Here is a 907,259-nt window from a genome sequence, read left to right as displayed (position 1 = left end):
TGGGACACGACGTGCCCCAACGCCGACACCAGACGGTCACGCTGCCCGGCCATGTTCGTGCCGAACATCTGCCGGGTCTCCGGATGCGCCAGGAACAGCGTCGAATAGAAGTAGAGCGGCACCTGGTCGCCGTGCGCGGCGACCAGGGCCCAGCTCTGCTTGAGCCGTGCCGCGTCCACGCTCAGGCGTTCCCCGCCGACACGACCTGCTCCCGCACCTGACCGAGCACCACCTGCACGTCGGCGATCACATCCGCCGGCACACCCAACTCCACCAGCGTGGCGCTCAGGTGCTGCCCGACCTTCGCGTAGTGCTCCCCCGGGATGCGCAACGGCTGGTGCGCCTCGGCCAACCCCCGACCCGTGTACTCGTTCGGGCCGCCCAGCACGACCGCCAGCATCAGCGCCAGGTGCCGCCGCTGGTCGGCCATGTTCACGTCGGTGAAGTAGCCGGCGAGATCCGGGTCGGCGAGCACCTTGTCGTAGAACAGCTCCACCGCGGCCTTCACCGCCGCCGCGCCGCCGATGCGCTCGTAGTGGGAGATCGGGGTGGTCTCGTTCGTCACCGTCATGCTCGGTCCTTCCGACAGGGGTCCGCGGCAGCGCCGCGGCAGGGGTGTCGCCAGCCGGCGCGGCGTCACACAGCGTTCCGCGATGACGTCGACACACCGACGACCGAGACGGACCATAGCGCGCCCGCCGCGACACTTCACGCCTGGCCTATCGGGTTCCCGACACCTGTCAACTACGGACAGTCAACACGTCCACCCGGGACGGTGAACACACCGCGAGCAGCCCGACACACAAGGTCAACACGGCGCGCCCGCGGTCCCTTTCGGACATTGCACCCGGACCGGCCGTGACCTGCACACACCCGCAACGGCCCGGACCCACCGGCCACGACGACCCCCACCGCGCCGCCGCCCACACACCCCGTCACCAAACGAGAAATCGCGCCGAGCCGAAAGGCCACGACGCGATCCCGTGCACGAGACGCCGACGGATCACCCGGCGCGACGCCGCGCCCGCCGCGCCGCCAACTCGTCCCCCACCGAATCCGCCTCCGGCTCCACCACCGGGGCGACGTCCTGCTCCGGGACACCCACCGGCTCCGCCGGCAGGTGCGACAACGAACCCTGGATCTCCTTGAACGCGCCACCGATCGCGATCCCGAACACGCCCTGGCCGCCCTGCAACAGGTCGACCACCTCCTCCGGCGACCGGCACTCGTACACCGTCGTCCCGTCGGAGATCAACGTGATGCCCGCCAGATCGTCCACACCACGCGACCGCAACGCCTCGATCGCCTTACGGATGTTCTGCAACGACACCCCGGCGTCCAGCAGCCGCTTCACGACCTTCAACACCACCAGGTCGCGGAACGAGTACAACCGGGACGTCCCCGAACCCGACGCGTCCCGCACACTCGGCACCACCAGCGCCGTGCGGGCCCAGTAGTCCAACTGCCGGTAACTGATGCCCACCGCCGAACACGCGGTCACACCCCGGTAACCCACCTCGCCGTCACCGGCCTGCTGTTCCGCACTCGGACCAGGATCCCGCGGCTCGTGCATCCGGACCAACCTCCCCGCGCCCGTGCGGTGCCACGTCGACTCCCCGTACGCGCACCCCTCGACACGGCAACCCTAACGCCGGCCCCGCCCCCACACCCGCAGGAGACACCCGACACGCCGCGCCACCGGCCCACGACAGCACACACGGCGGCCAGTCGCCACCCACCGTGACCACCACCGCCGCGCACCCCGGCCACCCGGCCGGCACACTCAACCCGCGAAATCCTCCGGCCGCACCTGGTCCAGGAACTCGCGGAACTTCTCCACCTCGTCCTCCTGCTCGTCCGGGATCACGATCCCCGCCTCGCTGAGGACCTGCTCCGCACAACGAATCGGAGCCCCCACCCGCAACGCCAACGCGATGGAGTCACTGGGCCGCGCCGACACCCGCACGCCGTCACCGAGCAGCAGATCCGCGTAGAAGACGTTCTCCTTCAACTCGGTGATCTCCACCGCCCGCAACGGCGCCTGCAACGCCGCCAACACGTCCCGCAGCAGATCGTGCGTCAACGGCCGCGCCGGCTTGACCCCCTGCTGCTCGTAGGCGATGGCCGTCGCCTCGACCGCACCGATCCAGATCGGCAGATAACGGTCCCCCTCGACCTCCCGCAGCAGGACGATCGGCTGGTTGCTGGGCAACTCCACCCGAACTCCGACCACGCTCAGCTCGCGCACCGCCGCCTCCGTGTCGTCGTCACCTTCGCACCGCGCCCTTCCCTGCACGGTACACGGACCAGGACACGGGAGTCCCACGCGCTACGTGCACCACGCCTCGACGGACGGGCTTACCCCGGCAAGCCTACGACACGCTTCCCGCACCAGATCTTTCCGCGCCCACCCACGACGAAGGGCCGGGCACCCCACGGCACCCGGCCCCACCACCGACCTCACCGGCCCAACGTCGACCGCAGCCCCACCCGCACCAACGCCGCGTGCAACTGCTGCGACAACGCCGTCAACTCCCGCGCCGTCTCCGCCGCCCGGGCCCGCGCCGCCGGATCACTCTGCCGCACCAACGGCGCCACCAACTGCGCGAACAGACCGACCTCCCGATCCGCCGCCGACCGGTACGCCCGCAGGTGCCGCGGCTCCAACCCGTACGCCGCCAAACCCGCCACCGCACTCGCGATGATCAACGCGTCCGCGTCGTACCACCCCGGCGGATCCGACACCAGCACACCGAGCCGCTCCAACTCGACCAACGTCGACTCGTCGACCCCGCTGCGGGAGATCAGCTCCGCCCGACTTAGCCGCACCTCCGACGACCCGACCGGCTCCACCGACTCCCGACCCGGAACCTCACCACCCGGACCGACCGCCACCAGATTCGGCCGCGACCGCCCCACCGGCTCATCCGAGACGTCCCACTCCGCCAACTGCTCCCGGATCACCCGCAACGGCAGATACTGATCCCGCTGCGCCGTCAACACGAACCGCAGCCGAGCCACGTCGTCCCAGCCGTACTTGCGATAACCCGCCGGCGTGCGCTGCGGCTCCACCAGGCCCTCGGCCTCCAGGAACCGCAACTTCGAGATCGTGACGTCCGGGAACTCCGCCCGCAACTGCGCCAGCACCTCGCCGATACTCATCAGCGCCGGCGCCCGCGCCGCCCCGGACGGCGTCGAAGCCGCAGGCTCGTTCACCCCCGGCCGGCCTCCTCCTCCGGGCGCGGACCGGCGATGAACACCACCCGGAACTTGCCGATCTGCACCTCGTCACCGTTGCTCAACGTCGCGGCCTCGACCCGCTCCCGGTTCACGTAGGTGCCGTTCAGGCTCCCCACGTCCCGCACCGTGAACGTCCCACCGTCGCGGTGGAACTCCGCGTGCCGCCGCGACACCGTCACGTCGTCGAGGAAGATGTCACTGTCCGGGTGCCGCCCACTCGTCGTCACGTCGTGGTCCAACAGGAACCGGGCACCCGCGTTCGGGCCCCGGCGAACCACCAGCAACGCCATACCCGGCGGCAACGAGCCGGACATACGGCTCGGCACCACATCGGTGTCCGGGCCCTCCAGCACTTCGTCGAGCGAACCGAGATTGAGCGTCGAAGTGACGTCGAGCGGGGGGAACTCGTCGTCTGGGCGCGTCATGGGACCACCTCACGGATCTGTTCGGTCGGCGTCGGGGAATGGCGGGTCTGGCCGCCGGGCAAACCCACACCCGGCGGCTGGCTCCCCGTGCCCGGGAAGGCGCACTCCGCAACGCTCAAACTATTGGTTCTCGGTCGACTGGGCGAGCCTAGCCAGCGCCGAAATGCAGGGCAACCGGACGCGCGGAACCAAGCCCGCCGCCCGGAACGACACGAACTCAGCTCTCGGTGAGCTCGCGGTACGCGTCAGCGGTCAACAGACCCTCGACCGCCGCCGGATCATCCGGAGTGATCTCCACCAACCACCCCGCACCGTACGGATCCGTGTTGATCACCTCAGGGGTGTCGGCCAACGCCTCGTTGCGCGCCGCCACCGTACCGCTCAACGGCGCGTAGATCTCCGACACGCTCTTCGTCGACTCGATCTCGCCCAGCGACTCACCCGCCGCCACCACCGCACCGGCGTCCGGCAGCTGCACGAACACGATGTCACCCAGGGCGTCCTGCGCGAAGTGCGTGATACCGACGCGGACGACACCACCGTCACCACCGACCACCCACTCGTGCTCGGCGGTGTACCGCAGATCCTCAGGAATCACCAACTGCGTCCTTCGTCATCGGTGCACCGGAGAAACCGGCGCGGCCGCGACCGGTCAGGAAACCGGCCGGGCGTGGTCCAGCTTGATCGGCGCGTGCAGCTGCGAAACCTCCACAACCTCACGATCCTCGGACGTCACGTTACCGCCGGCGTCCCGCACCGATGAGACCACCCCGCCCGGAATGTTCAAGGCCGTACGCATCGTCGCCGGATCACCGATCACCAGGATCGTGTACGGACCACTCAACCGCCGCCCGTCCACCACCAGGCCACCACCCGAGCCGTCCACGAAATACGTCGACGCGATGATCCGCACCGCGGTGCCGTCCGCACCCTGGATCTGCATCGCCTCCGCGCCCGCACCCCGCAACTCCTGCACCGCGTCCAGGATCCGCGTCGACGACGTCGCCTTCTCCGGCCCGCGGAACTCCACCTCCAGGCCCGGCCCCACCGCCGGCAGCGTCCCCGCCAGGATGCCCAGCTCGTCCGCCCGCCGCGTCGCCTCCTCCAACGCCGCCTGCCGACCCTGCTCACCCGAACGCAACTGCCGCTGGCTGTCCTCCAACGCCTCGATGTCCTGCCGCAGACGCCGCTCCCGCGAATCCAGATCCGACGAGATCCGGACCAGGTCCTCCTCCCGCGTCGCCGCGAGCGTCGGATCCGTCGACGTCGTCTTCAGCTGCACCACCAACGTGAAACCCAACAACGCCAGCAACACCGCGATCATCGCGCCCGCCGACGTCAACCGCCGCGACACCGAGACCCGCTCCGGCCGCGACACCGGGTCCGGCTCCCCCGGGTCCGGCTCCGGCTCGGGCGACACGACCGCGCCCGGCTCCTCCGCCGGCGCCGGCACGTCCTCCCGCTCCACCGGCGCCGCCGGCTCAGCCTCCGGCGCCAACGGGCTCAACTCGTCCGGATCCGGCGCGTCCGGACGCGGATCCGGCTCACCCGCCGGACCCGACGGCCGCCCCGGCCCCGCCGGCTGCGGCCACCCCGTACCCGTCTCCCTGTGCTCCTCGCTCATCGCCACCAACCTACGCCCGGAACAGGTGCCGGCGGATCGCCGCGACGTTTCCGAAGATGCGCACGCCCAACACGACCACCACACCCGTGGACAACTGACCACCCACGCCCAACTGGTCACCCAGGTACACGATCAGACCAGCCACCAGCACGTTCGAGATGAACGACACCACGAACTGCTTGTCGTCGAAGATCCGGTCCAGCTTCGCCCGCACCCCACCGAACACCGCGTCCAACGCGGCCACCACCGCGATCGGCAGATACGGCTGCAACGCCGCCGGCACCGTGGGGTCCAGATACACCCCGAGCACCACACCGGCGAGCAACGCCAGCACCGCGATCATCGGCCACCTCCGGAAGGGCTGGGAGAACCCGAGCCGGACGGCCCGGGACTGGACGAACCGGCGACACCGGAACCCGACGGACGAGGGCTCGGACTCGCCGGAGGCTCGGCGTAGCGTAGCTGTGGCTCAGGAGCCGCCGGCAGGGTGAGGTCGTCGACCTCCTTCACCGCGAACGACAACCCCGCCGTCCGCGCCAGGTACCGCATCAACTCCGCCGCCCGGCTGTCGTCGAAGCGGTCCCGCATCGACCCCGGCCCGATCGCCTGCACCTCGTACGGACTCGTCACCGGCCGGTAGTCCACCAGGATCGCCTCGCCCGCCTGCCGGATCGTCGTCGTCGCCGTCAACCGCTGCCCGTTGACCGCCACCGCCTCCGCGCCCGCCGCCCACAGCGCGTTCGCCACCTTCTGCAGATCCGAGTACAACACCTGCGACGGACCCGCCTCCTCGCCCGTCACCGCGTCCTTGTCCCGCGGCGCGTCCGTCAACCGCACGACCACACCGTCCCCGCGCACCCGCCCCACGCCCGTACCGGCCTCCAGGTTGCGCAACCGGGACGCCTGCGACCCGCTCAACGCCGCGTCCCGCTGCCGGCCGACCTCCTCGCGCAACCGCTCCGCCCGCTCGGTCAACCGGTCGGTCTCCGCCTCCCGCTGCTTGATCTCGGCGATCAGCCCGGCCCGCGCCGTCGCCCGGCTCGGCTCCTCGGCCATCGTCTCCCGGTACGCCACCGCGAACAGGAACCCGATCACCAGCAGCACCACCAGGCTCACCGGGCGACCCAGCACCGCACGCACCCGCGACACCGGACCCACCGCCCGCCGCGCCGCCGCGTCCCCGTAACCCGGATCGAGCGGATTGCGGAACAGCTCGGTCAGGAAGTCCGGCGCGTACACCCGGGCGGACGGGTCGCGCTCGCCGTCACGCGGCGACGGCGCCGTCACGCCGCCGCCCCCGTACCCCGCGCCCGCATCCCCCGGACCAGGCGACGAGCCTGCACCACGTACATCGCGCCGGCCACCCAGTAGAGAACCAGGCCCCACCACGCCAGCCCCCAGCCGATCGCGCCGGCCGCCGTGGACACACTCGGCGCCGCGTCCGCCAACAGCAGGAGCGGGAACGCCGCCAGCAGCAGGAACGTGGCGGTCTTGCCGACGTAGTGCACCGGCGGCGGGCCGTAGCCGTAGCGGCGCAGCACCCCCAGGGAGCCGAGCAGCAGCAGCTCGCGGGCCAGCAGCGCCGCGGTGAACTGCCAGGGCACCACCTCGCGGGCGGTGAACGCGAGCAGCGTGGCCAGGATGTAGAGCCGGTCGGCCAACGGGTCCAGCAGCTCGCCCAACCTGCTCACCTGGCGCAGCCGGCGCGCGATCCACCCGTCGACCCAGTCGCTGGTGCCGCCCACGGCCAGCACCACGATGGCGACCACGTCGGCCCGGACCACCAGGAACAGGTACAGGAACAGCGGCACACCCAGGAGCCGGACGAAGCTGATCAGGTTGGGCAACGTGAGGACGCGGTCCCCCGCGGCCGTCGCCGCATCCTCCGGGTGCTCCGCTGGAGCCGGCCGACGCGACACCGAACCCTCCCTCCGCAGCACGGTCCGGCAGCCGAACGTGCGGCCGCCGGAGGGACGTGCGCGTTGCCGGCCGGTCTGACGCCGGCGCCCTCTGCGATCCCGGGCTGGGACCTCCCCGATGCGGCCCACCATCGCTTCGATCATGGGCCGGCCAGTTGCGCTGCCACTATATCGGGCCGCCCGGTCCGCTTCGGTCGCCGCGCTGCGTCGCTGCTCAGCGTTGTCACGGTGGGCAGCGTCACAACCGCTAAGGCATCCTAGGACACTAGCTGGCCAGTGGCGCGGGAGGTGGCACCTACGGGACGCGGGAGGAGATCAGGCCGTGCGGGCGGTGGCGTCGGACCCCGTCTGGGGCACCGTCGTCGTCGTGGCCGCCTGCCCGAACGCCAGGAGCGCCAGCAGCAGCTCGTGCTGCACCCGGTTGGGCATCCGGTCGAGCACCGCCTGGACGGCCCGGTGCCGCCGCTCCTGCAGCTCGCGCAGCAGGGTCTCGGCCGCCGCGGTGGGGACCAGCCGCACCTCGCGCCGGTCCCGCGGGTCGGCCACCCGGCGCAGCAGCCCGACCGCCTCCAGGCGGTCGCAGAGCCGGCTCGCCGACGAGGGCACCACGTCCAGCAGCTCGGCCAGCCGGTTCACGTTGGTGCCGGGGTGCGACACGATCAGCGACAGCACCCGCAGCTGGGTGGGCGAGACGCTGACGTTGTGGCGCGAGGTGGCGGAGTCGAGCACACCGATGAGCGCCTCGGCAGCCGCCTCGACGGCTGCGGCAAGATTCGGAGGTCGCTCCACCCGTTGTCCCCTGGGATCGTCCCGCTCGTGTTCGCTCCGCCGCTCCGCTCACTGCCCGGCGCTGTCGCCCGACCGGTCGGAACCGTGCCAGTCCAGGCAGACGACGACCGCGTCGTCGCGAAGATCCGCGTCGGCATGGTACGCGTGCAGTTCGCGCATCACCGTACCAACTGCCTCGGTCGCCGGCTGCAACCGAGTGGACCGCATCGACCGCGCCATCGCCCGCACACCGTACGGCTCCTGCTCACCCGGCTCGGCCGCGTACACGCCGTCGCTGACCACGAACAGCCGGTCCCCCGGCTCCAGCGGGAACTCCTGCACGTCGTAGCGGGTCTCGGCGAACATGCCCAGCGGCAGCTGCTGCTCCAGGGTGACGCGGGTGACCCGGCCGCCGCGCAGCCGCAACACGTGCGGGGAGCCGGCGTCCACCGCCCGCACCACACCCCGGCGGTCGTCCAGCTCCAGCAGCAGCGTCGCCACGTGCCGGTTGCCCCGGTGCTGGTAGAAGATGGTGTCCGAGGCCAGCTCCGCCTGCTCGACCAGGCTGCCCCCGGACCGGCGCGCGTTGCGCATGGCGTTCACGGTCATCGCGGTCAGCATCGACGCGGCCAGTCCGCTGCCGGTGCCGTTGAGCACCGTGACGGTGAGCCGGTCGCCGTCGACCGACCAGTCGAAGTGGTCCCCGCCGACGGTGTAGGCCGGCTCGAGCTGCCCGGCGAGCAGCACGTCGCCGTGCCGGACGCTGCGCCCGGGCAGCAGGTCCCACTGCATCTCCGCGGCCATGCTCAACCGTTCCCGGCGGCGGGCCCGGCGGTAGCGGTCGGTCTCCCGGTCGGCCGCGCGCATGGCCATCGCCACCTCGCCGGCGGCGTCGCGGGCCTCCTCGACCGTCGCCGCGTCCGGCGCGGCGGGCAGCTCCACCATCAGCACACCGAGTCGTTCCCCCCACACCGACAGCGGCAGGTAGGCCCGGCAGCGGCCGTCGTCGACGATGTCGAGCACGGGCTGCTGGCTGCTGAAACACCGCTGCGCCACGCCGTCGGAGCGGAGTCGGACGCCGTCGGGCCGGTCCGGTTCCCGCACCGGCCAGAGGCCGCTGGCGCGGTAGTCGGCGACGAACACCTCCGTCCGCGTGGCGCCGAGCGTCTGGCGGAGCACCGCGTCCGCGGTCTCCGCCACCTGGTCGGGCGGCGCCGTGCGCAGGGCACGCGACACCGATCCGGACGCCTCCGGCATGCTCATCCTCCGATGACGACTATTGCTACAAGGCAAACATCATACGGAGGGCCACCGACAACGCCCCGCCCCCACCTGGCTCAGTCGGCCGACCGCGAGGCCAGCGCGCCGTAGAACGCGTCGGGCACCGGCTCCGGCTCCCCCACCGGCCGCCACCGGGCCACCGGCACGATGCCGTCGGCGCTCGGTCGCCACCGGCCCAGCAGCGGCGCGAACTCCTCCGGCGCCCGCATCCGGAAATCCGGCCCCATCATCGCCAGCGCCTCCGGGTGCCCGGCCAGTTCCTCGCTGTCGAAGTCGATCGCCAACCAACTGCCCGGCGCGGCCGCCGCGTACAGCTCGTCCAGCGTACGGGCCAGCGTGTCGTCGTCCAGGAACGCGGCCAGCCCGAGGAAGACCACCCCCACCGGCCGCCTCCCCCACCCCGGTACGAACCGGTGCAGCTGGGCCGGGTCGACCGTGCCGATGTCGGCGGCGTCACCGTACCCGTAACCGGCGCGGTCACTGCCGGCCAGCAGGCGCTGACCGAGCCGGACCGTCTCCGGGTCCACGTCGGTGTAGAGGACCGTGGCGTCCGGCGCGACCTCGTGCACGTTGCCGCAGGTCGGCACGCCGGCGCCGAAGACCAGGAAGCCGTCCACCCCGTCGGCGGCGGCAGCCCGCACGGCGCGGCCGAGGAAGTCCCGCAACGACCGGAAGATCGCCGCACAGGGCCCGTACGCCGCCTCGAAGGCCGCGGCGGCGGCCACGTCCACCGGACGGTGGTGCCGGCCGCCGAGCCAGTGGTCGATCATGCGGGCGGTGCTCGGTCGCTCCGGCTGGGCCATCGACGAGGCTCCCTCCCCTGGGCGCTGCTGGCCAGCGTACCGACCGGTCGGCTCCGGCGGTATCGCTCCGGCGGGACCCGCCGGCCGCGATACTGGCCGGGACGGCCGGCGACGAGGAGGTACCGCTGTGAACTCCGCGAACGGCGCGGCCGTGGTGGTCGGGGTGGACGGCTCGGAACCGGCCTCCCGGGCGGTGCGCCTGGCGGCCCGCGAGGCGGCCCGCCGCAACCGTCCGCTGCGGGTGGTGCACGGATTCATCTGGCCGCTGCTGCGCGTGCCGGTGTCGGCGCCCGCGCAGAGCCCACCCGGCGCCGGCCTGCGCAACCAGGCCGAACAGCTGGTCGCCGAGGCGGTGCGGGAGGCCGAGGCGGAGTGCCCGGGGCTGCGGATCACCGGCGAGATCATCGACGGGGAGGCCGCCGCCGTGCTGCTCGGCGAGTCCCCCACCGCGGCCATGGTGGTGCTCGGCGACCGCGGACTCGGCGGTTTCGCCGCGCTGGTGGTCGGCTCGGTCGCCGTGCAGGTCGCCTCGTACGCCGACTGCCCGGTGCTGATCGCGCGCGGGACGGCACGCGACGGCGGTCCGGTGGTGGTCGGGGTGGACGGCTCGGAGCTGTCCCGACCGGCCGTCGAGTTCGCCGCGGAGACCGCCTCGTCGCGGGGCGCGCGGCTGCACGCCGTGCACGCGTACACCCATCCGAGGTCCCAGGGCCCCGGGGACATGCAACCGCTGGTGTACGACGAGGGTCAACTGCGCGGCGAGGAGGACCGGGTGCTGGCCGAGTCGCTCGCCGGCGTCGAGGAGCGCTGGCCGGACGTACCGGTGACCCGGGAGGCGGTGCACGCCCGCCCGGTCGCGGCGCTCACCACCGCCTCCCGCGACGCCCAACTGCTCGTGCTGGGCCGGCAGGGCCGCGGCGAGCTGAGCGGGCTGCTGCTGGGGTCGGTCAGCCAGGCCATGCTGCACCGCTCCGCCTGCCCGGTCGCGGTGGTCCGCGCGCCCGACTGAGCGCCGCGGGCGCAACGGTTGGCCCGGCCCCGGGCGGGTAGACGGTGCCGACAGCCACAGCGACCGCAGGAGGCGACCATGCCAGGACCACGGCCGGGCAGCAACGCGTACGACAAGCAGCGGGCACGGCTGCGCGACCTCGTCGAACAGTCCGGACGGGCCGCCGACAAGGAGGCGAACCAGGTGGCCAACCGGATCCTGCAGGACGACCGGGGTCAACGCGGTGTCGTGCGGGGCGAACGCACCTACGGGCCCAAGGGCGAACGCGAGCCGGGCGACCCGAAGTGAGGGCGGCACCCCTGGTCGACGGCGCCATCGCGGGCGCCGTCGGCAGTGCCGTGCTCAACCTGGTCAGCTACCTGGACATGGCGACGCGGGCCCGCCCGGCCAGCACCACCCCGGAGACCACCGCCGGGAAGCTGGCGGACGTGGCGCACGTCGACCTCGGGCCGGCTGAGGAGGCGGCGAACCGTCGGGCCGGCCTGGGGCCGGTCCTCGGCTATGTCACCGGCATCGCCGCCGGCGCGGTGTTCGGCGCGTTCGCGGCCCGACGTCGGGTGCCCCTGCCCCTGGCCGTGGTGCTGCTCGGCGGCGGGGTGATGGCCACCTCGGACGGCTCGATGACGTTGCTCGGGGTGACCGACCCGCGCACCTGGCGGCGGATCGACTGGGCCTCCGACCTGGTGCCCCACCTGGCGTACGGACTGACGGCCGCAGCCACCTGGCGGAGGCTGCGGCCGTCGTCGCGGCGCGGTTAGCGGTCGCTCTCGTCCTCGGCCACCGGCTCACCGGCCGGGCCGTACGGCGAGACCTGCCCCTTGGGCACCGGCCGGCCCACGTCCGCGTTGGACGTGCCCTTGTGACGTGGGTGTCCGGCCGCTCCCACGACACCCTTGCGGCTGTCCTGGCTGGTGGCGCCGAGGTCGTTCCGGCGCAGTTCCTCCTGCTGCGGCTTGACCACGGGTCTCTCCTTCCCGGTGGGGCGCACGGCGTGGACCGCGCACCTGACCCGGGTACCCGCCGCCGACCGGCGCATTCCGGCGCCGCCCCCGGGTCTGGGCCGCGCCCGGGCGGGTAACCGGAACGAATGGCGGACGATCGGAACGTGGCGCGGGCCCTGCTGGACCGGCAGTCCCGCACGTACGCGGAGGAGGCCGGGATCACGCTCGCCGACCGGCCCGGTCCGCTCTACCAGCTGCTGGTGCTCACCACGCTGTTGAGCACCCGGATCCGGGCGAGCGTGGCGGTGGCGGCGGCCCGGGAGCTGTTCACCGCCGGCTGGCGCACCCCGCAGGCCATGGAGGCGGCGACCTGGCAGGACCGGGTCGACGCGCTGGGCCGGGGCCACTACCGGCGCTACGACGAGCGGACCGCCACCATGCTCGGCACCGGCGCCCGACTCTGCCTGGACCGGTGGCACGGCGACCTGCGCCGGCTGCACCGGGAGGCCGGGGCGGACCGGGCCGCGCTGCGCCGCCTGCTCGTCGAGTTCCCCGGCATCGGCCCGACCGGGGCGGACATCTTCCTGCGCGAGGCGCAGGCGGTCTGGCCCGACGTGCGCCCGTACGCCGACCGGCGCACGCTGGCCGGCGCGCGGCGACTGGGGCTGCCGGCGAACCCGGGGAGCCTGGTCGGGCTGGTCGGCGAGGCCGACTTCGGCCGGCTGGCGTCGGCGCTGGTGCGGGTGGCGCTCGGCGAGGAGTCGGCGGGCGAGGTGAGCCGCACCGCCGCGGCGGCCCGCTGAGCCGGCGGGCTACTTGGCCGGGCCGGGCTTGGTGAGGTTCCAGGCCAGCAACGACGCGAGCAGGGCGAGCAGCACCACGCCGCCGGAGACGCCGCTGCCCTCCCCGCCGCTCTCCCGGTGGCCGGTGGCCCCGAAGTAGATCACCGCCAGCCCGGCGAGCACGGTGACGAACGTCCGCAGTCCTCGGTCCTTCACGTCCCGGACGGTACGGCCGGCGGCCGCCGCGCGGGCACGGTTCGGGCGGTTGTCCCCCGTCCGGGTCAGTCGGGCGGGCAGCCGACGGCGGAACCGCGTAGCCGGACCCGGTGGATCGCCCGGCCGGCCACCTCGACCACCTCGACGGTGAGACCGGGCAGGCGGACCCGCTCCCCCGGGCCGTCGGGCAGCCGGCCCAGGCCGGCCAGCACCAACCCGGCCACGGTGGTGTACTCGCGGGTCAGCGGGAAGGTCAGCCGCACCCCGGCGTCGGGCAGGTCGTGCAGCGGGAAGTCGCCCGGCAGCACCAACGCGCCGTCGGGCTCCCGCACGGCCCGACGGACGTCCCGGTCGGTCTCGTCGTACAGCTCGCCGACCACCTCCTCGAGCAGGTCCTCCATGGTGACCAGCCCGTCGACGCCGCCGTACTCGTCGATCACCAGGGCCATCTGCTCGTGGCGCTGGCGCAGCTGCCGCATCGCGTCGGCCACCGGCAGCGTGCCGGGCAGCAGCACCGGCGGGCGGACGCACCCGGCGACGGCGGTCGCCCCGGCGTCCACCAGGTCGCGGATGTGCACCACGCCCCGTACGTCGTCGAGCCCGCCCGGGCCGGTGACCGGCGCCCGGGACCGGCCGGCGGCGGCCAGCCGGCGCATCGCCGCACCGGCCGGCAGGTCGGCCGGCAGCGTCATCACGTCCCGGCGGGCGACCAGCACCTCCCGCAACGTGCGACCGGCGATGTCGAACGCGCCGGCGAGGATCTCCCGCTGCTGCGCGGAGAGTCCGCGCTGGCTGACCAGCAGCTCCCGCAGCTCCTCCTCGGTCACCTCCTGCCGGCTCGCGCGCGGATCCCCGCCGGCGACCCGGACCAGCAGGTCGGTGGCGCGGCCGAGCAGCCACACCGCCGGCCGGGACAACCGGGCCAGCAGGTCCAGCGGCCCGGCGCTGAGCAGCGCCCACCGCTCCGCCGACTGCATGGCCAGCCGCTTCGGCGCCAACTCCCCCACCACCAGCGTGAGGAACGTCAGCAGCACGGTCACCAGCAGCACCGCGACCGGGCGGGCGGCCCGGCCCAGGAAGCCCAGCGGACCGACGAGCGGCTCGGCCAGCGACACCGCCGCGGCGGCCGAGGCGAGGAACCCGGCCAGGGTGATGCCGAGCTGGATGGTGGCCAGGTAGCGGTTCGGCTCCCGGACCAGCCGGCTCAACCGGGCCCCGGAGCGCCCCGTGCGGCCCAGTCGGCGCAGCTGCCCCTCGCGCAGCGTCACCAACGCCATCTCGCTGCCGGACAGGGCGGCGTTGACCAGCACCAGGACCAGCACCAGCGCGACCTGCCCGGCCATCAGTCCGTCTCCAGGTCGTCGAGGGAGATGGCATGGGTCATCAGCCAGCGGGCCAGCGCGGCCATCCCGAACAGCCACAGCGGCGCCGACTCGGTGGTGCCGTTCGTGGCGAAGATGGCGAACCGCAGGTCCGGCGCCCGGTACGCCTCGATCCGCCACCGGTGGTTCTTGTCCCGCCAGACCGCGGAAGGGTCCATGGCGTCACGGTAGGTGACCGGGGCGGGTCGCCGGTGCGGGTTGGCTCAGCCGCCCGGCACGACGTAACCGCCGAGCAGGAGGCCGAGCACCGCCACCGCCAGCGACACCACGATGCCGCCGACGATCAGCCCACCGAACCCGCGCCAGCCCGAGCCACGCGTGCCGGTCAGCGGCGCCTCCGCCCGCCACCGCTCGCGCCAGGCCCAGGCCAGCACGCCGAGCGCGTACGGCAGCAGCCCGATCCAGAACCAGTACCAGCGCGACCCGGCCACCGGCGGTGGGCCGGCGACCAGCATGAGCAGCCAGCCGACGCCGATGGTCAGCGCCAGCAGCGCCGCCGCGTCCGCCAGGGTGTCGGCCAGGCTGTCCCCACTCCGGGCGACGGCGGCGCGCGCCCGGGGGTCGGCGAGCGGGTCGGCCTCCTGGCCCGGGCCGGGTTCGGTCACCGGGTCGGGGTCGGCGGCGTCCTCGACGGCGCCGCCCTGCGGGACCGGCGCGGGCACGTACGTGTACCGGAACTGCCCGTCGGGTCGGGCCCAGACGACGGTCGACCCGTTCTGGGTGTACCGGAGCTCGGGTCGGCGGCCCCAGGGACCGCTGTCGTCCCAGCCGTCGGCCCGGGCGAGCGTCACCACCCGGCCCGCCGCCAGGTCGCGCTCCAGGTCGACCGCGTCGACCGAGCGCGGCGCGGTCCACCAGGCCAGCGCCGCCCAGACCAGCCAGCAGCCCAGCACGGCCAGCGGCAGCGCGCGGTGGCGCAGCCGGGCACTGTCGGCCGGGCGGGGACGAGGGGCGTCGATCATGCCGTCACCCTGTCACCCGGACGCCACCCGTCAACCCGGCGGGCGGACCACCTGACGCGCGTCGTCGGGCAGCCGGCGGGTCGCCCCGCGCCGGTCCAGCAGCTCCAGCAGCGGCACCGCCACCCGACGGGTGGTGTCCAGCGCCTGCCGGGCGGCACTGAGCGTGAACGGCTGCGGCAGCCCGGCGAGCACCCGCACCGCGTCGTCCGGGGCGCCGGGCAGCAACACGACGTTCTCGGCGAGCCGGAGCAACGCGCCCGCCCGCACGGCCGCGCCGATCTCCCGGGGCCCCAGGCCGAGGTCGGCCAACCGGTGCGCCTCGGGCGCCTGGAACGGGCGGTCGCCGTACTCGGCGCGGACCCGGGCCACGGCCCGGGCGACCGGTTCCGGCAGCGTGTCGGCGGGCGCGGCGGTGACCAGGCCGTCGCGGAGCCGCAGCGGTGGGCGCAGCAGCGCCGTCACCAGCGTCCGGTCGGGCAGGCCGAGGCGGTGGCGCAGCACGTCGACCGGTACACCCGCCGCCAGCGGGTGCTCCCCGGCGTGCCGGGTGACCTCCTCGGCGAGCCGCCGGCCGAGGTCCCGCCAGTGGTCGGGGTCGGCCAGCCAGTCCCCGGCCACCGGGACCGCGTTCGGCGGCACGCCCATCCGGGTCAGCTGCCCGGCCCGGACCAGCCGCCGCCGGCGCAGCTCCCCAGCCGGGTCGGGTCGCCCGTCCAGCCCGGCCAGCACGGCCGCCCGGGCGACCGCCGCGCCCCGGCGACGCAGCGCCGGCGGGTCCACGTCCAGCACGGTCACCCCGCCGGCCACGTGGTGCCGGCCCGGGTCGCGTAGCAGGGCGCGGTCGCCGATCAGCAGGGGCAGCGGCCGGGCCAGGCGCAGCCGCACGGTGTCCGGACCGAGCGGCCGGACCCGGGCGGGCACCGCCGCCGAGCCGACGTGCAGGGTGAGCGTCGCCGGCAGGTCGGCGGCCGGATCCCCGACCAGGCGCACGTCGAGCAGGTCGGTGCGGCCGAACCGGCCGGGGCTGAGCAGGGCGTCGCCGCGACCCACCCGCTCGCGGGGCAGGCCGCGCAGGTTGACCGCCACCCGGGCCACCGCGTCGACGTGCGGCCGGGAGGCGCCCAGCGAGTGCAGGCCGCGTACCCGCACCGGCTCGCCGGTGCCGGCCAGTTCGAGTTCGTCGCCGGTCCGCAGCCGGCCGCCGCCGAGGGTGCCGGTGACCACCGTGCCGCTGCCGCGCACCGTGAACGACCGGTCCACCCAGAGCCGGACCGGGGCGTCGCGGGCCGGGTCGGGCAGCCGGGCGACCAGGCGGTCCAGCGCGGCCCGCAGCTCGGGCAGGCCGGCGCCGGTCACCGCGGACACCGCCACCGCCTCCACCTCACCCAGCGACGTCGCGGCGACCTCCGCGCGGGCGCGGACCAGGGCCGGCCCCGGGTCGGCCAGGTCCGCGCGGGTCACCACCAACAGCCCGTACCCCACCCCGAGCGCGTCCAGCGCGGCCAGGTGTTCGGCCGACTGCGGCATCCAGCCCTCGTCGGCGCCCACGACGATCATCGCGGCCGGGACCGGGCCGACACCGGCCAGCATGTTCGGCACGAACCGCTCGTGCCCGGGCACGTCGACGAACGCCAGGGTGCCGCCGGAGGGCAGCGTGGTCCAGGCGAAGCCGAGGTCGATGGTCATGCCCCGGCGGCGTTCCTCCGCCCACCGGTCCGGTTCCATCCCGGTCAACGCCCGCACCAGGGTGGACTTGCCGTGGTCGACGTGCCCGGCGGTGGCCACGACCCACACCCGCTCAGCCCTCCACGGACAGGATCGCCGCGCGGACGCGGTCGTCGTCGGCCTCCGGCACGGCGCGCAGGTCGAGCAGCAGCCGCCCGTGCAGCACCCGGCCGAGGACCGCCGGGTCGCCGGCGCGCAGCGGCGCCGCGTACCGCTCGGGCAGGCTCAGCGCCCACGAGTCCAGGTCGACGCCGGGCGCGCCGCCCCCGCCGACCACGGCGGCGACCGGTGTCACCTCGGCCTTGCAGTCGTCCTCGCCGAGCCGGTCGCGCAACCGCTCCACCCGGGCGCGCAGCCGGCCGGCATCGGCGTGCAGCGCCTCCCGGGTCGGGGTGGTCGGCGCGTGCAGCGTGGCGGCGAGCGCGGCGAGGGTGAGCTTGTCCACCCGCAGCGCCCGCGCGAGGGGATGCCGGCGCAGCCGCTCCACCAGGTCGGTCGCGCCGAGCAGCAGGCCGGCCTGCGGCCCGCCGAGCAGCTTGTCGCCGCTGGCGGTGACCAGGTGGGCGCCGGCGCGCAGCGTGGTGGCGGCGTCCGGCTCGTCGGGCAGCAGCGGGTCCGGGGCGAGCAGCCCCGAGCCGATGTCCGCGACCACCGGCACGCCGAGTGTGGCCAGGTCGGCCACCGGCACCGCCGAGGTGAAACCGGTGACCACGAAGTTCGACGGGTGCACCTTGAGCACGAAGCCGGTGTCCGGGCCGATCGCGGCGGCGTAGTCGGCGCGGGTGGTGCGGTTGGTGGTGCCCACCTCGCGCAGCCGGGCGCCGGTGCTCGCCAGCAGGTCGGGCAGGCGGAAGCCGTCGCCGATCTCGACCAGCTCGCCGCGGCTGACCACGATCTCCCGGCCGGCGGCGAGCGCGGTGGCGGCCAGCACCAGCGCGGCGGCGCCGTTGTTGACCACGTGCACGGCGGGCGCGTCGGGCACCGCGGCGGCGAGCGCGGCCAGCGCCTCCCGGCCGCGTCGGGCCCGGCGGCCGGTGCCGAGGTCGAGTTCCACGTCGGTGTGCCCGGCGGCGGCGACCAGCGCCTGCACGGCGGCCGGCGCGAGGGGGGCGCGGCCCAGGTTGGTGTGCAGCACGACGCCGGTGGCGTTGAGCACCGCGCGCGGCGTGCGGACCGGCAGGGCGGCCAGCGCCGCGTCGCGTACCGCCTCGGGGTTGATCTCGCCCTGGCGGGCGCGGTGCTGGGCCGCCACGATCGCGGCCTTGACCCGATCCCGGCCGACCGTGCCGGCGGCGGCCGCCAGCGCCGGGTCGGCGAGCAGCGCGTCGGTGCGCGGCACCCGCCGCCGCGGGTCGACCTCACGCATCGGCGCTCCCCCGGACGGTGTGGCGGAGACGGACGGGAATCGAACCCGCCTGGCCCGGGTCCCGGACCACACCGGTTTTGAAGACCGGGAGGGGCACCAGCCGCCTGAACGCCTCCACGCAGCAGTCAACCACAGGGGCGGACCAACTGCCCGGCGAGGTGTCAGGCCCGCCGGTCGGCGCGCTCGCGTTGCGGCACGACCGTGTACTTCGGGTCCCGGGCCGAGGCGACGCCGCCGTGGAAGATGCCGAAGCGGGTGCAGACGGACGCGGCGAGCAGCGCGCCGCCGGAGATCGCGGACAGCAGCCGACTGCGGCGGCCGACCAGCGCGCCGACCACCCCGGCCGCGGTCAGCGACCGGCCGGCCCGCAACAACGCGCCCGGCGTGCCCTCGGTGTAGGGCTCGCTGAGCAGGCCGAGCCGGTTCTCCACCCGGTGCGAGCCCCACAGCTCCAGCGCCGCGCCGGCCACCGCGAGGCGCCGGGCCGGGCCGGCCTGCGCGCAGGGCGCGGCCAGCAGCCCCACGCCGGCGCCGCTGGCCAGCGCGCTGCCGGCGAAGATGGCCGGGAGTTCCGGGTACGCCTCGTGCCACGACGGCACCGCCGTGTCGGCCAGCAGCACCCCGGTGTACGTGGCCAGCGCCGGCGCGGTGACGGCGGCGACCAGCCCGGCGGCGTCGCCGACCGGGGGCAGCAGCCGGCGGCCCAGCCCGGGCACGCCGTGGCGCGGCAGCCGGGGTGCGACCTCGGCGATCGCGGCCAGCCCGGCGGCCGGGCCGAACGCGCTGAGGATCCAGGTGCCCACCGACATCGGCGAGGTCAGCTTCGCCACCCGCAGCATGTGGTGGAACCGGCTGGGTCGGCCCAGGTCGTTGACGAGGAAGTAGGCGCTGGCGCTCACCGCGGCGAGCGAGGTGACCCGGCCCGCGCGGCGCAGCGCCGGACGCCCGGTGAGCTGACCGCCGGCGGCCAGCAGCGAGGAACCGGCGGCGAGCCCGCCGGTGAACAGGTACGCGGCGATGTCCCACCGCCACACCGGCGGCTTCAGGATCGGCCGGCCGTAGTAGGACGTGAACTCGGCCGGCGGGACGGTGAGCTGTTCGCCGCCGCCCTTGCCGCCACGGCGGCGACGGGTGGTCGGCGCGGCGTCGCGGGGCGGGTGCGGCGCCAGCCCGGCCTCGCGGGCGCCGGCGTCGGTGTGGCCCCCGCCCGGGCCGGTGCCGTTGGCCCGGCTGCCGTTGTCGCGGCCGCCCGGGCCCTGCTCTGCGGCGGCGTCACCCGGGTCGACGGCCCGGTCCCCTCCGGCGGCGCTGCCCGGCTCGGCGGCCAGCCGCTCCCGGAAGCGACGGAACAGGGCACCCACCGGGCGGTCCGGACTCACGACGATCCTCCGACGAACGCGGCGACGGTCGCCGCCGCCATGGCCAGCGCGGCCAGCCCGGCCCGCTTCCACATCTTCGGCAGGTCCCGGGTGGTGACCACCGGATCCGGCGGCAGCCCGTACACCTCGGGCTCGTCGAGCAGCAGGAAGAACGCGCCGTCGCCGCCCACCCCGTCGGTCGGGTCGTGACCGTAGAGGCGCGCCTCCGGGACCCCCCGCTCGTGCAGCGCGGCGACCCGGTCGGCGGCCCGCTCGCGCAGCTCGTCCAGCGGGCCGTACTGGATCGACTCGGTGGGGCACGCCTGCGCGCAGGCCGGGGTCATCCCGGCGCCGAGACGGTCGTAGCAGAGCGTGCACTTCCACGCCCGGCCGTCGTCCTTGCGCTGGTCGATGACGCCGTACGGGCAGGCGGAGATGCAGTAGCCGCAGCCGTTGCAGATGTCCTCCTGCACCACGACGGTGCCGAACTCGGTGCGGAACAGCGAGCCGGTCGGGCACACGTCCAGGCAGGCCGCGTGCGTGCAGTGCTTGCACACGTCGGACATCATCAGCCAGCGGAAATCGGTCCGGCTCTCCGCGCCGCTGCCCCGCCCGGGTGGCTGCGCGCCGGGCATGCCCAGGAACTCCGGGCCGGCCGCCATCCGCGCCGCCGCCTCGGGACGCCCCGCCGGCAGACCCGGGTTGGTGCCGGTGTCGGGCGCGGTGGCGGCGCCGACCGACGCCGACGCCGGGCTGGTCGCCGGACCGGTCGGGTCGCCGGCGAACGGCGCGGTGCGGTGCCCGGCCGGCCGGGGCTGCTCGATGAACGCCACGTGCCGCCAGGAGTTCGCGGTCAGCGCGCCGGTGTTGTCGTACGACATGCCGAGCAGGTCGAAGCCCGAGTCCGGGACGCCGTTCCACTCCTTGCAGGCGACCTCGCACGCCTTGCAGCCGATGCAGACGCTGGTGTCGGTGAAGAACCCCATCCGGGGCGGCGCCTGCGTCCAGCCCGCGTCGGGGGCCGGGTCGAGCGGGCCGTAGAGGCTGTTGGCGTCAGGCATCGTTCTCTCCGTCGCGCGCCGCGGCCTCGGGGGTCTGCTCGTCGGTGCTGCCGGCCGCGTTCTCCCCACCCAGCACGTCGGTGGTCACGATCGGCACCTTCCGGTCCGGGGCCATGCCGGCCCGCCGCTGGTAGTCGCCGACCAGGTCGAGCAGCGCCGGCCCGGTGGGACGCCGGCCCGGCCGGACGTCACAGGTGCCGATCTTGCTCTCCTGGATGAGCACGTTCGGGTCCAGGGTGATGCCGAACAGGTCGTTGGCCGAGTCGCCGGTGACCAGGCCCTCGCTGCCGAAGTGGTAGGGCAGCCAGACCTGGTGGATGATCCGGCCGTCCACCCGCAGCGGGGTGAGCCGGTCGGTGACCAGCACCCGCGCCTCGATCACCGCCCGCCCGCTGACCAGGTGCGCCCAGCCCAGGTGCGCCAGGCCGACCTCGGCGGCCAGCTCCGGGGACACCTCGACGAACATCTCCGGTTGCAGCTCGGCCAGGCGCGGCACGGTCCGGCTCATCCCGCCGGCGGTGTGGTGCTCGGTGAGCCGGCTGACCGTGAACACGTACGGGAAGACGCCGCTGTGCGGCTCCGGCGGGCTCGGGTTGATCCGGTTCACCGGGTGCTCGTAGATCTTCCGGGTCGGGTTCGCCTGCTGCCCGTAGAGCGGGTTGCGCATCGGCGACTCGGCCGGCTCGTAGTGCGTCGGCAGCGGGCCGTCGAGCACGCCGCTCGGCGCGTACAGCCAGGCCTTGCCGTCGCCCTGCATGACGAACGGGTCGTCACCGGCGAGCGCCTCCGGCCCGGAGGCGTCGGCCGGTGGGCGGTACGACGGCGGCTTCGTCTTCTCGAAGTCCGGCACGTCGTAGCCGGTCCACTCGCCGGCGTCCGGGTCCCACCAGACGTACTTCTTGCGTTCGCTCCACGGCCGGCCCTCCGGGTCGGCGGAGGCGCGGTTGTAGAGCGTGCGCCGGTTCGCCGGCCAGGCCCAGCCCCACTCGGCGGCCACCCAGTCCTGCTCGTGCCGGGACTTGCGGCGGGCCGCCTGGTTGACCCCGTCGGCGTAGACGCCGGAGTAGATCCAGCAGCCGATGGCGGTGGAGCCGTCGGCCCTGGCCTCGCCGAACGCGTTCAGCGGACGGCCGGTGGCCACCTCGTAGCCGTTGATCTCCTTGAGCACCGCCTCGGCGCTGGGCTCGGCGTGCGGGCCCTGCGTCGGGTAGCCCCACGCCAGGTCCAGCAGCGCCCGGTCGCGGGGCTCGATGGAGTCGGCCAGCTTCTCCCGCAGCTTCCGGCCCAGGTGGTAGAAGAACCACAGCTCGGAGCGGGCGTCGCCCGGCGGCTCGACCGCCTTCTCCCGCCACTGCAGCATCCGCTGCGTCTGGGTGAAGGTGCCCTCCTTCTCCACGTGCGAGGCCGCCGGCAGGAAGAAGACCTCGGTGCGGCACTCCTGCGGCACGATCTCCCCGGTGGCGATCTCCGGGCTGTTCTTCCAGAACGTGGCGCTCTCGATCAGGAACAGGTCGCGCACGACCAGCCAGTCGAGGTTGGCCATGCCCAGGCGCTGGGCGCGGCCGTGCGCCGAGCCGACGGCCGGGTTCTGGCCGAGCAGGAAGTAGCCCTTGATCCCGCCGTCGATCATGTTGAGGACCTGCTGGTACGTGCCGTGGTCGCCGGTCATCCGGGGCAGGTAGCCGTAGCAGAAGTCGTTCTCCGGCGTCGCCGCGTCACCCCAGTAGGCCTTGAGCAGGCTCGCCGCGAACGCGCGCGAGTTGCCCCAGAAGCCCTTCTGCCCGGGGTGACGGATGCTGTCCACCCACTCGTCGAACGTCGGGTGGTCGGCGTGGTGCGGCATCGGCAGGTAGCCGGGCAGCAGGTTGAACAGCGTCGGGATGTCGGTGGAGCCCTGGATGCTGGCGTGCCCGCGCAGCGCCAGGATGCCGCCGCCCGGCCGGCCCATGTTGCCCAGCAGCGTCTGGATGATCGACCCGGTCCGGATGTACTGCACCCCGACGCTGTGCTGCGTCCACCCGACGGAGTAGACCAGCGCGCCGGTGCGCTCCCGGCCGGAGTTCTCCGTCCAGGCGCGGGCCAGCTCCAGGAACTTCTCCTCCGGGATGCCGCAGACCCGGGCCACCATCTCCGGGGTGTAGCGGGCGAAGTGCCGCTTGAGGATCTGGTAGACGCAGCGCGGATGCCGCAACGTCTCGTCCCGCTGGGTCTGCGCCGGCACCGGCTCGCCGTGCGACTCGTGCTCCAGCCCGGAGGCCGAGTCGCGCTCCTTGCCGGTGCCCCGGACCTTGGCGTTGCCCTCCTGACCCTCGTACTGCCAGCTGGCGTGGTCGTACGAGCCGGTCTCCGGGTTGTAGCCGGAGAAGAGGCCGTCCAGGTCCTCGGTGTCGGCGAACTGCTCGCTGACGATGGTGGCCGCGTTGGTGTAGGCCAGCACGTACTCCCGGAAGTCCAGCTCGTTGTCCAGGATGTAGCGCACCACGCCGCCGAGCAGCGCGATGTCCGTGCCCGCCCGGATCGGCAGGTAGGTGTCGGCGAGCGCGCTGGTGCGGGTGAACCGCGGGTCGACGTGGAAGACCTTCGCGCCGCGCTTCTTCGCCTCCATCACCCACTGGAAGCCCACCGGGTGGGCCTCGGCCATGTTGGAGCCCTGGATGACGATGACGTCAGCGTTGGCGAGGTCCTGCTGGAAGTCCGTCGCGCCGCCGCGACCGAAGCTGGTCCCCAGACCGGGGACGGTGGCGGAGTGTCAAATGCGGGCCTGGTTCTCGATCTGGAGCGCCCCCATCGCCGTGAACAGCTTCTTGATGAGGTAGTTCTCCTCGTTGTCCAGCGTCGCGCCGCCGAGGCTGGAGATGCCGAGCGTCCGGTTGAGCGGTCGGCCCTCGTCGTCCACGTCCTCCCAGGTCTCCGCCCGGGCGGCGAGGATCCGGTCGGCGATCATGTCGAGCGCGACGTCGAGGTCCAGGTCCTCCCAGTCGGTCGCGTACGGCCGGCGGTAGCGGACCGTGGTCTGGCGCAGCGGGCTGGTCACCAGGCTCTTGCTGGCCGCGCCCTTCGGGCAGAGCCGGCCGCGGGAGATCGGGCTGTCCGGGTCGCCCTCGATCTGGGTGACCTGCCCATCTTTGTGGAAGACCCGCTGGCCGCAGCCGACCGCGCAGTAGGGGCAGACCGAGCGGGCCATGCCGTCGGCGGTCTCGGTGCGCGCGGTCAGGTCGGCGGAGCGGGCCGACTGGGCGGCGGCGCCGCGACCGAGCGGGTCGGTGCCGGTGAGTTGCCGGTAGACCGGCCACCCCTGGATGAACGTCTTCAGACCCACCCGGGCACCCCCTCCCCGTCGAGAACGGCTCACCTCCTGCACATTAGGGCAGGCGGCCGACCCCCGCGAGTCGAGCACGAAACAGCGCCGCCCCGACCTGTCGGTCGGGGCGGCGCTGGGCGTCGGTGTGCAGGTCGCCTCTCGGCGAGTGGCACGACGCGGCTCCAGCCGAACGGTATTCCGCGAAGGCAATTTAGGTGAGGCCCGGGGACACTGGACACACCGACGCTCTGCACAACGGTACCGGGGCCACGGTTCTTCCGCTGGCCGTCGTGACCCCGGTCACCGCCGGTCTCAGCTGTTCCAGTGGGCGGCGACGATGTCGGCGGCCTGCTGCTCCCACTGGGCGTAGTGGTCGGGGTAGGCCGAGACCTGGACGGTCTGCGCGGCGACGGTCAGCGGCATGTCCTGCCAGCCGTCGACCTGCTTCAGGGCCTTGAGGAACGCGGTGGTCGAGTACTCGGGGTCGGTGATCTGCTCGACCGTGCCCCAGCCGGAGGACGGGCGCTGCTGGAACAGGCCCTGGGAGTCGTGGTCGTTGCGGTCGCCGAGGTGCCCGAGGTTCTCCAGCTTCGACTCCTGCAGGGCGGTGGCGATGGACACGACCGCGGCGCGCTCGTCCATGTCGGCCTTCTTCGTGGCGGCGATGATCGCCTTGGCGTTGGCGGTCTGCTCGTCGGTGAGGTCGATGCGCGACTGGGCGCCCTGCACGCCGTGCGGGATCAGCGTCGCGGTGTCGAGGCGGCTCTGCACGGCCACGGCGCTCTCCCGCGGCGCGGGGGTGCCGTCGGAGTGGTTCAGCGGGCCGGCGGCGAGGCCACCGGCGACGGTCAGACCGGCGATACCGAGGATGCTCTTGCGCAGCATGGTGTTCATGGGGGCTCCGTTCGGGGGTCGACGCGCCCGGGGGTGGGCACGCGAGCAGCCGTCAGGCGCTCGGAGAAGTCTTCGAGGGGGATTCCGGCGGGGCGCTCACGGGGCGCGGGGGGCCTGCTCGTGAGCACCGGGACCAGATGTAACGACCGGCTGCCCGCCGTCATTCCGGCGGGGCGCGGTGCGCGCCTGCGCGGCCGTACCCCCTGTACAACGCCCCCGCCCCCACACCGATTCCGCCTTCCGGGTGACCCCCACCACCTCAAATGCCCCCAAACCGCGCACGGCGCGCGTGGGGATGGCGCGTGTTAAGCGGGGGCCCCTCCACTACCGGAGGCGTTAAGCGGGGGCCCTTCCTTACGCCTCGGGCGGGGGCGGAGCACGCGGGAGGGGTTACCCTGATGCCATGTCGGCCACCACCAGCGCGTACCTCGCCCGGCCCGGGCGACCCGCCGTGGTGGCGCGCACCCTGGACGAGCTGGCCGGCCCCACCACCGGCATCGTCGAGCTGCCGGTGCGCCTGATGTGGAGCAGCGAACGCGCCTTCGACCTCGGCGACCCGGACGAGCTGCTCTGGATGTACGAGAACGTGCTGCGCGAGACCACCCGCGTGGCGGACCTGCGCGAGCTGATCCACGCGGGGACGCTGCGCCGGGTGTGGCCGCTGCTCAACCTGCCCCGGGGCGTCCGCCTGGCCTGGGAGGGCCGGCACGGGAGCCTGCGCGCCGCGTGACACATCCGCACGACTTCTACCGGGATGTGGCCCGGGTCGCGCTCGCCGCCGCCGGCCGGCACCGGTTCGTGCTCGGCGGCGGGGTGGCGTGGGCGGCGCACGGCCTGGTCACCCGCCCCACCGAGGACGTCGACCTGTTCGCCGACGTGGAGGGCGCCCCCGCGGCGGCGGCGGACGGCGTGCGCGCCGCGCTGGAGCGGGCCGGATACCAGGTGCAGGACGCCGACCCCGGTGGCCTGGGCGAGGTGTTCGACGGCTTCGACCGGGACCTGCGCGACTTCGTGGTGCGCCGGGACGGCCGGGAGATCCGCCTCAGCCTGGCCCGCCTGGACCGGCACCGCAGCCCGGTGGTGATGGACCTCGGGCCGGTGATGGACGTGCGGGACCTGATCGCCAACAAGACCGCCGCGCTGGTCAACAGACGCGAGGTACGCGACTTCATCGACGTCGCCGCCGCGCTGGACCGCTACGACGTGGCCGACCTGCTGGACCTGGCCCGGCAGGTGGACCCGGCGCTGGACGACGAGGACGTGCGCGCCGCCGGCCGCTACCTGGACGGCCTGGCCGACCGGCGGTTCACCCGCTACGGCCTGGACGCCGCGCGGATCGCCGAGGTGCGCCGGCGGATGGCCGTCTGGCCCCGCTGAGCGGCAGAGCCGGACGGCCGGTGGGGCGGCACCGTCACTTCGTCGGCTTGCCGCCGGTGACGCCGAGGATCTCGCCGGTGACGTAGCTGGACTCCTGTGAGGCGAAGAAGACGTACGCCGGGGCCAGCTCGGCGGGCTGGCCGGGGCGGCCCAGCGGCACGTCGGTGCCGAACTGCTTCACCTTCTCCTCGGGCATGGTGGCCGGGATCAGCGGCGTCCAGATCGGGCCGGGCGCGACGGCGTTCACCCGGATGCCCCGCTCGGCCAGGTTCAGCGCGAGCGCCTTGCTGAAGTTGGCGATGGCCGCCTTGGTGGTGGCGTAGTCGAGCAGCTGCGGCGACGGGTCGAAGGCCTGGATCGACGAGGTGTTGATGATCGTCGAGCCCTCCCTCATGTGCGGCACGGCGAGCTTGCACAGCCAGAACATGGCGTACACGTTGGTCTTGAAGACCCGGTCGAACTGCTCGGTGCTGATGTCGAGCAGGCCGTTGTCCTGCGACATCTGGTAGGCCGCGTTGTTGACCAGGATGTCGATGCCGCCGAGGTCGGCGACCGCGCGCTCGACCAGCTCGCGGCAGTTGGCCTCCTCACGCAGGTCGGTGCGGACCGCGACACCCCTGCGCCCGGCCTGCTCGATCAGGGCGACCGTCTCGCGGGCGTCCGCCTCCTCCTCCTCGCCGAGGTAGGAGACCAGGACGTCGGCGCCCTCCCGGGCGAAGGCGATCGCCACGGCGCGACCGATGCCGGAGTCGCCGCCGGTGATGACCGCCCGCTTGCCGCTGAGCCGGTCACTGCCCCGGTACGACTCCTCGCCGTGATCAGGCTTCGGGCCCATCTCCCGCGTCGACCCGGGGGCGGACTGCTGTTGCGCCGGCTGACCCTCGCGCTGGCCGTACTGCTCGGTGGGGTGCTGCGGGGTGAACTGGTCCTCGGTCATGACTGCGCCCCTACCCCGGCGGGCCGGCGGAAAACAGCGGCCGGTGACGGATGGCGGAACATCTCGGGCCGGTCTGGCGTGCGTGACAGGTGGTGGTTATGGTGCGCAACGGCGCCCACGAGGCGCGTACCCCCCATGGAAAGGCACCTCATGACCTCCTCCTCCGGCGCCTCGCGCCGACAGGTGCTGGCCGTGGCGGCCGCCGCCGCGACCGCTCCCCTGCTCGCCGGCGCGCCCGCCGAGGCGAAGCCGAAGCAGCCGAAGACCTGGGACCTGACCGTCCTCGGCACCTCGGACACCCACGGCAACGTCTACAACTGGGACTACTACAAGGACGCCGAGTTCGACGACAGCAAGCACAACGACGTCGGCGTCGCGAAGCTGGCCACCCTGGTCAACCAGATCCGCGCCGAGCGCAAGGGCCGGGCCACGCTGGTCCTGGACGCCGGTGACACGATCCAGGGCACCCCGCTGGCCACCTACTACGCCAAGCAGGAGCCGATCACCAGCACCGGTGAGACGCACCCGATGGCCAACGCGATGAACGTGCTCAAGTACGACGCGGTCACGCTGGGCAACCACGAGTTCAACTACGGCCTGCCGCTGCTGGCCACCTGGATCGAGCAGCTCGGCTTCCCGGCCCTCGCCGCCAACGCGATCAACGCGAAGACCGGCAAGCCGGCGTTCCTCCCGTACGTGATCAAGGAGGTCCGGCTCGGCGGCCACGGCGCGCCGAAGCTGCGGGTCGGCATCCTCGGCCTGACCAACCCCGGCGTGGCCATCTGGGACAAGGCCAACGTCGAGGGCCGCCTGGTCTTCGCCGACATGGTCGCCACCGCCGCCAAGTGGGTGCCGGAGATGCGCCGGCGTGGCGCCGACGTGGTCATCATCTCCGCGCACGGCGGCGACAGCGGCACCTCCAGCTACGGCCCGGAGCTGCCGAACGAGAACCCGACCGCGCTGATCGCCGAGCAGGTCCCCGGGATCGACGCGATCCTGTTCGGCCACGCGCACAACGAGGTGCCGGAGAAGTTCGTCACCAACCTGAAGACTGGCAAGGCCGTGCTCACGTCCGAGCCGTCGAAGTGGGGCCAGCGGCTCACCCGGATGGACTTCACGCTGACCCGGGAGAAGGGCTGCTGGAAGGTCGTCGACTCGTCGGCCACCACGCTGAACACCAACACCGTGGTCGAGGACCCGGCGGTGCTCGCGGCCGTCCGTGGTCAGCACGCCAAGACCGTCGAGTACGTCAACCGGGTGGTCGCGCAGTCGAGCGTGGAGTTGTCCGCCGCCGAGTCGCGCTACAAGGACACCCCGATCCTCGACTTCATCAACCACGTGCAGACCGAGGTGGTCACCGCGGCGCTGGCCGGCGGCGCGTACGCGGGCCTGCCGGTGCTGTCGATCGCCGCGCCGTTCAGCCGCACCGCGGTCTTCCCGCAGGGTGACGTGCGGATCCGCGACGTGGCCGGCCTCTACGTCTACGACAACACCCTGGAGGCGGTCGTGCTGACCGGCGCCGAGGTGAAGGCGTACCTGGAGTACTCCGCGAAGTACTTCGTCACGGTCCCGGTGGGCGCGCCGGTCAACCCGGAGACCATCAGCGACCCGGCGGTGCCGGACTACAACTACGACGTCTTCTCCGGCGTCGACTACGACATCGACATCTCCAAGCCGGTCGGCCAGCGGATCACCCGGCTGGTGCTGGCCGGCACCGACACCCCGGTGGCGGCGGACGCGCAGTTCGTGGTGGCGGTGAACAACTACCGGCGCAGCGGCGGCGGCAACTTCCCCGGCATCGTCAAGACGCAGGTCTACAACGCGCAGCAGGAGATTCGCCAGCTGCTCATCGACTGGGCGCAGGCCAAGGGCGTCATCGACCCGGCCGACTTCTTCGTGCCCAACTGGAAGCTCGTCCGCGAGGGCGTGCCGGTCTTCTGATCCACCCCGGCGGCTGGCGGGGAACGCCCCGTCAGCCGCCGGCGCGCAGGTGCCACTCGGACTCGCCGCCCGCCGGGTCCGGCCGGTCCGGGCGGGTGTCCGTCTCGGTGGACTCCGCACGCTCCTCGGGGCGGACCCGGTTCGGCAGCTCGCCGAAGCGGACGTGCCGCAGGAACGCGTACTCCTCGTCGGTGAACGACTCGCCCCGCTCGCTCATGCCCGCATTGTGCGCCCGCCCGGCCGGGACCGGTATCAACCGGGACGGCACGGGTATGCCGCCGCGAGACCGACGGCGACGAGGTGGAGGGCGACATGCGCGCGGTACGGATGACCGCACCCGGGGTGCTGGAGCTGGCCGAGGTCCCGACGCCCGAGGCCGGGCCCGGTGAGGTGCTGCTGCGCGTCGGCGCGGTCGGCGCCTGCCACTCCGACCTGCACATCCTCGACGCGGCGGCGGGGATGTTCCCCACCCCGATGACGCTGGGCCACGAGATCGCCGGCACGGTCGAGGCGGCCGGGCCCGGCGTGGACGGCTGGTCGTCCGGGGACCGGGCCGCGGTCTACGGCATCATCGGCTGCGGGCGCTGCCGGGCCTGCCTGCGCGGCGAGGAGAACCGCTGCCGGGTCACGCCGGTCGGCGGCATCGGGCTCAGCCGCGACGGTGGGCTGGCCGAGTACGTGGTGGTGCCCGCGTCCCGGCTGCTGCACGTGGGCGACATGGACCTGACCCAGGCGGCCCCGCTGACCGACGCCGGGCTGACCCCGTACCACGCGGTGGAGCTGGCCCGGCCCCGGCTGCGGCCCGGCACCACCTGCGTGGTGATCGGCATCGGCGGGCTGGGCCACATGGCGGTGCAGATCCTGCTCGCCACCACGGCGGTGCGGATCGTCGCGGTGGACACCAACGTCGCGGCGCTGGACCTGGCCAGCCGCCTCGGCGCCCACCACGTGGTGCAGGCCGGCCCCGACTCGGTCGACAAGATCCGCGACCTGGTCGGCCCGCCGCCGGACGGCGCGGACGTGGTGCTCGACTTCGTCGGCGCGCAGCCCACGCTGGACACCGCCCGGCAGGTCGTCGCGACCGGCGGTCAGCTGCTGCTCGTCGGCCTGGCCGGTGGCACGCTGCCGGTCCGGCCGGTCGCCGACGAACCGCCAACGGTGCCGCTGGAGACCGGCGTGGTGGTCCCGTTCTGGGGCACCCGCGCGGAACTCCAGGAGGTCGTCGCGCTGGCGCGGGACGGCCGGCTGCACGCCGACGTGCAGACGTTCCCGCTGGCCGAGGCGCCCGAGGCGTACGAGGCGTTGCGCCGGGGCGACATCCACGGCCGGGCGGTCATCGTCCCCTGAGCGGGGGCAGCCGGTCGAGCACGGCCAGCGCGGCCCGCACCGGCCGCCGGTCGAGCACCTCGGCGAAACTGGCCCGCCCCTGGCAGAAGCGGGCGAACATCCGCCAGCCGGGCGGGCTGGCCAGCATCGCGTGGAACACGTCGGGGCGGCGCTCGAAGACCTCCAGCAGCCGGTGCCCGGCGCGCATCTCCGGCACCAGCCGCCGGTCGACCTCCCGCCCGTACGCGTCGAGGTCACCGGCCGCGACCGCCTCGCCGGCCAGCCGACCGGAGCGCAGCGCGTAGCTGATCCCCTCCCGGCTCCACGGCTCCAGCAGGCCGGCCGCGTCGCCGGCGACCAGGACCCGGCCGTGGCGCAGCGGCGAGTCGTCGGCGCGGCAGCGGGTGAGGTGGCCCGAGTCGTGCTCGGGGCTCACCCCGGACAGTCCCACCCGATCGACGAAGTCGCGCAGGTAGGCCCGGGTCCGCTCGCCCTCACCCCGGGCGGAGATGACGCCGACGGTGAGCCGGTCGCCCTTGGGGAAGACCCAGGCGTACGAGCCGGGCACCGGCCCCCAGTCGATCAGCAGCCGACCCCGCCACCGCTGCTGCTCGGCGTCGGACACCGGCAGCTCCAGCTCCAGCCCGAGGTCGACCTGGCGGAACCGCACCCCGACGTGCCGGGCGGTCACCCCGGAGGAGCCGTCCGCGCCGACCACCGTGCGGGCGTGCACCACCTCGCCGTCGGCCAGCCGCAGGCGTACCCCGTCGGGGTCCTGCTCCACCGCGCGGACCGCGACGCCCTCGCGGACCTGGGCGCCGGCCGTGACCGCGGCGGCGCGCAACCGATGGTCGAACTCCTCCCGGCGGATCATGGTGACCAGCGGCGCGGGATGCCGGCGGGTGAACGCCCGTCGCCCGTCCCGGGTGAACGTGACCCGGTCGACCCGGTCGTGCGCGGGCACCTCGATCCGACCGTCGACCTCGGCCAGCGAGGTGCCGATCAGGCCGCCGCCGCAGGTCTTGTACCGGGGATGGGTGGCCCGCTCGACCACCAGCGTGCGCACACCGGCCCGGGCCGCCGCGACGGCGGCGGAGAGTCCGGCGGGCCCGCCACCGACCACGACGAGGTCCCAGATGATCACGGGTGCAGCCTAGCCGGCACCCCCCGCCAGGACCCTCGATCGGGTGGGCATCAACGCCGGCGGCCCGGGTAACCGCCGGTCGCCGGCCGTCCGCCGATCGGACGGTCCACCCCGAGGAGGGACGCGATGCCTCAGGTCCAGTTGTCCGCGGTCGAGGAACGGGTGTACCAGGCGGTCTCCGCGCTGGAGGTGCGGGGACACGTCCCCTACCCGGACCTGATCGCCGAGGAGACCGGAATGACCGAGGAGGAACTGCGGGAACCGCTGCACGCGCTCACCGAGCGGGGGCTGCTGCACCGGGAGGACTCGCCGATGTCCGGCCTGGACTTCGGACCGCGGTGGTGCGCACGTCAGACGGCCTGATCGCGTCGTTTGCCCCACCGGGGGCCGGGTAGCGATCGGGGATGCGTGATCGACGGTCGGTGGGGGGCGCGATGAGCGGGGACCGGTCGTCGACGCCGGGGCAGGACGCCGGGTACGACGACCGGCGCCGCTGGCGCGCGCTCGGCGTCGGCCTGGTCGCGGCGTTCATGACGCTGCTGGACGTCAGCATCGTCAACGTCGCCGTGCCGTCCATCGACCGGGCGCTCGGCGCCACCCCGAGCGACCTGCAGTGGGTGCTCTCCGGGTACGCGCTGACGTTCGGCCTGGTGCTGGTGCCCGCCGGGCGGTTCGGCGACGCGCGCGGCCGGCGTACCGCCTTCGTGGTCGGGGTGGGTCTGTTCACGCTGACCAGCGCGCTGGCCGGCCTGGCCACCTCACCGACGTGGCTGATCATCGCCCGGCTGGTGCAGGGCGCCGCCGCCGGCGTGGTCAACCCTCAGGTCAGCGGCATGATCCAGCAGCTGTTCCGGGGCGCCGACCGGGGCCGCGCGTTCGGGCTGCTCGGCGCCACCATCGGCATCTCCACCGCTGTCGGGCCCCTGCTCGGCGGGCTGCTCATCCAGCTCGGCGGCGCGGAACACGGCTGGCGGTGGGTGTTCTTCGTGAACATCCCGGTCGGCATCGTGGCCATGGTGCTCGGCTGGCGTCTCGTGCCGGCCCGGCCGGCCGGCCAGCCCGACCGGCACCGGCTCGACCCGGTCGGCGTGCTGCTGCTCGGCGTCGGCGTCACCGTGATCCTGCTGCCGCTGGTGCAGCGGGAACAGTGGCAGGGCTCGGCCAAGTGGTTGCTGATCCCGGTCGGCCTGCTGCTGCTGGCCGCGTTCGCGCTCTGGGAACGCCGCTACGCCCGGCACACCCAGCCGCTGTTCGACCTGCGGCTGTTCACGCTGCGCTCGTACACGCTGGGGGCGCTGATCGGCCTGATCTACTTCGCCGGCTTCACCGCGATCTTCTTCATCTTCACGCTCTACCTGCAGATGGGCCTGGGTTACAGCGCGCTGGTCGCCGGCCTGGCGATCACCCCGTTCGCGCTCGGCTCGGCGGTCGCGTCGGCGCTGGGCGGACGGGTGGTCACCCGCTACGGCCGGCCGCTGGTCGCCGTCGGGCTGGCGGCCGTGGTGCTCGGGCTGGTCGCGACGGACCTGGTGCTGACCGGTGGGCCGCACGACGACGTGCCGCTGCGGACCGCGCTGCCGCTGCTCGTCGCCGGCCTCGGCAGCGGGCTGGTGATCGCGCCGAACCAGACGCTCACGCTCTCCGAGGTGCCGGTGCCGATGGCCGGGAGCGGCGCCGGCATGCTCCAGACCGGGCAGCGGATCGGCTCGGCCGCCGGGATCGCGGCGGTCGGCGCGTTGTTCTTCTCCACCCTGGCGGCGAACCGGGGCGACTGGTCGGTGGCGTTCCGGCACTCATTGCTGCTGGCCGCCGGGATCATCGTGCTGGCGCTGGTCGCCGCCGTGGTGGACGTCCTCTTCGGTCACCGCCGCTCCTGACCGCCGTCGCCGGGCCGGCGTGACGCGTGCCGGTCGGCCAACCGGGGCGGAAGACCCGGGAAACTCTGCGCGACAGGGGCAGCGCCGGACAGGTCGACGGCGGTAGATACAAGGGTCATGACGAACACCCTCGACCGTCGTACCCTGCTGCGCCTGGCCGGAGCCTCCGCCGGCACCGCCGTGCTCGCCGGCGCCACCCTGGCCGGCACCGCCCCCGCCGGCGCGGCCACCGCCGCGTTCCGCCACGGCGTCGCCTCCGGTGACCCGCTGCCGGACGGGATCCTGCTCTGGACCCGGGTCACCCCCACCCCCGACGCGCTGCCCGGCTCCGGCGCCGGCCCGGACGTGGAGGTGACCTGGCAGGTCGCCGCCGACCCGGACTTCGCCGCGCCGGTGGCCGCCGGCACGTTCCCCACCGGGGCGGCCCGCGACCACACCGTGAAGATCGCCGTCTCCGGCCTCGCCCCGGCGACCACCTACTGGTACCGCTTCGGCTACGCCGACGCCTGGTCGCCGACCGGCCGCACCACCACCGCCCCGCCCGACGACGCGGCGGTGGACCGGTTGCGCCTGGGCGTGGTGTCCTGCGCGAACTGGGAGGCCGGCTACTTCGCGGCGTACCGACGGCTGGCCGACCGGGACGACCTGAACCTGGTCGTCCACCTCGGTGACTACCTCTACGAGTACGGGACCGGCGAGTTCGCCGCCGCCGGCCGGGTGGTGCGGCCCACCCAGCCGCCGCACGAGGTGCTCACGCTGGCCGACTACCGGATCCGACACGCGCTCTACAAGACCGACCCGCACCTGCAGGCGCTGCACGCGGCGGTGCCGTGGATCATCACCTGGGACGACCACGAGGTGGCCAACGACGAATGGTCCGGTGGCGCGGAGAACCACACGCCCCGCACCGAGGGACCGTTCGCCGACCGGCTCGCCGCCGCCCGGCAGGCGTACCTGGAGTGGATGCCGGTGCGCGTCGGCGTCGACGGGGCGATCTACCGGCGGTTCCGCTTCGGCCAGCTGGCCGAGCTGTCCATGCTGGACCTGCGCTCGTACCGGTCGGCGCAGGCCACCGGCACGGCCGTCGACGACCCGGCCCGCACCATCACCGGTGACGCCCAGATGGCCTGGCTGAAGGCCGGCCTGTCCGGGTCCACGGCCCGCTGGAAGCTGGTCGGCAACCCGGTGATGATCGCCCGGGTGGACGTGGGCGCGCTGCCGGCGTGGCTGCTCGGCCCGCTCGGCAAGCTGCTCGGCATCCCGGAGAACGGCGCGGTGCTCAACGCCGACCAGTGGGACGGATACAACGCCGACCGCAACGAGCTGGTGGACCACGTCCGGGCCACCGGCACCCGGGACGTGGTGTTCCTGACCGGCGACATCCACACCTCCTGGGCCAACGAGGTCACCACCCGCGCTACCGGGTCGGCGAATCCGGCCGCGGCTGAGTTCGTGGTGCCGTCGGTGACCAGCGACAACGTCAACGACTTCCTGAAGCTGCCGGCGGGCAACGCGCTGAGCCAGCTCGGCGCTGGCCTGATCCGGTCCACCAACCCGCACGTGCGGTGGACCGAACTCGACGGACACGGGTACGGGGTCTTCGAGGTGACCCCGCAGCGCTGCCGGATGGACTGGTACCACCTGGCCGACCGCACCAGCAGCACCAGCGGCAGCCGGTGGGTGGCCGGCTGGTCGGTGGGGGCCGGGTCGTCCCGGCTGCGGGCCGAGGCCGCGCCGGCCTGACCCCTTTCCGGTACGCGCGAAGGCCGGCACCCCGGTCTCGGGGTGCCGGCCTTCACGTCTTACTTGGTCCAGTGCTCGGCCACGATGTCGGTGGCCTGCTTCTCCCACTGGGCGTAGGCGTCGGGGTAGGCGGAGACCTGGACGGTCTGGGCGGCGTCGGTCAGGGGCATCTTCTCCCAGCCGTCGACCTGCTTCAGGCCCTTGAGGAAGGCCAGGGTGGAGTACTCGGGGTCGGTGATCTGCTCCGGCGTGCCCCAACCGCTCGACGGGCGCTGCTGGAACAGGCCCAGCGAGTCGTGGTCATTCTTGTCGCCGAGGTGGCCGAGGTTCTCCAGCTTCGACTCCTGCAGGGCGGTGGCGATCGAGATGACCGCGGCCCGCTCCGGCAGGCCGGCCTTCTTCGTGGCGGCGATGATCGCCTTGGCGTTGGCGGTCTGCTCGTCGTTCAGGGTGATGCGGGACTGCTCGCCCTGCACGGACGCGACCGCGACGGGCTTGGCGGCGGCGTGGGCGGGGGTGTCGGTGTGGGCGGCGACCGGACCGGCGAACACGCCACCGGTGAAGGCCAGACCAGCGATACCCAGGATGCTCTTGCGCAGGATCGTGTTCATCGGGGGGCTCCATTCGGGGGTCAACACACCGGGGGGTGTGGGCACCGTCAGGCGCGCGAAAAGTCTTGAGGGGATCCGGCACGCTCGTGGAGCCGGGGGGCCAGCTCACGGGGCCGGGGATGTCCGGCTGGCTCGCGGGGCGGGGGGCCTCGTCGCGGCGCCGGGATGATGTGTAACGACCGTCCGCCCACCGTCATTCCCGTGGGCGGGGCGGCGGCTCGGGGGCTCGCTGCCTGCTCGGTCGTTCACCCGTCTACAACGCCGCCGACCCGCCGCCGATTCCACGCCCGGGTGCCGCCCACCACCGCCGAACCGGACACCCACCCCACCCGGGCAGCCGGGCAACCATGGGTGATCCCGACACAGGAGACACCCACCCCGATCCACCCGTCGCCCGTTGACTCCCGTCGGTGGAACGCCACGGGTGCGTACCGGCCTCGGAGACACCCATGGCGTTCCACCCACCGCCCGTTGATCTCGTCGGTGGAACGCTATGGGTGCCTCCCGACCTCGGAGACACCCATGACGTTCCACCCACCGGCCCACCAGCCGACGAGTGGAACGCCATGGGTCCCTCAACCGCGCATGGACACCCAGGTCCCAGTCCCTGAGGAAGGGAACGTCGACCGGCACCCGCCGCCGAACAGCGGCGGCGGGACGACAGCGCCCCGCCCGTTTCCGGCCGGAACCAGCCGCGACATCGTCTCGCCGAACGACGGCCTGGCCCCGAGCGCGACGGACGGGGACGTGGAACGGCCGGCCCCGGAAGCCGGGGCCGGCCGTTCCCGCGTCACGGGGTCACCACACCTGCTGGACGATGTCCGCGGCCTGCTCCTCCCACTGCGCGTACGCGTACGGGTAGGCGGACACCTGGACCGTCTGCGCCGCGGTGGTCAGCGGCAGGTCCTGCCAGCCGCCGACGTTCTTCAGCGCGCCGAAGAACGCCTTGCTGGCGTACTCGGGGTCGGTGATCTGCTCGGACGTGCCCCAACCGGACGACGGGCGCTGCTGGAACAGACCCTCCGAGTCGTGGTCGTTGTACGCGCCGAGGTGACCGAGGTTGTAGAGCTTGGACTCCTGCAGGGAGGTGGCGACGCCGATCACGGCGCCCCGCTCCCCCACGCCGGACTCCTTGGCCGCCTTGACGATGGCCTTGGCGTTGTCGAGCTGGGCGTCGTCGAGCGGGATGCGCGACTGCGCGCCCTCGACGCCGTGGGGCATGAGCCGGTCCCGCGCCGGCCGGTCGGCCTTGCTCGGCACCTTGTCGCTGCCGGTGGTCAGGCCGGACTTCACCGTCTCGGTGGCGGTCTTCTTGCCGGTGGCCAGGTCGATGGCGGCCTTGGCGCCGGCGTGCGGTCCGCTGGTCACCGGGGCGGCGACGGCGGTGGGGCCGAAGGCCAGCCCGCCCAGGGCGGCCACGCCCGCGACGGTCAGCACGGCGCGGCGGTTCTGGGCGAGGTCGGTGGTCCTGGCGACGGCGGTCTTCGCGATGGCGGGGAGCCATCGGGTGAAGTGCTGCTTCACGATGGTTGCCCTTTCGATCGTTACGACGCGCTCCGGGGTGAGCGCCCCTAGGCGGACTACCGGCGGGTACGGGGTTTGCGATGCCGGCGGTACGGGGAACACAACCCGCTCGACGTGTCGGTCATTCCGGATATGCCTGGCGCGGCGAGAGCTGCGGTCCAGGTCACCCGGGGTATCGGACAGCCAGGCCCGGCCCGTGCCGGAACCGGACGATCAGGCCGGACGGCCGAACCGGACCAGCACGTGCCAGAGCTGCTTGAGGTGCTGGTGGGTCACCTCGGCCGGCCCGCGGTCGGCCCAGCGCCGCGGCTCGCGTACCAGGGATGCGGCGGCGCGACCGACGAGCGCCGCGTGCAGCGGCTCCCCCGGCCGGGCGAACTCGGCGTGCACGCGGGCCGCCAACGGCGGGATGTCCGGTCCGCGGAACTCGGCGTCGACGTCGTCCACGGCCAGTTCGAAGCCGGGGTGCCAGCGCAGCGCGAAGCCGTGCCGGGCGGCCGTCGCGGCCAGCAGCCGTCCCTCGCGGGTGCCGCGGAAGGACGGGTCGCAGACCACGGCCTCGACGTCGCGGGCGAGGCTCAGCTCGCCGTGCACCTGCGCCTCGATGTAGTCGTCCAGCGCGCGACCGGCCTGCTCTGATGCCCGTTCACGCCGGCGCAGGAGTGCCCGCAGCAGGGTGCCGGTGTCCATTCCGGCCACCCCCAGGCTGACGCCCGTTCCCTCGGTCGCGCTCAGCAGCGCGGCGAGGACCGGCTCGAAGACGACGGCGGTGCCGACCTCGGTCGGCCCGAGGTGGCTGTCGCCGAAACAGAACGTGGCGCGGGCCAACGCCTCCGGACGCAGCCGCAGGTGACAGGAGCCGAACCGGGGACAGGCGCCGTCCGGATGGTCGAGCAGGTTCAGGCCGCCGTACCTGGGACGCTCGGCGGGGAGCACACCGGGACGCTGGTACGCGCCGCCGAACAGCGCGGCTTCCCACACGTCCCGGTCGCCGCCGGGGAACGCGGTCAGCCCACCGTTGCCGATGCCGGTCTCGAACTGGCTGCGGTAGACGCCCTCCTCGTCGAGTGCCTCGGCCACGGTGCGGCCGTCGCGCAGCAGCCGGTCCGGGTGGAAGTTGAGCGTCAGCCGGCCGTGCGCGGTCACCGCCGCGAGGACCTCCTCGTACCGGTAGGACGTGCCCGAACCGGCGAGATGCTTCGCGATGACGGCGAGCGCCGCCGGGCGGTCGCGCAGGGCGACGTCACGCACGTGTCGCAGCGCGGCGGACTGGGCTTCGGTCAGGACGGTCGCCGGCACGGCGTCGAGTATCGCGGGCCCGGCGTCCGGGCGGCGAGGGGTTTCTTCCTGGAGGACGGCGGGGCGGTGTATCCCTGCTCCACCGTGGCCGACGATCCTAACCGTGGGCGGCGGCGCCGAGGCGGGCCAGCAGGTGCGCGTTGCCGCCGGTGGCCGCGAGTTGGCGCAGCAGCTGATCCAGGGCGGCCTGCCGGTCCAGCGTGGACAGCGCCGATCGCAGTGCCCGCAGGCGGTGCCGCTCGACGTCGGTGCAGAGCAGGTCGTCCCGCCGGGTGCCGGAGGCCCGCAGGTCGACGGCCGGGAAGGTCCGCCGGTCGGCGAGCGCCCGGTCCAGCCTCAGCTCGGCGTTGCCGGTGCTCTTGAACTCCTCGAAGATGAGGGTGTCGGCGGCCGAGCCGGTCTCCACCAGGGCCGAGGCCAGGATGGTCAGCGAACCGCCCTCCTCGATCGCGCGGGCCGCGGCGAGCAGCTGCTTGGGCGGGGTCAGCGCGGCCACGTCGACACCGCCGGAGAGCGTACGCCCGGCCGAGCGGACGGTGAGGTTGTAGGCACGGCCGAGGCGGGTCAGCGAGTCGAGCAGCACGACCACGTCGTGCCCCAGCTCGACCAGACGCTTCGCCCGCTCGATCGCCAGCTCCGCCACCGTGGTGTGGTCCTGCGGCGGACGGTCGAACGTGGCCGCGACGACCTCGCCCTTCACCGACCGAGACATGTCGGTGACCTCTTCCGGCCGCTCGTCGACCAGCACCACCATCAGGTGGCACTCCGGGTTGTTGCGGGTGATCGCGTCCGCGACCGCCTGCAGCACCATCGTCTTACCGGCCTTCGGCGGCGACACGATCAGCGCCCGCTGACCCTTGCCGATCGGCATCACCAGGTCGATCACCCGGGTGGTCAGGATGTGCGGCTCGGTCTCCAGCCGCAGCCGCTCCCGTGGGTACACCGGCGTGAGCTGGTAGAAGTCACGCCGCCGGCGGGCCTGCTCCGGCGGCACGCCGTTGATGCCGTCCAGCCGCTCCAACGGCACCGGCCGGCCCGGACGCGGGGCGGCGAGGACCGTGCCGGTGACCAGGTCACCGCGGCGCAGGCCGTGCCGGCGCAGCTGACCGGCGGCGAGGTGGACGTCGGCGGCGGACGGCAGGTAGCCGTCCACCCGGAGCCACGCGTGCCCGTCGACGATGTCGACGACACCGCTGACGGGACGTGATGCGGAGGTCATGGGGGTTGCCTTTCGGGACCGTGCCGGCCGGTGCGGACGGCAGGGGAAGGAGTGCCTGCGGGAACCCGCCGGGCGGAAAGCCGGGGATGCGACCACGGGCGGAGAGCCGGACAGGACCGGCCACCTGGGGAGATCGGACGTCGGGCGGCGCCGTGCGCCAGCTTCCGGGTCCACAGGCAGGCTAACCCCTCGGCGGCGCGGCGGGCAAGCGGATCGGCGCCCCGGCGCGGCGTTACAGTGAGGCACGCGTCCACCGGGAAGGCTCGCACCGTGACTGCTACGACCGTGGTCGACCAGGTCGATCTGGGGGACCACGTCTGCTGGATCCACGACGACGACGGCGACGCGCTCGACACCGTCGGCCGTTTCGCCGCCACCGGGCTGCGCCGCGGCCACAAGGTGGTCTGCTTCACCGAGACGTCCACGCCGCAGGCGGTCCGCGCCCGGGTCGACGCCGTCGGCGTGCCGACCGAGGCCGCGGTGGCGGCGGGCCAGCTGCGCATCCTGCCCGCCGTGGAGGCATTCCTGGTCGGGGGCCGGCCGACCCCGGCCGCCATGGCCGAGGCCGTGCGCGACGAGGTCACCCGGGCCCGGCGGGAGGGCTATCCGGGGGTACGCCTCAGCGGCGACATGGCGTGGGTGCTGGGCACCGCGGTGAGCCTCGACGAGCTGCGCCGCTACGAACAGGCGCTCAATCCCCTCTTCCCGGACAGCCGGGTCGCCGGTCTGTGCCTGTACGACCGGCGCCGGTTCCCCGCCGAGCAGTTGCGGATCCTCGCGGCGGCCCACCCGGGCACCGCCGGGCCGCGTCCGCCGCGCACCTGGTCCCCGCTGCTGCGCGCGTACCGGGTGGGTGATCCGCCCGGCCTGAGGCTGGTGGGGCAGGTGGACCGCAGCAACCGCGACGCGTTCATCGCGCTGCTCGCCGACCTGACCGCCGGGGAACGCGCGCCGGCCGGGCCGCCGGTGCTGGACCTGACCGACCTGAGCTTCGCCGACGCCGGCGCCGCCACCGAGCTGGCCCGGGCCGACCGGGCCAGCCACACCGGCATCCGGCTGGTCGGCTGCCGACCGGCGCTGCACCGGCTGCTGCACGTGCTGGGCGGCGTGACCTCCGGGGCCCCGGCATGAGCGCGCCGACCGCTGTGGGGCTGCGGCACGAGCTGTCGTTCTACACCGACGCCGCGAGCCTGCTGGCGGTCGCGGTGCCGTTCGTCCAGGAGGGACTGGCGGCCGGTGAGCCGGTGCTGGTGGCCGCGCCGGCGCCCCGGCTGGCGTTGCTGCGCGCCGCGCTCGGGCCGGCAGCGGACACGGTCGGATGGGCCGACATGGGCGAGGCCGGGCGCAACCCGGGACGGATCATTCCCTGGGTGCTCCAGGCGTTCGCCGACCGGCATCCCGGCCGGCGGGTGCGGGTCATCGGCGAGCCGATCTGGGCCGGACGCTCGGTGGAGGAGTACCCGGCCTGCGCCCAGCACGAGGCCGCGATCAACGGGGCCCTGGCGGACCGGGCGATGACCGTCCTGTGCCCGTACGACGCCGGCCGGCTCGAGCCGGGGGTGCTCGCGGAGGCCCGCTGCACCCATCCGACGCTCGTGGAGCGTGGTGGGCGCCGCCGCGTCGCCGGGTACGCGCCGGCGGAGGTGACCGCGCGGCACAACCGACCGCTGCCCGCACCCGGCGGGCCGGTGTCGGTGCTCCGCTACACCCTGGACACGCTGCCGGAGGTCCGCCGCTTCGTCGCCGGGCACGCGAGCGCCGGCGGGCTGGACGCGGACCGGGTGGCCGACCTGCAGATCGCGGTCACCGAGCTGGCCACCAACAGCGTCGCCCACGCCGCCGGGTCGGGGACGCTGCGGTTCTGGCTCACCGACCGGCACGTGGTGTGCGAGGTCCACGACGACGGCCGGCTGTCCGACCCGCTGGCCGGTCGGCTCGCTCCCGGGCACGACGGCATCGGCGGGCGCGGCCTGGTCATCGTGCACGCCCTGTGCGACCTGGTGCGGGTGCACACCGGGGTCGCCGGCACCACCGTCCGGCTGCACCTGCGGAGAGGGGACACCGCGTGACGACGCCCGCACACCTGCTCCGCCCGGTCGGCCGGGTGGAGTCGTCGTTGACCGATCCGGCCACCGCGCCCTGTCAGGGCGACGAGGGCGCGCCGCAGGCGTGGCTGGTGTTCGACGAGGCGTACCTCCCGGCGCTGGCGGGCCTGCGCCCGGGCGCGGAGGTGCTGGTGCTGACCTGGCTGGACCGGGCCCGGCGGGACGTCCTCACGGTGCACCCGCGCGGTGACCTCACCCGCGCGGAGGCCGGGGTGTTCGCCACCCGCTCGCCGCACCGCCCCAACCCGGTCGGCGTGCACCGGGTACGCCTGCTCGAGGTGACCGGCGCCCGGGTGCGGGTGGACGCGTTGGAGGCGCTGGACGGCACGCCCGTCGTCGACCTCAAGCCGGTGCTCGACGGGGAACGCTGAGCCGCCCGGCTCAGTGGCCCCGGGCGATCCACTCCTGAAGGTGCGGCGCCTCGGCGCCGACGCTGGTGTCGTCGCCGTGCCCGGTGTGCACCACCGTCTCCGGCGGCAGGGTGAGCAGCCGGGTGCGGATGGACTCGACGATGGCGCCGAAATCGCTGTAGGAACGGCCGGTGGCGCCGGGACCGCCGGCGAACAGGGTGTCGCCGGTGAAGACCGCGCCCAGCTCCGGGGCGTACAGGCTGCACGCTCCCGGGCTGTGGCCGGGCGTGTGCAGGACCCGCAGCGTGGCCCCGCCGACGGTGACGGTCTGCCCGTCGGTGAGGTCGCCGTCCGGTGGCGTGTCGGGGTGGACCTGGTCCCACAGCACCCGGTCGGCCGGGTGCAGCAGGACCGGCGCGCCGGTGGCCCGGGCCAGCTCGGGAGCGACCCGGACGTGGTCGTCGTGGGCGTGGGTGGCCAGGATCGCCAGCACGCGGCGGTCGCCGACCACCGCGCGGATCGCGGCCACGTCGTGCGGCGCGTCGACGACGACGCACTCGGTGTCGTCGCCGATCACCCAGACGTTGTTGTCCACGTCGAAGGTCTGCCCGTCCAGGGAGAACGTGCCGGACGTGACGGCGTGGTCGACGTGGGCGGTCACGGGAAGACCACCACCGAGCGCAGCACGTCGCCGTGGTGCATCCGGGTGAACGCCTCCTCGACCTGGTCCAGCGCGATCTCCTCGGTGACGAACGCGTCCAGGTCCAGCCGGCCCTGCCGGTACAGCTCGGTGAGCATCGGGAAGTCGCGGCTGGGCAGGCAGTCGCCGTACCAGCTGGACTTGAGCGCGCCGCCGCGCCCGAACACGTCGAGCAGCGGCAGGTCGACGGTCATCTCCGGGGTGGGCACGCCGACCAGCACGACCGTGCCGGCGAGGTCGCGCGCGTAGAAGGCCTGCTTCCAGGTCTCCGGGCGGCCGACCGCGTCGATCACCACGTCGGCGCCGAATCCGCCGGTGGCGGCGCGGATCGCCTCGACCGGGTCGTCCTCGGAGGCGTTGACGGTGTGGGTGGCGCCGAACCGGCGCGCCCAGTCGAGCTTGCGGGAGTCGGTGTCGACCGCGACGATCGTGGTCGCGCCGGCCAGGGCCGCGCCGGCCACCGCGGCGTCGCCGACGCCGCCGCAGCCGATCACCGCGACGGAGTCGCCCCGGGTCACCCCGCCGGTGTTCATGGCCGCGCCGAGGCCGGCCATCACGCCGCAGCCGAGCAGGCCGACGGCGGCGGGCCGGGCCGACGGGTCGACCTTGGTGCACTGGCCGGCGTGCACGAGCGTCTTCTCGGCGAACGCGCCGATGCCGAGCGCGGGCGACAGCTCGGTGCCGTCGGTCAGGGTCATCTTCTGCGCCGCGTTGTGGGTGGCGAAGCAGTACCAGGGGCGGCCGCGCCGGCAGGCCCGGCACTGCCCGCAGACCGCCCGCCAGTTGAGCACCACGAAGTCGCCGGGGGCCACGTCGGTGACGCCGTCGCCCACCTGCTCGACGATGCCGGCGGCCTCGTGGCCGAGCAGGAACGGGTAGTCGTCGTTGATGCCGCCCTCGCGGTAGTGCAGGTCGGTGTGGCACACGCCGCAGGACTGGACGCGGACCACCGCCTCGCCCGGCCCCGGGTCGGGCACCACGATCGTGGTGACCTCCACGGGCGCGCCCTTGCGCCGCGACACGACTCCCCGGACTTCCTGGCTCACGGTCGTCTCCTTCGTTCAGGTCCTGTGCCGAACCTACCGCCGATCATCGCCGGCGGCCCGGCGCCGACCGGCGGAATGCCCCGCCCGTCACCGGGTACGCGCAGGGCCCGCACCTCGGACAAGGAGTGATCATGAGGTTGACGCACGCCCCGCTGCGCATCGCCATCGGCGCGTACATCCTGAACTCCGGGCTCTCCAAGCGGAACCTGGAGGGCGAGGCCGCGGCGGGGATGCACGGCATGGCGGTCGGCGCGCTGCCGCAGCTGCGCCAGATCCCGCCGGACCGGTTCGCCATGTTGCTGTCCCGCGCCGAAACGGCGCTGGGCGTGGCGTTGCTGGCGCCGTTCGTGCCGTCCCTGCTGGCCGGCGCCGGGCTGACCGCGTTCGGCGCCGGGCTGGTGCAGCTCTACCTCAAGACGCCCGGGATGCGGGAGGGCACCAGCCTGCGGCCCAGCCAGGCGGGCATCGGGCTGGCCAAGGACGTGTGGCTGGTCGGTGCGGGCCTGACGCTGGTGCTGGACTCGCTCATCCGCCGGCGGCGCTGACCCCCTCAGGCCGGCACGGGCACCGCGGCGCGTTCGGCGGCCAGCCGGCGGCGGGCGGCGTTGCGGTAGCGCAGCACCTGCACCGCGCCGAGCGCCCAGAGCAGGTACTGCACGGCGAACGCCCAGCGGAACGCCGACAGCGGCGGGGTGCCGGCGCCGGCCGGGGTGGCCAGGTCGAGCACCACGCCGACGGCGAGGATCAGCACGATCGACGCGACGAACCCGCCGACGTTGACGATCCCGGTGGCGCTGCCGATGCGGTGCACCGGGTTGAACGTCCGGGCGTAGTCGAACCCGATCACCGAGCCGGGGCCGTTGACCGCGAGGACCACCACCAGCGCCACCAGCAGCCCGTGCGGGGCGCGGCCGGGCCAGGCCAGCACCACCGCCCAGACGGCGGCGGTGGCGGCGGTGATGGTGAAGACGACCACCGAGCGGTGGAACGGGTGCCGGGCGCACAGGTGCGCCACCACCGGGCCGCACGCCAGGGTCACCAGCGTCATCAGGGTGAGCAACCCGGCCGCCGCGGTGGGTGAGAAGCCCTGCCCCTGCACGAGGAACGGGTAGCCCCACAGCAGCGCGAACACCGCGCCGGAGAACTGGGTGACGAAGTGCGTCCACAGGCCCAGGCGGGTGCCGGGCTGCGCCCAGGCGTCGGCCAGCTGCCGGCGTACGGTGGCCAGGTCGGGCGCGAGCGCGGTGGTGTGCTCGGCGTGCGGGGTGTCGCGGACCGCGACGAGGACGAGCAGCAGCACGGTGACGCCGAGCGCCGCCGCGGTGAGGAACGCCGGCGTCCAGCCGGCGTGGTGCAGCAGCGCCACCAGGGGTACGGCGCCGAGCACCGCGCCGAGCTGCCCGATGGTGCCGGTGAGCTGCACCAGCAGCGGGTTGCGCCGGCCGGGGAACCAGAACGCCACGATCCGCAGCACGCTGATGAACGTCATCGCGTCGCCGAGGCCGACCAGCACCCGGGCCGCGACCGCGAGGCGTACGTCGGTGGCGACGGCGAACACGAGCTGCCCGGCCACCATCAGCGCGGCGCCGGCCAGCAGCAGCCGGCGCGAGCCGTAACGGTCCAGCAGCACCCCGACCGGGATCTGCATGGCCGCGTAGACGGCGAGCTGGGCGACGGAGAAGGTGGCCAGCGCGGCGGCGTTGATGTGGAAACGGTCCGCCGCGTCGACCCCGGTGACGCCGAGCGAGCTGCGGTGGAACACGGCGGCCACGTACGCGGTCACGGCCACCGCGTAGATCAGGGCGGCCGGCCGGCGGGCGACGCTCACCGCAACGCCCCGAGCATGGTCGCGGCGGTGTCGATGTGGCCGGCGACGGCGTCGCGCCACGCCTGCGGGTCGTCGCCGTCGAGTGCGGCGAGCTGGCCGGCGTGCTCGGCCAGGGCGACCTCGGCCCAGCCGGGCGAGAGGCGGAAGCTGGCCTCGCCCATCCGCAGCTGCCGGTCGCGCAGCCGGTGGTAGAGCTCGGCCAGGATCTCGTTACCGGCGGCCTCCACGACGGCCGCGTGGAAGGCCCGGTCGGCGGCCATCAGCGCGGTGAGGTCGCCGGCGGCGTGTGCCCGGCGCATCTCGTCGAGCCAACGGGCCAGGTCGGCGCGGAGCGCGGCGCGACGTGGCCAGACCCGCTCGGCGGCGTGCAGCTCGACGAGGCGGCGGGCCTCGATGACGTCGGCGATCTCCCGGGCGGAGACCGGTCGGATCAACGCGCCCCGCTTCGGGTAGAGCCGGACCAGACCCTCGGACTCCAGCCGCAGCAGCGCCTCCCGCACCGGGGTGCGGGAGACCCCGGTGGCCTCGGCGATCTCGCCCTCGCTGACGAGCTGACCACCCGGGTAGACCTGTTCCAGGATCGCCTGCTTGAGGTGCCGGTAGGCCCGCTCGGCGGCGGACGGGACGGCGGGGCGCGCACCGGCGACCGGGCTGGGATGCGTCATGTATCTATGATGCGCCGCCGCGAGCGGGCGGGCGCCGCCGGCACCGGGGAGCGTGGCGCGGACCACGCGCCGGGGTCACGCCGCGGACGCGCCCGCCCAGAGGTCCCGCAGCAGGCTCTCCACCTCGGCGGTGCGCTCGATCTGCGGCATGTGCCCGGTGTCGCGGAACAGGTGGCCGCGCGCCCGGGGCAGCCGGCTCCGCGCGTACCCGAGGTGCGCGGCGGGCAGGATCAGGTCACGGTCGCCCCAGACGAGCAGGATGGGCAGGTCCAGCGCGGCGACCGCGTCGAGCAGCTCGGCGCGCCACTGCGGGCGTACCCCACGCCAGGTGCCCAGGTCGCGGACCAGCTCCCGCATCACCCGGGCGGCGTGCGGCTGCCGGGCCACCGCGAGCGCGGCGGCGATCCGCTCCTCGGTGACGTACGCCGGGTCGACGAAGATGGCCCGCTCGGTGCGGCGGGCGATCGCCGGGTGCGGGCGCAGCAGCAGCCGGGCCAGCGGGGGCACCGCGAGCAGCCGCAGCGCGACGGTCACCTCCTGGCCGAAGCCGGCGCTGTTGAGCAACGCCAGGCTGGCCGCCCGGTGCGGCGCGTCCACGGCCAGGCGCATGGCCACCGCCCCGCCGAGGGAGTTGCCGACCAGGTGGGCCGGGCCGGTGACGCCGGCCGCGTCCAGGAACCCGGCCACCGCCGCCGCGAGCGCCGGCAGCGTGTGCGTCCCGTCCAGCGGCGCGGAACCGCCGTGCCCGGGCAGATCGACGGCGAGCACCCGGTGGTCCCGGGCCAGCGCCGTGTGCAGCGCGGTGAAGTCGTCGAGCGTGCGGCCGATGCCGTGCAGCAGCAGCACCGGCGGGCCGTCGCCGGTGATCCGGCAGCGCATCCGCCGCCCGTCGACGGCGCGGTCGTCGGCCGGCGGCAGGGCGACGGTCACGCCGGCCGTCCGGGCTCCGCAGCGGCCGTCGGGGCCGGGTCGGTGGCGGGCGGGCGCGGTGCCGGCACCCGGGCCGGACGCGGGCGCATGCCCAGGGCCAGCACCTTGCCGTACCCGGCCGGCGCGATCCGGGCGAGCAGGTCGGGCAGCTTCGCCGACCAGCCGATCAGCACCCGGCCCCGACGCCGCCGCGCGCCGCGCAGGATCACCTCGGCGGCGGTCGCCGGGTCGATGGTGAGCAGTTTCTCGAACTGGCGGCGGCCGACCTCGTACTCCTCGACGGAGACGCCGCTGCCCACCCGGGCGCTGGCGGCGATCCGGGTCCGGATGCCGCCGGGATGCACCGAGGTGACGCCGATGCCGTCGTCGACCAGCTCGTGCCGCAGCGCCTCGGTGAAGCCGCGCACGGCGAACTTGCTCGCCGCGTACGCGGCCTGTCCGGCCGGGGCGATGAGGCCGAACAGGCTGGAGACGTTGACCAGGTGGGAACCCGGTTCGGTCTTGAGCGCGGGCAGCAGCGCGTGGGTCAACCGCACCACCGCCCGGAAGTTGATCTCGATGACCCAGAGGAACTCCTCCAGTGTCACCTGGTCGAACCGGCCGCCCAGCGCGACGCCGGCGTTGTTGACCAGCAGCCGGATCCGGGGATGCGCGCGGTGGATCTCCGCGGCCACCCGGTCCGTGGCGTCGGCGTCGGCGAGGTCGACCACGTGGGTCTGCACCCGCCGGTCGGGGTGGGCGGCCCGGATCGCCGCGACGACCGTCGCCAGGCCGTCGGCGTCCCGGTCGAGCAGGACCAGGTCCGCGCCGCGCCGGGCCAGCCCGTGGGCCAGCGCCGCGCCGATGCCGCTCGCCGCGCCGGTGAGCACCGCCGTGCCGCCGGCGAACTCCAGGTCACGCATCGGTTCCTCCCGAGGTCGCCACCGCCGCGGCGACCGGCGTGCCGGCCCGGGCGAACCGTACGCCGTCGGTCAGCGGACCGTGCCGCATCAGCCGTACGTCCCGGGGGTAGTTCTGGTGCAGCCGCCACGGCGCCTGCGGGCCCTGCTTGGGCAGCTGGTCGACGGCGCGCAGCACGTACCCGGACTTCAGGTCGATGATCGGCTCCAGGTCGTCGGTGTCCGGGGCGAGCGGGGTGACGATCTGCTGGCCGGTGTCGTCGAGGTGCCGCAGCAGCCGGCAGACGTAGGTGGCGACCAGGTCGGCCTTCAACGTCCAGGAGGCGTTGGTGTAGCCGATCGTCATGGCGAAGTTGGGCACCCCGGAGAGCATCATGCCCTTGTAGGCGATCGTCCGGGCCAGGTCGACCTCGGCGCCGTCGACCACCAGCGTCATGCCGCCGAGCGCCAGCAGGTTGAGGCCGGTGGCGGTGACCACGACGTCGGCCGGCAGCTCCGTGCCGGAGGCGAGCCGGATGCCGCGTTCGGTGAACGTCTCGATGGTGTCGGTCACCACCGCGGCCCGGCCCTCGCGCAGCGCGGTGAACAGGTCCCCGTCGGGCACCACGCAGAGCCGCTGGTCCCAGGGGTCGTAGCGGGGCGAGAAGTGCCGGTCGACGTCGTAGCCGACCGGGAGGCGACCCTTGGCGGCCCGGCGCAGGAACCGCTTCACCAGGCCGGGGGCGCGCCGGCTGAGCTGGAAGTTGGCCACCCCGAGCGTGACGTTCTTCCAGCGCGCCACCGCGTACGCGGCCTTCGGGGGCAGCCAGCGTCGCGCGGCGTCGGCGAACGGATCGCGCGACGGCAGCGAGATCACGTACGTGGGTGAGCGCTGGAGCATGGTGACGTGGGCGGCCCGCTCGGCCATCGCCGGGACCAGGGTGACCGCGGTGGCGCCGCTGCCGATCACCACCACCCGCCTGCCGGCGTAGTCCAGGTCGTCGGGCCAGTGCTGCGGGTGCACCAGCGTGCCGGCGTAGCGCTCGACGCCGGGGAACCGGGGCGTGTAGCCCTCGTCGTAGCGGTAGTAACCGGAGTTGGTGAACAGGAACGCGCAGGTGAGCGTCACGTCCTCGCCGGTGTCGTCGCGGTGCGCGCGCACGGTCCAGCGGGCGGTGGCGCTGTCCCACTCGGCGCGCACGACCCGGTGGCGGAAGCGGATGTGCCGCTCCACGTCGTACTCGCGGGCGGTCTGCCGCACGTACGCCCGGATCGAGTCGCCGTCGGCGATGGCCTTCGGGTCGGTCCACGGCTTGAACGCGTAGCCGAGGGTGTACATGTCCGAGTCGGAGCGGATGCCCGGGTAGCGGAACAGGTCCCACGTGCCGCCGATGGCGTCCCGGGCCTCCAGCACCGCGTAGGTCTTGCCGGGACACTCGCGTCCCAGGTGGACGGCGGCCCCGATGCCGGACAGGCCGGCACCGACGATGAGGACGTCGACGTGGTCGGAGGCCATGGCTTCTCCCGTTCTCCCCGCGGTTCTCCCGGCGGTGGACCGGACACTATCCACCGCCGTCGAGGCCAGTCAACACCCTGTCGATTCGATTCGACAGGGTGTCGAGCGGGTGTAGCATCGGCCGACATGACCAGTGCGCGCACGCCGACCGGGGCCGTACCGCGCGGGCGGCGGGCCGGCCGGTCCACCGGTGACGACCGGGAGACGGCGATCCTGGCCACCGCCGAGCGGCTGCTGCGCGAGCGCCCGTTCGGCGACATCTCCATCGACGACCTGGCCCGGGGCGCCGGCATCTCCCGCCCCACGTTCTACTTCTACTTCCCGTCGAAGGACGCGGTGCTGCTCACCCTGCTCGACCGGGTGACCGAGGAGGCGAACGCCGCCGCCGGCGACGTGCTCGACCGCCTCGCCGAGGACCCGCGCGCCCGCTGGCGGGAGCTGATCGCCCGGTTCCACGCCGCCTTCGGCGGCCACCGGGACGTGGTGCTTGCCTGCGCCCAGGTGCGTGGCACCAACGCCGAGGTGCGGCGGCTCTGGGCCGAGGTCCTGGAACGCTGGGTGCGCGCGGTGCAGGCCGCGATCGAGGTGGAACGCGCGCGCGGCGCGGCCCCGGACGGATTGCCCGCCCGGGACCTCGCCATCGCGCTCAACTCGATGAACGAACGGGTCTGGTACGCGACCTTCGCCGGCGACGGCCCGGCCGTGGCCGAGCGGGACGTCGTCGACGTGCTGCTCGACGTCTGGCTGACCGCGATCTACCGGACCACCACGCCACCGGTCAGGCCGCCCGCCGAAACTCCATGATCCAGTTGGTCTCCCAGGTACGCTCACCGTCGGTGGAGAACGCCTGCTCCCAACGGCAGGAGGTCGGCGTGATCGCCGACCAGAGGAACCGGCAGCGCACCGGCCGCCCCTCGTCGCTGTCGTCGGCGTAGAACGTGCCGACGCCGTCGGTGAACCGGCCCACCACCGGCGGCTGCTCCAGCACCCCGCGCCGGCTGTTCATCCACCAGATCGACCACAGCCCGGTCGCCGGGTCGAGCAGCCGCACGGTGGAGCCCGAGAAGCCCTGGGTCGGGAAGCGGATCTCGTCGAAGCTGCCGGCGCCGTCGAAGAACGAGCGTGCCTCGCTGGTGCCGGGGAACTCGTCCCAGTCGTCGCCGCCGACGTGGCGCTCCCGCAGCCGCCGGTTGGTCACGTCCCAGGTGCCGACGAAGAAGTCGAAGTCGCCCATCAGCGCCCCACCGGCCCCTCGGCGCGCGCGTCGGCCAGATAGCCGGCCAGGTCGGGTGTGTCCGGTGCGAGCACGTGCCGGATCCAGGCGGTCCGCTCGTGCTCGAGCACGCCCAGCTCCCAGACGCAGCCCACGCCGGGCCGGTCCAGGTCGACGAAGTGCGCCGGGTCGTCGTCCGGGCAGTCCAGCGCGGGCTGCCCGGCGATCGCGATGCGGCACTGGACGACGTTGTCGAAGAACCAGCTGTACGCCAGCAGGTACGCGCCGGTGTCCGCGCCCCGGTGCAGCACCACCCAGCTCGCCGGCGGGGTGGTGGGGTCCGGCGCGGGCAGCAGGGACGGCAGGTACGCGTAGGCGGCGTCGACCACCCGCGCCTCGAGCCGACGGTCCGGCTGGTCGATGTGGTAACGCTTGACGTGCCGGCCGGTGACCTCGACGGTTCCCGGCACGGTCAGCTCCTTGTCGTGGAAAGCCATGGCCGCACGGTAGGACCACTCCCCTGACAGCTACTGTCAGTGGAATGCGGGCCAGTCGACTCCTGTCCATCCTGCTGCTCCTGCAGGCGCACGGCCGCCTCACCGCCGCCGACCTGGCCGCCCGTCTGGAGGTGTCGGTCCGCACGATCTACCGGGACGTCGAGGCGCTGCACGCCGCCGGCATCCCGTTGTACGGCGAGGCCGGGCACGCCGGCGGTTACCGGTTGGTGGAGGGCTGGCGGACCCGGCTGACCGGCCTGACCGTCGAGGAGGCCGACCGGCTGCTCTTCGCCGGGCTCCCCGGTCCGGCCGCCGAGTTGGGCTACCAGTCGGTCGTGGCCGCCGTGCAGCTCAAGGTGCGTGCCGCGCTCCCGACCCCGCTGGCCGACCGGGCCGCGCGGCTGGAGCAGCGGTTCCACCTGGACACGCCGGGCTGGTACTCCGACGGCGACCCCTCGCCGCACCTGACCGAGGCCGCCGAGGCGGTGTGGCGGGAGCACCGGATCCGGGTGCGTTACCGCGGTTGGCGGGGCGAGGTGACGCGGGTGCTCGAACCGTACGGCCTGGTGCTCAAGGGCGGCCGCTGGTACGTGGTCGCCGCCCGGCCGGACCGGGCCGAGCCGGCCACCTACCGGGTCAACCAGATCCTCGACCTCACCCCGCTCGACGAACCGTTCGACCGGCCCGAGTTCGACCTGCCGGGCTGGTGGCGGGCGCACGTGGTCGCGTTCCGGGCCGGCCTGCACCGGGACGAGGCCGCCGTGCGGCTCTCGCCACGCGGGTTCGCGCGGCTGCGTGAGGTCGGCAGCGACGTGGTGGTCGCCGCGGCCGAGGCGAGCGCCGGCCCGCCCGACGAGGCGGGTTGGGTGCGGGCGGTGATTCCCATCGAGTCGCTGACCCACGCGCACGGCGACCTGCTCCGCCTCGGCGCCGAGGTGGAGGTCCTCTCCCCCGAGCCGCTGCGCCGCCGCCTGACCGAAACCGCAGCCGCCCTGACCGCCCTCTACCCCTCACCCTGACCCCGCCCCCTCCCCAGCCCTCGTCGATCAAGGAGTTTGCGTCCTCTCGGGCGCCTGAACTCGACGCAAACTCCTTGATCGACGGGCGAGGGTGGTCAGGGGAGGCAGTGGGCCAGGGTGGCCACGGCGCGGTCGATCTCCGAGGGGGCGGTGGCGGCGTAGCCGAGGACCAGGCCGGGCGGCTGCGGACGCTGGCCGTGCCAGGACAGCGGCTGCACCTTGACGCCCCGGCGCAACGCCTCGGCCGCCAGCGCGACGTCGTCCACCGCGTCGGGCAGTGTGACCAGCAGATGCAGGCCGGCGGCGGCGCCGTGCACCACCGCGCCGGGCAGGTGGGCCCGGACCGCCCGGATCATCGCGTCGCGGCGGCGCACGTGCCGGTGCCGCAGCATCCGCAGGTGCCGCTCCATCGCACCCGACTCCATCAGCTCGGCCAGCACGAGCTGCGGCAGCGCGGCGTTGCCGAGATCCGCCATCCGCTTGGCCGCCACCACGTCGGCGTGCAGCCGGGGCGGCACCAGCATCCAACCGATCCGCAGCGCCGGCGCCAGCAGCTTCGAGACACTGCCGGTGTAGCAGACCCGGTCCGGCAGCATGCCGCGCAACGCCGGCACCGGCGGTCGGTCGTAGCGGTGCTCGGCGTCGTAGTCGTCCTCCACCACCAGGCCGCCGTCGCGGGCCCAGGCCAGCAGCCGGCGACGCCGCTCGCCGTCGAGCACCACCCCGGTCGGGAACTGGTGCGCCGGCGTCAGCAGCACGGCCGGGGCCCCGGTGGCCGCCAGCAGGTCGACCCGCAGGCCCTGGTCGTCCACCGGCACCGGGGGGATCGCCAGCCCCCAGTTGGCCAGGTGCTGCCGGACGCCGAGCGACCCGGGATCCTCCACCGCGACCGTGTGCACGTCGTGGGCGTGCAGCACCTGGGCGAGCAGCCCGAGCGCCTGCGACACCCCGGCGACGACCACCACCTCGGCCGGGTCGACCCGGATGCCCCGGTTGCGGGCCAGCCAGTTGGCGACCGCGAGCCGCAGCGCCGGCGTGCCGGTCGGGTCACCATAGCCGAGGGCGGCGGGCGTCAGCCGGTCCAGCACGGTCCGCTCGGCGCGCAGCCAGGCCGCGCGGGGGAAGGCCGCCAGGTCCGGTACGCCGGGCGTCAGGTCCACCTCCGCCGGCGCCGCCCGCAGCGCGTCGAACACTTCGACGCCCGGCCGGCCGGTGAACACCTGCGGCGGGCGGCGCGGCGTGGGCGGCCGGCCCACCACGGCGGCCGGGGTGGCCACCACGACCGTCCCGGCCCGGCCCCGGCCGGCCACGTGGCCGTCCTCGCCCAACCGCTGGTAGGCCTCGGTGACCACGCCCCGGGAGACGCCCAGCTCACCGGCGAGCACCCGGGTGGCCGGCAGCCGTGCGCCCACCGGCACCCGGCCGTCGGCGATGGCGGCCCGCAGCCGGGCGGCCAGCCAGTCCGCTCGGCCGCCCGGCGGCGCCTGGCCGATGTCCAGCTGAAGGAAGTCGGCACCGGCCGTTATGGACCCCTCCGACGTGGTGTCTTTGGCCCTGCCCATGGGGCCATTATGGCCGCAGGCTGGACGGCATGAGTATCGCCTTTCTGCTGACCACGCTGGTCGTGGTGATCACCCCCGGAACCGGGGTGGTGCACACGATCGCCTCCGCGGTCGCCGCCGGACGCCGGGCCGGTCTCGTCGCCGCCGCCGGCTGCACGCTCAGCCTCGTCCCGCACCTGATCGCCGCGGTGACCGGTCTGGCCGCCCTGCTGCGCGCCGGCACCCCGGCGTTCCGGGTGGTGACCTGGCTGGGGGTGGCATACCTGCTCTGGATGGCCTGGTCGGCGCTGCGCGAACGCGGACCGCTGGTGGTGGACGGTGAGCGGGCGCCCCGCCCGGCGGCGACCGTGTTCCGTGACGGGGTCCTGCTGAACCTGCTGAACCCGAAGGTCACGGTCTTCTTCGTGGCGTTCCTGCCCCAGTTCGTGCCCCCGGACGCCCCCGCCGCCCCCGCCCGCATGCTGCTCTGCGGCCTGGTGTTCATGCTGGTCACGCTGGTGGTCTTCGCCGGGTACGCGCTCCTGGCCGGCGCGCTGCGCCGGCGTGTGCTGTCCCGACCTCGGCTCACCGCGCTGCTGCGACACGGCTTCGCGGGCAGCTTCCTCGCGCTGGGTCTCGGCCTGGCCCTCACCGCACGCTAAAACGCCTCCACGCCGCCCGTCCGGCCCTGCCCTTCACAGGTCGATCATGAAGTTGACGGCGCGAATTGCCTGATTCGACGCGGTCAACTTCATGATCGACAGATGGATGGGCGAGGGTGGCAACGGCGCGGTTGGGGAGCAGCGGGTCAGGTCGCCGGCCGGTCCGGGTCGTCGGCGCCCATGATCTCGTCGAACTCGGCCGGGCTGATCTCGCCGGTGCGCAGCCGGCGGGCGTTGGCGGCGAAGCGGGCCAGCGCGGCGCCGCGCGGATCGGGCGGGGTGAGCGGGCCGGCGGCGGCCGACGCGGACGGGTCGGTGTCGTCGACCGGCTCGGCGTGCAGCTCGCGCAGCGCGTCGGCCAGTCGCGCGTCGGCGGTGCCCCACCACCGTCGCGCCAGCTCGACGGTGCGGCCGAGGGAGTCCTCCCCCACCCGCTCGGCCCGCAGCTCGGCGCGCATCATGCGCAGGAAGACCACGGTCACGGCATCGGAGTCGTCGGCGATCACGGGCGCACCCTAACCGCCCGGTACGACGAAACCCCGGCCGCCTCCGCCCGGGGGCGCGATGATCGGGACATGGCGCACCGACCGGCCCGGGGACACCGCTGCGTGCCGCACACCGCCGACGTCCGGATCGAGGCGTGGGCGCCGGATCGGGAGGGCTGCGTGGCCGAGGCGGTGGCGGCGCTCGTCGACACGTTCGTGGACACCGCCTCGGCGACGGCGACCGGGTCCTCGGAGTTCCGGGTGCCGCCGGCCCACGACGGTGACCTGCTGGTCGGCGTCCTCGACGAGGTGATCTTCCGGATGGAGACCGAGGGCGAACTGCCGCTCGGCACGGAGGTCCACCCGGCCGCCGACGGCGGCCTCACGGTGCGGTGGCGCACCACCGGCACGGACGCGGTCGAGTTGGTCGGCGCCGTGCCGAAGGCGGTGTCGCTGCACGAGCTGCGGTTCGGGCCGGCGCCGGGCGGCTGGGAGTGCGCGGTGACGCTGGACGTGTGAGCCCGCTCAGCCCTTGACCACGCCGAGCGGGACCAGCCGGGCCACCTTCGCGCACAGGCCGGCGCCCTCGGCCACGGCCACCACGGCGGCCACGTCCTTGTACGCCTCCGGCATCTCCTCGGCCAGGCCGCGCCGGGACGCTCCGCGCACCTCGACGTCCCGCGCCGCCAGCTCGCGCCGCGGGTCGTGCCCGCGTACCGCCCGGCTGGCCTGGGTGCGGCTGCGGACGCGGCCCGCGCCGTGGCAGGTCGAGGCCCAGGCCGGCGCGTCCGGCACGCCGGTGAGGACGTACGAGGCGGTGCCCATCGAGCCCGGGATGAGCACCGGCTGGCCCACCGGACGCAGATCATCGGGCAGGTCGGGATGGCCGGGCGGCAGGGCCCGGGTGGCACCCTTGCGGTGTACGCAGAGCCGGCGCGACGTCCCGTCCACCCGGTGCTCCTCGATCTTGGCGAGGTTGTGCGACACGTCGTACACCAGGTCGAGGTCGCAGCCGACGACCCGGGCGAAGACCTGGCGCGCGGCGTGGGCCAGCAGCTGCCGGTTGGCCCGGGCGTAGTTGGCCGCCGCCGCCATCGCCCCCAGGTACGCGCGCCCCTCGGGCGAGGTGACCGGCGCGCAGGCCAGCTGCCGGTCCGGCACGTCGATGCCGTACCCCGGCATCACGCCTTCCATGGCCCGCACGTGGTCGGTGCAGATCTGGTGGCCCAGCCCGCGCGAACCACAGTGGATCATCACGCACACCTGCCCGGCGCGCAGCCCGAACGCGGCGGCGACCGGCTCGTCGTAGACCTCCTCGACGGCCTGCACCTCCAGGAAGTGGTTGCCCGAGCCGAGGCTGCCGACCTGGCCGGCGCCGCGCTCGACCGCCCGCGTGCTCACCCGCGCGGGGTCGGCGTCGGCGACCGCGCCCCGGTCCTCGCAGCGGTCCAGGTCCCGGGGCACGCCGAAGCCACGCTCGACCGCGTACCGGGAGCCGCCGCGCAGCACCGCGTCCAGCTCGGCCCGGTCGCCCAGGTGCCACACCGCGCCGCGGCCCATGCCGCGCGGGGTGGACTCCCCGAGTCCGTCCATGAGCGCGGCCAGCCGGGGGCGCAGGGCCGCCCGGTCCAGGTCCGCGGTGAGCAGCCGCACCCCGCAGGAGATGTCGAAGCCGACGCCGCCGGGCGAGACCACACCACCGGCCGCCACGTCGGTGGCCGCCACCCCGCCAATGGGGAAACCGTAGCCCCAGTGCACGTCCGGCATGGCGTACGAGGCGCCGACGATGCCGGGCAGCGTGGCCACGTTCGCGACCTGCTCCAGGGACCGGTCCGACCCGGCGTCGGGCAGCAGCGCGGGCGAGGCGTACACCACGCCCGGGACCCGCATCTCCTCGCGCCGGTCGATCCGGAACCGGTACGGCGACTCCTCGACCAGGTCCATGGTGGGCCGGCTACCCGCCCCCCGGACCGCTACACGCGGGTTCGCGTCACCTCTTCCGGGTGACCGGCCCGAGCGGAATGTGGGTTGGTGGCCACCCGGGCTGCCTAAGGTGACGCCCATGGGGCATCACGCCGAGGCGGGCGGGAACCGCTACCGGCGGTTGCGTGTCGTCAACGTGCTGGTCGGTGCGCTGCTGGCCGCCGAAGGTGCCTGGATGTGGGCGGCCAGCAACGACCTGTCCCTGCCGGTGACCGCGTCGTACCTGACGGCGGACCCGGTGACCCTGCGGGACGCCACCGTCCCGGACGTGGCCTTCCGGATCGCCGTCGGGCCGGCGGTGGCGGTGTTCCTGCTGCTCGCCGCGGTCGACCACGTCGTGACCGCCGCCCCACGCGTGCACCGCTGGTACGAGCGCAACCTGGATCGGCGGGCCAACTACGCGCGATGGATCGAGTACTCGGTCAGCGCGTCGATCATGATCGTGCTGATCGGTCTGTTCGTCGGGATCCGTGATCTCGCGGCGGTGATCGGGATCTTCGCCGCGAACACCGCGATGATCCTGTTCGGTCTCCTGATGGAGCGGCAGCAGACACCGGGCCGTGCCGACTGGAGCGCGTTCTGGTTCGGTTCGCTGGTCGGCGCGGCGCCCTGGCTCGCGATCGCCGTCTACGTCGCCCAGCCGCCGGAGATTCCCGGTTTCGTGTGGGCGATCATCATCGTGCAGTTCCTGCTCTTCGCGACCTTCGCGGTCAACATGGCGCTGCAGTACACCCGGCGCGGCCGGTGGCGGGACTACCGCTACGGCGAGGTCTCGTACCTCGTGCTCAGCCTGGCGGCCAAGTCCGCGCTGGCCTGGCTCATCTACGCCAACGTGCTCCGCGGCTGAGGTCGTCAGCGGTTGAGGTAGCCGGCGAGGCCGCCGAGTTCCTCGCTGGCGATGAACACCGACCGGACGTGGAGAATCGCCTCCTCGACGTGGATCGGGCAACCCCACGCCGAGTCGCCCCACGAATCGGCGACCTTGATCTCGGCCGCGGCGGTGCATCCCGGGTCCCCGCCGAGCTGGCAACGCTCGGGGCGTGGCCGGGCGGCCTGCGCGGCGGCGGCGGCACGCATTCGGGCCGCGAGTTCCGCGGCGGTGGCGGCGCGCCGCTCGGCCTCGCCGCGCAGTTCCCGCTCCGCGCGCACCGCCTCGGCCAGCTGGTCGTGGGCGGCTCTGGCGCGGGCCTCGGCGGCCACCTTCGCCTGTTCGATGTGGTGGCGTTCGATGGCCAGGGCCGCGGTGCCGGTGAAGACCTGGATCAGGGCGAGATCCGTGTCCTTCGGGATCCGCGGCGTGCGGTGGTAGATGGCGAAGGTGCCCAGCAGGCTGCCGTCGCGCGCCAGGATCGGTGTCGACCAGCAGGCGGCCAGCCCGGCCCGCTCGGCGAGCCCGCGGAAGTCGTCCCAGAACGGATCGGCGGCGATGTCGGTGACGATGACCGGTTCGCGCCGGTGGGCGGCCGTGCCGCAGGAGCCCACGCCCTCGCCGGTGGCGATCCCATCGATGGCCTGGTTGTAGAAGTCGGGCAGGCTCGGCGCGGCGCCGTGGCGCAGGTGCCGGCCGTCGGGGTCGGCGAGCAGAACGGAGACGAGCACCTCCTGCGGGGCCAGGTTCTCGATGCAGCGGGCCATGCCGTCGAGCACCTCGGGCAGGGGCGCCTGGCGGGCGATCTGCTCCAGCAGGGCACGGTGCTCGGCCATCAGCCGCTGGGCGTGCTTGACCTGGGTGGTCTCCACGCCGATCACCCGGATCCCGGTCACGGCGCCGTCGGCGTCGTGACGCGGCTCGTAGGTGAAGTCGAAGAATGCCTCCCGCGCCTGTGCGCCGGCGCCGAGCACCACCCGGGCGTCCCGACCGGTGTAGGGCTCTCCCGTGCGGTAGACCTCGTCCAACAGCGCGAGGAAGCCCTGTTCCGCCAACTCGGGCATCAACTCGGCGATGGCCACCCCGGTGCGCGCCCGCTCCTCACCGATGGTGGCGAGGAACGCCGGATTCGCTGCCTCCACCACGTGCGTGGGTCCGGCAAGCGCGGCGAAGACGGCGATGGACTGCCCGAACAGCTGCCGCAGATCGTCCTCCGCGGCATGGCCCGCGTTCGGTCGAGTCGCTGGAGCGGGTCGCTGGCCTGGTACCGCCGTCATGCTGTGGTTCCCTCTCAGTACGGCCGGGTCGAACCGGGGACGGCTCACCGTGGTGACGGTCGCCAGCGTACGGGGAAGTCGGGGAGGCCACCCGACCGCCGGTCCGCGCCCCGCCGTGAGCCTCGCCCGACCGCGGTCGCCGCCCGGCCCGGGTCAGGTGCGTCCGGCCTCCGCCGCGTCGAGCGGTGTTCCGCTCTCCGGGTGGTGGCAGGCGGTGAGTTGGGTGCCGCCGTCGCGGGTGGTCAGGGCGGGTGTTTCGGTGGCGCAGCGGTCGGTGGCTTTCCAGCAGCGGGTGCGGAAGCGGCAGCCGCTGGGTGGGTCCAGGGGGGTGGGGACGTCGCCGGTGAGGCGGATACGGCCGGCGGGGCCGAGGGTGGTGACGTCGGGGATGGCCGAGAGCAGGGCGCGGGTGTAGGGGTGTTGCGGGCGGGTGTAGATGGTGTCGCGGTCGCCGATCTCGACGATGGTGCCGAGGTACATGACGGCGACGCGGTGGCAGAAGTGCCGGACCACGGCCAGGTCGTGGGCGATGAACACGAACGCCAGGTCGAGGTCGCGTTGCAGGTCGCGCAGGAGGTTGATGACCTGGGCCTGGATGGACACGTCGAGGGCGCTCACGGGTTCGTCGGCGACGATGAGTTTGGGTTTGAGGGCCAGGGCGCGGGCGATGCCGATGCGTTGGCGTTGTCCGCCGGAGAACTCGTGCGGGTAGCGGTTGTAGTGCTCGGGGTTGAGTCCGACCAGTTCCAGCAGTTCCTGTACGCGTTTCTTGACGCCGCCGGGTGGGGTGATGTTGTTGACCTGCAGGGGCATGGCCACGATCCGCCCGACGGTGTGGCGGGGGTTCAACGACGCGTACGGGTCCTGGAAGATGATCTGCAGGTCCTGCCGCAGCGGCCGCAACGCGCCTCGGCGGGCGTGGGTGATGTCCCGCCCGGCGAAGGTGATGCTGCCGGCGGTGGGTTCCAGCAGCCGCACCAGCATCCGCCCGGTCGTGGTCTTCCCACACCCCGACTCCCCGACCAGACCCAACGTCTCGCCCGGGCGGACGTCGAAGTCCAGACCGTCGACCGCCCGCACCGCCGCCTTACCCCGTAGGCCCTGCCGCACCGGGAAGTGCTTGGTCAGCCCTCGCACCGACAGCAACGGCTCAGCCGCGATCCGGGCGGCGCCGCCCGGTTCGCGGCCCGCCTCCGACGTGCCGGCCACCGGCGTGTGTCCGTTCGGCACAACGTTCATCGGGCCACCCCCACCTGGGCTACCTCGTCGCGGTAGATCCGCTCCCGCGCGGCGACCGGCAGATGACACGCCACCAGATGCCCTGCCACCCCCGCCGAACCCAGCTCCGGTACCTCGGTGCGGGACCGGTCGCCGTTGACGTCGGCATAGCGGCAGCGGGGATGGAACGCGCACCCCGGCGGCAGGTTGATCAACGACGGCGGGTTGCCGGGGATCGGCACCAGGTCCGCGTCCGCGTCACCGTGCAACGACGGCACGCTCGACAACAACCCCCACGTGTACGGGTGCTGCGGCCGCCGCAACACCTGCTCCACACTGCCGTGCTCCACCGCCCGACCGCCGTACATGACAAGCACGTCGTCGGCCACCTGACCGACCACACCCAGATCGTGGGTGATCAGGATGATCGCCGAACGGAACTCCTCCTGAAGATCATTGAGCAGGTCCAGGATCTGCGCCTGCACCGTCACATCCAACGCCGTCGTCGGCTCGTCGGCGATCACCAGATCCGGATCGTTGACCAGGGCCATCGCGATCATCGCCCGCTGCCGCATCCCGCCGGAGAACTCGTGCGGATACTGCTCGAACCGCCGCGCCGGCTGCGGAATCCCCACCCGGCCCAACATGTCCACCGCCCGCGCACGCGCCTCCCGCCTACCGGCCTTCGGGTGGTGCACCCGGTACGCCTCGGCGATCTGCTTCCCGACCGTGTAGTATGGGTGCAACGCGGAGAGCGGATCCTGGAAGATCATCGCCATGTCCCGACCCCGCAGCCGCCGCACCTCCTCCTCCGGCAGACCCACCAACTGACGCCCACCCACCGAGATCTCCCCGGTGATGGACGCCCGCTTGGAGTTGTGCAGACCCAGAATCGCCAACGACGTGACGCTCTTACCGGAACCGGACTCGCCCACGATCCCGAGCGTGCGACCCCGCTCCACGGCGAACGACACCCCGTCCACAGCCCGGACCACACCGTCCTCGGTGTCGAACCGCACCCGCAGATCCCGGACCCGCAGGTACGGATCCTCGCCGCGTCGCGGCGCCGGAAACTCCACCATGTCGAACCCTCCCGTCAGTTCAGCCGGACCCGCGGGTCGATGACCGCGTACAGCACGTCGACGACGATGTTGGCGACCACGATGAACACCGCCGCCAGCAGCACGGTCGCCATCACCACCGGCAGGTTGAGGAACTGCACCGCCTCCACGGTGGCCTTGCCGAGACCCTGGAGGCCGAAGATGGTCTCGGTGATGAACGTGCCGCCCAGACTGGTGCCGATGTCCAGCCCGGCGATGGTGACGATCGGGGTGATCGCCGCGCGCAACGCGTGGCGGGTGTGCACCTGCCGCGCGGAGAGCCCCTTGGCCCGGGCGGTCCGCACGAAGTCCTCGGACAGCGTCTCCAGCATCTGCGCCCGGGACAGCCGGGCGTAGAGCGCCGAGTTGAGGAAGCCCAGCGTCATCCAGGGCAGCAGCAGACCGGCCGCCCACCGCAGCGGGCTCTCGGTCAGCGGCGTGTAGCTGGGGAACGGCAACAGCCCGGTGGAGTAGACCAGCAGGTAGAGCAGGATCAGCCCGAAGAAGTAGACCTGCATGGACGCCCCGGCGAGCGTGACGCCGATCGCGGCGCGGTCGAACGCCGTACCCCGGCGCAGCGCCGACACCATGCCCAGGGAGACGCCCAGGGCCAGCCAGAGCACGGCGCCGCCGAGGACGATGCTGAACGTCACCGGGGCGCGTTGGGCGACGATCTCGGTGACCGGTTGGTTGTTGCGGAACGAGAAACCGAGGCAGGGCGCCGGACAGTCCTGGCGGAAGTCACCCTCGCCGTAGGTGCGACCGACGAACACGCCTCGGACGAAGTCCGTGTACTGCCGGGGCAGCGGACGGTCGATGCCGAGCCGCTGCTCGACCTGGGCGATGTCCGCGGCCGTGCAGTTCTTGCCGCACATCACCTTCGCCGGGCTGCTCGGCACCGCGAAGAAGAGACCGAAGGTGACCAGGCTGATGACGACCAGGGTCAAGACGGCGACGAGCAGCCGTCGGACGACGAAACGGAGCACGGGAAACACCTCCCCCGGGTGGGGCGGGGACGGCCGGCGCGGCCGCCCCCGCCGACGGTCACTGCTTCACGTAGATGCCGTTGAGCGAGATGATGCCGAACGCGTCACTGAGGAAGGCGTTGCCGACCTTCGAGCCGTGCAACTCGTAGGTGGCGTCGTAGTAGCAGGGCACGACCGGGGCGTACTCCTCCATGATCTTGCGGTCGAGGGCCATCCAGCCGGCGTCCTGCTCCGCGGCGGGCAGGTTGCGGACCCGGTCGATCTCCGCGCTGACCGACGGCTGGTTCAGGTACGACAGGTTCTGGTTGCCCTCGGCCACGATCTCGCGGCCGTCGTAGACCGGCGGGATGACGGTCGAGCCGGTCGGCCAGTCGGAACCCCAGCCGCTGAGGTAGATGTCGTACGGGTTGTCCTTGCGGCCGATCTCGTCGTAGTAGCTGCTGTTGTCGATCGGCTTCATCACGACGTCGAAGCCCATGTCGGTGAGGTTCTTGCGCAACGCCTCGGCCTGCTGGGTCCGCAGCTCCAGGTTGGAGTGGGCCAGCACCAGCTTGGGCCGCTTGCCGGCGAGCAGCTCGGTGACCTTGGCCTTGTCCCCGGTGACCGGGGCATTGAACAGGTCGTACTTGGCGAAGCCGGCGGTGGTCGGCGACATCAGCGTGGTGGCCGGCGTGCCAGCGGCCTGACCGCCGAGCACCTTCAGCAGCGCGTCCTTGTCGACGGCGTAGTTCAGCGCCCGGCGTACGCCCAGGTCGGTGACCCGCTGCGTGTTGATGCTCAGCACCCAGTTGTACTGCGTCGGGCCCTTCACCACCCGGTCGACGACGCCGGCCCCGGTGGTCCGGGGCAGCACGGACGGCGGCACGTCGGACCAGCTCAGCGCCGCCTGGTCGGCCGCGCCGTCGGCGACCAGGCGCTCGGCGATCTGGGCCTGCTCGAGCCCGAACGTCATCCGGATCGCGTCCGGGTAGGCGTTGCGGATCGGGTCGGTCGCCGGGTCCCAGTTCGGGTTGCGCTCCAGCTCCAGGGCGACGTCGCGCTGGTAGGACTTCACCTGGTACGGACCGGACGAGAAGGGCCGCAGATCGTAGCCGGCCCGGGTGTCCTTCGCGGCGGGCACCGGCGCGCTGGTGGGCAGCGCGGCCGCGTACGGCAGGTCGCAGTGCGCCTGCGGGAAGGTGAACCGCACGGTCCGGTCGTCGGGCGTCTCGACGCCGTCGGGCACCGGCCTGCCCCCGTCGTACGGCCCCTTGTAGGTGGCGTTGTACACCCCGCCCGGGTAGAGCCACTGCTGGATGTAGTGCGGGCCCTCGTTGAGGTTCGACGCGAACGACCGGGCGATGCCGTGGGCGACGTCCTTGCTGGTAACCGCAGAGCCGTCCTCGTACTTCACGCCGTCGCGGAGGGTGAACTCCCAGACCTTGCAGTCGCCGTTGACGTCCTTGCCGGGGTTGGTCGCCAGGTCGCCGACGAGCAGCAGCCTGCCGCTGCCGTCCTCCTTGTAACCGTTGAGGGCGCGGTAGAGCAGGCCGCCGGCGACCTGCTGCACGTTGACGTAGTTGCGGGCCGGGTCGAGGTGTTCGAAGTCGGCCGGTTGCATGACGGTCAGCGTGCCGCCCCGGGTCGCCCCGTCCACGGCCTTCGCCGGGCCCTTGTTGTCGGCGGCCTCGTAGGAGATCGAGCCGCTCTGGGTCTTCGTCTCCTGGTCGTCGCCGCCGCCGTCGTCGGTGGTGGGGCTGCAGCCGGCGGCGACCAGTGCCGCCGCGGCGAGGACACCGGTCAGTGTCCGGGTTCGTGCGCGCACGGTGTGCTCCCTTCCTCGCCCGGTCGGCCCCCGCCGGCCGGGCACGTGAATGGCCGTGGGGACTACCGGGTGGAGCGGGGATCCAGCGAGTCGCGCAGGGCGTCACCGAGCAGGTTGAACGCCAGGACCAGCAGGAAGATCGTCAACCCGGGGAACAGGGTGTACCAGGGGTCGCTCGCGACGTAGCCGATGCTGTTGAAGATCATGCGGCCCAGGTCGGGCGTGGGTTCGGTGACGCCGATGTTGACGAACGCCAGGGCAGCCTCGATGGCGATGAACTGGGGCACCATCAGCGAGACGGTGACCAGGATCGGCGCCCAGATGTTCGGCAGCAGCTGACGCAGCAGGATGTGCCCGGTGCCGGCGCCGGCCGCTCGGGCGGCCTCGACGAACTCCCGCTCCCGCAGGGAGATCACCTGCCCGCGCACCAGGCGCGCCGTGTACGTCCAGCTGAACAGCCCGAAGGTGGCGACGATCAGGGCCACCCGGAAGGCCGGCGACGGCGCCTCCCGGTCGGTGTAGAAGCGGTCCTGCAGGATCGGAATCACGGCGAGCGCGAAGATGAGGAACGGGAACGCCAGGGTGAGGTCGATCAGCCAGTTGACGACGCTGTCCAGCCACCCTCGGGCCCACCCGGCCAGGATGCCGACCGCGACCCCGATGCACGACGCCACGGCAGCCGAGGCGAATGCGATGAACAGCGACGTGCGCAGGCCGTAGACCAATTGGAGCAGGATGTCGCGACCACTGCCCGGCTCCAGCCCGAGCCAATGGTCGGCGCTGATTCCACCGGCGTAACCGATCGGCATTCCGAAATCGTTGAGCCGGCCGACGAACTTGTCGGTCGGGTCGATTCCGGTGAGGCGGCTCAGCAGCGGCGCCCCGAGTGCGACCAGGGCGGCGACGGTCAGCGTGACGGCGCTGGCCCGGGCCGTACGGTCCCGCTTGAGACGCAGCCAGGCGAGCTGGTTCGGCGACCGACCGACAAATTCGCGGCGGCCGGTGGGCGGCGTGTTCCCGGCCTCGACCGCCGGTTCCCCCGCGCCCGGACGGCCGGGTTCGGTCAAGGACGGCGGGTGGGAAAGGTCGCTCATGGGGGAGTCCTCCCGACGGGTCGAAAACGCCCTGCCACCCGACGGTAATGCGCACTCCGACACCGAAAGGAATCGTTACGGTAACGGCCGTTCCGGTTGTCGCGCATAGACAACGATCCGGCCTACGGAAAGCATCGGCGCAATAACGGCGCGATTCGGTTGTCAGCCGTTCAGGCATCCCTTCCCCGTTTTCGGAATGCGGTGCGCCGGAGCGCGGACACGGTTGTCAGCCGATCGGGCATTCCCGCGCGCCGATGTCACAGGCACCGGCCGCTCGGGTCGGGTGGTGTAACACTTCGTGACGCTTCGCGTTCACACCGTCCACCTAGGGTTCTCGGCGGCCCGGTTCACCCGACGTCCGGGCCACCCATCGGCCCATACCCGGGCCCCGACGGAAGGACCACCCATGCCCTTCGCCCGACGTACCGCCGCCCTGGCCCTGGCCGCCGCGCTCGGCGCCCTCGCCGCGGTGACCGCCGCCGGTCCGGCCGCCGCGGCGCCGCGCCCCGGCCCGGAGACGCCCTCGGTGCTGCTGCTCACCGTCGACGCCGGTGACACCGACGTCCGCGCCACCGTGCTCGTCTGCGGGCCCGCCGGCGGCCTGCACCCCGACCCGGTCGCCGCCTGCCGGCTGGTCGCCCGCGTCGACGGCCACCTCGACGCGCTCGACGTCGATGCCGACCCCTGCACCTCCCAGTACGCCCCGGTGGTCGCCCGGGCGGTGGGCTTCTGGCAGGACCGCCCGGTCACCTACACCCGCACCTTCGCCAACGCCTGCCTGCTGCGCCGCGCCACCGCCACCCTCTTCACCTTCTGACCCGCCCGACCCACCCCGGGACCCACCCGACTCCGTCGATCATGAAGTTGGCGGCATCCGGTGACCGATATGTCGCCGCCAACTTCATGATCGACGCTCTCGGCGGGGGTGGTTCGGGGGTGGGTGGGGGTGTGGGATCGGCGGGCGGAGAATGGGCGGGAGCTGGGCGGGGCGTTGGTGCGGGAGGAGATGCGGTGGTGGCGAGCGGTGGGGTCGCGGGAACGCGGGAGCTGCGAGCGGACTGCGCGCGATGCGCGGGCGTCTGCTGCGTCGCGCCGGCGTTCGCCGCGTCGGCCGACTTCGCCGTCGACAAGCCGGCCGGGCAGCCGTGCCCGAACCTGCGCGCCGACTCGCGCTGCGGCATCCACGGCGAGCTGCGGCAACGGGGCTTCCCGGGGTGCACCGTCTTCGACTGCTTCGGCGCCGGCCAGCACCTCACCCAGGGCACCTTCGCCGGCCGCGACTGGCGGACCGACCCGGCCACCGCGCGGCGGATGTTCGACACGTTCGCGGTGCTGCGACCGCTGCACGAGCTGCTCTGGTACCTGACCGAGGCGGTCCGCCTCACCCCGCCCGGCCCGCTGCGCGACGACCTGACCGCCGCGCTCGACGAGACCGGCCGGCTCACCGACGGGACCCCGGAGGAACTGCTCGCCCTCGACGTCGACGCCCACCGGAACACGGTCAACCGGCTGTTGTCGCGCGCCGGCGAGCAGGCCCGCGCCGGCCGGGCCGGGGCCGACCGGCGGGGCGCGACGCTGATCGGCGTCGACCTGCGCGGCGCCGCGTTGACCGGGGCGAACCTGCGGGGCGCCTGTCTGATCGGTGCGGACCTGCGCGGCGTACGGCTCGGCGCCGCCGACCTGACCGGCGCGGACCTGCGCGGGGCCGACCTGCGCGGCGCCGACCTGGGCGAGTGCCTGTTCACGCACCAGTCGCAGCTCGACGCCGCGCGCGGCGACCACCGCACGGTCCTTCCGCCCGGCCTACGCCGCCCCGCCCACTGGTCCCTGACCGTCACCTCGGCGCGCCCGTCCCGCGCCCGCCGACGACCCCGCTGACCCCACCCCTCCCCACCCGCCCGTCGGCCCGCCACCCCACCCACCGGCACGGACACACGGCCTCGCGACAGCCTCGCACTCGCCTTGATCAAGGAGTTTCCGTCGGTTCGCACGCGATCCATGACGGAAACTCCTTGATCAACGCGGGCGGGACGGTCGTGCGCCCCGACGGCCTGGTCCGAGATCTTGGTACGGGGCGGCCCTCATAGGGGCGCCTGCGTACCACGATCTCCAGGGTGTTCCGGAATTCGGGGCGCTGGTCCCGTGCTGCGGGAAGGGGCGGCGGGTCGGGAGGGCGAGGGCGGGAGGACTGGGGCGGGGGCGCGGGGTGGGTTTTTCTGGGGTGGGGGTGGGTAGGCGGCGGGGACGGCGCTCGACCGACGGGAGGCGGACCGGTGGGATATCGGGCACGCGACGGCGAGGAACCGGTCGACCCGGCGCACGCCGAGGACGAGGCGGGGCAGGTCCCCCTGGTCCAGGTGGCGGCGGACACGGACGTGCCGGCCCCCGCACCGGACGCGCCGCCGCCGGACGAGGTGACCGAGGACGACGGGTCCGGGATGGCCGGCGGGGCCTCCGGCAGCAGTTCCGGCGGCTCCTCGATGCCGACCCACCCCGACGCGGCCCGCTGAACGTTTGCCGCCACCCGCTTCGGGCAGGAGTGCGACATGACCAGTGAAGAGTCCTTCGGCCGCGCCACCACCGACGAACCGGACGGCGCCACCGCGTACGAGGCGTCCCTGCGGCCGCCGGGTGAGTCCCTGCACAGCACCGACGACACCGGCGACGACTTCGCCGACCTGCCGGCCGAGGACCGGCGCTCGGCGCGGGACACCAGCCGGGCCGGCTACGACGTGGACGCGGTCTCCGGCACCGCCGACCCGGCCGACGGGCCGGAGGAGATCGAGGAGGGCCGCCCGCTGCGCTGAGCGGACGCCGCGCGCGGGGTGGCCGGTGCGCCGCCCCGCGCCTCGGTCATGCCCCGGTTGGCCAGCGCGTCGGCGCGTTCGTTCTCCGGGTGCCCGTTGTGCCCCTTGACCCACAGCCAGGTGACGTCGTGCCGGGCGCACGCGGCCTCCAGCTGCTGCCACAGGTCGGCGTTCTTCACCGGCTGCTTCGCCGCGGTCAGCCAGCCGTTGCGCTTCCACGCGTTCAGCCAGCCGGTGATGCCGTTGCGCACGTAGGTGCTGTCGGTGTGCAGCCGCACGGTGACCGGGCGGGTCAGGCTCTCCAGCGCCCGGATGGCGGCGGTCAGCTCCATCCGGTTGTTGGTGGTGGGGGTCGCCTCGCCGCCGCACAGCTCCCGCTCGTGCCCGCCCCAGCGCAGCACCGCGCCCCAGCCGCCCGGCCCGGGATTGCCGCTGCACGCGCCGTCGGTCCAGATCTCCACGACCCGGCCGGAATCCGCCTCCGCCATGCCCGGCAACCTACCGGGTACGCCGTCCGGCGGGACCACCCGACCCGCCGCCGGCGGCTAGCGTGCCGACATGCCCGTACCCCCGCGGTTCGACACCCTGTGCAACTTCCGTGACCTCGGTGGCCGGCGCACCGTCGACGGCCGTGCCGTCGCCCGGGGCCGGCTCTACCGCTCCGACTCCCTGGCCAAGCTCGCCGGAGAGGACCTGACCCGGTTCGCGGCGCTCGGTGTCCGCACCGTGATCGACCTGCGCTACCCGTGGGAGATCGCCGAGCGCGGCCGGGCCCCGGAGAGCCTCGGCGTGACCTGGCACAACCTGAGCATCGAGCACCGCCCCTACGTGCAGGCCGACATCGACCCCGACGTCGACCCGTGGCGCCACCTGGCCGACCGGTACGCCGAGGTGGCCGAGGACGGCGTGGTCGAGCTGCGCGAGGCGCTGGAGGTGATCGCCCACGGCGAGCACCCGCTGGTGTTCCACTGTGCCTCCGGCAAGGACCGCACCGGGCTGCTCGCCGCGCTGGTGCTGGCCCTGCTCGGGGTGGACGACGACCAGATCGCTGCCGACTTCGCGGCGACCGAGGAGGCGACCGGGCGGCTGGTCGCCGAGTGGCGGGACCGCAACGGGGGCGCGTCGCCGCGCTGGCCCGCGTACGGGCGGGCGCCGGCCGAGATCATCCGGTTGGTGCTGGCCGATCTGGTGGCGGCGCACGGCTCGGTGCGCGGCTACGTCACCGGGCGGCTGGGTGTCGGCGAGGAGACGATCGCGGCGCTGCGCGCCCGGCTGCTCACCGACGACGGAAAACCGGACGACGACGACACCGCGCTCTGGCAGGCTACCTGATCATGGACAACCGGTGGGACGGCCTGCGGGCCGAGGTACGCGCCGCGCTCGACGACCTGGTCACCTCCGGACGGGAGGCCGGCGTCCAGGTGGCCGCCTACCTCGACGGCACCCCGATCGTCGAGGAGCAGGCCGGGCTCGCCGACACCGGCACCGGGCGGCCGATGACCGCGGACACCCCGGTGCACGCGGTCTCCACCGGCAAGGGCCTGACCGCCACCGTGGTGCACGTGCTGGCCGAGCAGGGCCGGCTCGACGAGGACCTGCCGCTGGCCCGGGTGTGGCCGGAGTTCGCCCGGCACGGCAAGGACGGCATCACGCTGCGGCACGTGCTCACCCACACCGCCGGCCTGCCCGCCCTGCCCGCCGACGTCACCCCGGACGACTTCACCGACTGGTCCCGGATGTGCGCGCTGCTCGCCGACGCGGAGCCAATGTGGGCGCCCGGCGAGCGACTGGCGTACCACGCCTGGACCTGGGGGTGGCTGGTCGGCGAGGTGGTCCGCCGGGTCACCGGCAGATCGGTGTCGCAGGTGCTCGCCGAGGAGATCGCCGGGCCGCTCGGCGTGACCCGGGAGCTGTTCCTCGCCGTACCGGAGGCGGAGCTGCCCCGGCTGGCGCGGCTGGAGGACGCCGGCCTGTCCGCGCTGATGACCTGGGCCGGGGCGAACCTGCCCCACTTCGACGCGGTGGCCCCGCCGGGGGTCCGCCCGGACACGGTCATCGGCAGCCGTCCCGACGTGCTGCGTGCCGAGGTGCCGTCGGTGGGCACGATGAGCGCCCGCGCGGCGGCCCGGATGTACGCGGCGCTGCTCGGCCCGGTCGACGGCGTCCGACTCGTCTCCCCCGACCGGCTGCGCGCGATGTCCGCCCCGGCGGTCCGCGCGCCGGAGTGGGTGTTCGGGCAGGAGAGCACGTTCGGGCTGGGCTACGCCGTCGACGACGACGGGTCGTTCGGCACCGCCGGCAGCGGCGGCAGCCTCGCGTTCGCGTACCCGGAACTGGGGTTGACCGTGGCGGCGGTGCGCAACCGGCTCGGCGCGGGCGACGGCGACCCGATGGAACGGCTGCGGATGCTGGTCCGCGACCGGGTGGCCGCCGAACTGGGCCGGGGCTAGGCGCGGCGCAGTCGGGCGCGCAGCCGCCCGGCTGCGTCCCCGAACACCGCGCCGGTCATCGGCAGCAGCGGGCTGGACCGCATCACCGCCAGGTCCTCCGCCGGGGTGGTGGCGCCGTCGAGGAAGCGCAGCACCCGCTCCGGCGGGTTCCGGTCGAACAGCCGGTCGAAGAACCCCACCCCGTCCACGTGCCCCCGGTCCAGCGCGCGCAGCGCCACCGCGTCCATCCAGCGGTGCCGCCCCGGGTACGCCGGCGCGGGTACCGGCGGCCGGCCGGCGGCCACCGCGCGGGCCACCTGGTCGGCCTGGCGGAGCATCGCGGAGAACGTGAAACCGGTGGACGGGCGGGTGGCCCCGCCGGCGGTGCCCAGCCGCACCACACGCGGGCTCGGTCGGGCGACGAACGGGCCGTCGGTCATCGGGATGACGCCGTTCTCCACCTCCCGCACCCGCAGCGCGGTCAGGTCCAACCCGGTCAGGGCGGCGTAGCCGCGCAGCGCCGCGTCGTAGCCGGCGTCGTCGAGCACCGCCGGCCCGAACTCGGTGTACTCGACCAGCGCGAACCGGTCGTCGACCGGCAGCACGTAGCCGAAGGAGACCCCGCGCCGCGGCTGCGGCGTCCGGAAGTCCATCAGCACCGCCCGGCCCGGGTCGAACGTCGGCCGGTCGGCCGCCAGCCACCAGCCCCGGAAGTGCTGCAACCAGCTGGTCCGCCCCGGCCGGGACGGCGGGCGCGGACGGGAGTCGAGCACCCAGCCGGCCCGCACCAGCGGGCGTCCCTCCGGATCGCACACGGTGACCCGGTGCCCGTCGTCGCGCAACTCCCCCGCCGGCACGCCGATGCGGACCGCGTCCAGCCGCCGCTCCGCCTCGGCAGCCCGGTCGTAGACCGGGGCGGAGCGGAGCATGGCGTACCGCAGCGGGTCCAGCGACAGGACGCGGCGGCCGGCCGCCGTGACCACGTCGACCTGCGACCAGCTCGCGCTCAGCAGCGGGTCGAGGTCGTCGCCGGGCGTGCCCCAGAACGCCCAGGTGCGGTCCTGACCACGTTTGCGCACCGGGTCGACCACGGCGACCCGCAGGCCGCGCACCCCGTGCCGGTCCAGGGCGGCCAGGACCAGGGAGGCGGCGCCACCGCCGCCGACCAGCGCGAGGTCGACGTCGGCCGGGGAGGATGCGTGCACCCGCCCACGCTGTCACACGGCCGGTGAGCGCCGCCGGGGACCCCGCCGCCCGCCGCCGGCGCGCCGCGTAGATTCGGCCGCATGACACGGGCGCCGCTGCGGGTGGGGTTGCTGGGGTACGGCATCGCCGGACGGGTGTTCCACGCCCCGCTGATCGCCGCCACCGACGGGCTGCGGCTGGACGCGGTGGTGACCCGCGACCCGCAGCGTCGCGCGCAGGCCCACGCCGAGCACCCCGACGCCCGCGTGGTCGACGACGCCGAGGCGCTGTGGCGGTCCGCCGCCACACTCGACCTGGTGGTGGTGGCCACGCCGAACCGGCAGCACGTGCCGCTGGCCCGCGCCGCGGTCGCGGCCGGGCTGCCGGTGGTGGTGGACAAGCCGATCGCGCCCACCGCCGCGCAGGGTCGCTCGCTGGTGACCGAGGCCGCGGCCGCCGGGGTGCCGCTGACGGTGTTCCAGAACCGGCGCTGGGACGGCGACTTCCGCACCGTACGCCGCCTCGTCGAGGCCGGTGAGCTGGGCCGGGTCAACCGGTTCGAGTCGCGGTTCGAACGCTGGCGGCCGGAGATCAAGCCGGGCTGGCGGGAGAGCGCCGCGCCCGACGAGGCCGGTGGCGCGCTGTTCGACCTCGGCGCCCACCTGGTCGACCAGGCGGTGCAGCTCTTCGGCCCGGTGGACCGCGTCTACGCGGAGGTGGACCGGAGACGGCCGGGCGCCGAGGTCGACGACGACGCGTTCGTCGCGCTCACCCACCGCAGCGGCGTGCGCTCGCACCTGTGGATGGGCGCGGTGACCGCCCAGCTCGGCCCGCGTTTCCGGGTGCTCGGCGACCGGGCCGCCTGGACCAGCTGGGGACTGGACCCGCAGGAGGCCGCGCTGCGCGACGGCCGGCGGCCCGGCGAGCCCGGGTGGGGCGAGGTCGACCCGGAGCGCTACGGCCGGCTCGGCGCCGACGGCGACCTGCGGGCCGTGCCCACCGAGGCCGGCCGCTACCAGGACTTCTACGCCGACGTGGCGGCGGCGCTGCGCGACGGCGGGCCGCTGCCCGTCGACCCGGCGGACTCCGTCGCCGTGGTCGAGCTGATCGAGCTGGCCCACCGGGCCGCCGCGCAGGGCGTCACGCTGCCGGTGCCACCGCTGCCCTGAGCGTCACCGGGCCGCCGGCAGCGACGGCTCCGGCGCCGGATCGACGTACGCGGCGGCCACGACCGCCCGGTCGAACACCCGCCATGTCGCGGCCGTCACCGCGACCGCCACCACGAACCCCACCCAGTACGGCGCGGTGATGCCGTAGCGGGCGGCCACCACCCCGCCGAGCAGCGCGCCGACGCAGTTGCCGCCGGCCGCGATGAACAGGTTCGTGCTGCCCACCCGACCCATCAGAGCCGTCGGGGTGAGGCGCTGACGCAACGAGTTCGCCACGATGTTCCACAGCGCGCTGTGCACCCCGAACGCGAACAACGCCAGCCCGACCACCACCGCGCTGCGGGAGGCGGCCAGCGCCAGGTGCAGGACGGCCTCGGTCAGCAGACCCACCCGGACCGTCCAGGTGGCGGTGATCGCGGCGACCAACCGGTCGCCGACCACCGAGCCGAGCAGGCCGCCCACCGCCATGCACGTGAACAACGCCCCGTAGCCGACCGAGCCGAGACCCAGCCGTTCGGTGGCCAACAGCACCAGCACCGCGAGCGCCGCGGTCAACGTGACGTTGAGCAGCCCGATCAGCATCGTCATGGTGCGCAGCAGCCGCTGCGACAGCAGCCACCGGAACCCCTCCGCGATCTCCGCGCGCGCCGAGCGCGGCCCGGTCGGCTTCCCCTCCCCCCGGTACGTGCCGGCGAGCAGACCGACGAGCACGGCGCTCAACGCGTACGTGCCGGCGTTGAGCGCGAACGGCGCCGCCGCCGCGAGCACGAACAGGAAGCCGCCCAGCGGACCGGCGACCATGTTCTGCGTGACCTGGGTGCCGCCGTTGAGCCAGCCGTTGGCCCGCTCCAGCCGGGACCGGGGCACCACCGCCGGCAGGACCGCTTGGGCGGCGGTGCGGAACACCACCTCGCCGGTGTTGACCACGAACAGCACCACGTAGAGCAGCGCCACCCCGGCCCGTTCGGTGAGCATCGCGGCGGCCAGCACGACCAGCGCGACGACCCGCACCCAGTCGATGAGCACCATCAGCCGACGCCGGTCCACCCGGTCGGCCAGCACACCGCCGGGCAGCGCGAACAGCAGCCACGGCAGCCACGACACCGCCGCGCCGGCCGAGACCACCAGCGGGTCGTCGGTGCGCGACGCCACGTACAGCGGGGCGGCCACGGTGGCCGTGCCGCTGCCCAGCGCGGACAGCGTGCTCGCGGTCCACAGGCGGGCGAAGCGCCCGCCGAGCCGTTCCCCCGTCACGACGAGGCAAGCTACCAGCGGCGACGCGCCGAGCCGAGCGGATTACCGCCGCCCGGCCAGCACCGCCGGGGCCAGCGGATCGGTCAGGTCGAGCACCACGTCGGCCCGCTCCCCGGGGCGCTGCTCACGGACGGCTCCCGGTGTCCCAGCCGGGCGCGAGACGGACGGCGAGCCGCTCCCACTCCCGCGATCCCCCGCGCACCGGCCACGCGGTGGTCCGGCCCTCGGCGCGGACCGCCCCGGCCACCCCCTCGGCGAGCCCTCGGGACTCGACGGCGAGTCGGGCCGCCGGGACGTCGGCCGCCTCAAGGTGGCGCATCCGCCGCACGTAGCCGTTGATCTCGTGACGCATCCGGTCGGCACCCTGATCGGCCGGCGCGAGCACCACGACGTCGGGCGGGCCACCCTCGGCCAGCGCGGCGACCGTCCGGTCGTGGCCGTCGAGCAGCACCAGGGTCTGCAACCCGCTCACCCACCACAGCAGCACGGGCGGAAGGACGCCGGCGCGGGCCTGCCGCCGCCAGGCGCGTACCCGACCGTGACCGGCCGGCGCCAGCCGGCGCAACGGGAGCACGTCCCGCAGGTCGTCGTCGGGGTCGCCGTAACCGAACCACGTGACGTGTCCGCGATCCGGGTCGACCCGGGTGAGCCGGTCCCAGTGGGTGGAGATGCTCCACCCGGGCATGCCGGCGGCGAGCGTCCATCGACCCCGGTGCAACGGCCCGTCCTGGTCGGCCGCGCCCAGCCAGTCGGCGAACCGATGCGTCCAGCGCATCGCCCACACGGCGGCGTCCGGACTGGTCTCCTGGACCCGTCTCGCGGCAGCGGCGGTGATCGGGGGCAGCGGCGAGCGGTATCCGCCGGTCCGGGCGTAGCGCACGCCGTGGTGGCGCGCGCCCTGGCGGGCGAGCAGGACGATCCGCTCCGCCTGCCGGATGAGGAGCCGACCGCCCCCGGCCGCCTCCACCCGCAGCCCCGGACGGGCCGGTGTGGTCGCCGTCAGCGACACGCCGAGCCCGCCCGGCAGCGTCGCCCGCACGAGCCCGCCGCTCCCCCGCGACCCCGGTCCCATCCGCCCAGGGTGCCCGAGCCACCCCGCTTCCCGCACCCCGGTTGTCCCCGGTCCGTCGGTCACGAGGGCGGGGTCGGGGGCGGGGTCGTGTTGAGGCGGGCGGCCTGGCGGGTCAGGTGGTCGCGTTCGGCCAGGTTGAGGGCCTTGCGGGCCGCCTCGGCGTAGAGCCGCGCGGCCGTGGACCGGTCGCCGTCGCGTTCGTGCAGGTACGCGGCGACCGCGGTGTGCCGGGGCACCGTGTCGTCGAGCGCGGCGAGCGCGGCCAGCCCGGCCCGCGGGCCGTCCGCCTCGCCGACCGCCACCGCCCGGTTCAGCCGGACGACCGGGCTGTCGGTGAGGCGGACCAGTTCGTCGTACCACTCGACGATCTGCACCCAGTCGGTCTCCGCCGCGGTGGGCGCGTCGGCGTGCAGGGCGGCGACGGCGGCCTGGGCCTGGAACTCGCCCAGCCGGTCGCGGGACAGGGCGGTCTGCAGGATCGCCACCCCCTCGGTGATCAGGCCGGTGTCCCAGCGGCGGCGGTCCTGCTCGGCCAGCGGCACCAGGCTGCCGTCGGGCGCGGTCCGGCTGGCCCGGCGGGCGTGGTGCAGCAGCATCAGCGCGAGCAGCCCGGCCACCTCCGGGTGGTCGACAGCGGCGGCGAGCTGCCGGGTCAGCCGGATCGCCTCGGCGGCCAGGTCGACGTCGCCGGAGTAGCCCTCGTTGAAGACCAGGTAGAGCACGCGCAGCACGGTGGCGACGTCACCGGGCTGGTCGAACCGTACGCCGGCGACGGTGCGCTTGGCCCGGCTGATCCGCTGCGCCATGGTCGCCTCCGGCACCAGGTACGCCCGGGCGATCTGGCGGGTGGTGAGGCCGCCGACGGCGCGCAACGTGAGCGCGACCGCCGCCGACGGCGTCAGCGACGGGTGGGCGCAGAGGAAGTAGAGCTGGAGTGTGTCGTCCACGCCGGACACCGGGCCCGGCGGCGGCTCCTCGTCCACCACGTCCTCCCGTCGACGCCGGGCGGCGTCGGCGCGGGCGGTGTCGAGGAACCGGCGCCAGGCCACGGTGACCAGCCACGCCCTCGGGTCGCGCGGCGGGTCGGCCGGCCAGACGCGCCACGCCTCGACCAGCGCGTCCTGCACGGCGTCCTCGGCCGCCGCGAAGTCGACCCCGCGGCGGACGAGGACCCCGAGGGCGACCGGGGTGAGGCTCCGGAGCAGAACCTCGTCCATCGGAGCGGTCACTCCGTGACGGTGGGCGGCGCGGTCATGAACGGCCGGATCTCCAGCCACTCGTGGAGCGGTCGGCCGCCCTGTCCCGGCGCGGCCGACAGCTCGGCGGCGAGTTCGAGGGCCCGCTCGTAGCTGTCCACGTCGATCACCATCCAGCCGGCGATCAGGTCCTTCGTCTCGGCGAACGGGCCGTCGGTCACCGGCGGGCGCCCCTCGCCGTCGTAGCGCACGAACGTGCCCTCCGGGGCGAGCGCCTCGGAGTCGACGAACTCGCCGGACTCCTCCAGCCGGGCCGCGAAGTCCTTCATGTACTGCACGTGCGCCGAGAACTCCTCCGGCGTCCACCGGTCGAACTGCGGCATGTCGACGACCGGGGTCGGGCCGCCGCGGTAGTGCTTCAGCAGCAGGTACTTCGCCATGGTGACTCTCCTCGGATCGGGTGCGGCCATTCTGACCGCGTTCATCCCGGGGACGGAGCCGACCACCCGTTCTCGACATACGCGGCGGTGGAAATCGTCGCCGGCCTCACTCCCCCTAAGCATCCTAGGAGGCTAGCTTCGGATGGACAGGCAGCCGCCAGGGTGCATATGCTCCGGAAGAGCAGCCGTAGGGTTGCCTTTCCCCGGTGAGTGGAGTGACGGGTGGACGAGGTTTTCCGGGCGCTGGCCGACCCCAGCCGGCGACGCCTGCTCGACCGCCTGAACGCCCGCAACGGCCAGAGCCTGCGCGAGCTGTGCGCCGGGCTGGACATGAGCCGGCAGTCGGTGAGCAAGCACCTCGCGGTGCTGGAGGCCGCCGGCCTGGTCACCACCATCAAGCGGGGGCGGGAGAAGCTGCACCACCTCGACGCCGCCCCCATCAACGCGGTGGCCGACCGCTGGATCGGCCGCTACCACCGGGAGCGCGCCCGCGCCCTCGCCGACCTGCAGACAGCATTGGAGCGGCAGCCCATGGAGAGCCCCACGTTCGTCTACACCACCTACGTCCGGACCACGCCCGAGCGGCTCTGGCAGGCCCTGACCGAACCCGCGTTCACCCGCCGCTACTGGGGCGGCGTCACGCTCGTCTCCGACTGGCGGGCCGGCTCACCGCTGCTCTGGCAGGACACGCCGGACGACGAGCCGCGCGACCTCGGTCAACGGGTGCTCGTCGCCGAACCGTACCGGCGCCTCGCGTACACCTGGCACGGCTTCCAGCCCGAGCACGCCGCGCACTTCGGGTGGTCCGACGAGGAACTGGCCGCCCGGCTCGGCGAGCGCCGGTCCACTGTCACGTTCGACCTCGTGCCGCAGGGCGGGACCGTCCGGCTGACCGTGATCCACGACGACTTCTCGCCGGACAGCGAGATGTACCGGGCGATCAGCGGCCAACTCGACGGCAGCGGAGGCTGGCCGGAACTGCTGGCCAGCCTCAAGAGCCTGTTGGAGACCGGCGAGCCGCTGCCGGAGCCGGTCGCGGCAGGCTGACCCGCGCGGCCGGGCCCGGAGCCGCCCGCCCCCGTCGCGGCGGTCCCGGGCCCGGCCGGTCAACGGCCGGCGGTATGCCGCAGCCCGGGCACCAGCACGGCGGCGGCCACCAGGTGCAGGGCCACCAGCGTGACCGTCGCCGCCGACCCGACGCCCGCGCCCACCGGCCCGAGCAGCGACAGCGCCAGCACCAGCACGGCGACCACCGTCCAGACCGGCCGGGCCCGGGCGGTGAGCCGCTCCAGCAGGGCCAGCGACGCCCAACCGGCCAGCCCGGCGAGCAGCGTGCTGACGGCGACGGCCACCGGCGTGACCCGCTGCGCGGCGCCGTCGCCACCACGCGCGGCCAGCTCCACCCCGGCGAGCGGCACCGCGACCACCCAGCCGAGCAGCGTGGCGGCGGTGGCGGCGAGCACGGTGAGCAGCCGGTCGCGGCGGCGGGCCGGGCGGACGGCGGTGCTCGGAATCGTGGTCTCCATCGGCGCGTACCTCCGGTGCGGTGGGATCGACTGGCGACGACGCTAGGGCCGGCGACGGGTCGGGCGGATCGCGCCGGCGACCGGTTCCCGACTCCGTCCCGGGGACCACTGACGGCCGGGATCTCCGTCTCGCGGCCGATGAGGGCCGGCCGGCCGGCCGCCTAGCATCCGGGACATGAGGTGTGCGTCTTCCCGGCCACGGTTCCTGCTGCTGCTCGACGGCGGCATCGCCGCCGCCTGCCTCGGCGTGTCCCTGCTCGTGCTGCTGACGTCCGACGCCGGCCCGGCCACGACCGGCGGGACCGCCGTCGCGGTCGGCCTCGCCGCGCTGCAGGCCAGCTGTCTGCTGTGGATCCGGCGCCGACCCGGGTACGCCCTCGCGGTCGCCGCGCTGGCCGGCGTCGGCCTGGAGGCGTTCTGCCCGCAGCTCGGCTGGCTCGGGTTGGTGGCGGCGCCGCTGTCCTACGTCGCCCGGCTGCGGCGACCCCGGTTCTCGCTGGTCGCCCTCGGGCTGCTGGTGGCGCCCACGCCGTGGAAGCTGGTGACCGGCGACTGGCGGGACATGCTGCTCGCCGCGACCGGGCTGGGCCTCGGCTGGTCGGTCGGCGAGCTGCTGCGCGCCCAGGAGCAGCGCCGCTGCGCGTGGGAGCGGCAGGTACGCGCGGTCGAGCGGGAACGGATCTCCCGGGAGCTGCACGACGTGGTCGCCCACCACGTGGCGGTGATCGCGGTGCAGGCCGTCGCCGCCGAGGACGTCTTCGACCAGCAGCCGGAGCAGGCCCGCGCGGCGCTCGGGTCGATCCACGTGGCGGCCCGGTCGGCGCTGACCGAGCTGCGGGCCATGCTGCACGCGCTGACCGCCGACGGCGGATCCGATCCGGACGCGCCGCAGCCGGGGCTGGCCCAGCTCGACGCGCTCGTCGACGCCGTCCGGGCGGTCGGCCTGCCGGTGACGTTGCGCCGCGAGGGAGACGGCGAGGCGCTGCCCGGCGGGGTGCAGCTGTCGGCGTACCGGATCGTGCAGGAGTCGCTGACCAACGCGCTGCGGCACGGGCACGCCACCCGCGCCGACGTCGACGTCCGGTACGACGGGGGCGTGCTCCGCCTGGAGGTGGTCAACGACGGCGCGGCGCCGGCCCGCCGGTCCGGGACGAGCGAGGGGCGCGGCATCGTCGGCATGCGGGAGCGGGCCCGGCTGCTCGGCGGCACGCTCGACGCCGGCCCGCTGCCCAGCGGCGGCTTCCGGGTACGGGCGCAGCTGCCGGTGGGCGCGGCCCGGTGAGCGCGAGGAGTGAGCCGGTGTTGCGAGCCCCGCAGTCGCGAACGGAAGGTGGCCGGTGAGCGCGAGGAGTGAGCCGGTGTTGCGAGCCCCGCAGTCGCGAACGGAAGGTGGCCGGTGAGCGCGAGGAGTGAGCCGGTGTTGCGAGCCCCGCAGTCGCGAACGGAAGGTGGCCGGTGAGCGCGAGGAGTGAGCCGGTGTTGCGAGCCCCGCAGTCACGAACGGAAGGTGGCCGATGAGCGAGCCGGACGGCGGGCGGGCGCGCATCCGCGTGGTGGTGGCCGACGACCAGGAGCTGATCCGCGCCGGGTTACGGATGGTCCTCGACGCCCGGCCGGACCTGACCGTGGTCGGTGAGGCCGCGGACGGCGTCGAGGCGGTCGCGGTGGCGACCCGTACCCGACCGGACGTGGTGCTGATGGACGTGCGGATGCCCCGCCAGGACGGCATCGCCGCCACCCGGGAGCTGGTGGCCGCCGGCAGTCCCGCCCGGGTCGTCATGCTCACCACGTTCGACGTCGACGAACACGTCTACGCCGCGCTGCGCGCCGGGGCCAGCGCCTTCCTGCTCAAGGACACCCGACCGGCCGACCTGGCCGAGGCGGTACGGGTGGTGGCCCGGGGCGACGCCCTGCTGGCGCCGACCGTGACGCGGCGGCTGCTGGACCGGTTCGCCGGCCGGCTGCCCGGCCCGGCGCCCACCGCCGACCGCGCGCTCGCGGCGTTGACCGCCCGTGAGGTGGAGGTGCTCACGCTGACCGCCCGGGCGCTGTCCAACGCGGAGATCGCCGCCCGGCTGCACCTGAGCACCGCCACGGTGAAGACCCACGTCTCCGCGATCCTCACCAAGCTCGGCCTGCGGGACCGGATCCAGGCGGTGGTCCTCGCCTACGACACCGGACTGGTCCGGCCGGAGCCGCCGGCCGGGTGAGCCGCACGCACACGACCACGGGGGACGACATGAGCGACATGACACTGCACCGCACCGGACGTCGACTCTGGACGCTGACCACGGCGGGCACACCGCGCGGCACGCTGCGCGCCGGTCGGGGCCTGGTCTGCGCCGACGCGACCACCGCCGAGGGCACCTGGACGTTGCGGGCGCTGGGCCGGCGGCAGCTCCGGATCACCGCCGGGCCACCGGATGCGCCGGTACTCGTCCTGGAGCCGCCGCTGGCCCGGTGGGCCGGCACGGACGCACCGGCCGGGTGGAGCACGCCGCGCGGCTTCCGGCGGTACGAGGGCGTCCTGACCCGTCCCGGCGGCCGGGTCGCCGCCCGCACCTCGACCCGTGCGGGCGCGCCGGTCGACGTCGACCTGATCGGGCGGCACCCCGATCTCGTCGTGCTCACTGTGTGCTTCGCGCTGCTGGCGAGGCGCCGGCGGGACCGGGCGAGGGCACTGTTGGTCGCCGCGATGACCTCGCACGGCCCGACCTGACCCCGCCCACGAACTCCGCCGAAAGCCGACGGGAACGGACGGTCGGTGACGAACAGGCACGCCGTACGCAGGTGCGGGCCGTCCTCGTCGGGGAGGCGGGAGGGTGGACACCGGACGGCAACGAAGATTTCTCAATTACCCCCAGTGACCGCCGCAACCCTCCTAGTGTTGGCCACACCGGTGCTAGTCACGGAGTTGGCCACCCGAACGACGTCCCACGCAGACAGCGGACGAAAAGTGAGGGAAGACGCGGATGAAGGCACAGTCATTTCTCGGACCGGCGGCGGTCGGCGTGGGCCTCGGCGCACTGCTGCTCCCGGCCGCCGCGCTGGCGGACACCAGAGTCTCACCCGCCACCACCCCGGTCGGCGGCACCGTGGTGCTCACCACGACGTGCAACCCGAACGCCGGTGACGCGATCTTCCGGGTCACCGGGCCCGACCGCGACCAGAACGTCCGGTCCACCACGGCGGCCGCGGGGGGCGGGCTGAGCGCCGAACTGTTCACCGCCGGCTTCACGCTCGGCACGTACACGGTCGCCTCGACCTGCGGCGACGGCAGCGACGGCGGCAGCGCCACGTTCACCGTGACCCCGATCGGTGGCGCGCAGGCCGGCGCCGGCGGCCGGGACGGCGACACCGGCGTCCTGGTCGCGGGCGGCGCGCTGGCCGCCGGCGCGCTCGCCGGCGGGGCGTACGTGGTGTTCCGTCGCCGGCGGCGGGCGGGCGCCACCGCCTGACGGTTCGCCGCGGCATCGTCGAACGGGGGCGCCCGCGCCGGCACGGCCGGCGCGGGCGCCCCGTCCCCGTCGCACGGAGGTGGGATCTGTCCTCGTCAGACCGCCGGACGGGCGGCCCGTCACGGGTCCGCACCGTCGCCGTCGTCACCGCCGTCACCCTCGCCGGCGCCACCGGCGCCGGGCTGGTCTCGGCCGGTCTCGGCAGCACCTCGGCGTCACCGCCCCAACCCGGCACCTCCGCCGCGCCGACCACCGAACGCCCGGGCGCGGCCGGCCCGGCGCTCCCCCGATCGACCCCGGTGCGGGTGGTCATCCCCCGCATCGGGGTGGACGCCGACATCGTCCCGGTCGCCACCGACGACGACGGCGCGCTGGAGGTGCCGCCGCTGGAGCGCCCGGAGGTCGCCGGCTGGTACCACCCCGGCCCCGCGCCCGGCGAGGCCGGCAACGCCGTGCTGGTCGGGCACGTCGACTCGCAGCACGGCCCGGCGGTCTTCTTCGACCTCGGCCGGCTGCGCCCCGGCGACACCGTCCGGGTGGTCCGCGCCGACGGCCGCACCGCGGTGTTCATGGTGGACGGTGTCGGCGCGTACCCGAAGCAGCGGTTCCCCACCGAGCGGGTGTACGGCGGCGGCGCGGCGTCCCGGCTGCGCCTGATCACCTGCGGCGGGCGCTTCGACCCGCGCACCGGAAACTATCCCGACAACATCGTCGTCTTCGCCACCGCCGTCCGCTGACGCGGGCCGGACACCGCCGCCGCGCCGCGGGCCGTACGGTAGGCCGTCGGTTTCCCGGGCGGCGGAGGTGTGGGGTGGACCGGATCCGGTGGCGGCCGCGGCTGCCCGGTGTGGTCGGACGGCTGCTCGGGCGCGTCGACCCGACCAGCGCGCGTCGGCCGCGGCGGGTCAACCCGGACGCGGTGGTCGACTGCGCGGTCTACGTCGGCGGGCGACGGGAGCCGGGCCGGCCGCACTACGCCGACGCGTACGCCCGGGCCCGCCACGGCCGGCGTACCTTCGTCTGGCTCGGGCTGCACGAGCCGGGCGCGGCGGTGATGGCCGCGGTCGGGCGGACGTTCGGGCTGGACGAGCCGGCGGTGGAGCAGGCGCTCGCCGACGGGCACCGGCCGACCCTGCGGCGCTACGGCGACGTGACGCTGCTGGTGCTGCGCAGCGCCGGCTACGTCGAGCACACCGAGCTGACCGCCACCTCCGAGGTGGTGGACACCGGGGACGTGCTGGTGTTCGTCGGTGACCGGTTCGCGGTGACCGTCCGGCACGGCGCCACCGGCGCGCTCGCGCCCGTACGCGAGGAGGTGCAACGCCGCCCGGAGGTGCTGGCCGAGGGGCCGTGGGCGGTGGCTTACGCGGTCTGCGCCCGGATGGTCGACCTCTACCTGGAGGTCGCCGAGCACCTGGAACGGGACCTGGAGCGGGTGGAGGAGAGCGTGTTCGCCCGCGAGCGCGGCGCCGACATCCAGCACCTCTACCAGCTCAAGCGCGAGGTGGTGGAGTTCAAGCGGGCGGTGCTGCCGCTGCCGGCGGCGCTGCGCGCGCTGCAGGACTCCCCCGACGGCGGCCCGCCGCCCGCGCTGCGCCACCGGTTCACCGCCGTGTCCGACGGGCTGGGCCGGGCGGTCGAGCGGATCGGCGCGTACGACGAGCTGCTCACGTCGCTGGTCCAGTCGCGGCTGGCGCAGCTCGCGGTGGAGCAGAACCACGACATGCGCAAGATCGCGTCGTGGGCGGCGATCGCCGCCTCGCAGACCGCGGTGGCCGGCGTCTACGGGATGAACTTCGCGCACATGCCCGAGCTGCACTGGCGGTACGGCTACGCCGGCGCGCTGCTGCTCATGGCGACGTCGGCGGTGACGCTGCACCGGTTGTTCCGCCGCTCCGGCTGGCTCTGATCCACCAGAGAGTCATGGTGGCGCCGCCCCGAGGACGGCGGTGAGGCCCTCCTCGAACAGCAGGTCGTCGTTCCACCTGGTGTCGTCGAGGTGGCCGGAGGCGACCAGAGTCGGGTAGGCGTCGGGGTGCGAGGCGACGTGGGCGCGGGCGGCTGTCCGCGCCTCCGGGTCGCTGGCGCGTCGCCACGTGGCCTCGGTCAGCGAGGAACCGACGACGACGTTCGCCAGCAGGCGCGTGACGACGGCGAGTCGGCGTCCGCGGTAGCCACCGCGCACCAGCGCGGCCTGCAGGAACTCCGTGCGGGCCAGCACGTTGGGCCCGAGCATCGGGCGCCCGACCAGCCCCGGCGCCCAGGGGTGGTCGAGCATGGCGGCACGCCACCCCCGGACGAGGACCCGCAGGTCGTCCGCCCAGGCGTCGGTCGGCTCGGGGATCGGCACGTCGCCGAAGATCCGGTCGACCGCCAGGTCCAGCACGTCGTCCTTGGTCCGCACGTGCCAGTACAGCGCGGTGGCGGTCACGTTCAGACGCTCCGCGAGGCGGCGCATGGTGAGGCCGTCGGCTCCGTGCTCGTCGAGCAGGGCCACCGCCGCGTCGACGATGCCCTCCCGGGTCAGGGGCCGCCGGTGCCGGGTCCGGCTCGGCTGCGCCCGCAGCCAGACCGGTTCGCCGCTGCTCATGCCGCCCAGAATAAACGCTGTACAGGCAACTTAACGCCGGTAAGTTGGGAGTCGTCGATTCGGCGGGTAGGGAGGCCATCGCCATGACGCTCCTGCGCATCCAGCTCGCCAGCGACCCCGGCACCGCGCGGCGCGTCCTGCACCTGCACCGGCAGGGCCGGATCCACCACGACTCCCGGGAGGCGGCCCGGCAGGAGGTGTGGCGGCAGGGCCGCACCCCCGCCGGCGACCCGGTCTTCGTCGGCGTCACGAACGGCCGCCGGCACGTGCGGCTGCTCTACGACGTCGAGGTCCACCCCGACACCGTCCCGTGAGCACCCGCCGCGCGCCGGGCCCTCAGCGCCTGGATCCGGCCAGGTCGGCCAGCTCGGCGTCGAGCAACTCGGCCAGCAGCGCCACCCGGCCCGGGTCGGACTCCGCGGTGATGCCCCGGCTGGGCATCTCCACCGTCATCAGCAGGTAGAGGTGCAGCCGGTAGAGCCCGAGCCGTCGCCGCGCGCCCTCGTCCAGGGCGAACGGCGCGGCCGCCCGGTAGGCCCGGACCAGCGGGTCGTCCGGCTCGTCCTCGGCGCGGCGGAACAGCAACGGCGACACCAGGTCCAGCAGCGGGTCGCCGCACAGGTGCCGCTCGCCGTCGACCAGGCCGCTGAGCCGGGGCGTGCCGTCCGGACCGTCCACCGCCAGCACGTTGCCGGCCCAGCCGTCGAAGTGCAGCAACGCCGGGCGGCGCACCACGTCGAGGACGGCCGCGTGCCGGGCGACCAGCGCGCGGATCCGGGACGCGGGCACCGGCAGCGGCACCGCCCAGTCGGCCGCGTCGGCGAGCAGGTCGTCCACCATCGCGGTGTAGGCGCCCCGCCAGGTGGGGGCGGTGGCGCGGCCGCCGTCGTAGCCGTACCGGTCGCCGGTGACGGCGTGCAGCGCGGCCAGCGCCCGGCCGAACTCGGCGCGCAGCGGCCCGACGTCCGCGCCGGCCCGGGTCAGGTCCCACAGGGTACGGCCGGGCAGCCGCGCGGTGAGCAGCCAGTCGCCCAGCTCGGGATGGCGGCCGTGGTGCAGCAACGCCGGCACCGGCACCGCCGGCGCGCGGGCGGCCACCAGGCGCAGGTAGCGCGCCTCCGCGCCGATCATGTCCGTCTCGTAGCGCAGCAGCGGCACGTGCGGCGGTGGCCCGACCTTGAGCACCACGTCACGGCCGTCGGCCAGGCGCACCCACCACACCGCGGCGAAGCCGCCACCGCTCAACGGGCCGCAGTCGGCCACCTCGCCGGCCGGCCCGAGCGAGGCGGTCAGGTAACGGCGGACCCGTGCCGGGTCGAGGTCGCGCCGGGTCGGGCTCGCGCTCATGGTCCTCGGAGGGTAGTGCGGCTTCCCCGCCGGCGCTGCCCCGCGCACGGATGGCGGCGCCCGGCGGGACCCGTCGCGGGCGCGGCCGGGCGGCGGGTGAGAATCGTCGGATGGGGAAGCAGAACACGGCCTGCCCGTGCGGGTCGGGCCGGCCGTACGAGGACTGCTGCGCGCCGGTCCACCGGGGCGTCGCGACGGCGGCCACCGCGGAGGCGCTGATGCGCTCGCGGTTCAGCGCGTTCGCCCGCGGCGACGCCGACTACCTGCGGCACAGCTGGCACTCCCGCACCCGGCCGGCCCGGCTGGAGCTGGACCCGGGCACCCGGTGGACCCGCCTGGAGGTGCTGGAGACCGCACAGGGCGGTCTGTTCGACAGCACCGGGACGGTCCGTTTCCGGGCCCACTACACCGAGGGCGGCCGGGCCGGGACGCTCGCCGAGCACAGCCGCTTCGCCCGGGAGGACGGCCGCTGGGTCTACCTCGACGCGCTGCCGGAATGAGGCGGGCCGGCGCGCCGGCCTCCCCCGGCAGCAGGATCCGGCCTAGACTGGGGCACGGCGCGGTCCCGCGCCCCACCTCCGATCCGGTGCCCACGCCACCGGCACGCGGAGGCAAAGGGGGCTTCGAGCCCTCGGGACGCGACACCTGACCACCGCGCGGCAGCCGCACGGCACGGTCGCCGGAAGCGTGGGTTCCCGACCGGGTCGTGACAGGGAGCGCGCGATGACCCGTCAGAAGTCCTTCAAGTCCCGGGTACGCACCCGGATGGACAAGACCGGCGAGAGCTACACCACCGCCCGCCGGCAGATGCTCGCCAAGGCCGAACCCGCCCGCACCCCGCCGGTGGCCCCGGCCGGGGGACGGACCCAACAGGACCGCATCTCCGACGCGCTGCTGCGCGAGCGGACCGGGCAGGACTGGGCCGGCTGGTTCGACCGGCTCGACGCGTGGGGCGCGGTCGAGCGGACCCACACCGAGACCGCCCGGTGGCTGGTCGACACGCACGGGGTGCCGGGCTGGTGGGCGCAGACCGTCACCGTCGGCTACGAGCAGGCGCGCGGCCTGCGCGCACCGGGTCAGCGGCGGGGCGGCGGGTTCGAGGCCGGCGGCAGCCGGACCGTCGCCGTGCCGGTGCAGACGCTGTTCCACGCGTTCGCCGACGAGGCGACCCGCCGGCGCTGGCTGCCCGACGTCGAGGTGCGGGTACGCACCGCGACGGGGCCGAAGACGTTCCGGGCGGACTGGGCGGGCGGCCCGAGCCGGATCGTGGTCGGCCTGACCGCGGTCGGCGCGTCGAAGGCGCGGGTGGCGGTGCTGCACGAGAAGCTGGCCGACGCCGGCGAGGCGGAACGGCTCAGGGCGTACTGGCGGGACCGGTTGGGCGCGCTGAAGGCGCTGCTGGAGCGGGAGGCGGCCCGATGACCGGTGCGACGTTCGTCAACCTTCCGGTGCGCGACCTCGACGCCGCAGTGGCGTTCTTCACCGCCCTCGGCTTCGTCGCGGCGCCCCGGCCACCGGGCGCGCCGAGCGCGCAGCTCAGCTTCGGCGCGACCACGCACCTGGTCCTGCACCTCCCCGACGCCTTCGCCGCGTTCGCCGGCGCCGACGTCTGCGACACCGCGACCGCCCGGGAGGTGATCGTGGGCCTCGGCGTGGACCGGCCCGAGCAGGTCGACGCGCTGGTCGCACGCGCGGTCGCCGCGGGTGGCACCGCGCTCGGGCCGGTCCAGGACCTCGGGCACCTCTCCATGCGCGGCTTCCGGGATCCCGACGGCCACCAGTGGTCGTTCCTGCACCTGGCCGGCTGATGCCCGGGCAGGTGCGTTAAGAGGGGGCCCCGCCTCTACCGGAAGCGTTAAGCGGGGCCCCTTCCTTACACCCGTGGGGCGGGCTGGGCCAGCTCGCCGATCTCCCGGGGCAGCTGGGCCATGGCCCGGTTGAACTCCGCGGGCCCGACCACCCGGTGCAGTGCCTGCAGCACCGCACGCGCGCCGCGCTCGGCGTCGGCCGGGGTCGCGCCGGCCCGCTCGGCGATCCGGCGCAGGAACTCGTCGTACCCGAAGGCCTGCGGGTCCTCGACCCGCGCCCGGGCCAGCAGCGGGCGCAGCTCGTGCGCCACGTGCTCGCTCAGGTCGGCGGCCTCGCCGCCGCTGAGCCGCTCGGCGAGCGTGCGCAGCGTCGCCTCGGTCAGCGCCCGCGCGGACGCCTCCGACACGCCCGCGCGGGCGGACACCCGCGCGTAGAACTCCGGTTCGGCCATGGTCGGTCCTCCCGTCGGCGGCAGCGTGGCTACCCGCCGGCGACGCGGGCAAACCCGGTCAGGCCAGGGCGCGGGCCGCCGAGACGACCGCGTGCACGCCGATCCCGGCGCGGTCGAGCTGCTGGGTGGGTGTGCCGGAGCCGGGCAGCCCGCGCACCGCCAGGTGGCGGACCCGCGCCGGCGCGCCCAGGTCGGCCAGCTCCTCCAGCACCGCGGAGCCGAGGCCGCCCTCCGGGTAGTGGTCCTCCACCACCACCAGCCGCCCCCCGGTGTCGCGGACCGCCTCCAGCAGGCGGTCCCGGTCCACCGGCTTGATCGAGTAGAGGTCCACCACCCGGGCGTCGATCCCCTCCCGGGTCAGCTCGTCGGCGGCGGCGAGGCAGACGTGCACGGTGACGCCGGTGCCGAGCAGCGCGACGTCACCGCCGTCGCGGACCACCCGGCTGCCGCCGACCGGGAACTCCTCGCCGTCGTCGTAGAGCACCGGATACGCGCCGCGGGTGGTGCGCAGGTAGCTGACGCCGGGGCGGTCGGGCAACTGGGCGACCAGGGCCGCGCAGGAGACGGCGTCGGCGGGACAGAGCACCGTCGAGCCGGGCACCGCACGCAGCGCGGCGATGTCCTCCAGCCCCATCTGGGACGGGCCGTCCGGGCCGATCTCCACCCCGGCGTGCGAGCCGACCAGCGTGATGTCGGCGCGGGAGACGCCGGCCATCCGGATGAAGTCGTAGGCGCGGGACCAGAACGCGGCGAACGTCGCCGCGAACGGCCGCCGGCCGCGTACCGCCAGGCCCACGGCCGCGGCGGCGAGCTGCTGCTCGGCGATGAACATCTGGAAGAACCGGTCCGGGTACGCGTCGGCGAAGCGGTCGGCCCGGGTGGAGTCGCTGACCTCGCCGTCGAGGGCGACCACGTCCGGCCGGACCGCGCCGAGCGCGCGCAACGCGTCCCCGTACGCGTCCCGGGTGGCGACCTTCGCGCCGCGCGACCAACGGGGCAGCTCGGGTCGCCGGTGCTCGACCGGGTCGGCGCGCGGCGCGGCGGGCGGCTTCGGCCCGGCGACCCGGATCCGCCGGGGTCCGCCGAGCGCCCGCACGGCCCGGTCGGCCAGCTCGGGGTCGAGCGCCTTGCCGTGCCAGGACGGGTCGTTCTCGATCTCGGGCACCCCGCGGCCCTTGACCGTGCGGGCCAGCACCACGGTCGGTCCGGTGGCCTCCCGCGCCTGCCCGTACGCGTCGTCGATCGCGCCGAGGTCGTGCCCGTCGACGACGATCGCCCGGCAGCCGAACGCCTCGACCCGCCGCCGGTAGCTGTCCAGGTCCCACGCCAGCTCGGTCGGGCCGCGCTGCCCCAGCCGGTTGACGTCGACGATCGCGGTCAGGGCGCGCAGCCCGTAGTGGCCCGCCTTGTCCAGGGCCTCCCAGATCGAGCCCTCGGCCATCTCGCTGTCGCCGCACAGCACCCAGACGTGGGCCGGCGAGCGGTCGAGGTACTGGGCGCCCAGGGCCACGCCGACGCCCACCGGCAGGCCCTGGCCGAGCGAGCCGGTGGCCACGTCCACCCAGGGCAGGACCGGGGTGGGGTGGCCCTGCAGGCGCGAGCCGGACCGGCGGTACGTCTCCAGCAGCTCCTGCTCGCTGATCGCGCCGGTGGCCCGGAACACCGCGTACAGCAGCGGCGACGCGTGCCCCTTGGAGAGGATCAGGTGGTCGTTGCCGGGGTTGCCCGGGTAGGACCAGTCGTAGCGCAGGTGCCGGGCGACCAGCACCGCGAGCAGGTCGGCGGCGGAGAGGCTGGAGGTGGGGTGCCCGGAGCCGGCCATCGTCGTGCACCGGATCGCGTCCACCCGCAGTTGGGCGGCCAGCTCCGCCAGCCCGGTCAGGTCCTCGTCGCGCAGCGTGCGCTCTGCTTCCAACGTCACCGCTATCGTCTCCCCGCGGTCGGTCGTGTCCGGACCCACCGTAATCCTGAATGCGATGATTCATCCCTTTTCTGGCAACTCACCCCCGTCCGGCGAACAGCCAGAGCGCCACCAGCAGATAGGGCAGCACGGCCACCGCGAAGGCGACCGGATTGCCCACCGCGCCGGCGAGCAGCCCGTACGCGCCGTAGAAGGCGACGGTGGTCAGGTCGGTGGCCATCCCGGCCAGCGAGGTGACCGTGGCCCGCGCGGAACCACTGATCCGGGCCTGGAGCCGGACGTCGGCCAGCACGGTGGCGAGCTGGAACGCGGCGAACGCCACCGCCAGCAGCAGGAAACCCCCCGGGTGCCGCGACAGCGCCCCGGCCGCCAGCGCCCCCGCCGCGAACACCAGGAGGCCGGCGTACCCGCGACGGGACAACCGCTCGCCCCACGGGGCGAGCAGGCCGCCCACCGACATCCCGGCCCACACCAGCAGGAGCAGCAGCGGCACGGTCACCTCGGCCACCCCGGTGTCCCGGGCCAGCAGCCCGGTGTACTCGTCCAGGCCACCCCAGATCGCGGCCACCGCGGCGACCAGCAGCACGGCCGCGCGGACGGCGCGGTCGGCCCGCACCTCGGCGAGACCCCCGCGCAGGCTGTCCAGCCAGCCGGGCTCGTCGTCGTCCGGGGCCTCCCCCGGGCCCGGCGACGAGGTGGCCGACGGTGACCGGTGTTCCGGGAAGCGGGCCGCGACGACGGCGGCGAGCAGGCAGGTCGCCACGCTGGCCGCGCCGACGGCGAGGTAGCCCCCGACCGCGAACACCGGCCCGGCGAGCACCCCCGAGCCGACCGCGCCGAGCACCTCGGCGGTGCGGGTGCGGCCGATCAACCGGGCGTAGCGGTCGGCCGCGCCGAGACGGTCCAGCTCGGTGAAGACCAGCGCCTCCAGCGCGCCGGAGCGCAACGCGCCGCCGGCCCCCCAGAGCAGGAACCCGACGGCGAACGCCGGGTAGGACGGCAGCAGCACCCAGAGCGCGAAACCGGCGGCCGTGAGCAGCGGCGCCAGGCAGAGCAGCAGCCGGCGGGAGAGCGCGTCGGCCAGGGCCCCCGACGGCACCTCCAACAGGATGCCGGCGACCGCCCAGAGGACGAACAGCGTCGAGATCTGCCCGACCGACAGCCCGGTGTCGGCGAACAGCAGCACGTAGAGCGGGTAGAGCAGGACGAGGTCGGTGAGGAACGCGTAGCCGTAGAGCGTCGCCGCCAGGCGGCGGGTCGCGGGCACGCGGGCAGGTGCGACGAGCATGAGGCCTTCCCACGGGACGTGACGGACACCGGTCGCAGTGCACGGCGTCCGCGGTGGCCCGCGGCCTCGTCGCTCAGGAAGGCATCAACATCGCCAGGTCATGCCGACGATCGTAGCCGGACCCGCGCCGGCGGGTGGTCCCGTGCGACACGCGACCGGGGCGGGACCCGACGTCGGATCCCGCCCCGGTGTCGCGCGACGAGGGGTCAGCGGCGGAACTTGTCCACGTCCGCCGGCGGGATGACCATGGTGGCCTCGCTGTCCGCGGCCTGCTCGGCCGTGGGCTGGCGGGGTGCGGTCGGCTGGGTGCGCTCGGAGTCGGAGAACGACGGGATCGCCTGGGTGACGTCCGTGGACGCCGCCGGGCTGGCCTCCGCGCCGGTCCGGGCCGGCACCGGCTGGGTCGGCTCGGAACCCGCGTACGCCGACACCGGCTGGGTGCGGTCGGCCTCGGTGTCGCGGGCCACCGGCTGGGTCAGCTCCGCCTCGCCGTACGGGTCCGACGTGGCCATGCGGGCCGCCACGTCACGTCGACCGGCCTGGTAGGCGCGGGCGTGGGTGGCGATGGTCCGGGACTCCTCCTCGGCCCGGGTCAGCCAGGTCTCCCAGCGGCTCTGCATCGGCCGGACCAGCCCGCCGCCGACGCCGACGACCAGGATGCCGCCGACGGTGGCGAGCACCGCGATCAGCACCGGGGTGGTCACCGCGGTGGCGACGCCGATCTGGTTGAGCGCGGCGATCACGCCCAGGCCCAGGATGAACACCGAGGCGAGGTTGGCCAGCACCCGACCGTAGGAGAGACCGCCGAGCGCGCTGGAGATGATGTCCTTCACCGCGCGGGCGATGGCCGCGGCCACCACGACGATGACGATGGCGACGAACGCCCGGGGCAGCCAGGCGACGACGCCGGCGATCAGGTCGGAGATCGGGTTCGGACCCCAGATGCCGAACGCGAGCTGCAGCGTGACCAGCAGCACGCCGTAGTAGGCGAGCTTGGCGACGATGTCGCTGGCGTCGTACTTCGAGCGGGCCAGCGCGGTCTTGATGCCGCCGCGCTCGACCGCCCGGTCGAAGTGCACCCGCTCGAGGACCTTGTCCACCAGCTTGAGCACGGCCTTGGCGATCAGCCAGCCGACGACCAGGATGGCGACGAACGCGACCGCCTTGGGCAGGAACAGCATCACCGAACGGAACGCGTCGCCCACCGCGTCGCCGAAGTTGTCTCTCATCGAAGGGCCTCCACGCATGTGGTCAGGATCGTTCCGGAAGGCCTACCCGGGCCCACACGCGCGGAAACGCGGTCAGCCCCCGGGGCAGCGGTAGCTGACCCGCGTGCCGGCCTGCACCGGCGCGGGCTCGATGATGTTCACGGTGGCCGTCCCGGTGGTCGCGCCGACCCCGCTGAACGTCCACCTGAGGGTGAGCGTGGCGGTCCGCTGCCCGCTGCCGACCCGCTCGCTGAGCAGCGCGCCGGGCGGCGCGTCGGAGCGGAACCACTGGTAGCGGATCGTGCCGGCGCGCCCGTTGGTGCGGACCGTGGCCACCACGTCGACGGTCACGTCGCACGCGATGCCGGGCGGCCGGGGCACCGCCACCGCGACCTGCTCGACCTCCAACGGCCGCAGCCGCTGCCACAGGTAGAGACCGACCGTCACCAGCAGCACGGCGGTGAGCAGGGTGGACAGCACCGAGACGACGCGACGCCAGAGCGGTCGCGGCGGGCGGATGGGCGGCGCGACCGGCCAGGCCGGCGGCGGTGGCGGGGTCGCCGGCACGCCCGGACCGAACCGCAGCTCGCCGCCGGACGCCGGCGCGGGCACGCCGCTCACCGCCCGCGCGGTCGGATCCCGGTACGCCCCCGCGGTCGGGGCGGCCGGGCCGGTGGACCCCGGCCGGTACGCGGCGGTCGGCGGCCCGGTGACCTGCTGCGGCGGGGCGAGGTGCACGGTCGGCTCGGCCCGGACCGCCCCGGCCACGCCCGTACCACCGAGGTCCACCGTCCCGTCGGCGTCGGGCCGGCCGGGCTGACGCGGGCCGGCGAGACGCGCCGTCGGATCGGCGTCGCCGGGCCGAGCCGCCCCCGGACCGGCGAGGTACACCGTCGCATCGCTGTCGGCGGGCGGCGTCGCTCCCCGACCGGCGAGGTGCACCGTCGCATCGGCGTCGGCGGGCGGCGTCACTCCCCGACCAGCCAGGTGCACCGTCGCATCGGCGTCGGCGGGCGGGCCCGCTCCCTGGCCGGCGAGGTGCACGGTCGGTTCCGCCGCGCCCGCTTGGTCGACGGTCAGGGGCGCGGTGGCATCCGCGTCGGCCGGTGGTCGGGGCGGGACGAGGTGGACGGTGGGCGCGGCGGCCTGCGCGTCGCGGGCCGGGTCGGCGGGCAGGGCGCGGGTGGGCAGCGCCTCGGTGGGCTCCTCCGGCCGCGTCACGCCGGCCGTCCTCGGTCCGGACTGCGGTGCTGGGCAACGGGCACGTCGTACTCCTAGCCGGGGGTGCAGTAGTTGTAGAGCGTCACGTACACCGGTTTCGCCGAGGTGGTCGCGTTGCCGGCGGCGTCGACGGCGGTGACCTGGACCGGGATGCGGCTGCTCTGTTTCGGTGCCGCGAACGGACCGAGCGTGCCGGTGAACACGCCGCGCCCGGCGGCGGCCATCCGGACCGTTCCGGTGGCGCCCTCCACTGTGTAACGGAACGTGACCTTCAGGGCGGCCGGACCGCTGCGGTCGTCGGTGACGGGGACGGAGACGGTGCTGCTCTGGATCCCGAACGGGCAGCCCCTCGGTTCGAGCTGACCCGGATCGGCGCTGACGCCGCCGACGACCGGCGCGGTGACGTCCGGCGGGGGCGGCGGCGTGGTGCTGCGCGACGGGGTGGGGGTCGGTGCGCTGGTGCGGACCGGCGGGCGGGTCGGCGCCCGGGTTCCGTCCGGCGTGGCGGACGGCGTGCCGGCCGGCGGGGTGGGCAGGACGGACGGCGTGGCCGGCGGCGACGCGGTCGGGGTGACGTCCGGGGGCGTGACGGCCGTCGGGTCCGGTGTGGGCGGGTCAGTCGGGGTGGGACCGGCGGGCGACGGGCCGGCGGGAGCCCCGGCGGCGGCCGGGCTCTCGCGGGCGGCGTAGCTGTAGCCGGCGCCGCCGGCCAGCACGGCGGCGACCACGGCACCGGCCGCCAGCATGGTGCGCTTGCGTCCCCGCCGGAACAGGCCGCCCCGGCCGGTCGAGGCGCCGAGCGCGGTGCTGGCCACCGCGGTGGCGCCCTCCGCCCGGTCGGGGAACGGCCACAGCGCGGCGAGCAGCGCGGCCCGGCGGGCCAGCTCGCGCAACCCGCGTTCCTCCCACTCGGGCCCGTACCCGGCGCCGGCCACCCGGTCGAGCAGCTCCAGGAAGACCTGGGCCGGTTGCGGCCGGTCGTCGGGGCTCTTGGCCATCCCGTGCCGCAGCAGCTCGTGCACCGGGGCGGGCGCCGGGTCGGTGGGGATCGGCGCGGTGGCGTGCTGCTCGCGCAGGGAGAGCAGGTCCGGACCCTGGTACGGGGGCCGCCCGGTGAGGCACTCGAAGAACGTGGCGGTGGCGGCGTAGATGTCGCAGGCGGGGCTGGCCGGGGCGCCGGTCCACTGCTCGGGGGCCATGTAGCGGGGCGTGCCGGAGACGGTGGTGTCCGAGCCCCGGCCGATCGGCATGGCGATGCCGAAGTCGGCGAGCTTGCTCGACCCGGCGCCGGTGACCAGCACGTTCTCCGGCTTGTAGTCACGGTGCACGACCCCGTGCGCGTGTGCGGCGGCGAGCCCGGCGAGCGAGCCCTTCAACACGCAGAGCGCCGCCTCGGGGGTGGTCGGGCCGTGCGCGCGCAGCATCTGCCGCAGCGAGACCCCGTCGACCAGCTCCATCACGATGGCCGCGCCGTGCGGTGACTCGACGTACTCGTAGAGCCGGCTGACGTGCTGGTCGTCGATCTCGCCGAGCAACCGGGCCTCGTCGCGGAAGGCGGTGCGGAACGAGGAGTCCGCACCGAGGTCGCGAACCAGATACTTGATCGCGACCGGGGTGCCGGTGTCGTCGTGGGTGGCGAGCACGACACTGCCCGACGCCCCGGAGCCGAGCGTACGAACCGGCGTGTAGCCGGACAGCTGCCAGCCGCTCATGCGACGAACCCCACCGCGTTCCAGGGACGGCAGCCGGTTGCCGCCTCGCTGGTCATTCTGGTCGCGCCGGCGCCGCCGGCCATCGGCGCAACGGACGCTTCCGTACGCCGGACGGCGGCCCCGGACCGGCGGTGTCCCGCCGGTCCGGGGCCGGGCGGCGGATGGTCGGTAACGGACACACCGCCACTGCAGCAGACCCGCGCAACCCTCAGCCGGTGGGTCGCTCCCGGTCGGCGGCCCGCCCCAGCGCCACCATCCGCTGCCGCTCCTCCCGCCGCCGGACCAGCAGCACGCCGGCCAGGAACGTGACCGGCGGGACGAGCGCCAGCATCGCCCACTGCGCCGGAACCAGCGGGATGACGTGGCCCATGTGGACCGTCGACGTCGCCCAACCGGCCAACGCTTCATCGATCACCAGCACCAGGGCCGCGACCGGCGCCAGCACCACCAGGATCCGGCGGCGGACGGCCGGGGCGAGCCCCGCCACCGGTACGCAGACCGCGAGCGCCGCCACCGCGAGCCCGGCGAGGTAGAGCCACATCACCGGCTCGCTGCCGGCGGTCAGCCCGTAGAAGCTCTGGTAGGACGCCGGGCCGCCGCCGAAGAGCGGGCTGGTCGCCCGGTTCAGCTCCAGCAACCCCGCGACCAGGGCCGGACCGCTCACCACGGCGGCGAGCCGGCGCGGGCCGAGCAGCCCGACCGCCCGTCGGGGCGGGGCGGGCACGGTGAGCGCCGCGGCGGCGATCACCGCCAGGGTGAACTGCGGGAGCGTGTCCACCACGTAGCCCGGCTGGTCCACCACGCCCGGGCCGACCAGCACCAGCCAGCCCGCCACCCCGCCCCAGGCCAGCACCGCGGCGACCCGACGCAGGCCGACCGCGGCGGTCACCGCGACCGCCGCCCAGCCGAGCACCCGCAGCCAGTCGACCACGTCCGGCGCGGCGGGCCGCAGCGGCGGCGGCAGCGACGCGTCCACCACTACCTGGTCGAGCAGGTTCTTCCCGGCCACGGCGGTCAGCGCCAGGGCCACCAGCAGACCGGTGACGGCCGCCGCGTCGGACCAGGCCGGCTCGGTGAACCCCCGTGCGCCCACCCGGAGCCGGGCCCGCAGGCCGGCGACCACCAGATCCACCGTGTCCCGCAGACCCGGCCGGGTCTGCCCCGGGCGCGCGTCCGCCATCAGGACGGCCAGCATCTCCTCCTCGTACACCCGGCGGTGGGCCCAGGGGTGGACGGCGAGCAACCGGCGGTAGCGGCGCTCCAGGTCGACGTCGCTCCCACTCGTCACGCTCACACCGGGCTCCGGCTCACTCCTCGCGCTCACGCGGGGCCTCCATCCGTTCGCGACTGCGGGGCTCGCAACACCGGCTCACTCCTCGCGCTCACGCGGGGCCTCCATCCGTTCGCGACTGCGGGGCTCGCAACACCGGCTCACTCCTCGCGCTCACGCGGGGCCTCCGTCCGTTCGCGACTGCGGGGCTCGCAACACCGGCTCACTCCTCGCGCTCACGCGGGGCCTCCGTCCGTTCGCGACTGCGGGGCTCGCAACACCGGCTCACTCCTCGCGCTCACGCGGGACCCCCCTCGGGGAGCAGGCCGGCGGCGCGCAGCCGGCGGCCGGCGGTGTCGGCGTGGCGGCGCAGCCGGGCCACCTCGTCGGCGAGGCGGGTGGCGCCCAGCGCGGTGAGCCGGTAGTAGCGGCGCAGCCGGGACTGCACCACCTCCTCACGGTCCACCTCGATCAGACCGTCGGACCGCAGTCGGTCGAGGACGGCGTAGAGGGTGCCGGCACGCAACCGGACCCGGCCGTCGGAGATGCGCAGCACGTCCTCGATGACCGCGTAGCCGTGGCGGGGCGCCTCGGCCAACGCGGTGAGCACCAGGAACGTCGGTTCCCGCAGCGGAGCGTCACTCATGGCGAGAGCATATACCGTTCACCGGTATATGTGGGGGCGCGGTCGTCCCGGACCGGATCGTCCTTGATCGACTCCACCTCGGCGAAGTGGCGCCATCAGAGGCCCTCGGACGGCACCACTTCGGCGACATGGAGTCGATCAAGGACGGCCGATTGGTCAGAACCGGCGGGCGGGCGGGACACCTCCGGGCGGAGGCTCGCGGAGCAGCCAGACCGGGTTGCTGGCCCCGACGATCGCGCCTTCGCGGTCCCGGACCTGCGTGCGCACGTACGCCCCGGCGCCCACCCGCACCGGCAGGTCGTGCCAGCCCTGTCGCAGCTCCCGCCACGGCACCTGACCGGTCCGGATCGCGGGGGTCGGGTCCGCCGCGCCGGCGCGGTCGACGTCGCCGGTGACCACCTCCAGGGTGGACCCGGCCGGCAGGTCGGTGGCCCGCAGCCGCACCGTCACGGTGTCATCGGCGACCGTCGGCAGCGCACCCATGGCGCTGCGCCCGCCGAGTTCCAGGTCCAGGGCGCCCCGGTAGACGGCGAGGTCGGCGAACCACGCCTGCCCGGCGCGCAGCGCGGCGACCAGGTCCTCACGGTCGGTCGACGCCGCCCAGACGGAGGTGACGTACCGGTCCCGGCCGGTCCGCCAGTCGGTGCCGTTGTGGTCGTCGGTGACGCCGACGGCGGTCAGCGGGATCGCGTTGCGGGCCGCCACGTCGTACGCCCAGAGATGGTCAGCGACCGGGGCCCGTCCGATCTCGATCAGGTCGACGCCGAGCGCGTCGCGGGCCACCAGCAGCCGGGCGAGGGACTCGCGGCGCTCCACGTCCAGCGGGTGGTTCCAGCAGACCACGCCGCCGTGGCCGTGCAGGAACTCCACCATCCGCTCGGTCGCCTCGACGTCGTCGTCCCGGTACGGCGGGGACGGGAAGCGCGGCAGCGTGCCGTCGCCGCCGAACCAGTTGAGGTGCCGGACCATCGACACCTCGTAGGCGCGGTGGTGGGTCACGCCCGGGTAGGCGTCGGCGTAGCCGGCCAGCACCTCGGCGCGCAGCTCCTCGCCGGCCTGCCCGGCGCGGCGGGCCCGGTCGAAGACCAGCCGGTCGACCAGGTACGCGCCGCGCGCGCCGCCGGCCACCGTCACGCCGAGGCGCAGCCCGCGCAGCGAGTTGTCGCCGGCCACCAGGTCGGGCCAGAGCCGCCGCGCGTCGGCGAGCAGGTCCAGCGTGTGCCGCCACCAGGCGCCGACGGGCGCGGGCAGGTCGACGGTGCCGTGCCGGCCGTCGGGAGTGTGCCGGACCGTGTCCGTCGCGCCCAGCCGGTAGCGCAGCACCAGTTGGCCGGCGGGCCGTCCCGGACCGGCCGGGTGGTGGGACAACGCGATCTCGACGGTCAGCGTGGCGTCCGGCCCGGCCGCCTCGGGCCGCACGTCGAGGTGCAGTGTGGTGTCGGAGATGTTCCCGGTGTGGGTCCAGTTCCAGGCCTTGCCGGCGTACCAGTGGGTGCCCGTGCCGGCGGCGCTGAGGCGCAGCGCGCGGCCGGGACCGTCGGCGGCGTCCGGCGCGGCCACGAACTCGGCGGCCGACCCGGTGAGCCGCCCCTCGGTGGAGGCCGTCCAGGTCCAGGCCAACCCGCCCTCCAGCTCCTGCGGGCCGTCGAAGTGGACGACCCGGCGGTGGTCGTGGGCGGCGACGCGGAAGTCGTGGTCGGTCCACCAGAGCACGTCGACGGCGTTGCGGCGGGCCTGGTCGAGGTGGGCGGCGTAGCTGGCGATGCCCTCGCTGAACGAGGCGTGCAGGTGCATCGCCATGCTGATCGGCCGCCGTCCGCGCGGCGCCGGCGGCCGGTCGGCGGTGGCGGCCAGCCCGACCGGAACGCCGATCCCGGCGAGCGCCAGCCCGCCGGCGGCGGCGAGCACGCTGCGCCGGTCCAGTCGCGTCCGACCACCCATGCCACTCCCCCGTCCCCGTGCCGGCCGGGCCAGCGTACGGGCGGCCCGGGCCGGGCCGGCATCCGGCGATCGTGCCGGTGTTCGGGCGGGGCGGTCAGCGGGGCGGGGCGGCGACCCGGGCGGCGAGCGGGCGGCCGGTCAGCCGACGGACCGCCAGGTAGGCCTCGCAGCCGAGGCAGAGCCCGAACGCCGCGTTGAGGAACGCGGCGGCCAGCGCCGCGGCGGTGGCGATCAGGCCGACCACGGGCGCGCCGGCGAGGAAGCCGACGGCGCCGACGGTGGCGAAGACCAGCCCGACGATCTGGGCGAACCGCACCGGGGCAGCCGGTTCCCGCTCGGCCGCCGGGCCCAGCCGGGGGGCGACCAGGGCCCGGAAGAGCAGGCCGTACGGACCGAGGCGCGGGTTGGCGGCGGTGAGCGCGAAGACCACGGCCTGGGCGAGGACGAGCAGCCCCGAGCCGGTGACCAGGGCGACGGCGAGGGCGACGGTGGTGAGGGCGGCGGCGAAGCGCGGCCCGCGGGGGTCGAGCAGCATGGGGGTTCCGTTTCGGACGGCGGGACGGTCGGTCAGGCGGGGCGGGCCGACGCACAGAGGCTCGCCGCGAGCCGGCCGTGGTCCACCACCCGCCGCCGGGTCAGCCGCACGCCCGCCGAGCGCCGGCCGGTCACCGGGCGGCGCCGGCGGTGAGCGGGGCGAGCGCCGCGAGCAGTTCGGCCCGGTCGGGCACGCCGGCGGCCCGGCGCACGACGCGTCCGGCCGCGTCCACCACCAGCACCGTCGGGGTACGCCAGACGTCCAGGTCGCGGGCCGCGTCGAGGTGCTCGTCCACGCCGACCTCCCGCAGCGCCACCCCGTCGAGGCGGCCGGTGACGTCGTCGAGGACGCGGCGGGTGGCCCGACACGGCGCGCAGACCGGGGCGGAGAACTGCACCAGCGTGACCACGCCGGGGCGTACCCCGAGGGCGGCGAGGGTGGCCCGGTGCGGGGCGTCGCCGGCGGCGGCCGACGCGTCGCGGTCCGCCGCGCCCGGCGGGCGTTCGCGGACAGCCCGCAGCCGACCGTCGTGGCGGCGGCGCCACCAGCCGAACGCGCCGGCGACCGCGAGCACGGCGACGAGCACGAGGACTCCGGTCAGGCTGGGCGGGTGCACCGCACCAGGTTGCCACGCCGGGCGGCGGCACGACATGGTCCGTCCCGGTCAGCGGACGTGACATCGCCTACTCCGGTGGTAGGAGTCGCCGGCCGCCGGTGGCATTTGTCCTCTGGCGCGCCGCCCGTTCGTGGCAATATTCTCCAACTCGCGCGCAGCAGTTGGAGTTCCTTTACATCGCCCGGTCCGGCCGGGCCATCGAGGAGATGCCATGCACTTCGACCACCCCGAGCTGGACCGCCGTACGCTGCTGCGGGCCGGCCTCGGCGCCGCCGCGGTCGCGGTCGTCGGGAGCGAGCTCGCCCTGCCCTCCGCCGCGCAGGCCGCGCCGGGCGCGGACCTCGACTGGATCATCAGCTGCGACGAGTGGGCGGCCCGGCCGCCGGCGGACCCGCTGTCGGTCAGCGCCATCCCGACCAACAAGATCATCGTGCACCACATGGCGTTCCCGAACGTCACCGACTACTCCGAGGAACACGCCAAGCAGCTCGCCCGCGACTGCCAGGACCTGCACATGGACGGCAACGGCTGGTCCGACACCGGGCAGCACTTCACGGTGAGCCGGGGCGGCCACGTCCTGGAGGGACGGCACGGCAGCCTGGAGCGGCTCCAGGCCGGCGACCGGCAGATGATCGCCGCGCACTGCCCGGGTGAGAACGGCCGGGCCATCGGCATCGAGAACGAGGGCACCTACGTCACCGAGACGCCACCCGAGGAGCTGATCGCCGGGCTGGTGCGGCTGTGCACCGCGATCTGCCGGCAGTACGGCCTGCACGCGCACGACATCTTCGGCCACTGGGACTTCCGCGCCACCCAGTGCCCGGGCGCGATGTTCTACCGGGAGTTCCCCGCGCTGCGCCGCCAGGTCTTCCGCAGGCTCGGCACAAGCCTGGGCGACGTGCCGGCGCGACGGTGGCCGGACATCTGGCGCTTCGTCGGCGGTCCGGTGGTCCAGGTGGCGCAGCACCTGCTCACGTTCCGGGGCTACGCCGTGCCGGTGACCGGCGTGTTCGACGCCGCCACCGTGGCGGCGGTGCAGGACTGGCAGGCGCGCAACGGCATCCCGGTCGACGTCGACGCCACGCTCACCGCGCCGACCTGGGAGACGCTCGCGCCGGAGCTGGACCAGCGCGACAGCGGCGTCCCGGTGACCGCGGCGCAGTTCATGCTGAACTCCAAGGGCTACGCGGAGGTCCTCCCGACCGGCGAGTACGACCACGCGACCCGGACCGCGGTCAAGGACCTGCAGCGCCTGCACGGGCTGCCGCCCACCGGCAAGCTCAGCACCACCACCTGGTGCGCCCTGGTGGGGGGTGTGGTGCGCCAGTCGTTCCACAAGCACTGACGGCGCACCGGCGGGGAGAGCGGTGGGGGGTGGCAACGGCGCCACCCCCCACCGCCGTGTCCGGCGTGGACAGCCGGCGGGCGAAACGTCGGCATTCGCGGGTGGTGAACGACGGGTATCCCGGGCGGCGGTCCTCCGCCGATCATTGCCCAGAGATAGATATGAGTCATTCTCACCTCCGGGTGGAACGCCCGGGCGCGGAGGGCGAGACGTCGGCACCGGAAGCCGGGCGCACCGTTCGGCCCGACTCCGCGTCCCCGGAGGATCGCCATGACCCGTCCCGCTCTCCGTGCCCGGCTCGCGGCGTTCACCGCCGCCGCCCTGACCGCGAGCGTCCTGACCGTCACCCCGCCCTCACCGGCGCTGGCCGCCAGCACGTTCGCCCCGAACGACTACTGCCTCGGCCAGTGCGCCGACATCCTGCCCCCCGGGCAGAACGGCAACGCCACGCTCGTCGCCATCCTGGCCCACCAGGCGCTCGGCACCCGCCCGGCGCACTCCAGCGACCAGCTCGACGAGTACGCGAACCTGGTCTACAACTACGCCGGGCTGACCGACGAGCAGATCGCCCACTTCTACAACGACGCCTCGTTCGGCGTACCGGCCGCGCAGGTCGAGAGCACCGTCTCACCGCGCGCGGACGTCACCATCGTGCGGGACAGGGCCACCGGCGTCCCGCACATCACCGGCACCACCCGCGCCGGCACCATGTTCGGTGCCGGCTACGCCGGAGCCCAGGACCGGCTGTGGGTGATGGACCTGCTGCGGCACGTCGGCCGCGGCAACGTCACCTCGTTCGCCGGCGGCGCCCCCGGCAACCGGGAGCTGGAGCAGAGCGTCTGGGCCAACTCGCCCTACACCGAGGCGGACCTGCAGGCCCAGGTGGACGCGCTGCGCACCAGGGGCACCCGGGGCCAGCAGCTCTACACCGACGTGGTCGACTACATCGCCGGCATCAACGCCTACATCGACAAGTCGATCGCCGACGACAACTACCCGGGTGAGTACGTGCTCGCCGGCGCCGGCAAGCCGAAGCACTTCACCATGACCGACCTGATCGCCACCGCCGGCGTGATCGGCGGGCTGTTCGGCGGCGGCGGTGGCAGCGAGATCCAGTCCGCGCTGGTCCGGGTGGCCGCCCGGGCCAAGTACGGCGCCACCGAGGGCGACAAGGTGTGGGCGGCGTTCCGGTCGCAGAACGACCCGGAGACCGTGCTCACCCTGCACGACGGGCAGAGCTTCCCGTACGGGGCGACGCCGCCGGGCGCGACCAGCGCGGTGCTCCCCGACGCCGGCACGGTGGTCGCCGAGCCACTCGCCTACGACGCCACCGGCGGGGCCGCCGCGCGCACCGGCGCCAGCACCGCCACCAAGGACCTGCTCGGCGGCCTGGCCAACCTGCGCGCGCACGGCATGTCCAACGCGGTCGTGGTCTCCGGGCGGCACACCACCACCGGCAACCCGGTCGCCGTGTTCGGCCCGCAGACCGGCTACTTCGCGCCGCAGCTGCTCATGCTCCAGGAGTTGCAGGGCCCGGGCATCAGCGCACGCGGCGCCGCGTTCGCCGGGCTGAACCTCTACGTGCTGCTCGGCCGCGGCCAGGACTACGCGTGGAGCGCCACCTCCGCCTCCCAGGACCTCACCGACACGTACGCGGTGCCGCTGTGCACCACCGACGGCAGCGCCCCGACGCTGCGGTCCAACCGCTACCTCTACCACGGGCAGTGCCTCGCCATGGAGGCGCTGGAGCAGCGCAACTCCTGGTCGCCCACGTTGGCCGACTCCACACCGGCCGGCTCCTACACGCTGCGCGCGCTGCGCACGAGGTACGGACTGGTCGCGTACCGGGGGCTGGTGAACGGGCAGCCGACCGCGTTCACCAAGCTGCGCTCGACGTACCGGCACGAGGCCGACTCGGCGATCGGCTTCCAGGCGTTCAACGACCCGGCGGCGATGGGCAGCGCGGCGGCGTTCCAGGCGTCCGCGGCGAGCGTCGGCTACGCGTTCAACTGGTTCTACGTCAACTCGACCGAGGCGGCGTACTACAACTCCGGCGCGAACCCGGTCCGGTCGTCGGCCACCGACCCGAACCTGCCGGCGAAGGCCGAACCGGCGTACGAGTGGGTCGGCTGGAACCCGGACACCAACGACGCCACCTACACCCCGGCGTCGACCCACCCCCAGTCGGTCAACCAGGACTACTACGTCAGCTGGAACAACAAGCAGGCGCGGGACTTCGGCGCGGCCGACGGCAACTTCAGCTTCGGCTCGGTGCACCGGGGTCAGCTGCTCGACGGCCCGGTGCGCGCCGCGATCGCCCAGCGCAAGCTCGGCCGCGCCGACGTCGTCAAGATCATGGCGGACGCGGCGGTGACCGACCTGCGCGGCCAGCAGGTCCTCGGCGACCTGCTGCGAGTCCTCGACAGCACGCCGGTCACCGACCCGGCGCTGGCCGACGCGGTGGGCAAGCTGCGGGCCTGGCAGCAGGCCGGCGCCCGCCGGGTGGAGACCTCCCCCGGCTCGAAGGTCTACCAGCACGCCGAGGCGATCCGGATCTTCGACGCCTGGTGGCCGCTGCTCGCCTCGGCCGAGTTCCGTCCCGGCCTCGGGCCCGACCTGTACGCGGCGCTGGTCGACGCCATCGAGGTGAACGAGGCGCCGTCGGGCGGCCAGAACGGCGGGCGCGACGGCGCGGCGAGCTGGGCCCTGCAGGGTCAGGCGCACAAGGGCTCGTCGTTCCAGTACGGCTGGTGGGGCTACGTCGACAAGGACGTCCGCACCGTGCTCGGCGACCCGGTGGCCGGCGGGCCGGGTCGCGCGTACTGCGGCAACGGCAACCTCGGCGCGTGCCGGCAGGCCCTGCTCGACACGCTGGGCCAGGCCGCCTCGGTGCCAGGCACCACGGTCTACCCCGGCGACAAGTCCTGCGGCGCCGGCGACCAGTGGTGCGCCGACTCGATCGCCCAGTCCGGCCTCGGCGGCATCACCCACCCGCTGATCGCCTGGCAGAACCGTCCCACCTACCAGCAGGTCGTCTCGTTCCCCGCGCGCCGGGGCGACGACGTCGCCAACCTGGCCCAGGGCCGCCCGGCCAGCGCGTCGAGCACCCAGTTCCTGACCAGCTACACCCCGGACAAGGCGGTCGACGGCAGCCTGAGCAGCCGGTGGGCCAGCAGCTACAACGACAACCAGTGGCTGCGGGTGGACCTCGGGTCGGCCCGCACCGTCAGCCGGGCGGTGCTGCGCTGGGAGTCCGCCTACGCCACCTCGTACCGGATCGAGGTCTCCGGCGACGGCAGCTCCTGGACGCCGGTGTTCGCCACCACCACCGGCAACGGCGGCGTCGACAACGCCACGTTCGCCCCGGTCAGCGCCCGCTACGTGCGGGTGTACGGGGTCAAGCGGGCCACCTCGTACGGCTTCTCGCTCTACGAGTTCGAGGTCTACGGGCGGTGACGCCGACGGCCGGCCGGCGGGGCCCCCTCCGCCGGCCGGCCGCTGTCCGGGCAGGTCAGCCACCATGAGTCGAACATGTGTGCGAAGATGGGCCGGTGTCGAGCGAGGCCACCATCCTGCACGCCGACCTGGACGCGTTCTACGCCTCGGTCGAGCAGCGCGACGACCCCGCGCTGCGCGGCCGCCCGGTGATCGTCGGCGGCGGGGTGGTGCTCGCCTGCAGCTACGAGGCGAAGGCCCGGGGCGTGCGCAGCGCGATGGGGGGCCGGCAGGCGCGACGGCTCTGCCCGGACGCGGTCGTGGTCCCGCCGCGGATGGCCGCGTACACGACGGCCAGCCGGGCGGTGTTCGAGATCTTCCGCGACACCACCCCGCTGGTCGAGGGCCTCAGCATCGACGAGGCGTTCCTCGACGTGGGCGGCCTGCGGCGTCTGGTCGGCCCGCCGGCCGACATCGCCGCCGCGCTGCGTGCCCGGGTCCGCCGGGAGGTCGGCCTGCCGATCACGGTCGGGGTGGCCCGCACGAAGTTCCTGGCCAAGGTGGCCAGCGGCGTGGCCAAGCCCGACGGTCTGCTGGTCGTCGAGCCGGGGCGGGAGCTGGCCTTCCTGCACCCGCTGCCGGTCGAGCGGCTGTGGGGCGTCGGCCCGGTCACCGCCGCCCGGCTGCGCGAGCGCGGCCTGCGCACCGTGGGCCAGGTGGCCCGCCTCGACGAACCCTCGCTGGTGTCGCTGCTCGGCGGCGGCGCCGGGCGGCACCTGCACGCTCTCGCGCACAACCGCGACCCGCGTGCCGTGCAGGTGGGGCGCCGCCGCTCCTCGATGGGCGCGCAGCACGCACTGAGCCGGGAGCCGCACTCCCCCGCCGAGCTCGACGCCGTGCTGGCCGGGCTGGTCGACCGGGTTACCGGGCGGATGCGCGCCGCCCGACGCACCGGCCGCACGGTGACGGTGCGGCTGCGCTTCGGCGACTACACCCGGGCCACCCGGTCGCACACGCTGGACAAGCCGACCGCGCAGACCGCGCCGCTGCGGGCCGCCGCCCGCACGCTGCTGCGCGCCGCGCTGCCGCAGATCGCGCTGCGCGGCATCACCCTGCTCGGCGTCTCGGTGGGCAACCTGGACGGCGGGCACACGCAGCTCACGCTGCCGTTCACCGCCGAACCGGGGCCCGCTCTGGACGCCGCGGTCGACGCCGTCCGGGACCGCTTCGGCTCCCGGGCGCTGACCCGCGGGGTGCTGCTCGGCCGCGACCCCGGCGTCGAGATGCCCCGGTTGCCCGACTGAGCGTCTCCTACCCCGGTAGGAGGCGCGGGTCGGACCCGCGGCCGCGACCTCGGCCGCCGGTCGGGCGCGACCGCCGTCGCCGGCCGCCAGCATCTACAGGCATGACTACCGTGGTGAACCGGGCGGTCCGCTGGCACCGCCCCCTGATGCTCCTCGTGTCCGCGATGGCGGTGCTCACCGTCGTCGCCGCGATCGGCCTGGTGGCCGACCCCCGGGTGCTCACCGGCGCGCCCGCCTGGCTCAAGCCGCTGAAGTTCGCGATCTCGTTCGTGCTCTACGGCGTCACCCTCGCCTGGATGCTCTCGCTGCTGCCGCGACGCAGCCGCCTGGCCGAGCGGGCGGCCACGGTGATCGTGGCCATGTCGGTGCTGGAGATGGTCGTCATCGTCGGCCAGGTGCTGCGCGGCACGACCAGCCACTTCAACGGCACGACGCCGCTGAACGAGGCGCTGTTCGACGTCATGGGCGCGGCCATCATGGTGCTGTTCCTGGCCCAGGCGGTGCTCGCGGTGGTGCTGCTGCGCCGCGCCACGCCGGACCGGGCCGGCGGGTACGCCGTCCGCCTCGGCCTCGTCGTGTCCCTGCTCGGCATGCTCGTGGCGTTCCCGATGGTTGCGCAGCGCCCGGCCGGGGCGCCGGCCGGGATCACCGGCGCGCACAGCGTCGGCGTGCCGGACGGCGGCCCGGGGTTGCCCCTGGTCGGCTGGAGCACCACCGGCGGCGACCTGCGCGTCGGTCACTTCGTCGGGCTGCACGCGTTGCAGGCGCTGCCCCTGCTGGCGATCCTGCTGGACCGGTTCCTCGGCGCGCGGCTGGACGAGCTGACCCGGGCCCGGCTGGTGCTCGTCGGCGGCGTCGCGTACGCCGGGGTCACGCTGCTGCTCACCGGGCAGGCGTTGCGCGGGCAGCCGCTGATGCGCCCGGACGCGCTGACCCTGACCGTGGCGGCGGTGCTGGCGCTCGCCACCGCGACGGCGGTCGGCCTGGTCCTGGGCCGCCGGTCCCGCCGCGCCGGGGTGGTGCTGGTCGGATGAGCGCCACGCTGTTCGACCTGACCTTCGCCCTCGCCGCGCCGTTCTGGGCGCTGATGATCCTGGCGCCCCGCTGGTCGTGGACCGCGCGGATCGTCGGCTCGCCGCTGATCGTGGCGCCGGTCCTGCTGGTCTACGCGGCCCTGGTGCTGCCGGCGCTCGGCGCGGTGCTGCCGGTGGTCACCGCGCCCACCCTGGACGGTCTGCGGGAGTTGCTCGGCACCGCCGACGGAGCGGCGGCCGCCTGGGCCCACATGATCGGCTTCGACCTGTTCGTGGGACGGTGGATCTGGCAGGACGCCCGGGACCGTGCCGTGCCGGCGGCGGTGCTCGCGCCGGTGCTGGTGCTGACGGTCCTGCTGGGGCCGCTCGGCCTGGCCATCCACCTCGGACTGCGCGCCCGGTGGCGAGCGTCGGTGGGCGTGGTGGCTCCGGCCGCGCCGGTTGCCTAGGCTGGCGTCGTGGGCTGGGTCGGTCGGTTGTTCGACGCGCGCGACACGCTCGCGCGGATGCTGCTGCTGGATCTCAGCGGCGTCGGCTACCTGGTCGTCGGCGCGCACGGCCGGCCCGCCCCGACGGCGACGCAGTGGCTGCTCGCGGTCGCGGCGTTCACGGTGGCGCTGCTGTGCCACCGCCGGCCGCTGCTGAACCTGCTGATCCAGTCCGCGCTGCTGGTGGCGGCGCTGCCGTTGGTCGACGACGTGACGATCAACCAGGTCGGCGCGAGCTGGGCGCTGCTGGAGCTGACCATGCGGGCCGCCCGACCTCGCACGTTCTGGCTCGCGGCCGGCCTGGTGGCCGCGATCGACCTGAGCCACGTGATCGGGGACCCGCTGCGGCAGGCCCTCACCGGGGTGTTCGGGCTGGCCGTCACCGTCGGCCTGCCGCTGCTGCTCGGCCTGGTCGTGCGGACCACCCGGGAGCTGGCGCGGCAGGCCGAGGAGCGGGCGGCGGCGGAGCAGCGCCGGCACGAGTCGGAGAGCCGCGCCGCGCGCGCCGACGAACGCGCCGCCATCGCCCGGGAGCTGCACGACGTGCTCGCCCACCACGTCGCGTCGATGGTGCTGCGGGTCGGGGTGGCCCGGCACGTGCTGACCGACCTCGACCCGCGGGTCGGTGAGGTCTTCGGGGACGTGCACCGCACCGGCACGGCGGCCCTGACCGACCTGCGGCGGTTGGTGGCGGTGCTGCGAGACCCCGACGGCGTCCGCGGCGACGCGGCGCTGACCGCGATCGAGCCGGCCGCGCTGCCGGCCGCGCTCGGCGCCGCGGTGGACCGGGCCCGTCAGGCCGGGGTCACCGTGGAGGCCGACGTGGACCCGGCCGTCGGCACGCTGGACGCGGTCCGGAGCCAGGCGGTGCTGCGACTGACCCAGGAGGCGTTGACCAACGTGGCCAAACACGCGGGCGCGGCGGCCCGTGCGCGGTTCACCGTCACCGTGGTCGACGGGGCGGTGCACTGGGCGGTCTCCGACGACGGGCGGGGCGCGGCGTCGGCCGTGGTGCCGGCCGGCGGCGGTCACGGCATCGTCGGCATGCGGGAGCGGGTCGAGGTGCTGGGCGGGCGGCTGGAGGCCGGGCCGACCGGCGAGGGCTGGCGGGTCCGCACGGTGCTGCCGCCGACCGCGCCGGACCGAACGCCCGGTGCGGCGCCCCGGCCGCGTCCGGTCACGCCGGAGCCGGCGTGATCCGGGTGCTGCTGGTCGACGACCAGCACCTCATCCGGGCCGGGCTGCGGATGCTCTGCGACGCCCAGCCCGACCTCGAGGTGGTCGGCGAGGCCGACAACGGCCGGGAGGCGGTCACCCTCGCCGCCCGGCTACGACCGGACGTGGTGGTGATGGACCTGCGGATGCCCGGGGTCGACGGGATCACCGCGACCAGCCGGATCCTGGCCGACCGGCCGGCCACCCGGATCATGGTGCTCACCACGTTCGGCGACGACGACCACCTCTATCCGGCGTTGACCGCCGGCGCCTGCGGCTTCCTGCTCAAGGACGCGCCCCCGGCCGACCTGCTCGACGGGGTCCGCCGCGCCGCCGCCGGGGACAGTCCGTTCAGCCCCGAGGTGCTGCGACGGCTGGTCCGGCGGGCGGTGCACGCCCGGGCCGGCGCGCCCCGGCACGCGGCCGACCTGACCGGCCGGGAGCGGGACGTGCTGGACCTGGTCGCCGAGGGGCTGTCCAACACCGAGATCGCCGACCGGCTGCACATCGGCGTGACCACCGTGAAGACCCACATCACCAGCCTGATGACGAAGACCGGCAGCCCCAACCGGGTACGCCTCGCGCTGTGGGCGCGCGGCGGCTGAGCCGGCTCACTCCTCGATCGCGCCGCCCACCGCCCGCAGGTGCGCCCGGAACGTCAGCGTCGGGTCGGCCGCCCGGGCGCTCAGGTAGCCGTCGAACCCGAGCTGCGTCCGCAGCGTCTCGCCGCCCCGGATCCGGTCGGCCTGCCGCCGCTCGGTGTCCCGGATGGACCCGGCCAGGTCGGCCAGCTCGTCGACGCGGTCCGCCGGCACGAAGAGCACGCCGTCGTCGTCGGCCAGCACCAGGTCGCCCGGGTCCACCGTCCACGGACCGACCCGGGCCGCGTCCAGCGCCCCGGCCGGTCGCGGGTCCAGCTCCAGCGGCCCGGTCGGGACGGCGCCCAGACTGAACACGGGCAGCCCGACGGCCGCCAGGTCGCCGGTGTCCCGGTGCAGCCCCCAGACCACCAGGCCGGCGAGGCCGGCGGCGTACGCCTCCCGCACCACCAGGTCCCCGACGCAGGCCCGATCGGTGCGCCCGCCGTCGTCCACCACCAGCACGTCCCCCGGCGACGCCCGGTCGATCGCCTCCAGGAACACGTCGACGCTTCCGGCGTGCCGGGCCGGGCGTACCGGGCCGGCCAGCCGCCGCCCGGGCAGGACCGGCCGAACGGCGGCCGGTGCGCAGCGCACGGCCACCCCGGCCCGCAGACACGCGTCGGCGACGTGGGCGGTGGTGAACCCGGTGAGACGGTCGACCGGGGCGCGGTGATCGGTGTCCATGGCCCGACGCTAGCCAGCCGGACCGGCGCCGGCAGGTGCCAGTCGCCGGCCGGTGGCCTCTGCCCACCCCGGCGGGACGGGCGTCACCCGGAGCGGGCGGCCCGGGTCGGCGGCCGACCCACCGGGACGCTCCGGCCCGGGACGCCCGGCCGCCGCACGGTCCGGCGCATCCGCGCCCGCGCCGGTGGGCGTACCTCGGCCTCCCCGGCGCCGGCCGCCCGGCGCACGGTCCGGTTCGCCTCCTCCGCGCCGCAACCGGTGGCGCGCAACAGCTCGCTGTCGGCCGTGCGCAGGTCGCTTATCATCGCCTCGCCGAACGCGCGCACACCCTGCCCCCACGCGCGCCCGGCCAGCTCGGCGTCCTCCTCCACCAGCCGGCGGGTGCCGGTGAAGTCGGCGCCCACCCGGCACGCCCGGTGCAGCTCGCGAACCGCGTCACCGAGGCGACCCACGGCGGCCGGCAGCGCCGGCGGGACCGGCTCGTCGTACTGCAGGGCGGTGGCCGAGCGGCGGGCCACCGAGCGCGCGTACAGGATCAGCCGTTCCAGATGCGCGACGGCGTCGGCGTAGCGGTGGTACTGGGCCCGGCGGTGCCATCGGACCGGCGCGATGGTGACCACCTCCTCGGCCCCGCTGAGCGCCTCGTTGAGCCGCCCGACGTCGGGTTCCAACCCGCGCAGGTCCTCCAGGGCGCGCTGCGCGGCGTCGGCGTCCCGCCGGGTGAGGGCCCGGGCCACGGCGTCGAGCTGGGCGGTCAGCCGGGCGATCACCGGTTCGGTGGCCCGGTCCAGCACCCGGATCGGGTTGACCGGCAGCAGCAGCGCCACCACGAAGAGGCCGACCAGACCGCCGACCAGGGCGTCGAAGATCCGGGGTAGTTCCAGACCGGGCTGGACCGGGGCGAGCGTGGCGATCAGCACGGCCGTACCGCCGGCCTGGCCGACCAGCGCGCCACCGCGCCCGGCCACCAGCAACGCGGTCGCGATGGCCAGGGTGACGACCAGGCCGGTCTGCCAGGAACCGGAACCGAGCAGGTAGCGCAGCAGGTCGCCGACCACGATGCCGAGGCCGACGCCGACCAGCAGCTCGAATGTGCGGCGGGCGCGCTGGCCGATGGCGGTGGCGATGGTGCCGACCGCGGCGGCGGGCGCGAAGACGTGCGCGCCGGGACCGAGCAGCCACTGGGCGAGCAGCGCGGCGAGCGCGGCGGCCAGCCCGGCCTGCACGGCGATCACCGCGGTGACCTCCAGCTGGCGCAGCCGGACCCGGCCGGCGGTGCCGCCCTCGGCGCGGGCCCGGGCCAGGGCGTGAGCGCTCCGCTCGACGGCCCGGTCCATCGGCGAGCGCACGGTGTCCGCACGGCGGTCGGTCATGGCGGCGGTTACCCGCCGCCGGCCCCTGCGAATCGTCGCGGGGTGGGCCGGCGTGGATCAGCGGGCGCCGAGCGTGGCCGCCCCGTCGCCGGTGAGGTCGGCCAGCGCCGCCCGACGGCCGGTCAGCGCCAGCAGGAGCGCCGCGCCGGTGCCGCGGACCACCGGTCCCTGCCCCGCCGACCAGCCGAGGTCGGTCGCCTCGAAGCGCAGCCCGGCGACCCGGCGACGGTCGACGAAACCGACCGCCCGGCCGCCGGTGAGGAAGTCCAGCGAGACCCGCAGGCGCTCCGGGTCCAGGTCGGCGGGGAGGCCGAGCGGGTGGCGGATGTCCTGCCCGTGCACCTGCAGGTCGGTGAGCTGGCCGAGCCAGCCGACCACGGGCGGGCGGAACCGGTGCCCGGCGTGTTCGCGCAGCGCGGCGGCCAGCTCGGCGGGCGGCCGGCGCGCCACCCGCCGGGCCAGTCGGGCGTTGGCCACGTGCAGCCGGAAGCCGGCCCCGACCAGCACCGGCACCAGCCGCCACGGCTTCTCGACCAGCGGTGACACCAGGTGCCCGACGACCTCGCGGACGGTCCACGCGCCGCAGAGACTGGGTGTGTCCAGCTGGGCCGGGGTGAGCGCGTCGACCAGGTCGGCCGTGCGGCGTCGCTCGGCGGCGATCATCGGCAGCAGGCGCGGGTCGGCGCCACCGTGGCCGGTCACCGCGGTCAGCCGCGGAACGTGCGGTCGAGCAGGTCGAACAGCGCGGCCCAGTGCCGGTCGGTGGCCCGCGCGTCGTACATCGGGGTGTCCGCCTGGGTGTAGCCGTGCCGGGCGCCCGGGTAGACCTCGGAGCGGTAGGTGACACCGGCCGCGTCCAGGGCCTTCTCCAGCGTCTCGATCTGCTCGGCGGTCATCGAGGCGTCCTGGTCGGCGTGGCCGAAGTACAGCTCGCCGGTCACCGCGCCGACGCCCAGGTGCGGACTGTCCGGGGCGTCGGTGACCACCCGGCCGGCGTGGAAGGCGGCCACCGCGGCGATCCGGTCCGGGTGCGCCTCGATCGCGCGCAGCGCGTTCGTGCCGCCCATGCAGTAGCCGGTGATCGCCGCCGGGCCGGGCGCGACGTCCGGCTGCGCGGCGAGGAAGTCGAGGTAGGCGGCGGTGTCCCGGGCCACGGCGTCCGGCGTCAGGGCGGCCATCATCGGGCCGAGCCGCTCGAACAGCTCGCCCCGGCGGCTGTCGTCGGCGAGGGCGGAGAGGTCGACCAGCGGGGAGCGGCCGGAGCGGTGGAACAGGTTGGGCGCCAGCACGACGTAGCCGCGGGCGGCGATCGTGGCGGCCATCTCGGCCAGCCGGGGCCGCAACCCGAACGCGTCCATGAAGAGCAGGACGCCCGGGAAGGGGCCGCCGGAGTCCGGTCGGGCCAGGTAGGCGTCCGCCGTCCCGTCGGCGGTGGGCACGTCCACGTTCGTCGGCTGCACGGGCCGGACCTCCTCGCTGCGGGTTCCGCGACGCACGCTACTCCCGGCCGGGGAGCGTGGCACCTCGGGCCTTCCGGTCGCGGCGGCGCTCGGGCATGCTGGGGCCCGCCGTTTGCGGCGGCCGAGCGCGGGAATCCCGCTGTCCCGGCAGAGGGAGGCGGCGAGATGGACCAGGACCAGTTCATCGGCGCGGTGGCGGAGCGCTGCGGGACGTCCGCGGAGCAGGCCACCGCGGTCACCCGGGCCACGTTGACCACGCTGGCCGAGCGGATCGACGGCGGGGAGGCCCGCGACCTGGCCGACCGGCTCCCGGAGGCGCTGCGGGCGTACGCGTTCGGACCGGCCGAGGCGGCGGAGCCGTTCGGGCTGGACGTGTTCGTGCAGCGGGTGAGCGAGCGCGCGGACGTCGACGTGGACGCGGCCCGCGACGGCGTGACCGCCGTCTTCGACGTGCTGCGCGACGCCGTCGACCCGGCCGCCTACGCCCAGGCCGTGGCCCAGCTCCCCGCCGAGTTCGGCGACGTGGCCGACCAGAGCGCCCCGTACGTGCGGCGCACGGCGTGACGGGGGCGCGATGAGCGAGGACGCGCTGCGTCGCCCGCCCGAGGCCGACGCGCAGGAACAGCGGCAGGACGAGACGCTGGTCGGCCCGCCCGACCGGGTCGGGGACGCGGTGCCCGAGGCGACCGAGGCGGACCTGGCCGAGCAGGGCGTCCTGCGCCCGCCGAGCGACCGCGCCGGCCTGGGCGAGTCGGTGCGCGACGACCTCACCGCGGCCGACGCCGTGGAGCAGAACCAGGAGATCCCGCTGCCCGACGAGGAGCGCTGGGCCTGACCGGTCAGTGGTCCGGGCTGTCCGCCGCGGCCATCAGCCGCAGCGCGTTCGGGTCCAGCCCGATGCGCACCGGCGTCTGCCCGTACGGCTCGCCGTCCACCTCGATCCGGGCCGGCCGGTCGGTTTCCAGCCAGAGCTGGCGGACGGCCAGGAACGGCTCGTCGCCGAGCGTGCGGCGGTGGCCGGCGGCCGCGTTGCGCGCCGTCTCGCGCAGCAGCCCGCGCCGGCTCGGCCCACCGACCGGGTACGCGACCAGGAGCCGGTCGTCGGCGGTGGCGTCGGCGGTGATCGGCCGGCCGGCGTGGAACCCGCCGTTGGCCACGTACACCTGGTGGGTGTGGAACGTGTGGTCGCGCCCCTCGGCGCGGACGGTCACGCGCAGCGGCCGGTGCCGGGCCAGCAGCCCGAGCGCGGTCAGCGGGTAGGCGAGCCGGCCCACGGCGCGCTTGAGCCGGGGCGGCGCGGTCAGCATGATGTCGGCCGACAGTCCGATCCCGACATGGTTGGTGAACCGGGTGTCGCCGATCAGGCCCAGGTCGACGTCGATCACCTTGCCGCCGGTGAGCACGCCGATCGCCGCGTCCAGGTCGAGTGGGACGCCGACGGTGCGGGCGAAGTTGTTGGTGGTGCCCAGTGGCAGCAGGCCCAGCGCGATGTCGCGGTGGGCGAGCAGCCGGGCCGCCGCGCCGACCGTGCCGTCGCCGCCGCCGGTGACCAGCAGGTCCGGGCCGAGGTCGGCCGCCTCGGCGAGCACCCGGTCCAGGTCGCCCGGCCGGTCCACGGGGTATGCGCCGAGCAGCTCGAAGCCGGCCGCGCGCAGCCGCGCGTGGACGGCGTCGTAGAGCCGGCGACCCCGGCGGGAGTGGGCGTTGACGACCAGCGCCCCGCGCCGTCGTTCCCGGATCGCCGTGGACAGCTCCTGCTTTGTCCGCACGGTTGCGACCCTATCCGGCCGTCGGTGCCGGTGACCGGCGCCGGGCCCGACACGGATCGGCGACTCAGGACGGTGCGCCCGCGGCAGCGAGCTGGTCGAGGTGCGCGGCGAGCAGGTCGCGGATCCGGTGCGGCGGCATCCGGTCGGGGTGCAGCAGCGCGTGCAGCGTCAGGCCGTCGAGCAGGGCGTGCAGCCGGGCGGTCGCCGCGTCGTCGGCCGGCTGCCCGCCGCTGAGCAGCGTGACGGCCAGTTCGGCGGCGAGTCGGACGCCCTCGTCGGCCTCGGTCATCCGCTCCCGGGCGGCGGGGTCGACCTGGGCCCGCGCGGCGAGCAGGAGCCACACCTCCGCCTCCCGCACCCGCTGCCGGTCCAGCGGCAGCAGTTCCTCCAGCATCCGCTGGGCGACCTCCCGGGGCGGGCCGGTGCGGGCCTCGGCGGTGAACCGGCCGGCCGCCTCGGCCATCACGTGTTCCATGGCGAAGACCAGCAGCTCGGTCTGGGTGGCGAAGTAGTGCCGCAGGGCGCTGGGCGACCAGCCGGCCTCGGCGGCGATGCTGCGGACGGTGGCCGCGCCGACGCCGTCGCGGTAGACGACCCGCCACATCGCCGCGGCCAGTTCGGCACGGCGCGCGTCGTGGTCGACGATCTTGGGCACGGGCCCCTCCGGCGGGTCGTGGACGGCAGTTGCTACGGTTGTCGCACAGCGTACTAAAACGGGGAGGGCCCATGCTGGTCGGAGTGATCGTCGCCTGCGAGGTGGCGTTCTGGGTGGTCCTGGCCGCCGGGCTGGTCGCCCGCTACCCGCTGCGCCGGCCCCGCCTCGGCGCCGCCCTGCTCCTCGCGGTGCCCGCCGTCGACCTCGTGCTGCTCGCCGCCACGATGATCGACCTGCGCCGCGGGGGCACCGCCACCTTCGCGCACGGCCTCGCCGCCGCGTACCTCGGTTTCTCGGTCGCGTTCGGGCACAGCATGGTGCGCTGGGCCGACGAGCGCTTCGCCCACCGGTTCGCCGGTGGTCCGCCGCCGCGCCGGGCCCCCCGCTACGGGATGGCCCGGGCCCGGCACGAGTGGCGGGAGTGGGGCAAGGGCATGCTCGGCTGGGCGGTCGCCTGCGCCGTGCTGCTGGGCGGCATCGCGCTGGTCGGCGACGCTGAGCGGACCGAGGAGCTGTGGGCCTGGGCCGGGCGGCTCACCCTGGCCATGGCCGCCTGGCTGGTGTTCTGGCCGGTGGCGTACACGGTGTTCCCCAAGCGGGCGCCGCGCGGCGCCTGAGCCTCACCCCGCGCGGCCGGCGGGTGCGCCGTCGAGCCGGTCCAGGCCGACGGCGGTCACCAGCAGCGCGGCCAGCACCAGCAGCGCCGCGGCCGGCGGCAGCACCACCCCGAGCGGTGCCAGGAGCACGGTCGCCACGGTGACGGCGACGCGCGCCGGCCCGACCGCCTGCCCGGTGAGGCGGCGGAAGAGCAGCCGCCCGGCCAGGTAGAGCGCCGCGCCGCCGTACAGGGCCACGGCCGCGGACCGATTCAGCCGCGACCCGGGCTCGGCCCCGGCGACGTGCGCCAGCACCTGCTCGGCGCCGAGCGCCAGGTAGATGACGCCGGCCACCAGCAGCAGGTGGGTCTGGCTGTAGGCGTCGGCGGCGATCCGGTCCCGCCGGTCCGCCGGCGCCACGGCGAGCGCGCGGGTCGCCGCCGGGGCGGTCCGGTGGAAGTAGAGCCACCAGAGGGCAACGGTGATCACGAAGCCGACCAGCGCCACGCCCAGCACCGGCAGCGCGGTCACCGCCGAGGCGGCGCCCGTCCCGGCGGCGGCCACCGACTCCCCCAGCGCGATGATCAGCACCAGGCCGTGCCGCTCGGCGAAGTGTGTCGGGCTGCGCAGCGGCCAGCTGCCCCGGCGGGCGTAGGACAGGCGCTGCCCGGCCACCTCGACGACGAACCCCAGCACCCACAGCGCCGCGTGCGCGGCGCCCTCCAGCAGGGCGCCGAGCAGCAGCGGCACCCAGCCCGCGACGCTGGCCAGGGCGAAGAACCGGATCCGCGCCCGCAGCGCCGGGTCGCCGGCCGCCGCCCAGTGGAACAGCGCCAGGTGCACCGCCCGCAGCAGCACGTAGGCGAGCGCGACGAGCAGCGGCCCGTCCAGACCCGGGCCGGACGTCCACGCCTGCGGCATGACCAGCGCGGCCAGGAACAGCGCGGCCATCGCGACCAGGAAGCCGGCGCGCACCACCCCGACGTCGGCCCGGGTGTGGTTGCCCAACCAGGTGTACGACGACCAGGCCAACCAGAGCAGCACGAGCAGGAGCAGCCCCTGCGCCATGCCGGCCGGTTCCGGGTGCGGCCCGACCAGCGCCATGATCCGGGTGAGCGCGAAGACGAAGACCAGGTCGAAGAAGATCTCGAACGGGGTGACCCGCCGCTCGCTCGCCGCCGGCCGGGGCGGACGCGGTCGGCCGGGGCGCCGTCGCGTCCCGTCCGGTCCCACCGTCCGCCCCCCTCGCCGCCGCGCCGTCCCCGCCGACGGTAGGCGGCCCGGCGCGGGCGACGACGGGATTCCGCCGATCGCACCGAGCCCCGACCCGCAACGGCACCGGGCCGCCGGGCCCGGGCTGGACCGCGTCCGGTCGACCCGGGACCGTTCAGCGCCCGACGTCCCCCGGCCAGGCGGCGCGCACCAGCGCCGGCAGCACCTCGCCGGCCGGGCCGCGCAGGTTGACCGCGCAGACCGCGTCCAGTGGCGTCTCGACCGGGTTCACCTGCACCACCGGGGCGCCGAGACGGGCCGCCACCAGCGGGACCTCGGCGGCGGGGTGCACCAGCGCGGAGGTGCCCACGGTGAGCAGCAGGTCGCACCGGGCGGCCGCCTCGACCGCCGCGGCCAGCGCCGCCTCCGGCAACGCCTCGCCGAACCACACCACCCCCGGACGGACCGGAGCGGCGCAGCGGGCACAGGCGGGCGGGTCCAGCCGCCCGGCCGGCGGCTCCGGGGTGTCGTCGGGCGGCGGCGCGGGGTGGTCGCAGGCCGCGCAGCGGGGCGCGAACAGGCTGCCGTGCAGGCGGACCGGGGCGGCGGCGCCACCGCGCTCGTGCAGGTCGTCGACGTTCTGCGTGATCACCACGGTCTCCGGCAGCCGCGCCTGGATCGCGGCCACCGCCCGGTGGCCGGCGTTCGGCTCGGCCCGGCGCACGCCGTGCCGGCGGCCCTCGTACCAGCCCCAGACCAGGGCCGGATCGGCGCGGAACGCGGCGGGTGTGGCCAGCTCCGCCGGGTCGTACCGCTGCCAGAGGCCGGTCCGGGCGTCGCGGAACGTCGGCACGCCGCTCTCCGCGGACATGCCGGCACCGGTGAAGACCACCGGACGGGTCGCGGCGGCGAGCAGCCGGCCCGCCTCCGCCAGCTCCGGGCCGGTCACACGTCCACCGTCAACCGCACGTCCACCCGGTCGCCCACCTCGATGCCCTCGGCCCGGCGCGCCGCGACCCGCAGCGGCACCACGTACCGCCCGTCCTTGGGCCACAGCGAGGTCCGCCAGTCGGTGCCCCCGATCCGGACGGCCACCGGGATCATCCCCCAGCCGTAGGTGACCGACGCCGAGGCGGCCTCGATGGCCGCGCTCTGCTCGTCGGGCACGGTGACGAAGTGGTACGGCGCCGGGCCGCGCCAGAACCAGACCTCTCCGCTGAACGCCAGCTCCATCCGGTCAGGATAGGGGCCGACCCCGACGGAACCGGAGCAGCCGCAGGCCGGCCAGCGTCACCCAGCCCAACAGCGGGAGGACGGCGACCCGCTCCATGCCCCCCACCCCGATGCCGACGTCCACCCGGGCCCAGAACAACGCGACACCGACCGTTCCGGTCGCGCCGAGCAGCACGCTCGCGCCGCGCATCGCGCGCAGCAGCGGCGGGCGGGCCGCCGTGGCCGCGACCAGCATGCCGGCGTTGCCGCACAGGAAGATCAGCAGCGCGGCCAACAGGTGCCCGTTCTCGTCCACATCGGCCGGGCGAGCGCCGGCCAGCACGTACCCGACGGCGGCGGCCAGCGTCAGCCACCGCGTCGCGCCGGCCGCCCGGCCCGACCCGGGGGCGGTCCGGGCGAGCAGGAGGCCGAGCGCGAGCAGCACCCCGACGGCGACGAACGCGGCGTTCATCACCGGGTGCCACGGCGAGCAGACCAGACGGGGACGGGTGGTGTCCCACACCCCGCAGCCCACGTTGCCCAGGTCGCTGATGTTGTGCTCGGCCCAGCTGAACCGGGGGTGCCGCCAGGCCAGCCCGACCACGACGTTGGCGGTCAGGAACAGGGCGGCGGCGAGCAGCCAGCAGGTGGCGGCGATGCGGTCACGGGTCATCCGTCGAGTCCACCGCCGGTGCCGGTCCCCGCGCACGGGGCGTGGCGGGCCGGTCCGGGGTGGGGCTGGGCATACCCCGGACCGGGGGCCTGGACGGCTGGGCCGGGGCGACGCCGCCTGGCTAGCGTCACGGCATGACCGTGGACCGACCGTCGCACCTGGCCGGGGCCCTGCGCCGCCGGCGTTACCCGCTCTCCGCCTGGCCGTGGCGTGCCCTGTCGTACGCAGTGACGACCGTGCCGGTCGCCGGTGTCCTGGCGGTGGCGGCCGGCGTGCTCGCCGGACCGCTGCTCCTGGTGGTCGGCGCGCTGCGACGGGACCGGCCGGTCGACGTCGCGGCGCTGACCGTGCTCGCCGCCGTGACGGTGACCGGCCTGGGCGTGGCCCCGCTGGTCAGCGCGCCGGTGGCGGCGTTCGAGCGGTGGCGGCTCGGCCTGGTCGACGACCGGCCGGTGGTCGGGCCGCGATGGCGTGGCCCGGCCGCCCGCTTCACCGGCGGCGCCGCGTGGCGGGAGGTCGCGTACGTCGCCTGGCTGGGCACCGTGGTGCCGCTGGCGTACGGGACGTACGCGCTGCTCGTGCTGCTCGACCTCGCGCTGGTCGCCGGCCCCTGGCTGGCCGGCGGCCAGGAGCGGATCGTGCTGGTCCGGGTGACCATCGACTCGCCGACCGAGGCCGTCCCGTGGGCGGTCGCCGGCGTGCTCGCGGCCCCGGCGTTGCTCTACCTGGCCGGCCTGCTGGTCGCGGGCCAGGCGGCGGTGGCCCGGTGGCTGCTGGACGCCGCGCCCGACGGGGCGGCGCTGCGCGAGGTGACCCGGTCGCGGGCGCGCCTGGTGGGCGCCTACGAGGCCGAGCGCCGGCGGATCGAGCGGGACGTGCACGACGGGGCGCAGCCACGGCTGACCGCCCTCACCCTGCAACTCGGGCTGGCCCGTCTCGACGTGCCGGAGGACTCCCCCGCCGCCGGACCGCTCGCCGTGGCGCACGAGCAGGCCAAGGAGCTGATGGTGACGCTACGCGGGATCGTGCAGGGCATCCGGCCGCCGCAGCTCACCGAACTCGGTCTGGCCGGCGCGGTGGGCGAGCTGGCGGCCCGGTCGGTCGTGCCGGTCACCGTCCGGGCGGACCTCGCCCGCCCTGTGCCGGAGCCGGTCGAGACCACCGCCTGGTACGTGGTCTCCGAGGCGTTGGGCAACGTGGCACGGCACGCCGGGGCGACGCGCGCCGAGGTGCGGCTGACCCGCGACGACCGGGGGCTGGTGGTGGAGGTCGAGGACGACGGGCGCGGCGGCGCCGACCCGGACCGCGGCACCGGGTTGACCGGGCTGGCGGACCGGGTGGCCGCCGCGGACGGCAGGCTGCTGCTGGCCAGCCCGACCGGCGGACCTACCCTCGTGCGGGTGGAGCTGCCGTGCCGTCCGTGACCCGGGTCGTCCTGGCCGAGGACGAGGTCCTGCTCCGCGAGGGGCTGGTCGGGCTGCTGACCCGGTTCGACTTCGCGGTGGTGGCGGCCGTCGGTTCGGCCCCGGCACTGCTCGACGCGGCCCGCACCCACCGCCCGGACCTGCTGGTGACCGACATCCGGATGCCGCCGGAGCACCGCGACGACGGCCTGCGCGCGGCCGTCACGCTCCGCGCCGAACGCCCCGACCTCGCCGTCGTGGTGCTCAGCCAGCACGTGCAGAGCGGGTACGCGGCCGCGCTGCTGGACAGCGGCGACGGCCGGCGCGTCGGCTACCTGCTCAAGGACCGGGTCGCCGACGTCGCCGAGTTCGCCGACACGCTGCGCCGGGTGGTGGCCGGCGGCACCGCCGTCGACCCGGACGTGGTGCGGCACCTGCTGCGCCGCCCGCGCGACCCGCTGGACGCGCTGTCCCGGCGGGAGCGCGAGGTGCTGGGGCTGGTCGCGGAGGGCCACTCCAACGCGGCGATCGCGGCCCGCCTGCACGTCACCGAGGCGGCGGTCGGCAAGCACGTCGGCAACATCCTGGCGAAACTCGACCTGCCGCCGGACGAGGACACCAACCGCCGGGTGCTGGCCGTGCTCGCCTACCTGCGTGCCGGAGGCTGAGCCCCTGGCCTGCGCCTCGCCCGCCTCCACTGACCGATTCGCGACAGTGGATCGCGTTCATGTCTGCCACGTTGGGGTACCCAGTCGGAGACCGGACACTGTGGAGGACGGGTTGCGAGTTGAGGTCGCGTGGCTCGACGACGTCGAGGGCGAGCTGGCGGAGTTGGAGACCTACCTGAGCCGGGACCCGAGGCTGGACGACGTCCGTCTCCAGCGGGGCCGGCCGGCCGTGCCGCCGGGCGCGCTCGGCGTCGTCGAGGTGCTCGAGTTCGTGGCGTCGAACGTGAGCCTGGGGTTGGTGGTCAACGCGCTGTGGGACTTCGTCCGCGGTAACCTGCGCCGTCCGGAGACCCGCCTGCTGCTGACCCGCACCGATCTGGCGGACGGGACGAGACGGGTCGAGATCGACTTCACCGGCTCGGCGGAGGCGGCCGAGCGGATCGCCCGCGACGCCCTGGCGGACTGACGGTGACGTGGCCGTACGGGCGGGCCGACCCCATGCAGTCGGTGGCGGTCCTCGTCGGCGTGACCGACTATCCCCGCTCCGACTACCCGTCCGTGCCGGCGGCCCGGGAGAACGTCCGCCGCCTGGCCGACGAGTTGGCCCGCGACGACGTCTGGGGCCTGTCCCGCCCGATGCGCCTGGTGGAACTCGTCGACCCGGACCGGGCGACGGTCCTGCGCGTGGTCGCCGACGCCGGCCGGCTGGTCGATCGCCAGGGCGTCCTCCTCATCTACTTCGTCGGGCACGCCGAGCCGGTCGGCGCCGAACTCTGCCTGGCGGTGCGGGACTCCGACCGCACCAACCCGCGCGCCACCGGCGTCGCCGTCACCGACCTGGTCCGGGCGGCGGGCGGCAGCCGGGCCGACAAGCGCATGGTGATCCTGGACTGCTGCTACTCCGGTCGGGCCGCCGCCCACCTCCCCGGCGTCGCCGTGCGCGCCGGAGAGTCGGCGGGCTGGTACCTGCTGGGAGCCGCCGACCGGTCCTCGACCGCCTCCGCGCCCCCGTCGGCGGAGACGACCCTGTTCACCGCGGCCCTGCTCCGCGCGATGGAGGGCGACCCGGAGGCGGACGACCACCTGACCCCGACCCAGCTCTGGCAGGCGGCCGCCGCGCTCCTGCCGCCCGACAACCAGCCCGTCCACAACGACGTCGCCTGGGCCCGGCAGCTCCCGTGGCTGCGCAACAGGCGACACGTCCCCCGGCCCCGCGCCCCGCTCGTCCTCGCCGAGTCCGAGGAGACGGAGCGGAACCTTCCGACCCGGCCCGCCCTGTACGCCGAGCCCCGGTACATCGGATCGCACGCCTTCACCGGCCGTGCCGCCCAGTTGGCCAGCCTCACCGACTGGGCCATGCCCGCGCAGCCGCACCCCGTCCTGCTCTACGAGGCCATCGGCGGCACCGGGAAGAGCATGCTGACCTGGGAGTGGATCACGAACCACGCCCCGGGCGCGCGCACCGACTGGGCCGGTCGCATGTGGTACTCGTTCTACGACAAGGGCGCGATGATGGCCGACTTCTGCCGCCGCGCCCTGGCGTACATGACCGGCCGGTCGGTGGAGTCCTTCGAGGGCGTGCCGCAGGCCCGGTTGACCGAACTGCTCCTGCACCAGCTCGACCGCAAGCCGTGGCTGCTGGTGCTGGACGGCCTGGAACGCGTGCTCGTCGCCTACCACCGCTCCGACGCCAGCCGGTTGGCGGACGAGACGGCCGGCCGGACCGACGAGATCGCCAGCCGGGACCCGCGCAGCGCGATCCGTCCGCTGGACGACGAACTCCTGCGTCAGCTCGCCGGGGTGGGGCCGTCGAAGATCCTCGTCACCTCCCGGCTCACCCCCCGCGTCCTCGTCAACGCCGCCGGTCAGCCGATTCCCGGGGTGGTGGTCGAACGCCTGCCCGGCCTCCGCCCGCCGGAGGCCGAGGCGCTGCTGCGCTCGTGCGGCATCCGGGGCGACTCGTACCGGATCCAGGACTTCCTCCAGCGCCACTGCGACTGCCACCCGCTGGTCATCGGCGTGGTGGCCGGGCTGATCAACGACTATCTGCCCGACCGGGGCAACTTCGATGTGTGGGCCGCCGCGCCGGAGCACGGGGGCCGGCTCGACATCGGTGGCCTCGACCTCGTCCAGAAACGCAACCACATCCTGCGCGACGCGCTGAACGCGCTGAACGCGGAGAGCCGGCAACTGCTCTGGACGCTGAGTCTCCTGGTCACGTCCGTCGACTACGCGACCCTGGAGGCACTGGACGCCCTCAGGCCGCGTCCGACCGCCGCCGGCGCCACCTCGGCCCTTCGCCGGACGGTGGGTGACCTGGAGCGGCGCGGGCTGGTCCAGTACGACCGGCGGGCGGGCCGATGGGATCTGCACCCGGTGGTGCGGGCAACCGCTCGCGCCACCCTTCGCGGCGCCGACCTGAGGGCCCTGGGCGACCGGATCATTGACCACTTCTCCCGCCAGGCACAGGACGACCCCTACCGGAGTGCCGTCACGCTCGACCATCTCAGCGATGCCATCACCGTGGCGCAGACGATGATCGAGCTCGGCCGGTTCGCGGACGTCAGCGAGATGATGGGGGCAGGGCTCGCCGGGGCGATGACGGTGCGGCTGGAGGCGTACCACGAGGTCGTCGCCCTGACCCGACCCATCTTCCGGTCGGACTGGTCCCTGACGTCAGAGGTCACACCGAGTGATGTGACATATCTGTTGAGCACGACGGCCAGAGCGCTCTTCCGCCTGGGCATGTACGAGCAGGCGGTGGCTCTTGTCCGATTCCGCATCGCGCTGGACCTGGAGTCTCAGGCCACCGTGTCCCTGCGAACCGATGTCGCGAACTACGGCATCGCACAAGTCGGGCTGAATCGTCCGGCCCTCGCCCGGCGAGCCTACGAGCTCGCGAACGAGTTCGTCGTGGTTCCTCCGACCGACCCGGGCACCGCCCTTCAGGCCCGCGTCCACCTCCTGGCCTTCCTGGGCCGGCAGGGACGCTGGCGGGAGGCCGAGCAACTGTGGACGCTGATCGAGACGATGGACCGGGACGTACCCCTGGAGATCGTTCAGCCCGCCATGGCGGAACTCGCCTATCTACGACACGTCCGGTATCCGCAGGGGTTGCTCAAGGATCCGGAGTTGACGGCGGCCGAGCAGATCGCCATCGAACGCCGGTCCCGGCCCGTGCTGCGCGACCTGCGCCGACTGCGCGGCGAGTGGTTGCTGTCGACGGGCGCCCCGGCGGCCGCCGTCGCCCCGCTCGAGGACGCGGTCCGCATGGCCAACGAGATCGACGTGCCGGACCTGGCAGCGGAGGCCCAGCTCGCACTGGCGAAGCTGCGAGCCCATCCGGACCGGCGTGTCGCCGCGCGCGACGCGGCGACCCGATTGTCCCCGCACCGGGACGCGCCCTACCTGACGCTGGCCACCATCTGGCACCTGCTCGGCGCGACCGGGAGGGCCGTCACCCACGCCCGGGCCGCCTACGTGCGGGCGTGGGCGGACGGTGAGCCGTACGTCTGGCGGTTCGAGCTGGACCAGGCGGCGGCGCTGCTGCGCGAGCTCGGTGTCCAGCCACCGACGCTGGCGCCCTACGATCCGGCGCGGTATCCGGTCGAGGACTGGGAGCGCCGGGTGGCGGCGCTGATCGCCGAGCATCGTCGCGGCACCACCGGCCGGGCATAGGTCGAGCCGGCGGCACGGCGGGTCAGAGGCCCTCGACGGTGCGGCACGTGGCGACGGGCCCGGGCCGGCTCACAGGCCCATCGGGGTCGGGTCGGCGGCCAGCGCCCGGAACCGCTCGCGCGGGTCGGGCACCAGCCGCCGGGCGGTCAGGTCGAGCAGCCCGCCGACCCCGGTCACCGAGGCGACCGGGGTCCCGTCGGGGCGGGTGAAGTCCTGCACGATCTGGAACGTCTTGCCCTCGCCCCAACGGAACTCGCAGGTCACGTCGACCTCGTCGCCGCCGCGCAGCTCCCGCAGGTAGCGCACGGTCACCTCCAGGGCGACCGGCCCGACGCCGCCGGCGATCAGCCGGTCCTGGGCGATGCCGGCGGCGCGCAGGCACTCCCAGCGGGCGTGCTCGGCGTACTGCAGGTAGACGGCCTGGTTGAGGTGGCCCTGGGTGTCCAGCTCGTAGCCGCGCACGGTGACGCGGACCCGGAACGGATCTGCCATGGTCGGCAGCCTAGTCAGCGACCTCCGGCGCGGCGGTCTCGACCAGCGTGCCGTCGGCCAGCCGCAGCCAGCGGTCCACGCCGATCGCGGCGAGGAAGCGCGGGTCGTGGCTGACCACGAGCAGGGCCCCCCGGTACGCGCCGAGCGCGCTCTCCAGTTGCGCGACGCTGTCCAGGTCGAGGTTGTTGGTGGGCTCGTCGAGCAGCAGCAGTTGCGGCGCGGGCGAGGCGTTCAGCACGCAGGCCAGCGTGGCGCGCAGCAGCTCGCCGCCGGAGAGCACCCGCACCGGCAGGTGCGCCCGGTCGCCGCGGAACAAGAACCGGGCCAGCAGGTTCATCCGCTCGGCGTCGGCGAGCCCGGGCGCGAACACCGCCAGGTTCTCGGCGACCGTCCGCTCCGGGTCGAGCAGGTCGAGGCGCTGCGACAGGTACGCCACCCGGCCCTCGACCCGGGTCGCGGTGCCGGAGACCGGCGGCTGGTCGCCGTGGACCAGGCGCAGCAGGGTGGACTTGCCGGCGCCGTTTCCGCCGGTGAGCGCGATCCGCTCCGGCCCGCGAATGCTCAGGTCGATCCCGGCGCCGGCGAACACCGGGCGTCCGTCGTACTCGGCACGCAGCCGCTCGCCGTGGAAGACGGTCCGGCCGGCGGGGACGGTGGTGTCGGGCAGGTCGATGACGATCCGGTCGTCCTGGCGGGCGGCCCGGCTGGCCTGGTCCAGCCGGCTCTGGGCGTCGCCGACGCGCGCCGCGTGCGTCTCGGCGGCGCGGCCGGCCGACACCTGGGCGTCCCGCTTCAGGCCGCCGGCGACGATCCGGGCCAGCCCGGCGTCGGGCAGGTTCCGCGCCGCGGTGGAGGCGCGGCGGGCGGCCCGTTCCCGGGCCTGTTGCAGTTCCCGCTTCTGCCGCTTCAGGTCCTGCTCGGCGCTGCGGACCTGCCGCTCGGCGACCTCCCGCTCGGCGCGTACGGCCTGCTCGTAGGCGGTGTAGTTGCCGCCGTACCAGCGGATCTCGTCGGCTTCGAGCGCGGCGACCCGGTCCATTTCGTCGAGCAGCGCCCGGTCGTGGCTGACCACCAGCAGGCAACCGGACCAGCCGCGCAGCACCGAGGTCAGCCGGTTCCGGGCGTCCTCGTCGAGGTTGTTCGTCGGTTCGTCGAGCAGCAGCACGTCCGGGCGGCGCAGCAGCTGCGCGGCCAGGCCGAGGGAGATCACCTGACCGCCGCTGAGCGTGCCCAGGCGGCGGTCCAGCGCGATCTCGCCCAGGCCCAGCCGGTCCAGCTCGGCGTGGGTGCGTTCCTCCACGTCCCAGTCGTCGCCGACGGCGGTGAAGTGCTCCTCCCGGGCGTCGCCGCCCTCGATGGCGTGCAGCGCGGCGATGGCCCGGTCGACGCCGAGGACCTGGGCGACGGTCTGTTCGACGGCGAAGGGCAGGTGCTGGGGCAGGTAGCCGAGCACGCCCCGCACGGTGACCGTGCCGGCGCTCGGGCGCAGCTCGCCGGCGATCAGCCGCAGCAGCGTGGTCTTGCCGGTGCCGTTGGGCGCCACCAGGCCGGTTCGGCCGGCGGGCACGGAGAAGGACAGGTCGGTGAAGACCGGAGTCTGGTCCGGCCAGGAGAAGGAGAGCGCGGAGCTGACGACGTAGGCGTCGGACATGATCGACCTCGGAGGCAAGGAACGCCGGAGCGCGACACGGCGCTCGGCGGGAGACAGGGGGACGACGAAGGGGGCCGCGGCGACGGCGCGGGATGCGCGTCGGCGGCCCTCCGGGGCTCTCACCCGGAGATGTCGTCGTCACCTGCCATGATCACTCCACTCCTCGGCGGGACCCGACCACCATAGCCCACCAGCGGGAAACCGGCGTGCGAGTTTCGCCGCGACCGCCTACCGTGCCCGCCGTGACTCTGACGATCATGACCCTGGCCGAGCGTCCCGACCTCGCGCCGCTGCTCGACGACGGCTTCGACGGCGCGTGGCCGCCGTTCATGCTCTGGGACCCGATGGGCTCGGTCTACTACAGCGTCGCCGACGAGCTCTATCCCGAGTTCGTCTTCGCCGCCGTGGACCCGGCCGAGCCGGACCGCGTCGTCGCCCGGGCGTACGCGGTGCCGCTGCGCTGGACCGAGGACGAGCTGCCCGACGGCGGCTGGGACCGGATGATCCAGCGGGCCACGCTCGGCCGGCTCACCGGGTCCGCCCCCAACCTGGTCTCGGCGTTGGAGATCTGCGTCCGCCCGGACCGACGTGGCGAAGGCCTGTCCGCGCTGATGCTCGCCGCCATGCGGGCCGCCGTCGCACGGCACGGCTTCGACACGCTGGTGGCGCCGGTGCGACCCAGCGGCAAGGCAGCCGTCCCGGACGTGCCGATGGCCGAGTACGCGGCGCGCCGGCGCCCGGACGGGCTGCCGGAGGACCCGTGGCTGCGGGTGCACGTGCGGGCCGGCGGCGTCGTCGAGCGGGTCGCGCCGAGGTCGATGGCGGTCACCGGCACGCTGGCCGACTGGCGGCGCTGGACCGGCCTGCCGTTCGACACCAGCGGCCCGGTGCACGTGCCCGGCGCGCTGGCGCCGGTGCTGGTCGACGTCGCGCACGACCACGCGGCGTACGTGGAGGCCAACGTGTGGGTGCGGCACCGGCTCTGAGACCGGCCGTACCGCGCGGGCTCAGGCCGGCCAGGCGTGACCGATGCCGTCGAGCAGGAGCACCACCCCCTCGGTGGCGGCCTCCCGGTCGCGGGAGATCGCGCGATACTCCGGCGAGGTGGACCAGCGCTCGAAGTCCTCGCGATTGTCGAAGGACATGAGGACCACCTTGTCGTGCGGCCACTCGCCCTCCACCACCCGGGGGGCGGTGTCGGCGGCGAGCAGGCGGCCGCCGTGGCGGGCCAGCACCGGCAGGAAGGCGGCGACGTACCGGTCGTAGCGCGCCCGGTCGTGAACGGTGAGCTGCGCGAGGGCGTAGACGGTCACCGGGTCAGGCTACCGATCGGTAGACGTCGACGGTGTCCTCCGTGGGGACCGGGTCGACGTCCGCACGCACCAGCGTCGGATGTCCGAAGTGCTCTGGCCATCATGGCTCTGACCTGCGGATACTGGTCGCAGGGGTCGCGCGTTACGCCGCGCGGCGTGGGGGAAGGTGGACGCGATGATCGACCAGGAGACCCAGCCCGAGGCCGTACCCGAGCAGCCCGGGACGGTGCCGGCGAGCCGGCCGGTGCTCCCGCCCGGCGGCGGGGTGCCCACCGCGGTGTGGCAGGTCCGGGTCCGCACCAAGCTCGACGACCTGTACCAGCAGCTCACCGCGCTGGCGGCGCGCGATCCCGACCGGGCCGCCGCGCTGCGTGCCCAACTGTCCGGGGTGGAGGCGGTGCTCGGCCGCAGCGGCGTGGTCGAGTGGCTGCGCGGCGGCAACCTGGAGTACGCCTGGCAGACCGTCCACTCGGTCGAGCGGGCCATGGTGGAGCTGCGGACCCCGGAGGAGCTGGTCGGCCTGCTGGGCGCGTACCGGGGCGCGGCGGCGCAGTTCCTCGCCGCCGACGACAAGGTGCTCACCGACCTCGACCCGGTGGCCGACGCGGCGACGCCCGCCCTGATCCGGGCGAAGGCCCAGGCGTTGCTGCTGCGCTACCACTCGGTGTCGGACGAGTTCCACGAGTCGGTGCGCCGGCTGCGCAACCGGATGCTCGGGCTGTCCGTGTTCGCGCTGGTCGCGGAGGTCCTGGTGGTGCTGGTGCAGTGGCGCAGCCACGACGTGCGGCTGCTCAAGGCGCCGGTCGACGCCGCCGGCGTACCGGCCTGGCGGTTGCTGTTCTTCGTGCTGATCGCCGGGGCGCTCGGCGCGTTCATCAGCGCCCTGCCCTCGATGATCACGTCCCGGTCCGGCGGGCTGCCCTACAAACTGCCGTTCCAGCAGGGCCTGTTGAAGCTCGCCATCGGCCCGCTGGTGGCGGTCGTCGGCATCATGCTGGTGATCGGCGGTCTGGTCGAGACGACCGTGAACAGCACCGCCGCGCTGCTCGGGGTGGCCATCGTGTTCGGCGCCGGGCAGCAGGCGGTCACCGCCTTCGCGGACCGCCGGGCGGCCGAGCTGCTGGGGTCGGCGACGAAGGGCTGACCCGCGCGTCGGCCACCCGACCTGGGTAGCCTGAGGCCATGATCTTCATCACCGCCAAGTTCCGGGTCCGCCCGGAGGACGCCGACACCTGGCCGCGGATCGCCGCCGACTTCACCGAGGCGACCCGGGCCGAGCCCGGCTGCCTGTGGTTCGACTGGTCCCGCAGTCTCGACGACCCGACCGAGTACGTGCTGGTCGAGGCGTTCCGCGACGACGCGGCCGGCGCGGCGCACGTGCAGTCGGCGCACTTCCGCGAGGCGCAGCGCACGCTGCCGCCGCACCTGGCCGAGACGCCGCGGATCGTCAACGCGACCGTGCCACAGCAGGACTGGTCCCGCCTGGGCGAGATGGCCGTGCCCGGCGACGAGTGAGCCGCGCCGGTCAGGGGATGGTCAGGCCGTACGCGGCGAGGATCTCCAGAATGGGCTGGTAGTAGCTGGTCCCGCCGCTGGTGCAGTTGCCGCTGCCGCCGGAGAGGATCCCGAGGACCGTGCCGGTGGCGGCCACGTAGAGCGGGCCGCCGCTGTCGCCGGGCTCGGCGCAGATGTTCGTGCGGATCAGCCCGCTGACGCTGCCCTCGGCGTAGTTGACGGTCTGGTTCAGCCCGGTCACCGTGCCGCAGCGCACGCCGGTGGTGGCGCCGCTGCGGCAGACCGCCTGCCCGACGTACGCGGAGCCGGCGCCGTAGACGGTGACCTGGCCCGGGTGGGTGTACACGGCGCTCGGGTGCGCGACCGTGCCGGTGTAGCGCACCACGCCGTAGTCGTTGCCGGGGAAGCTGCTGCCGGCACGGCTGCCCAGCACCGTGGTGCGGGCGCTGTCGGCGTACCAGGTGCCGGCGAGGTTCGTGCAGTGCCCGGCGGTGACGAGGTACCACGTGCTGCCGCTGCGCACGTTCGCGCCGAGCGAGCAGCGTCCGCCGCCGCCGTAGATCGCCTGACCGCCGGCGATGAGCGTGCGCAGCCGGCCGGGCTCGTGGCGCAGCACCGCCCCGGCCCGCGCGGCGTCGCGGCGCACGGCGGCCAGCGCGGGCCCGCGTACCGTGTCGTCGACGGTGACGGCCGGGCGGCCGGTGGCGGGGTCGTGCCCCCAGGCGGTGCCGGCGGTCCGGATCGCGGCGAGCGCCCCCGGGTCGGGGTGCGGGGCCGCGGCGGCCCGGGCGGCGGCCGGGGTGGCGGCCAGCAGGGCGGTCAGGACGAGGGTGACGAGCGCGGGTCGGCGCATCCGGGACACCTCTTTCATCGTTGCCAGTCGATGTCACTCAGCATCGACCCTCAGCCGCATCCGTTCAAGCGCCGGTCGGCGAACGTACAGTGGGGCGGGTTCCGGCCCCACCGTCGACCCGGAAGGTGCACAGTGAACCGACGCATCCGCTTTGCCCTCGGCGTCGCCCTGACCGCCGCGCTCGTCAGCACCGTCGCCCCCACCCCCGCCGCCGCCCACGACCGCCGGCCGACCGTCCTCGCGCTGCCGGACGGCTTCCAGCCGGAGGGCATCGCGGCCGCCGGCCGGTACGCCTACCTCGGCTCGCGGGCCACCGGCGAGATCTACCGCGCCGACCTGGTCACCGGCGCCGGCGCCCGACTCAGCCCGCCCACCGGCACCCCGTCGCTGGGCCTGAAGGTCGACCCCCGGGGCCGGCTCTTCGTGGCCGGCGGCACCGCCGGGGACGCGCGGGTGGTCGACGCCCGGACCGGCGCCGTCCTCGCCCGTTACCAGTTCGCGAGCGCCCCCACGTTCGTCAACGACGTGGTGCTCACCCGGGACGCCGCCTGGTTCACCGACTCGAACCGACCGGTGCTCTACCGGCTGCCGTTGGGGCGCGGCGGCGCGCTGCCGCCGGCCGACGGGTTCACCACGCTCGGGCTCACCGGCGACTTCCAGCAGAGCGGCACCGGCGTCAACCTGAACGGCATCGCGCCCACCCCGGACGGGCGGGCGCTGATCGTGGTGCAGTCGAACACCGGCACCCTGTTCCGGGTCGACCCGGCCACCGGCGTCACCACCGCCGTCGACGTGCCGGGGCACCGGTTCGACAACGGCGACGGCCTGTTGCTGCTCGGCCGCACGCTGGTCGTGGTGCAGAACCGGCTCAACCAGGTCGCGCTGGTCGAGCTGAACCGCGCCGGCACCGCCGGCACGCTGCGGCGGATCCTCACCGACCCGGACTTCGACGTGCCGACCACGGTCGCCGCCGCCCAGGGTCGGCTCTACCTGCCCAACGCCCGCTTCACCACGCCGCCGACGCCGACCACGCCGTACACGGTGGTCGCGATCGACGGGCGCTGAGCCACCGGCGGCCGCGCCGGTCCGGCGCGGCCGTCCGGCTCAGTCCTCCACCTCGGGGCCGAGCAGCCGGATCTCCTCGATGTCGACGCCGGCCTGGAGCTGCCGCAGCACCGCGTCGTCGATCTGGTTGCTGTTGCGCAGCCGGGTGACCTCCCGCCGCTTGCGGTCCAGCAGCTCCAGCTTCAACCTGCGGGTTGCCTCCCGCTCCTCCCCCGTCGCCTCGTCGGGCGGCCGCCGGACGTCGGCGAGGTGGTCCTCGTAGTCCGACCGGAGCCGGTCCACCGTGTCCGACGAGGCACCCAGCTCGGCCGCGACCTGGGGCAGCGCCTCCAGGGCCGCCTCGGTGGCCCGGATCCGGGCCCACCGCACCTCGTGGTCGCGTTCCCGGTCGCCGGTCAGCCCGGCCCAGGTGACGACCGCCGGCAGCGTGGTGCCCTGCACCACCATGATCAGCACGATCACCACCACGGTGACGAAGATGATCAGGTCGCGCTCGCGCACCGGGGTCCCGTCGTGCATGGTGACCGGCACGGCCAGCGCCGCGGCGAGGGAGACCGCGCCGCGGAAGCCGGCCCAGCCCGCGGCGGTCCGCATCCGGGCGTCGAAGTGACGGGACCGCCGCGACTCCCGCCGGTCGACGCGCTGCAGCGCGGTCACCGACAGGTGCACCCAGGCCAGCCGGGTGACCACCACGACCAGGGCGACCAGCACCGCGATGCCCAGCGAGGCCATCGGCGAGTGGCTGGTGATGCTGCGCAACGAGCGGGGCACCTGCATGCCGAGCAGCACGAACAGACTGCCGTTGATCATGAAGGTGGAGAGGTCCCAGAACGCGTACGCGGTGACCCGGGAGCGGGCCCGGATCACCCGGGGACCGGCGTAGGACAGCAGCAGCCCGGAGACGACCACCGCGAGCACCCCGCTGGCGCCTACCGCGTCGGCGAGCAGGAACGCGACGAACGGGGTGAGGATGCTCAGGCCGCCCTCGCGCATCGGGTCGTCGACGTGCTTGCGGATCAGCACCACCACCCCGCCGACGAGCAGCCCGGCGGCCACCCCGCCGAGCGACTTGCCGACGAACTCGCCGGTGAGCACCACCGGGCCGGGCACCGTCCCGCCCGCGATCACCCCGACCGTCACCGCGAACAGGACCAGCGCCGTTCCGTCGTTGACCAGGCTCTCCGCGCGCAGCGTGGTGAGGATGCCGCGTGGCATCCGCTTGGCCAGGCCGGCGACGGCGGCGGCGTCGGTGGGCGCCAGCACCGCGCCGAGCACCCAGGCGGCGGCCGGCTCGACACCCAGGGCCTGCGCCACGTACGCGACCGCGACCATCGTGATGATCACCAGCGCGACGGCCAGCCCCACGATCACCGCGAGGTTGGCCCGGATCTCCCGGAGGCTGGTCACCAGGCTCTCCCGGTAGAGGATCGCCGGGAGGAACAGCACCAGCACGACCTCGGGCTCGAGGACCACGTTGTCGAACGGCGGCAGCAGCCCGAGCAGCGCGCCCATGGAGATGAGCAGCACGGGCGGGGCGACGCTGTAGCGGCCGCCGATGGTCGTGCCGACGAGCACGGTGACGCCGAGCACCGTGATCAGCACGAGTGCGTCCACGCCGTACCCCCGTCACCGTCCGCCGGGTCCACCGTGCCGCACGAGGCGGGTCCGGCGGGGCGGAACGGGCCGATCGCTACTCGAAGCGGGCGGGGTCGCCGGCGCCGCGGCGCAGGATCTCCGGCTCCGGGCCGGACAGGTCGACCACGGTGGTGGGTTCGAGCCCGCAGTCGCCGGCGTCGACCACGGCGTCGACCAGGTGGTCGAGCCGCTCCTTGATCTCCCAGCCCTGGGTCATCGGCTCCTCCTCACCGGGCAGCAGCAGGGTGCTGGAGAGCAGCGGCTCACCCAGTTCGGCGAGCAGCGCCTGGGTCACCGTGTGCCTCGGCACGCGGGCCCCGACCACCCGTCGGCGCGGGTCCTGCAACCGGCGGGGCACCTCCGCGGTCGCCGGCAGGATGAACGTGTAGCTGCCGGGGATGACGGACTTCACCTGCCGGAAGACGGCGTTGCTGAGCTTGACGAACTGGCCGAGCTGGGCGAAGTCGGCGCAGACCAGCGTGAACGGGTGCCGGTCGTCGAGCCGCCGGATCTCCCGGATCCGCTCCACGCCGGCCCGGTTGTCGAGCCGGCAGCCGAACGCGTAGCAGGAGTCGGTCGGGTAGACGATCACCCCGTCGTCGCGCAGCAGGCTCACCACCTGCCGGATCACCCGGGGTTGGGGATTGTCCGGATGCAGGTCGTAGTACCTCGCCACGCCGGCCAGCCTATGCCCGCGGCGGGCCGGGCGCAGGTTTGCCGGGGGCCGGTTCCGGAAACAGGTGGGGGCCGTTCACGACAGGGGGGACCGATCATGTCGAAGCCAGCACAGAGCGCGTCACCGACCGTCCCGACGAGGTGACCGATCCGTTGCTGTGGGATCTGGCCGCCGCGGTGGCCGACGCGCACCAGCCCGACGCGGAGCGGGTGTGCGCGAGCCCGAGCTGCGCCGGCGCCGCGTGGCCCTGCGCCGCCTGGGAGGCCGCGCAGCTCGGCCTGACCGCCGCCCGCACGCCGCGGTCGGCCGTCGCGCCCGGGCCGCGCCGCGCCGGCGGCGGCGAGCAGCCGGGCGTCGTCCCGGCGCCGGTGTCCGGTATGGACCGGCTCGCCGCGACCGCCGCCTGAGCGCCGCAACTCGCAAAAGCCGCGCACCGCCCTCCGCCGCCGCATCGGGTACGGCGGAGGGCGGTGCTGTCCTGTTCCCGTCGGCCCTGGTCAGGAGCGTTTCGGAGGTTCGCCCCGGGGGTGTCGGGGCGGTCAAGAGAGCGCTCTCTTTGGTAACGAGACATTGACGGACGCGTAACCGGAACCTAATCTCGCTTCTCAAGAGAGCGCTCTCTCGACCATCGGACCACCATCCGTACCCCGCCTTCTCCTCTGAAGGGGACCTCCATGACACTCCCCCTGCGGGACTTCTCCCCCGGCGCCGCACCGCTGCCGGAACCGGTTCCGTCCCCCGCCCGCCGACGCCCCCGTCGGGTGGTCGCCCTCGCCGCCGTGTCCGTGCTCGCGGCCGGACTGCTCGGCGTCGTGGTCGGCGGTGGCGGCACCGCCGCCGCCGGCACCGTCGGCGCGGGCAGCTACACCGAGACGCTGCCGCCCGGCGCCGTGCTGCCCAAGGGCTGCGGCACCGTCAGCACCAACCCGCGGATCTTCGCCACCGCGGACGCCCCGGCCGGGGCGATCCCCACCAACGACTGGTGGTCGTCGCTGATCTGGAAGCGCAACAACTGCGGGACCAGCGAGAACCTCCAAGCCCACCCGCTGGCGTTCAAGGCCGAGAACAACGGGCTCGGGCTGTCGTACACCACCACGCCGGCGATCAGCGGCACCGCCACCGGGGTGGGCGAATTCCACTACCCGTACACCGAGGACGTCCGGGTCGGGGTGGCCGGCCTCGCCGCGCCCGTGGTCAAGGCCGCCGACTGGACCGACTGGACGGTCACCGCCGACTGGAGCGACGGCAACCGGAGCATGCGGGCCACCATCGGCCACGGGCTGCCGTTCAGCTACTACACCGTCACCGGCGGCGGCGCCGCGCAGCTCACCGCAACCGCGACGCCGACGGTCTGGCGCAACTCCGGCGCCACCATCGGCTTCACCGTCAACGGCCACGACTACGTCGCGTACGCGCCGACCGGCGCGACCTGGACCGTCAACGGCGCCGGCATCAGCTCGACGCTCGCCGGCAAGGGCTACTTCTCCGTGGCCGTGCTGCCCGGCGGCGCGGACAAGGCCGCCCTCGCCGACGAGTACGGCAGGTACGCCCACGCCCACGTCACCGGCACCCGGATGAGCTACGCGTACGACCAGGCCGCCGGCACGGTGCGCACCACGTACGCGTTCACCACCACGCCCCGCGAGGGCACCGAGACGAAGACGGTGGTGGCGCTCTACCCGCACCAGTGGCGCAGCCTCACCGGCGCCACCCCGATCACCGGCACGTACGTCTCCGCGCGCGGCGCCATGCGGGTGCTGGTCGGGGTGCCGTCCTTCACCACCTCGATGCGCTACACCGGCGTGCTGCCGGAGGTGCCGGCGGTGGGTGACGCGACGGGCGCGGACCTGACCACCGTCACCAACTACCTCAACGCCGAACTGGCCAACCCGGAGGGGATCAGCGGGCGGGACACCTACTGGGCCGGCAAGGGCCTCGGCCGGGCCGCCCGGATCGCCGAGATCGCCGACCAGCTCGGCCTCACCGCCGTGCGCGACGCGGCGGTGACCGCCATGAAGGCGCGGCTGACCAACTGGCTCACCGCGAGCTCCGGCGAGACCGGCCAGCTGTTCTACTACGACCGCAACTGGGGCACGCTGATCGGCTACCCCGCCTCGTACGGCTCCGACGAGGACCTCAACGACCACCACTTCCACTACGGCTACTTCGTCGCCGCGGCGGCCACGGTCGCCAAGTTCGACCCGGGCTGGGCCGACGACACCCGCTACGGCGGCATGGTGGACCTGCTCATCCGCGACGCCAACAACTACGACCGCGCCGACAACCGGTTCCCCTACCTGCGGGACTTCGACATCTACGCCGGCCACGACTGGGCCTCCGGCCTGGCGCCGTTCTTCGCCGGCAACAACCAGGAGTCCTCCTCGGAGGGCATGAACTTCGCCAACGCGCTCATCCAGTGGGGTCAGGCGACCGGGAACACCGCCGTCCGCGACGCCGGCGTCTACCTGTGGACCACCCAGTCGGCGGCCATCTCCGAGTACTGGTTCGACGTGCACGACGAGAACTTCCCGGCCGCCTTCGGCCACAAGACCGTCGGCATGGTGTGGGGCGACGGCGGCGCGTACGCCACCTGGTTCTCCTCGGCCCCGGAGATGATCCAGGGCATCAACATGCTGCCGATCACCGGCGGTCACCTCTACCTCGGCGACCACCCGGAGTACGTCAAGGCCAACTACGCGGAGCTGCTCGCCAACAAGAACGGCCCGCCGACGGTGTGGCAGGACATCATCTGGGAGTTCCTGGCCCTCGGCGACGGCGAGCAGGCGTTGCGCAACTTCCGGGCCAACAGCACGTTCGCCAGCGAGGAGGGCGAGAGCAAGGCGCACACGTTCCACTGGATCCGCAACCTCGCCGCGCTCGGCACGGTGGACACCTCGGTCACCGCGAACCACCCGCTGGCGAAGGTGTTCCGCACGGGCACCGAGCGCACGTACGTGGCGTCGAACATCACCGCGGCGCCGCTGACCGTCACGTTCTCCGACGGCACCACGCTGGCGGTGCCGGCCGGGAAGACCGTCACCTCCGGGGCGTACACCTGGAGCGGGGGCAGCGCCACCGGCGGCGTGACGGTGCCGACCGGTCCCCCGCCGACGTCGACGCCGACCCCGACGCCGAGCACCCCCACGCCGACGCCGACCACGCCCACCCCGACGCCGACCACGCCCACCCCGACGCCGACCACGCCGAGCCCGACGCCGACCAGCCCGAGCCCGAGCCCGACCACCCCGCCGCCGGCGCTGGAGCCGACCCGCTACCTGGGCTCCGGCGGGGCGCTGGGCGCCGCCGCCGGCCCGGCCGGCACGGTCACGGTGGCCGCGGCAAACGGCAACCACGACGGCGCGCCGGCCAACGCGCAGGTCTTCACCGCCACCGGGCTGACCGGCACGTACACCGGCGGGAACACGGCGTTCGACCTGGCCGTCGACGCGGGCACCGCGGTCGGCAACGGGGTCCAGGCCCGGGTCTCGTACGACCTCACCGGCGACGGCAGCTTCGACCGGGTGGAGACCTACCGGTACTACGCCACCGACCCGGTCACCGGTGTGGAGCACTACCGGCAGACGCAGGGCCTCACCTCGGCCACCGGCACGCTGGGCGACCTGTCCGGCGGCACGGTCCGGATCGAGGTGTGGAACGCCATCGGCGCCGCGCCCACCACGCTCGGCATCGGTGACGCGTCCCGCCTGGTGCTGCCGTACGCCGGGAGCACCGCCACCACGACGCCGCCGGCGTCGGGCGGGTTCACCGCGGAACGTCACCTGGTCGGCCCGACCGGCCTGGCCGGCGCGGCCGGCGCCTCGGCCACGGTGACCGTCCCGGCGACCGGCGGGGAACCGCTGCGGTTCACCGCCTCCGGTCTGACCGCCCGCTACACCGGCGGGGCGACCCGGTTCGACCTGCTGCTGGACGCGGGCACGACGGTCGGCAACGGCACCCACGTCCGGGTCTCCTACGACCTGACCGGCGACGGCACCGCCGACCGGGTGGAGACGTACCAGTACTTCGCCACCGACCCGGTGCCCGGGTGGGAGCACTACACCCAGGCCCGGGGGTTGCTCTCCGGCGTCGGGACGCTCGGTGACCTGGCCGGCGGCACGGTGACCGTGGAGGTGTGGAACGCCATCGGCGCCGGCGCCACCACGCTCGGCACCGGGGACCGCTCGACGGTCACCCTGCCCTACACCGCCTGACCGGCTCCGGCGCCCCGGCCCTCACCGGCCGGGGCGCCGGCCTCACGGCCAGCGGGTGGCGGTCGACGCGAACAGCTCCGGGTCGCTGGCCACCGGGATCACGCAGACCAGGTGACCCCCCGGCGCCCGCAACACGTGGCAGTCCTGCCACCGGGAGACCGGCGTGGCGCCCAAACCCCGCAACCGCTCGACCTCGGCCGGCACGTCGTCGGTCTCGATGTCGAGGTGGTGGCGGGGCGCGTCGTCCACCGCCTGCACGGCGGTGACCAGACCCGGCACCACGTCGGCCAGGCCGGTGAACTCGGGCTCGCTCGGGTCGGTGCGCACCTCGGCGCCGAGCGCGGCGGACCAGAACGCGGTGACCTCTCCCGCGGACTCCTGGGGCGCGTCGATGATCAGGGCGTACAGCCGGGATCGATGCATCGCCCGAGCCTAACCAGGACCGCTCCCGCCGGCAGCCCCGGTTCCGGGCGGCGGAGGCGGCAGACTGGGGCGGTGACGGGAATTCGGGATCTGCTCGGGGTGGACCTGCCGGTGGTGGCGGCGCCGATGGCCGGCGGGCCGTCCACCACCCGGCTCGCGACGGCGGTGGGTACGGCCGGTGGCTTCGCCTTCCTCGCCGCCGGCTACCGCACCCCCGAGGCGGTGGCGGCGGAGATCGCCGAGCTGCGGGACGGCGGCCACCCGTTCGGGGTGAACGTCTTCGTGCCCACCCCGGTGCCGGTCACGGAGGCGGAGTTCCGCCGCTACGCGGACCGGATCGCGCCCGAGGGCGCGCCCTACGGCCTGGACCTCGCGACGGCCGACCGGGTCGCCGACGACGACCACTGGGACGCCAAGCTCGACCTGCTGCGCCGCGAACCGGTGCCGGTGGTCAGCTTCACGTTCGGCCCACCGCCGGCAGCCGTGGTCCGGGACCTGCGCCGGGCCGGCAGCCGGGTGCTGGTCACCGTGACCGGGCCGGAGGAGGCGGCGGCCGCTGCCGACCTCGGGGTGGACGGGCTGGTGGCGCAGAGCGGGGCGGCCGGCGGCCACCTCGGCACGTTCACCCCGGCGGCCCCACCCGCGCCGCGTCCGCTGCCGGACCTGGTCCGGCAGGTGGCCGGACGCACCGGGCTGCCGGTCCTCGCCGCGGGCGGGGTGGGCGGCGGGCGGGACGTCGCCGACGCGCTCGCCGCCGGCGCGGTCGGGGTGCTGGTCGGCACGCTGTTGCTGCTGGCGGACGAGAGCGGCACCGGGCGGACCCACCGGGACGCGCTCGGCGACCCGGCCCGGGACCGGACCGTGGTCACCCGCGCGTTCACCGGTCGTCCCGCGCGGGCGCTGCGCAACCGCTTCGTCGAGCGGCACGACGCGGCGGCCCCGCTCGGCTATCCGGCGCTGCACCACCTGACCCGGCCGTTGCGGGTCGCCGCCGCCGGGGCCGGTGACGCCGACCGGTTGCACCTGTGGGCCGGCACCGGCTGGCGCGGCGCCCGGGCGGCGCCGGTCGCCGACCTGGTCGCGGAGCTGACCCGCCCGCTCTGAAGCCGGCCGTCGGGCCCCGGCCGGCCCCGCCGTCAGGCCCGGAGCCGCGCGCGCAGCCAGGCCGGGTCGGGGTTCACCACGGCCTGGTCCGGCAGCACCACCGTCGGGACGGTCTCGTCGCCGCCGGTGACCGCCCGGACCGCCGCCGCTGCCTCCGGGTCACGCCAGATGTCCACCCAGTGCGCCCGCCCGGCGTGCCGGCCCAGTCGCAGGCGCAACCGGAGGCAGTAGGTGCAGCCGGGACGCCAGTAGACGACCGGGCGGCCGTCGCGCGCGCTGCGCCGGCGCGCCTCGGCCGCGCTCAGCGACCGGGGGAAGGCCAGCGGCGAGAAAAGCGCGGCCAGGACGGCGAAGCCCGCGAAGCCCAGCACGGACGACGCCACGCCCTCCTGGGCGACGCCCACCAGCACGCCGACGACGAGCATCAGCCCGGCGAGCCACCAGCTGCGCCCCATCAGGCGGTCACCTCGGCCAGCAGCTCCAGCAGGTGTCGGTACGGCTGCCCGGTGGCCCGGGCCAGGCCGATCTCGCAGGTGCGGTTCACCGAGGCGTACCCGTCGAAGGGGCGCGCGGTGACGGCGGCGGCCTCGGCCCGGGTGGCCGACGCGGTCAGCTCCGGGTGCAGCAGGCCCCGGTCGCCGGCGAAGCCGCAGCACTGCCAGCCATCCGGGACCACCACCTCGTCGGCGATCGCGCGGGCCACCGTGAGCAGCGCGTCGTCCAGGCCGAGCCGGGTGGACGAGCAGGTCGGGTGCAGCGCGAGCGAGCCGAGCCGCCGGCGTACGGTCAGTCGCGGCAGCAGCGTGGCGGCGGTGTAGGCGACGGCGTCGACCACCCGCAGGTCACCGGCGTCGGCGAGCAGCCGGTCGAAGCCCTCGGTGCAGGAGGCGGCGTCGCTGACCACCGGCAGCGCCCCGTCGCGGCCGGCCGCGCGCAGCACCGGCGGGACCCGGTCGCGCACCGCGCGGTAGCCGTCGGTGAGGCCCTTGGACGACCAGGGCGTGCCGCAGCAGAGGTCGCCGATCCCGTCCGGCACGAGCAGGCGGACGCCGGCCCGGTCGGCGAGCGTGAGCAGCGCGGCGGCCACGCCGACGCCGCCCTCGGCCGGGGCGAACAGCGTGCCGAGGCAGGACGGCACGAAGACGGCGTCCGGGTCGTCCGCCGGGTGGGCCTGGCGGGGCGTGCCGCCGCGCGGCAGGTCCCGCCGCCACTGCGGCACCCGGTCCGCGCCGAGCACGGCGCGGGCGGCCCGGGTGGCCGCCTCGGGCAGCGCGGGCGGCAGCGCGCCGGCCAGGTCCAGCCCCCGGGCCATGCCCCGGGTGGTGGCGTCCCAGCGTCGGGCCGCGCCCCGCCAGCCGGTGCGCGTGGCCCGCCCGTGCTCCTCGGCGCGCAGCCGCTTGACCAGGTCACCCGTGTTGATCAGGACCGGGCAGGCGGTGGCGCACATGCCGTCCACGGCGCAGGTCTGCACCGCGTCGTAGTCGTACGCGTCGGTCAGCTCCCGGGCCAGCGCCCGGTCGCCGGCGGCCTCGGCGGCGGCGATCTCGCGGCGCAGCACGATCCGCTGCCGGGGCGTGGTGGTGAGGTCGCGGCTGGGGCAGACCGGCTCGCAGTAGCCGCACTCGACGCACCGGTCCACCTCCTCCTCCACCGTCGGCACGGTCTTCAGGTGCCGCAGGTGGATCTCCGGGTCGTCGCTGAGCAGCACGCCGGGGTTGAGCACGCCGTCCGGGTCGCAGAGCGTCTTCACCTGCCGCATCACGTCGTACAGCTCGTCGCCGAACTGGCGGCGCACGTAGGGGGCCATCACCCGGCCGGTGCCGTGCTCGGCCTTCAGCGTGCCGCCGTGGCCGAGGACCAGGTCGACCATCTCCTCGGTGAAGTCGGCGTAGCGGGTGGGGGCCGCGCCGTCGGCGAACCGCTCGTTGAGCATGAAGTGCAGGTTGCCGTCCTTGGCGTGGCCGAAGATCACGCTGTCGGCGTAGCGGTGCCGGTCGAACAGCTCGGCCAACGCCGCGCAGGTGCCCGCGAGGGCCTCGACCGGCACGGCGACGTCCTCCAGCAGCGCGGTGGTGCCGGACGGGCGGGCGCCGGCCACCGCGGCGTAGAGACCCTTGCGGATGTGCCAGAGCGCGGCGCGGGCGGCGGGTTCCCCGCTGAGCCGGGCCGGCGCGGTCAACGGCAGCCCGGCCAGCACCGGCTCGGCGGCGGCGACCCGCCCGGCCAGCGCGTCCGGGTCGGACTCCTGCCACTCGACCAGCAGCGCGGCGTGCCCGCGCACGGCCAGGCCGCGCAGCGCGGCGTCCGCCTTCGGGTCCCGCTGGGCGACCCGCAGGGCGGCGGCGTCGAGCAGCTCGACCGCCGCCGGCCCGGCGGCCACCAGCTCCGGCATGGCGGCCGTCGCCGCGCCGAGCGAGTCGAAGACCAGCAGACCGGTCGCGGCGTGCCGGTGCACCGGTACGGTGCGGAACGTCGCCGACGCGACGAACGCGAGCGTGCCCTCACTGCCGACCACCAGCCGGGTGAGCAGGTCGACCGGGTCGTCGTGGTCGAGGAACGCGTTCACGCCGTACCCCATGGTGTTCTTCATGGCGTACTGGGCGCGGACCCGGCGCACCGAGTCGGGGTTGCCGCGCACCCGGTCGCGCAACCGCAGCAGCCCGGCGTGCAGGTCCGGCTCGGCGGCGCGCAGCCGGGCGTCGGCGTCCGCGCCGCCGGTGTCCAGCACGGTGCCGCTGGGCAGCACCAGCACCAGCGACTCCAGCGTCCGGTAGGTGTTGAACTCGGTGCCGCAGGTCATGCCGCTGGAGTTGTTGGCGACCACGCCGCCGACGGTGCACGCGGACTCGCTGGCCGGGTCCGGGCCGAGCTTGCGGCCGTACGGCGCGAGCCGCGCGTTGACCTGGCGCAGCACCACGCCGGGCTGCACCCGGACCCGCCGCCCGTCGTCGAGCACGGTCAGGTCGCGGAAGTGCCGGCGGACGTCGACCAGCAGCCGGTCGGTGACCGCCTGGCCGCTGAGGCTGGTGCCGCCGGAGCGGAAGGTCAGCGGGACGCCGCCGCGCCGGCTCTGCGCGAGCAGCGCGGCGACCTGGCCGGCGTCGGTCGGGGTGACCACCGCGCCGGGGTGCAGCAGGTAGTGCGACGCGTCGTGGGCCAGCCGCAGCCGGTCCGCCGCCCGGGTCGCCACCCCGCCGGGCACCACCGACTCCAGCCCGGCCCGGATCTCCGCGCTCAGCTCCATGATCACCGCACCTCCCCCGCCCACCCTAGTCACCGGCGGGGACGGCCCGGCGGCGCGCCGGTCAGCCGCCCGCCCCGGCGTACGACCGCAGCGCCCGCCGCCACGCCCCGGTGGCCACCACCACCGCGCCGGCGGCCACCGCCACCGCGACCGGCAGCATCCGGGCGTCGAGCCGGCCCAGCAGGGCCGCACCCGGGTACGTGGTGAGGAACGCGACCGGGACGACGGTGAGCAGCGTGCGGGCCGGGTCGCGGTAGAGGTCGACCGGGAAGCGGGACAGCTCGACGAAGGCGAACGAGACCCGGTCCAGGTCCTCCGCCGCCACCAGCACCACGGTCGCCGCCATCAGCAGCACGGTCAGCGCGTACAGCAGCACCGCGGCGCAGCCCAACAGCAGCAGGAAGGCGGCCAGCCGGCCCGGCGAGACCCCGCGCCCGGACAGCACCACGCCCACCGTGACGAGCACCAGGCCCAGCGCCGGGTCGAGCAGGTTGGTCACCCGCACCCGTCCGAGGCTCACCAGCAGTTGGGCGTCGAACGGCTTGGTGAGCAGGAAGTCGAGGGTGCCGCGGCGGACGTGGTCGCTCATCAGTTCCAGGTTGGGTTGCAGCAGCGTCTGGCGCAGGCCGTTGAGCGTGAAGAACAGGCCGATGACGACCAGCACCTCGCCGTGCGTCCAACCGGCCACGGACCCGGCGAAGCGGAAGTAGACCGAGGCCCCGGCCACGGCCCACACCATCCAGAACGCGCTCAACGCGGCGGCGGAGAGGAACTGCAACCGGTACTCCAGGTCGGCGGCGACCGCCGCGCGCCAGCAGATCCGCAGCACCCGCAGCTGCCGGCGGATCACCCGGCCACCGCCTGGTGCCGGCGTACGGCCCGACGCCAGCCGATCCGGTAGAGCAGCGCGAACACCCCGAGCCAGCCGAGACCGACGGCGAAGCCGAGCGCGGTCTCACCACCGTCCAGCCGGCCGGTCACCAGCTCCACCGGGAAGCCCATCATGCTGCGGAAGGGCAGCACCACCGCGGCGGTGCGCAGCCACGGCGGCAGCAGCTCCAGCGGGGCGACCCAGCCGGAGGCGAACGAGCCGAGCCCCCACCAGAGCAGCCACACGTTCGCGGTCTGGGTGCTCCAGAAGCCGAGCAACGCGAACGTGGACGCGGTCAGCAGACCCAACGCGTACGCCAGCGCCGCCGCGGCCGCGACGGCGGCCAGTCGGGCCGGGGTGACCGGGTAGTCCAGGTCGGGGCTGAGCACCGCGGCCAGCGCCAGGGCCGGCACGAGCGCCACCAGGATCACCAGGCGCTGCCCGAGGTCAGCGGCGGCGTACTGGTGGAACGGGTGCAGCGGGCGCAGCAGCCGCAGCGACAGGTCGCCGCTGCGCAGGTCGGCGTCCCACTGCCAGACGACGTGGTCGCCGGAGAGGTTCGCCATCAGCGTCGCGGCCGCGTAGTAGGCGAGGAAGTCGGCGCTGGTCCAGCCGGCCGGCGGGCCCGCCTCGGCGACCACGGTCAGCCAGACCGCCATCATGAGCAGCGGGAAGAAGCCGGTGAGCACGCGCAGCACCAGCCGGCCCCGGTAGGTGACGGCCACCAGCGTGCCGCCGCGCGCCAGCGCCCGGTATGCGGTGAGGGTGTCACGCACCGGCGAAGACCGCCCGGATGATCTCCTCGACCGGTGGGTCCCCGATCGCCACGTCGTCGACCGGCAGGGTGGCCAGCAGCCGGGCGGCGACCGCCGCCGTCTCGGCCCGGGGCACCGCCAGCGTGACGACCGCGCCGTCGACGTCGACCGGCTCGCCGAGCCCGGCCCAGGCGCCGGCGGGGGCGGGCTCGCGCAGCGTGACCCGGACCAGCCGGTGCGGCGAGTGCGCCTCGACCAGCGCGGCGAGGTCGCCGTCGAACCGCAGGGCGCCCCGGTCGATGACCAGCACCCGGCGGGCCAGCGCGGTCACGTCGCCCATGTAGTGGCTGGTCAGCAGCACGGTCGCGCCGTGGCGGGCGTTGTAGTCGCGGAGGAAGGCGCGGACCGCGGCCTGCCCGTTGACGTCGAGGCCGAGAGTCGGCTCGTCGAGGAAGAGCACGTCCGGGCGGTGCAGCAACGCCCCGGCCAGCTCGCAGCGCATCCGCTCGCCGAGGCTCAGCACGCGCACCTGCCGACCGAGCAGCGGGGCGAGGCCGAGCAGGTCGACCAGCTCGTCGAGCGCGGCCCGGTACGGTCCCTCGGCGAGGCCGTAGACCGCCCGGTTGACCTCGAACGCGTCGGCCGCCGGCAGGTCCCAGAACAGCCCGTTGCGCTGGCCCATCACCAGCGAGACGCGGCGCAGGAAGGCCGGCTCCCGGCGGTGCGGGGTGTGCCCCAGCACCCGGACCGTGCCGGCGCTGGGGTGCAGCAGGCCGGTGAGGCACTTCAGCGTGGTGGTCTTGCCGGCGCCGTTGGGGCCGAGGAAGCCGACCACCTCACCGGCGGGGATGGTGAAGCCGACCCCGTCGACCGCGCGGACGGTGACGTGCTCGCGGCGGACCAGGGAGCGCAGCGACGCGGCCAGGCCGGGCTGCCGCCGGTGCACCCGGAAGTGCTTGGCGAGGTCGCGCACCTCGATCATCGTCCGACCCTAGTCGCCCGGCGGGCCCGGACGACATCGAATTTCGTCAGCCGTCGTCGAGCTGCGCCAGCACCCGCCGCTGGAACGCGCGGGCCGCCGCGCCGGACGGGGGCGGGCCGCCCCGGCGGGCGGCGACGCAGGCCCGGATCAGCGGCGCGTCCGGGTCGTCGGCCGCCACCCGCAGGCCGGCGTCGACCTTGCCCAGCCAGACGCCGTCGCGGCAGCGCACCAGCGCGCGGCAGGCCCCGAGCACGGCGTCCTCGGCGCCCGGCGCGGGCGCGTCCCCGGGCGGCGTGGGCAGCGCCAGCCACCAGCGCAGCGCGTCGACCAGCAGCGCCCGCAGCACGGCCGGCGGCGGGTCGGCGAAGACCTCGGCGGCGGGCGGGCCGAGCAGGGTCAGGCCGGACTGGCGCAGGATGCTGCGGTCGAGCGCGTACCAGAACCGCCCGTCGGCGGCGGGCCGGTCGGCCGGGTCGTAGGTGGCCCGGAACGGCATGGTGGCCCCGGTGTTCAGCTCCACCTCGAAGCCGGGCTCCGGGGTGCCGGAGGCGGCCACGTCGCGGCGGTAGACGACCAGCTCCAGGCCGCGCGCCGGGCAGGGCAGCGCCTCGTGCCGCAGCCGGTCCACCAGCGCCCGCCGGGCGGCCCCGGCGGGCGACGCGGCGACCAGCAGCGCGGCGTCCACGTCGCTTCGGCCCGGCTGGTAGGCGCCCAATCCGACCGAACCGGCCGCGTACGCCCCGACCAGGTCGTCGCCGAGCACGTCCCGGGAGCGCCGCACCAGGTCGGCGAGGTAGTCGCGTACGTCGTCGCGCATGCCCGCATCCTGCCGGGCGCGTCCGGCCCGGCGCCGGCCGGGTCAGTCCAGCGGGTCGGGGCAGCAGACCGTCAATCCGCCCGGTACCACCGTGACCTTCAGCCGTTTCGCCGTGCCCCGCGCGCCGCCGTCCAGCTCGTACGTCTTCGGCGCGGCGAACCGGACCCGGATCTTGCGGCCCCGGGTGATCCGCACGAACGGTGAGTCGTCGGAGCGGCCGGCGGCCATCCGGCCCAACGTGCGCGCCCAGTCCACGGCGCCGCTGGCGGTGGCGACGCCGACCTCGAGCACCCCGTCGTCGGGCCGGGCGTCGTCGAAGGCCGGAATGCCGCCGGTGATGGTGCCGACGTTGCCGAACAGCACGCAGCTCGCCTCGCCGTCGAACCAGTCCGAGCCGTCGACCCGGATCCGGGTGCGGACGCACTCGCCGCGCACGTGCCGCAACGCGGTCCAGACGTACGCGACCCGGCCGAACCGGCCCTTGAGCTTGCGGTCGGCGTCGCGGATCAGGTCGCCGTCGAAGCCGGCGCCGGCCATCACCGCGAAGTGCTCCCCGTTGAGCCGGCCCAGGTCCAGCCGGCGCCGCCGGCCGTGCAGCGCGATGCGCACCGCCTCCGGCAGGTCGGCGGGGATACCGAGGTTGGCGGCGAAGAGGTTGGCGGTGCCGGCGGGCAGGATGCCCATCGGCACGCCGGTGCCGGCCAGCGTGTCGGCGCACCGCTGCACCATGCCGTCCCCGCCCCAGACCAGCACCAGGTCGGCGCCCTCGTCGAGCGCCGCGCGGACCCGCTTCGGGGCCTTACGGCTCTTCGGCACCTCGTGCCAGATCAGCCGCTCGACGCCGGCGGTGGCCAGCCGGGCGCGCAGCTCGTCGAGGCCGCCGCCGAACGTCTTCTTCCGGTGGGCGACGACCGCCACCACGCCGGCGGGGGCGGCCACGGTGTCGGTGTCGGCGCGGTCCGCCGTGCTCGTACTCATGCCGACGGTGGTACCCGGACGGCCCGCGTGCCACGCCTGTCGGTGGGGGCCGCGCCCGAAACCGATCAGCGGCATGCTGTGCCCGGACCGCCACGTTCGGTAGAGTTCGGGCAGTGACCGGCGTCGCTGCACGCCGGGTCCCGGGGGGTGCGGGGATGACGCGACGGGTCGGGCCGCCGGCACGCTGGGCGCTGCGCCTCGGCCTGCTGCTCGGCGGCGTCGTCGCGGTCTGGGCGGCGCACGAGGTCGCCGCCGCCGGCGCCGCCCACGCCGCCGAGCGCCCACCATCCGCGTCGCCGCCCGGCGTCGTCCGGTTGCTCACCGGCGCGCTGGGTCCGGTGCTGGGCGTGTCACCGTCCGGATTCGACGAGGTCCGGGCGACCGTTCCGGAGGCACCGCCACCGGCGCCCGGGACGCCACCGCCGCCGACGGCTCGGACCACGCCGCCCGCGGTCCGGTCGGCGGTCGACCGACCGGCGCGTGCCCGTCCGGTGCGCGGGGCGCCGCGCCCGCGGGTGGACCCGGCGGCGGCGGCCCCGGCGCGCGACCGGGTGCGCGCCCCGACCACCGGCACTCCGCGCCCGGGCACCGAACCCGCGCCGGACCAGGTGCTCGCCCCCGTCGCGGACGCCCTGCGCCCGGTCACCGAGCCGGCGCGGGCCCGCGTGCTCACCCCGGTCGCGGACGCGTTGCGGCCGGTCACCGACCCGGTGGCGGCGGACGTGCTCACGCCGGTCGCCGGCGCGCTCGCCCCCGTGGTCCGCCCGCTGCGCCCGGTCCTCGGTCCGGTGCGGCGTGTGCTGGAGCCGGTGCTGCGACCGCTGGACCCGGTACTCGCCCCGCTCCACCCGATCACCGACCTGCTCGATCCCCCCGCGCCGTCGGCGCCCGCGCCCCCGCCCACCGCTCCCGGGGCGCCCGGGGCACCGGGGGCACGACCACCGGACGCCGCCGCGCCGGCCGGCACGGCGACGGCTCCGGCCCGCCGGGCTCCCGGAGCCGGGGGCGTCGGGCCGGTGGCCGTCCGGGTCGCGGCGCCGGCCGCTGCTCCCGGCGGCGCGACCGTCGTCATGGTTCCGGCCCGCGCCGCGGCGGCGACCGTCGCCCGGCCCGGTCCGGTCGACCTCGCGCCGGCACCGGTCGTGCCGCTGCCGCCGGACGGCGCGGTGCACCCCCGCGGCGCCGGGCACGGCGACCCGGCGGACGCCGACGCCGCCGCCTGGGCCTGCCCGCCCTTGGCAGACCCGTTCGGACATCCGGCCGCCGACCGCCTGCCGGCGTCCCGTTCGTCGCGTCCGGGCACCCGCCCGGCCTGACCGGCGCGCACCGGCAGCACCCTCGATCCGGTGACCGGGCGTGCGCGCCCGGGGCCGCGCGACCGCGCGCGGCGGCGCCGTCGACCACCGTCCGGCGCCCGGCATCCTTCCTCGATCACACTGGTGACCAGGAGTTCCACCATGACCGGAGCAATGCCCGTCATCCGGGCCAGATGGTGCGACGTCGGCCGGATCGCCGACCTCGTCGCCGAGGCCCTCTCCCCCACCGCCCTGGCGGCGTGGCTCGTCCCCGACGCGCCGCGCCGCTCCGCCGTCCTCGCCGCCGTGGCGCGGATCTGGACCGAACACGCGTTGCTCTTCGGCGACGCGTTCCTGCTGCCCGACGGCACCGCCGCCACGGTGTGGTTCCACCGCTACCGCCCGATCCCCCCGCCCCGCCGGTACGTCGACCGCCTCGGCGCGGTCGCCGGCCCGGACGTGGACCGGTTCCGCCGGCTCGACGACGAGCTGGCCGCGCGACGGCCGGTCGAGCCGCACAACCACCTGGCGCTGCTCGCCGCGCCCGGTGGTGGGGCGGCGGAGGCGCTCGCCGGCGCGCAACGCCGGATGGACACGCTGAGCCTGCCCACGTACGCGCAGGTGGACGACGAGCCGTACGGGTCGCTGCTGCGCCGGCTCGGCTATCTCGACCGGGGGATCTTCCCGGCGCCGGACGGCACCGAACTGCGGTCGATGTGGCGGCCGGCACCGGCGCATCCGGGCGGCAACGACCGCTGGCCGGTACGCCGGATCGGCCGGCGGGGGCGCAACGGCCGCGCGGCGGGATGGGCGACGCACTGACCGGCGGACCGGGTCGGGGCGGCGCCGTGCCGCCCCGACCCGCGCGGCCCGGCGCCGTACCGCACGGGGCCGCGCCGTGCGGCGCCGTGCCGCCCGGCGCGCGGCCCGCGACGGGCCGCCGCCACACCGGTCGACGCCCGCAGGCCGGTGCCGTCGGCGCAGCTCGGTTAGCCTGCGAGCCGGGCAGGGACACGATTCGGCCGATCAGTTCGGAGGCGTCGCGTGCGGCACAACGGAGAGGTCCGGGGACCTGGCGGCGCCACACCGGCCCGGCCGAGACGCCGACGACGGCGGGTGGCGGTCTTCCTGGCGATCTGCACGTTGCTGGCCGGGTGCGGCCTGGTCGCCGGCGGTTACTACTTCGACAGCGTCCCCACGCCCACCGACCTGAAGCTGCCGGAGTCGACCACCGTCTTCTACGCCGACGGGCGCACGCCGATGGCGAAGCTCGGTGCGCAGAACCGCACCATCGTCCCGTACGACGAGATGAACGACTCGGCCAAGCAGGCCATCGTCGCGGCCGAGGACCGCACGTTCTGGACCAACCAGGGCATCGACGTCAAGGGCGTGCTCCGGGCGGCCTGGGCCAATGTCACCGGCGGGCAGCGGCAGGGCGCCTCCACCCTCACCCAGCAGTACGCACGGGTCGCCGCGGACCTGCGGGGGGTGACCTACTCACGGAAGCTGCGCGAGGCCGTGATCGCCTGGAAGCTCGACGACACGTACAGCAAGGAGGAGATCCTCGGCTTCTACCTGAACACGGTGCCGTTCGGCCGGGGCGCGTACGGGATCGAGGCGGCCGCGCAGACGTTCTTCGGCAAGACCGTGCGCCGGGACGCGCCGGCGGCGCAGCAGCTCACCCAGGCCGAGGCGATGGTGTTGTGCGCGATGGTGAAGCAGCCGGAGGCGGACCCGGCCGATCCGCAGGGCGCGCCGGGCTACGACCCGGCCCGCAACGCGACCGCGAAACAGAACTCGATCGACCGGTGGAACTACATCCGGGACGGCATGGTGAAGCTGGGCTACCTCACGCCGCGGCAGGCGGCGGATCTCGCGTACCCGGACACGGTGCGCCCGGTCGACCCGGACGCCGGCCGGTCGGACCTGGACCGACCGACCGGCCTGGTGGTCAACCACGTGCTGGCCGAGCTGCGGCGGACGGAGCCGTTCCGGGGCAAGCCGGACGAGGTGATCCGTGACGGCGGCTACCGGATCGTCACCACCGTCGACAAGCGGGTGCAGGACGCGGCGGAGGCGTCGGCGGACATCCGCCGGGACAGCGCGCCGGAGGCGGTGCGGGGGCAGCCGAAGAACTGGCAGGCGGCGCTGGTGGCGGTGGAGCCGGGCACCGGGCGGGTGCTCGGCTACTACGGCGGTGACCGGGGCTCCGGCGCCGACTACGCAGGCTGGTACTACGACGAGAAGGGCCAGGCGCGCGGGTTCGGCCAGCACCCGCCGGGCTCCTCGTTCAAGGTCTACGACCTGGCCGCCGCCGTGCGCGACGGCATCTCGGTGAAGCAGCGGTTCGACTCGCCGGACACCAAGGAGTTCCCCGCCTCGGGTCGCACCCGGGGCAGCGCGGCCGGGCCGATCCGCAACGCCGAGCACGCGCCCTGCCAGCCGGACTGCGCGCTCTGGGAGGCCACCGTCGCCTCGCTGAACGTCACCTACTTCGAGCTGACCGAGAAGCTGGGCACCGCCCGGGTGATCGACATGGCCCGGCGGGCCGGCGTCGAGTCGATGTGGGAGACCGTGCGCGGCAACCCGCAGCCGCAGCGCGTCGACCTGCGCGGCGACCCGGCCGACCAGGTGGCGAAGCGGTTCTCCACCGAGGTCGGCATCGGCCAGTACGGCATCACGGTGCAGGACCACGCCAACGGGATGGCCACCTTCGCTGCCGGCGGCAAGCGGGCCGACGCCCACTTCGTCCGCTCGGTGACCAAGGGCGACGAGGAGGTGTGGACGGAGCAGGTGCGCCAGACCGACCTCGGCCTGGACCGGGAGGCGATCGATCAGCTCGACTGGACGTTACGTCGGGTCCGGGCGGCCCGACTGGACAACGGGTGGGACTCCGCCGGCAAGACCGGCACCTGGCAGGCGGGGCAGAGCACCACGCAGAACGTGCACACCTGGATGGTCGGCTGGACCGGCGCGCTGGCCTCGGCCGTCTGGCTGGGCACCACCGACGGCAAGCCGTTGCGGACCCGGGGCGGCAGTTACGAGGTGTACGGCTCGACCGGGGCCGCGCCGATCTGGCGGCAGTTCATGTCCCGGGCCACCGAGGCGATGAAGCTCGACCCGGACCGGTACCGGTTCCGGGAGCCGAGCTTCCCGGGGGACGCGCCGGAGCCCTCCCCGTCGACGCCGGCCCCGACCACCTCCGCGCCGAGCCCGTCGGCGTCGGCGTCGGCGACGCCCCGCCCGACGCCGTCGAGTCCGAGCCCGCGCCCGACCGGCCGGCCGACCGTGCGTCCGACGTCGTCGCCGTCGCCGTCGCCGTCGCCGACCGGATCGCCGACGCGCAGCCGGGGACCGCGCTGACCCCGGGGGACGATCGAACCTATGTGCGCCATCCGCACACCACGGCAAAAGCCGTATGACGCCTTCGCATCCATCCACTGCGGACGATATTCGGCCTGATCAGGGGCTATTGAAGATCATGGCTTCCTGAATTCCGGCCGACGGCCGGGTGTCCGGCGGAAGTCGGTTGCCCCGGTCACCCATTGATCCCGGCTCCGGCGGCGTGTGATCGTGCACCCACGAGTCGTCGACCCCCGGCGACCCGGACGGTCGATCTGTCGACCCGGAGCCACGCCGGCAGCTCCGGTGACCGACCGTCACCCCGCCTCGCATCACCGCGCCGCCCGTCCCCACCGGGCTCCGTGCTGCGCGCCTCAGAACAGGAGCGAACCCTCGTGAAGCTCTCACCTCGCCTCGCCGCGCTCTCCGGCGCGGTCGCGGCCGGCGTGATCGCCGCCGGCACCGCCGCGGCCGTGCAGGCCGCCCCACCGGGCCCCGCCGCCCCCAACCCGGCGCAGGCCCGCGCGGCCGCCGCCGACTCGGCCCGCGCGCTGGTCGCGAACCGCCCCGCCTACCTCCAGGCCGGTTCCGACGACGCGTTCGTCCAGAAGCCGGTCATCTCCTCCGAGGGCACCCAGTACGTGCCCTACGAGCGCACCTACAAGGGCCTGCCGGTGGTCGGCGGCGACTTCGTGCTGGCCACCGACGCCGCCGGCAACCTGAAGTACGCCTCCGTCGCCCAGCAGCGGCCCATCGGCGCCCTCGTCACCACCCCCACGCTGACCCCGGCCGCGGGCGCGAAGAAGGCGCGCGCCCAGCTCCGGACCGTCAGCTCGGTCGAGGGCACCGCACTCGTCGTCTACACGCTCGGCGCCAGCCCGACGCTGGCCTGGGAGACCACCGTGCGCGGCACGGACGCCGAGGGCCCGAGCCGACTCACCGTCGACGTCGACGCCCGCACCGGGGCGGTGCTGCGCACGCAGGAGCACATCGTGCACGGCACCGGCACCGGCGCCTGGAACGGCCCGAGCCCGCTCACGCTCAACACCACCCAGTCCGGCGGCACCTACTCCATGAAGGACCCGACCGTCACGAACCTGAGCTGCCAGGACGCGGCGAACAACACCACGTTCAGCGGCTCCGACGACGCCTGGGGCAACGGCACCGCCACCAACAAGGAGACCGGCTGCGTCGACGCGCTCTTCGCCGCGCAGACCGAGCACAAGATGCTCAGCCAGTGGCTGGGCCGCAACGGCGCCGACGGCAACGGCGGCTACTGGCCGATCCGGGTGGGCCTGAACGACCAGAACGCCTACTACGACGGCACCCAGGTGCAGATCGGCAAGAACACCGCCGGTCAGTGGATCGGCTCGCTCGACGTGGTGGCGCACGAGATCGGCCACGGCATCGACGACCACACCCCGGGCGGCATCTCCGGCGGCGGCACCCAGGAGTTCGTGGCGGACACGTTCGGCGCGGCCACCGAGTGGTTCGCCAACGAGCCGTCCAGCTACGACGCGCCGGACTTCCTGGTCGGCGAGAAGATCAATCTGGTCGGCTCCGGCCCGATCCGCAACATGTACAACCCGTCCGCGCTCGGCGACCCGAACTGCTACTCCAGCAGCGTCCCGGGCGGCGAGGTGCACGCCTCCGCCGGCCCCGGCAACCACTGGTTCTACCTGCTGGCCAACGGCAGCAGCCCGACCAACGGGCAGCCGACCAGTTCGACCTGCAACGGCAGCAGCGTGACCGGTCTGGGGATCCAGAAGGCCATCAAGATCATGTACAACGCGATGCTGCTGAAGACCTCGTCCTCGTCGTACCTGAAGTACCGCACCTGGACGCTGCAGGCGGCGAAGAACCTCTACCCGGGCAGCTGCGCCGAGTTCGACGCGGTCAAGGCGGCCTGGAACGCGGTCAGCGTGCCGGCCCAGTCCGGTGACCCGACGTGCGCCGGCGGCACCCCGACGCCCACGCCGACCGCCACGACCACTCCGCCGTCGGGCGGCTGCTCCGGCAACAAGCTGGCCAACCCCGGCTTCGAGTCGGGCACCGTGAACTGGACCGCCTCGTCCGGCGTCATCACCACGGACAGCGGCCAGGCCGCGCACGGCGGCTCGTACAAGGCGTGGCTCGACGGCTACGGCTCGTCGCACACCGACAACCTGAGCCAGTCGGTGACCGTTCCGGCCGGCTGCCGCGCGACGCTGAGCTTCTGGCTGCACATCGACAGCGCGGAGTCGACCACGACCACCGCGTACGACAAGCTCACCGTCAAGGCCGGCAGCACCACGCTGGCGACCTACTCGAACCTGAACAAGGCCACCGGCTACGTGCAGCGGTCCTTCGACGTCTCGTCGCTGGCCGGCACCACGGCGACCATCTCGTTCAGCGGCGTGGAGGACAGCTCCCTGCAGACGTCCTTCGTCGTCGACGACACCGCGGTCACCCTGAGCTGACCGTAGGGCGAGCGGCCGGTCGTCGTCCTCCGGGCGGCCGGCCGCTTCGTCGCGTCGGCAGGTCGGTCAGGCCGGGCGGCCGGCCCGGGACGCGGCGCCCCGGTCGCGCGGGATCCGCGCGGCCACCTCGTGCATCGCCCGGCTGAACAGCTCCGCCTGGTCGGGCAGGCCGCCGAGGCGGGCCGCCAGGGCGTCGGCGTCGGCCCGGGCCGAGTCGCTGACCCGGGCGTCCAGCTCGGCCAGCGCGGCGTTGACGGCGGCGACGACGTGTCCGCAGAGGACCTCCAGCGGCTCGCCGGCCAGGTCCGGGTCGACGGCGACCGAGTCCAGTCGGCCACCCTGGACGGCGACCGCCCGGACGCGGCCGTCGGCCGCGGCGCCCTCGGCCCGGAGCAACTCGCCCGGCTCGCCGTCGGGGTGCACGCCGGCCCGGGACCGCATCGCCGCGAGCGCCTGCTGCGTCCGGCTCAGGAGCTCGTCGAGGCTCGCGGCGGCCGAGAACGGGTCGATGGTCATATCCGCGCTTTCTTCACGTCTTAGCCGAGCATCGTGACCATAGCAACCGGCACCGACCGAGCGCGGTCACCGGCCGGCCCCGCCCGCAAGCGAGCAGGTCGGGCGCCGCGCGCCCGGCGTGTCGCGCGACCGCGAACGCCCGGCCGGAGCCCCGGCCGGGCGTTCGTCGGCTCAGCGCAGGCGCAGTCGCTGACCCGGGAAGATCAGGCCCGGATCGTCGCCGACGACGGCGCGGTTGCGCTCGTGCAGCGCCCGCCACCCCCCGGCGACGTGCGCCGCGACGGCGATGCCGGAGAGTGTGTCGCCGGAGCGCACCCGGTAGGTGCCGGCGCCGCCCCGCCCGGCCGGTCGGTCCACCGTGGACCTCGTCGTGGTGGGCCGGTCGGTGACCTTCCTCGGCGCGGGGCGGTCCGCCTTCCGCGGCGTGGGACGGTCGGCCGCCTTCTTCGGGGACGAGCCGGATCCGCCCTTGCGGCCGCAGACCGGCCAGGCGCCGATGCCCTGCCCGTCCAGGACCCGCTCGGCGACGGCGATCTGCTCCGACCGGCTGGCCAGGTCCGCCCGGGCGGCGTACTTCTTCCCGCCGTGGCCGTTCCAGGTGCCGCGCGAGAACTGGAGCCCGCCGTAGTAGCCGTTGCCGGTGTTGATGTGCCAGTTGCCGCCGGACTCGCACCGCGCGACGGCGTCCCAGTTGACGCCGGAGGCGCTGGCCGGGACGGCCGGAGCGAACAGGACCGCGGCGCCGGCCAGGACCACGCCGACGGCGGTACGACGGGCTGCGTATGCAGTTGCCATGGGGATTCCTCCACGCCGACGAGGTGAGCTGTCGGGTTCGGGCCGAGGAGCCCGGCCGCCGCTGGCGGCTTCACCCCGAGGTGACGTGCACCGAGGAACGTTGGGTCCCCCGCTCCCGCCGAGGTTCGGTTACCGCCGGGCCGGCGGCGGGATTAGGCGTTACCGGCCCGTGGTGTCCGCGACCGCGGACGCCACCGACGCTAGGGACGATTTCGGGCGATCGCCCACTTCTCGGGATGTTCGTCACCCGGGCGGGCGACCGGGCACGCGGCACGCGACGACGTGGTAGCGGGACGTACGGGCCGGATCCGGACGCCCCGCCCGGCCGCTCCGGCCCCGGGCTACCGTGGGCGGGACCGGCAAGATCGCACGAGGAGCGGCACGGATGACCGAGCACGGACACGAGCTGGCCTTCGGCGGCTTCCTCACCCCCACCGCCGGACGGCCGGACCAGGTGGTGGCCCTCGCCTCGCTCTGCGAGCAGGTCGGGCTGGACCTGGTCACCTTCCAGGACCACCCCTACCAGCCGGGTTTCCTGGACACGTGGACGCTGATGTCGTACGTGGCCGCCGCCACCGACCGGATCGGACTGGCCGGCAACGTGCTCAACCTGCCGCTGCGCCAACCGGTGGTGCTCGCCCGCAGCGTGGCCAGCCTGGACCTGCTCACCGGCGGCCGGGTCGAGCTGGGGTTGGGCGCGGGCGCGTTCTGGGACGCGATCGAGGCGGCCGGCGGGCGGCGGCTCTCCCCCGGCGCGGCGGTCGACGCGCTCGACGAGGCGATCCAGGTCATCCGGGAGGTCTGGGGCACCGACCGACGCGGGATGATCCGCGTCGCCGGGGAGCACTACCGGGTGGTCGGCGCGAAGCGCGGACCGGCGCCGGCCCATCCGGTGGGCATCTGGGTGGGCGCGTACAAGCCACGCATGCTGCGCCTGGTCGGTCGCGCCGCGGACGGCTGGCTGCCGTCGCTGGCCTACCTGCCGAAGGGGCCCGACGAGCTGCCTGCGCTCAACGCGCTGGTCGACGAGGGCGCGCGGGCCGCCGGGCGGGACCCCGGCGAGATCCGCCGGATGCTCAACGTGACCGGCAGTTTCACCCGCTCGTCCACGGGGTTCCTGGCCGGGCCGCCGCGGCGGTGGGTGGAGGACCTGGCCGGGCTCACCCTGGAGCACGGCATCACCACCTTCGTCCTGGGCAGCGACGAGCCGCGCGCCATCCAGCTCTTCGCCCAGGAGGTGGCGCCGGCGGTCCGGGAGCTGGTCGCGGCCGAGCGCACCACGCCGGGCAGCGGCGCCCGCGCCGTCGCGCGGGAGCAGGCCGCCGGCGGCGTCCCGACCACCCTCGCGGTCACCCCCACGCCCGACCCGGGGGTACGCCTGAGCGCGCGCCGCCTCTGGGACGAGTCGACCCGTCCGACCGCCCCGCCGGCGCCGGCCGGGCACGTCTACCCGGCCCACGCGCAGGCCGCGGGGCAACATCTGGTGGACGTGCACGACCACCTGCGCCGGGAGCTGGCCCAGGTGCGGGACCTGCTGGAACAGGTGACGCGGGGCGCGGTCTCGCCGGGCGGCGCGCGGGCCGCGCTGAACGAGATGACCCTGCGGCAGAACAACTGGACGCTGGGCGCGTACTGCGCCGCGTACTGCACGGTGGTGACCCAGCACCACGGACTGGAGGACGCCTCGGTCTTCCCGCACCTGCGCCGCGCCGACGCCGGGCTGGCGGCGGTGCTCGACCGGCTGGAGGAGGAGCACGTGGTGATCCACGGCGTGGTGGAGGGTGTCGACCGGGCGCTGGTGGAGCTGATCAGCCGACCGGGTGACTTCACCGGGCTCCAGGAGGCGGCGGACCTGCTCACCGACACGCTGCTGTCACACCTGTCGTACGAGGAGCACCAGATCGTCGAGCCGCTGGCCCGGCACGGCTTCTACCCCGGTCAGCTGTGACCGACGGATATTCCCGAGCCGCGACGTGAGATAGCTGGCTTTTGTTTCCCTAAGTCAGCGCGGTAGCGTCGAGCCCATGACGGACTTCCTCGCGCAGCGCGACTCCTGGTCCACCGCCAACTGCTCGATCGCCCGGGCGCTCGAGGTGGTCGGCAACCGCACCACGCTGCTCCTGCTGCGCGAGGCGTCGTTCGGCACCCGGCGCTTCGACGACTTCGCCCGCCGGGTCGGCGTGAGCGAACCGGTCGCCGCCACCCGCCTCAAGCAGCTCGTCGCCGACGGCCTGCTCGACCGGCGGCCCTACCGGGAGCCCGGGCAGCGCACCCGCGACGAGTACGTGCTCACCGCCAAGGGCCGCGACCTGCTGCCCGTGCTCGTCGCCCTCCGCCAGTGGGGCGACGCGTACGCCGCCGACGAGGTCGGCCCGTCCGTCCTGGTCACCCACCACGACTGCGGGGCGGACGTGCACGCCCGGCTGCGCTGCGACGCCGGGCACGACGTGCCGGCCGACGAGCTGGCCGTGCTGCCCGGTCCGGGCCTGCGGACCTCCTGATCCACCCACCCTCAGCACCCTCGGAGCGAGACATGAAGATCGCTGGAAGCACCGCCCTGGTCACCGGCGCGAACCGCGGCTTCGGCCGGCGCCTGGCCGCGGAACTCGTGGCGCGGGGCGCCACGGTCTGGGCCGGCGCGCGCAACCCGGACAGCGTCGACCTGCCCGGCGTCACCCCGCTACGCCTGGACGTCACCGACCCCGCCTCGGTGGCCGCCGCCGCGCAGCGCGCCGGCGACGTGACGCTGCTGGTCAACAACGCCGGCGTGAGCACCGGCGCCGACCTGCTCGACGGCGACCTCGACCAGATCCGGCTGGAGCTGGAGACGCACTACCTCGGCACGCTGTCGGTGGTGCGGGCGTTCGCGCCCCGGATCGCGGCGAACGGCGGCGGGACGATCCTGAACGTCATGTCGGCCCTGTCCTGGTTCACGTTCCCCGGCGTCGGCGCGTACGGGGCGGCGAAGGCCGCCGAGTGGTCGATGACCAACGCGCTGCGCGTCGAGCTCGCCGACCGGGGCGTCCGGGTCGCCGGCCTGCACGTCGGCTACATGGACACCGACATGGCCGCCGCCGTCACCGGACCCAAGGCCGACCCGGCCGAGGTCGCCCGGATGGCTGCCGACGGCATCGAGTCCGACAGCTACGAGATCCTGGCCGACGACGTCGCCCGCCGGGTCCAGGCCGGACTGTCCGGCGGCGTGGCCGCCCTCTACCCCGACCTCCCCTGAGCGTCCGGTGTTAAGAAGGGCCCCCTCCTCTGCACGAAGCGTTAAGAAGGGGCCCTTCCTTACCTCTAGAGGCCGCGGGCGAGGCGGTCGGCGAGGATCCGGGTGAAGCGGGCCGGGTCGGCGAGGTCGCCGCCCTCGGCCAGCAGCGCCATGCCGTACAGCAGCTCGGCGGTCTCGGTCAGCGCGGCGGTGTCGCCACCCTCGCCGTGCGCCTTGCGCAGCCCGGTGACCAGCGGGTGGGTCGGGTTCAGCTCCAGGATCCGCTTGACCCGGGGCACCTCCTGACCCATCGCCCGGTACATCTTCTCCAGCGTCGGCGTCATGTCGTACGCGTCGCCCACCACGCAGGCCGGCGAGGTGGTCAGCCGGGTGGACAGCCGCACCTCCTTGACGCTGTCGGTGAGCGCGCCGCCGAGGAAGGTGAGCAGGTCGGCGTACTCCTGCCGCTCGGCCTCGGCCTTCTCCTTCTCCTCCTCGGTCTCCAGGTCGACCTGGCCCTTGGCCACCGAGCGCAGCGTCTTCCCGTCGTACGCGCCGACCCGCTCGACCCACACCTCGTCCACCGGGTCGGTGAGGATCAGCACCTCGTAACCTTTGGCCCGGAACGCCTCCAGGTGCGGCGAGTTCTCGATGGTGGCCCGGTTCTCGCCGGTGGCGTAGTAGATCTCGGTCTGGCCGTCCTTCATCCGCTCCACGTAGGCGCGCAGCGTGGTCGGCTCGGCCGGGTCGTGGGTGCTGGCCGCGCGGACCAGGTCCAGCAGCGCCTCGGTGTTGTCCGGGTCCTCCAGCAGACCCTCCTTGACCACCGGCCCGAACTCGGTCCAGAACGTGCGGTACGACTCGGCGGACATGTCCTTGAGCGTGCCCAGCACCTTCTTGACCAACCGCCGGCGCACCGCGCGGATCTGCCGGTCCTGCTGCAGGATCTCCCGGGAGATGTTCAGCGACAGGTCGTGCGCGTCCACCACACCCTTGACGAAGCGCAGGTAGTTGGGGATCAGCGCCTCGCAGTCGTCCATGATGAACACGCGCTTGACGTAGAGCTGCACGCCACGACGGCCCTGCGGGGCGAACAGGTCGAGCGGGGCGTGCGAGGGCAGGAAGAGCAGCGCCTCGTACTCGAACGTGCCCTCGCCGCGCATGTGGATGGTCTCGAGGGGGTCGGCCCAGTCGTGCGCGACGTGCCGGTAGAACTCCTTGTACTCGGCCTCGTCCACCTCGTCGCGCGACCGCGCCCAGAGCGCCTTCATCGAGTTGAGCGTCTGCTCCTCGCGGTTGGCGGCGCCGTCCTCGCCGGGGACGTCCACGCTCATCCGGATCGGCCAGGCGATGAAGTCGGAGTAGCGCTTGACGATCTCGCGGATGGTCCGCTCGGCGGTGTAGTCGTGCAGGTTGTCGTCGGCGTCGACCGGCTTGAGGTGCAGGGTGACCGAGGTGCCCTGCGGCGCCTCGTCGACCGCCTCCACGGAGTAGGTGCCCTCGCCGGAGGACTCCCAACGGGTGCCGCCGGTCTCCCCGGCCCGCCGGGTCAGCAGCGTCACCCGGTCGGCGACCATGAAGGTGGCGTAGAAGCCGACCCCGAACTGGCCGATCAGGTCCTGGTCGGCGGCGGCGTCCTTGGACTCGCGCAGCGTACGCAGCAGCTCGGCGGTGCCGGACTTGGCGATCGTGCCGATCAGGCCGACCACCTCGTCGCGGGACATGCCGATGCCGTTGTCCCGCACGGTCAGCGTGCGGGCGTCCCTGTCCACCTCGATCTCGATGTGCAGGTCGGACGCGTCGACCGACAGGTCCTTGTCGACCAGCGACGCCAGCCGCAGCTTGTCCAGCGCGTCGGACGCGTTCGAGATCAGTTCGCGCAGGAAGACGTCCTTGTTCGAGTAGATCGAGTGCACCATCAGCTGCAGCAGCTGACGCGCCTCGGCCTGGAACTCCAGCGTCTCGACCCGGTCGCTCACACCGACTCCCTTCCCGGTTGCGGGGCTACGGCGGAAAGGATACGAGGGGTGACCGGGACGGCACCCACCGGCCGGACCGGTACCGAAACCTGACTGGTCCAACCAGTTGACGGGTTGATGTGTGCGGGGCCACACTGCTGGCCATGGCCTTCGCCCCCGCTCCCCGCGCCTCGGTCTCCGACCACGTCTTCGGCCAGCTCCGCGACGCGATCGTGTCCGGTCGCTACCGCCCGGACGAGACCCTGCCGGGCGAGCGCGAGCTGGCCGCCGCCTTCGCGGTGAACCGGCACGCGGTCCGGGAGGCGTTGCGCCGGCTGCAACAGCTCGGCCTGGTCCGGGTCAGCCAGGGCGGCGCGACCCGGGTGCTGGACTGGCGGGTGCACGCCGGGCTCGACCTGGCGCTGTCGCTGGCCCGCTCCGGTGACGTGCTTCCGGTCGCGACGCTGGTGCGCGACATGCTGGAGATGCGGGCCTGCGTCGGCATCGACGCGGCCCGGCTCTGCGCCGAGCGCGGCGACACGGCGGTCGTCGCCGCCCTGGTCCGGGCCGCCGAGGAGTACGGCTCACTCGCCCCCGACCTGGACCGGATGGCCGAGGCGAACATCGCGATCTGGCGCCTGGTCGTGCGCGGCAGCGGCAACACCGCCTACCAGCTGGCCTTCAACAGCCTGGTCGCCGGCACGTTCGCGGTCGGCGACGTCCCCCCGGACACCCGTACCGCCGAACTGCTCGACGTCGCCGGCCACCGCCGCCTCGCCGCCGCGATCGCGTCCGGTCAGGGCGCGGCGGCCGCCCGGCACGCCCGGGCGCTCCTGACCGCCCCGGTCACCACCCCCACCACCCCCACCACCGGAAGGGAAGCGCGCGCATGATCCCCGCCGTGCTGTACGCCGTACCGGCGTTCCTGCTCCTGATCATCATCGAGGCGGTCTCCTACCGCTTCCTGCCCGACGACGAGGAACGCGGCTACGAGCTGCGCGACACCACCACCAGCCTGTCGATGGGGCTGGGCAGTCAGATCATCGGCTTTCCGTGGAAGCTGCTCACGGTCGGTGTCTTCGCGGCCCTGTGGACGGTCGCGCCGGTCCACCTCTCCCCCGGCGACTGGTGGACCTGGGTGATCCTCTTCTTCGCCGACGACCTGGCCTACTACTGGTTCCACCGCTCCCACCACGAGGTGCGCGTGCTCTGGGCGAGCCACGTCGTGCACCACTCCAGCGTCTACTACAACCTCTCCACCGCGCTGCGGCAGAGCTGGACGCCGATGACCTCGCTGCCGTTCTGGCTGGCGCTGGCGCTGCTCGGCATCCCGCCGTGGATGATCTTCCTCCAGCAGTCGGTCAGTCTGCTGTACCAGTTCTTCCTGCACACCGAGCGGATCAACGTACTGCCCCGGCCGATCGAGTGGATCTTCAACACGCCGTCGCACCACCGGGTGCACCACGGCTCGAACACCGAATACCTGGACCGCAACTACGGCGGCATTCTGATCATCTGGGACCGGCTGTTCGGCACCTTCGAGCCGGAGCGGGCCACCGCGCGCTACGGGCTCACGAAGAACATCGGCACCTACAACCCGCTGCGGGTGGCCACCCACGAGTTCGCCGCGATCTGGTCCGACGTGCGCCGGGCCACGTGCTGGCGGCACCGCCTCGGTTACCTGTTCGGCCGACCCGGCTGGCAGCCGGCCCGGTGAGGCGCTCCTGGCTGACCCTGTTCGGGCTGGTCGCCGCGGTCGAGCTGGTCGGCGTCGCGCTCGACTCGGCGGCGCTCCAGTGGCTGGCCAAGCCACTGCTGGCGCCGGTGCTGCTGGCGTACCTGTGGCAGCGGCGACGGCGGGTGGACGCGGTGGCGGTCGGTCTGGTCGCCGCCACCGCCGGGGACGTGGCCCTGCTCGTGCCGGGCCGGGGCGCGTTCCTGCTCGGCATGGGGTTCTTCCTGGTGGCGCAGCTGGCGTTCCTCACCGGGTTCCTGCGGCGCGGACGCCCGCCGGCCCTGGCGTGGGTGGGCTACCTGCTCGCCTGGGCGGCCGGCAACGCCCTGCTGTGGAGCGCGTTGGGGCCGCTGCGGCTGCCGGTGCTCGGCTACAGCCTGGCCCTGTGCCTGATGGCCGCCGCCGCGACCGGCGTGTCCGCGCGGACCGCTGCCGGCGGCGCGTTGTTCCTCGTCTCCGACCTGCTGATCGGCGTCGGCGCGGCCGGCGGGGACCTGCCCGGCGCCGGCCTGCTGGTGATGGGCACCTACAGCGCCGCGCTGCTGCTGATCACCACCGGCTGGGCGGCCGACCGCGCCGCCGCCGGCCCGGCCCGCGACCCGGCGCCGGTCCCGGCCTGACCCCGACGTGGGCGGCGGCGCGAGGTCGTGCCGCCGCCCACGGGAGCCGTCAGCGCACCCGGACCGGGGTCGAGATCAGCTGGTTGTCCGCCGGGAGCGCGTCGCGGTGGTCCCGCACCGCGGCCACCGCGCGGAAGGTCACCTTGCCCATCGCCGCGTCCTCCGGCGTCACCGTGTACGTGAACGAGAACGAGGTGCGTCCACCGCCGTCCGTCGCCGGGACCGGCTTGGTGGCGGCGTCCACCTGCTCGAATCCCCACGGGTTGCTGCGTTCGAGGCGGACCTCCACGTGCTCGTCGTAGCGGTTGTTGCGCACCTCGACGGTGATGCCGACGCGCTGTCCGGCACGGGCGGTCGAGGGGGTGTTCACCTTGACCACCGCCACGTCGTGGGTGCGGACCACGGAGGTGTGGGTGGCCGTGGCGGTGCGCCCGTCGACAGTGCGCGCGGTCAGCCGCACCCGGTGGTCGCCGTCGGACGTGAAGCGGTGCCGGGGATACTGCTCGGTCGACGTGGTGCCGTCGCCGAAGTCCCAGACGAGCGAACCCAGGTCGATGCCGAGGCCGGCCGGGTCGTACAGCCGGGGCCAGAACGCGACCTCGTCGAAGACGCTCCACTCCACGTCGGCCACGTCGAAGTCGACCTCCGGGCCGGGTGCCACGTCCAGCCGGAACGTCGTCTGCTCGGCGTAGTCCGCGCCGATCCGGAGAAGGTACGTCGTGCCGGCCCGTGCCCGGAACGTCACGGGCGTGCCGCCGTAGGTGGGGCGACAGGTGACCTCGGCGAGGGTCCCGAGGGAGTCGCCGGTGTAGACCGCGACCCCGAGGTAGTCCGGTCCGGTGCCGGCGGTGACCAGTTGATCCGCGGTGGGCGTGTACGAGTACCAGACCGTCCGGCCGGCCTCGAAGCAGGACGACGGCTCGCCCTCCTGCACGGTGGCGGCGCTGAGATCCTGGCCGTCGACGAACGGCAGCGCGCCGACCGGCAGCGCGCCGGCCAGGTTGTCGTTGGCCGGCGCGTCGGCCGCGGCGGACGCGCCCGCCGCGTTGACGGCCAGCAGGGCGACCACGCCCGGAACCGCGACGGCGATCCGGGCGAACTGTCGGTTGACCACTTCTCCTCCTGGGGGCCCCGTATCCCTTGTGGATGCGACCGGGCCACGGTAGGAACCCGCACCCCAGGGCCGGGCTAAGAGAAGCTCTCGCCGAGGTTAAGGTCGGCGGGTCGCGCCGGATCCGAGCACCCGGGTCACCACGGTCAGGTCGTCGCCGCCGAGGCCCTGGTCCACCGCGTGCCGCCACTCGGCGGCCAGCGCCTCGCCGGCCGGGAAGCTGCCCGGCGGCGCCTCCCGCAGCGCCAGCTCGACGTCCTTGAGCGCCAGCGCGAGCGCGTACTGCGCGTCGTGCTCGTCGCGGACGATCCGGCCCAGCTTCTCGGCCGCCCACGGCGACACCAGCGGGCTGCCGCCCAGCGCCTCCCGTACGGTGTCGCGGTCGAGGCCGAGCGTGTCGCCGAGGGCGACCGCCGCGGCGACGCCCTCGTTGACGAACGCGAGCAGCAGGTTGTTGACGAGTTTGAGCCGCGAGCCGGCGCCGGTCGGCCCGAGCCACAGCGTCCGCTGCCCGACCGCGTCGAAGACCGGCGCGACCCGCTCGCGGGCCTGGTCCGGCCCGGAGGCGAGCACCACGAGCCTGCCCTGCTCGGCCGGGCCCCGACTGCCGGCCACCGGCGCGTCGACCAGCGTGACGTCGGGGCGCTCGGCGGCGACCAGCTCGGCCAGCCGTCCGGTCTCGGCGACCCCGATGGTGCTCATCTGCGCCCAGACCGCCCCGGCCGGCAGCGCGGCGAGCATGCCCTGGTCGACGGCGATCGCGCGGACCACGGCGGCGTCGGTCACCATGGTCACCGCCACGTCCGCCCGCCGGACCGCGTCGGCCGGATCGGCCGCCACCTCGGCGCCCCGATCCGCGAGCGCACGGGCCGGCTCCGGGTGCCGGTTCCACACCACCGTGTCCAGGCCGGCGCCGAGCAGGTTGGCCGCCATCGGCGTCCCCATGCCGCCGAGGCCGAGCATCGCCACCCGTGTCATCCACCGCTCCCGTCGTCGCCCGTCCGGGCCAGCCTAGGCGCGGGGCCGGACGGCGGCGTCCCACACTCCGGATCGGACGACTTGTCGGTCGGCAGCTCACCGGACCATCATTCACTTTCGCAAGATTCTGGAAATCCTTTCTTATCAAGACTGTCCACTTGCAAGCCTTGAAAGGACTTCCACGCACTCCTAGCGTGATGGCGTGCTTCGTCGTCTCGCCCTCCCGCTCGCGGTGGTCGTTCTCGCCGCCGTACCAACGCCTGCCCCGGCGGCCGCCGGGCCCTCGCCGGCCGCTGCGCCCACGTTCCTGGTGCGACCGGCCGCCGGGCCGGCCGCGCTCGCCGACGATCTCGCCGCGGTGGGGCGGGTCGACGGCGTCCGGCTGACCGTCCGGCGCACGCTCGCCACCGGTGACCTGTTGGTGCGCGCCGACCACGCCCTGCCCGCCCGCGGCGCGGCGGCGCTGCTCGAGCGGCTGCGCGCCCGCGCCGACGTGGCCTGGGCCGGCCGGGAGACCCGACTGCGCGCCGACACCGACCCGGTCCCGCCCGTCGCGTGGGACCTGCACGACCCGGTCGGCGGCGTGTACGCGGACGCGGCCTGGGCCACCGGCGCGGACGGCGCCGGCGTGACGGTCGCGGTGCTCGACACCGGTGTCACCCGGCACCACGACCTGGCCGGGCGGCTGCGCGCCGGCTACGACTTCGTCAGCGCGCCGGACGACGCCCGCGACGGCGACGGACGCGACCCGGACGCCACCGACCAGGGCGACTGGGCCGAGCCGGGCGACTGCGGCCCGGAGTTCCGCCCGAGCAGTTGGCACGGCACCCACGTCGCGGGCACCGTCGCGGCGCGCGACGAGGGTGGGGTGGCCGGGCTCGCACCCGGCGCGCGGGTCCAGCCGGTGCGCGTCCTGGGCCGGTGCGGTGGTACCACCGCCGACCTGGTCGACGCGATCGTCTGGGCCGCCGGCGGACGCGTGCCGGGGGTGCCGGACAACCCCACCCCGGCCCGGGTGCTCAACCTCAGCCTCGGTGCGCCCGGCCCGTGCGACCCGGCCACGCAGGCCGCGATCGACGACGCCGTGGCGCGGGGCGCGACAGTGGTGGTGTCCGCCGGCAACGCCGGCGCCGACGCCGCCCAGCAGACGCCGGCGAGCTGCGCCGGGGTGCTCACGGTCGCGGCCAGCACCGTCGACGGTGAACGGGCCGGCTACTCCAACCGGGGTACGGCGGTCGAGCTGGCCGCCCCCGGCGGCGACCGGGAGCACGGCGTACGGTCCACCGTCGACACCGGCCGCACCGTGCCCGAGGGCGACGGCTGGGCGGCGTACGCCGGCACGAGCATGGCCGCGCCGCACGTCAGCGCCGCCGTGGCGCTGCTGCTGGACCGCCGCCCCGACCTGCGTCCCGCCGAGACGTCGGCGCTGCTCACCGCGACCGCCCGGCCCAGCGCCCGACCCGACGAGTGCCGCTGCGGCGCCGGGGTGCTCGACGTCGACCTGGCGCTGCGCGCCGCCACCGGCCGGCCCGGCACGACCACCCGCCTGCTGGTGCGGGCCGGGGTGCGCCCCGGCGAGCCGACGGTCGAGAACGCCGGGGTACGCCTGGCCGGCACGCTGAGCCGGCTCGGCACCGGCCTGCCGGACTGGGATCCGTCCGGCGTGCCGCTGCGCCCGGTCGACCGGACCGGCCCGTACCGCACGGTGCTCACCGTGCCGGCCGGGACCGAGCTGGCCTACAAGTACACGCTCGGCGACTGGGCGCACGTGGAGCAGACCTGGACCGACAGCGACGCCGGCTGCGTCGACGTCGCCGACCGGACGGTCACCGCCGGCGCGCCCGGCACCGTCCAGGTCGTCGCCGACCTCACCACCGGGTTCCGGGGCGTCCCGCCCTGCGACCGCTGACCACCGCACCGCCGCCACCACCGCCTCACCCCGTGACCGGAAGGACGACCATGCGACGCACACTGCGCGCACTGCTCACCACGCTGGCCCTGCTCGCCGCCGCGCTCGGCGGGCCCGCCGCGGCGCACGCCTCCCCGCCGCCCCCACAGGAGCTGGGCGGCCTCGACCTGGGCGCGTACTGCCGGTCGCTCGGCGCGGCCGACGCGGTGCTGACCGGTCCGACCGCGTACGACTGGCACTGCCGGGCCGGCGACGGCCGCCTCGGCGACCTGACCTTCGAGGCGGCGTGCCGGTGGACGTACCGGACCGACGCGGCGACGGACCGGATCGGCGACTTCTACGATCCGACCTCGGTGCGCTGCTGGCGGGTCCGCGCCGACGTGGTGGCGCCGGAACTGACCCGCTGGTGCCAGGTCACCGGCAACTCCACCGCGGAGCTGCGCGGCGGCACGGTCTACGACTGGCGCTGCGTGCGCTACAGCCGGGCCGGGGTGACCTACTCCGACGTCGACGTGCTGGCCGCCTGCCGGGAGACCACCCGCGGGTACGCGACCGTCGAGCGCTTCGTCCGCTTCGGCGACCCGTACTCCTGGCAGTGCCGGGTCTGATCCTCCCCACCACGCCCGCCGGCGTCGGCTCCGTGCCGGCGCCGGCGGGTATCCTGCCGGCGTGGCCAGGGAGAACGGGCGCAAGCTGATCGCCTCGAACAAGAAGGCGCGGCACGACTACGACGTGCTCAAGACCTACGAGGCGGGCATCGTGCTGGCCGGCACCGAGGTGAAGTCGTTGCGCGAGGGTCGGGTGTCGCTGGTCGACGCGTTCGCCCAGGAGCACGACGGCGAGATCATGCTGCACGGCCTGCACATCGCCGAGTACGGCTTCGGCACCTGGACCAACCACGCGCCCCGCCGCACCCGCAAGCTGCTGCTGCACCGGGTGGAGATCGCCCGGATCCTGGAGCGGCTGCGCGACGGCGGGATCACGCTGGTGCCGCTGTCGATGTACTTCGCGGACGGCTGGGCCAAGGTCGAGCTGGGGCTGGCCCGGGGCCGCCGCTCGTACGACAAGCGCCAGGCGCTCGCCGAGCGCGACGCCAACCGGGAGATCGCCCGGGAGATGGGCCGCCGCCTCAAGGGCCGTGCGGTCGGCCGCCGCGCCTGATCGGTCCGCCACGTGTTGCGGACAGTTCCTGTCCGCTGGCTCCGGCAAGCTGGACGGCGACCGATCACACGCGCCGCCGCCTCGCCGGCGGACCGGACGGAAGGCGAGCTGAGATGGCCCGCGACGTGCAAATCACCTTCGACTGCGCCGACCCGGCGAAGCTGGCGGCGTTCTGGGCCGAGGCCCTCGGCTACCGGGTCCAGGGCCCGCCCGCGGGCTTCGACTCGTGGGAGCAGGCGCTGACCGCGATGGGTGTGCCGCCGCAGCGGCACAACGACGCGTCGGCGGTGGTCGACCCCGAGGGCGCCGGCCCGCGGTTGTTCTTCCAGCGGGTGCCGGAGCCGAAGCAGGCCAAGAACCGGGTGCACCTGGACGTGCGGGCCGCGCCGGGGCTCACCGGCGAGGCCCGGATGGCGGCGCTGGAGGCGGCGGCCGACCGGCTGGTCGCGCTCGGCGCGACCCGGGGGGACCGGCACGAGCCCGCGCCCCCGCTGGCCGCCGGCCACATCGTGATGACCGACCCGGAGGGCAACGAGTTCTGCCTCGACTGATCGAGGCGGCAACATACAACACTCCTTGTACATCACTTCTTGTTGGTCTAGCGTGGCGGCATGGCGGACGATCCGAGCACCGTGCACCTGACCGACGCGCGGGCCATGCGGGCGCTGGCCCATCCCACCCGGCTGCGTCTGCTCGGCGAGCTGCGCCGGCGCGGTGCGCAGACCGTCGGCCTGCTGAGCGAACACACCGGCGAGGCGGTCGGCTCGGTCAGCTACCACCTGGGCAAGCTGGCCGAGCACGGCTTCGTGACGGAGGCGCCCGACCTGGCCCGCGACCGTCGCGAGCGGTGGTGGCAGGCGGCGCACGCCCGCACCCAGTGGGAACCGGTCGAGCTGCTCGACGACCCGGAGCGCCGGCTCGCCTCCGACCTGTTGCGCCGGGCCGCCATGCAGCGCTATGTGGACCGCTACCTGGCATACCTGGAGTCCGAGGCCGACCTCGACCGGGCCTGGGTGCGCGGCACCACCAGCAGCGACACGGTGCTGCACCTGACCCCGGACGAACTGGTGGAGCTGCGCCGGGAGCTGTCCGAGATGGGCGCCCGGTGGCAGGCACGCGGCGCGCCCGGGCGGCCGGGCGCGGAGATGGTGACGCTGATCTGGCAGGCCTACCGGGGCCCGCGGTGACGCGCGACCGCCGGCCACTGGCCGGACTGCTGATCGGGCATGCCGTCTCGCTGACCGGCAACGTGCTGACGTTGATCGCGCTGCCGCTCTATGTGCTGGCCGAGACCGGCTCGCCGGCGGCCACCGGGCTCGCCGGCGCGTTCGCCACCGCACCGGTGGTGCTCGGCGGCGCGTTCGGCGGCGTGCTGGTCGACCGGATCGGCTACCGCCGGTCCAGCGTCCTGGCCGACGTGGTCTCCGGCGCGACGATCGCCGCCGTACCCCTGTTGCACGCCACCGTCGGCCTGCCGTTCCCGGCGTTGCTGGCGCTGGTCTTCGTCAGCGGGCTGCTGGACACGCCGGGCCAGACCGCCCGGACCGCGCTGATGCCGGAGGCCGCGGCCGCCGCCGGGGTGCCGATCGAGCGGGCGATCGGCTGGGAGGAGGCGACCTCGCGCGGCGCCCGCATGATCGGTGCGCCGGTCGCCGGGCTGCTGGTCGGCGTGCTGGGCGCGGTGCCGGTGCTGGCCATCGACGCGGTGACGTTCGCCGTGTCGGCACTGGTCGTGGCGCTGCTGGTGCCGCGCGGCCTACGCCCGGCCGCCGAGGAGCCGGAGCCCGACCGGCGCGGCTACTGGTCGGATTTCGCGGCCGGGCTGCGGTTCCTGGTCCGCGAGCCGCTGCTGCGGGCCATGGTCCTGCTGGTGCTGGTGACCAACCTGTTCGACGCGGCCAAGAGCCAGGTGCTGCTGCCGGTGGTCGCCGACCGGGAACTCGGCGGCCCGGCCGCGTTCGGCCTGCTGGTGGGCACCATGGGCGGCGGCGCGCTGGTCGGCTCGCTGGTGTTCAGCGCCATCGGCCACCGGCTGCCCCGCCGGGCCACGTTCGTCACCGCCTTCGCGGTGTGTGGCGCGCCGCCGCTGTGGGCGCTCGCCGCCGCGCCGCCGCTGCCGGTGATGGTCGCGGTGGTGGCGGTGGCCGGGCTGGCCGCCGGCGCGCTCAACCCGCTGATGGGCGCGGTGGAAGTGGAGCGGGTGCCGCCGGCCATGCGGGCCCGGGTGTTCGGGGTGATCGGTGCCGGCGCGTGGGCGGCCATGCCGGTCGGCGCGTTCGGCGCGGGCCTGGCGGCAGACCGGTTCGGCACCACCTCCACGCTGGTCACCATGGGCGCCTGCTACCTGCTGGTGGTGCTGACGCCGCTGCTCGGCGGGCCGTGGCGGGAGATGCGCCGGCCGCCGTCGACGCGGGATCGACAGCCGGTGCCGGCCGACGCCGCCTGACGACGGCACGCATCGACGGGGAGCGCTCTCTTGACAGGGGACGGCTTCGTTCATACCTTCATCGAAGCCTATCTTTATGGTTTGTTTACCGTTCGGCGGGCCCGGCCGCCGGCACGGGAACGACCCACCCCCACCACCGCAGGAGGCACCCCGTGCGCAGCATCCGTACCGTCGCCGCACTGGCGATGGCGGCGGTCGGCCTCACCGCCGCCCTCACCACCGTTCCGAGCACCCCCGCGATGGCCGCCCCCGGCGCGGTCACCTGGTCCGACGACTTCAACGGCCCGGCCGGCGCCGCGCCCGACGCGAGCAAGTGGCGCTACGACGTGGGCGGCAGCGGTTGGGGCAACAACGAGTTGCAGTACTACACCACCAGCACCCGCAACGCCGCGCTCGACGGCAACGGCAACCTGGTCATCACCGCCCGCAAGGAGAACCCGGCCGGCTACAACTGCTGGTACGGCAGCTGCCAGTACACCTCGGCCCGCCTGCTCACCAACGGCACGTTCGCCCAGGCGTACGGGCGGTTCGAGGCCCGCATCAAGGTCCCGCGCGGGCAGGGCCTGTGGCCGGCGTTCTGGATGCTCGGCAACGACATCGGCACCAACCCGTGGCCCAACAGCGGCGAGATCGACATCATGGAGAACGTCGGCTACGCGCCGTCCACCGTGTGGGGCACGCTGCACGGCCCGAGCTACTCCGGCGGCAACGGCATCGGCGCGTCCACCTCGCTGCCCGGCGGGCAGGCGCTCGCCGACGCGTTCCACACGTTCACCGTGGACTGGGCGCCCGACTCGATCACCTGGTATCTCGACGGCGTCGCGTACTCCCGCAAGACCCCCGCCGACGCGGGCGGCAACCGCTGGGTCTTCGACCACCCGTTCTTCATGATCATGAACGTGGCGGTCGGCGGCAACTGGCCCGGCTCGCCGGACGGCTCCACCACGTTCCCGCAGACCATGACGATCGACTACGTCCGGGTGCAGGCCTGGGACAACGGCGGCGGGGGCACCGGCGGCCCGATCGTCGGCTACGGCGACAAGTGCGTCGACGTGGCCGGCGCCAACACCGCCAACGGCACCGCCGTGCAACTGTGGACCTGCAACGGCACCGCCGCCCAGCGCTGGACCTGGAACGCCGACGGCTCGGTGCGCGCGCTCGGCAAGTGCCTCGACGTCACCTCCGGCTCGACCGCCAACGGCGCCAAGGTGCAACTGTGGGACTGCAACGGCACCGGAGCCCAGAAGTGGGTGTTCAGCTCCGCCGGCGACATCGTCAACCCGCAGGCCAACAAGTGCCTGGACGCCACCGGCCCCAGCTCGGCCGACGGCACCCGGCTACAGATCTGGGAGTGCGGCGGCACCGCCAACCAGAAGTGGCGGCGCTGACCGGATCCCCCGCCCGGGCGGGCGGCGCTCACCGCCCGCCCCGGCGCCCCACCCAACCGACGAAACGCCGGTAACGGTCGACCGCCTGCCCGCCCCGCGCCGGGGCGGGCAGGTCCGCCTCGGCCTGCGCGTACAGCGTGGCCAGATGGACCAGCAGCGCGGGACGCGCCTCCCGGTAGGCCGCGAGCAGCCGCAACTTCGCCGGCGAGCACGGCCAGGCGATCCCGCACGCCCGGCACCGCCAGGTCGGCCGCGACGGGACGTGCTCCCGGCGACCCCGGCTCACCGCAGCCTCAGCGCGACCGCGCGCGCCTCCTCGTCGGTCAACGGCAGGAACCACAGGAACCGCCGCACGATCTCCGGTGGCTGCGGCCCACCGGGACGGCCGCGCAGGTCACGGATCGCCCGCCGGGCCAGCCGGACGAACTCCGGCAGCAGCTCCGCCCGCCGCGCCGCGTCCGTGGGCGTCGCCGTCCACGCCGGACACGGCCAGTCCGCGCCGCAGGCGTCGCACACCCAGGCCGGGCCGGTCGCCCGGTGCCGGCCCGGCGATCCGTCCCGCTCCCCCTCGGGTACGTCCGGCCGCACCACGCGGGCCCGTTCCTCCGGCATCGTCCGTCCCCTCTCGTCGCGGCGACATGCCGTCGACCAGAACCCTGCCGAGCGTTGCGGGACAATCACACTGCGTTGCAGGATGGCTGCGGGATGCCCGGGATGTTCGAGGAGGACGTCAGGATGAACCGCGCCGTGGCGGCCGCGATGGCCGAGGCGGGCCACACCGCCGAGAGCCTCGCCGAGCGGGTCGGCGTCGACCCGAAGACCGCGGCCCGGTGGGCCAGCCAGGGCCGCATCCCGCAGACCAGGCACCGGGCCCAGGTCGCCGAACTGCTCGGCCGGGACGCGGCGGAGCTGTGGCCGGACGCGCTCAAGCGCAAGGAACCGGCCTGGTTCCGCCCCTGGGCCGACATCGAACGAGAAGCGACCGCCCTAGGCTGGTACGAGTCCAGCGTCCTGCCCGGGCTGCTACAGACGCCGGCCTACGCTCTCGCCGTTCTCCGCAGTGGACCCCTCTTCGCGGACGCGGACGCGCTCCTGGAAGCACGCCTCGGCCGGCAGGCAGCCCTGCTCGATCGACCGCGTCCGCCACTGATGGTCTTCGTGATCGACGAGTCCGCGCTCCGGCGGGGCGATCCCGAGGTCATGCACCCGCAACTGGACCACCTCGTCGACCTCGCCGGCCGCCAGCACGTGATGGTGCACGTCCTTCCCCTGCGTGCCGGCCTCCATCCCGGTCAGGCCGGGCCGTTCATCATCGCCAGCACTCCGGACGGGGAGGACGTCGGCCACCTCGACGACCAGGCCGCCGGGCGGATCACGAATGACGTTGCGGCGCTCTGGGCGGTCTGGGATACCGTGAGGTCCGTTTCGCTCCCGCGAGACCAGACCATCGATTTCCTGAGAGCCCGATCATGGATGAACTGACCGGCGCGCGCTGGCGCACCAGCACTCGGAGCAGTTCCAACGGTGGTGCCTGCGTCGAGGTGGCCGACGGCGTGGCCGGGGTGGTCGGCGTGCGTGACTCGAAGGATCCGGGCGGACCGGTCCTCGTCTTCACGCCGCCGGCCTGGCGGGCGTTCGTCGCTCACCTCGCGCCCCGACGCTGACGCCGATGGGCGGGTTCACCCCCGGGACGATCCACACCTCCCGCCTGCTCCTGCTGCCGTTGCGCGCCGACCACGCCGAGGAGATGGCCGGTGCGCTCGCCGACCCGGCGCTGCACACCTTCATCGGCGGCGCGCCCGCGGCGGCGACGGCGCTGCGGGCCCGCTACGAGCGGCTGGTCGCCGGCTCGCCCGATCCGGCCGAGTCGTGGTGCAACTGGGTGATCCAGCTACGCGACTCGGGCCACCTCACCGGCACCGTGCAGGCCACCGTCACCGAGCTCTCCGGGTCGGCGCCGGACGGCGCGACGGGCGGCGCACGGGCGGTCGGACACCGGCACCTCAGCGACGCGGACCCGGCCGCCGCCGGGCCGGTCGCGGAGATCGCCTGGGTGGTGGGCACACCCTGGCAGGGGCGCGGGATCGCCACCGAGGCCGCCCGCGCGATGGCCGGCTGGCTGGGGCGGGGCGGTGTGCGTACTCTCGTGGCCCACATCCACCCCGACCACCGCGCGTCGGCGGCGGTGGCCACGGCCTGCGGCCTGGCCCCCACCGACGTGTGGCACGACGGCGAGGTCCGCTGGGTCGGGCCGGCTCGCCGCCGTGGCGGCGAGCGACCGGCATGATCGACACCAGGCCGCCGAAGTGGCGGTGTCGAACGCGCCCGGACCCCGCCACTTCGCCGAGGCGGCGTGGACCAAGCCCGGACCGTCGCGACGGGGGTCAGCGGGGTCAGAAGGGGGCGTCGATGGCCAGGCGGCGGACCTGGGTGAGGTAGGGGTCGAGTTCGCCGACCTCGAACCGGCAGGTGCCGATGACGTGCCAGAACTGGCCGCCCGGGTCGCCGTCCAGCTTGTACCGGCCGTCCGGGCTGACCGCCGCCCAACCGTCCGGCAGACCGATCAGCGTGGTCCGCAACTGGGCGTGCTCCGGGTCGGCCACGTCCCACAACCGGATGGTGCCGTCGTCGCCGGCGCTGGCCAGGAGGCTGCTGTCCGGGCTGAAGTGCACCGACCAGACCCGCCGGGTGTGCGCCGCGAGGGTGCCGTGCAGCCGCCCGGTGCCCGGGTCCCAGAGCCGGATCACCAGGTCGTCGCCGGCGGTGGCGAGCAGGTTGCCGTCCGGGCTGAACGCGCAGGACCAGAGCCGACCGGTGTGCTCGGTGAGCACGGTGCGCGCCTCCCCGGTGGCCACGTCCCACACCACCGCGGTGCCGTCGTTGCCGGCGCTGGCCAGCAGTGTGCCCTCGCTGTTGAAGCCGACCGAGTAGACCCGGTCGGTGTGGTGCTCCAACGTCATCCGGCAGGTGGCGGTGGCCGCGTCCCAGAGACGTACGGTCTGGTCGTCGCAGCCGGTGGCGATGGTCTCGCCGTCCGGGCTGAACGCCACGGTGCGCACGCGGCCCCGGTGCGGGGTGAGCGTGGCGAAGTGCCGGCCGGTGCGGCGGTACCAGAGGCGGACGGTGTCGTCGTCGTTCGCGGTGGCCAGGGCGTCGCCGTCGGGGCTGAACGCGACCGCCCAGACGTGGTCGGTGTCGACGTTGAGTTCCCGTTCGTCCGCGCCGGTGTCGGTGTTCCACAGGTGCACACCGCCGTCGCCGCTGGGCGTGGCGACCAGCGGCTCCTCCGGGCAGAACACCACCGACAGCAGGCGGTCCGCCGGGCTGGCGAGCTGCCGCAGCAACCGGCCGGTCCGCGGCTCCCAGAGCCGGATCACCCCGTCGTTGCCGCAGGCCGCCAGCACCTCGCCGTCGTCCCGGAACGACAGCGCGGTGACCCGCCGCCCGTGCCCGCGCAAGGTGTGCTGGAGCTGCCCGCTGCGTACGTCCCACAGCCGGGTGGTGCCGTCGTTGCTGCTGGTCGCCACCTGCGCCTGGTCGGGCCGCCAGACCACCGGCCAGACCGAGCCGCGGTGCCGGGTCAGCTCGTGCCGCACCTGACCGTCGTCGGTGTCCCAGATCTGGATCGCGCCGTCGCTGGCGGCGGTGGCGAGCAGGCTGCCGTCACCGTTGAAGCGGACGCTGTAGATCGCGCCGCGCTGCCGGCCGAGCACCCGGACCGGCCGGCCGGTCTCGGTCTCCCACAGGCGCAGCGCGCCGTGCGTGTCGCCGGTGGCCATCAGCGTGCCGTCGGGGTGGATGTCCAGGGCGTACACGTCGGCCTCGTGGCCGCGCGGCTGGCGCACCGTCGCGCCGTCGGTGGCCCGCCGGACCCACACCCGGCCGTGCTGCCCCACGGCGACCAGCAGCCGGCCGTCCGGTGAGTGCACCACCCGGTAGACCACCTCCGGCTCGCGCACCTCGAACGCCAGCTTGCCGGTGTGGATGTCCCAGCCGCGCACCGCGCCGGCGCTGTCGGCGACCACCACCCGCCGGCCGTCCGGGCTGAACGAGGTGCCCCAGATCGGCGCGGCGTGCCCGGGCCACTCGTGGCGCATCCGTGCGGTACGGGTGTCGAAGAGCCGGACCACGCCGGCCGCGTCGCCGACCACCAGCCGGCCCCGGCGGCCGTCGGTGAGCAGCGGCCACACCCAGCCGGCGAAGACGTCCTCGATGACGTGCCGCACGTCGCCGTGGTCGGCGTCCCACAGCCGGACGGTGAGGTCCGCCGCGCCGGTGACGAGCTGGTGCGAGGCGGCGTCGTAGCGCACCGCGTAGACCCGCGACCGGTGCCCCGGCAAGGTGCGCACCGGCAGCCCGGTGGCCGTGTCGCACAGCAGCACACCACCGTCGTCGCTGCCCACGGCCAGCACCGCGCCGTCCGGGCTGTACGCCACCGGCACCGGCAGCCGGCCCACCTCGAAGCCGTACCCGACGCCCACCGCGGGCGGGGCCAGGCCCGGCGCCACCGCACGGCCCGGCGCGACGACGGCGCCCCGCAGTTCCGGGGCCCGCAACAGCGCCGCGTCCGCGCTGACGTCGATCAGCGCCGTCCGGTGCCACCTGCTGCCGGCGATCCGGGCCCCCCGCAGGTCGGCGCGGAACAGGCGGGCGCCGGCCAGCTCCGCGTCGCGCAGGTCCGCCCCGGCGAGGCGGGTCTGGTCCAGGCGGGCGCCGCGCAGCCGGGCGTGCTCCAGCCGCGCCTCGGTCAGGTTGGTGGCGACCAGCCGGGTGTCGGTCAGGTCGGCGCCGGTCAGGTCGGCCCCGGCCAGCTCCCGGTGGGACAGGTCCTCGCCGCGCAGCACCGCGCCGCGCAGGTCGGCCCGGTCGGGCAGGCGCAGCCGCGCGCTGAGCCGCAGCGCGTTGGCGCGCAGCGTTTCGCCGGCCGTCTCGTCGCCGAGCACCCGGGCGGTCCACGCGGTGCACCGGGCCGGGTCGGCGAGGTCGCCGAGGAACTCCACGGCCAGCGCGGACAACGACCGGACCGCCAGCGCGGCCGGCTCCTCGCCCCGGTTGAGCTGCTCGGCGACGCCCTCGGCGACCAGCCACTCCATCACCGAGGTGTGGATGAACCCGAACAGGCCGTCGTCGGTGCGCACCAGCAGGCTGCCGGCGCCGACCGCGTGCGCGGCCTGCGGCCCGGACAGCCGGGACTCGGCCCGCCCGGCGAGCTGGCCGGTGGCCTCGGTCAGCTCGGACAGCCGCAGGTAGGACTCGCCGCTCTCCCACAGCTGGAACGCCAGCCGGCTCACCGCCTGCCACAGCTCGGGCCGGCGCAGGTTCACCGGCGCCCCCGGGATGCCCTGGGTGCGCCGTTCCTCGAAGTCCAGCCAGGACTCCAGGATCTCCCGGTAGAGGGCGGCGGCGCTGAACGTGCCACCGGCCCCCGCGACGGCGGCCAGCCGGCCCTCGTCGAGGTTGGCGATGAAGCCGAGCATGCGCGGGTTACGGGAGAGGCCGAGCAGGTCCTTCACGCCGGCGAGCAGGTTCAGCCGCTCCCGGGCGGCCTGCTCGTCGCCGCCGTAGCGGTTGCGCAGGAACGCCTCGATCTGGCCGGGCGTGAAGTCTTCCACGGCCAGCACCCGGCGGTGCGGCAGCAGGCCGACCCGCTCGCCCAACGCGGTCAGCACCTGCGAGTTGGTCTTGAAATGCTGGGTACGGCTGCTCACCACGATCTTCGCGTTGCCCTCGGCCGCCTGGAGCAGCGTCTCCAGGTGGTCGGCCGCCCGGTCGTAGGTCACCCGGGCCACCAGCTCGTCGAACCCGTCGAAGAGCAGGACGATCCGGCCCTGCCGCAGCATGTAGCGGAACGCCTTGAGGTCGATCACCTGCTCGCCGTGGTTGGCCAGGTGCGCGGCGACCAGCCCGTCGACGGAGTGCGCCTTGTCCAGCGCGCGCAGCTCGACCAGGATCGGGATCAGGTCGGGCGCGGCGGTGGGCAGCCGGCGGGCCACCTCACGCAACGCGAACGTCTTCCCGCGCCCGAAGTCGCCGAGCACCAGCACGAACCGGCCGTCCGGGGCGGACACGGTCTCCAGCAGCTCGTCCACCACGTCGTCGCGGACCCGCTGGTCGGCGCCGACCAGGTGACGGTAGCGCTGCGGCACGTACTGCCCGGGCGGGTAGAGCCGGTCGGCCTGCAGCCGGGCGGTCTGCGCCGCCACGTAGTCGCGCAGGTCGAGCAGACCCTGGAACTCGGTCAGGTGCAGCAGCCGTACGCCGCGCCGCTGCGCCTCCTCGGCCAGCCCGCGCGGTGCCCGGTCACCGTCGTAGACCAGCTCGGAGCCGAGGTCCGGGTCGGTGGCGTGGACCCGGCGGGCGAACCGGTCCACGTCGGCCGGCCCGGGGGTGCCCACGTGCGCGCCGACCCGCTGCTGCCGGACGACGCCGTCGGAGCGGTAGCTGACGTACAGGTGCGGCGGGTCGGCGTCGATCCGGCGCACCACCACCCGGTCGTAGCGGGCCTCGCAGACCTCACCGAGGCGGTCGAGCAGCCGGTCCACCGGCGACCGCGGCGTCGCCACCGGGGCGGCGGGCTCGCTCTGGGTGGGCCCCTCCACGGCGGCCGGCCGGCGCGGGTCGGGCACCTGGGCCGGCCCGGCCGCGCCGAAGGTGGCCTCGGCGCGCGGCCAGCTCACCGCCGTCGACTCACCGACCTCCAGCCGGTCGTCGCGGCCGAGCACCCACCGGGTCATCCCGTCCGCGCCGAGCCGCAGCACCTGCGCCCGGGCGTCGCGGGGCGCGGTGGCCAGCGGCACCACCGGGTCGACCCGGGCGGCCGGCGCGGCGTCGGAGAGCAGCAGGTTGAGCATCGGGCCGACGAGCCGGTTGACCGAGCCCCGGTCGCGCAGCGACACCCCGTCCGGCGGGGCCTCGTCGGCGTACGGGCTGCGCGGGCCCGGGGCGTGCGCCATCGCGCCCAGCCGCAGCCACCCGGACTGCTGGTAGTGGCGCAGCCGCTGGGCGAACCAGCTGGACTGCGCCTCGCCGAGGTAGCCGTACCGGTCCTCCTCGCGGTGGGTGATGGCGATGGTGGAGTTGAGCCCGGCCACCACCACCCGCAGGTCGGGCACGGCGAACAGCGTCCACGGCTGTTCGCTGTCGAAGATCCGGTCGTCGAGACCCTGGTAGAGCTCGTCGAAGAGTCGGGCGTAGTGCCGCCACTTGGGCCAGTACGGCGGCTGCGGGTCGACGTCGTCGGCCTCGCAGGTGGCGAAGTAGGCCCGGCAGGCGGCCATCGTCACGTCCCGCGGGCCGGGCACCACGACGAGGCGGTGCGGCTCCAGCCCGAGCAGCACGCGCAGCCCGGTGAGGAAACTCAGCGCGTCGGAGAACTCGCGCGGGCTGCCGGACTCGGTCAGGTTGCCGGCCACCACGAGCAGGTCGGGCCGGGGCACCCCGTCGTTCATCAGCAGCGTCAGGTCACCCATCAGGTGCTCCTGGCGTTCGCCCGGGGTGACCGGGTCACCCGGGGAGATCACCCCCCGGCCGAAGCGGGGACCGGCGACCTGGAGCACGGTGACGGTGTCGCGGGCGGTCGGTGGGGCGACCGAGGCCGGCGGGAACGGCGGCGGGTTGATCGGCGTACGCCGGGCGCGGCGCTGGGCGGGCGCGCCGCCGGCGGGGGCGGCGAGCACGCCGTGCGGGTCGTCGGGGTGGTGCGGGAAGGCCGGCTGCCGCATCGGCTTGGCCCGACCGTCGAGCGCCTCCCGGATCCGGTCCAGCACCCGGGCGCGCGCCTGCGCCGGGTCGTTCACCCCGACCAGGTCGACGTAGGTGATGGTGGCGAGCAGGCCGTCGATCGGGCAGTCCTCCACCCGCACGGTGACCAGCTTGTTGCCGGTGCCGTCCGGGTCGGCGCGCAGCGCCGCCTGCCACTCCAGCTTGCCGTACGTCGAGTGCAGGTAGCGTTCGGACAGCACCGCCACCACCACCTCGGCCTCACGGACCCCCCGGTCCATGAAGTCGATGAAGTTGGTGCCGGCGACGAAGTCCCACGCCTGGAGCAGGGTGCGGTAACCGGCGGCCTCGAACTCCCAGGCCAGCCACGTCGCCCAGCGTTCGTCGGCGGGCGAGTAGCTGATGAAGAAGTCGATGGGGCGGTCGGACCGGGTGGGGTGCGCGCCTACAGCCACGTGGTCATTATGGCCACCGACGGTCAACAGATCGACACCCTCGGCTGCCCGGGCCGTGATCGCGTCGGGTCGGACCGGGCCCGGCCGGGTGTGCGAGGATCATCCCTCGTGGAGACCGTCGGCGATCCGCCGTCCGCCGCGCCGGACCGGCCCCGTCGGCGGCGCCTGCACACGCTGGACTGGATCGCGATCGGGCTGGCCGTGGTCGGTGTGGGCTGCGTGCTCACCGGGCTGCTCCCCCGCGCCGACGCCGAGGCCACCGTGCGGCGGATCGTCCCCATCCTGATCTTCCTCGGCACGGTGGTGGTGCTGGCCGAGCTGACCGCGGTGGCCGGGGTCTTCGACGCGCTCGCCGCCCGGGTGGCGATCACCGCCCGGGGCAGCTTCCGGGCGTTGTTCTGGCTCTGCGTCGCCGTCGCCTCGCTGACCACGATCGCGCTCAACCTGGACACCACGGCGGTGCTGCTGACGCCGGTGATGATCGCCCTGGCGCGCACCCTGAACGTGCCGCCGACCCCGCTGGCGATGACCACGGTGTGGCTGGCCAACACGGCGAGTCTGCTGCTGCCGGTGTCCAACCTGACCAACATCCTGGCCAGCGACCGGATCGGTCTCGACCCGCTGCCCTGGGCGGCCCGGATGTGGTGGCCGCAACTGGTCGCCATCGCGATCACCATGCTGCTGCTCTGGTGGTGGTACTGGCGACCGGCCCGCGCCGGCGCCGATCCGTTCGTCCCGCCGCCGCCGTACGCGCCGCCGGACCGGACGCTCTACCGGACCGCGCTCGCCGCCTGCCTGCTGTTCGTCGCCGCCGTCCTGGCCGGAATCGAGATCGGGATCGCCTCCGGGGTGGCCGCCGCGATCCTGGTCGCCGGCTTCGCCGTGCGGGCCCGGCACCGGCTGCGGCCGGCGCTGGTGCCGTGGCGGCTGCTGGTCTTCGTGACCGGGCTGTTCCTGGTGGTGCAGACCATCGGCCGGCACGGCCTGGACACCGTGATGGGCACGCTCATCGGCACCGACCCGGGGGCGGAGGGGGCGCTGCGGGCCGGCGCGGTCGGGGCGGTGTTCAGCAACGTGGTCAACAACCTGCCGGCCTACCTGGCCGGCGAGGCGGTCATCGCCGTCGACCGACACACCCAGTTGCTGGCGTTGCTGGTCGGCACGAACGTCGGCCCGTTGGCCACGCCGTGGGCGTCGCTGGCCACCCTGATCTGGTACGAACGCTGCCGCGCCGCCGGCGTGGCGGTGCCGCTCGGCCGGTTCGTGGCGACCAGCGCCGCGTTGGCCGCGCTCGCCACGGCGGCCACGGTCGCGGCCCTGCTGGTCGGCCCCGGCGCCTGACCGGTCCCGTTCCTGTCCGGCCCGCCCCCCGTTTCCATCGTGACGTTCTCCCCTGCCCCGCCCGGCCCGCCAGCCGTCGCCGCAGCTCCCGGACCACCGGCAGCCCGTGGCCGGTGCCCGGCGCCCGCGGCCGGCACCCGCGGCCGGGGCCGATGACCGGTGACCGGTGACCGCGGCCGGGGCCGATGACCGGCGCCCGTGACCGGCGCCCGTGACCGGCGCCCGTGACCGGCGCCCGTGACCGGCGCCCGTGACCGGCGCCCGTGGTCGGGGCCCATGGCCGGTGACCGTGGCCCGTGGCCCGTGGCCTGTGGCCCGTGGCCCGTGGCCCGTGGCCCGTGGCCCGTGGCCCGTGGCCGGTGGCCCGTGGCCGGTGGCCGGTGGCCGGTGGCCGGTGGTGGGTGGCCGGTGGTGGGCTGCGGACTCCGACTCCGACCCTCCACCGAGGAGGTCACGGAGCGTGACTCGGGGCGGGAAGGCCCTCGCTTTCACCGATATACCGGAGAGTCATAATTATGCCTACCCGGTATATCGGTCTCGGGAGGTCAACCGTCCTGGCCACGGGCGGGACAACGAGAGGCCGTCGGAACCGCCGAACACCGCCACGCTCCGGGGCGGCGGACGACGACGCATCTGCCCGCTGGGCGCGCCGTGAGCCGCGCGCCGTGAGCCGTGAGCCGCGCCGCGCGCCGTGGGCCGCGCGCCGCCCGCCGTGAGCCGCGCCGCGCGCCGTGGGCCGCGCGCCGGAACGTCGCGCGGCAGGCCGTCGGAGGCTCGACCGCCACCCGCCGAGACGTCGCACGCCAGACCACCGCACGCCAGGCCATCGCACGCACGCCGGAGGGCGGGGTCACGGCGGTGGTGCGGGCGGACGGTGTCGGCTCCGGCGGAGCGCGTAGAGCAGCGCGCTGGCGGCGAAGAGCACGGCGGTGACCGCCAGCCAGCGGCCGAGCAGGGGCCGGGGCGCCAGGCCGGTGGCCGCCGTGTAGGTGCCGTCGCCCAGTCCGAGGATGCCGGGCAGGTAGACCAGGAACAGCAGCCCCGACCCGAGCGCCGGGACCCGGACGTGGTTGCGCGGCGTCGGGCCGACCCGTCCCAGCAGCCGGTCGACCGCCGCGTACGCCGGGAAGAGCACCAGGTCGTGCGCGACCACCGCGCCGAGGAACCACAGCAGCATCCGGCCGGCGGTCGGCTCGCCGGCCAGCCGCAACGCGATCCACCCGGTCACCGCGAAGCAGCCGACCAGGAGCAGCAGGTGCCAGGGCGCCGCGCCGTACGCCCGCCGGAACTCAGCCATCGAACACGATCTCCTCGACCCACTTGGTGCAGTGCACGCCGGGCAGCGCGGGCACCACGATCCGCGCCGGGAAGCCGTGGTCGGGGCTGAGGTCGACGCCGTTGACCCGCAGCGCGAGCAGCGCGTCCCGATCGTCGACCTGACCGCCGTGCAGGGTGGCCCGGTTGAACTGCCCGCCGCGCTCCAGCGACCGGACCCGGGCGGCGGCGGGCGCGTCGGCACCGACCAGCGCGGCCAGGTCCCGCAGGCGTACGCCGGTCCAGGTCTGCGAGGTGGACCAGCCCTCCACGCAGGCGATCGGCAGGGTGGCGGTGTGCTGGGGCAGCGCGAGCAACCCGGCCCGGTCCAGCGTCCGCGTCCGGTCGCCGGCGCGCAGCGTCAGCCGCCAGTCGGCGCCGGTCCGGTCCGGGGTGACGCCGGCCGCGGCGGCGGTGCGGTTGACCGGGAAACCGGTCGGTCCGTCGTCGACCCGCCGGCCGCGGGGCAGCAGCAACGCGGTCCGTCGCAACGCGTCCACGCTCTGCCCGACGGTCAGCGCGGCCAGCAGCAGCGCGCCCCCGCCGGCCAGCGCCAGCACGCCTCGGCGGCTCATCGTCGCCGGGCCCGGGTGGCGGGCCACCAGGCCGTCCGGATCGCGCGGCTCCGCCCGGGTCCGCGCCACCGGGGTACGCGCGAAGCCCGGCCCGCGCAGCGCGGTGACCAGCCGGGGCAGCTTGATCGTCACGTGGACCACCAGCGCGACGGTGAACACCCAGGCGCCGTACCAGTGTGCGGTGTAGAAGTCGAAGCCGAACAGGTACGCGTACTGGACGTTGAGCAGGCCGGTGGCGCTCTGGAACAGGATCCCGCCGACCAGCAGCAACAACGACAGGCGTTCCAGCACCTGCGCGAGCGAGCGGGCCGGCGGCCAGGCGAACAGCTTCGGCACCACCGACCAGAGCTTGGTCAGCACCACCGGCACCAGCACGATCCCGAGCGTGACGTGCAGCCCCTGGGTGAGGCGGAACAGCCACACCGGGCGGGTCGGCCAGTCGAACACCGGTGGGTGCAGCCAGCCCACGTCCCGGGGAAACGCCTGCCCGAGACGGGGGCCGTAGGCGATCCAGTCGAGCAGCCCGGTGACGATCACCAGCGGCAGCGTGACGAGCAGCGCGGCGCCCAGCACCGAGGTCAGCCACGGGCCGCGTACCGGACTGCGCCAGGACCGGTCCACCGCGTCGACGCCGGGCGGACGGCGCCGGTCCAGCGCGCGCCAGAGCCGGGCCGGGGCGGCGTACCCGGGTCCGGGCGGCGGCGGGACGTCGGACCCGCCGCCTCCCGCGGTCGCGGCATCGGTGGGCACGGCACCTCCCTGGGCGACGGCGCCGGCCGGACGGCCGGTGCTCCCGGGTTCGGACGCTAGACGTCGACGCCACCTCACGACGGCTTTTGCCGCATTACCGAAGCCTTACCGTCGCCGTCCCTTACGGACCGCTGACGTCCCGGGCGAACCGGCCCCCGGCCGCTGCCGGGTGCCCTAGCGTGGGCCGGTATGCGGGTACTGGTCACCGGCGCGGCCGGGTTCATCGGATCGCAGATCGCCGACCTGCTGGCCGCCGAGGGCCACCAGCCGGTCTGCCTGGACGCCCTGCTGCCGCAGGCGCACGGCGGGACGCTGCCGGAGTGGGCCCGCCGGCACGACCCGGTGGTCGGCGACGTGCGCGACGCCGCGCTGCTGGACCGCCTGTTGCCGGGCGTGGACGCGGTCTGCCACCAGGCGGCGATGGTCGGCCACGGGCTGGACCCGTCCGACGCTCCCGACTACGCGGGGCACAACGACCTCGGCACGGCGGTGCTGCTGGCCGCCATGCACCGGGCCGGGGTGCGGCGGCTGGTGCTGGCCAGCTCCATGGTGGTCTACGGCGAGGGGCGCTACACCTGCGCCCGGCACGGGGTGATCCGTCCGGCCCCGCGCCGCACCGCCGACCTGGCCGCCGGCCGCTACGACCCGACCTGCCCGGCGTGCGGCGGCACGCTCGCCCCGGCCCTGGTGCCCGAGGACGCGCCGCTGGAGCCGCGCAGCACGTACGCCGCCAGCAAGCTGGCCCAGGAGCACTACGCCGCGGCGTGGGCCCGGCAGACCGGCGGCGGCGTGTGGGCGCTGCGCTACCACAACGTGTACGGGCCGCGGATGCCCCGCGACACCCCGTACGCCGGGGTGGCCTCGCTGTTCCGCTCGGCGCTGGCCGCCGGGCGGGCGCCGGTCGTGCTGGAGGACGGACACCAGCGGCGGGACTTCGTGCACGTGACCGACGTGGCCCGGGCGAACCTGCTGGCGCTGACCGCGCCGCCGCCGGAGGGTCTGGTCGCGGTGAACGTCTGCTCCGGCGAGCCGCACACGGTCGGCGACCTGGCGGTGGCGTTGGCCCGGGCGATGGACGGCCCGGCGCCGGAGGTGGTCGGCGGCGCGCGGGCGGCCGACGTGCGGCACGTGGTGGCCGATCCGGCCCGCGCCCGGGAGCTGCTCGGCTACACCGCGCGGGTCGGTTTCGTCGAAGGCGTCACCGCCTTCGCCACCGATCCCCTCCGCGCCCCCGCCGCCCTCTCCCCCGCCTGACTTCCCCGCTCCGCCGAGGCGGGGGTCAGGAGACGGTGAGGAGGAGATGGTTGACCAGGAGGGCGGTCAGGGCCTGGGCGGCGAGCCAGCGGCGGCGGGCCGGTGCCGGCAGGTGCGCGACGGCGACCAGCAGCCAGACCACGAACGGCAGCCAGATCCGCTCCACCTCGGCCTTGCTCATTCCGGACAGGTCGGCGGCGGCCACCACCAGCGCGGCGGCGGCCGGCAGCAGGACGGTCGGCCCCAGCGCCACGACCCGCCGGGCGAGCCGGCCCGCCGACCGACCGGGTGACGAGGACGTGCCGACCGGGTCCGTCCCGCCGGCGTCCGCCCCGGCGGTGACCCGCGTGCTTCCGACACGGTCGACGCCGGTCCGCCAGCCCGCCCGGGCGGCCACGGCGGCGCGACGCAGCGCCGGTCCGAGCACCGGCCCGGCGGAGAGCAGCAACGCCGCCAGGTTCGCCCAGACCCAGTACGCGTACGGGCGGTCGGCCGCCCAGCCCTGGTAGTAGCGGTCGACCACCCGGTCGTACCCCTCCCACCACCGGAAACCGGCCAGCACGAAGAGCGTGGTGACGGCGGCGACACCGGCGGTCGCGGCGAGCAGCGCCGACCGGCGACGGTCGGGTCGCAGCGCCAGCACGGTCACCGCCAGCGCGCCCACCAGCACAAACCCGTACGACAGGTGCAGCGCGAAGCCGAGCAGGAGCCCGCCGGCCAGCGCGGCCGTCGGTCCGCGTACCGCCAGCAGGGCCAGCCCGGCGGCGACCACGCCGGTGAACACCGCGTCGCCGGAGGCGCCCAGCCACACCGCCCCGGGCAGCAGCACCAGGAACGGCAGCACCGCCCGGGCGGCGTCGGCGGCGCCGAGCGCCCGCAGCGTGACCGGCACGGACACCGCGACGGTCGCGCCGACCAGCACGCAGCAGAGCGCGGCGGCGGCGCCGCCGCCGAGACCGACCCGGTCCAGCCAGACGAAGACCAGCAGCGCGCCCGGCGGGTGTCCGGCGGTGTGCGTGGACCAGGAGTCGGGTTGGAAGTCCAGGATCCGGTCGGTGAAGCCGGCCAGCATCCGGGGGATGTCGGTCACCCCGGGCACCTCGTGCAGATACTCGGCCTGGGGAGTGAGCCGCCGGGCCAGCCCGGTCGACCAGCCGTCCACGAGGGCCAGCGCCAGCGTCCACGCCACCGCCGCCAGCCAGCCGGCGGCGAGCAGCGGGCTCCAGCGCGCGGTCCGCGCCCAGCGCAGCCCGGGCCCGAGCACGACCAGCGCGACCAGGACCGCCAGCGGCGTACCCCAGCCGACGTGCGGACGCCAGGTGGCGTAGAGCGGCGCGGCGTCGGCGTGCAACCCCACGCCGCGCCGGTTGAGCGCCAGGCCGACCACGACGGCGGCGGCGAGCAGGGCCGCCTCGACCGCGACCACGACCAGGTCGCCCCGGTGCGGGGCTCCGGTCCGGTCCGCGGCCGGGGCGCGGCGCAGCGTGGGTGCGGATCTCATGACGACCGCACGGTACGGCCGGCCGGCGCACCGTGGGGCGGTAGCCGCAGGCGCGTCACCGGATGGTAAGAAATGCCTGCTCGGTAAGGGTTCCGTAAGCCCGATCGGGGTACGGGGCGACGCGTCCCGGCCTAGCGTCGGCGGCATGCGGACACAGATCGACGTGGTGCTGCCGTGCCTGGACGAGGCCGCCGCCCTGCCCGGGGTGCTGGGCGCGCTGCCGCCCGGCTACCGGGCGATCGTGGTGGACAACGGCTCCCGGGACGGCTCGCCCGAGGTGGCCGCCCGGCACGGCGCCCGGGTGGTACGCGAGCCCCGGCGCGGTTACGGCGCGGCCGTGCACACCGGGCTGGAACACGCCGAGACCGAGCTGGTCTGCGTGCTGGACGCGGACGGCTCGTTCGATCCCGGTGAGCTGCCGGCGCTGGTCGCCCCGGTGGCGGCCGGCACGGCCGACCTGTCGGTGGGCCGCCGGCGGCCGGTGTCCACCTCGGCCTGGCCGTGGCACGCCCGGGCCGGCACCGCGGTCGTCGCCGCGCTGCTGCGGCAGCGGGGGGTGCCGCTGCGCGACCTCAGCCCCATCCGGGTGGCGCGGCGGGAGGCGCTGCTCGCGCTCGGGGTCACCGACCGCGCGTTCGGCTACCCCCTGGAGCTGATGATCCGGGCGGCGGCGGCCGGTTGGCGGATCCACGAACACGACGTGCGCTACGCCCCGCGGGCCGCCGGCACGCGGTCCAAGGTGTCCGGCTCGGTACGCGGCACGGTCCGGGCCACCCGCGACTTCCTGACGGTCCTGCGCACCGTGGACGGCCGTCGGTGACCGTCCTGCTGGTGGTGGCGAAGGCGCCGGTGCCCGGCGCGGTGAAGACCCGCCTCTGCCCACCGGCGTCCCCGGTGCGGGCGGCCCGGATCGCCGCCGCCGCGCTGCGCGACACGGTGGACGCGGTCGCCGCCACCCCGGGTGTCGTGCCGGTCCTGGCGCTGGCCGGGCGTCTCGCCGACGCCGAGGACGGGGCGGACCTGGCCGCCGCCGTGGCCGGGTGGCCGGTGCTGCCGCAGCGCGGTGACGGCCTGGCCGACCGGCTCGCGCAGGCGCACGCCGACGTGGCCGACGCGTACCCGGATCGGCCGGTGTTCCAGATCGGCATGGACACCCCGCAGCTGACCCCGGCGCGGTTGGCCGCCGCCGTACGCCGGTTGGCCCTGCCCGGGACCGACGCGGTGCTCGGGCCGGCGGCGGACGGCGGCTGGTGGGCGCTGGGGCTGCGGGACCCGAGGCGCGCGGCGGCGTTGCGCGACGTGCCGATGTCGACCGTCGACACCGGCCGGCTCACCCACGCGGCGCTGGTCGGCGCCGGCCTGCGGGTCGCGGCGCTGCCGACGCTGCGCGACGTGGACGACTGGGCCGACGCGCGGGCGGTGGCCCGCGCCGCGCCGGGCGGACGGTTCGCCCGCGAGGTGGCCGCGCTGCGGCCGGTCCTGGTGCCCGGCGGCGACCGGTGAGCCGGCTCAGCACCGCGGTTGAGCCGCGGGACGGCTTCGGGGCCGCGCTGCGGCGGCGGGCCGGCGCGCACTGGCTGGTGCAGGCCGACGGCGTGCGGCGCCGGCTGCCGGTGGAGCGGTGGCACGGCCGGGCGGAGCCGGCGATCGCCGCGGTCGTGGACCGCTGCCACGGACCGACGCTGGACCTCGGCTGCGGCCCGGGCCGGCTCACCGCGGCGCTGACGCGCTCCGGCGTGACCACGCTCGGGGTCGACGTGTGCGCCCGGGCGGTGGCGCTGGCCCGGTCCCGGGGCGCGGTCGCGGTGCGGGCCGACCTGTTCGATCCGCTGCCCGCCGAGGGCCGGTGGCGGCACGTGGTGCTGCTGGACGGCAACATCGGCATCGGCGGCGATCCGGGCCGCCTGCTGCGCCGGTGCCGGGAGCTGCTGCACCCGGACGGCACGGTCCTGGTCGAGCTGGAGCCGCCGGGCAGCGGCGCCTGGCAGGGTCAGGCGTACGTGGTCTCCGGGCGGCGCCGGGGGCCCAGCTTCGGTTGGGCGCGGCTGGACACCCGGGCGGTGCACGGTCCCGCCGCGACGGCCGGCCTGACCGTGCGCGACGTGCGACCGGCCGGCGGACGCTGGTTCGCGGAGCTGGCCGCCGGACGAGCCCTCGCGCCGGGCATCGCGGAAAAGGGCTTCGGCGGGGCGCCGGCCGGCCGCTAGCGTGCGTCCATGACCGCCGCCCCCACCCTCCACTTCCATGCCGACCCGGGCGAGTTCCTCGCCGTCGCCGGCGACCACCTGGCCGCGGACCCGGTGGTCGGCACCGTGGTCGCCAGCGTCACGAACCGGGCCGCCGCCCGCCGGGCCGAAGGGGTCGCGACACCCGACGGCGACTGGTGGTTGGTGGTCCGGGACGCCCGCGGCGCGGTGGTCGGGGTGGGGATGCGGGCCGCCCCCTTCCCGCCGCGCCCGCCGTTCCTGCTGCCGATGCCGACGGAGGCGGCCGTCGCGCTGGCCCGGACGTGGCACGGGCGCGGCGAGGAGGTGACCGCGGTCAACGGTGCCCTGCCGGCGGCCCGCGAGTGCGCCGCCGAGGTGGCCCGGCTCGGTGGCGGCCGGGTCGAGGTCGCCCAGCACACCCGGCTGCACGAACTCGACGAGCTGATGCCGCCCGCGTCGGCCCCGGGCGCGCTGCGGGTCGCCGCGGAGGACGACGTCGACCTGGTCGCCGCGTGGTACGACGCGTTCATGGCCGACGCCGACGAGCAGGCGGGCCGCGCGCGCGGCGCCAGCGCCCACGAGACGCCCGACCGCGAGGAGCTGCTCCGCCGCATCCGGGGCGGCCGGGTCTGGTTGTGGACCGACCCGGCGGGCCGGCCGGTGCACCTCACCGCCGCCAACCCGACGTCGTTCGGCGTGGCCCGGGTCGGCCCGGTCTACACGCCGCCGCAGCAGCGCGGTCGGGGTTGGGCCGCCGCCGCGGTCGCCGAGGTCAGCCGCCTGTTGCGGGCCGAGGGCGCCCGGGTGTGCCTCTACACCGACCAGGCGAACCCGACATCGAACCGGCTCTACGCACGGCTCGGCTTCCGGCCGGTGGTCGACATGGCCAACCTGGTCGTCGTGCGCTGACACCGCTTCCGAGTCAGCCGGCGAGGCCGAGCGCGGCCAGCCGGCGCGGGTCGGCGATCACGTCCACGGCGGCGACGCGTCCGGCCACGACCGTGAACGCCATCACCGACAGCGTCCGCCCGCCGGCGCTCACCAGCACCCCGGCGGCGCCGTTGACCAGCACGGGTCGGGCGTACGGGGACAGCCGGCCGAACGTCGTCGCCTGCGCGGCCACCGCCGGCGCGCCGGTGAGCACGGTGGTGTGCCGGGTCCGCGCGGTCCCGCCGTCGGAGCGGAGCACGACGTCCGGGTGGAGCACCGCGATCAACGCGTCGAAGTCGCCGTCGCGGGCGGCGGTCAGGAACGCGTCCACCACCGCGCGCTGACGGGCCAGGTCCGGGTCCGGGGCGGGCGCCTGCCCGCGTACCCGACGGCGGGCCCGGCTGGCGAGCTGCCGGGCCGCCGCCGGCGAGCGGTCGACCAGGGGGCCGATCTCGTCGAACGGCACCCCGAACATGTCGTGCAGCACGAACGCCAGCCGCTCGGTCGGGGTGAGCGTGTCCAGCACCACCAGCAGCGCCAGGCCCACCGCGTCGGCGAGCACCGCCGCGTGCGCGGGGTCGGCGTCCGGTTCCACCACCGGGTCGGGCAGGTGGCCGTCGAACGGGTCCTCCCGACGGGCGGCACGGGACCGCAACGTGTTCAGGCTGACCCGGGCGACCACTGTGGTCAACCAGGCGTCCAGGTTGTCGATCGCGCCAGCGTCGGCGCGGGCCAGCCGCAGCCAGGTCTCCTGCACGGCGTCCTCGGCCTCGGACAGCGAACCGAGCAGCCGGTAGGCCACCGCCCGCAGCCGGGGCCGCTGCCGTTCGAACCGCTCCGCCAGGGTGTCACCCACCGTCACAGCCTCCCCTTCCGCCTACCGTCCCGACCCGCGCCGGCACCCGGACGTGACGGCAGGTGACCGCGATCACATCGGTCACACCGGCCCGCCGCGCCGGGTCGGGGAGGTGACACCACGAAGCTGACGGGGAGGAACCATGGCGACACCCATTCTGGTCACCGGCGGCACCGGCACGCTCGGCCGGCACGTCGTACCGCTGCTGCGGGCGGCGGGGCACCCGGTCCGGGTGCTCAGCCGCCGCGGCGGCCGGACCGGTGACGGCGTCACCCACGTCACCGCCGACCTGCTCACCGACGCGGACCTCGTCCCCGCGACACGCGGAGTGGACACCGTGCTGCACCTGGCCGGCGGCGCCAGGGGCGACGACCGGGCCGCCGGCAACCTGGTCCGGGCGGCGCGCCGGGCCGGCGTGACGCACCTGGTGCACGTCTCCGTCGTCGGCGCCGACCGGGTGCCGCTGGCCTGGATGCGGTCCAAGCTCGACGCCGAGCGCGCGGTGGTCGACTCGGGGCTGCCGTGGACGGTGCTGCGGGCCGCCCAGTTCCACGACCTGGTGCTGACCATGCTGGCGACGATGGCGAGGCTGCCGGTGGTCCCGGTCCCCGGCGGGCTGCGGCTGCAACCCGTCGACGCCGGCGAGGTGGCGGCGCGACTGGTGGAGCTGGCGCTCGGCGCGCCCGCCGGCCTGACGCCCGACCTGGCCGGCCCTGGCACGCACGGCGTCGACGAGCTGCTGACGGGCTACCTGACCGCCACCGGCCGGCGTCGGCCACGGCTGCCGGTGCGGGTTCCCGGGCGGGCCGGCCGGGCCTACCGGGAGGGGGCCAACCTGGCCCGGCCGGGCGCGACGGTCGGCGTACGGACCTGGGACGACTTCCTGGCGCGGCAGGCTCAGCGCGCCGGTGCGCGCCGTGGCGACGGGGCTAGGCGAAACTGAGCCCCTCCGCGCGGGCGCGTTTGAGTTCGGAGAAGGCGCCGCAGGTGGCGAGCAGGCGGGCGCCGTCGAAGACCCGCAGCGCCTCGTCGCCGCGAGGGATCGACGTGAGCACCGGGCCGAAGAAGGCCACGTCGTCGACGACCACGGTCGGCGTCCCGAGGTCCTCGCCGACGAGTTCCTGCGCGCGTGCGGTGCTCGCCCGCATCAGGGCATCGACGTCGCCGTGGTGGGCGGCGTCGGCCAGGTCGAGGGGAAGACCCGCCTCGGCCAGGGCTGCCGGAACGACGGTGTCCAGGTTCTTGTCGCCCTCGTCGTGGATCCGGCGACCGAGCGCCGGATAGAGACGCGTGAGGGCGGCGGGGCCGTGGTGCGCGGCTGCGGCCGCACAGACCCGCGCCGGCCCCCAGGCCCGGTCGTTGAACTCGCGGTACCAGGGCTCCAGCTCGCGGTGCTCGTTGATCACGGCCAGGCTCATCACCTCGAAGCGCAGGGCGATCGGACGGAGGCGGGCCACCTCCAGGAGCCAGCGGGAGGTGATCCAGGCGAACGGGCAGGACGGGTCCACGTAGGCCGTGACCGTCGGCGACGACGCGTCGGCCAAAGCATCTTCCATGGAAGAGAACTTATCTTCCATGGAAGGTAAGATGCAACAGTGAACCCTGACCACATTCTCGAGATCGTCAGCCAGTGGCGTCGCGAGCGGCCGGACCTCGATCCGAGCCCGATGCTGGTCATCGGCCGGATCCAGTGGCTGGCGGACGCCCTCGACGCGGCCCTGCGTCCGCCGTTCGCCGCCGCGGGTCTCGGCAACGGCGAGTTCGACGTGCTCGCGGCGCTGCGCCGGGCGGGCGCGCCGCACACGCTCACGCCCGGACAGTTGAGCCACCGGATGCTCGTCACCACCGGAGCGGTCACCAAGCGGGTGGACCGGCTGATCGCCCGCGGGCTCGTGTACCGGGCGACGCACGAGACCGACGCGCGCGGCCGGGTGGTCGGGTTGACTCCCGCCGGGCTGAAGCTGATCGACCGGCTCGTGGAGGAGCATCTGGCCAACGAGGCGGCCCTCCTGCGTGGCCTCACCGACCGCGAGCGGGCGGACCTGGAGCGCCTGTTGGAGACCTTGGCGCGCACTGTGGACCGGTGAACCCGGTCAGGCCCGCGTCACCGGGCGGAACTGCCGGAGGAGGCTAGCGGATCCGGGTGGCGCCGAGGGCGCGCCGGATGGGATCCTGCCGGGCGTGCGGGACGACGAGCCGGTGGTGGTGCACGTCTACTGCCGTGTCGAGGTCGTGGTCGACGACCCGGGCGCGGTGACGGCGCTCGCCGAGCGTCAGCTGCGGCAGGCCGACATCGACTGGGCGGACGAGGCGGACACGCTCGACGAGGCCGCCGCCGCGCTGCGGGCGGACCTGCCGTCGGCGCTGGCCGGTCTGGTCGACCCCGAGCGCCTGCTCACGGACGTGCCGGGGGTGCGGTTCCGGGGCGCCCACTGCTGGGCCGCCCCCGGCGACGATCAGCTCACCAACCGACCGAGCCGAGACCGACCGGGGTGAGCCGGCGCACCTGCGGCTCGATCCACTGTGCCGCGGTGACCAGCTTGACCAGCCGGTCGATCGTCTCCGGCGGGCCGGCCACGAAGCTGCGCCGCTCGGCCGGGCAGCCGTAGCGGTCGTCGAACGTGCCGCCGTCCAGAGCCCGCACCGCCATGCCGGCCTCGACGGCCAGCAGCACCCCGGCCGGCAGGTCGATCGACTCGGGACGGTAGCCGACGATGCCGTCGATGTCGCCCCGGGCCAGCATCACCCAGGACAGCAGCGGCGCCCAGAGCTGGAGCACCCGGCGGGCGGTGGTGTCGAGGACCACCTTCAGCGCCCGGGCGGTGCTGTCGTCCCGGCGTACCTCGTGCCCCTGGGTCCAGGCCAGCACCGGCGCGGCCGGCACCGGCCGGTGGGCGGCGCGCAGCGGGCGGCCCACCGGGCCGGAGGCGTGCACGAACGCGCCCCGGCCCCGGACCGCGGACCAGGTGTGGCCGGCGACCGGGTCGTGCACCACGCCGAGCACCGGCGAGCCGCGCTCGCACAGGGCGATACCCACCACGTACGCGGGGAGCCCGATCGCCACGTTGTTGGTGCCGTCGAGCGGATCCACCAGCCACGCCCAGGTGGTGTCCGGGGCGTACTCGCCGCCCTCCTCGGCGATCACCCCGTGCTCCGGCCAGCGGGCCCGGATCCGGTCCACGATCAGCCGTTCGGCGGCCAGGTCGAGATCGGTGACCAGGTCACCGGAGTCGTTCTTGGCCCGGGCGTGCATCTCGCCCCGGGTGCCCCGGCGCAGCAGCCGGCCCGCCGCCCGGGCCGCCTCCACCGCGAACCGGTGCGCGTCGCGCAGGTCGGGCCCGCCTCTGTTCGGCTCCACGTCCACGGCTCCTCCAGCCAGTCAGCCCCGTGCCACCAGTCGCGCGATCTCCCGCGCCATCCGCGCGGTCTCCGCCGCGTCGCAGCGGTCCCGGCGTACCCGGTGGCTGCGCCCGTCCACCGCGCCGAGGCTCAGGTCGCACGCGCCGGGAGTGGTCCGGCCGAGCGCCACGGTCACCGCCGGCGCGCCGGCGTCGACCTCCGAGGTGTGGAATCCGCCGGCGCGCAGCGCGTACGAGTCGCCGGCCGAGTGCGTCTCCACGGTGGCGGTCGTCGCGGTGACCAACCGGTCGGTGGCGGCCATCTCGTCCACCTCGCCGAAACTGTGCACCTCGTAGATCCGCCAGGCCGGGTCGGCGGCGTCGTCGTCGATGTCGATCAGCTCGTTGCGGACCGTGCCGTGCAGCACGTGACTGAGCAGGTCCCAGCTGTGCGAGTGCATGGTCGAGGTGGTCGGCCGCACGGGCGGCGGGTCGGCCGGCCAGGCGTGCACACAGATCCCGTCCGGCCCGTCGCGCTCGACCGGCAGGCAGGTGAACCCGAGCGGGTGCCGGACGGCCCGCAGGGCCCGCCGCCCGTCGGCGACGTCGGCGAGCACGTCCAGCACCCAGTCGCGCAGCAGGTCCGGCCGGGTGCCCCGGTCGATCTCCCGTTCGAGGTCGGCGTAGCTCGTCATGCGTACGGATTCCTCGCCTGGATGGCCTTGCCGACGATGTCGGCGACCTCGCGGTCGCCGAAGGACCGGGGCAGCGTCAGCCCGAGTGCGGCGAACAGCCGGCGTACCTGCTCGACCGACGGCTCGTCGTCGAGCTTGACCTGACCGGCCGCCTCGATCGGCACCCGCCGGCTCTGCTTGCGGCTGTAGTCGAGTTCGATGTTGAACCGGTTGTAGTAGAGCTCGCCCCGGTCGATGCGCAGCGCCGGGGTCTGCGGGTTCTCCTGGGTGATCACCACACAGGAGGAGGAGAGGTCGTAGCGGAACGTGGTCATCTGGGCGGAGAGCCGGACCTCGACCGTGAGCAGGCCGGAACGCTGCAGGTGCCAGCAGGCGGCGAGCACCGTCGCGTAGGACTCCTTGCGGGTCCGGTCGACCGTCCACCGCTCCCCCGGCGCGTCCGGGTCGAGGCTGCGGCGGAACCGCGCGTACCGCTCGCAGACGTCCTCGTCGGTCGGGTCGATGATCTCGACGGCGACGGTGAGGGTGGCGTTGCGGCGGCGCGCGTGCTCCAGGCACTCCGGCAACGTGACCGCGCGCAGGTAGGTGCCGGTGCCGCCCTTGAAGGTCCAGCGGTCGGTGTGCCGGCGGGCCTCGGCGAGCGTCTGGCCGACCTCGCTGCCGTGCAGCACCCGCACCATGGAGACGCTGTCGATGGCCTCCCGGGCCCGGTTCAGCGCGCCCTCGGGGCCGGTGATCTCGCGCATCTGCGGCACCAGGTCGGTGAGCCGGTCCCGGGTGTCCACCATGACCTGACGCACCTGCTGCTCGGCGGTCCGCCGGCGCAGACGGTCGCGCAGCACCGCCTGGGCGAGCAGGCCGAGGACCAGCAGGATGGCGCTGTTGACCACGTCCTGGCTGACCGTGTTGGTCAGGCCCAGCACGGCCACCGTGACGGCCAGCAGCAGGCCGATGAACGCGTCGAGATTGGTGACGACCCAGGCGAACAGGCGCGTCATGACATCCCCCGGTCGACGACGGAACCTCCATGATAGCCCTTTGTCAATGTCGCGATCACGGCGCGTTTCGGGGCGGTGGCGGTGCGCCGCCGCGACGGGCCGCGCAGATGAGCGATCCGCCGAGGCCGGGCGCGGCCCGGGCCAGCCACCGCGAGGCGACCCACCGCCCGCCGGGCAGCCGCCAGCCGACCTCGTTGGAACGCATCGCCAGCGGCGTGAACCCGGCCCGGCGCAACGTCCGCCGCAGCAGCGACGCGGTGAAGGGACGGATGTGCAGCCACAGGTAGGGGTGCAGGGGGTCGACCTGGCGTGGCGCGCGCCCGGCGAGGAACGCCAGCCGGTCCTGCACCGGCGCCAGGTTCGGGGTGGTCAGCACCAGCAGGCCGTGCGGCGCCAGGACGCGGTGGCACTCGCGCAGCAGCGCCAGGGGGTCGTAGACGTGCTCGATCAGCTCGCCGGCGAGCAGCCCGGCGAAGCTGCCGGCCCGGAACGGCAGCCCCCGGGTGGCGTCCAGGCAGACCGGCACCGCCCGGCCGCCGGCCGCCCGCCGGGCGGTGCCCAGCGCGGCCTCGGCCGCGTCCGCGAGCACGAGCGGGCCGGCCAGTGCGGTGGGGTCGAGCATGCCGCGCGGTCCGCAGCCGAGTTCCAGCACCGGCCCGTCGCCGGTCACCCCCTCGGTCACCAGCCGGGCCGCGACCGCGCGACGCACCCGGTGGTACGGGTCGTCGACGTACCCGTCGACCTCCGCGCCGTCGTGGTAGCGGCGATGGTTGGCGCGCCGGCCGTGCGCCTGGGCGCGGTGCGACGACGTCCCGGTCGGCGGCTCGGACATCATCCCTCCACGGCGGACCCGGCCCCGTCGGCGGCGTCCGCCCTCCAGCCTCGCATCGCCGCCGGCCGTCGGGCTGGAACTCCACCCCGGACACGGGGGACGCGGCGGCCGGCACGCCGGCCGCCGCGTCCCGGCGGGCGTCAGATCGCCCGCGCCCAGTCCACTCGCATGCTGTCGTCGTACTCGTCGCCCGGGATCCACCACGGCTCGCCGAAGCCACTGGTGAAGACGATGATGTTGCCGCCGTCCGGGTACTCGTTCGTGGGCGGCACCGACAGCGCGGCGCAGTAGCGCCCGTCCGGGGAGAACACCGGCGACAGGAACACCCGGGGCTCGTCGGTCAGCCGCTTGAGGCCGGTGCCGCCGACGCGCACCGAGCCGAGGGACCCACCGACGATCTCCACGTCCCGGGTCCACCGGTTGGTGCTGAACACCACGCGGTTCGACCCGGGCGTGAACACCGGCCAGCCGAAGGTCTCACCCGGCTCGGGCTGGTAGACCCGGCGCACCTTCCCGGTGGCCAGTTCCAGCGCCCGGAGCTGGTGCCCTTCCGAGCGGCTGATCCACTCCATCACGATCATCGAGCCGTCGCGGGACCAGTTGGGCCGCAACATGCGGTGGCCTTCGACGAGGATCCGCCGGGCGCCGGTGGCGACGTTCACCGCGACCAGTGTGGTGTTGCGGATGACCATGGCGATCTCGGTGCCGTCGGGTGACCAGGTCGGCCACCCGTATTGGGCGCCGAAGGGGTCGGTGATCAGGGTGCGGCTCTGCCCGGTCACCCGATCGTGCAGGTTGAGGACCGGGTCGAAGATGGGAGCGGGCTTCTGGTCGACCACGGCCAGGTAACGCCCGTCCGGCGAGACGGTCGCGTCGGTGCCGTCGGGCAGCAGGACCTGCGGGGTGGTGCGGCCCCGGTTGATCTGGAGCACACCCGGGCCGGTGACGATCCACGGCCCGTTCACGATCTCGGCGGCGGCGGCGGGCGAGCCGGCGATCCCGCCGGCGACGCCGGTCGCGGCGGCCGCGCCGGTCAGGGCGGCGGCACGCAGCAGGGCGCGCCTGTTCATTGCGGTCATGAGGAACCCCCGTGGTAGAAGTCTCGTCCACCCTCCGGAGAGGACAGTCGTTCCGGCATCGGACGAGTGGACCATTCACCTTCGGCCTCTCGGTCATCACGCACGGTGACCGGCCGGGCGGCGGGTACCCTCGCCCCGGTGACCTCCGACGCGCTGCACCGCGCCCTGACCGACCCGGGTGACCCGCCGCTGCTCCCGCTGCCCGGCGTGGCCACCGAGCTGCTGGCCGCCCTGGCGGCGCCGCCGCGCCTCGGCGCGCACCTGCGGCTGGTGCACGACGTCGCGTGGCACCTCACCGCCGCGTTCGCCGACCGCTTCCCCGCGGTGCCGTTCGACCGGCAGGCGGTGCTGTTCGGCGCGGCCGTGCACGACCTCGGCAAGGTCGAACACCCGGCCGAGCTGACCGGCCCCGGCGCGGAGCACGAGGAGGCCGGCTACCAGTTGCTGCTGCGCTTCGGTGTGCCCGAGGAGCGGGCCCGCTTCGCGGTCACCCACGCCGCCTGGCACTCGCCCGGGGTGCAGCTGGAGGACCTGCTGGTCAGCCTCGCCGACAAGGTGTGGAAGGGCCGCCGCGTCACCGACCTGGAGCAGCTCGTGGTGGACCGCCTCGCCGGCATCACCGGCCAGGAACGCTGGCAGACGTTCCTGGAGCTCGACGACGTGCTCGCCGAACTGGCCGCCGACGCGGACCGCCGGCTCGCCTTCCAGGCCGAACACCCGGTGTACGGCTGAGCCACGTCACCCCGGTCCGGCGCCGTCGACCAGGGCCTCTCCCGATCCGGTCCGGGCGTACAGCAGGAACCGCCCCGCCCGGTGCGTGCCGACCAGGCCGGCATCGCGCAGCGCGGTGAGATGGTGGGAGACCGTGCCCGCGCTCAACCCTCGCCGTCGGGCCAGCTCGGTGGTGGACGCCGGCACCGCCAGCTCGTGCAGCAGGACGGCGCGGGTCCGGCCGAGCACGCGGGCGAGCGCCGTGCTCGGCGGGGCGACGCTGCGCTCCCAGAGCGTGCCGACGGCGCCGGCCGGGTACCGCAGCAGCGGTTGGGCCGGGCGCTCGGTCAGGTTGGACCAGACCCGCGCCCCGGCGAAGACCGACGGGACGAGCACCAGGCCACGCCCGCCGAGATCGACCGCACCGGCCCGGGTCAGGTGGTCGACGCGCAGCGTGCCGTCGTCCCAGGACACATGCCTGTCGATCCCGTCGAGGAGGCCGCGCAGCCCGTCTGCGGCCATCCGCCCGGCGGCCACCATGATCTCGCGCTCCAACAGGGTCCGCATCCGCGGCCAGTACGGGGCGATCGCCACCGCGGCGTAGTCGTCGATCACCGACGCGAGGTGGGCGAGCCCGGTCGTCGGATCGTCGTGGAGGGCGGCGAGCCGGGGCGAGCGGGTCGGCGGTAGCTCGGCCAACCCGGCGCGCACCAGGTCCGGTGGGGTGGCCACGAGGGCGGTCAGTTCCGTCTCCAGCTCCGGCAGCGCGGCCGGCGGCGGGCAGACGAAGCCCGGGATCACCACGGTGGGCACCGGCACCAGGTCGGCGAGCAGGCGCCAGTCGACGCCGGCCAGGCGCGGCGCGACCTGGTCGCGCCAGAGCTGGTGGGCGGGGAAGGACTCGGGCGACCGCAGCGCCCGGACGCTCGCGACGACCTCCCAGAGCGGCGAGATCGCGAAGCGCACCCCGGCAAGGTCCCGCACTCCCAACGCGACCCGCAGCACCGGCGCCTCCCGCATTCGACCAGGCTCAAAATTATCGACCGTCGTCCGAGGTGCCGGACAGGGTCCTGGCATGACCGCGACCACCTCCGTCTCGTCCACCCGTTGGCCCCGCGCCTTCCGCTACGTCTACGCGGCCAGCCTCACCGAGAGCGTCGGCTTCCAGGTGGGCTACCTGGCGATACCGGTGCTGGCCGTGGTGGCGCTGGCCGCCACGCCCGGTCAGGTCGGTCTGTTGGCGGTGCTCGGCACCGCCGCGTTCCTGCTGATCGGGCTGCCCGCCGGAGTGTGGGTCGACCGGACCCCCCGACGGACCGTGCTGGTGGCCGCCGGCGGAACCCGCGCGGTGCTCTACGCCTCGGTCCCGCTCGCCTGGTGGGCGGATGCCCTGACGCTCGGCCAGCTGTACGCGGTGGTGCTGCTCGTCGGCGTCGCCACCGTCTTCGGCGACGTGGCGGCGCAGAGCGTCCTGCCGGAGCTGATCGGCCGCGAGCGCCTGGTCGCGGCGAACTCGCTGCTGATGACCACCAACGCCGTGGTCCAGATCGGCGGCCGAGGGCTCGGCGGCCTGCTGGTGCAGGCGCTCGGCGCGCCCTTCGCGCTGGCCCTGAACGCGGTCACCCACCTGCTCGCCGCGCTGGCGCTGAGCCGGATCCGTCCCGTGACGGCCCCGGTGGGGAAGCGGCCGGCCGGTGGCTTCGGCCGGGAGCTGGGCGAGGGAGTGCGACACGTGCTCGGCGGAGGCGTACTGCGCCCACTCGCCGTCTCCCTGGCCGGCATCAACCTCACGGTGAACCTGATGACCACCATGCTGCCGGTGGTCTTCCTGCGTGAGCTGCGGCTGGACGCCGGCGCGCTCGGCCTCTTCCTCGGCGTCGGCGGGGTCGGGGCGCTGCTCGGCGCGGTGACCGCCCGCCCGCTGGCGGCCCGGATCGGCGCCGGACGCGCGCTGTGGCTGCCCGGCCTGCTGGTCGCGCCGGCCGGCGCGCTGGTGGCGCTGGTCGACCACGGACCCTGGCTGTGGTTGGCCGGGTTCGGCTGGCTGGCCCTGGCGTGGCGGACCGGCATCGGCAACGTCATCGGGGTGAGTCTGCGGCAGCGGGTGACCCCGGACCGGCTGCTCGGCCGGATGAACGCCACGTTCCGGTTCCTCCTGACCGGCGCGATCGCGGTCGGCGCCGGGCTCGCCGGCCTGCTGGGCCAGTACGCCGGGCCACGCGCCCCGCTCTGGGTCGGGGCGGCCGGCGCCGCGCTGACCTGGCTGCCGCTCTATCTCACCCGCAAGCGCCTACCGCACGGTACCGATTGACTTTCGATAGCTTCCGCGCGATAGTCGATGCATGTTGACAGCGCAACGCGCGGTGACACCTCTCCGCGCCTTCCTCGTCCTGCTGTTCGGGATCCTGGTCCTGTTCCAGACCATGTCCCTGCCCGGGCAGTTCGCGCACATGGCGCGGGAGGACCCGGACATGGCGTACCTGAGGTGGCCGGCCACCGCCGTGACCATCTTCTGGGTGCTCTGCGTGCAGGTGGTGATCGTCTGCACCTGGCAGCTGCTCACCCTGGTCAAGAACGACCGGATCTTCACCCCGGCGTCCCTGGCCTGGGTCGACGGGATCGTCTGGGCGATCGCCGCCGCCTGGGTGGTGCTGGTGGGCGTCTTCCTCTACGTCGGCTTCCACGCCGACGACCCGGGGCTGCCGCTGCTGCTGTTCCTGCTGACCACCGGCGTCAGCGTGCTGGGGCTGCTGATGGTCGTGATGCGCGCGCTGCTGCGGCAGGCCACGACGTTGCGCACCGACATGGAAGCGGTGATCTGATGCCCATCGTGGTCCGCATCGACGTCGAGCTGGCCAAGCGCAAGATGAGCGTCGGCGAGTTCGCCGAGCGGGTCGGGCTGACCCCGGCCAACGTCGCGGTGCTGAAGAACGGCCGCGCCAAGGCGGTCCGGTTCAGCACGTTGGAGGCCATGTGCCGGGTGCTCGGCTGCCAGCCCGGCGACCTGCTCGAATACGTCGAGGACGGGGAGGAGCCGTGAGAGCGCTGCTCGCCGCCGTCGCGCTGCTGGCCGTCGCGCTCGGCGTCGCCGGCCTCGTGTACGGCGAGGCCGACGACTCCCCCGGCCTGCAACTGCTGTCCGCGCTGCTCGTCATCGGCGCGGTCGCCATCGGCGTACGCCTGCGCCGCCGCGCCCGGTAGGGCCGGCGCCCCCTCGACGCCGGCCCCTCCGCTCAGCCCTTCACGCAGACGACCTGCTTGAGGTGGGCGACCACCTCGACCAGGTCGTCCTGCTGGGCCATCACCTGGGTGATGTCCTTGTACGCGCCGGGAATCTCGTCGACCACCCCGGCGTCCTTGCGGCACTCCACCCCGGCCGTCTGCGCGGCCAGGTCCTCCGTGCTGTACGTCCGCTTCGCCTGCCCCCGCGACATCCGCCGGCCGGCGCCGTGCGACGCCGAGCAGTACGCGTCGGGGTTGCCCCTGCCGCGCACGATGTACGAGCCGGTGCCCATCGAGCCGGGGATGATGCCCAGGTCCCCCCGGCCGGCCCGGATCGCCCCCTTCCGCGTCACCAGCACGTCCACCCCGTCGTAGCTCTCCTCCGCCACGTAGTTGTGGTGGCAGGAGATCGGCTCGTCGTAACCCACCCGCGGAAACGCCTCCCGGACCACCTGGCAGAGCAGGGCGAGCATCACGGCCCGGTTGCGCCGGGCGTACTCCTGCGCCCACCACAGGTCCCGGCGGTAGGCCTCCATCTCCGGCGTGCCGGCGAGGAACACCGCGAGGTCCCGGTCGGGCAGGTCGGTGTTGTGCGGCAGCCCGCGCGCCACCGCCATGTGCCGCTCGGCCAGCTCCTTGCCGATGTTGCGGGAACCGGAGTGCAGCATCAGCCAGACCCGACCGTCGTCCGGGCCGCCCTGCTCCAGGCAGACCTCGATGAAGTGGTTGCCGCCGCCGAGCGTGCCCAGCTGACGCCGCGCCCGGGTCTCGAGCTGGGCCACCTTCCGGTCGAGCGTGCCGAACCGGCGCCAGAAGTCGTCCCAGCCCGCCTGCTCCAGACCGCGGATCCGGCGCGGGTCCACCGCGTCCTCGCGCATCGCGAAGCCGACCGGGATCGCCGCCTCGATCGCCGAGCGCAGCGACGCGAGGTCGTCGGGCAGGTCGGACGCGGTCAGCGAGGTGCGCACCGCGGACATGCCGCAGCCGATGTCGACGCCGACCGCGGCCGGCGACACCGCCTGCCGCATGGCGATCACCGAGCCGACCGTCGCGCCCTTACCGAAGTGCACGTCCGGCATCACCGCGACGCCGTGCACCCAGGGCAGCGCGCCGATGTTGCGCAGCTGCCGCGCCGCCTGCGCCTCGATCGTGTACGGGTCGGTCCAGACCCGGACCGGCGCCCGGGTACCGGCCATCGGGGTGAAACCCATCGTCGTCTCCTTGCTCGTGTCCGTCTGACGTAGGCCGTACGGGACTCGAACCCGTAGCCTCCCGGCTGAGAACCGGGTGAGCTGCCAGTTGCTCCAACGGCCCCGGGACGGCCGACGCCGTCTCGAAGGTGCCCCGGACACGGAGAACCGCCCGGCTCCGGTCTGGGGGCGGGCGGTTCGCGCGGATCGTCGCGCCGGCGCTAGACGCGCCACCACCCTGGTGGCCACTGCCGACGGCGGCGGCACGTGCCCGGTTCGGACAGCAGGGCACCACCGCGCGGCGCGGGCCGCTCGGCTCGGGTGCGATTCTGCTGCGACACGGTGGGCTCCCCCGGGTGGATCAGGTGGACGTTGCCCGCTCACGGTACGGGCGCGGCCGACCTGGCGGCAACCCGATATCCGCGCGGTCAGTCCCGCCGGAGACGGTCGCCCAGCGACTCGGCGAGCGCGTGGCTGAGCACCTCGTGCGCGGGATCGACCCGCAGCCAGAGCAACTTGTGGCGACTGCCGTCGCGCATCGTCAGCGCCAACCGGTCACTGAGGACCCCCCGGTGCAGGCGGGCCCCCGTCACGTCGTTCAGTGCCAGGACCTTGTTGGAGGAATGGCCTTCGGCGACGGCGGCCAGGTCCAGGGTCGACGCCGGCACCTCGGGCAGCGGGTGCGGAACCGTCCGCCCGTTGGCGTGCGCGCGGGTCTCCCGAAGGCTCAGCCGACGGCGCACCAGCAGGTGCGGCAACAACCAGAGTTCACCGTGGATCCAGTCCGCCCAACCGGTGGTGCAGCTCCGGGTGATCAGTCGGGCCGTGTGCTCCACGGCGACACGTTAGCCGACGCGGGCGGCGGAACCGGTCGCCCCTAGCCGGCGTGCGCCACCGGGTGGCGCCTCATCTCCTCCATGAACGGGTAGCGGGCGGTCAGCTCGGCGAGCGTGGTGCCGGCCCGCCAGGCGGCGGCCACCTGCGCGACCTGGAGCAGGTCGGTGGCGTCGCCCCGGGCCTGGACCTCGCCGTCCACCCGCAGGTCGATCATGAAGTAGCGGGCCTGAGCGCCGAGGCTGACGCAGACGACGCCCCGGTCGGAGGTCATCTCGGCGCAGGTGAACCGGCTGCGCCCCTGCTCGGGGGCGGTGACCCGGCCGACCTCGAGCTGGTGGGCGCTCGCGGTCTGCGCGAGCGCGGGAGCCAGACCGCCGGGCTCGACCAGGTCCGGGTAGAGGCGCACACCCAGTGCCGCCGAGACGTCGCTCATGACTGACTCCCACTTCCTCGTGACAGAGACCAGCAGCGCGTGCAGGTTACGGTCATGTTTCCGGCACGCATGGCCATCCTGTCCCGACCGACCGCCCAGGGCAATAGGAACGGTCGATCCGAACTCCGTCGGGCCCCTCCGGTCCCCCGCCGGGGGTACGCTGCCGGCTCATGGCCCGGATCAGGTGTGACTTCTTCTCCGCAGCCCTCGGCATGGGCACCTCGATGACCGTGCTGCTGCCCGACCCGGGCGCGGCCGGCATCGGCATGCCGGGCGCCGTGACCGACGGCGACCCGCCGGTGCTCTACCTGCTGCACGGCCTGACCGACGACGACACGGTCTGGACCCGGCGCACCTCGATCGAGCGCTACGTCGCCCCGCTCGGCCTGGCCGTGGTGATGCCGCAGGTGCAGCGGAGCTTCTACTGCGACGAGGCGCACGGCAACCGGTACTGGACGTTCCTCACCGAGGAGCTGCCCGAGGTGTGCCGATCGTTCTTCCGCCTCTCCGCCCGGCGCGAGGACACGTTCGTCGCGGGCCTGTCCATGGGCGGCTACGGCGCGGTGAAGTGGGCGCTGCGGCACCCGGACCGGTTCGCCGCGGCGGCCAGCCTCTCCGGGGCGCTCGACGTGGTGCGCCGGCGGGACCACCCGACCCGGCCGGTCGACCCGGCGGTGTGGCACACCGTGTGGGGCGACCGGCCGGCGCCGGAGCACGACGACACGGTGGGCCTGCTGGACCGGGCCGGCGCCGACCTGCCGGCGCTCTACGTCGCCTGCGGCACCGAGGACTTCCTGCACGAGGACAACGTCCGGTTCGTCGACGCCGCCCGGCGACGCGGGGTGCCGCTCACCGTCGACTTCGGTCCCGGCGACCACGAGTGGGGTTACTGGGACGCCCGGATCCAGGACGTGCTGGCCTGGCTGCCGCTGCGCCGGCCCTGACCGGCGTGCCGCGCCCCCGGCGCGCGGCCGGGGACGCGGCACGGTGGGCTCACCGCCGGGCTCGTCGCGGTCGGCGCACCCGCACCGGGTACGCGACCACCGCCGCCACCGCCATGGCGGCCAGCCCGGCCAGGGTCCACCTGGTTCGTGGGGTCATCGGGCACCTCCCTCAGCGACGGGTCAGCACGACCTTGAGCGCGCCGGTCTCGGCCGGGCGGGAGAACACGTCGTACGCCTCGACGATCTGGTCGAGCGCGTACCGGTGGGTCACCATGTGCGCGGTGTCGAGCTGGCCGGCGACCAGCATGTCCAGCAGCTTCGGCGTGGTGCGGGTGTCGACCAGGCCGGTGGTGATGGTGACGTCGCGGATCCACAGCCGCTCCAGGTGCAGCGTGGCCGGCGCGCCGTGCACGCCGATGTTGGCCACCCGTCCGCCGGCACGGACCAGCGTGGTGCACAGCTCGAAGCTGGCCGGCACCCCGACCGCCTCGATGGCCACGTCCGCGCCGAGTCCGGCGGTGACCGAACGGACCACGTCGAGCGGGTCGTCGTCGGCGAGGACGGTCAGGTCGGCGCCGAACCGCTTGGCCGCGTCGAGCCGACTCTGCGCCTTGTCCACGGCGATGACGTGGGTGGGCGAGAAGAGCCGGGCGGTCTGGATCGCGGCCAGGCCGATCGGGCCGGCGCCGACGACCACCACGGTGTCGCCGGGGCGCACCCCGCCGTTGAGCACGCCGACCTCGTAGGAGGTGGGCAGGATGTCGGCGAGCAGCACGGCGGCCTCGTCGGAGACCGTCTCGGGCAGCCGGTAGGTGGACAGGTCGGCGAACGGGACGCGGGCGTACTCGGCCTGCACGCCGTCGACGGTGTGCCCGAGGATCCATCCGCCGCCGCCGAGGCACTGCCCGTAGACGCCCTCACGGCAGTAGCGGCACACGCCGCACGCGGAGATGCAGGAGGCGAGGACCCGGTCGCCCTCGGTGAGGTTGGCGACGCCGTCACCGACCGCCACGACCGTGCCGACCGCCTCGTGGCCGAGCACCCGGCCCGGCTGGACCTCGGGCACGTCACCGCCGAGGATGTGCAGGTCGGTCCCGCAGATGGTGACCGCGTCGACCCGGACGATCGCGTCGCGGGGGCCGGCGACGGTGGGGTCCGGGATCTCGGACCAGGACTTCTCGCCCGGCCCGCCGTACACGAGTGCCTTCATGGCTCCTCCTCACGCCGTTGTCACCTCCCACGCTTCTCCGCGGCGGTGGGCGGGGGCAGGGCCGGAGGGCCCGGTGCGCGGGACCTCGGTCCCGCGCACGGTGATCGACGTGTTAAAAGGGGGCCCCTCCTCTACCGGAGGCGTTAACAGGGGGCCCGGCCTTACGCGCCGACGGTGCCGTCGACGGCCTCGCGGATCAGGTCGGCGTGGCCGTTGTGCCGCGCGTACTCGTGGATCATGTGCAGCATCACCAGGCGCAGCGACACGTCCTCGCCCCACCGGGCCTGGTGGCCGGTCACGTCCAGCGACTCGGCCTCCCGCTCGATGCGGCGGGCGTGTGCGACCTCCCGCCGCCACGCCTCCCACGCCTGCGCGCCGTCGGCCTCCCGCGCGTCGTACGCCGCCTGGAAGTCGCCGGTCTCCGACCAGATCAGCGGCACGTCCTCGGCGGCGATGACCCGGCGGAACCAGGTGCGCTCCACCTCGGCCATGTGCCGCAGCAGCCCGAGCAGGGAGAGAGTGGACGGCGGCGACGCCGGCCGGCGCAGCTGCTCGTCGGTCAGCCCTTCGCACTTGAGGGCCAGGGTGGCGCGGTGGAAGTCGAGGAACGCGCGCAGCGTCTCCCGCTCACCGGCCCGCAGCGGCGGGCCGATCCGTTCGGTCGGCACGGTGGATCCTCTCCGGGCGGGCCGGCGGCCCGCCGATGGTGGACGGCGGCGGTCGCCGGCAGCCTAGCCGGTGTGGATCATGAGGTGCCGGCAATTACCGCAGCGAGGACCGGGCCACCGGGAAGTCGAACCAGGTGTCCGGGTACGGCTCGTCGACGTAGCGGTAGTGCCACCACTCGCGCGGGTAGTTCTCGAAGCCCTGCGCGCTCATCAGCTCCCGCAGCAGTTCCCGGTTGTCCCGGGCGGCGGCGGTGACCCGGGCGTCGTCCGTGTGGGCGCGCGGGTCGAAGCAGTCGAACCCGGTGCCCATGTCGACCGAGTCGTCGGCGAAGCGACGGCCGGCGGGCGCGGTGCACGACACCAGGGGCTGGCCGGGCACGTACCGGGCCGGCTCGGGGCCGGGCACCGGGACCAGGGTCAGGTCGAGCGTGCTGGCCCGGCTGTGCGCGGTCGGCGCGCCGATGTACCCGTCGGCGAAGAGCCGGTCCTTGGGCACGGCGGGATAGAACTCGCCCTTCATCTGCTGCTCGTCGGGGCGCTTGGCCCAGGCCACGAACTCGTCCACCGCCCGCTGCGGCCGGTAGCAGTCGTAGACCTTTAGGCTGTGGCCGCCGGCCAGCGCCGCGGTCTGCACCCGGTGCAACGCCTCGGCGGCCCGGCGGGTGAGCAGGCAGAGCGGCTCGGGGTAGCCGTCGATCGGCCGGCCGACGAAGTTGTGCGCGCCGGCGTACCGGATGTCGGTGCGGATCGTCGGGTCGACGGCGGCCAGGTCGACCACGTCGGCCGGGGCGCGTGGGCCACTCGGGGTGGGCGACGGCGGGGCCGGACGCGGCGCCGGCCGTTGGCAGGCCGCGGCGAGCGCCACGGCGGCCACGGCCAGGACCGTCGCCGCGCGTCTGCCGGTGCCCACCCTGCCGTGTCTACCAGCCCGGCCCGGCGCCCGGGCCGGCATCGACCGGCGGTCAGCCGTGCAGGGCGGCGCGGAGGAAGTCCAGCGCGGCCGCGTCGTCGTCGACGCCGCCCGCCTCGTGGCCGTTCCACCGCCACACCGCCAGTTCCTTGTCGCCGCGGTAGTCGTGGTAGGCGGCGTAGACCGTCGACGGCGGCACGATGTCGTCCATCAACGCGACGGAGAAGCGGGCCGGCACGGTCGCGCGGCGGGCGAACGCCACCCCGTCGACGTAGCCGAGCGTGCGCAGCACCTGCTCCTCCCGGTCGCGGTGCACGGCCAGGTAGTCCCGGATCTCCCGGTAGGGCGCCGAGTCGGTGAGCGTCACGGCGCGCGGCACGTCGCAGAGGAACGGCACGTGGACCACCGCGGCGCGGACCCGGGGCGCGAGCGCGGCGGCGGCCAGCGCGGCCGCGCCGCCCTGGCTGTGGCCGAGCACGGCGACCCGGTCCGGGTCGACGGCCGGCAGGCCGCGGGCGGCGTCCACCGCGCGGACGGCGTCGGTGAGGAAGCGCCGGTAGTAGTACCGGCGCGGGTCCTCCACCCCGCGGGTGGCCATGCCGGGGGCCTGCGGTCCGGCCGCGGCCACGTCCGGGGTGTCGCCCCGGCTCCACCCGGAACCCTGGCCCCGGGTGTCCATCTGCAGGTGCGCGAACCCGGCCGCGGACCAGAGCAGGTTCTCCAGCGGGTGGCCGCGCCCGCCGCCGTAGCCGACGTACTGCACGACCGTCGGCGCCGGGCCGGAGGCGCCGCGGGGCACCCGCAGCCAGGCCCGCACCGGCTGACCGGCGAACCCGGGGAAGGTCACGTCGAACACGTCCACCCCGGCCAGCGGGGTGGGCACGGGTGTCACCTCGACGGGCTCGCCGCAGGAGCGGGCCTGCGCGAGCGTGTCGGCCCAGAAGGCATCGAAGTCGGATGGTTCGCGCAGGTCGCTGCGGTGGCGGCGGAGTTCCGCCTCGGGCAGGTCGGTCAACACGCCTGACGTTTCCTCGTCGTCCGGTGGTGGGGAGGACGACGACGGGTCGCCGAAAGGCACCCCGCCGCGTTCCGGAAGCTTTCCGCAACCCGTGCGAACGCTAGGACCGGCCCGACCTGTCGTCAAGACCACGCCGTACGGCAAGATGTCGGTGGGGCGGCACGGCTTGCCGGTCGGTTCCGGGCAGCCGGCGAAGGGGACTCGGGGTGAACGCGGACGACGAGCGCAGGGTGACCATCACCGCGATCGCACGGGAGGCCGGCGTCTCCGTGCCCACCGTGTCGCGGGTGCTCAACGGGCGGTCCGACGTCGCGCCGGACACCCGGGAACGCGTCGAGGAGCTGCTGCGCCACCACGGCTACCGACGCCGCGGCAGCCGCACCGTACGCCGGGCGAACCTGGTCGACCTGGTCTTCAACGACCTGGACAGCCCGTGGGCCGTGGAGATCATCCGTGGGGTGGAGGACGTCAACCACGCCGCCGGAATCGGCACGGTGGTCTCGGCCGTGCACCGCGAGTCCAGCTCCACCCGACAGTGGCTGCACAACCTGCGCGGGCGGGCCTCGGACGGCGTGATCATGGTGACCTCGCACCTGAGCCCGGCGGTCCAGGCGCAACTGCGCCGGCTCAACGTGCCGGTGGTGGTGGTCGACCCGGACGCCGGGGTGGCCGGGACGGACGTGCCGGCGATCGGCGCCACCAACTGGACCGGCGGCCTGGCCGCCACCGAACACCTGCTCACCCGGGGCCACCGCCGGATCGGCTTCGTCGCCGGCCCGCCGCACCTGCTGTGCAGCCGCGCCCGACTCGACGGCTACCGCGCCGCGCTGGCGGCCGCCGGCGTGCCGGCCGACGACCGCCTGGTCCAGCCGGGCGACTTCTACCACGCCTCCGGCTTCGCCGCCGGTGGCGCCCTGCTCGACCTCGACGACCCGCCGACGGCGATCTTCGCGGCCAGCGACCAGATGGCCTTCGGCGTCTACGAGGCGGTACGCCGGCGCGGCCTGCGCGTCGCCGACGACGTGAGCGTGGTGGGCTTCGACGACCTGCCCGAGGCCCGGTGGGCCTCGCCGCCCCTGACCACCGTGCGCCAGCCGCTGGTGGAGATGGGCCGGCTCGCCGCCCGCACGGTGCTGCGCCTGGCCCAGGGCGAGGAGATCGAGTCGCCCCGGGTGGAGCTGGCCACCGAGCTGGTGGTGCGGGACAGCACCGCCGGGCCGGCCGGCCACTGACCGGCCCGGGTCGTTTCAGTCGACTTCCGGAAGTTCGCCCTCCCGCACCACCACGGCGGTCGACGCGGCGACCGCGGCGGCGTGCCGACGACGCCGGGCCAGCAGCACCGCTCCCCCGGCCACCAGCACCGCGCCCACCGCGACCGACAGCCCCGCGCCCGGCCGGTAGCCGGGGGCCGAGGCGCCGCCGCGCAGGTCGGCGTGCCCGGCCAGGGCCGACGCCGCCCCCGTGGCGGGGGGCGTGGCGCGGTCCAGCTCCCCCGGCTCGACCAGGCGGCCGACCGCGGCGTCCCGGGGCAGCCCGAAACCCCAGTCCAGCAGCGCAGCCCCCTGCTGCCAGCCGCGCTGGGTGGTGACCTCCGCGCCGAGCAGGGTGACCTCCAGGCGCCGTCCACCGCGCTCGGCCGCACCGACGTACGTGTGCCGGGCCAGGTCGGTGAAGCCGGTCTTGCCGCCGATCGCGCCCGGATAGTGGTCCAGCAGCATGTTGTCGTTCTGGATCTGGAAGGCCTTCTCCCGCAGCGCCGGCTGGGCGGGCACCTGCGCGGTGCGGGTGGCGGTGTAGCGGCGGAAGGCCGGCTCGGCGAAGCAGGCCCGGGCGATCAGCGCCAGGTCGTACGCGCTGGTGAACTGCCCCGGACCGTCCAGGCCGGACGGGGTGACGGCGTGGGTCTGCCGGGCGCCGAGCCGGTGGGCCTCGGCGTTCATCGCCCGGACCCCGCCGGCCAGCCCGTCCGGGCCGCCACCGAGCCGGGCCAGCGCGTTGGCCGCCTCGTTGCCGGACATCAACAGCAGGCCCAGCCAGATCGTCTCGATCCGGTAGTGCCCGCCCTCGGCCAGCCCCACCGCCGAACTGCCCGGCTCGATCGCCACGTCGCCGGCGGTCACGGTGACCTCGCGGTTCGGGTCCAGCCGGGGCAGCATGGTGGCGGCCAGCAGCAACTTCTGCACGCTGGCCGGCACGGCGTACTCGTGCGGGCCGCAGGCGCCGAGCACCACGCCGGTGTCCAGGTCCGCGACCACCCACGACGTCGCCGCCACTGCGGGCGGCACCGTCGCGACCGGCGGGACGACCAGGCCCGAGGTGTCCAGCGCGGCGCCCCCCACGGCCCGGTCCGCCGGGCCGGGCGGGGGCGGCGGCTGCGGCGGCCGGGTCGACGGGGCGGGCACGTTCGGGCAGGGCGGCGCCGCGGCCGGCAGCCGGCGCGCCGACGCGGCGCCCGGGCGGGCCGCGGCCACGGCGGGCGTGGACAGCGGCAGGAGCAGGGCGGCGGCGAGCGCCACGGACGGTCCCCAGGTCCTCATGACCCGCAGGCTAGCCACGCCGACCCGAACGGGTCGCCGGCTCCGGGATTCGCGTCCCGGGCCCGGGGTAGCGGGGTAGGGTGCGCCGGTCAACGCGCGGGCAGCCGGTGCGCGCCCAGCGGGCCCACCCGCCACCCTCGGCGGTGGCACTCGGCCAGGATGTCGGGCAGCGCGGCCAGCCCGGCGCGCCACGCGCCCGGCACGGCGGCGTGGGACGAGTCGTGCAGCAGGATCGTGCCCCCGCCGGCCAGCCCGGCCCGGACGGTCGCCGCGACCGTGTCGGCGGTCGCCGTGGCGGTCCAGTCCCGCCCCCAGCAGCTCCACAGCACCGGCCGCAGGCGCAGCCGCCGGGCCGCCAGCAGGGTCGCGCCGGTGAGCACCCCGTACGGCGGGCGGAGGAACCGCGGTCGCCGTCCGGTCACCTCCGCCACCAGGTCGTACGCCCGGGTCAGGTCGCGGACGGTGCCGGCCGGCCCGCGCAGCAGCAGGTTGTCGTGCGTCCAGCCGTGCACGGCGACCTCGTGGCCGGCGTCGACCAGCCGGCGGCCCAGGTCCGGGCGGCGCCGCAGCATCGCGCCGAGGACGAAGAACGTGGCCGTGACCCGGTGCGCGGCGAGCAGGTCCAGGAAGCACGGCGTGGACTCCGAGTCCGGGCCGTCGTCGAAGGTCAGCGCGACCCGGTCCGGCGGGCCGAGGCCGTGCAGGCCGGGCAGCAGGCGGCGGCGGAGGCCGGGCAGCACGGTCAGCGCCGGCGCCACCTGGACCGCCGGGAACGCCGCCGTCGCGAGCCCGGCGAGGGCGGCGGTCCTCATCGCAGTCCGCCGCCGGCCTGGAGCAGCGCGGCGACGACGGCGATCGCGTCGCCGACCGGTTCCAGCAGCGACCGGCGGCCCGCGGCGGCCGGCCCGGCGGGCACGGCGGCGCGGGCAGCCTCGGCGACCAGCCCGGCCGGGTCCTCCAGGGACCGCGCGTCGCGGGCCGGGGACGCCGGGCCCGCCCCGGTGACCGCCGCGAGCACGGGTCCGAGCTGGTCGGGCGAGCCGGCCCACCGGGTCAGGCCGGAACGGGCCAGGATGGCGGCGTTGGCCCGTCCGTGACCGGGGATGGGGCGGTAGGTGACCACCGGCACCCCGGCCGCGAGCGCCTCCTGGCAGGTGATGCCGCCCGCGTTCTCCACCACCACGTCGACGGCCCGCATCAGCGCGGGCATGTCGTCCACCCAGCCCAGGACGTCCCGGCCGGCCCCGCTGAGCCGCCGGCGCAACGCCCGGTTCCGCCCGCACACCACCACCGGCCGTGCCCCGGTCGCGCCGACCTCCGCGACCGTGGCCGCCACCTCCCCCGCACCCCAGGAACCCGCCACGACCAGGGCGAGGACACCGTCGGGGGGCAGGCCGAACCGGTGCCGGGCCCGCCGACGGTCGGCCCCGTCGCCCGCGCCGAACGCCCGCGACACCAGCGGCTCGACCACCGTCACGTCGACGCCGTCCGAGGGCCGCAGCTCCGCGTGCCGGACCGTGCAGTACACGTCGACGCCCGGGGCGAGCCAGGCCGGGTGGACCACGAGGTCGGTCACGTACGTGATCACCGGCACCCGGAGCCGCCCGTGGCGGCGCAACGGCCCGAGGAGCTGGTTCGCGAACGGATAGGTGGTCACCACCGCCCGGGTGTCCGGCGGGATGCGCCGCCGCATCGCCCGGCGGAACGGGCGCAGCAGCGCGCGTACGGCGCGCACCGGGACCGACGACCGGCTGGTGAGCCGGAACAGCAGGTGGTAGCCCCCGGGCAGCCGGTGCAGCAGTCCCCGGTACGCCTCGCGCACGGCCCGGTGCAGCGGACCGGGCAGCAGGTGCAGAACGTTGATCCGGTCCACCGCGAAGCCCCGGGCGCGCAGCCGCTCCGCCAGCTCGTCGGCGGCCCGGTCGTGCCCGGCGCCGATGTCCGCGGAGACCACCACGACGCGTCCCGGGTGCTCCATCCGCCGCGCATACCCACGACGGCGACGTCCACGCGACCGGAACCGGCGGACAGCCGACGGGCCGGGCGCGGCGACGGCCGCGACCGGGCGATCAGGCGCGGCGACGGCCGCGCCCGGGCGATCAGGCGCGGCGGCGACCCGCTCGGCGGGAGCGGCCCCGGCGGGCGGCGAGCACGGCCGCCGTCCCGCCGACGACGAGTGCGAGCAGCCCGGCCAGCGGGACGATGACCCGCCAGTCCCCGTCGGCGACCCGGCGCAGCGCGGTGCCGGCCGGCCCGCGCCACGGCGACGGCTCCGGACGGGCCGCCGCGGCGGCCGGGGCCGGCGCCGGCTCGGCCTTCGCGGCGTCCAGCTCGCCGGGCTCGACCAGCCGGCCGACGGAGGCGTCGCGGGGCAGCGAGAAGCCCCAGTCGAGCAGTTGGGCGCCCTGCTGCCAGCCCCGCACCGGCCGGGCCTCGGCCCCGAGCAGGGTGACCACCAGCCGACGACCGCCGCGCTGGGCGGCGCCGACGTAGCTGTGCCGGGCCAGCTCGGTGAACCCGGTCTTGCCGCCCAGCGCCCCCGGATAGCGGTAGATCAACTGGTTCTCGTTCTGGATCTGGAATCCGCCCTTCTTCAGCGCCGGCTGGGCCGGGATCTGCGCCCGCTCGGTCAGCGCGTACCGGCGGAACCGCTCGTCGGCGAAGCAGGCCCGGGCGATCAGTGCCAGGTCGTACGCGCTGGTGAACTGGCCCGGACCGTCCAGGCCGGACGGGGTGACGGCGTGGGTCTGCCGCGCGCCGAGCCGGCGGGCCTCGGCGTTCATCTCGGTGACCCCGGCCCGGGCGTTGCCGGCGCCCAGCCGGGCCAGCATGTTCGCCGCGTCGTTGCCGGACTGCAGCAGCAGGCCCAACCAGAGCGTCTCCACCGCGTACCGCCCGCCGACGAGCAGGCCGACGGCCGAGCTGCCCGGCTCGATGTCCAGGTCGGCGCGGGTGGCGACGGCCACCTGCTTCGGGTCGAGCCGGCTCAGCATGGTGGCGGCGAGCAGCAGCTTCTGGGTGCTGGCGGGGGTGCCGTACACGTGCGGCCCGCACGCGCCGAGCACGGCGCCGCTGTCCAGGTCGGCGACCAGCCAGGTGGTGGCGGTCACCGCCGGTGGCGCGGCGCTGCCGGGCGGGGCGACCAGCCCCGGAGCGGCCAGCGCGTCACCGCCGACGACCTGCTGGTCGGGCACCGGCTCCGGCGGGACGGGGCGCGGCGGCCGGGAGACCTTCGGCGCGGGCAGTCGGGGGCAGGGCGCGGTGGTCACCGGCGCGGCGGTGACCACGGGAGCGCCCTGCGCCGGGACGGGCGCCCCGGTGACGAGCAGGGTGACGGCGGTGGCGACGGCCAGGACCCGGGCTCTCATGAGGAGGCACCCTACCCAGCCCGGGACCCGGACCGGCGCGGCTCACCCGGCCGGTGACGCTGCGCCCAACCCGCGGCTGCGTGGCGTGGTCAGTCGACGCGGCGCAGCCACCACCGCTGCCAGGGGGTCTCCACCGCACGGGGGTGGTAGTGGGCACGCACCCACGCCACCGCCGGGCCCGGCGCGAGCCCGTCCAGCACCGCGAGGGCGGCCAGGGCGGTGCCGGTCCGGCCGATCCCGCCGCGACAGGCGACCTCGACGCGCTCGCCCGCGTACGCGCGCCGCCGGCCCTCGCGCAGCGCGTCGAGGGCGTCCGCCCGGTCCCGCGGGACCCAGAAGTCGGGCCAGTCGATCCGCCGGGCCGGCCAGGCCGGGTCGGGGCCGGGCGCGAGCAGCAGGGCGAAGTCGGCGGGTGTGCCGGGCGCCGCGACGCGACGCCCGCGCACGACAGCGCCGCCGGGGAGCGTGAGCAGGCCGGTCGGGTCGGCCCACGGTCGCGTCGGTGCCACGACGTCATTCTGCCTCGTGTTCCGGACGCGTGAGTGCCCGCCGGAGCGGGTCCGGCGGGCACTCACGATCGGCCGGGTCCTCCCCGGCGCGCCTCGGCTCAGCCGAGGCGACGGCGGCGCCAGGCCAGGGAGGCCAGCAGCAGGACCGCGCCGGCGGCGGCCAGGCCACCACCGAGCTTCAGCGGCGTGCCGATGCTGTCACCGGTGACCGGCAGACCGCCGTGGTGCGGCGGCCGGGTCGTCGGCCGTCCGTGCACGGGCAGGACGGTGCCGGTGGCGCTGGCGATCCGACCCGACGTCAGCCCCGTGGCGGTGAAGGTGTGCCGGCCGGTACGCGTCGGCCGGTACTGCACCGTGAAGGCGCCGTCGCCGTCGGCCGTCACCGTGAAGGTGGTCGGCGCGGGCTGCGGCTGGGCGCGGTTGGGCGTGTAGGCGACCGCCGCCATCGCCACCGTGCTGCCGTCGCTGCGCCGCGCGGTCCCCTCGGCGGGGGCCGCGGCCGGGAGGTTCGAGATGGCGACGTCGATCCGCACCGTCTCGCCGGCCTGGAAGCCGGTGCCCCGGAGCGTGAAGGTCTCGCCGAGACGGATCGTCGTGGGCGACACCGTCAGCGCCGCGCCCGGCGGCACGTACGGTGGCTGCGGCTGCGCCGCGCCGGCCGCGGTCGGCACGGCCGCCACGGCCAGGCCGACCGTGAGCGCCATGATGATGCGGGATAGCCGCATGATGGATTCCCTCCTACTGTTCACAGCTTGGTGCGTTGACTGTTCGGGTGGTCCATGGGGTGACGGTGGGTGTGAGCACCAGTTCGGCAGTGCCGGCGCCGGTCTGGCCGGTGAGCAGCGTGACGTCGAGGGTCCGGGTCTGCCCCGGCTTGGCCTCGACGGTCGCCACCGCCACCTGGCGGCGGCCGTGGGTTCCGCTACCCATCGCGGTGTCGCGTCCGTCCAGCCGTCCGGTGAGGACGGCGCCACCGGTCGGCGTGAACACCGAGACGAAGGTGCGTGGTGTGTACTTGTCGCCGGACATGGCCAGGCCGGTGACCGACCGGCTCAGTCCCGATCGCGGGGCGGTGGAGCCCACCGTGATCCGGAGCCGCAGCTCGCGGCGCCCGTCCGGCTGGCAGTCGCCGACCGTGAGGGTGGCCGAGAACCTCAGGTAGTAGCCGAGCTTCGCGCCGCTGCCGTCGTTGAGGAACACGCCGACCGTCGGCACCGTGTCCTTCTCCGGAAGCTGCCCGGCCAGCCGGCTGCCGGCGAGCGCGCGCTGCTCCTCAGGTCGGGCACTCCAGAACAATATCCGACGTTCACTGATTGAACGGTTGAAAACGGTCAAAAGTGACCGCGGATCCACCGTCTTGGTGAACATCGCATCGAAGACGCGGGCGGCCGCCGTGGCGAAGAACTCGTCCTGGGCATTCGTGTCCAGGTCCCGGTAGACGTCGCTGAGCAGGGTCCGCACCGCGGTGCTGCCGGCCAACGCCGGACCGCCGGGCACCGGCACCGGACCGATCGCGCCGAGCAGGTAGGACAACACCACCGGGTCGACGGCCAGCACCCCGTCCGCGGTGGTCCCGGTGCGGCGGCGCACCATCTCCCGGTAGAGCGCGGCGGCGGTCGGGAAGTCCGGATCGAGGTTGACGTCGGCCGGATACATCCCCGGCAGGTCCGCCCAGAGCCGGCGTGTCTCCGGCGCGACCTTGAGCGGCGGGTCGAAGAACTTCAACTCGGTCGACGTGCCCTGGGTGACCATCCGGATCCGCCCGTCCTCCGCCCGCAGCACGGCGTAGGCGCCGAACATGCCCCCGGTGGACCGCAACTCGGCCGGGTTCTGCGAGACGAGCAGGTAGGTGCGCGGGCCGCCGGCGCCGAGCAGCGGCGGCAGCAGGCGGGCGCCACGATCCGCGGCCGAGGTGAGCTCACCCAACTGCTCGAGCTCCGAACGCAGGGCGGTGACCGCGTCGCGCACCTGCGCCACCAGGTTTGTGGTCGGGACGGCCGCCAGCCGCTGCGCCGTCCGCCGGACCGCCTGGTCGGCGGTGGACACCTCCGCCGAGACCGCGCGCAGTCGGTTCAGGTCGAGCTTGCCCTGCTTCGGCACCAGCGAGGCGAGATCGACCCGGAGGAGGGTGGGAAAGGCGAGCCGGGCCAGGTCGTCCACCGCCACCGAGATCTCCCGCACGGCGGTGAGGTCGTCGCCGGCGTACGGCGTCCGCTGGCCGACCCACCAGACCGGATCCCCGGTCGCGCCGCGCGCCGCGGTGGCCTGCTCCTGCAGGGCGGCGAGGGTCCGCTGGGCGCGGGCCACGTCGCCGTCGAGCACCTGGGAGCTGAGTTCCTTGGCCAGCCCGGCGGCGTTCACCAGATGGGCACGGGCCTGCCAGCCCCGGAACGCGACCCAGCCTCCGGTGGTCAGCAGCACCGAGACCACGACCAGGCCGACGAGCAGGATCCGGCGGACCCGGGCCCGGCTACGCCGCCGCGAGCGCCGCCGCCGGCCAGGCGAAGCACCGCGTTCCGTCACTGTTCCCCCTACGTGTCGAACCGGACACCGAGCGCATTGACTGCTTTCTAGCACGAAAATGCAGGCGTTCGTCGGGTTTTGGGGTCCCTTGAAGCTTTATCGCCCCACTGCGAGGTTTGCTCGCTTCGCCATGGGGGTGGATGCCTCGCGTAACAAGCCCTCGATCCGGTCCACCCCGGCCCGCAGCGACATCTCCCGCAGGTAGGCGTCCCGACCGCGACGGCCCATCTCCACCCGCGCCGCCCGCGGGATGGCCGCGGCCAGCCAGAACCGGTCGGCCAGCGCGGCCCAGTCCTCCGGCGGGCAGGACAGCCCGGCGCGCGCCCGCTCCACCAGCTCGGCGGTGTCCCCGCCGGTCGAGGCGACCACCGGCGCGGCACAGGAGAAGGCGGCCTGCAGCTTGCCCGGCACGGTGCCGCGCAACTCGGGCACGTCGCGCTGCATGACGAGCTGGTAGTCGGCGGTCGCGTACAACTGCGGCATGTCCACCGGGGACCGCCACTCGACGAACCGGACGTTGTCGGCGCCGAGGTCGGCGGCGAGCCCCCGCACCCGCCGCTCCTGCGCACCGGAACCGACCAGGACCAGGTCCATCCGGTCGCCCAGCGCGGCCGCCGCGCGGACCGCGGTCTCCAGACCCTGCCGTACGCCGATCGTGCCGGCGTGCATCACCAGGCAGCGGTCGTCCCGGCGGATCAGGCGACGGGCCGCGGGACCGGGCTCGGCCGGGCGGAAGATCCGCTCGTCGGTCCAGTTGAGCACGGTACGCACCCGGTCCGGCCCCGCCCCGGCGGCGACCACCAGGTCGCGCATGGACGGCGCGGTGACCGCCACCGCGGCGGCCTCCCGGTAGAGCCGGCGCAGGCTCGTGTCGAACCGGTCCGACCAGCGCCGGTTCTCCCCCGGCCGGGACGGCTCCTCCCCCGTCCACACGTCCTGCACGTGCAGCACCGTCGGCACCCGGCCGAGCAGCCGCAGCAGACCCGCCGCGGCGAAGGTCACCGCCGGGTGCTGGAAGACGTAGAGGGCGTCGACGTCCCGCAGGTAGCGCCGCCCGGCGACCGCCACGCTGCCGGCGAAGGAGAGCCAGGCGGCCGTGCGCGCCCCGGGCGAGGCGTCGCCGCGGGCGTACCGGGGCACCCGACGGACGGTCAGCCGCTCGCTGTGGGTCTGGTGCCGCCACCGCTGTCGCCAACCGGGATAGACGTGACCACCCGGGTAGTCCGGGAAGCCGGTGAGCACCCGCACCTCGTGGCCGCGGGCCGCCAACTCCTCGGCCAGGCTGCCCGGGATGAACGCCGGCTCCGGCGGGAAGTGGTAGGACAGGATGCCGATCTTCATGGCCGCGCTCCCGGCGCGGCCTGCGAGACCGTCGCCGTCCGCACCGCGTACGATGCCCGCATCCCCTCTGCGTCCGGCCGCGACCGCCGGAAGAACGCCGTCGCGGCACCGCGTCCCGCGACCACGCCGACGAGAGGGGTGCAGATGGTCGACGGGGTGCTCTTCGTCTGCCACGCCAACATGTGCCGGTCCCCGATGGCCGAGTTCATCGCCCGCCGCCTGCTGGCCGACCTACCGGTGGTGGTGACCAGCGCCGGGACCGACGCGGTCGACGGCGCCGCCATGCACCCGTACGCCGTCGAGGTGGCGGCCGGCACCGGGGCCGACGCGGCGGCGTTCCGTACCCGCCGGCTGCGTCCGGAACACCTGGCCGGGGCGGCGCTGGTGTTGACCGCGACCCGGCGGCAGCGCTCGGCCTGCACCGCACTGGCCCCGGCGGCGCTGACCCGGACCTTCACGCTGCGCCAGTTCGCCCGGCTCGCCGCCGCGGCCGAACCGGCCGGGGCGACGGCGGACACGCCGCTGCGGGCGGCGGTGGCGGCGGCCGTCCGCGCCCGGGGGCGGATGCAACCCGCCGCCCCCGGCGCGGACGACCTGCGCGACCCGATCGGTGGCTCGCCGGCCGACTTCCGCCGCTGCGCCGAGGAGATCGAGCGGTCGATCCGGCCGGTGCTGGCGCTCATCGCGACAGCCGGGTGAGTTCCTGCGTCCGGTCGCCCACGGCCGGCTGCCCACCCCGCCGGGTGCCGGCCCGGTCCGTGGGCACGGACGGCGCGGCGGGCACGACGACCTTGTACGCCTCGTACTGGTAGGCGTCCGCCTTGGCCACCTTGGCCATGTTGAGCACGCAGCCGAGCAGGCGCACCGAGACCGAGCTGAGCGCGTGCGCCGCCGCGGCCACCTGGCTGCGTGAGGTCCGCCCCTGCTGGGTGACCAGCAACGCGCCGTCGGCCTGCACCGCCACGACCACGCCGTCGGTGACCGCCAGCAGCGGCGCGGTGTCGATGACCACGATGTCCGCCGACTCGCGCAGCGCCACCAGCAGGTCGGCCATCGCCTTGGAGCCGAGCAGTTCGCTGGGGTTCGGCGGGGCGGCGCCACTGGGCAGCACCAGCAGCGACTTCTCGCCCCAACGCTGCACCACGTCACCGACCTGCACGTCGCCGACCAGCACGTCGGTGAGGCCGACGCCGCCGTCGAGGCCGAGGTAGTCGGCCACCTTGGGCCGGCGCAGGTCGGCGTCGATCAGCAGCACCCGCCACCCCGCCTCGGCCAGCGCGATGGCCGTGTTGCAGGCCATCGTGGTCTTCCCCTCGCCCTGCAACGCGCTGGTGACAGCGATGACCCGGGCCGGCTCGTGCACGTCCACGAAGCGCAGGTTGGTGCGCAGCTTGCGGACCGCCTCGGCCCGCGGCGAGTTGGCCGCGTCGCCGACGATCAACGGGGCCGCCTTCGCGCCGGACTCGAACGGGATCTCGCCCAGCAGCGGGCTGCCGGTGACCCGCTGCAACGCGGCGGCGTCGCGCATCCGCACGTCGGCCAGCCCGCGCAGCACGGCGAGCGCGGCACCGGCCAGCAGGCCGAGCAGGCCGCCGAGGACCAGGTTGCGCACCGGCTGGGGGGACACCGGGCTGGAGGTCACCCGAGGGCCGCTCACCACCTCGATCTTGATCGGCGGGGACTTGCCGTCCGGCGGTGTCTCCACCTTCCGGACCAGCTCGGTGAACTTGGCCGCGAGCGTCTCGGTGGTCTTGAGCGCCCGGGTCTGGTCCGTGTCGGTGATGGTGGCCTTGAGCAGGACGGTGCCGGTGGTGGCGACGGTGGTGATCCGGTTGCGCACCTGGTCGGCGGTGAGGCCGAGCGGCGCCTCGGCCACCACGCTCTGCGCCAGCCGGTCACTGGTGAGCAGGTCGCCGTAGGACTTCACCCGCTGCTGGAGGAAGAGGCCGCCCTGGTACGCGTCGGTGACGCCCTGGCTGGGTGTGGTGACGAAGAACGTCACCGAGGCCTCGTAACGAGGCGCCGTCCGGACCGTCACCAGCGCGGCGGTGCCCAGCGCGAGCATCACCGTGACCAGCACGATCCACCAGTGGCGTCGGACCAGGCGCAGGTAGCCGAGAACGTCCATCACGCTCCCCCTCGCGACACGCCGGTCTGCCGATGAAACTGCACGAAAGCCCCCTAAAAACACCAGTAGCCGTGCCAGGATCGAATCGCCTATTCGCCACGTTAGGTGACTGGACGAATGTAAACGACCGAACAGGCACAGACGGTCTAAATCCTTTCAATCTGGATAGGACACCGAGGCAGCCCATGGATCGTGAAACCACCGCCGACGTCGTGCGACCCCGCGGACGAACCACCCACCGCGCCGCCACCCTCTCCCTGTTAACGCTGGACACGGCCGCGTGGTGCGGAGGATTTCTCGGCGCGGCGTGGACCCGGTACGAGTTCGACCTGACCGCCGCCCTCAGCGGCCGGATCCTCGGCGTGGCGCTCGCCTGCGCCGCGCTGTACGCGCTGCTCACGCTGCTGCGCTCGCGGGTCTACGGCCGCTACCCGATCGGCAGCGCCGGCGATGCCCGAGGACTGGCCGCCACCGTCGCGCTGGCCGCCCTGATCACCGTCGCCGGCGTGCTCCCCTGGGCCGAGCGACCGGTCCCCGCGACCACGCCGCTGGTCGGCGGCGCCGTCGCGCTGGTCCTGATGGCGACCGCCCGCGGACTGTGGCGGGCCCACGCCGACCGGCACCGACCGGCGGCGCGACACGCCGAGCGCTGCCTGGTCTACGGCGTCGACGCGGCCAGCGAACGGCTGGTCCGGGCGCTGCTGCACGACCCGGACAGCAGCTACCGGCCGGTGGGGCTGCTCGACGACGCCCCGGAGAGCCGGGGACTGCGGCTGGAGGGGCTGCGCGTGCTGGGCGGCCGGGAACAGGTCGGCGCCGTGATCCGCGCCACCCAGGCGCGTACCGTCATCTTCTCGATGAGCGGCTCGGACCCGCAGCTGCTGCGCGACGTGCGGACCCGCACCCTCGAGGCCGGGGCCGCGTTCAAGGTCCTGCCCCCGGTGCGTGAGCTGCTCGACCGGCCGGTCGCCGCCACCGACGTCCGCGACCTCCAGCTCACCGACCTGCTGGGCCGCGCCCAGCGGGTGGCCGAGCTGACCGTCGAGCGCGGCGGGCTGGCCGGCCGGCGGGTGCTGGTCACCGGCGCGGGCGGCTCGATCGGCTCGGAGCTGTGCCGGCAGATCGCCCGCTGCGAGCCGGACGAGCTGATGATGCTCGACCGGGACGAGTCCGCGCTGCACGCGCTCCAGATGTCGCTGCACGGCCGCGCCCTGCTGGACGGCCCCGAACTGATCCTGGCCGACATCCGGGACGCCGAGGGGATCGCCCGGATCGTCGCCGACCGGCAGCCTGACGTGGTGTTCCACGCCGCCGCCCTGAAGCACCTGACCATGCTCCAGCGACACCCGGGCGAGGCGATCAAGACGAACATCCTGGGCACGCTGAACGTGCTGGAGGCGTGCCGGGACGTCGCCGAGTTCGTCAACATCTCCACCGACAAGGCGGCGAACCCGACCAGTGTGCTGGGCTACTCGAAGCGGATCACCGAACGGCTCACCGCCCACCAGGCCGAGCGGATGGACGGCACCTACCTCAGTGTCCGGTTCGGCAACGTGCTCAGCAGCCGGGGGTCGGTGCTGACCGCGTTCCAGGCCCAGATCCGGGCCGGAGTGCCGATCACGGTCACCCACCCCGACGTGACCCGCTACTTCATGACCGTTCAGGAGGCCGTGCACCTGGTCCTGCAGGCCGCGACGATCGGACGCGGCGGCGAGGCGCTGGTGCTCGACATGGGCGAGCCGGTGCGGATCGCCGACGTGGCCCGCCGGCTCGCCGCCGAGGCGGACCACCCGGTCGACATCGTCTACACCGGGCTGCGGCCGGGCGAGAAACTGCACGAGCACCTGTTCGGCGCCGACGAGGTGGACACCCGCCCGCTGCACCCGCTGATCTCGCACGTACCCGTGCCGGCGCTCGACCCGGACGAGGTGCGCGCGCTCGACCCGTACGCCGACCCCGATGAGTTGATCAAGCGGATGGCGGCGTTCTGCGAGGCGATCGGCTCCTCCCTGCCGGCCCTGCCGGGACAGCGCTGAGCCACCGACGGTGGGACGCCCCGTTCACCTGATGAGAGGAGCGTCCCACCGGCTCGGCTCGCCGACGACCGGAACCGCCGTTAGGGTTGACCATGGTGTGCCGGGAAGCCTGGTCGGCGATTCCGTCGTCGACCCCTGCTCCCGATCGGATGCCGCATGCCCGACCGCACCCCGCAGTCTCCCCGTCTGTTGTCCCGCCGCTCCTGGCCCGAGGCCCGCTTCCTGGCCGACGTGCTGCGCACCGAGACGGTCGGCGGCGGGCTCCTGCTGCTCGGCGCGGTCATCGCCCTGGTCTGGGCCAACTCACCGTGGCGCGCGGCGTACGCGGCGCTGGGCGACTGGGTTCCCTGGCCCGGCGGCGCGTCGCTGCACCTCGACCTCAGCCTCGCCACCTGGGCGGCGGACGGGCTGCTGGCGATCTTCTTCTTCGTGGTCGGGCTGGAGCTCAAGCGCGAGTTCGTCGCCGGTGATCTGCGTGACCCGCGACGCGCCCTCCTGCCGGTGGTGGCCGCGATCGGCGGCATGGCGGCGCCGGCGCTGATCTACCTGGCGGTGACGTCGAGCGCCGGCGGCGCCGGCGCGCGGGGGTGGGCGATCCCCACCGCCACCGACATCGCGTTCGCACTCGCCGTGCTGGCCGTGGTCAGCTCGCACCTGCCGCAGGGGCTGCGGGCCTTCCTGCTCACCCTCGCGGTGGTCGACGACCTCTTCGCGATCACCATCATCGCGATCTTCTACACCGCCGACTTCCACCCGCTGCCCCTGCTCGGCGCGCTGCTGCCGATCGCCGCGTTCGGACTGCTGGTGCAGCGGCGGCGGACCTGGTGGTGGGCGCTGATCCCGCTGGCGGTGACGGCCTGGACGCTGGTGCACGCCTCCGGTGTGCACGCCACGGTGGCCGGGGTGCTGCTCGGCTTCACCGTCCCGGTCCTGCCCAGCCGGAGCGGGGCGCCCGGGCTGGCGGAGCGACTGGAGCACCGATGGCGGCCCGTCTCCGCCGGCTTCGCCGTGCCCCTGTTCGCCTTCTTCGCCGCGGGCGTGACCCTGGTCGGCGTGGACCTGGGCGAAACCCTCACCAACCCGGTGGTGGTGGCGGTGGCGGCCGGTCTGGTGCTGGGCAAGGTCGTGGGGGTGTTCGGCTCGACCTACCTGCTCGCCCGGTTCACCCGCGCGGAACTGGACGAGGAGATCACCTGGGCGGACCTGGTGGGCCTGGCGCTCCTCGCCGGCATCGGCTTCACCGTGTCACTGCTCATCGGTGAGCTGGCGTTCGGCGCGGGAAGTCCCGAGGAGGACGGCGTCAAGGTGGCCGTGCTGCTCGGCTCGGTGGTCTCCGCCGCTCTGGCCGCCCTGGTGCTGGTCCGGCGCAACCGGGTCTACCGGCGGATCAGCGAGCGGGAGAGCCGCGACGACGACGGCGACGGCATTCCGGACGTCTACCAGCAGGAATCCGCCTGACGCGAAGGCGCCGGCCGCCGACCCCGGTGCGGGATCGACGGCCGGCGTCGCGGGCGTCAGCGCCGGCGCTCGGCCGGACGGGCCTCGCGCTCGTCCTGGGTCTCCTCCTCGAGCGCGTCGGCGACCGGCTCGGTCAGATCGTCACCGGGCACCGCGACCTGCTCGGCGCGGTCCCGCTCGTCCGCGCGTCCGCCGGCCGGCGGCTCCGGGGCGGTCGCACCGCCTGCGAAGCCGTACTCGTTGGGCTCGTCGTGCCTGCTCATGCGCGGAACCTCCCGGTCGTCCGAATCCTGGCGGCGGCGCGCCACGGCGCCGCCTCCCGGACACTTACCCACCGGGACCAGGCCCGATCATCCGAACGCCACCGGCGTCAGTTCAGCTCCCTGATCGCCTCGAAGACCAGCCACAGGCCGCAGATGGCGAAGAGCACGGCGGCGCCGTAGCGGATCGCCCGTTCCGGCAGGTGCCGGCCGAGCATCCGGCCCACCAGGATCGCCAACGCGTCCGCGGCGACCATGCCGAGCGTCGACCCGAGCCAGGTGCCGAACCAGCCGTACTTGGTCGCCAACGTGATGGTCGCGAGCATGGTCTTGTCACCCAGCTCGGCCAGGAAGAACGCCACACCGACCGCGACGATCGCCGACTTGGTGCTGCGCTCGGCCTTGCGCTTCTCCTCCTCGGTCAGCTTGTCGCCGCGCAGCGTCCAGGCGCCGAAGCCGAGGAACGCCAGGCCGGCGATGAGCGAGATCCACCCGGTGGGCAGGGCCGCGTTCAGGCCGTAGCCGATGGCCACCGAGGCGAGGTGGACGACCGCTGTGGCGATCGTGATGCCGATGAGCACCGGCACGGGCCGGAAACGCGTGGCGAACGTCAGGGCCATGAGCTGGGACTTGTCCCCCAGCTCGGCGACGAAGATGACGCCGAAGCTGACCACCAGCGCGACGAGGAAACCCTCCATGTGAACCTTCCCGATCAAGCCGGGAGGAGAGACAGGGGCGCCCTCGACCCGGCTGCGACAGCCTGAGTCGAAGGTCTCGCCCGCCCCGGGAACCGAGGCCGCGTGGCCGGATGCGGAACGCACCAGTGTGTCGACCACGACATTGGGGGCTACTCCCCTTCGCGCCGCCAGCCTAGCCGATCACCCGCGGGCCCGGTCGCCGGGTGTGGTCGCGGCCTCAGTCGGCCCGGGCCAGGCTCACCCCGAACAGGCCGTCGGGGTCGGTCCAGAACGCCTGCCGGTCGAACCCGGCGGCAGTCAGCTCGGTCGCGATCCCCTCCGGGCGAAACTTCGCCGAGACCTCGGTGCGCAGCTCCTCACCCTCGGCGAACGCCACGTCCAGGTCGAGCACCCGCGCCCGGGTCGGACGCTCGGCGCGCAACCGCATCTCGATCCACTCCCGCTCCGGGTCCCAGCGCGCCACGTGGCGGAACGCGCCGAGGTCGAAGTCCGCGCCCAGCTCCCGGTTGATCACGCGGAGCACGTTGCGGTTGAACTCGGCCGTCACGCCCGCCGCGTCGTCGTAGGCGGGCACCACCACGGCCGGGTCCTTGACCAGGTCGGTGCCGACCAGCAGCCAGTCGCCGGCCTCCAGCGCCGCGCGCATCGCGGTGAGGAACTCGGCCCGCTCCACCGGCAGCAGGTTGCCGATCGTGCCGCCGAGGAACGCCACCAGGCGCCGGCCACCGGTGGGCAGCCGGTCCAGGTGGCGGGTGAAGTCACCGACGATCCCCCGCACCCGCAATCCCGGGTACGCGGCGGCGATCTGCTCGGTGGACTGCCGCAGGGCGCTGACCGAGACGTCCAACGGCACGAAGGTGCCCAGGTCGCCGTGCCGGGTGAACGCGTCCAACAGCAGCCGGGTCTTCTCCGACGAGCCCGACCCCAGCTCGATCAGCGTCTTCGCCCCGGTGGTCGTGGCGACGTCGTCGGCGTGCGCGGCGAGGATCGCCCGCTCGGCCCGGGTCGGGTAGTACTCCGGCAGGCGGGTGATCTCCTCGAACAGCTCGCTGCCCCGGGCGTCGTAGAACCACTTCGGCGGCAGCCACTTCGGTGCGGCGCTCAGCCCGACCCGTACGTCCTCCCGCAGCCCTCGGTCGAGGTCCTGCTCCTCCAGGTGGATCTCCAGCGGTTCCGCGCCCATCACGTGTCCTCTCTGTCCTACCGGTGGAATCGGCCGGTCAGGCGGTGGTCGGTTCCCGGATGTCGAGCCCGGCCGTGGTGGCCACCACGAGCCGCCCGTCCGGCACCGGCTGCCAGTCGGGGTGGTCGTCGAACGGTTCGGAGGCCAGCAGGACCGAACCCGGCCCGCGTCGTACGGACAGCGCGTGCCCGGCCACGCTGGCGACGACCGTCGTGCCGTCGGTGAGCAGCAGGTTCAGCCGGGAGCCGGGAGCGGCCGCGGCGACCGCCGCGACGGTGTCGGCCACCGCCTCGTCGAGCGCCGCGCCGCCGCGCAGCCGGTGCCGGACCAGCGCCCAGAGCAGGGCCGAGTCGGTGGGCACCTCCAACGTGAGCAGGTCACGCACGGGCAGACCCTCGGCCAGCGGGACGAGGCTGTCCGGCCAGCCGCGCACCACGCCGTTGTGGCTGAACAGCCAGCGCCCCTCGGCGAACGGCGCGGCGGCGGTCTCGTGCAGCGGCATCCCCACCGTGGCGGAGCGGACGGCGGCCAGCACCGCCCCGGTCGACGTCACGGCGGCCAGCTCCGGCAGGGTGGTGTCGCTCCACATCGGCTGGGCCCGCCGGTAGCGGACCGGGTCGCCGCCGCCCGGGTACCAGCCGACGCCGAAGCCGTCGGCGTTGATGGTGCCGCCGCCGCGCATGTCCCGCGGCGCCCAGGACTGTCGCAGCAGCCCGTACGGCGGGTCGAACAGGAGGCTCCCCAGGGGCACCGGTGGACCGAGGTACGCGAGGTGGCGGCACATCGGGCCGGCTCACTCCTCTCCGCCGGCGTCGCGGGCACAGCGGAATCCGCTGAAGATCTGCCGCCGGATCGGGTAGTCCCAGTTGCGGAACGTGCCCCGGCAGGCGGCCCGGTCGGTGCCGAACGAGCCGCCGCGCAGCACCCGGTGGTCGTCGCCGAAGAAGACCTCCGAGTATTCCCGGTAGGGGAACGCGGTGAATCCCGGATGCCCGCGGAACGCGGACGACGTCCACTCCCACACGTCGCCGACGAGCTGGTGCACGCCGAGCGGCGAGGCGCCGTCCGGGTACGCGCCGACCGGCGCCGGCCACAGGTGCCGCTGGCCGAGGTTGGCGTGGTCGGTGGTCGGGTCCTGGTCGCCCCACGGGTAGCGGCGGGAGCGGCCGGTCGCCGGGTCCCACCGGGCGGCCTTCTCCCACTCCGCCTCGGTGGGCAGCCGCCGGCCCGCCCAGGCCGCGTACGCCTGGGCCTCGTACCAGCAGACGTGCACCACCGGCTCGTCGTCGCGGACCGTGGACCAGCGGCCGAACCGGCGGTACGCCCACCCGTCGCCGTCGCGCCGCCAGTGCAGCGGCGCGCTCAGGTCCGCCTCGACCCGGTGCCGCCAACCGGCCTCGCTCCACCAACGCGGCTCGTCGTAGCCGCCGTCGGCGATGAACGCGCGGTACTGCCCGTTGGTGACCGGCGCCGCGTCGATGGCGTACGCGGGCAGGTCGACCGTGTGCGCGGGCCGCTCGTTGTCCAGCGCCCACGGGTCGGTCGAGGTGCCCATGGTGAACGGGCCGGCCGGCACCAGCACCTCCCCGCCGACCCGGGTCCCGGGCTCGGGTGGGGGCGGGGCGTCCAGCACCGGCGCTCCGGCACGCAGTTGGTGGGTGGCGAGCATGGTCTCGTCGTGCTGCTGCTCGTGCTGCACGATCATGCCGAACGCGAAACCGTCCTCGACCAGCCGGCGGTCGGTGAAGCGGATGCCGTCGAGCAGGTCGTGGACCTTGTCCCGGACCGTGCGCACGTAGGCACGCGCCTCGGCCGGGGGCAGCAGCGGCAGCGCGGGCCGGTCCTTGCGCGGTTGTTTGAAGGCGTCGTAGAGGTCGTCGATGTCGCGGCGCACGGGCTCACGGCCGCCGACGTCGCGGACGAGCCACAGCTCCTCCTGGTTGCCCACGTGCGCCAGGTCCCAGACCAGCGGCGACATGAGTGTGGAGTGCTGCCGGACCAGGTCGTCGTCGTCCACCGCGTCGGTCAGCAGGGCGGTGCGGGCGCGGGTGCGCTCCAACTCCGCGGCGATCCGGCCGCGCAGCTGCTCGGCGTCCGTACCCGGGCGCTCGGTCGTGGTCACCGGTGTCCCCTCTCCGCGACGGCACGGCGCCGCCGGATCTCTCGGTCGATCTCGTCGTGCAGCCCGGCCGGCAGGTCGAGCCGGGGCAGGGCCGCGAGGGCCAGGTCGAACAGGGTCGCCGCGGCGGTCGCCAGCGGGCGCTCGGCCAACCCGCGCCGGGCCGCCGCGCTCCACCGGTCGGCCACCGGCCCGGCCGCGGCCAGCGCCTGCCTGGTGGTCGCCGGGTCGGCGAAGAGCGCGGCCAGCACCGCCAGCGGTACGGTCCACTCCCGCCCGGGCTGGGCGTCCAGATAGCGCAGCTCAAGGTAGCCGCGCGGGCGCACCGGCGGGAACAACGTGCTGAGGTGGTAGTCGAGGTCGTCGGTGGTGGGTGGGCGGTCGAGCGCCCCGGCCAGCCAGTCGGCGAAGGTGACGCCCGGCGGCGTGGACCAGTCCGGGCCGTCGTCACGGACGCAGAGCAGCGGCGCGGCCAGCGCGTACTCGGTCCAGGCCGCCACCGGGTCACGGTCGGCGCGGCCCGGTGACCAGACCGGGCGGGTACGCGCCGGGTCGATGGCCAGCCAGGCGGCCATCCGGGCGGACACCCAACCGGTGCGCCGGCCGGCGTGCCGGTCGGCGGTGGCGAAGGCGGCCAGCAGCGGTGGCCCGACGGCGTGCGCGGCGGCCCACCGCTCGGCCACCTGCCCGGGCTCGCCGACGTCCAGGCAGACCTGGAGCCCGGCCGTGCTGTACATCATGGCCCGCCCGGCCGGGCCCCGCCGGTCGAAGACGCGGCGCATGGCGCGGTAGCGCGGAGTTTCCACGACCGGTCGCGGGGACCGCCAGGGATCCATCCCGGTGCGTCCCAGCACCAGTCCGGCGGCGTCCAGCAGGGCGCGCAGCTCGGCGACGTCGGCCTCGGTGGCCAGGATGAGCGCGGCGACCGACGGTCGCGCCGCGGCGGAGATCTCCACCTGCCCGCCGGGCTCCACGGTCACGGTGCCGCCGCGCCGGAGCTCGTCGGCCGGGCTGGTGGGGTCGACGGTGACGGGGCTGTGCCGTCCCAACGCCTCGCGCAGTCGCTCGCGGTCGACCCGACGGGTCGGGTCCGCGGCGTCGTGCACGGTCCATTCCAGTTCGACGCCGGTGAGCGTGGGTGGCCCGGTCTTGAAGCAGATGCGGGCCAGATGCCCGCGGGCCGCGGCCTCGTCCCCCAGGACGGTGACCCGGTCCAGCTCCGGCGACATCACCACGTGACGGCTCCTCTCCCGGAGACGGACGACGTCGTTGTCGCCCGGGACCCGGCCGGGTTCGGCACGGGTCCGCGCGTCCCCCCATCCTCTGTCTAGCAGACGGATTTCGCGCGCCCGGGAAGATGAAATTTTGTCCGTAATCCGATTGCGCCGGACGCTCAGTCCTGGTCGTCGTCCTCGTCGTCGGGCGGGCCCGGAGGCTTCGACTTCGACTTCGACTCCGGGGTGGGCTTGGGCTTGGGCGGCTTCCCGGCAGCCGACGGCTCCAGCGCCCGGCAGTAGCCCTCGACCCGGTCGGCGCCACCGGCGGCGGCCACCAGCTCGGCGAAGCCGGGGGCGGTCAGGGCCTTGGCGCGCTGCGGCTCCGGCTTCGCCAGATAGGCGCGGCAGTGACCGGCGAGCCGGCGGTCGACCGGCGGCGCGGTGGCCGAGCGCGACGGCGGCGGCGGCGCCGGGGACGTCGCCGCGCCGGACGCCTCACCGGTCGGGGTGCTGGGGGCCGGTCGCGACGGGCCGGCACCGGACGGGCCGGTGCCGGACGGGCCCGCCGTGGTCGGTACCGGCGGGGCCGTCGGCTCCTGGTTCCGGTCGAGACCCACGGCCGCGAAGGCCACCCCGGCGACCGCGGTGGCGGCGAGCCCGGACAGCGCGGCGGCGACCCGGAGACGCCGGCGGGCGCGTGGCGCGGGGGCCGGCGGGGGCGCCGCGCGGGCGGCCCGGAACGCGGCGAGTGCCCGTTCCTCGCCGGCGAGTTCGTCGGCGGAGGCCGGGGCGGCCGCGGCGGCGAGCAGCCGGATCAGGGGATCGCCGTCGTCGGGCGCCGGCGCGCCGAGGCGTGCCGCGTCGAGAAGGCGGTCGGATTCCGCCCGGTCGTCGGGCCGGCGCGGGTGCATGCCGTCTCTCCTCACGTCAGCCCTCCGCCGGCTCGGCCTCGGGCGCGTGCGGCGCGCGGCGGTCGGTGCGGGGGCGGGGCGCGGACGTCTCCCGGACACCGTTCGGGACGCCGTCGGCCGAGCGCTCCAACATCGCCGCCAGGCGGCGCAGCCCGCGGTGGGCGGCGGTACGCACCGCGCCGGCGCGCCGGCCCAGCACCCGCCCGGCGGTCTCCGCGTCGAGGCCGATGACGGCCCGCAGCATCACCGCCTCGGCCTCGGCCGGCGGCAACGTGCGGATCAGCGCCAGCGCGCTCTCGGTGCCGATCGCCTCCCCCGCCCGGTCGGCGGTGTCGGCGTCCGAGGCCAGGTCGTTGAGGGCCTGCACGGGCACCGGCACGGCGGGTCGCCGTCGTTGCCGGCGCAGGTGGTCCATGGCCCGGTTACGGGCGACGGTCACCGCCCAGGCCCGGAACTCGCCGCCGGTGAACGACGGCAGGTCGCGCGAGATCTGCAGCCAGGTCTCCGACGCCACGTCCTCGGCATCGGCGCCGACCAGGGCGGTGAGGTAGCGCAGCAGGGCCGGCTGGAGGCTGCGGTAGAGGTGACGGAACGCCTCCTCGTCGCCCGCCCGCGCGGCGGCGACCGCCTCGTTCAGGTCCGGGGTCACGGGCGCCGCCCCGGCGGAACCGGGGTCGCCGGCCGGGCGTCGGCCCACGCGGGGCACCGCACCGTCATTCGCACCCCCGCCCCCCGCTGAGCTGATCGGCACCGGCCCGGGACCGATGCGCATGGACACTGCCGCGCAGCGCGGCCGTCGGCGGACATACCGTACCGACGTCGTGGGGCGGCCGGGAGCCGGGCCAACGCTAGGAGGGGATCCCGCCGACCGGCAAGCCACGAAGAGCCGGGAAAAGGGAGAGAAATGTCTACCGAGTGGATCGGCGTGTCGGTGTAACGAAGACCACCGCCCGGTCGCTGCCGATCCGGAGGAAACGGGCGGTTCCCGACTCACCGAGCCGGACATCCGCCGCCGTCCGGACACATTCTGGCCGATCGTACCCGGTCGGTCACGGTGCGCCCACGGCCGAAACCGGCCTCGGCCGTTCGGATGATCGGTCCGGAACCGCTCGCCGGCCGCGACGGGAGAGATCGCGGGAAATACTCCGGGGCCGCGGTGGGTACGGTATGGGAATGCTCACCTCCGACGTCGTACTCAGCGGTCGGTACCGCCTGGAAGACCGTGTCGCCACCGGCGGCATGGGCGACGTCTGGCGTGCCACCGACCTGGTGCTCGGTCGGCCGGTCGCGGTGAAGGTGCTCCTTCCCGCGCTGGTTTCCGATCCCGACTTCATCGCCCGGTTCCGCTCCGAGGCGCGGATCATGGCGTCGTTGCGCCACCCCGGCGTGGTGCAGGTGTTCGACTGCGGCGAGGACGAACTGCCCGACGGCAGCCGGGCCGACTACCTGGTCATGGAGTTCGTCGCCGGTGAGCCGCTGTCCCGGCGGATCGAGGCGGCCGGGCAGCTCGAGGTCGCCGAGACCATGTCGATCGTGGCCCAGGTGGCCCAGGCGCTGCACGGGGCGCACGGCCGCGGCATCGTCCACCGCGACGTCAAGCCGAGCAACCTGCTGGTGCAGGAGGACGGCACGGTGGTCCTGGTCGACTTCGGGGTGGCCCGGTCGACCAACGTCACCAGCATCACCAGCACGAACGCGGTGCCCGGCACCGCCCTCTACATGGCCCCCGAGCAGGCCGCCGGCCGCCCCGTCTCGGGCGCCACGGACGTCTACGCGCTCGGCGCGGTCGCCTACTGCTGCCTCACCGGCAGCCCGCCGTTCACCGGGGACAACCCGCTCCAGGTCGCGGTGCGGCACCTCGACGACGCGCCGCCGGAGCTGCCGGCGGAGATCCCGGCGGCGGTGCGCGAGCTGGTCGCCCGGGCGCTGGCGAAGGACCCGGCCGACCGCTACCCGAGCGCCGCCGCGATGGCCGACGCGGCCCGGGCGGCGCGCGCCGAGTCGCCCGCCGCGACGGTGCCGGTCGCCCTGCGCGGCGCGGCCGGGCCGGGGCGGACCCGCGACGACCAGCCGGTCGCCCGGCCGGCCGCCGCGGTCGCGCCGGCGCGCCGCCGCAGTCGTCGCGGCACCCTGGTCGGCGCACTGGGCGCCGTGCTGGTGGCGGTGACCGCGCTGGGCGCGCTGGTGGCCGCCGCCAAGGACGCGGAGGCGCCGGCCACCCAGCTCGATTCCACGGCACCCGCGGTGGCGCCGAGCAACTCCGTCGCCGACACCGCCGTCACCGAGGGGCCGTCGACGGTCGAGGACGACTACACCTACCGCCCGGTCGGCCCGGGCGGCAAGCCCTCGGCGTCCACCTCGGTGACGCCGAGCGCCTCGCCGAGCGCCTCGGGCCAGCCCAGCCCGTCGAGCGCCCCGTCGACGCCGCCGACCGCGCCCAGCAGCCCGCCGGCCACCAGCTCGACGCCGACCGATCCCGCCACGCCGACCGAGACCACCACCACGACCGCCCCCGCCGGCGGTGGCGAGGGTGAAGGCGAGGGCGGGACCGGCGGCCAACCCGTCTCCCGCCCCTGAGCGATCCGGGCCGGCCCGACCGCGCGTCGGGACCGACCCGTCCGCAGGCACGCACCGGGCCGGTCCTGCCGTCGAGGCGGGACCGGCTCGTCGGCGTCCGGACGACGGTGGCCGACGTCAGTCGGCGCCGAGCGACGCCACCACCGGCCGGGACAGCGCCCGCCGGGCCGGCAGGACCGAGGCGAGCAGGGCGGCGAGCACCGCCACCGCGACGATCAGACCGAGCCGTCCCCACGGCAGCACCAGCGTGAAGTCCCCGCCGATGCGGGCCACCACGGCCATCGCCCCGGCGGCGACCCCGACGCCCAGCGCGACGCCGAGCAGCGTGCCGACCGACGCGGTGAGCACCGCCTCGACCGCGAGCACCGCCCGCATCCCGCCCCGGCTCAGGCCGACCGCCCGCAGCACGGCGTTCTCCCGGGTCCGCTCCACCACCGAGAGGCTCAGCGTGTTGGCGACCCCCACCAGCGAGATCACCACGGCCAGGCCGAGCAGCGCCGTGACGAGACCGAGCACCATGTCGACGGTGCCGGTCAGCATCTTCTTGTAGGCGGCCTGGTCCATCACGTTGACCGTCGGGTAGCGGGCGACCACCGACTCCACGGCGGCCCGGGCGACGTCCACGTCCACCCCGGCGGCCGGATCCACCTCGGCCAGGTGGCCGCGTTCGGTGGGGAAGAACCGGGTGAAGTCCGCGTCGACGACGTCCACCACATGCCCGTCGGGCACCGGGCTGCCGGCCAGGGCCGGCCGGTCCTCGGCCACCACGGCGGCGACCCGGAACGGACGCCCGGCGACGGTGACGGTGTCCCCGACGGTCCAGCCCCGGGCGGCGGCCAGCTCGCGGTGCACCAGCACCGAGCCCGGCCCGAACGCGCCGAGGTCGCCGGCGTCCACCGCGGACAGTGTCCGCCGGACCAGGGCCGGGTGGGCGGCCCGCACCTGCACGCCGTCGGACACCCGGCTGCGCTGCTCGTGTACGACGCCCAGCTCCGGCCGGGCGGCCAGCTCGCCGGCCAGCGGCGCCGGCAGCTCCCCGCCGATGCCGGTGACCAGGAAGTCAACGCCGATCCGGGCGTCCACCGCGCGCTCGATGCCGGTCTTGACGCTGCCCGCGCCGACCACGAAGGCCGAGACCAGACCGATCCCGATCACCATCGCGGTGGCGGTGGCCGCGACCCGGCGCGGGTTGCGCACCGCGTTCGCCACGGCCAGGGTGCCCGGCGCGCCGACCACCGCGCGCACCGGCGCGCCGAGCGCCCGCACCAGCGCCGGCACCAGCACCGGGCCGAACGCCACGATGCCGCCGAAGGCCAGCAACCCGCCGGCCGCCACCAACGGCACCTGGCCGGTCGCCCCCGCGCCGAGCAGCGCCGCCACCCCGGCGACGAGCACCAGCGCCCCGACGCCGAGCCGGATCCGGCCGGCCGGGCGGGCGGGCCGGGTCGCCGCGTCGGTCAGCGCGGCCACCGGCGCGATCCGGGTGCCCTGCCAGGCCGGCAACGCGGCCGCCAGCACGGTGAGCAGCGTGCCCAGGGCCAGGGAGAGCAGCACCGTCCGGGTCGTCACCGTGACCCCGCCGGCGGCCGTCGCTCCGGTCGCCCCGAGCAACGCGCCGAGACCGGCGGCCAGCGCCGTGCCCACCGCCACCCCGACCGTCGAGGCGACCAGCCCGGTCAGCGCCGCCTCGACCAGCGTGGCCCGGTAGACCTGCCCCCGGGTCGCGCCGACCAGGCGCAGCAACGCCGTGCGCCGGGACCGCTGCGCGAGCACGATGGCGAACGTGTTGGCGATCACGAAGCCGGCGACCACCACCGCCACCGCCGCGAAGGTGCCCAGCAGCAGCTCGAACTGCCGCAGGTCGCGCACGGCGTCGGCGACCGCCGCGTCGAGGACGGCCGCGCGGTCCCGGACCGTGACGCCCGGGCCGACCACCGCCCGGACCCGGTCGGCCAGCGCCCGGGTGTCCACCCCGGGGCGCGCGGCCACCATGATCCGCCCGTAACCACCGTCGCCGCCGACCGCGAGGGCGTCGGCGCCCACCAGGCCGATGAACGGCCCGCCGACGTCGCGCGACGTGCCGGCGACGTCGACCGCGCCGACCAGGGTGTACGCCCGGGCCGCCCCGCCGACCCCGCCGACCGACACCGGCCCGCCGAGGGTGAAGCGCTGCTCGGCGACGGTCTTCTCGTCCAGCACCAGCTCGCCCGCGCGCTGCGGTAGCCGGCCGGCGACCACGTCGTACGACTGCAGGGCCGGCTCGGTGGGGATCGCGGCGAGCACGGCGTAGCCGAGCACGGGCCGGCCGTCGGCGCCGACCACCCCGGCGCTGCCGGTCAGCTCCCCCGCGGCCGCGGCGACCCCGTCCACCGCGCGGACCCGGTCGACCAGGGCCGGCGACAGGGGCACCCGGCCGGCGTAGGCGGCCAGGTCGGTGTGCCGGTCGAACGCGCCGGCGCGCGCGTACGCCCCGGCCCGCATGCCGTCGGTGACCATCAGGGTGCCGGCGACGAAGGCGACGCCGAGCACGACCGCCAGCGACGACAGCAGCAGCCGCAGGCCGTCGGCGCGGATCTGGCGCAGGGTCAGGCGCAGCATCCCGGTCACCGCCCCACCGGGGTCGCGGCCGGTTCGAGCCGGCTCAGCGCCTCGCGGACCCGGGCGGTGGTCGGGGCGTGCACGTCGTCGACGAGCCGGCCGTCGGCCAGGAAGACCACCCGGTCGGCGTACGCGGCGGCGGCCGGGTCGTGGGTGACCATGACGACGGACTGACCGAGGGCGTCCACGGCCTCGCGCAGCAGCCGCAGCACCTCGGCGCCGGAACGGGAGTCCAGGTTGCCGGTCGGCTCGTCGGCGAAGACGACCCACGGCCGGGTGACCAGTGCGCGGGCCACCGCGACGCGCTGCTGCTGCCCGCCGCTGAGTTCCGCCGGCCGGTGGTCGAGCCGGTCGGTCAGGCCGACGGCGGCCACCACCTGCCGCAACCAGGCCGGATCGGGTCGCCGGCCGGCGATGGCCAACGGGAGGACGATGTTCTCCCGCGCGGTGAGCGTGGGCAGCAGGTTGAACCTCTGGAAGACGAAGCCGATCCGGTCCCGGCGCAGCCGGGTCAACCGACGGTCGTCGAGGCGGGCCAGGTCGGCCTCGCCGATGCGGACGGTGCCGGCCGACGGCCGGTCCAGGCCGGCGAGGCAGTGCAGCAGGGTGGACTTGCCGGAGCCGGAGGGACCCATCACGGCGGTGAACCGGGCGGCGCCCAGGTCGAGGTCGACGCCGTCGAGGGCGACGACCCGGTTCGGCCCGGCGCCGTACTCCATGCGCAGCGCACGGGCGGCGACGGCGACGCCGGTGGTCGGGGTTGCGGACAACGTGGTGCTCCTGTCGGAGACGGTCTGCTGACCCTTCCGACGCTATGGCCGGCACCCGGGCGGGCATCTCCACCCGCGCGCGCGACCTCGGTACTCCCCCGGTCGCCCCGACCGGGCGGACCCGTACGACCCGAGGCGTACGCCGGGTCATCCGCCGGGCGTGACCAGCCCGCTCTCGTACGCCAGCACGACGGCCTGGACCCGGTCGCGGAGCTGGAGTTTGGCCAGGATCCGGCCCACGTGCGTCTTCACCGTCGCCTCCGCGACGTGCACCCGCCCGGCGATCTCCGCGTTGGACAGCCCCTGCGCGACGAGGAGAAGCACCTCCCGCTCCCGCTCGGTCAGCTGGGCCAGTCGCGGATCCTCCGCCGGAGCGGGGCCGAGCTGGCCGGCGAAGCGGTCGAGCAGTCGCCGGGTGATCGACGGGGCGACCACCGAGTCGCCCTCGGCGACCACCCGGATCGCGGCGAGCAGGTCCTCCGGCGGCACGTTCTTGAGCAGGAAGCCGCTCGCCCCGGCGCGCAGCGCGGCGAAGGCGTCGGCCTCGGTGTCGAACGTGGTGAGCACCAGCACCCGGGGACGCCCGCCGGTGGGACGGGCGCAGATCCGCCGGGTCGCCTCCACCCCGTCCATGGTGGGCATCCGCAGGTCCATCACCACCACGTCGGCCTCGACCCGGTCCAGGACCCGCAGCGCGTCCGCGCCGTCGATCGCCTCACCGACCACGGCCAGGTCGGGTTGGGAGTCGAGCACCATTCGGAACCCGGCGCGGACCAGGGCCTGGTCGTCGACGATCATCACCCGCACGGTCACGCCGCCGCGCTCCCTTCCTCGGTGCCGGCCGGCGCGGGCAGCGGCAGTCGCGCCTCCACCCGCCAACCGCCGGCCAGCGTCGGTCCGGCGGCGAGGCTGCCGTCGTACACCCCGACCCGTTCCCGCATGCCGACCAGGCCGTGCCCGCCGGACGGCGCCGGCCGCACCACCGGACGGCCGCGCCCGTCGTCGACGGCCCGGACCACGACGGCGTCGGCGTCCCAGTCGAGCGTCAGCTCGACCGACGCCCCCACGCCGGCGTGCTTGAGCGCGTTGGTCAGGCTCTCCTGCACCACCCGGTAGACGGTCAGCTCCAGGCCGGGCGGCAGCGCCACCGGGGTGCCGGCGCCGGAGCAGGCGATCCGCAGCCCGGCGGCGCGGAACCGGTCGAGCAACGCGGGCAGTTCCACCAGCGCGGGACGCCGGTGCGCCGGCTCGGCGGCCGGCTCGTCGGTCACCGGGGGCGGCTCCGGGCGGCTCGGCTCGCGCAGCACCCCGACCAGTCGCCGCATCTCCTCCAGCGCCTGCCGGCCGGTGTCCGCCACCACCTTCGCCGCCTCCCGCGCGGTCGCCGGGTCCCGGTCCAGGGTGAACCGCACGCCGTCCGCCTGCACGATCATCACGGCCATGCTGTGCGCCACCACGTCGTGCAGCTCCCGGGCGATGCGGGTGCGCTCCTCGGCCACCGCCGCCCGGGACTCCGCCTCCCGCTCCCGCTCCAGCGTCGCGGCCCGCTCCTCCAGGCTGAGCACGTAGAGCCGCCGGGTCCGCACGTTCAGCCCGACCAGCCAGACCGCGCCGGTGACCAGGCCGTAGTAGAGCGCCCCCGCCCACCAGTACGCCGCGTTGGGCATCTGGAGCGAGGCGAGCAGCACGCCGATCGCCGCGCCGATCCCGGCCAGGATGCCGTCGCGCAGCCGGTCGGCGTACTTGACGACGCTGTAGAGGGCGATCAGCACGCCGATGTCGTAGCCGAGCGGCCCCCAGCCGACGACCACCTGGGCCAGCGCGAGCGCGGCCACCGCCACGGCGACCAGGGACGGGTGGGTCCGCCGGAAGAACAGCACCGCCGCCATCGCCACGCCGACCGCGAACGCCGGCAGGCCGCCCTGCTCGGCCAGCAGGCCCAGCACGGCGACGAGGACGACCAGCCCGGAGACGGCGGCGTCGAAGGCGACACCGCGCAGCGGGCGGCCGAGGATCAGGCGGTCCACGGTCACCCAGCGTACGGGGTGGCGCGCGCGTCGATGCCCACCGCGTCAGCCGCCCCCGCCGTCACCGCCCCACCGACGGCGAACCCGTCGATCATGAAGTTGACTGCCTTGGCCGTCCGATATGTCGCCGCCAACTTCATGATCGACGGTTTCGGTGGGGTGGGGGGTCAGGAGGGGAGGAGGGCGCGCATGCGGGTGATCTCGGCGGACTGCTCGACCGCGACGGCGTTGGCGAACTCCTGCATGACCTGGTCGGCGCCCACCTTGAGCAGATCGGTGGACATCACCACCGCGCCCTGGTGATGGGCGGTCATCATCCGCACGAACAACGTGTCGAACGCCGCGCCCCGGGCGTCCGCGAGCTGCCGCATGGCCTCGGCGGACTGCATCCCGCGCATGGTGGCGTGGTCGTGGCCGGCCACCTCGGCCGGCAGGTCACGGGTGCTCAGCCAGGCGCGCAGCACGCCGACCTCAGGCCCCTGGGCGGCCCGGATCCGGTCGGCGACGGCCCGCACCCGGGGGTCGGCGGCCCGGTCGGGGGCGAGCTTCGCCATCTCCAGCGCCTGCTCGTGGTGCGGGATCATCATCCGCACGTACCAGACGTCCAGGCCGTTCCACCGCGGCGGGGCGGCGTCGCGGACCTCGGCGGCGGGGCGGGTGGCCGCCGACTCGCCCGGGCGGCCGGGGACCAGCACGGGCGGGGCGGAGAACTCGCCCGTCGGGCTCGGGACGGCGCCGGCCGGGCTCGGCCGGGTCGCCGCCGGGCGGGTGTCGCCGCGCCCGGTCAGGGCCAGCCCGCCGATCACCAGGAGCGCTGCGAGCGCTGTGACGGCCCACCACACGCGTGCCTGCCGGCCGGTCATACGACCCTCCCTCCGGTCGAGGTGACAGCGATCCTATCCATAGACGAAAGTTCCCGGATGTGACCGGGATCACATTGATGGACGTCGTAAGTCGGTAAGGTGTGGCGAATCATCATCCCCCTTTCGAAGGGTGTTGCCGATGATCAGCATCCGCACGTCCCGTACCCGTATCGTCGGTCTCGCCGCCGCCGGCCTGCTGCTCGCCGTTGTGATCGCCGCGCCGCCGAGCAGCGCGCAGGAGGTCCCCCGGGCGGCCCCGGCCACCGTGGACAGCGCCGTCCCCGGTGTCGACGAGATCTCCAGCAGCCCCAACCTGCGGCAGGTGGCCAACCTGCCGAAGCAGGCGCCCTTCGACACCACGTCCGCCCTCGGCACCGACATCGCCTTCCAGGGCCGGTACGCGTTCGCCGGCAACTACGAGGGTTTCGTCATCTACGACGTCTCCCGGCCGAGCCGGCCGACCATCGTCTCGCAGGTGCTCTGCCCCGGCTCGCAGAACGACATCTCGGTCCACGGGAACCTGCTCTTCCTGTCGACCGACTCCTCCCGCAACGACGACTCGTGCGCCAGCACCAGCCAGCCGGCGTCGGTCAAGGAGTCGTGGGAGGGCATCAAGATCTTCGACATCCGCGACAAGCGCAACCCGCGCTACATCAAGTCGGTGGAGACGGCCTGCGGCTCGCACACCCACACGCTGGTGCCGGGCAAGGACCGGCGCAACGTCTACCTGTACGTCTCCTCGTACAGCCCGCGGGCCGAGTTCCCGGACTGCCAGCCGCCGCACGACTCGATCTCCATCGTCAAGGTCCCGGTGAAGAGCCCCACCTCGGCGTCCGTGGTCGCCACCCCCAACCTCTTCCCGGACGGCGGCTACCCGGGCATCCCGGGCCAGACGTCCGCGACCACCGGCTGCCACGACATCACCGCGTACCCGTCGAAGGACCTGGCGGCGGGCGCGTGCATGGGTGACGGCGTCCTGCTGGACATCAAGAACCGCGAGGCGCCCCGGGTGATCGAACGGGTCACCGACGCGGAGAACTTCGCGTTCTGGCACTCGGCCACGTTCAACAACGCCGGCACCAAGGTCGTCTTCACCGACGAGCTGGGCGGCGGCGGCGCGGCCACCTGCAACGAGGTGGTCGGGCCGAACCGCGGCGCGGACGCCATCTACGACATCACCGGCCGCGGCGACGCCCGCAAGCTGGAGTTCCGCAGCTACTACAAGATCCCGCGGGTCAACGCGGACACCGAGAACTGCGTGGCGCACAACGGCTCGCTGATCCCGGTGCCCGGCCGCGACATCATGGTCCAGGCCTGGTACCAGGGCGGCATCTCGGTGTGGGACTTCACCGACTCCCGTCAGCCGAAGGAGATCGCCTACTGGGAGCGCGGGCCGCTGGACGCCACGCAGCTGCGCACCGGCGGGTCCTGGTCGGCCTACTGGTACAACGGTCACATCTACTCCAGCGACATCCAGAAGGGACTGGACGTGCTGGAGCTGCGTGACCCGCGCACCTGGCTGGCCCAGTTCCTCCTGGTGCCGGAGCTGAACGTGCAGACCCAGACGGGCTACCTGAGCTGGTGACCCGCTGACCGTCGCCGGGCCCGGTGTCCCCTCGGGGCGCCGGGCCCGGGTCAGCTCATCGGTAACCGGTAGTCCCGGATCCCGCCGCCCGCCGTGACCACCCGCACCTCACCGCTGCGCAGCGCGTACGTCACCGACCAGCGGGTGTGCGCCTGCCGGACGGCGGCGAGCAGGCGCAGCGCCCCGGCGGCGTCCAGCGCGCCACCGACCCGGTCCAGCTCCGTCGCCAGCACCCCGTACCGGGGGTCGCGCCGCAGGTCCCGGTCGCTGACCCCGACGGTCGGCACGTTGGTCAGCGCCTGCCACGGATCCCGGCGGCGGTCGACGCGCATGCTCCCGTCGACGAACTCGACCACGGCGGACGCCCCGGTCGCGTCCGCGAGCAGGTAGTGCAACGCCGGCCCGCCGGCGAAGTCCAGGTTGTGCCGCGCGAAGACGCCGACCGCCTCGTCCACGGTGGCGGCCCCGTCGAGCACCAGCCGCAGGATGCGCACCGAACCCACGGTGGGGCGTCCGGGCACGGGGTCGGCCCGCGCGCCGTCGTCGGCGGCCAACCCGACCGCCAGGCCCCGCTCGTTCATCCCGTCGAAGGGCAGCAGCGGCGCGTCGAGCAGCCGCCGGTCCCCGGCCGGGTCGGCGGCGACCCCGAGGTAGGAGATGTCCACCAGCGAGATCGAGGCGTACCCGTCCGGCGGGTCGGTGCGCAGCACCAGCGCCGGGTTCGGCTCCCAGTCGAAGTTGCGGGCGAACAGCGGGCGGTCCCGGTCGGCCAGCGCGGCGAACAGCGAGCAACCGAACGGGCTGGGCGGGGTGGCGCCCGGCACCCCCACGGTCGGGTCGTAGTCGCCGACGTAGGTCATCTCGTACAGCGGCAGGTCGTCGACCCGGCGCAGGCTGGCCAGGGTCCGCGCGACCTGGTCGGGGTCCTGCCGGGAGGCGGTCGGGGTGCCGGCCGCGGGCGCGCCGCCCGCCCCACGGCCGTCGGCGCACGCCGTGGCGATCAGGAGCACCGCGAGCCCGGTGGCGACCAGCGTCCTGCGCATACCCGCGACGCTAGGAGAGACGGCGGCCGGTGTCCATCGAGGAACCGGTCAGCCCCGGACGACCGCGAACATCCAGCAGCCGTACACCACGTTGCGGCTGTGCAGGACGTCCACCGCCGGGTCGGCGAACAGCTCGGCGACCACCGCCTCCGGCGCGCCGCCGTCGTGCCGGCGGCCGCCCACGATGCGGCCCCGCCGGTCGTACGCCCGCAGCACCTGCGGCCGTCCGCGCCAGCCGACCGGGTAGGCCGTCACCTCCGCCGGCCCGGCGCAGGCCGCGTCGTGCGCGAAGACCGGCCCGAGTTCCCGGTAGGGGCCGGGCGGCAGCGGCGGCGCGTACCCGAACAGCAGCAGCGGCTCGCCCGCCTCGGCGTCGCGCAGGCAGCAGCGCAGCGGCTCGCCGCCGCCGGCCCGGTGCCGCTGCGGCGGCTGCCCGCCGGCGTCGCGGTCGGTGCGGCGCAGGTCGGCCAGGAACTCGGCCGGCAGCGGGCGGATCAGGAAGGCGGTACGGGTCGTCGTCACCCGTCCAGCCTGGCCCGGCGCCGGCCGTGGCGCTGGCGGCCATCGGACCTGGCGTTACCCGCCGGAGATTCCGGCCGCCCGGCCGCCGTCCGGGCACCCGCGGCACCGCCGCCCCGGTCGACAATCGACTGATGGACTATCGGACCCACTCCCCGTACAGCGATCCCCGCCACCACGCCGCGCTGCTCGACGCGGTCCCCGGCGACGTCGCCGGCGCCGCGGCGGCCGCCCGCAACGTGATCGTCCACTACCGCGCCGGCGGCGTCGAGCTGTCCGACGACCGGCGCGGCGAGGCCAACCTGCGCTGGCTGGACCGGATCCTCGACACCGACCAGTCCCGGTTCCCGCTGCCGCTGAGCGCGCCGCGACCCGTCGCGGAGCGGGTCGCGGGCTGTTGCCGTGACCACACGCTGCTCACCGTCGCCGCGTTGCGCCAGCACGGCGTGCCCGCCCGCAGCCGGGTCGGTTTCGCGAGCTACTTCGTGCCGGGCTGGCACCACGACCACGTGCTGGCGGAGTGGTGGAACGGCGAGCGCTGGGTCTGGGCCGATCCGGAGCTGAACCCCGCCGACCCCCGGCCGTTCGACGGCTACGACATCGACCCGGAGGCGGGGCACTTCGACTCGGCGGCCCGGGTCTGGACGGCGTACCGGGCGGGCCGGGTCGACCCGGACCGGTACGGGGTGGACCCGGCGCTGCCGATCCGGGGCGCCTGGTTCGTCCGCGTCTACGTGCTGCACGAGCTGGCCCACCGGCGCAAGGACGAGCTGCTGCTCTGGGACGGCTTCGGCACGATGAGCGACGACCCGACCGAGGCCGACCTCGCGCTCACCGACGAGATCGCCGCGCTGCTGCTCGCCGCCGACGCCGGTGACGCCGCCGCCGAGCGGGAGCTGGCCGACCGGTACGCGTCGGACACCCGGCTGCGCCCGGACGGGACGGTCCGCAGCGTCGACCCGGTCACCGGCACGGTCACCACCGTCGACCTGCGCCGCTGAGCCCCGGCCTACCCCGGCAGGGGCGCCTCGTCCCCGCCCCGCGTGCGGCGCGGGTTGACCAGCCGGCGCACCATCGGGGCGGCGTTCCACCGGGCGGCGCCGACGAGGTCGCGGGCGTGCTCCAGCACCGTGTAGTCGGGCCGGGCCAGGCCCTCGGCGATGGCCCGGTCGAGGTCGTTGCCGCACCGGGTGAGCACGCTGTCGAAGTCCCGCCGGACCGGTTCGAGCAGGTCGTAACCGAAGGCGCGGTGCAGCCGGGCGAAGAGCGGCTTGTACAGCCGGGCGCGTTCGTGCAGGCCCGACGAGTAGGACATCGGGTTCTTCGGCCGTCGCCGGACGTAGTCGGGCAGCAGGTCGGCGAACGCCCGCCGGACGATCCACTTCTCCTGCCCGTCGCGCAGCTTGAGGTCCAGCGGCAGTCGCATCCCCAGTTCGACGACGCTGAGGTCGAGGAACGGCACCCGCGCCTCCACGCCGTGTCCCATGCTCGCCCGGTCCACCCGCTGCAACTCGGTCCGGCACAGGTTGCGGATCTTGTGCAGGAACAGCCGGCGGGAGCGTTCCGGCCCGACCCGGTGGTACATCGGGTAGCCGCCGAACACCTCGTCCGAGCCGTCGCCGGTGAGCACCACCTTCACGCCCAGCTCCCGCAGCCGCCGGAAGATCGGCATCGAGACCACGGCGTTGATGATGTCGCCGTACTCGGTCAGCTCGGAGATCCGGATCGCCTCGCGCACGTCGGCCAGCCGGATGTCGCGCGGGCGCAGCTCGATCACCTCGTGGGGCACGCCGAGGTCGGCGGCGAGCCGCCGCGCGTACGCCACGTCGGGGCTGTCCGGGACGCCGATGGTCACCGCCACGCAGTCGGGGTGCAGCTCCCGGGCGTGCAGCAGCGCCAGCGAGCTGTCCAGGCCGCCGGAGAGCACCACCCCGACGGTGAGGTCGGTGTCCAACCGGATCCGCATGGCGTCGGTGAGCGCGACCCGGACGAGCAGGGCGGCCTCGTCCGGGTCGTCGATCACCGGCAGCCCGGCGCCGAGCGTGAGCAGGTCCACGTGCGGGCGCGGCCGGACCGGGCCGTCGGGTTCGACCCAGCCGTGGTGCCCGGGCGGCACCTCATTGATCGGGGCGCCGTGCCCGACCAGCGCCTTCACCTCGGAGGCGAGGTGCAGGCAGCCGGGCACGCGGGACCAGTAGAGCGGCTTCACCCCGAGCGGGTCGCGGGCCAGGTACGCCCGGCCACCGTCGCGTTCGACCACGACGAACGCGTACTCGCCGCGCAGCCGGCGCACCGCGTCCCCGCCCCACTGGCGGTACGCGGCGAGCACCACCTCGGTGTCGCCGAGCGTGCGGAACTCGTGCCCGAGCCGGGTCAGCTCGGCGCGCAGCTCGTGGTGGTTGAAGATCTCGCCGTTGAAGCAGAGCAGGTGCCGTTCGTCCGGCGCGACCCAGGGCTGCACGGCCCGGTCCCGGTCCACGATCCGCAACCGGCGCACGCCGGCCAGCAGCCCGTTCTCCTGCCGGGTCTCGGTGACCTCCCCGCGCGGGGCGAGCGCGGCCAGCATCCGCCGGAAGGTGGCCGGGTCGGCCTCGGGGCCGATGCTCAGCGCGATCCCGCACACCGGGTCACACCCCCATCTCGGCCTCGTACGCCCGCCGGAACCGGCGGCGGGCCGCCGGCGCGAGGCAGACGTGCCAGGCCTGCCCCTCGTCGATGACGTTGATCTCGCCGGCCTCCTGCCGGGCCAGCAGCAGCCCGGCCAGGGTGGTGCGGGCGCCGAAGCGCTCGTACCACGCCAGCTCGACGTCGGCCGCCCAGCCGAGGCAGTGCCCGCTGGGCACCATGGCGGCGTACCCCAGCCGGCGCAGCCGGTACTGGTGCTCGGCGCTGCGGGCCAGGCTGGTCACCCAGAGCGGCGGCGTGCCGGGCGGGCCGGCCGCGGCGAACTCCCGGCCCAGGTCGTTGAGGAACGCGATCATCTCGCGGCGGGCGCGGCGGAACAGCAGGCCCGCGGTGCGGGGCGTGGCGTCCGGGCGCAGCCGGCGGCGGACCGCCCGCAGGCCCCGCCCGAGCACCGTGGCGGGCTGCTCCTGGTAGCGGAAGTCGAGCAGGCCGCGGCGGCGCAGCCACTCCAGGTCGACCAGCTCGGTGCTGGTGCGGACCTGCTCGTCGGTGAGGAAGGTGGGGCTGTCCCGCCACCACAGCACGTCGATGCGGGAGAGCAGGTAGATCCGGACCAGCGCGGTGAGGTCGTGCGCGGAGCTGCGCGCGTTGGGCTGGTAGCGGGCCATCTCCAGCAGCAGCGTCTCCCGGGCGCCGACCAGTCCCTGGGGCGTGGCGTCGAGGACCGCCGCGACGGCCGGTTCGCGCAGCCGCTGGTCGAGCAGCACCTGTCGGGCGGTGGTCGACGGCGCGTCGGCCAGCGCGCCCACCTCGACCAGCAGCTCCGCCACGGCCGACCGGTACGCGGCCAGGTCGGGCGCGGCGGTGGTCCGCCGCCCTCCGGCGGGCAGCCGGCGGGCGGCGGGGGCGGTGGACGCGACGGCGGGACCGGGCTGGCGACCGGGGCTTCGGCTGGGCACTCGCATGGTCTCCGTCCCCTCTCGGGCAGGACACGGCGTGATGAAACCTGCACTCACCGTAATCGCCAGAGAAGGTACCTCCGAGAACAATCCTCCTATCTCCTCCGAAGGTGCCCGATCAGGTGGCGAACCGCCGCGACAGCTGCTGCACCTCGGCGTACCCCGGCGGGATCGGCTCGCCGGTGTCCGCCCCGGCGGCGACCGCGTCGACCCGGCGCAACGCCGCGCCCAGGGCCGCCCGGAACAGCAGCGAACCGGTGCTCACCCGGGCCACCCCGAGCCGGCCCAGGCGATCCAGGTCCGGCCCGCCCGGCCGGTGCAGGACGTTCAGCGGCAGTCCGGCCTCCGCCACCAGCGTGCCGATCGTGTCGTCGGGCGCGCCGGGAACGAAGAAGCCGTCGGCCCCCGCCGCCCGGTACGCCGCCGCCCGGCGCCGTGCCTCGGCCAGCGGCGCCGGCACGTCCAGCCACCACGCGTCGGTGCGGGCGTTGACGAAGAGCCCTGGCGCCGCCGCGCGTACCGCCGCGATCTTCGCCGCGACGAGCGGCGCCGGGGTCAGGGTGCCGTCCGGGCGGCCGTCCTCCAGGTTCACCCCCACCACCCCCAGGGCGGCCAGCTCGCCGACGTAGCGGGCCACGGCCGCCGGCTCCTCGTCGAAGCCGTCCTCCACGTCGACGGTGACCAGCACCGGCAGGTGCCGCAGGCGACGGGCCAGGTCCAGGGTCTCGGCCCGGGTCGCCCCGGCGCCGTCCGGCCGACCGGCGGCCGCCGCGACGCCGAGGCTGGTCGTGCCGATCGCGGCGTGACCCCGGGCGGCGAGCGCCGCCGCGGACGCGTGGTCCCAGGCGTTGGGCAGCAGCAGGGGGCGGCCGGGCCGGTGCAGCGCGCGGAAGGCCGCGTGGCGGTCGGTCATCGCAGGGTCACCTCGAGACGGGTCGGGACGCGCAGCGTCGGATGCGGGGCGTAGCTGACCGGAGCGTCGACGGGTGCGCAGCGGCGGCGCAGCACGTCGACCACGCCGGCGGCCAGGGCGAGCGCGTGCCGCGACCCCGGGCAGCCCCGGACGCCGGCGCCGAACGTCAGCACCCCACCGGCCCGGTCGACCACGAACCGGTCCGGCTCCGGATGGACGGCCGGGTCCCGGTTCGCCGCGTCGAAGCGGAGCAGCAGCGGCTCGCCGACCCGGATCGGCCGGCCGCCCAGGTCGAGTGCGGCGGTGGTGACCCGGCGGGTGGCGCGTACCGGTGGGTCGAGCCGCAGCACCTCGGCGAGCAGCGCGACGGTGGCGAGCCCGGCCGGCGCGGCGAGCCCGTGCCGGACCGCCGCGCCGATCAGCCCGGCCGTGGCGTCGGCGGCCTGCACCAGCAGCCCGATCCGGTTCGCGGTCACCTCGGGCGGGGCCGCCGGCGACATCGCCACCAACGCGGCCACCGCCCGGTCGGCCCGCGTGACCGCCGCCGGCTCGGCGCCGGGATGGTAGGCGGCGGCCACCGTCGTCACCGCCGACGCGGCCGCCGCCGGATCCGCCAGGCCGAGCCGCTCCCCCAGCACCACCAGCGGCACGCCCCGCGCCAGCGCCCCCATCACCTCCACCCGGGATGTAAGGAAGGGCCCCCTGTTAACGCCTCCGGTAGAGGAGGGGACCCCTCTTAACAGGGGCGGTACGGGCGACGCCGACCGGTCGAGGATCTCGCCGGTCCGCCGTGCGGCGGCCAGGGACAGGTCCCGCGGGTCGAGGTCGTCCAGCGCCGCCACCGCGATCGCCCGCCGGCCGGGGTGGCGCTCCGGTGGGCTGAAGCGGCTGACGGACGCGCGCAGCCAGGCCAGCGAGCCGGCGGCGCCGGGCGGCCCGGCGGGCGGCACCACGCAGCGGGGATCGGTCAGGGCGGCGGTGACGTCCGCGTGCCGGGTGACCAGCCAGCCGTCGTCGCCTCGGGTCGGCGGTCCGCAGGTCGGCGTGCCCGGAGCGGCCGTGATCGTCGGTAGGTCCACCACCCGACCGTAGGGCGGTGATCGTTCGGTCCCGACCGAACGATCGGCGCGCCAGATCGGGGAGGTGGCGGCATCAGGGGCACGCCGACCCCACCACCTCGCCGAACTGGAGTCGATCACCCGGACCCCGCCCGGCCGAGCCGGACGGGCCGAGCCGGACGGCCGAGCCGGACGGGCCGAGCCGGACGGGCCGAGCCGGACGGGCCGAGCCGGACGGGCCGAGCCGGACGGGTCAGGCGCGGGCGGGGCCGGTGTCGCGGGAGGCGGGCGGGGCGAGGAGCGCCGGGTCGAGCGCGAGGGCGGCGGCGAGCCCGTCCCGCCCGGCCGGGGTGAGCCGCACCGCCCGACCGGTCCCCCGCGCGGTCCAGCCGAGGTCGAGGAAGCGCCCGCACAACGCGGCGCCGAGCGCGCCGGCCAGGTGCGGCCGTCGTTCGGTCCAGTCCAGACAGTCGCGCACCAACGGTCGACGGGCGGCGCGCAGCGGCTCGACCGGCACGCCCATCTCGGCCAGCCAGGACATCCCGGCCGGGGTGAGCGCGAGGCCGCCGGCCCGGTCCAGCACACCGCGGGCGAGCAGCGCGTCGTGCAGCAGCACGCCGAGTCGCCCGGCGAGGTGGTCGTAGCAGGTCCGGGCGTACGCCAGGGCGGCGCCGGCCGACGCGGCGCGCAACGTGCGGGGCGACGTGGCCGGGGCGGGCGCCCGCGCGGTCAGGTCCTCGAGGAGCTGGGCGACCGACGGGTCGGCGAGGCGGACGTACCGGTGCCGGCCCTGCCGCTCCTCGGCCAGCAGGCCGCCGCGCACCAGCCGGGTGAGGTGGTCGCTGGCGGTGGAGGCCGCGACGCCGGCGCGGCGGGCCAGCTCACCGGCGGTCCAGGCGCGTCCGTCGAGCAGGGCGAGACAGAACTCGGCCCGGGTGGGATCGGCGAGCAGGGCGGCGAGTCCGGCCAGCCCTCGGCCGTCGGCGCGGGTGGTCATCGGACCATGCTGGCACGGCCACGGTTCGGGCCGGACCGGAAGGTGGCGCGCGGCGGTTCTTTACATCGTTGTATCCAACGTTGTACAAACGGGTGCACCGCAGTGACCTCCGTCTACCTCCAAGGCAGGCCTGATGGGACACCTCCGCCGTGGCGGCGTGCTCGCCGCCGTCCTCACCCTTCTGCTCGCCGGCGCGTCACCCGCGCCCGCCGCCGGGCCCGACCGCTACCGCAACCCGGTCTCCGCCGGGTTCGCCGACACCTTCGCCGACCCGGTCGTGGTCCGCGGCGACGACGGACTCTGGTACGCCTTCGGCACCTCCGACCCGCTGCGCGAGGGCGAGGGAACACCGCACCGGGTGCCGATCGCCCGTTCCGCCGACCTGGTCGACTGGAGCTACGTCGGCGACGCGTTCGCCCCCGACCAGCGGCCCGCGTTCGCCGCGCCGGGCGCCGCGTTCTGGGCGCCCGACGTCCGCCGGCTCGGCGGGCGGTGGGTCATGTACATGACCGTCACCGACACCACCGTCTCCGCCGACACCTTCGACACCGCGGTCGGGGTGGCCACCGCGCCGAGCCCCGCCGGACCGTGGACGTTCGCCGACGAGCCGGTGGTCGCCCCGCGCCCCGGCGCGGGCGGCGGCTACCTGTGGACCATCGACCCGAGCCAGCTCACCGGCGCCGACGGCCGGTCCTGGCTCTACTACGGCAGCTACTACGGCGGCATCGCGGTCACCGAACTGTCCCCCGACGGCCTGCGCGCGGTCGGCACGCCGACCCCGGTCGCCGTCGACAACAAGTTCGAGGGCGCCTACGTACTGCGCCGCGACGGCTGGTACTACCTCTTCGCCTCCACCGCCAACTGCTGCGCCGGTCCGGCCACCGGCTACTCCGTCCAGGTCGGCCGGGCCCGTGACCCACGCGGCCCGTTCACCGACCGCGACGGCCAGCGCCTCGACGTCTCCCGCGCCGGCGGCACCCCGGTGCTGACCCAGAACGGCAACCGCTGGATCGGCACCGGCCACAACGCCGTGCTCACCGACCTGTCCGGGCAGGACTGGATCGCCTACCACGCGATCGACCGGGCCGACCCCTACCTGGACGAGCCGTTCGGCGTCAACGAGCGGCCGATGCTGCTGGACCGGCTCGACTGGATCGACGGCTGGCCGACGGTGAACGCCGGCGCCGGCCCCTCCGACGGCGCCCGCCCCGCACCCGTCACCACGGGCCGGATCGACGCCCGTTTCGCCACTGCCGACCTGCGCGACTGGCGGGTCGAGAGCGGCATGTGGCGGGCGGCCGGCGGGGTGCTCACCGGCACCGGGGCGCTGGCCTCGCGTACCCGGATCGGCGGCGACCTGCGGGCGGAGACCGACCTGCGACTGACCGGCGCGACCACCGCCGGGCTGCGGCTCGGCGGCGTTGACGTCCGGGTCGGCGGCGGCCGGCTGACCGCCGGCAGCGCCGGCACACCGCTGCCCGCCGGCGCCGATCTGACCGACCGGCACACCCTCGCGATCGAGGTACGCGGCCGGCAGCTCGTCGCCACGCTCAGCCCGTCCCGCCTCGGCGACCCGGTCGCCCGGGTGTCGCTCCGGCTCCCCCGCCCCGCGACCGGCGCGCTGACCCTGCGGGCCCAGGACGGACCGGCCGAGTTCGACAACGTCAGCGTCGCCCGGCTGTACCGCCCGGTCCGGCACCCGGTCGCGCCGCCCCGGGTCGGCCCGGTGCTGCGCGGCTTCTCCGACGAGTTCACCGGTGGGCTCGACCCGGCCTGGCAGTGGGTGCGCCAGGACCCGGCCGCGACCGTGACCGGCGGCGCGCTGCGCTGGCCGGTGCAGGACGCCGACCTGTCCGGCACCGGCAACACCGCCGGGGTGCTGCTGCGCGACGCGCCCACCGGCGACTACGTGGCCGAGACGAAGGTGACGCTCGACCTGGGCGAGGACACGGTCCGCAACTACCAGCAGGCGGGCCTGGTCGCGTACGTCGACGACGACCGGTTCGCCCGGCTGACCCAGGTGGCGATCTGGAACACCCGTCAGGTCGAGTACGGCTACGAGCTGCCCTTCGCCGGGCAGCCGGTGTACGGCGGCAGCATCGTCGGCACGCCGGGCACCACCACCTGGCTGCGGTTGGCCCACCACGTCGACCGGGTCACCGGGGAACACGAGTTCCGCGCCGGCTCCAGCCGCGACGGGAAGCACTGGACGTGGGGGGCGGTGTGGACGTTCCCGGCCGACACCACGCCCCGCATCGGGCTGGTCGCGCACGGCGGCGCCACGCCCGCCGTGACGGCCGAGTTCGACTACCTGCGTTTCCACCGCTGACCCGCCGGGGCCGCCCGCACCTCGCGGGCGGCCCCGCTCAGCGGTCCGGACGCGGGCAGGTCCCGGCCAGCTCGGTGACCGTGCGCGTGTCCCCGTCGTAGCTGCGGGCCGCCACGAACGCGCCGGTCGGGCGGTCCGCCCCGGCGACCGCCCGGGCGCGCCGGCGGTCCGCGCCCCGGAACCGCAACGCCAGGCTCAGGTGCGGCACCCAGCGCCCGGGCAGGTGCCAGGGATGCGGGCCGGACGCCTCGGCCAGCACGTCCCAGACCGCGCCGTGCAGCGCGACCAGCTGCGGTGTCGGGTGGACCAGCCAGACCAGCGGGGCGCTGCCGTCGAGGACGGCCAGCCGGTCCAGCCGCACCGGCAGCGGCAGCGCGGCGTCGCAGAGGTCGGCCAGGCGCTGCTCGGCGCCGGGCGGGAACTCGTCGACCGAGGCGAGCGTCAGGTGCGGCCGGTTCGTCGGGTGCGTGTTGCGGGCCAGACTGGGCAGGCCGGCGGCGGCGAGCCGGTCCCAGGCCGCCCGCACCGCCGCGTCCAGCTCCGGCGAGCAGAGCAACTCGACCGTCCGCACATGATCAGGCTAGTCGCCGCCGGTCAGCCACGACGCCCCGAAGGGCAGGCCGACCGGGACGGATCAGAGCCATCCCGCCTCCCGGGCCCGCCGGACCGCCTCGGCCCGGTCGGCGGCGCCGAGCTTCTGCACGCACGCGCTCAGGTGGTTGCGGACCGTCCCGGCGGCCAGGTGGGTACGTCGGGCGATCACCGCGACCGGGGTGCCGAGTTCGGCCAGCCGGAGCGTCTCCAGCTCGCGCGGGGTCAGCGGGCACTCGGGCAGGGTCAGCGCGTCGGCGGCGAGGGCCGGGTCGACGTACCGCGCGCCGGAGTGCACCCGGCGGATCACGTCGGCCAGCGCGCCGCCCGGAGCGCCCTTGGCGAGGAAGCCACGGGCGCCGGCGGCCAGCGCCGGCCGAAGCTGGGCGGGCCGGCCGTGCCCGGTGAGGATCACCGGAGCACACGCGGGCAGCGCCCGGGCGAGCTCGGCGGCGACCGCCACGCCGCCCGGCGGCGGCATCTCCAGGTCGAGCACGGCGACGTCGGGGCGGTGGGCCAGCGCCGCGGCCAGGGCGGCGCGGCCGTCGGCGGCGTGCGCGACCACCTCGATGTCCGGTTCCAGGTCGAGCAGGGCGGCCAGCGCCAGCCGGATCAGCTCCTCGTCGTCGGCCAGCAGGACCCGGATCACGACGTCACCGGCACGGTCGCCACCAGGCTGAACACGCCGTCCTCGACGGACGCCCGCACGCGTCCGCCGGCCGGGGCGAGCCGGTCGGCCAGCCCGCGCAGGCCGCCGCTGAGCCGGTCCGGTCCGGCGTCACGGACCCCGTCGTTGCGTACGGTCAGGGTCACCAGGCCGTCCTCCCGGGTGATCTCGATCCGGCACCAGCCGGCCCGACTGTGCCGCAGCACGTTCGTCCCGGCCTCCCGCAGCACGGCGGCGAGGTCGGCGGCGACCGGGGCCGGCAGGTCGCCCGCCGGCGACACCACGGTGCAGCGGACCCCGCTGGAGCGCAACACCTCCCCCACCGCGGCCACCTGCTCGGCCAGGTCGACGGTGCGGTAGCCGTGCACGGCCGCGCGTACCCGGGTCAGCGCCGACGCGGCGAGTCGCCGGGCCTCCGCCGCCTCCCGGCCGGCCCGCTCTCCGTCCACCGGCGCCAGCCGTTCCGCCAGCTCGGCCTTGAGCGCGATCACCGTGAGGTCGTGCCCGAGCAGGTCGTGCACGTCGCGGGCGAAGCGCAGCCGCTCCTCGGCCGCGGCCAGCCGGGCCTGGGCCGCCTGACCCTGCCGGGCCTCCACGAGCACGTCCCAGAACCAGACCTGCACCCCGGTGAGCGCGGCGATGCCGGCGCCCACCCCGCCGGTGACCAGCAGCGCGGTGGGCACCGGTCCACCGGTCGCCGCGGTGACCACCGCCGAGACCGCGAGCACGCCCGTCGCGGCGAGGACCCCGGCAGCGGGCCGGAGCAGCAGCGGTGTCATGCCGACCAGGGAAGCGCCCAACCAGGCCCAGGTGGGCCACGCGCCCGCCGCGACCGGGCCGAGCAGGGGCAGGCTGAGCAGCGCGGCCGCCACCAGGGCGAGGTGCCGGCGCCGCCGGGCGGCGGTGGCGAGCCACGGCGTCACCGCCGCGTGCAGCACCGCCACCTGCGCCACCGTGAAGGCGAGCAGGCCGACGGCGCCGAGCGTCGCCCGCAGCGGATCCGGCTCCCGGGCCAGGCCGGCCGCGGGCAGCAGCACCGTGGTCCACACGTTCGTGGCCAGCGACAGCAGGGTGACCCGCCGGGCCCGGCGCAGCCGGTGGTCCGCCGAATCGACTGTCATGCCCGCCGATCCTAGGTGGTGCCGGGGCCGGCGGACCGCTGCGGAATGTCACGGTCCACCCGTGCGTCCCGCACGGATTTCCGGTGACGGACGCGCCTGTCCCGGTGCGCCCGGCCCGGGCAGGGTCGGGGCATGACGGAGATGACGGTGGGCGTACCCCGGCGGTGGGCCGGGTGGGGACGGACCCGGCACCTGGCCGGGATGGTCGTGGCGATGGTGGCCGGGATGGTGCTGCTCGGCCCGCTGTGGCGGGTGGGCGGGGACCTGCTGGGCGGCGCGGGCGTGCTGGCCCGGCCGGACGTGGGCGCGCTGGTGATGGCGACCGACATGGCGCTGGGCATGGTCGCCTGGATGTGGTACCGGGGCGACGCGTGGGCCGCCACCGGGGAGATGAGCGCGGCCATGTACGTGCCGTTCCTGCTGCTCCTGCCGCCCTGGTGGGCGGGGTGGGTCGGGGACGACGCGCTGCTGCTCGGCGGGCACCTGCTGATGGTGCCGGCGATGGCGCTGGTGGCGCTGCGGCACCGCCACCCGGTCGCCGCGCCGCCCCGGCGGCACCCGGTGGCGGCGGCCGTGGCCCGTCGCTGGCCGGTCGGGCTGGCGCTGCTCATGACCGCCGACCTGTGGTTCGCCCCGACGGTCTTCTCCGCGTGGACGCTGCTCGTGCTGCCGGGGGGCTACCTGGTCCTCGGCGCCTGGCGACGGCGGTTCGGCGACCGGCGTCAGCTCGCCGTCCAGCTCGTGGGGTTGGCCGTCTGGGGCGGTCTGGCGGCCGTGGCGCTGGCCGCGCCGGCCGGGGTCGCCGGCACGCTCGTCGGCCTGGGCTGGCTCGGGCACGCCGGCTGGGACCTGTGGCACCACCGCGCCGACGGGGTGGTGCCACGCGGGTACGCGCAGTGGTGCATCGCGCTGGACGTGGCGGTGGGGGTGACCACCCTGCTGGCCGTCGCGTCCGGGTGAGCCGGCCCGGTCACGGGGCCGGGCCGGCTCACCCCGGACGGACGCCGGGGTGGCGCGGCGAACGTTTACGCCGGTCGCCGCGACCACCGTCCGGCGGTGATGAAAGGCTTGCCACATGAGTTCCGCACCGACCCCGACCGACCCCGCCCTTCCCGCAGACGCCGAGGACGCCACCGCCTTCGCGGATCTCGGGCTGCGCACCGAACTGCTGGGCGCGCTGTCCGCCCTCGGCTACGAGGAGCCGACCCCGATCCAGCGGGAGGCCATCCCACCGTTGCTGGCCGGTCGGGACCTGCTCGGGCAGGCGGCCACCGGCACCGGCAAGACCGCCGCGTTCGCCCTGCCGCTGCTGCAGCGCATGCCGGCGGACCGGCCGGGCGGCGACCCGGTGTCGCTGGTGCTGGTGCCGACGCGGGAGCTGGCCGTGCAGGTCTCCGAGGCGTTCCACCGCTACGGCAAGGACCTCGGCGCCCGGGTGCTGCCGATCTACGGCGGGCAGCCGATCGGCCGGCAGTTGCGCGCGCTCGACCACGGGGTGGACGTGGTGGTGGCGACGCCCGGCCGGGCCCTCGATCACATCGCCCGGGGCACGCTGCGGCTGGGCTCGGTGGCCACGGTGGTGCTGGACGAGGCGGACGAGATGCTCGACATGGGCTTCGCCGAGGACATCGAGGCGATCCTGGAGCACGCCCCCGAGGGCCGCCAGACGGTGCTCTTCTCGGCCACCATGCCGGCCCGCATCGACGGGCTCGCCCGCCAGCACCTGACCGACCCGGTCCGGATCCGGATCGAGCGGGAGCAGCCGGTGGCCGGGGCGGCGCCGCGGGTGCGGCAGAGCGCCTACCTGGTGGCGCGGGCGCACAAGCCGGCCGCGCTGGGTCGGGTGCTGGACGTGGAGTCGCCGACCGCCGCGATCGTGTTCTGCCGCAGCCGGGAGGAGGTCGACCGGCTCACCGAGACGATGAACGGCCGGGGCTACCGGGCCGAGGCGCTGCACGGCGGGATGAGCCAGGAACAGCGGGACCGGGTGATGGGTCGGCTGCGCGCCGGCACCGCGGACCTGCTGGTCGCCACCGACGTGGCGGCCCGCGGGCTGGACGTCGAGCAGCTCACCCACGTGGTGAACTACGACGTGCCCTCGGCGCCCGAGTCGTACGTGCACCGCATCGGCCGGGTGGGCCGGGCCGGGCGGGAGGGCGTGGCGATCACCCTCGCCGAGCCGCGCGAGCATCGGATGCTCAAGACCATCGAGCGGGTCACCGGCCAGCGGATCTCGGTCGACAAGATCCCCACGGTGGCAGACCTGCGGACCCGGCGCTTCGAGCTGACCCAGGCCGCGGTGCGGGAGTCGCTGCTGGAGGACGACCTGGAGCCGTTCCGGGCGGTCGTCGAGTCGCTGACCGACGAGTTCGACCTGATGGAGGTGGCGCTCGCCGCGGTCCGGCTGGCCCACGAGGCCACCCTGCCCGGCACCGCCGACGAGGAGGAGATCCCCCAGGTCGCCGTCCGTCCGAACCGGGAGGCGCGACCGGGGTACGACAGCCGGGACCGGCGCGGTGGCACCCGGTCCCGGGGCGCGGGCACCACGCAGGTCTTCATCGGGCTGGGCCGGCGGGCCGGGGTACGGCCGCAGGACCTGGTCGGCGCGATCACCGGCGAGACCCGGATCAACGGGCGCGACATCGGCTCGATCGAGATCGCGGACCGGTTCTCGCTGGTCGAGGTGCCGCAGGCGATGGCCGACGAGGTGATCCGAGGGCTGCGGGGCAGCACCATCAAGGGGCGCAAGGCCACCGTCCGCCGCGACCGCGACGGCGACGACCACCGGTAAGGCGGTTAAGCGGGGCCCCCTGCCACGCACGAGGCGTTGACAGGGGGCCCCTCCTTTCACCTCAGGCGGCGACGGGCTGGCCGCCGAGCGTCTGCGCGTCGACGTCGGCCGGGCGCAGCGCCAGCGCGAGCACGTCCGCGACGTCGGCCAGGGTGTGCACGGTCAGCGCCTCGCGCACCTCGGCCGGCAGGTCGTCCAGGTCCGGCTCGTTGCGCTTCGGGATGATCACCTCGGTCAGGCCGGCCCGGTGCGCGGCGAGCAGCTTCTGCTTCACCCCGCCGATGGGCAGCACCCGGCCGGAGAGCGTCACCTCGCCGGTCATCCCGAACTCCGGCCGCACCGGGCGGCCGGTCACCAGGGAGGCCAGCGCGGTCACCATGGTGATGCCGGCGCTCGGCCCGTCCTTGGGCACCGCGCCAGCCGGGAAGTGCACGTGGATCCGCCGCCCGGCGAGCGCGTTCGGGTCGATGCCGAGGCGTCGACCGTTGGAGCGCAGGTACGACAGCGCGATGTGCGCCGACTCCTTCATCACGTCGCCGAGCTGACCGGTGAGGGTCAGGCCCGGCTCGCCCTCCATGCTGGTCGCCTCGATGAAGAGCACGTCGCCGCCGGCGCCGGTGACCGCCAGGCCGGTCGCCACGCCGGGCACCGCCGTCCGCTCGGCCGACTCCGGGGTGAACTTGGGCCGGCCCAGGTAGCGGGCCAGGTTGCCGGTGTCGACCCGGACCGGCGCCGGGTCGGACGCCAACGCCACGGTCACCTTGCGCAGGATCTTGGCGAGGGCCCGTTCGAGCTGCCGGACCCCGGCCTCCCGGGTGTACTCACCCGCGATCAGCGCCAGCGCCTCGTCGGCGACGGTCACCTCCTCGGCGGTGAGCCCGGCCCGCTCCCGCTGCCGGGGCAGCAGGTGGTCCCGCGCGATCGCCACCTTCTCGTCCTCGGTGTAGCCGTCCAGACCGACCAGCTCCATCCGGTCCAGCAGCGGGCCGGGGATCGACTCCACCACGTTGGCGGTGGCCAGGAACAGCACGTCGGACAGGTCGAGGTCGACCTCGAGGTAGTGGTCGCGGAAGGTGTGGTTCTGCGCCGGGTCGAGCACCTCCAGCAGGGCCGCCGCCGGGTCGCCGGAGTAGCCCACGCCGAGCTTGTCGACCTCGTCGAGCAGCACGACCGGGTTCATCGAGCCGGCCTCCCGCAGGGCCCGCACGATCCGGCCGGGCAGCGCGCCGACGTAGGTGCGCCGGTGGCCCCGGATCTCCGCCTCGTCGCGGACGCCGCCGAGCGAGACCCGGACGAAGGTACGCCCGAGCGCCCGCGCGACCGACTCGCCGAGGCTGGTCTTGCCGACGCCGGGCGGGCCGGCGAGGGCGAGCACCGCGCCGGAGCCGCGACCGCCGACCACGCCGAGGTTGCGCTCCGCGCGGCGGTTGCGCACCGCGAGGTACTCCAGGATGCGGTCCTTCACGTCGGTCAGCCCGGCGTGGTCGGCGTCGAGCACCGCCCGCGCCGCGGCCAGGTCGGTGTTGTCCTCGGTACGCGTGTTCCACGGCATCTCGAGGACGGTGTCGAGCCAGGTACGGATCCAGCCCGCCTCCGGCGAGGCGTCGCTGGCCCGCTCCAGCTTGCCGACCTCGCGCAGGGCCGCCTCGCGCACCTTCTCGGGCAGGTCCGCGGACTCGACCCGGGAGCGGTAGTCGGCGGAGCCGTCCGGCTCGTCCTCGCCCAGTTCCTTGCGGATCGCGGCGAGCTGCTGGCGGAGCAGGAACTCGCGCTGGGACTTCTCCAGCCCCTCGCGGACGTCGCTGGTGATCTGCTCGGTGACCTCCTGCTCGGCCAGGTACTCCTTCACCCAGCCGACCAGCAGTTCGAGCCGGGCGGTGACGTCCGGCGCGGCGAGCAGTTCGGTCTTCTGCGCCAGGCTGAGCCAGGGTGCGTAGCCGGCCGAGTCGGCCAGCTCGGAGAGGTCGGTCATCCGCTCCATGGCGTCGATGACCTGCCAGGCGCCGCGTTGCTGGAGCACCGAGGTCATCAGCGCCCGGTACTCGCGGGCCAGTTCCCGGGCCCGGCCGGCGGGGGCGGGCTCGTCGAGGGCGGTCGCCTCGACCCAGAGGGCCGCGCCGGGGCCGGGTACGCCGGAACCGATGCGGGCACGGGCGAGACCGCGCACCACGGCGGCCGGCTCACCGCTGGGCAGCCGGCCGACCTTCTCGATGGTCGCGACCACGCCGACGGAGCCGTACTCGCCGTCGATGCGGGGCACGGCCAGGAGTTGCTTGTCGCCGGTGGCCCGGGCCGCGTCGACCGCGGCCTGGGTGGTCGGGTCGAGGGTCACCGGGACGACCATCCCGGGCAGCAGGACGGCGTCGGTCAGGGGAAGTACCGGAAGAGTTGCCATCGAACACCTGCCATCACGTTGGTTGAGCGTGTCTGGCTCAAGTAACAAAACGTGCCCCTTGTTCCGGCTTGTGACCCACGCCACGTCCACGCCCCGCCCGCATCGACTCTCCCGCGTGCCGACCCATTTGCCGCGCCGCCGTTTACGCGACCCGCCGAATGGCAGGAGTCGGGTATTGTTGCGAAATTACCGCTTGGTAGGTCAAACTCTTAGCCACACCCCGCCCGACACAGGGAGTAATGGCGATGGCAAGGAAAGTAATCACCGTTCTGACCGACGACCTCGACGGCGGAAAGGCCGATCGGACCGTCGAGTTCAGCCTGGACGGCGTGGCCTACACGATCGACGTCTCCGACGAGAACGCCGGCGTGCTGCGCAAGGCGCTGGACCCGTACATCAGCGCTGGCAGGCGGATCGGTCGCGGCCCGGCCGACACCGGCCGGGCGGCCCGGCGCGCGACCCGGCCGAGCACCTCGGGAATGGACCGCGAGCAGAACCGCGCCATCCGCGAATGGGCCACCAAGAACGGCTACGAGATTTCCGAGCGGGGTCGCATCCCGGTCTCCGTCGTCGAGGCCTACAAGAACCGCTGAACCCTCCCGGTTCACCGTCGGGCATCCCGGGGTCACGCTGAGAAATCGGCGTGACCCCGTCGACTTTTTCCAGGTCGACAATTTTCACACCCCCCGATCCCACCGGCACCAATTTTCCCCGCCCACCCGCCCCACCCGCCCGCCCTCCTCCGTTGATCAAGGAGCTCGCGTCAGGAGTCGGCGCGGGCCGGGACGCCAACTCCTTGATCGACGACTCGGACGCACCGACGGCCGGAGCCGCCCGGGAGGGGTCCCGGGCGGCTCCGGCCGTCGGTGGATCGGGTCAGTTGACCTGGATGCGCACCACGTCGATGGCGGGGGTCTGGTTGGCCCGCTCCATCATCGGGATGCGGTGCGAGCCGTCACCGGCCCAGACCGAGCACTGCGCCAGGCCGGACTCCGGCAGGCCCGGGATCTGGATCAGCACGTCGTCCGGCTGGGATCCGCCCCGGCCGTCCTCGGTCGCGACGAAGAACGCGGGCACGTCCTGCGGGTTCGGGGGCTGCCGGGTGCTGCCGAGCATCCGGCAGGCGGTGTGGAAGTGGCCGCGCACCAGACCCTGGCCGTTGAGCAGCGAGCTCTCCAGGTAGTAGCCACCCTGACCGGCGGCGAGGAAGCGGTCCCGCACCAGGTTCTTCGTGGTGACCCGGAGCGTGAACGGCTGGTTGCGCTGCACCTGGTTCGGGAACTGGGTGATGAGCAGCGAGGGGTTGTTCGCCGCGGCGCCGACCTCACCGAACGCGGTGCTCACGCACCGGTTGCCGTTCTGGAAACCGTTGTGCGCCTCCAGCTGGCTGCCGCTGCAGTCCTTGGCGAGCACCTCCAGGCCGTTGTTGCCGCCGTTGTTGCCGCCGTTCTGGCCCCCGTTGTTGCCGCCGTTGTTGTTGCCGCCGTTCTGACCACCGTTCTGGCCGCCGTTGTTGCCGCCGTTGTTGCCGCCGTTCTGACCACCGTTCTGGCCGCCGTTGTCGCCGCCGTTCTGACCCCCGCCGTTCTGGCCTCCGCCGTTCTGGCCGCCGCCGTTCTGGGCGTTGTCGGCGAGGGCGCACGCGGCGAGCTGCTCCAAGCCCTGCGGACGCTGGCCGCCCCGGCCGATCGCGGTGGCGATCCGGTTGATCGTCGCGGTGCGCTTGTCGGCGAGCGGACGGAGGATGGCGTTGTTGATGAAGTCGCCACCGTTGCGGCCGTCCCGCGCGAGCCGCCGGTTCGCCTCGGCGATCTGGCTCTCCAGCAGCGCCAGGTTGCGGTCCACCTCGGCGCGGGCCCGGCCGGGCACCTGCGGCAGCTTGCCGCGGACGTCCGGGCAGGCCACGGTCGGGGTGCCGGCGCCCGCGCCGCCGCCCCGGGTCTGCTGACACTCGGCCGACGACATCTGCCCGTCACCCCAGTGGTTACGGACCCAGCGGCCGTTCTGCCAGGTGCGGGTGGTGCTGCCCTGGCCGCCCGGGGCGGTCGCCCCCGGGCTCGGGGCCACACAGGACGCCGAGGCGGCACGGGTGCTCGTCCGCCGGTCCTGGGCGGACGAGATCTGGGTGACGGCGACGATGCCGCCGAAGACCGCGAGCGTGCCGACCACGGCCAGCATCCGCTTGCTCCGTGCGCTACCGGATGACCGGCGCGCCCGTGTGGACCTGCGCATCGAATTGCTCTCCTTCTCGATCCGGTAGTTGACTGGTGATCCCGGCGGAACGACGAATCCTCGGGGTGAGATCACTGCGACGTACGGGTCGCGCGTCAATGGCCGACGGTGCCCTTTCCGCACCGTCTCCGCGCCGTCCGGGCGCGGCGGGAAGATCTGCGTCCATTCCCGCTTAGGTACGGAGCGCCGACGGCGAAGGTTCAACCGGAGATCGGAAAAAAAATCGGCGGGTCGCGACGGCCCGGTTCAGTCGACCCAGAGGTGGTCGAACGCGAAGCCGCCGTCGAACGAGGCCCGCCGCTCGGCGAGGCGTCGCACCTGCCCGCGCAGGTCGCCCCGGTCCACCAGGGACGGCGCCGCCGCGTCGAGGTCACGCAGCCGCTCCCCCAGCGCCGCCACGGCCAGGTCCTCGGCGAGCCGACCCGGCTCCACCCCGCACGCGAAACCCCGGGTGGTCAGCCGGACCCGCTCGACGAGGCACCGGCCGGGCCGCACCTCGACCCAGCCCCAGCCCTCCGCCGGGCCGTCGGTCCAGCGCACGTGCAGGCCGCGCACGATCGGGTCGGCCAGCCGGCCCGCCACGTACGCCTCGACCGCGTCGACCCGGGCCAACGCGCCGAGGTCGTTGACCGGACCCCGCCGGCCGTCCGGGAGCCGGCCCTCGATGTCCCGGAACCCGATCGTGTCTCCGTCGTCCGGGTCGGTCCCGGCGGCGTAGGCCCGGGCGTCGACGACGTACTCGGCGAACCGGCGTGCCTGGTCCGCACCGCCGAGCGTCGGCGACTCGACCCGCACCAGCGGCAGCCCGACGGCGGCGCAGACCGCGTCGGTCAGCCGTTCCGCGCGGCGGGCCGGCGACCCGTCGGCCGCCGGCGTGGTGAACCTGACCGCGAAACGCGGAAGTCCCGTGTCGGCCGCGCACACCACCAGGTCGAGGCCGGCCCGGCCGGCGGTGCTCCACTGACTGCCGGTGACCCCCGGCGGGCGGCCCTGCACCAGCTCGCCGAGGCGCCGGTCGGCGTAGCCGACCTGACCGGCCCGGGTGAACCGGGACGGCACGCCGGGCGGGACCGGCCGCAACCAGGACACGGCCACGCTGCCGGTGCTCGTCATCTCGCCACAATCCGTCCGTCGTTCGCCTCGACGACCGAGTGTAGGGCGTCGATCATGGTGACCGCCTCGGCGGTGCGGGCGAATCCGGGCACCCGCCGGCCGGTGCGCCACCCGGTCCTGCCCTCTAGGCTCGGCGGGTGCACAGCGGACGGACCCCGGAGCGATTCACCAAACGCAGTCTCGTCGCCGTATCCCACGCCATCGAACGCGCCGCGCTGGCCGAGGCCGAGGACGGCCCGCTGGTGGTGCTCGCGCTCTTCCAGCGGCTGCCGTACTTCGACCGGGAGCGCGCGGTCTACCGGCGCATCGCCGGTCGGGCCGCGGCCACCGTGGTCGGCGTGGTCGGCGGCCCCCCGCCCGACCTGCCCGACGGGACGTACGGGGTGGCGTTGGACGAGGCCGAGGACCTGGCCCGGGAGTGGAGCGTGGTGGCGCTGACCCCCCGTTTCGGCGCCACGCTGGTGGCGTACGACCGGGGCGAGGTCGGGCCGGCGCCGACGCTGGAGTCCGGCCGGCTCTTCGACGGGCGGTGGGGATTCCGCCGGGACGAGGCGCTGCACGAGGTGATCCGGCTGCGGGAGCGGCTCGCCGAGCGGCTGCCCGCCGCGGCCCGGTCCGCGCTGGACGAGGCGGTCGCCCGGGTACGGGAGATCCCGGCCGGGCCGGGCGAGTCCCGGGCCGAGGCGGCGCTGCGGCTGCTGGCCCGGCGCGGCGACCGGGGCGTGCGCGCGCTCGAGCCGACCGACGGCATGCTCGACGAGCCGGGCCTGCGCCGCTGGACGGACGCGGACGGGGTGACCGCCTCCGGCACGCTGCCAGTGGCCCTGGTCGGCCTGCGGGTGGACGAGCCGGCCGGCGCGCCGGAACGCTTCGGCCGGCGCAGCGTCGCCCGGGAGGGTCAGGCCGTCCTCGCCGCGGTCACCGGCGTGCTGCGCCCGATCGACCGGGCGGTCCGCGTCGCCGACAACGAGTTCCAGCTCGTCCTGCCGGCGCTCGGCGAGCCGGAGGCGCTGGCCGTGGTGGCGCGGCTGCACGAGGCGATCGGCGAGCTGGCCCGGTCGTACCCGTTCCTCGCGTACACCGTGCACGCGGCCGTGGCGGTGACCACCCGGCGGCCGCTGCCCACGGCGGACCTGCGGGCCGCGGTGGAGTGGGCGGTGCGGCAGGGCGTGCCGGTGGCGGGCCTGGAACCCGAGCCGGCGCCCGCCGTGCGCTGACCCGTCAGCGCCAGAGCACCACCTCGGTCGGCGACTTCCGGTCGATGTCCGGCACGGTCGCGTCGGGCGCGGGATAGCCGACCGGGATGATCAGGTTGCCCCGCTCCTCGGCCGGCCGGTCGAGCAGCTCGTTGAGGAAGCGCATCGGGCTCGGCGTGTGGGTGAGCGTGGCCAGCCCGGCGCGGTGCAGCGCGGCGAGCAGGAACCCGACGGCGATCCCCACCGACTCCTTGACGTAGTAGGGCCGGGGCGACCCGGGCCCGCGGTGTACCTCGAACACCACGATCACCGCTGGCGCGGTCTCCAGGAACGGCTTGCTGGCGTCGGTGCCCAGTGGGGCCAGCGCGGCCAGCCACTCCTCCGGCGCACGCCGCTCGTAGAAGACGCGCTCCTCGGCCTCCGCGGCGGCCCGCAGGCGTCGCTTCAGCGCCGGGTCGGTCAGCACCACGAACCGCCACGGCTGCCGGTTCGCCCCGCTCGGCGCCGACGCGGCGGCCCGCAACGCCTCGGCCAGCACCCCGGGTGGGATCGGCCGGTCGCTGAAGTCGCGTACGGTGCGTCGGCGGACCAGCTGGTCGGCGAACTCACGGGCCCGGGGCAGCGCCTCGGCCGGTGGGACGCCGTAGTCGGGGGCCGGCAGGGCGGCGGGGCGGGGAGGCATCCGCTCATTGTCGACCGGTCCGCCGGCGCCGGCCACCCGACCGGCGGCCGTCGATGCGCCAGGATGGGCGGTACGAGGAGGACGACCGTGCGCGTGGTGTCACTGGTTCCCTCGCTGACCGAGGCGGTCGCGGCGACCCGCCCGGAGGTGCTGGTCGGCGCGACCGACTGGTGCACCCACCCGGACGGGCTGGACGTGACCCGGGTCGGCGGGACGAAATATCCCGACCTGGACCGGGTCCTGGCGCTCGCGCCCGACCTGGTGCTGCTCAACGAGGAGGAGAACCGGCTGGCCGACGCGGAGGCGCTGCGCGCGGCCGGGGTGCCGGTGCGGGTCACCTTCCCGCGTACCGTGCCGGAGGCCCTCGACCAGCTCGGCGAGCTGGTCGCCGCGATCGGCGCGCCGGACGAGCCGCCGTGGTTGCGGGCGGCCCGCCGGGCCTGGGCCGCCCCGCCCGCGCCGGCGCGGGTCCGCACCGCGGTGGTGCCGGTGTGGCGGCGCCCCTGGGTGGTGCTGGGTCGGGACACGTTCGCCGGGGACGTGCTGCGCCGGCTCGGTGTGGTCAACGGCTGGGCCGGGGATCCGGAGCGCTATCCCCGACCGGCGCTGGACGTCCTGCGCGCCCGCGCGCCCGAGCTGGTGGTGCTGCCCGACGAGCCGTACCGGTTCACCGCCGACGACGGGCCGGAGGCGTTCCCCGGCGTGCCCTCGGTGCTGGTCTCGGGCCGGCACCTGACCTGGTACGGCCCCTCGCTGGCCGAGGCGCCGGCGCTGCTCGCCGCCCAGCTCGCCGCCCCGGTCTGACCCGTCGCCGCCGCGGGCGGGGCGGACGGCCCGCCCGATCGGGTCCTTCGCGCCTGTCCGGGGTCGCCGCCGCGGGTGTGCACTGCGGGCAGGACGAAGGGAGTGGGCCATGAAACAGAACCGACTGATCGTGGTGGGCGTCGACGGGTCGGACGGCGGCCGGCGCGCCCTGGACTGGGCCGCCGACGAGGCGGCGGCGCGCGGCGGCACGGTGCAGGCGGTGGTCGCCTGGCGGTGGGACGGCATCGAGGCGGGGCCGACCACCGCGACGAACCCGACCGACGAGCGGCGACACGCGGAGGAGCTGCTCGACCGGGCGATCGCGGACCTCGTCCGGCGGCAGGGTGCCGGCCACCCGGTCGCCGGGGAGGTGGCCGAGGGCCGGCCGGCGGACGTGCTGACCGCCGCCGCCCGTACGGCCGACCTGCTGGTGCTGGGCAGCCACGGGCACAACCGGCTGCGGCACACCGTGCTCGGCTCGGTCAGTGAGGAGTGCGTCCGCAAGGCGAGCTGCCCGGTGGTCGTGGTCCCGGTGCCGGTCCCGGCGGCCCGGGCCTCCACCGAGCCGGCGCTGCGCGGCTGACCGTCGGCACGGCGACGGCCGCCCCGGATGCGGGGCGGCCGTCGCCGGTCGCGGGGTCGGTCGCCGGTCGCGGGGTCGGTCGCCGGTCGCGGGGTCGGACGTCCGACACGTCCCGGGCCCCGCCGGCGTCGGCGGGGCCCGGAACGGGGACGGTCAGGCGATCGGGGTGGCGTGCACCGGGTCCAGCTCCATCAGGGTGGTGTCGTCCACGTCGTACCCGACGGCGTTGTGCACCGCGACCACGCCGGCGACCTGGCCCGCCAGGCGTCCGGCGAGGTCGACGGCGCTGCGCCGGTCCAGCCGGCCGTCCATGGTGACCTCCCCGCCGCGGACCTGGACCGTCACCAGGCCGTCCCGCACGGAGAGCACCCGACGCAGCACCTCGTGCACCACGTCCTCCCGGATCTCCGCGTCGGTGCGCAGGTGCACCCGGAGCAGGTCGCCCCGGGTCACGATGCCGGCCAGCCGGCCCAGGTCGTCGAGGACGGGCAGCCGCTTGACCGCCTCGCGGTCCATCAGCCGCGCCGTCGCGGCCAGCGACGCCCGCTCGTGCGTGGTGACCGCCGGCGCGGTCATCAGGTCGCGGGCCACCAGCGCGCCCGCCTTCTCCCGGGCGGTACGCCGGCGCCGGCCCTCGAAGACCCGCCGCTCGTCCGGGTGGCCGGAGCGCTCCACCTTGTGCAGCAGGTCCGCCTCGGAGACCACCCCGAGCACGCGGTGGAACGAGTCCACCACCGGAACCCCGCTGACCCGTTCCCGGACCAGCACGTCGACGACGTCGCGGTACGGGGTGTCCTCGCCCACCGTCGCGACGTCCCTGGTCATCACGTCGGCCACCTGCCACGTCCTCATCACGACCTCCTCGTGCCGGGCCTGCACCAGCGACGCTAGGCCGCCGCCCGGGCACCCGGGCAGAGGCGGCGGACCGGTCCCTCGGGGGTCCTCCGGACCGGGTCGGGACGGGACCAAGGACCCGGTCACGGGGGCACCGTCGGCCCTGCTGCCGGACGCCGCCGGGGAGTGGAATGAAAGTGCCACCGGGAACGCGGTGCGAGGCACAGGAAGGGACGTGGACACCATGACCGCGACAATCGAGCGGACCCCCGCCGCCACCATCGCTCCGGCGGCCGAGACCCCCCGCCAGAAGGCCACCCGTTACGTCTGGGCCGGGCTGCGGCTCGCCCTGGGCTGGACGTTCCTCTGGGCCTTCCTCGACAAGATGTTCGGCCTCGGACACGAGACCCCGGCGAAGAACGCCTGGATCAACGGCGGCAGCCCGACCAAGGGCTTCCTGGGCAACGCGGTGGCCGGCCCGTTCGCGGACATCTACCACGACATCGCCGGCGCGGCCTGGGCGGACTGGCTGTTCATGCTCGGCCTGCTCGGCATCGGCGTGGCCCTGCTGCTCGGCATCGGCACCCGGATCGCCGCCGTCACCGGCGGGCTGCTCCTGGTCCTGATGTGGACGGCGGTGCTGCCTCCCGAGAACAACCCCTTCATGGACGACCACCTCATCTACGCGGGCCTGCTCGCCGGTCTGGCTCTGGTCGGCGCCGGCAACACCCTCGGCCTCGGCCGCGCCTGGGCGAAGCTCCCCCTGGTCCAGCGCCTCCCCTGGCTGAAGTGAGGTAACCGAGAGCAGGTCGCCCCGGGCGGGCGTCGCCGACAGGCGGCGCCCGCCCGGTCGTACGCCCCCGCCGCGCCCCCGGCGGGGACCGGCGCGTATCGGCCGGTCGCGATCGGGCAGGATCGACGGTGACCACACCGTCAGCACCGAGGAGACCCGCTCATGGACAAGCCCGAGGTTGGCCCGATCGAGGGCGCGCCGCCCGCCGATCTCGTCATCGAGGACATCACGGTCGGCGACGGCCCGGAGGCCCGCCCGGGCCAGCTGGCCAGCGTGCACTACGTGGGCGTGGCGCACTCGACCGGCCGCGAGTTCGACGCCTCGTGGAACCGGGGCGAGACGTTCGAGTTCCCGCTCGGCGGCGGCCAGGTCATCGCCGGCTGGGACCAGGGCGTGATCGGCATGAAGGTGGGCGGCCGGCGCCGGCTCACCATCCCGCCGCACCTGGGCTACGGCGCCCGCGGCGCCGGCGGCGTCATCAAGCCGAACGAGACGCTCGTCTTCGTGGTGGACCTGCTCGGCGTGCGCTGAGCGCTCCCCGTCCCCCGGGCCGTCGGCATCGCGCCGGCGGCCCGGCGGCTTGTCGGCGGCGGTCAGGCCGCGCAGGCGAGCAGCTCCGGCGGGCGGGTCGACTCGCGCACCGGGAGCACCCGGTGCAGCCCGGTCACCCGCAGCACCCGGGAGACCACCGGGTCGGGGTCGACCAGCACCAGCTCGCCACCGCGCGCCCGCACCCGCAGGTGCGCGGCGACCAACGCGCGCACCCCGGCCGCGGAGAGCAGCCGGACGCCGGACAGGTCGACCCGCAGCACCGGCCGCGCCGGCGCCGCCCAGAGCGCGGCCCGGAACGCCGTCACGGTGGCGATGTCGATCTCGCCGACCGGGCGCAGCACGACCACCTGGTCGTGCACCTCCGTCGCCACGTGGAAGCGGTCGCCGCTGTCTGCCATGCGGCAAACCTACCGGCGCCCACCGACAGTTCCACCACGTCCGCGCGGGGGTTCCGGGTAGCGCCCGGGTGCCGACCCCGAGGCCGCTCAGGGTCATCCCGCAACCCCTCACCGGCGGCGTTCGCGGAGCCCCTCCGGACCGGCCCGCGCGAGACCGCAGCCCGCCCGGCCGCGCCGACGGCAGCCCTCTGAGCGTGGGCAGCCGGACCCCAGGGACCGGTCCGCCACGCGGACACGCCGGCCGGGACTGCCGTCGACGCGTCGACCGGGCCACAATGAGCCGATGGCCGTGTCTGTGCCCCGCCCGCGTGCGCCCCTGCTGATCCGGCCGGTCCGTGAGCCGGCCACCGTGCCGCCGCCGCTGGACGGGCCCTGGGCCCCCGGCGACACCCGGCTCGATCGTGCCGACCTGCTGCCGCTGCCCGCCGGCGGGCACGGGCCGGAGGACGTGGTCGTCGACGGCGAGGGCCGGGCGATCAGTGGCGACGAGGACGGCCGGCTCTGGTGGTGGCCGGCGGACGCCCCGGCCGGCACCCGGCCCACGCTGCTCGCCGAGACCGGCGGCCGGCCGCTCGGCATCGAGCTGGACCCGGTCGACGGCGGGTTGCTGGTCTGCGACGCCTACCGGGGGCTGCTGCGGGTCGACCCGGCCGGCGCGGTGCACGAGCTGACCGGCAGCGGGCCGCCGGTGCACCTGGCCGACAACGCGGCGGTCGCCCGGGACGGCACCGTCTACTTCACCGACTCCTCCGACCGGTTCCCGCTGTCCCAGTGGAAACGCGACCTGCTGGAGCACCGGCCCAACGGCCGGGTGCTGGCCTACGACCGGCGCAGCGGGCGCACCGACGTGGTGGCGGACGGGCTCTACTTCCCCAACGGGCTGGCGCTCACCCCGGACGAGTCGGCGCTGATGCTGGTCGAGACCGCCACCCACCGGCTGCTGCGGGTCGAGCTTCCGGGCGGGCGGGCCACCGTGCTGGCCGACCTGCCGGCCTACCCGGACAACGTCTCCGCGGTCGGCGACGGGACGTACTGGATCGCGCTGCCCAGCCCTCGCCTGCCGATCATGGAGCGGCTGCTGCCCCATCCCCGGGTGCGGCAGATCGTCGCCCTGCTGCCGGGCGCGGTGCAGCCGCAGCCCCGCCGCTACGGGCTGGTCGCGCTGGTCGACGACGCGGGACGGGTGCTGCGTACGCTGCACGGCCCGAGCGGGGCGTACCCGATGGTCACCGGCGTGCGGCAGCACGGCCGGCAGCTCTGGCTGGGCAGCCTGACCGCGACCGGCGTGGCCCGCGTCGACCTGGACTGAGACGGCGCGGGGCCGGCGCCGTGGACGCGACGCCGACCCCGGGGCCGTTCCTCCCCCGGTTCAGCCGCCGCTGTTGCTCCGGCTCGGGGCCGGGGCGGGCGACGACCCGCCGGCCACCGCGCCCGGGTGCGGCGTCGGACTCTGCGTGGGCTTCAGGCCCGCCGGTACGGGCAGCGCGCTGCCCTTGGCGAACTCGTTCCACCCGACGTTCCAGGCGGTGAAGCCGTTGCCCTGCTGGAGCTGCACCTCGGTGCCCTTGACGGTCACCAGGTCACCGACCTGGGTGATGCCCATCAGCCAGTCCGCGGCGGTGGCCGAGACGTTGGTGCAGCCGTGCGAGGTGTTGTTGAAGCCCTGCTCCCCCTCCGACCACGGCGCCGAGTGGATGAACTCGCCGCCCCAGGTCAGTCGCTGGGCGTCGTCCACGTCGACCACGTAGCCGCCGTCCGGCTCACCCCGGGTGTCGAACGTGGTGTGCTCGTGCTTCTCCATGATCACCATGGTGCCGCTGGAACTCGGCGTGCTCGGCTTGCCGAGGCTGACCGGGACCTTCTTGAGCAGCTTGCCGTCCTGGTAGACGGCCATCTGCTTGGTGGTGTTGTCGATGTCCAGCGACACCTGCCGCCCCACCTTGGCCGACGCCACCCGGTCCGCGTCGCCCACCGCCTCCTTGCCGATGGGCAGCCCCTCCAGCGCGCTGCGCACGCTGATCTTCGTACCCGGCTTCCACCGGTCGGGCGCCCGGTACTCGGCCTGCTTGCCGTCGGCGACCCAGGACCAGGTGCCCGGCTGCGGCGGGTCGGTCTTGACGAACAGCCGCCGCTGCACGTCCGCACGGGCCTGCTCCGGGATCGGCGGGTCGAAACCGAGCACCACCGGCATCGCCGTCCCGTACGTCTGGTTGTCCCGGAAATACAATTCGCTGGTGACGGCCGGTTTGGTGGATTTGGCCATCGTCGTGAACGTCGTCTTGCGCGTGGTGGTCTTTCCGGAATCACCGGTCACGGTCACCTCGGCCGTGTACGCCCGCGAATTCGCCAACGGGCGGTCCGGCACCCAGCCGGAACCGTCCTCGCGCGGTTGCGCCGGCACCGGGCGGCCCTTGTCGTCGGTGAGCTTCACGGCGGTCACCCTGCCGTTGCTGACCTTCGTGCCCACCTCCGCGCTGATCGGCACGTCCCGGGCCCGGTCGACCGGTGTCACGGCCACCGACGGCGGGGCCGCCTCGGCCTTGCGCGCCACCGACTTCGGGCCGGCGGTGCACGCGCCGACCGCCAGTGGCGCGACTGCGACAGTCATCGCGAAAAGCGTCAGTCGTCGCCTCACAAACATATTTCGCCCCCCATTTCCGCATCCCCTCGCCCACATTCTGTAGGCCCGGCATCACGCTGTGGCACCTTCGGCGGAATTGCTCGGAAACGGCTGCGCGAATCGTGCCGGACAGGTAGTTCGCGTCCCGGCTTGCGCCCCACGCCCCCTCCGCCCGATTCCCGTACCACCGCCCGCCCCGCGCCCCGCCCGCCCCTCATCCGTCGATCATGAGGTTGACGGCGCACGGCGTCCGATTCGTCCCCGCCAACCTCATGATCGACGGGGGGCGTGAGGGGGCCGGCCCGGCGAGACGGGCAGCGCTGGACGTCGCACGCCGGAGCCGGCTCACACCCCACGCCACCTGCACCACTGCCGCGATCTTGCAGTTGCGGCCCTCGAGAAGGGTGCGAATCGGGCACATCGAGGGCAGCAAGTGCAAGATCGCGGGCACGGCGGCGGGGACGCGAGCGGCCCCGGCCCTCTCGGTGGGGCCGGGGCCGGGGCCGGGGGGGACGGTCAGACGTTGGCGACCAGCAGGGCCGGCTGCTCGACGCAGTCGGCCACGTGGCGCAGGAACCCGCCGGCCACCCCACCGTCGCAGACCCGGTGGTCGAAGGTGAGGCTGAGCTGGGTCACCTTGCGGACGGCGAGCTGCCCGTCCACCACCCAGGGCTTGTCCACGATCCGGCCGACGCCGAGCAGCGCCGCCTCCGGGTGGTTGATGATCGGCGTGGAACCGTCCACCCCGAAGACGCCGTAGTTGTTGAGCGTGAACGTGCCGCCGCTCAGCCGCGCCGGAGGCAGCGTGCCGGCCCGGGCCGACGCGGTGGTCTCGGCGAGCGCGGCGGCCAGCTCCCGGGTGGTCAGCCGCTGGGCGTCGCGCAGCACCGGCACCACCAGCCCGCGGTCGGTCTGCGCCGCGATGCCCAGGTGCACGCCGGCGGACTGGACGATCCGCTGACCCTCGGTGTCGACCCGCGCGTTGAGCTGCGGGTACCGCCGCAGCCCGCTGAGGCAGATCCGGGCCAGCAGGGCCAGGATGCTCACCGGCGCGTCCGGGGAGGCGGCGTTGATCGCGGCCCGGGTCTCCAGCAGCCCGGTGGCGTCCACGTCCACCCAGATGGTCACCTCGGGGATCTCCCGCCGGCTGCGGGAGAGCTTGTCGGCGATCACCTTACGGATGCCGGTGAGCGGGACGACCACGTCGCCGTCGCCGGTCGGGGCGAGCCCGACGTGCGCGTCCGGGGCGTCCGGCACGGCCGCCAACCGGGCGGCCGGTGCGGTCCGGGCCGCCTCCACGTCGACCCGGCGGATCACGCCGCCCGGGCCGGTGCCGCGCACCGACGCCAGGTCGATCCCGTGCTCCTTCGCCAGCCGCCGCACGATCGGCGAGATGACCAGCGGCGCCGCCGCCGGTCCACCGGCCGGCGCCGGTTCGGGCTCCCGGTCCGCGGCCGCGAGCGAGCCGGTCGGCGTCGACGAGGCACCCGGGACCGCGCGACCCGTCGGGGCCGCAGGGCCGGCCGGGACGGCCGCGGGGGCCGTCGGGGCGGGCTCGGGAGCCACCGCGAGGCGGGGCCGACGTCGCCGCCGACCCGGGCCGCCGTGGCCGGTGCCGTACCCGATCAGGACGTTGCCGGAGCCGGCCCGCTCCTCCTCGCGGTAGGTGGCGTGCGGGTCCGGGGCGTCCGCGCCGTCGAGCGGCGCGATGGTGATCAGCGGCTGGCCGACCGGGCGGACCTCGCCCGCCGCGCCGTGCAGGGCCACCACGCGGCCGGGGTACGGGCAGGGCACGTCGACGACGGCCTTGGCGGTCTCCACCTCGACCACGCTCTGGTCCACGGTGACCACGTCACCGACGGCGACCCGCCACTCGACGATCTCCGCCTCGCTCAGCCCTTCCCCCAGGTCCGGCAGGAGGAAGTCGCGTGTACCGACAGCGGTGCGTTCGCTCATGCCGCCACCCACCGGGTGTCGGGCTGGTCGTCCCACTGCAGCCGGGCGACGGTGTCCAGCACCCGGTCGACCGACGGCAGGTGGGTGTGCTCCAGCATCGGCGCCGGGTAGGGGATGTCCAGCCCGGACACCCGCAGCACCGGGGCGTGCAGCGCGTGGAAGCAGCGCTCCTGCACCCGGGCGGCGATCTCGGCGCCGACGCCGGCGAAGCCCTGCGCCTCCTGGATCACCACGCACCGTCCGGTGCGGCGTACCGAGGCGGTGACGGTGGCGTCGTCGAACGGCACGATGCTGCGCACGTCGACCACCTCCAGATCCCAGCCCTCCTCCCGGGCCGCCTCGGCCGCGGCCAGCGCCACCGGCACCGCCGGCCCGTACGCGACGAGCGTGGCGTCGGTGCCGGGGCGGCGCACGACGGCGGTGCCGATCGGCGCGGTGCGCGCCGGCAGCTCGGCCTCGCCGCTTCCGAAGTAGAGCTTCTTCGGCTCCAGGAACACGACCGGGTCCGGGTCGTCGATCGCGGCGCGCAGCAGGGAGTACGCGTCCTCGACGGTGGCCGGGGTGACGACCTTCAGCCCCGGGGTGTGCGCGTAGTAGGCCTCGGAGGAGTCGCAGTGGTGCTCGACGCCGCCGATGCCGCCGGCGTAGGGGACCCGGATCACGATCGGCACGCTGAGTGCGCCGCGGGTGCGGTTGCGCAGCTTCGCCACGTGCGAGGCGATCTGCTCGAACGCCGGGTACGCGAACGCGTCGAACTGCATCTCGACCACCGGCCGCAGCCCGGACATGGCCAGGCCGACGGCGAAGCCGACGATGCCCGCCTCGGCGAGCGGGGTGTCGAAGCAGCGCTTGTCGCCGAAGCGGGCCTGCAACCCGTCGGTGATCCGGAAGACGCCGCCGAGCTGGCCGACGTCCTCGCCGAAGACGACCACCCGCTCGTCGTCGAGCATCGCGTCGGCGAGCGCGGCGTTGAGCGCCTTCGCCATGGTCATGGTGGCCATCAGGCGTTCCCCTCCTCGTCGCGGGCCGCTTCCAGCTCGGCCCGGACCAGTTCGCGCTGCTCGACCAGCTGCGGTGTCGGCTCGGCGTAGACGTGGTCGAACAGGCTCAGCGGGTCGACGGTGGGCTGGGCGTCCATCCGGCGGCGCAGCGCTGCGGCGTACTCCTCGGCCTCCTGCGCGACGGCCGCGACGGCCGCGTCGTCCAGCACGCCGCGGGCTCGCAGGTAGGCCTCCAGGCGGGCGATCGGATCGCGGTCGCGCCACGCCTCGACCTCCTCGGCGTCCCGGTAGCGGGTCTGGTCGTCCGCGTTGGTGTGCGGCTCCATCCGGTAGGTGTGCGCCTCGATCAGGTACGGGCCCTTGCCGGCGCGGGCGTGCGCGACGGCGCGGTTCAGCACCGCGAGGACGGCCACCGGGTCGTTGCCGTCGACCTGCTCGCTGGGCACGCCGTAGCCGACGCCCTTGTAGGCCAGGGTCGGCGCGGCAGTCTGCCGGGACAGCGGCACGCTGATCGCGTACTTGTTGTTCTGCACCAGGTAGACCACCGGGGCCTTGAACACGGCGGCGAAGTTGACGCCCTCGTGGAAGTCGCCCTCGCTGGTGGCGCCGTCGCCGATGAACGTCAGCGCGACGGTGTCCCGCCCCTGGTACGACTCGCCGTAGGCGAGGCCGGCGGCGTGCACGGACTGGGTCGCGAGGGGGGTGCACTGGGGCGCGGTGCGGGTGACGGCCGGGTCGTACCCGCAGTGCCAGTCGCCGCGCAGCAGGGTGAGCACCTCGACCGGGTCGAGGCCGCGGGCGGTCAGCGCCATCGACTCCCGGTAGGTCGGGAAGACCCAGTCGGTGTCGCGCAGCGCCAGCACGCCGCCGACCTGGCAGGCCTCCTGGCCCCGGGCGGACGGGTAGACGGCGAGCCGGCCCTGCTTGGTCAGCGCGGTGGCCTGGGTGTCGAAGCGGCGGCCGACGACCATGCGGCGGTACATCTCGCGCAGCGTCTCGACCGGCGGCTCGGGGTAGTCGTCGCGGGGCGGCAGCGGAGTGCCGTCCGGATTCAGCAGCCGGACCGGCTCGGACTGCGGCAGCAGGCCGGCCGTCGGGTCGGGAGCGGCCGGGGTGGCCGGCCGGCGGGTGCGCGGGGATGCCCTGCGGACCGCCTGGGGTGTGGTCGTCACGGCGGGGACCTCCTGGACGTGTGGTGGCCCTATGCTCCTGCTCAGGGATGATTGACTCAACATCCGGGATGAACGCGGGACGAATGGCGCGGGGAGGTGGGCGGGGTGAGCCAGGAGACCGGCACCACACCGGGCGGGGCGGGCGGAACGGGACGTTCGGTCGGGCCGCTCGACGAGGTCGACCGGCGGATCCTGCGGGAGCTGGTCGCCGACGCCCGGCTGTCCATCCGGACGCTGGCCGAACGGGTGCACGTCTCGCGCACCAACGCGTACGCCCGGGTGGAGCGGCTGCTGCGCGACGGCGTGCTCACCGGCTTCACCGCGCGGGTCGCCCCGGAGCCGGCCGGCCTGGGCACGTCGGCCTACATCGCGTTGACCATCGAGCAGAACACCTGGCGGGAGGTCTCCGCCGAGCTGGCCCAGGTGCGTTACATCGAGCACGCGGCGCTGCTCAGCGGTGAGCACGACGTGCTGGCCCTGGTGCGCGCGCCGGACAACGCCACGCTGCGCGACGTGGTGCTGGACCGGGTGCAGAGCATCGCCGGGGTGCTCTCCACCCGCACCTGGCTGGTCTTCGAGGAGTTCGACGGCACGCTGAGCCCCTGGGCCTGAGCGCTCAACGCTCCGGCGGGGACTCCAGGCCCTCGCGATCGGCCAGCTCCAGCAGGCGTTCCAGGGAATATCGCCGTGTGTCCAGGCCGGCGTGCGGGTCGCCCCGCTCGGCGAACCGGGCCGGCATGCTCACCACGTCGAAGTCCTCCGGGCGGGCGTCGTCCAGCTCGGCCCAGTCCAGCGGCGCCGAGACCAGCGCCCGCGGCGTCGGCCGGATCGAGTACGCCGAGGTCATGGTGTGGTCGCGGGCCATCTGGTTGTAGTCGACGAAGACCGGCCGGTCGCGTTGGTCCCGCCACCAGGTGGTGGTGACCAGGTCGGGCAGCCGGCGCTGCATCTCCCGGCCGAGCGCCAGCACCGCCCGCCGGCACTCCCCGAAGCTCCAGCGCGGCTCGATCGACAGGTAGACGTGGATGCCACGACCGCCGGTGGTCTTCGGGAAGCCCTCCATGCCCAGCTCGGCGAGGAACGCCCGCACCTCGTGGGCCACCGGCACCACCTGCGCGAAGTCCACCCCCGGCATCGGGTCGAGGTCGATGCGCAGCTGGTCGGGGCGCTCGACGTCGGCCTTCGACACCGGCCAGGGGTGGAACCGCAGCGTGCCCAGGTTGGCCGCCCAGATCACCACGGCCAGCTCGCTCGGGGCCACCTCGTCGGCGGTCCGGCCGCTGGGGAACGTGATGTGCGCGGTGCGCACCCAGTCGGGCGCGCCCGCCGGCAGCCGCTTCTGGTAGAACGCGTCGCCCTTGTTCGTCTGCCGGGTGGCCACCTTCGCGCCCTCGAACACCCCGCGCGGCCAGCGTTCCAGCATGGTCGGCCGGTCCCGCAGCGCGCGCAGGATGCCGTCACCGACGGCCAGGAAGTAGCGCACGACGTCCAGCTTGGTCAGCCCGCGCTCGGGAAAGTAGGGCTTGTCGGGGCTGGAGACGCGGACCAGCCGCTCCCCCACCCGGAGTTCCTCGGCCGCCGTGGTCGCCACGCCCCACACCGTACGACGTGGACCGGCCGCACGCGGGCATCTCGTCAGGTGATCAGCAGGGCCCCGACCACGATCAGCGGCACCGAGACGAAGAGGAAGACGCCGACCCCGGTCAGGACCCGCCCGCCGCCGGCGTCGTCGCGCTCGGGGGCGAGGCCGAACGCGGACCGCGCGTCCAGCATGCCGATCCGGCTCAGCGTCAGGTCGCCGGTCATTCCGATGAGCAGGCCGACCAGCATGAACGAGAAGCCGAGCCGATCGGTGAAGTCGCCACCGGCGACCGCGACCCAGACGCCGACCGCCACCGCGATCACCACCGCCGCGATCACGAAGAGCACCAGCGCCTCGCGCAGACCCCGGACCACCGTCGACATGCCCGCCCCCCGGCGACCGGGACCGCCCCGGCCTGCCGGACATCCTGCCGGATCGATGCGTGCCGCGCTGTCCCTCGCCCGGGCACGCGTCGGCCGGGTGGGCGCACCCACCCGGCCGATCGGGAAGACGGTCAGCCGTTCTCCCGCTGCAGGCGCTCGGCCAGCAGCTTCTTGCCCTGGTCGCCGGCCTTGCGGTTGTTCTCCTGGATCTTGCGGAACCAGGTGGCGAGCTCGGAGTCGCCCCGGTCCTCCGCGTCCGCGATGTACGTCTCCAGTTGCCAGATGTGCTGGAGTGACATCTGCAGCGCGTGGATCAGGTCGTAGTTCTTGTCCTTCACCGGGCTCATCGGCTCACGGACCATGGTCGCCACGGCACACCTCCCTGTGTCGACTTCCGGAACCGGCCGCTTACCCCTTCCCGCCCCGTTCACGCACGGTGGCGACCGGCACGGTTACCCGTCCCGGACCCCGGGTACCGGAGGCCGCATGGCGGAGTTGGCATCGCTCTGGATCGTCCGGCACGGCGAGAGCACGGCGAACGTGGCGGCCACCGCGGCCGAGACGTCCGGCGCCGAGCTGATCGACCTCACCCACCGGGACGCGGACGTGCCGCTGTCGTCGACCGGCGAGGAGCAGGCCCGGGCGACCGGCCGGTGGCTGGCCGGCCTGCCCGAGGGGCGCCGGCCGGACGTGGCGGTGGTGTCGCCGTACCTGCGGGCGGTGCGCACCGCCGAGCTGGCCCTGGCCGGGACCGGCGTGCCGATGAGCCGCGACGAACGGCTGCGCGACCGGGAGCTGGGCATCCTCGACGGGTTGACCGGCCACGGCGTGCGCCGGCGCCACCCCGAGGAGGCCGAGCGACGCGCCCGGCTCGGCAAGTTCTACTACCGCCCGCCGGGCGGCGAGTCCTGGACCGACGTGGCGCTGCGGCTGCGGGCCCTGCTGGGCGACCTGCGCCGCGACCACGAGGGCGGACGGGTGCTGCTGTTCGGCCACGACGCGTTGGTGTTCCTGCTGCGCTACCTGGTGGAAGGGCTCACCGAGGAGGAGTTGATGGCGCTCACCCGTGACCACGTGATCGCCAACTGCTCGGTCACCGGCTGGCGCGCCGACGAGTCCGGCCGCCTCACGCCGGAGCTGTTCAACGACGTCACCCACCTGCACCGGCAGGGGGCGCAACCCACCAGGGAGGACGAGGTCCATGCCGAGCCGGTCTGACGTGATCACCCCCGCGCTGCTGCGGGACTGGGCGCTGCCCGTACCGACCGGCGGCAAGGAGGCACGGGGCACGGTGCTGGTCGTCGGCGGCTCCCGGTTCACGCCCGGGGCGGTGCTGCTGGCCGGCGTGGCCGCGCTGCGCGCCGGCGCCGGCGTGCTGCAACTCGCCGCCGCCGAGTCCACCGCCGCCGCGCTCAGCATCCAGGTGCCCGAGGCGTTGGTGGTCGGCCTGCCGGAGAACCGCGACGGCGCGGTCCGGGGCGATCCCGGCGACCTGCTCGGCGGGCTGGTCGCCGACGCGGACGTGGTGGCGGTCGGCCCCGGGCTGAACGACATCGACACCACCACGGAGCTGCTGCGTCTGGTCCTCGACGCGGCCGGGCCGGAGACCGCGCTGGTGCTCGACGCGTACGCGCTCGGCGCGCTCAGCCACGAGCCGGACCTGCTGGTCGGCTCGGGCCGCAGGGTGGTGCTGACCCCCAACCTCACCGAGGCCCGTCACCTGCTCGACCGCGACCCCGGCGACGACCTGGACGCCGAGGCGATCGAGCTGGCCGGCCGCTACGACGCGGTGGTCTCGCTCTACGGCCACATCGCCACCCCGGACGGCCGGGCCTGGCGGGAGGAGAGCGGGGACGCCGGGCTGGGCACCTCCGGCAGCGGCGACGTGCGCGCCGGCCTGCTGGCCGGGCTGCTCTCCCGGGGCGCCGACCCGGCGCAGGCCGCCTGCTGGGCCGCGTTCGCGCACGCGGTCAGCGGGCAGCGGCTGGTCCCCCGCTACGGCCGGATCGGTTTCCTCGCCCGCGAGCTGCTCGACGAGATCCCGTACACGCTGGCAACGGTGTGATCCGCACGGTTTGTGCCGATCCGGTCGGGGGTAGGGGGGCCGACATCAGTCGACCCTAGGAGGCACCGGTGTCCACCGACGCGATCGTCCTGCTCAAGGAGGACCACAAGGAGATCCGCCGCCTGTTCAAGGCGTTCCAGGACGCCGAGGACGGCCCGGCGAGCGCGCGCGGGAAGATCGTCACGCAGATCCTCGAAGCCCTGACGGTGCACACCTACCTGGAGAACGAGGTGATGTACCCCGAGGTCCGCAAGCTGGTGCCGGACGTCGAGGACGACATCCTCGAGTCGTACGAGGAGCACCACGTCGCGGACGTGCTCTGCTTCGAGCTGTTCACCATGGACGCCGACGACGAACGGTACGTGGCGAAGACGACGGTGCTGATCGAGAACGTGCTGCACCACGTCGAGGAGGAGGAGCAGGAGTGGTTCCCGAAGATCCGGGAGGCGCTCGGGCGTAACCAGCTCCAGGAGATCGGCCAGCGGATGCTCGACCTGCGGCCGAAGGCCCCGACGACGCCGACCGAGCCGAAGGCGCTGAAGAAGTCGCGGGACGCCGTGGTCGCCTGAGAATGCAAGGAAGGGTCCCTTATTAACGCCTGGCGTTAATAAGGGACCCTTCCTTGCATCCGATCGCTCAGTCGCCCGAGCCGGGCTCGGCCATCTTCCGGTGCTGCTCGGCCTTCAACCGGTCCGGGACGATCTTGCCGGCCGCCACCTGGACCTTGTTCACCAGCGACCCGGCGGCCACCTTGTGCTCCCCCTTCATCAGGGCCTCGAACGCGTCCTCGGCCACCTTCCGGGGGTCGTCCTTCTTCCCCTGGCCGACCCGGGTGTCCTCCATGTCGGCCCGGTCGAAGAACTGCGTGTCGGTCGGGCCCGGCATCAGCGACGTCACCGTGACGCCGCTGTCCTTCAGCTCGTTGCGCACCCCCTCGGCGAAGGACTGCACGAACGACTTCGAGGCGTTGTAGACCGCCTGGTACGCCCCCGGCATGGTGGCCGCGATGGACGAGGTGAACAGCACCCGCCCGGCGCCCCGGCGCACCATGTCCGGCATGAGCAGCTTGGCCAGGTGCACGGTCGAGCGCACGTTCAGGTCGATCACGGTCAGCTCGTCGGCCAGGTCGGTGCCGCCGACGAAGTCCCCGCCCGCGCCCCGCCCGGCGTTCAGCGCCAGCGCGTCGACCGGACGCCCCTGCCCGGTCACCGCCCCGGCCAGCTGCTCCACCCCCTCCGGCGTGGCCAGGTCCGCCCGGACCGGATGCACCTCCGGGCCGCCGTCGCGCCGCAGGTCGCGGGCCGTAGTCTCGATCGCCGCGTCCTCGGCGGCGACCACCACGTCGTACCCGTGCTCGACGAACTGGACGGCCAACTCGTACCCGATGCCGCTGGACGCGCCGGTCACCACGGCGAGCGGCCGCCCGGTGGTCGGTGTGGTCATGCTCGTGCCTCCTCTCCGGCGGGGCGACCCGCCGTCGCGGACCGGCCCCGCACCGGATGTGCCCCACGAGGGGCGGCCCAACCCCGCAGGTCCGGCGCGGGCCCACCCGGTAGGATCGGCGCGGGCCGTGACTGGCGCGTGGAGATGGAGCACCATCGGGGAGCGGCCTCGTCATGAGGACGCATGCCGAGCGCCTGGGCCTTCCGCACGTCACCAGGAGGTCGCATGTCGCCCAACGCCGAGTCCACCGCCTTCCGCAGCGCGCTGGAGGTGATCCGCGCCGTCGAGCCGCGGGTGGCCGACGCCATCGGCGCGGAGCTGGCCGACCAACGCGAGTCGCTGAAGCTCATCGCCAGCGAGAACTACGCCTCCCCCGCGACCCTGCTGACCATGGGCAACTGGTTCAGCGACAAGTACGCCGAGGGCACCGTCGGTCGGCGCTTCTACGCCGGCTGCCAGAACGTGGACACCGTCGAGGCGCTCGCCGCCGAGCACGCCCGGGAGCTGTTCGGCGCCACCCACGCGTACGTGCAGCCGCACTCCGGCATCGACGCCAACCTGGTCGCCTTCTGGGCGATCCTGGCCGACCGGGTCGAGTCCCCCGCGCTGAAGAGGGCCCAGGCCCGCCACGTCAACGACCTCACCGAGGCGGACTGGTTCGCGCTGCGCCGGGAGCTGGGCGACCAGCGGATGCTCGGCATGTCGCTGGACGCCGGCGGCCACCTCACCCACGGTTTCCGGCCGAACATCTCCGGCAAGATGTTCGACCAGCGCAGCTACGGCACCGACCCGGCGACCGGGCTGATCGACTACGACCGGGTGGCCGAGGCGGCCCGCGAGTTCCGGCCGCTGATCCTGGTCGCCGGCTACTCGGCGTACCCCCGGAAGGTCAACTTCCGGATCATGCGGGAGATCGCCGACTCGGTCGGCGCCACCTTCATGGTGGACATGGCGCACTTCGCCGGGCTGGTCGCCGGCAAGGTCTTCACCGGCGACTTCGACCCGGTGCCGCACGCGCACATCGTCACCACCACCACGCACAAGTCGCTGCGCGGCCCGCGCGGCGGCATGGTGCTCTGCGGTCCGGAGCTGGCCGACCAGGTCGACCGGGGCTGCCCGATGGTGCTCGGCGGCCCGCTGCCGCACGTGATGGCCGCCAAGGCGGTCGCGCTGGCCGAGGCCCGGCGCCCCGACTTCGCCGACTACGCCCAGCGGATCGTCGACAACGCCCAGGCCCTCGCCGACGGGCTGCTGCGCCGGGGCGCGACGCTGGTCACCGGCGGCACCGACAACCACCTGGTGCTCATCGACGTGTCCAACTACGGGCTGACCGGGCGGCAGGCCGAGCAGGCGCTGCTCGACTCCGGCATCGTGACCAACCGCAACGCGGTGCCGCAGGACCCGAACGGCGCCTGGTACACCTCCGGCATCCGGATCGGCACCCCGGCGCTGACCACCCGGGGGCTCGGCACCACCGAGATGGACGCCACCGCCGAGCTGATCCACACCGTGCTCAGCCAGACCACGGCCGGCACCGGCCCGGACGGCGCCGCGTCGAAGGCGAAGTACGTCCTCGACCCGGCGGTCGCCGAGCAGGTCGGCAAGCAGGCCGCCGACCTGCTCACCCCCTTCCCCCTCTACCCCACCGTCGACCTGGCCTGACCTCGACCAGCCACCGCCGCCGACCCGAACTCCCTGGTCACCCCGGGGAGGACGGGTCGGCCGGGGCGGGACGGGGGGCGCGGCGGGCGTGGAGGCGGTGCAGGAGGTCGGTGCCGCCCCGGCCGAAGTGGTCGTGCAGGGCGCGGTAGTCGGCGTACAGGTCGTCGTAGGCGTCGGCGCGGGCCGGGTCCGGCTGGACCGTCTCGCGGTGGGCAGCGCCCATGGCCGCCGAGGCGCGCTCCACGTCCGGGTACACGCCGGCGGCGACCGCCGCGTGGATCGCCGCGCCCAGCGCGGCCGGGTGCGCGGTGGCCAGCACGTGCAGCGGGCGGCGCAGCACGTCGGCGTAGACGCGCAGCAGCAACCGGTTCGCGGTGAGACCACCGGCCACGGTCAGCTCGTCCACGGCCAGCCCGGCGGACCCGAACGCCTCGAGCACGGTGCGGGCGCCGAACGCGGTCGCCTCCAGCAACGCCCGCCAGATGTCCTCCGGCCGGGTGGCCAGCGTGAGCCCGACCAGCACGCCGCTCAGCTCGTGGTCCATCAGCACCGAACGGTTGCCGCTGTGCCAGTCCAGCGCCAGCAGCCCGTGCCCGCCGACCGGCTGGTCGGCGGCGAGCGCGTCCAGCAGGTCCTGCGGCGACAGGCCGCGCCGGGCGGCCTCCTCGGCGTACGCGGCGGGCAGCCCGCGCTCGACGTACCAGGCGAAGATGTCGCCGACCCCGCTCTGCCCGGCCTCGTACCCCCAGTGGCCGGCGGTCACCCCGTCCGCGACCACCCCGCAGACGCCGGGCACCTCGTGCCGGTGCTCCGCGTTCAGGATCAGGCAGGTACTGGTGCCGAGGACGGCGAGCATCCGGCCCGGCGCGACCGTCCGGGCCGCCGCCGCGGTCACGTGCGCGTCGATGGCCCCGGCCGCGACCGGGACGCCGGCGGGCAGGCCGGTCCAGCCGGCCGCCTCCTCGGTCAGCAGGCCCGCGCGGGCGGCCGGCGGCAGCAGCGGGCCGTGGTCCAGCTTCGCCAGCAGGTCGGGCAGCTCCGGGTGCAGCGCGGCGAGGAAGCCGGCGTCCGGGTCGCGGCCGTCCTGCCGCAGTCCCTTGAACCCGGCGGCGGAGGCGTTGCGGGTGGCCCGCCCGCACAACCGCCGGACCAGCCAGTCCGCCGTCTCCACCCAGTGTTGGGCCCGGTGGAACACGGCCGGGTCCTCCTCCAGCGCCTCCAGCGCCTTGGCCAGCTGCCACTCGGCGGACACCCGGCCGCCGTAGCGGGTCAGCCAGCCCTCGCCGCGCGCCCCGGCCAGGGCGGTGATCCGCTCGGCCTGCCGCTGGGCGGCGTGGTGCTTCCAGAGCTTCGGCCAGGCGTGCGGCCGGTCCCGCAGGTCGGGCAGCTCGGCGAGCGGGGTGCCGTCGGCCAGGGTGGGCAGCACCGTGCACGAGGTGGCGTCCACCCCGATGCCGACCACCTCGGCCGGGTCGATCCCGGCGGCGCGGACGGCGGCGGGCACGGCGGTCCGCAGCACCTCGACGTGGTCGGCCGGGTCCTGCAGCGCCCAGCCGGGCGGCAGCGCCGGCCCGCCGGGGAGCCGCTCGGTCAGCACCCCGTGCCGGTAGGTGTGCACCGCGCTGCCCCGCTCGGCGCCGTCGACCACGTCGACCACGACGGCCCGCCCGGAGAGCGTGCCCAGGTCCACCCCGACCACGAACCGACCCATGGCTGTCCCCTCCCCTGCCGGCGGGGAGACGCTATCGGGTCAGCGCAGCGGGCGCTTGAGGTGGTAGCGGTGCACCTCGGTGCTGCCCTGCACGTTGTTCACGTCCTCGGCGGCGGAGACCAGCTCCCAGCCCTCGCGGCCGACCCGGTTGAGGTGGGCGATCGCGGTGTCGCCGTACGCGGTCACGTCGGAGCGCGAGCCGTCCGGGCCGTACCAGACGAACGTGACGTGGAAATTGCGGCCCTGCCCCTGATAGCGACGGACCAGCAACGCGTACTCCCAGGCAACCATCCGTCCATTATCAACGGACCGCACCGCGGCGGGGAACACGGGTGGTGCCGGAACGACGACAGTGCGCCGTCACGCCGGCGCGCCCACGCCGGCCGTCACGTCGCCGACCAGCGCGGCGAGCCGGTCCAGGCCCAGGTCGATCTGCGCCGGCGTGACCGCGCTCACCGACAGGCGCAGCGCGCGCACCGGCGTGCCGGCGTCGTAGAAGTGCGCCATCGGCGTCCAGAGCACGCCGTACTCGCGGGCCGAGCGGTGCAGCAGCGCGTCGTCCACGGGGAACGGCACGGTGACCACCACGAAGAAGCCGCCGGCCGGCACGGTCCAGCGCACCGGCCCGCCGGCCGGGAAGCGCCGCGCCAGGCCGTCGACCAGGTGACCCAGGTTGCGGGCGTACGCGGCCCGCTCCCGCACGTTCGCGGCCACCAGCGAGCAGTCGTGCGCCAGCAGCGCGCCCCCGATCACCGCCTGGCTGATCGGCGAAGTGTTCACCGTGACCATACTCTTGATCTTCGCGAGCTGGTCGGCGAGCGGGCCGACCGTGCCGTCGGAGCCACCCACCCGCTGGTCGGCGACCACGTAGCCGACGCGCGCGCCGGGCAGCACGGTCTTGGCGAACGAGCCGAGGTAGACCACCCGCCGCGCGGTGTCCAGCGCCTTGAGCGTCGGCCGCCGGTCCGTGCCGGCCGCCGGAAACAGGCCGTACGGGTTGTCCTCGATCAGCAGCAGGTCCTCGGCGGCGGCCAGGTCCAGCAGCCGGCGGCGGTGCGCGGTGTCCATGCTGACCCCGGACGGGTTGGCGAAGTCCGGCATCACGTAGCAGGCCCGGGGCCGCAGCCCTTCGGCGCGGGCCCGGCGCACCCCGGCGCGCAGGTCGGCCAGGTCCACCCCGTCCGGCCCGCCGGCCACCGGGCGCACCGGCAGGTCGACCAGGCGGGCCGCGCCGGTGAGCCCGACGTACGTGGGTGCGACCGCGAACAGCACGTCGGCCGGGTCGGCCCGCAGCGCGCGCAGCACCAGGAACATGGCCTCCTGGCACCCGACCGTCACCACGATCGTCTCCGGGTCGACGGTCATCCGCTCGTCCACGGCCAGGTGTCGGGCGATCAGGTGGTGCACGATCCCCTTGGTCCGCCCGTACTGCAACAGCGTGCGGTCGACCTGCGCCCGGTCCAGCCCGAGGTCGTCGGCGAGGTGCCGGCGGAACCGGTCCAGGTGCGCGTGCAGCAGCGCCGAGTCGAAGAACTCCTCGTAGGGCCGGCCGGCTGCCAGTGACACCGCCTCCGGGTAGTGCTGCGCCACCTCGTTGAGGAAGTTCATCGAGTTCAGCGCGGGGTCGTCGACGCTGCCGTGCAGCGTCGTGACGGCCAGGTCCACCGGCTCCACGTCAGCCTCCGATCCGGGTGCGCAGCCGCCGGGCCGCGACCGGGTCCGGGCAGCCGCTGAGGATGAGGGCGTCGCGCAGCTCGGCGGCGAGCAGCGCCAGGGCGGCCTCGGCGCCGGCCCGGCCGCCGGCGGCGAGCGCCCAGAGCAGCGGCCGGCCGACCAGCACACCGGTGGCGCCGAGGGCGAGCGCCCGCAGCACGTCGGTGCCGCTGCGGATGCCGCTGTCCAGCATCACCGCGCACCGCTCCGCCACCGCGTCGACGACCTCCGGCAGCACGGTGGCGGTGGCCGGGGCGGCGTCGAGCTGCCGGCCGCCGTGGTTGGAGACCACCACCGCGTCCACGCCGGCGTCCGCCGCGCGGACCGCGTCGCGCGCGTCCAGGATGCCCTTGACCAGCAACGGCACCGGGGTACGCGCCCGCAGCCAGGCCAGGTCGGCCCAGCCCAGCGCCGGGGCGAAGACCGCGCCGGTGTGCGCCTGCACCGCGGACACGCCGGGAGTGCCCTGGTGGGCCAGGTCGTCCCGGTCGCCGGGCAGGTTGGCGGCGGTGACGTGCGGCGGCAGCGCGAAGCCGTTGCGGGCGTCGCGCAGCCGGCGGCCGAGCACCGGCACGTCCACGGTCACCATCAGCGCGGCGCAGCCGGCGGCCGCCGCCCGGTCCAGCAGATCGGCGACCAGACCCCGGTCGCGCAGCCAGTAGAGCTGGAACCAGACCGTCGCGCCGGTGGCGGCGATCTCCTCGATCGGCGTGCTGGACAGCGTGCTGGCCACGTAGGGCACGCCGGCCGCGCCGGCCGCCGCCGCGAGCGCCGGCTCGCCGTCGGGGTGCAGCAACCGCTGGTACGCCATCGGCGCGACCGCCACCGGCAGCGCGGCCGGGCCGCCCGGCAGCGCCGCCCCGGTGGACGGGTCGTCCACGCCGGCCAGCATCCGGGGCAGCACCGCCACCCGGTCCAGCGCGGCCCGGTTCGCGGCCAGCGCGGTCTCGGTGCCGCTGCCGCCGTCGACGAAGTCCCACACGTCGGCCGGCAGCGCCGACCGGGCCAACGCGGCGAAGTCGGCCAGGCTGACCGGCGGCACGAACCCCGGCGCCGGGTCGGCCACCCGGGGCGCCCCGCCCGTCGCCGCGCCGGGCGCCTCAGCCATGGGCGCCCACCCCCGCCGCGCTCCCGGCCGACGTCCCGCCCGCCGGCGGAGCGGCCGGGTCGGGGCCGAACCGCTCGCGCAGGAACGCGGCGGCCCGTTCCTGGGCCTCGCGACCGGCGTCGAACACGCCCGGCATGGCGAAGAAGCCGTGCACCATGCCCGGGTAGTCGGCCGTCTCGGTGGGCACGCCGGCCTCCCGCAGCCGCTCGGCGTACCGCCGGCCCTCGGCGCGCAGCGGATCGTGCCCGGCGGTGACCACGAGCGCCGGGGGCAGTCCGGACAGGTTCTCGGCGAGCAGCGGCGAGGCGAGCGGGTGGGCCGCGTCGCCGGGGTCGGCGAGGTAGTGGTCCCGGTACCACCGCACCGAGTGCCGGTTGAACAGCAGCGGGTCCTCGTCGTCGGTCGGGCGCTCGCCGGGGCGTTGGTCGGTGTTCGGGTAGACCAGCACCTGGGCGGCGAGCCGGGGACCACCGTCGGCGCGGGCCAGCAGCGTCACCGCGGCGGCCAGGTTGCCGCCGGCGCTGTCGCCGCCGACCGCGAGGCGGTCCGGGTCGACGCGGAACTCGTCGGCCCGCGCGGCGACGTGGCGCAGCCCGGCGTGGCAGTCCTCCACCGCGGCCGGGAACGGGTGTTCCGGGGCGAGCCGGTAGCCGACGGTCACGGTCTGGCAGCCGGCCAGGTTGACCAGGCGGCGGCAGATCCCGTCGGCGGTGTCCACGCTGCCGAGCGTCCAGCCACCGCCGAAGAACCAGACCAGCGTGGGCAGCGGGCCGTCGCCGGGCGGCCGGTGGATCCGCACCGGCAGCGGCCCGCCCGGGCCGGGCACCTGCGTGTCGCGTACCTCGGCGACGGGCTCGACCGCGCCGGAGCCGGCGCGGATCGCGGCGAGGTCGGCGGCGCGGGCCTCGGCGAGGGTCTGGGTGTAGAGCGGCGCGGCGCCGGTGGCGGCGCGCGCGGCCCGCCACGCGAGGACCTGCGGGTCGAGCGTCATCCGGCCTCCCCGGTGGTGACGAAGAGCTTGTCGATGCCGCGCAGGAAGAGACTCCCGCTGTAGGTGTAGGGCTGGGTGACGGCGAGGCGGGGGAACCGGGCGAACAGCCGGGGCAGCGCGATCCGTCCCTCCAGCCGGGACACCGCCGAGCCGAGGCAGAAGTGCAGTCCGACGCCGAACGCCAGCGACGGCGGGCCGTCGCGGCGCGGATCGAAGCGGTCCGGGTCGGGGAACCGGGCCGGGTCGCGGTTGGCGGCGGCGATCAGCAGCAGCACGTTGTCGTCGCGCGCGACCGGGACGCCGTCCACGTCGGCGTCGGCGGGCGCGGAGCGGGCCAGGAAGTGCACCGGACTCTCCATCCGCAGCACCTCGTCCACGCAGCCGCGGGCCAGCGCGTCGTCGCCGGGCAGCGCGGCGGTCACCTCGGGGTGGTCCAGCAGCAGCGGCAGCCCGTTGCTGAACATGTAGACGGTGGTGACGAAGCTGGCGTTGAACAGCACGATCAGGTTGCTGATCAACTCGTCCTCGGTGAGGTCGACGTCGCCCGCGTCGAGCACCTCGACCAGCCCGCTGATCAGGTCGGTGGCGGGTGAGCGGCGCCGGTGGGCGATCAGGTCCCGGTAGTAGACCCGCAGCTCCTCGGCGGCCTGGTTGGCCCGGGCCAGCCGCTCCGGCGTCTTGCCGGAGACGTCCATGTACTCGTCGATCCAGTCGACCCGCTGCCGGTACCAGGCCAGGTCCGCCGCCGGCAGGCCGACGAACTCGGCCATCACCAGGGCCGGGACCGGGTACGCGAAGTCGGCGACGAAGTCGACCTCCGCGCCGTGCCCGCCGGCCTCGGCCATCCGGTCCAGCCGCTCCTCCACGATCCGCACCACCACCGGCTCCAGCGCGCCGAGCCGACGCGGCGTGAAGGTCTTCGCGAAGACGCCCCGCATCCGGGTGTGGTCCGGCGGGTTGACGAACATCATCGAGGTGAGGAAGGTGCGCAGGATCTCCTGCTCCTCCCAGCCCGGCGGGAGGCCCTTGTACCAGTCGGGATCGCGCAGGATCCGGTCCACCACGTCGTAGCCGCCGGCGACGGCGGTCACGGTGCTGTGCTCGGCCCGGACGGGAATGTGGTTGATCGGCCCGTGCGCGTGCAGGGCCGCGTAGAAGGGATAGGGGTTCTGCCGGCCCTGCTCGCTGTACAGGCCGGTGAGGATCTCGCTGACGTCCACGGCGGTCGTTCCTCCCCAGGAAAGGCGGCGGGGGCGGCCGCCGTGCCGACGCCGCCCCCGCCCGGTGTCACAGCCCGAGCAGCCGCAACGGGACGGCGTTCGCCATCGCCCGCGCGCCCGCGTCGTTCGGGTGGATGTGGTCCCCGGCGTCGTACGCCGGCAGCAGCCGGCTCGGCCGCGCCGGGTCCCGCAGCACGGCGTCGAAGTCGAGCACGCCGTCGAACTCGGCCCGCCCGGCACCACGCAGCCAGGCGTTGACCGCGTTGCGGGTGGCGTCCTTCTCCTCGGTCCACACCCCCGGCCCGCCGTTGCCCTCGTACGGCGTGATCGTGCCGACCAGGCTGGTCAGGCCGCGGGCCTTGACCTGCTGGTTGAGCTGCCGTAGCGAGGCGATGATCGCCTCCGCGCTGTCGCCGCTCATCCAGATGTCGTTGATGCCCAGGTGGGTGATGACGGTGCGCACCCCGGTCTGCGGGAACACGTCCTCGTTGAGCCGGGCCAACGCGTTCGGGCCCAGCTCGTAGTAGCCGGGGAAGCCGCCCGCGCCGGGCTCGGTGCCCTCGTGGTTGAGCCGGTTGCCGGCCAGGCTGAGGTTGAGCACACCCGGGGTGCGGACCTCCGGGCGGGCGTCGATCAGGCGCTCGGCGAGCAGGTCCGGCCACCGCTGGTCGGCGTTGACCGTGCTGCCGTTGCCGTCGCCGATGGAGTCGCCGAGCACCACCACCGAGCCCGGGGTGGTCCGCCGCTCGACGTCGATGCCGGAGAGGAACATCCAGCAGCAGTTGGGCTTGATGGTGAATCCGGCGCCGCCCGGGGTCGTGGTCAGGTCGGTCGCGCCGATGAAGTTGGTGACCCGGGACTGGCCGTGGAACGTGACCGGGCCGGTGAGCACCGGGAAGTACAGGGTGACCACCAGGTCCTCCTGCTCGGCCACCGGATAGGGCAGCGGGTCGCTGAGCAGTTCCGCGCCCTTGTTGATGGTCGCCGACGTGCCGCCGGAGAACCGCAGCTCGCGGACGCTGGCCGGGTCGACGTCGGACAGGTCGTCGGTGGTGGCGGTGTTCGGCCGGGCGATCGTCGCGTGGCCCACCTTCACCGCCTGCTCGCCGTAGAGGTTGGTGAGCCGGACCCGCAGCCGGGGACCGCCCACCGTGGTCTGCACGGTCATCCGGATGCTCTGGTCGTTCAGGCCGGTGTTGGTCAGCCCCACGGTGTTCCCGCGGGTCACCGCCGCGGCCCAGCTCCCGGCCCACTCCGCGCGCCCGTGCCCGGCGCGGTCGGTGTCGGTGGGACCGGCGCTCGCGGTGACCGCCGGGGTACCGGCGAGCAGCAGCGTTGCGGCGGAAGCTATGACGTGCCATCTCTTCGGGGTCGGCATCGATCCTCCATGGTCGGCAGCCCCGGGCGTGGCGCGGTCGGCGCCACCGCCCGGTCGATGGACGGGAAACTAGCCGTCTGCGATGACGAGCGTCAATCAACCTGATCGACCTGATCAAATGCCCGGGGGGCGCGAGCCGACGCCGATCGGCTCTGTCCGCCGTGGACCGCCGATGCCTAGGCTCGGAACCGGCGGCGGTGCGGTCGCCGACCCTGGCACCTGCCGTCGTATCCCGGCTCCGACCTGCCCGGACGCCGTTCGCGGACCACGATGGGGGCTGCCATGACCGACCGCCCGAACTACGTGCACGAGGCGCTGGACCTGTTCGCCGGATTCGGTGACCGGGAGGCGCTGGTCGCGGGTGACCGCCGGCTGACCTACACCCAGGTCGCCGCCGAGGTGCGCGCCCTGGCCGCCGCGCTGCGCCGGCACGGCGTACGGCCGGGCGCGGCGGTGCTGGTGATGCTCGGCAACACGCTCGAGGGGCCGCTGCTGCAACTCGCGCTGCACCTGCTCGGCTGCCGCAGCATGTGGATCGCCCCGGTCACCTCCCGCCGCGAGATCGACGAGTTCGTCGCGCTGGCCGAACCGGAGGTCTTCGTGCACGACCCGCGCGACCCGCTGGGCGGGCAACTCGCCGCGGGCCTGGCCGGCGTACCGGTGCTCTGCCTCGGGCCGGGCGGCGCCGGGCCGGACCTGACCGCCGGCGGCGCGGAGCCGGCGGCGCCGCCGCCGGCCGACGTGCCCGCGCCGGAGTCGTTCCTGCAGACCAGCGGCACCACCGGCACGCCGAAGCTGGTGCACCACCGGGAGAGCTTCTACCGGCAGGTGCTCGCGCTGGCCGCCGACTTCCGGGGCGCCGGGTTCCCGCTGCTGCGACACCTGTCGCACTCGCCGATGTGGCTGGCCAGCGGCCAGATCACCACGTTGTTCAACCTGTTCACCGGCGGGGTGCTGTTCCTGCGCGAGCGGTGGGACCCGGCCGCGTTCGTCGCCACCGTGGACGCCGAACGGCTCACCTCCACGTTCGTCACCCCGCCGATGCTCTACGAGGTGCTCGACCACCCCGACCTGCCGGGCGCCGACTTCTCCGCGATGTTCATGTTCAACGTGGGCGCCGGGCCGGCCGCGCCGGCCCGGCTGCGTCAGGCGATCGCCCGGTTCGGCCCGTGCCTGCGGATCGTCTACGGCCTCAGCGAGGCGGTGGTCATCTGCGCGCTGCCGGGGCTCACCGAGGACCCGGAGCATCCGGAGCGGCTGCGGTCCTGCGGCCGGCCGTACGGGGACGTGACGGTGCAGATCCGCGACGCCGACGGGCGGGTGCTGCCGGCCGACGTCGACGGCGAGGTGTGGGTGCGCACGAAGCTCAGCTTCGCCGGCTACCACGGGCAGCCCGAGCTGACCGCCGAGTCGCTCGTCGACGGCTGGGTGCGCACCCGCGACATCGGCCACCTCGACGCCGACGGGTTCCTCTACCTGGTCGACCGGCTGCAGGACCGGATCCTCACCCGGCAGCGCAGCTGGCCGATCTACTCCCGCCCGATCGAGGACGTGCTCGCCGGCCACCCCGAGGTCCGCGCCGCCGCGGTGATCGGCGTGCCGGACCCGGTGGCCGGAGAACTGCCCCACGCGTACGTGGTGCCCGCGCCGGACGCGACCGTCACCGGCGACGAGCTGATCGCGTTGGTGACCCGGGAACTGAGCGGGACGTGGGCGCCGGGCGCGGTGGAGTTCGTCGACGCACTGCCGCTGAACCGGTCCGCGAAGGTCGACAAACGGGCGTTGCGGGCCTGGTACGCCGCCGCGCACCCGGCCGACAGCGACGCGGTGGGGACCTCGGCGTGAACCCGCGCCGGGAGTTGTACACCCTGGTCGGCGCCGACCTGCTGTCCAACCTCGGCACCCGGATCTCGGTGGTCGCCATCCCCTGGCTGGTGCTGGAGACCACCGGCAGCCCGACCCGGATGGGCCTGGTCGCGGCCGCGGAGACGCTGCCGTACATGCTCTCCAGCGCGCTGGCCACCCCGTGGGCGGACCGGTTCGGGGTACGCCGTACCTCCGTCGTCGTGGACGCCGCGAGCGCCGCCGCGATGGCGGTGGTGGCGTTGGCGCCCTGGCTGGGGTTCGGCACGCTGCTGGTGCTGGTGGCCATCGCGGGCGGGCTGCGCGGCATCGGCGACCGGGTCAAGCACGTGCTGTTCAAACCGGCCGCGGAGCGGGCCGGGGTGCCGCTGATCCGCCTCACCTCCGCCTACGACGGGCTGGCCCGGGGGATGACGCTGTTCGGCGCGGTGCTGGGCGGTCTGCTCATCGACTGGGTGGGGCTGACCCGGGCGATCTGGATCGACGCGGCCACGTTCGCGGTGTGCGCGCTGCTGATCGGGCTCCTGGTCCGGCCGCCGGCGCCGGCGCACCCGGCGCCCCGGGAGCGTTACCTGCGGGCGCTGCGCGGCGGCTTCGCGTACCTGCGCACCGACCGGACGCTGCTGACCATGCTGATCGTGGTGTCGGCGTCCAACATGTTCGCCAACGCCAGCGTCGCGGTCTGGATTCCGCTCTGGGTGAGCGAGGTGCTCGGCGACCCGGCCGGGTTCGGGCTGCTGCTGGGGGTGTTCTCCGCCGGCGCGCTGCTGGGCAACCTGCTGTTCACCGTGCTCGGCACGCGGTTGCCGGGGCAGGCCGTGTTCGCGCTGGGGCTGGCGCTCAGCGGCACGCCCCGGCTGCTCGCCCTGGCGCTCAGCGACGACCTGGTCGTGGTGCTGGTGGTGACGTTCCTGTCCGGCATCGGGATCGCGGCGGTGAACCCGCTGCTCGGCGCGGCGCTCTACCAGCGGGTGCCGGAGACGTTGCAGACCCGGGTGCTGGGCATCTCCGGCTCGGTGGCCTTTCTCGGCCTTCCGGTGGGCGCGTTGCTCGGCGGCTGGTCGGTGGCGGTGCTCGGGCTGCACCGGGCGCTGCTGGTGATGGCGGTGGCCTGCCTGGTGCTCACCGTGGTGCCGCTGCTGTTCACCCGCTCGTCGACCGACCGCCCGGCGTCGGAGCCGGTCGCGGCGACGCCGGCCTGACCGGCGGTGTCGGTGGGTGGGCGTAGGGTCGGCCCATGGCGAGCTGGGACGACGTCCGGCGGGTCGCGCTGGCCCTGCCCGAGACCACCGAGCGCGGGTCCTACGACGACCTGCCGGCCTGGCGGGTGCGCGACAAGATGTTCGCCTGGGAACGGCCGCTGCGCCGCGCCGACCTCGACGCGCTCGGCGACGCCGCCCCCGACGGGCCGATCCTCGCCGCCCGGGTGCCCGACCTGGGCGCCAAGGAGGCGCTGCTCGCCGACGACCCGGCGGTCTACTTCACCGTGCCCCACCTCGACGGCTATCCAGCGGTGCTGGTGCGGCTCGACCGGATCGGGGCGGTCGAGCTGACCGAGCTGCTCACCGAGGCGTGGTATGCCCGCGCCCCGAAGCGGCTCGCCGCCGCGCACCGGGCCGGCGCCTGACGGTCTTCCTCCGGCGCGTCGGCTCGGCTAGCCTGCCGGGCATGCCATCGACGCTGACCGAGGCAACGGACCCGTGGTGCCTGCGCCCCGGTGAGGCCGGCGAGCTGTTACGCGGGCATCCGTGGCACCGGTTCGTGGTGCTGGGCGACAGCGTCGCGGAAGGGCTCTGCGAGCCGGTCGACGGCTACCCGGACGTCCAGTGGGCCGACCGGATCGCGGCCGAGCTACGCGGGGTGCGGCCCGATCTGGCATACCTGAACCTGGGTCGGCGTGGGCTGCGCGCGCACGAGGTACGGGCCACCCAACTGACCGACGCGCTGGCCTTCGGCCCGGACCTGGCGCTGGTGGTGTGCGGCGGCAACGACGCGTTCCGGCCCGGCTACGACCCGGACGCGGTCGACGCCGAGCTGTCCGCGATGGTCACCGCGTTGCGCGACGCCGGGGCGGACGTGATCACGGTGGGCATGTTCGACGTGTCGCACAGCCCGGCCGTGCCGGACGCGCTGCGGGCCGGCCTGGGCGAGCGGATGCGCCGGCTGTCCACGCACACCCGCGCGGTGGCGCAGCGCCTCGGCACATTGCACGTGCACCTGACCGACCACCCGCTGGTCGCGGACCCGTCGCTCTACAGCGGCGACGGCCGGCACGGCAGCGCCCGCAGCGACGCGATCGCGACCGCCGAGACGCTGCGCGTCCTCGCCACCCGCGAGACCTCCCGGCCACCCGCCGGCGACGATCTCCGGCACGGACCGGCCCCCGCCACATAGCCGGCCACACCGGCCCGGCCCGACGCCGTCCGCGGCGCGGCTCTGCGCGCCGGGCGGGTCCGGACGTGAGCGGCCCAGGCGTGCCGCTCAGGCGGCGCGGCTCAGGCGTGCGGCACACGGCGCGGCTCAGGCGTGCGGCTCACGGCGCGGTCGGGCCGGCGACTCCGGCACGGGCCGGGTTCGCGCGAGCACACGCGCCGGGCCCGACAGGGCTGGACGACTCCCGGAGCCTGTGGCGGAGGCCGATCACCTGCGAGGGCCTTTCGAGCTGATATCACCAACGACTCACCGACGCCGTCTCCGGGATCCGCCCCGTGGCCGCACGCTCTGAGTCGTTTCTGATATCAGCTCGGAAGGCAGCGGAAATGCATCGCGCTGCCCGACGCGAACGCCACCACGGAGACCGGACACGACCAGGCGCGGTCGGGCACACCAGGAACCGTCCCTCGAAAGACAGTCGAAGACGCATCACGCCGCCCCACCCGAACGCCACCACCGACACCGGACACGACCGGGCGCGGTCAGGCACCACCAGGAACACCACCGACGCCGGACACGGCCCAGGCACGGTCGGGCACACCGGGAACCGCCCGTCGGTGGCCGGCAGGGGAACTCAGGGCCGGTCGGCGGTCAGGAGGCCGGTGAGCAGCGCGCGCAGCGTGCGGGCGAACAGGTCGTCCCCGGGCGGCGGGGCCGGCGAGGGGGCGGCGAACGCCGCCGCCAGGTGCGGGTGGTCCGCCAGGTCGACGTGGTCGAACGTCACCGTGCCGGTGGCCGCCGCGCTGCGGGCGAAGAGCGAGACCACGCCGGTGACCATGGCGATCGCCTCGAACTTCGCGGCGACGCCGGCCGGGACCGGCGCCAGGATGCGCAGACAGGCGTCGAAGTAGGCGAGCGTGTTCGGCCCGGGCACCGCCCGTCGGGAGAGCGCGTCCGGCAGCCACGGGTGGCGACGGTGCAGCGCGAGTTGGCGGCGGGCCAGCAGGAGGAACTGGTCGGTCCAGCTCCCGTCGTCGGTCGGGTACGGCCGCAACTCTCCCACGCACCGGTCGACCATCAGGTCCAGCAGGTCGTCGCGGGAGGACAGGTGCCGGTAGAGCGAGCCGGCGGCCATGCCGAGCGCGCCGGCCACCGCCCGCATCGACACGGCGCCCAGCCCGTCGGCGTCGGCCAGCGCGACCGCGGCGGCGGCGATCTCGTCCCGGCCGTGCGTCGGGGTCGGGCCGCGGGTGCCGCGCCGGGGCCGGGCCCAGATCGACCCTCCGGTGGATGCGTCGCTCACCCTCCCACTGTAAACTGCAAACGTCGTTCGCAGTTTGAGGGGTCGGAGAGGGGACAGTCATGCACCGGATCACGGCGCCGGACGGCGCGGGCATCGTCGTGCACTCCACGGGCACCGGGCCGGGGCTCGTGGTGGTGCACGGCGGCGGGGTGACGATCGCGGAGTACCGTCGCCTCGCCGCCCGGCTCGCCGACCGGTTCACCGTGCACCTGTACAACCGGCGGGGTCGGGCGGACGCGCCGCCACGGCGTGAGCCGTACACGGTGGAGCAGGAGATCGACGACCTCGGCGCGGTGCTCGCGCACACTGGCACCCACTGGGCGATCGGGCACAGCTACGGCGCGTTCGTGGTGCTGCGCGCCGCGCTGCGGCTGCCGCTGGAGCGGATCGCGGTCTACGACGCCCCGCTGCGACTCGACGGCCACGGCATGTCGACGGCGTTCCTGGATCCGGCCGAGGCCGCCGTCCGGGCCGGCGACACCGCCCGCGCCCTGGCGATCGTGGCCGCCGCCGTCAACCCGCAGTCCGCCGCGTCCCGGCTTCCGCTGGCGGTGCGCACGGCCCTCACCCGTGCGTTCCTGCGCACCGAGGTCGGCCGGACGATGGGTTCGCTGGTGGGCATGACGCTCGTCGAGTCACGCCAGATCGTGGCCCACGAGGGGCCGGCCGAGCAGTACGCCGGCATCACCGCCGAGACGCTGCTGATCAGCGGAGCCAAGGCCGCACCGTTCTTCACCGAGACCAACGACCTCCTTGCCACCGTCCTCCCCCGGGCCCGCACGCTGCGCGTTCCCGGCAGCCCGCACAACGGCATCGCCGTCGCCCCGCCGGCCCTCACCACCCCGCTGGCCGCCTTCTTCACCACCCCGGCCGCCGGCGGGGTCAGTCGGTGAGGAGGACGCCGGTCATGAGGACACCCCGGGCCAGGTTGAGCACACCCTCGCAGCCGGGATAGCCGACCCGGGCCAGCGCGCCGGAGCCGGTGCGCCCGAACAGGTAGGGGGCGAGGCTCCAGGGCACCTCGGCGCTGACCGTCTCCCCGGTCTCGATCTGCACGAAGTCCATCGCCACCCGGTCCGCCTCGTGATAGCGCTGCAGGATGTTGCCGCCCGCGTCGATCGCGGCGCGCACCCCGTCCTCCCAGGCCACCGCGCTCATCTCCCGGCCAATCAGCACCCCGTGCCCGGCCGAGCCGCCGGCCGGCTTGGCGACCAGGTCGGCCTGCCCGGCCAGCGCCCGGTCGAGCTGGTCGGCGGTGAGCGCGACGGTGTGCGGCACGTACCGGCGGATCAACGCCCGGTCGGGCTCCGGCAGCAGGTCGAGGTCGGCCCAGAGCCAGGCGTAATTGAGCTTGTTGCTGAGCAGCCAGGCCGCGCTGCTGACGAACATCGGCAGCGTCCCGGCGGCCAGCGCGCCGGCCACCGCGTCCAGGCCGGCGCTGGGCGTGACCCGGTTCGGCACGAACAACCGGAACAGCGCGTCCACCGGCGCGCCGCCGACGACGAGCCGACTCTCCTCGTCCAGCGTGGCGGTGGCGAGCGGGGCGATGACCAGGTCGATGCCGAACGGCCGGGCCTGGTCGACCAGCGGCGAGAGGATCCGGATGAACGTCTCCGGATCGTCCAGCCCGGGATAGTCCGCCTCGAAGTCCATCAGCAGCGCCACCCGGGCGCCCTCGGGCAGGCCGAGCGTGTCCCGGATCGCCACGAACCGCTGGTCCAGCAGGGACGGCGCAGGCCGCAGGCCGTCGAGCAGGTCGCGCGAGCGGTACAGCTCCGCGTAGCGCTGGATCACCGTGTCGGCGTCGAAGCCGCCGCCGAGGCTGCTGTCGATGTTGTACTCCACGATGCACGGCACGCCGCCGGAGAAGAGCACGTCCGGGCGGTACGCGGCGAGCAGCCCGTCGTGCAGCGCCTCGTCCGGGTCGAGCAGGCGGGTCTCCCCCTCCGGCACGTCGAGCAGCCGGCGCAGCTCACCGGCGGTGCCGGCGCGGCGCCGGCACGCCTCCAGGATGAGCTGGGCGATCCGGTCGCAGACCTCGTTCAGCTCACCGAACGCGTCCGCGGTGAGCACCGGCGGGCGGGCCAGCCGCCACTGCCTGTTGTAGGTGGCCCGGCCGTGGAAGATCTTCTCCCACGTCTCGGCGCCGGCCGCCACCATCGCCGCGCGGGTGGACTCGGGCAGGTCGGTCCACGCCTGGCCGAGCGGCGGCCACGGGTAGTTCGGGTCCATGGTTCATCCGTCCTTGAGGGTCAGTTGGATGGCGGCGGCGAGCTGGTCCCGGCCGGGCTGCACGGCCCGGTCCAGGGCCGGCGCGAACGGCAGCACGGCGCCGTCGGGCCGGGTGACCCGGCGGGGTGGCGCGGCCAGCCGGACCCGCTCGACCACCGTCGCGATGATCTCCCCGGCGATGCCGCAGGACCGGTTGCCGTCGTCGACGACGACCAGACGCCCGGTACGGGTCACCGAGTCCACCAGCCCGTCCCAGTCGAACGGGTACAGCGTGCGGGGGTCGAAGACCTCCACCGACGCCTGGTCGGCCAGCTCGTCGGCGACCGCGAGCGCGTCGTGCACCAGGTGCCCGACGGCGACCACGGTGACGTCGTCACCCGGCCGGCGGACCACGCCCCGGCCCAACGGCACCGGCGCGAGGTCGGTGACGTCCGCCCGCAGGTCGAGCGCGCCGGCCGGGGCGAAGACCACCACCGGGTCGTCGCAGCGGATCGCGGAGACCAGCAGGCCGTACGCGTCGGCCGGGGTGGCCGGCACCACGGTGGTCACCCCGACGTGGGCGAACAGCGCGTACGGGTGGTCGGAGTGCTGCCCGGCCCAGCCGGTACGGGAGCCGGAGCCGGGCACCAGGTAGGTGACCGGCACCGCGCACTGGCCGCCGGTCATCAGCGGGAACTTGTGCGCGTGGTTGACGATCTGCTCGAAGACCAGGAACAGCAACGACGGGATCTGGAACTCCACCACCGGGCGGGCCCCGGCCAGCGCCGCGCCGGTGGCGAAGCTGGTGAACGCCTGCTCGGACAGCGGTGTGTCGCGGACCCGGTCCGGGCCGAACCGCTTGAGCAGGCCGGTGGTGACGTTGGCGGCGGCCACCCGGATGTCCTCGCCGAGCACCACGACCGACTCGTCGCGGGTCATCTCGTCGGCGAGCGCCCGGGTGAGCGCCCTGCGGTAGGAGAGCCGGGGCATCAGCCACCTCCGGTCCGGGCGGTGAGCCCGCTGGCGTACAGGTGGTCCAGGGCGGTCGCCGGGTCGGGGTGCGGTCCGGCCAGCGCGAAGTCGACGGCCGCGTCGAGGACCGCCTCGACGGCGGCGTCGACGTCGGCGCGTACCGCCGGGGGCAGCCGGGCGCCCTGGATGTCGACCGGGTCCCGGGAACGCCCGGCCGCCACCTCCTCGGGCGGGCGGTAGTCGAGGCGTACCCGGTGTTCGAAGGTGTGGTGGGCGTCGAACCGGTGGGTGTGCGCCTCGATCAGCTCGGGGCCGCCGCCGGCGCGCATCCGCGCGACGGCGGCGGCGGTGACCTCGCGTACCGCCTCGGGGTCCTGCCCGTCGACGGCGGCCGCCGGCATGCCGAACGCGGCGGCCCGGCCGCCGATCGTGCCGGCGACCGCGCCGGCGACCGGCATGGTGGTGGCCCAGCCGTTGTTCTCGCAGACGAACAGCACCGGTATCCGCCAGAGCGCGGCCAGGTTGAACGCCTCCAGCAGCATGCCCTCGTTGACCGCGCCGTCGCCGAAGAACGTCGCGCCGACGATGTCGGCGCCGCGCCGCCGGCGCTCCCACACCGCACCGGTGAGGATCGCGCCGGCGGCCCCGACGATGGCGTTGGCGCCGAGCACACCGACGCCGAAGTCGGCGGCGTGCATCGACCCGCCCCGGCCCCGGTTGAGCCCGGTGACCCGGCCGCACAGCTCGGCCAGCATCCGGGCCGGGTCGGCACCCTTGGCCAGCACGTGCCCGTGCCCGCGGTGGGTACCGGTGACCAGGTCGTCGGCGGCGAGCGCCGCGCAGACCCCGGCGGCCACCCCCTCCTGCCCGAGGTACGGGTGGATGCCGCCGACGATCTCCCCGGAGTCGACCAGCTCGATCGCCCGCTCCTCGAAGCGGCGGATCAGCCGGACCGTCCGGTAGAGCCGGACCGGGTCGGAGTCGGTCACGCCGGACGGCCCTCCTTGATCGCGGCGAGGATGTCGTCCCAGAGGCGGGCGCGGGCGCTCAGCGCCGCGTTCACCGTGTCCGCGCACTCCTGCCACTTCGTGTCGTCGTCGCCGCACAGGTCGGCGAGCATCTGCATGGCCATCGGGGTGTGCTGCTCCCCGTCGACCTCGATGTGCCGCTCCAGGTAGTCGACGAACGTGTTCAACCGGTTGCTGCGCTCGTTGACGGCGACGACCTGGGTGAACATCTCCGGGATGAGGTCCTCCCGGCCGAACGCGAACGCAGCCGCCTGGCAGTGCACCGGGGTGGTCTCGATGATCCGCCAGGTGGTGCCGGCGAACGCCGCCGAGGGCGCGGGCACGCCGGCCGCGCCGAGCGCCTCGGTCACCGGCCGGCCGGCCCGCAGCAGCTCGACCAGCTTCTCCACCGCCGTGGTGTCCGCGCCGGCCTCGGTCATGCCCCGCACGTACAGCTCGAAGTGACTGATGTAGCCCTCGCCCAGCTCGTCGCTCTCCTCGACCATGACGATGTCGTTGATCAGACGGCGGCTGCCGGTCGGACCGGTCGGGATCCACGGCACGGTGACGCAGGTGAGTTGGCGCTGCAACGACTTCAACAGGGACATGAAGTCCCAGACCGCGAAGACGTGGTGCTCCATGAACGTGACCAGCGCGTCGTGGGTGTCCAGGTTGGCGTAGAGCGGGTGCTTGACCACCACGTCGCGGCGCTCGGTCACCGCCCGCTCCAGCCGCTCGATGCCCGGGTGCGTCCTACCCCAGTCGTACCGTGACATTGTCAGCCTCCCTGCTGGGCGCGGTCGCGCCAGATGACCGGGCAGTAATCGGGGTCCGCGTAGTCCGGCCGCCCCTCGTGGGTGCGGCGGACCAGCACGTCGTGGTTGTACGCGGCGAGCGTGCCGTCGGAGAGCGGATACTCCCGCCAGGCGTTGTCGCCGTCCTGCAGGTGCAGCGAGATCGCCCGCCGGGGGCGCCCGCTGACGTTCGCGCCGCTTCCGTGGTAGGTGCGGCAGTGGTGGAAGCTCATGTGTCCCTTGGGGATCACCATCGGGATCTTGCGGATCTCGGCGTGGTTGTGGGCCGCGTTCTCGGCGAGCATCGCCTCGAGCTGGCCGCGGTCCCGGTCGGCGAAGTGCCGGACCACGGTGTCGTCGGCGCCGATCTCCCGCCAGCGGTGCGAGCCGTCGACCATGGTGATGGTGCCCATCTCCTCGCCGCAGTCGTGGAACGGGATGAACGCGGTGAGCATGCGCTCCGACGACGAGGACGCCCAGTAGTGCTTGTCGAAGTGCCAGGGCACGATGTTGGACGGCTCGCCGGCGATCGGCGGCTTCCAGATCAGCGTCGACTGGAAGACCCGGATCTCGGCGGCCCGCGCGAGCCGGGCGGCGACCGCCCCGATCAGCGGCTTGCGCAGGATCCGGGCGATGCCGTCGTGCTCGTGGTGCACGTAGTCGTTGTGCCGCTGCACGTCGCCTTTGGCCGGCTCCCAGTAGGCGAGCTTCGGCGGGCGCACCGGCAGCCGCCGGTCGCGTTCCCCGGCGTAGTAGCGGTCGGTGGCGGCGACCAGCTCGTCCACCTCGTCGTCGGTGAGCAGCTTCTTCGACAGGTACCAGCCGTGCTCGGCGTAGTGCCGGACGTCGTCGTCGGAGGGCAGCAGCGCCTCCTCCTCGGCGGTCAGTCCGGGATCGATGGTGGTCATGCCGTGCCGGCCGGGCATGGCCTCACGGCCCTCGCTTCGCTCGGTGCGTTCCCTCATGCCGTCACCCCTCCGGCCGCGGCGGCGGGGATCGCCCCCGCCGCGGTCAGTTCGCGTTCCTTCGCTTCGTAGAGCGCCTTGATGTTGCCGCTGCCGAAGGTGCGCGCCCCGCGCCGCTCGATGAGTTCGAGGAAGAGGGTGCGGCGCACGTGCATCGACTCGGTGAAGATCTGCAGCAGCTGCCCGTCGTGGTCGGAGTCGACCAGGATGCTCAGCTCCCGCAGCCGGTCCACCGGCGCGTCCAGCCGACCGACCCGCTGTTCCAGGTGGTCGTAGTAGGCACCGGGCGTGCGGGCGAACCGCACCCCCCGGCCGGCGAGCGCGCCGACCGCGGTGACGATGTCGTCGGTGCGCAGCCCCAGGTGCTGCACCCCGGCGCCGGCGTGCCAGCGCAGGAAGTCCTCGATCTGCCCGGCCCGGGCGCCCGTGTCCGGCTCCAGCAGCACGAAGGTGACCTGCCCGGACGGGCTCTGCACCACCTTGGAGTTCATCGCCTGGCCGGCGACCTCGATGTGTTCGGTGAAGATCTCGGCGAAGCCGAACACCTTCTCGTAGTGCGCGACCGTCTCGTCGAGCTGCCCGGGTGGCACGCAGACCGCCAGGTGGTCGACCTCGGCCAGCAGCGCGTCGCCGTCCGGGGCGGCCACCGGCTCGATCGCGCCGGGCAGGAACACGTCGTGGTCACCGCGCCGCTCGACGAGCCGGTGCAGCACGTCGCCGAAGCCGCCGACCTCGGCGAGCACCACCTCGGCGTTCCCGTCGGTGAAGGTCCGCGGTGGCGTCACCCCGGTCGCACCCCGGGCCACCAGCTCCGCGTACGCCCCGGCGGCGTCGTCGACGGCCAGCGCGACCACCGCGATGCCGTCGCCGTGCCGGTGCACGTACGTGGCGGCCGGATGTTCGGCGGACAGGCCGGTGGTCAGCAGCAGCCGGATGCCGGCCTGGGCCAGCAGCAGCGAGCGCTGCCCGGCCAGCCCGGTCTCCGGTCCGCCCTGGCCGCGCAGCCGGAACCCGACCGCGGTGTCGAAGTAGAAGGCCGCCTGCCGGGCGTCCCCCACGTACAGTTCGAGATGGTCGATGCCGTTGATGTGCATGGACGGGTTTCCCCCTGTTCCCCCCGTGATCACGACCCGGGCGGACGCCCGGGATGGAGTACGGTCAGCCGGCGGCGACCGGGGTGGCGGCCCGGCGGGCCGGCTCCGGGAGCCGGCGCAGCAGCAGGCTGACGTTCTGGCCGCCGAACCCGAACGAGTTCGTCAGCGCGTGGTCGGTCCGGGTGGGCCGGGGCGCGGCGCGGACGTGGTCCGCCTCGCACTCCGGGTCCGGGTCGTCCAGGTGGTAGGTGGGCGGCAGCAGGCCGCGCCCGAGCGCCAGCGCGGTGACCGCGGCCTCCAGCACCCCGGAGGCGCCGAGCAGGTGCCCGGTGAGTGCCTTGGTGGAGCTGACCGGCACCGCGCCGACGCCGAACACCTCGGCCAGCGCGGTGGTCTCGGCGACGTCTCCGCGTTTCGTGCCGGTGCCGTGGGCGTTGACGTAACCGACGTCGTCCGGCCCGACACCGGCGCCGGCCAGCGCCCGACGCATGCACGCGGCCGCGCCCGCGCCGTCGGGCCGGGGCGCGGTCGGGTGGTAGGCGTCGGTGTTCACCCCGTAGCCGGCGACCTCGGCGTAGCCGGTCGCGCCCCGGGCGGCGGCGTGCCCGGCCCGTTCGAGCACCAGCAGCGCCGCGCCCTCGGCCAGCACGAACCCGTTGCGCCGCTTGTCGAACGGCCGGCTCGCCTCGGTGGGTTCGTCCCAGCCCCGGGCCAGCGCCCGGGCGTTGCCGAACGTGTCGGCGAACGTCGGGAACAGTGGCGCCTCGCTCGCCCCGCACACCACCACGTCGGCCTCGCCGGCGCGGATGAGGCGTACCCCGTCGGCGACGGCCTGGGCGCCGGAGGCGCAGGCCGTGCCGACCGCCGAGCTGTAGCCGCGGATGCCGTGCGCGATCGCGACGCGGGCCGAGGGCATGTTCGGCAAAATCCCGGTGAGCAGGTACGGGCTGACCGCCGCCCGGCCGCGCGCGGCCCGGGCCAGCACCTGGCTCTCCAGGGTGGACATCCCGCCGACGCCGCCGATGATCACCCCGATCCGGTCCGGGTCGACGTCGCGCCCCACCTCGATCCCGGCGTCGGCGAGCGCCTCGGCGGCGGTGAGCAGGGCGAGCAGCACGATCCGGTCGAGCACCCTGGTCTCCGGCCCGGACGCGACGGTGCGCGGGTCGATCTCCGGCAGCACCCCGGCGACCTCCAGGCTGTCCCGCGCCGGGTGGCCCTCGGGTGGGCGGCGCAGCCCGGAGCGGCCGGACAGGAGCGCCGCGAACGTCTCCTCGACGCCCCGCCCGGCCGGGGTGAACAGGCCCATGCCGGTGATCAGCGCGGTCACGACGGGGCCTCGGTCAGGTAGCGCTCGCGCAGCGCCACCTTGCGGACCTTGCCGGTGACGGTGACCGGGATGTCGTCGGCGCGGACCGGCACCACCCGGCGCAGCGTGGCGGCCACGTCCGGGCCGAGCGCGGCGCGGATGCGCGCGGTGCGGTCCGCGTCCGGGTCGGCCCCGGCGGCCAGTTCCAGCAGCACGTCGGTGGTGACCGTGCCGTCGTCCGCCTTGACGATCACCACCGTGCAATCGGTGACGTCGGCGCAGGCGGCGAGGATCCGCTCCTCGGACAGCGCGGTGAAGAACCGTTTCCCGTCGCCGACCTCGACCGAGTCGACCGCCCGGTCCAGGTGGTAGTAGCGGCCGTCGTCGTCGGCGTACACCAGGTCGCCGGTGAGGTACCAGCCGCGCAGCCGGAACCGGTAGGTGGTGGCCGAGTCGTTCCAGTAGCCGCGGAACAGCGACGGCGAGTCGATGCCCAGCCAGCCGACCTGGCCGGCGGGCAGTTCGTTGCCCTCGGCGTCGAGCACCGCCACCTTCGTGAACCGGTACGGCCGGCCGACGCAGCGCCCGTACCGGTTGGTGTCGACGGTGTGCGTGACGTGGAACATGGAGTGCCCCATCTCGCTGGAGCCGAGCCCGTCGATGAAGACCGAGCCGGGCACCCGGGTGACGCCGTCGCGGGTGACCACGTCCCGGGAGCCGACCGCGACCAGCCGCCGCACGTGCGGCTCGTGCGAGCAGTCGCCGGTGTTGAACCACAGCCGCACCGAGTCCAGGTCGTAGCCGGACAGGTCGAAGCGGGCCAGCTCGGCCCAGGTCACGGAGAACCCGAAGACGCCGTCGGGCCGCCAGCGTTGGATCGCGTCCAGCACCCGTTCGCCGCCCTGCTCGGAGAGCAGGTACATCTCCGCCCGGTTGCCCAGCGCCTGGTTGACCATGAGCACGGTGGCGGTGTGCGGGGCGGGCAGCGCGTTGAGGATCCGGCCGGTGCCCTGCGCCTGCGGCATGGACAGCAGGTGCCGCGTGGCGGCGAAGAGGCTGGCGTGCGAGTGCAGCACCGCCTTCGGCACGCCGGTGGTGCCGGAGGTGTGGGTGATGACGATCGGGTCGTCGGGGTGGTGCCGGTAGTGCGCGGGCGCGGCGTCCGGGTCGCCGGCGCCGGCCCGTGCCGGCTCGCCGAGCATCGGCGCGCCCAGGTCGTGGCCGGCCAGGGCGGTGGCCCGGTCGGCGTCGGCGAGCACCCCGGCGGCCCGCAGCCGGCGGATGTACTCGGCGGCGATCTCCGGGCGCAGCCTGCCGTTCATCAGCGCGGGGATCGCGCCGAGACGGGTCAGCGCCAGGAACGACAGCACCATGTCGGCGGCGGTGCCGGCCCAGACCGCCACCGGGTCGCGTGGCTTCACCCCGCGCTCGTGCAGCCAGGCCGCCCGGGCGGCGACCATCCGGTCGAGCCGGCCCAGGGTCAGCGGGGTCTCGGCCGGGTGGCCGTCCACCTCGGTGTCGAACGTGAGCCCCGGGCCGTCCGGGTCGGCGCCGTGGGCCAGCACCCGGGCGAGCACGTTGCCCGCGCCCAGCTCGGCGTCGGCCGCGAGCGCGCCGCGCAGTCCCTTCGTCCTCATTGACGTGTCTCCTCCCCCAGCAGCACCGCGGTCGCCTCGCCCGACGTGCCGTCCGGTGCCAGTTCGATCAGGATCAGCAACGCCTGCGCGGCGTCGCCGTCGTGCAGCAGCAGGTCCGCCTCGGCCTCACCCTCGGCCCGTGGGTCCCCCGTGGGGCTCAGGCACACCACCGGCCCGTCCAGTCCCCGGCGCGCCGCGACGTGCCCGGCCACGCTGTTCGGCACCGACTGGAAGAAGAACAGCGGTCCGACCCGCCCACCGGCGGCCACCGTGGCGCGCACGTGCGCCGCGCTGACGGAGTCCCCGCCGGCGCTGACCAGCACCACCGCCGTCCGGTTGCCCGGAGGAAGCGGCCCGTCCCCGTACCGTCGCGCGAGGCACCGCTCCGCCACCGCCACCACCAGCGGCGCGAACGGCGAGTGCACGAACCCCGGCACCCCCGCCGCCCCCGCGCCCCCGCCCCCGTCCTCGGGCCACCGCGCCTCCGCGAGCACCACCACCCCGTCGTTGCGCGATCTTGCGGTTGGTGCCCCCTCGGCGGGCGTTGTGCCCGTTTCGCCGGGGCCGGAAGTGCAAGATCGCGGGGAGCCAGGGTGAGGGGTGGGGGTGGGGGTGGGGGTGGTCATGAGGTGCTCACCAGGAGGGCCGTGTTGGCGCCGCCGAAGGCGGCGTTGAGGGTCAGGGCGTGTGCGGTACGGGCGGGGCGGGGGGCGTCGCGGATGACGTCCAGCGGGCACCGCGGGTCGCAGCCGAGCCAGCCGGCGGTGACCGGCAGCTTGCCGTGCCGCAGGGCCAGCACGGTGACCAGCAGTTCCAGCAGCCCGGACGCCTCCAGCGCGTGCCCGTGCACCGACTTGGTGGAGCTGACCGGCAGCCGGCCGGCGTCCGCGCCGAACACCCGGGTCAGCGCCGCCGCCTCGGAGGCGTCGCTGAACGGGGTGCCGGTGGCGTTGGCGTTGACGTAGCCGACCGCGTCCGGGGGCAGCCCGCCCCGGCGCAGCGCCGCCTCGACCGCGCGGGCCAGCCCGGTCCCGTCCGGATGCGGCTGGCACGGGTGGTACGCGTCCCCCGCCCGGCCCCACCCGGCCACCGTCGCGAGCGTCTCGGCGTCCCGCCGGGCCGCGGCGCCCGCCGACTCCAGCACCACCGCGGCCACCCCGTCGCCGAGCAGCAGCCCCGTGCGGCCGGCGCTGAACGGCCGGACCGCGCCGTCGGCGGCGAGCGCCCGGCCGGCGTCGAAGAGCGCGTACTGGTCGGGTTCGACCAGGTAGCCGGCCGCGACCACGACCCGGTCCAGGTCGCCGCGGCGGATCAGCGCGGCCGCGTCGCCGACCGCGGTGCTGGCCGAGACGCAGGCGGTGGTGTAGACCCGGGTGGGCCCGCCGAGCCCGCAGCGGGCGGCCAGGTGACCGGCGAGCGCCGGCACCGTCGGCTCGTCCCGCCCCTGGGGTACGGGCAGCGAGTGCGGCCCGCCGTGGGTGGCCAGGAACAGGGCGCACCCGGCCCGGTCGGCCCGGCCCAGCCCGGCGGCCCGGGCGGCGGCGTCGATCGCGTCGGTGAGTTCGGCGGCGAGCGTGCCGACCTCCGGCAGGGTGGCCGCCACGGTGACCCGGCGGCCGGTGGTGTCGAAGCGGCGCACCGGCCCGAACGCCGGGGTGCCGGAGAGCACCCCGGACAGCAGCGCGTCGGCGCCCCTGCCGAGGGCGCTGAGCGCGTGCGTGCCGGTGATCCGTACGGTCTCCCGCTCAGCCATCTGCGGGAGCGGTCAGCGAGCTGCGGAACACCGCCAACGCGTCGTCGACGGTCCGGATGCCGGCGAGCTGGTCGTCGCTCAGCTCCAGCCGGCGGTCGTAGCGCTGCTCGACGAGGTGGACCAGCCAGGCCAGCTCCATCGAGCCGATCCGGTCGGGCACCCGGTCGACGGGTTTCGCGGTCAGTTCGGCGAGCATGCTCACCAGGTCAGCTCGCCCCAGGTCGGGCCGACCGGACATCAGGAGTCGTCGCCGTCGGCGGCCGCGCGGTCGGCGACCATGGTGGTGAACTCGCCGACCGTCATCAGGGCCAGCTTCTCCGACTCGTCGTCGGCGAACTTCAGGCCGTAGCGGTCCTCGACCCGGACCGCGAGGTCGGCCAGGGCCAGCGACTCCAGGTCGACGCCGGAGGGGCCCAGGGTGGTGTCGTCGTCGAGGTCGTCGACGTCGTAGTTCATGTCGGCCAGCTGCTCGATGACGAAGGTGCGGACCTCGTCGCGCATGGGGTTAACCTCTTTCCGTGAACCAGCTACCGGTGCCCGGTCGGGACACCGTGTACGTGTGGACCGGCCGTGCCACCGGCGACCAGCGGGAGCTGACGCGGCGGTTGCTCAGGCGCGCGGGTGGCGCGTTGCTCGGCCGGCCCGAGGCGGGGATCGGGGTGGACCGGGGGCCCGGCGGGCGCCCGGAGGTGCGCGCCGACGACGGGCGGACGCTGCCGGTCAGCGTCAGCCACGTCGACGGGGTGGTCGTGGTGGCCGCCCGGGCGGCCGGCCCGGTCGGGGTGGACGTGGAGCGGCGCCGTCCGCTGCCCGCCACGTCCCTGGCCCGCCGCTGGTACGCCCCGGACGAGGCGGACTGGCTGGCGGCCCGTGACGAGACCGGGCGGGAGCTGGACTTCCTGCGCCTGTGGACGGCGAAGGAGGCGGTCGGTAAGGCGCTCGGTCGGGGGCTGCGTGGCGGTGGGCTGCGCCGCCGGATGCCGCCCCCGCAGGGCGGCGGCGAGCTGTGGCCGGTCCCCGGGCGTCCGGACGCGCGCGTCGGTCATCCCGCCGGCGGGGACGAGCTGGTGCTCGCGGTCGCGGTGCTCGGCGCCGCCGGGCCGGTCGGGGTCGTGCTCGCCTAGCGGGCCGGTCACGACGCCGCCTCCCGCAGGGCCGGCACCGCGCGGACCAGCTTTCCGGTGGTGGTGCGGGGCAGTTGTTCGAGCAGGTGCAGCGTGCGGGGCCGCTTGAACCCGGCCAGCCGCTCGGCGAGCAGGATGTCCAGCGTCTCCTCGGTGGGTGTGCCGTCGGTCTGCACGTAGGCGCTGATCCCGTCGTCCCAGACCACCACGGCGGCGGTGACGCCGGGCAGGCCGGCCACGGTGGCCTCCACCTCGGTGAGGTCGACCTTGAGGCCGCCGACCGACACCTGCGAGTCGAGCCGCCCCCGCACGGTGACCAGCCCGGTCCCGGGGTCGACCGCGCCGGCGTCGCGGGTGTGCAGCCAGCCGTCGGCCCAGCGGGTCGGGTCGGCGAGTCCGACGTACGGGTTCGCCGGGCAGCTGACCCACAGCTCGCCGTCGCGTTCCCGCACCTCGATGCCGGGGGCGGGGGCGACGGCGGGGCGGTGCGCGCCGTGCAGGTCGGTGCCGATGACCCCGACCTCGGTCATCCCGTACATGTTGCCCAGCGGGACGCCGTAGCGGTCGGTGAAGGCCCGGGCGACCGCGGCCGGGACCAGCTCGCCACCGGTGGTCATGCGACGCAGCTGCGGCAGCGGGCCGGTGGGCACGGTGGAGGCGAGCAGTCCGATGTGGAACGGCACGCCGAGCACGGTGGCCGGGGTGTCCTGGGCGGCGACCGCGGCGAGGATCGCGTCGCCGCCGAGCCGCTCGGGCGGGCACAGCTCGACCCCGGCGTGCAGGCCGTAGAGCAGCCCACCGACCAGGCCGAGCACGTGCACCATGGACGGCAGCAGGATGATCCGTTCGCCGGGCAGCGCGACCCCGTCGATCCGGGTGTAGCGGCGCACCTCGGCGACCAGGTCGGCGGCGGTGCGGCCGATCACCTTGGACGGGCCGGTGGAGCCGGAGCTGAGCTGGATCACCGCGTGCGGGCTGCCGGCGGGACGGTCGGAGTAGGACGTGACGCCGGCGGTGACGTCGACGAAGACGCGCAGCGCGCCGCCGCCGGTGCGGACCGGCGCGACCACCACCTGCGGGGTGAGCCGGCGCAGGGCCCGGTCGACCTCGTGGTCGGTGAGCCGGTGGTCGAGCAGCACGGCCTGGCCGCCGGCGCGCCACGTGGCCAGCAAATGCGCCACGTACGCCAGGGAGGGTGGCAGGCGCAGCGCCGCGGCGCCGCCCGGACGCAGCCCGGCTTCGGTCAGGCGGGTCTGCGCCTCGCCGACGAGGCGGCGCAGCGTGCCCTTGTCGACCGGTTCCGGCAGGCGGAGACACACGTCGGTGTCGCGGCCGGTGAACAGGATGTCGTCCACCCAGTCCACCGTCGTCGACGCGGGATCGTCCGCCACGGGATGTGCACTCACGACCGGCCACCGCCCAGCCTCGATGTGGGCGGATCCGCCCACCGGGTACGTCTTTCGGGGTGCTGACGGAACCCTACGGCGGCCCTTCTCGGCATCGCCAGATGCAAATGGCTAGATCCAAAACAGCGGCTGGTGGATTGCCCAGGATCGATCGGACAGGCAGGATCGGACGCACGCCGGCAAGGTAGCCCGCCGGCCGCCCGACGCTGTGCTGCGCGCAGTGCGTCGCGGTCCGGCCGATGGCTACGCTCGGGGCATGTTCCGTGTGGCCCGGCACAACGACTTCGCGCAGATCGTCCGCCTCTACCGGCAGTTGAACCCCGACGACCCGCACCTGACCGACGGCTCCGACGCGCGGGCCTTCGCGCGGATCCTGGCCACCGCGGGGCTGCACCTGTTCGTGCTCGAGCTGGACGGGGCCGTCGTCGCCACCACGTACCTCAACGTGATCCCGAACATCAGCCGATCGGCGTCCCCCTACGCGGTCATCGAGAACGTCGTCGTCGACGAGTCGCGGCGCGGCACCGGTCTGGGCAAGCGGATCATGGCCGGCACGCTCCAGGCCGCCTGGGACGCCGGTTGTTACAAGGCGATGCTCATGACCGGGTCACGCCGGCCCGCGACCCACGCCTTCTACCGGGCCTGCGGGTTCTCCGGCGACGCCAAGACGGCCTACCTGGCGGCGCGGCCGTCGTGACCCGGCACACCGGAGCGGGCTGCCCGGTCAGCCCTCCCCGGTCGGCGGGGGCGCGGCGCCACGCAGCACCAGCGCGCTGTTGAACCCGTCGAAGCCGCGCGCGCCGACCAGCGCGATCCGGCTCCGCGGCCGGCGGGGCTCGCGCAGGAAGGTCAGCTCGCACCCGGGCGCGGGGTCGTCCGGGCCGGCGGAGACGGGCAGCACGCCCCGCTGGAACGCCAGCAGCGCGGTGGCCGCGTCCAGCGCCGACCCGCCCTGGTGGGCCCGGCCGGTCAACGGCTTCTGCGTGGTCACCGGCGGGGTCCGGTCGCCGAACACGGTCCGCAGCGCGCTCGCCTCGGCCCGGTCGTACGCCGGCACACCGAGCGCGTCCGGCCAGATCACGTCCACGTCGTGCGGACGGACCGCGGCCCGGTCCAGGGCCAGGCGCAGCGCCCGGGCGTAGTGGGTCGGGTCGGGTCCGGCCTCCGGGTCGGTGGGGGCGGCGTCGTGGGTGGCCGCCCAGCCGGTGATCTCCCCGTAGATCCGCGCGCCCCGACCCAGCGCATGCCCCAGCTCCTCCACCACGAACACCGCGCCGCCCTCGGCCGGCACGTACCCGCTGGCCGCGGCGTCGAACGGCCGGTACGCGCGCTCCGGGTCGGCGACGTCGCTGAGCAGCCCGGAGCGCAGTTGGCAGGCGAGCGCGTACGGGCTCAGCGGGCACTCGGTCGCCCCGGCGACGACCACCGGCGTGCCCCGGCGGATGGTGCGCACCGCGTGCGCCAGGCTGTCCAGCCCGCCGGCCGACTCGGACACGGTGACCCCGGACGGCCCCTTGAACTGGTGCCGGATCGACAGCTGCCCGACGCTGGCCGCGTAGAACCAGGCGATCGACTGGTACGCCCCGACCGTGCGGGTCGGGCCGCCCCAGAGCCGTTGCAGCTCCCGCTGCCCGAACAGGTTCCCGCCGGACGAGCTGGCCAGCGTGACCGCCCAGCCGTACGGGTCGGGTGACACCTCGGGCAGGCCGGCGTCGGCCAGCGCCAGCCGGGTGGCGGCGAAGCCGAGGTGGGTCCAGCGGTCGGTCTGCACCCGCTGCCGGGGGTCGGTGAACCCGGCCGGGTCGAAGTCGACCACCTCGCCGGCCACCCGGGTCGGGTAGCGCGCCGGGTCGAACAGCGTGATCGGGCCGGTGCGCCGGGTGCCGGCCAGCACGGTGGCCCAGTGCGCGTCCGTGCCGACGCCGCTCGGCGCGACCACGCCGATGCCGGTCACCACCGCCCGCGCCGTCATGGCAGCGCCACCGCCATCCGACGGAAGACCATCGCGGACTGGAAGCCGCCGAAGCCGCTGCCCACCGACAACGCCACGTCCACCGGCACCTCCCGGGCCTCGTTCGGCACGTAGTCCAGGTCGCACTCCGGGTCGCGGGTGGCCCAGTTGGCGGTCGGCGGAACCACGCCGTACTCGATGGCCAGCGCGCAGGCGGCCATCTCGATCGAGCCGATCGCGCCGAGCGAGTGGCCGACCATCGACTTGATCGAGCTGATCGGCACCCCGTACGCGGCCGGGCCGAGCGCCCGCTTGAACGCGGCCGTCTCGTGCCGGTCGTTCTGCCGCGTGCCGGAGCCGTGCGCGCTGACGTACGAGACGGCCGAGGGGGCGAGCCGGGCCTGGCGCAGCGCGTCGGTGATCGCCACCGCCATCTCGGCGCCGTCCGGACGCAGGCCGGTCATGTGGAAGCCGTTGCTGCGGCTGGCGTAGCCGGCGACCTCGCAGTAGACGTGCGCGCCCCGGCGGCGGGCGTGCTCGGCCTCCTCCAGCACCAGCACCGCCGCGCCCTCGGCGAGGACGAACCCGTGCCGGTCGGCGTCGAACGGCCGGGACGCGTGCTCCGGGTCGTCGTTGTCCGGGCTGGTCGCGCCGATCGCGTCGAACGAGGCGACGGTGACCGGGGAGATCGGCGAGTCGGCGGCCCCGGCGAGCACCACGTCGGCCTCGCCGTCAGCGACGAGCTGGTGGGCGTACCCGATCGCGTCGATGCCCGAGGTGCAGCCGGTGGAGACCACCTGGGCCGGGCCGTGCAGCCCGTGCCGGCAGGCCACGTCGGCGGCCAGGCTGCTGGGCACCAGCGCCTGGTAGAGGTACGGCCCGCCGAGGGCGTGGTCGACCAGCCAGTGCCGGCCGGAGTCGCTGACCCGCACGTACTCCTGCTCCAGGGCCATGGTGCCGCCGACGGCGGTGCCGAGCACCACGCCGGCCCGCTCCCGCTCGGCGTCGGTGAGCGTCAACCCGCTGTCCGCGAGCGCCTCGGCGGAGCAGGCGAGCGCGAACTGCACGTACCGGTCGGCGCGCTGCCGTTCGGCCAGCGTGATCCCGGCGGCGTCGGGGTCGAAGTCGCACTCGGCGGCGATCTGCGAGCGGAACGGCGACGGGTCGAAGAAGCTGATCCGTCGGGTGGCGGTCCGCCCCTCGGTGATGGTCTTCCAGAAGCGGTCCCGGGTGGCGCCGCCGGGCGCGACCACGCCGACGCCGGTGACCACGGTGCGCCGGCCGGTCACGACGGCTCCCGCGGTGGTGGGGCGGCGCTCTCGGTGTCGACGTGGCCGAGTTCCGGTCGGGGCGCGAGCGGCCCCAGGTGGAAGACCACCTCGGCGGGCTCGTCGCCGGTGTTGCGCAGCCGGTGCCGCACGTACTTCGGCACGTAGAGCGCCTCCCCGGCGGCCAGCGGCACCTCGACGTCGTCCAGGTCGACGGTGATCGCGCCGCGCGCCACGTAGAGGAACTCCTCGCTGTACGGGTGGTAGTGCTCGGCGATCCGCTCCCCCGGCGCGAGCGCGGCCACGCCCATGAAGCCGGAGGTGCTGCCGACGGTCTTCGGGCCGAGCAGCACCCGCAGCTCCCCGCCGCGACGGCGGTCGGCGGACACGTCGTGGACGGAGACCCGGGCGGTGGTGATGTCGGTCATCGCGCGCCTCCCGCGTGCGCCCGCTCGATCCGCTCCTTGATCACGGCGAGCTGGACCTTGCTGTTGGTGTTGATCCGCGCGGTCATGCCGGCGTTGTCGACCGGCGCGGTGGGCTTCATCGCGAAGTCCTGCACCCAGGTCATCCGGGTGCCGCCGTCGACCTCCTCGTACCGCCAGTGGATGCGCATGTACTCGAACGGCCCGGTCTCGACGCGGCGGGCGTGCACCTGCCGGGTCGCCGGGTCGGCGGTGCGCTCACTGACCCAGCTCCACGCCACGCCGTTCTCGTCCGCGTGCATGGTGAGCCGGAAGCGGACCGTGTCCCCCTCCGCGTGCAGGATCTCCACCAGCGCGTACTCGGTGAACAGCTCGGTCCACCGGGCCACGTCGTTGGTGATGTCCCAGACCAACGGCAGCGGCGCGTCGATGTCGATCGCGTTCTCGGTGTGCCCGGGCGGGTCCGCCCTGCGGGCCACCAGGTCGGCGACGCCGGCGATGCTGAGCTGGCCGGCCTGTTCGGGGATCTTCACCCGCCACCGGTCGGCCACGACCGCGGAGAGTTCGAGCAGCGCCAGGGAGTCCATGCCCAACTCCTCCAGGCTCGCGGCCGGGGTGCTGGCGGCGGCGTCGGGGTCCAGGCCGCAGTGCGTCACCAGGATGTCGGTGATCTCGCTGGCGAGCGGGCGGTCGGGGGCGACGGTCATCGGTTCCTCCAGGTGGTCGGGCCGGCGGCGGGCGCGGCGGGAACGGGGGTACGGCCGGCCGGGTCGGTCTCGGCGCGCGGGTCGGGCACCGCCGAGCGCAGCCTCGGCAGGGCGACGTCGGCCGCCGCGCCGTGGGCGGGCGGGGCGCCGTCGGCGTCCCCCGGCGGGGAGATGTCGGCGATCTCGACGGGCCCGGCGCCGCCGGTGTTCTCGGCGGGCGGGGCGAGCAGGCGTTCGACCAGGCCGGTGGTGTGCCGGGCGGCCCGGAACGCGGGATCGCGCAGCACCCGCCGGGCGAACGGGATGGTGGTGCGCACCCCCGGACCGGCCACGTCGAACTCGGCCAGCGCCCGGTCGAGCCGGTCCAGCGCGGCGTCCCGGTCGGGTGCCCAGACCGCCACCTTGGCCAGCAGCGAGTCGTAGTGCGGGCTGACCAGGTAGCCGACGTGGCCGTGCGTGTCGACCCGGGTGAACGGGCCGCCCGGCGGCCGGAACCGCTCCAGCCGGCCGGGTGCGGGCGCGAAGTCGCGGTCCGGATCCTCCACGTTGACCCGGCACTCGATCGCCACCCCGTGTGGCCGCACGTCGGACTGTCGCAGGCGCAACGGCGTGCCGGCGGCCACGTGCAACTGTTCCTGGACCAGGTCGACGCCGGTGATCATCTCGGTCACCGGATGCTCCACCTGGATCCGACAGTTGATCTCCAGGAAGTGGGCCCGTTCCGCCTCGTCCACCAGGAACTCGACCGTGCCGGCACCGGTGAAGCCGACCGACAGCGCGCCGCGCAGGGCGACCTCGGCGAGCGTGTCCAGGGTGGCCGGTCGCAGCGCGGGCGCGGGCGCCTCCTCGATGAGCTTCTGGTGCCGGCGCTGCACCGAGCAGTCCCGGGTGCCCAGGTGGACGCCGTTGCCGTGGGCGTCGCAGAGCACCTGCACCTCCACGTGCCGGGCGTCGGCGAGGTACCGCTCGACGTACACCCGGTCGTCGCCGAACGCGACCTGCGCGGCGGCGCGGGTGCGGGCGTACGCGCGGGGCAGCTCGGCGGCCGTGCGCACCACCGTCATCCCGCGCCCGCCCCCGCCGGCGGCGGCCTTCACGATGACCGGGTAGCCGACCTCGGCGGCCACCTCCTGGGCCTCGGCGGCGGTCGGCAGCGTCCGCACGCTGCCCGGCGGCAGCGGCAGGCCGGCGCCGCTCATCAACGCGCGGGCGGTGGACTTGTCCGCCAGCGCGGCCATCACCTGTGGCGGCGGGCCGATGAAGACCAGCCCGTTCTCGGCGCAGATCTCGGCGAAGTCGGCGTCCTCGGAGAGGAAGCCGTAGCCGGGGTGGACGGCCTGCGCGCCGGTCTGCCGGGCGGCCTCCACGATCGCGGCGGCGTTGAGGTAGCTGCGCCGGCTGGCCGCCGGCCCGATCCGTACCGCCTCGTCGGCCAGCCGCACCGGCAGCGAGTCGGCGTCGGCGCTGGAGTGCACCACCACCGTCCGTACGCCCATCTCCCGGCAGGCGCGCAGCACCCGCAACGCGATCTCGCCGCGGTTGGCGATCAGCACCTTGTCGAACATCAGGCGTCCCGTCCGGTGATCGGGTCCAGGGCGATCAGCGGCTGGTCGTACTCGACGGGCTTGCCGTCCTCCACCAGCACCTCGGCCACCCGTCCGGCCTGGCCGGCGGTCACCTCGTTCATCAGCTTCATGGCCTCGACGATGCCGATCACCTGGCCCGGCCGGACCAGGTCGCCGACCGCGACGAACGGCATCGCCCCGGGCTCGGGGGCGCGATAGAACGTGCCGACCACCGGGGCCCGTACCGTCGCCCGGTCGGTCGCCGGCGCCGCCTGCGCGGCCGGTTCCCCGGGCGGCGCGGCGGGGTCGGCGCCCGTCCTCGGCGGCGGCACCGGATCGTGCCACTCGACCTCCAGCAGCGCCTCGCCGCTGCGCAGCCGCACCCGGCGCACCGGCCCGTCGAGGTCGGCGACCAGCTTGCGGGCCTGCCGGCGCAGCCCGTCCAACACCTGCTCGGGTCCGGCGTCCGCCATCACGCCACCTCCGCCCGGCCGTCGACCGGCGGGGTCGCCGTGGAGCGGGCCGCGCCGAAGCGGCGGAAGCGCTGCCGGCGGCGGCGTACCAGCGTGGCCGGGGGCACCGAGAGCAGCGGGGCGAGGTTCGCCGCGACCGCCCGGCCGAGCAGCTCCGCCGCGCCCACCGGGTCGCCGTGCGCGGCCGGGTACGGCTCGGGCACCAGCTCGTCGACCACGCCGAGGCGGCACAGGTCGGCGCCGGTGAGGCGCAGCGCCCGGGCGGCCTGCGGCGCGGCGGAGCTGTCCGGCCAGAGGATCGCGGCGCAGCCCTCCGGGCTGATCACCGAGTAGACGGCGTGCTCCAGCATGAGCACCCGGTCGGCGACCGCGAGCGCCAGCGCGCCGCCGCTGCCGCCCTCTCCGGTGACCACCGCGACCACCGGGGTGGGCAGGACGCTCAGCGCGAGGATGTTCTCCGCGATCGCCGCCGCCTGGCCCTGCTGCTCGGCGGTCACCCCCGGGTCGGCGCCCGGCGTGTCCACCAGCGTCACCACGGGCAGCCGGAGCCGGGCCGCCAGGCGCGCCAGCCGCAACGCCTTGCGGTGCCCGGCCGGGCTGGCCATGCCGAAGTTGCGCGCCACCAGCTCGGCGGTGGTGTGTCCCTTCTGGTGGCCGATCACCATCACCGGCCGCCCGTCCAGGCGGGCGATGCCGCCGACGATCGCCGGGCAGTCCGCGCCGAGCCGGTCGCCGTGCAGCTCGACGAACCCGTCGAACGCGGTCTCCAGGTAGTCGAGGGTGGTCGGCCGGCCGGGGTGCCGGGCCACGCGTACCGTCTCCCAGGCGTCGCGGGGCGCCGAGGCGGCCGGACGCGGCGGCGGCGCCGGCGCGGGCCGGTGCGCCGGCGGTCGCCGGCCGGCGTCGGCGGCGGCGAGCAGCGCGGTCAGGCGTCCCCGCAGCGCGTGCCGGGGCACCACCATGTCGACCTGGCCGTGGCGCAGCAGGTACTCCGCGGTCTGGAAGCCCTCGGGCAACGCGGCGCCCGTCACCTGGCGGATCACCCGCGGACCGGCGAAACCCAACCGTGCGCCGCTCTCGGCGAGCACGACGTCGGTGTTGGTGGCGAACGAGGCGGCCACCCCGCCGTACGTGGGGTCGGTGACCACGCTGACCGTCAGCAGTCCCGCCTCGCGCAGGCCCGCGAGGGCCTGGCTGACCGTGGCCATCTGCATCAGCGACAGCGCGCCCTCCTGCATCCGCGCCCCGCCGGACGCGGTGACCAGCACCAGCGGGCAGCCGTCGGCCAGCGCCCGCTCGGCGGTGCGGGTGATCAGCTCGCCGACCGCGCAGCCGAGGCTGCCGCCGAGGAACCGGAAGTCCATCACCGCCAGCGCCACCGGGTGCCCGCCCAGCCGGGCGGTGCCGCAGAGCACCGCCTCGTCCAGGCCGGTGCCCGCGCGCGCCGCGCCGAGCCGGTGCGGGTACGGCACCGCGTCGACGAAGTCGATCGGGTCCACCCGTACCGCCCGGTCCGGCAGCGGGGTGAACGAGTCCGGGTCGACCAGCTGCGCCACCCGGTCCGGCGCGTCCAGCCGGGTGTGCGAGCCGCACTCCGGGCAGACGTCCAGGTTGCGGCGCAGCCGCTTGCGGTAGAGCAGCGAGGCGCAGCCGTCGCACCGCGACCAGAGCTGCTCGTCCCGGGGCGCGGTGGTGGTCACGGCCGCCGCCCGGCGGCGTCGTACCGGTGGGCCTGGTGACCCGGGGCGTCGTACCGGTAGAAGCAGTGCGCCATGGCGTCGCGCGGCGAGCGCCAGGTCGGCAGGTACGGCGAGATGTACGGCCGCAGCCGCTCGCTGATCCGGACGAACTCGGGATGCCCCCGCGCGTCCTCGACCGCGCCCTGCGCCGGCGACTCCGTCTCCAGCAGGTGGACGTAGAGGTCGTGCAGCCGGTAGAGGGAGCGGTGCCGCACGCCGACCAGGCCGGGCAGTTCGGTCGCGTCGGACTCGGCGAAGATCTCGGCGACCCGGTCCTCGGCGGTGGGCACCACCTTGGCGACGATGAGCGAACGGTCCATTCGCGGCCTCCCCTGCGTACGTCCCGGTGCGCGGCGAACCGGTCGCGCCGCACGGATGGCTCACGGTGCCGCCGGGGGCGTCACCCGGGCGTCAACCGGGCACGATCAGAGCGCAATCATGGTGACGCTGCGTTGACGCAAACTGTGCGTGGCCTATGGGAAGATCGAATTCCGCTTCTCGTTGGCGACACTTTTTCGCAGATCACGGGCGACTTACGAGTCCGTTACGGACTGTCATCGATGTTGCACGCCGTTGACTGAGAGTAACAGGCGTTGATATTCTTCGTCTCGGTCAGCCCGGCCGCGACGGACCTCTCCGGCCGAGGCGGAACGTTCCGACACCGGGGTCGCGGGCGAGCAGAGCCGGGCAACACACAGGACGGTCGGGACGAATGTTCCGGTGCAGGGGGGTGCGCCGTGTCCGGTGGTTCGAGGATGCCGACGGCGGGCGATCCCGCCCCCCGGGTGTCACTGCACCTGCTCGGCGGCTTCCAACTGCTGCACGACGGCGTGCCCGTGGTGGTGCCCCGGGGCCTGCAACGGGTCATCGCCCTCATCGGGCTGCGCCCCGGCGCCACCCGCAGCCACCTCGCCGGGCTGCTCTGGCCCGAGACCTCCGAGGAACGGGCGCTCTCCTCCCTGCGGACCGCCCTGTGGCGGCTGCGCCAGGACCCGTGCTGCCCGCTGCGCACCGACGGCGACACCGTACGCCTGGGACCGACCGTGCACCTCGACGTGGACGAGCTGGTGGTGGCCGCCGCCCGGGTCCGCGACGGCGCGACCCCCCGGGGCGCCGCCGGCGCCGGCCGGCACGACCTGCTCCCCGGCTGGTACGACGACTGGGTCCTGCTGGAACGGGAACGGCTGCGCCAGCTCCGCCTGCACATGCTGGAGGAACTGGCCGGCAACCACCTCGCCGCCGGCCGCCACGGCGAGGCCCTGGAGGCCGCGCTGGAGGCGATGGCGGCCGAGCCGCTGCGGGAGACCCCGCACCGCCTGGTCGTCCGCATCCACCTGGCCGAGGGCAACGCGTTCGAGGCGGTGCACTCCTTCTACGTCTACCGGGACCTGCTCCTGCGCGAACTGCGCCTGGAACCCTCCCCGGCGATGACGGCCCTGCTGGACGACACCCTCGCCCCGATCCGCCGGGCCAGCCGGCCGGAACCGCCGCAACGGCGGGCCGACCGCGGCCGGCCCGCCGGGCCCGCCCGCCCGCAACGCGCCGCACCACCGCCATCAATACCCAGGGGTACGCCGTGACGGCGAGGTGACAGCCGGGCCGGCACCGTGGACGCAGCAGCAGCGCGGCGAGAGGGGTCCCGATGAGTCGACTGTTGGTGGTCAGCCGGATCGTGCCCGGGTCGCAGGGCCGGGTGGCACAGATCTTCGCCGAGTCCGACGCGACCGAGCTGCCCCACCTCACCGGGATCCGGCACCGGTCCCTCTACTACCTGCACGACCTGTGCGTGCACCTGATGGAGACCGGCGACGTCGCGCCCGACCTCGCCGCCGACCTGCGCGACCACCCGCTCTACGAACGCGTCAACGAGCGGCTCTCCGCGCACACCTCGCCGTACCTGCCGACCTGGCACTCCCCCCGGGACGCCGTGGCCGGCTGCTTCTACAGCTGGGACGCCGCCGGCACCCCCACGCCCGACCGGATCCGCTGACCGGCCACGGGCGACGGACGGGGCGCCCCGGGACCCCGCACGGCACCAGGTCCCGGGGCGCCCTCCCCCATCGCCGACGGCACACGCTCGGTCATCCACCGACCACCGGCCGACACGGCCGATCCCACCGTCGACGCCCGACCCCCGGCCTGCCTGTCGCCCCGTGCGCGCGTGTGCGAAGCTGCCCCGAGTTTTCTCGTGACCGTCGTGCACGCACATAGAAGGAGGTAGGCCATGCCGTCGAGCTTCGGGCAGTGGCTGGTCGTGATCCTGGCCCTGCTCATCGGACTGGTCGCCGGCTGGGTGGTGAGCGGCCGTCGGGCCGGCGCCGGCAGCTCCGCGCCCACTGTGGACGTCGCCGCCACCCCGGCCCCCGAGGTGACCGCCGTCGTCGACGAGCCCCGCCCGGCCGCGGTGGTCGACGAGACGCCGGCTCCGGCCGCCGTGACCGACCAGCCCGCGCCGACCACCACGGAGCCGGCCGCCGCCTCGGAGCCGGTGACCGCGTCGGAGCCGGTGGAAGCCGCGGAGCCCGTGACCGCCGCGGAGCCCGTGACCGCCGCGGAGCCCGTGACCGCGTCGGAGCCGGTGGAAGCCGCGGAGCCCGTGACCCCCGCTGCCGAGCCCGTGACCGTCGACGAGCCGGTCGCCGCGGCCGAACCGGACCGTGAGCCGGTCGGCATCAGCGCCGAGCCGTCCCCGGTCGCGCCCGAGCCGGCCGCGGACTCCGCGCCCGTCGAGCCCGCGCCGCTGGGCGTCGACGCCGAACCCGCCACCACCGACCCGCGGTCGCCCGCCGTCACCGAGCCGGTCGCTGCCGAGCCGGAACCCGCCACCGTGGCCGCTGCGGAGCCGGTGGCCGGACCGACCGGATCGGACACCGCGCCGGCGGTGGTGCCGGCGCCGCGGGCCTCGACCGAGAACGATCTGTCGGACGGCGCGACGCCGGACGACTTCCGGCGTATCCAGGGCATCGGGCCGAAGCTGGCCACCGCGCTGCAGGACGCGGGCATCCGCACCTACCGCCAGCTCGCCGAGCTGGACGAGGCGGCGCTGCGGGAGACCGTGAAGGCCGCCGGGCTGCGGGCCGCGCCCGGGCTGGCCACCTGGCCGCAGCAGGCGAAGGTGCTCGCCGGCGCCCGCGCCGAGGCCGAGCAGGTCCTGCCCGCGGGCGAGTAGTCCGCACCCGTACCGGGCCGGTGGTGACCGATGGTCGCCGCCGGCCCGACGTGTTCGCCCACGTCCCCGCCGACGTCCCGTACCGGACGGACCCCGTCACCTGCCCGGAATGGCGGAAAGCCGACCGGAGACGGACGGGCGTCGCTACGGTCGGTGAAGGGCCGGGACGGACGGCCCGCCGCGCCCGATCCCGCCCGCAGGAGCAGCTCGTGCCCACCGGAACACCGGAGCCCGCCGGCCGGCGGCCGCCGGTCCGCGATCCGGAGGCGCCGCGCCGGGTGACCCTGCTGGAACTGTTCTTCGACCTGGTCTACGTGGTCGCGCTGGCCCTGATCTCGCGCAACCTGATGGGCGAGGTCAGCTGGGAGCGGGCCGCCCAGTCACTGGTCATGCTGATGGCGATCTGGTGGACCTGGGCGATCACCACGCTGGTCACCGACCTCTACGACCCGCAGCGCGGTGAGATCAAGCTGCTCATCGTGGCGGTGATGTTCGGCGCGCTGCTGATGACCACCGCCATCCCGGAGGCGTTCGGCGCCCGTGGGCTGGTCTTCGCCGGCACGTACGTGGCGATCCATCTCGGACGCGGCCTGTTCCTCATGCCGGCCGTCCGCCGCCACCCGCAGACCCGGCGCCGCGCCATCCGCATCTTCATCTGGTTCGCGGTGTCGGCGGTGCCCTGGCTGATCGGCGCGGTGGCGGCGCACGGCGCCGCACGGCTGTGGTTCTGGGCGCTGGCACTGGCCATCGACTACCTCGGTTTCCGGATGGCCTATCCGGTGCCCGGCCTGGGCTCTGTGCCGGACGCCCAGCGCAACGTCACCGCCGAGCACCTCTCCGAGCGCTACCAGCAGTTCTTCATCATCGCGCTGGGCGACGCGGTGCTGGTCTCCGGCACCGTGTTCAGCCTGCACCACTCGGAGGTGGAGAACCTCCTCGCGTTCAGCACCGCGTTCGCCACCACGCTGCTGCTGTGGCGCATCTACGTGCACAAGTCCGGTGAGCTGCTGCCGGAGGCCATCGCCCGGTCGACCCAGCCGAGCCGGTTCCTGAACACCGCCCCGTACACGCATCTGCTGATGGTGGCCGGGGTGGTGACCAGCGCGGCCGGCTTCGACCTGGTGCTGCTGGAGCCGACCGGGCACACCCCGCCGGCCTGGCTGGCGATCATCCTCGGCGGCCCGGCGCTGTTCCTGGCCGGTCGGGCCGCCTTCGAGTACGAGGTGTTCAGCCGAGTGTCGCTGTCGCGCCCCGGCGGGGTCCTGGCGCTGCTCTGCATCGCGCCGGCGGCGCTGTTCCTCGCGCCGCTCTACGCCGCCGTCGGGGCGATGCTGGTGCTCGCCGGGGTGGCCGTCGCCGACCACCGGCGCAGCCGCGGCCGTCCGCCCGAGGAGCCGGCGCCGCCGCACTGAGTCACCGCGCCGGTAGGTAATCGGAATCGGCCGCGCCGGCACCGGTGTTCCGTTTGGCGGATCACCCGCGCGGGGTACATGCCCTCCACCTCGAATCCACCACAACCCCAGTGGAGGCAACTGATGCGCGGCACCTCGATAGTCGGCGTTCTGGTCGTCATCTGGCTCATCATCGGCGCGATCGCCGCCGGGCAGCGCGGCTACTACGGCAACGACGACACCAACTGCGCGGAGGCGGGCACGATCCTGGTCACCATCGTGGCCGGCCCGCTGAACTACATCGGCGCCAACCCGAAGATCGACTGCAAGCTCCCGGAGCCGTCCAAGTAGGCCGCCACCCCCGTACTTCCCCGGCCCGCGCCCGCCTGGCGAGCGCGGGCCGTTCCGTGCCCGGAGTCGCGAGCCGCACCACCCCTCAGGCGTCCTAGGAGGCTGGGCTCGTGCGGGTTTGCCGTCGGGCCAGGCGGGAACGGCAGCGGTCCGCTGACGACGGGACGGAGAACCCCGGCATGAAGATCGGCTACAAGCTCGCCTCGGAGGCGTTCGGGCCGCAGGAACTCATCCGGCAGGCGGTCCGCGCGGAGGAGGCCGGCTTCGACTTCGTCGAGATGAGCGACCACTACCACCCGTGGCTGGAGGTGCAGGGGCACTCCTGCTTCACCTGGAGCGCGCTGGGCGCGATCGCCGCCCGCACCAGCACGCTCGGCCTGGCCACCGGGGTCACCTGCCCCTCGGTCCGGTACCACCCGGCGATCGTCGCGCAGGCGGCGGCGACCCTGGCGCTGATCTCCGACGGTCGGTTCACGCTCGGGGTGGGCGCCGGCGAGCGGCTGAACGAGCACGTGGTCGGGCTCGGCTTCCCGAGCGTACGGGGCCGGCACGAGCGGCTGCGCGAGGCGCTGGAGATCATCCGGCTGCTCTGGCAGGGCGGTTACCAGTCCTACGAGGGCCGACACCTCCAGCTGGAGGACGCCCGGGTGTGGGACCTGCCCGCGCAACCGCCGGTGATCGCCGTCGCGGCCAGCGGCCGGGCGTCCGCGACGCTCGCCGCCGAACTGGGCAGCGGGCTGTTCGCCACCGAGCCGAAGGCGTCCATCGTCGGGCACTACCGGGAGGCCGGCGGTCAGGGCCCGCGCTACGCCGAGGTGCCGATGGCCTGGGCCACCGACGACGAGCAGGCGGTACGCGCGGCGAAGGAGACCAGCCGCTGGGCGGTCACCGGGTGGAAGGTGATGAGCGAGCTGCCCAACCCGGTGAACTTCGACGCGGCCACCGCCTGGGTCGAGGACCATCACATCCGGCAGCAGTTCTCCGTCGGCCCGGCGCCGGAGCCGCACGTGGAGAAGGCGCGGGCGTACGTCGAGGCGGGCTACGACCACATCGTGCTGCAGAACGCCGGCCCGGACCCGGACGGCTTCCTCGACTTCTGCGCGGGCGACCTGCTCGCCCGGGTCCGCGCGCTCGGCTAGCTGTCGCGGCTCAGCCGCCGACGTGGATGCCGGGGCGGCGGGTCGGGTCCGGCTCGGACTTGCGGATGATCTCCCGGACCACCGGCGGTGTGTCGCCGCGGCCCAGGATCAGGTAGCGCAGCAGGTGCGCGATGGGATTGCCCTCGGACCACTCGAAGTGACAGTGCGGGCGGACCCCGGTGGCGTCGCGCAGCGCGAGCAGGATGGCGGCGATCGCGTTCGGCGCGGCCGGGCTGCTGGCCCGCAGGATGCGATAGTCGCCGACCTCCACCCCGTGCACCTTGAGCACCTGGCTGAACTGGGACGGGTCGCTCACGTCGATCTCCAGGAAGAGCACGTCGGCGGCGCCCGGCACCGGGTTCATGGACCGCTGCGCCCGCTCCTTGACCCGGTACTCCTTGACCGAGCCGCTCTGCCGTTTGTTCGCGATCAGGTGCAGCCGCCGGTCGCGGGCGACGGACTCGTCGACGAACCGGCGGGCGGCGCCGTCGAACTCGATCCGCTCGGCGCGCAGCTCGGTGGTCCGGGTGACCCGGGAGATCAGCGAGACCGCGACGATGCCGGCGATGAAGAACCCGGAGATGGTGATGCCGTCGGGCTTCGCCACGACGTTCTCCGCGAGCGCGTACAGCAGCACGGCGGTGAGCACCGCGAACCCGACGCCGGCGCCCCGGTGCCCGGCCCGCAGCGCCGAGATGGTCACCGCGATCGCGCCCGAGACCATCATGGCCAGGATGCCGGTGGCGTACGCGCCGGCCTGGGCGTTGACGTCGGCCCGGAAGGCGACGGTGATGGCGATGCTGATCGCGGTGTAGACGAGCACCACCGGGCGGACCGCACGTCCCCACTCCGGCGCCATGCCGTACGACGGCAGGTAGCGCGGCACGATGTTGATCAACCCGGCCATCGCCGAGGCGCCGGCGAACCAGAGGATGAGGACGCTGCTGATGTCGTAGACGGTGCCGAACGCCTCGCCCAGGTGTTCGTGGGCGAGGAAGGCGAGCGCCCGGCCGTTGGCCCCGCCACCGGGCTGGAACGCCTCCGGCGGGATCAGCACGGTGGTGACGAACGTGGTGGCCACCAGGTAGACCGACATGATCAGCGCGGCGGCGGTGAGCAGCCGCCGGGTGTTGCGGATCCGGGCCGCCAGCCGGCGCTCCGGGTCGTCGCCGTCGCCCCGGACCAGCGGCATCATGCTCACCCCGGTCTCGAAACCGGACAGGCCCAGCACCAGCAGCGGGAAGGCGAGCACGCTGGTGGTCAGCACGTCGCCCGCGCCACCGACCCGGGTGAGCCGGTCGGTCCAGTCGCCGAGCAGCCCGGGGTCGGCGACGATCTCGGCCACCCCGACGGCCACCACCACCGCGTTCAGCGCCAGGAAGACCACCACGAGCGGGATGGCCACCTGCACCGCCTCGCTGAAGCCGAGCAGGAACACGCCGCCCAGCACCAGCAGCAGCACCACGGTCACCGCCACCGCGGCCGTGGCGCCGTGCGGGAACGACGCCGGCAGGACCGGGTTCTCCAGCAGGTGCACGCTGGCGTCGGCGGCGGAGAGCGTGATCGTGATGATCCACGAGGTGGCGACGAACCCGAGCAGCACCAGCACGAAGATCTTGCCGCGCCAGAACGGCAGCAGCCGCTCCAGCATGGCCACCGACCCCTGCCCGTGCGGGCTCTCCCGGGCCACCCGGCGGTACATCGGCAGCATCCCGAACAGCGTCAGCGCCACGATGAGCAGGGTGGCCAGCGGGCTCAGCGCGCCGGCCGCCACCGCCGCGATGCCGGGCAGGTAGGACAGGGTGGAGAAGTAGTCGACGCCGGTCAGGCACATCACCTGCCACCACGGGTGGGCGCGTGCCTGGTGCTCCCGTATCTCCGGGCCGACCGGCTCGACGCGGTGCTGGAACAGCCAGCGGTGCAGGCGGTCGGCCGGCGCCGTCGGCCGGGCCGGCGTCTCCACCCGCTCCGGCAGCGTGCCCGGCGCGCGGCCGGACCGGTCGCCGTGCTCGGCGTGCCGGCCCGCCCGGGCCGCGGCGGCGGCGTGCGCCTCGCGCCGCCGGTCCCGCGTACGCCGGGGCTGCTCCCCGTCCCCTGCCTGCGCCATCTGCTCCCCTCCGGCCCCCTGATCACGGTAGGCGGTGGCCGGGGCGTGGCCCGGCGGAACCGGTCAAGCGCCGCCGGAAGTGCCGGGAGCCAGCGCGTCGCGCAGCGCCGCCGGGTCGGCGACGGTCACGGTGAGTGCCGGGTGTCGCGGCCAGGGGCCGGGCGCCAGCGCCGGCACCGGCTCGGCGAACCGCAGGCAGAGGCCGCCGGCGACGCTGGTGCCGAACGTCGCGCCGCCGTCGGCCAGCGACAGGTGCGGGCCGATCGCCCGCCACCAGCGGTACGGGCCGCTCAGCTCGACACCGGCGACGTTGCCCGGGGTGGTCCGCAGGCGCCACGGGCCGAACCGGACGACGAGCGCGTCCGGGGCGAGTTCCACCGCGGCGGTCTCGGGCCGCACGCCGAGCAGGGCCAGCGGCGCCCGGAACGCGGGGTCGAAGCGGAACGGGAAACGGCGGACCGGGCCCGGCGGGCCGGTCGGGACGGGATGCGGCACGGCCACGTCGTACCCGGCCGGACGGGCTCGACACCCCGACGGACGGTGTCCCCGCGTCCCGCGCCCGGACGGCGGGACGCGGGGACCCCCCGTCCCGGCTACTGCAGGAACGCCCCGAGGGGCGACAGCAGCAGCCGGCCGAGCAGCGCGGCGTTGTCGTCCAACCGCGTCCGCTCACACTCGCGGGCGTCCGGGTCGTGCCGGCAGCGCCAGATCTTCTGCGCGTTGCGCCAGGCCACGTTCCGGGTGTATTCCACCAGCTCGCCCTGGTACCAGTCGTCGATGTCGCCGTTGACCATGTCGATCATGAGCTGCCAGTGGTCCAGGTAGCCACGGCGCAGCTCCGGGATCCGCTCGGCGAAGATCTTGTTGATCTCCAGGTAGTCGCGGTGCTGGTCGCTGCCGTCGACCGGCTCGGACTCCAGGCTCTCCAGCGTGGTCACCAACGCGAACGGCAGGTCGTAGTTGATGTGCGCGTTGACCCCGGCGGCGGCCGAGGGCAGCGGGCGGGCGTCCGGGCCGCGCATCCGCTTGAACAGGCAGGACCAGGCCTTGGGCGTGCTCGGGCTGGCGTCGGTCCAGAACCGCAGCGCCTCGAAGTAGCGCGCCGCGAACTCCACGTCGAGCCGGGCCAGGAAGGCCGGGTCGACGAACCGGTCCTCGTAGAGACCGTCGAGCACGGTGCTGGTGATGACCAGGTAGAGCTTGTTGAAGTCGGCCAGCGGGCAGCTCGCCTCCAGCGGAGGGAGCCGGACCAGCATGTCCTGCAGCTTGGTGAGATGGTCGACGACCGCCGGCACGTCGGCGGGGTGGTCGGCGAGCAACCCGACGATGTCCTGGTGCACAGGACCCCAGACCGGTTCGGTCATCTCTCCTCCACGATGGTCGGCGCCCCCCACGACGCCACCCGATTCCGCGGCACAGCCTGCCAGCCGCCGCACACGCGCCGGATCAGTAGAACGACGTATTGCCGACGTACGTCTAGTCCGGGCGGTTGCGCAGGAAGATCGCGCTGGCCTGCACCCGGGTGCGGACCTGGAGCTTGTCGAAGATGTGCGACACGTGCACGCCGATGGTCCGCTCGCTGATGAACAGCCGTTGACCGATCTCCTTGTTCGTCAACCCCTCGGCGACCGCGGCCAGCACCTCCCGTTCCCGCGCGGTCAGCACCGCCAGCTCGTCCACCGCCGGCGCGGCCGGCGCGGCCGGCGCCGTCCGCGGCCGGGGCACCGGCGCGGGCGACGGCGCGTCGTCCAGGGTCACCCGGGCCCGACCGGCGAGGGTACGGATCTCGGCGCTCAGCGGCACCGCGCCGAGCGACTGGGCCATCGCGTGGGCCTGACGGAGCAGCTTGCCGGCGGTGGCCACCCGACTGCGCCGGGCCAGCAGCGCCTCGGCCTGCCGCAACCGCGAGTACGCCGCCGGATAGGGATGGTTGCGCCGGTCCCATTCGGTGGCCGACCGGCCCCACAGCTCGGGGTCGCCCCGGCCGTCGTCGAGCCGGCTCAGCTCGGCGTCGCAGAGCGCGAGGAAGCCGTCGGCGACGTAGCGCACCGGCGCGCCGGCCTTCTCGCTCTTGCGGGTCACCCGCTCGACCACCTCGCGCAACCGGCGCACCGCGGTCGGGTCCACCTCGACCGTGCGGCTGGCCGCCGCCTCGGCCTCGGCGCGCAGCCCGTGCCAGGCCAGCGTGGCCAGCACGATCACGTCGTCGGAGCGGCTCTCGGTCAGGCCCCGCTGGACGGCCTGCCGGGCCAGGTCGTGCCGGCCCTGCCACATGGCCAGCCCGGCGCGCAGGATGAGCATCGGCAGCACGTGCCGGGCGCCACCGCCGGCCAGCACCGTGGCGACCGCCTCCAGGTCACGGTCGGAGGCCTCGACGTCGCCGTAGCCGACGGAGAGCCGGCACCGGGCCAGCAGCAGCTCGACCGCGTCGGCGCCGGACGGGCGGTGCCGCAACGCGGTGGCGACGACCTTCTCCGCCTCGGCCCACTGCCCCACCCGGAACAGCCCGTTGGTGGCCACGGCCAGCAGCCGGGTCTCCCAGGTGCGACCGAGACCCAGCTCGGCGACCCGTTCGGCGCCGCGGCGGGCCACCACCACCCCCTCCTCGAGGATGTTCAGCGGGCCGGTGAGCAGTTCGGCCAGGTGCAGGTAGGCGCAGGCCACATCCTCCGGCCGGCCGGAACGCTCGGCGGTCTCCAGCGCCCGGCGCATCACCGCCAGGCCGGCGGTCTGGTCCTCCAGGAACGCCTCGCTGAACCCGAGCGCGGCGCTGGCCAGCACCACCTCCGAGGTGGAGCCGGGCACGTCGGCGGCGAGGTCGAGCGCCTCCCGGGCCTGGTCGCCGGCCTCGGCGTAGCGGCCCAGGTGCAGCAGCAGCTCGGCCAGCCGGGCGGCGGCGGTGCACCGCTCGCGCGGCGTGCAGTCGGTCGACTCCAGCACCCGGCGGTATTCCTCCTCGGCCGGGGCGGAGCGGCCGGCGGCGGCCAGGTAACGGGCCCGCCGGATGTGCAGCGCGCAGGCCGGCGGGCCGGACGCGTCGGCGGCCAGCTCCTCCAGCAGGGTCAACGCCCGGGCGTGCTCGCCGCTGTGGTGTGCGGCCTCGGCGGCGTGGCTGAGCAGCTCGGCGCGGTCCACCTCGACCGGTGCGGGCCGGCTGCCGTCCGGCGGGACCGGGGCCGGGGTCGCGGCCAGCGCCAGCGCGACGGACCAGTGGCGGTGCGCCTCGGCGTACCCGTGCAACCGTTCCGCCTCGCGAGCGGCGGCCATCGCGGCCGGCAGCGCGCGGGCCGGCTCGCCGGCCTGCCGCCAGTGGTGGGCCAGCCGGGCCTGGTGCAGCTCGGCCGGCGCGGCGGTGAGCGCCTCGGCGTAACGTCGGTGCAGCGCGGCCCGCTCGGCCGGCAGCAGCTCGTGGGCGAGGATCTCGGCGACCAACCGGTGCCGCAGCCGGTAGCCGTCGTCGGCGCCGACCAGCAGCCGGTGCGCCACCGCCTCCCGGACCGCGTCGAGCAGCTCGTCCTCCGGCAGCCGGACCACCTGGGCCAGCAGCCAGTGCTCGACCGGCTCCACCCCGGCGGCGACCGCGTGCACCACAGCGTGCGCCGGCTGGGGCAGCGCGTCGACCCGGTCCAGGAAGACCTCGCGCAGCGTGTCGGAGAGCCCGTCCCGGCCGTCGCGCCGGTCGCGGGCCAGCTCCTCCACCACGAACGGGTTGCCGCCGCTGCGCTGCCACACCTGGTCGGCGGCCTCGGCGGGCAGCGGCGCGCCGACGATCGCGGCGGCCAGCTCGTCGGTGCCGGCGCGGTCCAGCGGCAGCAGGTCGATCACCCGCACCGACCGCAGCCGGCGCAGCTCGGTGAGCACCCGGCGCAGCGGGTGCGCGCCGCGCAGCGACTCGGCCCGGATCGCGGCGAGCACTGACAGTTGCAGGTCGCCCAGGCCGGCGAGCAGATAGAGCAGGAGCTGGCGGGTGCTCCGGTCGACCCACTGCAGGTCGTCCAGGACGAGCACCAGCGGCCGACCGCCGGCGACCAGGTGCAGGCCCTGTGAGACCCGTTCCAGCAGCGCGCCGGCGCCGTCCGGGCCGGGGGTCTCCTCGTCGAAGACCTGCAACAGCCCGCGGACCGCCGAGGTGGTGCGCGCCTCGGCCACGTCGGTGTCGAGCCGGCGCAGCGCCTGGCGCACCGGGTGCAACGGCGAGGCGTCGCCGATGTCCAGACAGGTGCCGGTGAGCACCAGGGCGCCCGACTGCCGCAGCCGCTCGCCGACCTCGGCCAGCAGCCGGGTCTTGCCCACGCCGCTCTCGCCGGTGAGGAACACCGCGGCCGTCTGCCCGGGGGCGACGTCGTCGAGCAGCGCCGACCGCAGCGTCGCCAGGGTCCCGACACGGCCGACGAGCGGTGCGGTGTCCACATCGCTGGCCATGGGACGCAGCCTAGTCACAGGTCCCCGCACCGTTCTACGGGCTTACGGGCGTACTCGTACTCCTCGCGTCGACAACACGACTAACGGTTGCGGGTGGTCGACATACGTCGTCCTACCGATCCCCCGAGGACCCGGTGGTGAAAGTCTCCGGTGGTCGTCAGGCACCGGACCAGGGAAAGGGTGGGTGCGATGTTGATCACCACGCCCGTGGCGAGTCGGGAAGCCGTCAGCGCGGCACGCTGGCCGGTGCCGGAGGAACGCCGCACCGTCACGGTGCTCTTCGTCGACATCGTCGGCTCGACCGGTCTGGTGGAGCGGCTCGACCCGGAGGACGTGCGGACGTTGCAGCGCGCCTACTTCGGCACCGTGTCAGGGGTGCTGCGCCGGTGGCGGGGCGTGGTGGAGAAGTACGTCGGCGACGCGGTGATGGCGCTGTTCGGCGCGCACGGCTGCGACGGCTTCGACGCGTACCGGGCGGTGCGGGCCGGCTTGGAGATCCAGGCGGCGCTCGACCGGCGGCCGGCGGGCGGCACCAGACTGCGGGTCCGCGTCGGTGTCGCGACCGGTGAGGTGCTCGTCGACCTGACCGGCGCGCGCGACGGCGGCCACGGGGCGGCCAGCGGCGCGGTGATCACCACCGCCGCCCGGCTGCAGGAGTACGCCCCGCCCGGCGGGGTGGTGGTCTGCCCGAGCACCCGACGCGCGGTCGCCGGCCTGGTCGAGCAGCGTCCACTGGCGACGATGACCATGGCCGGCAAGGCCGGACCGGTGGACGTGTGGCGGGTGACCGGGGTGTCCCGGCACCGGCCCGCCCGGCACCACGGTCCCCTGGTGGGCCGCCGGCGCGAGCTGGCCGGCGCGGCCGACGAGGTCGTCCGGGCGCTGCGCGAGCGGCGTCCCGGGTGGATCTCCCTGGCCGGCCCGCCGGGCAGCGGTCGCAGCCGGCTGCTGCACGAGCTGACCCGCGCGGTGTCCCGGGTGGACGGCGCCGAGGTGCGCTGGTGCGTGGCGCACTGCCCGCCCTACCCGGACGGGGAGCTGGCGCCGCTGGCCGACCTGGTCCGCGCGCTGCTCACGCCGGACCCGGCGGTACGTCCGCTGCCCGGCTCCACCGCCGGCGGCCCGGGGTGGGCCGCGGCGAGCCCGGCGCTGGCCGCGTTCCTCGCCGCCCCGGACGATCCGGCCGCGGCGTCCCGGGCCGTGGCGGCGTGCCGCGAGCTGCTGCTCGACCGGGCCGCCGGAGCGCCGGTGGTGGTGGCGGTGGACGACCTGGACCGCGCGGCGCCCGCGCTGCACCGGTTCCTGCGTCACCTGCACGCGACGGCCGGCGAACGACGGCTGGCGCTCGCGGTGGTCACCACCCACAGCGCCGGACGGGCCGACCCGTCACCGGGTCCGGGCGAGCGGTGGCGCCGGGTGTGGCTGGCGCCGCTGGGGGCCCGGGACAGCGGACGCCTGCTGCGGCACCTGCTCGACCGGGCCGACCGGCCGGCGGCGCTGGCCGCGCGGCTGCTGCCGCTGGTCGGGGGCAACCCGGCGGTCGCGACCGCGTACGCCGCCGAGGACTCCGGCGACGAGCCGGCCGGGGTGCCCGCCGCGGCGCGCCGGCTCGTGGACGCGCGACTGGACCGGCTCGACGGTGCCCAGCGCGCCGTGCTGATGGCCGGCGCCACGGCGGGCGGCGCGCTCGCCCCCGCCACGGTCGAGCGGATGCTCGGCTGGGCGGCCGGCCGGGCCGGGCCGGTGCTGCGCACCCTGGCCGCGGCGGGCCTGCTCCGGCGTACCCGCGCGGGCGGCTGGACCATCGCCGAGCCGGTGGTCGCCCGGATGGCCGCGTACCGGCTGCCCCGCGCGGCACGGGCCGACTTCGCCCGGCGGCTACACGGCGACGGGACCAACGGCCGGCCGGGGGCTGTCCCCGCCACGCGCCGGCCGGGCGCCGCGTCGAGGCTCGACGTTCCCCGCGGGGACGTCGACGGGCGGGCGACCTGCCCGCTCGGGGTGGGGCGGTCGCGCCGGTCGGGCGGAGGGGCCCGACCGGCGCCCGTCCCGCCGATCCGGGCGGCGTCGCACCGGCCGGGGTACGCCGCGCCGGTCGCGTCCGGCGCCGGGCCCCCGACGGCCGCCGCACCGCCGCCGGACGCCGCGATGCCAGTGGGCACGGCCGCCGTGGCGCCGTCCCGAGCAGCCGTGGCGCCGCCCCGAGCAGCCGTGGCGCGGTCCGGAACGGCTGCCGTGGCGCTGTTCGGAGCAGGTGCCGGGGCGTCCTCCGACGCAGGGCCCGTGCGTCGGCTCGGGGCCGGCTCGGTGGCGCGGTCCGGGTCGGCCACCGGGCCGCCGGAACGGGCGGGGCGGCGGCCGGGAACGGCGGCGCCGCAGCGGCCCGCCGCGCTCGGGCTCGCCGCCTGAGCGGGTGCGTCCGGGTCGGAGCGGGCACGGGGCCACTCCGGCCCGGGCGTCATCGGCGGCGGGCGCCGGTGCGTCACACGTCGGCGAGGAACGCGAGGACCCGGTCCCAGGCCAGGGCGGCGGCGAGCGCGTCGAAGTCGGGCGTGTCCGGGTCGGTGAACAGGTGCCCCGGTCCCGGGTAGCGGTGCACGACGACCTCCGCGCCGGCGTCGCCCAGGGCGGCGCGCCACTCGTCCACCTCGGCGTCGGTCTCGTACTCGTCGGGATCGGCCAGGTGCAGCCGCACCGGCAGCCCGGCGCGGACCGACTCGGGCGCGCCGCCGGTGCCGTGCATCAGCAGCAGCGCCGCCGCCCGGGGCCGCTCGGCCAGCAGCGCCCCGGCGATGCCGGCGCCCATGGAGAACCCGGCCAGCACGGTCTCGTCGGGCATCGCGGCGACCGCCGCGCGGGCCCGGTCCAGCACCGCCTCGTGGCCGATCGCGCCGAACAACGCGAACCCGGCCTCCACCGTCCGCGCGGCCGGCACCCCGTACAGGTCGGGGGTGGTCACCCGGTGCCCGGCGGCCCGCAGCCGGTCCGCGGCGACCGGCACGGCGGGCCGCAGCCCGTAGACGGAGTGCAGGAGCAGGACGTCGGCCATCGACCCATCGTCGCGCAACCGGCCGCCCGTCCCGGTCGGGCGCGCCGGTCAGTCGCGGGCGATGGTCCGGCTGCGCCCCCGGAACTCGGCGACCACCTCGTCGCCGCGCCGCACGGTGACGTCGTAGATGCCGCTGCGGCCGTGACGCACCCGTTCGCTGGCGTACGCCTCCAGCAGGTCGCCCTCGCGCACCGGGCGGAGGAAGGAGATCTCGCCGCCGGCGGCCACGGTGGCCGGTCCGTGGCTGTTGCAGGCCAGCGCGAACGCGGTGTCGGCGAGCAGGAACACGAAGCCGCCGTGGCCGATCGCGTGGCCGTTGAGCATCGCCGGGGTGACCCGCATCCGGGCCACCGCGGCGCCGTCGCCGGCCGAGACGAGTTCGATGCCGAGCCCCTTCGACGCCACGTCGGCGTCGAACATGTCGTGCGCGGCGGTGCGGCCGTGGTCACCCGCCACCTCAGCGCTCCCGCCGCTGGTCGACGATGCGGCGCATCTTGCCCATCGAGCGTTCCACCCCGTCCGGCTCGATCACCCGCACCGCGACGGAGACCCCGATGGTGTTCTTGACCTGCTCGGCCAGGGCCGCGCCGGCCCGCTCCGCCTCGTCCGGCGCCGTACCGGCGCGCCGTTCCACGTGGACGGTGAGCGTGTCCAGCCGGTCCCGCCGGTCGAGCACGCACTGGAAGTGCGGCGACAGGGCGGGCGTGCGCAGGATCAGCTCCTCGATCTGGGTCGGGAAGACGTTCACCCCCCGCACGATCATCATGTCGTCGGTACGCCCGGTGATCTTCTCGATCCGGCGCATCGGGCGGGCGGTGCCGGGCAACAGGCGGGTGAGGTCGCGGGTGCGGTAGCGGACCACCGGCATGGCCTCCTTGGTGAGCGAGGTCAGCACCAGCTCGCCCCGCTCGCCGTCGGGCAGCACCGCGCCGGTGACCGGGTCGATGATCTCCGGGTAGAAGTGGTCCTCCCACAGGTGCAGCCCGTCCTTGGTCTCCACGCACTCGACGGCCACGCCGGGACCCATCACCTCGGAGAGGCCGTAGATGTCCAGCGCGTGCATGTCCAGGCGCTGTTCCAGCTCCCGGCGCATGTCCTCGGTCCACGGCTCGGCCCCGAAGACCCCCACCCGCAGGGACGTGGCGCGCGGGTCGAGGCCCTGCCGCTCCATCTCGTCGACGATGGCCAGCATGTAGCTGGGGGTGACCATGATGACCTCGGGCGCGAGGTCGCGGATCAGCATGACCTGGCGCTCGGTCATGCCCCCGGACACCGGGATCACCGTGCAGCCCAGTTCCTCGGCGCCGTAGTGCGCGCCCAGGCCGCCGGTGAACAGCCCGTAGCCGTACGCGACGTGCACCCGGTCACCCCGGCGACCGCCGGCGGCGCGGATCGAGCGCGCCATCAGCGTCGCCCAGGTGTCCAGGTCGGCGCGGGTGTAGCCGACCACGGTCGGGCGTCCCGTGGTGCCCGAGGAGGCGTGCAGCCGGGCGACCCGCTCGCGTGGCACCGCGAACATGCCGAACGGGTAGTTCTCCCGCAGCTCGGCCTTGGTGGTGAACGGGAAGCGGGCCAGGTCGCCCAGGTCCCGCAGGTCGTCGGGGTGGGCACCGGCGGCGTCGAACGCGCGCCGGTAGTGCGGCACGTGCGCGTAGGCGTGGCGCAGCGAGTGCCGCAGCCGGTCGCGTTGCAGGGCCCGCAGCTCGTCGACGCCGATCCGCTCGACGGGATCCAGCTCGTCCGGACGAGGGGTGCGGTCCTGCACGGTTGCCTCCTGGCGCGACGGGCCCGGACGCCGCCGCGCCGGGCGATGCCGATCACCGTACGCCCGTACGGGCCGTCCTGCCAGGTCAGCGCCGTCGGGATCGGCGGGGCCGGGCGCGTTCAGCGGGCGGCCGGCAGCCGGTGCAGCGCGTCGACCAGCGGGGCCAGCTCGGGGGTGCGCCCGCCCTCGGCCAGCGCGTCGGCGAGCACCCGGTCGTGGGTGGGTCGGGCCCGGGCCAGCAGCTCCGAGCCGGCCGGGGTCAGCTCGGTGTAGATGCCGCGCCGGTCGTCCGCGCAGAGGATCCGGGTGAGCAGCCCGCGCTCCTCCAGGCGGGTGACCAGGCGGGTGGTGGCGCTGCCGGAGAGCGCGGCGGCGCGGGCCAGCTGCCGCATGCGCATGTGCCAGCCGTCCTGCCGGAGAGCGCGTCGAGCACCGTGTATTCCACGACGGAGAGGTCGTGCTCGGTCTGGAGGGCGCGTTCCAGGGCGGTCTCGATCAGGCCGTGCAGCGCAGCGAGCGTGCGCCACCCCTGGGCGCGGATCTCGACCGCGTCGTCGCCGATGCCCATCCGGCCCTCCTCCGCTGTGACCTGGACGGCCCCCAGCCTAGCACGCTTGCGCCGATAGCAGGCGCGTGCAACTATTTCGTTGCAGGCGCGGGTAGTTGCACGCGCATTCTGTCTTCTCACGCATGGAATGGACTGTCATGGCACCACGTACCTCCGCGCTCCCGGGCGGCCTGCTGGCCCTGGCGATCGGGGCGTTCGGCATCGGACTGACCGAGTTCGTGATCATGGGGCTGCTCCCCCAGGTCGCCGCCGACTTCGCGGTCAGCGAGTCGGTCGCCGGCTGGTTGATCTCCGGGTACGCGCTCAGCGTCGCGGTCGGCGGGGTGGCGCTCACCGCGGCGGTCACCCGGCTGCGCCGCAAGCCGGTGCTGCTCGGGCTGATGGTGCTCTTCATCGCCGGCAACCTGCTCTCCGCGCTCTCCGGCGACTACGCCACCATGCTCGCCGGCCGGATCGTCGCGGCGCTGTGCCACGGCGCGTTCTTCGGCATCGGCGCGGTGGTGGCCGCCGGCCTGGTCCCGCCGGCCCGCCGGGCGGGCGCGATCGCCATGATGTTCGCCGGCCTGACCGTCGCCAACGTCCTCGGCGTCCCGTTCGGCACGTTCCTCGGCCAGCACTTCGGCTGGCGGTCGACGTTCTGGGCGATCACCGGCATCGGCGTGCTGGCGTTGGCCGGGCTGGCGCTGCTGGTGCCCGGCCGGGGGCCGGCCACCGACGCCGCCACCGGCGGCGGGCTCCGGGGCGAGCTGCGGGCCTTCACCCGGGCGCAGGTCTGGTTCTCGCTGGTGGTCACCGTGCTCGGCTTCGGCGGCATGTTCGGCGCGTTCACCTACATCGCCTACACGCTGACCGAGGTCAGCGGCTTCGCCACCGGCACCGTGCCGTGGCTGCTGGTGCTCTTCGGCGTCGGCCTGTTCGCCGGCAACCTGGCCGGAGGGCGCGCCGCCGACCGCTCGCTGTCGACCACCCTGGTCACCGTGCTCGCGGTGCTCACGCTGGTGCTGGTCGGCTTCGCGCTCACCGCCGCGAGCCCGGCCCTCACGGTCGTCGCGCTGGTGCTGATGGGCGCGTTCGGCTTCGCCACCGTGCCGCCGCTGCAGATGCGCATCATGCGGTACGCCCACGAGGCGCCCACGCTCGCCTCCGGCGCCAACATCGCCGCGTTCAACCTGGGCAACGCGCTCGGCGCCTGGATCGGCGGCCTCACCATCGGCGCCGGGCTGGGGTTCACCGCCCCGATCTGGGCCGGCGCCGGGCTCACCCTGCTCGGCCTCGCGGTGCTCCTGGTCGCCGAGCGCGCCGCCCGCCGCACCCGGCACGAGCCCACGCCCGCCCCCCGCGACCTGGCCGCCGCCACCCGCTGACCCCACCCCACCCCGCCCCACCGATCTCCGCCCGGGTCGGCCCGCCGATCTTGGACTTGTGGCGCCTCCGATGTCCGCCCGTGCGACGTTTGCGAGGTGCCACAACTCCATGATCGACGACAGCAGAGGGCCCGGGCGCCGCCGACGATCGCCGAGGGTCCCGCGCCGCCGGCGCGGCGGGACCGGACGCGGGCGATTATGCTCGGGAACGAAGCCGGCGGTGGGGCCCGCCGTCCCGGGACGCGCCGGGAGAACCGCGGACACGCCAACGGTCCCTGCCAGTGATGCCCGTCCTGGTGGGAGGCACCGTGTCACGACCGCCCGAGTCCCGCGTCGATCCGGATGTCGATCTCCGCGTACCCGCGGACCGGGGTGAACTGACCGCGCACCCGGCGGCGGTGCTCGCCGTGATCGCCGCCGGCGGCGTGCTCGGCGCGCTGGCCCGCGCCGGCGTGCAGGCCGCCATCCCGCACCCGCCCACCGGGTTACCGTGGGCCACCCTCGGCGTCAACGTCACCGGCTGCCTGCTGATCGGCGTGCTGATGGCGGTGCTCACCGCCCGCCCGGCCGGCCCGCTGGCCCGCCCGTTCCTCGGCGTCGGGGTGCTCGGCGGGTTCACCACCTTCTCCGCGTACGCGGTGGACGCGCAGCGGCTGGTCACCGCCGGCGCGGCCGGGACGGCGCTGGCCTACCTGGCCCTGACCGTGCTCGGCGCGCTGGTCGCGGTGGCGGTCGGGGACGCGGTGACCGCCCGGATGCTCGCCGCCCGGGACGGGGTGGCCCGGTGACCGTCCTGCTGATCGCGCTCGGGGCCGCGCTCGGGGCGCCGCTGCGCTACCTCACCGACCGGGCCGTGCAGTCCCGGCACGACTCGGCCTTCCCGTGGGGCACCCTGACCGTCAACGTGGTCGGGTCGCTGCTGCTCGGCGCGGTGCTCGCCGTGCCCGCCGACCCCGGCGTGACGGCGCTGGTCGGCACCGGCTTCTGCGGTGCGCTGACCACCTGGTCGACGCTGAGCTACGAGACACTGCGGCTGGCCCGCTCCGGTGCGCGCCGGCACGCGTACGCGAACGTGCTGGCCAGCGTGGTCGCCGGGCTCGGCGCGGCGTTCCTGGGCTACGCGGTGGTCGCGGCGTTCTGACCCGGCGGGGTCAGCGAGCGTGGCGTTCCGGGTGGGCCCGGTTCCACGCCCGCATCCGCTCCGGGTAGCCGGTGCGGGCCGCCTCGTAGAGCGGCACCGCGTACCGCTGCGCGATCCTGCCGGCGACCCGGGGTGAGCCGGTGCGACGGCGGATCCACTCGCCGTCGTGGGCGATGGCGACCACCGTCGTGTCCGTGGCGGTGGTCTCCGGTTCCAGATAGAACTCGACCCCGCTGCGGCTGGTGACGAACGCCTCCAGCTGGGCCAGGTCCTCCCGGTTCGCCTCGCGGTCGAGCTTCGTCGGGGTCGTCGGGTCGGCGGCCCGTCGGCTGAACCAGCCCATGCCCGCCTCCTCTCCTCGGCGTCCGTCCCAGTTCAGCACGCCGGCCTGGCAGCCGCCTGGGAGCGGGGTGGGAGTCGGCTGAGCCGTCAGCGGGCCGGCTGGCGGAGCACCGGGACCAGCGCGAGCGTGGGCAGCAGGAGCAGCGGCACCAGGCCGAGCGCCGGCAGCACCCCGAAGTGGTCGCCGAGGAAGCCGAGCAACGGCGGGCCGGCGAGGAACGCCGTGTAACCGATCACCGCGACCACGCTGACCCGGGCCGGCGCCTTATCCTCGTCGTCGGCGGCGGCGCTCATCCCGACCGGGAAGCCGAGCGAGGCGCCGATCCCCCACAGCGCCACGCCGACCACGGCCAGCGGACCCGAGCCGGCCAGCACGGCCAGGGCGGCGCCGGCGGCGGCCAGCCCGATGGTGCCGAAGAGCACCGGCACCCGCCCCCACCGGTCGATGGCGACCGTGCCGACGGTGCGGCCCAGCGTCATGCCCACCACGAACACGCCGAACACGGCGGCGCCGACCGCCTCGCTGACCCCGTACCCGTCCACGAACGCCACCGCCAGCCAGTCGTTGGCGCTGCCCTCGGTGAACGCCATGACCAGCACCAGCAGGCCGACCAGCAGGGTGCGCGGCTCCCGCCAGGCGGCCAGCAACGCCCGCCGGCGGGCCGCCGGCTCGCCCGCGCCGGCCGCCTCGGCCGGCGCGGACAGGAACGCCCGGGCGCCGAGCAGGGTGCCGGCGAGGATCAGCACCGCGAGCACCGGCAGGTGCACCTCGATGGGTACGCCGAGGCGGGCGGCGCCCGCGCCCAGCCCGGCCCCGGCCACCGAGCCGAGGCTCCAGGCGGCGTGGAACCGGGGCATGATGGTGCGGCCGATCCGCTTCTCCACCGCCGCGCCCTCGACGTTCATGGCCACGTCGCACAGGCCCGAGCCGAAGCCGAACGCGGCCAGCCCGAGCCCCACGCCGGGCGCCCAGCCGGCCAGCCCGGTGGCCAGCCCGGCCACGGTCATGCCGAGCGCGACCAGCAGCGTCGCCACCGCCACCGTGCGGGCCGGGCCCAGCCGCTGGGTGACCAGACCGGCGGTCGGCATGGCCAGCAGCGCGCCCACCGACATGCAGAGCAGCAGCAGGCCGAGCCGGCCAGGGCTGAGCCCGAGCGCCTCCCGGACCGCTGGTACCCGGGAGAACCAGCTCGCCACCGCCAGCCCGTTGAGCGCGAACACGACGGCGACGCCGGTGCGGGCGGCCAGAACCGGCCGGGGCACCGGTGGCCGCTGCCCGGCCGGTGCGTCGAGGGTGCTGCTCACGGTGCGGTCGTCCCTTCCCCGAAGTGGTCCCGACGACCATCGCACACCTGAGAGCGCTACCACCACAAGCGCTCCCACCCCTTACCCCGGTCGACCCCGACCGGGCATGATGCGGGCATGGGCACGCCGACCGCACGACCCGCCACGCTCGACGACGTGGCGCGCGCCGCCGGGGTGTCGCGGGCCACCGCCTCCCGGGTGCTCGGTGGCTACGGCTTCGCCTCGGCGGACGCGCGGGCGCGGGTGGGCGCCGCCGCCGACCGGCTCGGCTACGTGCCGGACGTCACGGCAAGGGCGCTGGTGCGCGGCGCCGGGGTACGACTGGTGGTGGCCGTGATCGGCCGCGCCGGGACGGTGCTGGACGACCCGTACGTGCACCGGGTGGTGAGCGCCGCGTCGCGGGTGTGCGCGCCGCACGGCGTCGGGGTGGCGCTGGAGTGGCTGCCGCTGGGCGACCCGTCGGGGCTGGTCCGGCTCGGCGCCGACCGCGGCGTCTGCGGCGTGATCCTGGTCAACACCACCCCGACGGCGCTGGCGGCGGTGCCGGCCCGGCTACGCGGCCGGGTCGTCTCGATCGGCACCGGCTCGGCGACGGTGCCCTCGTTCGACGTGGACAACGCGGCCGGGGCCGAGGCGGTGCTGCGCCACCTCCACGCCACCGGCCGCCGCCGCATCGCCATGGTCACCGGTCCGCGCTGGCTGGTCTGCGCGGAGCGTTCGGTGACCGCGTACCGGGGGTTGATGCGCGCGGCGGGGCTTCCGGAGCGCGTGGTGACCGGCGACTTCACCACGGCCCGGGGCGGCCGGGCGGCGCTGGAGGCGCTGCGCCGGTGGCCGGAGCTGGACGCGGTCTACGCGGCCAGCGACGCCACCGCGTTCGGGGTGATCGCGGCGCTGCGCGGGCGGGGCCTGGGGGTGCCGCACGACGTCGCGGTCGCCGGCTTCGACGACCTGCCGTACGCCGCGGTGAGCAGCCCGCCGCTGACCACCGCGACCCACCCGGTGGACCGGATCGCCGCCGCCGCGGCCACGGCCGTGCTGACCCGGGCGCCGGTCGCGCCGACGACCGCCTTCGCGTCCACGCTGGTAACCCGGGAGAGCGCCTGACCGGCGCTCAGCGCTCCGGCCCGCCGACCGCCGTGTCGACCCGGCTGAGCACCGTGGCGTCGTCGTCCACGCCCACACCGCGCAGCAGGTCGATGGCGGTGGCCCGGACCTGGCCGATGATCATCGCGAGCGGCAGCGTCGGGCCGGCGGTGAACAGCCGCCCGGCCGACCGGACCGCCTCCAACGCCGCGACGTCGACCCGGGCGGCGTGGCTGTCGGCGATCTGCTCCTGCCCGTCGAGGTCGGCGGCGAGTGCGTCGCCGGCCGAGCGGACGGCGTCGCCGAGCGTGCGTACCGCGGCGCCGAGGTCGGCCGGGACGGGCGCCGGGCTGCGGGTGAGCGTGACCGCCGCGCGGGCCAGCACGCGCACGTTGCGGACCGCGTAGTCGATCTGCCGGATCGAGCCCTCCACCGAGCGCAGCCGGCCGAGGTGCCGGCGGCGGCGTACGTTGAGCCGCAGCGCCTCGCCGGCGGCCTGGACCGCGCCCCGCAGCCGCTCCACTCCGGCGTCGGCGTGCCGGGCCCGCTCCAGCGCGGCCAGGGCCGCCTCGTCGTCGGTGTCGTCGAGCGCGGCGGCGACGTCGTCGAGCACGCCGGCCAGCTCGGCGAAGGTGTGCCGGAACTCGGCGACCAGCGGGGCGAGCGGCCGGCGGGCGTCGACGAGCTGGCTGGCGACCACCGCCACCGCGCCGCCGATGAGCGCGTCGACGAACCGGAACGGGACCAGCGACTCGGTCGGCGGTGAGACCACCACCAGGTAGAGCGCGGAGACCGCTGCCTGCACCACGGTGACCGAGCTGGCCCCGACCGCCACCGCCAGCGCGACGGTGAGCAGGATGACGGTGAGCACGGTCCAGGTGGTCCGCGGCCCGAGCGCCTGCACCACCAGGTCGGCGACGAGCACGCCGGCGGCGACGCCGAGCACCACCTCCACCGCCCGGCGCATCCGCTGGCCGCGGGCCTGCCCGAGCACGATGAGGGCGGCGGCGGGGGCGAAGAACGGCTGCGGGTGCCCGACGATCCGGGTGGCGAGGACCCAGGCGACGGTGGCCGCCAGCGTCGCCTCGACCACCGGCACCCAACCCCGCCGCAGCCTTCCGGCCGCCTCCCGGACCGCCGTCGCGGTCCGGCCACCGGTTCCCGCTGCCATCGCCCACCTCCCGTGCCGTCGGCACCTATCCTCCGGTCTCGCGCTCCGACCGGGTCGGGCGGGCGGTGCCTGTGCCCGGCGCGGCGGACCTCGCCGGCGCTGGCCGCGTACGACCGGCAGCGGCGACCGCGCACCCAGGCCGTCGCCCGCGCGGCCCTGCGCACCGCGCGGTTCGGCCAGCAGCTGCGCAACCCGGTGGCGCTCGCCCTGCGCGACACGGCGATCCGGTTGACCCCGTCCCGGACGGCGCTGCGCGGCATGGCCCGGTACGCCGACTGGCAGCCGCCGGGCTGACCACCGGCGCACCGGGCCCCGCCGCTCAGCGGGCGACCAGCAGCAGCAGTCCCCGGCCGCGCAGCAGGTAGGTCGTGCCCTGGCCGCCCACCGCCACCTCGGCGCCCGGACGAGCCACCTGGTCCGGCCCCTCCGCCCAGGTGGAGGTGTCGGTGACCCGGTACCACTGCCGGCCGGGGCCGGGCGCGGGCAGCGTGAAGCTCACGTCGCCGGACCAGCCGTTGTAGCCGACGTAGACCGCCGGCGCCGGGTCGCCGAACTCGGTGCCGTCGATCCGCCAGCCGAGCGCGTGGTTGTTTGGGTCGTCCCAGTACGCGGCGTCCGGCGCGGTCCCGGCCGGGGTGAACCAGCTCAGCTGCGCCATCCCGTTGCCGTTGCCGTCACCGGCGGAGTAGAAGGTCGCCGGGCGCAGCGCCGGGTGCGCGGCCCGGAACGCGGCCAGCCGCGAGGTGAAGGTGCGGAACGTGGTCTGGTTGCCGTCCGGGCTCCAGTTCAGCCAGTTCGCCGGCGAGTCCAGGTTGTACGGGTTGTTGTTGCAGCGCACCCCGCGCAGCACCTCGTCGCCGCCGGTCAGCATCGGGGTGCCGGCGGAGAGCAGCAGCAGCGCCTGCCCGGTGCGGGCGGCCCGACGCTGGTCGGCCGGGACGCCGCCCTGGTCCCACGAGCGGTTGTCGTCGCTGCCGCCGTCCGACGGGCCGTACGGCCAGGGCTGGGTGTTGTTCTTGGCATTACAGGCGTACAGGTCGCGCAGCGTGAACCCGTCGTGGGCGACCAGGAAGTTCACCGAGTTGCCCGGCCGGCGGCCGTCGTCGCCGTAGAGGTCGGCGGAGCCGGCGATCCGGGTGGCGAGCCGGCCCGGGGTGACCGGGTCGTAGCCCATCCGGTTCTGGTCGCTGCGCACGGTGTCCCGGTACTGGCCGTTCCACTCCGACCAGCCGGCCGGGAGGTTGCCGACCTGGTAGGTGCCGTCGCCGATCGCCCACGGCTCGCCGATCCAGTCGACCCCGGCGCCCCCGGTGGCCGGCCGGGGCGGCATCTCCCGCACGATGCGGTTGAGCGCGGTGCCCGGGTCGGTGCGGCTGTACCGGTAGCAGCCGTGCTGGCAGGTGTTGCCCAGGACGGTGGCGAGGTCGTGCCGGAACCCGTCGACGCCGAGCGTGTCCTTCCAGTAGGCCAACGAGTCGACGATCAGGTCCTGGGCGACCGGGTGGTAGGTGTTGTAGTTGCCGCCGACGCCGGTGTTGTCGTACGGCGCCTGCCGGTCGGCGGTCAGCGAGTAGTAGGTCGGGTTGTCCAGGCCACGCCAGGACCACAGGTCGTAGACGGTCGCGCCGCCGGCGGTGCGCGCCCCGCCCTCGCCGGTGTGGTTGTAGACCACGTCGAGCAGCACCTTGATGCCGGCGTCGTGGAACGCCCTGACCATCGCCTGGAACTCCCGGGTCGGCCCGCCCGGCGACCGGTCGGCGGCGTAGCGCCGGTCCGGGGCGAACCAGTTCAGGGTCATGTAACCCCAGTAGTTGTCCCCGGCGGTGCCGGTCGGGTCGACGTCGTTGGTGTCGTTCTGCGTCTCCTGCACCGGCAGGAACTCCACCGCGGTCACGCCGAGCGAGGCGAGGTAACCGGCCTTCGTCGCGGCGCCGCGGTAGGTGCCCTGCCAGGCCGCCGGCACGCTCGGGTCGTCGCGGGTGAGGCCGCGCACGTGCACCTCGTAGATCACGTCGTCCTTGAGCGGGCGGGTGGGCTTGACGCCGGTGGCGCCTGCCGGGGCGGTGGCGAGCACGGCGCCCTTCGGCGCGTACGGGCCACTGTCCACGGTCCGGTACGCCGGTCCGGAGGCGTACACCGAGTCGTCGGTCGCGCCCGGGCGCAGCGGGTCGTGGCTCAGTTCCCGCGCGTACGGGTCGACCAGCAGCTTGTTGGGGTTGAACCGGTTGCCGGCGGCGTCGACGTCGGCCACGAAACCGGCGGCCGAGCCCTTCGTCCAGGCGCTGCTGTAGGGCCAGTTCGGCCCCCAGGCGCGGTAGCCGTACCAGACGGTGCCGGTGATGCCGTGGGTGGTGCGCAGCGTGGCGACGTCGACGGTGACGGCGTAGACGCCGGAGGCGTCCCGGGTCAGCACGTGGCTGACCTTCTCGGCCGCGCCGGCGGGGGTGGCGTACAGGTAGACGGCGATGCGGGTGGCGGCGGTCGAGTGGACCCGGAACGTGATGGTCGAGCCGGTGGCGTCGTAGCGGGCGCCGAGCGCGCGGGCTTCGACGGCGGCGCCGGCGGGTGGGGCGGCGGCGGTGAGGCCCACGGCGGCCAGCACCGTGGCGAGGAGGAGGGCGAGGACCGGACGGGGTCTGGACATGGCGGTCTCCGACGGGACGCGGGGGTGGATGGTGCGTACGGACGCCGGCCGACTTCCGGTTGCTGCAAGACCTTGCAAGTTTTGCCGGAAAGATAACAGTCGATTTCAATCCGGTAAAGGGCCCGGCAACCGGGGCCGGACGACCCTGGCCGGCGCCACCCGGCCGGGTCCGTAATGGAGGGGACGGAGGGAGATCCCGATGGGTACGGGGCCGTGGCACCGACAGCTGAGGTGGATGTACCGGGGTGGCCGGCCGAACCGGCTCGCCCGGGCGATGAACGCCCTGACCGCGGCGCAGTACGCCGCCGGCCTGGGTCCGCGGAACTGGGTCACCCTGGAGGTGCCGGGCCGGCGCACCGGCCGGACCGTCGCCGTGCCGCTCGTGGTCGCCGACCACGAGGGCGAGCGCTACCTGGTGTCCATGCTGGGCGAACGGGTCAACTGGGTGGCCAACGTCCGCGCCGCCGGCGGACGCGCGGTGCTGCGACGGGGCCGCCGGGAACCGGTGCGGCTGGTCGAGGTGCCGGTGGCGCAGCGGCCGCCGATCCTGCGCCGCCACCTGGCGCTGGCCCCCGGCGCGCGTCCGCACGTCCCGGTGGACCGCGACGCCCCGCTCGCCGACTTCACCCGGGTCGCCGCCGACCTCCCGGTCTTTCGGATCATCGCGGCGGAATGATATTCGCGAACAACCTTCCAGAATATCGATCGCCGGGGAATCCGGGGTCGTCCGAATGGGAGAGCCGGCCGGTAAGATCGGCGACAAAGCGCTGGCTGATCGCTGACTGCCGGCCGTGACGCGACCGCCCACACTGGGCGCATGAATACGAGACTCCGCCGCAGCCGGGCATTCCGCCTCGCGGTGTGTCTCGCCCTCGTGGCGACACTGAGCGGCTGCATGCAGCTCAACCTCGGGCTGACCGTGAACACCGACGACACGGTCTCCGGCCAGCTCCTGCTGACCGCCCAGAAGTCCGTGCTCAAGCAGCGGAACCCGGACGTCGCGGCGGCCTTCGCCGAACTGCGGCAGAACATTCCCACGCTTCCCGCCGGCACCGAGAGCCGGTACGAGGACGCCACCTACTACGGCATTCAGATCGCGTACCGGAAAACACCGCTGTCGCAATTCACCAGCGAAAGTGTGAATCTTGTCCGCGACGGCGATCTCTACCGCTTCTCGCTGCCGCTGGATCCGAAGAAATACGGCGGAAAGGTGGCCGAGCAGGATCCGCGCAACCAGCAGGCGTTCATGACGCTGATGTCGTTCGAGATATCCGTGACGTTCCCCGGCCGGGTGCTCGACACGAACGGCGCGATCAACGGGCGTTCGGTGAGCTGGAAGGTCGTCGCCAACCAGCCCAAGCCGGCCGAGCTGCGCGCCGTCGCCGAGGCGCCACCCGCGCCCGCCACCAGCGCGGCCGTCGCCGCGGTCACCGGCGGCTCCTTTCCCTGGCTGCTGGTCATCGGCGGCGTGGTGGTGCTGCTGCTCCTGGTCGCGGTGGCGGTCGTCGTCCTGCTGCGACGTCGCTCCCGCGGCGGCGCCGCCCCCGCACCGGTCGCCGCCACGCCCGCACCCGCGGCCCCGGCAGCGCCGACGCCTCCCACCGGCCCACCCGCCTGAGTCCCGCCGCAGCGGCCCTCCCACCACCGGCGAGGCCTCGCCGGTCCCCCACCGCCGACCCGGGCGCGACCGTGGCGACGCCACGGACCGCCGCACCATCCCACCCCGACCGCACCACCGCACGATCGAAAAGGGGGATCGCCGTGAACGATCTCTTCACCTGGGCCGCCCTGGGCAGTCTCACCGGCGCCAGCGCCGCCACCCTGCTCGCCACCAACGTCATCGGCGGCCTGATCGGACCGAGCGGCGACAAGGCGCGCAAGTGGATCGCGTTGGGCTTCGCGCTCCTGCTGTCCTACCTGACCGCCGCGTTCGCCGCCGACGCCGGACCGGAGAAGTGGATCATCGCCTTCTTCAACGGCCTGGTCATCTTCTCCGCCGCGCTCGGCATCAACCAGCTGCCCCCGGGCAACCGGCAGGCGACACAGGCGTCGCCGACCCAGCTCGCCCAGGGGCACGAGCCCCGCTTCGTCCGCTCCTGGGTCTGAGAGAGGTGACCCCCATGGTCTTCGGCATCATCAGCGCCGCCGTCCAGATCGTCTTCGGCGCCGTGCTCGGGCAGGCCGCCGCCGGCACCGTCGGCCTGCTGGTCGGCGCGGTCGTCGGGCTGCTCGTCGGCGCGCCCTTCGGCTGGGCGGTCGCCTCCGCCGGCACGTACGGCGCCGACCCGAAGGGGATCTTCCTCTTCGTGGTCGACCACACCTGGAGCCTGCTCAACACGTTCGCCGGCGCGCTCTACCTGGCCCTGCACCTGGTCTTCGGCCACCAGCTCGACCGGGTCGTCTCGGCCGCCAGCGGCCGGGTCAACGTGGTCGAGGGCGTCTCCCCCCGGTACGCCACCACGATCGGCACGGTCTGCGCCGGGTCCAGCCCGGGCATCCAGCGGCACGAGGACGTGCACGTGTTCCAGGCCCGGCTGCTCGGCCCGCTCTACCTGCCGCTGGTCGCGCTCAACTACGCGCTGTTCACCATCGCCCCGGTGTGGCTGCTCTGGCACGACCACACCAACGCGCCGATCAACCGCTTCACCCGCTACTTCGAGATCGGCGTCTACCCGCACGTCTGGAACGAGGCCATCGCGTACCGGATCCAGGGGACGCCGCCGCGATGACCGGTGCGATCGAGGCGGCCGTCGCGGACGTCGCGGCCTGGCTGACCGGGACGGCGGGCGCGCCCGTCCCGGTCGGCCCGCCGCGCGACGACCCGGACGGCGGCCTCACGGTCTGGCCGCTGGAGCTGCGGCCGGCCCGGCAGACCGCGACCGGCGGCGCGGCCCGCGAGCCGTACCGGTTCGTGGTCCGGCTGCTGGTCAGCGGTGGCGGGCCGGCGGCGCTGCCGGCGCTGGACCGGGTGCTCGCCGCGGCCACCGCGGCCGGGCAGCCTGAGCTGGTGCTGGCCGCCGGCGACCCGGCGCTGTGGCGGGCGCTCGGTGTGGCGCCCCGGCCGGCGCTGCTGCTCGACGTGCCGGCCCGCATCGACCGGCCGGCGCCCACCGCGCCGCCGGTGCGGCAGCCGCTGCGGCTGCGGCAGCTCGACATGCGCACCGTGGCCGGCCGGGTGGTCGGGCCGCAGGACCAGCCGCTGGCCGCCCTGCGGGTGGAGCTGGTCGGCACCGCCCAGGCCACCGAGACCGACGCCAACGGCCGGTTCCGGCTGGCCGGTGTGCCGCTCGACCCCGACGCCCCGGACGCTCCGGTGCGGATCCGGCTGATCGGCCGGGGGCGCGTCCACACCGCCGAACTCGACCCGAACGGCGACGACCTGGTCGTCGTCCGCGCCCCCGACTGACGTCCCGAGGAGGACCGATGCCCACCTACTTCTCCCCCGGCATCTACGTCGAGGAGGTGCCCGGCGGGGCCCGCCCGATCGGCCCGGTCGGTATGAGCACCGCCGCGTTCGTCGGGGTGGCGCCCAACCGTGGCGCCCACGTCGGCCAGGCGCTGGCGGTGAACAGCTGGACCGAGTTCCTGCGCCTGTACGCCGACGGCGAGCACCTGGAGAGCACCCCGCTGGCCCGGGCCGTGTTCGGCTTCCTGGACAACGGCGGCACCCGCTGCTGGGTGGTCAACGTCGGCGAGGGCGGCCAGCTCACCGGCACCGGCGGGCGGCGCGGCGGCCTGCAACTGCTGGAGGCGATCGACGAGATCTCCATCCTGGCCGCCCCCGGCTACCACGACCCGGTCTCGCACGAGGCCCTGATCAGCATGGCCGAACGGCTGCGCACCATGGTGGCGATCTGCGACCCGCCGCCCGAGGTGGCCGACGTCTCCCGCCTCACCCGGGTCGCCACCCCCGGCAAGCCCGCCAAGCCGGCCGAGCCGTCTGCCGGCAAGCCCGCCGAGGACACGCCGAAGGACGGCGACGACGAGCCGCCCGGCACCGGCGGCGACCGGCCCCGGCAGTCGGACTTCGCCACGTTCTACTTCCCCTGGATCCGGGTCCGCGACCCGCTCAGCGGCGACCTCGTCCTCACCCCGCCCAGCGGGCACGTGGCCGGCATCTGGGCCCGCACCGACGCGCTGCGCGGCGTGCACAAGGCCCCGGCGAACGAGCCGGTGCGCGGCGCGGTCGACCTGGCGTACCGGGTCACCCGGCCGGAGCACGACGTGCTCAACCCCAAGGGCGTCAACGTGATCCGGTTCTTCGCCGGCGAGGGCATCCGGCTCTGGGGCGCCCGCACGCTCGCCGCCGAGGCCAGCGAGTGGCGCTACCTGAACGTGCGGCGGCTCTCCATCTCCATCGAGCAGGCGATCGCCAACGGCACCCGGTGGATGGTGTTCGAGCCGAACGACTTCACGCTGTGGCGCTCGATCCGCCGCGACATCGGCGCGTTCCTCACCCGGGTGTGGCGCGACGGTGCGCTGCTCGGCCGCACCCCCGAGGAGGCGTTCTTCGTCAAGTGCGACGAGGAGACCAACCCGGCCGACGTCCGCGACGCCGGGATGGTGGTGGCGCACATCGGCATCGCGGTGGTCAAGCCCGCGGAGTTCGTGGTGTTCAAGCTGAGCCAGTGGGCCGGCGGCACCGAGACCGAGACGATCGGAGGCTGACATGCCCACCACGGCCACGCCGCAGCCGGGCGCACCCGTCGACCCGTACCGCGCGTACCACTTCAAGCTGCTCATCAACGGCATCACCAACGGGCACTTCACCGAGGTCAGCGGCTTCGAGGTGGCGATACCGGCGCTGTCGTACCGGGAGGCCGGCAACGAGCGCATCCGGGCCGTGCCGGGTCAGGTCGAGTACGCCCCGGTGACCCTCCACTTCGGCCTGACCAGTTCCCGCGAGCTGTGGGACTGGGTGAACGCGGCGGCGAAGGGCACGGTCAACCGGCGCAACGTCTCGGTGGTGCTGCTCGACCCGGCGGGCACCGCCGAGGTGCTGCGCTGGAACATGATCAACGCCTGGCCGACCCGGTGGCGGGGCGCGCACCTCAACACCCTGTCGCAGGAGATCGCCATCGAGGCGCTCACCCTGGCGTACGAGGGACTGGAGCTGGAGGCCGGCGGTGCCGCCGCCCCGACGACCGCGTGACCGGCTGGCCCGCGCCCTGCGGGCCGCCGCCGACCGCCTGTCCGGGTCGGGCTCACCGTCGGCACCGGAGGACGTGCCGCCCCCGCCCGGCCAGCCGCCCGAGCACTGGCGGCGTCTGGTGGCGGCGCACGCCCCCGGCCTGCTGCGCGACCTTCCCCCGCCCCGGGACCCGGCTCACGTCGACCGGCCGTCCGGCGCCTCCTCCCGTGCCGGTCGGCCGGTGAGCGGAGACGCGGACCGGTCTGCCCGCGGCAACGCGGACCGGTTTCCGGCGCGACGGGCTCAGGCGAGTCGGCTGCGGCGGAGCTGGAAGGCACTGTGGCGCGGCCTGCCCCGATCCCGGCAGCGCTCCCTCGCTCCCGATCCGTCGAGATCTTGGTACGAAAAGGCCCCTGGAGGGGCCGTTTCCTACCAAGATCTCCCGCAGCTCCCGGACGGCGAGACAGGGGTCTCGGGTGGTGGGAGCTCCGCGTCGTCGGGGGTGTGTGCCGACTGCGGCGGGACGGGTCGGCGCGGGGGCCGGGCCCGGGAGGACATCGGTGGACGCGGTGCCGCACCGGCGGGTCCCATCGGTGGGCCGGAGACGGGGGTCGACGGCGGGCCGGCGCAACGGGGCACGGCACCACCCGACACGGGATCGCCGCGGCCGGGATCGGCGTCCACCTGGGCGGTGGTGGGGAACGAACCGGCCGGGACGGGATGCTCGGCGGCGGGTACCGGGTTCCGCGCCGGCGGTGACGAGCGGCCGGGCGACCCCGCGGCGCCTTCCATCGCGCCGGCGTACCGGTCGGTGCCCGAGTCAGGCGGCCCGAAGAGAACGCCGCGCATCGCCGACACGGCGCACACAGCCGGCGGCGCGGGCGCGACCGGCGGGACCCGTGCAGCCGGTGCAACCGGCGCAACCGGACCGGATGGCTACGCGGGCTCGGCGGCCACGACCGGCACGGTCGGTTCGGCACGCATGGTCGACGCAGCCGGCGTTGTCGTGTCGCGCGGCGGTAGGCCGTTGCGCGGACCGGAGCGGACATCGTCACCCGCCCGACGGTCCGACCGCGAGGACCTCGCGCCGGCCAACCAGGGCCGCGGACCGCACCCGGGTGACGTCGCCGGTGCAGACCTCCCGCCCAGCCGGGGGGACGGACACCCGTTCGTGACCGCTGCCGCGCTACCGGCGCTGCGGCCGGCACCGGCCACCCGCGACGGCCGGCGTGTTCTCGCCGAGTCCGCCGGCCACCACCCAGGGCAGGTCACGGGCTCGCCGTACCCGGACGCACACGACGCGGCACCCGGCGGCGAGTTCCCGGCGCGACCGGGGCAGCGACCCGCCCGCCCCGCGTCCGCCGGCCCCTGGCCCGCCCTGCCGACCGACGCAGAGCCGATCCGCACCACTGCCCCGGCGCCGACCGGCGCGGGCCGGGCGACCGAGGGCGGCGCGGCACACGCGGATCCGTGGCCGGCGCTGCCGGGCGAGCCGGTGGGTTGGACCCCGGCGACGCGGGCCGCGCCGTGGGGCGACACGGCCCGGCTGGACCGGGAACAGGCGGGTGGCTGATGGAGCGCGTCGCCTTCCTCGTGGACGAGTCCGGAACCCGGGTCGACTGCCTGCTCAACCCGGAGACCGTGCAGGTGACCCGGCTGGCCGGGGTACGCCCGCGCGGCGGCCCCGACGGGCCGCTCGTCGGCGCCGGCCGGGCCGACGATCCACTGGTCTTCACCGGCGGCGGGCGGACCGAACTGGTGCTGGACCTGCTCTTCGACATCGACTTCGTGGAGTCACCGACCCGCCCGGCCGACGTGCGCGCGCTGACCCGTCCGCTGTGGATGCTGGCGGAGAACTCGGCCGTCGAGCACGGCTGGCCGCGCCCGCCGCTGGTCCGGCTGGTCTGGGGCAAGACCTGGAACGTGCCCGGCGTGATCACGGCGATCGCGGAGCGCTTCGACGCGTTCACCCTCACCGGCACGCCGCGGCGCTCCTGGCTGCGCCTGCGCCTGGTGCGGGTGGCGGAGACCGCCGACGCGGCCCGCGCCGGCTTCGAGGAGGAACTGGCCGCGGCGAGCACGCCGACCGTGGCGCCCGGGTCGGCGGTGGTCGCCGCCGCCGACGGCGCGGCCGAGCCGGGCTGGTCCGGGGTGCGCTTCGACCTGCTGGCCCACGACGCGCTGGGCTCGCCGCTGCGCTGGCGGCTGCTCGCCGAGCACAACCGGATCACCGACCCGCTCGCGGTGCCGGCCGGCACCGCGCTGGCGGTGCCGCCGACCGGCGTCGTCGGCCCACCACCCGACGCCGCCACCACCGGAGGCGCCCCGTGACCACACCACCACCCGCCCCGACCCGGGCCGGCACCACCCTCGGCCCGGTCACCCTGCGTGCGGCGGACGAGAGGCACGCCGACCGGCGACCGCAGCCCCGCACGCCGAGAGCGGGCCGGCCGTGATCCGGGCCGCGGCGGTGACCGTCGACGGTCGGCCGCTCGCCGACCCGTCCCGGCTGCGCGGCATCCGGGTGGCCGCCCGGCTGGACCAGCCGACCCAGTGTGAGCTGGCCCTGGCCACCGCCCCCGGCGCGGGCGCCCTGGACCCGCCGGTACGCCCCGGCGCCGCCGTCGACGTCCGCCTGGACGGGCAACCGGAGACCCTGTTCGCCGGCGAGGTGACCGCCGTGGAGGTGGAGTACGCCGGCGACGGCGCCACGCTGCTCCGGATCCGGGCGTACGACCCGCTGCACCGGCTGCGCAAGCGCCAGGAGCTGCGGGTGTTCGAGTCGGTGACCGCCGCCGAGCTGGCCGGGGAGCTGTGCGCCGGGCTGGGGCTGAGCGTGGCCGCCGAGGACGACGGGCCGCGCCTGGACCGGCTGCTCCAGCACCGGCACACCGACCTCGAGCTGCTGCGCGAGGTGGCCGGTCGGGCCGGGCTGCGGCTGGCCGTGGACGGCGACCGGTTGCGGCTGTTCACCCTCGACGGCTACGGGGACCCGGTCGCGCTGACGCTCGGCGAGAGCGTGCACGCGCTGCGGGTCACCGAGAACCTGGACCGCGCGGGCCGCGAGTGCGCCGCGCTGGGCTGGCACCCGCAACGCGCCGAGCCGCTGGCGCAGCGGGCCGGCGAGGCCCGCAGCGGACGGCGCATCCCGCGGCGCCCGGATCCGGGCGACGTGGGCGCGGACGGGGTGCGCACCGCCGTGGACCAGCCCGGGCGCAGCGACGACGAGCTGGCCGCGCTGGCCCAGGCCGGGCTGGACGCCCGGGTCGCCGCGCTGGTCACCGCCGAGGGCACGGCCGAGGGTGATCCCGCGCTGCGGCCGGGTCGACGGATCGCGCTGGCCGGCGTGCCCGAGCCGGTCGCCGGCGTGTACGTGCTGACCGAGGTGGTGCACACCGTGGACGCGGACGGACACCTGACCCGGTTCTCCACCGTCCCGCCCGACCCGTCCTCGGCCGCCGCGCCGCCCCCGGCCACGGTCACCCTCGGCACGGTCACCGACGTGGACGACCCGGACGGGCTGGGCCGGGCCCGGGTGACGCTGCCCGCGTACGGGGACCTGGACGCCGGCTGGCTCGCCGTGCTCTGTCCGGGCGCGGGCCGGGGCAAGGGGATCGTCGCGCTGCCCGACCCGGAGGACACCGTGCTGGTGGCCCTGCCCGGGGGCGAGCCGGCCTCGGGCGTGGTGCTCGGCTCGCTGTTCGGCGCGGTCGAGCCGTACGACGCGGGGATCGTCTCCGGGCGGTCCCGCCGCTGGTCGATGCGGACCGGTACCGGCCAGTCGATCGTGATCGACGACGACGGGCGCACGCTGCGGCTGGCCACCGACGCCGGCAGCTTCGTCGAGCTGCGCCCCGAGCTGACCACGGTGCACGCCGCCGGGGACCTGGTGCTCTCCGCGCCCGGACGGGCCATGGTGGTGCGCGCCCGCACCGTGGACTTCCTGCACGCCCCGACGGCGGAGGACGCGGAGACCGCCGCCGCCCAGGCCCGTACGCTCGCCCGCGCCCACGGAGGTGGCTGATGCGCTGGATCCACCGCGACTCGCTGATCACCTGCGGACACGACGGGCGGGTGGCGAACCGCCCGTCGCAGCACTGGGTCACCGTGCGGGGTGTCCCGGTGCTGGTGCGACCCGACCCGGAGGAGCGCGACATCACCGCCTGCCCGAACTACGGCCCGACGATCAAACCCTGCCTGCACACCAAGACCGTCACCGTGGGTTACAGCACCTGGCTGCGGGTGGACCGCCAGCCGGTGGTGCTGTCGCACCTGGACGGCCTCACCGACGGCACCCCGCCGGGCACCGTGCACCACCAGGTCCGCGACCCGCGGCAGGCGTTCCTGGGGGCGGACGCATGAGGGCCTTCCGCTTCGTCGGCGCCGGCTTCGACGCGGGTCGCGCCGGTGGCCTGGCGCTGACCGCCGCCGGCGGCCTCGCCATGACCGAGGGCGACGAGACGGTACGCCAGGCGCTGTACCTGCTGCTGTCCACCACACCCGGCGAGCGGCTGATGCGTCCCGGCTACGGCTCCCGGCTGCACCGCCTGGTCTTCGCGCCGAACGACGACACCACCGCCGGACTGGCCATCCACTACGTCCGGCAGGCGATCCGGCGGTGGGAGCCCCGGGTGGAGGTGCTCGACGTGGACGCCGGACCGGACCCGGACGACCCGTGGCGCCTGGTGATCCGGCTGGACTACCGGGTGCGGGCCAGCCTCTCCCCCGGCCAGCTCGTGTTCTCCGTGGACCTGCTCCCCGCCGACGAGCAACCCGGCGACACCCCTGACGAGGAGGGCACGCCATGACGCTGCCGGTGCCGCACCTGGACGACCGCGCCTTCCTCGACCTGGTCACCGAGGCCCGGGAACGGATCCGCCGGTCCTGCCCGGACTGGACCGACCTGTCCGCGCACGACCCGGGCGTGGCGCTGCTGGAGGCGTTCGCCTACCTGACCGAGGTGATGATCTACCGGCTGAACCAGTTGCCGGAGAAGGCGTACGTGGCGTTCCTGAACCTGCTCGGCGTGAGCCGGCACCCACCGGCGGCGGCCTGGGCGGACGTGCGCTTCACCCGCACCGGCGCGGACCGCGGCGCGGTCCGGGTGCCGGCCGGCACCCGGGTCGCCGCCGCCCGGGGCGCGGACCCCCGGCCGGTCGTCTTCGTGACCACCGAACCGGCGGTGCTGCCCGCCGGCGAGACCACGGTGACGGTACGAGTGCACCACTGCGAACCGGTCGAGGCGGAGCTGCTGGGCACCGGCACCGGCCAGCCCGGTCAGGTGTTGCGGGCCGCCCGCGCCCCGCTGACCCGCACCACGGAGACGCTGGACCTGCTGCTCGGCGTGGAGGTGCCGACCGGTTCGGTGGAACTGGGCGCCGCCGCCCGGGAGCACGAGGGGCGCACGTACGAGATCTGGCGGCCGGTGGACAGCTTCGCCGGTCTCGGCCCGCAGGCGAAGGTCTACCTGGTCGACCGGGCGTCCGGGGTGCTCACCTTCGCCCCGGCACTGGACCTGCGCCCGGACGGGGGCGCCCCGGCCGTCGAGGGGGCGGCCGGGGTGACCACGGTGGCGGCGGTGCCGCCGGCCGGACGGCAGGTGCGGCTCTGGTACCGGTGCGGCGGCGGGCCGGCCGGCAACGTCGCGGCGGGCGTGCTCACCAGCCTGCGCGACCCGCTGCCGGGGGTGAGGGTGGACAACCCGGAGCCGGCCACCGGCGGCCGGGAGCTGGAGTCGCTGGAGTCGGTGCTGGCGCGGGGGCCGTACGAGTTCTTCGCCCAGCAGCGCGCGGTGACCGCCAGGGACTTCGAGATCCTGGCCGCCGGGTCGGGCGCGGTGGCGCGGGCCCGGGCGTTCACCCGCGCCGCCGTCTACAGCTTCGCCCGCCCCGGCGAGGTCGAGGTGGTGCTGGTGCCGTACGTGCCGGATCAGGCCCGGCCCGGTGGCCGGCTGCCGGTCGCGGTGCTGCGCGAGCACGAGGTGGAGGAGGCCCGCCGCCGGGTCGAGGCCGACCTGGAGCGGCGGCGCGCCCTGGGTACGGCGGTGCGCGCGAGTTGGGCGCGCTACAAGGCGGTCTCCATCCGGGCCCGGGTGGTGGTGCGCCGCGAGGAGGACGTCGACGCGGTCCGCCGCCGCATCCACGACCGGCTGCACCAGACGCTGAGCCCGCTGCCCACGCCGCTGAACCCGACCGGGTGGGCGTTCGGCGAGCCGCTGCGCGCCTCGAACGTCTACCGGATGCTGGAGCACGCCGAGCCGGGCGTGCGCTACGTCGAGTCGGTGCGGTTCGTGGTCGACGAGGCGCCGGACGCGCGGGTGCGCACCGTCGCGGTGGACCAGTACCAGCCCGACACCTGGTACGCCGGCGGCGGCCCGGTGCTGTTCCGCTCGACCAACGCCGGCGCGGGCTGGGAACCGGCCGGCCGGTTCGACGACGACGAAACAGTGGTCCGGGTGGTCCCCGCCCCCGCGCCGGCCCGCCCCGGCGTGGTGCCCCGGGCCGGCTCGGTGGCGGTGGTGACCGCCCGCGACGCCGGCGGTTCCCGGGTACGGCTGAGCACCGACCTCGGCGAGACGTGGACGCTGCTCACCGACCTCGACTCGGGCGTACGCGACCTGGCCTGGATCGACCGGGACGGCACCGGCGCGCTGCTGCTGGCCACCGACGCCGGCCTCTACGAGGTGCCGCTGCTGCCCGGCGCGGTGCCGTTGCAGATCCTGGTCGACCCGGCCGACGCGGACCGGGGCTTCTACGCGGTCCGGTCCTTCGTCTCCGAGCGCGGCGCGCCCGGGGTGGCGGTGGCCGCGCAGGCCGGCTTCGGCGTCTACCTGTCCACCGCGGCCGGCCGGCCCGGCACGTTCGCCCACGTCGGCCTGGCCAACGTGGACAACCGGGTCCTCGCCGTGCAGTACGACGGCCCGGCCACGCTGCTGTGGTGCGGCGCGGGCGAACCGGACCCGAAGAAACCCGGCCAGGGCTGCCACCGCACCCGGCTGTTCGAGTCGGACGTCAAGTGGCAGTCGATGGCCGCCGGCTGGATCGGCGGCACCTGCCGGGACCTGGCGTTCAGCGGCCCGCTGGCGCTGGCGGCCACGCAGAGCGGCGGCGTGGTGCGGCTGGACACCCTGGCCGGGCAGCCGCAGTGGCAGTCGGTGATGGTCAACTGCGGTCTGCCGCTGCGCGACCGGACCCGCTTCGTGCCGGTGGACGCCATCGCCGCGACCGCGCCGTCCGGTCCGTCGGGCGCCGGGCGACTGGTCCTGGCCGGCGGTGAGCGCGGCGTGTTCCGCAGCGGCGACGCCGAGGACTGGGCGGCCAGCGCCAACCAGGCCACCGCCGACGTGGTCACCGTTCCCGGCACCTGGCTGCTCTGCTCCGGCGAGCACGACATCGAGGTGGTGCGGCAGGATGCGTCGAACGGCGATTGAGCGGCTGCTGCCGGCCGCCTACCAGCGGGCCGCCGGCCCGGGCACCGTGCTGGGCGCGCTGCTGGACGTGATGGAGGCGTTGCACGCCCCGGACGAGGCGGTGCTCGCCGACGTCGACGCGCTGTTCGGGCCGTACCGGACGCCGGACGGGTTCGTGGCGTACCTGACCCGGTGGGTGGCGATGGACCATGTGGTCGCCGCGCCGCGCGTCGACGCGCCGCTGCCGCTGCCGGTGGGCCGGCTGCGGGACCTGGTCGCGCACGGCGCGCTGCTGGCCCGGTGGCGGGGCACCCCGTACGGGATGCGCACCGCCCTGGAACTGGCCACCGGGGTGACCGGGTTCGTGCTGGACGAGCCGGCCGACCGGCCGTTCCACCTGGTGGTGCGGGTGCCGCCGGCCGCCGTGGACCGCATCGCGCTGGTCACCCGGATCGTCGAGGCGGAGAAGCCGGCCGCGGTCACCGTCGAGGTGCTCGCCGCCACCGCCGCGCCGCCCGGCGACCCGGAGCCGCCCACGGATCCGCCCCCGGCCGACCCCGCACCACCCGACCCCGCGCCGTCCGACCCCGCGCCGTCCGACCCCGCACCGTCCGACCCCGCACCGTCCGACCACGCACCGTCCGACCCCGCGCCGTCCGACCCCGCGCCGCCGGACCCCGACCCGCCCGGTCCGGGGCCGGCCGACCCGGTGCCGACCGGTCCGGAGGCCGACGAGACCGCCCCGGACGGCGCGACCGGGGTGGCGTCGGTGCGCGCGGTCGGCCGGGCGCACGTGCCCCCACCCCCGCCCCACCAGCCGCCCGAGGAGCCGTCATGACCACCGAATGGACCGTCGTCGCCGCCGCCGAACAGTTCACCCTGGACGCCCGCAACGCCGGGGAGCTGACCTTCACCGTGTCGAACCCGGGCACCGCGCCGGACACCGTGGTGTTCGACGTCGCGCCCGGCGAGGGCAGCCAGCGCGCCTGGTTCACGGTGGCCGAGCCGCAGCGGGTGGTGCCCGGGCAGGGCTCGGTGTCGTTCCTGGTGCGGCTCGCCGTGCCGCCCGGCACGCCGCCGCGGCGCTACGACATGACCGGGTTCGCGTACTCGGCGAACACCGCCCCGGAGGAGAGTTCCCGTTCCAGCGGCCGGGTGACGTACGACGTGCGCGCGGTCGTACCGCCGAAGCGTTCCCCGTGGCCGTGGCTGGCGGCCGCGGCGGTGCTGCTGCTGGTGGTGACCGGCGTGGTGGTGTGGTTGGTGACCCGCGGCCCGGACACCGAGCCGCCGCCGCAGGCGGCGGTGACGGTGGAGGCGGAGACGCTCGTGGCCGGCGCCGCCGTGCAGTCGACCACCGCCGCGAAGGCGGAGGTGGTGGCGCAGGAGAACTGCTGCGACGTGGTCTGGTCCGGCGACGCGCAGTTGTTCTTCCTGGGCCGGGCGGTGGGCGACCGGGTGACCGTGCAGGTGGACCTGCCGACGGACGGCACCTGGCGGTTCTCCACCGTGCGCACCACCTCGTTCGACTACGCGAACACGATCTGGCTGGTCGACGGCCGGCAGGTCGGCGACACGTTCTTCGGGTTCACCCCGACGGTGGTCCGCACCGACGAGGTGGACGTGGGCACGGTGGAGCTGACCCGGGGGACGCACAAGCTGACGCTGGTGGCGGTGAGCAAGACCCAGGGAACCGACCGCTACTTCGCCGGGGTGGACCAGATCCGCTTCACCCCCGCCGGGCAGCCGTGAGCGCGAGGAGTGAGCCGGTGTTGCGAGCCCCGCAGCCGCGAACAGAGAAGGCACCGTGAGCGCGAGGAGTGAGCCGGTGTTGCGAGCCCCCGCAGCCGCGAACAGAGAAGGCACCGTGAGCGCGAGGAGTGAGCCGGTGTTGCGAGCCCCGCAGCCGCGAACAGAGAAGGCACCGTGAGCGCGAGGAGTGAGCCGGTGTCGCGAGCCCCGCAGTCGCGAACCGAGGGAACACCGTGAGCGGGCGGCAGAAGGTGCTGCTGGTCGCGCTGGCCGTGTTGCTGGTGGGGCTCTACGTGGTGGCGGTCGCCGGTCGGGGCGACGACCGGGGCGACCCGGCCGCCCGGCCGGGGCCGCTGGGCCGGCTGGGGCGCGGCGCCGGGGCGGTGGACCCGGCGACGGTGGGCGTGGCGTGCCTGCCGCCGGCCGCCGATCCGACCCCGACCGCCGACGGCGTGGTGGTCGCGTTCGGCTCCACCTGCCGGCTGCGCGTCGCCGATCCGGGCGCGCTGCGCACGCTGGTGCTGCGGGGCGCGACGCCGTTCGAGGTGACCGCCCGCGCGCCCGGCGACGCGGACGTCACGGTCACCGACGAGGTGACGCCGGGGCCGGACGGCGCGGCGGTGGCGAAGGTGGCGGTGGACCGGGAGACCGAGGTGCTCCTGCGCTGTCCGGGAGGTGGCGGATGCGCGGTCACGCTGGCCCGGTCCTGACGGGGGTGGAGGCGCGAGATGGGTGAGCTGCGCAAGCCGTTCCTGCTGCTGGCGCTGTTCGCGGTGGCGCTGGTGGTAGCGGTGGAGCTGGGCGCCGCCGCGCTGACCGGCGGCGGGGGCGCGGGCGGCGCGCTGCGCGACAGCGCCGGACAGCTCGGCGTCGAACTGGGCGACGTGGGCGGGGTCAGCGAGCCGTCCGGGCGGGGCACCGGATATCTCGCGCTGATCGACGTGGTGGCGCTGTGGACCACCGGGCTGTTCTGCCTGAGCCTGGTGCTGCCGGACCGGGTCCAGGGTCGGGTGCAGGGCGTGGCCACGCTGGTCTTCTCGATCGTGCTGCTGCTGGTGTCGCTGGTGCTGCTGGTCGTCGCGTTCGTGGAGCTGACGGTGATGGTCTCCCTGTTCCTGGCGCCGCCGTTCGGCACGCTGGCGTACCTGGCGGTGTGGGGGTTCTTCCCGGTCGGCGACGCGGCGGTGCTGCTCGGGCTGGCGCTGCTGCTCAAGCTGGTCTGGGCCGGCCTGCTGCTGGCCGCCCAGCCGCGTTTCCTGCGCAACAAGGGGCTGGTGCTGCTGGCGCTGACCACGCTGCTGTGCACGGTGGTGCTGCAGTTCCTGCACGGTCTGGTGCCGGTGATCCTGGTCAGCATCCTCGACGACCTGGGCGCGGTGGTCTTCGCCGTGGTGGCGCTGATCTGGGCGCTGGTGCTGCTGATCGGCTCGATCCCGGCGATCGTGAAGGCGGTCCGCACCACCGCGACCACGTCCGGCCGGACGGTCAGCTGACCGGGCCGGCGGTGGCAAGCGCGGCCAGGCGGGGCAGCTGCGCCGGGTCGGTGAGCGCCGAGCCGACCGCCACCACGCGCACGCCGGCGGCCAGGAAGTCGGCGGCGTTGCCGGCGTCGATGCCGCCGGTGGCCACGAAGCGCGCCTCCGGCAGCGGGCCGGCGACGGCCCGGAACCAGGCCGGGCCGAGGCTGACCGCCGGGAACGCCTTGAGCCAGACCAGGCCGTGGTCGAGCGCCTGCTGCGCCTCGGTCGGGGTGGCCACGCCGGGCAGGTGCGGGATGCCGTAGCTGACCGCCGCGTCGGCGACCGCCAGGTCGAGGGCGGGGGCGACGGTGAACGCCGCGCCCGCGCTCACCGCCTGGCGGACCTGCGCCGGGGTGCGGACCGTGCCGGCGCCGACGATCCGGTCCCGCCGCCGGCCGGCCGTCACGGCGGCGCGCAGCGCGGGCACCGCGCCGGGGGTCCGGATCGGCACCTCCACCACGGCGATGCCCAGGTCCCAGGCCAGTTCCGCCAGGCGGACCGTCTCCGGGGGCGGCAGGTCGCGCAGGATCACCATCACCCGCGCGTCGCCGAACACCGGCGTGAAGTCGTGCGCGCTCATCCGCCGCTCCCTCCGTCGTGCCGGTACGCCCCGGCCGCCCACTGCGCGTCCGACAGCGCCAGCGCCCGCGCCGTCCACATCGGGTCGGGCGGCGGCGCGGTGTCGCCGGGCACGGCCAGCACCCGGGCCGCGGTGAGGTGGCCGGTCCGCAGGCAGGATCCCAGGTCGAGCCCGCGCAGCGACCCGGAGAGGAAGCCGGCGGCGAACGCGTCCCCGGCGCCGACCGGCTCGACCACGTCCACCGACACCGCCGGCACGAACACCGCCGGTCCGGTCCGCGGCAGCGCTGTCGCACCGACCGGCCCGTCCTTGACCACCACCAGGTCCGGCCCGGGCAGCAGGTCGCGGACGGCCGCCGGCCCGGTGACGCCCCACAGCGTCACCGCCTCGTCCAGCCCGACGAGCACCACGTCGGCATGGTCGGCCAGGTCCCGCAGAACCGGGGCGGCCCGGTCGGCGGGCCAGAGCGCCGGCCGGTGGTTCACGTCGAAGCTCACCCGGGCGCCGGGCAGCGCCCGCCCGGTCAGCGCCTGGACGAGCAGGTCCCGGCAGGAGTCGGAGAGCGCGGCGGTGATCCCGGACAGATGCAGCAGCCGCGCCCCGGCCAGGCGCGGGTGGGCGAGGTCCCGGGCGTGCAGGCGGCTCGCGGCCGACCCGGCGCGGTGGTAGTGGACCCGGGTGCCCGACGGTCCGGGGTCCTTGAGGTAGACGCCGGTCGGGGCGTCCCGGTCGACCGCGACCAGGGAGACGTCGACCCCGGCGGCGGCGACCTCGGCGACCACGCGACGGCCGAACGGGTCGTCCCCGACCCGGCTGACCCAGGCGACGCGGTGGCCGAGCCGGGCCAGGCCGGTGGCCACGTTGGACTCCGCGCCGCCGACACCGACCGCGAGCAGCGCGGCGTGTTCCAGCGGCCCGCCGTCGGCGGGGGCGAGCACCGCCATGGTCTCGCCCGCGCAGACGACCTGCGGGCCGTTCACGCGCCGCCCACCGGGCCGAGCCGGGCCGGGACGTCCGCCGGGTCGAGGTGACCGTCGGCGACCAGCACCCGGTGCCGGTTGCGGCGGGGCCGCCCGGCGGCGACCACCGCCGGCCGGTCGAACGCGTACGCGACGCAGACGCCCGGGTACGCCGTGGTGCGGACGAACCACCGGTCGCCCGGCCCGAGGCCGGTGAAGACCAGGGTGTACGCGCCGCCGCCGGGCCCGGTGCCGAGCAGCGCCAGCCAGGGCGCGGCCGAGCCGCTGACCGCCTCCTCCCCGACCGCGTCGGCGGTGCGCACCCGGGGTTCCCCGGTCGCCGCCGCGCGCCAGAAGAACCCGCCGTAGCCGGCCCCGCCGGGGCGGCCGTTGGTGGCCGGGCTGCCCAGGTGGACGTCGGCTCCGGTGGCGGAGCTGAGGGTGGCGGACAGGTCGAGCCACCAGGCGTCGTCGCCGGCCGGCCCGGCGGTGACGGTGCGGTGCTCGCGCAGCAGCGTCCGACCGTTGCGGTCGCGCCAGTCGAGGTCGTGCTCGAGCCGGTCGGTGGTCCGTGCCCGCCAGCCGGTGTGGGCGATGACGCCGTGGTCGTCGCGCCAGGTGTAGCCGAGGTCGCGCACGTACGTCCGGCCGCCCCAGAGGTTGGCGCCGTCCACGTCCTGCACGGCGAGGGACGCGCCGAGGTGCCAGACGTGGTCGGCCGGGTGCGCGTCGGTGACCGGTGTGCCGGCCCGGGTTCGCACCGGGTGCAGGTGGGGCCGGGGCCCGTGCCGCGGGTCGAGGTCGGGCCGGACCACGTAGCGGGCCACCTCGACGCCGGCCACGACCAGCCGTTCCTCGGCGTCGCGTGCCACCTCGGCCGGGCCTGCATCCTTGGTCTCCCGGACGATCGCCGCGCGGTGCGGCGCGGCGGGCCGGCGGTCGGCGGTCACGACGGCTCCGGCGGGCGGCGGGCGTCGACGGCGTGCAGCGCCGCGAGGGCGTACCCGCCGAGGATCGGCACCGCGACCGGTGTGACGAGCACCGCCAGCAGCACGGCCAGCACGCAGACGCCGGAGGCGGCGGCCCACACGGCGGGGCGCCGCGGGCAGGCACGCGCCACCCGCCGGGCGGCGGCCCGCCAGCCCCGGCCACCGGTGCGCCCGACCGCGACGGCGACCAGGCCCGCGTACCCGAGCAGGGCCGCCACCACGACGGCGGTGAGCGCCAGGGCGGGGCCACCGCCGGGCACCCGGCCACCGGCGAGGGCGAGCAGGTCGGCCGCGAGCACCGCGGTCGCGGCGAGCGCGGCGGCGCTCACCGCCAGCCCGGCGGGCAGCGCGCGGCCGAACCGGCTCAGGCTGGTCCGCGCGTCGGGCCACGACCCGGTGACGGAACGGTCGTGCAGCGCGGCGCTGGCGGTGGCGACCGCCGGGGCGAGCGTGAGCACCGGCAGCGCGGCGGCCGCCGCGGCGAAGCCGAGCAGCGCCAGGTCGCTCGCCTCGCGCAGCGTGTCCCGCCAGTCGGCACGGGCCGGCGCGGGGTGGGCGGGTACGTCGGTGGGGGCGGACACGGCGGTCATCCCTTCAGCCCGCTGGTGTTGATGCCCTCGACCAGCATCCGCTGGAAGGCGAGGAAGAACAGGAACACCGGCAGCAGCGACAGCACCGACATGGCGAACATCGGGCCGACCGAGCTCTGGCTCGTCGAGTCGATGAACAGGGTCAGCGCCACCGGGACCGTGTAGTCCTCCAGGCTGGACAGGAACACCAGCTGGCGGAAGAAGTCGTTCCAGGTCCAGATGAACGAGAAGATCGCGGTGGTGACCAGCGCGGGGCGGCTCAGCGGCAGGATGACGTGCCGGAACACGCCGTACGGGGACGCGCCGTCGATGGTGGCCGCCTCGTCCAGCTCGCGCGGGATACCGCGCATGAACTGCACCATGAGGAAGACGAAGAACGCCTCGGTGGCCAGGAACTGCGGCACCAGCAGCGGCAGGTACGGCCAGTCGCCGCCGACCAGGCCGAGGCTGCGGAACAGGATGTACTGCGGCACGATCAGCACGTGGCCGGGCAGCAGCAGCGTCCCGATCATCACGGTGAACCACAGCTTGCGCAGCCGGAACCGCAGCCGGCCCAGGGCGTACGCGGCGAGCAGGCAGGACAGCGCGTTGCCGACCACGGTGAGCCCGCTGACCAGCACGCTGTTGAGGAAGAACCGGCCGAAGCTGATGTCGAAGTTGGTCCAGCCGTCGAGGTAGTTGCCGGGGGTGAACTCCTCCGGCAGCAGGCCGACGTTGTTGACGATCTCGGCCTGCGACTTGACCGACGTGCCGAGCATCCAGAACAGCGGATAGAGCACCACCGCGACGATCGCCACGAGCACGACGAGCCGCAGCACGTTCCGGCCGCTGCCGGGCCGGCGGCGAGCGACAGTGAGCGCGGTCATGAGTCGTCTCCGTCCGAGTAGTGCACCCAGAACCGCCCGGTGCTGAAGAAGACGGCGGTGATTACGCCGATCGCCACCAGGAACACCCACGCCATCGCTGACGCGTAGCCCATCTCCAGGTCGGTGAAGCCGGAGATGTAGAGCTTCAGCGTGTACATGAGGGTGGAGTCGACAGGGCCGCCGGTGCCGTTGCTGAGCACGAACGCGGCGGTGAAGCCCTGGAAGCCGTTGATGGTCTCCAGCACCAGGTTGAAGAAGATCACCGGGGACAGCATGGGCAGGGTGACCGCGCGGAACCGCCGCCACGCCCCGGCGCCGTCCACCGCCGCCGCCTCGTACAGCTCGGTGGGCACCTGCTTGAGCCCGGCCAGGAAGATCACCATCGGCGCGCCGAACTGCCAGATCGCCAGCACCATCAGCGTCTCCAGCGCCCAGTCCGGGTCGCTGACCCAGGGCAGCCCCTCGACGCCGAACAGGGCGAGGAACGAGTTGAACGCGCCGTCCCGGTTGAACATGTTGACCCAGACGATGGCCAGCGCGACGCTGCCGCCGAGCAGCGACGGCAGGTAGAACAGGCTGCGGAACAGCCCGACGCCGCGCCAGGCCCGGTTGAGCAGCAGCGCGACGCCGAGCGCGGCGGCCAGCTTCAGCGGCACCGCGATCAGCGCGAACGTCAGCGTGACGCGGACCGCGTGCCAGTACGACGGGTCGGCGGTGAACATCCGCTCGTAGTTGGCCAGCCCCACCCACCGCACCTCGGACAGCGGCGTGAGGATGTCGTAGTCGGTGAAGCTCAGCCAGAGCGACAGCAGCATCGGGATCGCCGTGACGCCCATCAGTCCGATGAGCCAGGGCGAGAGGAAGACGTACCCCGCCAGGCCCTCGCCGAGCCGGGCCCGGCCGGCCCGACGCCGCGTGGGGCGAGGGCCGGCCGGTCCGGTGCGCGGGGTCCGGCCGGGCGCCGTGGTGAGAGCCACGGGACCGGTCCTTTCGTTTGGTCAGGCGATCGCGGACTTGCAGGCGGCGACGAACTGCTCCGCCGCCTGCGCCGGGGTGGCGCGGCCGTACTGGGCGTTCTCGGCGGCCTTTACGAGCTCGGACTTGACCTTGCTGTGCCCCTTGATCGGGACCTGGGGCGAGGCGCCGAACTTCTGCGCCAGGTCGGACTCGACCTGGATGGACTGCTTCATGGCCGGGTCGGTGGCGGTCTCGCTGACCTTGGCGCGCAGATCCATGTTCGACGGCAGACCGCGGTCGGTGCCGAGCAGCGCCACCGCCTCCGGGTCGTTGTTCAGGAAGTTGATCACGTCGACGGCGACGTCCTTGTGCTTGCTGCCCTTGAACACCGACCAGTACATCGAGGCGCGCGCCCACTGGGCGCTCGGGTCACCCGGGTAGGCGACCACGCCCAGCTCGTCCTTGGTGTTCTTCTTCAGGTCCGGCATCTGGTTGACCCAGACCCAGGAGGTGGCCGACTTGCCGGTGACCACGAGCTGCTTGGTGATGTCGCTGGAGTTGCCCTCGTGGATGACGTCCGGCGTCGGGGTGGCGCCCCGGGCCCGCGCGCCCTTCCACAGCTCGAACCATTTCGTCACGTCCTCGGCGGTGAAGCCGAGCTCCTCGCCCTTGTACAAGTCCTTGCCCTGCTGGCGCAGCCACACCCAGAGCGCCTTGTAGTCGGCGCTCGGGTCCTGGGTGCCGGGCACCTTCGTCTTCTTCGCCACCTGCTCGGCCCAGGCGATGTGCTCCTCCCAGCTCATCCCGGTGGTCGGCTCGGGCAGCCCGTTCTTGGTGAGCAGCGTCTTGTTGTAGACCAGGCCCTGGGTGTTCTCCCCGGCGGCCACCCCGGCGAGCTTGCCGTCGACCACGCCGTACTCCAGCAGGCTCTTCGGGAACTTCGACACGTCGAGCTTGCCGGAGTCGCGGTAGCTGCCCAGGTCGAGCGTGGTGCTGCGGCCGGCGTACTCGGCCAGGTAGTTGTCGTCGATCTGGAACAGGTCCGGCGGGTTGCCGCCGGCGGTCAGCGTGGCGAGCTTGTCGAAGTAGCCCTGGTTGGCCTGCCAGGTCTTCTCGAACGTCACGTCCGGGTGCTTCCTGGTGTAGAGGGCCAGGGCGTCCTCGGTGAGCTTGGCCCGGGCCTCGCCGCCCCACCAGAAGACGGAGAGCTTGACCGGGCCGCCGTCGCCGCCGCCCTCGTCGCCGCCGCAGGCCGCCGCGCCCAGGGCGAGCGGCGCGGCCAGCGCGACGGCGGCGAGGCCGCGGACGAATCGGCGTCGGGACAGGGGGGTACGGTGATTCCGCCCGGCGGGTGCGCCGGCGGTGGGGGACGTTGCGGGGTGCATCTGCGCTCACTCCTCGGATGTGGGAGGCGACGACGTCACCGGCGGCCGTCCACGGGCCGCCCGGGTCCGCAGTGCTGTGCGGGCCCGGGCCACCTGCTCAGGCCCCGGTGCCGTCCCGACCGGGCGCGGGGACGGGCCCGGTCGAGTCACGGACGACCAGTGCGGTCTGGAGCATTACCTGTGCGGTGGTGCGACGGTCGCCGGATGCCGCGCCCCGACCCCGGGCGCCGCGCGGCGCGTCGGAGTCGAGTTGCAGGAGCATGTCGACGGCCGTCCGGCCGGCGGCCGCGGTCGGCGTGGCCACCGTCGTCAACTTGGGGCGGGTGAGCCGGCTCAGCGCGATGTCGTCGACGCCGACCACGCTGACGTCCTGCGGCACCCGCAGCCCCAACGCGTCCAGCCCTTCGATCAGGCCGATCGCCATCAGGTCGTTGTAGGCGAGCACGGCGGTGACGCCGCTGCGGCGCACCTGCTCGGCGACCGCGCCGCCGCCGGTCTCGGTGGGCTGGTTGGGCCCGAGGAGGGTCAACTCCGCTCCCCCGCCCCGGGCCGCGGCGGACGCGGCGCGGCGCATCTCCCGGGCGGTCCACGAGCCGCGCGGGCCGCCGAGCAACGCGATCCGCCGGTGGCCGAGGCCGAGCAGGTGCTCGATCGCGGCCCGCGCACCCTGCCCGACGTCCATCATCACGCAGGGCAGACCGGCGACCTGGCGGTTTATCACCACCACCGGCACCTCGCGGCTGACCTGCTCGATCAGGCTGTTGCTCATCCGGGGGCTGCACAGCAGGACGCCGTCGACCTGCTTGGCGAGCGCGTGGACCAGGTCCTCCTCGGCGGCCGGGTCCTCGTTGGTGTCGGCCACGAAGACGTGATAGTCGCGGTGCCGGGCCTGCCCCTCCGCCGCCTTGATCAGCGGCGGGAAGAACGGGTTGGCGATGTCGGCCACGATCAGGCCGATGTTGTGGGTGCGGCCGGTGATCAGGGCCCGGGCAGCCCGGTTGGGCCGGTAGCCGAGGTCCTCGGCGCAGGCCAGCACGCGGACCCGGGTCTCCGGGTTGACCAGATGCGGGGCGGAGAACGTGCGGGAGACGGTGGAGATGTGCACACCGGAGGCCCGGGCGACGTCCCGGATGGTGGCTGGCACGGTGGGCTCCCTCGTCCGATGTGGTGGGGGTCACGGGGGTGTCGCCCATTAATGCAAACGGTTGCTCCCGTGTCAACGGTCCATTGTTGCGACTCGATTTCGGCACGACACCGGCCGGGTACTCAAAAGCGCATCAATGCGGATGGATGGTGCGGCTTCGTCGGGAGGCGTTGACGACGCATCCATCGCCATGGTTTCTTCGGCTGCAAACCTTTGCAGTCGATCGCCGGGGAGGCCGACGTCATGTCACCACCGGCCCGGGAACGGGTCCGTCACGCCCTGGTCGGCGCCGGGGCGCGCGCCGAGATGTTCGTCCGCGCGCTCGCGCTCGACCACGCCGACACCGCCGAGCTGGTCGCGCTCGCCGACGTCAACCGGACCCGGATGGACGCGCACAACCGCTGGCTGGCCGAGCTGGGTCACCCGCCGGTGCCCACGTACGACGCCGCCGACGTCGCCGCCATGCTGGCCAAGGAGCGGGTCGACGTGGTGCTGGTGACGAGCGTCGACGTCACCCACGACGAGTACGTGACGACGGCCCTGCGCGCCGGCTGTGACGTGGTCGTGGAGAAGCCGATGACCGTCGACGCAGAGCGGTGCCGGCGCATCCTGGACGCGGTCGCCGAAACCGGCCGGCACGTCACCGTTGCCTTCAACTACCGCTACAACCCGCTGCACGAGCAGGTCCGGCGGGTGCTCGCCGACGGCGCGGTGGGCGAGATCGGGTCGGTGCACTTCGAGTGGCTGCTCGACGTGCGCCACGGCGCCGACTACTTCCGCCGCTGGCACCGCGACAAGGCCACCTCCGGCGGCCTGCTGGTGCACAAGTCCGGCCACCACTTCGACCTGGTCAACTGGTGGCTGGACGCCCGCCCGGTCGAGGTGCACGCGTACGGCCGGTTGTTCTTCTACGGCGCGGACGGCCGCCGGCACGGCTACGCCCGCGACTACGACCGGGCGCACGGCTCCCCCGCCGCCGACGGCGACCCGTTCGCGCTGCGCCTGGCCGACCATCCCAGGCTGCGCGAGCTGTACCTGGACGCCGAGGCCGAGGACGGTTACCACCGCGACCGCAACGTCTTCGCCCCCGGCGTGACCATCGAGGACGACCTCGCGGTGCTGGCCCGCTACGACACCGGCGCGACGATGACCTACCACCTGACCGCGTACGCCCCCTGGGAGGGCTACCGGGTCATGGTCAACGGCAGCCGGGGCCGCCTCGAACTCGAGGTGACCGAGAGCGACCACGTCAGCCCGTCCGTCGCCGGAGCGCTGAAGGGCGCGGCGCTGCACGGCGACGAGGCCGCCGTCGAGCAGGGCGCGGCCCGGCTCACGCTGCGCCCGTTCTGGGCGCCGCCGGTGGAGATCCCGGTCGAGGGCTGGACCCGGCGCGGGCACGGCGGCGCGGACGCCCGGATGACCCGGGTGCTGCTCGGCGGCGAACCCGACCCGCTCGGCCGCGCCGCCACCGCCCGCGACGGCGCACTCGCGCTGCTCACCGGCCTCGCCGCCAACCGCTCGCTGGAGACCGGCGCGCCCGTCCGCGTCGCCGACCTGCTCACCCTGCCCTGACCGAGGAGCCCGCACCCGTGCCGATCATCTCCCCCAGCGATCTGCTGCTGCCCGCCGAGCCCGGGCTGCGCGCCCTGGCCCGCGAGCTGTACGCGCTCGCCGCGCAGCAGCCGATCATCTCCCCGCACGGGCACGTCGACCCCGGGCTGCTGGCCGAGGACCAGCCCTTCCCCGACCCGGCCCGGCTGCTCGTCGTACCCGACCACTACCTGACCCGGATGCTGCTCAGCCAGGGCGTACCCCCGGCCGACCTGGGCGTGCCCAGCGTCGACGGCAGCCCGGTGGAGACCGACGGGCGGACCATCTGGCGGCGCTTCGCCGCGCACTGGCACCTGTTCCGGGGGACCCCGTCGCGGCTGTGGCTGGAGCAGACGTTCCGGGACGTGTTCGGCGTGAGCACCCCGCTGGGCCCGGCCACCGCCGACGCGGTCTACGACGAACTGGCGACCCGGCTGGCCGAGCCGGAGTTCCGGCCCCGGGCGCTGTTCGAACGCTTCGGCATCGAGGTGCTCGCCACCACCGAGTCGCCGCTGGACGACCTGGGCCGCCACGCCAAGCTCGCCGCCGACGGCTGGGGCGGGCCGGGCGGCCGGGTGGTCACCACATTCCGCCCCGACGACGTGGTGGACATGGAGTTCGGCAACTGGTCGGCGAACGTGGACCGGCTCGCCGAGGTCTCCGGCGAGGACACCGGCACGTACGCCGGATACCTCGCCGCGCTGCGGGCGCGGCGGGAGGCGTTCGCCGCCGCCGGGGCCACCTCGTCCGACCACGGCCACCCGACCGCCCGTACCCTCGATCTCGGCCCGGCCCAGGCCGCGGCGCTGTACGACAAGGGCCGGCGCGGCCTGGCCGACGCCGCCGACGCCGAGGCGTTCCGGGCGCACATGCTGCTGGAGTTCGCCCGGATGTCGCTCGACGACGGCCTGGTCATGCAGCTGCACCCCGGCGCGGTCCGCAACCACAACCGCTGGCTGCACGCCCGGCACGGCCGCGACGTGGGCGGCGACGTGCCGCAGGCCACCGAGTACGTGCACGCCCTCGCGCCGCTGCTCGACGCGCACGGCAACGACCCCCGGCTCACGGTGGTGCTCTACACGCTCGACGAGGACACGTTCACCCGGGAACTCGCCCCCCTGGCCGGCGGCTACGCGGCGCTGCGCCTCGGCGCGCCGTGGTGGTTCCTGGACTCCCCGGAGGTGCTGCGCCGGTTCCGCGAGGCGGTCACCGAGACCGCCGGTTTCTACAACACCGCCGGGTTCGTCGACGACACCCGCGCGTTCTGTTCCATCCCGGTACGCCACGACGTGGCCCGCCGGGTCGACGCCGACTTCCTCGCCCGCCTCGTCGCCGAACACCGGCTGACCGGGGACGAGGCCGCCGAGACCATCGTCGACCTGGCGTACCGGCTGCCGAAGCAGGTCTTCAAGTTCGGAGGCGGGCCCGCATGACCACGATCGTCGACGTCGAGGTGCACGACGTGCGCTTCCCCACCGCCGCCAGCGGCGACGGCTCGGACGCGATCAACCGGGGCGACTACTCGGCCACCTACGTGGAGCTGACCACCGACGGCGGCCCGACCGGCACCGGGTTCACGTTCACCAACGGCCGGGGCAACGAGATCACCTGCGCGGCGGTCCGCGCGCTCGCCCACCACGTGCGCGGACGCACCGTCGCCGAGATCGCCGCCGAACCCGTGGCGTTCTGGCGCTCCCTGACCGCCGACGTGCAACTGCGCTGGCTCGGCCCGGAGAAGGGCGTGATCCACATGGCCACCGGCGCGCTCGTCAACGCGGTGTGGGACCTGCGCGCCAAGCTGGCCGGCAAGCCGATGTGGCGCTTCCTCGCCGAGGCGCCCACCGACGAACTGGTCGCGACGATCGACTTCCACCACATCACCGACGCGCTCACCCCTGACGAGGCGGCGGCCATCCTGGACAAGGGACGCGACGGCCTGGCCGACCGGCTGGCCGGGCTGGAACGTGACGGGTTCCCCTCGTACACCACGTCGGTGGGCTGGCTCGGCTACCCCGACGAGCAGGTGCGCGCGCTGACCCGCGACGCGTACGCGCAGGGGTGGCGCGCGATGAAGATGAAGGTCGGCGGGCGGATCGAGGACGACCTGCGGCGGGCCCGGATCATCCGGGCCGAGATCGGCCCGGACGCGCTGCTCATGATGGACGCCAACCAGGTGTGGGACGTGGACGAGGCGATCGCCGCGATGGGCGTGCTCGCCGAGGTCGACCCGTACTGGATCGAGGAGCCCACGCACGCCGACGACGTGCTCGGGCACGCCCGGATCGCCCGCGCGGTCACCGAGCTGACCGGCGGACGCTGCCGGGTCGCCACCGGCGAGGTCGCCGCCAACAAGGTCATCTTCAAGCAGTTGCTCCAGGCCGAGGCGATCGGCGTGATGCAGATCGACGCCTGCCGGGTCGGCGGCGTGGACGAGGTGCTCGCCGAACTGCTGCTGGCCGCGAAGTTCGGCGTGCCGGTCTGCCCGCACGCCGGCGGCGTCGGCCTCTGCGAGTACGTGCAGCACCTCGCGATCTTCGACCACCTGCGGGTCGGCACGAGCCTGAACGGCCGCATGGTCGAGTACGTCGACCACCTGCACGAGCACTTCACCGACCCGGTCCGCACCCGGGGCGGGCGCTACCTGCTGCCCACCGTGCCCGGCTACAGCGCGACCATGCGGCCGGAGTCGATCGCGCGGTTCCGCTTCCCGGACGGCCCGGCATGGCGCTGACCGCCGACCGGCTCGGTCTGGCCACGCTGCGCCACCTGCCGCAGGAGTGCCGGCCGCTGCTGCGCCCCGGCACCGTGCCGGCCGGCATCGTCCACCTCGGGCTCGGCGCGTTCCACCGCGCCCACCAGGCGGTGCACACCGAGGCGGCGGTCGGGGCGGCCGGCGGCGACTGGGGCATCATCGGGGTCGCGCCGCGCAGCACCGACGTGGTCGAGGCGCTGGCCGCGCAGGACGCGCTGTTCAGCGTCACCACGCTCGCCGCCGACGGCCCGACGACCCGGGTGGTCGGCGCGCTGGCCGGCGTCCGGCACGCCGCCTCCGACCCGGACGCGGTGGTCCGGCTGCTCGCCGACCCGGCGATCCGGGTGGTCACGCTGACCGTGACCGAGAAGGCGTACCGGCTCGACCCGGTGACCGCGGCGCTGACCGTCGACCCGGAGCTGACCGCCGACCTCACCACGGACCGGCCACCCCGTACGGTGCCCGGCCTGCTGGTGCGCGGACTGCTCGCCCGGGCCGCCGCCGACGGCGGGCCGGTCGCGTTGGTCAGCTGCGACAATCTGCCCGCGAACGGGAGGCGGCTGCGCGGGCTGGTGGAGCAGTGCCTGGCGCTGGCCCGGGTGCCGGACGCGACCGCCGACCGGGCGCTGGCGGCGGTGACCTGCCCCGGCACGATGGTCGACCGGATCGTGCCGGCCAGCACCGAGGCGACCCGGGACACCGCGCGGCGGGCGCTCGGCGTGACCGACCTGGCGGCGGTGGCCGCCGAACCGTGGTCGCAGTGGGTGATCGAGGACGACTTCCCGGGCGGCCGACCGGCCTGGGAGCGGTCCGGTGCGGTGCTCACCGACGACGCCGGCCCGTGGGAGCGGCTGAAGCTGCGGGCGCTCAACGGCGTGCACTCCGCCACCGCCTACCTGGGCGCGCTGGCCGGCGCGGAGACGGTGGCCGAGGCGCTGGCGCTGCCGCACCTGGACGCGGTGCTGCGCCGGCTGGTCGTCGAGGAGGTCGCCCCGAGCTTCGCTCCCCCGCCCGGCGTCGACGTGACCGCCTACGGCGAACAGGTGCTCGCCCGCTTCGGCAACCCGGCGATCCGGCACCGCACCCTCCAGGTCGCCATGGACGGCTCGCAGAAGCTGCCGCAACGGGTGCTGCACACCGTGGCCGACCTGCGGGCGGCCGGCCGGTCGGCGCGGTGGAGCGCGCTGGTGGTGGCCGCGTGGCTGCGGTTCCTGCTCGGGTACGCCGACGACGGCCGGCCGCTGCCGCTGGACGACCCGCTCGCCGAGCGGCTGCGCGCCGCGCTCGCCGCCGGAGCGCACACCCCGGCCGGGGTGGTGGACGCCGTCTTCGCGGTCCGCGAGGTGTTCCCGGCCGACCTGGCCGCCGACGACGAGGTCCGCGCCGACGTCACCGGCTGGCTGACCGCGCTGGAGCGGCACGGCGTCCGCGCCACGCTGGCGGGTGCCCGGTGACCGGCGGCGCGCGGCGGGTGCCCGGCCGGCGGCGACGGGCCGGGGGTGCCCGGTGACCGGCGGCGGGCCGCCCCGGGTGGCGCTGGTCGGCGCGAACGGGCACGGCCGGTGGCACCGCCGGACGATCGCGGAGCTGGAAGCGGCCGGGCGGCTGCGCCTGGTCGCGCTCGTCGACGTGCGCCCACCGGAGGTCGAACCGGACGCGCCGGTCCCGCCGCGGGCGGCCGTCCTCACCGACCACCGGGCGATGCTCGCCACGACCCGGCCGGACGTGGTGGTGGTCTGCACGCCGCCGCACACCCACCTGCCGATCGCGCTCGACGCGCTCGACGCCGGCGCGGACCTGCTGCTGGAGAAGCCGCCGGTGCTCGACCTGGCCGAGCACCGCACGCTGCTCGCCGCGTCCGCCGGGCGGGCCGTGCAGGTCAACTTCCAGGCGCTCGGGTCGGCCGCACTGACCGAACTGACCGGCGCGCTCGAGCGGCTCGGCCCGGTCGACCGCATCGCCGCGCTCGCCGCGTGGCAGCGTCCGGACGCCTACTACGCCCGCTCCCCCTGGGCCGGACGGCGCACCGTCGACGGCCGCCCGGCGCTGGACGGCGCGCTCGCCAACCCGCTCGCGCACGCGCTCATGCAGTGCCTGGCCGTCGCCGAGGCGGTGACCGGCGCGCCGGTGCGCCCGGCCCGCGTCGAGGTGGAGCGCTACCGGGTCCGCCCGATCGAGGTGGACGACACCACGGTGCTGCGGCTGACCCCGCACACCGGGCCGCCGGTGCTGGCCGCGCTCACCCTCGCCGCCGAGGAACACGTCCCCGGGGAGGTGCTGGTGACCGGCGAGCGCGGACAGGCGCTGCTGGAGTACCCGACCGACCGGCTGCGGCTGCCCGGCGACCCCGCCGCCCGCGCGGTGCCCGGCCGGCGGGGGTTGCTGGCGAACCTGCTGGACCACCGGGCGACGGGTGCGCCGCTGATCGCGCCGCTGGCGCGTACCGAGCCGTTCACCGCCGTGCTGGACGCGCTGCGGGACGCACCCGTTCCGACGCTGCTCGGCGGCGACCTGGTCCGGACGGTCGGCGACGGTCCCGAGCGGGTCCGGGTGATCCGGGGCGTCGGGGCGGTGCTGCGCACCGCCGCGGGGACCGGCGCGCTGCCCTCCGAGACGGGCGTCCCGTGGGCGGTCCGGCCGTACGTGGTGGATCTGCCGTGAACACCGTCGAGAGATCGGAACGAGTCATGCGAACCCGAACCGCCGCCGCCGCGCTCCTCGCCGCGGCGCTCACGATCACCGTCCCCGCCCCGGCGCCGGCCGCGCCCGCCGGGCTGTCCCGCGCCGCCGAGCTGCTCGGTCGCCAGCCGCTCCCGGCGAACGACGGCTGGGCCGCCGAGGGCGCCGGCACCACCGGCGGCGCGGCCGCCACCCCGGACCGGGTACGCGTCGTGCGCACCCGCGCCGAGCTGGTCGCCGCCCTCGGCGGTGACAACGCCACCAACGCCGCCGACGCCACCCCCAAGATCGTGTACGTGGCCGGCACCGTCGACGGCTTCGAGGGACCCGACGGCACGACGCTCGACTGCGCCGACCTGGCCGACCCGGAGTACTCGCTGCCGGCGTACCTGGCCGCGTACGACCCGGCGGTCTGGGGCCGGGTGGACCCGAGCGGCCCGCTGGAGGCGGCCCGGGTGCGGTCGGTGGCCGCCCAGACCCGGCAGACGCAGATCAACGTCGGCTCGAACACCACGATCGTCGGGCTGCGCGGCGCCCGGCTGACCGGGCTGACCCTGATGATCGACCGGGTCGCCAACGTCATCGTGCGCAACCTGGAGCTGGCCGACGCCCGGGACTGCTTCCCCGCCTGGTCCCCCACCGACGGCGACGCCGGCAACTGGAACTCCCAGTACGACCAGATCTCCGTGCGGCGCAGCGAGCACGTGTGGGTCGACCACAACACGTTCACCGACGGCGACAACCCGGACCGGGACCAGCCCGTCCACTTCGGCCGGCCCTACCAGGTGCACGACGGCTCACTCGACGTCACGCACACCGCCAGCCTGGTCACCGCCTCCTGGAACCGGTTCGTCGGCCGGGACAAGCTGATGCTGATCGGCTCCTCGAACACGGTCGGCCCGGACGTCGGCCGGCTCAAGGTCAGCGTGCACCACAACCTCTTCGACGGCGACCTGCAACGGCTGCCCCGGGTGCGGTTCGGCCAGGTGGACGTGCACGAGAACCACTACCGGCTCGGCGGGCCGGACTTCGCGTACGCCCTCGGCGTCGGCGTGCAGTCCGCCATCCACGCGGAGAACAACTTCTTCACCCTCGCCGACGACGTGGACCCCGCCGACCTGCTCCACGACTGGGGCGGCACCGCGCTGACCGAGCGGGGCAGCTGGGTGCGGCAGGGCGAGCGCCGGCCCCGGCCGGTGGACCTGCGCGCCGCGTACAACGCCGCGCACGACCCCGACCTCGGCGGCGACGCCGGCTGGACACCCACCCTGCGGGCCGCCCCGCCGCTGCCGACGCCGCTGGTCCCGCTGGTCGTCGGCGCCTGGTCCGGCGCCGGTCGGCTGCCGCTCTGAGCAGACCGCTGATCCCCGCACCGACCGGGCCGGCGTCTCCCCCGGGGGCGCCGGCCCGGCGCCGTTCCCGGAGGGGTCGGCTGACATGCGAGGCCGGATGCGCGATGATCACCTTTGCGGATTGTCCGCCGGAGGATTGATTCGGCGGCGATCGGGGACAACAGGGTGAGAATCGGGCGGTGAGAGCGCGAGTGGGTGCCCAGGCCCGGCGGCGGGCACGGGACGGAGGGCCGGACGTGGCGGGTGGGACAACCGGCGGGACCGGCCGGCTCCTCACCATCGACCTGCCGGCCGACCCCGGACGGCTCGCACCCACGCGGGAACGGCTGCGTGCCTGGCTGCACGACCAGGGCGTCGGCGAGTGGGACGTCGAGACGGTCCTGATCGCCACCGGGGAGGCCTGCGCCAACGCCATCGAGCACGGCTACCGCTTCGCCCCCGAGGGGATCACCACGCTGCGGGTGGAACTGCACGAGGACCGGTTGGAGATCGAGGTACGCGACCACGGCGGCTGGCGGCCGACCGACGGCGACGACGGCAGCGACCGGGGCCGGGGGCGGTTGATCATGTCCCGGGTGATGGACGAGGCGACCATCGTCGGTACGCCGGAAGGCACCTGCGTACGCCTGGTCAAACACCTCACCCCGAGCAGCTGACGCAAACCCCCGCTGCGCAGGTCCGACGCGGGTTAGCCTCGGCCCGAGGCGAGGGTTGTTCGCTCCTGCCCGTACGGCGGCGCGCGGACGGGGGTGCGACGCATGCGAGGTCCGCTCTGGCGCGGCTGGCTGTGGACGCCGCGCAGCTGGGTCGGCGTCGCCGTCCGCCGGTCGACGACCTGGTACGCGGGCCGGTCCCAGCAGGCGCAGCGGATGTCGGCGGCCCGGCCGGCCGCGGCGGCCCGCTGGTGGCACCGGCCGTGGTGGTGGTACGCGCTCTTCCTCTTCACGGCCGGGTTCCTGCTGGTCTGGCTCCTCACCCAGGTGCTGTTGCCGCTGTGGAACCTGCTGGCGCACGACCCGACGCCCCGGTCGTTTCCCCCGACACGGTGGCTGACACGACAGTTCTGTCTCGACGACGACGCGGCTGGTCAGTGCCAGAAGCTCACCGAAGGGCTCGGCAAGCTGCTCCCGGTGCCGATCGGGCTGTCACTCTTCTACCTCTTCACCCGGTTCCGGGTCTATCCGGCCTACCAGCGCATCGCCCGCCGGACGCCGGAGGAACTCATCAGCACCTCCAACGACCTGCTCGGTGACGTGGTGGGGCGCGACGAGTTGTGCGAGGTGCTGATCGAACGTATCCGCGACCCGGACGTGCGATGCCCGATAGTTCTGGTGGGCGGCGTCGGGGCCGGCAAGAGCGCGGTCCTGGTCAAGCTGGCTCACGAACTCGCCCGACGCGGGATCGTGCCGATCGCGCTGCGGGCCCGCGATCTGGACGTCACGACAGACGTGGACTTCGAGAAGGAGGCACGTCAGCGCTTCATCGACCGGATCGATCCGAACCTGTACAGCGGTGGTCAGGGCGACCGGCTCTGGCGACAGCTGCGCTGGAGCAACAAGGTCGCGGTGCTCGCCGACGGGCTGGAAGAGCTCGGCGAGACCGGTGGCCACGGCGGGGAGGGTCAACACGACAGCGTGTTGCGCGACGCGTTCACCCGTGCCGCCGAGAACCGGTTGCCACTGGTCGCGACCGCCCGTCCGTACGATCCGCTGCGCAGCATGCCGGCCGTGGTGGTGGGCCTGGAGCCGCTGAGCGAAGGGCATGCCCTCACGTTCGGACTGGGCAGCGACGACCAGGTGGCCGGCTCGGCCCTCGTCGCCACGCTCATCGCCGACGCCGACGCCACCGAGTCCCCGCTGTACCTGAAGGTGATCCGCGACCTGCACCGCTTCCGCCGGCTCCCGCACGGCCTGGACAGCACGCCGGGCCCGGGTGAGGCGAGCCGACCGGTGGACCGGTCGGCCGTCCGGCTGCGATTGCTGCACGCCTGGCGCAGCGCGGTCGAGGACGGGTACGTCTGCGAGGACTTCGCCCACGACCGGACGGAACGCCAGCACGTCCTCGATGTGGTCTCGGCCCTCGCCTGCGTCGGCCTGCTCCGGAACTCGTTGAGCGTCAGTTACGACGACCTGGGCGGTTGGGCCAGCGCGAGCCACCTGCACCATGTGCTGTTCCGGGAGCTGCGGGACCGGGTCGGAGATCGGCTGGACGTCACCGAACGCGCCGATCTGGTCACCACGGTCACCACGGCGGCGGAGTTCTCGCTGATCGGACTCGAACCGCAGGGCCTGCGCTTCCAGCACGGGGTCGTCCAGGCGTTCCTCGCCGAACAGTTCCTCACGGCGTCCGACGTGCGGACCCGCCTGCTCGACGAGTCCTTCCGCGGGCAGCCCAGCAAGGAACTGCTCATCGCGCTGACGCTGCTGTCCCGTGACCCCGGCGGATGGAAGCACAGGGATCCGCCGGCACGCGGCGTCCGCCGCCTGGGGCGACGCCTCGGCCTGCCGGACGGAGGCCCGGTCGGCGGGCTGGTCCACCGGCTGATGACGCAGGCCGACCGGGAGCCGAACAGCTGTTGGCGGTTGGAGATGTACGGCGCCGCCCTGGAGATCGACGTGGCGGCCTCCCCGCCGGATCACGACAGGATCACCCGGCACATCGAGGCGCGCTGGCGAACGTTCGAGGAGGGCGACCTCGGTGACCGACCGCTCGACGAGGCCAAGCTCAGCCTCGTCCGACGGTGGGGGGACGCGGCCCGACTCGTCGCCGAGCAGCGGCGCCGCGAGGGCGGCTCGATCTGCTCGCCACCGCCCCCGTACGACGTGCTGTTCCGCCTCGCTCGCGCGGAGGGCTCCTACCGGGTTCGACTCGCCGCCGCCCGGGAGATAGGCCTGGGTGGACAGCCGGCCGCGCGGGCGTTGCGGGCCCTCGACGGCCTCGGGCCGCTGTCCCTCGACGTCACCGCGAGCGAGGTGCTGGCACGGGACCAGCAGCTTCGGGGGTGGCTGGCGCCCCTGCTGCACCTGTCGGTCCAACGCGACGTCGAGGCCCCCGAGGACCTGACCGCCGAGACCGGGCGCTACCTGCGCGAGTGGTTGGACGAGTTGGCCGCGCACCGGGCGGGCCGCCGGCTGCGCCTCGCCGGGGAGATCGCCCTGGCGCAGGGGTTCCGACTCGCGGCCAATGTCCGCCGGCTGCCGCTCGGCCGACCGAACACGGATCGCAGCTTCCTCGTCGAGAAGGCCGAGGAGGCACTCACCCATTCCCGGTTCTGGTACAGCCAGCTCGTCCTGGTCCAGGCCCTGACCCTGCTCTCGCTGCCGCTGGACCCGCGTGAGCCACTCCCCGCCCGTGGCCACGGCGCCGACCCGGTCGGCCTGGTCCAGCACTGGTTGCGCATCGCCGGCAGCGGGGTGCCGGAGCGGAAGCGGTGCGACGCCCACCCCTTCCTGCTGGCCGTGGGACGGCTGTGCGTCTCGGCGCTGGTCACCCGGGAGCCCGAGCGCTTCTGCTGGATCGACGAGGGTGAGACGGCCAGCCGGGTCGGCTCGTGCAGCCCGTCCCCGGAGGTACGCCGCCTGCAACGGCTGTGGATTCCGGACTCGATGGGGTGGAGCGTCCTGACGCCGACGGCGGAGCGGCTCCTCGCCGACGTGATGCTGTTGCTCAACCTCGCCGACCGCGGTGGCTCGCCCGGGGCCCGTGACTCCCGGTTGCGGCGGGCCGACCGGTGCGACCTCCCACCCTGCCTGACCAGCGACCGGGACCCGCTCGACCCGAACCGCAGCGTGCACAGCGCCGAGCCCTGCGCGCCCGGCGGCACCTGTCTCGACGACTGCGCGTTCCGCCTCTGTCCCCTGCCGGCGAAGGGGGAACCGCTGCGCTATCGGATGGATCAGAACTTCTGCGCCCGGCAGGCCGACCTGGCGAGTCGGTGGTACGCCCTCCGGGCCCGGACGCCGTGGCAGGGTGTGCGCACCTCCGGCCTGCAGCGGTTCTGGCGGCAGATGTCGTGGCGTGACCTACCCCGGCGACGCAGGTGGTGAGTCCGCCGTCGGCCAGCCGACATCCACGGCGAGCGAAGATCAGCTATAAGGGACGCATGGAGTTCCCCGCGTACCTCGCCACGATGCCGATGCACGCGATCACCGAGATCCACGGTGAGCCCGGTCTGCTGGCCCGTTTCCGGCTGGAGATCGAGGCGTTCGACGAGGCCGCCCGCGACCGGCTGACCGAGGCCCTCGACCTCGCCGCCGACCTGCACCGCGACGACCGGCGGGTCCGCGAGCCGTACCTCAACCACCTGCTCCGGGTGGCGATCCGGATGATGCACCACTACCAGGTGCGCGACGTCGACGTGATCGTCGCGGGGCTGCTGCACGACGCGGTGGAGGACCACCCGGCCGAGCTGGCCGGTGCCGGCGCGGGCGATCCGACGGCGGCGGCACTGGCCACGCTCGCCGCCCGTTTCGGCCCGCGGGTGGCGCGGCTCGTCGCGGCGGTGACCAACCCGGCGTACGACCCGGGTCGGGATCGGCACGCGCAGTACCGGGAGCACGTGGCGGCCAGCCTCGACCGCGAGCCCTGGGCGCGGGTGATCAAGGTGTCGGACTTCACCGACAACGGCGTGGGCGTGATCCACACGGTCGGGCCCAAGGTGGCGACCTCGGCCGCCAAGTACCGGCCGCTGGTGCCGGTCTTCCGCGATCTGATCGCCCGGCCGGACACGCCGCTTTCGGCGCCGGTCAAGCGGCACATCTTCGCCCAGCTCGACCTCGCCGAGGAGCGGTTCAGCGCCATCCTCGACCAGCCGAACTGACCCGGCACCGCCGCACGGCAACGGCGCTGCTGGGCGAGGACGGACACCGCACGAAGACGGCACTCCGGGCCGAGAACTCACTGTCCGTAGCCTCGCAGCTGGACACACTCATCGAGAGCGACATACCGCTGGGTCATAGTTATGACCCAGCGGTATATCGACTGAACGTCGGCCCATTCTCCCGGAGGGCTCTGGCGTGCGGGGCGAGGTCACCCGCAGGCGCGATCATGCCGCCCACTCAGCTCCACCGAGCAGCCCCTCGGGCCGGTTCGGCAGCGGGCTGTGGCCGCAGGAGAACCAGGCATCGCCTCCGGACGAGAGCCGGGGGGATCAGGCGCCGGAACCGGACCGGGTCGACGACCAGTGAGGCCGGGATCAGAGGCCGCGCTGGACCGAGGGCAACGTGGCCGCGGCCGGGCCGGACCGGGGCCATGGCCGGCCGGGTCGGGCCGAGCCGCGGCTGAGCCGGACCGGACCCCGGCCGCAGACGGCGGCGCCGCGGACAGCGTCGGCCGAGGCGGTCAGGTCGCGTCGGAGGGCGGGGCGCCGACGTGGCCGCCCAGGGCGGCGGCGATCCGGGCACGCAGGGCGGGCAGCCGGTCCGGCTGCTCACGCAACACCACCCGCAGCGTCTCGTGGCCACCGGCGGCGACCGCGCCGAGGACGTCGAGCAACGTGCCGAGTTGGGCGGGTGGCTCGTCGGCGAGCAGGTTCGCCGCGCCCGTGACGACCAGGGTGAGCGGCCCGGTGTCGAGCCGGTCGGCCAACGCGTCGGCGAGGGCGTCCCAGTTGTGGCCGTACCAGGAGGGCAGCGCCAGGGCGTCGGCGAGCGTCTCGTGCAGGGCCGCCCGGGTCCGGGTGGCCGGGCCGGGGACCGGCACGCCGGCCGGCGCGGACGCCGCCTGATCGTCCAGTGTGAGCCAGGCCGGCGGCTGCGGGGGCGCGACACCCATGGGTCAGTCCTTTCCGGAGCCGGCGCCGGCCGGGAGGGCCGGCGCCGACGGAGCTCAGAGCCGGTAGAAGGTGGCGTAGTGGTCGGGCGAGAACCAGGTCGCCCCGGTGCTCTTGTTGACCACGATCCGGTACGCGTCGCGGGAGGCGTTGCAGGCGCGCGGGTAGACGTCGTACTCGTAGTAGGTGGCGTTGGCGGGCAGCTGCCCCTCGTAGTTGTAGAACCGGCCGCCGGCGAAGTTGCACTGGCCGCCGCTCCAGGAGTACCAGCCCCGGCTGGTCGGGAAGCTCTTCGCCGACCAGCCGGAGCGGGCGGTGCGGGCGTCGGCGCAGCGGGACAGCGTGCACGAGCTGTAGACGGCGGCCCGGGCCGGCTCGGCCAGCCGGGTGGAGACGGTGGACGGGGCGACGAGCGCGGCGGCGGCCACGGCGGTGACCAGGGCGGACGCGGCCAGGGCCCGGCGGACGCGGGTGGCGACGGCGCGGAACGGGGTCAAGGGATCCTCCTTGAGCGAGCCGACTGGACATCGACCGACGTCGTTCGACGGTCGGCGCTCAGTCTGCCGAGGATCCTGCCCGGCGTACAGGCCCGGTCCGGCGTCCACGCCCCGAACCGCTGGTGAACACACGATGGCGGGTGCGGACGGGAACCGTCCACACCCGCCGCGTGGTCAGCGCGCGAACGCCTGGAACTCGGCGATCCGCACGTTCTGCGCCTGCGGGCTGGCCGTGGCGCAGTCGGTCGCCGCCCGGGGGTCGGCGTCCTGCTCACCGGCGTAGTCCGGCGCGCCGGTGCACTGGTTGGTCAGCACCTCGACCCGCAGGTGGGTGGCCCTGGTGCGCGGGATGTCGAACGACCGCAGGATCAGCTCCGGCGCCCGGGGACGCGGCGCCACGGCCGGGAAGGCGTCCGGCCGACTGGTCCAGACGGGCCGGAAGTCGGCCGCGTCGGCGCAGGTCACCGATCCCTTCGCGGTGCACGCCAGGACCCGGAACTGGCGCAGCGCCGAGTACCTGTTCTGGGTGCCGGCGTCCGGGTCACCGGCGACCGGCGGGCGCAGCATCGCGCTGACCTGCACCCGGCGTACCTGCTGGAGGCCGCCGGCCAGGTCCACGGTGACCTGCCGGCCGGCGACCGGCACGCCGAGCGACGCCCAGTTGGTGGCCTCGTCGTCGTCGGCGATCTGCGGCAGGTTGATCCCGTCGCCGCCGACCGTCGCGCCGGCGGTGACCGAGGCCAGGTTGGGCCGCAGCGGCACCGCCAGCGGGCGGGTCTTGCCGGCCCTGACCGTCACCGGGCCGATCCGGGTGTGCCCGTACCCGGGCGCCCGGACCACGAACTCGTAGGTGCCGGGGACCAGGTCCACCCGGTCGGTCAGCGGGGTGGCCGCGTCGGTGTCCGCGACCGGCACCGCACGCGCCTGGTAGCGCCCGACGAACAGTTGCGCGCCGGCCACCGGCCCGCGCTCGCCGATCGGCAGGAACCGCAGCGAACCCTCGCGGGCGTACGGCGAGGTGAAGCCCGGCGTGGGGTCGGGGTCGGTGTGGCCGACGCTGGCCGCGGTCTCGCCGAGGCCGCGCTCGGCGAAGGCGTTCCAGAGCAGGTCCTGGTTGTCCCCGCCGAAGCGGATCCGGTCGGCGGCGAGCATCGCGTCCCGGGCGTCGACCATGCTGACCTGGCTGACCGCCATCAGCAGGAACGAGTCGAAGACGAGCTGGATCCAGCGCCGGTTGCCCGGGCAGGCGGTCACCTCGCGCGCCCCGGTCGCACAGGCCTTCTGCACGGCCGGCGTGCCGCTGCCCCAGCGGCGCATCATGGCCGCGCGGATGTCGGTGTTGGTGGCGCTCCAGACCTCGCCGGAGGCGTGCACCTGGAGGCCGACGAGGTCGTAGTCGACCGCACCGTAGTTGAGCGGGCTGGCGCTCATGTTGTAGTTGCGGATGCCCGCGTTCGGATCTGCGGTGGTGTACTCGCCGATGGTGAAACCGCGCCGGCCGGGTGCGGCGTACCCGTGCTCGTAGAGGTATTCCATGGCGAGCTGGTCCGACCAGCTCTCGCTCATGCCCTGCGGCGAGCTGACGCCGGCGCTCGGGCCGGCGATCATGCGGTTGGTGACCGCGTGGCCGTACTCGTGGGCGATCACCGACATGTCGAAGTCGCCGTCGACGCAGGGTGCGTAGAACGCCCCGGCGATGGGCTGCCACAGGTACATGTTGGTGGTCGGCGCGACCCCGTCCGGCGGCGTGATCTGGTTGGCGTTGTTACGCGCCGCGAACGTCGGCGGGCCGCCGCTGACACCGCCGGCCTGGGCGTTGCCCTGCTCGGCGTCGCCGCCGAGGCCACCCCGGCCGAGGTTGTCCTGCTGGAGGTTCCAGGTCTCCTCGGTGAAGCCCAGGTGGTAGGTCCAGTCGTGCATCCGGTTGTGCATGGCGAACAGGTTGGCCCGGGCCGCGTCGATGTCGTTGGCCTCCGGCGAGGTGAACACCTCCGGGTCGCAGCGCCGCTCCTGCCACTGGTTGGTCCACGGGTACGCGTAGACCCGGTCCGGCCGGGGCGTGGCGGTCTCGGTGCCGACGCTGAACGGGTCGTTGCTGAACCAGTTCTGCACCGCGATCGCGTTGTTGCCCTTGGTCGTCGTGGTGGACGCCCCGGTCGCCGGGTCCACGTCCCACGCCGGGTGCCCCGGCACGCCCACCACCTCGCGGCAGCCGGGGGCCGGTGTGGCGCACCAGCGCACCCGGGTGTCGACCGAGGACCGGTCGACCCGCGGCGAGTTCGGGAAGACGTCCCAGGACGGGTGGTCCGCGTCGTGGTCGATCAGGTCCTCGCGGACCAGCACGGCGCCGTCGCGGGCGTCCACGTAGGTGGAGTAGGCGGCCGGGTCCGCGCCGGTGGTGTCCGCGCCGAGCACCGCCTCCCACGCCGCGCGCGGCCCCCGGTCAGCGGTGGGCACCGCGACCAGCGAGGTACGCATCACCCGCGCGTCGGCACGGCCGGCGTCGGCGATCGCGACCCGCCGGGCCTGCTCGGCGTCGATCGTGGCCGCCGCCGGTGTCCCGGCGTCGCGGGCCAGCGAAGAGCTGACGTGCCACACCGCCCCGTCGCGTACGCCGATCGCCAGCATGCCGTCGACGGCGGCCGGCAGGTCCCCGAAGCGCTGCCGGAACAGCACGGTCGCGCCCTGCCCCATCGGCGCGACGGTCAGCTGCTCCAGGCCGGCGGCGCCCTCGGCGGTCAGCCCGAGCACGTCCCGGTTCGCCGTCACGTAGGCGCGGGCGGCGGCCGCCGGGTCGGCCGGCAGGCCGGTGGCGAGCGGCTTGCCGGTCGAGGTGAGCGTGGCCGGCGTACCGAAGTCGGTCCAGCGGACCCGGGCGCCCAGCGCGGCGGCCCGGTCCCGCTGCCGCTCGGTGGCGGCGACCCGACCCTTCCGGTTGTCCTTGGCCTTGGTGTCGTGCCGGTCCCCCGGAAGGTGGTCGGGTGAGGCCTGGGTGGCGGTCTCCTCCCGGGGTGCCGCCTGGCCGCCGGCTGCGGCGGTCAGGACCATGCCGGCTGCCATGAGCAGCGCGGTGGTCCCCGTCAACGCACGGGATGGTGTGCGCACGGTCCCTCCTGTCATCGTCGAACGGCGATGTCCGTTCCGCCATCCGATCAGGACGATCGACGCACCGACACCAGCCGAACATCCATTAATGACAGTCTGTCTATGGCTGGCCCGAGTCCGCCGCTCTCCGACCCGCCGGGCGTCGCCGCGCGATCGTGACCGGCTCCGCCCCACCGGATCCCGGGAGCAGCTGCCTCACCTGCGCCACCGAGCCCCCGCGGACGCCGAGGCTCCGCCGGGCCGCGTGGTAGAACCGGTCGCGCCCCACGTCGGCCCGATGGATCATCCCGGGCACGTCGGACGGCGGGCGGGGCAGGCCACGCGCCGCCGACTCGATGTCGCGGACCGCGTGCCGCCACTCGGCGGCGGCCTCGACGGTGGCCTCGTCACCGAGCAGGAGCGCCGCCTCCCAGGCCAGCGTGTGCCGCACGTCCGCCTCGGCCAGCCGGGCCAGCCCCTCGGCCCGGTCGAGCGCCGGCCGCCGCGCCTCCGGACGATGCTCACCGAGCATCTGGGTGGCGACGGCGTGGATCTCCTTGACCGCCTTCGTCAGCTCCACGTACGCGTCGAGACGCCGCTCGTCCCAGCGGACGGTCTGGCTCCGCCGCCACCGGGTCCGTTCGTTCAGGCTCGTGACGAGCATCGTGCCCGCCGTACCGACCAGGACGCCGAGCAGCGCGGGCAGCTGCGTCGCCAGGTTCCCCCACACGCTCACCGGCCCCATCCTCCCCGCTCCGGCGCGAGGAAGTCCGTGACCGCCTGGCGGAACTCCTCCGGCTGCTCGACCCAGGGCAGGTGTCCGGCCCCGGCGATGGCCACCCGTCGGCAGGTGCCCAGGGCCCGGTGCAGCGAGTCGACGCCCCACCGGGGACGGATGTCCTCGGCGCCGTCGACGATCAGCACGGGCACGTCGAGCGCCCGGCACCGCTCGGCCAGTTCGGCGCTGGCGAGCTCGCGCTTGACCTCCGCGTTGACGGCCCGGTTGCAGTCGCGGTTGAGACCCAGCCAGGGGGTGGCCATCCGCTCGGCGTCCCGCAGGGCGGTGTCCGGGTAGGCGAAGTCGGCCGACCACTGCAGGACCGCCCACTCGCGTTCCTCCTCCGGCGTGCGGTCCCGGGAGCCGAGCGCCTCCCACCGGGGCCGGTGATGCCCGAGCCGCGTCCGCAGGTTCCGTTCGTAGTGCCGGTGCCAGCCGCGGTCGGCGTCGATGCCGGTCCCGGAGACGTAGATCAGGTGGCTGACCCTCTCGGGGTGGTCGAGGGCGTACCGCAACGCCAGGTGCGCGCCCCACGAGTGCCCCAACAGGGCCGTGCGGGGCCCGGCCAACTGGTCGCGGACGGCGTCGAGGTCGGCGACGGAGCGGGCGACCGCGTACGGCCCACGGCGCTGCGAGCGGCCACAACCGCGCTGGTCCCACCGGGTGACGCGGGCGTGGTCCCCGAGTAGTCGGGCGATCGGGTCGAGGTGGTCCCAGAGGCCGGGGCCCCCGTGACAGAGCACCAGCGGAGGCCCGGACCCGGTCTGTTCGGCCCACAGGAGACAGTCGTCGTCGGTGCGCACGGTGACGCTCATCGCCCACAGTATGACCGCTTACCCGGCCCGCTGCGGTGTCTCCGGTTCCCGCCTGAGCGCCGCCCCGACCGACCGGCAGGGTGGTCGGGCCGTCCGCGCGGCGGCCCGCTCCGGCCGGCTCCGGTTGTTAGCGTGGATCGGGGTCGCCGCACGCGACGATCCGTCCACCCCTCGCCCGGCCGTCCCGGAGGCCCTGTCCGTCCCGGGCCGACGGCTGCCGCCCGGCGAAAGGGGGTGCGATGACCGGCGTGCCGGAGGACCTGGGTCCGACCGAACGACGGCCGAGGCCCGGTGAACCGGTGGACGGCTGGCGACGGCGCTGGGCCGAGCGGGCCCGCACCCTGGGCGGCGCGGCCCGTTCGCGGACCCGCCGGTTCTGGGCCGGCGCGCAGCCGACGCTGCGGCAGCTGTGGTGGACCGAGGAGCCGGCGATGCCGGTGACCACCGTCGACCGGCGCTTCCCGGAGCCGCTGGTGGTGCCGGCGCAGGGTCAGGTCTACGTGTTCCTGGTCCGCGTCACGTTCACCTGGTCGTCGGAGACCGCGCGACCGGAGCTGTTCGGCTGGTACGTCGACTACTTCCAGCCGCAGGCGACGCAGCGGTTGCACCGGCTGGCGGTCCGGTGCTCGGTGGAGGTGCCGCCGCACCGCCCGCGCGAGCTGCACACGGCGTTGTCGGCGGCCCTGGCGCAGGACGACCCGCCCCCGTGGACGTACGCGCGGGGCGAGGTGACGTTCACCTGCGAGCCGGACGTGACGGTGCACCTGGACGAGCGGGTCCGCCGGCTGCTCCAGCCGTACTGGGAGCAGCGCATCGCGCTGGAGTGCGAGCGGGACCTGGCCCGCCGGCGCAGCGAGTACGCCCAGGAGCGCGACCGGCGCGACCCGGCGGGGCCGGGCCGGACGGGCGAGAGCCGGCGCAACCCACCGGAGCCGGGCCTGACGGGCGAGAGCCGGCCGACGGGCGAGAGCCGGCCGGCCGGGGAGCCGGCGCGACCGTCGGAGGGAACTCCGGCGGGGCGGCGCGGACCACGACCGGGCACGCAGGCGGAGGCGTTCACGCCGCTGGAGCCGCTGCTGCCCCCACCCGCCCCGCGCCCGGCCCCCGGCCCACGCCCACGCCCCGTACCCCCGGACGAGCCGAGACCCCACAAGCCCTGAACCGACGTCGATCTTGGAGTTGTGGCACCTCCGATACCAGTCGAAACGGAACATCCGAGGCACCACAAGTCCAAGATCGCCGAGCCGGGGCCGGGCCGGCCGGGGCCGGGCCGGGGCGGGGCGGGGCGGGGCCGGGCCGAGGGCGGGGCCGGGGACTGGGTGGGTCAGCCGACCAGGGTGGCGTAGCGGCCCTGGTGGTCGAGCAGCGCGTCGTGGGTGCCGGACTCGACGATCCGGCCGTGGTCGAGTACCGCGATCCGGTCGGCGTCGCGGACCGTGGACAGCCGGTGCGCGATGGTCACCACGGTCCGGCCCCGGGTCAGCTCGTCGAGGGCCCGCTGCACCGCGCGCTCGGTCTCGGTGTCCAGCGCGCTGGTCGCCTCGTCGAGCACCAGGATCCGCGGGTCGCGCAGCAGCGTGCGGGCGATGGCCAGGCGCTGCTGCTCGCCGCCGGAGAACCGGTGGCCGCGCGAGCCGACCATGGTGTCGTACCCGTCGGGCAGCGCGGCGATCAGGTCGTGGATACGCGCGGCGCGCGCGGCGGCCTCGATGTCGGCGTCGGTGGCGTCGGGCCGGGCGTACCGGAGGTTGTCCCGCACGGTGCCGTGCAGCAGGTAGGTCTCCTGGCTGACCACGCCCACGACGGCGGCCAGGTCGGCCAGGCGCAGGTCGCGCAGGTCGATGCCGTCGATGGTGATCCGCCCGGCGTCCGGGTCGTGCAGCCGGCTGACCAGCGCGGCGAGGGTGCTCTTGCCGGAGCCGGTCTCGCCGACCAGGGCCAGGCTGGTGCCGGCGGGCACGTCCAGGCTGACCCCGGCCAGGGCGGCGGTGTCGCTGCCCGGGTAGCTGAACGTCACGTCCTCGACGCGCAGGTGGCCGCGGACCGTGGCCGGGTCCAGCGGCACCGGGCGGGCCGGCTCGGCGACCTCGACGGGCAGGTCGAGGTATTCGAAGATGCGGGCGAACAGCGCGAGCGAGGCGGTGAGCGTGACGCCCACGTTGAGCAGGCCCATCAGCGGCCGGAACAGGTTGCCCTGCAACGCGGTGAAGGCGACCAGGGTGCCGATGGTGAGCGTGCCGGCGGTGCCGGGCAGGCCGGCGCCCAGGTAGATCACGGCGGGGATGGCCGCGAAGACGACGGTCATGGCGGCCATCCGCCAGCGGCCGGCCAGCTCGGAGCGCAGTTCCAGGTCGACCAGGCGGGCCGAGGAGGCGGTGAAGCGGTCGACCAGGGCGGCGCCGGTGCCGAGCGTCTTGGCCAGGCGTACGCCGCTGACCGACAGCCCCTCCTCGATGGTCACGGTGAGGTCGGCCAGCTCCCGCTGGCGCTGGGCGGTGATCTCCCGGCGCAGTCGGGCGACCCGGCGGGTGAGCCAGAGCGCGGGCGGCAGCACGACCGCCGAGACGAGGGTGAGCCGCCAGCTCAGCGCCAGCATGGCGATGGTGGTGGCGACGACGGTGGTGAGGTTGGCCGCGATCGAGGTGGCGGTGGAGGTGACCACGGCCTGCATGCCGCCGATGTCGTTGGTGATGCGCGACTGCACCTCGCCGGTGCGGGTGCGCACGAAGAAGCCGATCGACTGCCGCTGGAGGTGGGCGAAGACGTCGGTGCGCAGGCGGTGCATGACCTCCTGGCCGACGCGGGTGGAGATCCAGGTCTGGGCGACGCCGAGCACGGCGGTGACCGCGGCGACCGCGACCATGCCGGCGACCAGCCAGGCCAGCAGCGTCAGGTCGCGGTCGGGCAGCGCCCGGTCGATGACGGTTCGCAGCAGGAACGGCGAGGCCATCGCGATGACCGAGGACGCCACGATGATCGCCACCACGGCGGCGAGCGGGCGGCGGTGGGCGGTGAAGAGGCCGCCGATGCGGCGCAGCGAGACGTCGCGGGCCTGGGCCTTCTCGGCGGCGGACACGGTTCGGCCGGCTCCGCGGCCGTCGGGGATGCGATCCAAGGGGGTGCTCCTCTGGTCCGGTGATAATGCTGAGGTTACCTCATCATGAGGGAACAACAGGAGTTGCTGTTACCGTATTCCCGTGACCGGCACCGACGAGGAGAGCCTGGCCGAGACGTTCTGGGCGGTGGCCCGGCGACTGCGCCACCAGACCAAGGGCGCGCTGGAGCCCTGGGAGATCAGCCCCGGGCAGGCGCGGGCGCTCGGTGTCCTGCTGCGGCACGGCGCGTTGCGGCCCGGGGCGCTCGCCGAGCACCTGCGCATCGCGCCCCGTTCCGCCACCGAGGTGGTCGACGGCCTCCAGGAGCGAGGGCTGGTCGAGCGGCGCCCCGACCCGGGCGACCGTCGGGCCACGCTGGTCGCGCCGACCGCCGAGGGCGAGCGGGTCGGGGCCGCGATCCGGGCGGCCCGGGCCACCGAGGCGGAGCGCTTCTTCGGCGCGCTCGACCCGGACGACCGGGCGCAGCTGGCCCGGATCCTGCGCCGACTGCGCGAGGAGTAGCGCCGGGGTCAGCCCCGGCCCGCGGTGAGCAGCGCGTGCAGCGTACGGGCCATGGCGGCGCGGGCGGCCTCGACGTCGAGCCCCATCGCGTCGCGCATCATCGACCAGGCGGCCCAGGTGCAGGCCACGGTCACCGCGTCCAGCAACTGCCCCCGGCCGGGCCCGGCGTGCGCCAGCTCGGCGCCGAACACCGCCTCGATCTCCTGCCGGACCCGGGCGATGGCCGCCTCCCGGTTGCGCCGCAGCTGCGGCGAGAACGGCTCCCGCAGCGCCGACGCACGGGCCGACGGCGCCAGCACCTCCAGCATCCGGGCCCGCTGGCCGGTGAACTCGGCGATGCGGGCGGCCAGCGGCAGCCCCGGCGGGACGGGCCGCCAGATCCTGGCCTGCCGCTCGCCGATGCGCCGGCCGGTGGCCGCGAAGAGCGTCTCCATGTCCTTGAAGTTGGTCCAGAGGGTGCGCAGCGACACCCCGGCCCGCTCGGCGATCCGCTCCCCGGTGGGTCGCAGGTCGCCGGCGTCGATCAGCGCCAGGTGCGCCTCGACGATCGCGGCCCGGGTCCGTTCCGCCCGCGCCGCCCGGCCGTCCACCCGGGCCGGCGGGTCGGTATCCACCTCGATCATGGGACGGCTCCCCCGTTCTCGACCGACGGCGGCCACTCTACGGGCGCGCCACCGGGCGGCCGTCACCCGGCCGCCCGGCGCACGTGCTGGTCAGGCGGTCGGGACGGCGTCCGACGGCGGGGTGGTCGGCGGTTCGGTGAACTCGGTGACCGGGGCGTCGCCGTCGTCGGTGGTGTACGTGGGACCGAAGTACGTCTGCGCGCCGCCGGTCACCCGGCTCAGGCGTACCCCGCTGTAGCCGGCGTGCACGTTCTCGGCGTACCGGAAGGGGGTGAGGCCGGGCCCCCGGAATCCGCCCTTGCGCACGGCCTCGACCAGCTTCTCCCGGGTGGGTTCGGGTCCGGCGGCGAGCAGCGCCTGGACGAAGGTGTACGCCATCGAGTAGCCGTAGATCGCGTTGCCGTCGACCGGGTTGCCCGCGTTGTACCTCTGGTGGATCTTGGTGAACTCCTGGATCCACGGGTTGGTGGTGTCGCCCACCATGGGCAGGTAGTTGTCGGCGACCATCCCCTCCAGGATCACCTTCTTGTCGCCGAGCTGGGCCGACAGCGTGGTGTAGTCCGCGCCCACGTTGGACACCACCCACTGCGCCTTGAAGCCCTGCCCGGCGGCCTGCCCCATGGCCAGCGCGGTGAAGCCGGGGATGCTGGCCGAGATGACCACCTGGCAGCCGGCCGCCCGCAGCGCGCCGATCGCCGGCCCGACCTGCTGGTTGGTGGTGGTGTACGTCTGCTTCGCCGCCACCGAGCCGAGCACCTGCTCCACCCCGGCCAGGGAGTCGCGGCCGAAGTCGTCGTTCTGCCCGAAGTGGCACACCTTGGCCCCGGGGAACTCCCGCTTGACCCAACTGGCCAGGATCTTGCCCTCGACCGTGTAGTCGGGCTGCCAGCCGAACGTCGTCGGGTACTTCTCCGGCTGGTTCCAGTTGCGGCTGCCGGAGGAGACGAACAGGTCCGGCACCTTCTGCGTCTTGACGAACTCCAGCACGTTGGTGTGCGTCGGCGTGCCCAGCCCGCCGAGCAGCGCGAAGACCTTGTCGTCGAGGACCAGCTTGCGGACCACGTTCTCGGTGTTGGCCGGGTTGTAGCCGTCGTCCATGACCTTGTAGACGATCTTCCGGCCGTGCACCCCGCCCTTGCTGTTGACGTGCTCGAAGTAGGCCTTGGTGGCGGCGGAGATCTTCGAGTAGCCGGGCGCGGCGGGGCCGGTGAGCGGTTGGTGGGTGCCGATGACGACTTCGCCGTCGGTGACGCCGGGGACGTTCTCGGCGGCCTGCTTGGCGTCGTCGGCGCAGGCCGTCGACGCGGCCAGCAGGGCCAGGCCGGCGGCGGCCGCGAGAACGCGGCGGGTGGTGGGGCGCATGGTTCTCCAATCCGGTGCGGGTGGGTGGGACCGGTGGATCAGCGGTCCGGCGCACGCCGGACGGTGGCGCGCAGCCGGGTGGCGAGGGCGCGTACGCCGGCCTGCAGGCCGCCCGGGGCGGCGAGCATGACGACGATGAGGATCAGGCCGAACACGGCCAGCGCGAGGTTGCCCTCCAGTCGCTGGGCCAGCGCGGCGGGCAGGTCGAGGTGGTCGGTGAGCAGGCCGGGCAGGTCCTGGAGGGCAACCAGCAGCAGCGCGCCCCAGACCGCCCCGGCCAGGCTGCCCAGGCCGCCGATCACGATGGCCATGAGCAGGAACAGCGAGAGGTCGAGCGGGAACTTGCCCGGGGCGACGGTGGCGGTGAGCACCGCGTAGACGCCGCCGCCGAGCCCGGCGCAGGCGGCGCTGACCACGAACGCGAGCACCTGGGTGCGGGCCACCGGGATGCCGGTGAGCCGGGCCGCCACCTCGTCGTCGCGGACCGCGCGCAGCGACCGGCCGAACCGGCTGCGGACCAGGTTGGCCAGCAGCACCATGGTCAGCAGCGCGGCGGCCAGCGCGATCCAGGCCAGCCAGCGTTCCGGCTGGAAGTATTCGCCGAGCGCGGCCGGCGGCGTCTGCGCCGGGAAGCGCAGCCCCTGCTCGCCGTTGAACACGCCGGTGAAGATGGTGGTCACGGCCGGCACCAGGGTGGCCACGGCGAGCGTCACGCCGGCCAGGTACGGCCCGCGCAGCCGGGCCGCGGCCAGCCCGACGACCAGCCCGCCCAGCGCGGTCACCGCGACGGCGGCCAGCAGCGACCCGGGCAGGATCCACCACCCGCGCACGCCCCGGTCGTCGAACCCCTGCTGGACGAGGGCGACGGTGTAGGCGCCGGTGGCCATCAGCGCGCCGTGGCCGAGCGAGAGCTGCCCGTTGAGCCCGACCAGCACGGTGTAGCCGGCGGTGACGCAGAGGAACGCGCAGACCCGCGCCACCTGGAGGTTCTGGTAGGGCGGGAGCTGGTTGGTCAGCAGGACGACGAGCGTGCCGGCGAGCACCGCCACGGCCAGGTGGCGCAGCAGCGTCGCCGAGCGCGGGCCACCGCCGGCCGGGGCGCCGGGCAGCAGCCGGCGCAACGCCGACGGCGGGGCCTCTTCGGTGCGGGTGGTGGTCACACGTGCCTCGCTCTCGCCGCGGAGAAGAGCCCGCCGGGGCGGACCAGCAGGACGGCCAGCAGCAGCACCAGCACCGCCAGCGGCGTGGTGTCCGGTCCCAGGTAGCCGGTGACGTAGGACAGGATCAGCCCGACCAGCAGGCCGCCGACCACCGCGCCGACCGGGCTGTCCAGGCCACCGACCACGGCGGCGGTGAACGCCACCACGAAGACCAGGTCCATGGCGTGCGGGTGCAGGCCCAGGCCGGTGGGGACGACCAGCATGCCGGCGAGCGCGCCGACGCCGGCGGCCAGCGCCCAGCCCAGCGTGAGCATCCGGCCGACGCTCACGCCGAGCAGCCGGGACACCTCGGGGGCGAACGCGGCGGCCCGCATCCGCAGGCCGACCGGCGTGCGGGTGAACAGCAGCGCGAGCAGCACCACGACCGCCAGCGCCGCGCCGAGCACCCAGAGGTCGTACGGGGACAGCGCGGCGACCCCGCCGATGGTGAGCGCGTCGGTGTCGAACGGGGTGGCCGCCGGCCGGTAGCCGTTGCCGAAGACCATGCCGAGCACCGCCTGGATCAGCAGCACCAGCCCGAGCGCGACGATCACCTGGTTGAGCGGGCCGGCGGAGCCGACGAAGCGCATCAGCACCCGTTCCACCAGCGCGCCCAGGGCCAGGCCGGACAGCACCGCGGCGGCCAGGCCCAGCCAGTAGGAGCCGGTCGCGCCGGCGACCGCGTAGCCGACGTACGCGGTGGCGACCGCCATCGCGCCCTGGGCGAAGTTGACCACCCGGGCGGCCCGCCAGATGAGCACCAGCGCGAGCGCGAACGCGGCGTAGACCGCGCCCGCGGCGAGCCCGTCGAAGGTGAGGAACCAGAACCGCTGCATCCGCGACCCTTCTGCTCGCCGGTCAGAACCCGAGGTAGGCGTGCCGCAGCCGGTCGTCGTCACGCAGCCGGTCCGCCGGCGCGGCGGTCACCACCCGGCCGAGCGACATGACGATCCCCTGGTCGGCGACGGAGAGCGCGGTGCGCACGTTCTGCTCGACCAGCAGGACGGTCATCCCCCGCTCGTCGCGCAGCCGCCGCAGCAGCGCCATGATCTGCGCGGTCACCCGGGGAGCCAGCCCGAGCGACGGCTCGTCGAGCAGCAGCAGGCGGGGCGGGCGATCAACGCCCGGCCGATCGCGAGCATCTGCCGTTCCCCGCCGGAGAGCTGGTGTCCGAGATGGTCGCGCCGGTCGGCCAGGGCCGGGAAGAGCGCGTACACCTCGTCCTGGGCGCGCCGGGCGTCGGCCCGGTCCCGCCGCCACAGCCCGCCCAGGCGCAGGTTCTCCGCGACGGTCAGCTCGGTCACCACGCCGCGTCCCTCGGGCACGTGCGCCACCCCGCGCCGGACCAGGTGCTCCACCCGGACGCCGCGCAGGTCCTCCCCCGCGTACCGGATCCGGCCGCCGGTGGGCCGCAGCAGCCCCGACAGCGTCCGCAGCAGCGTGGTCTTGCCGGCGCCGTTGGCGCCGAGCACGGCGGCGACGGTGCCCGCCGGCACGGTGAACGCCACGTCCCGCAGCACCGGCACCGGGCCGTAGCCGGCGCTGAGCGCCTCGACCTCCAGCACCGCGGTCATGCCGTGCCCCCGGTCGGCACGTCGGCGCCGAGGTAGGCCTCGGTGACCCGGGGGTCGTCGCGGATGCGCTCCGGCGGCCCGGCGGCGATCACCCGGCCGAAGTCGAGCACCACCAGCTCGTCGCAGACGGACATGACCAGGTCCATGTGGTGCTCGACGAGCAGCACGGCGCAGCCGTCGTCGCGCTCGGGCAGGGCCCGGACCAGGTCGGCCAGCTCGGCCACGTCGTCGGCGCCGAGCCCGCCGGCCGGCTCGTCGAGCAGCAGCAGGCGGGGCCGGGCGATCAGCGCGCGGGCCAGCGCGACCCGCTTGCGCACCGGGTAGGGCAGGGTGGCCGGCGCGGCCCCGGCGTGGCGGTCGACACCCAGCTCGGCGAGCAGGTCGAGGGCCCGGGCGCGCAGCCGCCGCTCGTCACGGTCGCTGCGGGGCAGGCCGAACAGCGCGGTGGCGAAGCCGGCCGGGCGTCGTGGCTGGCGCCGGCCACCACGTTCTCCAGCACGGTCAGGCCGGGGAACAGGCCGACGCCCTGGAGCGTGCGGGCGATGCCGAGTCGGGTGAGCCGGTGCGGGCGGGGTCGGAACGGCCGGCCGTCCAGGGTGAGCGTGCCGGTGCCCGGCCGCACGAACCCGCAGACCACGTTGAACAGGGTCGTCTTGCCGGCGCCGTTGGGGCCGATCACGCCGACCACCCGGCCGGGCGGCACCCGCAGCGAGACGTCGTCCAACGCGACCAGGCCACCGAAGTGGACGCCGACGTGGTGCAGCGCCAGACCGGGACCGTCGCTGGGGGTGTCCGGTGGGCTCATCGTCACCTCGTCGGGTCGACGGCGCGCGGGCGATCTATTTACATCGGGAGTGTACTTTTCTCCGGACGTTCGTCAATGCCCCGGCAGCCGGTCCCGGGCCCGGCCGAGGAACGCCCGTTCCGCCTCGTTCGCGGTGCCGGCGATCGCCGCCTCGTACGCGGCCCGGGCCTCCCCGGGCCGGCCCAGCCGTCGCAGCAGGTCGGCGCGGACGACGTGCCACACGTGGTAGCCGGCCAGGTCCAGTCGGTCCACAGCGGCCAGCGCGGCCGCGGGTCCGCGTACCTCGGCCAACGCGACCGCCCGGTTCAGCGCCACCACCGGCCCGGGCGCGCACGCCGCCAGCTGGTCGTAGAGGGCGAGAATCTGGGTCCAGTCGGTGCCGGCGGCGGTGGCCGCGTCGGCGTGCACCGCGTTGACCGCGGCCTGGATCTGGTAGGGGCCGGGCCGACCCCGGCGCAGGCAACGCCGCACGAGGTCCTGCCCCTCGGCCACCAGCGCCCGGTCCCACCGGTCACGGTCCTGTTCGGGCAGCGGCACCGGCACCCCGTCCGGCCCGGTCCGGGCGGGACGCCGCGCCTCGACCAGCAGCATCAGCGCGAGCAGGCCGAGCGCCTCCGGCTCGTCCGGCATCAGCGCCACCAGCAACCGGCCCAGCCGGATCGCCTCGGCCCCCAGTTCGGCGCGACCGAGCCGCTCCCCCGCGCTGGCAGTGTGCCCCTCGTTGAAGATCAGGTAGACCACGGCGAGCACCCCGCGCAGCCGGTCGGGCAGGTCGGCGTCGCGGGGCACCCGGTACGGGATTCCGGCGTCGCGGATCTTGGCCTTGGCCCGGACCAGGCGTTGGGCCATGGTCGGCTCCGGCACCAGGAACGCCCGGGCGATCTCGGCGGTGCTCAGGCCGCCGAGCAGGCGCAGCGTCAGCGCCACCCGGGCGGCGGCGCCGAGCGCCGGGTGGCAGCAGGTGAAGATCAGGCGCAGCCGGTCGTCGGTCACGGGCCCCTCCTCGACGGGCGGGTCGGCGGCGTGCAGCAGGGCGGCCTCGGCGTGGCGAGCGGCCCGGGTGGACTCGCGACGCAGCCGGTCGATCGCCCGGTTCCGGGCGGTGGTGACGATCCAGCCGGCCGGGCTGGGCGGTGGCCCGTCGACGGCCCACCGCCGCACCGCGACCGTGAACGCCTCCTGGACCGCCTCCTCGGCGAGGTCGATGTCGCCGAGGAGGCGGACCAGGACGGCGACCGCGCGGCCGTACTCCGCGCGGAAGACGCGTTCGACAGCGGTCATCCCTCGCCCTGGAACGGGCGCACCTCGATCGGCAGCGTGGTGGCGCGGGCGTAGCGGCGACCCCAGTCGAGCGCGGCGTCCAGGTCGGGCGCCCGGATGACGGTGACGCCGCCCAGGTACTCCTTGCCCTCGGTGAACGGCCCGTCGGTGACCAGCACCGCGTCGCCGTCCGGGCGCAGCACGGTGGCGGTCTCCGGCGCGTGCAGCCCGTCGCCGAACACCCAGCACCCGGCCTCCCGCAGGTCCCGGCCGATGGCCTCGACCTCGCGCATCACCCCGGCCAGGAACTCCGGGTCCGGCCGGACCGCGCCGGCCGGCTGGTACATGCTGATCAGGTACTGCCTCATCGGCTCCTCCTCGTCCCGGGCGGCCCGGTGCCGCCCTTCACCCTTCACACGAACGGCGGACGCCGGTTTCGACACGCCGGGCGCGGGAGAATCCGGCCGGGATCCGGGTATGCCGGGCCGTGCGCGGCGGCCGGGTGATCGTGGTGGGGGCGGGGTTCTCCGGCCTGGCCTGCGCGCTCGCCCTGGACGCGGCCGGCGTCGAGGTGTCGGTGCTGGAGGCCCGGGACCGGGTGGGCGGGCGGACGCTGAGCCGGCCGCTGCCCGGCGGCGGCTGGCTCGACCTGGGCGCGCAGTGGATCGGCCCCACCCAGGACCGGATGTACGCGCTGGTCGCCGCGTACGGCCTGGAGACGTTCCCGTCGCCCGCGCGGGGCGCGTCGACGCTGCGGCTGGCCGGGCGGTCGGCGGCCGGGGAGCCGGCCGGGCTGACCGGGCTGCTCGGCCGGCTCGACGCGCTGGCCGACGGGCTGGACCCGGCCGCGCCGTGGCGCGCGGACGGCGCGGCGGAGTGGGACCGGACCACGCTCGGCGGTTGGCTCGCCGCCACCGTGCCCGATCCGGTCACCGCCCGCTACGCCGGACGGTTGCTGGCCGGCGGCCTGCTGGCCGCCTCGCCGGACGAGGTGTCGCTGTTGCAGTTGCTGTTCTACCTGCGCAGCGGCGGGGGGACCGGGTCGTTGCTGGGCATGGCCGGCGGCGCGCAGCAGGACCGGATCGTCGGCGGCCCGGCCGCGCTGGCCGAGCGGATGGCCGCCGCGCTGCCGTCGGGGTCGGTGCGGTTGGCCGCCCCGGTCGACGCGATCGTCCAGGACGCCTGCGGCGTGCGGGTCCGGGCCGGGGACGAGGCGCACCGCGCCGACGCGGCGGTGGTGGCGTTGGCGCCGGCGCTGGCCGGCCGGATCCGGTACGACCCGCCGCTGCCGGCGCTGCGCGACGGGTTGACCCAGCGGATGCCGATGGGCTCGGCGTTCAAGGTGCACGCGCTCTACCCGGAGCCGTTCTGGGGGGCCGACGGCCGCTCCGGCGTGGCCACCACGGACACCGGCCCGCTCACCGAGACGGTGGACAACTCGCTGCCCGGCCTCGCGGGCGGCGTGCTCACCGCGTTCAGCTACGGCGCGCAGGCCCGGGCGCTGCGCCGGCTGTCGGCCGGGCAGCGCCGGGACGCGCTGTGTGACGCGCTGGCCGCGCTGTTCGGGCCCGCCGCCGCCCGCCCCGACGACCTGGTGGAGTACGACTGGTCGGCCGACCCGTGGACGCGGGGCTGCTTCTGCGGCATCCTGCCGCCCGGCTCGTGGTGCGACTACGGCCCGCAGCTGCGGCCACCGGTGGGCCGGCTGCACTGGGCCGGCACGGAGACCGCGACCCGGTGGAGCGGTTACCTGGAGGGCGCGGTGACGGCCGGCGAGCGTGCCGCCGCCGAGGTGCTCGCCGGGCTCTGAACACCCCCGGTTCAGAGAAAATCTTCGATGCCTCTATTGAAAAGTTTCTCCGCCCTGTGACCTAATGTTGACAGTTCCTTTCGTCATACTCCCGCCGCCCGCGAGGCGGCAACCCCCAGGGAGGAAAGATGCACCGTCCGATGCGATCGGCGCTGCGCGCGGCCGGAGCCGCGCTGCTGGCCACCGCCACCGTCGTCGCCGCGGCCCTGCTCGGCGCGGCCCCCGCCCACGCCGCCCCGGCCGGACTGCCCGGCATGGACGTCTCCAGCTACCAGGGCAACGTGAACTGGTCCGGCGCCTGGGCCAACGGGGCCCGGTTCGCCTACGTGAAGGCGACCGAGGGCACCTACTACACCAACCCGTACTTCGCCCAGCAGTACAACGGCTCCTACAACGTCGGGATGATCCGCGGGTCGTACCACTTCGCCCGGCCGGACACCACGAGCGGCGCGACCCAGGCCAACTACTTCGTCGACCACGGGGGCGGCTGGTCCAAGGACGGCCGGACGCTGCCCGGCGCGCTGGACATCGAGTACAACCCCTACGGCGCCACCTGCTACGGGCTGAGCCAGGCGTCCATGCGCAGCTGGATCGCCTCGTTCGTCAACCAGTACTACGCCCGCACGGGCCGGTGGGCCACCATCTACACCACCACCGACTGGTGGAGCACCTGCACCGGCAACACGTCGCAGTTCGCCGCCAACAACCCACTGTGGATCGCCCGCTACTCCAGCAGCGTCGGCACGCTGCCGGCCGGCTGGGGCACGTACTCGTTCTGGCAGTGGGCCTCCTCCGGCACCTTCCCCGGTGACCAGAACGTCTGGAACGGCACCCTGGACCGCCTCCGGGTGCTGGCCTGCAACGGACCCTGCTGACCCACGCCGGCGGGGCGGGCCGCACCGGTCCGCCCCGCCGTCCGTACCCGACGAGGAGGTCCCGATGTCCGTTCCCCTCCCCCGGCGGGCCGTGCTGCGCGGCGCGGTCCTGCTCGGCGCCGCCGCCGGCGCCGGCGCGCTGACCCAGGCCGGTCCCGGCCGCGACGCGCGGGCCGCCGCCGCGCGCGTCGACCAACCGACCATCGCCAACTGCGCGACCTGGAGCGCCCGCCCGCCCGCGTCGCCGGTGAGCGTGGTGCAGAGCCGACCCAACAAGATCATCGTCCACCACACCGCGTTCCCGAACACCACCGACTACAGCCTCGCCCAGGCGTACCGGAACTCCCGCGACATCCAGAACCTGCACATGGACACCAACGGCTGGCTCGACTCCGGCCAGCACTTCACCAACAGCCGGGGCGGCCACCTGACCGAGGGACGCCACGGCAGCCTCTACGCCCTGCTGCACGGGCAGACCATGGTGCAGGGCGCGCACTGCGTCGGGCAGAACAGCCAGGCCATCGGCATCGAGAACGACGGCATCTACCTGGACGTACAGCCGCCGCAGGCGCTCTGGGACAGCCTGGTCGCGTTCTGCGCGTTCACCTGCCAGCAGTACGGCATCGCGCCCACCGAGATCTACGGGCACAAGGACTTCAACAGCACCCAGTGCCCCGGCCTGCTGCACGACCGGCTGCCGGAGCTGCGCCGCACCGTCGCCGCCCGGCTCGGCGGCTGAACCCGGCGTACGTGGGGCGCCCGGGTGCGACGGGCGCCCCACGTGGCCGCACTCAGCCCATCGGCACCCGCGGCGCCTGGTCGGGCCGCCGGTCCGACCGGCCGGGCCGCCACCAGTTCGCCCGACCGAGCAGGGCCATGGTGGCCGGCACCAGCAGTCCCCGGACCACTGTGGCGTCCACCGCCACCGCCACCGCCATGCCAAGACCGAACATCTTGATCACCGGGTCGTCCTGGAGCACGAAGCCGGCGAAGACGGTCACCATGATCAGCGCGGCCGAAGTGATCACCGGCCCGGTCCCGGCCAGCCCCTCCCGGACCGCGGTGCGGTTGTCGGCAGTGACCAGCCACGACTCCCGCACGGCGGTCAGCAGGAACACCTCGTAGTCCATGGAGAGCCCGAAGAGCAGGGCGAACAGCATCATCGGCAGATAGCTCTCCACCGGCACCGGGCCGGACAGGCCGGTCAGCCCGACACCCCAGCCCCAGGCGAAGACCGCAGTCAGCACGCCGTACGCGGCTCCGATCGAGACCAGGTTCATCACCGCCGCCTTGATCGCGACGACCGGCGCCCGGAACGCCGCGTACAGCAGCACGGTGGCCAGGCCGACCACCACCGCGATGACCCACGGCATCCGCTGCCCCACCCGGTCGGCGAGGTCGACCCGGGTGGCGGTGGCGCCACCCAGGTGCGTCGTCACCCCCGGCGTGTCGACGGCCCGCAGCGTCCGCACCAGCGTGGCGGTGGCCGGATCGCTCGGCGCGGTCGTCGGGTACGCGGTCAGCACCACGACGCGCCCGCCGTCGGCGAGCCGGGCCGGGGTGACCCGGGCGACGCCGGGCGTGCCGGTCACCCGGGCGGTCAGGCCGTTCACCCGCGCGTCGCCGGCGTCGGCCGGCGGGTCCAGCTCGGCGACCACGGTGAGCGGCCCGTTCACCCCCGGCCCGAAGCCGGCCGCGAGACGGTCGTAGCTGGTCCGCCCGGCGGTGCCGACCGGCTCGTCGCCCGGGTCGACCTGGCCCAGTCGCAGGCCGAGGGCGGGCGCGGTGAGCACACCGAGCAGCAGCAGCGCCAGGATCGCCCAGCGCCACGGCGCGCCGGTGACCCGGTCGGCCTGCCGGGCCCAGCCGCTCCGGCGACCCGCCGCCGTCCCGTCCGGGGCCGACGGGCGGCGGCGGATCCGCAACCGGTCCAACCGGTGCCCGAGCAGGGCCAGCAACGCCGGCAGCAGGGTCACCGCGCCGGCCACCGCGACAACCACCACCAGACCGGTGGTCCACCCGAGCGTGCCGAGGACGGGCACGCCGGCCACCGCCAACCCGCCGAGCGCGACGACCACCGTCCCGCCGGCGAACACCACCGCGCTGCCCGAGCCGGCCACGCTGCGGGCGACCGCCTCGTCCACCGGCACGCCCTCGGCCAGCAATCGGCGGTGCCGGGTGACCAGGAACAACGCGTAGTCGATACCGACACCGAGACCGACCATGGTGGCCAGCGTCCCGGCCACCGACGGCACCGCGACCAGATGTCCGGCCAGTCCGACCGCGCTGACCGCGCAGGCCAACGTGAACAGCGCGGTGACCAGCGGCACCGCCGCGACCACCAGGCCGCCGAAGGCGAGCAGCAGCACCAGCGCGGCGGCGGCCAGCCCGAGCACCTCGCTGTCCCGTGCCCCGCCGCGTTCCGCGGCCGAGGCGAGCACGCCGCCGGGCGTCACCTCGATGCCGACCGTCGCGGCGGGAGCGGCCGCCTCAGTGACCGCGTCGGCGAGCGCCTTGTCCACCTGGCGCGGCGACACGTCGAGCCGTACGGTCAGCCAGCCGGTGCGCCCGTCCGCGCTGAGCGTGCCGGAGGCGGCGGCGATCCCGTCGACCCCGGTCACGTGTGGCACCTCCGCGATCTCGCGGCTCACCTGCGCCAGGAGGTCCTGCCGGGCCGAGTCGTCGAGCCGCCCGGAGTCGACGTGCAGCACCAGTTGGCCGCCGGTGCCACCACCCTGCCCGGCCCGGTCCAACAGGTCCCGCGCCACCTGGGCGTCGCTGCCGGGCAGCGCCACGTCGTTGTCGACCGGCCGGCCGAGAGCCGCCGCGGCGCCGACCAGCAGCACGGCGAGGATCAGCCAGAGTCCCAGCACCGTCCGGGGCCGGCGGGCGCAGAGCCGGCCGAGGCCGCCCATCAGCCGGTGCACCCGGCTGCCGTCGTCGACCCGCATCATGCTCCTCCGCAGTGCGCGCCGGCCTGCCCGCCGGCCGCCGGCAGGGTGAGTTCGTGCCCCTCGACCTGGACGAGGAGCCCGTCGCCGGTGGCCGTCACCGCCCGGTAGGACAGGCCGTCGGGCAGCGTCGGCAGCTCACGCCCGAGGTCCGCGCTCCCGCCGAGCCGGTCGAGCAGGGCGCCGGCCGGCCGCCGGATCCCGAACACCTCCACCTCGGTGGGAGTGAGGACGAGACGCCCGCCGGTCAGGGTGGGGCGGACCAGCAGCGTGACCGGGACGGCACGCGCCTGCGTCTCGATGCCCAGCTGACCCTCGGCGTAGCGGTACCGCAACGGACGCCCGGCCGCCTCGGTGGGCAGCGCCTCGTAGCCGACGAGCACCGACACCGCCGCGGCACCGATCCGGGCCGGTCCGTCGCCGGTGCGGACGTCGCGCAGCTCGGCGTCGACCCGGGCGACCCGGAGACCGCCGGCCCGGACGTCGGCGACCGCGATCCGGAGCCGGTCCAGCCGGCCGCCGAGGATCTGCGGCAGCGCCGGGAAGCCGCCCAGCTCGACCGAGGGTCGGGGCACCCCGGCCGCGCAGGCCACCCGGTCGGCGAGGCGGCCGGCGACCAGCCGGGCCACCACTCGGTCGGCGACCACCACCGCCAGGACGAGGAACAGGACCGCCGCCGCGCTCACCAGCCGACGGCGTGTGGATTTCCGCATGGCGCGAGCACACCAGGGCCGGCTGGGTGTCCGACCGGAGGTGGATGAGAGAACGTCAAGAGTCCGCGCCGGGCAACCGGAACCGGACCGTCGTGCCCGCCCCCTCGCCCGTCTCCAGGCCCAGCTCGCCGTCGTGGGCGGCGACGATCTCGGCGACGATGGCGAGCCCCAGCCCGCTGCCGCCGGCGCCGCCGTGGCTGAACCGCTCGAACGCCCGGGCGGCCAGTTGCGGCGGCATCCCCGGCCCCTCGTCCCGGACCGCCACCTCGATGCGGTCGCCGCGGTGGCGTACGTCCACGACCGCCGGGGTGCCCGCCGGGGTGTGGACGCGGACGTTGGCGAGCAGGTTCGCCAGCACCTGGCGCAGCGCGTCGGCGTCCCCGCGCACCGTCGCGACGGGTGGTGCGGTGACCCGCAGCGGCCGGCCGGGCTGCACCGCCAGGGCGTCGGCGACGGACTCCCGGGCCACCTCGGCCAGGTCGACCGTCTCCCGGCCGAGCCGCGGCTCGGCGTCGAGCCGGGCCAGGTAGAGCAGGTCGTCGAGGATGCGGCTCATCCGGGTCGCCTCCTCGTCTCCCCGGCGCAGCACCTCGGGCCGGCGGGCCGGCTCGACCATGTCGTGGCGCAGCAGGTGCAGGTAGCCACGGATCGAGGTCAACGGCGTGCGCAGCTCGTGCGAGGCGTCCGCGACGAAGGTGCGCAGCCGCTCCTCCGAACGCGTCCGGGCGGCGATCGCCGACTGGAGCCGGGCGAGCATCCCGTCGACGGCGCGGGTCAACCGCCCCACCTCGGTCCGCTCGCTTCCCTCGACCGGAACCCTGCGGTCCAGGTCGCCGCCGGCGATCGCGGTCGCGGTGCCGGTGATCCGGTCCAGCGGACGCAGACCCCGAACCAGCAGCACGCGGGCGAAGCCGGCGAGCAGCAGCAGCACGGTCAGCCCGCCGGCCAGCTCGACCAGGACCAGCCGGCGCACCGTCTCGCGTACCGGCGCGAGCGGGAGCGCGATCAGCACGACCGCGTCGCCGGCCCGCACGGTGACCGCCCGCCACGTCCCCGCGTCGAGCGTCGTCGCCGGACCGGCGCTGCCGTCGGCGGGCGGGGGCGGGGCCCGGTCCAGCAGCGCAGCGGCCGGCGGCGACGCGCCGAGTCGGGTCAGCGTGCCGTCCGGGTGCCGGATCTCCACCAGGTAGTCGGAGGGCGCGACGACCGCGCGGGCCGCCCCGCCGGGCTCACGCAGCAACGACCCGACCCGCTGGGTGGCCAGCGCCGCGCCGGCGCGGAGCTGGTCGTCGGTGCGGTCCAGCAGGTACGCCCGCAGGCCGGCGGCGCTCACCACGCCGGCCACCAGCAGCGCCACGGCGGTCAGCGCCACCATGCCGGCGAGCAGGCTGCGCCGCAGCGGCACCCGGTTCATCCGCCGGCCCGCAGCGCGTAGCCGAACCCGCGCTGGGTGACGATCAGCGGTGGTCCGAGCGGATCCAGCTTGCGGCGCAGGTAACCGACGTAGGTGTCGACCACGTTCGAGGCGCCGCCGAAGTCGTAGCTCCACACCGCCTCGAGGATCTGGGTGCGCGACAGCACCCGACCGGGATTGAGCATCAGGTAGCGCAGCAGCTTGTACTCCGTCGGCGAGAGCGCGAGCACCTGCCCGCCCCGACGGGCCTGGCAGGTCTCCTCGTCCAGTTCCAGGTCGGCGTAGCGGAGCAGGCCGGCGGCGTCCCCGGCGTCGGGACCGATCCGCCGCAGCACCGCCCGGACCCGGGCGACCAGTTCGTCGACCGAGAAGGGCTTGGTCACGTAGTCGTCGCCGCCCCACGTCAACCCGGCGATCTTGTCCCGGGGCGCGTCGCGGGCGGTGAGGAAGACGATGCCGAAACGGTGCCCCGCGGCGCGCAGCCTCCGGCAGAGCGCGAACCCGTCGCCGTCGGGCAGCAGCACGTCCAGCACCACCAGCTGCGGCGACCGCTCGGCGGCCAGCCGCTCGGCGTCGCCGGCGGTGCCGGCGGCGACCACCTCGAACCCGTGGAACCGCAGCACCGTCGCCACCATGTCGACGATGTTCGGCTCGTCGTCGACCACCAGGACCGTCGTTGCCATCGGAGCCAGCACAGCACAGTTCGATGAGAGTTCGATGAGAATACAGTGCTGGCTTATATAAGTCAGGCCTGATATAAACGGGTCGTGCACGCCTTCGACGTCCTCGGCGATCCGGTCCGCCGCCGCATCCTGGAGCTGCTCGCGGCCGGCGAGCAACCGGCCGGAGCACTGGGCGAGACCGTGCGGCGCGAGTTCGGCATCAGCCAGCCCGCCGTCTCGCAGCACCTCAAGGTGCTGCGCGAGCACGGGTTCACCACCGTGCGCGCCGAGGGCACCCGCCGGCTCTACGCGGTCGATCCCGCCCCGCTGCGGGAAATCGACGCCTGGCTGGCCGGCTTCCGCCGGTTCTGGGCGCCGCCGCTGGCCGCGCTCGCCACCGAGCTGGCCCGGGGCCGCCGTGAACGCCGGCTGCGCGAGGACGAACCCGACGACGAGAGGACCAACCCATGATCGACGTGACCGGGCAGATCAGCGCCGTCGAGCGCCGGATCGGCGACCGTACGCTCCCCGCCGGGCAGGCGCGGGCGCTCACCATCAGCCAGACATACGAAGCGTCGGTGGAGGACGTCTTCGACGCCTGCACCAACCCGGAGCGGATCCCCCGCTGGTTCCTGCCGGTCTCCGGCGACCTGAGCCTCGGCGGCCGGTACCAGTTGGAGGGCAACGCCGGCGGGACCGTCGAGCGCTGCGACCCGCCGCACGGGTTCGCCGCCACCTGGGAGTTCGGTGGCGAGGTGAGCTGGATCGAGGTGCGGCTGCGCGAGGCCGGGCCGGGGCGTACCCGCTTCGAGCTGGAACACGTCGCCCACGTCGACGACCAGCGGTGGGCCGAGTACGGCCCGGGAGCGGTCGGCATCGGCTGGGACCTGGCCCTGGTCGGCCTGGCCTCACACTTCGCCCCCGACGGCGTCGGCGTGGACCCGGCTGCGGCGGCCGACTGGATGGCCTCGGACGAGGGACGCCGGTTCGTGATCGCGGCCGGCGAACGGTGGACGGCGGCCAGCGTCGCCGCCGGCACCCCGGCAGACCAGGCACACGCCGCGGGCGAGCGGGTCACCGCGTTCTACACCGGCGCCCCCACCCCCTGACCATCCCCACCCTCGCCGATCTTGCAGTTTCGGCTCCCAGGATGTCCGGTTGGCGGAGCTTGCCAGGTCCCAAACTGCAAGATCGGCGGGATGTCGGTGGGGTGGGGCAGACTGCCGGGCATGCCGATCCGTTCCGTCACCGACCTGATCGCCACGCTCGACACCGGAGAGACGGTCAGATATCTGCACTTCTGGGGGCACCGGCCGCAGCGCGACGGCAGCGTCGGCGCCGGCTGCCTGAGCCAGTGGTGGCCGGCGGCGTTCACGGTGGACGGTCGAAAGTACGCCACTGCCGAGCACTGGATGATGTGGCACAAGGCCACGCTCTTCGGCGACCACGAGATCGCCGGGCGGGTGCTGACGGCCACGCACCCGCACCGGGCCAAGGCGCTCGGCCGGCAGGTCCGGGACTTCGACGAGGCCACCTGGACGGCCCGCCGCTACGACGTCGTGGTGGCCGGCAGCGTGGCCAAGTTCGGGCAGCACGAGGACCTGCGGCGGTTCCTGCTCGGCACCGGCGGCCGGGTGCTGGTGGAGGCCAGCCCGACGGACCGCATCTGGGGCATCGGCCTGGCGGCCGACGACCCGCGCGCGGGTGACCCGGCCACCTGGCGGGGTGCCAACCTGCTCGGCTTCGCCCTGATGGAGGCGCGCGACGCGCTCGCGCGCGCGAGCAGCCGAGCGTCCGACCGGCCGGCCGGGTAACGTGCTGCGGCGTGACCGCGTACTCGCACTGTTCGTTCTGCGGCGCGGCCTACCCGGCCGACGCCGGCTGGCCGCGTGTCTGTTCGACCTGCGGCGAGACGGTGTGGCGCAACCCGCTGCCGGTCGCGGTGGCGGTGCTGCCGGTCCGCACCCCCGACGGGCTCGGCGTGGTGGTCGTACGCCGGGACATCGAGCCGGCGCGCGGGCAGCTCGCCCTCCCCGGCGGCTTCGTCGAGTACGGCGAGGAGTGGTCCGAGGCGCTGGTCCGCGAGCTGCGGGAGGAGACCGGGCTGCTCGCCGAGGCCGACGAGGCGCGGCTGTTCGCGGTGCACGGCGCCCCGGCCGGCGGCACCATGATGGTCTTCGGCGTGCTGCCCGAGCGGCCGGTGGGCGACCTGCCGCCGTCGGCGCCCACCGAGGAGGCGACCGAGTGGCTGGTGCTCACCGAGCCGGTCGAGCTGGCCTTCTCCACGCACACCCGGGTGCTGGCCGACTTCCTCGCCGGGCAACGCCCGGACTGACGGGTCAGACCCGGGCCGGCACCGGCTGCGGGGAGAACGGCACGGCCGCCGGCGCGTCGGCGGTCGGATCGCCGGCCGGGTGCCGCCACAGCCCCCGGCGGCGCAGGATCGGCAGCACGCCCTCCCCGAACCAGTACGCCTCCTCCAGGTGCGGGTGGCCGGAGAGGATGAACTCGTCCAGCCCGAGCGCGTGGTACTCGGCGATCCGGTCGGCGACCTCGGTGTGGCTGCCCACCAGGGCGGTGCCCGCGCCGCCGCGGACCAGCCCGAAGCCGGCCCACAGGTTGGGCGAGACCTCCAGGCCGTCGCGGGAGCCGCCGTGCAGGTCCAGCATCCGCCGCTGCCCCTCGGACTCGCTGCGCCGCAGCCCCTCCTGCACCGCCCGCACGTCGGCCTCGGGGATGCCGTCGAGCAGCTTGCGGGCCTGCGCCCACGCCTCCTCGGCGGTGTCCCGGCTGATCACGTGCAGCCGGATGCCGTAGCGCAGCTCACGGCCGGCCTCGGCGGCCAGGCCGCGGACCCGGTCCAGCTTGCCGTCCACCTGTGCGGGCGGCTCGCCCCAGGTCAGGTAGACGTCGCTGTGCCGCACCGCCACCGGCAGGGCCGCGGCGGACGACCCGCCGAAGTAGACCGGCGGCACCGGGTCCGGCACCCGGGTCAGCCGGGCGCCCTCGACCCGCACGTGCGCGCCGTCGTGGTCGACCGTCTCGCCGCGCCACAGCGACCGCACCACGTGCAGGAACTCGTCGGTACGCGCGTAGCGGGCGTCCTTGTCCAGGAAGTCGCCGTACGCCCGCTGCTCGGCGGACTCGCCCCCGGTGACCACGTTGAGCAGCAACCGGCCGCCGGACAGGCGCTGGAAGGTGGAGGCCATCTGCGCGGCGAGGGTGGGTGAGAGCAGCCCCGGGCGGAACGCCACGAGCAACTTCAACCGCTCGGTCACCTCGGTGAGCATGGCGGTGCTCAGCCAGGCGTCCTCGCACCAGGCGCCGGTGGGGGTGAGCGCGCCGGCGAAGCCGAGCTGTTCGGCGGTGCGGGCGATCTGCCCCAGATAGGCGACGCTGGCCGGGCGGGCGCCGCCGGCGGTCCCGATCGGCACGCCGTGCCCGCCGCCCACGATGTCCCGGCTGTCGCCGTAGGTCGGCAGGAACCAGTGGAAGGTGAGCGACATGGGCGGCCTCCGGCGCGGGTCGGTCGGGCCGTCTCCTGAGGGGTGGGACGACCGCGCCGACAGACTACCCATAAAACCTATCGGGTTGGTAGGTTGCTGACGCCCGCCGATGGCCGGGCCCATCCCCTCCCCGAGGAGTCGTCATGCGTACCCCGTCGAGACCCCGCCGCCGCCTGGGCGCGCTGCTCACCACCCTGGCGCTGGTCGCCGCCACGGCGCTGACGGCCTGCGGCGGCGAGGCGGCCGACGCCCGCGGCGACGACGCGCCACTGCGGATCGGTTACCAACGCTTCGGCGGCCTCAGCCTGGTCAAGGCGCGCGGCGACGCGAAGAACGTGACCTGGTCGCTGTTCGAGAGCGGGCCGGCGCTCACCGAGGCGCTCAAGGCCGGCTCGATCGACATCGGCCAGACCGGCGAGGCGCCGCCGGTCTTCGCCGCCGCCGGAAAGATCCCCTTCTCCGTGGTCGGCACCTCCCAGCCCATCCCCCAGGGCGAGGCGGTGCTGGTCAAGGCGGGCAGTCGGTACCGGAGCTTCGCCGACCTGCGTGGGCGGACGGTGGCCCTGAACAAGGGCTCCAACGTGCACTGGCTGCTGGTGAAGCTGCTGGAGGCGAACAAGATGACGCTCGCCGACATCAACGTCAAGTACCTCAAGCCGGCCGAGGGACGACCCGCGTTCGACAACGGGCAGGTCGACGCGTGGATCATCTGGGACCCCTACTTCGCGCTCGCCGAGCGACCCGACGTTCGGGTGCTCGCCGACGCCACCGGCCTGGCCGGCAACCGCGAGTACGTGCTGGCCGCGCCGGAGGCGGTGAAGAACCGCACCGACGACGTCCGCGCCTTCCTGGACACCTACCGGCGGACCACCGACTGGGGCATCGCCCACCCGACCGAACGGGCCGCCGTGCTCGCCCCGGAACTGAAGATCCCGCTCGACGTGACCACCCGGGCCCTGGCCCGCAGCGCCAAGCCGCTCGCCCCGGTCACCCCGGAGATCGGCGCCGAGTTGCAAGCCATCGCGGACAGCTTCGTCGACCTGAAGCTGGTGCCCGGGCCGGTCGACATCGCCGGGCGGGTGGACGGCCGGTTCAACGAGGCGTTCCGGTGAGCGGCCCGGCGCTCGCCGAGGCGTCCGCCCCGGTCGTACCGGATCAGGTGACGCCGCGGCGGCCCCGGACCCGGGCCGTCCGGCGGTGGCGGCGGGTGCTCAGCCCGGTCGTGCTGGTGGTGGCCTGGGAGGCCGCCGCGCGGTCGGGCCTGCTCTCCCCGGAGAAGCTGCCCGCGCCGAGCGCGGTGCTCGCCACCGGGTGGCGGCTCGCCGCCGACGGCACGCTCGGCGTGCACCTGCTCGACTCGCTCACCCGCGCCGCGCTCGGCCTGCTGGTCGGCGGTGGGCTGGCGCTGGTGCTCGGCGCGGCGGCCGGGCTGCTGCGCCTCGGCGACGACCTGGTCGACCCGCCGGTGCAGATGGCCCGGATGCTGCCGCACCTGGGCCTGGTCCCGCTGCTCATCATCTGGGTCGGCATCGGTGAGTCGCTGAAGGTCACGCTGGTCGCGCTCGGCGCGTTCTTCCCGATCTACTTCAACACCTACGCCGGGATCCGGGACATCGACGAGCGGCTGGTGGAGGCGGCCCGCACGTGCGGCCTCGGCCCGGCCGCCCGGCTGCGGCACGTGGTGCTGCCCGGCGCGCTGCCCGCCCTGTTCCTCGGGCTGCGGCTGGCCATCGGCGCGGCCTGGCTCAGCCTGGTCGTCGGCGAGCAGGTCAACGCCCAGACCGGCGTCGGTTTCCTGATGATGGAGGCCCGCGAGTTCAGCCAGACCGACGTGGTGGTGCTCGGCCTGCTCATCTACGCGCTGCTGGGTCTGGCCTCCGACCTCGCCCTCCGGTACGCCGAGAGGAGGACGCTGACGTGGCGACGCGGGCTGCGGGCGACGTGACGCCGCCGGTGCTCACCGCGCGCGCGGTGACCCGAGCCTTCGGCCCCGCCGTGGTGCTGGCCGGGGTCGACCTGACCATCGCCGCCGGAGAGACGGTCGCGCTGCTGGGTGGCAGCGGCTCCGGCAAGAGCACGCTGCTGCGGGTGCTCGCCGGGCTGGACGACGACGCCGGCGGCACGCACCGGGTGCACGGCACCGCCGCCGTGGTGTTCCAGGAGCACCGCCTGCTGCCCTGGAAACGGGTGGCCGACAACGTCGCACTCGGGCTCACCGGGCCGGACGTCGCCGGGCGGGTGAGCCGCGCGCTGGCCGAGGTCGGGCTCGCCGACCGGGACCGGGCCTGGCCGGCCGAGCTCTCCGGCGGGCAGGCACAGCGCGTCGCGGTGGCCCGCGCGCTGGTCCGCGAACCGGACCTGCTGCTGCTCGACGAGCCGTTCGGCGCGCTGGACGCGCTGACCCGGCTGCGCATGCAGGGGCTGCTGCGCCGGCTGCGCGCCCAGCACGGCTTCGCCGCACTGCTGGTCACCCACGACGTGGAGGAGGCGCTGCTGCTCGCCGACCGCGTCCTGCTGCTCGACGACGGCGTCATCGCCGAGGAGATCCCGGTCCACCTCGGCCCCGCCCCGAGCCCCGACGACCCGGCCCTCGGCGCGCTGCGCCGCCACCTGCTCGACCGCCTCGGCGTACCCACCGCATGACCGTTACGGAGACCCGATGACCCGCTGGACCCCCGACCCGACGTTCTACCCCTCTCCGGCGCTGGCGGCCGCCGCGCCGGCCGAGAAGCTCGCGTACGTCGCCGCGTTCGACCGCTCCGGGCAGCGTCCCGACGCCATCGCGGTGCTCGACACCGACCCGGACTCCGACTCGTACGGCCGGGTGGTGGGCTGGACCGAGCTGCCGCACACCGGCGACGAGCTGCATCACTTCGGCTGGAACGCGTGCAGCAGCGCGCTCTGCCCGACCGCGCCGCACCCGCACGTGGAGCGCCGCTACCTGATCGTGCCGGGCCTGCGCTCGTCCCGGATCCACGTGCTGGACACCAAGCCGGACCCGCGCCGCCCCGAGCTGGTCAAGGTGATCGAGGCGGAGGAACTCGGCAAGCGGGCCGGCTACTCCCGCCCGCACACCGTGCACTGCGGGCCGGACGGCATCTACGTCTCCGCGCTCGGTGGCGCGGACGGGCAGGAGGGGCCGGGCGGCATCGCGGTGCTCGACCACACCACGTTCGAGGTACGCGGCGCGTGGGAGGCCGACCGGGGGCCGCAGTTCCTGGCATACGACTTCTGGTGGCACTACACGCAGGACGTGCTGGTCACCAGCGAGTGGGGCACGCCGTCGATGATCGAGGACGGCATCGTCGGGGAACTGCTGCTGGGCCGCCGGTACGGGCACGCGATCCACTTCTGGGACCTGGCCAAGCGCCGGCACGTGCAGCGCGTCGACCTCGGCGACCAGTACCAGATGCCGCTGGAGCTGCGCCCCGCGCACGACCCGACCAAGTCGTACGGCTTCGTCGGCGTGGTGATCAGCGTCGAGGACCTGTCCGCCTCGATCTGGCTGTGGCACCGCGACGGCGACGCCTGGGCGGTGACCAAGGTGATCGACATCCCGGCCGAGCCGGCCGACGCGGCCGACCTGCCGGACCTGCTCAAGCCGTTCGGGGCGGTGCCGCCGCTGGTCACCGACATCGACCTGTCGGTGGACGACCGGTTCCTGCACGTCTCCTGCTGGGGCACCGGCGAGCTGATCCGCTACGACGTCAGCGACCCGTTCCACCCGGTACGCGTCGGATCGGTGCGCCTGGGTGGCATCGTCAACCGCACGCCGCACCCGGCGTTCCCGGACGAGCCGCTGGCCGGCGGGCCGCAGATGGTGGAGATCAGCCGCGACGGCCGCCGCGTCTACGTCAGCAACTCGCTCTACGGCGCCTGGGACGACCAGTTCTATCCCGACGGGGTGGGCGCCTGGGTGGCGAAGCTCGACGTCGACCCGGAGAACGGCGGACTGGTGCCCGACCCGCGGTTCTTCCCGCGCGGGGAGGAGTTCCGCGGCCTGCGCGTGCACCAGACCCGGTTGCAGGGCGGCGACGCCTCGTCCGACTCGTACTGCTTCCCGTGACCGGCGCGACCTGGGCGGCGCTGGCCGGTCTCGGCGCGTTCCACGGCCTGAACCCGGCGATGGGATGGCTGTTCGCGGTCGCCCGGGGCCTTCAGGAGCGGCGCCGGGCCGCGCTGCTCGCGGCCCTGCCACCGATCGCGGCCGGGCACCTGGCGTCGGTGGCGGTGGTCGCCGCGCTGGTCAGCGCCACCCGCTCGGTGACGGCCGGCACGGCGGTCGCGGTGACCGGCGGAGTGCTGCTGGTCGGGTTCGGGATGTGGCGGCTGCTGTCGGACCGGCACTTCCGGTGGGCCGGCATGCGGCTGTCGGCCGCCCAGCTCACCGCCTGGTCGTTCCTGATGTCCGCCGCGCACGGCGCCGGCCTGATGCTGCTGCCGGTGCTGCTGGCGGAGCCGGCGGCCGGCGCGGGCCCGCACGCCGGGCACCTGTCCGCCGCGCCGGCCGGCGCGCTGACCGGGCTGGCCGCCGCGGCCGTGCACACCGGCGCCATGCTCGGCGTCGCGCTCGCCGTCGCGCTGCTGGTGTACGAGGTGCTCGGCGTCGGCGTGCTGCGCCGCGCCTGGTTCAACGTCGACCGGCTCTGGGCGGGTGTGCTGGTGGCGGCCGGCGTGGTGACGCTGATCGGCGCGACCTGAGCCGACACCTGGGCTGGATCGACGCAAAGTCCTACTGATTGAATAGGAAAGGCAGCGTCGCCCAGCCCGGAGGTCACCCGTGAGCCGTTCCCCGTCACCCGCCGAAGCCGTCCACGACGCCGAACGGAGCCGGCAGTGGCTCGCCGGGCAGGCGCACGGCGCGGGCGTCGACCGCGCGCGGCTGCTGGAGCTGGGTGCCGCCATGGCCGCGGTGACCGCCGCCGCCGCGGAGCGCGAGCCGGTCGCGGTGGCGCCGGCCCCGGTCGGCGTCGACCCGGGTACGCCGATCGCCAAGCCGCTGCCGGCGGCGCTGCTGCGCCCGCTGGACACCAACGCCGAGATGCGCTGGTCGGCGATGGCCGGCCAGGGGTACGTGGTGCCCAACGACCGCTTCTTCGTCCGCAACCACACCGTCACCCCCCACCTCGACCCGACGACCTGGCGGCTGCGCCTGTTCGGCGACGGCCTGCGCGGCGCGCCCACCCGCGACGCCCCGGTCGAGTTCGGCCTCGACGACCTGCGCCGGCTGCCCGCCGAGGAGCGCCCCGCGCTGCTGGAGTGCGCCGGCAACGGGCGGCGGTTCTTCGCCGAGCAGCAGGACCAACCGACCCCCGGCGTGGCCTGGGGGCTGGGCGGCGTCGGCGTGGCCCGCTGGCGCGGCGTGCGGCTGGGCACGGTGCTGCGCCTGGCCGGGCTGCGCGACGAGGCGGTCGACGTGATGCCCGAGGGCCTCGATCCGCACTACGTGACCGGCGGGGTCGACCTCGGACCGGTGCGCCGCCCGCTGCCGGTGGCCAAGGCCCTCGACGACGTGCTGCTGGCGTACGAGATGAACGGTGAGCCGCTGCCGGCCGACCACGGTTTCCCGGTGCGGGTGGTGGTGCCCGGCTGGATCGGCATCTCCTCGATCAAGTGGGTGGGACCGGTCGAGGTTTCCACCACTCCCCTGTTCTCACCATGGAACACCCAGTTCTACCGGCTGTTCGGCCCCGGGCACCCGGCCGACGGCACGGTGCTCGGCGCGCAGCCGGTGAAGAGCGCGTTCGAGCTGGCGTGGGACGCCCGCGTCCCGGCCGGCGAGGACGTGCTGCTGCACGGCCGGTCCTGGTCCGGCAACGGCCCGATCGAGCGCGTCGAGGTGGACACCGGCGACGGGTGGCGACCGGCCGACCTGGTCGCGACCGACCGGGGCGGCCCCTGGCAGCGCTGGACCGCGCGCTGGCGTCCACCGGCCGCCGGCCGGCACGTGCTGCGCGCCCGCGCCACCGACCGCACCGGCGCCGGTCAGCCCGACCGGGCCGCCCCGAACGACCTCGCGTACCTGTTCGACGCCGTGGTGGCGCACCCGGTCACGGCGTGCTGACCGTCAGGTAGCCGGGCGGCACGGTGTCGGTGAGCCACACCCCGTTCGCGGAGCGGTAGAACAGGTAGCCTTGCGCGGCCATGGTTGCGGCGTCGACCGCGAGCACGGCCACCGCGCCGCCCCGGCGCGCGCCGACCCGCCGGGCCGTCGCCACGTCCGGCGACAGGTGTACGTGGTGCCGGCGCCCCCGGCGCAGTCCCTCGGCCCGGATGGCGGGCAGTACGTCCTCGGCGGTGCCGTGGAAGAGTCGGCCCGGCGGCGTCGCCGGGGTCAGGCCGAGGTCGACCGGGACGGAGTGCCCCTGGTTGGCCCGGATACGGTCGGCGCCGTCCGGGCCGGCCTCGACGGCGAAACGCTGCTTGTCGTTGCCGGCCACCACGGCGTCGAGGTCGGCGCGGCTGATCCGCAGCGCGGCGAGCAGGTCGGCGACCGGCGTCCAGCCGGCCCGGTCGAGCGTCAGCTGGAACCGGTCGGGGCGGTGGCGCAACGCCAGCGACATGCGTTTGCTCACCCGGACCAGGTCACGATGTTCCATCCGGACAGTGTGGGCGCCCGGCCCGGCCACGTCGACCGGGTTCATCCGGCGACGGGCCGACCAGCGCGCCCAGCCGGGGGCGGGCTCGGTGGTCGACGTTCCGCTCAGCGGGTGGCGGCCGACGTCGGGGCGACCATCAGGCCGGCGGCGTCCACCACCTCGAAGTCGCCGCCGCGCAGGCGGTCCAGCGCGTGCAGGGCGTCGTTGTCCCAGCGCGGGTCCGGGGCTCCGGAGATGTACCAGGCGGAGCCGTGGTCGGCCACAATCAGTCCGTGGCGACGCATCGCCTCGGCCACGATCCGGGCCTGCCGGGGCAACCCGGACAGGTCGACCGAACGCTTGAGCCGCAGCCGCTGGCCGAGCTGCGGCAGCGCCGGGTCGGTGGCCGACGAGGCGGAGTGGCTGGCCGGCCACGTCCAGCCGGTGCGGGTACGCGGCACGGTCACCCGGATCGCGTGGTCGATCCGACCGGCCGCCACCTCGTCGTAGCGCACCAGCCCGGCCAGCACGGACAGCCCGGCCGCGTCGGCGGAGGTCCAGCCGGCCCGGCGCATCCGGTTGGACCGCAGGTCGAACACCGCGCCCGAGCCGGCCCGCCACCCGGCCCCGGAGCGGTGCGCGTCGAACAGCTCGTACGCCCGGCAGGCGCCGCGGTCCCAGACGATCACGTGCCGGTCGCCGGTGCCGGACGGGCCGCCCTCCACCTTCGCGTCGGGCGGGATCGGGTACGGCCCGCTGTCGCTCTCGTCGGCGTACCCGAACGTGACCGGCACCCGCCGTTGCCCGGCCGGGACGACGGTGACCGGGATGCCGATCGGCGCGCCCTCCCACGTCCCGGAGCCGAAGTCGGCGTGCACGGTGGCGTCGGCGCCGATAGCGCCGACCATCGCGGCCGACCGGGCGTGCACCGGCAGCCGGGTCACGTCGGCGTGCCAGACGTTGTCGGCCGGGAAGACCGCGCACGGCCCGGCCGACGCGCTCGGCCGGGCCCCGATCCCGGTACGCGCGGCCGGTGACGGCGCCACCGACGTCGTGCCAGCGGTACCGGGCGCGATGGTGGCGCCGCCTCTCGCCGCGCCCGGTGCGCCGGCGCCGGATGCGTCGGTGCTGGACGAGTTGCTGCCGGATGCGCTGGTGCCGGGTCCCGACGCGTCGGGATCGGCGCCGGAGGTGGAGCACCCGGCGGTGAGCAGGGCCAGCACGGCGACGACAGCGGCGCGGCGAGGGCGGAGGCGGAGCATTCCGGCGATCCTGCCCCAGCCCGCTCTCCCCAGCAACCACCCACCCCTTTACCGCCCCCGCTCGACACCGCGCCGTTCAACCACGCACCGGCCGACTCCGCTCCCGCATTCCAGGAACCGCCTCCCACCACACAGGAATCGCGAAGATCTTGGTAGGAAAGGGCCCCTATGGGGGCCGTTCGCTACCAAGATCTACGCGCGGAGGCGGAGACGTCAGCGCGCGCGGGTTGTGCGGGGACCGGTGATGGGGTGGGGCGCTGGCGAAGGGCTGGTCCTCGGCCAGCGGAGCGACCGGGTGGGACGGGCCGATGAGCGGCCAGGCTGCGGCACCCTCCGCGTAGGCAGCGCTGGGGGCCGTCAGGCGGCGGCGCGCTCCGGCATCGGGCGGCGACGTCGGGACGGGTCGGTCAGCGCGGGCGGGGACCAGACGCCGTCGGGCTGGTAGAGGTTCACCCCGGGCGGGACGATCTCGTCGATCCGGTCGAGCACCGCGTCGTCGAGCGTCAGCGCCGCCCCCGCGAGCAGCGCGTCGAGCTGGTCCATGGTGCGCGGCCCGATGATGGTCGAGGTGACCGCGGGGTGCGCCGCGGTGAACGCCACGGCGAGCTGCGGCAACGTGCAGCCCACCTCGTCGGCGAGCGCGACGAGGTGCTCGACGGCGGCGTACTTGGCGGCGTTGCCGGGCAGCTCCGGGTCGAACCGGGCCGGGGTGCGCGCCGGTCGGCCCGAGGTGAGGTCCACCGGCTGGCCCTGTCGGTACCGGCCGGACAGGAAGCCGGAGGCCAGTGGGCTCCACACCAGCACGCCCATCCGGTGGCGGAGGCACACCGGCAGCACCGACGCCTCGATCCCCCGGGCCAGGATCGAGTACGGCGGCTGCTCGCTGCGGAACCGGCCGAGCGCGCGCCGTTCGGCGACGTGCTGCGCCTCGACGATCTCCTCCGCCGGGAACGTCGAGCAGCCGAACGCCCGGATCTTGCCGGCCCGGACCAGGTCGCTGAGCGCGGCGAGCGTCTCCTCGACGTCGGTGGTGTGATCGGGTCGGTGCACCTGGTAGAGGTCGATCCAGTCGGTGCCCAGCCGGCGCAGGCTGTCCTCGACGGCGCGGACGATCCACCGGCGTGAGTTGCCGCCCCGGTTGGGTCCCTCGCCCATCGGGAAGTGCACCTTCGTGGCGAGCACCACGTCGTCGCGCCGGCCCCGCAGGGCCTTGCCGACGATCACCTCCGACTCGCCCGCCGAGTACATGTCGGCGGTGTCCACCATGTTGACGCCGCGGTCGAGCGCGGCGTGCACGATGCGGGCGCAGTCGTCGTGGTCGGGGTTGCCGACGGCGCCGAACATCATCGTGCCGAGGCAGTGGACGCTGACCTCGATGCCGGTGCCGCCGAGGACGCGATAGCGCATGTGGACTCCATGGTGGGTGACGCCGCGCTGACCGGGCGGCGGCCGGTCCGGTCACCGTAGGAGTTCGAGTGCGCTGGAGGTCAACGGTCGGCGGCGGCCTCCCCGGCGCCGGCCAGGTAGCCGGCCGCCTGGAGTTCGAACAGCTCCCGGTAGGGCCCGGCCTGCGCCATCAACGCGTCGTGGTCGCCGTGCTGCACGAGCCGGCCGTGGTCCAGGACGAAGATCTGGTCGGCGTGCCGGACGTTGGCCAACCGGTGGGTGATCAGGACGACGGCCCGGTCCGGACGCCGCCGCAGGTGTTGGAAGAGCGCGTGCTCGGCCCGCGCGTCCAGCGCGGCGGAGGGTTCGTCGCAGATCAGCAGTCGGGCGTCGCGGTAGAGGCCCCGGGCGGCCACCAGTCGCTGCCACTGGCCGCCGGACAGGTCCTGCCCGTCCTTGAACTGTCGGTCCAGCAGCGTGTCGTACCCGAAGGGCAGTTCGCTGATCATGTCGTGCGCGGCGGCCTCCCGGGCGGCGGACTCGACGCTCGGGCCGGGGCCGTCGGCCCGGTCGTGCCGGCCGACCCGGATGTTCTGCCGGGCGGTGAACGGGAACTTCCACCAGTCCTGGCTCATCACCGCCACCTGGGCGGCGACCTCGCGCGGGTCCAGCTCGGCGGCGTCCACCCCGTCCCAGCGGATCGCGCCGCCGGTGGGTCGGTAGAGCCCGGCGATCAGCTTCGCCAGCGTGGTCTTGCCGGACCCGTTCTCCCCCACCAACGCGACCACCTCGCCGCGCCGGATGGTGAGGCTGACCTCGTCGACGGCGGCGCCGTCGGTGTCCGGGTAGCGCAGGCAGACCCGGTCGAGGTCGATGCGCTCGAACCCGTCGACCGGCTGCTGCCCCCCGGTCGGTATCCGCCGCCCGGCCCGGTCGAGGAAGTCCCGGTAGTCCTGGTAGTAGAGGGCGTCCTCGTAGAGCGAGTTGGTGGCGAAGACGGCGGTGCGCAGGCTGCTGCGGGCGGACTGGAGGGCGAGCAGCGCGGTGGCCGCCGCGGCCAGCGCCACCACGCCGGTGAGCAGCAGCCCGCCGAGCACCGCGTAGACGGCGAACGCGGCGACGCCGGTCACCGACAGGCCCATCGCGCGGGTGACGGTCTGCGATCGGGCCAGCCGCAGCTGGGCCTGGGTCTCCACGGTCATCATCCGGTGGTATTCGGCGAGCAGGAAGTCGCGCATCTGGTAGGCCCGGATCTCGGCGGCAGTGTGCCGGTCGGCCATCAGCCGGGCCAGCATGAACATCCGGCGACGCCGGGTGATCCAGGCCAGGATCGCGAGGTACTGCCGGCGGGCCAGCTTGACCGCGGTGACCGCCTCGGGCACCGCGGCGAGCAGCAGGCAGGGCAACAGCACCGGCTGGATGACGGTGACCGCGGCGGCGGTGGCCAGCACGCCCACCACCCCGGTCACCAGGTTGACCGTGTGGTCCACGATCGACGCCGCCTCGGCCATGCCCCGGTCGCGGGCGCGGTCCATCTCCTCGGCGAAGCCCGCGTCGTCGAAGGCGGCCAGCTCGACGGCGGTGGTCGCCTCGAAGAGCCGCAGCTCCACCTGGTAGTTGATCTGCGGGATGAGCCGGGCCTGGGCCCAGCCCGCGGCCACGGTCAACGCGCCCCGGCCGGTCACGGCGGCGGCCGCGAGCAGGAGCGCCGGCAGGGCCGCGCGGATCCGGTCGGGCGTGGGGCCGGCGGCGAAGAGCTGCCGCAGCACGCCGGTGGTGGCGAGCAGGCCGCACGTGGTGAGCACGCCGGCGGCGATGTTGAGCCCGATCGAGGCGGCGGTGTCGCGGCGGCTGGTCGCCCAGGCGAGGCCGACGGCCTCGCGGACGAGCGCGGGCAGCCGGCGGGCCACCGCCCAGAAGCTGGTGTGCGCGAACTCGGTGGCCCGGTTCATCCAGTGCCCGTCGGCCAGCTCCGGCAGCGGAGACTCCCCGGCCGCCGCGCCCTCCGCCGGCGCGTCCCCGTCGGACGGGGGCCGGGGGCCGATCACCGTTGCCATACACGCCTCCTCCGCACGGCCAGCCAGAGGGAGCTTACGGTGAGCTACCGCTCGATGTCTCCCCGTGTTCGGCGTGTCGAACAGGTGTCGCAACGGTGTGTCCCACCCCGCCCGGCGTGAGCCCACAGGGTGGGCGATGTCGCGTCGCGTCGCGCGTACCGGCCCCGGGTGGCAGGCTGGTGGGGTCGCGGGCGCGGGCCCGCCGACCGCCCCGTCGCGAAGGAGAAGATCGACCCGATGGCTGTGGACGTCACCACCACGGACGAATGGCAGGCGCTGCGCAAGCACGCCGAGGCGATGCGCGGCACGCACCTGCGCGACCTCTTCGCCGCCGACGGGCAGCGGGGCGAACGGCTCACCGGTGAGGTCGCCGACCTGCACGTGGACTACAGCAAGAACCTGGTCACCGACGAGACGGTCGCGTTGCTCGGCGCGCTCGCCGAGCGGGTCGGCCTGGCCGACAAGATCGCGGCCATGTTCGCCGGGCGGCACATCAACGTCACCGAGGACCGGGCCGTGCTGCACACCGCGCTGCGCCTGCCCCGCGACACCTCGCTCACCGTGGACGGCCAGGACGTCGTCGCCGACGTGCACGCCGTGCTGGACCGGATGTCCGCCTTCGCGCAGCGGGTGCGCTCCGGCTCGTGGCGCGGCCACACCGGCGAGCGGATCAACACCGTGGTGAACATCGGCATCGGTGGGTCTGACCTGGGCCCGGTGATGGCGTACGAGGCGCTCAAGGCGTACCGGGACGCGGGGATCAGCTGCCGGTTCGTGTCCAACATCGACCCGACCGACATCCACGACAAGACCGCCGACCTGGACCCCGCGACCACCCTGTTCGTGGTGGTGTCGAAGACGTTCTCCACCCAGGAGACGCTGGCCAACGCCGACCAGGCGCGCCGCTGGCTGCTCGCCGGGCTGGACGCCGACGACGACGCGGTGGCCCGGCACTTCGTCGCGGTGAGCACCAACGAGCAGCGGGTCCGCGACTTCGGCATCGACCCGGAGAACATGTTCGGCTTCTGGGACTGGGTGGGCGGGCGCTACTCGCTGCCCTCGGCGGTCGGCCTGTCGGTGATGCTGGCGATCGGGCCGGACCGGTTCCGGGAGATGCTGGCCGGCTACCACGCGGTCGACGAGCACTTCCGGTCCGCCCCGGTCGAGCGCAACGTGCCGGCGCTGCTCGGGCTGCTCAACGTCTGGTACACCGACTTCCTCGGCGCGGAGACCCACGCCGTGCTGCCGTACGCGCAGTACCTGCACCGGTTCCCGGCGTACCTGCAGCAGCTCACCATGGAGAGCAACGGCAAGTCGGTACGCGTCGACGGCTCCCCGGTCACCTACCCGACCGGGGAGATCTTCTGGGGTGAGCCCGGGACCAACGGGCAGCACGCGTTCTACCAGCTCATCCACCAGGGCACCCGGTTGATCCCGGCGGACTTCATCGCGTTCAGCCGGCCCAACCACGACCTGGGCGACATGCACGACCTGTTCATGTCGAACTTCTTCGCCCAGACCGCCGCGCTGGCCTTCGGGCGAACCCGCGAGCAGGTGGAGGCGGAGGGCACCGCGCCCGAGGTGGTGCCGCACCGGGTGATGGCGGGCAACCACCCGACCACCTCGATCCTGGCGCCGAAGCTCACCCCGGCGACGCTGGGCCAGCTGATCGCGCTCTACGAGCACATCGTCTTCACCGAGGCCGCGGTCTGGGACATCAACGCCTTCGACCAGTGGGGCGTGGAGTTGGGCAAGGTCATGGCCAACCAGCTCGCGCCGAAGCTGACCGGCCCCGACCCGGACCTGGCCGACGTGGACACCTCCACCGCCGAACTGATCCGCCGCTACCGCGCCGAACGCGGCCGGAACTGACCCGACCGACGGCGCCCGGGCGGACTTCCGCCCGGGCGCCGTCGTGACCTGCGGATACGCACGACCCCGTGATGGTTGCAAGGACATCGTCGGGTGCCCATTCCCCGACAGTGGACACAATTCCGCCGCGCCCGCCTTGACCCGCCCGGCGGGGCGCCGCAACCATGGACCAGCCGACATCGATTCGCATTCCGACGTCGGCGCGGCGGGCCGCCCCTCCGGTGGTCGCCGTTGACCACGGGGACCCAACGGGGAATGGTTTCCGCACGTCGTGCGCCCGATGATGGCGCGCGCCGGCGGATCCGACGGCCGATCCGGACGGCATTCCAGGCGCTGATCGCGCCCATTTCCCGAATTGCGATCCGTTGTGGAGACGGCATGTCCCGCCGCCATTCACCAACGGATCACATCGGGGGAAGTCGTGGATCAGATCCTGTACTGGAACGAGGTCGCCCTGGAGGCGAACCGGGTCACCCACACCACGGGTGACGCCGGCGAGGCGCGGTCCCAGGGGCCGGTGGGCAGCGCCCGCGCGCTGGCCGTCGCGCACCTGGCCATGCACGACGCGCTCGTCGGGCTCACCGGCGCGTACGAGCCGTGGTTGGGTGACCGGCTGCCGCAGCCGCCGGCCGGGGCCGACCCGGACGCCGCCGTCGCCGCCGCGGCCCGGACCGCGCTGGCCGCCCTCCACCCGACGCAGCGCGGGTTCCTGGAGGCACGTCACCTCGCCGCCGGGCTGGTCGCCGGCAAGCACGACGCGGCCGGGCACGACTACGGCCGGCGGGTCGCCGAGGAGGTGCTGCGCCGGCGCGCCGCCGACCCGGGACTCGACGACGACGGGTACGTGCCGTCGCTCGCCCGGCAGCGCCACCGCGTCGACCCGGACAACCCGGGCCAGGGCTTCCACGCCCCCTTCTACGGCGCCCGGTCCCGCTGCTTCGCGGTCACCACCCGCCACGAGCTCGACGAGCCGCCGCGGCCGGGCGACCGGGCGTACGAGCGGTCGCTGCGCCAGGTGCGCGGCAAGGGCATCGCCCCGCACCTGGCCGGCACGCTGCCGGAGCGGCTGCCGCGGCGCACGGCCGCCGAGACCGCCGTCGGGCTGTTCTGGGCGTACGACGGCGCGCGCGGGATCGGCACCCCGCCCCGGCTCTACAACCAGATCGTCCGGGCCGTGGCCCGGGCGCGGGGCAACGACGTGACCGCCAACGCGAGGCTCTTCGCGCTGGTCAACGTGGCCATGGCCGACGCCGGCATCCTCTGCTGGACGGAGAAGTATCGCCACGACCTGTGGCGCCCGGTGGTCGGCATCCGGGAGCACGACGGCGCGCTGGGCCCGACCGGCGTCGGCGACGCGGCGCTCGACGGGGCCGCCGACATCGGCTGGCTGCCGCTCGGCGCGCCGCACACCAACAGCGTCGGGCAGAAGAACCGCACGCCGAACTTCCCGGCGTACCCCTCCGGTCACGCCAGCTTCGGGGCCGCCGCGTTGCAGTCGGTCCGGCGCTTCTACGGCCAGGGCGACCACGGCCCGGACGACCTGGCCGACGGGCTGGAGTTCGTCTCCGACGAGCTGAACGGGGTCAGCGTGGACAACACCGGCACGGTCCGGCCGCGCTGGGCGCGCCGGTTCCCCGACGGCCTGTGGCAGATGATCGAGGAGAACGGCCTGAGCCGGGTCTACCTGGGTGTGCACTGGTCGTTCGACGCGTTCGCGCTGGACGACGACGGGCGGGTCGACCTCGGCCGCAACGTCGGCGGGGTGCGCCTCGGCCTGGAGGTCGCCGACGACATCGCCGCGCACGGGCTGCGCGCCGACGCCGCCGCCGGGCCGGTCGAGTCCTGAGCCGGAGCGACCCGAACCCGGGCGTCGCCGCTCGCGCGGGCCGCCGCTCGGACGGTCGTCGTGCCGCGCGCCACGGGGGTGTGCGCGGCACGACGACGCCGGGTCAGGGGCGCAGGAGGTCGGCGTGGGCGGCGCGGAGCCGGGCCAGCGCCGGATCGCCGGCCGGCGCCCGCCGCTCCAGCTCGGCCCAGGCCTCGGCGAGCGCGTCGGTCAGCGCGCGCAGCTCGGCGGCGTGCCGTCGGCCGGACTGCCGGTGCAGCTCCTCCAGGCGGCGGGCCCATCCGGCGCTGACGGCGGTGACCCGGTCGGCGTCGGCGCGGGCCTGGGCCGCGGTGCGGGCCGCCGGCGCGGGCACGATCGCGGCGATCGGACGCGGGTCGCCGTCGCGGGTGACCACGGTGACGGTGTCGGTCAGCTCGGCGAGCGAGACGAGTTGGGTGAGCCGGGTGCGGACCTCGCGCAGCGGCAGGGCGCGCGGCTGGGGAGACCGGTCGGCCAGTGCGGGGACAGCCATGGACACATGTTGACGTCCGGGTACGACAAGAAACCGTCTCAGGTCGTCCACTCGGGTGCCAGCACGGACCAGACCTCCATGTCGGCCCGCCCCTCCGGCACCGGCGCGGCGCCCCGCAGCACCCCGTCGCGGCGCATGCCGAGCCGGCGGGCCACGGCGATGCTGCGCTCGTTGCCGACCCGGGTCACCCACTCGACCCGGTGGATGCCGCGCTCCCGGACCGCCCAGTCGATGACGACCCGGGCGGCCCGGGTGACCAGGCCCTGCCCCTCGGCGGCCGGCTCCAGCCAGCAGCCGGCCTCGCACACCCCGCGCGCGGTGCTCAGCGACACCAGCAGCACTCCCCCGACGAGGGTGCCGCGCAGCCAGATGCCCCAGATGCCGCCGTCGTCACGGGCCCAGCGGTCGGCGTACGCCTGGAGGACCGTGCGGGCCGACGCGGCGTCGGTGGCGACGAAGGACGCGCCGACCCAGGGCGCGATATGCTCGCGGCAGCGGTCGAGGTTGGCGAGGAACTCGTCGGCGTGCCAGGGCTGCAACGGGCGCAGCTCGGCGTCGTCGGTCAGGGCGAGCGCGAACATCCGTGCAACCTACCGGCCGGACCCGCCGGCGCGCGCCCGGATTCCGCCGGTCACTGTCGCATCTCGTACGCGCCGGCCAGGTCGACCACCCGCTGCCACACCCGGGCCGTGCGGTCGGCGTCGACCACCGGCCGGCGGACGTGGGCGAGCGCCCAGGCGGCCTGCTCGTCGGTGGTGGCCGCCTTGCCGTGCAGCTCGGTGGCGTACCCGGAGAAGTCCCGGACCAGCAGGTCGAAGATCTCGTCGCGCAGGGCCGCGTCGAGGCCGGTCAGCTCGGCCTGTTCCAGGATCAGCTGGCCGTAGACGACGAGCGCGAAGAGCTGGCCGATGGTGAGCAGGAAGTCCAGGTCACGCTGCTGCGTCTCGTCCGGCGCGTGGGCGGCGAGCAGCGCGACCAGCCCGTCGGCCTGCTCCCGGAAGCGGGCCACGTTGGGCAGGTGGGCGTGCGCGTCGTACGCGGCCCGCCAGTCGTGGAACCGGATCGCGCCGAGCCCCCGGGCCGGGCCCTGGCGGAACAGGAACTCGTCGTCGGCCGCGTCGCGCCGGGTCGGCACCGCCGGGTGCGGCTGCGGCCGGAACAGGTAGTTCGGCATGAACTTGAGGATCAGGGCCAGGTTGACGTGCACCGTGCCCTCCAGCTTCGGCAGGCCGCGGATGTCCTTGGCGGCCTTGTCGAAGTAGGTGTCGGCCTCGAAGCCCTTCGCGGCGATCACGTCCCAGAGCAGGTCGATCACCTTCTCGCCCTCGGTGGTGACCTTCATCTTGGTCATCGGGTTGAACAGCAGGTAGCGACGGTCGTCCGGGCCGGCCGAGCGGAAGTAGTCCACCGCCCGGTCGCTGAACAGCTTCATCGCCACCAGGCGGGCGTACGCGTCGGTCAGCTCGCGGCGCACGTGCGGGAAGTCGGTGACCCGCCGGCCGTAGAGCACGCGGCCGTGGGCGTGGGTGACCGCCTCGTACATGGCGTGCTCGCAGATGCCGATGGACGCGGTGCAGAGGTTGAACTTGCCGATGTTCACCGTGTTCAGCGCGGCGTCGAACGCGGCCGGGCCGGTGTGCAGCACGTCCCGCTCCCGCACCGGGTAGTCCTCCAGCCGGAACTCGGAGACGTACATCTGGGCGTTGACCACGTTGCGGACCAGCCGGTACGCCGGGTGCCGGCTGTCGGCGGCGAAGAACACGTACCCCTCCGGGCCCTCGACGTCGGCGCGCCGGCCGAAGACCGAGACCAGGCCGGCGACGTTGCCGTTGCCGATGTAGTACTTGCCGCCGGTGGCCCGGAAACCGCCCTCGCCGTCGGGGGTGAGCAGCATGTCGGTGGCGTAGATGTCGGCGCCGTGCGACCGCTCGGAGAGCGCGAAGGCCATCACGTGGCCCTGGTCGAGCAGCTCGGCGGCGTGGGCCCGGGTGGCGGCGTTGCCGCTCTGCCACACCGGCCCGAGGCCGAGCACGGTGACCTGCCAGGTGTACCAGTAGCCGAGGCCGTAGAAGCCGAGGATTTCGCTGAGCGCCGCGTTGCGGGCGGTGTCCCAGCGCTTGTCCTTGTCGTCGCCGCCGTCGGCGGACGGGGTGAGGAAGGTGGCGAAGAGGCCTTCCCGGGCGGCGAAGGCGAGGAAGTCGGCGTACCACTCGTGCGTGTTGTAGCTGTCGACCAGGGCGCGCTTGCCCCGGGTCTCGAACCAGTCGACGGTGGCGCGCAGCAGCCGGCGCGAGGTCTCGTCGAGGTCGGCGGGGTCGTAGTGGTGCGGGTGGAACAGCAGCGGGTCGCTCACGCGGGTGGCCTTTCCGGGTCGGGGTCGAGGGCGCGGAGGGTGGCCAGGACGTCGTCCAGCCAGGCCAGCACCATCCGCTCGTACGCGATGCCGCCGCGCAGCACGACGTGCTGCAGCGCCGCCCGGGCGTCGGGTGCGACGGCGTCCGGGAAGTCGCGGCGTTCGCCGGCCACATAGCCGGCGAGGACGGTCTCGTGGTCGGCGCGGTAACGCTCGACCTCGGCGACCAGGGTGGCGCGCCCGGCGGCGTCGTCGAACGCGGCGCCGCGGATCTTGACGGCCAGCTCGTGCCGGACCGCCTCCGGTCGCACCGGGGCGTGCAACCAGCCGAGCAGCGCGGCCCGGCCGGTCGGGGTGACCGACCAGACCTTCTTGTCCGGCAGGCCCTCCTGACCGACCTCCTCGCCGGTGATCCGGTCGTCCTCGGCCATCTGCTTGAGCACGCGGTAGATCTGCTGGTGGGTGGCGGTCCAGAAGCGGCCGATCGAGCGGTCGAAGCGCCGGGCCAGCTCGTAGCCGGAGGCCGGCCGCTCCAGCAGCGAGACGAGGATGGCGTGCTCCAGCGACATGCCGGCCATCATGCTATGCACTTTGTTGCATAGCAAGTCCCTCAGGTCCGGTCGGGTGAGGCGCGGTTCGTGAGGGTGGTCATAACGGCTGGACGGCCGGCACGGACCTGCTGCTAGCCTTCCGGGCAGGTCATGAGCGCCAGCGTCAAGCCCCGGCTCGCTGGCCGGCAACCCTCCTCCACGGTGGGGTGCTCCGGGTGAGGACCAGGCGCCGGCAGCCGTCGGCGCAAGCGTGGCCTGGCACCCAGGTCAGCACCGACCGACCAGGGAGACCGATGTTGGCACCACCCTCCACCCGCACCGGCGACACCGCCGCGCACCCGGCCGGCGTCGCGCTGGTCAAGCGTCGCCACGTCGACCTGATGCGGGTGTGCAGCGACGCCTGTCGCGACGCGCGCTGAGCGAGCGCTTCCCCCTTCCCCGATCCACCCTTCCCGGCCCCGCCGTGCCCGGCGGCGCCGGCACCGGCACGCGCCCCGCGTGTCCGTCCACTCTGGAGAGACATCGTGCGTATCCGTACCGTCCTGACCCGCGCCGCCGCCGTCGGCGCCGCCGCCGTGCTCGCCGCGACCGCGCTGACCGCGTGCGGCGGGAACGACTCCACCGACGGGGCCGCCAACCCGTACGGCCTGCTCCAGCCCGGGGTGATCCGGGCCGGCACGCTCACCGACGCGCCGCCGAACGTCTACCTGAAGGACGGGAAGTTCACCGGCTTCGACAACGACCTGCTCACCGCCGTCGCCGGCAAGGTCGGCCTCAAGGTCGAGTTCGTCGGCACCGACTTCTCCGCCCTGCTGTCCCAGGTCAACAACCGCAAGTTCGACGTCGGCAGCTCCTCGATCACCGTCACCGAGGCGCGGAAGAAGACCGTCGACTTCGGCAACGGCTACGACTTCGGCTACTTCGGCCTGGACGTGCCGGCCGGCTCCCCGATCACCGGGTTCGACCAGCTCGCCGGCAAGCGGGTCGTGGTCGTCCAGGGCACCGTGCAGGACGACTTCGCCACCCGGGAGAAGCTGGACCCGGTGCGGGTGCCCGACTACAACGGTGCGGTCAACCAGCTCAAGGCCGGCACCGCCGACGCCTGGATCGCGCCCGCCGAGATCGGTGACAAGTCCGCCGCGGACAGCAACGGCAAGATCACGGTCGCGGCGAAGCAGCTCAGCCCGGCCCCGACCGCGTACGCCGTGGCCAAGGGCAACGACAAGCTGCGCGAGGCGCTGGACAAGGGGCTCGACGAGGTGATCGCCGACGGCACCTGGAGCCGCCTGCAGGCGCAGTACTACCCGGGCCGGCCGATCCCGGCCGACTTCACGCCCGGCAGCGGCTCGGTCCCGGTGCCGTCGCCGTCGGCCGCCTCCTGAGCGGACGACCGGATTCGAGCGGAGCGGACGGAGGAACGATGGATCCACTGAGCACCCTCTGGGAGACCTTCTTCGACGGTGACTCGATGCGCGAGGCGCTGCCCGAGATGCTGACCGTCGGGCTGCCCAACACGCTGATCCTGGCGGTCTCCGCCGCCCTGCTCGGTTCGGTGCTGGGCATGCTGCTGGCCGTCGCGGGCATCTCGCGTACCCGGTGGTTGCGGTGGCCGGCCCGGGTCTACACCGACGTGTTCCGCGGCCTGCCGGCCGCGGCGACCATCCTGCTCATCGGCGTCGGCCTGGCGCCGCTGGGCATGGAGGTGTGGGGACCGAACCCCTACCCGCTGGGCGTGCTGGCGCTGTCCCTGATCGCCGCCGCCTACCTGGGCGAGATCTTCCGAGCCGGCATCCTGAGCGTGGAGGCGGCCCAGTTGGAGGGCGCGCGGGCGCTCGGCTTCTCCTGGGCCCAGTCGATGCGGCTGGTGATCATCCCGCAGGGTGTCCGCCGGGTGCTGCCCGCCTGGGTCAACCAGCTGATCGCGTTGATCAAGGACTCCAGCCTGGTCTACTTCCTCGGCCTGCTGGCCAGCCAGCGCGAGCTGTTCCGGATCGGCCAGGACTACGCGGCGAACACCGGCAACCAGTCCGCGTTGCTGCTCGCCGGCCTGTTCTACCTGGTCCTGACCGTGCCGCTGACGCACGCGGTCAACTGGCTGGACCGGCGGCTGCGGCAGGGCCGCCCGGCCGCGCCGCCCGAGCCCGAGCCCGACCTGACGCCGGCCGGCGTCAGCCCGACCGGAGGGAACCCTCGATGACCACCGGCACCGTCACCTCGGTCAGCCTCACCGTGCGCGACGTGCACCTGGCCTTCGGCGCGCACCGGGTGTTGCGCGGCGCGGACCTGGACGTGGCCCGCGGCGGCACGGCCTGCGTGATCGGACCGTCCGGCTCCGGCAAGTCCACGCTGCTGCGCACGATCAACCGGCTGATCGAGCCGGACCGGGGCGACGTCCTGCTGGACGGACGCAGCGTGCTGGGCGACGACCCGGACGCGTTGCGGCAGCGGATCGGCATGGTGTTCCAGCAGTTCAACCTCTTCCCGCACCTGAGCGTGCTGCGCAACGTCACGCTCGCGCTGCGCAAGCTCAAGAAGCTCGACGAGGACGAGGCGGTGGCGCTCGCCCGCGCCCAGCTCGACCTGGTCGGGCTGGCCGCGAAGGCCGACTCCCGGCCGGCGCAGCTCTCCGGCGGCCAGCAGCAGCGCGTGGCCATCGCCCGGGCGCTCGCGCTGCGCCCGCAGGTGATGCTCTTCGACGAGGCCACCTCGGCGCTGGACCCGGAGCTGGTCAAGGGCGTGCTCGCGGTGATGGCGGACCTCGCCGCCGCCGGCATGACGATGGTGGTGGTCACGCACGAGATGGGCTTCGCCCGCACCGTGGCCGACACGGTCGCGTTCATGGACGCCGGCGTGGTGCTGGAGGCCGGGCCGCCGGCCGCCCTGTTCGAGGCGCCCGAGCACCCGCGGCTGCGGCGGTTCCTGTCCCAGGTGCTGTGAGCGCAGGCGTCAGCCCTTGACCGCGCCGATCAGCACGCCCTTGACGAAGTGCCGCTGGACGAACGGGTAGACCGCGACGATCGGCGCGACGGTCAGCACCACCACCGCCATCTTGATCGCCTCGGTCGGTGGCATGGTCACCCCGGTGGTGCCGCCCGAGGTGTGCGGCGCCTGCCCGGCCAGCAGGTAGCTCTGCAACACCCGCTGGATCGGGTACATGTCGTTGCGGTCGATGAACAGCAACGCGTCGAACCACACGTTCCAGTAGCTGACCGCGTAGAAGAGGCCGACCACGGCGATCACCGCGCGGGACAGCGGCAGCACGATCCGCCCGAGGGTACGGAAGTCGCTCGCGCCGTCGATGCGGGCGCTGTCCAGCAGCTCCTGCGGGATGCCCTGGAAGAACCCGCGCACCACGACGAGGTTGAACACGCTGATCGCCGGCGGCAGGACGAGCGCCCAGACGGTGTCCTTCAGGCCCAGCCCGGTGACCACCAGGTAGCGCGGCACCAGCGGCGGGTAGACCAGGAACGGGATCAGGAAGTACGCGAGCAGCCAGCGGTGACCCAGCGAGCCCGGCCGGGACAGCCCGTACGCGGCCAGCACGGTGACGGTCAGCGCGATCACCGTGCCGAGCACGGTGACCAGCGTGCTGATCCACAGCGCCCGGGTGACCGCCCCGCCGGCCAGGATGGTCCGGTACGCCGAGGTGTCGATGCCCTTCGGCACGACCACCAGGCCACCGGCGGCGGCGATCGTCTCGCGGGAGGAGAGGCTGGTCACCAGGATCACCCAGAGCGGAAAGAGCACCCCGGCCACCAGCAGGGTGAGCAGGACGGCCTTGAGCGCCTGGCCGACCGGGTTCGGTCGTTCCTCCCACACCGGCCGGCGGGGGCGCGTGCCGGTCGACCGGCGGCTGGTCGCGGTCATGACTTCGCGTAGATCCCTCGTTCGCCGAGCAGGTGCGCCACCCGGTTCGCGGCGAGGATCAGCACGAGGCCGACGACGGCCTTGAACAGCCCGGCCGCCGCGCCGTAGCCGTAGTTTCCGGTGGCGATGGAGAAGTGGTAGACGAAGGTGTCGAGCACCTCGGCGGCCTGCCGGCCGACCGCGTCGCGTTGCAGCAGGAACTGCTCGAAGCCGACCGAGAGCGCGTCGCCGAGACGCAGGATGAGCAGCAGCACGATCACCGGGCGCAGGCCGGGCAGCGTGATGTGCCACAGCCGTCGCCACCGCCCGGCGCCGTCCGCGGCGGCCGCCTCGTAGAGGCTCTGGTCGATCGTGGACAGCGCGGCCAGGAAGACGATGGTGCCCCAGCCCACGTCCTTCCACACCGCCTCGGCGGTGACCAGGACGATGAACGTGTCCGGATCGGTCATCACGTTCCACGGCTGCATGCCGGCGTCGCGCATGGTCTGCGCCAGCAGTCCCGCGCCGCCGAACATGGCCACGAAGAAGGTGACCACCAGCACCCAGCTGAAGAAGTGCGGCAGGTAGACGATCGTCTGGACGAGGCCGCGCAGCCGGCTGGAGAGCAGGTTGTGCAGCATGACCGCCAACACGATCGGCAGCGGGAAGAAGAACACCAACTGGAACGCCGTGATGGCGAGGGTGTTGCGGAACGCGTCCCAGAACGCCGGGTCGTCGAAGAGGAGCTGAAACTGGCCGAAGCCGATCCAGTTGCTGTGCGTGAACGCCTGCCACGGGTTGTCGCCCAGGTAGGGGTTGTAGTCCTGGAACGCGATGACGTTGCCGGCGATCGGCAGGTAGCTGAAGACCAGCAGGATGCCGAGACCGGGCGCCACCATGGCCAGCAGCTGCCAGTCGCGGCGCAGCCGGGTGCCCAGCGGCACGCGGCGACGGCGCGGCGCGCGGGCCGGGGCGTCGGGGCGGGCCGGCTCGGGCCCGACCACGACGGCCGGCTCGCTCACTTGGCCGTCTTCGGCAGCGAGTCGGCGAGCAGCTTGCGGGCTTCCTCCCCGCCGCCCGCCTTCCACTCGGCGACGATGGCGTCCACGTCGCTCATCGGACGCCGGCCGCGCAGGAGGTCGGTGAACTTGTCCTCCGTCGGCACCTGGTTGGCCTTGTAGGCGGCCGGCATCTCCAGCTTCACCCCGTCCCAGGGGTCCTTCTCCAGGAACCTGACCATCTGGTTGGAGTAGTTCAGCACGTCCGGGACGTAGCGGGGGGTGTCCGGGAACGGCCCGATGGTGGGGTTGCGACCACTGATGAAGAAGTACTGGTTGGCGATCTCCTTGAACGCCAGGTCGGTCTTCACCGGCCCGTTCGGCGACCTGGTGTGGTGCCGGCCCTCGACGCCGAAGTCGCGGAGCTGAGCCTCCTGGCTGCCCAGCGGCGCGGAGCACCAGTTGATGATCCGCAGCAGCTCCTGGACCCGGTCCCTGCCGAGGCCCTTCCTGACGAAGGTGTAGGAGATCGGCTTGTCCGCCCGCCAGACCAGCGGGTCGCCGCCGGTGGCGGAGAAGACCGGCACCGCCTGGATGTTCAACGTGGGGTTGGTCTTCTGGTGCTCGGCCTGGGCGCCCTGCCACATGCCCATGCCGTCCTGCTTGAACACGATGGCGCCGTTCTTGGCGAACAGTTGCTTGGCGTCCGCGCCCCGACTGGCCACGACGTCCGGGTGGACCAGGCCGTCCTGGTAGATCCTGGCCATCACCTCGAGAGCCTGGCGGAACTCCGGCGTCTCGTACTTGAACTCCGGCGTCCCGTCGGAGCGCAGCCGCCATCCCTGCTTGGAGGCGGGGACCCGGTGGAACATCTGGATCATGGCGAAGACGTCGTCGAACGCCCACACCTTGCGGGCCGGGTCGGTGACCTGCTTGGCGACGGTGAGCAGGTCGTCGAGGTTCGACGGCACGGCCAGGCCGCGCGCGTCGAGCAGGTCCTTGCGGGTGAACAGCACCCACGGGAACGGCGAGTCGGTGGGGTTGGGCACGGACACCAGCCGCTCGTTCCAGACCGCCTCGCGCCAGGCGCCGGTCGGAAAGCTGGCCAGCATCGGGTACGCGTCGACGGCGTCGCCCCTGAGGTGGTCGGTGAGGTCCTCGAAGAGCACCTTGATCGCCTCGGCGAAGCGCGGGATCTTCTCCACCTCCCACCCCGGTACGCAGAGCAGCTCCGGCACGTCCCGCGCGCTGAGCATGGCGTTGAGCTTGTCGGCGTAGGTGACGCCGTCCTGGATGGTGAAGGTGACCGGCGTGCCCAGTTCGGCGTTGACGGCCTGGAGGTAGGCGCTCTGGGCGATGCCGGGCGGCGCCGCCCCCCAGGCGGGCGTCATCGCGGTGACCTGCTTGCCGCTGGTGCCCGGCTTGCCGCTGACGGCGTCGACCAGGGTGGCCGGATAGCTGGTGTATCCGTCGGCCACCGGCCGGGTCCCGACGATGTCGGGCTTGACGCCGCCGGTCAGGTCCTTGTGCGTCGGCAACACGCCGGAGACGGCGTCGAGCTGTTGGGCGCCGCCGGAGCCGGCCGGTTTCTCGGAGCAGCCGGCGAGCAGCGGGCCGGCGGTGGTCGCGGCCACGCCGAGGCCCACCAGGCCGAGGAAGCGGCGACGGGAGGAGCCCGGGTCGGGGTGGGTCATCGGTCCCCCTTCGGAAAGGGTCCACGGGACATTAGTTCGTATGGATTGTCAACAAACTAATATCGACCGTGGTCTCGCACAAGGGCGGACCTTGACGGCGGGTCAGGCCAGGCAGCGATCGGAGAGCGCGTAGCGGGTGAGCACCACGTCGCCGATCTGGCGGACCTCGACGACCCGGGCGCGGCGGCCCGGGTGCCACGGGAACCGGCCGTCCCCGACGAAGCGGGGCGCCCGCCGGTCCCCCACGAAGAACGGCGCGACCACCAGGTGCAGCTCGTCGGCCAGCCCGGCGGTGAGGAACTGGCAGTGCACCGAGCCGCCGCCCTCGACCATCAGCCGGCTCACCCCACGCCCGGCCAGGTCGGCGACGACCGCCTCCGGGGTGACCGGCTCCCCGGCGTCGACCACCGTGGCCACCGCGCCGACCTGCTCCCGGGCCTTGTCCACCACGCCGCTCGGGCAGTAGACGAGCTTCGTGCCGTCGCCCGCGGTGAAGAACCGGGCCGCCGGATCGAGGTCGCCGCTGCCGGTCACCGTGACCTTCACCGGCGACGGGGCCAGCCCCCGCGCCACCCGATCGGCGCGCCGGCGCTCGCTGCGCACCAGCAGCCGCGGGTCGTCCCGGCGGACCGTCGCCGCGCCCACCATGATCGCGTCGCATCCGGCCCGGGTCGCGTCCACCCGGTCCAGGTCGTCGTCGTTGGAGAGCAGCAGCCGCTCGGTCGTCGCGTCGTCGATGTAGCCGTCGATCGACATGGCGCAGCTGAGCAGCACGTACGGGCGGCTGGTCACGGCACGAACGGCAGGTCGAGGGCGTGGTCGGCGCGAGTGACCTTGGCCGCCAGGTAGTCGGCGTTCGCCGGGGACAGGTGCACGCCGGTGGACACCCGGTCGGCCACCGTGACGCCGAGCCGCTCCAACTGGGCCGCCTTGTCCGGATTGTTGCTGAGCAGGGCCACCCGGTCCACCCCCAACGCGGCGAGCATCTGCGCGGCCACGGTGTAGTCCCGCTCGTCGGCGCCCCGCCCGAGCGCCAGGTTCGCCTCGTACGTGTCGAGGCCGTCGTCCTGCAGCGCGTAGGCGTCGAGCTTGGCGTACAGGCCGATGCCCCGGCCCTCCTGCCGCAGGTAGAGCAGGTAGCCGCCAGCGTCGGCGATCCGCTCCACCGCCTCCCGCAACTGCGGGCCGCAGTCGCAGCGCTGGCTGCCGAACACGTCCCCGGTGAGGCACTCGCTGTGCGGACGGACCAACGGCGGGTCGGCGGCCTCGTGGTCGCCGAGCCCGAACGCCAGGTGCTCGCGGCCGTCCACCAGGCCGTGGAAGGTGTGCACCGTGGCGGTGGTCACGTATCCGTCGGGGAACCTGAGCGGGACCGTGACCCGGGTCCGGACCGTCGCGTTGGGCAGGGTTTCGTCCATGGTTCTCCTCCGTCCGGTCGCCGGGCGGACCCGACGACGCACAGCTCGCACCCTCACCGTAGGCGGGATCACCGACAGTTGCCGGGCTCCCGGCGCGGCAGGCGCCGCACCAGCAGCACCGCGGCGCCGGGGAGGCTGGCCACCAGGACCAGCGCGCCGTAGACCGTGCCGGTGGCGACGCCCTGCGCGGCGGTCAGCCCGGCCGACGCGAACGCCCACGCGGCCACCCCCTCCCGCGGGCCGAACCCGCCCACGTTCAGCGGCACCGCCATGGCGAGCAGCGCGAGCAGCGTCAGGGGCAACAGGCGGGACAGCGGGGCGTCCGCGCCGGCCGTGCGGGCGGCCACCACGAAGGTGGCCAGGTGGCCGGCGAACACCACGGTCGAGGCCACCACCACGCCGGCCCACGTCCGGCGGCCCAGCAGCCCGGAGCGCACGTCGGCGAGCGCGGTCCGCGCCGCCCGCGCCCAGCGGGACGCACCGGAGCGGGGCACCGCGCGGGCGGCCAGCACCAGCGCCAGCGCGACCACGGCCAGGCCGGCGGCCAGCGCCGGCAGGTAGGGGCGGACCGGGGACGGGAACGCGGCCAGCAGCCCCACCGCGATGACCACCTGGACCACCTGCCCGGCGGTGCGCTCCCAGACCACCGCCCGGACGCCCCGGGCCACGTCCCCGGCGTCGCGGCCGTGCCGCACCGCCCGGTGCACGTCGCCGAGCACCCCGCCGGGCAGGGTGGAGTTGAGGAAGACCGCCCGGTAGCAGTGCGCCACCGCGGCCCGCATCGGCAGCCGTACGCCCAGCCCGCCGGCGACCAGGGACCAGCGCCAGGCGCAGCAGACCGTGGTGACCACGCCGATGCCGAGTGCGGCGGCGAGCGCCGGCGCGTCGATCAGCCGCAGTCCGGCCAGGAACGGACCGGTGCCCACGGAGGCGACCAGCACCGCCAGCACCGCCAGCCCGGCGAGCGGACGTACCCAGCCCCGGCCGACCCGGGCGAGGCGGGCCCGGGCCCGGCGCGACCGGACGGGCGCGGGCATGACGGCCGGTACGGACCCGGCGACGGCGACGTGTGACAAGCGGTCCTCCCTCGTTCCCACCGGATGTCACGTGTCGGCGGGCCGTACGGTTCAGCCGGCGAGCAGGTCGGCGTGGTGCAGCACGACCTCCACGCGGCCGGCGGCGGCCTCGTCGAGCCGCCACTTCCTATACGTCGCGGCGGGCCCGGCCAGATGCGGTCGTTCCTCGACGGCCGCGTCGACCCAGCCGGCGAGCCAGTCGGCGGCCAGCGCGGCCTGCTCCGGGCCGAGCCGCCACGGCGTGGACCGCACCGCCACCTCGACGCTGTGGCGGGCGAACGCGGCCACCGTCGCGTCCACCGCGTCCGGCCCGAGCAGCACCCGCCCGTCGACGGTGCGCCGCTGGTGGGCGTTGAACGCGGCGGTCAGCTCGGCGTCCAGCGGGTGCGGCGGGGTGAACTCCGCCCGGCCGAGCACGGTGAGCGCGAACAGCGTGGGATGCCCGGCGCAGGCCGCCGCCATCCGGTCGATCTCCTCGGCGGTGAGCATGTCCAGCAGCGCCGACGCGGTGACCAGGTGGGCGTCGGCCAGGTCGGCGGCGGTCAACCGGGTGATGTCCGAGCCCCGCGTGGTCACGGTGACCGGGCCGCCGTCGGCGGCGGTGAGCCGCCCGGCGCCGGCCAGCGCCAGCAGGTCGGCGTCGCGTTCGTGCAGCACCCAGTGCTGCGGGCCGGGCAGCCGGGGGGCCAGCCAGCGAGCCATCGAGCCGGTGCCGCTGCCCAGGTCGTGCACGACCAGCGGCCGGTCGGCGGGGAGCCGGTCCCGGACCGCGTCGGCCAGCTCGGTCGAGCGGGCGGCGGCGTCGGCGGGCTCACGGAGCCGGAGCCAGTCCGCGAAGTCGGGCGGGAGTGAGGTGGTCATGCCGCGGTCGCCTCCTTGAGCGCGGTCGCCAGCCGGTCCACGGTGACCGGCCAGCCGGTGAGGGTGTGCCGCCGCTGCCGGGCGGCGCGGCGCAGCCGCTCCCGCAGGGCGGGTTCGGTGAGCCAGCGGCGCAGCGCGTCGGCGGTCGCGCCCGGGTCCTCCGGTGGCACCAGCAGGCCCGGCCGGTCGCCGTCGGGGGCGTGCCCGAGCGTGGCCGGCAGACCGCCGGTGTCGCCGGCCAGCACCGGCACGCCCCGCGCCAGGGCCTCGGTGACCACCATGCCGTACGTCTCCCGCCGCGAGGGCAGGACCAGCAGATCGGCGGCGGCGTACGCGGCGGCCAGGTCGTCGCCGGTGCGGGGGCCGGTCAGTCGCACCCGGTCGGCGAGGCCGGTGTCGACCAGCCGCCGACGCATCCGGTCGACGAACCGCGGGTCCCGGTCCAGCGGCCCCACCCAGTCGCACGTCCAGGCCAGGTCCGCGACCCGGGCCAGCGCCGCGGCGAGCACGTCGTGGCCCTTGATCGGGGTGACCGCCGCGACGCAGAGCAGCCGACCGCCGTCGGGCGTGCCGGGGGCGAGCGGCGCCGGGTCGACCCCGGGCTCGGCGACCACCACCCGGCGGCCGGCGAGCCCGTGGTGGTCGAGCAGCAGCCGCCGGGTCCAGTCGCTGGTGGCGACCACCGCGGTCGCCGCCGCCAGCGCCCGGCCCTCGGCCTCGCCCTCGATCGGCAGGTGCACCAGCACCACCAGGCGCAGTCGGCCGGCGTGCGGGGTGAGCACGTCCGGCACGGTCGAGGCGACCAGGCCGTCGAGCAGCACGACCGCGTCGTCGGGCAGCCCGCCGAGCAGCCCGGCCAGCTCGGCCCGCTCGCGTTGCGCCGGGTGCGGCCAGCCGCCCGGCACCGGGTGCTCGCGCACGACCCAGCCGAGCGTGGCCAGTCCCCGGCAGACGTGCCGGTCGTAGGCGTTGCCGCCGCTGGGGTTCGCCGGGTCGTCGATGTCGCCCGGCAGCACCACGTGGACGGCGGTCATCCGGTCACAGCGACCGTTCGTAGCTCGCCCAGGCGACGTGCGACTCGTGCAGGGTGACGGTGATCCCGGCCAGCCCCCGAGCCCCCTCCCCCAGCCGTCCGGCGTGCACCGCGTCGGCGAGCCGGTCGGCCACCGTGCGGGCCAGCACCTCGGTGGTGGTGTTCACCCCGGCGAAGGCGGGCTCGTCGTCGAGGTTGCGGTAGGTCAGCTCGCCGAGCACGGCCCTGAGCTGCTCGGTGGCCAGCCCGATGTCGACCACGATCCCGTCGGCGTCCAGGTCGGGCCGGCGGAACGTGGCGTCGACGACGAACGTCGCGCCGTGCAGCCGCTGGGCCGGGCCGAACACCTCGCCGCGGAAGCTGTGGGCGACCATCATGTGGTCCCGGACGGTCACGCTGAACACGTTCACTCCTCGCCGTAGGTGATGAGATGGCACAGCGCCGGCAGCTCGCCCGAGGCGAGCCGGTCCAGCACGTCGGGCAGGTCGGTGAAGCGGGAACGGCCGGTGAGCAGCACGTCGAACGCGGGGTCGGCCAGCAGTTCCAGGGCGAGGGCGAGGCGGTCGGCATAGCTGCGGTCGGCACGCCGGGGCGACACGGTGCCGACCTGGCTGCTGCGGATGCCGAGCCGCCGGGCGTGGAACGCGCCGCCGAGGGCGAGGGTGACGGGCCGGTCGCCGTACCAGCTCAGCTCCAGCACGGTGCCCTCCGGGCGGAGCAGCTCCAGGCCGCGTTGCAACCCGTCGGCGGTGGCGCTGGCGTGCACCACCAGATCGCGCTCGCCGGTCGCGTCGGCGGGCAGGGCGAAGTCGACGCCGAGCGCCGCGGCCACCGCGGCCCGCGCCGGGTCGGCGTCGACCAGCTCCACCCGGACGCCGGGGAAGCGGGCCAGCAGGGCGGCCACGCCGCACCCGACCATGCCACCGCCGATCACGGTGACCCGGTCGCCGACCAGCGGCGCGGCGTCCCAGAGCGCGTTCACCGCGGTCTCGACGGTGCCGGCCAGCACCGCGCGCGCCGCCGGCACCCCGTCCGGCACGACCACCACGGCGTCGGCCGGGACCACGTACGCGCTCTGGTGCGGGTGCAGGCAGAACACGGTACGACCGCGTAGCTCCGCCGGGCCTTCCTCGACCGTGCCCACGCTGAGGTAGCCGTACTTGACCGGCGCGGGAAAGTCGCCCTCCTGGAACGGGGCACGCATGGCGGCGTACTGGTCGACCGGGACCCGACCGCTGAAGACCAGCGTCTCGGTGCCCCGGCTGACGCCGGAGAACCGGGCCCGGACCAGCACCTCGTCGGGTCCGGGCGGGGCGAGCCGGACCGGCCGGATCTCGCCCTGGCCGGGAGCGCGCAGCCAGAAGGCGTGGGCGTCGACCGTCACGAACTCTCCTCTTCCCCGCATTCCGACCGAGTTGTCGATCATAAACACGGAAGCGGGGCGTCCACGGTTCGAACCGCCCGGCCCCGCGACGCTCAGGCGGCGCGCCGCCGGTCGCGGGTCGCCCGGCCGGCGGACCCGTCGTATCCGGCGCGACGGCCGGCGTCCCCGGCCAGCCGCATGGCCTTGTGCGCCGCGGTGAACGGCTCGCAGGGCGCCGGGCGGCCGGCGCAGAGCAGGCTGGTGCAGCGGCCGGCCGGGTCGGGCCGGTGCGCGGCGGCCACGTCGTACGCGGCGCGCCACAGCAGCGGATCGGTGACGCCCTCGGGCAGGGCGGCGTCCTGACTGGACCTGGTCCGGATCGCGTCGGGCACCGGTGTCCCCCTTCCGTCGTGGCTCACCGTCCCAGTGACCGGAGGAGCCGACGTCAAACCTCCCACCTGCGCACATTCTCCGACCAGCGGGATATCTCACGCCCGGTACGCGCGCGTCTCGGCGGCCTTCACCGCCGCCCAGACCGGTTGGCCCGGGCGCAGCCCGAGTTGCGCCGCCGCGGCGGGTGTGACGTCGGCGGCCACCTCGACCGGCCCGGCGAGCTGCACCCGCAGGTTGTCGCCGTGCCGCTGCACCCCGGTCACCGTGGCCGGCCAGACGTTGCGCGGGCTGCCCTCGGGACGCGTCGGGTGCAGCGCGACGGCGGCCGGCGGGAACGCGACGAACGCCTCCCCGTGCACGCTGTCGGCGGTGGTCAGGGCGAGGCCGCCGACGGTGACGCTGCGCCCGTCGGCCCGGCCGCGGTGCAGGTTGAGCCCGACCAGCCGGGCCACGTAGTCGGTGCGCGGCCGGGCCGTGACGGTCGCCGCGTCGCCCTCCTGCACCACCCGGCCGTGCTCGACGATGACCAGCCGGTCGGCCAGCACCAGGGCGTCCAGCGGGTCGTGGGTGACCAGCAGCGTCGCGCCGGGGTGCGCGCCGAGGTGGCGTTGCAGTTCGGCGCGGGTGTCCAGCCGGGTCCGGGCGTCGAGCGCGGCCAGCGGCTCGTCGAGCAGCAGCAGGGTCGGCTCGACGGCGAGCGCGCGGGCCAGCGCCACCCGCTGGGCCTGCCCGCCGGAGAGCTGCCGGGGCCGCCGTCGGGCCTGCTCGCCGAGGCCGACCCGGTCCAGCCAGCCCTGTGCCCGGGCCCGGGCGGCACGCCGGTCGGCGCCCCGGCGGCGGGGTCCGAAGGCCACGTTGTCCAGCGCGCTCAGGTGCGGGAAGAGCAGGTAGTCCTGGAACACCACGCCGACCGGCCGCCGCTCCGGCGGCGTCCACACCCGCCGGTCGGGCCGGTCCAGGTCGACGCCGTCGAGGGTGAGGTGCCCGGCGGCGAGGGGATGCAGCCCGGCCAGCACCCGCAGCGCCGTGGTCTTGCCGGCGCCGTTCGGGCCGAGCAGCGCCACCACCTCCCCGGCGGCGATGCGCAGCCGCACGTCCAGTCCGAACGTGTCCCGCTCGGCGACCAGATGCGCGTCGAGCAGCACCTCCCCGCTCATGTGGCACCGACCCAGCGGTCGCGCAGGCCGGCGAGGATGGCCACGGAGACGACGAGCAGGATGAGGCTGAGCACGATGGCCGCCTGCGGGTCCGTCTCCAGGGCCAGGTAGACGGCGAGCGGCATGGTCTGGGTCCGGCCGGGATAGTTGCCGGCGAACGTGATGGTGGCGCCGAACTCGCCCAGCGCGCGGGCCCAGCAGAGCACCGCGCCGGCCGCCACGCCGGGGGCGACCAGCGGCAGGGTGACCCGGGTGAAGGTGGTCCAGCGGCCGGCGCCGAGCGTGGCCGCTGCCTCCTCGTAGCGGGGGTCGGCGGCGCGCAGCGCCCCCTCGACCGCGATGACCAGGAACGGCATGGCGACGAACGCCTCGGCCAGCACCACCCCGGCGGTGGTGAACGGCAGCGTCACGCCGAACGTGTCGTCCAGCCACGACCCGAGCAGCCCGCGCCGGCCGAAGACCAGCAGCAGCGCCACGCCGCCGACCACCGGCGGCAGCACCAGTGGCACCGTGACCAGCGCGCGGACCAGCCGCCGCCCGGGAAACTCCACCCGGGCCAGGAGCCAGGCCAGGGGTACGCCGAGCGCGACGCAGAGCAGGGTGGCGGCGGTGGCGGTCTCCAGGGACAGCCGCAGCGCGGTGAGCACGCCCGGTTCGCCGAGCCGCCGGGGCAGCGTGGTCCAGGGTGCCCGGACCAGCAGGCCGACCAACGGCAGGACGAGGAAGACCAGCCCCAGCCCGGCGGGGACGAGCAGGGCGGCTGGGACCCGTTGCCGGCGTACCGCGCGGTTCACGATCCGGACGCGGCCTGGAAACCGGCGGCGGTGAGCACGGCCAGACCCGCGTCGGAGCGGACGAAGTCGACGAAGGCGCGGGCGCCCTCGGGGTTGCCGGCGCCGCGCAGCACCACGATCGGGTAGTCGTTGACCGCCCGGGCGGACTCGGGAAACTCGACCGCGTCCAGGTCGGCGGCGGCGGCGCGGACGTCGGTGCGGTAGACCAGCGCGGCGTCGACCTCACCGAGGCGCAGCTTGGCCAGCGCGCCCTTGACGTCCTGTTCCAGGGTGACCGGGGTGAGCCGGACGCCGCCGGCGTCCAACGCGGTCCGGGCCGCCGCGCCGCACGGCACCTGCTCCGCGCAGAGCGCCACCTTGACGCCGGGCCGGGCGAGGTCGGCCAGGCCGGCGACCCGACCCGGGTTGCCCTTCGGCACGGCGACGACGAGCTGGTTGCGGACCAGGACGGACGGGTCGCCGGCGGCGTCACCGGCGTCGGTGACCGTCCTCATCGTCGCCGGGGACGCCGCCACGAACACGTCGGCCGGCGCGCCCTGGGTGATCTGGGTGGCCAGCGCCGAGCTGCCGGCGAAGTTGAACGTGACGGTGCTGCCCGGGTGGGCGGCCTCGAAGTCCGTGCCGAGCCGGGTGAAGGACTCGGTGAGCGAGGCGGCGGCGAACACGGTCACCGCATCGCCGCCGTCCCGCCCGGCCGCCGGTCCGTCCGTCCCGCCGCAGCCGGCGAGGGCGAGCGCCGCCACGAGCGCGCCGGCGAGGGTGGCGCGGAGCCGCCGTACGGTCACGGGTTGGTCCTTCCCTTGGGCGCGGGGGCGCGCTCCACCACCACGGTGGTCGACTTGATCACGGCGACGGCGACGGAGCCGACCCGGAGGTCGAGGTCGTCGACGGCCTCGCGGCTCATCAGCGACACCACCCGGAACGGCCCGGCCTGGATGTCGACCTGGGCCATCACGGTGTCCTTGACGACGGCGGTGACGATGCCGCGCAGCCGGTTGCGGGCCGAGGTGAGCTCGGGGTGGCCGGGGGCGCGGACGAACGCGGCCAGGTCGGCGCCGTCGAGCACCCGGTGGCCGTGCTCGTCGCGGGCGGCCGGCAACCGGCCGGCGTCGATCCAGCGCCGGACCGTGTCCGCGCTGACCCCGAGCAGTTCGGCCGCCTCGCCGATCCGGAACACCGTCACGCCGGCCACCCTATCTGCACGCAGGTGCGGTCGGGAAGGGGCTTCGGACCTCGCATGCGCGAGGCGCTACGCCACCTGGACGCCGTACCTGCGTGCCGCCGGGGTGCGGCTCAGGACCGGTCGTAGACGGTCACCGGAATGTCGCGGGCGCACAGCGTGCGCAGCACCAGCGGCTCGATCCGCTGCCACGAGCCGCCGGCCAGCCCGCACCCGATGCGGGGCATGTGCACCGACGCGCCCAGCTCCTCGGCGTGGTCGGCCAACGCGGTGAGGCAGCGTTCCACCGCGTCGTAGCGGATGGGCGGCCCGCCGCTGCCGCGTCGCATGCCACGCTGGCCGACCATGTTGGCCACCCACAGGTCCGGCGCGACCCGCACCAGCCGGGTGGCGCCGAGGCCGAAGTCGTTGCCGGCCCGGTGCCGGTGCCAGTCGCGGTAGTCACGCTCGGGCTCCGGCCAGCGCCGGGAGATCGCCAGGACGAAGCCCTTCCCCCAGCCGCCCAGGTCGTTGCAGACGTGGGCGATCACCTTGGGGCCCTTCGCCTGCGGGCTGGTCGCGTCTCCTTGGATGATCCGCAGCGTGCGCACGGTCGTCATCCTGCCCCGGGGGTGCGACGGTCAGCGCTGCGGCCGGGCGCCCACGCTCGGCCGGCTCACCGGCGGGCGGCCCTGCCAGGGCCAGCGGCCGTCCAGCTCGACCTCGAGCGAGAAGCTGAGGAACGTCCGGACGAGCACGATCAGCGCGAGCACGCCGACGCTGGTGAAGGTGGGTGACACCGCGACCGTGCGGATGATGTCGCCGCCGACCAGGAACTCCAGGCCGAGCAGGATCGCCCGGCCGACGCCCTGCCGGTAGGCCCGGTAGTTCGCCACCACCTGCCGGGTGCGCCCGCAGCGCACCGCGAAGACCACCGTGGCGACCGCCACGCCGACCGCGATGACCAGCACCCCGGCCAGGTCCAGCAGCGCGCCGACGTGCTGGATGAGTTCCTTGGTCGGCACCCGACACCCCCGTACGGAATCGGGTCCAGCCTGACGCACGGACCGCGACCGGCAGGGGGATTCGGCGCTCCCGCCACCCGGTGGCGGGAGCGCGCGCGAGGTGGCTCAGTCCTGGGCCTGCCAGCGGTAGAAGACCGTGGCCACCGAGTCCTGCGGGCCGTGCCACACCTCCGGCCGGTACGGCTCGATGTACGGGCCGAGGTCCTGCATCACCTTGCCGAACGCCGGCTTGTCGGCGTGCTGGTCCCGGGTCGCCTCGGCGGCCGAGGACTCCTGCTCCAGCAGGTGCACGTAGACGTCGTCGATCGAGTAGAGCCAGCGCCCGGTCACGCCCAGGTCGGTCGGGAGCGACCCGGCGTCGGACTCGCCGAAGACCCGGGCCACGTCCGGCTCGGCGCCCGGCTTGATCCGCCCGACGATCACGGTGAGCGTGGTGTCCGCCGGCGGCTCGCCCTCGGGCGCCCAGTGGTAGAACTCCTTGGCCACCGAGTCCGACGGGTTCTTCCAGTAGCGCGGGTACGGGGTCACGTACGGACCGATCGCCTCGGCGATCTTCTGGAACGCGGGCAGCCCGCGGGTCTGCCCGGAGATCCGCGGGTCCTGCTCCCGCTCGATCACGTGGATGTAGAGGTCGTGGTGCGACAGCAGGTACCGGCCGATGACGCCGAGGTCCTGCGGCCGGGTGACCTGGTCGTAGTGGCCGAAGACGTCGCCGACGATCTGCTCGCTGCCGGGGACCATGTGGCAGACGATCACGTTCCGGAAGACCATGACTGCTCCTCGAAGACGGGTGGGACGGGCTAGACGGTGAAGGTGACCGGTAGTTCCAGCAGGCCGCGGAACGGCGAGGCGGCCGGCAGCCGGCGCACCTCGGCGAGCGGGACGCCGAGCCGCAGCCCGGGCAGCCGGCGCAGCAGCGCGGACAGGGCGAGTTCCGCCTCCATCCGGGCCAGCGAGACGCCCAGGCAGTAGTGCACGCCGTGGCCGAAGCCGAGGTGGGGTCCCCGGACCCGGCGCACGTCGAGCCGGTCGGGGTCGGCGAAGTGGCCGGGGTCGTGGTTCGCGGCGTTGATCGCCACCCCGACGATCGACCCGCGCGGGATGCGTACCCCCTGGTAGTCGATGTCCTCGGTGGCGATGCGCGGGCTGGCCACCGGCAGCGGGCCGTCGAACCGGAGCAGTTCCTCGATCGCCGCCGGCAGCAGGCGGGGCGTGGCGCGCAGCAGTTCGAGCTGCTCGGGGTGGGTGAGCAGGGCCAGGACGGCGTTGCCGAGGAAGTCGGCGGTGGTCTGGTGCCCGGCGAAGAGCAGCAGGAACGTGGTGGTGACCAGTTCGGCCTCGGACAGCGTCCCGTCCTGGTCGACGGCCCGCACGAGCGCGCCGATGATGTCGTCGGCCGGGTCGTCGCGCTTGGCCCGGACCAGGTCGGCCAGGTAGTGGTGCAGCCGCAGCTGCGCCTCCTGGACCGCCGCGCGTTCCTCCGCCGGGGGCCGGCTGGTCGAGCCGGAGGTGCGGATGACCTGGGTCCAGTCGAGCACCCGCCCGTGGTCGGCGGGCGGCACCCCGAGCAGCTCGCAGATGACCGTCATCGGCAGCGGGATCGCGAAGTCGTGCATCAGGTCCGACTCGCCCTGCGGGATGATCTTGTCGATGAGCTGGTCGACGATCACCGCCACCCGGGGACGCAACGCCTCGATCCGCCGGGGCGCGAACGCCTGCGACACGACCCGGCGCAGCCGGGTGTGCTCGGGCGGGTCGGAGTTGAGCATGTTGCGGTTCAACCCCTCCGAGTTCGGGCCGAAGATCCGCAGGTAGTGCTGGTCCGGCCCGTACAGGTCCTTGGACAGTCGCGGGTCGGTCAGCGCGGCGCGCGCGTCGTCGAAGCCGGTGATCAGCCACGAGTCGAACCGCGGCGAGCCGACCGGGCAGACCGGCCGTTCGGTCCGCAGCCGGGCGAACGTGGGGTACGGGTCGGCCGCGAACGCCTCGGTGTACAACTCGGCGGCCGGCACCTTGTCGTCGTCGCTCATCGCCCCTCCCCCGGCTCGCCGGCCACGCTGTGCAGCACCTGGTAGGTGTGGCGCTGCGCGGACTCGCGCAGCTCGCGGATGATGGTCAGCAGCCGGTCCCGGTGCGCGCTGCGGCCGAACGCGTCCAGCCGCTCCCGGTCCGCCCAGTCGCTGATCACCAGATAGCTGCGCGGGTCGTCGGCGTCGCGGACCAGGTCCTGGTGCAGGCAGCCGTCCAGGGACCGGATCTCCTCGGCGACGGTGAGCCACGCCGCCTCGAACTGTGCCTCGCACCCCTGGCGGGTCCGCATCGCCAGCACCGTGCGCACCCGGCTCACCGCGCGCTCCCGAAGATCAGGTGCAGGTGCTTGCGCAGCGCGTCCGGGTCGACGGGCGCGCCCCGGAACCCGACGTGCCCGTCCGGGCGGATCAGGTAGAGCCCGGTGCCGGTCAGCCCGTACCCGGCCCGGAACCGGCGGTCGGCGTCGCGCACCACCGGCGGGTCGGCCAGGCGCGGTTCGTCGGCCTCCGGGTCGAGCAGCAGGTACGCGTCGAGTTCGCCACCGGCGAGGCGACGCGCGTCGGCGCACAGGTCGGTGAACCCGGCCAGCTGCGCCGGATCGGCCGTGGCGTCGGCGTAGAGCAGCAGCGTGTGCCGGGTGCCCCGGGTCAGGTCCCGCAACCGCAGCGGGTGGCCGACGCCGCGCCGGCGCAACCCGTCCACGTCGGGCGCGATGTCGCCGGGGCGGGGCGCGTCGCCGAGCGCGGCCGGGTCGGCGACGGTCTCCCCGACCAACGGGCTGCCGGCGTAGCTGAGCAGCATGGACATCTCCTGGAGGAACTGCCGTTCCAGGTCGGCGCGGTCCACCTCCTCGGTGCCGGCCATCCGTACCGCCCGGCCGACGATCTCCTCGCCCTCCGGGCGCCGCTCGGTCTCGTAGCTGTCCAGCAGGCCGGGCGCGGCGAGCCCACGTACCGCCAGGGCCAGCTTCCAGGCCAGGTTCCAGGTGTCCTGGATGCCGGTGTTCATGCCCTGACCGCCGGCGGGCGGGTGCAGGTGGGCCGCGTCCCCCGCGACGAAGACCCGCCCGTCGCGGTAGCGGTCGACGATGCCGTGGCTGATCCGGAACACCGACGACCAGCGCAGGTTGCTCGCCCGGGTGCCGGGCGGCGCGAGACGGTCCAGCGCGGCCTGCACGTCGGAGATGGTCGGCTCGTCGAGTTCCTCGCTGAACCCGGGCGGGGCGTCCCGCCCGCCGGTCTGGGCGAAGAACCGGGGCGGGGCGAGGGTGGCGATGCGGTAGCGGTGCGCGCCGCGCAGCGGCACGCAGACCAGCATCCCGTCCATCTGCCCGTCGGTCATGTGCAGGAACCGCAGCAGGTGCCCGTCCGGCATGTCCCAGTTCACGTCGACGTCCACCAGCATGAACAGCTGCGGGAACCGGCCCAGACCGCCGGTGAAGGTGAGCCCCAGCCGCTCCCGTACCCGGCTGTGCGCGCCGTCGGCGCCGACCAGGTACGCCGCGCGTACCGTCTCGGTGCCGCCGTCGGCGGTGCGGACGGTGGCGGTCACGCCGTCGGCGTCCTGGGTGAAGTCGACGAGTTCGGCGCCGCGCTGCGGGCGCACCCCGAGCGCGGCCAGTCGGGCGGTGAGGATCCGCTCGGTCTCGTACTGCGGCAGGCCGAGGTGGTCGTACGGCAGGCCGGGCAGCTCCCAGCTCATCCGGTGGGTCTGCTCGCCGTTGACGAAGACCATGTTGCCGGTGAGCCAGATGCCGGCGTCCATGGCCTCGCGGACGACGCCCTGCTCCTCCCAGATCTCCATGGTGCGGCAGTGCACGCCGATCGCCTTGTCCGCGTGGCCGGGCGGCGTGACCTGCTTGTCGATGACCCGGCAGTCGATGCCGCGCCGGGCCAGCTCGACGGCGGCGGTCAGCCCGGTGGGCCCCGCCCCGACGACCAGTACGTCCGTTGTCTGCTGCACGTCGGCCTCCCTGCCCGTGGTCGAGTGGCGGCCGGCCCCGTCGGGTACGACGTGGAACAGGCGGCGCCGGATGTCGAGAAGGAACGGTGCGATCGGCCCGGCCTGCACCGAGGCGTGGGCCGGGTCGCCGATCCAGGTGAGGAACGGCGCGGCGCCGTCCCATTCCGCGAAGATGTGGTGCGTGTCGGAGCCGGGCTCGCGGAGCAGCTGCTCACGCCGGTAGCCGGGGATGGCCGCCATCCGCCGCACCACCTCGGGGTAGCCCCGGTGGAACTCGGCGAGCCGGTCCCGAGGCACGGTCAGCTCCACGTCCACGTAGACCGGGCCGTCGCCGTCGCCGTCCTCCCGCATCGGCGGGTAGTCGGGCGGGTCGGCCGGCTCGGTCAGCGGCCGGAGCAGGTCGGTCAGGCGTGCCGCCACCGGCCCCTGCCGGTACGCGCGCAGCGCCGCCTCGTCGGTCCACTCGGTGACCACGACGAAGCCGTACGGGTCCAGGGCGTCGCGCAGCAGCTCGTGCCGGAGGCTGCCGGCGAGCGCGCCGACCTGCCCGGCGACGGTCTCCCAGGCCGGTCCGACCGCGGGCTCGCACCCCGCACGCGCGCGCAGCCGGAGCATCGTCCTGATCATGCCGCCCCCTCGAACCGTCCCGTTCTCGTGCCGCGACCCTGCCGGAGGTCGCGTCACCCGTTCGTCACCGCCGCATGCCGTGACGTCCCCCACCGGTGACGCCGCCGGGACGCGGGACCGCTCCGAGCTTGTTGCAAAAGATTGGCAACAAGCCTCGACAGGCACCTCCTCGGTAACTATCGTCAGCGGCATGACTCCTTACGATGTGGATGTGCGGGCCTGGCAGGAGAGCTGGGACCGGCAGCAGGAGGCGTTCATGCCGGACCGGGAGCACCGGTTCGCCGCGATGCTCGACGCCGTCGAGGCGGTCGCCGGTGACCGGCCGGCGCGCGTGCTCGACCTGGCCGGCGGCACCGGGTCGATCAGCCTGCGCGCGTTGGCCCGCCGGCCCGACGCCGAGGTCACCCTGCTCGACCTCGACCCGGTGCTGCTCACCCTCGCCGAGGCGGCCCTGGCCGGCCGGGCCACGGTGGTCACCGCCGACCTCAACCAGGCCGACTGGGCCACCGCCCTGCCCCACCGGGACTACGACGCGGTGCTCACCGCCACCGCCCTGCACTGGCTCGACGGGCCGCGCCTGGCCGAGCTGTACCGGGAGATCCGGGACGTGCTGCGCCCCGGCGGCGTGTTCGTCAACGCCGACCACATGCCCGACGACGCGTTGCCGACGCTGACCGCGCGGCTCGGCGAGCGGGCCCGGGAGCAGCGGCACGCCCGGCACCGCGCCGGCGCGGCGCTGTCCTGGGCGGGCTGGTGGGAGCAGGCGGCCGACGACCCGACGCTCGGGCCGCTGGTGGAGAAGCGGCGGCAGATCTATCCGACCGGGCACAGCCCGGAGTGGAACCCGCCCGCGGCGTGGCACCTCGACGCCCTGCGCGCGGCCGGCTTCACCGAGGCCGGCGTGCTCTGGCGGGGCGGCGCCGACGCGGCCGTGGCCGCGCTGCACTGACCCGGCCGCGGGCGCTCCGACCGGGCCGGCGCTCAGGGCAGCAGGCGGGCCAGCTCGGTGCGGGACCGCACGCCGAGCCGGTGGAAGACGTTGCGCAGGTGGTGGTCGACGGTCCGGGTGGACAGCGACATCCGGGTGGCGATCTCCCGGTTGGTCGCCCCCTGCGCGACCAGCCGGGCGATGTGCAGTTGCTGGCCGGTCAGTAACTGCTCCGGCCCGGGCCGGCCGGGTCCGACCGACTCCCCCGCCGCGCGCAGCTCCTCGCCCGCCCGCTCGGCCCAGGCGGTCGCGCCGAGCAGCGTGAACGCCTCCCGGGCCCGGTGCAGGTGCGCCCGGGCGTCCCGGGGCCGACGCCGACGGCGCAGCTCCCGACCGAACAGCAGCTCGGTGCGGGCCCGCTCGAACCGGTCGGTGTCGGCCGGGTGCAGCCGCAGCGCCGCGCGGAACTCCTGTTCGGCCTCCGGGCCGCCGCGCGGCGCGAGCAGCGCCCGGCACCGGGCGGCCAGCGCCCGCCGCGACGGGCTGGCCGTGCTGCTGGCCCAGTGGTCGAAGACGGTGAGCGCGGCCGCCGGCCGCCCGCCCTCGTGGGCGGCGGCCTCCACCAGGTACGGGGTGGCCATCACCTGCACCAGCACCTGCCCCCGACCGGTGCGCGCGCGGGCCAGCGCGGCCAGCCGGGCGACGGCGTCGGCGTACCGGCCGTCGATGAGGTCCAGCACGCCGAGCGCCCACCGGGCGTACGCGTCCGGCCGGCTCCCGGGGGCGGCCCCGTCACCGATCTCGGCGATCCGCGCCAGCGCGCCGACCCGGTCGGCACGCACCGCCGCCAGCACCGCGAGGATGCCGAGGTGCACCTGGGCGCAGACGTGCTGACCGGCGGCGCGGGCCGTGCGCACGCCCTGCCGGGCGGTCTCCGCGGCGGCCTCGTGGCGGCCCAGCCAATACTCCGCGACGGCCCGCAGCTCCAGCGCCCGGGGCAGCAGGGACACCTCGCCGGACGAGCGGGCCACCTCCACCGCCCGGTCGGCGAGCCGGTGCGCGGGGCCGTCCACGCCCACCAGCAGGGCGGCCGCGGCGGCGCAGGCCAGCGCGGCGGGGGTGGCTGCGGATCCGGCCAGCCGGCCGCCGAGGACGACGACCCGGCGCAGCGCCGGGCCACCGCGGGCGTGGTCGCCGCGCAGGGTCGCCCCGACGCCCACCGCGAAGGTGGCCAGCAGGTCGACCTCGGGCGGGTCACCGGGGCGCCGCAACGCCTCGGCCCGCCGCGCCACCTCGGCATAGCGGTAGTGGTCGCCGGTGACGCAGATGGCCTCGCCGGCGCGGACCAGCGCGAGCAGGGCGGAGCGGCGGTCGGTCGGCGCGACCGCGTCGGCGGCGGCCAGCAGCGTCGCCACCGCGGCGGCCGGGGCGTCGCACCGCAGCTGCATGTCGCCCCGGACCAGGTCGGCCGGGCCGCGCACCGTCGGTCCGGGGGCGAGCCGGCGCAGCAGCTCCCGGGCCTGGTCCGGGTCGCCGGCGGTCCAGGCGCAGCGTGCCGCCGCGACCGTCAGCTCGGCCACGCGGGCGGGATCGGCGGTCAGCTCGGCCGCACGGCGCAGCGCGACCGCCGCGGCGGCCCGGTCCGGTGCCCGGTCGACCGCCACCGCGAGCTCGGCGGCCAGCACGTCGGCCGGGCAGTCGGCGTCGGTGGCGTGGCGCAGCGCCCGGCCCAGTGGGCCTCCGGCGAGCGTGCCGGCCAGCAGCAGGTGCGCCGCGCGCAGGTCGGCCAGCGGCGCGACCGCGGTGATCATCGGCCGGGCGAGCGGGTCCGGGAACGTCACCCCGTGCGGCCCGGTACGCAGCAGGCCGGCCGCCTCGGCGGGGGCGAGCGCCTCGACGGTCAGGCCGCCGGCCCAGGCGGCGCGCACCAGGGTGCCCGGGTCGTCGTGCGGGTCGAGCGCGGCGAGCAGCACCATCCGCCGGGTCGGCGCCGGCAACCGGTCGAGGCGGGCGCGGTAGGCGGCGGCGAGCGCGCCGTCCACCGGCGGCGTGTCGGGCAACGGCTCCTCGCCCCGCCACTGGGCCGGGGTGAGCGTGTCGGCCAGGTCCGCGAGGGCCTGCGGACTGCCGCTGCTCAGCGCGGCCAACGCGCGGGCCACCGGCGCCGGTGGTGGGTCCCGGCGTCCGGCGAGCATGGCCTGGCACTCCCGGACGTGCAGCGGCCGCAGCCGGTGCGCCGGGACGCCGTCGACGGCCGTCGGGGACGTCGTGGTCAGCAGCAGCGCCACCGGCAGCCGGCGCAGCCGCCGCGCCACCACCGCCAGCGTGCACGCGCTCTGCCGGTCCCCGGTGTCGAGGTCGTCCACGGTGCACAGCAGCGGCCGGCGCTCGGCGGCGGCGGCGAGCAGGGAACGCACCGCCGCGGCCAGGGCCAGCCGCTGGTCGGCCGGGCATCCGCCGCCGCCGAGCACGCGCCGGAGCAGCCGACGCTGCCGCACCGGCAGGGCCGCGTCCGCGTCCAGCACGGGATCGAGCAGACGGTGCAGCCCGGCGTAGGGCAGGGCGGCCTCGTCGGCCAGGCCGGCACCGGTGAGCAGCGTCCGTTCCCCCGCCACCCGCCGGGCGTACGTCAGCAGGGTGGTGCGCCCGGAGCCGGGCGGGCCGTGGAACAGCAGCGCGCCGCCGGAGTCCCGGTCGAGGAGCCGACGGATCGCGTCGCACTCGTCGTCCCGGCCCCACAGGTTTATATGCACTGTCGATGCAGAAACCATGCATCCAGTGTCACCTATGGGTAACCCGTCGGAAAAGAGGCGGACACGCGGACGGGACGGCCGACGCGGCGACCGTCCCGTCCGCGTGCGGGTTCAGGAGCTGGGGCAGGTGTTGCGGTACTCCTCGATCGCGGACCCGCTCGGGCCCGGGCAGAGGAACTGCTCGTAGCGGGTGTCGTCGTCGACGAACCGCTTCAGCCAGGCCACCGCCTGCTTCGCCAGCGGGGTGTTCACGGTCTGCGGGAAGAAGTGGTTGGCGCCGTTCAACTCCAGGTACGCCTTCTCCGAGGACGACGGGATGCTGGTGTAGAACGGGATCGAGTGGGTGGCCACCGGCGCGATGCTGTCGGTCTCGCCGCCGATGATCAGCGTCGGCACCCGCACCTCGGACCAGGTCTTGTCCAGGTTCCACGGTGCGAGCGGGACGGCGGCCTGCAACGACGGCCGGGACGCGGCGGCCTCCAGGCTGCCGCCGCCGCCCATCGAGTGCCCGGCCACGGCGAGCCGGGAGGAGTCGATCCGGCCCCGCACCGAGCTGCGCTGGGTCAGGTAGTCCAGCGCGGCCAGGAGCTGCCGACCCCGGCTGTCCGGCTGGTCCAGCAGCGTGTTCGTCTCGATGCCGATCACCACGAAGCCGTGCGAGGCGATCCGCGGCCCGAGCCAGCTCAGGCTGGACCAGGTGGCGGTGTAGCCGGGCGAGATGGCCACCGCGCCGAAGGTGCCCTCGGCGGTGCTGGTCGGGTAGTAGATGACGCCGCCGCCGAAGCCGGTGACGCTCAACGAGGAGACGTTCACCGACGAGGTGGCGAACGGCCCGCGGCTGGCCTCCAGGATGGCGTTGGTGGGCGCCGGGCCGCGCTCGTAGGGGCTCGCGGCACTCGCCGCGGTCGGGACGGCCAGGGCGCCGCCGGTGGCGAGCAGGGCCGCCACGGCGAGTCGGGCCAGGACACGAACGGGGGTACGGGAACGGGTGGTGGGCACGTCGGTCACTCCTTGCGCCGGAAATACATCGACATGCGTCAGCATCGGCTCCCGGCTCGCCACGCGCATCGGCGAAATCACCGGTCCCGATCCCGGTGGTGACCCGGTCGTGACATGCACGGCGGACGATGGGGAGATGCGGTTCACCCGACGGCGCCTGCTCGGCGCCACCGCGGCGGCCGGCGTGACCGGCCTGGCCACCGGTTGCGAGCCGGAGCGCCCGGCCGCCCGGGCCCCGGCGTCCGGTGACGTGCCCGCCCTGGATCCGGCCCGGTGGGACAGCGTCCGCGCCCAGTTCGCGCTGGACCGGTCCCGGGCCCACCTGGCCACCTTCGTGTTCGCCCCGCACCCGGCCCCGGTACGTGAGGCCGTGGCCACCCACCGCGCGGCGTTGGACCGGGACGCCTTGGGTTACCTGGGCGCCAACGAGGAGCGGCTGGACGCCGCGGTGCGCGACGCCGCCGCCCGGCACCTCGACACCCGTGCCGACCAGATCGCGCTGACCGACTCCACCACCATGGGCCTCGGGCTGGTCTACAGCGCGATCCGCCTGCGGCCGGGCGAGGAGGTGCTGACCACCGAGCACGACTTCTACGCCACGCACGAGGCGCTGCGACTGCGCGCCGACCGCGACGGCGTCACCGTGCGCCGGGCCCGCCTCTACCGGGACCCGGCCACCACCGGGGTGGACGAGATGGTCGCCGGCCTCGCCGCGGCGCTCACCCCGCGCACCCGGGTGGTGGCGCTGACCTGGGTGCACTCCGGCACCGGGGTGAAGCTGCCGGTCCGCCGGCTGGCCGAGGTGGTCCGCGAGCGCAGCCCGGAGGCGTTGCTCTGCCTCGACGGGGTGCACGGGTTCGGCGCCGACGGGGCCACCCCGGAGCAACTGGGCTGCGACGTGCTGGTCTCCGGCTGCCACAAGTGGCTGCTCGGGCCGCGCGGCACCGGTCTGGTCTGGGCCACGCCCCGGGCGTGGGCCCGGATGACGCCGGTGATCCCCCCGTTCGACGGGCGTAGCATCGGCCGCTGGCTGGCCGGCGGCACGGCCGGGGAACCCCCAGCGCCCGGCCCGGCGCACACGCCGGGCGGCTACCACAGCTTCGAGCACCGGTGGGCGCTGGCCGACGCGTTCGCGTTCCACGAGCGGATCGGCCCGGCCCGGGTCGCCGGCCGCACGCGGGAGCTGGCCGACCGGCTCAAGGACGGTCTGGCGGGCATCCGGGGCGTACGGCTGGTCACCCCGCGCGCGGCCGACCTCTCCGCCGGCGTGGTCTGCTGCGAGGTGCCGGACGTGCCGGTGGGCGAGGCGGTGGGCCGGCTGTACGCGGCCGGCGTCATCGCCAGCAGCACCCCCTACCGGCCGTCGTACCTCCGGTTCGGCGCCACGATCGCCAACGACGAGCAGGACGTGGAGGCGGCGTTGCGGGCGGTCCGCACGCTGGTCTGAGCCGCCCGGCGCGCGGTCAGCCGCCCGGTCCGGTCCGGGGTCGCATCGCCGGCGTCCAGGTCGAGTCGTAGCGCGCGCCGGCCACCGACTCGGCGAACGCCGTCGACGCGGTCGGTGAGCCGGCGATACGCCAGTCCTTCTCCTTGTCCACCTCGAACCAGATCAGCCCGATCACGTCCCGGTAGCGGGGCAGCGAGCGGAACGTCTCCCGGATCCACCGGGCCTTGTCCGTCGCCGTCTCGGCGGCGCCGGTCTCGGTGACGACCAGCGGCTTGTCGGTGAGGGCCCGGATCTCGGTGAGGGTGGGCCCGAAGATCTGGTCGAAGGTCCAGTACGTCTTGCTGAAGGTGCCCGAGCCGTAGTAGCCGGTGACGCCGACCCAGTCGACGTAGTCGTCGCCGGGGTAGAGCCCGGCCAGCCCGGCGGTCGTCTTGTCCCAGCGGGCGTTCGGGCTCCACACCCAGGCCACGTTGGTCGCCCCGGCCGCGGTGAAGATGTCGTGCACGTGCCGCCACGCCCGCACGTAGTCGCCGGGTCGGTTGCCGTTGGCGCGTTCGCACCAGGGATACCAGTCGCCGTTCATCTCGTGCGCGAAGCGGATGGCGATCGGGTAGCCGAGCGACCGTACGCCCTCGGCCCAGGACCGCAGGTAGTCGTCGAAGTCCCCGCGGACGATGCGGGTCAACCGGTAGTCCGGCTGGGTGGCCCGCAGCCGGTCGATCTGGCGGTCGGTCAGCCCGGTGCGCCGGGCGGCCTCGTCGACGGTGTGGTTCCAGGGCTCCCAGCCCAGCATCGGCATCATGCCCCGGTCGGCGATCCGGTCGAAGAGGCTCCGGTCGAAGGTCGCGGACGCCCAGCCGGCGCCGAAGAGCATGACCTGCGGCGCCCGCCGCGCCGCCGCCGCGAACCGGTCGGCGTCGGTGAAGTCGTACGGACCCTTGTCGGTCATCACCCCGAAGAACGCGCGGCCGGCCGGGGGGAACGTGCCGGCGACCGGGCTGGGCCCGGCCACCGCCGGGGCGTCGGCGGTCGCCACCGCCTCCGGCGTGGCCAGCGCGCGCGGTTGCGCCGGGACGTCCGGGCCGGGGTCGCGCCACGCGCCGGGCGCCACCACGAAGGCGTACGCCAGCAGCAGCGCGCCGGCCAGCGCCAGGCCCACCCGGGGCAGGGTCAGCCTCAGCACGACGCACCACCGCCGACCGTCGCCGGGACGGGCCGTTCCGGCGCACCGGCCGGTCGCGGTACGGGATCGGGCTCGTCGCGGCGGGCGCGCACGTTCTCCACCCAGGCGATCGCCGGCGGCGCGAGCCCGGTGAGCAGCGTCAGCACCGGCCACACCCGCAGCAGGGGGTAGTCGTGGTCCAGCGCGAAGCTGGCCCCGAGCAGTCCGGCGGCGACCGCCGCCCAGCACAGGTGGAGACGGAACGTGCGCAGCGACTCCACCGTCCGTAGCGCTCCCTTGGCGGTCACCACGAAGCCGAGCCGGCGGCGCAGCAGCGCGCCCACCGCGGCGGCCACGTAGACCGGCCCGGCGAACAGGGCGAGTGCCATCCCCACCATGCCCACCTCCTCCCGCTCGTGCGGAGCGATGTTGAAGCGGCGCAGCCAGAGCCAGAGCAGGAACCAGCTGCCGAGCGTCGAGCTCCACAGCGCCGCCCAGACCTGAGGGTCGAGCCGGCCCGCGTCGACGCCGGTGAGCAGGTACAGCGCGGTGGCGGCGTTGCCCAGCAGCAGGCTGACCGCGACGCTCGGGTAGTAGAACTGGAGCAGGCGGTACTGCCAGCGACGGCGGGCCGGCAACTCGCGCGGCGCGCGCAGGTCGCGGCGGAACAGGATCTCGCAGATGCCGGCCGCCCAGCGCTTCTGCTGGTTGAAGTAGTCGGCCCAGGAGGTGGGCCCCTCCCCCAGCGCCACCACGTCCGGGGTGTAGACGCCCTTCCACCGCCGTCCGGTCGCCGGGTTGACCGCGGCGTGGATCCGGATGCTGGTGAGGTGGTCCTCGATGATCGAGTCCTGGTAACCGCCGATGGTCCGCCAGGCCGCCGGGCGGTAGAGGTGGCCGGTGCCGGTGAGCAGCGGCGCGTCCAGTCCGTTGCCGCCCCGGGCGATCAGGCCGTTGTAGAGGTACTGCTGCACCGAGGCGCCGTGGGCGACGAAGTTCTGGTGCATGTTGCCGTAGACCTGGGGGGTCACCACGAACGCGACGTCCGGGTCGCGGAAGTAGCCGAGCGTGCGTTCCAGGAAGTTCGGCAGCGGCACGTGGTCCGGGTCGACGTTGGCCACCACGTCGTAGCGGTGCTCGTGCTCGGCCCGCCAGGCGTTGTGGTTGCCGGACTTGGTCCGGGCCCGGAACTCGCCGCGCGGCTGGTTGTACTCCGGCCGCCCCTTGCGGCTGAAGTGGTGGACGCCCAGCCGCGCCGCCATCGCCCGCACCTCGGGGTCGTCGCCCTCGTCGAGGATCCAGACGTCGACGCGTCCGCAGTAGACGATCTCGCGGAGCCGGCGCAGGGTCCGCTCCGCGACGTCGATCGGCTCCTTGCTGGGCACGATCGTGGTGAGCAGCGCGACCCGCAGGCCCACCGGGGGGTCGACCGGCACGGGGTCCTTGGCGTGGAAGGCGAACACCCACACCACCACGTTCTGCGCGAGGCGGATCAGCTCGACGCCGACGACCACGCAGAAGGCGAGCCGCGCGGCGATCGTCTGCCAGCCGCCGAGCCCGACCACACCCGGGCCGGGCACGTGCTGCGGCAACAGCAGCCAGCCGACGAAGAGCAGGCCGGTGGCGCTGTTGAGCAGCACGAGCAGGGTCAGCACCGACCGGGCGGCGACCGAGGCGGCGGGGCGCAGTTCGACCGGGGCGTCCGGACGGCGGGGCGGGCGCAGCGGCCCGGCGGTGGCGCCGCACCGGGCGTACGCCAGGCGGGCCTTCACGTTCAACTGCCCGCGGTCCGTACCCCCCGACCGACCCGGTCGCCCGGGGGGTACGGCCGGTGCCGGGCGGTCACCCGGAGTTCCCGGTCCCGGGGCCCGGGACGGGCGTGTATCGGCGGCGACGGCCACGTTTCCCCCATGGTCTGCATCGGGCTCGCCAGGAACCCCGACAGATGCTAAGCCGACAATCAACAACAAAAGGCGGGAATCAGGCAGATGCCGGTCGTCCACCCACGAACAACACCACCGTGAACCCGGTCGGCCGCCAGACCTGCGCCGGCCGGTACCCGGCCCGCAGCACCCGCTCCGCCGGGCCGTCGCCGGGCGGCGCCACGGCGGTCCCGGACCGGATCAGCCACAGCCGGCGGCGACCGTCGGGGCAACCGGCACAGGCGAGCGGACCCGCGTCGGCGAGCACGTCGGCCGGTCGCCGGTCGGCGGGGACGTAGCGCGCCACCACCGTGCGCGCGGTCGGGTCGGCGTAGAGCACGCCGTCCCCGCGCTGACCCAGACCGTCGACGATCGCCGCGACCCGGCGGGGATCCTGGCCGTGGCCGTCGGGCGCCCGCGCCGCGGCCTGGGCCGGCACGCCGACCAGGGCGACCGCCGCCAGCCCGGCCACCGCCCAGCCGGCGCGCATCCGCGACAGCGCGGCCGCGCCGAGCACCGCCCAGGCCGGCAGGGTGAACAGCAGAACGGCCGGCGACCAGACCGGCACGGTCCGGGCCACGAGCAGCAACCCGAGCGCGGGCACGAGCGCCCACGCGGTGCAGATCGCGGCGGCGTACCGCAACGGAAGGCTGAACAGGGCCAGACCGGCCAGCAGCGCGCCGACGGCGGCGACCCCGAACAGGTCCCGGGGTGTCGCCACCAGCGCCGCCGGGTCGACCCGGACCCCGGGCGCGAACCGCGCGCCGGCCCGGACCCCGGCCCAGAGCAGCGCGGCCACCGGCACCGCCGCCAGGACCACTGTGGCCAACCAGCGGGCGGCGGCCGCCCGGCGGAAGGCGAGCACCACCCAGCCGTGGCCGGCGAGCAGCAGCAGCGCGGCCGGCTGGCACAGGCCCAGCAGGACCACGGCCCCGGCGTACGGCGCGAGCCGGCGCACGCCCGGCCGGTCCAGGGCCGCCGGCAGCAGCCAGGTGGCGAGCACGGCCGCGCACACGGCCAGCGCGTACGGCTGGGCCTCCTGCGCGTACCGGGTCGAGGTCGGCAGCGCCGCGAAGAGAAGGCCGGCCAGCACGCCCGTGCCGGGGGTGAACATCCGCGCGGCGAGCGCGCCGACGAGCGCCGCGGCCGCGGTCACGGCCAGCAGCGACGGTACGCGCAGCGTGGGATCAGCGGCGCCGAACAGCGCCGCCCAGGCCCGGATCAGCAGGTGGTACGGCACGAGCGTGACCTCGTCCCCGGCCAGCGCCGACCGGAGGTCGCGCCACGGGGACGTGGCCGCGCGCCAGGTGTCCAACTCCTCGGCCCGCAGGCCCGGCCGGTCCAGCCCGACGGCACCCAGCCCACCGGTCAGCAGCGCCGGCAGCAGCCACGCGGCGACCCGCCACCGGGCCGGGCGGCGCGCGACGCGGGCAGGGGCCCGGCGCGGCCGGTCCTCGCCCCACGGGTCCTCGACACCGACCTCCGCCGGCCCGAGCCGGGGCAGCACCATGGTGTCCGCGTCCATCATCGTGACTCACGCATCCCTGTTGGGGGCCGGCGACCGGGGTCCAGCCGACCGGGCGCGACGGCGCCGGGACCCGTGGGTCACGGGGCTGGACAACACCCCGGAGCCTACTGAGCCGAAATCGACATAACACCCGATATGCCGTGAAAGCCCCTACAAGGGTGCGGGGCGGGCGGCGGCGTCCCCGCGAGTGGGACACCACCGCCCGCCCCGCGGCGGGCGGCGCTCAGCCGACCTCGGTGGTCGTCCAGCGCGGCGCGGCGTTGGTCACCGCGACCGTGTCACCGACCAGCGTGGTCGACGCCCACGCGTCCCGCCGCACGCTGGTGCCGACCCACACCTCCACGTCCCCGGGCTCCACGACCCGGGTCAGCGTGCGGTCGGAGAAGGCCAGGCGGGTGGTGGGCACCGTCAGCTCGACCGTGACCGCCTCGCCCGGTTCCAGGCGCACCCGCCGGTACCCGAGCAACTGCGCCACCGGCCGGGTCACCGACGCCACCAGGTCGCGGCCGTAGAGCTGGACCACCTCGTCGCCGGCGACCGCTCCGGTGTTGGTCACCCGCACCGTGACGCGCAGCGCCCCGCCGGTCGGTACGGTGGCGGGCACGGTGAGGTCGGTGTGGGCGAACGTGGTGTAGGACAGGCCATGGCCGAACGGCGCCACCGGCGTCGCGGGCAGGTTGGTGCCGTTCATGCCCTCCCCCAGCTCCGGGTGCAGGTACGAGTACGGCTGCGCGCCGGCCGAGCCGGGCAGGGTGACCGGCAGCCGGCCGGACGGGTTGACCCGCCCGGAGAGCACACCCGCGATCGCCCCGGCGCCCTCCTCACCCGGGAAGAACGCCTGCACCACAGCCGCGCACCGGGACAGCGCCCAGCCCAGCGCGTACGGCCGGCCGGTGAGCAGCACGAGGACCACCGGCGTGCCGGTGTCCAGCACCGCCTCGACGAGCTGCCGCTGCACGCCAGGCAGCTCCAGGTCGTCGCGGTCGCAGCCCTCACCGACGGTGCCGCGGCCGAACAGGCTGGCGTGGTCGCCGACCACCAGGACCGCCACGTCGGCGGCGGACGCGGCGGCGACCGCCTCGTCGAACCCGGACCGGTCCGCCGAGTCCACCTCGCAGCCGGCCGCGAAGGTGACCCGGTCGGCGCCGAACTCGGCACGCACCGCCTCCAGCACGGTCGGCACCTCGAAGCCGGTCTCCACCCCCGGGTGGAGGGCCAGCACGTGGTTGAGGAACGAGTAGCAGCCGAACAACGCGCCCTGCCGGTCGGCGTTCGGGCCGACCACCGCCACCCGCCGGCCCTCCGGCAGCGGGAGCACGCCCTCGTTGGCGACCAGGACGACCGACTCCTCGGCGAGCCGGCGGGCGATCGACCGGTGCTCGGGCGAGTCGAGGTCGACCGCGCCCGGTGGCTCGTCGTCGAACGTGGCGTCGAGCAGCCCGAGTTCCTGCTTCTGCCGCAGGACGCGCAGCACCGCCCGGTCGACCAACGCCTCGTCCACAGTGCCGGCCCGCACCGTCCCGGTCAGGGTCAGGTAGGCGTCGCCGGTGGGTAGCTCGATGTCGAGGCCCGCGCTCAGCGCCTGCACGGCCGCGTCCGCGTGGTCGGCCGCGACGTGGTGCAGCAGGTGGAGGAAGGCGACGCCGTAGTAGTCGGCCACCACCGTGCCGTCGAAGCCCCACCGGTCCCGCAGCACACCGGTCAGCAGCGTCGGGTCGGCGGCGGCGGGCACGCCGTCGATCTCCGCGTACGAGTGCATGACGCTGCGCACGCCACCGTCGAGGATCGCCATCTCGAACGGCGGGAGCAGCACGTCGGCCAGCTCCCGGGGGCCGGCGTGCACCGGGGCGAAGTTGCGCCCGGCGCGGGAGGCGGAGTAGCCGGCGAAGTGCTTCACCGTGGCGTGCACCCCCTGTGACTGGAGGCCGCGCACGTACGACGTGCCGATGGTGCCGACCAGGTAGGGGTCCTCGGCGATGCACTCGTCGACCCGGCCCCAGCGCGGGTCCCGGATCACGTCGAGCACCGGCGCCAGTCCCTGGTGGATGCCGAGCGCCCGCATCGAGGACCCGATCGCCGCGGCCATCTCGGTGACGAGGTCCGGGTCGAACGCGGCGCCCCAGGCCAGCGGCGTGGGGAAGGTGGCGGCCTTCCACGCCGACAGCCCGGTGAGGCACTCCTCGTGCACGATCGCCGGGATGCCCAGGCGGGTGCCGGTCACCAGGTCGCGCTGGAACCGCCACAGCCAGGCCGCGCGGGACGCGGCGTCGACCGGGCGGGTGCCGTAGACCCGGGTGAGGTGACCGAGCCCGTGGCGGGAGAAGTCCTCCAACCGGGCGGCGTCGGCGAACTCGCCCTGCAGGGGTGCGACCGCCTCACCGTCCTCCTTCTCCCAGAAGCCGACGAGCTGGGCGATCTTCTCCTCGATCGTCATCCGGGCGAGCAGCTCCCGGACGCGGGCCTCGCCGGCGTGCCCGTCCGACCGGTCGTGGTCCGGGCCTGCCTGAGCCGGCGCCGGCCCGACCACCACCGTGTGGACCTCTGTCATGTTGTGCCTTTCGCTTGGTTGTGCGCGTACCGCTGCCGCTCAGCCCTTGACCGCGCCCTGCAGGCCGCCGACGATCTGCTTCTCGGCGAGCGTGAAGAAGAGCAGGGCCGGCAGCATCGCCAACGACGTGAACGCCAGGACGCCCGCGGTGTCGGTGGTGTACTGGCTGGAGAAGTTCTGCACGCCCAGCGGCAGGGTGTGCAGGCTGACGTCGCCGAGGACGAGCAGCGGCAGCAGGAACGCGTTCCAGCTCGCCACGAACGCGAGGATGCCGACCGTGACGACCGCGGGCCGCGACAGCGGCAGCACGATCCGCCAGAGGAAGCCGAGCCGCCCGGCGCCGTCGATCGCCGCCGCGTCCTCCAGCTCCCGCGGGATGGCGGACAGGAACGGGCGCAGGATGACGATCGTGAGCGGCAGCGAGAAGGCCACCTGCGGAAGGATCACCGCGTAGTAGGAGTTGATCAGGTTCAGGTCACGCAGCAGGAGGTACAGCGGCAGGATCGCCGCGCCGGCCGGGAACAGCAGGCCGAGGGTGAAGAAGGTGTAGAGCGCCTCGCGTCCCCGGAACGTGTACCGGGCCAGCACGAACGCGGCGGCCATGCCGAGCACCACCACACCGAGCGTGGTGCCGAGCGCGACCACGGCGCTGTTGAACGCCTGCCGCCAGAAGTCGCTCTGGGTCAGCACCCGGGAGTAGTTCTCCCAGACCCACGGGTCCGGCAGGCCGGCCGGGTCGGCCACGATCTGCGGCGTGGTCCGGAAACCGCCGACGACGACGTACACGACGGGCGCGATCGACACGGCCGCGACCGCGAGCGCCAGCGCGTACGTCAGCGGCGTGTTCCACTGCACCGGCCGGCGCCCGGCGGAGGGGGCGGGTACGGAGTTCACGGCCACTGTCACTTCCCCTTCCGGGTGATGGCGCCCTCGATGTCACGGCGGAGAAGGAACCGCTGGAACAGCAGCGCCGCGACGAAGGAGATGACGAACAGGATCACGGCCACCGCGTTGCCGTAGCCCCACAGCCGGGCGAAGAAGCCGTTGTCCACCATGTACGTGGCCATGGTGGCGGAGGCGCCGAGCGAGCGCACCGCGGGCACGGAGGTCACCCAGACCATGTCGAAGACCTGCAACGAGCCGATCATCGACAGGAACATCCAGATCCGGATGGTGGGGCCGAGCAGCGGCAGCGTGACGTGGCGCTGGATCTGCCACCAACTCGCGCCGTCGATCTCGGCGGCCTCGTTCAGCTCCGGCGGCACGTTCGACAGGCCGGCGAGCAGGAGGATGATGGCGAAGCCGACGTACTTCCAGGTGAGGACGAACAGCAGGGTCCAGATGACCACGTCGAGGTCGGCCAGCCACGCCTGCACGAAGCCGCCCAGTCCGACCGACCGCAGCAGCGCGTCGAGCGTGCCGCCGTCGGTCAGGATCAGCTTCCACATGATGCCGACGGTGACCTCGGCGAGCACGTACGGCACGAAGACCAGCAGGCGAAACGCCGAGCGTCCGCGGAAGCGGCGGTTGAGCAGCAGGGCGATGCCGAGTGCGACAGGCCCCTGGATGAGCAGCGACCCGAACACGATGATCGCGTTGTTGCGCAGCGCGTCGAGGAAGATCGGGTCCTGGAACGCGAGCGTGTAGTTGCGGAAGCCGACGTACTCGGTGGGCGGGCCGACGCCGCGCCAGCGGAACAGGCTGTAGTAGAACGCGAAGCCCATCGGCACCAGCACGAACAGCACGTAGATGAGGACCGCCGGCGTGGTCAGCCCGATGATCTCGTACCACTTGCGGCGGGTCTCGGCGCGGCGCGAGGCGGCTCGTGCGCCGGGCCGGAGGCCCGCCGGCGGCGCGGTCACGCCGCCGGCGGGCATACGGGTCTGCGATGCGGACGTCACTTGCTTGCGGCCGCCTTCATGGCCGAGACGACCTTCTCAGGTGTCCCGTTGCCGGCGAAGATCGCGACGATCGCGTCGTTCATCGCGTTGCCGACGGTGCTGCCGTAGGCGGTGTCGAGCCAGAGCTGCACGTAGGTGGCGTCGGAGGTGGCCTGGAGGATCGACTTCAGGGCCGGGTCGGTGACGCCGTCGGCCGCGCCCTTGGCGACCGGCAGGCCGGTGCCGGTGGCGGCGTAGCCCTTCTGCACCTCGGGGCTGACGAGGTACTTGAGGAACTCGACGCACTCGGCCGGGGCGTTCTTGGCGCAGGCGAAGCCGTCGCCGCCGCCCAGGGCGGCCTTCGGGTCACCGGCGGAGCCGGAGATCGCCGGCACCGGGAACCAGCCGAGGAACTTGCCCAGAGCCGCCTTGTCGGTGGCGACGGTGTCCAGGGTGCCGCGGTTCCAGTCGCCCATCAGCTCCATCGCGGCCTTGCCGTTGGCGAGCAGGCCGTTGGCGCTGGTCGGGTCGTTCTGGCCCGGCGTGGCGATGAAGTTGTTCTGGAACGGCTTGGTGTCGATGAACGCCTTCAGGTCCTGGCCGGCCTTGACGAAGCACGGGTCGTCGAAGGTCCGGTCGGTGGTGGCCTTCTTCAGCGTGTCGACCGAGCAGGCGCGCAGCGCGAAGTTGTACCACCAGTGCGCGGCGGGCCACTTGTCACCGGCGCCGAGGGCGATCGGGACCACGTTGATGGCCTTGAGCTTGGTGACCGCGGCGTTGAGTTCCTCGAAGGTGGCCGGCGGTGCCGTGATGCCCGCCTTGGCGAACATGTCCTTGTTGTACCAGACGCCCTCGATGCCCATCCGGTACGGCAGGCCGTACTGCTTGCCGTTCACCTGCCAGATCTCCGAGGCGCTGCCGATGTCGGCCACCTCGGCCTTCACCTGGTCGGTGATGTCCTTGAGGTAGTCGGCCTCGACCTGCTCGCGCATCTCGCCGCCGCCCCAGGCCTGGAACACGTCCGGCGGGTCGTTGCTCAGCAGCGCGGCGGGCAGCCGGGTGCGCTGGAGCTGGTTGGTCTCGATCGCCTCGATCTCGATCTTGACGGTCGGGTGGAGCGCGGAGAAGTCCTTGGCGACCTTCTCCCAGTACGTCTTGCCGGGGCCGTCCTGGGAGGCGTTGTGCCACCAGGTGAGCGTCACCGGGTTCTTGTACAGCTCACTTCCCGCGTCCGTCTCGTCGTCGCCACCGCCGTTGCATCCGGTGGCGACCAGGGCGGTTGTCACAAGCAGTGCCAGCACGGCAGCCGCACGGCGCTTCATCGCCATGAATGTCTCCTCGACCACGTAGTCGGGTTACCTGCCGGGGAGTGTTACAGCCACGTAACTCGATGTCAATCGGTATCGATAACGTTTTCGAAACCGTAGCGACGCGGGCGGGCGAGCCCTCTATCATCGTCGGCGTGGTGTTCCCGGAGCGCGTCAAGATGTCGGACGTGGCACGTACCGCCGGCGTCTCGGTGGCAACGGTATCGAAGGTTGTGAATGGCAGGTACGGCGTCGCCCAGGCCACCGTCGAACGCGTGCAGCAGGTCATCCACGACCTGGGGTACGAGGCCGACCTCGGCGCGCAGAGCCTGCGCAGCCACCGCACCAACGTGCTGGGCATCCTGGTCGCCGAGTTCGAGCCGTTCTCGACCGAACTGCTCAAGGGCGCGTCCCGGGAGGTCGCCGGCAGCGGCTACCAACTGCTGGCCTACTCCAGCGGCGACGGCGAGGGCGCGGCCATCGGCTGGGAACGCCGGTCCCTGGCCCGCCTGTCCGGGACGCTCATCGACGGCGCGGTGATCGTGACACCGACCGTGGTGGAGACCAAGCACGGCTTCCACGTGGTGGCCGTCGACCCGCACACCGGCCCGTCCGGCCTGCCCACCGTCGACTCGGACAACTTCGCCGGCGCCGTCCTCGCCACGAACTACCTGCTCTCCCTCGGCCACCGCCGCATCGGACACATCAGCGGACGCCCCGACCTGGAGTCGGCGCGGCTGCGGGAGGCCGGATTCCGCCGGGCCATGGCCGACGCCGGGGTGGCGGTGGACGAGCGGCTCGTGCGCGTCGGCGGCTTCCGCATCGAGAGCGCCGCGAGCACGGCGGCCGAGCTGCTGGCGCTCCCCGACCGGCCGACGGCGATCTTCGCGGGCAACGACCTCTCGGCGATCTCGACGCTGGACGTGGCCCGCGGCGCGGGCCTGACCGTGCCGGACGACCTGTCGGTGATCGGCTTCGACAACGTCCCGGAGTCCGCGTTGGTCGACCCGCCGCTGACGACGATCCGGCAACCGCTGCAACGCATGGGCGCGGAGTCGTTGCGCCTGCTGATCGACCTGATCGCGGGCGTGGAACGCGACACGCACATCCGGCTGCCCACCGAGCTGGTGGTCCGGGCGTCCTGCCGACCCCTGCGCTGAGCCCGGCATCCGTCACCCGGCCGGCCGGGCGGCGCTGTCGCGCACCACCAGCTCGGTGGTCAGCTCCACCCGCCGGCTCTCGGTCCGCTCACCCCGGGCCAGGCGCAGGACCGTGCGGGCGGCGAGCATCCCCATCTCGGCGAGCGGTTGGCGCACGGTGGTCAGCGGCGGCGAGCACCACCGCGCCTCCGGCAGGTCGTCGAAGCCCACGACGCTGACGTCGTCCGGCACCCGCAGGCCGCGTCGGCGTACCGCCTCGTAGGCGCCGAGGGCCATCTGGTCGCTGGCGGCGAAGATCGCGGTGGGCGGATCCGGCAGGGCCAGCAGCCGCTCGCCCCCGGTGAAACCGGCCTCGTGGTAGAAGTTGCCCGGACGGATCAGCTCGTCGTCCACCCCGAGACCGGCGGCCTCCAGGGCCGCCCGGTAGCCGTCCAGGCGGGCCCGGCTGCACATCAGGTGCGCCGGTCCCCCGATGAACCCGATCCGCCGGTGGCCGAGACCGAGCAGGTACTCGGTGGCCCGCAGACTGCCGACCCAGTTGGTCGCGCCGATCGCCGGCGCCTCCTGCGGCGGCACGCCGGCCGGGTCGACGATGACGACCGGGAGGTTGAGCCGGCTCAGCTCCGCCTGCAGCGGCGCCTCCAGGGTCGAGGTCACGAAGATGACGCCCTCGGTCGAGCGGACCCGCAGGTTGTGCAGCCACTGCCGCGCCGACGAGGTACGCCGGTGGATGGCGGACACCACGGTGCCGATGCCGGCCGCGTGCGCGACGTCCTCGACCCCCCGGATGATCTCGACCGCCCACGGGCTGTCCAGGTCGTTGAAGACCAGGTCGATCAGGCCGGAGCTGGCCCGCATGCTCGGCGGACGGCGGCGGTAGCCGTGCCGCGCGAGCAGCTGCTCGATCCGCTCCCGCGTCTGCGGGGAGACGTCGGAGCGGCCGTTGACCACCCGCGAGACCGTCGGCACCGAGACGCCGGCCAGGCGTGCGATCGTCGCGATGGTGACCTTGTCGGACACGGGATCTCCGGAACTTTCAGCGGCGGAGCGGGGAGTTTCCGGCATTGGCCGGTAGGTTACGACCCGTCTGTGCCCCGGTCAAGGCTCCCCGACAGCCGCGTCGAGCCGATACGGTGGGCCGCAACTCCGCACTGTCCGGAGCGGAAGTTCCGGAACGTCGTCAGTGGACCGAGCCCGAGGAGTCGCCGATGTCGACCGAGATCGCCCCCCTGCCCGCCGTCACCCGGTCGATCCGCAACCCGGTCCTCACCGGGTTCCACCCGGATCCCTCGATCCTGCGCGTGGGCGACGACTACTACCTGGCCACCTCGACCTTCGAGTGGTACCCGGGGGTCGGGATCCACCACTCCCGCGACCTGGTGCACTGGCGCCCCCTCGGCGGGATCGTCACCGAGCGCCGGCTGCTGGACCTGCGGGGCTGCGGGGACTCCAACGGGGTGTGGGCGCCGGACCTGACCTGGCACGACGGGTTGTTCCACCTCGTCTACAGCGACGTCGCCAGCTTCGCCAGCGGCTACTGGGACCCGCAGAACTACCTGACCACCGCCCCGGACATCGGCGGGCCCTGGTCGGACCCGGTGAAGCTGCACGCGCACGGCTTCGACGCGGCGCTGTTCCACGACACCGACGGCAGCACCTGGCTGCTGAGCCTGAGCGCGGACTGGCGACCGGGCCGGGACCGCTTCGGGGGGATCGAGATCCAGCGCTACGACCGCGAGCGAGGACGGCTGGTCGGCGAGGCGCGGATCATCTTCCACGGCACCTCGGCCGGGCTGACCGAGGGTCCGCACCTCTACCGGCGCGACGGCTGGTACTGGCTGGTCACGGCCGAGGGCGGGACCAGTTGGAAGCACCAGGTCACGGTCGCCCGCTCCCGCCACCTGTTCGGCCCGTACCTGGCCGACCCGAGGGGGCCGCTGCTCACCTCCGCCGGCCGGCCGGACCTGCGGCTGCAGAAGGCGGGCCACGGGTGCCTGGTCGAGACGCAGCAGGGCGACTGGTACCTCGCCCACCTGGTGGCCCGCCCCTACTCCCCGCTGGGCAACTGCGTCCTCGGGCGGGAGACCGCGATCCAGCGGGTCGACTGGCCGGCCGGGCAGTGGCCGACCGTGCCCGGTCGCGTGCCGGCCGACACCGTCGCGGCGCCGGACCTGCCCGCGCATCCCTGGCCGGAGGAGCCGGCCACCGACCACTTCGACGGGCCCACGCTGTCCGCCCGCTGGTCGACGCTGCGCCGCCCGGCCGGCGACGACTGGCTGGACCTGTCGGCGCGCCCGTCGCACCTGCGGCTGCACGGCGGGCAGTCCCCGGTGGGCCGGCAGACGCCGAGCCTGGTCGCCCGCCGGGTCGGCGCCGAGCGGTGCGTGCTGGAGACCGTCGTCGAGTTCGACCCGGCCGACCACCGGCAGCTGGCCGGCGTCACCGCCTACTACAACACCACCAACTGGCATCACCTCTACCTCACCCGGGCCGACGACGGCCGCCGGGTGCTCGAGCTGCTGAGCTGCGACCGGGGCCGGCGGACCGCGTATCCGGAACTCACCGTGGACGCCGGCGACGGCGCGCGGGTCGGGCTGCGGGCGCGGTTCGACGGGCCGGTGGTCCGCTTCGGGTACGACCTGGGCGACGGCTGGCGGGACCTGCCGGTCGACCTGGACGCGACGATCCTCTCCGACGAGCACGCCGCCCTGGTCGTCGACGGCGAGCCGGCCGCCTGGGGCTTCACCGGCGCGTTCCTCGGCCTCTGGGTGCAGGACCTCGGGGGCGACGGCGGGTACGCCGACTTCGACCACGCCACCTACCGGCAGGAGTGAGCGTCCCGGAGGGACGGTTGACGACCGACATCGACGTCCGTAGTGTTCCGGATCACTTTCGGAAGTATCCCGGAAGTTTCGGAACCGTCCCTCCGGAAGGAACGACCATGAAGCTGAGACGCTGGATCGTCGCCGGCGCGGTCGCCGTGGCCACCGTCGCCGCCCTCAACGTCGCCCCCGCCACCGCCGGCCGCCCGTACGATCCGGCCGCGCAGAGCCTGCGCGCGCTGGCCCAGCGGCACGGCCTGTACATCGGCACCGCGGTGGACATGGACGCGCTCGCCGACCCCGCCGACCCGCGCTACCGCGAGCTGGCCGGGTCCGAGTTCTCCACCGTCACCGCCGAGAACGCGATGAAGTGGGAGAGCCTGGAGCCGACCCGGGGAACCTACAACTGGGCACCGGCCGACCAGCTGGTCGACTTCGCCCGCCAGCACGGCCAGCGGGTCCGCGGCCACGTGCTGGTCTGGCACAACCAGCTGCCGGCCTGGCTCACCGAGGGGGTCACGGACGGCTCGATCGACAAGGCCGAGCTGCGCCGGATCCTGCGCGACCACATCACCGCGGTGGTGCGCCACTTCAAGGGCCGGATCTGGCAGTGGGACGTGGTGAACGAGGCGGTCAGCGACCCCTGGGACACCCCCTCCACGCTGCACTACAAGGGCTTCTGGGCGGAGAACCTCGGTCCCGGCTACATCGCTGACGCGTTCCGCTGGGCCCGAGCCGCCGACCCGAAGGCGCTGCTGTTCTACAACGACTACAACATCGAGGCGTTCGGCTCCGGCAACCCGGCCGACGACAAGACGCAGTTCGTCTACGAGATGGCCCGTGACCTGCGCGCCCGTGGGGTGCCGATCGACGGGGTCGGCAGCCAGGGACACCTGGGCACCCAGTACGGCAACTACGACACCCTCCAGGTCGCCGCAGCGCTGCGCAGGTTCGCCGGCCTGGGACTGGCCACCGCGTTCACCGAGGTCGACGTGCGCAGCCAGCTCACCGCCGGGGTCCAGGCGGGTGACTCCGCCGAGATCAACCCACGGTTGCAGGCGTCCGCGGCGAACTTCAGCACGTTGCTGCGGGCCTGCCTGGCCGAGCGGCACTGCCTGTCGTTCACGCTCTGGGGCTTCACCGACCGGCACTCCTGGGTGCCGGACTGGTTCGAGAACCCGCCGGAGGGGCTGGCCACCGCGTACGACGAGAACTACCGGCCCAAGCGCGCGTACCAGGAGATGAAGGCCGACCTCATCTTCTCCGGCCCGCCGTTCGTGCTGCCGCGCGTCCCGCAGCAGCCGCGCCGGTAGCGCGTCCCGACTGTCGCGGCGGGGCCGATCCTCCGGCGGGCCCCGCCGCGACCTTCCGGAAATCGTTGACGTTGTTGCGGCCCGATGCGGAGAATGACGGTCGCGAATGGAGCCCTCCCGCGCGGAGCGGCCTCCGACCGACTCACGGTGGCGGGGAACGCACCCCGGCACGCGCGGCCCCGGGCAGCCGCGCCGCGCCGGCGCCGTGGCGGGCAAGTCGTCGGAGCGGGCTCCTCATCCACCACCCGTGAGAAAGGCTTCGTGATGGACAAGGTGCTCGCCCGCGGCAGCGGGAGCCCGACCGCCCGATACCGGCCGTGTGCCGCCCTGCTGTCGGCCGCCGTCGGCGCCGCGCTGGTCGCGGCCACGGTCGCGGTGGCGACCAGCGCCAGCGCCGGGACCACCCTGGGCGCGGCGGCGGCGGAACAGGGCCGCTACTTCGGCACCGCGGTGGCCGCGAACAAGCTGTCGGACGCCACGTACGTCGGCATCCTGAACCGCGAGTTCAACATGGTCACCCCCGAGAACGAGATGAAGTGGGACGCCACCGAGCCGTCCCAGGGCCAGTTCACCTACACCAACGCCGACCGGATCGTCGCCCACGCCCAGGCCAACGGCATGCGGGTACGCGGCCACGCGCTGGCCTGGCACTCGCAGCAGCCCGGCTGGGCGCAGAACCTGTCCGGCAGCGCGCTGCGTCAGGCGATGGTCAACCACATCACCCAGGTCGCCACCCACTACAAGGGCAAGATCTACGCCTGGGACGTGGTCAACGAGGCGTTCGACGACGGCAGCGGCGGCCGCCGCGACTCCAACCTCCAGCGCACCGGCAACGACTGGATCGAGGTGGCGTTCCGCACCGCGCGCGCCGCCGACCCGGGCGCCAAGCTCTGCTACAACGACTACAACACCGACAACTGGAACTGGGCCAAGACCCAGGGCGTCTACAACCTGGTCAAGGACTTCAAGGCCCGGGGCGTGCCGATCGACTGCGTCGGCCTGCAGTCGCACTTCAACAGCGGCTCGCCGTACCCGAGCAACTACCGCACCACGTTGCAGAACTTCGCCGCCCTCGGCGTCGACGTGCAGATCACCGAACTCGACATCGAGGGTTCGGGCAGTGCCCAGGCCACCACGTACGCCAACGTGGTCAAGGACTGCCTGGCCGTGTCGCGGTGCACCGGCATCACCGTCTGGGGGATCCGGGACAGCGACTCCTGGCGGGCCAGCGGCACCCCGCTGCTCTTCGACGGCAACGGCAACAAGAAGGCGGCCTACACCGCCGCGCTCGACGCGCTCAACGCCGGCGGCACGCCGCCGCCGACCACGACGCCGCCGACAACCACGCCCCCGACCACGACTCCGCCGACGACCACGCCGCCGACCACCACCGCGCCGCCCTCGACTCCCCCGCCCACCGGCGGCGGGTGCACCGCGTCGCTCACCACGAACCAGTGGCCCGGCGGCTTCGTCACCACCGTCCGCGTCACCGCCGGCGCGGGCGCGCTCAACGGGTGGACGGTGACGCTCACCGTGCCGTCGGGCTCGGCGGTCACCAACACGTGGAGCGCCCAGGCCAGCGGCGCCAGTGGCGCGGTGACGTTCCGCAACGTCGCCTACAACGGCCAGGTCGGTGCCGGCGGCAGCACCGAGTTCGGTTTCCAGGGGACCGGCACGGCCCCCTCCGGCACGCCCACCTGCGCGGCGGGCTGACCGAGGTGGCCCGGCGCGGGGAGGCCGCGCCGGGCCACGCCGTCGTGTTCAGGCCGCGCGGCGCCGGCCGAGTTCCGACTCCAGGCGTCCGATCAGCGTCTTGCGGGCCTTGCCCCCGCGTTCCCGGCGCAGCGCCGCGTTCAGCTGACGCGTGTCGAGGCCCCGCACGAGTCTGACCGCCTCGGCCACCGGCAGCTCGTTCACCTGCTCCGCCGCCGTCGCGTCCCGGCGGGCCCGCTTCGCCGGGCCGGTGTTCGACACGTACTGCCGGCCGGAGCGCGACGCCCGCCGCTTGCGGGTGTCGGTCGCCTGGCGTTCCTTCTCCGACAGCTCTTCCCAGGCCTGTTTCGGCAGGTAACGGCGGGTTTCGCCGTCCTTGCGCGCGCGGGTGTCCCCCGACCGGGTCTGCCACTGCTCGCCGCCCCAGCGTTGCAGCGAGCGCTGCCGCTCGTCCTTCGGTCCCTCGAAGCCCCCGCCGCGCTTCTTGTACTCGTTCGTCAGCAGCTGCGACTTGCGGGCGGACCACTGCCCCGGCCGCCCACCCTTGTCGGAGGCCTTGATCTCGTCCTTGAGCCGTTCCCGCAGCTCGGGCCTGGTGTACTTCGCCATGCCCGGGCGTTACCCGCGCCGGGCGCGACCATGCCGGGTCAGCCGGCCGCGGAGCGGTAGGTGAGGTCCAGGGTGTCGACCCGGCCGGACCAGTCCAGTCGCAGGTGCCAGCACCCGGGCGCCGGGAGGTCGAGGATGGACGGTCCGGGCCCGCCGGCCACCTTCCGCGTGACCCGGGTGGCGGTGCCGTCCCGGGTCGCGGTGATCACCAGGGTGGCGGACGTCGCCGGGTCGGTCGCGCCCGGCGCGGGGCGCGCCACCCAGAGGACCTTGTTGGCCGGCCCGTCGCCGCGGCCGTGGGTGAGCGGATGCCCGAACAGGACCGCGACGATGTCACCCCGGGCGCCGAGCACGTGCGGCACCCGGGTGTCGCCGCTGAAGCCGGCGTCCGCCCACTCCGGCAGCGGGCCGGTGTCCAGCCGCGAGGGGCAGCCCGTCGACGCGGCGGAGGCGACGTCGGACGGAGGCGGGTCCGGCGGCCCCGCGGTCGTGCAGCCGGCCAGCACCACCACCGACACCACCAGGACCCGGCCCGGACGCGACATCGCGTACCCCCGATCGACGACGAACCTCGCCAGCAGGACACCGGCCGCGCCCGGAAGGTTCCCGCCTCAGCCCAGCGAGCCCGCGATCCCGATCGCCTCGTCCCGCCCGAGGTCGCCCTCCAGCCGGTAGCTCACCCCGGCGTGCTGCCAGATCAGCGTCGCGGCGGACAGGCGCGCGGTGGCCACCCGCACCGTCCCGCCCCGGTCCACGTACGCGAGCGCGTGCGGGCCGCCGACCCAGATCGCGAAGTCGCCGCGCACCTGGGTGAACGTGACGTCCGCCCCGGCCGCCTGCTTGTGGAACACGGGGTCGAGCGCGCCGTCGAAGGCGTCCAGCCGCAGCGCGCCGCCCCGCCAGAGCAGGCTCGCGACCCGGTGGCCGCCGGCGTCGTCCGGGTCGGCCACCAGCACCCGCTCCGGTGCGCCGAGCCGGGCCGGCACCCGGATCGGGAAGCGGACCTGCCGTTGGGCCTCGACCAGCGCGACCGGGCGCTGCCCCGGCGGCGGCGACGGGGCGCCGTCGGGGGGCGGTGGCGTGGACGACGTGTCGACGACCACGCCGGCGAAGCGCAGCAGCCCGGCCACCGCGTCGGCCAGGGCGGCCCGGCCCGGCGGCAGCGCCACCACGAGCAGGACGGCGAGCGCGGCGGCCACCCGGTACCGCCACCGGCGTCGCGGCGCCGGCTCGGCGAGGCGGGCGCGGACCCGGGCGGTCACGTCCGGCGAGCCGGCCGGCTCCAGCCACGCGGCCAGGTCGCGCAGCTCCCGCTCCAGGTCATCCACGGCGCACCACCTCGCGGTCGAGCAGGCCGCGCAGCTTCGCCAGCGCCCGGTGGGTCCGCGACTTCACCGTGCCCCGGGGAAGCCCCAGCACGGTCACGGTCTCCTCCTCGCCGAGGTCGAGCAGGTAGCGGCAGACGATCACCTCGCGGTCGCGCGCCGGCAGGCGGCGCAGCGCGTCCACCAGCGCGGCCCGTCGCTCGGCGGCGAGCACCGCGTCGAGGCCGTCGTCGGTGGTGGCGTCCGTCGTCGGGCCGGCCGTCGCCGCGCGCAGCGTCAGCCCGTGCCGCCGGGTACGCGACCGGTGCAGGTTCCGGCTCTCGTTCGCCACGATGGCCAGCAGCCACGACCGGAACGACGCCTCGCCCCGGTAGCGGGACAGCTTCCGGTACGCCTTCACGAACGCCTCCTGGACCACGTCCTCGGCGTCCGGACCGGCACCGAGCAGCAGCGCGGTCCGGTACGCGGACGCGGTGTGCCGGGCGACCAGGAGGTCGTACGCCTCCCGGTCACCGGCGCGTACGCGGGTGACGATGTCGTCGTCGTCCAGGGCGACCTCCACCTCGGTCCACCGTCATGACACCGCGCGCGCCGCCCGGGTTCCACGGAGTTTGACCGGTGGCCGTGGCGGAAAGAGTGGCGGGATGAGCTGGGCCAGGAGAGCCGTACCCGCCGCCGTCGCCGCCGTGGCCGCGATCGCCGCGCGCGACCTGCTGCAACGTGACCACGCGCTGCGGCGCAACTTCCCCGTCCTCGGGCACGCCCGCTACCTGATCGAGTCGATCGGGCCGGAGCTGCGCCAGTACGTCGTGGCCGGCAACGACGAGGAACGGCCGTTCACCCGCGACCAGCGGCGCTGGGTGTACGCCTCGGCGAAGCAGGAGAACAACTACTTCGGGTTCGGCACCGACAACGACATCGAGCACACGGCCGGCTATCCGATCATCAAGCACCGGACGTTCGGCCGGGCGGTGCCACCGTCGGCTCCGGGCGCCGGGCACGACGTGACGTTGCCCTGCGCCAAGGTGCTGGGTGCGGCGCGCGGCCGGCCGGGCGCCTTCCGTCCGGAGTCGGTGGTCAACATCTCCGGAATGAGTTTCGGCTCGCTCTCCGGCAACGCGGTGGAGGCGCTCAACCGGGGCGCCGCGCTGGCCGGCTGCCTGCAGAACACCGGCGAGGGTGGGCTGTCGCCCCACCACCGCAAGGGCGGCGAGCTGGTCTTCCAGCTGGGCACCGCCTACTTCGGGTGCCGGGACGAACGCGGCCGGTTCAGCCTGGACCGGCTCAAGGACCTGGTCGCCGGCGCGCCGGTGCGGGCGCTGGAGATCAAGCTCAGCCAGGGCGCGAAGCCCAGCCTCGGCGGCCTGCTGCCGGCCGCGAAGGTCTCCGCCGAGATCGCCGCCACCCGGGGCATCCCCCAGGGCCAGGACTGTGTCAGCCCGTCCCGGCACGCCGAGTTCTCCGACTGCGACAGCCTGCTGGACTGGGTGGAGCTGCTCGCCGCCGAGACCGGCCTGCCGGTGGGCATCAAGTCCGCCGTCGGTGACCTGGGCTTCTGGGAGGAACTGGCCACGCTGATGCGGGACACCGGCCGGGGCGTGGACTTCGTGACCGTCGACGGCGGCGAGGGCGGCACCGGCGCCGCCCCGCTGATCTTCAGCGACTCGGTCTCGTTGCCGTTCCAGCAGGGCTTCTCCCGGGTCTACCGGACCTTCGCCGAGCGCGACCTGCACGAGCAGGTGGTGTTCGTCGGCGCCGGCAAGCTCGGCCTGCCGGACAACGCGGTGGTGGCGTTCGCGCTCGGCGCCGACATGGTCAACGTCGGCCGGGAGGCCATGCTGGCGATCGGCTGCATCCAGGCGCAGAAGTGCCACACCGACACCTGTCCCACCGGCGTCGCCACCCAGAACGCCTGGCTGGCGCGAGGGCTGGACCCGGCCCGCAAGTCGGTGCGGGCCGCCAACTACATCCGTACGCTGCGTCGCGACCTGGTCAAGGTCGCGGAGGCGTGCGGCGTCGAGCATCCCGGGCTGATCGGCACCGACGCCGTCGAGATCCTGGACGGCCGCACCGCCTCCACCCCGCTGGATCAGGTGTACGGCTACCGGCCGGAGTGGGGGCTGCCGTCGGCGGCCGACCGGGCGGAGATCGTTCGGCTGATGACCGCCGAGGGGCCGCGCGGCGGCAGCGCACCCCCCTCCCCCACCGCCGTCGGGTGAGCGGGCGCGAGGTCAGAGCACGCCGGTGAGCCGCCCCCGCCAGTCGCCCAGGATCGCGCCCGGATCGGTGTCCAGCACCCGCTCCAGCAGCGTGGCGTAGACGTCCCGGAAGTCGGTGGTGTGCTTCAGGTCGCCGTCGTCGAGGTCGGTCAGGCTGGGCGGCTCGCCGTACAGGCCGCCGTCGACCGGCGCGCCGAGCAGCAGCACGTTCGAGGCGGTGCCGTGGTCGGTGCCGTCGGAGGCGTTGGCCCGTACCCGGCGGCCGAACTCCGAGTAGACCGCCACCACCACCTTCCGCCCGGCCTCGGTGCGGGCCATCCGGTCGGCGAAGCGGGTCAGGGCGCCGTCGAGCTGCCCGAGGAGCACCTGCTGGAGTTGCTTCTCGTCGGCGTGGGTGTCGAAGCCGCCGAGCGAGACGGAGAACACCCGCGTGGTCACGTTGGCCTCGACGCACCGGGCGACCAGGTCGAGCTGCGCGTCCAGGGAGGCCCGGGCGCCACCGGTGGCGGTGGCCGGCGCGGTCTCCCCGTCGTCCTCGGCCTCCTCCCCCGCCGGCGTGGCACGCACCTGAGCGACCATCGCGTCCACCGCGCGCAGGTCGGCGAAGCAGGCCGCGGCGCGGGCCCGGGCGGGCGAGTCGTCCGGCGCGGCGGCGGCGAGCGCGGTGAGCGTCTCCGCGCCGAGTTGCGGGGCGGTCTCCCGGTCCGTCACCGGCACCGACGCCCCGGCCCCGCGTTCCCCGGCCAGCAGGGGCGGCAGGGCGGGCTCGAACGAGACGGCGAGCCGGGGATCGCCACCGGCCCGGTCCAGCCAGCGGCCGAGCCAGCCGGTGGTGCCGGGCCGGTCGGGCTGGGCGGTCTGCCAGATGTCCATGGACCGGAAGTGACTGCGGTCGGCCTTCGGGTAGCCGACGCCCCGCACCACGGCGAGCCGGCCCGTGCCGTACGCGCGGTGCAGGCCGGCAAGCGCCGGGTTGAGTCCGAAGCCGTCGTCGAGCCGCAGCACGTCCTCGGCGGCGTACGCCAGATCGGGTCGCGCGTCCCGGTAGGCGGGGTCGGCGTACGGGACGACCGTGTTCAGGCCGTCGTTGCCGCCGTACAACGTCACCAGGACCAGCGTGCGGGCCTCGGGATCCCGGTCGCCGGCGGTGGCGAGCAGGTCGTTCAGGCGGTACGCGGCGGCGCCGCCGGCCAGGGCGGTCGCACCGACCACACCGCTGGCCACCAGGAACCGCCGTCGGGTCAGGACGTCCACGGATCGCTCCTCTCAACTGACCGCGTACTCGGGGCTGACCAGACCGGCCACCAGCAGCCGGCGCGGTTGTCCGGCCAGCGGGACCAGGGCGGACCGGGTGCGGTCGCTCCACCGGTCGACCACCAGCAGGCGGGCCATCGCCTCGGGCCGACCGGCCGGCGGCGCGGCGGTGAGCCGGGCCAGCATCGCCGGGTCGGCGACGGCGGTCAGGTGGTCGGCCACCCGGAGCCGGGCCTGCAGGGACGACGTGGTCAGCCACGCCGTCCCAGCCGGCCAGCCGCCGACGCTCGGCGGACGCAGCGGCACCTGGTCCAGGGCGTTCAGTCCGGTCAGGAGCCGACGCCGCCCCGCCTCGGGCAGCGCCGACGGCCGGACACCGAGCTGCCGGGCCGCGCCGACCAACCACTCGACGGGCTGCTTGACCAGCGTGTCCCGGGTCTGCGCGAACGCCGGGGCGGTGAAGATCCGGCGCAGGGTGCCGACGGTGTCCGGGCCGGCGAGGTCCGCCGGCGCCGGCACCTGCGCGCCGGCGTAGCGGAACCACAGCCGGCCGGCCACGAACCGGGCGGTCTCCGGGCGGCCGGCGAGCAGCGCGGCGTACGAGCCGGCGTCGAAGGCGGCACTGCGGCCGAGGATCGTCTTGCGGCCCGGGTCGTGCCGACGGGGCACGAAGCGGGCGACCCCGGTCCGCCGGTCCACCGTCCAGCCGGTGAGCGCCCGCGCGCCCTCCTTCACGTCGGTCTCGTCGTAGCCTCCGCCGATGCCGAGCGTGAACAGCTCCATCAGTTCCCGGGCCAGGTTCTCGTTCGGCGCCCGCCGGGTGTTCTGCTGCCCGTCGAGCCAGAGGATCAACGCCGGGTCACGCACCATGGCGTCCACCAGCGGGGCCAGCGGTCCGCGACCGAGCCGGCGCAGCGTCTCGAGCTGGCGCAGCATCAGCGGCGCCGAGCGCACCTTCTGCACGCTGGTCGCCCAGTGCCCGTGCCAGAAGAACAGCAGCTTCTCGTCGCACTGGTGCTCGGCGGCGACCATCCGCGCCAGCCACCAGTCGGTGAGCGCGGTCGCCTGTTCGCGGCGCCGGCGGTTGGCCTGCTGACGCTGCTCGCGCGTGGCTGACTTGTCGAGCGCCGCCGCCGGGTCCGGGCCGAGCTCGGGTGGCGGGGTCGCCGCCGCGCCCCGGTCCGCTCCGGCGGGGTCGAGCAGCCGGTCGAGGGTGGCGGCGAAGCCGGCCCGTTCGGCGGCGTCCACCTCCTCGGCGGTCGGCCCGAACGTCGCCCGCCGCAGCAGGTGTGCCACCGCTTCCCGTTCCGTCATGTGCGCCGACGCTAGCCGGGGCATGTTCGAGGACGGTAAGGGCGCCGTGCGGGTCGCGTGCGGAGAGGGCTGTCACCGGTGCGGCGTACAGTCCGCCGCATGGCTGTGGACACCAGGCCGGCGGCGCGCGCCGGCCGCCTCCGGCTGCTCCCGCTGGCGCTGATGTTCCTCAGCGTCGGCCTGTCCGTCGCCGTGGTGCTGCCGTTCCTGTCGCTGTTCCTCGACAGCGAGGTCGGCGCGGATCCGCTGCGGGTGACCGTGTTCCTGGTCGTCGCGCCGCTGTCCGGCGTCACGGTCTCCACGCTGGTCGGCCGCCTGTCGGACCGACGGCCGATCCGTCGCCGGCTGCTCGTCGGCGCGGCGCTGGCCGGGATGGTGGGCGCCGGCCTGACCGCGGTCGTGCGGGACTACTGGGTCCTGCTGGGGCTGACCGCGACCGCCGTCGCGTTGGCCAACTCGCTGTTCCCGCAGTCGTTCGCCTACGCCCGCCAGCTCCTCGACCGGGACAGTCCGGGCCGGGCCGCCCTGGGCATCAGCGTGCTGCGTACCGTGTTCTCGCTGGCCTGGGTGGCCGGTCCGGCGTTGGCCGCGGTCCTGCTCTCCGTCGGCGGGTTCCGGCTGGTCTACGGCGTCGCGGCCGGCCTGTACGCGGCGGCGGCGTTGCTGGCCGCGTTCCGGTTGGAGGAGCTGCCCGTCCCGGCCCGACCGGCGGCCGACGTTCCCGGCGTCGAGGCGCCCGGCGCGTCGCGGTGGCGGCTGGTGTTCACCGTGGTCGCCTTCGTCCTGGTGCAGTGCCCGATGACGCTCGGTGTGCAGGCGATGCCGCTGTTCATCGGCCGGGACCTGGGCGGCGAGCCGGCCGACGCGGGGCTCGTGCTGGGCCTGTGCGCGGCGTTGGAGATCCCGCTGATGCTCGGGTTGGGCGTGTTGACCGCGCGGGTCCGGCTGCGGACGCTGATCCTGCTCGGCGCCGGTTGCGGCGTCGCCTACTACGCGGTCGCCGCCGCGGCACCGACCGTCGCGGTGCTGCTGCTGGCGCAGCCGGTCAACGCGATGTTCATCGCCGCGGTGTCGGGCGTCGCCATCACCTACGTGCAGGATCTGCTGCCGGGCCAACCCGGTCGGGCGACCACGCTGTTCACCAACTCGTTCCCGATCGGCGCCATGCTCGCCGGTCCGCTGCTCGGGATCGCGGCGCAGGTCGGCTACCGCTGGGCGTACGGGATGAGCACGGCGTTGTGCGCCGGCGGCCTGCTGGTCCTGCTGCTGACCCGACCCCGTCCGCCGGCACGGGCGTGACGGTTCCCCGCCGGGACGGCCCGGCGTCGGGCCCGGCCGGACGGTCGGGTGGTCAGCGGCGGCGGACCAGGACGACGTGGTCGACCAGCTCGCCCGTGTGACCGTCGTGGGTGGCGGTGCGGTGCGCCGCGCCCAGCCGCTCGATCTCCCAGCCGTCCGCGTCGAGGTCCACGGCGGCCAGGATCTCCTCCGGGGTGGCGAAGCGCGGGTCGTCCGGGTCGAGCCCGGACCACGGCGGCGGCGCGCCGTGCTCGACGACGAGCAGCCGGCCACCGGGGGCTACCGCCGCGGCGGCCGGGGGCAGCACCTTCTCCCGGGGCAGGACCAGCGGCGACTGGAAGAACTGCGCCGACACCAGGTCGAACCGGCCGGGCGGGAAGCCCTGGGTCACGTCGTGCCGGAGGGTGGTGATCCGTTCCGCCACGCCCGCCCGCTCCGCCTCCGCCGCGAGGCGGTCCAGCGCGACGGACGAGACGTCCACGGCGGTGACCCGCCAGCCCCGCGCGGCCAGCCAGATCGCGTCGCCACCCTCACCGGAGCCCAGGTCGAGCACGGTGCCGGGCGACAGGTCGGCGGCCACCTCGGCGAGGACCGGGTTCACCCGGCCGCTCCAGATCCGGTCCGCCTGGCTGTAGCGCTCGTCCCAGAACCGGGCGGGGTCGGTGTCCGCCGGCGGGTTCTCGTGGTGCCCGTGCTGGTGCGCGGTCATGCCTGCCTCCTTCGCCGCCGGGCGCTCCCGTCCCGGCACCGCCATCGTGCGCCGGTCGGAGCCCCGCGGCAAGGATCCTTGCCGTTTCGGCAAACGTGCTGGTCCGGCCGCCAGATCAGGTTGACCACCGCACGCGAAGACGGGCCACCGGTTACCCGGTGGCCCGTCCCGTGCGCGGTTCGGCTCAGACGAGGTCCACGCCGTAGACTCTCAGCGCCTCGGTGACCGGCTGGAAATAGGTCGTCCCGCCCGACGAACAGTCACCGTTGCCGCCGGAGGTCAGGCCGACCGCGCTGCTGCCGCTGAACAGCGAGCCGCCGCTGTCGCCCGGCTCGGCGCAGACCGTGGTGCGGATCAGGCCGGAGACGCTGCCCTCGGCGTAGTTCACCGTGGCGTCGAGCGCCTCCACCGTGCCGCCGTGCAGGCCGGTGGTGCTGCCCGAGCGCTGCACCGACTGCCCGACGAAGGCGTCCGCCGCGCCGGTGATGGCCTGCTTGCCGCCGTTGTAGAGCGAGACGCTGCCCTCGGCCGCGCCGGCGTTCGTGTGCTGCACGATGCCGTAGTCGTTGCCCGGGAAGCTCCCGGTGCCGCCGGTGCCGAGCTGGCTGCTCTGCCCCGAGTCGGCGTACCAGGTGGCGGCGATGGCGGTGCAGTGCCCGGCGGTCAGGAAGTAGTACGTGGAGCCGCTGCGCACGTTGAAGCCGAGCGAGCAGCGTCCGCCGCCCTCGGCGTAGATGGCCTCGCCGCCGGCCGTGCGGGTGCTCAGCGTGCCGGCCTCGCGCTCGATCCGGACGGTGCCGTCGAGCGTGCGGGCCACCGCGTTCACCCGGTCCAGCTTCGCGCCGGTGACGGTGCTGTCGACGGAGACGACGACCTGGTTGGTGGCCGGGTCGGTCCACCAGGCGGTGCCGGGAATGCGGGCGGACTTCTCGAGGGCGGTGGTGGCGCGGGCCAGGTCGTCCGCGCCTCGGGTGACGAGCTTGGGGGTGGCGCCGGCCGCGCGGACCTTCTGGGCCGCGGCGTCGTCGGTCACCGTGACCACCATCGCGCCGCCGGCTTCGGCGTACGTGCCGGCGGAGCGGTCGCCGAGTGCGGCGGCGAGCGCGGTGGCCTGTTCGGGGGACGCGGACGTCCCGGGTGCGGCGTGCGCCGGCGCGCCGGCCAGTGAGCCGACGACCAGCGCGCCGGCCACCGTGAGGGCGGTGGCGTGACGCCGCGGAGACCCGGAGAGTCGCATGTGGATACCTCCTGGAGCTGAGCACGGGCAGCCTTTCGGGCAGCCCCGGGCAGCCGTTCGGCCGGTGAGGCTCGGCCGATCGGGCTCGTCGAAGTTGTCACACGTTTGTCATTGATGGCAAGAGTTCCAGTTGCGCCGATCGGGGCGCATCTCAGAGCTTGGATCCCGAAGGCCCGATCAGCGGCAACTCAGCCGATTGGCGGTATTCACGCGCGTCCTTACTGGTCAGTAACGCGATCAGCGCCGGCCTCCGCCGAGCCGGAAATGGGACCACCGTCCAGATGGTGGGACAGGATCGACGACCGAAAAATTGCCGTCGATCGACGCCGGGTGATTCCGCCCGGGCACTCCGCGCCGGGCGCAAAGGTCCCCCGATCAGGGCCGATCGGCACATCGCCGGGCGCGCGTGCCGGATGTTGACTGGAATCGGCGCGAGACGAGGGGGCGACGAGGATGAGCGGGCAGGTCGGCACCGTGGACGTCGGCTGGACGGCCGGCGAGGCGTACGAGTTCGCGGTGCGGGGGCACCGGATGCGGGTGGACCAGCCGGCGGAGGCGGGCGGCGACGACACGGCGCCGACGCCGACGGAGCTGTTCGTGGCGTCGCTGGCCACCTGCGTGGCCTTCTACGCCGGGCGGTACCTCACCCGGCACGGCGTGGACCGGGACGGGCTGGGGGTGTCCGTCACCTACCGGATGGCCGAGGACCGGCCGGCCCGGGTCGAGGAGGTGCGGCTGTCGCTCCGACTGCCGGACGGGTTCCCGGCCGCGCGCACCCAGGCCCTGCTGGCGGTGGCCTCGCACTGCACGGTGCACAACACCCTGGAGGCGGGACCGACGGTGACCGTCGACGTGGCCCGCGCACCGGAGGACGCCGTCAGGCCAGACTCCTGAGCATCCGGTGGCAGGCGGCGCGGCACCGGACTATCGTCGTTCCGGTATACCCCGGGGGGTATAAAACCGGAAGGAGCAATCATGCGCGAGGTCGACCTGACCACCTTCGCCGCCGCCCACGCCGACGGGGCCACGGTGATCGACGTACGGGAGCCCGTCGAGTATCTCGGCGGCCATGTCCCGGGTGCGCGCTGCGTCCCACTGGGTCACCTGGCCGCCAGCCTGCCGCAGGTGCCCCGCGAGGGAACCGTCTACGTGATCTGCGCCGGCGGCAACCGCAGCCAGGTCGGCGCGGAGGTGCTGGAACGCGCCGGCATCACCGCCGGGTCGGTGGCCGGCGGGACGTCGGCCTGGATCCGCTCGGGGCGCCCGGTGACCGAGGGCAGCCGGCCGTGACCGGGCGGGCGCAAGGCACTGCCGGGCGGCCGCGGGGCGGCCTGCTGCGCCGCCTCCTCGGCGCCCGCGTCCCGTCAGTCGGTCCGGCGGAGGCGGCGGCCGTCGTCGCCGCGGGAGGGCTGCTGATCGACGTACGTGAACCGGTCGAGTGGCGCGCGGGGCACGCGCCCAGGGCCCGGCACATCCCACTGGGCCAGCTCGCCGGTCGCCTGGCCGAGGTGCCGACGGACCGGCCCGTGGTGACCGTCTGCCGCTCGGGCGCGCGGTCGCGCCAGGCCGCGCGGATCCTGGCCGACGCCGGTCGCCAGGTTCACGACCTGTCGGGCGGGATGCGGGCCTGGGCGGACGCCGGGCTGGCGGTGCAGGCCAAGGGCGGTCGGCCGGGTCGGGTGGCCTGAGCGTGCCGCCCGGCGGGGGCCGGTGGCCCCGGAGCGCGGGACCACCGGCCCGGAATATACCCCCGGGGGTATGCGCTACAGTCGTCGTATCGTCCGGCATCGCTGAGAAGGAGTGCGGCTCATGCTGTTCACCCAGTACTACCTCGACTGCCTGTCCCAGGCCTCGTACCTGATCGCCGACGAGGCCACCGGGCGCGCGGTGCTCGTCGACCCGCGCCGGGACATCGACGAATACCTGGCCGACGCCCGCGCGCACGGCCTGACCGTCGAGGGGGTGATCAACACCCACTTCCACGCCGACTTCCTGGCCGGGCACCTCGAGGTGGCGGCCGCGACCGGCGCGTGGATCGGCTACGGACACCGGGCCGAGACCGAGTACGCGAGCCGCAAGCTCACCGACGGTGAACGGATCAGCCTCGGCGACGTCACCCTGGAGATCATGGAGACGCCCGGCCACACCCCGGAGTCGATCAGCGTCCTCGTGTACGAGCACGCGACCGATCCGACGCCGTACGGGGTGCTGACCGGGGACGCGCTGTTCATCGGCGACGTGGGCCGGCCCGACCTGCTCGCCTCCCTCGGTGTCACCGCCGACGAGCTCGGCCGGATGCTCTACGACAGCGTGCAGCGCAAGCTGATGGGCCTGCCCGACGAGGTGCGCGTCTTCCCGGCCCACGGCGCCGGCTCGGCCTGCGGCAAGAACCTGTCCACCGAGCGGCAGTCCACGATCGGCGAGCAGCGCCGCACCAACTACGCCTGCGCCCCGATGAGCGAGGAGCAGTTCCTCGCCCTGGTGACCGGCGGGCAGCCGGCCGCTCCGGGCTACTTCGCCTTCGACGCCGTGCTCAACCGCAAGGCCCGCGAGCTGTTCGACCACGCCCGGCCGGCCCGCCCACTCACCCCGGCCGAGTTCCTGGCCGCCCGGGCCGACGGCGCCGTCGTGGTCGACGCCCGCGACCCGCAGGAGTACGCCGCCGGACACCTGCGCGGCGCGCTCAACGTTCCGGCGGACGGTCGGTTCGCCGAGACCGCCGGCAGCGTCGTCGCACCGGACCGACCGGTGCTCGTGGTGGCCCCGCAGGACCGCGAGGAGGAGATCGTCGTCCGCCTCGCCCGGATCGGCTTCGACCGGGTGGCCGGCTACCTGCGCGAGCCCGAGGGCGCCTTCCTGGAGATGATCGGTGAGGTGACGCGGGCCAGCCGGGTCACCGCCACCGAGCTGCGCGCGGCGCTCGACCGTCCGGACGCGCCGGTGGTGCTGGACGTGCGCAACGCCGGCGAACGGGAGCAGGGTGCGGTGGACGGCTCCCTGCACATCCCGCTCGCCGAGCTGACCCGCCGCCTCGACGAGGTGCCCGCCGACCGGCCGGTCGTCGTGCACTGCGCCGGCGGGTACCGCTCCTCGGTCGCCGCCAGCCTGCTGCGCAACGCCGGCCGCGCCGACGTGTCCGACCTGCTCGGCGGCTACGGCGCCTGGCAGGGGCTGCACGCCGCCGCCTGAGCGGCCGTCAGACCGGGGCCGGGCGCGCGAGATCCTCGCGCGCCCGGCCCGGGTCAGCCGATGGTGGCCAGCTTCGGCAGGACCTCGTCGGCGAGCCGCCGGGTGAACTCCACCGGGTGCCGGTCCGGCATGGTCTGCACCTCGGTCACCCCCAGTTCCGCGTACGCGGCCACGTCGGCGAGGAACGCGTCGACGTCGTCGAGCGGCGGACGGGTGACCACCACCGTTTTCTCCACGGTGTCGTAGTCGCGCCCCTCGGCGGCGCAGTGCGCCCGCAGCACGTCGAGCTTGCGCGCGACGTCCTCCCGTCCGGTGCCGAACAGGTTGCAGGCGTCGGCGTACCGCGCCACCAGCAGCAGCGTCTTCTTCTCCCCGCCCCCGCCGACCATGATCGGCGGGTGTGGGCGGCGCAGCGGCTGCGGCGAGTTGAGCGTCTCGGCGAGGCGGTGGTGCCGGCCCTCGAACGGCCCGTCGTCCTCGCTCCACATCTGCTTGCAGATCCGCAGCGTCTCCTCCAGCCGCTCGAACCGCTCCGCCACCGGCACCACTGGCACGCCCAGGCCGCGCTGTTCCCGCTCGTACCAGGACGCGCCGACGCCGAGGCGGGCCCGGCCGCCGGAGAGCACGTCGAGCGTGGACACGATCTTGGCGAGCAGCCCCGGGTAGCGGTACATCACGCCGGTCACCAGCACGCCGAGCGTCATCCGCCGGGTCAGCGCCGCGACGTAGCCGAGCGTGGTGTAGGCCTCCAGCATCGGCTCGCTCGCCGGCGCCATCGCCTCCATCTGGAAGTAGTGGTCCATCACCGTGAACGACGCGATCCCGGCCTGCTCGGCGAGGGTGGCCGTCTCGGCCAGCGTCGGGGCGATCGCCGCCGGGTCGGCCGGGGTGGAGTAGGTCCAGTAGTGCAGTCCGAGCTTCATCGTCGGCACCTCCGCGTCGAGCCTAGGACGCGACGGCAGGATTAGCGCGCCGCGCGCAGGGGCAGACATTTGTCACCGACCACGGATGCCGAGGGAGCTGACGACATGGCCAAGGGTGACATCGACACCTACCAGCAGGACGGGCAGTGGAAGAACCGCCCGGAGAGCAACGAGCGGGCGAGCAGCCGGCACGACACGAAGGCGGAGGCCGAGGCGGCCGGCCGGGAGATGGCGGCCGAGCGCGGCACCGAGCACGTGATCAAGAAGCAGGACGGCACGATCGGGGAGAAGAACACCTACCCCCGCAGCCGCGACCCCCGCGAGATCCCGGGCTGATCCCCGTCAAGGCGCCGGACGGCGCTGGATCCCCCTGAACACGCCGCACGGCGCCGGACCCGCTCGGGTCCGGCGCCGTCCGCGCTACCGGAGGGTCTCCTGGTTGTGGCCTGCTGGCTAAAAAGTTTTGTTCGGTTCCTACAACGGTCCCCGCTCAGGCTTCGGCGGTTACGACATGGCGCCGCCGGATGACAGACGGAAAGGTGAGGCAAGCCGGAGGCATCGCCGCCACCCGGCGCCACACCGTGGGTCAACCGAAGGGGACGGTCACGTGTTCACCCGTGTCGCCATCGTCAACCGTGGTGAGGCCGCCATGCGGCTCATCCACGCGGTCCGGGAACTGGCCGCGGAGACCGGCAGCCGGATCGAGACCGTCGCGCTGTACACCGACGTCGACCGTACCGCCACCTTCGTGCGTGAGGCGGACGTCGCCTACGACCTGGGGCCCGCGTCGGCCCGCCCGTACCTGGACCTGAAGGCGCTGGAACGCGCGCTGGTGGAGACCCGCGCGGACGCCGCGTGGGTCGGTTGGGGCTTCGTGGCCGAGGACCCGGCCTTCGCCGAGCTGTGCGAGAAGGTCGGCGTCACCTTCGTCGGGCCGAGCCCGGACGCCATGCGCCAGCTCGGCGACAAGATCGGCGCGAAGCTGATCGCCGAGGAGGTCGGCGTGCCGGTCGCGCCGTGGAGCCGGGGCGCGGTGGAGAGCCTGGAGGCGGCCGTGGCCGCGGCGGCCGAGATCGGCTACCCGCTGATGCTCAAGGCGACCGCGGGCGGCGGCGGGCGCGGCATCCGGGTGGTGCGCAGCGACGCCGAGCTGGCCGACGCGTACGAGCGCACCAGCCAGGAGGCGGCCCGCGCGTTCGGCAGCGGCGTGGTGTTCCTGGAGCGCCTGGTCACCGGCGCGCGTCACGTCGAGGTGCAGGTGATCGCCGACGGGCAGGGCACCGCGTGGGCGCTCGGCGTACGGGACTGCTCGGTGCAGCGGCGCAACCAGAAGGTGATCGAGGAGTCGGCGTCGCCGGTGCTGGGCCCGGAGCAGGCCGCCGAGCTGAAGGGGGCGGCGGAGCGGCTGGCGGTCAAGGTCGGCTACCGGGGCGCGGCGACCGTCGAGTTCCTCTACCACCCCGGCGACCGGATGTTCGCCTTCCTGGAGGTCAACACCCGGCTCCAGGTGGAGCACCCGATCACCGAGGCGACCACCGGCTTCGACCTGGTCAAGGCGCAGCTGCACGTGGCCGGCGGGGGGCGGCTCACCGGCACGCCGCCGGCCGAGCGCGGGCACGCGATCGAGGCCCGGCTCAACGCCGAGGACCCGGACCGCGACTTCGCCCCCTCCCCCGGCCGGATCACCCGGCTGGACCTGCCCGCCGGGCCGGGCATCCGGGTCGACACCGGGGTCAGCGAGGGCGACACCATCCCCGCCGACTTCGACTCCATGATCGCCAAGATCATCGCGTACGGGCGGGACCGGGACGAGGCGCTGGGCCGGCTGCGCCGGGCGATGGCGGACACCACTGTGGTGATCGAGGGCGGAGCGACCAACAAGAGCTTCGTGCTCGACCTGCTCGACCAGCCCGAGGTGATCGACGCCAGCGCGGACACCGGCTGGATCGACCGGGTCCGGGGCGAGGGCCGGCTGGTCGCGCACCGGCACTCCGCGGTGGCGCTGGCCGCCGCCGCGATCGAGGCGTACGAGGAGGACGAGCGCGCCGAGCGGCAGCGGCTGCTCTCCACCGCAGCCGGCGGGCGGCCGCAGGTGCAGCACCGCAGCGGCCGGCCGCTGGACCTGAAGCTGCGCGGCGTCACCTACCGGATGCGGGTGGCCCGGGTCGGCGCGCACCGGTTCCGGGTCGGCGTCGAGGCCGGCGCCGACGTGCGGACCGCCGACGTGGAGCTGGACCGGTTCGACCGGCACACCGGGCAGATCGCCGTCAACGGCGTCCGCTACCGGCTGCTCACCGGCACCCACGGCCCGGTCCACCTGGTCGAGGTGGACGGCGTGACGCACCGGGTCAGCCGGGACGAGGGCGGCGTGGTCCGCTCCCCCATGCCCGCGCTGGTCGTCGCCACCCCGCTGGAGATCGGCGCGGAGGTCGAGGCCGGGGCGCCCGTCCTGGTGCTCGAGGCGATGAAGATGGAGACGGTGCTGCGGGCGCCGTTCCGGGCCCGCCTGAAGGAGTCCGCCGTCGCGGTGGGCACCCAGGTCGAGGCCGGCGCGCCGCTGCTGCGCCTGGAACCGGTCGCCGAGGAGGGCGCGGAGGCCGCCGCCGGCCCGGTCGAACCGGCGGTCGAGCTGGATCTGCCCACCGCGCCCGCCGACGTCCCGGCGCGCAGCCGGGCCGAGCGCGGCCAGGAGGACCTGCGCGGCCTGCTGCTCGGCTTCGACGTCGACCCGCACGACGAGCGGCGGGTGCTCGACGACTACCTGGACGCGCGGCGCGCGGCCACCGAGGCCGGGCACCGTCCGCTGGCCGAGGAGCTGGAGCTGGTCAACGTCTTCGCCGACCTGGCCGAGCTGAGCCGCAACCGGCCCAGCGGCGAGGACGGCCCGGGCGGTCACGTGCACAGCGCCCGCGAGTACTTCCACACCTACCTGCAGAGCCTCGACGTGGAGCGGGCCGGGTCGCCGGAGCCGTTCCGGGCCCGCCTGGCCAAGGCGCTCGGCCACTACGGCGTCACCGAGCTGGACCGCTCCCCGGCCCTCGAGGCCGCGGTGTTCCGGATCTTCCTGGCCCAGCAGCGGGCCACCGCCGACGCCGGGGTGATCGCCGCGCTGCTGCGCTCGTGGCTGCGCGAGCCCCCGCCGGACGACGCGCTGCGCGAGCCCGCCGGCCTCGCGCTGGAGCGCCTGGTGGCGGCGACGCAGGTCCGCTTCCCGGTCGTCGCTGACCTGGCCCGGGGCGTGGTGTTCGCTTGGTTCGCGCAGCCGCTGCTGCGCCGCAATCGGGCCCGGGTCTACGCCCAGGTCCGTACGCACCTGCGGCACCTGGACACGCATCCGGACGCGCCGGACCGCACCGAGCGGATCGCCGAGATGGTACGCAGCACCGAGCCGCTGGTGCGGCTGCTCGGCCAGCGGCTGGTCCGGGACAACCTGGACAACGCGACCATGCTGGAGGTGCTGACCCGCCGCTACTACGGCAACAGGGCGCTCACCGGCGTGTCCACCCGCGCCGCCGGAGGCTGCGTGTTCGTGGTGGCCGGACGCAACGGGTCGAGCGTGGTCTCCGCCGCGGTGCGGTTCGACGCGCTCGGCGACGCGCTGCGCGGGCTGGCCGAGGTGGCCGGCGCGGAGGAGGCGGTCGACGCCGACGTCTACCTGGCCTGGGAGAACCAGCCGGAGGACCTGGACGCCACCGCCGCCGCGCTGCTCGACGTGATCAACGCGCACCCGCTGCCGGACCGGGTCCGCCGGCTGACCACCACGGTCGCCGGGCGCGGCGGCGCGGTGATGCACCACCACTTCACCTTCCGCCCCACCGGCGACGGCATGGTGGAGGAGCGGCTGATCCGGGGCCTGCACCCGTACATCGCGCAGCGGATGCAGCTGGAGCGGCTGCACCGGTTCGACCTGACCCGGCTGCCGTCGCTGGACGAGGAGGTCTACCTCTTCCAGGCGGTCGCCCAGGAGAACCCGTCCGACCAGCGGCTGGTGGCGTTCGCCCAGGTGCGTGACCTGGCCGAGCTGCGGGACCAGGACGGTCGGCTGGTCGCGCTGCCCACCACCGAGGACGCGGTCGCGGCCTGCATCGACTCGATCCGCCGGGCGCAGTCCCGACGGCCGTCGAAGGTACGGTTCCGGACCAACCGGATCGTCATCTACGTGTGGCCGCCGAGCGAGCTGACCCGCGAGGAGATGGAGCTGATCGCCGGGCGGATGCGCCCGACCACGGTCGGCGCCGACCTGGAGGAGATCCTGTTCATCGCGCGCCAGCGGGACCGCCGCACCGGCGAGCTGACCAAGGTCGGCGTGCGGATCACCTTCGACGTCACCGGTCGCGCCCAGCTCACCGTCGGCGAGCCGCCGACCGAGCCGGTCGAGCCGCTGGACGACTACCGGCTCAAGGTGCTGCGGGCGGCCAGCCGCAACACGGTCTACCCGTACGAGCTGACCGGCCTGCTCGGCGAGTTCACCGAGCACGACCTGGACGCCGACCACACGCTGGTGCCGGTGGACCGGCCGAAGGGGCGCAACGCCGCGGCGATCGTGGCCGGCGTGGTCACCACCCCGACGACGCGACACCCGCAGGGCGTCACCCGGGTGGTGCTGCTCGGCGACCCGACGAAGTCGCTCGGCGCGCTCTCCGAGCCGGAGTGCCGGCGGGTGATCGCGGCGCTCGACCTGGCGCAGCGGATGGGCGTGCCGCTGGAGTGGTACGCGCTCTCCGCCGGCGCCCGGATCTCGATGACCTCGGGCACCGAGAACATGGACTGGGTGGCCGCGGCGCTGAAGCGGATCGTCGAGTTCACCCAGGCCGGCGGCGAGATCAACATCGTGGTGGCGGGCATCAACGTCGGCGCGCAGCCGTACTGGAACGCCGAGGCGACCATGCTGATGCACACCAAGGGCGTGCTGGTCATGACGCCGGACTCGGCGATGGTGCTGACCGGCAAGCAGTCGCTGGACTTCTCCGGCGGCGTCTCCGCCGAGGACAACTTCGGCATCGGCGGCTACGACCGGGTGATGGGTCCGAACGGGCAGGCGCAGTACTGGGCGCCGGACCTGCCGGCGGCGCGGGACGTGCTGATGGCGCACTACGACCACACGTACGTGGCGCCGGGCGAGGACGCGCCGCGCCGGGCCGGCACCACCGACCCGGTGGACCGGGACGTCTCCACGTTCCCGCACGCGGTGCCCGGCAGCGACTTCGCCACGGTCGGCGAGATCTTCTCCGCGACGGCGAACCCGGACCGGAAGAAGCCGTTCGACATCCGGACCGTAATGCGGGCGCTCGCCGACCAGGACCACCCGGTGCTGGAGCGGTGGGCCGGCATGGCCGACGCGGAGACCGCTGTGGTGCAGGACGTACACCTCGGCGGCATCCCGGTGTGCCTGCTGGGCATCGAGTCCCGGTCGGTGCCCCGGCACGGCTTCCCGCCCACCGACGGCCCGGACACCTACACCGCGGGCACGCTGTTCCCCCGCTCGTCGAAGAAGGCCGCGCGGGCGATCAACGCGGCCAGCGGCAACCGGCCGCTGGTGGTGCTGGCCAACCTCTCCGGCTTCGACGGCTCGCCGGAGTCGATGCGCAAGCTGCAACTGGAGTACGGGGCCGAGATCGGCCGGGCGATCGTCAACTTCCGGGGCCCGATCGTCTTCTGCGTCATCTCGCGCTATCACGGCGGCGCGTTCGTGGTGTTCTCCAAGGCGCTGAACCCGGCCATGACGGTGCTGGCCATCGAGGGGTCGTTCGCCTCGGTGCTCGGCGGCGCGCCGGCCGCCGCCGTGGTGTTCGCCGGCGAGGTCGCCGCCCGCACCGCGGCCGACGCCCGGGTACGCGAACTGGAGGGCCGGGTGGCGGCCGCGTCCGGCACCGCACGCGCGACGCTGACCGCGGAGCTGGACGAACTCCGCTCGTCGGTGCGGGCGGAGAAGCTGGGCGAGGTGGCCACCGAGTTCGACCGGGTGCACAGCATCCAGCGGGCGGTCGAGGTCGGGTCGGTGGACGCGGTCATCCGCGCCGCCGAGTTGCGTCCGCGGGTCATCGAGGCGATCGAGTCGCACCTGCGCTGACACGTTCCCCGGTCGGACGGCGGGCGGGCCTTCGGGCCCGTCCGCCGTTTCGCGTGCGCCGATGCTTGACGGGGCACCGACCACGTGATGTGCTCAGCCGGTAACGGAAACCGTGTTCGTTAACGATCCGGAGGACACATGTCGCTCACCGTTCCGCCCGACCTGCTGCACGCCGCCGAGACCGGACCCGTGGACGAGGAGGCGTTCGTCGCCTGCGTCCGCGACTCCCTGCCGTACGCCTGGGAGACGGTCAGCCGGGTGGTGGCCGACCTGGAGACGTCGAACGCCGACTTCGCCGACAACGTCGTGCCGCCGCCCACCGAGGCCGAGCGCGGGCAGTTGCTGCGCGCGCTGGCCAGCGACGCGATCCGCGCCGGACTGGAGCGGCACTTCGGGGTCAGGCTGGCGTTCCAGAACTGCCACCGGGTGGCCGCGTTCCGGCTGGCCGCCGTCGGTTCGGAGACGCACCGCCGGTTCACCTCCAGCCGGGGCCAACTGCTGAACCAGTCCCCGACGCTGCGTGACTGCTGACCAGCCGGTCACCGGAGGGCCCGGCGAGCGGGTGCGGGCACACCTGTTCCTGCTCGCCGGGCAGCACCCCGGCCACGACCACGCCGGCGCGCTGGCCGACGCGCACGCGTACGGGCTGGCCGCCGAGGCGGCCGGGTACGCCGGGGTCTGGCTCGCCGAGCACCACTTCGTCCCGTACGGGGTCTGCCCGTCGGCGGTCGCGTTCGCGGCGCACCTGCTCGGCGCCACCCGCCGCATCACTGTCGGCACCGCCGCGTGCGTGCTGTCCGACCGGCACCCGGTGGCCCTGGCCGAGGAGGCGGCGCTGCTGGACGCGCTCTCCGGCGGCCGGTTCCGGCTCGGTGTCGGCCGCGGCGGCCCCTGGGTCGACCTGGAGGTCTTCGGCACCGGCCCGGACCGCTACGCGTTCGGCCTCCCCGACGCTCTGGAGATCCTGCACCGCTGGCTCTCCGGCGCCGCCGAGGTCGCCGGCGTCGGCCGGTTCCCGTTCCGTGCGGTGCGGGTGGTGCCCCGACCGCCGGCGCCGATCCCGTTCTGGGTCGCGGCCACCTCACCCGACACGGTGGACCTCGCCGCCCGGTACGGCCGGCCGGTGCTGCTCGGGTTGCACGCCGACCTGCCGGAGAAGGCCGCGTTGCTGCGCCGCTACGCCCGGGTCGCGGCGGAGCACGGCCACGACCCGGCGGAGGTTCCGCACGCCAGCGCGCACCTGGCGTGGGCGGCGGACAGCGACGCCGAGGCCGCCGGCACGGTGCGCGACCACCTCCCCGGGCTGCTCGCCGGCGCCCGCCACCACGTCCGCCTGGACGGCGCGCCGGCCGGCCCGGCCGATCCGCAGGCGTACGCCGACCACCTGACCGCGATCCACCCGGTCGGTTCGCCGGACCGGTGCCGGGAGAGGGTCGCGGCGGCCGCGGCCCTGCCCGGGGTGCGGCACCTGCTGTTCCAGGTCGAGGTGACCGGGGACCGGCGGCGGACCCTGTCCACCGTCGACCGGTTCGCCGCCGAGGTGCTGGCCCTGCCCTGACCCGGACGGACGAAGCGGCCGGTCGGGTCGCCGTGTCGCTGCCCGCCGGCCCTGTCCGGTCCGGTACGCTCCGGCTCATGGAAATCGTTTCCACTTACGACGGTGGGGAGTGTGTCCGGTGAAGGTGGCGTTCGTCGGCAAGGGCGGCAGCGGGAAGACGACCCTCGCCGCGCTCTTCACGCGGCACCTGGCCGCGCTGTCCCGCCCGGTGCTGGCCGTGGACGCGGACATCAACCAGCATCTCGCGGTCGCGCTCGGCGCGGATCCGCAGGCTCCCCCGCCGGTCGACCCGCTCGGTGCGCACCTGCCCGCCATCAAGGAGTACCTGCGCGGCGACAACCCCCGCATCCCGACCGCGGCGGAGATGGTGAAGACCACGCCGCCCGGGCGCGGCTCACGACTGCTGCGCGTCGCCGAGGACAACCCGGTCTACGCCGCCTGCGTCCGGCCGGTCGGCGGCGTCCGGCTGGCGGTGACCGGCGAGTTCAGCGCCGAGGACCTGGGCGTGGCCTGCTACCACTCGAAGGTCGGCGCGGTCGAACTGCTGCTCAACCACCTGGTCGACGGCCCCGGCGAGTACGCGGTGGTGGACATGACCGCCGGCGCGGACTCCTTCGCCTCGGGCCTGTTCACCCGCTTCGACCGCACGCTGCTGGTCTGCGAGCCGACGGTGCGCAGCGTCGGGGTCTACCGGCAGTACGCCGGCTACGCCCGGGAGTACGGCGTGGCCCTGTCGGTGGTCGGCAACAAGGTCGAGGACGAGGGTGACGTCGCCTTCCTGCGCGAGCACGTCGGCGCCGACCTGCTCACCTGGTTCGGTCGGTCCGGCTACGTCCGGCGGGCCGAACGGGGCGAGGTCGGCCCGTTGACGGACCTGGAGGCCACGAACGGCGCCGCGCTGGACCGGCTGGTCGAGGCGGTGGACGGCACGCCGCAGGACTGGGCGGCGTTCACCCACTGGGCGCACGAGTTCCACCGCCGCAACGCGGTCGCCTGGGCGAACGAGCGCGCCGGCGTCGACCTCAGCGCGCAGATCGACCCGGAGTTCCGGATGGGTCCGCGGGCGCTGGAGGCGTCGCTGGTGGCGGGTGGTTGACCCACACCGGGGTCAGGCGGCGCAACGCTCGCAGGTGCCGAAGATCTCCAGGGTGTGGTCGACGTCGGTGAAGCCGTGCTCGCTGGCGACCTGGTCGGCCCACCGCTCCACCGCCGGGCCGGCGACCTCCACCGCCCGGCCGCACTGCCGGCAGACCAGGTGGTGGTGATGGCGGCTCTGGCTGCACCGCCGGTAGAGATGCTCACCCCCGGGCAGCCGGGCGGAGTCGATCTCACCGTTGTCCACCAGCAACTGCAGCGTCCGGTAGACGGTGGTCAGGCCGACCTTCGCCTGGCGCTGCACGAGCATCTGGTGCAGCTGCTGCGCGCTGTGGAAGCCCTCCAGCTCGCGCAGCAGGGCCAGCACCTCGGCGCGCTGCCGGGTGTTCCGGGTCGCCCCGGTCGTCGCCTGGGTCACCGTGCGCCGCCTCCCCTCGTGCGGGTGCCCTCCGGCACCCGATCGCGCCCGCGGCCCGCCGACCACGTGACATCCGGAACCATTATGCCTTGCGCATATGTGCGTCTCACGCCCCCGCCCGGGCCGACACGAACCGGACAGGGACCCACAGTGACGGATACGTCACCGTAGGATGCCCCCCGTCGACCCGAGAAGGTGATCCGACTGAGCACGACCGATCCCGCCGCTCCGGCCGCGCCCCGCTCCGGCGCGGCGGACACCGCCGCGCCACCACCCGGCCGGGACCGGGTGGTCGGCTCCACCGAGGTGCTCTGCGTCCTGCTCGTCCTGGTCGGCGTGCTGCACCGGCAGGTGGGCTCGCTCGTCTCCGACCCCCGCCTGCAGACCTGGCTGACCGTCTTCGTCTCGGTCCTGGTGCAGGCGATGCCGTTCCTGGTCTTCGGAGTGGTGCTGTCCGCGGTCATCGCGGTCTTCGTACCCCGCTCCTTCTGGGCCCGCGCCCTGCCCCGGCACCCGGCGCTGGCGGTCCCGGTCGCCGGCGCCGCCGGGGTGGTGCTGCCCGGCTGCGAGTGCGGTTCGGTGCCGATCGCCGGTTCGCTGATCCGGCGCGGCGTCACCCCCGCGGCCGCGCTGGCGTTCCTGCTCGCCGCGCCGGCGATCAACCCGATCGTGCTCACCGCCACCGCGGTGGCGTTCCCGCGCCACCCGGAGATGGTGGTCGCCCGCGGCGGGGCGAGCCTGGTGGTGGCGCTGGCGATGGGCTGGCTGTGGCTGCGCCTGGGCCGGTCGGAATGGATCCGCCTGCCGCACCGGGCCCACCTCGACACGATGCCGCGCGCCGCCGCGTTCTGGGCGGCGTGCCGGCAGGACGTGGTGCACGCCGGCGGGTTCCTCGTGCTCGGCGCGATGGCCGCGGCCACCATCAACGTCGTCGTGCCCCAGCAGGCCCTGCACGACCTGGCGGCCCGCCCGGTGCTGTCGGTGCTGGCGCTCGCCGCGCTGGCGGTGCTGCTGTCGATCTGTTCCGAGGCCGACGCGTTCGTCGCCGCGTCGCTGTCCCAGTTCTCGCTGACCGCCCGGTTGGCCTTCCTCGTGGTCGGCCCGATGGTCGACCTCAAGCTGGTGTCCATGCAGGCGGGCATGTTCGGGCGCGCGTTCGCCCTGCGCTTCGCGCCGGCCACCTTCCTCCTCGCCGTGCTCGTCGCGGCCGTCGTCGGGACGGTGCTCTGGTGAACCGGGGCAGCCAGGCCGTGGTGCTGGTCCTCCTCGGGGGCGCGATCCTGCGGGCCAGCCTCACCGACCTCTACCTGCGCTACGTCAAGCAGGGGCTGCGCCCGTTCCTCATCGCCGCCGGCGTGGTGCTCGTCGTCGCCGCAGTGGTCGCCCTGGTGCAGGAACTGCGTCACCTCAACCGGCCCGACGACGCCGGCGACGGGGCGGACGACGGCCACGGTCACGGCCGCTCCGGGCCGGCCGTCGGTTGGTTGCTGCTGCTCCCGGCGCTCGCCCTGCTCTTCCTGGTGCCGCCGGCGCTCGGCGCGGACACCGCGTCGCGTGCCGGCTCCGCCCTGACCGAGGACCGCGACGTCGCCTACCCACCCCTGCCACCCCGGGAACCGGCCGAGCTGACCCTCCTGGAGTACGGCTACCGCGCCGTCTACGACGACGGCCGCACCCTGCGGGGCCGGCAGCTCCAGCTCACCGGCTTCCTCGCGCCCGGGCCGGACGGACGCCCCATGCTCGCCCGGATCGTGCTGTCCTGCTGCGCGGCCGACGGCGTGCCGATCAAGGTCGGGCTGCGGGGCGAGGTGCCCGCGCTGCCGGCCGACACCTGGATCCGCGCCACCGGCCGGTGGATCCCGCACACGGTGAAGGACCCGGTCAACGACGCGGACGTGCCCTCCTTCCAGGTGGACACGTGGGAGCGGATCGCGGCGCCGGCCGAGCCGTACGAGTGACCGGCCGGCGCGGTCCTCCCGAACGGGACGCCGCGCCGCCCGGTCCCCATCAGACGACCAACGCTCGCCGGCCCGGTGTCACGCCCGGTGACACCGGATCACCAGGAGGCCTTGCGGATCCCGGGGAGCTCGCCGCGCAGAGCCAGTTCGCGGAACCGGACCCGGGACAGCCCGAACCGGGTCAGCACCCCGCGCGGTCGACCGTCGATCTGGTCCCGGGAGCGCAGCCGGACCGGGCTGGAGTCGCGGGGCAGCCGGGCGAGTCGACGGACGGCCTCCTCGCGGGCCGCCGGGTCGGTGTCCGGGTGCCTGATCGCCCGCTTCAGCCCGGCGCGGCGCTGCGCGTACCGGTCGACGAGCCCGACCCGGCGGGCCTGCCGGTTGCCGAGGCTGCGGCGCGCCATCAGCGGGCCTCGCGGAACTCGACGTGCCGGCGCACCACCGGATCGTACTTGCGCAGGACGAGGCGGTCCGGGTCGTTGCGGCGGTTCTTGCGGGTCACGTACGTGTAGCCGGTGCCGGCGGTGCTGCGCAGCCGCACGATCGGACGCACGTCGGTCTGTCGGGCCATCAGACCTTCACCCCTCGCGCGCGCAGCTCCGCGACGACCGCCTCGACGCCCCTGCGGTCGACGGTGCGCAGCGCCTTGGCGGTGAGGGTCAACCGGACCCACCGCGCCTCCGACGGCAGCCAGTAGCGGTGGTTCTGGAGGTTGGGGTTCCACCGGCGCCGGGTGCGCCGGTGGGAGTGCGACACGGCGTTGCCGAAGCTGGGCTTCGCGCCGGTGACGTCACAACGTCGGGACACGGTGATCTCTCCTCGTGGTTGATCGAATCCTGATGACAATGGCTTTCCTTCTGCGGCCCGCCGATCGGCCGATCCGAGGGCTGGGGGCCGGTGCGACGCCCGGAGGGCCCGAGGACGCCGCACCGGCCGGCCCGCTCCGTGCGAGGTACCCCCTACCTCCCGCGGGCCGGGCTGATGGTATCGGGATTCGGTTTCATCAGTCGACCCGATCCCCGTATCGGCGCGCTCGGCAGCCACCCTATACTGACAATGATTTTCAACAACATCCACCGGGAGGACCGACATGTCGACGTCACCGCTCGCACCGTCCGACGTGGTTGCCGCCAGGGCCGACGCCCGTCCGTCGTTGACGGTGCTCAGCGGCTTCTGGACGTCCACGACGTACGCCGCGGCCCGGGCGCTCCTCGCGGCGGACCCGTCACTGCTGCTGGTCCGGCACGACCTGGCCGACCTGCGTGCGGGCACCGTGCACCGGGTGGTCCGGGACGTCGGGGGCGTGCTGGAGGACGAACGGATCGCGCTGGCGCACGGGTGCCTGTCCTGCACCCTGCGAGAGGACGTGCTGCCCACCCTCGCCCGCCTGGCCCGCGCCCACCCCCGGCGGGACCTGCTGCTGATGCTGCCCGAGGTGGTCGAACCGGAAGCGGTCGCCGCCGTCTGCGCGCACTGCCTCGTCGACGGGCAGCCGATCACCGACCTGCTCACCGTCGACTCCTACGTGACCGTGGTCGACGCCGAACACCTGCTCGACGGGCTGGCCCGCACCGACGACCTCAGAAGCCTCGGCATCGCCGCCGCGGACAACGACGACCGGGCCCTCGCCGACGTGCTCGTCCGACAGATCGAGTACGCCGACACCCTGGTGCTGTGGGGACACTCCCGCGAGGGCGCGTACGACACCGACCGGCTGGCCGTGCTGCTCGACCGGATGGCGCCCTGGGCGACGCGGATCCGGGTCGACGACGACACCGTCGACGCGAACCTGCTCACCCGGCAGCTGCGCGGCACCCTCCGCCACCGCCCCGAGACCCCGGCCGTGCTGACCCGCGGGCTGGAGGGCCACATCCTCGGCGTGCACGAGCCGCACCCGGACTGCGGGATCGTCTCGGTGGTCTTCCGCGCCCGCCGCCCCTTCCACCCCCGTCGGTTGCACGACGTCCTGGAGGAGGTCAACGCCGAGGTGGTCCGCTCCCGCGGACATGTCTGGCTGGCCAGCCAGCCGGACACCGTCGTGGCGTGGGACTTCGCCGGCGGCGGTCTCGCCCTCGGCGGTCTGGGTCGGTGGCTCACCGCGCTGCCCGACCCGTACTGGGACGAGGTGTCCGACCACCGGCGGCTCACCGCCGCGCTGGACTGGGACCCGTACTACGGCGACCGGCACCAGCACCTGGTCCTCATCGGCGTCGACCTCGACCCGGCCCACCTGCACCGCACGCTCGCCGGCTGCCTGCTCACCGACGCCGAACTCGCCGACGGCGAGGACGGCTGGCGACGGTACGACGACCCGTTCGCCGGCTGTTTCCCGCTCGCCGACCTCGACCGCACCGACACCGAAGGAGAGACCGCATGAAGCCCGACATCCACCCCGAGTACCGGCCCGTCGTCTTCCGCGACCGCGCCGCAGACTTCGCCTTCCTCACCCGGTCCACCGCCACCGGCGACCAGACGGTGGAGTGGACCGACGGCAACACCTACCCGGTGATCGACGTGCAGATCTCCTCGGCCAGTCACCCCTTCTGGACCGGCCGGCAACGCCTGCTCGACACGGAGGGGCGGGTGGAGAAGTTCCGCGCCAGGTACGCCAACCACGCGTCGCGACGAGCGCGCTGAAGTCGGACGGGGCGACCGGTCGCCGTGTGGCGGCCCGGTCGCCCCGGGCCGCTACGACCGGTCGCCCCGCGGCGCCTCGGACCCGCCGTCGGTCGCCGCGTCGGCCCGGCGGACGAGGTCGACGACGACGTCCACCTCCCGGGCGTCCGCCACCGGCCCGACGAGCACGCCGCGTCGGGCGGCCCGCCCCGTGCCGTCCAGCACGAGCACTGCGGGAGCCCGTTCGCACGCCCCGAGGCACCCGGAGCGGACCAGCACCGCGCCACGGCTGGCACGCACGGCCCGCCGGAGGATCTCGGCGAGACCGGCCGACTCCTGGCCGGGCATGCCGGGACGGCGCAACGCCCGGCAGCGGTGACCGTCGCAGTAGACGACAGTGACCCCGGCACCCGGCCGGGCGGCGGCGCCCACCGTCAGCCCCGGTCCGGCACGGCGTGGTCGTGCAGGTCGCCGAGGTCCCACGCCGGGAACGGGTCGGGCAGGACCCGCCAGGCGGGCTCGCCGGCGGTGATCTCGCCGTCGGTGAGCAGACAGCCGGTCAGCGCGGCCCGCAACCGGTCACCCTCGAGCCCCACACCGATCAGGACCAGTTCCTGCTGCCGGTCCCCGAAGGCCGGGTGCCAACGTGCGGCGAGGTCGGCCCGCTCCCCCGGGTCCTCGGGCCAGTCCCCGGACACCGCGACCGGGACACCGACCGGGTCGCACCGACCGGACGGCCCGGCCTGCGACCACAACGCCTGGACGCCGGGCCGGCTCGCCAGCCACAGGAAACCCTTCGACCGCACCACACCGAAGGCGTCCAGCCCGTCGGCGAGCAGATCCCACAGGCGCTGCGGGTGGAACGGCCGGTGGTCGCGGAACACGATGCTGGAGATGCCGTACTCCTCGGTCTCCGGCACGTGCTCGCCGTTGAGTTCGGCGACCCAGCCGGGCGCGGTCTCCGCGCGTTCGAGGTCGAACCGTCCGGTGTGCAGGATCTCCGCCGCGTCGACCCGCCCGTGCGCGGCCCGGACCTGCCGGGCGGCCGGGTTGAGTCGGGTGAGCAGCGCCTGCACCACCGACAGGTCTGCCGGGGCGATCAGGTCGATCTTGTTGACCACCAGCACGTCGGCGAACTCGATCTGGTCGACCAGCAGGTCGGCGATGCCCCGGTCGTCCCCCTCGTACGCGGCCAGGCCGCGCGCCTCGAGCGTCTCACCCGCCTCGATCCTTGCCAGCAGTCCCGCCGCGTCGACCACGGTGACCGTGGTGTCCAGCCGGGCCAGGTCGTCCAGGACCTGCCCGTCCTCGACGCCGAAGGCGAACGTGGCGGCCACCGGCATCGGCTCGGAGATCCCGCTGGACTCGATCAGCAGGTAGTCGAACCGGCCCAGGCGGGCGAGCCGGGCCACCTCGTCGAGCAGGTCGTCGCGCAGCGTGCAGCAGATGCAGCCGTTGGTCAGCTCGACCAACCGCTCCTCGGTCCGTGACAGCGTCCCACCGTCGCGGACCAGTGCGGCGTCGATGTTGACCTCGCTCATGTCGTTGACGATCACCGCCACCCGCAGCCCGTCCCGGTTGGCCAGGACATGGTTGAGCAGGCTGGTCTTGCCGGCACCGAGGAACCCCGACAGCACCGTCACCGGCAGCCGGCCGGTCACGGCTGGTCCACCACCTGACGACCCTTGTACAGGCCGCAGTGCGCGCAGGCACGGTGCGGCACCACCATCTCCCTGCGCGGGCAGGGACACGGGGTCAGTGCGGGCACGGTCGCCTTCCACCGGGCCCGCCGGTGCCGGGTGTTCGACCGCGACATCTTCCGTTTCGGAACGGCCATCGCGCTTCTCCTTCGTGAGCAGGTCGCGACACGGTATCGCTTTCGGTTGTCGTTTTCATCTTCGGATCGACGGAGTGGTGTCGGCGACGGCGCGATCCCCGGCGCCCGGCAGCCGCAGCGTGCGGTCGGCGAGTGTGGCGTCGGCGGCGTCGTGGCTGGCGTACACCACCGCCGCGCCGGCACGAACCCGCTCACCGAGCAGGTCGTGGACGCGCCGCCGACTCTCCGCGTCGAGGCCGACCGTCGGTTCGTCGAGCACGAAGACGTCGGCGGCCTGGACCAGAGCCTGGGCGACGAGGGCACGCTGGCGCTGCCCGCCGGACAGTTCGCGCAGCCGTCGCCGGGCCAGCCGGGCGAGGTCGAGCCGCTCCAGGATCGCGCCCACCGCGAGGCGGTCGTCGCGGTCCAGCCGTCGGCGCGGCCGGAACCGGCCGATCTGCACGCACTCCGCGACGGTCAGCGGGAGCGCGTCGATGCCGCTGGTCCGCTGCGGGAGCAGGGCCAGCCGGCAGCCGGCGCGCCGCCGGACGCTGCCCTCGGCCGGCTGCTCGACACCGGCCAGCAGGTGCAGCAGCGTGCTCTTGCCGGAGCCGTTCGCGCCGGTCACGGCAACCGTGCAGGCGGCGTCCACACGCAGGCTCACGTCCCGCAGTACGGGGGTACCGGCGTACCGAAAGGCCACGTTCTCGACGGTCAGGATCTCGGTGCCCACCATGCCCCCTAATGGAATCGGTTTTCGTTTGCACTATAGTCGAGCCGGTGATGGCGTCCCTGCTCGAACCGTTCACCGCGTCCTTCGTCGTCCGCGCCCTGATCGGCGGCGTCCTGCTGGCAGCGGCGTGCGCCCTGGTCGGTGTGTGGGTGATCGCCCGCGGCATGACCTTCCTCGGCGAGGCGATGAGCCACGGCATGCTGCCCGGCGTCGCCGTCGCGTCGATCGTCGGCGGCAATCTCGTCGTCGGGGCCGCCGCCAGCGCGTTCGCCATGGCGGTCGGCGTCAACGCCCTGCGGCACAGCCGCGAGTTCGGGCGCGACACCAGCATCGGGCTGCTGTTCGTGGGAATGCTCTCGGTCGGGGTGATCGTCGTCTCGCACTCGCGGTCGTTCGCCACCGACCTGACCGCGTTCCTGTTCGGTGACGTCCTGGCCATCCGGTGGCTTGACCTGGCGCTGCTCGCCACCGCGGTCGCCGTGGTCGCGGTGGTCTCCGCGGCCTGCTACCGGCCGTTCCTCGCGCTCACCTTCGACCCGCGCAGGGCACGGACCCTCGGCCTGCGTCCCGACCTCGCCAACGCGGTCATGCTGGCCCTGCTCACCGTCACGATGGCGGTCGCCTTCAGCGTCGTGGGCACCCTGCTCGCCTTCGGCATGCTGATCGCGCCGTCGGCCGCGGCGATGCTCGTCGCACGGCGGCTCCCGGTGGTGATGCTGGCGAGTTTCGCCATCGGCTCGGCCGCGACCGTGACCGGTCTGTGGATCTCGTGGTACGCGGCGACCGCCGCCGGTGCCACCGTCGCCGCCGTGGCCGCCGGAACGTTCTTCGCGATTCTCGGCGCGAGCCGGGTCACGGCCGCGACGCGACGTCGTCGGTCACCGGCCCTCGCACCACCCCCCGTTTCCGTACCGAAGGGAAGTTCGTGATCTTCAGCACCACCGGAAGGCTCCTCGGCGTGACCGCTCTGGGCCTCACGCTCGCCGTCTCCGCCTGTGGCTCGCCGGAACGCCGGCCACCGGACGCCTCCGAGACGCCGCACGGCTACGTGGAAGGCGCCGAGGAGCTGGCCGAGGCGCAACCGGCCATCGCGTACGCCACTCGCGGTGGGCGCCGGTTGGGCCTGCTCGACCTGGCCAGCGCCGCCGAGAAGGACATCGCCCTGTCGGTCCCCGCCGCCGGGGTCACCGAGGACGGCCGCTTCGTCTACGTCGACGACGGTGACCGCACCCTGGAGATCGTCGACGGCGGGGTGTGGACCGTCGACCACGCCGACCACGTCCACTACTACCGCGCCCCGTCCCGGTCGGTCGGCACGCTGTCGCTCGACGCCCCGATCCGGACGATCGCCGGCTTCGGGACCCACACCACGGTCGGCACCGCCGACGGAAAGGTGACGGTCCTCGACCGACGCGCACTCGAGACCGGCACGATCAGCGAACTGGCCACGATCGACTCGAGCAGTTCCACACCGCTGGCCGTGCCGTACGCGGGGCAACTCCTCGTCGCCGTCGGCGACGATCCCCGGCGTCCGGCCGACCGGATCGTGGCCATGGACGCGACGGGCCGGCCCACCGGCGCCCTCGAGGCACCCTGCGCGGCACCGCGCGGGTGGGCCGTCCTGCGTGGCGGTGCGGTCATCGCGTGTGAGGACGAGGTCGTACGGGTCAAGCTGGCGGGTGACGACCTCACCGCCACGGTGCTGACCTCCCCGCGTACCCCGGTCTCACCAGGCAGGTTCGGCTACCGCCCGCGCAGCAACGAGGCGGCGGTCGCGGACCGTAGCGGCATCTGGTCGGTGAACGCCGCCAAGGCCACCCTCCGGTACGTGCCGGTCGCCGGCCGCGAACTGGTGGCCGCCGCCTCACCCGCGGACGCGAGCACGGTGCTCGCGCTCGACACCTCCGACCGGCTGATCAGCCTCGACCTCGAAACGGGCAGGATCCTCGCCGAGCGCCCGCTGCGCGCCACCGGTGTGACGCTGGACGTCGACCGCGCCTACCTGACCGACCCGGAGGCCCGCGTCGTCCATGAGATCGACTATCGCGACCGGCTGCGCACCGCCCGCACGCTGACGGTCGCCGACCGACCGGATCTCATGGTGGAGGTCGGTCGATGAGAGCACGGAAGGTCCTCGTGACGCTTCTCGCCGGCGCCCTGCTGACCGGGGGCACCGCCTGCGCCTCACCCGACACCTCGCGCATCGTGGTCACCACGAACATCCTCGGCGACGTCGTCACCGAGATCGTCGGCGACCAGGCAGAGGTCAGCGTGCTGATGAAACCCGACGCCGACCCGCACTCCTTCGCCGTCTCGGCCCGGGAGGCGCACACCATGCAGACAACCGACCTGCTCGTCTACAACGGACTCGGGCTCGAGGAGGGCGTCCTGCGCCACGTCGAGGCCGCGGAGGCCGAGGGCGTCCACAGCGTCGAGGTCGGGTCCCGGATCGAGGCGATGGAGTACCAGGACGGCGACGCCGCCGGTCTGCCCGATCCGCACTTCTGGACGGATCCGGCGCGGGTGGCCACGGCGGTACGGCTGCTCACCGACGAGATCGTCGAGCACGTCCACGGGGTGGACGCCCGCGCGGTGCGGGAACGCGCGGAGGCCTACGGCGGGAAGGTGCGTGAGCTGGACGCGGATCTCGCGCGACGTTTCGCCGCCATCGCCCCGGAGCGCCGGGTCCTGGTCACCAACCACCACGTGTTCGGCTACCTCGCCGATCGCTACGACTTCACGGTCGTCGGCGCGATCATCCCGAGCGGCACCACGCTCGCGTCACCGAGTTCGTCGGATCTCGCCTCGCTGGTCACCGCCATCAGGGCCCACCGGGTGCCGGCGATCTTCGTCGACACCTCACAACCGGCCAGGCTGGCCGAGGTGCTCGCCTCGGAGGCCGGTATCAGCGTGAAGGTGAGCGCCCTGTACTCGGAGTCGCTCAGTGACACCGACGGCGACGCGCCCAGCTATCTGGGGATGATGCGCTTCAACGCCGAGGCGATCGTCGGCGGCCTCTCCACCTGAGACACCCCGGACGTCGGGCCGGTGGGCTCCCCGTGTACGTTAATGAAAATGGTTGTCAGTTTTAATTGAGGGGGAACTTCGTGAGGCATCGTGGAACCAACGGCGCGGCCGCCCTGGTGGCGGCTGCGCTGGCGCTCACCGCGTGCGCGTCCGAGTCGGACGACGGCACCGCACCGTCGGCCGGATCGTCCGCCGCGGCCTCGGTCAAGGAGCCGGTGGCGATCACCTACGACGGCGGTATCTACGTGCTCGACGGCGAGGCGCTGAACGTGGCGCACACCGTCGCCCTGCCCGGCTTCAACCGGGTGAACCCGGCCGGCGACGACACCGGCGTCTTCGTCTCCACCGAGTCCGGGTTCCGGGTCCTCGACGCGGCCGCCGGCAGGATGACCGACGTCAGCTACCCGGGCGCCAAGCCCGGCCACGTGGTGCGGCACGGGGACCGCACCATCCTGTTCACCGACGGCACCGGCGAGGTGCACAGCTTCGACCCGAAGAAGCTCGCCGACGGCAAGCCCGAGGGACGCCGGTACAGGACCGCCCAGCCACACCACGGCGTCGCCGTCGAACTCGCCGACGGCACCCTGGTGGTGACCCTCGGCACCGAGGAGTCCCGCCCGGGAGCCATCGCCCTGGACAAGGACGGCAAGGAGATCGCCCGCAGCGAGGAGTGCCCCGGCGTGCACGGCGAAGCCGTCGCCCAGGGTGAGACCGTGGGCCTCGGCTGCACCGACGGCGTGCTGCTGTTCGAGAACGGCGCCTTCGTCAAGGTCAAGAGCGCGGGTGCGTACGGCGCCGTCGCCACCCAGGCCGGCAGTGACAAGTCCGCCGTCCTGCTCGGCGACTACAAGGTCGAGCCGGACGCGGAGCGTGAGTTCCCCGAGCAGTTCGCGCTCATCGACACGGCCGCACGGAAGATCCAGGTCGTGCCGATGCCCGAGGGCGTGAGCTACAGCTTCCGCTCCCTGGCCCGCGGCCCGCAGGGCGAGGGCCTCATCCTCGGCACCGACGGCAAGCTGCACGTGGTCGATCCCGCCTCGGGGAAGCTGACCAGTTCGTGGCCGGTGGTCGGCGCGTGGAAGGAGCCGATGGAGTGGCAGGAACCGCGCCCGGCCCTGTTCGTCCGCGGTGACGACGCCTACGTCACCGAGCCCGCCACCAGGAAGGTGCACCGCCTCGACCTCACCACCGGCCGGGTCGTCGGATCGGTGACGCTCGACGCGGTTCCCAACGAGATCAGCGGCGCGGTGTCCGCGCACTGACCTCCCGTTCGCCGGCGGTGAGGACGAACCTCGTCCCCACCGCCGGTGGCGTTCGCGGGCACCCCCGGCGCGACGCGTCGTGCCCGACCCGCCAGGCGGGCGAGGTGATCGATCCCACCGGCTGGAACTTTCCACCCCTCGGATCCGACCAACCGGACGAACACCGATCTTCGAGGGGACACCGTCATGCCCAGCACCACCAGCGGCCGGCTCCTGCGCCCGGCGGCCCTGATCGCCGCCGCCCTCCTGGCCGCGTCCGTCGCCGCCTGCGGGTCGTCCGACGACCCGACGACCGCCGCCCCGTCGGCCTCGACGAATGCCTCGGCCTCCGCGGGCGCGACGGCCGGCGTGCTCGGCATCCGGGACCCGTGGGTGAAGGCCGCCGACAAGGGCATGACCGCGGCGTTCGGCACCCTCGTCAACGACGGCGACGCCGACCTGACGATCACCGGGGCGGCCACCGAGGTCTCCCCGATGGAACTGCACGAGATGGCCATGAAGGACGGGAAGATGGTCATGCAGGCCAAGCCGGGCGGCATCGTGATCAAGGCGCGCTCCAGCGCCACTCTCGAGCCGGGCGGCGACCACCTGATGCTGATGAACCTCAAGCAGCCGGTCAAGGCCGGCGACGAACTCAGCTTCACGCTCACCTTCGCCGACGGTCGCACCCAGACGTTCACCGCCGTGGCGAAGCCGTTCACCGGCGCCCAGGAGTCCTACGTCCCCGGCCACGGCGAATCCCCGATGCCGGAGATGAGCATGAGCCCGGCCTCATGACCGAGGGCTCCCCCACGGGCCGCCGGGTGAGCAGGCGCGGCCTGCTCACCGGCGGCGCCGTAGCCGCCGGGGGCGCGCTCGCCGGCGGCGCCGCGATCGCCGTCGCCCGACCCGACGATCCCCGGGTACGCCCCGCCGAGCCCGTCCCGGTGGCCCAGGTCGGCAGCGCGGTGGAGTCGTTCCACGGCGTGCGGCAGTCCGGCGTGACCACCGAACCGCAGGCGCACGCGGCGTTCGTCGCGTTCACCCTGAAGCCCGGCGTCGACCGGGCCGCGCTCGGGCGGATGCTGCGGCTGCTCTCCGACGACGCGGCCCGGCTCACCCGGGGCCGCCCGGCGCTGGCCGACACCGAGCCGGAACTCGGCCTGCTGCCCGCGCGGCTGACCGTCACGTTCGGCTTCGGCCCCGGCCTCTACGCCGCCGCCGGGCGCGCCGACCGCCGGCCGCCGTCGGTGGCCGACCTGCCCGCGTTCCGCATCGACCGGCTGCAACCCCGCTGGTCCGGTGGGGACCTGCTGCTGCAGATCTGCGCCGACGACCCGCTCACCGTCGCCCACGCCCAGCGCGTCCTGGTCAAGGACAGCCGACCGTTCGCCACGGTGCGCTGGGTGCAGCAGGGCTTCCGCCGGGCCGCCGGGGCCGAACCGGGCCGCACCCAGCGCAACCTGTTCGGCCAGCTCGACGGAACCGCCAACCCGAGACCCGGCACCCCCGCCGACACCGCCGTGTGGGTCACCGACGGACCGAACTGGTTGCGCGACTCCACCACGCTCGTCGTCCGCCGGATCAGCATGAACCTGGAGACCTGGGACCTGCTCGGTCGCACCGACCGGGAGATCGCCGTCGGGCGGCGCCTGGACACCGGCGCGCCGCTGACCGGCACCGCCGAGCACGACGAGCCGGACTTCGCCGCGCTCGGGCCGGACGGGCTCACCGTCATCCCCGACTTCTCCCACCTGACCCGGGCGCGGATCACCGACGACCGGCTGAAGATCCTGCGCCGGCCCTACAACTACGACGGCGTCCCGACCGCCGAGGGGCACGCGGACAGCGGGCTGGTCTTCGCCGCCTACCAGGCCGACATCGCCCGGCAGTTCCTGCCCATCCAGCGCCGGCTGGCCGAACGGGACCTGCTCAACGAGTGGACCACCCCGATCGGCTCCGCCGTGTTCGCCGTCCCGCCCGGCTGCCCGGAGGGCGGCTGGGTCGGCCAGCAGGTGCTCGGCTGACCACCACCAGGAAGGCTCCTCCCCCGATGCGTACCCGATCCGCCGCCGCGTTCCTCGCCGCGCTGCTCGCCGCCGCCACGCTGCTGCTGGCGCCGGCCGCGCCGGCCGCCGCGCACAACACGTTCCAGGCGGCCACGCCGGCCCAGGACGCCCGGCTGACCGCCGCGCCGACGACGGTCACGCTGCGGTTCCTCCAGCAGCTCAACCCGGAGTTCACCACCATCGTGCTCAGCGACTCCGGCCAACGGAAGGTCCCCACCGGCGCCCCCGTCGTCGACGGTCCCACCGGGACGATCTCCGTCGACGAGCCGCTGGCCAACGGCACCTACACCGTCGCCTACCGGGTGGTCTCCGCCGACGGCCACCCGGTGCAGGGCTCGTACCGGTTCACCGTCGCCGACCCGGCGGCCCTGGCCGTGCCGGCACCGGCGGCTGCCACGACCGGCGGCGACGCGGGTCCGACATCGACCGCCGCGGGTCCGGCGTCCGCCGCGGCCGGCGGTGACGACGGCCCGCCGGCCGTCCTGCTCGCCGCCGGCGTGGTCGTCGTCGTGGCCGTGGCCGGCGCGGCCCTGCTGCTGTTCCGACGCCGCCGCGCCTCCTGAACCACGACGCCGGCCGAACCCGGCGTCCCGTCCGAAGTCAGGTCCGCACCGTGCACCAGCCCACTCCGTCTCCGACACCCCGTTCCCTGCCCGACACCGGCCACCCGGAACAGGCCGGGCCGGACCGCCCGGAACAGGCCGGGCCGGACCGCCCGGAACAGGCCGGGCCAGGCCGCCCGGGGCGAGCCGGCCCGGCGGCCGGTGGGTGGCTCGTCGGACTGGTGGCGGCCGGTGCGGCGGTGGCCGTGCTGCTGCTCGCGCTGCGCCTCGGCGGCGCGCTCGCCGCCGCGATCCCCGGCCTGCCCGATCCCGGCCCGGTCACCACCTGGGCGCTGCCGCCGGTGCGACTGATCGCCGACGCGCTCGCCACCCTCACCGTCGGCTTCGCGGTGACCGCCGCGTTCCTGCTGCCCGGCGACGGGACGAGCGTGTCCGCGCACGGCTGGCTGCTGCTGCGCCGCGCCGGCCTGACGGCGGCCGGCTGGGCCGTGACGAGCCTGACGCTGCTGGTGCTGACCGTCTCCGACCTGCTCGGCGTGCCACTGGACCGGCTCGGTGCGGCGAGCGTGGTCAGCTTCGGCGTCGACATCGCGCAGGGCCGCTCGTTGCTGGCGCAGGCGGGGCTGGCCGCGGTGGTGGCGGTGGCGGCCCGGGTCGGCGTGTCCCGGGGCACGGCGGCGCTCGCGTCGGCGGTCGCGCTGGTCGGGTTGCTGCCGCCGGCGCTGACCGGGCACGCGGCCGGGGCGGGCAACCACCAGATCGCCGTGTCGAGCCTCGCCCTGCACGTGCTCGCGGCGGCGTTGTGGGCCGGCGGTCTGGCCGCGCTGCTGAGCATCCGGCGCAGCCGGCACCTGCCCGGGGCCGCCGCGCGGTACAGCCGGCTCGCGCTGGCCTGCTTCGTCGCCGTCGCGGTCAGCGGCCTGGCCAACGCCGCGGTACGCCTCGGCGCGGTGGACCAGTTGTGGCAGTCCCGCTACGGGTGGCTGGTGCTGGGCAAACTCGCCGCGCTGGTGGTGCTGGGGCTGATCGGCGCGGCGCACCGCACGCGTACCCTGCCGGGTCTTCGTGCCGGGCGGCGCGGCGCGATCGCGCGGTTGGCCGCCGGGGAGCTGATGGTCTTCGCCGCGACGGTCGGCCTGGCCGTGGCGCTGTCGCGCAGTCCGACGCCGGTCGCCGAGCCGGTCGACGCCGACCCGGTGACCGAGGTGCTGGGCTTCGGCATGCCGGCCGCGCCCACGGCGGCGCACCTGCTCGGGCAGCCGCTGCCCGACCTGTTCTTCCTCACCGTGACGGTGGTCGGCATCGCCGCCTACCTGGCCGGGGTCCGCCGGTTGCGCCGAGCCGGACACCACTGGCCGGCGGCTCGCACCGCGAGCTGGGTCGGCGGCCTGCTGGTGCTGGCCGCCGCCACCGGCCTCGGTTTCGCCCGCTACGCGTACGTGCTGTTCAGCGCGCACATGGCCCAGCACATGGTGCTGTCCATGCTGGTGCCGATCCTGCTGGTCGGCGGCGCACCGGTCACGCTGGCGCTGCGGGCGCTGCGCCGCCCGGCCGACGCGCAGGTGCGGGGCGCCCGGGAGTGGCTGCTGCGTGCCCTGCACAGTCGCCTCACCCGGCTGCTCACCCATCCGGTGGTGGCGCTCGGCATCTACACCGCCAGCCTCTTCGGCCTCTACTTCAGCGACCTGCTGGGCACGCTGATGCGCTCCCACCTCGGGCACCTGGCCATGCTGGGGCACTTCGTGGTCTCCGGCTACCTGCTGTTCTGGGTGCTCATCGGCGTCGACCCGGGCCGACCCCGGGTGCCCCACCCGATCCTGGTGCTCATCCACCTGGCCGCGATGATGGCGCACGGCTTCTTCGGACTCGCGCTCATGCAGACCACCACCGTCATCGCGCCGGACTGGTACCTCGGCGTCCATCCCGAATGGGCGTCGTCGCCGCTGGCGGACCAGAAACTGGGCGCCGGCATCGCCTGGGCGTTCGGCGAGATCCCGGCCGCCGTGGTCATGGTCCTGCTGGTCCGACAGTGGATCCGAGCCGACGAGCGCGAACAGCGCCGCCTCGACCGGGCCGCGGACCGGGCCGAGGTCACCGGCGAGGACGACGAGCTGGCCCGCTACAACGCGTTCCTGGCCGCCACCGCGCGCCGCGCCGACCGCAACTGATCGGAGCATCGGCGGGAACTTCCGCGCGGTCCGGTCCGACCATTCACCCGGAGACGGCAACCGCGCACACCGGCACGGCTCGACGGGCACGGGCCGGCCCGTTCCCCAATTCCTGTTTCCCGATCGGAGTTGCCCTGATGTCTGTGACCGAACTGCACGGCGACCGCGCGCCGGACTCCCCCGCCACACCGCCGGACGCCGCCCGACCGCCCCGCCGGCCCGCGCCGCTGACGGCCCTGCTGACCCGCCTGCACTTCTACGCCGGCGTCCTGGTCGCGCCGTTCCTGCTGGTCGCCGCGCTCACCGGGCTCGCGTACACGATCACGCCGCAGCTCGACGCCGCGCTCTACGGCGACAAGCTCACCGTCACCGCGGTCGGCGGGCAGCCGCGACCGCTCGCCGACCAGATCGCCGCCGCCCGCGCCGCGCACCCGGACGGCACGCTGACCTCGGTGCAGCCCGGCGCCGGCGAGCGGACCACGCAGGTGGTGTTCGCGCAGGAGGATCTCGGCGACCGGCAGCACACCGTCTACGTCGACCCGTACACCGCCGAGGTGGCCGGGCAGCTCACCACCTGGTTCGGGTCGACACCGGCCACCACCTGGCTGGACGACCTGCACCGCAACCTGCACCTGGGCGACGTCGGGCGGCACTACTCCGAGATCGCGGCGAGCTGGCTGTGGGTGCTGGCGCTGGGCGGTGTGGTGCTGTGGTGGCGCCGGCGTGCCGCCGGCCGGGCCCGCGCCCGGCACCTGCTCGTGCCCGACCTGTCCGCCGGCCGGGGAGTACGCCGCACCCGGGGCTGGCACGCCACCACCGGCGTCTGGCTCACCGTGGGTCTGCTCTTCCTCGCCGCCACCGGTCTGACCTGGTCCCGCTATGCCGGGGCGAACTTCGGCGCCGGGCTGGACGCGTTGCGCGCCGGCACCCCGGAGATCTCGACCGCGCTCGACGGCGCGCCGCCCGCCACCGGCGGTGGGGAGCACCAGCACGGCGCAACGGCCACCGCGCCGGCGGCCGACCCGGCCGCGTACGACCGGGTGCTGGGCGCCGCCCGCGCCGCCGGCCTGTCCGGCCCGGTCGAGATCGCACCGGCGGCGCAGGACGGTGCCGCCTGGACGGTCGCGCAGACCGACGACACCTGGCCGGTCGCGTACGACCGGGTGGCCGTCGACCCGGCCGGCGGCACGGTGGCCGCGCGCAGCGACTTCACCGACTGGCCGCTGCTGGCGAAGCTCAGCAAGCTCGGTATCCAGGCCCACATGGGCCGTCTCCTCGGTCCGGTCAACCAGGTCCTGCTCGCCGCGCTCGCGCTCGGCCTGCTCTGCGTCGTCGTCTGGGGCTACCGGATGTGGTGGCAGCGCCGGCCCACCCGCGCCGACCGCCGGGCGCCGCTGGGCGCACCGCCGGCCCGGGGCGCGTGGCGCGGCACGCCGTGGTGGGCGCTGCTGGTCGGCGTGCCGATGGTGGCGGCGCTCGGCTGGGCGCTGCCCTGGTTCGGCGGCACGCTGCTCGGTTTCCTGGTGGTCGACGCCCTGGCCGGACTGCTCGCGCGCCGGCGGCGCAGCGTCCCGGTGTCACCCGCCCCGGCCGGCAGCTGACCGGCGTCCCGCCCGGCGACCCTCCACCCGGGGCCGCCGGGCGGGCCAGGCGGCCCGAAGGTGCTGGGTTACGCTGCCGGCAGCGCTGGTTCACCCGGTCGGCCCCGGCCGGGTGTCGCAAGAGGGAACCCGGTGGAAGTCCGGGACTGCCCCGCAGCGGTGAGTGGGAACGACCGCCGTCATCAGCACTGGGCCACCCGGCCCGGGAAGCGACGGCCAGTAGGCGACCTCGTGTCGTGCCCGCGAGTCCGAAGACCTGCCCGCGCCGCGCGCACCGACCGGTGCGCGCTGCCGTCGACCTCGCGGGTGGGTCGGGCGGGTGACACGCCGGACGCGAACCGTCGGCGTGCCCTCGACGATGCGCCCCGCCCGGTCGGCGGCCCGCTTCGCGAGGACGGAACCACACGTGCCCGACACCAGCACGCTCACCGGCCGACCACCGTCGGCCTCGCACCTGACCCTGTCGCAGATCATGGACCAGCACCACACCAACCTGATGGGTACGGTGCACGGCGGTCGGATCCTCAACCTGATCGACTCGGTGGCCGGCGTGGTCGCCGCTCGCCACTCCGACGGACCGGCGGTCACCGCCGCCATCGACGAGACGGCCTTCCTGCGGGCGGTGCGCGTCGGCGACGTGGTCCACGTCGACGCCCGCATCACCTGGGCCGGGCGCAGCTCGATGGAGGTGGCCGTGAAGGTCAGCGCCGACCGCTGGGACCGGGCGGTGCCGCCGGTGGACGTGGCCACCGCGCACCTGGTGATGGTGGCCGTGGACGACCACGGCCACCCCCGCGCCGTGCCGCCGCTGCGCCCCGAGACCGACGGCGACCGGCGCCGCTACCGCGAGGCGCACATCCGCCGGGAGCATCGGCTGGCGCTGCGGCGGGCGCTGCTCGACGGCGGGGGCGAGGCGTGATGGCCGGACTGCCGCCGGCCGTGCTGGCGGGTTACCTCGCGGCGATCGTGCTGCTCATGCTCACGCCGGGACCGGACATGATGTTCGTGCTCGCCAACGCCGCCCGGTACGGCGCCCGGGCCGGCGCGGTGGCCGCGCTCGGGGTCGCCGCCGGGGAGGCGGTGCACGTCGCCGCCGTGGTGGCCGGGCTCGCCACCGTGGTCGCCGCGTCGCCGGTGCTGTTCACCGCGATCCGGTGGGCCGGCGCGGCGTACCTGGTCGTGCTGGGGGTGCGGGCGTTGCGCGACGCCGGACGGCCCGGCGCCTCGGCGGACCGGGCCGACGGGCGGGCCGGCCGGGCGTTCCTGCGCGGTCTGCTGACCAACCTGCTCAACCCGAAGATGATCCTGTTCAGCGTGGCGTTCCTGCCGCAGTTCGTCCGGCCCGGCGAAGGGCCGGTGGCGGCGCAGCTGGTGCTGCTCGGCGCGCTCTTCGTCGCGGTGCAGCTCACCGTCGACCTGGCGCTGGGGCTGGGCGCCGGCCGGATCGCCGGCCGGTGGGGCGACAGCCGCTGGTCGCGGAGGGTCGACCGGGTCTGTGCCGTGGCGTTCGTCGCGTTGGGGATCCGGCTGGCTGCCGGTTGACGTCCGAAGTGGCCGGTGGGCGCGGCGGCGTTCACCGGCCGGACGTGGCGCCCAGCCCGTCGTCGACCCGCCGCGGCGGCGCGGCCGGACCCGCCGGCACGTCGTCCGGCCGTTCCCGGTCGAGGTGCAGGCGCAGCAGCACCCAGCCCAGCGACACGCCGCCGATGAACAGGTAGGCGGCCTGGGTGCCGAACGTGTCCCAGCAGGTGTGCAGCGTGACGGCCGCGGCGAAGGTCAGCAGGAACGCCGCCAGCCGGCGCCCGCCCGGCGCGGCGGCGAGGGCGAACAGCGCGCCGGCGGTCAGGCCGGTCCAGGACAGGTGCGCGGCGGGCGCGGTCAGGCCCCGGATCAGCAGCGTCTGCTCGACCGTGCCGAGGTTGCCCTGCGACCCGACCAGGGCGGTGAACGCGTAGCCCATCGTCTCCAGCGCGGCGAATCCCGCGCCGGAGGCCACCCCGATCACCAGACCCTCGCCCGGCGACCGGTGCCGGCGCCACAGCAGCAGGATCGCCACCGGCACGATCAGCTTCGCCGTCTCCTCGATCAGGCCGACGAACACCATCGGCAGCACGCCGAGGCGGTGCAGCGTGTCGTACTCCAGCCAGCCGGCCGCGACGACACCGACCACCCCGCCGACGAACGCGGCGAGGCCGACGACCGAACCGGGGACCCGCCACCGGCCGGTGCGGCCCTGCGCGAAGGTCAGGAACGTGGCCGGCGCGATGGAGGCGCCGAGCAGGATCAGGGCGGGCACGAAGTTGATGTTCCGGGTGCCGGCCAGTGTCTCCAGCACCAGCAGGAACAGCCCGACACCGACCAGCAGGACCGCGACCCACGCCCAGCGGCGCCCCAGATTCGCCATGCGCCGAGTATCGCCGTCGACACCGGCGTCCGCCATGGCGGGGGACCCGTCGACGCCACCGTGGACGCTGAGACGTTGCCGACACGCGGACGCGACATGTGGTGTTGCCTACGGGAGGCCACCGCCATATATGGTGTTCACCGCAGCTGGTTCACCCGGTCGGCCCCGGCCGGGTGTCGCAAGAGGGAACCCGGTGGAAATCCGGGACTGCCCCGCAGCGGTGAGTGGGAACGACCGCCGTCAACGAAGCACTGGGCCACCCGGCCCGGGAAGCGACGGCCAGTAGGCGACCCAGTGTCGAGCCCGCGAGTCCGAAGACCTGCCAGCGCGCCGTGCGCTGCCGCGCGCGGCGGTCGGAGGTCGCGCGGGACGACCGACGCCAGCAGCCGGGCCGGCCCTGTGCCGTGCCCGTTGGCGTCCTCCCGCCGTCCGAGGCCATCGGTGACAGCGAGGAGAGGTCATGACGGTCGTGCAGGAGAGTCCACCGTCCGAGGTGGGCGGACCGGAGCAGCGCCGGCCCGTGATGCGGGTCCGCAAGCGCGACGGCGACGTCGAGCCGGTCGACGTCAACAAGATCGTCAAGGCGGTCGAGCGGTGGGTCGCCGACCTGGACGAGGTGGACCCGCTGCGGGTGGCCACGAAGACGATCAGCGGGTTGTACGACGGCGCCACCACCGCCGAACTGGACCGGCTGTCCATCCAGACCGCCGCGGAGCTGATCGGCGAGGAGCCGCAGTACTCCCGGCTGGCGGCCCGACTGCTGGCCGCGTTCGTGGACAAGGAGGTACGCGGGCAGCAGGTGGCGAGCTTCAGCCAGTCGATCGCGTACGCGCACGGGCTGGGGCTGATCGGCGACGGGACCGCCGCGTTCGTCTCGCGCCACGCCCGCAAGCTGGACGACGCCGTGGACCTGGCCGGTGACCTGCGGTTCGAGTACTTCGGGCTGCGCACGGTGGCGGACCGCTACCTGCTGCGGCACCCGGAGACCCGGCTCGTGGTGGAGACGCCGCAGTACTGGCTGCTGCGGGTGGCCTGCGGCCTGTCGGAGACGCCGGGCGAGGCGATCGGCTTCTACCGGCTGATGTCCAGCCTGGCCTACCTGCCCAGCTCCCCCACGCTGTTCAACTCCGGCACCCGGCACACCCAGATGTCCTCGTGCTTCCTGGTCGACTCCCCCCGCGACGAGCTGGACTCGATCTACGAGCGTTACCACCAGGTGGCGAAACTGTCGAAGTTCTCCGGCGGCATCGGCATCTCCTGGTCCCGGGTGCGGGGCCGGGGCGCGCTGATCCGGGGCACCAACGGCCGCTCCAACGGCATCGTGCCGTTCCTCAAGACGCTCGACGCCGGGGTGGCCGCGGTCAACCAGGGCGGCCGGCGCAAGGGCGCGGCCTGCGTCTACCTCGAGCCGTGGCACCCGGACGTGGAGGAGTTCCTGGAACTGCGGGACAACACCGGCGAGGAGTCCCGCCGGACGCACAACCTCAACCTGGCCAACTGGATCCCGGACGAGTTCATGCGCCGGGTCGAGGCCGACGGCGACTGGTCGCTGATCGACCCGTCCGACGCGCCGGAGCTGCCCGACCTGTACGGCGAGGCGTTCGACGCCGCGTACCGGGCGGCCGAGAAGAAGGCGGTCCGCACGGTCCGGGCCCGGGACCTGTACGGGCGGATGATGCGCACGCTCGCGCAGACCGGCAACGGGTGGATGACGTTCAAGGACGCCGCGAACCGGCTGTCCAACCAGACCGGCGAGCCGGGGAACGTCGTGCACCTGTCCAACCTGTGCACCGAGATCCTGGAGGTCAACGACGACGCCGAGACCGCCGTGTGCAACCTCGGCTCGGTCAACCTCGGCGCGCACGTCACCGCCGACGGGGTGGACTGGGAACGGCTGCGCGCGACGGTGCGCACCGCGGTGGTGTTCCTCGACCGGGTGATCGACATCAACTACTACCCGGCCGCGCAGGCGGCGGCGTCGAACCCGCGCTGGCGGCCGGTCGGGCTGGGCCTGATGGGCCTGCAGGACGCGTTCTTCACGCTGCGCCTGCCGTTCGACTCGGCCGAGGCGAAGGAGCTGTCCACCCGGGTGCAGGAGGAGATCTTCCTGACCGCGCTGGAGACCTCCGCCGGGCTGGCCGAACGGTTCGGCCCGCACCCGGCGTACGACCGGACCCGGGCGGCGAAGGGTGACCTGCACCCGGACCTGTGGGGCGCGGAGCCGACCCAGGTCGGGCGCTGGGCCGCGCTGCGGACCCGGATCGCCGCGCACGGCCTGCGCAACTCACTGCTGGTGGCGATCGCGCCGACCGCCACCATCGCGTCGATCGCCGGCTGCTACGAGTGCATCGAGCCGCAGGTGTCCAACCTGTTCAAGCGGGAGACCATGTCCGGGGAGTTCCTCCAGGTCAACACGTACCTGGTGCGGGAGCTGAAGGCGCGTGGGCTGTGGACGCCGCAGATCCGGGACCGGATCAAGCGCGCGGAGGGCTCGGTGCAGGACGTCACCGAGCTGCCCGCCGAGGTGCGGGAGCTGTTCCGCACCGCGTGGGAGCTGCCGCAGCGGGCGCTGATCGACCTGGCCGCCGCCCGGGCGCCCTGGATCGACCAGTCCCAGTCGCTGAACCTGTTCCTGAGCGCGCCGACCATCGGCAAGCTCTCCTCGATGTACCTGTACGCCTGGAAGGCCGGGCTGAAGACCACCTACTACCTGCGGTCCCGTCCCGCCACCCGGATCCAGCAGGCCACCGTCGCCGTGACCCCGGCGATCGCACCGCTCGTCGTGGCCGACGACGAGGCGCTGGCCTGCTCCCTGGAGAACCCCGAGAGCTGCGAGGCCTGCCAGTGACCACCACCGAGACCCGGCCCATGCTGCTCGACCCCGGCATGGACCTGACCCTGCGCCCGATGCGCTACCCGCACTTCTTCGACCGGTTCAAGGACGCCATCCGCAACACCTGGACGGTCGAGGAGGTGGACCTGCACGCCGACCTGGCCGACCTGGCGTCGCTGTCCCCGGCCGAACGGCACCTGGTGTCGCGGCTGGTGGCCTTCTTCGCCACCGGCGACACCATCGTCGCCAACAACCTGGTGCTCAACCTCTACCAGCACGTCAACTCCCCCGAGGGCCGGCTCTACCTGTCCCGGCAGCTGTTCGAGGAGGCGGTGCACGTCCAGTTCTACCTCAACCTGCTGGACACGTACGTGCCGGACGAGACGGAGCGGTTCGCCGCGTTCGCGGCGGTGGAGAACATCCCGTCGATCGCCCGCAAGGCCGAGTTCTGCTTCCGGTGGATCGACTCGATCCACGAGCTGCGGGAGCTACGGACGCGGGCGGACCGGCGGGCGTTCCTGCTCAACCTGATCTGCTTCGCCGCGTGCATCGAGGGGCTGTTCTTCTACGGCGCGTTCGCCTACGTCTACTTCCTGCGGTCCCGGGGCCTGCTCAACGGGCTGGCCTCCGGCACCAACTGGGTGTTCCGGGACGAGTCCATGCACATGGCGTTCGCCTTCGACGTGGTGGACACCGTGCGCGCCGAGGAGCCGGACCTGTTCGACGAGGAGATGGAGCGGCAGGTTCGGGAGATGCTCGCCGAGGCGGTGGAGTGCGAGGCGCAGTTCGCCGAGGACCTGCTGGAGCAGGGCGTGTCCGGGATGTCGCCGGCCGACATGCGCGAGTACCTCCAGCACGTGGCCGACCGGCGCCTGGCCAGCCTCGGCATCGCGCCGATGTACGGCAGCCGCAACCCGTTCGCGTTCATGGAGCTCCAGGACGTGCAGGAGCTGTCGAACTTCTTCGAGCGGCGGGTGTCGGCGTACCAGGTCGGTGTCACCGGCGGCGTCACCTTCGACGACGACTTCTAGCACGGTGGGCCCGCCCCGCCCCGCGCCGGGACGGCCGGGGCGGGTCCGCAGTCCCGTCGACGACATTCCCAGTACGCGCATGCGCGTATCGCCCCTGCCTCCCCGATCCGCGACGTTGTCATCGCCGAACCCAGGGCGGGCGTCGGCGGACGAGGGGGGAACGCGCGTGAAACGGATACGTCAACGGCTGCGGCCGTTCCTGGCGGCGGCGCTGGCCATGGTGGTCGGCGCCGCCGCCACCACCGCGCTGCCGGCCACGCCGGCCGCGGCGAGCTACGGCTCGACGGTGACGGTGACCGTCGACGAGATGCACACCACCGAGTGCCTGGACCGGGTCTGGCTGGTCGTGTGCGACACCCCGGAACTCTTCGGCGTCGCGATCATCACTCAGGACGACGGCCAGCAGCTGCGGTGCGAGATGGCGCTGCCGGCGGCCGGCGGGACGGACATCGTCACCCCGAGCACGGTCTGCGCCGGGCGCTCGGTGACCGGCAACTTCCGGGTCAACTTCGAGCTGTGGGAGGACGACTCCACCGAGGGAGGCAGCCGGGACCAGGCCGACCTCAACGCCGGTACGGCCAAGGACTGGGCGACGACGAACCTGCTCGGCGGCCGGTCCGGCACGTCCCGGTGGACGACCAGCGGCGGCCCCTCCCGGGCGATCTTCACGGTGTCGGTGTCACCCCGGCCCACCGCCATCGCCATCTCGTCGCCGCCGCCCGGCGGCACACCCCGCGAGTTCGACCCGCGACTGGGCGAGATCCTGACCGTGAGCGGCACCCTGTCGGTGCCCTCCGCGCTGCGGTTCACCGTCACCGCGCAGGCGACCGGGGCGTCGTTCGTGCTGTTCGAGGCGCCGTTCTACGGCGGCGTCTTCAACGTCACCTGGGACGGTCGCTGGTCCGACGGGTCGTACGCGGCGGTCGGCGGATACACGATCACCGTCGCCGACCCCGTCGACGGCGCGTCGGCGCGCACCACCCAGGCGCGGGTGATCCAGCGGGTGGGCCTGGCCTTCACCGGCATGACCAGCCAGCCGGCCACGAACTGGCAGTACCGCAGCGGCCCGATCGTGGTCGGTGCGGTCGCCTCGGCGGCCGGGACGTTCCGGATGCGGGTGCTGCGCGGCGCCACCGAGGTGTACCGCACCGCCGACCAGCGCCGCGCCGCCGGCCCGCTCTCGTTCTCCTGGAACGGCCGGCACGCCGACGGCTCCTGGGCCACCCCCGGCAGCTACACGTTCACGCTGGAGGGCACCGCCGACGACGGCCGCGCGTTCCCGGCCACCTCGCGGGTCGTGCCGGTCAGCGACCCGCCGCCGGGCCTGGAGGTGTACGCGCTGGCCGAGCCGGGCGTACCGGCGGTCAACCCGCAGGCCGTGCCGGGCACGTCGATCCGGGCCAAGGTGGTCGCCGCCGACCACACCGCGCGACCGGCGGCCCGGATCACCGTCGAGATGAGCCCGGCCGGCTGGATCGGGCGTCCGGTCACCCTGGCGCCCCGGGTGGTCAAGACCTGCGTGCAGGCGACCGAGTGCCAGGCGGTGATCCCGTCGGACATCCTCGCCGGGGAGGCGGTCGCGTACCGCGTCACCGCCAGCGAGGCGGACGGGGTGCCGGAGATGCGCAGCGCGACCGCGGACTGGCGGATCACCGACCTGAACCCGCCGGACCCGTCGCAGGGCCCCGAGGTCACCCTGGTGCCGCTGTGGCGGGCCAGCGTGCCGGCGGTGGTGGGCGCGGACGGGCGGGTGAACACCCGGCCGCTCAACCAGACCATCGACGTGGCGTACGCGCCCGGCACCGGCTACGACACGTCCACCCTGGACGGCGCGCGGCAGTTCGGCAACGCCGTCGACGACAACGCGTGGCAGCTGCTGGGGATCCGCTCGCGGGTGTTCCCCAGCTCGATCGGCACGCACTGGTCCCAGGTGGGCATCTGGGTGCAGAACGTGCCGGTCGAGGTGACGGTCAGCGCGGACGGCGACGCGCTGTGCCGGCGCGGGCCGTTCAGCCCGGTCAGTTTCGCCGAGACCAACGGCGTGCTGCACACCGTCAACTGCCGGGACAACGCCTCCGGCGCGGTGTTCAGCGCCGACTCGCCGATCGTGGGCTGGCACGAACTGCACCACAGCGCCTACCACGAGGGCGACGAGTACTGCTGCGACGGCGGCTACTCCTACGGCGACGGGCGCAACACCTACCCCTCGCTGTCGGCCTGCCAGCGCGGCGGGTCGGACGCGCGCACCTGCAACGAGATCACCGACGGGGTGAGCCCGACCGGTTGGTGGCGCAGCGACGGGCCGATGGCCGATGTCATGATCGACAACTCGGTCGAGCGGGCCGACGACATCCGGGCCGCCGAGGCGACCTTCGCACGATGCGGGAGAGGGCAATGCTGAACCGACGGATCCGGATCCTCCTCGCGGCGGCGCTCACGGTGCCGTTCCTGGGCGCCGCCGCGGTGGCCACCCGGGCCGGGACCACCGCGGCCGGCGCGGCGCCGGTGGTGCCGGCGCCGACCGTCGACCCGGCGAACCCGACCACCGGCACCCACCTGCGGCTCGGGCTGCGCGTGTCGGCGCGCGCCGCCACGCCGAACCTGCTGGAGATCGACAGCGGGTTCGCCTCGTCGTTGCGCGGCACGGGCGGGCCGTTCCAGCTCGTGGTCCGGGACTCCGGCGGGGCCGTGCTGGACACGCTGTGGCTGGACGACCCGCTGGCCACGCGGGTCTACGGCAACAAGGAGAAGGCCCACGACACCCCCCGGGCCAAGGAGGCGGACGTGGTGGTGGACCTGCCGGTCACCGACACCGCGTTCGTGGTGGACGTGGTGCTGGCCGACCGGCGGATCGGTCAGGTCGAGGTGGCCTCGCTGATCGCGGCCTGCCGCAACGCGCCGCTGCCCTGCGCCACCATCTAGGCGCGCGGGCCGGGCACCTCCAGGATGCCGAGCGCCACCGCCCGCATGACGGTGGCGACCGGCCCGGAGGTGCCCAGCTTGCGGTGCACGTTCTCCAGGTGCTTGCGCACGGTGCCGGCGGCCAGGCCGAGCCGGCGCGCGGTGGCCGGCACGGTCAGGCCGTCGGCGATGCCGCGCAGCACCTCCACCTCCCGCCCGGTCAGGCCCGCGCCGCCGGGCGGCACCGGCCCGCCGGGCAGCCGCACGCACCGGTGCACGGCGATCAGCGCCGGCTGCAACCGGCCGAGCAGGTCCATCTCACGCGCGTCGAAGACCCGGTCGCGGTTGAACTGGTACCAGCTCAACACCGGCGTCGGGCCGACCACCAGGGCGACCGTGTGCGCGCCGATGCCCCGCGGCGCCAACACCTCGCGGTAGAGCGCGTGCCGCCGCCACTGCCGCTCCGACAGCACGTCGGTGACCTGGAGCGGCCCCGCCGGGTACGGGTGCGACCGGCGTACGGTCGGCGCGAACAGCGGATGGTCGGTGAGCTGGTGGTGCATCCGCCGCACCAGCGTGCGGTCGACCGGCCGGTCCGCGGCGAGGTCGGGCAGGCGCAGCGTGGCCAGGTCCAGTTCCGCGTAGGTGGACAGCTCGCTGCGCAGGCGGTGGGCCAGGGCGGCGAGCACGGTGTCGACGAGCGCGCGCCCCCGCAGCGCGCCGATCCCGGTCGCCACCTCGCGGACCCACGCCCGGTCCGCGGCGGTGGTGGAAAGCGTCACGAGCGGACCATAGGAGCCGGCGCACGCGCGGCCGGTCGGCAAGTGGACACTGATCACCTTCCAACACCGCCCGGTCTCGACCGCGGTTCGAGGCCGCCCCGAACCGCACCGGAGATCGTCGAGCCACCGACAGACAGGGGTGGCAGATGGTCAGGTTCGGCTACAAGGCCTCCGCCGAGCAGTTCGGCCCGCGGCAGCTGCTGGAGTACGCGGTGCGGGCCGAGGAGCACGGGTTCGACTCGGTCTTCGTCAGCGACCACCTCCAGCCGTGGCGGCACGACGGCGGTCACGCCCCGGCCGCGCTGCCCTGGCTGGGGGCGCTGGTCGCCCGTACCCGGCGGATCGTCGTGGGCACCAGCGTGCTCACGCCGACGTTCCGCTACCACCCGGCGGTGGTCGCGCAGGCCTTCGCCACCCTCGGCTGCCTGGCGCCCGGGCGGGTGGTGCTCGGCGTCGGGTCCGGCGAGTCGCTCAACGAGGCGCCGCTGGGCGCCCCGTGGCCGCCGCCGGCGCAGCGACTGGCCCGGCTGACCGAGGCGGTCGAGCTGATCCGCCGGCTGTGGCGCGAGGACCGGGTCGACTTCGCCGGCCGGTTCTACCGCACCGACCGGGCCACCGTCTACGACCGGCCGGAGCAGCCGGTGCCGCTCTACGTCGCCGGCGGCGGCCCGGTGGCGGCCCGGCTCGCCGGGCGGCTCGGCGACGGCTTCATCTGCACCAGCGGCAAGGGCCGGGACCTGTACGCCGCCCGGCTGCTCCCGGCGGTGGCCGAGGGCGCCACCGGCGCCGGGCGGGACCCCGACGCGCTCGACCTCACCATCGAGGTGAAGGTCTCCTTCGACACCGATCCGGACCGCGCGCTGCGGGACACCGCCCACTGGGCGGCGCTGGCGCTGACGCCGGAGGAGAAGACCGGGGTGGACGACCCGATCGAGATGCAGCGCCGCTCCGACGCGCTGCCGTTGGCCCGGGCGGCCAGCCGCTGGATCGTCTCCGCCGACCCGGCCGAGCACGCGGCCCGCGTGCAGGAGTACCTCGACCTGGGCTTCCGGCACCTGGTGTTCCACGCCCCCGGCCCGGACCAGGCCCAGTTCCTCAGTCTCTACAGCACCAAGGTCCTGCCGCTGCTCGCCGACCCGGACCCGCGGTGACGCCGCCGGAGTGGACGGTGCTGGTGCCGGTGAAGCGGCTCGACCGGGCGAAGAGCCGGTTGGCCCTGCCGGTCGGGCTGCGCCGCGCGGTCGCCGAGGCGATGCTGGTCGACGTGCTCGCCACCGCCGCTGCGGTGGCGCGGGTGTGCCTGGTCAGCGGCGAGCCGGTGGCCCGAGGTTGGGGCGTACCCGTGCTGCCGGACCCCGGTGGCGGGCTGTCCGCGGCGGTCCGGGCGGCCGCGGCGCGCATCGCCGGGCCGGTGGCGGTGCTCTCCGGGGACCTGCCGGCCGCCCGGCCGGCGGAGCTGGCGGACGCGCTGGCCGCCGCGTCGGCGCACGAGGCGGCGGTGCTGGCCGACGCCCCCGGCACGGGCACCACGCTGCTCACCGCGCGCAGCGGCCGACGACTGCGGCCGGCGTACGGGCCGGGCTCGCGGGCCCGGCACGCGACGGCCGGGACGGCCGACCTGACCGGGTCGCTGTCGGTGCCCGGCCTGCGTCGCGACGTCGACACGGTGGCCGACCTGCGCGACGCCCTGCGGCTGGGCCTCGGCCCGGCGTCGGCGGGGGTGCTGGCCGCCGCCGGGCACGCGCCGACCGGCCACCCCTGGCTGCCCTGGTGACTCCGGGCCGCGGGACCGCCGGGCGGGCACCGGCGGTCCCGCGCCGGCTCAGTCCCGGTACGCGGTCAGGCGCCGCACGTCCAGCCGCACGCCCTGGCCCCAGATCCGGTCGGCGAACAACGCCAGCCCGACCGTGAGCTGCCGGGGCGCGGCCGACTCGGCCGGCCGGCCGTTGTCCCGCAGCGCGTACCCCGGGTCGAGGACGCGGTGCCCGATCCGGTCGACGGTGAGCACCTCGTCGTCGCCGACGTACCAGTGCGCGGTGCGCCGGTCCGCGTCGTAGCGCAGGGCCAGCTCGTGGACGTCCGCCGGCTCGCGGTCGCGGACCGGCACCGTGAACGAGAACCCGCCGTAGGTGTGCGGCGGGAACGCCAGCCGCTCGTAGACGGCGAAGACGCACCGGTCGGTGACGATGAAGTCGAACACCATGCCGGTCTCCCGGTCCATGCAGATCAGCGCCGACGCGCCCAGCCGCAGGTCCCGGTGCGGGTCGGCGACGGCGTCGCCGTACGGGTGGCGGTCCAGACCGTACGCCCGCACGGCCAGCTCCGCGCGCAGCGTGAAGCCGCCGGCCGGCACCGCGAAGCCGGGCAGGCCCGCCGGGGTGTCCCGGTTGGCCATCAACGCCCAGCGCAGGTGGTCGGTCTCCGACAGCGGCTGCGGCGGCTCGGCGAACGCCGGCTCGCCGGTGCCCGGGTCGGTCCCGGTCGGCACCACGGTCAGGCCGCCCTTCCCGGTGACCGGCGTCCCGTCCCCGGCGGGGAAGCCGGGCACCGGTCGCAGCCGCCACCGCGAGGTGGGCCCACCGACCGAGAGCGGGCCGGTGAAGTCGTCGTGCAGCACCTCCTCCCCGCTGGAGTGCGGACGGGTCGTGGTCTCGGACTCGGCGCTCATCGCCACCTCCACTGTCGGGTCAGCCGTTGCGCGGCACACCGGCCGCCGGCGGGGCGCTGTGGGTGCTGCTCGGCGCCCAGCCGGTGCGCGACAGCCAGCCGGCGAGGGTGAGCAGCTCGGGGTTCTGCCGGCGCAGGGCCGGGATGTCGGCGTGGTAGCCGATCCGGTTCAGCCAGCCGTAGGCGGTGGCCTGCCACTCGCTCTGCCGGCGCAGCTCCGCCATCGGCACCGGCTCGTAGCGGGTGGGCAGGCCGGTGTGCCGGGCGAACGTGGCGGCGATCTGCTCGCCGGTCAGCTCGTCCCCGGCGAGTTCGATCCGGGCGCCGATGGTCGCCGGATCGTCGAAGGCCGCGGCGGCGAAGAAGCCGATGTCACCGGAGGCGATCATCTGCAACGGGGTGTCCGGCGCCAGGCCCCGCCGGTAGACCAGCTCGTCGCCCTCCCGCAGCGGCGGGTACTGCGCGAAGTTGTCCATGAAGTAGGTGGGGCGCAGGAACGTCGCCGGCAGGTCGTGCTTGCGGATGCGGTCCTCGATGCGCAGTTTCGCCTCCCGCCAGAACACCCCCTCGGGGCGCTCCGCGCCCCCCACCGAGCTGTGCACGTAGTGCGCCACGCCCACCTCGCCGGCGACGTCGGCCACGGTCAGGCCGTGCCGTTCCTCGGCGGGCACGCCGCCCGGCCCGAGCGGGGTCTGCACGCTGAACACCCCGTACGCCCCGGTCATCGCGGCGCGTACCGACGCGGCGTCGTCGAGGTCGCCGACGACCAGGGTGGCGCCCCGCGCCGCCAGGTCCCGCGCCGCCGGGCGCTGCGGGTCCCGGACGAAGGCGCGCACCGCCCAGCCCCGCCGCAGCAGGTGCCGCGCGGTTCCGCCGCCCTGCTTCCCGGTCGCCCCGAACACCAGCACCCACCGGTCTGCCCGTGCTGTCACGGCCACCTCCTCGCCCTCGCGGCCACGGCGGGCGGCGTCCGGCCGTCCGCGTCCTGCCGACGAAGGCTCACCGGCGGGGATAGAGCCGGCGTCGAGAGCCGGTCGAGGCCACGGGTTCGAGTCGCCCTCGACCCGGCCTCCAGTCCGGGGCGAGCCGGGGCCCCGACGATCGGGCCGCCGGGTGTGCCGCACACCCGGCGGGCCGCGCGCGGCGCGGGCCGGACGCCGACGAGGGGCAGGATGACGTGATCTTCACCGAGGACGAGCTGGAGTACCTGAGGTCGCAGCGGCTCGGCCGGCTGGCCACCGCGCAGCCCAACGGCACGCTCCAGAACAACCCGGTCGTCTACTGGTACAACGCCGAGCTGGACTGCATCGACATCGGCGGCCGGGCGATGGCCACCACGCAGAAGTTCCGCAACGTCGCGGCCAACGGCAAGGCGTCGTTCGTCATCGACGACGTGGTCTCCCGCCGTCCGTGGCGGGTGCGGGGCATCGAGATCCGCGGGCTCGCCGAAGCGCTGGTCGACCAGCCGGTCCCGCCGGAGCTGGAGTTCCTCAGCCCCGAGCTGATCCGCATCCACCCCCGGCGGCTGTTCACCTGGGGCCTGGACCCGAACCACCTGGCGATGGTGCGGCGCACCGTCACCCCGGCCACCACCGCCGGCTGACCGTCCACCGGCCATCCCCTGACACGCCGTGCCACGGCGTGCCGACGCCAGAAGGAGACAGATCGTGACGGACAACCTCCGCCGGCTCGTGGACGCGGGCCTGAGCGTGTGGCGGGACGATCCGGCGGCGGTCGCCGCCGACCCGCCGGCCGGAACCGGGCTGGTCCTCGGCGCCGACGCGGTCCGGGCCGCGCTCGCCGGCCCGGCCGCCACCGAGGGCGACGACGGGGACGACGCGGTGCGGCGGATCACCGCCTCGGTGGCGCGCCGGGCCGCCGACGCGTTGCTGCCCGCGTACCACGCCGCCGGCGGACGCGACGGCCTGGTCAGCGTGGAGGTCGACCCGCGGCTGGCCGACGACGTCGACGGCGCGGTCACCGAGGCCCGCCGGGTCGTCGACCTGGCCGACCGGCCGAACGTGGTGGTCCGGGTGTTCGCCGCCGAGGCGGCCCGGGAGCTGCTGGCCGGTGGGATCGGCGTCGAGGTGGCGCTGGTCTCCGCGCCGGAGCTGATGCGCGCGGCGCTGGACACCGTCCGCGAGGGGCTGGACGCGGCCGAGGGCTTCCCGCCGGCGCTGGTGTCGGTGCCGGTGGCCGACGTGGACACCGAGGTCGACAAGCGGCTGTGGGCGATCGGCACCGACGACTCGGCCCGGCTGCGCGGCACGGCCGCCCTGGCCACCGCGCGGATGACGTACGCGGCCTACGAGAACGCGCTGCGCGCGCCGGCCTGGGGCCGGCTGACCGCATCGGGCGCGCCGAAGCCCCGGCTGGTGTGGACCGCCACCCAGGTCCGCGACCCCTACTACCTGGAGACCCGCTACGTCGACGAGCTGGTCGTCTCCGGCGCGGCCGCCGTGCTCTCCCCGGCCACCTGGCGGGCCGTCGTCGAGTACGGCGAGCCGCGCGGCGACACGGTGCACGGCACGTACGAGGAGGCCCGGCAGGCGCTGGACCGGCTCACCGACATCGGCGTGGACCTGCCCGACGTGCACCGGGTGATCCGGGCGCGGTCGGTGGCCCGCTCGGTGGCCGCCTGGCAGCGGGTCCGCGACGCGGTGGCCGCCACGCGCCGGCAGCCGGTGGGCTGAGCCGGACCGGTCGGCACGGCCCCCGGACGCCTCGGCGTCCGGGGGCCGTTCGCGCGTCGCTCAGTCGACGACGAGTGCCACCTTGCCGCGCACGTGGCCGGTCTCGACCAGGCGGTGCGCCTCCGCCGCCCGGCTCAGCGGCACGGTCTCGGCCACCTCCACCACGAGCTTGCCCTCGGACCAGAGCCGGGTGAGGTCGTCGAGCTTCTGCGCCGAGCGTTCGGTGCCGATGCGCCGGATGCCGAGCTGCGCGGACCGGGCCCAGTCGGCGATGGTGACGATCCGCTCGGTGCTGCCCAGCAGCTCCAGCGAGACGTCCAACGCCTCGCCGCCGATCGCGTCGAGGGCGCAGGTGATCCCCTGCGGCACGGCCGCGCGCACCCGGTCGGCCAGGCCCGGTCCGTAGGTCACCGGGACCGCGCCGAGTGAACGCAGGTAGTCGTGGTTGCGCTCGCTGGCGGTGCCGACGACCTGGGCGCCGCGCGCCTTGGCCAATTGGACCGCGAACGAGCCGACCCCGCCGGCGGCGGCGTGGACCAGCAGCGTGTCCTGCGCGCCGACGCGCAGCTCGTCCAGGGCGGTGTACGCGGTCTGCCCGGACGCGGTCAGCACGCCCGCCTCGGCCCACGGCATCTTCGCCGGCTTGTGGCCCACCTGCTCGGCGGGGACCACCACGGTGTCGGCGTAGCCCTGCATGTCGAGGTAGGCGATGACCTCGTCGCCGTCGGCGAACCCGGTCACGCCGTCGCCGACCTGGTCGACGATGCCGGCCACCTCGTTGCCGAGCCGCACCGGAAAGGTCAGCGGGTTGTACGCGGCGAAGTCACCCCGCCGCGTGGCACAGTCGAACGGCTGGACCCCGGCCGCCTTGACCCGGATCCGCACCTGGCCGGCGCCGGCCTCCGGGTCGGGCACGTCGACGAGGTGCAGCACCTCGGGCCCGCCGTACTCGTTGAACACCACGATCTTGGCCATTGTCATCCTTCCGCCGGCGCGGGTCGCCGGTGTCTAGTGTGGAGGTTGTCGGCTCGTCGGCGCGCCCGGTCAGGTCGCGGCCGTCGGTTGCGGCGGCGCGGCGGCGGCGCGCTCGCCGGTCCCGCCGCCGGGCTGCCAGCGGCGGGCGAACGGCGGCAGCAGCATGGTCAGCAGGAACGCCGCCACCAGCAGCGCCGCGGAGACGCCGATGGTGCGGACCAGCGTGCCGGAGAAGCCGGCCCGGCCGGCGTCGCGGGCGGCGGCCTCCACCGCCTCGCCGACCGAGCGCGGGTCGGCGCTGGCCGCCGCGACCCGCGTGGTGCTCTCGCCCAGCCGGGCGCAGGCGGCCGGCACCCGGGCCGGGTCGCTCGCCTGGGCGCCGGCCCGACCGCAGGCACGCACGTCGGCCACCAGCCGGTCCTGGTCGGACGCGGCCACGCCGACCGCGCCGAGCCGGGCCCGCAGGTCGGCCGCGCCGGTGTCGACCGCGCCGGAGACCTGCCCGACGAGCACGCCGAAGAACACCGTGCCCAGCACCGCGGCGCCGAGCGCGCCGCCGAACTGCTGGATCGCGGTCATCGTGCCGGAGGCGGAGCCGTATTCCTGTGGGCGCACGCCGGCGAGCACGATGTCGAAGAACGGGGACAGGAACAGGCCCAGGCCGGACCCGTAGACCAGCAGCGGCCCGGCGAGGTGCCAGGGCGAGACGCCGGCGCCGTCGGCCCGCAGCACCAGCGCCACCGCGGCGAGGCCGACCAGCATCAGCAGGATGCCGAGTTGCAGGGAGCGGCGACCCAGCCGGGCGGAGAGCCCGGCGCCGGCGAACGCGAAGCCGACCATGCTGCCGAGCGCCTGCGGCAGCACGGTCAGGCCCGCCCTGAGCGGGGAGTAGCCGAGCCCGACCTGGAGGAACACGGCGAGCACCAGGCCGAACCCGACCATCGAGGTGAAGATGGCCAGCCCGGTGGCGAGGCCGCCGGTGAAGGCCCGGTTGCGGAACAGGGTCGGCACGATCAGCGGGTCGCCGCCACGGCGGTGCACCCGCGTCTCGATCCGGGCGAACACCACGAAGAGCACCAGGGACAGCGCGATCATGGCGAACGCCCAGGCCGGCCAGCCCAGTTCCCGCCCCTGCACCACCGGGTAGACCAGCAGCAGCGCGGCCACGGCGGCGAGCAGCGCGCCGGGCACGTCCAGCCGCCGCGCGCCGCTGGTCTGGCCGCCGGGCAGGTAGCGGGCGCCGGCGACCACGGCGAACAGCCCCAGCGGCAGGTTGATCAGGAAGATCATCCGCCAGCCGGTGCCCCACACGTCGGCGCTCACCAGGGCGCCGGCGAGCACCGGGCCGGCCACCGAGGCCAGCCCCATCGCCGGGCCGAACACCCCGAAGGCCTTGCCCAGCTCCTGCGCCGGGAACATCGCCCGGATCACGCCCAGGCCCTGGGGCAGCATCACGGCGCCGAACAGGCCCTGCACCACCCGCGCGCCGACCAGCGTGCCGGGGGACGTCGCGACCGCGCAGAGCAGCGAGGCCACGGTGAACCCGGCCGCGCCGACCAGGAAGACCCGCTTGCGGCCGTAGAGGTCGCCGAGCCGGCCACCGGTGATCAGGCCGGCGGCGAGGGCCAGGGTGTAGCCGGCGCCGAGCCACTGGATCAGCGCCGGCCCGCCGCCCAGCTCCGCCCGGATGGACGGTGCCGCGATGTTGGTGACCAGGGTGTCGAGCAGGTCCATGATCGAGGCCAGCAGTACGACGGCGAAGGCGGGCCAGCGCCACCGGTAGGCTCCGCCGGCCACCGTCGACGCGGGCGCGAGGGCCACGTTGTCGGTCATGTCGTCCCGTTCGTCGGAGCGCCCCGGCGGGTGCTGAAACGCCCACCGGGAGGCAGTAGCGAAAAAGTTCGAAAGTCGATACCTTCTAAGTCCGAAGTATTCGGGGTTCGGAGTGACCATGTCAAGGAGAACGCGGGACGAGGTGGTCTACGCGTTGATGCGGACCTGGCGGGCGTCCCGCCTGCAGACCGATCTGCTGGACGACGCCGCCTTCCACAAGATCGGCATCAACCGCACCGACGGGCGGTGCCTCGACGCCCTGAGCGAGGGCCCGATGCCGGCCAGCGTCCTGGCCCAGGCCTGCGGCATCAGCCCCAACGCGCTGACCACCGTCGTCGACCGGCTCGCCGAGCGCGGGCTGGTCGAGCGGGTGAAGGACCCGGCCGACCGGCGTCGGGTGCTGGTCCGGCTCACCCCGCTGGCCGACCACGTCAGCCAGCAGCTCTACGGGCCGGTGGTGGCGTGGTCGCTGCGCAACTTCGAGAAGTACTCCACCGAGGAACTCGCACTCATCGAGGGCTTCATCGACGCCGGCCGGCGGTTCCAGGCCGAGCACATGAGGTACATCGCCGCGCTGGACCTGTCCTGGGAGGTCCCGGACAGCCCGGCCGGCGGAACCCCCGAGCCGGGCTGAGAGACCGGCCCGGCCACCGACAAGCAGAGGGAGCAGAGCATGAGCAGCGCCATCGGAGAGGCCCGCCCCGCCCTGGGACGCCGGGCCACCCGGGCCGTGGTCGTCGTGGCGGCGGTGGTCGCCGCGGTCGTGGTGTTCGCCGTCGCCGACGCCGTGGCCGGCGAGATCCGCGTGCCGCAGCGGCCCGCCTCGTCCGAGACCGAACCGCTGACCCTCAGCGCGGTCACCTTCGCCGCCGCGCTGGCCTGCCTGGCCGGCTGGGCGCTGCTGGCCGTGCTGGAACGCTTCACCGCCCCGGCCCGGGCCCGGGCGGTGTGGACCGGCGTCGCCCTGGTCGTGTTCCTGCTCAGCCTGCCCTACCTGCCGGGCTTCCGGCTGGCCGACCGGGTGGCGGTCGCGCTCGTGCACGCCGCGCTGGCCGCCGTGCTCATCCCGGGGCTGCGCCGCACCGGCCGGGCCGCCTGAGCGGCCGGGCGAGGAGAGGAGGAACGCCGTGCTGGTGGAGGTCTGGGCCGACATCATGTGCCCCTGGTGCTGGATCGGGAAGCGGAGGTTGGCACGCGCGTTGGCCGACCACGGCGACCCGGACACCCGGATCACCTGGCGGGCCTTCGAACTGCGGCCGGGCCACCGGCGTACCCCCGACCTCACGCTGGGCGAGGTGATGGTGCGCTGGCGCGGCCGCACGGAGGCGGAGGTGACCAAGCTCTTCGGCTGGATCCGCACGCTCGGTGCGCAGGAAGGGCTGGAGCTGAACCTCGCCACCACCCGCCCGGTCAGCTCCTTCGACGCCCACCGGCTGTGCCACCTGGCCGACGCCGCCGGGTCGCGCGACGAGATGACCGAGCGGCTGTTCCGGGCCCACCTGACCGAGAACGTCAACGTGGCCGACCACGACGTGCTGGTCGGCCTCGCCACCGAGGTCGGCCTGGACCCGGCGGAGACCCGGCGGGTGCTCGACGGCGACCGGTACGCGGCGCAGGTCCGCGCCGAGGCCGGCGCGCCCGGCGTCACCGGTGTGCCGACCGTGGTGGTCGACCGACGGGAGCGGGCCACCGGCGCGTTGTCCGTGGACGACTACCGGGCCCTGCTCGCCCGGGCCGCCACGCCCAGCCGGCCGTGACGGCGGCGCCGGCCCGGACGTGGTCCGGGCCGGCGCCGCGCGGGCGCGGGGGCCGCTCACCCGTCCAGTGGGGACAGGGCGATCAGCGGCTCGTCGTACTCCACCGGGGCGCCGTCGGCGCGCAACACCTCGGTGACGGTGCCGTGCGCGTCGGCGTGCACCGGGATCATCAGCTTCATCGCCTCGACGATGCCCACCTGCTGGCCCGGTTGGACGATGTCCCCCTCGGTGACGAACGGCTTCGCCCCCGGCTCCGGCGACCGGTAGAAGACCCCCACCGTCGGCGCGCGCACCACGTGCCGGGCGGGGTCACCCTCGGCCGCGGTGACCGGCGCGGCCACGCCCACCGGCTCGGCGGCCGGCGCCACCGCCACCGGCGCGCCGACCGTCGCCCACTCCGCCTCCAGGGTCAGCGCGCCGGCCCGGATCCGCAGCGCCGTCGGCGGCCGGGGCAGGTCGGCGAGCAGTCGCAGGGTGCTGCGCCGGACGGCGTCCAGGGCGGCGGTCAGATCCGGCTCCCGGTCGGTGCCGTCGTCGTTCTCTGGGCTCATGCCAACCTCTTCCGGTCCGTCGCTCAGTAGTTGCCCAGACCGCCGCAGACGTTCAGCGCCTGCGCGGTCACCGCCGCCGCGTCGTCGTGCACCAGGTACGCGACCATCGCGGCGACCTCGTCGGGCCGGACGTAGCGGCCGATGGGCACCCGGGTGGTGATCCGGTCGAACGTCTCCTCCTCGGAGACCCCCCAGATGTCGGCGTAGTGCGCGCGCACGCGCTGCGCCATCGGCGTCTCCACGAACCCGGGGCAGACCGCGTTCACCGTGACGCCGGTGCGCGCCAGCTCCAGCCCGAGCGCCTTGGTGAAGCCGACCACGCCGTGCTTGGAGGCCGAGTACGGCGCGGCGTGCACCACGCCCTGCTTGCCGCCGGTCGACGCGATGTTGATCACGCGCCCCCGTCCCCGCGCCAGCATGCCGCCGGTGGTCAGCGCCGCCTTGGTCATCAGGAAGACGCTGTTCAGGTTGGTGTTGATCACGTCCAGCCACAGCTCGTCGTCGATCTCGGCGGTCGCGCCGCCGCCGCTGCGCCCGGCGTTGTTCACCAGGACGTCCAGCGGGCCGTACCGGGCCACCGCGGCGGCCACGAACCGGCGCACCTCGGCGGGCACCGACACGTCGCACACCTCGCCGTCGGCGTCGAATCCCTCCTCGACGAGGCTCTTGACCGTCGCGGCCAACTCCTCGTCGTGACGTGAGCAGATGAAGACGCGGTGCCCGTCCCGGGCCAACCGCCGGGTGACGGACAGCCCGATGCCACTGGTCGCCCCGGTCACGACTGCGACCGGCTGGGTTCTCTCCACGGTCCCTCCACGGGCCACTCGGTTCGGCGGATGACCGTCCGACCTTCGCGCGGCGGCCTCGAGCCGGCGTCGAACCGGCCTGGAACGCCCGGCCGCTGGCCGCGTTCTCGAGGACGGTTCGAGCCGGGCCGGGCACCGTGGGGCCGTGGTCGGCCGGGCCACGGCGGCGACCCGCCGCCGCCCCCTCTCGATGGGACGAGGAGCACGATGATCGGTACGCAGAGCCTCACCGACCTGTACGTCGAGGTCCAGCACTTCCACGCCCGCCAGATGCAGCTGCTCGACGGCGGCGACTTCCCCGCGTACGCGGCGACGTTCACCGAGGACGGCGAGTTCACCCACACCCCGCAGCAGCCGCCGGCCCTCGGCCGGGACGGCATCGTCGCCGAGCTGAACCGGTTCCACCAGCGCTTCGCCGAGGACCCGGTGATCCGGCGGCACTGGTTCAACCAGCTCTGGCTGGAGCCGCGGGAGGACGGGTCGGTCCAGGCGACCTACTACGCCCTGGTGGTCACCACCCGGCCCGAGCGGAACGTGACGATCGCGCCGAGCTGCGTGGTGCGTGACGTGCTGGTGCGCGACGGCGAGGGCAACCTGCTCGTCCGCTCCCGCACCGTGGACCACGACCGGCTGGCCTGAACCGGGCCGGGCCCCGGGGCGACGCGTGGTCGCCCCGGGGCCGTCGGTCACCGGTCCGCCGCCACCGCCTCGGCGCCGAGGAGCCGGTCCACCAGAGCGGTGTCGTGCTCGGCGGCCCGGAACAGCGGATGGTCGACCACCCGGCGCAGGAAGTCCCGCGTGGTGGCGATCCGGGGCCCGGTCACCCGGGTCTCGTCGAGGGCCCGCAGCATCCGGGCGATGGCCGCGTCCCGGTCGGGCGCCCACACGACCAGCTTCGCCAGCAGCGAGTCGTAGTTCGGCGGGACCCGGTAGCCAGGGTGGGCGTGCGTGTCGACGCGCACGAACGGGCCGGACGGGGCGACGAACTCCTCGATCACCCCGGGGGTGGGGGCGAAGTCCCGCTCCGGGTCCTCGGCGTTGAGCCGGCACTCGACGGACACCCCGCGGGGACGGATGTCGTCCTGGGTCAACCCGAGCCGCTCCCCCGCCGCCACCCGCAACTGCTGCTGCACCAGATCCACCCCGGTGACCATCTCGGTCACCGGGTGTTCCACCTGGATGCGGCAGTTGACCTCCATGAAGTGGAACCCGCCGTCGGGGTCGACGAGGAACTCGAAGGTGCCCGCCCCGACGTAGCCGACCGCCCGCGCGCCGGCCACCGCCGATGCGCCCATCCGCTCGGCCAGCCCCGCCGGCAGGCCCGGCGACGGCGTCTCCTCGACCAGCTTCTGGTGGCGGCGTTGCACGCTGCAGTCCCGCTCGCCGAGGTGGATCGCGTTGCCGTACGCGTCGCAGAGGACCTGGATCTCGACGTGCCGGGCGGAGCGCAGGTAGCGCTCGACGTAGACCCGGCCGTCGCCGAAGAGCATCTGCGCGGTGGCGCTGGTCCGCCGGTGCACCTCGGGGAAGTCGGCCGAACGGGTCACCACCTGCATGCCCCGCCCGCCGCCGCCGGCCACCGCCTTGACGATCACCGGGTAGCCGATCCGGTCGGCCAGCGCGTGCGCCTCCTCCGGGCCGAGCGGGTCGAGGCTGCCCGGGAGCAGCGGCAGGCCCGCCGCCTTCATGATCGCCCGGGCCGAGCCCTTGTCACCGAGCTTCGCCATCACCTCCGGCGGCGGACCGACCAGCACGATCCCCTCGGCCGCGCAGGCCTCGGCGAAGTCCGGGTCCTCGGAGAGGAAGCCGTACCCGGGGTGGACGGCCTCCGCCCCGCAGCGCCGGGCCGCCTCCAGCACGGCCGCGGCGCACAGGTAGCTCTGCCGGGGCGGCGGCGGTCCGATGTGCACCGCCTCGTCGGCGAACCGGACCACGGCCGAGTCCCGGTCCGCGGTGGAGTGCACGGCGACCGTGCGGATGCCCAGCTCCCGGCAGGCGCGGGCGACCCGGAGGGCGATCTCGCCCCGGTTGGCGATCAGGACGGTACGGAACACGGCTCTCCCTCGTGCGCTGCACGCCGCCCGGTCGGGCGGCGACGGTGCCGACGGGCCCGGGTCGGGTCGGTCGGCGGCGATCCGGACGGTCAGCGGCGCGGGCCGGTCATCGACCGCAGCTCCGACTCCACGGTCAGCGCGGAGCCGTACTGGCGGAACCGGCCCCGCCGGTCGGCGCGCAGCTGCGCCGGCGTGAGGCCGTCGAGGTCGCGCAGCGCCTCCGCCACGGCCCGGCGCAGCGCGTCGGCGGCGGCCGACGGGTCGGCGCCGGTGCCGCCGTCGGGCTCGACCAGGACACCGTCGACCACGCCGAGGCGCAGCAGGTCCCGGGCGGTCACCCGGAGCGCGGCGGCGGCCCGGGGCGCGACGGCCGGATCCTTCCAGAGGATCGCCGCGCACCCCTCGGCCGAGATCACCGAGTAGACCGCCGAACCGAACGCCAGCACCCGGTTGGCCACCGCCAGGCCGAGCGCGCCGCCGCTGCCGCCCTCGCCGATGACGACGGTGACCACCGCGACGGTGAGCGAGGACATCAGCCGCAGGTTCTCGGCGATCGCGACGGCCTGCCCGCGCTCCTCGGCGTCCGCGCCGGGGAACGCGCCGGGCGTGTCCACGAGCGTCACCACCGGCAGCCGCAGCTTCTCGGCCAGCCGCATCAGCCGGGCCGCCTTGCGGTAGCCCGACGGCATCGGCATGCCGAAGTTGCGGCGCGCCAGCTCGGCGGCGGTGTGGCCCTTCTGCTGGCCGATCACCACCACCGGCCGTCCGGCCAGCCGGGCGAGGCCGCCGACCACGGACGGGCAGTCACCGGAGATCCGGTCGCCGTGCAGCTCCAGGAAGTCGGTGAACGCGGTGGCCAGGTAGTCGAGCGTGGTCGGCCGGCTCAGGTCGCGGGCCCGGCGGACCTGCTCCCACGCGTCCGCCTCGGGCAGCCGGTGGGGGTCGCGCACCGTCGCGGCGGCGTCCGGGGCGGGGGCCGGCTCCGGCGTGCCGGCGTCGGCCGCCGCCCGCAGCAGCCGCCCGATCTCGGTACGCAGCCGCGCGCGCGGCACGATCCGGTCCACCACGCCGCGCTCCCGCAGGAACTCGGCGGTCTGGAACTCCGGCGGCAGCTTCTCCCGGATGGTCTGCTCGATGACCCGGCGGCCGGCGAAGCCCAGCCGCGCGCCGGGCTCGGCCAGGATCACGTCGCAGAGCGTCGCGAAGGAGGCGGCCACCCCGCCGTAGGTGGGGTCGGTGACCAGCGAGACGGTGAGCACGCCGGCCTCGTCGAGCTGGCCCAGCGCGGCGGCCGTCTTGGCCATCTGCATCAGCGACAGCACGCCCTCCTGCATCCGGGCGCCACCGGAGGCGGAGACGATCACCAGCGGCGTCCGCTCGGCCAGCGCGACCTCGGCGGCCAGGGTGATCAGCTCCCCCACGGCGCTGCCCAGGCTGCCGCCGAGGAACCGGAAGTCCATCACCGCCAGCACCGCCGGGGCGCCGCCGATCCGCCCCCGCGCGCAGAGCACCGCCTCGTGCAGGCCGGTGCGGGCCCGCGCCTCGGCCAGCCGGGCCGGGTACGGCACGGTGTCCACGAAACCCAACGGGTCCTCGCTGCGGGCGTCCAGGTCGAGCGGCTCGTAGCGGCCGTCGTCGACCAGCAGCTCCAGTCGCCGGCGCGCGGTCAGCGGCGTGTACCGCCCGCACTCGGGGCAGACGTGCAGGTTGCGCTGCCAGCGCCGGCCGTACACCGGCGTGGCGCAGCCGGGGCAGAGCACCCAGCGGGGCTCCTCCAGCGTCCGCTCGACCGTCTGCGTCATCGCTCCCACCCTCCAGGCACGGCACCGGGTCACGGACCATCCGACCCCGGGGCGCTCGAACGCGGACCGAGGATCGCTGGTGGCGGAGCGTCCGACCCCGGTTCGACCCGCCTTCGAGCCCCGGCGGCCAGCGTGGTGCGGGAGGTTCGCCGCACCCGACCGGAAGCAGAGGAACCAGGATGATCCCAGCGGATTCGCGTGAGCGGGCCGACGCCCGCCGGGAGGCGCTCGACCCCGCCGACTTCCGGGCCGCCATGGCGTCCTTCCCGACCGGTGTCACCGTGGTGACCACCCGGGACGCCGACGGCGTGCCGTACGGCTTCACCGCCAACTCGTTCTGCTCGGTCTCGTTGGAGCCGCCGCTGGTGCTGGTCTGCCTGGCCCGCTCGGCGCACTCGTACCCGGTCTTCGCCGGCTGCGAGCGGTTCGCGGTGAGCATCCTGCAGAGCCACCACACCGAGCTGGCGCGACGGTTCGCCAGCAAGCGGGAGGACAAGTTCGCCCAGGGCCGGTTCCGGCGCACCGCCGGCGGGCTGACCGTGGTGGACGGCGCGGCGGCGGTGCTGGAGTGCGACCGCTACCGGCAGTACGAGGCCGGCGACCACGTGATCCTGCTCGGTCTGGTGCGGACGGCCCAGCTGGCGCCCACCCGCGACCCGGTGCTCTACGTGGAGCGCACGTTCGGCACGGTGGGACCCGCGACCCGGCGGTGAGTCCGGACGGACCGACGGGGAGCCGCCGGTGGGCCGGCCGCTCCCCGCCGTCGACGTCGTCGTCAGTCCTCGGCCAGCCCGGCCCGGCGCAGCGCCTGCGCCGCGCGGCGCAGGATCGTCACCCGGCCGGCGGTGTCGGTCGCGGCGGCGGACACCATGACGCCCAGCGTGGTCACGCCGGCCTCGGCGTACTCGCGCATCCGTCCCGCCACCCGGTCCGGCGGCCCGACCAGCGCGGTCTGGAGCACGAAGCCCTCCGGCACCGCCGCGCCGGCGGCGACCCGGTCGCCGGCGAGGACCAGGTCGTGCACCTTCTCCACCTCGCCGACGTAGCCGAGGCGCCGGGCCAGCGCGACGTACACGTTGCGCTCCGGGTCGCCGATGCCGAGCAGGTACGCGTACTGGCCGCGGACCAGGTCCACCGCCTCGCTCACGTCGTCCGCGATCGCGGTCGGCAGGCAGGGCAGCGTCTCGAACCCGGCCATCGTCCGGCCGGCGCTTTCCCGGCCGGCGCGCACCTGGCCGATCGCCTCGGCGGCGAGCGCCGGCGAGGTGAACACCCCGATCCACCCGTCGGCGATCTCCCCCGCCAGCCGCAGGTTCTTCGGACCGACGGCGGCCAGCCAGATCGGCAGGTCCGCGCGCAGCGGGGTGGTGAGCAGGTGCAGCGGTGCGCTGCCCGCGCCGTCACGGGGCAGCCGGAAGTGGCGGCCGGAGTAGCGCACCGGGCCGCCGCGCAGCGCGGCGCGGACGATGTCGACGTACTCCCGGGTGCGGCGCAACGGCTCGTCGAAGGGCACGCCGTACCAGCCGTCGGAGACCTCGGCGTTGGAGACGCCCAGGCCGAGCCGGAACCGCCCGCCGCTGAGCGCGTCCAGCGTCGCCGCGGTCAGCGCGGCCAGTCCCGGTGTCCGGGCGGGGATCTGCATGACCCCGGAGGCCAGGCCGATACGGTCGGTGCTCGCGGCCACCGCGCCGAGCAGGCTGGCCGCCTCGGAGCGGTATCCCTCGGGCGCGAGCGCGACCGCGTAGCCCAGCTCCTCGGCGGTGCGGGCCAGCAGCGCGGCGTCCTGGTAGACGAGGTTCACGGCGAGCTTCATGCGTTGCCTCCGGCTTCAGATGAGGTGGGCGCCGCCGTCGACCAGGACGACCTGGCCGGTGACGTAGGTCGCGGCGACCAGGCCGGCCACCGCCTCGGCGACGTCCTCGGGCCGGCCGACCCGGCGCAGCGGGGTGCTCTCCCGGACCTTCTCGGCGATGGCGGTGAACGACTCCGTCCACGGTGTCTCGATCAGGCCGGGCGCGACGGCGTTCACCCGGACCCGGGGCCCGACGACGTTGGCCAGCAGCCGGGTCAGGTGTTCCACCGCGGCCTTGCTGACCGCGTACGGGATGGAGCTTCCGGCGGGCCGGCTGCCCGCGACGGAGGACACGTTCACCACGGCGCCAGCGCCGGTCGCGGTGAGGTGCGGCATCGCGGCGACGGTGGTCTGCCAGGTGCCGATCAGGTTGAGGTCGAGGATCTCCCGCCACACCTCGGGGGTCGCGGCGGCCAGGTCGGCGTGCGGGATCAGGCGGGTCCGGCCGGCGTTGTTGACCAGGACGTCGAGGCGGCCGTACGTCTGCACGGCGGCCTCGACCAGCCCGGCGGACCCGGCCGGGTCGGCGACGTCGGCGGCGACGTAGACGGCGTCGGGCAGTTCGGCGGCGAGCTTCTCCCCCGCCTCCCGGGACCGGGCGGAGTTCACCACCACGCGGTAGCCGGCGCCGCCGAGCCGGCGGGCCACCGCGGCGCCGATCCCGGACGAGGATCCGGTGACCAGCGCGACGGGCTTGTCGGTCATGTCCTGCTTCCTTTCCGCGTACGGACGGTCGGACGACGCGGGCGCCGGACCAGGTCCGGCGCCCGCCGTGGTGCCGGTCGGTCAGCCGATGGTGGTGCTGGTGAACACCACCGGGGCCGCCGGGTTGCAGTCGAACGGCCGCTCCACGCCCTCCAGGTCGGTGCGGACCCAGGTCCAGGACGGGTCGGTCAGGCTGGTCCCGCCGGTGGTGGTCCGGGCGGTGCCGCTCGGGCCGGAGAGCAGGTAGACGGTGACGGTCGGCAGGTCGAACGGCACGCTGGCGGGCAGCGGGCCGGTCTCGGTGATGGTGAGCACCCGGGTCGACCAGTCGTACTGCGCCTGCGGCGGCGTGGTCAGGTTCTTGCCGCCGGAGAGGGTGTGCCAGACGTACCAGGCGTTGTCCGGCAGCTTGTACCTGACCTTGACGGTGCGCACCTGCTGGTTGAACTTCGGGTCCGGGGTCCACTCCTGCGGGTCGAGGGTGACCGCGAACGGCCGGTACGGCGCCACCTTCTGCGGCGCCGAGGCGGTGAAGGTGAGGCTGAACGGCACCGTCGTCGACCCGCCCGGGAAGGTGACGTAGCAGCTGTAGTCGACCGGAACGGTGCCGGTCACGGTCGGCGGGAGCAGGTTGTCGGCGGCCGCGCCGGTCGGGGCGACCGCACCGGTGGTGGCGGCGGCCGGGACCGGTGTGGCGGCGAGCCCCACCGCGCCCAGCGCCGCCACCGCCAGCAGCCGGCGCTTCCAGGTCGTGCGAGTGGTCATTGCGGTCCTCTCGATTCGGGGTGAACCCGGGCGGCGTCCGTGCGCCGCCGGGCGCGCAGCAACGGTCGCAACGGCCGGTCGAGGCCGGCTCGACGTCGCGTCCACAGGGGACGTACGGCTCAGGCGGGTTCGGTGACGGCGGCGGCCGGGATGCTGCGGGCCAGGGTGTAGCCGGTCATCTCGGGGCCCCGCACACCGGGGATCGCGGCCAGTGCCGCGCGCAGCGCGCCGGCGCGCGGGTTGCGCTTGAACGACTCCCGGTACGCCTCCTCACTGGCCCACTGCGCGTAGTTGACCAGCCGGGTGCCGTCGGTGCTGACGTGGTAGTTGGCGGAGATGAAGCCGGGACAGTGCCGGACCCACTCCTGCACGTCGGGGACGAGCAGGTCGAGCAGTTGGCGCTGCTGTTCCGGCCCGTCGGTGCGGAGCGTGACGATGGCGATGAATCCGGCGTCCGGCCGGGCGGGGTCGACCACGGAGTCCTCCTTCGGTCAGGGGCGGTGCCACGCCTGCGCGGCGTAGGCCGCGGCGGCGGGGTCGAACTGCAGGACGACGTGACTGGCCGCGGCGTTGGCGTCCCGCCAGGCGCGTTGCAGGGCGTTGCCGTCGGCCTGGGCGCGGGTGCCGGCGGCCCGGAACAACCGGTCGACGGCGCCGACCAGCAGGTCCACGGCGAAGGCGCAGTCCCGGCCGTTGCGCGCGGTCTCCAGCGCGCCGACCGGCCCGCCGTCGACGACCGCCGCGACCCGGTCCAGCAGCAGACGGGCGGCGTCGATCTCGGCCGCCGAGCGGGCCAGGACCGCGTCGTAGCCGGGGCCGCCGGTGATGCCGTTCGCCGGTGCGGTGCGCACCTTCTCGGCGATCCACGACGTCCACACCTTCAGCGCGCCGGTCGCCGTGCCGAGGATCGGCGCCGCGAACCCCAGGCCGTTGGCGGCCTTGAGCGGCACCCGGTGACAGGGCGCGTCCGCCTCGGCCGCCGTGCCGGCGGCCAGCGCGTCGCGGGTGAAGGACATCTCGGCGGACACCCGCACGTCGTCGAGGACGAGCGTGTTGCTCCCGGTGGCCCGCATGCCGACGGTGAACCAGGTGTCCTCGATCGCGTACGCCGCCCGGGGGACGGCGAAGAAGCGCGCCTGCGGCCCGCCGTCGGTCCGGACCATCGCGCAGACCAGCGCCCAGTCGGAGAACTCGACCGCGCTCACGTACGGCCACCGGCCGGTGAGCCGCCAACCGCCGTCGGAGGGCGTCGCCTCGCCCAGCGGCATCAGCGCGCCGACGATCAGCGGATCGGGACCGTCACGCCACAGCTCGGCCTGGCCGGCGGCCGGCAGGTAGGCGGCCATCCGGCCCAGGCCGGCGGTGAGTGAGGCGTACCAGGCGGTGGAGGCGCAGCTCTCGCCGATCGCCGCCACCGCCCGGGACACCTCGGTGAACGTCCCGGCGTCGCCGCCCCAGCGGGCCGGCACGAAGTGCCGGGCGAACCCGGCGTCGAGGACGGCCCGGACCACCTCCGGATGCAGTCGCCGCTCCGCCTCGGCGGCGCCGGCGCGCTTGCCGGCCAGATCGGCGACCTGCTCGGCGGCGGCCCGCAGACCGTCTCGTTCGGACAATTGATCGCGCACGTCCTGCCTCCTCCTGGTACGGACGACTGGCGGTCGCCCGTACCGTGTCAGGAGGGGCTCGAGGACAGCTCGACGCCGGCTCGGTCCCGGTCGGCGGGCAGCGGCAGGTGACCGATGTTGAGCAGCTCCAGCTGGAGTTGCTGGACCTCCGGGGTGGGCAGGACCCCCAGTTCCTCGTCGAGGATGCGGCGCAGGTCGTGGTAGGCCTGCAACGCCTCGGCCCGCCGGCCGGACCGGTTGAGCGCGGTGATGAGCTGGGCGTGGAACCACTCGTTGAGCGGGTACGCGCAGACCAGCGCACGCAGCTCGGGGATCAGCTCCCGGTGGCGGCCCAGTCGCTGCTCGGCCTCCATCCGCAGCTCGATCGCCCGGATCTTCAGCTCCTCCAGGTGGGTGATCTGGCCGCGCAGCACGGTGCCGGCGGAGACGTTGGCGAGTGCCGCGCCGCGCCACAGGTCGAGCGCCTCCCGCAGCACCCGGGACGCCTCCTCGAGTCGGCCGTCGTCGAGCAGTGTCCGGCCACGGCGGGTGAGCCGGATGAACACGGCGGCGTCGACCTCGTCCTCGGTGACGTCGACCAGGTAGCCGGGCGGCCGCGTCACCAGCAGCTCCCGGTCCGGCCGCACCAGCTCCTGCTGCGCGAAGATGCGCCGGGCGTGGTAGACGTACGTCTGCAGCGTGGTCACCGCGCTGCGGGGCGGGTGGTCCGCCCAGAGTTCCTCGACCAGCGCGCCGACGCTGACGATCTCGTTGGGCCGGATGAGCAGCAGGGCGAGCACCTGGCACACCTTGGGTGTGCTCAGCGTCGCCGCCCTACCGTTGTCGGCGACGATTTCCAGCGGACCGAGCAGATTGAAGCGCACCTTGATTCCCCCGAGCCAGGCGTTGTTCACGGACAATTAAGGCCGATCGGCACTCGCACCTTCCCGTCGCACTCGCAATTCCCACGACGGGGGCCGAACCGGCATTCCCCCGGTGCATTCACACCTGTCGACAATCATAGATGGGGGATGGGACACCCAACGAGGCGTGACCGACGCCACAACCATTTCGGACAGTCGCGTTGACCTGGGAATTCGGTCGAGGTCGGTGATTTGTGCCGGGCTCGCAACACACTATCCGACAGAAGTTCCAAACGAGCGCCGGCGAAAGCCGGGCCGCCCGACACATCTGCCGACACAATTTTACCGACCGGAAATACTCTCCCCGACGAACCGGGCAGGCGAATGCCGGGGGCGGTCGTCGCGTTTCACGCGAACCGCCCCCGGCACCGCGGTCGGCCGGTCAGGCCCGGCACTCGGGCAGCTGACCCCCGTTGAAGTCCACCATTTCCTGGAAAATCGCCACCACGTCCAACGGGCGACCACGGGCGCCGCCGCGCACCTCGTCGTACGCCCGGTGCAGGTTGCCCACGGTGCGCTCGGGGTCCAGCAGGTCGGCGAACTCGCCGGGGCCCGCCTCGCGCGCCGCGCGCAGCGGCGACCAGCCCTGCGCCACCCCGTGCCGGGCGACGTCGAGCACCCACCGCAGGTACCGCTCGGTCGGGTCGAACACCTCCGGTCCGGTCACCGCGCCGTGACCGCAGACCACCGTCGCCGGCCGCAGCTCGCGCAGCCGCCGCACCGCCGCCAGCGCCCCTTCGATGGAGCCCATCAGGTTGAACGGGGTGCAGCCGGAGAGCACCACGTCGCCGGCGAAGAGCACCCGCTCGGCCGGCAACCAGGCCACCACGTCGTTGGTGGTGTGCGCGGGCCCGACGTGGAGCAACTCCACCCGCCGTTCCCCCTGGTGCAGGGTCAGCGCGTCACGGAAGGTCAGCGTGGGCAGCACCACCCGCACGTCGCCCCAGTCCACGTCCGGCCAGAGCCCGGTCAGGGCGAGCCCGGTCTCGGCCATCTCCACCCGGGCCCGCTCGTGGGCCACCACCGTCGTCCCCGGGCCGAAGGCGGCGTTGCCGAAGGTGTGGTCGCCGTGGTGGTGCGTGTTGACCACGACCCGGCCCGGGCCGGCGCCCAGGGCGTCCACCGCCTCGCGCAGGCGGGCCGCGCGCGCCTCGGTCGCCGCCGTGTCCACCACCACGGCGCCGTCGCCGCCCACCAGGACACCGGCGTTGTTCAGACACCATCCGCCGTTGGGCTGGGTGAAGGCGTAGACGCCGTCGGCGATCTCGGTCAGCCGACCGGCCGGCGCGACCGGCGTGGTCGGGGCGCTCACCGCGCCGCCGCGTCGGCCGCTCGCCGGGCGGCGGCGAACTCGCCCGCCCGGGCCAACGTGGTCCGGCTGTTGGCGCCGAGCGCGTCGCGCACGTACGCCCGGGCGGCGGCCAGCGGGTCCGCGCCGCCGAACCGCGCGGTGGCCGCCTCCGGGTCGACGAGCACCAGGTGCCGGGCGGTGGCCTCGGTCGCGCCGTCCCGGTCGGCGAAGGTCCAGGTGCCGCTGTGTCCGAGCAGCAGCTGCGGCACCTCCAACTGCTTGTAGGCGATCAGGTCGGTGGCGCGGCAGACCCGCACCGAGCGGGTGCGGTGGGTGGAGCCGTCCCCGGTGACCGTCTCCATCTCCAGCGTCTGCGACCCCGGCTCGTCCTCGGTGAGGCGGACCCGCCGCACGTGCGGCAGCCGTTCCGCCCACCGGTCCGCCCGGTCGACGAACTCGAAGGCGTCCGCCGGGGACCCGGGCAGGGTGACCGTGTCCGCGAACTCGACCACGAGCTCGCCCACCGGCCGGGCCAGGCCGGCGACGCGGGCCAGCGCCGCCAGCTCGGCCGGGCTGTTGCGGTCCACCGCCGTGCCGACCCAGTCCAACGCGTCGGGATCGTCGTCGACGACCGTGAACTCGTGGCTGAGCCGGACCTCGGTGCCGCCGCCGGACGCCGGGCGGAACAGCCACTCGCCCCGCATCGAGGCCACCGGCGCCTGGCTGCGGTCCTGCGCGAACCGGATCCGCAGGTCGACCGGGTCGAGCACGCGGCTCGACGTCCAGGTGCTCACCCGGTCGTTGACCATCGCCCAGATCCGGAACCGTTCCCGGTCCCCGTCCCGGCCGAAGTGCTCGACGTGGACGGTCGGCCCGAAGACCACCGGCCATCGACGCACCTCGGCGACCAGTTCGAAGACCTGATCGGGCGACCCCGGCACCACCGCGGTGTGCTCGGTGCGCCGGCTCCGGCTCGATCCACTCATGACGGTGACCTCCCTTCGTCGGCGGGTTCAGGCCGTGGCGGCGGCCGTGTTCACCGCGTCGAGGACGGCCTTCGGGGTCCCCAGGTCCATCACCTGCTCGTCCGGCAGGCGCACCCCGAAGCGCTGCTCGATCCGGGCCGCGGTCTCCATCAGGGCCAGCGAGTCGTATCCGAGGTCCTCGAACGGGACGTCGGCGATGTCGCCGCTGACGTCGTTCGAGTCGTCCTCGCCGGCGCACTCGACGAGGATGTCGCGGAGGTCGTCCAGAGTCATCAGGGGCATGTCGTCTCTCCTCGGTCGGCGAACCGGCGCCGGGCGGCGCCGGGTCGGAAATGCGGAGGTCAGGCCGCCGGGACCGGCGCGGCGGCGGCGCGTACCAGCACCGCGGCGTTGAAGCCCCAGCGGCCGCGGGCGAGCACCAGGGCGGTCCGCACCGGCGCCTCCCGCGGCGCGTCCCGCACCAGGTCGATGCCGTAGTCGGCGGGCACGTCGCCGGTGTGCCAGGTCGGCGGGATCAGGCCGTCCCGGATGGCGAGCACGGCCGCGACCACGTCCAACGGCCCGCCGCCGGAGTAGAGCCGGCCGGTGAGCGTCTTCGGTGCGGTCACCGGCACCCCGGCCGGCCCGAACAGGTCGCGGATCGCCGCCGCCTCGACCCGGTCCAGCTCGGGCACGCCGGCCGCGTCGGCGAAGACCACGTCCACCTCGTCCGGGCGTACGCCCGCGTCGCGCAGCGCCGACTCGGCCGCCCGCCGCAGGCCCGGCGGACGGTCACTGCCGGCCGGCGGGTCGAAGGTGGCGGCGTAGCCGGCGATCTCCCCGTACACCCGGGGGGCGGCGCGGCGGGCGGCGGCGTCGGCCCGCTCCAGCACCAGGATGGCCCCGCCCTCGCCGGGCAGGTAGCCGCTGGCGGCGGTGTCGAACGGCAGGTAGGCCCGGCGGGGGTCGGCCACCGGGCTGACCCGGCCACTGGCCAGGTGCGACACCCAGCCCCACGGGTCGAACGACGAGTCGACCCCGCCGCTGACCACCAGCGCGGTGCCCCTGCGGGCCGTACGCCGGGCGTGCCCGAGCGCGTCCAGCCCGCCGGCCTGCTCGGCCACCAGCACCGCGCCCGGGCCACGCATGCCGTGCCGGATCGAGATCTGCCCGGTGTTGACGGCGTAGAACCAGGCGAACGACTCGTAGACGCTGACGAACTGCGGCCCCTGGGACCACAGCTTGCGGAACTCACCGTGGGTGAACTGGAAGCCGCCCGAGGCGTTCGACGTGATCACGCCCATGTCGTAGTCCCGGACGTCTCCCGGGCCGACCGCCGCGTCGCGCAACGCCCACTCCGCGGCGGCCAGAGCCAGCCGGGTCGAGACGTCGGTCTGCGGCAGCAGCCGGTTGGGCAGGTGCGCGGCGGCGTCGAAGTCGGCGATCTGACCGGCGAGCGAGGCCGGGTACCGGCCGGCGTCGAACCGGTCCAGCGGCGCGATGCCGGACTGCCCGGCGAGCGTGGCCGACCAGAAGTCGTCCACTCCGAGCCCGTTCGGCGCGACCACGCCGAGACCGGTGACGAGGACGGGCGTGGTCATCGCCGAACCCCCGCCGCGCGCAGCACCATGGCGCTCTGGAACCCGCCGAAGCCGCTGCCCACGGTGAGCACCGTGTCCAGCCGCCGCTCCCGCGCGGTGACCGGGACGTAGTCCAGGTCGCACTCGGGATCGGGAGTGGTGAGGTTGGCCGTCGGCGGCACCACGCCGTGCTCGATGGCCAGCGCGCACGCGGCCACCTCGATCGAGCCGATCGCGCCGAGCGAGTGGCCGACCATGGACTTGATCGAGCTGACCGGCACCCCGTACGCGTGCTGTCCGAGGCTGCGCTTGAAGGCGGCCGTCTCGTGCCGGTCGTTCTGCTTCGTGCCGGAGCCGTGCGCGTTGACGTAGTCGACCGCCGTGGGGTCCACCCGCGACTCGTCCAGGGCCACCCGGATCGCCTCGGCCATCTCCCGGCCGTCCTTCTTCAGGCCCGTCATGTGGTACGCGTTGCAGCGGGTGGCGTAGCCGGTGACCTCGGCGTAGACGTTGGCCCCCCGCCGGCGGGCGTGCTCGTACTCCTCGACCACGAACATCGCCGCCCCCTCGGCCAGCACGAAGCCGTTGCGGGTGCCGTCGAACGGGCGGGAGGCCCGCTCCGGCTCGTCGTCGCGGGGCGTGGTGGCCTTGATCGCGTCGAAGCAGGCGACCACGATCGGGGTCACCGGGGTGTCCGCCGCGCCGGTCAGCGCCACGTCGACGCTGCCCTCGCGGATCAGGTCGGCGGCGTGGCTGACCGCGTCCAGGCCGGAGGTGCAGCCGTCGGAGACCATGGTGACCGGCCCCTCGGCGCCCACCGTCCAGGCGACCTCGGCCGGCATGACGCTGGGGATCAGGTAGTCGAACATGTGCGGCGACAGGTAGTCGTGGTCGACCAGCCACCGTCGCCCGCTGTCCGAGAGCACCAGGTACTCCCGTTCCAGGCTGGTCGCGGCGGCCACCGCGCTGCCGAGGCTCACCCCGATCCGGGTCGGGTCGACCTCGGACGGATCGAGCCCGCTGTCCTCCACCGCCTCCCGGGCGCAGACCACGGCGAACTGGCTCGCCCGGTCCATCCGGCGGATCTCCCGCGGGCTCAGCCCTTCCAGCTCGGGGTCGAAGTCGCACTCGCCGGCCACCCGGGAGCGGAACGGCGCGGGATCGAAGAAGGAGATCCGCCGGGTCGCGGTGCGCCCGCTGGAGATCAGGTCCCAGAACTCCTTGGCGCCGCGCCCCCCGGGGGTGCGGACACCGATGCCGGTGATGACGACTCGGCGGGTCATCGGCGGACCTCCCGGGCGTTCGGGCGGCCCGGGGCGGAAGCCGGACGGGATGGGCGATGCGTCACCGGTGGGTCCCTTCGCGACGGCGGGAACGGCGACGCCGTCAGGAACCGGCGTCGCGCCCCAGCGTCCGGCGCGGCGCTCGAACCGCGCTCGAGACCGGTTCGGTCTCCGGTCAGGTCCGCACGGCCCTCCGTTCCCGAGGGCCCTCGATCGCGGCGCTCGCCCGATGGCAACCCCTGAGCACGCCGGGGGCACCCCTGCCTCGGGTCGGGCCACCCCGGCCCACCCCTTCACCCTCGGTAGCAAACCGTGCCGTCCGACAGGCAGGTGAAGCGAATCGATACTGATTAGCGGCTCAGCGGCGGGAAAGTTTGCGCCCTCCGCTGCCACCCCTTGGATCAAGGGGTTCAGCTCGACAAACCTTTGCCATAGATTGCCGTCCACGGCTCGCGGCGTGGATCACGAGCCGACGCGCGATACGAAGGGAAGGTGATCGCGATGTCCACCATGACCGACGCGGCCATCACGGAGAGTGCCGCGATCGAACTCACGGACGTCAACGAGGTCGAGGTGGTCGAGATCGAGTTCGACGAGCTCGGACGCTTCGAGTCGCTGTCGATGTGCTGCAACGTCGCGTTCTGACCGATCCGGCCTGAGCAGTACGGAACGCCGGCGGGACGTGGCGGCCAGCCGGTACGCCACGTCCCGCCCGGCACCCCGACGACCGGAGGAGAGCCCCCGTCGTGCACACCTCCCTGATCTTTCCCCCGGCCACCTACTACCACATGCCGTACCTCGCTCCGTACCTGCTCAAGGGGCACCTGCACGCCAGCAGCCCGGTGACCTGCCGGACCGACGACGCGAACATCCGGTTCTTCCACGCCCTGTGGACCGGCGGCGTCGAGCCGACGGAGCTGGACCCCTCGACCCCGACGCGGGTCCGGCTCAGCCTGGAATATCTGGCGGCCCGCGGGGCGTCGGCCTGGGAGGCGCTGCGGGACCTGGCGACCTACCGGAGCACCCGCGCGGTCGCCCGGGCGTCCCGGACGCTGCGCTTCGCCGACCTGGCGCTCTCCTACGACCTGCGGCACCACGGCCTGACCCGGCCGGTGCCCACGCCGGAGCAGGACTGGCCCGCCCTGGTCGACCGCCTGCGGCACAGCGTCCTCGGCCGGTGGCTGGAGCGCGACGTCCGGGGCGGGCGCTACCGCGACTGCGCGGTGGTCTGCCTCAGCGCCGCCTACCTGGAACAACTCGCGCCGGCGCTGCTCATCGCCCGACTGGTCAAGGAACACCAGCCGGGCACCGTGGTGGTGATCGGGGGCAACGCCGTCACCCACGTCCGGCGGGAGGTGCTGGCGCACGACACCTCGTTCTGGCACGACGTCGACTACGCGGTGGCCTTCCAGGGCGAGGAGCCGCTCACCGCGTTGCTGACCGCGCTGGCGGCCGGGGCGACCGACGTCGACGTCGACGGCGTCGCCCGGATCCGGGACGGGGCCGTCACCTACCGGCGCGCCGCCCCGCAGACCGGCCCGCCGGCGGGGGCGCCCGACTTCCACGACCTGGACCACCTCTACCCCACCCCGGAGCCGATCTACCCGCTGCTGACCAGCAAGGGCTGCTACTGGGGCAAGTGCGCGTTCTGCACCCACCACGAGGGATACGGCGACGGCTACTTCCGGCTCGGCGCCGACGCCGTCGACGACGCCCTGAAGGCGATCAGCGCGGTCGACGGTTCCTACCTGTACTTCGTCGACGAGGCCATCCCGCCGCGGGAGATCAACGACCTGGCCCGCCGGCTCGCCGCGATCGCCGACGTTCCGGCGGAGACCGCGACGGCACGGCCGACCGCGGACCGGCGGTTCCGGTGGACCGCCGAGGCGCGCGTGGACAAGCCGATGCTCACCGAGGCGGCCGTGCGCAGCCTGGTCGACTCCGGCTGCGTGCTGCTGGTCAACGGCATCGAGGCCGGCTCCCAGCGGGTGGCCGACCTGATGCGCAAGGGCATCCGGCTCACCGACGTGGAGCGGCACGCCGAGCTGCTCAAGCGGGCCGGCATCCCGGTCGGCTGGATGTTCTTCATCGGCTTCCCCGGCGAGACCGACGAGGAGGCCCGCGCCACCTTCGAGATGATCCGGCGCAACCGGGACCACATCTCGTACGCCTCCGTCGGGACCTTCGCCCTGGAACGGGACTCGCCGGTCTGGAACGACCCCACCCGCTACCGGATCAATCTGCTCGAGGCGCACGTGCCGTACGCCCTGGCGCAGAACTACACCACCGCCGACGCCCAGGGCCCGGAGGCGGATCGGCAACGCGTGCGGCTGGACCGCCGGCTGGCGGAGCTGCACGCGGAGTTCGCCGACCTCGACCCGATCTTCGAACGGGCGGTGGACCGGTCCTTCGCGATGTTCATGGCGGTGGCGCAGGACGGGCGGCCGGACGTGCCGGACGTCGCCGGCGAGCCGGTCGGCGAGTCGTTCCGGTCGCCTTCCCTGGGCCGCACCGTCACCGTCGACCTCGACCGCTGGAAGATGAGAGTGAACCCATGACCACACAGACCACCGGCGACCTCCCGGCCGAACTGGTGCTGGCGCCGTTCGTCAAGCTCACCGGCACCCGGCGGTACACCGAGGACACCCCCCGGGTCTACCGTCGGCTCGACCTCTGGCGCGGCGCGAAGCAGGGCGTGGCCGCCACCGACCGGATCACCCGGCTGCTCGGCCGGTTCGAACACCCGCAGTCCACCGCCGCGCTGGTGCTCGCCGCCGGTTCACACGCCGACGACCTGGCCCGCACGCTCGCCACGCTGGTCGAGGTGGGGCTGCTGGTCGACGTGTCGGCCATCCGCACGCCGCGACCGTCGCTGGAGTTGGAGATCACCAACCGGTGCAACGCGGACTGCATGATGTGCCCCCGCCAGGAACTGCGCCCGCTCGGCGACATGAGCGAGGAGACGTTCGACCGGTTCCTGGAGTTCGCCGCCGCGATCGAGGCGCCCGGGATCATCCTGCAGGGCATCGGCGAACCCACGCTGCACCGGCGGTTGGTGCCGTGGGTCCGGCGGATGCGGGAGGCCCTCGGCCCGGAGGAGCGGTTCCCGATCGTCGCGGTCACCAACGGCTTCCGGATGGACGTCGACACGGTGACGGCACTGCGCGACGCCGGCCTGTCGCTGCTGAAGTGGTCGATCCACAGCCTGCGTCGGGAGCGGTTCGCCACCATCTTCGGGCGGGACAAGCGGGACGCCTCGGTGGCGAACCTGGAGGCGGCGATCCGGGTGGCACCCGACCTGGTGGCGCTCAACTTCGTCAAGATGGACATCAACCAGGACGAGGTGGACGACTTCCACCGCTGGATCGAGGAACGGGGACTGTCCCGGGGCAGGTTCCGCCAGATCGAGGTCCAGGGCCGCGGCGGCACGCTGCCGATCATGCAGCTCACCTCGCGTCCCGGCGCGACCGACCAGGCGCACTGCCTGTTCCGCAAGCAGTCCCTCTTCGTCGCCTGGGACGGTGACCTGCTGCCGTGCAGCAACGACGTCGGCAGCCGCCACCGCTACGCGAACCTGACCGTGGACGACACCGACACGATCATGAGCCGCTGGCGCACCGAGTTGCTCGGCCGGCCGGCCGAGTTCGCCATCTGCGACGGCTGCGACCACGGCAGCCGGGGCAACCTGCCGACCGACTGGCACGCGCTGGCGAGCGGGGCCCGTCTGGAACCCGCGTGACCGCGCCGGAGGCCGTGGACGTCGCAGGAGCGTGGCGGGACGTCGCCGCCACCTGCGACATCGTCAGCGTGGACGACCGGGGCGCCTCGGCCCTGCTCCGGCACGGGGCGCGGGGCTGGCGGCTGCGCTCCCCCGACCCGGCCGCGGTGCTCACCCAGGCGCGGCGTCTCGCCGACGGCGCGCCGTTCCCGGGCGGAGAACCGCGGGAACCCACGGTCCCGTTGCCGGAGCACGTCCTGCTCGACGCGCCGGACGACGGTTGGCGGCTCGGCCGCTGGTGGACGGCCGACGACCTGGTCACGGCCTGCCGCAACGCGCCGGCCGCGGCGGTGCCGGTGGCGGCCTGCGCGTACCGGCCGGCGCCGTGGGCGGCGGCGCTGGCCGACCTCGCCGGCGCCGTGCCGCACCAACCCGTTCTCGTCCTCGGCCGCTGGCTGGTCGTGGGACCGGTGGTCCACAACCGCACCGACCACCGCTGGCTCCGGTCGCTGCTGGGCCAACTCGACCCGCAGCTGTCGGCCCGGATCGACGGCGATCACCGGCTCGCGCATCCCGCCGGCCGGGCGCTGCCCGCCTCGGTGGTGTCGGCGGTCGTCGCCGCCCGCGAGGTGGACCCGGACGGCGTCGACATCCACCTGCGCGACCTGCGTGGTGGGTCGCGGCAGCGGGTCCGGCCACCCCGGTCGGTGCGGCGGGCGGCGCGGACGGATCCGCCGGACGGCCCGGTCTTCCAGCCGTGGGTGGACCACGAGGAGATCGACGCGGCGATCCCCCTGACCGTCGCGCTCGGTGCCGCGACCGATCCGGTACGCCCGGTCCGGTCCGCCGCGGTATCCCCGCTGGCCGGCCTCGCCACCGCGCGGGCGGCACTGGAGGCCGCCGAACGCTTCGCGCTCAACCGCCGTCCCGCCCGGACCGTCACCTGCGCCCGCGAGGACCTGCCCGCCGGCCAGTCCGTCGTGGTGCCGGAGCCGTTCACCGACGCGCAGCGGGCCGCAGCGGACTTCCCCCACCCGGCCGTGGACCCGCGCGCCCCACGGCCGTGGACGTCGGCGACCTCGCTGGTGGACGGACGGCCGTGCTGGGTGCCGACCGAGGTGGCCTGCCTCGTTCCCGCCGTGGCCGGTGACCGCCCGTGCGTCCCGCGTACCAGCACGGGCACCGCGGCGCACACCAGCGCCCTGCTCGCCGAGCAGGGCGGGCTGCTCGAAGTGGCGGAGCGGGACCTGGTCGCGCGCCACTGGCCCGCCGGCCGGATGCACCGGTTGGACCCGGGCGTCTGGGCCCGGGAGCTGGACCAGGTCGCCCGGCAGCTCGGCCGGGACCCCTACCTGTACCTGTGCGCCGACCCGCTGGCGTCGGTCTGCGTGGTCACGCTGCACGACCCGGACACCGGAGCGGCGCACGTCGGCGGCTGCGCCGCTGCACCCACCGTCGCCGAGGCCGCCGCCCACGCCTTCGAGGAGGCCCTGATGCTGCACCACCGGGGCGTACCGGCCGGTGCGCCGGCGCCGCTGGCCGCACCGGTGGTGGCGGACCCGCTCGACCCGGCCGGCGTGGCCGCGTTCGAGGCGAACTTCCACTTCGACCGGCTACGCCGGCACTACCGGGCGGTGAGCGTGGACCTCGACACCCCCGGGCTGCGAGCCGACGGCATCGTGGTGCGCAAGGTGATCTCACCGGTCGCCGCCGACCTTCCGGTGCCCGGCGGGCCGCTGCCCGAGCGCCTGCTGGACGCTGCGGCGATCCGAGGCGCCGGACTGCTGCGACTGTTCCAGACCGGCTGAGGCGGCGCCGGTGCGAGACCGAGATCAGGACCGTGGGGTCACCCACCGACCGTCGGCGGCCCTGGTGTTCCACGCCCTCACCGGGCTGCCACCGGAGGGACCGCCGGTGGCCACGCTGCGGGTGCCCCGACAGCAGCCCGGCCGACGTCCGGCGGTGGCGCGACCCGCGTCGGCGCGCCGCTTCGGCCCGGCCGGACCGGACGTCGACGCCGCGGCCCGTCAGGTGACCGGGGAGGTGTTCGGCCGGGACCGCGACGGCCGCCGGGCCTATCCCTCGGCCGGCGGGCTGTACGCGGTGCGTGGCCACCTCGTGCAGTCGCACGCCGGTGCGGTGCTGGCCTGTGCCGGCGACGAGCAGCCCACGGTCGGCGTAATCGACGCCGGTGCGGTGCGGGAACACGCCTTCGCCCAGGTGACCGGCGAGCCGAACTGGGTGGTGCTGACCGGCCGCCAGCCCCACTACCAGGAGCGCTACGGCCTGCGCGGCTACCGCTACCTGCTGCTGGAGGCCGGGCACCTGGCGCAGTGCCTGCTCGACGCGGCCGCCCGGGCCGGCCTGCGCGCGTTGCCGGTCGGCGCCTTCGACGACGAGGGACTCGCCGAGACCCTCGGTCTGCGCGGAGCGGACCAACTGCCGCTGTACCTCATCGCGCTGGGCCGTTGAGGCGGGCCGCGCGACCACCCCGCACACACCGGAGGACCCGATGCGGCCGACCATCACGCACCGCTGGCTCGAACGCCCGCTGGCCAACACCTACCTCTGCCTGGCCACGGTGGGCGGGCCGGCGCTCGAACAGCTGGTGGGCGCGCCCACCGGCACCAGTCACCTGCTGGAGCACCTGCTGTTCCGGCGGGTCGAGACCGAGCCGCCGGACTCGCCGCTGCGCGGGGCCCGGCTGGGCATGTTCACCTCGCGGGAGACCATGCAGGTCGACGTCGTCTGCGCGCCCGAGGCAGCGCCGGGCATCGTCGCCCTGCTCGAGCGGTGGTGGCTCGACTTCCGGCTGACCGCCCGTCTGGTCGCCGAGGAGCTGCCGGTGATCCGGGAGGAGCTGGCGGAACGGCGCTTCGAGCTGATGCCCCGGCTCTGGCCCCTGGTGTTCGGCAGGTACGCACCGGGAAGCTGGGCCGCCCGGCCGCTCTCCGGCCCGGTCGAGGACCTCGCCGGGCTCGGCGTCGACCAGCTGCTCGACTGGCAACGGGCGGCGGTCGGGCTCGGCGCACACCTGAGCGCGGTCGGGCCCCGGGACCCGTGGCGGGGCTCCGGCCGGTACACGGAGCCGAAGCCGGGGGACGCGGTCTCGCTCCCCGACCTGCCCTGGACGTCGTTCACCTCGTCCCCGGTGCCGCGGGACGTCCCCGACGCCGACCGGGTGGTGGTGTGCTGCGCCCGGGAGGTGCCGGGCCGGCGGTCCCCGCACGCCGCCGCGGGCCACTGTCTCAACGGCGCGCTCGACCGGGGGCTGACCGTCGAGATCCAGCGGGAGCTCAAGCGCCGGCACGCCATCCGGTCGATCGAGTACCGCCAGGAGTTCCTCGCCGACCGGGCCGTCGTGGTCGCCGTCACCGAGTGTCGGGGCGAGGTCGCCGCGGACGTGTGCCAGCTGCTGGAACGCTCCTTCGACGTGCTGCGGCACGACGTCGACGCGGCGAGCCTGGCCGCCGCCGGCGCCGGTTACCTGGGCGGGTACCTGGACGAGCCGAAGACGCTCGCGCAGTACGACGCGCGCGCCGGCCTGCTCGCCGTCGATGCCGCCGTGGACACGCCCACGGCACTGCGGGACAGCCCACCGGAGACGATCCGGGCCCTGGTCCGCGACCACGTCGCGCCGGCCGGACCCGCGATCGTCGTCCGCCGGCGGTGACGGCCGTGCCCCGCGGCGGTGGCCGCGCCGGTCGGTTGATCCTCGCCGCCACCAGCCTCTCCGCGCTGGGCGACGGCTTCCGCTACACCGCGCTGCCGCTGCTGCTGCTGGCGGTGGGGGCGGGAACCGACACCCTGTCGACGGCGTACGTGGTCAACAGCGTTCCCGGCGTGCTCTTCGTGCTCTTCGGCGGCCTGCTCTCCGACCGTTACCCGGCCAAGCGCGTCGTGGTCCTGGTCGACCTCGTCCGGGCCGCCGCCGCGACCGTGTTCACCGTGGCCCTCGTCCTCGGCGCGGTCACGGTGTGGTGGGTCTACCTGCTGATCTTCGTCCTCGCGACGGCCGAGGTCGTCTACTTCAGCGCGGTCCAGGTGTTCCTCGCCGACGCGCTCGACCGGTCCGACCTGGGCGTGGTCAACGGCCGCGTCGCGTCGGTCACCACCACGGCCAACAGTCTCGCCGGACCCGGCGCCGGCGCCTTCCTGTTCGGGCTCGCACCGGTCCTGCCCTTCCTCGTCGACGCCGTCTCGTTCGTGGCGGCGGCGGTCTGCAACGGGCGGGTGCCCACCCCGAGGCGGACCCCGGGCAGGGCGCCGGTCGGCCGGACCGGACCGGCCGGCGCGGTGACGCTGCTCGCCGCCGGCTTCCGGACGACCTTCTCCGACCCGGTCCTGCGCGGGCTCTTCGCCTTCGCGGTGGCGCGGGCCTTCGCCGCGGCGGCGGTGCTCTCCGTGCTGGCGGTCTTCGTGGTCACCGAACGAGGGCTTCCGGTCAGCCACTACGGATACGTGCTCGCGGTCGGCGCGGTCGGCGGGGTGCTCGGCGGCTGGTTGGTGTCGCGGTACGGCGACCGCGTGCCGCTGTGGCGGAGCACCTGGGTGGCGAACATCGCCTTCGGTCTCTCCTTCGCGTCGCTCCCGCTGGGCGCCGGCGTGCCGGTGATCGGTGGCCTGCTCGCGGTGAACCTCGCCGCCGCGGTCTGGACCGCGGTGCTGGCCGCCACCCACCGCCAGCGGGTGGTGGCCCGCGACGAGCTGGGCCGGACGAGCAGCGTGCTGCGGCTGGGCGTCGGCGTGGCGACCGTCCTGGGCGCGGCGGCGGCCGGCCTGCTCGGCGACGTGGTGCCGCTCGGCGGCTTCTTCGTCGCTCTCGGCCTCGGGGTGCTGGTCGTCTGCGCCCCGTTCCCCCGCCCACCCCGGCCGCGTGCCGAGCCACCGGTCGGGCCCCCCGGCGGCGCCCGCGCGGAGCGGGACGGCCCGGTCGACGTCACCGCCTGAGCCGGCGACGCGAACGGCCCGGAGCGTCGGGTCGACGTTCCGGGCCGTGGCGTGCGCGTGCCGCGTTACTTGAGGAAGCGGTCGAGCGCGGCCTCGATGGTGCCGCTGTCCGGCGCGGCGTACGACTTCAACGTCACCTTGTTGTAGGAGATGAAGCTCGGGCAGCGGCTGGCCGGCGCGGTCACGGTGCCGCCGTCGCCGATCTTCTCACCGGTCTTGGCCGCGTGGAACGTCAGCGTGTACCGCGACGAGATGTAGTTGACCGTGACGACCTTGCCGTCGGTGTTCTTGTACTGGCACTTCTTCGGCGTGCCCTCGCTGCCCTCGACCACCTTCAGGCAGCCGATCACCGACGCGGTCGCGAAGTCCGCCGACTTGGTGTAGTAGCTCTTGTCCGAGCTGAACGACTTCTGCGACCAGAACGTGGGCCGGTCCGGGGCGTTGGAGAAGACGAACGCCTTCGCGCTCGACGGCCCGGTGTACGCGGCGGCGTTGAGGATCGCGCCGCCCTCGCAGACCGCGGACATCTCGCTGGAGTACCGGGCGGTCAGCGCGTCGTTGTTGGACGGCTCGTCCGGCCCGGTCGACGCCGGCCCGGACTCGCTGGGGGCGGCGGTCGGCGTGCCCGGCCCGGGGGTCGCGCTCCCGGACGCGACCGGCTTCGGGTCGTCCTCGTCCCCGCCGAAGGCGACGTAGGCGAGCCCACCGCCGCAGCAGAGCAGCGTCAGCGTGACCGCGCCGGCGACGAGGCCCACGATCAGGCCCTTCGTCATCCCGCGCTTCGGCGGGACCGGCGCGAACGGCGCGGGCTGTCCGGGATAGCCGCCCGGCGCGGCGGGCTGACCCGGGTACGGCGCCGCGGGCTGGGCGCCGTACGGCGCGCCGGAGCCCGGCGGGGTCCCGTAGGGGGCGCCGGACGCCGGCTGGGCGCCGTAGGGGGCACCGGACGCCGGCTGGGCGCCGTAGGGCGCGCCGGAGCCCGGCTGCGCGCCGTACGGGGCGTTCGGGTCGGGCTGGTTGCCCCACGCTCCGGCGTTCGGGTCCGGATAGCCTCCGTAGGGAGGGTGATTGTCACTCATCTGAGGTTCTTCCACCTGTCGTCCGTGGTTCCGGCGATCAACCACCCGCAGCGTAATGACGGCCGCAAATTCGCAGATCGCCGAAGTCTGATCGTTCTTCACCACCGGTGTCGGGGCCGTTCCGGTGTGTGCCGGCGCGACCCCCACGACCGGCTGGCGACTCGGCCGCGCCCGGTGCGCAGTTGTTGCGGGACAAGGGATCGGCTGCTCGACGGCGCACCCGCGTCCACTTCCCGGGACGCCGGAAAATGTGACGCAGACGACAGCCGCGCCGCCGCCCGGAGCGTCCCTCAGCGCGCCGCCGGCACGGCCTCCCGGGCCAGGGTGAGCGCGCCGAACAACGCGGCGTCGTCGGCGAAGCGGGAGCGCACCACGTCGGGCGGGTGCGGCAGCGCCTCGGTCAACCGGTCGACCAGCATCCGCCGGATCAGGTCGCTGCGGGTCACGCCGCCCACCAGCACGAGCCGCTGGGGGTCGAGGAGCAGGCAGCAGGTCGCCAGCGCCCGGGCCGCCTCGTCCACCCGGGCGGCCAGCGCGTCGCGGGCCGGGCCGGGCCGCTCGGCCTCGGCGGCCAGCCCGGCGGCCCCGCCCGGCAGGCCGAGGTCGGCGGCGAGCCGGTCCAGCGCCAGCCCGGAGAAGTCCCGCTCCAGCATGGTCCCCGGCCAGGGACCGCCGGCCACCGCGTACCCGATCTCGCCGGCCGCGCCGCGGTGCCCGGACAGCACCGCGCCGCCGACGGTCACGGCCGCCGCGATCCCGGTGCCGATTCCCACCACGAGGCCGGGGTCGACCCCGCGCAGGGCGCCCAGCCGCAGCTCGGCCAGGGCGGCGGCGTTCAGGTCGTTGTCGACCGCGACCCGGGACACGTCCAGCGCGTCGCGGACCGCGTCGGCGAGGCGGAGCCGTTCCCAGCCGGGCACGTTGGGCGCCAGGTCGATGCCGTCCGGGCGGACCACGCCGGGCGAGGCGATCCCGGCCGCGGCGACCGGGCCGCCGACCTCACCGACCAGGTCGCCGGCGAGGTCCAGCGCCCGGGCCAGCGCCTGCGGGGCGCCCTGTTCGGCCAGGGTGGGCACCCGGCGGTGGGCCAGCAGCCGACCGTCGGCGTCGGAGACCCCGACGGCCATCTTGGTGCCGCCGAAGTCGATGCCGAGCAGCAGCCCGGTCCTCCGGGCGCCGGCGGCGGGCGGGTCGGACAGTCGCACGCTCACCGCGCCCCCAGTTCGGCGGCCACGGCGTCCAGCGCCTCGTCCGCCGCGCGCAGCAGGTTCCGCACCGCGCCCAGCCGCTCCGCCACCGGGTCGAGGGCGGCGCGCAGCGCGCCCACCTGGGCGCGGACCGCCGCGGCGCCCGGCCCGTCCGCCTGCGCCCGCCGCAGCACCAGCTCCGGACGGACGGCGGCGGCGATCAGGTCGGCCACGGCCGCGTCGTCCAGCGCGCCGGCGATCGGGTCGGCGGCGGCCCGCACGCCCTCGGCCGTCCAGGTGTCCGGCCCGCCGGCGCGGACCAGCCGGCCGACCACCGAGTGGGCGGCCCGGAACGGTACGCCGTGGCGGGTCAGCGCGTCCGCGGCGGCGGTGGTGGTGGCGCCGGAGGCGACGATCTCCTCCCGGCTGGGCGGGTTGAGCGGCGCGATCTCGGCCAGGAAGCCACCGACCAGGGCGAAGAAGCGCTCGGCCCGGTCGTTGCTCTCCCAGAGCCGCACCTGCACGTCGGTGGTGGCGTTGTTGGAGTCCTCCCACCAGGCGGCGCCCACGTTGTTGAGCACCGAGGCGGCGTCCGCCGCGGCCTGCCCGGCGTACGAGACCAGGTGCTCCAGCACGACCGGGTTGCGCTTCTGCGGCATGATGCTGCTGCCCTGGGTGAAGTCGCCGGGGGTGGTGACCCAGTTCCAGCTCAGCCAGTCCATCAGCGTGCGGGCCAGCCGCGCGCCGGTGGCCAGGGCCCGCGCGTTGAGCGTGCCGACCCGGACCAGGTGGTCGGCGCCGGCCACCGCCTCGTACGAGTTGGTGACCAGGCCGGCGAAGCCGAGCAGCTCGGCCACCCGGGCCGGGGCGATGTCCAGGTCGGTGCCGGCGAAGGCGCAGGAGCCCAGCGGGGAGACGTTGAGCTGGTCGATCACGTCGGCGTAGGTGGCCGCCTGCTGGGTCAGCGCCTCGGCGTAGCCGGCCAGGGCGTGCCCGATCGTGGTGGGCTGCGCCGGCCGGCGGTGGGTGTAGCCGGTGATGACCACGTCGGCGTACCGGTCGGCCCGGTCGAGCGCGGTACGGCCGGTGTCGACCACCCGCTGGAGCACCTCGACGAGCTGGTCGCGCAGCAGCATCCGGAACACACCGGCGTCCAGGTCGTTGCGGCTGCGGGCCAGCTGCACGTCCAGCTCGGAGGTGGGGATGCCGCACGCCTCGGCGAGCCGCTTCTCCAGCAGGTAGTAGGTGTCCTCGAAGCCGCCGTCGTACGCCGGCGGCGCGCTGGTGTCGGCGCGCAGCTCGGCCAGCCCGCGCAGCAGCCGGGCGCCCCGGTCGGCCGGGATCAGCCCCTGCTCGGTCAGCATCACCACGTGCGCCTGGCTGGCCCGCACCATCGCCGGGTAGAGGCGCCCGACGTGGTGGTCGTAGGTCGGCGCCAGGTGGTTGCGCTGGTAGGTGGTCAGCGTGCTCATCGGGTTTCCTTCCGGTCCGCGGTCAGGCCGAGCAGTCGCTCGGCGTTCCCGGCGAAGATCGCGCGCAGGTGCTCCTCGGGCATGCCCATCTCGTGGCAGATCCGGAGCTGGTCGTCGAGGTAGCGGGTGACGTAGCCGCGGGGGAACCAGGACGAGTCGCTGCCGAAGACGATGCGGTCCGGCCCGATCGTCTCGTAGCAGCGGCGGAACAGGTCCTCCAGCGTGAGCCGGTACGGCATCCAGCGCACCCACTGGTTGGAGCCGGACGTGTCGATGTGGACGTTCGGGCAGCCCCACGCGGTGAAGAACAGCTCCTGCACGTGCTGCACGCCGAAGTGCGGCACGACCACGGCCAGCTCGGGGAAGCGGCGGGCCATCCGGGCCAACTCGTCCGGTCCGCCGTGGCGGCCGACGCTGAGCCCGCCGGCGCTGCCGTAGTGCCCGATGTGGATCAGGACGGGCACGCCGAGGCGCTGGGCGGTGCCCCAGAGCGGGTCCAGGTCGGTGTGGTCGAGCGGGCCCCGCAGCAGCGGGGCGAACAGCTTCAGCCCGCGCAGGCCCCGCTCGGTGACCGCGCGGTCCAGCTCGGCCGCGGCGTCCGGTCCGTACGGGTCGTGGTGGGCGAAGCCGAGCAGCAGGTCCGGGTGCCGGTCGACCACGTCGGCGACGGCGTCGTTGCCGCCGCCGGTGACGAAGACGGCCCGCCGTACCCGCGCGGCGCGCAGCTCCTCGGCCCACCGGTCCGCCTCGTCCTGCCAGCGCTCGGCCGGCGGCTCGGGGTCCGGGAAGCCCCAGGCCCGACGCCACTCGCGGGCGTACGGCGCGGACCCGGCGGCCCGCACGGCGCGTTCGCGCTCGCCGCCCGGGTGCATCCCGGCGGCCTCTTCGCAGGCGTGCACCGTCTGGTCGGCGCCGATGCGGAAGTGCAGGTGGAAGTCGACGACGTCCAGTCCCCGGTCGACGGTCACGCGTCCTCCTCGGGCAGCGGGTCGGCGGTGGGCGGTTGCGGCAGCGGGTCGGCGGTGGGCGGGGCCGGCGGCGGGGCGGCCACCCAGGCCGCCACGATCTCGCGCAACCGCGCGCCGGCGGTGGCGCGGACCGTCCGCCCGACGTCCTCGGTGGCCAGCGAGACGTGCCCGGACCAGCCCTGCCACGGGTCGGGCCGGGACTCCACCAGGACGTACGGATGGTCCACCGGCAGCTTGGGCCGGGGCGGCAGGTCGGCGGCCGCGTCCAGGCGTACCGTCTCCGGCGCGAAGCCGAGCACACCCGAGGTCTCGTACGCGCCGCCGTGACCGCGGGCGATCGCGTCGCCGTAGAGTTCGGCGGTCTCCGCCGGGGTGACCAGCTGGAACCAGTTGACCAGCAGCAGGCTGGCGGTGCGCCGGCCGGAGACCCACTCCATGGCGGCCCGGACGGTGGACATGTTGGCGTCGTGGCCGTTGACCACCAGCAGCCGGGGGAATCCGGCGGCGACGATGCCCTCGATCACGTCGGCGAGATACCCCACGGCGATCTCCGGCCGGATCGCCACCGTGCCCGGCCAGGGCCGGGTCTGCCCGGGGCAGGCCGCGTAGGCCACCGGCGGGAACAGCACGCCGCGCGGACCGGGCCCGGACTCGGCGCTCTCGGAGGCGAAGCCCTCGGCGAGGACGAGGTCCGCGCCCAACGGGAGGTGCGGTCCGTGCCACTCCACCGCGCCGACCGGCAGCACCGCGAAGTCCGCGGCCGCGACCACGTCGGCCAGTTCGCCGCCGGGGATGCCGGCGGCGGGCAGCAGCCCGCCGCCGTCGGCCCAGCGTGCGGTCACGCCGTCCACTTGACCCCCTCCCGGGCCGCCCGGCCGCCGTTCTGGAGCCGGCCGGAGACCACCATCACCACGAAGATCAACACGACCTGGAGCATGCCGTACGCGGCGGCGGTGCCGACCTCGAACGAGTACATCCGGTTGTTGATCTCCACCGAGATCGGCGCGGTCTCCGAGGTGTAGATCAGCACCGAGGCGACGAACTCGCCGACGCCGTTGACGAACGCGAGCAGCGCGCCGGCCAGCACGCCGGGCAGCATGAGCCGCAGGGTGACCGTGCCGAACGCGCGCCACCAGGACGCGCCGAGGTTACGGGCGGCCTCCTCCAGCGACGGGTCGAGCTGGGCCAGCGTCGCCGAGCTGGAGCGGAACACCAGCGGCAGGAAGCGGACGAAGTAGGCCAGCGGCATGATCCAGAAGGTGCCGATCAGCACCTGGCCGAAGCTGAACGCGTTGCCGGTGCTGAACGCCGAGATCAGGTTGATCGCGACCACCGTGCCGGGCAGCGCCCAGGCGAGCATGACCGCCACGTCCAGCAGGCCGCGCCCGCGGAAGTCCAGCCGGCGCACCGCGTACGCGATGAGCACGCCGACCACGACGCAGCCGACGGTGGCGAGCAGGCTCATCTGCAGCGAGTTGAGGATCGGCCGGTACGCGTCCGGGTCGGAGAAGATGGTGACGAAGTTCTGCGTGGTGTAGCCGGACGGGATCACCTCGGTGGTCCACGACCCGTCCCGGGAGAACGCCACCAGGGCGATGGTCGCCACCGGCGCGAGGAGCACCACCACGGCGAGCAGCGAGGCGAGCAGCGCCAGCCAGCGGGCGAACGGGTTGGTCAGCTCGCGGCGGTGGCTGGCCACCCCCTTGGACTGGGAGCGGTAGCTGCGCCGACCCTCGTACCAGCGCATCCCGAGCAGGAACAGCACCGACACCACGGCCAGCACCGACGCGTAGGTCGAGGCCATCGGCAGGTCGCCGTTGGTGCGGTTGATGTAGATCTGCATGGTCATGGTCCGGTCCACGCCGAACAACAGCGGGGCGGTGTACGAGGCCAGCGAGGTCATGAAGACCAGCAGCGAGGCGGAGACCAGCGCCGGGGTGAGCATCGGCAGCAGCACCGTCCGCCACACCCGGACCCGGCTAGCGCCGAGGTTGTAGGCGGCCTCCTCGACCGACGGGTCCATGCCGACGAGCGCGGCGGACGTGGCGAGGTAGAAGAACGGGTACATGGTGAACGTGTGCACCACCAGCACGCCGGCGATGCCGCTGAACGGCAGCACCGGGTTCTCCGTGCCGAACAGCTGTTGCAGCGCGCGCGGCAGGATGCCGGTCTCGCTGTAGAGCAGCTGGAACGAGATCGCCCCGATCAGCGGCGGCAGCGCCGCCGGCACCAGGATGATCGCCTCGATGATCCGGCGGCCGGGGAACGAGAACCGCTTGAGCAGGAACGCCATGGCCACGCCGACGACGCCGCAGAGCAGCACGCTCGCGGCCGAGATCAGCAGCGACGTGACCAGCGCGGAGCGGGCCACGCCGTCGCCGGTGAGGAAGCTGGCCCAGTTCGCCGGCCCGTCCACCCCGACGCTCTCGCCGAAGGTCGCGAGCATCGGCTGGACCACGTAGCCGAACAGGACCAGCGCCAGCGGGAACACCAGGACGTAGGGGAACCAGCGCGAGTTGGCGTTGAGCCCCGGGCGGCGGGACCGCCGGCCCGACGGCGGGGTGGGATCCTCGGTGATCGGCGGGACGGTGGCCGCGCTCGGGGTCGCGGGAATCGTGCTCACGGCGTCACCTCAGTTCGCGACTGCGGGGCTCGCAAAATCGGCTCACTCCTCGCGCTCACGGCGTCACCTCAGTTCGCGACTGCGGGGCTCGCAAAACCGGCTCACTCCTCGCGCTCACGCGCCCACCACCCACATCCGCTCCGACGGCAGGCGCAGCCCGACCTGGTCACCCACGCCCAGCCCGGCCGGCACGTCGATAGCGGCCACCTGGACCGGTTCGCCGGCCACGTCGACCAGCAGGTTGGTGGCCATGCCGGTGAACTCCAGCTCGGTCACCCGGCCGGTGAGCGCGCCCTCGTCGGTGGCGGAGGTGAGCGTGATGTGCTCGGGCCGGACGCTGACCAGTGCGGTCGCGCCCGCGGTGAGCCCGTGGTCGGCGGGCGCGGCGACCGGGACCTCCGAGCCGCCGGGGAGCGCCACGGTGACGCGCTCCGGGCCGACCGTGACCACCGGCAGGTCGAGCACGTTGCTGCGGCCGATGAACCGGGCCACGAACGCGGTGGCGGGCCGGTGGTAGATCTCCTGCGGCGTGCCGACCTGGCGGACCCGGCCGGACTCCATCACCGCGATCCGGTCGGACATGGCCATCGCCTCGGCCTGGTCGTGGGTGACGTAGAGGGCGGTGGTGCCGCTCTCCTTCTGGATCCGGCGGATCTCCACCCGGGTCTCCTCGCGCAGCTTGGCGTCGAGGTTGGACAGCGGCTCGTCGAGCAGCAGGGTGCGGGGGCGGATCACCAGGGCCCGGGCCAGCGCGACGCGCTGCTGCTGGCCGCCGGAGAGCTGGTCGATGCGCCGGTCGCCGTACCCGGCGAGGTGGACCTGCCCGAGCGCCTCGTCGATGCGCCGGCGGGACTCGGCCCGGCCGACCTTGCGGATCTTCAGGCCGTACGCCACGTTCTGGGCGACGCTCAGGTGCGGGAAGAGCGCGTAGTTCTGGAACACCATGCCGGTGTCGCGCTTGTTCGGCGGCCGGTTGGTGACGTCCTCGGCGCCGAAGCGGATCCGGCCCGAGCTGGGGAAGTAGAAGCCGGCGACCATGCGCAGGGTGGTGGTCTTGCCGCAGCCGCTCGGGCCGAGCAGGGTGAAGAACTCCCCCGCGCCGATGCGGAGGTCGACGTCGTCGACCGCCGCGGTGTCGCCGGCACGCGGGAAGCGCTTGCTCACCGACTCCAGCGTGACATCGATCATGATGTCTCTCCTTGCGTCCGGTAACCGGGTCCGACCGGTGACGGGGTGGGTGGTGCGGAACGGCGACGGCGGGACGCCGGGTGCGCGGGGCACCCGGCGTCCCGTCCGGTCAGCCCTTGTTCTTGATCTGGCTGTTCCAGTGGTTGATCCACTCGGTCTCGTTCTTGCCGATCACGTCCCAGTCGACGTCCAGCGGCTTGAGGTCGAGCTGGGCCAGCCACTCCGGCTTCTCGGCGATGTCCACGGCCGGGATCTGGTAGTAGTCCTTGGCCAGCTCGGCGCGGAGCGAGTCGTCGAAGAGGAACTCGAGGAACTTCTGCGCGCCCGCACTGTTGCCGCCCTTGACCTGGGCCAGCCCGTCGACCAGGACCGGCGCGCCGGAGGCCGGCATCACGTAGCCGAAGGGCATGTTGGCCTGGTTGGCCTGGAGCAGGATGTCCTGCAGGTTCCAGGCGCTCAGCGTGCCCTGCTGGCGGGACAGCTTCAGGTAGAGGTCGGTCGGGTTGGCCGCGTACGCGCCGGTGTTGGCGTCGAGCTTCTTCAGCCAGTCGTAGCCCGGCTGCGGGTTGCTGCCGTCGGGCGACTGGCGCTGGATCATCGAGGCGTAGATCGACCGCATGGTGCCGGAGGCGGCCACGTCGCGGATAATGATCTTGTCTTTCCACTCCGGCTTCAGCAGGTCGTCCCAGTCCTTCGGGGCCTGCTCCGGGGTGAGCGCCTTGTTGTTGTACATGATGACCTCGGGCAGCAGGATCTCGCCGAACCACCGGCCCTGCGGGTCCTTGTACGCCGCGTCCATCTTGCCGGCGAACGACGGCTGCCAGCCCGCCAGCAGGTCCTCGGACGCACCGGCGGCCAGACCCTGCTGCGTGCCGCCCCACCAGACGTCGGCCTGCGGGTTGGCCTTCTCCGCGCGGACCCGCTCCAGGATCTCCTGGGCGCCCAGGTTGAGCACCTCGACCTTGCCCTTGTACTCGGGGTACTTGGCGGTGAACTTGTCGACGACGTAGGTGGTGACCTTCTTGTCGCGGGCCGTGTAGATGGTCAGCTTCTCGGCCGCGCCGCCGCCGGAGTCACCGGAGCCGCCGCCGCAGGCGGTGCCGGCGGCGAGGACGGTGGCGAGCGCTCCGGCGAGCAGGAGTCGACGTCTCATGGGGTACCTCCGAGGGGTGTGAGGGGGGAACGGTGGATCAGGGAGCGGGTAGGAGGGCGGACAGGCCGGACGCGGCGGCCGAGAGCGCGTAGCTGATCGCGCCGTAGAGCACCGCCCGGTCACCGAGCACCGCGCGGTGGACCTCGGTGGGACTGGGCGCGGCGGCGGACACCAGCGCCTGCAGCCGCGCCACGGCGGCGTCGTCGAGGTCGGCCGCGGCGCCGCTGAGCAGCACCCGGCCGGGGTCGATCACGCAGGCGCAGGAGACGATGAGCCGTGCCCAGGCGTCGAGCAGGTCGGCCAGGTAGGCGGCGGCGCGCTCGTCGGCGGCGGCCAGCTCCACCAGAGCCCGCACCGGCGCGGCCGGCCGGCGCCCCGGGGCCAGCGCCACCACCCGCTCGGCGACCGCGCTCTCCGACCAGCGGGCCTCGAACGGCCCGACCCCGTCGTGCCCCCGGTCGGCCCGGTCGAGCGGCAGGAAGCCGACCTCGCCGGCCGCGCCGCCGGAGCCCCGACGGACCTGCCCGTCCAGCACGAGACCGGCGCCGATGCCGTCCGCGACGTGCAGCAGGAGCAGGTCGGCCACGTCGACCCCGGCGCCGGCGGCGTGCTCGCCGGCGGCCATCAGGTTCACGTCGTTGTCCACCACGACCGGCACGCCGAGCCGCCGCTGGACCGACTCCCCCACCGGGCGGGCCTCGACCAGCCCGACGGAGGGGGCGAGCCGGACCGCGCCGCCGGTCGAGACGCCGGGCGCGGCGATGGCCACCCCGCGCAGCGCCGGCAGGCCGGTGCCGGCCAGCTCGGGCACGGCCGTGCAGATCAGGTCGACGATGTCGCCGGTGCGGCGCACCGTGCGGTGGGCGATCACGGCGCCGTCGCTGTCGGCGATCTCGCAGCTGATCCGGGCCGGTTCCAGCGCGACCGCGGCGACCAGCTCGGCGCGCGGGTTGAACTCCAGGATGGCGCGGGGGCGGCCGGCCCGGGACGCGCCGGGGCCGCGCTCGATCAGGTAGCCCTCGGCGATCAGGTCCCGGACCAGCGGGGTGAGCGTGGCGGGGCTCAGCCCGGTCAGCTCGGTCAACTCGGCCCGGGACAGCACCCGGGCCTGGCGGGCGGCGGAGATCACGCTACGGCGCTTGATCTCCTTCGACCGCTCCCGGCTCACCGGGCTCGTCGGTGGGGTCACCACGTCAGTCACAGTTCCTTCCTACGGCGAACGAAGTATTGAGTCAAGTAACGGTTGGATCTCGCCGACCTCGCGGCGACGGTCTCCACCTGGCCAGATGACCGATATGGGCGCGTCGGAGCGCGGACCGAATCCGTCGGCGCGGGGTCCGCCGACGCGGCAGAGGGCCCCATTTGCTTCACATCGCAAAGAATCGCGGGGCGGCCCGCCCGACGGGGACGACTTCAGCGCCGCCCGCCGAACTGCCAGTTGTGCACCTCGATGTCGGGGTAGCTCCGCTCGCTCAGGAGGGCGCGCGCCGCCTCCGGATGCGACGCCCGCACCAGCATCGCGGTACCCAGCCAGGCGTCGCCGTCGTCCGACAGCAGCGGGCCGTACGCGATCAGCCGGTCCGCATCCGGCGGCACGGCGAGATCCACCGCCCGCCCCGCGCCGAGGGCCAGCACCAGGTAGCGGTTGCCGCCGACCGGACCACCGGGGAAGTCGCCCATGGCCCGCCCCAGCGTGTTACGCCAGCGTCGGAGCAGCACGTCGCGATACACGCCGGCCTGGTAGTTGGGCTCGTCGAAGGCGAACGCGCGGGCGGCGGCAGGGTCGGGCAGGTCGACGATGTGCAGGCTGCCGGTGGGCGTCTCACCGTCGTCGGCGAGGGTCGGCCCCCGGGCGATCATTCCGCTCGCGAACCGGTCCATGTAGGACCAGTGGTCCTCGCGCAACGCCTCGCGCAGCGGGACGGTGCCGCGCCGATCACGGTGGAAACACAGAAACTCCATGCCGGACAGTCTCGACGCACGGCCGGCGGCACGGTGGCCGGCGTCGCCGGCGGCCCGGCCGGACACCCCGACCCCGGGCGCCCCCACATCCCCGACCACCCCTTAATGAGGTCCATCTATATTGACGAGCGTCATGGACGCGGCCAGACTTCCGGAACCACCACCCCCACCATCCCGCTCCGGGAGGGCGCCATGAACCGTCCCCGCCTGCCGCTACGACGTACGGCCGCACGACTGGCCGCGCTCGCCGCGGCCACCGCCGGTGTGCTGCTCGCCGTCGCCGCGCCCGCCAACGCCGCGGTGCCCACCGGGCGCTACGTGGCGCTCGGCGACTCGTACACCGCCGCCCCGCTCGTGCCCACCCAGGTCGACCTGAACTGCCTGCGGTCCAACCGCAACTACCCGTCCCTGGTCGCCGCGTCCGCCGGCTCGTCGTCGTTCGCGGACGTGAGCTGCTCCGGGGCCACCACCGACGACATCCTCTACGGCGGCGACGGGCAGCTCGGCATCACCGTGCCGCCGCAGCTCAACGCCGTCACCTCGACCACCGCGCTGGTGACGGTGCAGATCGGCGGCAACGACATCGGCTTCTCCGGGATCATCAGCGACTGCGCCGAGGCGAGCGTCAGCAGCCCGCTCGGCTCACCGTGCAAGGACCGGTTCACCGCCGGCGGCACCGACCAGCTCCGGGCCCGGATCGCCGCCACCGTGCCGAAGGTGACAGCCGTGCTGCGGGCGGTCCGCCAGGCCGCGCCGAGCGCGCGGGTCGTGGTGCTCGGCTACCCGGCGATCCTGCCGGACAGCGGGTACGGCTGCTGGCCGGTGGTGCCGATCGCCTACCAGGACGTGCCGTACCTGCGCGGGGTGGAGAAGGCACTCAACTCCATGCTGGCCGACACCGCGGCGGCGAACGGCGCGAGCTACGCCGACGTCTACACCCCGTCGATCGGCCGGGACGCGTGCAAGGGCAGCGGCACCCGCTGGGTGGAGGGACTCATCCCGCAGAACGCGGCCGCGCCGTTCCACCCGAACGCCCGCGGCGAACAGGGCATGGCCACCGCCCTGCTGGCGCACCTCAACTGAACCGGTCCGCCGGTGGGCCCGTCCGGACGGGCCCACCGGCGGTGTCCCGCCGTCAGGCGCGGGTGAGGCGGACGGCGTCGGCGACCACGAAGCCGCTACCTGCGGTCCACCGGCTCACCCCGACCCGGTCGCCGGATCCGGCCGCCAGCGCGAAGACCCCGAGCGAAACCCACCGGCCGCCGCCGGACCGCTGGTCGACCACCACCGGCCGGTTGCCGGTGGTGGTTGCCACCAGGTACGGCGTCCGGTCGTTGTAGCCGGGGTCGGCCGGGTACCACACCGCGACCTCGTAGTCACCGGCCTCGGGGAGCGTCGCCCGGAACCAGGCCACGTCGCTGATCGACGCCGGCGCGGCGAACCGGTAGTCGGCGCCGTACCGCTGGCCCGAGTACGCCGAGGCGCCCCACGCCGCGCCGGCCGTGAAACCGCCCGTGGTGGCGTTGTCGACGGTCACGCTCCACGGGCCGGGCGGCGTCGCACCCCCGCGCACGTCGATCCAGTTGCGGTCGATGGTCATCGTCACGCCGCCCCAGGTCTCGGTGACGTCGCCCGCGTACTGGTGCAGGCGTTGGCGGTCGGCGTAGCGGGTGTCCGCGCAGTAGGTGCCGGCACCGGTGTCGGCGACGCCGTTCCACCAGGCGATCCAGATCTGGTCGAGGCGCAGGTACCGGGTGTCGTCGTAGGCGTCGCACACGTCCTTGATCCCGGACGAGCCGCTGGAGTACATCCCGGCGAGGTAGCCCCGTGCATGCAGTCGCTCCACCCAGCCGGACAGGAACGACAGCACCGCCGCGCGGCAGGAGGCGCTCGACGGGTAGTGCTCGACGTCGTTGTAGAGCGTACTGCCGACGCCGATGCCGAGCGCCTGGGCGGCGCCGACCGCGTCGTCCGCCGCGGTCGCCCCCTGAGCGCGGGCGACGGCCGGGTCGGCGGACATCTTCGGCGTACGGGTGCCGCAGGGCGCCTGGCGGCCGAGGTCGATCGGGATCAGGCGCCACCCCTTGGCGGTCTGGCTCGCCACCCAGGTAGCGGTGAGGTTGGGTTGCGCGCACGTCCGGCTGGCGCCGCTGATGTAGACACCGATCGCGCGGTACGGCGAGCCGGCCAGCCAGGCGTCCATCGCGGCCTGCGACGGGGCGGCGCAGGTGTCGAACCCGCGGCCGGTGAACGTGCCGGGCTGCGGGCCGACCGCCGCCGCCACTGGCGACGGCTCGGCCGCCGGGGCGGCGAGGGCGGTGGCGACGGTGAGCGCCGTCAGCGCCACGGCGATCGTTCTCATTGGCAAAACCTTTCATCGAGACGTGAGGGAGTGAAGGGTATCGACATCTCGATCGATCCGGGATAGCGTGCCCGCACTTACATCCGTCGATCGGTTGGATGCCGAGCGCCGTCCCCGAAGGAGCGCCATGCCCACGTCCCGATCCGTCCGTCTGCGACGCCGCGGCCTGCTCGGCGTCCCGGCCCTGGTGGCCGCCGCGCTGACCGTGGTCGCCCGCCCCGGCGCGGCCGTCGCCGCGCCGAAGGCCGAGTGCCTGGCCGACCTGCTCCAGGAGCAGTGATGGCCACCATCCCCTGGCTGGTGGACGTGCTCCGGGCCGCCGGGGTCCAGGTCGTGGTCGAGGGCGACTGGCTCAACCGCGGACGACCCGGCTCCTTCGACCCGATCGGTGTGCTCTGGCACCACACCGCGGCCACCTCCAGCGCGAGCAACCCGCACCCGGCGCTCAACATCTGCATCAACGGCCGGTCCGACCTGCCCGGCCCGCTCTGCCAGGCCCTGGCGGACTACCACGGCGTGTTCCACGTGATCTCCGCCGGCCGGTGCAACCACGCCGGCGTCAGCGGCGGCAGCGGGCCGATCCCGGCCGGCGACGGCAACACCCTGATGATCGGGTGGGAGATCGACTACAACGGCGTCGACCAGCGGATGACCACCGCCCAGTACGACGCCAGCATCGCGGCCACCGCCGCCGTGCTCACCCGGCTCGGCCGGGACTCCAGCTACGCCCGCGGACACCGGGAGACCAGCACCACCGGCAAGATCGACCCGTCCTTCATCGACCTGAACACCATGCGCGCCGACGTGGCGGCGAAGATGGCCGGCGGTGGCGGCGGGTGGTCGTCGATCGTGGACAACGCGACCGCGGGCCGGTTCACCGCCAGCGCCAACTGGGGGGTGTCGACCTACTCCGGGCAGCGGTACGGCGCCGACTACCGCTACGCGGACCCGGTCGCCGCCAGCGACGCCGCCTGGTACAAGTTCAACGTCCCCCGCACCGGCAACTACCGGGTCGAGGCGTGGTGGCCGGCGAACTCCGGCTACAACGCCTCGACCCCGTACGTCGTCGCCACCACCACCGGCAACCGGACCGTCTACGTCGACCAGCGGGCGACCGGCGGGCAGTGGCGCACCCTCGGCACGTTCACGCTGCCGGCCGGGGACGCCGACCGGGTCGCGGTCAGCCGCTGGAGCTCCGCCGCCGGGCTCGTCATCGCCGACGCCGTCCGACTCACCGAGGTCTGACCGGCGGTGCGGCCGGGGTGACGCCACCCGGCCGCACCGCCCTCGTCCCTCAACGCAGGGACCGGAAGGCCGTACGCATCTCCTCGGCGAACAGCTGCGGCTGCTCCCAGGCCGCGAAGTGCCCGCCCCGGTCCAGCTTGTGGTAGTGGATCAGGTTCGGGTACGCCCGCTCCGCCCAGCTGCGTGGCGCCAGCAGGATCTCGTCCGGGAACTGGCTCACCGCCGCCGGCACCCGGACCCCCTTGGCGGCGAAGAACGACAGCTTGTTCTGCGCGTACAGCCGGGCCGACGACACACCGGTGTTGGTCAGCCAGTAGAGCGAGACGTTGTCCAGGATGTCGTCCCGGCTCAGGCCGCCGGGACGGCCGGCGAAGGCGGCGCAGATCAGCTCCAGGCTGGCCGCGTCGTGGTCGAGCATGAACGTCGCCAGCCCGACCGGCGAGTCGGCGAGCGCGGCCAGCGTCTGCGGCCGGGTCGTCATGATCAGCGCGTACGCCGAGTGCTTCCAGAAGAAGTCGAGCCGCTCGCAGGCCGCCCTCTCCTCAGCGGAGAGCCCGGCCGGCAGCTCGGCCAGCGGGTTGTTGACGCCGGTGATGCCGCGCTGCATCAGCGCGTCGATCTCCGGCGGCACCACGCAGGGCATGTTCGTGTGGATGCCGGCCAGCTCCGGTGGCGCCTGCACGCCGAGCATGTCGGTGATCAGCGCGCCCCAGTCGCCGCCCTGCGCCACGAACCGGTGGTAGCCCAGCCGCCGCATCAACTCGGTCCAGGCGCGGGCGATGTGCTCCGGGTCCCAGCCGAGCTTGTCCGGCTTGCCGGAGAAGCCGTAACCGGGCATCGACGGGATCACCAGGTGGAACGCGTCCGACGCGCTGCCGCCGTACGAGGTCGGGTCGGTCAGCGGGCCGATGATCTTCAGCTGCTCGATCACCGAACCCGGCCACCCGTGCGTGACCACCAGCGGCAGCGCGCCCTCGTGCCGGGACCGGACGTGGATGAAGTGGATGTCCAGCCCGTCGATCTCGGTGACGAAGTTCGGCAGGTCGTTCAGCCGGGCCTCGACCCCGCGCCAGTCGTACTCCTTCTCCCAGTAGCGGGCCAGCGCCTGGCTGGTCTCCAGCGGCACGCCCTGCGACTGGTCGTCGACGGTCTGCCGCTCGGGCCAGCGGGTGGCGGCGATCCGCCGCCGCAGGTCGCGCAGGTCCTCCTCGGGCACCTCGATCCGGAACGGTCGGATGTCGGTGGTGGTACGGGTCGGCGTCATGGTCTTGACAGCCACGGAGCTTCCTCCTCGTCGGTCAGGATCAGGGTCCGAACGTGAACACGTACGCGCGGAAGCCGGGGCGGTCGGTGACCAGGCTCAGCCGGTGCTCCCCCGACGTCGCGCCGGCGACCAGGCGCACCATCGCCGGCCGGTCGACGTGGGCCCGGCCCGCCGGGTCGACGTCGGCGCCGCGCGCGTCGCCGACCGGGTTCCCGTCCAGCAGCACCTGAAGCGGGACCGGTCCGCCGGGACCGGGGTCGGCCACCAGGTTCACCTCGCCGGCGGTGAAGGGCAGGACGAGTTCGCCGGCGCCGGCGGCGAGTTCGACGTACTCGCCGTCGACCCGCCAGTCGCCGGTGAGCGCGTACGTGCCCGGCACGCCCCGGTCGGCGCCGAGATAGGTCTCCGGGGTGATGCCGGCGTACGTCGCTGGCGTGGTCGTGACGAACGCCGTCACCTCGGGGCTGACCGGGGGCAGCGCCGCGCCGGGCGACGCCGCCTCGACCAGCCGTCGGATCTCCGCCTCGGTCCGGTCGTAGTCGCCCTCGCCGACCCACCGGTCCACGAGCCGGCCGGCGCTGTCGAAGAGGTACCGGGCCGGCCAGGCGTCGTTGCGCAGGGCACGCCAGAACGTGAAGTCGTCGTCGATCGCGATCGGGTGGGTCAGCCCGTGGTCCCGGATCGCCCGGTCGATGTTCTCCGGCCGCCGGCCGAACGCGAACTCGGGCGCGTGCGCGCCGACGACCGTCAGCCCCAGGTCCCGGTAGTCGCGGTGCCACGCCCGCACGTACGGGGCGGTGCGGATCCAGTTGACGCAGGTGTACTCCCAGATGTCGACCAGGACCACCCGCCCGCGCAACGCCTCGGGGGTCAGCGGCGGGGAGTTCACCCAGCGGCGCACGGTGATCGGCGGCAGCCGGGTCGCGACCGGGGCGCGGGTCATCACCGGCTCCCGTCGCCGAGGTCGACCGCGGCCGCGCCGACCACCGCCCGGTCGCCCTGCTGCACATAGCCGACCACCGAGGCGCGACGGGGGTCGGGCGCCGTCGACACGTCGAGTTCCACCCGTCCCCGCTCCCCGTTCAGCTCGGCGGAGCGGAACGCGCGGACCACCGTGTCCTGGCGCAGCCGCCGCCCGGCGTTCTCGCCCCGGGGCACGTCGTTCTCCAGGCCGCGCTCGACCAGCGCCACGTTCAACCGGGCCTGTTCCGGCAGCGCTCCGGTGCCGTAGTCGAGCACCACCCGCCGGTCGCCCGCCTCGACGACGGTGAGCGTCAGCGGGGTGCCGGGCGGCGTGGCCAGGGCGGCGTCGATCGCCGAGGCGGCCTGGCGGCGGTCGGAGCCGACGAACTCGACGGTGCCGTTGACGATCATCTGCGGCGTGTACAGGCCGCCGGAGCCGAACGCCCGCGCGTACGCCTCCTGCCGCAGCGTGTGCGCGGCCGCGCCGTAGGGGTCGGCCCAGCCGAGATGGTCCCAGTAGTCGACGTGGAAGCCGAGCGTGTACACCCGCTCTCCCCGCTCGCGCGCGTCCCGGTCGATCCCGGACAGCACCTCCTCGGCCGGGGGGCAGCTGTCGCAGCCCTGGGAGGTGAACATCTCCACGACGGCGAAGCCGTCGCGCGTGGGCGAGGCGCCGGTCATGCGGGCTCCCTTCGGAACAGATGTCGACCTGCAAGCGTCGGGCGCTTACCCGGCCGGCGGGGCCGCACACGGCAGCCGGCGGCGTTTGTCGACGACCGGGGCGGGTAGGCCGATGCGCCCGGCGGGCCGTGCCGGCGGCGCGGCGTCTCGGAGGGTCGATGTCGGCTGGAGCAGCACCACCGGGCCGGCCGGTCGTGCCCGGCGGGGTGGTGGAGCTGCGGGTGCACGGCGTCTCCTCGGCCGGCGCCGCCCAGGTGCTGGAGCGGCCCCTGGTGCGGCAGGTGGCCGGCGACCGGAACGCGGGCTTCTACCGCCCCCGCCCGGGACACGCCGACGAGCACGGCGCGGACGGGGTGACGCTGGAGGCGTACCAGTGGAACGACCTGCCGTCGGGCACCGTGACACGGACCCTGTCTCTGCTGTTCCTGCTCCCGTTCATGCTGCTCAACGTGGCGGTGTGGATGCGGCCGGGTGACCGGTCCGCCGGCACGCTGGTCCGGCCACTGTGCCGGGTGTTCGGCCTGAGCCTCACCGCGCTGTACGTGCTGGCCGTCGTGGGGGTGGCGCTGGACCTGGTCGCCTGGCAGTGCATGTCCGCGACGGCCTGCACGTCCGACCGCGACTGGCTGTCCTGGCTGGGTGGACGGCCGGTCGAGGTACGCCTGGTGGTCCTCGCGCTCGCCCCGGTCGCCGCGATCTGCCTGCTCTGGTGGGGCGCCACCCGGCCGGGGCGCTCCTTCACCGCGCTCCGCGCGCCGGAACGCGCCGCCTCGACCCATCCGCTGAGCACGGTCGGCCAGTGGGACGCCGAGCCGTTGATGGGGCGGTTGCGCTCGATCCACGTCGCCGCGGCGTTCGCGACGCTGGACGTCAGCCTGCTCGCCGCCCGGGCCGCCCAGGGCGCGCCGGCCATGACCATCGCGCTGCTGGTGGCCGCCGGCGCCGTCCTGACCGCCTGCGTGGTCCTGGTCTGCGCGCCCGCGCTGATCGACCGGGCGCCCGCCGACCCGCGGCGGGACACGGTCGCCCGCGCGGTCAGGACGGTCGCGATCGGCCTGACCCTCGTGGTCGGCGGCCACCTGCTGCTCGCGCCCGCCCGCTGGCGGCCCGACGGCGGGCTGCCCGGCTACGGCTCCACGCTCACCTGGCTGTTCGTCGGCCACGCCGGGCTGCTGGCCGCGCTGGCCGCCGTGCTGCTGTGGCACCGGTTCCGCCGGCCGGGACGCCGGCCGCCGGCCGGGCTGGGCGTGCTGGCGGTCGCGGCCGCGGCGGGCGGGCTCGCGGTGGCGTACTCCGCCGAACTGGTCCACCGGGCGGCCGACGTGCTGGACCGGGACGCGACCACGGGCGGCGCCGTGATCGCCGGCCCGGCCCGGGCGTACACCTGGGCGATCTACGGCTTCTTCCGGGCGCTGCTGGTCACAGTGGTCGTCGCCGTCCTGGTGGCGCTGCTGTCCCGGCCGGGACGACGGCGGGCCGCGGCGGCGATCGTGGCCCGGGACTTCCCGTCGCCGCCGGCCGAGGCGGCGCCCCGGCTCCGGCAGGTTCGCACGGCGATCGTCCGGGCCCGGTTCACCGACCTGCTGGTGCCGCTGACGGTGCTCTTCGCCGTCCTCGCCGGGATCGGCGCGGCGACCACCGCGATGGCGCTGCTGCGGCCGGCGCCGGGCGAGGTCCTCGAACGCCACGCGCACGTGCCCGCCGGGCTGGTCGCGTTCGGCATCGGGGCCGGCGGCTACGCCGTCTCGGCGGCGGTGCTCGGTCTCGTCGTCGCCGGGATCTTCGCCTACCGCAGCGCCGGGTTCCGGCACCACGTCGGGGTGCTCTGGGACCTCGCCACGTTCTGGCCCCGGGCCGCGCACCCCTTCGCCCCGCCCTGCTACGCCGAACGGGCGGTGCCGGAGCTGGCCCGGCGCATCACCTTCCTGGTGGAGAGCGGCAACGGGGTGCTGCTGGCCGGCTACAGCCACGGCTCGGTGCTGGTCGCCGCCACGGTCCTGCAACTGCCGCCCGAGGTCAGCGACCGGGTCGCGCTGCTCACCTACAGCTCGCCGCTGCGGCGGCTCTACGCCCGGCTCTTCCCGGCCTACGTCGACGACGCGGTGCTGCGGGAGATCGGGGACCGGGTCGGCTGGCGGTGGCGGAACCTGTGGCGCGACACCGACCCGGTCGGCGGCTGGGTCTTCTCGGCCCACCGTCCGGCCGCGTCGGGGGCGGTCACCGAAGCGCCGGCCGGGGTGGACCGTCGCCTCCGCGACCCCGACGGGCTGGTCGCGCCGCCCGGGGACAGCGTCCCGCCGCCGATCAAGGGACACTGGCCGTGCGAGTCGGAGCGGTCGTACGCCGAAGCGGTGCGGGACCTGGCCGGGCTCCTCCGTGCCAGGCCGGGCCCGCCGTCGGGGCCGTGAGCCGGGGTCACCGGTCGGTGTCTCCCCGCTGCGGGTCACGCCGGCCCAGCGAGTCGGAGGCCGCCACCGCGACCAGGACCAGCGTCGAGGCGCCGGTGCGCAGGTCGACGTGGGCGAGCAGGTGGTGCGAGAGCTGCCCGATCGCGAAGACGTAGACGAGGTCGAAGAAGAGTTCGAGCGGGGTGACCACCCGCGCCGCGCCGGGCCGGCGCGACACCGCACCGGACCGGCTCACCACGGTTCACCCCGGGCCGCCGGGGTGGCGGTATCGGGCACGTGCCGATACCGCCACCCCGCCCGGACGGCGCCGATCAAACGGAGTCGTGCCGGGCGCCGATCCGGCGCCGCCGGGTCAGCAGCATCAGGGTGACGCCGGTCAGCAGCACCGCCGCGCCGCCGACGGCCAGCGGGAGCAGGAACGACGTCCCGGTGACCGGAAGCTTGCCGTGGCCGTGCCAGGGCCACGGGCCGGGCTTCGGACCGGGTCCGATCACCACCCGGACGCAGAGCGTGGCCTCCGGCGACACCGGAGCCGCACCCGCCGGCGGTGTGCCCGTCGCGGTGGCGGTGTCGGTGATGCACCGCTGCGAGGCGTCCGCCTTCGACACGGTGTACGTCGCCGTGCAGGTGACGCTCTCCCCCGGCGCGAGCGTGACCGCTCCGTTGGGCGTGCCGCCCGGACCACAGGTGATCGGCCCGAGGTTGGCCGGGTCGGCCGGTGGCGCGAGCGTGTCGGTCACCGTGACCCCGGTCAGCGGGACCGATCCGGTGTTGGTGACCTGGAACCGGTACCGCACCTGCTGGCCGACCTTGTGCACCTCGCCCGGGTCGGCGGACTTCTCCAGCGCGATCGCCGCACCCCGGGTCGCGGTCACCGTGGCGGAGGCCGGCTCGGAGCGGACCGGCGCCGGCGGGTCCTGGCCGGGAACGGTCGGCGGGGTGCCGACCGCGACCGCCGTGTTGGTGACCCGCCCGGCTTGGACGTCGGCCTCGGTCACCGCGTAGGTCGCCGTGCAGGTCAGGCTCTGCCCCGGGGCGAGCGTGGCGCCGTCGCAGGTGATCGCCGAGGGCCGCCCGCTGCCGGAGAAGGCGGTCTCGTCCACGGCGACGCCGGTCAGCGTGGTGTTGCCGGTGTCGGTGACCACGTACCGGTAGGTGACGACCTCACCGGGGCGGGACACCACCTCCGGCGTCACGGTCTTGGTGAGCGCGATCCCCGGGTGCAGGATCGGGATGTCCTGCGTCGACGGCCCGGAGACGACCGCGGGTCCGCGCGGCGGGGTGCCGGTGGCCGTCGCCACGTCGAGCAGCGACGCCTGGGCGAAGTCGGCTTCCGAGACCGTGTACGTGGCCCGGCACTCGACCGACGCTCCCGGCGCCAGCGTGACGGTGCCGTTCGGGACGTTGTCCGGGCCGCACGTGATGACCGTGAGGTTGTCCCGGCTGGCCGGCGGCAGGAGGGTGTCGTTCACCGTGACCCTGGTCAGCGTCAGGCCGCCGGTGTTGACCACCCGGTAGGTGTAGTTCACCTTCTGGCCGACCTGGGTGATCGCGACCGTGTCGGACGACTTGACCACCTCGATGTCGACCGCCGGGTCACCGGCCGGAACGGTCAGCGAGGCCGGGTCGGAGTCGATCGGCGTCTGGGCGCCGGCCGGGGTGCCGTGGGCGGTCGCGGTGTCGCTGACCGATCCGTGGTCAAGGTCGGCCTGGGTGACGGTGTACGTGGCGGTGCAGGTGGTCGACGCGCCCGGCGCCAACGTCGTGTCCGCACACGTGATCGGGCCGAGGTCGACGTTCGACGACGGTGGCGTCTGCACGTCGGTGACGGTGACGTTCGACAGCGTGAGCCCGCCGGTGTTGACCACGACGAACCGGTACGGCACCCGCTGGCCCGGTGCGGTGACCACCGTGGTGGTGGAGGTCTTGTCCACACTGATCCCGGCGGTCACCGGCGCCCGGGGGACGGTCAGATCCGACGGTTCGGAGTCGATCGGCGTCTCCCCACCGACGGGAGTGCCGTGGGCGGTCGCGGTGTCGCCGAGCGAGCCGTTGTCGATGTCGGCCTGCGACACGGTGTAGGTCGCCGTGCAGGTGGTCGACGCGCCCGGCGCCAACGTGGTCACCGGGCAGGTGATCGGGCCGAGGTTCGTGTTCGACGACGGCGGCGTCTGCACGTCCGTCACGTTCACGTCCGACAGCGTCACCCCACCGGTGTTGGTCACCGCGAACCGGTACGGCACCTGCTGCCCGGCGGCCGTGATCGTGGTGGTGGTGGACGACTTCACCACGGTGATCTCCGGGGGCGCCGGCCTCGCCGCGATGGTCAGGTCCGACGGGTCCGAGTCGATCGGTGTCGCGCTCCCCGGCGGTGTGCCGTGCGCGGTCGCGGTGTCCGACACCCGCCCGATGTCGAGGTCCGCCTGCGACACGGTGTACGTCGCCGTGCAGGTGGTCGACGCGCCCGGCGCCAGTGTGGTCACCGGGCAGGTGATCGGGCCCAGGTTCGCGTTCGACGACGGCGGCGTCTGCACGTCCGTCACGTTCACGTCCGACAACGTGACCCCACCGGTGTTGGTCACCGCGAACCGGTACTCGACCTGCTGTCCCTCGGCGGTGATGGTGGTGGTGGTCGAGGACTTCACCAGCGTGATGTCGGGAGTCACCGGCGTCGCCGCGATCGTCAGCTCCGACGGTTCCGAGTCGACCGGGGTGGTGCTGCCCGGTGGTGTGCCGTGCGCGGTCGCGGTGTCCGACACCGACCCGTGGTCGAGGTCGGCCTGGGTGACCGTGTACGTGGCGGTGCAGGTGGTGGACGCCCCCGGCGCCAGCGTGGTCACCGGGCAGGTGATCGGGCCCAGGTTGGCGTTCGACGACGGCGGCGTCTGCGTGTCCGTCACGTTCACGTCGGACAGCGTCAGCCCACCGGTGTTCGTCACCGCGAACCGGTACGGCACCTGCTGCCCGGCGGTCGTGATGGTGGTGGTGGTCGAGGACTTCAGCACCGAGATCGACGGGGTCAGGACCTCCGCCGGGATGGTGAGGTCGGTCGGGTCGGAGACCACCGGGGCGCCGCCGCCGGCGGGCGTGCCCCGCGCGGTCGCCGTGTCCGACACCCCGCCGTGGTCGAGGTCGGCCTGGGTGACCGTGTACGTGGCGGTGCAGGTGGTGGACGCCCCCGGGTCGAGCGCGGTGACCGGGCAGGTGATCGGCCCCAGGTTCGCGTTCGACGACGGCGGCGTCTGCACGTCGTCGACGGTGACGTCGGTCAGGCGCACGCCGCCGGTGTTGACCACCCGGAAGGAGTAGGGCACCTGCTGGCCGACGGAACCGATCAGCGCGGTGGTCGACGACTTGACCACCGCGATGCTGGCCGGGCCGCCGCCGTTGCAGGTCAGCGTCGTGCTGAACGGGAAGTAGTGGATCTCGCCGCCGCGGTGGTCGAGCGTCCGGGTGATCACGCTGCCCTCGGTGTTGCTGGCCGAGAGGTCGGTGAAGTCGGCGTTCGGCGCGTAGATGCTGCCCTCGACCGTGCGGGCTCCCGCGGTGAGCGAGAGCCGGGTCGCGGTCGGGAAGTTGATCAGGACGTACTGGGCCTGCTGGCCGCCGATGCCGGAGAAGTTCGGCGCGTTCCAGTCGAAGGTGTTCCCGACGCCGCTGGTGTCCACGTTGATCAGCAGCGGCGTGGTCGGCGTGGGCTGGTCCCGGAAGGTCAACGTGTCGATGTTGTTCAGGTCGGTGGCGCTGAGGTTCAACACGTTGGTGACACCGCTGGTCAGCGTGACGACCGCGTTGCTGCCGGGCGGGATCGGGCTGGGCAGGACGTCGCCGTTGGGGGTCCGGAGCACCACCGTGTTCGCGCAGCCGGCCAGACCGACCGAGGTGGACCGGAACGACTCGTACGCGGCGGCGAAGTTGATCGGCGAGGTGGGGCCGACGTTCGCGGGCGCCTGCCGGACGGTCAGCTCGACCCGTGGGAAGGCGTCGTAGTTGTTCGTCGGCAGGATCCGGGTGTTGACCGCGGCGCCGTTGTTGTCGGTGTCCCGCACCACGGTGCCGGTGAGGTTGCCGACCTTGGCGTAGCCCTGGGAGAGGACCTGGAGCCGGGTGCCGGGCACGCTGCCGGCGAAGTCGACCCGGCCGCCCACCACGAGCGCGCTCGGCCGACTGTCCCCGGGGACGACGAACGAACCGGCGGTGTTGTTGGCGAGCTGGTAGTTGCCGAAGGAGAGGTCTCCCCCGACAGCCATGGTGCCCTCGTTCTCGCTGGCGACCACGGTGGCGTTGCCCTCGGTCATCACCCCGAAGCTCAGCGCCGGCGCGACCGGGTTGACCGGTCCGACGGCCCGGCCCGCGGGCGCCGGCGGCGGTTGTCCGACCGGAGCCGCCGACGCGGCCACCGCCGGCAGCGGGGCGGCGAGTGCCGCGACGACGACGACCGCGGCGGCTCCGCGCCCGGCACCTGTGAACGTTCTGATCATCTTTCCCCCGTTGCCCGATTTCGGGGGAATCGTAGCTATGTGGGTGTTTCCGAACGGTCCTCTTCGGAAAAGATCGTCCGGAGGGCGGCGGTCACGCCGACGGGTGGTCCGCCTCGAACCGCTCCCGGGTCAGGAACGCGAGCTGCGCGCGCTTGTCCGGCATGTCGATTTCGGACGCGAACGTGAAACCCTCGATCCGCAGCCGGCGCAGCGCCGCCTCGTTGCGGACGTCCGGCTCCACCACGATGCGCCGGGCGGCCGGGTCCCGCAGCAGGAACCGGGCCAGGGCCGGCCCGACGGCCGTGGTGAGTCCGCGCGCCCGCCCCCGGGGCGGGTTGAGCAGCAGGTGCATCCCGACGTCCCCCGGCAAGACCGGGTACCGCTCGCCCACCGGGTCCGCCTCCGGGCGGTAGGTCTGGAACAGCCCGACCGGTTCCCCGTCCAGCAGGATCAGGTAGGCCTGGTGGGTCTCCAGCCCGTCGAGGAACGCGTAGACCTCGCGGACGTCGTCGAGCGTGTGCGAGCCCATCCCCCAGAACGCGTTGCGGGGCAACGTGACCCAGCCGTGCAGCAGCGCGGCGTGCCGGTCGGGACGCACCGGCTCCAGCGCCAGCTCGCCGAGGTCGGGGATCTGCTCCTGGTAGGTCACTGTCGTCTCGTCCTTCGTCGGGGACCCGGCGGGCGCCGGAGTCAGCGGTCCGGTGGGCAGCGGGATCAGGTCGCCGGCGGCCCAGTCGCGCAGTTGGTCGCAGAAGTGCGGGTCGCCGGGGACTCCGGAGGCGCCGAACGGGACGGACCAGCCGCCGGCGGCCCGGTCGGTCAGGTCCCACACGTAGCGGGCCACCGGCCCTCGCCAGCAGGCGTCGGAGACGCCGGGGACGCTGGAGGTGGCCAGCACGCAGTCGGTGTCGCCGCCGAGCGCCACCGACCGCCGCATCGCCGCGACGGCGGCCGAGGTCTGCGCGGCGACGCCGAGGTGCACCGGGTGCAGCAGGTGCCGGCGGCCCCAGGGCTCGGGCGTCGGACCGGCGGCCACCTCGGCCAGCGCGGCGGAAGCGAGCGGTACGACGTCGACGCCCAGGTCGACGTGCCGCTCGACCAGGAGGTCGAGTGCCAGGCCGATCCGTGCCGCCGGGTCGGTCCAGGGCGCGAACAGCTCGTCGAAGCCGGACGGCTCGGCCAGCCGCCGCAGCCGCGGGTGCGCGCGCAGCCGGCGGGCGAGCGCGGCACGCCAGGCGGCGAACGCGCCGGCCTCGACCGAGTCGGCGGCCATCGCCCGGTCCCAGCCGGTCAACCGCCGGTGCAGCGTACGGGAGGGTTCGTCGAGCCGGTCGGGGTCGAGCCGGTCGAGCAGCCGGTGCAGCGGTGTCGCCGCCAGCCGGGTGTCGGTGTGCACCGCGGACGCGTCGACGCCGTCGGCGAGCAGCGCCCGGATCCGCCGGGCCCGGTGCGGCGGTGCGAAGTCGACGCCGTGCGCGGCGACGTCGTCGCGTCGGTCGTTGGCGCAGACCGCGACGCCCTCGACCTTCTCGTCCACCATCGGCAGGTAGCCGCCGCGCCAGTGGTGTCGCGACCGCCAGCCGGGTACCGGCTCCCGGCGGCACCGGTCGTCGCGTACCGGGACCAGGCCGGCGACCAGGCGACGCACGGCGCCGCCGGTGTCGGCGGCGAGCACGCTGTTGACCGGCTCCACCCAGTGGCGCAGCGCGTCCGCGACGTCGGCGGTGTCCCGGGCCCGCAGCAGCGGCAGCAGCGCCTCGAAGCCGAGGCGCGCCTCGACCCGGCTCGGGATGCGCAGGCTGATCGCCTCGCCGGTGCGCCGGTCGTGGTCGATCACCGGGCCGCGGGGCGTCTCGATCACCTCGACCGGTTCCGGCGCGCCGCCGCGGACCTCGATTTCCTCGACGTGGCGCGGGACCGGGATCCAGTCGTCCGCGTCCCGCACCAGCACCCGGTCGCCGTCGCGGCGCAGCTGCTCGCGGTAGAGGTCCTGGTAGTCGGCCATCGCGTTGGTGACGGCCCAGGCGACGTGGCCGGCGTGGCCGAAGTGCGGCAGCCCGGGCACCCCGGGGAAGGCCAGCCCGACCACGTCGAACTCGGGGCAGGCCAGGCGCACCTGCTGGTAGATGCCGGGCAGTTCGAGCAGCCGGTGCGGGTCGCCGGCGAGCACCGGGCCGCGCCCGGTGACCGGGTCGGCGGGCAGCGCCCAGGCGTTGCTGCCGGCCGACGCCGGCCCCTCGACCGCGAAGAGTCCGACCGCGTCGGGGCCGAGGGTGCGCGTGACGTGCGCGTGCCAGAGCTTGTTCGGGAAGGTGGAGAAGAGCACGTGCTGGACGAGGAAGACGCCCAGCGGCGACCAGGGCTGCCACGGCTCCGGCGCGGCGCCGGTCGCGGCGAACTCGGGCGCGACGGCGGCCCCCTCGGCGAGGCCGGCGTTGACGCCGTCGACGTACGCCTCGACCCACCGGCGCGTCGCCGGGTCGAGTCGCTCGTGGCAGCGACGGGCGGTGTCGTCCAGCCGGGCCCGCCGGGCGAACCGGTCCCAGGGCAGCTCGGCGGCGCCGACGCGGGCGGCCAGCCGGCCCTCGGCGCGCCACCGCTCGACGCTGATCTGCCAGGCCCGGTCCTGGGCGGCGACGCGGCCCTGGAGGCGGGCGAGCGCGTCGACGTCGCCGGCCCAGAGCTGGGGCACGCCCCACGGATCGCGATCGACGCGGGTCGTCGGGCGGCCGTTTCCTCGGATGGTCAACTTAGGTTACCCTCCCCTAACTGAGGCAGACCTTACCTGGAGGGGTTCGTGAAACGGAACTGGGAGGGCCTGGTGCTCAAGGCCATGGGGGGCCGGGACTTCCGGCTCACCGTGCGGGGCACCGAGTCGGTCGACGGGCACTACCAGCGTCTGCTCCTCGACGACGGCGGGCTGCTGGCGGCGTGCGGGATCCACCCGACGATGTGGATCCGGCTCTGGTTCGACGACGGCGGGCGGGCACACCAGCGCGCCTACACGCTGGTCGACCCGGACCCGGAGCACGGACGGTTCACGCTGGAGTTCGCCGTCCACGACGGCGTCGCGGCCCGATGGGCGACCACCGCCCAGGTCGGCGACACCATCGACGCCACCGTGCAGGGCAGCGCGTTCCAGCTGCCGGAACCGACGCCGGAGCACCTCTACCTGGTCGGCGACGCGGCCTCGCTGCCGGCGGTGAACAGCCTCCTCGACGCCGGCGCGGACATCCCGGCGACGGTGTGGCTGGAGTACGCCCACGAGGGCGAGAAGGCCCTCGCTCCGCGCGCCCGGGCGCACCATCAGGTGACCTGGGTGCCCCGCCGCGACGACGGCCGGCACCTGGTCGACACGGTCTGCGCGGCGCTGCCCGCCGCCGGGACCGCGCACTACTGGGTGGCGTGCGAGGCGGCCAGCACCCGCAGCATCACCCGGCACGTCCGGCGGACGCTGGGCGTCGGCAAGCACCAGCTCACCGCGCTCGGCTACTGGCGGGCCGTCTGATGGGCCGCCTCGGCACGCTGACCGCGCTCTACGTCACGCAGTACCTCGGCATCGGCTTCATCACCGTCGGGCTCACCGCCATCCTGCGTGACGGCGGCACCTCGCTGGACACCCTGGCGCTGCTCCAGGTGGTCGGCCTGATCTGGCCGATCAAGTTCCTCTGGGCGCCGGTCCTCGACCGCTACGGCTCCCGTCACCGCGGCCACTACCGGTCCTGGCTGCTGGTGTTGCAGGCCGCCCTGGTGCTGACGCTGCTGGCGCTGCTGCCGTTCTCCCGGCCCGCCGACCAGCTCGGCCCGGTCATCGCCATCTGCGCCGCGTTCGTGTTCTTCTCCGCCACCCAGGACATCGCCGCCGACGCGGTCGCGGTGCGACTGCTGGCCGCGTCCGACCGGGGCACCGGCAACGGCATCCAGGTGGCCGCGAGCTACCTGGGCAACCTGCTCGGCGGCGGCGCGTGCGTGCTGGTCTACGACCGCTTCGGCTGGGCGACGGCGGTCGGCCTGCTGGCCGCGCTGACCGCGGTCGGGCTGCTCGTGGTGTGGCGGTTCCGGGAACCGGAGCGCACCGACCGGGTCGTGCGCATCGGGGCGGCCTACCGGGCGCTGGTGTCGGTGTTCGGCCAGCCCGGCTGCCGGTGGTGGACGTTCGGCGTGGTGCCGCTGGTCTACGTCGGAGCCGGCATGGCGTACGCGCTGGTGACGCCCGCGCTGGTGGACGCCGGCTGGTCGCTGGGCCGGATCGGCGTGGTGACCGGCGTGGTGACCAGCGTGCCGGCCATCGCGGCCGGCCTGGTCGCGGGCCTCGGCGTCGGCCGGTTCGGTCGGGCCGGCGTGCTGGTGGCCGGTGGGGTCACGCTGGCGTTGTCCACGGTGGCGTTGCTGCCGCTGATGAACGGCCGCGCGCCGCTCGGCGGCACGGTCGCCGCGCTCTGCTTCTTCCTGGCCGCGTACACGATCGCCAACGTGGTGCTCTACACGGTCAACATGGACTACTCCCGGCCGGGCAGCGGGGGCACCGACTTCACCGTGCTGTCGTCGTTCGGGCTGGTCTGCTCGTTCGTCGCCGCCTCGATCGGGCTCGCCGCCGCCGGGCGGTTCGGCTACCCGGCGGTGGCGCTGGCCTCGCTCGGGCTGGTGGCCGCCGGGGTCGTGGTGGGCGTGGCGCACCAGCGGCGGTTCCCGCCGTCCGGATCGACCTCCTGCCCGACACCCGCCGCTACGGACTTGCTTGTTAGGTAAGGCTAACCTAATCTGATCTCCGCGCGGCCCGGCCGCGCTCCTGTCCGCACGACGACCGGGAAGTCACATGAGCGCGATCGACACCGCAGCGCGGGCCCACCTGTTCAACGCCGGCTCGCTCGGGCGGTACCGGGACGTGCTGGCGCGCGGCGTCGACCGCGTCGCCCGCCGGGTGGGCGCGGCCGACCGGCCGTTCACCGGCGTGACGCCGGAGGCGCTCGCCCCGGTGGTCGGCGCGATCGACCTGGACCGGCCGCTCGGCGACACCGACGCCGCCCTGGACGAGCTGCACGACGTCTGGCTGCGCGACGCGGTGTACTTCCACCACCCGCGCTACCTGGCCCACCTGAACTGCCCGGTGGTCATCCCGGCGCTGCTCGGCGAGGCCGTGCTCAGCGCGGTCAACTCCTCGCTGGACACCTGGGACCAGAGTGTCGGCGCCACGCTGATGGAGCGGCGCCTGATCGAGTGGACGGCCGGACGGATCGGTCTCGGCGCCACCGCCGACGGCGTGTTCACCAGCGGCGGCACCCAGTCGAACCTGCAGGCCATGCTGCTGGCCCGGGAGGAGGCCTACCGCCGGGTGGTCGGTGGCGCGGCCACCCGCCCGGCCCGGCCGGAGGTGCTGGCCCGGTTGCGGATCATCACCTCCGCCGCCGGCCACTTCAGCGTGCAGAAGGCGGCCAAGCTGCTCGGCCTGTCCGCCGACGCGGTGCTCACCGTGCCCACCGACGCCGGCCGCCGGATGCGCACCGACGAACTCGCCCGCACCATCGACCGCTGCCGGCGCGACGGGCAGGTGGTGATGGCCGTCGTGGCCACCGCCGGCACCACCGACTTCGGCACCATCGACCCGCTGCCCGAGATCGCCGACATCTGCACCGCCGCCGGCGTCTGGATGCACGTCGACGCCGCGTACGGCTGCGGGTTGCTGGTCTCCCCCACCCGCCGACACCTGCTCGACGGCATCGAGCGGGCGGCCTCGGTCACCGTCGACTACCACAAGTCGTTCTTCCAGCCGGTCAGCTCCAGCGCGCTGCTGGTCCGCGACGGCCGGACGCTGCGCCACGCCACCTGGCACGCCGACTACCTCAACCCGGCCCGCGCGGTCGAGCAGGGCATCCCGAACCAGGTCGACAAGAGCATCCAGACCACCCGCCGCTTCGACGCGTGCAAGCTCTGGCTGACCCTGCGGATCATGGGGCCGGACGCGATCGGCGCGCTCTTCGACCAGGTGGTCGACCTCGCGGCCGACGCGTGGCGGCTGTTCGACGCCGACCCCCGGTTCGAGGTCGCGGCCCGCTCCCCGCTGAGCACCGTGGTCTTCCGTCACCTGCCGCCCGGCGCCGACCCGAACCTGGTCGACGAGGCCAACCTGCACGCCCGCGAGGCGCTGGCCACCTCCGGCGCGGCCCTGGTCGCCGGCACCAAGGTCGACGGCGCGCACTGGCTGAAGCTCACCCTGCTCAACCCCGAGACCACCGTCGACGACATCGCCCACGTGCGCGACCTGATCGCCGACCACGCCGCCTGGTACGCCCGGACCGCGGCCACCGCCGAGCTGTCCTGCCCGGTCGGCTGATCCGGCCCCGAACGAAAGAACCCCATGTCGACCCACGACTTCATCGCCGTCGGGCTGGGCCCGTACAACCTCGGCCTGGCCTGCCTCAGCGCACCGATCGACGACCTCGACGGGCTGTTCCTGGAGGCGCGCGACGACTTCGACTGGCACCCCGGGATGCTGCTCGAATCGACCCGGTTGCAGACGCCGTTCATCGCCGACCTGGTCACGCTCGCGGACCCGACCTCGCCGTACTCGTTCCTCAGCTATCTGAAGGAGGCCGGGCGGCTCTACCCGTTCTACATCCGGGAGAGCTTCTTCCCGCTGCGCGCCGAGTACAACGACTACTGCCGGTGGGCCGCCGCCAAGCTGCCGAACCTGCGCTTCCGGCACGCCGTCACCAGCGTCGAGTACGACGGGGCCGACGACCGCTACGTGGTACGCGCCGACACGCCGGACGGGCCGGTCACCCACCGCGCCCGGCACCTGGTGCTCGGCACCGGCACCCCGCCGTACCTGCCGCCCGCCTGCGCCGGCCTGGGCGGCGACCTGATCCACAACTCCCGCTACCTGGAGCACCGGGAGGCGTTGCGCGCCAAGCGGAGCATCACCGTCGTGGGCAGCGGTCAGAGCGCGGCCGAGATCTACCACGACCTGCTCGGCGACATCGACACGTACGGCTACCAGCTCACCTGGGTGACCCGCTCCCCCCGGTTCTTCCCGCTGGAGTACACCAAGCTGACGCTGGAGATGACCTCACCGGACTACGTGGACTACTTCCACGCGCTGCCCGAGCCGACCCGCTACCGGCTGGAAGCAGCGCAGAAACCGCTGTTCAAGGGCATCAACGCCGATCTGATCAACGACATCTACGACACCCTCTACGCGAAGAGCCTGCACGGGCCCGCACCGACCCGGCTGCTGACCAACACCGAACTGGTCGACGCCGGGTACGCCGACGGCCGCTACCGGCTCGGGCTGCGCCACACCGAGCAGGACCGCGCGTTCACGCTGGACACCGAGGGCCTGGTGCTGGCGACCGGCTACCACTACCGGGTGCCGGAGTTCCTCGCCCCGGTGCGTGACCGCCTGTGCTTCGACGCCCACGGCCGCTTCGACGTGGCCCGCAACTACAGCGTCGACCGCACCGGCCGGGGCGTGTTCCTGCAGAACGGCGGCACGCACACGCACAGCATCACCTCGCCCGACCTGGGCATGGGCCCGTACCGCAACTCGTGGATCATCCGGGAGCTGACCGGCCGCGAGCACTACCCGATCGAGAAGTCGATCGCGTTCCAGGAGTTCGGGGTGCCCTCATGAGCGACATCTTCCGCCGTCACGACCACGCTCTGGGGGAATTCGCGCTGCGCCCGCTGGACCCCGACGCCGACGCGGCGCTGCTGCACCGCTGGGTCACCCACCCGAAGGCCGCCTTCTGGCTGATGCAGGACGCCGACGTGGCCGGCGTCGCCGAGGAGTACCGGCGCATCGCCGCCCACCCGCACCACGACGCGTACCTCGGCTCGTGGCGCGACCGGCCCGCGTTCCTGGCCGAGCGGTACGACCCGGCCCGGGTGGAGCTGGTCGGCCTCTACGAGCCGGAGCCCGGCGACGTGGGCATGCACTTCCTCTGCGCGCCCACCGACACACCCGCGCACGGCTTCACCCGCGCCGTGCTCACCACGGTGATGGCCTGGCTCTTCGCCGACCCGGCGACCCGGCGGGTGGTGGTGGAGCCGGACGTGCGCAACACCGCCGTGCACGCGCTCAACGCCGCCGTCGGCTTCACCGTCGTCGGCGAGATCCGCAAGCCGGAGAAGGACGCGCTGCTCAGCGTCTGCACCCGGGAACGATTCCGGGCCGCGGCCCGGGGAGAGGCGACCCCGTGAACCCCGCCGCGTCCGTGGACCACCTGACCCCCGAGGCGTGGGCGACGGCCAACCGGCTGCTGGTGCGCAAGGCGCTCGCCGAGTTCGCCCACGAGCGCCTGATCACCCCCGAGCCGGCCGGCCCCGGGCGGTGGGTCGTGCGCAGCGACGACGGCACGGTGGAGTACCGGTTCGCCGCGCGGCGGCTGGCGCTGGACCACTGGCAGGTCGACGCCGCCAGCATCACCCGGCGCCGCGACGACGCGGAGCTGCCGCCCGACGCGGTCGACCTCTGCCTGGAGCTGCGCGCCGCGCTCGGCCTCACCGACGCGATCCTGCCCGTCTACCTGGAGGAGATCACCTCCACCCTCGCGGGCACCGCGTACAAGCTGGGCAAGCCCGCGGTGACCGCCGCCGAGCTGGCCGCCGCCGACTTCCAGTCGATCGAGACGCAGATGACCGAGGGCCACCCCTGCTTCGTGGCCAACAACGGGCGGATCGGCTTCGGCGTGCACGAATACCACCGGTACGCCCCGGAGACCGCCGCACCGGTACGGCTGCTCTGGCTGGCCGCGCACCGCGACCACACCACGTTCACCTGCGCCGCCGACCTGGACTACGACGCGCTGGTCCGCGCCGAACTGGGCGACGAGACCCTCGCCGGGTTCACCGCCACGCTCACCGCGCTCGGTCTCGACCCGGCCGACTACCTGCTGATCCCGGTGCATCCGTGGCAGTGGTGGAACAGGCTCGCGGTCACCTTCGCCGGCGACGTGGCCCGGCGCCGCCTGGTCTGCCTCGGCGAGGGACCGGACGACTACCTGGCCCAGCAGTCCATCCGCACGTTCTTCAACGTCACCGACCCGGCGAAGCACTACGTCAAGACCGCGCTGTCGGTGCTGAACATGGGCTTCATGCGCGGGCTGTCCGCGGCGTACATGGAGGCCACGCCCGCGATCAACGACTGGCTGGCCGACCTGATCGAGAACGACCCGGTGCTCACGGGCACCGGCTTGTCGATCATCCGGGAGCGGGCCGCGATCGGCTACCGGCACCGGCAGTACGAGGCGGCGACCGCCCCCGGCTCGCCGTACCGGAAGATGCTGGCCGCGCTCTGGCGGGAGAGCCCGGTGCCCGGCCTGGAACCCGGGCGACGACTGGCCACGATGGCCTCGCTGCTGCACCTCGACCGGGACGGCCGCTCGCTGGCGGCGGCGCTGATCGCCCGGTCCGGCCTGCCGCCGGCGCGCTGGCTGCGCCGCTACCTGGACGCCTACCTGGTGCCGTTGCTGCACAGCCTGTACGCCCACGACCTGGCCTTCATGCCGCACGGCGAGAACGTCATCCTGGTGCTGGACGACGACGTGGTGGAGCGGGTGGTCTTCAAGGACATCGCCGAGGAGATCGTGGTGATGGACCCGGAGGCCGACCTGCCGGAGCGGGTGCGCCGGATCCGGGCCGCGATCGGAGAGGACGAGAAGATCCTGTCCATCTTCACCGACGTCTTCGACTGCTTCCTGCGGCACCTGAGCGCCGCCCTGCACACCGAGGGCGTGCTCGACCAGGACGACTTCTGGCGCACCGTCGCCGGGTGCGCCACCGACTACGCGACCACGGTGCCGCACCTGGCCGAGCGGATGCGCCGGTACGACCTGTTCGCGCCGGAGTTCACGCTCTCCTGCCTCAACCGGCTCCAGCTGCGCAACAACCAGCAGATGGTGGACCTGACCGACCCGTCCGCCGCGTTGCAGTTCGCCGGCACGCTGGTCAACCCGCTCGCCCGTTTCGCGCCGACTTCATGAGCGCCGAGCCGACGAGCGCCGACCCGGGGACGGTGCACGCCGACCGGGCCACCCCGGCCCCGGTGCCGCACCGCTGGCTGATCCTGGCCGTGCTCTGCCTGGCCCAGCTCGTGGTGGTGCTGGACAACACCGTGCTGACCGTGGCGGTGCCGGTGCTCACGGTCGAGTTGGACGCCGGCACCGCCGACGTGCAGTGGATGATCAACGCGTACGCGCTGGTGCTGTCCGGTCTGCTGCTGAGCGCCGGCAGCGCGGCCGACCGGTACGGGCGGCGGCGGATGTTGCTGGTCGGGCTGGCGCTGTTCGGGCTCGGCTCGGCGGCGGCCGGGCTCGCCCGCACCGCCGAGCAGTTGATCGCCGCCCGGGCCGGCATGGGCGTGGGCGGCGCGCTGCTGGCCACCGCGACGCTGGCCGTCGCCATGCAGGTCTTCGACGCCGCCGAGCGGTCCCGGGCGATCGGCGTGTGGGCGGCCACCAGCGCGCTGGGCTTCGCCGCCGGACCGCCGATCGGCGGGTTCGTCCTGGCGCACCTGCCGTGGGGCGCGATCTTCCTGCTCAACGTGCCGGTCGTGCTGGTCTGCCTGCTCGCCGCCCGGGCGCTTGTCCCGGAGTCGCGGGACCCGGCCGGCGGGCCGCTCGACCTGGGCGGCGTGGCGCTGTCCACGGGCGGCCTGACCGCGGTCGTCTGGGCGATCATCTCCGGTCCCGAACGCGGCTGGGCGTCGGCGCCGGTGCTCGGCGCGGGCGCGGCCGGCGTGCTGCTGCTGGCGTCGTTCGTCGGCTGGGAGCGGCGGGTCGCCCACCCGATGCTGGACATGCGCTTCTTCCGGGACCGACGCTTCGTCGGCGCGGTCTGCGGCGTCGTGCTGATCACGTTCGGCGCCACCGGCGCGCTGTTCCTGCTCACCCAGCACCTGCAGTTCGTCCGGGGCTATCCGGCCTGGGAGGCGGGGCTGCGGATGGCGCCGTTCGCGTTGTCCATCGTGGTGCTCACCGCCGGCGGGGTGGCCGCGTCGGTGATCCGCCGGCTCGGACGGCCGACCGCCATCGCGGTCGGGATGACCCTGCTGGCCGGCGGTCTGGCGCTGGTCACGCACGGCCCGTCCGAGGGTTACGGCACGCTGCTGGCCGGGCTGCTGGTGATGGGCGCCGGGTGCGCGCTGGCGAACCCGGCGATCGTCGAGGCGGTGATGAGCGCGATCCCCACCGACAAGGCGGGCGCCGGGGCCGGCGTGGACGGCACCATGACCGAGGTCGGCAGCAGCCTCGGCGTCGCGGTGCTGGGCGCGGTGCTCAACGCCCGGTTCGGCGCGCTGCTGCCGGCCGCGCTGGCCGGCGCCGGCTCGTTCCCGGCGGCGCTGGCCGCCGCCGGCCCGGACCGGGAGGCGATCACCGCCGCCTTCGCCGAGGCCTTGCGGACCGGCCAGACGGTGGGCGCGGTGGCGGTCCTGGTGGGCGGCCTGGTCGCGGCCGCCCTGCTGCACCGGGCCGACCGACTGTCGGCCTGAGGCCGGGTCGGACCAGCAGGCGGCCTGCGGCCCGGCCGGACCGGCGGGCGGCCTGCGGCCGGGTCGGACCGGGCTCAGGACTCGGCGCGGCCGGCCCGCCAGTAGCCCATGAACGCGACCGCCCGGCGGTCGACGCCCCGGTCGGCGACCAGGTGCCGGCGCAGACCGCGGATCACCGCCGCCTCGCCGGCCAGCCAGGCGTAGAGCGCAGCCCCGTCGGGGTGCTGCGGCACCTCCCAGAGGATCTCCCGGTCCACGTCCACCTCGGCCGGCGGCACGGCGGCGGCGGGCGCGGCGGGGACCGGCAGCAGCCGGTCGGCCAGGCCGGTCACGGCCGGGGTGAGCCGGCTGCCGTGCGGCGCACCGGCGCGGGGCAGCCAGGTCACGGTGACGCCGGCCGGGGCGCGGCAGGGCAGTTCGTCACCCGGCTCCGGCACCTCCACCACCGCGTGGCCGCACGCGTCGGCGGGCAGCCGCTCCAGGATCGCGCAGATCGCCGGGGCGGCGGTCTCGTCGCCGGCCAGCAGCAGCGTCGCCCCGACCGGCGCGGCGAACTCGACGCCGCCGTGCACACCTGGCCAGCCGGCGTCCGGGCCGACCATGGCGAGCCGGTCCCCGAGTCGGGCCCGCCGCGCCCAGCGGGTGGCCGGGCCGCCGTCGCCGTGCAGCGCCATGTCGACGTCCACCTCGGACGCCTCCGGGCGGACCGCCCGCACCGTGTAGGTGCGGATCGGGCTACGCCGCCCCGCCGGCAGCTCCCGCCACCGCTGGTACCAGTCGGGTCCGGCGGGCAGCTCCGCCGACGCCCCCTCGACCACCGGCAGGGCCAGCTTGATCCGCTGGTCGTAGCCGTTGTCGGCGAACCGGTCCAGGTCCGGCCCGGCGAACGTCACCCGGAGGAACGACGGGCCGAGCCGGCGCAGCGCGCGTACCTCGACGGTGAACACGCGCCAGGGGGCGGCGGCCAGGGTGCTCGTCATCGACAGATGTCCTTTCGGGATCGCGGGGTGTGCTCAACGGGCGGCGCGGGAGCGCCACAGCAGCCAGACGAAGTAGGGGGTGCCGACCAGCGCGGTGACCAGGCCGGCGGGGATCTGCGCGGGTGCGATGACGGTGCGGCCGAGCGTGTCGGCGAGGCTGACCAGCGTCGCGCCGAGCAGCACCGCCACCGGCAGCACGCGGGCGTGCCGGCCGCCGACCAGCGCCCGGGCGGCGTGCGGCGCGACCAGGCCGACGAAGCCGATCACGCCGACCGCCGACACGGCGGTGGCGGTGAGCAGCGCGGCCAGGCCGAGCGCGACCAGCCGGGCGCGCTCCAACCGGACCCCGAGCACCCGGGGCGTGTCGTCGTCCAGCGCGAGCAGGTCGAGTTCGCGGCGGATCCCGGCCACCACCGGGACGGCGACCAGCAGCGCGACCGCCACCGGCAGCACCTGCGACGCGGTGCGCCCGTAGGTGGAGCCGGACAGCCAGGTCAACGCCTTGCCGGTGTTCCACGGGTCGGAGGACACCACGATGAAGGTGATCACCGCGGCGCCGCCCTGCCAGACCGCGAAGCCGATCAGCACGAGCCGGTCGGAGTTGAGGCCGCCGTGCCGGGCCAGCCCGTAGACCAGCGCGAACGCGGCGACCGCGCCGAGACCGGCGGCACCGGAGAGCGCGGCCACCCCGGCCGTCGGGGCGAACGTCAGCAGCGAGACCGCGCCGATGCCGGCCCCGCCGGTGATGCCGAGGATGCCCGGCTCGGCCAACGGGTTGCGGCACACCGCCTGCACGGTGGTGCCGGCCAGCGCGAGCGCGGCGCCGGCCAGCAGCGCCGCCGCGACGCGCGGCCACCGGGCGTCCAGCACGAAGGTGTACGCCGGCCCGGTGCGACCCCGCACCCAGTTGACGATGTCGCCGAGCAGCACCCCGGTGTCCCCGGCCAGCATGCCCACCACCAGGGCCGTGCCGGCCGCCACCGCGCAGACGGTGACGACGGCGACGTGGAAGGCACGGGAGCGCACGGCAGCGTGACCGCCCGGAGGTTGCCGGGTGGGCCCGGCGTCGCGGTGCCGGCGGGCCAGCCAGACCAGCAGCACCGCGCCGAAGAGCGTGGTGACCACGCCGGTCGGCACGTCGACGCCGGCCTGCCCGCCGAGCACGGCCCGCAGCAGCACGTCGGAGCCGAGCACCACGACCACGCCGACCATGCCGGACAGCGGCAGCAGCACCCGGTGCCGGTGCACCTCGGGCACCCACCGGCCGAGCAGCCGGACGATCACCGGCGCGCCGAGCCCGACGAAGCCGATCGGCCCGGCCAGGGTGACCGCGGCGGCGGAGAGCAGGACGGCGAGCAGCACCACGGTGAGCCGGGTCCGGCGCACGTCGAGCCCGAGCACGGTGGCGGTGTCGTCGCCGAGGGCGAGCAGGTCCAGCCGGCGGCCGAGCGCCACGAGCACCAGCGCGGCGACGCCGACCACCGGGGCGAGCTGGGTGAACGCGACCAGGTCGCCCTGCACGAGGGAGCCGTTGCCCCAGGCGAACAGGCCGATGGTGGCCTGCTCGAAGAGCAGCAGGAGCAGCATGGTGAGCGAGGCGAGGGCCATCGCGGTGGCCGAGCCGGCGAGGATCAGCCGGGTCGTCGCGGACCGGCCGCCGGCGGACAGCAGCATCACCAGGCCGGCGGCGGCGAGGCCACCGCAGAACGCGAGCCCGCCGGCGGGCAGCGCCGGAAGGGCGATCCCGAACGCGGCGGTGGCGACGATCGCCAGGTGCGCGCCGGCGTTGACGGCGAGCGTGTCGGGTGAGGCGAGCGGGTTGCGGGTGGTCGACTGCAACGCCGCGCCGGCGAAGCCGAGCGCGACGCCGACGGTCAGGCCGGTGAGCAGGCGGGGCAGCCGGGAGGCGACCAGCACCCGGGCGGTCTCGTCGTCGGCGCCGGTGAGCAGCCGGAGCAGGTCGGCCGCCCCCACCGAGGAGGTGCCCTGGGTGAGGTGCACGGCGGTGACGGCGACGAGCAGCGCGGCGGCGAGCAGGAACGCGCCGGCGACCCGGCGGCGGGCGGGCGGTGGCCCGAGCGGGGCCGGCCGGGTGGCCGGCCCCGGCGGGGCGATCGTCTGGCTCAAGCCGTGTAGACCGTGACGAGCTGGTCGACGTACTGCCGGGCGGAGAGCGGGCCGCCGAAGGTCCAGATGCCGTCGGGCATCTTGTGCAGCTTGTTCTGCTGCACGAACGGCAGCGAGCGCCAGATCGCGTTGCCCGCCAGCCCGTCGGCGAAGACGTCCTGCCCGTCCGAGGCGTTGTAGAAGAAGTGCAGGTCCTGGCCCTTGAGGACGGTCAGTCCCTCGACGTCGGTCTGGCCCAGGCCCCACATCGCGTCGGTCTTGCCGGTCCAGGCGTTCTTGAGGCCGAGCTGGATGCCGAGCTGGGAGACGAGCGCGCCCTGGCCGAACATCCGGATGGAGACGGTGCTGCCCTCCTTCCAGCCGTCGGCGAAGGCGAACTGCCGGCCGGCCGCCCCGGCCTCGGCGATCTTCCTGCGGCCGTCGGCGAGGACGGCGTCGAAGTCGGCGAGCAGCTTCTCCGCCTGGGCGGTACGGCCGGTGGCAGTGGCGATCATGGTGAGGTCGGAGCGCATCCGGCCGATGTTGTCGGCCGCGTCGCTGCCCTCGGTGACCAGCACCGGCACGTACTTCTCCAGCTGGGTGACGATGGCGGAGCCGCGCTCGGCCTCCATCACCACCAGGTCGGGCTGGAGCGCGACGACGGCGTCGACGCTCGGCTCGCCCCGGGTGCCGACGTCCTTGACGCTCGCGTCGAGCGGGGCGGCGGTGACCCAGGTGGCGTAGCCCTTGGGGTCGGCCACGCCGACCGGCATCACGCCGAGGCCGACCAGCATCTCGACCTCACCCCACTCCAGGCCGACGACCTTGGTGGCCGGGCTCTTCAGGGTGATCGCCTTGCCCCGGCTGTCGGTGACGGTGACCGGGCCGGTGGCGGCGGCGTCGGAGGCGGACGGGGCGGCGGCGGGCGTCTCGGTGGTGCCGCAGCCGGCGATCAGCAGCGCGGTCGCCGCGGTGGCCAGCAGGGTCAGACGGGTACGCAACATCGGCTTCTCTTCTGTGGCAGGAACGGGTTCAGGCGGTGGCACGGCTGGTGTGCCGGCCGACGGGACGGGTGGAGAGCAGGCCGGTGGCCGGGTCGACGGTCACCTCGACGCGGATGCCGTACGCCTCGGTGAGCGCCGCCTCGGTGAGCACCTCGCGCGGGGCGCCGCTGCCGCGGACCCGGCCGGAGTGCAGGAGCACGACGTGGTCGGCGACGGCGGCGGCCTGGTTGAGGTCGTGCAGCACCACGCCGACGGCGACGTCGGCGGTGTCGGCGAGGTCGCGCACCAGGTCGAGGATCTCCACCTGGTAGCGCAGGTCGAGGAACGTGGTGGGTTCGTCCAGCAGCAGGACCGAGGTGTCCTGGGCCAGGCAGGTGGCGAGCCAGACGCGTTGCAGCTCGCCGCCGGACAGCTCGTCGACCGGTCGGTCGGCCATCGCCTCGACGCCGGTGACCGCCATGGCGCGCTCGACCGCGGCCGGGCCGTCCGGGTCGCCGGCCCGCCACCGCCCGCGGTACGGGTGCCGGCCGTAGCCGACCACGTCCCGGACGGTGACCCCGCTCGGAGTGGGGCGGCTCTGCGCCAGCAGCGTGACCCGGCGGGCGAAGTCCCGGGGGGACAGCGCCCGGGCCGGGGTGCCGTCGGCGAGCACGACGTCGCCGTGCTCCAGCGGGTGCAGGCGGGCCAGCCCGCGCAGCAGCGTGGACTTGCCGCTGCCGTTCGGGCCGACCAGCGCGGTCACGGCGGCCGGCCGCAGCGTGATGGCGGCGTCGTGCACCACCGTCGCGCCGTGGTAGCCCAGCCACAACCGGCTGCCCGACAGGCCGTCGGCCCGGACCGTTCTGCTCGTCACACAGGTAAGGCTAACCTAACCTGCGATCGCGTTGTCAAGCCGCTCCCCCGTTCCCACCTCGGTGAACGTGGCACGCGTCGATGTCCGGCGCGCGGGGTGAGCGGACTGTCGCCACCACTCGACCCGTGCGCGCACCTGCCGGCGCGCAGCGGTAGGCCGTCCGAGGCGGCGGACACCTCAGCGCGGCGCTATGCGGTGCCGAGCCGGAACTCGCGCAGCGGGTGCCAGGAGTCGGGTTCCGGCGCCCCGGCGATGAGCTGGACCGCGTCGACGGTGGCGCGGATGGGCAGATGGCCCGCGACGGCCTCGGCGGCTTCGGCCAGAACGTGCTTCGGGGCGTCATGGCCGATGGTCAGGTGCGGTACGACGTCGGCATGGGCCCCGGCATACGGCGGGGCCTCGGGGAACCGCTGCCACACGGCCGCGGTGAGGCGGCGCAACCCGTCATCCGGCTGCGGCGAGAGCCAGACCACGGCGTCTCCGAACCACTTGACCTCCGGGAACGAGATGTCGAACCGCGGTGTGGCTTCGAAGATCCGGCCCAGCGTGGCGAGCACGTCGTCGGTGATCCGGTCCGGGGGCAGGAACGGGTAGAGCACGGTCACATGAGCGGGCACTCCCCAGCCGGCCGCGCGGTCCAGGGTGGATCGAAGGTGTCCCACGGCCCGCTCGGTCTCGGGCACGGCGACGATCAGCGCGGTCTCGGTCGGCTCCATCGCCACAGTCTCCGACCGTCGCTCCCGCCAGTCCACCGGGATTCGTGACAGCAGAGCTGCGAGGCGGTTCATCCGCCCACCCCGCGCCCCGCGGGCGATCAAGGAGTTTGCGTCGGTCGGGACGCCGACCCGAGACGCGAACTCCTTGGTCAACGCCGACGGCGGGGAGGGAGGGGTCAGGGGGTCAGGTCGCGGTAGGCGGTGGCCAGGCCGGCCAGGCCCCGGCCCAGGTCGGAGCCGCGCACACCGGCGTAGCCGAGCACCAGCGCGGGCGGCCGGTCGTCGTGGCGCAGGGCGTGGAACCGGCCGCCGCGGACCAGCACGGACCGGCGGCGGGCGGCCTCCACCATCGACTCCTCGGCGCACCACCGGGGCAGCACCAGGTAGGTCTGCAGGCCGCCGTCGCCACTGAGCGGTGACGCGCCGGGCAGGTGGCGGGCGACGTGCTGGTGCACCGCCTGGCGGCGGCGCTGGAACTCGGCCCGCAGCCGGCGCAGGTGCCGGTCGAACGCGCCGCTGTCGACCAGCCGGGCGAACGCGAGCTGGTCCAGCCCGGAGCAGCCGATGTCCCAGCCGGCGCGGACGCGCTCGATCGAGGCGGCCAGCCCGGGCGGGGCGGCCAGCCAACCGAGCCGCAGCGCCGGCGCGAGGACCTTGCTGGCGCTGCCCGCGTAGACCACCCGGTCCGGGGCGAGGCTCTGCAGCGCGGGCATGCGCTGCGCCGGGGCCACGAACGCGGCGTCGAAGTCGTCCTCGACGACGTAGCCGTCGACCGCGCGGGCCCAGGCGAGCAGGTGCTCGCGGCGCTGCGGGCTGAGCGCCGCCCCGGTCGGGAACTGACTGGCCGGGGTGGTCAGCACCGCCCGGACGCCGGTGGCGGCGAGGTCGTCGACGCGGATGCCGTGCCGGTCCACCGGCACGGCCACCGGGCGCAGCCCGGCGTCGGCGATGAACGCCCACTCCCCCGGGTGGCCCGGGTCCTCCACGCCCACCGCGTCGTGCCCCTGGTCGCGCAGCACCCGGCAGAGCAGGGCGAGCCCCTGGGCGAACCCGGAGGTGACCATGAGGTGTTCGGGCCGGACGCGCACGCCCCGGACCCGGCCGAGGTAGCCGGCGAGCGTGCGGCGCACCGGCGGCAGGCCGGACGGCGGGGCGTAGCCCAGCTCCCGGGGGCCGGCGGCGCGGACGACCGCGCTGACGCTGCGGATCCAGTCCTGGCGTGGGAACGCGGAGACGTCCGTGCCGCCGGCGCGCAGGTCCCACACCTCGGGCGTGGGCGTCTCGTCGGTGGTGAGCGCGGAGCCGACCTCGGCGGGCGCGGCGTCCGCGACGGAGGTGCCGGAGCCCCGCTGGGAGGTGAGGTATCCCTCGGCGCAGAGCTGCTCGTACGCCTCGACGACCACGGTACGGGACACGCCGAGGTCCTTGGCGAGCTGCCGGCTGGACGGAACCCGGGTGCCGGGGCGCAGCGCGCCCTGGTCGATCTGCCGGCGCAAAGCGTTGCGGAGCTGCGCCGCCAATGTTTCGCGCGTATCACTTTCCATTGACAGACTCAGATGCCACACCGAGTGGTCCCCTCCCGGTCAGCCGAAGTGGTATGGACAGCGGGATCCGCACTTGGCGAAAGTGTTTCCCGGGCCCGCAACCGTTTCCCCGCAGGGGGCGGGGGTGGTCGCGCGCCCTTTCCAACGGGGGAAGTCCGATCTGTCACGAACGCCACCCTGCCCGGCAGGCGTTGCGGGGAGCGGGCTGCTCAGAGGGGGGTTCCACAGTGTCCTCATTGTCGACCACGGTGAGCGCACAAACCGCGCATCACCGAACAATGGCGGGGAGACGTACGCCACCACCGGACACCATTCCGATTTCCGTGACGTCTATCACACTGCCGTCCGTCGATCCGTTATCCCTTTACACCGTCTTGACGGAAAAGCACACCCCGGAGGACGTGTACCTCTTCGAAAGCCTCGACGGCCCGGCACGCGACCGGCAGGCGGCGGCCGTGGGCTGGGGCCGGCTCGCCGAACTGCGGTTCCTGGCCGACCGGTGCGAGCTGACCGCCACCGGCCCGCTCGGCGGCGCGCTGCGCGCCGTCGTCACCGCGATCCTCGGCCCGCCCGTGCCGCGCGACGCGACGACGTACACCTGGGTCGTGCCCGGCCCGGCGCGGCTGTGGGCCGTGGTCCGCGCCGTGCAGCGGGCCTTCGCGGTCTCCACGACGGTGCCGACCGACCGCTTCGCCTTCGGTTTCCTGACCACGCTGGCCTACGAGGCGGCCCGCGACATGGACGAACTCTCCCTCGACCGGACGGTCGACGACCTCCCCCGGTGCGCGCTGACGCTGTTCCGGCACACCGTCTGGTGGGACCTGCGGGCCGGCACCGTCGACCAGCTCTCCGCCGCCGGCCCGCACCTGCCGCCGGAGGACACCCCGCCGGTGGCGCGACTGCTCGCCGGGCGGCCCGACCGGGAGCCGGAGGTGCCGGCCGCGCCGGCACCGGCCCGGGTTCAGGACAACCTCGACGAGGAGACGTTCGCCCGGCGGGTACGGCGGTGCCTGCGGCACATCGAGGTGGGCGACAGCTACCAGATCCAGATCGGTCACCGCATCGAGGTGGAGACCGACCTCACCCCGGCGCAGGTCTACCGGCGGCTGCGGCACCGCAACCCGTCGCCGTACATGTACCTGGCGCCCTGGGCCGGGCGGACCGTGATCGGGGCCAGCCCGGAGCTGTTCCTGCGCATCGACGGCGACCGGCTGTCGATGCGCCCGATCGCCGGCACCGCCGCGCGCGCGGCCGACCCGGAGACCGACCGTCGCCGGGTCGACGAGCTGCTCGCCAGCGAGAAGGAGCGGGCCGAGCACGTGATGCTGGTCGACCTGTGCCGCAACGACATCGGCCGGGTCTGCGAGCCGGGCACGCTGTCGGTCGACGCGATGCTCGACGTCGAGCCGTTCGCCTACGTGCACCACCTGGTCTCCACCGTCTCCGGCCGGCTCGACGACGGCGCGGACGTGTGGGCGGCGGTCTGCGCCGCGTTCCCGGCCGGCACCATGACCGGTGCGCCGAAGCTACGGGCCATGGAGATCATCGACGGGCTGGAGGACGAGCCCCGGGGCATCTACGCCGGCGCGATCGGGCTGGTCGACGTGCGCGGGTTCGCGGTGCTGGCGCTCTGCATCCGCACCGCCGTGCACGACGGGCACCGCTACCACACCCAGGCCTCCGCCGGCGTCGTCGCCGACTCCACGCCGGCGGCCGAGTGGCGGGAGACGCTGGCCAAGATGAGCGCCGCCTACTGGGCGCTGACCGGCGAGGAGCTGCTGCCGTGAAGGTCCTGCTCGTCGACGCGTACGACAGCTTCACCCACATCATCGACCAGTACCTGCGGACGCTCGGCGCGGCGACCGTGGTGGTCCGGTCCCGTTCCCGCACCCACGAGCAGCTCGTCGCGCTGCGCCCGGACGCGGTGGTGCTCGGCCCCGGCCCGGGCCACCCGGCCGACTCCGGGCACGTCGAGCTGGTGCACACGTTCGCCGGTCGGGTGCCGCTGCTCGGCGTCTGCCTCGGCCACCAGGCGATCGGCCTGGCCTACGGCGGCACGGTCGCGGTCGCCCGGCACCTCATGCACGGCAAGACCAGCGAGGTCACCCACGACGGCCGGGGTGTGTTCGCCGGGGCGCCGGCGCCGCTGACCGTCACCCGCTACCACTCGCTGATCGTCGCCGACCCGGCGCCGCCGGCGCTGGAGGTCACCGCCCGCGCCACCGACGACGGCTACGTGATGGGGGTGCGCCACCGCACGCTGGCCGTGGAGGGGGTGCAGTTCCACCCGGAGAGCGTGATGACCCAGGACGGGCTGCGGCTGTTCGACACCTTCCTGCGCGGCGCGCCGGCGCCGGTCGCGGGCTGAGCGGCGGAGGACCGTCATGACCGACTCCCCGACCCCGCTCGCCGTGGTCACCGGCGGCGCCGGTGGCATCGGCCGGGCCGTCACCGCCGCGCTGACCCGCGCCGGGCACCGGGTGGTCAGCGTCGACCGCGAACCGGCCGCCGACCCGTCGGCGTACGTGACGCTGGTCGCCGACCTGGCCGTGCCGGAGCGGGTGGAGCGGGTCGTCGCCGACGTGCGCGACCGCCACGGCCTGCCCGACGTGCTGGTGAACAACGCGGGCGTCTACCTGGCCCGCGACTTCCTCGACTACGACGCGAAGACGTACGCCGAGGTGCTCGACGTCAACCTCGGCGCGACGTTCTTCGGCACCCTGGCGTACGCGCGGGCGCTGGTCGCCGCCGGCCGCCCCGGCACGGTGGTGAACGTCGCGTCGATCAGCGGCCACTCCGGCAGCCCGGACGCCGCGTACGGCGCCTCCAAGGGCGCGGTGATCGCGCTGACCCGCAGCCTCGGCCGGGCGCTCGCCGCGCACCGGATCCGGGTCAACGCGGTGGCGCCGGGGCTGGTCGAGACGCCGATGGCCGACCGCGTCCCGGCCGCGCGCCGCGACGACTACCGGGCCCGGATCCCGGCCGGCCGCTTCGGCACGCCGGACGAGATCGCCGCGGCCGTCGCCTGGCTGGCCGACCCGGCCAGCAGCTACGTGACGGCCGCCGTGCTGGACGTCGACGGCGGCCTGCACTGACCCGTGCCACACCCGAAAGGACCCCGACCATGTGGCTCCCGACCACCGGCCCGGCGGCCGGCTTCGCCGCCGACTACCTGACCCTGCACCGCGCCTTCTTCGACCGCACGCTCACCGCCGAGCAGCTCGACTCCTGGCGGCGCCGGCAACTGCGGCGGGTACTCGACCAGGTCGCGACCGGCTCGCCGTTCTACGCCCGGCACCTGGCCGGCATCGACCTCGCCTCGGTCACGCCGGCCACCCTCGACACGTTGCCGTTCACCACGAAGGCGCACCTGCGCGAGGAGATGCTGGACGTGCTCAGCCGGCCGCTGGCCGAGGCCGTCTTCTTCTACGAGACCACCGGCACGACCGGCCCCGCCACCCCGTGCCCCCGCGACGGCCGGGAGGTGGTGGCCAGCAACGCCCACGTCACCGAGTCCTGGGCGTCGATCTTCCGGCACCACTTCGGCGACCACGCGCCCCGGGTGGGGCTGATGGGTCCGACCGAGGTGCACTCGTTCGGCGACACGCTCGGCGACGTCGCTCGCAACGTCGGCGCGATGAACGCCAAGATCTGGCCGTACTCGCCGGTGATCGGCTTCGCCAAGGCGCTGCAACTGATGAAGGACCTGGCCCTGGAGGTCATCTGCTGCACGCCCGGGGTGGCGCTGACGCTGGCCAAGGCCGCCGAGCACCACGGCTACCGGCTGCGTGAGGACTTCGGGGTCAAGCTGCTGTTCGTCACCGGGGAGATGTGCACGCCGGCGCTGGCGCACAACCTGGAGTCGGTGTGGGGCGCGGACGTCTACAACATCCTCTACGGGTCGCAGGAGGCGTTCGTCATCGCCACCGCCTGCCGCAACAAGCGGATGCACCTGTCCCAGACCAACTACCTGATCGAGGTGGTCGATCCGGAGACCGGCGCGTCGCACGGCCCGCGCGGCAGCGGCGAGCTGACCGTCACCATGCTCGTCGACGGGGTGAAGCCGCTGATCCGCTACCGCACCGGTGACGCGGTGGTGGTCGGCGCGTCGGACTGCGACTGCGAGCTGCCCGGCGACCTGGTGCAGATCGTCGGCCGGACGCTGGACCGGATCGAGCTGGGCGGCCGGCGGCGCACCGCCGGCCAGATCGAGAGCGCGGTGCTGACCGGCGTCACCGGCTCGGCCGGCTACCAGGTGGTGATCGACCACGACCCGGGCACCGGCGGCGACCGGCTGACGATCCGGCTGGAACTGCTCAAGGACCTGGTCGACGACCCGGCCCGGGTGGCCGCCGGGGTGCGCGAGCGCGCCACCGACGCGCTCGGCGTGCCGGTCGAGGTGGAGCTGAGCGACGGGCTGGACCCGATCGTCAGCACCGGCGCGTTCGTGAGCTGGAAGGCCGCCCGAATCGTGGACCGGCGGGTCGCCGACGACCACGAGACCCGGGTGGCGCAGCGGATGGCGGGCAGGCGTGGCTACGACACCTGACACCGCCGCCGCCGAGCCGGTCCCCGCGCTGCCCGGGCCGCTCGCCGGGGCGTACGGGCGGCGGTGGCGGGCCGTGGTGGACCAGTGGGCCAGCCACCCCGGCACGGCGGTGGCGACGCTCGGTCCGCCCGGCACGTCCAGCCACCTGACCGCCGCGTTCCTCGCCGAGCGGCACGCGCTGCGGATCGAGCTGTGCGACACGTTCGACGCGGTGCTCGGCGCGCTGGTGGACCGCCGGGTCGACCAGGCGCTGGTACCCAGCGCCTACCAGGGCGCGACCCGCTTCCACTGGCACCGGGACCTGCGGCTGGACGCGTACTTCGCGCAGGCCACCCCGGAGTACGGCATCGCCGCCCGCGCGGACGGCACGCCCGACGGCGCCGACGAGGTGACGGTGGCCGCGCTCTGGGAGGTCCGGCGGATCTTCGGCGACCTGGCGCCGCCCACGCTGGCGGACCGCCCGGTGCGGTGGGTCGACGCGGACTCCACCCAGCACGCCGCCGAACTGCTCGCCGCCGGCGACGCCGACCTCGCCGTGACCAACGCCCCGGGGGTACGCCGGCACGCGCTGCGCTGGGTGGTCCGCCGCCCCGGCGCGGAGATCGTCTGGCTGCTCTTCGGCCACCGCTGAACCCCTTCGAGAATCGGAGTGACCACCGTGTCCCGACGTACGTTGCTGCACCGCGCCACCGTCCAGGAGGGACTGGGCGTGGCGTCCCGACCCCACCACAGCGTGCTGCTCGACGGCGAGCGGATCGTCGCGGTGCTGCCCGAGGCGCAGGCGCCGCTGCACGACCCGGGTGTGGACGTGCTCGACCTGGACGGCCGGACGGTGATGCCGGGCATGACGCTCGGCCACACCCACATCGCCTACCTGAACGTGCTCGACGGCCGGGAGACGCTGTTCAAGCACACCGTCCCCGAGGTGACGCTCGGCGCGGCGGCGAACGCGGCGGCGATGCTCCGGCTGGGCTACACCGCGTTCGTCGGCGCCGGCTCGGTGGCCGGCATCGACATGGCGCTGCGGCGGGCGATCGAGTCCGGCCGGCTGCCCGGCCCGCGGATCACCCCGTGCAGCCGGGACCTGATGGTGTCCGGCCCGCCGGAGCGCCGGAACCCGGCGGTCAAGCAGCGGATCCCGACCGACCTGATGCGGCTGGCCGACACCCCGGAGGAACTCGTCGACTACGTCAACACCGAGGTCGACCAGGGCGCGGAGATCATCAAGGTGTTCTCCACCGGGGACGACACGTTCCCCAACGGCCGCTCGCACGAGCTGCTGTTCACCGCCGAGGAGCTGGTGGTCGCGGCCCGCGCGGCGCACGAGCGCGGGGTGCGGATCCGGGCGCACTCGCGCGGGCTGGGCGGCATCCGCAACGCCATCGCCGCCGGGGTGGACGTCATCGACCACGCCACGTACGCCGACGACGCGGCGCTGGAGGCGATCGCCGAGCGCGGCATCTTCGTGGTGCCGAGCCTGCACCAGCCGCACCGGCTGCTCACCACCGGCACCGCGCACGGCAAGACGCCGGAATACCTGGAGACGCTGGAGTTCGAGGCCGAGGTGGAGAACACGCTGCGGATCCTGCCGCTGATGGTCCAGATGGGCATCCCGATCGTGGCCGGCGACGACTTCGGCTTCGCCTGGACCCCGCACGGCCGCTACGCCGAGGAACTGGAGACCTACGTGAGCATGGCCGGCATCCCGGCACCCACGGTGCTGACCTGGGCCACCGCCAACGGCGCGCGGCTGGCCGGGCGGGGCGACGAGGCCGGCACGGTGCAGCCGGGCCGGCTGGCCGACCTGGTGGTCACCGACGGCGACCCGGCGCAGGACATCACCGTGCTGGGCCGGCCGGAGGCGATCGAACTGGTGCTGCTGGGCGGTGAGGTGGTCGCCGGGGACGCCGCCGCGTACCGGGACCGGCAGCCGGCGGGGGTGGCCTGATGCGGCGGGTCGTCCCGGTGGTCCCGCTGCTGGCGGTCGGCGCGTTCGCCATCGGCACGGACACGTTCGTGGTCGCCGGGGTGCTGCCCGAGGTGGCCCGGGACCTCGACGTCAGCGTCGCCTCGGCCGGCTGGGTGAGCACCGTCTTCGCGCTGGCGTACGCGGTCGCCGCGCCGGTGCTCGGCGCGGTCACCGGCCGCTGGGAGCGCCGTACCGTGCTGCTGCTCTCGCTGGCCGGGTTCACAGTGGGCAACGTCGCGTCGGCGCTCGCCCCGGACCTGCCGCTGCTGCTCGGCGCGCGGGTGCTGACCGCGGTGAGCGCGGCGCTGTACGTGCCCGCCGCGTCCGCCTCGGCCGCCGCGCTGGCCGCGCCGGAGCGGCGTGGCCGGGCCATGGCGGTGGTGCTCGGCGGTCTGTCCGCGGCCACCGTGGCGGGCGTGCCGTTCGGCACCTGGCTCGCCGCCGACCTGCGCTGGCAGGCCACGTTCTGGCTGCTCGCCGCGCTCGGCGCCGGCTGCGCGGCGGCGGTGTCGGTCGGGCTGCCGGCGATGCGGCTGCCGGCCGGCCCCGGGCTGGCCGCCCGGCTCGCGCCGTTGCGCCAGGGCCGGGTCGGCGCGGCGGTGCTCACCACCGCGCTGTTCATGACCGGGGGCTACCTGGCGCTGACCTACGTCGGAGCGTTGCTCGCCCCGGCCACCGACGGCGACGGGACACTGCTGGCGGTGCTGCTGCTGGTCTTCGGCGTGCCGGGGGTCGTCGGCACGGTGCTCGGCGGTCGGGCCACCGACCGGTGGGGCGCCCGGCCGGTCCTGCTGGCCTCGGTGGCCGGGCTGGCGCTGGTGCTGGCCACGCTGCCGCTGACCCGGCAGGCGCTGCTGCCGGCCACGCTGGCCATGGCGGCGTGGGGGCTCACCGCGATGGCGACCCAGCCGGCCCAGCAGCACCGGCTCTTCACGGTCGCGCCGGGCTCCGGGCCGCTGCTGCTGTCACTCAACTCGTCGGCCACGTTCCTCGGCATCGCGCTGGGCGGCTTCCTCGGCAACCGGGTGCTGCGGCACGGCGGCGAGCACGCCGTCGACCTGCTCGGTCCGGTCGGCGCGGCGCTGTGCGTGCTGGCGCTGGGCGCCGCGCTGCTCGGCGCGCGTCCGAGCCGCGCCGGGGACGACCGGGAACCGCCCGATCAGGGGGGAACCGGACGTGAGCCGGGCCGGCCCGCGCCGAGGGCCGCCGTGCGCCGGTGAGCGCCCCGATTGGCCTCACCGGATCCGCCGGGATTGGCCACAACCGGTGGCTGTTCCGCTCCGTACGGTCGGGGCGACCGTGTGAACCGAACCGACGAGGATGACGATGACCCAGCTCGACGACGGCGCCGACCGGTTGGCCGTCCGCATCGACGACCGGGTGCTGAGCAGCGTGCCGGACTACGTCCTCGGCCTGATCGCCGTGCCGGCGGTCGAGGTCGGGCCGGCCTCCCCGGCCGTGGCGGCGCTGCTGGCCGCCGCCGAGGACGCGCTGCACCGGGCCGACCTGGACAAGGCCGGTGTGGCGGAGCTGCCGGGCGTCGCCGCGTGGCGGGCCGCGTACCGGGCGGTGGGGGTGAACCCGAACCGGTTCCCGTGCGCCGCCGAGTCGATCGCCCGCCGGGTGGCCCGGGGCGACCGGCTGCCCCGGATCAACGCGCTCGTGGACCTCTGCAACGCGGTCTCGCTGGACACCGCGCTGCCGGTGGCCTCGTGCGCGGTCGACGGCATCGCCGAGCTGGTCGTCCGGCCGGCCGACGGCGCCGAGACCTACCTGCCGCTGGGCGCGCCGGACGCGCCGGAGCGACCCGAGCCGGGTGAGATCGTCTACGCCGACGGGGACGGACGGGCGCACTCCCGGCGCTGGAACTGGCGCCAGGGCCACCTGGTCCGCACCGACCTGGGCCGCCGCCGGCTGCTGCTCACCGTCGAGGCGGCCCACCCGGGCGGTCGGGCGGAGGTGGAGGCGGCGCTGGCCCGCCTGGACGACGCGCTCGGCGAGCTGACCGGCTCGCCCCGGCCCCGGGCGGTGCTGGACCGGGACGGCCGGGACGCGGTGTTCGTCCTCGACGCCCCGCTCAGCCCGGCCGGCGGCACGACGGGGAGCCGGTCGTGAACCGGGCGATCCTGGTCGTCTACCGGCCCGCCGCCGGGCGCTACCTCGCCCAGTTCCGCGCCGTGGTCGCCGCCGCCGCCGACCTGGGCGTGGACACGCTGGTGCTGCTGCCGGCCGACCAGCCGGCCCCGGAGGCCGCCGGCCTGCCCTGTCACCGGGCCGACCTGGACGACCCGGAGGCCGTCCGCGCGGCGGTCGCGGGGATCGTCGCCGAGCGGCCGGTCGAGCGGATCTTCCCGCTGTTCGAGGGCGACGTGCTCACCGCGGCGCGGTGCCGGCGCGACCACGGCATCCCGGGCCTGGACCCGGAGCAGGCGCTGACGTTCCGGGACAAGAACGTGATGCACCGCCGCGCCACCGAGCTGGGCGTGCCGGTGGCCCGGTCCTGCCGGCCCGACACCGTCGGGGCGGTCGCCGAGTTCGCCGCCGAGGTGGGCTGGCCCGTGGTGGTCAAGCCGTACGCGGGTTGGGCCTGCGGCGACACCCACCGGGTCGACTCGGCCGACGACCTGGCCCGGGTCTGGCCGCTGGTCGCCGACGCGCGGCACGACTACCGGGTGGAGGAGTACGTGCGCGGCGCGGAGTTCCACGTCGACTCGCTGCTGCGCGACGGCGAGGTGGTCTTCGAGCAACTGTCCCGCTACACCTACTCGGTGCTGGAGTTCCGCGACGAGCCGGGCGGCACCGTCTCCCGCAAGCACGACCTCACCCCGGCCGAGCGGCGCATCCTGGCCGCCAACGCGGAGATCCTGCGCGGCTTCGGCATGCGTACCGGGGTCGCGCACGTCGAGTTCTTCCTCCGCGACGACGGCGAGGTGGTCTTCGGCGAGGCGGCCGCCCGGGCCGGCGGTGGCTCGATCGTCCCGGCGATCGAGGCCGGGCGCGGCATCAACCTGGCCGGCGAGTGGTGCCGGCTGGAACTGGACCCGACGCACGTGCCGGCCACCGTGCTGGGCCCGGAGACCGGCACGGAATATCTCTGCTCCGACCGGTACGGCCGGATCACCGCGATCACCACCGCCGAGGAGCTGCGGGCGCTGGACTCGGTGCTCGACGCGGACGTGTGGAAGAGCGACGGCGACGTGCTCGCCCCGCCCACCGCCTCCAACGACGTCCTGGGCTGGTACGTCTGCGAGGGCCGGGACTTCGACGACGTGCGGGCCCGGTTCAAGACCATCCGGGACGCGTTCGAGGTGCGCACCGAGCCGGCCGGGGAGCCGTCATGTGGCTGAGCCGGTTCCGCGCCCTGCCGCGCCCGCTGCGGATGCTGGTGCTGGCGTCGTTCATCAACCGCGCCGGCATGTTCGTCTTTCCGCTGCTCGCGGTCTACCTGGTGCGCAGCCGGGAGCTGAGCACCGGCGAGGCCGGGGTGCTGATCTCGGTGGGCAGCACCGGCCTGCTCGCCGGAAGCCTGCTCAGCGGCCCGGTCTGCGCCCGCGCCGGCCGGCGCGCCGCGCTGGTGTCCAGTCTGCTGCTCAACGCGGTCGGCTACCTCGGCCTGGCGGTGCTGGACGGTCCGCCGTGGACGTACGCGGCGCTGCTGTTCGTGGCGCTGGTCGGGATGGGCATGTTCGCGCCGGCGGCCAACACGCTGATCGCCGACCTCGCCGAGCCGGAGCAGCGGCCGTTCGCCTACACCGTCAGCTACATCGCCAACAACCTCGGCATGGGCGTCGGGCCGCTGCTGGGTGGTCTGGCCGCGGCCTACTCGTACGGGCTGATGTTCGCCGGCAACATCGCGCTCGGGCTGCTCGCCGCGCTCACCATCCGGCTGTTCGTGCCGGCCGACACCGGTCGGGACGCGGCGACGGTGCCCGCGCCGACCGGCGCGCGGCGGGCCGAGCTGCGGCGGGACCTGGACGTGGCGGTGCTGGTGGTGGTGTCGTTCTGCTACGTCGCGCCGCTGATCGGCCTGGAGTACACGCTGCCGCTCGCGGTCACCGAGGTGCTGGCGTCGTCGGTGGCGGTGGTCGGCGCGGTCTACACCGTCAACAGCGTGGTCGTGGTGGGCGCCGGCCTGCTGATCGAGAAGCGGATCAAGGCGTACCCGACGCGGACGCTGCTGATCGTCGCCGGCCTGCTGTGGTCGGCGGGGATGGCGGTGCTGGTGTTCGCGTTCTCGCTGCCGGCCGTGCTGCTGTCCACTGTGGTCTGGACGCTCGGCGAGATCATCGCGTCGGTGGTGGTGCCCACCTACATCGCCGACCACGTGGAGCCCCGCCGCGTCAGCGGGTTCATGGCGCTCAACGGCTTCGTGCTCAGCTCCGCCCGGCTCGTGGTCCCGATGGGGCTGGGCTTCGTCTGGCAGGCCGGCGGGCACCGCCCGGTCCTGCTCCTGCTCCTGCTGACCCCGGTGGTCGGCGTGGTCGCGTTCGCAGTGCTGCGGGTGCGGCCCCAGGCCCGGCCCGTGCCGGAACCCGCCGCGCCGGCCACCGCCCGTCCGTGATCCACCCGACCCCTCACCGGAAGAGGCCATGACCACGACGAAGTTCGTCCTCCCCGAGAGCGACATCCCCACGACCTGGTACAACGTGGTCCCCGACCTGCCCAAGGGACTGCCCCCGATGCTGCATCCCGGCACCCGGGAGCCGATCACCCCGGCCGACCTCGCACCGCTGTTCGCCTCCGAGCTGATCGCCCAGGAGTTCGCCACCAACCGGGACGTGGACATCCCCGGCCCGGTGCTCGACATCTACCGGCAGTGGCGTCCCAGCCCGCTGATCCGCGCCCGCCGCCTGGAGCGCGACCTGGACACCCCGGCCCGGATCTACTTCAAGTACGAGGGGGTCAGCCCCGCCGGCAGCCACAAGCCGAACACCGCCGTGCCGCAGGCGTACTACAGCAAGCTCGACGGCGTGCGGCGGCTGACCACGGAGACCGGCGCGGGCCAGTGGGGCAGCTCGCTGTCGATGGCGTGCGCCTACTTCGACCTGGAGTGCGACGTCTTCATGGTCCGGGTCAGCTATGACCAGAAGCCCTACCGGCGGGGCCTGATGGAGACGTTCGGCGCCACGGTCACCGCCAGCCCGAGCGACCGCACCGAGGCCGGCCGGGCGGTGCTCGCCGCCGACCCGGACGCCACCGGCAGCCTCGGCCTGGCCATCTCCGAGGCGGTGGAGGCGGCGATGGTCAGCGGCGGCTCGGCCCGCTACGCGCTCGGCTCGGTGCTCAACCTGGTGCTGATGCACCAGACGATCATCGGCCAGGAGGCGTTGCTCCAGCTCGAACTGGCCGACGACTACCCGGACGTGGTGGTCGGCGCGGCCGGCGGGGGCTCCAACTTCGCCGGGCTGGCGCTGCCGTTCCTGCGCCGGCAGTTCGAGGGCGGGCGGACGGTCCGCTTCCTGGCCGCCGAGCCGTCCTCCTGCCCGTCGTTGACCGAGGGCAGCTACGACTACGACTTCGGCGACACCGCCGGGCTCACCCCGCTGGCCAAGATGCACACGCTGGGCCACGACTTCCGGCCGCCGGCCATCCACGCGGGTGGGCTGCGCTACCACGGCATGGCGCCGATCGTGAGCGCGCTGCGCGAGGTGGACCTGATCGAGGCGCGGGCGGTGCCGCAGACGGCCTGCTTCGAGGCGGGCGTGCGGTTCGCCCGCAGCGAGGGGATCGTGCCGGCGCCGGAGTCCAGCCACGCCGTCCGGGTGGCGGTCGACGAGGCGCTGCGCTGCCGGGAGACCGGCGAGGAGAAGGCGATCCTGTTCTCGCTGTCCGGTCACGGCCACTTCGACATGCAGGCCTACATCGACTACTTCGCCGGAAAGCTGACGGACTGAACCCGGCCGGGACGCGGCGCGGTGCGGCGCCGCGTCCCGGTCGACGAGCCCTCGGGGGTGCGATTGCCCAGCGAAGCAGCCACCATCCTGGCCATCAACGGATCCGAACGGGCCGGCGGCAACACCGACCTCGCGGTCGCGCACGCCGGACGCCTGATCGCCGAGCGCGGCGCGGTGCTGCGCACCGTGCGGCTGCGCGAGCACCGGATCTCGCCGTGCAGCCCGTGCGGCGACTGCAACAGCCGTACGCTGCCCTGCCAGCTGGACGACGACGTCCCGGCGCTGGTGGAGCAGATGGTCCGCGCCGACGGGCTGATCTACGCCGCACCGGTGCACGGGTTCGGCCTGGCCCACCTGATGCAGATCTTCATCGAGCGGGCCGGCGTCGGCTACCTGCGTTTCACCCGCCCGCTGGCGGACAAGGTGGGCGGCATCATCGTCACCGGACGCCGTTACAGCGACTCGTCGGTGCACAACCAGATCGTCAACAACCTGCTGCTCAACCGCATGATCCTGGTGGGCAGCGGCTTCCCCGTCCTGCTGCGCAACACCACCGGTACGCCCGGGCTGACCGACCCCGAGGGCGTCGACGCGCTGGAGCGGATGGTGCATCGGATGGTCGACATGGTGCAGCTGCTCCAGCAGCACCGGCGGTCCACCGGCGGCCCGGTCCTGCCCCGGCGGGACCGCAACGAACGCGTGCCGCGGCAGCGCCGCGCCGAATCCGTCCCGAACAGAGGAGACAGCGAGAATGTCCACTGAGCAGGCGACCGTGCCGGTCGGCATCGACTTCCCGGCGACCGAGTGGGAGAGGTGGGACAAGCCCGGCGCCCAGGGGCGCGTCAAGATCGCGTACGTCGGGGGGCAGCGGCTGCGGCTGCTGGAGCTGCCGGCCGGTTTCGACGAGCACCACTGGTGCCTGCGCGGCCACACCGGCTACGTGCTGCGGGGCGAGTTCACCATCCACTTCCGGGACCGCTCGGTGCCCTGCCGCCCGGGCATGGGCTTCGTCATTCCCGACGACGAGGAGCACCGCTCCCAGGGCAGCGACGACGAGCCCACCGTCGTGTTCGTGATCGACCGGGTCCCGCAGCCGTGACCGACCCGTACGACGCGGGGGCGTCGGCCGGCCTGCCGCCGGTCGACGCCGTCGACGGTCCCGCCCGGATCGCCGAGCTGCGGGGCGCCGTGGACCGGCTCGACCAGCGGATCGTCGAGCTGCTGGCGGTCCGTACCCGGGTGGTCCGGGAGTTGACCGTGCACAAGTCGGACGAGGCGGCGGTCCGGTCGCCGGACCGGGTCCGGCAGGTCCTGGACCGGGTCCGGGAGCTGGCCGACCGGCACGGCATGCCGCCGGAGGTCGCGGTGGCCACCTACCGCGCGCTGATCGAGGAGCTGACCCGGATGCAACTGGAGATGCTGGCGGCCCGGCGGGCCGCCCCGGCCCCGACGGACCGGCGATGACCGGGCTGCGCGCGCCGGTGGACCTGCGGCACGCGCTGGCCACGCTCGACCCGCTCCCCGGCGAGCTGGTGCGGGTGGCCGAGGAGCTGCCCGCCCGCTACGGCGTCTCGGCGCACTACGCCCGCTGGGCCGGCGCGCCCGCCGCCCCGCCCACCGGTCCCGGCCCGGCCGTGCTCTTCGACCGGGTACGCCCCGACCACGGCCCCACCCGGGCCGTGCTGATGGGGCTCTACGGCACCCGCCGGCGGGCCGCCGGCCTGCTCGGCGTCACCCCGACCGAGCTGCCGCACCGGCTGCTCGACGCGGTGGCCGCACCCCGCCCGCCGGTGCCCGCGCCCGACCCGGCGCGGTGGCCCCGCCGACGCCTGCCGACGGACCTCACCGCGCTGCCGGTGCCGGTGCTCACCGACGAGGACGCCGGTCCCTACCTGACGCTCGGCGCGGTGCTCGCCACCGACCCGGACACCGGCGTCCGCAACCTGTCCGTGCACCGGATGTGCGTGCAGGGCCCGGACACGCTGACCATCTGGATGGTCCCGGGTCGGGATCTCGAACTGGCCCACCGGGCCGCCCTGCGTCGGGGTGTCCCGCTGCCGGTGGCGATCCACCTCGGACTGGGCCCGGCGGTGCTGCTCTCCTCCTGCTGCCCGACCTCGCTGGTGCCGCCGGAGGTCGACGAGCTGGCGGTCGCCGGGGCGCTGGGCGGCCGGCCGGTCGAGCTGCTGCCGTGCGCCACCGTGGACGCCGAGTTCGTCGCGCACGCCGAGTACGTGATCGAGGGCGAGCTGCTGGCCGAGCACGCGCCGGAGAGCCGGCACGGGGCCGTCGCCACCCCGGAGTTCCTCGGCTACCAGGGCCGGGCGCACCCGTCGCTGCCGCTGATCCGGGTCACCGCGATCACCGCCCGGGAGAGCCCGATCCTGCAGGCCGTCTCCGGCCCCGGCCACGAGCAGTCGGTGCTGCTCGGCTTCGGGATGGAGGCCGCGGTGCTGGAGCTGCTGCGCCGCCGGGGCACGCCGGCCCAAGCCGCGCACTGCCACACCGCCGGCGGCGGTCAGCTCATGGTGGTGCTCCAGTGGCCGGCCAAGCGCGACCCGGCCGACGACGCGGCGGTCCGGGCCGCCGGGGAGGCGGTGCTGGACGCGTTCCGGATGGCCAAGCTGGTGCTCTGCGTCGACGAGGACGTCGACGTCGAGTCCGACCAGGACCTGTGGTGGGCGATGGTGACCCGGTTCCAGGCCGACCAGGACCTGCGGGTGCTGCCGGACCGGGAGGGCTTCCCGCTGGACCCGAGCCAGCACACCGGCTACTCCCGCTCGCTGTCGGCCGACGGGCGGACCGCGAAGGCGGTCTTCGACTGCACCGTGCCGTACGCCCAGCACGACCGGTTCCGCCGGCCCCGGTTCACCGAGCCGTCGCGTCCCGCACCGCGGCGGCCAGCAGCGCCACTCCCTCGGTGATCCGGGCGGTGGGCAGCGCCGCGTACCCGATCAGGAACGTCGGCTCGGACGGCGGGTGGCTGACGAAGTAGCCGGAGGCCGGATAGACCCGCACGCCGCGCGCCGCGGCGGCGCGCACGATCGCCGTCTCGTCGGCGCCGGGCGCGCCGCCGAGCGTGACCAGCACGTGCAGCCCGGCGGCCGCGCCGGAGACGCGGACGCCGGCGCCGAAGTGTTCGTAGAGCGCCTCCAGCAGCCGGGCCCGGCGCTGCCGGTAGAGCCGGTCCATCCGGCCGATGTGCCGGGCGTACGCGCCGGAGCCGACGAACTCGGCCAGTGCCTCCTGGGTGAGCGTCGGGGTCAGCCGGTCGGTGATCCACTTGATGCCGAGGAACGGCCGGACCAGGTGCGGCGGCAGGACCGCGTAGCCGATGCGCAGCGAGGGGAACAGCGTCTTGCTGAAGCTGCCGACGTAGGCCACGTCGGCGCCCTGCGGGTCGGCGGCCAGCGACGGCAGCCGCTCGGCGGCGAAGCTGAACTCGTTGTGGTAGTCGTCCTCCAGCACCGTGACGCCGTGCTCGCGGGCCCAGCGCAGCAGCGCCCGCCGCCGCCGCTCGGACATGACGAACCCGGTCGGGAACTGGTGCGACGGGGTGACGTAGACCAGGCGTACCCGGGCCGGGTCGAGGCCGTGGCCGCGGACCCGGTCGGAGATCTCGTCGACCCGCAGCCCCTCGGCGTCGACCGGGACCGGCACCACGGCCGCCCGGGAGTAGCCGAAGATCTGCCGCAGCACGGTGTGGCTCGGGTCCTCGATCACCACCACGTCGTCGGGGCCGACGAGCTGCCGGACCAGGATGTCCATGGCCTGGGTGGCGCCGCTGGTCACGATCGTGTGCTCGCGGGAGACGTCCAGCGCCCGGCTGCGCCGCAGCAACGCCGCGATCTGGTCGCGCAACGCCGGCGAGCCCTCGGCCGGGCCGTAGCCCAGGGCCACCGCGTCGGCCCGGCTCACCGCCTCGGCGAGCGACTGCCGCCACCGGGCCACCGGGAAGCTGGCCAACGCCGGGGTGCCGTGCCGGAAGTCGTACGCGCCGTCGGGCCGGTGCATGGGCGCCGGCTCCCACGGCCGCCACAGCGGGCTGCCCGCGTCGGTGGGCAGCGGCGGCTCCGGCCGCAGCGGCGCCCGGGCCGGCGGGTCGCGGTGCGGCAGGTCGGGCACCGCGCCGCTGACCCGGGTGCCGGAGCCGCGGCGGGAGGTGAGCACCCCGTTGGCCCGCAACAGCTCGTACGCGCGGGTCACCACGGTGCGGGAGACACCGAGCTGGTGGGCCAGCTCCCGGCTGGGCGGCACCGGGTCACCGGCGCGCAGCCGGCCGCTGCGCACGGATCCGCTGATCTGGTCGCAGAGCTGCTGCTGCAACGGCACCGAGCTGTCCCGGTCCAGCACGACAAGCAGCTGCGACCCACCCACCCGACCCGCTCCCCCGCCCGTGATCCCCCACCCCGATCCTAGTCCCGGGTCGTGCCGCCGACCTCGTGATCCACGCGCGATCGCCTCGGGCGGGCGCTGAACGATCTCGGGGCCGCGCCCGTATCCCCTGCCGACAGTGGACATCGTCCGGAACCGCGATGCCGGAGCGGGCACGAGCACGATTCCTGAGTCCTCACTTCGCACCGGGGAGCGGCCGCGCGGCGCGACCGCCGCGCCGACCCTCCCGGTCGAGCAAAGGAGAGGTGCATGGCCAGGGGTACGCGCAACACCGCGGTCCTGAAACTCGGCGGGGTGGGCACGCTCGCCGCGCTCCTGCTCGCCGGCGGGCTGCAACTGGCGTCCGCCGACGAAAACGCCCGCCCGGCCGCATCGGCCGCCGCGCAGACCGTGAACTGCCCGACCGTACGCGACAAGCTGCCCCCGGTGCCCGCGGCGGCCGCCGCCGGGGTGGAGCGGGAGCTGGCCAACCTGGATCAGGAGATCGCCCGGCAGAACGAGCGGTTGGCCCGGCTCGCGGTCCGCCCCGAGGGCGGGCCGAACTTCGTGGACAACGCCGTCCTCGGACCGCTCAGGAGCAAGCGAACCGCCGCCCTCGACCGCATCGAGATCGCCTTCAACCGGATCGGCGCGGCACGTCCGAACCTGGACGCTCTGGCCACCTGCGGCCTGAACGCGCCAGGCGTGCCGAGCGCGGTCAACGGCAACGCCGCCGGTCAGAACGGCAACGCGGGCGGTCAGAACGGCAACGCGGGCGGCCAGAACGATGGTGCGGCATCCGGTGCGGCCCGGACGGTGAACTGTCCCCGGGTCCAGCTGCCGGCCGTCCCGGCGGCGGCCGCGGCCCAGGTCCAGGCCGAGCTGGCCACGCTGGACAAGCAGATCGACGAGGCGAACGCCCGGCTGGCCCGGCTCGCCGTCCGCCCCGAGGGCGGGCCGAACTTCGTGGACAACGCCGTCCTCGGACCGCTCAGGAGCAAGCGCACCGCCGCCCTCGACCGCATCGAGATCGCCTTCAACCGGATCGGCGCGGCACGCCCGAACCTGGACGCGCTGGCCACCTGCGGTCTGAACTGACGGCCCTCCGGCTCGGGTCGTGGCCCGGCGGCGCGCATCCCGCCGGGCCACGACCTGTCGTCACAGGGGGCCCAGCACGTCGGCCGGGTCGGCGTCCAGCGCCAGCGTCTCCAGCACGGTGAGCAGTTGCCGCTCCTCGTACCGGAAGTGCGACTCCATGATCGCGGCCACCCCCTCCAGGTGCCGGCCCAGTTCCTCCGGCGGGGCGCCCCGGGTCACCGCGGCGCTCAACCCGGCGAGCAGGTGACCGATCATCGAGTGGTCCTGCCGTAGCTGGTGCAGCGTGCCCCGCAACTCCGGATGCCGCCGCGCGATCGCCGGGAACAACTCCCGGTCCTCGCCCTCGTGGTGCGCCGTCAGCGCGGCGCAGAACCCGTGACAGAACAGCAGCAGGTCCCGGGTCGCCGGTTCCGCCGGCGTGCCGCCGGCCAACGACTGCCGCGTCACCCGCAGCGCCTCGCGCAGCCGCTCGTGGACGGCGCGCATCTCCTGACTCCAGGCCACCAGCCTGGTCTGCTCACCCTCACCCACGGGGAGAGGGCGAAGGGACGGCGATTGTCATCGTCGTGCTCCCTCCGGTCCGGCGCCTCCATGCCTGACACAGCCTGCCACCGGCACGCGACGCTGCGCCGAGTCTAGGGCACGACGTGCGCGCCCGGGCCCCCGGGACGATCACCGGGGGCCGGGCGCGGGCCCGGGGTCAGCGACTCCCGTCCGACCGGACCGCCGCCGACGCGGCGCCGCCCCTGGTGGTCACCAGGCTCCATCCGATGGAGACGGCGAGGGTGGCCACGATGACGCCGAGGGTCAGCGGGATGGGCAGCTTGCCGACCGGGGTCTCGGAGAGGATCAGCTTGACCCCGGCGAAGGCGAGCAGGAACGCCAGTCCGTAGTGCAGGTGCACGAAACGACGCAGCAGGCCGGCGAGGCAGAAGTAGAGGCTGCGCAGACCGAGCACGGCGAACGCGTTGGCGGTCCAGACGATGAACGTGCTGGTGGTGATCGCCAGGATGGCGGCGACGGAGTCGATCGCGAAGATCAGGTCGGTGGCCTCGACGGCCACGAGCACCACGAACAGCAGCGTCGCGACGCGCCTCCCGTCGAGTCGGGTGAAGAACCTGTCGCCGTGGTAGCGGGCGTCGGTGGGGATGACCCGGCGCACGGCGCGGACGACGAGGTTGCGCTCGGGACGCATCTCGGTGTCGTGCCGGAAGGCCATCTTCCAGCCGGTCCAGACGAGGAACAGGCCGAAGACGTAGGCGGTCCAGAAGAACGTCTCCAGCAGCCCGGCGCCGACGAAGATGAACACCAGCCGGAACAGCAGCGCGCCGATGACGCCCCAGAACAGCACCTTGTGCTGGTACGCGGCCGGGACCGCGAAGTAGGTGAAGACCAGCGCGAAGACGAAGACGTTGTCCACCGACAGCGCCTTCTCGATCAGGTAGCCGGCGTAGTAGGCGCCGGCGGCCTCGTCGCCCTGCCACAGCCACAACACGACACCGAACGCCAGGCCGGCGGCGATCCAGACCGCCGACCACACGGCCGCCTCACGGAAGCCGATGACGTGGTTGTCCCGGTGCAGGAACAGGTCGACCGCCAGCATCACGGCGATCGCGGCGGTCAGGGCCAACCAGGCCCACAGGGGTACGGACACGCGCGGCGCTCCCTCCGACCGGGCCGGCTGGTCGCCGGCGAACGGGTCGAAGGTCTCCCCGGACCGCCGCGCGGGCGGCCCGCGCGGCCGGGACCCGTGGTGGGTCCGTCCTGACGACCGCGCGTCCGGTGGCGGGTACTCCCCCTCGAACTACGCTCCATTATTCACGAAGCACAGTTCGTGTGTCAATCTCCGTCAGTAGCGGTCCCGGGTGCCGAGCAGGACGTGGTGGACGGCCCGGCGCCACGGCGCCAGCTCCCGGTCCAGCTCGACCCAACGGCTCTCGTCGACGTGCAGCGTCCCGTCGACCCGGGGAAGGGCCTCGACCAGCCGCATCCGCTGGTCCTCGGCGGGATGGGTGCTCCACAGGTCGGTGCCGCGCCGGGTGAGCTGGCGGGCCAGCGGGAGCTTCGGCGCCAGGTGCTCACGTAGCTCGGCCGCCATCGGTTCGAGCCGCTCACCGTCGATGGTGGGCGCCAGGTGCCACAGCTCGGACCAGACGCGGTCGGCGAGCAGGACGACCTCACAGGACCGGAGGAACGCGTCCGTGCCCGCCACCCGGCGCGCCATCAGGTCCGCCCGGTACTCGGCCCGTCGGCTGTCCGGCATCGCGACGCTGTCGACGAGCAGTTGCGCGGTGGCGCCGAGGACGTTCACCAGTCCCAGGAGCGCGTGCACCCCGAGCGAGAGCAGGGTGGCGAGGCCACCGCCGTGCACGGCCACGGAGTCGGCGCCGTGCACCGCGCGCAGCCACGGGTTCCGTCCGCCGGTGGCCGCCACCGCCCGGGCGCCGAACGTGCGCGCCAGCAGCGTCCTGCGGACCCGTCGTGGATCCCCGTTGGCGAGGTGTCCCAGCTCGTGGGCCAGGAGCGCGACCCGGGCGGGGCGCGGCAGCATCACCCACAGCGGAACCCCGATGACGAGCACCGACCGCTGTCGCCAACCCAACCGGGCGACGCCCGCGTTGATGCTCAGGTCGGCGCAGATCACGTCCGGGACCGGCGTGCCCGCCGCCCGGGCCACCTCGCCCACCAGGCGGTGCAGCTGGGGCGCGTCCCGCTCGCTGAGCACGCCCGCGCGGGGCACCCGCCCGAAGGCGGGCTTCACGAGCAGCAGCACGAGCACGGCGGGGAGCGCGAACGCCACCCGCACGCCGGTGGGCAGGCCACTGGCCAGGAAGAGCCAGCCGAGGTAGCCCACCGCGACCGCCCCGACCAGCCCCAGCGCCACCGAGACCGCCGACAGCCAGATCTCGCCGGAGGACGTCTCGGGCGGGCCGGCGTCGGGATCCGCCGACAGCTCCGCGCGGGTCGCCCGGTCGATCCGCAGACCCCGCCGGAACCCCCATCGCCCGACCAGCTTCGTCCCCCGCCAGGGCGCCGACGCGGGGTCGTACGCGTCCAGGTTCCACAGACACCCCGGGCACCAGGAGGCGCTCTCGGGCGCCGCCGAGACCAGCTCGTGGCCACAGCCGGCACACCTGCCCGGCGGCATGATCGTCGTCGACACGAGGCAGGAGTGTAGGGCGCGGCGGCCGATCGCGGCGGCCCCGGTGGTGGACCGCTAGCGGAGGCGGTGAACCTCCGGCGCCGGGTGGAGCCGGCCGTCGCGCATCTCGACCGTGCGGTCCGCGGCGGCGAGGTGGTCCCGGTCGTGGGTGACCAGGACGGTGGCCGTGCCCCGCTCGCGGGTGAGCCGGGCGATCAGGTCGACCACGGCGGCGCCCCGGTCGTGATCGAGCGCGCTGGTCGGCTCGTCGACCAGCAGCAGCACCGGGTCGTTCACCAACGCGCGGGCGATGTTCACCCGCTGGCGCTGGCCGCCGGAGAGCTGATGCGGCCGCCGTCCCGCCTGCGCGCCGAGACCGACCGCGTCGAGCAGGTCGTCCGCCCGCCGCCGCACCCGGGCCGGCGGCCGTCCGTCCAACGTGGCCATGACCTGGAGCTGCTCGGTGGCGGTGAGCGAGGGCAGCAGGTTGGGTTGCTGGAAGACGATGCCGATCGCGCGTCGGCGCAGGGCGGCGAGCGCGCCCCGGCTCAGGCCGGTGGTGTCGACGCCGTCGACGGTGACGCCCCCGGTGTCCGGGGTGACGAGCGTGGCGGCGACCGCCAGCAGGCTCGACTTGCCGGAGCCGGAGGGACCGACCACGGCGGTGAGGCTTCCCCTCGGCACCGACAGGGTGACACGGTCGAGCGCGGTCAGCCGGCTGTCCCCGTCCGGATAGGTGAGTGTGACGTCGGTCAGGTGGAGGCTCATCGGACGCTCCCCAGGGCGGTCAGCGGGTCGACGGAGGTGATGCGGCGCACCGACAGGGCGGCCCCGACCGTGCCGAGCAGCACCGTCACCGCCGCCGGGAGCGCGACGGTGGCGGGGGTCAGCACGAACGGCACGTCCGAGCCGGAGAGGGCGGCGCCGAGCCCGGCGGCGACGGCGGTGCCCACGACGGTCCCGCCGACCAGCAGGATCCCGGCCTGGCCGAGCGCGTCGACCAGCAGCGCGGCGGTGGAGGCGCCGAGCGCCTTGAGGACCGCGACGTCGCCGCTGCGCTGGATCGTCCAGACCGTGAAGAAGGCGCCGACGACCAGCGCGGAGATGGCGAACAGGAAGCCACGCATGAGTTGCAGCGACCCGTTCTCCGAGCGGTAGGAGCCGATCGCGGTCACCGACTCGTCGGTGCCGACGGTCCGGGTGCCGGCGGCCCGGTCGGCGGCGGCCACGTCCACGTCGCGACCGGTCCGCAAGGCGATCACGGTGGCGGTGTCCGCGCCGGCGGCCACGGTGCGCCGCCACGAGTCCAGGCTGGCCCAGACCACCGGGGTGTGGCTGAAGGAGGCGTCACCGCGTACCGCCGCCACCGTCAGCTCCCGTCCGGCCAGGGTGAGGCGGTCACCGGCGCGCAGGCTGAGGTCGGCGGCGGCCGTGGTGGTGAGCACCGCCGTACCGTCGTCGAGGTCGACGCCGGGCGGGCCGAGGCGGGAGCCGGGCCGGATGCCGAAGACGGAGACCGCGACGCCCCGGCCGCCGGCGGTCACCCGGGTGGTGCTGATGCCGAGCGGCTCGGCGGCGGTCACGCCGGGCGTGGCCGCCCACTGCCGCCACTGCCGTTCGGTGACGGTCGAGTCCCCGTACGACGCCTGCCCGCCGCCGAAGGCGATCCGGTCGGCGGGCAGGCCGGTGATCGCGGACGTGTTCTGCCGGTCCAACCCGGCGGTCAGCCCGGACAGCAGGCCGACCAGCAGCGTGATCAGCACGATGACGGTGCCCATCAGGGCGAAGCGCCCCTTGGCGAATCTCAGGTCTCTCCAGGCGACGAACACGGCAGCGGCGGTCCCTTCCGGCGGCGGATGTGGTCGCCCTCCACGGTCGTCGTCGGCCGGGCGGCCGGCATCCGGCGACGGACGGCAGCTTCGGGGCGGAACGGCGGGGTACCGGTTACGACTTTCGACAGAGGCCCGCCGAGCTGCGGTTCCTCTAGGCTGAGAGGGCTGTGACCACCGCCGTTCCCGCCCTGACGCCGACCGCCCGCGTGCTGGCCTGGTGCCTGCACCTGCTCGTGGCGGGCCTGTTCACCCTGGCCGGGCTCCGGGCCGTCGCCACCGGCCGCCCGCACCCGGTGGCCGTGGTCGCGGTCGCGGCGGCGGGCCTGCTGACGTACGCGGGTGGGGCGCTCCTGCCCGGTGTCCGCCGCTCGCGGCTGGCCGCCGGCTGGTGGCTGGCGGCGGTGACCGCGCTCTGGTTGGTGTTGACCGCGCTGACCGCCGACGGGCTGTGGGTCGCCTTCCCGCTGTACGTCCTCCAGCTGCACCTGCTCCCCCGCCGCGCCGGTGCGGTGGCGGTCGGCGTGACCGCCCTGGCGGCGATCGTCGCGTTCGCCGCCCACCGGGGGGCGGTCACCGTGCCGGGCGTGGTCGGGCCGGCCCTCGGCGCCGCCGTCGCGGTGGCCGTGGTTCGGGGCTACCAGGCGCTCTACCGGGAGAGCGAACGCCGCCGGCGGCTGATCGAGGAGCTGACCGCCACCCGCGCCGACCTGGCGCGGGCGCAGCACGAGGCCGGGGTGGCGGCCGAGCGGGAACGGCTCGCCCGGGAGATCCACGACACGCTCGCCCAGGGCCTGACCAGCATCCAGCTGCTGCTGAGCGCCGCCGAGCGGGTGCTGCCCGACCGGCCGGACGCGGCCGCCCGCCACGTCGGGCAGGCCCGCCGGGCCGCCGTGGACAACCTGGCCGAGGCCCGCCGCTTCGTCGCCGCGCTCGCCCCGCCCGCGCTGGACGACACCACGCTGGCCGGCGCGCTGGAGCGCCTGTGCGCCACCACCGGCGCCCGGCATCCGCTCGCCGCGCGCCTGCGGGTGACCGGGGTGCCGGCTCCGCTGCCGACCGCGTACGAGGTGACGCTGCTGCGCATCGCCCAGGCCGGTCTGGCCAACACCGTCCGGCACGCCGGCGCGACCACCGCCGAGGTGACGCTCGGCTACCACGTCGACCGGGTCACCGTCGACGTGGTCGACGACGGTGTCGGCTTCGACCCCGACCGGCTGCCCGTTGCCGATCCGGAGGCCGGTGGCTTCGGCCTGGCGTCCATGCGCGCCCGGGTGGGCGCGCTCGGCGGCGACCTGGCCGTCGCCTCCGCACCCGGCCGGGGCACCACGCTGTCCGCCCGGCTCCCCCGCACGCCGCCCGGACAGCGGCCGTGACCGGAGACCCGATCCGGCTGCTGCTGGCCGACGACCATCCCGTCGTCCGGGCCGGGCTGCGCGCCGTGCTGGAGACCGAGCCGGGCCTGGTCGTGGTGGCCGAGGCCGCCACCGCCGAGGACGCGGTTGCCCGCGCCGCCGCAGGTGACGTCGACGTGGTCCTGATGGACCTGCGCTTCGGTGTCGGCATGAGCGGGGTGGAGGCCACCGCCGCCATCACCGCCCGGCCGGACGGGCCCCGGGTGCTGGTGGTGACCACCTACGACACGGACGCCGACACCCTGCCCGCGATCGAGGCCGGCGCCACCGGCTACCTGCTCAAGGACGCCGCGCCGGAGGAGCTGGCCGCCGCCGTGCGGACCGCCGCCGCCGGCCGGACCGCGCTCGCGCCGGCCGTCGCGGACCGCCTGGTGAACCGGCTCCGCACCCCCGACACCGCGTTGACCCGGCGGGAGACCGAGGTCCTCGGACTGGTCGCCGACGGCCTGTCCAACCAGGCGATCGGCCGCCGCCTGCACCTCACCGAGGGCACGGTCAAGTCGCACCTGTCGCGCATCTACACCAAGTTGCGGGTGGAGTCGCGCACGGCCGCCGTCGCCGCCGCGGTCGACCTGGGCGTCATCCGCCGCTGACCGCGTTCGCCCTCGTCACCCCCGAGACGGATGGTACGACTGGTGCGACGGGCCGGGTGAACGGAAGGGACGGGATGCCGGGGCAGCTGTTGCGGCCACGCGAGGCCTCCCGCCGGGCGTCGTTCCTGGAGCTCTTCTTCGACCTGGCCTTCATCCTCGCGCTGAACCGGGTCTCCCTGGCCCTGGAGCAGGACCTCACCCTGGGCGGGGTGTTCCGGACCGCCCTGCTGCTGGCGGCCATCTGGTGGGTGTGGTTCGTGACCGCCTGGTCGACGGACTGGTTCGACCCGGGCACGCCGCTGATCATCGGGCTGCTGCTCTGGGTCATGTTCGGCGGGTTGATGATGGCGGCCGCCGCGCCGAGCGCGTACTCCGGGCACGGGCTGGTGTTCGCCGGCGCCTACGTGGCGATCCACCTGGGCCGACCGGCGTTCCTGCTGCCGGCGCTGCGCGGCAACCCGCTGCGGGTGCGGACGCTGCGGGTCGCGGTCTGGTTCGCGCTCTCCGCGGTGCTGTGGCTGACCGGCGCGCTGGTCGAGCCGGCCCAGGTCGCGCTCTGGACCGTGGCGGTGGTCCTGGACCTCTCCCTGGCCCGGCTGCGCTGGCCGACGCCCGGGCTGGGCCGCAGCAGTTGGGCGGATCTCCAGGTGATCGGCGAGCACCTGGCGGAGCGCTACCAGCAGATCTACATCATCGCGCTGGGCGAGCTGATCCTGACCGCCGGGATCGTCTACAGCACCAGCGGCTTCGACCTCTACCGCACGATCGCGTTCGCGCTGGCGTTCGTCAACGCGGTCAGCGTGGGCCGGCTCTACCTGGTGCCCGGCGGCGTACGACTCGGCGCGGCGATCGACGCGCTGGGCCCGTCCGGCAGCCGGCTCGGTCTGCTGGCCGGCTACCTGCACCTGGTGATGGTGGCCGGGGTGGTGGCCGCCGCGGTCGGCGCCCAGGTCATGATCGCCGAGCCGCTGTCCCGGGACCCGGCCGCGCTGATGGTGGCACTCAGTGGCCCCGCGCTGTTCCTGGTCGGCTGGATCCTGCTCTCGGCGGCGGTCCACCACCGGGTGTCCTGGCACCGGCCGGTCGGGCTGGCCGCGATCGTGGCGCTGGCCGCCGTCGGTCGGGGCCTGCCGCTGCTGGTCGGCTCCGCGCTGCTCAGCGTGCTGCTCATCCTGATCGCGCACGCGGAGAAGCTGACGCCGGCCCGGACCGGCGGCACCGGCCGCCGGCCCGGGTGACCCGACTCAGGCGTCGCGCCGGAGCAGCCTGGTCAGGGCGGCGCCGACGAGGGCGAGCAGCCAGCCGACGAACACGGCCGCGCCGGCCTGCGGGGCGAGCAGGTTCGGGTCGCCGCCGAGGCTCATGAACGCCTGCCCGGCGTTCGACGGCAGGTACGGGGAGATCGTCTCCGACCAGCTCTCCGGCAGCAGGGACACCACCCCGGGCACGACCAGCAGCAACGCGACCACGCTGGTCAGCGCGCCGGCGGTGGTACGCAGGAGCGAGCCCAGCGCCGCGCCGAGCACGCCGATCCCGGCGAGGTAAGCGGCCGCGCCCAGCACCGCGCGCAGCACCCCGTCGTCGCCGAGGGCGATGCCCTTGTCCCCCAGGACGGCCTGTCCGCCGAGGAAGGTGAGCAGCACCGTGGGCAGCAGCACGGCGAGCGACACGCCGGCCAGGACGGTGATCTTGGCGGTGAGCACGGGCCAGCGCCGGGGCACCGCCGCCAGGGAGGTGCGGATCATGCCGGTGGCGTACTCCCCGGCGGTCAGCAGCACGCCGAGCGTGGCGATCAGCAGTTGGGCGAGGTTGACGCCGCCGAGGCTGGCACCGAGCGGGTCGAGGGACGAGGGCCCGCCGGGTGGCGCCGGGGTGCCCGGTTCGATGGTGGCGTCGGCCAGGAACGCCGAGAAGCCGAGCCCGAGGGCGGCGAACACCACGAGGGTGGCGGCCAGAAGAATCAACGAGGAACGCAGCGAGCGGAACTTGATCCACTCCGCGCGGACCACGCGCGGGCCGGTGATCCGGGCGTCGGTCGGGACGGCGGTGGGCGCGGTGGTGGTCATCGGGTCTCTCCTGCGGTGGCGCCGGCGTACTCGACGGCGTCGCGGGTCATGGTCATGAAGGCCTCCTCCAGGGACGCCTCGGTGGCGGTCAGCTCGTGCAGGGTGAGTCCCGCCGCCGCGGCCCGGTCACCGATCACCTCGCGTCGCAGACCGCTGACCTCCAGCAGGCCCGGCTCACCACCGGTGATGGTGACGTCCGGTCCGGCCAGCAGGTCGCGCAGCGCGGCGGCCTGCGGCGAGCGCACCCGCACCGTGGTGCGCGACGCCCGGCGGGTGAACTCGGCGAGGGACACGTCGGCGAGCAGCCGACCCCGGCCGACCACGATCAGGTTGTCGGCGGTCTGCGCCATCTCGCTCATCAGGTGCGAGGAGACGAACACCGTGCGGCCCTCGGCGGCGAGGCCCCGCAGCAGGCCGCGGATCCAGCGGATGCCGTCGGGGTCCAGGCCGTTGACCGGCTCGTCGAGCATCACCACGGCGGGGTCACCGAGCAGCGCGGCGGCGATGCCGAGCCGCTGGCCCATGCCGAGGGAGAACCCACCGGCCCGCTTGCCGGCCACCTCCCGCAGGCCGACCAGGTCGATCACCTCGTCGACCCGGCGGCGGCCGATGCCGTGGGTGGCGCCCAGCGCGAGCAGGTGGTCGCGGGCGGAGCGGCCGGTGTGCACCGCCTTCGCCTCCAGCAGGGCGCCGATCTGGCGCAGCGGGTCCCGGTGGTCGGCGTACCGGCGGCCGTTGACCCGCACGGTGCCGCCGGTCGGCGCGTCGAGGCCGAGGATCATGCGCATGGTGGTGGACTTGCCGGCGCCGTTGGGACCGAGGAATCCGGTCACCACGCCCGGCGCGACGGTGAAGGTCAGGGAGTCGACGGCGAGCCGGTCGCCGTAGCGCTTGCTGAGGTCGCGGGCTTCGATCATGTGCTCAACCCTGGCCCGCGTACCCCGGCCGCCGCGTCGGCCGGGCGCGGACACCCGCGCGTACCGCGGTCGCGGTATCCGGGCGGTCCGGCTACCGCGCCGGCGGGTCGGCCCGGACCAGCCCGCTCTGGTAGGCGATCACCACGAGCTGGGCCCGGTCCCGGGCGTCGAGCTTGGCCATCGCCCGGTTGACGTGGGTCTTCGCGGTCAGCGGGGACACCACCAGCCGCTGCGCGATCTGCTCGTTGCTCAGCCCGGCGGCGACCAGCGCCACCACCTCGCGTTCCCGTTCGGTGAGCACCCGCAGTCGTTCCGGGGTGGCCCGGGGCTCCGGGTCGGGCTGGGCCAGGAACCGGGCGATCAGCCCACGGGTCGCCTTCGGCGACAGCAGCGCCTCCCCGGCGGCGACGGTGCGGATCGCGTCGAGCAGCTCGACCGGCTCCACGCCCTTGCCGAGAAAGCCGCTGGCGCCGGCCCGCAGCGCCTCGAAGACGTACTCGTCGACCTCGAACGTGGTCAGGATGAGCACCCGCACGCCGGCCAGGTCCTCGTCGGCGGTGATCTGCCGGGTGGCGGCCAGGCCGTCGAGGTCGGGCATCCGGATGTCCATCAGCACCACGTCGGCCCGGGTGGCCCGGGCCTGGACGACCGCTTCCCGGCCGGTGGCCGCCTCGCCCACCACGGACAGGTCCGGCGCCGAGTCGATCAGCGCGCGGAAGCCGGCGCGGATGAGCGTCTGGTCGTCGGCGAGCAGGACCCGGACGGTCATGTCACCTCCTGGGGGATCGGGGCGGGCAGCTCCGCGCGGACCACGAAGCCACCCTCCGGGCGGGGACCGGCGTGGAACGCGCCGCCGACCGCCTCGGCCCGCTCCCGCATCCCGAGCAGGCCGAGACCGGTTCCGGAGTCACCCGGACCGCCCGGTCCCGGCCCGTCGTCGCGGATCTCCACGGCGATCGCGGTGTCGGTGTAGCGGACCTCGACCGTGACGGTGGCGTCGGGCGCGTGCCGGTGCGCGTTGGTCAGCGACTCCTGGACGATCCGGTAGGCCGCCACGTCCACCGCGCCGGGCAGCGGGCGGGGGCGGCCGGACAGGATCCACCGGACCGGCTGGCCGGCGGCGAAACCGTCGACGAGGGCGTCGAGCCGGGCCAGTCCGGGCGCCGGCTCGGTCGGTGCCTCCGGCTCCCCGCGGCGCAGCAGGCCGAGCAGGACGGCCAACTCGTCCAGCACGGTGCGCGCGGCGGACCGGACGTGCCCGAGCGCCTCCTCGGCCGCGTCCGGCCGGTCGCGCAGCAGGTGTCCGGCCACGCCGGCCTGCACGTTGATCAGCGCGATGTGGTGCGCCACCACGTCGTGCAGCTCCCGGGCGATGCGCAGCCGCTCCTCGGCCACCCGCCGGCGCGCCTCCTCCTCCCGGGTCCGCTCGGCCCGCCGCGCCCGTTCCTCCAGCACGGCCACGTACGCCCGCCGGCTGCGCACCGCGTCGCCGGCGGCCACCGCGACGCCGAACCAGAGCAGGAGGACCACGACCGCCGGGTCGAGCCAGCCCACGCCCAGCGCGACGACCGCCGAGCCGCCGAGGACCAGACCGCTGGCCGCGCCGGCCGCCACGGCGGTCCGCCGGTCGGTGCGGGTGGCCACGGTGTAGGCGGCCACCGCCACGGTCAGCACGAACGGCCCCCGCGCCTGCTGGGCGAGCAACGAGGTGGCCGCCGCGACGGTCACCACGGCGAGCACCGGCAGCGGGAACCGGCGTCGGAGGACGAGCGCGGCGCAGCCGGCCGCCGCGAGCAGCACCGCGCCGGCGGTCAACGGGTCCCGGGGTGGCCCTCCGGGCGGGTTCACCGGAAGCAGGCTGACCGTGAAGAGCACCGCGGCCAGCAGCGCGTCGGCCACGGTCGGATGCTCCCGGGCCACCCGACGCCACCGGGCGAGGCGTCCCATGCCGTCACCGTACGCCACGGGTGGCGGCGGGGCGGGGTCGCCGGCGCTCCCCGCCCCGCCCTCGACGCGACTGTCTCCCCGTCAGGTCACCGGGCCCACCGCTCGATCGGCGCCGAAGTACTCGGGCCGGCTCACCCAGGCGTCGCTGACGAACATGACGCCGGGCCGGTGGGCCAGGATGTCCCGCAGGCCGGTGACGACCGGCTCGGCCCGGTCGGGCGGCAGCACGGCGATCACCATGACGAGTCCGGCGCGGTCGTTGAAGAGCAGCCGACCCTCGTGGGTGCCGTGGTGGCCGAAGCCGGAGACGCCGCTGAGGCTGGTCCAGCCGCTCACGCCGGAGGCGTGCAGCAGCGTCCGGACGGCGTCGGCGTCGTCGGCGCGGGTGACGACCTCCACCTTGACCATGCGGGTCAGTCCGAGCTCGTTCATGCGCTGTACTCCTTCTCTGGGTCGGGGGCCGGGAGCGGCGGGGTGCGCCGGGATCCGCCCGGCTCACTCCAGTCGCCGGTACGGGGGTCGACGACGGTCAGGGACATCCAGCCGCCGTCGACCAGCTGGCGCAGGGCCGGGTTGCGGCCGAGCACGGTGTCGACGAGGTGGTGCGGGGCGTGGACCACGGCGAGCAGGCGCAGCGGATCGTGCGCCGGCCGTGTCCCGTCGCCGACGGACTGCAGCGGCAGCCCGACGCGCAGGTCGCCGCCGGAGCCGGAGAGGACGCCGAGCGCGTCGCCGAGGACGGTGTGCACGGTCTTGGTGCCCGCGCCGAGGCGGTGCGGGTCCACCGTGGAGAAGTAGTATTGGAGGTTGATCCAGGCCGCGACGACGAGCGGGCCCGTCATGATCGTCTCCAGCGCGACCGCGTCCGCGTCGGCGGTCCAGTCGTAGGAGTGCAGGAACGTGCGGCAGCCGAGGTCGGTCCCCGCGGTCAGCGAGCGCGGCGCGGCGATGAACGCGGCGTTGCCCGCCAGCGCCCACTCCGGCCGCACCTGGGCCCAGTCCGACGCGCGCCGGGGCAGGTGGCGGGGGCCCGGCCGGCCGGGCAGCCGGATGGCCCGTTCCGCGCGCAGCCCCGCTCCCGCCTCGGCGAGCCGGCGCGTCAGGTCGTCGACGTGCGGGCGCAGCCGGGCGGGGACGGCGTCGACGTCGAACAGGCGCACCTCGTCGGTGACGGTGTCGTGCTCGCCGGCCAGGACGTGGGTGTCGGCGGGCAGGTGGATCCCCCGGGCGACCAGCGCCTCGCGGACCTCGGGCCGGTTGAGCAGCGTGGCGACCAGCCGGGCGCTGACCCCGCCTCGGTTGCCGCCGCAGGCGCCGCAGTCGAGCGCGGCGGCGTAGGGGTTGTTGGTGCTGGTGGCCCCGTGCCCGCAGAGCAGCACCAACGGGGCGAAGTCGGCCGTCAGCCCGACCGTGCGCAGCGTCGCCTCCGCGTAGTAGACCTGCTCGTCGAGGGTCAGGGCGGCGTCGAGGTCGGCCACCGTCGGCGCGGTGTCGTCGGCAGCCGGGGCGAAGCGGCCCGGCGCCACCGCGCGTACCGCCAGGGCGGCGGTGGCGAGCACGCCGGCGACCTCCACGAAGGCGAACGCGCCGACCGGGTCGGCCTTGGCCGAGGCGAACGCCCGACGCCACGCCTGCCGGGCCCGCCGGCGGCTCACCCGCCTGGCGTCGGCGGTCTCCGCGACGGTGGCCACCGGCCGCATGAGCACCGGGCAGCGGTCCCGGCCCCGACCGGCGTCGGCCGCCGCGGTGCGCACGGGCAGGCCGAAGAACCCGGCGAAGCCGTACGTGTCCACCGGCCCGGCCGCCTCCAGGTGCCGGCGCAGGCCCTCGCTGCGCACGTCGATGCAGAACACCGCCTGGGCGAGCGCGGTGGCGCGGGCGGCGCGGCGCGGGCGCGGCCGCGCCGCGTGGTCCAGCCGGTCCCGCAGCCGACGCCGGTACGCGTGCTCCGCGGCGGCGAGCCACACCTCGGCCTGCCGCGCCGGGGACAGCTCGACCACCACGTCACGCAGCACGGACACCGTCTCCTCGGGTAGTGACGCCAGGGCCGGCGCGTCGACGCCGAGCGCCGCGACCAGCCGGGCGAGAGCCGCCGGCTCGTCCGCGCCCGGCGCCCCGGCGGTCGGCGCGGTTCCCGCGGTCCCGACGGTCGGCACCGGCCCGGCGACGGCGCCGGTCGGCGTCGTCGCAGCGGTCGGCGTCGTCGCAGCGGTCGGCGTCGTCGCAGCGGTCGGCGTCGTCGCGGCGGTGACCGCGTCGACCGTCGGCGGGAGCCCGAGGCGGCGGTGGGCGACGTCGCCGGCCAGCACCAGCTCGTAGCTGAGCCGCACCGCGAGCAGGTCCAGCGGGGTCAGGTCCGGCCGCTCGCCCGGGTGGGTCTGCGACCAGCGGGCGTAGCCGGCCCAGCCGGGCAGCCGGAGCAGGGACCGGGACAGGTAGGCCGACCAGTTCGCGGGCGCCACCCCGAGGGCACGCAGGAGCGCGGCGACGGCCCGGTCGGGCGCGGCCGGCAGCGCGTCGACGAGCGCCCGCAGGCCACCGACGCCCGCGGGGCCCGGGTGCCGGTCGCCGCCGGCCATCCGCCGCCAGCGCGTCCAGCAGCTCTCGTCGGCCGCACCGGGCACCGGCCAGCGGGCGGCCGGGCGGCCGCAGTGCGCCGCGCACCAGCCGGCCACCAGCTCGTCGACGTCCGCGCCGATCCGGGTGCCCAGGATCCGGTCGAGCAGCTCGGCGACGGTGAGCGGGTCCGGGTCGTCCGGGACGGCGGGCCGGGGCCCGGCGAGCCGGCGTCGCGCCACGGCGAGCAGGTCGGGCGGTGGTGGCGGTCCGTCGTGCACCGGGTGGGACAGCGTAGCGACCCGGAGTTCCGCGGTCGTGATCGACCGCCCGGCGAGCGTGACCGGGTCCGAGGTCGCCGGGGGAAGCACGGCGGTCAGGTCGGCCGGCTCGATCTCGCCGTCGCGCAGCCGCCGCCGGTACTCGACAGCCGGCAGGTGGGTCCGCGCGCCGCCGAGCGACCGCAGCTCGGCGGCGGCCCGCGCGAACGGCACCCGCTCCCGGCCGGCGAGCGGGTTCACCGCGACGAACGTGTCCAGCGGCCACACCGCGGCGACGTGGTCGCCGGCGGCGGCGAGCGCGGCGACGACCCGGGCGGCGTCCGACCGGTCGGACACGTCGCGGCGGCGCACCGCGCTCACGGCCCAGGCGGCCGGCTCCCCCGTCGCCGGGCCGGCGGACCGGCGCCACCACGCGCCGACGGCGCCGTCGCGCCAGGCCCACCACCACAGCGCGGCGCGGTGCCGGCGCAGCAGGACCGTCCCGGCGACGGCCGCCACGGCCAGCGTGGCCGCCGCGACGCCCACCCCGGCGTCCGTCACCGAGGTCGGCAGGCCCAGCCACCGGGCGACGGCCCGCCCGGCGACCAGGTAGCCGCCGGCCAGCGCGCCCGTCGCGAGGGTGATCGCGACGGCGGTCCGCGCCGGCACCTCGCGGTCGGCGAGGGCCGACCGCACCGCGGCCAGCGCGGCGGCGCCGGCCAGGGCGGCGCTGAGCAGGCCGCTCGGGCTGGCGCCGAGTGCCAGCTCGGTGAGCGCCACGGCGGCGAGCACCGCCGCGCCGGCCAGGACCACGGTCCGGGTCCGGGGCGGGCCGACCGGTCGGGGCGCGGCCGCGGCCCGCGCCTGGGCCTGGAGCGCGCCGCCGGCGGACAGGAACGCGTACGCCTTGTAGACGGCGTGCCCGACCAGGTGGACGGCGGCCAGGCCGAACGCGCCGAGACCGCACTGGGCGAGCATGAACCCCATCTGCGCGACGGTGGACCGGGCGAGGGCGCCCTTGACGTCGGTGCGCACCGCGGCGAACACCGACCCGGACACCGCGGTCACGAGCCCGACCAGCACCATCGCCGGCATCAGACCGGGCGCGGCGACCACCACGGGCGCCAGCGTGATCATCAGGAAGCCGGCGACGTTGACCATGCCCGCGTGCAGGAAGGCGGAGACCGGGGTCGGTGCGTCCAGTGTGGACGGCAGCCAGCGGTGCGCCGGCACCTGGGCCGAGCGCACCGCGCCGGCCACCAGCAGCAGCCCGCCGGCGACGACCAGGAGCCAACCGGGCCGGTCGCCGGCGGCCGCCCGGACCGCGTCGAGGTCCGCGTCGCCGGCCGGGACGGCCAGCAGCCCCAGCCCGGCGACCAGGGCCACGTCACCGAGCAGGAACACCGTCCGGGTACGGCGCACCGCCGCCCGTACCCGGGGCTGGTCCCGGTAGTGGCCGATGAGCCCGATCAGCAGGTGCCCGGCGGCGAGCCAGCCGACGGCCAGTTGCACGAGGCTGGGCGCGGTGGCCATCACCAGGGTCGCCGCCGTGGCGGCCGCGACCCGGGCCTGCAACCCGCGGGCGCCCGGCTCGCCGTCGAGATAGCGGCGCGCGTAGCCGGCGACGACGGCGGCCAGCCCGCAGACCAGCAGCGCGAACAGCGCGGTGAACCGGTCGATCCGGATCCCGACGGAGAACGCCGGCCCGGGTGGGTCGAGCCGGAGCAGGAGCGCCGGAACCACCGGGTCGTACGCGACCCGGGTCAGCAGCGCGGCGGCCGCGACGGCGGTGAGACCCAGCAGCGCCCCCACCATTCGGGCGGCTCGACGGGGGTCGGGTACCGCCAGCGCGCACAGCGCCGCCGATGCGGGCCCGGCGAGGACTCCCAGAACCAGTGCGACGGACATCGCCACCTCCCTCAGACATCCGCACTGTATTACACGATTTAGAATTCGTGTATCGTGAGACGCACGACAACGGCTCGGCACGAGGAGGAGCGATGGACGCGACCGGATCTCCGCGCCAGGGGTGGCAGACCAGCCCGAGCTTCGCCCTCGCCCGGCTGCGCGCCGGGCACCACCGCTTCCGGGTGGGCGGCGCGCCCGTCCCACCGGGCGGCGCGGACCCGGTGGCCGCGATCCTCTCGTGCGCCGACCCGCAACCCGAGGCCGTCACCGTGTTCGGCGGCACCGACGTCTACGCCGTCCGCACCGCCGGCCTGGAGGTCGGCCCGGCCGCGCTGGGCAGCCTGGAGTACGCGGTCACGCACCTCGGCGCGCCGGTGCTGGTCGTGCTGGGCCACGCCACCTGCTCCCTGCCGCGGGGCAGCGGACCGGACCGGGTGCGCGCCACCCTCGCCGCGCTGCGCCGCCGGTCCCCGCTGCTCGACCAGGCCGTCCGATCCGGCCGCTGCGGCCTCCACGGCATGGTCTGGCACGACGCGGACCGGCTCCTCAACGAGGTGCGACCGGCCCTGTCACCGCCGGCCCGGCGGGTCTGCCGCCTGCGCCCGCCGAACCGCGCGTCGACGCGGTTGCCCTGAGCCCGGCGGGGCCGTCAGGGGTTGCACGCCGGGCACGATCCGGGGTCGGCGGCGCCCGCCACCGGGCGGGACGAGCGGTACGGACACCGGCCGCAGCCCGAGATCAGCGACGCGTCCCGCGGGGTCGGTGTGCCGCAGTCGCGACAGGGCAGCCCCGGCTCGGCGCCGACCGGGCCGAACCCGGGCGCCGCACAGGCGGGACACGGTGCGGCGAGACGCCGGGCCAGTCGCCGACCGGCCGCGGCGATGACCCGCATCCGGGTCGGGTTGACGTGGGCCCGCAGGTCCGCGCCGAGCACGGCGGTGCCGTCGTCGGAGTCGACGGCCGCCCGCCGGACGGCCGCGAGCACGTCGGCGAGCCGGCGCAGGCCCTTGACCGGCCGACCGGGCCCGGCCGCGGGCCGGACGACGACCGCGTGGTGCGGGAACCCGACCCGGCGCAGGAACACGAGCACGGCGGCCCGGTCCCGACCGTCGGTGACGAGGTGAGAGTGGTTGGTCTCGACGCTCAGGGCGCTCTCCACCACCGTCAGGCCCGAGCGGTCGTCGACCAGCGCCACGTACTCCAGGTCGGCGGGCGTCCAGGGGGCCGCCGGATGCGGGCCGAAGGCCCCTTCGCTGGCCAACCCGACCGGGGATCCGGTGGCGGCCATCCCGAGCCGGGCCTTGCGCACCACCGTCTCCCGCGCCGACCCTACCCGGTGCACCTCGCCGGTGAACGTGCCGAGGGCGTCGGTGTCCACCGACGCCACCCGCACGCTCATCCCGAGCCGGCGACGCAGCAGCGGACGCAGCGCCCACTGCTTGCCGTGCATGGTCGCCAGGCAGGCCACCACGCCCCGGAACGGTGACGGCTCCACGCCACCGATCCTACCCAGGACAGGAAGGGTGATTCCGGAATCCGGCTACCTGCCGGCGCGGTCCCCCGCTCCGATCGCGTCGATCAGGCCGGCCAGCAGCGCCACCCGGGGCACCACCGAGTCGAGGTCGAGCCACTCCCCCGGGCTGTGGTCGGCGCCGCCGATCGGGCCGAGCCCGTCGAGCACGGCGGCACCGGCCTCGGCCAGCAGGTTCGCGTCCGCGCAGCCGCCGGTCGCGGTGTGCGAGACCGGTACGCCGAGCCCCGCGCCCACCTTCGCCGCCAGCTCGGCCAGCCGGCGCCCGGCCGGCCCCGGCTCCCACGGCGGGGTGGGCGCGTGCACGGTCAGGTCGGCGTGCACACCGGACACCACCGGCTCGGCGACCAGCCGACGGATCTCGGCCAGCGCCGCCTCGTACTCGCCGGTGCGCCAGGCGCGCAGGTCGACCAGCATCCGGGCCCGGTCGGCGACCACGTTGGGCCGGCCGCCCGCCTCCAGCGCGCCCACGTTCACCGTCACCCCGGGCCAACGGCCGTTGAGCTGGTCCAACGCGATGGTCAGCCGGGCTGCGGCGAGCAGCGCGTTGGCACCCCGCTCCGGCTCGATGCCGGCGTGCGCGGCCCGCCCGCGCAGCGTCACCGCGAGGTCGGCGACGCCCTTGCGGGCCGACACCAGGTCGCCGTTGTCGCGGGCGCACTCCAGGCAGAGCGCCACATCGGCCTCGGCCCCGAGGGTACGCAGCAGCGGCCGGCTGCCGACCGAACCGATCTCCTCGTCGGGCGTGAAGACCAGCACCAGCTCGCCGTACCGGTGGCGGTCCAGCGCGGCGAGCACCTCGACGGCGGCCAGCCCGGCGAGCACGCCGCCCTTGTCGTCGCTGACCCCCGGGCCGTACGCCCGGCCGTCCTGCACCCGGAACGGGCGGGCGGCGGCCGTGCCGGGCGGGAAGACGGTGTCCAGGTGGCCGGCGAGCAGGATCCGCCGGGTCCCCGCGCCACGGCGGCGGGCGATCAGCACGTCCCCGAGTGCCTGGCCGGCGGCGTCGGCGACCGGCACCCGCTCGACGGCCAGCCCGGCGCCGAGGCACCAGCCCTGCACCAGGTCACCGACCTCCCGCAGACCGTCGACCTGGCCGGAGCCGGAGTCGACGGCGACCAGCCGGGCGAGCCGGTCGTGGTACGCGGACAGCCGGTCGCCGGCCGCGCCGAGCAGCGGATCCATCAGAGCACCTTGTCGAGGAAGGCGCGGGTGCGCTCGTGCCGGGGGCGGCCGAGCACCTCGTCCGGTGGGCCGACCTCGACCACCACGCCCTCGTCGAGGAACGCGACCTGGTCGGCCACCTCGCGGGCGAAGCCCATCTCGTGGGTCACCACCACCATGGTCATGCCGTCGGCGGCGAGGCCCTTCATCACGTCCAGCACCTCCCCGACCAGCTCCGGGTCGAGCGCCGAGGTGGGCTCGTCGAAGAGCATCAGCTTCGGGCGCATGGCCAGCGCCCGGGCGATCGCCACCCGCTGCTGCTGCCCGCCGGAGAGCTGGCCCGGGTAGTGGTGCGCGCGGTCGGCCAGGCCGACGCGGTCGAGCAGCCGCAGCGCCTCCTCGCGGGCGCGCCCGCGCGGGGTCCGCAGCACCCGCACCGGCGCCTCGGTCACGTTGCCGAGCGCGGTGAGGTGCGGGAAGAGGTTGAACCGCTGGAAGACCATGCCGATGTCGCGGCGTCGCACGGCCACCTCGCGGGCCTTCAGCTCGTGCAGCCGGTCGCCGTGACGCCGGTAGCCGACCAGTTCGCCGTCGACCGAGAGCTGCCCGCCGTCGATGCGTTCCAGGTGGTTGACGCAGCGCAGGAACGTGGACTTGCCGGAGCCGGACGGGCCGAGCAGGCAGGCCACCTCGCCGGGGGCCACGGTCAGGTCGATGCCCCTGAGCACCTCGACCGGACCGAACCGCTTCGTGACACCCTCGGCACGGACCATCGCCGTCATCGCACGCCTCCCCGGGCGAAGCCGCGGCCGAACCGGCGCTCCACCAGCCACTGGCCGGCGGAGAGGAGGCTGACCAGGGCGAGGTACCAGATCGCCGCCACCACGAGCAGCGGGATCACCTTGTAGTTGTTCTGGTAGACGCTCTGCACGGCGGTCATCAGGTCCCGCCCGGCGATGATCGACACCAGCGCGGTGGACTTGAGCATGGTGATGGTCTCGTTGCCCATCGGCGGGATGATCACGCGCATGGCCTGGGGCAGCACCACCCGGCGCAGGGTGAGCGTGGGGCCCATGCCGAGGGCGGCGGCGGCCTCGGTCTGGCCGCCGTCGACGGCCAGGATGCCGCCGCGGATCACCTCGGCGGCGTACGCCATCTCGTTGAGCGACAGCGCGAGCACGGCGGCGACGGTGCCGGTGACCACCACGCTGGTGGGCCGGTCGAACAGGACGGTGCCGGTGAACGGCACGGTCACTGTGAGCCGGGGGAAGAGCGCGCCGAGGAAGCCGAAGAAGATGATCTGCACCAGCAGCGGGGTGCCGCGGAAGACCCAGATGAACGTCCAGGACACGCCGCGCAGCACCGGGTTGTCCGACAGCCGCAGCACGGCCAGCAGGATGCCGCCGGCGGTGCCGAGGACCATGGCGAGCAGGGTCAGCCAGAGCGTGGTGAGCACGCCGTCGAGCACGTAGTCCTGGAACAGGTAGTGGGCGACCGTGCCGGGTTCGAGGTTGGGGCTGCTCAGCAGCGCCCGCAGGAACAGGGCGGCCAGGCCGGCCACGACCAGCGCGGTCAGCCAGCGGCCGTAGTGACGGACGGGAACGACCCGTACCGCCGGGGTGTCGGGGGTGGTCATCGCGGGGGTGCCTCCGGCAGGGGGTGCGGCGGTCGCCGGGCGCCTCCGGGCCCGCCCTCACGGAATCAGAGGGCGCCCGGCGACCGCGGATCGGGGGGCGGTGGTCCGCCGGGTCAGTCGATGGCCTGGTCGATCGTGGCCTTCTCGACGGCGATCGGGGTCTGCTTCCAGTGGGCCAGGATCTTGCCGTAGGTGCCGTCGTCGATGAGCGACTGCACGGCGGCCCGGTACGCCTCGGCGAGGTCCTTCTGGGCCTTGAGGAAGCCGAAGCCGTTCGGGCTGGCCAGCCAGCCGTTGGGCGAGGACGGGTCGTCGACCAGCTCGGCCTTGCCGGCGAGCGCGCCGGCGGTGTCCACCAGGTTCACCCGGGTGGCGGCGACGACCTGCACGTTGCCGGCGATCAGCGCCTGCACCGCCTGCGGGTTCTCCGGGTACTCCTTGACCTGCAACGGCCGGCCGGCGCAGCTCTCCTTGGCGTACGTGGCCAGGTTCTTCGCCTGGTTGCTGGCCTTCTGCACGGCGACCGTGCGGCCGCAGAGGTCGGCCACCGTCTTCACGCCGAGCGGGTTGCCGGCGGCGACCAGGAAGCCGGTGCCGGAGGCGGAGTAGTCGACGAACGTGGCGACCTGCTGGCGTTCCTTCTTGTCGGTGATGCCGCCGGCGATCGCGTCGTACTTCGCGGCCTGCAGGCCGGGCACCAGACCGTCGAACGGCTGCTGGGTGAAGGTGGCCTTCAGGCCGAGCCGCGCCGAGGCGGCCTGGAACAGGTCGTGGTCGAGGCCGACGAACTCGTCGGTGCGGCCCTCGACCTTGAAGTCGATGAACGGCTGGTAGGGGGCGTTGGTGGCGACCGTGACGCCGCCTCGGCCGCGCACGTCGGCGGGGACCTTGGCGGCGAGGGCCTTGTCGGTCTCGACGGCGCCGACGCCGTCGATGGTGACCGAGACGGGTGTGATCTCGTCGGTGGAGCCACCGGCCGAGGAGGAGCCGCAGGCGGCGGTGGCGGCGAGCAGCGCCGAGGTCACGCCGAGCAGGGCAAGGGAACGGATGCGCATGGGGAGTCCTTTCCGGGGGCCGGAACAGCCAGCCCCCGGACTGTAACTCACGTTACGATCTCGGTGTGGTTACAGTTTTCTGTAACGTACGTTTCAGCGGACGCCGAACGCCTGCTGCGCCCCCTCCATCGCCTTGAGGCGGGCGCCGGCCACCGGGCCGAGCCGGTCGATCAGCGCCGCGACCAGCGTCTCCACCAGCGCCAGCGTGGGCACGAAGCTGTCGTAGGGCGAGGGCGAGTCGACCCGGCTGGGCAGCACCACCTCGGCCAGACCGGCCACCGGCGAGAGCCACCGGTCGGTGAACAGCACCACCCGGGCGCCCCGGCCGGTCACCTCCCGGGCCAGGGCCAGGGTCGACTCCTCGTACCGCCGGAAGTCGAAGAGCACCACCAGGTCCCGTTTGCCGACGTCCACCAGCATGTCGGCCCGCTCCACCGGGCCGGCGGGCAGCAGCCGACTGTTGCCCCGCACCTGCATCAGGTGCAGCACCAGGTAGTTGGCGAACAGCGCGGAGAACCGGCCACCGGCCGCGGTGACCCGGTACTGCTGGTCGGCGAAGAGGCGCACGGCCGCGTCCAGCTCACCCTGCGGAAGGTCGGCCAGCGTGCCGCCCACCGCCTCGGGCAGCGCCGCGGCGGCCCGGGACAGCGCCCCGCGCGGCGGCGCCCCGCTGCGCTCGGTCGCCCGGTAGGCAATCAGCGGCGAGGTCTCCCGCTCGGCCAGTTCGTCGCGCAGCGCCCGCTGGAACTCCGGGTAACCACCGAAGCCCAGCCGGGACAGGAAACGCAACACCGTCGGCGCGCTCACCTCGGCCCGCTCGGCCAGCGCCGCGACCGTGCCCAGGCCGGCGGACGGATAGGAGGCGAGCAGGGCGCGGGCCACCCGGCGTTCGGCCGGGCTGCACTCACCGAGCCGCTGGCGGATCAGCGCCGCGACCCCCACGGCCTGGGTCTCGTCATCGGGGTTCGACACGAGCAGAGCGTAGCGGCCCGCCGCGTCGCTCCCGGCGACGGCGGCGGGTCCGCGGGCGGGGCGTCGCCGCCCGCCCGCGGACCCTTCGGGGGGTGCCGGGTCAGGACTTCGCGACCACGCAGGCGTAGTCGGCCGTGCCGGAGCCGGCGTACGCCTCCAGGTCGAGGTGGTAGGTGGCCGAGCCGGACGCGGTCCGGGTCAGGGTGACCGACTCGTCCGCCCCGGCGCCGTCGTTCACCGAGCGGGTCAGCGTGCTCCCGCTCGCGCTGAGCAGGTAGAGGTCGGCGTCGTACGCGGCCGGCACCGCGCAGTTCACGGTCAGCGTCTGTCCACTGCCGAGCGTGAGGGAGAAGTAGTCCCGATCGGAGGTGCTCTTCATGTCCCCGGTCACGGTGGCCGGGAAGGTCAGCCCGGAGATGTCGTTCGCGGCCGTACGGGAGTCGTTCGACTCCACCTCGGCGAACGTGGACCCGCCCGAGGGCGGCGGGGTGGTCGAGCAGTCGGTGATCGGGGTGCCGCTGTAGAGATTGGCGTCCGGCACCCCGGCGCGGACGCTGCGCAGGTAGTAGCCGCAGGTGGGCCGGTTGGCGAAGTCGTAGCTCTGCCCGTTGGTCAGTTTCCAGATCTTGAAATTGGTGTAGGTGAGCGGCTGACCGGAGACGGCCACCTCGGGCTGGTGGTCGCCGAGCACGACGTAGGCGCTCGGGCCGCTGAGCGTCGCCCGGCCGGCGCGGTCGAGGTAGAGCGACGCGCCCTCCTCGACCCCGACGCCCCACGCCTTGCCGCCGGACACCAGCCCGTCCTTGACCGCGCGGGCCACGAACGCCATGGTCCGTCCCATCCGGTCGCGGGTGACGAAGTGCGAGTCGTTGATCGTGCCGGCGTAGTTCGGCCAGCGGAACATGCCGGTGGTGAACGTCAGCGACCGGTCGTACGGGTTGGCCAGCGCGCCCGAGGAGGTGGCGCTGGCGGTGCAGGCGTCGTAGACCACGTCGCTGTTGACGTGGTGCCCGGCGCTGCCGCCGCCCACGCCGCCGCCCTTGGCCACCACCGACTCGACCGACGCCTCCAGCGCGGTGCCCTTCCAGGCCACGTAGCGGCACTGGTCGCCGCCGGCGAAGTAGACGAACTCGGCGTTGCGGATGTCGGTGTTGACCTGGCTGTTGTTGCCGTCGTTGGCCGCGGTGAGAGTGAGTGTGGTGCACGAGTTGACGCCGGCCAACGGGGTGATCACGTCGCACTCCGGGGTGCCGGAGCCGGAGCCGGCGATCACCACCACGTCGATCGCGCCGGTGCCGCCACGGATGGCGTCGACCGCCTTCGTCATGGTGGCGGTGACGATGCCGCCGGAACCGTTCATGGTGTACGCCGGGCCGGACCAGCTCGCCCGGCTGGCGTCGGCGGCGCTGCCCTGGCGTACCCGGGTGACCTGGGCGTGGGCGGCGGTGACGCCGAGCGGGGCGACGGTGAGCAACGCGGCGGCGGCGGCCGTCACGGCGAGTCGACGGGAGTTGCGGGAAGGGGACATGGGCACCTCCGAGGGGCCACGAAGCGATGAAACAGAAGTTACATCCATTAAGTTCACTGCTCAATACGTAACTTCTGTTACATCCTCGTGACGGCGGCGCCGGGCGTCCGGCCCGGCGCCGCCGCGCCCACGTCAGGCCGGTCGGATGCCGACCACCACGTCGGTGAACGTGGTCGCCGTCGTGCCCCGGAAGGCCGCGAACCCGGAGCCTCGGGTCAACCGCGCCGCCCACTGCGGGTCCTTCTCGTACGACGTGCCGCCGACCGCCACGCAGCCGGTGCGGGCGGCGAGCCCCTCCTCGACCAGGCCGACCATGGCGTAGTCGTAGAAGACGTCCTCCGACGGGGTCGCCGTGCACGGTCCCACCGCCGGCCGCACGCGCGGCTTGCCGGCAGCCGGCACCACGGTCCAGCGCGACGCGAGGTAGGCGTCGCCGGCGGTGAGCCGGCTCCACCGCACGCCCTCGATCCCCCACACTCCACCGTGGTCGGTCACCCGGGCCCGGCGCAGGTCGAGGACGCTGACCCCGCGCTGGCCGAGCACCCGCAGCGCGGTACGGCGACCACCCACGCCGGTCACCTCCAGCGCGGTGTTCTCGTCCAGCCCGAAGACCCGGGTGTGCCGGGTGTCCGAGGCGAGCCGGATCGAGCGCGCCTCCCGCCCGCGACGGGAGAAGTGGGTGTCCACGAGCCCGGCGGTGAAGAACCCGAACCCGCCCCGGGGCAGGTAGCCGAGCACCGCCGGGTCGTCGAAGTAGCCCGGCTTCGCACCGTCGCGCAGCCCCGGCTCGGTCGAACCCCCGGTGATCATGTCGCGGCCGGCCATGATCTGCGCGCCGGCGCTGGTGCCGGCGACCACCGCGCCACCGCGCAGCTTGCGCCGGACGGCGGCCAGCGCGGCGCTGTCCCGCTGCGCCGTCCCCCGCGTCATGGTGGTGACGTAGCGGTACTGGTCGCCGCCGCCGAAGAAGAAGCCGGTCATCGACTCGATCTGCCGCACCACCGCCGGGTCGTCGGCGGCGGCCGGGTGGTCCAGGTCGATCGGGATCCACTGCGCGTCGGCCACCCCGTAGGACCGGAACAGGTCGGCGTAGTAGTCACCGTTGCAGACGCTGTTGTTGCAGTCCGGGGTGCCGGCGTCGGGGTCCTCGGCCGGCACCGGGGCGCCGGCGGTGACGATGCCGATCCGGGCCCGGCCGGGGCCGCCGGCCAGCCGGACGATGTCCTCGTAGATCTCCCGGTTGTCGTCGGCCAGCGCGCCGCCGACCAGCACCAGGCTGCCGCCGGCGCGGTGGTGGGAGGGGGTGGCCGAGGCCGGGACGGCGGCGACCGGCAGGCTGAGAGTGACCGCCGCACAGGTGCCGACCCCGAGGGTCAGCAGGCGGTTCCAGGGCATGAGTGCTCCTCACGGGTCGTGAGGGCGAGCCGGGACCGAGCGTACGGCAGCCGGCCCGGCCGGACAATGCGCGCGGGCCGAAATCGGTGCGGGGGCCCGCACCGGCACGCGAGCCGGCGGGACCCCCACTCCAGACGCCGAGCGCTCAGCCGGTGACGCGGAAGCTGCGCGTCGCGAACGGGCCCAGCGCGATCCGGTCGCCGGCCACCGCGCCACCCACCGTCCGCTCCGCGAGATCGCACTCCACGGGCGTGCCGACGAGCCCCGACACCGTCACCACGACCGGCGCGGACGTCGGGTTGACCAGCCGCAGCACCGCGCCGTCGCCGTCCTCGGCCGGCTTGTACGCCGACACCTGCGCCCCGTCCACGCACAGGCCCGGGGTCGCGACCGGCGCCACCGCACCGGGGCGCAGCTGCCAGGCCCGCAGCGGGGCGCGCCGGTGCGCCGCCGCCGTGGTGACCGCGGACTCGCCGTCGTCGAGGCGTACCCCGATCGCGGCGGTGATCCGCCGCCGGCACTGCGCCTCCGGCGTGGGCAGCTGCGGTCCGGCGCCGGCGGTGCGGGCCCGCAGGTCGGGCCGGGACAACCAGCCGACCGCGCGCAGCACCGTCACCGCCAGCGACGGCCGCTCCCCCGCGATGCCCTGCACCTCGGGCAGCCCCGGCGCGAGGACCGTCAGACCCGGCAGGGTGGCCAGCGAGCGGACCGGCGCGACGCCCGCGTCGGCCTCGTACCCGCGCTGCTCGGGCAGCGGGCCGAGCGCCGCCTTGAGCGGGCGGGTGAGCAGGCTGAAGTGGGCGTCCGCGGTCCAGTCGGTGGCCGGCGCATCGGTCGGGAAGTGGGCCTGGAGGCGGTGGTCGTCGGCGGCGTTGTCGAACTCCAGCCGCCAGTCCAGCTCCGGCACCCCGGCCCAGAGCGTGGCGGTGACGGTCAGCGACAGCACCACCCGCTCGGCCGACCGGGCGCTCCGGTCGGCGGTGAGGCCGGCCGGGACGTCGAGGTCGGCGCGGACGACGAGGCGGGAGGCGACCGGGCCGTCGTGGACCCACGCCTCGCGCAGCGTCGGGGTGACCGACTCGTCGCGGCGGGGCGGGTCGTAGGTGTAGGTGTCGCCGGCGTCGCCGACGTCGACCAGGCGGCCCAGCCCGGGCAGGGTCCGGCCGGTGGCCGCGTCGGTGAGGGTGAACGAGGCGTCGTCGGCCACCGTCAGGGTCCAGTCGCCCCGGGTCACCGAACGGCCCGGGACGCCGGCCGGCACGGGGGCCGGCTCGCCCGGGACGACGGTCGCGGTGTAGCCGGTCCAGCCGCCGGCCGGGGCGTCGGCGACGAAGGCGACGCGGTGCCGCAGCGTGTCCCGGGTGTCCGGCAGGATGTCCAGGTCGGCGCAGAACAACGGCGTCGGCCCGGTCTCCCGCAGCTCGTACGGCACCGGCGCGCCGTCGGCGTCGACCAGCCCGGCCAGCGTGTGCCCGGGCGCGGTGTGCACGTCCACCACGACCGGGCCGGTCACCGGTGCGGCGTGCGGGTTCACCACCACCAGGGCGGCGGCCCGGGTCACCGGGTCACCGGCGAGCCGGGTGTCCAGCCCGAGGTCCAGCAGGGCGCGTTCGACCAGGTGCTCGCCGGCCTGTCGGGCCCGGTCGAAGCGCACCTCGTTCTCCCGGTGCACCTCGTCCACCGAGCAACCGCAGATGGAGTCGTGCGGGGCGTTCTGGAGCAGCTCGTCCCAGGCGTGCCGGAGCAGGCCGACCGCGTGGGCGCGGCCGGCGCGTACGGTCAGCGGCTCCGCCCACGCCTCCAGCAGCGTCTCGGCGGCGGCGTTGGCCTGCTTCAGATAGAGCCGGGTGGACAGCGTGCCGGCCAGCACGAACGTCAACCAGTCGCCCGGGTGGCGCAGCTCACCGGTGACCACCCGTTCCGCCGGCACCGCGTCGCGGATCGCGGCGAAGTACCCGGCCAGCGTGCTCTCCACCGCCGCGCCGTCGGCCAGGCCCGCGGGCAACGGTCGCGGTGCCAGGTGGTCGCCGCCGTTGAGCAGCAGGTACGGCCCGTCGGCGTCCCGGCCGGCCTGCCTGTCGCGGAACGCGGCGAGCCGGTCGGCGGCGGAGGCCGCGTCCCAGAGCACCTCCGGCTCGTAGTAGCCCTGATTGACCGCGAGCACCTCGGAGCCGTCCGGGGCGCGCCAGCGGAACCGGGCCAGGCGCGGGGGCGCGCCCCGCCAGACCAGCGCGGTGTCCAGACCGAAGCCGCGCAGCACCCGGGGCAGGTCGGCGGGGTGGCCGAAGGCGTCCGGGCAGTAGCCGACGTCCGCGAGCGTCAGCCCCAGGTCGGCGGCGACCCGGCGGGCGGCGAGCAGGTTACGGACCAGGTTCTCGCCGGAGACGAGCTGGTTGTCCGCGAGCACGTGCCACGGCCCCACGTGCAGCCGGCCGGCGGCGGCGTGGGCCCGGATCCGGTCGGCGAGGTCGGGGCGGACGGCGAGCGCGTCCAGGGCGGTGACGGTCTGCCCGTCGAGGTGGAACCGGCGCAGTTCGCCGGCGTCGAGCTGGTCGCACACCCGGGCGACCAGTTCGGCGAGGCGGGCCCGGAAGGACTCCATCGGCCGGTACCACTCGCGGTCCCAGTGGGTGTGGCTGACGACGTGCACGGTCATGACATCTCCCGGCTGGTGACGAGCGCGGCGGCGAAGCGGGCGGTGACGACGGCGGGCCGGGTGATGGCGGTACCGACCACCACGGCGTGCGCGCCGTGGTGCAGGGCGGCGGCGGCCTCGTCGGGGGTGTTGATCCGGCCCTCGGCGACGACCGGCACCGGGAGCGTGGCGACGAGCGTGCCGATCAGCTCCAGGTCCGGGTCGTGCGGCACCGCGCCGCCGGTGTAGCCGGAGAGCGTGGTGCCGACCAGGTCCACCCCGGCGGCGACGGCGGCGTGACCGTCGGCGGCGTCCGCCACGTCCGCCATCACCAGCACCCGGGGGTGCCGCCGCCGCAGCCCGGCCACGGTCTCGGCCAGCGTGAGCCCGTCAGGGCGGGGCCGCCGGGTGCCGTCGAGCGCGACGATCTGCACACCGGTGGCGGCCACCGCCTCGGCATGCGCCAACGTCGGGGTGATGTAGACGCCCTCGGCACCGTCCTTGACCAGCCCGATCAGGGGGGTGTCGGGCAGCGCCGCGCGCAGCGCCCGCAGGTCGCGCAGCCCCTGGGCGCGGATGCCGGCCGCGCCGCCGTGCAGCGCGGAACGGGCCAGCGCCACCATGTGCGCCGGGTCGTCGAGCGGTTCACCGGGATCGGCCTGGCAGGAGACGACCAGCCGGCCACGGATCGCGTCGAGCACGGTCATCGGACGATGTCCTCCATCAGGGCGCCGAGGGCGCGATCGGGGTCCACGAGGGACGGGTCGGCGCCCAGCGACCGGGCGGCCCGGCGCAGCGCGGCCAGGTCCTCCGGTCCGGGCGACCGGTCGGGTTCCACCGCCAGGTCGGCGGCCCGCTCCCCCTCCACCGCCCCGTGGGCGGCGGCCAGGTGCACGGCGGCGAAGCGCGGGTCGTCCGGTGGCACGTCGGCCACCCAGGCCAGCGGCACGCCGGCGGCGACCAGGTCACGCTGCACCGCGAGCAGGAACGCCGGGTCGTCGCGGACGGCTCCCACCGGCCGGGCGTCCAGGGCGGCCCGGGCGGCGAGGGCCCCGGCCGCCTCACCGACCGCCCACTCGCCGTGGTGCACCCGGTACGCGGCGGCGGCGACCTGGGTGGCGCCGAGGTTCTTGGCGGCGGCCAGCAGGTTGACCGCGCCGCGGGGGACGAGCACGTCGGCCGGAATGGTGAACGGCGCGGTCTCCCGGTAGACCGGATCCGGGTGACCGGTGCGTTCGTGCAGGTCCACGTGGTACCAGGTGACGCCGAGTGAGCCGGCCAGGTGCCGCGCCCGGGCCCGCCCGGGCACGGGGGCGAGGTCGTGGCCGGTGACCGGCCGCTCGACCACGATCCGCCGTGACTCACGCAGGTACGGCGCCTCGGCGAAGCCGTCGGCCGTGCCGGCGGCCTCCGGGGCCAGGCGCAGCCCGGGGAAGCCCCGGCCACCGTCCTCGCGGGGCGCCTCGGTCCGCAGCCAGTGCACGAACGCGGCGGTCAGCTCGCGACCGGCCCGCTCGGCGCCCGCCGGGTCACCGATCGGGTCGTACCCGGCGCAGTCGTTGGACGCCCAGTTGAGCACCGCGAGCTCCGGCGCGGTGGCGCGCAGCCGGCGGTAGGTCCAGAACGGCGGTCGCCCGTCCGGGCCGTCGGTGAACATCCGGTACCGGTGCACGCCGCCGTCCCAGCCGGCGATGTCGAAGGAGAGCCGGTGCCGCAGCTCGGCGTAGCGGGCGGGCGCGGGCCCGGTGAAGTCCGCGCCGGGGTGGTGTTCCACCAGCGCGCACCAGGTGAACGACTGTTGGGCGGCGGGGTCGGGGGCGCCGGGCACGGCGTCCGGCTCACCGTGCGCGTCGCGGCCCTCCGAGCCGGTGACGGTGGCGAACCCGGCGAGCGGGGCCAGGTCGCCGCGCTCGGTGGCGTCGCAGAAGACGGCGGCGGCCAGCACGGTGCCGTCGGTCAGCGTCACGTCGTGGATCCGGCCGCCCTCGGCCCGCGCCGCGACCGGGGACCGGCCGGTCAGCACCGTCACCTTCGCCTCGGCCAGGGTCGCGTCCAGCACCCGCCCGGCGACGGCCGGCTCGAAGCAGAGCCGGCTCACCCAGCCGCCGCCCGGGTTTGCCGTGCCGCCGTAGTGGGCGCGGACGGTGTCGCGGAACGCCCGGTAGCCGGCGGAGGCGCCGAAGCTCTCGATGTGCGGGTGTTCGTCCAACGCGGGCAGTGCCTGGGTGGTGACCTGACCGCCGACCCGGGAGAGCTCCTCGACGAGGACCACCGTGGCGCCGGCGCGGGCGGCGGCGAGCGCGGCGGCCACCCCGCCGAGCCCGCCGCCGACCACGGCCACGTCGGCGGTCACTGTCGGTTCGGGAGTGCTCACCGGTCTTCCTCCACTGTGAAGTCGATCTCGTAGGTGCGGTGCCACGGCAGGCTCACCGAGCCGGCGGCGACGGCGAAGCCCGGCACCGCGTCGAGGTGCCGCCACCGTTCGCGCAGCAGATGCTCGATCCGGTCGGTGACCCGCGCGGTCTCCGAGTCCGGGACGTGGTCGTGCCGGGTCGGGTCGGTGCCGCGCTCGCGTCGCAGCCGGGGCCGGGCGTACGACATCCAGACGTGGTCGTCGACCAGGCGGTGAGCGAGCAGCCGGCGGGCGGCGGACCGGTCGAGGGTGCCGGCGGCCCGTCCTACCTGGTAGGCCACCAGCGTGGCGAGCGCGCTGCCGACGGTGTTGCCGGCGGTGTTCCAGCCGGCGAAGCCGGCCAGCCGGGCGTACGTGCCGTCGGCGGCCAGCTCGGCCACCAGCCGGGGATCGGCGCCGTTGCCCAACGCGCAGTCGGCCAGGGCGACCGGCCGGCCCTCGGCGAGCAGCCGGCGGACCAGGGCGGCGGTACGCGCGGCCGGCCCGGGGTCGGTGTCGGCCGGCGGGGCGGTCGCCCAGTCGGCGTCGCCGGGTTGCGGCGGGTGCACCACGAGCACCGCGTCGGCGGCGGCGTGGTCCACCACCTCGGCCCCGGCAGCGGCGGCCTGGCTGGCCACGCCGACGCCGACCGGCACCGGTTCGTAGCGGGCCACCCGGTCCAGCCCGTCCGGATCGGCGCAGGCGACCGCGATCCGGGGCGCGTGACCGGCGGCCGCGGCGAGCGCGCGGGCCACGAGCACCGCGCCTATCTCGTCGGCGCCCGGGTGCGCGAGCACCCGGTCGGTCAGCTCCAGCCAGGACGTCCAGGTCCGCAGCCAGTGCCACTCGGCGGTGCCGACCGCGGCGACGGCGGTGTCGTCCGCGCCGACGACGAGGATGTCCAGCACGCCCTCGGCGGCGAGCCCGAGCGCGGCCTGGTTGAGCACGTGGTTGCGCTGCCGGCGGCGCAGGAAGTCGCGGCGGATCGCCGCCGGCACGTCGGTGACGGGCAGCTCGGCGGCGCCGATCCCTCGGTGCAGCGCGGCCGAGTACGCGTGCAGCGCGCGGCCGTGCCGGGCCCAGTAGTCGGGTTCCTCGCCGGCGTCGTCCGCGTCGGGGGTGCGTTGCACGACGGTGGCGGCGTAGACCGGCGTGGGGCCCTGGCGCAGGGCGGCCCAGCGGCCGAGCACGGCGGTGACCGGGTCGTCGCGCAGCCGGGAGGCGATCAGCCCGCCGAGGCCCAGCGTCTCCAGCGCGACCACCGTGGCGTCGGCCCGGCGGCCGGCGAGCCAGCGCGCCAACCCGTCCGGGTCGCCGGGCCGCCGCTGGGCCGGCAGCAGGTCGGCCGGTGGGACCTGGACGCGCGCGCCGGCGACGGCGGCGACCAGGGCGGGCAGCGACCGGCAGACCGGCCGGTCGTCCAGCGGTACGAGCGCGATGTCGATCATCGGCGGACCCTGCCCTCCTCGAGCGTCCGCAGGGCGGCCTCGGCGGCGCCGACCAGCGCGGCGTCCGCGCCGAGCGCGGCCGGGACCAGCGGCACCGGGCCGAGCACCGGCATGCAGGCGGCGGCGAAGGCCGGGCCGGCGGCGGCCAGGACCTCGGGTACGGCGGCGCCCCCGCCGACCACGATCCGGTCCGGGTCGAGGGCGTTGGCCAGGCCGGCCAGGGCGGTGCCGAGCGCGGCGCCCGCCTCGGCCAGGACGGTCCGTGCCGCGTCGTCGCCGGCCCGGGCCCGTCGCACCACCTCGGGCAGGTCGACCGGGTCGCCGGTGCGCTCGGCGTACCGCGCGGCGACGGCCGGGCCGGCGGCGACCGCCTCGACGTGCCCGGTCGCGCCGCACGGGCAGGGGCGACCGACCGCCTGCGGCACGGGCAGGTGGCCGAGGTGCCCGGCGGCGCCCGATCGACCGCTGAGCAGCATCCCGGCGACGTGCACGCCGCCGCCGATGCCGGTGCCGACCGCCACCCCGATCACGGTGGGCAGGCCGCGGCCGGCGCCGTGCACGGCCTCGCCGAGCGTGAACGCCTGGACGTCGTTGAGCACCGCGCCGGGCAGGCCGAGGCGGTCCCGGACGGCACCCGGCACGTCCACCCGGGACCAGTCGCTGATCGACGAGGTGGCGGCGGTGAGCAGGCCGGTCGCCGGGTCGACCAGGCCGGGGGCGCCGACGCCGACGGCCACCGGCGCGCCGCCGAGCGAGCGGACCAGCGCGGCGGCCCGATCCAGGACGGCGGCGGCGCCGTCGTGCGCCGGCGTCGGGGCCTGGGTACGGGCCAGCACCGCGCCGGCCCGCACCAGCGCGGCGGCGGTCTTGGTGCCGCCGATGTCGACGGCGGCCAGGAGCGGGGCGGTCACGGCGTCCTTCGGGTCACGGTGATGCGGAAGTCGTACCGGTCCGCGCGGTAGATGCTCTCGGCCCGCTCGACCGCCACGCCGGTGCCGTCGTAGGTGGTCCGGTCCACCCGCAGCGCGGGCGAGTAGGCCGCCACGCCGAGCAGCGCGGCCTGGTCGGCGTCGACCACGGTCGCGGAGATCACCTGGTCGGCGTGGTGCGGCCGGACCCCGCGCTCGGCGAGCACGTCGTAGAGGGAGCCGGAGACCAGCGCGGCGTCGAGCTCACCGACGCGCTCGGTCGGCAGCCACACCTCCTCGACGCACATGGGCAGGCCGTCGGCGAGGCGGAGCCGGCGGACGTGGGCCACCTCGGCGCCGGGGGACAGCGACAGCTCCCGCGCCACGGCCACGCCGGCCGGGACGAGCGTGAGGTCGAGCAGGCGGGAGTCCGGGGTGAGCCGGCGGCTGCGCATGTCCTCGCTGAACGAGGTCAGGGCGAGGGACTTGGAGATGGTGGCCGGGTCGGCCACGAACGTGCCGGCGCCCTGGGCGCGGTAGACCAGGCCCTCCTCCTCCAACCGGCCGACGGCCTGCCGGACGGTCGCCCGGCTGACCCCGAACCGGGCGACGAGTTCCCGCTCGCTGGGCAGCGGGTCGTGCGGACGCAGCGCCTCGCCGATCTCGGCGCGCAACGCGGTGTACAGCGCCTCGTGCTTCCAGGCGGTCTTGTTGCCGCTGGTGGTGGTCACCCCTTCACCCCTCCCTCTCCGATGCCACGGAAGAACATCCGCTGCAGGGCGAAGAAGACCGCGAGCAGCGGAACGACCGCGATCATCGTGCCAGCGGCGACCACCCGCTGGTCGTTGGTGAAGGTGCCGGACAGGTACTGCAGGCCCACGGTGAGGGTGAAGTTGTCGGGGTTCTTCAGCACGATGAGCGGCCAGAGGAAGTCGTCCCAGGCGAACAGGAAGCTGAACACGCCGACCACCGCCAACGAGCCGCGCACACTGGGCAGCGCGACCCGCCAGAACCGGGCCCACTCCCCCGCGCCGTCGATCGCGGCGGCCTCCTCGGTCTCCCGCGGCAGGGCCAGGAACGCGGTGCGCATGACCAGGATGGACAGGCCGCTGACCGCGCCGGGCAGCAGCACGCCGAGCAGGGTGTCGACCAGGCCGAGGCTGCGCACGGTGAGGAAGACGTTCACCATGATCACCTCGAACGGTACGACCAGCGAGGCGAGCAGGGCGGCGAAGACCGCGCCCCGTCCGCGGAAGCGCATCCGGGCCAGCGCGTAGCCGGCCATGGCGCCGAGCAGGCAGTTGGTCACGACGCTGGCGAACGCCACGATCGCCGAGTTGCCGATGTAGCGCCAGACCGGGATGACCTCGGTGACCTTGCCGAAGTTGCCCAGCGTGGGGTGGGCCGGCAGCAGCGTGGTGTCCGGGCCGTAGATCGGTTCGCCGGTGCTCTTGAGCGCGGTGGAAAGCTGCCAGAGGAACGGCCCGACCAGCAGCACGGTCATCAGCAGCAGGAGGAGGTACCGCAGGGCCGGCCCGGCGAACCGGCCCGCTCCGGCGGATCGCCGGGTGGGCCGTGCGGCCCGCGGCCCGGCCGTGGCGCGCCGCTCGGTGCGTTCGCTCATGCCGAGCCGACCGGGCATGCCCTCACGGCCCTCGCTCCGCTCGGTGCGTTCGCTCATGCCCTGCTGGCCGGGCATGCCCTCACGGCCCTCGCTCCGCTCGGTGCGTTCGCTCATGCCCTGCTGGCCGGGCATGCCCTCACGGCCCTCGCTCCGCTCGGTGCGTTCGCTCATGCCTCGTTCCTCTCGCTGCGTCGGCGCAGCACCAGCGCCAGGACGGAGAGGCCGAGGGTGCCGACGAAGAGCGTCAGGCTCATCGCGGAGGCGTACCCGATCTCACCGTCGACGCCGAGACCGACCTCGCGGATGTAGTAGACGATCGACTTGGCCTGCCCGCCGGGTCCGGCGGTGCCGGAGGACATCACGTAGATCTCGGCGAAGACCTTGGTCGCGGAGATCGCCGCGAGCGTGCCGACCAGCAACATGGTGGGACGGACGGTCGGCACGGTGACCGAGCGGAACCGGCGGACCGCGCCGGCGCCGTCGACCCGGGCCGCCTCGTAGAGCTCGTTCGGCACGTTGGACAGGGCGGCCAGGTAGATGACCATGTAGTAGCCGAGGCCCTTCCAGACCGTCACCAGCATGCAGGCGAACAGCAGCAGGGTGGCGTCGGTGAGGAAGGGCAGCGGCTCGGCGACCACCCGCAGCTTCACGAGTACGGCGTTGACCAGGCCGTCGGAGGAGAGCAGCCAGCTCCAGATCAGGCCGACCACGACCATCGAGGCGATGACGGGGGTGTAGAACACCGCCCGGAACGCGCCGATGCCGGGCAGCTTGGCGTGCACCAGCTGGGCGAGCAGCAGGGGCAGCAGCACCAGCGCGGGCACCACGACGACCAGGTAGAGCGCGGTGTTGCCGAGCGCCCGGAAGAACTCGGTGTCGTCGGCCAGCCGGGTGAAGTTGGCCAGCCCGGTGAACTGCCCCCCGCCGAGCGCCTGCGCGTCGGTGAACGCCAGCACGCCGGTGTTGGCGAGCGGCCCCCACGTCATCAGTGCGGTGACGAGCAGCGCGGGAGTGAGGAACAGCCAGGGCACGTACCAGCGACGGCCGATCACGTCGGTGAGCTCCTGTCGTGGAGGGGAGGGTGGCGCCGCCCGGCCGGAGCCGGGCGGCGCCGGCGGGTCAGCGGGCGAGCAGCTTGTTGGCCTCGTCCACGGCCTGGTCCAGAGCGGCCTTCGGGTCGAGGTCGCCCTTGACGGCGAGCTGCACCTTGCCGATCACCAGGGCCTTGGTGCGGTCGTCCCACTGCACCGGGGTGAGGTTCTGCGCCTTGGCGATCTGCTCGGCCGAGATCCGGCGGGCCTGCGCGGTCGGGTCGGCGGCGTCCACCTGGGTGAAGTACGGGTCCTTGAGCGAGTCCGAGGTGGACGGCAGGATCGTCACGATCTTGGCGAAGGCGAGCTGGTTCTCCGCGTTGCTGACGAACTTGGCGAACTCCAGCGCGGTGGCCGGGTTCTTGCTCTTCTTCGGCACGAGCAGGCCCATCACCGACATGTTGGTGGTGCCGTCGGCGCTGGCGATCTGCGGCGCGACCCCGGTGGCCTTGGCGACGGCCGGGGCGTTCTGGCCGACGACCTTGAGGAAGTTCGGCCCGGACGGGAACAGCGCCACCCGTCCGGCCGAGTACGCCTCGGTCTCCTTGGCGTGGTCCTGGGTCAGCCAGTCCGGCGCGATCGCCTTGCTGGCGTAGAGGTCACGCAGCCGGGTGACGTACTGGACCGCCTCGGGGGTGTTGAAGGTCCACTTGCTGGCGTCGTCGTTGAGCAGCGGGACGCCCAGCTTCGCCAGGTTCGGCACGAACGTGTTCTCCAGCGCCGGGTGCCAGCCGTAGAAGCGGCCCTTGCCGGCGGCGGAGATCTTCTCGGCCTGGGTGAGCAGTTCGTCGATGGTCTTCGGCGGGGCGGCGCCGGGCATCCCGGCCTGGGCGAAGAGGTCCTTGTTGTACATGGTGATCTCGCTGGTGAGATACCACGGCAGGCCGTACGAGCCGGCCTGGCCGGGGACCTTGAACGCGTCCCACGCGCCGGGGACGAAGGAGTCCTTGACGTCGGCGGCGTTGGTCTCCATGTCCACGAAGACGCCCTGCTTCTCCAACTTCTGGGCGAAGTTCGGGTTGAGGTTGACCACGTCGGGCAGGGTGCCCGCCTGGGCGTCGTTGGTGATCTTCTCCTGGGCGCCCTGGAACGGCAGGTCGACCCAGGTCACGTTGGTGCCCGGGTGCTGCGCCTCGAACTTCTCGATCAGACCGTTGATGTAGTCGTCGAAGGTGGGCTTCAGGGCCAGCGTGGCGAACGTGATGTCGCCCTTGACCTCACCGTTGATCGGGTCGTTCGAGCCGCCGGCGCCGGCGTCGTCGCCGCTGGACAGGCCGCAGCCGCTGAGGAAGAACGCGGCGGCCACTGCGGCCGCGGCGAAGGCGCGGGTACGCCTCATGAGGGTCCTCCATGCGTGGGGGATGAGTGGTACGGACCAGTTGCCGGAGACACTGGACCACGATCACCGCCGCGTCAAGCCCCAGCTCGTCTTTTGCGCCCGGTGTCCGGTTTGTTTATCCGATTGAAGCCTTGACTTGTCCGTACCAGTGACCACACGATGGGCCGCATGCCTACCCCCACTCCCCTACGCCGGGCCACCGCCGGCGGGGCGGCCGGCGTGGTCCTGCTCGGGCTGCTGACCGCTCCCGCCACCGCCGCCCCGCCCGCCGCCCCACCCGCCGCCGAGTCCGGCGCGCCGACCGTCGTGACCGCCGACGGCGCCACCGCCACGATCGACGCCATCGATCCGTCGTCGCGCGCCGCCGGCGTGCTCGCCCTCTACACCCCCGACTCGGGGGCCGAGACGAAGACCAACGCCTTCGGCGGCGAGGCGGTGCTGCGCGCCGCCGGCGGCGGGGCGTACGACGTGATCAGCGTCTGCACCGCGCTCGACTCCTGCCCGAAGCCCGGCAACAACGCCATCCCGGCCGACGGCGCCGTGCTGTCCGCCTCCCCACCCGAGGCCGGTGGCGTCGACGACCGACGGTGGCTGCGCGACAGGCTGCGCGCCGGTGAGCGGGTGCAGCTGCGCAACCTGCTGATCCGGCGGGCCACGACCACCGTCGACGCCACCGACCCGACCGCCACCACCAACCCGGCCGGCGTCGACCCGGCCAAGGGCGAGTGCTTCCCGGGGTGCCGCGGCGCGGAGCAACTCGTCGTCTACACCCCCGCCGCCGGTCGGGAGCGCACCGGAACCAACGACTTCGGCTACGAGATCACCGTCCGCGACGGCCGGGTGGTCGCCCGTCAGGGCGGTGACAGCGCTGTGCCCGCCGACGGCTTCGTGCTGTCCGGGCACGGCTCACGGGGTTCCTGGCTGGAGGGGAACGCCCCGCTCGGCGCCCGGGTGGCCGTCGAGGGTGACACCGTCACGGTGGACGTCGACGCGGAGAGCTTCCTGCTCGGCGCGGAACGCGCCGTGTCCGCGGCGCGCCAGGCCGGCCAGGCCGCGCGGGCGAGCTGCCTGGAGTTCGACCCGGCCGCCGTGGACACCGCGCTCGCCGAGGCGGCGGGCCTGCTGGGCCGGGCCCGCGACGCCGCCGCCGCCGAGCCGGAACGCGCCGCGGAACTGGCCCGCGACGCCGCCCGCCGCGCCGACGTGGCCGGTTACCGGGCCCGTGAGTCCCGTCCGGTGGAGGGCCGTGGCCTCTGGGTCCGCCCGATCGAGACCAGCCCGGAGCAGATCCGCGCCACGGTGGAGCGGATCTCCGCGGCCGGGTTCAACATGGTGTTCCTCGAGACGGTCTGGGGTGGCTACACCATCTACCCGAGCCCGGTCGCCGAGCGGGCCGGCATGCCCGCCCAGCGGCCCGAGATGCGCGGCTTCGACCCGCTCAAGGTCTGGATCGCCGAGGCGCACGCCCGGGGCATCGAGCTGCACGCCTGGACGCACACCTTCTTCGTCGGCGTCGAGTCCGGCGGCGGACCGGTGCTCACCGCGCACCCCGAGTGGGCGGCGGTGGAGCGCGAGGACGTCGGCAAGACCGGCCCGCAGCCGTCCCGGATGGAGCCCGGTTACTACTGGATGGACGCGGCGATCCCGGCGGTACGCACCCACGTGCTCGCCACGTTCGAGGAGATCCTGCGCGGCTACGACGTGGACGGTCTGCACCTGGACTACATCCGCTACCCGGTCTCCCTGCCCTACGGCGCGGACTTCTCCTACTCCGCGTACAGCCGGGCGACGTTCGCCGCGGAGCACGGCGTGGACCCGTTCACGCTGAACCCCGAATCACCGCAGTGGCCCACCTGGAACGCCTGGCGGGAGAAGCAGGTCACCACGTTCGTCGACCAGGTCCGCACGATGCAGCGGCGGGTCGCCGGCGACCGGAAGCTCTCCGCCGCCGTGTTCGCCGACCCGACCGACGGGCTGGCCAAGAAGTTCCAGAACTGGGGCGCCTGGGTCGACGCCGGCACGCTGGACTTCCTCACCGGCATGTCCTTCGGCACCTCCGCGGACTCGGTGGGGCACGACACCGCCGTGATGCGCCGCCGGGTCGGCGACGTGCCGCTCTACACCGCCACCTACGGCCCGCTGCGGGGGTCGTCCCCCGATCTGATGCTCGACCAGGTGCGGGCGGTGAACGACGCGGACTCCGACGGCGCGGCGCTGTTCGCGTACAACCAGCTCAACGCCCGGCAGCAGGAGGCCCTGCGGGAAGGCACGTTCCGGACCCGGGCGACGGTCCCGCACGCCGACTACCGGGCCGCCGCCCGCGCCGGGACGGCGTCGCTGCGGGAGGCGCTGCGTCAGGCCACGGCCTGCGCGCCGGGCGCCACCACGGCCGGGGTCCGGCTCCGGCTCGCCACGGCCGAACGGCTGCTGGCCGACGGGTTGCCCGACCGGTCGGCCGACGCCGCCGCGCGGCAGCTGCGCAGGGCGGCGACCGTCGCCGCCGGTTGGGGGGACGGCGTGCCGCCGGAGCTGACCCGGCGCACCGTCCGTGACCTCACCATGTACGCCCGCTGGGCGGAGCTCGCCTGAGCGCCCGGGGCGGCGCGGACGATCCGGACGGGTCGCCCGCGCCGCCCCGTCCCCGTCAGTAGGTGCAGCCGGTCGACGGGAGGGTGGCCGGGGCCGGCACGGCCGACCCGTCGTAGAGGGCCAGCAGGAGATTCTGCGGGCAGCGGTTCGCGCCGCCGACCCGTACCTCCAGGTGCAGGTGCGGGCCGGTGGAGTTGCCGGTGGAGCCGGTGTAGCCGATGACCTGGCCCGCGACGACCCGCGCCCCGTCGGCCACCGCCCGGGAGGACAGGTGGCAGTACAGGTAGTAGGTGCCGTCGTCGGCGGTGATGCCGATGCCGTAGCCGCACCCACCGCCGGCGTGGCCGACCGTGCCGGCGGTGATCGCGTACGTCGTCACGCCGCTGTTGGTGGGCAGGTCGATCGCCGGATAGTCGTGGTGCGGGTCGTCGTACTCGGTGCGCGGCAGCACCGAGCGCCCGATGACCAGGGCGTAGGTGCCTCCACCACCACCGTCCCCGAGGAGCCACTGCCAGGTGGTCGCGCCGACGGTGGCGCCGCCGGTGAGCCCTCTGGTGGTCTTGAAACTGGTGACGGCATTGGTGGTGGCCGCGCCCCAGGCGCCGTCGACGGTGAGGCCGTAGCCGTACTTGTTGAGCGCGGTCTGCAGTGCACGTACGGCGTTGTTGTTGGCGCCGGCGTCCAGGGTCACCACGAGGCGGGCCCAGGTCAGGGAACCGACGACCCCGTCGGCGGTGAGCCCGTTGGCGGCCTGGAACGTCCGTACCGCGGTGGTGGTCCCGGCCGTGAAGGCGCCGTCCACGGTCAGGGTCCCCCCGTGGTGGCGGAGCAGGAACTGGGCCGACGCGACGTTCGGACCGGACGTGCCGCCGCTCAGCGTCGGCCAGGCGGGCGTGGCCGCCTGCGCGGCGGCCGGGCCCGTCAGCACCCCGGCGATGGTCAACGCCAGGGCGGCGAGCACTCCGGCCACGCGTCGAAGGGGAATCCTCATCTGCACTCCTCACACCTGGTCCGCCCGCGGAACCGACGCGCACCCATCGATGCACGTCAGTCAATATGAAGGATATGCTCATCGATGGGAGTAAGTTCCGCAAGTATTCTTCACGACCTTGCGGCGACCTCCACCACGCGCACCGGCACGCCGGCCCGGGATCGGGCCTGTCGCCGCGACTCCGCCGGTCGGTAGGGTCGGCCACGTGGATCTCGACAACATCGCCGCGCGGCTCGGGGTTCCGGTCGACGAGGTCGACCGCGTGCACCGGCTCGCCGCCGACCACCCGTCGGCGCCGCTGCCCACGCGGGCCGACGCGCCCGCCCTGCTGGACCGCCTCGCGGTGCCACCGGAGGACGCCGCCGAGATCCTGGCCGGCTGGCCCGACCCGGGCTCCCCACTGTGGACCCCGGAGCTGCGCTGGCTGCTCGACCGCTCGACCGCGATGGTCCGCGCCGACCTCGGTGGCCACGAGTGGCTGCCGCCCGGTCCGGCGCTGCCGCGCGACCGGGGCCCGGCCGGGCGGCACCTCTACGTCTACGCGTACCTGGCCCTGGTGGCGGTCACGCGCGGCTACCACCGCGACCACGGCGTGCCCGACGCCGTGTCCTGGGCGACGCTGGCCGACCTGGGCCGCAACCTGGCCGTCGACCGGCGGATGAATGGCGAGGGCTGGCCGGTCATGCAGAGCTGGCTGACGCTGCACACCCGCGGCGGCCTCTACGAGCTGGGCCGGCTCCAGCACCAGCGCGGCGAGACCATCGGCCTGCACATCCCCGACGCGGGGCCGCTGACCCCGCAGGCGGTCACGGCGTCGCTCGACGAGGCCCGCGCGTTCTTCCCGCGCCACTTCCCGGACGAGCCCCACACGGAGTTCTCCTGCGGCTCGTGGCTGCTCGACCCGCAACTGCGCGAATACCTGCCGGACGACTCGAACATCATCCGCTTCCAGCGGCGGTTCGCGCTGGAGCCCTACGAGGAGCAGGAAGGGCTGGACGGCGACGTCGAGGTGCTGCGGTTCGTGTTCCGCACGCTGAGCACGCCGCTCGACGAGCTGCCGCGCCGCACCGTGCTCCAGCGCGCGGTCGTCGACCACCTCCGCGCCGGCCGCCACTGGCAGTGGCGGCGTGGCCGCTTCCCGATCTGACCCGGCTCAGCGCCGCGGCGGTGGACCCACGCTGCGTCGCGGGATCAGCGTCGGCGCGATGGTCTGGCGCAACGGGCCGACGCCGGCCGACTCGATCTGCGCCAGCAGCAGGTCGAGGCTGGCCCCGGCGACCGCTGCGAAGTCGGGGCGCACGGTGGTCAGCGGCGGGATGAAGTAGGCCGCCTCGGGGACGTCGTCGAACCCGACCACGCTGATGTCGTCCGGCACCCGCCGGCCGTGCTCGTGCAGCGCGCGGAGCACGCCGAGCGCGAGGTGGTCGTTTGCGGTGAAGACGGCGGTGACCTCGGGCATGCGGGCCAGCATCTGCCCGGACCGGTAGCCGGCGGCGGCGGACCAGTCGGCCGGGACCAGTGGCGGTATCTCGGCGCCGGCCAGCTGCAGGGCCTCGCGCCAGCCCTCGATCCGGCCGGCGCTGTCGAACCAGTCCGACGGGCCGGAGACGTGCCAGACCGTGCGGTGCCCGGCGTCGAGGAGGTGCTGGGTGGCGGCCCGGGCGCCGGCGACCTGGTCGACCGTCACCAGCGGGATCGGTCGGCGCGGGTCGCCGTCGACGGTCACCAGCGGCACGTCCTGGGGAAGCCGCTCCAGCGCCTCCCCGGCGGACTCGACCGGCGCGATCACCACGATGCCGGCCACCCGGTGGGCCAGGTGCCGTTCCACCGCCGCGGAGATGGAGCGGTGGTCGAGGTCGCTCACGCTGCCGACGCTGACCGCGAAACCGGCCTCGGCGGCGGTCTGCTCCAGCGCGGCCAGCAGGGAGGCCGGCCCGTAGAGGGTGGTGTTCTGCGCGACCACGCCGATCACCTGGGACCGGCCGGTGACCAGCGCGCGGGCGGCGCGGTTGGGCCGGTAGCCGAGTTCGGTGATGGCCGCCTGGACCCGGAGCCGGGTCTGCTCGCGCACGTTGGGATGCCCGTTGAGGACCCGGGACACCGTCTGGTGCGACACCCCGGCGAGGCGAGCCACGTCCGTCATCGCAGGACCGCGCACGGCCACCTCACTTTCCGACAGCCCGCGGTGGCCGAACCCGGTCGATCTCGACCGGACCGGCCCGGGTGGCGACAGTCTACGCCAGCCGTTCCCGCCGGAACGGCACCGTCCGTCCCGCGTCCGGGCGCCGGCCGCCGAATGCCACGGAATCGTCCACGGCCCCATTCCCCTCCTCCGGCCGGGACGGCGAAGTCCCAGCTCCGCGCCGGTGTATTGGGCCCGGGGTGAGGCTTTTCCGATGATTACCGGAACCCCACCCCGGGCAATTCGCAGATATGTCAACGGTCGTAAATGGTGACCGTTGTCACGGGGTCGTCAACGAGAACTGGCGTACGGTCACCGCGCCACCGAGTGATTGCGTGGCGTAGTTGAAGATGCCGAAGCGGTATCCCATGAAGAACTGCCACGCGTTGTTGAGCGTCAACGCGTTGCCCAACGGGACGAAGGTGACCCCGTCGGTGCTGTAGGAGAACCGTGCCTGCCGGCCGGAGCCGGGCCGGATGTCGGCGTTGGCCCGCAACCAGATCCGCCCGCCGGAGATTGGTGCGCCGGCGATCTCGGTCCCGGTGGAGGTGGTGTTCCAGTTGTCGGATCCCATGGTCAGGCCGTTGGTCATCACCACCCGGGTGGTGCCGTTGTCCCGCCGGACCCCGATCCACGCCGAGCTGTCGCGCAGCATCGCGAGCCCGGCCCGGTCGCCGTCGCGCATGCCCGAGTAGTCCAGCTCCACGGTCCCGGTGGAGGTCGGGCCCTGGATCCGGTGGGTCAGCGTGTTGCGGGCCCGGTAGAGGTCGTTGGTCACGGTGGCGGTTTGCAGCCGCAGGCCGTTGTTCACCGACCAGCGGCTGTTGTCCGGGTTGTGGTTCCACTCGTACTGCACGCCGAGCGTGGTGCCGGCGAAGGTGTCGGTGCCGGTGAGCGGCTTGACCGGGCGCAGCGGCAGCGGGTTGGGATAGCTCGCGCCCCAGGCCCCGTTGACGGTCTGCACCTGCGGCCACCCGTCGGCGGTCCAGGTGATCGGCGCCAGCGTCGGCATCCGGCCGCCCGGGTAGGCGTCGGTGAAGGCCATGTAGTACCAGGAGCCGTTCTGCGTCTGCACGAGCCCGCCCTGGTGCGGCACGCCCCCGCCGGAGATCGGACCGGGCAGGTTGAGCAGCACCTGCCGCTGCTCGTACGGGCCGAACGGGCCGTTGGTGGACTTGAGCACGTACTGGCCGTTGGCCGGCCGGGTGAGCCAGATGTAGTAGGCGCCGTTGCGCTTGTAGAAGCGGGCCCCCTCCAGCGTGCCGATGCTCGACGGCGTCTGGTAGACCTGCTGGGCCCGTACCTGGCTGCGCCCGTCGGCGGACAGCTGCGCCACGCTGATCGTGCCGTTGCCGTACGCCACGTACATCGTGTCGTTGTCGTCGATCAGCATGCCGGCGTCGTAGTAGCAGTTCGGGATGGTGGTCAGCCGGCTCCAGGCGCCGTCGACCGCGCCGGCGGTGTAGATGTGGGTCTGGGCGAAGTCGACGCAACCGGCCCAGTAGTAGGTCCGGTTGCTCGGCCGGTAGTTCAACGTCGACGCCCAGATGCCGTCCACGTACGCGTGCGCGCCGTTGGTCAGGTCGTACTTCGCGCCGAAGTCGAGCCGGGGGACGGAGTGCCCGGCGAACTCCCAGTTCACCAGGTCCCAGGAGCGCAGCACGGGCGCGCCCGGCGAGTAGTGCATGGTCGAGGCGGACATGTAGTAGACGTCCCCGACCCGGATGATGTCGACGTCGGCGAAGTCCTGCCAGACGGCCGGGTTGGTGAACGTGCCGCCCGGGTTCGGGTTGCCGCCGTCCCCGACACGCACCAGTTGCCACTGCTGGTTCGCGCCGTTCCAGTCGTCGTACTGCACGATGTTGCCGCCGTCGGTCGTGGCGGCGTTCTGCACCTCCACGACCTTGTTCGAGTTGCGGTTGACCAGCCGCACGTAGCCGCTGTCCGAATCCGCCAGCCGGAACTGCTGGTTGGTCCCGTTGTGGTCGGACCACTGCACCACGGCCGTACCGTTGGCGGTCGAGGCGCCGGTCACGTCCAGCACCTTGCCCGAGTGCCGCGACCGGATCCGGTACCAGCCGCCACCGGAGTCCACGAACTGCCACTGCTGCCAGGCCCCGTCGTTGCGCGACCACTGGGTGATCCGCGCCCCGTCGTTCGTGGCCTGGTTGTACAGGTCCAGCGCCTTGCCGCTGTTGCGGTTCACCAGCACGTACCACGCGCCGGTGTCCACCGTCGCGGCCGACGCCGGCACCGGCGCCACCGTCACCAGCGCGCCGCCGACCAGCATCGCCGCCAACCCCGCCAGGAGCCGGGCCAACCGACCTCTGCTCACCATGACTCTCCTTCGTCGACCGGTTCCGGGGCGGGACGACGCAGGCGGCACCGCCCATGTGATCGCTAACAGTCGTTCGCGCCGGAAGGGAGTCGGATCTCCGCACAGCTGCGGCGCGGTCTCGGCCCGGAACGGTCCGCGCGCGATGTCGACGACCCGACACATCGACTGTGAGCGATAACATGACGTTCGTCAAGGCGTGACCCGGCGGACACATCCGGGTGGCGGGCCCCGGCCCGGGACCCGCCACCCGGCGTGCCGCCGCGCGCCTCAGAACCCCCGGGCGAGCCGGTAGTACGCCTGGTTCCAGCGCAGCTCGTCGGCGAACCGGTGCGGCGCCGTGTCGGCGTCGATGACGACCAGCTCGGTGCGGGCCATCGCCGCCAGGTCGCGTAGCTCCTCCACCCCCACGGCCTGGGAGAGCACGGTGTGGTGCGGGCCGCCCGCGGTGATCCACGCCTCCGCCGAGCCGGCCAGGTCGGGGCGCGGCCGCCAGACCGCGCGGGCCACCGGCAAGCGGCGCAGCGGGTGCGGCGGCGGCACCACGTCCACCTCGTTGGCGACCAGCCGGAACCGCTCCCCCATGTCGGCCATGCCGAGCACGACGGCCGGGCCGGACGCCGCGTCGAACACCAACCGGACCGGATCCTCCCGCCCGCCGATGCTCAGCGGGTGCACCTCCGCCGTGGGCACGTCGGCGGCGATGCTCGGACAGACCTCCAGCATGTGCGCGCCGAGGACCAGTTCCTGGCCGACCGTCAGGTCGTAGGTGTAGTCCTCCATGAACGACGTGCCGCCGTCGATGCCGACGGCCATCGCCTTCAACGTCCGCACCAGCACGGAGGTCTTCCAGTCCCCCTCGCCGCCGAAGCCGTACCCGTCGGCCATCAGCCGCTGCACCGCGATGCCCGGGAGCTGACGCAGCCCGCCCAGGTCCTCGAAGTTGGTGGTGAAGGCGCGGAAGCCGCCCTCGTCGAGGAACGCCCGCAGGCCCAACTCCTGGCGGGCGGCGTAGCGCAGCGAGTCGTGCCGGGCGCCGCCGGGCCGCAGGTCGGCGTCCACCCGGTAGGTGTCGTCGTACTCCTTGACCAGGTCGTCCACCTGCGCGTCGGCGACCTGGTCGACGGCCGCGACCAGGTCGTTCACGCCGTAGGTGTTGACCGAGACGCCGAACCGCAGCTCCGCCTCGACCTTGTCCCCCTCGGTCACCGCGACGTCGCGCATGTTGTCGCCGAAGCGGGCCAGCCGCAACGACCGCACCGCCGACCAGCCGACCGCGGCGCGGGCCCAGGCCGCGACCCGTCCGACCACCCGCGGGTCGGTGACGTGCCCGGCGACGGTCTTGCGGGCCACCCCGAGCCGGGTCTGGATGTAGCCGAACTCGCGGTCGCCGTGCGCGGCCTGGTTCAGGTTCATGAAGTCCATGTCGATGGTGTCCCAGGGCAGCGCCACGTTCGCCTGGGTGTGCAGGTGCAGCAGCGGCGTCTGCAGCGCGTCCAGGCCGGCGATCCACATCTTCGCCGGGGAGAACGTGTGCATCCAGGCGATCACCCCGACCGCGCCCCGCACGGCCGCGTCCCGGCAGACGGCGAGGATGTCCGTGCCGGAGGTCAGGACCGGCTTCCAGACCACGCGTACGGGGATGTCCGGCGACTCGTCCAGGCACGCCGCGATCTGCCGGGACTGCTCGGCGACCTGCCGCAGGGTGTCCTCGCCGTAGAGGCCCTGGCTGCCGGTGAGGAACCAGACCTCGGGCTGGGGGTGAGTTGCCATGTTGTTGCCTTCCGCGCTAGGAACCGTCACTTGAACCGGATGCCGATGAGGCGCTGGAGGAGGATGAACGCGAACAGCAGGCCGCCGATCACGATCTTGGTCCACCAGGAGTTGAGGCTGCCGTCGAACGTGATCAGGGTCTGGATGACGCCCAGCACCAGCACGCCGAGGACGGTGCCGAAGACGTATCCGGATCCACCGGTGAGCACGGTGCCGCCGATCACGACGGCGGCGATCACGTCCAGTTCCATGCCGACGGCGATCAACGGCGCGCCGGACAGCGTGTAGAACGACAGCAGGATGCCGCCGATCGCCGAGCAGAGCCCGCTGATGGTGTAGACGGCGATCCGGGTCCGCGCCACCGGCAGGCCCATCAGCAACGCCGACTGCGCGTTGCCGCCGACGGCGTACACGTTGCGGCCGAACCGGGTGTACGCCAGCACGTACGCCGCCACCAGGACCACCGCGAACGCGATCAGCACGCTGATCGACACGAAGTTGCCGGCCGGGTTCCCGATGCGCTGCTGCGACATGCCGGTCCAGAAGCCGTCGGTGATGGAGATCGAGGCGCCGCTGATGAACGTGCACATGCCCCGGGCGAAGAACATCCCGGCGAGCGTGACGATGAACGGTTGGATGTCGAAGAAGTGGATCGCGCAGCCCATCAGGAAGCCCAGCGTCGGTCCGATCAGCAGCGCGATGACCAGGACCAGGGCCGCCGGCATGCCGTCGCGCAGCAGGGCGGCCGACACCATGGCGGTCATGGCGACCACCGAGCCCACGGAGAGGTCGATGCCGCCGGTGAGGATCACGAAGGTCATGCCGACCGCGACGACGAGCACGAAGCCGTTGTCGATGAAGACGTTGAAGACGACCTGGACGTTGGAGAACGCGCGGTACTGGGACACCCCGATGCCGTACATGACCAGCAGCAGGGCCAGCGTGGCCAGGACCGGGACGTGCCGCCGGGGCAGTCCGGGCCGCCAGGACCGGGCGACGGTCGACGACGCGCTGCTCATGCCGGCACCTGCTCCTTCTCCCGTTGGGGCGCCGCCGGGCCGGGTTCGACGCCACGGCGTCGACGACGGAACCGGGCCCGGAACGCCGGGGCCTGCACGAGGCAGACCGCGATGACGACGACGGCCTTGAACAGCAGCGACGTCTGGGGCGAGATGTTCATGGCGTACACCGTGGTGGTCAGGGTCTGGATGATCAGCGCGCCCAGGACGGTGCCGCCGAGCGAGAACCGGCCGCCGGCCAGCGAGGTGCCGCCGATCACCACCGCGAGGATCGCGTCGAGTTCGATCCACAGGCCGGCGGCGTTGCCGTCCGCGCTGGACACGTTCGCGGTGACCATGAAGCCGGCGAGCGCGGCGCAGGCGGCGCTGACCACGTAGACCAGGAAGACGATCCGCCGGGACCGGATGCCGGCGAGCCGGCTCGCCTCGGCGTTGCCGCCCACCGACTCGACGATCAGCCCGAGCGCGGTGCGCCGGGTGAACGCGGCCACCAGCAGCGCCGCGGCCAGGGCGATCAGGATGGCCAGCGGCAGGGTGAGGAGGTGTCCGAGCCCGATCGCCCGGTACGGGCCGGAGTTGATCGTGATGATCTGCCCCTCGGTGACCAGCTGGGCGATCCCCCGCCCGGCCACCATGAGGATCAGCGTGGCGATGATGGGTTGGATGCCGATGACGGCGACCAGCACCCCGTTCCAGGCGCCGAGCACCAACGCGGCCCCGAAGGCCAGGGCCAGCGCGGTGAGCACGGTGGACGGGCTGTCCGGGTCGGCCGCCCGGCTGATGTGCAGGCAGGCGATCGCCCCGCTGATGGCGCAGAGCGAGCCGACGGACAGGTCGATGCCGCCGGTGGCGATGACGAGGGTCATGCCGAGCGCGACCAGGATCAGCGGCGCGCTCAACCGGAGGATGTCGACCGGCGTGCCGTACAGGTGGCCGTTCTTGACCTCGACGGCGAGGAAGCCGGGTCGGTAGACGGTGTTCGCGGCGATCATGACCACGAGCACGAGGGCCGGCCAGAACAGACGGTGGCCGGTCACCGGGCGGAGGCGGTCGGCGACGGTGGTCATCGGGTCACCTCCTCCCTCGGGGTTCCGCTGGCGATGGTGCGCATGACGCGGTCGGCGTCGAGCGAGTCGTCGTTGGTGAGCTGGGCGACCATCTCGCGGTCCCGCATGACCGCGACCCGGTGGCTCAGGCGCAGCACCTCCTCCAGCTCGGCGGAGATGAACAGCACCGCCATGCCGCCGTCGGAGAGCTGCACCACCAGCTTCTGGATCTCGGCCTTGGCGCCGACGTCGATGCCGCGGGTGGGCTCGTCCAGGATGAGCAGGCGCGGCTCGGTGATCAGCCAGCGCGCCAGCAGCACCTTCTGCTGGTTGCCGCCGGAGAGGTTGCGCACCGGCAGCTCCGGGTTCGCCGGCCGGATGCTGAGCGCCTCGACGTACCGGCGGACCAGCTCGTCCTGCCGGCGGCGCGGAACCGGACGCAGCCAGCCACGCGCGGCCTGCATCGCCAGGATCATGTTCTCCCGGACCGACAGCTCCGGCACGATGCCCTCCGCGCGGCGGTTCTCCGAGCAGAAGCCGATGCCCTGCTCGATGGCCTGGACCGGGGTACGCAGCGGCGAACGGCCCCCGTCGAGGCGGACCTGGCCGTGGTCGGCGCGGTCGGCGCCGAAGAGCAGGCGGGCGACCTCGGTGCGGCCGGAGCCGAGCAGGCCGGCCAGGCCGACCACCTCACCGGCCTCGATGCGCAGGCTGAACGGGGCGACCGCGCCCCGCCGCCCCAGCTCCACGGCGTCCACCAGCGGGTCCGTCCCGGCGGGGGCGACGGTGGCGCGCTTCTGCTGCTCGTCGAGCCGTTCCAGCACGTCGAGTTCCTGGCCGATCATCTTCTCGACCAGGCTGAACTGGGGCAGTTCCTCGGTGCGGTACTCCCCCACCAGGGTGCCGTTGCGCAGCACGGTGATCCGGTCGGCGATGCCGTAGACCTGGTCCAGGAAGTGGGTGACGAACAGGATGGCGATCCCCTCGTCGCGCAGCTGTCGCATGATCCGGAACAGTTGCGCGACCTCGCCCGCGTCGAGGCTGGAGGTCGGCTCGTCGAGGATGAGCACCCGCGCCCGCACGTCGATCGCCCGGGCGATCGCCACCATCTGCTGCACGGCCAGCGAGTACGTGCCGAGCTGCGCGGTGACGTCGAGGTCGAGGTCGAGCCGGGCCAGCAGCTCGCGGGCGCGCCGGCGCATCTCGCCCCAGCGCACGGCGCCGAGGCGGCGCGGCTCCCGGCCGATGAAGACGTTCTCCGCCACCGACAGGTTCGTGCAGAGGTTGACCTCCTGGTAGACGGTGCTCACGCCGGCCGCGGCGGCCTGCATCGGCCCGCTGAAGGAGACCTGCTCACCGTTGAGCGTGACGACGCCCGCGTCGGTGCCGTAGACGCCGGTCAACACCTTGATCAGGGTCGACTTGCCGGCGCCGTTCTCGCCCATCAGGGCGTGGACCTCGCCCGGGAACAGCCGGAAGTCGACGTCGTGCAGCGCACGGACCCCGGGGAAGGTCTTGCTGATGCCGGTCATGGTCAGGACCGGACGCTCACCCGTACCCATCGGACCTCTTCTTCGACGGTGGTGGCGCGGGGGTCGCCGTCGGCGCGACGGCGACCCCCGCGGGTGGGTCAGTACTTGCGGTTGGGCAGCGCCTCCTTGGCCTGCTCCTGGGTGAAGGTGGTCTCCTCGGTCTCGATCCGGGCCGGGACCTCCTCGCCGGCCTTGACCTTCTTCACCAGGTCCATCAGCTGCGGGCCGAGCAGCGGGCTGCACTCGGCGATGAAGTTGAACTTGCCGTCCGCGAGCGCCTGCATGCCGTCCTTCACCGCGTCGACGGTGATGATGGTGATGTCCTTGCCGGGCACCTTGCCCGCCGCGGTGATCGCCTCCAGCGCGCCCAGACCCATGTCGTCGTTGTGGGCGAAGAGCACGTCGATCTTCGGGTTGGCCTTGAGGAACTGCTCCATCACCTGCTTGCCGCCGGCGCGGGTGAAGTCACCGGACTGCGAGGCGATGATCTTCAGGTTGGGGTTGGCCGCGATCGCGCCGGCGAAGCCCTCCTTGCGGTCGTTCGCCGGCGCCGAGCCGGTGGTGCCCTGCAGCTCGACGATGTTGACCGGGCCCGACGCCGACTTCTTCTGCTCCACCAGCCACTCGCCGGCGAGCCGTCCCTCCTTCTTGAAGTCCGAGCCGAGGAACGTCTTGTAGAGCGACTTGTCGGCCGAGTCGACCGCGCGGTCGGTCAGGATCACCGGGATCTTGGCGTCCTTGGCCTCCTTCAGCACGGTGTCCCAGCCGGACTCGACGACCGGCGAGAAGGCGATGACGTCGACCTTCTGCTGGATGAAGTTGCGGATCGCCTTGATCTGGTTCTCCTGCTTCTGCTGCGCGTCGTCGAACTTCAGCTCGATGCCGGCCTCGCCCGCCGCCTCCTTGATCGAGGTGGTGTTCGCGGTGCGCCAGCCGCTCTCCGCGCCGACCTGGGAGAAACCCAGGACGATCTTGTCGTCGCCGCCGGACCCGCCGCCGGTGTCGCTGTTGCCGCAGGCGACCATGCCGCCGGCGAGCAGCACGCCGGCGAGGGCCGCGATGACGGTGCGTGCCGTGCTCCTGGTTCTCATCGGTTCTCCTCGTGGTGGGGTGAGCCGGACGCGCGGCCGACAGGGCCGGCACGACCGGGTGTGGTGGTGGGGTCGGTGGTCGGGCGTTGGCCGTAGACGTTCTGGTAGCGGTCGTGCAGCGCGTCGACGTCGGCCGCCGCGATCGGCAGCGGCGGCCCGAGCGCGCGGGCCAGGTGGGCGGTGCGGGCCACGTCCTCGCACATCACCGCGGCCTTGACCGCCGCCCGGGCGTCCCGGCCGATGGTGAAGACGCCGTGGTTGCGCATGAGCACCGCGGGCGAGCGGTGCCCGGCCAGGGTGCTGACGATCCCCTTGCCGATGTCGTCGCCGCCGATCAGGGCGAACGGCCCGACCGGGATCTCGCCGCCGAACTCGTCGGCCTGGGCGGTCAGCCAGCACGGGATCGCCTCGCCCCGCGCCGCCCACGCGGTGGCGTAGCCGCTGTGGGTGTGCACCACACCGCCGACCTCGGGCATCGCCCGGTAGACGTACGCGTGCGCGGCGGTGTCGCTCGACGGCGAGCCGCCGCCGTCCACGACGGTGCCGCCGAGGTCGCAGACCACCATCGTGTCGGCGGTCAGGTCGTCGTAGTCCACCCCGCTGGGCTTGATGACCATCAGCTCCTGCCCGGGAACGCGGGCCGAGACGTTGCCGGCGGTCCAGGCCACCAGGTCGTAGCGGGTCAGCTCGCGGTGCAGCCGGGCCACGGTCTCGCGCACCGCGGCGACCTGCCGGGCGACGTCGGCGTTCATCCGATCACCTCCAGAACCGGGTCGGTCTGCGCGGCGGCGTCCCGCGCCGCGTTCCGGATCGCCCGCAGGCGCAGCATCACGTCGTCACCGCCGCGACCGAAGTGGTCGTGCAGCGCGCGGTACTCGGCGTAGAGCGCGTCGTAGGCCCGGACGTTCTCCGGTACGGGCCGGTAGACGCCCTCGTCCACCCGCCCCATCGCGGCCGACGCCTCATGGATCGTCGGGTACGCGCCGGCGGCGACCGCCGCGTGGATCGCGGACCCGAGCGCCGGCCCCTGGGCGGAGCCGATGATGCCGAGCGGACGGTTGGTGACGTCGGCGTAGATCTGCATCAGCAGCCGGTTCGAGGTGAGCCCGCCGGCGACCACCAGGTCGTCGACCGGGACGCCGGCCTCGGCGAACGCCTCGATGATCATCCGGGTGCCGTACGCGGTGGCCTCCAGCAGGGCGCGGTAGACGTCCGGCGGCCGGGTGGCCAGCGTCAGCCCGACGACCAGCCCGCTGAGGTCGTGGTTGACCAGCAACGACCGGTTGCCGTTCCACCAGTCCAGCGCGACCAGGCCGTGCGCGCCGACCGGTTGGGCGGCGGCCAGCTCGGTGAGCCGCTCGTGCGAGTCCAGACCCGCCGGGGCGGCGTTGCGGACGAACCAGCCGAAGATGTCACCCACGCCGCTCTGCCCGGCCTCGAAGCCCCAGGCGCCAGGGCTGATGCCGCCGTCGACCACACCGCACATGCCCGGCACCTCGGCCGGGTGCGTGCCGTTGAGCACGTGGCAGGTGGACGTCCCCATGATCGCCACCAGCCGGCCCGGGCGCAGTGCCTGCGCGGCGGCGGCGGTGACGTGCGCGTCGACGTTGCCCACGGCGACCGCGATGCCCTCGGGCAGCCCGGTCCAGGCCGCCGCCCGGGCGCCGAGCGTGCCCGCCCGCGCGCCCAGCGGCAGTAGCGGACCGTCCAGTTTGGCGACGAAGTCGGTGAAGTCGGGGTCGAGCGCGCCGAGGTAGTCCGCCGACGGGTACCGGCCGTCCTGCCGGATGCCCTTGTAGCCCGCGGTGCAGGCGTTGCGGGTCTCCACCCCGCACAGCTCCCAGACGATCCAGTCGGCGGCCTCGACGAAGCGTTCGGCCCGGCGATAGACCTCGGGATCCTCGGTGAGGATCTGCAACCCCTTGGCGAACTGCCACTCGGCGGAGATCTTGCCGCCGTAGCGGCCGATCCACGGCTCGCCCCGCTCGTGGGCGAGGGCGTTGATCCGGTCGGCCTGCGGCTGGGCCGCGTGGTGCTTCCAGAGCTTCACCCAGGCGTGCGGCCGGTGCCGCAGCTCCGGCACCTCGCACAGCGGGGTGCCGTCGGCGAGGGTCGGCAAAACGGTGCAGGCGGTGAAGTCGGTGCCGATGCCGACGACCAGGGCCGGATCCACGCCGGCGACGGCCAGCGCGGCGGGCACCGCCTCGCGCAGCACGTCGCGGTAGTCGTCGGGGTCCTGGAGCGCCCAGTCCGGGGGCAGCGCCGGGCCGCCGTCGGGCAGGGCCGACTCGATGACCCCGTGGCGGTAGTCGTGCACCGCCGTGCCGACCTCCGCGCCGTCGCGCACCCGCACCACGAGCGCCCGCCCGGACAGCGTGCCGAAATCGACCCCGACCACGTACCGGTCGGCCGCGTCCACTTCGCTCATCTGCACCTCCGCCGCATCACGGAGGTTAGTGTTAGCGCTCACATACACATCCGTCAAGACACCTCTGCGCAACAGCTACGTAACGGGGAGCGCCATCGGGTGAGCGATCACCACGGTGGCCACCGGACCGGCGGGGCCGCCGTGCGGACGAGATCCCCGACGCTCCGCGGCGACGGTCGGTCCGGGTGCCGGAACGTGCCTGTGTTAGCGAAAACATCCTGAGCCTCCGAGAACGCCTGCGAGGACGCGGTCGACGACACCCGGGGCCCGCCCTTCGAGGCCCTCCCGCCGGCCGGCAGAGAGCCCTTCAGCGGCCGTTTCCCTCTCCAAGCCCGCCCCGAGGACGCGCCGACCACCCCGCCCCACGAGGCCCGCCGCTATTTACAGGCTTTAATGTCAGCGATAACATCCGCGGCATCACCGCACCGACGTGGCACTCCGTGGACGACCCCGCACCGCAGCGCGGCGGCGACGGACGACGACCCGGGTGACCGCCGGACCCCACCACCCGGAGCGGCCGACCGCGATCCGCCGACCCGTCCCGAACGCCGCGCCGTCTCGTCCCGGGCCGGCGCGCTGGCGCGCGGGCCGGCGACAGGCGGGCCGCTCCGCCGCGGCCGTCGGCACGGCCGGCGTCCGCCCAGCGAGGAGGATCAGTGCGCAGACGGACACGATGGATGCTGGCCGCCCTGGGCGTCACGGCGGTGGCGCTCACGGCCACCGTCACCGACGGGGTCGTGGCCCCACGCCCGGCCCGGGCGCTCGACAACGGCGTCGCCCGCACCCCGCCGATGGGGTGGAACACCTGGAACACCTTCGGCTGCAACATCAACGAGACCCTCATCCGGCAGACCGCCGACGCGATCGTCGCGAACGGGCTGCGCGACCTCGGGTACCGGTACGTCGTGGTCGACGACTGCTGGTTCGACCCCAACCGGGACGCCCAGGGCAACCTGCAGGCCCACCCGCAGCGGTTCCCGAGCGGGATGAAGGCGCTCGGCGACTACCTGCACGCCCGGGGACTGCTGTTCGGCATCTACCAGGTGCCGCTGGACAAGACCTGCGCCCAGGTCGGCGGCGCCTTCCCCGGCGCCACCGGCAGCCTCAACCACGAGTACCAGGACGCGCGGCAGTTCGCCGCGTGGGGCGTCGACTACCTCAAGTACGACTGGTGCTCCTCCACCGGGACGATCAACGACCAGGTGGCCAGGTTCGGCATCATGCGCGACGCGCTGGCGTCCACCGGCCGGCAGATCGTCTACAGCATCAACCCGAACAGCTACCACGCCAAGACCGGGCCGCAGCGCAACTGGAGCGACGTGGCGAACCTCTGGCGCACCACCGAGGACATCACCAACGCGTGGAACACCGGCCAGACCAACGGCTACCCGATGGGGATCCAGAACATCGTCGACGTCACCGTGCCGCTGGCCGGCTACGCCGCCCCCGGCGGGTTCAACGACCCCGACATGCTGGAGGTCGGCCGGGGCGGCATGACCGACACCGAGATGCGCAGCCACTTCGCGCTCTGGTCGGTCCTGGCCGCGCCGCTGATGATGGGCCACGACGCGCGGTCGACGAACGCGGCCACGCTGGCCATCCTGCGCAACCAGAACCTGGTCGCGATCAACCAGGACACGCTCGGCCGCCAGGCGGTCCAGGTCGCCAACGACGGCACCCGGCGGGTGCTGGCCAAGCCGCTGGCCAACGGCGACGTCGCGGTCGCCCTGTTCAACCAGGGCAGCAGCACCACGACCGTCTCCACCACGGCCGCGGCGGTGGGCAAGAGCGGCAGCTCGTTCACCCTGCGCGACGCGTGGACCGACGCCACCACCAGCACCTCGGGCGCGATCTCCGCCAGCGTGCCGGCCCACGGCACGGTGGTCTACCGGGTCAGCGGCGGCACCACCTCCCCGCCGCCCACCCCGACCACGTTCCGGCTGCGCAGCGAGTCGGCCGGGCGCTGCCTCGACGTCGACAACTCCGGTACCGCCAACGGCACCGGCACGCTGGTCTGGGACTGTCACGGCAACCCGAACCAGCAGTTCACCGCCACCGGGCAGGCGTTGCAGGTGCTGGGCAAGTGCCTGGACGTGCCGACGAACGCGAGCGCCGGCACGCGGGTGCAGATCTGGGACTGCAACGGCGGCACGAACCAGCAGTGGACGTTCAACGGCAACGGCACGGTGAGCAACGTCCGCTTTCCGTCGCTGTGCCTGGACGTCGAGAACGGCGGCACCGCCAACGGCAGCCGGGTGATCGTCTGGACCTGTCACGGCAACACCAACCAGCGGTGGAGCCGGGCCTGACCGGCGCCGGCCGGTGACCGAACGGCCGGCCGGACGGCACGTGACCGTCCGGCCGGTCGTCACCGGGCGCCCGCGGCGCGGCGCTTGTTCCAGATGTCGAACGCCACCGCGACGAGCAGGACCAGGCCCTTCACCACCGACTGCACGGACTGGTCGACGCCCATGAGCTGCATGCCGTTGCTCATCACCGCCATGATCAGGCCACCGACCATGGCGCCGACCACGGTGCCGACCCCGCCGGTGACCGCCGCGCCGCCGATGAAGGCCGCCGCGATCGCGTCCAGCTCGAACATGTTGCCCGCCGCCGGCTGGGCCCCGTTGGAGCGGGAGGAGTAGATCACCCCGGCCACGGCGGAGAGGAAGCCCATGTTGACGAAGACCCAGAAGTTGACCCGCTTCACCCGCACGCCGGACAGCGTCGCCGCCGGCAGGTTGCCGCCGATCGCGTACACCTGCCGGCCGAACACCGTACGGCGGGTGAGCAGGCCGTAGACCAGCACCAGCACGGCCAGGACGATCAGCACGATCGGCAGGCCCCGGGCGTGGGCGAGCTGCCAGGCGAACCACATGACGACCGCGCCGACCACCGCCACCCGGAGGACGAACAGCGGGAACGACTCGACGGGCTGTTCGTGCCGCACCCGGGCCACCCGGGTGCGGAAGACGCTGGCGGCGTATCCGACCACCGCGAAGACGCCGATGAACAGCGTGAACGCGTCGAACCCCTGCCCGCCGAGAAGCCCGTTGAGGAACCCGGCGGCCACCCGCTGGTATTCCTCCGGGAAGGGCGAGAGCGAGATGTTGTCCAGCACCCGCAGCGTCAGCCCGCGGAACAGCAGCATGCCGGCCAGGGTGACGATGAAGGCCGGGATCCCGGCGTACGCGACCCAGAGGCCGTGCCACGCGCCCACCGCGACGCCCACGGCGAGCGCGGCGAGGACGCCCGCCCACCAGGGCAGGCCCTCCCGGATGACGAGCACCGCCGAGACCGCGCCGGTGAGCGCCACCACCGACCCCACGGACAGGTCGATGTGCCCGCCGATGATCACGATGACCATGCCGATCGCGAGCACCAGGATGTAGGAGTACTGGAGCACGATGTTGGTGATGTTGCCCGGGCTGAGCGAGACGCCGTCGGTGAGGACCGCGAACAGCGCGACGATCACCACCAGGGCGATGTAGATGCCGCTCTGGCGCAGGTTGCCGAGGATCAGCGTGCGGGGGTCGCTGGTCCCGGTGTGCAGGGTGGCGGTCGCCCCGGCGTCGGGCGCGGCCACCTTCGGGGAGTTGGAGGGCTTCGTGCTGGTCATCCGACGCGATCCCTGTCCTTGGTCATGAGTTCCATCAGGTTCTCCTGGGTGGCCTCGCCCACCGGCAGCTCGCCGGTGATCCGACCGGCCGCCAGGGTGTAGATGCGGTCGCACATGCCCAGCAGCTCGGGCAGCTCGGAGGAGATGACGACGACCGCCTTCCCGTCCGCCACCAGGCGGTTGACGATCGTGTAGATCTCGAACTTCGCTCCCACGTCGATGCCCCGGGTCGGTTCGTCCAGGATCAACACGTCGGGGTCGGTGAACAGCCACTTCGCCAGCACGACCTTCTGCTGGTTGCCGCCGGAGAGCTTGCCCACCGACGCCATCACCGTCGGCGTCTTGATGTTCATGTCGCGCCGCCCCCGCTCGGCGACGTCGATCTCCCGGTTGCCGTCGATCCAGCCGTGCCGGGCCAGCTTGCCGAGAGCGGCGGCCGAGATGTTGCCGCGCACGTCGTCGATCAGGTTCAGGCCGTAGTGCTTGCGGTCCTCGGTGGCGTAGGCGATGCCGTTCGCGATGGCCTCGGCCACCGTCCGGGCCCGCACCTGGCGGCCGTTGAGGTAGAGCCGTCCGCTGATCTCCCGCCCGTACGCGCGGCCGAACACGCTCATCGCCAGTTCGGTGCGGCCGGCGCCCATCAGGCCGGCGATGCCGACCACCTCGCCGGCCCGCACGGAGAGCGAGGCCCGGTCGACCACCAGCCGGTCCTGGGTCGGATGGCGCACCGTCCAGTCCTCGATCCGCAGCACCTCGGCCCCGGGCGTCACCGACCGGGGCGGGTAGAACGCGGACAGGTCGCGCCCGACCATGCCGCGGATGATCCGCTCCTGCGTCACGGCGCCGTCGCGCATGTCGAGCGTCTCGACCGTCCGGCCGTCCCGGATCACCGTGGTGGAGTCGGCGACCGCTGTGATCTCACCCAGTTTGTGCGAGATCATGATGCAGGTGATGCCCTGGTCGCGGAGCCGGCGCATCAGGTCCAGCAGATGTGCCGAGTCGACGTCGTTGAGTGCCGCGGTCGGCTCGTCCAGGATGAGCAGCCGCACCTTCTTGGACAGCGCCTTGGCGATCTCGACCAGTTGCTGCTTGCCCACCCCGAGCTGGACCACCGGGGTCACCGGGTTCTCGTGCAACCCGACCTCGCGCAGCAGCGCCGCCGCCTCGGCGTTGGTCCGGTGCCAGTCGATGAGCCCGCCGCGGCCCCGGCGCTCGTTGCCGAGGAAGATGTTCTCGGCGATCGACAGGTACGGCACCAGCGCCAGTTCCTGGTGGATGATCACGATGCCGCGGGACTCGCTGTCCCGGATCCCGCGGAAGTCGACCGGCTCGCCGTCGAAGACGATCTCCCCGTCGTAGCTGCCGGTCGGGTACACCCCGGACAGCACCTTCATCAGGGTGGACTTGCCGGCGCCGTTCTCGCCGCAGATCGCGTGGATCTCGCCGCGCCGGACGGCGAGTGAGACGTCCTGGAGCGCCGCCACCCCGGGAAAGGTCTTCGTGATGTTCCGCATGTCGAGGATGTGATCGCTCATGGCAACCGTCCTGGTCGTGGCCGTCGGGTCCGCTGGCGGCGGGCCCGGCGGCGGCGTCCGCCCCGGGCCCGCCGGGCGGTCACCCGGCTCGTCCGGCGGCGACCTCCTGGGCCGTCAGGTAACCGGAGTCGATCAGCACCGACTGGATGTCGTCCTTGTAGACGGTCTGCACCGGCAGCAGGAACGACGGAACGACCTTGACCCCGTTGTCGTACGTCTTGGTGTCGTTCGCCTTGGGCTGCTCCTTCTTGAGGAACGCCTCGGCGGCGACCACGGCCTGGTCGGCCAGCAGGCGGGTGTCCTTGAAGACGGTCGAGCTCTGCACGCCGTCGTTGATCAGCTTGACCGAGGCGACCTCGGCGTCCTGGCCGGTGACGACCGGCATCTTCCTGGCGCCACCGCGGTAGCCGGCGTTCTGCAGGGCGGTGATGATGCCCCGGGACAGGCCGTCGAAGGGCGACAGCACCCCGTCGACCTTGCCGCCGTCGTTGTAGCTGGAGGTGAGCAGGTCCTCCATCCGTTTCTGCGCGGTCTCCTGCTGCCAGCGCAGGATGGCCACCTGCTCGATCTTCGTCTGGCCGGACTTCACCTTCAGCGTGCCGGCGTCCAGGTACGGCTTGAGCGTGTCCATGGCGCCGCTGAAGAAGAAGTGGGCGTTGTTGTCGTCCAGGGAGCCGGCGAACAGCTCGATGTTGAAGGGGCCGGCGGCGGAGCCCTTGGAGCCGTCCTTGTTCTGCAGCCCGAGACCGACCAGCAGCGCGTTGGCCTGCGCCACGCCGACCTTGTAGTTGTCGAAGCTGACGTAGAAGTCGACGTTCGGGCTGTTGCGGATGAGCCGGTCGTAGGAGATGACCGGGATCTTCGCGTTGGCCGCCGCCTGGAGCTGGCCGCTGAGCGCGGTGCCGTCGATCGCGGCGATGACCAGCACGTCCGCGCCCTGGGTGATCATCTGATCGATCTGCTGCGACTGGGTGGGGATCTCGTCCCCGGCGTACTGCAGGTCCACCTTGTAGCCCTTGGCCTGCAGCTTCTCCTTCACCGAGTTGCCGTCGGCGATCCACCGTTCGGAGGTCTGCGTCGGCATCGACACGCCGATGGTGAGGTCGCCGGGCTCGGCCCCCTTGGTGTCCCCGCCGCCTCCCGCACCCTCTCCACTGCACGCGGCCAGGCTGACCGCGATCGCGACGCCGCCCAGAGCGGCCAGAAAACGTCTGCGCACGAGCCCCATCTCCCCTCCACTGCCGGAACCGCACCGGTATCCCCTCCGGAGTGTTAACGCTCACAAGTTGCAGCGTCAACCGATCGGACGAAACGCATATGTCTCGGTCTCGTAACAGGAGCCGACGCGGGCGGCGGCGGGCGGCAGCGCGAAGGGGCGGCGCGAGGGTCGTCGCGCCGCCCCTTCGACGGGTGGGTCAGGCGGCAGCGCAGGTGGGCGTCATGCCCGAACCGCTGCCGTTGCCCTGGAACCCGAACTCCGTGCTCTGCCCGGCGCCGAGCTGGCCGTTGTAGTCCACATTGGTGAACCGGACCGTCCCCGTGCTGCCGCTGGCCGTGGCGCTCCACGTGTTGGTGACGCTCGCGCCACCGGGCAGCGTCATGGTGACCGTCCAGCCCCGGGTGCCACCCGAACCGGCGGTCACCCGGACCGTGGCCACGAACCCGCCGGTCCACGAGTTCAGCGACACCGACGCCGAGCACCCGCCCTGCGTCGGCGGCGGCGAGGTGGTGGTGGGCGGCGGCGACGTGGTGTTCGGCGGCGGGGTGGTGGTGCCGCCGGCGTTGAGCGCGTTGAGCACCGAGGTGTACGCGGCCTTCTTGTTCCCGGCGCAGTCGAACAGCAGCGCGTTGTCCGAACCGCGCCACGAGTCGCAGTCACGCACGCCCCACACCGTGATGCCGGTGCACCGCGACACGGCGAGACAGGCGCGGGTGACCGTGCCGTAGATGTTCGCCTGGTTGCCGCCGGTCATCACGTCCAGCTCGGTGATCTGCACGTCCACGCCCAGGTCGGCGAAGCGCTGGAGGTTGGCCTGGTAGTCACCCGGGATCGTGGTGCCCAGGTGCGACTGGAAGCCGACGCAGTCGATCGGCACGCCCCGGGACCTGAAGTCGCGCACCATGTTGTAGATGCCTGTCGACTTCGCGTTGATCCCGTCGGTGTTGTAGTCGTTGTAGCAGAGCTTCGCGCCCGGGTCGGCGGCCCGCGCGGCCCGGAAGGCCGCCTCGATCCAGTCGTTGCCGGTGCGCTGGAGGTTGGAGTCGCGGCGCCCGCCGGAGCCGCCGTCGGCGAACGCCTCGTTCACCACGTCCCAGGCGTAGATCTGCCCCCGGAAGTGGGTGGCCACCTGGGTGACGTGGTTGATCGCCGCGTTGCGCAACGCGCTGCCGGACAGCCCCTGCGCCCAGCTCGGCTGCTGCGCGTGCCAGAGCAGCGTGTGACCGCGCACGCTCATGCCGTTGGCCCGGGCGTGGCTGACCAGCCGGTCGCCGCCGGTGTAGCTGAACCGCCCCTGCTGGGGCTCGGTGGCGTCCCACTTCATCTCGTTCTCGGCCACCACCGAGTTGAACTCTCGGTTCAGGACGGTCGAGTACGTGCTGTCGGACAGCTTGCCGGTGGCGACCGCGGCGCCGAAGTAGCGGCCCTTCTCGGCCGCCGCCGCGCGCAGCGTCGTGCCGGCGTCGGCGGCGGGGGCCAGCGCCACCGCCATGCCGGCCGCCAGCGCGCCGGCCAGCAGGCCGGTGGACAGCAGGGCTCTCGTTGGTCTCATACGGATTCCTCTTCCGGGATTGCGACGGTGGTGATGCGACGCCTCGACCCGTTTCCGGCGGTGGTGTCGAGGTCCGACCAGCACGGCTCGCCCGGTGAGCCCTGCGGTGCTCCTGCCCTGCCATCGACTGTGAGCGATAACATCCGCCCCGTCAAGCCCGGCGGACTAGGGATACACGTCCTCGTGCGCCTTGCGGTAGTCCGCGATCTCCGCCAGGCGACCGGTCGCCGCGAGTGTCGCCCAGGCCGGGTTGCCGAGCAGGGCGCGACCCACGGCGACCAGGTCGAACTCCCCGCCGACCAGCCGGCTCGCGAGGCCGGAGACCGATTCCGGGCCACCCGGACGCAGGAACTCGCGGGTCAGTCCCACCGAGCCCACGGTGATCGACGGCAGGCCGGTGAGCCGTTTCGCCCAACCGGCCAGGTTCAGCGCCGAGCCGGCGAACGCCGGCTGCCAGAACCGGCGCTGCGAGGCGTGCAGGACGCCCGCGCCCGCGTCCGCGAACGCGGTGAGGATCTCCGCCAGCTCGGCCGGGGTCTCGGCGATGCGGGCGTCGAAGGCGCGCTCCTTGAACTGCGAGAACCGCACGATCACCGGACGGTCCGCCGGGAACTGCGCGCGCACCGCGCGCACGACCTCGGCCGGGAAGGCCGCCCGCCGCGCCGGTGAGCCGCCGTACCGGTCGGTCCGACGGTTCGTGTACGGCCAGAGGAACTCGTCCAGCAGGTACCCGTGCGCGGCGTGGATCTCCACGGCGTCGAAGCCGACCCGGCCGGCCGTCCGCGCCGCGGCCGCGTACGCCGCCAGCAGCTCGTCCGCGTCGGAGAGCGTCATCGCGCGGGCGGCCGGCCGCCCCGGTTCCGGCACGCCGGACGGGGTCCACGCCGGGCGGCCGTCCACCGGCTCGCGCAGGCTGCCCAGGTGCCACAGCTGGGCGGCGATCCGGCCGCCGGCGGCGTGGACCGCCTCGACCACGCGCCGCCAGCCGGCCTCGGCCGGGCCGGGCGTCAGCCTCGGCACCGTGTCCTCGTGGCCGGCGCTGGGGTGGTCCACCAGGACGCCCTCGGTGACGATCAGCCCGATGCCCTGCTCGGCGCGCCGCCGGTAGTAGTCGGCCGCCTCCCGGGCGGGCACCCCGCCGGGCGCGCGGTTGCGGGTCATCGGGGCCATGACGATTCGCGATCTCAGCGGCATCCCGGCGACGGTGACGGGTTCGAGCAGGGAGGCCACCGGTGAAACGGTGTCGACGGTTGCGGTCATGGCCCGACCGTAGGAGGTGACACCGGTGTCAGGGGCAAGCCCGTTCAGGCGGCCGGTGTCGCGGCCTCCCCGGGGACGGTCATGTCGGCGACCACGTCGTCGAGCACCGACACGGCGTGCGCGAGACGCGCCATCTCGGCGACCATCCGGGACCGCTCCTCGCGCAGCCGGTCGGTGAGCCACCCGGTGCGGATGTCGGGGTTGGTGACGCAGGGCAGCAGCTCGGACATCCGCCGGCTGCTCAACCCGGCGTCGAAGAGCCGCCGGATGAGGTCGACCCGCTCGACCGCCGACTCCGCGAACACCCGCTGTCCGCCGGCGTTGCGTACGGCCGCGAGCAGGCCCTGCTGCTCGTAGTACCGGATCGACCGGGCACTGACCCCGGTGCGTGCCGACAGCTCCCCGATGCGCATCACGCCTCCCGTCCGTTCAGCCCTGTGCCTCGAGCATGCCAGCTGCCGCCGCCGCGGTCCGCGACTGCCGATCGGGTACGTCCACCCGACGCCGCTCGAATCGCGCGACGTCCTCGCCGGCGGCCTGACCGTCCGGACCGGTCAGGGCAGCAGCTCGACGTAGCCGCCGGAGCCGTGCACCCGGATCCGCTGCCCGTCCCGGATCAGGCGGGTCGCGTCCGGCACGTTCACCACGGCCGGCAGGCCGTACTCGCGGGCGATCACCGCACCGTGGGTCATCTGGCCGCCGACCTCCGTCACCAGGCCGGCGACGGCGACGAACAGGGGTGTCCAGCTGGGATCCGTGTGCGCGGTGACCAGGATGTCGCCCGGTTCGAGCTCGGCGCGGGCCAGGTCCAGGACGACCCGGGCCCGTCCCTCGACGGTCCCGTGCGAGACCGGCAGCCCGACCAGCGCGCCGGCGGGCACGTCGTCGCGCCGGTACGCCCCGGTGAGCGCCTCACCGTCGGAGGTGAGGACCCGGGGCGGCGTCAACGTCCGGTGCCACCGGTACGCGTCCCGGCGTTCGCGGACGAGCCGCCCGTCGATCCGGTGCGTGCGCACCACGTCGCGGAACTCAGCGAGCGTCAGGAAGAAGACGTCCTCCGGGTCGGTGAGCACCCCGTCCCGGACGAGCCGGTCGGCCTCCGCCGTCAACGCCTGCTTGTAGAGGAAGTAGCGGCTGACGATGTCGTACTTCGGGTACTCCCGGTAGCCGATGAAGGTCCGGACCCGGTCGATCATGCGACGGGTCTCGTCGGCCCTGGCCTCCCCGTCCGGCCGGGCCCGCAACCGGGTCAGCACCTCCCGGGCCTTGCGTTCCGCCGCCTGCCGCCCCTGCTCGAAGCGACGCGCGGCCTCACCCGGGGCGAAGTTCCGCACATGGTCGAGGATCAACGGCACGAGGGTGGCCGGGCGCTCGCTCCACCGTGGGCGGGTGATGTCGATCTCGCCGACGCACCGCATGCCGTACCGGTCGAGGTACGCCCCGATCGCCTCGCGCGCCTCCGTGCCGCCCGGCAGTCCCGGCAGTTCGTCCAGGAAGCCGTCGTCACCGTCGACGTCGCGCAGGAACGCCACCACCTCGGGATGCGGGCGGATCACGTCGGCGACGTCGAGCAACGCCAGCCCCATCTCCGAGGTGACGTTCCCGGGCGCGGAGAGGGTCAGCGTGTCGGCCGCGTTCGTCTCGCCCAGCCACTCCCCCAGCTTGTCGTTGAGCCACCAGGTGGCCTCCATGCCCGCCATGATCGCCTGCACGTTCACCGGATCGGCGAGGACCCGCTTGTGCTCGACGAACGCCTCCTCCAGGAAGTCGAACAGCTCCGGCCCGGACCGGGCGCGGATGTCGCGGCGCAGCGCGGCGATGCTGGCCCGGCTGCGCTCGACGAGCGCGGTGACGACGGCCGGGTCGGTCTCCACCGCCGCCGCCGGGCCGCCGAACGGCGGCCCGGCGGGGGTGTGCTCCGGCGACGCCGGCCCGATGTCCCCGCGCTCCAGAACCGTCTCCAGCGCGTCCCGGGTCAGCGGGTCGGACCGGCTCATCAGGCCGAGGAAGGCGGCCCGGCCCGCCGGCGTGGCCAGGTGCCGGGTGGCGTCGACGAACAGCCGGCCGCCGGCCTCGTGCATCGGCGCCATGGCGGTGCGCCGCCACATCGACAGGCCCAGCGGCTTCATCGCGTCGGTCATCATCTGCTGGTGGCCGACCGACAGGTAGACGTGGCTCTCGCCGTCGTCGACGGCCGGTAGCGGGAACAGCGTCGTGATCGGTCGGCTCTGGAGGATGTGGAAGTCGTCGTCGACCAGCCCCCACTCGATGTCCTGGGGGCGCCCGAAGCCGGCCTCGATCCGCCGGCCCAGCCGCACGAGCCGGACGACCTGGTCGTCGGTGAGCGCGGGCTGCTCCTGCCGCGCCGGGTCGACCTCCTCCTCCCGGGTCCCGCCGCCGGGCAGGGCGTGGACGGCGCGCCGCTTGGCGGCGATCCTCCGGGCCACGATCTCGCCGTCGCGGACGGTGAACACGTCCGGGTCCACCAGCCCCGAGACCAGCGCCTCGCCGAGGCCGAACCCGGCGTCCACGGTGGCGACCCGGCGGTTGCCGGTGACCGGGTCGGCCGTGAACATGATGCCGGCGGCGTCGGGGAACACCATCCGCTGGACGACCACGGCCATCCGCACGCTCCGGTCGTCGACCCCGTTGCGCCGGCGGTAGGTCACCGCCCGCTCGCTGAACAGCGACGCCCAGCACCGGCTGACGTGCCGGAGGATGTCGGCCGGACCCCGCACGTTCAGGTAGGTGTCCTGCTGGCCCGCGAACGAGGCCGTCGGCCGGTCCTCCGCCGTGGCGCTGGACCGCACGGCGTAGGCGGCGTCGGAGCCGAGGCCGGTCAGCGCCCGGGTGATCTCCGCGGCGACGTCGCCGGGCACGGCGACGTCCTCGATCGCGCGACGGACCTCCGCGCTGAGCGACCGGATCGCCTCCCGGTCCTCCGGCCGCAGCCGGGTGAGCCGGTCGAGCCGGTCGGCGAGGGACGGCGTCTCGGCCGTCACCCGCCGGAAGGCGTCCGTCGTCACGCAGAAACCGGCGGGCACCCGCACGCCGTCGATACGCGACAGGGCGCCCAGGTGCGCGCCCTTTCCGCCGACGACGGCGACCTGCGTCCCGTCGACCGCGTCGAGGCCCACCACATACTGTCCGGTCATCGCCGCACCCCCGTTTTCCCAGCTCAGCCGCGTCCGGCCGACGATTCTGCGGCATGACCGGGGTCTTGCGGCAAGCCCCCGGGTGCGATATACGTTAGAAGTGGCAGGGAGTCGTCTCCCTGCCTTTGCCATGTCCGGCTGCCTCCGGTCGTGTCCGGCTCGGGTCGCGCCCGGCCGGTCAGGTGCCACACGCGGCTCGGCTGCCGGTCGGGAGCCGCACGCGCGCCTCCACCCTGATCTCGGCCGAGGCCGCCACGTCCGCGCCCTCCGTGGGCGACTCCGTCGGCGCGAACACGCCCGATACCCCTATTTGCCGGTAAAGCGACGATGCGTGAACTCGCTCTCGTTTCCGCGTGGGCGGAATGGCGGGGACCGTGCCGGGGCAAGAGCGGATCACGGGGGCCGCGGCGAGGCGACCCGGACGAGCAGGATCACGCGTAGTGAGGGAGACTCGGGCGATGACCGGCGCTGACACCGACCCGCGTACGCGTGCCGACGTGTTCGCCGTCGACGGCGAGATCGGTCCCGACCTGGCCCGGGTCGACTGGTCGGCGCACCCGCTGGGGCCGCCGGAGGAGTGGCCGCAGAGCCTGCGCACCGCGGTGCGGATCCTGCTGTCCTCCCGCTTCCCGATGTGGATGGCCTGGGGCCCCGAGCTGACCTTCTTCTGCAACGCCGCCTACCGCCGGGACACGCTGGGCCGCAAGTACCCGTGGGCGTTGGGCCGGCCGGCCGACGAGGTGTGGGCGGAGATCTGGGACGACATCGGCCCCCGCATCGACACCGTGCTGCGCACCGGCGAGGCGACCTGGGACGAGGGGCTCCTGCTGTTCCTGGAGCGCGCCGGCTACCGCGAGGAGACCTACCACACGTTCTCCTACAGCCCTCTGCGCAACGACGACGGCACCCTGGTCGGCATGCTCTGCGTGGTCAGCGAGGACACCGAGCGGGTGATCGGCGAACGCCGGATGGCCACGCTGCGCGACCTCGGCTCCGACCCGAGCGTGGTCCGCACCGAGCGGGAGACGCTGGCCTTCGCCAACCGCCAGCTGGGGCGCAACCGGCAGGACCTGCCGTTCGCGCTGACGTACCTGTTCGGTGCCGACGGTGACGCGCGACTGGTGGAGGCGACCGGCCTGGCCGCGGGCCACCCGGCGGCGCCGGTGACGCTGTCGCCCGCCGACCCGGCGCCGGTCTGGCCGGTGCGGGCCCCGACCGAGGGTGAGGCGGTGCGGGTGCCGCTCGACGGCCCCGCCTTCGCCGAGCTGCCCGCGGGCGCGTGGCCCGATCCGCCGACCGAGGCGCTGCTGATGCCGCTGCGGCAGCAGGGCGCGGCGCCCTACGGGTTCCTCGTGGCCGGGCTGAACCGCTACCGGGCCCTGGACGACGGCTACCGCGGGTTCGTGGAGCTGGCCGCCGGCCACGTGGCGACCGGCATCGCCAGCGCCCGCAGCTACCAAGCACAGCAGCGTCGGGCCGAGGAGCTGGCCGAGCTGGACCGGGCCAAGACCGCCTTCTTCTCCAACATCAGCCACGAGTTCCGCACCCCGCTGACCCTGATCATGGGGCCGGTGGACGAGCTGCGCGGCCTCATGCAGGACGCCGACCCGCGGATCCGCGAGGAGCTGGAGGTCATCCGCCGCAACGGGCTGCGCCTGGGCCGGCTGGTCAACAGCCTGCTCGACTTCTCCCGGATCGAGGCCGGCCGGATGCAGGCCCGCTACGAACCGGTGGACCTGGCCGCGGTCACCGCCGACCTGGCCAGCGTCTTCCGCTCGGCGATCGAACGTGCCGGCCTGACCTTCGAGGTCGACTGCCCGCCCCTGCCCGGCCCGGTGCACATCGACCCGGGCATGTGGGAGAAGGTCGTGCTCAACCTGCTCAGCAACGCCCTGAAGTTCACCTTCGACGGCACGGTGCGGGTGGAGCTGCGGGCGGAGGACGGGCAGGCCGTCCTGCGCGTCTCCGACACCGGCATCGGCGTCGCGGAGGACGAGCTTCCGCGCCTGTTCGAGCGCTTCCACCGGATCGAGAACGCCCGCTCCCGCTCCGACGAGGGCAGCGGGATCGGGTTGGCCCTGGTCAAGGAGCTGGTCGGGCTGCACGGTGGCACCATCACCGCCAGCAGCACCGTCCGGCAGGGCACCTGCTTCACGGTCCGACTGCCGTTCGGGGTCACCCACCTGCCCGCCGACGCGCTCGCGCCCGCGGGCACCGGCCTGGTCGCGGCGTCGGCCGAGCCGTTCGTGCAGGAGGCGTTGCGCTGGCTGCCCGGCGGCCCCGCCGACATGACCCCGGACGACGCGGCCCCGGTCGACGGGCCGGTCACGCCGCTGCCCGGCGGCGCGCCGGCCCGGATCCTGGTCGCCGACGACAACGCCGACATGCGTGAGTACCTGACCCGCCTGCTGCGCTCCGCCGGGCACCGGGTGGAGGCCGTCGCCGACGGTCAGGCGGCGCTGGATGCCGCGCGTACCCGGACGCCGGACCTGGTGGTCAGTGACGTCATGATGCCCCGCCTCGACGGTCTGCAACTGGTCGCCGCGCTGCGCACCGACCCGCGCACCGCCGGCACTCCGGTGCTGCTGCTCTCCGCCCGCGCCGGGCAGGAGGCCTCGATCGAGGGGCTGGAGGCCGGCGCCGACGACTACCTGGTCAAGCCCTTCCCGGCGGCCGAGCTACTGGCCCGGGTCCGGGCCAACGTGGAGCTGGCCCGGCTGCGCAACCACCACGCGCGCTGGCGCACCGCCCTGGTCGACTCGTTGCAGGAGGCGTTCTTCGTCTGCGACGAGGACGGCGCGGTGGTGGAGATCAACTCCGCGTTCACCGACATCCTCGGCTACGGACCCGAGGGGCTCCCCTACCCCCCGGTGCAGCCGTGGTGGCCGGACCCGGAGGCCGAGTCGGAGGCGCACCGTCAGGTGGCGGCGGCGTTCTCGGTGCTGATCGGGCAGAACCAGGGCACCTACACCGTGCCGGTGACCCACCGCAACGGGCACCGGCTCTGGATCGCCGCATCGTTCAACCAGGTCGACGACCCCGACACCGGCCGGCGGATGATCGTGGGCACGTTCCGCGACGTCACCGCCGAGCACTACGCGGTGCAGCGGGAGACCGCCCTCGCCGGGCTGGGCATGCGGCTGTCCCAGGCCGAGGACCTGCCGGACGCCCTCCACGGCGTCCTGGACGAGCTGCGCCGACTGTGGCGCGCCACCGGAGTGGTCACGGCCGTGTTCGGCGAGGACCCGACCCCGATCGTCACCGCCACCGACGCCGCGCTGCGCTGGGAGTCGCTGCCCGACGCGCGCCGACAGGCCCTGCTCGCGCTGCGGGACACCCCGCTGCTGACGCCGGTGGCGACGCGGACGCACGGCGCCGGCATCTCGGTCGAACACCCGGACGGCACCATGGCGCTCTGGATCGACCTGGGCGAGAAGCGGCCCTTCACCGAACAGGACCAGACGCTGCTGGCGCTGCTCGCCGGCCACATCGGGCAGGGCCTGCACCGGGTGCACCAGATCGACCAGCAGCGTGAGACCGCACTGGCTCTGCAACGGGCGATCCTCGGCCCGGCGCAACTGCCGGCCGGCTTCGCCGTGCGCTACTCCCCCGCCACGCTCCCGCTCAAGGTCGGCGGTGACTGGTACGACACCGTCGAACTGCCGGACGGCCGGATCGGGATCGTGGTCGGCGACTGCGTCGGCCACGGCCTGCGGGCCGCCACGGTGATGGGGCAGTTGCGCAGCGCCTGCCGGGCCCTGCTGCTGCAGGACGCCAGCCCCGCCCAGACGCTGGCGGCCCTGGACCGGTTCGCCGCGCTGCTGCCCGGGGCGTCCTGCGCCACGGTCTTCTGCGGCGTGCTCGACCCGGCCACCGGGCGGTTGCGCTACTCCAGCGCGGGGCACCCGCCGGCCATCGTGGTGCACCCCGACGGCACCCCACAGCTCCTCGAACAGGGCCGGTCCCGGCCGCTGGCCGTCCGCCCGGGACTCGAACGCCCCGAGGCCGAGGCCACCGTGCCGGCCCGGGCCACCCTCATGCTCTACACCGACGGTTTGGTGGAGCGCCGGCGCCAGCCGCTGACCGTCGGCATCGCCCACGCCACCGCCGCGATCCAGCAGGGCCGCGGCACCCCGGTCGAGGACCTCGCCACCGAGGTGATGGACCAGCTCACCCCGGAAGGCGGGTACGACGACGACGTGGCTCTGCTGCTCTACCGTCACCCCGGCCCACTGGAGCTGGACTTCCCGGCCGAGTCGTCCCGGCTGGCCGAGGTGCGCACCGCCTTGCGCGGGTGGCTGGACCGGTGCGGGCTGGCCCCCGCCAGCGCCTACAACGTGCTGGTGGCCGCCGGCGAGGCGTGCGCCAACGCCATCGAACACGGCCACCGGGACAGCCCCGGCGGTCGGATCCGGTTGCGCGCCGCCGCCACCGCGGACGCCCTGCGCCTGAGCGTCACCGACAGCGGCCACTGGCGCGACCAGAACCGGCCGGCCGACCCGCACCGCGGGCGGGGTCTCGTGCTCATGCGCGCGTTGATGGACACCATCACGGTCACCCCCGGAGCCGGCGGCACCACCGTCCACATGCAGGCAAGGATCATCCGATGAGCACGGCCCTGACCCTCACCACCGGCAGCCGGCCCGACGGCACCCGCGTGCTGACCGCCGTGGGCGAGATCGACATGAGCAACGCGGCCTCGTTCGCCGACGCGCTCGGCGACGCGGTTCGGCCCGACGGGGATCCCCTCGTCGTGGACCTCACCGGCGTGGAGTATCTCGACAGCGCGGGGCTGGCCGCGTTGTTCCCGCACGCGGAGCGGATCGCGCTGATCGCCGGCCCGCTGCTGGAGCCCCTGCTGACCATCTCCGGGCTGGCCGACCTCACCACCGTCAAGAGCGGCTGACCGAGCCGCCCACCTGGGCCGGGCGGGCGGCGTACCGGCGCGTCCGGCGCCGCCGTCCCGGCGAGGTGGAGCGGCCGTGCCCGGCTCGGCGGTCAGCGGGACGAGCGCAGCCAGTCCGCGTAGTGGGTGGGCGCGAGTCGGGCGTCCGGGCCCGGGACGAGGACGTCGCCGTCGACGGCGGCGAACATGCCGGCCGAGTCGTCGACCACCACGTTCCGGTCGTCGTGGCGCGCGGCCAGGGTGACCCGGCCCAGCTCGTCGAGGGTGAAGGCGTCCGGGCCGCCGACGTTGCGGACGGCGTTGAGCGGCGCGCCGGTGGCGACGTCGACCACTGCGGCGACCACGTCGGCGGCGGCCATCGGCTGCACCGGGGTGGCCGGCAGCCGCACCGTGCTGTCGTCGGAGGTCCAGGACAGGATCGCGTCGACGAACTCGAAGAACTGGGTGGCGCGCACGACCGACCAGGGGGTTCCGCTGTCCCGGAGCAGTTCCTCCTGCAACGTCTTCGCCCGGTAGTAGTCCAGCTGCGGCACCTGGTCGACGCCGACGATCGACAGCACCACCTGGTGACCGACGCCGGCGCGCTGCCCGGCGGCGAGCAGGTTGCCCATCGAGGTGCGGAAGAACTCCAGCGACGCCTCGTCGAAGGTCGGCGAGTTCGCCACGTTGACCACGACCTCCGCCCCGGACAGCACCTCGTCCAGCCCCTTGCCGCTGATCAGGTCGACGCCGGTCGAGAGCGCCGCGGGCACGGCGTCGTGCCCGGCCTCGGACAGCTCGCGGACCACCTGCGACCCGATCAGACCGGTGCCACCGATGACGACGATCTTCATGGTTCCCGCCTTTCCCGACGTGGTTCAGGCACGCCGGATTCCCGTTCGAGGAGGCCTCAAACTCGGACACGTTATATCCGAGATATTAGTCGGATAGAGTTTGTCCGAGTCAAGGGGGTGGGCGGGTGAAGCTGTCCGGTGGGGTCGAGTGGGCCCTGCACTGTTGCGTGGTGCTGACCACGGCCGCGCAGCCGGTGCCGGCCGCGCGGCTGGCGGAGCTGCACGACGTCTCCGGCAGCTACCTGGCCAAGCAGTTGCAGGCGCTCTCCCGCGCCGGCCTGGTGACCTCCGTGCAGGGCAAGGCCGGCGGATACGTGCTCACCCGGGCGGCGGAGCAGATCACCGTGCTCGACGTGGTGACCGCCGTCGACGGCGTTCAGCCCGCGTTCGTCTGCACCGAGATCCGCCAGCGCGGGCCGCTGGCGAGCCCACCCGAGGCCTGCACCCGGTCGTGCGCCATCGCCCGGGCCATGGCCGACGCCGACGCCGCCTGGCGCGACGCGCTGCGCGCGGTGTCCGTGGCCGACCTGGCCCGCAGCGTGGACGAGGACTACGGGCCGGCCACGCTCGCCGGGGTACGCGCCTGGCTGGGCGGGCCGGACGACGCCGGCCGGGGCTGACCGCGTACCTCGGATCGCCTGGCCGGCGACCACCGCGAGCAGGCGCAGCGCTGAGACCCCCCGTCGAGGCGGCTACCGGGCGTGCCGCGCGATCACCAACGGGGCGTGCGCGTGGTGCAGCACCGCGTGGCTGACTGAGCCGAGCAGCAGCCCGGCCAACGCGCCCCGGCCGTGCGCGCCGACCACCACCAGCTGCGCCGAGGCCGACTGCTCCACCAGCACCCGCGCCGGGGCGCCGCGCACCGACCGCTGCCGCACCTCGACGTCCGGGTAACGCTCCGACCAGCCGGCCACGGCCTCGGCGAGGATCCGCCGCGACTCCTCGGCCAGCGCCTCGGGGTCGTAGACCAGGGGCACGATGTCGCCCGGCCCGATCGGGGTCGGGTACAGCCAGGCGTGCACCACGACCAGCGGCGCGCCCCGGCGGGCGGCCTCCTCGTACGCGAACCCGACCGCGACGCCGGAGTGCGCCGAACCGTCCACGCCCACCACGACCGGGCCGTCCGCCCGCGCCTCACCGCGCGTCACCAGCACCGGACAGTGGGCGCGGGCGGACACCTGGAGGGTGACCGACCCGATCAGCAGGCCGGCGAAACCGCCCAGGCCACGATGGCCGAGCACCATCAGCGTCGCGCGCCGTGACTCCTCCACCAGCACCGCCGCCGGCGCGCCGTCGACCACCACGCCGGTGACCGGCACGTCCGGCGCGACCTTGCCGGCCTCGGCGACCGCCTCGGCGACGCACCGCTCGGCCTGGTTGCGCAGCCCGGCGCCGGCGGGCGCGCCGGGCGCCGGGGTGAGCGGCGCCCGGGTCAGCGGCCAGATGAACGCGTGCACCACCCGCAGCGGCCGGTGCCGGAAGGCCGCCTCGCGGGCGGCCACCCGCACCGCGTCCAGGGCGGTGGCGGAGCCGTCCACCCCCACCACGACGGGGTCCGCGGAATGGATCGTCATGACAACCTCCTTCACCGATCGTCAACCGGACCGGCGGGTCAGCCGCAGCAGCATCCCGGGCAGGACACCCACCGCGGCGCAGCCGAGCAGGTCGGGGAGGGCCAGCGGCGCCGTGCCGAGCAGATCGCGCAGCGGCGGCAGCAGCACGCCGGCCACCTGGAGCGCCGCGGAGACGGCGACCGCGAGCGGCAGCGCGCGGTTGCGGTCCGACGAACCCGGCGAGCGGGTCGCGCGGACGGCCAGCGCCACGCCGAGCTGGGACAGGCCGAGCACCATGAAGACCACCGACTGCCACGGCCGGTCCGCGTACGCGGCCGCCACCCCGGCGCCGAGCGCCGCCGCGGCGATCAGCGCGCCGGTGACGAGCACGTCACGGCCCAGCCCGCCGCCGAGCACCGACTCCTGGGGCGAGCGCGGGTGGCGTCGCAACGTGCCCGGCTCCGCCGGCTCGGCACCCAGCGCCACCCCGGGCACACCGTGGGTGAGCAGGTTGATCCAGAGAATCTGCGCCGGCAGCAACGGCACGGGCAGTCCCAGAAGCGGGCCGAGAAGCATCACCGCGATCTCGGCCACTCCGCCGGCGAGGGCGTAGCGCAGGAACCGACGGATGTTGTCGTAGATCCGGCGGCCCTCGCCGATCGCCGTCGCCACCGTGGTCAGGTCGTCGTCGACCAGCACCAGGTCGGCGGCCTGTCGGGCCACCTCGGTGCCACCCCCCATCGCCACGCCGATGTCCGCGCGCCGCAGCGCCGGGGCGTCGTTGACGCCGTCACCGGTCATCGCCACGACGTGTCCGCGCGACTGGAGGCCGGCGATGATGTCGAGCTTCTGCTCCGGCTGGGTCCGCGCGTACACCCGGGTGTCGGGATGGGCCCGGCCCGGGTCGCCGTCGTCGCCGTTGGCCAGCGGGTCGCCGTCGGTCCAGAGCCCTAGCCGGCCGCCGATCGCCGCGGCCGTCGCCGGGTGGTCTCCGGTGATCAGCACCAGCCGGATTCCGGCCTCCTCGAAGCCCGCGGCGATGCCCGGCGCCTGGACACGCAGTGGGTCGCCCACCCCGACCAGGCCCAGCGGTCGCAGGTCGGTCGGGCGGGCCGGGTCGGGAGGGGTGTCGACCACGGCGGAGGCCACCGCCAGCACCCGCAACCCCTCGGCGGCGAGCCGACGCGCGGACTCCGTCAGCTCGGCCAACTCCTCGGCGTCGGCGTCCGTCAGCGGCGTGGTCAGCACGTTCTCGGGCGCGCCCTTGCACACCACCAGGTACCGCCCGTCGCCGCGGCGGTGCACCGTGGTCATCCGGCGCAGCTCCTGGTCGAAGGGGTGCTCCGCCACCCGGGGCCACGCGTCCCGGGTGGTCTCCGGGTCGACCCCGCACCGGGCCGCGAACGCGACCAGCGCCGCCTCCAGCGGGTCGCCGATCGCGGACCACTCCGGCCGGTCGTCGGTCGGCGGTGTCAGCGTGGCGTCGTTGCAGAGCAGCCCGGCCCGGGCCAGCCGGCGCAGCTCGTCCGGCGCGCCCACCGGCTCGTCCCGGTGGCGCACCTCGCCGTGGGGGGCGTAGCCGGTGCCGGTGACGGCGTACCGGGCGCGACCGGCGGTGACCGCCTGCTGCACCGCCATCCGGCCCTCGGTGAGGGTGCCGGTCTTGTCCGAGGCGATCACGGTGACCGAGCCGAGCGTCTCCACCGCGTGCAGGCGTCGCGGGATGGCCCGGCTGCCGGCCATCCGGCGGGCGCCCAGGGCGAGCGCGAGCGTGACCACGGCGGGCAGCGACTCCGGGACGGCCGCCACCACGAGACTCACCGCGATGACCGCCATCTGCGCGACCGGTCGCCCGTCGAGCACGCCCAGGGCGAAGACCAACGCGGAGAGGACCACCGCGGTCAGGCCGAGGACCCGTCCGAGCGAGGCCAGCCGGCGTTGCAGCGGGGTGGGCGCCGGCCGGGTGGCGGCGACCAGTGCGCTGATCCGGCCCAGCGCGCTGGACGCGCCCGTCCGCAGCACGGTGCCGGTGGCCCGGCCGGTGGTCACCACGGTGCCCGCGCTCGCTTCCTCGCCGGCCGACCGCCCGACCGGCACCGACTCGCCGGTCAGCGCCGACTCGTCCAGGCTGAGCCGGGCCGCGTCGGTGAGGCGCAGGTCGGCGGGCACGACGTCACCGGCCTCCAGCCGGACGAGATCGTCGCGGACCAGCTCCGCGGCGGCCAGCACGAGGTCACGGCCGTCGCGGACCACCCGCGCGGTCGGTGCGGCGAGCCGGTCCAGGGCCGCCACCGCCCGGTCGGCGCGGATCTCCTGCACCACGCCGATCGCGGTGTTGATCAGGACGACCAGCACGATCACCGCGGTGTCGGGGTAGTCGCGAAGCAGGGTGGTCACCACGGCGGCGGCCAGCAGGAGCGCCACCAGCGGGTCGGTGAGCTGGCGCAGCACGCGGCCGGCCGGTCCACGACGACGCGGCGGGGCGACCGTGTTCGGCCCCTCGGCGCGCAGCCGGGCCGCGGCCCGGGTGGAGGTGAGCCCGGCCGCCGGCGGCGGGATCGAGGGGGTCGCGGTGGTCGTCACTGTGCCCGGCCCGCCGTTGCTCACCCGCATCACCCTCACGTCGTTCCGTGCCCCGCCCGTCGGCGCCCTCCCAGCCTGGCCCTCGCGGCGTCGGACCGTCAGGGGCCGACCGCCCCGGGACCCGGGACCAACGGCCCCCCGAACGATGAACCCCGGCCGGCCCGGGCCGGTTTGTCCCGGCGCACCGGGGGCACTGGGCGGTCATGACGGAACCCGAGCAGTTCGGACGGCAGCAGGAGGACCCGCTGGAGACCGGGCGGGTGTTCCAGGACGCCGAGGGACGGCGCACCACCGAACCGGCCGAGGGGGAGGCGAACGCCACCCGCGACGCCGACCGCAACGCCGCGCACCTGGCCCACGGCGAGGTCGGCCCGGGCGTACCGGAGGAGTAGCGGCGGCGGTCGCCTGTCAATGTAGTGTTGACAGGTGACTCCGGAGCCGACCTGCCTGTCCGAGGTCGCCGCGGCCCGGGCCCGGCTCGACGAGCGGGAACTGGAGCTGATCGACCGGGCCCGGCACGACGGGGCCACCTGGGCCGAGATCGCCGGCGCGTTGGGCCTGAGCAGCCGGCAGGCCGCCGAGCAGCGCCGGCAGCGTCTGGTGGCGGCCCGGCGGTCGCGGCAGGCACGGCGGGACCGGGCCTGCGCCCCCGACGTCGCGGCGGTGCGGGCCGCCGTGTCCGACCTGCACCGCTGGATCGAGGCGGACCGGGGGTGGGACGGCCGTTTCCGCCGAGCGCCGCTGGTCCGGCGCACCACCGCGACGGCCCTCGACGCCGCCGCCCCGGGCTCGCTGTACGCGCTCGCCGCGTACCTCGTCGGCGACCTGACCGACGTCGGGCCGCGCCTGCCGGCCCCCGCCCGCGAGGCGACCCGCCGCATCGCGGCGACCCTGTCAACGCATCGTTGACGTCTCCCTACAGCATTGCCTGCGGGTGACTCAACGCCGGACGATGTGAGCCTTCCCCGCTCAACCCTGGAGGGCTCGTGCGTCGCAACGCCGTCCTGTTCGTGGCCATCTCCCTGCTGTCCGGCCTCGGCAGCAGCGCCATGGCCCTGGTCGCCGGCATCTGGATCCTCGACCTCACCGGCTCCACCGGCCTGGCCGCGCTCGCCGGGCTCTGCGTCTACACCCCGGTGCTGGCCGGGCCGTGGCTCGGCGGGCTGCTCGACCGGGCGCCTCGGCGACCGCTGGTCATCGGCGTCAACCTCGCGCTGGCCGCCGTCCTGCTCAGCCTGCTCACGGTCCGGGGCCCGGACCAGGCCTGGCTGATCTTCGTCGTCTCGCTCGCGTACGGCGTCGGGTACGTGCTGATCGACGCCGGCGAGACCGCGCTGCTGCCGGCGGCGCTGGACCCCGCGCGCCTGGCCGACGTCAACGGCTGGCGCTCCAGCGCCCAGGAGGGCACGAAGCTGGTCGCGCCGCTGCTCGGGGCCGGGCTCTACGCCTGGCGGGGCGGGCACCCGGTCGCCGTGTTCAGCGCCGCGACGCCGGTGCTCGTCGCCGCGCTCTACGCGGCCCTGCGGTTGCGCCGGACGCCGGCGCCCGCACGGACGGGCGAGCCCCGGCCCGGCCTGCGGGCCGGGCTCGCCGTCCTCCTCCGGCGGCGGGCGGTACGCGTACCGGTCGCGCTCGCCGCCGTGTCGATCGCGATGTCCGGCTTCACCACCGCGCCGCTCTACGCCGTGGTCGTCACCGAGCTGGCCCTGCCGTCGACGTTCCTCGGCGTGCTGGCCGGCGCCCAGGGCGCCGGTTCCGTGCTCGCCGGGCTGGCCGTCGGCCGGCTCGTCGGCCGCTGGGGCGAGGTCGGGGTGGGGATCGCCGGCACGGCGCTGTTCGCCGCCGGCTGCCTGGGTCGGTGCCTGCCCTGGTGGCCGGCCACGGTCGCCGCCTCGGTGGTGATCGGCGTGGGTCTGCCCTGGACGCTGGTCGCCGCCGTCACCGCCGTGCAGACGCACACGCCGGCGACGGTGCTGGGGCGGGTGGCCGGCACCGCGAACACGGCGATGTTCGGACCGATCACGCTGGCCATCCCGCTCGGCTCGGCGGCCGTCCACGTCGGCGGTCGTCCCCCGCTGCTCGCCGCCGCGGCGACCTGCCTGGCCGCCGCGGCGGCGGCGACGGTCCGTCGTCAGTCCGGTTCGGACGTCGACCGGCGGGACAGGTGGCGGATCAGCTCCGGACGCGAGCGCAGCCGCAGCTTCCGGTAGACGTTGCCGAGGTGGTACTCGACGGTCTTGGGAGACAGGAAGATCCGGGTCGCGATCTCCCGGTTGGTCAGCCCCTCCGCGACGTGCAGGGCGATCTGCCGCTCCTGGCTGGTCAACCGGTCGACGGTCCGGTCGTCGCGGGCCGGCGCGCCCCGACCGGTCGCGTCGATCTCCACGCGGCACCGCCGGGCCCACCCCTGCGCGCCGGCCGCCTCGAACAGCCGCAGCGCGGCGTGCAGCTGGACCCGGGCGTCCCGTCGCCGCTTCGCCCGGCGCAGCCGCTGGCCGTAGCAGAGCAGGGTGCGGGCCCGCTCCAGCGGGACGACCGTCGGGTCGCACCGCGCCAGCGCCGCCGGGAAGACGACGTCCAGGTCCGGCTCGGCGGCGAGCAGGCCGGCGACCCGGGCCGTGGCGGCCGGGCCGCCGTCCGGCAGGTCCCGAAGCCGTTCCGGGCGGGACAACCAGGCGTACGCCTCGGCCAGCTCACCGGCGACCGGCAGCCAGCCAGGCGCGGTGATCCCGCCCCGCGCCTGGGCGGACCGGATCCACTCCAGGTCGGTCACGGCCTCCTCCCACCGTGCCGCGACGACCGACATCATCGCGGCGGCGTACCGGAGCCGGGCCTCGACCTCCCCGAACTCCGCCGGCAGGAACCGCCGCGCGTCGTCGATGTGCGTCCGCGCCTCCGACTCGTCCCCGAGCAGCGCCTCCACCAGGGCGAGGGTGGCCAGCGCCTCCGCCCGCAGCAGCGGCAGGGCCACCTGCTCGGCGATGCCGACCGCCTCGGTCGCGGCCCGGTACGCGTCGTGCAACGCCCCGGCGCGCCAGCGGAGTTCGGCGAGCCGCGGCAGGGCGTAGCCCAACAGGAACACGTCGTCGGCCGCGCGCGCCCGGTCGATCTCCGGCTCCAGCAGCGCCCGCGCGGCGTCCAGGTCACCGAGCCAGCAGAACACCTGCGCGAGTTCCGCGGCCGAGCCGTCGGCGTGGCCCGCGCACGCCGCGACGCAGTCGCGGGCCGACCCGGCCCCCTCCGGCCGGCCGGCCAGCACCTGCGCGGCGGCCAGCCGGATCGCCCCCTTCGGCCAGGGCGTGCCCGGCGCGGTTCCGGCCAGTTCCACGACGCGCCCGCAGAACGGCAGCATGCCGGTGACGTCGAGGCGCGCCCAGAACTGGTTGACCCCGGCGCTCATCATCTTGGCCGCGCCGAGCGGGTCGGTGCGCGCGCACTCCTCCGCCTCGGCCAGGTACGCGTCGTCCACCACGGTCAGGTCGCCGTGCTGCTGGGCGAGATGGGCGAGCAACGGCGTCATCCGGCACCGCAGGTCGACCCGCCGGGTGAGCCCGAGCGCCTCCTCCCCGAGCGCCACGGCGTGCCGGCTCGCGCCCGCGTTCGTCCAGGCCCGGGCGGCCCCGATCAGGCGCTCCGCCCGGACGTCCGGGTCCGGGGTGAGGCGGGCCGAGCGCTCGTACGCCCGCGCCTCGGCCACCACACCACCGCGACGCTGTGCCCGCTCGGCCGACGCGGCCAGCAGCGCGGCGACCCGCTCGTCCGGGCCGGTCGTCGCGGCGGCGAGGTGCCAGGCCCGGCGGTCGGCCGTCTCCGGGCCGGTCAGCACCGAGGCGATCGCCAGGTGCGCCGAGCGGCGTCGCCCAGGCCCGGCCGCCGAGTGCACCGCCGCCCGCATCAGGGGGTGGCGGAACGTCACCTCCCGGGCGGTGACCCGGATCAGGCCGGCGTCCACGGCGCGGTCGAGCGCGTCCAGGCCCAGCCCGTCCACCGTCAGCACCCGATCCAGCAGCGCCAGCCCGGTGGTCTCGGCCACGGCGCAGACGACCAGGGCCCGCCACGTCGCCTCGGGCAGGTCGCGGGCGTGCGCCAGGACGCTCGTCCGAATCCGGTCGGCCAGCACCAGCGGTTGCTCCAGCGGCAGCCAGCCGTGCCGGCGTTCCTCGGCCAGCGTCACCGGCAGCTCGACCAGAGCGAGCGGGTTGCCGGCGGTGGCGACCGCGAGTTCGGTGGCGACCCGCCGGTCCAGTCCCGCGCGCATGGCGAGCCGCACGGCGGCCTCCGGCGCCAGACCGGTCAGCGGCAGCTCCGGCACGCCGCGCCCGTCGAACCCGGGCACGTCGCGGGTGGCGAAGACGATCGCGACGCGGTCCGCGAGCAGCCGCCGCGCGGTGAACAGCAGCGCCTCGGCCGAGGCCGGGTCGATCCAGTGCGCGTCGTCCACCAGGCAGAGCACGGGCGTCGTCTCGGCGGCCGCGGTGAGCAGAGTCAGCGTCGCCACGTACGCGGCCAGCCGGTTGACCGCGCGGGACCCGCCGTCAACGGCGAACACGGTACGCAGCGCGTCGGCCTGCTGGGCCGGCAGGGCGTCCAGCCGGTCGAGCAGCGGGCGGGCGAGTTCGTGCAGCGCGGAGAACGGCAGGTCGGCCTCGAACGGCACCCCGGTGGCGCGCAGCACCCGCATCCCGACGGCCCGCTCGGCGCAGTGGTCCAGCAGGGCCGTCTTGCCGACGCCCGCCGCGCCCCGGACGACCAGCGCTCCCCCACGACCGTCGCTCGCGTCGGCCAGCAACGCGGCCAGGCGGCGGCACTCGTCGGTCCGCCCGAGAAGGCCCTCCCGCCCGTCCCGGGCCGTGCCGTCGGCGAGGGTCGGAACCGTCGCACCACCCATGGACGCACGCTAACCGCTGATCCGTTCCGGACCGGCGGGGCCGACGCGAACCCGACATCCCCGCGCCGGGACCCGCGTCGACTAGGAGGTTCCCGGATCCGGGCGCGGCCCGCGCTCCCTAGCGTCTGCACCAGCCGGAGACGAGCACCGCCGGGGATCGTCCCGGAGCGGCCCGGGTCCCGGCGAGGGAAGGAAGGTCCGATCCGATGGGAGACGCAACGATGATCAGAAACAGAGTCGGCGGGGCGGTGGCGGCGAGCCTGCTGGCCGCCGGGCTGGGGGCCGCGATGCCCGGGCAGCCGGCGCAGGCGGCGGGCGGCCACTACCAGATCGTCAACTACGGCAGCGGGAAGTGCCTGGAGGTGGACCGGTACGGCGCCCCGTCGTCGCTGGGTGGGCTCGTCGTGCAGCGGACTTGCGACGGGCAGACCGTGCAGCGCTGGTCCCCGGTGGGCCAGAGCACCTACACGTTCGTCAACCAGTCCAGCGGCATGTGCCTCGACGTCCGCAACGGCGTGAACGCCGACGGCACGCCGTTGCAGCAGTGGGCCTGCACCGGGACGACCAGCATGAAGTGGACGGTCAACCCGAACTCGTTCAGCGGGGTGCACCAGGTCAGGTCGCAGATCGGCGGCCGGTGCCTGGACGTGCGCGGCGGCTCCTCCGCCGACGGCGCGACCGTCCAGATCTACCACTGCACCGGGTTCGGCAACCCGGCCCAGGTCTGGTCGTTCGTGCCGGCGTGACCGGCGGGCGCGGCCCGTCCCCGGCAGTCGGGGACGGGCCGCCGTCGGCGCTCAGCGCCAGGTGTCGGTGGCGGTACGCGTGCCGCCGCCGGGCGTGGTGAAGGTCCGGTTCGCGCCGGACTCCCAGGTCACCGAGCCGTCCGGGTTCCGCTTCACGTACTTGTACTCGACCGCCGTGTTCGGCGGCAGCTCGACCGTCGCCCGCCACACCGGGTAGGCGGCCGGGGAGAGCGGGACCGCCGCGGCCGGGTTCCAGCCGCCCAGCGCCGGGACGTTGCCGACGACGAAGACGTTCTGGCCGTACGCGGTGGTGGCGGTGACGGCGAACGTGGCGGCCACCGTCGAGGTGACGGTGTCACCCCCGAACGTCTCGGTCACCGCGTAGGTGCCGGCGGCCGGAGTGGTGAGGGTCCGGTTGGAGCCGGACTCCCAGGTGACCGCCCCACCGGTGGTCACCTTGACGAACTTGTACTCCACGGTGGCCGACCGGGGCAGGTCGACGGTGGCGCGGTAGCTGCCGCCGCCCTGCGCGGCAAGCTTCACGGCGTTCGCCGGCGACCACGAGCCCAGCTCGGGGACGTTGCCCACGACGTACACGTCCTGGCCGGCCGCCGGGGTCGCGGCGACCGTGAACGTGGTGGCGACCCGGTCGGTGGGGTTGCCGGTCGGCGAGGCCGTCGGGGACGCGGTCGGGGATGCCGTCGGGGACGCGGTCGGCGACGGGTTCGTGCCCGGCCGGGCCCCCACGTGGATCGCGACGGCGTCGTTGGCCGGGACGGTCACGGTGGCCCGGCCGCCGGAGACGGTCACCGTGCCCCCGGTGCAGCCGGTGGCGGTGGCGACGCCCGAGATGACGTCGCAGTACCGGCCGTCGGCCAGGCCGGTGGTGAAGGTGGCGGTGGTGGCGGAACCGGAGTCGTTGATGCCGATCCAGGCCCGGTCGCCCCGGTGGAAGCCGATCACGTTGCTGGTCACCGTGGTGAAGTCGGAGACCGTCTTCACCGGGCGGGCGGTGTTCGCCCAGCCGACCATGCCCTTGATGCCGGTGGTGCGGCTCAGGCAGGTCCAGGCGGCGCCGCAGACCGTGTCGGTGACCCGGCCGGTGCCGTCGTGCGGCGGCGACTGGTTGCGGTCGGTCCAGGTGAAGCTGTCGTAGACCGAGGGCTTGCCGTGCGGGTGGGCCAGCCCGAAGTAGGTGGCGAGCACGTAGTCGGTGCCGTTCTTGTAGGACAGCACCACCCCGTCGCGCTCCAGGTCGTGGTTGGTGACCATGGCGAAGACGTTGGCGCTCGGCGCGTCGAGGTTCCAGTTGGCCACGTTGGCCAGCGCCGCGATGGAGCCCTGGAAGGCCGAGCGGATACCCTTGGCGTACGCGAAGTCCAGCACGTCGCCGTTGCCGGTGAACGCCCGGGCCTGCAGGGCCGGGTTGCTGGCGCCGTCGAAGATCTCCTGAGCCACGTACGGGCGTCTGCCCTCGGCGACGGTGTTGTTCAGCTTGCCGAGGATCGCGGCGAAGTCGTCCTTGCGGACGTGCTTGACCGCGTCCACCCGGAAGCCGTCGACGCCGAGCCCGATCAGGTCGTTCAGGTAGCCGGCGATCGTGTTCCGGACCGCTTCCTTCTCGGTGTAGAGGTCGGACAGGGACAGCAGCTCGCAGCTGGTCACCTGGGCCTCGTTGTTCCAGTCGCTGATGCCCCCGCCGGTCGGGCAGTTGTCCCCGGGGCGGTGGAAGTCGCCGCTGCCGTAGGGCACGGCCGGGTAGCTGTAGCCGGAGAACTCGGTCCCGGCGTACCCGCGCGTGCCGGCCGGGTTGTTGGTGCCGGCCATGTGGTTGACCACGGCGTCGACGTAGACCCGCACGCCGGCGGCGTGGCAGGCGCTGACCATGGCGGCGAACTGCTGTCGGTTGCCGAACCGGCTGTCCAACCTGTACGACACCGGCTGGTAGACCTCGAACCAGGGGTGCACGCCGTCGGGGCTGCTCGGCAGGCTGACCGACTCCTGCGGCGGTGCCACCTGGACCGCGCCGTAACCGGCGGGGCCGAGGTGGTCGGTGCAGGCGGCGGAGACCGAGGCCCAGTTCCATTCCCAGAGGTTGGCGGTCACCTCGCTGTCGTTGAGGACGGTGGCGGCGCGGGCGGGGGCGGCGGTGGTGGCAGCCGTGACGACCGCCGTGCCGCCGGCCGCGACCAGCGCGGCGGCGAGCATCAGGCGGCCGGCACGGCCACGGGGGTGTGGCCTGGCGGATTCCATGGCAGGGGACCTCTTCCGTGCTCGACGGGGTGCGCGGAGGTGGACGGCCGTCCGGGTAGCGAACACCATGCGGGATCCATGAAAGTCTTTGCAATACCTTGCGGCAAAGTTTTCGAAACCGGCTGGCAACACCTGTGCCGCAAAATCGCCCTCGACCAGCGGAGATCCCTTCCGGACGGACGTCGACGACACAGGCAGCGCTCCCACGGCGCGGGACGACCGGGCACGCGTCCTGGGAAGACCGGTCGGGTCGAGCAAGAAATTCCAGACCACGTTCCGCTGAGCCGACCTCGTACCCGGGGAGCCGTCACGCGCCCCCTCCGGTCCGGACGGCGCGACGCCGCAGCGCGACGGCGCCGACCGCGTTGAGGGCCGCGCCCCACAACAGCGCCGCGGTCACCCACCACGCCCATCGCGGGCCACCCGGCGCCGCGCCGAGCAGCCCCTGCAGAGCCCCGTACGGCGTGAGCCGGTCGCGGGCCGTGCCCAGCGGCGTGAGCACCGCGTACGCCCCGAGCGGCAGCACGATCGTGGCCGGGCAGGCCCACCCCGGCCGGGCGATCAGCAGCCCCAGCCCGGTGCCGACGAGCTGCGCGAGCACCTGCGCCAGCACGCCCGCCACGGCGAGCCCGCCGACGTGCGCCCACGAATCGGACGCGGTGGACCCGGACGCGGCCAGTGCGACGACGAAGAGCGCGTCGCCGGCCAGCCCCGCGGCCACCGCGATCAGCGTCGCCGCGGCGAGCGTGGGCAGCACCGGGGCGCCGGGCGCGCGGCGGAGGTCGTGGGCGAGCAGGACACCGACGAACGGCAGTGGGACGGAGACGAACGCGTGCACCGTCTCGGCGAACGTCGCGGCGGTGCGCTCGGCGGGTGGGAGCCCGGCCAGGAGCGCCGCGGTGGCGAGAATCCCGGCGCCGACCGTCACCAGCAGAAGGATCCGGCGTCCCCGGCTGCCGGCCGCACGCCGCAGCGCGCCGCAGATCGTCTCGTGCGGGTCCACGTGGGCCTCCCTCGTCCGGTCGACCCGACCGAGGATCGCCGTCACACGGGCGCCCGGGCACGAGCCGGAGGATCGACCGGCACCCCTACTTTGGTAGCTGGCGTCGCCACCCGTACCGCCTAGGCTGCCGGCATGGCCGCCGCGCTGTTCGCCCTGCTCGTGCCGGACCCGACCGGCGACCGGGTGACCGCGCGTCACCGCCTCGCCGACACCGTGGCGGTCACCGTGGCGCTGGGCTACGGCCTGACCATGCTGCGGATCGGTGACGCGACCGCGCCCGGCGCGGCGATCCCGTGGCCGGTCGACGTGCTGGTCGGCGTGCTCTGCGCCGTTCCGTTGCTGCTCCGGCGACGCCGGCCGGTGCCCGTGCTGCTCGCGCTGCTGCCGTTCGGCGCGATCTCGGTGACCGCGACCGGGCCGATCCTGGTCGCGCTGTTCACCGCGGCGGTCCGCCACCGGGCCCGGCTGCTGTTCACCCTGGGCGCGGCGCACGTCGGCACCGGTGTGGTCTATTTCCTGCTCCAGCACGACCCGCCGTACCCGGTCTGGGTGGACGTGGTGATGCGCGCGGTGACCGGCGTCGCGGCGATCGGCTGGGGTCAGTTCGTGCAGGCCTACCGGCGGCTGACCGAGTCGCTGCGCGCGCACGCCGCGCGGTTGCAGGCCGAGCAGCACCTGCGCGTCGACCAGGCGCGGCTGACCGAACGGGCCCGGATCGCCCGGGAGATGCACGACGTGCTGGCGCACCGGATGTCGTTGATCAGCCTGCACGCCGGCGCGCTGGAGGTACGCACCGACGCCCGGCCCGACGAGATCGCGATCGCGGCCGGCGCGATCCGGTCCAGCGCCCACGAGGCCCTCGAGGAACTGCGCGCCGTGGTCGGCGTCGCGGACCGGCCGGAGCCGCCGCAGCCCGGCTTCGCCGACGTGCCGGACCTGGTGGCCGGCGCCCGCGCGGCGGGGATGCGGGTCGACTACGCCGACGAGGTGACAGGCGACGAGCCGCCCACGGCGCTGGGACGGACGGTCTACCGGATCACGCAGGAGGCGCTGACCAACGCCCGCCGGCACGGCAGCGACGCCAGCGCGGCGGTCCGGCTGGCCGGCCGACCGGGCGACGGACTGCGCCTCGTGGTGGTCAATCCGTCGTCGCCGACGGGCGGACGCGCCGGCCGGCCGGGTGGGATGGGACTGGTCGGCATCGGCGAGCGGGTGGCGCTGGCCGGCGGGCGGGTGAGCCACGGCGCGGAGGGCGGGCAGTACCGGCTGGAGGCGTGGCTGCCGTGGCCGACGTGAACGGACCACCCGCCGCCGGGCCGGATCCCGGCCGGCGGCCGATCCGGCTGGCCGTCGTCGACGACGACCCGCTGGTCCGGGCCGGATTGCGCATCCTGGTCGGCGGGTCGCCCGACATCGAGGTGGTCGCGGAAGCGGCCGACGGCGCGCAGGCAGTGTCGATGGTCCACGCGCACTGGCCGGACGTGATCCTCATGGACGTCCGGATGCCCCGCGTCGACGGGCTGGTCGCCACCCGCCGGATCCGCTCCCGGCCGGGCGCGCCGGAGATCATCGTGCTGACCACGTTCAACGCCGACGAGTACGTGCTCGACGCGCTCCGCGGCGGCGCGTGCGGCTTCCTGCTCAAGGACACCCCGCCACGGGAGATCCTCGCCGCCGTCCGTACCGTCGCCGCGGGTGCGGCGATCCTGTCGCCCGCGGTCGTCCGTCGGCTGATCGACCACGTCGCGGACCCGGTCGCGGGAAGTCGCCGGGCACGCGCGCGGGAGCGGCTGGCCGCCCTCACCGACCGGGAACGGGACGTGGCGGTGCTCGTCGGCCAGGGCGGGTCGAACGCCGAGATCGCCGCCGGGCTGGGCATGGGCGTGCCGACGGTGAAGGGGCACGTGTCGCGGCTGCTGGCCAAGCTGGGCCTGAACAACCGGGTGCAGATCGCCCTGCTCGTGCACGACGCCGAGCTGCTCTGAGCGTCGTCCGGCCGCACGGGTCGACAGTCGCCGGGCGACCACGCGGCCGGCGGTCAGTAGCGGCTGCGGGGCAGCCAGCCCAGGAAGCGCGCCCGGGCCTCGGCGACCGGCATGGTGGGCAGGTCCTCGGCGGCGGCGACCAGACACGTGCCGAGGTAGACGGCCAGACCCGCGGTGGTCCCGCCGAACTCGACCAGCAACTGGCTCTGCTTGGTCGGACAGGGCCACTCCGCCGCGCAGCCGGTGCACCGCCAGTCCGGCGGCAGCGGCAGGTGCGCGGGCGGCGCGGCGGCCACATAGCGGCGGGACGCGTCGTTGCGGCTGCGTGGTTCCCGGTGCGGCGTGTGCGGACCGGCGTGCGACAGCCGGTGGCGGGCCCGGGTGAGCATCGCGCCGACACGGACCAGCACGTCCGGTCCCAGCCGCTGCGCGAGCACCGCGGTCAGCAGGTGGTGCCCGAGCGCGTCGAACTCCTCCGGCGTCCAGCCCAGTCGCCGGCACAGTTCGGCCAGCGGTCGGCCGTCCGCGGCGGCGGTCCCGCGCAGAACCTCGTGCAGCGTCTCCCGCAGCGCCACCCCGAGGGCCGCCTCGTGGCCGTCGAACCGACCGCCACCGCCGGCGGCGCCGTCGAGACGCCGCATCGACTCCGCGGCCACCACCCACGCCACTCTTCGTGCCTCGGACCCGTCCACCCGCGCCCCCTGTCGACCGCACCGGTACGCCCCAGGCACCGACCCTTCCTGATCACGCGGGCCGGGACTACGTCCGACAGCGAAAGGACGAGACGACAACTGATCGCTGAACGAAAGTCCTATCAATGGGATCTGCGTTAGGCGCAATTCCCGTTGGGGAAATGGCATCGGAAGAACGCGAAGCGCAGTACCATCCAGGACTCACAAAGGACATTCGGCGGCGGCGCAGTTCGGTCGCAATCCCGCATTCCCTCCATCGCGGGCGAAGGACTCCCACTTACGGCACCGAGTTCGCCAGGGGGACGCTGTGAGGCTCGAATCGACCGTCAGCCACCACTTCGACAGCCGGGACCCGGAGCACATCCACCGCTATCTCACCGAGGCGTACGGCACCCGGGGCATGCGCATCGACAGCGACGAGCGCCGCTACCGGCTGAGCCACCGTCGGCTGCACGCCGGGCCGATCCGCGTCGACCGGGTCGTGCAGTCCACCGACCTCCGGGTGGAGGTCGCGGAGATCGAGTCCCTGGTCGTCTGCGAGAGCACGACGAGCACGGTCACCCGTAGCTGCGACGGGGAGGAGAGCCGTTACCGGCCCGGTGACGTGTTCCTGAACGCCCGGCCGGGTAGCCCGTACCGGGTCCGCTGGCAGCCCGGCGAGGTGGTGCTGTGCCAGCTCGACCGGCAACTGTTCGACCAGATCGCGTCCCCCGCCCCGGGACGGCGGCCGTCGCCGGTCCGGTTCACCGGGCTGGAGCCGGGTTCGGCCGTCCTCGCCGACCACTGGCGGGCCACCGCCCACTACGTTCGGCTCGCGGTGTTGAGCAATCCCGAGGCCAGTCGCCAGCCGCTGGTCCTCGGGGCGGCGGCACGGACCCTCGCCGCGGCCGCCCTCGCCGTCTTTCCCAACACCGCGCTGACCGAGCCGACGGGCCGGGACCGGCGGGACGCCGTCGCGCCGGTCCTGCGCCGCGCGATCTCTTTCATGGAGGAACACGCCCACCGGGACATCGGTCCCGCCGACGTGGCGGCGGCCGCGGCGGTGTCCGTCCGGTCGCTGCAACTGGCCTTCCGGCGGCACCTGGACAGCACACCGATGGCCTACCTGCGGCAGATCCGGCACTGGTGGCGCGGGCGCCAGCCAACGCGGAGGTCGCCGTGCCGATCCGCCCGGCGAGGAGCTCACGCAGCACCGCCCGCTTCTGGAGCGAGTAGTCGACGACCTGGCGCTGCGTACGCATGCGGCAAAGGGTACGCGCTCCGGCTAACCGAGGCGACCATGGTCACCATCGGTGACGGCGATGTCGCGTAACCCGGGGTTTGCCCTGCCCACCCCTCTCCGCTACCGTGCGATGTATCGGTCCGATACATCGCGGTGGTTAGCGCTCCGCGCAGGGGGAAAGAAGGGATGGCCCGTGCTCGAATTCGCCATCCTGGGCCTCCTCCAGGAGGCTCCGATGCACGGCTACGAGCTGCGCAAGGAGTTGACCGCCAAACTCGGCGCCATCCGGGCGGCGATCAGCTACGGCACGCTATACCCGACCCTGCGCCGGCTGCAGGCGGCGGGATGGATCACCGAAGCCGCCGAGACACCCGCGACCGCCGAGGAGGTTCCCGCGCTGACCAGCCGACGCGGTCGGGTGGTCTACACCATTACCGCGGAGGGCAAGGAACGCTTCGCCCAGCTCATAGCGCAGGCTGGACCCGAGACGTACGACGACACGGGCTTCGGCGTGCACTTCGCGTTCTTCGCCCGGACCGACCAGGCCACCCGGCTCCGGATCCTGGAAGGTCGTCGTCGAAAGATCGAGGAACGCCGCGAAGGTCTTCGCGACGTGCTCGGCCGGGCAGCCGAGCGTCTCGACGCGTACACCCTGGAACTGCAACGCCACGGGCTCGACGCCTGTGAGCGTGAGGTCCGCTGGCTGGAGGAGCTCATCGCCAACGAGCGCTCCGGCCGGGCCCCGACCGCCCCGCGACCCGGGACGACCGGTGGCCGAGGAGACAACGACAGCCCGCCCACGCCTGGCACGTCCAGGTCAGAGCGGCCGTGATGAAGAAGAAGGAGGCAGACGCTATGGGCTCCGTCCGCGTCGCCATCGTCGGTGTGGGTAACTGCGCCTCGTCCCTCGTACAGGGCGTGGAGTACTACCGGAACGCCGACCCGAACGACCGCGTCCCGGGTCTCATGCACGTCACCTTCGGCGACTACCACGTCTCCGACGTGAAGTTCGTCGCGGCGTTCGACGTGGACGCCAAGAAGGTGGGCATGGACCTCGCGGAGGCGATCGTCGCCAGCGAGAACAACACGATCAAGCTCTGCGACGTCCCGCCGACCGGCGTGACCGTGCAGCGCGGGCCGACCTTCGACGGTCTCGGCCAGTACTACCGGGAGATCGTCGAGGAGTCGGACGCCCAGCCGGTCGACGTGGCGCAGGCGCTGCGCGACGCGCAGGTCGACGTGGTCGTCTCCTACCTGCCGGTGGGCTCCGAGCAGGCCGACAAGTTCTACGCCCAGGCCGCGATCGACGCCGGCTGCGCGTTCGTGAACGCCCTGCCGGTCTTCATCGCCTCCGACCCGGAGTGGGCGCAGAAGTTCACCGACGCCGGCCTGCCGATCGTGGGTGACGACATCAAGAGCCAGGTCGGCGCCACCATCGTGCACCGCGCCCTGGCGAAGCTCTTCGAGGACCGCGGGGTCGAGCTGCTGCGCACGTACCAGCTCAACTTCGGCGGCAACATGGACTTCATGAACATGCTGGAGCGCAACCGCCTGGTCTCGAAGAAGATCTCGAAGACCCAGTCGGTCACCTCCCAGATCCCGCACGAGATGAGCAAGAGCGACGTGCACATCGGCCCGTCCGACCACGTGCCGTGGCTGGACGACCGCAAGTGGGCGTACATCCGCCTGGAGGGTCGTTCCTTCGGTGACACCCCGCTCAACGCGGAGCTGAAGCTCGAGGTGTGGGACTCGCCGAACTCGGCCGGTGTCATCATCGACGCCGTCCGGGCCGCGAAGATCGCGCTGGACCGGAAGATCGGTGGCCCGATCCTCTCCGCCTCGTCCTACTTCATGAAGTCCCCGCCGGAGCAGTACGCCGACCACGACGCGCACGCCGCCGTCGAGGCGTTCATCGCCGGCGAGGTCGAGCGCTGACGCGCTGAACGACACCGAGGGAAGGCCGGGTCCGCACGGACCCGGCCTTCCCTCTTCGGTACGTCAGGACCAGGCGCGCCGCAGCGCCGAGGCCGCCTCCAACTCCAGCAGCGTCACCTTGCGCGGCAGCCCGCCGCCGAAGCCGACCAGCTTGCCGCCCGCGCCGACGATCCGGTGACAGGGCACGATCACCGGCACCGGGTTGCGGTTGCACGCCACCCCGACCGCCCGCGACGCGCCCGGGTCGCCGAGCGCCCGGGCCACCTCGCCGTAGGTGGTCGTCTCGCCGTAGGGGATGCGGGTCATCTCCCGCCAGACCGCGCGCTCGAACTCCGAGCCCCGGGGCGCCGACACCGACACGCTGAACTCGGTCAGCTCACCGGCGAAGTAGGCCCGCAACTCGGCCACGGCCAGCCGGGCCAGGTCGTCGCCGGGCTCGTCGGCCGCCGACACCACCCGGCCGAAGTGCGCGCCGCGCACGGCGTCGTCGTCGGTCCCCACGGAGAACTCCCCGATCGGCGAGTCGAGCACGGTCCAGCGCATGCCACCCATTGTCGCGTGGCGGGCAAAGTTTTCCCCACCCCGGGCGTCGGAGAGACGGAGGTGGACGGTGGCGGAGGTCGACCGGGAGTTCACCGCGTTCGTCAGCGAGCGCGGAGCGGTCCTGCTGCGGGTCGCGTACGCGCTCGCCGGAAACCAGCACGCGGCGGAGGACCTGCTCCAGAACGCGCTGGCCAAGGCGTACGCCCGGTGGCCCCGGATCCGCGGCGACGCGGAGCCGTACGTGAAGCGGATCCTGTACCACGACCAGGTCTCCGGCTGGCGACGGCGGGCGCGACGGGCGGAGGTGCCGGTGCCGGAGCTGCCGGAGCGGCCGGCGGCCGGCGACGACAGCGACCTGCGACTGCTGCTGCGCGACGCGCTGCGCGCGCTGCCGCCACGCCAGCGCGCCGTGCTGACGCTGCGCTACCTGGAGGACCTGAGTGTCGAGCGGACCGCCGCGCTGCTCGGCTGCCGGCCCGGCACCGTGGCCAGCCAGAGCGCCAAGGCGCTGGCCCGGCTCCGGCACCTCGTGCCGGCGCTCGACGAGCTGGCCGACCGCTCGGAGGTGACCCGATGAACTCGCCGCTGGACGAGATGCTCCGCAGCGCCGTACGCGACCTCGCCGACGGCGCCGCGCCCGCGCCGGACCTGGCGTCGCGGGCGCTCGGTCGGGGCCGCCGGCTGCGCCGGCGCCGGCGCGTCGCGGCGGCCGCCGCCGCGCTGGTCGCCGTGGTGGCGGTGACCCTGCCGTTCGTGCTGCTGCGCCCCCGCACCGGCCCACCGCCGACCACGCCCACGACGCCGCAGGTCACCGTCACCCCCTCGCCCGCGCTCCGAGCCGTGCCCGGCGCGGACTGGGCGCAGCGGCCGCTGGTGCTGCCCGGCGACTGGGTGGTCACCCGAGCCCAGGTGGCGGGCGGCTCCGGTAGCGGACTCCTGCTCGACCGCGGACGCGGCCGATACTTCGCCACCGACCGCTACGACGGCATCTTCCCGGCGCCGACCGGTTCCCTCGTCGCGGTCCGGGACGACGACCGCCCCCGGGAGATCGGCCTGTTCGACCTGGCCACCGGACAGACCCGCTGGTACGAGGTCGGCCGCGCGCTGACCGCCCCACGCTGGTCCCCGGACGGACGGCGGCTGCTGTTCACCAGTCAGCAGGTCGACCACTTCGGTTTCGTCGTGCTCGACCTGGACGGCACGAAGAGGACGCATCCGGTGGGCCTGCTCGGCTGGCCGTGCGCCGACCGGTGCGAGTTCTCCTGGACGCGCGACGGTCGGGAGGTCGCCCTGACGCTGAGCAGGCAGAAGTCGGAGGCGTGGCCCCGGGACCTCGCCAAGGGTGTGCAGCTCCTGTCGGTCGACGACGGCCGACCCACCCGCCTGATCGACATGCCGGGCGGTCCGGTCGGTCCGGACGCCTGGTCACCGGACGGGAAGCTGGTGGTGGTCCAGGGCCGGCAGGAGCCGCTGCTGGTGGAGACGGCGACCGGCCGGGTGGTGAACCCGCTGCCCACCGCCGACGTCGCCTGGGTGACCGACGACCGGTTGCTCTACCGTCGGCCGCTCGGCGCGGGCGACTTCGTGCTCGCCGACACCACCGGCCGGGAACTGGTTCGCCAGCCGCTGCCGAAGCAACTGGTCGGTCTGGAGGTGACGATCGCACCGCGCTGAGCGGTCGATCGACGGAAGCTGGACGTTCGCTGCACGTAGTCGATGTTGCGCGACGTCGATACCGTGCAGGTCGTGGCCACGGGGACGCTCATCTTCCTGATCATCGGCGGAGCCGGGGTCGGCGTGCTGACGCTGGCCCTGCTCGGCTCGGGAGTGCTGCACCTGGGCCACCCGGACGTCGACGGCCCGGTGTCGCTGGAGGCGGTCGCCGGGTTCACCGGGGCGTTCGGGTTCGGCGCCGCGATCGTCAACGAGCTGCTCGGAGGGCGTACCTCCGGGATGATCGCGGTGGCGGCGGCCGGCGGCGCGCTCGCCGCCGTGCCCACCGCCTGGCTGGCGGCCCGGTTGAGCCGCGCGGCCCGCACCATGCGCACGGACCCCACCCCCACCCGCGACCACCTGGCCGGCGCGATCGGCCTGGTGGTCACGCCGATCCCGACCGGCGGTTACGGCGAGGTCCGGGTACGCCTCGCCGGGCAGCCGGTGAAGCTCAACGCCCGGGCCGACCGACCGATCCCGATCGGCGCCCGCATCTTCGTGGTCGAAGCGCTCAGCGAGACCAGCGTGCACGTCGAGACCTACTGATCCCTCAGCACAGACGGGAACCCCCATGCCCCTGCTCGTCGCCATCGGCGGCGCGGTCCTCCTCGCCGTCCTGCTCGTCCTCTTCGTGCTCTCCCGGATCAAGGTGGCCGGGCCGAACGAGGCCTTCATCGTCACCGGTCGCAAGGGCCGGACCACCCAGACCGCCGACGGCCAGCGCTCCACCGACATGTCCGGGCAGAAGGTCGTGCTCGGCGCCTCGGTCTTCGTCCTGCCGGTGGTGCAGAAGCTGCAGTCCCTCGACCTGTCCAGCCGGCGGATCGACGTCGGCATCCGGGGCGCGGTGAGCAAGCAGGGCATCCGCGCCGACCTGCACGGCGTCGCGATCGTCAAGGTCGGCGGCACCGAGGACGCGATCCGGGCCGCCGCGCAGCGGTTCCTGCACCAGCAGGACGAGATCGACAACTTCACCCGCGAGGTGCTGGCCGGCGCGCTGCGCTCGATCGTCGGTCGGCTCACCGTCGAGGAGGTCATCCGGGACCGGGCCGCGTTCGCCAGCGCGGTCGCCGAGGAGGCCGAGCACTCGATGACCAACCAGGGCCTGGTGCTGGACACGTTCCAGCTCCAGGACATCCTGGCCGAGGGCTCCTACCTGGCCGACCTGGGCCGGCCGGAGGCCGCCCGGGTGCTCAAGGACGCCGCCATCGCCGAGGCCCGGGCCCGCCAGGCCGCCGAGCAGGAGCGGCTGCTCGCCGAGGAGGCGATCGCCGAGGCGAACCGGAACCTGTCGCTCAAGCAGGCCGGCATCCAGGCCGAGATCGACGCGGCGAAGGCACGGTCGGCCGCGGCCGGGCCGCTCGCCCAGGCCGAGCGGGACCAGGCGATCCTCTCCGAGCAGCAGAAGGTGGCCGAGCGCAACGCCGAACTCAAGCAGCGCCAGCTCGACACCGAGGTGCGCAAGCCGGCCGACGCCCAGCGGTACAAGGTGGAGCAGGAGGCCGAGGCGGCCCGCAACGCGGCGGTGCTGCGCGCCGACGCCGAGCGGCAGGCCACCATCGCCGCCGCCCAGGCCGTCGCCGAGCAGTCCCGGCTGACCGGTGAGGGTGAGCGGGCCCGGCGCGCCGCGCTCGCCGAGGCGAACGCGATCGAGGGCGCCAAGGAAGGTGAGGCGGAGCAGCGCCGCCGGTCCGCGATCGCCGAGGCGGTCGAGCGGGAGGGCCAGGCCGAGGCCGCGGCCATCCTCGCCCGGGGCCAGGCGGAGGCCGACGCGATGGCCCGCAAGGCCGAGGCGTTCGCCGCGTACGGCGAGGCCGCGGTCCTGGACCTGCTGGTCAAGGTGCTGCCCGAGGTGGTCGGCGCGGCGAGCGCCCCGATCGGCGCGATCGACAAGATGACCGTCATCTCCACCGACGGCGCGTCGTCGCTGACCAAGTCGGTGGCCGGCAACGTCGCCCAGGGCCTCCAGCTCGGCAGCGACCTGACCGGCATCGACCTGGCCGGGCTGCTGGCGCGGCTGGGCAGCGCACACACCAACGGCAAGAACACCGTGGACGGCAGCACCGTCACCCCGTGACGACGACGGCGCCCGCCGGTTCCCCGAAGGGAGCCGGCGGGCGCCGTGTGGTGGTACGGGTCAGAGCACGCTGACGACGAACTTCTCGCCGGCGCCCAGACCGAGGGTCTCGCTCTCCCAGTCGATGACGCGGCCGGCGATGAGCTGGCTGGTGCCGGTGCTGCCCGCGGTGACCGCCTTGCCGTTGGCGTTGGCCCGCAGGTAGACCGAGCCGTCGGCGTTGTAGTCGAGGAAGTCGAACGCCTCCCACGGCCCGATCGAGGTGGAGCGGGCGATCAGCGGCTTCGCGCCGGCGCTCTCCGCCGCCACGAACTTGCCGTTGATCAGCGCCTTCAGGCCGAAGAAGCCGTCACCGACGCTGACCACCTCGTACTTCTCCCAGTCGCCCACGGTGGCCGAGCGGGCGATCAGCGGCTTCGCGCCGGCGCTCTCCGCCGTCACGAACTTGCCGTTGACGACCGCCTTGACACCGACGATCGGGGCCGGGGCGTCGAAGTCGAACTTCTCGGCGGTGCCGATGGTGGTCTTGCTGGCGATCAGCGGGGAGGTGGTGCTCGGCGCGGTGACGTACCGGCCGTTGACCGAGGCCTTGAGGCTGATCGTGCCGTCGATGTTGTCGACGATCTGGAACTTCTCCCAGGCGCCGATGGTGGCCGAGCGGGCGATCAGCGGCTTCGCGCCGGCGCTCTCCGCCGTCACGAACTTGTTGGTGACCCGGGCCCGCAGGCCGAACAGGCCTCCACCCGCGTCGACCACGTCGAACTTCTCCCAGGCGCCGATGGCGGTCCCGCGGGCGATCAGCGGCTTCGCCCCGGCGCTCTCGGCGACCACGTAGCGGCCGTTGACCCGGGCCTTGAGGGCGTACGAGCCGCGGGCCGTGGGGACCGTGCCGAGGTGCAGCAGCCGGTCGAGCGAGCCCATGGTGTCGTGCACCGCGCCGCCGATGCCGGTGGTGACGACGGAGTCGCGCACCTGCTTCGGCGTCCAGGTGGGGTGGTCCTCCAGCAGCAGCGCGGCGGCGCCCGCCACGTGCGGGGACGCCATCGAGGTGCCGCTCATGGACGTCGAGCCGGAGGTGGTGCCGGCCTTCGCCGAGACGATGCCCGCGCCCGGCGCGAACGTGTCCAGGCAGGGGCCGTAGTTGGAGAACCAGGCGCGCATGTCCAGCCGGTCGGTGGCGCCGACCGTGATGGCGGCCGGCACGTTCGCCGGCGAGGAGCCGCAGGCGTCGGTCCAGCTGTTGCCGGCCGCCACCGCGTAGGTGATGCCGGAGGCGATGGAGCGGGCCACCGCGTCGTCGAGCGCCGGGTCGTTGTCACCACCGAGGCTCATGTTCGCCACGGACGGGCCGCTGGCGTGACCGGTGACCCAGTCGATGCCGGCGATCACGCCCTCGGTGGTGCCGTTGCCCTCACAGTCGAGCACCCGGACGGCGACGAGCTTGACCTTCTTGGCCACGCCGTAGGTGGTGCCGCCGATGGTGCCGGCCACGTGCGTGCCGTGCCCGTCGCAGTCCTGCGCGACGTCGTCCTGGTCCACGGCGTCGTAGCCGTTGCTGGCCCGCCCGCCGAAGTCCTGGTGGTCGATGTCGATGCCGGTGTCGATGACGTACGCGGTCACCCCGGCGCCGGTCGACGAGTAGGTGTACTTGCCGTCGGTCTTGGCCTTGAGCTGGTCGAGGCGGTCCAGGCCCCACGGCGGGGTGGTCTGGGTGTCGGTGGCCGTGTAGCGCTGGACCTGCTGCACGTACGCGACGTCCGGGTCGGCGGCGAGGCGCTCGGCCTGCCGGCGGTCCATGGCGGCCGAGTAGCCGTGCAGCGCCTTGCCGAAGACCCGGCGGACGGAGCCGCCGTGCTCCCCGGCGAGCGCCGACGCGGCGGACTTCACCTTGGCCGGCGTGGCCTTGCCGTCCTTCAGGACGACGATGTAGCGGCCGGGCACGGCGCCGGGCGTGTCGGCGCCCCGGACCGGGGCCCGCTTCGCGTCGGCCGGGTCGGCCGAGGCGGTGCCGCCGGTGGCGGCGCAGATGATCGAGGTGGCGGAGGTGAGGGCGAGCCCCACCAGCGCGGAGCGGCGCAGCGCGCCGGAACGTGACACCGAATTGTCTCCCCGTGTCCAGCGACCGTCCGGATCGGACGGGCGGATGTGATCAGGACAGCCGCGCCCGTCGATCCGGGGGGCTGGTGATGACCAACATCATGCGGGAGACATCGACCGGAACGCGTCAACCGTTCGGTCGACACGCCGGCGTATCGTCGTCGTTTCTCCGCCGGAGGGTCAGCCGACGATGCCCTCGGCGCGTGCCCACCGCAGCAGCTCCGCCTCCGCCTCGTCACGGTCCAGCGGCCCGCGCTCCAGGCGCAGCTCCTTCAGGTGCTGCCAGGCCCGGCCGACCACCGGCCCGGGCGGCACGCCGAGCAGCTCCATGATCGCGTTGCCGTCCAGGTCGGGCCGGACCCGGGCCAGGTCCTCCTCGGCGGCGATCCGGGCGATGCGCTCCTCCAGCGCGTCGTAGTCGGCCGCGAGCTGGGCCGCCTTGCGCCGGTTTCGGGTGGTGCAGTCGGACCGGGTGAGCTTGTGCAGCCGGGACAGCAGGTCACCGGCGTCGGTGACGTAACGGCGCACCGCCGAGTCGGTCCACTCGCCCCGGCCGTAGCCGTAGAAGCGCAGGTGCAGCCCGACCAGCTTGACCACCTGGGAGGTGATCTCCTTGGAGTAGCGCATCGCTTTCATCCGGGCCTTGGTCAGCCGGGCGCCGACCACCTCGTGGTGGTGGAAGCTGACCCGGCCGTCCGAGCCGACCGCCTTGGTGGCCGGCTTGCCGACGTCGTGCATCAGCGCGGCCATCCGCAGCACGAAGTCGCAGCCGTCCTCCTCCAGCGACATGGCGTTGCTGACCACGGTGAGCGTGTGCTCGTAGACGTCCTTGTGCTGGGCGTGTTCGTCGATGGTGAGCTTCAGGCCGGTCAGCTCGGGCAGGAAGCGCTCGGCCAGGCCGGTGTCGACCAGCAGCCGCAGCCCGGTGATCGGGTCGGCGCCGCAGAGCAGCTTGGTGAACTCGTCGCGGATCCGCTCGGCGGTGATCCGGTCCAGGTCCGTCGCCATCCGGGTCATCGCCGCCCGGACGTCCGGGTGGACGGCGAAGCGCAGCTGGGCGGCGAACCGGGCCGCCCGCAGCATCCGCAGGGGGTCGTCGCGGAACGACTCCTGCGGCGTGCCGGGGGTACGGATGACCTTGGCGGCCAGGTCGGCCAGGCCGCCGTACGGGTCGGTGAACCGGTGGTCCGGCAGGCTCACGGCCATCGCGTTCACGGTGAAGTCGCGGCGCTTCAGGTCCTCGGTCAGGCTGGTGCCGTACTGCACCACCGGGTTGCGGCTGACCTGGTCGTAGACCTCCGCGCGGAACGTGGTGATCTCCAGGTTGAGGCCGTCGCGCTGGCAGGCGATGGTGCCGAACTCCCGCCCGGTCTCCCAGATCGACTCGGCCCAGCCCCGGATGATCCGGACGGTGTCGTCCGGGTGCGCGTCGGTGCAGAAGTCGAGGTCGTTGCCGAGCCGGCCGAGCAGCGCGTCGCGGACCGATCCGCCCACCAGGTGCAGTTCGTGACCGGCCCGGGCGAACCGCCGACCCAGCTCGTCGGCGACCGGGGAGACGCGGAGCAGCTCGGCGACGGCGTTGCGCTGTGCGGCGGTCAGCTCACGGCGGTCGGCGGCGGCGGAGGCGGAGGCTTCGGACATGGGAGCGCCAGCCTATCGGGCCGGGGGTGGATCGACCGCGCCGGGCGCGGGTAACGGGTCGAGGTTGACTAAGGTTCCGGTTGTGCGGGGCCGGCGGGGCCCGGTTCCGGCGTACCCCTTGGAGGCTGTGGAGATGAGCGGCGGCGGGCTCTACCGCAGCGCGAACGCGCACGACGGCGGCCTGCCGCCGGACGACGGCGCGACCTTCATCTCGGCGGAGCCGCTGAACCAGCCCGGCGTCGAGTCGGTCGCGCCGCCGCAGGAGGTGGTCGGCGAGACCAGCGCCGCCGCGAACAGCGCGGTGATGGCGGTCGGCAGCCTGGTCAGTCGGGGCACGGGCTTCATCCGCAACCTCATGATCGGTGCGGCGTTGGGCGGCGCGCTGGTCGGTGACGCGTTCACCACCGCCATCTTCCTGCCGAACCAGGTCTACGAGTTCCTGCTCGGCGGCGTGCTCACCAGCGTGCTGATCCCGGTGCTGGTCCGGCGACGCAAGGCCGACCCAGACCGGGGCGAGGCATACTCCCAGCGGTTGCTCACGCTGGCCGTGCTGGCGCTGGCCGCCGTCGCGCTGATCGCCATGGTCGGGGCGCCGGTGCTGACCTCCATCTACGCGGGCGGCAAGGACGACAACTACCAGGGCCTCGTCACCGGCCTGTCCTACCTGATGCTGCCGATGCTGTTCTTCACCGGCGTGAGCGCGCTGATCGCCGCGGTGCTGAACACGCGCGGGCACTTCGCCGCCCCGATGTGGGCGCCGATCCTGAACAACCTCGTGGTCATCGGCGTCTGCGCGCTCTACATCGCGGTCTTCGGCGCCAAGATCATCCAGCCCGGCGAGATGGGTTGGGACCGCATCCTGCTGATCGGCGGCGGCACGCTGCTCGGAGTGGCCGTGCAGACCGCCGGCCTGCTGCCGGCGCTGCGCAAGGTCGGCTTCCGCTGGAAGTGGCGGTTCGACTTCCGCGCCCTCGGCCTGAGCGAGCTGGCCCGGCTCGGCGGCTGGATGTTCTGCTACGTCGGGGTCAACCAGCTCGGCCTCTTCGTGGTGGTCAACCTGCTCACCCGCGCCGCCGGCGGCGACAACGCCGGCCTGCTGATCTACAACAACGTCTTCCTGCTGCTGATGATGGCGCACGGCATCATCGCCGTCTCGATCATCACCGCGCTGATGCCCCGGATGAGCGCGGCCGCCGCCGAGAACCGGTTCGGCGACGTCACCGCCGACCTGTCCCGGGGCACCCGGATGGTCAGCGCGGTGCTCGCGCCCATCGCGGTCTGCTACGCGGTGCTGGCCGCCCCGATCTCCGTGGTGGTGTTCCGCTACGGCGCGTTCACCGGCGACAACGCGGTGGCCACCTCGACCGTGCTGCTGGTGGCGGCGCTCGGCCTGGTGCCGTTCGCGGTCAGCCAGCTCTTCACGTTCGCCTTCTACGCGCTGCCGGACACCCGCACCCCGGCCCTGGTCAACATCCCGGTGGTGATCCTGCGTGTCCTGCTCCAGGTGGGCCTCTTCCTGCTCTTCTCAAACACGTTCGCGGCGGCCGGGATGATGCTCGGCAACGCGGTGTCGTACCTGGCCGCGGCGATCATCTCGGCGATACTGCTGCGGCCCCGCGTGGGCCGGATCGGGCTGGGCCGGATCATGCGGACGCTGGGTCGGGTGGTGGTGGCCGCGCTGGGTGCGGCGCTGGTCGGCGTGCTCGTGGTGGCGGTGCTCCCCGGCGACCCGGCGGACCTGAGCTGGGCCGCCGCCGCGGTCCAGTTGGTGATCGGCGGCGCGGCGATCGGCGCGACCTACCTCGGGCTGGCCATGCTGCTGCGGATCGGCGAGATCACCGAGGTGGTCGGGATGGTCCGGCGGCGACTCGGGCGCTGACACGCCGCCGGTGACCGACGGTGAACGAGGATCACCAGGCTGGGGATACGGCTGTGGATAACTCGGAATTCCGCCGTCCAGTGGGCCTCTCGGCCTGTGGACAACCAACCGTACGGACGAGGGTGCCCAGGCCGGAGCCGGGAAACTGACCGGCCGCCACACCGGTACGGCCCCTGCGTCGGCTACTTGCCGTCAACCTCTAGATTGGCGGTGCGTGTCCGGGTCGGGCGCCGGCGCGGGTGTTCCGACCTGTTCGGAACCGCGCTGACTGGCTTCCCACCGGCCACAGCGGGAAGATGACATGTCGGAGAACCGGGCATCCCGGGTAAGGTCGCTCTCGACGGGTACGGCAGGTGCCGACGTGGGCGTCGGCGCCGGCGTGCCGGTTCCACCGAGGCCAGAGCGGGAAACACATGCCCAGCAACACGGGTCCATCGATCGACACGATCACCGAGGGAGGACGGGTGACCCAGGTCGGCGAGGGTCAGGAAGCGGAGGAAACCTCTCCTGCGGTCGTGACCTTCGGTGCTCCCTCGGTCGGTGAGCTCCTCGCCGAGCGCTACGAGCTGGTCGAGCACATCAACAACGACAGCGCGGGCCGGCTGGTCTGGCGCGGGGTCGACGTCATCCTGCGCCGTCCCGTCGCGGTGGTCCTCCGCTACCCGGGTGGCGACTCCGCCACCGAGATGCTCCAGGCCGCGGTCGCGGCGAGCCGGGTCATCCACCCCAACCTGGTCGGCGTCTATGACGCGATCGACGAGGACGACCGGGCGTACGTGGTCCGCGAGTGGGTGGACGGGCAGTCGCTGCGCGAGATCGTCGCCGCCGACGGCCCGATGGACCCGACCCGGGCCACCGCGATCGGCAACGCCGTCGCCAGCGCCCTCGCCGCCGTCCACGCCACCGGCATGGTGCACGGCAACCTCCACCCCGGCACCGTGATGATCAGCGACGACGGCCGGGTGGTCCTGGCCGACGCGCGCACCGACGGGGCGGACAGCCAGGAGAGCGATCTGCGGGCCGTCGGCGGGGTGCTCTACTTCGCCCTCACCGGGCACTGGCCGCACGGCGAGGCCCCGCTGCACGGCGCCACGGCCGGGCACGGCCGGGCCGCCCTGCCGGACGCCGTCCGGGACGCCAGCGGCGCCATCGCCGCGCCCCGGCAGGTACGCGCCGGCGTGCCGGCCTACCTCGACGACCTCACCATGGACCTGCTCGACCCGGAGATCGCCCCGCCCTCGTCGGACGTGCTGGCGGCCGAGCTGAGCCGGCTGGACATCCCGGCCGACGAGCAGTTCCTGGAGCAGGCCGGCCCGCTGCGCTTCACCGCCGACCCCGGCGAGGAGCCGTCGCCGCTGGCCGCCGCCGGCGGACGCCGGGTGGCCATGGGCATCGCCGGCCTCCTGGCGGTCGCCCTGATCGGGCTGCTCATCGGCGTCAACGCCCTCGGTGGCGGGGACGACGGCGACAAGGAGCCGGTGGCCCAGCCGTCCAGCAGCGCGCCCGCCGGCGGAGGCAGCAGCGAGGCCGCCGCACCGGTCCGCAAGCTCACCATCCAGGACGTCCGGGTGATCGACCCGGACAGCGGGGACCGCGCCGAGGTGCGCGACGCCGAGAAGGTCATGGACGGCAACGACGACGAGGGCTGGGAGACCCAGACCTACCGGAACAACGGCAAGTTCGGTGGCCTCAAGAAGGGCATGGGAATCTGGATCGACCTCGGTGCTCCGCACACGGTCAAGTCGCTCCAGGCCAGCCTGTCGTCCACCGGCGCGTCGGCCGAGCTGCGCGCCGGCACCAACGGTGAGTTCCCGTCCACCTCCAAGGGCGACAAGGACCTCGTCGCGGCGTACCCGACCGTGATCGGGCAGCCGTTCGAGGACCATGACGGCACCACGATGACTTTCAACGGCTTCGACCCGAGCCAGAAGTACCAGTACCTCCTCTTCTGGGTCACCGAGCTGCCGAAGAAGGACGACGGCAGCGGGTGGAAGCTCGGGGTCCAGGAGATCACGGTCCAGGGCTCGTGATCCGTCCGCCGTGCCCGTCGCGCCACCTCCGCCGGACGTGGTGATGGCGGGCTCCGGCGGCGGCGAGCCGGGCAGATCCGACCTGGAGCTGCTCCGGGCCCATGTCGCGGGCGACCGGGACGCCTTCACCGAGCTGTTCCACCGCCACCGCGACCGGCTCTGGGCGGTGGCCCTGCGGACCATCGGCGACCGCGAGGACGCGGCCGACGCGCTCCAGGACGCCATGCTGTCGGCCCACCGCGCCGCGGCCCGCTTCCGGGGCGACTCGGCGGTCACCACCTGGCTGCACCGGATCGTGGTGAACGCCTGCCTGGACCGGATGCGTCGACGTCAGACCCACGCCACCGTCCCGCTGCCCGACGGGGTGCACACCGACGGCGAACCGGGCCGGCACACCGGCGGGGTCGAGCCGGCCGCGCCCGCCCGGGACCACGAGACCGCGCTGGTGGTCCGGCAGGCGCTCGCGGCGCTGCCGGCGGAGCAGCGGGCCGCGCTGGTCCTGGTGGACGTGCAGGGCTACCCGGTGGCCGAGGTGGCCCGGATGCTCGACGTCGCCGAGGGGACGGTGAAGAGCCGCTGCGCCCGGGGCCGGGCCCGACTCGCCGTGCTTCTCGGGCACCTGCGCACCGGCTCGGACGACGCCGTGGACGTGCCCCGGGTCACGGCGGGGAACCGCCGGCCGTCCGAGGGCGTCGGATCCTCGTCGGGAGCGTCCCGGCACTCGGTCAGCCAGGAGGAGCCGTGACGTCCCGGGAGTTCAGCGAGGTCGACCACGACCTGCTCGCCGACTACCTCGGCGGGGCGCTGGACGGCACCCCCGAGCAGGCGACCGTCGCCCGGCTGGTCGAGCGGGACCCGGCGTGGCGCGAGGCGTACGCGAGCCTGGCCCACGCGGTCGACCTGGTGCACGCCGACCTGGCCGACTGGGCCGCCGAGCCCGCGCCGGAGATGCCGGTGGCGGTGGCGGACCGGATCACCGCCGCGCTCGCCGGCGCCGGACCGGCACCGGCCACCGACCCGGACCGCGCGCTGCGGGACGTCGTACCGGCACAGCCGGGCCGGGTGACCCGCCCGCCGGGCGCGGCGGAGCGGCCCGGGCGGAGCACCGGTCCGGGCCGACGCTCCCGACGCTGGGCCCGACTGGCCGGCCCGGTGGCGCTGGCCGCGGCCTCGGTCGCGGCGGTGGGCCTGGGTGTGGGCCGGCTGGCGGACGTGGGGGGCGACAGCTCCGGCAGCACTGCCGACCGGGCGGCCGGGGAGGCGGCCCCGATGGCCGCCGCGCCCTACCGGACGACCGGGCCGACGCTGCGCAGCGGCACGGACTGGACCCCGGAGCGCCTCGCCGGCAGCCGGGCCGCCGCCGCAGCCGTCCCGTCGCCGAAGTCGATGCGACCGGACATGGCTGGGCCGTCGGGTGCGGCGGACGACGGCCGGCAGACCCCGCTCTCCGCCGAGAAGAACCGCCTCGGCGCCGTCGGCGGGCTGGACCGGCTGGCCCGGCCCGAGGCGCTGGCCGGCTGCCTGACCGCGATCGGCGCCGAGCACGGCGCCACACCCCTCACCGTCGACCTGGTCGACTACGCCCGGTTCCAGGGCGCGCCGGCGCTGGTGGTGACGTTCTCCGACGCCGGCGGCACCCGATGGGGGTGGGTGAGCGGCCCGGAATGCGGCGTACCCGGGTCCGGCGCGGACACCCGGTTCCGTACGCGGGTAGGGTGAAACCGCGGTCACCGCGCCTGTCCCGCCACGTGACGTGACCCACCGGATGACCGGCTCGGGAATCCCCGCTTCGTACGATGGCGTTCTGCAAGTCAGGCGCCGGCGCCTCGGAGAGCCGTCGGCACTAGGGATCGACATCGGTGCGCACCGGTGACGAACACACACATCGGGAGACGGCAGTGGACGAGGTCCGCAACCTGATCATCATCGGCTCCGGGCCGGCCGGTTACACCGCGGCGGTCTACGCCGCGCGTGCCAACCTCAAGCCGCTGGTGATCGAGGGCGTGCAGTCCGGTGGCGCGCTGATGACCACCACCGAGGTGGAGAACTTCCCCGGCTTCGCGGACGGCATCCTCGGCCCCGAGCTGATGGACAACATGCGTAAGCAGGCCGAGCGGTTCGGTGCCGAGTTCCTCACCGACGACGTGACCCGGGTCGAGCTGAAGGACACCGGCGAGATCGGCTCCGACGCGGTGAGCACCGTCTGGGTGGGCGAGACCGCCTACCGGGCCCGGGCCGTCATCCTCTCCACCGGCTCCGCGTGGCGTCCGCTGGGCGTGCCGGGCGAGCAGGAATACCTGGGCCACGGTGTGTCGTCCTGTGCCACCTGTGACGGCTTCTTCTTCCGCAACCAGCACATCGTGGTGGTCGGCGGCGGCGACTCGGCCATGGAGGAGGCGAGCTTCCTCACCCGCTTCGCCGAGTCGGTGACGATCCTGCACCGCCGCGACTCGTTCCGCGCCAGCAAGATCATGGCCGAGCGGGCGCTGGGCAACGAGAAGATCAAGGTCGAGTGGAACACCACCGTCGAGGAGATCCTCGGCGAGGACGGCAAGGTCAGCGGCGTCCGGGTGCGCAACGTGCACACCGGCGAGAGCAAGGTGCTCGACGTCACCGGCGTCTTCGTGGCGATCGGTCACGACCCGCGCAGCGAGCTGTTCCGCGGCCAGGTCGAGATGGACGACGAGGGTTACGTGAAGGTCCAGGCGCCGAGCACCCGCACGAACGTGCCGGGCGTGTTCGCCGCCGGCGACCTGGTCGACCACACCTACCGGCAGGCCATCACGGCCGCCGGCACCGGGTGCGCCGCCGCGCTGGACGCCGAGCGCTTCATCGCCACCCTGCAGGGCTGAGAATTTTCACGAGGAGGAGGGGTTCATAGTGGGAGCCACCAAGGCGGTCACGGACGCGAGCTTCGCGAGCGACGTGCTGAAGTCCGACAAGCCGGTTCTGGTCGACTTCTGGGCGGAGTGGTGCGGTCCGTGCCGCAAGGTCTCGCCGCTGCTGGAGGAGATCGCGGGCGAGATGGCTGACCAGGTCACCATCGTCAAGCTCAACATCGACGAGAACCCCGAGACGGCGCGCACCTACCGGGTGATGTCCGTGCCGACGCTGACCATCTTCAAGAACGGCGAGCCGGTCCAGTCGATCGCCGGGGCCAAGCCCAAGGGCGAGCTGGTCCGACTCATCGAGTCGGCGCTCTGACCCGGACCGACACCGTCGGAAGCCCCGTCACCCCACCCGGGTGGCGGGGCTTCCGGCTTTCCTGACCTGCGTGAACACGAACCCGGACAGTGACGGGTCACGGTACGCTCCGTAAGCGTCCGTCGGAGTTCCCGGTCCGCCAACGTCCGTGCAGAGGGGGTCGTCGTGCGTCCGATCCGACCCGGTGACCGGGGACCCGCGGTGGCCGAGATCCGCACCGTCCTCGCCGGCCTGGAACTTCTCCCGGCCGACGGCCCTGGCCACGACGACTACGACACCGCGACGGAACGCGCCGTCCGTGCCTTCCAGCAGTCCCGGGGCCTCAGCGTCGACGGGAGGGTCGGCGCGGAGACCTGGCGGGCGCTGGACGCGGCGCGCTGGCGGTTCGGCGCCCGCGCCCTCTACCACGCCGTGCCCGAGCCGCTCACCGGCGAGGACGTCCGGTCCCTCCAGGAACGTCTGCTGGAGATGGGGTACGACGTCGGCCGGGCCGACGCCATCTACGGCATCCGCACCTCCCGGGCGGTGGCCCAGTTCCAGCGCGAGATGGGGCTCAAGCCGGACGGCTCCTGCGGTCCGCACACCGTCAACGCGCTGCGCCGCCTCGGCCGCAAGGTCGTCGGCGGGCGGCCGCAGTGGCTGCGCGAGTCCGACGCCATCCGCCAGGCCGGCCCGACCCTGGTCGGCCGGACCGTGGTGATCGACCCGGGTCACGGCGGCACCGACCCCGGCGTGGTGGTGCCGGACGGCACGCTGCGCTGGACCGAGGCGGACCTGGTGCACGACCTGGCCAGCCGACTGGAGGGACGGCTCGCCGCCGCCGGCGTACGGGTGCAGCTGACCCGCGGTCCGTCACCGGCGGCCTGCCTGCCCGACGCGGACCGGGCCCAGCTGGCCAACTCGCTCGGCGCCGACGTGTTCATCTCGCTGCACGTCGACGGGCACGCCAACCCGGAGGCCGACGGCGTCGCGACCTACCACTACGGCACCGACAACGGCGTCACCTCGGCCACCGGGGAACGCCTGGCCGGGCTGGTGCAACGGGAGATCGTGGCCCGCACCGGGCTGCGCGACTGCCGCACCCACGCGAAGGCGTGGGAGCTGCTGCGCCTCACCCGGATGCCGGCGGTCCGCGTCGAGGTGGGCTACCTGACCTCACCGGACGACCTGGGCCGGCTGGTCGACCCCCGGTTCCGGGACCGGGTCGTCGAGGCGATCGTGGCCGGGGTGCAGCGGATGTACCTGCCGATCGAGCGGGACGTGCCGACCGGCTCGATCGACGTGAGCGAGCTGCGGGCGATCGTGGCCGCCGGCACCGTGGTCGACTGACCGGGTCAGCTCGTCGAGCGGGTGGCCGGCGCCGGCCGCACCGGGCGCAGCAGCGTCTCCGGGCTCATCGAGCCGAGCAGCTTCTCCAACGCGTACTCGACGTCGGACTTCCAGCTCAGCGCCGTGCGCAGTTCCAGCCGCAGCCGCGGGTAGCGCGGGTGCGGGCGGACGGTCTTGAAGCCCACCGAGAGGAAGAAGTCGACCGGCGCGAGGCACGCCCGGGTCGGGCTGTCCGCGTCGTCGCCGAACTTGGCGTCACCGAACGCCTCGATCGCCTTGATGCCGCGCTTGGTCAGGTCGCGGGCCACGCCCTGGACGAGCATCCGGCCCAGGCCGCCGTCGGCGAAGGCGGGCACCACGTGCGCCGTCATCAACAGCGCCGCGTCCGCCGAGACCGGCGAGGTGGGAAAGGCCATCGAGCGCGGGACGTACGCCGGTGGGGCGTACATGACGAAACCGGCCGGCATGCCGTCGACGTAGACCAGCTTGCCGCAGGAGCCCCACTCCAGCAGTGTCTGGGAGACCCACGCCTCCTTCTCCAGGCCCGGGTCGCCGGCCGCGCAGGCCCGCTCGGCGGAAACCGGATCCAGCTCCCAGTAGACGCACCGCCGGCAGGATCGGGGAAGGTCCTCCAGGGTGTCCAGGGTCAGGCTGACCAGACGTCGCGACATGAGCGCACCCCACCAACAGTCTCGGAGCGTCGGCCTGCGCGGTGTCCCGCAGCCCTCCTGCCCCCGACGAGCGATCGTACGCCGCCGCCCGCCGGTACGGGAGAGGACGCGCGAACCTCCACCCGGGCGGCGGACCGCCGGTCCGGGATGTGGACGTGTCCACACGGTGGGTCCCGTGACGGTCACCAGGGACTACGATCGACCAACCGGCCGCGTGCGCCGCCAATGGATGCCGGCATCGCGGGTACCACACCGGGCGGCAGCCCCGCCGACACCCGATCGAGGTGATGTCATGACCGGCACGACGCTCGACGACTACACCGACCGGTACGCCCGGCGCGTCCGGGGGATGACCGCGTCGGAGATCCGGGCACTCTTCGCGGTCGCCAGCCGCCCGGAGGTCGTCTCGCTCGCCGGTGGGGCTCCCTACATCGCGGCGCTGCCGCTGGACGCGGTCGGCGAGATGCTCGGCCGGCTCGGCGCGGAGCACGGCGCCACCACCCTCCAGTACGGCATCGGCCAGGGCACCCCGGAGCTGCGCGAGCGGATCTGCGAGGTGATGTCCCTGTCCGGGATCGACGCGTCGTGCGGCGCCTCCCCGGAGGACGTGGTGGTGACCGTCGGCGGCCAGCAGGCGCTCGACCTGGTGGCCCGCCTCTTCCTGGACCCGGGTGACGTGGTGCTCGCCGAGGGCCCGACGTACGTCGGCGCGCTCGGGGTGTTCCAGGCCGCCCAGGCTCAGGTGGCCCACGTGCCGATGGACGACGAGGGGCTCATCCCCGAGGCGTTGGAGGTGGCGATCGCCGACCTGGCCCGGGCCGGCCGGCGGGTGAAGTTCCTCTACACCATCCCGACCTACCAGAACCCGACCGGCGTGACGTTGAGCGAGGAGCGGCGGGAGCGGGTGCTCGACATCTGTGAGCGCGCGGGGCTGCTCGTGGTGGAGGACGACCCGTACGGTCAACTCGGTTTCTCCGGTGAGGCGCCCGCGCCGCTGCGGGCCCGACGGCGCGACGGTGTCTTCTACCTGAGCACGTTCTCCAAGACCTTCGCGCCCGGGCTGCGGGTGGGCTGGATCCTCGCCCCGCACGCGGTCCGCGACAAGCTGGTCATCGCCAGCGAGGCGCAGATCCTCTGTCCCAGCGGCTACGCGCAGGCGGCCGTCTCGACCTACCTGGGCACGATGCCGTGGCGGCAGCAGCTCAAGGTCTACCGGGAGGTCTACCGCGAGCGCCGGGACGCGCTGCTCGACGCGATGGCCGACCTGATGCCGGAGGGCACCACCTGGACCACGCCGGCCGGCGGCCTGTTCGTCTGGGCGACCCTGCCCGAGGGCCTCGATTCCAAGGCGATGATGCCGCGCGCCGTGGCCGCCCGGGTCGCGTACGTGCCGGGAACCGGTTTCTACGCGGACGGCACGGGCGCCGGGAACATGCGGCTCAACTTCTCCTTCCCGCCGCCGGAGCGGATCCGGGAGGGCGTCCGCCGGCTGGCCGGCGTGATGGAGCAGGAGATCGCCATGCGGAAGGTCTTCGGCGCGGTCGGCGGCACCGGTCCGCGCCGACGCCAGGGCGGCTCGGACGCGCCCGGTCCCGACTTGGCATGATTCCCGCATGGCCGACAGCCCTGCCGCACCGACTCCCGTGACCGGACCCACCTCCGACGAGCTGCGCGTGCTGGTGCTCGCCGGCGGACTCTCCTACGAACGGGACGTCTCGTTGCGGTCGGGCCGCCGGGTGCTCGACGCGCTGCGCGCGGTCGGCGTGGAGGCGGACCTCCGCGACGCCGACGTCGCGCTGCTCCCCGCCCTGACCGCCGACCCGCCGGACGCGGTGGTGATCGCCCTGCACGGCGCGACCGGCGAGGACGGCTCGCTGCGCGGCGTCCTCGACCTCTGCGACGTGCCCTACGTCGGCTGCGACGCCCGCTCCTCCCGACTCGCCTGGGACAAGCCGTCGGCCAAGACGGTGCTGCGCGAGGCGGGCATCCCCACCCCCGACTGGGTGGCCCTGCCGCACGACCGTTTCTCCGAGCTGGGCGCGGTTGCGGTGCTGGACCGCATCGTCGACCGCCTCGGGCTGCCGCTGATGGTCAAGCCGGCGCAGGGCGGGTCGGGCCTGGGCGCCGCCGTGGTCCGGGAGGCCGCGTCGCTGCCGGCCGCGATGGTCGGCTGCTTCGCGTACGACCAGACGGCGCTGGTGGAGCGCTACGTGCCCGGGATGGACGTCGCGGTCTCCGTGCTCGACCTGGGCGAGGGGCCGCGAGCCCTGCCGCCGGTGGAGATCGTGCCGCGCAACGGCGTCTACGACTACGCCGCCCGCTACACGGCGGGGCGCACCACGTGGCACGCCCCCGCCCGACTCGACGCCGCGACCACCGCTCAGGTGACCGAGGTGGCGCTCGCCGCGCACACCGCCCTCGGCCTGCGGGACCTGTCCCGGGTCGACCTGATCGTCGACGCGGAGGGCCGGCCGCACGTGCTGGAGGTCAACGTGTCGCCGGGCATGACCGAGACCTCGCTGCTGCCGCTCGCCATCCAGGCGGCCGGGCTCGACTTCGGCCGGGTGCTCGGCACGCTGGTGAGCCGGGCCGCCCGCCGCCGCTGACCCGAGTCAGCCGGCGGTACGCGCCGACGCCGCCCGCCCGCCGTTCCCGGCGGACCGGCCGTCCTCGTCCGTGACGCCGGCGGACGGCTCGTCGCTCCCACCCTCCGGCTCGTCGCCCGCGGCCGCGCGTCCGGCGGTTCCGGCCTCGGCGCTCCCGCTCTCCTCGCCCACCGGATCACCGTCGGCGTGCTCATCGTCGGCGGCATCGGCGGGGTGGCCGCTGCGCATCTCCAGGTCTTCCGCGACATCCGGCTCGGCGGTCTGCTCCGCGGCCTCCGACTCGGGGATCTCGTCCGCCGCCTCGATCACCGACGCGGACTCCTCCTCGGGCTCCTCGGTCACGCTCGTGGGCGATGGGGAGAGGGTGGACGGCGCCTCCCACCGGATGCGGGGCGGCTCGGCGAGCGGACGGCCACCGAACTCGGCGAGCCACGCGGCGACCATGGCGAGGTTCTCCCGCCACTGCTCCTCGGAGATCGGCGGCAGGATCGAGTCCCAGAGCGACAGGAACGTGCCCCGCAGTTGCAGTCGCCCGTACGGCCGGGCCAGGAACCACATGTGCAGGTGCGCCGAGCCGTCGCCCCACCGGTTGACGTGCACCCGGGCCACCCCGTCCAGCGAGCGGACGGCCCGCTCCAGACGGACGGTCATCACGCCCAGTTCGGCGGCGAGGAGGTTCGGCAGGTCACCGAGATCGAGGTGGGAGCGGGACTCCAGGATCAGCACCATCGGCAGCCCGGTCGGCCGGTCCATGGCGCGCACCCGCCACCGTTCGCCGACCCAGATGTACGCCTCGTCGGGCGCGTTGCAGGCGGTGCACTCGCGGTCCGCCTCTCCCCGGCGGGGAGGTTCGATCGCGACGGGATCGTCGATCTGCTTGACGCGGAGATCGCCCTCGAAGGGGAAGGAGGGCCACTGGGTGAAGTCCGGGACTGAGGGAGGGGTGTCCTGCACGACGCTGACCCTAACCGAGTTGGCGACGCCTGTCCCTACCCGTTCCTCCGGGCCGTCGGCGGGCGCGCGACGATCCACAGCGCTTGTCCACCACGTTGTCCACAGGGTGCCGAGATCACCAGTACGGACCGTCATCCACAGCTCAGCAACGGTTTCCGCGCCTTGTTTCACGTGAAACGGGGCCAGCCTGTGGACAACGCCTGTGGATAACCGAGGGAGATCGTTCGGATCCTCGGCCCTCCCCTCTCAACGAGCGACGCATCGATCCGTGCCGGAGTTGTCGGTGCGGAAAGGTGGTGGTAGTCGCCCGGGGCTCCGAGGGCTTCGTCGTCGGCCGCCGGCTGCTGCGGCATTCGTTTCACGTGAAACCGGGCCCACGAAACGACGGGCGAAGCGGCAGCGGAACCGGTCTCAGGCTCCTTCGGCGACCCGCTCAGGGTCGGCGCGGCCAGAAGGAGCGTTGGGGTGCCGGACTCCCGTCCGCTGTTTCACGTGAAACGGGGACCTCAGAGGCCCAGGAAGACCATTTCGAGGCGGGGTGCCTCCTGGGACCCCAGCACAGCGATCTCGCCTTCCTGGCGACGACTCAGCGCCCTGGACGCGTCAAGACAGGGTGGGGGCGACGCGCACTCTCTCGGTGAGGGCGAGGGGCGGGCGGGCGCTCGCTCGCGATGTCGGCCGGCTCTCTGCCGTTGGCGGTTCTCAACTCCCGAGGGCACCGGTTCGACGCCGTCCGCTCGCCGACCGAGAACAGTGACGGCCGACGTCGGACCGGGAGCAGTGACGGCCGACGTCGGTCGCCGGGAGCAGTGACGGCCGACGTCGGTCGGGTAGCAGCGACGGCGGTCGGCCTCCGTGCCGGGCGCTGACCGTCCGCCGTCACCGGTCCGGTTCGGCGGGAGGTGGCGGGGGGCCTCGGCGGAGAGGCGGTCGGTCGACGATCGGCCCGCCGGCCCGGCCCCGCCCCGCAGGACGCCCAAACCGGCGAGCCACCAGCCGGCCCCGCCTGCCACAGGACGGCTCGACGCAGGGTGGACCATCAGATGTCGGCCCGGCCGCTCGGCGATGTCGAGGACGTGATGGCCGGCGACGGTTGGGGCCGGGAGCCGCGGTCGCCCGAGCCCACCAACAACCCGGCTCCCCGAAGGCCAGGCGATCCAGGACGGTCCGCGAGCGGCGGACTGTGAGCCCCAGACGCGATCCCCTGTTAACCGCCCGGGCGCAGTGCTGGCCTGCTCCCGCGGTGGCCTCGGATCAGTCGAACGCCGTCACGGCCGCAACTTCGTTGGCTGACCGTCGCGCCCCTCCGACAATCCTCTCTCCCTGGTTCGACAACCCGGGTTGGCCGTTTCACGTGAAACCGACCGGCGGCGTGGGGACCGGGCTCTGTTCACACTGACCGACGGCCGCGGATGCCGGCTCGCAGCTCGCCGGCGCGGACCGAGCAACGCGGAGACGCGAGGTGCGACCGAACGAGTCCGGCCGCACCTCCCTCACGGGCGGTGCGGCCGGGAAACGAACGAGGGCCGGAGCTCAGTCGCCGGATTGCTCTTCCTCGCCCACGCCGATGATGCCGACGATCCGCTCAAGGTCGTCGACGGTCGCGAACTCGATCGTGATCTTGCCCTTGCTCCGGCCGATGTCGACCTTCACCCGGGTGTCGAACCGGTCCGAGAGCCGGTCGGCCAGATCGGAGAGCGCGGGAGCGTGTGGCTTGGTACGCCGCTTCGCCGCGGGTGCCTTCGCCGGTCCGTCCGCGAGCGCCAGCGCCACCAGTTCCTCGGTGCCGCGTACCGAGATGCCCTCGGCGACGATCCGGGTGGCGAGATGCTCCTGGGCCTCGGCGTCCTCCAGGCTGAGCAACGCCCGGGCGTGACCGGCCGAAAGCACGCCGGCGGCGACCCTGCGCTGTACGGCGGCCGGGAGGTTCATCAGCCGGATGGTGTTGGAGATCTGCGGGCGGCTGCGGCCGATCCGCCGAGCCAACTCCTCGTGGGTGGCCCCGAACTCCTCCAGCAGTTGCTGGTACGCGGCCGCCTCTTCGAGCGGGTTCAGGTTGGCGCGGTGGATGTTCTCCAGCAGCGCGTCCCGGAGCATCGCGTCGTCCTTGGTCTCCCGGACGATCGCCGGAATGTTCTCCCGGCCGACCGCCTGGGCGGCGCGCCAGCGCCGCTCACCCATGACGAGTTCGTACTTCTCCGGGTCGAGCTGCCGGACGACGATCGGCTGGAGGAAGCCGACCTCCTGGATCGAGGTCTTGAGCTCCTCCAGCGCGTCCTCGTCGAAGACGTGCCGGGGCTGCTTCGGGTTCGGCACGATGGCGTCGACCGGGATCTCGGCGAAGCGGGCGCCCGGCACCGGGCTCAGCTGAGGCTCCGGCGCGACGGCGGGGGACGCGGTCCCGCCGCTCGCTCGGGTGACTGCTGCCGTGGCGCCGTTGGCGGGGGTCACCGACGCGGGGGTCGCCGCCGTCGACTCGCCACCTTCCGAGTCGGCTCCTGCCACCGGCCCGGTGGGGATGAGGGCACCGAGCCCTCGGCCCAGACCGCCGCGGGGACGGTTCTTCATGCGACGCCTCCCAGCGACATCTCCGCACTACGCATTCCGGCTCACCGGCTCCTTGACGCCTCGCTCGGCGATCTCCTGGGCGGCCTCGAAGTAGCTCGTGGCACCCCGCGAACCGGGATCGTAGGTCATCACCGACTGGCCGTAGCTGGGCGCCTCGGAGACCCGCACGTTCCGGGGGATGACAGCCTGCAGCACCTTGTCCCCGAAGTGGTTCCGGACGTCCTGCTCCACCGCGTCGGCCAGCCGGGTACGCCGGTCGTACATGGTCAGCAGGATGGTCGAGACCTCGAGCTGCGGGTTCAGGTGCTGGCGTACCAGGTTGATGTTGTTGATCAGCTGGTTGAGCCCTTCCAGCGCGTAGTACTCGCACTGGATGGGGATCAGCACCTCTTGCGCGGCCACGAGCGCGTTGACCGTCAGGAGGCCGAGCGAGGGCGGGCAGTCGATGAAGACGTAGTCGAAGTGACCGGGGTACGCGGCGATGGCCCGCGCCAGGCGGGACTCCCGGGCGACCACCGAGACCAGCTCGATCTCGGCACCGGCCAGATCTATGGTGGCGGGCACGCACCACAGGTTGGGGATGCCCTCCACCGCCTGAGCCACCTCCTCCAGCGGCACGCTGTCGATGAGGCAGTCGTAGACGTCCGGCACGCCCGTGTGGTGCGGCACGTTGAGCCCGGTGGACGCGTTGCCCTGCGGGTCGAGGTCGACCACGAGCACCCGGTTGCCGTGCAGCGCGAGCGCCACCGCCAAGTTCACAGTGGTGGTGGTCTTGCCCACGCCACCCTTCTGGTTGGCGACGCACATCACCCGGGTCCGGTCGGGGCGCGGCATGGTGACCTCGCCACTGGGATTCAGGATCTGCACGGCGCGCATCGCCTCCATAGCCAACGGTGGGTCATCCTCTTCGCGCGTCGGGGTTTCACGTGAAACGTACGTGGTGGTCCCGGTGTCGTCCCCGTACCCGGCCGCCGGTGGCGTGTCGGCCGACACGGCCGACACGGGGGCGGAGTCAGGGGTGGGCTGATGCGGCACTGCGGACACCGGCGGTTGGGGCTCGAACCGGCCCGACACCGCCGCGTTCCCCCGCGCGACCGCCGGACGGGGGGTCGGCGCGTTCACCGGGCCCTCGCTGGGGTCGAGCGGGTCGCGGGCCGGCGGCACGTTGACCGGAACAGAAGACACCGGGCGTACGGCGCCCGTCGCGGATGTGTCCCGCCGCGGCGTCGGGTCGACGGGGTGATGCGGTGCCGCGTCGTGGGGATCGTTCACCACCCACTCCTGGTAGCTGGTTTCACGTGAAACGGGATCACCGGTGGGTTGCCCGTCGGGCCCGGTCAGCCGTGGATCGTCGTACCTGCCGTCGTCATGCACCTGTCATCCCTACCCGCTCCGGATGGTCGGTCCGCACCCCGTCAATCAGGCCTCGCGCTTCGCGCGACGTCATCGGCCCGGTGGGAGCGGTCGGGTTCGGACGCCGCCCGGCACCGCCGCTCCACACTATCGACGCGCGGTCAGCCTACGGCCGACGGGCGCGGCGGGTCCACGTCGGGTTGCGATCGATCAGGTCACGCCCACCCGGTCCAACGACCGGGTGGGGTGCCGGGAAAGCCCGCCCGGGTCAGCGATCCCGGTTACGACCGCCCCGATTGCGGCCCCCACGCGAACGCTTCGGCTTCTTCGCGCGCGGCGGGTTCACCACGCGCTCCCGGACCACCTCGACCACTGTCGCCGCCGGCTCGATCACCCCGGCGCCGCATCGGTGGAGTTCGGGTGTCCCGCCACCCAGGCGGACCACCGCGTCGGTGTGTTCGGCGATCTCGTCCGCCGCCGAGGCGCCCTTGAGCGCCAAAAGTCGACCACCCGGCACCGTCAACGGCAGGCACCAGGCGGCGAGCCGGTCCAGCGCGGCGACCGCACGGGCGGTGACGATGTCGGCGGCCAACGGGTCCCGGTCCCGCGACCCGGCTGCCGCCTCCTCGGCCCGTCCCCGGAAGACGCGAACGGACCGGGTGAGTCCGAGCCGCTGCACCGCCTCGATCAGGAACGACACCCGACGGGCGAGCGGTTCGACCAGGGTGACGGTGAGATCGGGGCGCGCGATCGCCAGCACCAGACCGGGCAGTCCGGCTCCGGAGCCGACGTCGATCACGCTGGCCCCCTCCGGGATCCGCTCCGCCATGACCGCGCAGTTGAGCAGGTGCCGGTCCCACAGCCGGGGCGCCTCGCGAGGTCCGATCAGACCACGCACCACGCCCTCCGTGGCCAGCAACTCGGCGTACGCCGCGGCGAGGTCCAGCCGCTCACCGAAGAGCGTCCTGGCCGCCTCCGCCAGCTCGGGTGGCAGGGTCGCCTCGGCCGGATCGGGCGCCGCGTCCCCGAGAGGCGCGTCCGCACCGTCCACCGAGGACGGTGCGGGCTCGGCGAAGACCGGGCCGACCGGGCCTGCCGGGGCGTCGGACGCCGCGTCCACCGGCGGTTCACCGGAGAAGGCCGGCGTCACGTCGGCCACGGGATCGGTCGCCACGGCGTCGCCGGTCGCCGCCGGCTCGCCGGAGAAGGCGGGCTCGACCGACGCGGCGGGCCGGTACGCCGGGTCGGCCGACCGGTCCTCGTCGGAGAAGACCGGGTCGGCGCTCGGGTCGGGCCGCACAGCGGACGGCCCGGGCGGCGTACCGCCCGGGCCGGCCACGGCGTCAGCCGTCGTGTCGTCGGAGACCACTGCCTCAGTCCGCCACCGGGCGGACGATGATGCGCCGGTTCGGCTCGACACCCTCGGACTCGCTCTCCACGTCGGTCATCGCGTTGACCACGTCGTGCACGCACTTGCGTTCGAACGCGGACATCGGCTCCAGGCGCACCGGTTCGCCGTGCTCCTTGACCTTCTCGACCGCGTTCTTGGCCACCGCCGCCAACTCCTTGCGCCGGGCGGCCCGGTAGCCGCCGACGTCGAGCAGCAGCCGGCTGGGCGTACCGGTCTGCCGGAACACCGCCAGGCGGGTCAGCTCCTGGAGCGCCTCCAGGGTGGCGCCGCGCTGGCCGACCAGGTTCTGCAGGCGGCCACCGACCACCTCGACGACCGGGCGGCCGCCGGAGACCAGCTCGTCGATGTCACCGTCGTAGTCGAGGATGTCCAGCAGGCCCTCGACGTAGTCGGCGGCGATCTCGCTCTGCCGGAACAGGTCGCTGTCGGCCGGGGCCTTCTTCTCCCGGGCCTCGGCCGTGCCCTCCTCGGTCTCGGTGGCGGTGGCCGTGGGGGTCTCCTCGTCCAGGGACTGGTCGGCGCTGGGGATGCTGGTGTCGGTCACGGTCTCATCTCCGTACTCGCTCGGCCGGACCGTCGGGGTCCGCTGGTCTCCCGGGGGCCGGCGGGAGGTTCGCCGGGTGCCCACGGGCACGTCTGTACGGGCCAGTTTCGCCCGTGGCCGCGCTGCGCGCGGCGGTTCCGGCCCGGCGCCGACCCTCGGTGGCAGCTCGGGAACCGGACGGGCCACCGCCGGGTGGCGGTGGCCCGGCGGGGCTCAGCCCTGACGCTTGGCGGGTCGGCCGGTGCCCTTCTTCGGGTTGACCGGCTTGGCGCCCGGCTTCGGACCGGCCACCTTCGGCGCGGCGGCCGGCGCCTTGACCGCGGGCTGGGCGGTCTTGCGGCCGAGCAGACCGGTCTTGGCCGGCTGAACGGGGCTCTTGCCCGGGGTGGCGTTCTTCTTCGGCGGCACCAGCGGCGGGAACTTCCGCAGCACCCACTGCTGCTGGCCCAGCGTGAACAGGTTGTTGGTGACCCAGTAGATGATCACGCCGATCGGGAAGATCGCGCCCGAGACCAGCAGGGAGAGCGGGATGCCGTAGAGCATCAGCCGCTGCACCATCCGCTGCTGCGGGTCCTCGGCCCAGCCGGTCTTGAGGATCATCTGCCGGCTGGTCAGGTAGGTGGTGGCGATCATGATGAGCACCAGGATGCCGGCGACCACCTTGACCGTGCCGGTGTTCGCGCCCAGCCGGGACAGCTCCTCGGCGGTGGAGCCGAACTTGCCGGAGATCGGGGCGGTGAAGAGACTCGCGTTGGACGCGCTGTTGAACTGCTCGACGGTCCAGCCGTACAGGGTCTTGCCCGGGTTGTCGGGGTTGAGCCGCTTCAGCGTGTGGAACAGGCCCAGGAAGACCGGGATCTGGAGGAACATCGGAAGGCAGCCCATCAGGGGGTTGGCCTTTTCCTTCCGATAGAGCTCCATCATCTCCTTCTGGAGCGTCTCCCGGTCACCCTTGTGCTTCTCCTGGAGCTCCTTCACCTTGGGCTGGAGCGCCTGCATGGCACGCTGCGACTTGATCTGCTTGACGAAGACCGGGAAGAGGATCACCCGGACCGTCACCACGAGGAAGACGATGGCGAGGATCCAGGCCCAGTTCGTGCCGATCACCGCGTCGACGGGCACGCCGATGGCGTCCCAGGCCGAGTGCCAGGTCAGCAGGATCCACGAGATCGCGTAGTAGATCCAGTCGAGACTCAATTCTCAGGCTCCAGTCACGTCGGCACGGCGGCGATCGCCCGGCTCCGGCACCGGGTCGTGACCACCTGGGTGAAAGGGGTGGCAGCGCGACAGCCGCCGGACCGTCAGCCAGGCCCCCCGCAGCGCACCGTGCCGGGACACCGCCTCCACGGCGTAGGCACTGCACGACGGGTAGAACCGGCAGCGGGCCGGCAGCGCCGGACTTATCCACCGACGGTACGCGATGATGGGCGCCAGCAGCATGCGGGCACCGGTAGTCGGCGACGGGGTCGGGGGCGCGCCGTTCACCGCGACCGCCGTCCCCGGGGCGACCGCGCGGCGGCGAGGGCGGCGTCCAGGTCGGCCCCGAGCCGGGCGTAGGTGGCGTCGGCGGCCGGGGGCAGCGCGCGTACCACCAGGGTGGTGCCGGCGGGCAGTTCGGCCAGGCGTTCCCGGACCAGGTGCCGCAGGCGGCGGCGGACCGTGTTGCGGACCACCGCGCCGCCGACGGCCTTGGACACGACGAAGCCGGCGCGGCGGGGTGCGGAGTTCTCCGCACCGCTGCTCCGCGCCGGCTCCGGCGAGGTGGTCCCGGTGGGGCTGGTCGGCTCGGGGAGGCTCAGGTGGACCACGACGGCCCCACGGCCGACGCGTCGGCCACCGCGAACCGCTGCGGCGAAGTCGCTACTGCGCCGCAGTCGCTGCGCGGCGGTCAGCACGACTGCCCACGTCCCCGGACCGGACCGGTCGGCCTCAGGCCGACAGGCGGGTGCGGCCCTTGGTGCGACGGGTCGAGATGATGGCGCGGCCGGCACGGGTGCGCATGCGCAGCCGGAAGCCGTGGGTCTTCGCGCGCCGGCGGTTGTTCGGCTGGTAGGTGCGCTTGCTCACGTCAGGCTCTCCGTTGTCGTACGCCCCGCGCGGCGGATCGCCCGGGGTCGTGTGCTGGTCCAGATCACCTCGGCGGTGACCTCCGATCGGCGCTGCCCGGTGACGCGACCCCCGACGGTGCGGGGCGACAGCCACGGACAGCAAGCATCCATCACCCTAGCAGAGGGCGAGAGAGCAGCCGCTCCAGCCTACGCAGGGGCGCAACGACCGTCAAACGTCACACTCCGGCTCCGACCTGCGCCGGAATGGCGACCGAAGGGGCGGTTTTCACTGATGTTGCCAACGCCGCCAGGGTGTCGGCGGTTGATGGTGTGGGGTCCCCGCTGTTAGCGTGCGCGATTGCGGTCGGCGTCGGGGGTCCGAGTTTGTCGCCGACCGGCAAGACCGGACAAGCTGTTGAATCGTTCGGCACGGTGAACCCGCTTCAACGCCTCCGCGAACCAGGGGGCAGGTCCGACCCGCGTCCGGTGGGCGGCCACAATCGGTCGGTACACACAGGCTGTGGATAACTTGTGGATGACGACCGGTCAGCCGTCCGGGCGGGCGTGAGGATCAGGCGAGGGGGTGGCACGACGGTGACCGGAGCGAACGACCTCGCCGCGGTGTGGACGGCGACCACCGAGGAACTCGCCGACGAGATCATCTCCGCGCAGCAGCGGGCGTATCTCCGGCTCACCCGGCTCCGGGCGATCGTCGAGGACACCGCCCTGCTCTCCGTCCCGGACGCCTTCACCCGGGACGTGATCGAGTCCCGTCTCCGCCCCGCCATCACGGAAGCCCTGAGTCGCCGGCTCGGCCGGCCGATCCAGGTGGCCGTCACGGTGCGGGTCGCCGAGGACCCGGCCGGACGCCCGGCCGGCACGGTGTACCGCAGCGCTCCGGAACCGCTCGCCGAACCGGACGGCCCCGCGGACCTGCTTCCCGGCTTCGACCAGCCGGCCGCACCGGCCTATCCCGCGCCCCGCCAGGAGCCCGGGTTCGCCGAGGTGCGGCCGGAGCAGCCGGTGGACGAGCCCGCCCCCCGGCAGCGGACCGCCGACGGCGGACGACCCCAGCTGATCCCGGCCGGCCGGGACGGACAGGACACCCTGTTCGGCGCCGCGTTCGCCGAGCCGATGCGGGCCGCGCCGGAACGCCGCCCCTACGACGAGCGGCCCCGGATCGAGCCGGCCGCTCCCGACGCCGGCGGGTACGAGCCCCGCTACCGGGAGGCCCCGGGACCGGTCGACCCTCCCCCGATGCGCGGTCTGCCCCGCGACGGCGCGACGGACAGCGGCCCGGGTCGCGGCGGCGCCGACCACCACCGTCCCGGCGGCCAGGCCGACCGCCGGCTGCCCGGTGCCGGGGACAGCGGTGGCAACCGGCTCAACCCGAAGTACATGTTCGAGACGTTCGTCATCGGCTCGTCCAACCGCTTCGCCCACGCGGCGAGCGTGGCGGTGGCCGAGTCGCCGGCCAAGGCGTACAACCCGCTGTTCATCTACGGCAGCTCGGGGCTGGGCAAGACCCACCTGCTGCACGCCATCGGGCACTACGCCACCACGTTGGGCAACGCCCGCTCGGTCCGGTACGTCTCGACCGAGGAGTTCACCAACGACTTCATCAACTCCTTGCGGGACGACAAGACCAGCGCGTTCCAGCGCCGCTACCGGGACGTGGACATCCTCCTGATCGACGACATCCAGTTCCTGGAGAACCGGGAACGGACGCAGGAGGAGTTCTTCCACACCTTCAACACGCTGCACAACGCCAACAAGCAGATCGTGATCACCTCCGACCGCTCGCCGAAGCAGCTGGCGACGCTGGAGGACCGGCTGCGGACCCGGTTCGAGTGGGGACTGCTCGCCGACATCCAGCCGCCGGACCTGGAGACCCGGATCGCGATCCTGCAGAAGAAGGCGGCGCAGGAGCGGCTCTACGCCCCGCCGGACGTGCTGGAGTTCATCGCGTCCCGGGTGTCGAACTCGATCCGGGAACTGGAGGGGGCGCTGATCCGGGTCACCGCGTTCGCCAGCCTCACCCGTTCCTCGGTCGAGCTGTCGTTGGCCGAGGAGGTGCTGCGGGACTTCATCCCGGACGGCGCCGGCCCGGAGATCACCGCCGACCAGATCATGGTCTCCACCGCCGACTACTTCGGGGTGAGCCTGGAGGACCTGCGGGGTCACTCCCGCTCCCGGGTGCTGGTAAACGCCCGGCAGGTGGCCATGTACCTGTGCCGTGAGCTGACCGACCTGTCGCTGCCCCGGATCGGCCAGGCGTTCGGTGGCCGGGACCACACCACGGTGATGCACGCCGACCGCAAGATCCGTCAGCAGATGGCGGAGCGACGCTCGCTCTACAACCAGATCGCCGAGCTGACCAACCGCATCAAGCAGAACACCTGAGCCCCACCCCTCCCGCCCTCCCGCCCGTCACTCCGGCGCGGTGATCAAGGCCTTTGTGTCGGGGCGACCCGTTCTCGGTGACCCCGATCTCTCCGGTCGACTAGAGAGATCGGCCACGCGGGTGGCCGGTCGTCCTGCCGCGCGACCCGCTCGCTCACTCTTTCCGCCCGGACGGGCCACGGGTCATGGACGCGTTTCGCCTCCGGAGGGGCCGAGATCCCGGGTTGCGGGGAGCGGCGGCGGGAAGCGGTTGACCCTCGACCCGGTGAAGGGCACAGGATCGGTCTCGTGCTCGTCCACAGCTCGTGCCCGTTGTCCACACCCCCTGTGTCACAGGCGGTGGAAAACCACCCTGTGCATTCGGCCGGTTACCCACAGACTGTGGACAACTCCTGGGGACGACGCTGTGGATGCCTGGGGACGACGGCTCCGTTGTCCACCGACGACGGTCCGCCTGTGGGCGGCCTGTTGAAGGTTCTGGGGACAACTGCGGTCGACGGCGTCGGCGCTGTCCACAGCACTGGGGAGAAACCCGGTGGATTACCGGTGGACAACCGGTGGACAGCCGTGGAAAACCCGGGAGCTGGCGACGGCTGTGGACCGGGACACGGGTTGTACCCCTGGTTCTCCACAGCCAAACCACCGGTGGATAACCTGTCTGACCTGCGCGGACGCGGGTTCTCCACAGTTTGCACAGGTGCGATGAAGACGATGAGTTATCTCTTCTAAACAACAAAAACCAATCATCACCGTTGGACTTCCTGTGGATCGGGCCGGAGCACTGCCGCCGGCAGTCGCCCGGGCACCTGGATCCACGGGGTCGGGCGCACAGCCGATGCCCACGCGCCCTAAGGTGCGATGGGTACCCGCACGGTCGGGCGGGACGGGTGGCAGCGGTCGGCATGAGAGAGTTGTCGCTGACGTCGACGCGGAGGCATTGATGAAGTTCCGAGTGGAGCGCGACGCGCTCGCCGAGGCGGTCGCGTGGACCGCCAAGAGCCTGCCCAACCGACCCTCCGTACCGGTGCTGGCCGGGGTGATGCTCCGGGTGACCGACGGCAACCTCCAGGTCTCCGGCTTCGACTACGAGGTCTCCAGCCAGGTGACCGTCGAGGTGCAGGGTGACGCGGACGGCGCCGCCCTGGTCTCCGGTCGACTGCTCGCCGAGATCACCAAGGCCCTGCCGGCCAAGCCGGTGGACATCGCCGCCGTCGGCGCCCACCTGGAGCTGGTCTGCGGCAGCGCCCGGTTCACCCTGCCGACCATGCCGGTGGAGGACTACCCGACCCTGCCGGAGATGCCGGAGAGCGCCGGCACCGTCGACGCCGCCGCCTTCGCCGCCGCCGTGGCCCAGGTCGCCGTGGCCGCCGGCCGGGACGAGACGCTGCCGATGATGACCGGCGTCCGGCTCGAGCTGTCCGGCGGCACCATGGCGATGCTCGCCACCGACCGCTACCGCCTCGCGCTGCGCGAGATGGAGTGGAACCCGGACGACCCGGAGATCAGCCTCAACGCGCTGGTTCCGGCCCGCACGCTGCACGACACCGCCAAGGCGCTCGGCCCGCTCGGCGGGCACGTCACCATGGCGCTCTCCTCCGGCGGCGCCGGTGAGGGCATGATCGGCTTCTCCGGCGGCACCCGCCGGACCACCAGCCGGCTGCTCGACGGCGCCAACTACCCGCCGGTGCGGTCGCTCTTCCCGGCCGACCACAACGCCGAGGCCCGCGTCCCGGTCGCCACCCTCATCGAGGTGGTCAAGCGGGTGGCGCTGGTCGCCGAGCGCACCACCCCGGTGCTGCTCAGCTTCAGCTCCGACGGGCTCGTGGTGGAGGCCGGCGGCACCGAGGAGGCCCGGGCCAGCGAGGCCATGGAGGCCACCTTCAGCGGCGACCCGCTCACCATCGGCTTCAACCCGCAGTACCTGATCGACGGCCTGAACAACCTGGGCGCCCAGCACGCCCTGCTGCGGTTCGTCGACGCGTTCAAGCCCGCGGTCATTTCCCCGGCCGGCGAGGATGGCGAGGTCATCCCGGGGTACCGGTACCTCATCATGCCGATCCGCGTGTCCCGCTGATCGCAGGCAGCACGACCCTGACGTACGGAGGTAGGAGCAGATGCAGCTCGGCCTGGTAGGACTCGGCCGGATGGGCGGCAACATGCGCGAGCGGCTGCGCGCCGCCGGGCACGAGGTGTTCGGTTTCGACCGTAACCCGGAGCTCAGCGACGCCGCGAGTCTCGCGGAGCTGGCCGAGAAGCTCGACTCGCCGCGCGCGATCTGGGTCATGGTCCCCGCCGCCGTCACCGACGCCACCATCGACGAACTCGCCGGCGTGCTCGGCGAGGGCGACATCATCATCGACGGCGGCAACTCCCGGTTCAGCGACGACGCCCCGCGCGCCGAGCGGCTGAACGAGCAGGGCATCGGCTACATCGACGTCGGCGTCTCCGGCGGCGTGTGGGGCCGGCAGAACGGCTACGGCCTGATGGTCGGCGGCGCCCAGGAGCACGTCGAGCGGCTCATGCCGATCTTCGAGGCGCTCAAGCCCGAGGGCGAGTTCGGCTTCGTGCACGCCGGTCCGGTCGGCGCCGGCCACTACGCCAAGATGGTGCACAACGGCATCGAGTACGGCCTGATGCACGCCTACGCCGAGGGCTACGAGCTGCTCACCGCCTCCGAGCTGGTGACCAACGTCCCCGGCGTGTTCAAGTCCTGGCGGGAGGGCACGGTCGTCCGGTCCTGGCTGCTCGACCTGCTCGACCGGGCGCTCGACGAGGACCCGGAGCTGGCCGAGCTGAGCGGCTACACCGAGGACACCGGCGAGGGTCGGTGGACGGTCGACGAGGCGGTCCGGCTGGCCGTCCCGCTCAACGTCATCACCGCCTCGCTGTTCGCCCGGTTCGCGTCGCGGCAGGACGACTCGCCCGCCATGAAGGCCGTCGCCGCGCTGCGCCAGCAGTTCGGCGGCCACGCCGTCCACAAGCGCTGAGCGCTGTCCACAGCCTGTGTACGTCCGCCGGCTCGAACTGGTCGACTTCCGCTCCTACGAGCGGGTCGGCGTCGACCTTGAGCCGGGTCCGAACGTGCTCGTCGGCGCCAACGGCGTCGGCAAGACCAACCTGGTCGAAGCGCTGGGCTACGTGGCGACCCTGGACTCGCACCGGGTCGCCACGGACGCCCCGCTGGTGCGGATGGGCGCCACCTCGGCGGTGATCCGCTGCGCGGTGGTGCACGACGGCCGGGAGCTGCTGGTCGAGCTGGAGATCGTCCCGGGCAAGGCCAACCGGGCCCGGCTCGGCCGGTCCCCGGCCCGGCGCGCCCGGGACGTGCTGGGCGCGCTGCGCCTGGTGCTCTTCGCGCCGGAGGACCTGGAGCTGGTCCGCGGCGATCCGGCCGAACGCCGCCGCTACCTGGACGACCTGCTCGTCACCCGCCAGCCCCGCTACGCCGGCGTCCGCGCCGACTACGAGCGGGTGGTCAAGCAGCGCAACGCGCTGCTGCGGACGTCGTACCTGGCCCGCAAGACCGGCGGTACGCGCGGCGGTGACCTGTCCACCCTCACCGTGTGGGACGCCCACCTGGCGCAGCACGGGGCCGACCTGCTCGCTGGCCGGCTGGAGCTGGTCGCCGCGCTCACCCCGCACGTGGCGAAGGCGTACGACGCGGTGGCCGCCGGCCGGGGCGCGGCCGGCATCGCGTACCGGCCGTCGGTCGAGCTGCCCGAGCCGGCGGCCGACCGGGCGGCGCTGGTCGAGGCGCTCACCGCCGCGCTCGCCGCGAACCGGTCCGCCGAGATCGAGCGCGGCACCACGCTGGTCGGGCCGCACCGCGACGACCTGGCCCTCACGCTGGGCCCGCTGCCGGCCAAGGGGTACGCCAGCCACGGCGAGTCCTGGTCGTACGCGCTGGCGCTGCGGCTGGCCGGCTACGACCTGCTGCGGGCCGACGGGATCGAGCCGGTGCTGGTGCTGGACGACGTCTTCGCCGAGCTGGACGCCGGCAGGCGGGAACGGCTGGCCGAGCTGGTCGGCGGCGCCGGCCAGCTCCTGGTGACCTGTGCGGTGGACGACGACGTGCCGGCGACGCTGCGCGGCGCCCGCTACGCGGTCGCGGAGGGGACGGTGCGACGTGTCGGATGACGAGGTGCGGCTCCCGCCGGCCCGGCTGGGGCCGGGACGCGACGCGCGTACCCCCGGGAAGTCGGCGGACGGCGAGCCGGCCGCGGGCCTGCCGGAGGGCGCGAGCGGGCCGGAGCTGGCCCGGGCGGTGCTCGACGCGGCGAAGGCCCGGCGCCAGACGGCGGCCCCCCGGCGGCGTGCCGCGGTGCGCGGCGACGGCGAGCGGCGGCTGCGCGGCTACTCCGGGGCCGGGCCGGACCCGCGTGACCCGCAGCCGCTCGGCGCGGTGCTGGACAAGCTGGTCAAGGCGCGGGGCTGGCAACAGCCGGCGGCCGAGGCGACCGTCTTCGGCGCCTGGGAGAAGGTGGTCGGGCCGGAGGTCGCCCAGCACAGCCGCCCGGTGAAGCTGGAGAACGGTGAGCTGACCGTGGAGGCCCGCTCGACGGCGTGGGCCACCCAGCTGCGCCTGCTGGCCGGCTCGCTGCTCAAGCAGATCGCCCGTGAGGTCGGCCACAACGTGGTGCGCAAGCTGCACATCCACGGTCCGGCCGCGCCGTCCTGGTCGCGGGGGCCGCGCCGGGTGCGCGGCCGGGGACCGCGCGACACCTACGGCTGACCGTCGCCCCCGGCCCGCCGGGCCTCCCGGCGGGCGCGCTTGAGTTCCCGTTGTTCGCGGCTCCACTGCTTGCGCCGCTCCAGGTCCTGTTTCCAGGCCTCGCGCGCCAGCCGCGAGCCGCCCTGCACGGCACCCTGCACCTGGGAGGGGCCGGCGAGGTTGCGGAAGACCCAGCCCAGGAGGCGTCCGCCCTGGCCGGAGGTGTCGCCCACCTGCTCGTCGCTGCTCATCGGCACCCTTCCCAGACGATTGGCGTACAAACAATTGGTACACCAATCGTTGGTATCATCGCAACGACGACGAGGAGGGCGCACGTGACCGACCGGGTCGAGGACGATCCCCTGGCGCTGGAGCAGCAGGTCTGCTTCGCCCTGTCCGTCGCCGCGCGCGGTGTGGTCGCCGTCTACCGCCCGCTGCTCGAACCGATGGGACTCACCCACCCGCAATACCTGGTCATGCTGGCGCTCTGGCAGCACGCGCCGCTGTCGGGCCGGGAGCTGAGCCGGTTGCTCCAGCTCGACCCGGGCACGCTGTCGCCGCTGCTGAAGCGCCTCGAAGCCGCCGGCTACCTACGACGCGAACGGGACGCCTCCGACGAGCGCAGCCTGGCCGTCTCGCTCACCGCCGAGGGGCGGGCCCTGCGGGCGCAGGCCGAGCGGATCCCGCCGGCCATCGTGCAGCGGCTCGGCCTGCCGCTGGCCGACCTGCGGCAGTTGCACGACGCCCTCACCGAGGTGATCGCCGCCGCCAACCGGGCCACCACCGGGCCCGGCGGGGCGGGGGACCCGGGTCAGGCGTCGGCGTAGACCGCGAAGCCGCGCTCGGCGCACCGCCGGTAGAACGCGGCCAGCACGCTCAGCTCGGCGCAGGTGAAGTTCCACTGCGGCGGATCGCCGCTCTCGTCCCGCAGCCGGTCCAGCCGGCTGTCCAGCCAGCGGAGCTGCTGCTCGGCGAGCCGACCGTCGCCGAGCAGCGCGCGCAACACCTCGCTGACCGACTCGAACGTGATCGCCTCGCCGTACGGGCGGTGTCGGGCGACGAACTTCTCCACGCCCTCGGCGATCCAGGAACACCCGTCCGGGTCGATCACCGGATCCTCGTCCTCGGCGGCGTTCTCCGTGGCGTAGAGCACATTCTCCAACCCGAGGATCAGGTCGACCAGCTCCGTGTACACGGTTGCCCGCACCGTGCCGGTCTTCGCGATCAGCTCGGCGAGCGCGGCGGTCGGTGCGGAGATCCGTGGCATGTCCACGATCTCACCGAAGTCCACGAACTCAGCCGGCGCGACCGGGTCGTAGAAGCGGCCGGTACGCGGCCAGTGCACCGCGACGTTGTCCAGCCCCATCTGGCGTCACCTCTCACCAAGCGTCGTCGGACCATCTCCGGCGATGGTCCCCGGTTCGGGCGCGAAAGATCAAGACCGCAACGGCGGCGCCGCAAAAGGTACGGCACGTCGAGTTCCGCCGCGACCCCCGGTCGGCGCCCGTCGTCGGCCGGGCCGGCGAGCGGCCACGGGTCGCGGCGGCCGATGGCGCGGCACGGCCCCAGTGGCGTGTAGGGGGAGTCGCGGGCAGCGAGGTTCGTCCGGCTACGGCATTCTCAGCCGCCTCGGAGAGGGTGCCGAGTGGCGGTTTGGTCGGCTCCGCACAGTAAGATTGGGGGCGAGACGAAAGACCCGACACGGAGCGACGGACACGGGCCCCCAGGGCCCTTGATCATTGTCCCGCATCGGGTCCGAGCCGATCGCGATCCGCGGGCATCCGCGGCGACCGGTGTGCACGATCCGTGACCTGGCGATCCCGGGGGCGGCCCGTGCGCGCCGACGTCGCGTCCTGTCCGCCGAAACCCGCGCCCCGCGCCCACGCGCGGCCGGTGCGAGAAAGTGGCCGAGGGTGGCAGCGGAGGACAACAAGAAGTACGGCGCCGAGTCCATCACCGTGCTGGAGGGCCTGGAAGCGGTCCGGAAGCGGCCCGGTATGTACATCGGGTCCACCGGCGAGCGCGGTCTGCACCACCTGGTGTGGGAGGTCGTCGACAACGCGGTGGACGAGGCGCTGGCCGGGCACTGCGACACCATCGACGTGGTGCTGCTCGGCGACGGGGGGGTCCGGGTCACCGACAACGGCCGTGGCTTCCCGGTCGACCTGCACCCCAAGCTGAAGAAGCCGGGTGTCGAGGTCGCGCTGACCGTGCTGCACGCCGGCGGCAAGTTCGACGGCAAGGCGTACGCGGTCTCCGGCGGCCTGCACGGCGTCGGCGTCTCGGTGGTGAACGCCCTCTCCACGAAGATGGCCGTGGAGATCCACAAGGACAACTTCGTCTGGCGCCAGCGCTACGACCACTCCAAGCCGACGCCGCTGGAGAAGGGTGAGCCGACCGACCGGACCGGTTCCGCGGTGTCGTTCTGGCCCGACCCGGACGTCTTCGAGACGGTCGACTTCGACTTCCACACCATCTACCGGCGACTGCAGGAGATGGCCTTCCTCACCCGCGGCCTCACCATCCACCTGCTCGACGAGCGGGTGCCGGAGGACGAGGAGGGGAAGCTCCGCGAGGTCACCTTCCACTACGACGGCGGCATCGCCGACTTCGTCCGGCACCTCAACGCCTCGAAGAACCCGATCCACAAGACGGTGGTCGAGTTCGGCGCCGAGGAGACGGGCATGTCGGTCGAGATCGCCATGCAGTGGAACGAGTCGTACGGCGAGTCGGTCTACACCTTCGCCAACAACATCAACACCCACGAGGGCGGCACCCACGAGGAGGGCTTCCGGGCCGCGTTGACCAGCGTCGTCAACCGCTACGGCGCGGAGAAGAAGCTGCTCAAGGGCGACGAGCGGCTCTCCGGGGAAGACATCCGCGAGGGCCTGGCCGCGATCATCTCGGTCAAGCTCACCGACCCGCAGTTCGAGGGTCAGACCAAGACCAAGCTGGGCAACACCCCGGTCAAGGGCTTCGTGCAGCGGGTCTGCAACGAGTCGCTGGTCGACTGGTTCGACCGCAACCCGGCCGAGGCGAAGACCATCATCCAGAAGGCGTCCCAGGCCGCCCGGGCCCGCATCGCCGCCCAGCAGGCGCGCAAGCTCGCCCGCCGCAAGTCGCTGCTGGAGTCCGGCTCGATGCCGGGCAAGCTGGCCGACTGCCAGTCGACCGACCCGCGCGAGTCCGAGGTCTTCATCGTCGAGGGCGACTCGGCCGGTGGTTCGGCCAAGCAGGGCCGCGACCCGCGCACCCAGGCGATCCTGCCGATCCGCGGCAAGATCCTCAACGTGGAGAAGGCCCGGATCGACCGGGTGCTGAAGAACAACGAGGTGCAGGCGCTGATCACCGCGCTGGGCACCGGCATCCACGACGACTTCGACATCGAGAAGCTGCGCTACCACAAGATCGTGCTGATGGCCGACGCCGACGTCGACGGCCAGCACATCCAGACGCTGCTGCTCACCCTGCTGTTCCGGTTCATGCGGCCCCTGGTCGAGCTGGGGCACGTCTACCTGGCCGCCCCGCCGCTCTACAAGATTAAGTGGAACAAGAAGGGCGACGACGCCCAGTACGCGTACTCCGACCGGGAGCGTGACGGGCTGATCGCGCTGCGGCAGCAGAAGAAGCCCAACGCCCGGCCGGACGACATCCAGCGGTTCAAGGGTCTCGGTGAGATGAACTACCCCGAGCTGTGGGAGACCACGATGAACCCGGCCACCCGCACCCTGCGCCAGGTCACGCTGGACGACGCCGCAACCGCCGACGAGCTGTTCAGCGTCCTCATGGGTGAGGACGTCGAGGCGCGCCGCTCGTTCATCCAGCGCAACGCCAAGGACGTGCGGTTCCTGGACATCTGACGGACCGGTCCGGGCCGGCCGGAAATCCACCGGCCGGCCCGGCGGTCCACAGAGTTATCCACAGTCTGGCCGCTTTCCACAGCCGTTATCCACAGCGAGATCACGACTCTGAGTCTGATAAGGGTTAACAGTGACCGATACTCCCGAGTCCACCCCGAACGAGCCGGAGACCCCGGAGACAGTGGCCGCGGTCGTCCAGCACGACCGGATCGAGCCGGTCGGCCTCGAGGTCGAGATGCAGCGCTCGTACCTCGACTACGCGATGAGCGTCATCGTCGGGCGGGCCCTGCCGGACGTCCGGGACGGGCTCAAGCCGGTCCACCGCAAGATCCTCTACGCCATGTTCGACTCCGGCTACCGCCCGGACCGCGGCTACGTGAAGTGCTCCCGGGTCGTCGGCGACGTGATGGGCCAGTTCCACCCGCACGGTGACTCGGCCATCTACGACGCGCTGGTCCGGATGGCACAGCCGTGGTCGCTGCGCTACCCGCTGGTCGACGGCAACGGCAACTTCGGCTCGCCGGGCAACGATCCGGCCGCCGCCATGCGCTACTGCCTCACCGCAGATGCCCGGATCCGTACCGTCGACGGCACGGTGCGGATCGGCGACGTCGTGCCGGACGCCGCGCCGAGCAGTGAGACCGACGTCGAGCTGAAGGTCCGTGACCGCAACGGCGACCTGGTCCGCGCCAGCAGGTTCTTCCACTCCGGCGAGCACCCGACGCTGCGGCTGCGCACCCGCGAGGGGTACGAGCTGACCGGCACCCACAACCACCCGGTGCTCTGCCTGGTGAACGTGGCCGGCGTGCCGACCCTGCTGTGGAAGCTGCTCGCCGAGATCGCCCCGGGCGACCGGGTGGTCCTGCAGCGCACCGTGCCGGACGAGATCGGCTACCCGATGCTGGAGCACGTCGAGGCGGCCGTCCTGGCCGGCGCGTTCGTGTCCGAGGGCTGGGTGTCGGAGCGCCGGGCCGGTTTCAACAACGTCGACCGGGACTTCTTCGTCCGCGTCCTGACGGCCTACGACCTCGCGGTCGGCGGCCCCCGCTACGTCGCCGAGCGCGTCATCGCCTCCGGTAGCACGCTGCACGAACTCGACGTACAGGACCTCTCCGCACTCCGGGCGAGTGTCCTCGGCGAGATGGTCGGCGCGCGGAGTGCCGCCAAGTTCGTGCCGGAGTTCGTCTGGCGCGGACCGGCCGCGGTCAAGCGGGCCTTCCTCCAGGCGCTGTTCGAGGGCGACGGCTCGTCCTCGCTGCTGCCGCGCCACACCATCCAGGTCTCGTACTCGACCCGCAGTGAGCGTCTGGCCCGCGAGGTGCAGCAGCTCCTGCTGGAGTTCGGCGTCGTCAGCCGCCAGTGCCGGTACGAAAACGGTGAGATCAAGGTCGTCGTCACCAACCGGCGGGACGCCCGGATCTTCGCCGCTCACGTCGGCTTCCTCGGCCGCAAGCAGGCCAAGCTGGAGTCCGAGCTGGCCCAGGTGCCGGCGAGCAGCACCGCGCTGTCCGGCGACCACGTGCCGTTCGTCGGTGACTTCGTCCGTGAGCACGGCGCGAGCCGCTGGACCGAGCGTGACTGGCTGCGCCGGCACAACGTCGACCGGATCGAGCGCTGGGAGCGAGACCGCGACGAGATCGCCGCCCGGATCACCGAGCCGGGGATCCTCGACGTGGTCGAGCCGTTGGTCGACGGTCGGTTCTACTACGCCGAGGTGACCGACGTCACCGACGCGGGGGTTCGGCCGGTTTACAGCATCCGGGTCGACACCGACGACCACTCGTTCGTCTCCGACGGCTTCGTCAGCCACAACACGGAGTGCAAGCTCGACCCGCTCGCCATGGAGATGCTGCGGGACATCGACGAGGACACCGTCGACCTGCAGGACAACTACGACGGCCGGGCCAAGGAGCCCACCATCCTGCCGTCGCGGATCCCGAACCTGCTGATCAACGGATCCGAGGGCATCGCGGTCGGCATGGCCACCAAGATCCCGCCGCACAACCTGCGTGAGATCGGCGCGGCCGTGCAGTGGTGCCTGGAGCACCCGGAGGCCGACGAGGCGACCACGCTGGAAGCCCTGCTGGAGATCGTCAAGGGCCCGGACTTCCCGACCCACGGCCTGATCGTCGGCCAGGCGGGCATCCAGGACGCGTACCGGACCGGGCGTGGCTCGATCCGGATGCGCGCGGTGGTCGAGGTGGAGGAGGACAAGCGGGGGCGGCCGGCGCTGGTGGTCAGCGAGCTGCCCTACCAGGTCAACCCGGACAACCTCGCCGAACGCATCGCCGAGCTGATCAAGGAGGGCAAGCTCGCCGGCATCGCCGACATCCGGGACGAGTCCTCCGGGCGTACCGGCATGCGGATCGTGCTCGTGCTCAAGCGCGACGCGGTCGCCAAGGTGGTGCTGAACAACCTCTACAAGCACACCCAGCTCCAGGAGACGTTCGGCGCCAACATGCTGGCGCTGGTCGACGGCGTGCCGCGCACGCTCAACCTGGCCCAGTTCATCCGCTACTACGTCGAGCACCAGATCGAGGTGATCCGCCGGCGGACCGCGTTCCGGCTGCGCAAGGCGGAGGAGCGCGCGCACATCCTGCGCGGCCTGTCCAAGGCGTTGGACGCGCTGGACGAGGTGATCGCCCTGATCCGGCGCTCGCCCACGGTGGAGGACGCCCGGCAGGGGCTGATCCGGCTGCTGGACATCGACGAGGTCCAGGCGACCGCGATCCTGGACATGCAGCTGCGTCGCCTGGCCGCCCTGGAGCGGCAGCGCATCCTGGACGACCTGGCCAAGCTCGAGCTGGAGATCGCCGACCTCAAGGACATCCTGGCCAAGCCCGAGCGGCAGCGGCGGATCGTCTCGGAGGAACTGGGCGAGATCATCGCCAAGTGGGGCGACGAGCGCCGCACCAAGATCGTGCCGTTCGACGGTGAGGTCTCGATGGAGGACCTCATCGCCCGCGAGGACGTGGTCGTGACGATCACGCGCACCGGGTACGCCAAGCGGACGAAGGTCGACCTCTACCGGTCGCAGCGGCGTGGGGGCAAGGGCGTCAGCGGGGCGACGCTCCGGCAGGACGACATTGTGAGCCACTTCTTCGTATGCTCTACCCACGACTGGATCCTGTTCTTCACGAACAAGGGTCGGGTCTACCGGGCGAAGGCGTACGAGCTTCCCGAGGCCAGTAGGGTGGCCAAGGGCCAGCACGTGGCCAACCTGCTCGCGTTCCAACCGGACGAGCAGATCGCGCAGATCATCGAAATCCCGAACTACCAGGTGGCGCCCTACCTGGTACTGGCCACGAGAAACGGCCTGGTGAAGAAGACGCGGCTCGAGGAGTTCGACTCCAACCGTTCCGGCGGCATCATCGCGGTCAACCTGCGCGATGAGGACGAGCTGGTCGGTGCGGTCCTGGTGGCTCCGGAGGACGACCTGCTGCTCGTGTCGAAGAACGCGCAGGCGATCCGCTTCAACGCCACCGACGAGGCGCTGCGTCCGATGGGCCGGGCCACCTCCGGCGTGATCGGCATGCGCTTCAGCGGCGAGGACGAGTTGCTCGCCGTCGAGGTGGTCCGGGAGGGTCTGGACGTTCTGGTCGCGACGAACGGGGGCTACGCGAAACGTACCCCGATCGAGGAATACCCGGTCCAGGGCCGGGGAGGTAAGGGCGTGCTGACTGCGAAGATCACCGAGCGACGCGGTGGTCTGGTCGGCGCAGTCGTGATCGATCCGGAGGACGAGCTGTTCGCCATCACCAGCAACGGCGGCGTCATCCGGACTCCGGTGAAGCCTGTACGCCGTACGCGTGACCGGAACACAATGGGGGTCAAGCTGATGGACCTCCCGGACGGCGTGACTATCGTGGCGATTGCTCGCAATGCCGACGAGCCTGACGAACAGGACTAGTTGATGACGGAGACACAGGCGAAGTCGGGGAACAAGGGGACCTCGGCCACCCCGGTCGACGAGGAGGCCGCGCAGGGCGGTACACCAGCGACCGGCCGCGCGGCCGTGGGTCGGGCCACGGTCCCCGCCGACGCGCCTGCCCCGAAGTTCACCCGGGCCCCCGGCATGGCCCCGCCTCCCGACAAGCCCGCCGAGGACTCGGGGACACGCGACGCCACCGAGACCAAGGTCGACGCGCCCACCTCGGCCGACGGCCTGGCCGCCCCGGCCGCGGCGAAGCCCGCCACGAGCACACCGCCGACCACGCCGACGGCGGCCGCCCGGCCGTCCCCCGGGACGACCGGCACCCAGCCGCGCATCGGCGCCGGTCTGGGCACCGCGCCCAAGACGGCGCCCGACGGTGCCCGCCCCGCCGGCGGCGCCCAGGCCCAGCAGCCCCAGGGGGGCCGCCCCGCCAACGGCGGTGGCCTGCCGCCGGGGATCAGCGGCGCGGCGGCCGTCGGCGCCGCGCGTGTCGGTGAGGCGGTACGCGCCGCGCGTACCTCGGTCAGTTCGGCCGCGTCGCGCGGGCCGCGCCGGGCCCGGCTGAACCTCAAGCGGATCGACCCCTGGTCCGTGATGAAGTTCGCGTTCGCGGTCTCGGTCGTGCTCTTCATCGTCGTGGTCGTGGCGACCTCGGTGCTCTACCTCGCGCTCGACGCGATGGGCGTGTTCAAGAGCGTCAACGACAGCCTCACCGACCTGGTCAATGCCGGCGGCGGCTCGGGCGGCGGGGGCGGGTTCCGGATCACCGCCAAGGGCGTGATCCTGACCTCCGCGCTGATCGGCCTGGTCAACGTCGTGCTGTTCACCGCGCTGGCCACGCTGAGCGCGTTCGTCTACAACGTCTGCGCCGACCTGGTCGGCGGGATCGAGCTGACGCTCGCCGAGCGGGACTGAACCGGACGACGCCGGGGCGCCGCCGCGTAAAGCGGTCGCCCCGGCGTCGTGTCTCCGGGTAGGTTCCGTCATGGGACCCCCGATTTGGGGGCGCAGAAGGCGATGGGTTAACCTTGCTCGTCGCTACGCGGGGCTATAGCTCAGTCGGTTAGAGCGCAGAGCTGATAACTCTGAGGTCGCTGGTTCGATTCCAGCTAGCCCCACCGCACACCGTCCGACGGTCGTCGAGCGCGAGGGGTCAAGCCCATGTTCAAGAAGCTGCTGATCCTGGCCGGCATCGTCGGTGTGGCCGCCGTCGTGGCCAAGAAGGTCAAGGCCTCGAACGACGAGCGCGCCCTGTGGCACGAGGCCACCACCGCGCCCGACCTGCGCTGAGCTGACACCGGGCGGTTGCCGCCCGACACGGGGCCCTAGCTCAACTGGCAGAGCACTGCCTTTGCAAGGCAGGGGTTAGGGGTTCGAGTCCCCTGGGCTCCACCAACACAAACACCGGTTGATCTCGGGTCCGAGTACAGCCAAGCGGTCACGTCGTCCCTTCCTCGCCGAGCACTCGGTCGATGGCCGAGGCAGCAGCCTGACGAGCCCGCGCCGGCAGGACGTGCCCCATAGGTGTCGGCCGTGATCGTGGGTGCCCGAGCAGCTCCATCACCGTGCGCAGCTCCTCGCCCTGGTCGAGCAGGAACGTGGCGAACGCGTGCCGGAGGTCCTGCGGGTGCAGCCAGTCCAAGCAGCCATGGCCCGCAACTGCTTGAAGCACCGACTGGCGTTCCAGGGCTCCACCGGGGTGCCGACGTGCTGGCGCGGACCCACCCGAAGCCGACCACAGCTCTCCCGCTGCAAGCCGTTCCCTGGCCTTCCAGGCCCGCCGAGGCTCCAACCGCGGACCGCCAGCGCGGACAGCGGCAGAGCCGGCTCGACCGGTGCGTCTTCGGCACGAACTCCAACCTGCGGTCCGGGCGCCGGACCGTCTAGCGGACGAACAGCGCCGTACCTGGCAGGTCGAACATCCTACTTCCACACCGAGATGACAAGTCTCGAGCGACCCTGGTCGAAACTGGAGGCGGTCGGACCGACTGCCACCGAGCACGAAGGTGACGACCGGGCACCGGTCGTGGAGCAGATATGCGATGTCTGGTGGGATGGCCCGAACCTTCTCGCGGGCGACGATCATTCTTGGCGGTGAGAGCTGCGTTTCTGGTCCGTCGACCTGCCGCCCTGGGTGCGGGGTGCGCGTCCGGGCGGAACTCGGCCGGTGATGAGGAGCAGAACGTGACGGCAGGTTGCAGCGGGGCAGCGGCCTCGAAGCGATTTCGTTAGGCTGCGGTTCCCCTCCTACCAAGGTCCAGAAGGGATCGATATGCGAGTTGCGCGGATGGTTGCAGGATCGACAGCGGTCGTGACTGCAGTTTTCGGGCTGAGTCTGGCAACCGCCGGCCCCGCCGCGGCGGCGGAGAGCGGCACCTGGGTTGCTTACGGCAACACAAACCCGATTACCTCCAGCTCCAGCACCTGGGGCTGCGCCGGCAGCCAGACGCTCGCCACCGATGTGCTCGCCCAGGTCTGCGCGATCAGGGCGGCGAACAACACGGGCACCCAGTCCGCAGTGATCGTCCGCAACAACCGATCCACCGCCTATTCGGTGCACACGTACGCGGACCTGTTCACCTCCAACGGTGGCAACCAGGGGGCGTGGCAATGCGCCACCAAGGCGCTGGCGGCGAACGGGTGGACAGTGTGCTTCGGACGCACCATCACCCTCAGCAAGGTCATCTCGGTGAACTCTGTGGGGTCTGCCAACGGTGTACGCCTCGGCACGTCGCCCTACGTCTAAACCCCAACTGGATGGGCGCGCAAATTTCGTGGCCGCGCGTACTCCTCCGTACAAGCGGACGGGAACGTCGGTAGTGTCGACTTTCCCGAGTCGGCCTGCATCAATGTGAGTCAACCCCTGGCATTCCCATTGACGATGCGGTGGCAGTTAGGCGCAAAACGCGTCGTGGACAAGCTGGCACGCGAGCGCCTCTTCTGATTTTCCTTCAGATCCAGGAGTCGTGCTCGCATGCCCAGTTCCCGAAGCCAGGTGGTGCGCGACAGGTCCCAGGGGGCCAGGAGTGGCAGGAGCCGCCGACGAACGCCCTAGCCATGCCGATGTGCGTGCGGAGGGCTTCGGGTTCGCAACGGCGATGAGTTTCGTTGCGGTGTCTGGTCTGTAGTGGCGAGAGCGCCTGATCCCAGCTCTCGCGGAGAGGGTCATGGCCGCTACGTACAGGAGGCAAGCGTGAAACTTCTTCTCACGTCCGCGGGCGTCATGAACCCGAGCATCCGCGATGCGCTGGTCGACCTGCTGGGCAAGCCGATCGCCGACTCCAGTGCCCTCTGCATCCCCACGGCGACGTATCCCATGGGCGGGCCGGCCTCGGCCTGGCGCTTCATCACCGGGCAGACGCCGCTGCCCATGTGCGACCTGGGCTGGAAGTCGCTGGGCGTCCTCGAGCTGACAGCACTGCCGAGCATCGGCGACGAGCGGTGGGTCTCCTGGGTTCGGGAGGCCGATGTCATGCTCGTGGGCGGCGGTGATGCGACGTACCTGTGCCACTGGATGCGGCAGTCCGGGCTGGCCGATCTCCTGCCGTCGCTGCGGGACACCGTCTGGGTGGGGTTGAGTGCGGGGAGCATGGTGCTGACCCCCCGGGTCGGCGCGGACTTCGTCGCGTGGCAGGCAGCGCCCGACGACCGCACGCTGGGGGTCGTCGACTTCTCGATCTTCCCCCATCTGGGTCTTGAGCCGGACAACACCATGGCTGGTGCGGAGAAGTGGGCGGCCGAGATCGGGGGGTCGGCGTACGCCATCGACGACCAGACGGCGATCAAGGTGGCCGACGGCACGGTCGAGGTCGTTTCCGAGGGGCACTGGAGGCATTTCCCCGCGTAGCCGCGGCCAAGGGTGGTCGGCCTGGCCGCAGGGAGGTCGATCATCGGAACGATCATGTGCGCCCTCGTTGTATGCAAGCGGCGACTTGCCTATTGTGGTGGACGTGGGCGATCTCTTCCAGGCGCTGGCCGATCGCACCCGCCGCCTGATCCTCGACGAGCTGACCGAGCGCGACGGTCAGACCCTGTTCGAGATCTGCGGCCGGTTGGCGACGCGGCACCAGGTCGGCTCGTCCCGGCAGGCGATCTCGCAGCACCTCGACGTCCTGGAGGCCGCCGGCCTGATCGTCACGCGGCGGCAGGGGCGCTACAAGTTCCACCACCTCGACACCCGCCCGCTGCGGTCCATCACCGAGCGATGGCTCAGGTCCGAACCCACCGAGGAGACCCCATGAGGATCAACCTGACGAGCGTGTACGTCGACGACCAGGAGAAGGCGCTGCGCTTCTACACCGACGTGCTCGGCTTCGTGAAGAAGACCGACGTGCCGACCGGGGAGCACCGCTGGCTGACGGTCGTCTCGCCCGAGGCCCCGGACGGCGTCGAGCTGCTGCTGGAGCCCGATGCGCACCCGGCCGCCAAGGCGTTCAAGGAGGCGCTGGCCGGCGACGGCATCCCGCTCACGCAGTTCGCGGTGGACGACGTCGCCGCCGAGCACGACCGGTTGCGCGGGCTCGGTGTGTTGTTCACGCAGGAGCCCGTCGACATGGGTCCGGTGGCCACCGCCGTGTTCGACGACACCTGCGGCAACCTGATCCAGATCGCGCAGTACAAGTAGCACTGGACACGGCCGGTCACCCTAACGGCATGACCCGGTGGCAGCGACCGTACTCACTGGACCTGGAGACCGCCGGCGCGCTTCTCGGCGTGCTGCTGACGGCCGGCGTCGGGGCTTTCCTCGTGGTCGGCGGCCTGTACGGAGTGGTCCCGGCGCCGGTGGCCGTGTTCGGTGCGGCCTGGCTCGCGCTCGGCCTCGTGGTGGGGGTCCGGCAGGCGATGCTGGGCGTCTACGTGAGCGACGTCGGCGTGCGCTCCCGTGCGATGTTCCGCACGACGACGGTGCCGTGGGAGTCGGTGGCGGAGATCCGCAGCGGCACGGGCTCGATGGCGGGGCTGGACATGGGTCGGCTGGCGATCGTCATCGACCGGGTCGACGGCGAGCCGGTGCAGACGCCGTTGCAGCGCGGCCACTTCCGGCTGTTCTCGCTCAACCCCGAGTTGGGCCGGCTGGCGACCTGGCCGGAGCACTACGACGAGATCCTCACCACCCTGCGGGCGCACCACCGGGCCGCCCGAGCGGCGGGGCCACCGTCCCCGCCGCTCGGGCGGCCGTCCCCGCCGGCCGGACCGCCGTCCCCGCCGGCCGGACCGCCGTCCCCGCCGGCCGGACCGCCGTCCCCGCCGGCCGGGGCGGCCGGTTCACCCACGCTGAGCGCCGACCAGCGCCGGGACCTCCACGTGCTGGCCCGCCAACACCAGCGGGGTGCGCTCACCGACGCCGAGTACGCCGCCGCGGTGGCGCGGCTGCGGGACGCCGGGTGAATCGTCAACCGAGTCGGGCGAGGAGGTCGCGGCTGCGGCTCACCACCTGCGCGGTCGCGTCGGCGTCGTACGACGGGAGGGAGCGGTCGGTGAACAGGTGCCGATCGCCCGGGTAGACGAACAACTCGCCGCGCTCGGGGCCGACGATCGACACCAGCTCCCGAGCGGCGTCGACGTCACCCTCCAGGCCGAAGAACGGGTCCTGCTCCATGCCGTGCACCTGCACGGCCACGCCGTCGGGCCAGGGGCCGATCGCCCACTCGCCGGTCACCGGCAGGCAGGCCTCGTAGAGCAGGGCGGCCCGTGCGCCGGGCCGCGTCTGGGCGAGCCGCTGGGCGATGGCGGCACCCCAGGAGACGCCCGCGTAGACCAGGTCGGGGCGCAGGTCGGCGGCGATCCGGTCGGCCCGCTGGTCGAGGACGTCGCCGCCGATCCGCTTGATCAGCGCCGAGCCGTCCTCAAGGCTGGCCGGCCGCTCGCCGTCGAAGAGGTCGGGGACGTGCACGGTGTGCCCGGCGGCGCCGAGCGAGTCGGCGAGGGCGCGGACGCCATCGGTGAGCCCCCGCAGGTGGTGGAAGAGGAGGATCTCGGCCATCCCTAGACTCCTGACTGTCGGACCAGAATCATCGAACGAACCAGAATCTTAGAACGGTCGAGAAATGTCGGTCAATCAGCGGATCCCGGACTACGACCTCGACGACCTGCTCGTGGTCACCGCCCCCGAGCAGTTGCGCGCGCTCGCCGACCCCCTGCGCGGCACCCTCCTGGAGCTGTTGCTGGAACGCGCGGCCACGGTGAACGAGATGGCCCGTGCCGTGGACCGGCCCAAGAGCAGCGTGGCCTACCACGTGAACCAGCTGGTCGACGCGGGACTGCTGCGCGTGGTGCGCACCCGGCGGGTCCGGGCCATCGAGGAACGCTTCTACGGCCGGGTCGCCCGCACGTTCTACGTGGGCGCTCTCCACCGCCCCGAGGACAAGCAGGTCGTCGCCCGGATCAACGGCCTGGCCGAGGCCGCGGCCGAGGCGGCCGCCGCGCACGCCGCCGACGAGCTGCGCTGCACGCTGGTGCACGCCCGCATCCCGATCGAGGACGTCCGCGAGTTCTGGGCGGAGGTGCAGGCGCTGGCCCGGAAGTTCGCCCAGATCCCCCGCGCCGGCGACCAGGTGTACGGCTTCGCGGCCGGCCTCTACCCCACCGACGCGCCCAGCCTCCCCGACGCCGCCGACGAGCGGGACTGATCCGGCCGGGGTCCCGCCGGGTCGGCCTCCGGCGCAGGCTAGCGTCGGAGCGTGAGCACCGGAACCCCGCGCGTCCTGCCAGCCGACAGTGGCATCGACGAGGCCGCCGCTGTGCTGCGCGCCGGCGGGCTGGTCGCCTTCCCCACCGAGACGGTCTACGGGCTGGGCGCGAACGCGCTGGACGCCCACGCCGCCGCGCGGATCTTCGAGGCGAAGGCCCGGCCCAGCTTCGACCCGCTGATCAGCCACCTGGCCGACGCCGCCGACCTGACCGCCCTGGTCGGTGCGGTGCCGGCGGCCGTGGCCGCGCTGGCGGACCGGTTCTGGCCCGGCCCGCTCACCCTCATCGTGGACCGGCCGGCGGCGATCCCGCCGATCGTCACCTCCGGCCTGGAGACCATGGCCGTGCGGGTGCCCGACGAATCGGCCGCCCGGGCGCTGATCGCCGCCGCCGGCGTGCCGGTGGCCGCGCCGAGCGCCAACCGGTTCGGCCAGCTCAGCCCCACCCGCGCCGAGCACGTCGTGGCCGGTCTGGGCGGCGCCGTGGACGTGGTGCTCGACGGTGGACCCACCCGGTGCGGGATCGAGTCGACCATCGTGGACGCGCGCGGCGACCGGCCGGTGGTGCTGCGGCTGGGCGCGCTGCCGGTCGAGGCGCTGGTCGAGGCGGTCGGGCCGGTCGACGTCCGTCTCGGCAGTTCCGGCCAGCCCGTGGCACCCGGGACGCTGGCCGCGCACTACGCCCCGCGTACCCCGTTGCGGTTGGACGCGGCGGGCGAGCCCGACGGCGGCCGGCGCGGGTTCCTGGCGTTCCGCGAGCCACCGGCGGCGGGTGACTGGGCGGCGGTGGAGGTGCTGGCACCGGACGGCGACCTCACCGCCGCGGCGGCGCGTCTCTTCGACGCGCTGCACCGGCTCGACGCGGCCGGGGTGACCGAGATCGTGGCCGAGCCGGTGCCCGACGAAGGGGTCGGGCGAGCCGTCAACGACCGGCTGCGCCGGGCCGCCGCCACCTGGCACTGACCTCGCGAATGGGTCGCCGGGCCGGGGGTAGGAGAGAAGAGGAAGACCGATCCCCCCCGGAAGTGAGGTGTGACGCGTATGCCGACCGCGCGCGAGATCATGACCAACGACGTGAGCTGTGTCCGGGAACAGGACGACCTCCGCACCGCCGCCCGACGGATGGCCGAACTCGGCGTCGGGTCGCTGCCGATCTGCGGCGACGACAACCGTCTCAAGGGCATGGTCACCGACCGGGACATCGTGGTGAAGGTGCTGGCCGCCGGCAAGGACCCCGCCGACGTGACCGCCGGTGAGCTGGCCCAGGGCGAGGCGGTGACGATCGGGGCCGACGACGACGCGGCCGAGATCCTGCGGACGATGGGGCAGCACAAGGTACGCCGGCTGCCGGTGATCGACGGGCACGACCTCGTCGGCATCGTGGCCGTCGCCGACGTGGCCCGGTCGCTGCCGGACCGCCCGGTCGGCGACCTGATCGAGGCGATCTCCGAGCGGGCCTGAGCGGTTCCCCGTGCGCGCCGCCCCACCCGGTGAGAGCCGGTGGGGCGGCGTTCGCGGTCACGGGGTCAGCGGCACCGTCTCGGGCCCAGGTAGCCCGTACCGACGAAGGTCACCTCAGGCGTCATGCCCTTCGCCGTACCCCTGCTCCGGGCGCCCATGCGAGCCGGGCTGCGGCAGGCGGTCCACCAGCCGGGTCAGCGCGCCGTTGGCGAACGTCGCGCCCAACGCCGAGCCGGTGGCGATGGTCCAGCCCATCGGGCCCAGCGGCGTACACCCGAAGAACTGGCTGACCCCCGGCGTCTGCACCACCACGACCAGCACCCCGACCGACGCGGCGGTGGCCGCCAGCACGGTCGGGCTGGTGCCGCCGGCCAGCACGGTCTGGCCGAGCTGGGTGCCGATCAGCGAGGCGAGCGCGACGGTGCCGGCCCGGCGTCGGGTGCCGGTCCACCGGGCGATCGTCCAGCCCGCCGTCGCGCCCAGCGTGGTCGCCGCCGCCCGGAGCCCGATCTCCCGGGTCATGGTGGCGCCGAGCGAGGAGTCCGGGCCCTCGCGCAGCAGATGGTCGGCGCGGTCGTCGGCCGGCGGTCGGACCGCGATGGCGAGCGCCGGCGCGAGGTCGGTGAGCAGGTTGACCAGCAGCAGTTGGCGTCCGGTCAGGGCGGAACGGCCGGTCGACGCGGCGGTCAGCACGCTGAACGCGATCTCGCCGAGGTTGCCGCCGACCAGGATGCTGAGCGCGTGGCGGACCGACGACCACATGGCCCGCCCCTCGACCAGCGTGGCGATGATCGTCTCCAGCCGGTCGTCGGTCACCACCAGGTCGGCGGCCGCCCGGGCGGCCGGGGTACCCCGCTGGCCGAGGGCGATCCCCACGTCGGCGAGGCGGATCGCCGGGGCGTCGTTGGCGCCGTCGCCGGTCATCGCCACCGTCCGGCCCCGGCGCTGCAACGCCTGGATGATGCGGACCTTGTGCGCGGGCGTGCACCGGGCCACCACGTCCGTGGCCATCAGCCGCTCCGCCAGCGCGGCGTCGTCGAGCCGGTCCAGGTCGGTGGCGGTCACCACCCGCTGCTGCCCGTGGTCCGGGCTGATGGTGGCCGCGATCGCCTCGGCGGTCGCCGGATGGTCACCGGTGATCATGACGGTGTGCACGCCGGCCGCGCGGATCCGCTCCACCGACGGCCGGGCGCTCTCCCGTACCCCGTCGGCGAGCGTCAGGAAGCCCACGAACACCAGCCCGTCGACCTGCTCGTCGCTGACCGAGTCGGTGGACACGGGACACTCCGCGACGGCGAGGATGCGGTGCCCGGCGCCGGCCCGGGCGGCCAACATGGCCTGCACCTCGTCCCGGCCGGCCGCGTCCAGCGGGCGGTCGCCCCCGGCGGTACGCCGGGACGCGCAGCGCGGCAGCACCGACTCGGGCGCGCCCTTCACACTCAGCAGCAGGCCGTCGGCGGTCCGCCCGACCGTGGCGCTGTAGCCCCGCGACGGCTCGAACGGCAGCCCGCCCGTCGCGGTCCAGCCCGCCGCGCCGGTCTGCTCGGCCACCCCGGCCGCGTTCGCGCCCCGGCGTACCGCCCGGTCGGTCTGCTGCGGCAACTCGTCCGGGTCGGCGGCGAAGGGGGTGGCACGCAGCGCCGCCGCCAGCGTCGCCCGCAGCGGCTCGTCGAGCCGGTCCGCCGGGCCGTACCGGTCGTCGCCGGTGCCCACGCCGGCCAGCAGCAGCTTTCCCTCGGTGAGCGTGCCGGTCTTGTCGAAGCAGAGCACGTCCACCCGCCCCAGCGCCTCGATGGTGCGCGGGTTGCGCACCAGGGCGCCGTGCTCGGCCAGCCGTCGCGCCGCCGCCAGCTGCGCGGCGCTGACCAGGAACGGCAGCCCCTCCGGCACCGACGCCACGGCCAGGTTCGCGGCGGTCGCCGCCGTCTCGGCCAGGGGTACGCCCCGGAGCAGCCCCGCCCCGGCCACCGCGATCGCCGAGCCGGCCGCCAGCGGTACGGCGCTGCTGGTCAACCTGCCGAGCCGCGCCTCCACCCCACTGGTCGGCGGGGCCTCCCGGGCCATCGCCATGCTCCGCCCGGCCTCGGTCTCCGCGCCGGTGGCCACCACCACGGCGGTGCCGTGCCCGGCGGCGACCGTGGTGCCCTCGAAGAGCATCGAGTGCCGCTCCGCGATCGCGGCGGCGACCACCGGCTCCGGGCTCTTCGCCACCGGCAGGGACTCGCCGGTCAGGGACGACTCGTCGGATTCCAACCCGTCGCTGGACAGCACCCGGCAGTCGGCCGGTACGGCGTCCCCGGAGCTGACGCTGACCACGTCACCGGGCACCAACTCCTCGGCGGGCACCACCCGTTCCACGCCGTCCCGCAGCACCCGGGCGGTGACCGCGGAGCGGGACAGCAGCTCGGCCAGCGACCGTTCGGTGTTCCGCTGGTGCACGGCGCCGACCAGCGCGGAACCACCCACCAGGCCGCCGACCAGCGCCGCGTCGACGAGCGAGCCGAACGCGGCGGAGAGCACCGCCCCGGCGGCCAGCACCGGGGTGAGCGGATTGGACAGCTCGTCGACGAACGCGCGGAGCAGGCCGGCCGGTCCGTTCCCGGCCCCGCCCGCCGGGCCGCGACGGCGGGTCGCCTCCTCGTCGGTCAGCCCGGTCGGGTGGGTGCCGAGCTGGTCGAGGACCGTCTCCACCGGCATCAGGTGCCACGCGGTGAGCACGGGCACCGGCGCGCCGGTCCGGTCCGGCAGGCGGTGCGCTCGGAAGACCCCGTGCGCGAAGGCGGCCGCGGCGGCCCCGTTCACCGCCGCCATCGTCCGCCCGGGCAGCTGCCGGGGGGCTGCGGTGAACGCGCCGAGCGCGCCGAGTCCGCTGCCGGCCATGGCGATCCTGAGGTTCTGCCCGGTCATCCGACGAGCGACCCCGGCCGCGTCGATCAGCAGGGCGGGGATGCGCAGGTCGTCGCCGACGAGCAGGTGCGCGCCCCACGGGGGCAGGTCGTCCGGCGCGGCGACGCCGAGCCCGCAGTCGGCGGCCGCGAGAGCCGAGCGCTCGCCCGAGACCACCATCACCACGGCACCCTCCCGTTGCAGGTCACGGACCGCTTCGGCCAGCCGTGACCCACCCGGTACGCGGCGGTCGGCGAAGTCGTACCGGCCGTCCTCGGCGCCGGCGACCACGAGGCGTAGGCCGGCCTGGCGGGCGGCGGACGCCAGCGCGTCCACCCCGGGGGCGGGTTCCGGCTCGACCCGGAGCACGGCGGCGAGCCGGCCGCCCCGGGCCAGCCCGAGCAGCCGTCCCCCGTCGGCGCGCAGCCGCCCACTGTCCGGGGTGTCCCCGGGGTCTTCCGCGTCGATCCGGTCCAGCGGCCCGATCCGCCAGTCGTCGACGTCCCGTACGGCGTCCGGTTCGGCCGGGTCGAACAGCGCGAACGCCCGGGCGGCGACCTGCCCGGTGTCGGCGCCGGCCAGCGGCGCCAGGTCGGCCAGCACCCCACGGTCGGAGCCGAGGACGGCCGCGTCCAGCACGACGGTGTCGATCCGGTCCAGCTCCCGCAGCACGCTGCGGTCCATCGCGATCACGCCGCGGCGGGCGAGCATCCGGCCGAGCTGGGCCGCGTACCCCTCACGGCCGCTGCCCGGGGCCTTCGGTAACGAGGAGAGCGCCAGCGCGGCGGCCCGTTTGCCGCCGGCCACCGGGATGGCGGCGGCCCCGGCCACCGCGCCGGCCGCCAGCATCCGCTTGATGTAACGCTCGGCCTGGCCGTCCGGGACCGGGCAGGGCCGTTCCCCGTCCGGCACCCGGGCGACAGCCCGCTCCGGGTCGCCGGTCAGTGCCGGCTCGGCCCGGCTCCACGCGGCGAGTTGGGCCCGCGCCTCGCCCCACTGCACCACCCGCTGCGCGCCGTCGAGCACGATGCCGGCCCAACCGCCGGTGAGGCCCTGCACCACCGCCTCGGCGAGCGGGAAGAGCACCTCGGCGCGGGGGTCGGCCCGCAGGCCCCGGCCGGCCAACGCGTGCAGCTTCGGGTGCAGGTCGACAGCGGTGAGCAGGCCCGCCACCTCGCCGGGGACCGGAGTGAACGGCAGGATCCGGGTGGCCGCGGAGATGGTCAGGCCGAGCGCGTCGGAAGCCAGCGCGCCGAGCGTACGAGGGGTTCGCGGCCCCTCCTCGGGCGGGTGCGGCGGCGGGATCTCCGGGTCCGGCTCGTAGGGGCACGCCCGCTCGGCGCGCGCCACGGTCGCGATCAGGTCGCGCAGCTTCGGCGCCGGTTCGCCGGTCGCCACCACCACCCGGCCGGAGGGCGCGTTCACCCGCGCCCAGGTCACCCCCGGCACCGCCTCCAGCGCCGCCTCGACCTGCCGGGCCAACCGGTCTCCGCCGTCCTGACAGACGCCGTGCACCTCGATGTGGTGCCGGCCGTCCCGTGACCAGACGCGGCGTCGGGTCAGCCCGGCCAGGCGGGCCAACCGGCTGGCCGCCGTGCCCACGCTCCCGGCCGCCTGCGTGACGGCCGGCGGCACGGGTGGGCCGGGCAGGGCCGACCCGACGGTACGCGCGACCCGCGCCACGGCGTCCGGTACGGCGGCCGGCGACAGCAGGAGACCGGCGAACCCGTACGCCATGTCGCCTCCCGGTCTCGTCCCGGCGGCCCGACTTCCCGGCGCGGCGTCCGTTATGCCCCTCCGGTGGGGGAAGTTTCCCTGCTGCCCGGGGCATGGACGCCGGGGGCGGTGGAATGCCGGTCGGGTCGATGCCGTCGCAACCGGGGAGGCAGGGATGAGCACGCTGACACGACACCTGAGCGGATCGCGGGAGATGGTCCGGGCCTACTGCCGCCGGGTGGAGGTTCCGCTGCTGGGCGAGGTGGCCGTGCCTCCGCCGGACAAGCTGGCCTACTACGCGGGCATCGGTGTGCTGGCCGCGTTGCAGGTCATCGAGTGGCCGCTCGCGTTGGTGATCACGGCCGGCCACGTGCTGGCCGACCAGCACTTCTCCGGGCTGGTGAAGGGCGTGGGCGAGGCGCTGGAGACCGCCTGACGAGACCGGGCACACAGTTGACCTCAACCGGGGTTGAGGTCCCAGGCTGGTGCCCATGACGACCGCCACCGCCGCACCGGCAAGCGACCCGCTCGACCTGTGGTCGCCGCGCCTGCGGGCCATGACCGTGGGCATCGTCGCCCTGGTGTCGCTGCTCGCGTTCGAGGCTCTCGCGGTGGGCACCGCCATGCCGACGGTGGCGCGCAGCCTGGACGGGCTCGGCCTGTACGCGCTGGCGTTCGGCGGTCCGTTCGCCTCCGGCGTGGTGGCGATGGTCGTCTCCGGCATCTGGTGCGACGCGCGCGGGCCACGCCCGGCGATGTGGCACGGGGTGGCCTGGTTCGTGGCCGGGCTGGCGGTGGCGGGCGCCGCCACGACCATGGGGACGCTCGTCGCCGGGCGGGTCGTGCAGGGCTTCGGCTCCGGGCTGCTCTCCGTGGCGCTCTACGTGATCGTCGGGCAGGCGTACCCGGAGGGGTTGCGGCGGCGGATCTTCGCGGCCTTCGCGGCGGCCTGGGTGGTGCCGTCCCTGGTCGGGCCGGCGGTGGCCGGGCTGATCGTCGAGCACCTGGGCTGGCGCTGGGTGTTCCTCGCGGTGCCGGCGATCGCGGTGCCGGCGGTGCTGCTGGTCCAGCCGGGCCTGCGCGCACTGGCCGCACGGGTGCCGACCAGGCCGCCGACCGGCGCGCTGGCGCGGATCGGCTGGGCCTGCGGGGCGGGGGCGAGCGCCGCACTGCTGCACCACGGGGGGCAGCAGCGCGGCGTGCTCGCGGCCGGCCTGGTCGGGGCGGCGCTGGCCGGGCTGCTCGTTTCCGTGCCGCGCCTGCTGCCGGCGGGCTTCCTGCGGGCGGCGCGTGGACTGCCGACGGTGATCGGACTGCGCGGGTTGGCCTCGGCGGCGTTCGCCGGCGCGGAGGTGGTGATCCCGCTGATGCTCTCCCGCGAGCGCGGGTTCTCGCCCACCGGGGCCGGTTTGGTGCTGACCGTCGGCGCGCTCTCCTGGTCGGTGGGTTCGTGGATCCAGGGCCGGATCCCCGCACCCCGCTCGGCGGCGAGCCTGCCGCGGGCCGGCCTGGCCTGCATCGCCGTCGGCACGGCCGGCGTCACACTGGCCCTGCTGCCGGGGGTGCCGGTCGCGCCGGCGGTGCTCGCCTGGTCGGTCGCCGGACTCGGCATGGGCCTGCTGTATCCCTCGCTGTCCGTGCTCACGCTGGAGTTGTCCGCCCCAGCCGAGCAGGGCCGGAACAGTTCGGCGCTGCAACTGGGGGACTCGCTGGCCGCGGCCACCGTGCTGGCGCTGACCGGCGCGGTGCTGGCCGCCGGCTCGTCGCCCGGCCCGGCGAGCTACGCGAGCACGCTGGCCGTCGCGGCCGGCTGCGGACTGCTCGGCCTGCTGCTCGCTGGCCGGGTCGTCCCCCGCACGGCCGCCTGACCGCCCCGCCCGTGCGGCTTCCCGCCCCCGCCCGGTTCCGACCCTGCCCGGTTCCGACCCTGCCGTCTCCGGGCTCTGAACCTGCCGTGCCCAGGGTTCCGGCCCTGCCGTGCCCAGGGTTCCGGCCCTGCCGTGCCCAGGGTTCCGGCCCTGCCGTGCCCGGGGTTCCCGGGCCCGCCGACTCCCGGTTCGGACTGCCCGGAACCCGAAAGGTGGCCCACCCTTTCCGCCGGTCCGGCGCGGACACGCTCCGTGACGCCCCGACGAACGCCATCCACCTGTAGGCGTTATACCGCTGCGTCATATTTATGACCCAGTGGTATATCCCTTCTCCGAGGAACCACGCTCCGCTCCGGTGATCAAGGAGTGTGCGTCAGATGCCGGGCCTCGCTTGACGGAAACTCCTTGGTCAACCGGGGGAGGGTCCGGGGGATTGAGGCGGCCGGTGAGGCGGGCGCCGTGCGGACCGATCCGGGCCAGGGTGGTCGTCGGGTGGCGCAGGATCGGGTGGGAGGTACCGGTTGCCCGGACCGGGCGGCGGTGGTCCGTCGGGCTGTCACGATCAGGGACGCCGCCTCGTCCCATCGCCGGGTCGGAGTGGATCGGCCACGGACGGCCAGCCCGTCACGCGGCGTCAACGGCTACGTGGAGCACGGGCGTGAACGTGTTCCGCGGAGCGTGGGTCGGCTACGTGGAGCACGGGCGTGAACGTGTTCCGCGGAGCGTGGGTCAGCTGCGCGGCGCGCGGGCGTGAACGTGTTCCGCGCAGCGTGGTTGGGCTGCGCGGAGCGTGGCTGGGCTGCGCGGCGCGCGGGCGTGAACGGTTGTGCGAAGCGTGGCGGGTTGGCGGCGCGCGGGCGTGAACGGTTGTGCGAAGCGTGGGCGGGTTGCGCGGCGCGCGGGCGTGAACGCGCTGCGTGGGGCGCGGGGCGGGGACAGCGTTGCGTGAGGCGTGGACAGGGTTAGCGGCGCGTGGACGGAAAGCGCGCGGGCGTGTGTGGACCAGGGCGAGAAGGAGTGGCGATGCGGGTGCTGGTGACCGGGGCGACCGGACGGCTCGGGCAGGTGGCGGTGCCGCGACTGCGGGACGAGGGTTTCCTCGTCCGGGCGGTGAGCCGCCGGCCGCGTGACGGCGCCGGCGTCGAGTGGGTGACCGCCGACCTCGGCACCGGCGCGGGGCTCGCGGAGGCGGTCGACGGGATGGATGCCGTGCTGCACCTGGCCTCGTCGCCGAACCGGCGTACCCACGAGATCGACGTGCTCGGCACCCGCCGCCTGACCGTGGCCGCCGGGCACGCGGGGGTGCGCCACCTGGTGTACGTCTCGATCGTCGGCGTGGACCGGGTGCCGCTCGGCTACTACCGGCACAAGCTCGCGGCCGAGCAGGTAGTGGCCGCCGGCCCGGTGCCGTGGAGCGTGCTGCGGGCGACGCAGTTCCCCGGGTTCCTGGCGGACCTGCTGCGCGGCGCGAGCCGGCTCGGCCCGGTGCTCGGGGACCCGGCCGTGCTCGCCCAGCCGGTCGATCCCGGCGAGGTCGCGGACCGACTCGCGGTGCTGCTGCTCGCCGGACCGTCCCACCGCACCGAGGACTTCGGTGGGCCGGAGGTGCTCCGCTTCGACGAGGCGGCCCGGGCCTGGCTGGCCGCGCGCGGATCGCGTCGTCCGTTGGTTCCGCTGCGGATTCCCGGGCGGCTCGGCCGGGAACTGCGTGCCGGCGGCCTCACCACGTCCGCCACTCCGACCGGTGTCCGGACCTGGGCCGATCATCTCGCCGACACGTACGGGGGAACCGGCGGAAGGTGAGACCTGGTCGGTTCCGGACCGACCTACCGTGACCGCATGCTGGTCTTCGTCGCCACCGTGGTGCTCTACGTCTTCGGCTTCGTCTTTCTCTACGGCGTGATCCGGATCGGCGTCCGGCACGGGATCGAGGACGCCGAGGCGAACCGACCCGAGGTGCTGCGCCGGCGGCAGCTCGGCGCCACCGAGAACCGCGACTTCGCCCAGGAGAACGCGTTCCTCACCAACCCCAACTGAGGCGCGGGGCGGGGCCCCCTGGCTCATCGGATCCGGGAGCGGACGGGGTCCCGCTCACCAGGCGGGCCGACGAGCGGATGGCCGGCGCGGGTGCGAGGATCGCAACCGTGATGGGGACGTTGAAGACCGAGCCGGCCCGGGCGCGGCTGGACCTGCTGGCTCCTCCGGTCGCCGCGGCGGTGGAGCGGTGGCCGGACGAGGCTCCGGTGAACGTGGACGAGGTGCTGGTCGCCCCGATCGACGCCGAGCTGGCCGACACGGCGGCCTTCTGCGAGGCGTACGAGGTGGGGTTGGAGGAGTCGGCCAACTGCGTGGTGGTCGCCGGCAAGCGGGGCGGCGAGACGCGCTACGCGGCGTGCATCGTGCTCGCGACCACCCGGGCGGACGTCAACGGCGTGGTGCGCCGGCTGCTCGACGTCCGCAAGGCGAGCTTCGCGCCGATGGCCGAGGCGGTGGAGCTGACCGGGATGGAGTACGGCGGGATCACGCCGATCGGGCTGCCCGAGGAGTGGCCGATCCTGGTCGACTCGCGGGTGATCGCCACGCCCCACGTGATCATCGGGTCGGGCGTTCGGCACAGCAAGATCGCCCTGCCCGGGCCGGCGCTCGGCGCGCTGCCCGGGGCGAGGGTGGTGGAGGACCTGGCCAGGCCGGCCTAGGGCCTCATCCGCATCGATCTTGTTCCACGTGAAACATCAGCCGGCCGCTTCGCGCTGCGCCACCTCACGCAGCGCGGCGAGCAGCGTTTCCGGTTCCTGGGCGCCGGTCACCGCGTACTTCCCGGCGAGCACGAAGGTCGGCACGCTGGAGACGCCGAGCTGGTGTGCGTTGCTCAGGTCGGCGGCGACGTCGCGGCGGCCGAGGTTGGACTCGAGGTAACGCCGGGCCTCGGTCTCGTCCAGGCCGACCTCGCCGGCCAGCGTGACCAGCGTGTCGACCGACCCGACGTCCAGGCCGTCGAGGAAGTGCGCCCGGTAGAGCCGCTCGACCGTCTCGGCGGCGCGGCCGTGCTCGGTGGCGAAGCGGACCAGCCGGTGCGCGTCGAACGTGTTCGCCGCGATCGCGCGGTCGAACCGCAGATCGAGGCCGGCGCCGGCGGCGACCTTGGAGACGTGGGCGGCCATGCCCTCGGCCTTGTCCCGGCCGCCGAACTTGTCAGCCAGTGCGTCGAGCAGCGGCGTCGGCTCGGTGACCGGCGTCGGGTCGAGCTGGAACGGCCGGTACCGGACGGTCACCTCGCCGTCGTACGACTCCAGGGCCTCTTCGAGCCGGCGCTTGCCGATCCAGCACCACGGGCAGACGACGTCGGCGTAGATCTCGATGTCCATGACCAGCGACAACCCGCCGGTCAGGAGATCTGTTCCCGCACCTGGCGCTTGAGCCGGGCCAGGATGGCGGTGCCGCCGCGGACGCGGAGCGGGCTGATCGCCTGGGCCAGCCCCATCCGTTGGTAGAGGTCGTCCGGGACGGCCAGCACCTCCTCGGCGCTCGCCCCGGCCAGCCCTTCGGCGAGGATGCCGGCGAAGGCGCGCGTGGTGGGCGCCTCCGGCGGGCAGTCGAAGAGCGTGCTCACCGTCTTGTCCGCGTTGACCTCGGCGCGCAGGAAGAACGCCGTCTGGCACTCGGGGACCTGCTCCAGCTCGGCCCGGTCCACGCCCTCGGGCAGGGGCGGGATCACGTCGGCGAACTCCAGCAGCATCTCCAGCACGACGTCACGCGGTGCGGCGGCGAACTCGTCGACGATCTCGGCCAGCTTGGTCGGCATCTCGGGCATGGGTCGAGGCTATCCGCCGCGTCGGGCGCGAGCGGGTGGGGTGTTAAGAGGGGGCCCCTCCTCTACCGGAGGCGTTAAGAAGGGGCCCCTCCTTTCACAGGTTCGGGGCTGCTTCGCTGATGTCGCTGAGCGCCGACCGGGGGTCGAGCTGCATGGCCAGGTCGCCGAGGGAGACGATGCCGACCAGCTTCCGGTCGCTGTCACAGACCAGCACCCGCCGGATGTTGCGCTCGCGCATCAGCGCCGCCGCCTCGTTCGCCGTGCAGTGCTGCTCGATCATGACGACCTCACGGGTGATGATCGACCCGATCGTGGTGGTGCCCGGGTCGGCGCGCTCGGCCACCGCCCGCACCACGATGTCCCGGTCGGTCAGCATGCCCGCGAGGGTGGCCCCGTCGGTCACCACCACGTCGCCGATGTCCGACTCCTTCATCACCCGGGCCGCCTCGTCCAGCGGGGTTTCCGCCGGCAGGTAGACCACCTGTCTGGTCATCACATCACTGACGCGGTACATGAGAGCCTCCGAAAAACGCCTCGGTCGATCCTTCTGCGGTACCCGGTGGCGCGTTCGCTACACCCGGTCGCGGCGCGTCGCGCCAACCTCGTCGCGCAGCCGCTCGACGAGTCCCTCCACCGGCAGCTCGGTCCGCTCGCCGGTGGCCCGGTCGCGCAGCTCGACGTACCCGTCGGCGAGGCGGCGGCCGACCACGACGGCGCGGGGGATGCCGATCAGCTCGGCGTCGGTGAACTTCACCCCGGCGGAGACGTGGGTGCGGTCGTCGACCAGCACCCGCAGGCCGGCGGCGGCCAACCGCCCGCCGAGGTCGAGCGCCGCGTCGAGCTGCGGCCCCTTCCCGGCGGCCACCAGGTGTACGTCGCAGGGCGCGACCTGGGCCGGCCAGACCAGCCCCCGGTCGTCGTGGTGCTGCTCGGCCACGGCGGCGACCGCCCGGGACACCCCGATGCCGTAGCAGCACATGGTCGGCCGGACCGGCTTGCCCTCGGGCCCGAGCACGTCGACGGCGAAGGCGTCGGTGAACCGCCGGCCGAGCTGGAAGATGTGCCCCACCTCGATGCCCCGCCGCGTGGTCAGCTCACCGTCCGGGCAGGCCGGGCAGGGGTCACCCGGGCGTACCTCGGCCGCTTCGATCGTGCCGTCGGGGACGAAGTCCCGCCCGCACACCACGTCGGTGGCGTGCCGCCCCGGCTCGTTGGCCCCGGTCAGCCAGGTGGAGCCGGTCACCACCCGGGGGTCGACCAGGTAGCGGATGCCGTGCTTGGCCAGGATCTGCGGCCCGAGGTAGCCACGGACCAGCTCCGGGTGCGCGGACCAGTCGTCGAAGACCGCCACGGTGGCCGGGTGCAGCACCGCCTCGACCCGCTTCAGGTCGACGTCGCGGTCCCCGGGGAGGCCGACGACCAGCAGTTCGGTCTCTTCGGCGCCGGGCCGGCGGACGGTCAGCACCACGTTCTTCAACGTGTCGGCGGCGGTCCAGTCGCTGCGGCCGCCGAGCGCGCGGGTGTTCGCCAGGTCGACCAGGGACGCGATGGTCGGCGTCTCCGGGGTGTCGTGCACCTCCGCGGCGCGGTGCGCGTCCGGGTCGCCGGCCGCCGGGACACGGGTCACCACGGCCTCGGTGTTGGCCGCGTAGTCGCAGGCCGTGCAGCCGACGTAGGTGTCCTCACCGACCGGCGTGGCGGCCAGGAACTCCTCGGACGCGGAGCCGCCCATCGCCCCGGACGTCGCGGCCACCACCGTGACGTCCAGCCCGAGCCGGGCGAAGACGCGCTGGTAGGCCTCCCGGTGCCGGTCGTAGGCCGCCTGGAGCCCGACGGGGTCCAGGTCGAAGGAGTAGGCGTCCTTCATCAGGAACTCGCGCCCGCGCAGCACGCCGGCCCGGGGCCGGGCCTCGTCCCGGAACTTCGTCTGAATCTGGAACAGCGTCACCGGGAAGTCCCGGTAGGAGGTGAACAGGTCCTTCACCAGCAGCGCGGCCATCTCCTCGTGGGTCGGCGCGAGCAGGTGCTCGGCGCCCTTGCGGTCGGCGAGCGTGAAGAGCAGGTCCCCGTACTCCGTCCAGCGGCCGCTGGTGCGGTACGGCTCGGCCGGGAGTAGCGCCGGGAAGTGCACCTCCTGGTCACCGATCGCGGTCATCTCGTCCCGGACGATCGCGGTGATCCGGTCCAGCACCAGCTTGCCCAGCGGCAGCCAGGTGTAGCCGCCGGGCGCGGCCCGACGCACGTAGCCGGCGCGGAGCAGCAGCCGGTGGCTCGGCACCTCGGCGTCGGCCGGGTCCTCGCGCAGGGTCCGGAGCAGCAGGGTCGACATGCGCAGCAGCATTGGCGCAGCGTACGACCACGGTCATCGGTCGGCGATCCCTTTCCGGTTCCGGTGACCGTCGTACCGCCCAGGTAGGAAGGCCACATGGAACAGCGACCTCGCTTCTCGTTGACCACCACGGTGCTCGACGCACCGTCCGCCCAGGACCTCGCCGCCTTCTACGAGCGGCTGCTCGGTTGGCCCCGACGCGAGGACGAGCCGGAATGGGTAGTCCTCGTCCCGCCGGGCGGTGGCGCCGGCCTCGCGTTCCAGGACGAGCCGGCATACGTGCGTCCGGTGTGGCCGGCCGGGCCGGGTGACCCGCCGATGATGCTGCACCTGGACATCAAGGTCGACGACCTCGACGCGGCGTCGGCGTACGCGGTGTCGCTCGGCGCGACCGTGCCCGACTTCCAGCCGCAGGACGACGTACGCGTGCACCTCGATCCGGCCGGGCACCCGTTCTGCCTCTACCTCTGAGCGGTGACGGGTGCGGCGCCGCATCCACGGATGCGGCGCTGCCTCCCGTACGACTGGTCAGCTGACCTTTTTCCGGTAGATCGCGGTCGCGGCGGCGTAGGCGGCGACGAGCAGGCCGGCGCACCAGGCGAGGGCGATCCAGATGTCGTTGCCGGCGGGCTGCTCCGCGAACAGCGCGCGGAGGGTGTTCACGATCGACGTCACCGGCTGGTTCTCGGCGAACCACGCGACCGGGCCGGGCATCGAGTCGGTGGGGACGAACGCCGAGCTGATGAACGGCAGGAAGATCAGCGGGTAGCTGAACGCGCTCGCGCCGTCGACGGTCTTGGCGGACAGGCCCGCGATCACGGCGATCCAGGTGAGGGCGAGGGTGAACAGGATCAGGATGCCCGCGACGGCGAGCCAGTCGGCCACGGACGCCCCGGTGCGGAACCCCATGGCCAGCGCGACGCCGGTGACGATCACCAGCGAGGCCAGGTTGGCCACGAGCGAGGTCAGGACGTGCGCCCACAGCACGGAGGGTCGGGGGATCGGCATCGACTGGAAGCGCTCGAAGATGCCGCCCTGCATGTCCAGGAACAGCCGGTACGCCGTGTAGGCGATGCCGGAGGCGATCGTGATGAGGAGGATGCCCGGCAGCATGTAGTTGATGTAGGAACCGCCGGAGCCGATGTCTATGGCACCGCCCAGCACGTACACGAAGAGCAGCATCAGCGCGACGGGGGTGACCGCCGTGGTGATGATGGTGTCCGGGCTGCGCAGGATGTGCCGCAGGGAGCGGCCGGTGAGGGTTCCGGTGTCACTGAGGACGTGGGTGGTCATCGGGATTCCCCTCCGCTGTGGCCGACGAGGGCGAGGAAGACGTCCTCGAGGGTCGGCTGCTTCTCGACGTATTCGACCCGGGCGCTCGGAATGAGCTGCTTCAGCTCGGTGAGCGTGCCGTTCTGGATGATCGTGCCCTCGTGCAGGATCGCGATCCGGTCGGCGAGGTGTTCGGCCTCGTCCAGGTACTGGGTGGTCAGCAGGATGGTGGTGCCGTCCTCGGCGAGCTGCCGCACGGTCCGCCAGACCTCGATGCGGGCCTGCGGGTCGAGGCCGGTGGTCGGCTCGTCGAGGAACACGACCGGCGGGTTGCCGACGAGGCTCATCGCGATGTCGAGTCGCCGGCGCATGCCGCCCGAGTACGTCCCCGCCCGGCGGTTCCCGGCGTCGGTGAGCGAGAAGCGGGCGAGCATGTCGTCGGCGACCGCACCGGGGTTCTTCAGGTGGCGGAGCTTCGCGACCAGGACCAGGTTCTCCCGGCCGGTGAGCACCTCGTCGACGGCGGCGAACTGGCCGGTCAGGCTGATCGACTCACGGACCTCGCGCGGTGCCGAGGCGACGTCGAAGCCGTGCACGGTCGCGGTGCCGCCGTCCGCCTTGAGCAGCGTCGAGAGGATCCGTACCAGCGTGGTCTTCCCGGCGCCGTTCGAGCCGAGCAGGGCGAAGATGCTCCCCGCCGCCACGTCGAAGTCGACGCCCCGCAGCACGTGCAGGTCCTTGTAGGACTTGGTGACGCCCCGCACGCTGATCGCGGGTTCGCGCGTTCCGGTGGTCATGCGTCCTTCTCCTCGCTGGTGTCGCCGGCGGCGGCGTCGATCGCCGTCCGGAGGCGCTCGCGCTCCTTGTCGATCCACTGCCGGCCGGAGTACGCCCGCAGGAACGTCTCGGCGAACTCGACCGGGTCGTCGCCGACGATCGCGCGGACCGGCGTGCCGTCGGCCGCCGCGCGCTCCCAGAGGTCGACGAAGTCGCCGAGCATCGTGATGAGCGTGTTCCCGTCGACGATCCCGCCCTGGTACATGAAGTACCGCTGGAGGGCCTTGGCCGCGCCGCGGTACGGCTCCGGCAGGGCCTCCATGCGGGCCATGTGCTGCTTGTACTGCTTCTTCTGGTCGAGCGATCCGACGAGCGTCTCGATCCACTTCGCGGCCATGGTCATGCTCCTTCGTCGTGTGCGTTGTCGGTGTGGCGAAGTTGCTCGATGCGCTCCGTGAGGACGCTCCACGTCCCCCAGAACTCGGCGAGTTGCTCCCGCCCCTTCGCGTTGAGCGAGTAGACCTTCCGCGGGGGCCCCTTCTCGGAGGGAACCTTCTCCACGTCCACGAAGCCGCGTTGCTCGACGCGGACGAGCAGCGCGTAGATCGTGCCTTCCGCGATGTCCGAGAATCCGCGGTCGCGCAGCCACGCGGTGATCTCGTAGCCGTACGCGGACCGGCGGGCCAGGATCGCCAGGACGATGCCTTCGAGAGTGCCCTTGAGCATCTCGGTCATCTGGTTGCCCACGTCGTCATCCCCTCGCTACCAAGTGACGCTGACTACCAGTAAAAAGTAACACTAGGTACCAGTAGATAGCAACGCTGAATACCGAGGTTCTGTCCTACCGTCGACGGGTGACCACCACACCGTCGGCTCGCGCCGTGAGCCAGTACGCGACGACGACCGACAACCTCACCGCGCGCATCGCGCTGCACGCGTACGGGACGAACCCGCAGGACTGGTTCTCCTGGCTCGGCGAGCGGTTGCCGCTGGCCGGGGAGGTGCTGGAGGTGGGCGCCGGCACGGGCGAGCTGTGGCGCCGGGTGGAGCGCCCCGGGGCCGGGCTGCGGCTCACCCTGACCGACTTCTCACCCGCGATGTGCGCCCGGCTGCGCGAGGTGCCCGGGGTCCGGGTGCAGCGCTGCGACGCCACCCGCCTGCCCTACGCCGACGCCGCCTTCGACGCGGTGATCGCCAACCACATGCTCTACCACCTCGACGACCCCGACGCCGCGCTGCGCGAGTTCGCCCGGGTGCTGCGCCCGGGCGGCCGGCTGGCCGTGGCGCTGAACGGTCGCGACCACCTCGCCGAGCTGGACACCCTCGGACCGGCGGTCGGCCGCACCGACGTCGCCGCCGTCTTTCACCAGGACGGCACCACCGCCGAGGAGGCGCCGGCCCGGATCGCCGCCCACCTGGTCGACGTGACGGTCGAGCGCTACCCGGACGAGCTGGCGGTGCCCACCGTCGAGCCGGTCCTCGCCTACCTCGCCAGCATGGTCGGGCGGCTCACCGCCGCGCAGGAGTCGGCCGTCCGGGACCAGGTTCGCGCCCGGATCGAGGCCGAGGGCGCCTTCCGGGTACGCAAGCACACGGTGCTGATCAGCGCGACGCGCGGCCCCCGCTGACCCGGACGAAGGCGCGCCAGGCGGCCGGACTGAAGGTGAGGACGGGACCGGTCGGGTCCTTGCTGTCGCGCACGCCGACCACCCCGACAAGATTGTCCGCCACCTCGACGCAGTCGCCCTGGGTGCCACTGCGGGTGGACTTGCGCCAGGTCGCGCCGGTCAGCTCCACGAGGTCATCACGTCCTTCATCAGCTCGACCGACTGCTGGCGGGGAAGGGCCTCGCTGCGGACGCTCTCCCATCTGGACAGCAGGATAGCCACGTCCTCGTCGTTGTCGACCACCACGCCGCCGAGTTGGTTCTCCAGGTGGCCGACCCATCCGCCGTCCGCTCCCCGCGCGAGCGCGAACGGACCGACGAGGCCGACGTGCACGGTGACGCGGGTCGGCACGATGTGGACGTCGATGTGTGGGCGCTCGGCGCACTCGATCAGGTGCGCGATCTGCTCGGCCATCAACCCGCGGTAGACCTCGTCCGCTCGGCGCAGGACCGACTCCTCGACGACGGCGATGTATTTCGGATGGTCGTGGCTCGACAGGATCGCCTGACGGTCCAGTCTCACTCCGAGCCGCCGCTCGACCTCGTCATCGCTGATCAGATCGTCCGTGCGGATCATGGCGCGGGCGTAGTTCTCGGTCTGGAGCAGCCCGGGCACCAGGGTCGGTTGGTAGGTGCGCAACTGCTGGGCCTGGCGTTCGGCTTCGAGCCAGGGGCGGAACCAGCTCGGCTGGCCGTCCCGCTCGGCGAGCTTGAGCAGCGACGTCAGCAGCCCACCGGTGCCCAGCACCTCGTCGGCCCGCTTGAGGAAGAACCGGTCCAGCGGTCGCTGGCCCAGCTCCACCGCCGACACCTGCGAGTTGGAGAAGTGCACCAGCCTCCCGAACTCCTCCTGGCTCAGTTCGGCCTTGAGTCGCAGCCGCCGCAGTTGCGCGCGGATCAGCTCGGCGGTCGGCTCGTTCTCCACCCGTCCTCCTCGGTCACCCGCCGGTTTCCCGACCCCTCCCCGGGTCGACGCCGACGACTTCCGAGCGTAATGGTGTCCTCAGCAGACTGTCACGCATGATCCTTCCCGTACCTCGGCTCGGGCCGCACCCGGACCGGCCCCGCCCCTACCCGCCGGACCATCCGGCGCACCTGCCGATCCGGCCGCTCTGGCTCTGCCGGGCGTGCGGCGCGCCGTGGCCCTGCGCGCAGGCACGCCTGCTGCTCAAGGTCGAGTACGCCGACCACCCCGTCGACCTGGCCGTCTACCTGTCCGGGCTCTACCACGAGGCCACCCACGACCTGTTCCGGCTCAACCCGCACGACGGGCCCACCCCGCGCGAGCTGTTCGAGCGGTTCGTCGGCTGGGGGCCGTACCGGCGTGGCATCCGGGAATGACCACCGGTTGAGGCTTTCCGGCACCCTCGTGCGTCGAGATCGGCGCGAGGTCTCCACCGACAGTTCAACGATACGATTCAAGGGCATGACCACCGGAGACTTCGCCCTGACCACGGACGAACTGCGCGACGTGACCCGCTACGTGGCCCGGCACGCGGAAGACGTCCTGCCGGTCTACGAACGGGCCGTTCCCGGGGACCCGCGTCCCCGCGCGGCGATCGAGGCCGCCCGCGCGTTCGTCGACGGCGCCGACCGGACCAATCGGCAACGGGCCACCTCCGTCGACGCGCACCGGGCCGCCCGGTCCGCGCCGTCCGAGGCCGCGCGCCTGGCCGCCCGGTGCGCGGGGGACGCCGCGTCGGCCGCGTACCTGCACCCCATCGCCCGGGCCACCCAGGTCGGCCACATCCTGCGCGCCGCCGCGAGCGCCGCACGGATCGGCGAGTTGGCGGCGGGCGACGACCCGGCGGTCGGCGAGGCGCTCCTGGAGCGGTCCCGGCGGTGGGCCACGCCGACGCTCGTCGACGTGCTCCGCCGGTACCCGCCCACGACCGGTGGCGGCAGCCGGGTCGCCCGGCTGATGAACGCCCTGGACACGGTGCTGCGGGGCACGCGGTCCACCGGATCGGAGCGCCGGTCGTGATCCTCCCGAAGGTGCGGGACCCCCGCTTCACCACCATCCGTCGGGGCGGGTCCCTCACCGACGCCGACCATCACCTCCTCGCCCTGTGGGCCGCCGTGTGCGCGGAGCACGTGCTCCCCCTCTTCGAGGCGGCGCAACCCGAGGACCCGCGTCCCCGCGAGGCGATCGAGCGGGTCCGAGCCTGGACGCGGGGCGAGGCCACGATGACGTCCTCGCGGACGGCGGGCGGGCACGCGATGGGCGCGGCCCGGCACCTGCGCGGGGCCGCCCGGCACGCCGCGTACGCCGCCGGCCAGGCCGCGGTCGTCGCCCACGTCGCCGCACACGAACTCGGCGCGGCCGCGTACGCGATCAAGGCGGTGCGGGCGGCGGCGCCGGTGGACCGCAGCGTGGCGGAGGGGCGGGCCGAGTGCCGGTGGCAACGCGACCGGTTGCCGGCGGCGATCCGTGCCCTCGTCCTGGACGACCAGCGGTTGCGCAACGACATCTGCTGGTCCGTGTTCGACTGCTGACCGCGGCCGAAGGATCGTGGAAAAGACGACCGGCCGGACCGGCAACCATCGCGCGGCGGGGTGACGTCTGGAAGGGCATCCCCACTGACGCACCACCTGACCCCAAGGATCGGCTCGTGTGGACCCTCTCCTGAGTGAGTTCGACTCGTTCGTGCGAACCCGCACCCCCGCACTGCTGCGCTCGGCCTACCTGTTGACCGGCGACCAGCACCTGGCCGAGGACCTCGTCCAGTCGGCCCTGGCCCGTACCCACCGATCGTGGAGCCGCCTGCACGACAGCGGCAACGCCGAGGCGTACACCCGAAAGATCATGTACCACCTGCAGGTCTCCTGGTGGCGGCGGCGCAAGGTGGCCGAGTCGATGCCGGGCGACCTGCCCGAGCCACGCGGAGGCGACTCGGCCCCCGACCACGCCCAGCAGACCACGCTGCGGCTCACCCTCCGGGCCGCGCTGGCCCGGCTCTCCGCCAAGCAACGGGCGGTGCTGGTGCTGCGCTTCTTCGAGGACCGCACCGAGTCCGAGGCCGCCGACCTGCTCGGCGTGACCGTCGGCACGGTCAAGAGCCAGACCTCGAAGGCCCTCGCCAAGCTGCGCAGCGTCGCCCCGGAACTCGCCGAGCTGTACGTCACGGAAGGAACCGCCCGATGAACCAGGACCGACTGCGCTTCGACCTGGCCGACCTGGCCGAGGAGGTCACCCCGGTCGACCTGCGGGACCGGGCGCTGCGTACCTCGCGCCGGCTCGGCATCCAGCGGGCCGTCGCCACCTCGGCCGCCGCGCTGGTGGTGCTGGCCGCCGCGACCGGTACGGCGCTGGCCATCCGGCCGAACAGCCAGGCACCCGCGCCGGCCGGACCGTCGGTGACCAGCACCGCCCCGCCGGTCGACAGCACGCCCACCCCGTCCGTCGAGCCGTCCCCCACGGCATCGGGCAGCCCGAGCACGGTCACCGGGGGCGGCCCCGCCGGCCCGACCATCGGCAGGATCTTCTACGGCCCGGCGCCCAGCAACGACGAGACGCCCACCGCGTACCTCTGGTCCTTCAAGCCCGGCGTGGAGCCGACGCGGCTGGCGAAGCTCCCCCGGATCTCCGCCCTGTCCAGCGCGGCCGTGTCACCGGACGGCAAGCGGGTCGCCTGGGTCGATCCGGACAACATTCTGCGAGTGGCCGACGTGGACGGTGGCAACGCCCGGAAGCTCACCCCGGGCGGCCACCAGCGGGTCGAAGGGGACTGCTGGACGCCCACCTGGTCCCCGGACTCCCGCCGACTCACGATCGCGGCCGTGCTGCGGACGGATCCGACCCCGGTGTCGGAGAAGGCCGTCCTCGACCTCGCCAGCGGCACGTACACCCCGATCGCCAAGGTAGGGGGCTGTCACCCGTTGTGGTCGGCCGACGGAAAGGTTCTTGCCTACGCGGACGGTGAGGGCCGGGTGGCGGTAAACCGGCCCGACGGCACGGCGGAGAAGCTGGTGCCCGGCGTCGGGGTGAAGGAGGCTCGCCCGTCCTTCGACGTCGCGAGCATTTCCGCGGACGGGACCCGGATGGCGCTGAGGCTGCGGTCGCCGGACGAGCCGTACGGTGACGTGGCCCGGGAACTCGACGCCAACGCCGTGATCGACACCCGGACCGGACGAGAGATCAAACTGCCGCTCGGCGGTCGTACCCTGCGTCAGGCCTGGTTCTCCAGCCAGGGCACGCTGGTGGCCCGGGTCGACGCCGGTGACCACAACGCGCTCGTCCTGATCGGTGCGGACGGCCGGAAGACCGGCGAGATCCGGGAACCGTCGGCGCTCAAGGACCAGCAGATCCTTCAGGTCGTCGACTGACCGGATCGTCACGCGGGGCGGGTCACCGAGAGGTGCCCCGCCCCGCGGCCGTTCACCTCGCGTCTGCCGGACCGGCGGCAAGGTTTTCTTCCACCCGGGCGGCAACCATCCACATCGAAACCTACGTCTGGCAGTGCGTCAGACACCCGCGTCACCGAACCCCCGAGGATTGCATCGTGAACGTCTTCACCACCGCTCGCGGACTGCGTACCGTCGCCGCCCTCGCCGCCGCCGCGTTCGTCGCGGCGGGCGTCAGCGCCTGCGGCGGGACCGGAACCAGACCGTCCGCGCCCACCTCCACGCCGTCGTCCGACGCCACCGTCGCCGTCACCCCGGCCGCCGCCCCCGCCACCTCGTCCACCGCGCTGTCCGGCACCCGCTACTACCTGGCGTTCGGCGAGCGGGCCGCCGAGATCCACGTCGTGCGGGGCGACACGGACCGGGTGAGCACGACCGTGCCGTACGGCGGCGGCGAGTGTGTCCGGAACACGATCACCATCTCGCCGTACGGCGAGCGACTGGCCTGGGTGGAGGGAGCGGCCGGGGCGGAGGCCGGCACGCTCGTGACCGCCCTGGTGGACGGCTCCGGCCGGGCCACGATCGCGAAGCGGTCGCCCTACTCCGGCCGAACCACCTGCCTCGGTGACCAGCCGCTCGTCTGGAACACCAACGACCGGCTCCTGGTGCAGCAGGAGGGCCACCTCGCGCTCCTCGACCTGACCACCCGCCGGCCGGCCGACGGGGACGCCGGGAACGAGACCCTGAAGTGGTGGACCCCGGACGGGCGGAACTGGGCGGCCGTCTCCGAGGGCCGGCCGTACGCGACCAACAACGGTAAGGCCGTGTTCTACCGCTACACCCCGCCGAAGGCCGAGGCGGCGCGCCACGACGGTTGGCGGGTCCGCAGCGTCTCGTCCGACGGCCGGTACGTGGCCGTCGGCTGGATCAACACCGACACGTCCCGCAACGACGGGAGCTTCGCGGTGGTCGACACCACCACCGGCAAGACGGTGGACCTGCCCGGCGACGGTACGGTCCGCAGCATCCTGTTCGCCACCGACGGCACGGTGCTGGTCCGGCGGGACGGCGGCATCACCGTCCTGGACCGCACGTTCCAGCCGGTGGGCACGGTGACCGAGCCGGCCGGGCTGGGCGGGGCGGCGCTGCTGGCCTACGTCCCCTGACCGGAGCCGTCACGCGGGGCGGGTCACCGACGGGTGGCCCGCCCCGCGGCCGTTCACCGCAGGACGGTGATCGCCGCGTCCGCGCTGACGTGCTTCCACGGCACCAGCACCACCGTCCCGTCCCGCTCCAGGACCTTCGCGTCGCTGCCCTCGGTGCCGGCCGACCGGGGCCCCTCGGCGAGCACCGCCGCCTTTCCGGTCGCCGGGTCGATCCGGACCAGCCGCGGCGGGAGGTCCCGGTGGTCGCCGACCTCCCAGGCGAGCACCCCCTGCTCGTCGAGGCGGATCAGCTCCACCTCGCTGTCGGTGTGCCCGGTCGAGACCCAGCGTCGCTCCCCGGTGGCCAGGTCGATCGCCACCACCTGGTTGGCCTGGCGCATCTTGCCCGGCACGTTCGCCGCCTCGGTGGGCAGGTAGAGCGTGCCGGCGTCGGCCAGGTAGGGCCGGACCGCCGGACCCTCCACCGTGTTCGACCGGTTGACCGGCAGGTCGCTGAAGCGCGTACCGCCGACGGGGTTGCCGAACGTGGCCCGCGCCTTCCCGGCGGCGTCGCGCGCGACGAACGTCCGGCCGTCCAGGCCGGGCAGGCTGACCAGCGGGTCGACGCTGAGCACGCCGTCGCTCTGCTGCGCGTCGGGCAACTGCTGCCGCCAGCGCACCGCGCCGGTGGCCGGGTCCAGGCCGAGCAGCGCGCCCCGGACGCCGTCGCAGCGGGCGGTCACCACGGCCTGCGTGCCGGCGGCCTGCGCGTCGGTGACCCGGCAGTCCCGGCCGGGCAGCAGCCGGTCGGCGTCGGTCTGCCAGAGCCGCTTGCCGTCGGCCAGCGAGTAGCCGAGGACGCGCTGGTCGGAACGGACGACCACCTGCCCGCCGGCCACCGACAGGTCCGGCGCGGTGAGCATGCCCCGGCCCTTCAGGCGCTCGGCCGGGAACGTCACCTGCCAGGTCCGGGTGCCGGCGGCGGCGTCGAAGCCGACCAGCGTGTCGCAGGAGTCGGCGGAGCCGAGCGCCACCACGCCGCGCCCCTCGGCCAGCGTCTGGGCGGCGCCGCAGAGCGAGTTGCCCGGCGGTGCCGGCACGCCCCACGCCTGCCCGCCGTCGGTCAGCCGGTAGGCGATGATCCCGTCGGGCTGGGCGCGCGCCACCGCGTCGCCGATCAGCCAGGCGCCGAACATGTCCTGCCCGTCGAACGTCTTCAGGCCGTTGCGCTGCCGCTCGGGGAAGTCGAGCACCCAGGCCGTGCGCAGCTCCCGCCCGTCGTCGTCGCCGCCGACCAGCCGGGACACGCCGTAGGCGGTGCCAGCGGCGACCGCCAGCACGGCGACCAGACCGCCGGCCAGGAGCAGCGCCAGACGCGCGCGCCGCTTCGGCGCCGCGGGCGGCGGACCGGCCGGGCCGGGCCAACCCGCCGGCGGGTACGCGGGCGGCGGCTGCTGGTGCTGGTGCTGGTACGTCATCCGTCGTCTCCGATCCGGCTCAGCGCGCCTGGGCGCGGACGTAGGAGGCCCAACCGGCCTGGAACTCGTCGAGTGACACGCCCAGCACGTCCCGGGCGGCGCGGTCGGTCGGGGTGCCGGCGTAGACGGCGTCGACGAAGCGGAACAGCTTCGCCTCCCCGTACTTCTCGGCCAGGTGGTTCATCGCCGCGTGCCCGAGCCAGTAGTGGAAGCTGACCCGGCCCGGGGCGTCCCACTCGCCGTTGCCCGGCAGCGTGCCGTTCCACCCGTCCCGGACGAGCCGCCGGGCCGCCGCCGTGCGCTCGCTCGCGCCCAGCGGGCGGCCGTGGAAGGCGACGTACTCGGCGAAGCCCTCGACCACCCACTCGTCGAGCCGGTCGAACGCGTCCACCTCGGCCAGGTCGGTCCGGGGGGTCATCAGCGAGTGCGCCACCTCGTGCCGGAAGACCATGCCGGCGTCGTTGCCGCCGCCGCCGGAGCGGGTGAAGTAGTCCTCGCCGGTGTCGACGACCACGCGGGTGCCGCCGATGGTGAACTTCCCGTCCGTGCGCTCGGCCGCCACCATGCCGAGGGAGAACCCCGCCTCGGTGGCCTTCTCCTTGCCGACCCGGTAGAGCGAGGTCAGCTCGTCCTTGCCCTTGGCCAGCGCGAGGACGAAGCCCTTCGGCACCGGGCCGGGCAGCCCGCCGGACCGCCACACGGCGAGGTCGTGGGCGACCGCGGCCTCGGCCGCCGGGGCGTGGCGCTTCGCCTCCGCGGCGCGGGTGGCGTCGGTGATGAGCAGGGCGTGCGGCGTCCGCTCGACGTGGATGTCCCGCCACTTGTCCCACGGGCCGGGGTGGTAGACGGTCTTCGAGCTGCCCCCGGCGGCGGCCGGCGCGCCGGTGACGGCGGTGACCCGGATCGGCGCGTCCCGGCCGGTGCGGACGATCGTCCAGCGGTACCACTCGGTCACCGGGGCCAGGTCGAAGCCGTCGAACTGGTGCACGAAGGAGACGTCGAGCTGGAACGTGACACCCTGGCCGAACGCGTCGCTGGCCCGGCCCTGCTGCTCGACGGTCTCGTAGCGGGCCACCGACAGGGGCAGCTTGCCCAGGTTGCGGAAGAGCTGCGTCTGCCCGGCCACCAGGTCCTTGCGGGCCGGGTCGAACGCGGCCAGGTAGCCGTCCAGGTCCTTGTCGGCCAGCGCCTTCGTGTGCCGGTCGAGCAGGGCGGCCAGCTCGGCGTTGGTGACCGTGACGCCGTTGGCCGCGGCGGCCGCCTTCGGCGCGGCGCCCTCCTCGTCGTCGCCGCGCAGGCCCAGCCCGACGCCGACCAGCGTGCCGGCGCAGACCGCCAGCGCGAGCGCGCCGGCCGCGAGCCCGATCCAGAGCCCTCGGCGGGACTTCGGTGGCGGCGGTGGTGGCTGCGCCCACGGCGGCCCGGGTGCGGGCGGCGGGCCGGCCGGGGGATGAGCGTTGCCGGGCGGTGGCCAACCTGCCGCCGGTGGGTGCCCCTGCGTCATGTGGTTCCTCGCTCGTGCCGTACGCGGGACCGGCCGGGCGGCTCGCCCGACCGGATGACGGCGAACATCATCCCCGGTCCGGCCGACGGATTCTGCCCCGCCCGGACGTGCCGGGGGTTTTGTCCGGTCGGCGGGCTGTCGGGAACAGGACGTCGAGACGTCCGCCACGTCCGGCCCCCAGGGGCGTCGGGACCGGCCCGGACGGTGACAGACTGAGCGACGCGATTCTGCCGGGACGTCTGAGGGGGAGGCGCCGTGCGCTGGCGCAGCTTTGTGGCGGTGGGCGACAGCTTCACCGAGGGCATGGACGACGCGTATCCGGACGGCAGCTACCGGGGCTGGGCCGACCTGGTCGCCACCCGGCTCGCCGCCGAGGCGGGGCCGGACTTCGGCTACGCCAACCTGGCCATCCGGGGCCGACTGTTCCCGAACGTCGTGGCCGAGCAGGTGCCGTCCGCGCTGGCCATGAAACCCGACCTGATCAGCTTCGCGGCCGGCGGCAACGACGTGCTGCGGCGCAACTTCGACCCGGACTCCTTCGTGCCGCGCTTCGACGCGGTGGTCGGGCGGTTGCGCGGCGGCGGCAGCGACGTGGTGCTGTTCCGGTTCGCCGACGTGATGGCCCGGCTGCCCGGCCAGCGGCTGGTGGCGCCCCGGGTGACCCTGCTCAACCGGGTGGTCGGCGAGGTCGCCGAGCGGCACGGCGCGATCCTGGTCGACCTCTACGCCGACGAGGCCTACCTCAACCCGATGCTGTGGAGCACCGACCGGCTGCACCTGTCCGCGGCCGGGCACCGGCGGGTCGCCGCCCAGGTGCTCGACGCGCTCGGCGTCGGCTGCGACGAGGAGTGGCTGATGGTGCCGCCGCACCCGGCGCCCACGCCGTGGCTGGCCGCGCGCGCCGCCGACCTGCGCTGGGCCGGGCAGCACCTGGCCCCGTGGATCCGGCGGCGGCTGACCGGGCGGTCCTCCGGCGACTTCGTCACCGCCAAGCGGCCGGTGCTCGGCCCGGTCGAGGCCGACTGACCGGTGCGCACCGTGCACGCCGCCGACCTGCTGCGGCTCACCCTCGACGACGAGCCCCGCGCCGGGCTCGCGGTCCTGGTCGCCGGCGACCGGGTCGAGGCGGTCGCGTCGCCGGGCGAGCTGACCGACGCGTACCCCGGGGTGCGGGTGCGGCGGTGGTCCGGCACGCTCGGGCCGGCGCTGGTGCACGACGGGCCGCTGCCCGAGGCCCCGACGCCCCGCGAGCGGGTGCACGCGCTGTTCCGCCTCGGCGTCGCCGCGGTGCTCGACCCGCACGTCGCCGACCCGGCGCTGCGGGCCGCCGCGGTCCGCAACGAGGTGGCCGTGCTGCCCGGGGCGCGACCGGCCACGCTGGTGGTCGGCGGCCGGGCCGATCTGGCCGTGTTCGACGCGGATGGTTCGTGCCGGGCCACCGTGGTCGCCGGCCGGCTGGTGCACCGCCGCGCCTGACCGGCGCCGCCGCCCGCTGATCCGGCGTACCTTGGGGATCATGCCTGTGCCGAGTGATCCGCATCCCCGCCTCCAGTCGTACGCCGACCCGCAGCGCCTGGTCACCACGGAGTGGTTGGCCGAGCACCTGGGCGACGAGGGCCTCGTGGTGGTCGAGTCCGACGAGGACGTGCTCCTCTACGACACCGGCCACATCCCCGGCGCCGTCAAGGTCGACTGGCACACCGAACTGAACGACCAGGTCACCCGCGACTATCTGGACGCCGCGAGCTTCGCCGAGCTGTGCGCGGCCAAGGGCATCGGGCGCGACGACACGGTGGTCTTCTACGGCGACAACTTCAACTGGTGGGCCGCGTACGCCCTCTGGGTCTTCTCCCTCTTCGGCCACGCCGACGTGCGGCTGCTCGACGGAGGCCGGCAGAAGTGGACCGCCGAGGGGCGGGAGCTGACCCGGGAGAAGGTGAGCCGGCCGCGTGCCACCTATCCGGTGCCGACGCGCGACGACGCGCCGATCCGGGCCTACCGGGAGCAGGTGATGGCGCACGTGGCGGCCGGTCGGCCGCTGGTCGACGTGCGTTCGCCGGGTGAGTACACCGGCGAGATGCTGCACATGCCCGACTATCCGCAGGAGGGCGCGCTGCGTGGCGGGCACATCCCGGGCGCGGTGAGCAAGCCGTGGAAGTCCGCCGCGAACGACGACGGCACGTTCAAGTCGGCCGACGAGCTGCGCGCGATCTACGCCGACCAGCTCGGGTTGAGCCCGTCCGACGACGTGGTGGCCTACTGCCGGATCGGCGAGCGGTCCAGCCACACCTGGTTTGTGCTGCACCACCTGCTCGGTTTCCCGCAGGTGCGCAACTACGACGGCTCCTGGACCGAGTGGGGCAACCTGGTCCGGGCACCCGTGGTCAAGGGCGACCAGCCCGGCGGCCTGACCCGCTGAGCGTCCCGGCCGGCCCTCGTCCGGGGGCCGGCCGGTCAGCGGGCGGGCAACGACACCGGCCCGGTCACGTCGCGGGCCACCAGATCGACCTCGCCGGTCTCCGGTCGCCAGCGGGCCAGGCCGGTGGGGTCGGAGCGGAACAGCACCGCACCGTCGGCCGACCACCCGAGCACCTCGCAGCAGGCCTTCGCCCGGTCCTCGCGGCCCAGGTCGAGCAGGCGGGTGACCGCCCCGGTGCGGGCGTCCACCACGGCCACGCCCTCCGCCCCGCCCATGCTGCCGGTGGTGGTCCAGCCTGCCTTGGCGATCCGGTCGCCGCGTTGCCAGCCCCGCCCGTAGACCTCGTCCAGCCGGTAGCCGGGCGGAAGGTCGCCGGTGCCCACCGGCCGCTGCTGGGGCGTGCCGCCGGTGCCGGGATAGCGGCGTACGGACAGGCCGTCCTCCGCGCCGCCGAGGGCGAGCAGGTCGCCGGGGCGGCCCGGCTCGGGCACGACCAACCCCCACGGGTCGACCGGCAGCTCGCGGGCTTTCCCGCTGCCCCGGTCCAGCTCGTACGTGGTGTCGTTGTCGCCGACGAGCAGCCGGTCGCCGGCCCAGACGACGTGTTCCAGGTAGCCGGCGAGCGGGTAGCGGCGGACGGAGGCGTCGGTCAGGTCGACCACGACCACCTCGCCGGTCTGCGCGAACGCGGCGGTCCGGCCGTCCGGCGACAGGCTGCCCGGCTTGAGCGGCGCGGCCTCGTTGCCACTGGCGTCCCGGGTGGGGGCGAGCGTCACCACGTCGAGTTCCCGGACCAGCCCGTCGTCGCCGAGCACCCGGACCGGGCCGGCCTCGCCGGTCTTCGGATCGACCGGTTGGCGAAGTGCCAGCGCCCGGTCGACCGGCCGGGCGGAGAGCGGCGCGGCCACCCGGTCGCCGAGCCGGCCGAGCGGATCGGCGACCAGGTCGAGTTCGAGCGGGGGTTGCTGCACCGGCGGCGCGCTCGGGTCCGGGCGTACCACCGGGTGGGTCGGGGCGGGGGCAGCGCGGTGCAGGAGCGCCGCCGTGCCGCCGGTGACCAGCGCGACGGCCAGGGCGACGGCGCCGGCGGCCCGGCGGGCGCGGCGGACCCGGCGAGCGCGTTCCCATCCGGTGGCGGCGGGCCGGGTCGGCCGGACGTCCTCGGCGGCCCGGGTCAGCAGCCGGGTCAGGTCGGGGTCGTTCACGGGTTCGCCTCCATCCCGGTGACCAGGCCGTCGCCGGCGCCGCCGAGGTCGGGCGCCACCTGGCGGAGCCGGCGCAGCGCGTCGTGGCACTGGCTCTTGACGGTGCCGACCGTGACCCCGAGCGCCTCGGCGGTGGCCGCCTCGGTCAGGTCCTCGAAGTAGCGCAGCACCAGGACCGCCCGCTGGCGTGGCGGGAGCCGGTCGAGCGCGGCGCGGACGGAGAGTCGCAGCGCGTCGTCGGCGTCCGCGCCCGCCCGCTCCGGCGGGTACGCGCTGAGCCGTTCCCGCCGCCGGCGCCGCCACCAGGAGACCGCGTCCCGGTAGAGGATGGCCCGCACGTACGCGGCCGGGTCGCCGTCGCGCACCGAGGGCCAGCGCAGCGCCAGCTTGAGCAACGCCTCCTGGAGCAAGTCCTCGGCCTGGTGCCGGTTGCCGCAGACCAGGTACGCGGCACGCAGCAGCCGGTGCTGGTGGGCCTCGACGAACGCGAGGTAGTCGGCCCGCCCGTCGTCCGCGGCACGCCTCATCCGGCTCCTCCCTCCGTCACCTCGCAGACGCGTGGGACGGGGGGAAAGGTTGGGTCAGGTAGCGCTGGATCGTCGGGCCGACCCAGGCGGCCAGCTCCTCCGGGTCGAGGTCGACCACGGGCGGCAGCCGGACGACGTACCGGGTGAGGGCGAGGCCGAGGATCTGACTGGCCACCAGTCCGGCCCGGCGGGCGGCGGTGGCCGGGTCGGCGCCGGACCGGGCCACGGCGGTGGCGAGCTGGTCGGCGAAGATGCCGCGCATCCGTTCGGCCGCCCCGGGGTTGGTGCTGGCGGCCCGGAGCAGGGCGACCAGCGTCCCGTCCGCCTCCCAGCGGCGCACGAAGTGCCGGATCAGCGTCTCACCGAGCCGTTCCGGCGGCACCTGGGTCAGGTCGGGCAGGTGCAGGTCGAACTCGGCCGCCGCCGCGAAGAGCCCCTCCTTGCTGCCGTAGTAGCGCATGACCATGGACGGGTCGATCCGGGCGTCGGCGGCGATGGCCCGGATGGTGGCGCGGTCGTAGCCGTCGGCGGCGAAGCGGGCCCGGGCGGCGCGCAGGATGGCCGCCCGGGTGGCGTCCGAGCGGCGGGTGCGGGGGGCCGTGTCGGTCATGTCCACGACTGTAGGCCAACAGCCGTTGACATCGACGCTAGTGTTGGGTCAACAAGCGTTGGCAAACAGTTGTTGACCCAGCCGGAGGTGGAGCGATGCTGCCCGAGTCCACGGACGTCCTCGTGGTGGGAGCCGGGCCGACCGGCCTCGCCGTGGCGGTGGCCCTCGCCGGTCACGGCATGACCGCGACCGTGGTCGACCGGCTGGCCGAGCCGCCCGTCACCTCCCGCGCCGCCGTCGTGCACGCCGGCACGCTGGAGGTGCTGGACCGGATCGGGGTGGCCGCCCCGCTGGCCGCCCGAGGGCTGCACTCGACCCGGTTCACCGTCCGCGACCGGGACCGCGTTCTCGCCGCCGTCCCCTTCGACCGGTTGCCGTCCCGCTACCCGTACGCGTTGCTGATCTCGCAGGCCGAGACCGAGGTGGTGCTCACCGACCGGCTCACCGCGCTCGGCGGGCGGGTGCGCCGGCCGTACGAGCTGACCGGCCTCGACCTCGACGACGGCGGCGCCACCGCGCGGTTCGCCGACGGCGGCACGGTCCGGGCCCGCTGGGTCGTCGGCGCGGACGGCATGCACAGCCGGGTCCGCGAACTGGCCGGCATCGGGTTCGGCGGCCCGGCCGACCCCGGCGAGTCGTTCCTGCTCGCCGACGTGCGGGTGGACAGCACGCTCCCGCGCGACCAGGTCACCCTCTTCCTGTCCCGACAGGGCCCGCTCATCTGGGCGCCGCTGCCCGACGGCACGGTCCGGCTGGTCGCCACCGTGACTGACGCGCCGCGCGAGCCGCAGGCGCGGCACTTCCAGGCGTTGCTCGACGAGCGGGGCCCGGTCCGCCGGCCGGACCGGGTCCTCGACGTGGCCTGGGCCTCCCGGTTCCGGATCCACCACCGGATCGCGGACACCTACCGGTCCGGCCCGGTCCTGCTGGCCGGCGACGCGGCGCACGTGCACAGCCCGGCCGGTGGGCAGGGGATGAACCTCGGCCTGCGGGACGCGGTCGCGCTCGGCGACGCGCTCGCCGCCGGCCCGGAGGCCCTCGACGCGTACGCCGCCGAGCGCCGCCCCCGGGCCGAGGAGGTGCTCGGCTTCGCCGCCGGGCTCACCCGGCTCGCCGCCGCCCCGCCGGCCGTCCGGCCGCTACGGAACCTGCTGCTCCGCGTGGTCTCCGCGCTCCCGCCGGCCCGGCAGCGCCTCGCCGTCCGGCTGGCCGGCTTCGAGCCCGGCCAGGGGTGACCCGACGCCGCCGTCCCGCAACGTGACCCAGGCGGCGACCGTCACCAGCGCGAACACCGCCGCGGCGGCCCAACCGACCGGCGCCAGCCCGTACGCCCGGCCGGCGAACCCGGCGAGCGCCGCGCCGACCGGGGCGGCGGCCAGACCGAGCGTCCGTTGTGCCGCGCCGACCCGGCCGAGCAGGCCCGGGGGCACGTGCCGCTGCCCGTACGCGGACCAGAGGCTGTTCCAGATCGTGGTGCCGGCGGCCAGGCCGGCCAGCGCCAGCCCACCGGTCAGCGGGTGCCGGGCCAGCGCGAACCCGGTCAACGCCAGCGTCTGCCCGAGCAGCACCCCGCGCAGCGCCGGCAGCGTGCCGAACCGAGCGGCCAGCCGGCCGGCGAGCAGCGCGCCGATCAACCCGCCGGCGATCACGCCCGCCGAGAACAGCCCGTACGCCGCCGCCGGCACCCGCAGCACCTCCAGCGCGTAGAGCACCAGCACGGCCGCGAGCCCGCTGATCGCCAGATTCGACCCCGCCGACGCGAGTGCCAACCCCCGCAACCCCCGATCCCCCCAGACCCACCGCACCCCCTCCCACCCCTCCCGCCACACCCCGATGCCGCCGATCTTGCGGTTGCGGCCCGCGTTCCGTCTGCTTTCCGGGGTTTCGTCCGGGCCGGAAGTGCAAGATCGGCGGGGGATCGCGAGGACGAGGGCGGCGGCGAGGGCGAAGGTGAGGGCGTCCACGGTGAACGGGAGGGCGGCGGCGGTGGCGAAGAGGACGCCGGCCAGGGGGGCGCCGACGAAACCGCCCGCCACCGTGGTGCCGGCCTGGAGGTGGGCGTTGGCGCGGGCCAGCGCGGTGGGCGGAACCACGGCGGGCAGCAGGGCGAACGCGGACGCGTCGAAGAGCGTGCCCAGCAGAGCGAGCAGCAGTGCGGCGGCGGCCAGCGTGGTGATGCCGGCCTGCCCGGTGGCCACGAGCCAGGCCAGTGCCGCCACCACCACGGCCCGGGCGCCGTCCACGACGGCCATCGTCCGGCGCCGGTCCCACCGGTCCGCGTAGACGCCGCCGAGCAGGCCGAGGAGCAGCGGCGGGAGCTGCCCGGCCACGGTCACCGCGGCGACCGCCCGGGGATCCCGGGTGAGCGTCGCGGCCAGCAGCGCCAGGGCCGGCGTACGCAGCGCGTCGCCGAGCCGGGAGCAGACGGCGGCGGACCAGAGCAGCCGGTAGCTCCGGCCCAGGACGGTGGTGGTCATGCCGACGGACGGTGCGGCCTGCACCGGGTCGAGGGTCAAGCCGACCGACGGAAAGGGGGGCGGACACTGTCGGCCACGGCCGGTACGGTGAGCGCCGAAATCCGGCACCGGGAGCGCGATTGGACCGCACCTTCCAGGTCGACCTCCGTGGCGTGGTCGACCTGCTCAGTCATCACCTCTACGGCAGCCCGCGGGTCTACGTGCGCGAGCTGCTCCAGAACGCCGTCGACGCGATCACGGCCCGTCGGGCCACCGAGCCGGACGCCCCGGCCCGGGTCCGGGTCGAGCCGCCGGAGCTGACCGGCGACGGGACGCTGCGCGTGCACGACACGGGCATCGGCCTCACCGAGTCCCAGGTGCACGAGCTGCTCGCCACGATCGGCCGCAGCTCCAAGCGGGACGAGCTGGGCTTCTCCCGGCACGAGTTCCTCGGTCAGTTCGGCATCGGCCTGCTCTCCTGCTTCCTGGTCGCGGACGAGATCCGGGTGGTCACCCGACACGCCGACCAGCCGACCGTGCTCTGGACGGGCTGGTCCGACGGGCGCTACGCGGTGCGGCTCGCCGAGCCGGAGCAGGCCCGCAGCGAGCCCGGCACCACGGTGACGCTGGTGCCCCGACGCGACGCCGACCAGTGGTTCGGCACCCCCACCGTGACCGAGCTGGCCCGCCTCTACGGCAGCCTGCTGCCGGTGGACGTCCGCGTCGGCGACACGCCGACCACCGCCGGCCCGCCGCCCTGGCCGACCACGCCCGGCGCGGCCGTCGACCGGGCCGGGCTGGCCCGCTACGCCCGTGACCTGCTCGGCTTCGTCCCGTTCGACGTGGTGCCGCTGTCGGTGCCCGAGGCAGGCCTCACCGGCGTGGCCTTCATCCTGCCCACGCCGGTGAACCCGGCCGCGCGGGCCGGGCACCGGGTCTACCTCAAGCGGATGCTGCTCGCCGAGCACGCCGACGGCCTGCTGCCCGAGTGGGCGTTCTTCGCCCACTGCGTGGTCGACGCCGGCGAGCTGCGTCCCACCGCCAGCCGCGAGGCGCTCTACGAGGACGCCCTGCTCGGCGCCGTCCGGGAGTCGCTCGGCGACCAGATCCGCGGCTGGCTGGTCCGGCTCGCCACGCACGACCCGCACCGGCTCGCCGAGTTCCTCCAGGTCCACCACCTCGGGGTCAAGGCGCTGGCGCTGCACGACGACGAGATGCTCCGCCTGGTCGACCAGTGGTGGCCGATGGACACCAACGTCGGCACGCTCACGCTCGCCGAGTTCCGCAGCCGGCACGGCCTGATCCGCTACGCCGCCAGCCTGGACGAGTTCCGCCAGCTCGCCGCCGTGGCCGCCGCGCAGGACCTGGCCGTGGTCAACGGCGGTTACACCTACGACACCGAGCTGATCGAGCGGCTGCCCACGGTGGACCGGTCGGTGCTGATCGAGCGGCTGGAGCCGAGCGACCTCACCACCCGGTTCGAGATCCTCGACCCGGCGACCGAGCTGGCCCTGCGCCCGTTCCTCGCCGGGGCGCAGCGGGCCCTGGAACGGCTCGGCTGCGAGGTGGTGGTCCGGGCCTACGACCCGGTCTCGCTGCCGGCGCTCTACCTGGTGTCCCGCTCGGCCGCCTTCCACGACCAGCTCGCCGCCAGCCGCGACCGGGCCGACGAGCTGTGGGGCGGGGTGCTCGACGCGCTGGCCGCCTCCGCCCCGCCGGACCGGCCGCAGCTGGTCCTCAACCACCGCAACCCGCTGGTCCGCCGGGTCACCACGCTGACCGACCCGGAGCTGGTCGGGCTGGCCGTCGAGGCGCTCTACGGGCAGGCCCTGCTGCTCGGCCACCATCCGATCCGGGCGGCCGACGCCGCGCTGCTGAACAGTTCCTTCCTCGGCCTGCTCGGCCGGGCCGTACCGGGACAGGAGTGACCTCGTGACCGACGAAGACCTCTGGCGGATGCTGCGCGAGATCGAGTCCATGCCGTACGGCCCGGGGCAGATCGCGGCGCTGGAGCAGTTGCTGCGCCGGGCCGACGCGGGCGAGGACCGGCACCTGGCCTTCGCCGCCCGGATCACCGCCACCCCGGCGTACGTCCACGGTGGGGAGCCGGCGAAGTCGTTCGTCACGTTCTCCTGGTGCCTGGCCGAGTTCGACCGGGACCCGCAGCCCTACCACCAGGGCTACACCCACCAGCTCCTCTGGTACTTCAAGTACATGGTCAACGCCATGCTGAAGTTCCCCGAGCTGCCGCTGGACCGGACGTACGCGGTGCTCGACGACATGGAACGGCGTTACCGCGAGTCCGGGCACTCGCTCCAGGCGGTCCACAAGCACCGGTTCCTGGTCGCCGACCACCTGGGCGACGAGTCGGCGGCCGCCGAGGCGTACCGCCTCTGGATGACCACCCCCCGGGACGCGCTCTCCGACTGCGCCGGCTGCGACCCGACCACGCAGGTGGGCTACCTGGCCGACATCGGCCGGCACGACGAGGCGGTGGCGCTCGCCGAGCCGGTGCTCGCCGGCCGGCTGAACTGCGTCGAGCAGCCGCAGGGGATCCTCACCGCGCTGCTCGCCTCCTACCGCGAGACCGGTCGGCAGGAGCAGGCGCGGGACGCGCACCGGGAGGCGTACCGGCGGTTGCGCGGTCGCCTCGCCGACCTGTGGGAGATCGCCGACCACGTCGAGTTCTGCACGGTCACCGGCAACGGGGCACGCGCGCTGGAGCTGGTCGAACGGCACCTCGACTGGCTGGACCGGGCACCCACCCCGGCCGCCGGCATGCACTTCGCGGCCGCCGCCGCGGCGGCGCTGCGGCAGGTGCCGGCCGACCTGACCGTGCACCGTCGGGCCGCCGCTGACCGGCCGGCCGCCGACGTGCCGGCGGGCGCGCTCGCCGACGAGCTGGCCGACTCGGCCACCGCGCTTGCCGAGCGGTTCGACGCCCGCAACGGCACCACCCACCAGTCCGAGCGGATCGCCCGGCGGATCGCGGCCGAGCCGGACGGCGAGCACCTCCCGCTCTCGGCGAGCCTGCGCCGCCCGCCGGTGCCCGCCCCGCGCTCCGGCGGCGGGCCGGTGACCGCCGCACCGGTCACCGTGCCGGCCCAGGCCGACCCCGACGAGCTGCTGGCGCTGGCCGAGGAGTGCTGGCGCACCAACCGGCGGGACGGGCTGGTCGCCGCGCTGCGCGCGTACGACGAGCGGTTCGGCGACGCCGAGCTGCCGGCCGCCACCCGGGCCCGGCGGCTCGAACTGCGGGCCGGTGAGGTGTCCCAGGACGACGACGGCGTGCCGGTGGCGATCGAGGTCAACCGAGCCGCGCTGGCCGCCTGGCGCGAGGTGCCGGACCCGCTCCGGGCCCAGGTGGTGGCCGGTCGGCTCGGCGCGCTGCTCAGCACCGTCGAGGAGAGCGCCGAGGAGGGGCTGACCCTGGCCCGGGAGGCGGCCGAGCACCTGGCCGCGCACGGTGAGCCGCGCGAGCGCGCCGCCGCCTGGGACCGGCTCGCGCTGGCCCACGTGCACCGGGAGCGGTGGGCGGAGGCGTTGGACGCGCTCGACCGCGCCGACGCCGACGCCGGCCTCGACCCGTGGCTGGACGGCCGGGTGGCGTTGCACCGCACGCACGTGCTGGAGCGGTTGGAGCGGGCCGACGAGTTCCGCGACGCGGCGGTGCGGGCCCGTCGGCTGGCCGGCGAGGTGGGTGACGGCGAGATGCTGACCGCCGCCTGCCTGGCCTACGTCCGCGCGACGGACGACCCGGCCGACGCGGTGGCGGCGTGCGACGAGGCGTTGGCGGTCGCGCCGCCGGGCGCCCGGCTGCCGCTGCGGGTCACCCGGGGGCGGGCGCTGCTCGCCGCCGAGCGGGCCGCCGAGGCGGTGGAGGATCTCGCCGAGGCGGTCACCCTCTGCGTCGAGCAGGGGCTGCCGGGCGACGCGTTGCTGCGTTGGGAGCTGGCCGAGGCCTACCGGGCCGCCGGTCGGCTGACCGAGGCCGCCGAGGTGGCGGAGGAGGCGGTGCTCGGCCTCGACCGGGCCGGCGCGCAGGCCGAGGCCGACCGCTGCCGGCACCTGCTGGCGGGGATCTACGAGGGGCTCAGCGAGCCCGACCTGGCGCTCGGGCTGCTCGACCAACTGGCCGAGAACCTGGACGGGCCGGACAATCTCCCGCAGCGGGCGCAGGTGCTGGAGGAGGCCGGCGGCATCCTGTACGACGACGACCGGGACGCGCTGGCCGCGCAACGGTTCGCGGCGGCCGCGACCGCCTGGCGGCTGGCCGGCTATCCGGTGGACGAGCTGCGGGCCCGGCGGCGGGAGATGCTCGCCCTGCACTGGTCCGGTGACCTGCCGGCGGCGGTGGCCGCGATCGAGCGGGTGGACGAGGCCGTCGGGGCGCTCGCCGGGCTGCCGGACGAGCCGCCCGTGGTGACGTACGAGCGGGCGATGGCCGCCGACGCGGTGGCCCGGGTGCTGATCGCCGAGGAGCGGATCACCGCGGCGCTGGACCGGCTGGACGGCGTGCCCGACCGGCTCCGGTCGATCGAGGCGTTCGGCGAGGCGGCGCAGGTCGAGGTCCTCACCGGTGAGCTGCTGCTCCGCGACGGTCGACCCGACCAGGCCGAACGTCTGCTGGGCCCGGTGCTCGCCGGGTTGCCCACCGGTTCCCGTCCGGCCGCCCAGGCCGCCTGGTTGCTCGCCCGGGCGCTGGACGACCAGGACCGCCCGGCCGAGGCGGCGAAGATCCGGGCGGAGCACGGCATCGGGGAGGAGTGAGAGCGTGCCGGTGTGAGGCGACCGACGGGTAACCACGGCTGCCTCACCCGGGACGCGAGGTCTAGGCTGGCCCGGTGGCGGTGGAACAGCAGGCGCGGGGTGCGGCGGGCGCGGCCCGGCGTCGGTCCCGGCGGGACGAGATCCTGGAGATCGCGGTCGGCCTCTTCGCGGCCCGCGGCTACCACGGCGTGTCGATGGACGACATCGGCGCGGCCGCCGGCGTCACCGGCCCGGCGCTCTACCACCACTTCGCCGGCAAGGAGGCGATGCTCGTCGCCGCCCTGATCCCGGTGAGCGAGGGGTTGCTCGCGGGCGGGCGGGAACGGGCCGCCGGCCACCCGGACGACGCCCGCGGCGCGCTGGAGTCGCTGATCGACTTCCACGTCGAGTTCGCGTTGGCGAACCCGGCGGTGATCGCGCTGCACCTGCACGAGCTGGACCGCCTCCCGGACGAGCCGCGCCGCCGCATCCGCCGCCTCCAGCGGATGTACGTGGAGGAGTGGGTCACCGTGCTGACCGCGCTGCACCCCGGTCTGCCGGACGGCGCCGCGCGGGTGCTCGCCCACGCCGCGTTCGGCCTGATGAACTCCACCCCGTTCCTCGGCGGCGAGGTGGACCGCCGGCGGCGGGCCGAGCTGCTGCGCGGCGCGACCCTGGCGGCCCTGCTCGCGCCCACCGACCCGACCTGACACGCCGCGCTCACCTTAACGCGTGTTAAGAAGGGACCCCGGCTTTGCGTCGAGAAGGGGTCACGTCCGTGCCGAACATGATCGAATCGTTGTTGGTCGCCAATCGGGGGGAGATCGCCCGGCGGGTGATCCGCACCGCCCGGCGGCTCGGGATCCGGGCCGTCGCGGTGCACTCGGAGGCCGACGCCGACCTGCCGTTCGTCGCCGAGGCCGACGAGGCGGTCTGTGTCGGGCCGGCCAACCCGGCGCAGAGCTACCGCAACGTGGAGGCGATCCTCGACGCGGCCCGGAGCACCGGCGCGCAGGCGATCCACCCCGGCTACGGCTTCCTGTCGGAGAACGCCGACTTCGCCCGTACCGTCGAGGGGGCCGGCCTGATCTGGGTCGGACCCGGCGCGGACGCGATCACCGCGATGGGCGACAAGATCAACGCTCGTAACCTGATGGCGGCGGCCGGCGTGCCGGTCGCGCCCGGCACCACCGAACCGGCCGCCGACCTGGACGCGGCCGTCGCCGCCGCCGCCGAGATCGGCTACCCGGTGATGGTCAAGGCCGCCGCGGGCGGCGGCGGCATGGGTATGGGCGTGGCCGCCGACGAGGCCGCGCTGCGCACCGAGTACGACAAGGTCCGCGCGTTCGCCGAGCGGATGTTCGGCGACGGCTCGGTGCTGATCGAGCGCTACTTCCCCCGGGTGCGCCACGTCGAGGTGCAGATCCTCGGCCTGGCCGACGGCCGGGTGGTGGCGCTGGGCGAGCGGGAGTGCTCGGTGCAGCGGCGCAACCAGAAGCTGGTCGAGGAGTCGCCGTCCCCGGCGGTCTCGCCGGAGCTGCGGGAGCGGTTCCTGGCCGCGGCGGTCCGGGCGGGTGAGGCGGTCGACTACCGCAACGCCGGCACGGTCGAGTGCCTGCTGGTCCCGCGTCAGCGGGATCTCAAGGGCGACAGCTCCCTCGCCGAAGAATTTTTCTTCCTGGAGATGAACACGCGGCTCCAGGTCGAGCACCCGGTCACCGAGTACGTCTACGGCGTCGACCTGGTCGAGGAGCAGCTCCGGGTGGCGTCCGGCCTCGCGCCGACGTTCGACCCGGACGCGCTCACCCCGCGCGGCCACGCCATCGAGCTGCGGATCAACGCCGAGGACCCGAAGCGCTTCCTGCCCGGCCCCGGCGCGATCACCACCTGGAACGAGCCTTCCGGCGCCGGCGTGCGGGTCGACTCCGGCTACGTCGCCGGCAACACCGTCACCCCGTTCTACGACAGCCTGCTGGCCAAGCTGATCGTCAGCGGCGCGACCCGGGAGGAGGCGGTCGAGCGGGCGCGCGCGGCGGTCGCCCAGTTCGAGATCGTCGGCCCGAAGTGCAACCTGCCGTTCTTCGCCGAACTGCTGGAGAACCCGGAGTTCCTCTCCGGCGACTACGACACCGGCATCGTCGGCCGGATGCGCTGACCAGCGCTGGTGCCGGACGGCGGTGCCGTCGCTACCGGCCGTCCGGCACCAGGACGGGGTCGCCGCCGAGCTGGTCGCGGCGGCGGGTCAGGTAGGCGCGTTCCGCGGCGTTGCCGGCGAGACCGATCGCCCGGTCGTACGCCGCCCGCGCGTCGTCGCGGCCGAGCCGACGCAGCAGGTCGGCGCGGGCGGCGTGCAGGGCGTGGTAGCCGTCGAGGGCCCGGGTGAGCCGGTCGATCTCGGCGAGCCCGGCGCCGGGGCCGTCGACCTCGGCGACCGCGACCGCGCGGTTGAGCCGCACGACCGGCGACGGGTCGAGCAGCACCAGGCGGTCGTAGAGGGCGACGATCGTGGACCAGTTGGTGTCCGCCGCGCACGGCGCCTCCATGTGGACCGCGTTGATCGCGGCCTGGAGCTGGTAGCGCCCGGGTGGGTCACCGCCGGCGGCGAGCGCCCCGATCCGCTCCCGGACCAGGGCCCTGCCCTCGGCGGCGCGGGCCCGGTCCCACGCGCCACGGTCCTGCTCGGCGAGGGTCACCAGCTCTCCGGTGCGGGCCACCCGCGCCGGCCGCCGGGCGTCGACGAGGAGCATCAGGGCGAGCAGCCCGGCGACCTCGCCGTCGTCCGGGAGCAGGGTGCGGAGCAGCCGGCCGAGGTGGATCGCCCGGTCGCTGAGGTCGACGCGGAGCGGGTCGTCCCCCTCGCCGGCCAGGTAGCCCTCGTTGAAGACGAGGTGGACCACCGCGAGCACGCCGTCGAGCCGTTCGCGGATGTCGTCGGCCGACGGCACCCGGTACGGGATGCCCGCGGCTCTGATCTTCTCCTTGGCCCGGGTGATCCGCCGCGCCATCGCGGTCTCCCGCACCAGGAAGGCGCGGGCGATCTCGGCGACGGTGAGGCCGCCGACCAGGCGCAGGGTGAGCGCCACCCGGGCCTCCATGCCCAGGGCCGGGTGGCAGCAGACGAAGACCAGCCGGAGCCGGTCGTCAGCGATCGGGCCGGTCGGCCGGGGAGGGGTGTCGTCGTACATGATCAGGGCCGCCCGGTGCTTGGCGTCGCGCTGCGATTCACGACGGAGCCAGTCGATCGCCTTGCGGGTCGCCGTGGTGGCGAGCCAGCCACCGGGACTGGGCGGCACGCCCTCGCACGGCCAGCGTGCCGCAGCCGCCGCGAACGCCTCCGCCGTCGCGTCCTCGGCGACGTGCAGGTCGCCGAAGCGGCGCGTGAGGTCGGCGACCACCCGCGCCCACTCCTCGCGGTGGGCCCGGGTGAGCGCTCCTTCGGCGGCGACCGCCGAGGGGGCGTTCACCGCTGGACGGAGACGGCGCGCCGGGCCTGCCCGGGGCCGCGGAACCGGTGCACCTCCTGCGGCCAGCCGAGCGCCGTCGCGAGCCGGCCGGCCCAGTGCCGGGCCGCCGCGTCGTCCGCCACGTCCACGACGACGAACCCGCCGAGGTGCTCCTTGGTCTCGGCGTACGGGCCGTCGGTGAAGACGGGCCCGCCGTCGACCGACTCGACCGCGCACACCACGGTGGACCGGTCGAGCCCGCCGTTGGCGAAGATCAGCACGTCCTCCGCCAGCAGCTCGTCGATCACGGCCCGCACGGCGACGTCCTTCTCGCGCATCTCGTCCGCCGTGTGCTCGTGCACCCACTCGTCGTTGAACGCGATCAGGTACTCCGTCATGTCGTCCCCCTCGGTCCCGGGCCGCGGCCCGATCGGCCGCCCCACCAGTTCCACGAACGGCGGCGGCCCGATACGACACCATCACGGATCTGCCGGCGGGTCGACCCCGGCCGGGGTGTCACACTTCGGGGAGACGAGGCACGAACGACGTCACAGCGAGGTGACCCCCAATGGCGGAACTGCCGGACCACGTCAGCATCCGTGAGGTAGGACCCCGGGACGGGCTCCAGAACGAGGAGCCGATCCCCACCGACGCCAAGGTGCGGCTGCTCGACGCGCTGTCCCGGACCGGGGTGCGGCGCATCGAGGCCGTCTCCTTCGTCCACCCGAAGGCCATCCCGCAGATGGCCGACGCCGACGAGGTGTGGCGGCGGGCGGAGAAGGTCGACGGGGTGCGCTACTCGGCCCTGGTGCCCAACACCCGGGGCGCCCAGCGGGCACTGGCCGCCGGCTTCACCGAGATCGAGGTGGTGGTCTCGGCCAGCGACACGCACAACCGGCGCAACGTCAACCGCTCGACCGAGGAGTCGCTCGACGACATCGCCGAGCTGATCGACCTGCTGCACGGCGCGGGCGCCACCGCCGAGGTGATCGTGGCGACCAGCTTCGGCTGCCCCTACGAGGGCGACGTCGACCCGCGGCGGGTCGCCGCGATCGTCGACCGCGTCGCCCGCGACGGCGCGGACCGCGTCGCCTTCGGCGACACCACCGGCATGGGTACGCCCCGACGGGTCCGCGAGCTGGTCACCGCCGTCCGCGACCGCAACGCCCACCTGCCGGTGCTGCTGCACTTCCACAACACCCGGGGCACCGCCCTGGCCAACATGCTGACCGCCATGGAGCTGGGTGTCACCGAGTTCGACGCCAGCGTCGGCGGGCTCGGGGGCTGCCCCTACGCCCCGGGCGCCAGCGGCAACCTGGCCACCGAGGAGGCGGTGCACATGCTGCACGACATGGGCATCGACACCGGCATCGACCTGGACGCCCTGATCGAGGCGGCGGAGTTGGCCGAACACCTGGTCGGCAAGAAGCTGCCGTCGGGCGTCCTCCGCGCCGGCCCCCGCACCCGCCTGACCCCCCTCCCCTCCTGACCCCCCTCCCCTCCTGACCCCCCTCCCCTCCTGACCCCCCTCCCCTCCTGACCCCACCTCCCCGCCCCGCCCTGCCCCGCCCCTCCCCGTCCCGCCCGCCCCCTCCTTGTTGATCAAGGAGTTTGCGTCGGCCCCGAACGCTCGGGTGACGCTAAGCCCTTGATCGCGGGGGCGGACGGGAGGGCTGGAGGGCGGGCAGGGGCGGGCGACAGGGGCGGGGACGCGGGGCATGGGCGGGGTCGGAGCGCCGGCGTGGTCGGGCTCAGGGTGCCGCCACCTCGGGGAACTGGTGGAGAGGGTCGCCAGCTCGGGGAGGTGGCTGGGTCCCGACGGCGTGGATGGCGCCACTACGCCGAACTGGCGAGCCGTCGGATTCGCCGGGGCCGCCCCGACCGCGCGAGCCGCCCCGGCCGGAGGTACGGGGTGCGGCGGGTGGTGGGTCGCCGGAGGGGGCGGGGGTGGGGTAGCCTAACGATCGTTCAGGTCGGTGGGGTGCAAGGGAGTCGGCGTGACGCTCGACGGTGAGGCTCTGGAGCAGCTGCGCAAGCGCGCCCGCGCCGGCGGTGCGGACAAATACCATGCGGCCAACGCCGCCAAGGGCAAGCTGTTCGCCCGCGAGCGCGTGGCCTACCTGGTCGACGAGGGCTCCTTCGTCGAGGACGGGATCTACGCCAACGCCATGGCCGACGGGTTGCCCGCCGACGGCGTGGTGACCGGCACCGCGACCATCGACGGCCGGCAGGTCTGCCTGATGGCGAACGACTCCACGGTCAAGGCCGGCAGCTGGGGCGCGCGCACCGTCGAGAAGATCATCCGGATCATCGAGCGGGCCTACTCGACCGGCGTGCCGATGGTCTACCTGGTCGACTCGGCCGGCGCCCGGATCACCGACCAGGTCGACCTGTTCCCGGGCCGGCGCGGCGCCGGCAAGATCTTCTGGAACCAGGTCCGCGCCTCGGGTTCGATCCCGCAGGTCTGCGCGCTGTTCGGGCCGAGCGCGGCGGGCGGGGCGTACATCCCGGCGTTCTGCGACGTGGTGGCCATGGTGGACGGCAACGCCAGCATGTACCTCGGCTCCGACCGGATGGTCGAGATGGTCACCGGTGAGAAGACCACGCTGGAGGCGATGGGCGGCGCCAAGGTGCACTGCACCGAGTCCGGCGTCGGGCACTTCCTCTGCAAGACCGAGAACGACGCGCTCGACGTGGTGCGGACGTACCTGTCCTACCTGCCGTCGAACTGGAAGCAGGAGCCGCCGGCCGCCGAGGCCGTGGACGCGCCGGCGAAGGCCGACCTGGCGGCCCTGGTCCCGGCCAGCGAGCGGCAGGCGTTCGACATGCGCCGGTACGTCAAGGGTCTGCTCGACGAGGGCAGCTTCTTCGAGATCCAGGCGCTGTGGGCCAAGGAGCTGACCATCGGGTTCGGCCGGCTGAACGGCGAGGTCGTCGGCGTGGTCGGCAACAACTCGATGTTCAAGGGCGGCGTGCTCTTCGTCGACTCGGCCGACAAGGCGACCCGGTTCGTGCAGCTCTGCGACGCGTTCAACGTGCCGCTGCTGTTCCTCAGCGACGTGCCCGGCTTCATGGTCGGCAGCGCGGTGGAGAAGCAGGGCATCATCCGGCACGGCGCGAAGATGATCACCGCGATCTCGGAGGCGACCGTACCCAAGATCTGCGTGGTGGTCCGCAAGGCGTACGGCGCGGGCCTCTACGCGATGGCCGGCCCCGGCTTCGAGCCCGACGCCACCATCGCGCTGCCCACCGCGAAGATCGCGGTGATGGGCGCGGAGGCCGCGGTGAACGCGGTCTACGCCAACAAGATCGCCGCGATCGAGGACGAGGCCGAGCGGGCCGCGTTCGTCGCCGCCAGGCGCGAGGAGTACGAGCGCGACATCGACGTGGTCCGGCTCGCCAGCGAGCTGGTGGTGGACGCGATCGTCGAGCCGCACGAGCTGCGCGCCGAGCTGGTGCGCCGGTTCGCCGCCGCGCGCGGCAAGGAGCGGCACTTCTCCCGGCGCCGGCACGGCGTCACCCCCGTCTGACCGGTAAGGAAGGGCCCCTTCTTAACGCCTGGTGCATGGAAAGGGGCCCCTCCTAACGCTTTCAGCCGCTCCCGGCGTCACGAGCGCCCGGCGGCCCGCCTTCCAGGAGGATCGACATGGACTTCCGGCTCGACGAGGAGCAGCAGGCGCTGCGGGAGAGCGTCCGGGACTTCGCCCGCGAGGTGGTCGCCCCGGTGATCGGCGATCACTACGAGAAGCACACCTTCCCGTACGAGATCGTCCGGCAGATGGGCAAGATGGGTCTGTTCGGGCTTCCCTTCGCGGAGGAGCACGGCGGCATGGGCGGCGACTACTTCGCGCTCTGCCTGGTGCTGGAGGAGCTGGCCCGGGTCGACTCCAGCGTGGCGATCACGCTGGAGGCGGCGGTCTCGCTCGGCGCCATGCCGATCTACCGGTTCGGCACCGAGGAGCAGAAGGCGCGGTGGCTGCCGAAGCTGCTCAGCGGTGAGGCGCTGGCCGGCTTCGGGCTCACCGAGCCGGGCACCGGCTCGGACGCGGGCGGCACCCGGACCCGGGCGGTGCTGGACGGCGACGAGTGGGTGATCAACGGCTCGAAGGCGTTCATCACCAACTCCGGCACCGACATCACCGCGCTGGTCACGGTCACCGCGGTCACCGGCACGAAGCCCGACGGCAGCAAGGAGCTGTCCACCATCATCGTGCCGTCCGGCACGCCCGGCTTCACGGTCGCGCCCGGCTACTCCAAGGTCGGCTGGAACGCCTCGGACACCCACGAGCTGACGTTCGACGACTGCCGGGTGCCGGCGGCCAACCTGCTCGGTGAGCGCGGTCGGGGTTTCGCGCAGTTCCTGCGGATCCTCGACGAGGGCCGGATCGCCATCGCCGCACTGGCGGTCGGGCTGGCCCAGGGTTGCGTGGACGAGTCGATCACGTACGCCAAGGAGCGCCAGGCGTTCGGCCAGCCGATCGGCAACTACCAGGCGATCCAGTTCAAGATCGCGGACATGGAGATGAAGGCGCACACCGCGCGGCTGGCCTACTACGACGCTGCCGCCCGGATGCTCGCCGGTGAGCCGTTCAAGCGGCAGGCGGCGATCGCCAAGTTGCACGCCAGCACCGTCGCGGTGGACAACGCCCGGGAGGCGACCCAGATCCACGGCGGCTACGGCTTCATGAACGAGTACCCGGTGGCCCGCTTCTGGCGGGACTCCAAGATCCTGGAGATCGGCGAAGGCACCAGCGAGGTGCAGCGCATGATCATCGCCCGCGACCTCGGTATGTGAGCGACGCCCCGTTTCGGCCGTCTGTCGGATATCGGCGATGGACGGTCGGGTGGTTGACGATGGGCTGTGGAGCGTCGGACCCGATCCGTACTCTTCGTGCCCATGACTCCCGATCATGATCGTTCGCGGAGCCCCGGTGGTCGGACCCTGCTGTCCGATCTGGTACGCGGGCACCGGCTCGCCGCCGGCCTGACCCAGGCCGAGCTGGCGGGCCGGGCCGGCGTGGGCGTGCGCACGGTCCGTGATCTGGAACGGGGGCGGGCGACCCGACCCCAACGCACCACAGTGGATCTGCTGGCCGACGCGCTCGGGCTGACCGGCGACGACCGTCGGGAGTTCGTCACCACCGCCCGGCCCGCACCGGCCGACCCGGCGCCGCGCGTCCCGGCCGCCGACGATCCGGGCACGCCGACCGCGTTGCCGCAACCGGTGGCGCTGCTCGGGCGGGACCGGGACGTGGCCGAGGTGTCCGACCTGATCGGCGCGCATCCGGTGGTGAGCCTGGTCGGGCTGGCCGGCGTCGGCAAGAGCGCCCTCGCGTTGACCGTCGCCCACGCGGTGGCGGCCCGCCATCCCGCCGGTGTGGTCGGGGTGCTGGTCGGCGAGGGCTCGGACACGGCCGACGTGCTGGCCGCCTCGGCGGCGGTCTTCGGCGTGAGCCGGCTGGCCGACCTCTCCTGCCGGCTCGCCGGCCGCCCGGCGCTGCTGCTGGTCGACGCCGTCGAACGGGCGCCCGGGCCGGTGGCCGAGGCGCTGCGGTCGCTGACCGCCGCGGCGCCGACGCTGCGGGTGCTGGTGACCGGTCGCCGGCCGGTCGGCCTCCCCGGTGAGCTGGTCCGGCCGGTGGCGCCGCTGGACGTGCCACCGCCGGGCTCGCGGCCGACGGAGCGGGCCGACCTGGACCGGTGGCCCGCCGCGGCGCTCTTCGCCGCCCGGCTCACCCAGGCCCGGCACGCGCCGCCCACCCCGGCCGAGCTACCGGCGCTCGCCGCGCTGGTCCGCCGGCTCGGTGGGCTGCCGCTGGCCGTCGAGCTGATGGCGGCCCGCGGCCGCATCCTCGACGTCACCGAGCTGCTCGACCGCTACGGCGACCGCGTCCTCGACCTGGCCGCCGTGCGGCCCGGCGGGCAGCCGGCAGCCGGCACGGTGACGTTGCGCGAGGCGGTGGCGACCAGCTACCACCTGCTCGCCCCGGCCGAGCGGGCGGCGTTGCGCCGCCTGTCCGCCTTCCGCAACCGCTGGTCGGTGGAGCTGGCCGAGGAACTGCTCGCCACCGGCGCCGACCGGTGGGACGCCGTGCCGCTGCTGGACCGGCTGCGGGAGCTGGGCCTGCTCAGCGTCCGGGGGACGGGCCCGTTCCGGTTCCGGCTGCTGGACGCGGTGCGTGACTTCGCGGCCGAGCAGGCCGACGCCGAGGGCGAGACGGACGGGATCCGGTTGCGGCACGCGACGGTGGTCGCCGGGCTGGTCCGGCGTACCGCCCCCGGCCTGGTCGGCGCGGAGCTGCCCGGCACCGTCCACCTGCTCGACGAGGCGACGAGCGACATCACCGCCGCGCTGGCGTACGCGGGGGAGCGGGCCCCGGCGACGGCGCTGCTGTTGGCCGCCGCGCTGCCCCGCTGGTGGCGGCTGCGGGGGCGGGACGTGTCCGGCCGCCGGTGGCTGCGTCGACTGCTGGACGATCCGCGTACCGCCGGGGTGCCGCCGGTGCTGCGCGCCTGGGCGCTGCTCGGTGCGGCCCGGCTGGCCGTCGAGCACGGCGCGGGGGCGGAGGAGCTGCCGGCGGCGCGGGCGGCGCTGGTCACCTTCACCGAGGTCGGCGACGTGACCGGGGAGCTGTCCGCCCGGTCGGTGCTCTGCGCGCTGCTGCGCGGGCTCGGCGCGCACGACGAGGCGCGTGAGCAGGCCGAGGCCGCGCTGTCGTTGGCCACCCGGCACGGCCGGGCACGCGAGATGGCCGTCGCCCAGCACCACCTGACCTGGCACGACGTACGCGTGGGGCAGTTGGCCGGGGCCCGGCGGCGGCTGGCCACGGTCGACCGGCTGGCAGCGCAGTGCGGCGATCAGCGCCTGCGCCTGCTGGCCCGGGCCGATCTGGCCGAGCTGACCCGGTGGGAGGGCCGCTACGCGGAGGCGGTCGAGCAGGGGCGGCGGGCCGCCGCCGCGCTGGTGGAGCTGGGCGATCCCGGGCGGCTCCGTCGAGTGGTCGGCACGGTCGGGTTGGCGCTCGCGCTTCAGGGGCGGATCGACGACGCGTCGGCCGTGGTGGCGGAGCTGTGGCCGTCCGGACCGGTGCCGAGGCCCCGTCGGCCGTCGGCCGCCGAGCGCTGGGACCCGCCCGGCGCGGGCCGGGACGTCCGCCCCGAGGACGCGCTCCGCGGACTCATCGAGGGTCAGGTGGCGCTGCACCGGGGGGATCGTGAGCTGGCGGCGGAGTGGTTCGCGGCCGCGGCCGAGGCGGCGTCCGGCGGCGCGGACCGGCGGGACCTGGTCGAGGCGCTGGTCGGGTTGGCCGCCAGCACCGGTGAGGTGGCCGTGCTGGACCGGCTGGATCGCGCCCGGCAGGTCACCGGGGTCAGCCTGCTGCCCCGGGAGGAGGAACTGCTCTACTCCCTGGTGGCGCAGCGGGATCGCGCGCGGCGGGGCTGAGCGGAGGGCGCGGGGGTGGCGCGAGCGAAGTAGCCCCCTGGTGCTGCCCCTCGCTCCACGCTCGCGCCAGCACCCCCCGGTGCCCCCCGCTGCCGGAAGCCTATCCGTGCCTGCTGGGCGTTTCGCACGCTTGTGCCGTACTTTGCCCCGATCCCAGGACGGTTCTGCCGGTCATTCTGCCGGTGACCGACCGGTAGGCACGCCTCAGCAGGCGGGCGTGCCGGCCGGCTCGGTGCTGCCGGCGGTGGCGCCCGGGTGGACCGCGTCGCGCACCCGGCGCAGGCCGTCCAGGAGCCCGTCCAGCTGGGCCGGGTCGAGCTGGCCGGTGAACCACTGCTCGATGATCTTCAGGTGACCGGGCAGGATCTCGTCCAGTCTGCTCAGCCCGGCGGCGGTCACCACCGCGAAGGAGCTGCGCCGGTCGGACGGGCAGGCCCGTCGGCAGATCAGGCCGTCGCGCTCCATCCGGTCGACCACCCGGGTCACGCCGCTGGTCGAGAGCGAGGTCTGTGCCGCCAGGTCGGTCATCCGCAACTGGTTGTGCGGCGACCGGGCGAGCCGGGTGAGCACCTCGAACTCGACAGGTGACAGGCCGTGCTCCTCGAACTGGGCGGCGAACCGGGCGGACAGCCCGGCGTGCGCCTCGACGAGCAGGCCGACGGCGGTGATCCGGGGGTCGTCGAACACGTTCTGGTCCACGCCACCATCCTAGCAACACTTGACACAGGGAATATTGCCGTAGCTATAGTTGCTCAGTCAGCCGTTGGGCTACTCAACAATCTTCTCCGGAGGAGAGCATCATGACCAGCAGCACCGAGGCGACTACCCGCGACTGGGAGGGCCTCACCATCCCCGCCCCCGGCACGTACCTCCTGGACGCCGCGCACAAGCGGGTGGGTTTCGTCGCACGGCACATGATGGTCAGCAAGGTACGCGGTGAGTTCGCCGACGCCACCGCCACCATCACGGTCACCGACGACCCGCTGGAGTCCGCGGTCACCGCCACCATCCAGGCCGCCAGCATCAACACCGCGCAGGCCGACCGGGACGCGCACCTGCGCAGCCCGGAGTTCCTCGACGCCGAGCAGTTCCCCACGCTGGAGTTCCGCAGCACCGGAGTGAAGTCGCGCTCGGGCAACGAGTTCGTGCTCGCCGGTGACCTGACCATCAAGGGCGTGACCCGCCCGGTCGAGCTGGAGGTGGAGTTCGAGGGCGTCGGCCGCAGCCCGTTCGGGCAGGACATCTTCGGCTTCTCCGCGTCCACCGAGATCGACCGGGAGGACTTCGGTCTGACCTGGAACGTCGCGCTGGAGACCGGCGGCGTCCTGGTCGGCCGCAAGGTCAAGATCGAGATCGAGGGCGAGGCCGTCCGCCAGGGCTGAGCCCCACCAGGCCCACGGGCCCGCGCCGTCTCCACGGCGCGGGCCCGTTCGCGTACGCGGGGTCGTGCGAATTGTCACGTGTTGTTCTTCGGTCCCGGGCGCTGCACGACGTCTCCGCTGGGTACAGGTGCAGACCTGCGACCGAGCGACGGACACCACCGGACCGGACGCACTTACGCACACCACGTGGATGGTTCACAATGCGTTGCGGAACGGTACGGTTCCGTCGCACCGGCGCCGGGAGGACACATGGGTAGGGACGTCGAGCAGGGCGCCTTCTCCCGGGAGGATCGGGTCCGCTACCGGCAGAAGGTCCGGCGGTGCCTGGACGTGTTCGCGCTGATGCTGGACGACTTCGGCTTCGACGCGGACCGCCCGATGACCGGGCTGGAGATCGAGCTGAACCTGGTCGACGCCGCCGCCGAGCCGGCCATGCGCAACGACCAGATCCTGGCCGACATCGCCGACCCGCTGTTCCAGACCGAGCTGGGGCAGTTCAACCTCGAACTGAACGCCTCCCCCCGGCTGATCGAGGGCGGCGGCTTCGCCGACTACGAGCAGGATCTGCGCAGCAGCCTCAGCCGCGCCGACGAGCGGGCCGCCAAGTCCGACGCGACCATCGTGATGGTCGGCATCCTGCCCACCCTCACCGAGCGCCACCTGGTCGCCGACAACCTCTCCACGGACGAGCGCTACCGGGTGCTCAACGACCAGATCGTCGGCGCCCGCGGTGAGGACATCGAGCTGGACATCAACGGTGTCGAGCGGCTGCGCACGCACACCGACTCGATCGCGCCGGAGGCCGCCTGCACCAGCCTCCAGTTCCACCTCCAGGTCGCGCCGGACAGCTTCGCCGACTACTGGAACGCGTCCCAGGCCATCGCGGGCGTGCAGGTCGCGGTCGGGGCCAACTCGCCCTTCCTCTACGGCCGGCAGCTCTGGGCGGAGACCCGGATCGCCCTCTTCGAGCAGGCCACCGACACCCGCCCGGACGAGTTGAAGGCACAGGGCGTACGCCCCCGGGTCTGGTTCGGGGAGCGCTGGATCACCTCGATCTTCGACCTGTTCGAGGAGAACGTCCGCTACTTCCCGCCGCTGCTGCCCATCTGCGAGGAGGAGGACCCGGTCGAGGTGCTGCACGCCGGCGGCGTGCCCCAGCTCGGCGAGCTGCGGCTGCACAACGGGACCGTCTACCGCTGGAACCGCCCGGTCTACGACATCATGAACGGCCGCCCCCACCTGCGGGTGGAGAACCGGGTGCTGCCGGCCGGCCCGACCGTGGTGGACATGCTCGCCAACGCCGCGTTCTACTTCGGCCTCGCCCGTGGCCTGGCCGAGTCGGATCGTCCGATCTGGAGTCAGCTCACGTTCAGCTCCGCCGAGGAGAACTTCCACGCGGCCGCGCGGCGCGGGATGGACGCGGTGCTGCACTGGCCCCGGGTCGGCGACGTGCCGGTCACCCGGCTCGTCCTCGACACGCTGCTGCCCGTGGCGGCGCAGGGGCTGGACCGGTTCGGCGTCGCCCCGGCCGAGCGGGACCGCCTGCTCGGCGTGATCGAGGGCCGCTGCCGGACCGGTCGCAACGGCGCGGTCTGGCAGACCGAGACGGTGTGGGCGGCGGAGCGGCACCAGGGCATGGACCGGAAGGCCGCGCTGCACCACATGGTCCAGCGTTACGCCGAGTTGCAGCGCGGCAACGAGCCGGTCCACACCTGGCCGGTCGACTGACCCAGCCCGCCCGGTCCGCCGCCACTTCGGGGAAGTGGTGGCATCGGACCGCCTCCGTTCCCGCCACTTCGGCGAGGTTGCGGCGGGACCGGGGTGGTCAGGGCTTGCGACGGGCCTTCGGCTCGTCGGCGCGCGCGGGCGGGGTCGCGTCCGAGCCGTTCTCGCCGTCGGGAGCGTCGGTGACCGGCAGAGCGGCGTCGGGCTGCCGCTGGGGCGGTACCGCGCGGCCGGCACGGTCGGCGGCGGCCCGCGAGGGGCGCCCCGACGAGCCGGCGCGCGTGCCGGACGACCGACTCGTGCGGCCCGCTGCCGGGGCCGGCAGGTCCACCCTGGTGGACTCCGCGCCGGTACCCGGAGTCGGGTCCGGGTCGGCACCGGAGTCCGGGCCCGTTCCCCCGGTCGGCTCGTCGAGGCGACCGACCGCCGTCTCCGGAGTGGTGGATGCCGGCTCGCTCGTCCGTGCCGGCGCGGTTGCGGCGTCCGCGTCCGGCGTGGCCCGGCCCGCCCGGCGGCCGAAGAACCTGCGCGCCGGCTTGTCCTCCGTGCCCGGTGCCCGCTCGGCGCCGACGACGTCGGACCCGGTGGTCGACTCGGCATCGCCACCGGATGACGTGGACTCCGACCCGGTGACGCCGGTCCGCCCCGCCTGCGGGTACCCGGCGAGGGTCGACGTCGGATCCGGCTCCCCGGCGCGCTGGCGGGGCACCGACGCCGGCGGGCGATCGTTGGCTCGGCGGTCGGCACGCTGGGCGAGCGCGGCCACCAGGACCGAGCCGGCCAGGCCGGCGATGACCGCGTACGGGGCGATCAGATGGGCCGACAGCTGCTCGGCGGCGATCCCGGCGAGGCGCGGCACGGCCAGCAGGTACGCGATCGAGACCAGCAGCGGACCGGCCGCGCCGGACGCCGCCGCCCCGACCCGCACGTCCGCCGGGCGCACCGCGCGGCGGGCGGCCAGCACGCCGATCACCAGCGCCGAGCCCAGAGAGAGCAGTACGCCCGGCCAGTAGAAGTAGTCCCGGATCCAGAATCCGGCCCGGTCCGCGCTGATCTGCCAGATGCCGAGCTGGGCGGTGCTGAGGCCACGGCCGGAGAGCACGCCGTCGATCACCGACACCACGGCGAGCAGCCAGAGCCAACCGGTGGTGGCGATCAGGTTGGTGGCGGCGGCACGGGTGTGCAGCGCCCAGGTCGCCAGCAGCACCCCGAGCACGAGCCCCACGGCCGCGTACGTCGCCGCGACGGTCTGCGGCGAGGACGTGTCGGGCACCCGGGCCGCCCGGGCCGGCACCGCCACCAGCAGCACCGTGACCAGCGCGCCGGCGCCGGCGGCGAGCGCGAGACCGAGCCGGGGCAGGGTGCCCACCGGTTCTTCGCCGCCACCCCGCAGTCGTTGGGCGCAGACCGCGCCGGCGATGACCGAGGTCGCCGCGATCCAGGTGGCCCAGGCGAGACTCGCCACCCAGGCCGCCTCGACGCGTACCGAGCCGGTCGGCGCCCAGTTGATGATGCCCAGCCCGTAGCCGAAGCCGAGCTGCGCGGCGCCCGCACCGGCGGCGACGCCGAGTGCGGCGGCGGTCGATCCTCCCCAGCCCCGTCTGGCCATGCGGGGGAGCGTAGCGTCCCGAGGTCGCCCCGGCGAGTCGTGGGATCCGGCGACCGGTCGCGGACGGCTTGGCGACACCGGCTACGGTCGCCGATGAACGAGGCGGGGGACGCGATGACGGACGATCGGCAGCCGGTACGCGACGACGGGACCGGTCCGGGGCGTACCCGGCTCTTTCTCGGCGGTGCTCTGGCGGTGGTCCTGCTGGCGGTGATCGGGGCCAGTGGTGGCTGGGTGCTCGCCGGTGAGCCGGACCGGCCCGCCGCCTCCTCCGGGGTCGTGCCGAGCGGCGGCGTGGCGACCTCCGGTCCGCCGGCCACGCCGAGCGCCCCGTCCACCCGACCCGCCGACGACCGTCCCAGCGGTCCGCGGTCGCGTACCCCGTCCGGCCTCACCGTGCCGGATCTGGTCGGCGCCGACTTCGCGCGGGCCCGGCAGGAGTTGCGCGACCGCCGGCTCGGCTGGCGGCTGGTGTTCGGCGCCGGCTCGGGCCGTGCGGTCGAGCGGACCTCGCCGGGCCCCGGCGAGCCGGTCAAGCGCGGCGTCACGGTCACCGTCTGGGTCGCCGGGCCGGCCCCGGCCGTCACCGTGCCGGACGTCGGCGCCCTGTCCTGCGCCGACGCGGCGGACGACCTGGTGGAGGCGGGGCTCTACCCGCGTTACCGCAGCGGCCGGCAGGGGCCGGTCACCGGGCAGGAACCGGCCGCCGGGAGCGCCGCCCGGTGGAACGACCAGATCGCGCTCACCTGCGGGGACGCGCCGACCGCGAGTCCGTCGCCCACTCCCTGACGGCCGGCCGGGCAGGACGGCGCGCTGATGCCGGCCGGCGTGGCCGCGGACCGCTACCGTGGACGATCGAGGGCCGTGTGCCCCGTCCCGGTGGGGAAAGGACGTGTGCCATGAGCGACGACCGTCAGGATCCACCCGCCGGTGACGCGGACGCCACCCGGGCGCTGCCCCCGCACGGGGACGACGCCGACGCCACCCGCGCCATGCCGCGGGGAGCGGGCGGCGAGGACGCCGACGCCACCCGCGCGATGCCCCGCAACCCCGGCGACGACCCCGACGCGACGCGGCCGGTGCCCGGCGGGGCGGACGGTGACGCCACCCGACCGCTGCCCGGCGAGGGACGCCGACCGCTGGACGCCACCACTCGCCAGGAACCGGTCGGCGGCGGGGCCTGGTCCGGGCGTGCGGGCGTACCGCCGCCGCGACCGGCCGGCTACCCCGAGCCGGGCGCCGAGTGGTACGGCGACGAGCAGGCCGGACGCCGCTGGTGGATGCCGATCCTGCTGGGCATCCTGGCGCTGGTCCTGCTCGGTCTGATCGCGGCCGGGGTGTGGCTGGCCCTGCGTGCCGCCGAGCGGAACGACGGTCCGGGCCCGACGCCGTCGGCGGTGCCCAGCACCTCGGCGCGGACCAGTGCCGCGCCGACCAGCGCGTCACCGAGCAGTTCGCCGTCGAGCACGCCCCCGACCACGACGCCGCCCGCCGAGGTGCCGATGCCGCCGCTGGTCGGGCTGCCCGAGTCCGCCGCCCGGGCGGCGCTGGACCGGTTGGGTGTCGACTACCGGGTGCAGCGTCGGCCGTCGGACCGACCGGCCGGCACGGTGATCGCGACCGACCCGGAGGCCGGTTACTCCGTCGGCGACGGCGACCGGGTCACGCTCGTGGTGGCCGCAGCGGCCCCGCCCACCACCGGCGCGACCACGCCGAGTTCCGCGCCGGCGACCACCACCACGCCCTGACGGTCACCACTGCCGGCGTCGGGTGCCCACCAGGCCGAGCCCGGCGAGCGAGATGGCGAGCCCGAGCAGGCCGGAATAGAACAGTGACCGGCTGAGGTCGGTCGAGTCGGTGGGGCGGTCCGCGAGCGCGCCCTCCCCGGCCCCGGAGCCCGCCTGATCGTCGTCGGGCTCCTCGTCGGTGTCGTCCGCCGTCGCCGACCCGGCCCCGTCCCGCTCGTCCTCGTCGGGTTCGTCCCCGTAGGGCTCGGCCTCCGCCGGCTCGCCGGCCGACCGCGCGCCCTCGCCGGCCACGGTGATCTCCGGGGCGGGCACGGGCTCGGCCAGTTGCTGGGTGGCGGAGAAGGCCGGATGGCGGACCACGAGCGCGAGCACGGTGGCGAGGCCGAGGAAGAGGAAGAGCCCGAGGGCATAGCCGACACGGGACCGGTGGTGCCGCCGCGCGGCGGGCAGATTGACCATGACCATCCCAGGTTCAGGGTCCGTGGCGCGCGGGGTGGAACGGTGCCGGGGTGGGCGTACCGATTCTATGGCGGCGGCACGCCCTCCCGACCGGGAATCGTGAGGTCAGCCCACCCGGACCGGAGTCCGGACCACCGGACGTCGGGCCGTCCGTACGGTGTGCTGACGAGGGGCCGGTGCGGCCTGGACCTGCCGCAACCCCTCCTGCAGTACGAAGATCGACCGCCGGTTGACCGCGTCCCCCGCCGCGTTCAACTCGTAGCCGTCAAGCCAGAGCCAACCGTCGTAGGTCGGCCAGTCGAGCACCCGGATCACCCGGAACATGATCGGTCGGAAGAACTGGACACTCGCCGCGCGAGTCACGTGCAGTACGTCACCGGAGCGGGGAAGCACATGGGCTCCTGGGAAGGTTCGGCCGGCGGTTCGGGCCGGCGAGACGGAACGGGGGTCGGTGCGGTCCGGTGACGGGGGGTCTACCTCGGTGGACCGGCGGTCGGTGGGTCGGTGCTGGTCGGGCCGTACCCACGGTGGCGGACCGCCACCCGACCATCACCCGGCTGCTCCCGGTTACCGCTCCCGCCGCCGCAGCCGAGCCGGCGTGCAGCGGCGGGGTCTTCACCCCGGGGCAGGTCTCGCGGCGCGGGACGGCTCCCCTCCGGCCGTCCCACGGACCGTGGTGTCACCACGCCCGGAGATCATGCGAAGACGGTGAGTAACCCGTGCCATACCGACAGAGTGCATCAGCGACCTGCCGGATGCAAGTTGCACGTCGACTTTTGCCGATAGGTGAGCGGGACACGTGAACGGGGCGCTTGAACCCTCAGGTACCCAAACGGCACACTGGACGCCGGTTTCGCCCGTCGCGGCCGGTCGACGACCGGCACCACCCCTGCCGCGAACGCTCGCCCGCCGCCCCCGGGTCGCGCCCACGGCGGGTGCCGAACCGGGGCGCGACCGACCGGAGGTAGCCGGGTGTCTGTGAGTCCTGGTCCCGCGAGCCGGTGGGCGGCGTCATGAGTGAACGGCGCAGCCCGACCATCCGCCGGCGCCGGCTGGGTGCGGAACTCCGCCGGCAGCGGGAGGCCGCCGGCATCACCATCGAGGTGGTCGCCGAGCAACTGGAGTGTTCGGCGTCCAAGATCTCCCGGATCGAGACCGGCCACACCACCGCGACGCCCCGCGACGTACGGGACATGCTCCGGATCTACGGGGTGGTCGGCGCGGAGAGCGACGAGCTGGTGCAGATCGCCCGCGAGGCCCGGCAGAAGGGCTGGTGGCATCCCTACAGCACGGTGCTGGTCGGGGCGTACGTCGGCCTGGAGGCCGCGGCCAGCTCGATCCGCGCCTACGAGCAGCAGGTCGTGCCGGGGCTGCTGGAGACCGAGGAGTACGCCGGGGCGATGATCCGAGCCGCCCGGCCGGACTTCACCGCCGAACAGGTCGAACAACGGGTGCGTGTCCGACTGGGCCGTCAGTCGTTGTTGACCCAGGACGATCCGGTCGATCTGTGGGTGGTGCTCGATGAGGCGGTGCTGAGCCGGCCGGTGGGCGGCGACGCGGTGATGCGTGGCCAGCTCAAGCGGCTGGTGGAGGTGGCCGAATTGCCGAACGTGACGGTGCAGGTCCTGCCCTTCGAGGTGGGCGCGCACGCCGGCATGGACGGGACCTTCACCATCCTCAGCTTCCCCGAACCGAGTGATCCCGATGTCGTGTACGCGGAGAACGCCACGGGTGGGCTCTTCCTGGAGAAGAGCGACGAACTGCAGAAGTACAGCTTCATCTTCGATCACATTCGAGCAGCGGCCATACGCCCGGAGGAATCCATCGCACACATCGCGAAACTGGCAGAGGAGCCACTGTGGAAATGGCGACCAAGGAGTTCCCCGTGGACCTGACGCAGGCGACGTGGTTCAAGAGCTCGAAGAGCGGGCCGAACTGCGACAACTGTGTCGAGGTCGCGTACGTGACCGGGGCGGTCGGAGTGCGGGACTCGAAGGACAAGACGGGCCCGGCCCTGGTCTTCGCCCCGGGCGACTGGCACGCCTTCGTCGCCCGCGCCAGGGGCGGTGCGTTCGGCCGGAGCTGATCGTCACCGAAAGCGTGGTCCCGCCCGGCAGCGTCGCCGGGCGGGACCATTTCGTTCGGGTGCCGGCCGGCGCCGGCCACCCGTCGCCAGTTTCGTTCCGCCTCGTTGAACCGCACGGATCGGCAACCGAACGAGGCAGGCGAGACGGATGACGACGATCGGTTCAGAGAACCTCACCAGCGGCCCGGGAAAGCCCGAGCGGTTCGGTGGCAAATACCGCGGGGCGCGCCGGGACACCGTCCTCACCGAGGTGGTCTCCACCGACGGCGAGGAGATGGCCGCCGCGCCGGAGCAGTCCGCCGGGCCGCTCTCCCTGCCGTCGCTGGACCCCAACCCGCTCACCGAGCCGTCCTTCCCGCCCAGCGGGTGGCCGATGGAGCAGCAGGAGTCCCTGGTGGACCACCCGCTCCTGCGCGGCCTGCTGATGGAGCTGCCCCCGAAGGGCAGCGTCCCCCCGCCCGGCTGGCTGGACCGCTGGTTCGAGGCGACCCGGGCGATCCTGGAGCTGCTATACGTGCAGGGCACCGGCCGGACGCGCTGACACCGCCGCCGCCCGCGCGGGCGGCAACGCCCGCTCGGCGAGCCGGTTGTGCCGCAACGCGTGCCGTACCCCGATCGCGGACACCGCGAGCACCGCGACCGTGATCGCCGGGCCGGCCAGGCCCGGTGCGGCGAAGAGGTCGACCCCGGCGGCCGGGAGCACGGCGACGAGCACCGCGAGCGCGGTCGCCTGCAACGGCAGCGCGATCAGCGGGTGCGCGGCGGCGGCCCGCAGACCGTGCGGGGCCGGGATCCCGGGCGCCGCCGCGAAGGCGCCGGCACCGGCCCGCACCCGCCGGACCCGGCGTACCGTGCAGGCCGCGACGACCGCCGCCGGGACGGCCGCGACGGCGAGACCGGCGGCGGCCCGGTCGACCGCCGTGTCGCCGGCGCTCTGCAGGCCCGCGGTCAGGACCGCCGCGGTGAGCGCGAGGCCGGTCAGCACCAGGGCGGACAACCATCCGGTACGCCGACGCAGCGCCCGGGCCCGGTCCAGCCGGGGCAGGCCCTCGGCGACCAGTCCGGCGGCCAACCAGACGGCGGCGACGGGGAGCAACACGGCGAGACGGTCATCCATGGACCCAGCCTTGCCCAGTTCGACGCCCACCGAATCGGGGACGGCCCCCCGGTTCTCCCGGTACGCGCTCCCGTAGGGGTCATCGCGCCGGCGGTATGGCGGTTCCGGAATGTTCACAGTGGTCGTGCGGCGACCTAGCATCGTGTCGACCGGTCTCCCGGAGCCTCACCCGGGCGACCGTCACCCACCGCAGCCAACCTCTCCCACCGGCGTCCGGCGGTCCCCCTCACGGGTGGCCGCCGGACGTCGTCGGGTCAGACGTCGAAGGTGGCGGGTCGACCGGTGGCCGGCGCCGGCGGGGTGGCCTTCCACAGGCCGGTCTTCTGCGCCGCCAACCGGGCCAGGTAGGCCGGGTTGAGGATGACGTAGCGGCGCCACAGCCGCTTCGGCTCCAGGCCGAGCCGCCAGAACCACTCCAGCCCGGCGCGCTGCATCCACGGGGGCGGGTTGCGCAGCAGGCCGGCGTGGTAGTCGAACGCCGCGCCGACCGCCATCAGCGGCATGTCCAGCAGCGGCCGCATCGCGTACGCGAAGACCTCCTGCCGGGGGCAGCCGAGCCCGACCAGGACGAGGCGGGCGCCGCTGGCCCGGATCCGGTCGGCGATCTCGGCGTCCTCGCCCGGTGCGACCGCGCGGAACTTGGACGGCTCGACGCCGGCGATCTTCAGCGCCGGGAACCGGCGCTCCAGTGCCGGGACCAGGCGGGCCAGCGTCTCCTCGGTGGAGCCGTAGAGGTAGACGGGCAGCCCCTCGTCGGCGAACCGGGACAGCACACGCAGCGTCAGCTCCGGCCCGTAGACGCGGTCGGTGAGACCGGCGCCGTGCAGCAGGTTGAGCGCCCAGCGCACCGGCTGCCCGTCGGGGGTCACCACGTCGAACGAGTTGAGCCGGGCGTTGTGCGCCGGGTCGAGCACCCCGGTCATCACGCCGTGCACGGCCAGCGCGGTCAGCGCCATCGGGCGGCGTTCGTGCGCGGCCGCGACCACGGCCTCGGTGGCCCGGTCGTAGTCGGTCGCGTCGACCCCGACGCCGAGCACGTTGCGCTTGGTGTCGCCGGTCATGGCTTCGGCACCCACTTGTCGACGTTCGCCTCGTAGATCTCCCGGAGGATCATCGGCACGTCGTAGGTGATCTTCCAGGACGGATAGTGCTCCTCGAACCGGGCCATGCTGCTGACGTACCACTGGTGGTCGCCGGTGCGGGCCTGCTCGACGTAGTTGATCTGCGCCTCGCGGCCGGTGATCTCCTGGGCGATCCGGAACGCCTCGATGTGCGAGGTGTTCGAGTGCCGGCCGCCGCCGAGGTTGTAGACCTGGGCGGAGCGCGGCTCGCGGAAGAACGCCTCGAACGCGGTCAGCACGTCCCGGGAGTGGATCGCGTCCCGGACCATCTTTCCCTTGTAGCCGAAGAGGTTGTAGGTCCGGCCCTCCATCACGCACCGCATCAGGTACGCCAGGAAGCCGTGCAGCTCCGCCGCGGAGTGCGCCGGCCCGGTCAGCGTGCCGCCCCGGAAGCAGGCGGTCTTCATGTCGAAGTACCGGCCGTACTCCTGGACCATCACGTCCGCGGCCACCTTCGAGGCGCCGAAGATCGAGTGCAGCGACTCGTCGATCGACATGTCCTCGGTGATGCCGTCGTACCAGTGGTGGTCCTCGGGCAGCTCGTAGCGGGTCTCCAGCTCGACCAGCGGGAGCGAGTTCGGCCGGTCGCCGTAGACCTTGTTGGTGGAACAGTGGATGAACGGCGCGTCGATCGCGTGCCGCCGGGTGTTCTCCAGCACGTTGAGCGTGCCGCCGGCGTTCACGTCGAAGTCGGTGTACGGCTCCTTGGCGGCCCAGTCGTGACTCGGCTGGGCGGCGCTGTGGATCACCACGGCGATGTCCCGGCCGTACCGCTTGAAGACCTGCTCCAGGCCGTCCCGGTCGCGGATGTCCACGGCATGGTGGGTGTACGCGGTGCCGAGGTCGGCGGCGAGGCGGTCGAGGCTCCAGGCGGTCGAGCCGTCCTCGCCGAAGAAGTATCGCCGCATGTCGTTGTCGATGCCGACCACGTCGAGACCGAGGCCGGCGAAGTGCCGGGCCGCCTCGGAGCCGATCAGACCGCCCGAACCGGTCACCAACGCGACACTCACACGCCACTCCTGGTTTATAGGAGGCAGGGAAACCATCGGAGCATAGCGTGACGTCCGGTACGCCCCGATACGGCGCGAGGGCCCCGCATCCTGCGGAGCCCTCGTTCTGGTGGGGATGGGGGGAGTTGAACCCCCACGTCCTTTCGGACACACGGACCTGAACCGTGCGCGTCTGCCATTCCGCCACATCCCCGTGGCACGACCCGGAACACCATATCGCATCCCTCGCCCGCCATCTGCGGCAGGTGTCGGGACATACTACGCTGTCCACTGGTCACGCCACGAGCGGTCACCGCTCGTGGCGGGCGAAACTGTAGCACGCTTGCGGCCCTGGTCACGAACGGGTCGACGGTAGCCGGCCGAGCGGCGTGTGAGCTGCGGAGGCGGTGTCCGGATACCATCATTGCCTCGGGACCCGAGGAGGAGCCGGTGAGCGTGCTGCAACGCTTCGAGAAGCGTCTGGAAGGCCTGGTCGAGGGGGCCTTCGCCAAGGTCTTCAAAGGGGTGGTCCACCCCGTGGAGATCCTCAACGCCATGCAGCGGGAGGCCGAGGCGCACAAGGCGATCCTGGCCGGTGGGCGCACGTTGGTGCCCAACCGCTACGTGATCGATCTCTCGCCCTACGACCACAGTCGCCTGGCGCCGTACGCCGCCGCGCTGGCCCAGGAGCTGGCCCAGTCGCAGGCGGAGTTCATCGGCGAGCAGGCCTGGACGGTCTACGGCGACGTGATCGTCGAGGTCGAACGTGGTGAGGGGCTGGACACCGGCATGTTCCGGGTCACCGCCGAGGTCTACACCGGCGGCGACGTCGCCCCGGTCTCGGCCCCCGGCGGCTACGACGCCGGTCCGGCCTACCCGGCGTACGACCAGGGCGGCGGCTACGGCCCCCCGCCCGGCCACGGCGGCGGTCGCAACGTCCGCCTGGTGTCCGGCGACGGCCGCACCTACCCGTTGCAGATGGGCTCGACCGTGATCGGCCGCGGTGACCAGGCCAACCTGCGCCTGCCCGACGTCGGCATCTCCCGGCGCCACGCCCGGCTCGACTTCGACGGCGGCCAGGTCGTGCTGACCGACCTGGGCTCCACGAACGGCACGATGGTCAACGGCCAGCGCGTCTCGGCGGTCGCCCTCAACCCGGGCGACATGATCCAGCTCGGCACGACGACGCTGACCTTCCGCGTGGACGGCTGATCCCCGTTGCCGGAGCTCGTCATCACCGTCGCCCGGTTCGGGTTCCTCATCCTGCTGTGGATCTTCGTGTTCACGGTGGTCGGCGTGATCCGTCGGGACCTCTTCGCCGGGGCCCGGTCGGGTCGGCTGGTGGCCGCGCCGCGCGGGGTCGGCGCCTCCACCGGAGCGCCGCCCGCGGGGAAGCCGGCAAAGGCCAAGCGGGGTCGGGCCGCCCACCAGTTGGTGGTCACCGCAGGTCAACTGGCCGGCACCCGGATCACCCTGGGCGAGGCCCAGATCACCATCGGGCGGGCGGAGGACTCCACCCTGGTGATCACCGACGACTACGCCTCGGCGCGACACGCCCGGCTCGTGCCGCGTGACGGGCAGTGGTACGTCGAGGACCTCGGATCGACTAACGGCACCTACCTGGATCGCGCTAAGGTCACCGGACCAACCCCCGTCCCCCTCGGCGTGCCGATCCGGATCGGCCGCACTTCCCTCGAATTACGGCCATGACTCTGACCCTGCGCTACGCGGCCCACAGCGACCGCGGTCTGATCCGTGACGGCAACCAGGATTCCGTCTACGCCGGACCGCGGCTGCTCGCCGTTGCCGACGGCATGGGCGGCATGGCCGCCGGTGACGTCGCCAGCAACATCGTCATCGGTGCCATGGCGCCGCTCGACGAGGACGTCCCCGGTGACGCCCTGGTCGACGCGCTCCGCTCCGCCGTAGGCACCGCCAACCAGCAGCTCCGCGACACCGTGGACGCCAACCCGCAGCTGGAGGGGATGGGCACGACGCTCACCGCGACCCTCTTCTCCGGCAGCAAGCTCGGCATGGTCCACATCGGTGACTCGCGGGCCTACCTTCTGCGCAACGGTGAGTTCGCGCAGATCACCAAGGACGACACCTACGTCCAGATGCTCGTCGACGAGGGCCGGATCAGCGCCGAGGAGGCGAGCAGCCACCCCCAGCGCTCGCTGCTCACCCGCGCGTTGGACGGCCGCGACATCGACCCGGAGTACAGCGTCCGCCAGGTGCTGCCCGGCGACCGCTACCTGATCTGCTCCGACGGGCTCTCCGGCGTGGTCAGCGCGGACACCATCGGTGACACCCTGCGGGAGTACGCCGACCCGCAGCAGTGCGTGGAGCGCCTGGTGCAGCTCGCGCTGCGCGGCGGCGGTCCGGACAACATCACGGTGATCATCGCCGACGCCACCGACCGCGACATCGTCGAGGCGTCCCCGATCGTCGGCGGCGCCGCCGCCCGGGACCGGGGCATGGCGACCTCCGCCGACGACTCCACCCCGGCGGCCCGCGCCTCGGCGCTGTCCGCGCCCCGGCCGCCCGCTCCGGAGGAGCCGGTCGACACCCGCGACGACGAGCCCGAGCGGCGCCGGCGGCACCCGCTGCGTACCGCCGCGATGGCGCTCGCGCTGGCGGTCATCGTCGCCGGCGGCATCTTCGGCGGCTGGAGCTACACCCAGCGCCAGTTCTACGTCGGCGCCACCGACGACGGTCAGCTCGCGGTCTTCCGCGGCGTGCCCGGGCAGGTCGCCGGGCTCGACCTGTCGAACGTGCACGAGCGCAGCCCGGCGCGGCTCGACGACCTGACGCTGGCCGCGCAGGAGCGGGTGAAGCAGGGCATCCAGGCCAAGAGCGAACCGGATGCCGAGCGCCGGCTGGCCGAGCTGACCAGCGACGACCCGGCCAACCCGAACCTCAAGCCGCTCTGCCCGCCCGGGCCGACGGCCGGTTCGGCGAGCCCGACCCCGGTGACGACGGCAGGAGCGCTGACCCCGGTCATCACCGGCAGCGCCGTGCCGCCGACCCCGGCGGCCGGCACGCCGACGCCCACGCCGACGTCGACCACCACGCCCGACGCCGCTCCCTCCGACACCGACGCACCGGCCGATCCCGCCGGTTGCCGGTCGCCGGAGTGAGTGTCGGCTCGATCCTGAGGACGCATCCGTGACCGCAGCCGCCGTACCGGCAGCCTCGCCCGCTTCGACGGGCGAGCAGTCCGGCGTACGCCTGGCCCGGTCCCGGCGTAACGCCGAGCTGTCCCTGCTCCTGCTCGCCATGGTGCTGGTGGCGGCGTACGCGGCGATGATCGAGGCGAAGGCGCTGGACACGGTCACCCCGGACTTCTGGATCCCGGCCGCCGCGCTGGGCCTGGTCTTCCTGGGGCTGCACCTGGTGATCCGCTGGCTGGCGCCGTTCGCCGATCCGGCCCTGCTGCCGGCGGTGGCGCTGCTCAACGGCATCGGCGTCGGCTTTCTGCGCCGGTACGACCTGGCGCAGGCCGCCCCGGCGGAGCGGGCGGACCTGGCCATCTTCGCCGGCACCGGCGGCCGCCAGCTCGCCTGGACGCTCGCCGCGGTGGTGCTCGCCGCCGCTCTGCTGGCGATCCTGCGCGACCATCGCTCGCTCTCGCGCTACGCGTACACCCTGGGCCTGGCCGGCATCGTGCTGGTGATGATCCCGGCGGTGCTGCCGGGGCGGTTCTCCGAGATCAACGGCGCGAAGCTGTGGATCCGGGTCGGCGGGTTCCAGATCCAGCCGGGTGAGTTCGCCAAGCTGGCCCTGCTCACGTTCTTCGCCTACTACCTGGTGCGCAAGCGCGAGGTGCTCTCGCTGGCCAGCCGGCGGGTGCTCGGCATCGACTTCCCGCGTGGGCGCGACCTCGGGCCGGTCCTGGTGGTCTGGCTGGTCAGCATCCTGGTGCTGGTCTTCGAGAAGGACCTGGGCACCTCGCTGCTCTACTTCGGCATGTTCGTGGTGACGCTCTACATCGCCACCGAGCGGGTCAGTTGGCTGCTCATCGGTCTGATCCTGTTCTTCGGTGGCGCCTACCTGGCATACGTGCTGGGCAGCACGGTGGGCGGGCCGTTCGCCAACTTCTACGACCGGGCGCAGATCTGGCTGGACCCGTTCGCCGAGCCGTACGACCGGGGCTACCAGCTGGTCCAGGGCCTGCTCACGCTCGGCACCGGTGGCCTGTTCGGCGCCGGTCCGGGTGGCGGCCAGCCGACGCTGCTGCCCGAGGTGCAGACCGACTTCATCTTCGCCGGCATCGGTGAGGAGATCGGCCTGTTCGGCCTCTCCGCGCTGCTGGTGGTCTACCTGCTGATCGTCGAGCGGGGCCTGCGCGCCGCGCTGGCGGTGCGGGACTCGTTCGGCAAGCTGCTCGCCGGGGGTCTGGCGTTCACCCTGGGCCTCCAGGTGTTCGTCATCGTCGGCGGGATCAGCAAGCTCATCCCGCTGACCGGCCAGACCACCCCGTTCCTGTCCGCCGGTGGCTCCTCGCTGATGGCGAACTGGCTGCTGATCGCGGTGCTGCTGCGGGTGTCCGACGGCGCCCGCCGGCCGGTCACCGGTGGGGGTGGCCCGGCGGCGCGCCCTGCCGGCGGTCCGCCCGAGCAGCTGCACGGCGCCCCGACGGAGGTGATCCGGCCGTGAACGCACCCCTGCGCCGCGTCGGTGTGGTCGTGATGGTCCTGTTCGGGCTGCTCTTCGCGAACCTGAACTGGATCCAGGCCTACAAGGCCGACGAATACCGCACCAGCGACTACAACGGTCGGGTCCAGGTCGCCGAGTACGACCGCAAGCGCGGCAACATCGAGGTCGGCGGCACCGCGTACGCGGTCAGCAAGGAGACCGGCGGTGAGCTGAAGTTCCAGCGCACCTATCCGGGTGGGAAGACGTACGCGCACGTGCTCGGCTGGAAGCCGGTCAACGGCGGCGCCAGCGGCATCGAGCGGGTGGAGAACGACTTCCTCGCCGGCACCAGCGACGCGCTCATCGCCAACCGGATCAAGGACATGTTCACCGGTGACGAGACCGGTGGCGGCAACGTGCTGCTGACCCTCTCCAAGCGGGCCCAGGAGACGGCGTACAAGCAGCTCAACGACAACCAGGTGGGGGCCACCAAGGGCGCGGCGATCGCGATCGACCCGCGTACCGGGGCGGTGCAGGCGCTGGTCTCCATGCCCAGCTTCGACCCGAACCCGCTGGCCAGCCACGACAGCACGGAGGCCGACCGGGCCTACAACGCGCTGGAGAAGGACAAGGACCGGCCGCTGGCCAACCGGGCGCTGTCCGAGGTGCTGCCGCCGGGCTCCACCTTCAAGATCGTCATGGCCGCGGCGGCGTTGGAGAACGGCATCGGCCAGCAGACCCAGATCCCGGCGGGGCGCAGCTACACCGCGCCGGGCGCGGGAGTGCCGATCCGCAACGCCGCCGAGTCCATCTGCCCCGAGGCCCAGGTCACGCTGCGGGAGGCGGTGACCGAGTCCTGCAACACCGGCTTCGCCCAGCTCGGCGTCCGGCTCGGCGCGGACAAGGTCAAGGAGAAGGCCCGGCAGTTCGGCTTCGAGCAGGAGGACCTCACGGTCGGGCAGGACGGCGACGGCGGGCTACCGGTCGCGGCCAGCCGCACCGGCGACATGCAGAACCCGGACGGCAGCACCGACCCGGCCGCGCTGGCCCAGTCGTCGATCGGCCAGAACAACGTGCGGATGACGCCGTTGCAGGGCGCGCTGATCGCCGCCGCGGTGGCCAACGACGGCAGCCAGATGCGCCCGTACCTGGTCAAGCAGCTGCTCGGCCCGGACCGCACCACCGTCTACGACGCCGCCAAGCCGCGCGAGTTGCGCCGCCCGGTCAGCAGCCAGGTGTCGGCCGACCTGCGGTCGATGATGCAGAACGTGGTGAAGGAGGGCACCGGCCAACGGGCCGCCATCGACGGCTACGTGGTCGGCGGCAAGACCGGCACCGCCCAGTCCGGCCCGGACACGCCGGACCACGGCTGGTTCATCGGCTTCGCGCTGGCCAAGGACGGCACGCCGCTCTCCGCGGTCTGCGTCGAGCTGGAGCAGGCCGGCAGCGGCGGCAGCGCCGAGGCGGCCCGGATCGCCGGCCGGATCATGGCGGCGGCCATCGCCGACTCCGGGAGGCGCTGACGTGCTCAGCCCGGGTGTGCAGCTCGGCAACCGCTACCGCCTGGACGAGCGGATCGCCAGCGGTGGCATGGGCGACGTCTGGCGCGGCACCGACCAGGTGCTGGGCCGTACGGTCGCGGTCAAGAGCCTGCTCCCCGCGCTGCTCGACGAGCCGGGCTTCGCCGAGCGGTTCCGTGGCGAGGCGCGGACCATGGCCACCATCAACCACCCCGGCGTGGTCGACGTCTACGACTTCGGCAGCGACCAGCAGATCGCCTTCCTGGTGATGGAATACGTGGAGGGCGACGCGCTCTCCGCCACGCTCAGCCGGGTCGGCCGGCTCACCCCGGCCCGCACCATGGCGTTGCTGGCCCAGGCCGCCGACGCGCTGCACGCGGCCCACGAGAAGGGCATCGTGCACCGGGACGTGAAGCCCGGGAACCTGCTGGTGCGGCCGAACGGCACGCTGGTGCTCACCGACTTCGGCATCGCCCGGTCCGACCTGGTCGGGCAGCTCACCGCCGCCGGCTCGGTGCTCGGCACCGCCTCGTACATCTCTCCGGAGCAGGCCACCGGCGCGGTCGCCACCCCCGCTTCCGACGTTTACGCGCTCGGCGTGGTGGCCTACCAGTGCCTGGCCGGGCGGCGCCCCTTCGAGGGGGACAATCCGCTCGAGATCGCCATGAAGCACGTACGCGACGCACCCCGGCCGCTCCCCGCCGACATCCCGCCCCAGGTGCGCGCGATCGTCGAGCGGTCGATGGCCAAGGACCCGGCGGCCCGCTGGCCCAGCGCCGCCGCGCTGGCGAGCGTCGCCCGCCAGGCCAAGCTCGCGCTCTCCCAGCAGGCGCGCGCCGGGCACCCGATCTCCGGCGCCCCGGCCTCACCCGCCGCGCCCGTCGCGTGGGCCCAGGTGCCGACCGCCGCCCCGCGCCCGCAGCCCCGCCCGCCCGTGGCCCCGGCCCGCCCACCGGTGGCGCCGCGTCCGACCATGGTCGCGCACCCCGCCCCGCAGGCCCGCCCACCGGTGGCGCCGCGCGGGGCGGCCCCCGTCCCACAGCCCCGACCGCAACACCACCCCCAGGGGTACCCCCGCCCGCCCGCCGCGCCGCCGCCCCAGCGCCGTTCCCGTTCCGGGCTCTGGACCACGGCGATCGTGGTGGCCGTGCTGGTCATCCTCTGTTCGGGCGTGATTTCTTTCTGGTACCGGAAATACGTGGCCGGTGCCGCCGGTCCGCCCGTACCGGCGAGTGTGAGCGTGACGTCCGGCGCGGTGCGGGCGTACGGGGACGACTATCCGGTCCGCACGTCGTACCGTCGTGAGGTACGCCTCCAGCCGGCCGGCGGCGGTTCGACGACGAGCGAAGGACGAGAGACGCGATGACAGCGCAGGCCCGCCTGCTCGGTGGCAGGTACCAGGTCGGCGAGCTGCTGGGCTACGGCGGCATGGCGGAGGTGCACCGCGGTCGCGATCTCCGGCTCGGGCGGGACGTCGCGATCAAGATGCTTCGTGCCGACCTGGCCCGCGACGCCACGTTCCAGATGCGGTTCCGTCGGGAGGCGCAGAACGCCGCCTCGCTCAACCACCCGGCCATCGTCGCCGTCTACGACACCGGCGAGGAGACCGCCCCGACCGGCGAGACGCTGCCGTTCATCGTGATGGAGTTCGTCAACGGGCGGACTCTCAAGGAGGTCCTCGGCGTCGAGGGGCGGCTCCAGCCGCGCCGGGCGCTGGAGATCTGCGCCGACATGTGCGCCGCCCTGGAGTTCAGCCACCGGCACGGCATCATCCACCGGGACATCAAGCCCGGCAACGTGATGCTCACCCAGACCGGCCAGGTCAAGGTGATGGACTTCGGCATCGCCCGCGCGCTGGCCAGCGGCGCGACCACGATGACGCAGACCAGCGCGGTCATCGGCACGGCACAATACCTGTCCCCCGAGCAGGCGCGCGGCGAGGCGGTCGACGCCCGCTCCGACGTCTACGCCGCCGGGTGCGTGCTGTTCGAGCTGCTCTGCGGGCACCCGCCGTTCGTCGGCGACAGCCCGGTCAGCGTGGCCTACCAGCACGTACGGGAGCAGCCGCCGACGCCCAGCACGATCAACCCGGACGTCAACCCCGCGGTCGACGCCATCGTGCTCAAGGCGCTCTCCAAGAACCCGCTCAACCGCTACCAGAGCGCCGGCGAGATGCGGGCGGACCTGCTCCGCGCCGCCGCCGGCCGGCCGGTGCTGGCGACCCCGGTGATGCCGTCCGAGGAGACGATGCCGATGGCGGCCGCCGGAGGCGGCTACCACCAGGCGCAGCAGACCCAGATGATGGGCCCGCAGACGCGCCAGCAGGCGCCGGCCCGGGTCGGGGATCCGCGCAAGCGCAAGTCCTCCTCCTGGGTCATCGCCACGTTCGCCGCGCTCGGTGTGCTCGCGGTGATCGCGCTGGGCACCGCGCTCTGGCTCAACCAGACCGGGGCCGAGAAGGTCTCCGTGCCGAAGCTGGTGGACAGCACGCAGGCCGAGGCGCAGGCGGCGCTGACCCAGGCCGGGCTGCGCTACGTCAACGGTGACCCGGTGCAGAACACGGAGTGCAAGAAGGGCACCGTCGTCAACCAGAGCCCGGGCCCGGGCCTGCGGGTGGAGAAGAACACCGCCGTCTCGGTCCAGATCTGCACCGGCCCCGGCCAGGTCACCATCCCCAAGGGTCTGAAGGGCTCGCAGGTCGCGAACGTGCAGGGACAGTTGGAAGGCCTGGGCCTGAAGGTCGAGACCGAGGACGTCGACAACAGCGCCCAGAAGGGCATCGTCGTCAAGGTCGACCCGGACGAGGGCAGCACGGTTCCCGAGGCCTCGACCGTCAAGCTCCAGGTGTCCCGGGGCAACATCACCGAGGTTCCCGACGTGGTGGGGCTCTCCGAGGACCAGGCCGTCCGGCAGTTGCAGAACGCCGGCTACAAGGTGCGCATCCTGGATGGCGACGAGGTCACCGAGCCGGACAAGGTCGGCAGGGTCAGCAAGCAGAGTCCGAAGGGCGGCACCAACTACGCCCGGGACAAGCAGGTGACGATCTACGTCGACATCGCCGCGCCGGAGGAGAGCGAGAGCCCGTCCCCGCCGGCGAGCCCGACTCCCAGCGGTTCGCCCAGCACGCCGGGTGGCGGCGGTGGCGGCTTCCCGTTCCCGACCGTCCCGCCGACGCGCAGCAACGGCTGACGCTGTCGAGCACGTGGCGGTGCCCCGGACGACCGGGACACCGCCACGCTGCTTCTCCGGACGCGATCTTGGTACGGCCCCGCCCCCTGAGGGCACCCCCGTACCAAGATCTCGACAACGTGTCGTCCCTCCCGAACCCGTCCCCTGTTGACCATGAAGTTAGCGGCGACAAATCGGGCGTGACCTGCCGCCAACTTCATGATCGCCGGGGCGCGGGGCGCGGGGCGCGGGGCGCGGGGCGGTCAGGCTGCGGCGAAGGCGGCGCGGCGGCGGGCGTCGACCTCGGCGGCCAGCTCCGGGGCTCGCTCCAGCGCCTCCGGGAAGCCGCATGTGGCCAGCCAGTTCGCCAGCATGACGTGACCGCCCTCGGTCAGCACCGACTCGGGGTGGAACTGCACGCCCTCGATCGGCAGCGTGCGGTGCCGCATCGCCATCACCACCCCGGAGGCGGTACGGCCGGTGACCTCCAGCTCGTCCGGGAGCGTCTCGGGCAGCACCGCGAGCGAGTGGTAGCGGGTGGCGGTGAACGGGTTGGGCAGGCCGGCGAGCACGCCGACGCCGTGATGGTGCACCTCGGAGGTCTTGCCGTGCAGCAGCTCCGGAGCCCGGGTCACGGTGGCGCCGAACGCCTCACCGATGGCCTGGTGGCCGAGGCAGACGCCGAAGAGGGGAAGCGTGCCCGCGTACTCGCGGATGACGTCCAGGCAGATGCCGGCCCGGTCGGGACTGCCCGGTCCGGGCGAGAGCAGCACGCCGTCCGCGCCGACGCGGCCCACCTCGGCGACGTCGATCTCGTCGTTGCGCCGTACCTCGCAGTCCACGCCGAGCTGGCCGAGGTACTGCACGAGGTTGAAGACGAACGAGTCGTAGTTGTCGATCACCAGGACGCGCATCGGGTCACCTGTTCGGGGTGGAGGGTGGGGCGTTGTTGGTCTCGGTGCTGTAGGGGAGTTCCTCCTCCTCGCCCGGCAGCCCGGTCGGGTCGGTGAGTCCTCCCCCGGGAGCGTCGCCCGGTACGCCGGAGTCCTGCGTGACCTGCACGTCGTCGAAGGGCAGCAGCGGCTCGGCCCAGGGGAAGACCACGAGCCAGAGCAGGGCGACCGTGGCGGTGGCCAGCAGCACCGAGCCGATCAGCTTCCCGGGCAGGCCGAACGGCAGCTTCCGCCAGATCCACGAGTACACGGGTCAGGCCTCCAGTTCGGCCGGGCGGCCCGCCGACTTCGGCTGGGCATGGTCCAGCCGGGCGTGGACGATGAGCCGCTGGTAGTTGTCGAACTTGGGGTTGCAGGTGGTCAGCGTGAGCAGCTTCTCGGTCGCCTTCCGGTCCGGTTTGCCCGGCACCGGCGCGACCACCTCCACCTGGGAGGGCTTGACGATGCGCTGCTGGTAGACCCGGTAGACGAGCCAGTCGGTCTTGGTCTCGACCACGATGACGTCGTCGGCCTTCAACTCGTCCAGCCGCCAGAAGGTGGAGCGGATGCGGTGACCGGCGACGGAGAAGTTGCCCACCTCGCCCGGCATGGCGCTGTCCGGGTAGTGGCCCGGGGCGTACCGGATGTCGTCCGGGCTGACGCCCTCCACGACCACCCAGTGCTTGTCGAACTTGGGGATGTAGAGGCCGGCGACCGGCTTCCCCTCGGCCGGCGGCTTCGGCTTCACGCTGGGCCCGGTGGTCGGGCCGACGGTCGGGTCCGTCTCCCACTCCCGGGCGAGCTGACCGCTCAGGTCGCTCTGGTGGGCGTCGACGATGACCGACTTGCCCCAGATCTCGTAGCCGGCGAAGAGCAGCACCACCAGGCCGAAGGTGATCAGCACCTCACCGGTACCGCGAATCACCGAGCGCAGCCGGGAGCCCGTGGTCGGGCGGGTCAGTTCGGAGTAGACGCTGCGGTAGCCCTCGCCGGTCTGTTCCGGCCGGAGCTGCACCACCCGCTCGCCGCGCCGTGGGCGCGGCGGCTCCGCCGGTGGCTCGTCGCCGCCGTCGCCGGTGTCCTGCACCGGGGGTACGGCGCCCATCAGCGCTGTGGAGTCCAACCGCGGATCGGCGGGCGGGCGGCTGACCGGGCGCAGCACCGCCGTCGCACCCGGGTCGCCGGGCTGCTCGGGGCCGGCGCCGTGCCGTTGCGACGCGCTGGCACGCGGCTCGGACGCGCCGGCCCGCCCGCCCAGCGGGGGCAGGAAGTCGGTCGGCCCGTCGGCGGGGGCGGCCGGTCGGATCGGGCCGGGGGCACCACCGCGGGCGCCGGGCGGAGCCGCCGGCGCGCGATCCGGGTCGGCGTGGTGCGCGAAGGGGCCGACGGGGCCCGGCGGGGGTTGGTCGGTGCGCGACGTCGGATCGAACCGGCGGCCGGACGGCCCCGAGAAACGCCGGTCCTCGGGGGTGGCCGGGCCGCCGACTCCGCTGCGGCCGTCGGAGCGGTACGGATCGGCGGGCCTGGCCGGTGCCGCGGCGGACCGGGCATCCGCGGGCCCGGCCGGCCGGTTCTCGGCAGCTCGCCCCCCCGCCGTCCCGGGGCCGTCCGGGTGCTGGCCGCCCGAACCGGTGGGCGGGCGGCCGAGGCCGCGCGCCGACTGCCGGGCGTCCTCGTGGGGCGGAGGCGGGTACGCCTCGACGCGTGGCGAGGACGGGGTCCCGGCGTGGGACGACGGCGGATACCCCTCGGCGCGTGCCGGCTGACGGGTCTCGGGGTGGGACGAGGGCGGGTACGTCTCGGCGCGTGCCGGCTGACGGGTCTCCGGGCGGGGCGACGACCGGTACGACGGGGGGCGGGTCTCGGTGTGGGGCGTCGATGGGTAGCCCTCGGCGCGCGCCGGCCCGTGCGGCTCGGCCCGGTCCGCGGTGCTCGGCGGACGGGCCTGGTTGCCCGGCCAGGCGGGCGGGGGCGGGGCGCTGGGCCGGCCGCCCGCGTCGCCGTGGCCGTGGCCGTGGCCGTGGTTGCGACGTTCCGGCTCCCGGCCGCCGGTCTCCGGGCGGGCGGGTTCGCGGCGGGTGGGTGCGCGGTCCCCGGTGCCACGGCCGTCGGGTGCGCGGTCGCCGGCGCCACGGCCGTCGGGTGCGCGGCGGCCGACGTCCCGGCCGGCGGGGTCGCCTCGGTCCGGCCCTTGGCCACGGGGATCCCACCGGTCGGGTAGCCCACGGCTCGCGTCACCGGCGCCAGGGTCACGGCCCGGCCCACGGGTGTCGAGTTCGCGTCCCAGGCCACGGGCGTCGAGGTCACGGCCCAGCCCATGGGAACGGAGGTCTCGGCCGAGGTCACCGGGGCCAGGGTCACGGCCGGGGCGACGGGCGCCCGGGTCACGGCCGCCGAGGTCGCGACGGGCCGGGGACGAGTGGGTCGGACCGGCGTCCGGCCAGGGCAGGTCGAGCGGGGGCCGGGCCGGGGCGGGCGCCGGACGGTCGACGGTGGGGAGGAACGCGGTCGGCTCCTCGTGCGGGTCGTCGGGGCGACCGTGGCGTTCCGCGGGGCGGTCGCCGGTCACCTGGGCACCGTCGCCGATTGCAGCGCGGTGGAGTCCTCGAACGCCGGCACGGTGACGGTGGAGACCCGCTCGACGTAGCCGAGCTGGTAGTGGTCGGCCACTTCCTTGAACACCCGGACTCCCTCAGAGGCGGCGAGCGCCCGCTGGAACTCCGCGGGATCGCCGATGGCCACGATCTTGAAAGGAGGGGAGTAAACCCGGCCGTGCAGCAGCAGGGTGTTACCGACGCAGCGTACCGCGCTGGTGCTGAGGACGCGGACGTTCATGATTGACATGGCCTCCGCGCCGCCGGCCCAGAGCGCGTTCACCACCGCCTGCACGTCGCCCTGGTGCACGACCAGGTCGTCGTTGCTGGCGCCCTTGGGCAGCGGCTGGCCGGGGCCCCAGTCGGCGTCGTTCAGCTCGATGGTGATTCCGGTGCCGGTGAGCGCGGTGAACCCGGCGGCCTGCCGGCTGGCGGCGGCCCGGTCCCGCTGGAGCTTGACCGGCCCGTCGGTGCCGGCCAGCGCCTCGGTCTGCTGCTCGACCTCGTCGCGCAGCCGCGCCGCCTTCGCCTCGCTGGCCGCGACCTGCTCGCGCCGGTCCTCGATGAGCTGGGTGAGCTGGGGCCGCCGGTCCTCGCGCAGCGAGGTGCCGCCGGCGGTGGTCGCGGTGGTGGTGAAGAGCAGCCCCGCCGCGGCGGCGATCAGGGGCACGCCGATCGACCAGCCCGGGCGGCGCTGACGCGCTCGTCGGGGCAGCAGACCGGCGACCGCGCGGCGGAGGACCTTCTGCCAGGAGGCGGCGCCGGACGTGTACTCCACCGGGCGTTCCCTTTCCCGTCGTCTCGTTCCGGCCCGCGCCGATGCGAACCGACCTGCTCGACCCGAAAAGTCCCGCTCTTTTCGGTCACTCCGTGCACCGGCCTGACCCCATTCGTGGCCTGGACGGTCCGTCGGGACTACGCTAGCTGTCGAACATTATTGGCCATGGACCGTCGCCCCCGCGCCCGGTTGTCAGGCCGGACGAGGTCGTACCCCCCTCTGGAGAGCGTCGTGCCCAAGTCTCAGGTCCGCAAGAAGAAGGTGTACACCCCGCCGACGGACGTCCGCCCGACGGCGACGGCGGCGACGCGCAAGCCTAGCCCGGTCTGGCTGCCGATCACCGCGGTCGCGCTGATCGCGGTGGGCATCGGCTGGCTGGTGATCTACTACCTCTCCGAGCAGGCCTACCCGGTCGCCTCGTGGGGTTACTGGAACCTCGCGGTGGGCTTCGGCGCGATGGTCTCCTCGCTGATCCTGCTCTCCCGCTGGCGCTGAGTCGCCCGGTCGCACGTCACGCCACGCCGCCCCTGTCCGGCACCCGGACTCCGCTGCACCTAAGGTGTCCGCAGGGCGGCGTGGCCGGTGCGAGAAGACTCACGTTACTGCTGGGTAACCTTCCGCGTAGGCTGCACTGACAAGCAGCAGACCGGGAGGCCAACTCGATGGGCAGCGTCCAGATCGTCACCACGATCCTCGCGGCCGCCATCACCGCCGTTGCGGTGTGGCTTGCGGTGCGCGCGGTCATGAAGATGACGGCCGTCATCCGGCTGGGGCAACCCGCGCCGGAGCGGTTCGCCGACAAGGGCGCCCGCACGAAGAAGATGCTGGTGGAGACCGTCGGTCACACCCGCATGCTGAAGTGGAGCGTGGTCGGTGCCGCGCACTGGACCGTCATGGTCGGCTTCGTCGTGCTGTCGCTGCTGGTGCTGGAGGCCTACTTCGAGGTCGTCACCCCGACCGGTGGGTTGCCGATCATCGGGTCCTGGACGATCTTCGGTCTGGTCACCGAGTGGATCGGCATCCTCGGCCTGATCGGCATCGTGGTGCTGATGGCGATCCGGCTGCGCAACCGGCCCGGTCGCGCCGAGAACCGCTCCCGCTTCACCGGCTCGACCATGTGGCAGGGCTACTTCGTCGAGTGGATCGTGCTGCTGGTCCTGATCTTCGGTTTCGTCATCCGGGGCTTCAAGGTCGCCACCGACCACTTCGAGTACCCGGTCTGGGCCACCCCGCTCAGCCACGCCGTCGGCGCTGCGCTGCCGAGCTGGGAGAACGGCGCGAGCATCGCCGCGCTCATCAAGATCGTCATCTCGATGACCTGGCTCATCGTGATCTCGCTGAACGTCACGATGGGTGTCGCCTGGCACCGGTTCCTGGCATTCCCGAACATCTTCTTCAAGCGCGACCCGGAGAAGCCCGCCGGTTCCGGCCTGGGCCCGCTGCGCCCGATGACGAGCGAGGGCAAGCCGCTCGACTTCGAGGAGGCCGACCCGGAGAAGGACCAGTTCGGTGTCGCCCAGGTCGAGCAGTTCAGCTGGAAGGGCCTGCTCGACTTCAGCACCTGCACCGAGTGCGGCCGGTGCCAGTCGCAGTGCCCGGCCTGGAACACCGGCAAGCCGCTGTCGCCGAAGCTGCTGGTGCTGAGCCTGCGCGACCACGCGTACGCGAAGGCGCCCTACCTGCTGGCCGGCGGCGGCAAGGACCTCACCGGCGAGGAGAAGGCCACCGAGGCGCAGCTCGCCCACATGGACGTGCTGGCCCTGGCCGAGGCCGACCGCCCACTGATCGGCACCGCCGAGGAGGGCGGCGTCATCGACCCGGACGTGCTCTGGTCCTGCACCACCTGCGGCGCCTGCGTCGAGCAGTGCCCGGTGGACATCGAGCACGTGGACCACATCGTCGACATGCGCCGCTACCAGGTGCTGATCGAGTCGAGCTTCCCGTCCGAGGCCGGCGTCATGCTCCGCAACCTGGAGAACAAGGGCAACCCGTGGGGCGCCCCGCAAAACACCCGCGAGGACTGGACCAAGGGCCTCGGCTTCGAGGTGCCCCGGGTCGGCGAGGTCGACGACTTCGAGTACCTGTTCTGGGTCGGCTGCGCCGGCGCGTTCGAGGACCGGGCCAAGAAGACCACCCGCGCGGTCGCCACACTGCTCAACGAGGCGGGCGTCTCCTTCGCCATCCTGGGCGAGGGCGAGACCTGCTCGGGTGACCCGGCCCGGCGCATCGGCAACGAGTTCGTCTTCCAGATGCTCGCCCAGCAGAACGTCGAGACGCTGAACGAGGCGTTCGACGGCCGGGAGAAGAGCAAGCGGAAGATCGTCGCGACCTGCCCGCACTGCTTCAACACGCTGGGCAACGAGTACGGCCAGCTCGGCGGCGAGTTCGAGGTGGTGCACCACACCCAGCTGCTGGCCCACCTGGTCAGCGCCGGCAAGCTCACCCCGGTGCAGCCGGTCGACGGTGGCGTGACCTACCACGACCCCTGCTACCTGGGCCGGCACAACCGGGTCTTCGCCGCTCCCCGTGAGGTGCTCGGCGACTCCATCCAGGGCGAGCTGACCGAGATGCCGCGCAACAGCGAGCGCTCCTTCTGCTGCGGCGCCGGCGGTGCCCGGATGTGGATGGAGGAGAAGATCGGCAAGCGGATCAACGTGGACCGGGTCGAGGAGGCCATGTCCACCGGTGCGAAGACCATCGCGGTCGGCTGCCCGTTCTGCTCGACCATGCTCAACGACGGCGTGAACGGCAAGGGCGCCGGCGAGGACGTCGAGGTGGTCGACGTGGCCAGCGTGCTGCTGCGCTCGGTCAAGCCGGACGCGCCGGCCGGCGAGAAGGAGACCGCTCCGGCGGCCGGCTGAGGCGTACCCCGGCGGGAAGCCGGGCCACGACGGCGGCGGCACCCACGCGGGTGCCGCCGCCGTCGTGTCAGCTGGTCGTGGTGACGCTGATGGCGGCGGTGGCGGTGGTCGCGACGATCACCGCGGCCTGCATCTCCTCGATCGCCTTCTTCACCGCGGCGGAGGCCCAGTCACCGGCGGCGATCTCGGTCATCCGGGCCTTGACCCGCTCCTTCGGCAGCTCGCGGAAGAGCTTGCGGTCCAGGCCGACCGCCCGGGTCAGGGTGAGAAGCGCGGCGGTCCGGGCGTCGACCGGGCCGTCGCCGACCAGCGCGTCCACCATCCGCCGCCGGGCCGCCGTCTCCACCGCCGGCTCCGCGCCGGTCGGCGAGGGATAGCGGGTACGCGGGAAGACCAGCAGCACCCGGTCGGAGTCGCGGCGCAGCACCCCGGAGCCGACCAGACCGTCGAGCACCCGGTCCGGCAGTCCCTTGGCGAGCTTGCCGATCCAGTCCTTCGGCTTGCGGGGCCGCCCGGCCCCGACGGTGGCCAGCGCCTCGTCGAGCAGGGGCACGCCGGTGGGGGCGGGGTCGGTCACCACCAGCCGCTTGTCCACCACCTCCACCCGGCGGGCGAGGGCCAGTTCCAGCAGCACCGCCCCGGCGAGGCCGTAGTCCAGATGGGGGCGGCCGAGCCGGTTCGTGCCGGCGTCGTCGTAGGCGAGCAGGACCAGTTCGTCGGTGAGCAGCAGGCCGTCCATACCCGCCACGCTACGGGTGCCGCACCACCGGCGCCCACGTGCCACAATCACGCCCATCGACGGCCTGTTGGTTCTGACGCTGTTGCCCCTGGTCGGCTTCGTGCTGCTGACCGCGGGCAACGCATTCTTCGTCGCGGCCGAGTTCGCCCTGGTCACGGTCGACCGCGCGGAGATCGACCGGCGGGCCGACGAGGGCGACGGACGGGCCGCCACGGTGCGGCGGGCGCTGCGGGACCTGTCCTTCCAGCTCTCCGGCGCGCAGCTCGGCATCACCATCACCGCGCTGCTCACCGGCTATCTGGCCGAGCCCGCCCTGGCCCGGCTCGTCGCGCCGGCCCTGCACCCCTTCGGCGGGGCGGACCGCTTCTCCGGGCTGCTCGCCCTGGCGCTGGCCACGCTCGTCTCGATGCTCTTCGGCGAGCTGGTGCCGAAGAACCTGGCGCTGGCCCGCCCGATGCCGGCGGCCCTGGCCACGGCCGCGCCGATGCGGGGGTTCTCCCGCGCCTTCGGCTGGCTGATCCGGCTGCTCAACAACTCGGCCAACCGGCTGGTGCGCCGCCTCGGCGTGGAGCCGCAGGAGGAACTCGCCAGCGCCCGTTCCCCGGAGGAGCTGGGACTGCTGGCCGCCATCTCGGCGCGGGCCGGCGCGCTGCCGCCGGACACCGCGATGCTGCTGCGCCGCACCATCCGCTTCGGCGACAAGCGGGCCGCCGAGGCGATGACCCCCCGGGTGGACGTGATCGCGTTGCGGGCCACCGCCTCCGTCGCCGAGCTGCTGGAGGCGTCCCGGCGGACCGGCCGGACCCGGTTCCCGGTGTACGAGGAGACGCTCGACCTGGTCACCGGTGTCGCCGGGGTGCCGGACGCGCTCGGCGTGCCGCTGGCCCGTCGGGCCGGCACCACCGTCGCCTCGGTCGCCCGGGAGCCGGTGTACGTGCCGGAGAGCCTGGACCTCGACGGGGTGCTGGCCGCGCTGAAGGACGCCGGTGCGGACCTGGCCATCGTGGTCGACGAGTACGGCGGCACGGACGGCGTGGTGACCGTGGAGGACCTGGTCGAAGAGCTGGTCGGGGAGATCGCCGACGAGTTCGACCCGGACGCGGTGGGCGGCTTCGGGCCGGCGGAGCTGACCGTGCCCGGTGGCGAGCGGACCGTCCTGGTCGACGGCGTGCTGCGGGCCGACGAGCTGGTCGAGCAGACCGGCTTCCGGCTGCCCGAGGGGCCGTACGAGACGTTGGGCGGGTTCCTCATGGCCCGGTTCGGCCACATCCCGGTCGCCGGTGAGACGGTCGACGAGGCCGGCTACGAGTTCACCGTGGTGGAGGTCGACCGGCACCGGATCGAGCAGGTCCGGGTGGTCCGCCCCGAGGAGCCCGACGACGGTGCCTGAACTGCTTGTCGCCCTGGTGCTGCTGCTCGGCAACGCGTTCTTCGTGGGCAGCGAGTTCGCGTTGATCGCGTCCCGGCGCACCGTGATCGAACCGCTCGCGGCGACGTCGAAGCGGGCGCGCTGGGCGCTGGCCGCGATGAACCAGATCCCGCTGATGATCGCCGGCGCGCAGCTCGGCATCACGGTCTGCTCGCTCGGCCTGGGCGCGATCGCCGAGCCGGCGCTGGCCCACCTGCTGGAGGTGCCCTTCGAGGCGCTCGGCCTGCCGGCGTCGGCGGTGCACCCGGTGGCGTTCGTGATCGCGCTGGCCGTGGTGGTGTTCCTGCACACCGTGGTCGGCGAGATGGTGCCGAAGAACATCACGCTGGCCGGGCCGGAGCCCTCGGCGCTCTGGCTCGGCCCGGCCATGCTCGCGTTCTGCCTGGCCACGAAGCCGCTGCTGCTGGCGATGAAGTGGTCGGCGCGGCAGGTGCTGCGGTGGTGGCGGGTGGAGGCGACGGACGCGGTGAAGACGGTGTTCACCGCCGAGGAGTTGGCCGGCCTGGTCTCCCAGGCGCGGACCGAGGGGTTGCTGGACGCCGAGGAGCACGCCCGGATCACCGGCGCGCTCGCCCTGCACAGTCGTACCGCGGCCGACGCCCTGCAACCCTGGTCGACGGTGACCACGGTGGCCGAGGACGTCTCACCGGCCTCGCTGGAGGTGCTGGCGACCCGCACCGGCCGGTCACGTTTCCCGGTGGTGCAGCGGGCCACCCGCCGGGTGCTGGGTTTCGTGCACGTCAAGGACGTGCTCGGGTACGCCGGGGCGAGCCGTCGGGCCCCGGTGCCGGCCGACGTCTACCGGCCGCTGGCCGTGGTGCCGCCGGACCGTACGCTCGCCGATCTGCTGCTCGCGATGCGCCGCGAGCGCCGGCACATGGTGCTGGTCAGCGACGGTCGTCGGCCCCTCGGCGTGGTGACGCTCGACGACGTATTGACGGCCATCGTCGGCAAGTGAATGAACACCCTTGGTGTGCAACCGATTGCGGATACGTGATTGAACAAAAGGTCGCCTTGATTCCACCCCGGTGCTTTCCCTAATGTGGGGCACCGACCGCTGTGGGTCGTCTGCCTCGACCTTCCCTCTCGCGAGGCGCCCGGCGGTCGGTTGCAAAGGAGTCCGTGCCGGTGGCAACCATGCCCCCTCGACGTCACGCCCCGAGCGCTCGACCCGGCCGTCCGGCCGGGTTCCACCGGGTGGTACGCCGTCTCCTCACCCTGGTCGCGGCCGTCGCGGTCGGCGCCGGGATGCTGGCGGCCCCGGCGCACGCGGCGCCCTCGGTCGACGAGATCGACGCCCAGATCGACAAGCAGTGGGAAAAGCTCGAACCCACGATCGAGGACTACAACAAGGTCAACGCCCAGCTCAAGGCGGACCAGAAGAAGTCCGCGGAGCTGCAGAAGAAGATGGTGCCGCTGGAGCTGGCCTCGACGCTGGCCATGAACAAGGTCGGTGACATCGCCGCCCGCTACTACATGCGGGGCCCGTCGCAGGAGATGGGCGCGCTGCTGGTGAGCACCAAGCCGGGCACCCTGGCCGAGCAGCTGGTGATGCTCGACCGCATCGCCGACGACCAGCGCAAGCAGATCGCCGGTGTGCTCGCGGCCCGCGACAAGTACAACGCGCAGAAGCAGAAGCTGGACGCGCTGATCGCCACCGAGATCGAGCGCAAGAACAAGCTGGCGGCGCAGAAGAAGCAGATCGACTCCGAGATCAAGCGGCTGACCGCGATGCTGCCGGTGACCTCGATCCGCCCGGAGGGCTGCCCGTCGATCGACGGTGTGGTGAGCAGCGCCGCGCGTACCGCGATCAAGACGGCATGCGCCCAGGTCGGTGACCCGTACGTGTGGGGGGCCACCGGACCGAACTCGTTCGACTGCTCCGGCCTGACCCAGTACGCGTACAAGGCGGCGGGCATCTCGCTGACGCACTTCACCGGCGCGCAGTGGAACGAGGGCCGGAAGATCTCGGCGAGCGAGGCACGCCCCGGTGACCTGGTCTTCTTCTTCAGCGACCTGCATCATGTCGGGATCTACCTGGGCAACGGTCTGATGGTGCACGCGCCGCGCACCGGCAAACCGGTCCAGGTGGGCAAGCTGCAGTACATGCCGGTCGCGGGTTACCGCCGGCCGTACTGACCCGTTCGCTCCGACGGGAAGGCCCCCGGTCCAGATGGACCGGGGGCCTTTCCGTGGCGGTGGGCCGTTACCGTGGCGCGCCGATCGGCGACGGCAGGACCAGCACGTCGTCGAGGTTCACGTACATGATCCGGTGACCGAACTGGACCTGCACGTAGCGGTTCTCGCCACGCACCACGGTCCGGTCACCCGGCGCCGAGCCGTCGAACGAGACCGCGCGGTAGTACTCGCCGGGCAGTACCCCGCCGACCGCGTACCGCTGGCCCGCCGCGAGCGTGTACTGCAATGGCGAGATGGTCTGGTAGGGGATGGTGTCCGGGTAGGCGGCCTGCTCCGGGTAGGCGCGGCCGTACACCGGGATCGTGGCCCTGCCGGGCCGCGGGGTCACCACGAAGCCGGTGGCCCACTTCGCGGTCGGCGCCGACGCCGGGTTGAGGAACCACGCCTTCTGGCCGAGGTACCAGATCGCCGTCCAGTCGCCCTGCCGGCCGGCCACCGCGTACGTCTGGCCGGCGGAGGCGCGGGCGCCGTGGTCGGAGATGTACATCGTGTCCGGCGTGCCGTCCGGACGCAGCCCGAGGTCGTTGACCAGCGGGGCGTCCGCGCTCGGCGCGGTCCGCAGGACCACCGCGGAGGAGCCGCGCGACGGGCAGGTCTCGGCCGGCGGGGTGGGCGTCGGGACGCCCGGCGGCTGCTGGTTGCAGCCGACGAACGCCGGGCGGTTGGTGGCGAAGTCCGGGTCGATGGTGACCAGCCCGGTGCGGGCCGTGCCGGTGCTCCGGAACGGCGCCTTCATCAGGTCGAAGTAGTGCGACCAGTCCCAGTAGGGGCCCGGGTCCCAGTGCATGCCCTTCACCGTGCCGGCGGTGGTGCCCGGCACGTTGTCGTGCCCGATGATGTGCTGCCGGTCCAGCGGGATGCCGAACTTCAGCGCGAGGTGGCGGACCAGCTTGGCCGAGGCCCGGTACATCGCCTCGGTGTACCAGGTGCCCTGACCGGCGAAGCCCTCGTGCTCCAGACCGATGGACTTGGCGTTGACGTACCAGTTGCCGGCGTGCCAGCCGACGTCCTTGGCCTTGATGTGCTGGGCGACGTAGCCGTCCACCGAGCGCAGCGTGTAGTGCCAGCCCAGGTAGTCGGCCCGCTTCACCAGGTCGACGCTGGGGCCGAAGTAGCCCTCGGTGTCGTGGATGACGATGTATTCGATCTTCTGCTGCTTCGGCCGGTTGCCCAGGTCGTGGTTGCCGTAGTCGCCCGGGTCGGCGCTGAGCTGCTCGTACGGGGCGGGGATCCACTCACAGGCCAGCCGGACCGGGCACTCCAGGCCGTCCGGCCGCTGGGCGTGGCGCAGGCCGAGCCGGGCCAGCCGGGACCGGTCCGGCCGGGCGGCGGTGGCGGCCAGCGTGACCCGCTGCCCGTCGTCGGTGGTCCGGGTCGCGCCCTGGCCGAGCTGGTCGTAGACCTCGTCGGCGAAGGCCGCCGCCGCGTCGGCGGTGTCCGCGCCGGAGTAGCGGGCCACCGCGCCGTACCAGGCCGCCGCGTCGGTGCCGGCGCCGACCGGCCCGCCCAGTGCCTTCTGGTACGACGCGAGCAGCGCCGCGCCACCGCGGATGTTCGCCGCCGGGTCGGTGCGCAGCGTCTGCGCGTCGAGCCCGGTGAGCGTCGCGGCGGTGTCGATCGTCTGCAGCGAGGCGCGGGGCAGCGGGGTCTCCCGTGCCGGCGCGGCGGCGGTGGCCGGGTCGAGGGTGAGCGGGCGGGAGTCGTCGCCGCGCGGGTCCTCGTCCTCGTCGACGTGGGCGCTGCCCGGGGTGGCGAGGACGTGTGCCGCGTCGGTCAGGTGCATCGGGCCGTAGCCGCCGCTGGTGCTGGGTTGGCCGGGGTGGGTGTCCCAGCGGGACTCGAGATAGGAGACGCCGAGCAGCACGTTCTGCGGCACGCCGTACTCGGTGGCCGCGGCGGCGTACTGCCGTTGCCGGTCGGTGGCGGGTCCGGCCGTCTCCGGCGCGGCGGTCACCGGGCCGGTGACGGCCAGCGCGGTGGCGGTCGCCACGGCGGCGGCCAGCAGTATCCGTCCGCCCGACGGTGGGGTGGAGAGGTGCATCGAACCTCCTGGACAGGGATGGGGGTCACTGCGTCCCCACCCTCACTCCGCACACCCGCGAGGGTCAATACCTTTCCAGCAGGTAATCCTTAATGAAAGAAAACTTCACCCAGGTGTCGGTACGGAGTGTCACGGCGTCCCGAGTTGCGGATCGATAACGACGGCTCCTACTCTGGTGAATCGTCGGCCGCCAGTCTCACCGTCCAACCCGGTCGGTGACGGTCCGGCACCGCCGAGTCGCCCACGGGCGAGCCGGGGAACCAGGTACCTGGGGTGAATCCGCAGCGGAGCTGCGGTAGGGCGGCTCCCTTCCCGTCCGAATCCGTCAGCTAACCCGGTAGGCGGTCAGGAAGAAGGAGTACGGACGCCCGGTGGCACTCCATGCCCCGCGGCCGTCGTCGAACCGGTCGGTCGACCGGTCCCTCGTCGCGCCGCGTTCCCGCTGGTCCCGCTTCACCACCGCCCTCGCCGCCCTGGTCGGCACCGCCGTCGTTCTGACCGGCGGCGCCACGGCGGCCCACGCCGAACCCTCGGTCGCCGAGATCGAGGCCCAGATCGACCGCGACTGGAACAAGCTCGAACCGGTCATCGAGCAGGTCAACGCCGTACGCGAGCAGCTCGCGGTGCGGCGCAAGCAGGCCGACGCGCTCGGCCGGCAGATCGCCCCGCTGCAGGCCCGGGTGGACGCGGCGTTGGGCCAGGTCGGCGGGCTCGCCGCCGACGCGTACAAGGGCGACAACCTCTCCACCGTCAACGCCCTGCTGGGCAGCCGCTCGCCGGGCGACCTGGTCAGCGGCCTGGAGCTGCTCGACCGCTTCGCACACCACCAGCAGGAGCAGGTGCGTGCCGTCGCCGAATTGCGCGACGAGCTGGCCGCCAAGAAGCGGCCGCTGGACCAGATGGTCGCCGACCTGAGCCGCACCGAGGCGCAGCTCGCGACGAAGAAGAAGCAGATCGACGGCGAGATCGCCCGGCTGCAGAAGCTGCGGCTGAAGGTCTACGGCAACGGTGGTGGCGGCCCGCTGCGCCCGGCCCCCTGCCCGTCCGGTTACCCCGGCGGCGCGGCCGGGGTCGCGGTCAAGTTCGCCTGCGCCCAGATCGGCAAGATCTACGTCTGGGGGGCCGCCGGCCCGGACCACTTCGACTGCTCCGGCCTGACCATGGCCGCCTGGGCCAAGGCCGGGGTCTCGCTGCCGCACAACGCCCGGCAGCAGCACGACGTGACGAAGCGGGTCAGCCGGTCCGAGCTGCGCGCCGGTGACCTGGTCTTCTACTACGGCGACCTGCACCACGTGGGGATGTACGTGGGCGACGGCTGGGTGGTGCACGCCTCCCAGTCCGGCAAGCCGATCACCATGAAGCGCGTCGACGACGGCGACATCAACAGCTACGGCCGCCCCGCCTGAGGTGTAAGGAAGGGCCCCCTCTTAACGCATTCTGCATAGGAGGGGGCCCCTCTTAACAAGCGGCGCTCGGCGTCAGCGGGTGGGCCAGGTGCGCCAGCTCTGCCAGGACCGGCTCGGCGTCGGGCCGCGCTGGCCCTGGTAGCGCGATCCGTAGACGGCCGAGCCGTACGGGTGCTCGGCCGGCGAGGAGAGCCGGAAGATGCAGAGCTGACCGATCTTCATTCCCGGCCAGAGCGTGATCGGCAGGTTCGCCACGTTGGACAGCTCCAGCGTGACGTGGCCGGAGAAGCCCGGGTCGATGAAGCCGGCGGTGGAGTGGGTCAGCAGGCCGAGCCGGCCCAGGCTGGACTTGCCCTCCAGTCGCCCGGCGAGCTGGTCGCCCAGCGAGATCACCTCCAGCGTGGAGGCGAGCACGAACTCGCCCGGGTGCAGCACGAAGGGCTGGCCCTCCGGCACCTCCACCATCGACGTCAGGTCGTCCTGCTGCACCGACGGGTCGATGTGGGTGTAGAGATGGTTGTTGAAGACCCGGAACAACCGGTCCAGGCGTACGTCGATGCTGGACGGCTGCACCAGCGTGGGCTCGAAGGGCTCCAGCGCGAGCGTGCCCGACTTGATCTCGGAGACCAGGTCGCGGTCGGAGAGCAGCATCGGAACACCATAGCGACCGGTACGGGTGACCTGCGTGTCGCACTACTTCTTCGTACACGTGTTCGATAGAATGTCCGCATGGCTTCCTGGTCCGAATTCGCCGCCGACGAGCCCCGCCTCGCCGACGAGATCCGCCTCCTGATGCAGCAGTACGGGCCGGGCTTCGGCTACCTCGCCACGGTCCGCGCCGACGGCGGCCCGCGGGTGCACCCGGTCTCCCCGGTGATCACCGCCGACGGGCTCTGGTGCTTCGTCATCGACTCCCCGAAGCGCCGCGACCTCGAACGCGACGGCCGCTACGCGCTGCACTCCTTCCCGCCGGAGGAGAGCGACGACGAGGCCTACGTGGCGGGCCGGGCCCGTCCGGTGACCGATCCGGCCACGGTTGCCCGACTGGCCCGGGTCGCCCGGGCGGCGCCGCAGGGTGACTGGCGGCTGTTCGAGTTCACCGTCGACGTGGCGATGCTGACCCGGCGCGACCCGGTGGCCCAGCCGGGTGCCGGCCGGCCGCAGATGCGGGTCTGGCTCGACCCGCGGGGCGCCACGCCGGCACGCCGTGACCCGCTCGCCGCGGACGGCCGGCGCGGCCGGCACGGCTTCGACACCCGCCGCCCGGCTGCCTGAGCCGCCTGCCGACACGACAGGTGCCGGCCCCGTCCGAGAACGGGACCGGCACCTGTCGTGTGGTGCGGGTGAGGTCAGGCCGCGCGGTAGGCGTTCCACGCGGTGAGCATGCGGCTCGCCTGGCCGGCGGTGAACTGGTACATGCAGGAGTCGTAGGTGTAGTCCATGAAGTTGGTGATCGGGTCCTTGCCGGCCGTGGAGCAGGTGTCCCGACCGGTCGGGCACTCGTACGCCGGCGACGCCTCGGCCGGGGTGTCGGAGACGCTGTCACCCGAGCCGGAGCATCCGCCCTGGAAGGTGTGGTAAAGGTTCAGCCAGTGGCCGACCTCGTGCGTACCGGTGTCGCCCTGGTTGTAGTTGGTCGCCGTGCCGCCGGGCAGCGACTCGCTGAGCACGACCACGCCGTCCATCTTGTCCAGCGTGCGCTTCGGGAAGGTCGCCCAGCCCAGCAGGCCGTCGCTCAGCTCGCCCAGGTAGATGTTGAGCGTGTTCTTGCCGCCCGTACGCAGCGAGGTCTTCATCGAGCGCTCGGCCGAGGAGCCCTGCACGATCGGGTACCAGGACGGGTTCGTCACCCGGTTGATCTTCGTGAGCTGGAACGCGAAGGCGGTGGCGGCGCCACCGGTAGAGCCCGCGTAGGACTGGTTGAGCACGGTGATCTGCTGGTTGATCAGCGAGTCCGGGATGTTGCCGCCGGCCCGGGTGCTGTTCTCCTGGATCACGTGCACCACGACCGGGATGGTCACGGACGCCAGCGGGGTGACGGTCGGGCCGGTCCGGAAGTTGGCCCGCTCGCGCTGCGCGGCGGCGAGGTCGGCCTCGCGCTCGCGCACCTGCTGGGCGGTCAGCTCGTTCGGGTCGAGCCGGGGGTGACCGCCCTTGGCGACGCGGGCGTCGGCGTGGCCGTGGGCGTCGGCCGGCTCGGCGCAGACGCCGGCCGGGGCGGCCGAGAAGGCCGAGGCAGCGGGGACGACGCCGACGGCAGCGGTGCTGAGCAGCAGCGCGAGGGTCGACGTCGCGACACCGGCGGTACGCCGGGTCAGCAGGTTGGGACGGGGTCCCATGGGCCCACCTCTTTCTGACGGCGTGGCAGGGGGTGTGTCACGCCGGGTCGGAAACGTGGAGCAGACGTTACATCCCATCGACGGATTTGAGAACGCCCATATGTTGCCGGCACGCAACATCCTTGATCCACTCCTGTCCGACGGCGGGGCGGGGGTGCCTGGGTGCACGGGAGTGGTGACCTCAGGTACAGTGGTGCCGCCTGCGGGTGTAGTTCAATGGCAGAACATCAGCTTCCCAAGCTGACAGTGCGGGTTCGATTCCCGTCACCCGCTCCAGCACGAAGGCCCTGGCCAGGACGTGAATCCGGGTCAGGGCCTTCGATGTTCGGCTCACCTCACCCGGCGGCCCTCAGGTGTCGGGCGAAGAACCGGTTCCCGTCGTCGCCCTCGTGTGCCGGGATGCCGGTGTGCCCGCCCATGTTGGCGTGCAGCGTCTTCTCCCGGGAGCCGAACGCGTCGAACAGGTCCAGCGCCAACTGCCGGTCGTTGCCCTCGTCGTCCCACTGCAGCAGGACCAGCAGCGGGATGGTGACCTGCCGGGCCTCCTCGAACATCACGCGGGGCACGTAGCTGCCGGCGAACAGCGCGGCGGCCGAGATACGCGGCTCGACCACCGCCAGCCGGACGCCGATGGCGATCACGCCGCCCGCGTAGCCGACCGGGCCGTCGATCTCGGGCAGCGCGAGGAGCGCGTCGAGGGCGACGCGCCACTCGGGGACCGCCTGGTCGACCAGGGGGAGGACGAGCCGTTCGACGATCTCGTCGGCGACCGGTTCGCCGGCCTGGATCGCGCGGCGCAGGTCGGTGCGGGCCTGGTCGGCGGCGGCGGAACGGGGCCGCTCGCCGGCGCCGGGCAGTTCGAGGGTGGCCGAGGCGTAGCCCGCCGCCGCGGCGTGCCGGGCCCGGGCCGCCAGGCGCGGATACATCCGGCGCAGGTCGCCGGGGTGGCCCTGCAGGATCAGCGGCGTCGGCCCGGATGCCGACGGTGGCGTCCACAGGACGCCGGGGATCTCGTCGAGGGTGAACTCGCGCTCGCGTACGCCGTCGTCGAGGCGTCGTTCGGAGATGAATCGCACGGTCGTGCCTTTCGGGAGTGCGCTGAACGGCGCTCCCGGACGACCTATCGCCCGACCGTGACCCCGGAGGGGAGCACCCACGTCGATACGTTCACGGGTACCACCTCCTCGTCAGCTGCACGGCCTCCGGCACCGTAGCAGTGGCCGCCGAGGGCCGCCAACGGTTTTCCGCGTGGGTCAGGGCGCGTAGTCGGGGTGGGCGACGGTCTCGGCGATGCGGGTCAGCCAGTGCAGGTCGTTGGCGCGGGATTCCGGGCCGCCGCCCGAGTTGAGGATGCTGTCGAGGAACGCGGCGACGTCGTCGAGGTGCCGCTCCCCGCGGTAGTAGCTCAGCGTCGTCGGGTCGGGCTCCCACGGGCCGTAGCCGCGACGGAAGAGGTCGGCGCGGCGCGCGTCGACCGGGTGGTCGCCGAAGTCCTGGCTGAGGACGAACATCAGGTCGCGCTCGCGCGGCGCGAGGATCGGCGCGTCCCAGTCCACGACGTGCAGGGGACCGGCGCCGTCGGCGATCAGGTTGCCGGGGTGGATGTCGGCGTGGCAGATGACGTGTCGACCCCGGGGGACCCGGGCAGCGAGGTCGTCGACCAGTGCCGACAGCCGGTGCAGCGCGTCGCCGTACCGGTCCCAGAACCCGCCCAGGTCGGGGCTCGCCGCGGCCTGCCCACCGAGGGCCCGCAGCCGCTCGCCCGCGCTCGACCGGTACGTCTCCGCGGGCAGCACCGCGGCGACCTCGGCGCTCGGCGTGACCGCGTGCAGCCGGCCCAGGAACTCCCCGTACTCGGTCCACTGCCGGTCGGTGAGCCCTCGACTCCAGAGGCTGCCGCCGTCGTGGAACGGGTAGAGCAACAGCCGGTAGTCCCCGAACGCGTGGCCGGTGCCGCCGGGCGGGTCGATCGGCGCGACGACCTGCCGGATGCCGCGCGCGCGGAGGAAGCCCGGCAGCAGGACGGCCGCCCGGGTGAACGCGCCGTGCCGCAGTTTCAGGAAGTAGCGCTGGCCGTGGGCGGTGTCGACCCGGTAGGCCCAGGCGCGCCCGTCGAGCCCGACCGGCAGGAACGCAAGCTCGGCGACGTCCACGGCCCACGCCGCACTCACCGTGGCGGCCAGCGCCCGCTCGTCGACGTCTGGCTTGTCGATCACCACCAGAGCGTCGCAGCCCACGCCGGGGTCGACAACGCGATTTTCGCGGAACCCACCGACGTCGACGCCCGCGCCGCCCACCTGGCCGGCGCTGACCGGTCGGGCGTCAGGATGCCTGGCGGACGGGCATGTCGGCCAGCCAGACGTCGGCCAGCTCGGCGAGCGGGACGCCGAGGGCCTGGCTGAGGCAGACCACGGTGCCGAACGCCGGCGCGGGGAGACGGCCCGCCTCGATCTTGCGCAGCGTCTCGGGGGAGATGCCGGCCGCCAGTGCCACCTCGCCCAGGCTGCGCCCGGCGCGCGCGGCCCGGAGCGCGACCCCGAGGCGTTGGCCCGCGGCGATCTGTTCGGCGGTGAGCGGTTGGCGAACCATGCGAGCAGGATATCCCTCCGGGAGGCGGCGCCGGACCGGCGTGGTATAAAAATACCGTATCGGAGAGGGAGGCTGTCGTGATCGAGCTGAAGTCCGTCGAGGAGATCGACCGGATGGCGGTGACCGGCCAGTTCGTCGGCGAGTTGCTCGCCGAGCTGGGCGCCGTCGCCGACGTCGGCGTGAACCTGATGGACCTCGAACACCACGCCCGGCGGCGGATCAAGGAACGCGGCGCCGAATCCTGCTACTGGGACTACGCCCCGTCGTTCGGCCGTGGGCCGTTCCGCAACGTGCTGTGCCTGTCGGTCAACGACGCGGTGCTGCACGGCCTCCCGCACGACTACGTCCTGCGCGACGGCGACCTGCTCAGCATCGACATGGCCGTCGGCATCGACGGCTGGGTCGCCGACTCCGCGCTCTCCGTCGTCGTCGGCACCCCCGACCCGGCCGACCTCACCCTGATCGAGGCCACCGAGGTCGCCCTGGAGGCCGCCATCGCCGCCGCCCGCCCCGGCGCCCGCCTCGGTGACGTCTCCGCCGCCATCGGCGAGGTCGCCAGCTCCTACGGCTACGGCGTCAACGGCGAGTTCGGCGGCCACGGGATCGGTCGCACCATGCACGAGGCCCCGCACGTGGCCAACAGTGGCCGTCCCCGCCGTGGCCTGCGGCTCGACCCCGGCCTCACCATCGCCATCGAGCCCTGGTTCTGCCGCACCACCGACAAGATCAGGTTCGACGAGGACGGCTGGACGATCCGCTCGGCCGACGGCTCCCGCACCGCCCACTCCGAACACACGGTCGCGATCACCGAGGCCGGACCCCGCGTCCTGACCCGCCGCCCCGCCTGACGGCATCCACCGGCGCGTTTGATCGACTCCAGCTCGGGGAGGTGGCGGGGTCGCGGCCCGTTGGATGCCGCCACCTCGGCGGTCTGGTGTGGATCATAGGGCCATGAAGGAACCGTACGTCCTGGATCGCGGTGCGGGCCCCCGGTGGACCGTGCACCCGCCCGTCGATCCGTACGGGGACGGCTACGTCCACACCGCCGTGATGGAGTTACGGGAGGACGGGCTGACCGCGTCGACCGTGGCGGAACTGGACGGCGTACCGTGACCGGAGCGGCGCACGGCCGCCCCGGTCAGACCGGAGACCACCGGGTCAGGTCGCGGACGTGGCGCAGCCCCGGCTCGCCGCCCAGGTCCACCTCGCCGTCCGGCACGAACCCGGTACGCCGGAGCACGGCCAGCGAGGCGGGGTTCGCCAGCGCCGCCGACGCGACCAGGCGGCGCAGGCCGTACGCGTCGCGGGCCAGCTCGCAGACGCGCCGGACGCCCTCCTGGGCGACGCCGCGCCCGGCGGCGCGTTCGGCCACCCGGTAGCCCAGCTCGGCGCTTCCGTCGGCCACGTCGACCAGGTTGAACCGTCCGATCACCCAGCCGTCGTCGTCCACCAGCACGTGGAAGTGGCACGTGCCCCGGTCCTGCTCCAGGAGCAACGCCACCTGCCGGTCGGCGAACTCGTCGAAGTAGTCGTCACCACGGTCGGGAACGTACCGGGCGAAGTAGGCCCGGTTCTGCCACTCGAACCGGTAGACGAGATACGCGTGGCGGGCGGCGAGGCGTTCGAGCTGCGGCACCGCGCCAGGCTAGCCAACCCCGCCCGGCGGGTAGGTGCGCAGTTCGACGGTGTTGCCGTCGGGGTCGCGGACGTAGATCGAGGTGCCGGTGCCCCGGGCCCCGAAGCGCGGCACCGGCCCGGTCAGCACGGTGAACACGCCCGACTCGACCACCGGCTGCCAGTCGATCGGCTCCACCACCAGGCAGAAGTGGTCCATGGTGGAGCCGCCCGGATCGCCCCGGACCAGGTCGATGATGGTGCCGGCGTCGACGCGTACCGACGGGAAGGGCACCTCCCCGGCGCGCCAGCGGTCGACGCGCACCGGGGCCAGCCCGAGCGTGCCGCAGTAGAAGTTGAGGGAGCGTTCGACGTCGCTCACCGTGAGCACCAGGTGGTCGAACCCGGTCACGCGCATCGTCATCAGATCCTCCTGGATCGTGTGTGGGAACACCGTCGAGCCTGGTCGGAGGCGGGCGCGTGACCAAGCCCCGATCGCACTACCATCGTTGACCGGGAGTCAACGACGGGAGCGCCGGGTGCTGGAGCGGTACGAGATCGAGGCGTTCCTGACCCTGGCCTCCGAGCTGCACTTCGGGCGCACCGCCGAGCGGCTGGGCGTGACCACCGGGCGGATCAGCCACGTGGTGCGCCGGCTGGAACGGCGGATCGGCGCGCCGCTGTTCGAGCGGACCAGCCGGGTCGTCCGGCTCACCCCGATCGGCGCCCGCCTGGCCGAGGAGATGCGCCCGCTGGTGGCCGGCATCGAGGAGGCCGTCCAGCGGGCCGTCGACGCCGGTCGTGGGCTCACCGGCGAGCTGCGCGTGGCGTACGTGGGCGAGTCCGCCGCCCCGGTGCTGCTCCGCGCCGTGGCCCGGTTCACCGAACGGCATCCGGACTGCGCGGTGCACGTGCACGAGGCCCCGCTGGCCACCACCCGGTCGAGCCTGGTGGACGGCACGATCGACGTGCTGGTCGCCGCGTACCCGTTCGACGGCATGGCGAACGGCCCGGCGCTGCTGCACGAGCGCCGGATGCTCGCGGTGGCCGCGGACCACCCGCTGGCCCGCGCGGAGTCCGTGTCGCTGGAGGTGCTCGGCGACCATCCGGTGGTGCAGTACCCGGCGGTCACGTCGGCCGCGTTCAAGCAGGACCGCACGCCGGACCGGACCCCGGCGGGCCGGCCGGTGCCGAAGGGCCCGGCCGGCGGCACGTTCTCCGAGATGCTCGCGCTGGTGGCGCTGGGCCGCGGGGTCCTGCCGGTCGGCGAGCAGACCCGGCACTACCACGCCCGGCCCGACCTGGCCTACGTGCCGATCCACGACGCGCCGCCGATCCGCCGAGGTCCGGTCTGGCTGGCCAGCAACACCACCACCCGGGTACGCGAGTTCGTCCGCGCCGCGGTCGACGCCAACCCGCCCCCGGCGGCCTGACAGCGTCGTACCCGGCTGGCACCATCGGCGGGATGCGGGACGAGATCAGGGCCGTGGTCGAGGAACTGCCGCCGGGCGACGAGTTGGAGGCGCGACACCGAGAGGTGGCGCTGGCCTGGTTGGCCGGCACGGAGGACATCTTCCGCCGCGCCAAGCCGCGCACCCCGTCGCCGCACCTGGTCGCCTACTTCCTGCTCCGCGACCCGTCCGACGGCGCGGTGCTGCTGGTCGACCACCGCCTCGCCGGGATGTGGCTGCCCAGCGGGGGCCACGTCGAGCCGGGCGAGCACCCGGCCGAGACGGTGCGCCGCGAGCTGCGCGAGGAGCTGGGTGTGCCGGCCGTCTTCGCGCCGCCGTTCGGCGAGCGGCCGGCGTTCCTCACCGTCACCGAGACCGTCGGCCCGCCGGAGCAGCGGCACACCGACGTCAGCCTCTGGTACGTGCTGACCGCCCACCGCGACCAGCGGTTCACCCCCGACCCGGTCGAGTTCCGGGGCGTCCGCTGGTGGACCCCGGTCGAGGTGACCGACGCGCCGACCGGCACGGTCGAGCCGCACCTCGGCCGGATGCTGGCCAAGCTGGCGGCCGTCGCGGCTTGACCCGTCCCCTGCGGCAGGGCCCAGCGTGGTCCGTGCCGGCCACCGGGGCCGGCACGAGGAGGAGGGCGCCGTGCGGCTGATGACCATCGGGGCGTTCGCCCGCGCGGCCCGCCTGTCGCCCAAGGCGCTGCGGCTCTACGACGACTCCGGCCTGCTGCCGCCGGCGGCGGTGGACCCGCACTCGGGCTACCGCTACTACGCGCCGGAGCAGCTCGACCGGGCGCGGATGATCGCCGCGCTGCGCCGGGCCGGCATGCCGTTGGCCGAGATCGCGACCGTCTGCGACCTGCCGCCGGGTGCCGCCGCCGAGGCGTTGGACGCCTGGTGGCGGCGGGTCAGCGCGGACACCGCGACCCGCGGCCGGGCGGTCGCGCTCCTCGTCGACCAGCTCACCGAGAGGGGCTCCACCATGTCCGACACCCGATTCCGGTACGCCGTGCGGTGCGAGACCGGCACGGTCCGGGACACCAACGAGGACACCGCGTACGCCGACGACACGCTGCTCGCGGTCGCCGACGGCGTACGCGGTCCGGCCGGGGCCGCCGCGAGCGCCGCCGCGGTGGACGCGCTGCGGTCGCTGGAGCCGGCCGACGCGTCGGCGGCCGACCTGCTCGCCGCGCTGGCCGGGGCGGTGACCCGCGCCGACCGGGCGGTACGCGGGCACGCCGCCGGCGACGACCGGCCGGCCAGCACGCTCACCGCGCTCGTGCGGCGCGGCACCCGGCTCGTGCTGGCGCACGTCGGTGACAGCCGGGCCTACCTGCTGCGCGGCGGTGAGCTGTCCCGGCTCACCCAGGACCACACGTACGTGCAGACGCTCGTCGACCAGGGTCGGCTCACGCCGGCCGAGGCCGGCGCGCACCCGCGGCGGGCGCTGCTGGCCCGGGCGCTCGGCGCGGGCGGCGAGGTCGAGGCGGACCTGGCGGTGCGGACCGCGCTGCCCGGCGACCGCTACCTGCTCTGCTCGGACGGCCTGTCGGCGGTGGTCGACCCCGGGGCGGTGCACGCCGCCCTGGCCGGGGCGGACGACCCGGAGAGCGCCGTCGGGCGCCTGGTCGACCTGGCGTACGCGGCGGGCGCGCCGGACAACATCGCCTGCGTGGTGGCCGACCTGGTGGCCGCCTAGCCGGTCCGACCCGGGTCGGGTGTCCGACCCGGGTCGTACCCTGGCGCTCATGCGAATTGGCATCGTGATCCTGCCCGACCAGCGCTGGTCCGAGGCGCGCCGACGGTGGGCGCAGGTGGACGAGTGGGGCTTCGACCACGCCTGGACCTACGACCACCTGGGCTGGCGTGACCTGGTCGACGGTCCCTGGTTCGACTCGTGGACGACGCTGACCGCGGCGGCCACGGTGACCTCCCGGGTCCGGCTGGGCACGCTGGTCGCCTCGCCGAACTTCCGCCACCCGGCGGCGTTCGCCCGCCAGGTGACCGCGCTGGACGACGTCTCCGGCGGCCGGGTGCTGCTCGGGCTGGGCGCCGGCGGCATCGGCTTCGACTCGGCGGTGCTCGGCGGCGAGACGCTGCCACCCCGGCAACGGGTCGACCGGTTCGCCGAGTTCACCGAGCTGCTCGACCTGGTCCTGCGGGAGGACGGCGCCACCTGGCGCGGCGAGTGGTTCACCGCGGTCGACGCCCGCAACAACCCCGGCTGCGTGCAGCGGCCCCGGGTGCCGTTCGTGGTCGCCGCCAACGGGCCCCGCTCGATGCGGCTGGTCGCCCGGTTCGGGCAGGGCTGGGTCACCACCGGGCTCGACGGTGACGACCTGGAGGCCTGGTGGGGCACGGTGACTGAGCTGTCCGACCGGATGACGCGGACGCTGGAACAGGCCGGCCGTGACCCGGCGACGCTGGACCGCTACCTCTCCCTCGACTCGGCCCCGGTTTTCTCACTGAGCAGCGCCGACTTCCTCGCCGAGCAGGTCGCCCGGGCGGCCCGGCTGGGCTTCACCGACGTGGTGACGCACTGGCCGCGCGAGAGCAGTTGGTACGCCGGCGACGAGGCCGTGCTGGTCGAGGCGGCGGCGATGCTGCCGGAGCTGCGCCGCGCCTAGGAACCTCAGGTGCCGACGCTGCCCTCGGTGGAGACCAGGCGGAACCGCAGGCAGACGATCTGGCTGTCGTCGGTGACCGGCGTCCCCAGCCGGGCCCAGTAGGCGCCGTGTCCGGCCCGCCACTCCTCGATCGACCGGTCGCCCTCGCCCTCGGAGCGGGCGAAGTCCCACGGCACGTCGGCGAAGCGCACCACCTCGACTCCGGTCACCTCCACGACGCCGACCAGCGCGTCGTGGTCGTCGACCAGCGCGAGCCGTTCGCCGACGTGCTCCAGTTCCTCGTTCTCCTCGGCATACTCGCCGATCAGGCCGGCGGTGGCGGTCTTCACGCCGGAGAGCACGAGGGTGTTGAGGTCGGCCCGCAGCTCGCCGGGGGTGCCGAGGGCGAGCGCGCGCAGTCCACCGATGCGGGGCCACATCCTGCCGAGGCTACGGCACGCCCGCCCGCCTCCGTCTCAGATCAGGTGGCCGGCGTAGCCGGGTGCGACCAGCACCCGCTCGTCGCCGGTCGCCTGGTGCGCCTCCAACACCGCGTCGGCCAGCTTCACCACGTGCTCGTCGCCGTGCCGGGCCGCCCGGGCGAACACCTCCGCCGGGTCGGCGGATCCGCCGGCCGGCGGCGCGGCGGCCGGCGTGGGTGAGGCGTACACCGAGGTCACGGCCGCCGTCGCGGCCCAGGCCGCGGCGACGCTCGGCGCCCGCAGCGCCGGGTCGAGAGCCGGCAGGGTACGCAGCACCGCGGTGGGCGCGGTGACCGCGTGCACCAGCATCACCGGTGCGCCGTGCCCGAACCGCAGGTAGTCCAGCGCGGCCCGGTGCACCACCTGGACGAGCGTGCGGGTGGCCCCGCCCGGGTCGGCCGGCGGGCGCAGACCGGTCACCGCGCCGGACCACCCCGGTACGTCGGTGAGCCGCCCCAGCCGTTCCCGGATCCCGCCCGTCTGGTCCGGGATCCGGGGCACCGCGGCCAGGGCCGAGGCGGCGTCGGAACGCCCGGTGAGCGGTCCGGCCCCGGGCACCGGCTGCCATCGGGCCGCCCAGTAGCCGAGCGCCTGCCCCAGCTCGGCCCGGCGCTCCGGCGTCTCCCCGTCGGTACGCAGGACCCGCACGGCGTGCCCGACCCGGATCACGCCGTGGGTGGCGCCGGCCGCGATCCCGGGCAGCAGCCGGGGCCACCACTCGCCGAGCACCTCCGTCCACTGCCGTTCCCGCAGCTCGCGGTCGAAGTGGATCAGCCAGTCGCCGGCCCGTTTCGGGTCGCCGAGCGCGGCCCGCCAGTCGTCGATCGGCCGCAGCCCGCGCGGCAGCTCGTCCAGCCGGCGCAGGTAGCCGTCGAGCCAGCGGTGCACGCGTGCGCCCTGCCCGTGCCGGACCAGCGCCTCGGCGGCCATCGGTCCGTGGTTGGAGAGCCAGCCCTCGAACTCGGGGCCGGTGCGGTGCAGTCGGTGGTACGCCTCGTCGAGGATGCCGTCGTCCATCCGGCGATCGTCCGGGTTGAACCTCGCTTGAGGTCAACCCTCGGGCAACTGGTCCCCGCCGAGCAGGGCGCGCAGCCGCAACCGCGCGGCGACCTCGGGCGGGCACGTGGCCACCAGCGCGGCGGTGCCGACGACCACGGCGCCGGCGTCGCGGACCACCCGGTGCAGCGCGTCCGACTGCGCCCCGGTGTCGACCCAGTCGTCGACCAGCAGCACCCGGTCGCCCGGCTCCAGCCGCCGGTCGTCCACGCCGACGCGCAGCCGCCGGCCGCGGTGGTCCGGTGGCGTCTCGGCCCACCGCATCGCCCCGACCCGGTGCCGCTCCCCGCCGTCCTTGTACGCGGGCACGAACCCGGTGCCGGCGGCGACCGCGACCAGCGGGCCGAGCAGCAGCCCGGTCACCTCGGGCGCGACCACCACGGTCGGCCGCGCGTCGGGAAAGAGGGCGGCCAGGGCCGGGCCGACCTGGGCGAGCACGGCCGGGTCGCGCCACCAGCCGGAGAGGTCGCTGACGAGGTGGGTGCTGTCCGGTCCGGGGTCGATCCACCGGAACAGTTCGACCAGGCGACGGCTCAGCACGGCACCATCCTGCGGCATGGACGCCGGCCAGCGCACCTTCCACCGTTCGGCCGAGCGCGGATGGCTTGATCGGCTACACGTACCCGGGTAAATGCGGGCATAGCACCATGATCACGTTGACTTCGGAAGTGCTTCTCTCGTTACGGTCCGGGCCGGTTTGTTCAGTTGACGAAAGGACCGGGCCGGTGGCTGCTAGGCACCTTCGTACCCGCAAGTTCTCCTCGCCCGCCGGCATCGCCGCCAGCGCGGCGGTCGGCGTGGTGCTCGCGGTCGGCGGCGCCGTCGGCGCCGTGCAGCTCACCTCCGCCGAGCCCCCGGCCGAGCCGGTCGCCGTCGAGGTCGTGCCGAGCACGCCCGCTCCCACCTCGGCCAGCCCGTCGCCGAGCGCGTCGGCCTCGCCGAGCCTCAGCCCGTCGCCGAAGGCCACCCCGAGCCCGACGTCGAGCCGTACGCAGGCGGCGTCCCGGGGCAAGACCCGGACCGCGCCGAAGCCCACGGCGACGAAGAAGACCACCGCCCCCAAGGTGGTGGACAGCGGATCCTGCGGCGCCTCGTTCTACGACGAGGGGCAGATGACCGCGAACGGCGAGACGTTCAACCCGAACGCGCTGACCGCGGCGCACAAGACGCTGCCGTTCGACACGAGGGTCCGGGTCACCAACCCGGCCAACGGCAAGTCGGTCGTGGTCCGGATCAACGACCGTGGCCCGTACATCGACGGTCGGTGCATCGACCTGTCGCGCGCCGCGTTCGCGGCCATCGCCTCGACCGACCTCGGTGAGGTGGACGTCCGCTACGAGGTGCTGGGCTGACCGACCTGTCAGACAGAACTTCCGCGACGGACGGGCCAGGTTCATTCACCGCTTCACGTCCATCAGGCATGCTGTCCGATGTACGCACGCAACCCTTCCAGCCGGGCCACGGCCCGCTGAGCCCCGGATCCCGCGCCGGTCTCGGCGCGGCCCTCGCGCTGCTCGCGATCGTCTCGGCCGCGGAGCTGGCCGACGGCCGTCCGGCGCACTATCTCGCTCTGATGGCCGCCGCGCCCGTCCTCGCCGGAGCGCTGACGTCCTGGCGGGTGGTGCTCGCCGTCGGCGCGCTGGCCACCGCCGCCGGTGTGGCCTTCGCGGTCGCCGAGCGCGGCGCCTCGCTGGTGACCGCGGTCAACGTGGCCACCGTCGCGCTGGTCACCGTGATCGCGGCCGCGACGGCCGCGGTCCGGCAGCGCCAGGCGGAACGGATCAACGAACTGTCCCGGCTCGCCGCGGTCGCCCAGCAGGCGGTGCTGCGCCCGCTCGGCCCGCAGGTCGGCACGCTGGCCGTGGCGGCGCGCTACATCTCCTCCACCGCGACCGCCGAGATCGGCGGCGACCTGTACGAGGTGATGGACACCCCGTACGGCGTCCGCATGATCATCGGCGACGTACGCGGGAAGGGGTTGGACGCGGTCCGGCTCGCCAGCATCGTGCTCGGCTCCTACCGCCACGTGGCGTACGAGCGGGCCGACCTGCGCGCGGTGGTGGCCGACCTGGACCGGGCGGTGGCCCGCAACGTCGGCGACGAGGACTTCGTCACCGCCGCGCTGGTCGAGGAGCGGGGCGGCACCCTCACCATCGTCAACTGCGGGCACCCGCCACCGCTGCTGCTGCGCCGGGGCGCGGTGATCCCGCTGGAGCCGCCGGCGCCCGCACCGCCGCTCGGCTTCATGCCGGTGGTCCGGCCCCGGGTCGAGCGGCTGGAACCGGGTGACCGGCTGCTGCTGTTCACCGACGGGCTGGGCGAGGCGCGGCGGGACGGGGAGTTCTTCCCCACCGCCGACCGGGCGTGGCGGCTGCTCGGCCACGGCACGGTCGGCGACGGGCTCGCCTCGCTGGAGACCGCCCTGGTCGAGTGGGTGCACGGCCGGCTCGACGACGACATCGCGCTGGTCCTGATGGAGTACGCGGGCCCGCGCAGCGCCACCGCCGCCCCGGTGCCGAGCTGGGAGGTCGGCGCCGCCGACGGGTGAACCGGAAGTGTGTAATCGCTGTCACTTCCGAGATCGGCTTGTCGATGGCTACCGGTGAGTAATACAGTCTGGAGTTACTGATCGGTAACACCTGTCCGGAAGCGGGGCCAGCGAGCATGACCCACTACAAGAGCAACCTTCGGGACCTCGAGTTCAACCTGTTCGAGGTGTTCGGGGCGGACCGGACTTTCGGCCAGGCGCCGTACACGGACCTGGACGTCGACACCGCCCGCAGTTTCCTCTCGGAGGTCGACCGCCTGGCCCGCGAGGACCTGGCCGCCAGCTACGCGGACAGCGACCGCAACCCGCCGGTCTTCGACCCGGCCACGCACACCGCGCCGCTGCCGGAGTCGTTCAAGAAGTCGTACCAGGCGTTCATGGACTCGGAGTTCTGGCGCCTCGACCTGCCGGAGGCCCTCGGCGGCACGAACGCCCCGCGCGCCCTCTGGTGGTCCCTGGCCGAGCTGGTGCTCGGCGCCAACGCCCCGGTCTGGATGTACGCCTCCGGCCCGTCCTTCGCGCACGTGCTGCACGTCGAGGGCACCGAGGAGCAGAAGACGTGGGCCCGCCTCTTCATCGAGAAGCAGTGGGGCTCGACCATGGTCCTCACTGAGCCGGACGCCGGCTCCGACGTGGGCGCCGGCCGTACCCGCGCGATCCAGCAGCCGGACGGCTCGTGGCACATCGAGGGCGTCAAGCGCTTCATCACCTCCGGTGAGCACGACCTGAGCGACAACATCGTCCACTACGTGCTGGCCCGCCCGGTCGGCGTCGAGGGCGTCGGCGGCCCGGGCACCAAGGGCCTGTCCCTGTTCGTGGTGCCGAAGTTCCACTTCGACGCCGAGACCGGCGAGCTGGGCGAGCGCAACGGCGTCTTCGCCACCAACGTCGAGCACAAGATGGGCCTGAAGGTCTCCAACACCTGCGAGGTGACCTTCGGCGAGCACGGCGTACCGGCCAAGGGCTGGCTGCTGGGCGAGAAGCACGACGGCATCCGGCAGATGTTCATGATCATCGAGTACGCCCGGATGATGGTCGGCACCAAGGCCATCGCCACGCTCTCCACCGGCTACCTGAACGCCCTGGAGTACGCGAAGAACCGGGTGCAGGGCGCCGACCTGATCCAGCAGGCCGACAAGACCGCTCCCCGGGTCACCATCACCCACCACCCGGACGTGCGTCGCTCGCTGCTGATGCAGAAGTCGTACGCCGAGGGCCTGCGCGCGCTGGTCTGCTACACCGCCAGCTGGCAGGACAAGGTCGCGCTCGCCGAGGCGGCCGGTGACGAGAAGGCCACCAAGCTGGCCAAGCGGGTCAACGACCTGCTGCTGCCGCTGGTCAAGGGCGTCGGCTCGGAGCGGGCGTACGAGCTGCTCGGCCACGAGTCGCTGCAGACGTTCGGCGGCTCCGGCTTCCTCCAGGACTACCCCCTGGAGCAGTACGTCCGCGACGCCAAGATCGACACCCTGTACGAGGGCACCACCGCCATCCAGAGCCTCGACCTGATCTTCCGGAAGATCGTCCGGGACAACGGCAAGGCCCTGATGGCGGTCGCCGGCGAGATCCAGGAGCACATCACCTCCGAGGCCGGCAACGGCCAGCTCAAGGAGGAGCGGCAGGCGCTGGGCAAGGCGCTCGCCGAGATCCAGAACATCCTCGGTGTGATGACCGGCTGGCTGGGTGAGGCGCAGGGTGGCGACACCCGCGCGCTCTACAAGGTCGGCCTGAGCAGCCGCCGGTTCCTGCTGGCGATCGGTGACCTGGTGGTCGGCTGGCTGCTGCAGAAGCAGGCGGACGTCGCGCTGAAGGCGCTCGCCGGCGAGGTCTCCGCCTCGGACAAGGCGTTCTACACCGGCAAGGTGGCCGCCGCCCGGTTCTTCGCCCGCGAGGTGCTCCCCCGCATCGGCGCCGACCGGCGGATCATCGAGGGCGTCGACCTGGAGATCATGGACCTCCCGGAGGAGGCGTTCTAAGCCCTTCCGGGGTCCTCATCCCCTGAAGCGTCACTCTTCCCCTCACCGACGGCCGGCGGGCGACAGCCCGCCGGCCGTCGGCGTTGCCGGGCCAGGGTGGATAGGCGGCCGGAGGGCGGGTAACCGTCGCGGACCACGACCGGAGCACGCCCAAGGGCCATCGCACGGGGGAGTGCAGCGCACATGGGCATTGGTAGCGCCATCTTTCTCATCGCGCTCGGCGCGATCATGACCTTCGCCATCCGGGCCAACGTCTGGTGGATCGACCTGCGCGCGGTCGGCTGGGTCTTCATCCTCGCCGGGCTGGGCGTCCTGCTGACCACGCTGTGGTTCTGGCAGGACCGACGCAAGCGCGCCCGCACGCTCATCGTGGAGGAGAACCGCCTCTCCCACCCGACCGCGATGATGCCGCCGCCGCCCGACCCGCCCCCGCCGACGGCCCCGCCGTCCTGACGGGCTGCGCCGTCTGGCGTCGGGCTGCGCCGTCTCGCGATGGGGTGCGCTTCCTCGCGCCGGACCGCGTCGGGCCGTCTTGTCCTGCCGGGACGCGCTGTCCACGCCGGCTCTCCGCGCCCGGATGCGCCGTCGGTGCTGGGCCGCGACGTGCTCGCGCTGGTCCGGCTGGCTTCCTCGCGCCGGGAGCCCGGTGACTGTCGGTAACCCCCATGGAGGATGCGCCGCTGAATAGCCGATATACCGCTGAGTCATAATTATGACTCAGCGGTATATCGCTCTAAATCACCTGCTCACCTGCTCACCTGCTCACCTGCTGGCGGGCGTACGGGCGTGCGGGCGTGCGCCTGGCGAGCGCGGCCGCGCGCGGGGGCCAGCCGAGCGCGAGGCCGGCGGCGGCACGACGGTCTGCTCCTCGGTGCCGCGCGGTGGGTGCGGGCTGCGGACCCGCGACCCGAGTCGACGAGGCCGCCCTGTGACGAGCAGGTAGCGGCAGCGGCGACCGGGGCCGGCGTCGCTGGGTGCGGTGAACGGACCGGAGCCGCGGCTCTCAGCCGCGAGCGGTGTGGCGGGCGGTGAGGGGCGCGCGGGTCAGGTCGGCCCAGCGGGTGGTGGGGCGGTGCACCACCAGGTCGGTGGTGCGCAGGCCGTCCGGATCCGCCCGTTCCGGGTCGAGCAGCGCGGAGAGCAGTGAGATGCCCGGATTGTGCGCGACGAGCAGCACCGTGCCGGCCGCCGGGTCGACCGCCCGTACCAGGTCCAGCAGTTCGTCCGGGTGCGCCTCGTACGCCGTCGGCTCGTAGCGCACCGCGGGCGTGGACCCCGCCGGCCCGCCCTCGGGCGGGGAACCCGTCATGCCCATGGCCACGCCGTGCCAGGTCTGCCGGGTGCGCCGGGCCGGGGAGCAGAGGACCACGTCGGGGAGCAGTTCGTGCCGGGCCAGCCAGGCGCCGGCGGCCGCCGCGTCGGCGTGCCCGCGCGCGGTGAGCGACCGCTCCGCGTCCGGGGCGTCCCGCTCCTGCTCGGCCTTGGCGTGCCGCAGCAGCACCAGCGTCCGCTCCCCGTTCCTGCCGTCCGTCATGCGCCCAGCTTGCCTGATTGGCGATCAGAGCGCCTGGGTATGTCGATGTGTGCCGCTACCTCATCCATGGCCGCGGCGGGCAGGAAACGCCAGCAGGACGCCAAGGAGGCGACGTCATGGGCATCGGTGCCAGCATCTTCCTCATCGCGCTCGGCGCGATCTTCGCGTTCGCCATCGACGCCAACCTGGGATGGCTGAACCTCAACGTGGTGGGCTGGGTGCTCATGCTCGCCGGTCTGGCCGGGCTGCTGACCACGCTCTACTTCTGGAACAGCCGCCGCCGGGTGGTGGCCGCGCCGGTGCGCGAGCAGGTCGTCGCCGAGCCGGTCGTGCCGGTGCAGGGCGACCGGGTCGTGCGCGAGGAGTACCGCGAGGTGCGCCGCCCGGGCTCGGGCTACCCGGCCTGACCCCCACAGACCCGAGGGCCCCGTAACGGCGCGGGGCCCTCGTGCGTGTCCGGGGCGCGGTTGCCGGACCGGCTCAGGCGAAGAGCGCGAAGTAGATCGCGATGTGGTGGCAGATCGCCGCGACCAGCGTGCAGGCGTGGAAGAACTCGTGGTGGCCGAAGACGGTGGGCCAGGGGTTCGGCCGGCGCAGCGCGTAGAACACCGCGCCCACGCTGTAGATCGCGCCGCCCACGCTCAGCAGCACCAGCGCGGTCACCCCGCCGCCGTGCAGAATCTGCGGCAGCATGGTCACGGCCACCCAGCCGAGCGCCAGGTAGAGCGGGGCGGAGACCCAGCGCGGCGCGTGCGGCCAGATCAGCTTGACCGCGACGCCGGCCAGCGCGCCGCCCCAGACCAGGGCCAGCATGATCGTGGCGTGCCGGGTGTCCAGCAGCAGGGCGCAGAACGGCGTGTACGTGCCGGCGATGAACACGAAGATCATCGAATGGTCCATCCGGCGCATGATCTGGTAGCCGCGCTCGGACCAGACGCGCCGGTGGTAGAGCGCGCTGGTGCCGAAGAGCCCACAGACGGTGAGGCTGTAGATCAGGCAACTGACCAGCGGCGCCCAGCCGGGGCGGGTGGCCGCGATCGAACAGAGCACGATGCCGCAGACGAGCGCGGCGAAGAACGCGTACGCGTGCAGCCAGCCGCGCATGCGCGGCTTTCCGATGTCGACCGGCCGGAGCCGGAGCGGTGCGGAGGTGGTCACCTCATCAGGTTACGACACCGTAGGTTACTTGCAAGTAGTGTGGACCGTCACGTCGGCTGACGCGAGGATGGCCAGATGCGGATCCGGCCCGTCGGGGCGCACGCCCTGCTGCTCGACTGCGACGACGCCGACCAGGTCGAGGCCTGGCGGGCCGAGCTGTGGCACCGGCGGGACGCCGGCGAGCTGACCGCCCGGGAGATCGTCCCGGCGGCCGTCACGGTTCTGCTCGACGGCGTGCCCGACCCGGCGGCCACGGCCGCGCGGATCGCCGGGTGGCGGCCACGGAACACCTCCCGCGGGGCCGACTCCGTCGAGGTCCGGGTGCCCACCGTGTACGACGGGGCTGACCTGCCCGCCGTCGCCGACCACTGGGGCGTCGACGTGCCGGACGTGGTGGCGCGGCTACGGCGTACCGAGTTCCGGGTCGCGTTCTGCGGCTTCGCGCCGGGGTTCGCCTACCTCACCGGGCTGCCCCGGGAGCTGGCCGTGCCCCGGCTCGCCACCCCGCGTACCCGGGTGCCGGCCGGCTCGGTCGCGCTCGCCGGCCCGTACGCGGGGATCTATCCCACCGCGTCGCCCGGCGGCTGGCTGCTGGTCGGGCGGACCGACCTGCCGCTGTTCGACGTGCACGCCGACCCGCCGGCCCGGCTCAGCCCCGGCACCCGGGTCCGGCTGGTCGAGACCCGATGATCGAAGTGCTGCGGGCCGGCCCGCTCACCACCGTGCAGGACCAGGGCCGACCCGGCTGGGCCCACCTCGGCGTACCCCGGTCCGGCGCGCTCGACCCGGACGCGCTGCGCCTGGCCAACCGGCTCGTCGGCAACCCCGAGCACGCTGCCGGCCTGGAGATCACCCTGACCGGCTGCGTGCTGCGCGTCACCCGGGCGGTCACCGTCGCGCTCACCGGCGCTCCCGCCGACGTTCTGGTCGAGTGGCCCCCGACCGGCCCGGCCACCGTGCCCGGGCCGGTGGCCGCCGACCGCCGCACCGGCCGCGGGACCGTCGAGGCAGGCGCCCAGGTGACGGCGGGTGCGCGGCGGCCCGATGACGTGGTGGCGGGTACGCGGCGGCCCGCTGACGTGGGTCGGTCCCTGGCACTGCCGGCCGGGGCGGTGCTGCGGGTCGGCCCGGCCCGCGCCGGGGTGCGTACCTGGCTGGCCGTGTCCGGTGGGATCGCGGTCGAGCCGGTGCTCGGCAGCCGGGCCACCGACACGCTCTCCGGGCTCGGACCGCCGCCGCTGCGCGACGGCGACCGGCTGCCGCTGGGCACGCCGGCCGGACCGCCGGCCCCGGTCGACGTCGCCGTCACCCGGCCGGTGCCGGCCGAGGTGCGGCTGGCCGTGCGCCCCGGCCCCCGGCAGGACTGGTTCACCCCGGCCGCGTTCGGCCTGCTGTGCCGCGACGCGTACACGGTGGGTCCGGACAGCAACCGGGTCGGCGCGCGGCTGACCGGCGCGGCCCTGCCCCGCGCGGTGGCTGGCGAACTGCCCAGCGAGGGCCTGGTGCTCGGCGCGGTGCAGGTGCCGCCGGACGGCCAGCCGCTGGTCTTCCTCGCCGACCACCCCACCACGGGCGGCTACCCGGTCATCGGGGTGGTGGACGACGTGACAGCGCTCGCCCAGGCCCGCCCAGGGACTACGGTGAGGTTCCATGGACCTCAACGCTGACCTGGGTGAGGGATTCGGCAGCTGGCGGCTCGGCGACGACGAGGCGCTGCTCGGCCTGATCAGCTCCGCGAACGTGGCCTGCGGCTTCCACGCCGGCGACGCGGCCACCATGCACCGGGTCTGCGCCGCCGCCGCCGAACGTGGTGTCGCGGTCGGCGCGCAGGTCGGCTATCGGGACCTCGCCGGCTTCGGCCGGCGGCACATCGCCTACGACTTCGCCGAGCTGCGCGACGAGACGATCTACCAGCTCGGCGCGCTGGACGCGTTCTGCCGGCTGTACCGCACCCGGGTGCGCTATCTGAAACCGCACGGCGCGCTCTACCACGCGGCGGCGTGCGACGAGGCGCAGGCCGCCGCGCTGGTGGCGGCGATCAGCGGGTACGACCACGAGCTGCCGGTGCTCTGCCAACCCGGCACGGTGCTCGCCCAGCTCGCGGCCGGTGCCGGCCTGCGGGTGGTGGCCGAGGGCTTCGCCGACCGCAACTATCTGCCCAACGGGACGCTGGTGCCCCGCAGCGCCCCGAACGCGTTGGTGACCGACCCCGACCAGGTCGCGGTCCGGGCGGTGCGGATGGCGGTCGAGCGGACCGTGGTCGCCGTCGACGGCAGCGTGGTCCCCTGCCCGGTCGAGTCGATCTGCCTGCACGGGGACACGCCGGGGGCGGTGCGGTGCGCGGAGCTGGTGCGCGCGGCGCTCATCGACGCGGGGGTCACGCTCACTCCGTTCGCGTGAAAGGAGGGGCCCCTGTTAACGCATTCTGCATAACAAGGGGCCCCTCCTAACACTCGTCAGGTCAGGACTCGTCCAAGCCGCGCAGCACCAGCGGGAGACGGGCGGCGCCACCGGCCACCACCCGCACCGGTACGCCCCAGTCCTGTCGGGTCAGGTGGCAGGCGGCGTGCTCGACGTCGGCGTCGCACGTCGCCGCCTGCGCGGTCACCTGCAACACGCCCTGCGCCACGTCCCCGTCGATCACCAGCCGGCGGGACAGGTCGGTGGTCGTGCCCGCGCCCTCCACCAGCAGTTCCGGCGGGGACGCCGACACCACCAGCCGGGTCGACGGCCCGTACGTCTCGTCCAGCTTCTGCCCCGGCGCCGGCGTGAAGATCACGTCGAGCGTCAGCTCGCCGGCGGTCACGTCGGTGGGCTTGCGCTCCAGCCGGTGTCGCGGGCCCTGCACCGTGTTCGCGCCCGCCGCGGTCAACGCGCCCGGCGCCAGCCGGGTCAGCCGGTGCGCGGCCGACTCGACCACCAGCACCTCGCCGTCGGTGGTGAGCACCAGGTCGCTCGGCTCGGCCAGCCCGTCGGCCACGGTGCCCACCTGCCCGGTCCCCGGGTCGAAGCGGCGCACCGCGCCGTTGTACGTGTCCGCGATCAGCACCGAACCGTCGGGCAGCGCGCACACCCCCAGCGGGTGCTGGAGCAGCGCCTGGTCGGCCGGACCGTCGACGTGCCCGAAGTCGAACAGGCCCTGCCCCACGGCGGTGTGCATCTCACCCGCCTCGACCCAGCGGATCGCGCTGGTCTCGCTGTCGGCGATCCAGAGCCGGGCCCCGTCGGCCGAGACGGCGAGCCCGGACGGCTGCGCCATCCAGACGTCCGGCAGCGGCCCGTCCCGCAGCGCCTCGACCGTGGTACCGGCGTACATGCCGGCGGTGCGCTTGATCGGGTCGAACCACCAGAGCTGGTGGATGCCGGCCATCGCCACGACCACCCGGTCGTCGTACCAGGCCACGTCCCAGGGGGAGGAGAGGTCGACCGAGCGCGCGTCGTGCGCGTGGTCGTCGACCGTCGAGCGCCACTGCCGCCCGGTGCCGGCCACGGTGACCACCTCGCCGGTCTCCAGCCGTACGCCGCGCAGCAGGTGGTTGACCGTGTCCGCGACGACCAGGTCGTAGCCGGCGACCTCGGCCACGTGCGGCGGCAGCAGGCACAGGCCCTGCGGCTCGGCGAACGTCGCGCCCTCCGCCGGGCCGTCGGTGCGGCCACGGGCGCCGGTGCCGATCCGGCGGACCACGGTCTCCGCGTCCGGGGCCAGCTCGACCACTGAGTGTCGGGCGGAGTCCGAGACCAGCAGGTTGCCGCCGTCGAGCGGCACGGCCTTGCCGGGGAAGCGCAGCGCCGTCTCCGGCTCGGCCGGCGGCACGTACGGGCCCTCGCCCCGGTGCAGCGTGCCCTTCGCCTCGTGGGTGGCGATCAGGTCGTCGACCAGCCGGGCCAGGCCCTCGGCGTGCCCCTCGCCGGCCATCGTGGCGACCACGTAGCCCTCGGGGTCGACCACCGAGAGCGTCGGCCACGCCTTGGCGGCGTACTGCTGCCACACGTCCATCTCGGGGTCGTCGAGCACCGGGTGGTGCACGCCGTACCGCTCGACGGCCGCGGCCAGCGCGTCCGGGTCCTTCTCGTGCTCGAACTTCGGCGAGTGCACCCCGATCACGACCAGCACGTCGCCGTACTTCTCCTCGAGCGGGCGCAGCTCGTCGAGCACGTGCAGGCAGTTGATGCAGCAGAAGGTCCAGAAGTCCAGCAAAACGATCTTGCCCCGCAGGTCGGCCAGCGTGACGGCCCTGCCGCCGGTGTTCAGCCAGCCGCGACCGCGCAGCTCCGGTGCCCGTACTCGTGCGCTCATGCCCCCATCGTGCCGCACCGCCCCGGCCGACTCCCCCGGGACGGCCGAGTGAACAGACGCACACCGCGCCCCGGGCGGGCAACGCGGGGCGCCCGCCCCCGGGTGGGGACGGGCGCCTCGGGGAACGTGGGTTACTGACCGGCCGGCTTCAGGCAGAGCACCCGGTTGATGCCGCCGCCCTGGAGGTCGACCGTGGGCTGGGACAGGTCCGCGCACTTGTCCTTGTTGTCCACCTTCGACACCACGGTGAACGCGCCCTGCTCGCCGCAGTCCGCGGCCACCGCGCTCTGCCCCGACTGCTTGATGCAGGAGCCGACCGCCGGGTCGAAGCCCGCCGGCTTGTCGTCACCCACCTTGCCGAGCAGGGTGAGCAGGCCGAGCGGCACGGCGAGGATGAGCACGGCCGCGACCAGCACGGCGGCCAGCACCCGGCCGTTGCGTACCTTCGGCGTGGGCGCCTCGGTCTTCGGCTCGGCCTCCGGCTTGAACGCGTCGAACCGGCCCTGGTCCTGATCTCCGGACGGACCGTCGGGGGACCAGGCCGGCGGGGCCTGCTGCGGCGGCGGCGGGAACGCGGGCGGGAAGCCGCCCGGCTCGCCGCCCTGACCGGGCACCGCGACCGAGGCGCGTCCACCGGCCGGCGGGCCGTAGCCGTCCTGCGGCCCGCCGAACGGGTCGGGACGCCCACCGGGGCCGCCGAACGGGTCCTGCTGGCCTCCGGGACCGCCGTACAGGTCCTGGTTGCCGTACGGGGGCTGGCCGCCAGGGCCGCCGAACGGGTCGCGCGGGCCGCCGGGCTGCTCGCCGTGCGGGTGGACGCCGTTGGCGGGACGGTCGTTGCCGGGCGGGTCGACGAAGGACGGTACGCCCATCGGGAAGGGCGGTGGGGCGGCCGGCGAGGACGGCGGCGCCGCCGGGGCGTCGGCGTATCCGTGCGGCCCGTCGTCGTCCGACCGGGACTGCGGCCCGGCGAACCCGGACGGACCATCCTGCCGCGGGCCGTCCGACCCGCGGTGGCCCGACCGGTCGTCCTGCCGCGGGAACCCGGGACGGTCGTCGTGTCCTGGGAACCCGGGACGGTCGTCGTGTCCGGCGAATCCGGGACGGTCGTCCTGCCCCGGGAACCCGGGACGGTCGTCGGGCCCGGCGAAGCCGCGCGCGTCGTCCGGGCGGGACTGCGGGCCGCCGAAGGCGGATGCCTCGTCCGCCTCGGGAGTCTCGTCGGGCTCCGGCCGGGCCGGCCGGCCGTACACCCGGGGCTGGGGCGCCGGCGTGCCGGTCGGGTGCAGGGGCTGGTCGGACGGCGGGGTGACCCGGCTGGTCATCGGCACCGACGCGCTGGCCGAGACCGGGCCGGACTCGGGTGACGTGCGCGGGCCCGGAACGGCCGGACCGGCGGGTGACTGCGGCTCCTCGTGCCCGGGGCGGGCCGCGCCCCAGCCGGCGTCACCGTGCTCCGGCTCGTACGCCTGGGGTTCGCGCTCGGCCGGTGCGTAGGGCGCTGCCGGGTGGTCGGCGGGCGGCGAGGCTGCCAGAGCCGCGCCCGGCACCCGCCGCTGCTCCTGGGCGGGCAGCGGCACCGCGTTGCCGGCGGAGATGCCCGGCGCGGGCGCCGGCTGGTAGACCGGCGCGCTCTCGGGCTGCCAGCCCGGCGACGCCGCCTGACCACTCTCGTCGGCCCGTCCCCAGGCCTCGTCCGGCGACCACGGCTCAGCGTCCGGCACGGCCGGGCGCTCGGCGCCGCGCTCGTCCTGGTGGCCGCGCCGGCCGTCCGGCGCCGGTACGGACACGCTGGCCCGGGCCGACGACTCGCCAGCGGCTCCCCAGGCCGGCTGCGCCGGCTCGTCGGTCGGCCGCTCGGGCTCACGCTGCTGCGGCACGGCGGCGGCGCCGCTCCACCCGCCGGCGGAGCGGGACTGCTGTTCCGGACCGCCCCAGCCCCCCGGCTGCGGAGCCTCGGCCCGGCCTCCGGCGGCCCAGCCGCCGGAGCGGTCCGGGTCGTCGTCGCGGGTGGACTCGTCCCAGCCACCGGACCGGCTCTCGGCCTGCGGAGCGGGCCATCCACCGGAGCGGTGCGGGTCGTCCTCGGCGCCGGTCGCGCGGTTGTCCTGGTCGGACTGCTCCTGGTTGGACCAGGCGTCGGGTCGGGCGGCGCCGGGCACGGAGACCTTGGCGGCGGCACGGGCGGGCGGCTCGGCGGGCGGCCAGGTCGCGCCGGTCTGCGGGCCCGGCGGGGTCCAGGCCGGCTGGCTGTCGCGGGGCGTCCAACCGCCGGAGCGGTGCGGGTCGTCGCCGGCGGGCTGCTCGTCGCGCGGCGTCCAGCCGCCCGAGCGGTTCGGGTCGTCCGGCTGGGCGGCGGCGCCGACGGCCCAGCCGCCGGAGCGGCCCGGGTCGTCGTCCTGCTGCCCGACGCCCGGGGTGAACCCGCCGGAGCGGTGCGGGTCGTCGGCGCCGGCCGGGGTGGCCCAGGACTCGTTCGGCACGGTGGCCGGGGCCGGGACGTAGCCGGTGCCGCGGGCACCCGCGTCGCCGGACTGGGCCCACGCCGGCTGCTCGCCGGAGGATCCGCCGGCATTCCACGTGGGACTGTTCTGCTCGGCGGCCCAGGCCGGGGGCGCCGGCTCGGCGGGACCGCTCGGTGGCGCGGCGGCCCACGCGGGCGGTGCCGGTTCGGTGGACCGCTCCGGGCCGGGCTGCTCGGGCGTGGCCCACGTCGGGTTGCCCGGGCCGGACGCGGCCCAGGCCGGCGCGCCCTGCTCGGGGGCGCCCCAGGCGGGCTGCTGGCCCCGGCCGCCCTGGTCCGCGGGCGGCGGAACCTGGGCGCTGGCCCGGCCGCTGACCGGCTGGCCCGGGGGCGGGCCCCAGGCGGGTGGCTGGTCGTCGGGCGCGGCCCAGGCGGGGGCCGGCTGGGTGGGCCGACCGGCCGGCGGGGGCGGGGCCCAGCCGAGGTCGGACGACCCGTTGTACCCGTTGTCCTGCTGCGCCGGCTGATCGCCGTACGGCACCGGTCCGCCGGTGCCCGGCGACACCTCGCCCGGCTCCTGGCCGGGGCGGTGCGGAGCCTCGGACGTCATGGGTGCGCCTCCTCCATCACAGGTCGGCCGCCGATGCCGGTCGGGAACCGTCGGCATGGCCACCGGCGTCGCCGGCGGGTACCGGCCGTGCGGGCTCCCCGCACCGTATCCGGTGGTCGCCCGAAGGCGCTCGGGGGAGCCTCAGTCGCCACCGAGAGTCACCGGGCGACGTCGATGGGTTTCGCTTCCCGCGTCGGTCCGGAGGCAGTCGGTTGGCGACCGTGCCAACCGTACCGGGCGGTGCGGCGGGGTGGAATCCCGGTGCCGACCGACCCCGGATACGCCGAAGACCCGCCCGGCGTGCCGGGCGGGTCTTCGAACTGGAGGAGGTGAGAAAGGTCGGTGGCGTCAGCTCATGTGACGCTGGGCGATGGCGAGAAGCTCGTTCCGGACCGCGGGCGAGTTGGCGGAACGCAGGGCGTGCTCGATGGCACGGGCCCGGCGGTTGGCGTCGCGGCGGGTGCGGATTCGCTCGATCATGCTCATCTTGGGTCTCCTCCTGGCTATTCGGTTGTCAGCCCCTTGATGTCTCTATTGAAGCGCATGACGCCGCCGAACGCCATCGATTATTAGGTGAGCTGAACCACGAACCTAAGGATCGTAGGTCAGATGCCCTCGCGGGCCGATGATTTCGCCTCCCAACGGCAACGGCCGGTGTGCCGGGCGTTCACCCGTGGCACACCGGCCGTCGACCGGAGCGGTGGTAGGTCAGGTCCAGGCGAGCAGCGCCGCCTCCGGGTCGGCCAGGAAGTCCCCGATGTCGCGGAGGAACTTCGAGCCCAGCTCACCGTCGATGATCCGGTGGTCGAAGGAGAGCCCGAGCGTGGTGACCAGGCGCGCCTTCACCTTGCCCTTGTGCACCCAGGGCTGCTCCCGGACCGCGCCGAAGGCGAGGATCGCCGACTCGCCCGGGGGCAGGATCGGCGTACCGGTGTCGACGCCGAAGACGCCGACGTTGGTGATGGTGAGCGTGCCCCCGGACATGTCCGCCGGGGAGGTCTTCCCCGACTTCGCGGTCTGCACCAGGCCGGTCATCGCGTCCGCCAGCTCGCGCAGCGAGAGCCGGCCGGCGTCCTTGATGTTCGGCACGATCAGGCCCCGCTCGGTGGCCGCCGCGATGCCCAGGTTCACGTACTCCTTCACCACGATCTCGTCGCCGGCCCAGGTCGAGTTGACCATCGGGTGGCGCTTGACCGCCAGCAGCACCGCCTTGGCGACCAGCAGCAGCGGGGAGACCCGCACCTCGCGCCACTCCCGCCGATCGCGGAGCCGGTCCAGCGCCTTCATCGCCCGGGTCACGTCGACGGTGAGGAACTCCGTCACGTGCGGGGCGGTGAACGCCGAGCGGGCCATGTTCTCCGCGGTCAGCTTGCGTACCCCCTTGACCGGGATGCGCTGCTCGCGGTCCGCGCCGAAGCTCGCGACCGACGTCGCCGGCGCGGTGACCGTCAGCGGCTCGGCCGCCGCCGGGGTGCCGCTCGCCGCCCGCTGTACGTCCTCCCGGGTGATCGAGCCCAGCGGACCGGAGCCGGTCAGCGTGGCCAGGTCGACCCCGAGGTCCTTGGCGAGCTTGCGGACCGGCGGCTTGGCCAGCACCGGACCGGAGACCCGGCCGTTGCCGTTCACCGCCGGAGCGGGCGCGACGGGGGCCGGCGCCGGCGCGACCGGCGCCGGGGCGGCGGCCTGGGCCGGCACGTCGCCCTTGCGCGCCCGGCGCTTGGCCGGCGCGTTGCGCGGGCCGTAGCCGACCAGCACGGCGGTCCGCCCGCCCGGGGCCGCGCCGCCGATCAGGCCCGGCTCGACCATGCCCTCGGCGGGCGCGACCTCGACCGCGGCCAGCGAGGCGGCCGACGGCGTCGGCAGCGCCGACGCCGGGGCACCGGTCGTCGACTCCTCCACCGGCCCGGCGCCCGGGTCGGTGTCGATCGCGATGATCGGTACGCCGACCTCGACCGTCGAACCCTCCGGGTGGAAGATGGCCTGCACCCGGCCGGCCCACTTCGCCGGGATCTCGACCGCCGCCTTCGCGGTCTCCACCTCGACGATCGGCTGGTTCAGCTCGATGTCGTCGCCCACCTTGACCAGCCAGGCGAGGATCTCGCCCTCGGTCAGTCCCTCGCCCAGGTCGGGCAGGTTGAACTCCTTGATCCGGGACATGCCGCTCACCAGCCGAAGGTGCGGTCGACGGCGTCGAGCACCCGGTCGAGGTCCGGCAGGTACTCCTCCTCCACCCGGGAGGCCGGGTAGGGGGTGTCGAAGCCGGTCACCCGCAGCACCGGGGACTCCAGGGAGTAGAAGCACTCCTCGGTGACCCGGGCCGCGATCTCCGACCCGAGGCCCAGGTTGCCCGGGGCCTCGTGCACGACCACGCAGCGGCCGGTGCGCCGCACCGACTCGTACGCGGCGGTCAGGTCCAGCGGGGACAGCGTGCGCAGGTCGACGACCTCCAGCTCCCGGCCGTCCTCGGCCGCGGCGGTGGCCGCGTCCAGCGCGGTGCGCACCATCGGGCCGTAGGCCAGCACGGTGGCGTCCGTGCCGGGCCGCGCGACCCGGGCCGAGTGCAGCGGGTACGCGTCGGCGAGCGGCGCGTCCAGGTCGACCGGACCCTTCTCCCAGTAGCGCCGCTTCGGCTCCAGGAACACGATCGGGTCGTCCGAGGCGATGGCCTGCTGGATCATCACGTACGCGTCCTGCGGGTTCGCGCAGGTGACCACCTTGAGGCCGGCGGTGTGCGCGAAGTAGGCCTCGGGCGACTCGGAGTGGTGCTCCACCGCGCCGATGCCGCCGCCGTAGGGGATCCGGATGACCATCGGGATCCGCACCTTGCCCTGCGAGCGGTAGTGCATCTTCGCCACCTGCGACACGATCTGGTCGTACGCGGGGTAGACGAAGCCGTCGAACTGGATCTCGCAGACCGGCCGGTAGCCGCGGATGGCCAGGCCGACCGCGGTGCCGATGATGCCGGACTCGGCCAGCGGCGTGTCGATCACCCGCTGGTCGCCGAAGTCCTTCTGCAGGCCGTCGGTGATGCGGAACACGCCGCCGAGCTTGCCGACGTCCTCGCCCATGATGACGACCTTGGGGTCGTTCTCCAGGGCCCGCCGCAGGCCGGTGTTGAGCGCCTTGCCGAGGGTGAGCGTCTCCGTGGCCATCAGTGGGCGCTCCCCTCGAACGACTCCATGTACTGCGAGAACCGGGCCCGCTGCTCGTCCAGCTCGGGCGACCCGTGCGGGTAGACGTGGTCGAACATGCTGACCGGCTGCGGGTCGGGCATGGTGAGCACCCGCTCGCGCAGGTGCACCGACTCGGTGCGGGCCTGCTCGTCGACCTCGGTGAAGAACGACTCGTCGGCGATCTGCTGCTTGAGCAGGAACGCCTTCATCCGGGCGATCGGGTCCTTGGCCTGCCAGGCCTCGACCTCGCTGGCGATCCGGTAGCGCGTGGGGTCGTCGGAGGTGGTGTGCGCGCCCATCCGGTAGGTGTACGCCTCGATCAGGCTCGGCCCCTGGCCGTTGCGCGCGTTGTCCAGCGCGTGCCGGGTCACCGCGTACGACGCGAGCACGTCGTTGCCGTCCACCCGGACGCCGGGGAAGCCGAACCCGCCGGCCCGCCGGTAGAGCGGGACCCGGGTCTGCCGCTCCAGCGGCTCGGAGATGGCGTACTGGTTGTTCTGGCAGAAGAACACCAGCGGGGCGTTGAAGACGCTGGCCCAGACGAACGACTCGTTGACGTCGCCCTGGCTGGTGGCGCCGTCGCCGAAGTAGGCGATCACCGCCTCGCCGTCCTCGCCGCCGGTCCTGCCGTCCATGGCGACACCCATGGCGTACCCGGTCGCGTGCAGGGTCTGCGCCCCGATCACGATCGTGTACATGTTGAACTTGAACTCGTTCGGGTCCCAGCCGCCCTGGTCCACGCCGCGGAACAGGCCCAGCGGCATGATCGGGTCGATGCCACGGCAGTAGAGCACGCCGTGCTCCCGGTAGGTGGGGAACGCCATGTCCTGCGCGCGCAGCGCCCGGCCGGAGCCGACCTGGGCGGCCTCCTGGCCCAGCAGGCTGGCCCACAGGCCCAGCTCGCCCTGACGCTGGAGCGCGGTGGCCTCGGCGTCGAGCTTGCGGACCAGGACGAGGTCGCGGTAGAGCCCGCGGTACTCCTCGTCGGTGAAGTCGACGCGGTACTCGGTCCCGTCCGGGCCGAGCGCGGTCTCGATCCGCTCGCCCTCGGGAGTGAGCAGCTGTACGAGTTCCGGCTCGCCGGTCGCGGCGGCGCGCCTGGTTCGGGGTGCGGCCCGCTTGCTGCGGGTGGCGGCCCCGGGGTCGCCCTTTGCCATCCGTCTCTCCCTGTCTGTCTGCGCCGGCGCCGGGGGTGACCCGAGCCGCGCACCTCGTGCGCCCGCCCGGCTGCTGCCGGGTCGGTCCCTGGCGACCGCGCCTAGCCCCGGTGAGGGTTGCCGCGCGGCGTGAGCCGGGGTCCGTCGGGGGACCCAGGCCCGGGAGCGCCGGCGCCGTACCGCACCAGCCGCGGGGTGCGCGGAGGTGGCGGCTGCGTTGCCGTCGTGCCTGAATGATTGCAGAGGAGGTGAGCGGGCCCACAGTATGGCCTCCCCCGTCGGTGACGTTCGATCGGGTTCGCGACGCATAGACGTTTTTGCCCGATGTCTCAGGCCGGGCCGACGGACAAATTGTGTGTCGACACGCGGTGGTGGCTGGTGAACTGAGCGTCACTGGTCCAAGCTGACGGTGAGCCTCGGCGCGGCATTTGTCCGAATATGCGCGCGTGCTCTCCCGTCCACGTCGACGCGTACGAGGAGTGTGCCCGGTGTCCGAGCCAGAGGGTCCTCCCGGTGCTCCCTTCCTCGGCCGGCACCGGGCCCTGCCCGCCGCCCGCTACCGCCGCGTGGTCGGCGCGCACCGGGCTCCCGGAGCCGGCGGACCGAGCCGCGGCTACCTGCTGACCGTGGCGCTGCTCGCCGGCACCGCGTCGATGCCGATCCTGGCCGCGATCAGCGCCGGCTCGGCGACCGTGGGGAACAGCGCGCTCCCGGACACCAGCACCCCGTTCCTCCCCACGCCCTCGGTCGGCCCGGTGGTCGTCCCGCTGCCGCAGACCACCCAGGCCCCGGTGCTCCCCGCGCCCACGCCCGTGGCCGGCGCCACCACCGTGCCCCCGCGACCGGTGCTGCCGGCCGCCCCGGTCCCGGCCGACGACAGCGACCTCGTCCGCGAGCGTCGGTCCCGGCCGGCCACCGCGCCGACGCCGCCGGCCACGCCCACCCGGCCCACGCCGGTCCGGCCGCCGCGCCCGTCGCCGGTGCCCTCCCCGTCCCCGTCGCCGTCCGACCCCGGGACTCCCGGACCGAGCCCGAGCCCCGAGCCGTCCGGCTCGTCCGCCGAACCGACGCCCGGATCGTCGGGCGGCTCGTCGGAGCCGACCTCCGAGCCGAGCGAGGAGCCCGCGCCGAGTGGCGGTCCCGCGCCGAGTGGCGGTCCCGCGCCGAGTGGCGGTCCCGCGCCGAGTGGCGGTCCCGCGCCGAGTGGCGGTCCCGCGCCGAGTGGCGGTCCCGCGCCGAGTGGTGGCCCCGCGCCAAGTGGTGGCCCCGCGCCGAGTGGTGGCCCCGCGCCAAGTGGCGGTCCCGCGCCGAGTGGTGGCCCCGCGCCGAGTGGCGGTCCCGCGCCGAGTGGAGAGCCGGACGATACGCCGCTTCCGAGCGCGACGGTCGCGCCCAGCCGGTCCGCGCCGAGCCCGTTCTCGCGCTCGGCCGGCCCGGGGGCCGGAGTGTCCGGCCGGCCTGACCCGGGCGATCCGCGCGGCGTGGTCGGGCCGGCCTGATCGGCCGGTCCGCCGCCGGATGGCCCGACCAGTCACGAGCGATATGACCAGGAGTCATATTTATGACTCTCCGGTATATCGCTACCTTCCCGAGGCTTCGCCTCCCGCGTCACGCAGCGTCACGCGAGAGGCACATCCGGGCGAGCCGGTGTTGATCATTTGCAGCCGGCACGCAGGCACCGTCACACGGGCCGGTCAGGCGGACCGGTCAGGCGGACCGGTCAGGCGGGGTCGTCGGTGAGGCGGTGCCGGTTGGCCTCGATCCAGGCGTTCAGTGCCTCCGGGTCGTCCGGGTCCACGCCGTCCGCCATCAGCTGGGCCACCGCCGCGGTGGCCGGGCTGCGCCGTTCACCGGTGCTGTAGAGCCGGGCGAACTCGGGCACCATCTCGGTGATCGTCTCGTCCGTCCGGGCGGCCGCCGACTGCGACAGCCCCCGCTGCCGGGCCGCGTACGCCGCCCAGGCGCGGAGCACCCGGGGCAGCATCGCCGCGTCGTCCATGTCCAGCACGGCCCGGCGGTGCACCCAGTCGAGCAGGAACAGCTCGGCCACCATCGGGCTCCACCGCATCGGGTCCGCGTCCGGGAAGCTCGCCGCGTGGTCGAGCAGCAGGCCGAGGCAGAAGTGCAGGGAGGCCAGCTCGCCGTCGGCGACCTGGGGCAGGCCGAACCGGGCGGCCTCGGGCGAGTCGAGGAAGGCGCGTACCAGGCGGGTCCGTTCCTCGTCGGTGGGCGGGAGCACGACGGCCGGTCCGGCCGGCGGGGCCTGCCCGGGCAGCACGGCCAGCCGGGCGCCCACCAGGGCCCGGTCGGTGGCGAGCGAACCCTGGGTGGGCAGCTCGGCGAGGTCGTCGGTGACCGCCAGGTGACGGCTCACCTCCGCGTGCATCCGGGCCGGGTCCTCGGTGCGGAACCAGGTGAACTCGTCCTCGGTGCAGATCTCCCGGGCCTGCTCGACGATCCGGGCCGCCGGGCCGCCGACGAACACGTCCTTGGTGATGCCGATGTTGTGGTCGACGAGCGCCACCAGGGCGTGTTCCGGGCCGCCCTGCTCCTCGTCGTCGTACGCGAACGTGGCGAGGTAGGAGGTCTGGTCGCCGTACACGTCGCCGTACGCCCAGGCGCCGGTGACGCGCACCCGGCCGAGCTGGCCGGCCCATGCCGGGGCGTGCGCGCCGGGCCGGACCCGGGCGGCGCCCTCGGCGTCGGGCACCAGGGTGGCGAAGACGGCGCGGATGGTGGTGGCGGCGGCGCTGCGTCGGCGGGACGTGGCGGCGAGGAAGCCGGCCACGAACTCGCGGACGGCGTGCTCGCGGTCGTGCTCCGCGACGGCGTAGACGCTGCCCAGCAACGCGGCGCCGAGCATCTCCGCGTCCAGGGCGGAGTCGAGCCTCGTCACGTCGCGCGCGGCGTGCAGCACCGCGTCGTAGGGGGTCTGTGGCGTGGCCATGCGTCGACCCTACGCCGCGCTGCCGGCCACCACATCGGCCAGCGCGCCGGGTTCAGCGTCGCCCGGCGTCCCGCACCGCGTCGCGGGCCGTGCCGTAGCGCGCCAGCACCGCCCAGACCGGGTCCAGCACGTACTTCTCGCCGACGCTGCCGACCGAGGTGAGCAGGCGCTGCTCGGCCCGACGCCGGGCCCGCCGGGCCGCCCAGCCGACCACCGGGCGGGTCAGCACCGCGACCAGCAGCCCGGCCAGCAGTCCGCCGAGCAGCAGCACGGTGGGCCAGGGCACCTCGCCGAGCTTCGGGTGCTCCAGCGGCGGCAGGCCGAGCAGGCGCAGGGCGTACCCGAGGACCAGCCAGACCAGCCCGCCCAGCGCCGCGAGGGTGACCAGCCACTGGAGCCCGCCGACCACCCGCCACCAGCTTGGGCGGCGGTCCATGCCGAGGTCGGTGGCGGCCACCGCGTGGTCGAGCGCGCCCGGCAGCTCGCCCAGGCGGGACCGGGCCGCGCTGGTCACCGCGGTCGGCCACGGCGCCGGCAGCTCGGCGCTGGACCGGTCGGCCACCGCCCGGATGGCCAGGTTCAGCGCCGACCGCTGCGCGGCCGTCGGATCGGGTACGGAGGTGGCCGCGACCAGGCTCTCCGCCGGCGCGTCCGGGTCCCGCCCGGGCAGGTGCAGCCGGCGCAACGGGTCCGGCCGCAGCTTCCGCCACCCCCGCACCAGCGGCCAGCCGGTGCTGGCGACGGCCCGGTGCCGGTAGGCCCCCTCGACCGCGTGCGCGACGGTCGCCACCCCGGCCGCGCCGGCCAGCGCCCGGGTGAGTTCCTGGGCCGAGGCGTCACCGGGCCGGGTGGCCGGTGGCTCCGGACCGACCAGCGGTTCGAGGTCGGCCACCACGGCGTCCACGTCGCCGGAGAGCCGGCGCAGGGCGGCCTGCCGTTCGGCGACCGTACGCTCCAACTCACCCCGCAGCCCGTCCAGCCCGGCCGGATCCACCGCCACGGTGGGCAACAGCGGCACGCCGCCCAGCCCGTCGGCGTCGAGCAGCCGGCGCAGGTCGTCGAGGACCCGGGGCAGCTCGGTCGGGGGCAACCGGTCGGCCTGGTTGAGCACCACGACGGTGACGTCCTTGTGCCGGTGGAACTCGCGCAGGTAGCTGGTGTGGATCACGCGGTCGGCGTACTTCTGCGGGTCGACCACCCAGACCACGAGGTCGACCAGGCCGAGCAGCCGGTCGACCTCCAGCCGGTGGGTGTGCTGGACGGAGTCGAAGTCGGGCAGGTCCAGCAGGACCAGCCCGTGCAGGGTCGACTCGTCGTCACCGTCGAGCGGGCTCTCCCGGACGAACCGGTGCCGGGGCAGCACCCCGACCCAGTCGAGCAGCCGGACCGCGCCGTCGAGCGGGCCCCAGACGCAGGCGTGGGTCACGCCGGTGGTCGGGCGGCGGACGCCGACCGGGGAGAGGTCCATCCGGGCCAGCGCGTTGAACAGGCTGGACTTGCCGCTGCCGGTGGCGCCGGCGAGGGCGACCACGGTGTGACGGCCGGAGAGGGCGAGCCGGTCACCGGCCCGCTCGACCACGGTGTGCGCGGCGACGAGCTGGGCGTCGGGCACCTGGCCGTCGACCGCGCCGAGGAAGCGCTGGACCGCCTGGAGGCGCGCGATCAGGACGTCCGGGTCGATCCGCTGGTCACCCCGGAACGCCTCGCGCATCCGCCCCACGATGTTGCTCACTGTGCCGTCCTTGCTCGCGACTGCGGGGCTCGCAAACCCGGCTCACTCCTCGCGCTCACGGGCGACCGTCCTGCTCGGTGGTGGGCAGCGCGGCCCGGTCGGCGCGGGTCAGGCCGCTGCGGTGCCGGGCCCGCTCGACCTCGGTTGCGGCCCGCCGCAGCGTCGCGCCGGCGTCGGCGGCCGGGCGGGCCGCCTCGGTGCGGGCGAGGAAGCGGCCGGCCTCCTCGGCCAGCAGCGCGCCGACCCGGTCGAGCAGGTCCACCCGCGCCGTGCGGGCCAGGTTTCGCACCGCCTGATCGCCGAAGATGGCCTGGAGCACGGTCTGCCCGGCGACCGCCGTGCCGGTGCCGGCGGCCACCTCCAGCCCGGTCGGAATGAACGCGGTGGAGGCGAAGACGCCGATCATGACGGCCAGGCCGGTGGCGTTGACCGCGTACGCGGCCGTGCGGGCCACGAACCGCCGGTCCCCGCCCTCGACCCGGACCAGCTCCAGCACCCCGCGCTGCCAGTCGCGGACGAGTTGCTCGGCGCGAGCGGGCAGGTCGGCCGAGGCGTACGCCAGGTCCGGCTCCAGCAGCGCCGCGCCGGCCGGGTGCGCCTTCCACCCGGTGTAGGCGTTCTCGGCCGCCTCGGCGGCCACCCCCCGCAACAGCGTGACCAGCTGGGACTCGATCGCCGTGCGCAGCTCGGCCGCCGGCGCGGGCCGCCCGGTGACCGCCGCGACGACCCGGTCGCGCAGCCGGCCGATCCGCGCCTCCAGGCTGCGGAAGAACTCCCCGGTGCCGACGAACTCCTGCCAGCGGGCCAGCACCTCGCCGCGGAGCAGCCGGCCGTCCTTGAGCCCCTGGTCGACGGTCCGCTCGGCGCCTCGGTAGGCGGCGCGGACCCGCTCGTCCAGCGCGTCGGCCGAGGTCGCCTGCTCGTCGGCGGCTTCGGCCAGCGCCTCCACCACCGGGTGCAGGGCGGCGAGCGCGCCGTCGAGCGTCTGCCGGACCACCGCCGCGCGGGCGTCGGCGTCGGCGGCGAGCCGGGCGAACCAGCCGCTCAGCGGGGCGGTCATCCGGTCGGGCAGCAGCCCCTGACCGTCGACCCACGTCTCCGGCAGCACGAACAGCGGCGCGGCGCCCAGGTCCTGCGCGGCGAGCATCTCCGACAGGTGGGCGGCGATCTCGTCGGCGGCCTCCGGCGGAACCCGGTCGAGCACCATGGCCACGGCGGTGCCCCGGGCGCGGGCGCTGCGCAGCAGCTCCCAGGGGACGGCGTCGGCGTAGCGGGCGGCGGTGGTGACGAACAGCCACAGGTCGGCGGCGGCCAGCAGTTGCCCGGCCAGCGCCCGGTTGGCGTCGACCACCGAGTCGATGTCGGGCGCGTCGAGGAAGGCCAGGCCGGGCGGGAGCGCCGGGGCGGTGACCAGCTGGAGGGTGCCGGGCTGCTCGCTCGGCTCGGTGGTGCGGGTCAGGCCGGGCAGCAGGTCGCCCTGGCGGAACCAGGCGGCGTCGCTCGGGCTGCAGACCAGCACCGGCGAGCGGGTCGTGGGGCGGAGCACGCCGGCCGCGCTGACCCGTGCCTGGACCAGGCTGTTGACCAACGTCGACTTGCCGGCGCCGGTCGACCCGCCGACGACCACCAGCAGCGGGGCGTCGAGCCGGGCCAGCCGGGGAAGCAGGTAGTCGTCGAGCTGGTCGGTGAGGCTGCGGGCGGCGTGCCGGGCCGGCTCGGCCGAGGCGAGCGCGAGCGGGAAGCGAGCCGCGTCGATCGCGGCCCGCAGGCCGGTGAGCGCGGCGGGCAGGCCCGCCGCGGCTTCGGCGGGCTGGTCCTCGCCGGTGGGAGGTCCGGTGCGGGCTGCGACGGCGGGCGCGCCGGCACGGGTGGCGGAATCGCCATGCGTCGTCACCGCTAAAGCGTGCCCGACCGACGCAAGGTAAGACAACCGGACGGTAATAACGGTCAGGTTGCGCCGGGTCGGCTCAACCCCGACTTGCGGATTGCCGATCGCGTGGCACTATTGAGTCAAGTTCACTCAACTTGTGGTGCGGTCGCTTCCGGGCGACCCGCCGGGCAGGCCACCTGACCTGCTCACCCGTTACGAAGCGAGGAAGCGAACATGGCACGTGCGGTCGGCATCGACCTCGGCACGACGAACTCCTGCGTCAGCGTTCTCGAGGGCGGTGAGCCCACCGTCATCGCCAACGCCGAGGGCTCGCGTACGACTCCCTCGATCGTCGCGTTCGCCCGCAACGGCGAGGTGCTCGTCGGTGAGGTCGCCAAGCGCCAGGCGGTGACCAACCCCGACCGGACCATCCGCTCGGTCAAGCGGGAGATCGGCACCAACTGGACCGTCGACATCGACGGCAAGAAGTACACCCCGCAGGAGATCTCGGCCCGCACGCTGATGAAGCTCAAGCGGGACGCCGAGGCCTACCTGGGCGAGCAGATCACCGACGCCGTGATCACCGTCCCGGCCTACTTCAACGACGGCCAGCGTCAGGCCACCAAGGAGGCCGGCGAGATCGCCGGCTTCAACGTGCTGCGGATCGTGAACGAGCCGACCGCGGCGGCGCTGGCGTACGGCCTGGACAAGGGCTCCAAGGAGCAGACCGTCCTGGTCTTCGACCTCGGTGGCGGCACCTTCGACGTGTCGCTGCTGGAGCTGGCCGAGGGCGTGGTGGAGGTCAAGTCCACCAGCGGTGACAACCAGCTGGGCGGCGACGACTGGGACCAGCGCATCATCGACCACCTGGTGAAGACGTTCCGCGGCGAGCACGGCATCGACCTGTCGCAGGACAAGATGGCCATGCAGCGTCTCAAGGAGGCCGCCGAGAAGGCCAAGATCGAGCTGTCCGCCGCCACCACCAGCAACATCAACCTGCCGTACATCACCGCCGGTTCGGCCGGCCCGCTGCACCTCGACGTGACCCTGAGCCGCGCCGAGTTCCAGCGCATGACGCAGGACCTGCTGGACCGCTGCAAGGGCCCGTTCGAGCAGGCCGTCAAGGACGCCGGGATCAAGATCTCCGACGTCGACCACGTGATCCTGGTCGGCGGCTCCACCCGGATGCCGGCCGTGACCGACCTGGTCAAGCAGCTCACCGGCCGTGACCCGAACAAGGGCGTCAACCCGGACGAGGTCGTCGCCGTCGGCGCCGCCCTGCAGGCCGGCGTGCTCAAGGGCGAGGTCAAGGACGTCCTGCTGCTCGACGTGACCCCGCTGAGCCTGGGCATCGAGACCAAGGGCGGCATCTTCACCAAGCTCATCGAGCGCAACACCACCATCCCGACCAAGCGCTCCGAGGTCTTCACCACGGCGGACGACAACCAGCCGTCGGTGCTGATCCAGGTGTTCCAGGGCGAGCGGGAGATCGCGGCCTACAACAAGAAGCTCGGCACGTTCGAGCTGACCGGCCTCCCGCCGGCGCCGCGCGGCGTGCCGCAGATCGAGGTCACGTTCGACATCGACGCCAACGGCATCGTCAACGTGCACGCCAAGGACCTGGGCACCGGCAAGGAGCAGAAGATGACGATCACCGGCGGCTCCTCGCTGCCGAAGGACGACATCGAGCGGATGCGCCGGGACGCCGAGGAGCACGCCGACGAGGACAAGCGTCGCCGTGAGGAGGCCGAGACCCGCAACGTGGCCGAGGCGCTCCAGTGGCAGACCGAGAAGTTCCTCGCCGAGAGCGGCGACAAGCTGCCCAGCGAGAACCGGGACCAGCTCAACGAGGCGCTCGGCGAGCTGCGCAGCGCCCTCGGCGGCCAGGACATCGAGAAGATCAAGTCGGCCCACGAGAAGCTGGCCCAGGTCTCCCAGCAGGCCGGCTCGCTGCTCTACGCCCAGCAGCAGGAGGGCGAGCAGACCGCCCCGGGCGCGGCCGGGCCGGGCGCCGGCGCGGGTGCCGGTGCGGCCGGCGGCCCGCAGGCCGGTGGCGCCGACGACGTGGTCGACGCGGAGATCGTGGACGAGGACAAGAAGTGACCTTCGGTCCCGGGCACGGTCCGCACGGCAGAGGGATGAGGTAACCGCATGACGGACAAGCCACGAGCGTCCGACCCGGGTTCCACCGGGTCGGCGCCGGGCGGCTCCGCGGGCACCGGCAAGGACGCCGGTGACGAGCCGCGGGTCGTCATCCGGGACAAGCGCAAGCTCGGCAAGGTGACCGAGCAGCCGGCGAACGACGCCTCGGCGGCCGACGCGGCCGCCGACGCGCCCGCCGAGGGGCTGGTCGAGGAGGCCGAGGTCGTGGTCGACGAGATCGGCGGCGAGGCCGAGGTCTCCGGCCCGCCGGTGGTCGACTCCCCGGCCGAGCCGAGCGGGGAGACCGGCAAGGCGGCGCCGCTCGGCGCCGAGCTGGAGGCCCTCCGCGGGGACCTGGAGGAGCGCACCCGCGACCTCCAGCGGGTCTCGGCGGAGTACGCCAACTACCGCAAGCGGGTCGACCGGGACCGCAGCCTGGTCCAGGAGCAGGCCACCGGCACGGTGCTCACCGCGCTGCTGCCGATCCTGGACGACCTGGACCGGGCCCGCGAGCACGGCGACCTGGTGGGACCGTTCGGCAGTGTGGCCGACCAGCTCACCGCCGCGCTCGGCAAGTTCGGCCTGACCGCGTTCGGCGAGCAGGGCGACCCGTTCGACCCGACCCGGCACGAGGCGGTGGCGCACCAGACCTCCGCCGACGTCACCGAGCCGACCTGCGTGCAGGTCATGCGCCGGGGCTACCAGCTCGGCGAGCGCCTGCTGCGGCCGGCTCTGGTCGCGGTCGCGGACCCGGAGTAGTGCCCACCCGTGACGTCCCGTCCGCCCTTGTCGGGCGGGCGGGACGACCGGGATCGGACCCGTGGAAGGGGGTGGACCGGTGAGTTCCAAGGACTGGATCGAGAAGGACTACTACGCCGCGTTGGGCGTGGACAAGTCCGCCTCCTCGGACGAGATCAAGAAGTCGTACCGGAAGTTGGCCCGGGAGTCGCACCCGGACCACAACCCCGGTGACCCCAGGGCCGAGGAGCGGTTCAAGACCGTCTCCGAGGCGTACGCGGTGCTCGGCGACGAGAAGAAGCGGCGCGAGTACGACGAGATGCGGTCGCTGTTCGGCTCGGGCGCCTTCCGACGCAGCGCCCGGGGCGCGGGCCAGCCGGGCGGCGGCGCGCCGTTCGACGTCTCCGACCTGTTCGGCGGCGGCGGTGGTGGTGGCGACGCCCGCTTCGGCGGTGGTGGCTTCACCGACCTGTTCAGCACGATCTTCTCCGGCGGCGGCGGCGGCGGCGGCGGCGGTGGCGGCGGTGCGGCCCGTCCGCGCGGTCCGGCCCGGGGCCGGGACGTCGAGGCCGAGGTGGCGCTGGACTTCTCCGACGCGGTCCGCGGCGTCACCCTGCCGCTGACGTTGCGCGCGCCGGGCGTCTGCGACACGTGTCACGGCAACGGCGCGAAGCCCGGCACCCAGCCGGTGGCGTGCCCGGTCTGCCACGGCGCCGGTGTGACCACCCGCAACCAGGGGTCGTTCAGCTTCTCCGAGCCGTGCCGCAACTGCCAGGGCGTGGGCACGATCGTCGAGGAGAAGTGCCCGGAGTGCCACGGCACCGGCGGGGTCACCAAGACCCGCACGCTGAACGTGCGCTTCCCGGCCGGGGTGGCCGACGGGCAGCGGATCCGGCTGGCGGGCCGGGGCGAGCCGGGTGAGCGGGGCGGTCCGGCGGGCGACCTGTTCGTGCACGTCAAAGTCCGCCCGGACGAGCTGTTCGGGCGTACCGGGGACGATCTCACCCTGAGCGTCCCGATCACGTACGCCGAGGCGGTGTTCGGCACCGATCTGCGGGTGCCGACCCTGGACGGCACGGTGACCCTGCGGGTGCCGCCGGGTACGCCCAGCGGACGGGTGCTGCGCGCCCGTGGCAAGGGCGTCGTACGCAAGGACGGCCGCGCCGGTGACCTGCTGGTCACGCTCGACGTGGTGGTCCCGGCGAAGGTGTCGGACGAGGCGCGGGCGGCCTTGGAGACCTTCGCGGAGCAGACCCCGCCCGCCGCGCGGGAACATCTGGACGCGCGGGTACGTCGGTTCGGTTGACGGCGGCAGCGGAGGTGAGCGGGCATGTCGGAGGAGTACGTCGGCGCGGGTGACCCGGCCTACGAGGCCAAGGTCCTGATGATTTCGGTGGCCGCGCGGATGGCGGGCATGCACCCCCAGACGCTGCGCCAGTACGACCGGTTGGGGCTGGTCCAGCCGGGCCGGGCGGCCGGTGGCGGTCGCCGCTACAGCGTCCGGGACGTGGTGCTGCTGCGCGAGGTGCAGCGGCTCAGCCAGGACGACGGGATCAACCTGGCCGGGGTCAAGCGGATCATCGGGCTGGAGCGCCTGCTGGAGGAGGCGCAACGGAGGGTGGCCCGGCTGGAGGCGGAGTTGGACGCCGCGTACCGGCGGATCGCCGAGCTGGAGTCGCTCGGTGGTTTCCCCCGGGGCGACCTGGTGCCCACCAACCGCACCTCGACCGCGCTCGTCGTCTGGCGACCCCGCCGCACCCCCGACCGCTGACCGCACGAAGGCCGGCGCCGCCCCCGCCCGGGGCGCGCGCCGGCCTTCGCCGTTCCCGCGCCGGCCCCCGGTGAGGTTGGGGAAAGCGCGGTGCGACAGGGGCGGGGTCCACTACGATTTTCAGCAGGGCAAAAGCCCCTAAATCGCACTCCGGGCTGGCGGGGGGAGCCATGGCGGAACCGGCGAAGAAGGTGGCGGAGCGGGCGGAGGAACGGCTGGAGAAGGTGGCCGAGAACGTCCGGGAGCGATTCGACCGGGTCACCGAGGGTCGTTTCAGCGACAAGGTCAAGGAAGGGCGCTTCGCCGACCAGACGGACCACGGCGTGGACCGGGCGAGGGACGACGAGCGGCGCAGGAAGCAGGGCGGGTCGACCTGACGATCCGTCGGCGTGCGGGCCGGGACCCACGGGGGGTCCCGGCCCGTTCGCCGTCAGAGGCGGCGGTTCTCGCGGACCAGGCCGCCCTCGCACCAGTCGCGGTAGACGAAGAGATCCGGGCGGGCGAGCAGGACCCGGCTGTTGTGCGCCCAGTTGCGCATCAGGTCGTCGCCGGCCCGCTCGGCCTGCTCCACCAGCTTCCGGAAGCGGCGCTTCGGGTGGGCCCGGAAGTTCGTCCGGATGCCGTCGGCGGCGTAGATGTAGAGGCAGTGCAGCGCGAACCGGCGGGCCGGGCAGGAGCGGTCCATGGCCAGGTCGAACAGGGTCTGCACCAGGTGGTCACCGGCGACCAGGAGGTCCCAGTCCGGTGGCATGGAACTCAGCGGCACCGAGTCGGGCTGGTAGGCCCAGGCCCGCAGCTCGGCGGGCGAGGGGTCGACCGGGTTGGCGAAGCCGTGAAACGTCTCTTCCTGCACGCTCACCGGCCGACCTTCCGCTTGCGCTGGCGGGGGCACCGGCCACCCGCGGACCCTGGCTGCTGGGGCGACACGTTAACGCGGTTGGGCGGAGCAGTGGTAGACCTTCCCGGAATCAATTTGACAACCGTTGGCCGGGCCGGATCCGCCGTGCGGCCGATCCGGCCCGACCGAGGTCAGTCGCCCACCCTTACCGGCGCGGGCGGCCGGCTGGCGGCGGCGCGGCGGCGCAGCCACTGCTTGAACCAGGGCATGTCCGGCAGTCGGGCGAGCAGCGGCCCGGTCACCACCGTGATCAACACGTACGCCGTGGCGAGCGCGGCCAGCTTGGGCTCCACCGGGTAGACGGCGGCGACGGCCAGCCCGGCGATGACGATGGAGAACTCGCCGCGCGGGGTGAGCGCCAGCCCGGCCCGCCAGCGACCGGGCTCGGCGATCCCGGCCCGCCGGGCGGCCAGGTAGCCGGTGGCCACCTTCGTCGCCATGGTGACCACGGCCAGCAGCAGCGCGGGCAGCAGCACCGGCGGCATGTCCAGCGGGTTGGTGACCAGCCCGAAGAACACGAAGAAGACCGCGGCGAAGAGGTCCCGCAGGGGCGAGAGCAGCTCGGTGGCGTGGTGTGCCACCGGGCCGGACAACGCGATGCCGACCAGGAACGCGCCGACCGCGGCGGAGACCTGGAGCTTGGCCGCGATGCCGGCGACCAGCAGGGTCAGGCCGAGCACCCCGAGCAGCAGGGCCTCCGGGTCCTTGGCGGAGAGCGCGGCGGAGATCAGGTGCCCGTACCGAATTGCCACGGCCAGCACGACGACCACGGTGAAGACCGCGACGGCGAGCGCGATGCCGCCCTTCACCAGGCCGACCCCGGCCAGCAGCGCGGTGACCAGCGGCAGGTAGAGGGCCATGGCCAGGTCCTCGATCACCAGGACGGAGAGGATCACCGGGGTCTCCCGGTTACCGACCCGGCCCAGGTCGCCGAGCACCTTGGCGATGACCCCGGAGGACGACACCCAGGTGACGCCGGCGAGCACCACGGCGGCGACCCAACCCCAGCCCAGCAGCAGCGCGAAGGCGAAACCGGGCAGCGCGTTGAACACCGCGTCGATGAGCCCGGCCGGCGCGGCCGAGCGGAGGTTGCCCACCAGCTCGTTCGCGCTGTATTCCAGGCCGAGCATGACCAGCAGCAGGATCACGCCGATCTCGGCGCCGACGGCGAAGAACTCCTCGCTGGCGTTGAGCGGCAACAGCCCGCCGTGCCCGAAGGCGAGGCCGGCGAGCAGGTAGAGCGGGATGGGTGAGACGCCGACGCGACGGCTGAGCCGGCCGAGCAGGCCGAGCAGGAGCAGCAGCGCGCCGACCTCGACGAGCAGGATTTGGGTTTCGTGCATACGCGTCAGCCGTCCGGGTCGGTCTCGGCGAGGATCGCGGTGACGCCGTCGAGACCCTGACGGGTTCCGACCACGACGATCACGTCGCCGGCTTCGAACCGGAAGGTGGGGTCGGGCGAGACGTTCACCTCGCCCTGACGCAGCACCGCCACGATGGAGGCGCTGGTCCGGGTGCGTGCCTTGGTGTCGCCCAGCCGCCGGTTGACGTACTTCGAGCCGGCCGGCATCACGATCTGCTCGGTCAGCAGCCCGGCGGCCTGCTCGCGCAGCCCGGAGAGCTGGCCCAGCATCAGCGACGCGCCGAGGATGTCGGCCAACGCCTCGGCCTCGTCGTCGGTCAGCGGTATGTCGTGCTGGCAGGAGTCGGGATCGTCCGGGTCGTAGAGGACCAGGTCGCGGCGGCCATTGCGGTGGGAGACCACACCGAGCCGGCGGCCCGACTCCGTCATCAGGTCATGACGGACGCCGATCCCCGGTAAGGCGGTCTGTTCGACACGTACTCGCACGCGGGTGAGGCTACCCTGCCTCGCCGACCGCGACGCCCGGTCGAGGGCCGCGGGGCCCTCGACCGGGGTCGGGCTCAACGGAGCCCGGCGAAGAACTGCCGGATGTCGCCGACCAGCACGTCGGTGGCCTGGTGTGCGGCGTAGTGCCCGCCGACGTCGCCGCCCCGGTCGGGCCCGGCGTCGAAGGCGTGCCAGCTGACGATGCCGGCGTGGTCCCGGTCGGCGAACCGGCGGATCGACTGGAAGTCCCCGGGGAACATCGCCACCGCGGTCGGCGCCGTCGTCGGCCCGGTCGGCTGCTCGCCGGCGTGGGCGTCCTCCCAGTAGAAGCGCATCGACGAGGCGGCGGTGCCGGTGAACCAGTAGACGGCGACGTTGGCCAGGACGAAGTCCGGGTCGAGGTTCTCGTCGAGGAGTTGCCCGTTCCAGGCGAGCAGGCCGACCGGCGAGTCGGCCAGCGCGAACGCCAGCGTCTGCGGCTGCTGGCTGTGCACCTGGTTGAAGGAGAACTTGTTCTCGTAGAACCACTGGAGGTGGCGCAGCGCCGCCTGGTCGGCGTCGGAGAGCCCGTCGAACTCGGCCGGGTCGCCGGACGGGAACGAGAAGAGCTGGGTGACGTGCACGCCGAGCACGTGGTCCGGGTCGAGGCGGCCGAGTTCGGGCGAGATCATCGAGCCGGCGTCGTTGCCGACCGCGCCGTACCGGTCGTAGCCGAGGCGGGCCATCAGCTCGGCCCAGGCCCGGGCGGTGCGGTAGCGGTTCCAGCCGGCGCTGCGGGTCGGGCCGGAGAAGCCGAATCCGGGCAGCGACGGGATCACCAGGTGGAACGCGGGCGCGGCCGGGTCGGTCGGCTCGGCCAGTGGGGCGATCACGTCCAGGTACTCGACCACGGAACCGGGCCAGCCGTGGGTGAGCACCAGCGGGGTGGCGTCCGGCCGGGACGACCGGACGTGCAGGAAGTGGATCTCCTCGCCGTCGATCTCGGTGACGAACTGCGGGTGCGCGTTCAGTCGGGCCTCGACCGCCCGCCAGTCGAACGTCTCCAGCCAGTAGGTCGCCAGCTCGCGGACCCGGGCGGTCGGCATGCCGTACGCCGTGCCGGCGTCGGGCAGCTCGCCCGGCCAGATGGTGCGCCGCAGCCGGTCGGCGAGGTCGTCCAGGGCGGTCTGCGGGATCTCGACGCGGTAGGGACGGAGAGCGGTGGCCGACATGACTTCTCCCTCGGAACGGAATGTTTCGTTCCGTTCTAACGTAGCAGAGCGGAACGATCCGTTCCACTGTTATCGTCGACGCATGTCGAACCCGACCGACGACCTGCCGCTGGCCGGCCGGCGCGCGCAGGCGGCCCGCAACGACGCCGCGATCCTGGCGGCGGCACGCACCGTCTTCCTGGACGACCCGAAGGCGCCGATCGCCGCCGTCGCCGAGCGGGCCGGCGTCGGCATCAGTGCCCTCTACCGCCGGTACGCCGGCAAGGAGGACCTGCTGCGCACGCTCTGCCACGACGGTCTGCTCCGGTTCGTCGCGGCGGCCGAGGAGGCCGTCGCCGAGCCGGACGACTGGGCCGCGTTCGCCGGCTTCCTGGAGCGCGTCGTCGACGCCGACGTGCACTCCCTCACCGTGCACCTCGCCGGCACCTTCACGCCCACCGAGGAGATGGGCCGGGCCGCAGTGCGCGCGAACGAGCTGGTCGACGGCCTGGTCCGGCGGGCGCGGGACGCCGGGCGGCTCCGACCGGACGTGGTGACGCAGGACGTCGGGCTGCTGCTGGAGGGGTGCGCCGCGATTCGCGTACCCGATCCGGACCGGACCCGGCAGCTGCGCCGCCGCCACCTCGCGGTGCTGCTGGCCGGCCTGGCCGTGCCCGGGCCGCCGCTGCCCGGGCCGCCGCCGGCGGCGGGAGAGTTCGACTGGCGGTGGCGAGCGAAGTAGTGACTCGGGTCACACCGCTGGAGTTGAGCGGAATAGACTCAAGTCTGGTTGTGTCGTTCCCAGTGGACACGCCGATCCGGGGGAGCCCATGAACACGGAACGCCTCACCACCAAGAGCCGCGAGACCATCACCGGTGCCGTCGCGCTGGCGAACCAGCGCGGCCACGCCACCGTGGAGCCCTGGCACCTGCTGCTGTCACTGCTGGACACCGACGGTTCGACCGCGGCGGGCCTGCTGCGCGCCGTCGGGGCCGACCCCGCCGAGCTGCGCCGGGTCGCCCAGCGTTCGGTCGACGCGCTGCCCGCCGCACGCGGGTCCAGCATCGCCGAGCCCACGTTGGCCCGCGAGTTCGTCAACGCCATCGGCGCCGCCGAGCAGATCGCGCGGCCGCTGGGCGACGAATACACCTCCACCGAGCACCTGCTGGCCGGGCTGGCCCGGGTCGGCGGCGCGGTCTCGGTGGCGCTGAAGAACGCCGGCGCCACCGAGGAGAACCTGGTCGCCGCGTTCCCCACCGTCCGGGGCGGGGACCGCCGGGTCACCACGGCCGACCCGGAGCAGACCTACCAGGCCCTCGCCAAGTACGGCGTCGACCTCACCGCCAGCGCCCGCGACGGCAAGATCGACCCGGTGATCGGCCGGGACTCGGAGATCCGCCGGGTGATCCAGGTGCTGTCCCGCCGCACCAAGAACAACCCGGTCCTCATCGGTGAGCCGGGCGTCGGCAAGACCGCCATCGTCGAGGGCCTGGCCCAGCGGATCGTGGCCGGCGACGTGCCGGAGTCGCTGCGGGACAAGAAGCTGGTCTCGCTCGACCTCGGCGCGATGGTGGCCGGCGCGTCCTACCGCGGCCAGTTCGAGGAGCGGCTGAAGTCCGTGCTGGAGGAGATCAAGAACTCCGACGGCCAGGTCATCACGTTCCTCGACGAGCTGCACACCGTGGTCGGCGCGGGCAAGGGCGAGGGCTCGATGGACGCCGGCAACATGCTCAAGCCGATGCTGGCCCGCGGCGAGCTGCGGATGGTCGGCGCGACCACGCTGGACGAATACCGCGAGCACATCGAGAAGGACCCGGCGCTGGAGCGCCGCTTCCAGCCGGTGCTGGTCGGCGAGCCCACCATCGAGGACACCATCGGCATCCTGCGCGGGCTCAAGGAGCGCTACGAGGTGCACCACGGCGTACGGATCACCGACGCCGCGCTGGTCGCCGCCGCGTCCCTGTCCGACCGCTACATCACCGACCGGTTCCTGCCGGACAAGGCGATCGACCTGGTCGACGAGTCCGCGTCCCGGCTGCGCATGGAGATCGACTCGCGCCCGGTCGAGGTGGACGAGATCGAGCGTGCGGTCCGCCGGCTGGAGATCGAGGAGATGGCGCTGGCCAAGGAGCCGGACGCCGCGTCCGCCGAGCGGCTGGAGCGGCTGCGCAAGGAGCTGGCCGACAAGCGCGAGCAGCTCACCGCGCTGTCCGAGCGCTGGCAGACCGAGAAGAGCCACATCACCAAGCTCTCCACCGCCAAGGAGGAGCTGGAGCGCCTCGGCGGCGAGGCCGAGCGGGCCGAGCGCGACGGCGAGCTGGAACGCGCCGCCGAGCTGCGGTACGGCCGGATCCCCGCGCTGCGCGCCGAGCTGAAGCAGGCCGAGGAGGAGCTGGCCCGCCTTCAGGCCGACGGCGCGATGCTCAAGGAGGAGGTCGGCGCGGACGACATCGCCGCCGTGGTCGCCTCCTGGACCGGCATCCCCGCCGGGCGGCTGCTCGAAGGCGAGACCGCCAAGCTGCTGCGGATGGAGGAGTCGCTGCGCGGTCGCGTTGTCGGCCAGGCCGAGGCGGTGGGGGCGGTCTCCGACGCGGTCCGTCGCGCCCGCGCCGGCGTCGCCGACCCGGACCGCCCGACCGGCAGCTTCCTCTTCCTCGGCCCGACCGGCGTCGGCAAGACCGAGCTGGCCAAGGCGCTCGCCGAGTTCCTCTTCGACGACGAACGGGCCATGGTCCGCATCGACATGAGCGAGTACGGCGAGAAGCACTCGGTGGCCCGCCTGGTCGGCGCCCCGCCCGGCTACGTCGGCTACGAGGAGGGCGGCCAGCTCACCGAGGCGGTGCGCCGTCGGCCCTACTCGGTGATCCTGCTGGACGAGGTGGAGAAAGCCCACCCGGACGTCTTCGACGTGCTGCTCCAGGTGCTCGACGACGGTCGGCTCACCGACGGTCAGGGCCGCACCGTGGACTTCCGCAACGCCATCCTCATCCTCACCTCGAACCTGGGCTCCTCGGTCATCAGCGACCTGACGCTGAGCGAGGAGGAGCGTCGGGAGGGTGTGCTCGCGGTGGTCCGGTCGCACTTCAAGCCGGAGTTCCTCAACCGCCTCGATGACATCGTGGTGTTCGCCGCGCTCCAGGGCGGGGACCTGCGGGCGATCGTGGACATCCAGCTCGACCGGATGCGCCGCCGACTGGCCGACCGCCGGCTTGGCCTGGAGATCACCGACGCGGCCCGCACCTGGCTGGCCGAGCACGGGTACGACCCGATCTACGGCGCCCGCCCGCTGCGCCGGCTGGTGCAGTCGGCGATCGGCGACCAGCTCGCCAAGGCGCTGCTGGCCGGCGAGATCCGCGACGGCGACACGGTCCGCGTCGACCTGTCCGACACCAAGGAGTCCCTGGCGGTCACCGCCGCCTGACCCGTAGCACCCCGCGAAGGCCCGGCCGTCCAGGCCGGGCCTTCGCCATCCGGTGGGACGGACAGCGCCGCGGGCGTCGGCCGAACATCCTGCCCGGAACGTCGATCGACAGTTGGGAGCCGCAGATGCGCCTCGGCCTGCTGACGGTCCCCGCTTCGCCGCGAGAGCACTCCGCTCGCTGACGCTTCGCCGCCGGGTCCCGGCGGCGTGGTGCTCCTCGCCGCGAAGCGGTCCCTCATGACCGTTTCCCTTCCTGGCTCGAGGAGCTCTTCTCGCGTGCCCTTGTTTCCGCGCGTCTCGGCGCGGACTTCACCAGACTGTGGACCGCCTCCGCGGTCTCCACCATCGGTGACGGTGTCACCATGGCCGCCGGCCCACTGCTGGTGGCCTCGGTCAGCGACGACCCGGCTGACCTGACCGAACCGGCTCCACGACTCCTTGATCAACGGTGCGCCCTGCGTGCCGCTGGTGCTGCGCGTCGTGGGCGTTAACAAGGGTCCCTTCCTCTACCGGAGGCGTTAACAGCGGTCCCTTCCTTACCTGCGAGGGGTGAGGGGTGGGCGGGGTGGGCACATAGTGGGGCATGAGCGGGAAGTGGGAGCGGGAACTCGAGGGCGCGGACACCCTGGCCTTCGGCGGGGTCGGGTTCGCGGGGCAGATCCTGCCCGCGACAGAGGCGTACCGGCAGGCGGAGCAGGCGCTGCGCGAACACCCGGAGGCGGCCCGGAAGAAGCTCGACCGGCTGCTCCGGAAGGGTTCGCCCGCCGGAAGAGCCTACGCGGCGACGTTGCTGGAGGCGGTCGACCCGGCGGCCGGGCGGGCGGCCTGGGAACGGCTGCGCGACGACGACGGGGAGTTCACCACGTTCAGCGGATGCGTGATGGGCCGCGCGACGCTGCGTGAGTACGCCGCCGAGCGGCTGGCCGGCGGCCGAGAGTAGCTGACCGCACACTCAACGAACGGCACTTCGGCGGGGGTGCGCGGGGTTGTTACCGTCTCCGCCGATGCATGTTGGGGGGAGGCGCTCGTGAACGGTTCGGTGGCGTACCTGGTGACCACGCTGGGGTGCCTGGTCGGGGTGGCCGGCGTGGTGATCGCCGTGATCGCGCTGCGCCGGTCCCGCTCGGCGGCCCGCCCGCAGGCGGCGACGCCCGGGGACCCGTTCCGGGACCGGGACACGGACGCGCTGCGGGGTGACCCCCGCGCGCTCAAGCCCGGCGACATCATCGAGATCCGGCAGGTCCCCTACACCGTGCGCGGCTCGGTGCACCTGGTCGAGGGCGGCTGGAGCTGGGCGGAGCACCTGCTCGATGACGCGGGCGGGGTGAAGCGCTGGCTCTCCGTCGAGGCGGAGCCGGACCTGGAGATGGTGCTCTGGACCAGCGAGCCGGGCGCCACGGTGACGCCGGGCGCCCCGACGCTGGAGATCGCCGGCCGCCGCTACAACTGGGACGAGTCGGGCCAGGCGCGCTACACCGCGACCGAGGGCACCGGCCTGGACCCGCGCGGCACGATGCGCTACCACGACTACCAGGCGCCCGGCGGGGCCCGGCTGTCGTTCGAGGCGTACGGCGAGGCCGGCTGGGAGGTGAACCTCGGCGAGGAACTGCGCCGGGCCGAGGTGATGATCTACCCGCAGGGCGGCCCGGACCAGGTGAAGTAGGCGTGCTCGTCGCTCTGCACACCCCGTACGTCGACAGCCGCGCCGCCGACCTCAGCCTGACCCTCGGCGGCCCGGAGCTGCCGGCGCTGGCCGTGCGCGACCTCGACCTGCCGGGCGGCACGTGGCTGCGGCTGCGCCTGCTCGGCGCCTCCCACCAGGTGGTGCTGGGCGGGCTGACCGAGACGGTCGCCTGCCTGCCCGGCCGCCCGCCGCACCTGCCGGACACGCTGCACGACGAGACCGTCGGCTACCGGTTCACCGCCACGGTGCTCCGCCCGGCCGGCGACGGCCTCCGCACCCGGGTCGCGGCGCTCCGCGCCGAGCTGGCCGAAGACCCGTACGCGCTGGTCGGCGTCTTTCCCGGCGACGAGGACGCGGTCACCGCGCTCGCCGTCCGCCCCGACCCGCCCGGCGGCACGCTCGCCTGGCGCACGTGGCACGCCTACCCCCAGACCAACGAGCTGGTCCTGACCGAGACGGTGGTGGAAGAGCTGTGACGTACCGACGGTGGTTCGTGGTCGGGGTGGCGGTCGCCGTCGTCGGCGCCCTCATCGCCGCCTTCACGATCTTCTACGGCAACTTCTCGCCCCGCGGCTACGTGGAGGACCACTTCTCCCGCGCGTCGGGCCGGGACATCGGCGCCCAGGCGGTCGCCTACACGTCGAAGCAGTCGCCCAGCCAGGTGTCGAAGGAGATCACCGACGCGTGGCAGCCGGCCGACCAGTACGTCGACGGCAGCGGCGTCTACCTGCGCTACGACGACGACTCGGTGGTGATCCTCCCGCTCGCCGTCGGCTCGGTGATCCTGCTGGAGAAGATGTCCACCGCCTACCCCCGGTACCACCGCGTCGTCGGCAACAGCTGGGGCTGGGGCCGGGGCAGCACCGTCCGGGGCGGCGGCCCCGGCGCCGGCAAGTAGCCCGTCCGACCCCCTCACCCTGGAGTCCCTGTGCAGCATCTCGTCACCGATCTGCTGGTCACCCTCGCCTACGGCGTGGTCGGCGTCGTCCTCATGGCGATCGGCTACGCGCTGGTCGACCTGGCCACCCCCGGCAAGCTCCACGAGCTGATCTGGACCGAGCGCAACCGCAACGCCACGGTGCTGCTCGCCTCCAACCTGCTCGGTGTCGGCACCGTGGTGGTCGCCGCGATCGTGGCCAGCGACGACGACTTCGCGCTCGGGCTGGCCGGTTCCGCCGCGTACGGGATCCTCGGGCTGGTCATCATGGCGGCGGCCTTCGTGCTGCTCGACGTGGCCACCCCCGGCAAGCTCGGCGAGCTGCTGGTCGACCCGGAGCCGCACCCGGCGGTCTGGATCTCCGCCACCGTGCACGTCGCCACCGGCGCGATCATCGCCGCCGCGATCAGCTGATGGCCGGAAAGGCCACCGCCACCCAGAACAAGCGCCGACAGGCGCTGATCTGGACGGTGATCATCGGCATCACGGTCGGCGCCTGCGTCATCGGCGCGATCAGCGGCGACTCGGACACCGACGTGCCTGCCCCGGCGGCCGACGAGCGCTCCGGCACCGTGCCCATCCTCCGGGCCGCCGCCGACAGCCAGGGCATCTGCTACGGCTGGCAGCTGGTCGACACGTACGACCCGGTGAGCGTCGGCTCGAACCTCGGCGACGGCACGGCGGTCGCGGACGCGCCCGGCTGCTCCCGGTGGATCGAGGTCTACGCCAACGTCATCTACACGTCGTCCAGCAGCGAGTCGAACGACTCCGCCAGCATCCGGGTGAAGGGGTCGGACGACATCGAGTTCAGCGACCTGGCCGCGATCGAATCCGGGCTGGGCCGCTTCGGGCTGGACGAGGACGCGTTCGTCGACGACCCGGGCTGGGCCGTCACCCGGGCCGCGACCATGCTGCCGCTGCTCGCCACCGAGCGGGGGCTGGCCGACCCGGCCGCCACCCCCACCGCCGAACCGGCCACCCCGGCCGCCCCGCTGCCGGACGCCGGCAGCGACTTCTGGCGGGACCGGTGGATCCTGCTGTTGACCACGGTCGGGCTGTTCCTGCTCGCCGCGCTCTTCATCGGCGTGGGCGTGCGGCAACGCCGTCGTCAGCGCGGGGGACCGGTGCCCGCGCAGCGCGCCGGGGCGGACGCCGCCGGGCGTACCCGGGAGAAAGCGTGACCGTCGACGCGCCCGTACGGCCGCGATGGCGCCCGGCCCGCGCGGCGGTCCTGCTCGCGGTCTTCGTCTGCGCGGCCTGCGGCCTGGTCTACGAGCTGGCCCTGGTCGCGCTGGGCAGCTACCTGATCGGCGACGCGGTCGGCCAGGCGTCGATCGTGCTCGGCGTGATGGTCTTCGCGATGGGTGTCGGCGCGCTGGTGGCGAAGCCGTTGCAGTCCCGCGCGGCGGCCGCGTTCGCGGCGATCGAGCTGACCCTGGCGCTGCTCGGCGGCCTCTCCGTGCTCGGCCTCTACGCCGCGTTCGCGTGGCTCGACCTCTACGGGCCGGCGCTGGTCGGCACCGCGTTCGTGCTCGGCCTGCTGATCGGCGCGGAGATCCCGCTGCTCATGGTCATGCTGCAACGCATCCGGGAGCAGTCCGCGGGCAGCGCGGTGGCCGACCTGTTCGCCGCCGACTACGTCGGCGCGCTGCTCGGCGGGCTGGCCTTCCCGTTCCTGCTGATGCCGGTCTTCGGCCAGCTCAAGGGCGCGCTGGTGGTCGGCGCGGTGAACGCCGTCGCCGGGCTCGCGCTGGTCTTCACGGTGTTCCGCGCCGAACTCGGCCGCCGGGCGCGGGTCGTGCTCGGCGCCGGCGCCGTCGTGGTCGGTCTCCTGCTCGGGTACGCCTGGGTGACCGCCCACGACTTCGAGGTGACCGCCCGCCAGCAGCTCTACCGGGATCCGGTGGTGCACGCCGAGCGCAGCCGCTACCAGGAGATCGTGCTGACCCGCTCGGTCCGGGAGGTCGGCCACACCGACACCGACCTGCGGCTGTTCCTCAACGGTGACCTCCAGTTCAGCTCCGTGGACGAGTACCGCTACCACGAGGCGCTGGTGCACCCGGCGATGCGCGGGCCGCACGGCGACGTGCTGGTGCTCGGCGCCGGCGACGGGCTGGCCGCGCGGGAGATCCTCACGTACCCGGACGTGCGCTCGGTGACCCTGGTCGACCTCGACCCGGCCGTGGTCGCGCTGGCCCGCAGCGAGCCGCAGCTGCGCGAGCTGAACCGCCGGTCGCTCACCGACCCCCGGGTCCGGGTGTTGAACCTGGACGCGTTCGGCTGGCTGCGGACCGCCACGGAACGCTTCGACGTGGTGGTCGCCGACCTGCCCGACCCGGACGAGACGGCCACCGCGAAGCTCTACACGGTCGAGTTCTACGCGCTCATCCGGCCGGTGCTGGCTCCGGGCGGCCGGCTCGTGGTCCAGTCCGGCTCGCCCTACTTCGCGCCCCGGTCGTACTGGTCGATCGAGCGGTCGGTGCGCGAGGCGGGCTTCGCCACCACGCCCTACCACGTCGACGTGCCGAGCTTCGGCGACTGGGGCTTCGTGCTCGCCGCGCCCGGCGACGCCGCGCCGGAGCTGGCGCTGCCGGCCGACGCGCCGCCGCTGCGCTTCCTCACCCCGCCGGTACTCGCCGCGGCGGCCGCCTTCCCCGCCGACCGGGCCCGGGTGGACGTGCCGGCCTCGACGTTGTTGCAGCCCAGGGTGCTGGAGTACGCCCGCGAGGAGTGGCGCGGCTACTAGGTTTCGGGGCATGCCACCCGGACCGTCCCACCACCCGCCGGGGCTCGGCTGGCTGGTCCGCCGGCTGCCGCCCCGGGCGATCGGCGCCGCCTCCCACCTCCAGGCGTTCGTGCTCTCCGGCGTGGTCACCGTGCTGGCCGTCCGCGCCTACCTCCAGGCCGCCGACTACCCGCAGCTCGGCGGTGGCGGGCTGCACATCGCGCACGTCCTCTGGGGTGGTCTGCTGCTCGCGGTGGGGCTGGGAATCCCGCTGGTCTTCCTGGGCGACGGATCCCGCACCGCCGGGGCGGTGGTCGGTGGGATCGGGTTCGGGCTCTTCATCGACGAGGTGGGCAAGTTCGTCACCGCCCGCACTGACTACTTCTACGCCCCGGCCGCCGCCATCATCTACGTGGCCTTCGCCCTGCTCGTCCTGCTCGTCCAGGCGGTACGCGGGCGCACCGGCCGGTCCCGGCTGACCCCGGCCGAACGCACCGCCAACGCGCTGGACGTGGTGCTCAGCGCGCTGCCCGGCGGGTTGACCGACCGGCGTCGGATCGCCGTGCTGCGCCTGGTGCAGGGCACCGGGCCGGCGACCGAGGCGGCGCTGGCGCAGCTGCTGGACGCGGTCCCGCGGCGGGAACCGCCGCCGGTGCGGTTCTGGCAGCGGGGGGCGGAGCGGGCCCGCCGACTCGGCGCCTGGGCCGCCGGCCGTCGCTGGCTGGTCTGGCCGGTGGTGGTCTGGCTGGTGGCGGAGCCGCTGGTGACCGTGATGGCGGTGCTGGTCGACGGCGTCACCGGCGAGCTGGACCAGGAACGGGAGTGGGGCGCGGTCCTCGGCGTCACCGCCACCGCGCTGGTCACCGCCGTGCTGAGCCTGCGCGCGGCCTGGCTGCTGCGCCGGGACCGGACCGAAGCGTTCCGACTGTTCAAGCTGGCGCTCCTGGTCGACCTGCTGTTCGGGCAGGTCTTCAACTTCACGGTCAACCAGTTCGGCGCGGTCTTCGCGGTCGCGCTCGACCTGGCCCTGCTCGGGGTCGTCACCGCCGAGCACCGCCGGTTGCGGCGCGCCGCGGACCGGTGAGCCTTTCCGACGTGCCCACCTGGTGCGAGATCGCTACGGTGGTCATCTCATCGAGGGAGGGAGAATCATGGTCGATGCTCCGGGCACCACGCCCCGCGCGCGTCCCAGCGTGGTGACGCTTTCCAGCTGGCTGCTCATTCTCGTCGCCGTCATCCAGGTGTTGAACCTGATCGTGACGCTGTCCGTGATCGGCACGATCCGCGACGTCCTCAAGGACGCGTACGCGGGCACCTCGGCCGAGTCGGCTGGCGACATCGCGTACGCCTTCACCATCGGCTCGTCGATCCTGACGTTGCTTCTCGCGGCCGGTCTGGTCGTGCTCGCGCTGCTGAACAACCGGGGGAAGAACGCCTCCCGGATCACCACCTGGGTGCTCGGCGGCATCCTGCTCTGCTGCACCGGCGGCGGCCTGCTCAACGGCGTCTCCGGCGGCACGATGGGCGGTGGCGGCAACGCCAACGGCGACCTGCCCAGCGGGCAGGAGATCCAGCGTCGGCTGGAGGACGCGCTGCCGTCCTGGTACGGCCCGGTCAGCCTGCTGCTCGGCATCGTCGCGCTGCTCGCCCTGCTGGCCGCGCTGATCCTGCTGGCGCTGCCGAAGGCGAACGAGTTCTTCCGCAAGCCGAAGGCGGCCTGGGAGCCCCCGGTGCCGGGTGGCGCCTACCCGGCGTACCCGTCGACCCCGGGCCAGTCGACCGACCCGGCCTACCCGTCGACCCCCGGCCAGCAGCCGACCGGCGGCACGCCGCCGACGGCCCCCGGTGACCAGCCGCCGGCCGGGCCGACCGGTCAGCCGGGCGAGCGCCGCGACCCGGAGCCGCCACAGGGAAGTTGACGGCAGGATTTCAGCGACGCCGACGATCCCTCCGAGTAGGTTGCAAGCCGACGCCTACCGGAGGGATCTGTCGTGTCCAACCCCGATCGGGTAGCTCCCCGCCGACCGGGCACGGTCGTCGCCGCGGCGGCGGTGCTGCTGCTGATGGCGGTCGGCGCCGTGGCGTACGCGGTGACGAACCTGGCCGTCGCGGGCGGCACGGTGGACCGGTTCCGGGCCGCGGCGGCGGACACCGGCGCGGGCGGCGGCGACATCGACCGGGTGGCCGGCCTGCTGCGCGGCTCGACCGTGCTGGCCGCCGTGCTCGGCGTGCTGGCCGCGCTGCTCCTGCTCGGGCTCGCGCTGGGCCTGCTCGCCGGCCGCCCGGGGGCGCGGGTGGCCACCTGGGTGGTGGCCGGGCTGGGCCTGCTCTGCGGC

At 74.3% G+C, this 907,259-nt stretch carries 846 protein-coding genes, 6 tRNA genes, 6 pseudogenes and 6 riboswitches (2 of these 864 cut by a window edge); of the genes and pseudogenes, 390 read left to right on the top strand and 468 right to left on the bottom strand.

Annotated features, from left to right (window positions below):
• The 14 genes from COO58_RS10595 to COO58_RS10530 form a co-directional block, all read right to left on the bottom strand.
• Window positions 1-179: the 5' end (the start) of a globin domain-containing protein gene (locus COO58_RS10595; protein WP_091574406.1), read on the bottom strand. The gene continues 982 nt to the left of window position 1, outside the view; the window shows 179 of its 1,161 coding nt (coding positions 1-179); it begins with the start codon at window positions 177-179; the stop codon falls past the left edge of the window.
• A 2-nt stretch (window positions 180-181) separates the two neighbouring features.
• Window positions 182-571 carry a group 1 truncated hemoglobin gene (locus COO58_RS10590; protein WP_091574405.1) on the bottom strand — a complete coding sequence of 130 codons (390 nt, stop codon included), beginning with the start codon at window positions 569-571 and terminating at the stop codon, window positions 182-184.
• A gap of 432 nt (window positions 572-1,003) precedes the next feature.
• Window positions 1,004-1,573, bottom strand: coding sequence for a MerR family transcriptional regulator (locus COO58_RS10585; RefSeq protein ID WP_098744802.1), 570 nt, complete (start codon window positions 1,571-1,573; stop codon window positions 1,004-1,006).
• A gap of 210 nt (window positions 1,574-1,783) precedes the next feature.
• Window positions 1,784-2,248, bottom strand: a complete 465-nt coding sequence (locus COO58_RS10580) for a bifunctional nuclease family protein (RefSeq protein ID WP_091577612.1) — start codon at window positions 2,246-2,248, stop codon at window positions 1,784-1,786.
• 212 nt (window positions 2,249-2,460) lie between these two features.
• Window positions 2,461-3,162, bottom strand: a complete 702-nt coding sequence (locus COO58_RS10575; RefSeq protein WP_176558866.1) for a MerR family transcriptional regulator — start codon at window positions 3,160-3,162, stop codon at window positions 2,461-2,463.
• Window positions 3,163-3,212: 50 nt separating this feature from the next.
• A complete protein-coding gene (locus COO58_RS10570; RefSeq protein WP_007071101.1) occupies window positions 3,213-3,665 on the bottom strand; it encodes an FHA domain-containing protein in 453 nt (150 codons plus the stop codon).
• Window positions 3,666-3,882: 217 nt separating this feature from the next.
• A complete protein-coding gene (gene gcvH, locus COO58_RS10565; protein ID WP_091574402.1) occupies window positions 3,883-4,263 on the bottom strand; it encodes a glycine cleavage system protein GcvH in 381 nt (126 codons plus the stop codon).
• A gap of 54 nt (window positions 4,264-4,317) precedes the next feature.
• Window positions 4,318-5,289, bottom strand: coding sequence for a DUF881 domain-containing protein (locus COO58_RS10560; RefSeq protein ID WP_098746237.1), 972 nt, complete (start codon window positions 5,287-5,289; stop codon window positions 4,318-4,320).
• 10 nt (window positions 5,290-5,299) lie between these two features.
• A complete protein-coding gene (locus COO58_RS10555) occupies window positions 5,300-5,632 on the bottom strand; it encodes a small basic family protein (protein ID WP_007071104.1) in 333 nt (110 codons plus the stop codon).
• Window positions 5,629-6,576: a DUF881 domain-containing protein gene (locus tag COO58_RS10550; protein ID WP_091574401.1), complete on the bottom strand. Its 948-nt coding sequence runs from the start codon at window positions 6,574-6,576 to the stop codon at window positions 5,629-5,631. Before COO58_RS10550 ends, COO58_RS10555 begins: the two co-directional genes overlap by 4 nt.
• The gene (locus tag COO58_RS10545; protein WP_091574400.1) at window positions 6,573-7,208 is read right to left on the bottom strand and encodes a CDP-alcohol phosphatidyltransferase family protein; all 636 of its coding nucleotides are present in this window, start codon (window positions 7,206-7,208) and stop codon (window positions 6,573-6,575) included. Before COO58_RS10545 ends, COO58_RS10550 begins: the two co-directional genes overlap by 4 nt.
• Before the next feature lie 315 nt (window positions 7,209-7,523).
• Window positions 7,524-7,997, bottom strand: a complete 474-nt coding sequence (locus COO58_RS10540) for a MarR family transcriptional regulator (RefSeq protein ID WP_091574399.1) — start codon at window positions 7,995-7,997, stop codon at window positions 7,524-7,526.
• Between the two features lie 48 nt (window positions 7,998-8,045).
• The gene (locus tag COO58_RS10535) at window positions 8,046-9,233 is read right to left on the bottom strand and encodes a PP2C family protein-serine/threonine phosphatase (protein ID WP_091574398.1); all 1,188 of its coding nucleotides are present in this window, start codon (window positions 9,231-9,233) and stop codon (window positions 8,046-8,048) included.
• 80 nt (window positions 9,234-9,313) lie between these two features.
• Window positions 9,314-10,060, bottom strand: coding sequence for an SAM-dependent methyltransferase (locus tag COO58_RS10530; protein WP_091574397.1), 747 nt, complete (start codon window positions 10,058-10,060; stop codon window positions 9,314-9,316).
• A 127-nt stretch (window positions 10,061-10,187) separates the two neighbouring features.
• Here COO58_RS10530 and COO58_RS10525 point away from each other — a divergent pair, with 127 nt between their 5' ends.
• The 3 genes from COO58_RS10525 (at window position 10,188) to COO58_RS10515 (ending at window position 11,827) form a co-directional block, all read left to right on the top strand.
• Window positions 10,188-11,069 (top strand): universal stress protein, encoded by an 882-nt coding sequence (locus COO58_RS10525; RefSeq protein WP_098744799.1) that lies wholly within the window; start codon window positions 10,188-10,190, stop codon window positions 11,067-11,069.
• Between the two features lie 78 nt (window positions 11,070-11,147).
• Window positions 11,148-11,357, top strand: coding sequence for a phosphatidylethanolamine-binding protein (locus tag COO58_RS10520; RefSeq protein WP_091574395.1), 210 nt, complete (start codon window positions 11,148-11,150; stop codon window positions 11,355-11,357).
• Window positions 11,354-11,827, top strand: coding sequence for a hypothetical protein (locus COO58_RS10515; protein ID WP_091574394.1), 474 nt, complete (start codon window positions 11,354-11,356; stop codon window positions 11,825-11,827). Before COO58_RS10520 ends, COO58_RS10515 begins: the two co-directional genes overlap by 4 nt.
• Here the strand turns inward: COO58_RS10515 and COO58_RS10510 are convergent.
• Window positions 11,824-12,030: a hypothetical protein gene (locus COO58_RS10510; protein WP_091574393.1), complete on the bottom strand. Its 207-nt coding sequence runs from the start codon at window positions 12,028-12,030 to the stop codon at window positions 11,824-11,826. The two genes, COO58_RS10515 and COO58_RS10510, sit on opposite strands and share 4 nt — an antisense overlap.
• A gap of 126 nt (window positions 12,031-12,156) precedes the next feature.
• Here COO58_RS10510 and COO58_RS10505 point away from each other — a divergent pair, with 126 nt between their 5' ends.
• Window positions 12,157-12,813 carry a hypothetical protein gene (locus COO58_RS10505; protein ID WP_091574392.1) on the top strand — a complete coding sequence of 219 codons (657 nt, stop codon included), beginning with the start codon at window positions 12,157-12,159 and terminating at the stop codon, window positions 12,811-12,813.
• Between the two features lie 9 nt (window positions 12,814-12,822).
• Here COO58_RS10505 and COO58_RS10500 read toward each other — a convergent pair whose 3' ends face one another.
• The 11 genes from COO58_RS10500 to COO58_RS10450 all read right to left on the bottom strand — a co-directional run bounded on the left by COO58_RS10500 (window position 12,823) and on the right by COO58_RS10450 (window position 25,057).
• The gene (locus COO58_RS10500) at window positions 12,823-13,008 is read right to left on the bottom strand and encodes a hypothetical protein (protein WP_091574391.1); all 186 of its coding nucleotides are present in this window, start codon (window positions 13,006-13,008) and stop codon (window positions 12,823-12,825) included.
• A gap of 65 nt (window positions 13,009-13,073) precedes the next feature.
• Window positions 13,074-14,351, bottom strand: coding sequence for a hemolysin family protein (locus COO58_RS10495; protein WP_091574390.1), 1,278 nt, complete (start codon window positions 14,349-14,351; stop codon window positions 13,074-13,076).
• Entirely contained in the window at window positions 14,351-14,548 is a 198-nt protein-coding gene (locus COO58_RS10490) for a hypothetical protein (protein WP_091574389.1), read from the bottom strand. The genes COO58_RS10495 and COO58_RS10490 overlap by 1 nt, the downstream gene beginning before the upstream one ends.
• Window positions 14,549-14,593: 45 nt before the next feature.
• Window positions 14,594-15,352 carry a hypothetical protein gene (locus tag COO58_RS10485; protein ID WP_098744798.1) on the bottom strand — a complete coding sequence of 253 codons (759 nt, stop codon included), beginning with the start codon at window positions 15,350-15,352 and terminating at the stop codon, window positions 14,594-14,596.
• A gap of 30 nt (window positions 15,353-15,382) precedes the next feature.
• Window positions 15,383-17,146 carry a selenocysteine-specific translation elongation factor gene (gene selB, locus COO58_RS10480; RefSeq protein ID WP_098744796.1) on the bottom strand — a complete coding sequence of 588 codons (1,764 nt, stop codon included), beginning with the start codon at window positions 17,144-17,146 and terminating at the stop codon, window positions 15,383-15,385.
• A gap of 4 nt (window positions 17,147-17,150) precedes the next feature.
• Entirely contained in the window at window positions 17,151-18,443 is a 1,293-nt protein-coding gene (gene selA / locus COO58_RS10475; protein WP_098744795.1) for an L-seryl-tRNA(Sec) selenium transferase, read from the bottom strand.
• Between the two features lie 20 nt (window positions 18,444-18,463).
• Window positions 18,464-18,559, bottom strand: a tRNA-Sec gene (locus COO58_RS30175).
• 45 nt (window positions 18,560-18,604) lie between these two features.
• Window positions 18,605-19,822, bottom strand: a complete 1,218-nt coding sequence (nrfD, locus tag COO58_RS10470) for an NrfD/PsrC family molybdoenzyme membrane anchor subunit (protein WP_091574385.1) — start codon at window positions 19,820-19,822, stop codon at window positions 18,605-18,607.
• Window positions 19,819-20,862 (bottom strand): 4Fe-4S dicluster domain-containing protein, encoded by a 1,044-nt coding sequence (locus COO58_RS10465; protein WP_091574384.1) that lies wholly within the window; start codon window positions 20,860-20,862, stop codon window positions 19,819-19,821. The genes nrfD and COO58_RS10465 overlap by 4 nt, the downstream gene beginning before the upstream one ends.
• Entirely contained in the window at window positions 20,855-24,181 is a 3,327-nt protein-coding gene (gene fdh, locus COO58_RS10460; RefSeq protein ID WP_255292579.1) for a formate dehydrogenase, read from the bottom strand. The genes COO58_RS10465 and fdh overlap by 8 nt, the downstream gene beginning before the upstream one ends.
• A 294-nt stretch (window positions 24,182-24,475) precedes the next feature.
• On the bottom strand, window positions 24,476-25,057 hold the full coding sequence (locus COO58_RS10450) for a hypothetical protein (protein ID WP_098744791.1): 582 nt from the start codon (window positions 25,055-25,057) through the stop codon (window positions 24,476-24,478).
• 403 nt (window positions 25,058-25,460) lie between these two features.
• Here COO58_RS10450 and COO58_RS10445 point away from each other — a divergent pair, with 403 nt between their 5' ends.
• Together COO58_RS10445 and COO58_RS10440 are read left to right on the top strand one after the other, a co-directional pair.
• Window positions 25,461-25,787, top strand: coding sequence for a hypothetical protein (locus COO58_RS10445; protein WP_091574380.1), 327 nt, complete (start codon window positions 25,461-25,463; stop codon window positions 25,785-25,787).
• Window positions 25,784-26,434 carry a nucleotidyl transferase AbiEii/AbiGii toxin family protein gene (locus COO58_RS10440; RefSeq protein WP_098744790.1) on the top strand — a complete coding sequence of 217 codons (651 nt, stop codon included), beginning with the start codon at window positions 25,784-25,786 and terminating at the stop codon, window positions 26,432-26,434. The genes COO58_RS10445 and COO58_RS10440 overlap by 4 nt, the downstream gene beginning before the upstream one ends.
• A 34-nt stretch (window positions 26,435-26,468) precedes the next feature.
• Here COO58_RS10440 and COO58_RS10435 read toward each other — a convergent pair whose 3' ends face one another.
• Entirely contained in the window at window positions 26,469-27,371 is a 903-nt protein-coding gene (locus COO58_RS10435; protein ID WP_091574378.1) for an SDR family oxidoreductase, read from the bottom strand.
• A 150-nt stretch (window positions 27,372-27,521) separates the two neighbouring features.
• Between COO58_RS10435 and COO58_RS10430 the strand changes: the two genes are divergently transcribed.
• The gene (locus tag COO58_RS10430; protein ID WP_091574377.1) at window positions 27,522-29,312 is read left to right on the top strand and encodes a bifunctional UDP-sugar hydrolase/5'-nucleotidase; all 1,791 of its coding nucleotides are present in this window, start codon (window positions 27,522-27,524) and stop codon (window positions 29,310-29,312) included.
• Between the two features lie 31 nt (window positions 29,313-29,343).
• On the opposite strand, the gene COO58_RS10425 is transcribed toward COO58_RS10430, so the two are convergent.
• A complete protein-coding gene (locus COO58_RS10425; RefSeq protein ID WP_091574376.1) occupies window positions 29,344-29,529 on the bottom strand; it encodes a hypothetical protein in 186 nt (61 codons plus the stop codon).
• A 95-nt stretch (window positions 29,530-29,624) separates the two neighbouring features.
• On the opposite strand from COO58_RS10425, the gene COO58_RS10420 reads away from it, so the two are divergent.
• A complete protein-coding gene (locus COO58_RS10420) occupies window positions 29,625-30,659 on the top strand; it encodes an NAD(P)-dependent alcohol dehydrogenase (RefSeq protein ID WP_091577607.1) in 1,035 nt (344 codons plus the stop codon).
• Here the strand turns inward: COO58_RS10420 and COO58_RS10415 are convergent.
• Entirely contained in the window at window positions 30,646-31,782 is a 1,137-nt protein-coding gene (locus tag COO58_RS10415; protein WP_098744788.1) for a geranylgeranyl reductase family protein, read from the bottom strand. The genes COO58_RS10420 and COO58_RS10415 overlap by 14 nt on opposite strands.
• Window positions 31,783-31,908: 126 nt before the next feature.
• Here COO58_RS10415 and COO58_RS10410 point away from each other — a divergent pair, with 126 nt between their 5' ends.
• From COO58_RS10410 to COO58_RS10400, 3 genes are all read left to right on the top strand, one after another.
• Window positions 31,909-32,145: a hypothetical protein gene (locus COO58_RS10410; protein WP_091574374.1), complete on the top strand. Its 237-nt coding sequence runs from the start codon at window positions 31,909-31,911 to the stop codon at window positions 32,143-32,145.
• 71 nt (window positions 32,146-32,216) lie between these two features.
• Window positions 32,217-33,659, top strand: coding sequence for an MFS transporter (locus tag COO58_RS10405; protein WP_098744787.1), 1,443 nt, complete (start codon window positions 32,217-32,219; stop codon window positions 33,657-33,659).
• 117 nt (window positions 33,660-33,776) lie between these two features.
• Window positions 33,777-35,402 carry an alkaline phosphatase gene (locus COO58_RS10400; RefSeq protein ID WP_098744786.1) on the top strand — a complete coding sequence of 542 codons (1,626 nt, stop codon included), beginning with the start codon at window positions 33,777-33,779 and terminating at the stop codon, window positions 35,400-35,402.
• A gap of 59 nt (window positions 35,403-35,461) precedes the next feature.
• Here COO58_RS10400 and COO58_RS10395 read toward each other — a convergent pair whose 3' ends face one another.
• The 4 genes and pseudogenes from COO58_RS10395 to rho form a co-directional block, all read right to left on the bottom strand.
• On the bottom strand, window positions 35,462-36,013 hold the full coding sequence (locus COO58_RS10395) for a hypothetical protein (RefSeq protein WP_098744784.1): 552 nt from the start codon (window positions 36,011-36,013) through the stop codon (window positions 35,462-35,464).
• Window positions 36,014-36,811: 798 nt separating this feature from the next.
• Window positions 36,812-37,537 (bottom strand): hypothetical protein, encoded by a 726-nt coding sequence (locus COO58_RS10390; protein WP_091574370.1) that lies wholly within the window; start codon window positions 37,535-37,537, stop codon window positions 36,812-36,814.
• Window positions 37,538-37,750: 213 nt separating this feature from the next.
• Window positions 37,751-38,836, bottom strand: a complete 1,086-nt coding sequence (locus COO58_RS10385; RefSeq protein ID WP_091574369.1) for a DUF3626 domain-containing protein — start codon at window positions 38,834-38,836, stop codon at window positions 37,751-37,753.
• Window positions 38,837-38,933: 97 nt separating this feature from the next.
• Window positions 38,934-40,037: pseudogene (gene rho, locus COO58_RS10380) on the bottom strand (transcription termination factor Rho); the annotation flags it as partial.
• A gap of 288 nt (window positions 40,038-40,325) precedes the next feature.
• Here rho and COO58_RS10375 point away from each other — a divergent pair.
• Genes COO58_RS10375 through tsaA form a run of 3 tightly spaced genes read left to right on the top strand, consistent with a single transcriptional unit; the run spans window position 40,326 to window position 42,531 of the window.
• Window positions 40,326-41,186, top strand: coding sequence for an MEDS domain-containing protein (locus COO58_RS10375; RefSeq protein ID WP_176558785.1), 861 nt, complete (start codon window positions 40,326-40,328; stop codon window positions 41,184-41,186).
• A complete protein-coding gene (locus COO58_RS30465) occupies window positions 41,183-42,124 on the top strand; it encodes a sensor histidine kinase (RefSeq protein ID WP_098744781.1) in 942 nt (313 codons plus the stop codon). Before COO58_RS10375 ends, COO58_RS30465 begins: the two co-directional genes overlap by 4 nt.
• On the top strand, window positions 42,121-42,531 hold the full coding sequence (gene tsaA / locus COO58_RS30460; RefSeq protein ID WP_091574365.1) for a tRNA (N6-threonylcarbamoyladenosine(37)-N6)-methyltransferase TrmO: 411 nt from the start codon (window positions 42,121-42,123) through the stop codon (window positions 42,529-42,531). Before COO58_RS30465 ends, tsaA begins: the two co-directional genes overlap by 4 nt.
• A gap of 10 nt (window positions 42,532-42,541) precedes the next feature.
• On the opposite strand, the gene COO58_RS10360 is transcribed toward tsaA, so the two are convergent.
• Together COO58_RS10360 and COO58_RS10355 are read right to left on the bottom strand one after the other, a co-directional pair.
• Window positions 42,542-43,171 (bottom strand): MBL fold metallo-hydrolase, encoded by a 630-nt coding sequence (locus COO58_RS10360; RefSeq protein WP_091574364.1) that lies wholly within the window; start codon window positions 43,169-43,171, stop codon window positions 42,542-42,544.
• Window positions 43,168-44,256 carry an S-(hydroxymethyl)mycothiol dehydrogenase gene (locus tag COO58_RS10355; protein WP_098744780.1) on the bottom strand — a complete coding sequence of 363 codons (1,089 nt, stop codon included), beginning with the start codon at window positions 44,254-44,256 and terminating at the stop codon, window positions 43,168-43,170. The genes COO58_RS10360 and COO58_RS10355 overlap by 4 nt, the downstream gene beginning before the upstream one ends.
• A 131-nt stretch (window positions 44,257-44,387) precedes the next feature.
• Here COO58_RS10355 and COO58_RS10350 point away from each other — a divergent pair, with 131 nt between their 5' ends.
• A complete protein-coding gene (locus tag COO58_RS10350) occupies window positions 44,388-44,801 on the top strand; it encodes a hypothetical protein (RefSeq protein ID WP_098746235.1) in 414 nt (137 codons plus the stop codon).
• A 5-nt stretch (window positions 44,802-44,806) separates the two neighbouring features.
• On the opposite strand, the gene COO58_RS10345 is transcribed toward COO58_RS10350, so the two are convergent.
• The 5 genes from COO58_RS10345 to COO58_RS10325 form a co-directional block, all read right to left on the bottom strand.
• Entirely contained in the window at window positions 44,807-46,084 is a 1,278-nt protein-coding gene (locus COO58_RS10345; protein ID WP_098744778.1) for a nitrate/nitrite transporter, read from the bottom strand.
• Window positions 46,081-46,749, bottom strand: a complete 669-nt coding sequence (locus COO58_RS10340) for a GntR family transcriptional regulator (protein ID WP_098744777.1) — start codon at window positions 46,747-46,749, stop codon at window positions 46,081-46,083. Before COO58_RS10340 ends, COO58_RS10345 begins: the two co-directional genes overlap by 4 nt.
• Before the next feature lie 75 nt (window positions 46,750-46,824).
• Window positions 46,825-47,679, bottom strand: a complete 855-nt coding sequence (locus tag COO58_RS10335) for an alpha/beta fold hydrolase (RefSeq protein WP_098744775.1) — start codon at window positions 47,677-47,679, stop codon at window positions 46,825-46,827.
• On the bottom strand, window positions 47,676-48,581 hold the full coding sequence (locus tag COO58_RS10330) for an SDR family oxidoreductase (protein ID WP_091574358.1): 906 nt from the start codon (window positions 48,579-48,581) through the stop codon (window positions 47,676-47,678). The genes COO58_RS10335 and COO58_RS10330 overlap by 4 nt, the downstream gene beginning before the upstream one ends.
• Window positions 48,574-50,073 carry an NAD(P)/FAD-dependent oxidoreductase gene (locus COO58_RS10325; protein WP_098744774.1) on the bottom strand — a complete coding sequence of 500 codons (1,500 nt, stop codon included), beginning with the start codon at window positions 50,071-50,073 and terminating at the stop codon, window positions 48,574-48,576. The genes COO58_RS10330 and COO58_RS10325 overlap by 8 nt, the downstream gene beginning before the upstream one ends.
• 126 nt (window positions 50,074-50,199) lie before the next feature.
• Between COO58_RS10325 and COO58_RS10320 the strand changes: the two genes are divergently transcribed.
• Window positions 50,200-50,877: a TetR/AcrR family transcriptional regulator gene (locus COO58_RS10320; protein WP_091574356.1), complete on the top strand. Its 678-nt coding sequence runs from the start codon at window positions 50,200-50,202 to the stop codon at window positions 50,875-50,877.
• Here the strand turns inward: COO58_RS10320 and COO58_RS10315 are convergent.
• Window positions 50,852-51,307 (bottom strand): hypothetical protein, encoded by a 456-nt coding sequence (locus COO58_RS10315; protein WP_091574355.1) that lies wholly within the window; start codon window positions 51,305-51,307, stop codon window positions 50,852-50,854. The two genes, COO58_RS10320 and COO58_RS10315, sit on opposite strands and share 26 nt — an antisense overlap.
• Window positions 51,307-51,783 (bottom strand): hypothetical protein, encoded by a 477-nt coding sequence (locus COO58_RS10310; protein ID WP_098744772.1) that lies wholly within the window; start codon window positions 51,781-51,783, stop codon window positions 51,307-51,309. Before COO58_RS10310 ends, COO58_RS10315 begins: the two co-directional genes overlap by 1 nt.
• Window positions 51,784-51,827: 44 nt before the next feature.
• Here COO58_RS10310 and COO58_RS10305 point away from each other — a divergent pair, with 44 nt between their 5' ends.
• Entirely contained in the window at window positions 51,828-52,802 is a 975-nt protein-coding gene (locus COO58_RS10305) for a YafY family protein (protein ID WP_098744771.1), read from the top strand.
• A 95-nt stretch (window positions 52,803-52,897) separates the two neighbouring features.
• On the opposite strand, the gene COO58_RS10300 is transcribed toward COO58_RS10305, so the two are convergent.
• Entirely contained in the window at window positions 52,898-54,364 is a 1,467-nt protein-coding gene (locus COO58_RS10300) for a PLP-dependent aminotransferase family protein (protein WP_091574352.1), read from the bottom strand.
• 29 nt (window positions 54,365-54,393) lie between these two features.
• Here COO58_RS10300 and COO58_RS10295 point away from each other — a divergent pair, with 29 nt between their 5' ends.
• Complete coding sequence (locus tag COO58_RS10295) at window positions 54,394-55,005, top strand: LysE family translocator (RefSeq protein WP_091574351.1); 612 nt, start codon at window positions 54,394-54,396, stop codon at window positions 55,003-55,005.
• A 146-nt stretch (window positions 55,006-55,151) separates the two neighbouring features.
• Here COO58_RS10295 and COO58_RS10290 read toward each other — a convergent pair whose 3' ends face one another.
• A complete protein-coding gene (locus COO58_RS10290) occupies window positions 55,152-55,511 on the bottom strand; it encodes a hypothetical protein (protein ID WP_091574350.1) in 360 nt (119 codons plus the stop codon).
• 69 nt (window positions 55,512-55,580) lie between these two features.
• On the opposite strand from COO58_RS10290, the gene COO58_RS10285 reads away from it, so the two are divergent.
• Complete coding sequence (locus COO58_RS10285) at window positions 55,581-56,009, top strand: archease (protein ID WP_091574349.1); 429 nt, start codon at window positions 55,581-55,583, stop codon at window positions 56,007-56,009.
• A gap of 6 nt (window positions 56,010-56,015) precedes the next feature.
• On the opposite strand, the gene COO58_RS10280 is transcribed toward COO58_RS10285, so the two are convergent.
• Window positions 56,016-57,434 (bottom strand): RtcB family protein, encoded by a 1,419-nt coding sequence (locus COO58_RS10280; RefSeq protein WP_091574348.1) that lies wholly within the window; start codon window positions 57,432-57,434, stop codon window positions 56,016-56,018.
• A gap of 118 nt (window positions 57,435-57,552) precedes the next feature.
• Here COO58_RS10280 and heR point away from each other — a divergent pair, with 118 nt between their 5' ends.
• Window positions 57,553-58,320: a heliorhodopsin HeR gene (gene heR / locus COO58_RS10275; RefSeq protein WP_091574347.1), complete on the top strand. Its 768-nt coding sequence runs from the start codon at window positions 57,553-57,555 to the stop codon at window positions 58,318-58,320.
• 5 nt (window positions 58,321-58,325) lie between these two features.
• Here the strand turns inward: heR and COO58_RS10270 are convergent, their stop codons facing one another.
• From COO58_RS10270 to COO58_RS10245, 6 genes are all read right to left on the bottom strand, one after another.
• Window positions 58,326-59,618 (bottom strand): GAF domain-containing protein, encoded by a 1,293-nt coding sequence (locus COO58_RS10270; protein WP_098744769.1) that lies wholly within the window; start codon window positions 59,616-59,618, stop codon window positions 58,326-58,328.
• Window positions 59,619-59,771: 153 nt separating this feature from the next.
• Window positions 59,772-60,779 (bottom strand): ABC transporter ATP-binding protein, encoded by a 1,008-nt coding sequence (locus COO58_RS10265; RefSeq protein WP_098746233.1) that lies wholly within the window; start codon window positions 60,777-60,779, stop codon window positions 59,772-59,774.
• A 74-nt stretch (window positions 60,780-60,853) separates the two neighbouring features.
• Window positions 60,854-61,918 carry an ABC transporter ATP-binding protein gene (locus COO58_RS10260; protein ID WP_098744768.1) on the bottom strand — a complete coding sequence of 355 codons (1,065 nt, stop codon included), beginning with the start codon at window positions 61,916-61,918 and terminating at the stop codon, window positions 60,854-60,856.
• A 14-nt stretch (window positions 61,919-61,932) separates the two neighbouring features.
• A complete protein-coding gene (locus COO58_RS10255) occupies window positions 61,933-62,922 on the bottom strand; it encodes an ABC transporter permease (RefSeq protein ID WP_091574343.1) in 990 nt (329 codons plus the stop codon).
• A 58-nt stretch (window positions 62,923-62,980) separates the two neighbouring features.
• Window positions 62,981-64,726, bottom strand: a complete 1,746-nt coding sequence (locus tag COO58_RS10250; RefSeq protein WP_098744766.1) for an ABC transporter substrate-binding protein — start codon at window positions 64,724-64,726, stop codon at window positions 62,981-62,983.
• Between the two features lie 62 nt (window positions 64,727-64,788).
• The gene (locus COO58_RS10245) at window positions 64,789-65,820 is read right to left on the bottom strand and encodes an ABC transporter permease (RefSeq protein WP_098744765.1); all 1,032 of its coding nucleotides are present in this window, start codon (window positions 65,818-65,820) and stop codon (window positions 64,789-64,791) included.
• A 406-nt stretch (window positions 65,821-66,226) separates the two neighbouring features.
• On the opposite strand from COO58_RS10245, the gene COO58_RS10240 reads away from it, so the two are divergent.
• From COO58_RS10240 to COO58_RS10225, 4 genes are all read left to right on the top strand, one after another.
• Entirely contained in the window at window positions 66,227-66,637 is a 411-nt protein-coding gene (locus tag COO58_RS10240) for an SSI family serine proteinase inhibitor (protein ID WP_091574340.1), read from the top strand.
• Window positions 66,638-66,834: 197 nt separating this feature from the next.
• Window positions 66,835-67,698 (top strand): pentapeptide repeat-containing protein, encoded by an 864-nt coding sequence (locus COO58_RS10235; RefSeq protein ID WP_369700197.1) that lies wholly within the window; start codon window positions 66,835-66,837, stop codon window positions 67,696-67,698.
• Between the two features lie 395 nt (window positions 67,699-68,093).
• Window positions 68,094-68,330: a preprotein translocase YidC gene (locus COO58_RS10230; RefSeq protein ID WP_091574339.1), complete on the top strand. Its 237-nt coding sequence runs from the start codon at window positions 68,094-68,096 to the stop codon at window positions 68,328-68,330.
• A gap of 36 nt (window positions 68,331-68,366) precedes the next feature.
• Entirely contained in the window at window positions 68,367-68,627 is a 261-nt protein-coding gene (locus COO58_RS10225; protein ID WP_091574338.1) for a hypothetical protein, read from the top strand.
• On the opposite strand, the gene rnhA is transcribed toward COO58_RS10225, so the two are convergent.
• Window positions 68,546-69,115 (bottom strand): ribonuclease HI, encoded by a 570-nt coding sequence (gene rnhA / locus COO58_RS10220; RefSeq protein ID WP_091574337.1) that lies wholly within the window; start codon window positions 69,113-69,115, stop codon window positions 68,546-68,548. The genes COO58_RS10225 and rnhA overlap by 82 nt on opposite strands.
• 70 nt (window positions 69,116-69,185) lie before the next feature.
• On the opposite strand from rnhA, the gene COO58_RS10215 reads away from it, so the two are divergent.
• Together COO58_RS10215 and COO58_RS10210 are read left to right on the top strand one after the other, a co-directional pair.
• Window positions 69,186-69,959 carry a tyrosine-protein phosphatase gene (locus tag COO58_RS10215; protein ID WP_098744763.1) on the top strand — a complete coding sequence of 258 codons (774 nt, stop codon included), beginning with the start codon at window positions 69,186-69,188 and terminating at the stop codon, window positions 69,957-69,959.
• Between the two features lie 2 nt (window positions 69,960-69,961).
• On the top strand, window positions 69,962-71,077 hold the full coding sequence (locus tag COO58_RS10210) for a serine hydrolase (RefSeq protein ID WP_255292577.1): 1,116 nt from the start codon (window positions 69,962-69,964) through the stop codon (window positions 71,075-71,077).
• Here the strand turns inward: COO58_RS10210 and COO58_RS10205 are convergent.
• Window positions 71,074-72,261: a lycopene cyclase family protein gene (locus COO58_RS10205; protein ID WP_091574335.1), complete on the bottom strand. Its 1,188-nt coding sequence runs from the start codon at window positions 72,259-72,261 to the stop codon at window positions 71,074-71,076. The genes COO58_RS10210 and COO58_RS10205 overlap by 4 nt on opposite strands.
• An 81-nt stretch (window positions 72,262-72,342) precedes the next feature.
• Between COO58_RS10205 and COO58_RS10200 the strand changes: the two genes are divergently transcribed.
• Window positions 72,343-73,410: a Gfo/Idh/MocA family oxidoreductase gene (locus COO58_RS10200; protein WP_091574334.1), complete on the top strand. Its 1,068-nt coding sequence runs from the start codon at window positions 72,343-72,345 to the stop codon at window positions 73,408-73,410.
• A 3-nt stretch (window positions 73,411-73,413) separates the two neighbouring features.
• Here COO58_RS10200 and COO58_RS10195 read toward each other — a convergent pair whose 3' ends face one another.
• From COO58_RS10195 to COO58_RS10180, 4 genes are all read right to left on the bottom strand, one after another.
• Window positions 73,414-74,664, bottom strand: a complete 1,251-nt coding sequence (locus COO58_RS10195) for an MFS transporter (protein WP_091574333.1) — start codon at window positions 74,662-74,664, stop codon at window positions 73,414-73,416.
• 124 nt (window positions 74,665-74,788) lie between these two features.
• Window positions 74,789-75,736 (bottom strand): hypothetical protein, encoded by a 948-nt coding sequence (locus COO58_RS10190; protein ID WP_141561875.1) that lies wholly within the window; start codon window positions 75,734-75,736, stop codon window positions 74,789-74,791.
• Between the two features lie 59 nt (window positions 75,737-75,795).
• The gene (locus COO58_RS10185; protein WP_091574331.1) at window positions 75,796-76,953 is read right to left on the bottom strand and encodes an RNA polymerase sigma factor; all 1,158 of its coding nucleotides are present in this window, start codon (window positions 76,951-76,953) and stop codon (window positions 75,796-75,798) included.
• 8 nt (window positions 76,954-76,961) lie between these two features.
• Entirely contained in the window at window positions 76,962-77,372 is a 411-nt protein-coding gene (locus tag COO58_RS10180) for a YciI family protein (RefSeq protein ID WP_091574330.1), read from the bottom strand.
• Window positions 77,373-77,594: 222 nt separating this feature from the next.
• Between COO58_RS10180 and COO58_RS10175 the strand changes: the two genes are divergently transcribed.
• A complete protein-coding gene (locus COO58_RS10175) occupies window positions 77,595-78,419 on the top strand; it encodes a metalloregulator ArsR/SmtB family transcription factor (RefSeq protein WP_098744760.1) in 825 nt (274 codons plus the stop codon).
• Between the two features lie 59 nt (window positions 78,420-78,478).
• Here the strand turns inward: COO58_RS10175 and COO58_RS10170 are convergent, their stop codons facing one another.
• Window positions 78,479-78,898 (bottom strand): DUF6069 family protein, encoded by a 420-nt coding sequence (locus tag COO58_RS10170; RefSeq protein WP_098744759.1) that lies wholly within the window; start codon window positions 78,896-78,898, stop codon window positions 78,479-78,481.
• Between the two features lie 175 nt (window positions 78,899-79,073).
• Here COO58_RS10170 and COO58_RS10165 point away from each other — a divergent pair, with 175 nt between their 5' ends.
• The 6 genes from COO58_RS10165 (at window position 79,074) to COO58_RS10140 (ending at window position 84,265) form a co-directional block, all read left to right on the top strand.
• Window positions 79,074-80,180: a sensor histidine kinase gene (locus tag COO58_RS10165; protein WP_098744757.1), complete on the top strand. Its 1,107-nt coding sequence runs from the start codon at window positions 79,074-79,076 to the stop codon at window positions 80,178-80,180.
• Window positions 80,181-80,412: 232 nt separating this feature from the next.
• The gene (locus COO58_RS10160) at window positions 80,413-81,108 is read left to right on the top strand and encodes a response regulator transcription factor (RefSeq protein WP_091574326.1); all 696 of its coding nucleotides are present in this window, start codon (window positions 80,413-80,415) and stop codon (window positions 81,106-81,108) included.
• A 29-nt stretch (window positions 81,109-81,137) separates the two neighbouring features.
• Window positions 81,138-81,617, top strand: a complete 480-nt coding sequence (locus COO58_RS10155) for a hypothetical protein (RefSeq protein WP_091574325.1) — start codon at window positions 81,138-81,140, stop codon at window positions 81,615-81,617.
• A gap of 253 nt (window positions 81,618-81,870) precedes the next feature.
• On the top strand, window positions 81,871-82,356 hold the full coding sequence (locus tag COO58_RS10150; protein ID WP_091574324.1) for a hypothetical protein: 486 nt from the start codon (window positions 81,871-81,873) through the stop codon (window positions 82,354-82,356).
• 86 nt (window positions 82,357-82,442) lie between these two features.
• Complete coding sequence (locus tag COO58_RS10145; RefSeq protein WP_098744754.1) at window positions 82,443-83,093, top strand: class F sortase; 651 nt, start codon at window positions 82,443-82,445, stop codon at window positions 83,091-83,093.
• Between the two features lie 74 nt (window positions 83,094-83,167).
• Window positions 83,168-84,265: a magnesium and cobalt transport protein CorA gene (locus COO58_RS10140; RefSeq protein ID WP_098744753.1), complete on the top strand. Its 1,098-nt coding sequence runs from the start codon at window positions 83,168-83,170 to the stop codon at window positions 84,263-84,265.
• A gap of 12 nt (window positions 84,266-84,277) precedes the next feature.
• Here the strand turns inward: COO58_RS10140 and COO58_RS10135 are convergent, their stop codons facing one another.
• Window positions 84,278-84,946, bottom strand: coding sequence for a TetR/AcrR family transcriptional regulator (locus tag COO58_RS10135; protein ID WP_098744751.1), 669 nt, complete (start codon window positions 84,944-84,946; stop codon window positions 84,278-84,280).
• An 83-nt stretch (window positions 84,947-85,029) separates the two neighbouring features.
• On the opposite strand from COO58_RS10135, the gene COO58_RS10130 reads away from it, so the two are divergent.
• Complete coding sequence (locus tag COO58_RS10130) at window positions 85,030-85,260, top strand: hypothetical protein (RefSeq protein ID WP_091574320.1); 231 nt, start codon at window positions 85,030-85,032, stop codon at window positions 85,258-85,260.
• Window positions 85,261-85,282: 22 nt separating this feature from the next.
• Here the strand turns inward: COO58_RS10130 and COO58_RS10125 are convergent, their stop codons facing one another.
• Complete coding sequence (locus COO58_RS10125) at window positions 85,283-86,293, bottom strand: aminoglycoside phosphotransferase family protein (RefSeq protein ID WP_091574319.1); 1,011 nt, start codon at window positions 86,291-86,293, stop codon at window positions 85,283-85,285.
• A 110-nt stretch (window positions 86,294-86,403) separates the two neighbouring features.
• On the opposite strand from COO58_RS10125, the gene COO58_RS10120 reads away from it, so the two are divergent.
• The 3 genes from COO58_RS10120 (at window position 86,404) to COO58_RS10110 (ending at window position 88,101) form a co-directional block, all read left to right on the top strand.
• Entirely contained in the window at window positions 86,404-86,793 is a 390-nt protein-coding gene (locus tag COO58_RS10120) for a YchJ family protein (RefSeq protein ID WP_091574318.1), read from the top strand.
• A gap of 223 nt (window positions 86,794-87,016) precedes the next feature.
• On the top strand, window positions 87,017-87,715 hold the full coding sequence (locus COO58_RS10115) for a hypothetical protein (RefSeq protein WP_245666384.1): 699 nt from the start codon (window positions 87,017-87,019) through the stop codon (window positions 87,713-87,715).
• Window positions 87,712-88,101 carry a VOC family protein gene (locus COO58_RS10110; protein WP_091574317.1) on the top strand — a complete coding sequence of 130 codons (390 nt, stop codon included), beginning with the start codon at window positions 87,712-87,714 and terminating at the stop codon, window positions 88,099-88,101. Before COO58_RS10115 ends, COO58_RS10110 begins: the two co-directional genes overlap by 4 nt.
• A gap of 65 nt (window positions 88,102-88,166) precedes the next feature.
• Here the strand turns inward: COO58_RS10110 and COO58_RS10105 are convergent, their stop codons facing one another.
• From COO58_RS10105 to COO58_RS10055, 11 genes and pseudogenes are all read right to left on the bottom strand, one after another.
• The gene (locus COO58_RS10105; protein ID WP_091574316.1) at window positions 88,167-88,553 is read right to left on the bottom strand and encodes a DUF2267 domain-containing protein; all 387 of its coding nucleotides are present in this window, start codon (window positions 88,551-88,553) and stop codon (window positions 88,167-88,169) included.
• Between the two features lie 58 nt (window positions 88,554-88,611).
• The gene (locus COO58_RS10100) at window positions 88,612-90,474 is read right to left on the bottom strand and encodes a transketolase (protein ID WP_098744750.1); all 1,863 of its coding nucleotides are present in this window, start codon (window positions 90,472-90,474) and stop codon (window positions 88,612-88,614) included.
• A gap of 79 nt (window positions 90,475-90,553) precedes the next feature.
• On the bottom strand, window positions 90,554-91,762 hold the full coding sequence (locus COO58_RS10095) for an MFS transporter (protein ID WP_098744748.1): 1,209 nt from the start codon (window positions 91,760-91,762) through the stop codon (window positions 90,554-90,556).
• 506 nt (window positions 91,763-92,268) lie between these two features.
• Window positions 92,269-93,009, bottom strand: a pseudogene (locus COO58_RS10090) (hypothetical protein); the annotation flags it as partial.
• Window positions 93,010-93,063: 54 nt separating this feature from the next.
• Complete coding sequence (locus COO58_RS10085) at window positions 93,064-94,191, bottom strand: hypothetical protein (RefSeq protein WP_098744745.1); 1,128 nt, start codon at window positions 94,189-94,191, stop codon at window positions 93,064-93,066.
• A gap of 53 nt (window positions 94,192-94,244) precedes the next feature.
• Window positions 94,245-95,903, bottom strand: a complete 1,659-nt coding sequence (locus COO58_RS31105) for a serine/threonine-protein kinase (RefSeq protein WP_098744744.1) — start codon at window positions 95,901-95,903, stop codon at window positions 94,245-94,247.
• A 208-nt stretch (window positions 95,904-96,111) separates the two neighbouring features.
• Complete coding sequence (locus tag COO58_RS10075) at window positions 96,112-97,191, bottom strand: hypothetical protein (protein WP_141561874.1); 1,080 nt, start codon at window positions 97,189-97,191, stop codon at window positions 96,112-96,114.
• Window positions 97,192-97,471: 280 nt separating this feature from the next.
• On the bottom strand, window positions 97,472-97,819 hold the full coding sequence (locus tag COO58_RS10070) for a PadR family transcriptional regulator (protein ID WP_091574309.1): 348 nt from the start codon (window positions 97,817-97,819) through the stop codon (window positions 97,472-97,474).
• A gap of 156 nt (window positions 97,820-97,975) precedes the next feature.
• Window positions 97,976-99,760: a hypothetical protein gene (locus COO58_RS10065; protein ID WP_098744741.1), complete on the bottom strand. Its 1,785-nt coding sequence runs from the start codon at window positions 99,758-99,760 to the stop codon at window positions 97,976-97,978.
• 94 nt (window positions 99,761-99,854) lie between these two features.
• The gene (locus COO58_RS10060) at window positions 99,855-100,295 is read right to left on the bottom strand and encodes a DUF4395 domain-containing protein (RefSeq protein ID WP_098744739.1); all 441 of its coding nucleotides are present in this window, start codon (window positions 100,293-100,295) and stop codon (window positions 99,855-99,857) included.
• A gap of 130 nt (window positions 100,296-100,425) precedes the next feature.
• The gene (locus COO58_RS10055; protein WP_255292575.1) at window positions 100,426-100,911 is read right to left on the bottom strand and encodes a thioredoxin family protein; all 486 of its coding nucleotides are present in this window, start codon (window positions 100,909-100,911) and stop codon (window positions 100,426-100,428) included.
• A 211-nt stretch (window positions 100,912-101,122) separates the two neighbouring features.
• Between COO58_RS10055 and COO58_RS10050 the strand changes: the two genes are divergently transcribed.
• The 7 genes from COO58_RS10050 to COO58_RS10020 all read left to right on the top strand — a co-directional run bounded on the left by COO58_RS10050 (window position 101,123) and on the right by COO58_RS10020 (window position 110,337).
• On the top strand, window positions 101,123-102,256 hold the full coding sequence (locus COO58_RS10050; protein WP_098744736.1) for an N-acetylmuramoyl-L-alanine amidase: 1,134 nt from the start codon (window positions 101,123-101,125) through the stop codon (window positions 102,254-102,256).
• Between the two features lie 270 nt (window positions 102,257-102,526).
• On the top strand, window positions 102,527-105,712 hold the full coding sequence (locus tag COO58_RS10045) for a penicillin acylase family protein (protein WP_098744734.1): 3,186 nt from the start codon (window positions 102,527-102,529) through the stop codon (window positions 105,710-105,712).
• 95 nt (window positions 105,713-105,807) lie between these two features.
• The gene (gene dinB, locus COO58_RS10040; protein ID WP_098744733.1) at window positions 105,808-106,995 is read left to right on the top strand and encodes a DNA polymerase IV; all 1,188 of its coding nucleotides are present in this window, start codon (window positions 105,808-105,810) and stop codon (window positions 106,993-106,995) included.
• Window positions 106,996-107,096: 101 nt separating this feature from the next.
• Window positions 107,097-108,029: a hypothetical protein gene (locus COO58_RS10035; RefSeq protein WP_098744731.1), complete on the top strand. Its 933-nt coding sequence runs from the start codon at window positions 107,097-107,099 to the stop codon at window positions 108,027-108,029.
• Complete coding sequence (locus COO58_RS10030; RefSeq protein WP_098744730.1) at window positions 108,026-108,478, top strand: ABA4-like family protein; 453 nt, start codon at window positions 108,026-108,028, stop codon at window positions 108,476-108,478. The genes COO58_RS10035 and COO58_RS10030 overlap by 4 nt, the downstream gene beginning before the upstream one ends.
• A gap of 9 nt (window positions 108,479-108,487) precedes the next feature.
• A complete protein-coding gene (locus tag COO58_RS10025) occupies window positions 108,488-109,714 on the top strand; it encodes a sensor histidine kinase (RefSeq protein ID WP_098744728.1) in 1,227 nt (408 codons plus the stop codon).
• A complete protein-coding gene (locus COO58_RS10020; RefSeq protein WP_098744727.1) occupies window positions 109,711-110,337 on the top strand; it encodes a response regulator transcription factor in 627 nt (208 codons plus the stop codon). Before COO58_RS10025 ends, COO58_RS10020 begins: the two co-directional genes overlap by 4 nt.
• A gap of 6 nt (window positions 110,338-110,343) precedes the next feature.
• Here COO58_RS10020 and COO58_RS10015 read toward each other — a convergent pair whose 3' ends face one another.
• The 4 genes from COO58_RS10015 to COO58_RS10000 all read right to left on the bottom strand — a co-directional run bounded on the left by COO58_RS10015 (window position 110,344) and on the right by COO58_RS10000 (window position 113,890).
• On the bottom strand, window positions 110,344-111,057 hold the full coding sequence (locus COO58_RS10015) for an RraA family protein (RefSeq protein WP_098744725.1): 714 nt from the start codon (window positions 111,055-111,057) through the stop codon (window positions 110,344-110,346).
• 83 nt (window positions 111,058-111,140) lie between these two features.
• On the bottom strand, window positions 111,141-112,430 hold the full coding sequence (locus COO58_RS10010) for an aromatic acid exporter family protein (protein ID WP_255292574.1): 1,290 nt from the start codon (window positions 112,428-112,430) through the stop codon (window positions 111,141-111,143).
• A gap of 57 nt (window positions 112,431-112,487) precedes the next feature.
• Window positions 112,488-113,132 (bottom strand): maleylpyruvate isomerase family mycothiol-dependent enzyme, encoded by a 645-nt coding sequence (locus COO58_RS10005; protein ID WP_218012344.1) that lies wholly within the window; start codon window positions 113,130-113,132, stop codon window positions 112,488-112,490.
• Between the two features lie 5 nt (window positions 113,133-113,137).
• Window positions 113,138-113,890 (bottom strand): dienelactone hydrolase family protein, encoded by a 753-nt coding sequence (locus tag COO58_RS10000; RefSeq protein WP_098744723.1) that lies wholly within the window; start codon window positions 113,888-113,890, stop codon window positions 113,138-113,140.
• A 165-nt stretch (window positions 113,891-114,055) separates the two neighbouring features.
• Here COO58_RS10000 and COO58_RS09995 point away from each other — a divergent pair, with 165 nt between their 5' ends.
• Together COO58_RS09995 and COO58_RS09990 are read left to right on the top strand one after the other, a co-directional pair.
• Window positions 114,056-114,454, top strand: a complete 399-nt coding sequence (locus tag COO58_RS09995; protein WP_091574295.1) for a DUF2267 domain-containing protein — start codon at window positions 114,056-114,058, stop codon at window positions 114,452-114,454.
• 10 nt (window positions 114,455-114,464) lie between these two features.
• Window positions 114,465-114,725, top strand: a complete 261-nt coding sequence (locus COO58_RS09990; protein ID WP_091574294.1) for a hypothetical protein — start codon at window positions 114,465-114,467, stop codon at window positions 114,723-114,725.
• Window positions 114,726-114,729: 4 nt separating this feature from the next.
• Here the strand turns inward: COO58_RS09990 and COO58_RS09985 are convergent, their stop codons facing one another.
• Window positions 114,730-115,659 (bottom strand): diacylglycerol kinase family protein, encoded by a 930-nt coding sequence (locus tag COO58_RS09985; RefSeq protein ID WP_098744721.1) that lies wholly within the window; start codon window positions 115,657-115,659, stop codon window positions 114,730-114,732.
• A gap of 64 nt (window positions 115,660-115,723) precedes the next feature.
• On the bottom strand, window positions 115,724-116,314 hold the full coding sequence (locus COO58_RS09980) for a TetR/AcrR family transcriptional regulator (protein WP_091574292.1): 591 nt from the start codon (window positions 116,312-116,314) through the stop codon (window positions 115,724-115,726).
• A gap of 71 nt (window positions 116,315-116,385) precedes the next feature.
• Between COO58_RS09980 and COO58_RS09975 the strand changes: the two genes are divergently transcribed.
• The gene (locus COO58_RS09975; RefSeq protein ID WP_091574291.1) at window positions 116,386-116,931 is read left to right on the top strand and encodes a hypothetical protein; all 546 of its coding nucleotides are present in this window, start codon (window positions 116,386-116,388) and stop codon (window positions 116,929-116,931) included.
• Window positions 116,932-116,934: 3 nt separating this feature from the next.
• On the opposite strand, the gene COO58_RS09970 is transcribed toward COO58_RS09975, so the two are convergent.
• The 4 genes from COO58_RS09970 to COO58_RS09955 form a co-directional block, all read right to left on the bottom strand.
• The gene (locus COO58_RS09970) at window positions 116,935-118,143 is read right to left on the bottom strand and encodes a low temperature requirement protein A (protein ID WP_091574290.1); all 1,209 of its coding nucleotides are present in this window, start codon (window positions 118,141-118,143) and stop codon (window positions 116,935-116,937) included.
• Window positions 118,144-118,297: 154 nt separating this feature from the next.
• A complete protein-coding gene (locus tag COO58_RS09965) occupies window positions 118,298-119,071 on the bottom strand; it encodes an NAD-dependent protein deacylase (protein ID WP_098744720.1) in 774 nt (257 codons plus the stop codon).
• Complete coding sequence (locus tag COO58_RS09960) at window positions 119,068-119,355, bottom strand: DUF1905 domain-containing protein (RefSeq protein WP_091574288.1); 288 nt, start codon at window positions 119,353-119,355, stop codon at window positions 119,068-119,070. The genes COO58_RS09965 and COO58_RS09960 overlap by 4 nt, the downstream gene beginning before the upstream one ends.
• 4 nt (window positions 119,356-119,359) lie before the next feature.
• On the bottom strand, window positions 119,360-120,007 hold the full coding sequence (locus COO58_RS09955) for a DUF998 domain-containing protein (RefSeq protein WP_091574287.1): 648 nt from the start codon (window positions 120,005-120,007) through the stop codon (window positions 119,360-119,362).
• Between the two features lie 134 nt (window positions 120,008-120,141).
• Here COO58_RS09955 and COO58_RS09950 point away from each other — a divergent pair, with 134 nt between their 5' ends.
• The 4 genes from COO58_RS09950 to COO58_RS09935 all read left to right on the top strand — a co-directional run bounded on the left by COO58_RS09950 (window position 120,142) and on the right by COO58_RS09935 (window position 125,756).
• Window positions 120,142-121,431 (top strand): histidine kinase, encoded by a 1,290-nt coding sequence (locus COO58_RS09950; protein ID WP_098744718.1) that lies wholly within the window; start codon window positions 120,142-120,144, stop codon window positions 121,429-121,431.
• Window positions 121,419-122,078, top strand: a complete 660-nt coding sequence (locus tag COO58_RS09945) for a response regulator transcription factor (RefSeq protein ID WP_091574285.1) — start codon at window positions 121,419-121,421, stop codon at window positions 122,076-122,078. The genes COO58_RS09950 and COO58_RS09945 overlap by 13 nt, the downstream gene beginning before the upstream one ends.
• 112 nt (window positions 122,079-122,190) lie before the next feature.
• Window positions 122,191-122,544 carry a hypothetical protein gene (locus COO58_RS09940; protein ID WP_141561873.1) on the top strand — a complete coding sequence of 118 codons (354 nt, stop codon included), beginning with the start codon at window positions 122,191-122,193 and terminating at the stop codon, window positions 122,542-122,544.
• Window positions 122,545-122,546: 2 nt separating this feature from the next.
• Window positions 122,547-125,756 carry a hypothetical protein gene (locus COO58_RS09935; RefSeq protein WP_098744715.1) on the top strand — a complete coding sequence of 1,070 codons (3,210 nt, stop codon included), beginning with the start codon at window positions 122,547-122,549 and terminating at the stop codon, window positions 125,754-125,756.
• A 69-nt stretch (window positions 125,757-125,825) separates the two neighbouring features.
• On the opposite strand, the gene COO58_RS09930 is transcribed toward COO58_RS09935, so the two are convergent.
• Both COO58_RS09930 and COO58_RS09925 read right to left on the bottom strand, forming a co-directional pair.
• On the bottom strand, window positions 125,826-126,248 hold the full coding sequence (locus COO58_RS09930) for a thioesterase family protein (protein WP_098744714.1): 423 nt from the start codon (window positions 126,246-126,248) through the stop codon (window positions 125,826-125,828).
• 10 nt (window positions 126,249-126,258) lie between these two features.
• A complete protein-coding gene (locus COO58_RS09925; RefSeq protein WP_098744712.1) occupies window positions 126,259-127,899 on the bottom strand; it encodes an ABC-F family ATP-binding cassette domain-containing protein in 1,641 nt (546 codons plus the stop codon).
• A 242-nt stretch (window positions 127,900-128,141) separates the two neighbouring features.
• Between COO58_RS09925 and COO58_RS09920 the strand changes: the two genes are divergently transcribed.
• Window positions 128,142-128,885, top strand: coding sequence for an N-acetyltransferase (locus COO58_RS09920; protein ID WP_255292573.1), 744 nt, complete (start codon window positions 128,142-128,144; stop codon window positions 128,883-128,885).
• 21 nt (window positions 128,886-128,906) lie between these two features.
• On the opposite strand, the gene COO58_RS09915 is transcribed toward COO58_RS09920, so the two are convergent.
• Window positions 128,907-129,212: a DUF1330 domain-containing protein gene (locus COO58_RS09915; protein ID WP_098744709.1), complete on the bottom strand. Its 306-nt coding sequence runs from the start codon at window positions 129,210-129,212 to the stop codon at window positions 128,907-128,909.
• Between the two features lie 175 nt (window positions 129,213-129,387).
• Here COO58_RS09915 and COO58_RS09910 point away from each other — a divergent pair, with 175 nt between their 5' ends.
• Together COO58_RS09910 and COO58_RS09905 are read left to right on the top strand one after the other, a co-directional pair.
• Window positions 129,388-130,356, top strand: a complete 969-nt coding sequence (locus COO58_RS09910) for a hypothetical protein (protein ID WP_098746224.1) — start codon at window positions 129,388-129,390, stop codon at window positions 130,354-130,356.
• Between the two features lie 38 nt (window positions 130,357-130,394).
• The gene (locus COO58_RS09905) at window positions 130,395-130,727 is read left to right on the top strand and encodes a putative quinol monooxygenase (RefSeq protein ID WP_091574278.1); all 333 of its coding nucleotides are present in this window, start codon (window positions 130,395-130,397) and stop codon (window positions 130,725-130,727) included.
• A gap of 10 nt (window positions 130,728-130,737) precedes the next feature.
• Here COO58_RS09905 and COO58_RS09900 read toward each other — a convergent pair whose 3' ends face one another.
• Window positions 130,738-131,580: a S1 family peptidase gene (locus COO58_RS09900; RefSeq protein ID WP_098744707.1), complete on the bottom strand. Its 843-nt coding sequence runs from the start codon at window positions 131,578-131,580 to the stop codon at window positions 130,738-130,740.
• 132 nt (window positions 131,581-131,712) lie between these two features.
• On the opposite strand from COO58_RS09900, the gene COO58_RS09895 reads away from it, so the two are divergent.
• A complete protein-coding gene (locus tag COO58_RS09895) occupies window positions 131,713-132,645 on the top strand; it encodes a superoxide dismutase (protein WP_098744706.1) in 933 nt (310 codons plus the stop codon).
• A 39-nt stretch (window positions 132,646-132,684) separates the two neighbouring features.
• Here the strand turns inward: COO58_RS09895 and COO58_RS09890 are convergent, their stop codons facing one another.
• Window positions 132,685-134,259: a Na+/H+ antiporter gene (locus COO58_RS09890; protein WP_176558784.1), complete on the bottom strand. Its 1,575-nt coding sequence runs from the start codon at window positions 134,257-134,259 to the stop codon at window positions 132,685-132,687.
• 76 nt (window positions 134,260-134,335) lie between these two features.
• Entirely contained in the window at window positions 134,336-134,956 is a 621-nt protein-coding gene (locus COO58_RS09885; RefSeq protein ID WP_098744704.1) for an L-threonylcarbamoyladenylate synthase, read from the bottom strand.
• Window positions 134,957-135,096: 140 nt separating this feature from the next.
• Between COO58_RS09885 and COO58_RS09880 the strand changes: the two genes are divergently transcribed.
• Both COO58_RS09880 and COO58_RS09875 read left to right on the top strand, forming a co-directional pair.
• Window positions 135,097-135,363, top strand: coding sequence for a hypothetical protein (locus COO58_RS09880; RefSeq protein ID WP_098744702.1), 267 nt, complete (start codon window positions 135,097-135,099; stop codon window positions 135,361-135,363).
• 267 nt (window positions 135,364-135,630) lie between these two features.
• Window positions 135,631-139,167: a glycosyl hydrolase gene (locus COO58_RS09875; protein WP_255292572.1), complete on the top strand. Its 3,537-nt coding sequence runs from the start codon at window positions 135,631-135,633 to the stop codon at window positions 139,165-139,167.
• 42 nt (window positions 139,168-139,209) lie between these two features.
• Here COO58_RS09875 and COO58_RS09870 read toward each other — a convergent pair whose 3' ends face one another.
• The gene (locus tag COO58_RS09870; RefSeq protein WP_098744701.1) at window positions 139,210-139,590 is read right to left on the bottom strand and encodes a VOC family protein; all 381 of its coding nucleotides are present in this window, start codon (window positions 139,588-139,590) and stop codon (window positions 139,210-139,212) included.
• A 72-nt stretch (window positions 139,591-139,662) separates the two neighbouring features.
• On the opposite strand from COO58_RS09870, the gene COO58_RS09865 reads away from it, so the two are divergent.
• The gene (locus tag COO58_RS09865; protein ID WP_255292571.1) at window positions 139,663-140,694 is read left to right on the top strand and encodes a nitronate monooxygenase; all 1,032 of its coding nucleotides are present in this window, start codon (window positions 139,663-139,665) and stop codon (window positions 140,692-140,694) included.
• 32 nt (window positions 140,695-140,726) lie between these two features.
• Here COO58_RS09865 and COO58_RS09860 read toward each other — a convergent pair whose 3' ends face one another.
• The 7 genes from COO58_RS09860 to COO58_RS09830 all read right to left on the bottom strand — a co-directional run bounded on the left by COO58_RS09860 (window position 140,727) and on the right by COO58_RS09830 (window position 148,341).
• Window positions 140,727-141,149, bottom strand: coding sequence for a glutaredoxin domain-containing protein (locus COO58_RS09860; RefSeq protein WP_091574272.1), 423 nt, complete (start codon window positions 141,147-141,149; stop codon window positions 140,727-140,729).
• Complete coding sequence (locus tag COO58_RS09855) at window positions 141,149-143,938, bottom strand: FAD-binding and (Fe-S)-binding domain-containing protein (RefSeq protein WP_255292570.1); 2,790 nt, start codon at window positions 143,936-143,938, stop codon at window positions 141,149-141,151. Before COO58_RS09855 ends, COO58_RS09860 begins: the two co-directional genes overlap by 1 nt.
• Window positions 143,939-143,999: 61 nt before the next feature.
• The gene (locus COO58_RS09850; RefSeq protein WP_091574271.1) at window positions 144,000-144,788 is read right to left on the bottom strand and encodes an ABC transporter permease; all 789 of its coding nucleotides are present in this window, start codon (window positions 144,786-144,788) and stop codon (window positions 144,000-144,002) included.
• A complete protein-coding gene (locus COO58_RS09845) occupies window positions 144,785-145,585 on the bottom strand; it encodes an ABC-2 family transporter protein (RefSeq protein ID WP_098744698.1) in 801 nt (266 codons plus the stop codon). Before COO58_RS09845 ends, COO58_RS09850 begins: the two co-directional genes overlap by 4 nt.
• Window positions 145,578-146,546: an ATP-binding cassette domain-containing protein gene (locus COO58_RS09840; protein ID WP_091574269.1), complete on the bottom strand. Its 969-nt coding sequence runs from the start codon at window positions 146,544-146,546 to the stop codon at window positions 145,578-145,580. The genes COO58_RS09845 and COO58_RS09840 overlap by 8 nt, the downstream gene beginning before the upstream one ends.
• Before the next feature lie 46 nt (window positions 146,547-146,592).
• Window positions 146,593-147,363: a nucleotidyltransferase gene (locus COO58_RS09835; protein ID WP_098744696.1), complete on the bottom strand. Its 771-nt coding sequence runs from the start codon at window positions 147,361-147,363 to the stop codon at window positions 146,593-146,595.
• A 42-nt stretch (window positions 147,364-147,405) separates the two neighbouring features.
• Window positions 147,406-148,341 carry a diacylglycerol kinase family protein gene (locus COO58_RS09830; protein WP_091577585.1) on the bottom strand — a complete coding sequence of 312 codons (936 nt, stop codon included), beginning with the start codon at window positions 148,339-148,341 and terminating at the stop codon, window positions 147,406-147,408.
• A gap of 155 nt (window positions 148,342-148,496) precedes the next feature.
• Between COO58_RS09830 and COO58_RS09825 the strand changes: the two genes are divergently transcribed.
• From COO58_RS09825 to COO58_RS09810, 4 genes are all read left to right on the top strand, one after another.
• Window positions 148,497-149,657 (top strand): hypothetical protein, encoded by a 1,161-nt coding sequence (locus tag COO58_RS09825; RefSeq protein ID WP_091574267.1) that lies wholly within the window; start codon window positions 148,497-148,499, stop codon window positions 149,655-149,657.
• A 141-nt stretch (window positions 149,658-149,798) separates the two neighbouring features.
• Entirely contained in the window at window positions 149,799-150,458 is a 660-nt protein-coding gene (locus COO58_RS09820) for a hypothetical protein (protein ID WP_091574266.1), read from the top strand.
• 294 nt (window positions 150,459-150,752) lie between these two features.
• Window positions 150,753-152,999 (top strand): transglycosylase domain-containing protein, encoded by a 2,247-nt coding sequence (locus tag COO58_RS09815; protein ID WP_255292569.1) that lies wholly within the window; start codon window positions 150,753-150,755, stop codon window positions 152,997-152,999.
• Window positions 153,000-153,373: 374 nt separating this feature from the next.
• Window positions 153,374-155,437 (top strand): M4 family metallopeptidase, encoded by a 2,064-nt coding sequence (locus COO58_RS09810; protein ID WP_098744693.1) that lies wholly within the window; start codon window positions 153,374-153,376, stop codon window positions 155,435-155,437.
• A gap of 66 nt (window positions 155,438-155,503) precedes the next feature.
• Here the strand turns inward: COO58_RS09810 and COO58_RS09805 are convergent, their stop codons facing one another.
• Both COO58_RS09805 and COO58_RS09800 read right to left on the bottom strand, forming a co-directional pair.
• Window positions 155,504-155,953 carry a YbaB/EbfC family nucleoid-associated protein gene (locus tag COO58_RS09805; protein ID WP_091574263.1) on the bottom strand — a complete coding sequence of 150 codons (450 nt, stop codon included), beginning with the start codon at window positions 155,951-155,953 and terminating at the stop codon, window positions 155,504-155,506.
• A 171-nt stretch (window positions 155,954-156,124) separates the two neighbouring features.
• Window positions 156,125-156,748 carry a transglycosylase family protein gene (locus tag COO58_RS09800; protein WP_091574262.1) on the bottom strand — a complete coding sequence of 208 codons (624 nt, stop codon included), beginning with the start codon at window positions 156,746-156,748 and terminating at the stop codon, window positions 156,125-156,127.
• A 3-nt stretch (window positions 156,749-156,751) separates the two neighbouring features.
• Window positions 156,752-156,917, bottom strand: a riboswitch (cyclic di-AMP (ydaO/yuaA leader).
• 216 nt (window positions 156,918-157,133) lie between these two features.
• On the opposite strand from COO58_RS09800, the gene COO58_RS09795 reads away from it, so the two are divergent.
• The 3 genes from COO58_RS09795 (at window position 157,134) to COO58_RS09785 (ending at window position 159,980) form a co-directional block, all read left to right on the top strand.
• Window positions 157,134-158,696: an LLM class flavin-dependent oxidoreductase gene (locus tag COO58_RS09795; RefSeq protein ID WP_098744691.1), complete on the top strand. Its 1,563-nt coding sequence runs from the start codon at window positions 157,134-157,136 to the stop codon at window positions 158,694-158,696.
• A gap of 76 nt (window positions 158,697-158,772) precedes the next feature.
• Entirely contained in the window at window positions 158,773-159,249 is a 477-nt protein-coding gene (locus tag COO58_RS09790) for a helix-turn-helix domain-containing protein (protein WP_098744690.1), read from the top strand.
• Between the two features lie 32 nt (window positions 159,250-159,281).
• A complete protein-coding gene (locus COO58_RS09785; RefSeq protein ID WP_098744688.1) occupies window positions 159,282-159,980 on the top strand; it encodes an SDR family oxidoreductase in 699 nt (232 codons plus the stop codon).
• Window positions 159,981-160,045: 65 nt separating this feature from the next.
• On the opposite strand, the gene htpG is transcribed toward COO58_RS09785, so the two are convergent.
• Window positions 160,046-161,938, bottom strand: coding sequence for a molecular chaperone HtpG (gene htpG / locus COO58_RS09780; RefSeq protein WP_098744686.1), 1,893 nt, complete (start codon window positions 161,936-161,938; stop codon window positions 160,046-160,048).
• Between the two features lie 143 nt (window positions 161,939-162,081).
• Here htpG and COO58_RS09775 point away from each other — a divergent pair, with 143 nt between their 5' ends.
• From COO58_RS09775 to COO58_RS09765, 3 genes are read left to right on the top strand one after another with little or no spacing between them, the layout of a single operon-like run.
• Window positions 162,082-162,810 carry a FadR/GntR family transcriptional regulator gene (locus COO58_RS09775; protein WP_091577582.1) on the top strand — a complete coding sequence of 243 codons (729 nt, stop codon included), beginning with the start codon at window positions 162,082-162,084 and terminating at the stop codon, window positions 162,808-162,810.
• A complete protein-coding gene (locus COO58_RS09770) occupies window positions 162,807-163,634 on the top strand; it encodes a sterol desaturase family protein (protein ID WP_098744685.1) in 828 nt (275 codons plus the stop codon). The genes COO58_RS09775 and COO58_RS09770 overlap by 4 nt, the downstream gene beginning before the upstream one ends.
• Window positions 163,631-164,272, top strand: a complete 642-nt coding sequence (locus COO58_RS09765; protein ID WP_098744683.1) for a lysoplasmalogenase — start codon at window positions 163,631-163,633, stop codon at window positions 164,270-164,272. Before COO58_RS09770 ends, COO58_RS09765 begins: the two co-directional genes overlap by 4 nt.
• A gap of 49 nt (window positions 164,273-164,321) precedes the next feature.
• Here the strand turns inward: COO58_RS09765 and COO58_RS09760 are convergent, their stop codons facing one another.
• Entirely contained in the window at window positions 164,322-165,386 is a 1,065-nt protein-coding gene (locus tag COO58_RS09760) for a PKD domain-containing protein (protein ID WP_098744681.1), read from the bottom strand.
• A 96-nt stretch (window positions 165,387-165,482) separates the two neighbouring features.
• Window positions 165,483-166,361 (bottom strand): NAD(P)-dependent oxidoreductase, encoded by an 879-nt coding sequence (locus tag COO58_RS09755; protein ID WP_091574254.1) that lies wholly within the window; start codon window positions 166,359-166,361, stop codon window positions 165,483-165,485.
• Between the two features lie 202 nt (window positions 166,362-166,563).
• Here COO58_RS09755 and COO58_RS09750 point away from each other — a divergent pair, with 202 nt between their 5' ends.
• The 7 genes from COO58_RS09750 (at window position 166,564) to COO58_RS09720 (ending at window position 173,265) form a co-directional block, all read left to right on the top strand.
• Window positions 166,564-168,270, top strand: a complete 1,707-nt coding sequence (locus COO58_RS09750) for a S8 family serine peptidase (protein WP_098744680.1) — start codon at window positions 166,564-166,566, stop codon at window positions 168,268-168,270.
• A 50-nt stretch (window positions 168,271-168,320) separates the two neighbouring features.
• Window positions 168,321-168,878: a hypothetical protein gene (locus COO58_RS09745; RefSeq protein WP_098744678.1), complete on the top strand. Its 558-nt coding sequence runs from the start codon at window positions 168,321-168,323 to the stop codon at window positions 168,876-168,878.
• Between the two features lie 61 nt (window positions 168,879-168,939).
• Window positions 168,940-169,431 (top strand): SsrA-binding protein SmpB, encoded by a 492-nt coding sequence (gene smpB / locus COO58_RS09740; RefSeq protein WP_098744677.1) that lies wholly within the window; start codon window positions 168,940-168,942, stop codon window positions 169,429-169,431.
• Window positions 169,432-169,544: 113 nt separating this feature from the next.
• The gene (locus COO58_RS09735) at window positions 169,545-169,982 is read left to right on the top strand and encodes a VOC family protein (RefSeq protein WP_098744675.1); all 438 of its coding nucleotides are present in this window, start codon (window positions 169,545-169,547) and stop codon (window positions 169,980-169,982) included.
• Between the two features lie 60 nt (window positions 169,983-170,042).
• Window positions 170,043-170,618: a winged helix-turn-helix domain-containing protein gene (locus COO58_RS09730; protein WP_098744674.1), complete on the top strand. Its 576-nt coding sequence runs from the start codon at window positions 170,043-170,045 to the stop codon at window positions 170,616-170,618.
• On the top strand, window positions 170,615-171,877 hold the full coding sequence (locus tag COO58_RS09725; protein ID WP_098744672.1) for an MFS transporter: 1,263 nt from the start codon (window positions 170,615-170,617) through the stop codon (window positions 171,875-171,877). The genes COO58_RS09730 and COO58_RS09725 overlap by 4 nt, the downstream gene beginning before the upstream one ends.
• A gap of 152 nt (window positions 171,878-172,029) precedes the next feature.
• Complete coding sequence (locus COO58_RS09720; protein WP_098744671.1) at window positions 172,030-173,265, top strand: glycoside hydrolase family 16 protein; 1,236 nt, start codon at window positions 172,030-172,032, stop codon at window positions 173,263-173,265.
• Window positions 173,266-173,293: 28 nt separating this feature from the next.
• Here COO58_RS09720 and COO58_RS30170 read toward each other — a convergent pair whose 3' ends face one another.
• The gene (locus COO58_RS30170) at window positions 173,294-173,551 is read right to left on the bottom strand and encodes a flavin reductase (RefSeq protein WP_176558783.1); all 258 of its coding nucleotides are present in this window, start codon (window positions 173,549-173,551) and stop codon (window positions 173,294-173,296) included.
• The gene (locus COO58_RS09710; RefSeq protein WP_245666377.1) at window positions 173,548-173,877 is read right to left on the bottom strand and encodes a hypothetical protein; all 330 of its coding nucleotides are present in this window, start codon (window positions 173,875-173,877) and stop codon (window positions 173,548-173,550) included. Before COO58_RS09710 ends, COO58_RS30170 begins: the two co-directional genes overlap by 4 nt.
• 123 nt (window positions 173,878-174,000) lie before the next feature.
• On the opposite strand from COO58_RS09710, the gene COO58_RS09705 reads away from it, so the two are divergent.
• From COO58_RS09705 to COO58_RS09695, 3 genes are read left to right on the top strand one after another with little or no spacing between them, the layout of a single operon-like run.
• The gene (locus tag COO58_RS09705; RefSeq protein WP_098746218.1) at window positions 174,001-174,747 is read left to right on the top strand and encodes a Scr1 family TA system antitoxin-like transcriptional regulator; all 747 of its coding nucleotides are present in this window, start codon (window positions 174,001-174,003) and stop codon (window positions 174,745-174,747) included.
• A complete protein-coding gene (locus tag COO58_RS09700) occupies window positions 174,735-174,929 on the top strand; it encodes a DUF397 domain-containing protein (protein WP_098744669.1) in 195 nt (64 codons plus the stop codon). Before COO58_RS09705 ends, COO58_RS09700 begins: the two co-directional genes overlap by 13 nt.
• Window positions 174,930-174,934: 5 nt before the next feature.
• Window positions 174,935-175,552 (top strand): GNAT family N-acetyltransferase, encoded by a 618-nt coding sequence (locus COO58_RS09695; protein ID WP_098744668.1) that lies wholly within the window; start codon window positions 174,935-174,937, stop codon window positions 175,550-175,552.
• A 106-nt stretch (window positions 175,553-175,658) separates the two neighbouring features.
• On the opposite strand, the gene COO58_RS09690 is transcribed toward COO58_RS09695, so the two are convergent.
• Window positions 175,659-181,439 carry a TIR domain-containing protein gene (locus COO58_RS09690; RefSeq protein ID WP_098744666.1) on the bottom strand — a complete coding sequence of 1,927 codons (5,781 nt, stop codon included), beginning with the start codon at window positions 181,437-181,439 and terminating at the stop codon, window positions 175,659-175,661.
• A gap of 108 nt (window positions 181,440-181,547) precedes the next feature.
• On the opposite strand from COO58_RS09690, the gene COO58_RS09685 reads away from it, so the two are divergent.
• Window positions 181,548-182,780: an SLC13 family permease gene (locus COO58_RS09685; protein ID WP_098744665.1), complete on the top strand. Its 1,233-nt coding sequence runs from the start codon at window positions 181,548-181,550 to the stop codon at window positions 182,778-182,780.
• Between the two features lie 850 nt (window positions 182,781-183,630).
• On the opposite strand, the gene COO58_RS09680 is transcribed toward COO58_RS09685, so the two are convergent.
• On the bottom strand, window positions 183,631-184,077 hold the full coding sequence (locus tag COO58_RS09680) for a hypothetical protein (protein ID WP_091574242.1): 447 nt from the start codon (window positions 184,075-184,077) through the stop codon (window positions 183,631-183,633).
• Window positions 184,070-185,419 (bottom strand): molybdopterin-dependent oxidoreductase, encoded by a 1,350-nt coding sequence (locus tag COO58_RS09675; protein ID WP_098744663.1) that lies wholly within the window; start codon window positions 185,417-185,419, stop codon window positions 184,070-184,072. The genes COO58_RS09680 and COO58_RS09675 overlap by 8 nt, the downstream gene beginning before the upstream one ends.
• Window positions 185,420-185,608: 189 nt before the next feature.
• Here COO58_RS09675 and COO58_RS09670 point away from each other — a divergent pair, with 189 nt between their 5' ends.
• Entirely contained in the window at window positions 185,609-186,673 is a 1,065-nt protein-coding gene (locus tag COO58_RS09670; RefSeq protein ID WP_098744661.1) for an NAD-dependent epimerase/dehydratase family protein, read from the top strand.
• 25 nt (window positions 186,674-186,698) lie between these two features.
• Here the strand turns inward: COO58_RS09670 and COO58_RS09665 are convergent, their stop codons facing one another.
• Complete coding sequence (locus tag COO58_RS09665) at window positions 186,699-188,174, bottom strand: hypothetical protein (RefSeq protein WP_098744660.1); 1,476 nt, start codon at window positions 188,172-188,174, stop codon at window positions 186,699-186,701.
• A gap of 145 nt (window positions 188,175-188,319) precedes the next feature.
• On the opposite strand from COO58_RS09665, the gene COO58_RS09660 reads away from it, so the two are divergent.
• From COO58_RS09660 to COO58_RS09645, 4 genes are read left to right on the top strand one after another with little or no spacing between them, the layout of a single operon-like run.
• The gene (locus tag COO58_RS09660; RefSeq protein ID WP_091574238.1) at window positions 188,320-188,994 is read left to right on the top strand and encodes a glycosyltransferase family 2 protein; all 675 of its coding nucleotides are present in this window, start codon (window positions 188,320-188,322) and stop codon (window positions 188,992-188,994) included.
• Complete coding sequence (locus tag COO58_RS09655; RefSeq protein WP_091574237.1) at window positions 188,991-189,677, top strand: DUF2064 domain-containing protein; 687 nt, start codon at window positions 188,991-188,993, stop codon at window positions 189,675-189,677. The genes COO58_RS09660 and COO58_RS09655 overlap by 4 nt, the downstream gene beginning before the upstream one ends.
• Window positions 189,674-190,381: a methyltransferase domain-containing protein gene (locus COO58_RS09650; protein ID WP_098744658.1), complete on the top strand. Its 708-nt coding sequence runs from the start codon at window positions 189,674-189,676 to the stop codon at window positions 190,379-190,381. The genes COO58_RS09655 and COO58_RS09650 overlap by 4 nt, the downstream gene beginning before the upstream one ends.
• Before the next feature lie 9 nt (window positions 190,382-190,390).
• A complete protein-coding gene (locus COO58_RS09645) occupies window positions 190,391-191,290 on the top strand; it encodes a GNAT family N-acetyltransferase (RefSeq protein ID WP_091574236.1) in 900 nt (299 codons plus the stop codon).
• A 13-nt stretch (window positions 191,291-191,303) separates the two neighbouring features.
• On the opposite strand, the gene sigJ is transcribed toward COO58_RS09645, so the two are convergent.
• On the bottom strand, window positions 191,304-192,173 hold the full coding sequence (sigJ, locus tag COO58_RS09640; RefSeq protein WP_176558782.1) for an RNA polymerase sigma factor SigJ: 870 nt from the start codon (window positions 192,171-192,173) through the stop codon (window positions 191,304-191,306).
• Window positions 192,174-192,309: 136 nt separating this feature from the next.
• Here sigJ and COO58_RS09635 point away from each other — a divergent pair, with 136 nt between their 5' ends.
• Window positions 192,310-193,110 carry an SDR family oxidoreductase gene (locus COO58_RS09635; protein WP_098744657.1) on the top strand — a complete coding sequence of 267 codons (801 nt, stop codon included), beginning with the start codon at window positions 192,310-192,312 and terminating at the stop codon, window positions 193,108-193,110.
• Here the strand turns inward: COO58_RS09635 and COO58_RS09630 are convergent.
• Window positions 193,097-193,723, bottom strand: a complete 627-nt coding sequence (locus COO58_RS09630) for a disulfide bond formation protein DsbA (RefSeq protein WP_098744655.1) — start codon at window positions 193,721-193,723, stop codon at window positions 193,097-193,099. The genes COO58_RS09635 and COO58_RS09630 overlap by 14 nt on opposite strands.
• Before the next feature lie 39 nt (window positions 193,724-193,762).
• Here COO58_RS09630 and COO58_RS09625 point away from each other — a divergent pair, with 39 nt between their 5' ends.
• On the top strand, window positions 193,763-194,254 hold the full coding sequence (locus COO58_RS09625) for a MarR family winged helix-turn-helix transcriptional regulator (RefSeq protein ID WP_218012343.1): 492 nt from the start codon (window positions 193,763-193,765) through the stop codon (window positions 194,252-194,254).
• 94 nt (window positions 194,255-194,348) lie between these two features.
• Window positions 194,349-194,663 (top strand): hypothetical protein, encoded by a 315-nt coding sequence (locus COO58_RS09620; RefSeq protein ID WP_098744654.1) that lies wholly within the window; start codon window positions 194,349-194,351, stop codon window positions 194,661-194,663.
• Here the strand turns inward: COO58_RS09620 and COO58_RS09615 are convergent.
• From COO58_RS09615 to COO58_RS09595, 5 genes are all read right to left on the bottom strand, one after another.
• Window positions 194,629-195,525: an inositol monophosphatase family protein gene (locus COO58_RS09615; RefSeq protein ID WP_245666376.1), complete on the bottom strand. Its 897-nt coding sequence runs from the start codon at window positions 195,523-195,525 to the stop codon at window positions 194,629-194,631. The two genes, COO58_RS09620 and COO58_RS09615, sit on opposite strands and share 35 nt — an antisense overlap.
• 21 nt (window positions 195,526-195,546) lie before the next feature.
• A complete protein-coding gene (locus tag COO58_RS09610; protein WP_098744652.1) occupies window positions 195,547-196,200 on the bottom strand; it encodes a hypothetical protein in 654 nt (217 codons plus the stop codon).
• On the bottom strand, window positions 196,197-197,198 hold the full coding sequence (locus COO58_RS09605; RefSeq protein WP_091574230.1) for a hypothetical protein: 1,002 nt from the start codon (window positions 197,196-197,198) through the stop codon (window positions 196,197-196,199). The genes COO58_RS09610 and COO58_RS09605 overlap by 4 nt, the downstream gene beginning before the upstream one ends.
• Before the next feature lie 55 nt (window positions 197,199-197,253).
• The gene (locus COO58_RS09600; protein ID WP_091577567.1) at window positions 197,254-198,030 is read right to left on the bottom strand and encodes a class I SAM-dependent methyltransferase; all 777 of its coding nucleotides are present in this window, start codon (window positions 198,028-198,030) and stop codon (window positions 197,254-197,256) included.
• A 140-nt stretch (window positions 198,031-198,170) separates the two neighbouring features.
• Entirely contained in the window at window positions 198,171-199,109 is a 939-nt protein-coding gene (locus COO58_RS09595) for an LpqB family beta-propeller domain-containing protein (RefSeq protein WP_091574229.1), read from the bottom strand.
• A 138-nt stretch (window positions 199,110-199,247) separates the two neighbouring features.
• Between COO58_RS09595 and COO58_RS09590 the strand changes: the two genes are divergently transcribed.
• Window positions 199,248-199,841, top strand: a complete 594-nt coding sequence (locus COO58_RS09590) for an HD domain-containing protein (protein ID WP_091577565.1) — start codon at window positions 199,248-199,250, stop codon at window positions 199,839-199,841.
• 6 nt (window positions 199,842-199,847) lie between these two features.
• On the opposite strand, the gene COO58_RS09585 is transcribed toward COO58_RS09590, so the two are convergent.
• Window positions 199,848-200,840 carry a helix-turn-helix transcriptional regulator gene (locus tag COO58_RS09585; RefSeq protein WP_098744651.1) on the bottom strand — a complete coding sequence of 331 codons (993 nt, stop codon included), beginning with the start codon at window positions 200,838-200,840 and terminating at the stop codon, window positions 199,848-199,850.
• Window positions 200,841-200,895: 55 nt separating this feature from the next.
• Between COO58_RS09585 and COO58_RS09580 the strand changes: the two genes are divergently transcribed.
• From COO58_RS09580 to COO58_RS30165, 4 genes are read left to right on the top strand one after another with little or no spacing between them, the layout of a single operon-like run.
• Window positions 200,896-202,131, top strand: coding sequence for an MFS transporter (locus COO58_RS09580; RefSeq protein ID WP_091574227.1), 1,236 nt, complete (start codon window positions 200,896-200,898; stop codon window positions 202,129-202,131).
• A 31-nt stretch (window positions 202,132-202,162) separates the two neighbouring features.
• Complete coding sequence (locus tag COO58_RS09575; RefSeq protein WP_091574226.1) at window positions 202,163-202,642, top strand: DUF2975 domain-containing protein; 480 nt, start codon at window positions 202,163-202,165, stop codon at window positions 202,640-202,642.
• Window positions 202,642-202,860, top strand: a complete 219-nt coding sequence (locus tag COO58_RS09570; RefSeq protein ID WP_091574225.1) for a helix-turn-helix transcriptional regulator — start codon at window positions 202,642-202,644, stop codon at window positions 202,858-202,860. Before COO58_RS09575 ends, COO58_RS09570 begins: the two co-directional genes overlap by 1 nt.
• Window positions 202,857-203,021: a hypothetical protein gene (locus COO58_RS30165; RefSeq protein WP_176558781.1), complete on the top strand. Its 165-nt coding sequence runs from the start codon at window positions 202,857-202,859 to the stop codon at window positions 203,019-203,021. Before COO58_RS09570 ends, COO58_RS30165 begins: the two co-directional genes overlap by 4 nt.
• A gap of 32 nt (window positions 203,022-203,053) precedes the next feature.
• Here COO58_RS30165 and COO58_RS09565 read toward each other — a convergent pair whose 3' ends face one another.
• The 4 genes from COO58_RS09565 to COO58_RS09550 form a co-directional block, all read right to left on the bottom strand.
• Complete coding sequence (locus COO58_RS09565; protein WP_098744649.1) at window positions 203,054-204,253, bottom strand: RtcB family protein; 1,200 nt, start codon at window positions 204,251-204,253, stop codon at window positions 203,054-203,056.
• Between the two features lie 30 nt (window positions 204,254-204,283).
• Window positions 204,284-204,356 (bottom strand) — tRNA-Glu (locus COO58_RS09560).
• Between the two features lie 304 nt (window positions 204,357-204,660).
• Window positions 204,661-205,068, bottom strand: a complete 408-nt coding sequence (locus COO58_RS09555) for a hypothetical protein (protein ID WP_098744648.1) — start codon at window positions 205,066-205,068, stop codon at window positions 204,661-204,663.
• A gap of 41 nt (window positions 205,069-205,109) precedes the next feature.
• On the bottom strand, window positions 205,110-205,502 hold the full coding sequence (locus COO58_RS09550) for a hypothetical protein (protein ID WP_098744646.1): 393 nt from the start codon (window positions 205,500-205,502) through the stop codon (window positions 205,110-205,112).
• A 170-nt stretch (window positions 205,503-205,672) separates the two neighbouring features.
• Here COO58_RS09550 and COO58_RS09545 point away from each other — a divergent pair, with 170 nt between their 5' ends.
• Window positions 205,673-206,446: an alpha/beta hydrolase family protein gene (locus COO58_RS09545; protein WP_098744645.1), complete on the top strand. Its 774-nt coding sequence runs from the start codon at window positions 205,673-205,675 to the stop codon at window positions 206,444-206,446.
• Between the two features lie 169 nt (window positions 206,447-206,615).
• Here the strand turns inward: COO58_RS09545 and COO58_RS09540 are convergent, their stop codons facing one another.
• The 4 genes from COO58_RS09540 to COO58_RS09525 form a co-directional block, all read right to left on the bottom strand.
• Window positions 206,616-207,656, bottom strand: a complete 1,041-nt coding sequence (locus COO58_RS09540; RefSeq protein WP_098744643.1) for a zinc-dependent alcohol dehydrogenase family protein — start codon at window positions 207,654-207,656, stop codon at window positions 206,616-206,618.
• A gap of 161 nt (window positions 207,657-207,817) precedes the next feature.
• Entirely contained in the window at window positions 207,818-208,324 is a 507-nt protein-coding gene (locus COO58_RS09535; RefSeq protein WP_098744642.1) for a DinB family protein, read from the bottom strand.
• Between the two features lie 94 nt (window positions 208,325-208,418).
• A complete protein-coding gene (locus tag COO58_RS09530; RefSeq protein WP_091574218.1) occupies window positions 208,419-209,276 on the bottom strand; it encodes a M15 family metallopeptidase in 858 nt (285 codons plus the stop codon).
• A gap of 10 nt (window positions 209,277-209,286) precedes the next feature.
• Complete coding sequence (locus tag COO58_RS09525) at window positions 209,287-210,252, bottom strand: acetylxylan esterase (RefSeq protein ID WP_098744640.1); 966 nt, start codon at window positions 210,250-210,252, stop codon at window positions 209,287-209,289.
• A gap of 206 nt (window positions 210,253-210,458) precedes the next feature.
• On the opposite strand from COO58_RS09525, the gene COO58_RS09520 reads away from it, so the two are divergent.
• Window positions 210,459-211,484 (top strand): LacI family DNA-binding transcriptional regulator, encoded by a 1,026-nt coding sequence (locus tag COO58_RS09520; RefSeq protein ID WP_098744639.1) that lies wholly within the window; start codon window positions 210,459-210,461, stop codon window positions 211,482-211,484.
• 15 nt (window positions 211,485-211,499) lie between these two features.
• On the opposite strand, the gene COO58_RS09515 is transcribed toward COO58_RS09520, so the two are convergent.
• The 8 genes from COO58_RS09515 to COO58_RS09480 all read right to left on the bottom strand — a co-directional run bounded on the left by COO58_RS09515 (window position 211,500) and on the right by COO58_RS09480 (window position 220,530).
• Complete coding sequence (locus COO58_RS09515; RefSeq protein ID WP_098744637.1) at window positions 211,500-212,789, bottom strand: D-alanyl-D-alanine carboxypeptidase family protein; 1,290 nt, start codon at window positions 212,787-212,789, stop codon at window positions 211,500-211,502.
• Window positions 212,790-212,878: 89 nt separating this feature from the next.
• On the bottom strand, window positions 212,879-213,601 hold the full coding sequence (locus COO58_RS09510) for a polysaccharide deacetylase family protein (RefSeq protein WP_098744636.1): 723 nt from the start codon (window positions 213,599-213,601) through the stop codon (window positions 212,879-212,881).
• Window positions 213,598-214,767, bottom strand: coding sequence for a glycosyltransferase (locus COO58_RS09505; RefSeq protein WP_098744634.1), 1,170 nt, complete (start codon window positions 214,765-214,767; stop codon window positions 213,598-213,600). The genes COO58_RS09510 and COO58_RS09505 overlap by 4 nt, the downstream gene beginning before the upstream one ends.
• 121 nt (window positions 214,768-214,888) lie before the next feature.
• A complete protein-coding gene (locus COO58_RS09500; RefSeq protein WP_098744633.1) occupies window positions 214,889-216,157 on the bottom strand; it encodes a D-alanyl-D-alanine carboxypeptidase family protein in 1,269 nt (422 codons plus the stop codon).
• An 89-nt stretch (window positions 216,158-216,246) separates the two neighbouring features.
• Window positions 216,247-216,666, bottom strand: coding sequence for a protein-tyrosine phosphatase family protein (locus COO58_RS09495; RefSeq protein WP_098744631.1), 420 nt, complete (start codon window positions 216,664-216,666; stop codon window positions 216,247-216,249).
• Window positions 216,667-216,764: 98 nt separating this feature from the next.
• Window positions 216,765-217,391 carry a hypothetical protein gene (locus tag COO58_RS09490; RefSeq protein ID WP_091574210.1) on the bottom strand — a complete coding sequence of 209 codons (627 nt, stop codon included), beginning with the start codon at window positions 217,389-217,391 and terminating at the stop codon, window positions 216,765-216,767.
• Window positions 217,392-217,404: 13 nt separating this feature from the next.
• Complete coding sequence (locus COO58_RS09485; RefSeq protein ID WP_098744630.1) at window positions 217,405-219,189, bottom strand: DUF4012 domain-containing protein; 1,785 nt, start codon at window positions 219,187-219,189, stop codon at window positions 217,405-217,407.
• A gap of 96 nt (window positions 219,190-219,285) precedes the next feature.
• Window positions 219,286-220,530 (bottom strand): glycosyltransferase family 4 protein, encoded by a 1,245-nt coding sequence (locus COO58_RS09480; RefSeq protein WP_091574208.1) that lies wholly within the window; start codon window positions 220,528-220,530, stop codon window positions 219,286-219,288.
• A gap of 144 nt (window positions 220,531-220,674) precedes the next feature.
• Here COO58_RS09480 and COO58_RS09475 point away from each other — a divergent pair, with 144 nt between their 5' ends.
• Window positions 220,675-221,229, top strand: a complete 555-nt coding sequence (locus COO58_RS09475; RefSeq protein WP_091577562.1) for a low molecular weight phosphatase family protein — start codon at window positions 220,675-220,677, stop codon at window positions 221,227-221,229.
• Here the strand turns inward: COO58_RS09475 and COO58_RS09470 are convergent.
• Complete coding sequence (locus COO58_RS09470; protein WP_091574207.1) at window positions 221,210-222,658, bottom strand: polysaccharide biosynthesis tyrosine autokinase; 1,449 nt, start codon at window positions 222,656-222,658, stop codon at window positions 221,210-221,212. The genes COO58_RS09475 and COO58_RS09470 overlap by 20 nt on opposite strands.
• Window positions 222,659-222,843: 185 nt before the next feature.
• Between COO58_RS09470 and COO58_RS09465 the strand changes: the two genes are divergently transcribed.
• Entirely contained in the window at window positions 222,844-224,694 is a 1,851-nt protein-coding gene (locus COO58_RS09465; RefSeq protein ID WP_098744628.1) for a nucleoside-diphosphate sugar epimerase/dehydratase, read from the top strand.
• A gap of 156 nt (window positions 224,695-224,850) precedes the next feature.
• Window positions 224,851-226,152 carry a Na+/H+ antiporter NhaA gene (gene nhaA / locus COO58_RS09460; protein WP_091574205.1) on the top strand — a complete coding sequence of 434 codons (1,302 nt, stop codon included), beginning with the start codon at window positions 224,851-224,853 and terminating at the stop codon, window positions 226,150-226,152.
• Window positions 226,153-226,208: 56 nt separating this feature from the next.
• On the opposite strand, the gene COO58_RS09455 is transcribed toward nhaA, so the two are convergent.
• The 8 genes from COO58_RS09455 to COO58_RS09420 all read right to left on the bottom strand — a co-directional run bounded on the left by COO58_RS09455 (window position 226,209) and on the right by COO58_RS09420 (window position 233,189).
• A complete protein-coding gene (locus COO58_RS09455; RefSeq protein ID WP_091574204.1) occupies window positions 226,209-226,415 on the bottom strand; it encodes a hypothetical protein in 207 nt (68 codons plus the stop codon).
• 107 nt (window positions 226,416-226,522) lie between these two features.
• On the bottom strand, window positions 226,523-227,110 hold the full coding sequence (locus COO58_RS09450; RefSeq protein ID WP_098744627.1) for a TMEM165/GDT1 family protein: 588 nt from the start codon (window positions 227,108-227,110) through the stop codon (window positions 226,523-226,525).
• 217 nt (window positions 227,111-227,327) lie between these two features.
• A complete protein-coding gene (gene egtD, locus COO58_RS09445) occupies window positions 227,328-228,293 on the bottom strand; it encodes an L-histidine N(alpha)-methyltransferase (protein ID WP_091574202.1) in 966 nt (321 codons plus the stop codon).
• Window positions 228,294-228,330: 37 nt separating this feature from the next.
• Window positions 228,331-229,077, bottom strand: coding sequence for an ergothioneine biosynthesis protein EgtC (egtC, locus tag COO58_RS09440; protein WP_091574201.1), 747 nt, complete (start codon window positions 229,075-229,077; stop codon window positions 228,331-228,333).
• Between the two features lie 9 nt (window positions 229,078-229,086).
• Entirely contained in the window at window positions 229,087-230,415 is a 1,329-nt protein-coding gene (gene egtB / locus COO58_RS09435; RefSeq protein WP_098744625.1) for an ergothioneine biosynthesis protein EgtB, read from the bottom strand.
• The gene (egtA, locus tag COO58_RS09430) at window positions 230,412-231,647 is read right to left on the bottom strand and encodes an ergothioneine biosynthesis glutamate--cysteine ligase EgtA (RefSeq protein WP_098744624.1); all 1,236 of its coding nucleotides are present in this window, start codon (window positions 231,645-231,647) and stop codon (window positions 230,412-230,414) included. The genes egtB and egtA overlap by 4 nt, the downstream gene beginning before the upstream one ends.
• A 158-nt stretch (window positions 231,648-231,805) precedes the next feature.
• Complete coding sequence (locus COO58_RS09425; protein ID WP_255292568.1) at window positions 231,806-232,540, bottom strand: hypothetical protein; 735 nt, start codon at window positions 232,538-232,540, stop codon at window positions 231,806-231,808.
• Window positions 232,541-232,556: 16 nt separating this feature from the next.
• Window positions 232,557-233,189: an RNA polymerase sigma factor gene (locus tag COO58_RS09420; RefSeq protein WP_091577560.1), complete on the bottom strand. Its 633-nt coding sequence runs from the start codon at window positions 233,187-233,189 to the stop codon at window positions 232,557-232,559.
• A 524-nt stretch (window positions 233,190-233,713) separates the two neighbouring features.
• Between COO58_RS09420 and COO58_RS09415 the strand changes: the two genes are divergently transcribed.
• Window positions 233,714-235,117: a serine/threonine-protein kinase gene (locus COO58_RS09415; RefSeq protein ID WP_176558779.1), complete on the top strand. Its 1,404-nt coding sequence runs from the start codon at window positions 233,714-233,716 to the stop codon at window positions 235,115-235,117.
• Between the two features lie 117 nt (window positions 235,118-235,234).
• Here the strand turns inward: COO58_RS09415 and COO58_RS09410 are convergent, their stop codons facing one another.
• The 5 genes from COO58_RS09410 to COO58_RS09390 form a co-directional block, all read right to left on the bottom strand.
• The gene (locus COO58_RS09410) at window positions 235,235-237,715 is read right to left on the bottom strand and encodes an FtsX-like permease family protein (protein WP_098746215.1); all 2,481 of its coding nucleotides are present in this window, start codon (window positions 237,713-237,715) and stop codon (window positions 235,235-235,237) included.
• 5 nt (window positions 237,716-237,720) lie between these two features.
• On the bottom strand, window positions 237,721-238,485 hold the full coding sequence (locus tag COO58_RS09405) for an ABC transporter ATP-binding protein (protein ID WP_098744623.1): 765 nt from the start codon (window positions 238,483-238,485) through the stop codon (window positions 237,721-237,723).
• A gap of 147 nt (window positions 238,486-238,632) precedes the next feature.
• The gene (locus tag COO58_RS09400; protein ID WP_098744621.1) at window positions 238,633-239,298 is read right to left on the bottom strand and encodes a response regulator transcription factor; all 666 of its coding nucleotides are present in this window, start codon (window positions 239,296-239,298) and stop codon (window positions 238,633-238,635) included.
• Window positions 239,295-240,518 (bottom strand): sensor histidine kinase, encoded by a 1,224-nt coding sequence (locus COO58_RS09395; RefSeq protein ID WP_098744620.1) that lies wholly within the window; start codon window positions 240,516-240,518, stop codon window positions 239,295-239,297. Before COO58_RS09395 ends, COO58_RS09400 begins: the two co-directional genes overlap by 4 nt.
• Before the next feature lie 161 nt (window positions 240,519-240,679).
• Complete coding sequence (locus COO58_RS09390; protein WP_098744618.1) at window positions 240,680-241,375, bottom strand: DUF305 domain-containing protein; 696 nt, start codon at window positions 241,373-241,375, stop codon at window positions 240,680-240,682.
• Between the two features lie 139 nt (window positions 241,376-241,514).
• On the opposite strand from COO58_RS09390, the gene COO58_RS09385 reads away from it, so the two are divergent.
• On the top strand, window positions 241,515-242,960 hold the full coding sequence (locus tag COO58_RS09385; protein WP_098744617.1) for an LVIVD repeat-containing protein: 1,446 nt from the start codon (window positions 241,515-241,517) through the stop codon (window positions 242,958-242,960).
• A 50-nt stretch (window positions 242,961-243,010) separates the two neighbouring features.
• On the opposite strand, the gene COO58_RS09380 is transcribed toward COO58_RS09385, so the two are convergent.
• Both COO58_RS09380 and COO58_RS09375 read right to left on the bottom strand, forming a co-directional pair.
• Window positions 243,011-244,003, bottom strand: coding sequence for a carcinine hydrolase/isopenicillin-N N-acyltransferase family protein (locus COO58_RS09380; protein WP_098744615.1), 993 nt, complete (start codon window positions 244,001-244,003; stop codon window positions 243,011-243,013).
• Window positions 244,004-244,051: 48 nt separating this feature from the next.
• Entirely contained in the window at window positions 244,052-244,525 is a 474-nt protein-coding gene (locus COO58_RS09375) for a DUF1203 domain-containing protein (protein ID WP_098744614.1), read from the bottom strand.
• 131 nt (window positions 244,526-244,656) lie between these two features.
• Between COO58_RS09375 and COO58_RS09370 the strand changes: the two genes are divergently transcribed.
• Window positions 244,657-245,523: a transglutaminase domain-containing protein gene (locus tag COO58_RS09370; RefSeq protein ID WP_098744612.1), complete on the top strand. Its 867-nt coding sequence runs from the start codon at window positions 244,657-244,659 to the stop codon at window positions 245,521-245,523.
• An 8-nt stretch (window positions 245,524-245,531) separates the two neighbouring features.
• Here COO58_RS09370 and COO58_RS09365 read toward each other — a convergent pair whose 3' ends face one another.
• The 5 genes from COO58_RS09365 to COO58_RS09345 form a co-directional block, all read right to left on the bottom strand.
• A complete protein-coding gene (locus COO58_RS09365; protein WP_098744611.1) occupies window positions 245,532-247,145 on the bottom strand; it encodes an asparagine synthetase B in 1,614 nt (537 codons plus the stop codon).
• Window positions 247,146-247,149: 4 nt separating this feature from the next.
• A complete protein-coding gene (locus tag COO58_RS09360) occupies window positions 247,150-248,112 on the bottom strand; it encodes a hypothetical protein (protein WP_098744609.1) in 963 nt (320 codons plus the stop codon).
• 112 nt (window positions 248,113-248,224) lie between these two features.
• Window positions 248,225-249,019: an isocitrate lyase/phosphoenolpyruvate mutase family protein gene (locus COO58_RS09355; RefSeq protein WP_098744608.1), complete on the bottom strand. Its 795-nt coding sequence runs from the start codon at window positions 249,017-249,019 to the stop codon at window positions 248,225-248,227.
• Window positions 249,016-250,098: a cytochrome P450 gene (locus tag COO58_RS09350; RefSeq protein WP_255292567.1), complete on the bottom strand. Its 1,083-nt coding sequence runs from the start codon at window positions 250,096-250,098 to the stop codon at window positions 249,016-249,018. Before COO58_RS09350 ends, COO58_RS09355 begins: the two co-directional genes overlap by 4 nt.
• A 232-nt stretch (window positions 250,099-250,330) precedes the next feature.
• A complete protein-coding gene (locus COO58_RS09345) occupies window positions 250,331-251,074 on the bottom strand; it encodes a helix-turn-helix transcriptional regulator (protein WP_091574187.1) in 744 nt (247 codons plus the stop codon).
• Window positions 251,075-251,207: 133 nt separating this feature from the next.
• On the opposite strand from COO58_RS09345, the gene COO58_RS09340 reads away from it, so the two are divergent.
• Window positions 251,208-253,403 carry a family 43 glycosylhydrolase gene (locus COO58_RS09340; RefSeq protein ID WP_098744606.1) on the top strand — a complete coding sequence of 732 codons (2,196 nt, stop codon included), beginning with the start codon at window positions 251,208-251,210 and terminating at the stop codon, window positions 253,401-253,403.
• Between the two features lie 37 nt (window positions 253,404-253,440).
• Here COO58_RS09340 and COO58_RS09335 read toward each other — a convergent pair whose 3' ends face one another.
• The 3 genes from COO58_RS09335 to COO58_RS09325 form a co-directional block, all read right to left on the bottom strand.
• Window positions 253,441-253,974, bottom strand: coding sequence for a 2'-5' RNA ligase family protein (locus COO58_RS09335; protein ID WP_098744604.1), 534 nt, complete (start codon window positions 253,972-253,974; stop codon window positions 253,441-253,443).
• Between the two features lie 63 nt (window positions 253,975-254,037).
• On the bottom strand, window positions 254,038-254,643 hold the full coding sequence (locus COO58_RS09330; RefSeq protein WP_091574184.1) for a response regulator transcription factor: 606 nt from the start codon (window positions 254,641-254,643) through the stop codon (window positions 254,038-254,040).
• Complete coding sequence (locus COO58_RS09325; protein ID WP_091574183.1) at window positions 254,640-255,782, bottom strand: sensor histidine kinase; 1,143 nt, start codon at window positions 255,780-255,782, stop codon at window positions 254,640-254,642. The genes COO58_RS09330 and COO58_RS09325 overlap by 4 nt, the downstream gene beginning before the upstream one ends.
• A 132-nt stretch (window positions 255,783-255,914) precedes the next feature.
• On the opposite strand from COO58_RS09325, the gene COO58_RS09320 reads away from it, so the two are divergent.
• Entirely contained in the window at window positions 255,915-256,742 is an 828-nt protein-coding gene (locus tag COO58_RS09320) for a hypothetical protein (protein WP_091574182.1), read from the top strand.
• Window positions 256,743-256,857: 115 nt separating this feature from the next.
• Complete coding sequence (locus tag COO58_RS09315; protein WP_091574181.1) at window positions 256,858-258,573, top strand: DEAD/DEAH box helicase; 1,716 nt, start codon at window positions 256,858-256,860, stop codon at window positions 258,571-258,573.
• Between the two features lie 61 nt (window positions 258,574-258,634).
• Here COO58_RS09315 and lon read toward each other — a convergent pair whose 3' ends face one another.
• Window positions 258,635-260,968: an endopeptidase La gene (gene lon / locus COO58_RS09310; protein ID WP_098744603.1), complete on the bottom strand. Its 2,334-nt coding sequence runs from the start codon at window positions 260,966-260,968 to the stop codon at window positions 258,635-258,637.
• Window positions 260,969-261,213: 245 nt separating this feature from the next.
• On the opposite strand from lon, the gene COO58_RS09305 reads away from it, so the two are divergent.
• A complete protein-coding gene (locus COO58_RS09305) occupies window positions 261,214-261,561 on the top strand; it encodes an Lsr2 family protein (RefSeq protein ID WP_091577548.1) in 348 nt (115 codons plus the stop codon).
• 283 nt (window positions 261,562-261,844) lie between these two features.
• Here the strand turns inward: COO58_RS09305 and COO58_RS09300 are convergent, their stop codons facing one another.
• Both COO58_RS09300 and COO58_RS09295 read right to left on the bottom strand, forming a co-directional pair.
• Window positions 261,845-263,146 carry a hypothetical protein gene (locus tag COO58_RS09300; protein WP_098744601.1) on the bottom strand — a complete coding sequence of 434 codons (1,302 nt, stop codon included), beginning with the start codon at window positions 263,144-263,146 and terminating at the stop codon, window positions 261,845-261,847.
• Window positions 263,147-263,446: 300 nt separating this feature from the next.
• Window positions 263,447-264,313 (bottom strand): DUF2726 domain-containing protein, encoded by an 867-nt coding sequence (locus COO58_RS09295; protein ID WP_091574178.1) that lies wholly within the window; start codon window positions 264,311-264,313, stop codon window positions 263,447-263,449.
• A gap of 137 nt (window positions 264,314-264,450) precedes the next feature.
• Here COO58_RS09295 and COO58_RS09290 point away from each other — a divergent pair, with 137 nt between their 5' ends.
• The gene (locus COO58_RS09290) at window positions 264,451-265,530 is read left to right on the top strand and encodes a DICT sensory domain-containing protein (protein WP_091574177.1); all 1,080 of its coding nucleotides are present in this window, start codon (window positions 264,451-264,453) and stop codon (window positions 265,528-265,530) included.
• A gap of 4 nt (window positions 265,531-265,534) precedes the next feature.
• On the opposite strand, the gene COO58_RS09285 is transcribed toward COO58_RS09290, so the two are convergent.
• Window positions 265,535-266,191: a nitroreductase family protein gene (locus COO58_RS09285; RefSeq protein WP_098746211.1), complete on the bottom strand. Its 657-nt coding sequence runs from the start codon at window positions 266,189-266,191 to the stop codon at window positions 265,535-265,537.
• 87 nt (window positions 266,192-266,278) lie between these two features.
• Between COO58_RS09285 and COO58_RS09280 the strand changes: the two genes are divergently transcribed.
• Window positions 266,279-266,995 (top strand): helical backbone metal receptor, encoded by a 717-nt coding sequence (locus COO58_RS09280; protein ID WP_091574176.1) that lies wholly within the window; start codon window positions 266,279-266,281, stop codon window positions 266,993-266,995.
• Window positions 266,996-267,104: 109 nt separating this feature from the next.
• On the top strand, window positions 267,105-267,578 hold the full coding sequence (locus tag COO58_RS09275) for a universal stress protein (RefSeq protein ID WP_091574175.1): 474 nt from the start codon (window positions 267,105-267,107) through the stop codon (window positions 267,576-267,578).
• 153 nt (window positions 267,579-267,731) lie between these two features.
• Here the strand turns inward: COO58_RS09275 and COO58_RS09270 are convergent, their stop codons facing one another.
• Window positions 267,732-268,430, bottom strand: a complete 699-nt coding sequence (locus COO58_RS09270; protein ID WP_098746209.1) for a CBS domain-containing protein — start codon at window positions 268,428-268,430, stop codon at window positions 267,732-267,734.
• 226 nt (window positions 268,431-268,656) lie between these two features.
• Between COO58_RS09270 and COO58_RS09265 the strand changes: the two genes are divergently transcribed.
• Both COO58_RS09265 and COO58_RS09260 read left to right on the top strand, forming a co-directional pair.
• Window positions 268,657-269,205: a DoxX family membrane protein gene (locus tag COO58_RS09265; protein WP_098746207.1), complete on the top strand. Its 549-nt coding sequence runs from the start codon at window positions 268,657-268,659 to the stop codon at window positions 269,203-269,205.
• Between the two features lie 162 nt (window positions 269,206-269,367).
• On the top strand, window positions 269,368-269,736 hold the full coding sequence (locus COO58_RS09260; RefSeq protein ID WP_091574174.1) for an FKBP-type peptidyl-prolyl cis-trans isomerase: 369 nt from the start codon (window positions 269,368-269,370) through the stop codon (window positions 269,734-269,736).
• Between the two features lie 62 nt (window positions 269,737-269,798).
• Here the strand turns inward: COO58_RS09260 and COO58_RS09255 are convergent, their stop codons facing one another.
• Window positions 269,799-270,155 carry an STAS domain-containing protein gene (locus tag COO58_RS09255; RefSeq protein ID WP_091574173.1) on the bottom strand — a complete coding sequence of 119 codons (357 nt, stop codon included), beginning with the start codon at window positions 270,153-270,155 and terminating at the stop codon, window positions 269,799-269,801.
• Between the two features lie 283 nt (window positions 270,156-270,438).
• On the opposite strand from COO58_RS09255, the gene COO58_RS09250 reads away from it, so the two are divergent.
• Window positions 270,439-271,464, top strand: a complete 1,026-nt coding sequence (locus COO58_RS09250) for an SMP-30/gluconolactonase/LRE family protein (protein WP_245666370.1) — start codon at window positions 270,439-270,441, stop codon at window positions 271,462-271,464.
• A gap of 60 nt (window positions 271,465-271,524) precedes the next feature.
• Here COO58_RS09250 and COO58_RS09245 read toward each other — a convergent pair whose 3' ends face one another.
• The 4 genes from COO58_RS09245 to pdhA (COO58_RS09225) form a co-directional block, all read right to left on the bottom strand.
• Entirely contained in the window at window positions 271,525-272,796 is a 1,272-nt protein-coding gene (locus tag COO58_RS09245) for an Ig-like domain-containing protein (protein WP_176558777.1), read from the bottom strand.
• Between the two features lie 495 nt (window positions 272,797-273,291).
• The gene (locus tag COO58_RS09235; protein ID WP_369700178.1) at window positions 273,292-274,743 is read right to left on the bottom strand and encodes a dihydrolipoamide acetyltransferase family protein; all 1,452 of its coding nucleotides are present in this window, start codon (window positions 274,741-274,743) and stop codon (window positions 273,292-273,294) included.
• Entirely contained in the window at window positions 274,728-275,732 is a 1,005-nt protein-coding gene (locus COO58_RS09230; protein ID WP_091574171.1) for an alpha-ketoacid dehydrogenase subunit beta, read from the bottom strand. Before COO58_RS09230 ends, COO58_RS09235 begins: the two co-directional genes overlap by 16 nt.
• The gene (pdhA, locus tag COO58_RS09225; RefSeq protein ID WP_091577532.1) at window positions 275,732-276,937 is read right to left on the bottom strand and encodes a pyruvate dehydrogenase (acetyl-transferring) E1 component subunit alpha; all 1,206 of its coding nucleotides are present in this window, start codon (window positions 276,935-276,937) and stop codon (window positions 275,732-275,734) included. Before pdhA (COO58_RS09225) ends, COO58_RS09230 begins: the two co-directional genes overlap by 1 nt.
• A 72-nt stretch (window positions 276,938-277,009) precedes the next feature.
• Here pdhA (COO58_RS09225) and COO58_RS09220 point away from each other — a divergent pair, with 72 nt between their 5' ends.
• Entirely contained in the window at window positions 277,010-277,516 is a 507-nt protein-coding gene (locus COO58_RS09220; protein WP_091577530.1) for an Lrp/AsnC family transcriptional regulator, read from the top strand.
• 4 nt (window positions 277,517-277,520) lie between these two features.
• Here COO58_RS09220 and COO58_RS09215 read toward each other — a convergent pair whose 3' ends face one another.
• From COO58_RS09215 to COO58_RS09205, 3 genes are all read right to left on the bottom strand, one after another.
• Window positions 277,521-278,504, bottom strand: a complete 984-nt coding sequence (locus COO58_RS09215; protein WP_091574170.1) for a DNA polymerase domain-containing protein — start codon at window positions 278,502-278,504, stop codon at window positions 277,521-277,523.
• Between the two features lie 35 nt (window positions 278,505-278,539).
• Complete coding sequence (locus COO58_RS09210; protein ID WP_091574169.1) at window positions 278,540-278,869, bottom strand: hypothetical protein; 330 nt, start codon at window positions 278,867-278,869, stop codon at window positions 278,540-278,542.
• Between the two features lie 131 nt (window positions 278,870-279,000).
• The gene (locus COO58_RS09205; protein WP_091577528.1) at window positions 279,001-279,231 is read right to left on the bottom strand and encodes a hypothetical protein; all 231 of its coding nucleotides are present in this window, start codon (window positions 279,229-279,231) and stop codon (window positions 279,001-279,003) included.
• A gap of 124 nt (window positions 279,232-279,355) precedes the next feature.
• On the opposite strand from COO58_RS09205, the gene COO58_RS09200 reads away from it, so the two are divergent.
• The 3 genes from COO58_RS09200 to COO58_RS09190 all read left to right on the top strand — a co-directional run bounded on the left by COO58_RS09200 (window position 279,356) and on the right by COO58_RS09190 (window position 281,503).
• On the top strand, window positions 279,356-280,087 hold the full coding sequence (locus COO58_RS09200; protein ID WP_091574168.1) for a histidine phosphatase family protein: 732 nt from the start codon (window positions 279,356-279,358) through the stop codon (window positions 280,085-280,087).
• The gene (locus COO58_RS09195) at window positions 280,071-280,934 is read left to right on the top strand and encodes an NAD(P)H-hydrate dehydratase (RefSeq protein WP_091574167.1); all 864 of its coding nucleotides are present in this window, start codon (window positions 280,071-280,073) and stop codon (window positions 280,932-280,934) included. Before COO58_RS09200 ends, COO58_RS09195 begins: the two co-directional genes overlap by 17 nt.
• 68 nt (window positions 280,935-281,002) lie before the next feature.
• A complete protein-coding gene (locus COO58_RS09190) occupies window positions 281,003-281,503 on the top strand; it encodes a hemerythrin domain-containing protein (RefSeq protein ID WP_098744598.1) in 501 nt (166 codons plus the stop codon).
• Between the two features lie 67 nt (window positions 281,504-281,570).
• On the opposite strand, the gene COO58_RS09185 is transcribed toward COO58_RS09190, so the two are convergent.
• A complete protein-coding gene (locus tag COO58_RS09185) occupies window positions 281,571-282,377 on the bottom strand; it encodes an SDR family oxidoreductase (protein ID WP_098744597.1) in 807 nt (268 codons plus the stop codon).
• A gap of 117 nt (window positions 282,378-282,494) precedes the next feature.
• Window positions 282,495-282,584, top strand: a riboswitch (ZMP/ZTP riboswitch).
• An 18-nt stretch (window positions 282,585-282,602) separates the two neighbouring features.
• Here COO58_RS09185 and COO58_RS09180 point away from each other — a divergent pair.
• Window positions 282,603-284,039: a glycine hydroxymethyltransferase gene (locus COO58_RS09180; protein WP_091574164.1), complete on the top strand. Its 1,437-nt coding sequence runs from the start codon at window positions 282,603-282,605 to the stop codon at window positions 284,037-284,039.
• Window positions 284,040-284,076: 37 nt separating this feature from the next.
• Here the strand turns inward: COO58_RS09180 and COO58_RS09175 are convergent, their stop codons facing one another.
• The 7 genes from COO58_RS09175 to COO58_RS09145 all read right to left on the bottom strand — a co-directional run bounded on the left by COO58_RS09175 (window position 284,077) and on the right by COO58_RS09145 (window position 292,133).
• A complete protein-coding gene (locus COO58_RS09175; RefSeq protein ID WP_098744595.1) occupies window positions 284,077-285,750 on the bottom strand; it encodes a ribulokinase in 1,674 nt (557 codons plus the stop codon).
• A gap of 39 nt (window positions 285,751-285,789) precedes the next feature.
• On the bottom strand, window positions 285,790-286,041 hold the full coding sequence (locus COO58_RS09170) for a hypothetical protein (protein ID WP_091574162.1): 252 nt from the start codon (window positions 286,039-286,041) through the stop codon (window positions 285,790-285,792).
• Window positions 286,042-286,110: 69 nt separating this feature from the next.
• Window positions 286,111-287,424, bottom strand: a complete 1,314-nt coding sequence (locus tag COO58_RS09165; protein ID WP_098744594.1) for a PLP-dependent aminotransferase family protein — start codon at window positions 287,422-287,424, stop codon at window positions 286,111-286,113.
• A 1-nt stretch (window position 287,425) separates the two neighbouring features.
• The gene (locus tag COO58_RS09160; protein ID WP_245666368.1) at window positions 287,426-288,571 is read right to left on the bottom strand and encodes an alpha-hydroxy acid oxidase; all 1,146 of its coding nucleotides are present in this window, start codon (window positions 288,569-288,571) and stop codon (window positions 287,426-287,428) included.
• Entirely contained in the window at window positions 288,564-289,562 is a 999-nt protein-coding gene (locus COO58_RS09155) for an alpha/beta hydrolase (RefSeq protein WP_098744592.1), read from the bottom strand. The genes COO58_RS09160 and COO58_RS09155 overlap by 8 nt, the downstream gene beginning before the upstream one ends.
• A complete protein-coding gene (locus tag COO58_RS09150) occupies window positions 289,559-290,782 on the bottom strand; it encodes a cytochrome P450 (RefSeq protein ID WP_098744591.1) in 1,224 nt (407 codons plus the stop codon). The genes COO58_RS09155 and COO58_RS09150 overlap by 4 nt, the downstream gene beginning before the upstream one ends.
• A gap of 67 nt (window positions 290,783-290,849) precedes the next feature.
• A complete protein-coding gene (locus COO58_RS09145; protein WP_176558864.1) occupies window positions 290,850-292,133 on the bottom strand; it encodes an SGNH/GDSL hydrolase family protein in 1,284 nt (427 codons plus the stop codon).
• 309 nt (window positions 292,134-292,442) lie between these two features.
• Here COO58_RS09145 and COO58_RS09140 point away from each other — a divergent pair, with 309 nt between their 5' ends.
• Genes COO58_RS09140 through COO58_RS09125 form a run of 4 tightly spaced genes read left to right on the top strand, consistent with a single transcriptional unit; the run spans window position 292,443 to window position 296,417 of the window.
• Window positions 292,443-294,005 (top strand): class I adenylate-forming enzyme family protein, encoded by a 1,563-nt coding sequence (locus tag COO58_RS09140; protein WP_098744588.1) that lies wholly within the window; start codon window positions 292,443-292,445, stop codon window positions 294,003-294,005.
• Entirely contained in the window at window positions 294,002-295,225 is a 1,224-nt protein-coding gene (locus tag COO58_RS09135; protein WP_098744586.1) for an MFS transporter, read from the top strand. The genes COO58_RS09140 and COO58_RS09135 overlap by 4 nt, the downstream gene beginning before the upstream one ends.
• A gap of 35 nt (window positions 295,226-295,260) precedes the next feature.
• Complete coding sequence (locus COO58_RS09130) at window positions 295,261-295,650, top strand: MmcQ/YjbR family DNA-binding protein (protein WP_091574155.1); 390 nt, start codon at window positions 295,261-295,263, stop codon at window positions 295,648-295,650.
• A 41-nt stretch (window positions 295,651-295,691) separates the two neighbouring features.
• On the top strand, window positions 295,692-296,417 hold the full coding sequence (locus COO58_RS09125) for an SGNH/GDSL hydrolase family protein (RefSeq protein ID WP_098744584.1): 726 nt from the start codon (window positions 295,692-295,694) through the stop codon (window positions 296,415-296,417).
• Window positions 296,418-297,030: 613 nt separating this feature from the next.
• Here COO58_RS09125 and COO58_RS09120 read toward each other — a convergent pair.
• Complete coding sequence (locus tag COO58_RS09120; RefSeq protein WP_098744583.1) at window positions 297,031-297,699, bottom strand: TetR/AcrR family transcriptional regulator; 669 nt, start codon at window positions 297,697-297,699, stop codon at window positions 297,031-297,033.
• Window positions 297,700-297,758: 59 nt separating this feature from the next.
• Between COO58_RS09120 and COO58_RS09115 the strand changes: the two genes are divergently transcribed.
• The gene (locus COO58_RS09115; RefSeq protein WP_091574152.1) at window positions 297,759-298,592 is read left to right on the top strand and encodes an alpha/beta fold hydrolase; all 834 of its coding nucleotides are present in this window, start codon (window positions 297,759-297,761) and stop codon (window positions 298,590-298,592) included.
• Here COO58_RS09115 and COO58_RS09110 read toward each other — a convergent pair.
• The 12 genes from COO58_RS09110 to COO58_RS09055 all read right to left on the bottom strand — a co-directional run bounded on the left by COO58_RS09110 (window position 298,582) and on the right by COO58_RS09055 (window position 309,942).
• Entirely contained in the window at window positions 298,582-299,931 is a 1,350-nt protein-coding gene (locus COO58_RS09110) for a hypothetical protein (RefSeq protein ID WP_091574151.1), read from the bottom strand. The two genes, COO58_RS09115 and COO58_RS09110, sit on opposite strands and share 11 nt — an antisense overlap.
• 3 nt (window positions 299,932-299,934) lie before the next feature.
• Window positions 299,935-300,900, bottom strand: a complete 966-nt coding sequence (locus COO58_RS09105) for an alpha-ketoacid dehydrogenase subunit beta (RefSeq protein ID WP_091574150.1) — start codon at window positions 300,898-300,900, stop codon at window positions 299,935-299,937.
• Window positions 300,900-301,871, bottom strand: coding sequence for a thiamine pyrophosphate-dependent dehydrogenase E1 component subunit alpha (locus COO58_RS09100; RefSeq protein WP_091574149.1), 972 nt, complete (start codon window positions 301,869-301,871; stop codon window positions 300,900-300,902). Before COO58_RS09100 ends, COO58_RS09105 begins: the two co-directional genes overlap by 1 nt.
• Window positions 301,868-302,665, bottom strand: a complete 798-nt coding sequence (locus COO58_RS09095) for a DUF3050 domain-containing protein (protein WP_098744581.1) — start codon at window positions 302,663-302,665, stop codon at window positions 301,868-301,870. Before COO58_RS09095 ends, COO58_RS09100 begins: the two co-directional genes overlap by 4 nt.
• A 2-nt stretch (window positions 302,666-302,667) precedes the next feature.
• Window positions 302,668-303,591: a phytanoyl-CoA dioxygenase family protein gene (locus COO58_RS09090; protein WP_091577522.1), complete on the bottom strand. Its 924-nt coding sequence runs from the start codon at window positions 303,589-303,591 to the stop codon at window positions 302,668-302,670.
• Window positions 303,592-303,644: 53 nt separating this feature from the next.
• Complete coding sequence (hppD, locus tag COO58_RS09085) at window positions 303,645-304,742, bottom strand: 4-hydroxyphenylpyruvate dioxygenase (RefSeq protein ID WP_098744580.1); 1,098 nt, start codon at window positions 304,740-304,742, stop codon at window positions 303,645-303,647.
• A 64-nt stretch (window positions 304,743-304,806) separates the two neighbouring features.
• Window positions 304,807-306,072, bottom strand: a complete 1,266-nt coding sequence (locus COO58_RS09080) for a beta-ketoacyl synthase (RefSeq protein WP_091574146.1) — start codon at window positions 306,070-306,072, stop codon at window positions 304,807-304,809.
• The gene (locus tag COO58_RS09075) at window positions 306,069-307,688 is read right to left on the bottom strand and encodes a class I adenylate-forming enzyme family protein (RefSeq protein WP_091574145.1); all 1,620 of its coding nucleotides are present in this window, start codon (window positions 307,686-307,688) and stop codon (window positions 306,069-306,071) included. The genes COO58_RS09080 and COO58_RS09075 overlap by 4 nt, the downstream gene beginning before the upstream one ends.
• A complete protein-coding gene (locus tag COO58_RS09070) occupies window positions 307,685-308,185 on the bottom strand; it encodes a beta-ketoacyl synthase chain length factor (protein ID WP_091577519.1) in 501 nt (166 codons plus the stop codon). Before COO58_RS09070 ends, COO58_RS09075 begins: the two co-directional genes overlap by 4 nt.
• 125 nt (window positions 308,186-308,310) lie before the next feature.
• The gene (locus COO58_RS09065) at window positions 308,311-309,441 is read right to left on the bottom strand and encodes a beta-ketoacyl synthase (protein WP_098744578.1); all 1,131 of its coding nucleotides are present in this window, start codon (window positions 309,439-309,441) and stop codon (window positions 308,311-308,313) included.
• Window positions 309,434-309,679, bottom strand: coding sequence for a hypothetical protein (locus COO58_RS09060; RefSeq protein WP_091574143.1), 246 nt, complete (start codon window positions 309,677-309,679; stop codon window positions 309,434-309,436). Before COO58_RS09060 ends, COO58_RS09065 begins: the two co-directional genes overlap by 8 nt.
• Window positions 309,679-309,942, bottom strand: a complete 264-nt coding sequence (locus COO58_RS09055) for a phosphopantetheine-binding protein (RefSeq protein ID WP_098744577.1) — start codon at window positions 309,940-309,942, stop codon at window positions 309,679-309,681. The genes COO58_RS09060 and COO58_RS09055 overlap by 1 nt, the downstream gene beginning before the upstream one ends.
• Window positions 309,943-309,959: 17 nt before the next feature.
• Between COO58_RS09055 and COO58_RS09050 the strand changes: the two genes are divergently transcribed.
• Window positions 309,960-310,565, top strand: a complete 606-nt coding sequence (locus COO58_RS09050) for a 4'-phosphopantetheinyl transferase superfamily protein (RefSeq protein WP_098744575.1) — start codon at window positions 309,960-309,962, stop codon at window positions 310,563-310,565.
• Between the two features lie 8 nt (window positions 310,566-310,573).
• Here COO58_RS09050 and COO58_RS09045 read toward each other — a convergent pair whose 3' ends face one another.
• Entirely contained in the window at window positions 310,574-311,971 is a 1,398-nt protein-coding gene (locus COO58_RS09045) for a class I adenylate-forming enzyme family protein (RefSeq protein WP_098744574.1), read from the bottom strand.
• A gap of 256 nt (window positions 311,972-312,227) precedes the next feature.
• Here COO58_RS09045 and COO58_RS09040 point away from each other — a divergent pair, with 256 nt between their 5' ends.
• Window positions 312,228-312,668 carry a GNAT family N-acetyltransferase gene (locus COO58_RS09040; RefSeq protein ID WP_098744572.1) on the top strand — a complete coding sequence of 147 codons (441 nt, stop codon included), beginning with the start codon at window positions 312,228-312,230 and terminating at the stop codon, window positions 312,666-312,668.
• Between the two features lie 27 nt (window positions 312,669-312,695).
• Here the strand turns inward: COO58_RS09040 and COO58_RS09035 are convergent, their stop codons facing one another.
• From COO58_RS09035 to COO58_RS09000, 8 genes are read right to left on the bottom strand one after another with little or no spacing between them, the layout of a single operon-like run.
• On the bottom strand, window positions 312,696-313,943 hold the full coding sequence (locus COO58_RS09035; RefSeq protein WP_091574138.1) for a beta-ketoacyl synthase N-terminal-like domain-containing protein: 1,248 nt from the start codon (window positions 313,941-313,943) through the stop codon (window positions 312,696-312,698).
• Window positions 313,940-315,211 carry a beta-ketoacyl synthase gene (locus tag COO58_RS09030; RefSeq protein WP_098744570.1) on the bottom strand — a complete coding sequence of 424 codons (1,272 nt, stop codon included), beginning with the start codon at window positions 315,209-315,211 and terminating at the stop codon, window positions 313,940-313,942. Before COO58_RS09030 ends, COO58_RS09035 begins: the two co-directional genes overlap by 4 nt.
• Window positions 315,208-315,618, bottom strand: a complete 411-nt coding sequence (locus COO58_RS09025; protein ID WP_091574136.1) for a cupin domain-containing protein — start codon at window positions 315,616-315,618, stop codon at window positions 315,208-315,210. The genes COO58_RS09030 and COO58_RS09025 overlap by 4 nt, the downstream gene beginning before the upstream one ends.
• Window positions 315,615-316,322: an SRPBCC family protein gene (locus COO58_RS09020; protein ID WP_098744569.1), complete on the bottom strand. Its 708-nt coding sequence runs from the start codon at window positions 316,320-316,322 to the stop codon at window positions 315,615-315,617. The genes COO58_RS09025 and COO58_RS09020 overlap by 4 nt, the downstream gene beginning before the upstream one ends.
• On the bottom strand, window positions 316,319-317,887 hold the full coding sequence (locus tag COO58_RS09015) for an acetyl/propionyl/methylcrotonyl-CoA carboxylase subunit alpha (protein WP_098744567.1): 1,569 nt from the start codon (window positions 317,885-317,887) through the stop codon (window positions 316,319-316,321). Before COO58_RS09015 ends, COO58_RS09020 begins: the two co-directional genes overlap by 4 nt.
• Window positions 317,887-318,360 carry an acetyl-CoA carboxylase biotin carboxyl carrier protein gene (accB, locus tag COO58_RS09010; RefSeq protein WP_091574133.1) on the bottom strand — a complete coding sequence of 158 codons (474 nt, stop codon included), beginning with the start codon at window positions 318,358-318,360 and terminating at the stop codon, window positions 317,887-317,889. Before accB ends, COO58_RS09015 begins: the two co-directional genes overlap by 1 nt.
• Window positions 318,360-320,060 carry an acetyl-CoA carboxylase carboxyltransferase subunit alpha gene (locus tag COO58_RS09005; RefSeq protein ID WP_091574132.1) on the bottom strand — a complete coding sequence of 567 codons (1,701 nt, stop codon included), beginning with the start codon at window positions 320,058-320,060 and terminating at the stop codon, window positions 318,360-318,362. Before COO58_RS09005 ends, accB begins: the two co-directional genes overlap by 1 nt.
• Window positions 320,057-320,419, bottom strand: coding sequence for a TcmI family type II polyketide cyclase (locus tag COO58_RS09000; RefSeq protein ID WP_091574131.1), 363 nt, complete (start codon window positions 320,417-320,419; stop codon window positions 320,057-320,059). The genes COO58_RS09005 and COO58_RS09000 overlap by 4 nt, the downstream gene beginning before the upstream one ends.
• Window positions 320,420-320,854: 435 nt before the next feature.
• On the opposite strand from COO58_RS09000, the gene COO58_RS08995 reads away from it, so the two are divergent.
• The 6 genes from COO58_RS08995 (at window position 320,855) to COO58_RS08970 (ending at window position 326,149) form a co-directional block, all read left to right on the top strand.
• On the top strand, window positions 320,855-321,679 hold the full coding sequence (locus COO58_RS08995; protein ID WP_369700177.1) for a BTAD domain-containing putative transcriptional regulator: 825 nt from the start codon (window positions 320,855-320,857) through the stop codon (window positions 321,677-321,679).
• A gap of 62 nt (window positions 321,680-321,741) precedes the next feature.
• Window positions 321,742-322,089, top strand: a complete 348-nt coding sequence (locus COO58_RS08990) for a TcmI family type II polyketide cyclase (RefSeq protein WP_091574129.1) — start codon at window positions 321,742-321,744, stop codon at window positions 322,087-322,089.
• Window positions 322,090-322,323: 234 nt separating this feature from the next.
• A complete protein-coding gene (locus tag COO58_RS08985; protein WP_098744565.1) occupies window positions 322,324-323,268 on the top strand; it encodes a helix-hairpin-helix domain-containing protein in 945 nt (314 codons plus the stop codon).
• A gap of 209 nt (window positions 323,269-323,477) precedes the next feature.
• Entirely contained in the window at window positions 323,478-324,680 is a 1,203-nt protein-coding gene (locus COO58_RS08980; RefSeq protein ID WP_098744564.1) for a low temperature requirement protein A, read from the top strand.
• A gap of 123 nt (window positions 324,681-324,803) precedes the next feature.
• Window positions 324,804-325,010, top strand: coding sequence for a hypothetical protein (locus tag COO58_RS08975; RefSeq protein WP_091574126.1), 207 nt, complete (start codon window positions 324,804-324,806; stop codon window positions 325,008-325,010).
• Window positions 325,011-325,189: 179 nt separating this feature from the next.
• Window positions 325,190-326,149, top strand: coding sequence for a TIGR03557 family F420-dependent LLM class oxidoreductase (locus COO58_RS08970; RefSeq protein WP_098744562.1), 960 nt, complete (start codon window positions 325,190-325,192; stop codon window positions 326,147-326,149).
• Window positions 326,150-326,159: 10 nt separating this feature from the next.
• Here COO58_RS08970 and COO58_RS08965 read toward each other — a convergent pair whose 3' ends face one another.
• The 4 genes from COO58_RS08965 to COO58_RS08950 all read right to left on the bottom strand — a co-directional run bounded on the left by COO58_RS08965 (window position 326,160) and on the right by COO58_RS08950 (window position 332,678).
• The gene (locus tag COO58_RS08965) at window positions 326,160-328,256 is read right to left on the bottom strand and encodes an APC family permease (protein ID WP_098744560.1); all 2,097 of its coding nucleotides are present in this window, start codon (window positions 328,254-328,256) and stop codon (window positions 326,160-326,162) included.
• Window positions 328,257-328,319: 63 nt separating this feature from the next.
• Window positions 328,320-328,751, bottom strand: a complete 432-nt coding sequence (locus COO58_RS08960; RefSeq protein WP_245666356.1) for a hypothetical protein — start codon at window positions 328,749-328,751, stop codon at window positions 328,320-328,322.
• Between the two features lie 98 nt (window positions 328,752-328,849).
• The gene (locus COO58_RS08955) at window positions 328,850-329,620 is read right to left on the bottom strand and encodes a DUF5995 family protein (RefSeq protein ID WP_091574122.1); all 771 of its coding nucleotides are present in this window, start codon (window positions 329,618-329,620) and stop codon (window positions 328,850-328,852) included.
• Between the two features lie 112 nt (window positions 329,621-329,732).
• On the bottom strand, window positions 329,733-332,678 hold the full coding sequence (locus COO58_RS08950) for a helix-turn-helix transcriptional regulator (protein ID WP_098744559.1): 2,946 nt from the start codon (window positions 332,676-332,678) through the stop codon (window positions 329,733-329,735).
• A gap of 189 nt (window positions 332,679-332,867) precedes the next feature.
• Here COO58_RS08950 and COO58_RS08945 point away from each other — a divergent pair, with 189 nt between their 5' ends.
• Entirely contained in the window at window positions 332,868-335,087 is a 2,220-nt protein-coding gene (locus COO58_RS08945; protein ID WP_098744557.1) for an adenylate/guanylate cyclase domain-containing protein, read from the top strand.
• Window positions 335,088-335,160: 73 nt separating this feature from the next.
• On the opposite strand, the gene COO58_RS08940 is transcribed toward COO58_RS08945, so the two are convergent.
• From COO58_RS08940 to COO58_RS30665, 4 genes are all read right to left on the bottom strand, one after another.
• The gene (locus tag COO58_RS08940) at window positions 335,161-335,727 is read right to left on the bottom strand and encodes a dienelactone hydrolase family protein (RefSeq protein ID WP_098744556.1); all 567 of its coding nucleotides are present in this window, start codon (window positions 335,725-335,727) and stop codon (window positions 335,161-335,163) included.
• Window positions 335,728-335,775: 48 nt separating this feature from the next.
• On the bottom strand, window positions 335,776-336,147 hold the full coding sequence (gene paaI / locus COO58_RS08935) for a hydroxyphenylacetyl-CoA thioesterase PaaI (RefSeq protein WP_091577516.1): 372 nt from the start codon (window positions 336,145-336,147) through the stop codon (window positions 335,776-335,778).
• Window positions 336,148-336,184: 37 nt separating this feature from the next.
• On the bottom strand, window positions 336,185-337,492 hold the full coding sequence (gene paaK, locus COO58_RS08930) for a phenylacetate--CoA ligase PaaK (protein WP_091574118.1): 1,308 nt from the start codon (window positions 337,490-337,492) through the stop codon (window positions 336,185-336,187).
• A gap of 119 nt (window positions 337,493-337,611) precedes the next feature.
• A complete protein-coding gene (locus tag COO58_RS30665) occupies window positions 337,612-337,890 on the bottom strand; it encodes a MarR family winged helix-turn-helix transcriptional regulator (RefSeq protein ID WP_255292566.1) in 279 nt (92 codons plus the stop codon).
• 307 nt (window positions 337,891-338,197) lie between these two features.
• On the opposite strand from COO58_RS30665, the gene COO58_RS08920 reads away from it, so the two are divergent.
• From COO58_RS08920 to crcB, 3 genes are all read left to right on the top strand, one after another.
• Entirely contained in the window at window positions 338,198-339,424 is a 1,227-nt protein-coding gene (locus COO58_RS08920; protein WP_098744554.1) for an MFS transporter, read from the top strand.
• A gap of 284 nt (window positions 339,425-339,708) precedes the next feature.
• Window positions 339,709-340,212 carry a CrcB family protein gene (locus COO58_RS08915; protein WP_098744553.1) on the top strand — a complete coding sequence of 168 codons (504 nt, stop codon included), beginning with the start codon at window positions 339,709-339,711 and terminating at the stop codon, window positions 340,210-340,212.
• Window positions 340,209-340,565 (top strand): fluoride efflux transporter CrcB, encoded by a 357-nt coding sequence (crcB, locus tag COO58_RS08910; RefSeq protein WP_091574114.1) that lies wholly within the window; start codon window positions 340,209-340,211, stop codon window positions 340,563-340,565. Before COO58_RS08915 ends, crcB begins: the two co-directional genes overlap by 4 nt.
• Window positions 340,566-340,575: 10 nt before the next feature.
• Here crcB and COO58_RS08905 read toward each other — a convergent pair whose 3' ends face one another.
• Together COO58_RS08905 and COO58_RS08900 are read right to left on the bottom strand one after the other, a co-directional pair.
• A complete protein-coding gene (locus COO58_RS08905) occupies window positions 340,576-340,908 on the bottom strand; it encodes a hypothetical protein (protein ID WP_098744551.1) in 333 nt (110 codons plus the stop codon).
• An 86-nt stretch (window positions 340,909-340,994) separates the two neighbouring features.
• Complete coding sequence (locus COO58_RS08900) at window positions 340,995-342,212, bottom strand: MFS transporter (protein WP_098744550.1); 1,218 nt, start codon at window positions 342,210-342,212, stop codon at window positions 340,995-340,997.
• A gap of 117 nt (window positions 342,213-342,329) precedes the next feature.
• On the opposite strand from COO58_RS08900, the gene COO58_RS08895 reads away from it, so the two are divergent.
• On the top strand, window positions 342,330-343,319 hold the full coding sequence (locus COO58_RS08895; RefSeq protein WP_098744548.1) for a LacI family DNA-binding transcriptional regulator: 990 nt from the start codon (window positions 342,330-342,332) through the stop codon (window positions 343,317-343,319).
• A gap of 7 nt (window positions 343,320-343,326) precedes the next feature.
• On the opposite strand, the gene COO58_RS08890 is transcribed toward COO58_RS08895, so the two are convergent.
• The gene (locus tag COO58_RS08890) at window positions 343,327-344,469 is read right to left on the bottom strand and encodes an aromatic acid exporter family protein (protein ID WP_091574110.1); all 1,143 of its coding nucleotides are present in this window, start codon (window positions 344,467-344,469) and stop codon (window positions 343,327-343,329) included.
• Window positions 344,470-344,481: 12 nt separating this feature from the next.
• Between COO58_RS08890 and COO58_RS08885 the strand changes: the two genes are divergently transcribed.
• Window positions 344,482-344,763 (top strand): hypothetical protein, encoded by a 282-nt coding sequence (locus COO58_RS08885; RefSeq protein ID WP_176558775.1) that lies wholly within the window; start codon window positions 344,482-344,484, stop codon window positions 344,761-344,763.
• A gap of 25 nt (window positions 344,764-344,788) precedes the next feature.
• On the opposite strand, the gene COO58_RS08880 is transcribed toward COO58_RS08885, so the two are convergent.
• Window positions 344,789-347,113 carry a glycogen-debranching protein gene (locus COO58_RS08880; RefSeq protein ID WP_098744546.1) on the bottom strand — a complete coding sequence of 775 codons (2,325 nt, stop codon included), beginning with the start codon at window positions 347,111-347,113 and terminating at the stop codon, window positions 344,789-344,791.
• A gap of 199 nt (window positions 347,114-347,312) precedes the next feature.
• Between COO58_RS08880 and COO58_RS08875 the strand changes: the two genes are divergently transcribed.
• The 17 genes from COO58_RS08875 to COO58_RS08795 all read left to right on the top strand — a co-directional run bounded on the left by COO58_RS08875 (window position 347,313) and on the right by COO58_RS08795 (window position 362,897).
• Complete coding sequence (locus COO58_RS08875) at window positions 347,313-347,789, top strand: nitroreductase/quinone reductase family protein (protein WP_091574108.1); 477 nt, start codon at window positions 347,313-347,315, stop codon at window positions 347,787-347,789.
• Between the two features lie 141 nt (window positions 347,790-347,930).
• Entirely contained in the window at window positions 347,931-348,731 is an 801-nt protein-coding gene (locus COO58_RS08870; RefSeq protein ID WP_255292565.1) for a DUF3153 domain-containing protein, read from the top strand.
• A 143-nt stretch (window positions 348,732-348,874) separates the two neighbouring features.
• A complete protein-coding gene (locus COO58_RS08865; RefSeq protein WP_091574106.1) occupies window positions 348,875-349,219 on the top strand; it encodes a hypothetical protein in 345 nt (114 codons plus the stop codon).
• A gap of 14 nt (window positions 349,220-349,233) precedes the next feature.
• The gene (locus COO58_RS08860; protein ID WP_091574105.1) at window positions 349,234-349,842 is read left to right on the top strand and encodes a glycine zipper family protein; all 609 of its coding nucleotides are present in this window, start codon (window positions 349,234-349,236) and stop codon (window positions 349,840-349,842) included.
• Window positions 349,839-350,519: a carboxypeptidase-like regulatory domain-containing protein gene (locus COO58_RS08855; protein WP_098744543.1), complete on the top strand. Its 681-nt coding sequence runs from the start codon at window positions 349,839-349,841 to the stop codon at window positions 350,517-350,519. The genes COO58_RS08860 and COO58_RS08855 overlap by 4 nt, the downstream gene beginning before the upstream one ends.
• Window positions 350,520-350,536: 17 nt before the next feature.
• Window positions 350,537-351,781, top strand: coding sequence for a phage tail sheath subtilisin-like domain-containing protein (locus COO58_RS08850; RefSeq protein WP_098744542.1), 1,245 nt, complete (start codon window positions 350,537-350,539; stop codon window positions 351,779-351,781).
• Window position 351,782: 1 nt separating this feature from the next.
• Complete coding sequence (locus tag COO58_RS08845; RefSeq protein WP_091574102.1) at window positions 351,783-352,265, top strand: phage tail protein; 483 nt, start codon at window positions 351,783-351,785, stop codon at window positions 352,263-352,265.
• A 1,150-nt stretch (window positions 352,266-353,415) separates the two neighbouring features.
• Complete coding sequence (locus COO58_RS30660; RefSeq protein ID WP_255292564.1) at window positions 353,416-353,817, top strand: hypothetical protein; 402 nt, start codon at window positions 353,416-353,418, stop codon at window positions 353,815-353,817.
• The gene (locus COO58_RS08835) at window positions 353,817-354,575 is read left to right on the top strand and encodes a hypothetical protein (protein ID WP_098744538.1); all 759 of its coding nucleotides are present in this window, start codon (window positions 353,817-353,819) and stop codon (window positions 354,573-354,575) included. Before COO58_RS30660 ends, COO58_RS08835 begins: the two co-directional genes overlap by 1 nt.
• A 121-nt stretch (window positions 354,576-354,696) precedes the next feature.
• The gene (locus COO58_RS08830) at window positions 354,697-356,268 is read left to right on the top strand and encodes a phage baseplate assembly protein V (protein ID WP_098744537.1); all 1,572 of its coding nucleotides are present in this window, start codon (window positions 354,697-354,699) and stop codon (window positions 356,266-356,268) included.
• A complete protein-coding gene (locus COO58_RS08825) occupies window positions 356,268-356,606 on the top strand; it encodes a hypothetical protein (protein ID WP_098744535.1) in 339 nt (112 codons plus the stop codon). The genes COO58_RS08830 and COO58_RS08825 overlap by 1 nt, the downstream gene beginning before the upstream one ends.
• Window positions 356,603-357,052 carry a GPW/gp25 family protein gene (locus COO58_RS08820; RefSeq protein WP_091574097.1) on the top strand — a complete coding sequence of 150 codons (450 nt, stop codon included), beginning with the start codon at window positions 356,603-356,605 and terminating at the stop codon, window positions 357,050-357,052. Before COO58_RS08825 ends, COO58_RS08820 begins: the two co-directional genes overlap by 4 nt.
• Window positions 357,049-359,673, top strand: a complete 2,625-nt coding sequence (locus COO58_RS08815; RefSeq protein WP_098744534.1) for a putative baseplate assembly protein — start codon at window positions 357,049-357,051, stop codon at window positions 359,671-359,673. Before COO58_RS08820 ends, COO58_RS08815 begins: the two co-directional genes overlap by 4 nt.
• The gene (locus tag COO58_RS08810; protein ID WP_098744532.1) at window positions 359,654-360,490 is read left to right on the top strand and encodes a phage tail protein; all 837 of its coding nucleotides are present in this window, start codon (window positions 359,654-359,656) and stop codon (window positions 360,488-360,490) included. The genes COO58_RS08815 and COO58_RS08810 overlap by 20 nt, the downstream gene beginning before the upstream one ends.
• Window positions 360,487-361,404, top strand: a complete 918-nt coding sequence (locus COO58_RS08805) for a hypothetical protein (protein WP_091574094.1) — start codon at window positions 360,487-360,489, stop codon at window positions 361,402-361,404. The genes COO58_RS08810 and COO58_RS08805 overlap by 4 nt, the downstream gene beginning before the upstream one ends.
• A 233-nt stretch (window positions 361,405-361,637) precedes the next feature.
• A complete protein-coding gene (locus COO58_RS08800) occupies window positions 361,638-362,114 on the top strand; it encodes a hypothetical protein (protein WP_098744530.1) in 477 nt (158 codons plus the stop codon).
• 18 nt (window positions 362,115-362,132) lie between these two features.
• Window positions 362,133-362,897 (top strand): hypothetical protein, encoded by a 765-nt coding sequence (locus tag COO58_RS08795; RefSeq protein ID WP_098744529.1) that lies wholly within the window; start codon window positions 362,133-362,135, stop codon window positions 362,895-362,897.
• Here COO58_RS08795 and COO58_RS08790 read toward each other — a convergent pair.
• The 8 genes from COO58_RS08790 to COO58_RS08755 form a co-directional block, all read right to left on the bottom strand.
• On the bottom strand, window positions 362,890-363,504 hold the full coding sequence (locus COO58_RS08790) for a bifunctional 4-hydroxy-2-oxoglutarate aldolase/2-dehydro-3-deoxy-phosphogluconate aldolase (RefSeq protein WP_091574091.1): 615 nt from the start codon (window positions 363,502-363,504) through the stop codon (window positions 362,890-362,892). The genes COO58_RS08795 and COO58_RS08790 overlap by 8 nt on opposite strands.
• Complete coding sequence (locus tag COO58_RS08785) at window positions 363,501-364,484, bottom strand: sugar kinase (protein ID WP_255292563.1); 984 nt, start codon at window positions 364,482-364,484, stop codon at window positions 363,501-363,503. Before COO58_RS08785 ends, COO58_RS08790 begins: the two co-directional genes overlap by 4 nt.
• Window positions 364,481-365,413 carry a PmoA family protein gene (locus COO58_RS08780; protein WP_098744527.1) on the bottom strand — a complete coding sequence of 311 codons (933 nt, stop codon included), beginning with the start codon at window positions 365,411-365,413 and terminating at the stop codon, window positions 364,481-364,483. The genes COO58_RS08785 and COO58_RS08780 overlap by 4 nt, the downstream gene beginning before the upstream one ends.
• On the bottom strand, window positions 365,410-366,042 hold the full coding sequence (locus tag COO58_RS08775) for a hypothetical protein (protein ID WP_098744526.1): 633 nt from the start codon (window positions 366,040-366,042) through the stop codon (window positions 365,410-365,412). Before COO58_RS08775 ends, COO58_RS08780 begins: the two co-directional genes overlap by 4 nt.
• A complete protein-coding gene (locus tag COO58_RS08770) occupies window positions 366,039-366,908 on the bottom strand; it encodes a carbohydrate ABC transporter permease (protein WP_091574088.1) in 870 nt (289 codons plus the stop codon). The genes COO58_RS08775 and COO58_RS08770 overlap by 4 nt, the downstream gene beginning before the upstream one ends.
• Window positions 366,905-367,885, bottom strand: a complete 981-nt coding sequence (locus COO58_RS08765; protein WP_091574087.1) for a carbohydrate ABC transporter permease — start codon at window positions 367,883-367,885, stop codon at window positions 366,905-366,907. Before COO58_RS08765 ends, COO58_RS08770 begins: the two co-directional genes overlap by 4 nt.
• 21 nt (window positions 367,886-367,906) lie before the next feature.
• The gene (locus tag COO58_RS08760) at window positions 367,907-369,250 is read right to left on the bottom strand and encodes an ABC transporter substrate-binding protein (protein WP_091574086.1); all 1,344 of its coding nucleotides are present in this window, start codon (window positions 369,248-369,250) and stop codon (window positions 367,907-367,909) included.
• Window positions 369,251-369,347: 97 nt separating this feature from the next.
• Entirely contained in the window at window positions 369,348-370,394 is a 1,047-nt protein-coding gene (locus tag COO58_RS08755) for a LacI family DNA-binding transcriptional regulator (protein WP_091574085.1), read from the bottom strand.
• Between the two features lie 243 nt (window positions 370,395-370,637).
• Here COO58_RS08755 and COO58_RS08750 point away from each other — a divergent pair, with 243 nt between their 5' ends.
• The 9 genes from COO58_RS08750 to COO58_RS08710 all read left to right on the top strand — a co-directional run bounded on the left by COO58_RS08750 (window position 370,638) and on the right by COO58_RS08710 (window position 383,586).
• A complete protein-coding gene (locus tag COO58_RS08750) occupies window positions 370,638-371,966 on the top strand; it encodes a Gfo/Idh/MocA family protein (protein WP_098746203.1) in 1,329 nt (442 codons plus the stop codon).
• Window positions 371,967-371,983: 17 nt separating this feature from the next.
• A complete protein-coding gene (gene uxaC, locus COO58_RS08745) occupies window positions 371,984-373,417 on the top strand; it encodes a glucuronate isomerase (protein WP_098744524.1) in 1,434 nt (477 codons plus the stop codon).
• Window positions 373,414-374,715 carry an enolase C-terminal domain-like protein gene (locus COO58_RS08740; RefSeq protein ID WP_098744523.1) on the top strand — a complete coding sequence of 434 codons (1,302 nt, stop codon included), beginning with the start codon at window positions 373,414-373,416 and terminating at the stop codon, window positions 374,713-374,715. Before uxaC ends, COO58_RS08740 begins: the two co-directional genes overlap by 4 nt.
• Window positions 374,706-376,190 carry a mannitol dehydrogenase family protein gene (locus tag COO58_RS08735; RefSeq protein ID WP_098744521.1) on the top strand — a complete coding sequence of 495 codons (1,485 nt, stop codon included), beginning with the start codon at window positions 374,706-374,708 and terminating at the stop codon, window positions 376,188-376,190. The genes COO58_RS08740 and COO58_RS08735 overlap by 10 nt, the downstream gene beginning before the upstream one ends.
• A gap of 52 nt (window positions 376,191-376,242) precedes the next feature.
• The gene (locus COO58_RS08730) at window positions 376,243-377,397 is read left to right on the top strand and encodes a Gfo/Idh/MocA family protein (protein WP_091577509.1); all 1,155 of its coding nucleotides are present in this window, start codon (window positions 376,243-376,245) and stop codon (window positions 377,395-377,397) included.
• A 26-nt stretch (window positions 377,398-377,423) separates the two neighbouring features.
• Window positions 377,424-378,767 carry a polysaccharide lyase family 1 protein gene (locus COO58_RS08725; RefSeq protein WP_091574081.1) on the top strand — a complete coding sequence of 448 codons (1,344 nt, stop codon included), beginning with the start codon at window positions 377,424-377,426 and terminating at the stop codon, window positions 378,765-378,767.
• Window positions 378,768-379,003: 236 nt separating this feature from the next.
• Window positions 379,004-379,423, top strand: a complete 420-nt coding sequence (locus COO58_RS08720) for an ATP-binding protein (RefSeq protein WP_098744519.1) — start codon at window positions 379,004-379,006, stop codon at window positions 379,421-379,423.
• Between the two features lie 102 nt (window positions 379,424-379,525).
• Window positions 379,526-382,813 (top strand): ATP-binding protein, encoded by a 3,288-nt coding sequence (locus COO58_RS08715; RefSeq protein ID WP_098744518.1) that lies wholly within the window; start codon window positions 379,526-379,528, stop codon window positions 382,811-382,813.
• A 56-nt stretch (window positions 382,814-382,869) separates the two neighbouring features.
• The gene (locus COO58_RS08710) at window positions 382,870-383,586 is read left to right on the top strand and encodes an HD domain-containing protein (RefSeq protein ID WP_091574078.1); all 717 of its coding nucleotides are present in this window, start codon (window positions 382,870-382,872) and stop codon (window positions 383,584-383,586) included.
• A gap of 521 nt (window positions 383,587-384,107) precedes the next feature.
• Here the strand turns inward: COO58_RS08710 and COO58_RS08705 are convergent.
• The 5 genes from COO58_RS08705 to COO58_RS08685 all read right to left on the bottom strand — a co-directional run bounded on the left by COO58_RS08705 (window position 384,108) and on the right by COO58_RS08685 (window position 389,711).
• Window positions 384,108-384,539: a barstar family protein gene (locus tag COO58_RS08705; RefSeq protein ID WP_091574077.1), complete on the bottom strand. Its 432-nt coding sequence runs from the start codon at window positions 384,537-384,539 to the stop codon at window positions 384,108-384,110.
• 54 nt (window positions 384,540-384,593) lie between these two features.
• The gene (locus COO58_RS08700; protein ID WP_098744516.1) at window positions 384,594-385,034 is read right to left on the bottom strand and encodes a ribonuclease domain-containing protein; all 441 of its coding nucleotides are present in this window, start codon (window positions 385,032-385,034) and stop codon (window positions 384,594-384,596) included.
• A gap of 174 nt (window positions 385,035-385,208) precedes the next feature.
• Window positions 385,209-388,118 (bottom strand): M36 family metallopeptidase, encoded by a 2,910-nt coding sequence (locus COO58_RS08695; protein ID WP_255292562.1) that lies wholly within the window; start codon window positions 388,116-388,118, stop codon window positions 385,209-385,211.
• Between the two features lie 121 nt (window positions 388,119-388,239).
• On the bottom strand, window positions 388,240-388,854 hold the full coding sequence (locus COO58_RS08690) for a hypothetical protein (RefSeq protein ID WP_176558774.1): 615 nt from the start codon (window positions 388,852-388,854) through the stop codon (window positions 388,240-388,242).
• Window positions 388,851-389,711 (bottom strand): alpha/beta fold hydrolase, encoded by an 861-nt coding sequence (locus tag COO58_RS08685; RefSeq protein WP_098744513.1) that lies wholly within the window; start codon window positions 389,709-389,711, stop codon window positions 388,851-388,853. The genes COO58_RS08690 and COO58_RS08685 overlap by 4 nt, the downstream gene beginning before the upstream one ends.
• Window positions 389,712-389,950: 239 nt before the next feature.
• Here COO58_RS08685 and COO58_RS08680 point away from each other — a divergent pair, with 239 nt between their 5' ends.
• Entirely contained in the window at window positions 389,951-390,871 is a 921-nt protein-coding gene (locus tag COO58_RS08680; protein WP_098744512.1) for a hypothetical protein, read from the top strand.
• Between the two features lie 164 nt (window positions 390,872-391,035).
• Here the strand turns inward: COO58_RS08680 and COO58_RS08675 are convergent, their stop codons facing one another.
• Entirely contained in the window at window positions 391,036-392,787 is a 1,752-nt protein-coding gene (locus COO58_RS08675) for an ABC transporter ATP-binding protein (protein WP_255292561.1), read from the bottom strand.
• 121 nt (window positions 392,788-392,908) lie between these two features.
• On the opposite strand from COO58_RS08675, the gene COO58_RS08670 reads away from it, so the two are divergent.
• Window positions 392,909-393,328 carry a MarR family winged helix-turn-helix transcriptional regulator gene (locus COO58_RS08670; RefSeq protein ID WP_098744509.1) on the top strand — a complete coding sequence of 140 codons (420 nt, stop codon included), beginning with the start codon at window positions 392,909-392,911 and terminating at the stop codon, window positions 393,326-393,328.
• A gap of 8 nt (window positions 393,329-393,336) precedes the next feature.
• Here COO58_RS08670 and COO58_RS08665 read toward each other — a convergent pair whose 3' ends face one another.
• The 9 genes and pseudogenes from COO58_RS08665 to COO58_RS08630 all read right to left on the bottom strand — a co-directional run bounded on the left by COO58_RS08665 (window position 393,337) and on the right by COO58_RS08630 (window position 400,519).
• The gene (locus tag COO58_RS08665) at window positions 393,337-393,951 is read right to left on the bottom strand and encodes a TetR/AcrR family transcriptional regulator (RefSeq protein ID WP_091574070.1); all 615 of its coding nucleotides are present in this window, start codon (window positions 393,949-393,951) and stop codon (window positions 393,337-393,339) included.
• 90 nt (window positions 393,952-394,041) lie between these two features.
• Window positions 394,042-395,313, bottom strand: a complete 1,272-nt coding sequence (locus tag COO58_RS08660) for an ABC transporter substrate-binding protein (RefSeq protein ID WP_098744507.1) — start codon at window positions 395,311-395,313, stop codon at window positions 394,042-394,044.
• A 38-nt stretch (window positions 395,314-395,351) separates the two neighbouring features.
• A complete protein-coding gene (locus tag COO58_RS08655) occupies window positions 395,352-396,473 on the bottom strand; it encodes a branched-chain amino acid ABC transporter permease (RefSeq protein WP_098744506.1) in 1,122 nt (373 codons plus the stop codon).
• Window positions 396,470-397,348 (bottom strand): branched-chain amino acid ABC transporter permease, encoded by an 879-nt coding sequence (locus tag COO58_RS08650; protein ID WP_091574067.1) that lies wholly within the window; start codon window positions 397,346-397,348, stop codon window positions 396,470-396,472. The genes COO58_RS08655 and COO58_RS08650 overlap by 4 nt, the downstream gene beginning before the upstream one ends.
• 22 nt (window positions 397,349-397,370) lie before the next feature.
• Window positions 397,371-398,086, bottom strand: a pseudogene (locus tag COO58_RS08645) (ABC transporter ATP-binding protein).
• Window positions 398,083-398,454: a hypothetical protein gene (locus tag COO58_RS31215; protein WP_369700196.1), complete on the bottom strand. Its 372-nt coding sequence runs from the start codon at window positions 398,452-398,454 to the stop codon at window positions 398,083-398,085. The pseudogene COO58_RS08645 and the gene COO58_RS31215 overlap by 4 nt, the downstream one beginning before the upstream one ends.
• Window positions 398,370-398,891, bottom strand: a complete 522-nt coding sequence (locus tag COO58_RS31210; protein ID WP_369700176.1) for an ATP-binding cassette domain-containing protein — start codon at window positions 398,889-398,891, stop codon at window positions 398,370-398,372. Before COO58_RS31210 ends, COO58_RS31215 begins: the two co-directional genes overlap by 85 nt.
• 72 nt (window positions 398,892-398,963) lie before the next feature.
• Window positions 398,964-400,172, bottom strand: a complete 1,209-nt coding sequence (locus tag COO58_RS08635; RefSeq protein ID WP_098744504.1) for an RNA polymerase sigma factor — start codon at window positions 400,170-400,172, stop codon at window positions 398,964-398,966.
• On the bottom strand, window positions 400,169-400,519 hold the full coding sequence (locus COO58_RS08630; protein WP_091577506.1) for a YciI family protein: 351 nt from the start codon (window positions 400,517-400,519) through the stop codon (window positions 400,169-400,171). The genes COO58_RS08635 and COO58_RS08630 overlap by 4 nt, the downstream gene beginning before the upstream one ends.
• A 14-nt stretch (window positions 400,520-400,533) precedes the next feature.
• Between COO58_RS08630 and COO58_RS08625 the strand changes: the two are divergent.
• From COO58_RS08625 to COO58_RS08615, 3 genes and pseudogenes are all read left to right on the top strand, one after another.
• Window positions 400,534-401,961: pseudogene (locus COO58_RS08625) on the top strand (flavin monoamine oxidase family protein); the annotation flags it as partial.
• Window positions 401,962-402,089: 128 nt separating this feature from the next.
• Window positions 402,090-402,836 carry a lysozyme gene (locus COO58_RS08620; RefSeq protein WP_091574062.1) on the top strand — a complete coding sequence of 249 codons (747 nt, stop codon included), beginning with the start codon at window positions 402,090-402,092 and terminating at the stop codon, window positions 402,834-402,836.
• Window positions 402,837-402,900: 64 nt separating this feature from the next.
• Window positions 402,901-403,575, top strand: a complete 675-nt coding sequence (locus COO58_RS08615; protein ID WP_091574061.1) for a peptidoglycan recognition family protein — start codon at window positions 402,901-402,903, stop codon at window positions 403,573-403,575.
• A gap of 52 nt (window positions 403,576-403,627) precedes the next feature.
• Here the strand turns inward: COO58_RS08615 and COO58_RS08610 are convergent, their stop codons facing one another.
• From COO58_RS08610 to COO58_RS08595, 4 genes are read right to left on the bottom strand one after another with little or no spacing between them, the layout of a single operon-like run.
• Window positions 403,628-405,787 (bottom strand): MMPL family transporter, encoded by a 2,160-nt coding sequence (locus tag COO58_RS08610; protein ID WP_176558773.1) that lies wholly within the window; start codon window positions 405,785-405,787, stop codon window positions 403,628-403,630.
• Entirely contained in the window at window positions 405,787-406,500 is a 714-nt protein-coding gene (locus COO58_RS08605; protein ID WP_098744501.1) for a DUF2993 domain-containing protein, read from the bottom strand. The genes COO58_RS08610 and COO58_RS08605 overlap by 1 nt, the downstream gene beginning before the upstream one ends.
• A 55-nt stretch (window positions 406,501-406,555) precedes the next feature.
• Complete coding sequence (locus COO58_RS08600; protein WP_218012342.1) at window positions 406,556-407,914, bottom strand: HAMP domain-containing sensor histidine kinase; 1,359 nt, start codon at window positions 407,912-407,914, stop codon at window positions 406,556-406,558.
• Window positions 407,911-408,597, bottom strand: coding sequence for a response regulator transcription factor (locus tag COO58_RS08595; protein WP_098744500.1), 687 nt, complete (start codon window positions 408,595-408,597; stop codon window positions 407,911-407,913). Before COO58_RS08595 ends, COO58_RS08600 begins: the two co-directional genes overlap by 4 nt.
• An 84-nt stretch (window positions 408,598-408,681) precedes the next feature.
• On the opposite strand from COO58_RS08595, the gene COO58_RS08590 reads away from it, so the two are divergent.
• The 4 genes from COO58_RS08590 (at window position 408,682) to COO58_RS08575 (ending at window position 410,911) form a co-directional block, all read left to right on the top strand.
• Entirely contained in the window at window positions 408,682-409,047 is a 366-nt protein-coding gene (locus tag COO58_RS08590) for a helix-turn-helix transcriptional regulator (RefSeq protein ID WP_098744498.1), read from the top strand.
• Window positions 409,044-409,685, top strand: coding sequence for an SRPBCC family protein (locus tag COO58_RS08585; RefSeq protein ID WP_098744497.1), 642 nt, complete (start codon window positions 409,044-409,046; stop codon window positions 409,683-409,685). The genes COO58_RS08590 and COO58_RS08585 overlap by 4 nt, the downstream gene beginning before the upstream one ends.
• 90 nt (window positions 409,686-409,775) lie before the next feature.
• Window positions 409,776-410,390, top strand: coding sequence for an NADAR family protein (locus tag COO58_RS08580; RefSeq protein WP_098744495.1), 615 nt, complete (start codon window positions 409,776-409,778; stop codon window positions 410,388-410,390).
• An 11-nt stretch (window positions 410,391-410,401) separates the two neighbouring features.
• Entirely contained in the window at window positions 410,402-410,911 is a 510-nt protein-coding gene (locus COO58_RS08575) for an NUDIX domain-containing protein (protein ID WP_091574057.1), read from the top strand.
• A gap of 4 nt (window positions 410,912-410,915) precedes the next feature.
• On the opposite strand, the gene COO58_RS08570 is transcribed toward COO58_RS08575, so the two are convergent.
• Complete coding sequence (locus COO58_RS08570) at window positions 410,916-412,082, bottom strand: LLM class flavin-dependent oxidoreductase (RefSeq protein WP_098744494.1); 1,167 nt, start codon at window positions 412,080-412,082, stop codon at window positions 410,916-410,918.
• 143 nt (window positions 412,083-412,225) lie between these two features.
• Between COO58_RS08570 and COO58_RS08565 the strand changes: the two genes are divergently transcribed.
• From COO58_RS08565 to COO58_RS08540, 6 genes are all read left to right on the top strand, one after another.
• Entirely contained in the window at window positions 412,226-413,194 is a 969-nt protein-coding gene (locus tag COO58_RS08565; protein ID WP_091574055.1) for a sulfonate ABC transporter substrate-binding protein, read from the top strand.
• Window positions 413,191-414,027 carry an ABC transporter permease gene (locus COO58_RS08560; RefSeq protein ID WP_091574054.1) on the top strand — a complete coding sequence of 279 codons (837 nt, stop codon included), beginning with the start codon at window positions 413,191-413,193 and terminating at the stop codon, window positions 414,025-414,027. The genes COO58_RS08565 and COO58_RS08560 overlap by 4 nt, the downstream gene beginning before the upstream one ends.
• Window positions 414,000-414,725: an ABC transporter ATP-binding protein gene (locus tag COO58_RS08555; protein ID WP_098744492.1), complete on the top strand. Its 726-nt coding sequence runs from the start codon at window positions 414,000-414,002 to the stop codon at window positions 414,723-414,725. Before COO58_RS08560 ends, COO58_RS08555 begins: the two co-directional genes overlap by 28 nt.
• Window positions 414,726-414,741: 16 nt before the next feature.
• Window positions 414,742-416,148: a selenium-binding protein SBP56-related protein gene (locus COO58_RS08550; protein ID WP_098744491.1), complete on the top strand. Its 1,407-nt coding sequence runs from the start codon at window positions 414,742-414,744 to the stop codon at window positions 416,146-416,148.
• Window positions 416,145-416,783, top strand: coding sequence for a hypothetical protein (locus COO58_RS08545; protein ID WP_098744489.1), 639 nt, complete (start codon window positions 416,145-416,147; stop codon window positions 416,781-416,783). Before COO58_RS08550 ends, COO58_RS08545 begins: the two co-directional genes overlap by 4 nt.
• Window positions 416,784-416,862: 79 nt before the next feature.
• The gene (locus tag COO58_RS08540; protein WP_091574050.1) at window positions 416,863-418,146 is read left to right on the top strand and encodes a sulfite oxidase; all 1,284 of its coding nucleotides are present in this window, start codon (window positions 416,863-416,865) and stop codon (window positions 418,144-418,146) included.
• On the opposite strand, the gene COO58_RS08535 is transcribed toward COO58_RS08540, so the two are convergent.
• From COO58_RS08535 to COO58_RS08520, 4 genes are all read right to left on the bottom strand, one after another.
• Window positions 418,133-418,681 (bottom strand): RNA 2'-phosphotransferase, encoded by a 549-nt coding sequence (locus COO58_RS08535; protein WP_098746199.1) that lies wholly within the window; start codon window positions 418,679-418,681, stop codon window positions 418,133-418,135. The two genes, COO58_RS08540 and COO58_RS08535, sit on opposite strands and share 14 nt — an antisense overlap.
• Window positions 418,682-418,785: 104 nt before the next feature.
• The gene (locus COO58_RS08530; protein ID WP_141561872.1) at window positions 418,786-419,922 is read right to left on the bottom strand and encodes a hypothetical protein; all 1,137 of its coding nucleotides are present in this window, start codon (window positions 419,920-419,922) and stop codon (window positions 418,786-418,788) included.
• Window positions 419,923-420,279: 357 nt separating this feature from the next.
• Complete coding sequence (locus COO58_RS08525) at window positions 420,280-421,329, bottom strand: aldo/keto reductase (protein ID WP_098744486.1); 1,050 nt, start codon at window positions 421,327-421,329, stop codon at window positions 420,280-420,282.
• Window positions 421,330-421,409: 80 nt separating this feature from the next.
• Window positions 421,410-423,365 carry an ABC transporter ATP-binding protein gene (locus tag COO58_RS08520; protein ID WP_098744484.1) on the bottom strand — a complete coding sequence of 652 codons (1,956 nt, stop codon included), beginning with the start codon at window positions 423,363-423,365 and terminating at the stop codon, window positions 421,410-421,412.
• Window positions 423,366-423,602: 237 nt separating this feature from the next.
• Between COO58_RS08520 and pgi the strand changes: the two genes are divergently transcribed.
• A complete protein-coding gene (gene pgi, locus COO58_RS08515; protein ID WP_098746198.1) occupies window positions 423,603-425,237 on the top strand; it encodes a glucose-6-phosphate isomerase in 1,635 nt (544 codons plus the stop codon).
• Window positions 425,238-425,658: 421 nt separating this feature from the next.
• Window positions 425,659-427,083 (top strand): vanadium-dependent haloperoxidase, encoded by a 1,425-nt coding sequence (locus COO58_RS08510; RefSeq protein ID WP_098744483.1) that lies wholly within the window; start codon window positions 425,659-425,661, stop codon window positions 427,081-427,083.
• 103 nt (window positions 427,084-427,186) lie between these two features.
• Here COO58_RS08510 and COO58_RS08505 read toward each other — a convergent pair whose 3' ends face one another.
• Genes COO58_RS08505 through COO58_RS08490 form a run of 4 tightly spaced genes read right to left on the bottom strand, consistent with a single transcriptional unit; the run spans window position 427,187 to window position 430,531 of the window.
• A complete protein-coding gene (locus COO58_RS08505; protein ID WP_091577498.1) occupies window positions 427,187-427,597 on the bottom strand; it encodes a hypothetical protein in 411 nt (136 codons plus the stop codon).
• A 38-nt stretch (window positions 427,598-427,635) separates the two neighbouring features.
• The gene (locus tag COO58_RS08500) at window positions 427,636-428,178 is read right to left on the bottom strand and encodes a GNAT family N-acetyltransferase (protein WP_098744481.1); all 543 of its coding nucleotides are present in this window, start codon (window positions 428,176-428,178) and stop codon (window positions 427,636-427,638) included.
• 50 nt (window positions 428,179-428,228) lie between these two features.
• A complete protein-coding gene (locus tag COO58_RS08495; RefSeq protein ID WP_098744480.1) occupies window positions 428,229-429,950 on the bottom strand; it encodes an acyl-CoA dehydrogenase family protein in 1,722 nt (573 codons plus the stop codon).
• A complete protein-coding gene (locus tag COO58_RS08490; RefSeq protein ID WP_255292559.1) occupies window positions 429,947-430,531 on the bottom strand; it encodes a PadR family transcriptional regulator in 585 nt (194 codons plus the stop codon). Before COO58_RS08490 ends, COO58_RS08495 begins: the two co-directional genes overlap by 4 nt.
• 116 nt (window positions 430,532-430,647) lie before the next feature.
• A riboswitch (SAM riboswitch) is annotated at window positions 430,648-430,758 on the top strand.
• 36 nt (window positions 430,759-430,794) lie between these two features.
• On the opposite strand from COO58_RS08490, the gene COO58_RS30655 reads away from it, so the two are divergent.
• The 4 genes from COO58_RS30655 (at window position 430,795) to COO58_RS08475 (ending at window position 433,438) form a co-directional block, all read left to right on the top strand.
• On the top strand, window positions 430,795-430,920 hold the full coding sequence (locus COO58_RS30655; RefSeq protein WP_255292558.1) for a hypothetical protein: 126 nt from the start codon (window positions 430,795-430,797) through the stop codon (window positions 430,918-430,920).
• 105 nt (window positions 430,921-431,025) lie between these two features.
• The gene (locus COO58_RS08485) at window positions 431,026-431,883 is read left to right on the top strand and encodes an ABC transporter substrate-binding protein (protein ID WP_098744478.1); all 858 of its coding nucleotides are present in this window, start codon (window positions 431,026-431,028) and stop codon (window positions 431,881-431,883) included.
• 38 nt (window positions 431,884-431,921) lie between these two features.
• Window positions 431,922-432,698 (top strand): amino acid ABC transporter permease, encoded by a 777-nt coding sequence (locus COO58_RS08480; RefSeq protein WP_098744476.1) that lies wholly within the window; start codon window positions 431,922-431,924, stop codon window positions 432,696-432,698.
• The gene (locus COO58_RS08475) at window positions 432,695-433,438 is read left to right on the top strand and encodes an amino acid ABC transporter ATP-binding protein (protein WP_098744475.1); all 744 of its coding nucleotides are present in this window, start codon (window positions 432,695-432,697) and stop codon (window positions 433,436-433,438) included. Before COO58_RS08480 ends, COO58_RS08475 begins: the two co-directional genes overlap by 4 nt.
• Window positions 433,439-433,447: 9 nt before the next feature.
• On the opposite strand, the gene COO58_RS08470 is transcribed toward COO58_RS08475, so the two are convergent.
• The 21 genes from COO58_RS08470 to COO58_RS08370 form a co-directional block, all read right to left on the bottom strand.
• Window positions 433,448-434,368 carry a carbohydrate ABC transporter permease gene (locus COO58_RS08470; protein WP_098744473.1) on the bottom strand — a complete coding sequence of 307 codons (921 nt, stop codon included), beginning with the start codon at window positions 434,366-434,368 and terminating at the stop codon, window positions 433,448-433,450.
• Window positions 434,365-435,369, bottom strand: coding sequence for a sugar ABC transporter permease (locus COO58_RS08465; protein ID WP_098744472.1), 1,005 nt, complete (start codon window positions 435,367-435,369; stop codon window positions 434,365-434,367). The genes COO58_RS08470 and COO58_RS08465 overlap by 4 nt, the downstream gene beginning before the upstream one ends.
• Window positions 435,366-437,039: an extracellular solute-binding protein gene (locus COO58_RS08460; RefSeq protein WP_098744470.1), complete on the bottom strand. Its 1,674-nt coding sequence runs from the start codon at window positions 437,037-437,039 to the stop codon at window positions 435,366-435,368. The genes COO58_RS08465 and COO58_RS08460 overlap by 4 nt, the downstream gene beginning before the upstream one ends.
• A gap of 102 nt (window positions 437,040-437,141) precedes the next feature.
• On the bottom strand, window positions 437,142-437,831 hold the full coding sequence (locus COO58_RS08455; RefSeq protein ID WP_091574037.1) for a dihydrofolate reductase family protein: 690 nt from the start codon (window positions 437,829-437,831) through the stop codon (window positions 437,142-437,144).
• On the bottom strand, window positions 437,828-438,457 hold the full coding sequence (ribA, locus tag COO58_RS08450; RefSeq protein WP_098744469.1) for a GTP cyclohydrolase II: 630 nt from the start codon (window positions 438,455-438,457) through the stop codon (window positions 437,828-437,830). The genes COO58_RS08455 and ribA overlap by 4 nt, the downstream gene beginning before the upstream one ends.
• A 68-nt stretch (window positions 438,458-438,525) precedes the next feature.
• Window positions 438,526-439,494, bottom strand: coding sequence for a lysylphosphatidylglycerol synthase transmembrane domain-containing protein (locus COO58_RS08445; protein ID WP_176558863.1), 969 nt, complete (start codon window positions 439,492-439,494; stop codon window positions 438,526-438,528).
• A gap of 90 nt (window positions 439,495-439,584) precedes the next feature.
• Complete coding sequence (locus COO58_RS08440) at window positions 439,585-440,394, bottom strand: class I SAM-dependent methyltransferase (protein WP_098744465.1); 810 nt, start codon at window positions 440,392-440,394, stop codon at window positions 439,585-439,587.
• Entirely contained in the window at window positions 440,391-441,428 is a 1,038-nt protein-coding gene (locus tag COO58_RS08435; RefSeq protein ID WP_098744464.1) for a glycosyltransferase family 4 protein, read from the bottom strand. The genes COO58_RS08440 and COO58_RS08435 overlap by 4 nt, the downstream gene beginning before the upstream one ends.
• A gap of 4 nt (window positions 441,429-441,432) precedes the next feature.
• Entirely contained in the window at window positions 441,433-441,831 is a 399-nt protein-coding gene (locus COO58_RS08430; protein WP_091574032.1) for a 6-carboxytetrahydropterin synthase, read from the bottom strand.
• A gap of 2 nt (window positions 441,832-441,833) precedes the next feature.
• Complete coding sequence (locus tag COO58_RS08425) at window positions 441,834-442,853, bottom strand: zinc-binding alcohol dehydrogenase (RefSeq protein ID WP_369700175.1); 1,020 nt, start codon at window positions 442,851-442,853, stop codon at window positions 441,834-441,836.
• A 50-nt stretch (window positions 442,854-442,903) separates the two neighbouring features.
• Window positions 442,904-443,182, bottom strand: a complete 279-nt coding sequence (locus COO58_RS08420) for a hypothetical protein (RefSeq protein ID WP_245666342.1) — start codon at window positions 443,180-443,182, stop codon at window positions 442,904-442,906.
• Window positions 443,183-443,278: 96 nt separating this feature from the next.
• Complete coding sequence (locus COO58_RS08415; RefSeq protein ID WP_091577492.1) at window positions 443,279-444,340, bottom strand: ABC transporter ATP-binding protein; 1,062 nt, start codon at window positions 444,338-444,340, stop codon at window positions 443,279-443,281.
• On the bottom strand, window positions 444,337-445,134 hold the full coding sequence (locus COO58_RS08410) for an ABC transporter permease (protein ID WP_098744461.1): 798 nt from the start codon (window positions 445,132-445,134) through the stop codon (window positions 444,337-444,339). Before COO58_RS08410 ends, COO58_RS08415 begins: the two co-directional genes overlap by 4 nt.
• Window positions 445,131-445,919: a molybdate ABC transporter substrate-binding protein gene (gene modA / locus COO58_RS08405; protein WP_098744460.1), complete on the bottom strand. Its 789-nt coding sequence runs from the start codon at window positions 445,917-445,919 to the stop codon at window positions 445,131-445,133. Before modA ends, COO58_RS08410 begins: the two co-directional genes overlap by 4 nt.
• The gene (locus COO58_RS08400) at window positions 445,916-446,317 is read right to left on the bottom strand and encodes a molybdopterin-binding protein (RefSeq protein WP_091577490.1); all 402 of its coding nucleotides are present in this window, start codon (window positions 446,315-446,317) and stop codon (window positions 445,916-445,918) included. Before COO58_RS08400 ends, modA begins: the two co-directional genes overlap by 4 nt.
• A 110-nt stretch (window positions 446,318-446,427) precedes the next feature.
• Window positions 446,428-446,904 carry a macro domain-containing protein gene (locus tag COO58_RS08395; RefSeq protein WP_255292557.1) on the bottom strand — a complete coding sequence of 159 codons (477 nt, stop codon included), beginning with the start codon at window positions 446,902-446,904 and terminating at the stop codon, window positions 446,428-446,430.
• Window positions 446,905-446,934: 30 nt separating this feature from the next.
• Entirely contained in the window at window positions 446,935-447,318 is a 384-nt protein-coding gene (locus tag COO58_RS08390; protein WP_091574028.1) for a DUF1622 domain-containing protein, read from the bottom strand.
• A 105-nt stretch (window positions 447,319-447,423) separates the two neighbouring features.
• Window positions 447,424-448,089 (bottom strand): TcmI family type II polyketide cyclase, encoded by a 666-nt coding sequence (locus tag COO58_RS08385; protein WP_098744457.1) that lies wholly within the window; start codon window positions 448,087-448,089, stop codon window positions 447,424-447,426.
• A 29-nt stretch (window positions 448,090-448,118) separates the two neighbouring features.
• Window positions 448,119-449,348: a cytochrome P450 gene (locus COO58_RS08380; RefSeq protein ID WP_098744455.1), complete on the bottom strand. Its 1,230-nt coding sequence runs from the start codon at window positions 449,346-449,348 to the stop codon at window positions 448,119-448,121.
• Window positions 449,345-449,665, bottom strand: coding sequence for a putative quinol monooxygenase (locus COO58_RS08375; RefSeq protein WP_098744454.1), 321 nt, complete (start codon window positions 449,663-449,665; stop codon window positions 449,345-449,347). Before COO58_RS08375 ends, COO58_RS08380 begins: the two co-directional genes overlap by 4 nt.
• A complete protein-coding gene (locus COO58_RS08370) occupies window positions 449,662-451,938 on the bottom strand; it encodes an FAD-dependent oxidoreductase (protein WP_098744452.1) in 2,277 nt (758 codons plus the stop codon). Before COO58_RS08370 ends, COO58_RS08375 begins: the two co-directional genes overlap by 4 nt.
• Window positions 451,939-452,128: 190 nt before the next feature.
• Here COO58_RS08370 and COO58_RS08365 point away from each other — a divergent pair, with 190 nt between their 5' ends.
• Window positions 452,129-452,887 (top strand): trans-aconitate 2-methyltransferase, encoded by a 759-nt coding sequence (locus COO58_RS08365; protein ID WP_091574023.1) that lies wholly within the window; start codon window positions 452,129-452,131, stop codon window positions 452,885-452,887.
• Window positions 452,888-452,919: 32 nt separating this feature from the next.
• Here COO58_RS08365 and COO58_RS08360 read toward each other — a convergent pair whose 3' ends face one another.
• Window positions 452,920-455,637, bottom strand: a complete 2,718-nt coding sequence (locus tag COO58_RS08360) for a LuxR family transcriptional regulator (protein ID WP_098744451.1) — start codon at window positions 455,635-455,637, stop codon at window positions 452,920-452,922.
• Window positions 455,638-455,730: 93 nt separating this feature from the next.
• A complete protein-coding gene (locus COO58_RS08355) occupies window positions 455,731-456,618 on the bottom strand; it encodes an alpha/beta hydrolase (protein ID WP_091577483.1) in 888 nt (295 codons plus the stop codon).
• Window positions 456,619-456,754: 136 nt separating this feature from the next.
• On the opposite strand from COO58_RS08355, the gene COO58_RS08350 reads away from it, so the two are divergent.
• On the top strand, window positions 456,755-458,065 hold the full coding sequence (locus COO58_RS08350; protein WP_098744449.1) for an aminotransferase class V-fold PLP-dependent enzyme: 1,311 nt from the start codon (window positions 456,755-456,757) through the stop codon (window positions 458,063-458,065).
• Window positions 458,066-458,081: 16 nt separating this feature from the next.
• Here the strand turns inward: COO58_RS08350 and COO58_RS08345 are convergent, their stop codons facing one another.
• The 7 genes from COO58_RS08345 to COO58_RS08315 form a co-directional block, all read right to left on the bottom strand.
• Window positions 458,082-459,248, bottom strand: a complete 1,167-nt coding sequence (locus COO58_RS08345; protein WP_091574020.1) for a glycoside hydrolase family 26 protein — start codon at window positions 459,246-459,248, stop codon at window positions 458,082-458,084.
• Window positions 459,242-460,999: a glycosyltransferase family 2 protein gene (locus COO58_RS08340; protein ID WP_245666340.1), complete on the bottom strand. Its 1,758-nt coding sequence runs from the start codon at window positions 460,997-460,999 to the stop codon at window positions 459,242-459,244. The genes COO58_RS08345 and COO58_RS08340 overlap by 7 nt, the downstream gene beginning before the upstream one ends.
• A gap of 208 nt (window positions 461,000-461,207) precedes the next feature.
• The gene (locus tag COO58_RS08335) at window positions 461,208-462,677 is read right to left on the bottom strand and encodes a glycosyltransferase family 39 protein (RefSeq protein WP_091574019.1); all 1,470 of its coding nucleotides are present in this window, start codon (window positions 462,675-462,677) and stop codon (window positions 461,208-461,210) included.
• Between the two features lie 223 nt (window positions 462,678-462,900).
• Window positions 462,901-465,225 carry a beta-glucosidase gene (locus COO58_RS08330; RefSeq protein ID WP_091574018.1) on the bottom strand — a complete coding sequence of 775 codons (2,325 nt, stop codon included), beginning with the start codon at window positions 465,223-465,225 and terminating at the stop codon, window positions 462,901-462,903.
• A gap of 39 nt (window positions 465,226-465,264) precedes the next feature.
• Window positions 465,265-466,131, bottom strand: coding sequence for a carbohydrate ABC transporter permease (locus tag COO58_RS08325; RefSeq protein ID WP_091574017.1), 867 nt, complete (start codon window positions 466,129-466,131; stop codon window positions 465,265-465,267).
• A complete protein-coding gene (locus COO58_RS08320; protein WP_098744448.1) occupies window positions 466,128-467,126 on the bottom strand; it encodes a carbohydrate ABC transporter permease in 999 nt (332 codons plus the stop codon). Before COO58_RS08320 ends, COO58_RS08325 begins: the two co-directional genes overlap by 4 nt.
• Entirely contained in the window at window positions 467,123-468,433 is a 1,311-nt protein-coding gene (locus tag COO58_RS08315) for an ABC transporter substrate-binding protein (RefSeq protein ID WP_098744446.1), read from the bottom strand. Before COO58_RS08315 ends, COO58_RS08320 begins: the two co-directional genes overlap by 4 nt.
• A 158-nt stretch (window positions 468,434-468,591) precedes the next feature.
• Between COO58_RS08315 and COO58_RS08310 the strand changes: the two genes are divergently transcribed.
• Window positions 468,592-469,572, top strand: a complete 981-nt coding sequence (locus COO58_RS08310; RefSeq protein WP_172967973.1) for a LacI family DNA-binding transcriptional regulator — start codon at window positions 468,592-468,594, stop codon at window positions 469,570-469,572.
• A gap of 12 nt (window positions 469,573-469,584) precedes the next feature.
• On the opposite strand, the gene COO58_RS08305 is transcribed toward COO58_RS08310, so the two are convergent.
• Complete coding sequence (locus COO58_RS08305; protein ID WP_255292556.1) at window positions 469,585-470,592, bottom strand: LacI family DNA-binding transcriptional regulator; 1,008 nt, start codon at window positions 470,590-470,592, stop codon at window positions 469,585-469,587.
• A 188-nt stretch (window positions 470,593-470,780) separates the two neighbouring features.
• Between COO58_RS08305 and COO58_RS08300 the strand changes: the two genes are divergently transcribed.
• From COO58_RS08300 to COO58_RS08290, 3 genes are all read left to right on the top strand, one after another.
• A complete protein-coding gene (locus tag COO58_RS08300; protein WP_098744442.1) occupies window positions 470,781-472,406 on the top strand; it encodes a glycoside hydrolase family 43 protein in 1,626 nt (541 codons plus the stop codon).
• Between the two features lie 107 nt (window positions 472,407-472,513).
• Window positions 472,514-473,707 (top strand): endo-1,4-beta-xylanase, encoded by a 1,194-nt coding sequence (locus tag COO58_RS08295; protein ID WP_091574011.1) that lies wholly within the window; start codon window positions 472,514-472,516, stop codon window positions 473,705-473,707.
• 264 nt (window positions 473,708-473,971) lie between these two features.
• Window positions 473,972-475,420: an endo-1,4-beta-xylanase gene (locus COO58_RS08290; protein WP_098744440.1), complete on the top strand. Its 1,449-nt coding sequence runs from the start codon at window positions 473,972-473,974 to the stop codon at window positions 475,418-475,420.
• Window positions 475,421-475,468: 48 nt separating this feature from the next.
• On the opposite strand, the gene COO58_RS08285 is transcribed toward COO58_RS08290, so the two are convergent.
• From COO58_RS08285 to COO58_RS08270, 4 genes are all read right to left on the bottom strand, one after another.
• Complete coding sequence (locus tag COO58_RS08285; protein ID WP_098744439.1) at window positions 475,469-476,029, bottom strand: DUF5872 domain-containing protein; 561 nt, start codon at window positions 476,027-476,029, stop codon at window positions 475,469-475,471.
• A gap of 38 nt (window positions 476,030-476,067) precedes the next feature.
• Window positions 476,068-476,574 carry a hypothetical protein gene (locus COO58_RS08280; RefSeq protein WP_098744438.1) on the bottom strand — a complete coding sequence of 169 codons (507 nt, stop codon included), beginning with the start codon at window positions 476,572-476,574 and terminating at the stop codon, window positions 476,068-476,070.
• Between the two features lie 66 nt (window positions 476,575-476,640).
• A complete protein-coding gene (locus COO58_RS08275) occupies window positions 476,641-477,357 on the bottom strand; it encodes a hypothetical protein (RefSeq protein ID WP_098744436.1) in 717 nt (238 codons plus the stop codon).
• Window positions 477,350-477,916, bottom strand: coding sequence for an RNA polymerase sigma factor (locus COO58_RS08270; RefSeq protein WP_245666338.1), 567 nt, complete (start codon window positions 477,914-477,916; stop codon window positions 477,350-477,352). Before COO58_RS08270 ends, COO58_RS08275 begins: the two co-directional genes overlap by 8 nt.
• 82 nt (window positions 477,917-477,998) lie before the next feature.
• Here COO58_RS08270 and COO58_RS08265 point away from each other — a divergent pair, with 82 nt between their 5' ends.
• Complete coding sequence (locus COO58_RS08265; protein ID WP_091574006.1) at window positions 477,999-479,573, top strand: FMN-binding glutamate synthase family protein; 1,575 nt, start codon at window positions 477,999-478,001, stop codon at window positions 479,571-479,573.
• A 12-nt stretch (window positions 479,574-479,585) separates the two neighbouring features.
• Here COO58_RS08265 and COO58_RS08260 read toward each other — a convergent pair whose 3' ends face one another.
• Window positions 479,586-480,827 carry a DUF1501 domain-containing protein gene (locus COO58_RS08260; RefSeq protein ID WP_091574005.1) on the bottom strand — a complete coding sequence of 414 codons (1,242 nt, stop codon included), beginning with the start codon at window positions 480,825-480,827 and terminating at the stop codon, window positions 479,586-479,588.
• A gap of 12 nt (window positions 480,828-480,839) precedes the next feature.
• Window positions 480,840-482,141, bottom strand: a complete 1,302-nt coding sequence (locus COO58_RS08255) for a DUF1800 family protein (RefSeq protein WP_098744434.1) — start codon at window positions 482,139-482,141, stop codon at window positions 480,840-480,842.
• Between the two features lie 99 nt (window positions 482,142-482,240).
• Here COO58_RS08255 and COO58_RS08250 point away from each other — a divergent pair, with 99 nt between their 5' ends.
• Window positions 482,241-483,440 carry a sugar efflux transporter gene (locus COO58_RS08250; RefSeq protein ID WP_098744433.1) on the top strand — a complete coding sequence of 400 codons (1,200 nt, stop codon included), beginning with the start codon at window positions 482,241-482,243 and terminating at the stop codon, window positions 483,438-483,440.
• A 52-nt stretch (window positions 483,441-483,492) separates the two neighbouring features.
• Here COO58_RS08250 and COO58_RS08245 read toward each other — a convergent pair whose 3' ends face one another.
• Window positions 483,493-484,149, bottom strand: coding sequence for a class I SAM-dependent methyltransferase (locus tag COO58_RS08245; protein WP_098746194.1), 657 nt, complete (start codon window positions 484,147-484,149; stop codon window positions 483,493-483,495).
• 184 nt (window positions 484,150-484,333) lie between these two features.
• Window positions 484,334-485,386, bottom strand: coding sequence for a S1 family peptidase (locus COO58_RS08240; RefSeq protein WP_098744431.1), 1,053 nt, complete (start codon window positions 485,384-485,386; stop codon window positions 484,334-484,336).
• 453 nt (window positions 485,387-485,839) lie between these two features.
• Here COO58_RS08240 and COO58_RS08235 point away from each other — a divergent pair, with 453 nt between their 5' ends.
• The 4 genes from COO58_RS08235 (at window position 485,840) to COO58_RS08220 (ending at window position 488,575) form a co-directional block, all read left to right on the top strand.
• Complete coding sequence (locus COO58_RS08235) at window positions 485,840-486,280, top strand: OsmC family protein (protein WP_091574000.1); 441 nt, start codon at window positions 485,840-485,842, stop codon at window positions 486,278-486,280.
• A gap of 81 nt (window positions 486,281-486,361) precedes the next feature.
• Window positions 486,362-486,676, top strand: a complete 315-nt coding sequence (locus COO58_RS08230; protein ID WP_098744430.1) for a rhodanese-like domain-containing protein — start codon at window positions 486,362-486,364, stop codon at window positions 486,674-486,676.
• Between the two features lie 44 nt (window positions 486,677-486,720).
• On the top strand, window positions 486,721-487,074 hold the full coding sequence (locus tag COO58_RS08225) for a rhodanese-like domain-containing protein (RefSeq protein WP_255292691.1): 354 nt from the start codon (window positions 486,721-486,723) through the stop codon (window positions 487,072-487,074).
• 121 nt (window positions 487,075-487,195) lie between these two features.
• Window positions 487,196-488,575: an MBL fold metallo-hydrolase gene (locus COO58_RS08220; RefSeq protein ID WP_098746192.1), complete on the top strand. Its 1,380-nt coding sequence runs from the start codon at window positions 487,196-487,198 to the stop codon at window positions 488,573-488,575.
• 53 nt (window positions 488,576-488,628) lie between these two features.
• Here the strand turns inward: COO58_RS08220 and COO58_RS08215 are convergent, their stop codons facing one another.
• Window positions 488,629-489,498, bottom strand: a complete 870-nt coding sequence (locus COO58_RS08215; RefSeq protein ID WP_098746190.1) for an LLM class F420-dependent oxidoreductase — start codon at window positions 489,496-489,498, stop codon at window positions 488,629-488,631.
• Between the two features lie 105 nt (window positions 489,499-489,603).
• Between COO58_RS08215 and COO58_RS08210 the strand changes: the two genes are divergently transcribed.
• The 5 genes from COO58_RS08210 (at window position 489,604) to COO58_RS08190 (ending at window position 498,222) form a co-directional block, all read left to right on the top strand.
• Window positions 489,604-489,834 (top strand): DUF2188 domain-containing protein, encoded by a 231-nt coding sequence (locus COO58_RS08210; protein ID WP_098744427.1) that lies wholly within the window; start codon window positions 489,604-489,606, stop codon window positions 489,832-489,834.
• Window positions 489,835-490,105: 271 nt separating this feature from the next.
• Complete coding sequence (locus COO58_RS08205; protein ID WP_098744425.1) at window positions 490,106-495,568, top strand: carboxyl transferase domain-containing protein; 5,463 nt, start codon at window positions 490,106-490,108, stop codon at window positions 495,566-495,568.
• Between the two features lie 138 nt (window positions 495,569-495,706).
• On the top strand, window positions 495,707-496,099 hold the full coding sequence (locus COO58_RS08200; protein ID WP_091573995.1) for an SCO5389 family protein: 393 nt from the start codon (window positions 495,707-495,709) through the stop codon (window positions 496,097-496,099).
• On the top strand, window positions 496,089-497,126 hold the full coding sequence (locus COO58_RS08195) for an LLM class flavin-dependent oxidoreductase (protein ID WP_255292555.1): 1,038 nt from the start codon (window positions 496,089-496,091) through the stop codon (window positions 497,124-497,126). Before COO58_RS08200 ends, COO58_RS08195 begins: the two co-directional genes overlap by 11 nt.
• 118 nt (window positions 497,127-497,244) lie before the next feature.
• The gene (locus COO58_RS08190) at window positions 497,245-498,222 is read left to right on the top strand and encodes an ATP-binding protein (RefSeq protein ID WP_091573993.1); all 978 of its coding nucleotides are present in this window, start codon (window positions 497,245-497,247) and stop codon (window positions 498,220-498,222) included.
• Between the two features lie 12 nt (window positions 498,223-498,234).
• Here COO58_RS08190 and COO58_RS08185 read toward each other — a convergent pair whose 3' ends face one another.
• Entirely contained in the window at window positions 498,235-498,639 is a 405-nt protein-coding gene (locus tag COO58_RS08185) for a Fur family transcriptional regulator (protein ID WP_091573992.1), read from the bottom strand.
• Between the two features lie 204 nt (window positions 498,640-498,843).
• Between COO58_RS08185 and COO58_RS08180 the strand changes: the two genes are divergently transcribed.
• Window positions 498,844-499,872, top strand: a complete 1,029-nt coding sequence (locus tag COO58_RS08180; RefSeq protein WP_369700195.1) for a permease — start codon at window positions 498,844-498,846, stop codon at window positions 499,870-499,872.
• Complete coding sequence (locus tag COO58_RS08175) at window positions 499,869-500,597, top strand: TIGR03943 family protein (protein ID WP_091573990.1); 729 nt, start codon at window positions 499,869-499,871, stop codon at window positions 500,595-500,597. The genes COO58_RS08180 and COO58_RS08175 overlap by 4 nt, the downstream gene beginning before the upstream one ends.
• 98 nt (window positions 500,598-500,695) lie before the next feature.
• On the opposite strand, the gene rpsN is transcribed toward COO58_RS08175, so the two are convergent.
• Genes rpsN through rpmB form a run of 3 tightly spaced genes read right to left on the bottom strand, consistent with a single transcriptional unit; the run spans window position 500,696 to window position 501,404 of the window.
• Complete coding sequence (gene rpsN / locus COO58_RS08170) at window positions 500,696-501,001, bottom strand: 30S ribosomal protein S14 (protein WP_091573989.1); 306 nt, start codon at window positions 500,999-501,001, stop codon at window positions 500,696-500,698.
• Window positions 501,001-501,168, bottom strand: a complete 168-nt coding sequence (gene rpmG / locus COO58_RS08165; protein WP_013287204.1) for a 50S ribosomal protein L33 — start codon at window positions 501,166-501,168, stop codon at window positions 501,001-501,003. Before rpmG ends, rpsN begins: the two co-directional genes overlap by 1 nt.
• Window positions 501,168-501,404, bottom strand: a complete 237-nt coding sequence (gene rpmB / locus COO58_RS08160) for a 50S ribosomal protein L28 (RefSeq protein ID WP_098744422.1) — start codon at window positions 501,402-501,404, stop codon at window positions 501,168-501,170. The genes rpmG and rpmB overlap by 1 nt, the downstream gene beginning before the upstream one ends.
• Window positions 501,405-501,687: 283 nt before the next feature.
• Between rpmB and COO58_RS08155 the strand changes: the two genes are divergently transcribed.
• On the top strand, window positions 501,688-502,974 hold the full coding sequence (locus COO58_RS08155) for a GTP-binding protein (protein WP_098744420.1): 1,287 nt from the start codon (window positions 501,688-501,690) through the stop codon (window positions 502,972-502,974).
• Window positions 502,971-503,234 (top strand): type B 50S ribosomal protein L31, encoded by a 264-nt coding sequence (locus COO58_RS08150; RefSeq protein WP_091573986.1) that lies wholly within the window; start codon window positions 502,971-502,973, stop codon window positions 503,232-503,234. The genes COO58_RS08155 and COO58_RS08150 overlap by 4 nt, the downstream gene beginning before the upstream one ends.
• A gap of 51 nt (window positions 503,235-503,285) precedes the next feature.
• Here COO58_RS08150 and COO58_RS08145 read toward each other — a convergent pair whose 3' ends face one another.
• From COO58_RS08145 to aztA, 4 genes are read right to left on the bottom strand one after another with little or no spacing between them, the layout of a single operon-like run.
• Window positions 503,286-503,645, bottom strand: a complete 360-nt coding sequence (locus COO58_RS08145; protein WP_098744419.1) for a (2Fe-2S) ferredoxin domain-containing protein — start codon at window positions 503,643-503,645, stop codon at window positions 503,286-503,288.
• A 2-nt stretch (window positions 503,646-503,647) separates the two neighbouring features.
• On the bottom strand, window positions 503,648-504,874 hold the full coding sequence (locus COO58_RS08140) for a GTP-binding protein (protein WP_098744417.1): 1,227 nt from the start codon (window positions 504,872-504,874) through the stop codon (window positions 503,648-503,650).
• Complete coding sequence (rpmF, locus tag COO58_RS08135; RefSeq protein WP_091573983.1) at window positions 504,871-505,050, bottom strand: 50S ribosomal protein L32; 180 nt, start codon at window positions 505,048-505,050, stop codon at window positions 504,871-504,873. Before rpmF ends, COO58_RS08140 begins: the two co-directional genes overlap by 4 nt.
• 55 nt (window positions 505,051-505,105) lie before the next feature.
• On the bottom strand, window positions 505,106-505,765 hold the full coding sequence (gene aztA / locus COO58_RS08130) for a zinc ABC transporter ATP-binding protein AztA (RefSeq protein ID WP_098744416.1): 660 nt from the start codon (window positions 505,763-505,765) through the stop codon (window positions 505,106-505,108).
• A 47-nt stretch (window positions 505,766-505,812) separates the two neighbouring features.
• Here aztA and aztB point away from each other — a divergent pair, with 47 nt between their 5' ends.
• The 11 genes from aztB to COO58_RS08075 all read left to right on the top strand — a co-directional run bounded on the left by aztB (window position 505,813) and on the right by COO58_RS08075 (window position 517,973).
• Complete coding sequence (gene aztB / locus COO58_RS08125) at window positions 505,813-506,691, top strand: zinc ABC transporter permease AztB (RefSeq protein ID WP_098744414.1); 879 nt, start codon at window positions 505,813-505,815, stop codon at window positions 506,689-506,691.
• Between the two features lie 29 nt (window positions 506,692-506,720).
• Window positions 506,721-507,881: a hypothetical protein gene (locus COO58_RS08120; protein ID WP_245666334.1), complete on the top strand. Its 1,161-nt coding sequence runs from the start codon at window positions 506,721-506,723 to the stop codon at window positions 507,879-507,881.
• Window positions 507,878-508,789 (top strand): zinc ABC transporter substrate-binding protein AztC, encoded by a 912-nt coding sequence (aztC, locus tag COO58_RS08115; RefSeq protein ID WP_098744413.1) that lies wholly within the window; start codon window positions 507,878-507,880, stop codon window positions 508,787-508,789. Before COO58_RS08120 ends, aztC begins: the two co-directional genes overlap by 4 nt.
• Before the next feature lie 80 nt (window positions 508,790-508,869).
• Window positions 508,870-510,051, top strand: a complete 1,182-nt coding sequence (gene aztD, locus COO58_RS08110) for a zinc metallochaperone AztD (protein WP_245666332.1) — start codon at window positions 508,870-508,872, stop codon at window positions 510,049-510,051.
• 186 nt (window positions 510,052-510,237) lie between these two features.
• Complete coding sequence (locus COO58_RS08105; protein ID WP_098744411.1) at window positions 510,238-510,828, top strand: copper chaperone PCu(A)C; 591 nt, start codon at window positions 510,238-510,240, stop codon at window positions 510,826-510,828.
• Entirely contained in the window at window positions 510,825-512,057 is a 1,233-nt protein-coding gene (locus COO58_RS08100; RefSeq protein ID WP_098744410.1) for a Dyp-type peroxidase, read from the top strand. The genes COO58_RS08105 and COO58_RS08100 overlap by 4 nt, the downstream gene beginning before the upstream one ends.
• Window positions 512,058-512,083: 26 nt before the next feature.
• Window positions 512,084-512,662: a copper resistance CopC family protein gene (locus tag COO58_RS08095; RefSeq protein ID WP_098744408.1), complete on the top strand. Its 579-nt coding sequence runs from the start codon at window positions 512,084-512,086 to the stop codon at window positions 512,660-512,662.
• A gap of 221 nt (window positions 512,663-512,883) precedes the next feature.
• Window positions 512,884-514,830 carry a cytochrome c oxidase assembly protein gene (locus COO58_RS08090; RefSeq protein WP_255292554.1) on the top strand — a complete coding sequence of 649 codons (1,947 nt, stop codon included), beginning with the start codon at window positions 512,884-512,886 and terminating at the stop codon, window positions 514,828-514,830.
• A gap of 137 nt (window positions 514,831-514,967) precedes the next feature.
• Window positions 514,968-516,431 (top strand): PepSY domain-containing protein, encoded by a 1,464-nt coding sequence (locus COO58_RS08085; RefSeq protein ID WP_098744407.1) that lies wholly within the window; start codon window positions 514,968-514,970, stop codon window positions 516,429-516,431.
• A gap of 119 nt (window positions 516,432-516,550) precedes the next feature.
• A riboswitch (cobalamin riboswitch) is annotated at window positions 516,551-516,689 on the top strand.
• Window positions 516,690-516,837: 148 nt separating this feature from the next.
• A complete protein-coding gene (locus tag COO58_RS08080; protein WP_091573973.1) occupies window positions 516,838-517,350 on the top strand; it encodes an acyl-CoA thioesterase in 513 nt (170 codons plus the stop codon).
• A complete protein-coding gene (locus COO58_RS08075) occupies window positions 517,350-517,973 on the top strand; it encodes a LysE family translocator (RefSeq protein ID WP_098744405.1) in 624 nt (207 codons plus the stop codon). Before COO58_RS08080 ends, COO58_RS08075 begins: the two co-directional genes overlap by 1 nt.
• Before the next feature lie 31 nt (window positions 517,974-518,004).
• Here the strand turns inward: COO58_RS08075 and COO58_RS08070 are convergent, their stop codons facing one another.
• Entirely contained in the window at window positions 518,005-518,835 is an 831-nt protein-coding gene (locus COO58_RS08070; protein ID WP_098744403.1) for a PrsW family glutamic-type intramembrane protease, read from the bottom strand.
• A gap of 130 nt (window positions 518,836-518,965) precedes the next feature.
• Window positions 518,966-519,177: riboswitch (cobalamin riboswitch) on the top strand.
• A 118-nt stretch (window positions 519,178-519,295) separates the two neighbouring features.
• Between COO58_RS08070 and COO58_RS08065 the strand changes: the two genes are divergently transcribed.
• The 4 genes from COO58_RS08065 to COO58_RS08050 all read left to right on the top strand — a co-directional run bounded on the left by COO58_RS08065 (window position 519,296) and on the right by COO58_RS08050 (window position 525,621).
• On the top strand, window positions 519,296-521,683 hold the full coding sequence (locus tag COO58_RS08065) for a ribonucleoside-diphosphate reductase subunit alpha (protein ID WP_098744402.1): 2,388 nt from the start codon (window positions 519,296-519,298) through the stop codon (window positions 521,681-521,683).
• Window positions 521,684-521,703: 20 nt separating this feature from the next.
• Window positions 521,704-522,699 carry a ribonucleotide-diphosphate reductase subunit beta gene (locus COO58_RS08060; protein ID WP_091577471.1) on the top strand — a complete coding sequence of 332 codons (996 nt, stop codon included), beginning with the start codon at window positions 521,704-521,706 and terminating at the stop codon, window positions 522,697-522,699.
• Between the two features lie 166 nt (window positions 522,700-522,865).
• Window positions 522,866-525,100, top strand: coding sequence for a hypothetical protein (locus COO58_RS08055; RefSeq protein ID WP_098744400.1), 2,235 nt, complete (start codon window positions 522,866-522,868; stop codon window positions 525,098-525,100).
• A complete protein-coding gene (locus COO58_RS08050) occupies window positions 525,094-525,621 on the top strand; it encodes a hypothetical protein (RefSeq protein WP_098744399.1) in 528 nt (175 codons plus the stop codon). Before COO58_RS08055 ends, COO58_RS08050 begins: the two co-directional genes overlap by 7 nt.
• On the opposite strand, the gene COO58_RS08045 is transcribed toward COO58_RS08050, so the two are convergent.
• The gene (locus tag COO58_RS08045) at window positions 525,618-526,382 is read right to left on the bottom strand and encodes a helix-turn-helix transcriptional regulator (protein ID WP_098744397.1); all 765 of its coding nucleotides are present in this window, start codon (window positions 526,380-526,382) and stop codon (window positions 525,618-525,620) included. The genes COO58_RS08050 and COO58_RS08045 overlap by 4 nt on opposite strands.
• 146 nt (window positions 526,383-526,528) lie before the next feature.
• On the opposite strand from COO58_RS08045, the gene fgd reads away from it, so the two are divergent.
• Window positions 526,529-527,533, top strand: coding sequence for a glucose-6-phosphate dehydrogenase (coenzyme-F420) (gene fgd, locus COO58_RS08040; protein ID WP_098744396.1), 1,005 nt, complete (start codon window positions 526,529-526,531; stop codon window positions 527,531-527,533).
• On the top strand, window positions 527,530-528,156 hold the full coding sequence (gene cofC / locus COO58_RS08035) for a 2-phospho-L-lactate guanylyltransferase (RefSeq protein ID WP_091573966.1): 627 nt from the start codon (window positions 527,530-527,532) through the stop codon (window positions 528,154-528,156). Before fgd ends, cofC begins: the two co-directional genes overlap by 4 nt.
• 48 nt (window positions 528,157-528,204) lie before the next feature.
• Here cofC and COO58_RS08030 read toward each other — a convergent pair whose 3' ends face one another.
• Both COO58_RS08030 and COO58_RS08025 read right to left on the bottom strand, forming a co-directional pair.
• Window positions 528,205-529,050 carry a DUF6081 family protein gene (locus tag COO58_RS08030; RefSeq protein ID WP_141561871.1) on the bottom strand — a complete coding sequence of 282 codons (846 nt, stop codon included), beginning with the start codon at window positions 529,048-529,050 and terminating at the stop codon, window positions 528,205-528,207.
• A 19-nt stretch (window positions 529,051-529,069) separates the two neighbouring features.
• Window positions 529,070-529,981, bottom strand: a complete 912-nt coding sequence (locus COO58_RS08025) for an NmrA/HSCARG family protein (RefSeq protein ID WP_255292553.1) — start codon at window positions 529,979-529,981, stop codon at window positions 529,070-529,072.
• 245 nt (window positions 529,982-530,226) lie between these two features.
• Here COO58_RS08025 and COO58_RS08020 point away from each other — a divergent pair, with 245 nt between their 5' ends.
• Window positions 530,227-530,652, top strand: a complete 426-nt coding sequence (locus tag COO58_RS08020; protein WP_091573963.1) for a PPOX class F420-dependent oxidoreductase — start codon at window positions 530,227-530,229, stop codon at window positions 530,650-530,652.
• Window positions 530,653-530,716: 64 nt separating this feature from the next.
• On the top strand, window positions 530,717-531,742 hold the full coding sequence (locus tag COO58_RS08015) for a transaldolase family protein (RefSeq protein WP_176558772.1): 1,026 nt from the start codon (window positions 530,717-530,719) through the stop codon (window positions 531,740-531,742).
• Between the two features lie 60 nt (window positions 531,743-531,802).
• Here COO58_RS08015 and COO58_RS08010 read toward each other — a convergent pair whose 3' ends face one another.
• Together COO58_RS08010 and COO58_RS08005 are read right to left on the bottom strand one after the other, a co-directional pair.
• Window positions 531,803-532,717 (bottom strand): NADP-dependent oxidoreductase, encoded by a 915-nt coding sequence (locus COO58_RS08010; RefSeq protein WP_091573961.1) that lies wholly within the window; start codon window positions 532,715-532,717, stop codon window positions 531,803-531,805.
• Between the two features lie 69 nt (window positions 532,718-532,786).
• A complete protein-coding gene (locus COO58_RS08005; protein ID WP_098744391.1) occupies window positions 532,787-534,550 on the bottom strand; it encodes an MFS transporter in 1,764 nt (587 codons plus the stop codon).
• Between the two features lie 118 nt (window positions 534,551-534,668).
• Between COO58_RS08005 and COO58_RS08000 the strand changes: the two genes are divergently transcribed.
• From COO58_RS08000 to COO58_RS07990, 3 genes are read left to right on the top strand one after another with little or no spacing between them, the layout of a single operon-like run.
• Window positions 534,669-535,184: a MarR family winged helix-turn-helix transcriptional regulator gene (locus COO58_RS08000; RefSeq protein WP_141561870.1), complete on the top strand. Its 516-nt coding sequence runs from the start codon at window positions 534,669-534,671 to the stop codon at window positions 535,182-535,184.
• A gap of 39 nt (window positions 535,185-535,223) precedes the next feature.
• Window positions 535,224-535,649 (top strand): DUF6069 family protein, encoded by a 426-nt coding sequence (locus tag COO58_RS30650; RefSeq protein WP_245666324.1) that lies wholly within the window; start codon window positions 535,224-535,226, stop codon window positions 535,647-535,649.
• A gap of 28 nt (window positions 535,650-535,677) precedes the next feature.
• Window positions 535,678-536,307, top strand: coding sequence for a DsbA family oxidoreductase (locus tag COO58_RS07990; RefSeq protein ID WP_091573958.1), 630 nt, complete (start codon window positions 535,678-535,680; stop codon window positions 536,305-536,307).
• 56 nt (window positions 536,308-536,363) lie between these two features.
• On the opposite strand, the gene COO58_RS07985 is transcribed toward COO58_RS07990, so the two are convergent.
• Both COO58_RS07985 and fabG read right to left on the bottom strand, forming a co-directional pair.
• The gene (locus COO58_RS07985) at window positions 536,364-536,858 is read right to left on the bottom strand and encodes a biotin/lipoyl-containing protein (protein WP_091573957.1); all 495 of its coding nucleotides are present in this window, start codon (window positions 536,856-536,858) and stop codon (window positions 536,364-536,366) included.
• Window positions 536,859-536,881: 23 nt separating this feature from the next.
• Entirely contained in the window at window positions 536,882-537,664 is a 783-nt protein-coding gene (fabG, locus tag COO58_RS07980) for a 3-oxoacyl-ACP reductase FabG (RefSeq protein WP_098744389.1), read from the bottom strand.
• Between the two features lie 207 nt (window positions 537,665-537,871).
• Here fabG and COO58_RS07975 point away from each other — a divergent pair, with 207 nt between their 5' ends.
• Window positions 537,872-538,303 (top strand): nuclear transport factor 2 family protein, encoded by a 432-nt coding sequence (locus tag COO58_RS07975; protein WP_091573955.1) that lies wholly within the window; start codon window positions 537,872-537,874, stop codon window positions 538,301-538,303.
• A gap of 47 nt (window positions 538,304-538,350) precedes the next feature.
• On the opposite strand, the gene COO58_RS07970 is transcribed toward COO58_RS07975, so the two are convergent.
• Together COO58_RS07970 and accD are read right to left on the bottom strand one after the other, a co-directional pair.
• Window positions 538,351-539,718, bottom strand: coding sequence for an acetyl/propionyl/methylcrotonyl-CoA carboxylase subunit alpha (locus tag COO58_RS07970; RefSeq protein ID WP_091573954.1), 1,368 nt, complete (start codon window positions 539,716-539,718; stop codon window positions 538,351-538,353).
• A gap of 89 nt (window positions 539,719-539,807) precedes the next feature.
• Entirely contained in the window at window positions 539,808-541,520 is a 1,713-nt protein-coding gene (gene accD, locus COO58_RS07965; protein WP_098744387.1) for an acetyl-CoA carboxylase, carboxyltransferase subunit beta, read from the bottom strand.
• 179 nt (window positions 541,521-541,699) lie between these two features.
• Here accD and COO58_RS07960 point away from each other — a divergent pair, with 179 nt between their 5' ends.
• On the top strand, window positions 541,700-542,233 hold the full coding sequence (locus COO58_RS07960) for a flavin reductase family protein (RefSeq protein WP_091573952.1): 534 nt from the start codon (window positions 541,700-541,702) through the stop codon (window positions 542,231-542,233).
• Between the two features lie 62 nt (window positions 542,234-542,295).
• On the opposite strand, the gene COO58_RS07955 is transcribed toward COO58_RS07960, so the two are convergent.
• The 11 genes from COO58_RS07955 to COO58_RS07905 all read right to left on the bottom strand — a co-directional run bounded on the left by COO58_RS07955 (window position 542,296) and on the right by COO58_RS07905 (window position 552,488).
• Entirely contained in the window at window positions 542,296-543,333 is a 1,038-nt protein-coding gene (locus COO58_RS07955; protein WP_091573951.1) for an LLM class flavin-dependent oxidoreductase, read from the bottom strand.
• Window positions 543,334-543,348: 15 nt separating this feature from the next.
• Window positions 543,349-544,077 (bottom strand): SDR family NAD(P)-dependent oxidoreductase, encoded by a 729-nt coding sequence (locus COO58_RS07950; protein ID WP_091573950.1) that lies wholly within the window; start codon window positions 544,075-544,077, stop codon window positions 543,349-543,351.
• Between the two features lie 81 nt (window positions 544,078-544,158).
• Entirely contained in the window at window positions 544,159-544,842 is a 684-nt protein-coding gene (locus COO58_RS07945) for a hypothetical protein (protein WP_091573949.1), read from the bottom strand.
• Between the two features lie 119 nt (window positions 544,843-544,961).
• On the bottom strand, window positions 544,962-545,318 hold the full coding sequence (locus COO58_RS07940; protein ID WP_091573948.1) for an antibiotic biosynthesis monooxygenase: 357 nt from the start codon (window positions 545,316-545,318) through the stop codon (window positions 544,962-544,964).
• Window positions 545,319-545,333: 15 nt separating this feature from the next.
• Window positions 545,334-546,467 carry a hydrolase gene (locus COO58_RS07935; RefSeq protein ID WP_098744386.1) on the bottom strand — a complete coding sequence of 378 codons (1,134 nt, stop codon included), beginning with the start codon at window positions 546,465-546,467 and terminating at the stop codon, window positions 545,334-545,336.
• A 47-nt stretch (window positions 546,468-546,514) separates the two neighbouring features.
• A complete protein-coding gene (locus COO58_RS07930; protein WP_176558771.1) occupies window positions 546,515-547,330 on the bottom strand; it encodes an AfsR/SARP family transcriptional regulator in 816 nt (271 codons plus the stop codon).
• 421 nt (window positions 547,331-547,751) lie between these two features.
• Complete coding sequence (locus tag COO58_RS07925; protein WP_218012341.1) at window positions 547,752-548,681, bottom strand: MBL fold metallo-hydrolase; 930 nt, start codon at window positions 548,679-548,681, stop codon at window positions 547,752-547,754.
• Window positions 548,678-549,646 carry an aromatase/cyclase gene (locus tag COO58_RS07920; protein ID WP_098744384.1) on the bottom strand — a complete coding sequence of 323 codons (969 nt, stop codon included), beginning with the start codon at window positions 549,644-549,646 and terminating at the stop codon, window positions 548,678-548,680. Before COO58_RS07920 ends, COO58_RS07925 begins: the two co-directional genes overlap by 4 nt.
• Window positions 549,647-549,673: 27 nt before the next feature.
• Window positions 549,674-549,928: an acyl carrier protein gene (locus COO58_RS07915; RefSeq protein WP_098744382.1), complete on the bottom strand. Its 255-nt coding sequence runs from the start codon at window positions 549,926-549,928 to the stop codon at window positions 549,674-549,676.
• Between the two features lie 59 nt (window positions 549,929-549,987).
• Window positions 549,988-551,226, bottom strand: a complete 1,239-nt coding sequence (locus COO58_RS07910) for a ketosynthase chain-length factor (protein ID WP_098744381.1) — start codon at window positions 551,224-551,226, stop codon at window positions 549,988-549,990.
• The gene (locus COO58_RS07905) at window positions 551,223-552,488 is read right to left on the bottom strand and encodes a beta-ketoacyl synthase (protein ID WP_098744379.1); all 1,266 of its coding nucleotides are present in this window, start codon (window positions 552,486-552,488) and stop codon (window positions 551,223-551,225) included. Before COO58_RS07905 ends, COO58_RS07910 begins: the two co-directional genes overlap by 4 nt.
• 501 nt (window positions 552,489-552,989) lie before the next feature.
• Between COO58_RS07905 and COO58_RS30160 the strand changes: the two genes are divergently transcribed.
• The 7 genes from COO58_RS30160 to COO58_RS07880 all read left to right on the top strand — a co-directional run bounded on the left by COO58_RS30160 (window position 552,990) and on the right by COO58_RS07880 (window position 561,156).
• Window positions 552,990-553,133 carry a hypothetical protein gene (locus COO58_RS30160; RefSeq protein WP_157779040.1) on the top strand — a complete coding sequence of 48 codons (144 nt, stop codon included), beginning with the start codon at window positions 552,990-552,992 and terminating at the stop codon, window positions 553,131-553,133.
• A gap of 101 nt (window positions 553,134-553,234) precedes the next feature.
• Window positions 553,235-555,046: a radical SAM protein gene (locus tag COO58_RS07900; protein ID WP_098744378.1), complete on the top strand. Its 1,812-nt coding sequence runs from the start codon at window positions 553,235-553,237 to the stop codon at window positions 555,044-555,046.
• Window positions 555,043-556,227, top strand: coding sequence for a radical SAM/SPASM domain-containing protein (locus COO58_RS07895; RefSeq protein ID WP_091573941.1), 1,185 nt, complete (start codon window positions 555,043-555,045; stop codon window positions 556,225-556,227). Before COO58_RS07900 ends, COO58_RS07895 begins: the two co-directional genes overlap by 4 nt.
• Window positions 556,224-558,014, top strand: a complete 1,791-nt coding sequence (locus tag COO58_RS07890; RefSeq protein ID WP_176558770.1) for a YcaO-like family protein — start codon at window positions 556,224-556,226, stop codon at window positions 558,012-558,014. The genes COO58_RS07895 and COO58_RS07890 overlap by 4 nt, the downstream gene beginning before the upstream one ends.
• Window positions 558,015-558,024: 10 nt before the next feature.
• Window positions 558,025-558,678: a nitroreductase family protein gene (locus COO58_RS07885; protein ID WP_176558769.1), complete on the top strand. Its 654-nt coding sequence runs from the start codon at window positions 558,025-558,027 to the stop codon at window positions 558,676-558,678.
• Between the two features lie 40 nt (window positions 558,679-558,718).
• The gene (locus COO58_RS29895; protein ID WP_141561869.1) at window positions 558,719-559,879 is read left to right on the top strand and encodes an insulinase family protein; all 1,161 of its coding nucleotides are present in this window, start codon (window positions 558,719-558,721) and stop codon (window positions 559,877-559,879) included.
• Between the two features lie 5 nt (window positions 559,880-559,884).
• Complete coding sequence (locus COO58_RS07880; RefSeq protein ID WP_176558768.1) at window positions 559,885-561,156, top strand: MFS transporter; 1,272 nt, start codon at window positions 559,885-559,887, stop codon at window positions 561,154-561,156.
• Window positions 561,157-561,221: 65 nt separating this feature from the next.
• Here the strand turns inward: COO58_RS07880 and COO58_RS07875 are convergent, their stop codons facing one another.
• From COO58_RS07875 to COO58_RS07830, 10 genes are all read right to left on the bottom strand, one after another.
• Window positions 561,222-562,235: a hypothetical protein gene (locus COO58_RS07875; RefSeq protein WP_091573937.1), complete on the bottom strand. Its 1,014-nt coding sequence runs from the start codon at window positions 562,233-562,235 to the stop codon at window positions 561,222-561,224.
• 290 nt (window positions 562,236-562,525) lie between these two features.
• The gene (locus COO58_RS07870) at window positions 562,526-563,446 is read right to left on the bottom strand and encodes an ROK family protein (RefSeq protein ID WP_255292552.1); all 921 of its coding nucleotides are present in this window, start codon (window positions 563,444-563,446) and stop codon (window positions 562,526-562,528) included.
• Window positions 563,443-564,894 carry an argininosuccinate lyase gene (locus COO58_RS07865; protein WP_091573936.1) on the bottom strand — a complete coding sequence of 484 codons (1,452 nt, stop codon included), beginning with the start codon at window positions 564,892-564,894 and terminating at the stop codon, window positions 563,443-563,445. The genes COO58_RS07870 and COO58_RS07865 overlap by 4 nt, the downstream gene beginning before the upstream one ends.
• Complete coding sequence (locus COO58_RS07860; protein WP_218012340.1) at window positions 564,891-565,862, bottom strand: amidohydrolase family protein; 972 nt, start codon at window positions 565,860-565,862, stop codon at window positions 564,891-564,893. The genes COO58_RS07865 and COO58_RS07860 overlap by 4 nt, the downstream gene beginning before the upstream one ends.
• Entirely contained in the window at window positions 565,859-566,704 is an 846-nt protein-coding gene (locus COO58_RS07855; protein WP_255292551.1) for a creatininase family protein, read from the bottom strand. The genes COO58_RS07860 and COO58_RS07855 overlap by 4 nt, the downstream gene beginning before the upstream one ends.
• Window positions 566,701-568,485, bottom strand: a complete 1,785-nt coding sequence (locus COO58_RS07850; RefSeq protein WP_255292550.1) for an iron ABC transporter permease — start codon at window positions 568,483-568,485, stop codon at window positions 566,701-566,703. The genes COO58_RS07855 and COO58_RS07850 overlap by 4 nt, the downstream gene beginning before the upstream one ends.
• A gap of 114 nt (window positions 568,486-568,599) precedes the next feature.
• The gene (locus COO58_RS07845) at window positions 568,600-569,673 is read right to left on the bottom strand and encodes an ABC transporter ATP-binding protein (RefSeq protein WP_098744373.1); all 1,074 of its coding nucleotides are present in this window, start codon (window positions 569,671-569,673) and stop codon (window positions 568,600-568,602) included.
• Between the two features lie 109 nt (window positions 569,674-569,782).
• On the bottom strand, window positions 569,783-570,826 hold the full coding sequence (locus COO58_RS07840; RefSeq protein ID WP_091573932.1) for an extracellular solute-binding protein: 1,044 nt from the start codon (window positions 570,824-570,826) through the stop codon (window positions 569,783-569,785).
• A gap of 37 nt (window positions 570,827-570,863) precedes the next feature.
• The gene (locus COO58_RS07835; RefSeq protein WP_098744372.1) at window positions 570,864-572,027 is read right to left on the bottom strand and encodes an ROK family protein; all 1,164 of its coding nucleotides are present in this window, start codon (window positions 572,025-572,027) and stop codon (window positions 570,864-570,866) included.
• Between the two features lie 212 nt (window positions 572,028-572,239).
• Window positions 572,240-572,788 carry a YciI family protein gene (locus COO58_RS07830; RefSeq protein WP_091577456.1) on the bottom strand — a complete coding sequence of 183 codons (549 nt, stop codon included), beginning with the start codon at window positions 572,786-572,788 and terminating at the stop codon, window positions 572,240-572,242.
• 192 nt (window positions 572,789-572,980) lie between these two features.
• Between COO58_RS07830 and COO58_RS07825 the strand changes: the two genes are divergently transcribed.
• The gene (locus COO58_RS07825) at window positions 572,981-573,871 is read left to right on the top strand and encodes an SGNH/GDSL hydrolase family protein (protein WP_098744370.1); all 891 of its coding nucleotides are present in this window, start codon (window positions 572,981-572,983) and stop codon (window positions 573,869-573,871) included.
• Window positions 573,872-573,923: 52 nt separating this feature from the next.
• On the opposite strand, the gene COO58_RS07820 is transcribed toward COO58_RS07825, so the two are convergent.
• Window positions 573,924-575,150: a glycoside hydrolase domain-containing protein gene (locus COO58_RS07820; RefSeq protein WP_098744368.1), complete on the bottom strand. Its 1,227-nt coding sequence runs from the start codon at window positions 575,148-575,150 to the stop codon at window positions 573,924-573,926.
• 127 nt (window positions 575,151-575,277) lie between these two features.
• On the opposite strand from COO58_RS07820, the gene COO58_RS30155 reads away from it, so the two are divergent.
• Together COO58_RS30155 and COO58_RS07815 are read left to right on the top strand one after the other, a co-directional pair.
• Window positions 575,278-575,430: a hypothetical protein gene (locus tag COO58_RS30155; protein ID WP_176558767.1), complete on the top strand. Its 153-nt coding sequence runs from the start codon at window positions 575,278-575,280 to the stop codon at window positions 575,428-575,430.
• Window positions 575,430-576,395, top strand: coding sequence for an N-acetylmuramoyl-L-alanine amidase (locus COO58_RS07815; RefSeq protein ID WP_098744367.1), 966 nt, complete (start codon window positions 575,430-575,432; stop codon window positions 576,393-576,395). The genes COO58_RS30155 and COO58_RS07815 overlap by 1 nt, the downstream gene beginning before the upstream one ends.
• Window positions 576,396-576,444: 49 nt before the next feature.
• On the opposite strand, the gene COO58_RS07810 is transcribed toward COO58_RS07815, so the two are convergent.
• Genes COO58_RS07810 through COO58_RS07800 form a run of 3 tightly spaced genes read right to left on the bottom strand, consistent with a single transcriptional unit; the run spans window position 576,445 to window position 579,303 of the window.
• On the bottom strand, window positions 576,445-577,674 hold the full coding sequence (locus COO58_RS07810) for an epoxide hydrolase family protein (protein WP_255292549.1): 1,230 nt from the start codon (window positions 577,672-577,674) through the stop codon (window positions 576,445-576,447).
• 25 nt (window positions 577,675-577,699) lie between these two features.
• On the bottom strand, window positions 577,700-578,602 hold the full coding sequence (locus tag COO58_RS07805; protein WP_098744363.1) for a redoxin: 903 nt from the start codon (window positions 578,600-578,602) through the stop codon (window positions 577,700-577,702).
• Complete coding sequence (locus COO58_RS07800; protein ID WP_091573926.1) at window positions 578,602-579,303, bottom strand: thioredoxin family protein; 702 nt, start codon at window positions 579,301-579,303, stop codon at window positions 578,602-578,604. Before COO58_RS07800 ends, COO58_RS07805 begins: the two co-directional genes overlap by 1 nt.
• A 158-nt stretch (window positions 579,304-579,461) precedes the next feature.
• Between COO58_RS07800 and COO58_RS07795 the strand changes: the two genes are divergently transcribed.
• Window positions 579,462-581,711: a hypothetical protein gene (locus COO58_RS07795; RefSeq protein ID WP_098744362.1), complete on the top strand. Its 2,250-nt coding sequence runs from the start codon at window positions 579,462-579,464 to the stop codon at window positions 581,709-581,711.
• A 7-nt stretch (window positions 581,712-581,718) separates the two neighbouring features.
• Here the strand turns inward: COO58_RS07795 and COO58_RS07790 are convergent, their stop codons facing one another.
• The 4 genes and pseudogenes from COO58_RS07790 to COO58_RS07780 all read right to left on the bottom strand — a co-directional run.
• On the bottom strand, window positions 581,719-581,946 hold the full coding sequence (locus tag COO58_RS07790; RefSeq protein WP_218012339.1) for a low temperature requirement protein A: 228 nt from the start codon (window positions 581,944-581,946) through the stop codon (window positions 581,719-581,721).
• Window positions 581,947-582,022: 76 nt separating this feature from the next.
• On the bottom strand, window positions 582,023-586,192 hold the full coding sequence (locus tag COO58_RS31205; protein WP_141561867.1) for a choice-of-anchor A family protein: 4,170 nt from the start codon (window positions 586,190-586,192) through the stop codon (window positions 582,023-582,025).
• Between the two features lie 91 nt (window positions 586,193-586,283).
• Window positions 586,284-586,841 (bottom strand): GNAT family N-acetyltransferase, encoded by a 558-nt coding sequence (locus tag COO58_RS30635; protein WP_255292687.1) that lies wholly within the window; start codon window positions 586,839-586,841, stop codon window positions 586,284-586,286.
• A 51-nt stretch (window positions 586,842-586,892) separates the two neighbouring features.
• Window positions 586,893-588,935, bottom strand: a pseudogene (locus COO58_RS07780) (penicillin acylase family protein); the annotation flags it as partial.
• 54 nt (window positions 588,936-588,989) lie between these two features.
• Between COO58_RS07780 and COO58_RS07775 the strand changes: the two are divergent.
• The 7 genes from COO58_RS07775 (at window position 588,990) to COO58_RS07745 (ending at window position 597,680) form a co-directional block, all read left to right on the top strand.
• Complete coding sequence (locus COO58_RS07775) at window positions 588,990-589,700, top strand: siderophore-interacting protein (RefSeq protein WP_098744360.1); 711 nt, start codon at window positions 588,990-588,992, stop codon at window positions 589,698-589,700.
• Window positions 589,700-590,941: an MFS transporter gene (locus COO58_RS07770; protein ID WP_098744359.1), complete on the top strand. Its 1,242-nt coding sequence runs from the start codon at window positions 589,700-589,702 to the stop codon at window positions 590,939-590,941. The genes COO58_RS07775 and COO58_RS07770 overlap by 1 nt, the downstream gene beginning before the upstream one ends.
• Window positions 590,942-591,008: 67 nt before the next feature.
• Complete coding sequence (locus COO58_RS07765) at window positions 591,009-592,523, top strand: aspartate aminotransferase family protein (protein WP_176558766.1); 1,515 nt, start codon at window positions 591,009-591,011, stop codon at window positions 592,521-592,523.
• A 24-nt stretch (window positions 592,524-592,547) separates the two neighbouring features.
• The gene (locus COO58_RS07760) at window positions 592,548-593,822 is read left to right on the top strand and encodes a lysine N(6)-hydroxylase/L-ornithine N(5)-oxygenase family protein (RefSeq protein WP_098744357.1); all 1,275 of its coding nucleotides are present in this window, start codon (window positions 592,548-592,550) and stop codon (window positions 593,820-593,822) included.
• Window positions 593,819-594,391, top strand: a complete 573-nt coding sequence (locus COO58_RS07755) for a GNAT family N-acetyltransferase (protein WP_098744356.1) — start codon at window positions 593,819-593,821, stop codon at window positions 594,389-594,391. Before COO58_RS07760 ends, COO58_RS07755 begins: the two co-directional genes overlap by 4 nt.
• The gene (locus tag COO58_RS07750) at window positions 594,388-596,172 is read left to right on the top strand and encodes an IucA/IucC family siderophore biosynthesis protein (RefSeq protein WP_098744354.1); all 1,785 of its coding nucleotides are present in this window, start codon (window positions 594,388-594,390) and stop codon (window positions 596,170-596,172) included. The genes COO58_RS07755 and COO58_RS07750 overlap by 4 nt, the downstream gene beginning before the upstream one ends.
• A complete protein-coding gene (locus COO58_RS07745; RefSeq protein WP_255292548.1) occupies window positions 596,169-597,680 on the top strand; it encodes an MFS transporter in 1,512 nt (503 codons plus the stop codon). Before COO58_RS07750 ends, COO58_RS07745 begins: the two co-directional genes overlap by 4 nt.
• 74 nt (window positions 597,681-597,754) lie before the next feature.
• On the opposite strand, the gene COO58_RS07740 is transcribed toward COO58_RS07745, so the two are convergent.
• The 6 genes from COO58_RS07740 to COO58_RS07715 form a co-directional block, all read right to left on the bottom strand.
• Window positions 597,755-598,660 (bottom strand): siderophore-interacting protein, encoded by a 906-nt coding sequence (locus tag COO58_RS07740; protein WP_098744353.1) that lies wholly within the window; start codon window positions 598,658-598,660, stop codon window positions 597,755-597,757.
• A 33-nt stretch (window positions 598,661-598,693) separates the two neighbouring features.
• Window positions 598,694-600,787, bottom strand: coding sequence for an iron ABC transporter permease (locus tag COO58_RS07735; protein WP_176558765.1), 2,094 nt, complete (start codon window positions 600,785-600,787; stop codon window positions 598,694-598,696).
• Window positions 600,784-601,770, bottom strand: coding sequence for an iron-siderophore ABC transporter substrate-binding protein (locus COO58_RS07730; protein ID WP_098744351.1), 987 nt, complete (start codon window positions 601,768-601,770; stop codon window positions 600,784-600,786). The genes COO58_RS07735 and COO58_RS07730 overlap by 4 nt, the downstream gene beginning before the upstream one ends.
• 28 nt (window positions 601,771-601,798) lie before the next feature.
• Window positions 601,799-602,623: an ABC transporter ATP-binding protein gene (locus COO58_RS07725; protein WP_098744350.1), complete on the bottom strand. Its 825-nt coding sequence runs from the start codon at window positions 602,621-602,623 to the stop codon at window positions 601,799-601,801.
• Between the two features lie 188 nt (window positions 602,624-602,811).
• Window positions 602,812-603,339 (bottom strand): 2'-5' RNA ligase family protein, encoded by a 528-nt coding sequence (locus COO58_RS07720; RefSeq protein ID WP_091573915.1) that lies wholly within the window; start codon window positions 603,337-603,339, stop codon window positions 602,812-602,814.
• Window positions 603,340-603,515: 176 nt separating this feature from the next.
• Window positions 603,516-604,859, bottom strand: coding sequence for a PLP-dependent aminotransferase family protein (locus COO58_RS07715; protein ID WP_245666317.1), 1,344 nt, complete (start codon window positions 604,857-604,859; stop codon window positions 603,516-603,518).
• A 425-nt stretch (window positions 604,860-605,284) separates the two neighbouring features.
• On the opposite strand from COO58_RS07715, the gene COO58_RS07710 reads away from it, so the two are divergent.
• The 15 genes from COO58_RS07710 to COO58_RS07640 all read left to right on the top strand — a co-directional run bounded on the left by COO58_RS07710 (window position 605,285) and on the right by COO58_RS07640 (window position 620,219).
• Window positions 605,285-606,670 (top strand): anthranilate synthase component I family protein, encoded by a 1,386-nt coding sequence (locus COO58_RS07710; RefSeq protein WP_245666315.1) that lies wholly within the window; start codon window positions 605,285-605,287, stop codon window positions 606,668-606,670.
• Window positions 606,667-607,251: an aminodeoxychorismate/anthranilate synthase component II gene (locus COO58_RS07705; protein ID WP_091573912.1), complete on the top strand. Its 585-nt coding sequence runs from the start codon at window positions 606,667-606,669 to the stop codon at window positions 607,249-607,251. Before COO58_RS07710 ends, COO58_RS07705 begins: the two co-directional genes overlap by 4 nt.
• Window positions 607,252-607,267: 16 nt before the next feature.
• Window positions 607,268-607,978 (top strand): SDR family NAD(P)-dependent oxidoreductase, encoded by a 711-nt coding sequence (locus tag COO58_RS07700; RefSeq protein ID WP_098744348.1) that lies wholly within the window; start codon window positions 607,268-607,270, stop codon window positions 607,976-607,978.
• A 29-nt stretch (window positions 607,979-608,007) separates the two neighbouring features.
• Window positions 608,008-609,432, top strand: a complete 1,425-nt coding sequence (locus tag COO58_RS07695; protein ID WP_098744347.1) for a phenylacetate--CoA ligase family protein — start codon at window positions 608,008-608,010, stop codon at window positions 609,430-609,432.
• On the top strand, window positions 609,416-610,063 hold the full coding sequence (locus COO58_RS07690; protein WP_091573909.1) for a prephenate dehydratase: 648 nt from the start codon (window positions 609,416-609,418) through the stop codon (window positions 610,061-610,063). The genes COO58_RS07695 and COO58_RS07690 overlap by 17 nt, the downstream gene beginning before the upstream one ends.
• 27 nt (window positions 610,064-610,090) lie before the next feature.
• The gene (locus tag COO58_RS07685; RefSeq protein WP_255292547.1) at window positions 610,091-611,380 is read left to right on the top strand and encodes an amidohydrolase family protein; all 1,290 of its coding nucleotides are present in this window, start codon (window positions 610,091-610,093) and stop codon (window positions 611,378-611,380) included.
• Entirely contained in the window at window positions 611,380-612,621 is a 1,242-nt protein-coding gene (locus COO58_RS07680) for an MFS transporter (protein WP_091573907.1), read from the top strand. Before COO58_RS07685 ends, COO58_RS07680 begins: the two co-directional genes overlap by 1 nt.
• 106 nt (window positions 612,622-612,727) lie before the next feature.
• Window positions 612,728-613,516: a B3/4 domain-containing protein gene (locus COO58_RS07675; protein WP_091573906.1), complete on the top strand. Its 789-nt coding sequence runs from the start codon at window positions 612,728-612,730 to the stop codon at window positions 613,514-613,516.
• Window positions 613,513-614,748 carry an ATP-grasp domain-containing protein gene (locus COO58_RS07670; RefSeq protein WP_098744345.1) on the top strand — a complete coding sequence of 412 codons (1,236 nt, stop codon included), beginning with the start codon at window positions 613,513-613,515 and terminating at the stop codon, window positions 614,746-614,748. The genes COO58_RS07675 and COO58_RS07670 overlap by 4 nt, the downstream gene beginning before the upstream one ends.
• Window positions 614,739-615,962: an MFS transporter gene (locus COO58_RS07665; protein WP_091573904.1), complete on the top strand. Its 1,224-nt coding sequence runs from the start codon at window positions 614,739-614,741 to the stop codon at window positions 615,960-615,962. Before COO58_RS07670 ends, COO58_RS07665 begins: the two co-directional genes overlap by 10 nt.
• 28 nt (window positions 615,963-615,990) lie before the next feature.
• A complete protein-coding gene (locus tag COO58_RS07660) occupies window positions 615,991-617,295 on the top strand; it encodes a TrpB-like pyridoxal phosphate-dependent enzyme (protein ID WP_098744343.1) in 1,305 nt (434 codons plus the stop codon).
• Between the two features lie 57 nt (window positions 617,296-617,352).
• Window positions 617,353-618,057: a flavodoxin family protein gene (locus COO58_RS07655; RefSeq protein WP_255292546.1), complete on the top strand. Its 705-nt coding sequence runs from the start codon at window positions 617,353-617,355 to the stop codon at window positions 618,055-618,057.
• Entirely contained in the window at window positions 618,047-618,394 is a 348-nt protein-coding gene (locus COO58_RS07650) for a cupin domain-containing protein (RefSeq protein WP_098744340.1), read from the top strand. Before COO58_RS07655 ends, COO58_RS07650 begins: the two co-directional genes overlap by 11 nt.
• Complete coding sequence (locus COO58_RS07645) at window positions 618,391-618,759, top strand: chorismate mutase (protein ID WP_245666304.1); 369 nt, start codon at window positions 618,391-618,393, stop codon at window positions 618,757-618,759. Before COO58_RS07650 ends, COO58_RS07645 begins: the two co-directional genes overlap by 4 nt.
• Entirely contained in the window at window positions 618,756-620,219 is a 1,464-nt protein-coding gene (locus tag COO58_RS07640) for a UbiD family decarboxylase (protein ID WP_098744339.1), read from the top strand. The genes COO58_RS07645 and COO58_RS07640 overlap by 4 nt, the downstream gene beginning before the upstream one ends.
• Here the strand turns inward: COO58_RS07640 and COO58_RS07635 are convergent.
• Complete coding sequence (locus COO58_RS07635; RefSeq protein WP_098744337.1) at window positions 620,164-621,672, bottom strand: PLP-dependent aminotransferase family protein; 1,509 nt, start codon at window positions 621,670-621,672, stop codon at window positions 620,164-620,166. The two genes, COO58_RS07640 and COO58_RS07635, sit on opposite strands and share 56 nt — an antisense overlap.
• Before the next feature lie 267 nt (window positions 621,673-621,939).
• Between COO58_RS07635 and COO58_RS07630 the strand changes: the two genes are divergently transcribed.
• Entirely contained in the window at window positions 621,940-622,767 is an 828-nt protein-coding gene (locus COO58_RS07630; protein WP_098744336.1) for a hypothetical protein, read from the top strand.
• Window positions 622,768-622,827: 60 nt separating this feature from the next.
• On the opposite strand, the gene COO58_RS07625 is transcribed toward COO58_RS07630, so the two are convergent.
• The 5 genes from COO58_RS07625 to COO58_RS07605 form a co-directional block, all read right to left on the bottom strand.
• Complete coding sequence (locus COO58_RS07625) at window positions 622,828-623,298, bottom strand: hemerythrin domain-containing protein (protein WP_098744334.1); 471 nt, start codon at window positions 623,296-623,298, stop codon at window positions 622,828-622,830.
• A 169-nt stretch (window positions 623,299-623,467) separates the two neighbouring features.
• Window positions 623,468-624,421, bottom strand: coding sequence for a TerC family protein (locus COO58_RS07620; RefSeq protein WP_255292545.1), 954 nt, complete (start codon window positions 624,419-624,421; stop codon window positions 623,468-623,470).
• 195 nt (window positions 624,422-624,616) lie between these two features.
• Window positions 624,617-625,930 carry a M48 family metallopeptidase gene (locus COO58_RS07615; RefSeq protein ID WP_141561866.1) on the bottom strand — a complete coding sequence of 438 codons (1,314 nt, stop codon included), beginning with the start codon at window positions 625,928-625,930 and terminating at the stop codon, window positions 624,617-624,619.
• Window positions 625,931-625,984: 54 nt separating this feature from the next.
• Complete coding sequence (locus COO58_RS07610) at window positions 625,985-626,677, bottom strand: ABC transporter ATP-binding protein (protein WP_098744331.1); 693 nt, start codon at window positions 626,675-626,677, stop codon at window positions 625,985-625,987.
• On the bottom strand, window positions 626,674-627,738 hold the full coding sequence (locus tag COO58_RS07605; protein ID WP_098744329.1) for an ABC transporter permease: 1,065 nt from the start codon (window positions 627,736-627,738) through the stop codon (window positions 626,674-626,676). Before COO58_RS07605 ends, COO58_RS07610 begins: the two co-directional genes overlap by 4 nt.
• 170 nt (window positions 627,739-627,908) lie before the next feature.
• Between COO58_RS07605 and COO58_RS07600 the strand changes: the two genes are divergently transcribed.
• The 3 genes from COO58_RS07600 to COO58_RS07590 all read left to right on the top strand — a co-directional run bounded on the left by COO58_RS07600 (window position 627,909) and on the right by COO58_RS07590 (window position 630,984).
• A complete protein-coding gene (locus tag COO58_RS07600; RefSeq protein WP_098744328.1) occupies window positions 627,909-629,114 on the top strand; it encodes a sensor histidine kinase in 1,206 nt (401 codons plus the stop codon).
• Window positions 629,111-629,746 carry a response regulator transcription factor gene (locus COO58_RS07595; RefSeq protein ID WP_098744326.1) on the top strand — a complete coding sequence of 212 codons (636 nt, stop codon included), beginning with the start codon at window positions 629,111-629,113 and terminating at the stop codon, window positions 629,744-629,746. The genes COO58_RS07600 and COO58_RS07595 overlap by 4 nt, the downstream gene beginning before the upstream one ends.
• 74 nt (window positions 629,747-629,820) lie before the next feature.
• Window positions 629,821-630,984, top strand: a complete 1,164-nt coding sequence (locus COO58_RS07590) for a low temperature requirement protein A (protein WP_091573891.1) — start codon at window positions 629,821-629,823, stop codon at window positions 630,982-630,984.
• 6 nt (window positions 630,985-630,990) lie between these two features.
• Here COO58_RS07590 and COO58_RS07585 read toward each other — a convergent pair whose 3' ends face one another.
• The 6 genes from COO58_RS07585 to COO58_RS07560 all read right to left on the bottom strand — a co-directional run bounded on the left by COO58_RS07585 (window position 630,991) and on the right by COO58_RS07560 (window position 639,400).
• Window positions 630,991-631,812 (bottom strand): ABC transporter permease subunit, encoded by an 822-nt coding sequence (locus tag COO58_RS07585; protein WP_098744324.1) that lies wholly within the window; start codon window positions 631,810-631,812, stop codon window positions 630,991-630,993.
• On the bottom strand, window positions 631,809-632,729 hold the full coding sequence (locus tag COO58_RS07580) for an ATP-binding cassette domain-containing protein (protein WP_098744323.1): 921 nt from the start codon (window positions 632,727-632,729) through the stop codon (window positions 631,809-631,811). The genes COO58_RS07585 and COO58_RS07580 overlap by 4 nt, the downstream gene beginning before the upstream one ends.
• A gap of 91 nt (window positions 632,730-632,820) precedes the next feature.
• A complete protein-coding gene (locus COO58_RS07575) occupies window positions 632,821-633,498 on the bottom strand; it encodes a response regulator transcription factor (protein WP_091573888.1) in 678 nt (225 codons plus the stop codon).
• Window positions 633,495-634,676 carry a sensor histidine kinase gene (locus COO58_RS07570; RefSeq protein WP_091577434.1) on the bottom strand — a complete coding sequence of 394 codons (1,182 nt, stop codon included), beginning with the start codon at window positions 634,674-634,676 and terminating at the stop codon, window positions 633,495-633,497. The genes COO58_RS07575 and COO58_RS07570 overlap by 4 nt, the downstream gene beginning before the upstream one ends.
• A gap of 81 nt (window positions 634,677-634,757) precedes the next feature.
• Window positions 634,758-635,108 carry a DUF190 domain-containing protein gene (locus COO58_RS07565; RefSeq protein ID WP_098744321.1) on the bottom strand — a complete coding sequence of 117 codons (351 nt, stop codon included), beginning with the start codon at window positions 635,106-635,108 and terminating at the stop codon, window positions 634,758-634,760.
• Window positions 635,105-639,400: a putative inorganic carbon transporter subunit DabA gene (locus COO58_RS07560; RefSeq protein WP_098744320.1), complete on the bottom strand. Its 4,296-nt coding sequence runs from the start codon at window positions 639,398-639,400 to the stop codon at window positions 635,105-635,107. The genes COO58_RS07565 and COO58_RS07560 overlap by 4 nt, the downstream gene beginning before the upstream one ends.
• A gap of 92 nt (window positions 639,401-639,492) precedes the next feature.
• Between COO58_RS07560 and COO58_RS07555 the strand changes: the two genes are divergently transcribed.
• A complete protein-coding gene (locus COO58_RS07555) occupies window positions 639,493-640,035 on the top strand; it encodes a carbonic anhydrase (protein ID WP_098744318.1) in 543 nt (180 codons plus the stop codon).
• Window positions 640,036-640,049: 14 nt separating this feature from the next.
• On the opposite strand, the gene COO58_RS07550 is transcribed toward COO58_RS07555, so the two are convergent.
• The 17 genes from COO58_RS07550 to COO58_RS07470 all read right to left on the bottom strand — a co-directional run bounded on the left by COO58_RS07550 (window position 640,050) and on the right by COO58_RS07470 (window position 660,118).
• On the bottom strand, window positions 640,050-640,895 hold the full coding sequence (locus COO58_RS07550; protein WP_098744316.1) for a DUF6671 family protein: 846 nt from the start codon (window positions 640,893-640,895) through the stop codon (window positions 640,050-640,052).
• Window positions 640,896-640,940: 45 nt separating this feature from the next.
• Window positions 640,941-642,116: a M20/M25/M40 family metallo-hydrolase gene (locus tag COO58_RS07545; protein ID WP_098744315.1), complete on the bottom strand. Its 1,176-nt coding sequence runs from the start codon at window positions 642,114-642,116 to the stop codon at window positions 640,941-640,943.
• Window positions 642,116-642,877, bottom strand: coding sequence for an amino acid ABC transporter ATP-binding protein (locus COO58_RS07540; protein ID WP_304363127.1), 762 nt, complete (start codon window positions 642,875-642,877; stop codon window positions 642,116-642,118). The genes COO58_RS07545 and COO58_RS07540 overlap by 1 nt, the downstream gene beginning before the upstream one ends.
• Window positions 642,874-643,731, bottom strand: a complete 858-nt coding sequence (locus COO58_RS07535) for an amino acid ABC transporter permease (RefSeq protein WP_091573881.1) — start codon at window positions 643,729-643,731, stop codon at window positions 642,874-642,876. Before COO58_RS07535 ends, COO58_RS07540 begins: the two co-directional genes overlap by 4 nt.
• Before the next feature lie 113 nt (window positions 643,732-643,844).
• The gene (locus COO58_RS07530) at window positions 643,845-644,786 is read right to left on the bottom strand and encodes a transporter substrate-binding domain-containing protein (RefSeq protein ID WP_091573880.1); all 942 of its coding nucleotides are present in this window, start codon (window positions 644,784-644,786) and stop codon (window positions 643,845-643,847) included.
• A 93-nt stretch (window positions 644,787-644,879) separates the two neighbouring features.
• Window positions 644,880-645,758: a MurR/RpiR family transcriptional regulator gene (locus COO58_RS07525; RefSeq protein ID WP_091573879.1), complete on the bottom strand. Its 879-nt coding sequence runs from the start codon at window positions 645,756-645,758 to the stop codon at window positions 644,880-644,882.
• Window positions 645,759-645,858: 100 nt separating this feature from the next.
• Window positions 645,859-647,286: a hypothetical protein gene (locus COO58_RS07520; RefSeq protein ID WP_098744312.1), complete on the bottom strand. Its 1,428-nt coding sequence runs from the start codon at window positions 647,284-647,286 to the stop codon at window positions 645,859-645,861.
• A 132-nt stretch (window positions 647,287-647,418) separates the two neighbouring features.
• A complete protein-coding gene (locus tag COO58_RS07515) occupies window positions 647,419-648,681 on the bottom strand; it encodes a cyanophycinase (protein ID WP_091573877.1) in 1,263 nt (420 codons plus the stop codon).
• Window positions 648,682-648,826: 145 nt separating this feature from the next.
• Window positions 648,827-651,337, bottom strand: a complete 2,511-nt coding sequence (locus tag COO58_RS07510) for a glycosyl hydrolase-related protein (RefSeq protein WP_091573876.1) — start codon at window positions 651,335-651,337, stop codon at window positions 648,827-648,829.
• Window positions 651,334-652,023, bottom strand: a complete 690-nt coding sequence (locus COO58_RS07505) for an N-acetylmannosamine-6-phosphate 2-epimerase (protein WP_091573875.1) — start codon at window positions 652,021-652,023, stop codon at window positions 651,334-651,336. Before COO58_RS07505 ends, COO58_RS07510 begins: the two co-directional genes overlap by 4 nt.
• Window positions 652,020-653,690, bottom strand: a complete 1,671-nt coding sequence (locus COO58_RS07500) for an FAD-dependent oxidoreductase (protein ID WP_176558764.1) — start codon at window positions 653,688-653,690, stop codon at window positions 652,020-652,022. Before COO58_RS07500 ends, COO58_RS07505 begins: the two co-directional genes overlap by 4 nt.
• Window positions 653,687-655,156 carry a DUF4127 family protein gene (locus COO58_RS07495; RefSeq protein WP_098744309.1) on the bottom strand — a complete coding sequence of 490 codons (1,470 nt, stop codon included), beginning with the start codon at window positions 655,154-655,156 and terminating at the stop codon, window positions 653,687-653,689. Before COO58_RS07495 ends, COO58_RS07500 begins: the two co-directional genes overlap by 4 nt.
• Entirely contained in the window at window positions 655,153-656,067 is a 915-nt protein-coding gene (locus COO58_RS07490; protein ID WP_098744307.1) for an ROK family protein, read from the bottom strand. Before COO58_RS07490 ends, COO58_RS07495 begins: the two co-directional genes overlap by 4 nt.
• On the bottom strand, window positions 656,064-656,795 hold the full coding sequence (locus COO58_RS07485; protein WP_091573871.1) for a GntR family transcriptional regulator: 732 nt from the start codon (window positions 656,793-656,795) through the stop codon (window positions 656,064-656,066). Before COO58_RS07485 ends, COO58_RS07490 begins: the two co-directional genes overlap by 4 nt.
• The gene (locus COO58_RS07480) at window positions 656,792-657,859 is read right to left on the bottom strand and encodes a carbohydrate ABC transporter permease (RefSeq protein WP_255292544.1); all 1,068 of its coding nucleotides are present in this window, start codon (window positions 657,857-657,859) and stop codon (window positions 656,792-656,794) included. The genes COO58_RS07485 and COO58_RS07480 overlap by 4 nt, the downstream gene beginning before the upstream one ends.
• Window positions 657,856-658,740 (bottom strand): carbohydrate ABC transporter permease, encoded by an 885-nt coding sequence (locus COO58_RS07475; RefSeq protein ID WP_216642321.1) that lies wholly within the window; start codon window positions 658,738-658,740, stop codon window positions 657,856-657,858. The genes COO58_RS07480 and COO58_RS07475 overlap by 4 nt, the downstream gene beginning before the upstream one ends.
• Window positions 658,741-658,807: 67 nt before the next feature.
• A complete protein-coding gene (locus tag COO58_RS07470) occupies window positions 658,808-660,118 on the bottom strand; it encodes a sugar ABC transporter substrate-binding protein (protein WP_098744306.1) in 1,311 nt (436 codons plus the stop codon).
• Between the two features lie 168 nt (window positions 660,119-660,286).
• Here COO58_RS07470 and COO58_RS07465 point away from each other — a divergent pair, with 168 nt between their 5' ends.
• Entirely contained in the window at window positions 660,287-662,707 is a 2,421-nt protein-coding gene (locus COO58_RS07465) for a glycoside hydrolase family 10 protein (RefSeq protein WP_091573869.1), read from the top strand.
• A 55-nt stretch (window positions 662,708-662,762) separates the two neighbouring features.
• Here the strand turns inward: COO58_RS07465 and COO58_RS07460 are convergent, their stop codons facing one another.
• Window positions 662,763-663,698 carry a peptidoglycan-binding protein gene (locus COO58_RS07460; RefSeq protein ID WP_098744302.1) on the bottom strand — a complete coding sequence of 312 codons (936 nt, stop codon included), beginning with the start codon at window positions 663,696-663,698 and terminating at the stop codon, window positions 662,763-662,765.
• Window positions 663,699-663,903: 205 nt separating this feature from the next.
• Between COO58_RS07460 and COO58_RS07455 the strand changes: the two genes are divergently transcribed.
• Window positions 663,904-664,845, top strand: a complete 942-nt coding sequence (locus tag COO58_RS07455) for an acyltransferase domain-containing protein (protein WP_098744301.1) — start codon at window positions 663,904-663,906, stop codon at window positions 664,843-664,845.
• Window positions 664,846-664,851: 6 nt separating this feature from the next.
• Here the strand turns inward: COO58_RS07455 and COO58_RS07450 are convergent, their stop codons facing one another.
• The 9 genes from COO58_RS07450 to araB all read right to left on the bottom strand — a co-directional run bounded on the left by COO58_RS07450 (window position 664,852) and on the right by araB (window position 677,104).
• Window positions 664,852-665,841 carry a LacI family DNA-binding transcriptional regulator gene (locus tag COO58_RS07450; protein WP_172967769.1) on the bottom strand — a complete coding sequence of 330 codons (990 nt, stop codon included), beginning with the start codon at window positions 665,839-665,841 and terminating at the stop codon, window positions 664,852-664,854.
• A 319-nt stretch (window positions 665,842-666,160) separates the two neighbouring features.
• Window positions 666,161-668,218 carry an RICIN domain-containing protein gene (locus COO58_RS07445; protein ID WP_098744299.1) on the bottom strand — a complete coding sequence of 686 codons (2,058 nt, stop codon included), beginning with the start codon at window positions 668,216-668,218 and terminating at the stop codon, window positions 666,161-666,163.
• Window positions 668,219-668,485: 267 nt separating this feature from the next.
• Entirely contained in the window at window positions 668,486-669,988 is a 1,503-nt protein-coding gene (araA, locus tag COO58_RS07440; RefSeq protein ID WP_098744298.1) for an L-arabinose isomerase, read from the bottom strand.
• 26 nt (window positions 669,989-670,014) lie between these two features.
• The gene (gene yjfF / locus COO58_RS07435) at window positions 670,015-671,007 is read right to left on the bottom strand and encodes a galactofuranose ABC transporter, permease protein YjfF (RefSeq protein WP_098744296.1); all 993 of its coding nucleotides are present in this window, start codon (window positions 671,005-671,007) and stop codon (window positions 670,015-670,017) included.
• A complete protein-coding gene (locus COO58_RS07430) occupies window positions 671,004-672,074 on the bottom strand; it encodes an ABC transporter permease (RefSeq protein ID WP_098744295.1) in 1,071 nt (356 codons plus the stop codon). Before COO58_RS07430 ends, yjfF begins: the two co-directional genes overlap by 4 nt.
• Window positions 672,071-673,615: a sugar ABC transporter ATP-binding protein gene (locus tag COO58_RS07425; protein ID WP_091573862.1), complete on the bottom strand. Its 1,545-nt coding sequence runs from the start codon at window positions 673,613-673,615 to the stop codon at window positions 672,071-672,073. The genes COO58_RS07430 and COO58_RS07425 overlap by 4 nt, the downstream gene beginning before the upstream one ends.
• Window positions 673,616-673,683: 68 nt before the next feature.
• Window positions 673,684-674,676 carry an ABC transporter substrate-binding protein gene (locus COO58_RS07420; protein WP_091573861.1) on the bottom strand — a complete coding sequence of 331 codons (993 nt, stop codon included), beginning with the start codon at window positions 674,674-674,676 and terminating at the stop codon, window positions 673,684-673,686.
• Window positions 674,673-675,428, bottom strand: a complete 756-nt coding sequence (locus COO58_RS07415; RefSeq protein ID WP_255292543.1) for an L-ribulose-5-phosphate 4-epimerase — start codon at window positions 675,426-675,428, stop codon at window positions 674,673-674,675. Before COO58_RS07415 ends, COO58_RS07420 begins: the two co-directional genes overlap by 4 nt.
• Complete coding sequence (araB, locus tag COO58_RS07410; RefSeq protein ID WP_098744293.1) at window positions 675,425-677,104, bottom strand: ribulokinase; 1,680 nt, start codon at window positions 677,102-677,104, stop codon at window positions 675,425-675,427. The genes COO58_RS07415 and araB overlap by 4 nt, the downstream gene beginning before the upstream one ends.
• Window positions 677,105-677,760: 656 nt before the next feature.
• On the opposite strand from araB, the gene COO58_RS07405 reads away from it, so the two are divergent.
• Complete coding sequence (locus tag COO58_RS07405) at window positions 677,761-679,413, top strand: ricin-type beta-trefoil lectin domain protein (RefSeq protein ID WP_091573859.1); 1,653 nt, start codon at window positions 677,761-677,763, stop codon at window positions 679,411-679,413.
• A 59-nt stretch (window positions 679,414-679,472) separates the two neighbouring features.
• On the opposite strand, the gene mmsB is transcribed toward COO58_RS07405, so the two are convergent.
• The 7 genes from mmsB to rph form a co-directional block, all read right to left on the bottom strand.
• On the bottom strand, window positions 679,473-680,723 hold the full coding sequence (gene mmsB, locus COO58_RS07400) for a multiple monosaccharide ABC transporter permease (RefSeq protein WP_098744291.1): 1,251 nt from the start codon (window positions 680,721-680,723) through the stop codon (window positions 679,473-679,475).
• A complete protein-coding gene (gene mmsA, locus COO58_RS07395) occupies window positions 680,720-682,258 on the bottom strand; it encodes a multiple monosaccharide ABC transporter ATP-binding protein (protein WP_098744289.1) in 1,539 nt (512 codons plus the stop codon). Before mmsA ends, mmsB begins: the two co-directional genes overlap by 4 nt.
• Window positions 682,259-682,337: 79 nt before the next feature.
• A complete protein-coding gene (chvE, locus tag COO58_RS07390) occupies window positions 682,338-683,477 on the bottom strand; it encodes a multiple monosaccharide ABC transporter substrate-binding protein (protein WP_098746166.1) in 1,140 nt (379 codons plus the stop codon).
• Window positions 683,478-683,673: 196 nt separating this feature from the next.
• Window positions 683,674-685,029, bottom strand: coding sequence for an endo-1,4-beta-xylanase (locus COO58_RS07385; RefSeq protein ID WP_098744288.1), 1,356 nt, complete (start codon window positions 685,027-685,029; stop codon window positions 683,674-683,676).
• Window positions 685,030-685,194: 165 nt separating this feature from the next.
• On the bottom strand, window positions 685,195-686,289 hold the full coding sequence (locus tag COO58_RS07380; protein ID WP_091573855.1) for a 12-oxophytodienoate reductase: 1,095 nt from the start codon (window positions 686,287-686,289) through the stop codon (window positions 685,195-685,197).
• Between the two features lie 44 nt (window positions 686,290-686,333).
• On the bottom strand, window positions 686,334-686,702 hold the full coding sequence (locus tag COO58_RS07375) for a MerR family transcriptional regulator (RefSeq protein WP_091573854.1): 369 nt from the start codon (window positions 686,700-686,702) through the stop codon (window positions 686,334-686,336).
• A 141-nt stretch (window positions 686,703-686,843) separates the two neighbouring features.
• The gene (gene rph / locus COO58_RS07370; RefSeq protein ID WP_098744286.1) at window positions 686,844-689,444 is read right to left on the bottom strand and encodes a rifamycin-inactivating phosphotransferase; all 2,601 of its coding nucleotides are present in this window, start codon (window positions 689,442-689,444) and stop codon (window positions 686,844-686,846) included.
• 458 nt (window positions 689,445-689,902) lie between these two features.
• Here rph and COO58_RS07365 point away from each other — a divergent pair, with 458 nt between their 5' ends.
• Both COO58_RS07365 and COO58_RS07360 read left to right on the top strand, forming a co-directional pair.
• Complete coding sequence (locus COO58_RS07365) at window positions 689,903-694,054, top strand: SpoIIE family protein phosphatase (RefSeq protein WP_091573852.1); 4,152 nt, start codon at window positions 689,903-689,905, stop codon at window positions 694,052-694,054.
• A complete protein-coding gene (locus COO58_RS07360; protein ID WP_091573851.1) occupies window positions 694,051-694,350 on the top strand; it encodes an STAS domain-containing protein in 300 nt (99 codons plus the stop codon). Before COO58_RS07365 ends, COO58_RS07360 begins: the two co-directional genes overlap by 4 nt.
• Before the next feature lie 92 nt (window positions 694,351-694,442).
• Here the strand turns inward: COO58_RS07360 and COO58_RS07355 are convergent, their stop codons facing one another.
• Window positions 694,443-695,183 (bottom strand): SDR family oxidoreductase, encoded by a 741-nt coding sequence (locus COO58_RS07355; RefSeq protein WP_098744284.1) that lies wholly within the window; start codon window positions 695,181-695,183, stop codon window positions 694,443-694,445.
• 125 nt (window positions 695,184-695,308) lie between these two features.
• Here COO58_RS07355 and COO58_RS07350 point away from each other — a divergent pair, with 125 nt between their 5' ends.
• Window positions 695,309-695,803, top strand: a complete 495-nt coding sequence (locus COO58_RS07350) for an Rrf2 family transcriptional regulator (RefSeq protein WP_098744282.1) — start codon at window positions 695,309-695,311, stop codon at window positions 695,801-695,803.
• Between the two features lie 72 nt (window positions 695,804-695,875).
• Here COO58_RS07350 and COO58_RS07345 read toward each other — a convergent pair whose 3' ends face one another.
• Both COO58_RS07345 and COO58_RS07340 read right to left on the bottom strand, forming a co-directional pair.
• Window positions 695,876-696,757, bottom strand: a complete 882-nt coding sequence (locus COO58_RS07345; protein WP_098744281.1) for a universal stress protein — start codon at window positions 696,755-696,757, stop codon at window positions 695,876-695,878.
• A gap of 21 nt (window positions 696,758-696,778) precedes the next feature.
• Window positions 696,779-699,343, bottom strand: coding sequence for a cation-transporting P-type ATPase (locus COO58_RS07340; RefSeq protein WP_255292542.1), 2,565 nt, complete (start codon window positions 699,341-699,343; stop codon window positions 696,779-696,781).
• Between the two features lie 179 nt (window positions 699,344-699,522).
• Here COO58_RS07340 and COO58_RS07335 point away from each other — a divergent pair, with 179 nt between their 5' ends.
• The 3 genes from COO58_RS07335 (at window position 699,523) to COO58_RS07325 (ending at window position 701,529) form a co-directional block, all read left to right on the top strand.
• Window positions 699,523-699,711, top strand: coding sequence for a ribonuclease (locus COO58_RS07335; RefSeq protein ID WP_098744278.1), 189 nt, complete (start codon window positions 699,523-699,525; stop codon window positions 699,709-699,711).
• Between the two features lie 34 nt (window positions 699,712-699,745).
• On the top strand, window positions 699,746-700,228 hold the full coding sequence (locus COO58_RS07330) for a hypothetical protein (RefSeq protein ID WP_255292541.1): 483 nt from the start codon (window positions 699,746-699,748) through the stop codon (window positions 700,226-700,228).
• 77 nt (window positions 700,229-700,305) lie between these two features.
• The gene (locus tag COO58_RS07325; protein ID WP_098744276.1) at window positions 700,306-701,529 is read left to right on the top strand and encodes an MFS transporter; all 1,224 of its coding nucleotides are present in this window, start codon (window positions 700,306-700,308) and stop codon (window positions 701,527-701,529) included.
• Here the strand turns inward: COO58_RS07325 and COO58_RS07320 are convergent.
• Window positions 701,451-704,207 carry an AAA family ATPase gene (locus COO58_RS07320; RefSeq protein ID WP_098744275.1) on the bottom strand — a complete coding sequence of 919 codons (2,757 nt, stop codon included), beginning with the start codon at window positions 704,205-704,207 and terminating at the stop codon, window positions 701,451-701,453. The two genes, COO58_RS07325 and COO58_RS07320, sit on opposite strands and share 79 nt — an antisense overlap.
• Window positions 704,208-704,428: 221 nt before the next feature.
• Here COO58_RS07320 and COO58_RS07315 point away from each other — a divergent pair, with 221 nt between their 5' ends.
• Window positions 704,429-704,953: an RICIN domain-containing protein gene (locus tag COO58_RS07315; RefSeq protein ID WP_091573842.1), complete on the top strand. Its 525-nt coding sequence runs from the start codon at window positions 704,429-704,431 to the stop codon at window positions 704,951-704,953.
• A gap of 51 nt (window positions 704,954-705,004) precedes the next feature.
• Here the strand turns inward: COO58_RS07315 and COO58_RS07310 are convergent, their stop codons facing one another.
• Together COO58_RS07310 and COO58_RS07305 are read right to left on the bottom strand one after the other, a co-directional pair.
• Window positions 705,005-707,206 carry a carbohydrate-binding module family 20 domain-containing protein gene (locus tag COO58_RS07310; RefSeq protein WP_098744273.1) on the bottom strand — a complete coding sequence of 734 codons (2,202 nt, stop codon included), beginning with the start codon at window positions 707,204-707,206 and terminating at the stop codon, window positions 705,005-705,007.
• Window positions 707,207-707,513: 307 nt separating this feature from the next.
• The gene (locus tag COO58_RS07305; RefSeq protein WP_141561865.1) at window positions 707,514-708,209 is read right to left on the bottom strand and encodes a hypothetical protein; all 696 of its coding nucleotides are present in this window, start codon (window positions 708,207-708,209) and stop codon (window positions 707,514-707,516) included.
• 132 nt (window positions 708,210-708,341) lie between these two features.
• Here COO58_RS07305 and COO58_RS07300 point away from each other — a divergent pair, with 132 nt between their 5' ends.
• Entirely contained in the window at window positions 708,342-709,505 is a 1,164-nt protein-coding gene (locus COO58_RS07300; protein WP_098744270.1) for a sensor histidine kinase, read from the top strand.
• A complete protein-coding gene (locus COO58_RS07295) occupies window positions 709,493-710,194 on the top strand; it encodes a response regulator (RefSeq protein ID WP_369700174.1) in 702 nt (233 codons plus the stop codon). The genes COO58_RS07300 and COO58_RS07295 overlap by 13 nt, the downstream gene beginning before the upstream one ends.
• Window positions 710,195-710,247: 53 nt before the next feature.
• On the opposite strand, the gene COO58_RS30630 is transcribed toward COO58_RS07295, so the two are convergent.
• The gene (locus COO58_RS30630) at window positions 710,248-710,862 is read right to left on the bottom strand and encodes a hypothetical protein (RefSeq protein WP_255292540.1); all 615 of its coding nucleotides are present in this window, start codon (window positions 710,860-710,862) and stop codon (window positions 710,248-710,250) included.
• Window positions 710,863-711,869: 1,007 nt separating this feature from the next.
• Window positions 711,870-712,127, bottom strand: a complete 258-nt coding sequence (locus tag COO58_RS30625) for a DUF5318 family protein (RefSeq protein WP_098744269.1) — start codon at window positions 712,125-712,127, stop codon at window positions 711,870-711,872.
• 174 nt (window positions 712,128-712,301) lie between these two features.
• Between COO58_RS30625 and COO58_RS07280 the strand changes: the two genes are divergently transcribed.
• A complete protein-coding gene (locus COO58_RS07280) occupies window positions 712,302-712,940 on the top strand; it encodes a PadR family transcriptional regulator (protein ID WP_091567752.1) in 639 nt (212 codons plus the stop codon).
• Window positions 712,941-712,963: 23 nt separating this feature from the next.
• The gene (locus COO58_RS07275) at window positions 712,964-714,043 is read left to right on the top strand and encodes an inositol-3-phosphate synthase (RefSeq protein WP_091567747.1); all 1,080 of its coding nucleotides are present in this window, start codon (window positions 712,964-712,966) and stop codon (window positions 714,041-714,043) included.
• Between the two features lie 63 nt (window positions 714,044-714,106).
• On the opposite strand, the gene COO58_RS07270 is transcribed toward COO58_RS07275, so the two are convergent.
• Complete coding sequence (locus tag COO58_RS07270) at window positions 714,107-714,586, bottom strand: methylated-DNA--[protein]-cysteine S-methyltransferase (RefSeq protein ID WP_098744267.1); 480 nt, start codon at window positions 714,584-714,586, stop codon at window positions 714,107-714,109.
• Between the two features lie 67 nt (window positions 714,587-714,653).
• Here COO58_RS07270 and COO58_RS07265 point away from each other — a divergent pair, with 67 nt between their 5' ends.
• The 4 genes from COO58_RS07265 to COO58_RS07250 are packed head-to-tail and all read left to right on the top strand — an operon-like array spanning window position 714,654 to window position 718,376.
• Entirely contained in the window at window positions 714,654-715,163 is a 510-nt protein-coding gene (locus COO58_RS07265; RefSeq protein WP_245666104.1) for a SigE family RNA polymerase sigma factor, read from the top strand.
• On the top strand, window positions 715,160-716,260 hold the full coding sequence (locus COO58_RS07260; RefSeq protein WP_091567735.1) for a PD40 domain-containing protein: 1,101 nt from the start codon (window positions 715,160-715,162) through the stop codon (window positions 716,258-716,260). The genes COO58_RS07265 and COO58_RS07260 overlap by 4 nt, the downstream gene beginning before the upstream one ends.
• Before the next feature lie 42 nt (window positions 716,261-716,302).
• Window positions 716,303-716,845, top strand: coding sequence for a hypothetical protein (locus COO58_RS07255; protein WP_091567732.1), 543 nt, complete (start codon window positions 716,303-716,305; stop codon window positions 716,843-716,845).
• A gap of 25 nt (window positions 716,846-716,870) precedes the next feature.
• The gene (locus COO58_RS07250) at window positions 716,871-718,376 is read left to right on the top strand and encodes a flotillin family protein (RefSeq protein ID WP_091567728.1); all 1,506 of its coding nucleotides are present in this window, start codon (window positions 716,871-716,873) and stop codon (window positions 718,374-718,376) included.
• A 60-nt stretch (window positions 718,377-718,436) separates the two neighbouring features.
• Here the strand turns inward: COO58_RS07250 and COO58_RS07245 are convergent, their stop codons facing one another.
• Window positions 718,437-720,473, bottom strand: a complete 2,037-nt coding sequence (locus COO58_RS07245) for a S8 family serine peptidase (RefSeq protein WP_098744266.1) — start codon at window positions 720,471-720,473, stop codon at window positions 718,437-718,439.
• Between the two features lie 180 nt (window positions 720,474-720,653).
• On the bottom strand, window positions 720,654-722,114 hold the full coding sequence (locus COO58_RS07240; protein WP_091567719.1) for a CCA tRNA nucleotidyltransferase: 1,461 nt from the start codon (window positions 722,112-722,114) through the stop codon (window positions 720,654-720,656).
• Window positions 722,115-722,247: 133 nt separating this feature from the next.
• Between COO58_RS07240 and murJ the strand changes: the two genes are divergently transcribed.
• From murJ to COO58_RS07205, 7 genes are all read left to right on the top strand, one after another.
• Window positions 722,248-723,993, top strand: a complete 1,746-nt coding sequence (gene murJ, locus COO58_RS07235; protein ID WP_091576777.1) for a murein biosynthesis integral membrane protein MurJ — start codon at window positions 722,248-722,250, stop codon at window positions 723,991-723,993.
• Window positions 723,994-724,406: 413 nt separating this feature from the next.
• Window positions 724,407-726,023: a protein kinase family protein gene (locus COO58_RS07230; protein ID WP_091567714.1), complete on the top strand. Its 1,617-nt coding sequence runs from the start codon at window positions 724,407-724,409 to the stop codon at window positions 726,021-726,023.
• A 43-nt stretch (window positions 726,024-726,066) separates the two neighbouring features.
• Entirely contained in the window at window positions 726,067-726,768 is a 702-nt protein-coding gene (gene sigM, locus COO58_RS07225) for an RNA polymerase sigma factor SigM (RefSeq protein WP_091567709.1), read from the top strand.
• Window positions 726,765-727,742, top strand: coding sequence for a hypothetical protein (locus COO58_RS07220; RefSeq protein ID WP_098744264.1), 978 nt, complete (start codon window positions 726,765-726,767; stop codon window positions 727,740-727,742). The genes sigM and COO58_RS07220 overlap by 4 nt, the downstream gene beginning before the upstream one ends.
• Before the next feature lie 179 nt (window positions 727,743-727,921).
• A complete protein-coding gene (gene trxB, locus COO58_RS07215; protein ID WP_091567702.1) occupies window positions 727,922-728,875 on the top strand; it encodes a thioredoxin-disulfide reductase in 954 nt (317 codons plus the stop codon).
• A gap of 28 nt (window positions 728,876-728,903) precedes the next feature.
• Entirely contained in the window at window positions 728,904-729,227 is a 324-nt protein-coding gene (gene trxA / locus COO58_RS07210; RefSeq protein WP_091567699.1) for a thioredoxin, read from the top strand.
• 165 nt (window positions 729,228-729,392) lie between these two features.
• Window positions 729,393-730,556, top strand: coding sequence for an N-acetylmuramoyl-L-alanine amidase (locus tag COO58_RS07205; protein ID WP_091567695.1), 1,164 nt, complete (start codon window positions 729,393-729,395; stop codon window positions 730,554-730,556).
• 5 nt (window positions 730,557-730,561) lie between these two features.
• Here COO58_RS07205 and COO58_RS07200 read toward each other — a convergent pair whose 3' ends face one another.
• Window positions 730,562-731,227, bottom strand: a complete 666-nt coding sequence (locus COO58_RS07200; protein ID WP_091567690.1) for a GNAT family N-acetyltransferase — start codon at window positions 731,225-731,227, stop codon at window positions 730,562-730,564.
• Between the two features lie 292 nt (window positions 731,228-731,519).
• Here COO58_RS07200 and COO58_RS07195 point away from each other — a divergent pair, with 292 nt between their 5' ends.
• The gene (locus COO58_RS07195) at window positions 731,520-732,833 is read left to right on the top strand and encodes a PLP-dependent aminotransferase family protein (RefSeq protein ID WP_098744263.1); all 1,314 of its coding nucleotides are present in this window, start codon (window positions 731,520-731,522) and stop codon (window positions 732,831-732,833) included.
• A 7-nt stretch (window positions 732,834-732,840) separates the two neighbouring features.
• Window positions 732,841-733,833, top strand: a complete 993-nt coding sequence (locus COO58_RS07190) for a D-alanine--D-alanine ligase (RefSeq protein WP_098744261.1) — start codon at window positions 732,841-732,843, stop codon at window positions 733,831-733,833.
• Between the two features lie 6 nt (window positions 733,834-733,839).
• Here COO58_RS07190 and COO58_RS30620 read toward each other — a convergent pair whose 3' ends face one another.
• From COO58_RS30620 to rpmH, 9 genes are all read right to left on the bottom strand, one after another.
• The gene (locus COO58_RS30620; RefSeq protein ID WP_255292539.1) at window positions 733,840-734,787 is read right to left on the bottom strand and encodes a hypothetical protein; all 948 of its coding nucleotides are present in this window, start codon (window positions 734,785-734,787) and stop codon (window positions 733,840-733,842) included.
• A gap of 1,533 nt (window positions 734,788-736,320) precedes the next feature.
• Entirely contained in the window at window positions 736,321-737,355 is a 1,035-nt protein-coding gene (locus COO58_RS07180; protein ID WP_091567677.1) for a ParB/RepB/Spo0J family partition protein, read from the bottom strand.
• 27 nt (window positions 737,356-737,382) lie between these two features.
• Complete coding sequence (locus COO58_RS31100) at window positions 737,383-738,729, bottom strand: ParA family protein (RefSeq protein WP_098744260.1); 1,347 nt, start codon at window positions 738,727-738,729, stop codon at window positions 737,383-737,385.
• A gap of 247 nt (window positions 738,730-738,976) precedes the next feature.
• Window positions 738,977-739,759, bottom strand: coding sequence for a 16S rRNA (guanine(527)-N(7))-methyltransferase RsmG (rsmG, locus tag COO58_RS30135; RefSeq protein WP_245666516.1), 783 nt, complete (start codon window positions 739,757-739,759; stop codon window positions 738,977-738,979).
• Window positions 739,760-740,081: 322 nt separating this feature from the next.
• Window positions 740,082-740,663 carry a R3H domain-containing nucleic acid-binding protein gene (locus tag COO58_RS07165; RefSeq protein WP_091567666.1) on the bottom strand — a complete coding sequence of 194 codons (582 nt, stop codon included), beginning with the start codon at window positions 740,661-740,663 and terminating at the stop codon, window positions 740,082-740,084.
• 213 nt (window positions 740,664-740,876) lie between these two features.
• Complete coding sequence (gene yidC, locus COO58_RS07160; RefSeq protein WP_091567661.1) at window positions 740,877-741,860, bottom strand: membrane protein insertase YidC; 984 nt, start codon at window positions 741,858-741,860, stop codon at window positions 740,877-740,879.
• 3 nt (window positions 741,861-741,863) lie between these two features.
• On the bottom strand, window positions 741,864-742,103 hold the full coding sequence (yidD, locus tag COO58_RS07155; RefSeq protein ID WP_091567651.1) for a membrane protein insertion efficiency factor YidD: 240 nt from the start codon (window positions 742,101-742,103) through the stop codon (window positions 741,864-741,866).
• Window positions 742,104-742,144: 41 nt separating this feature from the next.
• Window positions 742,145-742,558, bottom strand: coding sequence for a ribonuclease P protein component (rnpA, locus tag COO58_RS07150; RefSeq protein ID WP_091567643.1), 414 nt, complete (start codon window positions 742,556-742,558; stop codon window positions 742,145-742,147).
• Window positions 742,559-742,592: 34 nt separating this feature from the next.
• Entirely contained in the window at window positions 742,593-742,730 is a 138-nt protein-coding gene (gene rpmH / locus COO58_RS07145; RefSeq protein WP_091567639.1) for a 50S ribosomal protein L34, read from the bottom strand.
• 512 nt (window positions 742,731-743,242) lie between these two features.
• Between rpmH and dnaA the strand changes: the two genes are divergently transcribed.
• The 5 genes from dnaA (at window position 743,243) to COO58_RS07120 (ending at window position 749,846) form a co-directional block, all read left to right on the top strand.
• Window positions 743,243-745,114 carry a chromosomal replication initiator protein DnaA gene (gene dnaA / locus COO58_RS07140; protein ID WP_369700173.1) on the top strand — a complete coding sequence of 624 codons (1,872 nt, stop codon included), beginning with the start codon at window positions 743,243-743,245 and terminating at the stop codon, window positions 745,112-745,114.
• A 940-nt stretch (window positions 745,115-746,054) separates the two neighbouring features.
• The gene (dnaN, locus tag COO58_RS07135; RefSeq protein WP_091567631.1) at window positions 746,055-747,188 is read left to right on the top strand and encodes a DNA polymerase III subunit beta; all 1,134 of its coding nucleotides are present in this window, start codon (window positions 746,055-746,057) and stop codon (window positions 747,186-747,188) included.
• A gap of 40 nt (window positions 747,189-747,228) precedes the next feature.
• Entirely contained in the window at window positions 747,229-748,101 is an 873-nt protein-coding gene (gene gnd, locus COO58_RS07130; RefSeq protein ID WP_098744256.1) for a phosphogluconate dehydrogenase (NAD(+)-dependent, decarboxylating), read from the top strand.
• A 16-nt stretch (window positions 748,102-748,117) separates the two neighbouring features.
• The gene (gene recF / locus COO58_RS07125) at window positions 748,118-749,251 is read left to right on the top strand and encodes a DNA replication/repair protein RecF (RefSeq protein ID WP_098744255.1); all 1,134 of its coding nucleotides are present in this window, start codon (window positions 748,118-748,120) and stop codon (window positions 749,249-749,251) included.
• On the top strand, window positions 749,241-749,846 hold the full coding sequence (locus COO58_RS07120; RefSeq protein ID WP_091567619.1) for a DUF721 domain-containing protein: 606 nt from the start codon (window positions 749,241-749,243) through the stop codon (window positions 749,844-749,846). The genes recF and COO58_RS07120 overlap by 11 nt, the downstream gene beginning before the upstream one ends.
• On the opposite strand, the gene COO58_RS07115 is transcribed toward COO58_RS07120, so the two are convergent.
• Window positions 749,837-750,076: a hypothetical protein gene (locus COO58_RS07115; protein WP_091567615.1), complete on the bottom strand. Its 240-nt coding sequence runs from the start codon at window positions 750,074-750,076 to the stop codon at window positions 749,837-749,839. The two genes, COO58_RS07120 and COO58_RS07115, sit on opposite strands and share 10 nt — an antisense overlap.
• A gap of 84 nt (window positions 750,077-750,160) precedes the next feature.
• Here COO58_RS07115 and COO58_RS07110 point away from each other — a divergent pair, with 84 nt between their 5' ends.
• A complete protein-coding gene (locus COO58_RS07110) occupies window positions 750,161-750,652 on the top strand; it encodes a MarR family winged helix-turn-helix transcriptional regulator (protein WP_098744253.1) in 492 nt (163 codons plus the stop codon).
• On the opposite strand, the gene COO58_RS07105 is transcribed toward COO58_RS07110, so the two are convergent.
• Window positions 750,637-751,191, bottom strand: coding sequence for a hypothetical protein (locus COO58_RS07105; RefSeq protein WP_098744252.1), 555 nt, complete (start codon window positions 751,189-751,191; stop codon window positions 750,637-750,639). The two genes, COO58_RS07110 and COO58_RS07105, sit on opposite strands and share 16 nt — an antisense overlap.
• 547 nt (window positions 751,192-751,738) lie before the next feature.
• Here COO58_RS07105 and gyrB point away from each other — a divergent pair.
• The 6 genes from gyrB (at window position 751,739) to COO58_RS07080 (ending at window position 759,014) form a co-directional block, all read left to right on the top strand.
• The gene (gene gyrB / locus COO58_RS07100) at window positions 751,739-753,685 is read left to right on the top strand and encodes a DNA topoisomerase (ATP-hydrolyzing) subunit B (RefSeq protein ID WP_091567604.1); all 1,947 of its coding nucleotides are present in this window, start codon (window positions 751,739-751,741) and stop codon (window positions 753,683-753,685) included.
• A gap of 130 nt (window positions 753,686-753,815) precedes the next feature.
• Complete coding sequence (gene gyrA, locus COO58_RS07095) at window positions 753,816-757,595, top strand: intein-containing DNA gyrase subunit A (RefSeq protein ID WP_098744250.1); 3,780 nt, start codon at window positions 753,816-753,818, stop codon at window positions 757,593-757,595.
• A 3-nt stretch (window positions 757,596-757,598) separates the two neighbouring features.
• Window positions 757,599-758,534, top strand: a complete 936-nt coding sequence (locus COO58_RS07090) for a DUF3566 domain-containing protein (RefSeq protein ID WP_091567596.1) — start codon at window positions 757,599-757,601, stop codon at window positions 758,532-758,534.
• Window positions 758,535-758,663: 129 nt separating this feature from the next.
• Window positions 758,664-758,737: transfer RNA gene (locus COO58_RS07085), tRNA-Ile, on the top strand.
• Window positions 758,738-758,780: 43 nt separating this feature from the next.
• Window positions 758,781-758,909, top strand: coding sequence for a DLW-39 family protein (locus tag COO58_RS30450; protein ID WP_013283222.1), 129 nt, complete (start codon window positions 758,781-758,783; stop codon window positions 758,907-758,909).
• Window positions 758,910-758,938: 29 nt separating this feature from the next.
• Window positions 758,939-759,014, top strand: a tRNA-Ala gene (locus COO58_RS07080).
• A gap of 43 nt (window positions 759,015-759,057) precedes the next feature.
• Here COO58_RS07080 and COO58_RS30130 read toward each other — a convergent pair.
• Entirely contained in the window at window positions 759,058-759,261 is a 204-nt protein-coding gene (locus COO58_RS30130) for a tyrosine-type recombinase/integrase (RefSeq protein WP_176558761.1), read from the bottom strand.
• A gap of 669 nt (window positions 759,262-759,930) precedes the next feature.
• Between COO58_RS30130 and COO58_RS07070 the strand changes: the two genes are divergently transcribed.
• The 5 genes from COO58_RS07070 (at window position 759,931) to COO58_RS07050 (ending at window position 763,007) form a co-directional block, all read left to right on the top strand.
• The gene (locus tag COO58_RS07070) at window positions 759,931-760,365 is read left to right on the top strand and encodes a hypothetical protein (protein WP_218012338.1); all 435 of its coding nucleotides are present in this window, start codon (window positions 759,931-759,933) and stop codon (window positions 760,363-760,365) included.
• Between the two features lie 447 nt (window positions 760,366-760,812).
• A complete protein-coding gene (locus COO58_RS07065; RefSeq protein ID WP_091567587.1) occupies window positions 760,813-761,466 on the top strand; it encodes a Type 1 glutamine amidotransferase-like domain-containing protein in 654 nt (217 codons plus the stop codon).
• Between the two features lie 91 nt (window positions 761,467-761,557).
• Window positions 761,558-761,860: a helix-turn-helix transcriptional regulator gene (locus tag COO58_RS07060; RefSeq protein WP_176558860.1), complete on the top strand. Its 303-nt coding sequence runs from the start codon at window positions 761,558-761,560 to the stop codon at window positions 761,858-761,860.
• Window positions 761,857-762,243 carry a VOC family protein gene (locus COO58_RS07055; protein ID WP_098744247.1) on the top strand — a complete coding sequence of 129 codons (387 nt, stop codon included), beginning with the start codon at window positions 761,857-761,859 and terminating at the stop codon, window positions 762,241-762,243. The genes COO58_RS07060 and COO58_RS07055 overlap by 4 nt, the downstream gene beginning before the upstream one ends.
• A 29-nt stretch (window positions 762,244-762,272) precedes the next feature.
• Complete coding sequence (locus COO58_RS07050; RefSeq protein ID WP_098744245.1) at window positions 762,273-763,007, top strand: PH domain-containing protein; 735 nt, start codon at window positions 762,273-762,275, stop codon at window positions 763,005-763,007.
• Window positions 763,008-763,011: 4 nt separating this feature from the next.
• Here COO58_RS07050 and COO58_RS07045 read toward each other — a convergent pair whose 3' ends face one another.
• Window positions 763,012-763,602, bottom strand: coding sequence for a dienelactone hydrolase family protein (locus COO58_RS07045; protein ID WP_091567578.1), 591 nt, complete (start codon window positions 763,600-763,602; stop codon window positions 763,012-763,014).
• A 64-nt stretch (window positions 763,603-763,666) separates the two neighbouring features.
• On the opposite strand from COO58_RS07045, the gene COO58_RS07040 reads away from it, so the two are divergent.
• From COO58_RS07040 to COO58_RS07030, 3 genes are all read left to right on the top strand, one after another.
• Window positions 763,667-764,248, top strand: coding sequence for a helix-turn-helix domain-containing protein (locus COO58_RS07040; RefSeq protein WP_091567576.1), 582 nt, complete (start codon window positions 763,667-763,669; stop codon window positions 764,246-764,248).
• A 75-nt stretch (window positions 764,249-764,323) separates the two neighbouring features.
• On the top strand, window positions 764,324-765,271 hold the full coding sequence (locus COO58_RS07035; protein ID WP_091576774.1) for an L-threonylcarbamoyladenylate synthase: 948 nt from the start codon (window positions 764,324-764,326) through the stop codon (window positions 765,269-765,271).
• Window positions 765,272-765,349: 78 nt separating this feature from the next.
• A complete protein-coding gene (locus tag COO58_RS07030) occupies window positions 765,350-765,769 on the top strand; it encodes a CBS domain-containing protein (protein WP_091567574.1) in 420 nt (139 codons plus the stop codon).
• Between the two features lie 114 nt (window positions 765,770-765,883).
• Here COO58_RS07030 and COO58_RS07025 read toward each other — a convergent pair whose 3' ends face one another.
• Entirely contained in the window at window positions 765,884-770,338 is a 4,455-nt protein-coding gene (locus COO58_RS07025; protein ID WP_369700194.1) for an HAD-IC family P-type ATPase, read from the bottom strand.
• Window positions 770,339-770,546: 208 nt separating this feature from the next.
• Between COO58_RS07025 and COO58_RS07020 the strand changes: the two genes are divergently transcribed.
• The 5 genes from COO58_RS07020 (at window position 770,547) to COO58_RS07000 (ending at window position 774,935) form a co-directional block, all read left to right on the top strand.
• Window positions 770,547-770,807: a hypothetical protein gene (locus COO58_RS07020; protein WP_091567565.1), complete on the top strand. Its 261-nt coding sequence runs from the start codon at window positions 770,547-770,549 to the stop codon at window positions 770,805-770,807.
• A 55-nt stretch (window positions 770,808-770,862) separates the two neighbouring features.
• Entirely contained in the window at window positions 770,863-772,239 is a 1,377-nt protein-coding gene (locus COO58_RS07015) for an MFS transporter (RefSeq protein WP_091567561.1), read from the top strand.
• A 1,023-nt stretch (window positions 772,240-773,262) separates the two neighbouring features.
• On the top strand, window positions 773,263-774,042 hold the full coding sequence (locus tag COO58_RS07010) for an SDR family oxidoreductase (RefSeq protein WP_091567558.1): 780 nt from the start codon (window positions 773,263-773,265) through the stop codon (window positions 774,040-774,042).
• Window positions 774,043-774,078: 36 nt separating this feature from the next.
• A complete protein-coding gene (locus COO58_RS07005; protein WP_098744242.1) occupies window positions 774,079-774,276 on the top strand; it encodes a hypothetical protein in 198 nt (65 codons plus the stop codon).
• A 110-nt stretch (window positions 774,277-774,386) separates the two neighbouring features.
• Window positions 774,387-774,935 carry a YbaK/EbsC family protein gene (locus tag COO58_RS07000; RefSeq protein WP_098744240.1) on the top strand — a complete coding sequence of 183 codons (549 nt, stop codon included), beginning with the start codon at window positions 774,387-774,389 and terminating at the stop codon, window positions 774,933-774,935.
• Between the two features lie 36 nt (window positions 774,936-774,971).
• Here the strand turns inward: COO58_RS07000 and COO58_RS06995 are convergent, their stop codons facing one another.
• From COO58_RS06995 to COO58_RS06980, 4 genes are all read right to left on the bottom strand, one after another.
• Window positions 774,972-775,604, bottom strand: a complete 633-nt coding sequence (locus COO58_RS06995; protein ID WP_098744239.1) for a DsbA family protein — start codon at window positions 775,602-775,604, stop codon at window positions 774,972-774,974.
• A gap of 20 nt (window positions 775,605-775,624) precedes the next feature.
• The gene (locus tag COO58_RS06990; protein WP_091567545.1) at window positions 775,625-776,050 is read right to left on the bottom strand and encodes a SufE family protein; all 426 of its coding nucleotides are present in this window, start codon (window positions 776,048-776,050) and stop codon (window positions 775,625-775,627) included.
• A gap of 94 nt (window positions 776,051-776,144) precedes the next feature.
• A complete protein-coding gene (locus COO58_RS06985; RefSeq protein WP_098744237.1) occupies window positions 776,145-776,564 on the bottom strand; it encodes a CBS domain-containing protein in 420 nt (139 codons plus the stop codon).
• 57 nt (window positions 776,565-776,621) lie between these two features.
• Complete coding sequence (locus COO58_RS06980; RefSeq protein ID WP_098744236.1) at window positions 776,622-778,391, bottom strand: proline--tRNA ligase; 1,770 nt, start codon at window positions 778,389-778,391, stop codon at window positions 776,622-776,624.
• Window positions 778,392-778,475: 84 nt separating this feature from the next.
• Here COO58_RS06980 and COO58_RS06975 point away from each other — a divergent pair, with 84 nt between their 5' ends.
• On the top strand, window positions 778,476-778,850 hold the full coding sequence (locus COO58_RS06975) for a VOC family protein (RefSeq protein WP_091566251.1): 375 nt from the start codon (window positions 778,476-778,478) through the stop codon (window positions 778,848-778,850).
• A 57-nt stretch (window positions 778,851-778,907) separates the two neighbouring features.
• On the opposite strand, the gene COO58_RS06970 is transcribed toward COO58_RS06975, so the two are convergent.
• Genes COO58_RS06970 through COO58_RS06955 form a run of 4 tightly spaced genes read right to left on the bottom strand, consistent with a single transcriptional unit; the run spans window position 778,908 to window position 781,175 of the window.
• Entirely contained in the window at window positions 778,908-779,672 is a 765-nt protein-coding gene (locus COO58_RS06970) for an ABC transporter permease (protein WP_098744234.1), read from the bottom strand.
• Window positions 779,669-780,448, bottom strand: coding sequence for an ABC transporter ATP-binding protein (locus COO58_RS06965; protein ID WP_091566243.1), 780 nt, complete (start codon window positions 780,446-780,448; stop codon window positions 779,669-779,671). Before COO58_RS06965 ends, COO58_RS06970 begins: the two co-directional genes overlap by 4 nt.
• Window positions 780,445-780,825, bottom strand: a complete 381-nt coding sequence (locus COO58_RS06960; protein WP_091566239.1) for a DUF1048 domain-containing protein — start codon at window positions 780,823-780,825, stop codon at window positions 780,445-780,447. The genes COO58_RS06965 and COO58_RS06960 overlap by 4 nt, the downstream gene beginning before the upstream one ends.
• Window positions 780,826-780,827: 2 nt before the next feature.
• Window positions 780,828-781,175, bottom strand: coding sequence for a PadR family transcriptional regulator (locus tag COO58_RS06955; RefSeq protein WP_091566235.1), 348 nt, complete (start codon window positions 781,173-781,175; stop codon window positions 780,828-780,830).
• A 107-nt stretch (window positions 781,176-781,282) separates the two neighbouring features.
• On the opposite strand from COO58_RS06955, the gene COO58_RS06950 reads away from it, so the two are divergent.
• On the top strand, window positions 781,283-782,056 hold the full coding sequence (locus COO58_RS06950; protein WP_098744233.1) for a class I SAM-dependent methyltransferase: 774 nt from the start codon (window positions 781,283-781,285) through the stop codon (window positions 782,054-782,056).
• Here COO58_RS06950 and COO58_RS06945 read toward each other — a convergent pair.
• Window positions 782,031-782,225: a DUF397 domain-containing protein gene (locus COO58_RS06945; protein ID WP_255292538.1), complete on the bottom strand. Its 195-nt coding sequence runs from the start codon at window positions 782,223-782,225 to the stop codon at window positions 782,031-782,033. The two genes, COO58_RS06950 and COO58_RS06945, sit on opposite strands and share 26 nt — an antisense overlap.
• Entirely contained in the window at window positions 782,216-783,019 is an 804-nt protein-coding gene (locus tag COO58_RS06940; RefSeq protein ID WP_098744230.1) for a helix-turn-helix transcriptional regulator, read from the bottom strand. The genes COO58_RS06945 and COO58_RS06940 overlap by 10 nt, the downstream gene beginning before the upstream one ends.
• Window positions 783,020-783,114: 95 nt before the next feature.
• Between COO58_RS06940 and COO58_RS06935 the strand changes: the two genes are divergently transcribed.
• The 6 genes from COO58_RS06935 to COO58_RS06910 all read left to right on the top strand — a co-directional run bounded on the left by COO58_RS06935 (window position 783,115) and on the right by COO58_RS06910 (window position 787,604).
• Window positions 783,115-783,435 carry a hypothetical protein gene (locus tag COO58_RS06935; RefSeq protein WP_098744228.1) on the top strand — a complete coding sequence of 107 codons (321 nt, stop codon included), beginning with the start codon at window positions 783,115-783,117 and terminating at the stop codon, window positions 783,433-783,435.
• An 85-nt stretch (window positions 783,436-783,520) separates the two neighbouring features.
• Entirely contained in the window at window positions 783,521-784,078 is a 558-nt protein-coding gene (locus COO58_RS06930; RefSeq protein WP_176558760.1) for a putative immunity protein, read from the top strand.
• Window positions 784,075-784,590 (top strand): putative immunity protein, encoded by a 516-nt coding sequence (locus COO58_RS06925; protein WP_098744227.1) that lies wholly within the window; start codon window positions 784,075-784,077, stop codon window positions 784,588-784,590. Before COO58_RS06930 ends, COO58_RS06925 begins: the two co-directional genes overlap by 4 nt.
• Before the next feature lie 118 nt (window positions 784,591-784,708).
• Window positions 784,709-785,239 (top strand): SigE family RNA polymerase sigma factor, encoded by a 531-nt coding sequence (locus COO58_RS06920; RefSeq protein WP_091566213.1) that lies wholly within the window; start codon window positions 784,709-784,711, stop codon window positions 785,237-785,239.
• Window positions 785,236-786,420, top strand: coding sequence for a hypothetical protein (locus COO58_RS06915; RefSeq protein ID WP_098744225.1), 1,185 nt, complete (start codon window positions 785,236-785,238; stop codon window positions 786,418-786,420). The genes COO58_RS06920 and COO58_RS06915 overlap by 4 nt, the downstream gene beginning before the upstream one ends.
• A 176-nt stretch (window positions 786,421-786,596) precedes the next feature.
• Entirely contained in the window at window positions 786,597-787,604 is a 1,008-nt protein-coding gene (locus tag COO58_RS06910; RefSeq protein ID WP_245666102.1) for a hypothetical protein, read from the top strand.
• A 53-nt stretch (window positions 787,605-787,657) separates the two neighbouring features.
• On the opposite strand, the gene COO58_RS06905 is transcribed toward COO58_RS06910, so the two are convergent.
• Together COO58_RS06905 and COO58_RS06900 are read right to left on the bottom strand one after the other, a co-directional pair.
• Window positions 787,658-789,061 carry a PQQ-like beta-propeller repeat protein gene (locus COO58_RS06905; RefSeq protein WP_098744224.1) on the bottom strand — a complete coding sequence of 468 codons (1,404 nt, stop codon included), beginning with the start codon at window positions 789,059-789,061 and terminating at the stop codon, window positions 787,658-787,660.
• A gap of 19 nt (window positions 789,062-789,080) precedes the next feature.
• Complete coding sequence (locus COO58_RS06900) at window positions 789,081-790,565, bottom strand: hypothetical protein (RefSeq protein WP_091566202.1); 1,485 nt, start codon at window positions 790,563-790,565, stop codon at window positions 789,081-789,083.
• Window positions 790,566-790,820: 255 nt separating this feature from the next.
• On the opposite strand from COO58_RS06900, the gene COO58_RS06895 reads away from it, so the two are divergent.
• From COO58_RS06895 to COO58_RS06885, 3 genes are read left to right on the top strand one after another with little or no spacing between them, the layout of a single operon-like run.
• Complete coding sequence (locus COO58_RS06895; RefSeq protein WP_098744222.1) at window positions 790,821-791,591, top strand: SGNH/GDSL hydrolase family protein; 771 nt, start codon at window positions 790,821-790,823, stop codon at window positions 791,589-791,591.
• A gap of 3 nt (window positions 791,592-791,594) precedes the next feature.
• Window positions 791,595-792,041 carry a hypothetical protein gene (locus COO58_RS06890; protein ID WP_098744221.1) on the top strand — a complete coding sequence of 149 codons (447 nt, stop codon included), beginning with the start codon at window positions 791,595-791,597 and terminating at the stop codon, window positions 792,039-792,041.
• Window positions 792,042-792,081: 40 nt separating this feature from the next.
• On the top strand, window positions 792,082-792,984 hold the full coding sequence (locus COO58_RS06885; RefSeq protein ID WP_098744219.1) for a sulfurtransferase: 903 nt from the start codon (window positions 792,082-792,084) through the stop codon (window positions 792,982-792,984).
• A gap of 35 nt (window positions 792,985-793,019) precedes the next feature.
• On the opposite strand, the gene COO58_RS06880 is transcribed toward COO58_RS06885, so the two are convergent.
• Genes COO58_RS06880 through COO58_RS06870 form a run of 3 tightly spaced genes read right to left on the bottom strand, consistent with a single transcriptional unit; the run spans window position 793,020 to window position 795,332 of the window.
• On the bottom strand, window positions 793,020-794,189 hold the full coding sequence (locus COO58_RS06880; RefSeq protein WP_098744218.1) for a hypothetical protein: 1,170 nt from the start codon (window positions 794,187-794,189) through the stop codon (window positions 793,020-793,022).
• The gene (locus tag COO58_RS06875; protein WP_091566185.1) at window positions 794,186-794,716 is read right to left on the bottom strand and encodes a SigE family RNA polymerase sigma factor; all 531 of its coding nucleotides are present in this window, start codon (window positions 794,714-794,716) and stop codon (window positions 794,186-794,188) included. The genes COO58_RS06880 and COO58_RS06875 overlap by 4 nt, the downstream gene beginning before the upstream one ends.
• Before the next feature lie 16 nt (window positions 794,717-794,732).
• On the bottom strand, window positions 794,733-795,332 hold the full coding sequence (locus COO58_RS06870; protein ID WP_098744216.1) for a TetR family transcriptional regulator: 600 nt from the start codon (window positions 795,330-795,332) through the stop codon (window positions 794,733-794,735).
• 89 nt (window positions 795,333-795,421) lie between these two features.
• Here COO58_RS06870 and COO58_RS06865 point away from each other — a divergent pair, with 89 nt between their 5' ends.
• Window positions 795,422-796,561, top strand: coding sequence for an NAD(P)/FAD-dependent oxidoreductase (locus COO58_RS06865; RefSeq protein ID WP_098744215.1), 1,140 nt, complete (start codon window positions 795,422-795,424; stop codon window positions 796,559-796,561).
• Here COO58_RS06865 and COO58_RS06860 read toward each other — a convergent pair.
• Window positions 796,466-797,803, bottom strand: coding sequence for an MFS transporter (locus tag COO58_RS06860; RefSeq protein WP_098746152.1), 1,338 nt, complete (start codon window positions 797,801-797,803; stop codon window positions 796,466-796,468). The genes COO58_RS06865 and COO58_RS06860 overlap by 96 nt on opposite strands.
• A 119-nt stretch (window positions 797,804-797,922) precedes the next feature.
• On the opposite strand from COO58_RS06860, the gene COO58_RS06855 reads away from it, so the two are divergent.
• The 4 genes from COO58_RS06855 to COO58_RS06840 all read left to right on the top strand — a co-directional run bounded on the left by COO58_RS06855 (window position 797,923) and on the right by COO58_RS06840 (window position 804,686).
• Window positions 797,923-799,710, top strand: a complete 1,788-nt coding sequence (locus COO58_RS06855; protein WP_091566174.1) for an HSP90 family protein — start codon at window positions 797,923-797,925, stop codon at window positions 799,708-799,710.
• A 4-nt stretch (window positions 799,711-799,714) separates the two neighbouring features.
• Entirely contained in the window at window positions 799,715-802,552 is a 2,838-nt protein-coding gene (locus tag COO58_RS06850) for a hypothetical protein (RefSeq protein WP_098744213.1), read from the top strand.
• A 74-nt stretch (window positions 802,553-802,626) separates the two neighbouring features.
• A complete protein-coding gene (locus COO58_RS06845) occupies window positions 802,627-803,241 on the top strand; it encodes a TetR/AcrR family transcriptional regulator (protein WP_098744212.1) in 615 nt (204 codons plus the stop codon).
• Between the two features lie 77 nt (window positions 803,242-803,318).
• Window positions 803,319-804,686: an acetyl/propionyl/methylcrotonyl-CoA carboxylase subunit alpha gene (locus tag COO58_RS06840; protein WP_091566162.1), complete on the top strand. Its 1,368-nt coding sequence runs from the start codon at window positions 803,319-803,321 to the stop codon at window positions 804,684-804,686.
• Window positions 804,687-804,717: 31 nt separating this feature from the next.
• On the opposite strand, the gene COO58_RS06835 is transcribed toward COO58_RS06840, so the two are convergent.
• Both COO58_RS06835 and COO58_RS06830 read right to left on the bottom strand, forming a co-directional pair.
• Window positions 804,718-805,995 carry an RNA polymerase sigma factor gene (locus COO58_RS06835; protein WP_091566159.1) on the bottom strand — a complete coding sequence of 426 codons (1,278 nt, stop codon included), beginning with the start codon at window positions 805,993-805,995 and terminating at the stop codon, window positions 804,718-804,720.
• Window positions 805,992-806,372 carry a YciI family protein gene (locus COO58_RS06830; RefSeq protein WP_098746149.1) on the bottom strand — a complete coding sequence of 127 codons (381 nt, stop codon included), beginning with the start codon at window positions 806,370-806,372 and terminating at the stop codon, window positions 805,992-805,994. The genes COO58_RS06835 and COO58_RS06830 overlap by 4 nt, the downstream gene beginning before the upstream one ends.
• 179 nt (window positions 806,373-806,551) lie before the next feature.
• On the opposite strand from COO58_RS06830, the gene COO58_RS06825 reads away from it, so the two are divergent.
• The 4 genes from COO58_RS06825 to COO58_RS06810 all read left to right on the top strand — a co-directional run bounded on the left by COO58_RS06825 (window position 806,552) and on the right by COO58_RS06810 (window position 813,418).
• The gene (locus COO58_RS06825) at window positions 806,552-807,463 is read left to right on the top strand and encodes a hydroxymethylglutaryl-CoA lyase (RefSeq protein WP_176558859.1); all 912 of its coding nucleotides are present in this window, start codon (window positions 806,552-806,554) and stop codon (window positions 807,461-807,463) included.
• A 508-nt stretch (window positions 807,464-807,971) separates the two neighbouring features.
• The gene (locus COO58_RS06820; RefSeq protein ID WP_098744210.1) at window positions 807,972-809,504 is read left to right on the top strand and encodes an acyl-CoA carboxylase subunit beta; all 1,533 of its coding nucleotides are present in this window, start codon (window positions 807,972-807,974) and stop codon (window positions 809,502-809,504) included.
• A gap of 116 nt (window positions 809,505-809,620) precedes the next feature.
• Window positions 809,621-810,769 (top strand): acyl-CoA dehydrogenase family protein, encoded by a 1,149-nt coding sequence (locus COO58_RS06815; RefSeq protein WP_098744208.1) that lies wholly within the window; start codon window positions 809,621-809,623, stop codon window positions 810,767-810,769.
• A 102-nt stretch (window positions 810,770-810,871) separates the two neighbouring features.
• On the top strand, window positions 810,872-813,418 hold the full coding sequence (locus COO58_RS06810) for a helix-turn-helix domain-containing protein (protein WP_098744207.1): 2,547 nt from the start codon (window positions 810,872-810,874) through the stop codon (window positions 813,416-813,418).
• 204 nt (window positions 813,419-813,622) lie between these two features.
• Here COO58_RS06810 and COO58_RS06805 read toward each other — a convergent pair whose 3' ends face one another.
• On the bottom strand, window positions 813,623-814,117 hold the full coding sequence (locus tag COO58_RS06805) for a MarR family winged helix-turn-helix transcriptional regulator (RefSeq protein ID WP_091566138.1): 495 nt from the start codon (window positions 814,115-814,117) through the stop codon (window positions 813,623-813,625).
• A 101-nt stretch (window positions 814,118-814,218) separates the two neighbouring features.
• Between COO58_RS06805 and COO58_RS06800 the strand changes: the two genes are divergently transcribed.
• Together COO58_RS06800 and COO58_RS06795 are read left to right on the top strand one after the other, a co-directional pair.
• Window positions 814,219-814,800, top strand: a complete 582-nt coding sequence (locus COO58_RS06800) for a YceI family protein (protein ID WP_091566135.1) — start codon at window positions 814,219-814,221, stop codon at window positions 814,798-814,800.
• A 249-nt stretch (window positions 814,801-815,049) separates the two neighbouring features.
• The gene (locus tag COO58_RS06795) at window positions 815,050-816,528 is read left to right on the top strand and encodes a glutamate--cysteine ligase (protein ID WP_091566131.1); all 1,479 of its coding nucleotides are present in this window, start codon (window positions 815,050-815,052) and stop codon (window positions 816,526-816,528) included.
• A gap of 97 nt (window positions 816,529-816,625) precedes the next feature.
• Here COO58_RS06795 and COO58_RS31200 read toward each other — a convergent pair whose 3' ends face one another.
• Window positions 816,626-818,134, bottom strand: a complete 1,509-nt coding sequence (locus COO58_RS31200) for a hypothetical protein (protein WP_369700172.1) — start codon at window positions 818,132-818,134, stop codon at window positions 816,626-816,628.
• A gap of 114 nt (window positions 818,135-818,248) precedes the next feature.
• Here COO58_RS31200 and COO58_RS06785 point away from each other — a divergent pair, with 114 nt between their 5' ends.
• Together COO58_RS06785 and COO58_RS06780 are read left to right on the top strand one after the other, a co-directional pair.
• Window positions 818,249-818,923 carry a PASTA domain-containing protein gene (locus tag COO58_RS06785; RefSeq protein WP_255292536.1) on the top strand — a complete coding sequence of 225 codons (675 nt, stop codon included), beginning with the start codon at window positions 818,249-818,251 and terminating at the stop codon, window positions 818,921-818,923.
• A 110-nt stretch (window positions 818,924-819,033) separates the two neighbouring features.
• Window positions 819,034-819,882: a PASTA domain-containing protein gene (locus tag COO58_RS06780; protein ID WP_091566123.1), complete on the top strand. Its 849-nt coding sequence runs from the start codon at window positions 819,034-819,036 to the stop codon at window positions 819,880-819,882.
• Window positions 819,883-819,885: 3 nt separating this feature from the next.
• Here COO58_RS06780 and COO58_RS06775 read toward each other — a convergent pair whose 3' ends face one another.
• Together COO58_RS06775 and COO58_RS06770 are read right to left on the bottom strand one after the other, a co-directional pair.
• Window positions 819,886-820,347 (bottom strand): hypothetical protein, encoded by a 462-nt coding sequence (locus COO58_RS06775; protein WP_091566119.1) that lies wholly within the window; start codon window positions 820,345-820,347, stop codon window positions 819,886-819,888.
• Between the two features lie 99 nt (window positions 820,348-820,446).
• Window positions 820,447-820,734 carry a hypothetical protein gene (locus tag COO58_RS06770; protein ID WP_091566115.1) on the bottom strand — a complete coding sequence of 96 codons (288 nt, stop codon included), beginning with the start codon at window positions 820,732-820,734 and terminating at the stop codon, window positions 820,447-820,449.
• 620 nt (window positions 820,735-821,354) lie between these two features.
• Here COO58_RS06770 and COO58_RS06765 point away from each other — a divergent pair.
• The 3 genes from COO58_RS06765 to COO58_RS06755 all read left to right on the top strand — a co-directional run bounded on the left by COO58_RS06765 (window position 821,355) and on the right by COO58_RS06755 (window position 822,968).
• Window positions 821,355-822,236, top strand: coding sequence for a helix-turn-helix transcriptional regulator (locus COO58_RS06765; RefSeq protein WP_091576762.1), 882 nt, complete (start codon window positions 821,355-821,357; stop codon window positions 822,234-822,236).
• Window positions 822,206-822,427 carry a DUF397 domain-containing protein gene (locus tag COO58_RS06760; RefSeq protein ID WP_091566110.1) on the top strand — a complete coding sequence of 74 codons (222 nt, stop codon included), beginning with the start codon at window positions 822,206-822,208 and terminating at the stop codon, window positions 822,425-822,427. The genes COO58_RS06765 and COO58_RS06760 overlap by 31 nt, the downstream gene beginning before the upstream one ends.
• 148 nt (window positions 822,428-822,575) lie before the next feature.
• Entirely contained in the window at window positions 822,576-822,968 is a 393-nt protein-coding gene (locus COO58_RS06755; RefSeq protein WP_091566106.1) for a hypothetical protein, read from the top strand.
• Here COO58_RS06755 and COO58_RS06750 read toward each other — a convergent pair.
• From COO58_RS06750 to COO58_RS06735, 4 genes are all read right to left on the bottom strand, one after another.
• Entirely contained in the window at window positions 822,936-823,544 is a 609-nt protein-coding gene (locus tag COO58_RS06750; protein WP_091566102.1) for a hypothetical protein, read from the bottom strand. The two genes, COO58_RS06755 and COO58_RS06750, sit on opposite strands and share 33 nt — an antisense overlap.
• 254 nt (window positions 823,545-823,798) lie before the next feature.
• Entirely contained in the window at window positions 823,799-824,605 is an 807-nt protein-coding gene (locus COO58_RS06745; RefSeq protein WP_091566098.1) for a WecB/TagA/CpsF family glycosyltransferase, read from the bottom strand.
• Window positions 824,602-825,711 carry an NAD-dependent epimerase/dehydratase family protein gene (locus COO58_RS06740; protein WP_176558758.1) on the bottom strand — a complete coding sequence of 370 codons (1,110 nt, stop codon included), beginning with the start codon at window positions 825,709-825,711 and terminating at the stop codon, window positions 824,602-824,604. The genes COO58_RS06745 and COO58_RS06740 overlap by 4 nt, the downstream gene beginning before the upstream one ends.
• 71 nt (window positions 825,712-825,782) lie before the next feature.
• Window positions 825,783-825,868 (bottom strand) — tRNA-Leu (locus tag COO58_RS06735).
• A gap of 209 nt (window positions 825,869-826,077) precedes the next feature.
• Here COO58_RS06735 and COO58_RS06730 point away from each other — a divergent pair.
• The 7 genes from COO58_RS06730 to pknB are packed head-to-tail and all read left to right on the top strand — an operon-like array spanning window position 826,078 to window position 835,001.
• Window positions 826,078-826,866, top strand: coding sequence for a DUF3662 and FHA domain-containing protein (locus COO58_RS06730; RefSeq protein WP_026267912.1), 789 nt, complete (start codon window positions 826,078-826,080; stop codon window positions 826,864-826,866).
• A gap of 6 nt (window positions 826,867-826,872) precedes the next feature.
• The gene (locus tag COO58_RS06725; RefSeq protein ID WP_091566091.1) at window positions 826,873-827,364 is read left to right on the top strand and encodes an FHA domain-containing protein; all 492 of its coding nucleotides are present in this window, start codon (window positions 826,873-826,875) and stop codon (window positions 827,362-827,364) included.
• A complete protein-coding gene (locus tag COO58_RS06720; protein WP_098744202.1) occupies window positions 827,361-828,794 on the top strand; it encodes a PP2C family serine/threonine-protein phosphatase in 1,434 nt (477 codons plus the stop codon). The genes COO58_RS06725 and COO58_RS06720 overlap by 4 nt, the downstream gene beginning before the upstream one ends.
• 28 nt (window positions 828,795-828,822) lie before the next feature.
• Window positions 828,823-830,313: an FtsW/RodA/SpoVE family cell cycle protein gene (locus tag COO58_RS06715; RefSeq protein ID WP_091566083.1), complete on the top strand. Its 1,491-nt coding sequence runs from the start codon at window positions 828,823-828,825 to the stop codon at window positions 830,311-830,313.
• On the top strand, window positions 830,310-831,815 hold the full coding sequence (locus COO58_RS06710) for a penicillin-binding protein 2 (RefSeq protein WP_091566079.1): 1,506 nt from the start codon (window positions 830,310-830,312) through the stop codon (window positions 831,813-831,815). The genes COO58_RS06715 and COO58_RS06710 overlap by 4 nt, the downstream gene beginning before the upstream one ends.
• Window position 831,816: 1 nt before the next feature.
• Window positions 831,817-833,178 carry a serine/threonine-protein kinase gene (locus tag COO58_RS06705; protein WP_098744200.1) on the top strand — a complete coding sequence of 454 codons (1,362 nt, stop codon included), beginning with the start codon at window positions 831,817-831,819 and terminating at the stop codon, window positions 833,176-833,178.
• A complete protein-coding gene (gene pknB / locus COO58_RS06700) occupies window positions 833,175-835,001 on the top strand; it encodes a Stk1 family PASTA domain-containing Ser/Thr kinase (protein ID WP_098744199.1) in 1,827 nt (608 codons plus the stop codon). Before COO58_RS06705 ends, pknB begins: the two co-directional genes overlap by 4 nt.
• Before the next feature lie 242 nt (window positions 835,002-835,243).
• Here pknB and COO58_RS06695 read toward each other — a convergent pair whose 3' ends face one another.
• The 4 genes from COO58_RS06695 to COO58_RS06680 all read right to left on the bottom strand — a co-directional run bounded on the left by COO58_RS06695 (window position 835,244) and on the right by COO58_RS06680 (window position 839,284).
• Window positions 835,244-835,894: an aminodeoxychorismate/anthranilate synthase component II gene (locus COO58_RS06695; protein WP_098744197.1), complete on the bottom strand. Its 651-nt coding sequence runs from the start codon at window positions 835,892-835,894 to the stop codon at window positions 835,244-835,246.
• 4 nt (window positions 835,895-835,898) lie between these two features.
• Window positions 835,899-836,183: a hypothetical protein gene (locus COO58_RS06690; protein ID WP_091566062.1), complete on the bottom strand. Its 285-nt coding sequence runs from the start codon at window positions 836,181-836,183 to the stop codon at window positions 835,899-835,901.
• Between the two features lie 3 nt (window positions 836,184-836,186).
• The gene (locus tag COO58_RS06685) at window positions 836,187-837,017 is read right to left on the bottom strand and encodes a class E sortase (RefSeq protein ID WP_255292535.1); all 831 of its coding nucleotides are present in this window, start codon (window positions 837,015-837,017) and stop codon (window positions 836,187-836,189) included.
• A gap of 1,460 nt (window positions 837,018-838,477) precedes the next feature.
• On the bottom strand, window positions 838,478-839,284 hold the full coding sequence (locus tag COO58_RS06680; RefSeq protein WP_091566060.1) for a DUF881 domain-containing protein: 807 nt from the start codon (window positions 839,282-839,284) through the stop codon (window positions 838,478-838,480).
• 231 nt (window positions 839,285-839,515) lie between these two features.
• On the opposite strand from COO58_RS06680, the gene COO58_RS06675 reads away from it, so the two are divergent.
• The gene (locus COO58_RS06675) at window positions 839,516-839,779 is read left to right on the top strand and encodes a cell division protein CrgA (protein ID WP_091566056.1); all 264 of its coding nucleotides are present in this window, start codon (window positions 839,516-839,518) and stop codon (window positions 839,777-839,779) included.
• A 167-nt stretch (window positions 839,780-839,946) separates the two neighbouring features.
• The gene (locus tag COO58_RS06670; protein WP_091566053.1) at window positions 839,947-842,145 is read left to right on the top strand and encodes a (Fe-S)-binding protein; all 2,199 of its coding nucleotides are present in this window, start codon (window positions 839,947-839,949) and stop codon (window positions 842,143-842,145) included.
• A gap of 67 nt (window positions 842,146-842,212) precedes the next feature.
• Here the strand turns inward: COO58_RS06670 and COO58_RS06665 are convergent, their stop codons facing one another.
• Complete coding sequence (locus COO58_RS06665; RefSeq protein WP_245666099.1) at window positions 842,213-842,884, bottom strand: GPP34 family phosphoprotein; 672 nt, start codon at window positions 842,882-842,884, stop codon at window positions 842,213-842,215.
• 82 nt (window positions 842,885-842,966) lie between these two features.
• Between COO58_RS06665 and COO58_RS06660 the strand changes: the two genes are divergently transcribed.
• From COO58_RS06660 to COO58_RS06650, 3 genes are all read left to right on the top strand, one after another.
• Window positions 842,967-844,274: a hemolysin family protein gene (locus COO58_RS06660; RefSeq protein WP_098746145.1), complete on the top strand. Its 1,308-nt coding sequence runs from the start codon at window positions 842,967-842,969 to the stop codon at window positions 844,272-844,274.
• The gene (locus COO58_RS06655; protein ID WP_098744196.1) at window positions 844,267-845,271 is read left to right on the top strand and encodes a hemolysin family protein; all 1,005 of its coding nucleotides are present in this window, start codon (window positions 844,267-844,269) and stop codon (window positions 845,269-845,271) included. Before COO58_RS06660 ends, COO58_RS06655 begins: the two co-directional genes overlap by 8 nt.
• Window positions 845,272-845,441: 170 nt before the next feature.
• Window positions 845,442-846,452 (top strand): C40 family peptidase, encoded by a 1,011-nt coding sequence (locus COO58_RS06650; RefSeq protein ID WP_091576754.1) that lies wholly within the window; start codon window positions 845,442-845,444, stop codon window positions 846,450-846,452.
• A gap of 67 nt (window positions 846,453-846,519) precedes the next feature.
• On the opposite strand, the gene COO58_RS06645 is transcribed toward COO58_RS06650, so the two are convergent.
• Window positions 846,520-848,553 (bottom strand): N-acetylmuramoyl-L-alanine amidase, encoded by a 2,034-nt coding sequence (locus COO58_RS06645; protein WP_098744194.1) that lies wholly within the window; start codon window positions 848,551-848,553, stop codon window positions 846,520-846,522.
• Between the two features lie 220 nt (window positions 848,554-848,773).
• A riboswitch (cyclic di-AMP (ydaO/yuaA leader) is annotated at window positions 848,774-848,911 on the top strand.
• 13 nt (window positions 848,912-848,924) lie between these two features.
• On the opposite strand from COO58_RS06645, the gene COO58_RS06640 reads away from it, so the two are divergent.
• Window positions 848,925-849,959 carry an NlpC/P60 family protein gene (locus COO58_RS06640; RefSeq protein WP_098744193.1) on the top strand — a complete coding sequence of 345 codons (1,035 nt, stop codon included), beginning with the start codon at window positions 848,925-848,927 and terminating at the stop codon, window positions 849,957-849,959.
• Between the two features lie 72 nt (window positions 849,960-850,031).
• Here COO58_RS06640 and dcd read toward each other — a convergent pair whose 3' ends face one another.
• On the bottom strand, window positions 850,032-850,610 hold the full coding sequence (gene dcd / locus COO58_RS06635) for a dCTP deaminase (protein ID WP_091566035.1): 579 nt from the start codon (window positions 850,608-850,610) through the stop codon (window positions 850,032-850,034).
• A 78-nt stretch (window positions 850,611-850,688) separates the two neighbouring features.
• On the opposite strand from dcd, the gene COO58_RS06630 reads away from it, so the two are divergent.
• Window positions 850,689-851,234 carry a pyridoxamine 5'-phosphate oxidase family protein gene (locus COO58_RS06630; protein ID WP_091566032.1) on the top strand — a complete coding sequence of 182 codons (546 nt, stop codon included), beginning with the start codon at window positions 850,689-850,691 and terminating at the stop codon, window positions 851,232-851,234.
• 74 nt (window positions 851,235-851,308) lie between these two features.
• Here the strand turns inward: COO58_RS06630 and COO58_RS06625 are convergent, their stop codons facing one another.
• Window positions 851,309-852,298: a zinc metalloprotease gene (locus COO58_RS06625; protein WP_091566029.1), complete on the bottom strand. Its 990-nt coding sequence runs from the start codon at window positions 852,296-852,298 to the stop codon at window positions 851,309-851,311.
• 202 nt (window positions 852,299-852,500) lie between these two features.
• Here COO58_RS06625 and COO58_RS06620 point away from each other — a divergent pair.
• Window positions 852,501-852,574: transfer RNA gene (locus COO58_RS06620), tRNA-Gly, on the top strand.
• Between the two features lie 59 nt (window positions 852,575-852,633).
• Here the strand turns inward: COO58_RS06620 and COO58_RS06615 are convergent.
• From COO58_RS06615 to COO58_RS06605, 3 genes are all read right to left on the bottom strand, one after another.
• A complete protein-coding gene (locus tag COO58_RS06615) occupies window positions 852,634-853,374 on the bottom strand; it encodes an alpha/beta hydrolase (RefSeq protein WP_098744191.1) in 741 nt (246 codons plus the stop codon).
• 177 nt (window positions 853,375-853,551) lie between these two features.
• Window positions 853,552-854,514: a phosphotransferase enzyme family protein gene (locus tag COO58_RS06610; protein ID WP_098746143.1), complete on the bottom strand. Its 963-nt coding sequence runs from the start codon at window positions 854,512-854,514 to the stop codon at window positions 853,552-853,554.
• Window positions 854,515-854,620: 106 nt separating this feature from the next.
• Entirely contained in the window at window positions 854,621-854,887 is a 267-nt protein-coding gene (locus tag COO58_RS06605; protein WP_091566020.1) for a helix-turn-helix domain-containing protein, read from the bottom strand.
• 77 nt (window positions 854,888-854,964) lie between these two features.
• Between COO58_RS06605 and map the strand changes: the two genes are divergently transcribed.
• The gene (gene map / locus COO58_RS06600; RefSeq protein WP_098744189.1) at window positions 854,965-855,735 is read left to right on the top strand and encodes a type I methionyl aminopeptidase; all 771 of its coding nucleotides are present in this window, start codon (window positions 854,965-854,967) and stop codon (window positions 855,733-855,735) included.
• 103 nt (window positions 855,736-855,838) lie between these two features.
• Window positions 855,839-856,000, top strand: coding sequence for a hypothetical protein (locus COO58_RS30125; protein ID WP_176558756.1), 162 nt, complete (start codon window positions 855,839-855,841; stop codon window positions 855,998-856,000).
• A 25-nt stretch (window positions 856,001-856,025) separates the two neighbouring features.
• Here COO58_RS30125 and COO58_RS06595 read toward each other — a convergent pair whose 3' ends face one another.
• Window positions 856,026-856,523: a GNAT family N-acetyltransferase gene (locus tag COO58_RS06595; protein ID WP_098744188.1), complete on the bottom strand. Its 498-nt coding sequence runs from the start codon at window positions 856,521-856,523 to the stop codon at window positions 856,026-856,028.
• A gap of 9 nt (window positions 856,524-856,532) precedes the next feature.
• On the bottom strand, window positions 856,533-856,925 hold the full coding sequence (locus COO58_RS06590) for a VOC family protein (RefSeq protein ID WP_255292534.1): 393 nt from the start codon (window positions 856,923-856,925) through the stop codon (window positions 856,533-856,535).
• A gap of 115 nt (window positions 856,926-857,040) precedes the next feature.
• On the opposite strand from COO58_RS06590, the gene COO58_RS06585 reads away from it, so the two are divergent.
• From COO58_RS06585 to COO58_RS06570, 4 genes are all read left to right on the top strand, one after another.
• Window positions 857,041-857,934, top strand: a complete 894-nt coding sequence (locus COO58_RS06585) for a LysR family transcriptional regulator (protein ID WP_098744186.1) — start codon at window positions 857,041-857,043, stop codon at window positions 857,932-857,934.
• Between the two features lie 32 nt (window positions 857,935-857,966).
• Window positions 857,967-858,533 carry an NUDIX hydrolase gene (locus tag COO58_RS06580; protein WP_091566007.1) on the top strand — a complete coding sequence of 189 codons (567 nt, stop codon included), beginning with the start codon at window positions 857,967-857,969 and terminating at the stop codon, window positions 858,531-858,533.
• Between the two features lie 70 nt (window positions 858,534-858,603).
• On the top strand, window positions 858,604-859,659 hold the full coding sequence (locus COO58_RS06575; protein WP_098746139.1) for a MerR family transcriptional regulator: 1,056 nt from the start codon (window positions 858,604-858,606) through the stop codon (window positions 859,657-859,659).
• Window positions 859,660-859,708: 49 nt separating this feature from the next.
• Entirely contained in the window at window positions 859,709-860,587 is an 879-nt protein-coding gene (locus tag COO58_RS06570) for an LLM class flavin-dependent oxidoreductase (RefSeq protein ID WP_091576744.1), read from the top strand.
• 5 nt (window positions 860,588-860,592) lie between these two features.
• Here the strand turns inward: COO58_RS06570 and COO58_RS06565 are convergent, their stop codons facing one another.
• Genes COO58_RS06565 through COO58_RS06555 form a run of 3 tightly spaced genes read right to left on the bottom strand, consistent with a single transcriptional unit; the run spans window position 860,593 to window position 862,644 of the window.
• Window positions 860,593-861,006, bottom strand: coding sequence for an ASCH domain-containing protein (locus COO58_RS06565; RefSeq protein WP_091566005.1), 414 nt, complete (start codon window positions 861,004-861,006; stop codon window positions 860,593-860,595).
• A gap of 36 nt (window positions 861,007-861,042) precedes the next feature.
• Complete coding sequence (locus COO58_RS06560) at window positions 861,043-862,065, bottom strand: questin oxidase family protein (protein WP_091566002.1); 1,023 nt, start codon at window positions 862,063-862,065, stop codon at window positions 861,043-861,045.
• Between the two features lie 33 nt (window positions 862,066-862,098).
• Window positions 862,099-862,644: a phosphoribosyltransferase gene (locus COO58_RS06555; protein WP_098744185.1), complete on the bottom strand. Its 546-nt coding sequence runs from the start codon at window positions 862,642-862,644 to the stop codon at window positions 862,099-862,101.
• Window positions 862,645-862,829: 185 nt separating this feature from the next.
• On the opposite strand from COO58_RS06555, the gene COO58_RS06550 reads away from it, so the two are divergent.
• The 4 genes from COO58_RS06550 (at window position 862,830) to COO58_RS06535 (ending at window position 867,078) form a co-directional block, all read left to right on the top strand.
• Complete coding sequence (locus tag COO58_RS06550; RefSeq protein WP_176558754.1) at window positions 862,830-863,456, top strand: septal ring lytic transglycosylase RlpA family protein; 627 nt, start codon at window positions 862,830-862,832, stop codon at window positions 863,454-863,456.
• A gap of 68 nt (window positions 863,457-863,524) precedes the next feature.
• Window positions 863,525-864,652 (top strand): PP2C family protein-serine/threonine phosphatase, encoded by a 1,128-nt coding sequence (locus COO58_RS06545; RefSeq protein WP_091565993.1) that lies wholly within the window; start codon window positions 863,525-863,527, stop codon window positions 864,650-864,652.
• A gap of 116 nt (window positions 864,653-864,768) precedes the next feature.
• Window positions 864,769-866,625, top strand: coding sequence for an acyl-CoA dehydrogenase (locus tag COO58_RS06540; protein ID WP_091565991.1), 1,857 nt, complete (start codon window positions 864,769-864,771; stop codon window positions 866,623-866,625).
• Window positions 866,626-866,808: 183 nt separating this feature from the next.
• Complete coding sequence (locus COO58_RS06535) at window positions 866,809-867,078, top strand: DUF6458 family protein (RefSeq protein ID WP_013283345.1); 270 nt, start codon at window positions 866,809-866,811, stop codon at window positions 867,076-867,078.
• A gap of 550 nt (window positions 867,079-867,628) precedes the next feature.
• On the opposite strand, the gene COO58_RS06530 is transcribed toward COO58_RS06535, so the two are convergent.
• Entirely contained in the window at window positions 867,629-868,159 is a 531-nt protein-coding gene (locus tag COO58_RS06530) for a histidine phosphatase family protein (RefSeq protein WP_091565985.1), read from the bottom strand.
• Window positions 868,160-868,275: 116 nt separating this feature from the next.
• On the opposite strand from COO58_RS06530, the gene COO58_RS06525 reads away from it, so the two are divergent.
• Window positions 868,276-868,566 (top strand): DUF6458 family protein, encoded by a 291-nt coding sequence (locus tag COO58_RS06525; RefSeq protein WP_091565981.1) that lies wholly within the window; start codon window positions 868,276-868,278, stop codon window positions 868,564-868,566.
• Between the two features lie 73 nt (window positions 868,567-868,639).
• Here the strand turns inward: COO58_RS06525 and COO58_RS06520 are convergent, their stop codons facing one another.
• Window positions 868,640-869,317 (bottom strand): hemolysin III family protein, encoded by a 678-nt coding sequence (locus COO58_RS06520; protein ID WP_091565976.1) that lies wholly within the window; start codon window positions 869,315-869,317, stop codon window positions 868,640-868,642.
• Window positions 869,318-869,392: 75 nt separating this feature from the next.
• Here COO58_RS06520 and COO58_RS06515 point away from each other — a divergent pair, with 75 nt between their 5' ends.
• From COO58_RS06515 to COO58_RS06505, 3 genes are read left to right on the top strand one after another with little or no spacing between them, the layout of a single operon-like run.
• Window positions 869,393-870,007, top strand: a complete 615-nt coding sequence (locus COO58_RS06515; protein ID WP_098744181.1) for an allophanate hydrolase subunit 1 — start codon at window positions 869,393-869,395, stop codon at window positions 870,005-870,007.
• Window positions 870,004-870,984 carry a biotin-dependent carboxyltransferase family protein gene (locus COO58_RS06510; protein ID WP_098744180.1) on the top strand — a complete coding sequence of 327 codons (981 nt, stop codon included), beginning with the start codon at window positions 870,004-870,006 and terminating at the stop codon, window positions 870,982-870,984. Before COO58_RS06515 ends, COO58_RS06510 begins: the two co-directional genes overlap by 4 nt.
• The gene (locus tag COO58_RS06505) at window positions 870,968-871,717 is read left to right on the top strand and encodes a LamB/YcsF family protein (RefSeq protein WP_098744178.1); all 750 of its coding nucleotides are present in this window, start codon (window positions 870,968-870,970) and stop codon (window positions 871,715-871,717) included. Before COO58_RS06510 ends, COO58_RS06505 begins: the two co-directional genes overlap by 17 nt.
• A 61-nt stretch (window positions 871,718-871,778) precedes the next feature.
• Here the strand turns inward: COO58_RS06505 and COO58_RS06500 are convergent, their stop codons facing one another.
• The 10 genes from COO58_RS06500 to COO58_RS06460 all read right to left on the bottom strand — a co-directional run bounded on the left by COO58_RS06500 (window position 871,779) and on the right by COO58_RS06460 (window position 887,591).
• Window positions 871,779-873,614 (bottom strand): NHL domain-containing thioredoxin family protein, encoded by a 1,836-nt coding sequence (locus COO58_RS06500; protein ID WP_098744177.1) that lies wholly within the window; start codon window positions 873,612-873,614, stop codon window positions 871,779-871,781.
• Window positions 873,615-873,745: 131 nt separating this feature from the next.
• On the bottom strand, window positions 873,746-876,688 hold the full coding sequence (locus COO58_RS06495) for a hypothetical protein (RefSeq protein ID WP_098744175.1): 2,943 nt from the start codon (window positions 876,686-876,688) through the stop codon (window positions 873,746-873,748).
• A gap of 348 nt (window positions 876,689-877,036) precedes the next feature.
• Window positions 877,037-877,174: a hypothetical protein gene (locus COO58_RS30120; RefSeq protein ID WP_172967877.1), complete on the bottom strand. Its 138-nt coding sequence runs from the start codon at window positions 877,172-877,174 to the stop codon at window positions 877,037-877,039.
• Window positions 877,175-877,396: 222 nt separating this feature from the next.
• Entirely contained in the window at window positions 877,397-878,854 is a 1,458-nt protein-coding gene (locus COO58_RS06490; RefSeq protein WP_176558753.1) for a dihydrolipoamide acetyltransferase family protein, read from the bottom strand.
• Complete coding sequence (locus COO58_RS06485) at window positions 878,851-879,840, bottom strand: alpha-ketoacid dehydrogenase subunit beta (protein ID WP_091565947.1); 990 nt, start codon at window positions 879,838-879,840, stop codon at window positions 878,851-878,853. Before COO58_RS06485 ends, COO58_RS06490 begins: the two co-directional genes overlap by 4 nt.
• Complete coding sequence (gene pdhA, locus COO58_RS06480) at window positions 879,840-881,018, bottom strand: pyruvate dehydrogenase (acetyl-transferring) E1 component subunit alpha (RefSeq protein WP_091565944.1); 1,179 nt, start codon at window positions 881,016-881,018, stop codon at window positions 879,840-879,842. The genes COO58_RS06485 and pdhA (COO58_RS06480) overlap by 1 nt, the downstream gene beginning before the upstream one ends.
• A 613-nt stretch (window positions 881,019-881,631) precedes the next feature.
• Window positions 881,632-881,970: a hypothetical protein gene (locus COO58_RS30615; RefSeq protein WP_255292533.1), complete on the bottom strand. Its 339-nt coding sequence runs from the start codon at window positions 881,968-881,970 to the stop codon at window positions 881,632-881,634.
• A 768-nt stretch (window positions 881,971-882,738) separates the two neighbouring features.
• Complete coding sequence (locus COO58_RS06470) at window positions 882,739-883,965, bottom strand: hypothetical protein (RefSeq protein ID WP_098744173.1); 1,227 nt, start codon at window positions 883,963-883,965, stop codon at window positions 882,739-882,741.
• A 52-nt stretch (window positions 883,966-884,017) separates the two neighbouring features.
• On the bottom strand, window positions 884,018-885,676 hold the full coding sequence (locus tag COO58_RS06465) for a GTPase (RefSeq protein WP_098744172.1): 1,659 nt from the start codon (window positions 885,674-885,676) through the stop codon (window positions 884,018-884,020).
• A 76-nt stretch (window positions 885,677-885,752) separates the two neighbouring features.
• The gene (locus COO58_RS06460; protein ID WP_098744170.1) at window positions 885,753-887,591 is read right to left on the bottom strand and encodes a GTPase domain-containing protein; all 1,839 of its coding nucleotides are present in this window, start codon (window positions 887,589-887,591) and stop codon (window positions 885,753-885,755) included.
• Window positions 887,592-887,801: 210 nt separating this feature from the next.
• Here COO58_RS06460 and dnaK point away from each other — a divergent pair, with 210 nt between their 5' ends.
• From dnaK to COO58_RS06435, 5 genes are all read left to right on the top strand, one after another.
• Window positions 887,802-889,670 carry a molecular chaperone DnaK gene (gene dnaK / locus COO58_RS06455; RefSeq protein WP_091565933.1) on the top strand — a complete coding sequence of 623 codons (1,869 nt, stop codon included), beginning with the start codon at window positions 887,802-887,804 and terminating at the stop codon, window positions 889,668-889,670.
• A 48-nt stretch (window positions 889,671-889,718) separates the two neighbouring features.
• Window positions 889,719-890,468 (top strand): nucleotide exchange factor GrpE, encoded by a 750-nt coding sequence (grpE, locus tag COO58_RS06450; RefSeq protein ID WP_091565928.1) that lies wholly within the window; start codon window positions 889,719-889,721, stop codon window positions 890,466-890,468.
• Window positions 890,469-890,547: 79 nt separating this feature from the next.
• Window positions 890,548-891,753: a molecular chaperone DnaJ gene (gene dnaJ, locus COO58_RS06445; RefSeq protein ID WP_098744169.1), complete on the top strand. Its 1,206-nt coding sequence runs from the start codon at window positions 890,548-890,550 to the stop codon at window positions 891,751-891,753.
• Window positions 891,754-891,777: 24 nt separating this feature from the next.
• Window positions 891,778-892,218: a heat shock protein transcriptional repressor HspR gene (locus COO58_RS06440; RefSeq protein ID WP_091565919.1), complete on the top strand. Its 441-nt coding sequence runs from the start codon at window positions 891,778-891,780 to the stop codon at window positions 892,216-892,218.
• 170 nt (window positions 892,219-892,388) lie between these two features.
• Complete coding sequence (locus COO58_RS06435; protein WP_091565916.1) at window positions 892,389-892,595, top strand: hypothetical protein; 207 nt, start codon at window positions 892,389-892,391, stop codon at window positions 892,593-892,595.
• Between the two features lie 53 nt (window positions 892,596-892,648).
• Here the strand turns inward: COO58_RS06435 and COO58_RS06430 are convergent, their stop codons facing one another.
• From COO58_RS06430 to COO58_RS06415, 4 genes are all read right to left on the bottom strand, one after another.
• Window positions 892,649-893,077 (bottom strand): hypothetical protein, encoded by a 429-nt coding sequence (locus tag COO58_RS06430; RefSeq protein ID WP_091565913.1) that lies wholly within the window; start codon window positions 893,075-893,077, stop codon window positions 892,649-892,651.
• Window positions 893,078-893,247: 170 nt separating this feature from the next.
• The gene (locus COO58_RS06425; protein WP_098744167.1) at window positions 893,248-894,459 is read right to left on the bottom strand and encodes a cation:proton antiporter; all 1,212 of its coding nucleotides are present in this window, start codon (window positions 894,457-894,459) and stop codon (window positions 893,248-893,250) included.
• Window positions 894,460-894,464: 5 nt separating this feature from the next.
• A complete protein-coding gene (locus tag COO58_RS06420) occupies window positions 894,465-894,965 on the bottom strand; it encodes a cation:proton antiporter regulatory subunit (protein WP_091565906.1) in 501 nt (166 codons plus the stop codon).
• A gap of 74 nt (window positions 894,966-895,039) precedes the next feature.
• Entirely contained in the window at window positions 895,040-896,176 is a 1,137-nt protein-coding gene (locus tag COO58_RS06415) for an epoxide hydrolase family protein (RefSeq protein ID WP_098744166.1), read from the bottom strand.
• A gap of 82 nt (window positions 896,177-896,258) precedes the next feature.
• On the opposite strand from COO58_RS06415, the gene COO58_RS06410 reads away from it, so the two are divergent.
• From COO58_RS06410 to COO58_RS06355, 12 genes and pseudogenes are all read left to right on the top strand, one after another.
• The gene (locus COO58_RS06410; protein ID WP_098744164.1) at window positions 896,259-896,897 is read left to right on the top strand and encodes a TetR/AcrR family transcriptional regulator; all 639 of its coding nucleotides are present in this window, start codon (window positions 896,259-896,261) and stop codon (window positions 896,895-896,897) included.
• Between the two features lie 88 nt (window positions 896,898-896,985).
• Window positions 896,986-899,577 (top strand): ATP-dependent chaperone ClpB, encoded by a 2,592-nt coding sequence (gene clpB / locus COO58_RS06405; RefSeq protein WP_091565893.1) that lies wholly within the window; start codon window positions 896,986-896,988, stop codon window positions 899,575-899,577.
• Window positions 899,578-900,160: 583 nt separating this feature from the next.
• The gene (locus tag COO58_RS06400) at window positions 900,161-900,517 is read left to right on the top strand and encodes a hypothetical protein (protein WP_091565889.1); all 357 of its coding nucleotides are present in this window, start codon (window positions 900,161-900,163) and stop codon (window positions 900,515-900,517) included.
• A gap of 87 nt (window positions 900,518-900,604) precedes the next feature.
• On the top strand, window positions 900,605-901,240 hold the full coding sequence (locus COO58_RS06395; RefSeq protein ID WP_098744163.1) for a DUF4178 domain-containing protein: 636 nt from the start codon (window positions 900,605-900,607) through the stop codon (window positions 901,238-901,240).
• Between the two features lie 2 nt (window positions 901,241-901,242).
• The gene (locus tag COO58_RS06390) at window positions 901,243-901,737 is read left to right on the top strand and encodes a DUF2617 family protein (RefSeq protein ID WP_091565881.1); all 495 of its coding nucleotides are present in this window, start codon (window positions 901,243-901,245) and stop codon (window positions 901,735-901,737) included.
• A complete protein-coding gene (locus COO58_RS06385) occupies window positions 901,734-902,159 on the top strand; it encodes a DUF4247 domain-containing protein (protein WP_091565875.1) in 426 nt (141 codons plus the stop codon). Before COO58_RS06390 ends, COO58_RS06385 begins: the two co-directional genes overlap by 4 nt.
• Before the next feature lie 30 nt (window positions 902,160-902,189).
• The gene (locus COO58_RS06380; RefSeq protein ID WP_091565872.1) at window positions 902,190-902,612 is read left to right on the top strand and encodes a DUF350 domain-containing protein; all 423 of its coding nucleotides are present in this window, start codon (window positions 902,190-902,192) and stop codon (window positions 902,610-902,612) included.
• The gene (locus COO58_RS06375) at window positions 902,612-903,379 is read left to right on the top strand and encodes a hypothetical protein (RefSeq protein WP_098744161.1); all 768 of its coding nucleotides are present in this window, start codon (window positions 902,612-902,614) and stop codon (window positions 903,377-903,379) included. The genes COO58_RS06380 and COO58_RS06375 overlap by 1 nt, the downstream gene beginning before the upstream one ends.
• Window positions 903,376-904,944 (top strand): polyamine aminopropyltransferase, encoded by a 1,569-nt coding sequence (locus COO58_RS06370; RefSeq protein WP_091565863.1) that lies wholly within the window; start codon window positions 903,376-903,378, stop codon window positions 904,942-904,944. Before COO58_RS06375 ends, COO58_RS06370 begins: the two co-directional genes overlap by 4 nt.
• A gap of 64 nt (window positions 904,945-905,008) precedes the next feature.
• Window positions 905,009-906,007 (top strand): hypothetical protein, encoded by a 999-nt coding sequence (locus tag COO58_RS06365; protein WP_176558857.1) that lies wholly within the window; start codon window positions 905,009-905,011, stop codon window positions 906,005-906,007.
• Window positions 906,008-906,074: 67 nt separating this feature from the next.
• The gene (locus COO58_RS06360) at window positions 906,075-906,842 is read left to right on the top strand and encodes a hypothetical protein (RefSeq protein ID WP_098744160.1); all 768 of its coding nucleotides are present in this window, start codon (window positions 906,075-906,077) and stop codon (window positions 906,840-906,842) included.
• 72 nt (window positions 906,843-906,914) lie between these two features.
• Window positions 906,915-907,259, top strand: a pseudogene (locus tag COO58_RS06355) (hypothetical protein); its annotated part runs 240 nt beyond the window's last position; the annotation flags it as partial.

It is taken from the genome of Micromonospora sp. WMMA1996, from assembly GCF_002573675.1.
In the GTDB taxonomy this organism is placed as follows: domain Bacteria; phylum Actinomycetota; class Actinomycetes; order Mycobacteriales; family Micromonosporaceae; genus Micromonospora; species Micromonospora sediminicola.
This window is presented reverse-complemented; position numbering and strand designations above follow the sequence as displayed.

What these genes read in the sequence shown, in the direction of transcription:
- COO58_RS10120 (WP_091574318.1), top strand. Translation starts at nt 86,404, where the DNA reads ATGGGGAAGCAGAACACGGCCTGCCCGTGCGGGTCGGGCCGGCCGTAC.
- COO58_RS08335 (WP_091574019.1), bottom strand. Translation starts at nt 462,677, where the DNA reads ATGATGGACGCGGACACCATGGTGCTGCCCCGGCTCGGGCCGGCGGAG.
- COO58_RS07630 (WP_098744336.1), top strand. Translation starts at nt 621,940, where the DNA reads ATGGCCAGGGGTACGCGCAACACCGCGGTCCTGAAACTCGGCGGGGTG.
- COO58_RS10320 (WP_091574356.1), top strand. Translation starts at nt 50,200, where the DNA reads ATGACCAGTGCGCGCACGCCGACCGGGGCCGTACCGCGCGGGCGGCGG.
- COO58_RS06840 (WP_091566162.1), top strand. Translation starts at nt 803,319, where the DNA reads ATGATCGAATCGTTGTTGGTCGCCAATCGGGGGGAGATCGCCCGGCGG.
- COO58_RS07180 (WP_091567677.1), bottom strand. Translation starts at nt 737,355, where the DNA reads ATGAAGAACCGTCCCCGCGGCGGTCTGGGCCGAGGGCTCGGTGCCCTC.
- COO58_RS10210 (WP_255292577.1), top strand. Translation starts at nt 69,962, where the DNA reads ATGGACAACCGGTGGGACGGCCTGCGGGCCGAGGTACGCGCCGCGCTC.
- COO58_RS06765 (WP_091576762.1), top strand. Translation starts at nt 821,355, where the DNA reads ATGAGTGAACGGCGCAGCCCGACCATCCGCCGGCGCCGGCTGGGTGCG.
- COO58_RS08255 (WP_098744434.1), bottom strand. Translation starts at nt 482,141, where the DNA reads ATGACGGAACGGGAAGCGGTGGCACACCTGCTGCGGCGGGCGACGTTC.
- COO58_RS09465 (WP_098744628.1), top strand. Translation starts at nt 222,844, where the DNA reads ATGGATCGTGAAACCACCGCCGACGTCGTGCGACCCCGCGGACGAACC.
- COO58_RS08905 (WP_098744551.1), bottom strand. Translation starts at nt 340,908, where the DNA reads ATGGGCTGGTTCAGCCGACGGGCCGCCGACCCGACGACCCCGACGAAG.
- COO58_RS09075 (WP_091574145.1), bottom strand. Translation starts at nt 307,688, where the DNA reads ATGAGGACGAAGGGACTGCGCGGCGCGCTCGCGGCCGACGCCGAGCTG.
- COO58_RS31205 (WP_141561867.1), bottom strand. Translation starts at nt 586,192, where the DNA reads ATGATCAGAACGTTCACAGGTGCCGGGCGCGGAGCCGCCGCGGTCGTC.
- COO58_RS08810 (WP_098744532.1), top strand. Translation starts at nt 359,654, where the DNA reads ATGCGTCGAACGGCGATTGAGCGGCTGCTGCCGGCCGCCTACCAGCGG.
- COO58_RS09550 (WP_098744646.1), bottom strand. Translation starts at nt 205,502, where the DNA reads ATGAGCGACGTCTCGGCGGCACTGGGTGTGCGCCTCTACCCGGACCTG.
- COO58_RS31200 (WP_369700172.1), bottom strand. Translation starts at nt 818,134, where the DNA reads ATGGCCAGACGGGGCTGGGGAGGATCGACCGCCGCCGCACTCGGCGTC.
- COO58_RS09745 (WP_098744678.1), top strand. Translation starts at nt 168,321, where the DNA reads ATGCGACGCACACTGCGCGCACTGCTCACCACGCTGGCCCTGCTCGCC.
- COO58_RS09580 (WP_091574227.1), top strand. Translation starts at nt 200,896, where the DNA reads ATGACCGCGACCACCTCCGTCTCGTCCACCCGTTGGCCCCGCGCCTTC.
- COO58_RS06970 (WP_098744234.1), bottom strand. Translation starts at nt 779,672, where the DNA reads ATGACCACCCACGTCCTCAGTGACACCGGAACCCTCACCGGCCGCTCC.
- COO58_RS09830 (WP_091577585.1), bottom strand. Translation starts at nt 148,341, where the DNA reads ATGAGTACGAGCACGGCGGACCGCGCCGACACCGACACCGTGGCCGCC.
- COO58_RS07040 (WP_091567576.1), top strand. Translation starts at nt 763,667, where the DNA reads ATGTCGGTCAATCAGCGGATCCCGGACTACGACCTCGACGACCTGCTC.
- COO58_RS09470 (WP_091574207.1), bottom strand. Translation starts at nt 222,658, where the DNA reads ATGGACGTTCTCGGCTACCTGCGCCTGGTCCGACGCCACTGGTGGATC.
- COO58_RS08750 (WP_098746203.1), top strand. Translation starts at nt 370,638, where the DNA reads ATGTCACCACCGGCCCGGGAACGGGTCCGTCACGCCCTGGTCGGCGCC.
- COO58_RS10400 (WP_098744786.1), top strand. Translation starts at nt 33,777, where the DNA reads ATGACGAACACCCTCGACCGTCGTACCCTGCTGCGCCTGGCCGGAGCC.
- COO58_RS08435 (WP_098744464.1), bottom strand. Translation starts at nt 441,428, where the DNA reads ATGACCGCCGTCCACGTGGTGCTGCCGGGCGACATCGACGACCCGGCG.
- COO58_RS10165 (WP_098744757.1), top strand. Translation starts at nt 79,074, where the DNA reads ATGAGGTGTGCGTCTTCCCGGCCACGGTTCCTGCTGCTGCTCGACGGC.
- COO58_RS07865 (WP_091573936.1), bottom strand. Translation starts at nt 564,894, where the DNA reads ATGAGCACGCTGACCACCTACCAGCGCAACCACCTGGCGCCGACCTAC.
- COO58_RS07300 (WP_098744270.1), top strand. Translation starts at nt 708,342, where the DNA reads ATGGCCGCCGCGCTGTTCGCCCTGCTCGTGCCGGACCCGACCGGCGAC.
- araB (WP_098744293.1), bottom strand. Translation starts at nt 677,104, where the DNA reads ATGAGCGAAGTGGACGCGGCCGACCGGTACGTGGTCGGGGTCGATTTC.
- mmsB (WP_098744291.1), bottom strand. Translation starts at nt 680,723, where the DNA reads ATGACCAGCACGAAGCCCTCCAACTCCCCGAAGGTGGCCGCGCCCGAC.
- COO58_RS09805 (WP_091574263.1), bottom strand. Translation starts at nt 155,953, where the DNA reads ATGACCATCGACCCGTTCTCGGCCGCCGCGAGCCTCGACGAGCTCCTG.
- COO58_RS08595 (WP_098744500.1), bottom strand. Translation starts at nt 408,597, where the DNA reads ATGGCAACGACGGTCCTGGTGGTCGACGACGAGCCGAACATCGTCGAC.
- COO58_RS07045 (WP_091567578.1), bottom strand. Translation starts at nt 763,602, where the DNA reads ATGGCCGAGATCCTCCTCTTCCACCACCTGCGGGGGCTCACCGATGGC.
- COO58_RS08845 (WP_091574102.1), top strand. Translation starts at nt 351,783, where the DNA reads ATGCCCACCACGGCCACGCCGCAGCCGGGCGCACCCGTCGACCCGTAC.
- rpmF (WP_091573983.1), bottom strand. Translation starts at nt 505,050, where the DNA reads ATGGCCGTTCCGAAACGGAAGATGTCGCGGTCGAACACCCGGCACCGG.
- COO58_RS10060 (WP_098744739.1), bottom strand. Translation starts at nt 100,295, where the DNA reads ATGCTGCTCGACCCCCGCGGGCCGCGCTTCGCCGCCGCCCTCACCACC.
- COO58_RS07590 (WP_091573891.1), top strand. Translation starts at nt 629,821, where the DNA reads ATGCCGGGGCAGCTGTTGCGGCCACGCGAGGCCTCCCGCCGGGCGTCG.
- COO58_RS09600 (WP_091577567.1), bottom strand. Translation starts at nt 198,030, where the DNA reads ATGTCCGAGCCGCCGACCGGGACGTCGTCGCACCGCGCCCAGGCGCAC.
- COO58_RS07030 (WP_091567574.1), top strand. Translation starts at nt 765,350, where the DNA reads ATGCCGACCGCGCGCGAGATCATGACCAACGACGTGAGCTGTGTCCGG.
- COO58_RS06720 (WP_098744202.1), top strand. Translation starts at nt 827,361, where the DNA reads ATGACTCTGACCCTGCGCTACGCGGCCCACAGCGACCGCGGTCTGATC.
- COO58_RS09200 (WP_091574168.1), top strand. Translation starts at nt 279,356, where the DNA reads ATGGCGGAGTTGGCATCGCTCTGGATCGTCCGGCACGGCGAGAGCACG.
- COO58_RS09710 (WP_245666377.1), bottom strand. Translation starts at nt 173,877, where the DNA reads ATGCCGGAGGAACGGGCCCGCGTGGTGCGGCCGGACGTACCCGAGGGG.
- COO58_RS10035 (WP_098744731.1), top strand. Translation starts at nt 107,097, where the DNA reads ATGACTACCGTGGTGAACCGGGCGGTCCGCTGGCACCGCCCCCTGATG.
- COO58_RS08995 (WP_369700177.1), top strand. Translation starts at nt 320,855, where the DNA reads ATGCCGACGGCGGGCGATCCCGCCCCCCGGGTGTCACTGCACCTGCTC.
- COO58_RS06605 (WP_091566020.1), bottom strand. Translation starts at nt 854,887, where the DNA reads ATGGTTCGCCAACCGCTCACCGCCGAACAGATCGCCGCGGGCCAACGC.
- COO58_RS07090 (WP_091567596.1), top strand. Translation starts at nt 757,599, where the DNA reads ATGACGGAGACACAGGCGAAGTCGGGGAACAAGGGGACCTCGGCCACC.
- COO58_RS09370 (WP_098744612.1), top strand. Translation starts at nt 244,657, where the DNA reads ATGGACTATCGGACCCACTCCCCGTACAGCGATCCCCGCCACCACGCC.
- COO58_RS09585 (WP_098744651.1), bottom strand. Translation starts at nt 200,840, where the DNA reads ATGCGGGAGGCGCCGGTGCTGCGGGTCGCGTTGGGAGTGCGGGACCTT.
- COO58_RS09115 (WP_091574152.1), top strand. Translation starts at nt 297,759, where the DNA reads ATGCACCGGATCACGGCGCCGGACGGCGCGGGCATCGTCGTGCACTCC.
- COO58_RS09990 (WP_091574294.1), top strand. Translation starts at nt 114,465, where the DNA reads ATGAGCGAGGACGCGCTGCGTCGCCCGCCCGAGGCCGACGCGCAGGAA.
- COO58_RS06860 (WP_098746152.1), bottom strand. Translation starts at nt 797,803, where the DNA reads ATGACCACCACCGTCCTGGGCCGGAGCTACCGGCTGCTCTGGTCCGCC.
- COO58_RS09035 (WP_091574138.1), bottom strand. Translation starts at nt 313,943, where the DNA reads ATGACGGCGCGGGCGGTGGTGACCGGCATCGGCGTGGTCGCGCCGAGC.
- aztB (WP_098744414.1), top strand. Translation starts at nt 505,813, where the DNA reads ATGGCGTCCCTGCTCGAACCGTTCACCGCGTCCTTCGTCGTCCGCGCC.
- aztA (WP_098744416.1), bottom strand. Translation starts at nt 505,765, where the DNA reads ATGGTGGGCACCGAGATCCTGACCGTCGAGAACGTGGCCTTTCGGTAC.
- COO58_RS08050 (WP_098744399.1), top strand. Translation starts at nt 525,094, where the DNA reads ATGCTGAACCGACGGATCCGGATCCTCCTCGCGGCGGCGCTCACGGTG.
- COO58_RS07950 (WP_091573950.1), bottom strand. Translation starts at nt 544,077, where the DNA reads ATGACCGACAAGCCCGTCGCGCTGGTCACCGGATCCTCGTCCGGGATC.
- COO58_RS09205 (WP_091577528.1), bottom strand. Translation starts at nt 279,231, where the DNA reads ATGGTCCGTGAGCCGATGAGCCCGGTGAAGGACAAGAACTACGACCTG.
- COO58_RS08315 (WP_098744446.1), bottom strand. Translation starts at nt 468,433, where the DNA reads ATGGCGATGAAGCGCCGTGCGGCTGCCGTGCTGGCACTGCTTGTGACA.
- COO58_RS07365 (WP_091573852.1), top strand. Translation starts at nt 689,903, where the DNA reads ATGACCGGCGCTGACACCGACCCGCGTACGCGTGCCGACGTGTTCGCC.
- COO58_RS07905 (WP_098744379.1), bottom strand. Translation starts at nt 552,488, where the DNA reads ATGACCCGCCGAGTCGTCATCACCGGCATCGGTGTCCGCACCCCCGGG.
- COO58_RS07795 (WP_098744362.1), top strand. Translation starts at nt 579,462, where the DNA reads ATGTCGGCTGGAGCAGCACCACCGGGCCGGCCGGTCGTGCCCGGCGGG.
- COO58_RS10535 (WP_091574398.1), bottom strand. Translation starts at nt 9,233, where the DNA reads ATGCCGGAGGCGTCCGGATCGGTGTCGCGTGCCCTGCGCACGGCGCCG.
- COO58_RS09425 (WP_255292568.1), bottom strand. Translation starts at nt 232,540, where the DNA reads ATGCACCCGCGCCGGCCCGACGACCGGGCGGAATCCGACCGCCTTCTC.
- COO58_RS09385 (WP_098744617.1), top strand. Translation starts at nt 241,515, where the DNA reads ATGATCAGCATCCGCACGTCCCGTACCCGTATCGTCGGTCTCGCCGCC.
- COO58_RS10285 (WP_091574349.1), top strand. Translation starts at nt 55,581, where the DNA reads ATGGCGCACCGACCGGCCCGGGGACACCGCTGCGTGCCGCACACCGCC.
- COO58_RS09260 (WP_091574174.1), top strand. Translation starts at nt 269,368, where the DNA reads ATGGACAAGCCCGAGGTTGGCCCGATCGAGGGCGCGCCGCCCGCCGAT.
- COO58_RS06785 (WP_255292536.1), top strand. Translation starts at nt 818,249, where the DNA reads ATGACGGACGATCGGCAGCCGGTACGCGACGACGGGACCGGTCCGGGG.
- COO58_RS10330 (WP_091574358.1), bottom strand. Translation starts at nt 48,581, where the DNA reads ATGCGTGACCTGGAGTTCGCCGGCGGCACGGCGGTGCTCACCGGCGCG.
- COO58_RS09540 (WP_098744643.1), bottom strand. Translation starts at nt 207,656, where the DNA reads ATGAAGGCACTCGTGTACGGCGGGCCGGGCGAGAAGTCCTGGTCCGAG.
- COO58_RS06530 (WP_091565985.1), bottom strand. Translation starts at nt 868,159, where the DNA reads ATGACGGACGGCAGGAACGGGGAGCGGACGCTGGTGCTGCTGCGGCAC.
- COO58_RS08415 (WP_091577492.1), bottom strand. Translation starts at nt 444,340, where the DNA reads ATGAGCGGGGAGGTGCTGCTCGACGCGCATCTGGTCGCCGAGCGGGAC.
- heR (WP_091574347.1), top strand. Translation starts at nt 57,553, where the DNA reads ATGGGGCATCACGCCGAGGCGGGCGGGAACCGCTACCGGCGGTTGCGT.
- COO58_RS07975 (WP_091573955.1), top strand. Translation starts at nt 537,872, where the DNA reads ATGATCGGTACGCAGAGCCTCACCGACCTGTACGTCGAGGTCCAGCAC.
- COO58_RS09415 (WP_176558779.1), top strand. Translation starts at nt 233,714, where the DNA reads ATGCTCACCTCCGACGTCGTACTCAGCGGTCGGTACCGCCTGGAAGAC.
- COO58_RS09775 (WP_091577582.1), top strand. Translation starts at nt 162,082, where the DNA reads ATGGCCTTCGCCCCCGCTCCCCGCGCCTCGGTCTCCGACCACGTCTTC.
- COO58_RS06750 (WP_091566102.1), bottom strand. Translation starts at nt 823,544, where the DNA reads ATGGATGACCGTCTCGCCGTGTTGCTCCCCGTCGCCGCCGTCTGGTTG.
- COO58_RS08950 (WP_098744559.1), bottom strand. Translation starts at nt 332,678, where the DNA reads ATGGCCAGCGATGTGGACACCGCACCGCTCGTCGGCCGTGTCGGGACC.
- COO58_RS06795 (WP_091566131.1), top strand. Translation starts at nt 815,050, where the DNA reads ATGGGTAGGGACGTCGAGCAGGGCGCCTTCTCCCGGGAGGATCGGGTC.
- COO58_RS09325 (WP_091574183.1), bottom strand. Translation starts at nt 255,782, where the DNA reads ATGACAGTCGATTCGGCGGACCACCGGCTGCGCCGGGCCCGGCGGGTC.
- COO58_RS09530 (WP_091574218.1), bottom strand. Translation starts at nt 209,276, where the DNA reads ATGCCGGCCCGGGCGCCGGGCCGGGCTGGTAGACACGGCAGGGTGGGC.
- COO58_RS09795 (WP_098744691.1), top strand. Translation starts at nt 157,134, where the DNA reads ATGACCGAGCACGGACACGAGCTGGCCTTCGGCGGCTTCCTCACCCCC.
- COO58_RS07680 (WP_091573907.1), top strand. Translation starts at nt 611,380, where the DNA reads ATGCGGCGGGTCGTCCCGGTGGTCCCGCTGCTGGCGGTCGGCGCGTTC.
- COO58_RS09645 (WP_091574236.1), top strand. Translation starts at nt 190,391, where the DNA reads ATGACCGCCGCCCCCACCCTCCACTTCCATGCCGACCCGGGCGAGTTC.
- COO58_RS07820 (WP_098744368.1), bottom strand. Translation starts at nt 575,150, where the DNA reads ATGAGAACGATCGCCGTGGCGCTGACGGCGCTCACCGTCGCCACCGCC.
- COO58_RS07020 (WP_091567565.1), top strand. Translation starts at nt 770,547, where the DNA reads ATGAGCACGCTGACACGACACCTGAGCGGATCGCGGGAGATGGTCCGG.
- COO58_RS10350 (WP_098746235.1), top strand. Translation starts at nt 44,388, where the DNA reads ATGAGGTTGACGCACGCCCCGCTGCGCATCGCCATCGGCGCGTACATC.
- COO58_RS09635 (WP_098744657.1), top strand. Translation starts at nt 192,310, where the DNA reads ATGGCGACACCCATTCTGGTCACCGGCGGCACCGGCACGCTCGGCCGG.
- COO58_RS08820 (WP_091574097.1), top strand. Translation starts at nt 356,603, where the DNA reads ATGAGGGCCTTCCGCTTCGTCGGCGCCGGCTTCGACGCGGGTCGCGCC.
- COO58_RS09160 (WP_245666368.1), bottom strand. Translation starts at nt 288,571, where the DNA reads ATGGCTGAGGCGCCCGGCGCGGCGACGGGCGGGGCGCCCCGGGTGGCC.
- araA (WP_098744298.1), bottom strand. Translation starts at nt 669,988, where the DNA reads ATGGCAACTCACCCCCAGCCCGAGGTCTGGTTCCTCACCGGCAGCCAG.
- COO58_RS06965 (WP_091566243.1), bottom strand. Translation starts at nt 780,448, where the DNA reads ATGACCACCGGAACGCGCGAACCCGCGATCAGCGTGCGGGGCGTCACC.
- COO58_RS10590 (WP_091574405.1), bottom strand. Translation starts at nt 571, where the DNA reads ATGACGGTGACGAACGAGACCACCCCGATCTCCCACTACGAGCGCATC.
- COO58_RS07830 (WP_091577456.1), bottom strand. Translation starts at nt 572,788, where the DNA reads ATGGAGTTTCTGTGTTTCCACCGTGATCGGCGCGGCACCGTCCCGCTG.
- COO58_RS07540 (WP_304363127.1), bottom strand. Translation starts at nt 642,877, where the DNA reads ATGACGGCGATGGTCCGTGCCGAGGGTGTCACGAAGCGGTTCGGTCCG.
- COO58_RS10280 (WP_091574348.1), bottom strand. Translation starts at nt 57,434, where the DNA reads ATGGACCTGGTCGAGGAGTCGCCGTACCGGTTCCGGATCGACCGGCGC.
- COO58_RS08520 (WP_098744484.1), bottom strand. Translation starts at nt 423,365, where the DNA reads ATGGCAACGGTGATCGGCCCCCGGCCCCCGTCCGACGGGGACGCGCCG.
- COO58_RS08635 (WP_098744504.1), bottom strand. Translation starts at nt 400,172, where the DNA reads ATGACCGCTGTCGAACGCGTCTTCCGCGCGGAGTACGGCCGCGCGGTC.
- COO58_RS08550 (WP_098744491.1), top strand. Translation starts at nt 414,742, where the DNA reads ATGACCCGCTGGACCCCCGACCCGACGTTCTACCCCTCTCCGGCGCTG.
- COO58_RS08610 (WP_176558773.1), bottom strand. Translation starts at nt 405,787, where the DNA reads ATGCGGGTCGACGACGGCAGCCGGGTGCACCGGCTGATGGGCGGCCTC.
- COO58_RS08530 (WP_141561872.1), bottom strand. Translation starts at nt 419,922, where the DNA reads ATGCTCCGCCTCCGCCCTCGCCGCGCCGCTGTCGTCGCCGTGCTGGCC.
- COO58_RS07720 (WP_091573915.1), bottom strand. Translation starts at nt 603,339, where the DNA reads ATGGAGCCGACCGAGACCGCGCTGATCGTCGCCGTGCCCGAGACCGAG.
- COO58_RS10395 (WP_098744784.1), bottom strand. Translation starts at nt 36,013, where the DNA reads ATGAACACGATCCTGCGCAAGAGCATCCTGGGTATCGCTGGTCTGGCC.
- COO58_RS07115 (WP_091567615.1), bottom strand. Translation starts at nt 750,076, where the DNA reads ATGAGCAGCGACGAGCAGGTGGGCGACACCTCCGGCCAGGGCGGACGC.
- COO58_RS07255 (WP_091567732.1), top strand. Translation starts at nt 716,303, where the DNA reads ATGTTGCGCGACGTCGATACCGTGCAGGTCGTGGCCACGGGGACGCTC.
- COO58_RS09360 (WP_098744609.1), bottom strand. Translation starts at nt 248,112, where the DNA reads ATGCGAGTGCCCAGCCGAAGCCCCGGTCGCCAGCCCGGTCCCGCCGTC.
- COO58_RS30655 (WP_255292558.1), top strand. Translation starts at nt 430,795, where the DNA reads ATGTTGGCACCACCCTCCACCCGCACCGGCGACACCGCCGCGCACCCG.
- COO58_RS10520 (WP_091574395.1), top strand. Translation starts at nt 11,148, where the DNA reads ATGCCAGGACCACGGCCGGGCAGCAACGCGTACGACAAGCAGCGGGCA.
- COO58_RS08010 (WP_091573961.1), bottom strand. Translation starts at nt 532,717, where the DNA reads ATGGCCAAGATCGTGGTGTTCAACGAGTACGGCGGGCCCGAGGTGCTG.
- COO58_RS08290 (WP_098744440.1), top strand. Translation starts at nt 473,972, where the DNA reads ATGGACAAGGTGCTCGCCCGCGGCAGCGGGAGCCCGACCGCCCGATAC.
- COO58_RS08600 (WP_218012342.1), bottom strand. Translation starts at nt 407,914, where the DNA reads ATGAACCGGGTGCCGCTGCGGCGCAGCCTGCTCGCCGGCATGGTGGCG.
- lon (WP_098744603.1), bottom strand. Translation starts at nt 260,968, where the DNA reads ATGGCAACTCTTCCGGTACTTCCCCTGACCGACGCCGTCCTGCTGCCC.
- COO58_RS08770 (WP_091574088.1), bottom strand. Translation starts at nt 366,908, where the DNA reads ATGACCGCGCTCACTGTCGCTCGCCGCCGGCCCGGCAGCGGCCGGAAC.
- COO58_RS06985 (WP_098744237.1), bottom strand. Translation starts at nt 776,564, where the DNA reads ATGTACCGCGTCAGTGATGTGATGACCAGACAGGTGGTCTACCTGCCG.
- COO58_RS08250 (WP_098744433.1), top strand. Translation starts at nt 482,241, where the DNA reads ATGGCTGTGGACACCAGGCCGGCGGCGCGCGCCGGCCGCCTCCGGCTG.
- COO58_RS06755 (WP_091566106.1), top strand. Translation starts at nt 822,576, where the DNA reads ATGACGACGATCGGTTCAGAGAACCTCACCAGCGGCCCGGGAAAGCCC.
- COO58_RS07460 (WP_098744302.1), bottom strand. Translation starts at nt 663,698, where the DNA reads ATGAGGATTCCCCTTCGACGCGTGGCCGGAGTGCTCGCCGCCCTGGCG.
- COO58_RS08760 (WP_091574086.1), bottom strand. Translation starts at nt 369,250, where the DNA reads ATGCACCCCGCAACGTCCCCCACCGCCGGCGCACCCGCCGGGCGGAAT.
- COO58_RS30450 (WP_013283222.1), top strand. Translation starts at nt 758,781, where the DNA reads ATGTTCAAGAAGCTGCTGATCCTGGCCGGCATCGTCGGTGTGGCCGCC.
- COO58_RS09975 (WP_091574291.1), top strand. Translation starts at nt 116,386, where the DNA reads ATGCTGGTCGGAGTGATCGTCGCCTGCGAGGTGGCGTTCTGGGTGGTC.
- COO58_RS08295 (WP_091574011.1), top strand. Translation starts at nt 472,514, where the DNA reads ATGAAGCTGAGACGCTGGATCGTCGCCGGCGCGGTCGCCGTGGCCACC.
- COO58_RS08795 (WP_098744529.1), top strand. Translation starts at nt 362,133, where the DNA reads ATGGGTGAGCTGCGCAAGCCGTTCCTGCTGCTGGCGCTGTTCGCGGTG.
- COO58_RS09065 (WP_098744578.1), bottom strand. Translation starts at nt 309,441, where the DNA reads ATGGCTGAGCGGGAGACCGTACGGATCACCGGCACGCACGCGCTCAGC.
- COO58_RS07380 (WP_091573855.1), bottom strand. Translation starts at nt 686,289, where the DNA reads ATGACCGCAACCGTCGACACCGTTTCACCGGTGGCCTCCCTGCTCGAA.
- COO58_RS07000 (WP_098744240.1), top strand. Translation starts at nt 774,387, where the DNA reads ATGGGGACGTTGAAGACCGAGCCGGCCCGGGCGCGGCTGGACCTGCTG.
- COO58_RS08580 (WP_098744495.1), top strand. Translation starts at nt 409,776, where the DNA reads ATGTCGGTGGGGTGGGGCAGACTGCCGGGCATGCCGATCCGTTCCGTC.
- COO58_RS06580 (WP_091566007.1), top strand. Translation starts at nt 857,967, where the DNA reads ATGCGGGACGAGATCAGGGCCGTGGTCGAGGAACTGCCGCCGGGCGAC.
- COO58_RS08330 (WP_091574018.1), bottom strand. Translation starts at nt 465,225, where the DNA reads ATGACAGAGGTCCACACGGTGGTGGTCGGGCCGGCGCCGGCTCAGGCA.
- COO58_RS07755 (WP_098744356.1), top strand. Translation starts at nt 593,819, where the DNA reads ATGAGCGACATCTTCCGCCGTCACGACCACGCTCTGGGGGAATTCGCG.
- COO58_RS09090 (WP_091577522.1), bottom strand. Translation starts at nt 303,591, where the DNA reads ATGACCACCATCGATCCCGGACTGACCGCCGAGGAGGAGGCGCTGCTG.
- COO58_RS06980 (WP_098744236.1), bottom strand. Translation starts at nt 778,391, where the DNA reads ATGCTGCTGCGCATGTCGACCCTGCTGCTCCGGACCCTGCGCGAGGAC.
- COO58_RS06545 (WP_091565993.1), top strand. Translation starts at nt 863,525, where the DNA reads ATGCTGTCCGATGTACGCACGCAACCCTTCCAGCCGGGCCACGGCCCG.
- COO58_RS08235 (WP_091574000.1), top strand. Translation starts at nt 485,840, where the DNA reads ATGAGCGGGCAGGTCGGCACCGTGGACGTCGGCTGGACGGCCGGCGAG.
- pgi (WP_098746198.1), top strand. Translation starts at nt 423,603, where the DNA reads ATGGCTGTGGACGTCACCACCACGGACGAATGGCAGGCGCTGCGCAAG.
- COO58_RS08875 (WP_091574108.1), top strand. Translation starts at nt 347,313, where the DNA reads ATGGGTACGGGGCCGTGGCACCGACAGCTGAGGTGGATGTACCGGGGT.
- COO58_RS06540 (WP_091565991.1), top strand. Translation starts at nt 864,769, where the DNA reads ATGACCCACTACAAGAGCAACCTTCGGGACCTCGAGTTCAACCTGTTC.
- COO58_RS08895 (WP_098744548.1), top strand. Translation starts at nt 342,330, where the DNA reads ATGGGCACGCCGACCGCACGACCCGCCACGCTCGACGACGTGGCGCGC.
- COO58_RS10405 (WP_098744787.1), top strand. Translation starts at nt 32,217, where the DNA reads ATGAGCGGGGACCGGTCGTCGACGCCGGGGCAGGACGCCGGGTACGAC.
- COO58_RS06995 (WP_098744239.1), bottom strand. Translation starts at nt 775,604, where the DNA reads ATGGACATCGAGATCTACGCCGACGTCGTCTGCCCGTGGTGCTGGATC.
- COO58_RS09770 (WP_098744685.1), top strand. Translation starts at nt 162,807, where the DNA reads ATGATCCCCGCCGTGCTGTACGCCGTACCGGCGTTCCTGCTCCTGATC.
- COO58_RS08240 (WP_098744431.1), bottom strand. Translation starts at nt 485,386, where the DNA reads ATGCGACTCTCCGGGTCTCCGCGGCGTCACGCCACCGCCCTCACGGTG.
- COO58_RS07555 (WP_098744318.1), top strand. Translation starts at nt 639,493, where the DNA reads ATGGACGCGACCGGATCTCCGCGCCAGGGGTGGCAGACCAGCCCGAGC.
- COO58_RS07675 (WP_091573906.1), top strand. Translation starts at nt 612,728, where the DNA reads ATGACCCAGCTCGACGACGGCGCCGACCGGTTGGCCGTCCGCATCGAC.
- COO58_RS09060 (WP_091574143.1), bottom strand. Translation starts at nt 309,679, where the DNA reads ATGTCCGGTCGGCCCGACCTGGGGCGAGCTGACCTGGTGAGCATGCTC.
- COO58_RS07560 (WP_098744320.1), bottom strand. Translation starts at nt 639,400, where the DNA reads ATGTCCGTCGCACTGGTTCTGGGAGTCCTCGCCGGGCCCGCATCGGCG.
- COO58_RS09250 (WP_245666370.1), top strand. Translation starts at nt 270,439, where the DNA reads ATGGCCGTGTCTGTGCCCCGCCCGCGTGCGCCCCTGCTGATCCGGCCG.
- COO58_RS06570 (WP_091576744.1), top strand. Translation starts at nt 859,709, where the DNA reads ATGCGAATTGGCATCGTGATCCTGCCCGACCAGCGCTGGTCCGAGGCG.
- COO58_RS07465 (WP_091573869.1), top strand. Translation starts at nt 660,287, where the DNA reads ATGCCTACCCCCACTCCCCTACGCCGGGCCACCGCCGGCGGGGCGGCC.
- COO58_RS06630 (WP_091566032.1), top strand. Translation starts at nt 850,689, where the DNA reads ATGGCTTCCTGGTCCGAATTCGCCGCCGACGAGCCCCGCCTCGCCGAC.
- COO58_RS10420 (WP_091577607.1), top strand. Translation starts at nt 29,625, where the DNA reads ATGCGCGCGGTACGGATGACCGCACCCGGGGTGCTGGAGCTGGCCGAG.
- COO58_RS08150 (WP_091573986.1), top strand. Translation starts at nt 502,971, where the DNA reads ATGAAGCCCGACATCCACCCCGAGTACCGGCCCGTCGTCTTCCGCGAC.
- COO58_RS08105 (WP_098744411.1), top strand. Translation starts at nt 510,238, where the DNA reads ATGCCCAGCACCACCAGCGGCCGGCTCCTGCGCCCGGCGGCCCTGATC.
- COO58_RS06535 (WP_013283345.1), top strand. Translation starts at nt 866,809, where the DNA reads ATGGGCATTGGTAGCGCCATCTTTCTCATCGCGCTCGGCGCGATCATG.
- COO58_RS07415 (WP_255292543.1), bottom strand. Translation starts at nt 675,428, where the DNA reads ATGAACGCCGACGTCGCCCGGCAGGTCGCCGCGGTGCGCGAGACCGTG.
- COO58_RS07875 (WP_091573937.1), bottom strand. Translation starts at nt 562,235, where the DNA reads ATGAGTGACAATCACCCTCCCTACGGAGGCTATCCGGACCCGAACGCC.
- COO58_RS09355 (WP_098744608.1), bottom strand. Translation starts at nt 249,019, where the DNA reads ATGACCGACCGCCACGCGGCCTTCCGCGCGCTGCACCGGCCCGGCCGC.
- COO58_RS08775 (WP_098744526.1), bottom strand. Translation starts at nt 366,042, where the DNA reads ATGACCGCCGTGTCCGCCCCCACCGACGTACCCGCCCACCCCGCGCCG.
- COO58_RS09800 (WP_091574262.1), bottom strand. Translation starts at nt 156,748, where the DNA reads ATGGCAACTGCATACGCAGCCCGTCGTACCGCCGTCGGCGTGGTCCTG.
- COO58_RS08005 (WP_098744391.1), bottom strand. Translation starts at nt 534,550, where the DNA reads ATGACCGACAACGTGGCCCTCGCGCCCGCGTCGACGGTGGCCGGCGGA.
- COO58_RS10065 (WP_098744741.1), bottom strand. Translation starts at nt 99,760, where the DNA reads ATGGGTGGTCGGACGCGACTGGACCGGCGCAGCGTGCTCGCCGCCGCC.
- COO58_RS10435 (WP_091574378.1), bottom strand. Translation starts at nt 27,371, where the DNA reads ATGACCGAGGACCAGTTCACCCCGCAGCACCCCACCGAGCAGTACGGC.
- COO58_RS10110 (WP_091574317.1), top strand. Translation starts at nt 87,712, where the DNA reads ATGACCGGTGCGACGTTCGTCAACCTTCCGGTGCGCGACCTCGACGCC.
- COO58_RS09700 (WP_098744669.1), top strand. Translation starts at nt 174,735, where the DNA reads ATGGATGAACTGACCGGCGCGCGCTGGCGCACCAGCACTCGGAGCAGT.
- COO58_RS07425 (WP_091573862.1), bottom strand. Translation starts at nt 673,615, where the DNA reads ATGGGTACGGGTGAGCGTCCGGTCCTGACCATGACCGGCATCAGCAAG.
- COO58_RS08665 (WP_091574070.1), bottom strand. Translation starts at nt 393,951, where the DNA reads ATGATCGAGGTGGATACCGACCCGCCGGCCCGGGTGGACGGCCGGGCG.
- COO58_RS07815 (WP_098744367.1), top strand. Translation starts at nt 575,430, where the DNA reads ATGGCCACCATCCCCTGGCTGGTGGACGTGCTCCGGGCCGCCGGGGTC.
- COO58_RS09730 (WP_098744674.1), top strand. Translation starts at nt 170,043, where the DNA reads ATGGCGGACGATCCGAGCACCGTGCACCTGACCGACGCGCGGGCCATG.
- COO58_RS08570 (WP_098744494.1), bottom strand. Translation starts at nt 412,082, where the DNA reads ATGTCGCTCACCTTCCACTGGTTCCTGCCGACCTACGGCGACAGCCGG.
- rpmG (WP_013287204.1), bottom strand. Translation starts at nt 501,168, where the DNA reads ATGGCCCGACAGACCGACGTGCGTCCGATCGTGCGGCTGCGCAGCACC.
- COO58_RS30625 (WP_098744269.1), bottom strand. Translation starts at nt 712,127, where the DNA reads ATGCGTACGCAGCGCCAGGTCGTCGACTACTCGCTCCAGAAGCGGGCG.
- COO58_RS07760 (WP_098744357.1), top strand. Translation starts at nt 592,548, where the DNA reads ATGTCGACCCACGACTTCATCGCCGTCGGGCTGGGCCCGTACAACCTC.
- COO58_RS06780 (WP_091566123.1), top strand. Translation starts at nt 819,034, where the DNA reads ATGAGCGACGACCGTCAGGATCCACCCGCCGGTGACGCGGACGCCACC.
- COO58_RS08970 (WP_098744562.1), top strand. Translation starts at nt 325,190, where the DNA reads ATGAAGATCGGCTACAAGCTCGCCTCGGAGGCGTTCGGGCCGCAGGAA.
- COO58_RS07800 (WP_091573926.1), bottom strand. Translation starts at nt 579,303, where the DNA reads ATGACCGGCGCCTCGCCCACGCGCGACGGCTTCGCCGTCGTGGAGATG.
- COO58_RS07745 (WP_255292548.1), top strand. Translation starts at nt 596,169, where the DNA reads ATGAGCGCCGAGCCGACGAGCGCCGACCCGGGGACGGTGCACGCCGAC.
- COO58_RS09455 (WP_091574204.1), bottom strand. Translation starts at nt 226,415, where the DNA reads ATGAGCAGGCACGACGAGCCCAACGAGTACGGCTTCGCAGGCGGTGCG.
- COO58_RS08525 (WP_098744486.1), bottom strand. Translation starts at nt 421,329, where the DNA reads ATGCGCTATCGCGTCCTCGGCGGCACCGGCATCGAGGTCAGCGTCCAC.
- COO58_RS09180 (WP_091574164.1), top strand. Translation starts at nt 282,603, where the DNA reads ATGTCGCCCAACGCCGAGTCCACCGCCTTCCGCAGCGCGCTGGAGGTG.
- COO58_RS10560 (WP_098746237.1), bottom strand. Translation starts at nt 5,289, where the DNA reads ATGAGCGAGGAGCACAGGGAGACGGGTACGGGGTGGCCGCAGCCGGCG.
- COO58_RS09820 (WP_091574266.1), top strand. Translation starts at nt 149,799, where the DNA reads ATGACCGGAGCAATGCCCGTCATCCGGGCCAGATGGTGCGACGTCGGC.
- COO58_RS09995 (WP_091574295.1), top strand. Translation starts at nt 114,056, where the DNA reads ATGGACCAGGACCAGTTCATCGGCGCGGTGGCGGAGCGCTGCGGGACG.
- COO58_RS08365 (WP_091574023.1), top strand. Translation starts at nt 452,129, where the DNA reads ATGACTCCTTACGATGTGGATGTGCGGGCCTGGCAGGAGAGCTGGGAC.
- COO58_RS07945 (WP_091573949.1), bottom strand. Translation starts at nt 544,842, where the DNA reads ATGACCACTCGCACGACCTGGAAGCGCCGGCTGCTGGCGGTGGCGGCG.
- COO58_RS07740 (WP_098744353.1), bottom strand. Translation starts at nt 598,660, where the DNA reads ATGACGAGCACCCTGGCCGCCGCCCCCTGGCGCGTGTTCACCGTCGAG.
- COO58_RS07470 (WP_098744306.1), bottom strand. Translation starts at nt 660,118, where the DNA reads ATGAGGCGTACCCGCGCCTTCGCCGCGGCCGCAGTGGCCGCCGCGTTC.
- COO58_RS10425 (WP_091574376.1), bottom strand. Translation starts at nt 29,529, where the DNA reads ATGAGCGAGCGGGGCGAGTCGTTCACCGACGAGGAGTACGCGTTCCTG.
- COO58_RS07420 (WP_091573861.1), bottom strand. Translation starts at nt 674,676, where the DNA reads ATGAGAACCAGGAGCACGGCACGCACCGTCATCGCGGCCCTCGCCGGC.
- COO58_RS06810 (WP_098744207.1), top strand. Translation starts at nt 810,872, where the DNA reads ATGACTCCCGATCATGATCGTTCGCGGAGCCCCGGTGGTCGGACCCTG.
- COO58_RS09955 (WP_091574287.1), bottom strand. Translation starts at nt 120,007, where the DNA reads ATGACCCGTGACCGCATCGCCGCCACCTGCTGGCTGCTCGCCGCCGCC.
- COO58_RS07920 (WP_098744384.1), bottom strand. Translation starts at nt 549,646, where the DNA reads ATGAGTGGATCGAGCCGGAGCCGGCGCACCGAGCACACCGCGGTGGTG.
- COO58_RS10095 (WP_098744748.1), bottom strand. Translation starts at nt 91,762, where the DNA reads ATGCTCGTCGCACCTGCCCGCGTGCCCGCGACCCGCCGCCTGGCGGCG.
- COO58_RS10295 (WP_091574351.1), top strand. Translation starts at nt 54,394, where the DNA reads ATGAGTATCGCCTTTCTGCTGACCACGCTGGTCGTGGTGATCACCCCC.
- COO58_RS30155 (WP_176558767.1), top strand. Translation starts at nt 575,278, where the DNA reads ATGCCCACGTCCCGATCCGTCCGTCTGCGACGCCGCGGCCTGCTCGGC.
- COO58_RS06500 (WP_098744177.1), bottom strand. Translation starts at nt 873,614, where the DNA reads ATGAGCGCACGAGTACGGGCACCGGAGCTGCGCGGTCGCGGCTGGCTG.
- COO58_RS07955 (WP_091573951.1), bottom strand. Translation starts at nt 543,333, where the DNA reads ATGAAGCTCGCCGTGAACCTCGTCTACCAGGACGCCGCGCTGCTGGCC.
- COO58_RS09950 (WP_098744718.1), top strand. Translation starts at nt 120,142, where the DNA reads ATGACCGTGGACCGACCGTCGCACCTGGCCGGGGCCCTGCGCCGCCGG.
- COO58_RS06885 (WP_098744219.1), top strand. Translation starts at nt 792,082, where the DNA reads ATGCCTGTGCCGAGTGATCCGCATCCCCGCCTCCAGTCGTACGCCGAC.
- COO58_RS09605 (WP_091574230.1), bottom strand. Translation starts at nt 197,198, where the DNA reads ATGACGCGCCTGTTCGCCTGGGTCGTCACCAATCTCGACGCGTTCATC.
- COO58_RS06935 (WP_098744228.1), top strand. Translation starts at nt 783,115, where the DNA reads ATGATCCTTCCCGTACCTCGGCTCGGGCCGCACCCGGACCGGCCCCGC.
- COO58_RS06800 (WP_091566135.1), top strand. Translation starts at nt 814,219, where the DNA reads ATGACCAGCAGCACCGAGGCGACTACCCGCGACTGGGAGGGCCTCACC.
- COO58_RS08215 (WP_098746190.1), bottom strand. Translation starts at nt 489,498, where the DNA reads ATGAAGCTCGGACTGCACTACTGGACCTACTCCACCCCGGCCGACCCG.
- COO58_RS07360 (WP_091573851.1), top strand. Translation starts at nt 694,051, where the DNA reads ATGAGCACGGCCCTGACCCTCACCACCGGCAGCCGGCCCGACGGCACC.
- COO58_RS09930 (WP_098744714.1), bottom strand. Translation starts at nt 126,248, where the DNA reads ATGGCAGATCCGTTCCGGGTCCGCGTCACCGTGCGCGGCTACGAGCTG.
- COO58_RS06510 (WP_098744180.1), top strand. Translation starts at nt 870,004, where the DNA reads ATGATCGAAGTGCTGCGGGCCGGCCCGCTCACCACCGTGCAGGACCAG.
- COO58_RS07610 (WP_098744331.1), bottom strand. Translation starts at nt 626,677, where the DNA reads ATGAGCCTCCACCTGACCGACGTCACACTCACCTATCCGGACGGGGAC.
- COO58_RS10410 (WP_091574374.1), top strand. Translation starts at nt 31,909, where the DNA reads ATGCCTCAGGTCCAGTTGTCCGCGGTCGAGGAACGGGTGTACCAGGCG.
- COO58_RS07315 (WP_091573842.1), top strand. Translation starts at nt 704,429, where the DNA reads ATGATCAGAAACAGAGTCGGCGGGGCGGTGGCGGCGAGCCTGCTGGCC.
- COO58_RS10490 (WP_091574389.1), bottom strand. Translation starts at nt 14,548, where the DNA reads ATGGACCCTTCCGCGGTCTGGCGGGACAAGAACCACCGGTGGCGGATC.
- COO58_RS08000 (WP_141561870.1), top strand. Translation starts at nt 534,669, where the DNA reads ATGTCAAGGAGAACGCGGGACGAGGTGGTCTACGCGTTGATGCGGACC.
- COO58_RS10245 (WP_098744765.1), bottom strand. Translation starts at nt 65,820, where the DNA reads ATGAGCGACCTTTCCCACCCGCCGTCCTTGACCGAACCCGGCCGTCCG.
- COO58_RS09735 (WP_098744675.1), top strand. Translation starts at nt 169,545, where the DNA reads ATGGCCCGCGACGTGCAAATCACCTTCGACTGCGCCGACCCGGCGAAG.
- COO58_RS09170 (WP_091574162.1), bottom strand. Translation starts at nt 286,041, where the DNA reads ATGGTTGCCTGGGAGTACGCGTTGCTGGTCCGTCGCTATCAGGGGCAG.
- COO58_RS09230 (WP_091574171.1), bottom strand. Translation starts at nt 275,732, where the DNA reads ATGGCCACCATGACCATGGCGAAGGCGCTCAACGCCGCGCTCGCCGAC.
- COO58_RS31105 (WP_098744744.1), bottom strand. Translation starts at nt 95,903, where the DNA reads ATGAGCGGCTGGCAGCTGTCCGGCTACACGCCGGTTCGTACGCTCGGC.
- COO58_RS07580 (WP_098744323.1), bottom strand. Translation starts at nt 632,729, where the DNA reads ATGATCGAAGCCCGCGACCTCAGCAAGCGCTACGGCGACCGGCTCGCC.
- COO58_RS10115 (WP_245666384.1), top strand. Translation starts at nt 87,017, where the DNA reads ATGACCCGTCAGAAGTCCTTCAAGTCCCGGGTACGCACCCGGATGGAC.
- COO58_RS07375 (WP_091573854.1), bottom strand. Translation starts at nt 686,702, where the DNA reads ATGCGCATCGGGGAGCTGTCGGCACGCACCGGGGTCAGTGCCCGGTCG.
- COO58_RS10190 (WP_141561875.1), bottom strand. Translation starts at nt 75,736, where the DNA reads ATGGGACCGGGGTCGCGGGGGAGCGGCGGGCTCGTGCGGGCGACGCTG.
- COO58_RS07520 (WP_098744312.1), bottom strand. Translation starts at nt 647,286, where the DNA reads ATGTCCCCTTCCCGCAACTCCCGTCGACTCGCCGTGACGGCCGCCGCC.
- COO58_RS06435 (WP_091565916.1), top strand. Translation starts at nt 892,389, where the DNA reads ATGGCGGAACCGGCGAAGAAGGTGGCGGAGCGGGCGGAGGAACGGCTG.
- COO58_RS07650 (WP_098744340.1), top strand. Translation starts at nt 618,047, where the DNA reads ATGTCCACTGAGCAGGCGACCGTGCCGGTCGGCATCGACTTCCCGGCG.
- pknB (WP_098744199.1), top strand. Translation starts at nt 833,175, where the DNA reads ATGACAGCGCAGGCCCGCCTGCTCGGTGGCAGGTACCAGGTCGGCGAG.
- COO58_RS06960 (WP_091566239.1), bottom strand. Translation starts at nt 780,825, where the DNA reads ATGGCCGCGAAGTGGATCGAGACGCTCGTCGGATCGCTCGACCAGAAG.
- COO58_RS09510 (WP_098744636.1), bottom strand. Translation starts at nt 213,601, where the DNA reads ATGAGGACCGCCGCCCTCGCCGGGCTCGCGACGGCGGCGTTCCCGGCG.
- COO58_RS08490 (WP_255292559.1), bottom strand. Translation starts at nt 430,531, where the DNA reads ATGATGGCCGGCATGTCGCTGGAGCACGCCATCCTCGTCTCGCTGCTG.
- COO58_RS10315 (WP_091574355.1), bottom strand. Translation starts at nt 51,307, where the DNA reads ATGGGCGACTTCGACTTCTTCGTCGGCACCTGGGACGTGACCAACCGG.
- COO58_RS06525 (WP_091565981.1), top strand. Translation starts at nt 868,276, where the DNA reads ATGGGCATCGGTGCCAGCATCTTCCTCATCGCGCTCGGCGCGATCTTC.
- COO58_RS08710 (WP_091574078.1), top strand. Translation starts at nt 382,870, where the DNA reads ATGGAGTTCCCCGCGTACCTCGCCACGATGCCGATGCACGCGATCACC.
- COO58_RS10155 (WP_091574325.1), top strand. Translation starts at nt 81,138, where the DNA reads ATGAGCGACATGACACTGCACCGCACCGGACGTCGACTCTGGACGCTG.
- COO58_RS06745 (WP_091566098.1), bottom strand. Translation starts at nt 824,605, where the DNA reads ATGACCGGCGACACCAAGCGCAACGTGCTCGGCGTCGGGGTCGACGCG.
- COO58_RS10575 (WP_176558866.1), bottom strand. Translation starts at nt 3,162, where the DNA reads ATGAGTATCGGCGAGGTGCTGGCGCAGTTGCGGGCGGAGTTCCCGGAC.
- COO58_RS08475 (WP_098744475.1), top strand. Translation starts at nt 432,695, where the DNA reads ATGACCACCGGCACCGTCACCTCGGTCAGCCTCACCGTGCGCGACGTG.
- COO58_RS07985 (WP_091573957.1), bottom strand. Translation starts at nt 536,858, where the DNA reads ATGAGCCCAGAGAACGACGACGGCACCGACCGGGAGCCGGATCTGACC.
- COO58_RS09295 (WP_091574178.1), bottom strand. Translation starts at nt 264,313, where the DNA reads ATGACGAGCACCGGCAGCGTGGCCGTGTCCTGGTTGCGGCCGGTCCCG.
- COO58_RS09140 (WP_098744588.1), top strand. Translation starts at nt 292,443, where the DNA reads ATGACCGACCGCCCGAACTACGTGCACGAGGCGCTGGACCTGTTCGCC.
- COO58_RS08360 (WP_098744451.1), bottom strand. Translation starts at nt 455,637, where the DNA reads ATGGTTTCTGCATCGACAGTGCATATAAACCTGTGGGGCCGGGACGAC.
- COO58_RS09790 (WP_098744690.1), top strand. Translation starts at nt 158,773, where the DNA reads ATGACGGACTTCCTCGCGCAGCGCGACTCCTGGTCCACCGCCAACTGC.
- COO58_RS10300 (WP_091574352.1), bottom strand. Translation starts at nt 54,364, where the DNA reads ATGGGCAGGGCCAAAGACACCACGTCGGAGGGGTCCATAACGGCCGGT.
- COO58_RS06360 (WP_098744160.1), top strand. Translation starts at nt 906,075, where the DNA reads ATGGTCGATGCTCCGGGCACCACGCCCCGCGCGCGTCCCAGCGTGGTG.
- COO58_RS07530 (WP_091573880.1), bottom strand. Translation starts at nt 644,786, where the DNA reads ATGCGCATCCGTTCCCTTGCCCTGCTCGGCGTGACCTCGGCGCTGCTC.
- mmsA (WP_098744289.1), bottom strand. Translation starts at nt 682,258, where the DNA reads ATGAGCGATCACATCCTCGACATGCGGAACATCACGAAGACCTTTCCC.
- COO58_RS06740 (WP_176558758.1), bottom strand. Translation starts at nt 825,711, where the DNA reads ATGGTTTCCCTGCCTCCTATAAACCAGGAGTGGCGTGTGAGTGTCGCG.
- COO58_RS08855 (WP_098744543.1), top strand. Translation starts at nt 349,839, where the DNA reads ATGACCGGTGCGATCGAGGCGGCCGTCGCGGACGTCGCGGCCTGGCTG.
- COO58_RS09660 (WP_091574238.1), top strand. Translation starts at nt 188,320, where the DNA reads ATGCGGACACAGATCGACGTGGTGCTGCCGTGCCTGGACGAGGCCGCC.
- COO58_RS08940 (WP_098744556.1), bottom strand. Translation starts at nt 335,727, where the DNA reads ATGGCCGACGTCCTGCTCCTGCACTCCGTCTACGGGCTGCGGCCCGCC.
- COO58_RS08460 (WP_098744470.1), bottom strand. Translation starts at nt 437,039, where the DNA reads ATGACCCACCCCGACCCGGGCTCCTCCCGTCGCCGCTTCCTCGGCCTG.
- COO58_RS07195 (WP_098744263.1), top strand. Translation starts at nt 731,520, where the DNA reads ATGACCGGCACGACGCTCGACGACTACACCGACCGGTACGCCCGGCGC.
- COO58_RS06990 (WP_091567545.1), bottom strand. Translation starts at nt 776,050, where the DNA reads ATGCCCGAGATGCCGACCAAGCTGGCCGAGATCGTCGACGAGTTCGCC.
- COO58_RS09185 (WP_098744597.1), bottom strand. Translation starts at nt 282,377, where the DNA reads ATGACCACACCGACCACCGGGCGGCCGCTCGCCGTGGTGACCGGCGCG.
- COO58_RS09015 (WP_098744567.1), bottom strand. Translation starts at nt 317,887, where the DNA reads ATGTTCGACAAGGTGCTGATCGCCAACCGCGGCGAGATCGCGTTGCGG.
- COO58_RS07665 (WP_091573904.1), top strand. Translation starts at nt 614,739, where the DNA reads ATGTGGCTGAGCCGGTTCCGCGCCCTGCCGCGCCCGCTGCGGATGCTG.
- COO58_RS09175 (WP_098744595.1), bottom strand. Translation starts at nt 285,750, where the DNA reads ATGGGTCGGTTCGTGGTCGGGGTGGACCTGGGCACGCTCTCCGGGCGG.
- aztC (WP_098744413.1), top strand. Translation starts at nt 507,878, where the DNA reads ATGAGAGCACGGAAGGTCCTCGTGACGCTTCTCGCCGGCGCCCTGCTG.
- COO58_RS08445 (WP_176558863.1), bottom strand. Translation starts at nt 439,494, where the DNA reads ATGCCCGCGCCCGTCCGGTCGCGCCGGGCCCGGGCCCGCCTCGCCCGG.
- COO58_RS06415 (WP_098744166.1), bottom strand. Translation starts at nt 896,176, where the DNA reads ATGTCGGCCACCGCTCTCCGTCCCTACCGCGTCGAGATCCCGCAGACC.
- COO58_RS10150 (WP_091574324.1), top strand. Translation starts at nt 81,871, where the DNA reads ATGAAGGCACAGTCATTTCTCGGACCGGCGGCGGTCGGCGTGGGCCTC.
- COO58_RS08680 (WP_098744512.1), top strand. Translation starts at nt 389,951, where the DNA reads ATGACCGGCGTGCCGGAGGACCTGGGTCCGACCGAACGACGGCCGAGG.
- COO58_RS08805 (WP_091574094.1), top strand. Translation starts at nt 360,487, where the DNA reads ATGACCACCGAATGGACCGTCGTCGCCGCCGCCGAACAGTTCACCCTG.
- COO58_RS07200 (WP_091567690.1), bottom strand. Translation starts at nt 731,227, where the DNA reads ATGTCGCGACGTCTGGTCAGCCTGACCCTGGACACCCTGGAGGACCTT.
- pdhA (WP_091565944.1), bottom strand. Translation starts at nt 881,018, where the DNA reads ATGGCAAAGGGCGACCCCGGGGCCGCCACCCGCAGCAAGCGGGCCGCA.
- COO58_RS09270 (WP_098746209.1), bottom strand. Translation starts at nt 268,430, where the DNA reads ATGAGGACGTGGCAGGTGGCCGACGTGATGACCAGGGACGTCGCGACG.
- COO58_RS09490 (WP_091574210.1), bottom strand. Translation starts at nt 217,391, where the DNA reads ATGCGGCTATCCCGCATCATCATGGCGCTCACGGTCGGCCTGGCCGTG.
- COO58_RS08945 (WP_098744557.1), top strand. Translation starts at nt 332,868, where the DNA reads ATGTTGATCACCACGCCCGTGGCGAGTCGGGAAGCCGTCAGCGCGGCA.
- COO58_RS07250 (WP_091567728.1), top strand. Translation starts at nt 716,871, where the DNA reads ATGCCCCTGCTCGTCGCCATCGGCGGCGCGGTCCTCCTCGCCGTCCTG.
- COO58_RS06410 (WP_098744164.1), top strand. Translation starts at nt 896,259, where the DNA reads ATGTCGAACCCGACCGACGACCTGCCGCTGGCCGGCCGGCGCGCGCAG.
- COO58_RS09680 (WP_091574242.1), bottom strand. Translation starts at nt 184,077, where the DNA reads ATGGCTGAGTTCCGGCGGGCGTACGGCGCGGCGCCCTGGCACCTGCTG.
- COO58_RS10530 (WP_091574397.1), bottom strand. Translation starts at nt 10,060, where the DNA reads ATGGCCCAGCCGGAGCGACCGAGCACCGCCCGCATGATCGACCACTGG.
- COO58_RS08920 (WP_098744554.1), top strand. Translation starts at nt 338,198, where the DNA reads ATGGCACCACGTACCTCCGCGCTCCCGGGCGGCCTGCTGGCCCTGGCG.
- COO58_RS10570 (WP_007071101.1), bottom strand. Translation starts at nt 3,665, where the DNA reads ATGACGCGCCCAGACGACGAGTTCCCCCCGCTCGACGTCACTTCGACG.
- gnd (WP_098744256.1), top strand. Translation starts at nt 747,229, where the DNA reads ATGCAGCTCGGCCTGGTAGGACTCGGCCGGATGGGCGGCAACATGCGC.
- COO58_RS08915 (WP_098744553.1), top strand. Translation starts at nt 339,709, where the DNA reads ATGCCCGTCCTGGTGGGAGGCACCGTGTCACGACCGCCCGAGTCCCGC.
- COO58_RS08740 (WP_098744523.1), top strand. Translation starts at nt 373,414, where the DNA reads ATGACCACGATCGTCGACGTCGAGGTGCACGACGTGCGCTTCCCCACC.
- COO58_RS08835 (WP_098744538.1), top strand. Translation starts at nt 353,817, where the DNA reads ATGGAGCGCGTCGCCTTCCTCGTGGACGAGTCCGGAACCCGGGTCGAC.
- COO58_RS08065 (WP_098744402.1), top strand. Translation starts at nt 519,296, where the DNA reads ATGACGGTCGTGCAGGAGAGTCCACCGTCCGAGGTGGGCGGACCGGAG.
- COO58_RS09380 (WP_098744615.1), bottom strand. Translation starts at nt 244,003, where the DNA reads ATGCGCAGGACGCTGGTCGCCACCGGGCTCGCGGTGCTCCTGATCGCC.
- COO58_RS09875 (WP_255292572.1), top strand. Translation starts at nt 135,631, where the DNA reads ATGACACTCCCCCTGCGGGACTTCTCCCCCGGCGCCGCACCGCTGCCG.
- COO58_RS07240 (WP_091567719.1), bottom strand. Translation starts at nt 722,114, where the DNA reads ATGTCCGAAGCCTCCGCCTCCGCCGCCGCCGACCGCCGTGAGCTGACC.
- COO58_RS09320 (WP_091574182.1), top strand. Translation starts at nt 255,915, where the DNA reads ATGACGGAGATGACGGTGGGCGTACCCCGGCGGTGGGCCGGGTGGGGA.
- COO58_RS08210 (WP_098744427.1), top strand. Translation starts at nt 489,604, where the DNA reads ATGGCCAAGGGTGACATCGACACCTACCAGCAGGACGGGCAGTGGAAG.
- COO58_RS08310 (WP_172967973.1), top strand. Translation starts at nt 468,592, where the DNA reads ATGTCGGACGTGGCACGTACCGCCGGCGTCTCGGTGGCAACGGTATCG.
- COO58_RS10050 (WP_098744736.1), top strand. Translation starts at nt 101,123, where the DNA reads ATGCACTTCGACCACCCCGAGCTGGACCGCCGTACGCTGCTGCGGGCC.
- COO58_RS09055 (WP_098744577.1), bottom strand. Translation starts at nt 309,942, where the DNA reads ATGCGCGACGAGGTCCGCACCTTCGTCATCGAGCAGCTGGCCGACATG.
- COO58_RS06930 (WP_176558760.1), top strand. Translation starts at nt 783,521, where the DNA reads ATGACCACCGGAGACTTCGCCCTGACCACGGACGAACTGCGCGACGTG.
- COO58_RS09110 (WP_091574151.1), bottom strand. Translation starts at nt 299,931, where the DNA reads ATGGACCCGAACTACCCGTGGCCGCCGCTCGGCCAGGCGTGGACCGAC.
- COO58_RS10305 (WP_098744771.1), top strand. Translation starts at nt 51,828, where the DNA reads ATGCGGGCCAGTCGACTCCTGTCCATCCTGCTGCTCCTGCAGGCGCAC.
- COO58_RS07570 (WP_091577434.1), bottom strand. Translation starts at nt 634,676, where the DNA reads ATGGGACGCCTCGCCCGGTGGCGTCGGGTGGCCCGGGAGCATCCGACC.
- egtC (WP_091574201.1), bottom strand. Translation starts at nt 229,077, where the DNA reads ATGTGCCGCCACCTCGCGTACCTCGGTCCACCGGTGCCCCTGGGGAGC.
- COO58_RS07190 (WP_098744261.1), top strand. Translation starts at nt 732,841, where the DNA reads ATGGCCGACAGCCCTGCCGCACCGACTCCCGTGACCGGACCCACCTCC.
- COO58_RS09785 (WP_098744688.1), top strand. Translation starts at nt 159,282, where the DNA reads ATGAAGATCGCTGGAAGCACCGCCCTGGTCACCGGCGCGAACCGCGGC.
- rph (WP_098744286.1), bottom strand. Translation starts at nt 689,444, where the DNA reads ATGACCGGACAGTATGTGGTGGGCCTCGACGCGGTCGACGGGACGCAG.
- COO58_RS08825 (WP_098744535.1), top strand. Translation starts at nt 356,268, where the DNA reads ATGCGCTGGATCCACCGCGACTCGCTGATCACCTGCGGACACGACGGG.
- COO58_RS08880 (WP_098744546.1), bottom strand. Translation starts at nt 347,113, where the DNA reads ATGTCCAGACCCCGTCCGGTCCTCGCCCTCCTCCTCGCCACGGTGCTG.
- COO58_RS09340 (WP_098744606.1), top strand. Translation starts at nt 251,208, where the DNA reads ATGGGACACCTCCGCCGTGGCGGCGTGCTCGCCGCCGTCCTCACCCTT.
- COO58_RS09960 (WP_091574288.1), bottom strand. Translation starts at nt 119,355, where the DNA reads ATGGAGCTGGCGTTCAGCGGAGAGGTCTGGTTCTGGCGCGGCCCGGCG.
- COO58_RS07385 (WP_098744288.1), bottom strand. Translation starts at nt 685,029, where the DNA reads ATGAGACCAACGAGAGCCCTGCTGTCCACCGGCCTGCTGGCCGGCGCG.
- COO58_RS06425 (WP_098744167.1), bottom strand. Translation starts at nt 894,459, where the DNA reads ATGCACGAAACCCAAATCCTGCTCGTCGAGGTCGGCGCGCTGCTGCTC.
- yidD (WP_091567651.1), bottom strand. Translation starts at nt 742,103, where the DNA reads ATGCTGCTGGCGCCCATCATCGCGTACCGTCGGTGGATAAGTCCGGCG.
- COO58_RS07320 (WP_098744275.1), bottom strand. Translation starts at nt 704,207, where the DNA reads ATGGGTGGTGCGACGGTTCCGACCCTCGCCGACGGCACGGCCCGGGAC.
- COO58_RS10585 (WP_098744802.1), bottom strand. Translation starts at nt 1,573, where the DNA reads ATGCACGAGCCGCGGGATCCTGGTCCGAGTGCGGAACAGCAGGCCGGT.
- COO58_RS09665 (WP_098744660.1), bottom strand. Translation starts at nt 188,174, where the DNA reads ATGAGATCCGCACCCACGCTGCGCCGCGCCCCGGCCGCGGACCGGACC.
- COO58_RS07010 (WP_091567558.1), top strand. Translation starts at nt 773,263, where the DNA reads ATGCGGGTGCTGGTGACCGGGGCGACCGGACGGCTCGGGCAGGTGGCG.
- COO58_RS08815 (WP_098744534.1), top strand. Translation starts at nt 357,049, where the DNA reads ATGACGCTGCCGGTGCCGCACCTGGACGACCGCGCCTTCCTCGACCTG.
- COO58_RS07270 (WP_098744267.1), bottom strand. Translation starts at nt 714,586, where the DNA reads ATGCGCTGGACCGTGCTCGACTCGCCGATCGGGGAGTTCTCCGTGGGG.
- COO58_RS09755 (WP_091574254.1), bottom strand. Translation starts at nt 166,361, where the DNA reads ATGACACGGGTGGCGATGCTCGGCCTCGGCGGCATGGGGACGCCGATG.
- COO58_RS10465 (WP_091574384.1), bottom strand. Translation starts at nt 20,862, where the DNA reads ATGCCTGACGCCAACAGCCTCTACGGCCCGCTCGACCCGGCCCCCGAC.
- COO58_RS09825 (WP_091574267.1), top strand. Translation starts at nt 148,497, where the DNA reads ATGACGCGACGGGTCGGGCCGCCGGCACGCTGGGCGCTGCGCCTCGGC.
- COO58_RS09855 (WP_255292570.1), bottom strand. Translation starts at nt 143,938, where the DNA reads ATGGAGCTGAGCGCGGAGATCCGGGCCGGGCTGGAGTCGGTGGTGCCC.
- COO58_RS09450 (WP_098744627.1), bottom strand. Translation starts at nt 227,110, where the DNA reads ATGGAGGGTTTCCTCGTCGCGCTGGTGGTCAGCTTCGGCGTCATCTTC.
- COO58_RS10240 (WP_091574340.1), top strand. Translation starts at nt 66,227, where the DNA reads ATGCCCTTCGCCCGACGTACCGCCGCCCTGGCCCTGGCCGCCGCGCTC.
- COO58_RS06645 (WP_098744194.1), bottom strand. Translation starts at nt 848,553, where the DNA reads ATGCACCTCTCCACCCCACCGTCGGGCGGACGGATACTGCTGGCCGCC.
- COO58_RS09315 (WP_091574181.1), top strand. Translation starts at nt 256,858, where the DNA reads ATGAGTTCCGCACCGACCCCGACCGACCCCGCCCTTCCCGCAGACGCC.
- COO58_RS09575 (WP_091574226.1), top strand. Translation starts at nt 202,163, where the DNA reads ATGTTGACAGCGCAACGCGCGGTGACACCTCTCCGCGCCTTCCTCGTC.
- COO58_RS06875 (WP_091566185.1), bottom strand. Translation starts at nt 794,716, where the DNA reads ATGAGGCGTGCCGCGGACGACGGGCGGGCCGACTACCTCGCGTTCGTC.
- COO58_RS07960 (WP_091573952.1), top strand. Translation starts at nt 541,700, where the DNA reads ATGATCCCAGCGGATTCGCGTGAGCGGGCCGACGCCCGCCGGGAGGCG.
- COO58_RS07660 (WP_098744343.1), top strand. Translation starts at nt 615,991, where the DNA reads ATGACCACGACGAAGTTCGTCCTCCCCGAGAGCGACATCCCCACGACC.
- COO58_RS07355 (WP_098744284.1), bottom strand. Translation starts at nt 695,183, where the DNA reads ATGAAGATCGTCGTCATCGGTGGCACCGGTCTGATCGGGTCGCAGGTG.
- COO58_RS10045 (WP_098744734.1), top strand. Translation starts at nt 102,527, where the DNA reads ATGACCCGTCCCGCTCTCCGTGCCCGGCTCGCGGCGTTCACCGCCGCC.
- COO58_RS07055 (WP_098744247.1), top strand. Translation starts at nt 761,857, where the DNA reads ATGAGGATCAACCTGACGAGCGTGTACGTCGACGACCAGGAGAAGGCG.
- COO58_RS09210 (WP_091574169.1), bottom strand. Translation starts at nt 278,869, where the DNA reads ATGTCGACGGTGGTCCGGGGTCTGCGCGAGGCGCTGGTGCTCTTCGTG.
- COO58_RS08030 (WP_141561871.1), bottom strand. Translation starts at nt 529,050, where the DNA reads ATGAGCGCCGAGTCCGAGACCACGACCCGTCCGCACTCCAGCGGGGAG.
- COO58_RS06505 (WP_098744178.1), top strand. Translation starts at nt 870,968, where the DNA reads ATGGACCTCAACGCTGACCTGGGTGAGGGATTCGGCAGCTGGCGGCTC.
- COO58_RS09835 (WP_098744696.1), bottom strand. Translation starts at nt 147,363, where the DNA reads ATGCGCGACGACGTACGCGACTACCTCGCCGACCTGGTGCGGCGCTCC.
- COO58_RS09840 (WP_091574269.1), bottom strand. Translation starts at nt 146,546, where the DNA reads ATGATCGAGGTGCGCGACCTCGCCAAGCACTTCCGGGTGCACCGGCGG.
- COO58_RS10270 (WP_098744769.1), bottom strand. Translation starts at nt 59,618, where the DNA reads ATGACGGCGGTACCAGGCCAGCGACCCGCTCCAGCGACTCGACCGAAC.
- COO58_RS08385 (WP_098744457.1), bottom strand. Translation starts at nt 448,089, where the DNA reads ATGGTCTTCCGGAACGTGATCGTCTGCCACATGGTCCCCGGCAGCGAG.
- COO58_RS08620 (WP_091574062.1), top strand. Translation starts at nt 402,090, where the DNA reads ATGCACCGTCCGATGCGATCGGCGCTGCGCGCGGCCGGAGCCGCGCTG.
- COO58_RS07050 (WP_098744245.1), top strand. Translation starts at nt 762,273, where the DNA reads ATGACCCGGTGGCAGCGACCGTACTCACTGGACCTGGAGACCGCCGGC.
- COO58_RS07640 (WP_098744339.1), top strand. Translation starts at nt 618,756, where the DNA reads ATGACCGGGCTGCGCGCGCCGGTGGACCTGCGGCACGCGCTGGCCACG.
- COO58_RS06665 (WP_245666099.1), bottom strand. Translation starts at nt 842,884, where the DNA reads ATGGACGGCCTGCTGCTCACCGACGAACTGGTCCTGCTCGCCTACGAC.
- COO58_RS08985 (WP_098744565.1), top strand. Translation starts at nt 322,324, where the DNA reads ATGCCGTCGAGCTTCGGGCAGTGGCTGGTCGTGATCCTGGCCCTGCTC.
- COO58_RS07005 (WP_098744242.1), top strand. Translation starts at nt 774,079, where the DNA reads ATGCTGGTCTTCGTCGCCACCGTGGTGCTCTACGTCTTCGGCTTCGTC.
- COO58_RS10135 (WP_098744751.1), bottom strand. Translation starts at nt 84,946, where the DNA reads ATGAGCAGCGGCGAACCGGTCTGGCTGCGGGCGCAGCCGAGCCGGACC.
- COO58_RS07480 (WP_255292544.1), bottom strand. Translation starts at nt 657,859, where the DNA reads ATGAGCGAACGCACCGAGCGGAGCGAGGGCCGTGAGGGCATGCCCGGC.
- COO58_RS08790 (WP_091574091.1), bottom strand. Translation starts at nt 363,504, where the DNA reads ATGAGCGCGCACGACTTCACGCCGGTGTTCGGCGACGCGCGGGTGATG.
- COO58_RS09025 (WP_091574136.1), bottom strand. Translation starts at nt 315,618, where the DNA reads ATGACCGACATCACCACCGCCCGGGTCTCCGTCCACGACGTGTCCGCC.
- COO58_RS08300 (WP_098744442.1), top strand. Translation starts at nt 470,781, where the DNA reads ATGTCGACCGAGATCGCCCCCCTGCCCGCCGTCACCCGGTCGATCCGC.
- COO58_RS07535 (WP_091573881.1), bottom strand. Translation starts at nt 643,731, where the DNA reads ATGACCACCCCCGACACCCCGGCGGTACGGGTCGTTCCCGTCCGTCAC.
- COO58_RS07915 (WP_098744382.1), bottom strand. Translation starts at nt 549,928, where the DNA reads ATGCCCCTGATGACTCTGGACGACCTCCGCGACATCCTCGTCGAGTGC.
- COO58_RS08850 (WP_098744542.1), top strand. Translation starts at nt 350,537, where the DNA reads ATGCCCACCTACTTCTCCCCCGGCATCTACGTCGAGGAGGTGCCCGGC.
- COO58_RS09390 (WP_098744618.1), bottom strand. Translation starts at nt 241,375, where the DNA reads ATGACCGGCCGGCAGGCACGCGTGTGGTGGGCCGTCACAGCGCTCGCA.
- COO58_RS08245 (WP_098746194.1), bottom strand. Translation starts at nt 484,149, where the DNA reads ATGACCGCGCACCAGCACGGGCACCACGAGAACCCGCCGGCGGACACC.
- COO58_RS10105 (WP_091574316.1), bottom strand. Translation starts at nt 88,553, where the DNA reads ATGGCCGAACCGGAGTTCTACGCGCGGGTGTCCGCCCGCGCGGGCGTG.
- COO58_RS07565 (WP_098744321.1), bottom strand. Translation starts at nt 635,108, where the DNA reads ATGAACGAGCTCGGACTGACCCGCATGGTCAAGGTGGAGGTCGTCACC.
- COO58_RS07515 (WP_091573877.1), bottom strand. Translation starts at nt 648,681, where the DNA reads ATGCCCTGGAACCGCCTGCTGACCCTCGGGGTCGGCACCTGTGCGGCG.
- COO58_RS06865 (WP_098744215.1), top strand. Translation starts at nt 795,422, where the DNA reads ATGCTGCCCGAGTCCACGGACGTCCTCGTGGTGGGAGCCGGGCCGACC.
- dnaK (WP_091565933.1), top strand. Translation starts at nt 887,802, where the DNA reads ATGGCACGTGCGGTCGGCATCGACCTCGGCACGACGAACTCCTGCGTC.
- COO58_RS09040 (WP_098744572.1), top strand. Translation starts at nt 312,228, where the DNA reads ATGTTCCGTGTGGCCCGGCACAACGACTTCGCGCAGATCGTCCGCCTC.
- COO58_RS09505 (WP_098744634.1), bottom strand. Translation starts at nt 214,767, where the DNA reads ATGGAGCACCCGGGACGCGTCGTGGTGGTCTCCGCGGACATCGGCGCC.
- COO58_RS06760 (WP_091566110.1), top strand. Translation starts at nt 822,206, where the DNA reads ATGGCGACCAAGGAGTTCCCCGTGGACCTGACGCAGGCGACGTGGTTC.
- COO58_RS07840 (WP_091573932.1), bottom strand. Translation starts at nt 570,826, where the DNA reads ATGAGACGTCGACTCCTGCTCGCCGGAGCGCTCGCCACCGTCCTCGCC.
- COO58_RS07895 (WP_091573941.1), top strand. Translation starts at nt 555,043, where the DNA reads ATGACCACACAGACCACCGGCGACCTCCCGGCCGAACTGGTGCTGGCG.
- accB (WP_091574133.1), bottom strand. Translation starts at nt 318,360, where the DNA reads ATGGCGGACGCCGGACCCGAGCAGGTGTTGGACGGGCTGCGCCGGCAG.
- COO58_RS08660 (WP_098744507.1), bottom strand. Translation starts at nt 395,313, where the DNA reads ATGCGCCCCACCACCCGCCGCGTTCTCGCGGCCGCCGCCGGCCTGGCC.
- COO58_RS09545 (WP_098744645.1), top strand. Translation starts at nt 205,673, where the DNA reads ATGGCCCGGATCAGGTGTGACTTCTTCTCCGCAGCCCTCGGCATGGGC.
- COO58_RS09670 (WP_098744661.1), top strand. Translation starts at nt 185,609, where the DNA reads ATGCGGGTACTGGTCACCGGCGCGGCCGGGTTCATCGGATCGCAGATC.
- COO58_RS10445 (WP_091574380.1), top strand. Translation starts at nt 25,461, where the DNA reads ATGTCGGCCACCACCAGCGCGTACCTCGCCCGGCCCGGGCGACCCGCC.
- COO58_RS09910 (WP_098746224.1), top strand. Translation starts at nt 129,388, where the DNA reads ATGATCGACCAGGAGACCCAGCCCGAGGCCGTACCCGAGCAGCCCGGG.
- COO58_RS07770 (WP_098744359.1), top strand. Translation starts at nt 589,700, where the DNA reads ATGGGCCGCCTCGGCACGCTGACCGCGCTCTACGTCACGCAGTACCTC.
- COO58_RS10160 (WP_091574326.1), top strand. Translation starts at nt 80,413, where the DNA reads ATGAGCGAGCCGGACGGCGGGCGGGCGCGCATCCGCGTGGTGGTGGCC.
- paaI (WP_091577516.1), bottom strand. Translation starts at nt 336,147, where the DNA reads ATGTTCGACGCCGACGTGGCGTCGAAGGGGCTCGGCATCGAACTCGTC.
- COO58_RS08505 (WP_091577498.1), bottom strand. Translation starts at nt 427,597, where the DNA reads ATGGCTGTCCCCGCACTGGCCGACCGGTCTCCCCAGCCGCGCGCCCTG.
- COO58_RS08100 (WP_098744410.1), top strand. Translation starts at nt 510,825, where the DNA reads ATGACCGAGGGCTCCCCCACGGGCCGCCGGGTGAGCAGGCGCGGCCTG.
- COO58_RS06775 (WP_091566119.1), bottom strand. Translation starts at nt 820,347, where the DNA reads ATGGTCATGGTCAATCTGCCCGCCGCGCGGCGGCACCACCGGTCCCGT.
- COO58_RS08975 (WP_091574126.1), top strand. Translation starts at nt 324,804, where the DNA reads ATGCGCGGCACCTCGATAGTCGGCGTTCTGGTCGTCATCTGGCTCATC.
- COO58_RS09595 (WP_091574229.1), bottom strand. Translation starts at nt 199,109, where the DNA reads ATGACCGCAATGAACAGGCGCGCCCTGCTGCGTGCCGCCGCCCTGACC.
- COO58_RS08870 (WP_255292565.1), top strand. Translation starts at nt 347,931, where the DNA reads ATGAATACGAGACTCCGCCGCAGCCGGGCATTCCGCCTCGCGGTGTGT.
- COO58_RS10170 (WP_098744759.1), bottom strand. Translation starts at nt 78,898, where the DNA reads ATGGAGACCACGATTCCGAGCACCGCCGTCCGCCCGGCCCGCCGCCGC.
- COO58_RS09410 (WP_098746215.1), bottom strand. Translation starts at nt 237,715, where the DNA reads ATGCTGCGCCTGACCCTGCGCCAGATCCGCGCCGACGGCCTGCGGCTG.
- COO58_RS09265 (WP_098746207.1), top strand. Translation starts at nt 268,657, where the DNA reads ATGACCGCGACAATCGAGCGGACCCCCGCCGCCACCATCGCTCCGGCG.
- COO58_RS07345 (WP_098744281.1), bottom strand. Translation starts at nt 696,757, where the DNA reads ATGACGATCCATTCCGCGGACCCCGTCGTGGTGGGGGTGGACGGCTCC.
- fgd (WP_098744396.1), top strand. Translation starts at nt 526,529, where the DNA reads ATGGTCAGGTTCGGCTACAAGGCCTCCGCCGAGCAGTTCGGCCCGCGG.
- COO58_RS06625 (WP_091566029.1), bottom strand. Translation starts at nt 852,298, where the DNA reads ATGGGACCCCGTCCCAACCTGCTGACCCGGCGTACCGCCGGTGTCGCG.
- COO58_RS07585 (WP_098744324.1), bottom strand. Translation starts at nt 631,812, where the DNA reads ATGACCACCACCGCGCCCACCGCCGTCCCGACCGACGCCCGGATCACC.
- COO58_RS08685 (WP_098744513.1), bottom strand. Translation starts at nt 389,711, where the DNA reads ATGAGCGTCACCGTGCGCACCGACGACGACTGTCTCCTGTGGGCCGAA.
- COO58_RS09125 (WP_098744584.1), top strand. Translation starts at nt 295,692, where the DNA reads ATGCCATCGACGCTGACCGAGGCAACGGACCCGTGGTGCCTGCGCCCC.
- COO58_RS08380 (WP_098744455.1), bottom strand. Translation starts at nt 449,348, where the DNA reads ATGAGCGACGACGACAAGGTGCCGGCCGCCGAGTTGTACACCGAGGCG.
- COO58_RS07805 (WP_098744363.1), bottom strand. Translation starts at nt 578,602, where the DNA reads ATGACCCGCGCCCCGGTCGCGACCCGGCTGCCGCCGATCACCGTGCGC.
- COO58_RS09905 (WP_091574278.1), top strand. Translation starts at nt 130,395, where the DNA reads ATGATCTTCATCACCGCCAAGTTCCGGGTCCGCCCGGAGGACGCCGAC.
- yjfF (WP_098744296.1), bottom strand. Translation starts at nt 671,007, where the DNA reads ATGAGCAGCGCGTCGTCGACCGTCGCCCGGTCCTGGCGGCCCGGACTG.
- COO58_RS10015 (WP_098744725.1), bottom strand. Translation starts at nt 111,057, where the DNA reads ATGGACACCGATCACCGCGCCCCGGTCGACCGTCTCACCGGGTTCACC.
- COO58_RS10225 (WP_091574338.1), top strand. Translation starts at nt 68,367, where the DNA reads ATGACCAGTGAAGAGTCCTTCGGCCGCGCCACCACCGACGAACCGGAC.
- COO58_RS08860 (WP_091574105.1), top strand. Translation starts at nt 349,234, where the DNA reads ATGGTCTTCGGCATCATCAGCGCCGCCGTCCAGATCGTCTTCGGCGCC.
- COO58_RS10430 (WP_091574377.1), top strand. Translation starts at nt 27,522, where the DNA reads ATGACCTCCTCCTCCGGCGCCTCGCGCCGACAGGTGCTGGCCGTGGCG.
- ribA (WP_098744469.1), bottom strand. Translation starts at nt 438,457, where the DNA reads ATGGACGAAACCCTGCCCAACGCGACGGTCCGGACCCGGGTCACGGTC.
- COO58_RS07825 (WP_098744370.1), top strand. Translation starts at nt 572,981, where the DNA reads ATGAACCGTCCCCGCCTGCCGCTACGACGTACGGCCGCACGACTGGCC.
- COO58_RS08155 (WP_098744420.1), top strand. Translation starts at nt 501,688, where the DNA reads ATGTCGACGTCACCGCTCGCACCGTCCGACGTGGTTGCCGCCAGGGCC.
- COO58_RS07310 (WP_098744273.1), bottom strand. Translation starts at nt 707,206, where the DNA reads ATGGAATCCGCCAGGCCACACCCCCGTGGCCGTGCCGGCCGCCTGATG.
- COO58_RS06590 (WP_255292534.1), bottom strand. Translation starts at nt 856,925, where the DNA reads ATGACGATGCGCGTGACCGGGTTCGACCACCTGGTGCTCACGGTGAGC.
- COO58_RS06695 (WP_098744197.1), bottom strand. Translation starts at nt 835,894, where the DNA reads ATGCGCGTCCTGGTGATCGACAACTACGACTCGTTCGTCTTCAACCTC.
- COO58_RS09870 (WP_098744701.1), bottom strand. Translation starts at nt 139,590, where the DNA reads ATGCATCGATCCCGGCTGTACGCCCTGATCATCGACGCGCCCCAGGAG.
- COO58_RS09245 (WP_176558777.1), bottom strand. Translation starts at nt 272,796, where the DNA reads ATGTTTGTGAGGCGACGACTGACGCTTTTCGCGATGACTGTCGCAGTC.
- COO58_RS07430 (WP_098744295.1), bottom strand. Translation starts at nt 672,074, where the DNA reads ATGACCACCGTCGCCGACCGCCTCCGCCCGGTGACCGGCCACCGTCTG.
- COO58_RS07505 (WP_091573875.1), bottom strand. Translation starts at nt 652,023, where the DNA reads ATGACCGTGCTCGACGCGATCCGTGGCCGGCTGGTCGTCTCCTGCCAG.
- rnhA (WP_091574337.1), bottom strand. Translation starts at nt 69,115, where the DNA reads ATGGCGGAGGCGGATTCCGGCCGGGTCGTGGAGATCTGGACCGACGGC.
- COO58_RS06830 (WP_098746149.1), bottom strand. Translation starts at nt 806,372, where the DNA reads ATGACGGAGTACCTGATCGCGTTCAACGACGAGTGGGTGCACGAGCAC.
- COO58_RS10125 (WP_091574319.1), bottom strand. Translation starts at nt 86,293, where the DNA reads ATGAGCGCGAGCCCGACCCGGCGCGACCTCGACCCGGCACGGGTCCGC.
- COO58_RS09860 (WP_091574272.1), bottom strand. Translation starts at nt 141,149, where the DNA reads ATGGGGCGCAGCTGGTGGCTCGCCGGGCTGATGCTCGTCGTCGGCGTG.
- COO58_RS09345 (WP_091574187.1), bottom strand. Translation starts at nt 251,074, where the DNA reads ATGACCACCCGCGCCGACGGCCGAGGGCTGGCCGGACTCGCCGCCCTG.
- grpE (WP_091565928.1), top strand. Translation starts at nt 889,719, where the DNA reads ATGACGGACAAGCCACGAGCGTCCGACCCGGGTTCCACCGGGTCGGCG.
- COO58_RS30120 (WP_172967877.1), bottom strand. Translation starts at nt 877,174, where the DNA reads ATGAGCATGATCGAGCGAATCCGCACCCGCCGCGACGCCAACCGCCGG.
- COO58_RS09105 (WP_091574150.1), bottom strand. Translation starts at nt 300,900, where the DNA reads ATGCCCCGGCTCTCCTACCGCAGGGCGCTCACCCGGGCGCTCGCCGAC.
- COO58_RS08705 (WP_091574077.1), bottom strand. Translation starts at nt 384,539, where the DNA reads ATGGGTGTCGCGCCCCCGCAGCCGCCGGCCTGGCTCACACTGGACGAT.
- COO58_RS10450 (WP_098744791.1), bottom strand. Translation starts at nt 25,057, where the DNA reads ATGAACACCATGCTGCGCAAGAGCATCCTCGGTATCGCCGGTCTGACC.
- COO58_RS06815 (WP_098744208.1), top strand. Translation starts at nt 809,621, where the DNA reads ATGGACTTCCGGCTCGACGAGGAGCAGCAGGCGCTGCGGGAGAGCGTC.
- hppD (WP_098744580.1), bottom strand. Translation starts at nt 304,742, where the DNA reads ATGCACATCAACGGCATCGACCATCTCGAACTGTACGTGGGGGACGCC.
- COO58_RS06900 (WP_091566202.1), bottom strand. Translation starts at nt 790,565, where the DNA reads ATGACGCAGGGGCACCCACCGGCGGCAGGTTGGCCACCGCCCGGCAAC.
- COO58_RS09705 (WP_098746218.1), top strand. Translation starts at nt 174,001, where the DNA reads ATGAACCGCGCCGTGGCGGCCGCGATGGCCGAGGCGGGCCACACCGCC.
- COO58_RS09000 (WP_091574131.1), bottom strand. Translation starts at nt 320,419, where the DNA reads ATGGACCGTTCGCTCATCGTCGCCAAGGTGGTGCCCACCGCCGAGGAC.
- COO58_RS08565 (WP_091574055.1), top strand. Translation starts at nt 412,226, where the DNA reads ATGCGTACCCCGTCGAGACCCCGCCGCCGCCTGGGCGCGCTGCTCACC.
- COO58_RS08060 (WP_091577471.1), top strand. Translation starts at nt 521,704, where the DNA reads ATGCTGCTCGACCCCGGCATGGACCTGACCCTGCGCCCGATGCGCTAC.
- accD (WP_098744387.1), bottom strand. Translation starts at nt 541,520, where the DNA reads ATGACGCAGACGGTCGAGCGGACGCTGGAGGAGCCCCGCTGGGTGCTC.
- COO58_RS09285 (WP_098746211.1), bottom strand. Translation starts at nt 266,191, where the DNA reads ATGCCTCCCCGCCCCGCCGCCCTGCCGGCCCCCGACTACGGCGTCCCA.
- COO58_RS07450 (WP_172967769.1), bottom strand. Translation starts at nt 665,841, where the DNA reads ATGACGGACGTGGCTCGCCTCGCCGGGGTGTCGCACCAGACGGTGTCC.
- COO58_RS08535 (WP_098746199.1), bottom strand. Translation starts at nt 418,681, where the DNA reads ATGGAACATCGTGACCTGGTCCGGGTGAGCAAACGCATGTCGCTGGCG.
- COO58_RS06485 (WP_091565947.1), bottom strand. Translation starts at nt 879,840, where the DNA reads ATGGCCACGGAGACGCTCACCCTCGGCAAGGCGCTCAACACCGGCCTG.
- COO58_RS07495 (WP_098744309.1), bottom strand. Translation starts at nt 655,156, where the DNA reads ATGATCGACATCGCGCTCGTACCGCTGGACGACCGGCCGGTCTGCCGG.
- COO58_RS08220 (WP_098746192.1), top strand. Translation starts at nt 487,196, where the DNA reads ATGCTGTTCACCCAGTACTACCTCGACTGCCTGTCCCAGGCCTCGTAC.
- COO58_RS09480 (WP_091574208.1), bottom strand. Translation starts at nt 220,530, where the DNA reads ATGAAGATCGGCATCCTGTCCTACCACTTCCCGCCGGAGCCGGCGTTC.
- COO58_RS07695 (WP_098744347.1), top strand. Translation starts at nt 608,008, where the DNA reads ATGTGGCTCCCGACCACCGGCCCGGCGGCCGGCTTCGCCGCCGACTAC.
- COO58_RS30465 (WP_098744781.1), top strand. Translation starts at nt 41,183, where the DNA reads ATGAGCGCGCCGACCGCTGTGGGGCTGCGGCACGAGCTGTCGTTCTAC.
- COO58_RS07910 (WP_098744381.1), bottom strand. Translation starts at nt 551,226, where the DNA reads ATGACCACGCCCGTCCTCGTCACCGGTCTCGGCGTGGTCGCGCCGAAC.
- COO58_RS09195 (WP_091574167.1), top strand. Translation starts at nt 280,071, where the DNA reads ATGCCGAGCCGGTCTGACGTGATCACCCCCGCGCTGCTGCGGGACTGG.
- COO58_RS09695 (WP_098744668.1), top strand. Translation starts at nt 174,935, where the DNA reads ATGGGCGGGTTCACCCCCGGGACGATCCACACCTCCCGCCTGCTCCTG.
- COO58_RS08095 (WP_098744408.1), top strand. Translation starts at nt 512,084, where the DNA reads ATGCGTACCCGATCCGCCGCCGCGTTCCTCGCCGCGCTGCTCGCCGCC.
- COO58_RS10180 (WP_091574330.1), bottom strand. Translation starts at nt 77,372, where the DNA reads ATGGCGAAGTACCTGCTGCTGAAGCACTACCGCGGCGGCCCGACCCCG.
- COO58_RS07275 (WP_091567747.1), top strand. Translation starts at nt 712,964, where the DNA reads ATGGGCTCCGTCCGCGTCGCCATCGTCGGTGTGGGTAACTGCGCCTCG.
- COO58_RS06400 (WP_091565889.1), top strand. Translation starts at nt 900,161, where the DNA reads ATGAGCGGGAAGTGGGAGCGGGAACTCGAGGGCGCGGACACCCTGGCC.
- COO58_RS07510 (WP_091573876.1), bottom strand. Translation starts at nt 651,337, where the DNA reads ATGACCGTGCACGTCGTCAGCCACACCCACTGGGACCGCGAGTGGTAC.
- COO58_RS08370 (WP_098744452.1), bottom strand. Translation starts at nt 451,938, where the DNA reads ATGATCAGGACGATGCTCCGGCTGCGCGCGCGTGCGGGGTGCGAGCCC.
- COO58_RS09130 (WP_091574155.1), top strand. Translation starts at nt 295,261, where the DNA reads ATGGCGAGCTGGGACGACGTCCGGCGGGTCGCGCTGGCCCTGCCCGAG.
- COO58_RS07765 (WP_176558766.1), top strand. Translation starts at nt 591,009, where the DNA reads ATGAGCGCGATCGACACCGCAGCGCGGGCCCACCTGTTCAACGCCGGC.
- COO58_RS09900 (WP_098744707.1), bottom strand. Translation starts at nt 131,580, where the DNA reads ATGCGCCGACCCGCGCTCGTCACCCTCGTCCTGACCGCCCTGCTGGCC.
- COO58_RS08955 (WP_091574122.1), bottom strand. Translation starts at nt 329,620, where the DNA reads ATGACCGAACCGGTCTGGGGTCCTGTGCACCAGGACATCGTCGGGTTG.
- COO58_RS29895 (WP_141561869.1), top strand. Translation starts at nt 558,719, where the DNA reads ATGCGGCCGACCATCACGCACCGCTGGCTCGAACGCCCGCTGGCCAAC.
- COO58_RS10070 (WP_091574309.1), bottom strand. Translation starts at nt 97,819, where the DNA reads ATGAGTGACGCTCCGCTGCGGGAACCGACGTTCCTGGTGCTCACCGCG.
- COO58_RS10505 (WP_091574392.1), top strand. Translation starts at nt 12,157, where the DNA reads ATGGCGGACGATCGGAACGTGGCGCGGGCCCTGCTGGACCGGCAGTCC.
- COO58_RS10185 (WP_091574331.1), bottom strand. Translation starts at nt 76,953, where the DNA reads ATGGACGAGGTTCTGCTCCGGAGCCTCACCCCGGTCGCCCTCGGGGTC.
- COO58_RS09275 (WP_091574175.1), top strand. Translation starts at nt 267,105, where the DNA reads ATGAAACAGAACCGACTGATCGTGGTGGGCGTCGACGGGTCGGACGGC.
- egtD (WP_091574202.1), bottom strand. Translation starts at nt 228,293, where the DNA reads ATGGGCGCGGAACCGCTGGAGATCCACCTGGAGGAGCAGGACCTCGAC.
- COO58_RS08615 (WP_091574061.1), top strand. Translation starts at nt 402,901, where the DNA reads ATGTCCGTTCCCCTCCCCCGGCGGGCCGTGCTGCGCGGCGCGGTCCTG.
- COO58_RS30665 (WP_255292566.1), bottom strand. Translation starts at nt 337,890, where the DNA reads ATGCGCATGCGGCAGCTGGCCCGCGCCGCCGCGCTCTCCGGCAGCGCC.
- COO58_RS09300 (WP_098744601.1), bottom strand. Translation starts at nt 263,146, where the DNA reads ATGCTGGCCGTGGTCGGCACGCTCGCGGTCTTCGGCGGCATCGTCGCC.
- COO58_RS09095 (WP_098744581.1), bottom strand. Translation starts at nt 302,665, where the DNA reads ATGTCACGGTACGACTGGGGTAGGACGCACCCGGGCATCGAGCGGCTG.
- COO58_RS08075 (WP_098744405.1), top strand. Translation starts at nt 517,350, where the DNA reads ATGGCCGGACTGCCGCCGGCCGTGCTGGCGGGTTACCTCGCGGCGATC.
- COO58_RS08285 (WP_098744439.1), bottom strand. Translation starts at nt 476,029, where the DNA reads ATGGCGAAGTACACCAGGCCCGAGCTGCGGGAACGGCTCAAGGACGAG.
- COO58_RS08070 (WP_098744403.1), bottom strand. Translation starts at nt 518,835, where the DNA reads ATGGCGAATCTGGGGCGCCGCTGGGCGTGGGTCGCGGTCCTGCTGGTC.
- murJ (WP_091576777.1), top strand. Translation starts at nt 722,248, where the DNA reads ATGAGCGGCGGCGGGCTCTACCGCAGCGCGAACGCGCACGACGGCGGC.
- COO58_RS08650 (WP_091574067.1), bottom strand. Translation starts at nt 397,348, where the DNA reads ATGCAGCGGTTCTGGTTCCTCACCTTCGACGGGCTCGCCGCGGGCGCG.
- COO58_RS08350 (WP_098744449.1), top strand. Translation starts at nt 456,755, where the DNA reads ATGCGGTTCACCCGACGGCGCCTGCTCGGCGCCACCGCGGCGGCCGGC.
- COO58_RS10260 (WP_098744768.1), bottom strand. Translation starts at nt 61,918, where the DNA reads ATGGTGGAGTTTCCGGCGCCGCGACGCGGCGAGGATCCGTACCTGCGG.
- COO58_RS30125 (WP_176558756.1), top strand. Translation starts at nt 855,839, where the DNA reads ATGAAGGAACCGTACGTCCTGGATCGCGGTGCGGGCCCCCGGTGGACC.
- COO58_RS08425 (WP_369700175.1), bottom strand. Translation starts at nt 442,853, where the DNA reads ATGATCGACAACTCGGTCGGAATGCGGGGAAGAGGAGAGTTCGTGACG.
- COO58_RS06565 (WP_091566005.1), bottom strand. Translation starts at nt 861,006, where the DNA reads ATGTGGCCCCGCATCGGTGGACTGCGCGCGCTCGCCCTCGGCACCCCC.
- COO58_RS07545 (WP_098744315.1), bottom strand. Translation starts at nt 642,116, where the DNA reads ATGGATCCGCTGCTCGGCGCGGCCGGCGACCGGCTGTCCGCGTACCAC.
- COO58_RS10215 (WP_098744763.1), top strand. Translation starts at nt 69,186, where the DNA reads ATGCCCGTACCCCCGCGGTTCGACACCCTGTGCAACTTCCGTGACCTC.
- dnaN (WP_091567631.1), top strand. Translation starts at nt 746,055, where the DNA reads ATGAAGTTCCGAGTGGAGCGCGACGCGCTCGCCGAGGCGGTCGCGTGG.
- COO58_RS06440 (WP_091565919.1), top strand. Translation starts at nt 891,778, where the DNA reads ATGTCGGAGGAGTACGTCGGCGCGGGTGACCCGGCCTACGAGGCCAAG.
- COO58_RS06470 (WP_098744173.1), bottom strand. Translation starts at nt 883,965, where the DNA reads ATGGCCACGCCACAGACCCCCTACGACGCGGTGCTGCACGCCGCGCGC.
- COO58_RS10495 (WP_091574390.1), bottom strand. Translation starts at nt 14,351, where the DNA reads ATGGCCGGGCAGGTCGCGCTGGTGCTGGTCCTGGTGCTGGTCAACGCC.
- COO58_RS31210 (WP_369700176.1), bottom strand. Translation starts at nt 398,891, where the DNA reads ATGAGCCCACCGGACACCCCCAGCGACGGTCCCGGTCTGGCGCTGCAC.
- COO58_RS09565 (WP_098744649.1), bottom strand. Translation starts at nt 204,253, where the DNA reads ATGGGTTTCACCCCGATGGCCGGTACCCGGGCGCCGGTCCGGGTCTGG.
- COO58_RS06670 (WP_091566053.1), top strand. Translation starts at nt 839,947, where the DNA reads ATGGGCAGCGTCCAGATCGTCACCACGATCCTCGCGGCCGCCATCACC.
- COO58_RS10325 (WP_098744774.1), bottom strand. Translation starts at nt 50,073, where the DNA reads ATGGCCTCCGACCACGTCGACGTCCTCATCGTCGGTGCCGGCCTGTCC.
- COO58_RS09500 (WP_098744633.1), bottom strand. Translation starts at nt 216,157, where the DNA reads ATGAGAGCCCGGGTCCTGGCCGTCGCCACCGCCGTCACCCTGCTCGTC.
- COO58_RS08280 (WP_098744438.1), bottom strand. Translation starts at nt 476,574, where the DNA reads ATGTCGCGTCCGGGCCGGGTCCTGGTGGTGTCGGTGGTGGTGCTGGCC.
- sigM (WP_091567709.1), top strand. Translation starts at nt 726,067, where the DNA reads ATGGCGGGCTCCGGCGGCGGCGAGCCGGGCAGATCCGACCTGGAGCTG.
- COO58_RS07700 (WP_098744348.1), top strand. Translation starts at nt 607,268, where the DNA reads ATGACCGACTCCCCGACCCCGCTCGCCGTGGTCACCGGCGGCGCCGGT.
- COO58_RS08630 (WP_091577506.1), bottom strand. Translation starts at nt 400,519, where the DNA reads ATGAGGCAGTACCTGATCAGCATGTACCAGCCGGCCGGCGCGGTCCGG.
- COO58_RS06560 (WP_091566002.1), bottom strand. Translation starts at nt 862,065, where the DNA reads ATGGACGACGGCATCCTCGACGAGGCGTACCACCGACTGCACCGCACC.
- COO58_RS06905 (WP_098744224.1), bottom strand. Translation starts at nt 789,061, where the DNA reads ATGACGTACCAGCACCAGCACCAGCAGCCGCCGCCCGCGTACCCGCCG.
- COO58_RS08200 (WP_091573995.1), top strand. Translation starts at nt 495,707, where the DNA reads ATGTCGCTCACCGTTCCGCCCGACCTGCTGCACGCCGCCGAGACCGGA.
- clpB (WP_091565893.1), top strand. Translation starts at nt 896,986, where the DNA reads ATGAACACGGAACGCCTCACCACCAAGAGCCGCGAGACCATCACCGGT.
- COO58_RS10340 (WP_098744777.1), bottom strand. Translation starts at nt 46,749, where the DNA reads ATGACGCATCCCAGCCCGGTCGCCGGTGCGCGCCCCGCCGTCCCGTCC.
- COO58_RS08890 (WP_091574110.1), bottom strand. Translation starts at nt 344,469, where the DNA reads ATGGCAGCGGGAACCGGTGGCCGGACCGCGACGGCGGTCCGGGAGGCG.
- COO58_RS07260 (WP_091567735.1), top strand. Translation starts at nt 715,160, where the DNA reads ATGAACTCGCCGCTGGACGAGATGCTCCGCAGCGCCGTACGCGACCTC.
- COO58_RS09925 (WP_098744712.1), bottom strand. Translation starts at nt 127,899, where the DNA reads ATGTCCGACGCCTACGTCGTCAGCTCCGCGCTCTCCTTCTCCTGGCCG.
- COO58_RS10130 (WP_091574320.1), top strand. Translation starts at nt 85,030, where the DNA reads ATGACGCTCCTGCGCATCCAGCTCGCCAGCGACCCCGGCACCGCGCGG.
- dcd (WP_091566035.1), bottom strand. Translation starts at nt 850,610, where the DNA reads ATGCTGCTCTCCGACCGCGACCTGGTCTCCGAGATCAAGTCGGGCACG.
- COO58_RS08480 (WP_098744476.1), top strand. Translation starts at nt 431,922, where the DNA reads ATGGATCCACTGAGCACCCTCTGGGAGACCTTCTTCGACGGTGACTCG.
- COO58_RS07575 (WP_091573888.1), bottom strand. Translation starts at nt 633,498, where the DNA reads ATGACCGTCCGGGTCCTGCTCGCCGACGACCAGACGCTCATCCGCGCC.
- rpsN (WP_091573989.1), bottom strand. Translation starts at nt 501,001, where the DNA reads ATGGCGCGCCGCAGCCTCGGCAACCGGCAGGCCCGCCGGGTCGGGCTC.
- COO58_RS10010 (WP_255292574.1), bottom strand. Translation starts at nt 112,430, where the DNA reads ATGACCGACCGCCGTGCGGACACCGTGCGCTCGCCGATGGACCGGGCC.
- COO58_RS06465 (WP_098744172.1), bottom strand. Translation starts at nt 885,676, where the DNA reads ATGCGCGAGGCGTTCCGGGGTGACCAGCGGATCGACCCGGACGTCCTG.
- COO58_RS09515 (WP_098744637.1), bottom strand. Translation starts at nt 212,789, where the DNA reads ATGAGGACCTGGGGACCGTCCGTGGCGCTCGCCGCCGCCCTGCTCCTG.
- COO58_RS10030 (WP_098744730.1), top strand. Translation starts at nt 108,026, where the DNA reads ATGAGCGCCACGCTGTTCGACCTGACCTTCGCCCTCGCCGCGCCGTTC.
- COO58_RS09255 (WP_091574173.1), bottom strand. Translation starts at nt 270,155, where the DNA reads ATGGCAGACAGCGGCGACCGCTTCCACGTGGCGACGGAGGTGCACGAC.
- COO58_RS09020 (WP_098744569.1), bottom strand. Translation starts at nt 316,322, where the DNA reads ATGACCGTCGCCCCCGACCGCCCGCTCGCCAGCGAGATCACCGACATC.
- COO58_RS07845 (WP_098744373.1), bottom strand. Translation starts at nt 569,673, where the DNA reads ATGATCGATGTCACGCTGGAGTCGGTGAGCAAGCGCTTCCCGCGTGCC.
- COO58_RS08085 (WP_098744407.1), top strand. Translation starts at nt 514,968, where the DNA reads ATGTCTGTGACCGAACTGCACGGCGACCGCGCGCCGGACTCCCCCGCC.
- COO58_RS30650 (WP_245666324.1), top strand. Translation starts at nt 535,224, where the DNA reads ATGAGCAGCGCCATCGGAGAGGCCCGCCCCGCCCTGGGACGCCGGGCC.
- COO58_RS10485 (WP_098744798.1), bottom strand. Translation starts at nt 15,352, where the DNA reads ATGATCGACGCCCCTCGTCCCCGCCCGGCCGACAGTGCCCGGCTGCGC.
- COO58_RS06515 (WP_098744181.1), top strand. Translation starts at nt 869,393, where the DNA reads ATGCGGATCCGGCCCGTCGGGGCGCACGCCCTGCTGCTCGACTGCGAC.
- COO58_RS06375 (WP_098744161.1), top strand. Translation starts at nt 902,612, where the DNA reads ATGGCCGGAAAGGCCACCGCCACCCAGAACAAGCGCCGACAGGCGCTG.
- COO58_RS07445 (WP_098744299.1), bottom strand. Translation starts at nt 668,218, where the DNA reads ATGGTGAGCAGAGGTCGGTTGGCCCGGCTCCTGGCGGGGTTGGCGGCG.
- COO58_RS09610 (WP_098744652.1), bottom strand. Translation starts at nt 196,200, where the DNA reads ATGACGAGCTACGCCGACCTCGAACGGGAGATCGACCGGGGCACCCGG.
- COO58_RS09155 (WP_098744592.1), bottom strand. Translation starts at nt 289,562, where the DNA reads ATGACGCTCGACCCGCAGGTCCTCGCGTGGCGGGCCGCGCGCGCCGCC.
- COO58_RS08585 (WP_098744497.1), top strand. Translation starts at nt 409,044, where the DNA reads ATGATCGACGTGACCGGGCAGATCAGCGCCGTCGAGCGCCGGATCGGC.
- COO58_RS07015 (WP_091567561.1), top strand. Translation starts at nt 770,863, where the DNA reads ATGACGACCGCCACCGCCGCACCGGCAAGCGACCCGCTCGACCTGTGG.
- COO58_RS07230 (WP_091567714.1), top strand. Translation starts at nt 724,407, where the DNA reads ATGCCCAGCAACACGGGTCCATCGATCGACACGATCACCGAGGGAGGA.
- COO58_RS10555 (WP_007071104.1), bottom strand. Translation starts at nt 5,632, where the DNA reads ATGATCGCGGTGCTGGCGTTGCTCGCCGGTGTGGTGCTCGGGGTGTAT.
- COO58_RS08735 (WP_098744521.1), top strand. Translation starts at nt 374,706, where the DNA reads ATGGCGCTGACCGCCGACCGGCTCGGTCTGGCCACGCTGCGCCACCTG.
- COO58_RS08965 (WP_098744560.1), bottom strand. Translation starts at nt 328,256, where the DNA reads ATGGCGCAGGCAGGGGACGGGGAGCAGCCCCGGCGTACGCGGGACCGG.
- COO58_RS07105 (WP_098744252.1), bottom strand. Translation starts at nt 751,191, where the DNA reads ATGGGGCTGGACAACGTCGCGGTGCACTGGCCGCGTACCGGCCGCTTC.
- COO58_RS08725 (WP_091574081.1), top strand. Translation starts at nt 377,424, where the DNA reads ATGCGAACCCGAACCGCCGCCGCCGCGCTCCTCGCCGCGGCGCTCACG.
- COO58_RS09475 (WP_091577562.1), top strand. Translation starts at nt 220,675, where the DNA reads ATGGTCGACGGGGTGCTCTTCGTCTGCCACGCCAACATGTGCCGGTCC.
- COO58_RS08500 (WP_098744481.1), bottom strand. Translation starts at nt 428,178, where the DNA reads ATGTTCGCGCTCGCCCTGACCGACGACGCCGAGCTGCGCCCGTTGCAG.
- COO58_RS08230 (WP_098744430.1), top strand. Translation starts at nt 486,362, where the DNA reads ATGCGCGAGGTCGACCTGACCACCTTCGCCGCCGCCCACGCCGACGGG.
- COO58_RS30160 (WP_157779040.1), top strand. Translation starts at nt 552,990, where the DNA reads ATGTCCACCATGACCGACGCGGCCATCACGGAGAGTGCCGCGATCGAA.
- COO58_RS06975 (WP_091566251.1), top strand. Translation starts at nt 778,476, where the DNA reads ATGGAACAGCGACCTCGCTTCTCGTTGACCACCACGGTGCTCGACGCA.
- selA (WP_098744795.1), bottom strand. Translation starts at nt 18,443, where the DNA reads ATGCGTGAGGTCGACCCGCGGCGGCGGGTGCCGCGCACCGACGCGCTG.
- COO58_RS08605 (WP_098744501.1), bottom strand. Translation starts at nt 406,500, where the DNA reads ATGCGGAAATCCACACGCCGTCGGCTGGTGAGCGCGGCGGCGGTCCTG.
- COO58_RS07730 (WP_098744351.1), bottom strand. Translation starts at nt 601,770, where the DNA reads ATGTTGCGTACCCGTCTGACCCTGCTGGCCACCGCGGCGACCGCGCTG.
- COO58_RS10200 (WP_091574334.1), top strand. Translation starts at nt 72,343, where the DNA reads ATGACACGGGCGCCGCTGCGGGTGGGGTTGCTGGGGTACGGCATCGCC.
- COO58_RS09630 (WP_098744655.1), bottom strand. Translation starts at nt 193,723, where the DNA reads ATGGAAGATGCTTTGGCCGACGCGTCGTCGCCGACGGTCACGGCCTAC.
- COO58_RS06685 (WP_255292535.1), bottom strand. Translation starts at nt 837,017, where the DNA reads ATGGGCGCCGTACCCCCGGTGCAGGACACCGGCGACGGCGGCGACGAG.
- COO58_RS07335 (WP_098744278.1), top strand. Translation starts at nt 699,523, where the DNA reads ATGACGGAACCCGAGCAGTTCGGACGGCAGCAGGAGGACCCGCTGGAG.
- COO58_RS09305 (WP_091577548.1), top strand. Translation starts at nt 261,214, where the DNA reads ATGGCAAGGAAAGTAATCACCGTTCTGACCGACGACCTCGACGGCGGA.
- COO58_RS06495 (WP_098744175.1), bottom strand. Translation starts at nt 876,688, where the DNA reads ATGACGTCCGAGGCTCCGCACCGCCCCGGCCAGGAGCCGGGCGAGGTG.
- COO58_RS06915 (WP_098744225.1), top strand. Translation starts at nt 785,236, where the DNA reads ATGAACCAGGACCGACTGCGCTTCGACCTGGCCGACCTGGCCGAGGAG.
- COO58_RS08990 (WP_091574129.1), top strand. Translation starts at nt 321,742, where the DNA reads ATGAGTCGACTGTTGGTGGTCAGCCGGATCGTGCCCGGGTCGCAGGGC.
- COO58_RS08265 (WP_091574006.1), top strand. Translation starts at nt 477,999, where the DNA reads ATGAGCTGGGCCAGGAGAGCCGTACCCGCCGCCGTCGCCGCCGTGGCC.
- COO58_RS08470 (WP_098744473.1), bottom strand. Translation starts at nt 434,368, where the DNA reads ATGACCGCGACCAGCCGCCGGTCGACCGGCACGCGCCCCCGCCGGCCG.
- nhaA (WP_091574205.1), top strand. Translation starts at nt 224,851, where the DNA reads ATGCCCGACCGCACCCCGCAGTCTCCCCGTCTGTTGTCCCGCCGCTCC.
- COO58_RS08440 (WP_098744465.1), bottom strand. Translation starts at nt 440,394, where the DNA reads ATGACCACCTCACTCCCGCCCGACTTCGCGGACTGGCTCCGGCTCCGT.
- COO58_RS08715 (WP_098744518.1), top strand. Translation starts at nt 379,526, where the DNA reads ATGCGAGGTCCGCTCTGGCGCGGCTGGCTGTGGACGCCGCGCAGCTGG.
- COO58_RS09570 (WP_091574225.1), top strand. Translation starts at nt 202,642, where the DNA reads ATGCCCATCGTGGTCCGCATCGACGTCGAGCTGGCCAAGCGCAAGATG.
- COO58_RS10310 (WP_098744772.1), bottom strand. Translation starts at nt 51,783, where the DNA reads ATGGCTTTCCACGACAAGGAGCTGACCGTGCCGGGAACCGTCGAGGTC.